Genomic DNA, 870,233 nt, shown 5'->3' with positions numbered 1-870,233 from the left:
TTTAGGAAGTGGTTGGTTAAGAGGCCCTCGATCTTACTACCAAGTGGGCAGGCTTTGGGTGAGTCAGAGTGGATCTTAAAAAGTTTTTCTTTATCATTTATTGCGTTAAAAATTTGAAGGAGGGTTATATCTTTTGGCTCTTTCGCAAGACTCACACCACCAACTCCAGCTACGACATTCACGAGTCCTGCAGCCTTTAGAGTGCCAAGCAGACGCCTAACTATGACAGGATTTGTGTTTATACTACCTGCTATAAATTCGCTCGTGACTTTCTCGCCTTTGAAAAAACAAGCTGCTAAAACTACATGGATCGCGGTTGAAAACTTGATCCCTACTTGCATAACTGTCCTTGAAATTTTTTCTGATTATACTTTAAATTTTTACTAAAAGCAGTTTATTTTCAGTTTAGATTTGACAAGCCGACTTTTTGTGCCAGCTATGTCAAATCTATAATTTTTATGCTCGCTCGCCAACTGCTGTGAAGCGTTTTTGTATAAATTTTTTGTTTTTTAGCTCGTCTATGATCGCAAGCGCAAGGTCTGCATAGCTTATATAGCTCTCATTTTTTGAGTTTAAGATGAGATTATCTCCACCAAGCACGTATTTACCAGTACGAGCACCATTTGGGTCATAGTCGCCTGCTGGGCTTACGTATGTCCAAAGCAAATTGCTCCTATCTTTTAGCTCAAAATAAGACTCCGCGGTCGCCTTTGCCACGCCCATATATGCAGTCGGGAAGTCTGGCGTATCCATCACCATTGTGCCCTTATCATCTACAAATAATGTACCAGCACCACCAACTACAATTAGTCTTGTGTCGCCACCCTCTAGCAAATTTCTAAGATGAGTAGCCACTTTTTTGTGAAGCGCAAAGGTATCTGGCGTCCACGCTGCAAATGCACTGATCACTACGTCAAAGCCAGCCAGATCAGTCTTTGTAAGCTCAAAGATATCTTTATAAATAACCTTTACGCCCCCATTTTTATACTCTTTGTCTCTAATGATTGCCGTTACGTCATGTCCTTGTTTTAGAGCCTCGTTTACCAAATTTGTACCGCTTTTGCCGTTTGCTCCGATGATTGCTATTTTTATTATTTCTCCTTTAAATTTTGTTTTTTATTTTACAACCAGCTTGGCTTTACGTCATCAACTATCACACCGTCACTCATTGTGTATTGCTCTAGGCTACCGCGTTTTGTCTGGATACAGATCATTTTGATGCCGTTTTTGCCAGCTTTAAAGCACCTTTTGCCCTCTGGATCTATGCGCACCGCATCTCCTTTGCTTACTTTTAGCACCTCACCGTCGATGAAAAGCTCACCCTCACCCTCTAGGATGATGTAAAGCTCCTCGTTTTGCTTATGTGCATGGACAAATGGCACGCTCACATTTGCTGGAAGCTCGTTTATAGATACCTCACAGCCGCTTAAATTTAAAGCCTCTTTTAGCTCGACTCTTGGCTCGTTTGCGATCTTTGCAACCTGAAAATTTTTCATTTTGTTCTCCTTATTTTTTGTTGTAATATTTTTATTTACAACTGATGAGTGAAGTATAATAATTTTTTGTTGTAATGTCAATAGTTACAACAAAAATTTTTCAAAATTTATAAATTTTGGCTAGAATTCGCGAAAATTTTAGGATTAAATTTGCAAAATAACGCCTTTAAAACGCTAAAGAGCATAGCGACCGAGCACAACAAAAAGCTCCTTTTGACCTTTGCTTTGGTGCTAGCAGAGAACGGACTTTTTCTAGCTTATCCGATATTTGCGGGCTTTGCGATCAACGCAATCATACAGGGAAATACATTAAATGCCCTCATTTACGCACTTTTTGTGCTCATAGCGTGGCTTGTAGGAGCCATTAGGCGCCGCGTGGATACGCAAGTTTTTGCAAATATCTACGCAAAGCTTGCTGTAAATGTCATCATGAATGAAAAACAAAATGCCAAAGACGACTCCGCCATCATCGCTAGAGTAGCGCTCTCACGAGAATTTGTAAATTTCTTTGAGACACATTTTCCTATGTTTTTTACATCGGTCATTTCGATCATCGGCTCAGCGTTTATGCTCATCTTTGTCGAGCCAAAGGTCGCTGTGGCGTGCTTTGTAGTGATGACCTTTTTTCTTATATTTTTACCAAGATATATCAAGAAAAATGACGACCTTTATCTTCGCTTAAATGACCGCCTAGAAAAAGAGGCAAAAGTGATAGGTGTTTTTAACAAAAGCACGCTAAATAGGCACTACGACGTCGTTTCTAAATTTCGTATAGCGATCTCAAATAGGGAGGCGATGAGCTATTTTATCATCGGCATTAGCGCTTCGCTACTCTTTTTGGTGGCGATAATAGTGCTAAGCTCGCAGCAGACAAATGCCGGCCACATCTACTCTGTGATGACCTATATATGGAATTTCGTCATCAGTCTTGACGACTCGCCAAAGCTCATCGAGGAATTTTCAAATTTAAAAGATATAGGCAAGAGGATTGACGCCCAAAAGAAGGATAATGATGCACAACAAGAGCGTTCTTAGAAATTCATTTTTTCTAATTTTCACGTTTATGATAGTTGAGGCCGTTTTTGGCTTCGTTTCGAACTCGCTTACGCTTATTAGCGACGCATTTCACATGCTCTCAGACGCTGCCGCGCTATTTTTGTCACTCATGGCGTTTAAAATTTCAGAAAAAAGGGCAAATTTACAAAAGACCTTTGGCTACAAAAGGGTCGAGATCATCGCCGCTTTCATAAATGCCATCGCTCTTATCGCACTTGCAGTCTTTGTCGTAGTTGAAGCTATCATCAGGCTTTTTAACGAGCCAGAGATAGAGGCTAAAACGATGCTTTTTATTAGTATTTTGGGGCTTGTGGTAAATTTAGTCGTAGCCATTTATATGCATAAAAGCGCTGATACAAAAGAAAATTTAAACATGAAAGGTGCTTATTTGCACGTCCTTGGCGACACGCTTGGCTCAGTTGGTGCGATTATCGCGGCTTTGTTTGTGATGAAATTTAACTTCACGAAGGCTGATAGTATCGCAAGTATCTTTGTCTCGCTACTCATCATAAAAAGTGGCGCTAGCTTGCTAAAAGATAGCTTTAATATCCTGATCGAAGCGGTGCCACTTAAGCTTGATACGGATGAAATTTTAGGCGTTATAATGGGCGTAGATGGCATTAAAATCGTGCATGACCTGCATATCTGGGCGATAAATGCTGGCACAAATGCGCTCATAGCCCATGTGGTGGTGGATGATGCGTTAAGCGTGGCTGAAATTTCAAAGATGATAAAGCGCATCGAGCACGAGCTTTCTCACGTTGGCATCGGCCATGTCACGCTTCAGTTTGAGAGCGAGAGCCTTGGACATAAAGACGATCTCATCTGCGAGTTAAATGACGATGAAGGACATGAGCACTTTGGACATTGTCATTAAGATTTTTAAGAATAGAGCCAAGCTCTAGTGACGGGCTTATGATAAAAATATATTTATTGGCATTTAAATCAACTTTAGGCAAAATAAAGCCCAAAATTTAGTAAAAAGTAAAACTTATATGAAAAACATCAGAAATTTTAGCATCATCGCTCATATAGACCACGGCAAAAGCACGCTTGCAGATCGTCTCATTCAGGAGTGTGGCGCTGTAAGTGACCGTGAGATGAGCAGCCAGATCATGGATACGATGGATATCGAAAAAGAGCGTGGCATCACGATAAAAGCCCAGTCCGTTCGCTTAAACTACGCGCTAAATGGAGAAAATTTTGTTCTAAATTTGATAGACACCCCAGGCCACGTCGATTTTAGCTACGAAGTGAGCCGCTCTTTGGCTAGCTGTGAGGGCGCACTGCTAGTCGTGGATGCTAGCCAGGGCGTGGAGGCGCAGACTATCGCAAACGTCTATATCGCACTTGAAAATAACCTAGAGATCATCCCAGTCATCAACAAGATCGACCTGCCAGCGGCTGACCCTGCTAGGGTAAAAGACGAGATCGAGCACATCATCGGACTTGACTGCTCGGGAGCGATCGAAGTGAGCGCAAAAACAGGCGTTGGCATAAAAGAGTTACTTGAGGCGATCATCACGAGGATCCCTGCGCCAAATGGTGATGCAAATAAGCCCACAAAGGCGCTAATTTATGATAGTTGGTTTGACAACTATCTTGGCGCGCTTGCACTTGTGCGTGTTTATGATGGTGAAATTTCAAAAAATGATGAAATTTTGGTTATGGGCACAGGTAAAAAACACATCGTGCTTGACCTCATGTATCCAAATCCTATCGCGCCGATCAAGACCAAAACACTTAGCGCTGGCGAAGTTGGTATCGTAGTTTTAGGACTTAAAAATGTTAGTGACGTCCAGGTTGGTGATACGATAACGCAGTCAAGAAATCCTCTAAAAGAGCCAGTTGGCGGCTTTGAGAGAGCCAAGCCGTTCGTATTTGCGGGACTTTATCCGATAGAAACTGATAAATTTGAAGATCTACGTGACGCACTGGATAAGCTAAAGCTAAATGACAGCTCGATAAGTTACGAGCCAGAGACCTCGGTCGCACTTGGATTTGGCTTTAGGGTTGGCTTTTTAGGTCTTCTTCATATGGAGGTAGTTAAAGAGAGGCTGGAGCGCGAATTTGATCTTGATCTCATTGCTACAGCGCCGACCGTGACATACGAAGTCATCCAAACTGATGGGCTAAATTTAAAGATACAAAACCCAAGCCAGCTGCCACCAGTAAATAAAATAGACTCGATCCTTGAGCCATATGTGAAAGCGACTATCATCACGCCAAGCGAGTTTTTGGGCAACATCATCACGCTTTTAAACAATCGCCGTGGCATACAAACAAAGATGGACTACATCACGACTGACCGCGTTTTGCTCGAGTATGACATACCGATGAATGAGATCGTTATGGACTTTTATGACAAGCTAAAGTCAAGCACCAAAGGCTATGCAAGCTTTGACTACGAGCCTAGCGACTACCGCATGGGTGATCTAGTGAAGCTTGATGTTAAAGTGGCTGGTGAAACGGTCGATGCACTCTCTATCATCGTGCCTGAGAGCAAGGCACAGACAAAGGGCAGGGACTTCGTAAAGGCGATGAAAGAGATCGTGCCGCGTCAGCTCTTTGAAGTGGCGATACAAGCTAGCATCGGCAATAAAATAATCGCTCGAGAAACTGTAAAATCAATGGGTAAAAACGTCACAGCCAAGTGCTATGGTGGCGATATTACGCGTAAGAGAAAGTTGCTTGAAAAGCAAAAAGAGGGTAAGAAACGCATGAAGGCGATAGGAAAGGTGAATTTGCCACAGGAGGCGTTTTTATCCGTCCTAAAAATAGACTAGCGGCTTATCTTTTGTGTCCTTTTGAAAGAGTTAGTGAAATTTTGGCTTGATGAACTACATGTTCTATCTGCACCAAAATTTCACGTCACAGCTTTCAAAATCATCACAAAATATCTCGCCTTGTTATGAGGTGGCGATACTGCCGCACTTGGTTTTTGTTTTTGATTAAATTTTAAATATTAAATTTACAAAAAAGGAGCGCTATGCCATTTGTGAAAATTTGTGTGACAAAAGAGGGTGATAGCCCAAGTGTGGAGCAAAAAGAGAAGATGATAAGCGGAGTTACAAAGCTAATAAGCGAAATTTTAGGTAGAAGCGCTCAAAATACCGTTGTCATTATCGATGAGATCGATACGAATAACTACGGCATCGCAGGTGAGAGTGTAAAAAATCTCCGCAAAAAACAAAAAGAGCAAAAGGAAGTAAAATGCTAAGAGCAACATTATTAGCAGTTTTTGCAGCTATCTTTCTAACTGGCTGCGTGGCTAAAGCCAGCCTTTGTCTATCGTGTGAGGGAATAGATGGCGTGCAAAGTACGAGCATAAACAGCGAAGATAAGATGTATTTTGAAGAGGTTATGAGGATACCGGCTGATTGCAGCGCTTGTAAAGGCAGGGGCGATGGTCTTTTTATAAATGGTGTTAAATACAAAAGTGATGTAGCAATAAACTGCTGCTTGGAAAAAAATATGATCGATACTAATGTTGGATTAAAAAAGGTTTATTTCCACAGGATCGTCGATGCTAGAAGTAGTGCAAGATCGATATATTACACAGGTGTTGAAGGAAATACTGCAGTTTTTAACTCAAACCCACGCCTTGAGGTGCTTTTTTACATGTTTTTGCAGCGTGAGTTAAATTCTCGTGGAATCGTTGTTGTCGATACTCAAACATCGCCTTACACGTACAGGCTTGATTTTAGATTTGACGAACTTAGAGGAAGCTATTCGGGAAGTTCAGAAATTTTAAATGGACATCTAAATGGGCTTCTTATTCTTTCAAATATAAATTTCAAAAAAACGTTACCTATCTCGACTAGGCACCATGTGGAGAAGCTAGAGGCCTCAGAGTCTGGTCAGTTTGACTTTTTTATCGCACTTTTAGTTAAACAAGCCGCAATAAAAGTAGCCGATGAGATCACTAAACTTTAAAAGGAAAAACGATGAATAAATTTAATTTTTTAGCTATTTTTGGACTTTTTGTTTTATTTTTAACTGGTTGTGCGCCAAGCCAAAGTGTTGTCGCATTTGATCCATATAAGGCTGCTTCAAGCCAACAAAATAGCGGCTTTGAGGCCTATATAAGCGCAGTGCATGATAACCGCAAAAATAAAAGTACCATTGCTACGATCACTGATAGCAAAGGCACAGTAAAAGAATATGTCGTGCTTCAAAACGATCTTGTTACTTATTTTAGTGATTCGCTCAAAAAAGAGCTTATGGCGCGCGGTGCAAATGTAAATGGCATGGGTGGCGTCGTGGTTGAAATTTTTATCAACGAGTTTGAAGCAAATATGAGCGGATACGGCACTGATAATACAAAAGGTAATATTAAGATCACACTTAAGATCCAAAAAGGCGATCAAAGCATCGTTAAAAATATCTCAAATAATCAAACCAAATTTGAGTTGATTCGCACAGGTGGAGCATTTAAATCATTTTTAACTGAGATCATAAATGATGCCATCAAACGCACAGCAATTGCTATTTTAAATAGCTAATGTTTTGTGCGTTTTGCAAGAGCTTTACGCTAAATACATTTTGTAAAATTTGCTCACAAATTTTAAGCGAGCCAAGCCCGATAGTAAGAGAACTAGAGGGCTTTAAAATTTATAGCTTTTACGGCTACTCTGAAATAAAAGAACTCATCCACTCCAAGCACCAAATGCACGGATATTTTATATATAAAAACTTAGCCAAATTTGCATTTAATCAATTTTTTAAAAGCTTTAGCTTTCCGGAGCAAATTTACGCCTTGCCAATAGACGATAGAGTTCATTTTGGCTACTCACATACGGCTATTTTAGCAAATGCGCTAAGGGCTAAAAATCTAAAGCCCATATTTCACGCACTGCATGCAACCAGTAAGATTAGCTATAGTGGTAAGGATTTGCAATTTAGACAAAATAACCCAAGAAATTTTAAAATCCTAAAAAAGATCACTGCTCCAGTTATTTTAGTAGATGACATTGTAACCACTGGCACAACGATACTTGAGGCTAAAAATACTCTAGAAAAAGCTGGCGTAAAAGTACTTTTTGCTCTAGTTTTGGCTGACGCTAAATATTAAATTTTAATTTTTTTCTCAAGTCTCTTTGGGCAGAAATTTACATAGTTCCAGCAGTAATCTACTTCGTTAGCAGCAAGAGCATGCAAAAGCGATAAAATTACAAATAAAGCATAGTGCCAAGGCGAATCATATTTGAGCCGCATTTTATCGCTAGCTCGTAATCACTACTCATGCCCATTGAGCAGATAGTTGCGCCTTTTGGCTTTAGGCTCTCGTAAATTTTATATGTTAGCTCAAAGCTCTTTTGCACCTCTTTTGGCTCATCCACATGCGCTCCAATACTCATCACACCTTTTAAATTTATATTTTTGCACTCGCTTTGGATGCGCTCATAAATTTCAGCCGCATTTGCGACGCTCACACCTTGCTTTGTATCTTCATCGGCCGAGTTTATTTGAAGCAAAGTATCTAGCTTATAGCTGAGCCTTTTATCGACCTCTAGGGCTCTTTCGAAGCTATCACAGCTTTGCCAAAGCACTGGCTTTAGGCTTATCATTTGATTGATTTTATTGTTTTGCAGGCGGCCGATCATATGCCATTTGATGTCAGTGAAATTTTGCAGCTCTAGCTCTTTTTTGGCTAGCTCCTGGACTCTATTTTCGCCAAAATTTCTTTGCCCTTGTGCGTAAAGCTCCCTCACTTCAGTGCATGTCACATTTTTGCTAACGGCGATGAGCGTCACATCTTTGCTTAAATTTTCTATCTTTTCAAGTAGATCTTTTAAAACTATCATTATAAACCTCCGCTTAATCTCATAATGTCATTAAAGGTCGCGAGCACCATGATGCCAAGCAGTAGCGCCCAGCCGCAATAGGTAAGCGTAACAAGCACTCGCTCATTTATCTCGCGTCTAAAAATTAGTTCATAAATGTTAAATAAAATGTGCCCGCCATCAAGCGCAGGGATGGGAAAGAGGTTTAGCACGCCTAAATTTACAGAGATGAGCGCCACGATGGTTAGGAGCACGCTAAGGCTGATCTTAGCGGCCTTTGAAGTGACATCGGCGATCTGCACGATGCCTCCGACCTCTTTTAGTGGCACAGCTCCAACAACTAGCTTTTCAAAGCTTTTAAAGATGAGCTTTGAAGCCTCGATCGTCTCGCCAAAGGCAAATTTTAGGCTCTCTAAACCTGTGTGATAAATTTTCACCACTTCGCCATTAGACTGGATGCCGATCAGTGGGCGCTGCACCTTTTCATTAAATAAATTTATCGTCTCGCCTATCTTTGGTGTTAAATTTATAGTCATTTGCGAGCCGTTGCGATCTATCAAAATGGCGCTAGGTTCAAGCTTTACGTTTTTACTAATATCATCCCACTCGTTTATCTTGACGCCATTTATCGCTAAAATTTTATCGTTTATTGCTATGCCAGCGCTTGCAGCTGCCGAGCCTTCAGCTATGTGTCCGACACTTGGCGCAAGCCTCTCAACACCGATAAATCCAAGCAAAATGTATATGAAAAATGCCAAGATAAAGTTAAAAAATGGCCCTGCAAAGAGGATGTAAATGCGCTTTATGGGACTTAGCACGTTGTAGCTATCAGCGTCATAGTTTTTGGTCTTTGGGTCGGTGTCGTCTTGCCCTTTTAGCTGCACGTATCCGCCAAGTGGGATCGCGCTTAGGCAGTAGTCGGTGCCGCCAACGTTTTTGGTATAAATTTTCTCGCCAAAGCCGATGCTAAAGGTATTTACTTTGACGCCAAGCGATCTTGCTGCTAAAAAGTGGCCAAGCTCGTGGAAAAATATGAGAAAACTAATGGCTAAAACGGTCACTAAAAAATAAAACGAATACGCATAAAGCCCAAGGCAAAGCAGGGCTAACGTGAAGAGAATGCCTTTCAAAACTTACCTTTTTTTGAAAAATTGATGAGATTTTAGCCAAAATTTATAAATTTACTCTCAAACGGCATTTAGCCAAAAATTTCTTTTAGCTAGGAGGAATTTTTAACTTAATTTTACTTATTTAGAAAATGAAGTTTTTATTATTTATATAAATTTTGCAAGTAAAAACTTTGGGTCTTACGAACGAAAGAAATTTTAGCTCTTTTTCATCGCCTTTACATAGGCAAAAATATACTCAAATCCAGAATAAAGCGTAAGCGCAACAGCTATCCAGAGCAAAAGCTCGCCACCAGGCCAGCTCATCAGTAAAAATCCAACCGCAAACATCTGCGAAACAGTCTTTACCTTACCGGCCATTGAAGCAGCGACTTCTACGCCGTCACTTGCCATCACGACACGAAAGCCAGTTATAAAAAATTCCCTCACCAAGATGAGATAAACAGCCCAAGTGCTCGCTCTGCCAAGCATCATGAGACCTAAAAATGCAGCAAGAATTAGCATCTTGTCTGCTAACGGATCAAGGATCGCTCCAAGTTTGGTCTTTTGATCCCAGCTTCTTGCGATGTAACCGTCAAAAAAGTCAGTCACCGAGGCAATCACAAAAATAAGAGCTGCGAAGTAATTTATCCAGCTCATGTGAATTTGTGTAAAAATGCCAGGGGCATTTGCGAGCATAAAAAACATAAGCGGAGCCAGAAGTATCCTAAAAAACGCTAAAGAATTTGGTAAATTTAAACTCACAAATATGCCTTTATGCTTAAATTTTCAATTTTCTCATTTAAAAGTCGTGCCGCCATCTATTATAAATGTATGTCCAGTCACCCAGCTAGCCTTAGATGAGCATAAAAATAGACATGCTCCGGCTAGGTCAGTCGGCTGTCCCATGCGGTTTAGCGGGCTAAGCTTTGCTGTCATATCGCGTACTTCTTCGTAGTTGGTAAAGGCTCTTAGCGCGTCTGTCTCGATAGGACCACCACTTACGACGTTTACGCGGATGTTTTTCTCACCAAGCTCTGTAGCAGCGTATCTTGCCATGGCTTCAACGGCTGCTTTTGCTGTGCCGTGACCTGCGTAGTTTTCGATATAGACTAAATTTCCAGTCGATGATAGGCTGATGATGCTGCCGCCACCAACTTTTTCCATGCGTTTTGCAGCTTCTTGAGTGCCTACGACAAAGGCATTTACTGTTGCTGTAAAGATATTGTTTATGCCTCTTGGTTTTAGCTTCATAAATTTAGTGTATCCGCCAGCTACCGCGCGACCTGAGATGATAGCATTTGAGATGAAAAAATCAATCCTATCAAAGTCCTCGTCTATCTTTAAAAATAGCTCTTTATAAGTCTCTGGCTCAAGGATATTTAGCGCGTAGGCTCTGGCTTTTATCTTGTAAGTAGTCTCAAGCTCTTTTGCTTGTTCTTTTGCAAGCTCTTCGTTTGAGTTGTAGGTAAATGCTATATTTACACCAGCTTTTGCAAATTCTTCGACTATGGCTCTGCCAATGCCTCTAGTACCACCGCTGATAACTAGCGTTTTACCTTTAAAATCGTTTAGTGTGTCCTTCATTAAAAACCCTTTATTTCGTAATTTTTTATTACTTCTTCTATCTTTTTAAAATTTTCTTTACTTGGTTTGCAAAGTGGCAAGCGGTACTCTAAAGAGTCGATTAGTCCAGCTAGATACATCGCTGCTTTGATCGGTATCGGATTGCTTTCGCAAAAGAGCGTTTTATTTATCGTATATAGATTATCGTTTATTAGTTTTGCTTTTTTATACTCTTCGTTCATCGCAAGGTGCGTAAGCTGTGAAATTTGATCTGGTAAGATGTTTGCAGTAACTGAGATGACGCCCTTGCCGCCATTTGATATGATAGGATAGTTGATCGCATCTTCGCCGCTAATGACTACTAAATTTGGCTCGTGAGCTAGCAAATCGACGCATCTATCTATGCTACCTGTAGCCTCTTTGATGCCGTAGATATTTTTGCACTCTTTAAAAAGTCTAAAAACGGTCGCTGGCAAGATATCCACGCCAACTCTACCTGGAACATTGTAAAGAAGCACAGGGATTTCAATGCTATTTGCAATGGCTTTGTAGTGCTCGTAAAGCCCTTCTTGTGTTGGTTTGTTGTAGTAAGGCGCAACTGAAAGGATACCATCAGCGCCATGAGCTTGAGCAAATTTAGCGATACCAATAGCCTCGTGAGTCGCGTTGCTGCCAGCTCCAGCTAGTACTTTTACATTTGTGCCTTTACATGCATCTACGGCTATTTCGATACAAATTCTATGCTCATCATGCGTTAGTGTTGCACTCTCACCGGTAGTTCCAACTGGCACAACGACATCTATGCCGTGTTTTATCTGTCTTTTTATTAGCTTTTCAAAACTGACTTCATCTACTTTTTGATTTTTAAATGGCGTAATGAGTGCGGTCATCGCACCTTGAAGCGAATTTTCCACGTTTATTCCTTTTTTAATAATATTGTTGTGCTGGTTTTTTCATTAAAATATCTATTTGCTATCTCTTTTAAAAGCTTAGCATCAATCTTATCGATACTTTTTTCAAGCTCATAAAGTGGCTTTATGTCGCCTCTAGCAAGGTACGAGCCATATAAATTTGCAACCTTGCTCGCACTTTCAAATGAGTAAATAAAATCAGTTTTTATCAAATTTTTAACTCTTAAAACATCATCTTTGTCGATTGGCTTATTTTTTAAATCATCTATGATCTTTAAAATTTCAGCCTCAACCACGTTTGCTTCGACATCTGGGTTGCAAACTGCTAAAAATATAAATAAATTTTCATCAACGCAACTCATATTATAAGCATAAATTTGATTTACGAGCATTAGCTCATCGACTAGGCGCTGCTGCAAAATAGAGCTTTTGCCAGTGGCTAGATACTCGCTTATCGCGTTTAACCCCACTTGATCAGCGTGCCTAAAGTCTGGGATCTTATAAGCGATAGCTAGCATTTGCGTTTGGCTATCTTTATAGACGATAGCCCTTCTAGCTCCGTCTTGCTCAGGCTCTTTGCAGTGTAGTTTTGGTATGGCCTTTTTGTTTTTTATACTGCTAAAGTTTTTCTTAGCTAGCTTAAATGCCTCATCCTTGCCGATGTCGCCACTTATCATCAAAATCGCATTTTTTGGCTGATAAAAAGTAGCGTGAAATTCTTTTATGTCGGAGATATTCCAGTTTTCGATATCTTTTATAAAGCCTATCGGAGTCCAGTGGTATGGATGGTAGATAAATGCGTGGTTGTAGAGTCTAAAGTAGAGGTATCCCATAGGGTTGTTGTCTGTTCGCCACCTGCGCTCTTCATACACCACGTCTCGCTCTGTCTGAAATTCTTTATCTTTTAGGCTTAAATTTTTCATAAGCTCAGCAAAAAGACCAAGCGTTTTGTCTAAATTTTCATTTGACGCTTTTATAAAGTAGTGGGTATAGTCAAAGCCTGTACTTGCGTTATTTACGCCACCAAAGCCTTTTACTATTTCGTCAAATTCACCAGCTCGTAAATTTTTGGTTGATTTAAAATTTAGATGCTCTAACATGTGAGCGATGCCGCTTTTGCCCATCACTTCGTTTCTTGATCCAACTTTATAAAAGACATCGACGCTTATCACTTTTGAGCCAGGATTTACTGGTACGTGATAAATTTCAAGTCCGTTTTCTAGTTTTGTTTTATTAAATTTTATCAATCTTTTGCCTTTTATTTTTTAACGTCTATGCCGACCGCTTCGCTAATAGAGGCAAAGCCATCTCTTTTTAAAAGTTCTAAAATTTCTAAATTTATATCTCTTGCGATCATTGGCCCTTTAAAGATAAAGCTTGTAAAAATTTGCACTAGATTAGCCCCCATTTTTATGCGCTCATATGCCTCTGCGCCGCTATCTATGCCGCCACATGCTATAAGCGTCGTCTTGCCGTAAAGCTCGTCTGCCACAGCTTTAAATATCTCTTTTGACTTTTGAGCGACTACTTTGCCACTTAGTCCACCAAAATCCTTCAAATTTGACGAGTGAGAGAGTGAATAATCAACGCTTGTATTTGAGACAAGCACGCCACTAGCGCCGTTTTCTACCGCGCAGCTACAAAGCTTGATCGCATCTTCGTGGCTCATATCAGGAGCGATTTTAAAGATAATTGGTTTTTTAGTAAGTGGCAAAATGACGCTAAAAAGTTCTTTTATGAAGCTCTCATCTTGCAAGGCTCTTAAATTTGGCGTGTTTGGTGATGAGACGTTTATGACAAAGGTGTCGCAAATTTCGCTAAATTCTTTTACTAAAATTTCATAGTCTTTTATTGCATCTTCGTTTGGTGTAACCTTGTTTTTACCGATATTTGCCCAGATAGGTAAAGTATAAGGATAAAGTTTTTTGACTCTATTTTTAATAGCCTCGCAACCATCGTTGTTAAAGCCCATCGCATTTTGGATGCTCTCTTCGTCTACGAGCCTAAAAAGTCTTGGTTTATTGTTGCCAGGTTGAGGTTTTGGAGTAAATGTGCCAAATTCTAAGTACCCAAAGCCAAGAGCCGTGAGTGCTTCAAACATTGTGGCGTTTTTATCAAAGCCACCAGCTATGCCAACTGGATTGTGATAAGTGCTTGAGAATAAATTTTGTTTTAGCGCATTGTCATCGACCACGCACTTATTTGCTACAAAGCTTAATGATCCTGGAAAAATTTTATTTGCTCCGATCATTGCAAGTTCTGCGATTTTATGGGCAGTTTCAGGATCGAATTTAAAAAATATAGATTTTAAAGTTTCGTAGTTTAAGCTCATTTTAACCTCTTTAAAATGCCTAAAAATTTGTGCAAATCTTAGCAAAAATCGCCTTAAACTAAGGCTTTGCCTTTAAGTTTTGCATAAATTTCATTTCTCTTGCTAAGTTCTTCATCGCTTCCGATATCAACTATCTTTCCATCACTTAAAACCGCGATCTTATCAGCACTTTCAACTGTGCTTAGACGGTGAGCGATGACAAAGATGATCTTTTTGTTTCTTAGGTTGTTTATAGCCTTTGTGATCTCTTTTTCACTATCGTTATCAAGCGCTGAAGTGGCCTCGTCAAAGATAAGAATTTGTGGATTTTGATAAAGTGCCCTTGCTATTGCGATGCGTTGTCTTTGACCGCCTGAAAGGTTTGTGCCAAATTCGTTTAAGATAGTGTTTATGCCGTTATCTAGTTTGTTTACAAACTCATAAGCATTTGCCATTTTTAGTGCATTTATCACGGCTTCTTCGTTAAATTCTCTGCCGTAAGCCACGTTTTTAGCGATTGTATCGTTAAAGATATAGACACGCTGCGTTACAAGTCCGATGTTTTGGCGAAGTGAGTGGATTTTGATATCTTTTAAATTTGTATTATTTATTAAAATTTCTCCGCTATTTACGTCGTAAAATCTCATGAGCAGATTCATGAGCGAGGTTTTTCCGCCACCACTTGAGCCAACAAGGGCTATAAATTCTGACTTACGAGCCTCTAAATTTATCCCTTTTAAAACCTCTTTGTCACCGTAGTTTAGGCAGACACCCTTAAATTTGATTAGGTTTATCTCTTCGCTTAATTCTTTTTCACCATCTTTTATCTCACTCACTTTATCCATCAAGAAAAAGGTTCTCTCACTTGCGGCGATCGCATCCTGCATTTTATTGTATATATTTACGATACGTTTTAGTGGGGTGTAGAGCATAAAAAGCGCGGTTAAAAACGAGAAAAATGCACCCATATTTATATTTCCGTCGATGACGTCTTTGCCACCTATTATGATGACAGCTGCCACGCCTATTGAGCCTATCGTCTCCATAAGCGGACTTACTAATTGCTCAATTTTTACGGTTTTAAGATTTAGCTTGAAAAATTTGTTATTTTCTTCAACAAAACGTGAATGCTCGTATTTTTGGGCATTATTTGCCTTGATGATCTCGATATTTGTAAAAATTTCACTCAAGGCTGAAGTGATATCGGATGTCTTTTCTTGCGACTGCTTTGAAATTTTTTTCATCTTCTTTGCAAGGCGCGAGATCGGATAAATGGCTACTGGCATGACCACAAGTGCAAAAAACGCCAATTTAGGGCTTTGATATATGACTACACAAAGCAGGCCTATGATAGTTACAAGCTCTCTAATAAGCTCAGGTATGAAACTTGAAACAATAGATCTTATGCGCTCTATGTCGTTCGTGGTTCTGCTTATTAGCTCGCCTGTTCTAAAATCATTAAAAAATTTCATATCCAAATTTAGTAAATTTTCGACCATCTTTTCACGAAATCTTCTAATCGTATCTTGACCAATATACGCGGTAAAATAGGCCTGCATAAAAGTTCCAATATTTTTTAACAGATAAATAGCGATGATCGCACATGGTAACAAATAAAGCAGTGTTTCGTTTTTTTCAACAAAAATTTTATTAAGTACTGGCTCCACCAGATATGCACTGACTGCTGTTCCGCCACTTGCAAGCCCCATACCTATGAAGGCTAGGATGAAGTGTGGAATGTAGTCTTTAAAATAAGGACCAAAGCGTTTTAGCACATCTTTTAAGCCAAAGTTAGTCATTATTTTTCTCCCAAACTGCGCCATTTGGTGTATCCATGATAGAGATATTCATATTTTCTAGCTCGTCTCTTATCTCATCAGCTCTTGCAAAATTTTTCTCTTTTTTAGCTACCGCGCGCTCATCAAGAAGCCTTTTTATCTGCTCTTTTTGCTCGCCACTTACGCCAAACTGAAAATACTCAACATAATTTGTGCTAGCAATGCCTAAGATTTCACTTATAAGCTCCAAATTTGCCACTACTTCGGCCTTGTAGGCTTTATCTTTTGGGCTATTATCAAGCCTTTCGTTTGCTGTTTTTACAAACTCATCAACACTTGCAAGTGCTTTTGAAGCGTTTAGATCATCACTTAGTGCCTCAAGTAGCTCATTTTTAAAGCTCTCATTTATAGCGCAAGCTTGCACGCCATCAACTCTTTTTTTAAGGCGGTAAATTTTATCAAGTCTCTTTTTTGAAGCCACTAAGTCTTCATCTGAATAATTAAAATGGGCCCTATAATGGCTTGTAAGTAGATAATATCTAAGCACTTCGCCATGAACGTTTTTTAGGGCATCCTTTACAAAAAAGCTGTTATTTAGGCTTTTGCTCATCTTTTCGTTATTTACTTTTATAAAGCCATTGTGCATCCAGTATTTGCTTAAATTCTTGTGATAGGCACACCTGCACTGACTTGCCTCATTTTCGTGGTGCGGAAAGAGCAGGTCGATGCCACCAGCGTGGATGTCGATCTCAAATTTATCATTTTCTTTGTCACTTAGAAATTCTCTTATCATCGCCACACATTCGGTGTGCCAGCCAGGGCGACCCTTGCCAAATGGGCTCTCGTACCATTTCTCATCAAATTTCCAAAGCACGAAGTCTTTTTCATCTTTTTTCTCGCCAAAACTTGCCACGCGTGCGATAAGATCAGTGTTATTGTCCTTGCCGCTAATGCTAAAATAGCCACTATCCTTGCTCGTATCAAAGTAAATTCCATCACTGGTCTTATAAGCAGCACCTTTTTGCATAAGCAGCTCAATGTAGCTAATGATCGCCTCCAGGCACTGCGTAGCCTTTGGCTTAAAGTCTGGATCAAGCACGTTTAAAGCGTTCATGTCGCTCTCATAATGCGCTATATATTTGTTTGTGATCTCCTCTAGGCTTTGGCCAGTTTCAGCCATTTTCTTTAAAATTTTATCGTCAATATCAGTATAGTTTCTTGCAAATTTGACCTTGTAGCCAAGCGCTTTTAAAACCCTTCTTAAAAGATCAAAGCTAACGGCTGATTTTGCATGCCCCAAATGCGCGTCGTCATAGACCGTTGGACCACACAGATAGATGCTTACCTCGCCGTCTTTAATAGGGCTAAACTCAACCTTTTCTCTTTTAGAAGTATCAAAAATCCGCATTAAATATATCCTTTAAAAATGTTAAACCAAAATAGAGTAAAACCGCAAAAAGTGCGATAGCGGCTATAAATTTAGGCTCGATTATAGCTAAAAATCGCTTAGCTCCAAAGGCTCTAATGTATAAAATAAGCTGTAAAAATCCTCCAAGCGAGCTTGCAAATGCAAGGCCAGCAGCTCCAAATTTCTGCATCAAAATGACAGCTAGGATCAAATTTATCACAAGGCAGATGATAGAAATTTTGGCCGCCTCTTTTTGCTTCATATTTGCATAAAGCCAAAGTGAGAAAATTTTAGCTAGGCCAAATGGCGTAAGCCCTACCAAATAGGCACTTAGCACCTTGGCGCACTCAATGGTATTTGCCCTTACGAAATTTCCTCTCTCAAATAAGAGCCAGATGATAAACTCGCTCATTACTACGCCTGTGATCGTGGCTGCTAGCAGGGCGCAAAGGAGCAGGTAAAAGCTCTTTTTCGTCCAAACTAGGGCGTTTGCCTCGTCTTTTTGCTTTAAAAGTCTGGTGATCTTTGGAAAAAGTGCTTGAGAGAGTGCGATCGCAAAGATAGCAAGCGGAAGCTGAAAAATTCTATTTGCATAAAAAAGGTAGCTTATCGAGCCACTTACCAAAAAGCTAGCTAGCCAAGTGTCCATAAATGCGCTTATTTGCATCGCACTTGAGCCAAGTAAGCCGTGGTAAAAATTTACAAAAAAACCTTTGCTACTAGCTTTCTTGCCTTTAAAATATCCGCTTAGACCGCCCCAAAAAATTTTATTTAAGGCGTTAAATTTCATAGCAATTAGATGCACCAAAACTTGCAAGATGCCGCCTGCAACGACACCAAAACTAAGATAAAGTGCGACCACGCTCTCACTCTTGCCACGAGCCAAAAGTAGCGAAGCGATCATGGCTAAATTTAGTAGCGCAGTAGAAAACGCAGTCGTTGCAAAGTGCCCTTTGTACTGAAGCAGCGCACCCATGAAAGTGACGATATAAACAAGGGCTAGATAGTAGAAATTTATACGCACAAGTGGCACTGCATCGGTTATATTTTGCTCGCTCAAGCCGCTTGCGATGATCTTTATAAAATAAGGCGTAAATAAATTTACAAGAAGCGTCAAAACGCCTATAAAAAGTAGAAATTTGATGAAAATTTCAGCCTGAAAGATCGCTTTTTTCTTGCTATTTGCAAAATTTGGCAAAAATGCCTGTGTAAAGGCACCTTCTCCAAAGATACGGCGAAATAAATTTGGTATTTTAAAAGCGATAAAAAAAAGATCGCTAAATATGCCAGCTCCAAGGATGGAAGCTGTTAAAAGGTCTCTTATAAGTCCAAGAATTCTTGAAACCATAATGCCAACTGAGTTTGAAAAAAAACCTTTTATAAACATCGCTCACCTAAATTAAATTTGAAAACGCAATAGTAACAAAAGATGCTTTAAAGCTTACATAACCCAAATTTAATAAAATTTTGGCGATAATAAGAGCCAAATTTTATGTGAAATGGATCAATTTTGAGCGAGAACGTGCAAGAAAACGAGAGATTTTTACCGCCAACGCAAATTCAAACTTCAACACCTTATATATCGCTTAAAGAATTAAGCAAGCAACACAGCGTACCGGTAGAATTTATAGATTTTAAAATTTTAGATATTTTGACTTATTATAAAAATAAAGATAATGAAGAGCCAGTTTTTGTCCCTGAAGAAAATTTAGACTTTTTTGATGATAATGCTTTTTATCTTGACGAGACACTAGAGATCGAGCAGGTCTATGATGTGGAATTTTTTGATGTTAGGCTAAATGCTGTGCCAAAGCTTCCAAAGATAGAAATCGGTGTAAATTCAACAGTTACAAAAGTAGTCGCAAAGGTAAAAGCCACAAAAGATTGTGAATACGAACAGCATTACGAAGATAAACTTTTTGAATACATCGCCAAACAGCTTATGAAAGCTCAAATTTTAATAGGTATAAGGATCGGCAAACTAAAAGATGAGTTAAAACAAATCGCCTCAGTTGTGCATGTAAAGGGCGAACTTGATAAAGACTACATACTAAACATAACACAAGGTATAAATCCAAAAAAAGCTACCGATGCAAAGATACTTTACTACTACAAAGATAAACTTGATGCGATAAAAGAGGAAGATAAGATTGATTACGCTGATAGAGGTTTTGTTTTTGGTGTAGCACAAGATGAAGTGATAATGGAAGAGAAAAAGTCTCACGAAGGGCAAAATGGCCGTGATGCGAGAGGTAAATTATTAGCAGTAGAAAAGCCAAAAGAAGATACTGGCAAAGAGATAAGTATAAGCGAAAATATAGAGAGAGTAGAAAATGACGATAGCATAATATACGTCGCTAAAAAATCAGGATATGTAGTTGAGAAAAATGGCTCATTTGACATTGAAGAGCGTATAGAGATAAATGAAGCAAATTTTAAAACAACTGGCTCTATTCAAGCAGGCACTGATACAAATGTGACTTTGGTGGTTAGGGAAACTGATACTATAAAAGACGCCATCGGCACTGGCATCATCGTGGAAGCTGACGAGATCGAGGTTAAAGGAAATGTCGGCGCAAATGCGATGGTTAAAGCAAATGAAGTAATAATCGGCGGTCAAACACACCAAAAGGCTAAAATTTATGCAAAGAATGCAAAAATTTCTATCCACATCGGTAAGGTTGAAGCTGAAAATGTCGAGATAGATAGGCTAGAAGGCGGAAATGTCGTAGCAAAAAGAGTTAAGATAAATAGCGTCGTTGGTGGCTCTATAACCGCTCAAAATATCCAAATAAACACGCTTGGCTCAAATTGCACTATCACAGCTTCACACTTAATAGACGTAAGATATCTAAGAGGCACTGATAATAAATTTATAATCGATACTAGCAAAATGCCTGAAAGTGCTGAGGCTACGCAAGAGCAATTAAATAAGATCGAATATACAAAAGCAGAGCTTGCTTCGCTTCTAAAAAATATTGAAACAAAGAAAAATGTCATAAATGAAAATAAAGACTCTATTTATACCATAAAAGCAAAGGTAGAAGAGCTCTCAAAAGCTAAAGTGATACCACCAGTTACCTTTATGAAAAAGCTAAAAGAGTATCAAGGTCTAGTCAATGAATACAACACTTTGCTAAAAATTTTTAAAGATAAAAAAGAGTTGCTAGCTACTCTAAAAGATGAGCTTGAGATCATGCAAAATGGAATATTTTCTGCAAAAGTGATAAATAGAGGCAACTGGGTTGAACTAAATGAGATTAGATTTGTTATTGTTGATCCTCCACAAAATGTCACTTATATCTCAAAGCAAAATGAAACCGCTCATGCTATCACTTTAGAGAAGATCGGTGATGGTGATGAGGCTGAGTATAAGATCAAAAAGTCAAATAAATTAGAAGACTACACAGATACAAATTTTTAAGAATAAAAGGTTAAATGATGATAAAAGCGATAGAAGGTATCGTCAGCAAAAAAGATCCCGCATTTGTGATACTTAAGACAAATAGCGGCGTAAGCTATGGGATTTTCATCTCGCTTTTTTGCTCAGCCAAGCTTAGCAAGGGCGAAAAGGTCGAGCTTGCCATAACGCAGATCATAAGAGAGGACGCAAATTTACTCTATGGCTTTTTGGATGCAAATGAGCAAAAGATGTTTGAGATGCTTATAAAGCTAAATGGCATCGGCGCTAGCACAGCGATGGCGGTTTGCTCAAGTCTTAGCTCACAGGCATTTACAAATGCCATAATAAGCGGCGACGCAGACACCTTTAAAAGCGTGCCAGGTATCGGACCAAAGACAGCTAGACGCATCATAGCTGAGCTAAGCGACGCAAAGCTAATAAGTGACGAGAGTGTGCCAAGCTACCAAAATGAGGCACTTTTAGCACTTGAAGCGCTTGGCTTTAAGCGTGAGAAGATAGTGAAAATTTTGCCTGAGTGCAAGAGTGAAAATACAAGTGATCTTATAAAAGAAGCATTAAAGAAATTAGGATAAGGATAAAAAGATGAATTTAGGTGTGATATTTGGAGCAAAGAGCTATGAACATGAGATAAGCATAGTTAGTGCGATAGTTTTAAAAAATGTCCTAAAGCAAGAGCTAAAATTTATATTTTGCGATGCAAATAGAGATTTTTATCTTATCGAAGAGAAAGATATGAGAGCAAATTTCTTTAGCTCTGGTAAATACAAAAATTCAAAAAAGCTCATTTTGTCTAAAGGCGGATTTTTCATACACTCTCTTTTTGGCGATAAAAAAGTAGAGTGCGACGTCATTATAAATTTGATCCATGGCATGGACGGCGAAGATGGCAAGATAGCAGCGCTTTTTGACTTTTACGGTATAAAATATATAGGTCCAAGGCTTGAAGTAAGTGCGCTTAGCTACAACAAAGAGCTTACTAAATTTCTAGCGCAAAAAGCTGGCGTAAAGGCGCTTGACTATGAGATGCTAACTCGTCAAAGTGAGCCAAAATTTCACTATCCTATTATCTTAAAGCCAGCAAGACTTGGAAGTAGTATCGGCGTAAATATAGTGCATGACGCCAGCGAGCTAGCTTATGCAAAAGACGTAGCATTTGAGTTTGATAAGGATGTGCTTGTAGAGCCTTTTATAAAAGGTGTAAAAGAGTACAATCTAGCAGGCTGTAAGATAGATGGAAAGATAAAAATTTCTATCATCGAAGAGCCAAAAAAGAAAGAATTTCTTGACTACGAGCAAAAATATCTTAGCTTTTCAAATGAAAACAAAGTCAAAGAGGCTGAAATTTCTGAGGAGCTAAAACAAAAGCTTAAATTTAACTTTTCAAAAATTTATGATTGTGGATTTGACGGAGCGATCATTAGATGTGACTTTTTTGTGATAGATGATGAGGTCTATCTAAATGAGATAAATCCAAATCCAGGAAGTCTTGCAAACTATCTATTTGAGGATTTTGAGAGCACTTTAAATGCTCTTGCAAACTCACTTCCAAGAGAGCGTAATATAAAGATTGATTATAGCTTTATAAACTCGATCACTTCAGTAAAAGGTCGCGGAAAAATTTAGGCCATTTAGTAGATTATAAAGTAGTTTGTGATATTTTACGTAAAATTTTACACAAAGAGCGACAATGGTAACTTTTACAAAAGATGAAATTTATACAGCAACTGAAGTGGTTAGAAATTTTAGTTCAGTGCTCTCTCGTGTGGGAGCTAATGAATTAAAAAGAGCGGTTATTGTAAAAAATAATAAATTTGAAGCAGTGCTTTTAAATATGGAAGAGTATGAGCGCCTTTGCGAAGCAGTGAGCGTGCTTGAGAGCATTTATACTGCGAAAAAAAGAGAGAACGATGGCGAGTAGGGCGGTAAAATACGGCTCAGACGAGTTTGAAATAAACTACGAGATTGTAAATACAAAATGCAAAAAAATAGTGCTTTTCTTGCACGGCTGGGGCGCTAATAAAGAGATAATGAAAAAGGCTTTTGGCTCATATTTGAGCGAGCTGTGCCATGTTTATATCGATATGCCAGGCTTTGGTAAAAGCTCCATTATTGATCCGTTAAAAACAAGTGATTACGCAAAAATCGTTGAAAATTTCTGTGGTGAGCTTGGCATAAAGCCAGATATCATCGTAAGTCATAGCTTTGGTGGCAAGGTCGCAACGCTTCTAAAGCCACCGTATCTTGTGCTTTTAAGCTCAGCTGGCATAGTTGTCAAAAAGCCATTTATCGTGCGAGCAAAGATAGCAATTTTTAAAATTTTAAAGATATTTGGCTTTGGAAAATTTTATAAACTCTTTGCCACAAAAGATGTGAGCGGTATGAGTAGAGTGATGTATGAAACCCTAAAAAACGTCGTTGATGAGGATTTTACGAAGCATTTTGTCAGCTTTAGTGGTAAGGCTTTAATATTTTGGGGAGAAAACGACAAGGCAACGCCTATAACAAGCGGAGAGAGCATACATAAGCTCATAAAAAATAGTTCATTTTTTCCGCTTAATGGTGATCATTTTTTCTTTTTACTTCACGCTAAATTTATAAGCGAAGAGATAGAAAAAGGGCTAAAATTTGAGCTAGATGAGGCTAGAAATATTGTGCTAGATGACGATGAGAGCGGTATCGAGGAGATAAGATGAGTATATTTTTAAGCATAAGCACAGTTTTATTTATCTTTGCGCTCGCTTTTTATGTGATTACTTGCTTTCAGTGGTTTTCATATAGGCCTGAGCGCGTGCTCTTTCACTTCACAAAGCCCGCTTGGCACGTCTTTTTCTTTATTGTGCCGTTGGTGCTATTTTATACGACTGGCAAGTGGTTTTTTATCTATTTTTACTTTGCTCTTTTGCCAGCTCTTTATCTTTGGCACAAAAAACTTGATAAAAAGCTAGTCTTTACCGCCAGGATCAAGCACTTTTTTGTGATCCTTGCTTGCGCTATCATCCTAAACTACGCTCTAAATTTCATCATTCACAAGGCGTTTTTGGCTCCTATGCCACTTTTTGTCTTGGTTGTGAGCCTATTTTTTAGTGAAATTTTAGAAAAGATAAAATTTAAAGGCTTTAAAAACAAGGCGCTTAAAAAACTGGGTGCAAATAAAGAGTTAAAGATCATCCTAATCACAGCAAGCTACGGCAAAACGAGTATCAAAAATTTCTTATTTGAAATTTTAAAAGATAGCTTCGTCTGCTACAAGACGCCTCGCAGCGTAAATACAATGGCTGGTATCATCAAAGATATCAATGAAAACTTAAACGAGCAAACGCAAATTTACATCGCAGAAGCAGGCGCTAGGCTAAAGGGCGACATCCTAGAGATCACAAAATTTCTAAACCCGCAAATCGTCATCGTTGGCGAGATCGGCGCGCAACACATTGAGTATTTTAAAACACTTGATAATATCCGCTCTACCAAGCTTGAAGCACTTCAAAGCAACCGTTTGCAAATGGCATTTTTACATAGCTCGACAAAAAAAGAGCCAAGCCAAAATTTAGAAATTTACGATGAGAGCCTAAAAGATATAAATGCAAATTTAGATGGAATTTCATTTATGCTTGATGGCAAAAACTACGCTTCACCGCTACTTGGCAAATTTAACGCTACAAATTTAGCCGTTTGCATTAAGGTCGCGAAATACCTAAAAATGAGCGATGAGGTGGTAGATAGAGCGCTATCTAAGATGAAAAACGTAGAGCACCGCCTAAGCAAGATCGAAGCTGGCGGTAAGCTGATAATTGATGATAGTTTTAATGGAAATTTTTTAGGCATGAGCGCAAGCTACGAGCTTGTAAGCACCTACGCTGGCAGAAAAGTGCTGCTAACGCCTGGTATCGTTGAGAGCGATGCGGAGCAAAATGCAAATTTAGCCAAGGTGATAAATGAAATTTTTGACCTTGTTATCATCACAAGCTCACTAAACGCCGAAGTTTTACTAAAGCACATCATAAAGCCAAAGGTCATCATCTTAAAGGATAAAAATAAAATGCAAGAAATTCTAGCTCAAAATACGCGTGCTGGCGATCTCATACTATTTTCAAATGATGCACCGAGCTTTATATGAAAAAGATAGTTTTTTTAATCCTAGCTTTAAATTTGGCATTTGGCTTTGACATCGATGATTATGATAGAGGTATTGAGGCGCTAAATGCTGGAGATTACGTAGCTGCGTATGAAATTTTCTATGATGGCTGTGAGCAAAAAGATGTGCTTTCGTGCGAGGCTTTGGGCGATATGTTTGTAAATGAAGAGATAAATGAGCAAATGGATAGTGATCTAAAAAAGCACTCAAATATCGAGCTTGGCGTGAGTTATTATATGAAAAGCTGCGACCTTGGCTACCAAAATGCTTGTGATGATGTGATGAGCTTAAGGGATGATTTAAACATAAGCCTACCAGCTGGTGTTTATGAAAATGCCAAAGCAAGGTACGATGAGATAAGGCAAGAAGACGAAAAAGAAGAAGCCCTAAGCGAGCAAAATGCGACTTTGCAAAAATAAATTCTCTAGTTTTAGACTAGATTTACTTTTAGCGTATGCTCTTTTAGGCTTGCTGGAATTTTGCCATTTTCAAGCTCGATCAGTTCGCTAACTCTTAAAATATAAAAATCCTGCAAACTTCTGTTTGCAAATTTTTCAAGCTTTTTTGAAAGCGTATCAAACATATAAAACTCAGCATCATTGCTAGCTAGTAAAAAATCAGCTCCGCTATCAAACGCATTAAAGATGGTCTTGCTTGCAAGTGCAAATGCAAGCTTTTCGTTTACTTTTAAAAGCTCAAATCCACAAGGAAATTTATTGTTTAGATTTATAAAATTTGCTCTAAATTTATCTAAATTTTCAGAGATTTTATCGCTTACGGCTATTTTGAACTCTTTAAATTTATCCAAGCTCTTTATTTTTTCAAGCTCATTTTTTGAGATTTCATCCTCTTTTATCCCTAAAATTTCTTTAAAAAACCTAATCGCTTCGGTATAAATTTCGCTTCCACCAAAGATAAAATCATCAATCTTACAAGCTATCAAAATACCATTTTCATTGTTGATAAGCCTCATGATCTCATCATTTTTTTCTTTTTTATAAAGATGATGAGCCAGTATGATGGCCGCTGCACCTATAAAATTTGGCTCGTATTCTCTCACAAAATCAGCATAAAAATATGGCTTTAAGCTTGCATAAAATTCTTTGTCTGCTTGATTGCAAAATTTATCAAATGGCTTAAATTTCTCCCAAAAGTCGTCATCATTTATCTCAAGATCTAAAACCGCTCTTTTTTCATCAAGTGGCGAAATCACAAGCTCGCCTGCAAATTTCTCATATAAATTTACTAATGGTTCAGTAGTGCTTACTACGACATCATTTACTTTCACAAAGCCAGTTGTTGGCTGAAAATAGGGATCAATTTTTTTAACATGCAAAAATAGCTCGTCAAGGTTTGCGTAATCTAAAATTTCTAAAAAATATGGTTTAAAATACGACAAAATATCCTTTTTTGCATTAAATCTAAAAATTTCTATTTTTTGCATTTGGCTCCTTTTTTGGCTTATTTTATCCTAAAATTAAAAGGAGTTTCATTATAATGGCCCGATGGATAAAGAAAATTTTACGATTGAATGCTTTGGTAACGCTTATATTGGCGATGATGCGGCTGTGCTTGGCAAGCAGGTCTTTAGCAAGGATATTTTTGCTGAAAACTCGCACTTTAAGCATGGCTGGCTAAGCCTTGAAGAGATCGGCTACAAGGCGATGATCGTAAATTTTTCAGATACGATCGTGATGAATGCTAGGCCAAAATTTGCGCTTCTTGGACTTAGCTTGCCAAAGAATTTTTCGCCGCAGCAAATCAAAGAGCTAAGTAGTGGCATAAACAGAGCTTGCGAGGAGTTTGGTGTAAAGATAATCGGTGGCGACACGATAAGTAGTAAAATTTTAAATATAAGCGTTAGTGTAATTGGCGAGCTAAATGGCAAAGCTGTGCTTAGAAAAAATGCAAAATACGGAGATCTGGTGGCTTTTACTGGTGAGCTTGGAGGTAGCAAAAAGGGGCTAAATTCGCTTCTGAGGCTAGCTAAAATTTCAAAAAACTCACGATTTAAAAAGCCTATTTTAAGAGATAAATTTTTCTACAAGGCAGCTCATCTTATAAACTCCGCTATGGATATCTCAGATGGGCTAAATGCTGATCTTGCCAAGCTTTTAAAGGCTAGCAAAAAGGGTGCTAAATTTACAAAAGAGCTAAGTAAATTTGAGCTTAGTAGCGGCGAAGAGTATGAAATTTTATTTACTTTTAGTCCTAAAAATTTAAACGCCATCAAAAGGATCGCCACAAAAACACGGACAAAGATTAGCGTCTTTGCAAAAATTTCAAACAAAAGGTTAAAACAAAATGCAAGAAACCACCACTTTTAAGCCACTTTATGCACTCACTCATGCACCTATCGAGGCATATTTTTCTAAAAATTCAGATGATTTTGTCGTACGCGAGATACCGCTTTATGAATTTAGTGGCGATGGCGAGCACATGATCGTTGAAATTTCTAAAAAAGATATGACGACGCAGGAGGCTTTGCATGTCTTAAGCGAGGTTACAGGGGCTAAGATGCGCGACTTTGGCTACGCTGGGCTAAAGGATAAGCAGGGCATGACGACGCAGTTTATCTCGATGCCACGTAAATTTGAGAGCAATCTAGCAAACTTTAGCCACGAAAAGATGAAAATTTTAAGCCTAAATGTGCATAAAAATAAGCTTCGTATTGGACATCTAAAGGGAAATAGCTTTTTTATCCGCTTAAAAAAAGTACTACCAAGTAATGCCAAAAAGCTAGAGCAAGCATTTGTTAGCATTGATAAAATGGGCTATGCAAACTACTTTGGCTATCAGCGTTTTGGTAAATTTGGCGACAATGCCGAAACTGGGCTTGAGCTTCTTAAAAATGGGACGATAAACGGCAAAAAGAGTAAAAATGTAAAGCTAAACGACTTTTTGATCTCAGCATATCAAAGCGATCTTTTTAACCGCTGGCTTAGCAAACGCGTGGAGATTTCGAGGTTTGCGCAGGACTTTAGCCTTTCTGAGCTAGCTCAAATTTACCCGTATCTTGACGGCGCGATTTTGAAAAATTTAAAATCGCAAAAGAGATTTTTTAAGCTGATAGAGGGCGAAGTTTTGGGTCACTACCCGCACGGAAAGTGCTTTTTGTGCGAGGATTTGGACGCAGAGGGCGCGCGCTTTGACGCTAGAGATATCACTAGCTGCGGGCTGATCGCGGGCGCAAAGGCGTATGAGGCGCAGGGTGCGGCTAGAGCAGTCGAGGATCAAATTTTTGCGCAGGCAAACGAATATAAAGCTAAAATGACGGGTTCTAGGCGCTTTGCGTGGTGTTATTTGGAGGATGCGAGCTATAAATACAACGAGGAAAAGGCGCACTTTACGATAAATTTTACGCTGCAAAAAGGAAGCTACGCGACTGTTGTGCTAGAAGAAATCTTGCACAAAAATATCTTTGAGTAGGGCGGCGACTCGTCTCGCGAGCGCTTTTAAATGATTTTTGCGTCTATGCTGGTAACTGCAAGCAGAGTATAAATTTCGCCCTGCGATAGGCTGCATGTCTTATCTTGGGACGAAATTTATTTCTTTTGTTTAGCTAAGAGCATAGTGACGTAGAAAACATTTAAAACCATCTCGCAAGACTTTGCCTTAACTTTCTTAAATTTTGTAAATCAAAATCCGCCTCGCCTAACACTTTTTAAAAGCTGTGAGCCAAGCGGTGCAAAAACTTTACCTTATCGTTTTAAGCTCAAATTTGAGGAAAAATTTATCAAATTTTTATACCAAGATCCATATCTTAAATCGCTAAAATTTATCTGTGGAGCAAGGCGCTGACGGCGCGAAATACAATCGTTTCTAGGCTCGTTTGGATATAATGGATTTGTAAATTTATATTTTAAAGGGATTAAAAATGGCAAATATTTTTCTTTGCTCTTATTTTGCGGAGGTTGCGAGCAAAATTAATGAAGTGATAGATTTTCAAGGCAAGCACGTTGTTTTTATTGATACGGCAGCAAAATTTGAAGAGGTAAATTTTTATGTAGATGAAGCGGTGGAAATTTTAGAAAATTTTGGTGCGAAGCTAAGACGCCTTGACGTCTCTTGCGCCAAGAATTCGGCGGCACTAGTATCTAGCCAAGATGAGCCATCTTGTGAAGATGAAATTTTATCTGCCATTAGTCAGTGTGATATCATTTACGTTAGCGGTGGAAATACATTTTATCTGCTTAACGAGCTGCGAAAATCGCGCGTCTGGCAAGCTATAAAAAATGCAGTCAAAGCGGGCAAAATTTATATCGGCGAGTCGGCGGGAGCGATCGTGGCCTCACCAGATACAAGATATGCTACGCTTATGGATGAAAATAGCCCAAATATGAGTGATTTTACAGGGTTAAATTTGGTGAATTTTTTCACAGTACCACACTTTGGCTGCGAGCCTTTTACGCAGGCCACGCACGAGATAATGGAGAAATTTGGGAACTTGTATGATTTACGACCTATAAATAATGCTGAGTTTATCGCGCTTTGAGATAAATTTTATATGCTTTTGACAAAACATACGCTAAATATTTACTCAAAGCACTCTATCTGCCTGCAAATTTACCTTTTAAATAAGAGAACATAAAGTTTAAAGTTTTAAAAGCTAGAAATTTAAGCCAAAGCCGCTATAATTTCGCTCTGGCACGGTAAGCGATCGCTTTTGATTTTTGCAAAAGAGGAAAGTCCGAGCTGCGATAAGACAAGGTTCCATCTAACGGATGGCTAGGGAAACCTAAGGGATAGTGTAACAGAAAGCAGACTTCCGCTTTGGCGGTAAAGGTGAAACGGCGGAGTAAGAGCCCACCGGCACGCTTGGTAACTTGCGTGGCCATATAAACCCAACCTGCAGCAAGAAGGGATGGTTTTGGTCTTATATTAAAACCCTTCGCTAGAGCTTGTTTGTAAAAGCAAGCGTAGATAAATGATCGCTCAAGACAGAACTCGGCTTAACGCCGTGCCTTTAAATTTACTAGATTAGTTTGTTACGTATTTTTGAGCTTTTTGTAGCTTTATAAGCTCATTTTGGATGTGCGAAGACTTGTTTTTTAAAAGCTCTATTGCTCCGCCGATTAATGCTTGTGCTTCTTGTGCTGAAGCTAGGCTCGTAAACATATCCTCACTAAAATTTTGTGATAAAGCAGCTATCTTGCTCGTGTCTTCGTTTATCAATGCTAATTTAAACTCATTAATCCAACTATTCACCTGAAGTTACCTCTCTCCATGCTTCTGATAGTTGCTTTACGACATTGGTTACTTCATTTAAGGCTGCGACATCGTTTTGTATATTTGCCATAGCAAGAAGCTGCATCTGTCTTGTATAAAGGCCGCTAAGATAGTGGGCTACGTCGCCTTGAGAATAATCAAGCGAATTTAAAAGCTCAACAAAAATAGCGTTTGTCCTATTAATATAATAAACTTTTTTCTCTATATCTCCAGCTTCTATCGCCTTTTTTGTACGAAATATAAATTTTAAAATCCCGTCATAAAGCATTTCTATTAATTTAGTTGGGGACTCAATGCCCCCAAAACTAGACTGTGCGTATGCACTATATGCACTTTGATTCATCTTTCTCTCTTATTTTCTGCTATTTATCTCTGCATCGATCATTGATTTTAGTGTTGAGAACTGATTTTCTAAGCTTGCGATGATAGCGTTGTATTTTATAAAACGCTCTTGCATTGTTGTGTACTTTTCATCTAAAAGCTTTTGTGTGCTCTCTTTGTTTTTTGTGATCGACTCATTTTCATCTTTTAACTGATTTTGCATAGCAACCATCGTACCACTTTTGCCAACGACACCATCAAGCATTTTAGCTAGCTTTGTAAATAGCCCATCTGTCTTTTTGGTTACTGGATTTATAGTAGCTTCATTCATACCTAGAGCTGTTAAGGCCGAATTTTTGCCTTTTACCTCGATATTTTCGCCATCGCTTCTTTTTAAGACGATTCTTTTGCCACTTTTATCAAGACTAGCTGTAACTCCAGTTATGCCAGCGTCATTTATAGCTTGTTGAAGTTTTAGTGCGTTCTCTTCGGCTGTGGCAGTAGCAGTAGTTGAGAATGTAACTGACTTGCCGTTTATCGTAAGATCACCAGCTTTTATGTCTAATGCTCCAGCGCTAACGGTAGATGCCCCCATATAGCTTATTGGCTCGATCTTGCTTGATCCCATGAAAAATTTCTGAATCTCTTCAGGATCTTTGCTAAGAGCTGCATTTAGTTTATTTAGATCAAGTTGAAGCTGTCCGTCTTTATCAGGCACTATGCCATATTTACTTAATGCTTTGCCTTCGCTATCTTGTCCATTTACAAGACGACCAATGTTTGATCTTAAGCTTGAAATTTCGCTAACGCCTTGGAAAGTGCCAGCTCCCTTTTCCTCGTCATATTTTGTGGCTATACCAAGGTTCATGGTCATTAGGTTGTAGTCTTTGATAAATTCTTCAACCGCTTTGATTACCTCTTTCGTATCCTGAGAGACGCTTACGTTTGTTTTACCAGTTTCATTTAATGTAATAGAAATTCCCGGTCTTAAGTCGTTAAAGGTATTTTTGCTTCTTTTTACATTTACTCCGTTATATGTAAATTCGGCATCTTGTGCCTTTAAAATTCTATTTTTTTCAAAATTTGATGTCATCTTTGGTGTGCCATCAGGATTTGTTAGTAGAGTGCCATTTGCATCTTTGTCCTGAAACTGCGTACTATCCCAGCCAAGCTTATCTAAAACACCAGCCGTATCATTTGAAAATTTAATAGTCTGCGTAGCACCAGTATTGCCTGATTGAAGCATGATTTGATTTGGCTTATCTCCGCCAACATTTAAAATTCTAGCTTGCAATTTACCACGACTAATATCATTTATCTTGTCTACAATATCTTGATATGTGGTTGATCTAGTTACGCTAATAGAAAATTTTTGTCCATCGATCTCAACATCAAAAGAGCCGTTATTTGTCGCACCTACTAAGTTTGAAGCGTTTTTGAAATTTGAGCTTTGAAATGTATCTTTTTGAGCAAGTTTTTGTACATCGATACTAAAATTTTGCACGCTAACGCCATTTGCCGCTGAGGCTGTTACGCTTTTGCCAGCATTATTTGTAGTTCTTTTTAGATAAAGTGCCTCTCCACCAAGTGTTTTGCCACTTACGTTTACGTTGCTGACTAGAGTTTTTAGCGCTGCAAGGTCTTTTTGCTTTAGGTCGTTTCTCTCTAGCCTTTTTGTTAAAGGCTTGATCTGTCCTGCCTCATCTGCTTCTTTTAATTTCTTGATAAGATCATCATTTAGTCCGCTATTTTTTGTACCTAAGCCTAAATTTGTTACGTTACCTACTGCCATTTTTAACTCTCCTTGTCAAAAAGTATTCCGATACTTTCTTTGAAATACTCGCTTATTCTTATAGCTTCTTTACTTGGAAGTTGTGTTATCTCTTCGCCAGTTTTAGCATCTTTTACTTGCACAACCATTAAATTTAGCTTCTCGTTGTAAGCAAATCTTACATTAGTATCGAGCTGCTGCATTTGATAGTTTAGCTTGTCAGTGACCTCTCTTGTTCTTTTGGCAAGCTCTTCATTGCTAAGTCCGTCTAGCTCGTTAATATCTTTTGTTTCATTGTTTTTATCAGCACTTAATTTAACATCAGAATGCTCGATAGGTCTGCTGTCTATTTGACGCTGAGCAGATGTGCTCATGCTCGTATCTAGTACCTGATTTGCTGCTGCCTTAAAGATTTCCATAGTTTTACTCCTTAAAACTTACGTTAGCTTCTACATCGGTAAAATTTTAAAATCCTTTAGTGTTTATATAAATTTTTGATTATTTAGGCTAAAATCGAGCAAAAATTTATAGGAAGAGATATGAAAATTTCATTTGAGTGCGAGTGTATTTTACTTCAAAAGACATTGCTGCTTTTTTGTGGAAATTTGGCTGCTCATCATAAGGATTGTGATTTTGTAGTGAGTGACCGCGAGATCGTGACAAAAAAACCGCTATTTATAATAGGAAAAAATGCTCATCTTTCTCATCCTTTTACCAAGACAACACTTCTTGATACGCTTGAAGAATTTTACTCAGCTATGCAAATTTCAAAAGTAAATGAGCTAAATGAAGCTAAAAATGAAAAGGGCTTAGAAGAGAAAATTTCACTTTTGATAGATAAATTTAAAGCCGATCTTCTTGAAATTCTAAGGGTAAATCAGTGAAGCTTTACACTAAAATCTCAAGCGGTAAATTTAAAGGTAAAAGGCTTGAGTTGCCAAGCCTAAGCACAACAAGAAGCACAAAAAGCATCGTAAAAGAGTCCTTCTTTAACGTCATTAGAGATGAAATTTACTCGCTTACATTTATAGAGGGCTTTGGTGGAAGTGGCGTGATGGCAAGCGAGGCCGTTAGCAACGGAGCACGTGAGGCTATCGCTATTGAAAAAGATAGAGCCGCTTTTAAGATCACACAAAACAATCTTGCTAGCCTAGAGTGCTCAAATTTAAAAGCGATAAATGGTGATTCCTTTTCTGTCTTGCCCGATATTATAAATTCTCAAAGTGGTAAGGTGTTGCTCTACCTTGATCCACCGTTTGACATAAGAGCTGGCTTTGATGATATCTACGAAAAACTTGTAAATTTAATCTCACAGCTAAAAAAAGAGAAAATTTATATGATAGTTTTTGAGCACAACAGCGACTTTAAATTTAGCGATGAAATTTTTGCATTTAAGCTTGTAAAATTTAAAAAATTTGGAGCTACTTCGCTCTCTTACTTCCAATAATTTATAAAAATTTGGAACATCTTTTGCTTTAAAAACCTAAAATAGCTAAATTTTAGGAAAAAATATGAAAAAAATTTTATCTTTTGTAGCAGCTTCAGTGATAGCTACTTCAGCCTTTGCTACGCAGATAAAAGAGCTTGCAAGCATAGTTGGCGTAAGAGATAATCAGCTAATAGGCTACGGCCTAGTTGTCGGACTAAACGGCACAGGTGATGGCTCAACGTCAAAATTTACGATCCAGTCTTTATCAAACATGCTTCAAGGTGTAAACGTAAAGATAAACCCAGATGATATCAAGTCAAAAAACGCAGCTGCTGTTATGGTAACAGCTAAGCTTCCTGCATTTGCAAGGCATGGCGATAAGCTTGATGTCGTGATCTCATCTATTGGCGATGCAAAAAGTTTGCAAGGTGGTACGCTTCTCATGACACCACTAAAAGGCGTTGATGGTGATATTTATGCTTTGGCTCAGGGTGCTTTAAGCATCGGCGGAAAAAGCATGGGTAGATCAGGTGGCAACCACCCAACCGTTGGCTCTATCCTAAATGGAGCTTTGGTTGAACGAGAAGTGACTTATGACATTTACAATCAAGATAGCATAAGACTAAGCCTAAAAGATACAAATTTTAAAACCGCTCTTGATATCCAAAATACTATAAATGCAAATATCTCTGATGATGCCGCAAAGGCGATCGATCCAAGAACGGTTATCGTTAAAAAGCCAGATGATGTTAGCATTATCGAGCTTGCAAGTGCTGTGCTAGATCTTGATGTGGAGTATAAGCCAGATGAAAAGATAGTGGTTGATGAAAGAACTGGCACGATAGTAAGTGGCATAAATGCCGTAGTTAGCCCAGTTGTCTTAACGCATGGTGCAATCACAATAAAAATAGAGCCAAATAGCTACGATGAGGCAGCGCAAAACGATGTAAATATTGGAAGCGACACATCGGTCGCACCTAGCCAAAATTTACTTAAAATTTCAGGCGAAAAAACTACCGTTGCAAATGTAACAAGAGCGCTAAATAAGCTTGGGGCAACACCAAGTGATATCATATCGATACTTGAAAATTTAAAGCGAGTTGGTGCGATACAAGTTGATTTGGAGATAATATAATGCAAATAGATAACACCTTAGCGCTAAATTCATACAATGAAATTTCTACAAATAAGATAAAAAATGCAAATGCTAAACAAGATGCACTTTTAAAAGAGCAAACTGATGCATTTGAGGCATATATGGTAAAGGCTGTGCTTGATATTGCTTTAAAAGAAGACGAGCACAACTCGCTATATCCAAAGGCTGCTGGTAGCGATATTTATAGGTCAATGTATAACGATGCAATGAGTAAAGCATTGAGTGGAAATCTTGGTTTTTCAGAACTTTTATACGATTTTTTAAAGAGAGACTCTTAAGTAAATTTATATTCTGCCGATGTAATGATATAAACATTTTATTTTAAGAGGTATGAATATGATAAGGCCTTTGAATCAAAGACCAAATTTTCAGGCAAATACGCTAAATAAAAATAGCGATGCCAAGGTCGAAACTCAGAGTAAAGAAGTAAGAACAAATGAAAACGCAAAGCTAAAAGAGATAGCTGACGCCATAGCAAATGGCACTTATCAGGTTGATATCTCAAAAACGGCTAGGGCTGTGGCTGATGCGTTGCTGTAATTAAGGAATTTAAATGATAAAAAAGCTTTTGGACGAGGCTATAGGCGAGCTTGATGAGCTTATAAATTTAACTATACAAGATATCGCAAATATAAAAGAGGCTAAGCACTCAAGCGTTGATGAGAGTGTAAAGAAAAAAAATGCCTTAGTTCGTGCATTTGAAGATACAAAAAGAGCACTAGATAAAGAGCTTTTAAAGGTATCAAAAGAGAGCGGTACGACTACACTTGCTAGTGTTTTAGACGATGAAGTGAAGTCAAAACTTGTACTTATGCGTTCAAAGCTTGAAAATTTACATAAAGTCAATAAAGAATATGCAAGACATGTTGTTGCTGTTAAAGAATTTTTTGACTCACTTAATGAAAAAATTTTTGGCACTAAAGCAAGTGAATACGGCCAAGATGGAAATAGCATAGATAATAATTTTTATAAATCAAGGGTTTAAAAAAATGGCTAATATTTTTATGTCATTAGGCACGGGTGTTTCTGGGCTAAATGCGGCCCAGCTTCAAATAAGTACAACCGGAAATAATATCGCAAATGCCGATAGCAACTACTATACAAGACAACGTGTTGTCCAATCTGCATCTCCAGCTATGAATACAGTCCCTGGTGGAGTTGGCACAGGCACGCAAGTAGATACTATAACAAGGCTTCATGATGAGTTTGCCTACTCAAGACTAAAATACTCATCGTCAAATTTAGAAAACACGGCCTATAAACAAAGAATTTTGCAAGAAGCTACAAAATATTTTCCTGATCTAAAAGATAATGGAATGGTGAAGGATATTCAGGAGTATTTTTCCGCGTGGAATAACTTTGCTTCAAACCCTAATGCAGGTGCTCAGAAAGTAAATTTGATAAATAAAGCAAGTGTATTGACTGCAAGTATCAACCGCTCATCAAAGATGCTTTATGATATGCATGAAAAGATTGATGAAACGATAAAAATAAATATAAATGAGATAAATTCTCTGGGCAGACAAATAGCAAATATTAATAAGCAAATCCAAAGAATAGAATCAGGCGCAGACGCTGGTATAAAAATAAATGCAAATGATCTTCGTGATAAACGTGATGAGCTTGAGCTTGCTATGTCAAAGCTGGTAAATACGGCAGTTTATAAAAGCGATCTAAAGAGCAATTCTAGGGTAGATACAGGAATAACAGATCAAGGAAAATACTACAATCTAAATATTGGTGGTGTAAGTATCGTTGATGGTGTAAATTTTCATGAAATTTCTATGAGTTCAACCGAAAGTGGACGATATACAAAAATTTATTATGAAAGAGAAGACGGCAGAAGAATCCCAATGGAAGAAAAGATCACGGGCGGTAAAATCGGAGCTGCACTTGATCTTAGGGGTCGAAATTACGAGCCAGATAATGATAAATTTAGTGACGGAACGATCCAAAAATACATTGATAATTTAAATACATTTAGTAAAACCTTGATAACAAGTACAAATAATATCTATGCCGAATCCGCAGTTGAAATTTCTAACTCAGATCCGATAAGTTATTTAGAAGGCGATAAGACGTTGATGAATCATGATAATAGTATAAGAAACGGAAGTTTTGAAGCTATTGTTTATGATAACAAAGGCAATGTTGTGGCCAGAAAAACTATAAATGTAAATGGTACGACGACGATGAATGATACAAGATATGGCAACTCTATCGTCAAAGACTTTAACTCAAACTCAGATGACAATAAAGACAATAATATGCTAAATGACGTTGATGACTTTTTCGAGGCATCATATTTTTATGATAAAAATACTAAAAAAGGTACATTTTCTCTCATTCCAAAACAAGCTCAAGGGCTTTATAGCATATCGATAGTCGATCACGGCACAAATTTCCCAGGTGCTGTTGGTATAAATAGATTTTTCTCAGGTACTGACTCAAATAGTATCGGCATAAATCAAAATTTTACCCAAGACCACACAAAGCTTCGTGCCTACTCAAAGCCAGTTATCGGAAATAATGAAGTTGCAAATAAAATGATCCAGCTTCAGTATCAAAAGCAGACCTTTTACTCAAGTGGCATAGCGCTTGATAGAGATGAGACGATCGAGGGATATTACCGCTATCTTACGACTGACATGGCGAGTGATACAGAGGCAAATAATACGATCCACGATACAAATACATCTTTACAAAAGACAGCTGAAGAGGAATTTCAATCAACAAGTGGCGTAGATACGAACGAAGAGCTTACAAATTTGATTCGCTTTCAAGCAAGTTACGGCGCAGCAGCAAAGATCATCACGACAGTTGATCAAATGCTTGACACGCTTCTTTCACTAAAACAATGAGCGAACTAAAGAGCCTTTTAGACTCGCACGTACTTAGCAAAAATACAAATTTGGGGCTATTTGAAGCCCCAGATCCACTTCAGGTAGCCACTAAATTTAAAGAGCCAAACATAGCACTCATTTGTGCGTTATTTGCTTATGGTAACGCAAAAATGATAGTGAAATTTCTAAATTCGCTTGAATTTGGTTTGCTTGATGAGAGTGAGCAAAATATCAAGAAAAATCTGTCAAATTTCAAATACCGCTTTCAAAATGAAAATGATGTGAGAGAAATTTTTATCACTCTCTCACGTCTTAAAAAAGAGGGTGAGATAGAGGAAATTTTACGCCAAGGTCTTGCAAAAAACGGTGAAATGATAGATGGCGTAAATGAGCTTATCAAATTTATATATGGGCTAAATTCTTACCGCTCTGACGGATATGAGTTTTTCTTTGGTAAGAGTTTTGATAAAGAGCCACAAAGCCCATATAAACGCTATAACATGTATCTTCGCTGGATGGTAAGGGATAGCGACATCGACCTTGGGCTATTTAAAAATTTGCCAAAAGATAAGCTTTTGATACCGCTTGATGTGCATACACATAGAGTTTCTTTAAATTTAGGACTTATAAACAGAAAGAGCTATGATTTCAAAGCAGTCATGGATCTTACAAAAAAACTTAGAGAATTTGACGAGCTAGATCCGATAAAATACGACTTTGCACTTTATAGAATAGGGCAGAGTAAAGAGCTAGAAACTATCGTAAAAAATCTTAATCAATAAAAATTATTGCTAAATTTTTAAATTTAGGGTAGACTTGCCATACAATTTTATCCATAAGGAGCTTGTATGAAAAAAATCGTTTTACTAAGTGCAGTTTTGGGAACTTTGCTTTTTGCTCACGAAGGTCATCACTTTGATGCGAAAGCTGGAGAGCATCTAGTTATACCTGTTAATGAGCTAAGCGAGAAGGGCGATAAGAGTGTCGGCGAAGTAGTAGCTGTTAAGACAAACTACGGAGTTGCATTTTTTCCAAATTTAAAGGGACTTACTGCAGGACTACACGGCTTTCACATCCATGAAAATGCTGACTGTGGTGCGACTGAAAAAGGCCTTGGCATGAAAGCAGGCGGTCACTGGGATCCAGCTGGCACAAAGATGCACTCTTTTGCATGGGACGACAAGGGCCACAAAGGCGATTTGCCAGCACTTTACGTAGATGCTGAGGGCAATGCAAACTATCCAGTACTAGCCCCAAAGATAAAAAGTCTTGACGAGCTAAAAGGTCACTCATTAATGGTTCATGTTGGTGGCGACAACCACAGTGACAACCCAAAAGCACTTGGCGGCGGTGGCGCTAGAATGCTTTGTGGCGTTATCAAGTAACCGCTTTAATAAACGAGTCTTTGGGCTAAATCTAAAGGCTCGTTAAAATTTATAAATTTTAAAAATCTCTCATTTCAAATATAAAAATTTTACAAAAAGATAAGTACAAATAAAATACAATCTGCTTTTATTTCAATTATCAAAAGAGCAAAAAATGGAATTTGATCTACTTAGCTATGTCGTTTTTTTTGTAGCTGCATTTTTAGGCGGTTTTATCGATTCTATCGCTGGTGGAGGTGGTCTTATAACGCTTCCAGCTATTATGGCGATGGGCGTACCACCACACCTTGCACTTGGTACAAATAAGCTTCAAGGTGTCTTTGGTAGCTTTACGGCGACTCTAAATTTCACAAAACGGGGATTAATTAATTATAAAGAGTGCTTTGTAGGTATTGTTTTTACTTTTATTGGAGCTATCATCGGAGCGGTGGTTATCCTATTTTTAAATACAAATTTTTTAAAGATAATTATCCCATTTTTACTGATTGCTATTTTTATCTACACGCTTTTTATGCCAAAAGTCGGTGAAAACGATAGAGCTGCAAAGATGAATGAAAAGCTATTTTATGTAGTTTTTGGGCTAATACTTGGCTTTTATGATGGTTTTTTTGGTCCAGGAACAGGCTCTTTTTGGACATTTGCGATAGTGGCATTAATTGGGCTAAATTTAAAAAAGGCTGTCGCTCATACGAAACTCTTAAATTTTACTAGTAATATCGTTGCTCTTGGCATTTTTATAGCTGGCGGACAGATGCTTTGGGTCGTTGGACTTTTGATGGCAGTTGGTCAAATTTTAGGCGCATATTTTGGATCAAATCTTGTCATTAAAAAAGAGGTCAAATTTATTAGAACAATATTTCTAGTGGTAGTTGCAGTGACTATTTGTAAATTGATTTTCGATTATTTCAGGGTTTAAAATTAAAAATGTTTTAACAATAATTTTGTTACAATCACGCAAAATTCTAAATCCAAGGTAAATTAATGAAAGATTTGTTTCTATTTTCAAATTTCCTAAATAGCTCCCACGCCTTTATCTATGCGTTTCACTTTCTACTTGTAGCTTTGATTGTTATCATAGTTGCTTATATAGCAAGGAGTAAGATGCAGCTTGTGCCAAGAGGTCTTCAAAATATAGTTGAAGCTTATTTAGAGGGCGTTATATCGATGGGAAGAGATACTTTAGGCAGTGAAAAACTAGCTAGGAAATATCTTCCACTTGTTGCAACTATCGGTTTTATAGTATTTTTTTCAAATGTTGTAGGTATTATTCCTGGATTTGAGTCACCAACATCAAGTCTAAATTTAACTCTAGTTTTGGCTTTGGTTGTATTTGTTTATTACAACTTTGAGGGCATTAGAGAAAATGGATTTTTCAAGTACTTTGGACACTTTATGGGACCGAATAAATTTCTAGCTCCTATTATGTTTCCAGTTGAAGTCATCTCACATCTTTCACGTGTAGTTTCGCTATCATTTCGTCTTTTTGGTAACATCAAAGGCGATGACTTGTTCTTACTTGCGATGCTTACACTTGCACCTTGGTTTGCTCCACTTCCAGCCTTTGCACTTCTAACACTTATGGCTGTTTTGCAAACATTTATTTTCATGATGCTAACTTACGTTTATCTAGCTGGCGCAGTCGCTATTAGCGAGCATGAGCATTAAAATTTAAAGCCATATTTTTATATGGCTTTTTCCTTTTTAAACTATTTAAATTTTTAAATCACCTTCTTTATTTTCCAGTCAAAACGCTCATTTTTAGATATTTTAAAAGAAAGTATCGCTAAAATACGCCTTAAAAATTTGCATAAATTTAAAGGTAAAAATATGTTTGAAGTCGTTATCGGTTTAGAAGTTCACACTCAGCTTAATACAAAAACTAAAATTTTCTGCTCTTGTTCAACTAGCTTCGGCGACGAGGCAAACACGCACGTTTGTCCAACCTGCTTAGCGCTTCCTGGAGCGCTGCCTGTGCTAAACAAAGAGGCTGTAAAAAAGGCGATCAGCTTTGGCACAGCGATAAACGCTAAGATAAATAAAAAATCAGTCTTTAATAGAAAAAACTACTTCTACCCAGACCTTCCAAAGGCATATCAAATTTCTCAGTTTGAGATCCCTATCGTAGAAGGTGGCGAGCTAATAATCGATGTAAACGGTACTAAAAAACGCATCGGTGTAACTAGAGCGCACCTTGAAGAGGATGCTGGCAAGAACATCCATGAAGAAACCGAGAGTTTGGTTGATCTAAACAGAGCTGGTACGCCACTTCTTGAGATAGTTAGCGAACCAGATCTTAGAAGCAGTGATGAGGCGGTGGCTTATCTTAAAAAATTGCACTCGATCCTTCGCTTTTTAAATATAAGTGATGCGAATATGCAAGAGGGCAGCTTTCGCTGCGACGCAAACGTCTCTATTCGCCCAAAAGGCGACACCAAGCTTTATACAAGGGTTGAGATAAAAAACCTAAACTCATTTAAATTTATCCAAAAGGCGATTGACTACGAAGTAGAGCGCCAAAGTGCAGCTTGGGAAGATGGCAAATACGATGAAGAGGTCTATCAAGAGACAAGGCTGTTTGACACGACAAATTTAGTGACAAGATCAATGCGTGGCAAAGAGGATAGCGCGGAGTATAGGTATTTTCCTGACCCTGACTTGCTTCCTGTTGAAGTGTCAGAGCAGATGTATGACGAAGCGATAAAAATTCCAGAGCTTGCCGAGCAAAAGGTAGCAAGATATGTTAGTGGGCTAGGCGTAAAAGAGAGTGATGCTCTAAATTTAACTCAAAGTGTCGAGATGGCTAGATATTTTGAAGAGCTGATCGCTGCTGGAATTCAGCCTAAACTTGCTACTACTTGGCTCATAGTCGAGCTTCTTGGCCGCTTAAATAACGGAGTAACGATCGAGACAAGCCCAGTTAATAGTGCTAAAATGATAAATTTACTAAAACGCATAGAAGATGGCACGATAAGCGGCAAGGCCGCAAAAGAGGTACTAGACTACCTAATGGAAAATGACGCAGACGTTGATAGCGTCATCGAAAAGCTTGGCTTAAAACAAGTGAGTGACGACTCAGCGATCATCGCGATCATAGATCAAATTTTAGCCGCAAATGCTGATAAGGTAGAAGAGTATAAAAACGGCAAAGATAAGATGTTTGGCTTCTTTGTGGGTCAGGTGATGAAAGAGGGCAAGGGCGCCTTTAACCCAGGCAAGGTCAATGAGCTTTTAAAGGCCAAAATAGGCTAAAAAAGGGCTAAAATGAGCATAGCAGTCATCGGAGCTGGCAAGTGGGGCAGTGCGCTGTTTCACGCATTTAGTGAGAATAACGAGTGTGTCATCAGCTCAAGAACGCCAAGAGAGATGCCAAATTTTGTAAGCTTGGATGAAGCTTTGGAGTGTGAATACCTAGTCTGCACGATCCCAACGCAAGCTACAAATTTATGGCTAAAACAAAACTACAAAAACAAAAGTCAAAAGATCCTAGTCGCCAGCAAGGGCATAGACACGGCAAATCTTAAATTTTTAAATGAAATTTATGAAGACTTTGTTGATAGAGAAAATTTAGCCTTTCTCTCAGGACCGACCTTTGCAAAAGAGATCATGCAAAAGCTGCCTTGCGCTTTGGTGGTAAATTCTAAAAATCAAAATTTAGCTTTAAAATTTGCCTCATTTTTTCCAAGCTACATGAAAGCATACACCTCTGATGACGTGATCGGCGCTGAGGTGTGTGGTGCCTATAAAAATGTGATCGCCATAGCTGGTGGCATCTGTGACGGTCTTGGTCTTGGCAACAACGCAAGGGCGAGTCTCATTTCACGTGGGCTTGTCGAGATGGCTAGATTTGGTAAATTTTTTGGTGCAAAAGATGAGACATTTATGGGACTAAGTGGTGCAGGAGATCTTTTCCTAACCGCTTCATCGATACTTTCACGCAACTACCGCGTAGGTCTTGGTATCGCAAGGCACGAGAGATTAGAAAAAATTCTAAATGAGCTTGGTGAAGTGGCAGAGGGTGTGGATACTGCAAGGGCTATTAGCAAGATCGCTAAAGAAAAGGACATATACGTGCCGATTGCCAGTGAGGTTGAAAATATGCTAAATGGCAAAGATGTTTTTGAGAGCGTTAAATCGCTTTTGGGAAGAAGATGAGAGCTTTAAAATTTATACTTTTTGTGGCCATTTTTGCTCTGGAGCTTAATGGCGCAGAAGTGAGCCTAAGAGCTAAGGTCTCGCAGATGATAATGGTTGGCTTTAATGGGGCTAGCACAAAAGATGCTGCATTTCGCGCGATGTTAAGCGACGCTGGATATGAGAGATTTGGCGGAGTGATGCTGCTTGGCAGAAACATCACCAACAAAGCCCTGCTAAAATCTAGCATAAAAGCTATCAAAGAAAAAAGTCCTAAAATTTTTATCGCTATCGACGAAGAGGGCGGCAATGTGAGCCGCATGAAGGACAAAAGCTTTGATGGCCCATATCCTAGTGCATACGAGGTCGCAAGCACGCTTGATATCAAAAGCGCATATGATCTCTACTCAAAAATGGCTATAAATTTAAAAGAGTGCGGTATAAATCTAAATTTTGCCCCAGTGGTCGATCTACACGACGAAAACTCGCCGATCATCGCCGCTAAACAAAGGGCGTTTAGCGAGTATGCAAGCAAGGTAGTGATCTATGCTGATGCTTTTATGGACGCATTTAAAGAGCAGGGCATTCTAACGACACTTAAGCACTTTCCAGGGCATGGCAGCTCAAAAGAGGACTCGCATAAAAATAAGAGCGAGGTCACGCTAAGCAAGGATGCGCTGCTACCATATAAAGACGCCATAAGCACTGGTAGAGCGCAGATCATCATGGTCGGACACCTTTTTGTAAAAGGCATCGACGAGGACAATCCAGCCACACTTTCTAAAAAAATAATAACCGATATGTTACGAAATGAACTTAAATTTAATGGCGTGGTTATCAGCGATGATATGCTGATGAAAGGCGTTGGCGACGATGCTTTGGCGCAAAAGGTGGTGAAATTTATAAACGCTGGAGGCGATATCTTACTTTTTAGCGAGTTTAAGATAAACAACCAAAGAACGGCCGATCTTATCACTCAGATTATAATCGATGCAGTAAACGAGAAAAAGATCAGCAAAGAGCGAATTGACGCTTCATATAAGAGGATAATGGCTCTAAAAGTGAAGCTGTAAACATATCTGATTTTTTTGTGTAGCATAAGACCAGATATTTTTGATCTCCTAAAATACTTTAAGAGAAAAGTGTTCATATAATATTATTCCGCTTTTGCACTCTTAATAAAGTTAGCATTTCTTTTTCATGTTCGCTAATCGCTTGTTTATATTCATCTATATTGTTGCCATTTATACATGCTGACATCAATATCAGTTTTAGGCTTTGTATTATTATATTTGGATATGTAGTTTGCTTTGCGGATGGGGCGAGATTAGAAAATTTAGAGTTACCAGAAGTTGTAACAAGCGCTAAGTTACCAAAAGAATTCAAAATTTTGTTATCATTTATGCGCTCTATACTATCTCCAGAAGGATTTTGTGGGTAAAAATGCTCGATAGAGTCTCTAAATTTAAATTCCCACTCTTTTAAATTTTTTAAATTTACATTGCCAACCGCTTTAAAAGCATTTTGTAATTTTTTCTTGATTTTATTGTCTTGAGTGCTAACTATACACTCTCTATATAAAATATAATCAAGATATGTAAGGATTATTCTCTCTCACACATAGGATAGGAATTGCTTTTTTCTAGCGCATTTTTTACCTTCTCATTTGCATAGGTTTCTAAAATTTCTTGCATATTGGCTGTTGTATTTTTGTTAAGTCCCTTAAGAAGCGTAAATATCCACTCCATAGCGCGCGGTGAGGTGTATGTTATGCGCAAACAAGATTGCAAAGCGACAACTAGCCTGTTGTCATAGAGCGTATCCACATAACTAAATGCAACTTTGTTGTTGGAGTATTTTTTAAGCATTTTTAGCGACCATTTTTCGTCGTCATTTTCATCGGTTTTTATAATAAATTTATCAAACAAAAATCTAAATTTTAAAAGGTTATAGATAAAATTTTTGGCATTTTCACTATTATTGAAGTGTTTTTTTAAATTATCAATCAATTTTTTATCATAAAGCAGCTCATTTGTACTGCTACTGCTTGTATTATTGCTCATAGCTGCATTTACCTGTAAAAGGAAATTTGGAAAATTTATGATAGATGAAAACCTTTCATTTTCGTTTTCATTTTGTGTTGTTTTTTCAGAAGTTAAATTTTTATTTTCTAAAATTTTGTTCAATGGCTCTTCTTTGGCATTATTGTTATTTTCGATAGAAATTTCAAAAAGTTCGCTTTCATTACAAATTTTATTCCAGTCATTGCCAAAAATTTGTTCTCTTAGTTTTTTTTCAAAGCTCATCTGCACGTATCTATCCATGTCTGCACATGCGTCCCAAACCAATGCAGCTATTTTTCTGTCTTTTTCTTCTAAGACTTCTAAAATTTGTGCTTTTGCGATCTGATGAGCTTCAAGTTGCTCGCCCCTTGTGTTCATTATCTCAAAAAAATGATTTAGATCGGCATCATTTGGGACTGGTACGCGTAGAAGTTTGGCATTTAAAATTTTACTTTTAAAACTCTCGTCTTTTTTATTTTCCAAAAAATATTTTTCTATAATTTTAAACCCATCTACTATTTTACTAGACGGCAAATCAGTCCAATTATTATCATTGCAAATTTTTTCTATCGTTTCGTTTGACTTTTGCCTAGCTTCAAATTCTAGGTTGCCTTTTATGTCATGCTTAAGATATCTTAGTATCAAAAATAGAGTTGTGAGTCTTTGTTGCCCATCTATAACTTCAAAAACACCATCTTTTTGCTTAACAACCAAACTCCCTATAAAATACCCATCATCATTACTTTTAATATCATCTAAAAGCATCCCTATCTCATAACTTTTCCAAGCGTAGTTACGCTGATATATGGGTATCAGATACTTGCTTTCAAAAATTTTTTTCTACACTAAATTTTAGATCATCTGTTTTGCTCATTTTTAATTTCCAATCTATTTTTTATATCATCATATCCATCAACAATGGACTCAATATCACATAGCTCAACGCTGTAAATTTCATCTGGCGATCTCATGTGAGATATTTTTTCAAATAAATTTAATCCGTTATTTTCATCTTGATATCCAAGTGCATATTTGTTTATACTCTCTAGATATATGGCCTGTTTTACTAAACGCAAAGTATAAACATACCTATAAAAAAATGCGCAAATATTTTCGCTAAGCTCATCAAAGCCAAATCTATCAACAAATGCCATTATAAGGCATTCAAAAAGTCTTACTATATATTTATCACCTCTCTTTTTCCTAGGCATGGCGTTGTCATCATATTTTGCTTCTACAAATTTCTTTATTTTATGGCAAAGGTTTAGATAGTGAGCTGTAAAGTAAAAAAAGTGTTTTCCACTTAACAAATCTTGAGTGAGTAAAAATTTAATACTATTTTTAGAGCTAAAAATATAAGCAAAATCATCACTTTTTTCTAAAAAAGTTACCGCTGCTTTATTAAATTTAGTCACATTATATAGCGAAGTATGGTCTATACCTTTAAAAATATCTATGTGGTTTTTGGAATAATATAATCCACTCTCTCTACGTTGCCATCTAATAATAGGGAACAAAAAATCGCTAAAAATTTCTTTTATTTCATCGCTGTTTTTATCCTCCCAATTTGATATTATCTGAACTTTTTTGGCTTCATTGTCATCTGTCATATGCCTTAGATGGTATGCTTTTAGTAGATCGTGCACTTCTAGTGCTTTACCTCTGGTATTTTGTGAGTCAAAGTAGTTAAAAGCATCTTGTTGTTTATACACAATGATTTCAACCATGGTGCAATTATTTAAGATAAATTGTTTAAATTTTTCTTTTTCATCACCTGTTAGTAACTCTGCTTTTTGTTTTAAAATTTTATTATTATTTGTGATGCTATTAAAAGAGAGAGGATTAAAAGTTTGCTTCAATAACGGCAAATTTTCTTCTCCTAGTAATTTTAGTAGTATTGTAAGCGTAGTAAGTCTTTGTTGCCCATTGACAATATTATAATTTTCAGCTTCTTGATGCAATATGACAGAGCCTATACGGTACTCGTTTTTGTTATTTTCGTATTCTTTAAAAATATCATTAAAAAGCTCAAGAGTCGATTTAGTACTCCATGTATACGGACGTTGATAACTTGGTATTTTTAAATTTTTACTAAATATTTCAGAGAGATTTTTGATATTCGCTTTCATGTTCTATACTCTTAAATTTTCTGCATTATGGCACAATTGATTTTTTATCTTAGTGTCTTAAATCTTTTTAAAAACAAATTCTATTTATGTAAAAAATCATCACAACCCATCAAATTCTCTCTTTAGCTCCTCTCTTAGCTCTTCGGCTCTATTTTCGCCGTTTTTGAAATTTATCTTTACAAAGCCATCGAGCTCATCCAAGATCGCAAAGAGTTCGCTCTCCCAGCTTAAATTCTCTTGCTTTGATAAAGTTTCTAATTTTTCTCTTATTTGCTCTAAGGCATCTAATGCTTTATCTTTATCAGACTCACTATTTAGCGCATCTTCAAATAAAATATCTTGCCTTAAGGCGTTTATTTTTTTAAATATTACGTTGCAAAATTTTGGATATTTCTCAGCATTGCTTAAATTTTCTAAAACCTCTTGCGCAGCCTTTTGATAAGCTGGCACCGCCCCCTCTTCGTCGAGCTTTCTGGTTAGTTTTTGTATCTGAAAATATAAAATAAGCGCCGCAAAAAACGCAAGCAGCAAATAAATCGTTACGCTATTCATATTTACTCCTTTTTCTAAATTTATCTATGCTAATTATCGCAAGTGCCAGCCAGATCATGCAAAACGAGATGACTTTGTAGCCGTCTAAATTTTCGCCGTAAATGAATACCGCACAAAGGATCGCGATGGTTGGCGAGATGTATTGCAAGTAGCCAATCGTTGTTAAATTTATCCTTGTTGCGGCTGCATTAAAAGCGACAAGCGGCACGATAGTTACGATGCTTGAAGCGATCATTAAAAGTGAGTCTTCGTTTAGTCCAAAGTGGCTTTTGCCCAAAAATGCTATGTAAAAAACGTAGGCAAGTGCAAATGGGAACATAAAAAACGTCTCTATAAAAAGCCCGTTAAATGCGCTAATCTTTGCCATCTTTCTAACTGCTGCGTAAAATCCAAATGAAAGCGGCAAGATAATGGAAACTAATGGCAATCCGCCTTGGGCATAAATTTGTACGCTAATAGCTAAAACGACTATACAAATGGCTAAAATTCCGCTTTTATTTAGCCTTTCTTTAAAGATGATAACACCAAGGAGCATGCTTATTAGTGGATTTATAAAATAGCCCAGGCTTGTGTCAAGAATTTTTCCATTGCTAACAGCATAGACATAAACGCCCCAGTTTGTGGTGATAAATATGCCACTCAAAAATAGGATTTTTAGCGAACGAATATCTTTAAGTAAAGTAAAAATTTCGCCCATTTTGCCATTAATGCAAAGCACTGCCGCCATCAAGAAAAATGACCAGATGATCCTGTGGGCTAAAATTTCATAAGCATCGACATCTTTGCTAAATAGGTTGAAATAAACCGCCAAAAATCCCCACATAAAAAAGGCGCTAAGCGCGAGAATAACGCCTTTTTGGCTCTCATTTAGTCTTGGTATTTTTGTCGCCTTTTATAGAATTTATACTATCTATCATCAAAAGCGTGACAGAGATGGCTAGGCAGATCATCAAAAAGTATGAGCTTTTCTCCAGTCTCTCGCCGATGGCAAATGAGACAAAAAGCATCATTATAGGCTCAAAATATGTAAGCAAACCTAGTACATTTATCGGCACGAGCGTGCTTGAGAGGATCTGGGCGATGAGGGCTATGCCGCTGATAGCACCAAGCAAGATGAGCAGATAGTAGATGTTTGGATTTTGGCTCATTACGTAGTCCATATCGGCTGTGAGCGCAAAATAAAATGAGAATAAAAACATAAAAATTATCTCGATAACAAAGCTTGAGAAATTTGCAAGGTTGTAGTACTTTCTAATGGTAAAATAGACTGGATAAAGGCAAAAAACTACAGCGCTCTCCCACGAGATGCCACCACTAATGACTGCTGTGCTAAAGACGCCAATGGCAGCGAAAAATATCGATGCTAACTTTGTTTTTGAGAGGTGCTCTTTGAAAAATATCCGTCCAAAAAGGACCATGACTATTGGCATGATGAGGTAGCCTATCGAGACTTTTAGCGCTGCGCCGTTACTTGGAGCCCAGAGATAGAGCCACATCTGAAATGAGACGATGAGCGAGGTAGCAAGCAAAACTAGTAAAATTTTAGGTTTTAGCTTTATTTTTAGAAGTAAAAATTTGAAATTTCGCTGCTGTTTTAACAAAAAAATGGCGGCGATGACAAAAGGCATGGCAAAGATCATGCGGTATCCAATAAGAGCTTGCGTGCTGATGGGGTTCATGAGCACTGACATGTAGTAGATGCAGTTAAATAAAACTGATGCCAAAAGCGAATAAAAAATGCCTTTTATCATGAAAAAAATCTTCTCTTTTTTTGGGTAAATTTAAAGTAGCGATTGTATGCAAAATATCTTTAATAACCCATTAATGGCTTTTATTTTTTAAGTTTTGCGTGATATAATCAGCGCTAAATTAAGGTAAAAGATAGGAAAAATTTATGACTTGGAACAGAGATAGTTGGAGAGAATTTAATATCTTGCAACAACCAACTTATCCAAATTTAAAAGAGCTAAAAGAGGCTGAAGAAAAACTAAAAGCACTTCCGCCTTTGGTATTTGCTGGTGAGGCTAGAAGTCTTAAAAATGAGCTTGCAAAAGTTTGCAATGGCGAGGCATTTTTGCTTCAAGGTGGCGACTGCGCTGAGAGCTTTGCAAATTTTAACGCAAACAACATCAGAGATATGTTTAAGGTCTTACTTCAAATGGCGATAGTTTTAACCTTTGCTGGTGGCTGTCCAGTAGTCAAAGTAGGCCGCGTAGCAGGGCAGTTTGCAAAGCCTAGAAGTAGCGATTATGAAGAGGTAAATGGCGTTAAGTTGCCAAGCTATAGAGGTGACATCATAAATGGCTTTGAATTTGACGAAAAGGCTAGAGTTGCCGACCCAAAACGCATGATAGAGGCCTACTATCAAAGTGCTTCTACGATGAACCTCTTAAGAGCCTTTTCAAGAGGAGGTTTGGCAGACCTTCATCAGGTGCATAAGTGGAATTTAGGCTTTGTTAAAAAGCCAGAGATCGGCGAGAAATACGCAAAACTAGCTGACGATCTAACAAAAACTCTATCTTTCATGGCAGCTTGTGGCATCACTTCGGCAAATACCCCAGCGATAAATCAAACAGCAGTCTATACATCTCACGAGGCGCTACTTTTGCCTTATGAAGAGGCGCTAACTAGGGTTGATAGCCTTAGTGGCGAGTGGTACGACTGCTCAGCTCACATGCTTTGGATAGGCGAGAGGACGCGCGGCATAAACGACGCTCACGTGCATTTTTTAAGTGGTGTGAAAAACCCTATCGGCGTAAAGATCGGACCAAGCGCAAAAGCTGAAGATGTCATTGCTCTTGCAAATAAGCTAAATCCAGAAAATGAAGCTGGCAGACTAAATGTGATAATCAGAATGGGCGCTGATAAGATCGGCGAAAATTTACCAAAAATTTTAAGAGAGCTAAAGCGCGAGGGGCTAAATATCGTTTATAGCATCGATCCTATGCATGGCAACACAGTTAAAGCCTCGAACAACTACAAAACTCGTGAATTTAGTAAAATTTTAAGCGAGGTTAGAAGCTTTTTTGAAATTCATAAAGCTGAGGGCACAAGAGCAGGTGGCGTGCATCTTGAGATGACTGGCAAAGATGTGACTGAGTGCACTGGTGGCGCGCTAAACATCACTGAAAGCTCGCTAAAAGAGAGATATGAGACGCAGTGCGATCCAAGACTAAATGCCGATCAGGCTTTAGAGCTTGCATTTTTGATGGCTGATCTAGTAAAAAAAGCTTAAAATTTATAAAATTTGGAGAAAAATATGGCAAATATTTATGATCTAATAGTAGTTGGCGGCGGACCTTGTGGCATAGCTAGCGTAGTAGAGGCAAAAAGAAATGGCTTAAGTAATGTTTTGCTCCTTGAAAAAGGCGACAACCACAGCCAAACGATCAGAAAATTTTATAAAGACAATAAACGCGTAGATAAAGAGTATAAAGGGCAAGATAGCACGATACATGGGCTAGTTTCGTTTGAAGATGGCACAAAAGAGAGTACGCTTGATTATTTTGACAAGCTACTTGACTCTGAGAATATCGAGGCGTTTTTTAACTCTGAGGTCGAAAGCGTAAAAAAAGAGGGCGAAATTTTTAAAGTAACTACCTCAAAAGCTGTCTATGAAGCCAAAAACGTGATGGTCTCGATCGGCAAAATGGGACGACCAAACAAACCTGACTATAAGATCCCGCCATCACTAAATTCAGTTGTAAATTTTAACCTTGATAACTGCACAAACGGCGAAAAAGTGCTAGTTGTGGGCGGTGGCAACTCTGCGGTTGAGTACGCTATCGAGCTTTGTCAGTATAACAAAACTACGATCGCTTACAGAAAAGATAAATTTAGCCGTGTAAATGAGACAAATTTAAGCGCACTTTGGGAGCTTGAGAAGCATAATAAAATAAAAGTAAGGCTAAATCACGATATAACCGAGATCGATAATGAATCAGGCAAGGTAAGAGTGCATTATGAAAATGGCAAAATCCGTGTCTATGACAGGGTTGTCTATGCGATCGGTGGCTCAAGTCCGGTGGATTTTTTACAAAAATGTCAGATAAAAACTGATGAGAAAGGCACTCCGATAGTTGATAGCAATTACCAAAGTAGCGTGCCAGGACTATATGTGGGAGGCGACATCGTTTTAAAAAATGGCGGCTCGATAGTAGTCGGACTAAATCACGCTCATAGCGTTATCAAAGATATCTTAAAAGGCAAGGCACAAGCTTGATAAATAAAATCGCACTAGCTATTGTTTGTCTGATAGTTGGCTTTTCTCTCTCGTTTTTGAAATTTCAAAAAGAGGACGAGACGCCAAAAGATACTAATCAAACGATTTATTCTATAAATTTTGATGATCTCCCCGAAGAAGAGAAGCAAAGATATGTAAGCAAAGACGATCTTTACGAGTATGGCGGCTACATCACGCCAAAGAGCTACATGCAAAATTTTGTTGATGACAAGGATCTAAATTTATCAGACAATGTAAAAGAGCTTCAAGAGCAAGTGCGCGAGCTAAGCAAAAAAAATGAAATTTTGGCCGCTGATAATGTCGATATGAGCGAGAAAAATTTAGACTTCATAAGCAAAATTTCAGAGATGAAAAGAAATATCGAAAATGAAAAAAACGAGATAGTAGAAAAAAATCAAAAGGCTCTTGGCGAGCTTGAGGCGCAACACTTTGAAAATATCCAAGCTTTGACAAAGCGCCTAAATGAAGCGCAAGCTGATATGATAGAGAGCTCAAAGGCTTATGAGAAAAAGATAATCGACCTTGAAAATGCGATAAATGACGCTAGAAATGGCGATGAGAGCAAACTTAAAGATGCCAAGGCCAGCTTTAATAAATTTAAAGAGAGCTTCGAGGCAAACTACACCGCTTTAAAAGAGCAAAATAACGAGCTAAATGCGACACTTGCGCAAAAAGAAGCTCTTATAAAAGAGTATGAAAAAGCTCAAAATGAAAAAGATAGAGGCGAGAAAAAAGAAATTTTGCTTTTAAAAGAGGAGATCGAGCGAGTTAAAAACGACGCTAACACTCAAAAATTTAGTTATGAAAAAGAGATAAATGCGCTAAATGATGGCTTTGAGACGCAAAAGAGCGTTATGGAGGATGAGCTTTCTAAGAAGGCAAATAAGATAATCGACTTGCAGGAGGCTCTTGAGTCAAATAAGACTGCACTAAAAGATAGAATTTACGAGCTTGAAGAGATCAAGAAAAACCTAAACTCAAAGGATCTAATGGCACAAAGCTATAATGGCAAAAATTTAGAGCTAAATGCCTCGCTTGCGGCGCTTCATAAAAGCTTTTATGATCTTAAACAAAAGAGCCTAAAAAGCGAGCAAGAGAACAAGCTTGCAAATGAAAATATAAGCTCGCTTAAAAAAGAGCTTGAGAGGGCAAATGCTCTAAATAAAAAGCTTGAAAAGCAAAATTTAGACGCAAACTCAACTCTAAATGAGCTAAGCAAAAAGCTAAATTTAAGTGAAGAGAGCCTTAAAAATACAAGAGATGAGCTAAAGACGCTTGATACAAAGACAAATAAATTTTTAAAAACTTTGTTTGAGCAAAATCAAACTATCTCTTTGCAGACCCAAAAGCTTGGTTTAAATGACAGCGAGTTAAAAAATTTAAGTGCAAAGATAAATTTAAAAGATGAAAAGATAAAAGAGCTAGAAAATAATCTCACGCAAACAAGCCAAATGCTAGCAGCAAAGCAAAGTGAGCTAGAAGCTCAAAAAAGGACGCTAAAGATCGATATGCAAAATTATGAAATTTTGCGTCAGCAAATAAATATTTTGCAAAAAAAGATAGCCGATACGTCGGCTCTTTTTGCTGATAGTAATAAAAGTGGTGGTAAAAATTTACTAAGCTTACAAAATGAGCTAGAGAGTGCAAAACATAAGTTAAACGAGAGCAATAAGACGATTGAAAGGTTAAATTCTAAAATAAATGAACTTAGCTCATCTAGCGCAAAAGGAAGTCCAGTAAATGCCAAAATCATCGAACTTCAAAAAGATATCGAGCAAAATTTAAATAGACAAGATGAGCTTGAAAATGAAAATGTGAATTTAAAAAATATCTTGCAAGCGACAACTAAGCCAGAGACGCCAACAAAGCTAGTTTTGATCTCCAGCCTTGAGTGTGATGACATGGACGCAAAAGATAAGATTAGCGTGATGTGTAAGAATAGAGTGAGCGAATTTTTGCAAAGATTTAACTCAAACTACCTTTATGAGATAATTCCGATCGTAGATAAGAAAAATTTTGTCATCCCGTCAAATGTGGCGCAAAGTATCAAAAAAGACGATCTTGGCAGGCTAAATAACTATGTAAATTATGGCGTTGGTAAAGAGCGCGCAAAGGCAGCAGCCGAGCTTATAAAAGAGGAATTTGGCGATTTTGCAAGGATAAGCTTTAGCTCAGAAGTGATCGTAAAAGACGTAACGCGCGGCTTTATCATCAAGGTATATAGATGATCTTGGCTCAGCTAAAAAGTGGCTATCGCTACAACAGCGATACGCTGGTGCTTTATGATTTTATAAGATCAAGTTTGAAAAATTTTTCAGGTAGAATTTTAGACGTTGGCGCAGGGTGCGGGATACTTGGGCTTTTACTTAAACGCGACTTTAAAAATTCCAGTCTAAGCTTGCTTGATATCTTACAGATAAATGGTGAAATTTCTAAATTTAATGCCAGTAAGAATGGCTTGGAGGCAGAAATTATAAATGTTAATTTCGCAAATTTTAAAGATAGTAAGAAATTTGACCTCATCGTATCAAATCCGCCATTTTATCACGAGGGTGCAAAGCAGAGCGAAGATGAGCATATAAAAGCTAGTAGATACACAAGTTCTTTGGGTCTAAAAGACTTTATAAGAGGCGTAAGCATAAATTTAAAACCTCACAAAAGAGCATTTTTTTGCTATGCACCTGATGATCTTAGCCAGATCGTAATGTGTCTAAAAGAGTTTAAGCTAAATTTAGTAAGCCTAAAATTTATTCATACAAAGGCTGATAAGCCAGCAAATTTGGCCTTGTTTGAGGTAAGAAATAATTCAAACTCAAAGCTAAAAATTTTGCCACCTTTGGTGATGAGTGAAAATGGCTCGCATACAAAAGAGGCGATTGAAATTTTTAAAAAAGCTGATACAAAGAGCGTTGATTATCAGGAGCTAGCGTGAGGGTGCAAGGCTTTAACTATGAGTTTGATGCGAGCTTTTGCGAGAGCTGTGGCGGTAAGTGTTGCACGGGAGAGAGTGGCTACATCTGGATAAATGAAGAAGAAATTTCAAAATTTTGCACCGCATTTCATATGAGTAAAGATGAGTTTGAAAAGCAGTTTTTAATAAGAGTTGGGCTAAGGTGTAGCATAAAAGAAAAGCCTTATGAAGATGGCTTTGCTTGTGTATTTTTTGATGAAAAAAATAAAAACTGTTCAGTTTATGAGCTAAGGCCACAGCAATGTAGGACTTTTCCATTTTGGAATTATTTTAAAAAAAATTTAAAGGAGCTAAAAGCAGAATGTATTGGCGTAAAATTTTAGTATTTTTTATGAGCGTATTTTTTAACTCGCAGCTACTTTTGGCTGACGATAATAAAAGTATAAATTTACGTCTAATGCAGGCTTTATTGTTTCAAGATAGCGGAGATGTGAATGCTAGCATTCAAGCTTACTCAAACATTTTTAAAGATACAAATCAAAAAGCTTATTTAAAAGAGGCGATCAAACTCGCCTTTGCTACAAAAAATGAAAATTTAGATAGCCTCATGAGTGATGGCGAGAAGAGCTTAAAAGATGATAGCGATTTTATCAGGATTAAGGTTGCAAATTTGGTCAATCTCTCTAAGCTAAACGAGGCAAAAGAGCTTATGCAAGAGCTTGCCACAAAAGAGCCAAACGCTCAAAATTTACTCATGCTTGGCACTATTTGTATGATGCAAAATGAAACAACGACTGCACTAAAATACTTTGAAGAGGCATACTCACTAAAGCAAGAAGAAGAAAACTTGCTCCGCATCGTTGATATTTTGATAAATCGCATGGATAAGATAAAAGACGCTACAAAATATCTTGAAAAATTTAGAGATGAACAAGGCTGCACGCTAAAGACTTGCGAGCTTTTGGCTGAAATTTACTCCCAGCAAAGAAATTTCCCAAAGGTGATCGAACTCTTTGAAGAGCTTTATGAACTAAATCACGATACTTCGTATATTGATAAGATCGTGCAGTTTTTTATCTATGATAAAAATTACAAAGCAGCAATTGAAATTTTAAAAAAATATAGCTACAACGATATAGCGCTTATGGATCTTTATGCGGCGACTAGTAATTTTGGTGACGCATACATACTTGCTGTTAAAATTTATAACGATAGCAGGGATTTAAATTTTTTGGCAAAAGCCGCTATTTACGAATACGAGATGAATAAAGATAACTTGAACGAACAAAAAATGGCTGAAATTTTAGATAAATTTGAAGCTAGTGTGCCAAAGCTAGAAAATGATATGTTTTTTAACTATTATGGCTACTTGCTGATAGATCATGATATTGACCCTAGAAAGGGTATAGAGCTTGTGCAAAAGGCACTTGTCATCTCGCCAGACTCGCCTTACTACGAGGACTCGCTAGCGTGGGGTTATTTTAAGCTCGGTGAGTGCAAAAAAGCAAAAAGTATAATGCAACATGCAATGAAAGATGTTGATTTTAGGACTTCAAAAGAGGCAAAAGAGCATTTGCACCTAATAGAGCGCTGTATAATAAATCTAAATAAAAGGCTTAAAAAATGATACTTGATGAGATAATAAAAAAAACCAAATATGATCTTGAAAAAAGAAAAGCAGACTTCCCTGAGGAGTGGCTTGGTCGCTCTCTAGCGTACAATCCATACGTACCAAGAGATGTTTTAAATGCGCTTAGAGCAAGTCAAAATGAGCCGATAAAAATCATAGCTGAGATTAAAAAAGCAAGCCCAAGTAAGGGTGTAATAAGAGAAGACTTTGAACCTATAAAAATCGCTCAGGAATACGAGCCATACGCAAATGCCTTTAGTATCTTGACTGAACCACATTGGTTTAAAGGCAACATCGAGTATATCACGCAAGTTCGCCGCTACGCCTCAAGGCCGATCCTTAGAAAAGACTTTATTATTGATAAGTATCAAATTCTTGAAGCTCTTGTTTATGGGGCAGACTTTATCTTGCTCATCGCAAAAGCATTAACTCAAAACGAGCTAAAAGAGCTTTTAGACTACGCTCATCATTTAGGTCTTGAAGTTTTGGTTGAAACTCACGATGCGAGTGATGTGAAAAAAGCTATCTTTGCAGGAGCAAATATAATAGGTATAAATCACCGAAATTTAGATGATTTTACGATGGATATGAGCCTTTGTGAGAAGCTCATACCACTTTTGCCAAATGGCAAGATAATAGTCGCTGAAAGCGGTCTTTACGAGCATGAACAGCTTAGAGAGCTAAGTAAAATAGGCGTAGATGCTTTCTTGATAGGAGAGCATTTTATGAGACAAGATGATATAAAAAATGCCGTCAAAAAGATAAAGGAGGGTGAGTAATGCAGCACCTTTGTGCCCCTTGGAGAAGCGAATACTTTAGCGCTAAAAAAGATAGCTGTGTTTTTTGTGATGTTATAAACTCAGATGATGATGATAAAAATGGCGTACTTTTTCGAGCTAAACATTGTTTTGGGATTATGAATTTATATCCGTATTCTCCAGGTCATTTTATGATAATACCAAATCAGCATACCGATAAGATCGAAGAGCTTGATGAACAGACTTGGTTTGAGATGAGTAAATTTGTAAGGCTTGGAGTTGAAATTTTAAAAAAAGAGCTTTATGCTAATGGCGTAAATATAGGTATGAATTTAGGCAAGGCAGCGGGAGCTGGCATAGCTGAGCACGTGCATTATCATCTTGTGCCAAGGTGGAGCGGGGATACAAATTTTATAACCACCATCTCTGATGTGAGAGTAAACGGCACGCCATTTCATCCACTTTTTGAGAAACTAAAAAAGGCATTTAGTGCCGTTATTTGAGCTTGATGCAGAGCAGTGGCTAGAGAAAAGAAGCTCTTTTGAAATTTTAATAGACGCAAGATCGCCACATGAATTTTCATATTCACACATAAAAGATGCCATAAATTTATACGCTTTAAATGACGCGGAACATAAAGAGGTAGGTACGATCTATAAAAGCGATAGATCCCTGGCAAAGAACCTTGGTGCAAAGTATGTCTGCAAAAATTTACAAAATATCATTGATGAGGTTTATAAAAGAGCCAAGGTTGGTTCAGCTATTGGCATCTACTGCGCTAAAGGTGGGCTTAGATCAAATTCTGTTGGCTATGTGCTAAGCATGATAGGATATAGAGTTTTTAGACTTAGTGGTGGCTATAAAGCTTATAGAAATTACGTTTTAGAATTTCTAAATCGACCTTTGAGCACGAAATTTATCACTCTTTTTGGCAATACTGGCTGCTATAAAAGTAAGCTCATAAGGGCTCTAAGTCCGTCAATAGACCTTGAAGCTATGGCAAATCATTTAGGATCTGTCTTTGGGGCGATAAATGGCGCGCAGCCAAGCCAAAAAAGCTTTGAAGATGCGTTATTTGAAAAGCTCATAACGCTAAAAGATAAAATTTGCTTTATTGAGGGCGAAAGCAGAAGAATAGGCTCATTAAGCTTGCCAAAAAGTCTTTATGAGGCGATGCGTAGTGGCATAAATGTCGAAGTAAGTGCAAGTTTAGAAAAAAGAATTTCTTGTATAGTAGATGACTATAAAAGTGTGGATAAAGCTTTTTTTGACGAATGTATGAAAAAAATTTCACCATTTATCGATAAAAAAGCTAGAGATGAAGCTGTGGCTAAATTTAATGAAAATGACATTGCTAAAGTAACTGAAATTTTACTCACAAAATACTACGATAAAGTCTATAAGAAAAATGAAAATATTAATGTTTTTATAAATTCTGATGACTTTGACGAAGCCGTTAAAAAGCTAAATGATATAAAAAATGAAGCAAAATTTTAGGCTTATTTTAATTAAAAAATTAAGCCTAAAATTTATACAAATGAGTTTTAGCTCTTAAAATTTTATAGCCTTTACTCACTTAAATTTATCAATTTTACTAAAAGTAATATGTTTAGTTTTATGTAAAATATTTTGTATTATTCTTCTAAACTAGTTAAAAATTTTTCAAAAAAATCAAAACGATACCTAAAATTCGCTAGAAAGTTAAAATGGATTTAAAATGCTTTGGGATATAATCTGCGATAAATTTATCAAAAGGCTAAAGTGATGATAAAACAGATTTCTGGTTCACAGATGATAAGCGAGGCCTTGCACGAAGAGGGCGTTGAGATAGTTTTTGGCTATCCTGGCGGTGCAGCTTTAAATATCTACGACGAAACATACAAACAGACTTATTTTAAACACGTTTTGGTTCGCCACGAGCAAGCAGCCGTTCATGCGGCCGATGGATACGCTAGGGTTAGTGGTAAAGTTGGCGTTGCTTTTGTGACAAGTGGCCCTGGCTTTACAAATGCAGTCACTGGCCTTGCAACAGCTTATAGCGACAGCATACCGATCGTGCTTATAAGCGGTCAAGTACCAACATTTATGATCGGTACAGATGCTTTTCAAGAGATCGATGCGGTCGGCATTTCACGCCCCTGTGTTAAGCATAATTTTTTAGTTAATAGCGTTGAAGAGCTACCTCGTATCATAAAAGAGGCGTTTTACATCGCAAGATCAGGCCGCCCAGGACCAGTTCATATCGATATCCCAAAAAATATCACATCAAGACTTGGAGATTTTGTCTATCCAAAAGAAATTTCTATCCCAAGCTATAAGCCAACTTATAAAGGCAACCAAAAGCAGATAAAAAAAGCAGCAGTTGCGATAAATGAAGCTAAAAGACCGCTTTTATACATTGGTGGTGGCGCGGTTGCATCTGGAGCTAGTGATATTATCCGTAAATTTATGAAAAAAACTGGCATTCCAGCAGTCGAAACGCTTATGGCTCTTGGCGTGCTTGACGCAAAAGATGAGCTAAATTTAGGCATGGCAGGCATGCATGGTAGCTACGCTTCAAATATGGCACTTAGTGAGTGCGACCTTCTCATCTCGCTTGGAGCTAGATTTTGTGACAGGATCACTGGCAGGACGGACGAGTTTGCCAAACATGCAAAGATTATCCACATCGATATCGATCCAAGCTCTATATCAAAGATCATAAATGCTCACTATCCGATAGTTGGTGATCTTACAAACGTGCTAACCGAGCTTTATGACGAAGTCAATGCAAAGCCTGAAAACTACGCACCTTGGAGAGAAATTTTAGATAGATATTCTAAACTAAATCCACTTGGCTACACAGATAGCGACAAGGTCCTAAAACCGCAATGGGTCATCGAAGAGACCGCGAAGATAGCAGGAGCTGATGCGATAATCTCAACAGACGTCGGGCAGCACCAAATGTGGGTGGCGCAGTTTTATCCGTTTAACCGAGCAAGACAGCTTGTCACAAGTGGTGGACTTGGCACAATGGGATTTGGCCTCCCTGCAGCGATAGGCGCAAAATGCGCAAAACCAGACAATCTTGTTATAAATTTTACAGGCGATGGCTCAATACTTATGAATATCCAAGAATTAATGACTGCTCATGAGATAAATATGCCTGTTATAAACATCATTTTAAACAACAACTTCTTAGGCATGGTTCGTCAGTGGCAGACATTTTTTTATGAAAAACGCTACTCATCGACTGATCTTAGCTTGCAGCCTGATTTTGTAAAGATCGCTGAAGGATTTGGCGGTATTGGCTTTGTTTGCAAGAGCAAGGACGAGTTTAGAAAGGCTTTAAAAGAAGCGATCGATAGTAAGAAATCAGCGATGATCGACGTTAGGATCGACCGCTTTGAGGATGTACTTCCTATGGTTCCAGCTGGAGCTGCGATTTATAATATGATATTAAAGAGCAAGGAAGAAAAATGAGTATCAGAAGAACGATTTCGGTTATAGTTTTAAATGAACACGGCGTTTTGGCTAGAATTTCTGGGCTTTTTGCGGGCAGGGGCTACAATATCGACACGCTCACAGTTGCTCCAATACCTGAGAGCAACTTCTCAAGACTGAGCATCGTAACTAGTGGCGACGAGAGAGTTTTAGAGCAGATCGTAAAGCAGCTTCATAAGCTCATACCAACGTATAAAGTCATAGAAAGTGGCGAATTTGTCGAAAAAGAGATGGCTCTTGTGAAAATTCCGCTTGGTGAAAATTTTGCTGGCCTTGAAGCGATACTAAAGGCATACAACGGTATCGTGACAAACACAAACGAAAACTACATCGTTGTCATGGTGGCTGACGATGCGAGTAGGATCGAGAGCTTTTTAAAATCGATAAAGAAATTTAACCCAGTTGACGTCGTACGTGGCGGATCTGTGATAATGGATATATGATGAAACTAAATGAAATAGCCTCAAAAGTAAATGCTACTTTTTGCGGAGAAGATATAGAAATTTTTGCCTTAAATTCTTTAAAAAATGCAAATAAAGCTGAGCTAACATACTGCGATGGCGAGAAAAATGCTAAATTTATAAGCAACTCAAATGCTGGAGCTATTTTGGTCACAAAAGCCCTTTTGGATCTGGTGCCAGCTGGCATGGTCGCACTTGTCTGCGACAATCCACATCTTGCATTTGCCTTGCTTAGTAAAGATTATGCAAAGCCGCTTTTTTGCGAGCCAAAACCATCAAATATCGCCAAGAGTGCAAAGATAATGCCAAATGTCTACATAGGCTCAAATGTGAGCATTGGTGAAAATACGATAGTCATGGCTGGAGCATTTTTGGGCGATAATGTGACTATCGGTAAAAACTGCATCATCCACCCAAACGTAGTCATCTACAACGACTGCGTCATCGGTAACGAGTGCCACCTACTAGCAAACTGTGTGATTGGAAGCGATGGCTTTGGCTATGCGCATACAAAAACTGGCGAGCATGTAAAAATTTATCACAATGGCAACGTAGTTTTAGGCGATTTTGTCGAGATCGGCGCTTGCACGACGATAGATCGCGGCGTCTTTGAAAGCACGATGATCGCAAACTACACAAAGATAGACAATCTCGTTCAAATAGGTCACAACTGTGAGCTTGGAAATGGCTGCCTAATAGTCTCACAAACTGGCCTTGCTGGCTCAACAGTGCTAGGCAGAAACGTCGTAATGGGCGGACAAAGTGGCTCAGCTGGTCATGTAAAAGTGGGTGACTTCGCGCAGATCGCAGCACGTGGAGGCGTTAGCAAAGATCTACCTGGTGGCAAAAAATACGCTGGAGCTTATCCGATAATGGAGCTTTCAGATCAGTTTAAACTTCAAGCAAAAATTTTGAGATTTTTTAAGAAAAATTGATTGCAAGCTTTTGCGATTTTAAACTCGCAAAAGCTTTTTATCTTATAACCTAAAAATAACGCTAATTCTATTTTAAAACTAATTAGGCTTAAAATTTATATATCAAGTCTGGCTTAAACATCTATTTATTTGGCTTTGTTCTCTTTTATTACTCTAGCCGTTTCTATCGCGATTTCTAGCTCTTCGTTTGTTGGGATGATGAGCGTTTTTATCTTAGCGTCATCCCCGTCTATGCATCTCTCGCCTTGCATGTCTTGGAAATTTAGATCGTGATTTATGTGAATACCAAGATGCTTTAGTTCATCACAAATTTTTTGCCTTGTGTTTGGTGCATTCTCGCCAATACCGCCAGTAAATATAAGTGCATCAACGCGTCCTAAAATGGCGTAATATGAGCCAATATATTTTTTTACTCGGTAGCAAAACATTTCAAAAGCAAGCTTTGCTCGCTCGTCGTTTTGCATTTTGGCCACAACCTCTCTCATGTCGCTTGAGTCACAAATTCCAAAAAGTCCGCTTTTTTTGTTTAAAAAGTTATCTATCTCGTTCCATTTTAAAACGCCGATATTTAGCAAGTAAATGACCACAGCTGGGTCCATATCGCCGCTTCTTGTGCCCATTATGAGCCCTTCAAGCGGGCTAAGCCCCATCGAGGTATCGATACTTTTGCCATTTTGTACCGCACAGGCTGAGGCGCCATTTCCTAGATGAAGCGAGATAGCGTTAAATTTGTCAAACTCTATGCCAAGCATTTTGGCCGCTTGTTTGCAGACGTATCTATGTGATGTGCCATGAAAGCCGTATTTTCTGATGTGATGAGTCTTGCAAACGTCGTATGGTAGGGCGTAGCGGTAGGCGTACTCTGGCATGCTTTGATGAAATACTGTGTCAAAAACGACCACGTGAGGCACGTTTTTGCTCTCTTTCATTGCGTTTTTGATGCCAGCAAGGTGCCCTGGATTGTGAAGAGGGGCAAGTGGGCTTATCTCCTCGATCTTTTTGATGACGCTTTCATCAACGATCATTGAGCTAAAAAAGCTCTCGCCCCCGTGAACTATCCTATGTCCGATACCATCAAGTTCGCTTAGATCGTGCAAGGTGTGTGATGTGACAAAGAGCTCGTTCATCGCCTCAAGCCCGTCATGGTGGTCTTTTATGAAGCGTTTTATCTCATAGGTTTCGCCATTTGCTTTTAGTACTGCTCTTGAGCTGGAGCTACCGATTTGCTCAACTAGACCGCTTGCTAGACTGGTTTTGGTATCCATTGCAAAAAGTTGAAATTTTATTGAGCTACTACCCGAGTTTAAAACCAAAATTCTCATATTATTCTCCTGCTTGTATGGCACTGATTAAGATGGTATTTACCACGTCTTCGACAAGGCAACCGCGGCTTAGGTCATTTACCGGCTTTTTTAACCCTTGAAGTATCGGACCCACAGCTAGAGCATTTGCGCTTCGCTGAACTGCTTTATAACAGATGTTTCCGCAGTTTAAATTTGGAAAGATAAAGACATTTGCATGCCCAGCTACCTCTGAGTTTGGCATTTTTTTACTAGCCACGCTTAGATCAACGGCCGCGTCAAACTGAATTGGCGCTGCAATTTTTAAATTCGCATCAAGATCGCTCGCCTTTTTGGCAGCTTCTTTTACAAATTCCACATCAGGCCCACTTCCACTCTCAGCCGTAGAGTAGCTCAACATAGCGATCTTTGGGCTAAGTCCAAAAGCGCTTGCCGTTTGAGCGCTACTTAGCGTGATACTAGCTAGCTCATCTGTGCTTGGATTTGGCGTGACGGCGCAGTCGGCAAAAAGCAAAATTTCCTCTTCAAGTGCCATGAAAAATGCCCCACTTACCACACTTACATTTGGCTTTGTTTTTATGATCTGTAAAGCTGGACGGATCGTATCAGCTGTGCTCATCGTAGCGCCACTTACTAAGGCATCAGCTATGCCTTCATGAATTAGCATCGTAGCAAAGTAAATTTTATCTCTTGCAAGCATATTTGCCTTGGCTTCATCCACGCCTTTATGCTTTCTAAGCTCATAAATTTTCTTTGCAAATTCATCTGTCAGCTCGTTTTGTGCTGGGTTTAGCACCTTTGCTTTGCTTAAATTTAGCCCCAAAGCGGCCGCTTTTTTTGAAATTTCATCTTCAAGTCCTAGCAAGATGATATTTGCCGCATCTTTTTCTAGTATGATGTGGGCCGCTTTTAAAATTCTCTCATCGTCACTCTCTGGTAAAACAACGGTTTTGTTCGCCGCTTTAGCTCTTTTTAGAAGCAAGCTTTGAAATTTAAATGGTGTGATGATGTCAGCTTTGTAGCTCAAAATTTCATCAAAATTATCGGTGATTAGAAGTTTTGAGTTTAAATTTAACACCCTTAGCTCGCTTGCGTTTTCATCAAAAACTGGTGCGTTTAAATTTCTAGCTAGCTTTAAATTTAGCTCGCTTTTGCCAAAGACGCTAAAGCCCTCACAGCCAAGAACTATGACAAAGTCGCTTTTAGCTTTTAGCTCTTCAAATTTATCTATAAATTTTAGAAAAAATTCTTTTTCATTTGAATTTATTAAGTTATTTTTATCGTTTTCATCTGGGATTATCTTAAAAATCTCAACTTTTTTGAATTTTGTAGCTATAATTTCTTGCAGATGTGCTAAATTTTTGTCTGTAAAAACGTAACAACTTTTCATTTGCGACCTTTTTAGGAACTTAAATTGCTTAATTCTAGCACAAAGATACTTATTTTAAGGCATTTTTTATGAACCATAAAACGATTTGGCTCGTCTTATCTGCGGGCATTATTTGCACTGGCTGCACACCAAGTGCTGATCCTCATATCAATATGAAACCCCCAGTTTATGTCGAGCAACTCCCTTCAAAAGATAGTGGAACCGGACAAAGCAATGCTGGCAGCCTCTTTGGCAAGGGCGAGAATCCGCTATTTTCAGACAGAAAGGCGATGAATGTAAATGATATCGTGACTATCGTCATCTCAGAAAATGCAAGCCAAACTTCAACTGGTAGTAAAAGTACAAATAAAGATAGCACTATCTCGCTTGGTGGCGGTGTTTTCACAGCTGGGGCTGCACCGCTTTCAACTGTGGCTGATAATCTAAATAAATACGGTGACATCGGCTTTAAAGCAGGCGGTGGCAATAAATTTACAGGAAGTGGCACGAGTAACAGAAGCGAGAAATTTACCGCAACCATTTCAGCCAGGATCATAAAAATACTAAATAATGGCAATTACTTTATCGAGGGTAGCCGTGAGCTACTTATAAACGGCGAAAAGCAGATCATGCAAGTAAGCGGTGTCATCAGACCTTACGACATCTCACAAAACAACGAAATCGACTCAAAATACATAGCTGACGCCAAAATTTTGTATAAAACCGAAGGTGAGCTAGACAAATCAACCAAAAAACCTTGGGGTACAAGGCTTATGGAAGCTATCTGGCCATTTTAATGCAACTTTAAAAGCCTAAATTTAACCCATTTGGGCTTTTAAAAATTTTATCTCAAAAATTTCTCTCGTCTTAAATATGCTAAATTTTTAAAAATCATTAAAAATTATAGTTGATATTTACTTTCAGAATAATGTACTTAAAATATTGAAAATTCATCAAAACAAAATAAAATTCCTCAAAATATTATTTTTTATATTTTGAAAATACATCGCAAAAAAGGGATTTTAAATTTTTTAGTTAAAATTTATTTAATTATAAATATTAATTTTATAAAATAATTTTTTACTTCTTTAAACAAAGATATTATTAACAAAAGTAAAATTTTCAAGCAAAGGAGCTTATATGAATAATGACTTGCGTCAAAAGATAGATAGGCGCTTAAGTGAGCTTAGTGCGTTGCCTAAGATGAAAAGCGACTCAAGTATTGCGCAGCTTTTAAAAGAGAAGGGCTTTACTAGGCGTGATTTTATGAAGTGGGCTGGTGCGATGACAGCTTTTATGGCTCTACCAAGTGCGATGACACCGATGGTTGCTCGTGCTGCTGAGCTTAGCGATAGGCTTCCTGTGATATGGCTTCATATGGCAGAATGCACAGGTTGTAGCGAGAGCTTACTAAGAACCGATGCTCCAAGCATAGATAGTCTTATATTTGACTACATAAGCCTTGAATACCACGAAACTATCATGGCAGCTTCTGGTTGGCAGGCTGAAGAAAATTTAGAGAGTGCTATTGAAAAATACAAAGGTAGATACATCCTGCTAGTTGAGGGAGGTATTCCAACTGGTGCGACTGAAAATTTCTTAACTGTTGGACCTCATGGCACAACAGGTAAAACTCATGCTGTAAATGCTTCAAAAGATGCAGCTGCTATCTTTGCGATCGGTACCTGTTCTAGCTTTGGTGGCATTCAAGCTGCAAGGCCAAATCCATCAAATTCAGTGGGACTTTCAAAGGTAACTGATAAGCCAGTTATTAATGTTGCGGGCTGTCCACCAAGTGAGAAAAATATCGTTGGCAACGTGCTTCACTTCTTACTTTTTGGCACACTTCCAGCGCTTGATGTTTATAATAGGCCAAAATGGGCTTATGGCTTAAGAATTCACGATCTTTGCGAAAGACGTGGTCACTTTGACGCTGGCGAGTTTGTCCAAAACTTCGGCGATGAAGGTGCAAAAAATGGCTACTGCTTATACAAAGTAGGTTGCAAAGGTCCATATACATTTAATAACTGCTCACGCGAGAGATTTAACCAGCACACATCATGGCCAGTTCAAGCGGGACACGGCTGTATAGGCTGCTCAGAACCAGACTTCTGGGATACGATGGGACCATTTGAAGAGCCTATGGCAGATAGACTCTTTGATACTGTTTTGGGTCTTGGAGCTGATAATGTCAGCGATAAAGTTGGCATCGGAATTTTAGCTCTTACAGGCATTGGTATAGCAGCTCACGCTGTTATAGCTTCTATGAGTAAAGATAAAGAATAAGGCGAAAAAATGAGTGAAAAAAGAATAGTAATAGACCCTATAACACGTATCGAGGGACACTTAAGAATAGAAGTTGTTGTAGATGAAAATAATGTTGTAAAAGAGGCGTATTCTGGCTCAACTCTTTGGCGTGGCTTAGAGCAGATCGTAAAAGGCAGAGACCCAAGAGATGCTGGCTTTTTTATGCAAAGAATTTGTGGCGTTTGTACATACTCACACTACCGAGCAGGCATCATCGCAGTTGAAAATGCTCTTGGTATCAAGCCTCCGTTAAATGCCGAGCTAACTAGAACGCTCATGAACGCAGCTTTATATCTTCACGATCACATCGTGCACTTTTATCAGCTCCACGGCATGGACTGGGCGGACGTCGTCTCTGCACTAAGCGCAGACGTGCATAAGGCTAGCGAGGAGGCGTTTAAATACACAAGCACGCCATTTGCAACAGGCGCAGACAAGCTAAAAGAGGTAAAAGAGAGGGTTGAAGCCTTTGTTAAAAAGGGCAATCTTGGACCATTTGCCAACGCATACTGGGGACATAGCACATATAAATTTACGCCAGAGCAAAATTTAATCGTCCTCTCTCACTACTTAGAGTGTTTAAGAATTCAAAGAACTGCAGCTCAGATGATGGCTATCTTTGGCGCTAAAAACCCACATCCACAAAGCTTAACAGTTGGCGGTGTGACCTGTGTGATGGACCTTATGGATCCAGCTAGAATGGGCGAATATATGAGCAAATTTGCCGAGATCAAAGAATTTGTTGATAGAGCTTACTATCCAGATATCTTGATGGCAGCTAAAGCCTATGGTAATGAGCCAAGCGTTCTAAACGATGTTGGTGTGGCAAATTTACTCTGCTACGATGAGTTTTTGATCGGCAAAAATGACCATCTATTTAAAGGTGGCTATATTTTAAATGGCGATCTTAATAAGGTTTATGATATCGATGAAAATAAAATCACCGAAGAAGCTACTAGGTCTTGGTATAAAAACGACAAAGCGCTCCACCCATACGACGGCGAGACTGAGGCAAACTACACAGGCCTTATTGACGGCGAGAGCATAGACGCTGAGGGCAAACTAGCCCATAGTAAGCTTTTTGATACAAAAGGCAAATATAGCTGGATCAAAGCACCAAGATATGATGGCATGCCTATGCAAGTAGGACCGATTGCTAGCATCGTCATAAACTACGCTAGAGGCAACGAGAGAGTTAAAAAAGTAGTTGATGAGTTCTTGTCAAAGAGTGGCTTGCCATTAAGTGCAGTTTTCTCAACTCTAGGCAGAACCGCTACTCGTATGCTCGAGGCAAAAGTAGTAGCAGAGCACACAATGGATGCATTTAATGCTTTGATCGAAAATTTAAAATCAGATCAAGAGACTTGCGCAAAATATGTAATCGATAATAAAAAAGAGTACAAAGGAAATTTTCAAGGCAATGCTCCAAGAGGTGCGCTTAGCCACTGGTGCCGCATAAAAGATGGCGTTATCACAAACTGGCAAGCAGTCGTACCAAGCACATGGAACGCCTCTCCAAAAGACGCACAAAATCAAATGGGAAGCTATGAAGCGTGCTTAGTTGGTTTAAAGATCGCTGATCTTTCAAAGCCACTTGAGATAATACGAAAAATTCACTCTTACGATCCTTGTATCGCATGCGCTGTGCATGTTATGGATACAAAGGGAAATGATTTGAGTACTTATAAGATAAATCCAAATTTATAAGGAGAAAAGATGTCACATAAAAATGCTGACAGGATCAGCGAATACGAATTCTCCATCGGTGTTAGGCTGACACACTGGATTAGATTTGCAGCGATCACACTTTTAGTTGTGAGCGGCTACTATATCTCGTACGTTTTTGTGAGTCCAGAGATCACGAGCGAGCCTACAAATTTTATGCAAGCAAAGTGGCGTATGGCTCACCAGATCGCTGGCTTTGTGCTAATAGCGGCGTTTATCTTTAAATTTTATCTATTTGTCTTTGATAAACACAGCAAAAAAGAGTGGATGAGTGTGGTTGATTTTCTAAATCCAAAAATTTGGATCGCACAGATCAAATACTATCTTTTTATGGGGCCACATCCGCATTTAAGGGGCGTTTATAATCCTTTGCAGTTTGCCTCATACTTTTTCTTTTATCTTATTTTGACTCTTATTTGCCTAAGCGGTCTTGTGCTTTATGTTCATGTTTATCATGAGGGACTTGGCGGAGCGCTTTATGAGCCAGCTAGGTTTTTTGAAGAGCTTATGGGCGGACTAGCAAATGTTAGAACGATACATAGAATTTGTATGTGGGTCATTATGATTTTTGTGCCTATTCATGTTTATATGGCGGTATTTAACGCTGTTAAAGGCAAAAATGGAGCGATGGACGCTATCGTTAGTGGCTATAAATTTGTAAAAGAACACTGATGAGAGTGCTGGTTCTTGGTATCGGCAACGTGATGTTTGCCGATGAGGGCATAGGTGTTCATTTTGTAAATTTGATGGCTAAAAACTATAACTTTACAAGTTCTAAAAACGAGCTTACTCTAATGGACGGGGGCACTTTAGCCCTCGCTCTAACTCACATAATAAGCGAATTTGACTATCTTATCGTCGTTGATTGCATTAGCGCAAATGGCGCAAGCGTGGGCGATGTTTATTTTTTCGACTTTCTAAATGTACCAAATTTTATCAGCTGGGACGGCTCGGCTCACGAGATCGAGATGCTTCAAACCCTTCATCTAATGGAGCTTGCAGGCGACAGGCCGACAACCAAAATCTTAGGCATCGTGCCTAGCCGCATAGAATCATCAAATTTTAGCCTCTCAGATGAAGTGATAAAAGCTTCTAACATCCTAGAAAAAACGCTGCTTGATCACTTAAAAGAGCTTGATTTTAAGTGCGAAAAAGTAGCAAATTTTACCCTAAATGATATCGTTGATGAATACGCTAAAAAAGGTTTAAAATGATACTTGCTTTTAAATTTACTTGCCACAAAGACGCTTCGTTTCTGGTGCCATTTTTACGCTTGCTTGCTGGCGATCTAGCTCATAGCATAAAGTGCAAAGAAGATGAAACTTGTCTAAAGGTAAGTGGCAATACCAGTGAGCTTGAGAGCGTGGCAAATAAAGCAAGTACGCTCTTGCCATTTAGTCTTTTTATAAAGCACAGTGAGGTCTTGGCTGCAAGTGAGCTTGATAAAGATAGCAAAATAAATGAGATAAAATTTGGCGGCCTAACTCCGACTCAAGCGAGCACATTTTTGGCTAGCAAAAAGGCTATCTTAAATGAAAGTGGCGTGCTATGTGAGAGTAAATTTGAGGGTGAGATAACGATTGATAATTTTAATGAAAAGCTAAAAGCTTGCCTAAATTTATTAAAAAACGGCAAGGGTGTTTGCGTAGAGCAAGATAAAAATTTATATGAAATTTCTCTTGGCGTAAATTTTGACGCAAATTTCTTGATGCCTGTAAATTTAAAACAGCTACCAAAAATTTTTATCGCCGATGATAGAGCTTTGACATTTTTAGCTAGCTTTGAAAAGCCACTTTTAGCTCTAAAGACGACAGCCATTTATAGGCAAAATCACGAGGACGCACCGCTATTTTTTGACGTGATGGCACCAAATGACCTTTTTCTTTACGCCCTTTGCGAGCAGCTAAATAAAGAAAATTATAGCTTTTTAAGCGTTAAAGTAAAGGAGCAAAAAAATGCTCTTTCAAGGCTTACTTTGCTTGAAAGTAGCGCAGTTTTAAGCCCATTTTTTTATACAAAAGATGAGGAATTTGAGCTTGAGAGTTTGGGCGAAGTGACTTTGGGGCTAAAATTTAGCAAATTTAGCGATGATGAAATTTGCCTGCTTTCAAAATCAAGCAAAACGCAGCTTCTATTTTTACCAAAATTTAGCAGCTTTGAAGAAATTTATGAGCTTATAAGAGCTGATGAGAGCGGCGAAAGACTACTTGAAAACTTTAGCAAAGAGCGCGCCATGCCAAGCGGTAAATTTAGCTCAAATGCTAGCTTTTTCTCGCTATTTTGCATAGCTGGACGCTTGCTTGGCACAAGCAGTGAGTTTAAAAAAGCAGGGGAGAATTTGCTTCTTATGGCAAGCGATTTTAGCGGTCAAAAGGGCGTTAGGATCGATTATAAGATGAAAGATGACTTTGGTTTAGACGGGGTTAAGTTTGTAAAAAGTATCATTTCATTCATCCTTGCTGGCGCTGGAGAGAAGAATATCAGCTTTGGTTGCACCGAGTCTTTGGCGCATTTTTTGAGCGATTTTAGCTATGAAAAACGAGATAAATTTAACATTAAAAATGTTACTTTAAGCGGGGATTTATTTTATAATAAGGTAGTTAGCAACTTGATAAAAAAGCACCTAAACCCAAATATAAAAACAAATTTTGACCCCGGATTTGGCGTTGAGATCAAGCTTTAGATATGAGATCAAAGGCTTAGTTCAAGGCGTTGGTTTTAGACCTTTTGTCTATACTTTAGCGGACAAATTTAAGCTAGTTGGCGAAATTTACAATGATGACGAGGGCGTGAAGCTAAATTTTAGCGGCGAAGAGGCTAGCTTTTTGGCTTTTGAAAAAGAGCTTTATGAGAAGCTGCCAGCCCTTGCTAGGATCGATGAGCTAAAGAAGATTAAGATAGATAAAATTTATGAAAAGCTTGAGATCATTGCCTCAAAATCAGCCACCAAGCAAGCGCCTATCTTGCCTGATTACGCACTTTGCGATGACTGCTTGCGTGAGTTTTATGACCCCACAAATCCACGCTATAAATACCCATTTATAAACTGCACCAACTGCGGACCGAGATTTTCCATCATCAAAGCATTGCCTTATGACAGGGTAAATACGACGATGAATGAGTTTAAAATGTGTAAATTTTGCGAGAGCGAATACAAAGATCCGCTTAACCGCCGCTATCACGCAGAGCCGATCTCTTGCCCAAACTGCGGACCAAAACTCTATCTAAAAGATAAATTTGGCAAAGTCTTGGCTAGTGGGAACGAAGCGGCCAAAGATGCGGCTAAGCTCATAAACGAGGGCAAAATCTTAGCCATTAAAGGGCTTGGTGGCTTTCATTTGATTTGTGATGCGACAAATGAAGCTGCAGTTTGCGAGCTAAGAGCTAGAAAACACCGCCCAAGCAAGCCCTTTGCGCTGATGAGTAAAAATTTACAAAACGCCAGAAAAATAGCGCAAATTTCAGAAGCGGAGGCGAAGCTTCTTAGCTCAAATTTAAAGCCTATCGTCCTACTGGAGGCAAAAAATGGCTCAAATATCGCAAAAAGTGTCGCACCAAATTTAAATAAGCTTGGTGTCATGCTCGCATTTAGTGGCATACATCTTTTGCTATTTGAGTATTTAGAACACGACATCATCGCAACTAGTGCAAACATCTCAGGCGAAGTTGTGATAAAAGATGAGAGCGAGCTAAGAGAAAAGCTAGGTGACGTCATAGACTTTTACCTTGATCACGACCGAGAAATTTACTCACCAAGTGACGATAGTATCGCATTTTGCGTTGGTGATGAGACAATTTTCACAAGAACGAGCCGTGGCTTAAATCCAAATTTTATCCATACAAATTTTAAGCAAAAAGGGACATTTTTAGCCCTTGGAGCGGAGCTAAAAAGCTCATTTTGTATCTACAAAGACGGCCTTTTAATGGTTAGCCCATATATAGGAGATCTTAAAAATGTGGCGACTTTTGATAGGTTTAAGGACATTTTCACCCTTTTTGAAACGACTTATAACCTAAAAATAGACAAGGTCATAGCCGATCTGCATCCAAATTTTTTAAATACAAAATGGGCAAAGGATCAGGGCTTTGAGTTAGTTCATCTGCAGCATCACTACGCACATTTGCTAAGTGTGATCTTTGAAAATGATCTAGCAGATAAAAAATACCTTGGCTTTTGTTTTGATGGCACTGGATACGGGGAAGATGGCAAAATTTGGGGTGGCGAGGTTTTTGAGCTAAATAAAAAGAATTACGAGCGAGTTTATCATTTTGATGAATTTAGCCTATTTGGGGGCGAAAACAGCATCAAAAATATTTATCTAATCGCATATTCTATTATTTTAAAATACTCTCTTGAGGACGAAGCTAGTAAATTTTTAGTAAATTTTGATGAAAAAATGCTTGCAAATTTTAAAAAAATGGAGCAAAAAGGATTAAACTTAATAAAGACTAGCTCGGTTGGTAGGATATTTGACGCATTTGGAGCGATTATTTGTGGGCTTTTTCACTCAAGTTTTGAAGGTGAGAGTGGCATGAGGCTTGAAGCACTTTATGATAAAAATTTAGATGTGTGTTATAAATTTAGTCTAGATAATGGAGTTATAGGCTTTAAAGAAGCTTTTAAAAGTGCTTTAAAAGATGAGCCAAGAGTGGCTGCAACGGCATTTATAAATGGCTTGGCTGATATTATTTTTGAAATTTCAAAAAAAGAAAAAATGGAAATTTTACTAAGCGGCGGAGTTTTTCAAAATAAGACTTTACTCGAACTTATTTACAAAAAATTTACTAAAGTAAATTTGAAATTTTATATCAATAAAAAATTCTGTAGCAACGATTCTAACGTAAATTTAGGGCAAATTTATTATTATTTATCCACATTTTCTAATAAGTGATGTATAATGATTATAAACGGTAATCAAACGAGAAAGGAGCAAAAAATGGATAGTGTTATACGTTTTAGTGTTTCTTTGCCTAGTCAGTTACTAGACGAACTAGATAAGAAGGTTAGCGAACAAGGCTACGCTTCTAGGAGCGAATTTACGAGGGATCTGATCCGTGAAAAAATCGTAAATGATAGCTGGAAGGACGCTAATGAAGAGTTGATCGGTGTTTTGACGCTCATTTATGTGCATCATCACAACGATTTGGTGAATAAAAAAATGGATATCGAGCATGACTCTGACGTGAAAATAATCTGTACAAATCACGTACATGTCGATCACCATAACTGCTTAGAAACGATCTCTATAAGAGGAGAGGCAAGCAAAATAGAACGCTTTTCTGAGAGAATCGCTGGCTTAAAAGGTGTTAAATTTTCTAAACTTACAAAGGCAGCCGTTCCTAAATTTTAGCGTGCTAAAGTCTTTGAAGTGGTATAGAATTTAGGAGTTTTTAGCAAGTATAGCAAGCAGCTGGTTTCTTGTAGCTGTGGTGTTTATTACATTAGTCTTTCAAAGTAGTTTTTAAGCGGTTTTTGTAGTTTTTGTAAATTTATATGGAGTTTTTGGCGATTTGCTCGTGCAAACTCCATATCATTTGAATAAATGATAATTTGATGGTCATTTACTCTTTTTATTGGGCTTTGGCTAAAATTCAAATTTCTAAAAATTTTTTGAACTCATCCAAATATCTCTTCTTAGCATTTACACTATATTTTTATATAATAACAACAAAATTTGATCCTTATTACCACATTTTTACGCTGGTTAATAGGCTTCTTATGTTTTAATGAGCTTGCAAAGGAGTTGTTGTTGAACTTTTTAAATAGAATTTTTCTAGCAAAAGAGCTGGATCGGTGGCAAAGTGATGGAATAGTCGATAAAGAGACCGCTATAAAAATAGCAAATTTATACGACATCGACCCTGACGCTCATAGTGACAAGATGAGTTTTGTCCTAAAACTCGTAGCGTATCTCTTTTTTGCGCTGGCTTTTTTTACGCTTGTTGGTGCAAATTGGGAAGAGATACCAAGGCTGGGACGTTTGGCGCTTGTGTTGTTTGTACTTGGGCTTGTAAATTTTGGTGGAATTTACTATCTCGCAAAGGGAAAGGAAAATCTATCAACGGCGATGTTTTTTCTTGGAAATTTTTGCTTTGGTGCGGCGATTGCACTTATTGCTCAAATTTATCACATTAGCGATGAGCCAAGCGGCGGTATTTTACTTTGGAGTATCGGAGCGTTTGCGGTTTCTTTTGCTAGTAAAAAAGGTGTGTTGGTAGCCCAAAGCCTTATCTTTGCGACAGTTTGGTTTTTTATGATAGCTTATCAGGGCGACTTTGGTTTTGGCTTTATCATTTTTATAGTACTCGGCGCATATACGCTTTACAAAGACGACTCAAAATGGCTTGCTTTTGTGCTTTTTATAGATATCTTTATATACATAATTTCATTTTGCGGCTACATTAGTGGTCTTAGAGCGATATTTGATTATGGATTTTTGTTTGGACTTCCTATGGTTGCGATCGTATCGCTATCTTATGCGCTTTTACTTATTAGCATTTCGCCGCTACTAGATAAATTTAGAGCAGGGCTTGGTGCATTTGCAAAAGAATTTGGTAAAAATTTTGGCGTTTTTGTGTTGTTGCTTTGTCTGCTTTTATTTGAAGAAAGAAATTTATTTGAGGCTGGAGATGAAGAGCTTTGGTTCGTGAAGTCGTTTTTTAAAAGCAACTTTGGCTTTGTTTTTATTTTGTTTAGTGTTGCTTATTTTGCAATATTTTTTAAAGAAAAAAACAAGAGTGGTTTGCTGCTTGGGGCACTTCTCGTATCATTGCCATTTGTCTTTAGCTACGGTCCTGGCTACGCAAATATATTTTTTTCGCTCGCAAATATCATAACAGCTGCGGTTCTTATCAAAAAGGGTGAGTTAAAACTTGGTCTTTGTATGATATTTTTGGTTGCAGCCGTGAGGTACTTCCAGCTAATAGGTGATTATATTGGTGCTACGGCGCTATTTATGGTGTTTGCTTTCATAGTGCTAGTTGTGGCTAGAAAAGGACGTAAAAAATGAAGATAAAAGTATTAATAGTAGCTGTGGTTTTTCAAATTTCGCTTATTGGCATTATGCTTGGCTACGCACTTATGCCACTTTATTTTGGGCAAGAGGTAAGAGTAAGGGTTAATCTTTATGATCCAAGAGATCTTTTTCGCGGAAATTATGTTGATTTGAACTATGAATTTTCAAATTTTCATTCAAGAAATTTTGACGAAAATGATGAAGGTGACCGCTATATCGACCAATACGATGAGAGAGTAAGAGATGGGGCTAGAGTTTATGCTGTTTTAAAGCCAGATGTTAATGGCACTTACAGCTTTTCCAAATTTAGTATACGCAAGCCAGACAATGGAGTGTTTTTAGCTGGTAGATATGATGGCTACTCGCTCGTAAAATACGGTATAGAGCACTTTTATATGTCGCCTGATAGTGCGGCTAATACTGAAAATGAAATGAGAGAAGAAGACGTTGATGCATATGCTGTTTTGATGGTGATGGAAAATGGCAAGGCTAGGCTAAAGGATTTAATAATCCAAAAGAATGCCCAAAAAAATAGCAAAAAACTACTCGGTGATGAAAATTTTGATAAGTTGGATGAGATTAGGCAAAAAGAGTAAAGTAAATTTAGTCAAAATGCTTGAAAATTTTATTTATATTTTTAAATTTAAATAAAAATTTAAATAAATTAATTAATTTTGATCTATTTGCCAAAACTCCTAAATTTTAATTTTATTTTTAAATTTAAGAGTTAAAATCTCCATAAATTAATAAAAAAGGATGAAAAAATGTGTAAAGATTGCGGTTGTTCAATGGGTAATCACGCCCACACTCACACTCACGCTGATGGCACCACTCACTCGCACCCACACACTCATGATGGACATACAGATCACGCTCATGACGCACATGAGCATAGCCATGAGGCTCACGCACACCCTGTGCTAAACGAGAGTAAAACCATAGACGTGATAGAGAAAATTCTCTGCGAAAATGATAAAGAAGCTGCTCACAACAGAGCTCATCTTGATGAAAAAAAGATACTTTGCGTAAATTTAATGAGTAGCCCAGGCGCTGGCAAGACCACGCTTCTTGAGGCTACGATAAAGGCTGGTAAGTTTAAAATAGGCGTTGTAGAGGGCGATCTTGAGACAAATCAAGACGCCGACCGTATAGTAAAGGCTGGCGCAAAGGCTCATCAGATAAGCACAGGTCAGACCTGTCACTTAGATGCTTTTATGGTGCACGAAGGCCTTCATCACTTGCCACTAAATGAGCTTGATCTGGTTTTTATAGAAAATGTTGGAAATTTAGTCTGTCCTGCAAGCTACGATGTGGGCTCACATTTTAACGCTGTGCTTCTTTCAGTGCCAGAGGGCGATGACAAGGTGAGCAAATATCCTGTGATGTTTAGGGCTGCTGACGTGCTTCTCATTACAAAAGCTTCGCTCGCACCACACTTTGACTTTGACATCGAGCGAGTGAAAAATGACGCTAGAAAGCTAAATCCAAAGGTTGATATCTTTGTGATAGATAGCAAAACGGGTGAAGGTATCGATAAGTGGATAAGTTATTTGGAATTTAAAAAAGAGCTAAGATAATGTGCCTCTCGATCCCTTCAAAAGTAATAGAAATAGATGAAAATAACGTTGCTACGGTTGAGACTTTGGGCGTTACTAGAAAGGTAAGCCTAGATCTCATCTCTGAAGAGGTAAAAGTTGGCGAATATGTGCTAATCCACGTTGGATACGCTATGCAAAAGATTGATACGCAGTTTGCGCTTGAGAGCTTAGAGGTCTATCAAAAGATCGCTGATGATATGAATGCGGGGAAAATTTGATGGATCTTATCAATGACTTTCGCGATAAAAATTTAATCCTAGCCCTTTCAAAACTCATCCAAAAAGAGAGCACAAAACCCCTAAATATCATGGAAATTTGCGGCGGGCACACGCATAGCATTATGAAATTTGCACTGCCAAGCTTGGTAGGAGAGCATATAAATTTTATCCACGGCCCAGGCTGTCCAGTTTGCGTGATGCCAAAGAGCCGCATAGATGAGGCCTGTAAGCTAGCTAGCATGGATAATGTGATCTTTTGCACGCTAGCTGACATGCTAAGAGTGCCTGGTTCAAAGACAAGCTTGCAAAAGCTTCGCGGCGAAGGGCATGATATAAGGGCACTTTACACGCCACTTGATGCGCTAAATATCGCTAAGCAAAATCCAGACAAAAAGGTCATATTTTTTGCCATTGGCTTTGAGACAACGACGCCAATGAGCGCAAATTTGGTTGAAAAAGTGGTGCAAGAGGACATTAAAAATTTATACTTTCACATAAATCATGTAACCGTTCCAGCTCCAGTTAGAGCTATAATGAGTGATGAAAACGTGAGGATAGATGCATTTCTAGGCCCAAGTCACGTGAGCGTGATCACTGGAAGTAAAATTTACAAAGAGCTGGCGAGCGAATTTAAAAGACCGATCGCCATTAGTGGTTTTGAGCCGCTTGACATCATGGCAAGTGTGCTAAATTTAGTCCGTCAGCAAAATGAAGGAACATATGAGGTTTATAACGAGTACGCAAGGGCGGTTAAAGAAGAGGGCAACGTCAAGGCAAAAGAGCTCATAGCTAAGTACTTTGAGCCGTGCGACTTTGTCTGGAGAGGCCTTGGTGAGATAGCGCAAAGCGGCATGAAGCTAAAAGATGAATTTGCCTACCTTGACGCTAGAGTGCAGTTTGACTGTAGCGTAGAGAGTGCCGGCGAGAGCAAGGCATGCATTTGTGGGCAAATTTTAAGAGGGCTAGCAAAGCCAACAGAGTGCAAAGTCTTTGGCAAGGTTTGCAACCCGCAAAATCCGATAGGATCGTGCATGGTCTCAAGCGAGGGCGCTTGTGCGGCATATTTTAAATACGCAAGAGTTGGTTAAGGAATTTAATGAAAAAGATAATGCTAAGTCACGGCGGCGGCGGCGAGGAGATGAACTCGCTTATTAACGAGACGATATTTAAAATTTTTGATAACGAAATTTTAAGGCAAAGCAACGACTCGGCGATATTAAATTTAAACGGCAAGATCGCATTTAGCTCTGATAGCTTTGTGGTAACTCCCATTTTTTTTAACGGCGGCGATATCGGTAAGATCGCAGCTTGTGGCACGATAAACGACCTAGCGATGGTTGGTGCAAGCGCTAAATACCTAAGCTGCTCTCTCATCATCGAAGAGGGGCTAAGTATAGAAGAGCTTGAAACGGTGCTTGGCTCGCTTGCTAAAACTTGCAAAGAGAGCGGTGTGAGCGTAGTTTGTGGCGATACAAAGGTCGTGCCAAAGGGCAAATGCGATAAAATTTTCATAAACACAGCAGGTATCGGTGAAATAGTTTGCGAGGGTGTGGAGCTTAAAAATTTAAAAGCTGGGGCTAAAATTTTAATCTCTGGAGATGTTGGCAGACACGGCGGTGTGGTGCTTGCTGCAAGAGAGGAATTTGAGCTCGGATTTGATCTAAAAAGTGACTGCAAGAGCCTAAAAGAGGTTGCTTTGAGGCTATTTGAGGCTGGCATAAAACCGCAGACTATGCGTGATGCGACAAGAGGCGGACTAAGCGCAGTGCTAAACGAGTGGGCTAAATTTAACAAATTTGACATCTTGGTCTTTGAAGAAAATATCAAGGTCGCAGACGAAGTGATGGGCGTTTGTGAGCTATTTGGATTTGAGCCTTATGAACTTGCAAATGAGGGCACTTTTGTGATGGCTGTCGACGAGAGCCAGGCTGAGGACGCGCTTAAAATTTTAAGAGAATTTGATCAAAACGCGATGATAATAGGCGAAGTAATGGAGGCTAAAAACGAGCGTGTCATCATCGAAAACGCCTATAAATCAAGAAGATTCCTCGAGCCGCCAAAGGGCGAGCTACTACCAAGGATCTGCTAATGCACGAGCTTAGTATCGTTCAAAATTTAGTTAGCCTTTGCGAGAAAAATGCCGCCAAAGAAAACGCAAAAGAGATAAGCAAGATCGAGATAAAGATTGGCCGCTTAAGCGGGGTGGAGCCTCATTATTTGCAGAGCGCTTTTGATGTTTATAAGGCTGGTACGATCTGCGAAAACGCCGAGCTTATCATAAATTTACAAGGTATTGTTGTAGAGTGTTTGGATTGCGGATTTGGCGGAGAGCTTAATGAAAATGACTTCACCTGTCCAAAGTGCAAAAGCCAAAATTTAAAGGTAACTGACGGCGAGGATATGTATCTGATGCGCCTTGAGATGAAGTAAATTTTACATATTTTTATATGTAAAATTTTATGTTTTTATCAAAATATTTTAATGGTTATAGTATTAAAAAAATAGCTATCAAAGCCTTGATCTTTAGCTTTTGATATATTTACGAACTTTGCGAGCCGAGGATAATATAAATAATCAAAAGAGTGCCACTCTTGGCTTTAGAAGCAGCCAATAATTTTTCTATAATTTCCATGCGTTGCAGATTTAAACTACTCAAATATCAAAAACGGAGCCTGAATCACGTTTCTTATTATCTTTAGTGGCGAGAGCAGGGCATCTTGCAGGATCTGCGTTGAGTACTCTGGCTTATCAGTAGTGCCTCGTATGGCGATGACAGTTGAGAGCGAGCGGTCCTTGCCAAGGATTATTTGATTTACCAGTGGAATTTTATCAATGATACTGCTAGCATCTTTTAGTAGCTTTAGCTCAAGGTCGATATTTATCTTTTTGCTCTTTAGATCAATCGTGCCACGCCCGCCGATATCAGCACTTGTGCCTATCATTTCAATCGCTAAAAACTCGATCATATCGCCATTTCTAGTGAGTAAAATTTTACCATTTTTAACAGTAAAGCCCTTGTCGTTAAAGTCAGGCGTTTTAAAGCTAAGAAGCGATGGAACCGAGTTTAAAAAGCTAAGCAGTCTTTGATAAAAGATATAATCCTTTAAAAAAGTATCAAAAAATCTCACCTCAGCCTTGAAATTCTTTGAGTTTTCTCCAAGTAGTTTCAGGCGAAATTTACCGCCCTCAAAACTCTTGATGCCAAAAAGGTCGTTGATAAATTCTCCGCTTATGTCGGTTGCATCTAAATTTATACTCTTTTCATCGTTAAAATAGCCAACTCTTCCTTGCTGCGCCAGCCCATTTAGTGAGGTGCTTTTGCCCTTTTTCTCGGCGCTAAAGCTAGTAAATGGCAAGGTCTTGTTTAGATCCTTTAAAATGATATCGCCATTTTTTGCTAAAAGCTCAAGCGGTGTGCTTTGCTCGCTGGTTTTGTTATCGTCAAGCACTAGTAAATTTAGATCTTTAGTTTTTACGTTTATGGCTTTTTCTTTTATGTCTAGGCTTAGCTTTTTACTTGCGCTATCTACCTTTACGCCAGCTTTTGAGACTAAAATTTTAAGATCGTCATTTTCGTACTTTGAGCCATTTTTATCTAAAAACGGCAAATCAAAGTTTGCCTCTTTAGCAAAAATTTCAAGATCAGTAAAATCCTTACTTTTTATGCTAAGCTCATCAAAACCACGCACGCCGTTTTGCTTTAAAACAGGCGAGCTCTCTATGAAAAATTTACTATTTTTTGTTGATATTTTACTTTCACTGCCAAAGCTCATATCAAGCCCAAATGGTTCTATCTTAAGTAAAGTCTTATTATTCTTGCTAAAGTCTAAAAAAGCAGTAAATGGCTCATTTTTAAAGGCTAAAATTTCATCATTTTTCTCTTTTAGATCAAAGCTTTCTATTGTGCCTTTTATCTCGCCAGTGCTTTTTTGTAAATCTATATTCGCTTTGGCATTTGCCTTAAAAAAGTCAAGCCCAAAGCCAGTCGCATCGATGCTTAAATTTGTCGTATTTATAAGTTTTACAAGAGCACTTTTAGCGTTAAATTTACTTCCGGCTATTTCTATGACTGCATCGCTGATTTTAAACTCACCATTTGCGATAACGCTTTTTTCATCAAAATTTTCTAAGCTTTTCTCGTCTAGTTTTATCAAAATTTTTAAGCTAGCATCCATTTTTCCGCTAAGCTGCCTTACTGGCACGATGATCTTATAGGCTTTTAATATCTCATTTATAGTTTCATCATAGATCGATTTTGTCTTTATAAAAAGCTCTAAATTTGCGCTTTTTTCATCAAAGATATTATTTATCGTAACATTTGAGCCATCAAGTTTTTTGCCCTTGTAAATAGGTGAAATAAGATCAAATTTAAGCTTTGAGTTTTTAAGCGTAATATTTGCCTCGCCTACATTTACGGCCGGCAAGTCTTTTTCAAATTTAACGAGCAAATTTTTAGTATTTGCGGTGGCATTTAGATCATTTAGATAAAAGTTATTTTTGGCTAGATCAGCCTTGCCATTTATCTCATTTAGGTGATAGTCATCAGCCACGATGTAGCCATATATCCAGTTTTTAACCTCGCTGTTTAGGTGTATGCGGCTATCAAGCTCAGCGATGAAGTCCTTGATGCTACCAGCTTCGACGTCATAGGCTTTGTAGGTTAAAAGCGTATCTTTTAAGGCAAAGCTAAGCTTGCCATTTAGCTCGTGCGAGGTGAAATTTCCATCAAATTTATAGTCATCCTTGTCAAAATTTGCACTGCCTTCGCCGCTAATGCTTACATTAAAGTCTTTAAGACTTAAATTTTTTACTATGAAGCGATCTATGCCATCTTGCTGCTCTTTTTGAAATTTGATATCGATGTTTAGATAAGGACTATCAACGAAAAATATATCATCTAAAAATAAAATTTTGATATTAAAATCATCGCCTATTTGCACGCTCTCAAGCGAAATTTCTTGAAAAAAGGTCTCAAGATAATCCACGCCCTGACTAAGGTTTAAAAGTTGCTTGTCGCTAGCTTTTTGCTCTGCGTTTTGTTTAAAATTAGGTAGCTTGATCTGCTTTGCTCTTACAATTATTTTTTTATCTAACTTTATATATAATTGCTCCAATTTTACGCCGTAAAACTCGAAATCGTTAATTTTTATGCCGTATTTTAAAAGCAAAAGAAGCGAAAGAATTAAAATGATAAAAAATTTTATAAAAAAGCCGTATCTGGATATTTTCTTTGATATCGTACTCATCGTTGTCCTAAGCGTATTTGTCTATTTGGCACGCCCCATAAACACGAGCAAAGTCGTCTTTGTGCCAAAGGGAAGTGTGGGCGAGATTATATCTTATTTAGCTAATCGCAACTTTAACTTAAGCGTGATAGACAAGTACGCCATACTTTTTATTGGCTCTCCGCAATCTGGCTGGATAGAGATCGGCCAAGATAAAATTTCAAGGGTTGATTTTTTAAAAAAACTTGCAAAAGCAAAAGCAGCTTTAACCGAGATAACGCTAATACCAGGTGAAACGACTATCATTTTTTTAAACCAGATCGCCGCCCAGCTAGGACTTGATCCAGTTAAGCTAAATAGCGAATATAACGTCCTTGCTCCAGTGAGTGATGGCTTTTTGATGCCAAATACATATAAAATTCCAATAGGCATCAGCGAAAGGCACCTTGCTTTTTATCTTGTAAATTCATCAAGAAAGGCTCAAAGCGAGATCAGCAATAAAATTTTTGGCGAATACAATGAGAAAAAATGGTTTAAAATTTTAACGATCGCTTCGATCATTCAAAAAGAGGCTGCAAACGACGCTGAGATGCCACTTGTCGCCTCAGTCATTTATAACCGCCTAAATAAGGGCATGAGGTTGCAGATGGACGGCACACTAAACTACGGAATTTATTCACACGATGTGATCACGGCTGAGCGTATAAGAAGCGATATGAGCGAGTTTAATACCTATCTAAACGACGGCATTCCGCCAAGTCCAGTCTGCTGCGTCTCGATAAGTGCGATCAAAGCGGCGATAAACCCTGCAAAGAGCGATTATTTATACTTTGTGCTTGATAAAAAGGCGAAAAAACACATTTTTTCAAAAACCTTAAGCGAGCACAACCAAAATATAGGAAAATAGAGCTAGAATTTGCGGCAAATGCCTAAAATACAACGAGATTTAATAAAGAAAGTGATAAATTTTAAAAAAATAAAAGGGCTAAAATGAGTGATATTATCTGGACCAAAACTGACGAAGCACCGCTATTTGCAAGCTATTCTCTCTTTCCTATCGTAAAGAGCTTTTTATCTCGTGCTGGCATTAGCATAACAAGGGCTGATATCAGCTTGGCTGGGAGAATTTTATCTCTTTTTAGCAAAGAGCTTGGACTAAATAAGGCCGATGAGCTAGAACTTTTGGGTGAGCTTACCAGTCACAAAGAAGCAAATATCATAAAACTGCCAAACATTTCTGCCACGCTCGTTCAGCTAAAAGCAGCGATAGAGGAGCTTAGAAGCAAGGGCATAAATGTGCCTTTTTATCCAGACGAGATCATCACAGACTACGATGAAGAGGTTGCTAAAAAATACCAAAAAGTGCTTGGCAGCGCGGTTAATCCAGTGCTTAGGCAAGGAAACTCAGATAGAAGGGTCTTGCCACCGGTTAAAGAATTTGCTAAAAAACATCCTCACAGTAACGGCGACTGGGACAAGACAAATAAGACAAAAATTTGCTACATGCAAAAGGGCGATTTTTATGAGAATGAGCGCTCAATTATCGCCAGTAAAGATGAGAAATTTTATGTAAATTTCATAAGTTTGGATGGCAAAAAAGAGCTTTTAAAAGAGCTTGCTATCCAAAGCGGCGAAATAGTTGATGCTACATATTTAAGTGTAGATGAGCTTGATAAATTTTATGAAAGCTGTTTTGAAGAGGCAAAAAAAGAGAATTTGACCTTGAGCCTGCACCTAAAATGCACGATGATGAAGGTTAGCGACCCAGTCATCTTTGCTCACGCGATAAAGAGCTATTTTAAAGAGGTTTTTGAGCTATTTGGTGAGGAGTTTAAGGCTCACGGAGTTGAGGCAAAAAATGGCTTAAAAGATATGTTTTCTAAAATTTCTCAGCTTAAAAATAAAGATGAAATTTTGGCTAAATTTGATGAAATTTTGAGCAAAAAAGCAAAAATTTGGGCACTAAATGAAAATGCTAGCAACTTTGATGTGCCAAATGACGTCATCATCGACGCCTCCGTGCCAGCACTCATTAGAAACTCTGGCAAGGTAAAAGATAGAAGTGGCGAGCTAAATTTCTCGCTTTGCATGATCCCAGATAGAACATACGCTAGGGTTTATGAGGCTTGCGTAGCGGACTTTAAGGAGCATGGCGCGCTTGACGTGAGCAAGATCGGTAGCGTAGCAAACGTGGGGCTCATGGCTAAAAAGGCTGAGGAGTATGGCAGCCACGATAAGACTTTCATCGCAAAAGAAGACGGAGAATTTGTTGTTTGTAACGAGGCGGGAGAGAGTGTCTTTAAATTTAGTGTTAAAAGTGGCGATATTTTTAGGATGACGCAGGCAAAGGATGATGCGATAAATGCGTGGTTTGAGCTAGCTTTAAAAAGAGGCGAAATTTCAAAAGATGAGCTTATTTTTTGGCTAGATAGTAGCCGTGCTCATGATAGAAATTTGATAGCTAAATTTGAAAGATTTAGAGAGAAATTTGCTAGCGCTGGCGTAAAATTTGAAATTTTAAACTACGAGCAAGCAACTAAAAAATCGCTTGAAGCAATAAGAGCTGGTAAAGACGTTATAAGCGTAACTGGTAACGTTTTAAGAGACTATCTAACCGATCTTTTTCCGATATTTGAGCTAGGCGGCAGCTCAAAAATGCTCTCAGTTGTGCCGTTACTTGCTGGTGGAGCGATGTTTGAGACTGGTGCTGGTGGGACGGCTCCTACGCTTGTAAAAGAGCTAAAAGAGAGAAATCACCTACTTTGGGACAGCTTAGGCGAGTTTTTGGCGCTTAGTGCTTCGCTTGAACATTTAGCATTTTTGAGGCAAAAAAAAGAGGCAAAAGAGCTAAGCGATGCGCTAAATAGAGCCGTTGCTAGCTATTTGGACGAAAACAAAACTCCAAATGCTACTCTTGATACCAGAGAGTCGCACTTTTATCTAGCGATATTTTGGGCAAGAGAAATGGCAATAAGTGGCGGAATTTTAAGTAAAATTTTTGAAAATTTAGCAGACGGGCTAGAGAAAAATGAGAGCGAAATTTTAAAAGAGTTAAGACAAAATGATGGTGCAAGCGTGGAATTTGGCGGATATTATTTGCCAGATGAAGTGAGGGCAAATGAGGTCATGAGACCAAGTAAAATTTTAAATCAAATAATAGGATGAGAAAATGAAAATAAGTATAGTTGGAGCTGGAAACGTCGGTGCGAGCATAGCTTATGCGCTTTGTATGAGAGAAGTTTGCGATGAGATCGCGCTTGTAGATATATTTGGCGATGTGGCGCGTGCAAAAGCGATCGACCTAGCGCAGTCAAGCTGCGTCTTTAGCGCAAAAACTAGCGTTTGTGGTGGCGATGATTTTGTGCTAATTGAAGGTAGTGACATCGTCATAGTCACAGCTGGAAGCCCAAGAAAAGAGGGTCAAACTAGAGAGGACTTGCTACTTAAAAACGCCGTAGTCGTAAAGCAAACAGCACAAAAGATAGCTGAGTTTGCCAAAAACGCAGTGATAATAGTCGTCACAAATCCGCTTGATGTGATGGTCTGGACGGCTCATAAATTTAGCGGTTTTAGCAAAAACAAAGTGATCGGCATGGCTGGCGAGCTAGATAGCGCAAGGTGCAGATATGAGCTAGCGCTTTTAAAAGATAAAGACGCCAGCAAGCTAAGAGCAAAGATCGTAGGCGCTCACAACGACGAGATGATCGTATCAGCTAGCAATATCAGCGAAAATTTAAATGAAAATGAGCTAAAAGCGCTCAAAAAAGAGACAAGCACTGGCGGCGCAAAGATCGTTAAACTGCTTGGCACTTCAGCTTACTACGCACCAGCGGCTGCAGCTGTGAAAATGTGTGAAGCGATCATGGGCAAGAGTGATGAAATTTTAAGTGCTAGCGTGCTTCTTGATGATGAGTTAAGTTGCGGCAGGCCAGTAAGGCTTGGACGCGAGGGCTTAAAAGAAATTTTAGAGCTAAATATAAATGAAAGTGAGCAAGAGCAGCTAAGTAAAAGCGAAGCTGATATTAGAAAAAACATTAAATTTTTAAAAGAAAATTTGGATTAGGAATATAGATGATAATAAAAGAAAACGTACCTGTTTGGGTCGATGAGAGCAGGTGTAAAGCCTGTGATGTCTGCGTGAGCTACTGCCCAGCAGGCGTGCTAGCGATGAGGCTTGAGCCAAAAGCAGTGCTTGGTAAGATGATAGAGGTCGTCTATGCTGACTCATGTATAGGCTGTCGCGACTGCGAGCTTCACTGCCCTGATTTTGCCATTTATGTGGCTGATAAAGGCTTTAAATTTGCAAAGCTAACCGCTGAGAGTAAAGAGCGAGCTGCGGCCGTAAAGGCAAATAAATTTGCAAAGCTTGGAGAGAGCGCATGAGAGAGCTAGTATCAACTGGAAATGCCCTAGTGGCAAGGGCTGCGGTCGAGTGCGGCTGTAACTTCTTTGGTGGATATCCGATCACTCCAAGTAGTGAGATCGCCCACGAGCTAAGCGTACTTTTGCCAAAACATGGTGGCACATTTATACAAATGGAAGATGAGATAGCTGGGATTTCAGTTTCTCTTGGTGCAAGTGCGAGCGGTGCAAAGGCCATGACAGCAAGCTCAGGTCCAGGAATTTCACTAAAGGCTGAGCAAATAGGCCTTGGCTTTATCGCTGAGATACCGCTTGTCATCGTAAATGTTATGCGCGGCGGCCCTTCAACTGGCTTGCCAACCCGTGTCGCACAAGGCGATATCTTGCAGGCTAAAAACCCAACTCACGGCGATGTAAATATGATAGTGCTAGCACCTAGCAGCCTAGAGGAGTGCTACACTGAGACGGTGCGAGCGTTTAATCTTGCAGCTAGGTTTATGACGCCAGTTATGCTGCTACTTGATGAGACGATAGGACACATGCAAGCAAGGGTGCGTTTGCCAGAGATTAGCGAGCTAGAAATTTATAAAAGAAGAGAATTTAATGGCGAGCCAAAAGAGTATAAACCTTATGAGGCCGCACCAGATGAGCCAGCTACGCTAAATCCTTTCTTTAAAGGCTATCACTACCATATAACTGGGCTTCATCATGGTGCTACTGGCTTTCCAACAGAAGATGGCAAGATCGTTGAATACTCGATGAATAGGCTATTTGATAAGATAAATTTACACACTGATGAGTGCGAGAAATTTGAAGAATTTATGCTTGATGACGCTGAAATTTGTATCATTGCCTTTGGTAGCGTGGCTCTCTCAGCCAAGCAAGCGATACTAAATTTACGTGAAAAAGGGCTAAAAGTAGGGCTATTTAAGCCACTCGCACTTTTTCCAGCTCCAGCTAAAAAGCTAAAAGAGATATCAAATAAATTTAATAAAATTTTAGTCTGCGAGCTAAATTTAGGCCAGTATAGTGGCGAAATTTCAAAGATCATCTTAAGAGATGACTTTGCAAAACTGCTAAAAGCAAACGGCAGACCGATAAGCCCAAGCGAGATCGAGGCAAAGATAGGAGAAATTTATGGCTTTTAATTATGATAAATATTTACGAACAGATAAAATGCCTACTCTTTGGTGCTGGGGCTGTGGCGACGGCGTCATACTAAAGGCGCTCATCCGAGCTATCGACACCATGGGCTGGGACATGAACGATGTTTGCGTGGTCTCAGGCATAGGCTGCTCTGGCCGCTTTAGCGGATATATTGACTGCAACACCATCCACACAACTCACGGCAGAGCCGTAGCCTACGCCACTGGCGTAAAGATGGCAAATCCAGACAAACACGTCATTGTTGTAACTGGCGATGGCGACGGACTAGCGATCGGAGGCAACCACACGATACATGGATGCCGCCGAAATATCGGGCTAAATCACATCCTAATAAATAACTTCATCTACGCGCTAACCAACTCACAAACCAGCCCAACCACGCCAAAAGGCATGTGGACGGTTACAGCACAATACGGCAACATCGATCCTAGCTTTGATGCCTGTAAGCTCGCAACCGCCGCAGGTGCTAGCTTTGTCGCGCGCGGTAGCGTCATCGAGCCAGAGAAGCTTACAAAGCTCTTTGTAGAGGGCTTTAGCCACGATGGATACAGCTTTTTTGATGTATTTTCAAACTGCCACATAAATTTAGGCCGCAAGAACAAAATGGGCGAGGCGGTGAAAAATTTAGAGTGGATAAAGGGCCGCACGACTAGCAAGGTTAAATTTGACATGTTAAGCAATGAGGAGAAAAAGGGCATTTTTCCACTTGGCGTGCTTCACAAAGATGAAGAAAAGATGGAATACACCAAAGCTTACGACATGGTAAGAAAGGCTGCTATGAGCAATGAAGCGATAAATTTTGAGGAGCTAGTATGAAGTCACAATTAAGATTTGTCGGCGTTGGCGGACAGGGCGTCATACTAGCAGGCGAGATCCTCTCAGCTGCTAAGATAAAAGCAGGTGGATACGGCGTCAAGGCATCTACCTACACATCTCAGGTGCGTGGCGGTCCAACGAAGGTCGATATCATCCTTGACGAGAAGGAAATTTTATACCCTTATGCAAACGAGGGCGAGATAGACTTCATGCTAGCAACCGCGCAGATAAGCTACAATGCCTTTAAAAGCGGCGTAAAAGAGGGCGGCGCGATCGTGGTTGAGCCAAATTTGGTAAAAGTAAGCGACGAGGATAAAAGTTACTGGAAAATTTATGAAATTCCTATCATTTCTATCGCAAAAGATGAGGTTGGTAACGTCATCACTCAAAGTGTCGTAGCCCTTGGCGTGGCGGTGGCTATGAGTAAATGTATGGATGAAAATTTAGTGCGTGAAGAGATGTTAGCAAGCGTACCAGCTAAGGTCAAAGAAGCAAATGCTAAAGCTTACGAGCTAGGTCTAAAATACGCAAAAGAGCTTTTAAAATAAATTTTGGCTAATTTTTAGCCAAAATTTCTACTAAAAACAAAAAAATAGCCTTTATTATATTTTTATCAATTATTACTTTTCTTAAAATTTTAAGCATTATTTGTCGATATAAAAGATTATATTTATAGTATTTATTTATCTTATCAAAGCTATGAAATTTTTAAAAATCGTTCTCACAATGCCTTATTTTAGCTTTCTTAAATAAAATGTATTTTCAAATATTTAATAAATTAATAAATTATATTTAAGATTCGTTTTAGTAACATTTCAGATGTAAAATTTTTGTAAAAGGAGTAAAAGTTGAGTTACAAAATCTCAGTTGCAACATGTGCTGCACTTTTGATGTGCAGTGGTTTTTTAAGTCAAGTTTTTGCTGTGCAAACGACAAAACTTGAGGGTATTGAAGTAAATTCAGTCGGTGATAACATCAGCGAGAGTGGTATCGATGAGGGAATTTTAAACAAAAGAGTCGCTGCTGGTCCTTTGGCTGATAAAAAAGTTATAGATATGCCTTATCAAGTAAATACAATTTCAAAAGAGGTTCTTGACAATCAAGGCGTTCAAGCTTTTGATGAAGCTGTTAAATATTTTCCATCAGCACAACTTCAGTACCGTGGCGGTGGCGAAATGGGTCGCCCACAAACTCGTGGCTTTCAAGGCTCAGTCGTAGGTAACGTCCTTTGGGACGGCTTTTACGCAGTTTCTACGACAGCTATACCTATGGTAATGTTTGAGAGCTTACAAATTCAAAACGGACTTGCTGGCTCACTATATGGCGGACAAGATCCAGCAGGTATTTTTAGCTACTCTCGCAAACGTCCTGTTGCTGATTACAACGCTATTTGGACAGATTATATTTCTCGTGGAAATTTGGGTGTAGGATTTGATACATCAAATAAATTTGAAAAAATAGGTTACCGCGGAGTATTTTATTATACAGATGGAGAAAGAGAGCCAAAAGATAGTAAAACTTCACGCCGCCTAGCTTCTATTGGACTTGATTTTTATCCAACTGATGACTTGACGTTTGAGACAAATTTTAGCTACTACAAGCACACTATGGGTGGCTATTATGATGGTGTTAGCTTCGCAAGTAAAGATGGAGTATATCAAGGGTTTTCTCCTATTAGAGCAGGACGAAGAATAGTCGGTGTTAGACATACTGGTATGCCTAGCTTCTCAGATGTAACTACATCAACCAATGATGAGAGATTTATGAGGACTATAACAGCTAGTGGTAAATTTAAATATGCTCCAACTGATAGATGGTATCTTGAGGGTGGCTACCAATGGCAAAAAGCTATCAGGGCTAGGAATGGTGATGGTGCATTTACTGTGCCTAGTGCATTTTTAAAAGCTCAAACAGACTTTAGTACTGGAAGTATTAATCATAACTTTGCTACATCATTAAATGGCTATAAATGGCTATATGGTAAAGATAAAGACGTAATGATGGATATGAAAAATATCTCAGTTGTTGATGATATCGCTCTTAATGATAGTTTAAATGTCATACTCTCAGCTTCAAATACTTGGTTTAAAAAGACTAATTATAAAAAAGATGGTATAAGCTGGGCTGGAAGCGTAGTGTATAAAATCGTGCCTGATTTTAATGTATATTTCACCTATGCTGATAGCTTAAGAGAGGGTGCATCTAAAACTTATGATAAAGTCGGACATCCGCTATATGGACAAACTATTAGCTTTAATCCTTACAGAAGCAAACAATATGAGTTAGGTGTAAAAACCAGAGTAAATGAGATCGACTTTAGTGCTGCTGTGTTTCAAATAACAAGACCAACTTATTATGAAGTTAATGGAATATTTGGAAGACAAGGTGATCAAAGAAATAGAGGAATAGAATTTACAACTGGCGGAAAAATAGTAGATAGTTTAAGCGCTTATGGTGGTATAACATTTATAGATCCAAAAATGAATAAATCAGCAAATCAAAAAGTAGTTGGAAAAACTATCGTTGGTGAACCAAAAGTTCAAGCAAATATGTTATTTGACTATGCAGTGCCAGGTACAAACAAACTTGCATTTACAACAAATTTCCACTACACAGGCAAACGCTATGTTGATGAGATGAATACTGCAAGCGTAAGCGGATACTTTACAACCGATCTTGGTGCTAGATATACTACAAAAGCTTGGATAGGTAAAGAGACATCTATTAGATTTAATGTAAATAACGTATTTGATAAAAAATACTGGGTCAGCATCTTCTCTGGCGATCTTGATGGATCTGTTCCAAGCAGTTATTCTGGCGCAAGCATGTTTAGAGGCTATGGAAGAACCTTCATGCTTTCAGCTCAAGTTAAATTCTAAAACCAAAACTAAAGCCAAATTTATTTTGGCTTTAGGCTCTTTAAATTTGCCCTTTTTGTAGGGCAGATTTAAATAACCAAAGGGAGAAAGATGCAAGGGCTAGTTGATTATCAAGCGATTTTGGAGCGAGTGTTTTCGCCTACTTTGCAAAAAGTAAAGGGCAAAGATGGTGGCGTAAACTGGGATGATTACGCAGATATGTATAACGAGATGACTGGCATGGAGACGGCTTCTACACTAAATTTGCTCTCAAATTTGCCTATCACAAAAGATGATAGCGTGCTTGACGTGGGATGTGGCCCAGCAAGGCTTAGCGTGCCACTTGCAAAGCTAGCAAAGAGCGTAAGCGCGCTAGATCCGTTTGCAAAAATGCTTGAATACGCTAAGAAAAATGCAAAAGAGGCTGGGGTAAAAAATATAAATTTCATCCAAAAAGACTGGAGTGATGAGCAGAGTTTAAAGGACCTGCCAAAACACGACATCGTGCTAGCATCACGCTCGGTTGGGCTTTTTGATATAAAAAAGCTTTGCAAATTTGCTAAAAAATATGTCGTGATGACCTCTTTTTTAATGGATTATCCAAGTTTAAAGACGTTCTGGCAAGACTTCCTAAAAGGGATAAAAGATGAAAATGAGGCAGGTTTTAGTGATAGGAGATTTGGCTACAACTTTATCTTTAACATCGCTTATGACATGGGAGCAAATCCAAATTTAAAGATAATAGACACCATTTTTGAGAGGGATTTTGCTAGCCTTGAAGAGGCGTTTTCTTATTTTAGATTTGTCGGTGAGATCGCTCCTGAAAAAGAAGAAATCTACAAACGAAACGTAGAAAAGTATCTTACTAAGACAAATGACGGATATAAATTTAAAAGAGAGACGAAGAGCTATCTCATCTGGTGGGACGTGCGGGAGATAAAATTTGAGTAGCCAAAAGATCATTTTTGCATTATTTGCGCTACTTTTGTTGGTGCTCTTTTTTTCTCTAGGCATCGGACGCTACGAGATAAGTTACGCTCAAATTTTTGAGTTTATAAGATCAGCTATTTTAAACGAGCAATCAAGCGATGAGCAAGGATATACGGTCTTTACGCTCATTCGTTTGCCAAGGGTGCTTTTTGCCATCTTAGTTGGTGCAGCGCTTGCTAGCTCTGGAGCTGTCTATCAAGGTCTTTTTAAAAATCCTTTAGTCTCGCCTGACATCCTTGGCGTCTCAAGTGGCGCAGCTGTGGGAGCAAGCGTGGCTATCATCTTAAATTTCAACTACATAGGCGTGCAGCTTAGCGCCTTTGGCTGCGGTCTTTTTGCAGTTTTTGCTGTCGTTTTTATAAGCAGCGTCATCGCAAAAGGCAGGTTAAATTTACTCGTGATGGTGCTAACTGGCATCGTCATCTCATCTCTTTTTGGAGCGCTTAGCTCGCTTATAAAATTTCTAGCTGACAGCGAAGACAAGCTGCCAGAAGTTACTTTTTGGCTGATGGGAAGCCTAGCAAGAAGCGGCGGATATAAAAATTTAGCCCTGCTTTTTTGCGTAGTTATGATCTGTCTTGTGCCACTTTTCATGCTTCGCTACAAGCTAAATACGCTTAGTTTTGGCGAAGAAGAGGCTAGGGCGATGGGGCTAAATGTAAAATTTTACAACATCATAATCATCATCGCTTCAACGCTTCTAACCGCTACTTGCGTCTCATTTTGCGGTATCGTGGGCTGGGTGGGGCTCGTCATCCCTCACATTATGCGCTTTGTCGTGGGAGCAAACTTCATCACGCTCTTTCCAGCTTCGCTGCTTGGCGGAGGGCTGTTTTTACTGATAGTTGATACCACTTCACGCAGCTTAATGGCAAGTGAGATCCCACTTGGCGTCATCACATCACTAGTTGGCGCGCCTGTTTTTGTCTATCTACTCTATAAGAGCAAAAAGGGTTTTGCGTGAAATTTAAGATCAAAAATTTAAGCTGTGGCTACGACAAAAAGGTCGTTATAGAAAATTTCAATGTAAATTTACAAGATGGCGACATCTTTTGCCTGCTTGGTAGCAATGGCGTTGGCAAAACAACGACGTTTAAGACGATACTTGGCTTTTTAAAGCCACTTGGGGGAGAGATTTTAATAGATGGCAAAGACGCGCTAAAGATGAGCGAAAAAGAGCGAGCAAGCTTTATAAGCTACGTCCCACAGGCTCACACACCGCCATTTGCTTTTAGCGTTTTTGACGTGGTGATGATGAGTGCAAATGCAAGACTTGGTATATTTGAACGCCCTAGTAAAAAGGATGAAGAGATAGCACTAGATGCGTTAAAGACGCTAAATTTAGAGAGCTTTAAATATAAAATTTACACCGATCTAAGTGGCGGCGAGCGGCAAATGGTGCTGATAGCTAGGGCATTAGCGCAACGCTCAAAGGTGATGCTACTTGACGAGCCAACGGCAAATTTAGACTTTGGCAACCAAATGCGAGTTTTAAAAGAGATAAAAAAGCTCGCAAAGCAAGGCTACATCATCATCCTCACCTCTCATCAGCCAGAGCAGGTCTTTTATCTAAACGCAAAGGTCGCGATGCTTGGGCGTGATAAAAACTACATCTACGGCGAGGCTAGCGAGGTGATGAACGGCAAAAATTTAAAGAAAATTTACGGCGTAGATATACGAGTGGTGAAAAATATCATCGATGAACGCGAGCATTACTCTTGCGTTATGGTGGATTAAAAGGAGAAAATATGTTTAAGAAAATTTTACTTTTGGCTTTTTTGCTTGTTAGTTTGCAAGCAAGAGTGGTGCTTGATAGCGACAATAAAAAGGTAGAAGTACCTGATGTGATCGAGCGTGCGACACCTTTGATAGGGGCTTTTGTGCAAGTCTCTGCGATGCTTGGTAACGAGGATCATATAATTAGCGGTGCGCCAAAACTGCCTCCACTTATGTCAAAAATTTTTCCAAATATAAAGAGTAACAACAACAAAAGTGGCATGCTAAGTAGCAGCGTCGAGACTATTATCGCGTCAAAAACGCAAGTTGTTTTTGGGCCAGTTGGCATGATGTTTGATGAAAATAGCAAGGCTCAGCTAGAGAGCGCTGGCATCGCGGTTGTGAAGATAGATAAATTTCAAAGCATCAAAGAGATACAAGATAGCTTTAGAAAGATCGCTGAAATTTGGGGCGGAAAGAGCATAAAAAGAGCGCGTGAGTTTAATGAATATTTTAACGATAACATAAAATTTGTAAGCCAAAAAACGGCAAATTTAACGCCAAAAAAGAGAGTTTTGGTGCTTAACTATAACTCAGGAAACTTTAACACCATTAGCTCAAAAGATATCGGCGCAGAGTATATTAGCGTAGCTGGCGGTATAAATTTAAGCTCAGAGCTAAGCGATGGGGATTTTAAAATTTCAAAAGCGATAAACGAAGAACAAGTCATCATCTTTAACCCAGACATCATCATCACAAATTCACAAAAAAGTGCCGATGCTATCGCTAAAAACGCATCATTTGCCAAGCTAAAAGCTGTGCAAAATGGAGAAATTTTTGTAGTGCCAAGTGGCGTTTATCTTTGGAGCGTAAGAAGTGCTGAAGGTGCGCTCTATCCGCTTTGGCTGGCTAAGACATTTTACCCAGAGCAGTTTAGCGATCTAAATTTAGAGCAAAAAACAAGAGAGTTTTACGAGAGATTTTATAACTACAAGCTAAGTGATGGCGAGCTAAAAGAAATTTTGCACCAAAAGGGTGAATTTTGATAATAGGACAAAAATAATGTTATTTATTATATTTAATATATTTATTTAAGTATAAAAGTAAATTTATCTTTCTAATATCCTAAAAAAGAGCTTCTAAAGCTTAAAAACTCAAAAATAAAAGTAAACTTCAAATCGGTAGAAATTTTTATACATCTTATAAATTTTTCTACCATTAAATTTATATAAACTACCTTTAAAACCCATTTTATCCTTTTTGATTTTAATATCAGCTCTCATTTCTTAATCTAAAATAAATCTTTATGTTTCTTTTAAGTAAATTTAATGTAATCTTTCATTATTAATTATTTAATTAATGTAGTTGTTTTAAAAAATATTAAGAAATAAACTGGCGGTGCGTTTTAAACGCTAAAAATTTACTAAGATAGGAAGTTATCAATGAGTGAAAAATTTACCAGAAGAGAATTTCTACAAAGTGCCTGTATCAGCGTAGGTGCGCTAGCTACAACGGCTGGTGCGACCAACGTTTTTGCTGGCGAGTTGCCAAAAGGCAATGAAAATGGCTTACCATCTGTTGATGTGCTAATAATCGGCTCTGGTGGTGCTGGACTTCGTGCAGCAACAGCCGTTCGCAAGCAATATCCAAACTCAACCGTCGTTGTTGCTACAAAGATGATGCCATCTCGCAATGCAACCTGTATGGCTGAGGGCGGAATAAACGGCGTTACTGACTTTAGTAATGGCGATAGCTTCAAGCTTCACGCTTATGACACAGTTAAAGGTGCGGCTTATCTTGCTGATCAAGATGCAGTTGTGAAATTTTGCGAGGCAGCAGGCGCAGTCATTCACGAGCTAGACCACAATGGCATGCTCTTTTCTCGTATAGATAATGGCGATGTGTCCAGTAAAGATAATGGCGATGTTGCTTTTCGCTTCATGGGTGGTGCTAGTAAAAAACGCTGTAACTATGCAGCTGATAAAACTGGTCACATTTTGATGCACGCTTGTCTTGATGACGCTATCACAGCTGGCGTTAAATTTTTAATGGATCATGAGCTGCTTGAGATCGGTCTTGAGGATGGCAAGGTTGAAGGCGTCGTTCTTCGCAACATCCAAGATGGTCAAATTTACCCAGTTCTATGCAAATCTCTTGTCATCGCAACTGGCGGATACACTAGAATTTTCTATAACCGCACATCAGTTCCATTTATAGCAACTGGTGATGGTATCGCTGCTGCGCTTAAAGCAGGTCTTGGTTTTGAAGACCCTGAGATGCTTCAGTTTCATCCAACTGGCGTTCAAAATGGCGGCACACTAATCACAGAAGCTGCTCGTGGCGAGGGTGGATACTTGTTAAACAACAAGGGCGAGCGCTTTATGAAAAACTATCATGAAAAGATGGAGCTAGCTCCTCGTGACGTCGTCGCTCGTGCGATCGAGACAGAAATTCGCGAGGGTAGAGGCTTTGGCGAGGGCATGAGCGCTTACGTGCTTTGTGACGTTCGCCACCTTGGCAAAGATACTATTATGAAAAAGCTTCCAAAAATTCGCCACACTGCTATGCTTTTCCAAAATATCGATCTAATCGAACAACCAGTGCCTATCCGCCCAACAGCTCACTACTCAATGGGTGGCATAGAGGTAGCTAAATTTGATGATATGAGCACAAAAATCCCTGGAATTTATGTAGGTGGCGAGGCTTCATGTGTATCTATCCACGGTGCAAACCGCCTTGGTGGAAACAGCCTAACTGACGCAGTTGTAACTGGCGATCTAGCTGGCAAGGGTGCTGGCGCTTACGCTCAAAATGCAAAATTTGCAAGCGGCAAGAAAACTTCTGAGCTAGCAAAAATGTGGCAAGATAAATTTAAATCTATCGCAACAGGCGAGGGTGGTGTAAATGATATGTACGCACTTCGTGAAGAGCTTGGTAAAAATAACTGGGATCTAATGGGTATCTTTAGAACTGGTGCAAAATTAGATCAGCTCTCTAAAAACCTTGAAGCTATCCAAGCAAAATATGACACCCTTAAAGTGCCAAATCAAAACCCAGTGATGAACACAGCTTTTACTGACTATGTCGAGCTTGGCAACCTTATACTTCTTTCTCGTGCAGCATGTCTTGCAGCGCAAAATCGTCTTGAGAGCCGTGGTGCTCACACAAGAGAGGACTATCCAAAAAGAGATGATGTAAATTTCTTAAAACACAGCATAGTCACACTAAAAGACGGCAAGCTTGAACTTAGCTACAAAGACGTTGTGACAGGCATATTTTCACTTGACGGCAAGAAGCCAGAGTAAGGAGCTAGGATGAAAATTATTATCGACCGTTTTGACGGAACTAAAAAATATGAATCAACTTATGAGCTAACAAATGAAGAGATCAAAGGCAAAACTCTTTTAACAGTGCTTCTTGATATCAAACAAAAAAAGGATGCGACGCTAAATTTCACTGCATCTTGCCGCTCAGCGATATGTGGGGCGTGTGCTGTTAGAGTAAATGGCCACTCATATCTAGCCTGTGATACAAAGATGAACGAGCTTTTGGCTGAGTATGACAATCCAGAGAGTATAAGAATTTCTCCACTTGGAAATTTCAGGGTCATCTCTGATCTTATGGTGGACTGGGAGCCAAGTATCGAAAATTTACGCAAGATTAGGCCTAGCATCACTGCTAAGTCAGAATTTAGCGCAGAAAAAGGCTGTAAGCAAATTCAAAAAGAGTATGAAAAAGTAGCGCTTGAATGGGACTGCATACTTTGTGGAGCGTGCGCTAGTGAGTGTAATAAACTTGAAGCTGATGCGAGTGATTATATGCAGCCATTTGTCTTTGTGCATGCTTATAGAGCGGCCTTTGACTCACGTAGCAAAGATCCTATGCCGCATCTAAAACCAGCTATAGATAATGGCCTTTGGATGTGTGTAAAGTGCCAAGAGTGCGCTGATCGCTGTCCAAAAGGTATAAGTGCATGCAAAGATATAACTGATCTTCGCATCATGGCTATACAAAAAGGCTTTGATGATGGTATGGGACCAGATCACGCTGAGGCGTTCTTAACCGATCTAGTTGATGGCTCAGGCAGACTAAATGAGATCAAGCTTGCACTTCGCTCTGAGGGAGTATTTAAAAATATGGGCAAAATGGACATAGCTGCAAATTTAATGCTTGCAGGTAAGATGAATCCACTTCATATTTTCGGCGAAGAGGACATAGAAGGACATGATGATCTAGTAAAAATGATAAATGCGGCTCGCAAAGCTGCTAGTAAGGAGTAATTATGCAAAACGAATTCGCTTTTTTCCCAGGATGCGTACTCTCTCAAGCAGCTAAAGAGGCTAAGATGTCGCTTGAGGCTATCGCTCCGATACTTGGCTGGAAGCTTCACGAGATAAAGGGCTGGAGCTGCTGTGGGGCTCAACAAGCACAAGACGTAGATCCTATCGCTACGCTTGTGGCAAATGCTAGAAATATAGCACTTGCTGAGCAGATGAATATGCCTATGCTTACGACATGCTCAACCTGTATGCTAACTCTAACAAGAGCTAAAACTACACTTGATAAGGGGGCAAAGGACCACATAAATACTTTCTTGGCTGAGGGTAATATGAAATACAATGGCTCAACCGAGATCACAAGCCTTCTTTGGGTGCTTTATCAAAACGTAGAAACACTAAGAGCAAAGGTTGTTAAGCCACTTAGTGGGCTAAAAGTAGCACTATTTTACGGCTGCCATAGCCTAAGACCTGAAAAAGATCTTCACAATAGAGAAAGCTCAGTCAATCCAAAGAGCTTTGAAACCGTTGTAGGCGCACTTGGTGCTACTATCGTGCCATTTGAGAAAAGACTTGACTGCTGTGGTTTCCACGCTAGCTATCCAGCTGGCACATCTGTAAGAAAAATGTCAAGCCAGATCGTAAATAATGCCGATGAAAACGGCGCTGACGTAGTTGTCACACCATGCCCACTTTGTCAAATGCAACTTGACATCTACCAAGAGAGATATCAAGATGAGAACCACTCAAACGTGAGAAAGCCAATCATTCACCTATCTCAGCTTGTAGGTCTTGCACTTGGACTATCTGTTGAAGATCTTGGACTTGATCTAAACATCATCGACGCTACCAAGATAGCGTAAATTTTGTCCCACGTCTTTTGGCGTGGGAAATTTAGCTTACACAATTAAATTTTTACCGTAATAAAGATAATAAATATAGGAAATTAAATTTATAGAAGTAGGTTAAAGCCCAAAATTTCTATTGGGCTTTATAAAATTAGATAGCTTTTATCATTACTTTCGTTAGTAGCTCTGAAAATTTGGCAGGATTTTCTAGGCTCATGCCCTCATTTAGCCTTGCCATATCAAGAAGCAAAGGCGCTATGTCATAAACCATCGCCTCATTTTTCTCTAGTTTTGCAAAAATTTCATGGTCAGCATTGATCTCTAAGATTGGTTTAACTTTTGGAGCATTTGCGCCTTGTCCCATCTGTTTAAGCATCTCTTGCATAGCATAATCAGGATCGTTTTTATCATAAATTAGCACCGCAGCCGAGCTTGATAGTCTTGAGCTTAGTCTTACATCCTTTACCTCGTCTTTTAAAATTTCTTTCATTTTAACAAGCGTATTTGCAACCTTGCTCTCATCGACCTTCTCATCGCTTTTGATCTCGTCGTTTATATCAGCGTGTGAGACTGATTTTAGAGGTGTTTTGTCAAATTCATTGACCATTGGCATGACGATAGTGTCGATCTCTTCGTCCATAATAAGTACTTCGATATCATTTTTCTTAAAGCTCTCAAGAAGCGGTGAATTTCTTAGCATATTTTCGTTACTTCCGCTGATGTAGTAGATCGATTTTTGATCCTCTTTCATCGCCTCTTTGTACTCTTTTAGGCTGATTAGTCCATCTCTTTTTGAGCTTTTAAATAGGCAAAGATCTAAAATTTGCTCTTTTTCAGCGTTAAATCCGTAAAGTCCCTCTTTTAGAACCTTGCCAAATAGTTTGTAAAATTTTATGTATTTTTCACGGTCGTTATCTTTTAACTTTGCAAGCTCGCTTAAAATTTTCTTCACGCTTTGCTCTTTGACGCTTCGCATGATCGCATTTTCTTGTAAAATTTCACGGCTAACGTTTAGTGGCAAGTCCTCAACATCGATTACGCCTTTGATAAATCTAAGATACGGTGGCAAAAGCTCTTTTGCATCATCTGTGATAAAAACTCTTTTTACATAGAGCTTTACGCCACTTTGATAATCAACTCTAAAGAGATCAAACGGCTCCGTGCTTGGCACATAAAATAGTGTCGAGTACTCGATCTTACCCTCAGCTTTTGTGTGTATGTAAAGGAGAGGATCACTGCTATCGTGAGAAATTTGCTTATAAAAGTCGTTGTAGTCTTGCTCTTTTAGGCTGGCTTTATTTAGCCTCCAAAGCGCATTTGCCTTGTTTATTTGCTCGTTTTTAGTCTCATAAGTGCCCTCTTTTTCGCCTTCTTTTGGAGCGATATAGCTTTGTTTATCCATAAATATAGGATAAGGAATGTGGTTTGAATACTTCTTGACTATCTCTTCGATACGCCAAGAATTTGCAAACTCATCGTCATTTAAATGTAAGATGATGTCCGTTCCAAAGCTATCTTTTTGGGCATCTTCGATCTCATAGCTTTTTGCATCAGATGTCCATTTATAGGCTTTGTCACTAAGTGCTCGTTTGCTTATGACCTCGATCTTGTTTGCTACCATAAATGCTGAGTAAAAGCCAACACCAAACTGACCGATCAGCGAGCTATCTTTTTTGGCATCGCCGCTTAAATTTTTCATAAAACCTTTTGTGCCACTTCTTGCAATGGTACCTAAATTCGCTATAAGCTCGTCCTTATCCATGCCGATACCATTGTCGCTGATGGTTAAAGTCTTAGCTTTCTCATCTACTTTGATGTCGATCCTTGGAGTGTAGCTTAGACTTTTATACTTTTCATCGGTCAAGCATAGGTAGTTTAGCTTGTCAAGAGCGTCATTTGAGTTTGAGATGAGCTCTCTTAAAAATATCTCTTTATTTGAGTAAAGAGAGTGGATCATCAAATTTAAAAGGTCATTGACCTCGGTTTGAAATTCAAATTTATCTGCCATTTTTCTTTTCCTTGTTTTAAAATTTTTGGCAGATTATAACACAAAGTGATAAAAATATACTTAACCTTGATAGTATTACTATCAAGGTTTTTAAATTAATTTTTTAAAATGATTTCAAAAAAGTTATAGTTTATGAATAAAATAATAATGATAATTTATTAATTGTTATTAATTATGCATTCTTGTATAAAGTTTATTTAAAATAGTGCTATAATTAAGGCGAAAATTTTTAGAAAAAGGAGACAAAATGAATTTACGAAGCATTTTGGTAAAAGTTTCAGCAACGATTGCTACGGTTTTGGCAGTATCTATGACATGTTTTGTTGTATATACATCAAATATTTTAGAGCGCGAGATAAAAGATGGTGTGCTTACAACAGTAGAACAAAACGTCCAGCTTGCTATGAATACGGTTAAATTATTTGAAAAAGATAATGTAAGTAGTGCAGAGCTGATAATGAGTGTTTTTAAAGAGATGATTGGAAAAATTTCAACTAATCACCAGATGAGCAAGACTGACAAATACGAGGCGATAGATCTAATATCTCAAAATGGTATTTTAAACAACAACTACGATATTCTGGATAAATTTAATAAAGCTACAAAAGGTGGAATTTCAACCATTTTTGCAAAATCAGGTGATGATTTTTTAAGAGTTAGCACATCAGTGACGAAGGCTGATGGTAGTAGAGCTGTTGGTACGATGATTGACAAAAACGGTCAAGCCTATAAAAATATCATGAATAAAGAGAGGTATATAGGCGTTGTAAATTTATTTGGACGCAACTATATGAGCATTTATGATCCTATTATTGAAAATAACGAGGTAATAGGGATTTTATTTGTTGGTTATGATCCTACCGAAGGATTAAACAATATGAAAAAGACTTTTTCTGAGATGAAACTTGGTAAGCATGGATATTTTTCTCTTTACAATACTAAAACTGGAAAATTTGACTTCCATCCAACCAAGGCAAATCAAGAGCTAAGTAGTGAATTAAAAACTACTATGGATAATATTGTTAAAAAAGGAAAGGGTATTGAGCCTATTATAATTGATGGGGTTGACTGCATAGTTGCTTTTGAGTCATTTGATAAACTAGACTGGATGGTTTTAGGTTCAGCTGTTACTGATGATTTTTTAACACCACTAAAAGTAGTTAGTAAAAATTTCATCATAGCAAGTATCATAGTTACCTTACTTTTGATAGCTGTTTCGATGCTCTTACTTAAAAAGATGGTTGCAAGTCCTATCGATAGACTAGGAACAAATTTAAATGCGATAACATCGGACTTTACAATTAAAATTCCTATTTATGGTAAAGATGAGATAGCTAAGATAAGTAGAGATATAAATGATTTTATTGAAAGAATAAGGGTATTAATAAGTGATACAAAGCACCTTTCAAGCGAAAATAGCTCCGTTGCAAATGAGCTTAGTTCCACATCTCTGCAAACAGGTAAACGTGTAGAAAAATCAACTGAAATAGTAGAAGAGACAAATCAAAGATGTAAAGTAATGCAAGAAAATATGAAAGAATCTTTAGCAGTAGCTCAAGCTGGCAAAGACGATCTTCAAAAAGCAAGCACACATATAAAAACGGCAACTGAAGCTATAAGATCGCTATCGGCACAGATTATTGACTCTGCTAATGTAGAAAATCAAATGGCTGATAAGATCGACCAGCTTAGCCGTGATGCCGAACAGGTAAAATCAGTCCTTGTTGTTATCAATGATATAGCTGATCAGACAAATTTACTTGCACTTAATGCCGCTATTGAGGCTGCAAGAGCAGGTGAGCATGGACGTGGCTTTGCCGTCGTTGCTGATGAAGTTAGACAGCTAGCTGAGAGGACTCAAAAGAGTTTAACTGAGATAAATGCAACTATCAATGTTATTGTTCAAGCGATTAATGATAGCAGTGAGCAAATGGGTATCAACTCTAAACAGATCCAAGAGTTAACTCACGTGGCAAGCGACGTTGAAAAAACTATAAATGTTATGAGTGAGACAATGAATAACGCTATAGCAATGTCTGATAAGACTATGCAAGACTATATCGCAACTGGTAAAAATGTAAATGAAATCATGGAAGGCATCTCAAATATCAACCAAATTTCATCTGAAAATGCTAGAAGTGTCGAAGAGATAGCTTCAGCGGCAGAACATCTAAACAAGATGACAGATGCATTAAATTCAAAACTTAGTGTCTTTAGGACTTGAGAGCTTACCTCTTAAGCTAATATTTTTAGGTCTAGCTCTTGCTAGACCTTTTTAAATTTATTGATAAAAATTTCTAGTATATAAAATCAAATTTTTATAGATAATGATATAGAGCAGGGGGGCTTTGTAAATTTGCAAAGCCAAATTTATTTTCTATTTTTGTCTAGAACTTTTTGCATACTCTCTCTAGTCGCCTCTAGCCAGTTTTCTTTTGAAGTATCGACTAAATCAAGGCAAAAGAGCTTGATATCCGCTTTTTTAAAGCTAAATTCTTTCACTTTCATAGCATCGCTTCCTACTATAACGATAGGCTGAACTTTTAAATTTAGTTTTTCAACTAATAGTTTTGCACCACCTTTAAAAGGCAAAAGCTTATTGGTTTGAGATCTAGTTCCTTCGGGAAATATCGCTAAAACGCGACCATTTTCAACCCTATCTTTTGCTTCGCTTAAAAGCTTTATTAGTGAGTGTTTATTTTCACGCTCAACTGCTATCATTTTTGGCAAGCTTAAAATTTTACCAATTATAGGAATTTTGCCGATCTGTGCCTTTGCGATCCAGCAGACATTTTTTGGGTGTAGCTCTTCGATGACAATGATATCAAGCATACTTTGATGGTTTATGAGTAAGATATTTGCCTCATCACTAAAATTGCCTATCACTTCAAGTTTATATCCACCAAAAAACCTTTGCGACCTTCCCCAAAATTTTCTTATGGCTCTATTTTTGTCATTAAATAGCCACATAAAAAAGACGACTAGAACAACGCTAATAACAAACTCAATAGCAAAAAATAAAGCTCTAATTTTTGACAAGATTATCCTTTTTTACCCAGCCAATCTTACCATCAGCAAATAAAATTTTTGAGTAGTCGCCTTTTGTGTCTAAAATTTCTACATTTTCATTTTTGCGAGATGTGTAAAAAATGGTTGAGTTTTTTGTAGGCAAGATCGAAACGCTAATATCTGGTTTTAGAACAGCCTTGCCAAAAGGGTTGTAGGTATAAATTCCAAGTACTATAAAAATGGCTGCTACGAAAAAGTAGCTAAGCCTTCTGCGCCAAATAGCTAATAATATAAAAATTACCGCGCAAGAGTAGATCGTGACATCTTTATAGGTGCTAAATTCACTTTGTTTTGGGTTTAGTCCGATTTGTGTGCTGACATCGTCATCTTCGACACTTACCGGCAAAGAAAAACTTTCAAATTTAGCCTTTTTTAGGTTGTAGTAGTTAAAGTCAAGCGATTTTTTATTTGGCTTAAATACTGCAAAATAATATGCACTTTGTGAGTTAAAGTCGCCACTTATCGTATCTACGCCTTGCTTTAAGATTGTCTTATTTTCAATATTAAAAGCACTTAGATCTACGTTGTTGCCATAAATTTCTACAACCATGATATTGTTTATATCATCAAATTTTGTTGTCTTAAATTTCTTAACTTCAAGATTATCAGCCACGATGTGGTTGTAGTTCTCGTCACTTCTAAGCTCTTTTAGCTTTGGTAAAAAGATATTTATGTTTGAGTTTTGATAGTTCTCGCCATTTCTTTTTAGATCCAAGCTAACTCGTAAAGTCTTTGCATCAATGCTCATTGCTTCAAGATAAAAAGTACCTACATATTTGTTGTCTTCGCTTTTTACCCATTGAAAATTTTTCTTATTTAGCCATTTGATATTTGTTTCATCAAGCTGTGTCTCAAACTCAAACTCAAAGTCATTTTGTGTATCAGCCACTATCTCAACACTAAAAATTTCTCCTATAACAACATTTTTTGGTACATTTGTGGCTTTTAAAAGAAGCTCTTTTACCTTGATCTTATCATATACTTGATTGTCTGGGACGCTAATATCTGGCTCGTTTGTTGGAACGATATTTCGCATCTGCTCTGGAGTGATACGCTCTGGCTGTGGTGATACAAATTTTCTTGAAAAATCTTGTTCTTTTGGCGGTTTTTGAGTTTTTGGATTTGAAGTAGGGCTATTTACAAATTTATCCTCCCTAGCTTCGTCCATCATGTCAAAAACGCTTACTTCATCGGTATTTGCAGCAAATAAATTTAGTACGAATAGGGAGATAAAAAGAAAATGTTTTACCAAACTAGACCTTTTAGCATCTTCATACCATCATCTGTACCTAAAATTTTCTCACAAGCACGCTCGGGATGAGGCATAAGACCAAAAATCTTTTTACTCTCATCACAAATTCCTGCTATGCTATCGACTGAGCCGTTTGGATTTATTTCGTTACCTTTAGCATCACAGTATTTTAGTAGTACTTGATCGTTGTCGTAAAGGCCTTTTAGAGTGGTTTCGTCAGTATAATAGTTGCCCTCGCCGTGAGCGATAGGTATATTTACTATTTCATTTTTGGCTAAATTTGCTAAGAATTTATTGTTATTTGAGATTACCTTTAGGTGGTGGTATTTTGAGACGAAATTTAAATTTTCATTTCTTCTCATCGCACCTTTTAAAAGCCCAAGCTCAAGCAGCATCTGAAAACCATTGCAAATTCCCAAGATATAGCCACCTTTTTTCGCATGCTCTTTTACAGCCTGCATAGCTGGGCTAAATTTAGCTATCGCAGCCGTCCTTAGATAGTCGCCATAGCTAAAACCACCTGGCAAAACGACTAGATCAGCATCGATCTTATCTTCTTTGTGCCAGATGATCTGCGTTTGGCAGCCAAGTAGCTTAAAAGCGTGAGCTGTGTCTTCTTCGCAGTTTGTGCCAGGAAAAAGTATGATGGCTACTTTCATAGCACGATCTCGTAGTCTTCGATGACAGTGTTTGCTAGAAGCTCTTCACACATCACTTTTAGCTGATCTTTTGCTTTGCTTTTATCGCTCTCGTCGATATCTAAAACGATTTGTTTGCCTATCCTGACATTTGACACACCGCTAAACCCAAGTGAATTTAGCGCGTGCTCTACTGCCTTACCAGCAGGGTCAAGGACCCCACTTCTTAATGCTATATTTACGACAGCTTTCATCTTTGTCCTTAAGAAAGAATTCTTCTTAAAACTTCTTCGTAAGCTACTTTTACGCTACCAAGATCTTGTCTAAATCTATCTTTATCAAGTTTTTCGTTTGTTGTCGCGTCCCAAAATCTGCAGCTATCAGGGCTTATCTCGTCAGCTAAGATGATGTTGCCATCTTTGTCGATACCAAATTCGACTTTGAAATCAACTAGTTTTAAATTTCTCTCTGCAAAGAATTTAAATAATATAGAGTTGATCTCTCTTGCTGTGTGTCTTAGGGTTTGAAGATCTTTTTCACTCTTTACTAGACCCATGATGATGCAGTGCTCATCAGTAACTAGTGGATCGTGTAAATCGTCATTTTTGTAGTAGAACTCAACAAGTGTAAAAGGTAGAACTGTGCCTTCTTTTATGCCAAGTCTTTTGCTAAGTGAGCCAGTTGCGATATTTCTCACAACAACTTCAAGAGGTATGATCTCGCATTTTTTGACCACTTGCTCAGTGTCGCTGATGGTCTCAACTAGGTCAGTCACGATACCTTTGCTCTCTAGTAGTTTAAAAAGCTGAGTAGAGATTTTGTTATTTAGTGCGCCTTTGCCAGCTTCGTTGCCTCTTTTTTGAGCATCAAATGCTGTTAGATCGTCTTTAAATTCAGCCACAAGTAGATTTGGATCGTCTGTGGCGTACATTTTCTTGCCTTTTCCCTCGTAGATAAGCTCTCTTTTTTGCATGTTGTTCTCCTTTAGATTATTGTTGTTTTATCTTTAAAATTTTGATCGTATCAATCGCTGTTTTTAACTGAATATCTTCATCAACTTTTTTCTGTGTGATGATATTTTTATCATCTTTTGCTTCAGTTTTATTGCCTTCACTTGTTGGATTTATCTTGTTTAGCTCGCTTTTTAGGTGCGCTTTTAGTTCGCTCTCTTTGATGCTAAATGCACTATCATCACTTTGCGGCACTTTGCCAGGATGCACTACTACATCAGGCGTTACGCCAACTGCTTGGATAGTTCTGCCACTTGGTAAGTAGTATCTTGCGATGGTTAGCCTTAGCGCTTCTGTATCGTCTATTGGTAAGATCACCTGAACGCTACCTTTACCAAATGTATTTTCGCCGATTATCACCGCACGCTTATGATCTTGCAATGAACCGCTTACGATCTCGCTCGCACTTGCACTTCCTCCATTTACAAGAACAACAAGTGGGAGTTTTGAAAGAGTTTTGCTAGCACTTGCTTTATACTCTACATTTTCAGATGCATCACGACCTTTTTGAGATACGATGATGCCGTTATCTACGAAAAGATCCACTAGATCAACAGCTTGATTTAAAAGACCGCCAGGGTTGTTTCTAAGATCAAGTATGATGCCATTTGCTTTAGGATGCTCTTTGATCGCATCTTTTACCTTTGTGACGACGTTTTTGTCAAAATTTGTGACACGTATATAAAGGATGTTTTCATTTTCTATCATTTTTGCATAGACAGACTCAACCTTTATAAGATCTCTTATGATCTTTACGTCAAATGGCTTTTGCTCGCCTTTTCTTAAGATCGTAATTGTTATCGGAGTTTTTGGCTTGCCGCGCATTTTATTTACGGCTTCATCTATCGTTGTGCCGATAGTTGAGTTGCCATCGATCCTTAAAATGATATCGCCTGCTTTTATGCCTGCTTTATCAGCTGGAGTGTCCTCGATAGGCGAAATAACGGTTAGTGCGCTATCTTTCATGCCAACTGTTATGCCAAGCCCGCCAAATTCGCCGCTTGTTTGCACCTGCATATCTTTATATGCTTTTTCATTTAAAAAGCTTGAGTGAGCGTCCAAATTTTGCATCAAACCAGCGATGGCTTTGTCGATTATCTCTTTAAATTTAATGTCATCAACGTAGTATTTTTCAACGGTTGAGATGGTTTTTGTAAGTTTTGAGAGTGCTTCAAGTTTCGCACTCGCCTCATCTTCGGTTTTAGCAAAAAGCACATTTACTGCTACGCTTGAGATGAGTAGGGCGCCTGTTATTTTTAGCGCAAAAGATCTAGTAAATTTATTCAAAATATCTCCTATATTTTTTGGCTCAATTTTATTAACATTTGGCTAAAAAAAGCATAAATTTAGCCTTATATTTTTAGCTTTTGTCTATTTTTAACACAAATTTATAACAGCAAATTTTAGCAACTACATAAAAAGAGTGACAAATATTATAAAAATACTTGACAATATAAGACTAAAGTTATATAATGCCGCCATTATAAAATAATTTAAGGAGCTTTAATGGCTGACATAACAGAAAATTTAACAGCGCAGATGCAAGAGACACTTGAAAAAGGCGTTAGCTTAGCGATCTTTTCTAAAAATCCACAAGTTGTGCCACTTCACGTCTTTTGGGCTTTGCTCGCTGATAGTAATTCTATTTTAAATCAAGTTTTTAATAAGATGAACATAAGCAAAGACGCAGTCGAGCTTGAGATAAAAAGCAAGATCTCGTCACTCCCAAACAGCTCAAACGTCACAAAAGATAACGTTTCAGTTTCAAGAGAGCTTATAAATTCACTTGAAAATGCAAAAGCTTTAATGGTAAGTATGGGCGATAGCTACATAGCTGTTGATACATGGATTATCTCGGCTCTTGAGCTTAGTGAGATCAAACAAATTTTAAGCAAATTTTGCGATATTTTAGAGATCAAAAAGAACCTTGAGAGCATAAGAGGTGGTAAAAAGATAGATAGCCAAACTGGCGATGATACCCTTGATAGTTTAGAGAAATTTGGTATCGATCTAACGCAAAAAGCGTTAAATAAAGAGCTTGATCCAGTCATCGGCCGTGATGAAGAGATCACTAGGATGATGCAAATTTTAATAAGAAAGAGCAAAAACAACCCTATCTTGCTTGGTGAGCCAGGTGTTGGTAAAACAGCCATCGTTGAGGGGCTAGCTCAAAAGATAGTGGCTCGCGATGTGCCAACAAGCCTTGCAAACAAGCGTGTCATCGCACTTGATATGAGTGCAGTTGTAGCTGGTGCAAAGTATAGAGGCGAGTTTGAAGATAGGCTAAAAGCTGTCATTGACGAGGTTAAAAAAGCTGGCAATATCATACTTTTTATAGATGAAATTCACACCATAGTTGGAGCTGGTGCGAGCGAGGGCGGAATGGACGCTGCAAATATCCTAAAACCAGCTCTTGCACGTGGAGAGCTTCACGCTGTTGGTGCGACAACATTAAAAGAGTATAGAAAATACTTTGAAAAAGATGCAGCACTTCAAAGACGTTTTCAGCCGATAGACGTTAAAGAGCCAAGTGTAAATGAAGCACTTCAAATTTTACGTGGTATAAAAGAGCGTCTTGAAGTTCACCACGGCATCACGATAACAGATAGCGCACTAGTTGCCGCAGCAAGACTAAGTGATCGCTACATCGCAAACCGGTTCTTGCCAGATAAGGCGATAGACCTTATAGATGAAGCAGCAGCTGAGCTTAAGATGCAAATAGAGAGCGAGCCATACGAGCTTTCAAAGATAAAACGCGAGATCGTAACGCTTCAAGTAGAAAAAGAAGCTCTAAAGATGGAGGATGCGGATAAAAATAAAGAAAGACTTGGCGAGATCGAAAAAGAGATAGCTGACCTAAATGAGAAAAAGCTAGCACTTGATACTAAATTTGAAAATGAAAAGGCTGTTTTTGGCGGAATTTCAAAAGCAACAAAAGAGATCGATAGCTTAAAATCACAAGCTGAGATAGCAAAAAGAAATGGCGATCTTCAAAAAGCTGCCGAGATAGAATACGGCAAAATAGCAGAAGCTAAGAAGCAAAAACACGAGCTTGAAGAAAAATGGGATCACATGAAAAAAGAGGGCGTGCTTCTTAAAAATCAAGTCGATGAAGAGCTTGTGGCTGAAATTTTGAGCAAATGGACTGGAATTTCAGTTAAAAAGATGCTAACAAGCGAAAAAGAGAAATATCTGCGCATCGAAGAGCATTTAAGAGAGAGCGTTGTCGGTCAAGATGACGCACTACACGCACTTGCGCGTGCTGTTAAGAGGAATAAGGCTGGACTAAATGAAGGTCAAAGGCCGATTGGTTCATTTTTATTTCTTGGACCAACAGGCGTTGGTAAAACTCAGTCAGCTAAGGCTTTGGCTAAGTTCTTGTTTGACGATGAGAAGGCGCTTATCCGCTTTGATATGAGCGAATATATGGAAAAACATAGCGTGAGCAGGCTTCTTGGTGCGCCTCCAGGATATGTAGGCTACGATGAGGGTGGTCAGCTAACAGAGGCAGTTCGCAGAAGACCATACTCAGTCATACTTTTTGACGAGGTTGAAAAGGCTCACAAGGACGTATTTAACATACTTCTTGGCATACTTGATGATGGACGCGCGACTGATAACAAGGGCGTGACGGTTGATTTTAAAAACACGATCATCATTTTAACCTCAAACATCGCTTCAAGCTTCATCATGGAGCTAAAGGGCGAAGATCGTGATGTAGCTGTTAAGAACGAGCTTAAAAACTACTTTAAACCTGAGTTTTTAAATAGGCTTGATGATACTATTATCTTTAATCCTCTAAACGAACAAGGCTTGATATCTATCGTTGAGATCATGTTTAAAGAGCTTGAAAAAACTCTTCATAACCGCGGTATCAAGGCTGTTTTAAGCGATGAGGCTAAGAAATTTATCGCAAAAGCTGGCTTTGACATAGTTTATGGCGCAAGACCTCTTAGAAGAGCGCTTTATGAGCTAGTTGAAGACAAGATCGCTGATATGATCTTGAAAGATGAGCTTGAAAGTGGCGATGAGATCACCATCGATAGCGACGGTGAGAAGATCATCATTAAGAAAAAATAACTTCAAATTTACTTGGCAGGTTGGATCAACTTGCCAAGCTTCCATATAAAATTTATACAAAAAATATCTAGAAATAGGGCAGTTTAGCTATTTAAAAATATGACTAAACGCCTAGTAATTTAGCAAGGGCAAAATAAAATATAGCCGATGATATCGCAGCTGCAGGAAGCGTGATGAGCCAAGCAAGGATGATTGGTTTTACCATTTTCCAGTTTGCATTTTTATTTACGATGCCGATGCCTAAAACTGCACCTATTAGGATATGCGTCGAGCTAACTGGTATGCCAAGCTTTGTGGCTAGAAGTATGACGATACTTGAGGCAAGCTCAGCACTAAAGCCAGTTGTCGGTAAAATTTCAGCTAGTTTTGAGCCGATAGTGGTGATGACCTCTTTGCCTAAAAACCAAAGTCCAACGACAAGCGAAATTCCAAAGGTTACCATTGCGATGCTAGGTATCGGCGAGCTTTCGTTTATAGAGCCAGTCTTTAGCACATCAAGCACAGCGGCAAATGGTCCAACAGCGTTTGCGATGTCGTTTGCTCCGTGTGAAAATGCAAAAGATGAAGCGGTAAAAATTTGAAACCATGAGAAAATTCTATTGATGCTCTTTTCGCTATCGTTTTTGCTCATGACGTTTATAATAGCAAGGCTTGCAAGATACGCTAGAGCCCCAATCACAAAGATGATCCAGACGGTTTGGATGATACTAAAGGCTAAATTTATATGCTCAAGCCCTTTAAAAAGCATCATTGATGAGATGACCATCGCGGCAAATCCAGCGATGATCGGGATGTGCTTTTTCATCGCTTTAAAGGTATCTATCTCTTTTTCACTATCTTTCATAATGCGGATTTTTGAGCGATACTCGCTGTATTCAGTGGTTTCGATCTCGTCCTCATCGATAACTGCAATCTTTGAAAGAGTAGCTATTTGCTCCTCAGCCGGCTTTGTTTTTAGTGCTTTTATGAAGCTTTCTTTATAAGCTTTTCGCTCAGCTTTTAGAGCTTTTAGATTCATTTTAAGTTCATGTGTTGGCTCAATAATCTTACTTTTTACGTAACCAAATATAATGTAAGACATCACGCCGCCAAGCAGTGGTGAGATGACCCAACTAACGGCGATCCTGCCGATCTCACTCCATGAGACCATGCTAAATGGTTCCGGATCTTTTATCATAAAACCCATAGCAAGTCCTGCACCAACGATGCCACCAACGATCGAGTGAGTGGTCGAGACTGGTAGACCTTTTTTAGACGCATAAAAGAGCCAAAGCCCAGAGCTAAGAAGGGCTGAGATCATGATGATGACAAATTTCATCGGGTTTAGATCGCTTGGAAATTTCACGATCTCGTTTCTAATCGTATTTGTAACCTCTGATCCTGCAAATATAGCACCGCTAAGCTCAAAAATGGCTGCGATGATGAGAGCTTGTTTAAGCGTAAGAGTCTTAGCGCCAACACTTGTGCCAAAGCTGTTTGCAACGTCATTTCCACCGATATTAAAGGCCATAAAAAGACCAAACATGCCGGCGATCAAGAATAAAAAGTAGTTATTTGTCGGGATGTATTGATAGCCCCAAACGAAAAATCCAACGCTACAAATTGCAAAAATAACAAATGCTAATAAGTTATCTCGAAGCAATCAAGCCCCCTTATAAGGTTTTTGATAGGAATTATATCTTGAAAAATATTAAAGTTTTTAGAATTTTTCAACTTTAAATGATACTAAATTATCATATGTTAGAATCTGCAAAAATTTTTAAGGATAAATTTTGGTTATAGCGATCGATCTTGGCTCAAACACATTTCGCGTAGCGCTTGTTAAAAAAGAGCAAAATGGCTTTAATAATGAGCAAATTTATGAAAAGATAGTAGGAGCTGCAAGGGGCTTAAATGAAAGTGGCAAGATAGCAGATGAGTCCAAAAACAGGCTCTTTGAAGCGATATCGGAGGCTAAAAGTAAATTTGACTTTGATAAATTTAAATGCGTAGCAGTCGCAACTGAGGCTTTTAGGGTGGCGTTAAATAGTGAGGAAATTTTTAGCGAGATAAGAGAGAAATTTGGCATAAATTTTCATATCATCAGCGGTAAAGCAGAAGCAAAACTTACATTTTTGGGTGTTCAAAATGCTTTTAAAAAGCTTGGAATCAGTGAAAATTTTAGCGTCATTGACATCGGTGGAGCAAGCTCAGAGATCGGTGAAGATGGAAATTTTATGAGTTTTAAATTTGGCATTATTACATTTTTTGAGAAATTTAAAACACTTGATTTAATGCAAGAAAATGCAAAATTTTATACAAAAGATGCAAGAGAATTTTTAAATAGCTTAAAAAATAGATTTATCGTGCTGACTTCTGGCGTACCAACTACTATCGCAGCGCTACGACTTGGACTTAACTACGAGAACTATGATCCAAAAAAAGTAAGCGGATTTGAGCTTAGAGATGATGATCTTGCTTGGTTTGTAGATGAACTTTTAAAGATGGATGATAAGAGCGCTGATTTGGCGGTTGGAAGAAACAGAAAGTATCCGCTCATCGCTGGAACCTTGCTTTTAGAGGAGCTTTTAATCGGGCAAGAAGCAAAATTTTTAGTTATTGACGATGGGCTTAGAGAGGGTGTTGGTGTGGCCTATCTGCAAGGAAAATTTCAAGAAATTATCACAAATTTTTAGTTAATATTTCAAAAATTTAAAGGAGAGGAAATGAGTATAAGAGAGCAAATTTTAGCTGATATAAAAGAGGCTATGAAGGCAAAAGATGAGTTTAAAAGAGATACTTTAAGAACGCTAAATGCAGCACTTAAGCAAGTTGAAGTCGATCAAAGGATTGAAATGACTGATGAAGTGGTACTTCCACTGCTTCAAAAGGAGATCAAAAAGAGGGCTGACTCGGTTGAGCTTTATATAAAAGGCGCTAGAGAGGATTTGGCTAAAAAAGAGCAGGGCGAGATTGAACTCATTAAAGCATATTTGCCAGTACAACTAAGCGATGAAGAGCTTAAAGAGAAAATAAAAAAGATTATTGAAAGAGTTGGTAAAAATTTAGGCGCTGTAATGAAAATAGCAAAAGATGAGATCGGAGCAAGTGCTGAAGCAAAACGCATAAGTATGATCGCAAAAGAGCTTTTGGATTAAAATCCACAATTTTATAAAACTTCTAATTTTTGGAAACTTACTTCTAAATGTGTGTAAGTTTTCAAAAAATCAAATACGACTTTCATTTTAAAAAGATATATAAAAGCATAATACTTATATGAATATGTTAAAAGGTAAAATACAAGCTTTTTTATATATTTGTATTGAAAACTATAATTTTCAAATTGTTATTTTAATTTTCTTATTTTTTCTTTTATATGAATTTAAATATTGTTTTATAGGCTTATTTTGGATTTTATCTTTTGTATGATTTTAATTTATCCATTAAATTTGACATAAAAATATTTGTAAGAAAATTAGTTAAATTTTACACTTTTCAAAAAATGTGAAATTTGTATTTATCTTATATATAACTTAAAATTTGATCTACCCTATTTTGAAAAAGTGAGCAAGAGCTATCTTTGGAGTTTGTGGTTCTTGCTTTTAAGCGCAGAGCACTAACCTTGCAAAAACTGCGATAAATGTACATAAAGCGCTCGCTCAAGCTGGCGTTTTTGGATGTAAATTTAATCCAAAGCAATTTTTTTATAAAAAGCTAATAAGGCGATCTTGTGTGTTAAATTTAAGAGTAGCATAGAATAGAATAAATGCGTGATATCTGTTTTTGTGTGCCAAATAGTGATCTTGTGCGTTAAATTTTGAAGCAAAGAGTTAAATTTGATATCAGTGCAACTATAAAACCAAAATTTGCGTTAAATTTTAAAGTTGAGCGATCTTGAGTGATAAATTTAAGAGCTAGTAGTTAAATTTACTATGAAAACACGCCTGAAAACTATTTTTCAAGCTAAAGTGCGTGAGTTAAATTTTATCCTCAAAATTTGATAGTTTTTTTTTCGTGGTTTGAAGGCTCATTTTTAATTTTAGACAGTGCTCGCTATTTATAAAAAGCCTTAGTTCGCCAAGGGTTGGAGCGCCCATAGCGACCTCACAGCCTTCAAATTTGGCGCTAAATTTGCCATCACTGCTATACGCATTTGCCTCGTAGTCCCAAGCTGAGCTCATAAATTTACCTATTAAATTTGCCTGCCATAGCTTTATAGATATTTAGCTCATCTTGTAAAAGCGTGTATTTTGCTTTTAAAAGCCCTATTTTAGCTTCTAACTCGCTATTTTTTGCTTCTAAAAACTGCTTTAACTCTACCTTGCCATAGGAGTATTTTAGCTCGTAAATTTTTGAAATTTCCTTGTAGTTTTTTATCTGCTCTTGATAATTAGCAAGTAGCGCCTCGTCGTTTAGGTAGCCTTTAAAAAATGCGTCTATTTCGTTTAATGCGCTATTTAGAGTGCTTATGTAGCTTAGCTTTGCAAGCTCGAAATTTGCCTCGCTAACCTTTAAATTTGACTTTAGCTTGTGATAGTTTAAAAATGGTAAATTCAGAGCGATGTTGCCATTTAGAAATTTAAGGCTAAATGCGCCCTCTTTTGTACTTGAACTACTTTTGAGGCTAGCTCCTAGCGTGATGCTTGGGTAAAAATCTTTTTGGTTAGCTTTGTAGTTTAGGAGACTCTCTTCTATGCGGTAAATGGCCGCTCTTAGATCAGGCCTGTTTGCTATGGCACTTGTTGGTACGTCTAGATCAACGCCCACTCTTTTAACGGGACTTAGCGTAAGACCTTCAAATTTAAGCTCAAATTCTGGCCTCTCATTTAGCAAAATCCTAAGCGTTTTTTTAGCACTCACTAGCTCTTTTTTGGCACTTTCTATCTTATTTTGAGCGTTTAGTTGCTGTGAGTTTATCTGCTTTAGGCTTAGCGCCTCCTCTTTGCCAAGCTCAAATTTAAGCCCAACTATCTTATTTAGCTCATTGTAAATTTCTAAAATTTGCTCATAAGTTTTAATGCTCTCATTTAGATATAAGATCTGAAAATAGGCGTCTGTTACGGAGTTTATCACGCTTAGTTTGCTAGCTTCCAGATCAAATTTAGTAGCATCTGCTTCAAACATCGCTGCATCTTTGCTATTTGCAAGCTTTTGCCAAAGATCAAGCTCGTAGCTAAGCCCTATGCTTGAGCCAAAGCTTCTACTAGAAGCGCCGCCCTCTTTTATATTTTTGTTGCTTGATACCTCAATGCCAGCGTTAAAGGTTGGGATTAAATTTGCTTCCAAAATACCAGCTTGAGCGAGGGCTTTATTTACATTTATAGCTGCTTTTGCAAGGTCGGTGTTGTTTTTAAGTGCTAGATCAATGAGCTCATTAAGATAGCTTTGGTGATACTCTTTCCACCAAGAAGTGTCTAAATTTAGTTCCTGACTGGCGTTATCTTCAAGTAAAATTTGCTTATAGTTTTCATCTATATTTTTAACAGCGCAGCCGCTTAAAACGAGCACTAAAGCTAAGCTTAGAAATTTCATATTACTCCCTTGAAAGCGCATCTATTGGATTTAGTTTTGAGGCGTTTTTAGCTGGCATGTAGCCAAAGATGATGCCAATAGCCATCGACGTGACAAGTGCAAGCACGATCGAGCCGTTTGAAAAGATCATGCTAAAGCCGTTTAAGAAGTTGTTAAAGATATAGCCGATCGCGTAGGATAGGACGATGCCGATGGCTCCGCCGATAAGGCAAAGTAGCACCGCCTCTATCAAAAACTGCTGCAAGATGTTGCTCTGTCTAGCTCCGATCGCCATTTTTATGCCTATCTCTTTGGTGCGCTCGGTGACTGAAACTAGCATGATGTTCATGACGCCTATGCCCCCAACTACGAGCGAGACGACTGCTATGCTTGAGATGAGAAGGCGCATGGTTGAGATGGTCTCTTCGATCGTTTGCTTGATGCTGTCTGAGTTTCTTGTAAAAAAATCCTTTTTGCCGTGCTTGATCTCTAAAAGCTCAGTTAGTGTTTTTTCGGCGATTTGCGCATTGACGCCCTCATTTACTTTGGCGGTTATCGAACTTATAAATTTATCTCCAGTGACCTTGTTTAGCACAGTCGTGTATGGGGCGTAAATTTTAAGCGTGCTTGAATCGCCCATCTTAAAATCATCCTTTTGCAAAACGCCGATAATGCGAAGTGGCTTTTTGTTAAAAAGTATGATCTTGCCGATAGGATCATCATTTTTAAAGATGCTATTTTTGGTGTTTTGATCGATTAGTGCGACTGAAGCGGAGTTTAAAACCTCGTCATCATCGTAAATTCTGCCCTCTTCTAGCTTTAGCCCATTTACATCAAAGCTCCCTACTCCACCGCCTTTTAAGCTCGCACTTAGCGAGATATTTTCATAAGTTAGCACGCCTGAGGTGCTTGTGTTTGGAGTGACTGAGTCAAGAAACGACTGCTTTGAGAGCATATTTGCATCACTTATAGAGAGCGTTTTTACCCTGCCTGAGAGCATATCGCCAAAGCCTTTTCCTGGCATGATATCGATCGTATTTGTACCGATCTTTCTGATGCCAGCTAAAATTTGCTCCTGTGAGCCTTTGCCAAGAGCTACGACGCTAATGACCGCCGTGATGCCAATTATAATGCCAAGCATCGTTAAAAGCGATCTTAATTTATGAGCTAGCATCGCATTTACCGACATTTTAAAGCTTTCAATTAGCTGATCTTTATAGTAGGTAAATTTGCTCTTTTCTGGCTGAGTTTGCTTTTTGGCCTCAAAAATTTCACTGTTTTTTACATTATCACTTACGATGTTGCCATCTTTTATCTCGATCACACGACTCGCGTACTCTGCGATCTTTGGGTCGTGCGTGACGATGATGATAGTGTGGCCTTTTTTGTAAAGATCCACTAAAATTTCCATCACCCTTAGCCCACTTTTGCTATCAAGCGCGCCTGTTGGCTCGTCTGCCAAGATGATCTCGCCGCCATTCATAAGCGCCCTTGCTATGGAGACCCTTTGCTGTTGTCCGCCTGAGAGTTTATTTGGTAAATTTTTCGCTTTTTCGCTAAGTCCAAGCGAGCCAAGAAGCTCATTAGCTCTTTTCTCTCGCTCGCTCTTGTCGGCACCTGCGTAGATGCTTGGTAGCGCTACGTTTTCAAGGGCATTCATCGTGCTAAGCAGGTTATATCTTTGAAAGATAAAGCCAAATTTATCCCTTCTAAGTTTAGCAAGTGCGTCGCTATCAAATTTTGATATGTCTTTGCCATCAAGCAGGTACTGCCCACCACTTGGGCTGTCTAAGCAGCCAAGGATGTTCATCAGGGTTGATTTGCCAGAGCCAGACTGACCGATGATAGCTATAAACTCGCCCTTTTTTATCTCTAAATTTATGCCATGCAGTATCTCTATATCATTATCGCCTAGCTTAAAGCTTTTTGTGATATTTTTTAGGCTTATCACTTAAAACTTCTTATTTTCTTTTTCGATCATTTTAGCGATCTCGCTTGATGAGCCTTGAGATGTGATGATCTCATCGCCATCGTTTATGCCGCTGATGATCTGCGTATCGAGGTTGTCTTTTATACCGGTTTTGACCGCTGTTTTTACTGGCTTGCCATCTTTTAGCACATAGACAAAAGTGCCGTTTTCATCTTTTTTGATGCCGATGCTTGGCACGATGATGGCGTCCTCGACGTTTGCTATTAAAAGCTCGTTTTGTGTGGTCATGCCTATTCTTAAAATTCCATCTTTGTTATCAACGATGCTTTGCGCGTAGTAATAAACCGCCGAACTGCTGCTTGAGCTACTTGAGTATGAAGACTTACTGCTGCTACTTGAGCCGTAGCTGCCATCACTTAGTGTGGTAAGCCCTGGATCTATCGAGCTAACAGTTGTTTGAAATTTCTTAGTTGGTTCAGAGAGGATCGAGTACTCAACTGGCGTGCCGACTTTGATCTTGGTGATGTCGCCTTCTGCTATTTGCATCTTCATCTTTACATGGCTAAGATCAGCGATATTTACGATAGTTGGCGTAGTTTGGTTGGCATTTACAGTCTGGCCCTCCTCAACCTGCACGCTTACGATGGTGCCATCTCTTGGAGCGGTGATCTTTGTATAGCCTAAATTTATCTTTGCGGTGCTTAGCTCGATATTTGTCTGCTTGATCTGCGCTTCAAGCTCTTTTATCTTGGCGCTATTTGCACTATATGTGTTTTTTGCGGTTTCAAATTCTTGCTTTGAGGTGGCATTTTTAGAAAAGAGCGCATTTTCTCTATTAAACTGCGTTTTGGCGATATTTAGAGCCACTTTTGCACTTTCTAGCTGGGCTTTGTAGATGGCAAGCTGTGCTTCTTTATTGTCTATGCTATTTTGCTGGGTCGAGCTATCGATACTTGCGATCATATCGCCCTTTTTTACCTGATCTCCAAGCTTAACATATAGCTTTTTTATCTGACCGCTCACCTGTGCACCCACATCGATTAGCTCGGTGGCGAAAATTTCTCCAGTCGCATCGACCTTTTTGCTAAAAGAGCCCTTCTTTGCCTTTTTGGTGATAAACTCCACCTCTTCTTCTTTTACTTTAAAAAATTTATCATAGGCGAAGTATCCACCGACGCCTAAAATAAGTAGGATTATTAAAATTTTAGATTTTTTCATCGCTTCTCTTTGTAAAAAATTAGTCAATTTTACTTAATAAGATTAAAATTCTCTTTAAACTTCCTCTTTCGCCATGCCAGCCTCTATCAAAAACCTACTCGGTTGGTAGGTCACCTTCTTTATCTTGTCGTATTTCGCGTAGCTAAGATAGAGCTCGTCTTTTGCACGAGTTACAGCTACGTAAAAGAGCCGCCTCTCCTCTTCTAGGCTACCGCCCATGCTCATTAGCTTTAAATTTGGAAAGCGATTTTGCGCGAGATCGACGATGAAAACTTGGTCAAATTCAAGCCCCTTGCTCGCATGCACGCTAAGCAGGCTAACGCCCTGCCCTTCGCTCATCTCGTTGCTTCCAAGGGCTAAGAAGTTATAAAATTTACTGATATCTTGATACTTTTTAGCTAGCTCGCTTAGCACCACGCTCTTTGCCATTATGCGCTCTTTGACCTCTTCTTTGAGCGCCAGATCGACGTTGCCATTTTTTAGAGTTGCCCTTTTTGTGCTAATATTTTCGACGATTAACGAGTAAATTTTACTAGTTTTTATCTCATTTATCATCGTGGCTGGCTTTGAGATATTTCTCATGCCTCTTAAAAAGTTGTAAATTTCATATAAAAACTGCGCCCCACTCTCGCTTAGCTTTTGTAGTTTTAGCACAGGGTGGCCTAGAAATTTATCGCTAAAGCCAAGCTTAGAAAACCTTGAAACCTCGGCAAATTCATCAAGATCGTCAAAAAGGCCTAGCTGGTAGTTTCGCCTTTTATTTGATGAGATATTTACGCTCTCATCTGGCTCAACTATCCCTTTTATCAAATTTCCATGCCCAAGCTTAAGAAGTGCGTCAAAAATTTCTTTGCTAACTGCGCTGCCAACGCCCTTTGCGTATTCGCAGATGTGGATAAATGCCATTATATCTTTTGGATTGACATAAATTCCCATGATGTCGATGAGCGCTTTGATCTCGCGGCTCTCAAAGAAGCTCACCCCACCCTTTCGCTTTGAGCCGATGCCTCGCTCTTTTAGCGCGACCTCGATGCCATCCGCTGATGAGTTATTTCTAAAAATTATGGCGATATTTTCTCTATTAAATGGCGAGAGCGAGATGATATCAGCGATATTTTGATACTGATCAAAAAGCTCGTTATAGACAAGCAGCCTTGGAGGCTTGAAATTTCCCTCGCGACTAACTGTGAGGTGCTTTTCATAAAGCCTTGGGTTGTTGTTTATGACCTTGTTTGCAAGGGCAAGTATGCTTGAGCTTGAGCGGTAATTTACATTTAAAGCGTAGATATTTGCGTTTGGGAAGCGATCTTTAAATGAGCCTATGATCTCGATATTTGCGCCGTTAAATGCATAAATGCTCTGGTCAAAATCACCCACGCAAAAGAGGCTCTTTGTCTTAAATGCGTCTATTAGGCTGCCTTGAAGGGTGTTTGTATCTTGATACTCGTCGATCAAAATTTCATCATAAGCTAAATTTGCCCCATTTTTTAGCTCGTCGCGCATCTTTATAAGAAGGTCGTTAAAATCAGCGTAAGAAAATTTAGCCTTCTCAGCCTCAAACTCCTCTAAGACATCTTCATAAATTTCAGCATAAACGCCCTGCTCTTCGCTCTTCTCACTTATCCATTTGCCAAAAGTTGTGCCTTGTTCGCTGTTTTGAAAGAGCGAGTAAAGATCGTATAGATAGGCTCCGCCGTAAGGTTTGACGTCGCTTAAATGGTAAAATTTACGCCTCTCAACAAGACTTTTTAAAAGCGTCTTTAGCTCGCTTGGCTGCTTTAGCGTGACGCCTTTATCAAGGCTTTTTAAAAGCGAAAATGAGACCGAGTGAAAGGTGCCTGCGGTGATTTTGGAGGTGATTTGTTTGTCAAAATACCTATTTAAGCGCTCTATCATTTCGCTGGCTGCTTTGTTGGTAAATGTTAGAAGCAAAATTTTCTCTGGTTTTACGCCTAAATTTAAAAGATGTGCGATGCGAGCGACAATCGTGCTAGTCTTGCCAGTGCCAGCTGAAGCGATGATGAGATTGTGTCCAAATGGCGCAGTTGCGGCGGTGTATTGTTCTTTGTTTAACCTAGATAAGGGCATTGTTTCCTCTTTTTTAAAAAGGTCTAATTATAGCTACTTAAACTTTAACAGCTATAATCACGCGGATGAAAAAGTTTAAATTTTTAAAATTCCTTGCCCTATTTTTGGCTTTAATGGTCGCTATTTTTTTGATACTTGATCAAATTTATCCATTAAATTTAGACGCGCTTAAAAAAGATGAAGCCAAAATTTTGCTTGATAAAAATGGTGAGATCATAAATATGAAGCTTAGTAGCGACGGAATTTGGAGATTTCACGAGCAAAGCTTCCCAAACTCGCTAAAACAATGCGTCGTTCTCTTTGAAGATAGATACTTTTACTACCATTTTGGTGTAAATTTTGCCTCCATTTTTAGAGCATTTTTCCACAACCTAAAAAGCGATAACCGCATAGGGGCTAGCACTATCACGATGCAAGTAGCTAGGATGCTTGAGCCAAGTGATAGAAGCTATAAAAATAAGATAAGAGAAATTTTTAGAGCATTTCAGTTAGAGCTTCACTTTAGCAAGGATGAAATTTTAAATTTATACCTAAATTTAGCCCCGTATGGTGGCAATATCGAGGGTGCAAAGGCGGCAAGCTTCTTTTACTTTGGCAAGGAGCTAAACGAGCTTAGCTACGCTCAGGCCGCACTTTTAAGCACGATCCCTAAAAATCCAAATAAAAATAGACTTGACCGCGTCTCAAACATAAATGCCCTAAAAAACAGGGTCATAAAGATGCTTTACAAAGCAAATTTAATCGATCTTAGCGCCTTTAAAAGAGCGCAGGCTGAGCCATTTAAAAATGTAAGGATAAGAGCCGTCGTAAATGCTAGCGACTACGCAAATGTCGCTTTTAAAAACCAAATTTCAAAGGCGAGTTTGGATCTAAATTTACAAAAAGATATGCTTAAAATTTTAAAAGATGCGATGTTTTCGCTAAAGGCTAAAAATGCAAATAACGCAGCAGCTGTGGTCATTGATAATAAAAAAATGAGTGTCGTAGCCTTCATAGGCTCGCACGATGAGCATGCGCGTGATGGCAAAAACTCAGCCCTAAATATGAAGCGAAACACCGGTAGCACGCTAAAGCCTTTTATCTACTCACTTGCGCTTGATAGCGGGCTTATAACGCCAAATTCGCAGTTAATAGACACGCAAATTTATATAAAAGAGTATGCTCCAAAGAATTTTAGTAATGATTTTTTAGGTATCGTAAGCGCAAAAGATGCTCTAAATTTCAGCCTAAATATCCCAGTTATAAATTTAAACTTAAAACTAAAAGACAATTCGCTTTACGAACTACTTGAAAAGGTAAATTTGGTAGATGAAAATAAGGAGTATTATGGAGCTTCTATAACGCTTGGAAGTGCTGAAATGAGCCTGCTTGATCTTGCTCATCTTTATACTATTTATGCAAATGACGGCATTTATAGACCACTTGAGTTTGCTGGCAAAAACTACAAAAATGAAGAGAAAAATGTAACTCTCATTTCACCTCAAAGTGCCTATTTAACCGCTAAAATGCTAAGCGAAGCCTCAAGGTCGTATCTAAAAAATGCTTGGCAGTACGCCCAAAATACGCCAAAAATAGCCTTTAAAACTGGCACAAGCGCAAACTCACGTGATCTTTACGCCATAGGCGTTGATGAAAATTATACAATTGCTATTTGGATTGGAAATTTTAATGCCAGTAAAACTGATAAATTAACAGGACTAAATGACGTATCAAAGAGTCTTTTTGATACGTTTAAGATAATCGCTCAAAAAGAGAAGTTAAGATTTATGAGTGAGCCAGATGGCATAGAAAAGCTGTCAACCTGCCTTGATGCCTTTAACTATGAAAAGTGCAAAAAAATGGCGCTTGATGATAGGATAAAGGGTGTAGATTTAAAAGATAAATGCGAAAGTTTAAGAGGCGAAGAGCTTGATTTTTTGGTTAAAAATGAGCTTTTGGATAAAGATGAGATACAAAAAAGTCCTTGTGCTGAAATTTTTAAAGATAAAAAGCCAGTTTTTGCCTATCCGTATGACAATGAAGAGATAGTGACAGATGAAAATATTACACAAGTTATGGTAAAATGCTACGCGTTTTTAGGCGATGAAATTTACCTAAAAATAGATGATTTGAACTTTTCTAAGATAGAAAATGCAAGCGAAAAAAAGTTTGATCTAACTCTTGGCGAGCACAGCATAAAATGCCTTGATCAAAACTCAAATCAAAGTGAAATAACTATAAAAATAAGGAGATAAAATGTGGCAAAAAGTAGCACTTCTAGCACTTTTGGGAATGACAAATTTATATGCTTTGAGCCTAAATGGTACAGCACAGATAAAATCACCCCTAAGCGTAGAGTTTGGACTAGAAGATAAAGTAGATAAAAATTTTATTGGTATGCTAAGCGATAAAAAGCTACTTTTGTGCCAACCAGCATTAAATGGTACGGTTAGATTTAATAGTCAAAGCTTGCTGCTTTTTACAAAAGATATGCATGCTGGTTTGGATTATAGCTGCAAGCTTGAAAATGGAAGCACTGCTAGTTTTGTCACAAAAGAATTTGAGCTAACAAAGATAGAAAAAATAAGCGATAGCAAATATATACTTAAATTTAATGATGAAGTGAATATTGAAGCTATCAAAAATATTGCCGTAAAAGATGCGAAATTTAAAGCAATTGAGCTTTCTAATAATAGCTTTGAGCTTAATCTTGATAAAAATTTAAGCAATCCAGTTTTTGATTTTGGTGAAAAATTTGAGAGCAAATTTGGAGCAACGCTTTCAGGTGAAACGATAGTAAATTTTGCCGATGAAATAAGCGAAGAAAGCGTAAATATAAATGATAATACAAAGAGTCTTGAGATACCAGAAATTTATCCAGTGAGCCTTGATAATGGTATCTTGGGCTTTAGAATTTATCTAAAAAATTGGCTTGATGACGATATTAACTTAAAAAAATTTATAAACATTAAAGGTGTAAAAAACTTTAGCATTAGTGACGTTAAATATAGTGACAACTATGAAGAAAACTCAGAACTTAGCGAGTATTATTACTACATTGATATTACAAGTGACGATTTTAAGCCACAAAATAGTTATGAAATCACCATTAAGCCAGGCTTTGGCGATGATAGAAATGTAGTAAGAGAAGAAAATAGCTATGAAGTAGTAGCTGGCAATTTTACTCCGTTTGCAAATTTTATAAATAATAAACCATATATCTCAAGCGTCGGTGAGATCGGTATTAGAAGTGCAAATTTGCCTGAGCTAAATGTAAGCATTGAAAAGCTAAGCGATCAAAATTTTAGATATTTCTTAAATTTTAATGACAATAACGAAGAGTTAAGCAACTTCAGCACAAAAGTGGCAAGCAAAAGTTATAAGCTTGATGGTGCATTAAATGAAATTTCACTAAATAAAATCAAACTTGACTTTGCCGGAGCTGGAGACGGCGTTTATAAGATAAATTTAAACTACGGCAAAGATAAGAGCGTCTCAAAAGTAGTCTATCTAAGTGATATCGCCGTAAATGCAAAGCTTGGTAAGGATGAAATTTTCGTATTTGCAAATCGTCTTGGCGAAAATACAATGCTTCCAAATGCAAATGTAAAAATTTATGGCAAGAAAAACGAAGAGATCGCAGTTGGTGCGACAAATGATATAGGTGTTTTTAAATTCAATAAAAAAGATATTTACAAAGATATCTCCTCAGTGGTTGTCTCTCTTGGAAAAGAGCAAAATTTTCTTATTTTAAAAGAAGACGAAGCGCTAAATGAAGCAAAATTTATGAGCCAAAATGCCAGTGAGAGTATCGATGCGTACGTTCATTTTGCCTCAAATATCATAAGACCAAATGAGAGTTTAAAGGGCACAATCTATCTAAGAGATAGAGATTTTAATCCTTTAAAAAATATGCCTGTAAAGATAAAATTTTTCGATCCACAAGGCAAAAGTAGCGCTGAAATTTCAAAAAATACAAATGACGTTGGCATGGTAAATTTTGAAAAAGAGATACTAAGTGATCTTAGCGGTAGATTTAATATGCAAGTAATTTACGCGAGCAAAGTGATCTCAAATGTGCCATTTTTTGTTGAGAGTTTTATGCCAAATAGGATAAAAAATGAGATAGCGCTTGAGAGAGATAAATTCTTCGCAAATGAGCTTGTTAGAGCAAATCTAGCTAGTAACTATCTATTTGGTGGCGCTGCTAGCGAGCTTGATGGCAGCATGCAGGTGAGCTTTTTTGATGATGAATATAAAAATAGTGAGTTTAAAGAGTATAAATTTAAAAACAATACGCTAAAACCAAGCGCTTATCCATCTTTTGAAAACGATCTCACTCTTTCAAAAGATGGTAAATCAAGTCAAATGATAGATCTTAGCTTTAGCACTAAAAATGCCTCTTCTATCATAACAGGCGTGATAAATTTCAATGTAAATGATGATGGCAAAAATGTAAGCGACACAAAAAGCTTTACGCTCTATCCTTACAAAGATATGGTCGGTATCGCAGCAAGCACGACATTTGCTGAGCCAAACGAAGATGTAAAAATAAGAACGGTTGTAGTAGATATGTCAAGTCAAAAGGCCGTAAAATCAAATTTAAAATTTGATATAAAACGTGTCACTTGGCAATACCAAAGAGATGCAAACGGCTATATAAAGTGGTTTCAAACGCTAGAAGATGTGGATAATTTTTATAAAGACAATGGCGAGTTTAGCTATAAATTTACACAAAGTGGCTCATATGTGATCATCGCTACAAATCTAGTAAGTGGAGCAAGCACAAGCCTTGATATGGACGTAAGTGGCTACAATTACTCGACTCTAGCGCCTACAAAAGAGCTTAGCAAATCTCAAATCAAACTAAATAAAAATATCTACAAAAAAGGCGATGAACTAAGTGCTGATATAAGCTCAGCTATAAAAGAAGGTATCGCCCTTGTTACACTTGAAGATGGTGGCGTGAAAGCTTACAAGGTCGTTAAGATAAAAAACAACTCAGCAAATGTGAAATTTAAACTTGATTTTGATTTTAGCGGACTTTACGTGAGTGCAAATATCTACCGCATGACAGATGGTGGATTAACTCCGTTTAGAACTTACGGCAAGGTCTATGCTAAGGCTGATAAGTCATCAAGGATACTTGATCTAAGCCTTGATGCACCAAATAAAGCAAAAAGTGATGAAAATATAAAAATTTCACTAAAAACAAAGCCAAAAGCTTATGTAGATTTGTTTATCACAGATGTTGGCGTGCTTGATATCACTTCACAAAAACTAGCCGATCCGCTTAAGTTTTTTGACAAAATTTTACCTGATGGCGTCTTTGACTACGACATCTATAATATGCTTACAAACTACAAGGTGGAGGGCAAAACGCTAAGCTTTGGTGGTGATGCTGCGGCGATGGCGTTGGCTGCAAAAATGGCAAAGCATGCAAGCCCAGTTGATAGCAAAAATGTAAAAACTTATGCAAATTTAGTAAGCCTTCAAGCAGACGACAAAGGCGAAATTTCATACGAGTTTAAAACGCCAAATGGCTTTAACGGCGCCATTAGAGTAGATGCTGTGGCAAATGACGCAACTGCAATGAACGCCGTAAGTAGCGAGATAAAAGTAAAAGATGATGTGATCATTAAGCCAAGCGCTTTGATCTATCTTTTAAAAGGCGATGAATTAAGCGCAAACTTAAGGCTTATAAATACGACAAATGCCGACAAAAACCTTACTATAAATGTAGCATCAAGTAAAAATTTAAACATCAAAACGCAAGAAAATGCTAACCTAAAGCCATTTGAAAACAAGGCATTTGTGCTTAAAATTTCAGCCCTTGAAACAGGTGCTGGCGAATACAATGTCACAATAAGCGATAAAAATGGCTCAAAAACGCTTCAAAATTTACTTGACGTCGTTAGCCCTTATACGATCAGCACCTACGCAAAGAGCAGCGTCTTTGATAAAGAGAGTAAAATTTCACTACCAAAAGGCTATCACGATGTGAGCGTTGATGCGTCAAGCTCGGTCTCAAGCGTGCTTTTAGCAGCTTCTAAAAATTTAATAGAGTATCCTTACGGATGCGCAGAGCAAAGAAGCTCAAGACTGCTTGCGCTTTTAAATTTAAAACCAAAAGATGAGCTTGAAAAAGATGATCAAAAGAGATTTATCGTTAGCGGCATAGATGAGCTAGTCAAGATGCAAAAACCAGACGGCAGCTTTGGCTACTGGAGCGATCTAGGCGAGACAAATGCATTTGCAAGCATCTTTGCAACAGACGTACTTCTTGACCTTGAAGAGGCTGGATATGAGGTAAGTAAAGGTGTCAAACAAAATGCTCTAAATTCGCTCTTAAAATACGCAAATAACGACCTTGAGGCACTTTACGCTCTTTATGTAAGCTCACGTGCAAGTATGGCCGATAGATCAATCTTAAATAAAATTTATGACGACAAAGCCTACAATAAAACAGCACTAAGTAAATACCTAATGGCAGCAGCTCTAAAGCTAAACGGCCTAAATGACGAGGCAAAGGTCGCACTAAAAGATATCAAAAATGCTAAAACAAGCGAAGAAAATCCATCTGATTTTAGCTCAAAAGTAAGAGATAACGCATTTATCTTATATCTGCACGCAAAATACTTTGAGAAAAACGACTACTCAGACGACCTTGCAAATTTCTTGATAGTAAATTTAAATGAGCTTAGCTCAACGCAAGAGCGTGCATTTACGCTAAGAGCTCTAAATGCCTACTTTGGCAAAGATAGCGGCGAGAAAAATAATAAATTTAAGCTTAGCTACAACGGAGAAAGCAAAGAATTTGACGGCCTTTTAAGCACCTCTTTTACTACAAAAAATGGTGAATTTAGCATCACTCCACTAGGCTCAAATAAGCTTTATGCAACTATCTTAAGCTACGCTTACTTGCCACTTGAGATCAAACATAAAATCGAGCCAAAAGAGCTTGACATCTACCGCGTTTTTGTCGATGAAAAAGGCAAAGAGCTGGGTCTTGACAGCCTAAAAGTAAATGACGTCATCTACTCAAAAGTAGTGATAAACTCAAAAACAATGGTTAGAAACGGCGTTATAAACGAGATCGTAAGTAGCTGCTTTGAGCCGATAAATGAAAATTTAAGCAACTTTAGCAAGAGCTTAAAAAACAGCTTGCAAGTTGAGTATAAAAGCATAAAAGATGACCGCGTGCTAAGCTTTTACACGCTAAATAGCGACGAAAAAGACGCCGTACTTTACACACCTTATCGCGTAAGACTTGGTGGCAAATGCTCGCTTGGTGCAGTCACAACTGAAAATATGTATAACGAAAGACAAAACGACTACGACCTAGCCCAGCGAAGCTTTAACGTCAAATAGCTATTTAAACTTCGGGGCGTTTAACCGCCCCAAGCCCATATTTCCCCACTTTTGCAAAGATTTTTTTAAACAAATTTTAGATAACATTAAGCATTTTTTAAACGAAAGAGGATACAAAAGTGGCAGAATTTTACAATGCAAAAGAGACAGAAGACAAATTTTATAAAATTTGGGAAGAACGCGGATATTTCGAGATAGACGCAAACAAAGATATCCAAAAAGATGGACGTAAATTTTGCATTATGATGCCACCTCCAAACGTGACTGGCTCGCTTCACATCGGACACGCCCTAACCTTCACACTTCAAGATATCATGACTCGTTACAAGAGGATGGACGGCTACAAGACACTTTGGCAGCCAGGCCTTGATCACGCTGGTATCGCTACTCAAAACGTCGTTGAAAAGCAGCTTTTGGCTCAAGGGATCAAAAAAGAAGAGCTTGGACGTGAGAAATTTGTAGAAAAAGTGTGGGAGTGGAAAGAAAAAAGTGGCGGCATGATAGTCCATCAGATGCGAAAGCTTGGCATCACTCCGGCTTGGTCACGCCAGAGATTTACTATGGATGAGGGCTTAAGAAAAGCTGTGAAAAAAGCCTTTGTAAATTTATACGACAAAGGGCTAATAGTCCAGAAAAACTACATGATAAACTGGTGTACACATGACGGCGCACTCTCTGACATCGAGGTCGAGCACAAAGAAAATAAGGGTAAGCTTTATCATTTGAGATACTACTTTGCAGATGGACAAAATTTAGAAAACTATCAAGCAGAAGTATCACATGATGAATTTGCTGGTTGCGATGCGAGTTCGAATGAAGCGCACTCTTCGTGCGTTGCAGTGAAGAACGAGCAGCAGTCTCCAGCAAAGGCGCATGCGAGACAAGGCGCTTATATAGTAGTTGCGACTACTCGTCCTGAAACTTACTTTGGTGATACGGCCGTAATGGTAAATCCAAACGACGAGCGCTATAAAAATTTAATCGGCAAAAAGGTGGTGCTACCTATCATAAATAGAGAGATCGAGATCATCGCAGACGAGCACGTCGATATGGAGTTTGGAACAGGTCTTGTTAAGGTAACACCTGCGCACGATCAAAACGACTACGAAGTTGGCAAAAGGCACAACCTTGAGTTTATCACTGTATTTGATGAAAAAGGCATTTTAAACGACAAGTGCGATAAATTTGCAGGACTTGAGAGGCTTGAGGCTAGAGATATCGTCGTGGCCGAGCTTGAAAAACTTGGCAATGTCGAAAAGATAGAAGACTACGAAAATCAAGTAGGTTACTGCTACCGCTGCAAAAACGTCGTCGAGCCATACATCTCAAAGCAGTGGTTTGTCAAAAAAGAGATCGCAGACGAAGCAATACAAAAGGTCTCAGAGGGCCTTGCTAAATTTTACCCGCCGCACTGGATAAACAGCTTTAACGCGTGGATGAGAGAGCTAAGAGACTGGTGCATCTCACGCCAGCTTTGGTGGGGACACCAAATTCCAGTATTTTACTGCGATGATTGCGGTCACATGTGGGCTGACGAGGGAGAGCCGTGCGAGTGCAAAAAGTGCAAAAGTAAAAACATCCACCAAGACCCAGACGTGCTAGATACGTGGTTTAGCTCTGGTCTTTGGCCATTTAGTACACTTGGCTGGGGCAATGAAAGTGAGCTAAAAAATGAAAAATGGTTTGAGGGAGACCTCGCTGAGTTTTATCCAAACAACCTTCTCATAACTGGCTTTGATATTTTATTTTTCTGGGTTGCTAGGATGATGTTTCAGGGTGAAAACGCCCTTGGAAAGCTGCCATTTGACGACATCTACCTGCACGCGCTTGTAAAAGATGAGTTTGGCAGAAAGATGAGCAAAAGCCTTGGCAACGTCATCGACCCACTTGATAGCATAAATGAGTATAGCGCCGATATCTTGCGCTTTACGCTAACGCTTCTAGCCGTTCAAGGACGCGATATCAAGCTAAGCGACGCTAAGATGAAGCAGGTAAGAAATTTCACCAACAAGCTTTATAATGCGAGCAAATACCTCATGCTAAATGAGAGTAAATTTGAGAATTTAGAGGATATCAAGCTTCAAACAAAGCTTGGAATTTATATGAATAGCCGCTTTAACGAGTGCGTAAGAGAGGTGCGCGAAAACATCGACACCTACCGCTTCAATGACGCAGCAAATACGCTTTATAAATTCCTTTGGGATGAGTTTTGCGACTGGGGCATCGAGCTTAGCAAGGCTGACAAAGCGAGCGTAAAAGAGCTTGGAAGTATATTTAAAGAGGCGATGAAACTGCTAAATCCTTTCATGCCGTTTCTTTCAGAGTATCTATTTCAAGAGCTTAGCGGCACACAGCTTGAAAATGCAAAATCAATAATGGTGATGAGTTATCCAGAGGCAAGAGAGCGAAATTTAGATGTTGAGAAGAAATTTGAGCTAGTTATCGAAGCGATCGTGGCTATTCGCCGTGCAAAAGCTACCATAGATCTTGGCAACTCAAAGATCGCAAAAGCCTTTGTTAAATTTAACGAAAAAATAGATCTTGACGAGGTTAAAGAGTATATCAAGCTGCTTGCAAAATGCGAAGAGATCGGCTTTGTAGATGAAAAGATCGAAAATTCAATAAGAGATGTGAGCGAAAATTTAGAGGCATTTGTCCCACTTGAAGGGCTTGATATGAGCGGCATCATCACAAGGCTAAGGTCTCAAAAGACAAAGCTTGAAAAAGAGATAGCCAAACTCTCAGGTATGCTAAATAACCAAAATTTCGTAGCAAACGCACCAAAAGAGGTCATAGAGACAAACAAAGAGGCGCTAGAGAACGCTGAGGCTAAATTTAAAAAAGTATGCGAAGAGTTAGAAGCTCTTGGAGAAAAATAGTGATAAAAATAGAAAATTTAACCAAATTTTATGGCAGTACGCAGATACTTTATGATGTAAATTTGGAGGTTGCAAAGGGCGAAATTTTTGCTATCGTGGGGCACAGCGGTGCTGGCAAATCAACGCTTTTAAGGTGCATAAACGGACTTGAGAGCTATCAAGGTGGCAGCTTAAAAGTCTTTGATCAAGAGATAAAAAATTTAGATGAGACACAGCAGAGACATTTAAGGCGAGATGTTGGGATGATATTTCAGCATTTTGCCTTGATGGCTAGAAAAAACGTCTTTGAAAACGTCGCTACTCCGCTTAAATTTTGGGGTTATAAAAGCGATGAAACTGAAAAAAGAGTGAGAGAGCTTTTAAATTTAGTCGGTCTTGAAAGCAAGGCAAAGAGCTATCCAAGCGAGCTAAGCGGCGGCCAGAAACAGCGTGTGGCGATCGCTAGAGCGCTTGCTTTAAATCCTAAAATTTTACTAAGTGACGAGGCGACTTCGGCTCTTGATCCAAACACGACAAATCAAATTTTAGAGCTGCTTGAAAAGATAAACAAAGAGCTAGATATCAGCGTTGTCATCGTCACTCACGAGATGGAGGTCGTAAAATCGATCGCAAAACGAGCGATCTTGCTAGAAGGCGGCAAGATCATAGGCTCTGGAAGCATCGAAGAGCTATTTTTAAAGCCAGATGAGAAGATGAAAGAGTTTTTGGGTGAAGTTGAAATTTTGCCAAGCACTGGCACAAATATCAGACTATTTTTCCCAAAAGAAGTGGCTCAAAACAGCGTGATCACGCACATGGCAAGAAGCCTAAATATCGACTTTAACATAGTCTGGGGCAAGCTTGAAAAGCTAAACGACAACGTCCTTGGCTCACTTGTCATAAACATAGATGAAAAAGATAAAGAAAACGTACTTAACTATATCAAGCAAAGTGGCGTTTTATGGGAGGTCGCTTGATGTTTGGTATTGATTTTTCTAAATTTCCAGATGTTTTCTCTAGGATACTTTTGCCAGCTATCGGCGAGACGCTATATATGAGCATAGTCTCTACCCTGCTCGCCTTTGCCATAGGCCTCATACCTGCGGTTTTGCTCATTCTTTCAGACAAAGACGGGCTAAAGCCAAACAAGCAGCTTTATTTTGTGCTCGATATCGTTATAAACGTGCTTAGAAGCTTTCCGTTTATCATTTTGATCATTGTGCTCTTTCCGGTCACAAAAATGATAGTAGGCACAAGCATCGGCACCACGGCTGCGATCGTTCCGCTAACTATCGGAGCGGCTCCCTTTGTGGCAAGGCTCATTGAAAATGCTCTAAAAGAGGTTGATAAAGGCATCATCGAAGCTGCTCAAAGCTTTGGTAGCTCAAAATTTCAGATCATCTTTCGTGTGATGTTTGTAGAGGCGCTTCCTGGCATCATCTCGGCATTTACGCTAACGCTTATCGTAAATATCGGCTTTTCAGCGATGGCTGGTGCAGTTGGCGGTGGCGGACTAGGATCTGTTGCTATAAACTACGGATATCAGAGATTTCGCCCAGATATCATGCTCTACACCGTGGTTATTCTTATCATTATGGTTCAAATTTTTCAAGTTCTAGGTAACTACTTATATAAAATTTCTAAAAAATAGGCCTTTGTTTTTATCTGATTTTAAGCTTTTTTCCTTAAAATTGCCCGAATTAATTTTTAGCTGAAAGGATAAAAGATGAAATCAGATATGTGCCACATGTGCCGCCTATTAAAAAACGCGTTGTCGAAAGACTAATCTCTAAGCACAAAATTTCTTTTTAAGTGCTTAGAACTAGCTTAAGCGCTTAAAAAGAAATTTAACCCTCTAGCTTAAATTTATCCTTTTTTGGTGCTTGGCAAATTTTAAAAAAGGATAATAAATGAAAAAACTACTTCTTACCTCTTTAGTTGCCCTAGGCCTTAGCGTTAGCGCAAATGCTGCTGACAAGTCAAAAACAATAATCGTCGGTGCTACACCTATCCCACATGCTGAAATTTTAGAGGTTGTAAAGCCTATTTTGGCAAAAGATGGCTACACACTTGAGATCAAAGAATTTAACGACTACACCACGCCAAACCTTGCGACAGAGGACGGCGACCTTGACGCAAACTTCTTTCAGCACATCCCATATCTTGAAGAATTTAACAAAAACAAAGGCACTCACCTTGTAAAAACAGTTGGCGTTCATCTTGAGCCAATGGGCGTTTATTCTAAAAAGATTAAAGACATAAAAGAGCTAAAAGATGGCGCGGTTGTTTCTATCCCAAATGACCCAACAAACGAGAGCCGCGCACTTGACATCATAGCCAGCGCTGGACTTATCAAGCTAAACAACAACCCGCTAAAAACCCCACTTGATATAGTTGATAACCCTAAAAAGCTTAAATTTGAAGAGATCGAGACTGCTCAAGTGCCAAGAACACTTGATGACGTTACTATCGCAGTTATCAACACAAACTACGCGCTAAATGCAAATCTCAATCCGGTAAAAGACGCACTTGTGCTTGAAAGCAAAAATAGCCCATATGTAAACTACGTTGTAGTAAAGTCTGGCAACGAAAATAGCCCTAAAATAAAAGCTCTTGATAAAGCTATAAACTCATCAGAAGTTAAGAAATTTATCGAGATCAAATACAACGGCGCGATTCTTCCAGCATTTTAATTAAAATTTTAAATAAGCGACGTAAAAGCTTTTACCTTTTTAGCGTCGCTTAAACCAAATAAAAAAGGAAAAACAATGAAATTTATCAAACTTTTAACCGCATCTTTAGTTGCTCTAAGCCTTCACGCAGCCGACAAGGACCACACTATCGTAGTCGGCGTCTCGCCAGTACCACACGCTGAAATTTTAGAATTTGTAAAGCCAAAGCTAAAAGAGAAAGGCTACGACCTTGTTATCTCTGAAATTTCAGACTACTCTATCCCAAATGTCGCCACAGAAGATGGCAGTTTGGACGCAAATTTCTTTCAGCATTTACCATATCTTGAGGAGCAAAACAAGGCTAGAGGCTTGCATCTTGTAAGTGTTGCAAATGTCCATGTTGAGCCACTTGGCTTTTATTCTAAAAAGATAAAAAACATAAAAGAGTTAAAAGATGGTGCAAAAGTTGCGATCGCTTATGATCCATCAAATGGCAATAGAGCGCTTAGAATTTTAGAAAAGGCTGGTCTTATCGAGATCGATAAAAACGCAAAAGTTGCAACTATAAATGACATAACTAAAAATTCTAAAAATTTACAGTTTGTAGAGCTTGAGGGTGCTCAGATACCAAGAACGCTTGATGATGTCGATATCGCTGCCATTAGTACAAATTTCGTCCTTGATCTTGGCATGAGCGTGGCAAAAGACGCACTTTTGCTTGAAGACGCCAACAGTCCTTATGCTAACATCATCGTCACAAAGGCTGGCAACGAAAATAACCCTAAAATCAAAGCTTTGATTGATGCGGTACTTAGCCCTGATACTAAAAATTTTATCATTACTCGCTATAAAGGCGAAGTTATACCTGCATTTTAAAAACGGGGCGAGCTTTCGCCCTATTTTGTTTCTAATTTCATTTTGTTTTATAAGCTATAAACTCTCTTTATTTTTGTCAAAAAGCTTAAGCTATGCTTTGCTAAAATGGCTCACTTTAAAATTTTTCAGGAATTTAAATGCTGCATGATGTTATTGATTTTATAGTTGCGAGCGTAAGTAGCTGGGGTTATGCTGGCATATTTGTGATGATGTTTTTAGAAAGCTCGTTTTTTCCATTTCCAAGCGAGGTCGCAATGATACCGGCTGGCTATTTGGCGCATAAAGGTGAAATGAGTTTAATTTTGGCCTTTCTTGCAGGCACGCTTGGAAGCCTGCTTGGCGCTATTTTTAACTATTATCTTTGCTACTTTTTTGGTCGCGAGATCGTTTTAAAATACGGCAAATTTGTGGGAATCACTCACGAAAAAATGGATAAATTTGAAGCATTTTTCAATAAACACGGCGAAATTTCTACATTTAACTCACGTCTGATTCCTGGCATTCGTCAATACATCAGCCTACCAGCTGGACTTGCTAAGATGAATATTTTTAGATTTTGCCTATTTACCACTCTTGGAGCTGGGATTTGGTGTGCTGTTTTGCTTGGAGTTGGCTATTTTCTAGGTTCAAATCCTAGCAAACAGACACTTTTAATAATCACGATCACTCTTTTGGCTGTAGTTACTGTAATAAGTGTGGTTTATATAATAAGGCAAAGAAAAGGCTAAATACATATAAAAATATGTAAAATTTAGTGTATTTTATAAAATTTTTATTTGTGCTATTTAGTTAGATTTAACCTAGCAAATCGCCCTCATCTTTTCTAGATGAGTTAAATTTCTTGAAATTTTATCTAGCTCAAATTTACTGAATACTTCATCACCAGAATAGAAAAATCTAACTTTTGGGGCTTTATTTAAAGTAGAAATTTTTAGTCCAAGCTCGCTTATAAGGCGGTTTATTGTCCCTTCGTTGCCATCAATTATACTTATAGCTGATGGCAAAATTTCTCTTAGACTATCTTTAAAATAGTTAAAGTGTGTGCAGCCAAGCACTAAAAAACCAAATTTGCTTAGATCAAATTTAGCTAACTCTTCTTTTAGATATGATTTCACATTCTCGGTGTCAAATTCCCCATTTTCAGCAAAATTTACAAGGCGTGGTAGAGCGAGCAGCTCAGTCTTATCTTTTGCGTGTAAATTTGCGATCAGCTCTTTTAGTTTTGCGCCATTTACAGTGACTGGAGTGGCTATGACAAGCGTCTTTAAGGCATCATTATGGCTTAAGTCATGAGCTTTTTTTACAGCTGGCTCCATGCCGATTATGGGTACATTTAAATTTGCTCTAAGCTCTTTTATCGCCACGCTTGTTGCCGTGTTACAAGCTACTACAACGGCGTTTGCGCCATTTTCTATGAGAAATTTCACCGCATCAAAGCTAAATTTTAAGATCTCATCCCTGCTTTTTTGTCCATACGGGACATTTTTAACGTCTGCGTAATATAAAAAATCATGCTCGCTAAGCTTACTTAAAGCTTCATTTAAGACGCTCAGTCCGCCAAGTCCTGAGTCAAATATACCTATCTTCATGCCCTTCCTTAAAGCCTGCAATTATAGCAAATAATATCTTTGTAAGCCGTTTTTTATTATACTTTGGCACTTTTAAAACTTGGAGTTAAATTTTGGCAGTTGATAAGATCATTTTCTATCTTTGTTCGACTTTGATCGCTATAAGCATTATTTTTTCACTATCTTTGCCAGTTTTTACGGTTTTATTTTTTAATTATGACGAATTTCACTTTTTCATCCGCCAGTTTATTGTTGGTTGTATCGGAATTTTCATTATGTGGTGGCTCTCTAGGCTCAATCCCGAAAAAACGCTTGTTTGGATAGGGTTTGGGCTTCTTATATCTTGCGGCATCGCCATGGGGCTAATGCATGCATTGCCAGCTTCAATGGTGACTGATGCTGGTGGTGCTAGACGTTGGATTAGGCTACCTGGCTTTTCGCTAGCTCCAGTTGAGTTTTTTAAAATCGGTTTTGTCTACTTCTTAGCTTGGAGTTTTACTAGAAAATTTAGTGAAGGCAAAAGGACCTTGCTAGATGAGATTAAGATACTCATGCCTTATATTATTCTTTTTGGTGTTGCCATCTTTCTTATCGCTGTTATGCAAAATGACCTTGGTCAAGTAGTCGTGCTGGCGCTTACATTTGTGACGATGGCACTTTTCGCAGGAGCAAGTGCGAGACTTTTTAGTATCGGTATCTTAGGGGCTGCTTTTGTTATGACAGTAGCGATAGTCAGCTCTGAGCATAGAATTTTACGTATAAAGTCATGGTGGGGCACAATACAAAATATGGTGCTTTCTTTCTTGCCTGATAGCGTTGCAGATGTATTAAGAGTGGCTGATGCACCAGAGCCATATCAAATTTCTCACTCGTTAAACGCTATAAAGCATGGCGAATTTTTCGGCGAAGGGCTTGGCGCTGGTATCTTTAAGCTCGGCTTTTTAAGTGAGGTCCATACTGACTTTGTATTAGCTGGTATCGCTGAAGAGGTCGGTGTATTTGGTATTTTGTGTATCGTAGCTATATTTATAACGCTACTTTATAGAATTTTTAGAATTTCAGCCAGAAGCGAAAATAAGGTCTATCATCTATTTACACTTGGTGTCGGGCTTATCTTATCGTTTTCATTTTTAATGAATAGCTACGGTATCACATCGATCACGCCTATTAAGGGTATTGCTGTGCCATTTCTTAGTTACGGTGGTAGCTCCGTGCTTGCGATTTGTATCGGTATCGGCATGGTTTTGATGGTTAGTAAAAGGGCAAAATTATGATTGTTATTTGCGGTGGAGGCACTGGTGGACATTTAGCGATCGCAAGAAGCTTTTGCGAGGAGCTAAATAGACGAGATATTAAGCCCATTTTTATTGGTTCAACTAGTGGGCAAGATAAATTTTGGTTTGAAAATGACGAGAATTTTTTACAAAAATTTTTCTTGCCAAGTAGTGGCGTGGTAAATAAAAGAGGCTTTGCTAAGCTAAAATCACTAACAAATATCGTAAATCTTGCTTTAAAATGTAGAAAAATTTTTAAGCAAAATGACGTTAAGGCAGTCATTAGCGTTGGTGGCTATTCAGCAGCTCCAGCGGCTATTGCAGCCATTATCTCAAAAGTACCACTTTTTATCCACGAACAAAATGCTGTAATGGGCAAACTAAATAAAATTTTAAAGCCTTATGCGAAAGACTTTTTTAGCTCTTATGATGAAGCTTTGCCCTACCCTTACCCAGTGGCAAAGAAATTTTTCGATAGTGCAAGAGTGAGAGAGGAGCTAAAGACTATTTTGTTTTTGGGTGGCTCGCAAGGCGCAAAAGCGATAAACGAGCTAGCTATAAATTTAGCTCCATATCTTAAAGAAAAAGGCATAAATATAATTCATCAATGTGGTAAAAACGGCTTTGATGAACTTAAAAAAAAATATGATGAACTTGGCTTTAATGAAACGAATTTAGAAATTTTTGAATTTAGTAAAGAGATAGAAAATAAGATGAGCAAGGCTGACCTTGCCATATCAAGGGCTGGAGCTAGCTCGCTTTGGGAGCTTTGTGCAAATGCTTTGCCATCTATCTTTGTGCCATTTCCTTATGCCGCTGGTAATCATCAATACTACAATGCAAATTTTTTAAAAGATAAAGGCATTGCTGAAATTTGCTTGCAAAATGGAGAAATTTTAGACAAAGACGAAGTTATAAGAATGATAGAAAATTTTGATCTAAACAAAAGCAGTAAAGCTCTAAAAGAGATCCTTTTGCCAAATGGAGCAAAAGAGATAATTGATAAAATTTTAAACTAGCTCCTCACCTATCGCACAAGCTTTTAGTTCTTTTAGCTCAAAGATTAAGTAATGATAAATAAGCTCATTTGTATTTAAAATTTTTGCACTAAAGACTGGTTTTATCATAGTTATTATCTTATCAGTTATACCCGCGATCTCCACTAGCAAAAGCTCATCTTTGCGTTGCTTTGCAGCCTTAATACAATTATAAAAGAACGTATAAATTATCTTAAAATTTTGCAAAATAACATTTGAAACTATCCTAGAATGAATATGCAAAACATTATGTATGCGCTCTTGTAGAGTATTTAGCTCTTCAAGTAGTGATTTTATTTGAGTAGTATCTGTTGTCCTAGAAAAGAGATTTTTCGCTTTATTTTTATTTTGTATTTGATACTCTGCTACTAAAATTTCTATTATATTTAAAATGGCGACATAGCTCTCTTGTAAATTTTCATTTGCCTTAAAGCTCACACCGTTTTTCTCAATTTTATAGTTTAAGCTTCTCTTTATCTGCTCCAAATAAGTACTAATGTTTTCATAATAATCCTCTGTATTAAAGACACTTTTAAAAAAATCGCTTTCACCTTTTAAATTTGTAAGTTTTTTTTTAAGTTCATCAGCATTTTTATTAAACTCAACAACTCCAACTGCCAAGCCGATCTCGTGTTCACTATTTTGTTCTAGTGCTGTCAAACTTTCTTTTAGTACCGAAATTTGTTTTTGAATATTTTGAAAATCCATTTTTTTCTCTTTTAATTTTTTTGCTTATTTTACTATAAAAATTATGAAGTTTTGTCATTAAGAATTAAAAAGATGGTGCGCCCGAGAGAATTCGAATCTCTGACCTTTTGAACCGCAATCAAATGCTCTATCCAGCTGAGCTACGAGCGCACAAGAAAGTTAAGTCGAGATATTAGCCAAACTTTCCTTAAAGAAAAATTGTATTCATTTTAATTTTATAACTGTTTTAGTAAAATCCGATAAAAATAAAAGGAGTAAAAATGAATGATTTTTTCGATAGTTTAAAAGAGATAAAAAAAGAACTTACTAAAGAACAAGGTGAGGTCAAAAAAACTCAAAAAGAAGCCGTTTCTCATACAAAAGAAGAGGCGATCTCGTATAAAGAGAATAAACTAAAAAACGAATTTGCAGAGTACATTAAAGGCCAAGATATAAGAAAAATATAAATTTGGAATGCTTATTGCTAAAACATGTAATATTTTATGTGGAGTAGGCAATGAAAGTTACGCAAACATTAGAATCTCTAAGCATTTTAACTGATAATGACACTTTGTTTCGTGAGCTTAGAGATATGATAAGCAGAAATTTTACAAAAATTTTATCTAATAAAAATAAGGTTATTTCGTTTTATGAAGAGAGCGAAATCCCGCAACGCAAGTGCTTTTTAAAATTTATAAAAAAACTTTATGAAAAGCAAAGTGATGATAAGCTCGATATTCGTTTTGCAAACTATAAAACCATAAAGCTTGGCTTTGTTCAAAAAAATACCCTAACTCCAGTCATTAGCCTAAACGTAAATTTTGTAAAAAATGAAGTCAAATTTGAACTAAAAGATGCACTTTGCAGAGACTTTGCTAGCTACATCAGCGAGAGTCTAGTAAAAAGTAATGTTACTTTTAGCAAAAATGATGATTTTTTAAACATCACCATCTCAAACGACAACGACATAAACACATTAAACAAACTGCTCTACAAAAGAAGCTATCCAAAATTTAGCGTAAATTTTATCTATGATGAAAAAGACTACAAAGCCTTTAAACAAGGTATAAAAATAAAAAGCTCATCTAAATTTGTAAGCAGATTTTCTGTGCTTGCAAATTTGCTTGAGGAAAATTTTGGGATTTTGGGTTGTAAAAAAGATGATGACTTTGAAACTATCAGACAAAGCTATCTTTCACTCGTAAATATCTATCACCCAGATAGGCACGCCAACAAAAATCCTCTCATACAAGAAGAATACGCAAAAAAATTTAAAAATATTCAATCTGCTTATGAGAGCCTAAAACCATACTTTAAAAATCAAGAAAATTTTGTGATGGTTGGCTAGAGTACGGCTTACCACAATGGCTATTAAAGAGAGCGAAAATGAATGGTGAAATGTTTAATATATGCGCCATTATTGTTGCCGCAAAGCAGGCCATAAAGTCAAATTCTCCTATCCTGTATAATGGCACTAACTACGAAAATAGTATAAATTTTCACTTTCTCTCAGATCATAGGGCAAATGGCGTAAATGAGTGGTTTGAGCATGCATTAAAGCTTGGATTAAGTGATGTAAGACTTGCTACAAATTTAACTGGCTCATCAGATGAACGTTTATTGCTTAGCTTTTCAAACTCTACCGCAAAATCGATCATCTGCATTTTTAAAGAGCACATGAGCTGCTTCGTGCCCTACTGGAAATACAACAAAGATCAAAGAGGCTGGGACATAATATATAAAGAATTTGGTTTTGAAAAAGATGTAAATTTAGAAAATTTTAGCGACAACACAGAGGCTTTTATGGCCATACTTACCAAGATAGCGGCCTTTGCAGATGAGATAGGGTGTGAGAATTTTGGTGAGTGTTTTCGCAGGGCATTAAAATCACTTAGATCTTCAAGCAATGATGACCAAAAGATATTTAATGCACCGCTTATGCCAAAGAAAAATTTAGCTCTTTTTGCTGCGGCAAGCTTGGCTGATGTCTTTGGTGGTATGGGCTCTTGGAACGACGATGCAGCAGGCATGGCACAATATAAAAAACATGGTAAAGAGTACGAAGAGCTTAGTAGCGAGCTTTTTGCGCAGATGCGCAAGGCCATACTTTTTGCTGTAAATGAGTGGTAGCTAGCCGTTTATCTGATAGACTCTTTTTCGCTGGCTTGAGCTGCCGATATTTAGGATTTTGCGGTATTTTGTGATGGTTCGGCGAACGATTTGGATATTAAATTTAGCTTGGATTAGCTCTTGGATTTTTAGATCAGAAAGTGGCTTTTTGTGATCTTCGCCTTTAATGAGTTCTAGCAAAAATTCCTTTATTGCAGCGTTTGAGATCTCCTCGTCAAAGCCAGTTGAAAAGAAATTTTTAAGTGCGACCGTGCCTCTTGAGCAGCTTAGATATTTGTTTGCGATCGCTCTTGAGATGGTTGAAGGGTTGCGTCCAAGCTCATCTGCTAGGTCTTTTAGCTTCATAGGCTTTATGTCGCCACCCAAGAAGTAGTCATACTGATACTCAACTATCATGAGCCCTATCTTATAAAGCGTTGCCTTTCTCATCTCAAGGGCGTCTATGAGCTCGCTCGCCTCTTTTATGCGTGAGCTTACAAAGGCCTCTTTCTCGTCTAATCCCTCGGTATCAACCAAAATTTCAGGATAATAATCATCATTTATCTGCACGCTAATGCCACTACTTGTGCTTAGTACGAAGATATCAGGCACTGCCTCTTTTTCGTCCTCAAGATATTCAATGGCCGGAGGATTTTTAAATTTTTTTATGATCTTTAGCGCGTCGTCGTAAAATTTTAGCTTTCTAAGCTTTTCTATATTTTCAAAATTTAAGATGATCTTTCTTGTGCACTCTATGATCTCATCGCTTGCCTCTGCCTCACTTAGCTGAAACAAAAAGCTCTCTTTCACATCCTTTGCGCCAACGCCACAGGGCTCAAGGTAGGCAAATCTTGCCCTAACCCGCTCCACTTCGTCCTCATTAAAACCAGCAAAAATTTCATCATCATAGGAAAAATATCCCTCATCATCTAAGCACTCGATAATCTTATATGCGATATCTTGTGACTTTTGCGTGGGGAAAAGTGGTGGATTTATCTGGCTAACGAGCTTTTCATAGAGGCTTTCTTTGTAGATGCTTAAAGCCTCAATGCTCTCACTAACAGAATTTCTACTAACCTGCTCAAAAAAATTTCGTTTTTTTTCGCTTTTTTCTAAATTTTTATGTTCGATCGTGGCAAATGGATTGTCTTTTATAAAAGGCTCAAGCGTCTCTTTTAGCTCATCAAGTCCGCTTTGAAGGATAGGAAGCCAGCTTCTTAGCGTTTGGTTTAGTTTGATCTTTGGCGCTAAAGTTTGCTTTTGCCTTAGCATCATCTACTCAAGTAGCTTAAATTCTTCGCCAAGATAGTGCGTTCTAACGAGCTTATTGTTTGCCACTTCGCTCGCACTGCCGCTTGCTAGCAGCGAGCCATCTTTGATGACGTAAGCTCTGTCACAAATGGCTAGCGTCTCACGGACGTTGTGGTCAGTTATCAAAACGCCGATGCCTAGCTTTTTAAGGTCTCTAACGATGCTTTGGATATCGCTAACTGCGATAGGATCGACGCCTGCAAATGGCTCATCAAGCAGCAAAAATTTTGGCTTTATGATGAGGCTTCTTGCGATCTCACAGCGTCTGCGCTCGCCGCCACTTAGGCTAACGCCCTTTCTTAGGCGGATAGGCTCGATATTTAGCATATTTAGCATCTCATTTACTCTTTTTGCTATCTCTTCCTCACTTTGATTTAAAATTTCAGCCCCAAGAAGTAAATTTTCTTCAACACTTAGCTCTTTAAATATGCTTGATTCTTGCGGCAAATAGCCAATACCAAGGTGTGCTCTTTTGTGAAGTGGGACGTTTGTGATCTTTTCATCATTTAAAAAGACATCTCCGCTAGTTGGTGAGATGAGCCCACAGATCATATAAAAAGTAGTCGTCTTTCCAGCACCATTTGGCCCAAGAAGCCCTACGACTTCGCCGCTATTTACCTCTAAAGATATGCCTTTTATGATCTCAGTTTTCTTAATCGTCTTTTTTAGATCTTTTACTTCTAGTTTATGCACTTATAACCTCGTATTTTCTGCCATTTTTGCTAGGAGAAATTTTCACTAACGTATAGCTCTCACCATTTTTCTTTAGAGCTTTTTCTAAATTTTCATCGCCCCACTCTACTAGATGAAGCCCCTCTTCAAATAAATTTTCAAAAAGGCCGTTTTTTACCATCCCGTCAAATCCGATCTGATAGATGTCGTAGTGGTAGATATCTTTACCATAAATTTGCATCAAAGAAAACGTAGGCGACGTCACGCTCTCATCTATACCATGAGCCTTGATGATCGCCTTTACAAGCGTAGTTTTGCCACTTGCCAGATCGCCGCTTAGCAGCACCACGCCACTTTTTGGCAGCACCCGCACAAGCTCATCAAGCTCATTTTCTAAAAGCTCAAAAACCATCAAAGCTCTTTTACATATTTGCTTTGAGCGCTTTTTGGTATGCTTTTTGTAGTTGGGATCGCTAGCACCTCGTATCTCACCTCGCGCGTTAGAAATTTGATGCTAACCACATCGCCAACCTTAACATCTTTTGCCGCTTTTGCCTGCACGCCGTTGATGCTCACAACGCCGCTTTTGCACATATCTTCGCTAACGGCACGCCTTTTGGTGATATTTACTACGTTTAAAAATTTATCTACTCTCATGCGGCGGATTTTAACAAAAATAGCCTTAAATTTTTAATCCTTTAGATATTTTAAAAGCTCTTTTAAATTTAGAGGTATGACGCTGCCATGCGTTTCGTTTTTAAAAAGTTCAAAGTGAGAATTTACACCACTTTGCTTTAAAATTTGGGCTAGATCGCTCGCCTTTAAAGTGCCAGCTTTGTCTGTTTTGCCCTTTCTCTTTTCAAGCTCGCCAACGCTAAGAAAGACAAATTTAGCTTTTAATTTTTCTTTAAATTTATCCTCACTCACATTTTGCTTTAAAATTTCAGATTCACCCCACCAAAGAGACGGCGAAGCGATAAAGAAATTTGAAAAGATGCCCTCATTTTTAAGCATGGCATAAAGCGTAAAAAGACCACCAAAAGAGTGTCCATAAAGGCTTTTTGGGAGATCTTGCACATTAAATTTCTCATCAATTAGCGGCACTAAATTTTTAGTTAAAAAGTGGTAAAACGCATCTGCGCCGCCACCTTTGTCAAATTCCTCGCCCTTTGCTTTTGGCGTGAGATCTCTTGTGCGTTTTTCCACCTCATAGCTTTTGTCACTATCATATCCTATGCCTATTATTAGCGGGGCAGCCTTGCCATCAAATTCATTCAAAAGTATGTTAAACTGGGCATTTGCATCAAGCAAGAAAAGCACATTTTTAAACTCATTTTGCCCTTTCAGCTTGGCTGTAAAAATTTTATAAATTTTATCATTTGCACTCATTTTAAAGGTTGAAATTTCAAATTTGCTAGCAGCTTTTTGGCTAAGTGGCTCAGGTGTTTGGCTAGGTCCTGCATGTAAAGTCTGCGTTATACCAAGCGTAAAAAGCAAAAACTTAAAGGCTCTTACCATTTTGCAGCGACCTTAAACCAAAATCTCCTGCCCTCCTGCGGATACCAGTAGTAGTTGCCGTCGTCTGCTAGCGCCTCATCGTATCTTACTTTATCAAAGATATTGTAGGCATTTAGGCTAAGTGTTAGGTGCTTGTTCGCATCCCAGCTGACACCTATATCAAAGGTAAGTAAATTTTTGTCATTTTCACTAACTTTGTTACCAGGGCCAAATTTCACGCTAGTAAGCTTGCTCTCATAGTTTGCGCCAAAAAATGTCTTAACGCTTTTTACAGGCTTATATGTAAGCATGACGTGAAGCGCGTGCTCTGGCGTTGCTGTTAGGCTTTTACCATCAAGTCTGGCTAGATTTGTCTCACTAAATTTCATAGGGCCTCTTGGCGTATTTATAGTTGGGTTGCCAGTTTTTATCTTTGACTTATTATAGGTATAGTTTGAGCTTAGATTTAGATTTGAAAGGATGTCGTAGTCGCCACTTAGCTCCACGCCCCAAACGGTCGCACCTTCAATATTAAAGTAAGTTCCCCAGCCAGGACAATTAACACTTGGCGCACCTGAGCAAGTGCCAAAGGCTGGAATTTTATTTACATTACTGTTGTCGGTGTCTAGGATCTTGTCTTTAAACTCATTTCTAAAAAGCGTTACCGAGCCTCTAAAATCAGCCTGATTGTCATAATATGCCCCAACTTCATAAGTCATGCTCTTTTCTGGTTTTAGATCTTTGTTACCAAAATCAACTATTTTCCAAGCATTTTGGATAGTGCCTACTTCTGGGGAGATTTGATTGACATTTGGCGTTTTATAGCCAGTTGCTACGCCGCCTTTTAAGCTTAGCGTATCTGTGGCATTATAGACTAGGTAGGCTCTTGGCGAGAGGTGATTGCCAAAGAATTCGTTGTGCGTGAGTCTTGAGCCAAGCGTTAAAAATAGCTTCTCATCTAAAATTTGCCACTCATCCTCGATAAATCCCGCATGCTCACTCATCGAGTAGCTTTTTGGATTTTTAAGACCATTCCTTGAGGCGTTTGAGACGATGAAGGTCGTGCCGACATTTTGCTTGCTAAAGTCATAGCCAAAAGTTAGTGCGTGAGCACCAAGAAAGGTTGTAAATTTTGAATTAAAGTTGTGATTTTTAGCTTTTGCAGGTATGAGGCTGTCAAAAAGGCTCGTTCTTTGTGTCTCATCATAAATGTAGCTGATATCGGCATTTAGATTATCAAATTCACCAAGGTAGCCTACTCCGTAGCTCTTTTTCTCATAGTCATAATTATCCAATGCTCTTCTTCTTGGGTTTGGATCGGCTGATTTGCCAACCGTTTTTGAATAATCATGCCTTTCGTTTGAGCCAAGGATGTAAAATTTATTATGTTCATCTGGCGTGATCCAAAGTTTTGCACTTAAATTTCTCTTATCACTTTTTTGATAACCACCGATGTAACCATCTTCATCTCTTAGTTTTTTATAGCCCCAAAGCTGGAGTGCAAAAAGGTCTTTATAGAGAGGTAAATTTAGATAAAAGTCGCCTTGCCTGCCATCGCCTATACCTTTATGAGTGTTTATCGTGGTTGAGATGCCGACATTGCCGCTAAATTTTGAAAAGTCCTTTTTGGTAATGATATTTATAACGCCTCCAACCGCATCGCTACCATAAAGCGAGCTCATAGGCCCACGGATGACCTCTATACGCTCGATCGCTTCAGCTGGCGGGATGAAATTTGAGTTCATATCCCCTGCTCCGCCCTTTGGATTTGCACTGCTTGAATTTACTCTTTTGCCATCAATCAAAACTAGCGTTTGAGACTTCTCCATGCCGCGTATCGAGATGCCACTAGCTGCCCCGTCCTCGCCACCAACGACATTTACGCCTGGCACTTTTTGGGCGATTGAGTGAAGTGAGGTAAAGCTATCTTTTGTAAGCTCATCGCCACTTATCACGCTGATGCTTGCAGGGGCTTCTTTGATCTGCTGCGAAAAGCCGCTGGCACTTACTACGACGCCATCTAGCTTAGTTTCGTTGTTCTCTTTCTCTACTGCATAGAGAGAATTTGCTACACAAACACTAAGGCAAATGGCAATAAATTTTGTTTTTCTCACGACTATCCTTTTAAAATTTAATTTGAAAAAGTTTGAAATTTAACAAAGTATCTTTTAAAACAATATTAATTATCATAATTTTAAATAGTAATCTTTTTTATAAAATTTTCTAAGAAAAAACTTACATTATTTATTAAATTAGTTTATTAAAAATTAATCAATTTAGGCTAAAATACGACCATTTTAACAAAAGGAAGAGCTATGAAAAAAGACGTAAAAAAAGTGGTTTTAGCATACTCTGGCGGACTTGACACAAGTATCATTTTAAAATGGCTTCAAGATGAATATAACTGCGAAGTAGTCACATTTACAGCTGACATTGGCCAAGGCGAGGAGCTAGAGCCTGCACGCAAAAAAGCCTTAGCACTTGGCGTAAAGCCTGAAAATATTTTTATTGAAGATTTAAGAGAAGAATTTGTACGTGATTATGTATTTCCAATGTTTAGAGCAAATGCAGTCTACGAGGGCGAGTATCTACTTGGCACATCAATCGCTCGCCCACTAATAGCAAAACGCCAAAGCGAGATCGCAAGACTTGTTGGTGCTGATGGCGTGAGCCACGGAGCAACAGGCAAAGGTAACGACCAAGTTCGCTTTGAGCTTGGATACTACGCACTTGGCGACAACCTAACTATTATAGCTCCATGGCGCGAGTGGGATCTAAATAGCCGTGAAAAACTTTTGGCATATGCTGAAAAAAATGGCATAGATATCACCAAAAAACCAGGCAAGAGCCCATACTCAATGGACGCAAATTTACTTCACATAAGCTATGAAGGTCTAGTGCTTGAAGACCCAAGCCACGCACCAGAAGATGATATGTGGAGATGGACAGTAAGCCCAAAAGATGCTCCAGATAAGAGCGAGATCATCGAGATTGGCTATGAAAAAGGCGATCCAGTGAGCATAAACGGCAAAAAAATGAGCCCAGCTGAAATTTTAACCGAGCTAAATCGCCTTGGCGCAAAACACGGCATCGGCAGACTTGACATCGTAGAAAACCGCTCAGTTGGTATGAAGAGCCGCGGCTGCTACGAAACTCCAGGTGGCACGATAATGCTAAAAGCTCATAGAGCGATCGAGAGCATCACGCTTGACCGCGGCGCAGCTCACTTAAAAGATGAGATCATGCCAAAATACGCCGAGCTAATTTACAACGGCTACTGGTGGTCACCTGAGCGAAATATGCTCCAAGCGCTCATCGACAAGAGTCAAGAGCATGTAAATGGCTCTGTAAAAGTTGAGCTTTATAAAGGCAATGTGATCATCCTTGGCAGAAACAGCAAAGATGACAATCTATTTAGCGAGGCATACTGCACATTTGAAGAAGATAGCGTTTATGATCAAAAAGATGGAGAGGGATTTATCAAACTAAATGCGCTTCGCTTCATCATCGCACGTAAAAATGGGCGAAAATTTGACTAAAAATAAAATTTAAAAGGATAAAAATGAAAGTATTATTAATAAAAGATGTAAAGGCGCTTGGTAAAGCTGGCGAGATAAAAGAGGTAAAAGACGGCTATGGCAATAACTTCTTAATCGGCAAAGGCTTTGCAAAAGCAGCCACTCCAGATGTCCTTCGTCAATACGAAGCGGCTCAAAAGAGAAAGGCTGAAGAGCTAAAATATGAGATCGCAAATTTAGAAAAGCTAAAAGAAGAGCTTGAAAAAGTTACAGTTGTCATCAAAAAAACTCTTGGCGCAAATGGCTCGCTTTTTGGCTCAGTTTCAAAAGAAGAGATCGCAGCAGAGCTTGAAAAAACGCATCATTTAGTTGTCGAGAAAAAAGCGATCGACATGGACACTCACCTAAAAGCAGTCGGCCTTTATGACGTTCATGTAAAGCTTGGACACTCGATAAATGCAAGCTTGAAGGTTGATGTGCAAGGAGAATAGATGTTTCATGCGACAACCATCTTAGCCTATAAAGGCAAAAATAAAGCGGTCATCGGCGGCGACGGACAGGTGAGCTTTGGCAACACCGTCTTAAAAGGCAATGCCGTAAAAATTCGCAAAATTCACAATGGCAAAGTCCTAGCTGGCTTTGCTGGCAGCACTGCTGATGCGTTTAATCTTTTTGATATGTTTGAAAAAAATTTAGAACATACAAAGGGCGATTTGCTAAAAGCAGTTATAGAATTTAGCAAAGAGTGGCGCAAGGACAAGTATCTAAGAAAACTTGAAGCGATGATGCTTGTGCTTGATAGGGATAAAATTTTCTTACTTAGTGGCACTGGAGATGTGGTTGAGCCAGAAGATGGCAAGATAGCAGCTATTGGAAGTGGTGGCAACTACGCACTTTCAGCGGCCCGTGCCTTAGATAAATTTGCCGATATCGACGAAGAGGAGCTAGTCAAAGAGAGCCTTAAGATCGCCGGCGAAATTTGCATCTATACAAATACAAACATCAAAACTTATGTTTTAGAATAAGAGAGAAAATGAACTTAACACCAAGAGAAATTGTTAAATTTTTAGATGACTATGTGATCGGTCAAAAGGACGCCAAAAAGATCATAGCGATCGCACTTCGTAACAGATATCGCCGTATGAAGCTTGAAAAGAGCTTGCAAGATGACATCATGCCAAAAAACATCTTAATGATCGGCTCAACTGGCGTTGGTAAAACTGAGATAGCAAGGCGTCTTTCAAAGATGATGGGACTACCATTTATCAAGGTCGAGGCTAGCAAATATACTGAAGTTGGCTTTGTTGGTCGCGATGTTGAGAGCATGGTAAGAGACCTTGCTATGGCCTCATATAATCTCGTAAAAAATGAGCAAAGCGAGAAAAATCAAGACAAAATCAACGCCTACATCGAAGAAAAGATCGTCTCAAAACTACTTCCGCCACTTCCAAAAGGGGCAAGCGAGGAGAAGCAAGCAGAATACGCTAAGAGCTATGAGAAGATGCTAAATAGGCTAAGAAATGGCGAGCTTGACGAGCTAAGCATCGAGATCGAGGTACAGCAAAATCCGCTTGAAGCTGGCTCAAACGTACCACCTGATATGGCGCAGATGCAAGAGAGCTTTATAAAGATAATTGGCATCGGCGGTAAAAATATCAAAAAAGAGATGAAGGTAAAAGATGCCAAAAAAGCCCTTCAAAGCGAAGCAAATGATAAAATTTTAGACCTTGAGAGCATAAAAACTGAGGCTTTAAGAAGAGCTGAAAACGAAGGTATCATCTTTATAGACGAGATCGATAAAGTGGCCGTTGGCTCAGGTAGCTCAAACAGGCAAGATCCTAGCAAAGAAGGCGTACAAAGAGATTTACTACCGATCGTTGAGGGCTCAAATGTAAATACTAAATTTGGAAATTTAAAGACAGATCACATTTTGTTTATCGCAGCTGGCGCCTTTCACATAAGCAAGCCAAGCGATCTCATCCCAGAGCTTCAAGGCCGTTTCCCACTAAGAGTTGAGCTTGATAGTCTTGATGAGGATGCGCTTTATCAAATTTTAACTCAGCCAAAAAATTCGCTTTTAAAACAATATATCGCACTTCTTTCAACTGAAAATGTCGAGCTAGAATTTGACGATGAAGCGATAAAAGAGATAGCAAGGATCGCTCATGCAGCGAATGAAAAGATGGAAGATATCGGTGCCAGACGCCTTCATACAGTGATCGAGCGTGTGATAGAAGATATCAGCTTTGAGGCTAGTGAAAAGAGCGGCGAGAAGATAAATGTGACAAAAGAGCTTGTAAAAGAGCGCCTAAAAGACGTGGTCGAAGATCAAGACCTAGCGAGGTATATACTTTGAAATCAGGCTTTGTTAGCATCATAGGACGCACAAATGCTGGCAAAAGCTCGTTTTTAAATGCTTTGTTAAACGAAAAGATCGCCATTGTTTCGCACAAGCAAAATGCAACCCGCAGAAAGATAAATGGTATAGTAATGAACGGTGAAGATCAGATCATCTTCACCGACACGCCAGGACTTCACGAGAGCAACAAGGCGATAAATCAACTACTAATTAGCCAAGCAATAAAATCGATGGGAGACTGCGATCTAATCGTATTTTTAGCGCCTATTCATGATGATACAAGTGACTATGAAAAATTTCTAGCTCTAAATCCTGAAAAACCACATATCTTAGTGCTAACAAAAGTCGATGAGAGCTCAAACACTAAAGTCTTAGAAAAGATCACCCAATATCAAAAATTTCAAGATAAATTTGAAGCACTTCTTACTTTTAGCACCAAGCAGCCAACCTATAAAAAGCCGCTTCTTGATGAAATTTGCAAGCTTTTGCCAGAGCATGAATATTTTTACGATCCAGAATTTCTTACTTCAACAAATGAAAAGGAAATTTTTAGAGAATTTATACTAGAAGCGATATATGAAAATTTAAGCGATGAGATCCCATATCTTAGCGATGCGATCATAAAAAGCGTAAAAGAAAAACCTGGCATAACTGAAATTTATGCGAGCATCATCACTGAGCGTGAAATCCATAAAAGTATGATCATCGGTAAAAATGGTGAAACGATAAAACGAATAGGAATTTTTGCAAGAAAGTTAATACAAAATTTAACCGGATCAAAGGTCTTTTTAAAGCTCGATGTAGTCGTTAAAAAAGGCTGGAGTAAAGAAGAAAAGAGCCTTAATAAAATAATTGGTTATTGATTTTTTATTGTAAAAATATTAAAATACAGCCCAATTAGAGCATTATGAGGTAAATTTTTATGTTAAAGCTTAGAAAAATTAACGATAATCCAATCGTTACACTAGATCCTTATGAATATGAAGGTTTTAGATTTTCTAATAGCAATGTCGATTCGCTAAGTCTCTCAAAGAATATTTTAAAGCGAGACTTCTTTATATCTTATATCGAGTACAAAGATATAATAACAGCTACCATAAACATCTCAAGAACAATAGATGATGAGGATATTGAAAATAATATCTCAATAAAAATTTACGAAGAGCTCTCTCTAGATCCTGCAATTGACTATAAAATAGTTTATTTTGAAAGCAATGTTGAAAAAGAAGATAGAATTTTTAATGTTTTTATTGCTACAAATGAAACGATAAATAAAATTTTTAAAAATATTTCTAAAAGAGTACCTTTTATAGATTATGTCGTTGTAGAGCCACTCTTATATAGTGCTATCTATAAAAAGGGCTTACTTCCTAGCACTCAGAGTGATTGTTTTTTGACATTTAGGGCCGATGAAGCATTTATAAGCATTTATGTAAATGGAGAATACCTTACATCAAGAGGTTTAAGATACACACTAAATTATCTAAAAGATAAATTTATAGAGCAAAGTGGCGAAAGAGTAAGCCTAGAAAGCTTTTTGAATATCCTAAAGACAAGAGGACTTTTAGATAGCAATGAAGAAGGCTTTAGCTACGATCTAAATACTGTTTTTGAGGACTATATATTTTACGTAAATGACACGATAAATGTTGTCAATAGAATCTATAGCATAAATATAAAAAATATCTATATTGACTGCGACTATAAAATAGAGCGTTTTGAAAAATTTATCAATACAAAGCTCGGCACAAATGCTACGAAATTAAATACAAGCACTGTAATAAATTCTAAAAATTTAGCTATCAGCGAACGGCATAATATGATGGCTTTGTATGCAAATTTTTATAAAAAAGAGGCCTTTAATGCCGATTTTAACTTCTCAAATTTGCTTAGACCTGATCCATTCACAAAAAGAAAAAGTGGTAAATTTATACTGACATGTGCTGCTGCTTTTTGCCTAAGCATGTTCTATCCACTTTATAATTATATAGCTGGCAGTATTTTAGAGGCAGATTCGCAAAGACTAAGCGATGAGCTTGATGTTCTTAATGCACAAGCAGCACAAATAAGAAATACTCTTGAAAGACTCAAAAAAGAGCAAAATGATATAAAAGGATTAACTGATAAAGAGGAAGAGAAGTTAAATTTTAGAAAAGGGTTGCTTCAAGAAATTGAAAACAAAAAAGATCACTACGTAATGAAAGGTTTAAATCTTTTTGAAATTACAGATATGATAAACAACAATAGCGTTTTTATAACAAATATTAAAAACAACGATAAAAATTTAACGGTAACTGTTGTTAGCGATAATGAAAAAAGGATTACGCAGCTAATAAAAGATATTAGCAAGATGCCTAAATATTCAGTAAATACAAAAAAAATTAAAGAAGATAAGCAAAACAACGAGTATGAAAGCAATATAAGTATAGAGATTAGACAATGAGACAAGACGTTTTAAGTAAAATAGATAAGTATTTTGACGCAAAAAAACAAAGCGAAACAAATATAATTTTTTTGGGTTCAGCTTTAATTATTATTTATATTGTTTATATGCTTTGCTTTGATCCGTCGCAAGATTTTTATGATGAAAGATTTAATTCGCATACTAAAATTAGCAATGATCTTTCAAGAACAAGAGATTATTTAAGATCGACCAGCTCACCTAGCGGGGATAAAAATTTTAAAATAAATGAAGAGACCAAAATACTTGAAACGCTTAAAGGCAAATATTCTAGTGTTTTAAAATTTAATGCTCATTTTGATTCAAAACTAAAAGAACTATCGTTTTTATTATTTAATGATCAAAATTGGGCAAATTTTTTAGACAACATCGTATCTTTAGCAAAGCAAAATAATATAAAAATTTTAGAGTTAAAAAGTGATATAAAAGAGCCAGATTTCCAAAAAATTGAGCAAATTTTAAATATTGACTTGACATTTTTGGGAGGTTTTAAAGATATGCTTTCATATATAAATGGCCTTGAAGAATCAAAGCTAGTAGTTGATCTTCATAAAATGGATGTAAATTCTACCCAAAAAGAGCTTGGCGCTAAGATCTCAATATCTGTTTGGGGGATGAAATACTAATGAAAATAAAAATTTTATTGGCTTTTTTATTTTTAAATATTGCTTTTGCTAATCAGCTTCAAGAGGAAATGGACTCCTATGATAAAATTTTTGAAAAAATAAAGGAAAAAAGAAGCGGTCTTAGCGATATTGAGCTTTCGAGCATAAAAAATCCTTTTAAGCAAGAACCTATCAAGACGGTAACAGATCAAAATTTATCAATTATCACTCAGGCTTCAAAAGGGCTTAGTTTAAAAGCAATTTTATTAAACAAAGCAAATATTGATTCCAAGTGGTATGCTGTCGGTGATATTGTTGATGGTTACAAAATAGCTAACATTACTAAAAATAGCGTTTTTTTAGTAAAAGGCGATGAGAAACAAGAGCTAATTTTAAAAAATGGAAGTAAAAATGTTGAGATTAAAATTAAATAAAATATTAATAATAGGTGCACTATTTTGCTTAAATATGAATTATGCTAGTGCTAATGAGAGTAGTTGTTTAAGCAAGAATTTTAATATGAAAATTTCAGATGATGTTGCGCTAGTAGATGTGTTAAATCAGCTTTCAGAGATGTGTAACTTTAGCATTGTTGCAAAGGATACTTATAGCAAGACAGAACTAAAAGATAAAGTTTTTGGCGTTAATATCAGAAATATGAGTCTTAGCGAAGTTTTTGACCTGCTTTTAAGTGAGAAAAATTTAAGCTACGAGTTTTCAAACAATGTATTAAAAATTTCATCTTTAAAAACTCAAATTTTTAAACTAGATTATATAACTTCTATTAGAGAAGGAACTGCTGTCACCCAAGCTTCAGTGGATGCTACTCCATCTGAAATTTCTAGTGGTTCAAGTAGTGGCGATAATTCCCAAGATGATAGTTCTCAAGGCTCAAGCAACCTTATAAAAACTACTGAAAGGTTTGACTTTTGGGAAAAACTAGATGCTGAGCTTAAAGCTATTTTAAATAATAGTAGCGAGCATATCACAGCACCTGATCCTATCATAAATCAAAATGCGGGCCTTATCACTGTTACGGCCACTCCTTCTCAACTTAAGCGAGTCGAAAAATATATAGATGAAATGCAAAAAAGACTAAAAAAACAAGTAATTATTGATGTTTCTATTATTTCAGTTGAATTAAATAATGAATACAAACAAGGCGTTGATTGGAGTAAATTTGAACTTGGATTTAATACATACATTGGTAATTCAAGAAACAATCCGAGCTCAAGTGCTACTTGGACAAATAAAGGAAATAGCCTAAGTGATGGATTTGGACGTACATTAAATATTGCAGCTAATTTAAATTTCAGCCTTGATGGAATGATAAATTTTCTTGAAACAAATGGAAAGACAAAGGTTATATCAAGCCCAAAAGTAACAACACTTAATAATCAGCAAGCACTAATCTCAGTTGGTGATAACATAAACTACCGCGTTCAACAAAAGACTGACAATGGAAACAGCAATAGCGATAGGTTGACAACCACTTACAAACAATACTCTGTTTTTATAGGCATATTATTAAATTTACTACCAGAAGTCTCTGATAATAATAAAATCATGCTTCGAATCAATCCATCACTTAGTAACTTTAAATACGCAGAAGACGACACAAGACAAAATGCGTTAAGAGAGATTGCTCCAGATACGGTGCAAAAGAAGCTATCAACTGTTGTTCAAGTTGATAGCGGTGATACTATTATTCTTGGTGGATTAATAGGTCAGACAAAGGGTAAAAATAATACTTCTGTACCTCTTCTTTCCGACATTCCACTTATAGGCGGTGTCTTTAAAAGCACAAGAGACAATATAAAAACAACAGAGCTTATCTTTGTCATCACTCCTCATGTGGTTGATTTTGACAAAAAAAAGTCACTTAATCAATCATTAAAAGACTTAGGTTTTTCTAAAACGATCTATGAATAACAAGAATATTTATACGGATATAAAAGATATCTTTATCAACGAAGATGAAGTAGCTGATTTTGTTAATCTAGATAACTCAATCACTTGTTACAATAAGATCGTCTCGGCTCTAAAAAAGCCATTAAAACTTATACTTTTTTATGGTAAGCCTGGTAGTGGAAAGACCTTTTTGTTAAACAAGATAGCCTCTGATCTTCAAAAGGATAAAAAATTAATTTTTTTCCCGCATCCTTTTTTTAGCGAGGCTACATTTATAGAAGCTCTTTGTGAAGATATATACGGAAATAAAATTGATAATATAAATAATTTTGAAAGTTTTGTTGCACACTACTCAAAAGAATTTAAAAATAAAGATGAAATTTTACAAAACCAAATAGTCGTCATCTTGGATGAAGCACAACTTTATCCTACTGAATTGATCGAAAAAATAAGGCTAATGGCCGATACAAGATTATTTAAATTTCTATTTACTATTCATAAAACTGAAAATGAAGATGTGTTAGCAAAGGACTATTTTCAAACTAGAATTTGGGAGAGTATAGAGCTTGGAAGTGCAAATACGAATGAAATTATAGTTTATTTGCAAAGAAAAATAGGACAAAAGGGCTACGATAAATACCTAAATTTTCAGAAAAAAGACTATGACAAAGCCTATGAGCTTTGTTGTGGAAATCTACGCACACTAAATAAAATTATGTATAAATTTTATGAAATTTGTGAATATTACGAACAAAACCAGCCATCAAAATTAAGTAGCGAGGATGCAAATATTAAAATTTTGACAATGTCTGCACTTGATACAGGAATAATTCATGCTTGAATTACAAGAAATTCAAAGGCTAGAAAAGCTCTATGAAGAGTACGAAAAAAAGAATAAAAATAGCTTTTTAAAATTGTTATCACATAAAAAGCTAGGTCTTTTGATAATTACGATCTTGCTAATTGCTTTTATCTTTGGTACTTTTTTATTTTTCTCAAATGCTAAAAACAAAAAAGAAACAACCAATATTCCAACTTTGGTTGAGAAAAATTTGACAATACAAACAGATATAAAAGAAAAGAACATAACCTTTGCTGAAACTAATGTCAGCAAAAATATTTTAGAAGATGGTAAACAAAAAAGCGAGCAGGCAAAAGAGAGATTTGAATCAGATAAGAAACAAGATGAGCTCGCTGAGAAAATAGCCAAAAAGCTAGAACAATCCATAAAACTAAATGAAGATAATAAAGAGCAGGCACCAGATAAAAAACAAAGAAGTGGTGGCGGTTGGCTAAAGCTAAATTTACCAACTGAAAATGAAAATATACAAAATGGACAGCCTCTACCAAATGAAGAGGTAATAGAACTAGAACCAAAGGCAAAGCCAAAAATTGATATTCAAATTTCAAGCGAAAACAATGAAATTTCTATACTAAAAGAAAATTTTAATAAAAATAAAAATCCAGAAATCGCCCTTAAAATAGCAAGAAAATGCTATCAAGATAAAAGATATAGCGATACTATAAAATGGGCACTATCGGCAAATAATTTAGATAGTAGCATTGAAGAGTCTTGGGTCATGTTTGCTAAGGCAAAATATATGCTAAAACAAAAAGATGACGCATTGCGTGCATTAGAAGAATATAATAAAAATAAAAATAAGCCCGAGATAAATGAGCTAATAAATAAGATAAAAAGTGATACGTTGTGAAATTTCTGCTTGTTATATTTTTATCATTAAATGCCTTTGCGTTTGGGACGGCTGACATTAAAAGTTATTTTGAAAAAGCTGAATATCCTAAAATTTGTAATCAAAAAATACAAGATCTTTTAAAAGATTCACAAAATGAAGAATTTCTTAATATCTTTGGCATATCTTGTTTAAAAACAAATGATATAGATAGGCTCGCTCTTCCAGCAAGCAAACTATCAAAAACACAAAGCTCAAGAGAGAATGCAGCATATTTTGCTGATATATTACTTAAAAAAAAGTTACTGCTTCATGCTATCTTGGATGGGGCTGATATAAGCTATATTAGGCTTCCAAAGAGCGATTATATTCTTTCATTTATATTTGATAAATTTGTCAAAAAAGAATACGTTGAGGAGCTTGGCGTATTTATATTTGAAGAGCCAAATTCAGATACAAGATATGAACTTAGTGCAATCGTTGGCCCAAATTTTACAAAAATGATTTTAAAAATTTTTAAAAATGACGATCTTACTTCGCAGATTGAGTATAGATAAAGAGAAGAGATGAATAATTTAGAAAATTTAACGCTAAAAACATTAGAGCAACTTAATAAACTAAATGATGAGCAAATTTTAAAGATTATAGAGATAAAAAAAATAAATGAAAAAAGTCTTTTGGCTATTTTGCTTGAAGAAAATATGCTAGAAGAAGAGATTTTTTTTGAAATTCTATCTGATATTTATAGAAGAGGACACACTGACATTGATGAAATTTCGACTAGTCTTCAGATAGATCAAAAGCGCTTTATTCAATATGTATGTGATAAATTTAAAATCACATTTTTTGATCTTGATGATATAGATATCGACTACCGTATCAGTGAAAAACTAAGCACCTCGCAGCTAAAATCATATAATGCGATCCCTGTAAAAGAAGATGAGATAAGCGTTTATGTTGCTTTTAAAAATCCTTTTGATGTGATCATTCAAGATAAAGTTCAAAATTTATTTAACAGAAAGCTATTAAAAGTAGCTTGCGCAGATCCAGCCCAGATAGAAAAATATATAAACAAAATAGCTCTTAATGAAAGTATAAAAGACGTTATTACAGAGATCAGAAAAGAGCTTTCAAGTTCTAGCAGTCAAGGGCAAAGCACAGAAAGCTCTGGAATTTTAAAGCTAATTGAGATAATTTTAAAAACATCTATTCAAAGCAGAGCAAGCGATATTCACATCGAGCCAACCGAGACAAACTGCATCGTAAGAAGCAGGATCGATGGCATGTTAAGCGAGACATTTATATTTGATAAAGATATCTATCCGCCGATGGTTAGCCGTATGAAGCTACTATCAAACATGGATATCGCAGAGCGTCGCCGCCCACAAGATGGTAGATTTTCAGCTCAAATTTTAGATAAAGAGTACGATTTTCGTATCTCCACACTACCTATTTTAAACGGCGAAAGCATAGTTTTAAGAATTTTGGACAAATCAAAAGTTATCATAAACATTGAAGACCTCGGTATGCATCCAGATAACTTTGCTAAGTTTAAAAAGAGCATGAAAGCGCCTTATGGCATCATCCTAGTTACTGGTCCGACAGGATCAGGAAAAACGACTACACTTTATGGTGCATTAAATGACATAAAAAGTGTAAAAACTAAGATTATTACCGTTGAAGATCCGGTTGAGTATCAGCTAAATATGATCCAACAAGTACATGTAAATGAGAAGGCTGGGCTTACTTTTATCTCAGCTCTTCGCTCTATTTTAAGGCAAGATCCAGACATTATTATGATAGGTGAGATCAGAGATCAAGAGACGCTTAGAATCGCAATTCAAGCAGCACTAACTGGCCACTTGGTTTTTTCTACACTTCATACAAACGACGCTATTAGCGCTTTACCTCGTATGGTTGATATGGGTATTGAGCCATATCTAGTAAGTGGCGCACTAGTTTGCATCGAGGCTCAAAGGCTTGTAAGAAAGCTTTGTCCGTATTGCAAACAAAAAGTCACGCTATCTCAAAAAGCTCTTGACGAGATTAAGAAATTTCTTCCTGAAGATTATCAATTTTATAAAAGCGTAGGTTGCCAACACTGCTCACAAACCGGATATCTAGGGCGTGAAATGATAAGTGAAATATTGTCTATCAGCGATCATATAGCAAGTATCGTAGCAAACAACGCTTCAAAAGAAGAGCTTAAAAAGGCTGCCTATGACGAAGGCTTTATAGATATGTTCCACGATGGCGTTATACGCGCAGCAAATGGTGTAACAACAATCGAAGAAGTATATAGAGTTGCCAAGATATGAAATTTTACGAAATAGAATATATAAAAGATGGCAAACGCCAAAAGATGAGCCTAAAGGCCAATAGCAAAAATGATGTAAAAAATCGTGCAAATATTCAAGGCATGATAGTAAAGATCAAAGAAACTCAAGTTTCAAGTATCAACAATGATTTTTTGGACTTGCAAGAAAAATTTAACAAAATATTCTCTTCTTCGAAAGTAAAAATTCCAGCTCTTGTTGCTACCATAAGGCAACTTAGCGTTATGACTAATGCTGGTATATCAATACATGATGGCATAAAAGAGACAGCAAATGCTACTGAGGATAAAAGGCTAAAAACAATATTTCAAACATTAGATGAAGACCTAAATCAAGGTGCTAGCTTAACTCAAAGTATAGAAAATTTTCAAGAAGAGCTAGGCGATGTCACTGTCGCTATGGTAAGGCTTGGCGAAAGTACTGGTAACATGGCTGATGCATTATCAAAGCTAGCTTCTATCTTGCAAGAGGTCTGGGATAACCAGCAAAAATTTAAAAAAGCCATAAGGTATCCAATAACCGTAATATGCTCTATAATTTTGGCTTTTATTGTGCTTATGACATCAGTTGTTCCACAATTTCGAGAAATTTTTAGCCAGCTTAATGCCGACCTCCCTCTTCCTACTAAAATTTTACTAAACATTGAATACATAATGAGCAATTATGGCATATATATAATAGTTGTTCTTGTTGCATTTGCTTTTTTGCTAAAAAGGCAATATTCAAATGATGAAAATTTTAGGGATAAGGTCGATAAATATCTACTAAAAGTCTATCTTGTGGGCAAAATAATATTTTTTGCAAATATGAGTAGGTTTAATCTAATCTTTACAGAGCTTGTTCGTGCGGGACTTCCTATCGCTGATGCGCTAGATACTGCCGTTGTAACTGTTTCAAATCAAGATATAAGAAATAAGCTAACTGCTGTAAAAGTACTGGTTGGTCGTGGCATAAGCTTAACCGAGGCCTTTAGGCAAACTGGACTTTATGAGGGCATGCTTATACAGATGATAGGTGCTGGCGAACAAAGTGGTAGCTTAGATGACATGACACAAAAAGTTACTGATTATTATAGAGTGAAATTTAATGATATTATTGATAATATTTCAAACTATATTGAGCCAATACTACTAATATTTATCGCAGCTATGGTGCTTTTGCTCGCTCTTGGTATATTTATGCCAATGTGGGATATGGCAAAAGCTGTTAAAAATTAAATTAACATTTAAAGGAGTAAAATGCCTATAGAAAGAGAATATGGCGTTGATGAGAACGCATTTTTAGTTTCAAAAACTGATCCAAAAGGAAGAATCACTTATTGCAACGAGCCATTTTTAGAAATCGTAGGTGTAAAACAAGGCGATGTTTTGGGCAAACCGCACAACATCATAAGACACCCAGATATGCCAAGGGTTATTTTTAAGCTACTTTGGGAACGTATACAAAACAAAGAAGAAATGTTTGCTTTTATTAAAAATAAAACTCTTAATGGCGGATACTACTGGGTATTTGGAAATATCACCGCCTCTTTAGATCAACAAGATAATATCGTTGGATACTATTCTGTTAGACGTAAGCCAAATGCAAAAGCAATAGAAATCATAAAACCACTTTATGCAAAATTACTTGAGCTAGAACGAGATGGCGGTATTGAAGCATCTAAAAAATATTTATTTAAATTTTTGGAAGAAAAATCAACAAGCTATGATGAATTTATAAACAACTTACAAAGGTTCTAGATATGTTTAAGAAAAAATCAAATGCAATAAATGAGATTTTAAGTGTTGTCAAATCGGCAAGCAATGGCATACTAGAGCCTCGCATTGTAAATGTTGGAGAAAAGGACGAGATGTATGAAGTCGCCCTTGGCATAAATGATCTATTAGATCAGGTTGAGGCGCTTCAACGTGAAATTTCAACCTCAGTCCAAGCTGCACAAAACTCAAAAACATATAGAAATATATTTGTAGAAGGGTTTAGGGGTTTATTTAAACGAAATGCCATATCTATGAGCAAGGGTGTCACAGGCATAAAAGACGGCCAAAAAAGCAAGGTTAGAGGTCTTCTATCAAGCGAGCTTGACAAACTTGGAAACGGCATAAATGGTATAAATTATGTAAGAGATGATCTAAACGAAAGTATCAAAAATTTAAGCCAAACAGCAACAGATGCTAAACAAACTGCACAAATAGCAAGAGAAAATATGTCAAACATTGTCGAACTTAGTCAAAACATGGGAGAGCTTGATGGTCTAGTACAAAGCTGCTCGAATGCTACTGGCATGCTAAGCACTAGGGCTTCTGAAATAAGCTCTGTTTTAAATTTAATAAAAGATATTGCCGATCAGACAAATCTGCTTGCTCTTAATGCCGCCATTGAAGCTGCTCGTGCAGGAGAGCACGGACGTGGTTTTGCGGTAGTTGCTGATGAGGTAAGAAAACTAGCTGAAAATACACAAAAAGCTGCAAGTGATATCGAAGTAAACATAAAAACACTTCAGCAAGAGGTAAATGATATCGATGAAAATTCTAAAAAAATCGATGAAATTTCTAAACTAACGACACAAAATGTAGAAAATTTCAAAAAGGTATTGAGTGAGTTTAATGCGAACGCGCAAAATACTGCTCAAACATCAAAATATGTCGAAAATAAAACCTTTGCCATAATTGCAAAAATTTCGCAAATTGCCTACAAAACTAAAGTGTACTCTGATCTTATAAACGAGCAAGGATACAGCGAGGAAATACGTGATTTAGCGCAAAACCTGCTAAACTGGTATGAGAACGAGAGTATAAGTGAACACAAGCAAAATAAAAATTTTGATAAGTCAAAAGAGCTTACATCGTCGCTAAATAATGAAATCAAACTCTTGCTCGAGAAGTCAGCCTCTGGCTATAATGAACAAAATTTAAATTATTTTGTTGATAAGTCTAAAAAAATAGAAGATCTAAGCGAGCAAATTTTTGCTTCGTATAACGAAATTTTTAAAGATAAAAACTAAAGTGTTAAATTATCTTTGATGTTTTTTGGGGTGGTCAAAAAATAACGCTTTTGCACTACCCTCTTTTAACTCACTAAATTTACATACAAACTCAACGCAAAATATTCCAGAAGTTGGGATATTGTCTATTGATGAATCGCTTAAATACTCGCAAATTTCAGTTATGCTTGGATTATGTGTGATGATAAAAATCTCATCCAAACTCTCATTTATATTTTTAACAAATTTTAAAAGATCTTCAAAGCTTATATCATAAAGCTCATCTATAAGATCGATCTCTTCTTTAAATTTTAAAGTTTTAGCGATAATCTTTGCCGTTTGCTCGCACCTTTTAGCACTGCTAGAAAAGATAGCCCCTGGCATCACATCATACATTTTTAGTCTGTTTGCCATAAATTTAGCGTCTTCTTTACCTTTTTGACTAAGCTCCCTTAAGGCATCTTTAGCTCCATCCTTATTCTCATCAACCGCTTTTGAATGTCTTATAAAATAAATTTTACTCACTATCTCTCCTTTGAGAAATTCTTTATCAAGCAAAGCTCTTCTTTGCTAAATCCAGCTTTTAAGCGATCTTGCTCATTGATCTCTCTAACATTTTTAAATGAATTTGGATATAAACTTAAGATAATGTCAAAGTAGCTATTTTCATCAACGCCCTCTTTTTTGCAAGCAAATTTAAACCACTTATCGCCCTTATAAACGTGAGAGACTTCCTCTTTTAATATGACTTTTAGGCACTCTATTAGCTCTTCGTTGCCACCTTCACCTTCAAGCCTTTTTATAATATGAGCGTTTGCATCAAGCCCATTTGCCTCCATATATCTTGGCAGTAGCGCCATACGGCTAGTTAGACTATCTGAAGTCTTTTGAAGTGCGATAAATAGGCCATCATGCACACTTAGTTCGCCGTATCTACCGCCTTGTTTTAAGAGCAAATTTTCTATCATACAAAAGTGTCTGATCTCATCTTCAGCTACTTCTAGCCAGTCTTCATAAAATTCTCTTGGCAAATTTCTAAATCTATAACAAGCATCAAGCGCGATGTCAATAGCACTAAATTCAATATGAGCTACCGAATGGATAAAATTTAAATTTTTATCCTTTGGCTTTACTTTTTTGTTTAGCTCTTTCATGCTAACTACTTCACAAAATTTTGCATAGCTAGGCGTTATTAGCTCGTTTGGTTTAGAGCTTTCGTAAAAATTTATATTAAAATCTCGTTTAAATTTCTCATAAAATAGCTCAAATTTTAAAAATTTAAGCCCAATCTCACCTTCATTTAAAATTCCACAAATTTCATCAAAAAAATTCATATTTTCTCTTTATATAAATCTGTATTTACGAGTGTAAATTTATATAAATAATGCTTAAAATTTGAGCCTAGTATTTGTTTTAAAAGATTTTTAGTAAAAATTTCTGATTTATTTTGCTTTGCCATATCCAGCAAATCTATTTGCTGCCAAGCAACTTGAATTTGAGCACCTTACAAGGTAGCTATTTATCTCTTGATTTCCTTTTAGATGCACATTTTTTTGTTTTAGATTCATATAGCTATGAATTATCTTTCCACCAGAATTATGTATAAATTTTACTGTCTCATCGCCAAGAACAGCCGTAACTATGCCAACATGAGTGATATTTTTCTTATCTTTATTTTTCTGAACGCCCTTACCAAGAGTATTTGAGAAAAATACAAGATCGCCTATTTTTGGATTTTTATGAGTAATTAAATTTTTACTTTCATAAAAATTATAGATCGCTTTTGACTTTCTACCGCCATTATCGTAGTAGCGATTTATTGTCTTTTCATCAAAATACATATTTTGATACTTTGCATTTACGATAGAAACAAAGCCAGAACAATCACCGCCTGCTCTTGTATTTAGGTATTTTTTAAAAAAAGAACCAAATTTTTTATCTTCTCTATCATTATCTTCATCCATGATTTCACCAATCATTTGCTCACTAAAATCAACACTTGAAGTTACGGTTTGATTTGTTTCATTTTGCGGAGTTGTCGGTTGATTAGAGGTAAAAGAACAACCTGTAAAAAATATAATGCTAAGTATAAAAAAGATTTTTTTATTTATTGAATTTGACATATTTATATCCAAAATTTTAGTGTTTGCAATTTTAACTTTTAAACGTAAATGAACCGGAAATAGTGCTTTGCTTTCTTTATTCTAAGTTAAAAAGCAATATAATATCGGCAAAAAACATATTTTCTTAAGGCAAAAAAACAATGATGCACTATTTAAAGATAAAAGGAAATGCCAAATTAAGTGGCGAAGTAAAAATAAGCGGTGCCAAAAATGCTGCTCTACCGATCATCGCCCTAACCTTACTTGCAAAAAAAAGTGTAAATTTAACAAATATACCAAATGTCGCTGATATAAAAACGCTTTGCCAACTGCTAACTAACCTAGGAGCAAAGTGCGAATTTAAAGATAAAAACTCACTAAGCATAGACACAAGCAGCGTAAGCTCGACGACTGCAAATTATGACATCGTTAGAAAAATGCGCGCTTCTATCTTGACACTTGGACCGCTTCTTGCACGTTTTGGCCACTGCGAAGTGAGCCTACCTGGAGGATGTGCGATCGGACAAAGACCTATCGATCTGCATCTAAATGCACTTGAAAAAATGGGAGCAAATATAGAAATAAAGCAAGGCTACGTCGTTGCAACAGTACCAAATGGCCTAAAAGGTGCAAAGATCGTTTTTGATAAGATCACCGTAACTGGCAGCGAAAATATCATCATGGCTGCAGCTCTAGCGCACGGCACAACAGAGCTTTTTAACGTAGCGCTTGAGCCTGAAGTGGTGCAAATTTGTGAAATTTTGGCTAAGAGTGGCGTTAAAATAGAAGGCATCGGCACAAGTGAGTTAAAGATCACTGGAAGTGGCCAAAAATTACTTGAAATTTGCGATATTGAGGTCATCCCTGATAGGATAGAAGCTGGCACGTACCTTTGTGCTGGAGCTATAACAAATAGTAAAATTTCAGTCACAAAGGCAAATGCTGCACACATGACAGCCATTTTAAATAAATTTGAAGAGATGGGCTTTGGTATCGAAGTAGACGGCGATAAGATCACGATATTGCCAGCAAAAGAGATAAAACCAGTGGAGATAAGAACCACCGAGTATCCGGGCTTTCCAACAGATATGCAAGCTCAATTTATGGCGCTTTGTCTTGCAGCAAATGGCGTTAGCACGATAGATGAGAGACTTTTTGAAAACCGTTTTATGCATGTTAGTGAGCTTGCTAGAATGGGAGCAGATATTAAATTAAATGGGCATATTGCAAGCGTTTATGCGCCAGCTAAGCTAAATGCAGCCGATGTGATGGCGACAGATCTTAGAGCTAGCTCAGCGCTGATACTAGCTGCTCTTATAGCAAATGGCGAAAGCTTGGTACATAGAATTTATCACCTTGATAGAGGATATGAAAATTTAGAGGAAAAATTTCAAGGCCTTGGTGCAAATATTACTAGGCTTGAGGAGTAAAAATGCTACTAAATGATGCATTAGATGCGCTTAAATCCAAATTTAAACTAAAAACAGATAGTGAAATTTTACCTATCAGCATGGCTCTTGGTAAAACATTGGCAAATGATGTAGTGGCGGTAAAAGATCTGCCATGTTTTGATAACTCTGCGCTTGATGGCTTTGCTGTGAAATTTGTAGATAAAGATAAGCCATATAAAATAGTTGCAAGTGCCTTTGCAGGCGATAAAGAGCAGCTAAGCATCGGCAAAAATGAGTGCGTTAAAATAATGACTGGTGCGAAGATGCCAAAGGGTGCTGATACGATTATAAAGATTGAAGATTGTGTTGTTGATGAAAATTTTATAAAAGCACCAAACAATCTTAAAAAGGGTGATGGGTATCGCTTTAAAGGCGAAGAGGTAAAGATTGGTGAAATTTTGCTAAAAAGTGGCGAGGTTTTAAACACTAGAGGCATAATGATGCTAGCAGCACAGGGCATAAGCTTTGTAGAAGTTAAAAAGCAACCAAGCATCGCGGTTTATTCAAGTGGAAATGAGATCATCGAGCCTTGGCAAAGAGCAAGCGAAGATGAAATTTACAATGCAAATGCCTTTGGCATCGCTGCACTTTTAAGCTCCATTGGGCAAGATAGCTCATATCTTGGCATCATAAAAGATGAGCTAAGTGCTGTCAAACAAGCATTTTTAAACACTGCAAACTACGACATCGTTATCTGCTCTGGCGGAGCAAGTGCTGGGGAGGCTGACTTTATGAAAATAGCTCTAAGCGAGCTTGGATACAATGAAATTTTTTCACATATTGATATAAGACCTGGCAAACCTTGCAAAGCTTATGAAAAAGATGGCAAACTTATTTTTGTCCTTCCTGGAAATCCAATGGCAGCTTATGTTTGTATGATGATGCTTGTTTTGCCTCTTTTAAAAGAGGATTGCTTTGTGATACAAAATGCTACAAATGCGCAAAATTTAAAGGTAAAATCAGGCAGGATCAATGCAATTTTTGGAAATATTGAAAATGATAAATTTATAGCAACAAATGGTGGAAAATACGGCTCTGGCATGATAGATCATATTTTAAAAAGCACTTTTATATTTTTAACTAGCCCAGATCAAAGCGAAATTTTGCAAAATAGTGAAATTTCTCTTATAAAACTTCCATAAAATCTTGACAAATGAAAAACAATCTGATAGAATGCGGACTTCATTTTAACTGCGGGAATAGCTCAGGGGTAGAGCACAACCTTGCCAAGGTTGGGGTCGCGAGTTCGAATCTCGTTTCCCGCTCCATCTTTTTTATACTAATTTTTTTATTTTCCACAAAACTTTTTGCAAATGAAGTCAACATCTATCCGATGTATTGCGTTCTAAATGATCAAATTTCACTTAGTACTTTTGGCTTTGAAGGCGAAGACAATGAAATTTTAAACCTAGAGGGCAAAAGAGCAGCCAAGATAGATAGCAAAAAACTCTATGAAATTCTAACAGCAAATTTTAAAACATATAATGACAAAAGCGGTGGAAGCGTTGCTTTTGTGAAAAACTGCTCTATTATGGATGAGATTCAAATGCAATTTTTAAGATTAATTAGCGATGAGTATCCTGGTATCAGCATAAGTGACCTTAGTATTAGCCCACAAAATAAGCTTCCAGCAAATTTCAAAGAACTTATCCTAAAAAATATCTTTTTAGGCGATCAAAACAGTCAAAAAGGTACATTTAGAGCATCATTTGAGGATGTTGATCTGAGTCTAAAAAGCATCTATTTTAAATTTAGCTTTAATGCTAAAATGCCAGCCTTCATAGCAATAAATTCAATGAATACAAACCACATTTTAAGCCTACTTGACTATCAGCCAACGATGATTGAGTTTGGCAAATGGCCAAAAGATGCACTTTCTAGCTCAAATAGCTTAGCTCTTATAACAAAAGTGCAGATAAAAAGCGGTGAAATTTTAACCAAACGTCAGTTTAACGCCATAAGCTTAGTCAAAAAAGGTCAAATGCTAAATGCAGTTTTAAGCGAGGATGGCGTTAAGATAATAGCTGAAGTAAAGGCACTTGAGGATGGAAATTTAGGTGATATGATAAAGATAAGAACAAAAGATAATAAAATTTTACAGGCCACAGTTTCAGGCAAAGATGAGGCAGTGATAAGATGAAAAAGATAGTATTTGCAGCCACTGGAGCAAGTGGGGCTGGACTCTTTTTAAAGCTTGTCAAGGCTGCCAAAGATAGTTGCGAGGCGCACGTCATAGTGAGTAAAAATGCCATGAAGGTTTTGGAGGCTGAAGAAAATTTGAAGCTAAATTTAGATGATCTTGGCGTAAAAATTTATGATGATCAAGACCTTAGCGCAGGCCCAGCTTCTGGCTCGTTTGGCGCTGATGCTATGATCATAGCGCCCTGCTCTACCAACACGCTAGCAAAGGTCGCAAACGGCATAAGCGACACGCTCATCACAAGAGCCGCAAGTGTCGCACTAAAGGAGAGACAAACCTTAGTTTTAGGCGTTAGAGAGATGCCATTTTCTGCGATCGCACTTTCTCAGATGCAGCTGCTCTCATCTCTTGGGGCCATCATCGCGCCCCCAGTTTTAGGCTACTACGCAGGTATAAAGAGCCTTCTGGATATGGAAAATTTCATCATCGGCAAGTGGCTTGATGCCTTAAAAATTGAAAATAATCTTTACAAAAGGTGGCAAATTTGAAAAAATCTTGCATCTATCCAGGGACCTTTGATCCCATCACAAACGGCCATTTAGACGTCATCATAAGGGCTACAAAAATTTTTGACAAAGTGATCGTCGCAGTCGCAAAAAGTGACAGCAAACAGCCGATGTTTGCACATGAAAAACGTATCGAAATGGCAAAAGAGGCAGTTTGCGAGCTAAAAAACGTAAGCGTTCTTGGCTTTGATAACTTGCTTGTTGATTTTGCTAAATCGCACGGCATAAACACCGTCATCAGGGGACTCCGCGCGGTTAGCGACTTTGAATACGAGCTACAAATAGGCTACGCAAATGCTGCACTTTGGGACGAATTTGAGACGGTTTATCTTATGCCAAGCTTAAATAACGCCTTTATCTCAAGCTCGATCGTCCGCTCAGTCTTGCGCCACGACGGCGACGTGAGCAACCTAGTGCCAGTAAAAATTCTAAAAAATTTAAAGGCATAAAATGTATGTTTTGTTTGAAGGCATTGACGGCGTTGGCAAGAGCACGCAGATAGAAATTTTAGCTTCTAAATTTAGCGATGCCATCGTCACAAAAGAGCCAGGTGGCACGCAGCTTGGTGAAAATTTACGAGAAATTTTACTAAGCTCGAGCATAAAAATCGGCAAAAGGGCTGAAATTTTACTCTTTTTGGCTGACAGAGCTGAGCATTTTGAAAAGCTGGTCGCTCCAAATTTAAGTAGGCTTATTTTAAGCGATAGAGGCTTTATCTCAGGTATCGCCTACGCTTTGGCAAATGATGAAAACTTAGATGAAAGCGTGCTTTTAGAGCTTAATAAGTTTGCACTAAATGATAAATTTGCAGACAAGATCATCTTTTTTGAAGCAAGTGCTGAGCTAATAAGCTCGCGCTTAAAAGCAAGAGGCACCAGCGATAAGATCGAGGCTCGTGGGCTAGAGTATCTTTTAAAAGTGCAAAGCCTGATGAAGCAAATTCTCATCAAAAATGGCTTTGAAACGCTTTTTATAGACGCATCTAAAAGCATAGAGCTAATTTCAAAAGAGATAGAAAATTTTATAAATTTTAAGTAAAATCACAAAAAATAAAAAAAGGATAATGCGATGATAACGGCACTTCGTGGCATGAAAGATATGCTTCCAGCTCGTGCAAAACTTTACGCACAGATAATAAAAACCTGCGAGGAGATCGCAAAAAACTACGGATATGAGCAAATTTTGACCCCGCATCTTGAAGAGACGGCGCTTTTTAAAAGAAGTGTCGGCGAGAGCAGCGACATCGTGGGTAAAGAGATGTATCAGTTTGAAGACAAAGGCGGTAACGACATTTGCTTGCGTCCTGAGGGTACAGCTGGCGTGGTTAGAGCCTTTATCGAGGCAAAGCTTGACAGAGCAAATGTAACAAAACGCTGCTTTTATCATGGCTCGATGTTTCGCTATGAGCGCCCGCAAAAAGGCCGTTTGAGAGAGTTTCACCAGTTTGGCTGCGAGTGCTTTGGCGAGGGCAGCGTCTATGAGGATGCGAGCATTATCTTGATGGTGAGCGAAATTTTTAACAGACTAAATATCAAAACAACCCTAAAAATAAACTCCCTTGGCGACGAGAGCTCGATGAAGTCTTACAAAGAAAAGCTTGTTAAATTTTTAGATGAAAACGATGATAAAATTTGCGAAGACTGCAAAAGACGCAAGCTCTTAAACCCTATCCGCGTGCTTGATTGCAAGGTTGAGAGCTGTCAAGAAATTTACAAAAATGCCCCAGTTATCACTGATAGCTTAAGCGATGAGGCGCAGGCTGACTTTGCAAAGTTGCAAGAAATTTTAACGGCAAATGGCGTTAAATTTGAGATAGACACAAAACTCGTTCGTGGGCTAGACTACTACTGCAAGACGGCGTTTGAGTTTATTAGCAATGAGATCGGCTCACAAAGCGCAGTAGCAGGTGGTGGCAGATACGACAGGCTCGTAGAGTACCTTGGCGGTAGAGCAAGTTATGGCGTTGGATTTGCGATGGGCGTTGAGAGGATAATGGAAATTTTAGGTGAAGCTGAGGATGAGCGAGCTGGAATTTATCTTTGTGCGCTTGATGCGACGAATTTAGACTTTGTCTATGCGCTTGGCTCAAAGCTTCGCAAAAAATATCAGGTTGAAATTTCTTATGAAGCTAAAAAGCTTCAAAAACATCTGCAAAATGCCGACAATAAAAATGCGAAAATTTTCCTTTGCGTAGGTGAAAACGAGATGAAAGAGAATAAAATTTGGTATAAAAATTTAGAAACCAAAGACGAAAAAACGATAAATTTAGATGAGCTTGAAAAGGAGCTGGGATGAATGATTTTGGACTTAGCATTTGGGGCAATTCAAATTTTGTTATAGAAGATGGTAAAGTCTGTATAAATGCAGCCAGCAAACCAGCGATCATCGACATCGTAAAAGAGATAAGAGACGATGGATATAGAGGGCCGCTACTGCTTCGCTTTCCGCACCTTATCCAAAAGCAGATCGAGCAGATCCACGCAAGCTTTGCAAAGGCAAAGAAAGAGTTTGCCTACAAAGGTAGCTTTAATGCCGTATTTCCACTTAAGGTCAATCAATATCCTGGCTTTGTAAAAAATTTAGTTCGTCTTGGCAAGCCCTACAACTACGGTCTTGAAGCTGGTAGTAAGGCTGAGCTACTTTTAACTATGGCTTACAATAACGAAAAAGCGCCTATAACCGTAAATGGCTTTAAAGATAAAGAGATGATAAATATAGGCTTTATCGCCGCTGAGATGGGACACAACATCACGCTAACGATTGAGGGCTTAAATGAGCTTGAAGCGATAATCGCCATCGCAAAAGAGCGCTTCAAACCAAAACCAAAGATCGGACTTAGAGTAAGACTGCACTCGACAGGATCGGGGCTCTGGGCAAAAAGTGGTGGCATACACTCTAAATTTGGCCTAACATCAACAGAGCTAATAGAAGCTGTAAAGATGCTAAAAAAGGCAAATTTACTTGAAAACTTCACGATGATACACTTTCACATCGGCTCTCAAATAAGCGAGATACATCCACTCAAAAAGGCACTCATCGAAGCTGGCAATATCTACGCTGAGCTTAGAAAAATGGGTGCCTCAAATTTAAAAGCTATAAATTTAGGTGGTGGTCTTGCGATAGAATACTCGCAGTTTAAAGAGGAGAGCAGTAGAAACTATACTCTAAACGAATATGCAAACGACGTTGTTTATATGCTTAAAACCATAAGCGAGCAAAAAAAAGAGATCGAGCCAGATATCTTCATAGAGTCAGGTCGCTACATCGCTGCTTCTCACGCACTTTTAGTAGCTCCTGTGCTTGAGCTATTTTCTCAAGAATACACCGAAGAGAAGCTAAATTTAAAGAAAAATAATCCAAATTTAATAACCGAGCTAGTCGATCTTTACAAGTCAATCAAGCCTTCAAACGCCCTAGAGTACCTGCACGACGCCATCCACCACACAGAAAGCATCCTCACGCTTTTTGATCTAGGTTATGTCGATCTGCAAGATAGATCAAACGCAGAGGTGCTTTTAAGGCTAATTAGCAAAAAAGCTGTCGTGATGCTTGGCAACAAGAGCAACTCAAGCGATCTAACCAAAATTCAAAAAGAGGTTCAAGAGAGATACCTACTAAATTTCTCGATCTTTCAAAGCTTGCCAGACTTTTGGGGTCTAAAGCAAAATTTCCCTATCATGCCACTTGATAGGCTTGATGAGCGCCCTACTTTGCCAGCTTCTATCTGGGATATCACCTGCGATAGCGACGGCGAGATTAGCTATGATGACGAGAAAAACCCACTACTTTTGCACGACGTGGACGTGGAGAAGGAGGATTATTTCTTGGGATTTTTCCTAGTTGGCGCATATCAAGAGGTGATCGGCATGAAGCACAACCTCTTTACCCACCCGACAGAGGCCACGATAGAGCTTTCAAATGATGGCTACAAGATCACAAATTTACTAGAGAGCCAGTCGATCCTTGATATTATGGAGGATATGGACTATGATATCTACGAGATCCAAGACACTCTAAACGAGCGCTTAGTAAAATCAACTTTGATAAACGAAACACAAAAGAAGCAAATTTTGGGCGAACTTTATCTATTTTTAAATGATAATAGCTACTTAAAAACGATCAACTAAAAAGGAAAACAATGCAACTAGCAAATAGAATGCAAACATTAAGCGAATCAATCACAATCGCGATCAGCACAAAAGCCAAAGAGATGAAGGCTGCTGGCATCGACGTGATCTCGCTTTCAGCTGGTGAGCCTGACTTTATGACTCCAAAAAAGATAAGAGAAACTGTAAAAAACGCACTTGATAACGATAGCAAAAGTGGCAAATACACGCCAGTGCCAGGCCTACCTGAGGTGATTGATGCCATTAGAGCAAAGTTAAAAAGAGATAACGGACTTGATTATAAAGCAAATCAAATCGTCACAAATATCGGTGCAAAACACTCACTTTTTAACGTATTTCAAGCGCTTATCAACCCAGGTGACGAGGTCATCATCCCCTCTCCATACTGGGTGAGCTACCCTGAGATCGTTAAATTTTGTGGCGGTGTGCCTGTCTTTATCGAGGCAGACGAGAGCACAAATTTTAAAATCACAGCCGAGCAGCTAAAAAAAGCGATCACGCCAAAAACAAAAGTTTTTTCGCTAAATCACCCGACAAATCCAACTGGAGCCGTATATACAAAAGAGGAGATCGCGGCATTTGGCGAGGTTTTAAAGGACACTGACATCATCATTACAAGCGATGAAATTTATGAAAAAGTGATCTACGGCAAGAAATTTCACGCAGTAGCCTCAGTGAGCGAGGATCTTTTTAAAAGAACGGTCACGATAAATGGCCTAAGCAAGTGCGGCGCGATGCCTGGCTGGAGATTTGGCTATATCGCAAGCTCGATGGACTGGCTAATTGCTGGTATCAAAAAGCTTCAAAGCCAAAGCACAAGTAACATTAGCTCAATCGTGCAAATAGGCGCTATCCCGTCACTTCTTGGAGAAACCGACGACGATATCGAAAACATGAGAAAAGAGTATGAGAGAAGACGCGACGTGGCAGTTGAGATGATAAACGCTATCCCTGGGCTAAGCGTAGTTAAGCCTGATGGCGCGTTTTATCTATTTGTAAAATGCAAAGATGTAGATAGCGACTCACTTAGATTTTGTAAAAAAATGCTTGAAGAGGCGAACGTAGCGACCGTGCCAGGTATGGGCTTTGGCATGGATGGATATTTTAGAATTTCTTTTGCGACAGACATCGAGAGCATAAAAAAAGCGATCGAGAGGATCGCAAATTTTGTAAAAAGCTACAAAATTTAATGATCAAATTTAGAGTAAATGGCAAAATTTTCGAGCTTGAAAACGATATAAATGTTTATGAATTTTTAGCTCAAAATGGCTATGAGCTTAAATTTATAGCCCTTGAGCGAGACGGAGAAATTTTGCCAAAAAAGCTTTGGAGTGAGCGCTTCATGAGTGAAGGCAAAGCTTATGAGATCGTCACTTTAGTTGGCGGTGGATGAGGAGAAAATGATAGAGATTGTATTAAACGGCGCAAATTTTAAGGTGCCAGTAAAAAGCCTTAGCGAGCTAAAAGAGCTTGCGCTTGGCGATAAAGAGAGTGAAATTTATAAATTTTTAGAGAAATTTAACGCGACAAAGCCAGACATTTTTATCGTTGATGGCTTTGCCATAAAAGAAGATAGCAAGCTAAAAGATGGCTCAAACGTCGTATTTATAAGGCGTGGCGTGATGCCTGAGCGTGAAGTTTTACGCGCGATGATCGCCTCACGAAACAGCCCTGAACTAAATTTAGCCCTAAGTAAAGCGGTGATCGGCGTGGCTGGACTTGGCGGTCTTGGCTCAAATATCGCGCTAAGTCTTGCAAGAGTTGGCGTAAAAAAGTTAGTGCTTGCCGACTTTGACGTCGTTGAGCCAAGCAATCTAAACCGCCAGCAGTATTTTGTCCGCCACATCGGCTTGAAAAAGACGCAGGCGCTTAAAGAGCTGATAAATGACGTCAATCCCTTTGTTGAGGTCGAAACTCACGATATATTTTTAGATGAAAAAAACGTGGCTAGCGTCTTTTGCGAGTGCAAAATTTTATGCGAGGCCTTTGACAATGTCGCTGGAAAGGCAATGATACTAAATGAGGCAGGTGCCAGCCTAAAAGATAAAAAGATCATCGGCGCTTCTGGCATGGCAGGATACTTTAGCTCAAATCTTATAAAAACCATAAAATTTGCCAAAAATGTCTATCTTTGCGGCGACCTCACAAACGAGGCGAAGATCGGTCAAGGACTCATGGCGCCACGCGTTGCCATCTGCGCAAACCACGAAGCAAATTTAGCCATTAGACTGCTTATGGGCTTGGAGGGGTAAGTGCAAAGTGATAGCTTGATCCTTGGCGGCAAGGAGTTTCAAAGCCGCTTTATCCTTGGCTCTGGCAAGTACTCGCACGAGCTCATCGACTCAGCCATAAACGAGGCTGGAGCGCAGATCTTAACCCTTGCTCTTAGGCGCATAAACGAGAGCAAAGAGCGAAATATACTCGACTTTATCCCAAAAGGCGTGACGCTTTTGCCAAACACAAGTGGCGCTAGAAACGCCAAAGAGGCCGTTCGCATCGCCCAGCTCGCACGTGAGCTTGGGTGCGGGGAGCTTGTTAAGATAGAGATCATAACTGACTCTAAATTTCTCTTTCCAGACAACACTGAGACGATAAAAGCCTGCGAAGCCTTGGCAAATGACGGCTTTGTACCGATGCCATATATGTTCCCTGATCTAAATGCCGCAAGGGCGATGCTAAGTGCGGGAGCAAGTTGCATAATGCCTCTAGCTGCACCAATTGGCTCAAACCAAGGGCTAGTTTTTAAAGATATCATTGAAATTTTGATAAACGAGCTTGATACGCAGATCATCGTAGATGCTGGCATCGGTAGACCTTCACAAGCATGCGAAGCAATGGAGATGGGAGCGGCTGCAATAATGGCAAACACAGCTATCGCCTCATCTAAAAACATCCCACTCATGGCAAGAGCCTTTAAAGAGGCGATCATCGCTGGTCGCAACGCCTATCTAGCAGGCCTTGGTACAAAGAGCAAAAGCGCAAACGCCTCATCGCCACTCACTGGTTTTTTAGACTGATGAAATTTACAAGAACCGACCATATGCAGCTGCTACCTCACATGCAGGATGTTGGTAGTGAGATCATGGATGAAATTTTAAAAGAGCGCGCTAGCTACAAACCAGAAATTTACAGTGAGGCTGACGTAAAAGCAGCTCTTAATGCAAAGCACTGCTCGCTTGAAAATTTAAAGGCCTTACTCTCGCCTGCTGCAGCGCCATTTTTAGAGCAAATCGCCCAGCTAGCCCAAGCAAAGACAAGAGCAAATTTTGGCTCAAACATCACGCTTTTTACTCCGCTTTATATAGCAAACTACTGCGATAACCTCTGCATTTATTGCGGTTTTAACGCTAAAAATAAAATAAAAAGGGCAAAGCTAAGCGACGAGGAGATCACAAGGGAGCTAAGAGAAATTTCAAAGAGTGGCTTAGAAGAAATTTTGATCCTAACTGGTGAGAGCGAGACCAACTCAAGTGTCGCTTACATCGCAAATGCCTGCGCTTTGGCAAAGAAATTTTTTAAAGTCGTTGGGGTTGAAATTTACCCGCTAAATTCAGACGGCTACGCCCTTCTTCACAAAAGTGGCGTAGACTATGTGACCGTCTTTCAAGAGACCTATAACCCCACAAAATACGAAAAAATACACCTTGGTGGCAACAAAAGAATTTTCCCATACCGCATAAATGCGCAAGAGCGAGCGCTTCTTGGAGGCATGAGAGGGGTCGGCTTTGCGGCACTTCTTGGCATAGATGACTTTAGGCTTGACGCCTTTGCTACGGCACTGCACGCAAGCTTGGTTCAAAAAAAGTATCCACACGCTGAGATCGCATTTTCATGCCCAAGACTTCGTCCTATCATAAATAATGATCGCATAAATCCGCGTGATGTGGGCGAGCGCGAGCTTTTACAAGTGATCTGCGCTTATAGAATTTTCATGCCAACAGCTAGCATAACGATCTCAACCAGAGAAAAAGCGAAATTTCGCGATAATGCCGTAAAGATCGCCGCAAATAAGATAAGCGCTGGCGTGAAAGTAAGCATCGGCGCTCACGGCGAAGAGAAAAAAGGCGACGAGCAGTTTGAGATAAGTGATAGCAGAAGCGTGAACGAGATAAAAGCAATGATAAAAGCAAACGGCCTAGAGCCCTTGATGAGCGAGTATGTTTATGTTTAAAATTCTCTGCGTGGCCGACTTTGAAAACTACGAGGGTGATGACTTTTTAAAGAGGATCCAGCTGCTTTGTAAGGCTGGCGTGGATGAAATTTTACTTCGTGCAAAGGGGCTAAACGAGGCTGATTTTTATGATCTTGCTAGGGTTGTGGCTCAAATTTGTGAAAACTACCGCAAGAAATTTATCATCAATCAATTTTTTGACGTAGCTTGCAAGCTAAAAAACGACTTTTGGCTCACTTCGGCACAGCTTGACTTTTTTAAAAATCACGGCACTTTTTTAGATGAATTTAGAAAAAAAGCTAAAATTTACGCCCCAGCTCACGACCTAGAGCAGGCTAAAATTTCAGCCTCTATCGCTGACGTGCTGGTTGCTTCTCATATATTTGCCACTTCTTGCAAGGCGGGTTTAGAGCCAAAAGGGTTAAATTTTATAAGCGAGCTAAAAAGCTTTGATAAAGAAATTTACGTACTTGGTGGACTGGACAACCAAAACTACAAAGAGACTATAAAAGCTGGCGCAAACGGCATTTGCTTCATGAGTTTAGCAATGAACGGCGATATGGAGCTTATAAAAAAGATAGTAGAGAGCAAAAACGGCTAAATTTAGTATAAATTACATAAAATAATACGTAAAATTTTACTCATTTTTGCTAGCGATATATGTTTTTATATCAAATATAAGTAGCGTCACAAGCGATGGTAGCATATAGGAGTTTAGCACTAAAAGCAGCGACTTTGTCAAATTTGACTTTATTAAAGTCTCTATGCCAAGGCTGCTGTTGTAGTTAAAAAAATATAGCAAGGCAAACTCGCCAACAAGAACTATACGAGAGATCTTTAGCAAGATGTCATTTCCTAGTCTTGCAAATTTATCATCGACCACAAGCGACAAAGTGATCCAGCCAAGCAGCCAAATTGAGCAGGCTAAAGCATAAACAGTAATGCTTTCATCAAATTTTTCAAGTAGTAAAAATACCAAAGGTTGCAAAAATACAAGGCTAGCGATAAACCAAAGAAGTGAGCTAAAGGCTAGCAGGAAAACACAGCCAAAGATAGAAATGGCAGAGATAAAGCCAAAAACCTCTAACCCAAGATAGTAGGCCAGCGCATAGGATAAAAAAGAAAAAACAAGCCAAATTTTAATAACAAGTCGCCACCTATTTGCAAAGGCAGTGGCTTTTAAATTTAGGCTATCTGTCAAACTCATTTACGAGATTTTCTTTTGTTTTGGGCGGAAAACTTTCATCACGTTTTCATCAGTCTCGATAAATGCACCCTCTATAAGATCAATACAGTATGGCACCGCTGGAAAAACTGGCTCCAAGCACTCTTTTATCGCCTTTGGCTGACCTGGTAAATTTATGATTAGCGCATGACCTCTGATACCTGCTGTTTGGCGTGAAAGGATCGCTGTTGGTACGTATTTTAAACTAGTCGCTCTCATTAGCTCGCCAAAGCCTGGCATCATTTTCTCACAAACTGCCTCTGTTGCCTCTGGTGTCACATCTCTAAGAGCTGGCCCAGTGCCTCCAGTCGTTAGCACAAGATCGCAATCAAGCACATCTATCATGTATATGAGCCTTTCTTTTATTAACTCAAACTCATCTGGTATAACTTCGCAAAAATACTCTTTTTCGCTCACTATCCAGCTATCAAGCACTTCACGTATGGCTGGGCCGGACTTATCTTCGTAAATGCCACCACTTGCACGATCTGATAATGTTAAAATTCCTATCTTTGCTTTCATCTTTTACCTTTTAATAGTTTTCATTTAAAATTTTCGCCAGCGTCTCTTTATCTACGCTCTCATATGCTAGCAGATATGAGCTTATCTTTGCGATTTGCTCATTTGTGCCTTTTAAAAAGGACATAATCTCCTCTTTTGCTTGCTTTAAAATTTCTTCTACATCGTTTGGATTTGGCACAAAAGAGCTTCCCATGCCATATTCATAAACCATCTTTGAAGCGATCTCTTTGGCTAAATTTAGATCACTACTTGAGTTTGAAAAGATGTCATTTTCATCTATCTCAAGCTTACACATACCAGCTATAAGTACCTTGATACGAGATATCATCTGTGACTTTGACTCGATCTCTTGCTCTGTAGCCATGAATCTATCTTCTATAAGAGAAATTTTTTCAAATTTTACATCAAACCAATAAGCACTTAGTGCCTTTGCTCCTTGATAGATGGCTTGAATTTTCTTTTCGTTTTCGCTATAGCTTAGCACCTTTTTCTTGCCGAGCAAGACCTTATTTAAAACAGCCTCAAAGTCCCTCATTTTAAGCACGCTCTCGCCGTTCCTTAAGGCATTTATCGCAGCTTCATTTACAAGCGTACTAAGTGCCGCACCTGAAAAGCCAACACTCATTTTAGCGATATCCTCAGCCGCTACTTCGCAGTTTTTATCTTTTAGATATGTGTTTAAGATCGCCACTCTGTCGTTAAAATCAGGCATAGAAAGAAAAATTCTCCTATCAAAACGCCCTGATCTAAGTAGCGCCTCATCGATCATTTCGATCCTATTTGTGGCAGCTATTACTATGACACCAGAGTTATCTTCAAAGCCATCCATCTCGGTTAGTAGCTGATTTAGCGTGGCTTCTCGCTCGTCGTTTCTAGTACCGCCCCTGCTCTTTCCAACAGCGTCTATCTCATCAATAAAGATAATAGACGGAGCATAGGACTTGGCTCTACTAAAAAGTTCTCGCACTCTTTTTGCACCCATACCAACATAAATTTGAACAAAGCTTGCACCGTTTTGATAAAAAAATGGCACATTTGCCTCACCAGCAACTGCCTTTGCTACAAGCGTCTTACCAACGCCTGGAGGGCCGATCATTAGTACGCCTTTTGGCATTTTGATACCAAAATTTCTATATTTTTGTGGATTTTTAAGAAAATCAACTATCTCACTAAGCTCGCTTTTGACCTCACTAATGCCTGCCACATCGCTAAATCTCACATTTGAGATGACTGGCATCGTGTTTTGATTTAGCACGCTTTCTATCTCAAATGCGCCATCTTTTTTGCTAAGCAAGCTCTCCTCTTTTTTTCTGATACTTCTAAAGATATAAGCGTACCAAAGCACGAAGCAGACAAAGATGATAAATCCCCAGATCATGCCAGGAGTGATATATTGCTTAGTCTTTTCAACAGGCACCTTTTTTATAAGCTCTTTTAGATCGATGCCCTCTTTTATGATTGAAAAACGATTGTTTTGTGCATAAAGTACGACTTCATCGTCATCTATTACAGCGCGGTCTATAAAATTTCCATCCATTAGCTGCATATATTGCGAATATGTGATATTTCGTGGCTCTTTGCTAACGGCAAATAGCAGCACGCTGATTAATGCGATAGCTGCGATTATTAGGATATTTTTCTTATTAAATTTAAATTTTTGCATAATTGGCATCTGGCTTAACTTCATATTCGCTTACCTCCACCCACTCTTTTGTTATATCTTTTTGGCTTAAAATTTTAGCTTTGTTGTAAAATTGATCAAAGCCCTCGTAAAACTCACCATTTTTTTGCTCGACTAAAATTTTCAAAGCTCCGTTATGCTTTTTTCTAAAATTTTCATTATTTTGCAAAGCTATGCTTTGTAAAATTTTTAGCCTACTTTTTGCCACATCACCGCTAACATCGCTTTTTAGCGTAGCTGAGTGCGTATCACGCCTTGGTGAATAGACAAAAGCATGCAGATGTGTGATAGGAAATTTCTTAAAATTTTCCACAGCCTCTGCCCAAATTTCCTCACTCTCACCAGGATGACCCACGATGTAGTCCGTGCCAAGGGCAAAGCCAAGTGAGCTAAGCTCATTAAAAAGCTCCAAATCGCTAAATGCGTTATTTCGTCTTCGCATGATCTTTAGCATCGCCTGACTCGTGTGCTGAAGTGCGATGTGCAAATGACGCTCCAGCCACTCTTCTTTTAAAATTTCTCTAAAGCTCTCATCTATCTGGCTTGGCTCGATACTTCCAAGCCGAATGCGTCTAATGCCAGAAATTTTACCCAAGTTTGCCAAAAGCTTGCCAAGAGAGCTATTTGTATCTTTGCCGTAACTGCCTATATTTGTGCCGGTTAAGACAAGCTCATTATAGCCGTTTTGGGCTAAAATTCTTGCCTCTTTTAATATCATGGCCTCATCCATGCTTCTAGCCTTACCACGAACTGAAGGGATGATGCAGTAGCTGCAGCTAAAGTTGCAGCCTTCTTGAATTTTTATAAAAGCCTTAGTGTGATTTTCGTAATTTGTAACTATATTTTTATCGACTGAGTTTAAATTTCCAAGCTCAAAAAATGGCTTTTCTTGCTTTAAAAGCTCATTTAGATCGCTCTTTTTACTAGCTCCAAGCACACCAAATATACCGCTATTAAATAGCTCTTTGCCCTTACTAACTGCTCCACACCCGGTCAGCACTACCTTTGCCCCGCGCCTTTTTACGCCGTTTATGTAGTTTCTGACACCGCTATCAGCAGAATTTGTAACAGTGCACGAGTTTATGACCACGATATCAGCGCTCTCTTCATCATTTGTGATCTCGTAGTCCTTGATGTAGCTTTTTAAAAGCTCAGTATCATAGATATTTGTGCGACACCCAAATGTTTTAAAAAATATTTTTTGCATTAAGAATTTTCACTCTCTTGCTCGCTGTGAGCGGTGTGATCGCTTGGATTTTCTTTTTTGCCTATAAACATAGTTTGTGTTGGATAAGCGATCTTTATATCATCTTGAGCTAAAAATGCTTCTATAATCTCAGCGCTAATAGTGCTTCTAAGAGCCAAAGTCGCATAAGAATTTGCCATATACCAGCATGAGACATTTATACCATAAGGCTCAAAAAATGTATAAATTCTTGGCTCGACATTTGGATTTTTGATGCTGTATTGGCTTCTTAGTTTATTCATCTGGCGTTTTGCGATATCAGTGTAGCCTTTTGAGTATTTTTTAACGACATTTCTTGCTAGATAGACAGCCTTTTTATGGTTACTATCAAAGCTTATCATGATATCTATACCGTCCCAAACGGTCTTCATACCATAATGAGCATAGTTTGCGATGAGATCGGTAAAGATATAGTTATTTGGCACAAAGATAATTCTACCTGCACGGCGATTCGTCTTATAAGTCGAGTAGCTAACATCCTCAAAAACGGTCAGCCTAAGTAAAGAGATATCGATCACATCGCCTACAAATTCACTGCCATCATGAAGTACTCTGATCCTATCGCCCACATGTATAGAGCCGCCAAACATGATCACCATCCAGCCAAGCATACTCATAAACATATCTTTCATCGCAATGGCGATACCAGCTGAAGCAAAACCTAGCACGGTTACTAGATATGTGACGTTTTCGATATACGAAAAGAGTAAGATTATGATGATAACGGTGATATTTAAAACGTTTAAAAATTTATTGACTGTGTAAAATCTCTCATTGTCAGTAATCGTTCTTTTAACGATAAATTTAGCGATAAATGTTAGTCCGATCGTCAAAAGGATGATGATAGCTGTATAGCCCATACTTAAAAACTGAGCTTTTATATCAGAGGTGGTTAAATTTATAGCCTCATCAGCTCTTTTTTCATAGACATTATAAGTTGTATCAGCGATCTGTTTTGCCGCTTTAAAGTCGCCTATTTCTTGTTTTACCAAGTTTAGGCTTTCCCTATTTTGCTCATTTTCTTCAATCAAATTTAGTCTATTTAGTAAATTTTCTTTTGTTTCAAGCTTTTCCAAAAGCGTATCAAGCTCTTTTATATGCCTTTGATACTCGATCTTATCGCTCTTTATCTTTTTGATATACGAAAAGCCAGATATAAGTGCAACAGGACTTGTTATCCTTGGTGGAGTATCCATTTCAGGAGCTGCTAGCATATTTGAAAATGGCGTTTTTTCATACTCTTTTAGTAAATTTATCTGCTCTTTTAGAGTTTGGATTCTCTTTATGATATCGCTGCCTCTTCTTGAGCTTTTGTCCAGTTTCCTTAGTTCATTTTCATTTTTTTCAAGCTCATCAATAAGCCTTTGATAAGTGTTATAGTTAGCATACCTTGTGATCCAGATATTGTTTTTTAGGGAGTTATCTAGATTTGAAATATCTTTTATAAGCTCGTTATTTTGTAAATTTTGCGAGCCATTTTGCTCAAGCGTAACGTTTTCTTCGGCATAAAGGGCAAAGCAAAAAAGTAGTAAAGCTATGATCTTTTTCATTTAAATTCTCTTAAAATTTTTAAAACGTCTTCTTTTTTGACGTCATTTTTTATGATTGCACTGCCGATTTTATCTGCAATGATGAAATTTATCTTATCATCTTTTGTCTTTTTATCCATAAAAAATGCCTCGTAAAATGCATATTCATTTTCTATTTTGTAGTTTACTGGAAGGCCAAATTTCATTAAAACCTGTTTGATATCCTCTGCCTGCGCCTCGCTCATGAGCCCTAGTCTTACGCTTAAACGATTTGCCATATTCATGCCTATTGCCACCGCTTCGCCGTGTAAAAATTCTTTGTAATTTGTCTCATTTTCTATGACATGAGCAAAGGTATGACCGTAGTTTAGAATGGCCCTTAAGCCTTTTTCTTTCTCATCTTGCTCAACCACTTTTGCTTTTAAAATTACCGACTTTTCAACCAGTCTAGCTAAATTTTCATCATTTAAATTTATGCTTTTTAACCAATCAAACATCTCTTTATCAAATGTCACGGCCATCTTTAAAGCTTCAGCAATACCCGCTGCAAATTCTCTCTTTGGCAGTGTCTTTAAGAAATTTATCTCGCAAAAAACTGCCTTTGGCTGATAAAATGAGCCTATTAAATTTTTGCCAAATTTGTTATTTACACCCGTTTTTCCGCCAACACTCGCATCGACTTGCGATAGAAGCGTAGTTGGGATATTTATAAAATTTATCCCTCTTTCATAGATGCTCGCCGCAAAGCCAGTCATATCGCTTATGACGCCACCACCAAAGGCGATTAGCGTAGATGAGCGATCAAATTTACTCACAAAAAGCTGCTCCAAAATTTGCTCTAACGTCTTTAAATTTTTATACTCTTCGCCGTCAGGCACACTTATGATAAATTTCTCATCACACTTCAAAATACTAAGTAGCTTTTCAAGATGAAGCCCCGCTACTTTAGCGTTTGTAACTATGCCAACCTTGCCTTTTAGTTCTAGTCTTTCAAGCTCGTTTATATAAATTTTATAACCTGATGCTTTTTCTTTAAGATTTAAATTTATCTGCATTTTTACTCACTTACTGGCACAAAAAGCTGCGCATTTTGGCTTAGTTTTTTATAAAGCCTATTTAAATTTGTAGATAAAAAGGCAAATGCCCCACCATTTGCCACGCTTTTAGTAAACATTACAAAATGAAGCAAATCTTTTGTATTTTTTAGTTTTACAAGTGGATTTTTTAGATTGTGATTTTCTATCTTTATGCGTTTAGAAAATAGCGCACTAATGCTCTCAAAATGCTCTCTTAACGCTTCATCATCGCTGTGTTTATTGTCAAAATAGTAAAATTTCATCTCCAAATCAAGCTGTGCACAGCAGTCTGTTATCACAGCTGATTGATTCTCCACTTCTTGACTTTGATCACCTAGTATAACGCCCTCTTTTATATTTGAGAGCAAAATTTTACCCGTTTTTAGCACTGGAAGTTTTAGCTCATAAAATAGCTTTTTAAATTTAAAAAAATACTTATCATCACTTAAGATTAGGCCGATATCGTGCTTTAACACATCATGTTTTATAGATTTGTTATCACTATTAAAATAATCCATCAAAACAATGATATTTTTCTCTTTTATCGCTTTTAAAGTATCTAAATTTTCACCTAAAGTTGGATTTATCACTCTAAAAAAAAGGCGTTTATTATTTAGCTTTGAATGCAAATACAAGCTATCCTTTATGAGCTTGCTAACACGTTCTTTATCCATTGAGATCATGTCGATCAGCACATAGATATTGCTACCAAATGGACTTGGAAACTGTCCACTTTCACGCTTGATCGAGCGGTAAACATTTTGAAGCACATTTGGATCACCAACTATTAGCAGTATATCGCTTGGCTGTATCATTACATTTGGCTTTGGCAAGATGATCTCGCTGCCTCGATATATGAGAGCTATTCGCCATTTCTTTTGAGCCACTGAGCTAATGTGACGATACATATAAGAGCTACCTATTGGCACCTTAACTTCCATGATCTCGCCCTCACTAAGCCCGATATTATCAGCTAAAACTGGTAGATCTGGTAAATAGTCCATAAGCCTTGATGCTGCAATATCTCTGATATCAACCACGCTTAAGTGTTTATCGATTGCAAATATTTCTTTGCATTTTTCATCAAGCTCCCATGAACTCATAAAAACAGTCTCGGTCTTTGTGCTGATCTGTCTTAAATTTTCATAAACAGCAACCGCCTCATTTTTATCATCACAAACTATACAAAACTGACTAAAATAGCCATCGCTCACGCTTTTTAGCTTTGAGAGGCTAGTTGGGTCAAACTGGTAAAATGTAAAATTTTCATAATTTGATTTTTGACTGTAATCCTCACTTGAAACAACGATATAGTGATGTAAATTTGATTTTGTTTCAAGTAGTCTGTTTAAAAAATTTCTTGCGAAAGTTCCATCTGCGATTATTAAAATTTTCTTCATCAATTCTCCATATTTTAAAGCTCACATTATAACAAAAGGTCTTTAAAATAAGCTATTTTGGCTATAAATTTAAAAATTTACAGCCAAGAAAATTTAAGAGATTATTTCAGAGATAAGTGTGTCGATTGCTAAATTTGTAGCCTTATTTATCGTATCAAAAATAGTACTTGAGCTTGGATCTGGGCAGAAAATTTCTTTTGTGATCATGCCTGATTTTAGCGAAGTATTTGTATTAAATAACTCATAAGCTAGCGAAACTTCGGCCTTGTCACCTCTTATTTGAAGAGAGATAATGCTTACTTTTAGTCTAAGATCTTTTGCATTTGGTGAAAATATCGGCTTAGCAGCACAGTTTGAATAAAGCCCTTTTACAAGCGATTTATAAACCATTTCACTTGGCTCAGAGACAAATTTAGCATCACTTAGGTATCTGATTTTGTTATTTTCAGCCACAATCAAAATTTTTCTAGTATCAACCATATCAAGAGCACTCACATTTTCGATAAATACATTTTTTAGCTCTTTTTGCTTATTTTCAGCCGAGCATTCTTTGTTTGAGTAGTGAATTTCATACATAGTTGCCACTGGCACGTCGGTCTTTAGCGAGCAGCCAAAAAATAAAAACGCAGCTGCTAGAAAGATTAAATTTCTCATTTTTTATCTCCTTTGTCATTTGGCACCGGATTTGTGAAGAAAAACTCGTAAGGATTATCTTCAAGCCTTTGAAGTGCGCCTCTAAATTCACGAAGTGTCTTGTCAAATCCATTTAAAAAATCACTCGCTTCTCTTAATAACGGCCCAACCGTATTTCTAAGGTCGTATTCACCATCTTTAGCCTTTTTGGCGATGAGCTCTTGCAGCGAATTATATCCGGTGATAGCCGAATTTGCCGATACAAAAACTTGGTTTGCATTTGAAATTAGAGTGTTTAAATTTTTAACCAGTTCTTTTGTATCGGTTTTGTTTAAAGTATCTGTAAAATTTTTTACATTTTTAACGATACTATCAACCTCGCTTAATCCATCTTCGTCTGTTAAAACTTGTGTAAATTTATCGATATTTTTAAGGACTGACTCTACGTGAGCGATATTTTCAGGCGAGAAAAAGTTATCGACTTTATCAAGTGTTTGATTTATCTTTAAAGTAATGTTTTCAGCGTTGTTTCCAAGCTTTGAAAAGAGGCTCTCTTCAAGCTGTAAGATAGGCTTTTGGCCTGATGCAAAGTCTTTTGTGCCACGGCTTATATTTATACTAGCCACACCGCTGATAGTCTGAACTTCTATACTTGCCACGCTATCGGCCTTTATCGGCAGATCTTCTCTAATTTTCATTGTGATGTTTATAAGAGCATTTTTATCATCGACAAAATTTATATCGCTAACGCTTCCAGCTGGCACGCCGATAAATTTAACCGTAGAATCAACCTTCAATCCGCTTGGCAGCTCGCTCGTGTGGATGTAATACTCTTTAAAATCAACCTTTGTGTTATTTTTGCTAGTCATCCACCAGATAAATATGGCAAACGCTGTAAGGCAGGCTATGAAAAACATGCCAACAATGGTATAAGAATTTCTATTTTCCATCTACTTTTTCCTCATTTTAAATAGCTCTTCAAGCGGGTTGTTTTCAAGATGCTCAAGCTCTTTTATATCTCCCTCAAAGGCTATCTTTTTGTTATCTATTATCAAAAATCTATCCAAAATATCAAAAATGCTATCCGCATCATGCGTCACCATGACGACGGTCACGCCGATGCTATCACGAAGCTCTTTTATGAGCGCGTCCATCTGCCGCGAGCTAACAGGATCAAGACCGCTGTTTGGCTCATCTAAAAATAGCACCCTAGGACTTAGCACCAAGGCTCTTGCGAGTGCAGCACGCTTCTTCATACCGCCACTTAGCTCGCTTGGATAGAGCATTGATACCTCTTTTTTTAGCCCCACTTTTTGTATCCAAAACATCGCTATCTCATCGATCTGTCGCTTGTTAAATTTAGAGTACTCATGAAGCAAAACACCCACATTATCAAGGATCGTCATCGAGCTATAAAGTGCGCCAAATTGAAACATCGTTCCACTTTTTAGCTTAATCTCTTGCTGCTCTTCAGAGCCGCTTTTCCACATATTGACGCCATCAAAAAATATATCGCCCTCGCTTGGCTTTTTTAGATATATCATCGTCTTCATAAGAGTCGTTTTACCAGCGCCACTGCCACCTAAAAAGCCATAAATTTCTGCCTCTTTAACGCTCCAGCTCACATTATCGTGCATTATTTTATCGCCATAACTTGTCGTTATGTTTTTTCCAACTATTATTTCATTCATATCTTTAGCCACATAAAAATTATCGCGAAAAATGCATCAAGCGCAATGACCCAAAATATCGCATTTACGACGCTAACTGTTGTCATTGCTCCAAGGCTTTGGGCGTTTTGACTAACACCAAATCCCCTCATGCAGCCAATGATCGCTATCACCGCACCAAAAAATGGAGCCTTTATCATACCAACAGCAAAGTGCCTAAGCTCGACCATCTCGCGAAATCTATTTAGATAGTCACTAAAGCTGATATCAAGTATCGTTTGGCAAATGATCATCTGTCCTAAGATACTTATCGCGTCAGCTATAAAGATAATAACAGGCACGCAAAGTACCATCGCGATGATGCGCGGCAAGACCAAGAAGTTAAATGGCTCGAAGCCCATCGTCTTCATCGCATCTATCTCTTCAGTTAGCTTCATAGCGCCAATTTGAGCAGTAAAACTAGAGGCCGACCTACCTGCGATAACGATAGCAGCGATGAGCGGGGCCACCTCTCTAAGCGTTAGCATACCCATGATCTCAACTATAAATATACTAGCACCAAAGCTTGCAAGCATCGCACTACCAAGATAGGCAAGCACAACGCCTATCAAAAAAGCAGTGAGGGATACGATAAAAACGGCATTTACGCCGCCATCTTTTATGTAGTTACTAAATTCCCTAAATCTAAGACTGGCTGGATTAAATAAAATTTTTACGCTTTTTATCAAAAATTCGCCCAAGAACGTGCCAAACTCAGCTAAATTCACAAAACCTTCACAAATTTTTTCACCGAGTCGTGAGAAGAAATTTAGACTATTGTGCGGCGGCATGTAGTTAAAATCAATCTTTTCATCATTTAAAAGATCGCCCATCGCCTTTATCTTCTCATCATTTGTGATGATCTCAAATTTCTTACCATTTAGTGCATTTCTTAAAAGTATCAAAACAGCGTAATCAATACTTTTTAGCTCACTAAAGTCAAATTTAACATTGCCGCTAAGTTTTTGGATTTTTTTAAAAATGCTTTGTAAATTTTTTGCGTCTTTATAGCTAAACTTACCTATAAATTTTATAGTCTGAGCGCCATTTGCCACTACAAAAATGACATCATTTTTATTTTGCAAAAAGTTCCTTTGCCTTAAAATTTCTGGATTATATTATAAATTTTGTTAAAATAAAAAATCAAAAATTTTAAGGATTTAGATGAAATTTGAAGTTATAAAAAAAGATGGAAATGCAAGACGTGGTATCCTAAAGACAGCCCACAGCGTGATACAAACGCCAGTTTTCATGCCAGTTGGCACGGTTGGCGCGGTTAAAAGCTTAGACGCCTTTGATATGAGTGAAATTTTAGACGCAAAGATAATCTTAGCAAACACTTACCACATGTATCTGCGCCCTGGTAGCAAGGTCGTGCGTGAGTTTGGCGGACTTCATGGATTTTCTAAATTTAAGTGCTCGTTTTTAACTGATAGCGGCGGATTTCAGGCATTCTCGCTTAGATCAAATACCAAAAACGACGATGGAGGGATAAAATTTAAAAGCCATATCGACGGCAGTACGCACTATTTCACACCAAGATCCGTCCTTGACACGCAGTATGACCTAGGCAGCGACATCATGATGATACTTGATGATCTAGTCGCCTTGCCTGCTGAGCCAAAAAGGATCGATCTAAGCATAAAGCGAACGATAAAATGGGCAAAAGAGGCGATCGATTATCATAAATTTATGCAAAGCAAGGGCGTTGGCTTACAGCAAAATATCTTTGGTATCGTTCAAGGAGGCACTGATTATGAGGCACGTAAATTTTGCGCCGAAGCTTTAAATGAGCTACCATTTGATGGCCTTGCGATAGGAGGGCTAAGCGTTGGCGAGAGCAACGAGGCGATGTATGATACTGTTGAGGCGGTTATGCCATTTATGGATGAGCTAAGGCCGCGTTATCTAATGGGCGTTGGCACACCTGAAGATCTCGTGGAAAACGTAGAGCGAGGCGTTGATATGTTTGACTGCGTCATGCCAACAAGAAACGCAAGAAACGGCACGCTCTTTACTAGCTTTGGCAAGATAAATATAAAATCAGCCAAATTTATAAACGACCACGCGCCAATCGACCCACAGTGTCAGTGCTACACCTGCAAGCGCTACTCAAGAGGCTATCTAAACCACCTTTTTAAGGCTAGAGAGCTAACGTTTTTTAGGCTAGCAAGCCTTCACAACCTGCATTACTATCTAAATTTGATGAAAGAGATGAGAGAGGCGATAGAAAGAGGCGAATTTACCAAATTTAAGAAAAATTTTTATGCTAAAAGGGTAAAAAATGAGCTATAAAAGTTCAGTTTGTGGATATTTTTATGGCGATGAATACGACTATATTTTACTTGTTTCTTTCACACAAAAACAAAGCTATAAATTTTTATTTAAAAATGGCAAGATTTATAAAGAAGATCTTGATCACGAATGCGATAAAAACGAGTTTGAAGCGGCCCTTAAAAAACTATGTAATGAATATGCAAACAAAATTTTAGAACATCAAGAAGAACTAAACGAGTATGAAAAAATTTATGCTAGTCGAAAAAACTTTAATCAATTTATCAAAAGACACCACTTTTTAAAATACGAGATTAGAAAATTTCAAAACAAGATATCTCACTTTTATGAGACACTTTCGATTTGTCAAAGTGAGCAACAAAATTTAAAAAAAGAGCTTAAAAATAGTACTCATGAGGCAAATGTTTTTAGAACAATGGCCAATGAATATGCATGCAGAATCGATGATATTTATACATTTATACAAAGTATAAAAAACGACAAAATCAATCAAAATATTTATATTTTGACAATGATATCAGCTGTAATGCTGCCATTAAATCTTATAACTGGCTTTTTTGGTATGAATACACAAGGCTTACCATTTAATGAAACTAAAAATGCTACTATGATAGTTGTATCAATAATGCTTGGAGTAATTCTTTGTTGTGTTATTTTTTTATTTTGGTATACAAATAAGAAGAAGTAGAAAATAAATAAATTTAGTATATAAGGTATCTGAAACTTTGTATATATTTTAAATTTTTATAGCCTAGCGGTAAAAACAATAAAAATAAATAGATTTTTTAATATTAAAAAACAAAAAAATATTTAAAAAAATTAAATTTAAAAAGAAGATTAAAAGTCCTGAATAGACTTCAGGACAGATAGTAAGATTATTTTCTAAGTTCGCGGATTTTAGCAGCTTTACCACGAAGGTCACGTAGATAGAATAATTTAGCTCTTCTAACACGACCTTTTCTAAGAACTTTTATCTCTTCGATAGAATCACTAAAAATTGGAAAAATTCTCTCAACGCCAACACTATTAGCACCAATTTTTCTAATGATAAATGTTTCACCGGTACCGCTACCACGTCTAGCTATACAAATGCCTTCAAAATTTTGAATTCTAGTTTTATCGCCTTCGTGAATACGAGTAGCAACACGCAATGTATCTCCTGCACGGAAGTCAGGAATATTTTTACTAGCAATTTGAGCATTTTCAAATGCTTCAATGTATTTATTTCTCATGTTTTTCCTTATTTATGTGGCTTAAGCTTTTGATATAAATCAGGGCGAAAGAACCTTGTTTTGCAGTGAGCCATCTTATTTTTTAAAGTGTGGATTTTAGCATGGTTACCCTTTAAAAACTCTGAAACCACAAAGATTGATCTAAAATTATCAGGCTTTGTAAAAGATGGGGCTTCAAGTAAATTATCCTCAAAACTCTCAACTTCAAGGCTCATATCGTTTCCTAAAACTCCAGGTATATTTCTTGATATTGCATCACTCATACAAAGCGCAGGAAGCTCTCCGCCAGTTAAAATAAAATCACCTATACAAAAAACTTCATCTGCCCAAAGCTCAACAACTCGTTCATCAAGACCTTCATATCTACTACAAACAAAACAAATGTGATCTTTTTTAGAAAGCCTCTTTGCATCATTTTGATTAAATTTTTTACCAGCTGGCGTTAAAAATATCACATGAGCATTTTTATCTTTTTCTTTTAGAAATTTGATCGACTCATCCAAAGGCTGTGGAAACATTAAAAGCCCTGCTCCGCCTCCGATCATATAATCATCAACTTTATTATGTTTATCTTCAGTAAAATTTCTTGGATTTATAAAATCAATTTCAATAAATTTATTACCAATTGCACGTTTTAAAATAGAATCACAAAAATAAGGTTTAACTAAATTTTCAAAAAGTGTAATAAACGTAAATTTCATGAATTTTCTAAAATAGCTCTAGCATCTTTTACCAAAATCTCTTCATTGTCTAAATTTACACTTATAATAAAATACTCTAAGTATGGAATGTAAAAATTCTTTGGATTACCGTCCATAATAAGCTCTTCGTCTGTTTTTATACATAAAAGTGAATTTGCAAAATTATCTTGGATATCTTCTACAATACCCAAAATTTCACCATTTTCTATAATTTTTAAGCCAATAATATCAAACTGAAAAAATTCATTTTTTTTTAATTTGCAGTTTTTTCTAGTGAGCTCTTTTGTGGTATATATAGTTCTATTTACAAGCGTTTTAGCAAGATCTAAGTCATCAAAATTTTCAAATAAAACCAGCTCTTTTTGTCTATTATAGTCTTTTATGGTCAGCTGATCATTGTTTTTGTCAAAAAAGGTTGCACCTTTTTTAAACTGTTCTGGGAAGTCGCTCTTATTGTGAAGCTTTAAGTAGCCCTTTAAACCAACACATCTTCCGATGGTAGCGACTTCAACAATATCACTATTCAATAGCTTTTACCGTTACCCTATAACTTGTATTATCTTTGGCTTTACAACCAATAATAACGGTCTTTATAGCGTTTATCATTTTGCCATCTTTGCCGATAAGTTTTCCCGTATCAACCTTATCAGCACTTATGATTATCTCAGCAAAATTTTCACCAAGTTCCTTGCGATCAACACTTACTTTATCAGGAAAATCGGCAATCAACTTGGCATATTCGTATAAAAAATTTTTAACCATTATTTTGTAATTTGTACAACTCTATCGCTAAGTTTAGCACCAACGCTTTTCCAGTAATCTAATCTCTCTTTGTTGAAATTTATAACATTTGGCTCAACCATAGGATTGTAATAGCCAATACTTTCTATCCAGCCACTATCACGTCTTTTTCTGCTATCTGTAACAACTATACGATAAAAAGGTCTTTTCTTACGTCCCATTCTTGTTAGTCTTACTACTGTTGCCATATTATATTTCTCCTCTTGTTTTTAAATAAAGCTTAAATTTAGATAACAAATATCCAAATTTAAACCCTTTTATCAAACAGGTCTTTTTAAATTTGCTTGAGAAAGCATATTTGCAAGTCCTTTTGCTCCACCTTTTCCTGAAAATTTCTTAGCAAGTTTTGAGGCATTTTCAAACTGCTTTAAAAAACGATTTACTTCTACCTGAGAAAGTCCAGAACCAGCCGCTAAACGTCTTTTTCTACTATTATTTAAAAGGTCTGGGTTTTCACGCTCTTTTTGTGTCATAGAGTTTATCATAGCCTTAATATGCAAAATTTCTTTTGAATTATCAAGATCTATATCTTTTATCTGATTTGCAATATTTGAAAGACCAGGTATCATCCCCATTAAAGACTTCATACTACCAAGCTTTTTAACGCTTTCCATTTGATCTAAAAAGTCATTAAAGTTAAACTGACCTTTTTTTATCTTTTGATTTAGACGTTTTGCCTCTTTTTCATCAATAATTGTCGATGTTTTCTCAACCAAAGTGGCCAAGTCACCCTCACCCATTATACGACTTACAATACGATCTGGTATAAAACTCTCAATATCAGCTACTTTCTCGCCAGTACCGACAAATCTAAGTGGAATATTTAGCTGTTTTGCAATACTAATAGCTACGCCACCCTTCGAGTCAGAATCAAATTTAGAAAGGATAACTCCAGAAATTCCTAAAATTTCATTAAAACTTGTAGCTGTTTTTACAGCATCTTGACCACTCATAGCATCAGCTACGTAAAAAATTTCATGTGGATTTATAGCATTTTTTACATCTTTTATCTCTTGCATCAACTTTTCATCAATCGCAAGACGACCAGCGGTATCCACTAAAAGCACATCGTAAAGACCAATTTTTGCTTTTTCTAATGCTTCTTTTGCTACTTTTATTGGGTTATGTTCATTTTCTATAAAGAAAAGATCAATCTCATTTGCAACGCAGAGCTGTCTTAGCTGCTCAACTGCCGCCAATCTTTGCAAATCACAAGCCGCAACTAAAACTTTTTTCTTTCTTAACTTTAGATAGTTTGCAAGCTTAATAGTTGTCGTTGTTTTACCGCTACCTTGTAAGCCAGCCATCAAAACAATAGTTGGTGCAACTGGCGCATAGACAAAGCCTTGGTTACCAGGAGCTGTTAAAATGGTCGTCAAATTTGATTTGATCGCATCTAGGAAATTCTTTTGACCAACGCCAGTTTGCTTTAACTCGCTTTCGATAGACGCGAGTAGATCTTTGGTGACTTTATGGTGAACATCAGCTTTTAAAAGAGCTTTTTTGAGCACGTCAAGTGCGTTTTTTAGAGCCTTTTCGTCATCTACAAAACGTATCTTGCTAACAGCTAATCTAAAAGACTCGCTAATTTGTTCGAACACTAATCACCTTTCTAAGTTGTTATTAAAGGGCGTATATTACTAAATAATTTCTTTATTGCTCTTTAAATTTCAAATTTATTAAATAGCTCAAATCCAAGAGAATTAAATTCTTTTGGGATCGGCGCTTTAAATTTATAGTTTAAAAGAGCGATAGAATAAGCATGCAAGAACATTCTATTTGCTCTATTTTTGCCGTACTTCTCATCGCCAACGATAGGTAAATTTAAGCTAGCCAAATGCACTCTTATCTGGTGCGTTCTGCCTGTTTTTATGGCAACTTTTACCAGCGTTTTTTTGCCCACAACCATGAGAGGTGAAATTTCACTGATCGCCTCTTTGCCATCTTCTGAGATCTTTGAAATGGCGCCATTTTTATTTTTTATCGTTAAAATCGGCTCATTTACAACCACCTCCTCGCTCATAATGCCCCTAATTGCGGCCACGTAAATTTTCTCAACCTTCATCTTTTTAAACTCATTTATGGCAAGGCTTGCAAATTCGTCATTTTTTACAAGAAGTAGCACACCGCTTGTATCCTTATCGAGCCTGTGAAGGAGTGGAAATTTATACATTTGGCTGATTTTTTCGCTAGTTATGGCAGCTGGTTTGCTAATGGCTATTAAATTTTCATCTTCAAATATAACGCTTGGTTTTGGCATCTCTTCGACGCTAAATTTAGTATTTTCACTCATCAAGGCACGAGCGATCATTACCTTTTGGCCCTTGGCATAAACTAAGCCGCTGTCAATTAGCTCCTTTGCTTCGTTGTTCGATATGTTTTTTTGCTTGGCTAAAATTTTATAAGCTTTTTCTTCACTCATAAAGCGCTCCTTATATCTTCTATGATCGCATCAGCGCTTGCTTGCACAGCGATCTTGCTCTTTTTAGTGTCACTACCCATTATGCCGCCTATCTCGCTAGCCTTTACGATATAAATGTTTTCAACTAGGCTAAATAACGCCTTTTGATTAAATATAAACTCGCCACTAATTATCACCGGGTTAAATTGCGCGCACTCGATTGGATTGTGCCCGCCGATATTTGGTACAAAACTGCCTCCAAGCACTACTATATCGCTAATAGCATAGACATTTACAAGCTCACCTAAAGTATCAAGCAAATTTACTTTAGCTTCAAATTTATATGTTTGACTAAATTTCGCAAAGCTAAAATCATGCTTTTTAGCGTAGTCGCCTGCTATCTTCTCAACCTCTGTAAACCTCTCAGGATGGCGTGGAGCGATGATCAAGAGATCGTTTTCTTTTAAATTTAAATTTTGCAAAATCATCTCTTCTTCGCCTGTATGCGTGCTTGCTAGCACGATCACTCTAGCTTTTGGCTTTTCATAAATTTTACTCACGCTTGGCAAAAATGCAGCTTTTATGTTACCAACGACCTCTGTTTCACCTGCACCAAGTGACTTTAGCCGCTCTTTATCAAGCTCACTTTGAGCGTAAATCTTATCTATAAATTTAAAAAGATACCTATAAAAAAAGCCAAATTTCAAGTAGCTTTTGTAGCTTCTGTCTGAAATTCTAGCGTTTATCAGTATCACACGGCTACCTTTTAGCTTTGCCATGAAAACTAGCATAAGCCAAAGCTCAGCCTCAAAAATGACTAAAACTTTGCTCTTTTTTAACCAAAATGGCAAGAAAATTTCAAATGGCAAAAATCTCGTATTAGAGCAAATTTTGCTTGCCGCTTCAAAGCCCGTATTTGTCACCACACTTATAGCTTTACTATCAAATTTTTGCATCAAAGGTTTGAGTGCTTGCACCTCGCCAAATGAACAAGCGTGAAAATGCACATCTGCATCTTGAAATTTAGGATTATTAAAGAGGAAAAAACGTGCTGGAATCGACTTATGATACTTTTTTTTAAAACTTAAAATAAATAGTAGGATAGCCCCAAGGAGATAGAGTATTGAGGCTAAAAAGTAATATATTATTATCACGAAATGTGTTATTGCTCTTGTTTGTATAAAATTCTGCCACAATGCGGACATGTAACGATGTCTTCGCCCTTGAGAACAGCAGAGAAAGTTTTATCGTTTATCTGCATAAAGCAACCATAACAAGCTTGTTTTTTCACAGGAACAACGGCTGTGTTATGAGCCCATTTTCTAATTTTTTCATAAAATGCAAGAATTTTTTGATTCATAGTGGCGATAAGCTTGTCTTTTTTAGCATAAACTTCTTTACGTTCTTTTTCGATATTTTCAAGCTCAGATGAAGTTTTGCTTTTTATATTTTTTAAATTCTCTTCAAGCTCAGCTTTTTTTGCACCAAGCTCATCTTTTTGACTATTTTTACTATCTATTAGCTTCTCAAGTCTAGCGATCTCCTCATTTGCAGCCTCAAGTTGCTCTTTTGCAATATCTTCTTCAAGACTTAGAGCTTTTATCTCCTTTTCGCTTTTTGCATTTGAGCTTTTTTTAGCTACATCTTTTATCTTCGCACTAAACTCGGCAATATGAGCATTCGTACCTGATTTTTGAGATTTTAGGTCATTTACCTCTTCATCTAATCTTTCTATATTGACCGTTATGGTTTCGCACTCTTCTTCTATATTTTTATAAGCCTTTTCTATATCCTGAATGCGTGGTATAAAGCCATCTATTTGTTTATCAAGGTCAGATAATTCAACTAATTGTTGTAAGTATTTATTCATAATGTTTCCTTTTTTTGTTAGCAATATGTAAATGGATTTTTGGAATTGCGTATTATAACTTCAATTTTTAGATTTTGCAAATATTTTGCTAAAAAATCACCAAAATAACGTTCACTTTCATAGTGATTTATATCGATTAAATTTAGCCCATTTTCCTTTGCATAAAGAGCTTGATGATACTTTAGATCACCCGTTAAAAAGACGTCAGCTTTTACATCTTGGATGAGATCTGCACCACTTCCGGTGCAGATACAAATTTTAGAAATTTCATCTTTTGCATGAACCACTCTTAAATTTTCTAGCCCAAGTTTTTCTTTTACAAATTTGCAAAGCTTGCTAAATTTCATCTTCACATCAGCGTAGATCAAAAAACCCTCTTTGCTTGAAATTTCTAGCCCCAAAACCTGCGTTACAAATTTTTCATTTAAAAATGCAAGGTCAGCATTTGTGTGAAGAGAGATGAGCGAGATATTTTTTATCATCATCTCTCTTATGAGTGAGCTTGGATAAAGGCTGTAGTCCAGGCTCTTTAGCCCCTTAAAAATGAGTGGATGGTGAGTGATGATGAGCGAATTTGGTAAGACATTTTGCAAAAGTTTGCTATCCAAATCAAGACTTAGATAAATTCGCTCAAATTCGTTATCAAATGAGCCAACTTGAAGGCCACTATTATCCCAAGACTCTTGGCTCGCAAACGGGCAAATTTCATCTAGAATTTTGTAAATTTCAGCTATTTTCATAAAATTTTACTTTTGCTCTAGGCTCTCTTTATAAGTTAGCGCACACTCTTTTGCAAGCTCTCGAATTTTTAGGATGTAGTCTTGCCTTTGTGTAACACTTATCGCCCCACGCGCGTCAAGGACGTTAAACGTATGAGCTGCAAGCATACAATAATCATACGCTGGCAGTGAAATTTTAGCCTCTAAGCAGCGTTTACACTCGTTAAATGCATTTTCAAACTGGTTAAAAAGCATATCAACATTTGCTACTTCAAAGTTATATTTACTCCACTCATACTCGCCTTGCTTGTGTACATCGGCGTAGGTTACGATGTTGCCATTAGAGTCGTCCCAAACGATATCATAGACGCTATTTACATCTTGGAGATACATGGCTAAGCGCTCAAGACCGTATGTTATCTCGCCAGAGATCAGCTCGCATGCGATGCCACCCACTTGTTGAAAATACGTAAACTGAGTCACTTCCATGCCATCTAGCCAGACCTCCCAGCCAAGTCCCCAAGCGCCCAGCGTCGGGCTTTCCCAGTTATCCTCGACAAAGCGAATGTCGTGATCTTTTAAATTTAACCCAAGCTTTTCAAGACTTTTTAGATAAAGCTCTTGGATATTTTCTGGGCTTGGTTTTATGAGTACTTGAAACTGATAGTAAGCACCAAGGCGGTTTGGGTTTTCGCCGTATCTACCGTCGGTCGGGCGGCGAGAAGGTGCTACGTACGCCGTCGCCCACGGCTTTGGTCCGAGGCTTCTTAAAAAAGTCGCTTGATGATAAGTACCAGCACCAGCTGGCATGTCGTATGGCTGAAGTATGACGCAGCCTTGCTCTTGCCAATAGTTTTGAAGGGTTAATATTATTTGTGAAAATGTCATTGCTTTCCTTTTAAAATTTTACTTTACATAGTGTATAACTGCACCAGGTCCTAGCGGTAGATCAAAAATGTACCAAAATGACATTAGCGCTGTCCAAGAAATTAAAAATGCAACCGTATAAGGAAGCATAATAGAAACCACTGATCCGATTTTTAACTCTTTATTGTATTTTTGCATAAAAGCTACTATCAAAACAAAAAACGGCATCAAAGGCGTTATGATATTTGTAGTAGAGTCGCCTATTCTAAAAGCAGCCTGCGTAAGCTCTGGTGAGAGTCCAAGATTCATAAACATTGGTACAAAAATCGGAGCCATCATCGCCCACTTTGCAGAATCAACAGCTATAAATAAATTTATAAAAGCGATCAAGAAAATAAAAACTATGATAAGGCTAAGTCCAGTCAATCCGACCTCTTTTAGAAAAATAGAACCTTTTATAGAAAGCACTAGCCCAATATTTGAGGTATTAAAAAGATATGTAAACTGAGCTGCGAAAAATATCAAAACCAAAAAACCTGATAGCTCAGAAATAGATTGTTCCATAAATTTTATGGCGTCATTACTGCTTTTTATACTCCTAGCACCTACACCGTAAGCTACACCTACCACTATAAAAAGTAACATCATAAAAACGACAATAGAATGCATAAAAGTAGATTTCATAAAGCTTTCATTGCCTTTTGCTCCAAATAAAGAGCCAGAAGGCAAAGTAGCCACAAGCAGTAAAATTACAAAAACAATCAACGCTATTAGTGAAAATTTTAAGCCACGTTTTTGCTCTACACTTATCTCACTATGCTCTTTTAGGCTAAAATCACCCAAAAAATCAAATTTGCCAAGCCTAGGCTCTACGATTTTATCTGTTACAAACCAGCCAACAAATACGATCAAAAATGTTGAAGCGATCATAAAGTACCAATTTGCAGTTGCTAATACTACATAATCTGGATTTAACACGCTAGCTGCTTGCATAGAAAATGCCGCAAACATAGGGTCATTTGTACCGATTAATAAATTTGCCGACCAGCCACCGCTAACACCAGCAAAAGCAGCAGCTAATCCAGCAATTGGATGGCGACCAAATCCAGCAAATAAAATAGCTCCAAGCGGGATTAGCACAACATAGCCAACCGAAGAAGCAACATTTGACATTACACCAAGGAAAATGACGATTGGAGTTACCCATATTTTGGAAGATTTTAAGGCAATCTTTGTCATAAGTGCCGATAAAAGTCCAGACTTGTCTGCAATACCAATACCTAGAATAATCGCAAAGACTACTCCCAAAGGATAAAAACTAGTAAAATTTTTAAGCACAGACGAAACAAAATATCTAAGACTATCAGCAGAAAGCAAATTTATAACATTTGCACTAAGCTGTGATATTTGTCCGTCTTTGATAGCCTGATAGCTTACGCCAACACCCATCTTTTCTAACATAAATGATATTATTATCGTAATAATCGAAAGATAGATAAAAAGCATAGTTGGATTTGGCAATTTGTTACCAAAATTTTCGATAAAACCTAAGATTGAACTATTGTTTTTTTTATTCATTTTTCCTAACCTAAAATAGATATAAAAATTTTTATCTCATCGCTGCCGTAAAGCTCAAAGTCCGTTTCATAGGCTCTTTTTAGCTCACTACTTTCAAAATATTTCCAAATTTCATCCCAAAATTTTGCTATGTTTTGCGGCTCTCTTGCAAAACTAAAAACGGCATATTTGCCACTTTTTATCTCTAGAATTTCATCACTTTTGTGGCTTGATCTTGTGCCGATGAAGTTATCGTAATGTCCGTTAAGATCACTTTCGTAGTTGCAGTAAACGCTATAAATTTCACTCTTGCCATCATAGTACTCACTCATAAATTTAGACCATAAAGCTGGAATTTTACCCTTGCCGCCTATCTCATCTTCATTTTTAGTGCGAGTTTTTACTCCGTAAATTTCAAAGCTTTCCTCTAAATTTATAATCTTCATAAACTACTTTTGTCCGTTAAAATTTTCAACCGCTTGGTTCCACATGAGCTTGTATTTTCGCTTTAAAAACTCTACTTCGTCTTGCGAATTTTTTAGCTGCTTCGTGAGCGTTTCGACCGTTTTTCTATCCTCGTCGTAGAGCTCTTGCATCGAGATTAACGCCTCTTTTAAAAATTTATTCTCATTTCTTAAGGTTTCAAGCGTCTCATCCTTTGCGTCAAGCACCTTTTCGTGTAAATTTAATATCGTTCCAATCGTCTTTTCAACAAAGCTGATACCATCTTGGCCTTGCGGCTGCAAGGATAAATTTTGCGAAACACTAGGTACCACACTCATCGTTCCTTCGCTCGCTTCTATCAAAATTTCTCCATTTTCCTCTTTGGTTTTCAAAACGCCACGATTTATCATATCTTCGATAACTTCACGCTCCAAGTGCACAAGTTTGCAAAATTCATCAACACCAAGATAAGTCTGCACCGCTTCTCCTTTTTACAGTATCACTTCAACCTTTGAAGAATCTTCCTCTAAAGCCTTTATCTTTGCCTCTCTGTCAGCTTTTAGAGCACTTGCTAGACTATCATCTTCAAGGGCTAAAATTTGCACTGCCAAATAGGCTGCATTTATCGCTCCAGCTTTTCCGATAGCTAGAGTTGCCACTGGCATACCACTTGGCATTTGCACAGTTGAGTAAAGTGCATCAACACCACTTAGAGCCGAACCTGCCATTGGTATGCCGATCACTGGTTTTGTTGTATTTGCAGCAATCGCACCAGCTAGGTGAGCCGCCATACCAGCAGCTGCGATGAAGACTTTTGCACCTTTTTTTTCTGCATTTGCGACATACTCGCTTGTTCTTTTTGGACTTCTGTGAGCTGAGCTGATTATCAGTTCATATTTTACGCCAAATTTCTCTAGAGTCTTTGCCGCCTCGCTAACGATCTCATAGTCGCTTTTACTTCCCATTATAATAGAAACAAATTTCATATTTTCTCCCTTAAAAAACTAAATTTTGGCAGCTTGATACCAAGACTTATCTCGTTTTCATTGCCGCTATGAATTTCACTCATAACCTTGCCTTTTTTGGTAATGAGCTGCTTAAATTTGATAAATTTCTTGCCATCTTGTGAATAAACCTTTGAGATTTCATTTTCACTATCTTCTATAACAGATCCAGTAGGAGCCACGATCTCGTAGCTATTGCCTGGAAAAATTTTATATTTACACTTAAAAAATTCGCCATCTTCGCTTATTGCATTTACCTGATGTGTGCCCTCTTCTAGGCTGCTAACGTGATTTTGTGTATCGGTTCGTTCATAAGGTCTATGCACCAAGTAGCCATCCGTAAAGCCGCGGTTTTTCAACGTATTTATCTCATTCTCATAAATTTGTGCGTCAAATTTATCATCCATGGCATCATCTATCGCCATTTTATAAGCTCTTGCTGTGCAAGCTGCGTAGTATTCGCTCTTTGTGCGACCTTCTATTTTTAGGCTATCTATTACGCCACTATCAACGATCTCTTTGATGTGAGAGATGAGGCAAAGATCCTTTGAGTTCATAATATGAGTACCGTTTTCGTCCTCTTCTAAGCGGAAAAGCACACCACTCTCTTCGTTTTTGGCATAGAGTTCGTATTTAAATCTACAATCATTTGCGCAGCTGCCGCGATTTGACATACGCCCGCTTTGCACTGAGCTTACTAAGCACCTACCAGAATAAGCAAAGCACATCGAGCCATGTACAAAGATTTCAATATCAAGAGTTGGAATTTCTTCTTTTATCTTTATGACATCTTTTAAATTCATCTCGCGTGCCACGACGATACGTTTTGCGCCCATATCGTGATAAATTTTTGCATCAAGCACGTTCATAACGTTTGCCTGAGTTGAGAGATGTATCTCGATATCAGGAGCAATGGCTTTTGCTAAACTCATAACGCCTGGAGTTGCGATGATAAAGGCATCTGGCTTCATTGCCGAGATAGTCTGCAAGTGCCTTTTTAGTGGCTCAATCTGAGAGTTAAAAGGAAAAGCATTGATGGTCGCATAAAATTTCTTTCCCTTTGCATGTGTGTAGTCTATCGCCTCTTTGAATGTTTCAAGGTTAAATTCCCTTGCTGATCTAGTCCTTAGTGAAAAACTAGCCACTGAGCCATAAACGGCATCAGCTCCATACTCAAGGGCTATTTTAAGTTTTGTTAAATTTCCAGCTGGAGATAAAAGCTCAGGCCTTTTTAGCACTATTTTTTACCTAAACTTTCTATCAAAGCTTCGATATCGTCGTTGCTCACAAGATTTTCAGTCGTTGTATCACCAGCGATGTGAACAGCAGAGCCAACACGCTTATCATCGTCGATTTTACCTTCAAACAATGTATTCATATATTTGCTAAGTGCTCTCATAACGTTGATAACACGCTCTATCTTTTGTCTATGAATGTCTTGATACTGCATCATATCCATAGCCATCATGATCTCATCTTGTCCCATTTGTAAATTTCCGATGATATTATCGATCGTGCCAAGAAGTGAGTTATTTTTCTCCAAAGCTTCGCTAAATGCAGCGATATTTGGAAATTTCTCACTTAGCGTCGTAAATAGCTCGATATTTGAGTTTATCGCATCTTTTAGGCTACTTGAGTCACTCTCAGCATCCATGAAAAAGTTATTTATCGTCTCGAGCTTGTCAAACATCTGAGTAGCTTTTTCTTCGCTATCTCTTGTTACGTCATCAAGCTGATGAACCATTTTGTGGTCTTCCGTTGGAGGTGGCGGTGGCCAAACGCCATCTGCGCTCACTCTGTAGTTTTCTGCATTCTTTGAATTACTTTCTGATTTTGACTGTGGCTCATCTTTAGTATCAATTGCTTTTGCAACTTCTGTTACCTCGTCCGTATCCTCTTTGACGTCCGCAACCTCTTGGCCAGCATCTTCTTTAGCATTATCCAACTCATCATCTAGCCCACCTGCCATAAGTGCGTCAAGTTCCTCTTGGGTCATAAAAGCTCCTAATAAAATTTGGCTTGATTATATAGGATTTAAATAAAAAGTAAGTTTAAAGGCAATGCTTTTATCTTTAAATTTATAAATTTTTAGATAGCATTTTTAAAAATAAACGACCTTAAAAGGCATAAAATGACTGTCGATCTTCACAACCACACGCCACTTTGCAAACATGCAGTCGGCGAGCCAAGAGAGTATGTACAAAACGCAATAAAAGCTGGCACAAAATACTTTGGTTTTAGCGATCACGCACCGATGAACTACGATGAAGCTTACAGAATGAGATTTGATGAAATGCAAGGATATGAAGATGAAATTTTACGCTTAAGAGATGAATTTAGCAGTGAGATAGAAATTTTACTTGGCTATGAGATGGATTTTTTAGATGGCTTTATGGATGAGCGAGTCTTTGCTAGAAAGGTTGATTATCTAATAGGCTCTGTGCATTTTTTTAATGGCTGGGCATTTGACAATCCAGAATTTATCGGTGGCTACGAGGGCAAAGACTTGGATCAGATTTGGCAAGAGTATTTTGATCACGTAGAAAGATCGGCCAAGCTTGGCAAATTTGACATTATGGGGCATATTGATCTTTTAAAACTTTTTAAATTTTTGCCAAAAAAGGATGTTAGGATTTTAGCTAAAAATGCAGTAAATGCGATAAAAGAAGCAGATTTAGTTGTTGAGATAAATGCCGCTGGCTTTAGAAAACCTATCGGCGAGCAATATCCAAGCGTAAATTTACTAGAGCTTATAGCCGAAAAAGATATAATCATCACCTTTGGCTCAGATGCTCACACAAAAGAGGATATCGGTAAAAATGGTGAAATTTGCGAGCAAATAGCTAGAGATTTAGGTTATTCAAAATGTGCTATTTTTAAAAATAGAGATAGAGAATTAGTAAAATTTTAGATTGGGTTCAAATAAAATATAAATTTAATCTTAAATATTAGGTTTTATGATAGAATACGAAAAATTTAAAAATTAAAAGGAGAAAAAAGTGGGAAAATTCGTCCAAAATATAGATCATTTTTTTGATTTTTGTAAAGAAAATGAAGTCAAATTTGTAGATTTTAGATTTACTGATTTAGGTGGTGCTTGGCATAGCATTAGCTACAACATAAAAGCTGTTACGAAAGAAAATTTCACAAATGGCATCCCAATGGACGCTAGCTCTATGCATGGCTGGCAACCAATTGATAAGAGCGATATGATAATGAAGCCAGAAGCTACAACTGCATTTTTAGACCCATTTACTTCTGATATTACAGTCGTTGTTTTTTGCGATATTTACGACATTTACAAGGGTCAAATTTATGAAAAATGCCCTCGCTCAATTGCTAAAAGAGCAATGCAGTACGTAAAAGATAGTGGTCTTGGCGATGAGGCATACTTTGGCCCTGAGAATGAATTTTTTGTCTTTGATAACGTCAAAATCATTGATAGCCCAAACTGCGCGATGTATCAAGTAGATAGCGAAGAAGGCGAGTGGAACGATGCTACTGACTTTAAAGATAGCTACAACACAGGTCATCGCCCACGCAGAAAAGGCGGCTACTTAATGACTCAGCCAATCGACAGCATGGTAGATCTAAGAGCCGAGATGATGCAAGTTTTAGAGCAAGTTGGCCTTGAAGTCTTTTTGGGTCATCACGAAGTCGCTCAAGGACAAGGTGAGATCGGAGTGAAATTTGGCAATCTAGTCGAAGCTGCCGATAATGTTCAAATTTATAAATATGTCGTTCGCATGGTCGCTCACCTAAATGGCAAGACAGTTACATTCATGCCAAAACCACTCTACGGCGACAACGGAAGCGGCATGCACGTGCATCAATCAGTCTGGAAAGATGGTAAAAATTTATTCTATAAAGAGGGCAACTACGCAAATTTAAGTGATTTCGCAAGATACTACATCGGTGGCGTTTTAAAACACGCAAGAAGCGTTGCAGCCTTTACTAACCCAAGTACAAATAGCTACAAACGCCTAATCCCTGGCTTTGAAGCACCATCTATCCTAACATACTCTAGCCAAAACCGCTCAGCAAGTATCCGCATACCTTATGGCTCAGGTGAAAAGTCAGTTAGGGCTGAGATGAGATTTCCAGATAGCACAGCAAACCCTTATCTAGCCTTTTCAGCGATGCTAATGGCAGGACTTGACGGCGTTAAGCACAAATATGAGCCAATTGGTCCTATGGATGAAAATTTATTTAAACTTCACCTAGATGAGATCAGAGAGCGTGGCATAGAGCAGCTTCCACACACACTTCGTGGTAGCCTTGAAGCGCTAATTCGCGATAATGAATACTTAAAACCAATAATGACCGATCTTTTCATAGATACCTATCAACACTTTAAATTTGAAACTCAAGTTTGGCCTTACGAAGCACGTCCAACCGCTTATGAGTTTAAAACTTGTTTCTCTTGCTAATCTAAAATTTTGCCTTGGCACACATGCCAAGGCTTTTTATACCAAACACAATTCATACAAAAATACAAAATATTTAACATAAAATTTTATGTATTTTTATTATAAATTTTAAATCTAATCAGCTATGGATCATTATAAAAAGGGATAATTTTTTATATTTTTTGCAAATGTACTAGAAATTTTATGCAAATCTATAAAAAATTTATCCGCCCTCATTAAACTAAAATAAAAATTTTAAAGCCAATTAAATATATAAATAATCATAAATTTATGCCTTTTTTTATAAAATCCTTGAACTTTATAAAAAGGATACCGCATTGCAAGCACTAGCTTTAAAATATCGCCCTAAAAATTTTGACGAGCTCATAGGTCAAGAAGCAGTTAGCAAAAGCCTAATACACGCACTTGACGAGGGTCGCATAAGCCACGCATATCTATTTTCTGGGCTTAGAGGAAGTGGTAAAACTTCAAGTGCTAGGATATTTTCAAAAGCTTTAGTGTGCGAAAAAGGACCTACCTCAAAACCATGTGAAGTATGCCCACAATGCATCATGGCAAATGAGTCAAGGCATATGGACATCATCGAAATGGACGCTGCTAGCCACAGAAAGATAGATGATATAAGAGAGCTAATAGAGCAAACAAAATATGCTCCAGCAATGGCAAGATATAAAATTTTTATAATTGACGAAGTGCATATGCTAACCAAAGAGGCATTTAACGCTCTTTTAAAAACGCTTGAAGAGCCACCAAGCTATGTAAAATTTATCCTAGCGACGACCGATCCATTAAAACTCCCAACAACGGTACTTTCAAGAACGCAGCATTTTAGGTTTAAGCAAATAAGCAGATACAGCATCATTAAACATCTCGAGTTTATTTTAAGTAAAGAAGGCATTAGCTATGAAAAAGAGGCACTTGAAATTTTAGCAAGAAGTGGCGGAGGATCGTTAAGAGATACTTTGACACTTCTTGATCAAGCTATCATTTACGGCGCAAATAATGTCACGGCAAATGGCGTAGCATCGATGTTAGGACTTCTTGATCCAGAAAAGATCGAAGATATAATAACTCATGTTTTAAATCATGATAAAAATGCTATCAGAGTGCTTGTAAGCGAACTTGAAAGCTACGATCCAGAGATGATAATAGATGAAATTTTGGCAAATTTAAAGCAAAAATTTATAGAAAACGACTCAAAAATTTCTCTACTTGTTTATGAGAGATTTTTTAGGATTTTGGCACAAGCTAAAGGTATGCTAAATGTAAGTAGCGATAATAGCTTTGTGCTAATGCTAATGCTTTTTATGATGATAGAAGCACTAAATTTACAAGATATCGATGACGCTATAAATGAAGTGATCTCAAAAAATAACGAAAATTCCACTCAAATCACAGAAGTCATTACTCAAAAAAGTCAAGCAGCTCCTGCTAAAATGCAAGGTCCATACGAACTCTTCTTAACAAAAATTTATGATAGAAATTACGATCTTGGCGAGTTTTTTAAAGAATTTGTAGAATTTAGCTTCTTTAATAACAATGAGCTTGGACTGATAGTAAATGCAAAAGATGAAAATCTTGAATATTTTAAGAAAAATTGGAAAATTTTAAATGAGATATTGCGTACGCTTTTTGGACAAAATGCGAAGATAGTAAATGCAAAGAGCGATGAGCAAAAAGCACAAACTAAGATGCCTAAAGCCTCTTTAGAAAATAATGAAAAAAGCGAATTAGACGAGCTTGATGAGGAAATTTCAAGACTAAATGCAAATAACATTGAAACTAAAAATGAGCCAAAAACTGAGATAAAAAGCGAGCTACAAAACGAGAAAAATAACTTTACTTTGATGCTAAATAAAGAGCCAAAAACACCAGAAGAGCTTCAAAGGCAAAGAGAACAAGGTGTGCTAAAAGAGGCCAATAGACTTTTTGGCGAGCCAACTATCGAGAGCTAGCCTTATCTTTACTGCTAGCCTATAGCCTCTTTTTTAGAGCTTCTTTTTTGCGAAGCTCTAGCTCATAAGCTTCATTTAGCGCATCTTCATCGTCCAAATTTGCTCCGTCTAAAAATTTTCGGTAGTCCTCAAATTGCTTATTTTTTATCCCCCAAAGCACGCCAAAAAGTAAAAATGCTCCCATCAAAACTGAGATAAAAACTAGCATCGCAAGTGTCGCGCTATCCATTATTTTTCCTTAAATTTTCTAACAATATAAAGCGAGTTTAAGATAACACTTAGCGAGCTAAGCGACATAAAAAGTGCAGCAAATAGCGGAATGACATAGCCACACACAGCAAATGGCACAGCAAGAACATTATAAAGAAGACAAAAGAGCAAATTTTTCTTTATCGTTTTGTAAGTAAATTTTGAGATTTTTATGGCCTTTGCTAGACTTTTTAAACTATCATCAAGTAGCACTACATCGCTTCTTTCTAAGCTTATTGCCGCCCCACTTCCCATGCAAATGGCAACATGAGCAAGGCTAAGTGCTGCTGCGTCGTTTATGCCGTCCCCTACCATTAGCACCTTTTTGCCCTGCTCTTTTAGTTCGCTTATAAATTTAGCTTTCGTTTCAGGTAACATCTCTGCTCTAAACTCACTCACGCCAAGCTCATCTGCCACGTTTTTTACCACTTTTTGTACATCGCCACTTAAGATACACACTTTCATGCCAGCGCTCTTTAGCTCGTCTATCAAGGCCTTTGCTTCAGGTTTTATGCTATCTTTTAGGTAAAATTTCGCCACTAACTCACCATTAAGCCCCACAAAAAAGCTCACATTTTCTTCAGCTTCATCAAAGCTAATACCATTTTCAACTAAAAATCGCTTGCTTCCTGCATAAAATTTTTTACCTGAAATTTCAGCCTCAACACCCTTTGCCACACTTAAATTTGTATTTTTAAGCTCTATTTTCCTTGCGCCTTTTTGCTTTAGAAAATTAGCCACTGCCACGCTTATTTGATGATTTGATATAAGAGCTAGCGAATAAATTTCATCTAAACTTATGCTCTCTTTTATGAAAAAATCACTAACTTCAAATTCCGCCTTTGTGAGCGTGCCAGTCTTATCAAAGACCGCTACATCGCACTTTGCAAGGCTTTCAAAAAATTTAGCCTCTTTAAAAAGCACTCTATTTTTAAAAGCCACACCAAGAGCACAAACACTACTAACTGGCGTGGCAAGGGCAAGCGCACAAGGGCAAGCGATCACGATGACGCTAACAGCCGTGACGATAGCTTCTGAAAAGCCAAATTTAAAGTACCAAAACCAAAATGTAAAAAATGCCAAAGTTAGCACGCTAAGAGAAAATTTAGAAGCGATTTTATTGACCACTAGCTCGATATTTGGCTTTTTTAGCTCTGCATTTTGGAGCAAATTTATGAGCTGATTTAGATAAGAATTTTTAAAAATTTTCTTTGCTTCGTAGATGATTTGTCCATTTTGACAAATGACGCCACTTTTTACCTCTTGCCCCACTCCCAAGGTCACAGGCAGGCTCTCTCCCGTTAGACTTGAGCTATCCATGCTTGCCTCACCGCTAAGCACTACTCCATCAAGTAGCGCCCTCTCGCCTGATCTAAGCACGATCTTTTCGCCCAAATTTACATCTCTTGGCTCTTTTAAAACATCTTTGCCATCCTCCAAAATACATACCTTTGTAAGCAGCATATCATTTAAGAAATTTGAAGTCTCAAGCGCCTTTTTCTTACCCAAAATTTCTAAAAATTTACCGATAAAAACAAAGGTGATGATCATAGCAACCGAGTCAAAATAGCTCTCGCCACTCCTCGTAAACATCGCATAAATCGAATAAATATAGGTAATGCTAGCTCCCGTGATAACAAGCAGATCCATATTTGGCGAAGCGTTTTTTATGGCTATCTTTGCTCCTTTGAAAAACTCGCTACCAGTATAAAAAAGTACAGGCGTCGCTAATACAAACTGTGCAAAGCTTAATATATCTTTTATGTCGCCTCTTATGCCACTAAAATACCCACTATACTGAGCAATAGCCAGCCACATAATGTTCATCGTAGCAAAGATACCAACTAGCGCTTTTGTGTAAAAATTTCTTCTTTTCTTGGCTAGTTCGTCCTCTTTTTGACTCGTAGCATAGGGCTTTGGGACATAACCAACGGCATAAATTTTTTCAATTATCTGCTCTACTAAAAGCTCCTGCTCATCAAAAATAATGACCGCTTTTTGATTAAGCGAGTTGATATTTACCTCCAAGACGCCCGGCAAGCTAAAAAGTGCCTTTTCAAGTAGCCAGATGCAAGCTGAGCAAGTGATGCCATCGATTAAAAATGAAATTTGACTAAAGTCGCCCTCTTTTGTCACAAGCTCACTAAAATTTGCCGCTAAATTTTTGATATTTGCACCGTTGCTTGCTGGTGTGAGTGTATTTTTGCCAAGACGCTCATAAAACTCGCTAAGCCCATTTTCATCTAAAATTTCATAAACACCTTTGCAACCAACACAGCAAAATTTAAGTCCACTTTCATTTGAGATCATCACGTTTTCATCAAATTTTAATCTACAATGAGCACATCTACTTTGTGGCATTTTTACTTTCTTTTATCTAAAATTTTTACCAATATTGTTGCATCGCATGCCTATTACGCACCATATAAATTTATGGTAGGCAAACTACAAAAATAGGCACAAATTTCTTCTTTTGTTATCGTTATAAAATGGCGAGATTATAGCAAATCAACCATTTTTGAGCAAAAATTTTATTTTATGCCATTTCTTGACAACAAAGTTTTATTTTTATAAAATGCCAAAACTTTCAAAAACTTCTTTTTGAAACCTAGAAATTCTGCAAAATTATCCCCACATTTAAAGAGGAAATATGGAAAATAACCAAACCGAGCAAAGTGCTGCTCAAAACACAAAAACTACAAAAAAACATCAAGCATCAAGAACACACATACCAGTAGACGGACACAAGATCGAAGAGCTAAGAACGCTTAGTTTAGATGAGCTAGTGCAGATCGCAAATAGCGTTGGTGTCGAAAATCCACGAGAATTTCGTAGGCAGGATTTGATATTTGAGATACTAAAAACCCAGACAAAACAAGGCGGCTTTATACTATTTACTGGAATTTTAGAGATCACAAACGAAGGTTATGGCTTTTTAAGGGCTGTTGATGCGAATTTAAGCGACAGTTCAAACGATGCATACGTCTCAAACTCACAGATCCGCAAATTTGCACTTCGCGTGGGCGACATCATCACCGGCCAAGTAAGAGAGCCAAAAGATCAAGAAAAATACTACGCTCTTTTAAAGATCGAAGCGGTAAACTACATGCCTCTAGCAGACGCAAAAGAGAGGCCACTCTTTGACAACCTAACCCCGCTTTTTCCAACTGAAAAGCTAAATTTAGAATATGATCCGATGAAGCTAACGGGCCGTGTACTTGACCTTTTCACGCCTATTGGTAAAGGTCAGCGTGGTCTAATCGTCGCACCTCCAAGAAGTGGTAAAACCGAGCTTATGAAAGAGTTAGCTCATGGCATCGCTAAAAATCATCCAGAAGCCCAGCTCATGGTGCTTTTGGTCGATGAGAGACCAGAAGAAGTTACCGATATGCAGCGCTGCGTAAAAGGTGAAGTTTTTAGCTCGACATTTGACCTTCCAGCGCTTAACCATGTCCGCGTAGCAGAGCTTGTCATCGAAAAGGCAAAACGTCTAGTTGAGATGGGCAAAGACGTCATTATATTGCTTGATAGCATAACCCGTCTAGCACGCGCCTACAACACAGTAACCCCACCAAGTGGCAAGGTACTAACTGGTGGCGTGGATGCAAACGCACTTCACAAGCCAAAACGTTTCTTTGGCGCTGCTAGAAACATCGAACATGGCGGCTCACTAACCATCATCGCAACCGCATTAATAGACACTGGCTCACGTATGGACGAAGTTATATTTGAAGAGTTTAAAGGCACTGGAAACAGCGAGATCGTGCTTGACCGCAATATCTCTGACCGCAGAATTTACCCAGCTATCAACGTTCTAAAATCAGGTACCAGAAAAGAAGAGCTACTTCAAAAACCTGATGAGCTTCAAAAAATTTGGGCTATCCGATCTGCGATCGCTACAATGGACGATGTCGAAGCGCTTAAATTCTTATACGCAAAAATGCTAAAAACAAAAGATAATAAAGAGCTTCTCTCTATCCTAAACGAGTAAATTTAAATGAGCTTGAAGCACTTGCTTTGAGCTCAAATTTCTTCACTTAAAATATCCAGCTAAAAATATCTTAGAAATTTTAAATTTTCTAGCTCTTGCAATTATAAAAGAATTTACGATTTTTAAACGATTATTTACTAAATTTTTCTATGTCTTGATTGATCAAATTTTCATATTCGCAAAGCTCATTACAAGTCTTTTTGCTCTGCTCTATAAGCTCATCAAATTTAAATCCAAGCATCACAATACGATAAAGGTTGGGCTTGTGTTTTCGCCAGTTGTAAAGCGTCGCGACATCAACGTCTAAATGATAAGCCATATCACGTTTTGTCATCTTAGCCACTTTACACTCCTTTTTTTGAGTGATTTTATAAATTTTATTCTGATAAGAAAACAATTGAATTATTTTATGTTTTTTATATATTTAATTGAATATTTAAACTTTATTTAATCCAATAAAATTTAGAATACCAGTCAAACATTTTTTAAATAAGAAGTAAAAATGAAAAATGTAGTCTTAAAAGTTGCTTTAGACTTAAGCCTAGCTAATGCCGCTGCTTTAGCACAAGGAGCGTTTATTGGAATCGAAGGAGATTGCTCTTTTAATTCAAAATTAACAGCAAAAAGCGACAATGGTAAATCAAAAGTCAAAAAGGCTCGACCAGGTATCGGACTAAAAGCTGGCTATGATTTTGATAGTTTTAAAGTATATGGAGCTTACATTTACGACTTTCAAGCAAAGAAATCACTTGGCGATGAAGGTGGTACAGTAATAAAATGGAGTACACACAAATTTCTAGTAGGCGCAGACTATACACCAGAATTGACAAAAGACATAAAGCTAGTTTTTGGTGGATACACTGGCTACTCAAAGCTTAAAATGGATGTATTTGACACTCATGATGGCTCGGAAAAAGCTAATAAAAATGGCTGGATACTAGGTGCAAGAATTGGTACAGAATACTCTATCAACGAAAATAATGCAGTTGAGTTTGGCGTAAAAGCTGATAGAACAAAATATAGCTCTATAGCAAAATATGATAATGCAAAAATAAAAGAGACAAATGTAGGTCTTTATTTGGGATATACATATAAATTTTAATCACCAGCAAGCTCAAATTTCAAAGCAAATTTGAGCTTTTTATTTAAAAACGAACTATAAATTTAAAAGTTTTTCTAAATTTTCACCGTCCAAGCGGTAGTTTCTCCATTCAAGAGATTGATTTGTAGCACCCATACTTTCATAAAATTTAATACTTGGCTCATTCCAGTTTAGGCAGCACCACTCAAGCCTTTTTAAATTTTCATCCTTGCAAATTTGAGCTAAAAATTTAAAAAATGCCTTGCCGATACCTTGATTTCTAAACTCTTTTTTGACGTAAATGTCCTCAAGATAGATCCCACCAAGCCCCAAAAATGTAGAAAATGTGTAAAAATAGATAGCATAGCCAATAGCCCTGCCCTCACTCTCGCAGATAAGGGCCTTTGCGTGATTTTTATTAAAGATAGAGTCTGCAAAAATTTCATTTGTAAAGGCGACTTGATCGCTCAAATTCTCATAGCTAGCAAGCTCTCTTACAAGCTCGCAGATCACATCTATATCGTCAATAGTCGCTTTTCTTATTTGAAATTTCATTAGTTATCACCAAAAAGTGCTTTTAAGTCTTTGATTGGCTCATTGTTTTCTGCATTACTACTAGTTTTTGAGCCAAGTTCATTTAGCTCGATCTCATAGCCAGTTAGCATGCTTGCCAGGCGGATATTTATGCCATTTTTACCGATCGCCTTACTCTTTTGTTCGCTTGCAAGCGTTACGATTGCCTTATTTTCTTCGATCTTTACAGATGTGATGATCGCAGGTGCCATAGCGCGAGCTACCAAGATCGCTGGCTCGGTAGTGTATTCGATCGCATCGATGCTCTCACCGTGAAGCTCTTTACTTACTGCATTTATCCTAACCCCCTTTGTGCCGACCGTTGCGCCGACTGGATCGATGTTTGGAGTGGTTGAGATGAGCGCTACTTTAGCTCTTTCACCAGGAATTCTCGCACTTCCTTGGATGATGATGCCACCATCTTTTATCTCAGGCACCTCTGAAGTTAGCAGTGCTTCAAGAAATTTTGGCGAAGTCCTTGAAAGTTCGACCTTTATGCCTAAATTTTTATCTGTAAAAACTTTTCTAATGACTGCTTTTACCACGTCGCCTACTTTAAATTTCTCGCCTTTTATGCGGTTTTTGCGTGGCAAGATGGCACGAAGCTCGTCTATCTCGATAAATGTGTTTTCGTCATTATCGACTCTAACAACTGGTCCAAAGACCATGTGGCCGCTCATCTCATTATATTTTTGTAAAATTTTCTCTTCTACTAGGCGCTGAATGTGATACTCAAGCTCTTTGTGAAGCGTTTGAGCCGCGGTTCTGCCAAGGTTATCAAGGCTTAGCTCATATGTGAGCTCATCTCCGATCTCTACGCCACTATCTATCTTTTTAGCCTCTTTTAAACTTAAAAAGTGCTCATTATCCTCTTCAAGCCTCTCATCGTCGTTTGCTACGATTGAAATTTTTTGATAAAGCTTTAAATTTTTATTTGCATCAATACTCACGTCATACTCATAATTTTCGCCATAAACTCTTTTTGCAGTGTTTATCAAAGCTCTTATAACGCGCTCTTTTACATCTTCTATCTCTAAATTTTTCTCATTTGCAATTGACTCGATGATATCTGAAATTCTTTCCATTTTTTCTCCATTGTAACGATAAATTTCGGGGATTTTTCGTGAAGTTTTGAAATTATACATAAGCCATACTTTTAATAACTTTAAGCTTATTATTAACTTTTATTTAATCCTTTTTTTATGATGTTTTGGATATATTGACCGATTAAAATTTAAGATTTTGAAAGGATTAAAAATGGAGCTAAAACTTGCAAGAGCTGAATTAGACGCAAAACCAAAAACGATTTCACTAGAAAAAATAGAGGCAGCTGTCGAAAAAGAGGGTCAGAAAATTTTCTATTTTGATAAAGAAAATACACACAAACAACTAATCGCCTTAGTCGAGCATTTTGAAGAAAAAGGGCTAAGCGTCTATCACAGAACCGTAAAATACGGACTTGATGATAGCGACTACATGTATGAAGTGCATATACTTTAATGAGTAAAAAACTCTTTATCCAAACTCTAGGCTGTGCTATGAATGTTCGTGACAGCGAGCATATCATAGCTGAGCTCTCACAAAAAGAAGACTACTCCTTAACACAAAACATCGAAGAAGCTGATTTAATCCTTATAAATACCTGCTCAGTTCGTGAAAAGCCAGTCCATAAGCTCTTTAGCGAGGTTGGAGCCTTTGAAAAAGCCAAAAAAAGAGGCGCAAAGATAGGCGTTTGTGGCTGCACTGCAAGCCATTTGGGTAGTGAAATTTTCAAGCGCGCACCTTATGTTGATTTTGTCCTTGGTGCAAGAAATGTCAGCAAGATCACAAAAGCTGTAAATACGCCTAAATTTATCTCAACCGACATCAACCACGACGAGAGCGAATACGCATTTGGCGAATTTAGAGGCTCGCCATACAAAAGCCACATCAATATCTCGATCGGCTGCGATAAAAAATGCACCTACTGCATCGTCCCACATACTAGAGGCGATGAAATTTCCATCCCTTCAAGCCTCATCCTAAAAGAGGTAGAAAAGGCCGCAAAAAGCGGCGCAAAAGAGATATTTTTACTAGGGCAAAATGTCAATAACTACGGAAAAAGATTTTCAGGCGCGCAAGAAAATATCGATTTTAGCGACCTATTAGTAAAGATAAGCGAGATAGAGGGCGTTGAGAGGATAAGATTTACAAGCCCGCACCCACTTCACATGGATGATAAATTTCTTGAAATTTTCACAAATAACCCAAAAATTTGCAAGTCTATGCACATGCCACTTCAAAGCGGAAACACCAAAGTTTTGCGCGAGATGAAGCGCGGATACACAAAAGAGTGGTTTTTAGACCGCGCCCTAAGACTTAGAAAGATGTGCCCAGATGTTAGCATCTCAACTGATATCATCGTCGCATTTCCTGGCGAAAGTGATAGCGAGTTTGAAGACACGATGGACGTGCTTGAGCAAGTTAGATTTGAGCAAATTTTTAGCTTTAAGTATTCGCCTCGTCCGCTTACAAAGGCAGCTACTTTCACAAATCAAATAGATGATAAAACCGCTTCAGCAAGGCTTACTCGCCTACAAAATCGCCACAATGAAATTTTAGACGAGATCGTGGCGGCACAAAAAGATAAAATTTTTGATGTATATTTTGAAGAGCTAAGGGCAAACGGCGGCGTTGCTGGGCGAAGCTTTAATAACTTTTTAGTTCAAGTTGATGGAAGCGAAGAGCTTCTTGGCACTACACAAAAAATCAAGATCACAAACCCAAAACGAATGGTTTTGTATGGCGAGCTGCAAATTTAAAAACGTCTTTGAAAAGGTTGCCCTAAGCATTGGCGTCTTTTTCATCTATATTTTAATGTGGCTCATTTTTCTAACCTGCAAAAAGAGCTACACTCCAAATTTCTTACCGCAAAATGGCTGCGTCGTCGTCTTTTGGCATGGCAGACTTAGCTTTATGAGCTTTGCTTACAGACGCTGGTGGAGCAGTCAAAACAGAAAACAAGGCAAGGTGATAATAAGCGACCACAAAGATGGCGAGCTCATCACCAGAATAATCAAATTTTTTGGCATCGGTACCATTAGAGGCAGTAGCTCAAAAGGCGGTGCAAGGGCGCTTATAGAAGCTCTAAGAGAGATAAAGCAAGGTCACGACGTCATCATCACGCCAGATGGTCCAAGAGGGCCAAGACATAGCGTAGCAGACGGAGCAGTAGTGATCGCGCAAAAGTCATCTTGTGAAATTTATGCTCTAAATTTTGAAGCAAGCTCGTTTTGGGAGTTTAAAAGCTGGGATAAGATGATACTTCCAAAGCCATTTTCAACTATAAATTTTAGCCTCTCAGCCCCATTTAGCGTGGCAAATTTAGAGCAAAAAGAGGCAAAAGAAAAGATACAAAATGAGCTTTGGCAAGCCTCACAAAATGATGGAGGCAAGAGCGCAAAGCAAAACAAAGAGGACTTTAGGTCAAATTTAAAAATTTGGTGGAAAAAATATGCGCATAAAAATCCGCAAATAAGAGACGAGATAAAAGAAATTTTGGATGAAATTTATGAAAAATAAACTATCTATTTTTATAGCCATCTTTCTAATTGTTTTATTTGGACTATTTTTTTATAGCGACAACTCCTACAAGCTCGCCCTTGAAGCAAAATTTTTATACGAAAACAAAGAATACGAAAAGGCCTTGAATTTAAGCCAAAAAGCCCTTGATATAGATATTTATAACAAAATGGCAAATACTGTGCTAAATCAAAGCAAGGCTGCTATCAAATTTAGCTCATACATAAAAAATGGCAAAGAGTATCTTGAGCGTATCAAAAAAATGAGCCAAAGTAGCGTCAGCAAGGCTGATAGTGAACGCATTAAGATGATGTGTGATGTGATGATAGATGGTTTTGACGACCTTAAAAACTTGGCCTTACTTGATAGTGAACTAAAAAATGAAGCTTTAAATACAAAAGAGATTTTCGTTAAACTTAAAAACGAGCTGTTTTAAACTTATTTAATCCCTTTTTAGCTACCATAACGAAAATTATGCACTAAATTTAGGAGATTTATGTCTTTTAGCGTTAAAAAGCTTTTTTCTAACCTTTTTTTAAGCGTCGTGTTGGAGGGCAATGAGTGCATATTCTTCGGTCAGGTCTTTAGAAATGGCAAACTTTTAAAAACCATAAACGCTAAATTTACAGATATAAATATCGATAGTATCGATGAAAAAATCATAAAATACATAGAAGAACAAGAAAAAGCATATTTTGGTGTATATGTTTCAGTTTTTTTTAATGATGACTCGCAAGGCGCGCTTCCTAGTGTTAGCTTCGATGAATACAAAAAATTTAATATAAATACTAAAAATCTTACAAGCCTTATCATTCAGGATAGCTGGAGTATTTATGCAAATTTAAATGCTATAAAAAAATATAAAAATTTATTTGGGCAAGATAGTGTAGATCTCATCTACTCACCTATCGCCCTACTCTTTCACGAGCTTTTAAAACGCGGAATTTCTCCAAAAACTACACTTTATCTTTATATCCATGCACACTCGTTTACACTTGCAATTTTTAAAGATAAACAAATGAAATTATCCACTTTTTTAAATATGGCTGGTATTGAGGAAACTAATCAGGAAGCTGAAAGCCTAAAAGAAGAAGATATAACAGATATTGACAACTTAATCATTAAAGAAGAAAATGACGCAACATCTCTTGATGATTTTAAAAGTTTAGATGATTTTTTAAGTGATGATAAGCCAAAAGAATTTGAAGATCTAAACTATGAACTAAATATGCCAGTTTCTACAAATGTAGAAAAATCGGTTGCTATTTTTGGGTATGACATGAAGATGTTTGATTACATCGTAAAGGCTGTAAAAGAATTTTACGAAAATCCTCTCTACGGCGGCGATTTTATTGAACAAATAATTGTTTTTGAAAACACAAAAACAAGTGCAACCTTTTTACAATATCTGCAATCCGAGCTTTTAGTGGAGACTTCAGTGTATCCAGTGAATACAAATCATATTATGAATGAAATCATGCAAGAAGAGATAATATTATGAGATTTAGCTTTATTGCTCCGGAACCAAGACCACTTATATCTATCTTTAGCAAAATTTGGCTAAGCCTTATAAGCTTTGTTTTTGTAGCTCTTTTGGCAACAAATTTTTTTATACTCTATAAAAATTATTCAATCGAAAAAAATATAAATTTTTTATCAAATGAGCAAAAAGAACTTAGTCAAAAAATAGTCACAACAGATGAAATTTCATCTAAACTAGCTGTACAAATAGAATCTGCAAATGATATTTTCACTTCAAATTCTATTCTCAAGCAAAGCTTGCACAATCTTTTTGATCTAGTGCCTGATAGTATAACGCTTGAAGAGGTTTTTATGGATAAAAACTCGCTCATCATTCGCGGTATAACGCCGACAAAAGATGTATTTAATCAGCTTCTAGCTTCACCTTTAAGATCTATTTTTACGACTTCAAATACTAGCTTTTATCAAAGTAAAAACGGCTGGTACGGCTTTATAAGCACAAATAAAATTGATAATTCTGAGGGATATAATGAGTAAAAAAGATACGAGCTTAGAAAAAATAGATCCCGTCAAGCTTTTACTTTTTATATTTACTTTTATCGTAGTTTGTTTCATTATGATATTTGGCTTTATCGTACCAAATATAAAAGAATTTAAAAGCCTAACTAGACAAAATTATTCACAGACCTCATCTTATACAAAAGTAAAAAATGAATTTGAAGCCAAATTTAAAAACCTTGAAGCAACTAAACAAAAAGATGGAGCTATCATTTCAGCTTTTGAGGCTAAATTTGATAAAGATAAATTTATAGAATTTGCCTCTAAATTTTTCAGTGAAGTAAGCCTTAGTAAAATAGAAGAAAGTGATAATAACGCTAGTGAGAAATTTTTTAGATTTCGCCTAAATGTAACTAGCTCCCTAAGGACACCACAAAAATTTTATGACTTTTTAGATGCGCTTAGCAGCTATGACAGTATCATAAAGACCGAATTTCCTATCGTCATGAAAGGCGAAAAGGATAAAATCCATACTACTTTTAATATAAAAGTTTTTGGGTTGAAGTGAATTTTTAGATTTTATTTAAAAAAGCTACAGATATATAATATTTCTCTCAAGTCCTTAGTTACAGAAATCATATTTTTATAGACATAAATTTATGTATTTCATCGGTATTGATATAAGCTCAACATCTACAAAAGTAGCAATACTAGATAATCAAGATAATTTTTGTGATCTATTTTTTTGTTATCAAGTAGTTTTAGTGCCATAAAAATAGTACACGATATAAAAGAAATTTTAGAACAAAAAAGGCTATCAATATGCTTCAATCGTAGCTACTGGATATAGAAGAGCAAGTGTAGAAGCGGATGTAGTAGTTTTTGAAAACCGTACAGGAACTAAAAATTTAAAAATAATATGAGTACACAAGGCGACCTTGTAGAAAATATCGCCAAACGTTACATAAAGACGCCTCTCTTCAGTAATGTACAAAAACGACGCAATATCTGATGCTATTAAAAATTTGTAGATGAATATAAAGCAGATGGTGCAACAGATATCGTTTTAAGTGGCTGTCACACTTATACAATAGAAACAAACAAGATAAAAGAAGCTAGCAAAGAAGCTGGTGCAAGCTATATGAGCATTGAGGACTGACTACCCCCCCCAAAAAAAACAAGATGTTGTCCGGATTTGCATACATTTGAAGGCATTTTTAGAATTTCTCGAATAAAACATCAAATTTTAAAAGACTCAAGAAGAGCCTTTGTTGATTTATTACGAATTTTTAGAACAGTATTTTGACTAGTATTACTTTTTATCCACACATTTGCCAAGTTGGCAGGCTCTTTTGTAAAGTGCGTCTGCCTTTGCTTCATTGCCGCTTAGCTTTGCAAGCAAAAAGCACGACTGAGCATACTCAAGTTCGCAACTCTTTGCCAAAAGCTTTAAAACTCTAGCCTCAGCCTTGTTTCTATCTATCTTATGAGTTTTTAAATTTTCGCTTTCGATGTAAGACTTTAGCCCCATTGCCTCGTTGTAGCAGCCAACGCCATCGCCGCTATCACAAGCTAGTTTATAAAGCTTTAGAGCTTTTTGGATATCTTTTTGCTCATCAATAAGCCCTTGCTCATAAATTTGACCTAAATTTGAACAAGCCGTCGCAAGCCCAGCATTACAAGCTTTTTCGTAGTAGCCTTTTGCCTTTACAAAGTCTTTTTCATTACTAAAATTTACAGCTAAATTGTTGCAGTCGATGCTATTTCCACCCTCACAGTTTTGCATCATCTTCTCTTTTTCAAGCTCAATACGCTCTGCTCTAGCCTCTTCATCACTTTGCCAAAAACCAAAGCTCACCATCTTTTGCCACGACCAGCAACCACTAAGCATAAAGCCCATAGCCAAAATAAGACTAAAATTTAAGACCTTTTTCACTTATATTCCCAGCTTTGTACCTAGTCTTTTCATCTGCGGGCATGCCTTACTTAGCCCACGAAAGCAAGCGACTTTATAAATTCCATAAGCCCTTTTTTCGTCTTTATTGACACCAAGACCAAGCTCGTACATCGCTCCGATATTGGCACAACTTGGCAAATCGCCAGCATTGCATGCATTTGTATAAGCTTGCATTGCTAAGTAATAATCTCTCTTAACGATCTCACCTTTTCTATAAGCATTACCTAAGTGATAGCAAGCTTGCATGCCTCCGCCATTGCAACTTTCTTTATAAATTGAAATTGCCTTTTTTGGATTTTTTTTAACTCCGAGTCCAAGCTCATAAAGAGTGCCCAAATTTGCACAACCGACTTGTACTTTAGCATCGCAAGCTTTTTTATAATTTGTTAAAGCATTTTCATATTCTTTTAAAAGCTCATAATTTACACCCAAATCATTGCAAGCTTCAGCATCGCCTTCTTCGCATTTTGGTATTAAAATTTCGATCGCATTTCTTGAAATTTGCTCTTTATTTTGCACTATTTTTTCATCCTTTGGTTGCTGCCACGAATCATCTTGTTTTTGTCCTACACCAATCACGTTTAAGCAGCCAGTAAAAAATAAAGCCGATAAAAGCAATAAATATTTTTTCATTCTTTTCCTTTTAAAATTGTCCAAATAAGTCATTTAGTGCTTCACTGATACTTGGATGAGTGAAAATTTGATTTTTAAAGAAATTTGCATTTGCTTTTAAATTCATCGCAATTGCGATTTCATTTATCAGCTCATTTGCATAGATGCAGTGAAAGCTAGCTCCTAAAATTTCACCACTTTGCGCGTCAACGATAGCTTTTAGCATGCCTACATCGTGATTTAGTACTTTTGCACCTGGTACTGTTGCCATGCTAAGCTTTAGCTCTTTAAAATTTAGCCCAAATTTACTAGCCTCTTTTGCATTTACTCCAACTCTTGCTAGCGGAGTATCAGTAAATAGCACATTTGCGTGAATGCTTCTATTTTTAGTATTTCTCTTTTTATCACCAAAAATTTGTGAATAAACTATCCTAAAATCATCCAAGCTCGTATAAGTAAAAAGCTCTCCGCCGCGCACGTCGCCTACCGCATAGACGTTTGGCACATTTGTTTGAAGATTTTCATTTGTCTTGATAAAGCCTTTTTCATTTAGCTCAACTCCAGCAGCTTTTAAATTTAAATCATCTACATTTGCTACTCTACCAAGCGCGATCAAAAATGCATCAGCTCTAAGGCATCTTTGCTCACCATTTTGCTTGAAATTTAATATATTTTCTTTAATGCACTCTATCTCGCAACCCTCTAAAATTTCAACACCTTGGACTCTAAGAGCTTCTTTTACGCTATTGGCTATATCATCATCTTCGTTTTTAAGTAGTTTTGAACGTCCTACGATAGTCACTTTTGAGCCAAAATTTGCAAACATTGATGCAAACTCTATACCGATAAAACCGCTACCGATAATGACAAAATGCTTTGGTAAATTTTTTAGATCAAGCAAAGTTTGGCTTGAAAATACATTTGAGCTTACAACTTCAAAAGGAGTATCTGCCTCTTTTGAGCCACTATTGATGATGATAAAATCGCCCTCTATTATCTTTTTCTCACCACTTGGCGTTGTTACAAGTACGCTATTTTCACTAGCAAATGAGCCAACACCGTCGATCACATCGATATTTTCTTTATCATTTAGCATTGCGTAGTTTTTAGCATTCAAAGCTGAAATTAGTTTATTTTTATTTTCCACACTAAGCGTGTAATATTCGCTTTCAACGCTATTATTTACAAATTTTGCCTCTTTAGCGGCTGTTATTAGACGTTTGGTTGGTATGCAGCCAACATTTATGCAAGTGCCTCCATACATCTTTGGCGATCTCTCTACAAGAGCCACTTTTTTGCCAAGTGCGGCAGCTTTAACCGCTAGCGTTTTGCCAGCTTTTCCAAAACCAATAATTACAATATCATATTTCATTTTCAGTCCCTTATCTTTCCCATTATATAGTAAGTTGTTTCATTTATCTTTTTTAGCTCCATTTTATATTTATTAGCCCAGTTTTTTATAATCTCATCAACTCGCTCTTTTATTTCATTAACGGTAGCTACATTTTTTATCTTTAGTCTATCTTCACTTCCACTCATCGCCACAAAACAAAGGTGTGGCTTTAAATGATCATTTAGTTCAATTATGCTCTTTGGCAAAAGACCATCAGTATTGTTTAAAATTCTACACATTTGAGCAGTGGTCGTTTCATTGACGTTATAGCCAAGCTGGATTAAAAGTGCATTATGATCCATATCGTTCCTTTTGCTTAAAATTTTCGGGCATTATAAGATAAAATTGGATAAAATCGCCTAAATTTTCAAGGACAAATATGAAAAAATTTATCATTTTTGTGTTTAGTGTTTTGCTATTTTGGGGATGTTCGTTAGATCAAATTTCACAAAATTTTGGCCTTAGCGAGCCACCACTTGATCCAGAGGTCGAACAAATAGCAGATGCTATATATCTATACAATGAAGGTAACTATCCAAAAGCTTGCAAGAGATTTTACGACTACGCAAAAGATGGAAATGTTCTAGCCATGCAGCAAACTGGCATTTGCTTTCGTGACGGCAAAGGCTTTAGCAAGGATATCTTAAGGGCACTTTTTTGGTTTGAGACAGCTGGCAGATACGGCAACATAGACGGACTAAGAAGTGCTGGATATATATACGAATACGGCCTTGGGGTCAATAAAAATTTAGAAAAAGCGATATATTTTTATGAAAAAGCTACAAGCCTTGGCTCAAGCGAGGCTAGCTACGATCTAGGGCTTATCTATCTAGGCAAAAATGACTATAAAAAAGCTAGAATTTATCTTGATGAGGCTTGTTTTAAAGACAAAGAAGAAGCTTGTGCAAAGCTAAAAGAGATAAAATTTTAGTTCTCATCTCTTTTTATAAATTTACTACGCCTCAGCCTTTTGAGCGATCAAGACGCCTTCTATCATCTTTTTGATATCTCCATCAAGTATCGCATCAGTTTGTGAGTATGCCTCGCCGCTGCGGTTGTCTTTTACTTGCTGATACGGGAAAAGCACATATGATCTTATCTGATGCCCCCAGCCGATCTCACTCTTTTCGACGCTATTACTCGCTTCTTGCTGCTTCATCAGCTCAAGCTCGTAAAGGCGTGATTTTAACATTTTCATCGCTGTAGCTCTATTTTTGTGCTGACTGCGGTCGTTTTGGCACTGCACGACGATGCCAGTTGGTATATGCGTGATGCGGATGGCAGATTCAGTCTTGTTTACGTGCTGACCGCCTGCGCCACTAGCTCTATAAGTATCTATCTTTAGATCTTTCTCTTCGATCTCGATCTCTATATCATCATCTATCTCAGGGCTTACCATGACACTTGAAAAGCTTGTATGACGGCGCCCTGCACTATCAAATGGGCTTGTACGAACGAGCCTATGGATACCATTTTCTGCTTTGAAATATCCATAAGCATTTTCACCTTTTACAATAAAGCTCACGTCCTTTAGCCCTGCCTCATCGCCCTCTTGAAAGTCAAGAGTCTCGACCTTAAAACCCTCGCGCTCGCAAAATCTAAGATACATCCTATAAAGCATACTCGCCCAGTCGTTACTCTCAGTGCCACCAGCTCCAGGATGGATCGATACGATCGCATTTTTACCATCATCTTCGCCACTTAAAAGCATAGAAATTTCAAGATTTACTATCTTTTCATCTAAATTTTTAGCGTCATCAAAGAGAGAATTTATAGTCTCTTCGTCATTTTCAGAATTTGCTAGCTCAAAGAGCTCCTTTGCATCACTTACTGCCTGGTTGGCATCGTTAAATTTTGCAAGCATATTTGAAATTTTTGTCTTTTCTTTATTTAGCGCCCCAGCTCTTGCGATATCTTGCCAAAAATCAGGATCTTGCTCAGTAGCCTCGATCTCTTTTAGTCTAGCCTTGATCTCTTCAGGCTTTACGATAGAGCCTATGTTTTCAACTTTTGTTTGTAGCTTCTTTAAAAGCTCGTTGTATTCGTAACTATCCAAGTTTTTCTCCAAAAATTTTTGCCGATTTTAGCCAAAAGTTGCTTACATTTTTAAATTTACGCCCTTTTAATCCTTTTTTGTTACAATGCCAAGTTAAAATTTCAAACAAAAAGAGTCAAAATGCAAATCATAAGAACTATAAAAGAACTTGAAAATTTCGTCTCTAGCACAAGCGCAAAGATCGGTTTTGTGCCGACCATGGGCGCACTTCATGACGGACACGTTAGCCTTATTAAAAAATGCGTGAGCGAAAATGAGATAAGTATCGTCTCAACATTCGTTAATCCAACTCAGTTTTTACCAGGTGAAGATCTAGACAAATACCCAAGAAACGAGCAAAACGACATTAAAATTTGTGAGCAAAATGGCGTTAGTGCTATTTTTATACCAGATGCTGGTGAACTTTACTTTGAAGATGAACCTCTAATCGTCGCTCCAAAAAAATTTTCAGCCATCTTAGAGGGCAAAACTAGGCCAGGCCACTTTGATGGCGTCTTAAGGGTGCTAAACAAGCTATTTCGCCTAACTCGTGCAAATAGCGTTTACATGGGCAAAAAAGATACACAACAATTAATCATCGTGCAAAACATGATAAAGACATTTTTTCTTAATACCAGCCTAGTAGCTTGCGATATCGTTAGAGAGCCGGACGGACTTGCACTTTCAAGTAGAAATGTCTATATCTGCGACGAAGATAAATGTAATGCTCTAAGGCTTTCAAGATCGCTAAATAAAGCACAAAATTTGATCCAAAACGGCGAGGAAGACACAAGTGAGATCAAAACAAAGATGCTTGAAGTGTTAGAGCCATTAAAGGTTGATTATGTCGCCATTACGGATAGAAATTTAAATGAAATTTCCAAAATAGAAAAAAATAACACCATCATTTTAGTAGCAGCTTACGTTGGTAAAACTAGGCTAATAGACAACATCTGGATCTAAAAATGCCAAAACTTCACTTAATTTCACTTGGCTGTAACAAAAATTTAGTTGATTCTGAGATCATGCTTGGTAGACTGCAAAACTACGATATCACGGATGATATCAGCGATGCTGACGTCATCATCGTAAATACCTGCGGCTTTATAAAATCTGCCAAAGAAGAGAGTATCCAAACCATACTTGAAATGCACGAAGCCCGCAAAAATGGCTCTTTGCTGGTAGTGACTGGCTGTCTTATGCAGCGCTACAAAGACGAGCTTATGAAAGAGCTGCCTGAAGTTGATCTCTTTACTGGTGTGGCCGACTACGACAAGATAGATGAAATCATCTTGAAAAAGCAAAATTTATTTAGTCCGCAAACTTATCTGCAAGCAAATGAAGAGCGTGTGATAACTGGCTCAAACTACCACGCCTACATCAAAATTTCAGAGGGCTGCAACCAAAAGTGTAGCTTTTGCGCGATACCGACATTTAAAGGCAAGCTAAAATCGCGCTCGCTTGAAAACATCATAAATGAGGTCAAAAATCTAGTCAAAAAAGGCTACTACGACTTTAGCTTTTTATCCCAAGACTCAAGCTCATATATGCGCGATCACGGTATTAGCGACGGGCTTATAAATTTAATAGATGAGATAGAAAAGATAAAAGGCGTAAGGAGTGCTAGGATACTTTACCTCTACCCAAGCACGACCAGCAAGGAGCTAATTGAACGTATCATCGCTTCGCCTGTCTTTCACAACTACTTCGACATGCCCATCCAACACATCAGCGAAGACATGCTAAAGATAATGAAGCGTGGAAGCGGTGCTAAAAAGATAAAAGAGCTTTTAAATTTGATGAGAAATGCCGAGAATTCATTTTTACGAACTGGTGTCATCGTGGGACACCCGGGCGAGAGCGAGGATGATTTTGAGGAGCTTTGCAAGTTTTTAGAAGAGTTTAAATTTGATAGAATTTCCGCCTTTGCCTACTCGAAAGAAGAAGACACTGCCTCTTTTGAAATGGAGCAAATCCCAGCTAAAATCATCTCAAAAAGACTAAATAAGATAGAAAAGATCACTAAAAAAGCGATAAATGAGAGCTTGCAAAAAGAGCTTGGTAAGCAAATTTATGCTTCTCTTGAGGGCGAAAGTAGCGAGGGAGAGATGTTTTACGCGGCCAAAAAAGATATCTGGGATAAAGATATAGACGGCGAAATTTTAATCAACGAAAGCGACTTAAAAGAGCTTGAGATCGGCTCGCTCTATCTTTGCGAAGCAAGCGACGTGGTCGATCAAAAACTGATCGCTAAAATCATCAAAAAAGCAAAATGATAAGTCAAAATGTGCGAGAAAAGCTAAGCTCAGGTGCAAACCTGCTTGCATTCTCGCACGGCATCGACAGCACTGCACTTTTTTACATTTTAGAAGAAGCTGGGATCAAATTTGATCTAGCGATGGTTGATTACAATGTTCGAGAGCAAAGTAAAAGTGAGATAGAAAGCGCAAAAGATCTCGCAGATAAATTTGGTAAAAGAATTTATACCAAAAGCATTTTTTTAGATAAGTCAAATTTTGAAAAAAACGCGCGCGAGGCGAGATATGAGTTTTTTGATGAAATTTGCCAAAAATTTGGCTATGAAAATTTGATCCTAGCGCATCAGTTTGACGATAAATTTGAGTGGTTTTTAATGCAGCTTAGTAAGGGTGCTGGGCTAAAAGAGCTCTTTGGCATGAGCGAGCTTGAAAAGAAAAAGCACTTCTGGCTAGTTAGGCCGCTTTTAAATTTACGCAAAAAAGAGCTTCAAAACTATCTTGATGAGAGAAATCTACGCTATTTTATCGATGAGACAAATTTAAAAGGCGAGTTAAAAAGAAGCTTCATGAGGCTAAATTTTAGTGAGCCATTTTTGGATAGATATTTTAGTGGCGTAAAAAAAAGCTTTGAGTTTTTAGAAGCCGATAGACAAATTTTAATACCAAATATCACAAAAATAAGTGATGAAATTTTTATCATAAAAAATGATAGTAATGCGATACGAGGCGTTGATATGGCGGCAAAAGAGCTAAACGTACTTCTAAGTAAAGCTCAAAAAGATGAGCTAAGTGCAAATTTAGCAAAGCAAACAAGCGTGGTGCTAAGTGGTAAGATCGCTGTCGGATACGCAGATACTTACCTTCTAGTAACTCCATTTTGTAAAACAATAATGCCAAAAATTTTTAAAGAGAAGGCTAGAATTTTAAAAATTCCAGCTATAAATAGAGGCTATCTTTTTTCTATAAATTTTGATTTATCAAAATTAAATTCTAATAAGCATTGAAAGATTTGGCTTTTACCTAAAATACTTCCAAACAAAAGCCAAAATCAATTAAAATAAGCTATTTACGCTTTCATTGTGATATACACGGCGTATCACTTCGCCAAATAAAGAAGCAGCACTTAGCACTTTTATACAAGGTAGCTCCTCTGCTAGAGGGATCGTATCTGTTACCACCAACTCATCCAAAAAGCCTAGTCTTAGCCTATCGTAAGCTGGCCCACTAAGGACTGGATGCGTGCAAAATGCCATAACGCTAGTTGCGCCACGCTCTTTAAAAATTTCAGCTGCTTTTACGATCGTGCCAGCCGTATCGATCATATCATCAACTAAAATCACATCTTTACCATTTACGTCGCCGATTATATTCATCACTTCGCTCTCGTTTGCTTTTTCGCGGCGCTTATCTACGATAACCATGTCAAGATTTAGATTTTTAGCTAAGGCTCTAGCACGAGCAACGCCACCTACATCAGGGCTTGCAACGATTGGATTTGGTAAATTTTTAGCTCTTACGTAGTCATTAAAAATAATACTTCCATAAAGGTTATCAACCGGAATATCAAAAAATCCTTGAATTTGCCCTGCATGAAGATCCATGGTGACGACCCTATCGATACCTGCTGTTTGCATCATGTTTGCCACTAGTTTTGCAGTGATCGGTACTCTAGGAGCTGCTTTTCTATCTTGTCTAGCATAGCCGAAATACGGCACAATCGCTGTTATAGAGCTTGCACTACTGCGTCTTAAAGCGTCAGTTAAAATAAGTAGCTCCATTAAATTTGTATTTGTCGGTGCACATGTTGGCTGAATGACAAAAACATCTTTTCCGCGCACGCTCTCGCCGATTTGCACGCTGATCTCTCCATCGCTAAATCTTTTTATGCTTGCCTCGCTAAGAGGAAGTGAAAGATATTGCGAAATTTTCTTTGAAAGCTCAATATTAGCCGTTCCTGAGAAAATTTTATAGCCTCTCATAATGATAACCCTTTTAGTGATTTTTATGTTGGGATTTTATCAAAACGAGCTTTAATTTAAATTTATTCTTTTTAGGACTATTTTATAGCCCTAGTTTAATTCTTATCACCACAATCAAAAATTTGAGCTTTAATTTTACAAACCTTAAAATTTAAACAAGTATAAAAAATATAAGATAAATAAGAATATTTTTTTATTTATAAACATTATAGGACTACAATCACAACATGTTTAAAGCTTATAGAATTTATGATTTTATCAAAGATGATAGTTTGGATATGAAGGCGGCTTTTGTTGATAGACTCTATCCAAGAGGCATAAGAAAAGAGATATTTTCAAATTTCCTTTGGTTAAAAGATATCACACCAAGCACTGCTTTAAGAGAGTGGTTTCATGAAGATAGAGAAGCCAGATTTGATGAGTTTTGTGAGAAATTTGAGCTCGAGCTTGATAATGAAAAAGCGCAATCTTGCTTTAAAATGCTAAAAAAACTAGAAAAAGAGCATGGCGATATAGCACTTCTAACAGCTAGCAAAGATATAAATCTTTGCCATATCGTTGTGTTATTAAAAATTTTAAATAAGTAGTTTGCCAGCCTATTTTGCAAGAGTGCCAAGTATCTTTTCAAACTGCACACCATACCATGTGCGGCTCTTATCTTTTAGCGTGATTTTAATGCTGCTAAGCACAAAGTTTGCTGCCTTTTTGATGGCATTTTGCATGCTTTCGCCATTTACTAGCGAGCCAAAAAGCACAGAAGCAAATATATCTCCAGTTCCACTCGTGTGAAATGGCAAAAATTCGTGAAAATACTCTACCTTCTCTTTTGTCTTTGTGTCGTAAGCTATGATGCCACATTCATTTTGCTTGTATCTAATGCCCTTTAGCACAATCTTTCTAACTCCAAAGCTAGCTAAGCCTTCAAGCAACTCTAAAATATAATCTTGCTTATAGTCACTGCCTAAAAACGGCATCCCGCACATAAAGCTTGCTTCAGTTATATTTGGCGTGATGACGTGAGCCTTTGTGCAAAGCTCACGCATTTTCATAACAAATTTTTCATCAAATCCATGGTAGAGCTTGCCATTGTCGCCCATGCAAGGATCTACAAGTATTAGTGAAGTAGAGTCATTAAACTCATTAAAAATTTTCTCTATCAGCTCAAGCTGACTAAAGCTACCTAAAAATCCGGTATAAATTCCATCAAATGCGATATTTTCTTTGTGCCATACTCGTGTTATTGCGTCAAATTCATCAGTCAGATCACGAAATGTGAAATTTTTAAAGCCAGTATGAGTCGAAAGTAGCGCAGTAGGCAATATGCACGCCTCAATGCCTTGAGCGCTAATTATTGGAAGTGCAACGGTAAGGGAACATTTACCAACGCACGAGATATCTTGTATTGTAAGGATTCTTTTCATTTATGCTCTTAGTTTGTAAAATTTTACCCCAGCAACATCGGCTAGATAAACCACATCTTGTTGCAAGAGCTTGTTTAAAATTTGCTTTGAGTGCTCTGAGAAATTTTCTTCAACATTTGCGATAGTTTGCGGACGACGCCTTAGCATTTCTAAAATTTCTTCCTCACTAAAGTTATACTTTTGCTCTATTTTGTGAGCTTTAGCTATATTAACCGGTACACCACTTATCTGCTTGGCTAGCTCCTCTAGTTTTTTGGCATCTACACTCTTTACATTATAAGCTGGTGGACGATCTATCGTGCCAATATCCACTCGGTGCGGAGCTATCTCATTTATCGCCACATTAAGTGCTTCAAACTCACTTTTTTTGTCGTTAAATCCAGCCACGACTAAAATTTCAAGCACAAGCTCGCCAGTAAATTCCTTGCGAAATTTAGCCATTGCTTTTATAAGTTCATTTACTTCTATACCACTTTTATTGCGGTCTATCTTTTTAAAAGTGCTTTGCACCGCGCTATCAAGGCTAAATTTCACTATATCAAGCCCTTGCAAGGCTTCACAAATTTTTTGATCTCTTACACCTGAGCCATTGCTTAGAATAAGTGTTTTTGCACTACCTTTTAGCTCATTTACTTTTGCTATCAGCTCTTTTAAGTACGGGTAAAGAGTTGGTTCGCCATTTGCCGTAAGTGTGATGACATCGATGTTTTGATGAGTTTTTAATGCTTCTTTTAAATCGTTTATGATCTCATCAACGCTTGGCGGATTTTCTATCACTTCAACCGGCTTTGCGCCACTTAGCTCACAATAAACACAGTCAAAATTACATGATTTTTGTTTAGGGCTTAGATCGATGCCTAGGCTCATGCCAAAACGGCGAGAATTTATCGGTCCAAAGACGATGCAAGGCTTGTTACCTTGCACTTTTTGTCTGCACCTGTTTTATAAAATATTTTGCATTCTCAACTGGCACATCAGGCAAAATTCCATGACCAAGATTGAAAATATGAGGCACGCCTTTCATCGTGCTTAAAATTTTATCCACGCCTTCATCTATCGCCTTTTTGCTATAAAGTCTAGTTGGTTCCATGTTTCCTTGAAGGACATATCTTGGGCTAAGTTTTGCTTTGGCTAGCTCGATCGGCGTACTCCAGTCAACGCCAAAAACATCAAATTTGCCTGAAATTTTATCCAAATAGCCGCTTATACCTTTTGGAAAGACGATGACTGGAATTTCTGGAAATTCAGCCTTAACGCTATCAACTATCTTGTTTATGTAGTTAAATCCAAACTCAAAATAAGCCTGCTCCTCAAGTGCGGCTGCCCAGCTATCAAAAATTTGCACCGCATTTACTCCAGCTTTTATCTGCTCTTTGATGTAAAGGATGAGAGCTTGCGTCACTTTTTCTAAAATTTGATGCAAAAATTCTGGATTTTGATAGAGCATTTTTTTGCAGACCGCATAAGTTTTACTGCCACCACCCTCGATCATGTATGTAGCTATCGTCCAAGGTGCGCCGCAAAAGCCAATGAGCGCCTTATCTTTGGCTAAATTTTCTCTTGTAAGTTTGATCGTATCATAGACGTATGCTAAATTTTTAGTCGATTTTTCGATACTTAGCGCGTCAAGTGCGGCTTTATCACGCAAAGGCTCTGTAAAAACTGGACCCTCGCCCTTTTCAAAACGTAGATCCATGCCCATTTCAAGAGGCACAACCAAGATATCGCTAAATAAAATCGCCGCATCAACGCCAAGAATTTCAACTGGCTGAAGCGTGACTTCGCTAGCCTTTTTGTAGTCCTTGCAAAGAGATAAAAAATCCCCTGCTTGCGCGCGTACTCGCATATACTCTGGTAGATATCTACCAGCTTGGCGCATCATCCAAACAGGCGTATAAGGGGTAGGTTTTTTAAGGCAGGCGTCTATGAAAATCATCAAATTTCCTTTAAATTTTTAAAGGGATATTACCTAAAAATAGCTAAAGAAAAGATGTAGGAGAAATTTTAAGCGTAAAAACGCTTAAAATTTTAGTGATCTCCTTGTGAAGGAAGTAAAGTCCAAGGCAAAGTGCTAGGATAGAAGCCGCAAGATATGCCATTTCAAGCGGTGTTGTAAAGCTTGCGTGAAGCACCCTTTGGAAGAAATTTACGATTAAGACCATGACGATCACTTTGCCAAGCTTGTCTTTTAGCTCATCAAGTGAATGCACCTCAAGCACCTTGCTCTGCTTTGACTGCTTTAACTGTGTGATCTCTGAGATGAAAAGCTCGTAAATTCCAAAGCTAAATATATAAAGAACAAGTGCCATCAAGTATAGATCGATCGCTCCAACTATCTCGCCAACGACCTCTGAGTGGAAATTTTCAACGTGAAAATCTGCAGCAAAGAAATATTTATAAACCTCTAAAAGTACCTTGCCGACGTCGTAACTTGCGATGATAAAAAGCACGATCGCACCTAAAAGTCCAAAAACTACTGGAAAAAGTGTAAAGCTGTTGCTAGCAAGCAAAATTTTTTCAAATATCTTACGCAATAAGAATCCTTTTTATTTACTCTTGCATCGCGATCCACTTTTGCGCGATCCTGACGGCATTTGTCGCAGCTCCTACGCGGATCTGATCGGCACTACACCAAAGATGAAGCACATTAGGTCTGTAATTATCAACTCTGATCCTGCCGACATAAGTCTCATTTGTATCGCTTGAAATGATAGGCATCGGATACTCTTTATTTGCCGGATTATCGACTACGACGACACTTGGAGCTTTGCTTAAAATTTCTCTCGCTGCATCCGCACTTACATCCTTATCAAAGTGGATAGTGATCGCCTCTGAGTGGCTTCTAAGCACTGGCACACGCACACAGGTAGCGCTAACTTCGATATCTTTGTGAAGAATTTTTTGCGTTTCATTGACCATTTTCATCTCTTCTTTTGTGTAGTCGTTATCCAAAAAGACGTCGATGTGAGGGATCACGTTTAGTGCTAGGCGGTGCGCAAATACCTTTGGCTCACACTCATCAAGCTTAAACTCAAAGAATTTTTGCATCTGAACGACAAGCTCTTCCATGCCCTCTTTGCCAGCACCGCTTGCTGCTTGGTAAGTAGAGACATCGACTCTATTGATACTAAAAGCATCGTTTAGTGGTTTTAAAATTTGCACCATTTGGATAGTCGAGCAGTTTGGATTTGCGATGATACCGCGATTTTTCCACATAGCTATATCACTTGGATTACACTCTGGCACAACAAGAGGAATGTCTTTATCCATCCTAAAATGGCTGGTGTTATCGATGACTACTGCGCCACTATCAGCTGCAAATTTGGCAAATTTCTCTGAGACTGAACCGCCCGCACTAAAAAAAGCAATATCAATCTCATGCTCACTAAAAACCTTTTCGGTTAGCTCTTTTACTTTGTAATATTTGCCATTAAATTCGATCTCACTACCAGCACTTTTTGCGCTAGCAAGCGGCAAAAGCTCTCCAACTGGAAACTCAACCTCTTCCATCACTCTAAAAAGCTCTTCGCCGACCGCTCCAGTAGCACCAACGACTGCTACGTTAAATTTTCTCATCTGCTCTCCTTATTTTTTTAATTTTCGTAATTTTACTTAAATTTATGGCTATTTTTTGCTTCTGGCTTGTAAAAATAGATCTTTTGGCAAAATTTCATCACCCTCACTTAGTATCGCTGCACGCTGTACGACTGAGATGAGCTCTCTTATGTTGCCTGGATAGTCATAGCTCAAAAGTTCCTCTTTTGCCAATTTTGAGAAATTTTTAGCCTCAAAGCCATACTCTTTGCAGCACTTTTCTAAAGTATCCTGCGCGATAGGCAAAATTTCATCCTTTCGCTCGCGAAGTGGCGGTATAAAAAGTGGGATTGTGTTTAGGCGGTAAAAAAGATCCTCTCTAAATCTGCCCTCCTTCATCGCAAGCTCTAAATTTGCATTTGTAGCGCAGATAATGCGAACGTCTATCTTTTCGCTCTTTGTAGCGCCAAGTCTTGTTATCTCGCGCTCCTGCAAGGCACGAAGCAGCTTTGGTTGTAAATTTATAGGCATCTCGCCGATCTCATCTAAAAATAGCGTTCCTCCATTTGCCAGCTCAAACTGCCCTTTTTTGGTAGTCGCAGCATCAGTAAAGGCACCCTTTTCAAAGCCAAAAAGCTCACTTTCTATCAAATTTTCAGGAATCGCCGCCATATTTAAAGCAACAAATGCTGCATCTTTTCTAGGTGAGTTTGCGTGGATAAATTTAGCAAAGACCTCCTTACCAACGCCGCTTTCGCCACTAAGCATTATTGAAGCATCGGTTCTTGCAGCTTTTAGTGCGATATTTAGCGTCGCTTCAAGTGCCTTTGAAGTGGCTAAAAAGTCGTTATTTTCGCTTTTTATTTCTATTTTTTTTATAGTTTTTGGAGTTTTTTGCTTAAGAAGCTCGACCCTTTTTATCGCCTCGTAAAGCGTTGAGACGTCAAACGGCTTGGTTAAAAAGTCCTTTACGCCGAGCCTAACGCTTTCTATCGCCTTATTAAGTGTCGCGTTTCCTGTCATTATGATGACGTCAAATTTGCCATTTAGTTCTTTAATGAACTCAAGTCCGTCCATCTTTGGCATGTTTATATCGGTGATGATTAGATCAGTGTCATCGCTTAGCTTTTTTAGGGCTTCAACTGCGCTCTTATAGCTTTTTATATTTAGCTCTTCATACTCGCCAAGTGCGATCTCAAGCGACTTTCGCATATTGATGTCATCTTCTACTATGACGATATTCATTTGATCTCTTTTTTATTGAAGTATGCCGATGATAGCGGATTTTGGCTTAAATTCCACCATAAACCTAACTGGCAAAATTTTCAAATTTGAAGCGTTTGAGATCTGTGCATTTTTGACATTAAGCTCATTTTTTATCATCACTTTTTTTAAGGCAAAGCAGTCAAAAATTTCATCTTTATGTAAATTTAAAAAGCCAAGAGTTGTGGTGTTTTCATCTTTAAAAGCGTCTATCTGGCAAAGAAATTTTGGTTTTGGATTTGATGTTAAAGTCATCGCCTTTGAAAATGAAATTTCTTCAAAAGCAACTATTTGGTTTTTTGTATCGACCTTTGCCCAGAAGATAAACTCCTCTAGGCAAAAGGCGAAATTTAAAAATATAGTTAGTAAGAAAAGACTTCTCGCCACTTATCTTCGTCTATCTTAAGCTCCATATTTACCTTATAAAGCCCGTCTTTGAAATTTTCATTCACGATCCTTGCGTTTTTAACAAGTCCTTGAACCTTTGAAGTGATAGATGAGTCGTTTAGCATCGCATCTCTTACGGTGTCTTCAGCGTTGATCTTTACGCCATAAAGCTTGCCTGCAAGCTGCGAATAAGCATCAGCCATCGCCGCTCTTTTTGCAAGAGTGACTGACTGAGCGTACGAGAGCGAATTTAGCGGAGCTATGCCCTCGCCTGTGGCTCTAAAAGTGGTCTCTCTTGGAGCGCTATCATATATCATCTTCTCTTTTTTCATCACCTCTCTAAGATCGTCTTTATCGACCTTTTGGATGACTACGTTGCGGTTTGATGTGCTAGTTGGCTCGCCCATAAAGCCATTAAATGAGCAACCGCCAAAAATAGCAACCATCAAAGCAAAAGATAAAATTTTAACCTTCATAAACAACCTTTTTTATGCTTTTATTTAAAATTTAATAGCAAAATTTATTCCAAAAGCCCCATATCTTCGCTTGGTGCTTCATCCTCATCTTCGCCATCATCTGCCTTAGGGCATCTTGCGATGCTTACAACATCATCGCCATCGACATTTACGACGATAACGCCGCTTGTGTTACGTCCTGCTTTGCGGATGCTTTGCATATCAACTCTTATCATCTTACCGCTTGATGTTAGAGCCATAAGATCTTGCTCTTCATCAACCATCACAACGCCTACCAGATCGCCTGTTCTGCTTGTTAGTTTCATACAGATGACGCCTTTGCCGCCGCGGTTTGTCAAGCGGTACTCATCAGCGGTTGTGCGCTTGCCGATACCTTTTTGAGATATGCTTAAAATTTCTTGATCATTGCTTTCGATGACTGCTGCACCTACGACCTCATCGCCTGGCTCTTTAAATTTAATGCCTGTTACGCCGCGAGCAGTTCTTCCCATTTGGCGAACCTTACTGATCTTAAATTTAAGGCACATACCCTTTTTAGTAACGACAAATAGCATTGTCTCATCGCTTGAATTTGCGTCCTCTTCAGCATTTACATTATCTTCGTCGATCTCGTTTTGTATCTCTTCTATCTCAAGAACTTCACTCTCAATGCTTAGCTCGTTTTCAGGGTCAGTTACTGGCATATCATCATATGTTTGAGCGATGAGCGCAGTTACTAGCTCGTCGTTCTCATCGAGGCTTATAGCTCTTACGCCAACTGAGCGGATATTTTTAAACTCGCTTAAATTTGTGCGTTTTACGATGCCATTTTTAGTAAAGAATGCTAGCGATTTACTCTCGTCAAAGTCGGTCGTTGGGATGATCGCTTTGATCTTCTCATCAGGCTGCAACTGGATCAAATTTACAACCGCTTTGCCCTTTGCTGTGCGGCTTCCCTCTGGGATCTTATAGACTTTTAGCCAGTATAGCTGTCCGCGGTCAGTCACAAACATAAGCGTATCGTGAGTATTTGAAGTAAAGAAACTCTCTATAAAGTCATCATCGTATGTCGTGACCGCTACTTTGCCCTTGCCGCCGCGTTTTTGCTTCTCGTACTGCTTGCTTGGCACACGCTTGATGTAGCCGCGGTGGGTTATAGTTACGACCATATTTTCATTTGGTATGAGATCTTCGATGTCGATATCATCGTAGTCATCAACAATCTCAGTCACTCTTGGTACTTTAAATTTATTTTTGATCTCAAGAAGCTCTTCTTTGATCAAATTTTCAAGCAATGTCTCACTTTTTAAAATTTCATCAAGTCTTGCGATCTCAGCCATAAGCTCAGCTAGCTCAGCCTCTAGTTTTTCTCTCTCTAGGCCTGTAAGCTTGCTTAGGCGCATATCAAGGATAGCGTTTGCTTGAAGCTCTGAGAGGTTAAATTTACTCATCAAGCCTTCTCTAGCAACCGCCGTATCAGCACTATTTCTAATAAGCTCGATCACCTCGTCGATGTTATCAAGTGCGATCTTTAGACCCTCTAAAATGTGGGCTCTTGCGCGCGCTTTTTCAAGCTCAAATATCGTTCTTCTAATGATAACCGTTTTTCTGTGATTTAAAAATAGCTTAAGTAGCTCAATAAGGTTAAATACCTTTGGCTCTTTGTTGTTAATAGCAAGCATAATAACGCCAAAAGTGCTCTCCATAGTGGTTGATTTAAATAAGTTATTTAGCACGATGTCGCTCATAGCGTCACGTTTTAGCTCGATAACGACGCGGATGCCGTCTTTGTCAGACTCATCTCTAACCTCGCTGATGCCCTCTATCTGCTTATCTTTTACAAGCTCGGCGATCTGCTCGATGAGCCTTGCTTTGTTTGTTTGATAAGGTAGCTCGTCGATGACGATGACATCTTTGTTTGGCTTTTTTTCTATGTGAGTTTTGGCTCTTAGTTTGACCCTGCCGCGACCTGTGCGGTAGGCCTCTATGATGCCTTTTTTACCAAAGATGATACCACCAGTTGGGAAGTCTGGACCTTTTATAAATTCCATTACCTCTTCAAGTGTCGCCTCTTTGTTTTCAAGAAGTAGCAAAAGACCATCTATTAGCTCATCAAGGCTGTGTGGTGGGATATTTGTTGCCATACCAACCGCGATACCGCTTGAGCCGTTTAGCAATAAATTTGGCACACGGCTTGGAAGCACATCTGGTTCGACCTCTCTATCGTCATAGTTTGGCACAAAATCAACCGTGTCTTTGTCGATATCTTTTAAAAGCTCTTCAGTAAGCATTGTCATTCTAGCTTCTGTATAACGCATCGCAGCTGCGCTGTCGCCATCTATTGAGCCAAAGTTTCCTTGCCCGTCAACTACTGGATAACGCATAGAAAATTTCTGAGCCATACGAACAAGTGCATCATAAACAGCTGTATCGCCGTGCGGGTGATACTTACCGATGACTTCACCGACGATACGAGCTGACTTCATATAGGCGCTTCTGCTACCAACGCCAAGATTATCCATAGCGTATAAAATTCTTCTATGAACTGGCTTTAATCCGTCTCTAGCGTCAGGTAAAGCACGTCCAACGATGACGCTCATGGAGTAGTCAAGATAGCTAGTTTTTATAGACTCTTCGATATCAACAGACGCGATATCTTGGGTTAATTCAAGTAGATTGTCTTTCATTTTTTTCCTTAAATTTAGCTTGACTGATTTTAGCTTAAAATTAATAAAAACTTGCTAAATAGTAAATCAGCGACTTTGGCAATAGTGCGATGAAAATTTTAGTCTAAAATTCTTGCTATCTGCTCTTTTTTAAGAATAAAATCATAGCTAAAAGCATCAACCACGACTCCAGCGTAGCTGCTCTCTTTTAGCATCGCAAGATACTCCTTTAGCCCTATCTCAATGCTTTCTTGCTCGCTGTCGTTTCGCCAAAGCTTCATCGCCTCTTTGCTCGTAAATGCCGGAAAATAGCTAAGCTTCTCGCCCTCATCTTCAAGTAGGATAAATTTAATATTTGAGCCCTCCTCCTCATAAACTACGCCACCATTAGGCTTTGCAAGCGCTTGATTTAAAAGCACCGGAGCAAAAAAAGTAGCCTTTTTTAAAGCCGATATCAAATTTATCTCATTTTGCTGGCTAGGATCACTTAAAAATTTATCCATCGCTTCTTGCATTTTAGCCCCTAAAAGCCTCATCTACGGCTTGGCAGATCGTGTGTATAAAAAAGATGTGCGACTCTTGAATTCTTGCTGTATCGCTTGAGCTAACGACTAAATTTAGATCGCATCCTTCATTCATCGCGCCACCGCCTTTACCACTAAGTCCAAGCACTGATGCGCCCATTTTCTTGGCACTTTTTATAGCTTCAAGGACGTTTTTGCTGTTGCCACTCGTTGAGATCGCCACGAGCAAGTCGCCTGGCTGAGCTAATGCCTCAAACTGACGTGAAAAAACATAGTCAAAGCCGTAGTCGTTGCCAATAGCCGTAAGCGCCGAAGTATCAGTAGTTAGCGCGATGCCTGGTAGTGGCTGGCGCTCGCTTTTATATCTGCCAGTTAGCTCGGCTGCAAAGTGCTGAGCGTCCGCCGCAGAGCCGCCGTTACCGCAAACGAGCACCTTTTTGCCATTTTTTAGCGTATCAGCCACCATCTGGCAAGCACGCTCTAAGCTGTCAAGTAAATTTACATGCTCGCTAAAGGTCTTTTGGTGAGCCTCAAGCTCATTTTTTATCATCGTTCTTAGCATCTTTTATCCTTTTTATTATCCCTGTTGTGCTTTTGCCCTCGACAAAGTCGATCAGCCTGACCTCTTTTACGATCTCGCTGCCAACGACCTCTTTGCCTTTATAGTCAGCCCCTTTTACAAGCACGTCAGGCTTTATCTTTATTATCAAATTTAATGGCGTATCCTCATCAAAAATCACGACATAATCAACAAATCCAAGCCCACTTAGCACGCAGGCTCTGTCATCTTGCGAGTTTATAGGCCTTGTTTCGCCTTTTAGCCTCTTAACTGAAGCGTCCGAGTTTAGCCCAACAACCAAAAGATCGCCAAGCTCTCTTGCGCGCGCTAGGTATTTTACGTGTCCAGCGTGCAAGATATCAAAGCAGCCATTTGTGAAAACGACCTTTTTTTTGTCCTTTTGGCTCAAAATTTCTTCTAGCTCCTCAACGCTTTTAAACTTATGCTCGAAATTTGCCCCAAACGAGCTATTTAGCAGCTGCTCGATCTCGCTAAAACTTGCTGTTGCGCTACCTATCTTTGCCACGACGACGGCTGCAGCGAGGTTTGCTATCTTTATCGCCTCTTTTATGTCAGCTCCGTTTGCTAGCATGTAGCCAAGTGTAGCTAGCACCGTATCTCCAGCGCCAGTGACATCAAAGACCTCTTTTGCCTTGGCCGCAAAGATGTGCAGCTTGTCATCATATAGCGCGATGCCCTCTTCTGAGATCGTGATGATCGAATAGGTCAAATTTAGCTCATCTTTTAGCTGTTTTATCGCCTTTTCAAGCTCGGCTTTGTCTTTTATCTTTAAATTTGTAGCCTCGCTCGCTTCTTTTTTATTTGGCGTTAGAAGGGTTGCATTTTTATATTTTGAGTAGTCGCTACCCTTTGGATCGATAAGCACTGGAATCTTTAGCCTCACGCACTCATTTATGATCGCTTGGCAGACCTTTTCGCTAAGCACGCCTTTGCCGTAGTCACTTAGTAAGACGGCCTTGAAATTTGCAAGGTTTTCTTTTACTTTTGAGACGAGCTCATCTTCTAAATTTATCTTGACAACGCTCTCTTTATCGATCCTAACAACTTGCTGGTGCGATGCCATGATGCGGCTTTTTATCGAGCTTTCACGCCCTTTTTCAGTAAGGATGAGCTCATCTTTTACATTTAGCTCAGCAAGCTTTTCTTTTATCTTTTTGCCAGCCTCATCATCTCCTAAGACGCTAGCCACGCTCACATTTGCGCCAAGAGAGAGTAAATTTCTCACCACGTTGCCAGCGCCACCAAGCGTGTAGGTTTCGTTATTTATCTTTACCACCTGCACTGGCGCTTCAGGCGAGATACGGTCGCAGCTACCCCAGATATAGTGGTCCAGCATAAGATCACCGACGACTAAAATTTTAACTCTCTTAGCCATTTAGCTCTTCCTTATAAATTCTCTTTATCTCCGGCAAGTAGTCTTTTATCGCCTCTTCAAGACTCCAAGTCGCACTAAAGCCAAATGCCTCGCGAGCTGGGGCTACGTCGGCCTCTGTGTGAAACTGATATGAGCCGATAAATGGGTTTTTGATGTATTCGTTGCCTAAATTTACGCCAATCTCTCGCTGCAAGATGTCAGCGATATCTTGAAAGCTCCTAGCCTTGCCAGTAGCTGCGTTATAGACGCCACTTGGCGCATCAAGTGCTTTTATGTTTGCGTCAATGATATCTTTTATGTAAACAAAGTCACGTTTGATCTGGTCGCTGCCCTCAAAGAGTCTTGGGGTCTTGCCAGCTAAAATTTGCAAGCCAAACTGAAGCACCATCGAGGCAGTTTTGTTTTTGAAAAACTCGCCCTTGCCAAAGACATTAAAATACCTCAGTCCAACCACGCTCACGCCGCGCTTTGCGTAAATTTTATTGATATTATCCATGCTTAGCTTACTAAAGCCATAGACGTTATTTGGTGCTTCGCACTCGCCAACGGTTTGTGGGCTCTTTGCGTTGCCGTAAGTCGCCCCTGAGCTAGCGTAGATCATCTTTGCGCCCAAACTCTCGCAGATATCAAGCAAATTTACAAAGGCGTTTACATTTGTTTTTATTAGCTCGTCTTGCTCTTTTACGGTCGTATCTGAGATCGCTGCTTCGTGGTAGATGACGTCTGGGCGAAAGCTTTTTATCTTCTCAAGCGTGCTAGGGTCGTTGATATCGCCAGCGTAAATTTCGCCCTTAAAGCCAAGTAAATTTTTAAAATGGCCAAAGCTTTTTAGGTTGCCATTGCTAAATGTCTCGTCGTTTCTAAATTTATCCACGACAAGCACGTGAGCATCTTTGTAGTTTTCATCAAAATAGTGCGCCAAGGCTGAGCCGATAAAGCCAGCACCGCCAGTTATAACTATTTTTTTTCCATTTAAATTCATAGTGATTTTTCCTTTTTTAGCTTATTTAAAACATCTCTTACATTTTTAAAATTTATGCCATCAAGCAAGAAATTTCTACCAACACCTGCTCTTTTGCCAGCCTCAACGTCGCTTGGCTTATCACCTATCATGAGCGAGTTTTCAAGGTCAATGTTAAACTCATCTTTTGCGTCAAGTATCATTTTTGGATTTGGCTTTCTGCAGCTACACTTTTGTTCTGGAGCGTGCGGACAATAATAGACTTTGGTGATGAAAATTTGCTCTTTTTTAAAGCTTTCTAGCATAAATTTATTTAGAGCATCAAACTGCTCCTGCGTGTAGTAGCCCCTGCCGATGCCTGATTGATTTGTCACGACAAAGAGCTTATAGCCAGCCCCAGCAAATTCTCTTAACGCATCAAAAATGCCATCGATAAATTTAAAATCTTCTATCTCGTAAACATATCCAGCATCTTCGTTTATTACGCCGTCTCTATCCAGAAAAAGTGCTTTAATAGGCTCATTTTTATTCATTTGGTGATTATAGCCAAAATATTTTAACTAGCTTCTTGCGAATTTACCTTTTTGTACTATAATGCATAAACTTTTTTTACAAAGGATGAAAAATGAAAAAATTACTAATTGTTTCTAGCGTTGCGGCTCTACTTTCAACTGCTGCCTTTGCTGCAGATGGTGCTGCTATCTACAAAAAATGCATCGCCTGTCATGGCGCAAAAGCTGAAAAAGTGTTTAATAATAAAGTTCCAGCTTTAACATCTCTTGATGCAGCAGCTATCGAAGAGGCACTAAAGGGTTATAAAACAGGAGCAAATAAATTTGGTCTTGGCGCTATGATGAAACCAATCGCTACTCCAATGAGCGACGAAGATGCAAAAGCAGTAGCTGAATACATCCAAACTTTAAAATAATAATTAGGGGCATTCGCCCCTCCTGCATTTTTAAATTTATACTAATAATCCATAAAACATATAGTAGATGGGAATTTCTCTTTTTATATTTAAAAGTTATGAAACCTATTTTTACTAATCTTTCTTTTTACATATTAAAACAAAACTATTCTAGTCTTCAAAGCCATAAAACAACGCTTAGAAATAGCTAAGAGCGTAAGTAAAATAGAGGCTCGCAAACTCTTTACTGAAACAAAAGACGACCAAGTGCTTCGTATGGCTTACTACTGGGTATCTCAAGGGGCTTATGATAACTGCAAAGACCTACCCTTAAACAAGTGCCCCATAACTCATCTAAACCACGATACAGCAAATCGTATGTGGTGGGCTGTAAGAAACCATCTAGGATATAAGGGAGAAAACAACACTCACGGACTATACGTATTACGCCATACAGTAGCTTCTAGGTTAGTGAGTTTGAAGGGATTTAATGCACATAAACTGATGGCTTTTATGGGTCATACAGATATCAAAAGTAGCTTACACTACGTTCATCTCAATGTTGATGATATACGTGATGGTGTAGGGGTTGGCGTTTAGTTTTTAGATGATAAAGATATGAGGCATTTGGTTGCGGAGGACGGATTTGAACCGCCGACCTTCGGGTTATGAGCCCGACGAGCTACCACTGCTCTACTCCGCGATAAGTATTATTTTGGATTTAAAAAGTGGATGGGGTAAGAGGATTCGAACCTCTGAATGACTGGACCAAAACCAGTTGCCTTACCGCTTGGCGATACCCCAATGTTTTTAAGAGTTGTAATTATATAGATTTTAATGTGCTTTGTCAAGACTTTTTAGAATTTTAATAAAAATTAAAATTCTAAAATTAAAGCAATTTATGACTTTAGCTATAAAATTTCTCTTTGTCCTTTTGCATTCACTGGGCTTAAAACGCCCATTTTTTCCATTTGCTCTATTATATTTGCAGCTTTGTTGTAACCTATCTTTAGGCGCCTTTGCAGATAACTGATCGACGTTTTTTGCTCACTTAAAATGATCTCTTTGGCCTCTTCGTAAAGCTCGTCAAGTTCATCTTCTCCTAGAGTACCAGCGGCCACACTTCCGCTTGTGCCTTCTTCTATTAAAAATTTCTCATCATAAACTACATCTTGTTGCTCTTTTAAGAAATTTACAACCGTTTCTATCTCTTTTTCGCTAGCAAATGGTGCGTGAAGTCTTATCACACCAGGGCTTCCTGGAGGTGTAAATAACATATCTCCGCGTCCAAGCAAGCTCTCAGCTCCCATTTGATCAAGGATCACTTTGCTATCTATCCTTTGCCCTACCCTATAGCTTATCCTACTTGGCAAATTTGCCTTTATAAGGCCAGTCACGACATCAACACTTGGGCGCTGAGTTGCTACTATCAAGTGTATGCCGCTAGCTCTTGCCATCTGTGCTAGACGGCCGATATAAAGCTCCACATCCTTGCCACTAGTCATCATGAGATCAGCAAGCTCGTCTATGATCACAACGATATACGGGAACTGCTCGCCACCTTCCTCTTTCATCTTTTCGTTGTAGCTCTCTATATTTTTTGTACGAGTTTGGCTCATTATCTTATATCTTCGCTCCATCTCAGCGACCATATTGGCAAGTGCAATGATCGCCTTTTTGGCCTCTGTGATAACTGGAGTTAGAAGATGTGGAATGTCGTTATATATGCTAAATTCAAGCATTTTTGGATCTATCATCATTAGGCGCAAAGTTTGCGGGCTATTTCTATAAAGCAAGCTTAAAAGCATCGCGTTTATACCGACACTCTTGCCAGATCCTGTAGTTCCAGCGATTAGTAAATGTGGGAGCTTTTTGAGGTCAGTCACAAAAGGGGCACCGACGATATCTTTACCAAGTGCCATAGTTAGTGGACTACTTGCATTTTTAAAGACTTCGCTCTCTAAAATTTCTTTTAGATATATAGTTTCTAAATTTTGATTTGGCACCTCGATACCTACCACATCTTTACCAGGGATCGGTGCTTGGATACGGATCATTTGAGCCTTTAGTGCCATCGCTAGGTCATCTTGAAGTGTTAAAATTTTACTTACCTTGATATGTGGAGCTGGACGAAACTCAAATGTCGTGACGATAGGCCCAGTATAAGTTCTAACCACATCGCCGTCTATTTTAAACTTACGGAGTTTATCAAGCAAATTAGAAATTTGCTGATCGATTTCCGTTTCATTTACGCTGTGCGAGCGTTTTGGCGGATCGTTTAAAAATTTAAGCGGTGGCAAGACAAAATTCTTTGGCTTTTCGACATTGCCTCGCTCTATTTGATCAAGCAACTTCTTGTTTTCAGCCACTTCGTTTAAAATTTCAACTCCGTTTATAGTTGAGGCCCTGCTCTCTTTTTCTGACTCAGGCTCTAGCTCTTCATCTAAATTCTGCTCATCATCATTTAGCACCTGAGCTTCGATAAGCTCTTCTTCTTTTACATCATTATTCTTTTGTCTTTTGCGTTCGATTTTTGGAAGTTGCTTTTGTTTTATCTCTTTTAAATTTCTCTCTTCATGGACTTTTATCTCTTTATCTACAAAAGCCTTTCTTAAAACAATGATAAAATTTTCCCTAAAAGCAAGCCCAAGTGAAATAATAAACATCATAAGTATAGCAACCGCAGTGCCGATAGAGCCGATCACCTCTTTTAAGGCACTAACTATAAAATTTCCAATTATACCGCCATTTATGCTCGAAGCACTCAAGGCTTGAAACATTAAAAAAGCTATAAAAAAGAGAAAAATTCCTACCAAAAACTGAGCAAAATCAAAATCAAATTTCTTAAAATTTTTATAGACAAAATAGCCCAAAATAATCAATAAAAATGGATAAACATACGCGATAAGTCCAAAATATTTGATATTTAAAATACCAAGGCTTTGTCCAAGCAAGCCAACAAAATCAGCAGTTGGAGCAGCTGTAGCGATACCAAAATATATAAAAATGCAAACAAAAATTGTAAATAAAATATGTCGTAAAATTTTAGATCCTTTATAAAAAAGGCTTATTATAGCACGCTTGAGTTTAATTTTAAAAAATCAGCAAGCTGGGCGACCTGCTGATTTAAATTTTAATTTAAATAATTTAGCAAGCTTAGTTGATTTATCTTTGCACTTGCTTGTAGGGTTGCTTGATAAGATAGTGAAAGCTGCGTAAATTTCAGATATGACTCCGCATAGTCTGCGTCAATTACATCATTTTTAACAGTTAGCACATTCACTTTCATTACTTCGGCTCGCTCTTTTGTAGCTGTTAAAAGTCTTGATTGAGAGCCGATCTTTGTAAGCTCTTTATTTGCATGATCTATTAAATGATCAAGCCTTTGTAATGCGCCTTGCATGCCGGTATTTCGTGGGTCATTACTATTTGCATCAGCTCTATAATATCCCTTTCTAACAGCTTCGATCATATTATCAAGGTCTTGAAAAACGCTCGTACTTGGCTCATCAATAGTTAAAGCATTATTTTCATTAAAGCTAAAGACAGAACCCTTTCCTTGAGGGTGGCCAGCATTACCAGCCGTATCTCTACCAGTGCTATCGCCATCAAATTTATCGCTATTTTTTGCATCATGCATAGTTACTTCTATGTTTGTTACTGATTTTGTCTTATCGGTTAAAACCATTCTACCTTTATCATCTAAAGTCGTCTCTACTGCACCCTTTGTCTTTGATAAAGCCTCTTTATAGGCATTATAGTTTTGATCTCTTTTTACTTTTTCAATATCTGTATCAAAATTTGCGTTTTCTGCATGTGGAGGATTTGGGATATTATCGCTTGCTGCCATAGCAACGATATCCATGAGCTGCCTATAAGTAAAATCGCTAGCGTAAGTTCTATAACTTCCAAACTCATCTGAGTTATAAACTGTTAAAGTTCTAGTTGCAGAAGGTGTACCACCTGGTGGTGTAGATGTTATTTCAAATTGCACTGGAGTATTTGTGCCTCCTGCTGTGCCCATTTTTACCTTTATGTCATATTTTGTACCAGTGATTGACTTTACTTGTAAATTTATCTCTTGGTCATCGATATTAAAAAGCTCTCTCTTTCTAGCATCGACATCTTTTGGATATAAATTTCTATCGTAGCTCTCTTTTGTACCAGAAACTTCGCTTAGCTTTGTCTGATCTGTTGCATATTCGCCCGTTCTTCTAGCTACTTGAGGTAAATTTGCGATTAGCTCATTATCCTTTCTCTCAAATCTAACCTTATCATAGTCAAATGCATTTGTCGCATTTCCATCTTTATCGGTATATTTGCTCTTTACAAATTCAGTGATATGAACTGTTTTTGGAACATTATTTGCCATTGTTTCAAGATCTTCAAGAGAATTTACCGCATCAAGCGCGTTGTTTTGAGCGATTGCGCCGCGATTTGGTGCTACTGATGTGGCTGCAACCATATGAAAGTCAATAGTTTGATTACCTTTAGTAAGATCTTTTATATTAAATTGTCCATCGTTGTTTATGCTTACATCAACAACCTTTGTTGTTTTTGTATTACCAAATTCCATGCCGATTTTTTCCATAAGCCCAGCCATTGTTGTATTTGCACTCATCTTAAATTTACTAGTAAATGTCGTACCATCTGGCTTTTTGCCTTGCATGAAAAAATACGTGTCTGGAAAATTTACATTTGAATTATCTAAAAAATCATAATCCGGATTTATTGTGCCATTGTAAGAGCCATCACTTCTAACCACTGAATCACTAGCGTAATTTAGCCCGATCATATTTTTTATCTTGCTGTTATCGTTTAGAAATTTTGGTGCATAAGAGATGTCGGTTCTAGTTTGATCAGCTAAACGAACATTTGTAGTCAAAATTTTACTGTAATCGCCATCTTTTCCTAAAAATAGATCATATCCTGGGATATTATAAGGAAGCTCAACCTGAGCACCAGCTGATGTTTTCATATAATCACGGTTGCCTTGATACTTTCCTGCACCATCTATTGGCTTTGTATCAACAGCACTTCCAGAAAACAAAAACTGCCCATTAACCGAAGTGTTTGCAATATTCACAAGGTGATTTTTTATGCCTTGAAGGTCATTTGCCAAAGCTTCTAGCGATGTCTTACTATGCACGCTGCTAGCTGCTTGGACTACTTTTGTCTTAAAATTTTCAAGCTGTTTTTCAAACTCTTGCAACGCATTATCTGTATTTTTTGAGAAATTTACAGATTTACCAGTGGCATCAACTACTTGAGTGAGAGTAGTCGCTTCATAATCAAGCCTCATTGCATCATTATAAGTCGCAGCACCATCGTATGGATCTTGAATTTTCAAACCATTTGAGAGCTGCTTATAGCTTTTATTTACACCAGTCATATTTTTTTGGTAGTCATGTAAAGTCTGACTAAAACGTAGTTGGTTTGTTATTCTCATAATTTTTTCCTAAATTTTTATTCCCTCTAAGCAAAAATGATTCCGCTTGTTTTTATATCGGTAAAAATTTGATTTTTTTTAGTATAAAAAGTTTATTGTATAATCCAACAAAAATTTACATATAAAATAGGTAAGAAAAATGGCATTAAAAATTCTCTTTTCTCCAAGCGAAAGTAAAATTTCTCTAAATACGAATAATAAATTTAATGGTAAGGATTTGATATTTCCAGAGCTTTTTGACAAAAGAGTTGAAATTTTAAACAGATATGATGAGTTTTTAAAAAACGCAAATTTAGACGAGATAAAAAAGCTTTTTGGGCTAAAAGAGCTTGAAGAGAGTAAGCAGCTGCGAGAAAGCCTATCTCAAAAAGGCAGCATAAAAGCTATTTTAAGGTATGATGGTGTGGCTTATAAACATCTAAACTATCGTGGTTTAGACAATGAGGCACAAAAATATATAGATAATAATGTTTTAATATTTTCAAATTTATTTGGGCCTACCTTAGCAAAAGATGAGATACCAGAATACAAACTAAAGCAAGGTGAAAAGCTAGGTGGCTTTGAAATTTCAAAATTTTATGAAAAAAATTTTAGTAAAGCGGTTGATGATTTTTTGCAAAATGATGAGATTTTAGACCTTAGAGCTAAGTTTTATGAAAAATTTTACACTATAAAAAAAGAATACATAACTTTTTGCTTTATAAAAAATAAAAAAATAGTGAGTCATCACGCAAAAGCATATAGAGGCGAAGTCTTGCGCCAGATAGCAAATAAACTTATAAAAAATAAAGATGAATTATTGAGCTTAAATTTTAAAAATTTAAAGCTTATTGATATGAAAAAGGTTAGTCTAAAGACCGAGCTTATGTTTGAAATTTGCGAGTAAATTTTTAAAAAAATCGCATTTTTTGTTAAAAAAACGTAAAAAAGAGCTAAATTTAGGGAAAAAGTATTGTATTTTTTTTTAAAAGAGTGTAATATAGCCACATAACTTCTTAAAAGGATGGTTCATGAAAAAAGCTGAATTTATTCAAGCTGTTGCCGATAAGGCTGGTCTTTCAAAAAAAGATACTCTAAAAGTTGTTGATGCTACTTTGGAGACAATCCAAGCAGTTCTTGAAAAAGGCGATACAATTAGCTTTATAGGCTTTGGTACTTTTGGTACTGCTGACAGAGCTGCAAGAAAAGCTAGAGTTCCTGGAACTAAAAAAGTTATCGACGTTCCTGCTAGCAAAGCAGTTAAATTCAAAGTTGGCAAAAAACTTAAAGAAGCAGTTGCTGCTGGTGCTGCTAAAAAAGGTAAAAAGAAATAATTTCTTTTTAGGGGAGCAAGTCTCCCCTTTTTTCTTTCTTCTCACAAATCTAAAATTTCAATCTTAACTTAGCCCGAGTGGTGAAACTGGTAGACGCGCCAGACTCAAAATCTGGTAAGGGCAACCTTGTGTCGGTTCGAGTCCGACCTCGGGCACCATTATACGCCTAAATACTTTATAAATTTATCCGATATTATCTGCAACATCTTTAAAAAGGATTTTAGATGAATATTGCATCGTTAAGACATAACTTTATAAATTTAAAAGATTTAGAAAATCCTACAGATATACTCCATACCTTTAAGGATAAACAAGGTTTAGAGATAAATAACGAACAAATTTTAAGCCTAAAAGAAAGTATAAAGGCAAGCAAAGTTATAAATATCACTGATTCCGAGATCAAAGAGCAAAATAGACATAAAATCCTACAAAAAGTAGAAGAAATTTTAAATAACTACTCAAAAAATCTCATCTACAGCAACAATAAAATTCACTCCGATGAGCTTTCTAGAGGCTATAATTTTAGTGAAAATGCCTACTTTAAAAATATAAAAGCTTCAGATAGCAGCAGCATGCTATCTACACTAAAAAGTGGATACATAGAAAATACAAAATTTAAAAATTTAAACGATTACGCTTATTCAAACACTTTAAAAACAAAATATGGCGAAGTAGAAGTATTTTTAGATATTTACGGCGACAACGATAAACTTGGCACTACAAAATTGGAAAATAATAGCTATCTTTTTAGCTTTGATAGCAACAATGACGGTGTACTAGATCAAAAAGATATACTCTTTGATAAGTTAAAAGTAAGGGGTTATGACAAAGACGGAAATGAAAAAATAGCAAATTTAAGCGATGTGATGCCAAGGGTCGATCTTAGACAGTTTATCAGCACAAATGTCATAAATCACAACCAAATAGAAAGAGAAGAGCTAAATCGTAAAGCAACGATCACAAATAATCCCGATCTTTATGTGGATACAAAAGATATTGATTATAGACACTCTTACTACGCCTCAGATCCAAATACTTTGTTCGCTGCAGAAAACAGATATGAAAAGATAGAGAAAAATGATATAAATAATTTCTTTAAAAAATATGCCCAAAATGACGGCTGGGTCGATCTAAGACACAATAATATCTTTGGTAAAGATAGCTCTTTTAAAAATTTTGCCTATCTTAAAGTGGGTTTTGATGATACTGCAAGGCTAAGTGAGTTTAATCCAATCATTGAGCCGAGCAAAGATTACAAAAAAGATGAAAATTTCTCATATACAAAATTTCAAAAAGATAGTTTTATGAAATTTTACAAAGATTATAACGCTGAGTTTGACGCATACAACAAAATGATAGAAAATCTTGGCATTAATTTAAAGAAATTTGATGAAAATGCAGACTCTTATATATCAAAGCTTGAGAAGACAAAATCAGCCAAAATGATCTCGATGGAAAATGAATTTAAACAAGCAACTGGACTTGAGTTTAGTATCTCAAATTTAAAAAAGGTAAAAAAGGCTTTTATAACAAATGAAGCCACAGCTGCCACATCTTTACAAGATAGCGATAGCGTCATAGCTATGAAGCTAAACAAAGATGGCACCATAAGGCTAAAATTTGACAGTGGCAGAGAGATAGACGTAAAAGAGCTTTATAACGATACTGGCAAGCTAAACACATCAAGCGAGCTAAAAACTAGCATAAATTTAGAGGCAAAAGAGATGAATAATGTGCAGCTAAATAGCTTGGATTTTAAAGATATTGGCTTCATACAAGGTGATAAAATCGTAAGTCTAAAAGATGCCGGAGCGATCGCCATTGCCAATCTATCTAATAAATTTGAGAGTAAATTTTTAATCAGTCTAAATAATGGCAAAAGCATATCTACAAGAGAAATTTATAATATCAGCTATCTTGAGAATGATTTAAAGAGTAAAGAAAAGATAGATGAGAGAGATAAATTTTATAAAAAAGTTGATATTAAGGCATAAATTTTGAGAGCAAATTTTAAAAAAGGTTTATTGTAATTTAATCTTATGGGTCCTATAATCAATTTTCCGTAAAAATTTAGATTTATAAAGAGAATGCTATGAACTTTACTCCACTTTTTGCAATTTTTTTCATAATCGCAACTGGTTTTTTTGCTAAAAAAGTCGGCATTGTTGAGCAAAAGCACTCAATCCCATTTGTGGATTTTGTCCTTTGTTTTGCAATGCCTGCGCTAATCTTTGACAAAATTTACCACGTCAATGTTGATGTTTCACTCATAAACACCATTTTAATCGGCTTTGGCTCAACAGCTATCAGTGCTGTCATGGCGTTAGTGCTTGGCAAGATCTTTAAATTTACTAAAGTAACAACTGTTAGTATGGTCATGCTAAGCCTTTTTGGTAATACCCTATTTGTCGGTATGCCTGTCATTCAGGGCTTCTTTGGCGATGCGATGGTAAATGAAGTCATCTTTTATGATCAAATAGCCACTGGTATCCCACTTTCGATCCTTGGACCACTCATCCTCTCTTTTGCCGCACCGGAGAAGGTTTCGCTATTTCAAAATACAATGAAAATTTTAAAATTTCCACCATTTATCGCGCTTATTATGGCTCTTATCTTAAAAGAAGTCCCACTTCCAGATTTTATCTTTGCGCCACTTAGGATGTTTGAAGGCAGCGTCACTCCAGTGGCACTTTTTGCGATCGGTGTTGGTCTTAACTTTAGCAGCATCACAAGCTCATATAAAGGCGTTAGTGTCGTGCTTTTATGTAAGATGATCTTGCCAGCTATCGTATTTTTCATCATATTAAAATTTTCAGGTATCCAGATGAACAAAACTTGGGTCGTTGGTCTCTTTCAATGTGCGATGCCAACATCAGCCCTTGCAAGTGCGATGGTCATAAAAGCTGGCCTTGATAGTTCACTAGCCATCTCATCAGTGGCCATAGGCGTGCTATTTTCATTTATCACGCTTCCAGTTATATATTTTGTATTTGCGTAAATTCACACTCACTTAACACTAAAGAGATAGTATTTCATCATATTTCATTTAAAGGAGACGTTATGAAGAAATTACTACTAGTTGCACTTGGTGCTATGTTTATGTTTGGTGGTCTTGCAAATGCTACTGAAATGATGAAAAAAGATGACATGGGCAAAGACGAGATGATGAAGAAAGAGCAGATGATGAAAGATGACATGGGCAAAAAACCCATGATAAAAAAAGATGAAATGAAAAAAGACGACATGGGCATGAAAGATGAAATGAAGAAAGACGACATGGGTATGAAAAAAGACGAAATGAAAAAAGGCATGTAAAGGTGCTTAATGGTTAGAATTTTGCTCGTTGAAGATGATGAAATTTTACTTGATCTCATCAGTGAATATCTAGTTGAAAATGGCTATGAAGTAACCACTTCAGATAATGCCAAAGAAGCGCTTGATCTCGCCTACGAGCAAAATTTCGACCTGCTTATACTTGACGTCAAACTCCCACAAGGAGATGGCTTTTCACTTCTTTCTTCCTTAAGAGAGCTAGGTGTTAGCGCACCTAGCATCTTTACCACCTCGCTAAATACCATTGACGATCTTGAAAAAGGCTACAAAAGTGGTTGCGACGACTATCTAAAAAAGCCATTTGAACTAAAAGAGTTACTCATACGTATACAAGCGCTTCTAAAGAGAAATTTCTCACATCACAGTGGAGATGCGATCAAAATTTCAAGCGAATTTAGCTTTCATCCGCAGAGCAAGACACTAAGCAAAGATGGTAAAAATGTAAATATCTCGAGTAAAGAGAGCGATCTGCTCGCCCTATTTTTGCAAAACAAAGGCAAAATTTTAACCAAAGATGAGATTTTTAATAAAATTTGGAAATTTGACGAGGAGCCAAGCGAGCTTAGCCTTCGTGTCTATATCAAAAATTTACGCCAAATTTTAGGCAAAGATACCATATTAAACAGGCGTGGGGACGGCTATGTCTATGTCTGAAAAGACGCAAATTTTATTTAAAATTTTATCCCTTTATCTTGTTAGCACTGTGCTATTTTTAGGATATTTTTTCATACACGACTATAAAAATAAAAAAGAAACGCTCATTTTAAACGAGGTGAAGTCTTTAAAAGAGATAAAAATGGGCATTTACATGAAAGCTAGAATGAATGGACTTGATTCAATTTCAAGTCTAACAAAAGAAAAAGGCGTGCATGCTTGCATCGTGCTAAAAAATGGTGAGAAAATTTATAAAGACTTTGACTGTCAAAAGATAGACAAAAGCAAAAATGTAAATTTGATCGGCGGCAAGGTCGCGATATTTGAAAAGATCCAGTACATGGAGGACAACACCACAGACGAACTCTCGTACGCAGATATTTTTCTAGTTGGCAAAGATATCAAGGCTGAAATTTTATCTTTACAAATTTCAACCATACTAAAGGCACTCTTTTTCTTTTTTGCCCTACTCTTTGTCGCCTTTTACCTAGCAAAACTAAGCCTAAGGCCGCTTTATGAAAAGATAGATACGCTAAACCGCTTTATAAAAGACTCAACACACGAGATAAACACGCCTCTAAGCGTCATCTCGATGAGCATAGAAACGGCTGATCTTGACAACCTAAATGAGCGAAATTTAAAGCGTTTTAACAACATTAGCCTTGCCGCAAAGAGCCTAAATAACATCTATGACGCGCTCGTTCATCTAAGCTTTAACCTAGATAAGCCTAGCAAAAAAGAGCCGATAGATCTAAATTTACTAACCACACAAAGGTTAAACTACTTCTCGCCATTTTTTGCCAAACGCGGACTTAAGATAGATGCCAGCCTAAAGCCCAGCTTCATAAATGCAGACCTTGAGGATATGAGCAAAATTTTAGATAATCTCCTAAGTAATGCCGCAAAATACGCAGCGCAAAATTCAGAAGTACGCATCGTTTTAGAGCCAAATTTCTTTAGCATAAGCAACACCGGTCGAGGCATCAGCAAAGAGGATCAGATGAAAATTTTTGACCGCTATACGAGATTTAACGACGATCAAGGCGGCTTTGGCATAGGGCTAAATTTAGTTAAAGAGTGCTGCAAGAAAAATGATATCTTCGTAAAATGCCAAAGCAAACTTGATGGCGAGACTACGTTTTCGCTCTCTTGGCAAAATTAAATTTAAAAAATCATCCTACTCTAAACAATAAAATTTATTAAAAAATAGAATTTATGTCCAAAATTTATTTTTGATAAATTTTATTAATATTATAATCCTTTTACAAAATCTTAATAAAGGAGAAAAGTATGAAACTACTAGAAAAATATGGGCTTTTCATAAATGGTGAGTGGCGTGACGCAAAAGACGGTGCTACACTTGATGCAAAAAATCCAGCAAACGGCGAGCACCTTGCAAAGATCGCTGATGCTACCGAAGAAGATGTAAATGACGCTGTACGTGCTGCACGTGAGGCTTTTAAGAAATTTAAACATACTACAATTAGCGAGCGTGCAAAGCTACTAAACAAGATCGCTGATATCATTGATGAAAACAAAGAGCACTTGGCAAAAGTTGAGAGCATGGACAACGGCAAGCCGATCCGCGAGACGCTAAATGTTGATATTCCTTTTGCGGCAGAGCATTTTAGGTACTTTGCTGGCGTCATCATGGGTGAAGAAGGCAGTGCAAACGTACTTGATGAGAAACAGCTCTCTATCGTTTTACGCGAGCCAATAGGCGTTGTGGGTCAGATCGTGCCTTGGAATTTCCCATTTTTAATGGCAGCTTGGAAGCTAGCTCCAGTGATCGCAGCAGGCGATGCGAGCGTGTTTAAACCTTCAAGTGAGACAAGCCTAAGCGTGCTTGAGCTATTTAGACTAATAGATAAAATTTTGCCAAAAGGTTTAATAAACATCATAACTGGCAAAGGTAGCAAGAGTGGCGAATGGATCAAAAATCATCCAGGCCTTGATAAGCTAGCATTTACTGGCTCAACCGAGATAGGCCGAGATATCGCCATAGCTGCGGCTCGCCGTATCATCCCAGCTACACTTGAGCTTGGCGGCAAGAGCGCAAATATCTTCTTTAGCGACGCAAATTTAGACAAAGCGCTTGATGGCCTTCAGCTTGGCATTTTGTTTAACCAAGGTCAAGTTTGCTGCGCAGGATCAAGAATTTTCGTAGAAGAGAGCTTTTATAACAAATTTATAGAAGCTGCGGTTAAGAAATTTAGCACCATAAAAGTTGGCGATCCACTTGATCCTAGCACTCAAATGGGCTCACAAATCAATAAAAAACAAGCTGAGCAAATCTTAAACTACGTCGAGATCGGCAAAAAAGAAGGCGCAAAAGTGGCAGTCGGTGGCAAAGCCTACACAGCAAATGGTTGCGACAAGGGCGCATTTGTCGAGCCAACGTTGCTAGTTGATGTGACAAATGATATGAGAGTGGCGCAAGAAGAAATTTTTGGCCCGGTTGGCGTTGTCATTAAATTTAAAGATGAAGCCGAGCTTATCAAAATGGTAAATGACAGCGAATACGGCCTAGGTGGCGGAATTTTCACACAAGACATCACAAAAGCACTTCGCGTGGCAAGGTCTATGGAGACTGGTAGAGTCTGGATCAACACCTATAATCAAATCCCAGCAGGCAGCCCATTTGGTGGATATAAAAACTCAGGTATCGGCCGTGAGACGCACAAGATCATACTTGAGCACTACACTCAGATGAAAAACATCATGATTGACTTAACCGGCAAGGTTAGCGGCTTTTACGCACAATGATTTTAGGGAGCCTAGGCTCCCTTCTGCTTTAAATTCCTTAAATTTTAAATATCTTTTACTAGGTTTTAACTTTATTATATCGCTAGCATTACGCCAATATAGTACAGCTATATAAAAGTGTTTTCTTAACACTACATTTTTAAGCTTAATAGACTAAAATTTGGCACAAAGGAGAAAAATTGAGCGAGCAAATTTATATCATAGGCGATGTGCACGGCTGTTTTAACACACTTTTAGAGCTTATCAAGCAGTTTCCAGACAAAGAAAAATCACAAATTTGCTTTGTCGGAGATGTGATAGATCGGGGGCTTTTTAGTTGCGATGTAGTCGAACTTATCATACAAAATAACTATAAAATGGTAATGGGAAACCACGAAAGAAGGTTGCTAAGCAACAAAGATTTCTTTTTAAAAAACAAAATACCATTTGATACAAGTTGGTTTTACAATAATGGCGGTGAAGAAACATACAGATCATACCTAGCTCAAAGCGTGGGGTTCAAGCAAAGACACATAGAATTTTTAGAAAGCATTCCAGTATATTTAGAGTTTAAAGACCACAAAAACCAAAATGGCGAGCATTTGGTCGTCTCTCACTCGGCTGTTGGGAAATTTTGGACTTTAAGAGATGATGATAGTTCAAGAGATGAGTTTAGAAGGCATGTACTATCAGGCAGAGGCGATATGATGCAAGTTGAAGGCATATTTAATGTCTATGGCCACACGCCAGTGCGTGAGGCTAAGCTCTATACAAATAGCGCCAATATCGATACGGGATGTGTTTTTAATGAAGAAGGATATGACAAGCTAAGTGCCTTAGAATTTCCATCGATGAAAATTTATACGCAAAAAAATGTTGAAAATTTTAACAAACAAGGATAAAAATGTGGTTTTCTAAAAAGAGCTCTAGCTTTGCAAGCAGAGTTGATAAATTTTGGAGCGAGTTTGGCAAAAATTTAGACGCCATCAAACAAAATTTAGAAGATAAAAATTTTGAAGCTGCAAGCAAAATGACCGAAGAAGCGCTAAATTTATGTTTAGTTGATCCAACTTTTATGATAGGCCTTATTAATGGAAAGATCGATCTAGTACTCACTCCAGAAGGACTTAAACATAGGCTTTTGTGGCTTAAATTTATCAAATCGCGTATGCCAAAAGAGTATGAGGCAAAGCTTACTTGCACACTTGGCAAGCCACGTGCACCACGAAACGTCGCTACTATACAGATGTATGGCGTAAGCGTTGATGCAAATGAGGTCATGGTCTATGCAAATTTCAACGACAAAAGCGTGGATATGTGCCTATATAACGAGACTCTAAGTAAGCTTAAAAGCGAAGATGAAAATAAGGCATATACATTATCGCTCATACTTTGTGACAACGTAGTTGGTGAGATGATTATGATAAATATGCTTGGAGAGTTTGAGATAATAGACGAGCCAAGAGAAAAAGGCGTGCCACTGATCGACTTTGCCGATCTTATAGATGAGAAATTTGGCAAAGAAGCCTCAAACGAGCCACTTAAGAATTTTATGGTCTATGAGCTAGAGCCTCGTTCAAACAAGCTACGTGACGACGTTTTCACAGGATTTACATCTCTTAGCGAGCTACTAAACGAATACTACGACGGTGCAAGCGATACCTATAACGAAGCTTTTGAGCTTGGCATAAATTTTTGCTTTTTAGCCATATCTCACGGTGGCGACATACAGTTTGGCGTTGATAGCAAAAACAAAATTTCAGACGCGCTAAAAGAGAGTGAAATTTGTGAGATCATAGGTGAAGCAAATGGCGAGATGCGATCTTACATAGATCTTATCTGCTTTGACAAAGAAGAGCTAGAGAAAAAGGCTAAAGAATTTAGCAAAGAGCTTGGAGTAAAGATAGAAATTTACGAGTTTAAACGCTGATTTTACATAATATTCTACATAAAATAATACAAATCACACCAGCTGGTAAATTTATAAAAATATATTGCCAGCTGGTACTAACTATTAAATTTATCTTTTAAATTTGGAGCTGTTTGAGAGATAAGCACAAAGCTTTAGCCCATATAAAAAGATGATCCACGAGATGTAGATCCAGACAAAAAAGAAAAGCACTGCTGAAAACGAGCCATAAACGCTTAGATAGGTTTTATTATAAAGGACATAATAGACAAAGGCCGACTTGCCAATATACCAAACAAGCGAGGCGGCAAATGAGCTAAAAAATGCGCTCTTAAATTTTATCTCGTCATTTACTGAGATGAGATATGTGATGCAAAATATCGCCCAGATGATGAGATATGGGAATATGCTTAAAAAATTTATCGAGTTTGTGATTACGTTTGAGTTTAGCATCTCTTGAATGAGGCTTGAGAGGTAGAAACTACCAGCAAGACCAAGTGGCGCGAGCGTGATAAGCGTCCAATACGAGCTAAGTGCTGACCAAAATCCTCTAGCCTTACTCGCACGTGTCACTTTTAAAACTACATATTCATAGTCACTAAAAAACATGGCTGATGTAAATATCATCGCCACAAAGCCAACTATGCCTAAATTTCCGCTATTTTGTAAGAAATTTTGCAAGTAGTTTGAGATGATCTCTTGATTACTTGGCAAAAGAGCCGAAAATATAAAGTCCTGAATTTTGGCGTAATAATCCTCAAAACTAGGCAGTTTTGTAAAGATAGAAAACGATATAAGAAGTATCGGAATGATCGATAAAATCGTATGAAAACTAAGGCTTGAGGCATAGTGAAAGAGCTCTTTGTCCTTAAGCGTTGGGAGCAAATTTAAAAACTCTTTTAAGCTTTGCTTACTTAAGGACAAACGGCTCATTTATCAGTTATCTTCTTCAAAAAGTTTTTCGTAGTGAGCGTCGTAGTTGTTGATGTGCTCACTATTTAGCTTCCAAAACACAGTGTCTATGTCGCTAACTCTTGTATAAAATGGTAGCTGATAGTACTCAACCTCGCCACTTTTAAATTCTTTTAGCACTTTAAAGCTTTGGCAATCGGCAAAAACGCTTCTGCCATCCATCGCTACGAAAATTAGACCAGCTGCACTTTGAGCACACATTTTTCTAAAGTCATCTCTGCTTGGATTTGGCTTGTATTCGTAGCTTAGATACGCTCCTATAATATCTGGGTGGATAAATATCATATTTGGAAACGCAGATGTGATCTCTTCGTAAATTTCTTTATTTGGCACGATGATTAATGAGCGGTTATAAAGATAGTTTAGCACGACCATATCGCCATTTGCAGGTGCAATGCCTGGAAGCGGGAGCGCCTTTTGCTCAAGTAGATCAAACACCTCAAATCTAATCTTAGCAAAGCCAGAATTTTTTGAGATAACGCTAACTCTTGCTATGATAGAGCTATCAGTGTCAAATTTATGAAGCACAACACCACTTGAGCCGATTAAAATTTCTGGACTATCAACTATCGTCGCTGTGCCATCACTATCGACGCTAATTATAGGAGTTCTATACTCATTTAAAGAAAAATCAGCCCCAAAAGCAAAGCCAAAAACTAGCGATAAAATCACAAATATACGTTTCAAAAATATCTCCTAAGTTTAAATTTTTAGAGCGATTATAGCCTAAAATGCTTTATCTTTTGCAAAATTAAAGCAAGTTTTAGTTAAAATCCCACCAGCTTTTTAAAAGGACATTAATGCCTCGTATTTTTATAATTTTTGCAATATTATCTATAAATTTATACGCTATAAAGCCAAGTGTCGACGAGCTTAGCTGGCCAAATGGAAGTAACTTCTTAAATTTCTTAGAGACAAACAAAATCCCACTTTCACTTTACTATAACTTAGCAACCGAAGATCAAGAGCTAACAGAAGAGATCATCGCTGGCACAAAGTATCAAATTTATAAAGACGACAACGGTAACACTAAACAAGTACTAATCCCTGTTAGTGACGAGCTTCAAATGCATATTTTTAGAGATGACAATGATAAATTTAAGCTCGAATTTCTTCCCATCTCTTATCAAAGTGAGGATAAATTTTTAGCCTTAAAGGTCGATAAATCAGTCTCTGAAGACATTTTTGACTACACTGGCTCTGGCACGCTAGCTCTTGGCTTTAAAGAAATTTTTAAAGGAAGTGGCATTGATTTTAAAAAGATAAACAAAGGCGATACGATCGCTATCGTTTATAATCAAAAAATACGTATGGGCCGCTCTTTTGGCACTCCAGAAATCTATGCTGCGATGATAGAAACAAAAAATAAACGATATGTCATGTATAAATTTGAAGATAAATTTTATGATAAAAACGGAAAGAAAAATGATAAATTTTTACTAGTTCGCCCTCTTGCAAACGCTAGAATCACATCAGCTTTTACTCTAAAAAGATGGCACCCTATTTTACAAAGATATAGAGCGCACCTTGGCGTTGACTACGGTGCTCCAAAAGGTACACCAATCAAAGCCGCAGGCGATGGTACGGTTAAATTTGTCGGACAAAAAAGCGGATATGGCAGAACCGTCATCATCTCTCATGCTGGTGGCTACGAGACACTTTATGCTCACCTAAATGGCTTTGCTAAAGGCATAAAAGGTGGTCTAAAAGTCAAACAAGGCACGCTTATAGCCTACGTTGGCACAAGCGGTATGAGCACAGGGCCACACCTTCATTTTGGTCTTTATAGAGACAATAAACCTATCAATCCAGAAAGTGCAATAAAGGTCGTTAAAAGCCTAGAGGATAAGAAAGAATCAGCTAAATTTAAAGCAGTTGTTAGTAAAAATGATGAGCTAATAAAAAATGCTTTAAGCAACGAAAAAGAGTATCATAAAGTGGAATTTTTCCCTAACGTAATAGAATTTTAAAGGCAAATTTTGAATCAAGAACTAGATGAAGCAAAAGAGCTGATAGATCAGCATTTAGATGAAAATTTAGAAGACAATGAACTCTCACCTTACGAGCTAGCCCAGCACCTAAAAACACTTAAAAAGCACGATGAAGAGCTTTTTGCTCACTATCTTGAGAAGCTAGATCCTGAAATTTTAGGTGATGTTGCTATTGAGTTACCTGATCATATGCTAAAAGATGTGATCGAACAACTTCCAGCTGAAAAGATCGTAGAAGCACTTGAAGAGCTAGAGAGCGATGATGCGACTGATTTGCTTCAATACATCGAGGATATCGACGAAGATAAAGCTAGAGAGCTTTTTAACGAGCTTGATAGAGAAAACCAAAATGAAATTTTAAGACTTAGAAGCTACGAAGAAGATAGAGCTGGTGCTCACATGCAAACAGAGCTTTTTTCGGCTCACCTTGAAGAAAAGCTTGGCAATGCAGTAGCAAGACTTAGACGAGAAAAGCAAGAAGGCAAGCTAGAAAATATCTCTCAGCTTTTTATCATCGATAAAAATGGCGTTTTACAATACGCTATCCCACTTGAAGATCTTATACTTTTTGATTTTACAAAGACGCTAAAGCAAAATATCGAGTCAGCACAGATCGATCATTACAAGCCACATGTTGCAAATGATATGGACCTTATGCAAAATGTCGCTGATATGTTTCAAGAGTACGATTTAAATGTTATCGCAGTTACAAGTAGCACTGGAATTTTGCTTGGTCGTATCACATCTGATGATATTCACGACTATATTCAAGAGAGTGCAACTGAGCAAATTTATAACCTAGCCGGCGTTGATGACGAGTCAGAAGAGGACGATACGCTTTTTAAGGCTGGTCGTGGTCGTGCGGTTTGGCTTGGCGTAAATTTACTAACAGCTCTTTTTAGCTCATCTATAATCGGACTTTTTGACGAGACAATAGCAGCCTACGTCGCTCTTGCTGTTTTAATGCCAATAGTTGCATCAATGGGCGGAAATACCGGCACGCAAGCGCTTGCCGTTACGGTTCGCCGTCTGGCACTTGGTGAGATTGAGTTTAAAGATGCCAAAAATGTCTTAAAACGTGAGGTTAGTATTTCACTTATAAATGGACTAATCTTTGGTGTGGTAATGGGCATAATCGCCTCTGTTTGGTTTGACAAAGGTATGCTTGGCGTTGTTATCGGGCTTAGCATGGTTACAAATTTATTCTTTGCTGGCTTTTTTGGCACGATCATACCTTTGACGCTAAGGCGCTTTAATATAGATCCTGCAGTCGGCTCAGCCGTCATTCTTACTACTTTTACTGATGCGATAGGATTTTTTAGCTTTTTAGGACTTGCAAAATGGATACTACTATAACTAATTTAGAAATTCTACCTCTTGGTGAGTCAAAATACCTAAAGCCATTTAAGATAAAATTTATGCAAAATGGTGTCCAAAGAGATTGGGACTGCGTAAAAGTGATGAATAGCGTTAGTATTTTTTTATATCACGAGCAAAAAGATGCCTTTTTGTTTGTAAAGCAGTTTCGTCCTGCTGTTTGGTACTCACAAGAGAAAGAAGGCATCAAAACAAATGAGCAAGGCTTTACTTACGAACTTTGCGCAGGCCTTATGGATAAAGGACTTAGCGAAGAGCAAACAGCCAGAGAAGAAGCGATCGAAGAAGTGGGCTATGAGCTAAAAGAGATAGAGCGTATCACGATGACATACGGTGCTTTTGGCTTTGGAGGCAATATGCAAACGATGTTTTACGCAAAGATCGATGAGAGCATGAAGGTAAATTCTGGCGGTGGCGTCGATGGCGAAGATATCGAGCTTGTTTTCATAAAGCGAGAAGATATGATGAAATTTGTCTTTGACGAGAGCAAAGTCAAGGGCTTTGGGCTCATCTTTGCTTATTTGTGGTGGGAGAAATTTAAAAGCTAAAACGATATCTTTTTAATAAGCGCAAAAACAACGACTGCCACTAAAAAGATACCAACTAATATCACATAATCAGACATAACAAGCCTTTAAATTTAAGTTTTGGCTTATTGTAACCAAAATTTTAAATAAAGTAAGAACTTTATAACCGCATATATCATAAAATAACTCAAAAACACACAAGGAGAAGATGATGAGCGAAAATGAAACTCTTTTTATAAACCGAGAATTAAGCTGGCTACGCTTTAATTCAAGGGTGCTCGCTCAGTGTGAAAAGGAAATTCCTTTACTTGAAAAGCTAAAATTTATAGCTATTTATATGACAAATCTAGACGAGTTTTATATGATCAGAGTCGCTGGCTTAAAGCAGCTTTTCGCAGCTGGAGCTACTACGAGCAGTGGCGATGGCATGAGCCCACTTGATCAGCTAAGAGAGATTAGAAAATATCTACAAAATGAGCAAAATTTAGTAGAAGATCACTATAAAAAAACAGTAAATGCTCTTAGCAAAGAGGGACTTTTTATAAAAAATTATGACGAGCTTGATGATAGTTTGAAACAAAAATGCGACGAATACTTTTTCTCAAATATCTTGCCAGTCATCGTGCCTATCGCTGTAGATGCGACTCATCCATTTCCGCACCTAAACAACCTTAGCTTTTCTCTTGCCGTTAAGCTTGCTGATATCGAGCATCCAGAAATTTTAAAATACGGCATGATAAGAATTTCAAGAGTCTTGCCACGTTTTACACAGCCAAGTAGCAATGTTTTTGTGCCGATTGAAACGATCGTACACCGCCACGCAGAAGAAATTTTCCCAGGGTATAAGTTACTTAGCTCGGCTGCTTTTAGAGTGACAAGAAACGCTGATATTGTCATCGAAGAAGAAGAAGCGGATGATTTTATGATGATACTTGAGCAAGGGCTAAAGCTTCGCAGAAAAGGAGCTTTTGTTCGTATGCAAATCGATAAAAACGTAGATGCTGACATCTTGGAATTCTTAAATTTTCATATGAAAATTTTTCATAAAGATGTCTATTTTTCAAGTATTCCGCTCACTCTTAGCTCGCTTTGGGAGATAGCTGGAAGCAAAAATTTTACCCATCTGGCAAATGCGCCTTACGTTCCAAAAACGCTACCACCATTTGGTAATGGCATCTCGGTGTTTGACGCCATAGATAAAGAAGACGTGCTCTTAGTGCATCCATTTGAGAGTTTTGATCCAGTTGTAAGCTTTATCAAAGAAGCTAGCAAAGATCCAAAAGTCATATCTATTCGAATGACACTTTATAGAGTCGATAAAAGTTCACCAATAATTCAAAGTCTAATAGACGCCGCAAGTGACGGCAAGCAAGTAACTGTAATGGTTGAGCTAAAAGCAAGGTTTGACGAGGAAAATAACTTGCACTGGGCAAAGGCGCTTGAAGACGCTGGAGCGCACGTGATATATGGCATCACAGGTTTTAAGGTGCATGCAAAAGTTAGCCAGGTCATCCGCCAAATCGGCGATAAGCTTAAATTTTATATGCACTTTGGCACCGGCAACTACAACGGCAGTTCGGCAAAAATTTACACCGATGTGAGCCTATTTACGAGTAAAGAGGAATTTAGCCAAGACACGACCTCGTTTTTTCACATCCTATCAGGATATAACAAAAACCGCCGTCTAAACGCCCTTAGCATGTCGCCCTTTCAGATAAAAGAGCGCATCATCGAAAAGATAAGAATGGAGGCTAGCAAAGGCAGCGAAGGTAGGATCATCGCTAAGATGAACGCGCTAATAGACGAAGACGTGATAAACGAGCTTAGCCGCGCATCAAACGCAGGTGTGAAGATCGATCTTATAGTTCGTGGTGTGTGCGGACTAAGGCCTGGCATAAAAGGCAAAAGCGAAAATATAAAAGTTCGCTCAATAATCGGCAAATACTTAGAGCACGCTAGAATTTTATACTTTAAACATGCTCAGCCAAAAATTTATATCTCAAGTGCTGACTGGATGCCAAGAAATCTAGAGCGTCGCTTGGAGCTTATGACACCTATTTTTGAGCCAAGACTTCAAGAGAGACTACTTGAAATTTTAGAGCTTCAGCTAAGCGATAATGACCTAGCTTTTGAGCTACAAAATAACGGTGAATACGTAAAAGTTGCAAGAAGTGAAAATGAAAAAGTAATATCTTGCCACGAAGTTTTGGAAAATTATATATCTAAAATTTATAAATCCGTAAAAAAAGATACAGATAAAGCAAAAGCCGATATGCTCGCAAGCAAACTCTTAAAAGAGAGCTAAAAACAAGTTAAGCTTTTAGACCTAGTCTAAAAGCTATTTTTTAATCAGCATAAAGACACTAGCATTTGATTAAGTAAATATTATTAAAAATTTAAAATCCACAATAAAAAGCAAGATTTATAAATTTACTTGAGCCCCTCAAAACTAGCCAAATATTTCAAATTTTTTAAATAACTCTGGCTCATCTTTTACTATACCGCGCTTAACTAGATCAGCAACTACTTCGTGGTCACAATCCGTTTGTAATGGCCAGCCACGCGTATATCCCTCTAGCTCGTCCTTGCTCGTCGCATCTACGCAGAAATTTTCACCATCTATGAAAATATCACGCAAAGCATCGATATTGTTTGTCACACGCCAAAGTAGCATATATGGGTTTTCAAGGTGATTTTGCATATCTACAACGATAAGGAGTTTGAAAAATTCTCTAAATGTCAAAAGCTTGTCAAAAAGCTCTTTTACCACACAATCTTTTTCAAATTTCACCACACAAATAGGCGTTTTGGTATCCGTTTTAAACTGCTTAAGCTCTTTTACATTTGGCGTAACGCTTTGAAATTTAGCCAAAAGCTCGCTGTCGCTTAAAACCATAGGTCTAAATTTACAAAAATCTTGCGTCGCATCTACGCCGAGTTTGCCACCAAAACACGAATTTGGACTAGCATGATCAAGTTGATCGCACACACCTTGGCTTATTAGCACACTCTGACTACCAAAATAATTTAAAACAAAGCTAGTAAATTCATCATAATTTTTAAGTTCAGGCGCATCGGCTCCAACAAAAATGGCATGTTTTACAAAACTCATCTGCCCAACGCCCCAAAATGCGTGCATAGCCTGCTTTGCATGAGCTGGATAGAGCGTATTTATCTTGGCTAAGATTAGGTTGTGAAAGACGCCATTTTCAGGCATATTGTAGTCCAGTAGTTCAGGCACGGTCGTTCGCAAAAGTGGCAAAAAAACCCGCTCAGTCGCCCAGCCCATGTACTTATCCTCGAGTGGCGGCTTTCCAACCACAGTCGCGTGAAATACCGGCTCACGCTTGCTAGTTATCGCCGTAACCTCCATCACCGGAAAAGGCTCGATAGGCGTATAAAAGCCGGTATGATCGCCAAATGGCCCCTCAAGCTCGCACTTAGCCGTATCCACAAAGCCCTCTATCACGTAGTCTGTATCGTACGGGACGTAAATTTCATTCGTTAAGGATTTTACGAGTTTGGCTGGCTCTTTGCGGATAAAACCATAAAGCAAAAGTTCAAAAATTCCCTTTGGAAGCGGTGCTTGGCCGCACCAAATATAAAGTGGATCACCACCAATCGCCACAGAGACTGGCATTTTTTTGCCTGCACGCTTGTACTCGTGAAAGAAATTTGCACCGTCTTTGTGTATCTGCCAGTGCATGCCAAGGCGGCTTTTGTCATAAATTTGTAGTCTATACATACCTAAATTTTGCAAAGCGCCGTCCAAGCTTTGCGTATAAACCTGCCCCATTGTAATAAAAGCACCACCATCATTTGGCCATGTCTTTAGTGCTGGAAGTGATAGCAAATCAGCATCTTCACCTATAAATTTCACCTGCTGGCACTCACCCTCACCTTTTAATCTCTTAGTAAAAATTTTTCTCATGCTAAAAAGATAGGTTAAAAAATCAAGCTTTTCTTTGAAATTCTCTGGTTTTTTGGGCTTTAAAAGCTTTTCTATCTCATCTGCTATCTCATCAGGTTTTAGCCCAAAGATAAGCTCAAGCGCGCGTTTTGAGCCATAGATATTTGTAAGCACAGGGGCAAATTTACGCCCAGTTTTTTTACAGACTGGGTTTGTAAAAAGTAGCGCTTGCGAACCCTCACGCTTAACCTCGATATAGCTTGCGTGTGCGATCTCAAGATCAATATCTGTTGGCTCATCGATAACACAAAGTAGATTATTTTCTTTTAAAAGCTTGATGTAGTCCATATTTCGCCTTTTTGATTTTTGGGCGATTTTAGCCAAAAATAGCTGAAAAAGGCGAAGCAAAGCGGATGGCTATTATTTATCACACGTATCAATAGCTATCAGAGTATCGATCGCTGTTTCGGACGTTGCGATATTGCCTCGCCGTTTAAATAGACACAAGCATTAAATTTATACTCCATTGTCATAATGTCCGCGAACTAGCGCTCAACGCACAGCCACACATGGCTAGCATACTTACATCTTTTCAAAGTAATTCATCACAATTTTTTTGTTAGATTAAACACTAGATAGCATCGCAGTTTTGAAAACGGTAGTAAATTTTTTAATTACTCCGATATGTTACATTTTAGCAGTTTGCCAAATATCTCTTTGCTATATTTCATAAAGCGCTCATTAAGCTTTATATCCTCGGTATCTACGCAAATGAGGCTATCTTGCACCTCAAAAATGATAGTTTTATCAGTGATCTTCACCCTTTTGCAAGCGTTGTAGCAAACATCGCCGTTGCACTCTGCGTATATGCCGTTTATATCGGCGTTTTCGTCGTCATCACTTTTTAGTTTGATCGGTCTTTGAAAGATTATGTAGTTTTTGTAGTCGTATTTGTCGTCTGCAAGACCGATCATATAGTAGTTGTCTTTGCTATTTTTAGTAGCGGTTAGGGCTTTTGCTTTAAATTTTAGCTCAAACACACTCTAAGCCATCTCTTCAGCGCGTTTTAAAAGCTCTTTTGCCCCTTTTTCTATAAATTTATGAGCTAGCTCCTTGCCAACGCTTTGAAATTTGTCTTTGCTGACCTTTAAGCTATCTTTTATAAACTCGCTTCCATCAGGCAGACCAACGATCGCATCGATAGAAATTTCATCACCTTTTAGCCTTGCACTTATGCCTATTGGCACTTGGCAGCCACCCTCTAAAACGCTTACAAAGTCACGCTCTATGGTCGTTTCTATAACTGCATTTTCGTCGTTTAGAAAAGAGATCTCATCTAAAATTTGCTTCTCATCTCTAGCCTCTACCCCAAGAGCACCCTGCCCCATTGCAGGTATCATCTCGTCAAAACCAAATGTGTAGATATGTACCACTTCAGCCTTGATATTTAGGCGGTTTATGCCAGCCATCGCCAAAATGATCGCGTCAAACTCGCCCTCTTTTAGCTTTCTAAGTCTAGTTTGCACATTTCCACGAAGCGAGATAATCTCAAGATCAGGCCTCATGATAAGTAGCTGCATCTTGCGGCGTAGGCTCGTTGTACCAACTTTCGCGCCATGTGGCAAGTCGCTAAATTTAGCAAATTTCTCACTTATCATCGCATCTCTAGTATCCTCACGTGAGCAAATCGCTGCAAGTCTAAGCCCTTCTGGAAAGACTACTGGCACGTCTTTTAGGCTATGCACTGCGATGTCAGTCTCGCCTTTTAGCATGCTATCTTCAAGCTCTTTTGTAAAAAGCCCCTTACCGCCGATCTTCGCAAGTGGCGTATCAAGGATCACATCGCCCTTTGTCTTCATACCAATAAGCTCAACTTTTATATCGTTATGTTTTGATTCTATTCTAACTTTGATATGCTCGCTTTGCCAAAGAGCTAAGATACTCTTTCTAGTTGCTATTTTTATCTCTTTCATCGTCTCTCCTAATTTACTCTTTTTGGCTCTTCTATAACCTCAACATCGATGATCTCACCATCATCTTTTTTAGCACTCTGCTCGCTAAAATTTTGGAATTTAAACTCCTGATAGCTCTCATTTTTCGCTATATTTTTCTTAAATATCAAAGAAAAAACGACTACAGCTATGCCAAAAATATCTGTTAAAATTCCTGGCAAAAATAAAAGCATTCCACCAAAGCTAAGCCCTAACTGGCTAAACAAATTTCCGCCAAGAAAGCTTTTAAACGCCACTTGAGGCGAATTTAAGCTAGAAAATCCAGTATTTAAAAGAAGTGCGATACCCACAAATCCAGAAACAAGCACCTCAAGAAAGTAGTTTAAAAAGCCAAATTTATCAACAAAAAGATAGATAAATATCGCTTCTATCAAAAAAAATAAAAATGCGAAAAATCTCATAAGCTTTCTTTTATCTTTTTAAAGGCTTCATTTGCGTCGATCGTTTCTTTGCTTAAACCATCTCTTGTTATAAACTCAACCTTACCATTTGCAAATTCTTTACCTACAAGTAACGCATAAGGGAAGCCGATGAGTTCAAAGTCATTCATCTTAACGCCAAATCTCTCGTTTCTATCATCTATGATGACGCTAACGCCAGCTTTTTTAAGGCTCTCATAAAGCTCAAACGCAAATTTCAAGCCCGCTTCATCTTTTAAATTTGAGATGATGATCTCCACGTCAAACGGAGCGCACTCTTTTTTCCAGATGCAGCCCTTCTCATCGTGGCTAGCCTCTATCATTACGGCAATCAGCCTGCTAATACCTATGCCATAGCAGCCCATCAAAAATGGCTTTGCCTTACCGTTTTCATCAAGATATGTCGCATTCATCGCAGCAGAATATTTATCGCCTAGCTGAAAGATATGACCGACTTCTATGCCCTTGCTAAGCTTTAAATTTCCGCCGCAAACTGGGCATCTATCGCCCTCTTTTACCTTTACAAGGTCTTTAAATCTCTCTTCGTTAAATCCGCTAACACTAACGCCAACAAAGTGGTAGTCCTTCTCATTAGCGCCACATATCATGTTGTTTGCGCCCTTTAGCTCGTTATCTATGAAAAACTTAACATCCTTTAGCCCAACTGGCCCGCAAAATCCAGCCACAAGCCCAGCTTTAGCCACGTCAGCCTCGCTAGCATCGACAAGCTCTAGCGCCTTGCAAGCATTTTGCGCCTTTGTCTCCTGAAGCTCGTCATCGCCCCTTACAAAAAAGACCACGACCTCTTCTTTATCCTCATAAATCGCCTTTTTCATAACAGCTTTTATGCAGTAAAACTCGCTAACTTTAAAAAACTCCGCCACATCTTTTATAGTTTTTGCATTTGGCGTTAGAAATTTAGCCGCGTCCGCCTCTGGTGCCTCAGCCTCGCTAACTCTTGGTTTGCGTCTTGCAGCCTCAACATTTGCAGCGTATCTGCAAGCCTCACAGCAAAGGATGTCATCCTCGCCGTTACTTGCAAGCACCATAAACTCTTTACTGCCACTACCGCCAATGGCTCCGCTATCAGCCTCAACAGCTCTAAAATTTAGCCCTAAACGAGTGAAAATTTTACTATAAGTTGCCTCCATAAGGTCAAACTCACGCTTTAGATCCTCTTTGCTAAAGTGAAAGCTATAGCCATCTTTCATCGTAAATTCGCGACCTCTTAGTAAGCCAAAGCGTGGTCTTGCCTCGTCACGAAATTTGGTGTTTATCTGGTATAAATTTAGCGGCAGCTGCTTGTAGCTAGTCACCTTGCCACGCACCAAAGCAACGGCTGCCTCTTCATTTGTAGGGCTTATGACAAAGTCATTATCTTTTCTATCTTTAAAGCGCAAAAGCTCCTTGCCAAAGACATTGTAACGTCCACTTTGCTTCCAAAGCTCACCTGAAGTAACCACGCTAAAGCTCACCTCTAGCGCACCAGCCTCATCCATCTCCTCTCGTGCGATACGAGAAATTTTCTCATGCATGATCTTTCCAAGCGGTAGATAGTTATAAAGACCAGAGCCTATCTGCTCGACAAATCCACCTCTTATTAAAAATTTATGACTTGGTAAAGAGGCGTCTTTTGGTGCTTCTTTGGTCGTTGGTGCATAAAATTTACTAAATCTCATCTATATCTCCCACTTGAAAATTTTGCTCTTCTTTTATATCAAATAAAAATCTAACTCCATTTGAAAGCTCGCTAGACCTCTCCTCGTCCGCAAGGCTTTTTAGCTTCATCGTTGGCTGATGTAAGAAGGCTTTAAAAACTTGATGAATGAGCTTTTGTGCCTCCTCATAATCACTATGTTTTAAATATCCTTTTTTTATCGCTTTTTCTAGCTCGTTTTTAGCGCAAATTTCAGCCTGCTTGCGGATAGATTTTATGAGTGGCACGCTCATATCTTCTTTTAAAATTTTTAAAAATTCGCTTGTGCCTTGACCTACGATCGAATAAGCCTTTTGTGCTTGCTCCTCTCTTAGAGCTAAATTTTTCCTTACTATCTCCTCTAAACTATCAACCGTATAGACGCTAATAAATTCTGTATTTATAAGATCAATATCCCTTGGCACGGCAATATCGAAAAAGTATCTATGAAATTCTCTTGGTTCGATTATGGCATTTGTGATGATCGCGTGCGGGGCTGCGGTGCTTGAAAATATTAGATCATAATTATTTACATACTCTTTTAATTTTAAAATGCTATCCCAGCTAGCGTTGTCACCAAGGCTATCAACTAGCTGCTCAACACGCTCGGAGCTTCTGTTTATAATGATCACCTCTGCGCCACTTGAGATTAGGTGTTTTGCTGCTAGCTCGCCCATCTCACCAGCGCCTACGACGATAGCAGTTTTACCTTCAAGCGTGCCAAAAATTTCTTTTGCTTTTGCCACAGCCACGCTTGAAACTGAGATCGGATTTTTAGAAATTTGAGTTTCATTTCTAACTTTAGCAGCGCATTTACATGCATAGTGGATGATTTTACTGATTTGTTCGCCGCAAGCTGAGCTATCGTAAGCAAATTTAAAGGCATTTTTTAACTGACCAACGATCTGCGTCTCGCCGACGACTAGGCTATCAAGCGAGCTTGCCACGGCAAAGAGGTGGTGCACGGCTCCGCTGTCTTCATAAATATCAGCCCTTTCATAAAGCTCATCTTCAAAAACACCTGAAAATACAGACATACACCTAAATGCATGCGTCGTTGCACTTTCTAGATCACTAACGCTTGCAATTATCTCGACGCGGTTGCATGTGTTTAAAACCATACATTCGTTTATACTTTTGTTTGATCTTAGTAGTTTTAAAATTTGCTCTTTTTTCTCATCGCTATCAAATGCAAGCTTTTCTCTAACTGAAATATCAGTATTTTTATATGTAAAACTTATATCTAAATAGTGCATCAAAATTCCCTATCTATCATGCTTTTTATGATCCCTTCAAGCTCGGCGTTTTTATACTCTCTTATTGCTTCTATCGCTTCAGCCCCAAGCCTTTTTGCTTCATTTATGGCTTTGCTAAGTGAGCTAGTTTTATCAAAATTTTCTTTTAGCCATGAAATTTCGCCAGCATTTAGCTTCTTTGACCAAAGCGATCTAAGCTTTGCCTTGCCAGCTTCGTCTAAGCTCTTATAAAGATAAATGTAAGGAAGTGTGGTTTTGCCTTCAACGAAGTCGTTAAGTGCTGGTTTGCCAAGCGTTTTTTCATCTTGAGTTATGTCTAAGATGTCATCCACGATCTGAAACGCAAGGCCTAAATTTTTGCCATAAGTTCCAAATTTCTTGCTATATTTGCCAGCTAGCTTTGCCCCGCAAATAGCCGTGGCTTCTATCAAAACAGCTGTTTTATAGTAGATCATTTTCAGGTATTCTTGCTCGTTTTCATTAAAATTTTCAGCCATTTTCACATCCATCATCTCGCCGATACTTAGCTTGCTGACTGCGTCTGAGATGATAGCTGCGATGCTTGGATCAAATTTTGTAAGCTCAAAATAAGCTTTTGAGTAGAGGATGTCGCCTAGCATGACTGAGTTTTTACTGCCAAAAAGTGCGTTTATACTTGGCTTGCCTCGTCTTATGTTTGCCTCGTCTATGACGTCGTCGTGCAGTAAGCTTGCAAGGTGGATAAGCTCGATGATAGCGCAAAGCTTAAGAGAAATTTCACTCTCTCCTGCGATCTTTAAAAGAAGTTTTGAGCGAAGCTTTTTGCCTGAGCTTATCTTTAAAAACATCTCAAACGCCTCTTTGTAGCCAAGCTCGCTTATAAATTTGCTCATTATTTCATCGATTTTATCCATACTTTTCCTTTTTATTTAGCTTCGTCAGGATCTCTAAAACCCACATCCACACGCTTGCTTTCATCTAGCAAAGCCACCCTAAAATGCGCCTTTTTATCCTTAAAATCAATAAATGATATATAAAGGCTCACGCTCTCATTTGGCGGCATCGTAAAATCAGGCAAAACTCGCTGCATGTAGGTATTTTGTCCTTGCCTTAGCGAAAAGACCATCTGCCTTGGATAGCGCCTAAAAAAGCTTTGCACAGTGATATTTGTGCTATCAAATAGCGTCCAGCGAAAGTCAAACGTTTCAACCCTTTGAGTTCGCTTTTCAGTTATAAAGACCCTAGCCCACTCATCTTTTTTAAGCTCAAATGTATGCACTGAGCTTGGATCAAAATTTGGTTCTTTTGCAAAAACAAGAGCGACCAGCAAAGCAATGAGTGCAAAAATCTTACTCATTTTGGCTTAAAATTTCTCCGCTAAGCTCGATATATAGGTCATTTACTCCGTTATAAACTTTATCTTGCTCTGAGGCTATAAAATTTCTGATCTCGTCCTCGCTAACGCCATGCTTTTCGCAAAGCTCGCTCATAGCCACAAATTTTTCAAAAATTTTATCTATCTCATTTTTAACCAAAACGGCATTTGCGTTAAACAAAATGTCATAAAATTTATCTCTCGCACTGCCCTCAAATATATCTATCATCGCTGTTTCTTTGAAAATTTCTTAAGATTATAGCCAATTAAAACTAAGTTAAAAATTTAATATTATCTCCCACGCCTCGCTGACATTTTTGGCATTATACGTAGCAGTTTTGCTCTCCTCGCCAAATCCCCAGCAAACTTGCACATAAGGCATATTTGCATTTTTGGCGGCTAGCTCGTCTTTTAGGCTATCTCCTATAAAGATCGCCTTGTTAGCTTTAGTTTTACTAACAGCTAAGTAAAGCATCGCAGGATCAGGCTTTTGCGGTATCTCCTTGCTAGCGCCGATCACCTCGTCAAATAGCTCATAAATTTCATTTTTCTTTAAAATTTTCTCTAACGTATCGTGCGGTGCATTGCTTGCCAAAACGACCTTATAGTGAGCATCTCTACACTTTTGCAAAAGCTCTTTTACGCCATCATAGGTAGTCGCACACTCATCGTAAAATTTCTTAAATTTCTCCTCAAAACCCTCTTTCAAGCTCCTACTTGGCGTGTCGATGCCGTAAAACTCAAGGGCTAAATTTCTACCTGGCTCGTTGATCGCTTTTATGATAAATTTCTTATCAAGTGGCGCTAAGCTTAGCTCGCCCCTTACTTCATTTACCGTTTTATATATCGCCTCGCCGCTATCGATCACCGTGCCATCCATATCAAAAATAACTACTTTCAATCCTCATCCTTAAATTTATTTTTATATTTTTCTTTCTTATATGTCTTTTGATTTTTTAGCTTATCAAGTAGGTTTGCCGCCTTTAAAAGCTCCTCTTTTGACGCATTTTTGATAAGCAAATTTATAAAATTTTCTAGCGCCTTTGAGTATGGCTGATCAAGATAGACAGCTTCAATTTTTTCGATGACTTTCGCGTTTTTCTCCACTCTTTGGCGAAATTCGCTCTCGTCAAAGTCATCTCTTTTTAGCCCGTTTATCGCTGATTTTGCAAATTTTTCTAGCGCACGAAGATATTTTACACGCTTAAATTTGTCCGTGACTTGGTTCAAATTTTTCCTTTTTTTGGCAAATTATATCAAAATTTGATTTTATCCCCTAAATTTTGGCTTTGCTAATGTATAATTTACGCCAAAATTACTTAAACAAGGAGCAAAAATGAGGCAAGAAACCGCTGCGATCCACGTAGGCTACGACACAAACGAGGGCTTTGGCACGATGGCTGTGCCTATTTTTCAAAGCACGGCTTATGACTTTGGAAGTGCCGAGACAGCAGCTGCTAGATTTGATCTAAAAGATAGTGGCTACATCTACACAAGACTTAGCAACCCAACGACAAATATCTTTGAAAAAAGGGTCGCCGCACTTGAGGGTGGAGCCGCTGCGATAGCTACTGCAAGCGGTCAGTCAGCTTTGTTTTACAGCATCATAAATTTAGCCCAAGCTGGCGATAATATCATCATCGCTAAGAAAATTTATGGCGGCACGACGGTGCTTTTTACGCACACGCTAAAAAGATTTGGCATAGAGGCTAGAGTCTTTGACAGCGACAGCGCTGATGATCTGGAGGGCTTGATAGACGAAAAAACTAGGGCTATATTTTTTGAAACGCTTTCAAATCCGCAAATTTCTATCCCAAACATCGAGAAAATCGTAGAAATCGCAAACAAATATGGCATCATCAGCATCACTGATAACACCGTGCCAACTCCTATCATCTTTCAGCCACTTCGCCACGGTGTCGATGTTTGCGTGCATAGCGCTAGCAAATATATGAGCGGTCAGGGCCTTAGTCTAGCAGGCGTGGTTGTCAGCGCAAATCACCTAAACGAGAAGCTAAAAGGCAACAAGAGATATGAGCACTTTAACGTGCCAGATGCGAGCTATCACGACATCGTCTATGCTGATATGACGGATCGTTTTGACATCTACACGCTAAGAATGAGGCTTGCCATCGTGCGCGACATCGGCGCTGTGATATCTCCGTTTAACTCTTGGCAGCTCATACAAGGGCTTGAAACGCTTGCTGTTAGGGTTGAGAGACACTCGCAAAACGCGCTAAAAGTGGCTAAATTTCTAAACTCTCACAAACATATAAAAAGCGTGGCTTATCCTGGGCTTGCCGACAACGTAGATCACGCAAAGGCACAAAAATACTTTAAAGATGGCATGGCAAATGGGCTTTTTTGCTTTGAGACTGATAGCTTTGAGCGCGCAAAAAAGATGCTAGAGCGCGTAAAACTCTTTAAGATCGTAGTAAATATCGGCGATACAAAGTCGCTCATCACACACCCAGCCTCAACGACCCACCAGCAGCTAAGCAGCGAAGAGCTCATCAAAGCTGGCATCACAAAAGAGCTGATAAGAGTTAGTATAGGTCTTGAAAACGCCGAGGATCTGATAGCTGATCTAGCCCAAGCCTTAGAATAAACAAATTTCTAGCTCATTTTGGGCTAGAAATTTAAAATTTACTCAAGCTTGCCATGTATCCTCTCGCACTCTTTTGCTTGCCTTATAAATTTTATAACGATATAGATGACAAGTAGCGGCACGCTTATATACCAAAATGCAAAAAAGGCGAGTATAAAAAGCATAAATAAGAATGTTGCGAAATATACCAAGACCGCAAGGATGATACTATCAAGCATTTTGCCTCCCATTTCGCTAGTGTTTTGGTGATTTTATAAAAAGCAAAATAAAACGAGACTGAACGTATTTGTTTTGGCCTTAAAATTTGAGCTAAGCAAAAAGCGAAGTCAAATTTTAGTAGGTAATTCTTGCGAGTGAGTGAGATTTTAAAATTTGCAAAGCAATCTAGTTAAATTTAAATGTTTGTTTTTCTTGTTAAGGGAGAAGAGGCTTGAATTACGGTCTGCTTGCAGTTGCGAGCTTGCGAAGCAAAGAAGCTCCCCCTTAACAATCCCCTAACCCCGACAACGTTAGAGGTGCATGCTCCAGCGCTTCGCACTGCATGCGTTTTATTGAAATTCTATTAAATTTTAAAATTTATGAGCGAGCATATCACGGCTCTAAATTTAGTGCTAAACGTAGTGCAGCCTAAATTTAGTAGTCCGCTAAGGCGAGTGAGTAAAGTTTTAAAATTTACAAAGAGAAATGAAATGTGGCAAGTTTTATCAAAATTTTAATAAGTCAAATACTTAATCGTATCTTGATAAAGCACTTGATTTTCGCATTGTATCAGTAATAGGTCATTTTCTTCAAAGATTGTTGAGCCAGTTGGCTTTTGATACTCGTTTTTACGCTTTATTAGGATTATTAAAAACTCAGTTGGAAGCTCAAGCTGAGCCAAATCTTTGCCAATTAGTTTTGAGCCATGGTGGATGGTGTGCTGGTGAAGCGTGTAGCTTAAGATCGGAGAGTTTTCCACTGCCTTAACATCCTCTTGCTCGCTCTCTTTAACCTTAAATTTATCAGCTGCAAAGCCAAGTGACATACCTTGTATCAAAATCGAAATCAAAACCATAAAAAATATAATGTTAAAAATCATATCCGCATCACGTATGCCATCGACATAAACATAGGTAGCTAGCACGACTGGCACGACGCCTCTTAGCCCGACCCATGAGATAAAAATTTGCTCATTTATCTTAAATTTTGAAAATGCAAGCGATGCAAAAACACCAAGTGGTCTTGCAAAAAACATAAGCCATAATGCCAAAACAAGCGCCATTAGCGCCGTTGCTGGAAGCTCGGAGGGATTTACCAAAAGACCAAGTGTCAAAAAGACAACTATCTGCATCGTCCAAGCGATACCGTCATGAAAACCGACTAAATTTTTCTTATGAGAAAACTCTTTTTTATTTATAAAAATTCCAGCAATATAAACAGCCAGGTAGCCATTGCCACCGATTTTAAAGCAAAGTGTGTATAAAAGCAATATCCAAGCAATAGAAAAAACTGGATAAAGACCCCAGCTTTTTAGGCGAAGTCTATTAAAAATGGCTGGCAAAGCAACGCCAAATAAATAGCCCATAGCGATGCCTATGCCAAACTGCTTAACCAGTGTAATCGCCCACTCTGACGCACTTGGAGTGCTATTTAGTGAGATCATTTGAATGATCGTCATAGTTAAAAATATCGCCATTGGATCGTTTGAGCCAGATTCAAGTTCAAGCAATGGCGCAATGCTGTTTTTAAGTGAAATTTTCTTAGCTCTTAGTATGGCAAATACCGCTGCTGCATCTGTTGAAGAGATAATGGAGCCTAGTAAAAAGGCCTCCGCCCAAGTAAAATCAAGCAGATATTTTGCAACTGGAGCGATAGCTAGCGCGGTTAAGAAAACACCAAGTGTAGCAAGCGCTAAACCTCTACCAAAAATCGGTTTAATCGCTGCAAAATCAGTATCTAGCCCACCAGCGTAAAGTATAAAAATAAGTGCTAGCATACCGACATTTTGAGCGATCACTTGATCATCAAAATTTACACCCAGCAAGCCGTCTGAGCCAGCTAACATACCAACACCTAAAAATATTATTAAAGATGGAATTCCAAATTTATCAGAGATCTTACTTAAAAGAATGCTAGTTATAAGCAAAACTGCAAAAAATAGTAGTAAATTCTCCAAACAAACTCCACAAAATTATATTAAATTATACTTTCAAAAACTTCAAATTTATCTTGATTTACGAGCATCTCAAGCAAGACACCGTAGTTATCTTTTATCTCATCTTGAAGTTTTATAGCAAGCTCTTTTGCGTCTTTTCCATCTTTTGGATAGGTAACTACTAGATCGATCGGCTCAGCGTTTAAAAACTCTTGAATACCTGATAATAGTTCGCTAGCTCCTCTTTCATTTGTTCCATGAAGTACAACCACATAATGTTCATTCTCTCTTACAACAACATCAGTTTGTCTTAAAAATTTTTCAAAGAGTTCACTATACTCTTTAGTGCTTGGCAAAGAAAAATATATCAAAGATAAATTTTTTGCATAATCTTTTACATTTTTATAACGATTTATAAAAGCTATTTCAAGATCTATTATTGATAAGATATCAACTGGTGAGAAAATTTTTGCTGCCATTTTTAGCCCTCTTTTGTTTATTATGTTTTATTTAAGTCACTATTATATCTTGTAAATTTTCAAAAACAAAGACATTCATTCCGTTTTTATATTCGTATCTAAATTTGAGTCCATGAGCATCAAGTATATTGCTAACTATATATAAACCTAGGCCAAAACTCTTTTGCGTATCCTCTCCTTTAATAAATGGTTGGATATAAAAGTCAAGATCATTTTTTAGCTTCTCGCCTTGGGTTATAAATTTCATATGATCCTTGCTAACAACGATATTTACGTGCTTATCAGTTGAATATTTTATGCCATTGTCTATCATATTTTTTATGGCGACTGAAAATAGCTTGAAATCAACAAGCACCCTAACCTCATCAAGCTCACTGACACCAACACACTCTTTTTCAACCATGGCTATATCGATTGCCTCATCGATGAGATCCCTCATAAAACATGGCGTTTTATTGCTAAGCCCTATTTTTGATGTTATCTGCTCGATCGCCGCAAGTTCATTTATCAAATTTTCAAGCTTGTGAAAGACAGAGATTAGCCTTTCTTGATTTTTGCTTTTTTCTATCATTTGAGCGGCGATTAGCCCTTTTGTTATAGGAGTTTTTAGCTCGTGCATTATGTTTCTTAAGAAAAGATGCCTCGAGTCATTAAGCGCCTTGATCTGACAAACCGCCTCATAAAATGCTTCAGAAACTTCAGAAATTTCATCCTTGCCATTGCCGACATTTTGCACGCCATCAAGCTCACCATTTGCAAATTTTACGATCTGGCGCTTTAGCTTTCTAAGTGGTTTTATCTTATATATGACAAAAATGTAAGCACCTAGCAAAATGACCGCAACCACCAGAAAAACTGCCTTTATCACCTCGTATCTATAAGGCTGAAATTCTTTATCCATTAAAAGCTTTAGCTCGTCTAAATGCTCAATCCTTAAGTAATGATGCTTGTCATAAAGCAAGATCGCACTTGAGCCTAGATCGCTTGAAATTTCTTCTAAAACGGTCGCTTGCTTTAAAATTTCATCCTTTCTCTTCTCGTCTTTAATCTCTGGCATATCGATATTTGAAAGCTGGCGGTCGTACTGAGCTTTATTTATGATGCCACCCATATAAAATAAATTTGTCCTAGCAACGTTTGAGTATTTGTTATTTAGCTCTCTTGTATAGTTTTGCTTATCAAAGCCCATGAGCCACAAAAAGGCTAGAAATATCGAAACAAGCGCAAGGGCAAAGATAAAAGTTATGGTTATAAAAATAGACGATCTTGGCATCAAAGAACCAATTTATAGCCGATACCGCGGATCGCGTGGATGTATTTTGGCTCTTTTGGATTTTCATTTAATTTTTGGCGAATCCTGCCGATGATGACGTCAATACTTTTATTTGAGCTATCTTCGTTTATGCTCTCACAGTTATAGATAAGCTCCTCTCTAGTAACCGCTCCGCCCTCTTTTAAAAGTAGATATTTTAAGATGTCATATTCTGCGGCAGTTAAATTTAAGACGCTGCCTTTAAATAAAATTTCATGTTCAAACTCTTTTAAAACTAAGTCTTTATTTAAATTTCTCGCTTCATTTGCTGGGGTGATACTCTGCCTTCTTAGATGACTTTTAATACGAGCCAAAAGCTCTTGTGGGTCATATGGCTTTGGCAAATAATCATCTGCTCCGTTATCAAGAGCATTTACCTTATCTGTTATATCATGTCTTGCACTTGATATGATAATAGGAATATTGTGATTTTTCCTGATCTCTTTACAAACTTCTAATCCGTCCATACCAGGCAATGTAAGATCTAGTATAACTAGGTCAAATTTACTTGTATTTAGCGTAGATAGTCCGATATATGGCTCTTCGGCAGTCACTACTTCAATATCATAGTTTTCTAGATATTCGGTTAAAATTTCAGCAAGCTCCATATCATCTTCTATCATTAAAATTCTAGTCATGATCTTTCCTGTTGTAAATTTATTTTTAAGGATTATAGCAGATTAAGATTTTAAAAATTTAAAAGGGTTAAGAGCTGAAATTTCAGCTCTTAGATGATTATTTTATAACAAGGCCTTGTATGATACCACCGCGATTTATCCACACTAGCGTCTTTTTACCTTTTGTATTTTTGATTGTATTTGCAAATGTTTGAAGATCTTTTATGCTCTCTTCACCAACTTGAACGATCACATCACCTCTTTCAAAGCCAAAGTCTTCAGCTTTTGAGCCTGATTTTACATCAGTTACTAGCACGCCTTGAGTATCTGGGCTGATTTTGTATTTATATCTTATCTCATCGCTTAGATTACTAACGCTAAGTCCTTCGATGATAATGCTTTTTGCTATGTCTTTTGAATTGTGATCAGCGTTTGCAAGCTTGATTTTTGCATTCATTATTTTATTTGATCGCTCGTAAGTTATATCAACGCTGCTATTTGGAGTTAGTGAGCCAATGAAATTTTTAAGATCATTTGCGTTTTTGATAGCTTTATCATTAGCTGATATAACCAAATCGCCTCTTTTTAGCCCAGCCTCATCTGCTGGCATGCCTTGCTCTACGCCACTTATTAAAGCCCCCTCTTTATTTGTGTAAAGCTCTTTTTGCTCATCAGTTAAATTTGCAATCGTAACGCCGATAAAGCCACGCTCGATCTTGCCGTCAGTTATCAGCTTTTTAGCGATATCTTTTACCATATTTGATGGGATCGCAAAACCAATGCCGTTATTGCCACCACTTTTTGAAAGTATGGCTGAGTTTATTCCGACTAAATAGCCCCTGCTATCAACCAAAGCGCCGCCTGAGTTGCCAGGATTTATCGAGGCGTCTGTTTGGATAAAATTTTCATATTGATTAAGCCCGATATTATCTTTATTTAGCCCTGAAATGATACCTTGAGTGATACTTTCACCAACGCCAAATGGATTACCTATTGCAAATACAACATCTGCATCAAGTAGCTTTGATGAGTCCGCAAAAGTGATCGCATTTAGTCCGTTTGCTTCTATCTTTACGACGGCTAGATCGGTTTTTGGATCACTTCCTATTAGCTTTGCTTTATACTCTTTGCCACCATTTGCAAGAGTTACGACTATTTGATCGCTATCTTCTATAACGTGATTGTTTGTAACGATATATCCATCATTTGAGATAATAACGCCAGAACCAAGCGAAGTAGTTTTTTCTTTTTCTTTTGGTTTAGCAAAGTTAAATCCAAAAAATTCATTGAAGAAAGGGTCATTAAACATCTGCTCAATACCAGCGTTATTCACCATTTTTGTAGTTGAAATATTTACAACTGAAAGCTTTGCCTGAGCGATCGAGTCATAATAAGAAAGTACGCTATTTTTATCGCTAAGTGGCGAGACTCTCGTGATATTAGAGTTAGCTTCATTAAATTTAATATCAGCCCCCACTAAAAAAGAAGCTGCTACTAATGAAATTAGCACAATCTTTTTCATTTTTTTCCTTTAATCTAAAAATTTTTGCAAATTATAAATATAGTGAAAAAATAAAATCTTAACACTTTTTCTTGTTATTAAACAAAAATAAACTTGACTTGCATAGACTAAAGCTTTGTGATATAATCCGTATCAAAAAAATATAAGGAGAATATATGAGTGAAAGCTTATATGAGACTTTAGGGGTTTCAAAGGGTGCCTCAAGCGACGAGATAAAAAAAGCTTATAGAAAACTTGCCAGAAAATATCACCCAGACATCAACAAAGACCCTGGAGCAGAAGATAAATTTAAAGAGATAAACGCCGCTTATGAAATTTTAAGTGACGATAAAAAACGAGCTCAATACGACCAGTACGGTGACACTATGTTTGGCGGTCAAAATTTCCACGACTTTGCTAGCAGCTCAGCAGATATGGGCGATCTAAATGAAATTTTAAAGAATATCTTCTCAGGTGGCTTTGGCGGCGGTGGAGCTAAATTTAGCAGCGGATTTGGTAGTAATTTTGGAGGCTTTGACGGATTTAGTAGTGGTGGATTTGGCTTTGGCGGAGCTGATCTAGACGTAAATGCAAAAATTTCTATACCATTTGACGTAGCTGTAACTGGCGGCGAACATAAGATAAATTTTAATGGCGAAAGCATTAAGATAAAAATTCCAAGTGGCATAGAAGGTGGCGAGAAACTTCGCGTAAAAGGCAAAGGCAAGAGTGCTGGTGGTCAAAAAGGCGATCTTATACTTGCTATTAGCGTTGAGCCAAGCGACGAATATGAAAGAGTCGGAGACGATCTTTATAAAGATATAGAAATTCCACTAAAAACTATGCTTTTTGGCGGAAAAGTCGATGTACATACTTATAAAAAAGATGTCACGATCAAGATCGCTGAGAACTCAAAAACAGGCACAAAGATCCGTTTAAAAGGATATGGCGTGCAAAACAGAAAGAGCGGAATTTATGGCGATCTTTACTTAAAAGCCAGGGTAAAACTTCCAAATATCAGTGAGCTTGATGAAGGCTTAGTAAAAGAGTTAAAAGAAAAATTACCGGAGTAAAAAATGCAAAATTATGAAGAACCACTTTTTTTAATAAGCGTTGTTGCAAAGGTTTTAAGCATACATCCACAAACTTTAAGACAATACGAAAGAGAGGGACTTATCGAGCCATCAAGAACAGATGGCAAGATGAGGCTCTACTCACAAAAAGACGTTGATCGCGTAAAAACTATACTAAATTTAACACGCGAACTAGGTGTAAATTTAGCCGGCGTTGATGTGATACTTCAGTTGAAAGAAAAAATTGACGATTTAGAATCAACTATTGATGAGCTAAATAAAAAATTGCACGAAGCTACCAGTCAAACTAGCACAAAAAGATCGCTCGTAAAGAGAAAAAATAGCTTTGATCTAGTCTTTTATGAAGGTAAAAAATAATTTATGGAACAAATTTTAGAAGGTTTCTTGCTTGTTGCAGCGATCTCAGTCGCATTAAATGTCATTTTTAAAAAATTTCAGATACCAACCATCATCGGCTACATCGTAACAGGTACGCTTATATCAGAATTTTTTAACCTAAAAAGCAATGATGAAATTTCTCATATCGCGGAATTTGGTATCGCATTTTTGATGTTTACCATTGGACTTGAGTTTAGTTTTAAACATCTCATGGGCATGAAAAAAGAGGTCTTTTTAAATGGCGGCTTACAAGTTTGTTTAAGTGGCTTTATAATGGGCGTTATGCTTTATTATGCCCTTCACTTAAAAGACGAAACGGCACTTATTGCAGGTCTTGCACTTGCACTCTCATCAACTGCGATTGTACTAAAGACGCTAAATGATAGTGGCGATGTGAGCAAAATTTACGGCAGAAAAGCACTTGGAATTTTACTCTTTCAAGATATTGCAGTCATTCCTATCTTGCTTATGATCGATATGTTTAGCTCGCAAGATGCTTCAATAAATGAGCTTTTGCTAAAGACATTTACAAGTGCGATTATTCTTATTGTTGTGCTATTTTTACTTGGTAAATATGTCATCAACTGGATATTTTATAAAGTTATTCAAACAAATTCGCAAGAGGTTTTTATAGCTACGATTCTATTTATGGTCGTTGGCTCTAGCACTTTGGCTCACTTCTTTGGCTTCTCATACTCTTTGGGTGCGTTTTTAGCCGGTATGATGATGGCAGAGACACAGTATAAACACCAAATCGAAGTTGATCTCATACCTTTTAGAGATTTACTTCTTGGGCTATTTTTCATAACCGTTGGTATGCAGATAAATTTTGCTGTCGTCATCTCAAACATCTGGCTTGTTCTTGGCTTAGTATTTAGTGTCATGGTGATAAAAGCAGTTGTTGTTTTTGCTATCTTAAATATCTATTTAAAGCGAAGAGTTGCTGCAAAAACTGCACTTAGTGTTTGTCAAATAGGCGAATTTGCACTAGCTGTTTTTGGACTAATGACTACTAGAAATTTACTTGATATACAAACTGCTCAAATTTTTATCGCAGCCTCTGTTGTATCGATGTTTGCTACTCCTTTTATACTCAAAAAACTAGACGCGATAGCAGACCTCATAGAACGTGAGATCGTTGTTGAACCAAATGAAACTCTAAAGCCGCAAAAAATAAAAAATCACATCGTAGTCTTTGGCTATGAGAGACTTGGACAAGAAGTCGTTTTAAGACTAAAAGAGACAAAGCTTTTATATCTTGTGCTTGATAATGATATTAGTCTAGTTGAGCTTGGTAGGAGCCGCGGGGAAAATGTATTTTTAGGTAACGTTCTTCAAAGCCATACACTTGAAAATGCCTGCCTAAGCGATGCAGCCGCTGTTATTATAACTGTTAACAATGAGCAAAGAGTGGAGCTCATCGCGCAAAAGATAAAAGACTACGGCGTAAATACCCAAACTATAATAAAAATAAATGGCGAGGGCAATAAAGATATTTTTGGTGAGTTAGGTAAAAATTTCCACCTAATAAACGAAGAGCGCGTCATGGCAAAAACACTCGTACACGAGGCTCTTCAATGCAAAATCGATCATGATATAAGAGCATAAAAGTATAAATTTATTCTAGAATTTTACAAGTTTATGTTCGGTTTTAAAATAATCTTTTAAAAATAACTTTTACAAGCAATGAGCAAGCCTAAGTCTCTAGGCTCTACTCATTTCTTAAAGTTTGAAGTACGTTTACTTCTGTGGCTTTTTTAGCTGGATAATAAGACGATATAGCCACGATAAATACAGCTCCAACTATAATAAGCACAAGATCGATGGTTGAAAGCTCGAGTGGAAGTTTACTTGAGCCATAAACATCGGCCGGCAAGTCTATAATGTTGAAATTTCCAAGCAAAAATAGCCCTAAAAAGCCAAGTATCAAGCCAAATATAATGCCGCCACCGCCGATTACTAGCCCTTGATAGAAAAAGCTTCTTTTTATCTCACTTTTACTAGCTCCAAGTGCAAGAAGCAAAGCGATCTCTTGCCTGCGGTTCATCACTGTCATTAGTAGCGAGCTTATGATATTTAGCGACGCCACAAGGATAATAAGCATCAAAACGATAAAAAGTGCCCTTTTTTCAAGTGCGAGCGCTGAGAAAAAGTTGCCATTTTGCTCCCACCAGCCAATGGCAACCGTGCCAGTTGGCAGGCCTTCACGCACTCTTTTTATATCATCAAATGGCTTACTTGAAAAGATATGAATTCCATCATAAACGCCTTTTGGATAGTCTAAAATTTTCCTCAAAGAATCAACTGAAGTATATGAAAATGCCTTGTCATAGGCGATCAGCCCAGATGTAAATGAGCCACCGATGTCAAAGCGCTTCATCTTTGGCGTTAGCGAAAAGCCAGCTGGATCGGCCTTTGTAAAGATAAGCGTTAATTTCTCATCGCTTCTTAGTCTAAACTCACTCGTTATGCCACTTCCCACAAGTATCTCAAAACCATCTAGCTCTTTATCTTTTAAAGCTTCATTTACGACTGAGTTTATCTGTTTTTCATCTTTAAAATTTACGCCATAAACCAGTCCGCCCTCAAGAGCATTTGGCGAGCGGTAAATGACCTGTGTGCTTATAAATGGACTAAATTTAAGATCGCTAAATTTTGCCTTTAGCTCATCAACAAAGTCATCATCAATAGAGCCTTTAAAGGCACTTTGAACGGTTATTGGATAATTCATCGTAAAAAGTTTACGCTCAAATTCTTTGTCAAATCCATTCATAATCGCCATCGCAACGATTAAGACCATAAGTCCGATGCTAACGCCAAGAAAGGCGAGCAAGGCACTTAGAGTGATAAATGGCTGAGTTTTATCAAATCTTAAATATTTAAAAAGTAGGTACTTTGGTAAGCTTGTCATCAAATAGCCTTTAAAAGATTAAGGCGCTTTTGGCGCCTTAAAAGTAGAAATTTTAAGCAAATATGCCTTTTTTAGGGCCACTTTTTCCGTGGCAATCTTTATATTTTTTACCGCTTCCACAAGGGCATGGAGCGTTTCTTGGTATCTTTTTTTCTGGTGTGAAATTTTCATCTCCGTCTTGGTTGTTATAGCTTAAATTTTCATTTTCAGCATTTTGACTAGCTTCAAGCATCATTCTAGCTTGCTCTTCTTGCTCCTCACGGCTCTTAAATCTTACAACCTGAAGCGTCTTAACGCTCTCACTTTTTAGCCTGCTAACTAGCTCCATAAAGAGGTTATAGCTCTCTTTTTTGTATTCGACAAGCGGATCTTTCTGATTATACCCTCTAAGGCCGATACCAGTTTTTAGGATATCCATTTGATAGAGGTGCTCTCTCCACGCATTATCAAGCACTTGAAGGTATAAAATTTTCTCTATCTCTTTTCTTTGATCTTCATTTAGCACACTCATTTTTTCGTTATATCTTACTTCAAAAATTTGTGCAAGCTTTTCTATTAGCTCATCATACTCTAGGCCTTTTAGCTCACTCTCGTCTATCTCTTCGCCACAATCTACAAGAATGATAGAGCATAAATTTTTAATATCAAAGTCATCTTTCAAGCCACCATGGAAAATTTCAGCCATATCAAGTAAATTTGCAGCGTACTCTTTTCTATTTTGAGCTATCTTTTCGCTCATATCGTAGTTTTTATCAAGTAGTTCATCGCGGTATTTATAGATGGTTTTTCTTTGCTCATTTGCCACGTCGTCATACTCAAGCAAGTGCTTTCTAGCCTCAAAGTGCAAGCTCTCAACTTTCTTTTGAGCATTTTCAACAGCTCTTGTTACCATGCGACTCTCGATACTTTCGCCCTCGTCGATACCAAGCCTATCCATGATCGCTTTTATGCGGTCGCTACCAAAAATTCTTAAAAGATTATCTTCAAGACTTAGATAAAATCTACTCATGCCAGGATCGCCCTGACGTCCAGCACGGCCACGAAGCTGATTATCTATCCTTCTACTTTCGTGCCTTTCGGTGCCGATGATATATAAGCCGCCAAGGTCTCTCACCTCGTCATTTATCCTGATATCGACACCACGTCCAGCCATGTTTGTAGCGATAGTCACAGCGCCTTTTACGCCAGCTTGCGCGATGATCTCGGCCTCTTTTTCGTGGTTTTTAGCATTTAGCACAGAGTGTGGGATGCCAGCTTTTTTAAGCATCTCATGAAGCACCTCACTACGCTCGATACTTGCAGTTCCTACAAGCACTGGCTGACCTTTTTCGTGAGCTTTTTTAATATCGTCGATGACCGCTTTAAATTTCTCGTTTTGAGTTTTGTAGATAAGGTCGTTTTGATCGATCCTCTTAACTGGCACGTTTGTCGGGATCGAGATAACTTCAAGGTTATAAATTTGAGAAAACTCAGTAGCCTCAGTCTGAGCCGTACCAGTCATACCTGCAAGCTTTTTATACATCCTAAAGTAGTTTTGATATGTTGTATCGGCAAGAGTTTGGCTCTCTTCTTGAATCTTCACGCCCTCTTTTGCCTCAAGCGCTTGGTGAAGCCCCTCGCTAAAGCGCCTGCCCTCACTTAGACGTCCTGTAAATTCATCAACTATGACAACCTCTCCATCTTTTACGACGTAATGAACGTCTTTTTCAAAGAGATTGTGCGCCTTTAGAGCTTGATCTAGGTGGTGGCTTAGCACGGCATTTTCAAGGTTGTATAAATTTTCAACGCCAAAGAGCTTTTCAGCCTTGCTTATGCCAGCTTCTGTGATCATTATAGTTCTATTTTTTTCATCTACTATGAAATCCCCCGTTGGCTTTGAGCCTGGCACGTTTGGATCAGCTGGAGTGCCTCTGGTAAGCTGTTTTGCGACTTGATCGGCTCTTATATAGCCATCAAGCGTGCGGTTTGTTGGACCAGAGATTATAAGCGGTGTTCTAGCCTCATCTATCAAGATACTATCAACCTCATCCACGATAACGAAGTTATGGCCTCTTTGCACCTTCTGACCAGCTTCAAATTTCATATTATCACGAAGGTAGTCAAAGCCAAATTCTGAGTTTGTGCCGTATGTTATGTCGGCGTTATAGGCAGCTTGTCTTACTTCATCGTCGTATCCACCACTTAGTATCACATCAACGCTTAAGCCTAAAAAGTTATAAAGCTCGCCCATTTGCGTAGCGTCACGCTTTGCAAGGTAGTCGTTTACGGTCACTACATGCACGCCCTTGCCGGTCATCGCGTTTAAGATAACTGGCAAAGTCGCAACCAAGGTCTTACCCTCGCCTGTCTTCATCTCAGCGATCCTGCCCTCGTTTAGCACCATGCCACCTATTAACTGCACGTCAAAATGGCGCATCTTAAGCACTCTTTTGCTAGCCTCTCTAACTAACGCAAAGACATCATTTAAAATTTGATCTAAAGTGACTTTCTCTTCGACGACTTGGGCTTTTAGCTCATTAAATTTGATCTTAAGCTCATCATCGCTCATCTTCTCATAAGTAGGCTCTAGCGCGTTTATCTGCGCCACACGTTTTATATATTTTTTGACTTCTCTGTCGTTTTTCGTGCCAAAAATCTTTCTAAATACCGATGAAATCATTATTCTACCTTCCTAAATTTTTAAACTTTGGATCTTAGCATAGTTTAACTATTTATTTAATTAAACTGGGCTAGAATACGCCAAAAAAGGATAAAAAATGAGAAAATTTTTAGTTGCATCTCTTGTCGCAGTTTGCTCATTTGGCGCTGGCTTAAATTTTAAAAGCCTGCAAAGTGACTTTACTCAAACTGTCTTTAGCGAGGGCAAGAGTGTAAATTATAAAGGTAGATTTTACGCTAAAAGCGACAACACCGCGCTTTGGATATATGAAAGTCCAACACCAAAGAGAATTTACTTTGACAAAGACAAGGTGGTCGTGATCGAAGATGAGCTTGAGCAAGCCATCATTTCAAGGCTAGATGATACGCCAAATTTGACGCAGGTCTTAGCTCACGCAGAGCAAATTCAGCCGACACTTTATAAGGCGATATATGACGGGGTTGAGTACTTTATAACGATCAAAAACACGCTTCCAACGACGATTGATTATAAAGACAAACTCTCAAACAAGATAAAAATCACTTTAAGCAATCCTGTAAAAGACGCACTCATCCCAAAAGAGACGCTAACTCCAGTCATCCCACAAGGTTACGATATCGTAAATCAATAAATTTGGCTAGCTTTTAGCCAAATTTACTCACTTCTCTCCGAAGTCTTTTCCAAATTCCTGCACATTATTTAGATCGATCGGCTTTTGCACCACGTCATTTGGATCAGGCGCGACGATGATCTCGTTGCCTTTTTTCTTCTTTTCTGGCTTTGTCATCACATCTTCATTTACGCTTGGATCAGAGCATAAATTTTGGCTTTTTATCGCTTTTATGATCTCGCTTAGCTCTAGATTATTTATCACTTTTATATTTAAAATAAGCACATCGTCAATATCAAGCGAATGCTTTTTGGCTGCGTATTTTATAAAAAGCTCTTTAAATTTCTCTTTTCCCATTGAGGTTAAAATATCTTCCACGTAAAAGCTACCAACTATTATGTTTAAAGCATCAAGCACATACGCTTCATTTTCTTCAACATCACGTCCGACAACTTCAAGATTCATATTTATCTTTTTTGTTAAATTTTGTCCAGCTTTTGAATAAATATCTGTTTGAAAATCTCTTACTTTTAGCACGTCTGCAAATGCAAAAATACAAAAAGCAAGGCTTAAAAATAGCTTTTTCATAAATTCTCCTTAATATGCAAAAATACGTTTTCTTGGTAAAATTTCTTAACTTCGTCGTCAATTTTAACCACTTTTCTTAAATGCTGCCTAAAATCACTTTTTTTATCATAAAAAAGTTTTAAATTTTTAGGACTTACTGCACGAGAAAGTGCTACGTAGAGTTGTCCTTTGGCAAAAATGTGGTTGATATTACAAATGAGCGAGTTTATGCTCATTCCTTGAGATTTGTGGATAGTTAGAGCGTAAGCAAGCTTAAATGGAAACTGATAGAGCGATGCTTGTACATTTTCTTCGATCTCATCTTCGTTTAAATTTAACGAACTAAATATATAAGCAGCTTTTTCTATCTCGCAAATTTCGCCACTATCTTTTTTTACAATCACGCTTGAGATGACTCCGTTTTCTTTTAAGATTTGCATGATCTTGCCTTGCTCGCCATTATAATACTCGCCCCATTTATTTGACGTAAAGATGATTTTTGCGCCTATCTTCATCTCCAAATCTCTTGAGATATTTAGCGTATTTGCCCATTTTTCAAACTCTTTTTTATCTAAATTTTCATCCAAAATGCTCACATCTGAGTTTGAAATTTCAAGTGGCGTGCCAAGTTCCAAAAGCCTTTTTTGATTTAGCATTTCAGCCTCGGCATTTCTGCCAAAAAGCACACTCGTATCATCATCTGGCTCTATCTTGGTCACTCTTAAACTCTCTATATAGCTCATTATTTCATCATCTAGCTCGCCTACTCTTAAGCGAGAGAGAATTTCATAAAATTTAAGATCATTTGTGCGTTTTGAGACGAGCAGCTCGACATTTGTAAATTTCATATCCTCCCACGCACTGGAGTTAAAAGCGTATAAAAAGTTAAAAAGTTTGCTCTCATTTTGCTCTTTTTGCACAGGTGGGAGCTGATAAAAGTCGCCCACTATAAGCACCCTGCCTTTAAATTTAGAGGTAAGCAAGCGGTATCTTATCATCTCCATGACATTTGAGCTAACCATCGAAATTTCGTCTATTACAAGCAGATCGCAGGCATCTAGCATATTTCGTAGTTTGCTTAGCTTATCTTTTTGGCGGTAGTCAAGCCGCCTTAGCTCCTCGTAGTCCTTGCAGTAACCAAATTTAAAAAAGCTATGCAAGCTCACGCCTCCAAGGCTAACAGCGCTTATGCCAGTTGAGCCAAGGATGACGACGTTTTTGAAATTTTCTTTGTAGTGTCTGATGATAGAGGCGGTTAGATAGCTCTTGCCAACACCTCCGCCGCCTGTTAAAAAGAGGTTTGAGCGAGATAAAATTTCTAAAATTTGATCTTTCATCTACTCAAACATCTCTGGGCGATACTCAAAATGCATCGTATCAAAGTGCTTCCAGCGTCCGCCCCAGACAAATTTATGCTTCTCAAAAACTCGCACGATCTTTTCAGGGATTAAATTTTGATAGCCCTTGCTCCACTGCCAGTAGTGGCTCTTTTTTACATTTATATCGATCGCGATGCCGTAGCTGTGCGCGCTTAGGCGGTTTGTGCCAGCGATGATGCGCCACTTAAATGTCCCGCCTGGATCTTTTAGGTATTCAAGTAAATTTGGATCGCTCTTTACCATCTCATTTAGCTCGTTGCTCACATCCTGCAAAGCAGCTGCAGCGCCATTTTTAGAGTTAAATTTTAAAGGTAAATTTAAAAAATCCTTTATCCAGATGACATCAACCAAATTTACCTTTACCGCGCTCTCGCTTGAGCCGTAAATTTTGCCTAAAAGCTCGTAGTTTCTGCACCTACCAGCATCACTTAGAGCAGTGCTTAGTGGCGAAAATGCAGCGTAATCAAGTGCGTTCATATCTTCGATATCAGCCCCAGTGCTGCACTCTTCATCTTTTTGTTTAAAATCATCATAGACTAGGCTCGTGCCATCACTAAATTTAACCAAATTTTCTTCGATCTTTACGCCATAAGCTCTTTGCAAAGCTGACATCTTTCTAGCCTTATCTAGCATCCCTTGCTCAGGCCTCATCACATTTATAGAATCAACCTTAGAAATTAGCAAATTTGCACTTTGTATGTCGCTTCTGTTTTGTCCGATATTTAGCGTAGTTATCGCGGTCGCTCCGATAAGCGCGCGGCCGTTGTTTGCAGTCTTTAGCCCCCAAGCGTCATGCACGACGTAGATATCATCGCCCTTATATCCAGCATAGAGCATGATGTGACCTGGCAGATGCACGAGAGTGAGATATGGAACACCTTTTTCTTTTATCTCTTTTGTCTTAGCAGCGTTACTAAGTCCTTTTAGATCAAATTTTTGCCCCATATTTGCTTGAGCTTTTGAGTTTCTAGGTAACCACACGCCAAAGCTTGCTAGCAAGTCTTTTGTAAAAAGCGAGCAGTCTCTTAGCTTATCCACCCCGCCCCAGCCATAAGGCTGAGCAAGAAGCGAACTAAGAATTGTCTTTAAATTTGAGTCATTAAATTTAAGTGGAAAAAGGGCGCTAAAAGACTTTGGGAGGACAAACTCCCTAAGCATGTTTCTTACATAAATTTTGCCGTAGTAGTTTTTGTCATCTTGCGCCAAAACTGGCAGTATCGCGCCGACACGTGAGTAAAACAAAAAGTTTCCGCCCTTGTCATAAACTGGCATCTTGTCGGTTTTTATCGTTACAAAGCTTGATTTTTGATAGGCAAGCGCCTCTTCGTCGCTTATAAATTTGATATCTTCAACCTTCACCCAGCCCCAAACCGCATCATCACTCACAAACGCCCATGCCCTATCCTTTGAGAGGTGCGATACAAAGAGCGGATGAGCGATGCTTAGGGTGGATTCTTGCAGATAGTCAAACGGATAGCCCTCACCTGGAGTTTGCGGGTTTAAAAATATCGGCTCGTCGGTTGGGAAATTTCTTACAGCTGTGTTTGCTGAAGTTAGAGCGTAAGCTGAAATTTGCAAAAAGCCAGCGAAATTTGCATTGTCCTTTTGTGCGTCAAACCAGCTTTGCGGTATCTGCCTAAAATTTGAGCCAAAATACTTTCTCTTCTCGCTTGGTTTATATACATTAAACGCCCAAAAAGCGTCATTTGGGTTAAATTTCACGCCTCTAAGGGTAAAAACTTTAAACCTTCTTTTTAAAATTTCATCTTGATTAAAACTCGCACTTTGCATATTTTGAGGTAGCGACGAGGCGTCTTGTTTTACTTCAAATTCAAGCAAGCTGATGCGCTCATTTGGCTTATAGACATTTTCGTCTGGCAGGGCATTTTGCTGCTTGTTTGGCTCTGGTTTTGTTGTCTGTGAACAACCCAAAAACAAAGCAACACTAAGTGCTAAAAATATACCTTTTTTCAAATTTCTTCCTTATCCTTAAATATAGCTTCGACGATCAAAACAAAGATATAAAACATCTTTTCATCGTTATTTTTATAAATTTGCTTCATCGCCTTATTCTCGCTTTTTACTTTTATATTATTTGAGCTTTTTCTTTAAAGCCTCGCCCACTTTTACATCATTGAGAGCATATACAAAACCTTGCCAGGGCGCACTTAAAGATCACCTCAAGCATAACGTTGCCTTTTAGTTTATCAGACATCAAGCCCTGCTATCTCATCTTCGCCGTAAACTAAAATTTCATTTTCTTTTAGCAGTTTTGCTGTGATACCATCGCCTAAAATAAGTCTCTTACTAAAGCTTCCGTCATAAATTTGCCCACTTCCACAACTTGGACTTTTTGATTTTAAAATAGCCTTTTTACAACCATTTAGTTTGGCTATTCTCAGGCAAATTTCTGCTCCACTTTTGAAATTTTTACTCACATCTTTACCTGAAAATTTACAAATAACTGCGCCATTTTTCATCTCAGCTGGCTCTCTTGGCGTGCTAAGCCCACCATAAACCTCTGGACAGATAAAAAGCAAATGATATCTCTTTGAAATTTCATCTAAAACATCTTTACTTAAAAGATTATTTTCGCCGTTAAATTTACAATTTATGCCGACTAGGCAAGCACTTATTAAGATTTTTTCTCTCAAAGTCCAGCTTCTTTTAAAAGTTCACCAGCATAAATTTCTCGGAGTTTGCTTGAAATTTCTCCCACTTTTGCGCCATTTATCGCCTTGCCATCAGCATAAACGACTGGTAGGAGTATGAGTGTTGCGGCCGAGATAAAGACTTCATCAGCGTTATAAACTTCATCCATACTAAATTTTCGCTCCTCTATCTTAAGGCCAATATCTTTAGCAATCTTTAAAAGTCTCATACGGCGAATTCCTGGCAAAATTTCATTTGAAAGTGGTTTTGTGATTAGAGTTTTATCCTTGATGATAAAAGCACTTGAGCTACAGCCCTCTGTGACAAAGCCATTTTCCACCATAAAGCCCTCGTCTGCGCCTTTTTTGTGAGCTTCATTTTTAGCGTAGCACTGAGCCAGAAGCGAGATAGACTTGATATCACGCCTCTTCCACCTTATATCCTCGACGCTTACCACTTTTATGCCAGTTTTTGCAGCAGGATTGTTTAAAATTTCACTCTCGTAGCAAAAGATAAAGACACTTGGTGTTAAATTCTCCATAAAATAGAAATTTCTAAATGCCACACCTCTTGTTACTTGCATGTAAATTCCGCCCTCTTTCAAGGCGTTTTTAGCGATTATATCGTTTAAAATCGCTTCAAATTTTTCCTTTTCGTAGGGCAAGCTTATATCTATCTCGTTTAAGCTTCTTTCAAATCTCGCCCAAAATCCATCTTTATCAACCATTTTTGAATTTATCACAGGCACAACCTCATAAATTCCATCACCAAATATAAATCCTCTATCAAAAGCACTAACTTTTGCCTCGTCTTTTTGTAAAAATTCTCCATTTAAAAAGACGGTTTGTAAAGCTTGATCTGCCATTTTTAGCTCCTTAAATTTTGGGCAAATTGTATCTAATTTTGTTTGAATTTATAGATTCTTAGATATAATGAGCCAAAATTTCAAAGGTAAAAAGTCTATAAAAAATGCAAGAAACTTTAAAAGATAGAATCATAAAAAACGTTTTTTTTGTTTCAAAACAGCCAGTTTTATTTAGGGATCTACTTGAAGCAAATGCCCTTTTTAACGAAGGTATGCTAATAGATGGAGCAAAACTAAATTTTAGATTTAACCACATCAAGCTCTATCAGATTTATGCACTTATCTGTTTTGTCATTTTATTTCCATTGTTAATCATCACGCATCATTTTTTAGCAAAAACTGATGCACACATATCTATAATAGCGACTGCTGTCGTTACTTCGGCCGTTTTCATTGGCTTTGATATGTTTAAAGTTTGGGCAAGAAGAGAGATAAGCCACGATCTTATCAAGAAAGCCTGGAGTGTGCATTTTCCCTATTTTAGCTACGAAAAATACTCAAGCAAGGTCGAAGAAATTTATAATACTGCTATAAAAAATGACATATCAAAAAAAGATTTAGAACAATATATATATGAAAAGCTAATCTCTCAAAAAGAAAGTAATTAGCAAGTTAAGCTTGGCTTTGTTTATTGAGCTAATTTTATTTTTGTGCAGTTATATACAAAATAGCTATATTATTTGCCAATATAATTGAATCGCAAAAATTTAGATGAGAATAAATAAAGCTTTAAATGTTTCGTTATTTCCATTGACGCTCTTGCATATTGTTTAAAATTTGATTTTTATAACGTAAATTTTCAAGCTTTATATTAAGAGCTCTATTTTCCTCTAAAAGCATATCTCGCTTACCGCTAATGTCCGCTATATCTCTACTTATATAATAAATTTGGTTTGCTATGTAAATTTTTGGCAAAAATATAGCTAAAGCTATAAAAACAGCTAAATAGACCATCACTAATGTCTTAAAGCTTAAATTTACTTCACGTTTTTGCTCCTCGTCGTGAAGCGTTAGTAGCTCTTCTTTTTCTTGCATCTTTATCCCTTTATCTTAAAAACCCGCAGTTTTGCGCTCTTGCTTCGTGAGTTTATCTTTAACTCATTTTGGCTTGCTGTTAGTGGCTTTTTGGTTAAAATTTCTCCTAGTCCGTGGTTATTTCCGCACTCACATCTATAAACACCAGGTAGGCAGATACAGCTATTAGCCCATTTTTTAAAGCGCTCTTTTACGATCCTATCTTCAAGCGAGTGAAATGTAATAATCGCCACAAGACAATCTTTAAACCCACATTTTTCTATACTATCAAGTAAATTTGTTAGCTCATCTAGCTCTCCATTTACCTCTATCCTGATGGCTTGAAAGGCAAGTATTGCAGGGCTAACTCCACGCCCTTTTATATGGGCTGTACCTATTAAATTTGCAAGCTCTTTTGCACTCGTTATCTTGCCTAAATTTCTAGCATTTATAATCTTGTTTGCGATCCCGGCAGCATTTTTTAGCTCGCCATAATCTCTAAAAATTCTAACCAACTCATCAAAAGAGTAATCATTTACAACATCATATGCGCTAAAATTTCGCTCTTTGTCCATGCGCATGTCAAGCGTACTTGAGCCAAGACTAAAGCCTCTATCATCTTTATCTATCTGAAGCGAGCTAACGCCGATGTCAGCCAAAATTCCTCTAACATTTAAAATTTCTTCTTGACTTAGCTTGCTAGTCAATTCAGAGAAGTTACTTTTATAAATTTTAACCCTACTGACAAATGGCTCAAGTTTTTTTAGTGAAAAATTTATAGCTTCGTTATCTCTATCACAGGCAATTAAATTTAAATTTTTATTTTGAGACAAAATGGCGCTAGAATGTCCGGCATATCCAAGCGTGCAATCTATAAAATTTCCATTTAGATTTTTAAAAAAGGATAGAACTTCATCGAGTAAAACACTGATATGTGGACTTTGCAACACTGCCTCTTTATAGTAAATAGTGTGGAAAATTTATCGAAATTTTACTTAAAAAGCTATCATTACGTAAAATTTTACATAAATTTTAAGATAGCTTAAATATAATCGCTTAAACGTAGGAGGAAAAATGGAGCTAGAACACTCAATAAATGAGATAAAAACAATATCACTTTCTATGTTTAGAAAGAATTTTTTTGGCGTCTTTCACGGCTCGATTTCGGCAAGAGTCGAAAAAAATCAATTTATAATCAATAAACAAAATGCCATTTTTGATAATTTAAAAGATGATGACTTGACGCTTCTTTCATCAAAAAAAGACTATCGCTGGAATGAAGCTAGTCTTGATGCTGATATACACTTAAATATTTATAAAAATATAAATGAGGCGAGATTTGTTTGCTACGCGATGCCACCATACGCAACTGCCTACGCAATGAAACATGAAAAAATAGTACCGAAAGATTATTTTGGGTATATGAGATTTGATAAAATTTCTGTTTATGATCCAAAACAATATGATGACTGGTATGAACGTGCAGAAACTGAAATTTATAGATATATGCTAGAAAAAAATACAAATATTATTATCGTTAAAGGATATGGCATTTACGCATACAGTAGAAGCCCTCAGCTTCTTGCAAAAGAGATAGCTTTGCTAGAAAATAGTTGCAAATTGCTTCATTTAACTAGTGGTTATAGCGATTATAGTATTTAAAAATTTTGCTAACAATACTAAAAAATTGTTAGCAAAATTCTTCACAAAGGTATTTTTAAAGCCCCTATTTTAAGCTTATTTAAGGCAATTTTATATAATATATCATACAAATTTCGTTAGTCTTTTAAAGGAAAATTTAATGTTGTCTTGGATGCAAAAACATAAAAAATACCTAGTTGTTACCATTTGGGTAAGTACAATAGCCTTTGTTGGAGCAGGCTTTGTAGGCTGGGGAGCATATGATTTAAATAGCAATCGAGCCACTTCGATAGCAAAAGTAGGACACAGAAATATAAGCATTCAAGAACTGCAACAAAAATACGATAGTTTATATCAATACTACAATAATCTTTTTGATGGCAAATTAACTCAAGAAAAGGCTAATGAGTTAGGATTACAAAATGCTGCACTTCAGGCTACAATTCAAGAGAATTTACTATTAAATTTTGCAGACGATATAGGTCTTAGTGTTAGTAAAGATGATATTTTAAAATATATAATCGCTGATCCAACATTTCAAAAAGATGGTGCTTTTGATAAAAATTTATACTACGATATTTTAAGAAGGGCCAGAATAAATCCAACCGATTTTGAAGAAAATTTAAAACTAACAATACTACTTGATAAACTTAGAACTATTTTAAATTTACCAGCCAGCAAAGAAGACATTGCAATGATGGAAGCAAGCTTTTTTATGCAAGACAAATTAGCAATACAGATAATAAATGCTAATCAAAGTGATATAAAAATAGATGAAAAAGAGCTAAAGAATCTTTGGGAAACAAATAAAAACAACTATATGACAAAGACTATATATGGTCTAGAAACATACTTTATAGAGTCAAATAAAAATGATGTAAATCAAACTACTTTGAGTGACTACTATAACGAAAATAAGGAGAGATACAAAGGCTCTGATGATAAAATCAAATCATTTGACGAAGTAAAGACTGAAGTTATCAAAGACTACAATATCGAAAAAAGCAAGACTGATGCTTTAAAAAAATATACCTCTATCAAAAAAGCTGAGCTTGCAACAAATGAATTTGTTAGTATAAATGAAGATAATGCAACATTCTCACTTGATGAAATAAAAGGGGCAAAAGTTGGTGAGGTTATAAAACCATTTACATACAAAGATGGATATTTGATAGTTAGGGTAAAAAGCATAACTCCTCCACAACCTATGAGTTTTGAACAAGCAAGAGCAATGGTACTTGAAATTTACAAAGATAAAAAGAAAAAAGAAAACTTAATAACCATAGCAAAAGAGTCTTTACAAAATTTCAAAGGAACTGATATAGGCTTTATCAGTAGAGATATAAATGGCTCTATCTTAGGACTAAATGAAAGTGAAACTAGAGCTTTTGTTTCTCAACTTTTTGAAACTAACAACAAAAAAGATTATGTTATATTAAAAGACAAGGCCGTTATATACGACATTTTGGAACAAAGGTTGCTTGTAGATAATATAGATAATAACTATAAGCAAATAACACAGCAGAACGTTACAATGCTTAAAAATAATGAGCTAATAAAAGATTTAACAAACAAACTTAAAAAATACTATGAAGTTAAAGAATATATCAAAAGGTAATTTATCTTGAGTACAAAAATTTTAGGTATAGATATCGGCTCTTTCCAGATTTGTGCAGTAATAGCACAACATGATGAAAATGGTATTAAGATAATTGGAATTGGAACTGAAAAAACGCAGGGAATAAGAAAAGGTGTTATAACTAATATTGAACAAGCTGCAAAGTCGATAAAAAATGCATTGATAGAAGCACAAAGAGTTGCAGGAACACGCTATGAAAAAGTCATAGTTTCTATTTCTGGTGCGTATACAAAAAGCGTTGATAGTAGCGGTGTAGTAAATATACCAAATCATGAAATAGGTATAAAAGAGATTGAGCGTGCTATGCAAATGGCCGATCATACGGCTGACATACCTCATGAATATGAAAAACTACATGTTCTTCCTTATAATTTTAAAGTAGATGGGCAAGAACATATTGAAGATCCAATAGGTATGAACGGTAGTAGGCTAGAAGTTCAAACACATATTGTTACAGTACAAAAGTCATCTATTAGCAACCTAAGAAAAGCCGTAAATTTAGCAGGTGTTCAACTAGATAATATAGTGCTTTCAGGATATGCTTCTGCGATAGCAACATTAACAAAAGATGAGAAAGAACTTGGTGCCGCACTTGTTGATATGGGTGGTGCGACTTGTAATCTTGTGGTACATTCTGGAAATTCTATAAGATACAATGAATTTTTACCTGTTGGCTCAGCAAACATTACAAATGATCTTTCTATGGCTCTGCATACACCTCTTCCAAAGGCAGAAGAGATAAAATTAGGTTATGGCGCTTTAATAAATAAGTCAGTTGATTTAATAGAGCTCCCGATCCTTGGAGATGAAACAAAAAGCCACGAAGTTTCACTAGACATAATATCAAATGTTATATATGCCAGAGCAGAAGAAACCCTTATGGTACTTGCTAAGATGCTAGAAGATAGCGGCTATAAAGATAGCATTGGTGCTGGAATAATACTTACTGGCGGCATGACTAAGCTAGAAGGTATTAGGGATCTTGCATCTGCGATATTTGATAAAATGCCAGTTCGTATAGCAAAACCAAAAGAAATGGATGGATTATTTGAAATTTTAAGAGACCCAGCAAATTCTTGTGCTATAGGGCTTTGTTTGTATGGTGCTGGCAACTTTAGCCCATACGAGATTGATTCTGAGAAAAAAATGAGATACCAAGGGGAAATAGCCTCTAAACCGAAAGTAAATTTTAGAAATGTTTTTGTAGAAGAAGAAAATGTACAAAATTTTGGACAAGAGGTGCAGGATCCAAATGAAAAAGAGGATAGTTTTTCTGATAAAGATTTTGAATTAGAGATAGCAAATAAATCAAAAAACAAAGAAGAGCTTGCCAATATTGCAGATATTAGCAAACAAGAAAAAAAGCCAAATGCTTTTGCAAAATTTTGGTATAGTATTACACAATTATTTTAAGGAGAATTTCAAAAATGAGTAGCTTCACAGTAGAAGAAAATAAAAGCATCTATGGTGCAAAGATAAAAGTCGTAGGTGTAGGTGGAGGTGGTGGCAATATGGTCAACCACATAATAAGAGTCAACCCAAATTTAAACATCGATCTTATTGTTGCCAATACAGATGCCAAGGCTCTTGAAAATTCTCTTGCACATACAAAAATACAGCTTGGAGAAAAGACGACAAAAGGCCTAGGTGCAGGCATGAGACCTGAAATAGGAAAAGCTGCTGCTGAAGAAAGCTACGATGAAGTAAAAAGTGCACTTGAGACATCAGATATAGTTTTCATTGGTACAGGACTTGGTGGTGGAACTGGTACAGGCGCAGCTCCAGTAGTTGCTCAAGCTGCAAAAGATATTGGTGCACTAACAGTTGCAGTTGTTACTATGCCTTTTATGTTTGAAGGAAAAAAACGTAGAAAGCTGGCTGATTGTGGACTTGAAGAACTTAGAAAAGAAAGCGATTCTATTGTTGTCATTCCAAACGATAAACTCTTAACACTAATTGATAAAAATGCTGGCATAAAAGAAAGCTTCGAAATGGTTGATGAAGTACTTGCAAGAGCCGTCAATGGTATGAGCACAATCGTGCTTGATTCAGGAAAAAGCGACATAAATCTAGACTTTGCGGATGTTAGAACGATTATGAGCCATAGAGGGCTAGCTTTAATGGGTGTTGGTGAAGCAAGCGGCGAAGATGCAGCGCAAGAAGCTATAAAAAATGCTATACAATCACCACTTCTTGATAACATGACAATAAATGGTGCATTTGGTATTTTAGTTCATTTTAGAATAAGCCCTAGTTGCCCACTAGCTGATATCAATAATGCGATGAGTATTATTCATGAGGCAGCGGATGAAGATGCTGAAATTATATTTGGTACAACAACTGATGACAAAATAGAAGACAATAAAGTTGAAGTTACAATAATAGCAACAGGTTTTCAAAGCTCACAAAAAGAAACTGAAAAAAAAGATGAAGTACAAACTTCTAATGCAAGCGATATCATAAAAAAAGAGCGTATATTAAGACTTAAAAAAGTTAGTGGTGGATACGACGAAGACTATATGTCACAGCTTGATGTGCCATCATTTATGCGCCATCAAATGGACTAATAAAAAAACAAACTCCTTAAAATTTCTAGAGAGCTTTTGCTCTCTAGCTTATTAGAAATTTACAAACCTTTAAATCCAAAAACTTAAAATTTAAACTCCAAGTTGGGCTTTTACAAAATCGCTTGCCATTTGTATATTCCACTCAGGCTCCCAGACAAGATCGATCTCGCACTCTTTGACACCTTCTATATCAAGCACGGCAGTTTCTACCCAGCCAAGTATCATTTCATGTAGCGGGCAAGATTTGGTTGAAAGCGTCATAGTAACTTTTGCTTTGCCATTTTCATCGCAGCTCGCATCGTATATAAGTCCAAGCGAAACGATATCAAAGCCAACTTCTGGATCAACGATATTTGACAGTGCGTTATAAATTTTTTCTTTCATTTTTTATCCTTTAAAACCAGTAAATCTAAAAATATTTATTATATTTATCGATAGCAAAACTATACTAATAGCTATAAAAATCATACCTGCTTGCACTAAAATTTCTAGTTCAAAGCAAGTTGAGAGAAGATAGCAAAGAAGCGAGATAGCATTAAAAGCTATACCAAAATAAGCTATCTTTTTTAGTATCATAGCATCAAGAAGTGGCACTTTTACCTTTCCAACAAAAGGTGCTACATAGTGATACCATATGAGAAATGGTGCAATCTTGTAAAGATGAGCTACGATAAAAGCAAACAAAAAGCCATATATTAAAAAATATGCAGCTAAATTTAATTTGCCTAAGGCTATAAAAATAGCAGCACCAAGTAAAGCTACCAACGAAAGTACGATATTTACATTCCAGTAATCATACGCCTTTCTAACGCGCTTTTTTAAAATATAAAGTGCTTGAGCTATAAAAAGTAAAGCTGCCACACATATTGACAAAACAGACAAATTTTCATTAAAAGCTAGTAAGATACCACCCAAAATATAGCATGCTAGTGAGGCTTTACTAAGTGTAAATTTTAGATCATGAGCCAATGCAAACATAGGTAAGAGTACGCTAGCAGCTCCAAGTATCACAAGAAACACGAATCCCAGTACAAAATAAACGTGAAATTTTAGTGTCATCTCAAAATCAAGCATCAGCGTACCGCTAAGTATCATAAGTAAGCAAAAACCAAGCGTTATTCCAATTACCAAAAAGATAGCTGAAACAAAAAGCGCAAAGGCCGCAAAGCTCTTTTTTTCATTATCCATAAAGCTTAGTGCATAAGTCGTAGCAAAAAAGGCAAGTGAGCAAAAAAGCAAAACTCCACTAATTTGTAAAATTTTAGCCTCAGCAAATAGCATCCCGTAGCACATGCCCAGCAATGATAGACAAAAAATAGCCAAATTTGAAATAGCACCTTTTGCGGTAAAAAACGGCTTTTCTAAGATGACTGAGGTTAGCTGATAAAGTGCTCCGATGATAATGCTCATAACAAAACCAACAAAAAATATATGCAAAAAACCAGCTGTATTTAGCGAGCTAATCGCATCAAAATCTGCATAAAAGAATGCCGGCACACTTAATGCTAAAAAGAAAATTCCAGCAATAAAATATCCACCAACTAGCTTAAATGGTGGTGCGTAAGTATTTAAAAGCATCTTAGTGGCAAAGACTCGTATCTACGTCTTCTATGTTTGCGCCGTCTTTTAAGCTAAAAATCATCTTTACAGCCCCACCATCTATATCTTCACGCTCTATGTCAAAGCTCTTATCTATCTTTGGTATAAGACCAGCTGGAAATTTATGATTTAGCATCATAATTTTTGTGTTTTTATCAGCAAATTTAATAGCGATTAATGCATTGACCATTGGCTCTGGCGGCACGCAAGGACGTGAGTCAAAGCCAACAAAATTTACACCATTTTCACTAAATTTATAAAATGGCACGGTTGCACCATCAACACTAAATTGCTCCGCATTTTTGAAAAAATCGCTCATTTTTTCTCCTTTTAATTTTGGAGAATTATACTCTGATTAAACTTTTTAAACTATTGATTTGCTTCAACAAAAGCTATTTTACGTAAGGTATAAATTCCTCGTATCCAAGTCTAGCCATATCTTCAAGCGGTATAAATTTAAGGCTCGCACCGTTTATGCAATATCTTAGCCCACCCTTATCGCTTGGACCATCGTCAAAAACATGCCCAAGGTGCGCATCGCTATTTTGAGACTTAACTTCGACCCTTTTCATCATAAAAGAGTTGTCTTCTTTATATGAAAGAGCTGTTGTCGTGATAGGCTTTGTAAAGCTTGGCCAGCCACATCCTGCATCAAATTTATCCGCACTTGAAAAGAGTGGCTTTCCACTTGTAATATCTACATAAATGCCCTTTTGATCAAATTTATCATACTCGCTACTGAACGGCCTCTCAGTCGCCGCTTCTTGTGTCACAGCATACTGCTCGCTACTTAAATTTTTCTTTAGCTCATCTTTACTAAGCGGCTTAAATTTCGCCTCATCGTAAAGCGGTTTATCGGCTAAACCTAGGTCAATGTGACAATATCCAAAAGGATTTTTATCAAGATAATCTTGATGATACTCCTCACCTAAGACGAAATTTTTAAGTGGCGCCACCTCAACCACGATCTTATCTTTAAATTTCTTTTGTTCTATCTTTATAAAGCTCTCTATTGTTGGCAGATCACTTTCGCTCACATAGTAAATTCCGCTTCTATACTGCCTACCGACGTCATTGCCTTGTTTATTTAGAGAGGTCGGGTCGATCACTCTAAAAAAATGAGCCAAAATTTCAGCCAAAGCGACTCTATTTTCGTCGTATTTTACATAAAGTGTCTCAGCATGATCGCTCTCATGAAGCTCGCGGTAGCTAGTATTTTCGCTCTTGCCATTTGCGTAGCCTACCTTTGTATCCACTACGCCAAATATCTTTTTAAAATATCCCTGCATACCCCAAAAGCAACCGCCTGCTAAATAAATTTCTTTTAAATTTTGCCCTGCCATCGTCTGCTCCTTTATAAGCTCATCTTTTGCCATCAAATTTAGACCAAAAAACACTGCCGTCATTAAGATAAATTTTAAGATCTTTTTCATTCTATCTCCTTTCGTTTTTGAAAGATTATACGAAAATTAAAGTTATAAAGTGTGAAGAAAGGGGCAGGCGCCCCTAAATTTTAGTGTAAAAAGTGTCTAACGCCAGTAAAGTATAGCGACATGCCATGCTCATTGGCAGCCTCTATCACCTCATCATCTCTGATGCTGCCACCTGGCTCGATGACACATTTTACGCCGACCTTACTAGCGATATCAATACTATCTCTAAATGGGAAGAATGCCTCACTAGCTAGTACGCAGCCACTTAGATCGATCTTTAGCTCTTTTGCCTTTGCCACGGCCGCACGAGCAGCATCAACGCGGCTTGTCATACCCATACCAATAGCCACCATTGCGCCATCTTTTACATAAACTACGCAGTTGCTCTTCGTTAGCGCAGCCACTTTCCACGCGATCTGAGCATCTTTTAGTTCGCTACCAGTTGCAAATTTCTTACTCATTTGCTTCATATTTTCAAGCTCTTCGTCTTTTACATAGTCTCTTTCTTGAAACACAAATCCACCATCAACGTGCTTAAAGTCAAATTTATCATTTGAGCGAACTAAAAATTTATTGTCTTGAGTGAAAATTTTGATGCGTTTTTTGCTCTCAAACACCTTAAGCGCGGCATCATCGACATTTGCAGCAATTATTACCTCAACGTAAATTTCATTTATCTTTTTAGCTAGCTTTTCATCAAGTGTACCATTTATAGCGACCACGCCGCCATATGCTGAGATCGGATCGCACTTAAGCGCAGCCTCGTAGCTCTCAAGCAATGTATCTTTTACCGCAAAACCGCAAGGGTTAGCGTGCTTGATGATAGCCACAGCTGGTGCGTCATCAAAGCTAGTTGCAAGCATTAATGCGCCGTTTATATCGGTCATATTATTGAAACTTGCCTCGCCTTTTAGGGCTCTAAAGTTGTTTGTGAAGAAATAATCAAACTCATAAAGTGCGCCTTTTTGGTGTGGATTTTCTCCGTATCTCGTGTCAAAAACCTTGCTTCCAACGATAAATCTAGCATCACCAAAACCGCCATTAAATCTATCATTCATATAGTTTGCGATCATGCTATCATATGCCGCTGTGTGCTCGAATGCCTTTATCATTAGCGATCTTCTAAACTCAAAATCATCGCTTTTTTCTCTTAGACGCTTTAAAATTTCATCGTAGTCAAGCACGTTTGTAACTATAAGCACGTCTTTAAAATTTTTAGCAGCACTTCTTACCATGGCTGGGCCACCGATATCAATATTTTCGATGATCTCAGCAAAGTCATCAGTTCTGATGGTAGTCTCTTTAAATGGATATAAATTTACGCAAACTAGGTCTATGCCCTCGATACCATGCTCTTTTGCCTGAGCCATGTGTGTAGCGTCGTCGCGCTTATGCAAAATGCCACCATGTATCTTTGGATGAAGCGTCTTTACCCTGCCCTCAAACATCTCAGGTGAAGCCGTAAATTCGCTAACCTCAGTGGCTTTGACGCCCTCAGCCTTTAAAAGTTTATAGGTGCCACCAGTTGAAAGTATCTGCCAGCCAAGCTCTTCTAGCCCCTTTGCAAACTCTACAATGCCCTCTTTATCGCTAACGCTAAGCAATGCTCTCATTTTTTCTCCTTTATTAAATTTTTATCTTTTTGTTAAACACATACCTTTTGCAAGCAGAAGCTGCCCCATTTTTATATCTTTTGCGATATTCTTTATCGATAAGGCTTCTAGCGTAACCATAACATTTGCAGCTGCATCTATATAATAGTCTTTTCTCTCTACAAAGTTTTCACGCTTTTGACCAACAATATCAACGCTAAAGGCATAGCTTGAAATTTGATTGCCGTCAAAATATCTCGCATCTAATACGCTTAAATTTATAGGCTCCTCTTTCTCAAGCGCCTCGCATATCGGCTTTTTCGAGCTAAATTTCATCACCTTTATGCCGCGATCATACGAAAAGATATACTCACTAATTTCATTTAATTTTTTTGCTTGAACTGACATAATGTCGCTCTTGTTGCCATCTTTGTCGACAAATATTATGCTCACATTGCTATCTTTAACATCGTAGTTGCTGATGACTAATCTTTGATCTTGATAAAGCTCGCTTTGCGTAAGCTTAAATTTTATCTCTTTTCCATCGATATTTACCACTTTAAAATCATTACAAAAGCCAGCCACTGCTAGCAGCAAAATAATAAATTTCTTCATCTAAACTCCAAATTTCTCTTTTAATCGCCCATAAGCCTCGTTTATCTCCTGAAGCTTTTTAGTTGAGCGCTCGATCACCTCTTTACTCTCGCCCCTACCCATTAAGATATCAGGATGATACTGCCTTACAAGCTCTTTGTAACGAGCTTTTACCTCTTCAAGACTTGCATTTTTGCTAAGTCCTAAAACCTCAAAAGCATCTTTTTCTTGGACCATTTCATCGGGATTTGCCTCAAATCTTGAGCCATAAAAGCTATCAAATTTAAAGATAATCTCATCAAGCGTATCTTTGTCAATGCCAAATCCATAAGCGATATTTCTAATGACAGCTTGCTCGCTTGCATTAAACTCGCCATCAATATAAGCCAAATTTAGAAAAAATGTGAGTCTGGCGACACATATATCGTAGTTTAGATTAAACGCACTCTTGTAGTTTCTAGCGGTTTCATAGGCGTTATCTACATTTTCTTTTTGGCTCTTATAAACCTCTTTTAGATACTCACGCACGCCGCTAACGCCGCTAACTTTCTGGCTTAGATCATCTAGCACTTGAGTGATCAGCCTAGCCTCTAGCTCGCTAACTCTGCCGTCACTTTTAGCTACTTTTGCAAGCAGTGAGACTAGAAATTTAGCCTCATCTACATCTGCTTGTTTCTTGCGGTTACTACCTATTTGGACATTCATAAAGAGAAATATCGCACCGCCTAATATCAGTAAAAACAGGACTCCAGACATATTACCACAAGTGATAGATGGTGTTTTTTATTTTGCCATTTACTAGCTCGTTTTTACGCCAAGAGCTCTCGTCATTCATCACATTCCAGCGACGCTCTTCAGGGCGGTAAAACCAGTCTTTGTCTATCTGATAATAAATTTGCTTGCCATTTGTTTCAATGATGTTTGCGATATTGTTATCGTGATAGCTATTTTCGTCATAGTCAGTAAAAGCTCGCTGACCCATCTCAGAGTAAAGTAGCGTTAACTCTTGAAGCATTTCATTTAGATCATCATCCATCTTTTTTACATGAAGGCCGATCTCGTGCGCCTCTCTAAAGAGGATCGGATATTCATGAGCTGGATAGTCGCCATTTAGCCTTTCAGAAATTTCTGCGATCTTTTTATCATCATCGATGTGATACCTAAGAAGCTCGGTGCAAATCTTAAGCGATAGCGAGCTAGCACGGTCAACCGCACCAAAGACTAGCGGATGAATATATTCATAAAGCGAATTATAAGGGTTTGTGTCGTTTGGCCTATCTTTATCTTGCTCTTTCCAAAGTTTGACCACACGACTAAGTTCGTCCATCGAAACGCTCACAAGCTCATTACCTTTGTTTGTCGGGCTAAGCTCGTGTTTTAGTGAAGTATCAACAGGCGTTAGATAGGCAAGTGGCCCCATGACGATCTCATTTGCGCCAAGTGCCATCATAGTAGCAGCCGAGGCACAGTTTGCAGGTATTAGGGCTATTAAATTTTTGCAGTAATTTCTAAGTGTAGTGATGATCCTAAGAGCGGCAATACCACTTCCGCCATCACTTTTTATAAAAAGATAAGCAGTATCTATCTTTTTGCCCTTTAAAATTTCATACATGGCACTTGCATCGTTGCCACAAACGCTACCAGCGTTTGAGTTGTAGTAGGTTATCAAAGGGGCATTTAGCCTTTTTTCGATCGTACTTATCAAATTTTGAGTATCGCTAAAGAGCACTGGCGGTTTTGCCACGCCCTTTTTCTCGTTTTGCTCTACTTCCTTTTCCCCGCTTGCTTTTTGAGCCTTTTTAGAAAACATCTCTTAGTCCTCCTTTTTTACGATTTTTGCAAACTCATTTAGATAAATTTCTCTTACGTCCTCTAAGCTCTCATCTATATCATTTAGCTTAAATCTCTTGCCTCCGCTAACGCCGATCTTTTCAAACTTCACACCAAATTTAGCCGCAAGCGCTTCAAATTTAGCCTCGTCTTTCACACCTACAACCGCTCTTGAAAAGCTCTCATCAAAGATGAAATTTGGCTCTTTAAATTTCAATTCACAATTTACGCCGATGTTTGAGATGCTAGCCATTTTTGCCAGCGTGATAGCAAGACCGCCCACACCTACGCTATTTGCAAACTCTAAAATTTGCTCTTTATTTGCCTCTATCACTAGGTCCCAAAGGGCTCGCTCAGCTTTATAATCAACCTCTTTTAGCTTACCGCCAACCACGTTAAATAGCGCCTTTGCGTAAAGAGAAGCTGCAAATTCTCCACTTGTCTCGCCAAGCAAGTAAATCGCCCTACCCTCGCTTAAAAATGTGCTTTTTAGGTTTAAATTTGCGTCCTCATTTACACCAACCGTGACGATGGCTGGCGTTGGATAGACGCTAACGCCGTCAGTGTCGTTATAAAGGCTCACGTTGCCGCTAACAACTGGCGTATTTAGCTCACGGCAAGCCTCTTTTATGCCTTCACATCCCTCTTTGAACTGCCACATAACCTCTGGATTTTGCGGATTGCCGTAGTTTAGGCAGTCGGTGATCGCAAGTGGCACAGCGCCGCTCATCGCGACCTTTCTGCCAGCTGCAGCGACAGCTCTTGCAGCGCCTATTTTTGGATCAACAAAATTTGCTCTAGGATCGCACTGCGCAGCCATAGAGACGGCCTTTTTAGTGCCTTTTACTCTAATACTTGCAGCGCCTAAGTGACCAGGCTGTTTTATAGTATTTGTCTGAATATTTGCGTCGTATTGATCGTAGATAAAGCTTTTATTTAGTACCTCTGGCTCTTTTAAAAGCTTGAAAAATGCAGTTTTATTATCAACATTATTTGGAATTTTTAAATTTGCAATCTCATCAAGGTATTTTGGACGTGCAACTGGGCGATCAAGCACCGGAGCTGCCTCGCTAAGTGGGCCGATAGGGATTTCGCCTGCAAGCTCACCATGCCAGTAAAGCTGCATCACGCCACTACTTGTGACCTCGCCGATGATCTCAGCATCAAGATCCCATTTTCTAAAAATTTCAAGCACCTTTTGCTCATAGCCTTTTTTTGCACATATTAGCATGCGCTCTTGAGATTCGCTTAGCATTAGCTCATAAGGCGTCATACCAACTTCGCGCATCGGCACGCAGTCTAGATACATCTTCATACCACTACCGCTTCTGCCCGCCATCTCAAAGCTAGAGCTTGTTAGCCCAGCTGCACCCATATCTTGGATGCCGATGATGTAGTCTTTTTTAAAGAGCTCTAAGCAAGCTTCCATGAGCAGCTTCTCAGCAAATGGATCACCCACCTGCACTGTTGGACGAAGCGATTTGTTCTCGTCGTTAAAGCTATCGCTCGCCATCACAGCGCCACCAAGTCCGTCTCTACCGGTCTTTGAACCCACGTAAATGACTGGGTTGCCCACACCTTCAGCCTTGCCGTAGAAAATTTCATCACTTTTGCAAAGACCAAGCGCAAAAGCGTTGATTAGGATGTTGCCATTAAAGCTAGGATCAAAGGTAGTTTCGCCACCGATCGTTGGGATACCCATGCAGTTGCCATAGTGTCCGATACCTGCAACACTTCCTTTTAGTAGATATCTATGTTTTTTAGCCAGCTCACTTTCGCCTCTTATCTCGCCAAAACGAAGCGAGTTCATATTTGCAACGACTCTTGCGCCCATCGTAAAGACATCTCTTAAAATTCCACCAACGCCAGTTGCAGCGCCCTGAAACGGCTCGATAAAGCTTGGATGGTTGTGACTCTCCATCTTAAACACAGCAGCAACCCCGTCTCCAACGTCGATGACGCCGGCATTTTCACCAGGTCCTTGGATGACCCAAGGCGCCTTTGTCGGAAAGCCGTTTAGGTATTTTTTGCTTGATTTGTAGCTGCAGTGCTCGCTCCACATCGCTGAAAATATGCCAAGCTCTAGTAAATTTGGCTCGCGTCCTAAAATTTTTAAGATCTCCTCATACTCTTCGTCGCTGATTTTATGTGCTTGTATGGTAGCTTTATCCATTGATGTAACCTTTTAAGAATTTTAAGCCATTTTACAATCTTGCTTATAAAAAGTTACTAAAAAGCCTTTTGAAATTTAGTAGAATAAAGCATTATTGAGAGAAATTTGCCTACTTTGATAAGGCCTTTTTATATTAGCATTTTAAAATTTATGCCAGTGTTTTATTTTAACTAGCATAGCAATAAAAAGTGGCAAAATTTTCAAACCTAGCTCGTAGCTATTTTATTGCCACTTTTATTTATATTTGCAGTTTTGTTTCTATTTTAAATTTCTATTTCGTATTTTTAAAAACTTTTTCAAGATGCGCTTCGTACTCTTTTAGATATCTTGGCACATCTGGCATCTTGATAACATCGTAGCAGACAAAGTATGAAAGTGGCTTCATGCCCAAAAACTCATTTGCCTTTCTGAAATGATAATAAACCCCATCAATCCCACGCGCATCAAAAAACTCATTTGAATCGCTAAATGCCTCAGCTGGGGCATTCCAAGTAAGGCTTAGCATAAAATTCTTGCCATTTAGCAAGCCACCCTTGCCGTAGTTTTTAGTTGGATCGACCCTGTGTCTGCCATCGCTCGTATAAAGCTTGCCATGACCTGCGGTAAAGACCTCATCGATATATTTTTTAACTATCCAAGGCTCACCCATCCACCAAGCTGGCATCTGCCAAACTACTGCGTCCATCCATATAAATTTATCGACTTCAGCCTCTATATCATAGCCATGATCTATCACGGTTTGCTTTACCTCATAACCCATTTTCGCGAGCTTCTCGCACGCAAGGTCGTGAAGTGTTTGATTTAATCTGCCATCTGAGTGGGCAAATTTTTTACCGCCATTTATAAGTAAAATTTTCATCGTATCTCCTTAAAAAATGAAAATTTTAACCAAAAAACTATCATTTTCCTAAACAAAAATGGCTAAACATCTCGTCTAAAATTTCACTCCTCTCAAATGGCTTTGTGATGCTTGCAAGCGCCTTTATTGCACTATTTAGCTCGTAAGCGAAAATTTCTAGCTCCTCTTCGCTGAGTCTCAAAAAGGCTCTTTTTAAAGCCTCACTCGCCTCTTTACAGCTTAAAATTTGGCGGTTTGAGCTTAGCATGATCTCGTCGGTATCTTGTGTCTTGAGGTAGCTCTCAAGCTCTTTTAAAACTACGCTCGTATCGGTTTTTGCTGAAATTTTGATAGCGCCCTCTAGCTCTATGTCAAATTTAAACGCCAGATCACTTTTGTTTAGGATAAAAAAGGCTTTTTTACTTGAGTTAGAAACGAGCCTAATTATATCTTTGTCTTGCTCATCGCTTGGATTTGAGCCGTCAAAGACAGCCAGGATAATGTCAGCCTCGTTTATAGCCGAGATTGAGTAGTTTATGCCGATTTGCTCGATCCTTCCAGCATCTTTTCTGATGCCAGCGGTATCTATTATACGAACTAGATGTGAGCCGATCTTGAAATTTTCTTCTATCCTATCTCTGGTCGTGCCCGCCTCGTCGCTAACGATCGCTCTCTCGTATGCCAAAAACGAGTTTAAAATGGAGCTTTTGCCAACATTTGGCTTACCAACGATGGCAATCTTAAAGCCATCTATTAGCCCTCTTCTTTGCTCGCTAAGTGTGGCTATACGCTCTAGTTTCTCGCTATTTTTTAAAAGCATCTGCTTGGTCTGCTCTAGTAAATTTGCAGGCAGATCATCATCAGCATAATCAATCATCGTCTCCACAAAAGCAAGAGTTTTGACCACTTCGCTTCTGATCTCGCTTACAAATTTACTAAGATCGCCTTGCATCTGGCGGGTCAAAATTTTAGCAGCGATCTCGCTTTTTGAAGTAATGAGCCCTTGCATAGCCTCAGCCTTAGCTAGATCCATCTTGCCATTTAAAAATGCTCGCTTGCTAAACTCGCCAGGCATTGCAAGCCTTGCGCCAGCCTTTATTAGCTCATTTAAAATTCTCTCGCTCACCATCACGCCGCCATGAGTTTGAAACTCAACGATATCCTCTCCTGTAAAGCTTGCTGGAGCTTTAAAATATATAACGATGCCCTCGTCTAAAATTTCATCATCAAGGGAGTAAATTTTAGCTAGTTTTGCATATCTTGGCTCTAAATTTGAAAGTTTAAGGAGTTTTAAAGAGATAGCTAGGGCGTCCTTGCCGCTAAGCCTTACGATAGAAACTGAGCCGATGCCATAAGCTGTGGCAAGGGCTGCGATAGTTTCACTCATTTTTTGAAAAAGTCATTTACGACGACAAATTTGCCGTCATTGCCACTTTTTATGCCGACATATTTATCTGGGAATTTCTCGCGAAGTTTCTCAAGCGCGATTTTAACTAAAACACCATCAAGTGGCTTTGTTTGTGCTCTGCCACTATTTTGCACACGCTCGATCACGCCATTTAGATATTGATCCATCATCGCTTCTTGATTTTGCAAAAATTGCGCGATTTCAAGGCGGATAGCAAGGTTGTATTTTGAGTTTAGCCAGTTATAAAGCATATAAGATATCGCTTTATACCTATAACCTTCTTTACCTATAAGTAGAGCCGCATCAGCTCCATCAAGCTCTATAAGCACCGTTTCATCGTCAAATTTGCTAACTTCAATTTTACTAATATCAAAACAACTTGCCTTAAAAAGACGGTTTATGCCATCTTTGATCTCAGGTAAAATTTTATCAAAGTCGATTCTTGCTTTTTCTTCTTTTTGTAAAGCTTGAGCCGCACTATCTTCATCAGTTTGGTTAAAATTTTCGATGATTGAAGTATCTAGGATATTTTTAGGAGCACTTTTACTAGCTTGTGGCTCCTTTATTTCTTTTGGCCCGTCAAGTCTCTTTATCACATATCCTGGTTCAGCTTCTTCTTCACTCTTTTGAGCAAACGCATCTTTAGCTAGAGCTTCATTTTTTTCACTTAAATTTGACTTTTCATTTTTATGTTCTTTTTGCTCAAATTTAGTTTCGCTTTTTTCATCTCTATGTTTTTTAGAGCCTCGCTTTTTATCACTATGATCGTGTTTTTTAGCTTGCTTTTTATCCTCTTTTATAGCCTCGTTCTCATCATTTTTTTTAACAAAATTTTTATCATTTTTTGGCTTGTGTTGTGGTTTTGGCTGATTTTCTAAACTTGCTTCAATGATCGCACTTCTTTTAAAAAATCCCAAAAAACCACTGCTTGGATGCTGTAAAACTTTTATATCAAGCTGAGTTACTGAGCAGTTAAGCTGCTCGGCTGCTTTTTGAAATGCCTCTTGAAGGGTATTTGCTTCTATTTTCATTAAGCCTTTACCTCTGTAGCTTTTTTATGTTTTTCAAAAAGTTTATTTACAAATACTTGCTGAACAACCGAGCAAACGTTATTTACAAACCAGTAAAGTGTAAGACCAGCCGGGAATGTCACGAAGAAAAATGTAAATATAAGAGGTAAAAATTTCATCACCTTTTCTTGCATAGGATCAGTAAATGTCGTTGGTGTAAGCTTTTGCTGTAAAAACATAGTTAGACCCATCAAAATAGGTAATACAAAATATGGATCCATTACCGAAAGATCGTGTATCCAAAGTACCCAAGGAGCACCTTTTAGCTCGATCGCATTTAGTAAAACGCGGTAGATCGCAAAAAATACTGGGATTTGAAGCAAGATCGGCAAGCATCCACCCATTGGATTTGCGCCATGCTTTTTATAAAGTTCCATCATATGAACTTGCATTTTTTGCTTATCATCTTTATATTTTGTCTGAAGCTCTTTTACCTTTGGAGCAAGCTCTTTAAGCTTGTTCATGGATAACATACCCTTATATGTAAGTGGGAATAAAACTATCCTTATAACAAGTGTTAGCACAACTATTGCCCAACCCCAGTTGCCAATGTAGTTATGCAAGAAATTTAAAAATGCAAACATCGGTTTTGCTATAAATGTAAACCAACCATACTCAATAACGTCGTTTAGTCTCTCGTCCATTGAGCTTAAAATTTTATGCTCTTTTGGTCCGATATATGCGCCTAATTTTAAATTATCATTTGCCTTTACAAAAAGAATAGGATTATTGTTAGAATCTTTGTCTACGGCTACTTCAAATGGCTTTTCAAATGAGTAAAATAGCGTCGTATAGTATCTATCAGAGGCGGCTGCTATTGTGGTATTTGCATAGTTTTTAACCTCTTTTGTATCGCCATCTTCTATGATATTTAGGCTATCGTCTGTGTTTCTAAGCATAATGCCATGAACTGTGTAGCTATCTATCGCGATATTTGGTCTAAAACCAGGAGTGATGAAATAATCAACATTTTTACTTAAATTTACTTCAACTTCATATCTACCATTTGGATAAAATTTGATATTTTTTGTAATTGTGACGCCATCTAAATTTTGAGTAAGTTTTATGGTTCTAGGCTCGCTGCTGGCATCTATCTCTCTAGCGTCACTACTATATGCGACCTTAAAAGCATCGGCATTTAGCATACTATCGTTAAATCTAAGCTCAAGTGGCAATGGATTTTGCGAAACAAGCTCGATTTTGTTGCCATCTTCTGTTTTATATTTCTCTTCAGTTAGATAGAATTTTGAAATTCTTCCTAGCTTATCTATTTTTGCTTCGTAGCTTTGACCTTTGATAGTAGCGATTATCTCGTTTGAAGCTAAATTTTCATTTGATTTTGGAGTATTTTGATTTATATTTGGAGCTTTATTTTGATCTATTGCTTGAGACATTGTAGTTTGGTTTTGCTCAGGCACCACTCTTTTTGGCATAAAAAAATCATACACTATAAAAAAAACAATAGATAAAAGCGCTGCAAGAAGCAACCTTTTTTGCATAGACATCTGTTCCATTTTAATTTTTTTCCTTTAATTTATCTAATACTTTTACGACATAAAATTTACCATTCTGACAAGGGACAAACCAAAAATTTACATTTCTGGTATCACTTTTTTGAGATATAAAACATAAGTTAAATTTTTTGTAGATGATTGGGTAGTTGATACCGCCTTTAAAAAGTTGATTGCATCTTAAAATTCGCATAAATGTTGCAAAAAAAGCAGAAAAAAAACTATTTGTTTGAAATTCCCAAATCGCGTATTGTGAGCAAGTCGGGTAATAGCGACAGCTTTTTGGTAGAAGTATGGAAATATATTTTTGATAAAAAGCGATAGCTTTAATCGCAATTTTTTTCATTTTAAACATCCCATTTTTTTTGTAGACCAACTTAAATTTTTACAAATTTTTTCAAATGAAATTTCTGTAATTCCATTTTTTGCGATCATAATATATGTGCCATCTTTTAATTCACTAGAAATGTTAAAAAAAGCGGCTCTCAAAAGTCTTTTAGCTCTATTTCTAACTACCGCTTTTCCTACTTTTTTACTAGCAACTACTGCTATTTTTTTTTCATTTGTTGGTTTATAAAAAACAATGCAAGCATCACAATGCCACTTGCTAGCCTCTTTATAAACTTGAGAGAATTCTTTTGAGCCGCTTAACGACTCAAAACCAGCTAAGCAGCCAATCTTTTTCTACCTTTGGCACGTCTAGCGTTTATTACCTTTCGGCCATTTTTAGTTTTCATTCTTAAGCGAAAGCCATGAGTGCGTTTTTTAGGGGTTTTATGAGGTTGATAAGTCCTTTTCATTTCTATCCTTAAAGTTAATATAAAAAGTGGGATTTTATCAAAGCAATACTTAAATTCCTTTGAATAACTTAGCTTAAAAAGCCACAACTCAAACTTTAAGCAAATCAAGTTATAATCCAAAAATGAATTTTAATAAAGACAATAGGCTTTTAAAAAAATTATTTTTCTTAAAACTAATTGGCTATAAGTTTATTGATAAAAATTTTCTTAGTCTAAGCAATTTTCATAACTACAACAATATTGATGAGCTAAACTGCGAAGTAAAAAAATGTTCTCTTTGCTCTTTGCGAAATAGCTCAAAAGGCGTAACAGCTGGCATCGGTAATGAAAATAGCAAAATTATGTTTATATTATTTTCTAAAAAAAGTGATTCTTATGAAAATAACAGTAAAAAATTTTTAGAAAATGCCATAAAAAATAGTTTGAATTTAGATATAAAAGAAATTTATATAAGTTTTCTACTTCGGTGTGAAATTTCACAAAATGATGATAAAAGTCCGATTTTAAGCCGCTCTATCGAGCTTTGTCGTCCTTATTTGCTTGAAGAGATTAGGCTGATAAAGCCAAAGATAATCGTGACTTTAGGAGAGAAAGCTTTTATGCATTTATATCCAAATTTATTATTAAAAGGCGGATTTGCAAGCATAAGAGGTAGTATTTTAAAAAATGAAAATAGCCTTATTTTGCCAACGTTTTCGCCAGAGTGGATCAGCAAAAATCCTAGTTTTGAAAATATTTTTATAGATGATTTAAGAAAGATCAAAGGAGTGATATGAGAAAAATTTTACTTTTTTTAGCCATTTTTTCGACTATTTTTGCATCACAAGATGAGATAAATTTTGAGGACAATACTACAAAAAACCAAAGTCTATCAAGCATACCTCCAGCAAAGATTACTTATATAAATTTAGAACCAGAATTTTGTGATAATACCTGCTTAAATGAGCTTATCAAGGCTGATTTACTGGCCAGCTTTATGGCGAGATTTGAACCAACAAAAATAGATGATGACGCTCTTTTGGAACTTTATATCTCTCTTGGTGGCGAAGCTATTTTAAAAGTTAATAAAAGCGGCAAAATCGCTGTAATCATCCCGCAAAAGATTATAAAATCTTATGCAAATGTTGTATCAAATGCGGTCTTAAGCTATGTCTTAAAGCAAGACGCAGATGTTGAGATCAAGTTTATAAATAGCAACGATGAAAGCCCACAAAGTCTTACAAATGCTATGCAAACGGCTAGAGCACAAGGCTTTAATTATTTTATCGCGGCCCTTACATCAAATGGTGCAAACATTATAAATTCGCTAGTCCTACCAAATGAGCTTATCTACATTCCAAGCGTTCATAGCTCTTTTATCATAAATCCAAAGCCAAATTTGATCTTTGGTGGCATTGATTATAAAGACCAAATTTCAGCTTTGCTAGCTTACTCGAACGAAAAGATAGTTGCATTTGATGATGGTAGTTCATTAGGGCAAAAGCTAAATGAATATGTCCGCATGCAAAGTAGCGATTATCACGAAGCCTCTATTGTAGGCAAAGATATAAATTTAAACGACACTTTAAGTAAAAAATCCAAGTTTGATGACGCAAGTATATTTTTAAACATCCCAATCGTCAAAGCTTCTCTTGTAGCAACGCAGATGAGAGGTTTTGAGATAAAACCATATGCACTCTTAAGTACACAGATAAATTTTTTACCAAATATCTTTAATGCCATCTCGCAAAGAGATAGACAAAATCTTTTCATCGCAAACTCGTTAAATCCTGTTAATGACTTATTTTTAGGACTTGGTGATCTTTTTGATGTAGATTTTAGATATTCGCAAATCGGCTATTCAAGTGCTTTTGGTGCCGAGTATATATATACAAATTTTATAGATAAAAGTACTGATAGAATCTTTACCGAAAGGGTTGAAAACTCTCAAGTCTTATATGGAGTTAAAATTTATAACGCAAAAGGCGACCACTTTGACGAAGCAAATCAAGAAATTTTGCTCGATCAAAATAGCTCGATGTAAAAGCACAAAGTGGCTAAAGTTAAATTTTTAATTTAGCCACGATCTAAAATTTAGAATTCTCCAAAAATTTCTTTATCTCGTCATTTATCTTAGCGAGCTTTTCTTCTTTCATAAAGGCTAACGTAATCGTCGCTCTAAAGAGTAGTTTTTCGACATTTTTATCATCAAATTTATAAATTTCTTGCTCCAAAACAAGACTAGCTTTTTTAAGCTCTAAAATTTTGGTTCTAACAAATACTTCATCGCCAAGCACAGCAGAAGCTATAAATTTAGCCTCAAGCGATGAAACTACAAAATATCCACTCTCTTTTGTAAAATTTAGCCCAGCCTGAAAAAATGCTTCGCTTCTAGCTCGCTCGCAAAATTTTATGTAGTTTGTATGATAGACTATGCCACCAGCATCGGTATCTTCGTAGTAGATTCGTATTTTCATCTTTATCCTTTTTGTTGCAATCTATTAATCATCAAAGCCTTTTATTGTTTTAGATTACCTTTAAAGCAATAATAGATTAATTATTTTCTAGTATCTTTTCTTACAGCTGTTAAAAATTGATAGTACAGGTAGCCTAACGAAACTTTATTAAATAAAAATACAAGCGAATTGTGCTTTAATTCGTCGTCCATATTTCCTATATAAATATACTTGAATAAGTAGTCAAATGCTTTAAATGGATTGATAAATAATTCTTTTGCCGCATTTAAATGAAGAAATATTGTTGTTAAAAAACCCACCAATATAATCCACAATAATGCTAAAACCCAATTTGTAGAATGATTTGAACTTATATGGTGCAATTTAAATACAATATAATCACCCATATTTACCCATTTGTTTTTTTCAAGATCCCTTCTCTTGCTTTCTAACTCTAGGGAATGATATTTATTGGCTTCAATTTTATTGCCGATTTTTTCAAAATTATTTTTTATAATACGGTATGTTTCTTGCGATGTATGCTTTTTAGATTCAGTTTTATCAAGCCCACTTATGCCGAAAAAATTAATTTCATTATCACAACTTGTAAAGTCAAGATTTAAGCCATTATTAAAAACAGAACCTCTAAAAGAAGTAAATTTTTCAAAAGTAATATATTTAAATTCCGCTTTTGTATTAAAAAGACATTTGTCAAATAAAACAAGCCCTTTATACGAAATTTCTTCAAAATCAAACTTATTTTTAAAAACAACTGTTCTAAACTCTGCTAATGCTTCAAAATCAACATCTCTAACTTCAATGGAATCAATTTGAGAACTATAAATTATAAAATCACTTTTAAAAATATTATCAATGATTGTTGCCTGACCAATATTTGTATTGCCAATACTAATTTTATTAACCCCATTATTTGCTATCTTAGTTATAGCGAACTGCAATAATTTGATATCATTAAAATTCAAATCAATATGCAAAGTTTTAACATTACTTAGCAGGCTCAAATTTTCAAATGTACAATTATTAAAATTTTTAGTTAACAAATAAATTTCATCAAGCTCAATATCTTGGATATTAATATTTATATTGCTATCTTTAAATCTTATATGCCAATCAAGATTAATATCTTCATTCCAAAATTTGACATCACATTTTTCAAAAATAAATGTAACAAAATACGTACTATTTATTTTTTCAATCTTTTTTACAATCTCCCCTATTTCTTGATTTATCTTTCTAAAAATAATAAATTCTTCTTCAACACATAAAATAACGATACGTTTAAAACTAAAATCTTGATTTGGAAATTGATCTGAATTTACTGGTTGGTCGATTTTTATTTCTATATGATAATTTAATTTTGAAAAATTCACTTGTTTTTGTATTATGGACTTTAATTGTTCTTTTAACTCATTCATTATTTATTTATACCTTTTTACTATTTTAATTTGTCTTTTTACTTACTTTCCTCGTCGCCAGATCGCACTTAGCACCGCGAGTAATCATCAAAGACTGATCGTAAAATAAAATAAGCACCACAGAAACCCCGACGCCAAGGGCTAGTGAGACGGTCGTAGTCGTGATCGCGTTGTCGAAAAATATGATTAGGTATTCGTTTTTCTTAGCGATATCAGTCTCGTTTAGAAACGAAAACAGCGCCAAGATGCCCTTGTACGCGTAAACTCCCGGCACCATCGGCAAAAGTGCCGGAAATGCGATGATCTCGGCGGGCACTTTTAGCCGTTTGGCAAAGAGCATACCTAAAATCCCGCTTAAAAAAGAGACGATGAGCGTGGCGACGCTGATGTTAAAAAATCCCATCTGCATGATCCAAAAGCGACTAGCGTGCGCAAACGCCGCAAGCAGCGCGCAAAACGCGAGAGTCCTTTTAGGCGGAGAACTAGCGTAGGCAAAACCAAGCCCCGCCACAGCGGCAAAAGCGCCGTCTATAAGAGTCGCGGTAAAAAGCTCAAACATGTAAAATCTCCGCATTGCTAAGCGAGAGCGTGATATAGACGCCCACCGCGATACAAAGTATCAGGATGCCCGTGCTCACGGCCCTGCTGATACCTACGAGCGTGTTGTCGTTTAGGATATCAAAGACCGAGTTTATGAGAAAAACGCCCGGCATCAAAAAGAGTATCGACGAGCCGATCGCGACGTCGCTAGTATGCGTAAAGCCGTAAAATACGCCAAGATAAGCGATAAAAGAGACGACAAACGAGACCAAAACGTACTGGATTTTTAAATTTACGCCCATTTTAGCAAGTGCAAATTTAAGGCTATATCCCACGAGCGTAGCGAAAAATACGCATACGACCGAGCCCGCATCGCCGCCAAAAAGCCTGCAAAACGCCGCATTTGCAAGGCTTATTAAAATAAGCGAGCTTGTAAATTTATTTGCCCCGATACGCATGACACCCTCAAACTGCTCTTTGGCCTCGTCTAAACTCAAATTTTCATCCAAAATCCGCCAGCTAAGCGACGAAAGCTCGGAAATGCGGTTAAAGCTCACATGACCAAACGGGATCTTTTTCACATAGGTTCGGCGCAGAGAGTTGTCGGCCGAGTCCATGACGCTAATGGTAAAATACTTCACAAAAATCGTCACACTAACGTCGTGGCCGTAGTGTTTAGCTATGCGATCTACGCACTTTTCTACGCGTGCGGTGTAGGTGCCAGCGCTCACCATCGCGCTCGTGTATTCGGCTAGAAAATTTGTTAAGACTTGAATATCAGGCTTTGCATTCATTTTGGTTAATCTTAAATTTCACAAAAAATAAAATGATTTGCACAACAAGCATGATTTTCATCACATATTCGCTTGCACTATGCATTTTGGCAAATTCAGCCGTCTGTGTCGCATCGACCCCCAAATTTTGAGCATAAACTATAAAAGGTGTAAAGAAAAATACAAAGCTCAAAGCTAAAGCCAAATTTAAAAAAGCAAGCATTAACATGCTAAATTTTAGTGAAAAAATAAGCTTTTTTCTAAGATCAAATAGCTCGCTAATCATTATAACTATGCTTATAAAAAGCAAAATATAATTAAATTTTAAAAATATCTTTGTCATCATTTGACCGCTCATAAAATGCGTAAGTACGCCATCTCCTATGATACTTTGCGGGAAAAATATGACTGGCGCTACCAAAATACCAAGCGTTAGCTCAGCTCCTATAAGTACTGCCAAAAGCAAAAAATAAACTCCTCTCAAATTCTCTCCTTTATATTTTTAACTTCGCGCAAAAGCCTCTATCAAAGCCAGCCAAATCCTTGTAAAAGCTATATTCAAAACCATTGGCCTCTAAGAATTTTTGCATACTTGCTTTTTGATCGTACCCCATCTCACAAGCAACGTTTTTGATATTACGATCTTTGGCTATGAGAATAATGTCTTTTAAGATTTCATCTCCTACTTCACCTCCAAAGAGCGCACTTTCTGGCTCATTTAGTACAAATTTACTAAGTTTATAGCCTCTTGCAATATATGGCGGATTTGAAACTAAAATATCAATATCTTCTAAAATTTCATCCACATAAGAGCAGTTTAAAAATTTGATCCTCCCACCTACATCAAATTTATCTGCATTTTTTTTAGCAAGCATCAAAGCTTTTTCGTTGATGTCTGTCGCTACGATATTTGCCTTTGTTTTTAGAGCTAGCATGATACTAATAATTCCACTTCCTGTACCTATTTCTACGATCTTTGGTTCATTATATTCGCGTGAAATTTCTATTACTTTATCCACTAAAATTTCTGTTTCAGGTCTTGGGATCAGCACTCCACTTTCCACGTAAAAATCAAGCCCATAAAAGCTAGCTTTACCAGTTATATATTCAAGAGGCTCGTAGTTTTCATACCTTTTAACTAGAGCAAAATAGCCACTCTCATCAAATTCTTTTTTTTGATTTAAAAATATCCATTCAATACTTACATCAAGATAGTTCATAAGCAAAATTTTAGCCACTCTGCTTGGATTTTGGCAAAGTGAGTTTAACCTTAAACTAGCCTCTTTAAGAGCCTCTTCAATTTTCATTTTCCAGCTCGTTTATACGCTCAAAAAGGCTTGGGTGCGAGTGATAGACGAACGCATAGAGCGGATGAGCCTTCGGGAAGGCCTTGTTTTCGCTGGCTAGTTTTTTTAGCGCGCTTATCATGTCGGCTTTGTTTGAAATTTCGCCAGCGAATCTATCGGCGCCAAATTCGTTCGCGCGGCTAAAATACGAGCTCACCGGCGAAAATAAAAACCCGAAAATCGGCGAAAAAAGCAGCAAAAACACGATCACTCCGCCGCCTCCGCTATAAAGCCCAAGCGCTTGATACGCCGCGTCAGGGATGTTGCCAAATATAAAAAACATCGCAAAAAGCATAACCGCGCTTAGAGCGATCATTTTTAGGATATCTTTGTGCTTAAAGTGCCCCAGCTCATGCCCTAAAACGGCGATTATCTCCTCTAGGCTTAGTTTTTTAACGAGCGTGTCGAAAAGTACCACGCGTTTAGTCGCGCCAAGGCCGCCAAAATAGGCGTTTAGACGGTTATCGCGCTTGCTGGCGTCTATCGTAAAAACGCCGCTACTTTTAAACCCACACTGCGCTAAAAGCCCTTCTATACTGCTTTTTAGCTCTCCCTCTTCTAGCGGCTGCATTTTGTTAAAGATAGGCGCGATGAGCGTCGGGTAGATGAGATTTATAACGAGCGCGACGGCAAAGCTAAGCAAAAACGCCCAAAACCACCAAAAATCGCCCAAAAATCTAATGCAAAGTAGTACCAGCCACACAAACAGCGTGCCAAAAACCAGCGTTAGCGCGAGCGTTTTAAGTAGATCAAGCGCAAAAATTTTAGGCGTTACGTTTGAAAAGCCGAGCTTTTTATCTTTGACGAAGGTTTCGTAGATATTTAGCGGTAGTTCTAGCAGCGACGAAACGAGCAAAAATACCATAACCATAAAGATGTTGTCGCCTATATCTCCCGTTTTATAAGCATATCCCGATATCGCGCCAAGCCCCCAGCACGCCCACATCATAAATATCGCTGCGTGATAAAAAAGGCTTGCTATCTCAAATTTTTGATTCGTTATCGCTGCGGCGGCGGCGGTTTCGTATTCATTCTGCTCTAATACGACGGCCGGCTTTTTAGCCTCCGCGCAGATAAAGCTTATCTGCAATATTGCCAGCCACGCCTTTGCGGCAACGTAAAAAAAGTAAATACCGAGTAAAAAATAAAACATATTTTTACGCCCTATTTTAAAAAATTATCGTAAAACGAGCTAATAAAAAGCACCAAAATGATAAACGGCACGACGAATTTGATATACCAAAACCAGATATTTATTAGTTTTGTATGTTTTTCGCTACCTTGCAAAATTTCTTTTTTTGCATCATCTTTTAGCACCCAACCTACGAATATTGCGCAACCAAATGAAGTAAATACAAAAAATATCGTTGCGCTTATTGCATCATATGCATCAAAAATATTCTTACCAAAAATGCTTACATGACTTAGTATGTTTGTGGCCATCAGCGAAGGTAAATTTCCTAAAATAAATATACCTCCAAGGACTAAAAATATTGCTTTTTTGCGTTTTATCTTAAATTTTTCTTGAAGTGTCGTGATTATTACTTCATATATTGGTAGTGATGTCGTAAGTGCAGCAATCATTAAAAGTATAAAAAACGCAACCGCGAAAAAACCACCAAATGGCATGTGAGAAAAAACAATTGGTAGTGATTTAAATACCAAACTTGGGCCACTATCTGGCGATACACCATAGCTAAAAAGAGAAGGGAAGATCATAAAGCCTGCAAGCACAGCGATTACCGTATTTAAAATGCCTGTAATGATAGAAATTTTAACCAAACCCTCATCCTTTTTCACAAAGCTAGAAAGCGTGATCATCACACCAAAACCAAGCGAGAGCGCAAAAAATACCTGCCCCAAAACATCAACAAAAAGCTTTAAATTTATCTTTGAGAAATTAGGCGTTAAGTAAAATTTTACGCCTTCTATTGCACCATCAAGCGTGATATTTTTAGCGATCATAATAAGCATTAAAATAAAAAGTAGTGGCATTAAAAATTTCGCTGATCGCTCGATACCGCCGACCGCACCCTGCACCAAAATAGCGTAATTAACCAGCACAAAAACAAGAGTCGCAAAGCTGATAGCAAGTGGATTGCTTACGATATTTTGCTCATAAAACGCACTTGTCTCCTCAAAACTAACCACATGCGAGAGATCAAGCAAACCAAATGAAATTTGGGCGATGTAGTTTAGCACCCAGCCACCAATAACCATGTAGTAAGCCATAATGCCAAATGCACCAACAAGCCCCATCCAGCCAACGATCTGCCACTTTTTGCTGATCTTTTTGCCATTTATCGATCCACCAAAGGCATCCACAGCGTTGCATTTTAGGCGTCTACCGATCGCGTTTTCGGCTAAAATCATCGGTATGCCAATCACGATCATCGCGATACAAAACACGAGCACATAGGCACCGCCGCCGTTTTGCCCGACTAAATACGGAAAACGCCACGTCGCACCAAAGCCGACCGTAGCTCCTGCAACAGCTAAAATGTATGTGAGCCTTGAACTCCAAGATTTTCTATCCATCTTTTTGCCTTTGTGAAAAATAGGGATTATATAAAAAAATTGATTAAATTTTGCTAGCAACAAGCGGTGTTAGGATGCAAGCTCAGTTTTTTGTTAATTTTAAGAATTTTTACGAATAATTTTTCTTTAACATTTTACCTTTGTGGACAAATTTAGACAACTGCATAAAAATAAAGTTAATAAGCCTGTTAATGCAAAATGCCAAATTCCACATATCCCTCCATCGCAATAAACAATATCCAGCCCTCCTTGGGACTACAAAAATAGTGATGCTCTGGGATATTTTCAACTATAAATTTTAAAAAATCGTAAAAATACTCAGGCGCAAATTTAACCTCTATATTTGTTAAGTTGTCGCCGATGTAGGTTATCTCACCACTTAAAATTTTACTTTTCATGTTTGGATTTGAGCTGAGAAATTTTTTAATGTCGGTAAAATTTTTATATTCAGCCGTTTTGTAACCTTTTAAATTTTGTAAAACTGGCTTTGAGCCGATAAAGGTCAAATTTTGTTCTATAAACTCCGTCCCATCGTTACTCACGCACCAATTTTCACCAAAATTTGACAAAAAAGTGAGCATATCATCGCCAGCTGAGATAAAATTTGAAACTAAATTTTTCTGGCTCATTTGCCTCCTTTTTTGTAAAATTTAGCAAACTGCCCACAATCCTTTAAAAACAAAGATCGCATAAAAATTAATGATTAAATTTAGGATTGTGGATAATTTTTTATCGCTAATTCGCACACAAAACTGGTTCAGGTTTTAGCTTCACGCTTGGAGCTGTTTTGCTAAAGCTTATGAGATCCTCTGTCGTTTGGATACTAAAGGGTAGGCGCGTGAGACAAACTTTAAAAATTTCAGCTGCAGCTATTGCGTCATTTAACGCTCTGTGGTGGGTATTGTTTATGCCAAGAAGCTCTTTTAGCGAGCCAAGTCCGTATTTTTGCGAAGCGATAGTGCGGCGGCTAAGATCGATGGTGCAAAGCTTCCTATTTAGCAGCATACCAAGGCCGATTTCATTTAAGCTGTGAGAGATAAAGCCGTAGTCAAAATTTACATTATGAGCGATAAAGACGCTAGTTCCTAGAAATATTTTGAACCGCTCAAGCACGTTTAGCAAATTTGGCGCGCCAACTAAATCGCTCGCCTTTATGCCGGTTAGCTCGGTGATATTTTCAGGCACCACATTAGCTGCCACAAAGCTTTCAAAACGCCCTATCTCAACGCCATTTTTCATTTTTATTGCACCGATTTCAATGATCTGTCCGTTTGTAGTGCCGCCAGTCGTTTCGATATCAACCACACAAAATTCCTGCTCGCTAATATCTCTAAATCTCGTACCAAGCTCGATCTCATTCTCTTCATTTCTAGTGATGTCAAGCCCAAGAGTTCGCCACATATCAAGATCGCGCACGTCAATGAGCGACGAAATTTCTTCGATATCGCTAAATCTTAAAATAAACTCATGATAGCCTAAATTTTGCCTAGCTAAAATTTCTATGCTATTTTCTAAACGCTGTTTTTTTGGTTTCAAAACTCAAGCTTTATGGCGCGGATGGCTTGTTCGTAAGAATTTGATGAGAAGATGTAGTTACCAGCCACCAAAATATCAGCTCCAGCCTCTTCAAGATCAGGCGCATTTAGTCCGTTTACGCCACCGTCCACTTCGATAAGGCACTTGGCGTTTTTTCGTTCTATCAACTCCCTTAGTGCCCTTGTTTTTTCAAGCACGACTGGCATAAATTTCTGACCGCCAAAACCAGGATTTACACTCATCAAAAGCACCATATCCACTTCATCTATGATATGCTCGATCGCACTAACTGGCGTATGCGGATTTAGCACGATGCCAGGGCCAACGCCATTTTTTCTGATGTGATCGATGAGCCTTAATGGATGCTTCTCTTCTTCAATGTGAAAGGTTAAAAATTTCGGCTTTAGCGGCAAAAAAATGTCGGCAAAAAACGAGTTATTCTCAACCATCAAATGTATATCAAGTGGCTTCGTGGCTGCTTTTGCAACGGCATTTACCACAACTGGTCCGATAGTTAAATTTGGCACAAAATGCCCATCCATAACATCAACATGCACCAGATCGCACCCAGCCTCACAAATAGCTCTTATCTCAGCTGCCAAATTTCCAAAATCAGCCGATAAAATACTAGGTGCAACATACATTTCTTCTCCTTACTTGGTTACAAATACAAAGCCTATTTCGTCATCTTTTACATCTAGTCTATTCATGATGCCTACACTATTGTGATCGAAAAAAACATCATCGGATAAAATTTTAGGCAAGCTAACTTTTACTTTTATGCCTTTTTGCCAAAGATGAGTCAAAAATTTATCCGTAATGATACTAAAAATTTGAGAATATCCACTTAAATAATCATTTGAATCATTGCCTTCAGGCATAAAAATAGAGCAAATTTTGTCTAATTTATCTTTTTTTACTCCAAATAGCACTCTTGCGTAAATATCACCATAATACTGAACACAAATACGCAAGTAATCGCACTCATCCTCTATGTCAAGCGCACTAACTTTGGTATCAACGCACAAAATTTCTTCTTCTGCTAACTGTGAGATAATTTTGCTCGCAATTTGCGTCACATAAGATGAAATTTGAGCAACGCTCTTGTTGATATCTACTGGCTCTGCATCAAAGTCTCTTTTTTTAAGATAAAAAATAGTGTCATCTTTGTAAAAGTCATTTAAATTTTTATAGATAAATATATTTGCATCTTTAAGATACGTTACTAATTCAATAGATAAATTTGATTCGTTTATACCACAAAGCGAAATAAATGCACCTGATCTTTTGCTAATGCTAGCAAGTTTGATTAGAAATCTTGCACCCCTTATATTTAAAGCACCAGAAATATTTACCCATAAAATAAAAAATTTATATCCGATTTTTAGCATAATGTCATGAGCTGACATATCAAAATCTTCAATAAAATCTGAATCCATAAAACTTTTTATGGCATAAATAACGACACCATCTTTTATAAAAGTATCTATCTGATTTTGTCTTAATCTCACATGATTTAGCTGCGATACTGCATGACTATATAAATTCTTTTTTTTATTAAACTCGGTTGCATCTCTAGCCTCAATCACATCAAATGAGCGATTTTTGAGATAATTAGCTAAATAGTGTTTGTACTGCTCAGTTGAGTTATAAATGAATACTTTGCCATTTGCGTTATTTAGAAATTTATTTAAAAACAAGCTTGCGATATTTTCACTTTCAAACATCGAGATATTTAAAATATTCTTAACTGTTCTCATCATCAATTCATAAAAAATTTCATTGTAATCGCAAATCGCAAATACCACGCCAAGCTTTTGCGCTTCTTCGCTTAAATTTTCAATTACTCTACCAAGCCAAATAGGACTAAAAAATGTAACTTTTTTTAGTGAAAGCAGTATAGCGCTGATATCACGCGATGAAATTTGGTTTATATATTTTTCACTTAATTTTAATGGAACATTCTCTGCTTCCAAAAAACCAAAAGGTCTTATAATAGCCATAGAACCATTAAAAGTTAATTTCATTTTTGTAGAGCTTTTTTAATAAATATAATGGTTTGCATCTCTGGATAAATATTGATATCTAAAATTTTATCAACTCCAAAATCATAAAATTCAGGCCTGCTAGACTCATAAGAGAGCAAAATCTCAAAAAAGCAAAGCATCTCTTTATCAATCTTGCTTAATGATTGCTTATTCATATTCATTGCTTTTAAAAAAATATCCCAAAGACTAAAGCCATATTTTTTTTGCAAAATTTTATTATAGCTTACATCAGAATACAAAATAACATCTGACATACAAGATGGATATTTTGAAAACAAATTCTCACACACTATAATACAGGCCATAGAATACGGAGCAAGCGATAAATAGTTGTATCGTTTTTCTTTAAAAGAATTTAATACCTTTAGCCAATCTGATAAAATTTTGGCATTAAGCTCGATCAAATCGACGATTTTAAAATTAAATACCTTATAAATTTTTGGGGATTTTAAAAATATAAAATAAGAAAGCACTATCGCTCTAAAAGTATCAACGCCAAGCATATTTGCTATTACTACCAAATCATTACCATCATAAGGAATATCAAATTTTGCACGCTTAAAAATGGAGCTAAAATAAGTTTTAAAAGATGCTATATTTTGTAAAGTAATAACTGCTTCAGTTACATTACCAGCTAACAAAAAGTGCTCGACCTTTTCAAAAAGAGTTGGCATCTGTAAAACAAAATCAACATTTTTTTCGATCAACTCTTTACTAAGCATTTTTTATCACTCAAGATTTCTAAATATTTTTGCTATTTATAATTATAGGCAAAGGCGTTATTTTATCTAGATTATAAATAAAAATCAATTCTTTTAAAAAAGAATCTATTTAAGCATTACTTTTGTTTGTTTTAGATAAAATCAGCAGAAATTTTTGTTTATAAGGAAAAAAAATGTCAAAAAGATGTGCGATAACAGGCAAAGGACCGATGATAGGCAACAATGTGAGCCACGCTAACAATAAAACTAAAAGAAGATTCTTGCCAAATCTTAGAACGATTCGCGTTACACTAGAAGATGGTACTACAAGAAAGATAAAAGTTGCTGCTTCTACTCTAAGAACGATGAAAAAACAATCAAACTAAGAATATAATATGAAGAGGAATTTATGTCTTTTCTCTCAAGACTTTTAAAATTCCTCAACTGGTCAAACTCTACAAAACCAGAAATAAGCCTAGATACTGAGCTTTACGAACAATTAAAACCTTTTAGATTTCCACTAATTTCAGTCGTATTACTGTTACTTTTTGGAACATTAGGTTATGTCTTAATAGATAATTTCTCGCTAATAGATGCCTTTTACCAAGCTGGTATGACTTTTACAACAGTTGGTTTTACCGAAGTTGCTCCAATAACTCCAAAGGGCAGAATTTTTACTATCACATTTATACTTATTGGTTTTATTATATTTACACTATCGATTGGTATTGTGGTTGAGGTTTTAAAAAGAGGTACATTAATTAGCATTTTAAAGGAACGACGCATGCTTTATAGGATCGCAAGACTAAAAAATCACTTCGTTATTTGTTATCACAATCTATACACAATCGAACTTAGTGCTCAATTTCGCGAAAATCATATACCTTTTGTAGTGGTCGATGATAGAGAAGATATCGCAGAGCTAGCTCAAATTTATAAATATCCATATTTCATAAAAGCTCAGCCACACACACAAATTGCCTTTTTGAAAACACATCTATCAAGCGCAAAAGGACTTATAACTCTTAGCTCAAATATTGCTGATAATATCGCCCTTATAGCATCTGTAAGACTTTATGAAAAAGAGATAGGTCGCAGAAAGCCTTATCATATCATCACAAATGCAGAGACAGAAGACGATACGCAAAGATTAAAAAAATTAGGCGCCGACAATGTGGTAAGTCCATCTCGCTTAGTCGCGCAGCGATTAAGTGCCATGAGCGTAAGGCCGGACATGGAAAATTTATTAGAGCAGTTTTTGTATACAAAAAATTCACCTATCGATATAGAAGAAATTCTTGTTCCTGATTACTCTTGGATAAGATTTAAAAGACTAAAAGAGACTCATCTACGAAATATCACAAATGCAGATATAGTAGGCATTAGAGATATAAATAATAATTTTGTACCAATGCCAAATGGTGACACATTAGTAGGAACAGGATCAAAGCTTTTAGTCATCGGTACCGTTGATGGAATACGTCTAACCAAGCGCGTTGTAAAAAGCAAACACAAACCTGAAGAATTTAAATACGTATAAAATAAATTTTTCTACTTGCTCTTTTTAAAAATTTAAGCAATGACTTGGTGTTTATTTTATATCCAAACATTTACAAAGTCTTGATAAAATTTCTCAAATTTTTATAGGAGCCGATATGTTACATGAATATACAGACCTTATAAATGAGCTAAAGAAAACCGATGCTCGTTTTGCTACTCTTTGCAAAAAACATGATGAGCTAAATAAAAAAATAGATGAGAATCTAGCAAAACCATCAGAGCTTGATGGTTTAAAGAAAGAAAAATTAAAACTAAAAGATGAAATTTATGCTCAAATTTTAAAATACAAAGAGCAAAAATAAATTTATTTAAATTCTAAAATTAGATAATAAATTCTGGTTCAAATTTTGTCCCATTTACTCGAACTATTCTTGCTGGTATACCAACGACTGTCGCGTTTGCTGGGACATTTTTTAGCACGACCGAGTTTGCGCCGATCTTGGCATTTTCGCCGATCGTTATGGCACCTAGTATTTTCGAGCCAGCTGCGATAGTCACACCATTTTTTACAGTCGGGTGCCTTTTGCCACACTCTTTTCCGGTGCCTCCAAGTGTTACTTGATGATACATCATTACATCATCGCCTATCTCAGCTGTCTCACCGATAACCACACCCATGCCATGATCTATAAAAAATCTCCTACCGATCTTTGCGCCAGGGTGGATCTCAATGCCTGTTAAAAATCTTGCAATTTGTGAGATGAGTCTAGCTAGAAAAAAACGTTCTTTTTTATATAAAAAATGAGAAATTTTATGAAACAAAACCGCATGAATACCAGGAGTGTTTATAAGTATTGCCAAAAAGCAACACTTATGTACAGATGGGTCTTTTTCACGAACAGTTTGAACTAGCTCCTTTAGACTCTCCCGCATATTTTTATGCTCCGTAAAGCTCTGTGCTTAAGTATCTTTCACCATTATCTGGAGCTATGAAAAGTACTTTTTTGCCAGCGCCAAGTCTTTTAGCTACTCTTTTTGCAGCCACGTAAGCAGCACCACCGCTTATACCTATCATGAGTCCATCACTTTTTGCAATTGCTCTAGCTGCGTTTAGTGCGTCATCGTTGCTTACTTTTTCTACCTCGCTAACTAAGTTCATATTCATAGTATTTGGTAAAAATCCGGCTCCAATGCCTTGAATTTTATGTGGTCCTGGGTTGCCACCACTTAAAACCGGCGATGCCTCAGGCTCAACTGCGATGATCTTAGTATCATAGCCCTTTTCTTTTAAAATTTTTGCTACGCCACTTATTGTACCACCTGTGCCAACACCAGCTACAAATGCATCAAGCTTACTAAAATCAGCCACGATCTCAGCAGCTGTTGTTAGTTCGTGAGCTTGTGGGTTATACTTGTTTTCAAACTGGCTTAGCATTACGTGATTTGGCTGAGCTGCTAGCTCTGTAGCTCTTGCGATCGCTGCTTTCATACCACCAGACGCTGGAGTAAGCTCAAGCTGTGCGCCATAAGCAGCAACGATCTTGCGTCTTTCGATACTCATGCTCTCTGGCATGCAAAGTATCACTTTAAAACCAAGTGCAGCACCGCACATCGCTACACCAATACCAGTATTTCCGCTCGTTGGCTCAACGATAGTATCACCATGTTTTAGCGTACCGTCAGCTAGCATTTTAGTTATCATATTAAATGCAATCCTATCTTTTACAGAGCCACCTGGGTTAAAAAACTCTAGTTTTACGTAAATTTCGGCTTCATCAGCACCTGTTTTTATCTTTACAATAGGTGTATTGCCAATCGTTTTAACGATGTTATCGTAAATCATTACTCCTCCTAAACTAAATAAGATAAATTTTGTGTAAATTTAGCACAGAATTTTAAAATAGATTATAAAAAGCCCCAATCTTTGGCAAATTTATAAAGAGCTGTTACATATTAGTAGTTTAATTTTTAATGCTGCTTAATATTTTTTGGCCATTTTGACTTAAAATTTTACCTTTGAAATTCTCTTTACAAAACTCCAAAATAAGTGCATGATAGAGCTTTAAAATTTCAATCTCGTTAAATTTCTCGCTATCAAGAATTTTATAAATTTCATCATAATCAAGCGAGCTAAACCACTCAGCTGCCTCGTCGTAGCACTCGAAATTATAATCAAAATATGCCATTATCCTAAGCGCATAGGCATCAACGACCATGTAAGGCTTGCCGCAAGCATAAGCAAGTATCGCATCACAAGTCTCTGCGCCAACGCCTCTTACGCTTATGAGCCACTCGCGGCCTACGTTTTCTTTAAAGTTTTCAAAATCACCAAATTCATTTTTTATAGCCAGACAAAGCGTCTTTAGTCGTTTTGCCTTTGTGTTGTAAAAGCCACTTGGCTTTATAAGAGTGGCAAGCTCGCTGTTTTCAAGAGAACAGATACCATTTAGGCTATCTTTACCTGCGTTTTTTAGATTATTTAGCGCTTTTTCTACGTTTTTCCAATTGGTATTTTGCACTAAAATAGCACCCAAAACAACCTCAAAAGTGCCCTCACCTGGCCATTTTAGCTCATCAAAATTTTTGCCTTTGTGGTTAAACAAGGTTAAAAATAGATCAGTTGATCTCATTTTAAATTTTCTTTAAAAGTAAGATAAAACTGCTTTGCCGTCCTGCCACTTCTACTGGCTCTGAGTGTTGCGAAATTTTTAGCAAGCGTATGAAGCTCGTCTTTATTGCCTTTATAGTCTTTAAAGTAAAAATCAACCATTTTTAGATACTCGTCGTAGTTGCCTTGATAAAAGCTGATCCAAAGGCCAAAGCGATCTGAGAGAGAAATTTTCTCCTGAGCTGCGTCGCTGTAGTGGATTTCGCCGTCAATTAGCTCTGAGTTTTCATTTTCGCTTTTAAACTCACTTATTAGATGTCTGCGGTTTGACGTAGCGTATAAAAGTACGTTTTTTGGCGGCTTTTGGATAGAGCCGTCCATGATAGGCTTTAGAAATTTATACTCATTGCTACCATTTTCAAAGCTTAGATCATCGCAGAAAATGATAAATTTAAACTCACTCTTTCTGATCTCATCAATGATGTCGCCAAGGTATTTTAGATCTTCGCAGCCGATCTCAATGATGCGAAGTCCCTCTTTATAAAACTTAGTAAAAACAGCCCTTACAAGGCTTGACTTGCCACATCCTCTCTCACCCCAAAGAAGCACGTGATTTGCGTCTTTACCTTCTATAAAATTTAGAGTATTTTTTAGCAAAATTTCTTTTTGTTTTTCCAGTCCATAAAGCGAGTCGATATCGACAAAATCGATATCCTCGACCGGCTTTAACATCCCTTTTGTGCTCTTATAAATCGCTGCGTATTTCACACCCCAATCTATCATTTCTTATCCTTTCTTAGATAGACCAAAATTTCAGCCAAAACATCGTCATCGTCCTTGCTACGTGACTTTAGCCTGATTTTCTCATCATCATTTTTTGTTATTAGTATATTTTGTTCGCTATTTGAGATCGTTTTTATACTAGCTTTTATGGCTAAAATTTTGATGATGATGACATCTAAAAACTGCTTTGTAAATGTATCTATTTTGCCAAATCTATCCTCAAGCTCGCTTTGTATCTCATAGACCTCGGCTACCTCTTTACACTTGCTAAGGCGCCTGTAAATTTCAAGCCTTAACCTATCTTCTCTTATAAATTCTTGATTTAAAAAGGCGCTCACACTAAGTTTTAGATCGATCTTATCAAGCTTTGCGGAGTCTTGATTAAGAAGTTTGTTGATCTCGTCTTCTAGCATCTTTAGATATAGCGAGTAGCCGATAGCCTCGATGTGGCCGCTTTGCGCCTCGCCGATGATGTTACCGCCACCTCTTATCTCAAGGTCGTGATAGGCAAGCACCGAGCCAGCGCCCAAAAACGAGTTGCCCTCGAGTGCGACAAGTCGTTTTAGCGCGTCTTTACTAATGGCGTCTTTATCTTCCACCAAAAAGTAGCAATAAGCCTGCTTGTCGCTTCTGCCAACTCGTCCACGGAGCTGATGTAAGTCAGCCATTCCAAATTTATTGGCATTTTCTACGATTATGGTGTTTGCATTTGGCAAATGAATACCACTTTCAACGATACTGGTGCAAAGCAGCAAGTCGTACTCACCCCGCTCAAATTTCATCATCTCATCTTCAGTAACTTTCGCATTTATCTTTGAGTGAAGTATCAAAATTCTAAGCTTTGGCAAAATTTTTCTTAGCTCATTTGCCGTCTGCTCGATGTCTGCGATGTGGTTGTGGATGTAAAAGGTCTGCCCACCGCGTCTTAACTCACGCATGATCGCCTCTTTGACGACCTTTTCGTCCCACTCTCTCACGCTTGTTCTCACATCCAGCCTTGAGCTTGGCGGAGTGGCTAAAATACTATATGTTTTTATCTTGCTAAGCGCCATATTTAGGCTTCTTGGTATCGGCGTGGCGCTCATACTTAGGATGTGTGAGTGCTGAGAAATTTCTTTTAGCTGCTCTTTTTGCTTAACGCCAAATTTATGCTCTTCATCAACGACGATAAGCCCTAAATTTTCAGCCTTTACGCCAAGAAGCGCATGCGTACCCACACAAACTATGGGCTCATTTTCTTTTAGCGCTTTTTGCAGGCTTGTTTTTTCTTTGGCGCTTGAGAAGCGATCCAGCCTAAAGACTTTTATGCCAAATTTGCTAAATCTCTGGCTTAGCGTCTTGTAGTGCTGCGAGCTAAGAAGCGTCGTTGGCACGAAGAAAAATGCGCTAAAGCCTGATTTTATGCAGGTAAATATGGCATTCATCGCAACTTCGGTCTTGCCAAAGCCCACGTCGCCACTAAGCAGCCTATCCATCACCTTACCGCTTTTTAGCTCATCTTTTATATCATTTACCGCTTTTTGTTGGTCACTCGTGTATGAAAAGCCAGCGTCTTGGACGAAATTTAGATAAGAGATATCCTCTTTTTGCAAAATTTTGCCTGCGATTAGCTCCCTTTTTGCAGCCATCGCTACGATCTTTGAGGCGATCGCGAAGAGTTTTTCTCTGACCTTTTCTTTTATCTTGGCAAAATTTGCCTTGCCCAAGCGGTCCAGTACCGCCATAGAGCCATTTTGCGCGATGTAGCGATCTATTAAATTTAGATGCTCAACTGGCAAAAGAAGCTTGTCGTCATTTTGGTAGGCGATAACCACAAATTCCTTTGTCGCGCCCAAAACCTTGATCTTTTCAAGCCCTAAAAATCTACCTATACCATAATCTTCATGCACGACGTAGTCATTTATTTTTAGCTCGTCCACCACGAGGCTTGAGCGTTTTACTCGCCTTTTTTTCTCAAATTTATTAAGCGATACTACAATCTTATCACTTGAGGTTAAATTTACTACAAGGGGCGAAATTTCAAGCTTTACGTTGGCAAAGCCATCAAGCTCATAGCCCTTAAAAAGTCCCTCATTTCTTGAAAGAACGGTTATGCTTTTGCTTTTATTTAGCTCAAAAAAGTCAAAATTTAAAGTAACCTCAAGATCTTTATAAACCTTTGGCTCAGGCAAAATTTCAATGCCCTTGATTTTCTCCTCTGGTGCGTCATAAATTTCAAAATCGATTTTTTTAACAAGTTTTGAGTCAAATTCTTTTAAGTAGTCACTAAAGCTATCTATCGCCCAAAATCCAAGCGAATTTAGATCACTCACCAAGGCGTCACTTTGCATATCCTCGATCTTTTGACTGACCTTTTCAAACTCGTCTTTACTCAAATTTGCGATAAATGGCACGATCTCGGCTTCGCTTAACTCAGCTTTGTTGCTAATTTGCGTTGCGGTGTTATAGTTTCTTATGCTCTCCACTTCATCGCCAAAAAGCAGAATCCTAACAGGATCGTCCATATTTACGCCGTAAATGTCAATAACTTCGCCACGAATGCTAAACTCGCCAACGCTCTCAACGATATCGACGCACTCGTAGCCAAAGCGTATGAGTAAGTCGGCAAATTCGCTTAAATTTAGATTATCTTTTAGCTTGATTGTTGAGCTTTCTAGGTTTTTTTGCGTTGGAAGTGGGTTTAAAAGCGTGCTAAATGGGCTTATGATGATCTTTTTGCCATCAAATTTATAGTATTTGCTAAGAACGGATGAAATCTCAAAGAGCTCTTCGTTAAAGCTTCTTAGATCATCGCCCTTTTTAGCTCTAAAATCAGGTAGTTTAAATGCGCTAAAGCCAGCAAAACTGGCCGCATCAGCGCAGAGTGCCGCCTCTTTATCATCTTCGCAGATGAGAATTTGTGGGGCATGTGTTAAAAGATACTCATAGACCTTTGCTTGCATAGTACTCTTTTAAAAAGGCTTCGGCTAGATGAAATGAGCCAAAGGCTAGATAAATTTTGCCGTTTTTTGCCTCTTTTATATCGTTCATATCGCTTGGCTCAAACTCTCTATGCGAAATTCCAAGCTCATTTAGCGCTTTGTTTATGAGCTCTCCTCCAAGCTCCCTGCCCTCGCAGTGGTAGTGATAAAGCAGCACGTCCTCAACGACTGGCTTTAAAGCTGCCAAAACCGCCTTAAAATCTTTATCTAAAAATGAGTTATAAACTAGAGTTAGCTTCTTATCACTAAACTCTTTAGAGTTAAATTTCTTAGCTATAGCCTTAGCGCCAAGCTCGTTGTGACCGACATCAACGTATAAATTTGAAGCGATCTTTTCGCATCTGCCACGAAGCGATAAAGCGCCAAGCTTTTTGATATCTATGCTGCTATCTAAAATTTTAGCCGCAGCGTAGGCTAGAGTTAAATTTGATCGTAAAAACTCTGGCAGATTAAATTTATCTGCATAGTTTGCGATCTCGTTTAAATTTTCTTTTGTTAAAATTTCTCTTGGGAAGCTCAAAATTGCGCTCCTCTCGCTTGCGATCTCTTTTGCGATAGCAACGCTTATCTCGTTCATCTCATCATTTAAAATAGCTCTTGCGCCCATAGCCTCAAATTTCGTGCGTGAAATTTCTTCTAAGCTATCTCCAAGAACTGCCGTATGATCAAGTCCGATGGGCGTAAAAATACTTAACTCTTTTTCAAAAACATTTGTCGCATCAAGCACACCACCCATGCCAGCCTCACAGACAAAGTAGTCACAGCCCTCAAAAAGCACGGCAGAAAGCAGCGTCATATACTCAAAATAGCTCGTTTTTACCTTGTACTCGTCACTTAAAAGAGCCTGCAAGCGCTCGTGAGCTGCTTCTAAAATTTCATCGCTAGCGACCTCGCCTTTTAGCCAAAATCGCTCGTTAAATTTAAATATATGAGGGCTTGTGTAGTGCCCGACTTTTGCACCGTTTTGGCTTAAAATTTGCGCTAAAAAGCGGCCAGTGCTACCTTTGCCGTTTGTGCCTATTATGTGAATAATCTTAAATGGCTTTATATGCTCTTTTATAGTCGCATACGCTCTAATAATCCTACCATAATCAATTTCTTTGTAGTAAAGTGGTTTGCCATCAAGGAATTTAACTAGGCTCATTTTTCCTCGATTATCTTTGGCATGACTTGATTTCTACCATTTTCTTTTGAGAGATAAAGCATCTTATCAGCAGCTTCAAGCGTCATCGTCTCGCTTAAATTTGCACTTCTTGTCGCTATACCAGAGCTTATAGTAACTTTGATGCGCTCGTTTTTATAGATAAATTTGAAATTTTCTATCATACTTCTTAGCTTATCCCCAAATTTAACACTATCTTTTAAGCCAGTACTTGGAAGTAAGATTACAAATTCTTCACCGCCATACCTACCGACAAAATCAACCTTTCTAGCATTTTTCTTAAGCACTTGAGCTACTGCTGAAAGAATAACATCTCCAGCCTCATGCCCATAAGTATCGTTTATGCTTTTGAAATGATCAATATCAACAAAGCAGATAGAATAATCAGTCCCATAGCGTTTATATGCCTCTTCAATGCGTTGAATCTCGTTCATCAAAGCACGCTTGGTAGATACTTTTGTCAAAAAGTCCTCTTTGCTCTCCAACTTAGCTTCCTCAAGCTCTTTTTCAAGACTATTTACTCTGTTTTGAAGCTCTAAAATAGTAGCTTGCCTATTGTGCATCTCGATACCAAGCTCTTTGCTCTCTATCTCCAGAGCACCAGCGATCTCAATAAGCATGCTTCTTACTTGATCAATGCTATTTGTATTTAAATTTACATTTTTAAGATCATTTTTAATGCTTTTTACTTTATCGGAACTACTTTGCGAACTAACCGCGATATCAGAAATTTTCTCGCTTATATTTTGTAAGACATTATTTAACGAACCAACTTTTTCTATGATTTCTGTTCTATCTTCTTCTATTCTGCGATCAACAAATGCCTTTACCTTTTCTTGAAATTCTTTGCTATTTAAGGTTTTAGGATTTTGCTTCAAAGTACTTCTTATCGTGCTAAGCTCTTCATCAAGATCCTTTGTAATAGAAGGCTCAAGAGTAAGGCTTAAAAGCTGAATCAAAACATCCTCTTCACCATCTTCATCTTTTTGTGTAAGAAATTTTTCAAGTTCAGAACTCATTGTCTTTAAATCATCAAAATTTCTAACACCATAATATTTCAAAAATTCTAAAAATTCAGTGTCGTAAGAGCTAACAAAGTCAAACCATCTAAGGCACATTTCTTCAAGATTTTTCTCATCATATCTTCTAGCGAGCAGTTGCATACTTTGCTCTGCTAAGCTTTTTGCATCTTTATTGTGAAGCATTGAGATAGCTTGGAGAATTCTTCTAGCAAATGCGTTTAGTGATTGTAATTTTTTATCGTCAGTCGCAAATCCTGCTCCTTGTTGAGCACCTCTAGAGAGCCTAGCAGTCATAAAAGCAACAAACTCATCGACCGTCTTTATATGAAGGCTCAAGGCTTGATTTTTATATTCATCACCAAGCCTTGAGATATATTTTTCTATCTTTTTACTCTCTTCTGTTGTAAAGCCGTATTTTTTAGAAATTTCATTATATACTTCAGTGTAATTCTCTGGCGTTAGCATCAAATGGCGATCTTTGATCTCATTTAAGGCTTCCTTGACTATTTGACTAACGGTTACTGCTGCCATTTCTATATCCTTTTACCGCTAAACTTGCGATATACTCATCAAAAGCCTCTTTTGATGCCTCTTTGATAGCTTCGTATTTTTGAGTATCACTAAGAATGCTGTCAGCAAATCTTACATCTTTTTGACGTCTTGCGACACTAAAGTCATACTCGCCAGTGGCTGGAATATCAACTACGCTGCCATCTTTAAATTTAGTCTTATAATTTAAGCTAAGATGTGCTTTGTATGATGTAATGTAGCCAAATTCATCATAAATAATTGCTTCGTAATTTAAATCTTTTACCGAAATAATTATCGAAGTATCAGCACTCTCTTTACTTGATAAATCTTTATTTAGCCTTGCGACCATGCCCTCTTTTACAGCATCCTTTATCCAAACACTATTTTTTGGCTCTTCTTTACTAATAATCACATCAACGTAAATTTTATCGCCAACTAGATCATGTGTGATCTTTGAAACTGGTTTATACCCACACCCGCAGATAAAAAACGCAATAAAAAACGCTAAAAAATATCTCAAAATTTATCCTTTAATGACAAAATTTACTAATTTGCCTTTTATATAAATCTCTTTTAAAATTTCTTTTCCCTCAAGCCATTTAGCCACATTTTGCTTAGCTAGCTTTAAAATTTCACTCTCACTCTCGCTTGCTGCCACTTCAAACTCAGCCCTTTTTTTGCCATTTACTGTAACTGCAAGAGCGATGCTATCTTTTACAAAAACCTCTTCTTTTACGGCTATCTTTATGAAATTTTTCCTACCAAAAAGCTCTTCACTAAGCTCATTTGCGATGTGCGGTACGATAGGTTCTAGTAAATTTAAGATGATAAAAAAGCCTTCAGCATTTACATCGTCGTTATCTTGTGCATTTATGGCGTTTAGTGCCTCCATGCAAGCAGCGATTAGTGTGTTAAAAGCAAATGTGTCGCCAAAAACCTCGGTTGATTTTTTAAGCGCTTCATAAATTTTTAGCCTTGCAAATTTCTCATCTTTGTTTAGACTTTCATGATCTATCTCAGGTAGTTTATCTATCTTTTTGATAGTCTGAGCTTTTTCCCAAAGTCTATTTAAAAACCTAAATGCGCCCTCAACTGCGCTGTCATTCCACTCAAGTTCTTTTTGAGGAGGTGCTGCAAAAAGGATAAATAGTCTTGCCGTATCGGCACCATATTTATTGATGATATCATCAGGATCTACGACGTTGCCCTTACTTTTGCTCATCTTTTTGCCATCTTTTAAGACCATGCCTTGAGTTAGTAAATTTTCAAACGGCTCATCATCTCTTAGATAGCCTAGATCTCTTAAGACCTTTTGGAAAAATCTAGCGTATAAAAGGTGCAAGATCGCATGCTCGATACCCCCGATATACTGATCTACATTCATCCAATAATTCACACTCTTTTCATCAAGCGCTTTTTGCTCCCAAGTCTTTTCATCGCTTGCAAATCTAGCAAAATACCAGCTACTCTCCACAAACGTATCCATCGTATCAGTCTCTCTGATCGCATCTTGTCCGCATTTTGGACACTTTGTAAATTTCCAAGTTGGATGTTTATCTAAAGGATTGCCCTCGCCTGTGATCTCGACATCTTCAGGTAGCGCGATAGGTAAATTTTCCTCTTTTTCAGGCACTACGCCGCAGCATTTGCAGTGCACGACAGGTATTGGCGCGCCCCAGTATCTTTGGCGAGAAATTCCCCAGTCTCTTAGCTTGTAATTTGTGATCCTTTTGCCAAGACCATCTTTTTCAAATTTCTCTATTATGAAATTTTTAGCTTCTTCTGAAGCAAGCCCATTTATCAGCTCAGAATTTATAGAAATTCCATACTCCGAATAGGCCTTAGAGCCGTCACTTTCGCCCTCAAGTGGCTTTACGACTGGTTTTATGGGTAGATTAAATTTAGTCGCAAACTCGAAGTCCCTTTGATCGTGCGCAGGCACAGCCATGATAGCACCGCTGCCGTAGTCAGCTAGAATGAAATTTGCAACCCAAACTGGGATTTTTTCATTAGTAAGCGGATGAACGACGTAAATTCCTAAAAATTCTCCGTCTTTATCACTTGCTTGGCGCTCTCTTGGGCTTTGATTTAGGATTGCTTTTATCTTTGCTTTTTTGTTTTCGTCAAATTTATCACTCTCAAGCAACACTTTTACAATAGGATGCTCAGGTGCAAGGGCTGTGTAGCTAACGCCGTAAATCGTATCAGCCCTTGTAGTAAACACCTCAAAGCTATCAAATTTACCACCTAAAGCCTCTTTTGAAGCTTCATCAAGATAAAATTTAAACTCCAAGCCGTAGCTTCTGCCGATCCAGTTTTCTTGCATTGTAATTACTTGATTTGGCCATTTGCCTTCAAGAAGTTTTAGATCATCAAGTAGCTCGCTAGCGTATTTTGTGATATTGAAGTAATATCCTGGAAGCTCTTTTTGCACCACTTCATTACCACATCTCCAGCATTTGCCATCCTCTACCTGCTCATTTGCAAGCACGGTTTGATCGTATTCGCACCAATTTATAATTGCATTTTTTCTATAAACAAGCCCTTTTTCAAACATCTTTATAAAAAAGCTTTGCTCCCATTTTGTGTAAAGTGGATCAGACGTGGCTAAAATTCTCTTTTTAGAAAATGAAAAGCCAAGGCTTGCTAGCTCTTTTTTCATATAGTCGATATTTTCATAAGTCCAAATTTTAGGGTGAATTTTATGTTTTATGGCTGCGTTTTCAGCTGGCATACCAAAGCTATCAAAGCCGATAGGATGAAGCACGTTGTAGCCGCTTTTTCTATATGATCTAGCAAGTGCATCGCCGATAGAGTAGTTTCTTACATGCCCCATATGTATGCGTCCGCTTGGATAAGGAAACATACTTAGGATATATTTTTTTGGCAAGCTTAGATCGTCTTTTGGTTCAAATTCTTCATTTTTATCCCAAATTTCTTGCCATTTTTTTTCTATCTTCAAAGGCTCATATTTTCTCTTTTCAGCCATTTTTTCTCCTAAAATTCTTCTTGAGCTTTACTTGATTCTATTAAAACCAAGGCTAGTGAAAATATATTTGCAATGACTGCGCCAATAGCCAACGAATAGCTAAGTGTTATATTTTCAGAGACTTGCAAAATAACAAAAGCTGGTATAAGGTGTAAATCAGCAACCAGCGAGCTTGCAAAAAGCTCAGCAGAGAGTAAATTTTTAACACCGATCTTAAGTAGCGTTGAAACCAAATTTATACTAGCCGCCACAAAGAGTGCAATCTCGTTTTTATCATATAAAAATTCTGCCGTAGTCGTAAGACTCATCAATGCAAAAAATATGTAGATAACTTTTCCCCAGTTCATTATCCCTCCTTACACAACGCCTTTCTCAAACATGGCACGCTCTTTTTCGCGCTCTTTTTTTATCTTTTGTTTTTCAGTCTCTCTACTTCTAAAATGCTCGATGCTAAATTTAAACCAGATAAGAAACGGCGAAGAGATGTAGATCGAACTGATCGTTCCTATGACAATACCAACGATAAGAATAAATGAAAATCCATGTATCATATCTCCACCAAATAAAAATAGCACAAGAACTGTCATCATCGTAGTTGCTGAAGTTAAGATAGTTCTTGAAAGTGTAGCTGAGACTGACTCATTGATAACGCCCTCGATATCAGTTCTCTTACTCTCTTTAATGCCTTCTCTGATCCTATCAAAGATAATAATCGTATCATTTAGAGAGTAGCCAAGCACCGTTAAAACGGCAGCTAGCGTATCCAAATTTACATCAATATTAAATAGCGAAATAGCACCAACAGTTATAACTATATCGTGAATTTCAGTTGCAATCGCAGCTAGCGCAAAACGCCACTCAAATCTAAATGTGATGTAGATTAATATGCCAATTAGTGAAATTCCAAGAGCCATCAAGCCTTTTTCTCTAAGCTCATCACCAACCTTTGGTCCAACGATATCAACACGTCTTACTTCAAAATTTCCAGTATCTTTTAAAATTTGCTTTATCTCAGTACCGATGTCGCCAGTTAAATTTGAGCTTGAGCCTGAAAATCTAATAACAGCCTCATCTTCGCTTCCAAACTCAGTAACAGAGGCGTTTTTAAGCACTTCATTTGTGCCAAAAGCGTCGCGGATTTTATCTAGTGGCGCTTTGGTGTCGTATTTGAGCTGAATAAGCGTACCGCCAGAGAAATCGATACCATAGTTTAACCCTTTTGTAGCAAGTAAAACGATAGAGCCAACAAATAAAAATATAGAAAATGCTAGTGAAGCAAATCTAAAACGCATAAAATCATAAACTTTTGCTTTAGTAAAAATTTGCATCATTAGCTCCTTTTATAACCAAACCAAAGTCTGGTATTTCCACTTTTTTCTATCTTATCCATAGCAGCATCAAACATACCGTGAGTGCCAAGTATAGCTGTTAGCATCGAAGCCATGATACCTATCGCCATTGTCACAGCAAAGCCTTTAACTGGGCCAGTACCATAAGCATAAAGCACAGCAACTGTGATAATGGTAGTTAAGTTTGAGTCAATAATCGCACTCATAGCGTGCTCATAACCCTTTTGCACAGCTGTCCTTATCGCTACACCTTCACGCAAAAGCTCACGTATACGCTCATTTATGATGACATTTGCATCAACAGCCATACCGATCGTTAGCACAATACCAGCCATACCAGGAAGTGTAAGTGTCGCTCCAAAAAGCGCCATCACGGCTACCAATATAACAACATCCGCAACTAGTGCTATATTTGCAAAAATTCCAGAAATTCCATAATAAACTAGCATAAATAACACGACTAAGATAGATCCAGCAGCAAGTGCTACCATGCTTTGGTTGATACTCTCTTGTCCTAAAGATGGGCCAACGCTTCTTTTTTCCAGCATCTTAACAGGGGCTAAAAGTGCACCGCTTCTAAGAGCGATCGCTACGTCGTGAGCCTCATCAAGGGTAAAGCCGCCGCTGATCTGACCGCTGCCACCACCTATTCTTTCATTTATAACAGGAGCTGAATAAACCTTCCCATCAAGCACAATAGCAAGCCTTTTTCCGACATTTGCACCAGTAAAATCACCAAAAATTCTAGCGCCCTCTGAGTTGAGAGTGAAATTTATGATCGGTAGGTTATTTTGCTGAGAAAATGCAACCTTTGCATCAGTTAGCATCGAGCCGTCAAGCACTGGGATATTTTTAACGACATATTTCACGCGGTCATTTTTAGCATCTTTAAAGATCACATCGCCGTAGCTTTCAGCTTCAGCCTCGCTCATCGTATTAGCCTGATCTTGTCTTTTATCATCAACTGCCATAAGCTGCAAGTGAGCAGCCTTTGCGATGAGATCTCTTGCTCTTTGCTCATCCTCTTCAGTCTTTATGCCAGGAAGCTCAACTAGGATATTGTCTTTGCCCTGTCTGGCAACAGTTGGCTCAGCTAGACCAAACTGATCGAGTCTGTTTCTAATAGTTTCAACAGCTTGCGAGATCGCATACTCGATCGTATCCGTTCTTTCTTGCTCGGTTAAAGATATGCTGTAATTTAAACCATCTTTTTTGATATCAAGCCCCTTTATCTCAGCAAGTGCTTTATCTACTTTTGGAGCTTCGTCGCCATCAAGAAGAGTAAAGTCAATGTTCTCTTCTTTAATCTTAAATTTATCAATTAACACATCTTCTTTTTTAGCATAATAATTTATACTTCCAGCTATTGATTTTATTTTTGAGTGAATAGCTTCGCTCGTTTCAACACCAAGTAGCATATGAAGGCCACCTTGAAGATCAAGGCCAAGTGAAATTTTAGCCCCATTTTGAGTCTGAAAAAAAGATGGCACCGAAAAGCCAAAACCAAAAATCAAGGCTAATATTAAGATAATTAGCCTATATGTGACTCTTGCGTTACGCATTATTTATCTTCGATCTTTTTAGCTACAAACTCGCGTGCTATACGAACGATTACATCATCGTTAAGTTTAACTTTGATAAAATCATTTTCGGCTTTAATCACTTCGCAGATAAGTCCGCCATTAGTTATTATCTTATCACCTTTATCAAGAGCTGCGAGCATTGCTGCATGGGCTTTTTGTTGTTTTTGTTGAGGTCTAATAACCAAAAAGTAAAATATGGCGAAAAGCACAACAAGAGGTAGTAATGATGTTAAAAAATCAGCGTTTTGCATGGATTTCCTTATTTGTAAGATTTTTAAATGGACATTTTAGCACTAAAATTATAATAAAAGCCTTTGTCGGTGCTTTTTTGCTTTCTAACTTTATTTTTTTAAGCCTCTTCGAGAATTTGCTCTTAAATTTCATCTCACCGTTTCTAACTTTGACTGGAATTTACATCATTATAAATTTAAACAGAGCTGGTTTTTTCGTGGCTGGATTTTTCACAGGAATTTTATGGTTTTATTGGATCAGCTTTAGCTTCATCTACTATGAACTAATCTGGCTTATCCCATTTGTCATACTTTTTGTAGCCCTTGTTTATGGGCTTTTATTTTGGATAGCCTCTTTCCCAAGCTTTGTGGCACTAAGAGCTGTTTTGCTATTTTTAATAAGCTACGTGCATCCATTTGGCTTTAACTGGTTTAATCTTGAAGCGACACTTGTTTTAGGAGCTTTTGAGCCAAGCATTAGGGGGCTTATATTTATATTTTTAGCAGCCATTTCTTTGAGTTTAAAAGGTAAAATTTTAAAATTTATCCTAGCTTTTATCTGCATAATCGCCGCTTTGCAGTTTAAAAGTAGCGAGGCAAAGACTCTACCATTTGACGTAGAGCTAATAAACACCGATATTGCTCAAAGAGTGCGCTGGGATAAAAGCTTGCGCATGAAATTTACAAATGAAAATTTAGACTTAATAAATAACGCCATAGCCGAGCAAAAACGCCTTATTGTCCTTCCGGAGAGCGCATTTCCGTTATTTATGACAAATGAGCCGCTACTTGTTGATGAACTAAAAGAGCTTTCAAAACAGATAACCATCGTAGCTGGCGCACTTGCTTATGAAAATAAGCAAATTTATAACTCTACATTTTTGTTTCAAGATGGTAATCTAAGGCGAATGGATAAGAAATTTTTAGTGCCATTTGGTGAAGAAATTCCTTTGCCAAAATTTATGCAAGATGCAGTAAATAAGCTATTTTTTGGTGGAGCTAGTGACTTTAAAAAGGCTGAAAATTTTAGCGACTACGAGGTAGATGGAGTAAAAATTAGAAACGCTATCTGCTATGAGGCAACAAAAGAGGAGCTTTATAATGGCGAATTTGACGTGGTTGTAGCTATCACAAACAATGGTTGGTTTGTGCCAAGTAGCGAACCTGGGCTTCAAAGGCTACTAATAAAGTACCTTGCCACAAAATACAATAAAACGGTCTATCACAGCGTAAATGGCTCAAAAAGTGAGATCATAAAACCTAAAAAAGTATTTTGGGATGAGTTTTAAAAAGAAATTTAAAGTGGCTTTTAGATAAAGCCACTTTGATATGATTATTTTTTCAGTAAAGCTTTGAAAGTATCAACCGCATCAAGCTTTTCCCAAGGGTATTTTGCATTTCCTACTTGACCTTTTGCAGCTACTTTTGCATATAAAAACGTATCTTTACTTGGCTTATCAAGACCAAATTTATTTGTTATCCAGCGAGGCGTTAGAGCGAAATGCTCGCTTACAAAATTTGAAAGCATATCGTCATTTATGCCATTTGCATGAGTTCCCATGGTATCAACACTAACTGAAGTTGGCTTTGCAACACCGATCGCGTAGCTTATCTGGACGATACATTTTTTTGCAAGGCCAGCTGCGACTATGTTTTTAGCTATCCAGCGCGCTGCGTAAAGTCCGCTGCGATCAACCTTTGTGTAGTCCTTACTTGACTGAGCACCGCCGCCTATTGGACTATATCCACCAAAGCTATCAACGATTAGTTTTCTACCTGTTAGGCCGCTATCGTGAAGTGAGCTGTGATTTACATATCTGCCTGTTGGGTTTATATAGGTGATCGTTTTTTCTTTATTATATAGCTCTTTTGGAAGTCCGGTTTCGTCTATTAAATTTTGAATTAGTGCGCGAAGCTCTTCTATCTTCATGCTCTCCACGCAAGGGGCAGAGACAACGATAGTGTGGATACTTTGAGGTTTGCAGTTTTCAAAGTTATCTTTGCTGCCGTAATCAATAGTAACTTGCGTTTTTATATCAACACCAAGTTTATCAGGGTTTGCTTTGGCAAATTTATATACTTTTTCACAAAGCATTCTTGCGTAAGTTATAGCTGCTGGCATAAATTCTTTCGCTTCGCAGCTTGCAAAACCAAACATAATGCCTTGATCACCTGCTCCGATCTCACCACTACTTTGATCAACGCCTTGATTTATATCTGGGCTTTGTTGATTTAAATAAACTTTGACCTCGATATCATCTGGATGCAAGCACTGCTCTTTTGTAAAATTACTCTTTCCATCATACCCGATATGCGCAAGAGCGTCTTTTACAATCTTTTCGTAGTCTTTATATGAGAGCTTTACCTTTGAGTTTATCTCTCCACCTATTACTATATTTTTTCCAGCCACAAAGACTTCACTTGCGACACGACCATTTGGATCTTGTATTAAAATAGTATCCACTATGCTATCAGCGATGATATCAGCACATTTATCTGGATGACCTGGACTTACAACTTCAGAGGTAAATAGATACATTTTCATCCTTTTTTCTTGACTAAATTTTGTGCAATTGTAACAAATCTATTTAAAAGGCTAATTAATCTTTATCAAATTCTTTATATTTAAAAATTGTTTAGCTAAAATCAACAAAAACTAATTTATTAAGGTGTCAAATGAATATGTTTAAAAACATTGCAAGAAGATACGCTGACGGAAATTTGATCGTTCAAATTTTAGTTGGTATCATCCTAGGTGCCCTAGTTGGCTTTTACACACACTACGAAGCAGCTCCTTATAACAAGATCTCGGCTAAAATTCAAACTATTCAAAACGAAAGTGGTTTGAGCGTAGATGAAGTTATAAAAACTCGCCTTAGTCAAGATGAAGCCAAGCAGCTAAATGAAGCCAAAGAAAAAGCTAGTTCAGCCGATTCTATCGCAGCTTCAGCTTCAGTTTTAGGCGATTTATTCAAAGGCGCTTTAAAAGCTATCGCACCAATTCTTGTCTTTGTTTTAGTGGCAACATCCATCATTTTAAGAGATTTTGGTCATACAAAAGGTATGCAAAAGATCATTACACTCTATCTAATTGGTACATTTTTAGCAGCCGTTGTTGCAGTTATTGCTAGTTTTTTATTTCCAGTGGAGCTTTCTTTAAAAGGTCTTGCAAGTGCTGATATGTCAGCGCCTCAGGGAATTACTAATGTTTTAAAAGATCTCATTTATAAAATGGTTGAAAACCCGATAAATGCTTTAGCAAATGGTAACTATATAGGTATAATAACTTGGGCGGTTGGTAGTGGTATCGCACTTAGAAACTCCACAGCTGAGACCAAAAAAGTATTTAAAGACATAAGCGATGGTGTGACTCATATCGTTAAATTTATCATTAGACTAGCTCCATTTGGCATCTTTGGTATGGTAGCTATTAGCATTCATGAAACTGGATTTGAAGTACTTGCAGGATATCTAAAACTGATTTTAGTTCTTGTTGGAGCAATGCTTGTTGTCGCATTTATCATCTATCCAGCCATGGTTTTTGTATTAACTAGAAAAAATCCTTATCCACTTGTCATGATCTGCCTAAAAGAGAGCGCTATTTCAGCATTTTTTACAAGAAGCTCGGCCGCAAATATCCCTGTAAATATGGCACTTTGCAAAAAGCTTGGTCTAAAAGAGGAGCTTTACTCGATCTCTATCCCACTTGGTGCTACTATAAACATGGGCGGAGCGGCAGTTACCATTAGTATTCTAGCGCTTACTGCGGTAAATTCTATCCCATCTATCACAGTTACATTTGGCGATGCGCTACTTCTTTGTTTCATCTCAGCTCTTGGTGCATGCGGCGCATCTGGCGTGGCTGGTGGCTCTTTGCTTCTAGTGCCATTAGCGTGCGGTCTTTTTGGTATCAGTAATGACATCGCAATGCAGTTTGTAACAGTTGGTTTTACAATTGGTGTTATCCAAGACTCAGTTGAAACTGCGCTAAATAGCTCATCAGACGTGCTTTTTACAGCCGTAGCTTCAGAGACTTCAAACTAATATTCATAAAATTTCAGCTAAATTTTGGCTGAAATTTTACTTTTATCCATTTTTTTGTAAAATATCCCAAAAATTTAAAGGATAAATATGCAAATTTGGGATCTAAAAGCACTTTTTGCAAACGAAAAAGAGTGCGAGCAAAGCGCACTAAATTTACAAAAAGAGTGCGAGAAATTTAAAGATAAATACCTAGAAAATTATGAAAATTTAAAAACAGACGAGTTTTTAAAGGCATTTGGCGAATATGAAAATTTGATAGCTAAAATTTCAAAAGTAATGACTTACGCTTTTTTAAATTTTGCCAAAGATACAAGCAAGGGTGCATTTTATGCAAAGATCGATGAGATAGCGACAAAAGCAAATGAAAATTTGATATTTTTTGAGATCAAATTTAATGAGTTTAGCCCTAAAAAACAAAAAGAGATCATCAAAAGCTCTAAAAAATATGGCTACTATCTAAGCAATCTCGCTAAAGCAAAACCGCACCAACTAAGCGTTGCCGAAGAAAGAGTTTTGCTTCGCACCGCAAGCACTGGAGCTGAGGGCTTTTCAAGGCTTTTTGATGAGAGCATGAGCAAAATGAGGTTTAAATTTAAAGGTGAGCTTTTAAATGAAGAGGAAACTTTAGCCAAGCTTCATGACAACGATCAAAGTGTGCGAAAACTAGCCGCTAAAAGCCTTTCAAACGAGCTTAGCAAACACCAGCACCTTCTTGGCTACATATATAATATGATAAAAACTGATCTAAAAACTAGCTGCGAGCTTAGAAATTTCAAGCTACCAGAAGAGCCAAGACACCTTGAAAATCAAATCACCAAAAAAAGCGTTGATTCGCTCATTGCCGTAACAGAGAAAAATTTTGACCTAGTTGCTAAATTTTACGAGCGAAAAAAAGAAATTTTAGGCCTTAAAAAGCTTTATGACTACGATAGATACGCGCCTCTTAGCAGCGAGGGGGAGTATAAATTTGATGAGTGCAAAAAGATAGTTTTAAAGGCGTTTGGGACATTTTCACCTAAATTTGGCGAGATTGCCAAAAGTGCCTTTAGTGACGGCTGGATTGACGTTTATCCAGCACCAAACAAGCGAGGTGGCGCGTTTTCTCACTCAGGATCAAGCGACACTCACCCTTATGTTTTGCTAAATCACACCAACCAACGAAGAGACCTTTTTACGCTAGCTCACGAGCTTGGCCATGCCGTGCATCAAAAACTATCATATAATGTAAGCTACCTAAACTCAGACACTCCGCTAACCACGGCTGAGACGGCTTCGGTCTTTTGCGAGATGCTAGTTTTTGATCACATTAAAGACGGCCTTAGCAAAAAAGAGAAAATTTCACTGCTTGCTGGCAAGATTGAGGATATATTTGCCACGCTTTACCGCCAGATAAATTTCACCACCTTTGAAAGAGCCGTGCACGCACATGAGGGCGAGATCAGCCTAGATGAGCTAAATAAAATTTGGCTAAGAGAGAGCAAAAAGATGTTTGGCAAAAGCGTCACACTAAATGACTACTACAAAATTTGGTGGAGCTACATCCCACATTTCATCCACACGCCATTTTACTGCTACGCCTACTCTTATGCGCAGCTTCTTGTGCTTGCACTTTTTGGACTTTACAAAAGTGGCAAATGCAAAAATTTTGTTGAAATTTACACCGAGTTTTTGAGCCTTGGCGGTAGCCTTAGTCCAAAGGAGCTTGTAGCTAAATTTGGCTTTGATATCGATGATAAAAATTTCTGGCAGATCGGTATAAACGAGGTTAAAAAGCTAGTAGATGAGTTTTTAGAAATTTCAAAGGATTAAGATGTTAGACGAAATTTTAGATGATGAGAAATTTTCACTTTTGATGAAGATGCATGTCTATGAGTGCATTGATTTTTTGCTTGAAAAAGGGGTAAATTTCTCAGTTATGGCAAATTTACCGCTAGTTAGCTTTGAGCCAAGCTTGCCAGATGAGATAAGTAGAAGCTTTAATATGCCAGTCATTATGTTTTCACTTGGTGGCTACACGCTTGAGAGTGCGAAGTTAACGCAGGATGAGCTTAGCTTCGAGGCTGGATTTGGTAGTGAAAATTTTGCCTCTGTGGTCTCCTTTCCACTCGGTGCAGTGGTTCAAATTTTGGTTGAAAATAGCCCGATCCTTGTAAATTTTTCTATTCATAAGCCAAAAGAGAAGCAAGCGGACCACACAAAAAAATCGGTTTCAGTCTTTTTACAAAATCCTAAAAATAAAGATATATTTAAGAAAAAATAGTAATTTTAAGCATTTTTGGCTAAAATCAAAAGAAAATTTAAAAAGCAAAAAATGGAAAATTTACTATCAAATTTAAACGAATCTCAGCGCGAAGCAGCTACTCATATAGATGGTCCGATGCTCATACTTGCAGGAGCTGGCAGCGGCAAGACAAAGACCATCACAACTAGGCTTGCCTACCTCATCGGCGAGGTCGGTATAGACGCGGCAAATACACTAACTCTTACTTTTACAAACAAAGCCGCCAACGAGATGCGTAGTAGAGCCATGACGATGCTAAGCCAAAGTGGCAAAAACTACTCGCCACTGCTTTGCACATTTCATAAATTCGGACTTTTATTTTTAAAGCTATATATTGAAAAGCTTGGCAGAAAAAATAACTTCGTCATAATCGACACAGACGATAAAAAACGTATCATCAAAAGCTTTGAAAGTCCAGTCGCCACGGCGATTTTATCAAGTGAAATTTCAAACTATAAAAACTCACTTTTAAGCGTCGAAGAGGTCTATAAAAACGCAAATTTCTCGTCTTTCGATAAAAGCAAGGATAACTTTTACAAACAAGCAGCACAAATTTATGAAAAATATGAAGATTATCTCAAAACAAATAATCTTGTTGATTTTGACGATCTGCTAGGGCTTACTTATAAAATTTTAGACGAAAACGAAGATCTTGCTAGAGAGATTTCAAACCGATACAAATATATAATGGTCGATGAGTATCAAGATACAAACGACCTTCAGTATAAACTGCTAAAAAAGCTCTGTCTATGCCACGAAAACATCTGCGTGGTGGGCGATGATGATCAAAGCATCTACGGCTGGCGCGGTGCAAAGATCGATAATATCTTAAATTTTAAAGATCAGTTTAAAGATGTAAAGATTATCAGACTTGAGAAAAACTACCGCTCGAGCGAGGCGATACTAAAGGCTGCAAACGAACTAATAGATCATAACCGCAACCGCCTTGGCAAGAAGCTTGTGGGCACAAAAGGCGAAGGCGAGGCCGTAAATTTGATAGAGAGCTTTGATGAGAGCGTCGAGGCTGGTAAGATCGCAAAATGCATAAAAGAGCTTTTAAGCAAAGGTGTGCAGGCAAAAGATATTGCGATCTTATACCGCATAAACGCGCTCTCTCGCTCGCTTGAAGATGGGCTAAACAAAGAGCAAATCGCCTATAAAATGGTCGGCGGAGTTAAATTTTATGAAAGAGCCGAGATCAAAGATATCATAAGCTATCTAAGGCTGATAAACAATCCAAATGATGATTTTTCAATAAGACGTATCATCAACCGACCAAAACGCGGCCTTGGTAAAGTAAGCCTTGATAAGCTTGAAAAGATGGTATTTGAGGGTAAAATTTCCATTTTTGAAGCAATCTCAAACATCTCTGATAACGACGAAGCCTTTAGCAAAAAGGTAAAATCAGCCCTTCTTGAGTTTGCAAACAACCTAAAAGAGCTTCAAGAAAGCAGCTCAGTTTTTGACCTGATAGATAAATTTGAAGCTAAATTTGGCGTGAAAAAATACTACGAGAGCCTGCCAGATGGCGCTGAAAGAGCGGCAAATATCGATGAGTTTTACGCTGTTTTAAAAGATCAGATCAAGCAAAATCCAAGCTTTGATCTGGAGGAATTTCTAAACGAGATCACGCTAACAAGCGAGCAAGACGGCATTAGCGATGAGGCTATAAGTATTATGAGCGTGCATGCGAGCAAGGGACTTGAGTTTGAGCACCTTTTTGTGATCGGCCTTGAAGAGGGATTTTTCCCGCTCATTGGTGACGGCAGCGATATCGAAGAAGAACGCAGGCTTGCATACGTGGCGATCACAAGAGCCAAAAAAACACTTAGCCTAAGCTTTGCAAATTCACGCTTTTACAAGGGTCAGCGCACAAGGCTAAATAAGAGTAGATTTTTAAGCGAGAGCGGTATCACGCATGGCTCGCTAGTCATCGAACAGAGTAATGAATTTAAAAAAGGCGACCTTGTTAAACATAAAATTTTTGGTATCGGTAGAGTGAGCGCGGTTAGCAAGATCAAAAAAGAGTTTAAGCTGACCATAAATTTTGGTGGCAATGTAAGAGAAATCATGTCAAGCTTTGTGGAAAAGGCCGTATGAACGCCATCTTCGTGGCAAACAAGCCAGCTGGCATGAGCTCAAACCACTTTTTAGGGCGACTAAAGAGAAAATACGGCGTTAAAAAGGCTGGGTTTTCAGGCACACTTGATCCATTTGCAAGCGGTTGTTTAATAGTCGCTTTTGGCTCGTATACGAAATTTTTTAGATTTTTAGACAAAAGTCCAAAAGTCTATGAAGCGACAATCTGGCTAGGGGCAAGTAGTCCTAGCATGGATAATGAAAATATCACTGAAATTTCAAATGTAAAAGAGATAAATTTAGAAAAACTTGAAGCCATAAGAGGCGAACTGACTGGCAGAATAAGCTACATCCCACCAAAATTTAGTGCCAAGCATGTAAATGGTACAAGAGCCTACAAGCTAGCTAGAAACGGCGAAGAATTTGAGCTAAAGACAGAAACGATGGAAATTTTTGATAGCCAAATTTTAAACTACTCGCACCCATTTTTAGCTATCCGTCTAAGCGTAAGTGAAGGAAGTTATATCCGTTCGTATGCAGAAATTTTTGGGAAAAGACTTGGTTATAATGTAACTTTAAGCTCATTAAAAAGGATAAGTGAAGGCAAATTTTGCTACGAAAATGAAAAATTTTTGAATATTTGTGATTTTTTAAATATTCAGAAAAATACATACTTTGGGGACATAAATGATATTCTTGATGGTAAGAAATTAAAAATTAACGATTTTGAAACACAAAAGCAAGGAATTTATTTGCTAAATTATGATAAATTTATGAGCGTAATCCAAATCACGGATGATACTATAAATTACACTCTAAATAAGGTTGAAAAATGTTAATCCTAGCAAGAAAAGAAAATGAAGAAATTTTAATAGGAAATGACATAAAAGTTGTCATAGTAAATATTTCAAAAAATACTGTTAAACTCGGTATCGAAGCACCACGAAATACAATGATACTAAGAAGTGAACTAGCAAATGATATCAAAAACGAAAATATCCATGCCACAAAAACTGCAAGTGAAGCCGATATCCACGAGCTAGCTAAAAAAATCGAGAAATGAAAAGCTTTGCAAAGATAAATATATTTTTAAAGATAGTTGGCACTAGAGGCAGCTACCACGAAATTTTATCGCGCTTTATCCTCTGCGAGCAGCTTTTTGATGAAATTTATTTTAAGAAATCAGATTCGTTTGCTATAGAATGCAACAACAGCGATATAAAAGACAATATCATTCAAAAAGCAATAGATGAGCTAAAAAGAGCCAGCTTTTCAAACGAGCTTGACGAGTTTTTTAGCTCTCATAAAATCATCATCAACAAAAATATCCCAATAGGTGCGGGCCTTGGTGGAGGCAGTTCAAACGCTGCCACCTTTTTACTTATGGTAAATGACGAGCTAAATTTAAATATAAAACGCGAAAATTTGATGCAAATAGCATCTAAAATCGGCGCAGATGTGGCCTTTTTTGTAAGTGGCTACAAAGCAGCAAATGTAAGCGGCATAGGCGAGATCATAGAAGAATTTGACGATGAAGTGCCAAATTTAAATATCTTCACGCCAAATATTTTTTGCTCCACACCGATGGTTTATCAAGAATTTAGAAGCAATTTCTTACAATACATAGACGTTAATGCTGCAAAAAAAATGCAAAATTTAAAGAGTAAAGAGCTACTTGAAATTTATAAAAACGGGGAGTTAAACGATCTTTTTGCCCCATGCTTTAAGCTCTATCCACAGATGAACGAGTTTAAAGATAAATTTCTAAGTGGCAGCGGTAGTAGCGTATTTAGCGTAAAATAAAAGGTAAAAATTTTGATAAAAGAACTAGCAAAAAACAAAAAAGCTTTGCATGACTTTAGCATACTTGAAACCTTCGAGGCTGGCATCGTTTTAAAAGGCAGCGAAGTCAAAGCTCTAAGGGCTGGTAGAGCAAATTTAAAAGATAGCTTTGTGCGCGTCATAAAAGGTGAGCTTTTTTTACTAAACGCCCATATCAGCTATCTCGAGACTACACATAGCACATTTCGTCCAAATGAGCGAGCAGCCAGAAAACTTTTGATGCACAGAAAACAGATCGATAAAATTTTTGGTCAAGTCTCACAAGATGGGCTTGCTCTAGTCGTTTTGGCGCTTTATCTAAGCGATAAAAACATCGTAAAAGCAAGACTAGCCCTTGCAAAAGGTAAAAATTTACACGACAAGCGCGAGACTTTAAAAAGACGTGAGGCAGACAAAGAGGCAAGAGCTGCCATAAAAAGATACGTTTAAGGGATAAGATGAAAAATTTACTTGTTTTAATAATCGCTTTATTTGCTTTTTTTGGCTGTGGAGAAGATGAGAGCAGTAGTGTAAATTTTAAAGAATTTAGTCCAAATGAAGAGGTTAAGCTCGTAGATGTGAGCGGCAAGGAGCTCACTTTAGTTAGAAAAGATCACGGCTTTGCCATCAAAAATGATGAAAATAAGGTTTTAATGATCGACATTTTTGGCACATTTTGCCCGCCTTGCCAAAAAGAGGCAGCCGAACTTACAAAATATCAGCTTGAAAACAAAGATAAATTTACACTAATTGGACTAACTCATTTTGAAAATGTCACAAATGAGTATGTTTTGCATGAATTTATGCAAAAATTTAATGCCTACTATTTCATAACAAACGATCAAAAGATAAATGACAGACTTGCCGAACAGATCGTAAGAGACATCGAATATAAACACGAGATCGCACTACCTTTTAAAGTAGTGATAAAAAATGGCGAATATCAAATTTTAACAGACGTAGATAGCGGACAATACGGGGTAAAATACTATCTTGGTGGTATAAAAGTCACAAAAATGAAAGAAGATCTGGCAAAAATTTATGAGACAAAATAAATTTGCCCTATATTTGGAACATCGTTTGCTTATAAAAATGTGAAATTTCATAAGGATTTTAAATGTTTGTTTTAGATAAATCAAAATCTAGCCCACTTGTTGAATCAGCTCTTGCAGGCAGAGAACTACGCCAAAAACTAATCTCTGGCAATCTTGCAAACGTTGATACACCATTTTATAAAGCTAGAGATATAAGATTTGAAGATGTTTTAAAAGAAAAAGCAAATGAAATTTATAACACTTCAAGCCAAAAAAAGCTACAACTTGCTAAGACAAACGAAGCACATATGGCTGCAGTTGATTTTCCAAAAAGCGACACAGCTCAAATTTTCTTGCGTGACGGTCACATGGCTAGAAACGACGCAAATACAGTCGACCTTGACGTAGAAACAACAGAAATGGGTAAAAACACAGTTATGATAAACGCCCTTGATAACGCATACAAGGCTCAAAGCAATATCTTTAAAAGCGTAATAGACGCAAGCGCTAAGAACTAGGAGAGATGATGTCATACTTAAACGATTTTGATATTAGTGGATACGGACTAAGCGCACAACGCTTCAGAATGAACGTCATCAGCTCAAACATAGCAAATGCTCAAACTACAAGAACGGCTGAAGGTGGACCATATAGAAGACAAGAGGTGATCTTTAAAGAGATGAATTTTGATAAAATTTTAAACGATCAGCTTAAAAGCTCACAAAGTCTGCTCGAGTATGAAAATCCACTAGATGATCCAAGCTCACCAAGAAATGCTTACCCTGCCCTAACTAGCGTGATTGTGGATAAAGTAGTACGTGACGATAAGGACTTTCAACTAAAATACGACCCGAGCCATCCAGACGCAAATGCAAATGGCTACGTCGCATTTCCAAATATAAATCCAGTCATCGAGATGTCTGACCTACTTGAAGCAACAAGGGCATACCAAGCAAACGTGGCAGCCTTTCAAAACGCAAAAACAATAGCACAAAGTGCGATATCACTTATTTCAGGACAAGCATAATGATAAATAGTATAAATTTAGACAAAATAAATAAAAATGAAAATTCAAATAAAATAGCAAAATCAGGCGAAGAAGGTGGCTTCGAAAATGCTCTAAACGACTCTTTAAAAGAGCTAAATAAAGTCCAAATCAACGCAGATAAAGCCATAGCCGATCTTGCAACTGGCGAGGTAAAAGATCTTCACCAAGCTGCTATTGCGATAGGCAAAGCAGAGACTAGCATGAAGCTTATGCTAGAAATTCGCAACAAAGCACTAAGTGCTTATAAAGAAATTTCTAGAACACAAATTTAAGCCATTAATGAATTCCAGAAAATCAAAAATAACCATACTTTTTTTATTAATTACTTTTGGAATTTCAATATTTGTGCTTGTCATATTTTATAGAGCAAGTATCGAGCGAAAGCTTCCTAGGCTTCAAACAAGCGATATAAATACAGCAATTCGTGGTAATATAATCACAAAAGATGGCTTTAGCATCTCTTCAAGTCAAAAGCTTTACAAAGTGATGCTTGATACTAGAAACATCGATCCTAATAAAAAAGAGATGTTTATCAAGCTATATTCGCTTTACAGCGGCGACGATCCAAACAAAGTAAGAAAGATTATAAATGGTACAAAAGGCATCGTTACACTCTCATATAGCATTGATGCAAAAGGTGCTACCTACCTTCAAGAGCTCTCAAGAAAGCTGAATCGCAAGAGCATTTTGGTTTCATACCTTGATCCAAAAACAGGACTTGCTTCATTTCAGGGCATGAGAGTAATGGAGAGCGGACAAAATCGTAAATTTATGTCAAAAGATGCCCTCACACCAGCTATTGGCTACGTGAGCAAAACTGAAAGTGACGCGCTTACAAAAAGCAAAGGTGTAAAAGGTCTTGAGAGATATTATGAAGATTATTTAGCTCCGATACAAAATGCAAAAATTTTAGGGCCTCGTGATATTGGAAATAATATCATTTTAACAAGTGACTCAAATTTAGCAACAAGAGTAGATGGCTACAATGCGGTGCTCTCTATACCATTAAAATTTCAAACTAAACTAGAGCAAATTTTAGATGAAAAGCGTGAATTTCTAGATGCAAAAGAGCTAGTCATCTGTATAATGAATAGCAAAAATGGAGAAATTTTAGCTCTAGCCTCTAGCTCAAGGTATGATCCTTCAAACATAAGAAAGCAAGATTATAGCGCTCTAAACTCTACCGTTAGCGAATATGCTTATGAAGTTGGCTCGGTTTTTAAGCCATTTATATTTTCTATCTTACTTCAAGAGAAGAAAGTAAATCCATTTGAGCTTGTAAATACCTATAATGGCCGATACCAACTTGGCAAAAGGATAATCAAAGATACCCATCCAGAGCCTTTTATGAGCGCTGAAGATATAATCGTACACAGTTCAAACATCGGCATGATTCAGCTTGTTGAGCGTTTAAATGGGCCACAAATTTATCAAGGACTTTTAAATTTTGGCTTTTCAAGAAAGACTGGCATAGATCTACCTTACGAGCAAGTAGGTATGATGCCAACAGTTACAAAGCTAAACTCATCGACATATAAGGCGACTGTGAGCTACGGATATGGCTTGCAAGCTACATTTATGCAGCTTTTAAAAGCCTACAATACATTTAACAATAAAGGCATTGAAGTTACTCCTCACATGGTTGCCTACTTAGAGAGAAATGGAAAAAGATACGATTTGCCAAAGTCCGAGCCAGCTCAAGTTATATCACAAGAAACCGCAAAGATAATGAAGAGAATTTTAATAAAAACGGTTGAAAAAGGTACTGGACTAAAAGCCTTTACACCAGGGCTTGAGATAGGTGGCAAGACTGGAACTGCACACATTGCCTCAGGTAGTGGTGGATACAGCAATACCTACAATGGCTCATTTTTTGGCTTTGTAAATGACACAAGGGGCAATAGCTACACAATAGGCGTTTTAGCAAGGGATCCTAAAAGACCTTACTACTACTTCGGTGCTCAAAGTGCCTTGCCTATGTTTAAAAAAGCAGTTGATCTGATGGTTGAGGATGGGTATTTATTTCCTGATGCGAATGTAATAGCTGAGTTTGAAGCCAAAAAAGATAAACTTAAAAACGATAAGACAAAACAAAAACCTGCTTTGGACTAAAATTTTAAAGACAAGAAAGATATAAAAATTTCTTTTGCTTTTAATAAATTTCTCTAATTACAAAGTCTTTAATGCTCTTAAAATACTTTTAGTTTCTAATAGCAATTAAATTATAAATAGAAAATCTAAACTGATCAAAAAATTTTAAGTCCTTAATATTTTTAGAGGTTATCTCTTTGTCATCTTTGTAGTTTTTTCCACCTAAAAAGATTAGATAAATAAGTGGTGCAACATAATTAAATCTTAAAAAAAGCGCTACGATGCAATGAAAAAAACCGTAGTTATATCTGATACAAACATAAAAACCATAAATTATATAGGCTATCATTAGAATCAAAAAAGCATAGAACACAAAGCTTAAACCAGTATAATCTGAAATATTTAAAAAGCTACAAACTAAAATAAAAGCACTTACCAAAGTAGGCAATATAATGATTGGAAAAATTATATGAAGTCCAATTAGATCAAATTTACTCGCATAAACCTTTATGTTATATCTACCTGCAGGAATTATCAAAAATATAGGCAATACGATTGAAAATAAAATAAGAAATATCACGTACATAGAATCAAAATCATAAGAACTCATTTTTATGCCAAATTTAATTTTAAGATATTTAACTACACTTTTTTAAATAAATTTATCTACGATTTTTGCGATTTTCTATGCCGATTTTCTCACTCTCTTCTATCTCGACAATATAGCTTGGATTTTTCTTTTTAGCTTCTTTGTCTAAAAAACTGATGAGCTTTGCATCAGAATTTTTATGAGAGCAGATTAAAATTATGAAATTTATATAGTTATTTGCCTCTTTTGGCATGACTTGGTTATTTTTGGCTGGTATACTAAAATTTCCTACAAAGATTTGAATAAGTTCGAAAAGCTCGTTTTTACTTAAACTATTATCACCTGCAAGCTTTTCAAGCTTTTCGATCGTTATCTCTTCTTTTTCTAATACAAGTTCCTTTGTTTCGCTGCTATAATCCCTATTTCTTAAAAGTATATAGATTAACACACAAATTGCAATTAATAGCAATACAACAAAGAAAACTATTAGGCCTTTTATTAGCATCTAAAGCCTTGAGCAAAGTGATCGCTTTGTAAATGCCAAAATACTCATAAGCACCATTATCACGATACTAATCCAGACAAAATCAGGCACTGGCAATGGATCTCCTGCTGCATATGAGTGCATGCCAGCTAAATAAAAATTTACACCAAAATAAGTCATAATAATCGACCAATAAGCAAAGAACGAAGCAACTGCAAACGCATATTGATTGTTTAGCTTTGGAATAAATCTTATATGAAGAACTGCGGCATAAACAAGTATCGAAACTAGCGCCCAAGTCTCCTTGCTGTCCCAGCCCCAATATCTGCCCCAACTCTCGTTCGCCCAGACACCGCCCAGGAAATTTCCAAGAGTAAGCAAGCTAAGTCCTAGTATCATAGCCATCTCATTTATACGAGTAGCTTCAAGAATATTACGAGAAATTTCTGGATTTGGCTTTTTCTTATTTTGCAAAATGATAAGCAATAGTGTAAAGCCACCAAGTAACGCGCAAAGCCCTAAAAATCCATAACTTGCAGTAATGACAGAGACATGTATTGTTAGCCAGTAGCTTTGAAGTACAGGCACAAGTGTAGTGATCTGCGGATCCATCCAGCTAAGGTGCGCAACAAACAATGTAACGCCAGCCAATATAGACGTAAGAGCAAGGGCGATAGGGCTACGTTTTGCAAAGACGATACCAGAAAATCCTAAAGCCCAAGCGATATAGACCATCGATTCATAAGCGTTACTCCAAGGCGCATGCTCAGCAATGTACCAACGAAGTCCAAGTCCGACAGTGTGAGCAAAAAAAGCTAGTAAATTTATAATATACACAATCTTTACAATGCCATTTATCTGAACCTTTGGAGCTAGCATTTTGACAAAAACAAAAAATAAAAGTGCAAGGCCTGCCAAAAGATAAACCGGTGTCAATCGCTCAAAAATTTGAATTTTATTAAACAAAATTTCTATATTTATCTTTTCTTCACTTGGCATTACAGCAGAACCATACTTTTGCTGATAGGCTGAAATTTTATCAAGTGCGGCATCAGCCTTACTCCAATCATTATCTTTTGTTGCTGCATCAACTGCTGCAAAATACTCTCTCATCATATTGATGACTAGATCAGCCTCCTTAGGCGGAAAGTACATCATTGCACTAGCAGGCGAATACCAAGAGTTTGATGGGTCATCTTGTTTTGGAAAAATTTTAAAAATTTCACCAATAAATATCATATAAAAAACATTCAATCTCTCATCGATCTTGATCACATCTTTATCAAATGTATTGCGTGATCCAGGGTGCTTGCGATTAGCAATTTCGGCAAATTTTGTGAGTTTATATTCACTTCCGCCATCTTTTGTGGCTCTAAAAAAATCATTAAAACTTGCATATTTTGCATTTTCATCTATGCCAAGCTCTTTTTTTAGTTCCTTGCTTTGTCCAAGTGAGATAATTTTTTCACTTCGCCAAAAATCAGGAGTTACCATTATTGAAAGCATTGCTTGATTCGAATTTAGGCTATTTATGTTCTCGCTTCTATGTATTTTATTTAAAATTTCTTTGCTAAGAGTGTCAAATGGCTTCATTCTACCATCTGAGCTTTGTACAATAAGCCTAGAAAGCTTTTGTGTGTGCTCTTTGCTGATATTAGGCAAAAAGTCTTCAGCCTTTAATGAGCTAAAATTTAAACTTAAAAGCATAATGGCAATGATAGCAACAACCTTTTTACCACCCTTTGTTGATTCATTGTCTATTAACTTAGCTAGTTTTCTAAAACGGCTACCAGGATTTACAACATTTAACACAAAGCCAAGCCCAAGTAAAAAGTACCCGATATAAGTTGGTATCTTACCTGGATCTTTATTGACAGAGAGAATGGTTCCCTTTTCATCTGTATCGTATGAACTTTGGAAAAATCTATAACCATCATAGTCAAGCACATGATTCATATAAATTTTATAGTCAAGCCCCGACATGTTTGTATCATCTTTTACAATAACTTCACTTGAATAGCTCATAGGCGAATTTGAGCCAGGATATCTTTTAAGCTCAAAATCTTCTAAGTATAAGCTAAACGGAAGTTTAACTTGCTGTGCACCCCATGAAGCGTTAAATTTTTGTCCAGCCACAGCCAAGCGTGAAGGTTCTGTTAGGTTATAAAAAATATGCATCTCTTTACTCTCGCCTTTATAATTTAATTCAGCTATCAAGGCGTTAAATTCGCTATCTTTTGTGCTAACTAGCTTCCTTGAGGCATGAGTCGAAACTAATCTTGGAGCAAAATTTATATTTGAAATAGTATAAAGACTGCCCATGCCAAAATCACTTACACTACCAGCTTTTAACTCAGTTTTTGAACTATCACTCATTGTAAATTTTGAAAGATCAGTATTTGAAGTAACTGTGAAATTTCCGTCCACTAATTTAAAAAGCACATATTTTTTACTCTCGTCTGGCTTAGCATTAAAGATAAAACTAATATCTGCAACTCTTGCTTCCTCTTCTTCCAACAAGAAGATTTCTTCACTTTCACTCTCGTTTGAAACCACAAATTCCACTACTGGTTGCCCGTTTTTATCATCCACAAACTTATAGCTTGCATTTGGTACAAATTCTTTAAATTTTAAATTAGCTTCATTATCTACTATTTTTAGCTTTAGATCAAAACCTTTTTTTGTATCAGAAAGTCCTAACGGCAAAGCAGCGCTTATCTCTCCTCCATTATCGTTTAATGCGGTTAAATTTAAATAGGATATTTTTGTCGTAACGATATTTGACTGAGTTTTTTCTCTTATATGCATATCAGCCTCAAAGCCAATGTATCTTGTTATACCAGCACCGATTAAGATAACGATAAAACCAAGGTGAAAGATAAGCGAAGGAAGTTTTTTGGGATCGATTAAGTTATATCTAAAGATATTATAGGTCAAATTTATGCCAAGAAGTAGTTGAATGAGAGCAAACCAGCTGGCACCATAAACATAGTACCATGCAGCTTCTGTACTAGTTTTACTTTCTATTATCGTAGCGGCTCCGCTAGCTATGGCAAAGATTATCATCAAAATGATAGCTGAGCCCATACTTAAAAATAATGATTTTGGATTTAACATCTGCTTCCTTTTATTTATATTATGACAAAGCCACCAAAGTGAAAATTATCTTAAATAACTGCCTTGCTTTGTTTGAGTAGAGACCGGTTTGTTTTCATTTGTGTCTCGTTCAGCAAATGCATCTTTGCCTTTTAGATAGGCGAGAATCGCGCCAAGATCATTATTTGAAAGAATTTTAGCTTGGTTTTGCATTACATTTTTGCCGCTTCCGCCAAAACTTGAGTCACTTCTATAAGAGATGATGCTATCTTCAATATCTTTAGCATCCATATTTTTTAGAGGTGTTGAACCAAATGGCCTTTTATCAGCATTCTCGCCATGACAGCTAGAACATTGCTTTTCATAAAGCTCCTTACCTAAAGAAACACTATATCTACCCTTTCTATCAACGCCCAATTTTAAAATTCTATTATCTTTATAGCGTCTTGGATCTTCATCAATATAGACATTTACTTTTTCATTTCTATCATTAGCCTGCTTTTTTGCCATTTCAGCAAGTTCTTTACCAAACTCACCACGAGCTTCTATATAGTAGACTTGTGAAGCTGCAAAGGCATTTGCCACCAAAAAACACGCCAAAAAAGAAATTTTAATACTTTTCATAACTTTCCTTGAAATTTTGCTCTAAATTTAAAAATCCCGGATCAGATTACTCCGACCCGGGATTATATCATAAGTTGATTAATGAGCTATGAATTAGAATGAGTATTTAGCTTCAAATCTGAATTTATCTTCTTTTGTTTTTACATCATCAGGTAATTTATGTGTTTGGAAAGAGTAGAATGAGCTAAATTTCAACTTCTTGCTGTATTGGTAAGCGAATCTTGGAACGAATTCCTCAACTTTATCTTTTATGTCCGGATTACCAGTACCGCCAAATACTTTTTGAGTACCTTTTACATAGTCTAAACCAACTGTAAATTTATCAAATGTATAAGCACTTGTTGCATAGAGGAAGTTACCTTTACCTTCTGTAAATGTCCAATCAAATACATCTTCACCAGCATCAATTAGAGCAGCCTGATCTTCAAAGCTAAATGATGTTACACCTTTATCTTGAACTTTCCAGCCGATATAACCAGCAGCTAGATCAAGACCAAATAGTGAAGTTGAAAGTTCGCCAGCATAGAAATTACCATCATTGTACTTAGCACCATTTTCTGAAGTTAAATACCCTTTTGCTTCTTTATCTGCTGAACTATTTACATAGTTAAGTCTTGCACCTAAAGAAATATCATCATTAATAGCAAAATTTGCTGAAACATCAGCTGCAAGTACGTCAGCTAAGTTTGTTAGGCTAGCATACCATAGTTGGAAGTTGATAGGATCATATGAGCCAGCGATACCAGCTGCATATAGGTTACCAACATCATAGCTGTTTAAAAGACTGGTAGCTTTTAATTTTGGTTTTTTAGGATCTGCTTCTGCATATAAAGTACCATCAGCCCATTCACTAGAGATAGCATCAAACGCTAAAGCTGTAAGCGTAAGACCTTCGATATCTTTATTTACCACTCTTACACCTGTACCAACTGCATCATCAGTAAAGTATGAACCAATGGCTTGTTTACCGGCTGTGATAGTAGTATTTCCAGCTTTATAACCAAGATAGAATTGGTGAACAGCAAATGTCTTTGTTGTATCTGTTTTATCTGTACCATCTGCATCATCTGTTTTAGCGTTATCGCCTGAGCCATCAACAGAGTTATATCTTAAACCAATAACACCAAAAAAGTTATCATCAATAGCGGCTTTAAAGTTTGTAACCATTCTAAATTGATGATTAGCTTTGCTTTTTTTTGCAACATCACTTTGCTCTGTATCTTTATTGTGAGTATTTGTATATCTATATCTTGCAAATCCTGAAAGATCTACATTTTTTATAGCTTCTTCAAGTGGGGTAGCACTTGCTACGCTTGAAAATGCACCTAAAGCAACCAAAGTGGCTAAACTAATTTTTGTTAGTTTCATTTTTTCTCCTTTTAAGGTTTTGTGACAATGATTATAATCTATAAATTTTAATTTAAAGCTTAAAAAATCATAAAATTTTTAATTTTTGTTACCAATCGTTTACTGATTTTAACCAAAAAAGTATATTTTGATAATTTGGCCCTTAAAAAAGTATCTTAAAAAATTAAGTAAAATAAGAAGGGGCCGTTGCTTGCCCCTTAAAAGGAGTTCTAGTTTTGATTGCTGTTGAAATTATATAAGCAAGCAGTAAATCAACGGTAATTAAAAAGAAATTTTTTCCTCTTTTGGCACTTCGATATTTGTTTTTACATTTTTTCTTTTAATAATCACTTCATTTTGCGGCTTTTTTATACCATTATATAAGCCACGAGAGCCGCCCTCTTTTATAAGAAGCATATCTATAAGTTTATCTGCATAAAAGGTCGCATAGACCAAGTCGCCTTTATCATAATAGTATCTATTTGCACAAAAATTTGCTTTATTGAGTTTGTGGTTTTTTGTATCGCTCGCCACTATTTCATAGCAGTATTTTGAATCTTTATATGTAACCTCTTTTATAAAACCTTTGATCGAGCTTTTTGCTGGTGTATTTTGCATGACCTGTCTTGGCTGTTTTCGCACTGGTGGGTTGTCCTCAAAAAATGAGCAACCCAAAAACATGATAGCAGTTGCCAGTGGAAGTAAAATTTTAGCTTTCATCTCTTCTCCTTAGTGTAAAACGGCGAAGTATAACTTTTAAGATTAAATAAATTTTGCGGGAATTTAAAGGCTCGTATCTAAATTTATATGCACAATCATATAAATTTATCTTAGGCGAGCCTGCCTAAGATAGTTAAGCTGAAACATTTAAAACGTTACCGCCAAGCTCGGCGATCTTTTTATCAAGTGTCTCAAGGGTCTTTTCAATAGTCTTTTGTGAAATTTCAGGGAGCTCACCTCCCCAAATTTTCTTCGCATCCTCAAAACCCTTTGCCACGCCCTCTCTACCGGCTTTTAGTTTTTCCACGTCATCACCTGCACCATTTAGCACAAAGCTAGCTATCCTCTCAGCCGTATTTGCAATACCAAAAAATCCATTCTCACTAATAAGATCATTTGCCTCGTCACTACTTAGCTCGTTTAAAGATTTACCGTTATAGCCGGTACTTACAAGATCAAGTCCTGATAAAATTTCTGATAAATCTTTAGGCGCATTAAAGCTTAAGCCACCTTGAGCTAATAAATTTGAACTACTACTTTTAACGATCTCTTTTTGATACTGCAAAAAGTAGCTATTTGAAATATCTTTGGCTGTTAAATTTGTAATTTCAGACTCTTTTTTAGAGATACCTTTTTCATCTTTATGAAGTGAAATTTCTGATTTTACATTTTCTTTTAGGCTTGAACTATTATATGAGTTTGCGATTTGAGAAATTTTCATTTTGGCTCCTTAAAATTTATAAAATCAATATCGCCAAAAAATAGAATTTATTTAGATAAAGCGGGAAAACTCCCGCTAGTAGTTATTTGCTAAGTGTTGCGTTTAGCATCCAGATCGCTTTTTCAAATTTTGCGATTTGATCTTGTGCATACATTTGAGTTGTTGTATCGCCTTCTGCAAGTTCGTCAAGCTTTTTAAACTCGCCCAAAAGGTGTTTATAATCAGCCAAGACAATCTCTAAAACCTCAGTTGGAGTGTAAATTTCTTTTGGCTCGTGTTTGATGTGAGTAACTTTTGCTAGCTCCTCAGCCTTGACGATAGGTCTGCCACCAAGCATGAGAGCTCTCTCAGCTGCATCGTCAAATATCTCACTCATATCTTCGTAAGCTTTTTCTGTGTATTCATGAACGCTAAAAAATTGAATACCTTTTACATTCCAGTGAAGATCGTGAAATTTAATATAAAGTGCATTTGCATCAGCCTGAATAACATTTAATTGTAAAATAACTTTTGACATTTTGTCTCCTTCTTTATTATAAATATGATGAAATTATATATAGCTAGAGTTAATCGGTGGTTAATCAAATAATAAATTTTATTATTTGATATAAAATTTGACTACAAAATAAATTTATCTTGTAGTCAAATATAGGATCACAAAATTTGTCTATTTTTTATAAGGCGTAGTTTTATAGCCTTGCTCGATCAAGCTACTCATACCTCCATCTAAATTTATTATCTTAAGATCTGAGCTATCTATCGCTGCGGCTGCTGCCGTACTTCTTCTGCCGCTTCTGCAAACAAGAGCAATAGGTTTTTTGATATCAACTGCCTTTGAAAGCTCCTCCAAAAATGCACTCTTATCGTTTGGATTAAAAGTTATAGTCTTTGCACCTGCGATAACGCCAGTCTCTTGCCACTCAGATGGAGTTCTTATATCGATAATCTGATCATATTTTTTGATCTCATCTGGGCTTATGTTAACGGTTTTAACATCAGCTGACAACATGCAACAAACGGCTCCTAAAAGTAAAATTTTTTTCATCTATTCTCCTTAAATAAATTTTTGAAATGTTAGCACGGATTATTAAATATATAAAAATTTTTGTTGATAAAATTTATTAGTTTAGATAAAAATTAATAATATAACGTATTGATAAAAAAGCTAAACCCACTACGAATGCATATATAGATAAACCGACTAGATTGATGGAAATATAGTCATTTACCATTATGTTTTTATAAAATTTCTCTTTGATATTAGTGATCTTATTTGCATATCACTTGTAATCTTTTTTATAAAGTCCATTCTTTACATTTTTTCTTTTACTATATTATACTGATCAGCATAAGAGCATTTTTATAAATTGCTATATCTTATTATACGTTTTAGTATATTTAAAAAACACTTGTTTGAGCACTTTGTATTTTACAAAGGCGATTGTATGATGGTGTCCCCAACAGGGTTCGAACCTGTGACCTTAGAATTAGGAATTCTACGCTCTATCCAGCTGAGCTATGAGGACAATTCACATATTTTGTAGATAGATTTTATCAGAATAATTAATTTTTGAAGGACAGATTACTCTGCCCTTCCTTGGTTAATTAGCCATTTCTTTTTTTAATGATCTCATCACTTACGTTTTTAGGAACTTCTTCGTAGTGATCGAATTCCATTGAATAAGTTGCACGGCCTTGAGTCATTGAGCGAAGATCTGTTGAATATCCAAACATTTGAGCTAATGGACAATAAGCTGCAATGATCTTCACACCATTTCTATCATCCATTGAATTTACTTGGCCACGGCGTTTGTTAAGGTCGCCTATAACATCACCCATATACTCTTCTGGAGTTTCAACTTCAACCTTCATCATAGGCTCAAGAATAACAGCACCTGCCTTTCTAGCACCTTCCTTGAATCCCATTGAAGCAGCAAGTTTAAATGCCATTTCAGATGAGTCAACTTCATGGTAGCTACCATCAAAAAGGGTAACTTTAACATCTTCGACTGGGTAACCAGCAAGAACACCACTTTGAAGTGCCTCTTTGCAACCTTTTTCAACAGCTGGAATATATTCTTTTGGAACAACACCACCTTTGATATCATTAACAAATTCAAATCCACTAGCAGCTGGAAGCGGCTCAATACGTAAAAATACGTGACCATATTGACCACGACCGCCTGATTGTTTAGCATACTTATACTCTTGTTCAACTGTCTTACGAATAGTTTCACGATAAGCAACTTGTGGTTGACCAACTTCAGCATCAACTTTAAATTCACGAAGCATACGATCAACAATGATCTCAAGGTGAAGCTCACCCATACCACTAATAATAGTTTGACCACTCTCTTCGTCTGTACTAACTCTAAAACTTGGATCTTCTTGAGCTAGTTTTTGAAGTGCTATTGCCATTTTTTCCTGGTCAGCTTTTGTTTTTGGCTCGACTGCAACACTAATAACTGGCTCAGGGAAGTCCATTCTCTCAAGGATAACTTTATCTTTTTCACTAGCTAGAGTATCACCTGTTAGAGTATTTTTTAGACCAACAACAGCGCCGATCTCACCAGCAAAAAGCTCGGTAATCTCTTCACGTTTATTTGAGTGCATTTTTAGCAAGCGACCGATTCTCTCTTTGCAGTCTTGAACTGTGTTGTAAGCATAGCTACCACTTTCAAGGCTTCCTCTATAAACACGGATAAATGTTAGCTGTCCAACAAATGGGTCAGTCATAATCTTAAACGCAAGAGCGGCAAATTCGCCATCATCTGTACTTTCAACAGTTACTTCAGCGCCATCTTCATAAACACCATTTATTGCTGCGATCTCATCTGGAGCTGGTAAATAATCAACAACAGCATCAAGTAGAGGTTGAATTCCTTTGTTTTTAAACGCAGTTCCGCAAAGCATAGGCGTGATAGTCATTCTCAAGCAGCCTGCTTTTATGCCTTTTTTGATCTCTTCTTCACTTAGCTCTTCACCAGCAAAAAATTTCTCCATCAAGCTATCATCTGTCTCTGAAACTGCTTCGATTAGTTTTGCACGGTATTCCTCTGCTTTTTCTTTAACTTCAGCTGGAATTTCTTCTTCAACGTAGTCAGTTGGTTTTTTCTCATCATTCCAAACATAAGCTTTCATTCTTACAAGGTCAACCACACCTCTAAAGTTATCCTCGGCACCTATAGGAATTTGAATAGGAATTGGGTTTGCTTTTAGTCTTTCCCTGATCTGCTCTTCAACTCTAAAGAAATTTGCACCAATTCTGTCCATTTTATTAACAAAAACAATTCTTGGTACGTGATATTTATTTGCTTGTCTCCAAACAGTTTCTGATTGTGGTTGAACACCACCAACAGAACAAAATACTGAAACAGCACCGTCAAGAACACGCATAGAACGCTCAACTTCGATAGTAAAGTCAACGTGTCCCGGAGTGTCAATTAGGTTTATTTGATAACCCTTCCAAAATGCCGTAGTTGCAGCTGAAGTAATAGTAATACCACGCTCTTTTTCTTGTTCCATCCAGTCCATGGTAGCAGCACCATCATGAACCTCACCTATTTTATGGCTCATACCAGTAAAGAATAAAATTCTCTCACTAGTAGTTGTCTTTCCAGCATCAATGTGAGCCGCAATACCGATATTTCTTACCTTATGTAAAGGCGTTTTTCTCTCTGCCATACTAATTCTTTCTTACCAGCGGTAGTGAGCAAATGCTTTATTAGCCTCTGCCATCTTGTAAGTATCTTCCTTCTTCTTGAAAGATGCACCTTTTGAGTTTGCCGCATCTAAGAGCTCATTCGCTAGTTTATCTATCATAGTTCTTTCGCTTCTTTTTCTAGCGTAAGTTATAAGCCAGCGGATAGCAAGAGCTTGTTGGCGAGCTGGGCGAACCTCAACTGGTACTTGATAAGTAGCACCACCAACACGGCGTGATTTAACTTCTAGAATAGGTTTTACATTTTCGATAGCATCATTAAAAACATCGATGCCTTTAACCTCAGCATTTTTCTTTTCTATGGCTTTAATAGCACCATACATTATCTCAGTAGCGACGCTTTTTTTGCCATCATACATAAGAGAATTAATAAATTTAGTGATTATTTTATTTCCGTAAATCGGATCAGGTAAGACTTCCCTTACAGGGGCTTTTCTTCTTCTCATTTTGATCTTTCCTTCAAATTTTTATGAAATTTTACTCAAACGTTTGCAAATTTTAGCAACGTCTGCGAACCTAAATTTTTACTTTTTTGTTGCAGCTGCAGCGCCAGCTTTAGGGCGTTTAGCACCATATTTAGAACGAGAAACTGTTCTTTTTGCAACACCAGCAGTATCAAGTGCACCACGAACGATGTGATATTTAACACCTGGTAAGTCTTTAACCCTACCGCCGCGAACTAAAACGATACTGTGTTCTTGTAGGTTATGACCTTCACCGCCGATATAGCTGATGACTTCAAAACCACTTGTTAGCCTAACTTTGGCAACTTTCCTCAAAGCTGAGTTTGGTTTTTTAGGAGTTGTAGTATAAACCCTAGTGCAAACTCCTCTTCTTTGAGGGCACTCTTTTAACGCTGGAGATTTTGACTTAACAGTCACTTTCTTGCGTTCTTTTCTGACCAATTGATTTATGGTTGGCACAATAATTCCTTTCAACTAAATTTATTAAAAAGACCTAATTTTATTTAAAATAAACTTAAATAACGGTTAATAAGTTAGACTTACTCACCTAATTCTTGATTTTATAAAAATTCTGCTGTCTTTATTTTGCATTAGTCTTGTTTGACAGCATATTTGCCACTACCTGTCAAAAGAATACAAAGTGAAATAGCAATATAAAGGTAAATAAGTTCTGATTTAAAACCATTAACTTCATTTAATGCAAATAAATTTGTAAATCCATAGTACGAGTATAAAATAGTAATACTAGTGCCTAAAACTAGGATAGCACCTACTCTTGAATAAAAACCAATAATTAACATAATGGGTGCTAAGACCTCTCCAAGGTAAGAAAAATATGCCAAAAATCCAGGCAAACCAGCATTTACTAATATACCTTTTACCCCACTAAGTCCATGTAAAATTTTACCAAAACCATGCATAAAAAGGCAGATACCAAGACCTAAACGTATAAATAAAAGTCCAAGATCAACATTTTTCATGAATTCTCCATGATGTGATTTAAAAATAAGGATTTTATTAGGTGATAGTTAATAGCTTGTAAATTTTTAATTGATTTAATTTTTTAAGGAGGTTAAGCCCCAAAAATAGGGGCTTAAAGGACTAGTTTTCTTTGATTTTTACTTTTTTATCCTTATAAAAACCAGTTCCAACCGGGATCATACGCCCAAGGATAACATTCTCTTTTAGATCCTCAAGATAGTCAAATTTAGCAGCAATCGATGCTTCTGTTAAGACTTTAGTTGTCTCTTGGAACGATGCAGCAGAGATCACACTATCACTTCCGATAGCCGCTCTTGTAACACCAAGAAGGATCGGCTCAGCAATAGCTGGCTCACCACCCATGTTCATGATGCGCTCGTTCTCTTCTTTAAATTTATTTCTTGAGACCATATCGCCAACTATGAAATTTGTATTTCCACTATCAACGATTTTAACCTGGCGAAGCATTTGAGAGACGATGATCTCGATATGTTTATCTGCGATCGCAACACCTTGGCGACGATAAACTTGTTGAATCTCGCTAATCAAATAATAATGAAGCGCTTTTTCGCCAAGAATTCTTAAAATATCGTGGCTTGAGATTAGCCCATCAGTTAGTTTCTCGCCAGCGTGGACAAATTCCCCATCTCTTACTTGAATCTGACGACTTTTCTCGATCAAATACTCAGCAGTTGTGCCATCTTCGGCTTGGATGATTATGCGCTCTTTTGAGCGAAGTGGCTTATCAAATCTAACCACACCATCAATCTCTGCAACAATAGCTGTATTTTTAGGGCGTCTTGCTTCAAATAGCTCACTAACTCTTGGAAGACCGCCGGTAATATCTTTTGACTTAGCAACAGCTTTTGGGGTCTTGGCCAAAATATCAGCCTGAGCTACTTCATCACCACTTGAGACAAAGATCGCAGTTTTTGGATCAAGCGGATACTTAATTAAATTTCCTTTTTTAGTAGCGATAATAATCGCAGGTTTTACACCGCTTGGCAAATACTCATTGATAACAAGACGTCTTTGTCCAGTCGCCTCATCTGCTTGCTCAGTCGCACTATATCCTGGCTCAATATCCTCAAAGCTAACCACACCAGCTTCTTCAGCAATAGTTGGAGTTGAGTATGGGTCCCACTCAGCAATAATCAACTTATCATCTTTTTCAGGCAATGAGACTACTGTTGCTCTCTCAACTGCATCATTATCAGAAACTTGGATGATAGAATTCCTTGGGATATAATGGCGAACTGCCTCACGTCCATCTTTATCAGAAACAACCACAAAGAAACCTTTTTCAGTTACTTTGTGACCTTTTTTGATATCTTTAACCCTATCAAGATAATCACCTTTTAGTATGAAAAATTTAACCACACCATTTGCGTCGGCTAAAATTTTACGAGTTACCGGATCTCCGTCTGAAATTTTAAGTTCACTAGCGTATGGGATACGATTTGGGATATTCCAACCCTCTTTTATTATCTCAACGATACTTTCATTCTCTTTTACTTTATCGCCACTTACATAAGGTATATACATCTTTCCTTCGATCTTTCCGCTAACACCAGCTAATTCGTTTGGCTTAGCAAGATCATTTCTTCTAATTGTATATTTAACCTCTTCTTTTTTACCTTTTATCACGATATTTACATCTTCGTGGGCATATTCGATCTCTATTTTGCCGTCAATCGTTGATTTAATCTTTGGCTCAACAAGTAGCACAGCTGCGCTTCTTCTATTTGCAACGATCTTCTTATCGCCGTTATCATAAGTATTAAGGTTGTAATATCTAATAAAACCTTCTTTTTGAGCAATTACTTGACGATCTTGTTGCTCAGTAGAAGCCGTACCACCGATGTGGAATGTTCTTAGTGTTAGCTGTGTACCTGGCTCACCGATAGACTGAGCTGAGATAATACCAACTGCCTCGCCTGGTTTTACAAGTTTGCCCTCGCCCAAATTTAAGCCGTAGCATTTTGCACAAACACCTTTAGGTGCTTTGCAAGTAATAGGCGTTCTAATGCTCACTGATTTTATACCAGCCTCAGTTATAGCTCTAGCTTTTTCTTCATCAAGTAGCGTGCCTTCGCTAAATAAAATTTCATTAGTTATAGGATCGATCACATCATCTGCTAAAACACGGCCCAAGACTCTTTCTTCAAGGCTTTCTATTAGCTCGCCGCTCTCTGTAATATCTGTGATCTCAACACCCTCGTGTGTACCGCAGTCATGCATTGTTACTTTAACGTTTTGTGCTACGTCGATTAGTTTTCTTGTTAAATAACCGGCGTTAGCAGTTTTTAGCGCTGTATCTGCAAGACCTTTTCTAGCTCCGTGGGTAGAGTTAAAGTACTCCATTATATTTAGACCTTCACGGAAGTTTGAAATGATCGGCGTTTCGATGATCGAACCATCAGGTTTTGCCATAAGACCACGCATACCAGCTAGCTGGCGAATCTGCGCTGCACTACCTCTCGCACCCGAGTCTGCCATCATATAAATAGAGTTAAATCCGCCCTTATCATTTTGGATAAGCTTCATCATCTCGCTTGCAACGCTGTTGTTTGTATCTGTCCAGATATCAATGATCTTGTTGTATCTCTCACTATCTGTTAAAAGACCAGCGCCGTATTGCTTTTGAATTTCGCGAACTTTTTTCTTAGCTTCGTCAATATATTTTTGCTTGCTATCTGGCACGATTATATCAGCAATAGAGATAGAAATTCCCGCTTTTGTCGCATATCTAAAGCCTAAATTTTTAAGCTTATCAAGGAAGTCAGCCGTTACTTCAAGACCGCCATTTCTATAAACATAATCAACCAAATTTGCAATGTCTTTTTTCTTCATGATCTTATTCCACATATTTTCAGGAACAAAATCAGGAAGTATTGCTCTTAAAATCAAGCGACCAGCCGTCGTAAAGATGATCTTGTTATCAACCATTGTCTTAATTTTTGCATGAAGACCAAGAGTATTAGCCTCTTCAGCGATCATTACTTCATCAACGCTTGAGAAAATTTTATTTGCACCTTTTTCATCGTTTCTCTCTAGGCTTAGGTAATAAATTCCCAAAACCATATCTTGTGAAGGGACTGTGATAGCCTTACCACTTGCAGGAAGCAAGATGTTCATTGAGCTAAGCATCAAAATTTTGCACTCAGCGATAGCTTCCTGCGATAGTGGTACGTGAACAGCCATTTGGTCACCGTCGAAGTCAGCGTTGAACGCCGCACAAACTAGTGGGTGAAGCTGGATCGCCTTGCCCTCAACAAGCACTGGGTGAAACGCCTGGATAGAGAGCTTGTGAAGTGTCGGAGCACGGTTTAGCATGACTGGATAATCTTTAACGACCTCTTCTAAGCACTCCCAAACCTCATTTGTCTTATCTTCTATCATCTTTTTAGCTTGCTTAACAGTTGTCGCATAGCCTTTTTCTTCAAGGCGAGCAAGCAAATGTGGTTTAAATAGCTCTAAAGCCATCTTCTTTGGAAGACCGCACTGATCCATCTTTAGCTTTGGACCAACAACAATAACAGAACGTCCAGAGAAGTCAACACGCTTACCTAGCAAATTCTGGCGGAAACGGCCTTGCTTACCTTTGATGATCTCGCTTAGTGATTTTAGCGGGCGCTTATTTGCACCTTTTACTGCATTTGCTCTGCGGCCATTGTCAAATAGCGCATCAACAGCTTCTTGAAGCATTCTCTTTTCATTTCTTATAATGATCTCAGGTGCGTCAAGCTCAAGTAGACGTTTTAGACGGCTATTTCTGTTTATTACGCGGCGATATAGGTCGTTTACGTCTGAAACAGCAAATTTACCACCATCAAGGCTGACTAGCGGTCTAAGATCAGGTGGAAGAACTGGTAAATTTGTTATCATCATCCACTCTGGGCGGTTGCCTGAATTTAAAAAGCTCTCGATAACTTTTAGGCGTTTTACGATAGTCTTTTTCTTGGCCTCAGAATTTGTAGACTCCATCTCTTCTTTTAGTTGATTTAAAATTTCCATCAAATCAAGCTCGGCTAGCATATCATAGATGACCTCACCACCCATTCTAGCTGTAAAACCAGTCTCTTCGTATCTTGAAGCTAGGCTTTGATATTGCTCTTCATTTAAAACATCGTATTTTTCAACTTTTTTAGAATTTTCATTGTCGTAATAAGCCTCGCCAGCATTATCAACAATGTATGCCTCATAGTAAAGTACGCGCTCAAGATCCTTCATCTTAATACCAAGAAGTGCACCAATACGGCTTGGTAAGAAATTTACATACCAGATGTGAGCCACTGGAGTTACAAGCTCAATGTGACCCATGCGAGAGCGGCGTACTTTAGATGTCGTTACTTCAACGCCGCACTTTTCACACTTGATGCCTTTATAACGCATCTTTTTATATTTGCCGCAAAGGCACTCGTAGTCACGGATCGGTCCAAAAATTTTGGCACAAAACAAGCCGTCACGCTCAGGTTTTAGTGTGCGGTAGTTGATAGTTTCTGGCTTTTTAACCTCACCATAACTCCAAGATTTTATCTTCTCAGGACTTGCTAAACGAAGTTGAAAAGCTTCAAAATCACGAGGTCTATGCTCTTCTTTTATCTCAACTGGTTTTAAATTAGTTAGTTTCATTTGTCTCATCCTCATCATATACTTCTACATCAAGAGCTAGTGATTTTAGCTCGTTTGTTAGAACAAAGAACGTCTCAGGGATACCAGTCTCAGGAACGTTTTCACCTCTTGTTAAAGCTTTATAAGCAGATAGTCTTCCCTCAACATCGTCTGATTTTACAGTTAGCATCTCTCTTAGTGTATGGGCAGCACCATAAGCCTCAAGTGCCCAAACCTCCATCTCACCAAACCTTTGACCACCAAATAGTGCCTTACCACCGACAGGTTGCTGTGTAACAAGGCTATATGGTCCAGTGCTTCTTGCGTGGACTTTCTCATCAACCAAGTGGTGAAGTTTTAGCATATACATACAACCAACATTAACACGTTCTCTTATCTTTGAGCCTGTGCGTCCGTCATATAGTTCAGTTTTGCCGTCGCTATCTATTTTTGCCATCTCAAATAGTTTTGCAAATTCGTCAGCTTTAACGCCTTCAAAAATCGGAGTTGCAAATCTTACGCCATTACTCCAATCTTTTGCATATTCAAGAAGCTTCTCATCGCTCATCTTACCAAGAGCTTTTTTAGCGTCCATTAGCTTAGCAACACCTGCTATCTCTATCATCTTAGCTCTTAGCTCTTTTATCCACTCGCCTTTTTTAGTTTCAAAAATTTCATTGATCTGCTCACCTAAGCGATAGCCAACAAGACCAAGGTGGCTCTCTAAAATTTGACCGATGTTCATACGGCTTGGAACGCCAAGTGGGTTTAGCACGATGTCTACAATCTGACCGCTTGGAAGATACGGCATATCGACTTCTCTAACTATATTTGAAACGATACCTTTATTACCGTGACGTCCAGCCATCTTATCGCCGACTTTTAGTTTGCGTTTTGTAGCTATGTAAACTTTTACAAGTTTTACAACACCGCTTGGTAAAATATCGTCTTTTTCTAAAATTTCTATCTTAGCGTCGTGCTCTTCTTTAAGCTTTTTCTTCTCATTTTGGAAGTAATTTTTTAGCTCATCGTATTTCTTTTGAATATCTTTTGAAAAGCTTTTAACGATAGCATTTAGAGTAAACCTATTTATATTTTCAAGATCAGCCTTATTGATCTTTGAGCCTTTTTTATACTCTTTTTTATTTACCTCTTGATCGCTTGCTAGTGGATTTTTAGAAAGAAGTGCTGTAACTTTTAGCATCTCTTCGCGGTCTAGCATAAGCAGTCTATCGTGATGTTCTTTTTCTAAAAGAGTCTTCTCTTCTTCGTAAGCTTTATTTGTTCTGCTATCTTTTTCATAACCTTTTTTGGTGAAAATTTTAACATCAACAACCACGCCTTCCATCGAAGCTGAAGCGTAAAGCGATTTATTTACCACGTGGCCAGCCTTTTCACCAAAGATCGCACGTAATAGTCTCTCTTCTGGAGTTGGCTTAACCTCGCCTTTTGGAGATACTTTACCAACAAGGATCATACCAGGCTTGATCTCTGTACCAATTTTGACAATACCACTCTCATCAAGGTGCATAAGCTCCTCTTCTTTGACGTTTGGTATATCTTTTGTTATCTCCTCAACTCCGTCTTTTAACTCACGAGCCTCGATCTCTTTTTCATAGATATGGACACTTGTAAAAGCATCTTCACGTATCATTTTTTCACTAATGACGATCGCGTCTTCGTAGTTGTAGCCATTCCAAGGCATAAATGCAATTAGTGCGTTTTTACCAATGGCTAGCTCGCCTTTTTCCATACTTGGACCGTCAGCAATTATTTGACCAGCAACGATCTCATCACCTTTTTTAACTATCGGATGTTGAGAAAAAGTCGTATTTTGGTTTGTTCTTAAATTTTTCTCCAAAGAGTAGTGATCAATATATGGACCAGCTTCGTCTTCGCCTAAAATGAATATATTTTTATTATCAACCTTTTCAACCACACCACTACGTTTTGCTTTTACGCTTTCCCATGCATCTCTTGCAATAACGCTTTCCATACCTGTTCCAACAATAGGAGCAGTTGAGCGAAGTAGTGGCACTGCCTGACGTTGCATGTTTGAACCCATGAGAGCACGGTTAGCATCATCATGCTCTAGGAATGGAATAAGTGAAGCCGCAACACCAGCTATCATACCAGAACAAAGGTCGATCAAAGTAACATCTTCTCTACGGGCAAGCATCATCTCGCCATCTTTTCTAACCTCAATCAAGTCCTCAACAATGTGTCCATTTTCATCAAGTTTAGTTGATGCTGGAGCTATAACATTGCCCTCCTCTTGAGTTGCGGTTAAATAAACTATCTCATCAGTCACTTTGCCATCTATAACTTTTTTGTAAGGTGCTTCAACAAAGCCAAGATCATTTACTTTTGCATAGGTTGAAAGCGTATTGATAAGACCAATATTTTGACCTTCTGGAGTCTCAACCGGACAAATTCTGCCGTAATGAGTTGGGTGAACGTCACGCACCTCAAATCCAGCACGTTCTTTTACTAGGCCGCCCTCGCCAAGTGCAGATAGACGGCGCTTGTGAGTAACTTCACTAAGTGGGTTTGTCTGATCCATAAACTGGCTTAGCTGACCACCTGTAAAAAATTCCATAATTGTAGCTGTGATCATTTTTGGGTTAATAAGGTCGTATGGCATAATCTCTTCAGTATTATTGCTTAAGCTTGTAAATTTGTCGCGGATTGCCTTTTGCATCTTTACAAAACCAAGGTGAAGTTCGCTAGCGAGTAGCTCACCGATTGACCTTATACGGCGGTTGCCAAGGTGATCTCGGTCATCAATGTGACCTTGTCCGTTTTTAACCTTTATAAGATATTTTGCAGTTTTTATGATATCTTCGCTTGTTAGTAAGGTAACGTATTCTGGTACATCAAGTGAGAGCTTATGATTCATCTTCATACGACCAACTTTTGTTAAATCATATCTCTCAGGGTTAAATAGCATATCATTTACAAAACTCTTTGCAGCCTCTTTGACAACTGGCTCTCCTGGTCTCATAACCTTATAAATTCTAATAGCTGCAAGATCGTTTTCATCATCCACGCCCTCAGTTTGTTTTAAAACCTTAAGCATATCGTTGTCAGCTATGAAAGAATTTATAATTGCATCATCAACACCAGCAGCAGAGTTATTTATAATCTCAATACTTTCATGCTCAGCTAAAATTTTTGCAAGTTTATTCTCGTCAAGAGCAGATAGTGTATCATATAAAATTTCTCCACTCTCTGTATTTATTACAGGGTTTGCCAAATATCTACCAATAAGTGCTTCAACTGGGTATTCAACGAATTTTACGCCATCTTCAATCAACTTATCAGCTTTTTTCTTGGTTAGACGCTTGCCTGCTTGGTGAAGAATTTCTCCATCTTCGTTTTTTATATCATATTCAACTCTTCCCAAATAATCTTCAGGATTAAAAAGAGTTAAGAATTTGTTATTTTTAATAATTAAATTTTGTATTGAATAAAACAACTTAATAATGTCTTGTTTTTTATATCCAAGCGCCCTAAATAATATAGTTACTGGTACTTTTCTACGTTTATTTATCCTAACATATAAAATATCTTTTGTATCATATTCAAAGTGTAGCCAAGAGCCACGATCAGGTATTATTTGAGCTGTATAAATTAATTTATTTGCAACAGTCGCGCTCTCTTCTTGTTTAAAAATAACACCTGGGCTTCTATGGAGTTGATTTACAACAACACGCTCAACACCATTTATAATAAATGAAATTCTATCAGTCATTAGTGGAATTTCGCGTATAAAAATTTCTTGTTCTTTTATATCTTTAACACCGACTTTATCACCTGTCTTATCATCTTTCTCATGAACGATAAGACGTATTTTCATCTTTAAATTTACAGAGTATGTAAGACCTCTTTCTATACACTCTCTGATTGTATATTTTGGTTTTCCAATTTCTGAGCCAACATATTCTAAAGTCAAACGATTTTGTGGATCATGTATTGGAAAGATTGATTTAAAAACTTTTTCTATACCGCTTTCTGCTTGATTGTTATTTAGATTTAAAAAATTATCAAAGCTCTTTTTTTGTAGTTGTAGTAGGTTCGGAACGTCTATCTCCTTAACGACATTAGAGAAGTCAACCCTAAGACGATTTCCTGAGTATAAGCTATTTAACATTGCATCTACCTCGTGGTGATTTTGAAAGAAAAGTATAGCCTTTTAACAAGGCATCTAAAATTTAAAAAAGAGAGAGCCTGTGCCCTCTCTTGAAATATTAAGCTCAAATAATAAAAAATTATTTAAGTTCAACCTTAGCACCAGCTTCTTCTAGCTCTTTTTTAGCTGCCTCAGCCTCATCTTTGCTAACACCTTCTTTAAGAACAGATGGTGTTCCCTCAACTGCGTCTTTAGCTTCTTTAAGACCAAGACCAGTAAGCGCTCTAACAACTTTAATAACGTTGATTTTCTTATCACCAGAATCAACCAAGACAATGTTAAATTCTGTTTTTTCCTCTGCTGCAGCTGCTGCACCGCCTGCTGCAACAGCACCACCAGCTACCATTACAGGAGCTGCGCTAACACCAAATTTCTCTTCAAACTCTTTTACAAGTTCACTAAGCTCAAGTACAGAAAGATTAGATATAAACTCTAATACATCTTCTTTAGTAATTGCCATTTTTAATCCTTATTATTTTTTAATTTAAATTAAGCTGATTGTTCTTTTTTCTCTTTAAGCGCATTCAAACCAATTGTGAAATTTTGAATTGGCGCATTCCAAACTTGTAAAAGCATCGCAATAAGCTCATCACGGCTAGGCATTTTAGATAGAGCTTTAACTTTATCAACGCTAGCAACTTCGCCATCAATATAAGCTGTTTTTATTTTGAAAAGATCAGCATTAGACTCTTCAAATTTTGCGGCTACTTTAGTTACTGCTAATTGATCTTCACTCCAAAGATATATATTTGTATCTTTGAGTTCCATTCCGACTTTATCAGAATTTTTAAGAGCAATATTTGCAAGAGTATTTTTAATAACTTGAACTTTTACATTTTGTTCTTTAGCAGAATTTCTTAAAACTTCAAGTTTCTTTACTGAAAGGCCACGATAGTCACAAACTACAATAGCTTCAGCAGTTTTAAATTCACTCTCTAATTTTGCAACAACTTCAGTTTTTTCGTTACGTGTCACTTTTTCTCCTTTCCGACCGGTAATTTCAAGCAGAGCGGGTCGAATCAATTAAGCCCAATGGCCTCGGCTATCTCCAATCTAAGATATAAATTTTAATTTTTAGTTTTATTTTAAGTCCATAACTTCTTGAGTATCAAGAGCTATAGATGGGCTCATTGTCAAAGACAACGAAGCATTTTTAACATATCTGCCCTTTGCGGTTGCAGGCTTATGTTTATTGATCGCTTTAATAAATGTTGAAATATTTTCATTTAATTGTTCTTTAGTAAAATTAACTTTACCAAGACCTGCATGTATATTTCCTTGCTTATCAACACGGAAATTTACTTGACCGCTTTTTGCATTGTTAACAGCTTGTGCAACATCCATTGTAACTGTGCCAGTTTTTGGGTTTGGCATTAATCCTTTTGGTCCTAAAATTCTACCGACCTTACCTACAAGACCCATTAAATTTGGAGTAGCTATAAGAACATCAAAATTCATTATGCCTTTTTGAATATCTTCGACTAAATCATCTGCACCAATAATATCAGCACCAGCTGCTTTTGCCTCATCAGCTTTAGCATCTTTAGCAATAACAGCAACTCTTACAGTTTTACCTGTACCAGCTGGTAAAACTACTGAACCACGAACCATTTGATCAGCATGTCTTGGATCAACATTTAATTTTAATGCAATCTCAACTGTTTCATTAAATTTAGCAGAAGCTAGAGTTTTGACTGTATCAATAGCCTCACTAAGGTTATAAATTTTATCTTGCTCTACTTTTTTGAGCAATTCTTGAAATCTCTTACTAGTTTTTCCCATAAATTTCTCCGCATATATATTGCTTCCGTCTTTTGCTAATCAACCTGACGGTAAAGGTTTTAGTCTATTACTTCGACACCCATTGATCGAGCTGAACCAGCAATAATTTTAGCTGCTTGCTCTTTATCATTTGTATTTAAATCAACAAGTTTTTTCTCAACTATTTCTAAAACTTGAGCTTTTGTTAGTTTGCCTACTTTATTTTTTAAAGGATTATCAGTTCCTTTTGTTATACCTGCAGCCTTTTTAATAAGATCTGTAGCAGGAGGCTGTTTTGTAATAAATGTAAAACTTTTATCAGCATAAACAGTTATAACAACTGGAATATTAAATCCAACCATGTCTTTTGTTCTTTCATTAAAGGCTTTACAAAATTCCATAATATTAACACCTTTTTGTCCAAGAGCTGGACCAACTGGTGGACTAGGATTTGCTTTTGTTGCAGCAATTTGTAATTTTATTTCACCTATAACTTTTTTAGCCATTTCTTGCTCCTTAAATTATCTTCTCAACTTGTGAATACAAAATATCAACAGGGGTACTTCTACCAAAAATAGAAACATTAAGTCTAAGTTTACCATGTATCATGTCATATTCTTCCACAATACCTGTAAAGTTAGCAAAAGGACCTTCTGTTATACGAACACTCTCACCTTCCTCAAAAAATATCTTAGGTTTTGGTGCAGCCCTTTTTTGAACTTTTTCCAAAATAGTATTTATATCTTTTTCAGATAATGGCGTAGGTTTTTTGGCCTCACCAATAAAACGTCCAACTTTTGGTAAAGACTGAATGCTGTGCCAAAGAGCCGTATCAAGATCTAAGCATGCAAAAGCATAACCTGGATAAAGAGTTCTTTCGTTGATTTTTTGCTTACCATTTTTTATTTCTATTACGTCTTCTGTAGGAACTATAATTTCTTTTAGTTGATCTTCTATTCCATGATCTTTTACTAAATTTTCAATTCCTCTTTTTACTGCCATTTCGCTTCCAGCGTAAGTCTGTATAGCATACCATTTATGTGACATTACTTCTTTCCTTATATCATATAACTTTAGATAAAACAAAGGACATAATAACATCAACAAGAGCTAAAAAAAGTGATACAACAGCAACTACGATAAAAACTGCAAAAAAAGCATTTCTAATTTGTTCTTTTGTAGGATAGATAACCTTCATTATTTCCAATTTAGAAAGCCTAATATAATTTATAATTTTTTCCATAATCTCAACCTTAGTCGTGGCAGGGCAAGAGGGATTCGAACCCCCAACCATTGGATTTGGAATCCAGCGCTCTACCGTTGGAGCTATTGCCCTAATAGCTTCTTAATTAACTTTTTAATTTAACTTCTTTATGAATAGTATGTTTTTTTAATCTTGGGCAATACTTTTTAAGTTCAACTTTATCTGTAGTAGTTTTACTATTTTTAGTTGTTGTATAATTTATATCACCACTTTCGGAGCATTTTAAACCAATTTTAATTCTCATATAAGTCCTTATTAAGATATCAAAGGGATATCCTCCCTTTGACAAATTTTTATAAATTAACCAAGTATTTTTGAAACAACACCTGAACCAACAGTCCTACCACCTTCACGGATAGCGAAACGAGTGCCTTCCTCAAGTGCTACTGGAGCAATCAATTCAACAGAAATTCTTACATTATCACCTGGCATAACCATCTCTGTTCCTTCTGGAAGCGTAATTGAACCAGTAACATCAGTTGTTCTTACGTAGAATTGTGGTCTATAGTTATTAAAGAAAGGAGTATGGCGACCACCTTCTTCTTTTGTCAAGATATAGACTTCGCCTTCAAATTTTGTATGAGGGGTAATTGATTTAGGTTTGCAAAGAACCATACCACGCTCGACATCCTCTTTCTTGGTACCACGGAGAAGAACGCCGACATTGTCACCAGCTTCGCCTTGATCCATCTCTTTTCTAAACATTTCAACACCAGTAACTGTTGTTGTTTGAGTTGGCTTAATACCAACAATTTCAATTGTATCGCCAACTTTTATAACACCTTTTTCAATTCTACCAGTTACAACTGTGCCACGACCTGAAATCGAAAAAACATCTTCGATTGGCATAAGAAGGTCTTTATCTGTTGCACGAACTGGAGTCGGAATATAGCTATCAACTGCATCCATTAATTCCATAATTTTTGCCGACCATTCGCCATCTTGACCAGCTTTTGCTTCTTCAAGAGCTTTAAGCGCCGAACCAGAAACAATAGGTGTATCATCACCTGGGAAATTATACTCATTAAGCAATTCGCGGATTTCCATTTCAACCAATTCAAGTAGTTCAGCATCATCAACCATATCAGCTTTATTCATAAAAACAACAATGTATGGAACACCAACTTGGCGTGATAACAAAATATGCTCTCTAGTTTGTGGCATTGGGCCATCAGCTGCAGAAACAACCAAAATAGCTCCATCCATTTGCGCAGCACCTGTAATCATATTTTTTACATAGTCGGCGTGACCAGGGCAGTCAACGTGGGCATAGTGGCGTTTCTCTGTCTCATACTCAATATGTGAAGTAGCAATTGTAATACCACGCTCTTTTTCTTCTGGAGCATTATCAATATTATCATAATCTTTTAGCTCAGCAAGTCCTTTGCGTGAAAGAACAGCAGATATTGCAGCTGTTAATGTAGTTTTACCATGATCTACGTGACCAATAGTGCCTATGTTTACGTGTGGCTTGTTACGTGAAAATTTTTCTTTAGCCATCTTTTCCTCCGTATTGTGATATATGTCTTTTTCTTACCAAATTTGTATAATCATAATAAAATCATATTAACCAGTGGAGCTCATAGCGGGACTTGAACCCGCGACCTCTTCCTTACCAAGGAAGTGCTCTACCTCTGAGCCATATGAGCGAAAAACGCTTGGCAGAGATGATTCCAATTAAATAATACAAACAACTAAAAATTTTGAAAATAAAGTAAGGAATAACTGTGTTTAGTAAAATCTAGATACAGCTCCCAGTTTATTTTCCCAAATTTTGGAGCGGGAAACGGGGCTCGAACCCGCGACCCTCAGCTTGGAAGGCTGATGCTCTAGCCAACTGAGCTACTCCCGCATAACAATGGTGGTGAGACGTGGATTCGAACCACGGAAGACATAGTCAGCAGATTTACAGTCTGCCCTCGTTGGCCGCTTGAGTATCTCACCCTAAACATTAATAAACTATTTTGGTATTTTCTGGTCAAACACTGTTACAAAAATGGAGCTGGTGAACGGACTTGAACCGCCGACCCACTGCTTACAAGGCAGTAGCTCTACCAACTGAGCTACACCAGCACCTATTTTGTGAAGTGGCAATTATATATCAAAACAAGGTAAAAGTCAAGGGAAATTTAAAAAATTTTCATAAAAATTAAAATCATAAAATATAACCGTTTAAGAATACAAATTTTTATTACATTTAAATCCGTAATGCAACGTTAAGTATTTATGAAATATGTATAATTTTTTTGGTTTTATTTTTTTTAAAAGCTAAAATTTCTATAATTACAAAAAAATATATAAGGACTTAATATGCAATTTTTACCTTGGGCGATAATTTTATTACTAATTTACGTAATTTATTTTCTAATGATACGTTATGAGAAAAGAATATCAACTCTTAGCAAATTAATTGAACAAAATAGTGATGGTATTAAGGAAAATAGGGATTTGATTGGACAAAATAGATCGCTTATTGAAAAAAATAAACACGATATCGAAAAAAATACAAAAGACATCATAACAAATGTTGAAAAAGTAGATATCGATTTGGAAGACTAAAGCTTCTGGTTTCTTATCTCAGCTATTAATAAATTTGCTAGATTTTTTATTTAAGATTTTAGCAAATCATTTTTTATTTGAAAATTTTATATTTATTGTATTCTTTGGCCAGTAAAAGTTGTGTATGTATTTCTTATAGGCGCATATATAAAAATTTATAGTTTTTGAAGAAGGATTTTAAATTTCTCACAAAAATAAATCAAGATTTTATGCGTCAAGCTGTTTCATTAAAAGCACAAGTCCTATTCTATCCTTTACATTTAGCTTACTATAAATTGAGCTTGTATGTGCCTTGACCGTCCTTAGTGTAATGCCTGTTTTTTCTGAAATTTCATTATTTGTTAGACCCTGATAGATTAAATCTGCAATTTCTCTTTCCCTTGAACTAAGCTCAGAGAGATCAGTCTTTTTGTCTACCTTTTCACTTTCGCTATTAATATATGAGCCGGTTAGCTCACTAATCATTGCCTGAACAAATTCTTGGTAAAGCCATATATTTCCATTAAAAATGGTTTCAAAAGCATCTTCAAAGTGTGTCTTTCTCATGTGAGAATTTGCATAGCCCTTGATTCCAAGCGTAAGCAGATGCTTACCTTCGTTTATCGTTGGCCTATTTGAGAGTATGAGTATTTTTATATTTGGTGATTTTTCAATTATATTTTTTATAACATCATCAATATTATCTTTAAAAATATCAATATCAATGCCTATAATATCAACATCATCATTTATATGAGAAAAAAACTCTTTTCTATTATGTATAAATTTCACATCGCTATTGCCAGTAAAATAGCTTCTCCAAATATTGTTTAATGCACTATTTTGTGTAAATAAAATAACTTGCATTACCTTTCCTTGGATTATTTATATGATTCTTTCATAAATTTTTTTATTATTTATAAAAAATTCTACGTGACGACTTTCGCCATTTTTGTATATCTTGTAATCTATTGATGAGAAAAATTTAGTAACCACAGAAGGTTTTTCTTCTAAAAGAATGGTCATTTCGAAAAAATCTTGTGATATAGCATATTTATAAGGAGTATTTAAATTTAAAATTCCAGGATCAAAGTCAAATTTATCCAAACTCTGGTCATAGCCTTTTATTAAAATTTTAATGCTTCTTACTATATCATCTTGAATTTTTATATTTTCAAATAGTTTTTTATGTCTACTAGCAACATCTACTAATTGTAAAAATTCTATTTCACAATCACTAAATTTAAATCGTTCAATTTCATCATTAACTATATCGCAGTAATGATCATCTTTTATGAGATAGAAATTTTGTAAATTCTGAAATTTTTCGATCTCATATTCACCAAATTTCTTATCATAAAAAGCGATCTTGCCCATTACCTCTCCGTTAAGGCATTTTGCTTTGCCTTTAAAATAGGCTTTAATAAATAATCAAGTATTGTCTTTTTGCCGGTAATGATATCAGCTGAGACTATCATACCAACTTTTATCCTAAGCGGTTTTTCTTCGCTACCAAGATAATTTTTCTCAGTTTCTATCCTGACTAAATAATAGCTCTCGCCAGTTTTTTCATTAGTCTCCGTATCGGCACTAATCTGCGTTACTTTGCCTTTTAAACCACCGTAAATACTAAAATCATAAGCCGTAAATTTAACCATCGTATCAAGCCCAGGCCTCAAAAACGCAACATCGGCTGGTTTTACTTTTACTTCGGCAACCAGTTTATCCTCAAGAGGAACGATCTCGGCAATATTTTCACCAGGCTTGATAACTCCTGATACGGTATGAACCATCATTTTACTAACGATACCATTTACTGGAGATCTTACATATGTTCTTTCTACTCTATCGCTTAGGCTGATTTGTGATTCATTAATCCTTGCGATCTCTGCTGAAACTTCGTTTAGCTCTTTTTTTGCATTATTTTTAAATGCCAGCTTTGCCTCTTCTATCTTATTTTTTGCCTCTTTTATGGTCGATTCGACCCTTGGCACGGCAAGCACAGATGCGTCAAGCTCGCCTTTTAGGTCATTTACGCGTCTTTGAAGTTGGATGTATTCAACCTCGCTAACAAGACCTTTTTTAAAGATAGGCTCCATGATAGCTTTTTCTTTTAAAACAAGGTTGTAGCTATTTTGAGTTTGAGAAATTTTATTTCTAAGCTCATTTAGCTCACTTTGGCGTTGATGGATCTGCTCTGTTAGAATTCCTATTTGCTCATTTAAGTGATCGATGTTTGAGTTGTGCAAGCTTATCTCGTATCTTACGGCCTTGCTATTGTTCGCATCTCTTGTTTCGTTATAGTCAAATTCTTTATCATTGGCTTCAGCGTCAAGCCTCATAAATTTAGCCTGAAGCTCATCAAGCCTTAGCTTTGACTCGCCGTAGCTACTTGTAAAGTTTTTATTATCAAGCCTGATTAGAATTTGATCTTTTTTAACCTCATCGCCCTCTTTTACAAAAATTTGATCCACGATACCACCCTCAAGGTTTTGTATCGCTTGGTTTTTACCTGAAGGGATGATCTTGCCACTACCTCTTGTTATCTCATCTATCTGCGCCCACGAAGCCCAGATAAGAAGCCAAAATACAGTTATACTAACTACATAAAGTATCTTTTTTGAAGTCGATGGAGCCTTTGCCAAAACCGCTTCTGAAAGGCTTGACATAAATTTCAAATCATAAGCATCATAATTTTTTGTTTGAAGATTAGACTTTATGTCATCTACACTATTTAAAATTTTATTACTAGCTTCCTCTTGTTCTTTTATGTTATTTTCAGAAATTAATCTTTTTTCAGTTTTTGGATTTTCATTTTGTTTATTCTTGATATCTTCTTGCATGATTACTTCCCACTAAGTCTTGCTAAAACTTCATCTCTTGGTCCGTCCAATAAAATTTTGCCATTATCCATAACTATAAGTCTATCAACAAGATCTAGCATCGACGTCCTATGTGTAACAAGCAGCATCGTTTTATTTGCTGTATTTGTCTTTAAATTTATTTTTAACTTATTTTCAACCGTATTATCAAGAGAATTTGTTGGCTCATCAAGCAAAATAATAGGACTATCTAGCAAAAATGCCCTAGCCACAGCTATACTTTGACGCTGTCCGCCACTTATACCGTCACCTCTTTCAAAAACTGGCATGTCAAATCCAAGCGGATGAGCATTTACATATTCATCAACTCCGCTTACTTTAGCTGCTTTTATAATCTGAATATCATCAACATATGGTGCTTTTTGAACAATATTTTCTCTAACCGTTCCTTTAAAAAGCACAACATCTTGCGGAACATAGCCGATGTTTCGCCTAAGATCGGCTGGATCGATTTGATTAATATCAATACCATCAATTAGCACTGAGCCTTCAGTTGGTGAGTAAAGTCCTAAAATGAGCTTTTGTAAAGTAGTTTTTCCAGAGCCATTTTTGCCTATAATGCCAACTTTTTCACCTGGCTGAATGACAAAATTTATCCTATCAAGCGAACCTTTTGTTGTATCTGGATATGTAAAGCTTACATTTTTAAACTCGATCTTTCCATCAAAAGAATTTCTTCTAACAAATTTTTTACCTTCTGGCCTTTCAACAGGCATTTGCATAATCTTACTAAGACTTTGATAGGCTGTTTTTGTCTGCTCAAAATTTGCAGCAAGTGAAGCTACCTGCCCCATAGGAGCGATAGCACGAGAGCTAAGCATAACCGCAGCGATAAGACCACCCATTGTAAGATGTGTATCTTGTATCATATAGACACCAAGAACGATGATAGCAATAGTATTTAATTGCACTAAAAAAGATGTAACAGTCGTTATCGAAGTTGTAATAATTTTTGATTTAATGCTTCTATTTGCTATCTCACCAGTTGCCTCTTCCCAGTTCCATTGTATATGGCCACTAGCACCAAGAGTTTTGATAGTCTCAAGACTACTAAGGCTCTCTATTAAAATTCCATTTTTTATAGCCGAAGCCTCAAATGTACTTTTAATAGCATTTTGAAGTGGATCTTTTATAAAAAATGTATAGCATAAAATAGCTATCATAATAACAATTGGCACGAGTACGATATAACTTCCTATAAAATAAGTAACTATCAAGAAAATGATCGCAAATGGAAGATCGACAATGGCTGCCAATGAGGCTGACGAGAAGAAATTTCTAACCGTATCAAACTCTTTTAGATTACTAGCGAATGAGCCAACAGACTTTGGTTTATTGCTAAATTTCATATCCATAACGCGCTCAAATAAAATAGAGCTCATTATGATGTCACTCTTTTTGCCAGCAATCTCAAGGAAATATGATCTTACAAATTTTAAAAAAAGATCTATACCATAAACTACACTTACGCCAAGTGCCAAGACCCAAAGTGTCTCAACCGCATTATTTGGCACAACACGGTCGTATACATTCATCGTAAAAAGCGGACTAGCAAGAACAAATAAATTTATAATAAAACTTGCAAGAACAACATCAAAATAAATCTTTTTAGAACGTTTTAGAGTTCCCCAAAACCAGTGGTCGTTGCCCGCATCAATTAGCTTTGTTGAGCTAGTATCCTCTGGAACAAACTCGCGCTTTAGATAGTATGCATAGCCTAAATATTCTTCTTTTAATTTACTTATTTCTATCGTGCTAGTACCAGTTGAAAGTTCTGGTGTTATGATATTTGCTGTCTTTTTATCTTTACTAAAAGATTGCAAGATGCAAGCTTTTTTGCCTCTAAGCATTAAAATGCAAGGTAAAACTAAAGGAGAGATTTGCTCAAGATCTTTTCTTACAAGGGTAGAAGCAAAGCCAGCACGAGAAGCGGCACGAGAAAATAAAGACCTTGAGCTTTTAAGTGAAAAAAGCTCAATCTCATCGCCATCTTTTACTGGTAAGCCAATAGTTAAAGCATCAGCACTGTATGGATTATTATGAAGCTTGGTAAAAATAACCAAACATTGAAGCAGCTCATCTTTTATCTTATCACTATGCATCTATCATCCAATGTTCTTGATTTCATCTATATAAATTCCTTGCATATTTTTAATGCCAAGATCGATTAGCTTTTTCTTCTGCTCTTCGCCTTCAACGCCGATTGCAATCAAAATAATGTCTTTTGAGCTTAAAACAACATCAAGTGATTGTTTTGTGTTTACTCCTGACTTATCACTTAAGAAGTCAATCAAGACATTTGACTGAATTTTTACATAATCAGGGTTAAATTCTTTTAGTTTCTCAATACCTTTTGCGTTAAGCTCGAAGTGGTCAAAACCAAATCCAAAGCCAAGTTCTTTTAATTTTTTAGTAAGCTTAACTATACTTTCTATGCTAATATCGTCTTTATTTGGAATTTCTATATAGTTTTTATATTTCGAAATTTGACTTATCTTTTTAAGTGTAGCTTCAAGTTTTGAAAAATTTTCATCTGAGTTTAATATCTCTTTTCCTAAATTTATGGCTAAATTACCACTTGGTAAGATATTCTCCGGTAAAATTCTAGCCACCCTATTTAAAATATGAAGATCAAGCATCGCACCTAAATTTAGCTCATTTACCATCGGCATGAAATATGAGGCCATACGCCATACGCCATCTTTATCAACAAGCCTCAAATAAAGCTCATACTGCTCAAAATTTGAATTAAGATCAATCACTTTTTGAGCTGCAAATTTAAATTCATCCTCTTTTATTGAGTCAAAAATAAGCTCTTTATACTTCTCTTTACCAATCACTAAAGTATTTTGATTTTCATTAAATACCTTATATGTAAAGCTTCCAGCAAGTCTTGAGCTAGCCAATGTAACGTCAGCTGAAGTAAGAAGTGTCTTAATATCAGAATTTGGTGAATACTCTACTATCGCAGCATTTACTGGATACTCGCTATCATTTAGTGCAAAATTTGCATAAAGCTTTTTAAACTCGTTCATAATTTCATCACATAGAGCCAAGAAATTTGATGAATTTCTACCATACGAAAGTACAATGAAATCATTATCGTTGAGCCTTGCAACAATCGCATTTTTATCATTATGAATTGATTTTTCTTGTAAAATTTGAGCTATTTTCATTACAACGCTTTGCCATTTTTCAAAGCCAAGCGTACTTTTTAAATTTATTAGATCTTTAAAACTAACAAGTAAAGCAACACCACTTGAATATTCTTCACTAGCTAGATACTCGCTAAATTTAGTTTGAAAAAATCTTCTGTTATTAGCACCACTCATTGTATCTTTATATAAAAGCTCTTGATATTTACTGAGTGTAGCTGCCTCTCTCTCAAAAATATCTTTTACCTTGCTAACCATAGAGTTCATAGCTAGAACCATTTTTTTAAGATCAGCTGTAAATGGAATTCTTTTTTGAATGATAAATTTATTATCAAGTATGGCCTCAGCCTGGTCTTGAACCTTCATAAGCGGCCTAAAAATAGCTTTTAGAGCGAAATATGCCACCACAAGAGTGACAATTATCATTAGAAGAAGAAAATTAAAAATATTTTTTGAGTTAGTATAAAGCTCATTGTAGGCAAGTGCGGTACTACCTTGAACATAAAGAGTGCCAAATTTTGCCCAGCCAGTCATAATCTCGCTATCTGCTATTGGTGCTTCAAACTTGGCTATTTTGTAAAACCACTCAGGAATATCTTTAACAACAGTTTGTTGAGAATTTTCAATAAGAACCTTGCCATCAACATCTTCAAGTTTAATAAGCTTGTATCTACCGCTGTCAAACATAGAATTTATCATTGTTTGAGCCAAGGACATGTCATCTGGATCGATAATAGGCTTTAAAGCAAGTCCAAGCGAATTTGCTGTATGTCTTGCGTTTTCACCAAGCTGGTCATTAATATATCCATTTAGGCTCTTAAAATTTAAGTAGCCAACAGCCATAAAAATCATGATACCAAAAGTTATCACGGCGATCATAATTTGTTTAAATAGCGTCATAAATCCTCTTTTCCTATCCTATCTATTAGTTCCATCCACTTAGGATTTTGTTTTTTATTTCCACCTGGTATTGCTTGACCAAGACCTTCTTGTTTTGCCAAGTATAGCGAATCACCATTAAAACTATAAACTGGAACAAGGTCTGTTCTTTGAGTTGCGATTTTTATTTTACCATTTATGTTATCTAAAATTAATGGAATAGATTTTGGTGTATCGTAGTATGCTAAAACCATATGAGCTTGATTGTATCTTAAGGCTTTAACATATGTGAAGTATAATTTTTGAGTTGGAATTCCTAGCTGCTTTAGTGTAAAATATTTTGCGATAACGTAGTCTTCGCAGTCACCAGCACCTTTTCCTATAAATTCCATTCTAGTAGCCCAATAATCCTTTTTGTGCCAAAGCTGCATATCATCAACCCATCTAAAAGAGTTAAAAAAGTCATTTACTTTTATTAACTTCTCTTGTTCCGTTGCATCTTGCAATGAAGCCATTAAAGAATTTAGAGCAGAAGCCCTTCTTCTTGCATCTTCTCCATAAATTTTAGCTACCTTTGCTATAGTTGTTGATTTTATAAAATCTCCAATAGCACTTGCTAATAATAAAAAAAGGACGCTTACTATAAGCGTCCAAAAATTTGTCTTGACCCCCATGGTCATTACTTTTTACATTTTTATCTTAAATCGTTTTGAATGCTGCAAGCACCTTGAATGTATCTCTTTGCAAAACCTGGTTCAAAGCTATCTGAGATCATTCCCATATTATCTAACAGTCTATATTTTGCATAAGATAGTGCTGTCTCAGTTGTAGCGATCTCTTTTAATGCAGAGTTATATTCATTTTCAGCATCAAGCAAGTTTATAAGATCACGACGACCGATTCTAAATTCATCCTGATAAGCATCAAGTGTAGCTTTAGCATATTCAACGTGTTGATTTAAGTATCCCATTTTTTCTTGGTTAAGAACATAATTTTGCCATGAAAATTCCAAAGATTCTTTAAGCTCTCTTACAAGATTATCCAAAGTTTGTTGCTCTTGTTGAACAGCAAGTTGGCTTTTTTCTTTATCTAGTTTATCATTACCTTTATTGTAAAGGTTATAGTTTAGTCTTAAAAGTGCGTCAAATGTTTGTTCTTCATAATTGTCATATAAAACATTTGAATGATCATACGCGCCAGATACAACAAGATCTAGTTTTGGCAAGAATGGCGCATTTTTCTCTTTTACAACTGACTCTGCCATAGCAATATTTGATTTTTGAACCAAAAGTGACGGATTGCAAAGAATAGCTTTGTTGTAAACAGCTTCTTTTGTACTAGGTAAAGGAAGGCTAAACTCAGGCATCACTAAATTTTTAGCTGCAACTTTTTTTCCATATAATTTCTCAAATGTAGAAAGTGCATCTTCATAGTTATTTTTAGCAGCTGTATAGTTTGATTGAGCTAGAGTATAGCGTGATCCAGCTTGTCTCTCCTCAGAAGCTACACCATAACCTGATCTTGCTCTATCTTTAATTTGACTATAAATTTCCTCATGACTCTTTACGTTTTCTTCTTCAATGTCTAGAATTCTCTTAGTTTGAAGAACTTGCAAGTAAGCATTTGTAGTATTTAATGTAAGTCTATCTGCAGCTTGTGCTACTGAATAAGCGGCTGAATCAAGTCTTGCGCTTTGAGAATTTATTCTATTTTTATCAGCACCACCATTGTATAAATTTTCAACCAAGGTTAGAGATGTGCCAGAAATTCTTCCATCTCCTCTTCTTGTAGAAACTCCATCATCAAGGCGTTTTTTCTCATATCCCACTCTAGCAGCAGCGTCAAGTGTTGGATAATAGGCATTTTTTGCTATTTTTAGATCTTTACCAACTTGTAGATAGTTAAATTCTGTAGCTTTTAAACTTGGATTTTCATTTAAAATAGTCTTTATAACTTGATCTAAAGTCAAAACTCCATCATCAACTTGTGCTACTGGTTTTACTTCAGTTGATATAGCTTGTTCTATATTAGATTTTTTTGTTATTTGAGTATCACCTACAGGTGCTTTTGCTCTCATTAAAGCATCCTTATAGCCTGATTCGTTTTGAACTTTAACTAATAGACCATTAGCTTCATCTTCAGAAACCGGAGTCGTGTCAACATATAAAAATTTTCGTCCACCAACCTCATAGATACCTGTAGTTAGTCTGCTGTCAGAGATTTTGCTATTGACTTTATTAACAACACTATCAATTCTAGCCTGATTATCATCTTGTGCAAATGAAGCTAGAAAAATCCTATAAGGAACATCTTGAGCTGACAGCACAGTTGCTGCCAAAGCACTAATTGCTAACATCTTTTTCATAACTAAGATCCTTTTACCTTATTTTTATTATTAAGTCTATACTTAAATTTTGATACGAAATTATACACCAAGAAATATTAAATACATTTTAAATATCTTATGACAAAAAAATAATTTTTATATAGTTTTAGAAAAACGCCTTAAATTCTCGGGAATTTTCTTTAGATATTCATCAAAACACATTGCAATATTTCGTATTATCAGTGTTCCAGTTTCATTTATACTGATTTTATCTGCTGTAACATTGACAAATTCACTTAAGTTTTTAAGCTCCTCAAGCTCTTCCTTAAAGTGTTCAAAAAAATTTATATGGAATTCATTCTCGATGGCTTTGATATCAAGCCCAAAATTACTCATTAAGTTCATAATCACACTCTTTCTAAGCAAATCTTCATCACTTAGATAAATTCCCTTTGCATATGGCAACTTTCCACTATCGATCGCCTTTTCATACTCGTCCATATCTTTATGATTTTGTGCGTAGTGCCTTTTGCACTCACCGATACTTGTCACGCCTATACCGATAAGATCAGCGCCACCCTTTGTCGTATAACCTTGAAAATTTCTATGCAAAGTACCATTTGCAAGAGCACCAAAAAGCTCATCATTTGGCTTTGCAAAGTGATCCATGCCTATCATTTTATAGCCATTTTTAGTTAAAAACTCAGCCGTAAATTTTAAAATTTCAAGCTTCACTTCTGGATTTGGCAGAGTTGTCTCATCAAATTTACGCATTGATTTTTTTATCCATGGCACATGAGCGTAGTTAAATACTGCAAGTCTGTCTGGATCAAGCGTAAGAGCAAGCTCAAGCGTCTTTTTAAAGCTCTCTAGGCTTTGATACGGCAGGCCATAGATTAGGTCCATATTGATTGATTTTATGCCCTTTTGCCTAGCCATCTTTACAGCATTTTGAGTGATCTCATAGGGCTGAATTCTATGAATTTCTTTTTGCACCTTCTCATCAAAGTCTTGCACGCCGTAGCTTATGCGGTTAAAGCCATGAGATATAAGCACGTCAAGCTGCTCATTTGTCAAAAATCTTGGATCTATCTCACAGCTTATTTCAGCCTCTTTTGAGAAATTTTTAAATTTAGCTTTGATAAGTTTGATAATCTCATCAAGCTGAGCGGCATTATAAAATGTCGGGGTACCGCCACCAAAGTGCATCTGTAAGACTTCAGCGCTAGTGTCCAGGTGGTGAGCTAAAATTTCAAGCTCTTTTTCTATATATCTTATATATTTCTCTTTGCGATCCTCTTTGCTCGTGTAAATGACATTACAGCCACAAAAATAACAAGCACTTCTGCAAAATGGCAAGTGTAAATAAAGCGAAAGCGGTCTTTTTTTATCGCGATTTTCAATCTCTTTTATATAAGCTTCATAGCTAAATTTATCACTAAACTCTGGTGCTGTCGGATAGCTAGTATATCTTGGCCCTGGCCTTGAATACTTCACATAAGCACTAAAATCAATCATCTGCCCTACTCCTTGCCATTTGAATCACCTCTTTTATGTCTACAAATAAATTTGGGTGCTCTTTTTTGATATTTTTTACCAGTTTGTCAAGATCAATATTAAATTGTCTACTTTTTTTATCGCTTGCGATCTTTTTTATCTCATCCATAGCAACTACCCAAACATCGCTAAAATCAACTGGTATGTTTTGCCAGATCGTCTTTTCAAGCCTTAGATCAAAATTCTCTTTTTGCGACCCTTTTAAGGCCTCGATCAAAGCCGAAAGCGATTTTACAGAGATTACCGTGTGTAAATTTTGATTTTCATCAATACCAAACCACGGCTCTTTTGAGTCCCAAGAGCCACTTTTTAAATTTAAAATATGCTCATTTGGATTTTTGGTTGAAACTATCTCAAAGATCGTCTTTTCAGGGCTACTCAGTCCAAGACTATTACCGATCTCATCTATCTCATCATATATATTTTTCTCTTTGCTCATCTTCTTCTCTCATCCAGCCAGACCATCACGCCTTTTTGGGCATGAAGTCTGTTTTCAGCCTCGCTAAAAATTTCATCTGCGTGCTTCTCAAAAACTGCCTCGCTCACCTCGTAGCCCCTATAAGCTGGCAAGCAGTGCAAAAATATCGCGTCTTTTTTAGCTAAGCTCATCAAATTTTCATCCACGCAGTATCCAGCAAAGTCTTTTAGTCTCTTTTCTTTCTCAGCCTCTTGCCCCATCGATACCCAAGTATCTGTAGTCACTACATCGGCACCATTTACCGCTTCTTTTATATCATTTGTGATAAAAATTTTCGCACCTGAAATTTTTGCGTTTTCATTAGCCATTTTTAAAATTTCTGCATCCACTTCGTAGCCTTTTGGCGTGGCGACCCTTAGCTCAAGTCCTAGTTTGCTTGCTAGCATGAGCCACGAGTGAGTCATATTATTGCCATCCCCTACGTACGCGACCTTCTCGCCTGCGCTAAATTCTAGCATCGTAAGATAATCCGCCATTAGCTGCACTGGGTGAAATTTATCGCTTAAGCCGTTTATCACTGGCACGCTTGAAAATTTAGCAAATTCTTCTAGCGTCTCGTGTTTATCGACCCTTAGCATAGCCATGTCACACATCCTGCTTATTACTCTGGCAGTGTCACGTATAGGCTCGCCGCGGCCTATTTGTATATCATTTTTACTTAAAAATAGCGCATATCCGCCAAGCTCATGCATGCCCACATCAAAGCTCACTCTAGTTCTGGTTGAACTTTTTTCAAATATCATCGCAAGCTTTTGATCTTTAAGATATGGCTTAAATTCTCTAGCCTTCGCCTCTTTTTTGATCTTGCGGGCTAAATTTATCATCTGCTCGATTTCATCTTTGCTAAAGTCATTTAGCGTCAAAAAGTGCTTCATCTTAGCCCCTTAAAATTTTGGCTGCTTCTTTTGCGTGATAGGTGATGATCAAATTTGCCCCTGCTCTTTTAAAGCCGATTAATGTCTCCATCATGACGCGCTCGTAGTCGATGATGCCAGCTTTTGCGCCAGCTTTTAGTAGTGCGTACTCGCCGCTTACGTTATAGACGCAAAGTGGCAGAAGTGTTAAATTTCTTAGCTCTCTAACGATGTCAAGATAAGCAAGCGCTGGCTTTACCATCAAGATATCAGCGCCTTGCGCTTCGTCTTGCAAGCTCTCGTTGATCGCCTCCAAGCGGTTTGCGCTGTCCATTTGGTAGCTCTTTCTATCGCCAAAGCTTGGTGCGCTTTGCGCTACGTCACGAAATGGCCCGTAGTATGCTGAGGCAAATTTGGTTGAGTACGCCATCACTGGTAAATTCTCAAAGCCATTGCTATCAAGCGTCTCTCTTAGCGTTGCGATGATGCCATCCATCATGCCACTTGGTGCGATCATGTCAGAGCCATTTTGAGCGTGTATCAAGGCTTGTTTAGTTGAAATTTCAAGCGTTGCGTCGTTGTCGATGGTGTTGTGCACATGATCGATTATACCGCAGTGACCATGGTCTGTGTACTCGCAAAAGCAAAGATCTGTGATGACAAATAAATTTGGGAATTTATCTTTTATGGCTCTAAGCGCGGTTGCGATGATGCCGTCGTTACTTAGTGCGTCGCTGCCAACACTATCTTTTAGGCTTGGTATGCCAAATAAAATGATAGATTTTATGCCTAAATTTACTATCTCTTCGCACTCTTTTAAAATTTCATCGATACTCATTTGATAAACGCCTGGCATCGAAGCGATCTCGTTTTTAACGCCTTTGCCCTCAACTACAAAGAGTGGATAAATGAAGTCATTTACGCTAAGGCTAGTCTCTCTCACCATGTCTCTTAGGGATGGATTTATTCTTAATCTTCTAAAACGTTTAAACATATTTTTGCCTTTTCTTTGTTAAAATGCGTGATTTTTAGCTAGTTTAGCACAGTTGGAGTAAATTTAAAATGAAAATAGAAATTTCAAACGCGGCAAATCTACCTTCAAGATTTGGCACTTATAAGGTTCAAGCCTTCAAAGAAGGGGCAAAAGAGCACCTCGTGATCTACAAAGAGCCTTTAAGCGAGGTAGTAAATCTTAGAATTCACTCCGAATGCCTAACTGGAGATGCGATCGGGAGCCTAAAGTGCGACTGTCGCGACCAACTTGAAGCGAGCCTAAAATATATCGAAGAAAATGGCGGCATGGTCATCTACCTGCGTCAAGAGGGCAGAAATATCGGGCTTTTAAACAAAATAAACGCTTACAGCCTACAAGATAAGGGCTTTGATACCATTGAAGCCAACCACCAGCTAGGTTTTAAGGCTGATGAGAGGACTTACGAAGTGGTTGATTTTATCCTAAATCACTACGGCATAAAAGAGGTAAATTTACTCACAAATAACCCTTTAAAACTTAACGGACTAAGCTCAGTAAAGATCGTAAAACGCGTACCTATCGTCATAAAACCAAATAAATTTAACGAAGGCTACTTAAAGGTCAAAAAAGAGCAAATGGGGCACATCTTGTGATGAAAAATGAGCTTTGCTTGCCGGCAGAATTTGACGAAAAAGTAAAGGCTTACGCTCAAATTTTTGCTAAATTTAATAAGGTTCATAGCTTAAGCAACTATAAAGATATAAGCGAACAGGTGCTTGATAGCATAAAACCGCTTGAGATTTTTGACCTAAGTGCCAAAACTGCGATCGATGTTGGTAGTGGGGCTGGCTTTCCAGCGATATTTTTAGCCCTTGCGATGCCGCGCACTAAGTGGCACCTTTTTGAGCCGATAGCCAAAAAGTCGTCATTTCTAAGCTACGCTAAGATCGAGCTTGGCTTGCAAAATTTAGAAGTTCATAGCCAAAAGATCGAGCTTGCAGATAAATTTACAGCTGATCTCATCACCTCAAGGGCGCTTAGCAAGACAAAAGAGCTTATAAAAATTTGCGAGGGATTTTATGATGAAAATACCAAATTTCTCATCTACAAGGGCTCAAGCGTCATGGATGAAATTTCAGGCATTAACGCGCAAATTTACAATGAAAAAAATAGAAACTACATATATTTTAATCTCAAAAACCGAGGGGAGATACGTTGAAATACTTGCTTTTTGTAGCGATTTTGGTTGCGATTTACATCATATTTTTTAAAAATAGAAAAAAAAGCGACAAGATAAGCACCAGTAACTTCGAGGAGTGCAGCAAATGCGGTGTCTTTAGCGACATCGACCAAATGGTGCTAAGGGACGGAAAATACATCTGTAAAGAGTGCATAAAGGGTGAGAGATGAAAATTTTGGGTGATGAACTGATCAAATTTGAACCGCTATTTCTTTGCAAAAGCGAAGATGAAATTTTAAGTGGCAGGCAAAATCTCTTTAAATTTGATAGAAATTTGATAAAAAGAGCGCTAGAAGCTGGAGCAAGCTTTAGCGTTTTTGTGACGAATATAAATGAAGCTATCATCGCAAACGCGGCTGGAGGAAAATTTATTATTGCAGATATTGACATTGCAAAAGATCTAGCAAAGATTGCTGAGAGTTATCTATTTGACGCACTTATAGCTGTTTTGATAAAAGATGAAAGCGAGCTTGCACAGCTTGCAAAATTTAACATAGACGCTGCGATCTTGCCAAATGCTATAAAAGAATAAGGACAAAAAATGGAAATTTTTAAAACTGCTTTTTTAATGGTTGCTTTAATGCTGATTTTTATCGCTGTTGGCGGATATATTGGAGGTGAGCATGGCATGATGATCGCCTTTTTGATAGCAGCTGGCACAAATATCTTTTCATATTTTTTTAGTGATACTCTGGTGCTTAAAAGATATAACGCTATCCCAGTTGATGAGAGTAACGCTCACGGGCTTTATGAGATCGTATCTCGCCTCACACAAAAGGCAAATTTGCCTATGCCAAAAATTTACATCATCCCAGAAGAGGTACCAAACGCCTTTGCCACAGGCAGAAACCCAAGCCACGCAGCTGTCGCGGTAACCGAGGGACTTTTAAAAATTTTAAATGAAAACGAGATCGAGGGTGTGCTAGCTCACGAGCTAAGCCACGTAAGGCACTACGATATCCTAACTGGCTCAATCGCTGCCATACTAGCTGGAGCTATCGCAATGCTTGCAAATTTTGCTAAGGTTGGTGGTATTGCTGGGCAGAGTGGCGGTTCAAGAAGAGGTGGCGGTAATGCCATCGTTATGCTAGCGCTTGCTATACTCATGCCAATAGCTGCCACAATCATACAAATGGCGATCTCAAGGGAGCGCGAGTACAAGGCAGACAAGGGCGCAGCCTATTTAACAGGACATCCAGAGTGGCTTGCAAGCGCTCTAAGAAAGCTTGAGAGCTACTCAAATTCTTACGTTATGCAAAACGCAAGCGAGCAAAGCGCTCATATGTTTATCGTAAATCCATTTGGCTCGCTAACTAACAAGCTTGGCGTACTTTTTAGAACGCATCCAAGCACTAGCGATAGGATTGCTGAGCTTGAAAAACTTGAACAAGAAATAAAAAGAAGTATGTAAAAATTTAGCCTTTAGTAAAATTTGGGCTAAATTTCTTCTTTTTACCATCTTTTATGGCTTTAAATTTAGACATTTACAAGAAATTTTAAATTTTATGAGTGAGTAATTTCGGATCTAAAATTTGAGACAATCAGCGAGCGAAATCAAATTTTAGTAGTCGATTCTTGCGAGCGAATGGAAGTTTTAAAAATTTACAAAGACAGCTTGTTAAAAATTAAATTTAAAACCCAAAAACCAAAATTTAGCCCCAAATTTTACTGCAATTTCTTGCAGTCACGATCTTCTATAGTGTACTCAAAGATCAGCTCACCATTTTCTGAATAAAAAAGCTCATCCAAGGTGACACCGATGCTTAGCATATTTAAGATCTCTTTATCTTTGCAAGCAGTTCGCAAATTCTCTTTTTTAATAGCTTCGATAAATTCTAAAAGCTCTTTCCCTTCAAGCCTTTTGATCTCTTGCTTTCTTGCGTGTTTGACAGCATATCTATAAATGAGCGTATCGCCGACATTTAAGATATCATTAAGTGTCAGTGTTGGCGTACAGATAAATGGAAGCTTTTTTTTGTAGTAAATTGCGTGATTTTTCGCTGCCATATCTGGCGTAAGAGCCAGGGCAAGCGAGTAAAAAAACAGTAAAAAAATGACTACTCGCAACTACTTTTATCCAAATTTATATCAAAAAAATGCCTGCCCCCAAAACCGTAACTACCACTTAGAGTGATGCCACGATTTAGCACAGCTCTAGCCATACCTGAGTTACAAAGCACATCTTTTCCATTTTTATAAAACTCATCTTTTAAAGCTAAAATTTGAGCTTTGTTGTAGCCTTTTATCCTCTTTGTCTTGGTCTCGTTTAAAATAAACTCGCCATGTATGTTTAGCCCGCTGCTACTCACATCTTTTAGCGTAATCATCTCATCGACTCTGCTTGGTAAATTTGGCTTTGCGGTTTGGACGACAAAAGCTGGGATCTGCTTAGTATCAAGCTGATTTAGTATCTGCTCATAAATCTTAAACTCGCTCTCTTGCACACCAAAAGCAAGGCTAGCAAGAGCTAATAAAACGATCTTTTTCACATATTTCCTTTATATAAATTTTCTGATGATGTTTGGAGAGAGTTTTACTAAGATGTCATAACTTATCGTATCAAAAAATTTCGCCCAAATATTTGCATCCTCAAAGACACAGACCCACTCGCCACTATCTTTACAACTAAAGCTATCCATAGAAATTTTGCCTAGTATTGGCTCGTTATTGGCAAGTCTTAACTCACCACAGCCATTGTATCTTAGCAATCCATCGCCGTATCCAAGATCATAAGTGGCTACATTTATATCTTCTTTTGTGCTAAATTTAGCACCATATCCAACACCTTGACCACTTTTTAAAATGCGCCTGCTAACTCTTCTTGCCCATAGTGAAAGTACTGGCTTTAAGTCCAAACTATCACCAAACTGAGCGTATCCATACTGAGCGATGCCAATACGCACCATATCATCATCGATTTCACTTGCTCTTTCAAGAGCAGCTGAGTTGTGAGAGTGAAAGATCGGTTTTTTTATACCAAACTCATCGCAAAGATCTAAAATTTTCTCTTTTGCAGCCCTAAAATTTTCCCTTTGCACAAAATAATCAGCATTTAGCTCATCGCTTGCACGAAAATGTGTATAGGCTCCAAGAAGCTCTAAATTCCTTCTTGTTAAAATTTCAAAGGCATAATCAAGCTCGCTAATATCAAGCCCATTTCTATGCATGCCAGTATCGATTGCAAGGTTGATTTTTGAGCCATCTTTTATCTTTAAAAGTGCCTCTATGTCGTTTATCGCATAGATAAATTTATTTCTTTCATTCCCAGTTGGGATATGTGAGAGAATGAGAATATTTTCAAATATGTCAGAAATTTCATTTGCCTCAAACTCACTTTTTACAGCACAAATTTCTATACCAAATTTTTTAGCCTCACTAGCAATAAGCCTTGCGCCATGGCCATAAGCATTGTCTTTTAATACAACTATTACTTTCTCTTTGCCACCAGCTTTAGCACAAATTTGAGTGAGGTTATGAATATATGAAGCTTTATTCAGGCGTATTTCAGACATTAAAATTCACATTAAAAGCAGTATAAACATCCGGTAAAAGTTTTCTTACGTTGTAGTCAAATGCATAAAATTTAGCGTAAATTTCTTTCAGATCAGCCTCTTTTACTTTGCTAAAATCAAAAACATCAGTACCATCTTTCTTTGGAACTTGGCGGTCAAGCTCAGCAAAAAAAGCAGCTCTTGCCTCTAAAATTTTCTCGATTTTTTCTTTTACTTCTTGAGATTTTTCCACTTTTACTCCTCTATAAAAATTTTCATATCATCGTTATAAAGCTTTACATAAAGCGTCTTTTGCCCAGCAAATTTGTGCGTATCTGAAACATAATCTTCATAAAAACTCACACGAAAAAGCCTATCATTTTTAAGATTTGGATAAGGCGTGATGAGAAAATTTGAAAAACTAATGCGTTTTTTCTCTTTTTTAGAAAAAATAGCCCGCTTCATACTTTTAAATTTTTCCAAGCTCATACCATCGTATCGCTCAAAGTTTTTATCGTAAAATTTAAGATAGTTTTCAATGTCGCTCTCGCTCCATGTCTTTTTCCAGCCCAAAAGCCCAGAAATGATCACTGCAATATCTTTTGCACTAGCTTCTGGACGCTTATCTTCATAAATAAACGCAAGTGTTTTTTTATGATCCACCACATCATCAAATTTCATCAAAGTATCATTTTGCATAGCCACGCAGCCTTTTGTTTTTAGCTCATCTGTCCTTTGTCCATCAAGTGGATAGCCATGTATCCAAATACCACCACCATTTCGTTTTGCAAGCTTATCAAGCAAATTTGGGTATGAAAGCGAAAATGCAAGTGGGCCAAGATATCTATCATTTGGCGTAAATCTACGTGTAAGCTGATACACTCCAACCGGTGTTTTTAGATCACCTTCAAGAAGCTTATCACCATTTTTGCCAACTATAACGCTTGAGCTAAAAAGTTTTTTTGTAATGCCGCCATTATAAGAGATCACTTCAAGCTTCTTTTTAGTTTTATCAACTACACTTAGAAGTATCTCATTGTCATAATATCCATATCTTACATCCTTGCCCTCAAGCTTTTTTAGCCAGTAATCCTTACTTAAAATATTTTTTTCGATGGCGTCAATAACAGCAGCTGAGCCATTTTTTAAGTAAATTTCTTCGTAATTTTGGGCAAAAAGACAAGGCGATAACGCGATGAAGAAAAATATAATTTTTTTCAAGTGAAATATCCCAAAAAGTAAAATTTAGTCCGTAATTATATCCTAAAAAATTTATATTTTTAGATTTTAAAGGTAAATTAAGTAGTTCTAAATGTATAATGTGAAAACCATTATTAATTTTATCACAAAGGAAAAATATGAAAAAAATCGTTTTTGGTGCGATGCTTGCAGCTTCTGCTCTTATGGCGGCTGATATCAGCCTAGAAAATGTTAGAGCTAGAGATACAAAACCTGGCACAAACAATAGTGCAATTTTTATGGATATAAAAAATGCTTCAAATTCTGATGTAAAGCTTATTGGTGCTCACTCAAGCGTTTGCAAAAGTACAGAAATTCATACACACAAAATGAATGATGGTATGATGGCTATGGTTCAAATCGAAGATGCAGTGATCCCAAAAAATGGCGAAACAAAACTAGCTCCTGGCGGTTTACACATTATGCTTATGGATCTAAATAAACCATTAAAAGATGGTGATAAAGTTGATTTAGAGCTAAAATTTAGCAATGGCGAGAGCATAAAGCTTGATAATATCGGAGTAACTAAAAACTTTAAATAATGAAAAAAATCATAATTATTTTTTCATTTATCTTTATTGTTTTAGGTGCTTTTTCGATAGGCTATAAGCTTATGACAACAAGCAAGGAAGATCCACCTGAATTTGCCGATGTAAACACATCGCTAGATCCTTTAAAATGTGATCTAAACAATAAATCTTGTGAGATGGAATTTAAAGGCGTAAAGCTAAAAATAGACATCTCGCCAAGACCTATTTATGCTATGAGACCTTTTAGCTTTAAAATCATTAACGGTAAAAATTTAGGCCTAAAAAATCCTAGTCTTGAGATAGACGGCATAAATATGAATATGGGATCGATCAAAGCAAGACTTGAGCCAAGAGGCGATAACTTAACTGCTCAAGTAGTGCTAAGTGCTTGTGTTGTCGAGCTTATGAGATATAGATTTAAAGTGCTTGATGACGAAAAAGAAACTGGTTTTTTTGTAGATCTTGATCTAAAATTATAGAGGGTAACGATGAAAAAGGCACTTTGGGGCTTAATAATAATCTTAATTTGTATAGGTGTTGCACTTTTGCTAATAAAGCCAAACAAGTATGATTTTAAGGCACTTTCACAAAATGGTGAAGTAAGTCTTAAAAATTACGACGGAAAGTATAAAGTTATATATTTTGGTTATCTTTTTTGCCCCGATGTCTGCCCTACTGCGCTCTCTTTGATTGGCGATGAACTAAACAAGCTAAAAAGAGATAACTTTGAGCTACTTTTTATTACGCTTGATCCTGAACGCGATACTCCTGAAAATTTAACTCTAATGGCAAAAAATTTCTACAAAGATGCCGATGGATTAAAACTAAATGCCTTAAAAGAAGTGGCAAAAACCTATGGTGTAAAATTTCAAAAAGTCCGTCTTGAAAACTCAGCCATGGGCTACTCTATTGCTCACAGCTCTTCAATATATTTAATAGACAAAAAAGGAAATTTTTATAAAGAAATTTCAAATCTAACAAATGAAAATATTAGAGAAAATTTATTAAATTTGATCAAAGATAGGCCTTAGGGTTAGAAAATTAGTAAGCCAAAACTGGCCTATTAAAATTCTTTATGCAAGCATCATCTCAAGATATTCTAAGCTAAAATTTAATTCACTTGTTATGTTTTTGATTTTAATGCTCGCTGAGTGATTTTTTCACCCAAAATCTATTAACCCTTGAACATAAATTTAATCTACAAGCCAAACAAAGTTGATTAAATATAAGCAGTACTAGCAACAAATTTATTAAGAAGATCTATATGAAGGATAGGCTTTTGTACTATAAATTTTTAATTATGATGCAAAAGCCAGAAATTTAGTTTTACTATTTCACTCTATGATGCACGCTGCCGCCATAAGTAATATCCTCAGCCTTTACCTCATCACTTGTTAAAATTTCACTTATCTTGCCATTTTCTTCTAGTTTTTTCCTATTTTCTTCGGCATCTTCTTGATAGCTGTAAACCATCGCAACGCTCACTACTCCGCTGATAACTTCTATCTTTTTAAAATTTTTTATCTCATCTTCAATACTATCTGAGCTAACTACCACCACAATCCTATCGTCTGCGTCAGTTATTATTTCACACTCTTTTAGCTTTTTTATCTCATTTTTTACACTTTCATTTTTATTGTCCGTATAAACTATTAAACTTGAAATATTCATTTAATTCTCCAAAACAAAATTTTATTCTCATAGGCTGAAGTTACGACTTCATTGTCGCTTATAAAAACTATACTATTTATCGTACTTTGCCCAGTTTTTAGCATTGCAATATTTTCTAAGCTTTTGCTATCAACTAAATTTACATCGCTCATCTCATCACTCATATAAGCCGCCACTCTACCATCATCGCTAAGGCCGACACCATAGACTAAAAAGCCGGTATTTATCTTTTTTAGGCTTCCAGCTGAAAATATCCCCACGATCCTATCGGTGCCTCCGCTGATCATAACGCCATTTTTATATGAGATGTCGTAGATATTATCTGTATGAATATCTAAAATTTGATCCATTTTTTTAGCTTTTATGTTATAAAAGTAGACCTTCCCACTCTCGCAAGCGATAGCTAGCGTGCTTCTATCTTCATTTATCTCCATATCTGAAAGCATCGCGATTGAAATTTTAAAGCTATCATAAATTTCACCACTTTTTAAGTTTAAAAAGTAAATTTCATTACTGATTGAAGCAAGTGCAATACGCTCGTCATCTAAAAATAATGCCTTTTTTGTCGCTTGATTTGGTATTTTTATGCTTTTCATCTGCCCATTTTCTCTTATATAAAGCACCTTTGTAGCATAGTCACCCTCACTTAGGATGAGTATCTTGCCATTTAACTCATCAACGTTTAGAATTTTTGGTCTTTCATGATCGCTAACGTATGTTTTTATATCTTCTATTTTTATTATCTCTTCAAATTTATCTTCTTTAGGATCATAAATTTCAACCGTCCCTCCATCAGTCGCGATAAAGAGTTTGCCATTTATTAGCGTTGTGCTTAGGACATTTGCACTAGCCTCTATTTGCTTGTATGGAGTGGTGATCTCACTTGCAAAGATAAAATTTAATAGACAAAAAATAAAAAACAAAGCTCTCATAGGGCCTCCATTTGAAGTGAATTTTTAAAGCAAACATCAAAGCACTCGCCGCAACTTACGCAGTTTTGATTAACAATAGGTCTAAAAACACCAAGAAATTCGACTGCTTTAAATTTGCAAGCATCAAGGCAGTTGTAGCAGATCGTATCGTTCCATGCTAGACAGCTAGAAACATCGATGCTAACTTTTGCATTTATACTCTTTGGTGAGTTTAAGCTTAATGTCTTCTTACCAAGACTCTCGCAAGCCTTTGCGCACTCTTCGCAAAAGTCACAGCCCAGCTTTTTAACTTTAAAAATTACTCTTTCATTTTCAAAGCTAAGAAGCTCTTTTTCACAAGCATTTACGCAGCTAGCATCGCATCCACCGCAGTCAAACTCTCCGCTAAAAAATGGCGGAGTTATAAATTTGGGAGCAGATTTTGCCCCCAAAATTTTACTAAAAAGCTCTCGCCTGCTTTGCATTATTTAACACCATCGTTTAAAACATCTAGCAAGTTTGACTTATGAGTGCCGTTTTTATCTCTAAAATCAGGCTTAAATTTATTACCGACTAGCTGAGTTAAGCCAGTTTGTTGCTCAACGTGGCATGTTGTGCAGTTATATCTTTCATCATCAAGCTTGCCTGCAAGATCTTTTTTATTTCTGATGTCATAAAGATGAGATGATGGTATCGGTGTTGCTCCACTATCTTTTGCAAACTCAGGCATATGGCAGGTTACGCACATATTCATATCCTTTGTGATAGGTACTAAACCCTCAGTATCGTGTGGGATAAATGGCGGTGCATTTTCAAAAGACCTATCAAATTTCTTTGACATACCAGCTGGCTCTTTTGTGTAGTTCACATCTTTTAATACAACGTCTTTATCGTCAAGCAAATCGATATTTCTAATGCCGATTTGCGAATCACTAATACTTGGATTATTAAAAGTACATGCCGCAAAAAACGCAGCGCACAATCCTCCAAGCATCATTATTTTTATTTTCATTTTTCTCTCCTTAAATTTCTAATACTAAATTTCAATGCCCCGTCTCCACAAACATCAATACACCTGCCACAGCTTATGCACTCGCTTGAGCTAACTGAGCGGCTCTCTTTACCGATCATATCAAGCACTTGCATCTCTGGGCAAATAAGCTTGCATTTCATACATTTTGTGCAAGCCTGGGCATCATGTTTTACTCTAATTAGGGCAAATTTTGAGATGATGGCATAAAAGGCACCAAGTGGACAAACGTGCGAGCAAATACCACGCTTTAACACAAACATATCAAAAGCAATGATCGCAACCGCTATGCCTAAAGCACTAGCTGAGCCGTAAATAATGCCACGCTGAATAATGCCAATATAGCTAACGCTCTCAAATACTGGATAAGACAAAGCAAGGCTTAATATAAGAGCAAGAGCCAGCAAATAATAACGTAAATTTTTACTCACATTTAAGACTTTTTCGCCCTTAAAGCCAAATTTCTCTCTTAGCTTAAAAGCGATATCGGTTAGTAAATTTATTGGGCATATCCACGAACAAAACGCTCTTGGAGCAACTAGCGCGTAAAATGCAAAGATAATGCCAGCTCCAATAATTGCATTTATGCCAGCGCTAAAGCTTGCAAGTAAAATTTGAACCAAAGCAAATGGATCGCTTAGTGGAATTTTTCCAAAAAGCAAAGATGAACTTAAATTTCCGCTAAGTATCTTAACTCCGTAAAAATTTCCTAGGATAAATAGCGCTAGGATAGAAATTTGAGTTATTCGTCTTAAGATTAAAAATTTCATAGCTCACCACCATTTAGATAATCAGTCGCTTTTTTAATGTCAAGCTTTATTTTGCTGTCTGCATCGTCTATGCGTCTTTCATCTTCTTTTATCCAGCCTTTGACGTAGTTATCGCCTACTTTGCCAAGCACCGCGTCACGGTTTAGCACGGTAATGGCTGCTTTTTTAGTGATACAGGCTCGCTCGCATAGGCCACATCCGGTGCAGATGTCGCTATCGACCACTGGAAGCAAAAAGGCATGCTTTTGCGTCCTTTCGTTACGGCGATACTCAAGATATAAGGCTTTATCTAAAAGAGGACAAGCCCTATAACAAGCATCACACTGTATACCCCAATAGGCCACACAGTTTTTCATATCTACCACTGCAACGCCCATCTTGGCCTTATTTATATCGAGTTTATCGTTTGTGCTTACTAAATTTACATCCAAGGCACCAGTTGGGCAAACTGGTACACAAGGAATATTTTCGCACATGTAGCAAGGAATTTTTCTAGGTTCAAAATAAGGCGTTCCGACACTTATACCATCCCCTAGAGAGGCGAGCTTGAGCGTATCAAATGGACATGCTTCCACGCAAAGTCCGCACCTAATACAGCTTTCTAAAAACTGCTTTTCATTTTTTGCACCAGGAGGCCTAAGAAGCATAAGTGGCGAAGCCTTGGCACTAAGCGACCAAACAAAGCCTCCGCCAAGAGCTAAAAGCGCTACTTTTGCTCCAAATTTTAAAGCCTCTCGCCTACTTGAAAATCCCATATCGCTCACCTATGCTTTGTAAATTTTAACCGCACACTTTTTATAATCAGTCTCTTTTGAGATTGGGCAAGTAGCGTCAAGACATACTTTGTTTATATAGACGTTTTCATCAAAGAAAGGCACATAAACAAGACCTACTGGTGGCTTATTTCTACCTTTTAGATCTACTCTTGCTTTTACCTTGCCACGGCGTGATTCGACCCAAACGATCTCATTTTGCATTACGCCAAGATTTTTAGCATCATCTTCATGCATGTAGCAAAGCGCCTCTGGGACCGCCCTATAAAGCTCAGGAACACGCATAGTCATCGTGCCTGTATGCCAGTGCTCTAGAACACGGCCAGTACATAGCCAGAACGGATACTCTTTGCTTGGCATCTCGCATGGATCCATGTAAGGGCGGAAGAAAATTTTTGCTTTATTTGCAAGAGATGTTTTCTCTTTATTTTGTACACCTTTTAGATCGCCTGTTGGAAGGGCTGCGTTTTTGTTGCCGTAGAATGCAAATTTATCATTTGGAGCAGCTTTTTTCGCGTATGGGTCAAATTTAGTGTTAAATCTCCACTGAGTCTCTTTGCCATCAACGACTGGCCATCTTAGACCTCTTACTCTGTGGTAAGTGTCAAAGTCAGCTAGGTCGTGACCGTGACCAACGCCAAATTTTCTATACTCTTCCCAAAGATATTTGTGGATGAAAAATCCATATCCTTTAAATTCTTTACCATCTGAGCCGATCACCTTTCTGCTGTCGCCAAAGACTTCTGTGTTGTCGTAGTTTTCTATGATCGGATCGTTTGCACTAAATTTCTTAGCATCTTCATTTGCAAAAAGCACGTCAAATAGTGTATCTTCTTCGCTATATCCCATAGCTTTTGCAGCTTCAAGCACGCTTGGAAGTGTCACTTTGTCATTTAGCTTTTTCTCGCCCCAAACATCTTTTAGTTTAAAGCGCTTACTAAACTCAAGCATCTGCCAGATATCAGGCATCGCTTCGCCAACAGGGAGTACTTGCTGTCTCCAGTGCTGTGTCCTTCTCTCAGCGTTGCCGTATGCGCCCCATTTTTCGTAGATCATCGCAGTTGGTAAAATAAGGTCAGCTACTTTTGCAGAAATTCCTGGATAAGGGTCGCTTACGACGATGAAGTTGTCCATCTCGCGGGCTGCTTTGATCCAGTGGTTTGCGTTTGCAGTGTTTTGCCATGGGTTATTTACTTGAACCCAGATAAATTTAACCTTGCCATCTTCAAGATCACGCATCATTTTTACGTAGTGTGAGCCTGGTACGGCATTTAGCGTGCCAGCAGGTAGTTTCCAAAGTTTTTCAGTGATCTCTCTGTGTTTTGGATTAGCGACGACCATATCAGCTGGCAAGCGGTGAACGAATGTTCCAACCTCTCTTGCAGTTCCGCACGCACTTGGTTGGCCAGTTAGAGAAAAGGCGCCTGAGCCTGGGAGTGCTTGCTTGCCGAGCAAGAAATGCACCATATAAGCTTGCTCATTTACCCATGTGCCGCGTTGGTGTTGGTTAAAGCCCATAGTCCAGAAGCTAACGACTTTGCGGTTTTTCTCGATGTAAAGATCAGCAAGTGCTTTTAGTTTTTTCTTAAATTCATTGATATCTTCGTTAGGATCGCCTTTTGCTACCTTAGCTGTAAAGTCAAGTGTGTAAGGCGCAAGAGCTTTTTTAAACTCTTCAAATGTTATTTGCCAGTGATCGCCAGCTTTTGCAGCATTTTTATTTTCTAGCGTATCGCCAGCTTTTAGTCCAAGATATGCAAGCGTAACACCCTCAGCTTCACTTAGCACCTTTGACTTCTCAGTCGCAGCTGTGTCTAGCTCGCTTGGAGCATATTTTTTGTGATGGATGTCTGGGCGAAGACCATATCCGATATCAACTGGGCCAGCTGTGAAGACGCAGTGTTTTTTAACAAATTCTTCATCGATCATCTCAGGGTGGTTATAGACTATCTCACGAGCGATGTAGTTCCATATAGCAAGGTCAGATGACGGAGCAAAAATGATCTCGATATCGGCTAAATTTGATGTTCTAGTTGAGTAGGTGCTTAAATTTACGACTTTTACTCTATCAGGATCGCTAAGCTTTCTATCACTGACGCGTGCCCAAAGGATCGGGTGCATCTCAGCCATATTTGCGCCCCAAGCCACGATAGTATCAGTTAGTTCGATATCATCAAAACAGCCTGATGGCTCATCGATACCAAAAACTTGCATAAAGCCAAGAACCGCACTTGCCATACAGTGTCTTGCATTTGGATCGATGCTGTTGCTTCTAAAGCCACCTTTCATAAGCTTAACTGCTGCATAGCCCTCTGGGATAGTGTATTGACCAGAGCCAAGCACGCCAACGCCGTGAGGTCCAAGCTCGTCATAAGTCTTTCTAAACTGAGCTTCCATCACGTCAAATGCTTGTTTCCAGCTTACTTGCTTAAATTTACCTTTTTTGTCAAATTCACCCTTTTCATTTACACGTAAAAGCGGATGAGTGATCCTATCTTCGCCGTACATGATCTTAGCGTTAAAGTAGCCTTTGATGCAGTTTAGACCGCGGTTTACTGGTGCTTCTGGATCGCCTTTTACGGCTACTATCTTGCCATCTTTTGTAGCAACCATGATGCCACAGCCTGTTCCACAAAACCTACAAGCGGCCTTATCCCAGCGCCAGCCTTTTTCAGCTTCGCTTGCTGCACTTAGCGAGCTTGGTACGGCTATACCAGCACTAGCACAAGCAGCACTAGCCGCAGCACTTTTTATGAATTCTCGTCGATTCATTCTTTCTCCTTTAAAGATTTAAAACAAATTTAATTGATATTAACCTTGTAAAACTTATTTACAACTGATTTACATTTACAAAAATTTCAAAAAACTTAAGCCAAAAATGTAAATATTTTTCTACATAAAAATATTAATTTTCTCACAAAGCACGATTTTAAAAGAAAATACTATTTAATAAAATTTAAAAATTTTAGAGTTGTTATCAAAAAAGCTAAAGAAAACAAAGTAAAATTGTTTTTGAATATTTGAGTAAAAAAGTAACATAAAATATCATTAAAAATTTTTATATCTTTACCGAAATAGCAATAATTGTAAGGATAAATTCCAATAGACTTCACTACTTTGCAGCAAACATAATCTATAAAAATTTAACTAGTAATATCACTATAAAGCTATAAAAATTAGATAATTTTTAAAAATTTTATTATATTTATAAAACAAAAAACAATTTTAAGATTAGAGATAGAATAGAGTTATTTTCATCCTCAAATTTTGAGGATGAAATATTAATGAATTTTTAAGTATCAAGCCATAAAGTTAAAATTTATTCTTTTTAACATCGGCTACTATCATCTTAGCCATTTCATCGATTTGGGCAGTGATTTCATTCGTTGAGCTCACGATATCAACATTTTGCTTTGTAATGCTATCAATCTGGCTTACACTTTGATTTATCATATTTATGCCTTCGCTTTGCTCTCTGATGCTCTCACTCATCTCATTGATGCTTTGAGTAAGTATATTTGCATTAGTTTCGATCTCGCCAAGTGATTTTTGGGTGCGCTCGGCTAGTTTTCTAACCTCGTCGGCAACTACGGCAAAGCCTCGTCCATGCTCACCAGCACGTGCTGCTTCGATAGCAGCGTTTAGAGCAAGTAGATTTGTTTGATCGGCTATATCTCTAATAATAACGATGATGTTTTTAATCTCTTCAGATTGTTTTATAACATCTACAGTCTTTTGGCTAATTGCGCTCATTGAGCTACTCATTTGTTCGATCGCAGCAGCACTTTCCTGGAGAGAATTTGCCTGTGTGCTAGCACCTTGAGTTACTTGCTTCATTGATGCATCTAAATTTTTGGCTTTTTCTTCTAAGAATTGTGCTTGTTTTAGGTTAAATGCAAGCATATTAGCTATCTCTTCGCCAAGCTCATTTGTTACTAGTTCGACATTTCCTTTGGCGTCCAAAATTCTTGAAGTAAAATCAGAATTTCTAAAATCATTAAAAGTTTTTTGGATCATATTTAAATCGCTACCTACTCTTTTCTCCAAAACATCTAGCATTTTATTTAAGACATCTTTTAATTCAATTAGTTTTGGATTAGCTGGAATATCTACTATTCTTGCTTTTAAATTTCCATTTTCTATCGCCTTTGCAGTCTCAACAGATTGAGATACCACTCTAGAGTCTTGATCGGCATTGTCAAAAATTTTAGCAATATTATCATTTATTAGTTTGCTCATTACACCAAATTCATCTTTTGTTGCCACCTTTGAAGCAACTGGCTCTTTTATCTCAAAATTTAAAAATCTAAAGAAACTAACCAAAGCATCTGTAATAGTTTTAATAGGATTAAGCGATCTTTTTAGCAAGAAATATACGATCAAAGATAAAACAACTATAAATATAATGGCTAAAATAATTTGAACTTTTAAAATAGGCAAAGTATGTGAGCTAAAGATATTTTGATCCATTGCTGTTATTGCTAGCCAGCCTTTGTCATTTATCTCTAACATATAAGCATAGACATCTTCGCCTTTTGTGTTTTTATATGCTATTAATCCATTTTCATCAAATTTCTTTTCATTATATTGTTTTATTAGACTCTTTGCGATCTCGTGAGGTTTGCCAACTAATTCTTTATTTGGGTGCATTATAACGTTGCCATTTTGATCTGTAACAAAAGCATAGCTGTATTCAGTTTTACTGATTTGCGATATATTATTGCTCAACTCCTCAATAGATGCATCTATACCAGTAACTCCAATATTTTTAATAGGTGCAGCAAAAGTTATAACCATCGCATTTAATGAAGCTGCCATATATGGATCAGTATATATTGATTTATTCTCGGCTTTAGCTTGTTTATACCATCCTCTAACTCTTGGATCGTATCCAGCTTTGTTTTGCCCATTTGATCTAAACATAGCCCCATCCTCATATCCAGCGTAAACGAGAGTGATCTCTTTTCCAGATATAGCTTTTGCTTGAGATAAAGCTAAATTTACACCATCAGCATTCATCGAGCCATCACTTTTCTCGCTTATCTTACTAAGAGTCTCAGCCATTTTTTCTATAGCATACTGATTATTAGTAAAAAAGCTATTTAGTGCGATTTTCACATCTTTTAAGATTTGCTTTTGAGTTTGTATTACTAACTCAATGGCTTTATCATGAGCTGTGTTATAGCTAGCTAAAGATATTAGCGAGAATGATATGAATAATGCCAGTATGAGCATTAAAGATATTTTGTTTGCAATTGATCGCATTTACTTTCCTTTTACAAAAATTTTTAAGATGCGATTATATATTTTTTATATTAAATAGTATTTAATAGTATTAATTACAAAATAGTGATGTATACATTAAATAATAATTTTGAATTATTTTTTCATTTTAGGTAGTTAAGATCAGCGAGATAAAATTAGAATTTAGGGGAAGCAAACCCCTAAATTCGGTCTAAGATTAAAATTTGTTCTTTCTAACGTCAGCTACTATCGTCTTAGCCATTTCATCTATTTGGTCAGTAATTTCGTTTGTTGTACCAACAATATTAATATTTTGTTTTGTAATACTGTCGATCTGACTTACACTTTGATTTATCATATTTATGCCTTCGCTTTGTTCTCTGATGCTCTCACTCATCTCATTGATACTTTGAGCTAGAACATTTGCATTAGCTTCGATCTCACCAAGGGATTTTTGAGTTCGCTCAGCTAGTTTTCTAACCTCATCTGCCACCACCGCAAATCCTCTGCCGTGTTCACCAGCACGTGCTGCCTCGATAGCCGCATTTAGAGCAAGTAGATTTGTTTGATCGGCTATATCTCTAATAATAACGATGATGTTTTTAATCTCTTCGCTTTGTCTAGTTACGTCGCTAGCTTTTTGGCTAATGGCATTCATAGAACTGCTCATCTCTTCTATAGCAGCCGCGCTTTCTTGGATGGAGTCGGCTTGCTTATGGGCTCCGTCGGTTAGGGTTCTCATAGATTCTGCTAGGATTTTAGCTTTTTCTTCTAGAACCTGAGCTTCTTTTAAATTTTCCCTTAGCATATTGCTTACGGCGTCGCCCGCGCTTTGAAGGCCTACTATCATATCTCTTAGATCGCTTTCAAGCTCCGGTTTTAGCTCTAATCTAGGAGTGTAGTCGTTTTTATTGTAAGAAGCTAAAACTACGGCTATTCCTTTTAAATTTTCAGAAATTGATGCAAAGAATTTATTTAGTAGATCTTTTAACTGAACTAAAGCCGGATTATTAGGGACGGAGTTAATCTTGGCTCCCATGTGTCCTTTTATCATGAGATTTGCTATACCGTTCATCTCGTCTATTAAGGCGCTGTCTTTTTTAACGCCGTTAAGGACTTTTTCTATATTCTCGTTAATAGATTCGCTCATTCTGCCGAATTCGTCTTGCGTAGTTACTACTAGCTTTTCCGGAGCGTTAGGGGTTTCGTAGGTAATAAATTTAAACGCGTCTTCAAGCTTGGTTTGAATAGTTCTAATAGGGCTAAGGGATTTTTTAAGAAGAGTAAATACGATAGCCGAAAGTATGACTATAAAAGCTACGGCAAGGATTATTTGAGCTTTTAATAAAGGTAGGGTATTAGACGAAAAAGTATCCGCTCCGATAGCAGCTACGGCTAGCCAACCTTGATCATTTATAGGAAGAATTTTGGCAGTTACGTTTTCGCCTTTATAGTTAGTGTAAGGGATAAGTCCATTTTCGTCATATTTCTTTTCTGCATATTGTTTTGAGAGATATAGTGTAGACTCGACTGCTTTGCCAACATTATCTGGATTTGAGTGCATTAGCATTACACCATCTTTATTCATAACATAGACATAGCCGTATTTCGTTTTACCCATTTCGAGAATTTTTTTACTTAAAGTATCTATTTTTAAATCAAGTCCCAAAACACCATCAAAATTTCCATTTTTATTTACTGGAGCTGCAAAACTAATTACTAAAGCATTAAATAAGGCAGCTTTGTAAGGTTCGGTATAGATAGCACCATTTGCGCTCTTTGCTGCTTTATACCAGCCTCTAGTTCTAGGATCGTAGTTATCGGCAGGAGTTGTTTTAGTGCCGTCAGACTGGAAAAAATGTCCATCACTCTCGCGACCATAAAAAATATCAGTAACTAGACGACTAACATTTTCTTTTTGCATTTTTGTTTTTTCCATGTACGAGTAATCATTATTTGGTGTTTGTGCTATATCCAAAGCATACTTTTTAGCAACTTCTAAATATTCTTCAAAAAAAGAATCCGTAGTAGCTTTGATGTCACTTAGAATCTGATCCTGGGTCTGGCTGACCAACTCTACTACCTTACTTTCCGCTGTATAGTAGCTGACTGCTGAAATAGCAGCAAACGAAATAACTAGCAATGAGATGATAATCATCGCTATCTTTGAAGTTATGGACTTCATCTTTCCTCCTTTAAAAAGTTAAAATCGCTTTAATTTATCGAAAAAGAATTAAAACTAAAATTAATTTTATACTACATTTAACACCTTTTAAACAATTAATCAAAAATCGATCTATTAAGGTGAAAAAGTGAGTTTTTTTAGTGATTATTTTATCTTTAAAAGTCTGGTAGCTTGGCTTTAAAAAGGACTTTATAAAAATTTATAACTGGTCATTCAAATGTAGAATTTTTTTATTTAACAATCAACAAAATTATACCTATCATCTCAACATCCATTGCAAAATAAAAATTTATAGAGTTATAGACTTTAAATATAAATTTAAGCTTTTGTGAGTAGTAGATTTATTTTAAATTTTAAGTTCAAAAGCAGGAGAAGACTCCCCTGCTTTTAATATTATTTAGAAATTTTTGGCTCAGCAAAAGCTGTAAGCTTTAATGCCTCGTCGCCTTTATATTTCTCGATATTTACAAGAGCTGTATGGCTGATATTGCCATTTGCTAGCTTGCTTGTTGGGATATCTATGGTTAACACATTTGCACCGCCATTTTTGCAAATTCCACTATCAAAGCCGTCATACCAAGCGCCCTCAGCTAGTTTTACAACGCCCTCTTTGATATTTTTAGTGACATGAGCACCTGCTAAAACCTCGCCACGTGCGTTAAATACACGTACCAAGTCACCACTTTGTACGCCAAGCTCTTTTGCGTCTTTTTCGTTGATCCAGATAGGCTCGCGATTTGCGATAGCGTAGTTGTCACGAAGTGAAGTTTGGCTTAGCTGTGAGTGCAAGCGGTCAGTTGGGTGAGCGCTTATCATGTGGAATTTAGCCGGTTTATCTTTCATGCCTAGCCACTCGATCGGCTCAAACCACATTGGGTGAGCCTTGCAGTCGTCGTAACCCATTTTCTCGATAGTCTCTGAGTAAATTTCTATAAGACCGCTTGGGGTTCCAAGAGCATTTAATACAGGATCTTCTCTAAATTCGCCAAATCTCACCCAGCTATCGCTATCTTGAGATGAGGCAAATGTAACTGGCTTATTCTCGTTCCAAAACTCTTCAAATGGTTTCATATCAGTTGTGAGCTCTGGCACAGCCTTGACCTGAGCGTACGCTGCGTCATAGTACTCTTTGATCCAGTCAAACTCATCCTTACCGTTATCTGTGTAGGCAACGACTAAATTTTTAGCATAAGCTTTGCAAAGATCGATAAAAATTTGATAGTCGTCTCTTGCCTCGTGGTATTTTTCAACGACTTGTTTCATCGGTACGATGTTCATATTTGAGTAGTCACCAGTCATGGTAATGTCGTTTCTCTCGTACTCTGTGGTGACTGGGAATACGATATCAGCCATTTTTGCTGTCGGTGTCCAGTATGATTCATGTACGACAACTGTTCTTGGCTTTCTCCACGCTTTTAAATTTGTATTAGTATCTTGGTGATGCACAAGTGGATTACCGCCGACCCAGTAGATAAAGTCGATGTCTGGATAGGTGATCTTTTTGCCGTCATGATCAATCACTTTGCCCGGATTTAGCAGAGCGTCCGCGATACGAGCGACCGGGAAGGCATAGTTGGTTGCTTTTTGTAGCCAACTTTGGCCTGTACCTGCTGCTGCAGCTGCCTTTGCGACGAAGCGACCTCGTTTGTCAAACTCACCTGTATCCGTGCCTATAAACTCGCCCTTATCGTTAAATTTACCCACACTTGCGCTATTTACTCCGCCAATGACTGCACCCTTGCATGTTGGTGCGCCACCGTTTGAATAGTGATAGCTAAGCCCGAATCCACCGCCAGGAAGTCCGATCTGACCAATCATAGCTGCTAGTGTCACCATCGCCCAGTGTGGTTGCTCGCCGTGGTGAGCGCGCTGCATACCCCAACCACTCATTATCATAGTGCGGTTTGCGACAAATGTATCAGCTAGCTCTTTTAAAGTATCTTTATCGATGCCACAAATTTTGCTCGCCCACTCTAAATTTTTAGGAGTATTGTCTGTCTTACCAAGTAGATATGGGAGAAATTTATCGAAGCCTGTTGTGTAGGTTTCAACGAAATTTTTATCATACTTGCCGCTTTCATATAGGTAGTGCATCATACCAAGCATCATCGCTGTGTCGGTGTTTGGCACAGGAGCTATCCACTGAGCGTTATCAAAGTATTGCGCTGTGTCACTCTTGATAGGATCGATGATGATCACTTTGATATCTTTTTTATTTTTGAGCTCTTCAAAGTATTTAAAGCCCTGCTCGTCGGTGCTAGTCCAAGCTATGCGAAGTGTCGCAAGTGGGTTTGCACCCCAGATGACTACGACTTTTGAGTTCTCAAGTACGACTGGCCAGCTGGTTTGCTGCTCATAGACCTCGATACTACCCACGACGTGAGGCATAATAATTTGGCTAGCACCTGTTGAGTAATCTCCTAGTGAGCCAACAAAGCCACCACTAAGGTTCATAAATCTATGAAGTAAAATTCTTGAGTTATGTACGTTACCGCTTGATTTCCAGCCATAGCTGCCTGCAAAAACGCTTTGTAAGCCTTTTTGTGCTCTTGTTTTTTTCAGCTCTCTTGCAACTAGCTTGATCGCCTCTTCGTAAGGCACCTCAACCCACTCATCCTTACCGCGAAGCTCTGGCTTTGGACTATCTGGATTTTCAAGGTAGCTCTTTCTAACTGCTGGACGCTTGATACGACATTTGTAGATCATATCTGGTGTGTAGTGCTGAAGCGGGTTGTAAATTTCACTTGTTTTTTGGATAGGCTCTGACTTTACTGCTACGCCGTTTTTGGTTATCACTTTTAACATACCCCAGTGGGCAGCTGTGATGACCTCGCTATCTCTTAAAACACTCTTTTTTACGCCATCAGCAAATAAATTTGATGCTGTTACGCTTGAAAGCAAAGGTGTCGCTGCAATTGCTGTAGCACCTTTTTTTAGAAATTCTCGTCTGGTCTCGTTCATCTTATCTCCCTTTCATTTTTAAGTTTTCTTTTGAATAAGCTAAACTTTAATATTTGTTTTTACTCGCCGCTACAAAAGTTTTGCTTATTTACCTAGGTTTACGTCAGATGAGTGTTTTTGAAGGTATTCAACAACCAACCACTCGTCTTTTTTCTCTATTGCGGTTCTGCCGATCATTGATTTTAGAAGTGACGGCCATTGGTTTGCGTTGAAATGTGTGGTTTGAGGCAACGCATGGCAAACACCACAGCTCTCTTTATACATCTTGTCAGCTTTTGCAAACATTGCGTTTACGTCAGTGCTAAAGCCATCTTTTTGAACAAAAACTGTTGTTTCTACTTCATTCCATTTGCCGTTTTTGCCCTCTTTGATCACTTTAATATCAAAAGGTGCAGTTTTTGCAAATGCCACCGAGATAATCCTCGCGCCATCAGCAAAATAAACTACGTTGCTAACGGCTGGATTTTGATAGCCTTTTACTTTAATTTGCGCTCTGTCACCGCTTGTTTGTAAAATTTCAACTGCGTTGGTTGGTAGCAGTCTGCCTATACTTTTTGTTGAGCTAACATTACCGTAAACATCTTTTACAACATCTGTGTAGTTTACACTAGCACCAAATGCCGCACAAGCCACGATGGTTGATAGAATGATTTCTTTCATATTTCTCCCTTCAAAATGAAATTGTTCAAATTTTAGGAGCTTTTTAATTAATTACAAATTAAAATTAAAAATATAATTTAAGAATAATGCAGGAAATTTTATTTAAAAATGAGTAAAAATACACCAGACACGATAAGACAGATGGCTAAAATTTCTTTTAAATTTAGCCTCTCACCAAGAAAGATGACAGCCAAAATGATAGCCAGCACAACACTAAATTTATCGACTAATGCCACTTGATAAACCTTGCCTACCTGCATAGCTTTAAAATACATGAGCCACGAAAGCCCAGTTGCTATGCCACTTAGTATGAGAAAGAGCCAGTTTTTAGGGCTTAGTGAGTTTAACGGTTGCCATTTTTTAGCCACACTTAAAAGCAAAACAAGCATCAAAATGACGACAATCGTTCTTATAAATGTTGCAAAATCACTGTCAATGTCCTTTACACCAAGCTTTGCAAAGATCGCTGTAAGTGCAGCAAAAACAGCTGAAAGAGCTGCGTAAATAAACCACTCTGGCATTTTTATTTAAAATTTAAAAGGGCAAGTCGCCTCACCCATTTAATTTTAGCCCTCATAATCGCTTAGCATATCAACTGTTGGCACAAAATATAAGGCACCAGTTACTGGCGTACTAAAGTCAAGCAGCCTATCTGAGTTGCCCTTTGGCTCGCCGATGAACATCTTTTTAAGCATAAGCTCAACCGTTGAAAATGTGCTCGCATAAGCGATGAAGTAAGTGCCAGTTTTACTACCTTCAGTAAATGGCATATTACCACGTACGACCTTTTTATCATCTCCTACGTTTGCAGCAGCTGAGTGCGAATTTGTAGGTTTTACATCTTCGCTCATCTCGATGTCAAGCTCTTTTGAGCGACCTATTACCTTTTCTTGCTCACTTACGCTTGTAGCGTTCCAATCTTTCATATTATGGAAATATTTTTGTACAAAAACGTAGCTGCCGCCTTTAAATTTAGCGTCCTCATCGCCAACTTTAGCAAAGAAGTCTCTCTCCTCGCCCTCAGGATTTTCAGTGCCATCAACAAAGCCTATTATCGCCCTACCGTCATGATACTTAAAGCCTTGCGTCTCGTCTGTAAGCTCTGCAAATTTAAAAAGTACAGACTTTATCGCTTGAGCCATATCGAAGCAATCGGGCGCATTTAAGGCGCGGATATGGATGTGGATATCGCCCTTTGTACTAACAGCCTCGTGTTTGTCACCTTTGATAGCTTTAAAATTTACAAGCTCTTTTGGTAGATCTTTTGAAATTTCAAGCTTTTTCCAAGCATCATGACCCACACCAAGAACGCAGTTTACATTTTCATTTGCGCCAAATCTAATCTTGGCAGTTTTATTTAAATTTACAACCAAGGCGCAAAGCTCGGCAAAACCCTCTTTACAAGCCTTTTTGTCAGCTGTTAAAACCCAAGTTTGAAAGACTGTGTTGTTGCCTGGTGTCTGCGTGACTTCCTGTGAATTTACGCTCATTTTTTCTCCTTTTTAAGTTTTATGCAATATTTTCTAAATTTAGTTGTGAGCTGATCTGCTCATCGTTATCGTCAAAAATAAACTCAACTTTGTTTGCCCCAAAGCTCTTTGCGATCGCTTCAAGCGTATCGCGAGCTGATTTATGAATTTTACTTTGAAGCTGCGAGATAAGGCGAACGCTCATCTTTTTGACTTCGTTTCTAGCTTCTTCTATTAGCCTATTTTTATCTTCTTCTGTAAAAGTGCTACCAAAAAAGCCATTTAGCGAGTCAGGCAGCAAAAATGGTATAAATTTGCCGTTTTTCTCATCGTAAAATTTCATATCGGCAATTGAGAATTTATACTTGCAAGGAGGCATTTTTATCTTATAGCTAGAGTTTGCGATCTGCGTGATCTCGAGCTTTGGGCTAGTTAGATCGTAGATGAAATTTATCTCAAACTCAAATATCATCGAAAGCTTCTTCTCACTTATTAGCCATCTTAGATACTCTTTGCCAAAATTTCCAAACGCATGATCTGTCTTTGTAACGATCTCTTTGCTATATACTTGAAAAACTGAAAGCTCGCCGATGCTTTTTAGCTGCGAAATTTCAGTGCTGACTGAGAGATTTTCGCTATCATCTTTTGCCTTTTTTAACGCCTTATTTGACCTATAAAATGCAAATGCCAAAACAGCTAGTAAGATAGCTAATATCAAATTTGCATATTCGCTCATTTTTTCTCCTTTAAAGCTTGCTATTTTAGCTTAAATTTGTAAAGCAAAAGGAATTTTAGCTTGTTTTTTTTGCTATCTTGAAATCCACAAAAAAGCAAAAAATATTTAAAACAATTGAGAAAATGAAAAACCACTTTTTTCAAGCACTTCTTTGATCTTTTCTTGATGCTCAAGACCCTTTGTCTCAAGCGTGATCGTGATATTAGCATCACCGTAATCAAGCCTTGTTGAGAAGCGATCGTAGTCGATTTTGACGATGTTTGCATTTGCTGATTTTAGACTATCAGTTAGGCTCATTAGCGCTCCTGGCTTATCTACAAGCGTGATTTGCAAGGTCATCTTGCGGTGAGACTTGATAAGACCCTTTTCGATGATGATAGAAAGCACCTGAACATCGATATTTCCACCACTTAGCACCACACCTATCTTTGCGCCTTTTTTAAATTTGATCTTATCATGCATAAGTGCTGCCACGCCAGCTGCGCCAGCTCCCTCAACTACGATCTTTTGCGTCTCTAGCAAGAACAAAATCGCAGTTGCGATCTCCTCATCATCGACCTGCACAAACTCATCCACGCACTCAACGATATTTTTAAGCGTTATCTCGCTCGCGTCACGCACAGCAATGCCATCAGCTATGGTGCGAACTGACTTTGAGTTTATGCTCTTTTTAGCGCCGTAGCTATTAAACATCGCTGGAGCGCCCTTTGCACCGACGCAAACGACTTTAGTTTTTGGATTTACTTGTTTTATACAGCTTGCCACACCACTAGCTAAGCCACCACCGCCAACTGGCACTACAACCATATCAAGGTCGCTTATCTCATCAAGCATCTCAAGACCCACAGTGCCCTGCCCTGCCATGACGTACTCATCGTTAAATGGATGAACAAAGGTCATATCTTTTTCTTTGGCGTAATTTACTGCAAATTCATACGCCTCATCAAAGTTATCACCTTTTAAGATCACTTCAGCGCCAAGATCCTTCGTGCCAGCTACCTTTAGAAGTGGGGTTGATTCTGGCATGACGATGCAAGCATGCACGCCAAATTCTTTTGCGCTTATCGCCACACCTTGAGCGTGATTGCCAGCGCTTGCAGCCACGACGCCACGTTTTCGCTCCTCCTCGCTTAGGCTAGCTATTTTATTGTAAGCGCCTCTTATCTTATAAGCTCCGGTTCGTTGTAAATTTTCCTCTTTTAGATAGACATTTGCGCCTAAAATTTTGCTAAGTTTTGCACTTAGCGCAAACGGAGTTTTATTTACAAAGTGACCGATCGTTATCTTTGCTTGGATTATTTTGTTTAATGAAACCATTTTCAACTTTCCTTTTAAAATTTATCTTTTGCCTCAAGTAGCACGCCACACTCGATGTGATGAGTGTTGGCAAACTGATCAAAGAGCGCAAATTTTATCACTTTATGGCTTTTAGTAAGCTCTTTTAAATTTTCTTTTAGAGTCTCTGGATTGCACGATATATAGATGATGTTTTTAAAATTTTTGATGAAATTTACGACACTTTCGCTTAGTCCTGCACGAGGCGGATCAACAAGGACGTGAGAGAAGTTAAAATCGCTTAAATTTATATCCTTGAGCCTATTAAATTCCCTAATTCCAGCAAATGCGCCCATAAGCTCGTCAGCATCCATACGCAAAAATTTGATATTTTTAGCCTTGTTTAGCTCGCAGTTTTTAAAGGCATTTGCGATCGAGCTTTTTGAAATTTCAGTGGCAAGTACATTATTAAATTTAAACGAAAGCGGAATAGTAAAATTTCCATGTCCGCAGTAGAGCTCAAGGAGGTCAGCACCGCCTTGCACACACTCTTTTGCCCAAGCAATCATCTTTTCATTTACGGCTCTATTTGGCTGGATAAAGGCATTTTCAGATAGGCTAAATTTATAAATTTCACCGCCAACGTCTAGCTCATCAATCAAATTTAGCTCACCACTTAGCAGCTTTTGCCCACGAGATCTAGCAAGTATGGTGACATTAAGCTTGTTAGCTAAAATTTTCATAGCCGCCTCAAACTCGCCATCAAGTCTTTTATGGTAAAGAAGTGTGACCAAAATACCGCTTTTACAAGAGATAAATTCCACTCCAAAAAGCTTTGCGCGCAGTATTTCGTTCTCTTGTAAGCCATAAAGCAAGCTTGGCATGAGATCTGAAATTTGCTCGCAAACCTTTGGACAATCATCTATAAAGACCTTTTTACCCTTTTCGCTTGCATGCATCGTGTAGCTAAGCTTGCTGCCTTCATGCCAGATGCCAAACTCAGCTCTCGTGCGGTAGTGTTTTGGTGGTGAGCTAAAAACATCAAACTCACCATCATAAAACTCTGAAAAATTTTGTTTTACAAGGTCAGTTTTAAATAAAATTTGCTCATCATAAGGGGCAAAAAGAGTGCAAGAGCCGCACTCTTTTAAATAATTACAATCCAAATTTATGCTTCTACTTTCTTTCCAACAAATCTAACTAGCGCCCAAATCGCTAAAAATCCGCAAGGAAGCGCGATCCAAACACTAAGACCAAGTGCAACCGGCAAGTAACCAACTAGCACACAAACCGCACAAACACTAAGTGCATATACCATTTGAGTTGAGACGTGATCGATATGGTTACATCCTGCGCCCATTGATGAAAGTATCGTAGTATCCGATATCGGTGAGCAGTGATCGCCAAAGATCGCACCTGTAAGTACGCCTGAAATATTTACGATCATATATGCATGCATCGCATCGCCCTCTAGGCCGTAGTTTTTGCCGACAGCATAAGCTAGTGGGATAGCTAGAGGCATTAAAATTCCCATCGTGCCGTAGCTTGTTCCAGTTGAGAAGCTAATAAATGAACCAAGGATAAAAACAGCAACTGGCAATATAAATTTAGGTGTAGAAGAGCTTAATAAATCAACCAAATATCTTGATGTGCCAAGCTCTTTAATAACAGCACTAAGGCTCCATGCAAGAAGTAAAATCACAACCGTAATTATCATAGTCTTCCAGCCCTTTACCCATGTGCTGATAGCCTCTTTTACGTCAAAAATTTTACGCCAAACACCCATTGTGATAGCTACGATACTAGCAAGTAACGCTGCTTGAAATAGTGATGTAGCTGAGTCTGCTGCGCCAAAAGTATCTTTAAATGTAGAAAATGAAAGTGGATTAGCAAGTGCATTTTTAAGAGCATCGCCCTCAAGTGCAGCAAGACCACTAAAGTAAAAACTAGTAAATGCGCCAATGACCAGCACAAGAAGTGGCACAACAGCATTTGCAGCGCTTAATTTTACGCCCTCTTTTGGCTCAAGTGTTTTATCTTCAAGATCTTGGATTTGAGTTTTACCTGAGTGAAGCTCGCCTCTTCTAGCACGTCTTTCAGCTAATAGCATTGGGCCGTATTCGCGCTGCATCAAGGCGGTACAAACTATGAAAAATAGTATAAAAAGGTTGTAAAATCTATATGGAATTGTCTCGATAAATATAGAATAAGCGTTAATTCCAGTCTCTCCAACTAGCTCATAGCCCTTTTCAATTAGTGAAACCTCAAGACCAACCCATGTCGAGATGATAGCAATACCAGCGATCGGTGCTGCGGTAGCATCAATGATAAAGGCTAGCTTTTCACGGCTTATTTTAAATTTATCGCTTATCGGTCTCATTATAGGGCCTACAATTAGGGCATTTGCATAGTCATCAAAAAATACAAAAATTCCCATGAGCCATGTTGAAATTTGAGCTGAGATGCCGCTTTTTGCCTTTTTACTAAGCCAAAGAGCAACCGCCTTTGTGCCACCCATCTTTGTAATGAGTGCGACCACACCACCGATACAAAGCACTTGAAGTAAAATTCCTGAATCAGTCTTATCAGCCATTGATTCAACAACTCTTGAAACGATGCCTGTAAAGCCTTTTACGATACCCATAAAGATATTTTCATTGATGATATTTATGAGAAAAGTTCCGCTAAAAACACCTATAAATAGCGACAAGATGACGTCTTTTGTAATAAAAGCAAGTGCTATTGCCACAACAGGCGGTATAAGCGTGAATACGCCATAAATTTCAGCGTTTCTCTTTGCCACTTCTGGATCGACACCAAAAAGCGCAACGCTAAAAAAAAGTAATAATAAAATTTGTCTCACAAGAACTCCTTAAAATTTTTCTATCGCAAGTCCAGCCCAAGTCTGCGTGTTCGCCATGACTTCGACTCTATTTATATTAACACTTCCAGGCATATCTAGACAATTTACCAAAATCGTCGCGATATCCTCAGATGTGATGAAATTTGTATTTTCATAAAGACTATCCGCCTTTGCTTTATCTCCTCTAAATCTAACCTCGCTAAATTCAGTCTTACAAAGCCCTGGCTCAATGTTTGTCACCCTGATATTTGTACCAACTAGATCGTTTCTTAAATTTAGGCTAAACTGCTTTACAAAGGCCTTTGTAGCACCATAAACGTTACTTCCAGGATATGGCCATGAGCCAGCTGTCGAGCCAATATTAAAGATATAGCCCTTTTCTTGCTTATAAAGTAGTGGCAAAACCGCCTTTGTCGAGTAGATAAGACCCTTGACGTTGGTGTCTATCATCGCCTCAAAGTCCTCTACCTTCGCATCTATCGTCTTTTCAAGCCCAAGTGCCATACCAGCGTTATTTACAAGCACTTCGATATCCTTAAATTTATCAGGCAGGCTCTCGACCGCTTTAAAAACAGCCTCTTTGTCGCGTATGTCAGCTACGATAATATGCGTATCGCCAAGCTCGCTTGCAAGCTTCTTTAGCCTATCTTCTCGCCTTGCAAGAGCGACTATCTTGTAGCCCTCTTTTGAGAGTCTTCTGGCGATCGCCTCGCCAAATCCAGATGTTGCACCAGTTACAAAAGCTGTCTTTTTCATGATTTTTCCTAATTGAAATTTGGTTTTAAACCCAAATTTTCTAAAAATTTGATCGTTTTTTCGTTTTGTTCTTTCATGGCATAGTCAAGCGCGTTAAATCCAGCGTCATCAGTGGCATTGATATCAGCGCCGTTATCTATCAAAAGTTTTAAAATTTCTGGCGTTGCATGAGCTGCTGCATGCATAAAAACGCTTCTATTTGTATGTTCTAGACCGCATGTATCTTCAACTTGCGTCATACCCAAATTTATCATATTCATCTTGGTATTTTCATCTATGTAGCTCTCGTTGGCATTGGCACCATTTTTTAGCAAAAGCTCACAAAGTGGCTTATCGCTAAACTGCACAGCATAAAAAAGTACACTTTTTCCAAAGAAATTTTTGTGATTTACATCGGCTTTATTTGCAAGTAAAATTTTTACATTTTCTATATTTTTTAAAGCAAAAAATAGAGGCGTCTCATCGCCCAAATTCACATCGGCCCCACGCCTTATGATCTCTTTTATCATATCGCTACTTTTTTCGTTTAAAAGCGCGATATTAAGTAAATTTGTAAGCTCAGCGGTACTGAAATTTTTCGAGTAGAGCAAATTTGCTAGCTCATCGGAATTTATCCTTTGAGCCATCATATTTTGCTCAGGTGTTAAAATTTTAGCTTTATTTACACTTTTACCGACACCAAAAGTCAAAAACTCATTTACCACGCTAGTTGCGTAGTAAGCGGCACTTGGCGTATCAAGTCCAAGGCTTTCATAAAATTTTACAAGCGGAGTTTGAGCGTTTTTGTAAGCTTCGATAAATTTTTTATATTTTAAAAAATTAAATAAGCTCTCGTTTGCCCAGTATCTAAGATACTCCATTCTAGCATCTTTTTCGCTCTCAGCAACCTCTGGCTTTGCAAGCTCTTTTTGATAAAACTCGGGAGCAAATGATGCTTTTAGCAAAAGCCATCTAAGCTTGTTTAAATTTTCTTTATAAACTCTATCGCCAACGCAGCTTTGAGACTCACTTCTCACAGCCACACTCGCATCAAAAAGCTCTTTTACCTCTTTTAAATTTAAAAGCGAACCATCACAGTAAAATAGTCTCTCATTCGCGTAAGCAAGATCGTTTGGAGTAGTTTTAAAGCTCTCTTTTTTGGCAAGATCACTGCACTCTAAAGCGTGTAAATTTATAAAAGAACAAACGCTAAAAAAGAGAAAAAAAACTACTTTTTTCATCAAAGCTCCTTCAAATTTCGCGATATTGTAACAAATTTATATGCTAAACTCGCTTATTTCATTAAAATTTAGATATTTATAAATTTCATCTTTATTTAAGCTAAGACTATCTTTTACTATCTTTTTATATTCATCTACACTTGGTAAACGCCCAAATAGCGCACAAACAGCGGCTAGCTCGGCACTTCCTAGATAGACCTTCGCACCCATACCCATTCTGTTATCAAAATTTCTGGTTGAGGTAGAAAAGACAACGGCATTGTCATTAACTCTTGCTTGATTACCCATACAAAGCGAGCAGCCTGGCACCTCCGTCCTTGCGTTTAATCTTTTAAAAATTTCATAAACGCCTTCATCTTCAAGTGTACTTTTATCCATCTTTGTCGGCGGTGCTATCCAAAGCCTAGTTGTAAGCTTGCTCTCACGCTCCAAAATTCTAGCTAGTGCTCTGTAATGGCCGATATTTGTCATACAGCTTCCCACAAAAACTTCATCTATTTTATGCACTCTTTTATTATCAGCTAAAATTTCACTTAGCGTTGCCACATCGTCTGGGTCATTTGGACAAGCCAAAATCGGCTCATCTATCTGAGCTAGATCAATCTCCAAAATTTCAGTATAGCTTGCGTCCTTGTCGGCTCTTAAAAGAGTTGGATTTTCAAGCCACTTTTGCATTTTTTCTTTTCGTCTAAGCAGAGTCTCGCGGCTCTCGTAACCAGCTTTTATCATCGCATCAATTAGCGCAACGTTTGATCGAACATACTCCACAACGCTATCAACGCTTAAATTTACCACGCAAGCCGCTGCCGAGCGCTCAGCCGAAGCATCGCTTAGCTCAAATGCCTGCTCTACTTTTAAGCTCTCTAACCCCTCGATCTCTAAAATTTTACCCGCAAAAATGTTCTTTTTATTTTTCTTTTCAACGCTTAAAAGCCCTTTTTTAATCGCAAAATAAGGTATCGCATTGACAAGATCGCGAAGTGTCACGCCCTCTTTTAGCTCGCCTTTAAATTTGATTAAAACCGACTCTGGCATATTTAGCGGCATCATGCCAAGCACCGCTGCAAACGCCACTAGGCCGCTGCCCGCTGGAAAGCTGATACCAATAGGAAATCTCGTGTGACTATCTCCGCCAGTGCCCACCGTATCAGGCAGTACCATGCGGTTTAGCCAAGAGTGGATGACGCCATCGCCTGGTTTTAGACTCACACCGCCACGTAAATTTATAAATTTTGGTAAGCTCTCATGCATCACAAGATCGCTTGGCTTTGGATAAGCGGCCGTATGGCAAAAGCTTTGCAAAACAAAATCCGCGCCAAAACTAAGGCTAGCAAGCTCTTTAACCTCATCTCTAGTCATCGGCCCAGTCGTATCTTGCGAGCCAACAGTTAAAATTTCTGGCTCCACGTATGCACCAGCTCTCACGCCAGCCTTGCCACAAGCCTTGCCAACCATCTTTTGAGCGAGTGTATAGCCACCGCCTAGCTCTTTTGGCTGATCTGGCTTTATGAAGATCTGCTCCTCACCAAGCCCCAAGGCCTCTCTGGCCTTTTTTGTCACTTGACGTCCTATCATAAGTGGTATCCTGCCACCCGCTCTTATCTCGTCGCTTAGGGTGTTTGGGCTAAGTTTAAAATTTGCCACGAGCTTTTTCTCGCTGCCAATAAGCTTATAAATTTCGCCTTCAAATGGATAAATTTCTATCTCATCGCCCATTTCTAGCTCATTTACGTTTGCAACTATCGGCAGTGCGCCACTATCTTCAGCGGTATTAAAAAATATAGGAGCTATGGTCGTGCCTATCGCCACACCGCCCGTTTTTTTGTTTGGCACGCCCTCGATCTCATCGCCAAGGTGCCACTGGATCGAGTTTATACCGCTCTTTCTGCTGCTGCCAGTGCCAACCACGTCACCAACATACGCCACTTTTTTACCACGAGTTTTAAGTTCTTTTAAAATTTCTAAACCCTCAGGCATCTTTTTAACAAGCATTGCTTTTGCGTGAAGTGGTATGTCAGCCCTTGTGTAGGCCTCGCTCGCTGGACTTAGGTCATCAGTATTTGTCTCACCTGGTACTTTAAAAACGACTGCGTTTATACAGGTTTCGATTGGCTTTTTATGCGTAAACCACTCTGCATTTGCCCAAGAAACAAGCACCTCTTTTGCAAATTTATTGTTGCTACTTAGTTTTACTATCTCGTCAAAATATTCATGAACTAGGATGATATTTTTTAGCTCATTTGCCGCAGCATGTGCGATATTTTCATCGCTATTTTTTAGAGATCGCACCAAAATTTCCACGTTATATCCACCAAGCATCTTGCCTAAAATTTTAATAGCACGCATCGCGTCAAGGCCGTTAACAGCAAGCCCGTCTATTACTTCACCAAGAAATGCTGCCTTTATCTTCGCTGCATCATCAACGCCTGGATTGATACGAGTTTCAAGCAAATTTATAAGAAATTTTAGCTCGCTTTGTGCCTTTTCGTCGCAACTAGACTTGCTGGCAAGTTTTATTAGCTCGCAAATTTCGCTTGTTTGCTTGGCATTTAGCGCAAGCGGTGGCACGCCCTCTTTTTCTCGCTCGCTCACATGTTTTTCGTAGTCGGTAAAAAAGCTCATGAAATTCCTTTGTGGTTTTTGCTCGTTATTTTTAGTCTAAAATCGCTAGTTTTGCTTGCATTTTATCAAAAAGCAAAACAAACTAAAGTAAAATTTGTCCAAATTTTCAAATTTCAAGGAGCAAATATGTCAAAAGCTTACCTAAAATCGCCTATCGGAATTTTGGAGATCATCGCTAGCGAAAATGGAATTTGTGAGATAAATTTTGTAGATAAATTTGAAAAAATTTCAGTAAAAGATGAAAATTTAAAGCTTTGTCTTGATGAGTTAAAAGGGTATTTTGAAGGCAGGCTTAAAACTTTTAGCATAAAACTTGATATAAAAACAACTAATTTTAGAGCAAAAATTTACGAGGCTTTACAAAAAGTACCATACGGAGAAACGACCACATACGCAGCCCTTGCACTTGCCGCAGGCCACAAAAATGCCTACCGAGCAACAGGATCAGCCAATGCTAAAAATCCAGTGCCTATCATCGTCCCTTGTCACAGAGTGCTAGCTAGCAGTGGGCTTGGCGGCTACTCGGGTGGAGATGGCTTGCCAACTAAAATCTGGCTTTTAGAGCATGAAGCAAAGCATAAATAGCTAAAAATTTACAGCAAAATAAAAGTCCGGCAAATTTTAAAATTTACAAGCGAACATTTCTAAAATTTATCAGAGCATTTGAAACACATGCAGTGCTTTAGAGCCATTGAATGCACCTTGAACGTGATGGATCTAGCGGATTTAAAAAGGAAGATAAGAGGACAGCCTCGTAATTCAAGCCACATTGTCTCTCTTTTGAATAAAAAGTAATTTACAAATTTAATCAAGCCATCTTTACAAATTTTAAAATTTCATTCACTCGCAAGAACTAAAATCTAAATTCGCTTACCGCTTAGCTCAAATTTTAGAACCGAAATTACTCATTCATGAAATTTTAAAATTTATTTTTCTCTAGTGTGCTGCATGTGCTTATAATGTTTAAATTATTAATTGTCTTTATACGTTATATGGCTTTTTGTTTGGATTCTAGAATCGTAAAAATTTTATAAATTTCCTAGCCCCAAGTGAGATGTGAGGCCAGAAAAAGGATTATTTTTTAGCTACAAGAGCATTTTTTAGCACATCATCGATCGTATCTACGGCGATGATCTTCATATCAGCTTTTACTTCGGCTGGGATATCGACAAGGTCGCGGTCATAATTTTTACGAGGTATCAGAGCTGTTTTGATGCCAGCTTTGTGAGCGGCTATAAGCTTTTCTTTTAGTCCGCCAATAGGTAAAACCCTGCCAGTTAGCGTGATCTCGCCAGTCATTGCGATGTCGTGTCTTACCTTTGTATCAGTTAGTATCGATGCGATCGCGGTTGCCATCGTGATGCCAGCACTTGGGCCGTCTTTTGGTACAGCACCCTCTGGCACGTGCAAGTGAAGATCGTAGCGTCTATAAACATCGCTAGCTTCAAGCTTACGCTTATCGTCATCTAGTTTTGGCACGATAGTCATCGGTACTTTTATTTTTTTGTTGTCTATTAGCACTTTAACAACACTAAATGCGATCTGAGCGCTCTCCTTCATCACGTCACCTAGCTGACCGGTGATCTGCATACTGCCTTTACCCTGGATCCTGATAGCCTCGATCCTTAGCACGTCACCACCGACACTAGTCCACGCGAGGCCATTTACTAGACCTATCTGATCTTTTTTATCCGCTGGCTCGATCTCATAAACCTTTTTCTCTAAAAATTCTTTCAAATTTTTAGCCGTGACGCTGATCTTGCCCTCATTCTTTTTGGTGAGGATGTTTTTGGCGACTTTTCTTAGTATATCAGCGATCCTGCGGCGTAAATTTCTCACACCACTCTCTCTTGTGTAGTCGCTGATAATTAGCTCAAGTGCCTCTTTGCTGATGCTCACATCGCTTGGTTTTAGCCCGTGCTTTTTAAGCTCCTGAGGCAAGAGATATTTTTTAGCGATCTCAAATTTCTCTTGTGGAGTGTATGAGCTAAGCTCAATAAACTCCATCCTGTCACGAAGTGCAGCTGGTATCATGCTCACATCATTTGCTGTAGCGATGAAGATGATCTTGCTAAGATCGATGTTGAAATTTAAGTAGTAATCTCTAAATTTATTATTTTGCTCTGGGTCTAAAATCTCAAGTAAAACAGCGGTCGGATCACCTCTGTAGCTTCTGCCAACCTTGTCGATCTCGTCTAAAACAACCACTGGATTCATCTGCTTGGCTTCTATGAGCCCTTGCACGATGCGGCCTGGCATAGCGCCTATGTAGGTGCGGCGGTGGCCTCTTAGCTCGTTTACATCCTCAAGTCCACCAAGAGCGATCCTAACCAGTTCACGCTTTAGCGCCTTTGCGATCGAGTTTGCAAGGCTGGTTTTACCCACGCCTGGAGGGCCTGCAAAGCATAAAATAGCGCCATTATTTACCTTTTCGCCAACACCTCTAAGCTCCAAAAGTTCACGCAAGGCAAAATACTCCTCTATGCGCTCTTTTGGCTTCTCTAAGCTGTAATGATCGGCATTTAGGTGCTTGCTCACTTCGGCGATAGAGGACTTTTTCTTAGCTATGTTTTCAAATGGAATTTCAAGTACCCAGTCGAGGTAGCTTTGCAAGGTATTTGCGTCAGCTGAGTCTGGGTGCATACGACTAAGCTTATCTATTTGTTTTTTGATCTCTTTATAGGCGTCCTCAGCCATAAATTTCTTCTTCGCATCAAGCTTTTTGCGGTACTCTTCAAGCTCCTCTTCACGGCTCGTATCCGCTCCAAGCTCAGCTTGGATTTGCTTTAACTGCTCCTTTAAAAAGTACTCTTTGTTTGTCTTATCGATCTTTGAATGGACTTTATTTTTTATCTCTTTTTGAAGCTTATTTGCCTCGATCTCTTCGATAACATAGTCGATGAGCTTTAGTAGGCGTTGCTCTAAATTTTCCTCGACAAAAAAGCTATATGCGATCTGTTTTTTTAAGCGAAGTGCACTTGAGACGAGATCGCAAACCCTGATCGCCTCAGCGCTCTCTTCGATCGTTTTTAAAAGATCAGGCGGGAAAAAGTGGCTAAACTGCGAAAGCTCTCTTACTTTTTCTCTTAAAACTACGATTAATGCGTCAGTTTTGACCTGCGATGGGCGCTTTACGTGGAGCATATCAACGATACCGCGGAGTGGATTTATGCCTGATTGCTTTGAAATTTTACCTTTATCAATACCCTGAAATAGCACCTTCATGCGTCCATCGGGTAGTGGCACACGGCGCATTATCGTGCCAATAACGCCAGCATCATAGATACCATCAAAGTCTCTAGCGCCGTCTTGCTGAGGCTTTGTAGGCACGACAAGGATCGGCGTCTCTTCTTGTATGGCAAGTTCAAGTGCCTTTAAATTTTCATCGTCGCTTAAAAAAAGCGGAGTTATCATAAATGGGTATAAAAATAGCTCGTCCTCAACAATGATAGGAATTTCAGTTGGGAAGCCTTTATTTTCGTTTATTTGCAAAATTTCTCCTATTCAAACAGTTTTCTATACCATGCTACATCAGGCTTGATAAGATCTGAGTTTCTAAACGGTGACTCTTCAAGTTTTTGCTCGTAAATTTTAGCCGAAACATCACGACCAGTCCTATTGTAAAGATCAGCTATTTGCATATCTAGGAAGTAAAGTGCGAGTTTGAATTTGATAAGCATAGTCTCAATAAGTGGCTTATATTCAGTATTTGGATACATATAAAGAAATTTCTCGATCTCTGTTACGCTATCTTCCATAAGCTTTTGGTTGCGGTTTGGCTGAGTAAATGAGTCAAAATTTGCTTTTATCTTTAGATACTGAGCAAATTCTGTTTTTGGGCCGTTGTCGCCGTATCTTTTGATATACTCGTCAAGATAGTGATTTGCCATTAGATACTCTTCGTCATTTGCGTGAGCTTGGGCAAGGATAAGTAAAATTTGCTCCAAAAGTGGACTTGCTACGTGTTCGCTTGCCATTGAAACATAGTGTTTATCGGCCGCTTCAAGATCACCGTCTTTTATATCAGCTATAACCTGAGCATACCACTCATCAGGAGTTAGATTGTAAAGCTCGGTATATTTTTCAGCACAACCACTAAAAAGCCCCAAAAGAGCTACAACTGCTAGAAATTTAGAAAATCTTTTCATGCTTTTCCTTAAAAAGTTTAAATCCTCGTATTCTACATTTTTTGCTATTATTTTTGTATAAATTTTTTAAAACTATGCTAAAATAAGGCAATTTTACAAAACAGGAGTTAGTATGATTTTTAGTGTTAAAAGCCCTATTTTAGGCTTTGAGCATATCAAAACGATGGAGTTAATTGAACTTGATAAATTTTTTGTTAAGCTAGCAAGCAAAGATGATGAGACATCTTTTACAATGATAAATCCTTTTGCATTAAGAAGCTACGAATTCGATATTCCAAGCTATTATGAAGATCTTATGGAGATTAAAGAAAGCTCTCAACTTAGAATTTATAACATTATCGTTGTTGCACTCCCGCTTGAAAAATCAACTGTAAATTTTATAGCTCCTATCGTTTGCAATATGGACAATATGACCTTATCTCAAGTAGTTTTAGACATTGCCAAATATCCTCAGTACGGGCAAGCTGAAATGATAGAAAATTTTATACAAAAATAGTAGCTAAAAGCTTTTAAAAATCTAAGGATAGATTTTTTATTGTTATTTAGAGGATTTGTTGTGAAGATAGCATACTTACTATGTTTTATTGTCACATTTGGTTTTTGTGCACCCAGAGCTTGTACGACAGCAGAAGCAGCATCTATTGGTTGTAGTGGAGCAAATTATTCTTGCTTTATAGACGCTGAAGGGTACCAAGACAACTCTTCTAAAAATATCCCACATTGTATAAGAAAATCTGATAGAACTTGGACGATAGATACCAATAGCTTTTCTTCAGGCTTAGCACAAGACCACTATCATATTTACGTTGAGCAATTTTCTCCATGGAATAAACGATCATTAATAGGTATGTGGGATGATCACTCTAAAGGCTTAAGACAAAGATCAATAAATGGAAATCTAAATACCAGAGTAAATGGAGATATAGCTACCATTGGTGCTACTATTATGATTCCACAATATGCTGGATATAATTTTGTTCCAGATCCATCTAACGTAACAAGAACATCATCTACAGCCGATAGAATATTTTTAGATACTGGTAATTTTTCGCCTAGCAATTACACACTTTGCCAAAAAACATATATTTATAATCCTAGCAAGTATCCTTATTGTAAAAATTCATCCTCTTCCACGTTTGATTTTAGTGAGAAAAATACCTTTATAAAAAATAATTTAAAAGGTAAAAACGTAGTCTATGCCAGGCTTTACTGGGGTGGCTCTCTTTATCAAAACTGGGCAATAAAAAATCTTGGGTCAAATTTATATGTAAGTGCTTTAAATTACATAAAAGGATATAGTAGGATTGATTTTAAAGCTCCTGGAAAGAGTGTGATCACAATAGATGCTGATCCAAAAGATGTCTTTTGGTTTGGCTCATTTAGTGAGTATAAACCAAAATCAATGACTCTTGAATCATATAATCAAAACGAGTCTAATAGCTACTATGTAAAGGCTGGAATAAACTACCAATATGTAGCAAGTGCTGATGTAACAGATATAGTTAGAGATTCTCTTGGTACTAGTGAGTCAGATAGGACATTTTATGCTGGCAATATCAGATCCACTACGATTCCCTTTAGTGATGAATTTATAGACCCAAATGATGGCACATATAAGGTAAACAACTCTACTAATAGAAAACTAAAAAAAACATACGGCACGCTACTATTCTCACCAGTTCAAGGGCAAAATGGCTACTGGATACAATCCATCGCACCACAATTTGCAGCTTGGAGCTTGGTTATCATTTATGACTTTGATGATAAAACTGCCGCAGCAAACAATATAGAGCCAAAGCTTGTTAGTATATTTGATGGGCTAGAAAGACTTGCAGCAGACTGGATGAAGTCAAGCGATCCATTTGGTACTGTAAAAAGCTCAACCATAGATGTAAAATTTGAAAATATCTACACACCAAAAGCAGGAAATATAGATGCTTCGCTCACAATGTTTTCCTTTGGCGGCAAGCCAGAAACAAAAGGTGAAGATATCAAGATAAAAAAAGGTGGCAGCTATCAGAGTATCACCAGCGGATATAACGCACAAGGCGATCAGTTTAACTCAACTATGACAAAATTTGGACAACTTATAAATCCAGGTAAAAAATTTCACTCTCAAGCAGACTTAGATATATTTGATATATCAGACAAAATGTCATATGCTCAAAAAGAAGCAGATATAAAATTTACAGTTACAACAATTAAAAGCTCAGGCAGTGCTAATGTTGTAAGCGCTGACCGTATAAATTTGGCCATGGTAGGCTTTTCTTCTCGTATATATAAACCAGATGTTTGCTATATGGAATATATTTATGCAAAAAAACCTAGCGATAGTACTTTTACAAAGGTGCAAGAAAATACCCCAACAGTAGTGCCAGCAAATACTATTTTAAAAACTTTCGTTGAAGTTACAAACAATACTAATGAAGCCGCCCAAGACTTTGCACTAAAAGCTACAATAGATCCAAGCCAAATTTATAATCCAAACTCAACTTACATATACGCAGATAAAGCATCACAAGGGCCCAGTGATCTGCTTACTATGTCAGGACAGGTACACTATAACGACAACACAGGCCTGCAGCAATTAAGCGGAAATGACTTAACTTTTTATTTAGGACAAGGTGCTGCTGCAAATAAGGGTGGAGAAATGCTAATTCATCAAGGCAACTACGCTTATGCCATATATGAAACTACCCTTAAGTCTAAATTTGAGCCAAATAGTTACAAAGCAACGGTTGCAAATGCTGATATAAATTTACAGCCCTATGACACATATATAAGAAGATGTAGCAATCAAAATTACAACATTACTTTAGGCGTTAGTGCCAGTCCAAATAATTTCGTCGCAAGCAATAGACAAGACGATGGCTCGGCAACTTTTAAAACTAAATTTAAAAATAGACTTCTAACCAAAATCGTTTCTACGCCATTTAATGTCTATATCACAAACTATGATACAGATGGCAACAAAAAAGTACCAGATGCTCCAGTAGATGTAAAAGTAGAGTTGGTTGAGTCTTGCAGTGCTCCAACAAATTTATATGAACAAGATATAACATTTAATGGCGTAACTGATATTTTGTTATCAGGCATTAGTATTGATAGAGCCTATAAAAGCGTAAAATTTAGAATTTCTCATCTTGATCCAGCAACAAATACTACAAAGGTTGAATGCGAAAAATTAGATGATTTTGCTATAAGACCAAGTCACTTTAGGCTATGGGATACTGACAAGAATACGATCAATAATAACAATGTTTTAATAGGCGGCAAAGCTTATAACAACATTGCTCTTGCGGCTATGAAACCTCTTGATAGTGGCTTAGCAAATGGTTATATAAATAACATAAGTGGCTCAAATGGAGAGATAAAACTTGTACCAGCATATAGTGCGACTTGCGATCCTAGCATTATAGAGAGCGAGAACAAACTAAGCGTAGATTTTAACGATCCAAATAAAGCATTGGGTAAAATTTTCCGTCACACATCAAGTGGACCTGTTGGCTTTTCTTACTCAGATATAGGTGATACATATTTTTATGTATTAGACAAAGACTATACAATAACTGATCAACATACACCATCAAGAGCTGATGATTGTGTAAAAAACTCAATTAGCAACGATCCATCACAAGACACTGCTCAAGAAGGAAGGATCGGATGTAGTATAAAGCTAGAAGGCAATAGAGATTATTTATTTAGACCAAAAGATATACAAATAAGCAAGTTAAAGATAACAAAAGATAACGATATAACATACCTTGATAATGAAGGCATACAAAAAGCAAAGCTTGACTTTGAAGTAACTGCTAGGCTGTTTAACGATGACCCTGCAAAGCTTTATAATGAAGATTGCTATGCAAAAAATATGAACTTTGATATAAAGCTAGATAGAGTTCCTTTAAATTTTACAGATAACGATGGCAATGCCGGCACATTAGCAAAAGCAAATGAAGAAATTTTATTTTTTGAAATTCCTGGCTCAAACACTAGAAAAGCAATAGATCCAAGTGCTACAAAATCAACATTTTATGTAGAGAAAAATACTTTTTTAAATGGCGTAGGCAAAGGTGAAGTGTATTTTAATTTCGAAAGAAAAGTAAATCATGCTAAAAATCCTTTTACTATTTCAAGTAATGATTTTAGCTTTAGCGGTATGTCAGACAGCACCGATACAGTAAAAAAATATGAAAAACCAGCAACAGAAACGACAGCAAAATTTTACTTTGGTAGGGTTTATGCACCATTTTATGAAGGGCTTTATAGCGGTTTTTATGCCAAAATTTATTATGGTGCCTACTGCGATGGATGCAATAAAAATATCTATATGAAAGATAATGGCAAACTATGGCAAGACTTTCCAGCTGCACCATTTTGGGCTACCAATCCAAAACATAGCGCAGGAGCACTTAACTATCATGACTTTAGCTTTACAAACACTTATAGCGGCACTGTTTTAAGAAATGATGTAAGCAGCATAAGCAATGGCGAGCAAATAATTTTTATAAGAAACCCTTCGGCAGTTACTGATGTGGCTAAAATGAGAGCACCTAGTTGGCTTCTTTATAGTGAATTTGATGAGAAACCTGAAACAAATAATTTCAATCTAAATTTTCTAGTACCAAATGGCGAATGGGCTGGTAAAGTCCTAAAGGGCAATAATATAGAGGATAAGACAAGCGGCGCAGTTGGAGGTTTTATAGGAGTAAAATCTAATAGTGATAGTAACCTAGATATAAGTGACAAGACAAACAGGAGAATAGAGTGGTAAAAAGAGGTGGCTTTTCATTGATAGAGCTTATCTTGTCAGTGCTTGTAGTAGCCATAGTAAGTGCAAGCTTGCCACTAGCAGTAAGAACTACTTCAAATTTAAGCGAGCAGTCCTTAATGCAAGAAGGACTAATGAATGCTAAAACTTATATGTCATTAATATTAAAAGCACCATTTAGCGATCAAGTCTTAATAGCAGGTAAAAATACCATGCCATCTTCTATAACTACTCAAGAGGCTATAATTTTTCCTCTTATTATCTGCGACCAAGGGGCAAATCCGGATTTTTATGAAAAAAGCGGTGTAAAAGGTGAAGGACATAGGATACTTGCGTATCCGGTACAAAATTCATCTGCATGCGCCATAAGACCTAGTGATTCAAAGCTTCCAGAATCAATCAAAAGCGTAAATTTTAAAGTAAAGTCTATCAAAAATTTCAATACTCAAAAATCCATCTCGCCAACTGCTAGCACTACCAAACGTGACTTTATCATAGATACAGAAACGACTCCAACTATAACAAATGGAGCTGATAAATTTGTAGTTAGCACTCCTTTAAACGATAGTGACGTTTTACAGATAAAGCTAGATACGACTATGAAAACTACAAAAGAGAGCAAAAGCGTACTTTATGGATATGCCTTTAACATAGGTGAAAGTAGCACTCTAAGTGTAAAAGAATGGAAATGAAAAAAACAAAAAAAGCTTTTACATTAATTGAGCTAATAATAGTCATCACCGTACTTGGCGTTATCTCACTTATGAGCTTTAACACGCTTATGAATTTATATCAAAACTATTTTCAAAGCAAAGTAATAAACGAACTAGAAACACAAAGCGAAATCGCTCTAGAACAAATTTCAATGCTACTTAGCCACAGAATCAAACAAAGCGTTATCGCTAGGAAAAAAAATGGAGATTACCTAGCTCTAAATGATAGTGGTGTAAATTTAAGTAGCGACTTTGAAATTTTAGAATTTATCCCAGCTGCTTATGAGCTATTTGATGGCATCAACGAATATAAAGGAGATGATACTAACGGAGATCCCATCTTTGAAGAAGGTATATATAGTGGATATGTAGATCTTGCAAATAGCTCTATTGCAAATGGATTAAAAAGCCCTGGAAGTAAATTTAATGACGCTTTTAGAAACGGCGTAATGGACTTAACCTGCGAAAATGATAGCAATGAAGAAGATGTAAATAGCGGCTCTAGGTGCATAAACGCCGATAATGAAAATGGTGGTTTAGTAGCGATATTTTCTAGCATACTTTATAGAGTTGGTAGCAGCTTTGGCTATCAAGAAATTTTAGACCAAAGGCACTTAGACATCGCAAAAGTAGGCATACAATCAATCGACACGCTTAAGATTTCAAGTGACTTTAAAAATAAAAAAATTTCAGAGCAGTATAAACTAGCCTACACAGCCATTGCCATAGCACCAGCTGAGCAAAGTGCCGAGGATATACAAAACGGCTCTTTTGATCTTAAAATTTACTACAATTATAGGCCATGGCTAAATGAAAGCTTTAAAAAATTTAGCTCAACATCTACAAAGGCTATCAAAGCCGAAAGTGCAACGCTAGCTAAACACGTAACAAGATTTGTCTTTACAGAAAAAAATGGTGTCATCGCGCTAAAGCTTTGCCTTAAAGCAGAAAAATCAGAAATAACCATTTGCAAGTCAAAGGCAGTTTATTAATGAGAAAAGGATTTACATTAATAGCGGCGATATTTTTTCTAGTTGTGGCAGCTTCTATCAGCACTCTTGCCCTTTCGATAGCTAGCACATCAGCTAGACAAAGTAGTGAAATTTATCTAAGAGAGCAAGCGCAACTCGTTGCTCAAGCAGCAGCAGAGTATGCGATGTTTGAAATTTTTAGAACTAATTTCTCAAATAAATGCTTAGATAAAGTAGATGGAGAATTTAACGATATGTTCGACTTTAAAGTAAAAATAACTTACTTTGGCGATATCGGTATATGCACTCCACCGACCATCATGCCAGGAACAAACGGAGTCGCAAGTACTGGCAACATGATCTTTGATGTTTTTGTAACATCAAAAGATAAAAAAACGCCAAATCCTATAAATTTTCACAAACGAACTCTTCAGAAACTTTAAAATTTTATAAAGATTTTAGTTTAATTTGTTTTTAGTTTTAGCGTGTTATAATCATCTTACTTTCTATAAAGGAGATTACGATGAACATAAGCATTGTAGGAAAACAATTTGAGCTAACAGAGCCAATCAAAAACTATATCCAAGACGCTTTTGATACTCTTGGCAAATACAATCTCGACATCATCTCAGCAAGATGTGTTGTAGCAGCCGATGAAAAACAAGGCAAAAAAGGTTTTAACGCAGAATTTTCTCTAAATATGGCCCATAAAGACACTATAGTCGTTCGCCAAAAAGATAAAGATCTTTATGCTGCGATCGATCTTGCTATCGAAAAAGCATCAAAAGTTTTAAGAAGAGAGCATGATAAGAAATTTACTGTTAAAGGCAAGGCTGACGATAAAGAATTTCGCTCAAGAATAGGCGAGGAAAAGATCGAAGGCGTTGAAGAGATCGTGCCTATGGAGCTTGAAATTTATAAACCACTTGAGGTCGAAGAAGCACTTGAAAAACTAAAATCAAGCGATAAACAATTTTACGTATTTAACGACGTTGACGCAAAAATGCGTGTAATCTACAAAAGAACAGACGGAACTTTCGGTCTTTACTAAAACTAGGGGTAGCTTTGCCCCTTAAATTTATGTTAATCTACTATAAATTTTCTTTCTGAAATCTAAAAACCCTATTGCAAAAACTACTGTGCCGGCAAATGGCTTTAAATTTTCAAAAATAGAATAGAGATATCCTTGTGTGAAATAGACGTAGATACAAGGTGGCTTTCGTGCGAGTCATTTTAGAAGATCTTGGCGAACTAATAAACTAGGTTGTAGCTAGTGAAGAGCGTAGCAAAAAAGTATATGCCATAAAAAAGTGGGTGATTTTCTCAAAAATAATTGTAAGCATCAAAATATGGAATTTTTTTATGGACTGGAAAAGCGTATGGAAATACGACAAATAGCGCAACAGAGCAAACGAGCTAAAAATACTTGATAGCACTAGAAATTTTTAAGGATAAAAGAGAGACAAAGCTCTCTTTTTAATTTTTAAAATATCAAATAGCTAAAACAAATGTAATCTATTTCTCTAAATTTTCACTAGTTTTTGGTCTAAAGGCCTTATTTATCTTTCTTATCCAAATGATTAGCGAGATAAATAAGATAAAGTAAAATATATAGCTAGCTACCGGCCAACTAGTATCTGTGCCGCTTTCTTTTAGTGAGATGATATTTCTAAACTCTTGAAGCATAGAAATTCTATATCCATAATATTTTACAGTTACGTTTTTATCGCTATTTGCAAAGCCTTGAGCCTTAGCTTGTACATCAGCTGAGTTAAATTTAAAATAAAACGGAAATCCCCATGCAGTATCTTCATTTCTATAAGCCATGACTTTATTTGAATTATTAGAATCTTTAGTGTAGATAAAATAAACATCTCTGGTAGGGCCATCAGCCGGATTTTTAGCATCGATGATACCATCTTTGTCCATACGTTTGACATCGCCACCTGTGATTTGCACATTTGCATAGTGTGGAAACGAATAATCAACTACAAGAGCTAAAAAAGAGTGTAAGAGTACGATAAAAATAACGCAAATTCTTTTAAAAAATGTAATCATTTCTTTCCTTTTAAATTTGCGTTATTTTATGAAAAGATAGCTTAATAAAGGGGCAAAATACCCCTTTAGTTTTAAGCTTTTTTATTAAGCATAAATTTTAGAAGTTGTGCAAGGAAGCTGATTCCACCGATTATTAAAATCGTATCACCAATCATTCTTACCCATCTTAAATTTTGTAAGTGTGATTGTTGTAAAAGTTCAGCGCTTCTTGCATACCACATGCCTTGCTCTAGGCTTGCAAATGCTTGATAAATTCCTATTGGAAGTAGTGAAAGCACGATCATTAGCATAAGGCCTATATTTAAGCCCCAAAAGCCTACTTTCATAAGTTTCTCGTCAAATTCTTGACCTTTGAATAGATAAGTAGCCACTAGCCAAACAAATCCAAGTGCCAAAAATCCATAAACACCAAATAGTGCAGCATGTCCGTGGACTGGAGTCGTATTTAGGCCTTGGATATAAAATAGTGAAATCGGAGGATTGATTAAAAATCCAAATACACCAGCGCCTAGCATATTCCAGAAAGCAACTGCGATAAAGCAGTAAAGTGGCCATTTTAATGTCTTAGCCCAAGTTTGAGCAAACTGAAGTCTGTAATGCTCATAAGCTTCAGCACCAAGCAATACAAGAGGAACTACCTCAAGTGCTGAGAAGCTAGCGCCAACTGCCATTATAGGTGTTGTAGTGCCCGCAAAATATAAGTGGTGGAAAGTTCCTGGAATTCCGCCTACTAAAAAAAGTGATGCACTCGCAAGTGTTGAGAACGTAGCAAATCTCTTTGAAACAAGACCAAGACTAACAAATACAAAAGCAAGTGAAGCGGTAGCAAATACCTCAAAAAAGCCTTCAACCCAAAGGTGTACAACCCACCAGCGCCAGTATTCCATCACTGGAAGTGGACTTCTTTGACCATAAAATAATCCTGCTCCGTAAAATAATCCAACTGCAACTGCTGAAGCTGCAAAGATAGCAAGTAAATTTTTGTCACCTTTGTTCTTAAATCCGCCGATAAATCCGCGAAGTAAAAGTAGCATCCAAATGACAAGGCCAACAAATAAAATAATTTGCCAAACACGTCCAAGCTCGATATATTCGTATCCTTGGTGTCCAAACCAGAAGCTTAAATTTATAGGCATAATATTTGCGATCGCTAAATACTCACCAGCAAAACTGCCAACTACAAGGATTAGTAGTGCGTAAAATAATAAATCTACGCCAAGCTTTTGGAATTTTGGATCTTTACCGCCATTTATAATAGGTGCTAGGAAAAGACCGCCTGCTAAAAATCCTGTCGCAATCCAGAAAATACTAGCCTGAATGTGCCATGTTCTAGCAAGTGAATAAGGAATATAAGCTGATAAGTTTATACCGTAAAATTCTTGTCCTTCGACTGTATAGTGAGCCGTAAAGCCACCTATTAAAATTTGAAATGCAAAAAGAGCCAAAGTTACAAAAAGATATTTTTTAAGAGCTTTTTGAGATGGAGTTAGGCTTAATTTACTAAGTGGATCTTCGCTAATAGCTTCCAACTTTTCATCATCTTTTTTGCCATAAAAAGAGCTAAACCAAACAAGAAATCCAATACCAGCAATAAGTATTACAACGCTTGCGATTGACCAAAAGATATTTTCGCTTGTTGGTACATTATCGATTAGTGGCTCGTGTGGCCAGTTGTTTGTGTATGTAGCATCGCTGTTAGGTCTATTTGCTGCGGTTGCCCAGGCTGACCAGAAGAAAAAGTTATTAAGATCATCTCTATCAGAAGCATTTGGAAGAGTATTTTCTTTCATCGCATAAGCTTCTCTTAAAGATTTAAACTTAGGGTCATTTCCAAAAAGTGATGAATACTCTTGGCTTACTTGTTTCATAGCCTTTAATCTATCGCTACTAAGTACGATTTTATCGTCTTTTACGCCATTTTCTCGGTACTCTTTTTTAAGTAGAACTTTTAGATTTGCTTTTTGTTCATCATTTAAGTCAGCATATTTTGAGTGGTAAATTTCATCTGCTTTTAACTCTAAAAATATAACTAACTCTTTATGAAGCCAGTCCGCGCTCCAATCAGGTGCTTGATATGCGCCGTGTCCCCAAACAGAGCCAACTTGCATACCTCCTATGCTTTGCCAGGCCTCTTGACCTTTATAGATGCTCTCTTTGTCGATCACGACATTGCCATTCTCATCTGTAAAATTTACAACTGGTGGCGAGCTTCTATAAACCTCAACGCCGTAGTAGCCTAAAATACTAAAGCAAATTACTAGTACTGCAACAAGTGCTAGCCAATACTTTTTGTATTCACGCATTGATTCTCCTTTTTTTAAAAATTTTAAGGCGAAGTTTATCTCATTTTAAAAAAGCAGCTAATGATATATGTCAATAAAAGATATATATTGTCTTAATAAAAATTTTAAAAATTTATGAAATTGGCGGAATTTTACATAGAATTAACCTAAAAATTATTAATATACAGCTTTATATTTTTAAAATAAAGGAAAAAAATATGCAAAGAAATTTTTTGCAAAAAATGGCTAAATTTAGCCTTGTTATTTCACTTTTTATGGCTCTTAGCCTAAACGCAGCTGAGTCTGCTAGAAGCATAACTGACATGCAAGGCGTCAAAGTTGGCGTACCTGAAAAAGTTGAAAAGATCGCTGCTCTTTGGCACGCAAACAACGAGATCATCCTAGCGCTTGGCGGTATGGATAAAGTTGTAGCTACAACCGATCAGATCAAGAAAAACAAGTGGTTCGCCCTCGTCTATCCAAGGCTTAAAAATTTACCAGCCGCACTTGATGGCAAAGATCTTCAGATCGAAGAGCTTGTTAAGCTTGCCCCTGATGTTGTCGTAGTCTCAAGCAAAAACTATCAAGACGAGCTTAGCAAAAACGGCTTTAGCGCTGTAAATTTGATCTTTAGAGACTATCCAGATATGGAAAAAAGTATCTACGCAACAGCTGAAGTGATCGGCACTGACAACGCTAGAGCTATGGCTGATAAACTTACAAAAAATATCCAAGATAACACTAAATTTGTGACCGATAGAACAAAAAACATCCCTGATGCTAAACGTCCAAAAGTGCTTCACTTGCTTGGCGGAGCAAATTTATTAAAGGTTGATGGCACAAAAACTATCATAAATACTTGGATAAATTTAGCTGGCGGCAAAAACGCAGTCTCAAAAGAAGGCTCTATGATCGAGCTAACAGCTGAGGAGCTCATTAACGCAAACCCTGATATCATCATCGTTGGTGGCGCTGATACAGACGAGCAGATCAAAGCTATCAAAGAAAATCCTGCATATTCAGGCTCAAATGCTGTCAAAAATGGCAAAGTTTATGGCAACCCAAAAGGCGTTTTTGGCTGGGATAGATACGGTGCAGAGAGCGCTCTTCAAATTTTATGGGCTGCAAAGACTATCCAACCAGATCTATTTAAAGATGTAGATGTAAAAGCTAAGACAAAAGAGTTTTACAAAGAGTTCTTAAACCACGATCTTAGCGATACAGAGTATGGCTATATCCTAAAAGGTCTAAACCCAGACGGTAGCAAAAAATAATATATGAAAAACGCAAATTTTTCATTAGTTACCATTTTTTTAGCTCTGCTAACGCTTCTTTGCGCCTTTGTCGCACTTTGCGTTGGTAGATTTTACATTTCATTTGGCGATGTATTTAGCGTGCTAGCTCATAGCATTGGTCTGGGAGATGGCGCAGCTAGCAACATCACAAACGTGATAGAAAATTTACGCATCCCTCGCATCATCGCAGCTATCCTTGTCGGAGCCGCTCTTAGCGTGAGTGGTGCGGCCTATCAAGGCGTCTTTAAAAACCAGCTAGTAAGCCCTGATCTGCTTGGCGTCTCAGCTGGTGCTTGCGTGGGAGCAGCAACTGCTATCATCTTTGATCTATCGCTATTTTGGATACAAATTTTTGCATTTGGCTTTGGTTTAGCAGCCGTTGCTATCACGCTAGCCATACCTAAGATGATGGGCCGCTCAAGCACGCTTATGCTAGTTCTTTCTGGTATCATCGTAAGCGGCCTTATGGGCTCAGTGATCGGCTTTTTAAAGTATGTCGCTGATCCTGAGACGAAGCTGCCCGATATCGTCTATTGGCAGCTTGGTAGCCTTGCAAAGCTTGATAGTGAGAATTTAAAATATATAGCACCTGTGATGATCATCTGCGCCATTTTGCTAATCGCAATGAGCTGGCGTATAAATTTGCTCTCTCTTGGCGATGAGAGTGCGGCTAGACTTGGCGTAAATGTCTCATTCGAGCGCTCTATCATCATCATCTGTGCCACACTTCTTACAGCTTGTAGCGTCTGCATAAGCGGTATAGTGGCCTGGGTGGGACTTCTCATGCCTCACTTAGCGCGCATGCTAGTTGGCGCAAACAACATAAGAAGCATGCCTGCAAGCATATTTATGGGTGCGATGTTTTTGCTATTTGTCGATACTTTGGCGCGCAGCATAAGTGTGAGCGAAGTGCCTCTTGGCGTGCTTACTGGCTTTATCGGTACGGTATTTTTCGTCTGGGTATTATGGCGAAATAAAAAGGTTGCGTGATGCTTGAAGTTAAAAATTTAAACTTTAGCTACCCAAATGGGGCTGGCAAACTAGAAAATGTAAATTTAAAGATAGGCGCAGGTGAGATTTTAACCATACTTGGTCGAAATGGAGCTGGCAAATCAACTACTCTTGGGCTAATAAGTGGCTCACTAAAGCCAGTTTCGGGAGAAATTTTTCTTGATGGCAAAAACGTAGATAGCCTAAGTAACAAAGAGCGCGCTAAGATCATGGCGTATGTGGCTCAAAGCGAGGTTACCGAGTATGAATACACTGGACTTGAGTTCATCACGATGGGACGCGCGGCGCACCTTGGTATCTTTGCAAGGCCTAGCAAAGAGGACGAGCAGATCGCTAAAATTTACACCAAAAAGCTTGAGATCGAACACCTTGAAGAGAAATTTATCACTCAAATGAGTGGCGGTCAAAAGCAGATGTGCATGATCGCGCGCGCGATGGCTGCACAGCCAAAGATGATCATATTTGACGAGCCAACGAGCGCGCTTGATTTTGGCAACCAGTATAAATTCCTACGCACCGTCAAATGGCTAAAAGAGCTTGGCTACTCGGTCGTGCTAACCACTCACAACCCTGACTTTGCCGTGCTTCTTGGTGGATATGTGGCACTTGTAAAGGGTGATGGCGAGGTTGGATTTGGCACGGTTGATGAGATCATTAGAAGCGAAAATTTAAGCAAGCTTTACGGACTAAATTTAAACGTGAGCTACATCGACGAAGTAAAAAGAGAGTGCTGTTTAACATATCCTCTTTAAATTTACACTCTCAAAAGAGAAATTCTTTTGAGAGCGCTTTTTTGTATTATTTTTCTTATTTAATACTGCCTTTGGAGTAAAAATGAAAAAAGTAGTTTTGATTTTATTTTTTGCATTGATGGCAAACGCGGCGGATAAATTTGATTGTTCTAAACGCTACTGCAAAGAGATGAAAAGTTGCGAAGAAGCATATCACTATCTAAGAAAATGCGGACGCAGTGGGTTTGACCGTGATCGTGACGGTATACCATGCGAGAATGTATGCAAAGAGCGAAGAGTAGAAAAATAATTTTATTAAAATTTACTCCGCTAAATTTTAAAGCCAACAAAATCAAAAATTTAGATTAAGCCAAAAGCAACTAGGCATTATTTTTAGCAAGTGTCGCCACTCTAGCCTTTGCGGCCTGCGTGATATCATCCTCGTAGTCATAGAAGTTAAAGGTCGCTCCGTGCTGAAAAAAGCCATTTAGTATATCGCCGCTTTGGCGGTTTTTTAGATCAAGCTCCGCCACCTTAAAGCCGTCATTTGTCGCGCAAAATTCTTTTAGCCTTGCTGGTGCCTCTTTTAGCTTGGTAAATAAAAAGCAGTATCCATCGCCGCCGTTTCGCCCCACTCTGCCTCGCAGCTGATGAAGCGTGGCAAGTCCTAGCCGCTCAGCGCCCACGATCACGATAGTATTTAGCCTTGGTAGCGAGATCCCAACCTCAACAACGGTGGTTGAGAGCAAAATTTCGCCCTCTTCTCTAAATCGTCTTAAAATTTCCTCTTTCTCTTTGTCCTTGCCGTGCGTGACGAAGACATTTTTGAAATTCTTTAGCCAAAAGCCCTGTGCCTCGCTTAAACTTTGGTAGTTTGAGCTCTCGCTGCTCTCAACTAGCGGATAGATGATGGCTACTTGAAAGCCACCCGCAAGCTGCTTTTTGATGTGAGTTAGTAAAAAGCCAAACTCGCTAGCGCCTAAAATTTGGCTCGTTATATTTTTCTTAAACGGCATCTGCTTTAAAAAGCTAAAATTTACGATCTCAGACTGGATTAAACTTAGCGTCCTAGGTATAGGTGTAGCTGAAAACTGCACGAAATTTGCTCGCTCATCCTCGTTTGAGGCAAGCTCCTCTATCTTTTTGCGCTGATTTGAGCCAAAGCGGTGCTGCTCATCAACCATGACAAGTGGCGAGTTTGGCAGCTCGTGAAAGAGCAGCGCATGCGTGCCAACGATCAAATTTACCCCGCTAAAGTCTATCTTTTTCTCCCCGCTTCGCACCAGCATCACGTTCATAAAAGCGGGCAGCAGCCTCTTTGCTTCATTATAAATTTGCTCGCTTAAGATGCTTGTTGGCGCCATCAAAATGGCACTTTGCGGATAGACGCTAAGAGCAGCTGCTAGGATCACTAGCGTCTTGCCACTTCCTACATCGCCCATTATGACGCGCCTTTTTGCCTGCACGGCGCTAAGGTCGTCTCTGATGTCATTTATGGCGTTTATCTGATCATTTGTCGGCGTAAATGGCAAGCCCTTAAGCCAAGAGCTTATATCAAAAAGCTTGATTTTTGGGCTTTTAAAGTAGGTTTTTTTGGCACTTAGCTTTTTTATGTAGTTAAAAATTTCTACAAATTTTAATATTTGCACGCCATCATTGTCGTTTTTTAGGTGATATAAAAGTTGTACGCTTTGCTCGTCTAGTCTTTGAAGGTTAGCTAGAAATTTAGCCTCTCGCTCACTTAAGCCCTCGGCTAATAAATTTTGTAAATTTATATATTTTAAAACAAGTTTTTTGACTTCATCATCTTTTAGCTCGGTCTTAAATTTAGGAACTATCTGACCTGTTTTTGTGGTGATTTTTGGATTTACGATCTGCCACGAGCCAAAGGCATAGGAGCAAAGCCCATATATCGCCATCTCTTTGCCAGTCTTAAAAGCGCCGTAGTGCCAAGACTTTGCGTTAAAAATGACGATCTTTACATTACTTTGCCACTGCTCGCAAAAGGCAAGCGCTGTTAGCATGCCAGGGCGCGAGGCGAGCGAGGTGATCTTTACATTTATGCAGACCTGCCCCTCTCTTGGGCTCTTAGCGATCGTCGTATCCTCAAAGCCCTTTGGTAGCACGAGAGCAAGGTCAAGCAGGCTAAGCACGCCTATTTTTAGAAGTTTTGCTCTGTCGCTTGCTTCAAATTTCATTTTTTAGGACGCAAAAACTTAGCCGGTTGATCTCTGCGTGGGCTTTTATGAAGCTATTTAGCTCGCTTAGCGAAAGGGCTGAAATTTTATCCAGATCCTTCAAAAATGCCCCAAGCTCGCCGTGCTCATAAAACTCGCTTTGTGCGATATCAAGGCGTTTAAATAGTGTCTCTAGCCTAAGCGGCAACGAGCCAAGTAAAAATTTCTTCGCCTGCTCAAGCTCAGCCTTACTAACGCCTTTTTTACTAAATTTTAAAATTTCCTCTTTTATAACGGCAATGGCCTCATCTTTTTTCTCGTTTTTTGTCTGCATGTAGCCATAAAGCTGGCTGTAAGAGAGATTTAGCAAATTTCTAGCGTAGGCGCTATAGGCAAGCCCTCTTTTCACGCGGATCTCCTCCATGAGCCTCGAGCCAAAGCCACCCTCGCCTAGGATAAATGTCGCCACTGCAGCCTTGTATTTCTCCTCAGCCTTTACGTTAAATGGCGCACCAAAGTAGATGTATGCCTGCTCGCTTTGCCTAATGATCTCGCTGCTTTCACACTTGTCGCTTGGACTAAAGCGCTCTAACTTTCGCACCTTGCCAGGTTTTAAAATTTCTAAAACGCTAGCAAGCTCTTTTGCCTGCTTCTCGTCGATGTCGCCACCTAGCACGCAAAGTAAATTTGAAAGGTCTAAATGCTCGTTTAAAAATTTGCTCACATCTTCAAGCGTGATCGCTTTTACGCTCTTTTTAGTGCCAATACCTGGCTGAGCAAGAACGCTTTTTGGATACAAAAGCTCAAAAAGTCCCTGCCTTGCTAAGTAGTCAAAGTCATTTTCATTTGCTGCGATCTCGCCAAGTGTGACGGTTTTGCACCTATTTAGAATTTCTTCTGTCAAATTTGGGGCGCTCATGAGCTCTTTTAGCTTGTCGCATGCAAAGGCAAAGTGCTCTTTTAGGCAGTTTAGATCGATGCAAAATGTCTCAAAGCCACAGCTTGCATTTAGGCTGATCGCCCGCACCTCAAGCTCTTTAGCAAATTTGGCCGAGCCTAGCTTTATATCGCCCTCGTTTAGTAAATTTGCACTTAGCCTTGCAAGGCCTGCTAGCTTACCATTTTGCGAGCTACCAGCTGCTTTGAAAACAAGTCTGAGGCTCACTACTGGCATCGCTTTTGAGTTTTCAAAAACGACTGGGATTTTTACATTTTTTACATTGATATCTAAAATTTTCATCTAAAATTTCTCCAAAATATCGTAGTTTGTGTTGCGCTTAGCTGGAATTTCTCCAACATCTTTTATAAGCTCGATCATCTGCTCTTGATTCATCCTAAAACTTGCCCCTGCGGCCTTTACGACGTTTTCTTCCATCATTGTGCTACCAAGATCGTTTGCGCCAAAAAGAAGCGCTAGCTGACCTACGTAGCTGCCCTGCGTGACCCAGCTGCTTTGGATATTTTTAAAGTTATCCAAAAAGAGCCTTGAGACCGCAAGAAGCCTTAGATAGACGTTTGAGCTTTGCTTTTTGATCTCTGGGAATTCTTGCATGAGCTTTGTATTTAGCCCTTGAAAGCTCCAAAGTATAAATGCCCTAAATCCAGCCGTTTCATCTTGTAAATTTCTGATATGCTCCCAGTGCTCTACGATCTCGCGAGTGCTCTCAACCGTGCCAAACATCATCGTAGCAGTTGTCTTTATGCCAAGCTCGTGCGCCTCTTTGTGTATGCGAAGCCAGTCTGCGGTGTCGCACTTTTTAGGGGCGATGATGTCACGAACGCGGTCACTTAAGATCTCCGCTCCAGCCCCTGGCATCGAGTATAAGCCCTTTTCGTTTAGGCGTCTTAAGACCTCTTTTGTAGAAATTTTTGAAACTCTTGCGATGTAGTCGATCTCAACGGCAGAGAAGCCATGTATCGTGATGCTTGGATAGTGCTTGCTGATGTAGCTTACAAGCTCCTCGTACCACTCGATCTTTAGCTTTGGATGAACGCCACCTTGAAATAAAATTTGCGTGCCGCCAATAGCGATAAGCTCCTCGATCTTCTTGCCGATCTCCTCAAAACTTAGCACGTAAGCGTCCTCCTCTTTTGCATGACGGTAAAATGCGCAAAATTTACAATCCACCCAACAAACGTTTGTATAGTTGATGTTGCGATCTACGATAAAGGTCGTAATGCCATCTGGATGAAGCTCCTTTTTTCTAGCTAGCGCCATCTTGCCAAGCTCGTAAAGCGGTGCATTTTCTATAAGATCGATGGCCTCATTTACACTAAGTCTTTTCAAATTTAACCTTTTATTTTGCTTATTTTTGGGCGAGAGTTTAGCCAAAAATGCTTTTAAATATGATAAATCAGGCGTTATGAAAAATTAATTTTTAAAGGCTAAAATGTGAGAAATTCTTTAAAGGAGCGAGTTATGAAAAAGATAGTATTTGCCGTTATTTGCGGACTATTTTTAGTTGGTTGTGCTAAAAATGAGCCAAAGCCAAACGAAGCTGGACACGCAGAATGTGGCTGCCCTCACCACCAAAACATGGCAACAAAAGATAAGGGAAGTTGCGAACACCACGGCGACATGCAAAATGGTGGCCATGCACATGACCACCAAATGATGCATAAACATTAATAAAAGTGCCAACTGGCACTTTTATCCAACTATCACCTTGTCACCTTTGGTGCCAAGAACCGTCACCTTCTCTCCGTTAGCTAAATTTCCGTCGTATTTCCAAAGAGTGCCTTTAAAATAGACCATATTTTCTCTGATCTCGCCAACTCCAGTCTCGTCTAAAAATTCCTCATTAAAGCTCTCTTTTCTAGACATAAATTTGCTCTTTAATGGCGCTTTTAAAAGTGCCAGCAAGACAATCGCAAGTGCTGCAACACCTAAAATTTGATAAGGCCATTCAAAAGCAATGCCAAAATTTACCGCTCCGATGATGATGAAGGCCAGCCCAAAAAATAGCAGATAAAACGAAAATAGCATAAATTCAAGGGCACACAAGAGTGCACCAATAGCTATCATTATAAAAGGGCTGATCACGCCTTATCCTTAGCTAGGAAATTTTTCAAAACGCTAAGTGAGCCAATAAGCTCAGTCGCCTCGTAAGGGACTAAAATTTTATCTTTTGAGCTATTTTTAGCTAGCTCGCTAAATGCCCCGACTCTATCGCGCGCTAGCAAAAATTCTGCTGCATTTGCATTTTTGCTCATACTATCATTTATCATATCCATAGCCTCTTTTTGAGCCGTTGCGATAGCGATTTGCTCGTATTTTTTTGCATCAGCCATACGCTCTATAGCCTCTGCTTGAAGCACTTTTTCTTGTTTTAACGCTTCGGCATTGCGTATTAGCGCCTCTTTTTCAGCCAAGGCTTTTAGCTCGATCGCACGTTTTTCACGCTCAGCTTTCATCTGCATATTCATCGCCTCTTCGATGCCAAGTGGGACAGAAATTTCAGAAATTTCTACACGCATGATCTTTACACCCCAGTTGCCAGCGGCGTCGCCAAGAGCCACTTGAAGTGCGGCATTTAGGCGGTCACGTGAGCTTAGTGTATCATCAAGATTCATCGCGCCGATCTCGCCACGAAGCGTAGTCATAGCTAAATTTGCAATGGCACGCTTGTAGTTATCGACATTATAAACCGCCATTTTTGCATCAAAAACCTTTAAAAAGACGATACCATCGACGCTTATATTAACGTTATCTTTTGTGATGACTTGCTGTTTTGTGATGTCTACAAGCTGCTCTTTTACGGTGATTATCGCTCTTATTTGATCGACAAATGGGATGATTATGTGAAATCCACCGTCAAGCACTTTGTGAAATTTGCCAAGTCGCTCAATGAGTAGATTATCAGCTTGTGAGACGATCTTGATACCAGCCTTTAAAAACAAGAACGCAAAGATAACCAGAACTACGACTAAAACGCCAAATGCTTCGATTTGCATTTTTACTCCTTTAATTTATAATTTGTTATTTTCTTAAGTATTATAATACATTTTAAATTTTATTTTCAAAAAGGATTAGCATGAAAAATTTTATATTTGCACTAAGTGCGGCCCTACTTTTGGCAGGTTGTGCCTCATCTAGCCAAAATGCAAACGTCCCACAAGGCAAATGTGAAGTAAAAAGTAGCTGCGAAGCTCCAATTAGCAGTATCGAGGGCACTTATAAAGCATTTTTACCTTGCGCTAGCTGCATGGGTGTTGATTCACGCTTAACATTAAAAAAAGATGGCACATTTGAAAGCGTAATGGACTATAAGTCAAAAGACAACTACAAAGCCGTTAGTAAAGGCAAATACTCAATCGAAAATGGTGTGATAACAACGATTGATGAGTATAAAGAAAAGAGCTTTTATAAAATAGAAGGTGAGAACCTAAAAATGCTAGATATGGATCAAAAAGAGGTCACTGGCGAGCTAAAAGATAAATACATCTTTAAACGCGTAAAATAAATTTTAAAGGCAAAATGATATAATTTTGCAATTTTTAAGGAGTTGCAAATGAAATATCTTTTTGCCATACTTATCTCATTTTTCATCCTTGGCTGCGCAAAAAATGAAAATTTAGAGCCAAAACAAAGCACACAAAATACAGTAAAAGAAGACAAGCCACTAGTTCAGGCAAATACATCCAAAAAGCCAGAAAAGCTAATACTTCCAAACTCAATTTATAGTAGTTTTCACACTATTTTGCCTTGCCCAAATTGCGAAGGCATAAAAACTATCATTACGCTAAATAAAGATAAAACCTACACAAAAACAATGCTTACTATGGATAAAGAAGTAAGCTTGATTGAAAAAAATGGTACGTTTGATGTTGATGATAGTGCTATCATTTTAAAAGATGAAAATGGCAATCTTAGCTACTTTGCGCCAAATAAAAACTCACTTCTTCAGCTTGATGATAAGAAAAATAAGCGAGTTGGCGTGCTAGCTCAAATTTATAATTTCGAGCCGGTAAATAAAGCTTACAAAGATAGTTTTTTTGCTAAATTTTATAAATTTAAAAGCAAAGATAACTTTTTAGACATTGTAATCGTGCCAAGTAAAAATGGTGCGAAAATAAGTTTTTATTCATCGTTAAAAAATGGCTCGCCACTTTGCGAGTTTAGCTCTGAGCTACTTTACGACAAGGGAATTTTTTACCTTTTAGATGAAAAAGGAATTGCTCTAAGCATACACAGGATAAATAATGCAATTTTTCTAGTAGCAAATGACAAAATTTGTAAAAATGCTCACATAAGCGGACGATATAAAAAAGATAAAGATCAAAAAAATCTCTTTGGTAAAGGCTTTTTTGCAGAGCTGACAAACGAATCAGCAAATAGAGATGTGATAAAAATTTATGGCTCAAAAAACATAAAACGAGATAATACAAAAAAAGAAAACAGCTACATCGTAACAAGTAAAAGTGAAAGAATTTTTGAATACACCTTATTAAATGGCATTATCACAAGCATTGAAATTTATTCAAATGAGTTTAAAACTCCAGAAAATATCAGCCTTAAATCAAATTTCAAAGATATAAAAAATTCTCTCGTTATCTCTAAATTTAGTAGCGATAAAAACAATATCTATCTAAAAATAGATAGCCACGATATGTTAATCACACTAAAAAATCCACTTGCCAAAGAGATAACAAGCCTAAACGATATCCCAGATGAAACAAAGATAGAGCAAATAACGCTAATGTGGAATCAATAAGTTGAAAGAATATCTTAAACTTTTAAAAGAAGAGAAAAATTTTCGCCTCTTAAGCATCATTCAGCTTATATGCTATTTTGGCGTATGGTTTTCGCACACAGGTATTTTTACGCTTCTTATCAAGCTTGATGCTCCTGTTTGGGCGATCACACTAAGTGCAGCGATGGCATTTATCCCAGGTGTTGTTATAGCTCCGTTTAGTGGAATTCTAGTTGATAAATTTAGCCCAAAACCAATGCTTGTCATCATGATGGCAGTTGAAACGATAAGCGTTTTTATGCTTCTTTTTATAGACTCACTTGATTTTTTATGGCTACTTTTACTTATCATTTTTGTTAGAAATGGCACTGGCGGAATGTATTTTCAAGTAGAGATGAGCGTGCTGCCAAAAATTTTAAGCAAAGAAAATCTCAAACTCGCAAACGAGATCCACTCTATCATCTGGGCGGTCTCATATACCGCTGGCATGGGGCTAGCTGGAGTTTATATACACTTTTTTGGCATTAAAAGCGCCTTTTTGCTTGATGGCATACTATACATTCTTAGCTTTGGATTTTTATATTTTTTAAATTTACAAGGTCTAAAGCCAGAATTTATAGAAAAACCACTAAAAATGCTAAAAAATGGACTTATGTATTTAAAAGAAAATAGACTCATCGTGCATCTTATATTTTTGCACGCCTTTGTTGGCATTACCGCTTATGACGCATTGATCGCACTTTTGGCTGATTACAAATATGCAAATTTACTCTCGACATCATTAATTATAGGACTATTAAATACCTCAAGGTCCATTTCGCTTATGTTTGCTCCAGCCATACTTAGTAAATTTATAAATAAAAACACGCTTATTTTCGTATATATCGGTCAAGGCCTTGGTATCATTATTTGGGCTTTGTCGCTTTGGAATTTTTATCTATCGCTTATTGGCATTATCTTTGCTGGATTTTGTACATCAAGCCTTTGGAGCTACACCTATACGATGCTTCAGCAAAACTGCAAAAAAGAATTTTATGGCCGAGTGATTGCATATAACGATATGGTTTTTCTTGGCTTTAGCGCTCTCATTTCATTTGTCATTGGACTGCTTTATGATATTGGATTTAGCGTTGAGATGATTGCGATATTTATGGGAAGCCTCTTTTTTATAGGGGCTTTTTACTATCACATAGTATTAAAAAGCTACAAAATAAGGTGATTAATTTTAAATTAAGTCGCCTAAGTTAAAAGGCGACTTGGCAAATTTTTATTTTTTTAGATAGTAGGTAGTTCCATTTGAAAAGCGCTTTTCATAAGCTGGAGTGTAAGGCACAAGATCAGCGTGCCCAGCGTAAAGCCTACCATCTGGCTTAAGTAATTTATGAAGCCTCTCAACACATTTTAATCTAAAATCATCATCAAAATAGATCATCATATTTCTTGAAAGCACGATATCAAATTTTCCTAGATTAAAAATAGCATCATCAAAAACATTTAAAATTTTAAACTCACACCTTGGTAAATTTTCTTTTTTTATCTTAAATCTATCATCGACTTTTGTAAAAAATCTCTCTTTTTGAAAATCGCTTAATCTGTGCAAGCTCCTCTCACTAAAAATACCATTTTGACAGCTTGCTATGGCTTCTGAGTTTATATCTATACCTACGATTGAAATTTCATGCTGTTTAAATCCCATCTCATAAGCAAGCATCGCAAGCGAATATGACTCATCTCCAGTAGAGCAAGGAGCACACAAAATTCTAGCTCCTCCAAGCTCCTTTGCGTAATAGATCACATCTTTAAGTTGAGGCAACTCTCTATAAAAATAAGTCTCATTTACAGTTACTAGATTTAAAATGTCTTGTCGTAAGCTTGAGTTATATCTTATCATCGAAACAAGATCTTTAAAGCTTTTTATCTGACGATCTCTAATAAAAATGGTAATTCGCTGCAACGTAATATCTCTTTTTGGCTCCAGATCAACTCCGCAAAGGGTTTTGATAACGTTCATAAATTCATTAAAACTATCCATATCTTGTGGAGTATTTGTTTGCATTGTTTTTGTATCTTTTGCGTCATTAGTTAATAGCATTTAAAAAATCCTCCAGCTCTTTTTTTATCATAGTTAGATTTAATGATTTTAAGCTTTGATTTAGCTCTTTTGCACGTTTTGGCATGCCATAAACTATCGCGCTCTCTTCATTTTCAGCTATACATTTTGCTCCGGCCTTATAAAGCTTATCAAGCCCAGATGCACCATCATCTCCGATGCCAGTTAGCAAGATAGCTAGGACATTTGCGCTTTTGCAAATTCCAACTCCAGATTTAAACAACACATCAACATTTGGCGTATATATAGTCTTTTCTTCTGTATTTGGCTTTGCACTAATTGGTAAATTTGGTGATACCACTACATTTTGTTCACAGACATATACGGTATTTTCTTTTAAAATTTTCCTCTCATTTAAAATTTCAACATCCAAGCCACACTCTTTTCCGATTTGCATAGCAAAAGAGTTTATAAACATTTTATTCATGTGCTGGGCTATCACGATAATAGCTCCATTTAGTTTTACATTTTTTAATAACTTTTTTAAATGCCCAGGCCCGCCAGTAGACGCCCCTATTAATATTAATTTTTGTGCCACAAATAGCCTTTAAAATTTTAATTTAATATTTAGCTTACGCCACTTTTTTGTATATCGTCAATATCCCTGCTACTCTTTATATGACTTGCTAATTTTTAAGCAAATTTATAGATTATTTCTTTGTGATCTTATATAAAAAGCTAAAAATTTCAGCAACAGCTTTATATAAATTTGGTGGAATTTCTTGATCAACTTCAACCTTGCTTAAAATTTCAATAAGATCAGGATCCTCTTTGATCGGTATATCATGCTCTTTTGCAAGATCAATTATTCTATTTGCTATCTCACCAGCGCCACTAGCCAGCACTCTTGGAGCATTATCTTTAGATCTGTTGTAGCCAAGAGCTACTGCTTTTTTCTTATTTACTTGCATTAAATTTTCTTATCAAAGCCCACATCAAGGCCACCAAATTTTTTAAATCTATCATTTAGCTTTACTTTTGACAAAGTTTTGATATTAAAGTTTGAAACTATGAGTCCAAGCTTTGATATTGCTTGCTTTAATTCGCTAGAGTTTGAGAGGATGAGCTCCTTAAACTCATTTGTTTGCGTAGCTACCGAAAGATCAATATACCTTTTATCAATAAGTCCAACCATCACATTTATCTGTCCAAATTTCTTAAAATTTAGATCGATCTGAGCGTAAAATTTATCCTTTTTGCCTTGCTTAAATGCGATATTTCCACCCTCAACGCCGTCCCAAATATAAGGCATATAAGTTTGGATCCCGCCTTGAAGGCTTGATATCATTTGATGCATCTCGATCTGCGAAATCATCTTATTTGCAGCATTTACGCTTTGCGGATTTTGACTCTTTTCACTGATATTTAAAAGTGTACTTTTTATATCTTGGCTTAGCACCTTTGAAATTTCGCTGCTATTTTTAATCGTAATGTTATTTATATCGTTTGTAGCGAGATTTAACTGCTTTAAAAGCGCCTTGCTCTCACTTAGTTCATTTTTAGCCAAACTTGCCTTAGCATCAGCAAGACTTAGGCTATGAGCAAGACGCCTCGCCGCGCTTTGGAGCTTATCTTGCAAGCTACCATCCTTTGAAACATCGCTCATCTCATTAAATGCCTTTACAAGCCCTGCTTCATCGCCTATATTATTTAGCGTTTTTAGATCGTTTTTTATGCTATCAAGGATAGTTTTTAGCTCTTTGTGATTTTGGCTAAAACCAAAATTTTGATTTAGCTTTTCATTTGCTAGGCTTGCGACTTTCTCGCTTAAATTTGAGATGAAATTTTGCATTTTGCCTATTTGATTTTTTACTAGCTCGCCATTTTGATCTTTTGAAAAATTTTTATCTAAAAATTTAACCACACTATCAAGCTTATCAACATCTTTTAAAAGGGTTTTTATGCTTGAGTTATCAAGGATGTTTTTTGCGTCATTGCTCGCTTTTTCAAGTATAGAAGCAAGTTTTGAAAAAGAATTTTGATTGTCTAATTTTTCATCATTTAGGGTTAAAATTTGATTTAGTAAATTCCCGCTTGAGAGATTTTTTATATCGCTTAGTAGCTTCTGAACCGAGCTTGGAAGCTTCTCTGGGCTAAGTGCGTCTTTTAAATTTGCTTCAAGCATTACGCCTGAGTTTTTGATCTGATCATTTAGTGAGCCGGCTTTTAGATCGGCTATTGGTTTTAGAAATTCTTTTAGCTTTAGTGCAAGGCTCTTTATCTCACTATTTTCATTTTGCGCTGCTTCTGCTTCTAAACTTTTTGCAAGGTCTGATAGCTCGCTGGCTAAATTTGGAGCGATTTTCGTGTCTTTTGCCTGAGATAAAATTTGTTCAGCCCTGCTAAGACTTGAAGCACTTTTTAGATCATCAAGTACTCTTGCAACGAGTTTTCCAACATTATCAAGTGTCTCTGAAATGCTCTGCTCACTAGGCGTTTGTACGCTTGGCTGATTTTTAAAAAGCGAGCCTTCATTTTTACGAACTGGCACATTTTGAGCAGTATTTTGTCCAGTTTGAACCGAAGTATTTGATATATTCAAAGAATTTCCTACGTTCATTTTCTACTTTTTATTTTCTCTATCGGCAAAATTTCCATTTTGCTCAATAGTAGCTATGCCAGCCGTTCTTGCAACGAGCCTGTCGTTATACTCTTTTCTCATGTGTTGTGGTATAGTTTTTTGCGTTAGCGCAAATGAAATAAGACCAGCAAAAAGCACCAAATAAACATAGATAAAGCCAAATGCTCCAAAAATTTTCATCGCATAGCTCATAAGAAGCGGTGAGAAAAGCGAAGCCAAAGAGTAGCTAAATAGCAAGGCACGTGCGACTTGCACACTCTTTGTCTTGTCTGTGATCTCATCATTTGCCCTAGCCAGAGAAAGTCCATATGTGCAAAAAATTCCAGCTCCAAAAAAGAATGAAAGCAGATATTCAACCATTAAATTTTTGCCATTTAGCAAAAACAAAACCGCACTTATTAAAGCCACGCTACTACAAAGCAAAATAGCTGGCCTTCTACCATATCTATCAGAGAAACTACCGATAAAAACTTGAGCCAAAAAGCCTCCAATCATCGCAACCGTCATAAAAAAAGATGCCTCTTTTGTGCCGTATCCTTGAAGCAAGACAAAAAGGCTTGCCATCGAAAAAAAGCCGTTTATTGCTAAGCCTGCAATGAGCGCGCCAACAAGAGCGAGCGGGACGATACCAAAAATTTTTGGGATGTTTATGGGCTGACGCTCTGGGATTTGAGGCTGATTTATACGGATCAAATTTAATGGAATGCTTGAGAGCATGATAAAAGCTGCACTTATGATGAAAATTTCAAAGATATTAAGGTTAAGCGCTAAGATCAAAATGCCAAGTCCAAAACTTGTGTAAAAAACGCCTTCATAAAAGGCTATCACACGAGATCTTATTTTGTTTGGAATTTTTGCATTTAGCCAGCTTTCTATAACCATCAAAAGCGCGTAGTAGCAATATCCCAAAAATGCACGCAATATCGCCCAAAATACTAAATTTTGATTTACCGCATGAAGCATAGCTGAAACTGCAAAAATGGCTGAAAAGATGGCAAATGCTCTTATGTGGCCAGTAGTTGAGATGACTCTGTGAGCTGTAATGGTGCTAATTAACGCACCTACAAAAAAGCCCGTGTTAATTAATCCAATCTCTAGCTCGCCCACTCCATTTTGCTTAAGAAGTGCGCTACAAGATGCGATGACTAGGCCATTTCCGATAAAAAGCAAACTCATGCCCAAAAATAGCGGTCCCATTGAGCGGATGATCCTAAAGCTACTTGCCATCAGTATCCTTTGTGGTATTAAATTTATTCTCCATAAGCCCAAAAATAAATGCGCCAATTGGCATCGGAGCAAGCCCAACTAAAAAGCCAGACACATTTAGTAAATTTTCATTTTTTAAAAAAATAAATCCAAAAAAAAGTATCGCATAAGCCACTAAGCGGTAAGGCATAAAGGCTGCTGCGAAACTCTTATCTTTAAATGAAAATTTCTGCTTTTTTAGCCTTGCTTTTTCATCTTTTAGGCTAAGCTCTTTTGCCTCATTTTGGGACAAAATTTCTTCATCCTCTTCGTCCTCTTCTTCTATCTTGGCTAAAATTTCATCTCTAGCGTTTTCTAGTCTAGAATTTATGCGGTTTTTGTAGGCAAAAAAACTAGCCGTTAGGATGACAAGCGAGGCAAAAAATGAAATTTGTGAGCTTATAAAAAATTGATTTGATATAAATTTGCCAACCGCGCTAAGAGCCAGCCAAAGCACAAAATAGCAAATCAAAAGCCTACTAATCGTCCTCATCATCGTCTTTTGTGTAGCCTTTGTATCTGCTTTCATCTTTTAGCTCATCTAAGCTTTTTATCTGTGCTTTGTAAGCTTTATAGACGTTTAAAATAGCAGCTGCGATGCCAATAGCAAAGCCTATCCAAAGAGCTGGCGTGAAATTTGTAGCTTTTTTTACAAAATACCCTAGTCCAGTGCCAAGCAAGATCGCAACTACTATTGAAACACCAAGGCTTAGCTGCTCAGCACCTGCTACGATATCTTTTATCTTAAATTTTACCATTAGGCTTTTATCTCCAAAAACGCCTCTTTGGCTGCGCTTACCGCTAGATCGATATCAGCTTCACTCATCGCGTCGCAGACAAATCCCGTCTCAAACTGGCTAGGTGCAAGATAAATTCCACGCTTAAGCATCGCTTGGTGAAATTTAGCAAAGAGTTTTGTGTCGCTCTTTAGCGCATCGTCGTAGTTTTTTACGGCATGCTCTGTAAAAAAGTAGCCAAACATCGAGCCACGAACATCAGTTTGGATGGTGATACCAGCACTCTTTGCAGCCTCTTTAAAGCCAGCCATTAGTTTTAGGGCAAGCTTTTCAAGCCTAGCGTATAAATTTGGATCACTATTTATCTTTGAAATCGCTGCTATACCAGCGCTCATCGCCACTGGGTTGCCACTTAGCGTGCCTGCTTGATAGACAGCGCCATCTGGGCTTAGGCAGTCCATGATCTTGGCCTTGCCACCAAATGCAGCGACGTTCATGCCTCCGCCTATGACCTTGCCAAATGTGACAAGATCAGCGTCCACCTCGTGAAATGGATATGAGCCAAAGCGAGAAGCTCTAAAGCCGCTCATAACCTCATCAAGGATAAGCACAGCGCCAAATTTATCGCAAAGTGCTCTAAGCTCTTCTAAAAATTTCTTATCAGCTGGCACAAGCCCCATATTTCCTGCGATTGGCTCGATTATGACGACGCCGATTTTGTCTTTATTATTTTCAAAAATGGCTTTTACGCTTTCTATATCGTTATAAACTGCCAAATAGGTGTTTTTCACAACATCTTGTGGTACGCCGCTGCTTGAAGCGTTGCCGTATGTCGTTGCACCGCTTCCTGCTTTGATAAGAAGTGCGTCGCTGTGTCCGTGGTAGCAGCCTTCAAATTTGATAAGTCCGTCTTTTTTGGCATATCCTCTAGCCACTCTTATCGCGCTCATAGTGGCCTCTGTGCCAGAGCTTACGAAGCGAATTTTATCTATTTGTTTAAACTCATCACATATTAGCTTTGCTAGAGCGGTCTCTTTTGGAGATGGCGCGCCGTAAGATACGCCTTGTTTTACAGCAGAGATGATCGCCTCTTCGATATCTTTGTCGCAGTGACCAAAGATGAGTGGTCCCCAGCTTTGGATAAAGTCAAGGTATTTTTTACCCTCAACATCGTATAGATAAGCTCCCTTAGCGTGATCGATCATCACAGGCTCTCCACCAACACTTCCAAATGCACGAACAGGTGAATTTACGCCGCCTGGGATATATTTTTTGGCTTCGCTAAATGCCTCTTTATTTGTCATTTTTTATCCTTTTGATTTTGTGTTTTTAAATTTATTTTTTGATTATCTTTTGGGTTTGCAGCTGGTTTTGCTGGCGACTTTGGGGCTTGCGTAGTAGCAGTTTTTGCTGACTCAGCTGGCTTAGCTGTGGTAGTTTTAGCTGGTTCTGCTGGTTTTGTAGCAGGGGCGGCTTTGGCAGATTGCTCTGGCTGTTTTTGCGTCGTATCAGTGGAAACTGGCTTGCCTAAATTTTGCGCTTTTGCTGCTTTTGAAGGAGTATTTATCTTGTTTGTAATGTACTCATAAAGAATAGTTGTCTCCTCGTCTGTCAAAAAGTAACTTGGCATGACGCCTTTTGGCTTAGTTAGAGCTGCTTTAAAGCTTTCAAATTCTATATCATTTATCTTTGGTGCTCTAAGCTCATCGTCAACCGTTTTGTTTACCTTTTTGTCAAAGTGCTTGTATTTAGAGATTAGACTGCCCTCACCCTTTGCGCCGTGACATTTATCGCATCCTATGCCGCGTGGATTTAGATATAGCATCTTGGCGTACTCAGTCTTTGTGATAAAATCAGCTCCAAAAATCGCCACACAAAAAAGCAAAATCAAAAAAACAGACCGCATAAACCTCTCTTTTAAAAATTTAATTTAATTTTAGGTATGATACCACCCTTGTGATTAAAAAAGCTTTTAAATAAGGATCCAATATGAAAATTTTAGACGGCAAAGCTGTATCTTTAAAGGTCAAAGAAAGCGTAAAAGTAAGAGCTGAAGAACTAAAAAAATTTGGCGTCGAGCCAACCTTGGCCGTCGTCTTGGTCGGCGAAGATAAGGCATCTCAAACATACGTTAGAGCCAAAGAGAAAGCCTGCAACGAATACGGCATAAAAAGCGTGGCTCACCGTCTAAGCGAAAATACAACCCAAGCAGAGCTTCTAGCACTTATAAATGTGCTAAATTTAGACGATAGTATCCACGGCATCTTGGTACAGTTGCCACTTCCAAAACATATAGATACAAATACCGTTTTAGCAACGATCGATCCAGCAAAAGACGTAGATGGCTTTCACGCTGTAAATGTCGGCAAACTTGTTAGTGGGCTAGATGGTTTTGTGCCTTGCACACCGCTTGGAGTTATGGAAATTTTAAAAGAGTATGGCATAGAAGTAGCTGGGCTAAATGCAGTAGTGATTGGCAGAAGCAACATTGTTGGCAAGCCTATGGCAAATTTGCTTTTAAACGCCTCAGCAACCGTTACCGTGACTCACAGCAAGACTAAAAATTTAAAAGAAATTTGTAAAAATGCCGACCTCATCGTCGCAGCCATTGGCAAGCCATTTTTCTTAAAGGCTGACATGGTAAAAGATGGCGCAGTAGTCGTTGATGTGGGCATAAACAGACTTGATGATGGCAGACTTGTAGGCGATGTGGACTTTGACGAGGTTGCCCCAAAATGCTCATACATCACGCCGGTTCCTGGTGGCGTGGGTCCGATGACGATTGCGATGCTTTTAAATAACACAATCCTTGCAGCCCAAGCTAAGATAGCTAGCCAAAAAAGAGCCTAATAATGAAAAAATTTTTTACTAAATTTTATGACTTTTGCTCAAGCTGGACTGGCACAGTCATCATCGTGCTTTTTGTTATATTTTTCATAGCTCAAGCCTTTGTTATCCCGTCTGGTTCGATGAAAAATACGCTTTTGGTTGGTGATTTTTTATTTGCAAAAAAATTTGTTTATGGTATACCAACACCAAGAATTCCGTGGCTTGAGGTAAAAATTTTGCCTGAGCTAAATGACAATGGTCACCTCATCACAGGCGATGGTCCTGCAAGGGGCGATATAGTCGTATTTCGCTATCCAAACGATGAGAAAACTCACTTTGTAAAGCGCTGCTTTGCAACTAGCGAGGACGAGATCGTTTTTACTGAAAAGGCCCTATATCTACGCCCAAAAGAGGGAGATAGCTTCATAAAGGCAAACTGCCGTGAAAATTTAAACGGCAAAGAGAGCAAATTTGGCTACTCTTGTAACGATATAGCCGAGCTTGATGGCAAACTTTTCATAAAAGAGCCATATAGATTTAGCGGCATCCACTACGATGAAAATGTAAATTTATTTGAGCAGATGGTTTTCATGCTAAATACAAACAAATCAAACGTTTTTATGAAGCCAGCGCTCATTAGCTCACTACCGCAAAATCCAAATTTTAACTTTAACGCATTTTACGTCAAAGTGCCAAAAGATGAGTACTTTATGATAGGCGACAACCGCGACCACTCAAACGATAGCCGTTTTTGGGGAAGCGTGGCTTACAAGGACATAGTCGGTAAGCCTTGGTTTATATATTTTAGCTGGGACAGCAACTACAATGTGCGCTGGGAGCGTATCGGACGCTTTGTAGATACGATAGAAAATGATGAGTTTTTCACAAAACAAGCTCTAAAAGAGGGAGAAGTTGATGGACTTCACTAATTTTGCCCCTATCAAAGTCGCTACTATCGTCCTATCTTTAATAATCGCCATCGTCGGCCATGAGATCGCTCACGGATATGTCGCTTATAAATTTGGCGATAACACAGCAAAAAATCTTGGCAGACTTAGCATAAACCCTATAAAACACATCGATCTTGTTGGCACTATCATCGTGCCGCTGGTGCTTTATCTAAGCACTGGTATGATGTTTGGCTGGGCAAAACCAGTGCCTGTAAATACCTACACAGTCGTGCGAAATGGTGGCTACAAGGCAGCTATCTACGTAAGTCTAGCTGGCATTTGCTACAACATCATCCTAGGCGTCTTGTCGCTTTTTGTGCTAAAGGCTCTATTAAATATAGAAACCTTTGAAATTTTACTTCAGTTTTTATTTACGCTTGCGCTTTTAAATTTGATTTTAGCCATCTTTAACCTCTATCCGATCCCACCACTTGATGGCTTTCACACGCTCGAGTATGCGCTTAGAAATTTTGGCTTTCACGCACTGGCTGAAAAGCTTGAGGGCATCTCGCGATATGGCTTTGTCATCCTTATCATCATCCTCGTCTCGCCTTTAAAAGATACTATCTTTTATCCGACAAGATACGTTTTAGATATCGCAAGTGCATTTATAAATGGCTAAATTTAGAGCAAATTTGCTCTAAATTTTTGGCTTTGTGATCTTATAAGAGTACTCTTTTTTAAATTCCTCTTTTGGCGCAAGGCTAAATTTAAGCTCCACCTTGCCATCTTTGCTGATATCTTTTTTATCAAAGCCCTTTATCTCGACCTTTACCGCCTCGTCAGCAGAGACTGGCACACGATCGACCAAGGCGACATCGACGCTCTTGCTTGAGTTATTTTTGACACTTATCTCATAGCCCTCTTCGCTTATGCGATCCTTACCAAGAAGCGAGCTCTTTTTAAATTTATTTAAGCGCTCTTTTTTAAGCTCGATTAGCTCGTTTTGTCCTAAAAATAACTGCGCTGGCTCATCTTTAGCTTTCATCTCAAACTCGCTTGAACTGCCAACACTAACACCATTAACATAAAACTGCGTTTTAGCTGGCGTTAGATCATCATTTAGCTTAAAGCTAGCTACGTTATATGCCTTTAGTGAGCCGTAAAAATCAGCAAAAACGCTAAAATTTGCATCCATTTTTTGCGTATCATAAGTTATATATTTGCTCTCGCCCTTTGCTAAATTTATCCCATCTATCTTCCAAATTTTGGCAAACTCATTTTCATCTCTTTGCACACGCATATCAGCGACCTCAGCAGTGACTTTCGCAGCTCTTAGCATATTTTTTGAAGCGCCGTAACCATCAGCCTCCGCCTCACTCTCCTCGTACCAAGGGTAAAACTTGCTTGGAGCAAGCGCCTTTTGGTATCTGGTCGGATAGATGGCGAGCTTTAAATTTTTAACATCGCTGGCAAATGGGTTGGTGAGCAAAATTTCTTGTTTTATCAAGATATTTTTGTTTTTTGTGTCTGCATAAATTTCATTTAGCGTCTTTGGGGCATCATCATCCATGTATGATAGCGTCGCCTCTTTTGGGTCGCAAGCAAATTTTATATCAAGCTGCAAAAATCCAGCCATCTCGCTCTTTGGCTCATTTTCTTTAAGCACTTCAAGCTCACTTTTAGCAGCTGAAATTTTCTCGATATTTTCTAGGCTAAATTTATAAAACTCATCAGCCCTTTTTGTCACATCGTTACTTTTGTTTTCTTCTACCAAAGCTTGCTCTATAAACCTACCTCTTGCATTTAGCGCCTCAAGCTTGCTACTTAAATTTGCAACTTCTTGCTTCCATTTTATGTAACTTGGGCTATTTTCTTCGCTGATCTTTTTTAGATAAGCATTCGCGTCACAATCCCCATTTATAGTGATGCTCTCACTCTGCACACCCTCTGGCACAAAGGCGCTAAAAGAGCTATTTGCGTCACTAAATTTTTGAGTGATGATGGTTTGATCTGTGTAGATCTCTATTAGATTTTCATTTGCAAAGGCTAGCATAGAAGCCACTAAAAAGAGCGCTTTTTTCACATTTTCTCCTTTAAATTTTTGGTAAATTATAGCTTCATTTTGGCTGAGAGTAAAATTTTATTTTAATGCAACTTTGACTATAATCAACAAAAAATTTAACGGACTTTTCATGAAGATAGACAAAGTTTTCTTAGCTAGCGATCACGCTGGTTTTGAGCTAAAAAACGAGCTTAAAGAGGCTATTAAAGGGCTTGGATACGAAGTAGTTGATCTTGGCACAAACGATAAAAATAGCGTTGATTACCCTGATTATGCGCATTTGCTAGCGAGCAAGCTTGAGCCTAACTGCTACGGCGTGCTAGTTTGTGGCACTGGCATAGGCATATCAATAGCTGCAAACAGGCATGAAAACGTAAGATGCGCCCTTTGTCACGACGAATTTACCGCTAGACTTGCCAGAGAGCACAACGACGCAAACGTAATCGCTTTTGGCGCAAGGGTTATTGGCGCAGGCGTGGCTATCTCGGCGGTTGAAGTCTTTTTAAAGACTGAGTTTGCAGGCGGCAGACACGAAAGAAGAGTCAAAAAAATAGAGCTTGAGGCAGGCAAATGATAGGCGAGTGGATCGTTTTTACCGCTCTTGTTTGTGCTGCGATCTACCTAACCGTCATGGTTTTTTACTTCAAAACGCTTCTAAAAAAAGAGCGTGCGACAAAAGATTTTATGAAAAATAACCTCCAAGACACCGAGGTCGTCATAAGAAAATTTCAGATCCAACTCCAAAGAAGTCTAGGCAACATCGACATCTTGACAGACGAGCTAAACAAAACTAAAAACGACGTGACCTCACTTCGCACAAGAAACTCCCAGTACCGCTTAGAAAACGATAAGCTAAGACAACGCATACGTGAGCTTGAAGGCAAGATCGAAGCGCTACTATAACCTCAAATTTAAGGAAATTTATGAAAATTTTAGATCAAAAAGGCAAAGAATTTTTACTAAACTCTATTCGCTGCATAAACGACTTTCCAAAGCCTGGCATAGTCTTTCGCGACATCACGACGCTACTAAACAACAAAGAGGCGTTTAACTTTTTGATAGATCATTTGGTGGCTAGATATGAGGACGCAAATATCGACTACATCGCTGGCATCGAGTCTCGTGGCTTTATCTTTGGCGCGGCGCTTGCAGCAAGACTAAGGCTACCTTTTGTGCCTATTCGCAAGCCAAAAAAACTGCCTTTTATCACGCTTTCTCAAAAGTATAGCCTAGAGTACGGCGTCGATGAAGTGCAAATTCACATCGATGCTTTTGGAGAAAAAGCGGGCGCTAGAGTGCTTTTGATGGACGATCTCATAGCTACTGGAGGCACTGCAAAGGCTTCAGTTGAGCTTATCAATCAAACTAACGCAACCTGCGTAGAAGCGTGCTTTCTCATAGATCTAGTCGATCTAAAAGGTAGCGAAAAGCTAAAGTCGCTTACTAAAATTTACAGCGTTTTAGAGGTTTAGAATGGAAGAGTTTTTTATAGAACTGCTTAAAGAGTACGGCTACATCATACTTTTTGTCTGGTGTATCATGGAGGGCGAGATGGCCTTAATAATGGCTGGAATTCTCGCTCACACCACGCACATGCACATCGCGCTTGCTATCTTTGTGGCTGGACTTGGAGGCTTTGTGGGTGATCAAATTTACTTCTACCTTGGCCGTTACAATAAAAAATACATCGCAAAAAGGCTTCACACGCAGCGGAGAAAATTTGCAGTGGCGCACATAATGCTGAAAAAATACGGCTGGCCGATCATCTTTTTGCAACGCTATATGTATGGCTTTCGTGTCATCATACCGCTTTGCATAGGACTTACCGGCTATGACGCTAAAAAATATGCCTTTATAAATTTAATCAGCGCTTGGTGCTGGGCGGCGATCACCACCATACCTGCTTGGATACTTGGCGAGCATATATTAGTGCTGCTTCAAAAAGCAAAAGAGCACTGGTATGTCGCTATCCCAGTGGTTGCTATATTTATGGGGCTTTTGATATATACATTTAAGCGCATCGAAAATAAAATTTTAAACGAAAGGAGAGATAGAAGACATGCAGTTTCAAATAGTTGATAAAAAATTAAAAGATATAAAAGCTGACATTGAACTAATTTTCGTAGTAGATAAGGACTTAAAACATAAATTTATAGGCGATAAAGAGGCTATTAAATTTAACAATTACAAAGGCGATAGCGTCCTTATTCTAAGCGAGGCAAAAAGGGCTTACGTGCCACTTTCTAAGCTTGATCTTGACGAGCTTAGAGTTGCAGCCGCTAAAGCTTATAACGCGCTAAAATCGCTAAACATTAAGAGCATAAAGCTAGCTTCTTACGTAGCGGAGTGTCAAAAACTAAGCTTTGAGGCACTAGCTGAGGGCTTTTTGCTTGGAAGTTATGAATTTAACAAATACAAAGAGAAAAAAGAGAAATACACCCTAAAAGAGATTATCTTTTCTACTGAAGAATTTGCTGGCAAAAAGGTCGATCTAAAGGTAGCAAATGAGGGTTTTAAAGAGGCAGAGATAATAGCAAATGCTACAAATTTCGCAAAAGATATCGTAAATGAAATTCCAGAAATTTACACACCACAAAAGATGGCCGAGGATGCGCAAAATTTAGCCAAAAATATCGCAAGCATAAAGTGCGAGGTCTATGACGAGAAATTTTTAGCAAAAGAGAATATGAACGCATTTTTGGCGGTAAATCGCGCAAGCGTGCATAAACCAAGGCTTATCCATCTAACCTACAAGCCTAAAAAGTCTAAAAAACGCATCATCTTTGTTGGCAAAGGGCTAACATACGATAGCGGTGGCCTTAGCTTAAAGCCGGCTGATTATATGCTAACGATGAAATCAGACAAAAGCGGCGCGGCAGCAGCACTTGGCATCATAAAAGGTGCAGCGGAGCTAAATTTACCATTTGAAATTCATGCCATTTTGGGTGCCACTGAAAATATGATCGGTGGCAACGCCTATAAGCCAGACGACGTGCTTATTTCAAGAAGTGGCGTTAGCATAGAGGTTAGAAATACCGACGCAGAAGGACGTTTGGTGCTGGCTGACTGCCTAAGCTATGCACAAGACTTTAAACCAGAGATCCTAATCGACATGGCGACCCTAACTGGCGCTTGCGTCGTGGGACTTGGCGAGTACACAACTGGCATCATGGGCAACAGCGAGAGCCTAAAAAGTGAGTTTAAAAACAAGATAAAAGATAGTGGCGAACTAGCGACTATGCTTGATTTTAACCCTTATCTTAGCGAGCTTATCAAAAGCCAGATCGCAGACGTTAGCAACTGCGCCTCAAGCAGATATGGCGGCGCGATCACGGCTGGCATGTTTTTGGCCAAATTTATCAAAGATGAGTATAAAGATAAGTGGCTACACCTTGATATCGCAGGTCCAGCGTACCGTGAAAAGGCTTGGGGATATAACCAAGCAGGTGCGAGTGGAGCTGGCGTTAGGATGAATTTATACTTTTTACAAGCACTTAGCAAGGAGAATTGATGGGACTTTCAGTTGGAATAGTAGGCCTACCAAATGTGGGCAAATCAACGACATTTAACGCACTTACAAAGGCGCAAAATGCCGAGAGCGCGAACTATCCGTTTTGCACTATCGAGCCAAACAAAGCCATCGTGCCAGTACCTGATAAGCGCCTAAATGAGCTTGCAAAGATAGTAAGTCCTAATAAAATTCAGTATTCAACCATCGAATTCGTAGATATCGCAGGCCTTGTAAAAGGGGCTAGCTCTGGCGAGGGACTTGGCAATAAATTTTTATCAAACATCAGAGAAACCGAGCTTATCTTACACATCGTTCGCTGCTTTGAGGATGAAAACATCACTCACGTCGAGGGCAGTGTCGATCCAGTAAGAGACATAGAGATCATCCAAACCGAGCTGATACTAGCTGACATCGAGCAGCTAAACAAAAAGATAGAAAAGCTCACAAGAGAGGCAAAAGCAAACGCAAAAGGCGCTAAAGAGGCGCTTGAGATAGCAAATTTGCTTCTGGCTCACTTAAATGAAGGCAAAAGTGCAAGTAGCTTTGAGCAAAGAGATAGCGAGGCGTTTTTGGCACTAAACAAAGAGTTAAGACTACTAAGTGCAAAAGAGGTAGTTTATGGCGCAAATGTCGATGAAGAGGGGCTTAGCGAAGATAATAAATTTGTAAAAGCGCTAAAAGAGTATGCAAAAGCCTCAGACCACGAGGTGATCAAGCTTTGCGCCAAGGTCGAAGAGGAGCTAATAGGTCTAAGCGATGAGGAGGCACACGAGTTTTTGGCATCTCTTGGCACGAGTGAGAGCGGCCTTGAGAAGATCATCAAAACGTCTTTTGCGAAGCTAAATTTGATAAGCTATTTCACAGCTGGTGTCGTAGAAGTAAGGGCTTGGACGATCACAAATGGCTGGAAAGCGCCAAAAGCAGCAAGCGTCATCCACAACGACTTTGAGAGGGGTTTTATCAGAGCTGAAGTGATAAGCTACGAGGACTACATCGCACATGGCGGCGAAAACGGAGCCAAAGAAGCTGGCAAGATGAGACTTGAGGGCAAAGAGTACATCGTGCAAGATGGCGACGTTATGCACTTTAGGTTTAATGTCTAAATTTAGCCCTTTTTGGGCTAAATAGCTAAAATTTTTCATAACAATATTTAAGCCTTGGGTTGTAAGACGATTTTAAACTTCCTTATTATAGTTAATAAAAATTCTTTTAAAAAATATACTAAGTTATCTTATGCCTTATTAATATCTTTATTGATACATAAGCTTCTCTATACAAGCAATGATGTAAATGCTATCAGCTCTGTGATATCAATATGGATTTTATGGGTAAGCCAATTAAATCTTAGGACAAAGTACTAAGTCGAGAGAAATTTCGATAGACAAAATAATGCATTCATTATCTTTTACAAACTTTTAAATCTATAATAATTTTTAAAGACTATATAAAACTTACAACCAAAGTCTAAGCAAATAGGACACCGGCCAAGTAGGGTATAAAAAATTTTACTTATATGCCTAGCATATTTATTTTATTATTCCGATAGTCTCAGCAAATTTAAGCTCTTTATTTTCAAAGAGATTGTATTCGATCGCATCTTTTTCGCTAAGTACCACGATAGTTGAGCCAAGCTCGAAATTCCCAAGGCGCTCGCCCTTTTTGATATGTAAATTTTCATACTCGTAAATTTGTGTAAAATTTGCCATCGCATTTGTCTGTATACGCTCATCAAAGCAAAATTTCATCTTTCCGACATTTAGCGCACCTACAAAAACAAGCCAAAGTTTTTTACCATTTTTCGTCTCACAAGATAGCGCTACGCGTTCGTTCTTTGTATAAAGGCTGTCTACTTTTGCAAGCCATTTTGCAGCCACGCTGTAAAGTTTACCCGGAATATATATGGCTTTTTTAATGGCAATATCGCAAGGTGCATGATAATGATGATAATCTTTTGGACTAAGATAGATATTTGCAAAGTCATATTCGCTCTCAAGCTCACTCTGCCCCAATAGTTCGCTTACACTATACTCCATGCCTTTTATGCTAAAGGCCTTTAGTTCCTTTGTGCTACCAAAGCTAAGACAAGTACCATCAACTGGGCTTACAAACATCTCATCTGCTGCATCAAAATCTCTTGGTTTTATGAGCCTTCTAGTAAAAAGCTCATTTAAATTTTTATATTCATTTGCTGGCTTAAACTCGCTCATATCTATCTTAAACAGCTTTATGTAAAAAGAATTTATGGCTTCTTGAAGTGGTTTGAAAAAGTTAATCTTTGCAACCTTTCCAAAAATTTGAGAAAACAGATTGTCTTTATTCATTTTATTCCTTACTTAAATTTAATATTGCAATCTCACTTGGAGCAAAAATTCTAACAGGAGGCCCCCAAAATCCAGCACCACTGCTAACATAAGCTTGTATTTTATCATTAATCTTATAAAGGCCATGTAAAAATCCCTGATCAAGTAAAACCAAAAGGCCAAAAGGGAAAATTTGACCAGCGTGTGTATGACCGCAAAGCACTAGATCAACATCTTGTTGCATTGATTTTATAAATTTTGGCTGATGAGAGAGCAAGATAGTAGGTAGCGATGGATCACGTCCTATCAATGCTTCATCCAAATTTGGCTCTAAATGTTTAAACCTAATGCCAGCCAAATCGTAAACGCCAGCTAGATTTATACTCGCAATTTTTTTGTTTTTATTACCTAAAATTTCTATGTCAAGAGAACTGATCTTTTCTAAAATACCATCTATCCCGTGATAATACTCATGATTGCCAGGGACATAGAAAGTCCCATAAGTACTTTTAAGGCTTTTTAATGGCTCTAGAAAATCTTCTATAAAAGCAGCATTTACATCAACTAAGTCGCCCACTATTACTACTATGTCAGGATTTGCCAAATTTATGTCATTGACGAGTTTTTTCATAAAGTCTTTCTGCAGAAATTCTCCTATATGTACGTCAGTTATCATAGCTATTTTTAAGTTGCTTTGTAAATTTTTTATTTTTATATCTATTTGCCTTATCTTTGGTGGCGTTAAAGCATTGAAAATACCTTTTAAAAAACAAGCAATTACAAAAATGACAAATGTCACATCAAAGCAAAATTTAATAAATTTTCGTCTTGTGGGATTAAAATAAGCTTTTGAACAAATAGATCTAACAACATCATAAAACAAACTAACACCAAATAAAAATAGAGAAAAACCAATGAGCGTTCCTGCTATCAGGTAGAGTTCTATATTTAAAAAAGAAAATCTTAGCTGAATAACAAATACAAACTCAAGCACACTAATAATATAGAAAAATATACGAATTTTTTTAAGATGCGGCGTGAAAAAAGATACCTTTTTGATAAAACGTTTGTATGAGTATAAATTTGCAAGAACACTAAAGATAAATGCCCCGATAATGATCCGAAAAAGTCCCAAAATATCTCCTTGAAAACAAAGATTATATTTTATATTTTTAAATTTACATTATAAATTTTATTAATTATTTAGAAGGATTTATGGTGCTAAGCCGTATGATTTTATAATTTAAATTTATAAAAATAATTGTTAAAAGGTATTTGCTTTAGGACAATAACTAAAAGATAAAATTTGGAATTTAAAAATAAAAAGGTGGGAAAGTTCCCACCTTTATAAAGAATTATTTAACTTTACCAGTCTCAATTCTTTGTTTATAGATCTCACGAAGTTTTCTAATGTCGTTCTTAACTTCAAATACTCCATGCCAGTGTGAATAGTCAGGACCACCCATTAGAGCGCCTTGTCTCATACGGCGACCTTCGTGGTGCCACATATGATAGTAAACATCTTGGAATTCATCTTCCCAAGCGTCTGCGAGTAGTAAGTTTTTAGCTTTCAACTCTTCAAGCATCTTAGTTGCTTCAGCATTGTAAACGTTATAAAGCTCTACTTGCTTATCACCCATAATGAAGAAGTTATCTGTATGAGTTGATGTATGGCAAGCTTTACAAACTAGCTTCATCTCAGCTCTTGCTGCTTCTGGTCCATTTGGATGACCTGCAAGTGGCGTTCCTATGGTTAGTTTGCCAGTTTTTTCGTAAACAACAGCAGCTTGTTCATCACCAGCTGTTCTTAGCTTACTGCTGACGCCCCATAGGTTCCATTTTAGTCTTCTTGAAACATTGTGAGTTGTTGTTGTTTCACCAACACCACTCATGTGGCAAGCTGCACAAGTTGGAGCTCTAAAGTCTGGTACATCCCATGTATCAGGAGCAGCATCAAAATTCCATTTGTGAGCTTCGCTATTATAGATATGTCCGTGCATTGAGTTGTTAAAGATCTCAATATCTGGGTGATCAGGTCCAAGGTGGCAAGATGCACAAGCAGCTGGTTTTCTAGCTTCAGCTATGCTAAATGTGTGTGCGCTGTGGCATGATTTACATCCGCCTACGCCACCATCAGGATAAACATTACCTATACCGTAGTTTGGCCAAGTCTCTTTTGTAGGTTTGTGATCAGCGTCTAGTTTGATGACGGTTCCGTGGCACTGTGTACAACCAGTAGCGTCTGGAGCCATTTTGTATTCTGGATGATCCATACCTTCATAGTGATACATTAGTTTTACCATCGCAGGGTTAGCATACATTTGCATAGCACCTCTTGCGTGACCACTCTTAACAAATTCTTCAACCTCATTCTCGTGGCACTTAGCACAAGTTTTTGGGCTAACTAGCATTGATACGTGGTTGTTAGAATCTTTTGGATGCACCTTAACTGAAGCCATAGGATTATCTGCATTTACAGAGTGGCAATCCATACAACTTACGCCAACGTGAGCGTGGCGACTATTTTTCCAATCGGCAACTATGCCGGGTGTCTCTTTAGCGTGGCACTCAACACAGCTTTTTGATAAGTCTGACATTTTGTGAGCAACTTTAATGTTTTTTACAACATTAAGGTTTAAAGCATCAGATTTATTTGCATCCATGTTTGCGGCAAAGCCAAAAGACATTAGACAGGCTAATAACATTAGCGACTTTTTAAACATCTCTCCTCCTTACTTGGTTTTATTGTTTTCTTGTTTTTTAATTGCTTCAAATTTATCGATTTGTAGTCCTAAATTCTTGTGACCAACGTGCTCGTGGCAGTCAACACATGATTTTTTATTAGGATTTCCAAGAACGAAATAATCTCTATGTGGCAAGAATGATTTACCAGCTTGAATAACATTTTTCAAATTTGAGTGGCAAGTCAAACATCCACTATCATAGACAAAGTGAGATGCATGCTCGCGTTTTTTGCGCCAGTCGATCTTGTTCGTATCTGTAAAAAATGTCTTATAACCATCATTTATCGATACTTTAAGTTTTGTAAGTACATAGGTATAGGCACTTGTATGATTTAGGTGACAGGCTGAACATTCAGCTTTTATGCCAAGCTTGTTATTGCCGCCGTGTACATCTTCATGATATGCAGCATTCATAGGATCCATAGTGTGGCAAATGGTACAGATGTAGCCGCTACCAGTTGCATGAAGTGCATCTGCTATACCCATAGATGCTATAAGTCCAATCACGATACCAATTATCACAGATGACCAAACAAAAAATCTCTTCTTAACTTCAGCCAAAACTTCCTCCTGAATTTATCAATATATCGTAAATTTTTACGAAAATTTTAAGTGAATACTATCAAAAAATATATAAATTTTTTCTTTAAGTAAATAAAAATATTTATTTGATATTAACTTTCAATAAGAATAAATTTCTTGCAGTCCACCTACATCTTTTTCTAAAATTTGGTTCTTTTCATCAAGTTTAACTAAACCATTTGTTTTAAATTTATTTAAAATTCTCGAAAAAGTTTCTGGAGTCATATTAAGTATTGATGAAATTTTTGTATGTTTTAGCTCGTTAAATAAATCTTCATGGTCTAAAATAAACCTAGCCACTTTTTCTTCTGAGCTTAAAATTAACTCTTGATGAAGTAGATTTGTTGTGATTCTTATCTTTTCAGACATTGATTTTAAAAATTTCATACAAATTTCTGGTTTTATTAAAAATTCAGCCGCAAATTTTTCATAATTTATCTTTAATACCTCGCCAGATATGGTAAAAATGGCACTAGCTGGGTAGACAATATTTTCAAAATTTACGACTTCAGCTACAAAATTCATAGGTGCTAACTGATGAATAAAAATTTCTTTTCCGTTTGCCGTGGTTTTATAAAGCTTAACAGAGCCGCTTATCAAAAATATTAACCATTTTGGCTCCTCGCCTTCTATAAATAAAAATTCACCCTTTTTATACTTTTTTACGACACTTATGGCTTCAAGTTTGGCTAAATCTTCTTCGTTTAAGCCTTGAAAAAACGGGATTTTTTCTATCATATTTTCACTCGCCTCTTTAAAATAAAAAACATTTTAGCATATAAAAATAAGATAAATTTTAATAGATTTTCAAAGGGAATTCTCCCTTTGAATTTATGAAATTATTTTTTAAGTAGATCTCTAATCTCAGTTAAAAGTGTAATGTCAGCTGGAGTTTCAGGCTCTGCTGGAGCTGGCTCCTCTTTTGGTAATTTATTTTTAAGTGTATTTAAAGCTTTGATAACGCAGAAAATACAAAATGCAATTATTAAAAAATCAACCATTGTCTGTATAAATGAGCCATAATTTATCGTAACAGCAGGTACGCCATCTACTGCTTCTTTTAATGTAAGTTTAAGATCAGTGAAATTTACACCGCCAGTTAAAACGCCAACAACTGGCATGATAACATCACCAACTAGTGATGAAACGATCTTTCCAAACGCGCCACCTATAACAACACCAACAGCCATATCTATGACATTTCCGCGCATCGCAAATTCTTTAAATTCGCTTATAAAACTCATTGTTTCTCCTAAAAATGTTAAATTTTTGTTCGGATTTTATTCAAGAAATGCTTTGCTTCGGCTAAAAAAATCAAATTACATAACTTTAAATTTATCAAGCTGGTGTTATAATCCAAACTCAAAATTTAACGTAAGGAATGAGCTTATGTATCGTTTTGCACCCTCTCCAACAGGAGATATGCACATAGGAAATTTACGTGCCGCTATTTTTAATTATATTTGTTCTTTGCAAGATAAAAGTGGCTTTATTTTACGCATAGAAGATACTGACAAAGAGCGAAATATCGAGGGAAAAGAGAAAGATATCTTAGAAATTTTGAGCAAATTTGGCATAAAACCAAAGCAAATTTACATCCAAAGTGAAAATTTAAAATTCCACAGACAGCTTGCATCAAAGCTTCTCATCGATAAAAAGGCATTTGCTTGCTTTTGCACCGAAGAAGAGCTCGAAGCAAAAAAACAAAAAGCAAAAGAGCAAGGCGTGGCATATAGATATGACGGCACCTGCGAGAGACTAAGCGACGCTGAAGTTTTAAACTGCGAGAAGCCATTTGTCATCCGCATGAAAAAGCCAACACGCACTATGAGCTTTACAGATACGATCAAGGGCGAGCTAAGCTTCGAGCCAGACGCTGTTGATAGCTTTGTCATCATGAGAGCAGACAAAACACCAACTTACAACTTCGCCTGCGCAGTCGATGATATGCTTGAGGGCGTGACCTTTGTCATACGTGGCGAGGACCACGTGAGCAATACACCAAAGCAAGACCTCATACGCGAGGGTCTTGGCTACACCGGCAAGATGAATTACGCGCATTTGCCTATCCTTTTAAATATTGAAGGTAAAAAAATGAGCAAGCGCGAGAACGAATCAAGCGTAAAATGGCTCTTTGAGCAGGGATTTTTACCAGAGGCGATCGCAAACTATCTGATACTTCTTGGCAACAAAACTCCAACTGAAATTTTTACGATAGAAGATGCAGTAAAGTGGTTTGATATAACCAAAATTTCACGCTCACCTGCTAGATTTGACGTGAAAAAACTTGAGCAGATAAATAGAGAGCACATCAAGCTTGCCTCAAAAGAGCGTATAAAAGAGATCTTTGGCGTGGATGAGAGCAAGGTTGAGCTAGTTAAATTTTACACACAAGAAAGCTCTCTAGTACCTGAGATAAAGGCAAAAGTAGAAGCTATATATTCACCAAAAATAGCTCCAGATGAGTATAAAAATGAATTTGAAATCATCAAAAAAGCAGCTTGTAATTTAAAACCGTGCGAAACATTTGATGAGTTTAAAAAAGAGCTTATGAGTGCTACAAATTTAAAAGGTAAAAACTTTTTCATGCCGCTACGTGCGCTGCTTACAAACGACCTTCACGGCCCTGAGCTTAGTGAGCTCTATCCACTCATCAAAGATGATCTAGCAAAAATTTTAATCTAGGAGCAAAAATGATACTTTCCACCCTATTTTCAGCGGTCGCAAACATTTTACACCTTATTATCACGGTCTATACGTGGATCGTCATAGCAGCGGCTCTCATTAGCTGGGTCAGACCTGATCCTAGCTCACCGGTCGTGCAGCTGCTTTATAGGCTAACTGAGCCGGTTTATAGCTTTATTAGACGCTATATAAAAACAAATTTTAGTGGTATTGACTTTACTCCGCTTATCGTACTTTTAGCGCTTCAATTTTTAGATCAATTTTTAATAAGGCTTTTGTTTGGTTTTGCTGCGTCACTTTAGTATTCTCTCTCTTGCCTGTGTTGCTCTTTTAGCTAAAATTTATACCTACGAAGAGCTAAAAAATGAGCCAAAAAGCCTAGCAAAAGACTACTACATCAACCGCCTTATCAACGAGGGTAGTTACACAAAAGAGCAGATCGCAGATCTTTCGCGTGATGTATTTAGAAAAGCAGGCCTTGTTCAAAAATCAATCGATAAAATTTTACCGCCGAAAGCAGCTCCTAGCAAATGTCCTGGTATAAATGCAAAAAATATCACTCAGGCAAATCTAACCTGCCAAAATTTGCTAACATCTATTGCTTTTAGTTTAAAGCTTGACAATCATACTCGTGAAATTTTAGCGACCAATCTTGCAAAGACAAATCCAGAAAAATCAAAAATTTTGCTCGCACTAAATGAGGCAAATCCGGCTCAAGCATTTGTAAAACTAAACGATACAAAGAGTTTTTTAGAGCTGTTTAACGCCTCTAGCCCGCAAAATAAAAGTACACTTTTTAGCGAAAGCTTTGATGCAAATTTCATGACCAAGCTCTACTCGCAAAAGGGCTTCACAAATTTATTAAACGATATTGTTTTTAATAAAAAATATGAAGGTTTTAGAAGAAATTTACTAAGTATTGATCCAGCTGTCACTGAAAAAAGTGATGCTTTTACACTTGGATTAAATGCGATTCTACTAGAACAAGACGATATCGCTTTTAGTCTTTTTGTAAGAGCCAAGGGTACATTTGAAAGGGCGTGGCAAAGGGATAATGCGACCTTTTGGCAGTACCAGATAAGTAAAAACGAAAGCTTTTTAAAAGAGCTAAGTGCCAGCAAGGATGCAAATATCTACTCGCTTTACGCAAGAGATTTGATCGGTGGCGAACCACTCGAGGTCATCGTACCAAAACCTAGCAAGCAAAATATCGAAAATTTTGACGTGAGCGATCCGTTTTTATGGAACAAAACTGCAGCCCTTGCAAAGGATATGAATGCCACGCAAGCAAGCGAATTTGCGAAGAAATTTTATACAAACGAAAGTATCGGTGCCTATGCATTTTTCATGCAAAAGGCGCATGGCTGGGAGAAACAATACTTCTTGATGCCAAGTTCTCCTGAGCTTGAGGGCATCAGCAACGAGAGAAAATCGATGATCTACGCCCTAGCTAGACAAGAGAGTCTCTTTATCCCAAGCGTAGTTTCTACTTCATACGCCCTTGGCATGATGCAGTTTATGCCATTTCTCGCAAATGCGATCGGTAAAAAAGAGTTAAAAATCCCAAATTTTGACCAGGATGATCTTTTTAAAACAGATATTGCATTTAAATTTGCAAACCATCACCTAAACTATCTTAATAAATTTCTCTATCATCCGCTCTTTACCGCATACGCGTACAACGGCGGTATTGGCTTTACCAAAAAGCTTATCACAAGAGATGATATGTTTAAAGAGGGAAAATTTGAGCCATTTTTGTCGATCGAGCTTGTCCCAGTCGGAGAAACTAGAAACTACGGCAAAAAGGTGCTTGCCAACTACGTGATCTATATGGCGCTTACTGGTTCCAATATAAAGATTTCGCAACTTTTCGAAAATTTAACAAAACCTGCTTTGACTGATAAATTTCGAAACTAAGCGCTAGATCATCGCTTTGCTTACTTGGTGCGGTCACTTCGTAATAGAGCGCCCAAGGCATAGAAAATCCAGCAAATTTAAGCATCTCGTCGTTTTCATCAAGCAGCCTTGCGCTTGTGGCATTTGAGTCGTTATTTACCTTGATATTATTTAGCTCACTAGCGTGCTCTTTTGGATTTATGGCCACCAAAAAGTGCTCTTTGCTTACATCTAAATTTGAGTTATAAATAGGATTTAGATAGGTAGCGATGATGAGCGTCCTGTCAGCACCATCAATAATCTCACTTTTGCTCGTGTAAGCTAGAAGCTCATTTTTTAACGGCTCATGCACGATTACTTTTTCACCAGCACAGCCAAATATCATCAAAATGAATACAAAAAACGATATAAATTTACTCATAAAAACTCTTAAATTTCTAAAATTTCTGCCATTTTAGCATTTTAATTTTTAAATTTCACTCATAAATTTTAAAGCCAACATAAGTTATAATCGCGAGAAATTTTAACAAAAAAAGGTTCTTATGAAAAGACTTGCTATTGCTTTTTCTGGCCCTTCAAATAGCGGGAAAACGACTCTTATTTTAAAGGTAGCAAAAAAATTTATAGATGATGGTTTGAAAGTCGCGATAGTAAAACACGACCCGGGCGACAAGGCTAAATTTGATGTTGAAGGCAAGGATAGCTTTAAATTTTCACAAACTGGAGCAGATGTGGTGGTAATGAGTCCAACTAGAACAACTTATTTTTCACAAAATCCACAAGAAATTAGCGATGTCATTAAAATGCTAGGTGAGTTTGACATGCTCTTAGTCGAGGGTTTAAAGACGCTTCCACTACCAAGATTAAGTGTTTTTAAAGATGAGATAGATGAAAAATATCTTAGCTTTTCAGATGCGATCGCAACATACAAAAAACAAATTCCTTACGAGATAAAAAATATAAATTTAGACGATATAGACGCCATTTGTGCGTGGATAATCAAAAATGCAAAGGCTGTATAATGCAAGAATTAAACCAAATTTTTAACACCATAAAAGAGATCGCAAAAGAGATAAGCGAAGTGATAAAATACGCCGATCTTGGCTACACAACTCACGAAAATGCAACCGGCGACACACAGCTAAAGCTTGATGTCAAAAGCGACGAGATCATCACGGCTAAATTTAAGGAGCTTGCCTGCGTAAAAGCACTAATTAGCGAAGAAAAAGAGGACGAGCTTGAGATAAACAAAAATGCTAAATTTATAATCGCTTACGATCCACTTGATGGCTCAAGCCTAGTTGATGTAAATTTTGCTGTTGGCTCGATTTTTGGCATCTACGAAAACGAGGTAAAACCAGAAAATTTAATAGCCGCAGCTTACAGCATATATGGCCCAAGACTTGAGCTGGTAATTGCTGAGAAAAAGGGCGCCTTGCCTAAATTTTATAGACTTGGCAAAGATGGCGAGTTTAAATTTGTAAAAGAGCTTAAGCTAAAAGAAAAAGGCAAGCTAAACGCCACTGGAGCCACGCAAAAGGGCTGGAGCCAAACGCATAGAAATTTTATAAACGAGCTATTTAACGAGGGTTACAGACTAAGATACTCAGGTGCGATGGTGAGCGATTTGCATCAAATTTTGCTAAAAGGTGGCGGCCTTTTTAGCTATCCAGCAACGAGCGATCATCCAAATGGCAAGCTAAGAGTGGTCTTTGAAGTGTTGCCATTTGCCTTCATATATGAAAACGCAAAGGGCGCAACGACAAACGGCAAAAACCAAACACTTTTTGATATAAAAATAGAAAAAATTCACCAAACAACGCCATGCTTTTTTGGCTCACGTGATGAAATTTCTCTTTTGCATAAATTTTACGAGCAAAAATAATGCAAGAAACACAAGCAAACGAGCCACTTGACGCATTTGAGCTAGCCTTAAAGCAAAAAGCAAAAATTTTGCAAGAGTGCCAAAGCCAAAAAGGGCAAAAAAGCTGCTTTAACTGCGAAGTATTTTTTGACTGCGAGACAAGAAAAGAGTACGTAAATAGCTGCTATAACTCGATGTCAAAAGGCAATACTGGCAGCGATGGCGGATTTGATTTTTAAAATAAAAGGAAAAATATGAAAGAAAAAGCTTATATAACGACTCCAATATACTATGTAAACGACGTGCCACACATCGGTCACGCCTACACGACTATAATCGCTGATACGCTTGCTAGATTTAACCGCTTGCAAGGCAAAGAGACCTACTTTATGACTGGCACAGATGAGCATGGTCAAAAGATCGAACAAGCAGCTCGCGCAAGAGGTAAGACACCAAAAGAGTATGCTGATGAGATCAGTGCGAAATTTAGATCACTTTGGGATGAGTTTGAGATAAGCTATGATCATTTTATAAGAACAACCGACGAAGAGCACAAACAAACCGTGCAAAATGTCTTTGAAAAGATGCAAGCAAATGGCGACATTTATAAAGGCGAATATGAGGGATTTTACTGCGTTAGCTGCGAGACATTTTTTAATCAAAGAGATCTACTAGAAGACAATCACTGTCCAGACTGCGGCCGAGTGACGTCTTTAGTCAAAGAAGAGAGCTACTTTTTCAAGCTTTCAAAATATGAAGACGCGCTTTTAAAATGGTACGAAAACGATGAGCTTTGCGTCATCCCAAAAGGTAAGAAAAACGAGGTCGTAAGCTTTGTAAAAGGTGGACTAAAAGATCTTTCGGTAACCAGAACGAGCTTTGACTGGGGCATAAAGCTACCAAAGAGCGCAAACGATGAAAAGCACGTTATGTATGTCTGGCTTGACGCGCTTATAAACTACCTAACAACACTAGGATATTCAAGAGATGACGCTAGAATGGACTTTTGGCCATATACGACGCACATCGTTGGCAAAGATATCTTGCGCTTTCACGCAGTTTACTGGCCGGCATTTTTGATGAGTCTTGGTTTACCACTACCAAAACACGTAGCAGCGCATGGCTGGTGGACCATAAATGGCGAAAAGATGAGCAAAAGTAAGGGTAATGTTATAAACCCAAGAGAGGTTGCAAACGCTTATGGACTTGAAAATTTCAGATACTTTTTGCTTAGAGAAGTGCCGTTTGGACAAGATGGCGACTATAGCCAAAAGGCTTTGATCGAGCGCATAAACTCGGAACTTGGCAACGGTCTTGGTAACTTACTAAGCCGCATTGTTGGCATGAGTGCAAAGTATAGCGACTATAAAATCGACTCAAAAGATGTACTCAAATTTCACAAAGCTGAGCTTGATGAGGCAAAAGGCTACCTTGATGAGGCTATAAAAAATTTAGAAAATTTAGCTACAAACCGCTATTTAGAGGATCTTTGGAAGGTCGTAACACTTGCAAATGCAGCCGTTGCGAAGTATGAGCCATGGTCGCTTATCAAAGCTGGCAAAACTGACGAGGCAAACGCTCTTGTGTCACTTTGTGCAAATTTAGTTGCAAAAGTAGCGATACTACTTAGTCCAGCTATGCCTAAAACTTGTACTAAGATAGCTGACACGCTTGGCTTTAGCATAGATACGGCTTCTTATGAAAGTCTTGTCTTAAAAAATGAAATTTCAAATTTTGTAGCAAAAGCTACCGAGCCGCTATTTCCAAGGATAGAAAAAGAGCTAATGAGCGAGGCAAATGAGCCAAAGGTTGAGGCAAAAGCTGAGCCAAAAGAGGAGAAAAAAGAGGACGAAATCATTAGCATTGATGACTTTGCAAAGGTGGTGATAAAAATAGGTGAAGTGCTAGAGTGCGAGAGAGTTGAAGGTAGCGAGAAGCTGCTTAAATTTAAGATAGATCTTGGCGAGGAGCAGCCACGTCAAATTCTTTCTGGAATCGCCAAATACTACGAGCCTAGCTCGCTTGTGGGCAAACAAGTTTGCGTTTTAGCAAATTTAAAAGAGCGAACGATGATGAAAAAATATGTCTCTCAAGGCATGATCCTAAGCGCATCTGATGGCTCGCTAACGCTTCTTGGTACGCAAGGCAAAGTTAAAAACGGTGCGATCGTTGGCTAAATGACAATAGAAAATTTAACTCGTCTAATAAATGCCGAGGCTCTAAATGCACCGACAATCACTAGCGTAAGCGAGTTTGTTTTCGAGCTAAAGCATGTAAGACGTGGCTTTGCCTATATTTGCTTAAACGCAAACGATAGCGACATAGAAACAGCGATTAAACAAGGCGCATACGCCATAATTAGCGAAGATAATGTGCCAATTATCGACAAAGAGATCGCCTTTTTAAAAGTTAGTAGCTTACAAACTGCCATGATAAAACTCATGAGATTTGAGGCTACTCACAAAGATTTAAAATTTTGCGCCGTAAATCCTTTTATAAATGACTTTTTAGAAAAATCAAAACTTGGCTCTAACGCACACGTCATGTCAAAAAATATCACTGAGCTTTTTAATCAAATTTTTCATGCAAAGGTCTTTGATATCTTTTTTGGCGATGATACAAGAACACTTCAGCGAATATCGCCTCTTTTTGAGACCATTTACACAGATACTACTATGCACGAGATAAATCCGAGCTCGATCTTTTTTACAAACACAGTCTTTAAACAAACATACTATCAAAACTTAAACATACCACGAGTTTTTGCTGGGATGTTTTATGGACTTTTAAAATTTCTTGATAGCAATAAAATTTCATTTAAGCCTTACGAAGGTAGGATTCACGGGCATTTTGATCCGATTTTTATAGACAAAAATTTTCTTCCTACTAGTTTTGGAAATAGCTTTAGAGCCATAATTACTGAAAGCGATGAAGATTTATTCATAAGCCAAAGTATATTTTTAAATAAAAAATTTAGCCCTGATGAGATAAAAATTTGCTTACCAGAAGGCTCGTTATTAAAAGTACAAAATGCAATCTACTTTCAAAATTTAAGTGAGATAAAAAAGCTTAAAAATTTTATCTATATATTGATTTTATGCCAAAAAGAGGAGCTTTTAGAAGAGCTTCACAAAACATCTGAAGAAAATCTACTCTTTTAAGTTTTTATTATTTATAAGATCAATTAGCCTAACGTCCTCGCTTCTTACGATTAGACTTTTAGGTAGCTCAAATTTCTTGATAACCTCGCACTCTTTTTCTCTCATTTCGCCATCATCTTTTTCATGATCAAATCCCAAGATATGAAGCAATCCATGTGTAAAAAGTAGCGCGGTTTCGGCCTCTTCACTATGATTTAGCTCTGCAGCTTTCTCTTTTACCATATCTTTGTTTATAACGATTGAGCCAAGTGGGGCGTGAATGACAAGCTCAAGCGGAAAGCTTAAAACATCTGTCGTTTTATCAATGCCTCGCTCAGTTTTATTTAGTTCTCTCATCTCTTCTTTATCAACAAAAACTAGCTCGATTTCTCCTTGTGTCAAATATTCACAAATTTCATCTAAAATTTTTGGATAGCTCTCTTCGCAAAGTATCATTTTAGGCTCTTTCCTTAGTAACTTTTTGTATAATTCTAGCAAAAATAAAAGGCAAAATATGAAAAAAGCAGTTTGTATAATGAGCGGCGGTATGGATAGTACGCTTTGTGCTGTAATGGCAAAAAGGGCTGGATATGATATCGTAGCGCTTCATTTTGACTATGGCCAAAGGACGATGAAACGTGAAAAACGTGCATTTAACGAAATTTGCGAAAGACTAGGCATTACAAAAAAGATGAGTTTGGATGTTAGTTTTATTGCCCAAATAGGCGGAAATTCTTTGACTGATGAAAGCTTGCAAATAAGAAAAGATGGAGTAGAAAAAGATGTACCAAATACTTACGTGCCTTTTCGAAATGGTATTTTTATCTCGGTCGCTGCCGCACTTGCTGAAAAAGAAAATGCACAAGCTATCTATATCGGTGTCGTAGAAGAAGATAGTTCAGGCTATCCTGACTGCAAAGAAAGCTTCATAAAAAGCATAAACGAGGCTATAAATTTAGGCACATCGCCTAGTTTTTCGTGCGAGATAATTACTCCACTTGTAAATTTAAGCAAGGCTGACATCGTAGCAAAATCTCTTGAGCTTGGCTCGCCGCTAGAGCTTACTTGGAGCTGCTACGATAGTGAGGACGAGGCATGCGGACTTTGCGATAGCTGCAGGCTAAGGCTAAATGGCTTTAAAAAGGCAAATGCCACTGATAAAATCTCATATAAAAATCAAAATTTTCCTTATGAGCTTCTATAAAATAGCAAAGAGATATCTTACTTTGCTACGTTTTTATATATTTAAATATTTTGGAAATTGATATTTTTCCTAATCAACACATTTTGTTAAGCAAGGGCATTTAACAAATTTAAAGATATATCAACGCTTAGGTTCTTGCTAGCTACCAAAAACATAAATTCTCAGTCAAGTTTGCCAAAATTTAATAAAGAGGATTAAAAAGTAGTTGATAAATTTAGCCAAAATACACTAAGCACAAGGTAAAAATTTCTAAGTAAGTGGTCACTGCCAAGACTTTTTAGTGATCTTATTTTTTCTTATTGTCTTGTTTTTTATTTTGATCACTTTGGATTTTTTCTAAATTTATATATCCCATTTCAACGAGTTTATTATAAATTTGAGCGATTTTTGGTCCAGCCGCGCTTCCGCCATGACCACCATGCTCGATAACCATTGTGATGACATATTGCGGATCTTCATAAGGCGCATATGTAGTCATCCACGCATGAGATCTTTGCAAATACGCCATATCTTCTTCTTTCATACGCTTCTTTTCGGTTTGAGAAATTCCAACGACCTGAGCAGTACCGGTCTTTGCAGCAACTTTAACTAGGCTTCCAATAAAATGCCTATTTGCCGTGCCTCTTGGATGATTTGCCACTTCATACATTGCATGCCTAATGGCTGGTAGCTGTGACTTTTCAAACGGCGTAAAAGCATCATCTGTTGGTGTAAAATCAACATCCTTGCCATCAATGCTCTTTAAAAAATGTGGAGTCACGTTTAGCCCGGTTGCAAGGCCTGCTGTATATTTTGCTACTTGCATAGGCGTGACTAAGAAATTTCCCTGTCCGATAGAAGTGATAAGGGTCTCGCCTTGAAACCACGCTTTACCATACTTCCTCATCTTCCACTCTCTACTTGGCAAAGTTCCTACAAACTCATTTGGCAAATCAACCTCTGTTTTTCTACCAAATCCCATACGCTCAAGTATCGGTACAATAGCATCTATGCCGATCTTTTGACTACCTTTATAAAAATAATCATCACAGCTCTCTCTAATTGCCGTATTCATATTAACATTTCCATGTCCGTGAGAGTTCCAGCAGCGAAATTTACGTCCTCCAAGCTCATACGAGCCACTACAAAAAAAGCTATCGTATTTACTCATGCCATTATCCAAAAACGCAAGTGCCATACCCATTTTTACGACAGATCCTGGCGGATAAAGGCCGTTTATTAGCTTGTTTGTAAAAGGATGATCGACGTTTTTTACAAGCTCTTCCCATTCAGGCTGAGAAATTCCAAGCACAAATGGATTCAGATCATACTCTGGAAAGCTACCAGCAGCGATGATAGCGCCGTCTTTTAAACTCATAACGATAACGCTTCCTGCATCCTTACCAAAGACATCAGCCACGAACTGCTGAAGCTCGAGATCGACTGCAAGCTTGATATTTTGACTTTGTGGTGCTTGATAGCTTATCTGTTCGATCTCTTCATTTAAGGCATTTACCTTTATCTTTTTAAATCCCTGAATTCCTTGTAAGATCGGATTATAAAACCGCTCCACACCACTTCTTCCAATGTAATTTGTAAGCTTTGTCAAAGGATCATTATCCATATCTTTTTGATTTGCCCTGCCGACATAGCCGATGATGTGAGAAGCTAGATCGTTATATGGATAGTGGCGTTTTGAAGCGGGTCTTATCTCTAAATTTTCACGCAAAGAAAGCGATGCAAAAAATGGCAAAAATTTATCATAATCAATAAATTCAACCACATTTATAAAATCTTGGTTATAAGCTGAGTCATTTTTTATGTATTCATTTTTAAGCTTTGTGACATTTAGATCGCTAAATAGTGAGCCAATGTAAGCTAGCTCATCATCTAAAATTTTTAGCTTTTTATTAGCACTTAAGTGAGGTCTAATGGATACTGAAAAGCCAAGACGATTAACAGCCATTGGCTTATCATGTGCGTCAAAAATAATGCCCCTAACTGGCGGAATATAAATAGTCTTTATCGCGTTTTGCTCCGCGATCTCGTTGTAGTAAGTATTTGAGTTTATGCTTAGGTGATAAATTCGTCCCAAAAGTATAATCCAAAAAAGAGCGATCACACTAAAGACGATGCGCATCCTCATAGCACTTTATCCCTAAAAAGAACGATAGCAAGGATACTTTCAAATGCTATAAAAAATAGATATTCAGTCGAAAATGCTAAATTCTGCTCATTTAAAACGTAAGCAAATAGATTATTTACAAGAAAGGTTAAAGCGTATCCAGCTGCTACAAAGATGATAAGTAGGCAATTTCGCCACTTCATCGTGGTATAGAGCCAGTCTAGAATAAAATTATAAAAAAGCAAAAATGCAATAATCGTTGAAAAAAGATGAAATCCATGGATTTGCTCAGCAAATATTATAAAAATTATCGCAAAGTACCAATTGTGCTTAAACTCGTCGTATTGCTTTTGTTTTCTTGAATACTCCAAAATCATATAAGTAAAAAAAATACCAATGAGTGGTGGCAAAAAGCCAAATTGCGTAGTTGCGATCTCGTATGAGAATAAAAAAACAGCCCACCAAAATTCTTTAAAAATTTTAACATCTAAGCTACTTATGGTTTGCATTTTATCTACCAAGAGCGTTATTTATGATAGCTTCTCTAGCCTTTTCGATACCGCTTTTATTAAGAGTTGAGACCAAGATACCACTTGGGTCAAATTTCATTACCGCACTCTTTTGGCTTTGATTTAGCTTATCACTTTTTGTATATAAATTTAAAATTTTCTGATCAGCCCTTAAAAAGCTTTTTAGATAAGCATCCACATTTACGTCTATATCTAAATCAAAATGCCTAGCATCAATTAGATGTACAAAAAGTCTAATGTCGCTTCTAAATTTCAAAAACTCATCTAAATTTTTACGCCATTCATCATGCTTTGACTTTGCCACTTTTGCATAGCCAAAGCCTGGCAAATCAACCAAAATGAGCTTAAATTTATCTTTTTCTTCCTGTTCATCTTTTTGCTCACAAAACTCGGCCTCAAAGAAATTTATAAGCTGAGTTTTACCAGGAGTCGATGAGCTTTTGGCTAGATTTTTTTGATTTACAAGTGTATTTATGAGGCTGCTTTTACCAACATTTGATCTGCCTAAAAAGACGACTTCGCTTGTTACGAAGCTTGGAGCCTCTTTTATGCTTAGACTTGATGTGATAAATTTAGCACTTAGTGGCCTTATCACTTATCTTTTTCCTCTACCTGAAAGATAAACTTAACAGGCTTTTTTTCATCACTATTTACACTATATGTGCCATCTTTTTGATTGACAACGATCTTTTCACCATAAACATTTTTATCAGTTTCTACCTCATGCAAATAGCCATTTCCACTAACAGTATAGATCTGTTTTGCTGGCTCGTATGTAAGAGTATTGCCTTTACCGTCGTAGTGCTTATCTTTTATAAAAATTTTTGCTCTAGCATTGCCAGTGGCCACATATTTTATAGGCTGGCGTTTTTTGTCAAAATAGACGACCACTTTATCTGCCTTAAGCTCATCAAATGAGCCCTTTTTGATATTTACATTACCTATAAATTCACTAGTTTGCTTATTCTCATCTGCAAAAAAATCATTTGACGTGATTTCAACTTGCTCTGCATTTAAAAATGTAAAACCCAATATCACCGCTAAAATTGCTGATTTTCTTCTACCCATGCCCTTAACCCTTTTACCTGCGTTTGTTTTTTAGCAAGATCATAGCTTCCACTCTCACCCAGTGCCTTATCATTATTTCTTATGAGCGTGAAATTTGCTTCAGATCTTACTATTTTTGTTTTTGTTCCATATATCACTTCGTCACTTATAAATCTCAAACTATCGTTGTTTTCATAGTTTGCATTCTTTTGAAAGATGATTTCGTCATTTTGTGAGATTGCTTTGTCTGAGCTTAGAAAATGTTTTAAATTTCCTCTTAAAATTTTTGCTTTAAAACTCAAAAATTCATCTTTATCATTGTATCTATTTAGCTCATCAGCCTCGTAGACTCCGCTTATTTTCGTGGAATTTATCTCATAATCTATCACGTCATTTATCTGCATATTTGATATCTTTGTATCAATCTTTAAAACATTTGCAAGATATGGATCTTGGGCCGCCAAAAATATCATCACGACACTAAAAATTGCCACGACGAAGTAGAAAATTTTTACAACCAACGCTTAGACCACTCGTCATATAAATTTTCTGATTTTATAATAAGCTCGATCATCTCTCTAACCGCGCCATTGCCACCTTTATGCTTTAGCTTTGTCTTTACGTCAAGCTCTTTTATCGCATCTTTTGGCTTAAAGCTCCAAGCAACTGCATTCAAAATTTTATAGTCATTGTAATCATCGCCGATAGCTGCTGCATTTTTAAAGCTAAGCCCTTCAAATTTTAATATCTCACTCGCCACTTCAAATTTATCACCAACACCTTGATAGACGTGATTTATCTTTAGATCCTCTGCTCTTCGCTCAACAATGGCTGACTTTCTGCCAGTGATGATAGCTACTTTTTTACCAAGCTTTAGCCAGCTTTCTATCGCGTAGCCATCTTTTACATCAAAAAATTTAAGCTCTTCGCCATTTGCATTGTAGATGATCTTGCCATCAGTCAGGCAGCCATCAACATCTAAAAATATAATCTCTATCATAAAACACCTTTTGTGCTTGGTGTGCCAATCCTTGCGTTTTTAGCAAGCGCTCTACGAAATGCGACGGCAAATGATTTAAATGTTGCTTCGATGATGTGGTGAGTGTTTTTACCGCGAATTTGATTTAGATGAAGCGTGATACCAGAATTTATAGCAACTGCCCTAAAAAACTCCTCCACAAGCTCAGTGTCAAACTCCCCTACTTTGGCATTTTCATTAAAATTTTCATAGACAAGGTAGGCTCTGTTGCTAAGATCTAGCGCACAAAAAACAGCCGCCTCATCCATAACAACACTTGCCTCACCAAATCTCTCAACGCCACTTAAAGGATACAGGGCCTCTTTTAAAAGCTGACCCAAAACTATGCCGACATCCTCAACGCTATGATGAAAATCAACATGGGTATCGCCCTTGCATGAAATTTCAAGATCAAGCAAAGAATGCTTTGTAAAAGCTTCAAGCATATGGTCAAAAAAACCAATGCCAGTATCTATCTTTGCAACACCAGAGCCATAAATTTTAAGTTTCATTGAGATTTGTGTCTCTTTTGTATTTCTAGTTAGTTCTAAAATTTCTTCTCTCACGCCCTAACCTCTTACTATAAATGCACCTTGGAATTTACCGCTTCTTGCATAATCCCTAGCCTCGTCCTCACTTCTAAAGCCATTTAAAAATACCCTATAAATGGTCGAGCCATCTATAGTAAATGTCCTAACTACCGACTTATAACCATCTATGCTTTGATGCTCTCTTTGATATCTGTTTGCGCCCTCAAGGTTTTTAAATGAGCCAATTTGCACCATAAAATCTCCACCTACGACTCGTTGCTCTGACGAAATAATAATGCCTCCAGTTGGAGCTGTCGGAGAGACTGGATTTGGCACTTTTATGCCAGTGCTTGTCGGTTTTGCTTGAGTGTTAATGCTTGCAATAGCATTAATATCTTCATTAAAGCCTATGACTTCCATACTAACTGGAGCTGTGCCTGTACCGATAATATCAAGTTTAGTTGCAGCCGCCTTTGAAAGATCTAAAACTCTATCAGCCACAAAAGGTCCACGATCATTTACACGAACAATGACGCTTTTTTGATTTCTTAAATTTGTTACTTTAAGGATCGTATTCATCGGCAAAGTTTTGTGTGCTGCGGTCATGTTGTACATATTATAAATTTCGCCGTTTGAGGTTGTTTTACCATGAAAATTTGGACCATACCAGCTTGCTGTGCCACTTGCCCTATCGCCCACACTTACAACGGTTGGGTAGTATGTTTTGCCATTTATCGTGTAAGGCCTCATTGTTGCTTTTTGAATAGAAGCTGAATTGTTGCCCTTTACATTAGTTGGGCCACTTGGTGTAAATGGTGCCCCACTCCAAGAGCAACCAGTAACTAGAAGAGTAAAACTTAGTCCTATATAAAATTTTAGGCTCTTATGGTATGACAATATTTGCTCCAACATTTAAATTTGAACTAGCAAAAGAATTTGCATCTTTTAAATCTTTTTCGCTTACATTAAATTTTTTAGATAAAGAAGCTATCGTATCACCAGTTTGTACTATATAGTTTTGAGATTTATTTTGTGCGGAAAATGGAATAATTAGTTTTTGATTATAGCTTACGGCATTTGTGCTAAGCTCATTGTAGTCTTTGATCGCTCTATGACTAACACCTGTTTTTTTAGAGATAGAAAGTAATGTTTCGCCCTTTTTTACAACGTAGGCATAAAAATTATTTTTACCATTAAATGGCTTGAAATTTTCTGCAAAAAGCTGTTTTTTGTTTTCAGGGATATAAACATAATAATCTTTTAGAGTTGGTGGAGTAAATACAAATTTTAAGTGCGGATTGTTATTTTTCATCTTTTTTGTACTAAGACCGATACTATCGCCTATTTGAGCTAAATTTGTACCGCCAGGTACTTTTACTTTTACAAGCTTTAGTCCTCCATTTATATTTAATAAAGATGAATCTTTAGACATCAAGAAGTCCGCGTCTTTTGCAGTATATGATGCTCTTAAAATTTTGATAACAAAATTTCTAGTTTCGGCTGGAAGGTATTTTTTCTCAGCATCAAGAAGTGTTACAAGATCATCTGTGCCAGCTTTTTGTATAGCTCTTTTTAAGGCTCCATCGCCGCAGTTATAGGCCATAGCTGCTAGATACCACTTGCCAAATTGATTTTTAAGCGACTTTAAATAATTTGTAGCCGCAATAGTAGACTCTACTGGATCTTTTCTCTCATCGACATACTGTCCCACCTTTAGACCATGCAGTCTAGCCGTTTGCTCCATAAACTGCCACATGCCAGTAGCTTTTGCGTTTGAGACTGTGTGATTTGAAAAGCCTGATTCTATCATAGCTAGATAAAAAAATGACTCAGGTACGCCGGATTTTTTGATCTGCTCTTTTACCATCGGTATATACATATAACCATTTTTTAGAGCTTCTGTAAATGTTTCAAGTTGTGATTGTTTGATACCTTGTCTCATCTTTGCATAGTGAGAAGTCTTCATAAAGCTAGCGTCAATATCCAGCTCTTTTAAAATTTTTACCTGAGTATCGTATGAGCTTTTTTCAGGTGTATTTGCCAGTAGCAAGGTACTACATGCAAACATTAAAAATATTTTAAGCATTGCTTTCATTTCTATCCTTTTTCGTGTCAAAACTTAAGATGCTAGCATCTTAAACAAGTGCAATGCCCAAAATTTAAGCAAAGCACTTAAACAACCTTTTGGCATTATTTGAAGTTTTTTCACAAATAACTTCAAACTCAAGGTTTAAAATTTCAGCTATCTTTTTAGCAACAAATGTCGTAAACGCCGGCTCATTTCTCTTGCCACGATTTGGTTCTGGCGTGAGATAAGGAGCGTCAGTTTCAATAACTATCCTATCAAATGGGATTTTTGGCAAAATTTCAACTAAATTTTTAGCATTTTTAAATGTTAAAACACCGCCTATGCCAAAGTAAAAATTCCCAAATTTACAAAGCTCTAAAAGAAGTGGCGAAGCATTATAACAGTGCAAAATCACTCCAGCTTCAAGCTTTGGTGCATACTCTTTTAAGATATTAAAAGAGTCCTCATTAGCCTCCCTAACGTGAAGAATAACGGGTTTTTTTAACTCAACAGCTAGATCAAGTTGAGCTAAAAAAATACGTTTTTGATCCTCTTTTTCTTTTATCTTTTCATTTTCATCTTTTGGTAAGCGAAAGTAGTCAAGACCGCATTCACCAATCGCCACACACTTTTCATCTTTAGCAAAATTTCTTAAAATTTCAATATCAAAACTCTCTTTATCATATGGATGAACTCCAGTGGCAAAGAAAATGTCAGAATTTTCATGCGCTATTTTAGCCGCTTTTGGTAAATCATTGATATCAGCTCCAGGGATAATAAAGCCTTTTAGCCCTAAATTTCTAGCTTCACCTAAAATTTTATCAAGGTCAGGATCATAAACTTTACTATCCAAATGGCAATGCGTATCTATAATCATAAAGCTATTTCTACCCTGTTTCTACCATTTTCTTTTGCGACATAAAGCGCTGAGTCACAAGCTTCAAGCATATCATCTATCTCGCAGTGACCTTTTCCAAAAGATATGCCGATAGATACGGTCACTCTTACGATCTTATCTTTTATCATTACCTCATTTTCAGCCACTTTTGTTCTTAAATTTACAAAGAATTTAATCGCCTCTTCTCTTATTATCTTTTTAAGAACGACGTAAAACTCCTCGCCGCCAAACCTAGCGATCACATCGCTTCCTTTTGTGTTGTCAATTAGTATTTTTGCGAGTGATTTTAGTATCTTATCGCCACCATCATGCCCGTATGTATCGTTTATTTTTTTAAAATGATCTATATCAAGCATAGCAAATGCATAAGGTTCATCAAGCTCTTCAGCTGCTTGGACGTATTCTTCTATGTCTTGATAAAAAAATCTTTTATTGTAAGCGCCAGTTAAAAAGTCGCGGTTAGCAAAATTTGCTATCTTATTTATATTCTCCATCGCCTCGATAGTGTTATTTACACGGCAAATGAGCTCTTCTTTAGAAAATGGCTTTGCTATAAAGTCGCTAGCTCCATTTTTTAAAAATATCGAAGCATCTGTTTTGTCGCTAGGCGAGGTCATCACGATCACGCCAAGGTGATTTTTATCTTTCTCTTTTCTCACCTCTTTTAAGACTTCTAAACCATCTTTAACAGGCATTCTATAGTCAGTTATGATTAAATTTATATCAGGATTATCAGCAAAATAGCTCATCGCCTCTTCGCCGTGGGCTGCTGCTATGACCTTAAACTGAAGGCTAGTTAAGATCTTTTTTATCATATTTCTAAAAGGCAGTGAGTCCTCAACGACTAGGACTTTGTATTGTCTATTTTTGCTTAGTCTATTTATCATTTGAAAGATATAGTTGATATCATCCATATTTCCTTTATAAACATAATCCACAATATCTTTATTTATAAAATTTTGCCTTGTTTCATCATCAATGCTACCTGTTAAAACGATAGCCGAAAGCCCTTTGGAAAGCGCATAATCAACAATTTCGCCATTTGGTGCGTCGGGCAAATTTAGATCCAAGATAGTCATAAAATAATCTTTGCCGTGCTCGCTAATAAGCATCTTGGCTTCGGCAAAATCATACGCAACGTCGATCGCCATATCCTCAATACTCTTTTCCATCTGCATGACGATTAGCTTTGCTAATGCTTTGTTATCATCAACTACTAGAATTCTTTCCATATTATTCCTGTGTTTTTTTATTAAACTAGCTCGGATTCTAACAAATAAACCTAATCACAAAGCTTAAATTTAAAATTTAAATTTTAAGCTATTTTAAAAGTCCTTTCGCAAAATTTATTGCCTCTTCACTTATGTGCTCACCGCTTATCATACGTGCTAATTCGCTAACTCGTTCATCTTTATCAAGCTCTCTTACGACCGAGTTTTCTCCATGACGCTCTACCAAAAAGTGCGAATTTGCCTTTGAGCTAAGCTGCGGCTGATGTGAAATGGCAAAAATTTGATAAAAATTTGCAAGCTTAAGCAAAACATTTGCGATACTCATCGCCTCTTTTCCGCTTAAATTTGCATCTATTTCATCAAGTATGATGACGTCACCTCCCGTTTTTGTGATCTCGCTAGAGGCAGCTATGAAGGCTAGTCTTAAGCGGTTTAGCTCGCCTGAGCTTAAATTTTTAAGCGAGGTCTCATTTAAATTTAGACAAACCTCGTCAATGCCCAAAATATCAAGCTTTTTAGCCTCAATACTCAGCGCAATATCTGGCATATAAAGCTCTTTTAGGTATAAATTTATCATACTCTCAAGCTCTTTTAAATTTACACCCCTTGCCTTGCTTAAAGCGCTGGCTAGCTCATTTGCCTTTTTGCTTAAAATTTCAAATTTCTTTTCTAGCTCACTCTTTTCAAAGCTTAAATTTTCATATCTAGCAAGCTCTTTTTCCTTTTTATCAAGCGCTTCTAACGCCTCCTCTTCGCTGCCATATCTTCTGATGATAGCATTAAGAGCTTCAATCCTATCAAGCACGCTCTCCACGTCGATATCGTCAAGCTCCTCCATATTTAGGCTATCTCTTGCGACCCTTAGTTCATTCATCGCATCTTCAAAAAAGCCATTGTCAAGATCACTGATGCTTAGCGCCTCATTTACGCTGTGCTCTAGCTCAAATATCCGATCAGCCCTAGCCCACGCCTCATTTATCTTATCCTTTTTACTAAGTCTTTTTTTAGTCTCCATAAGCTCTTCAAACTCGCCTTTTTTAGGCCCGACACTTCTTATCTTCTCGATCTCAAAGCTAGCAAGCTCCTTTAGCTCCTCGACCTTTTTCTCTTCCTCTTTTATAGTGGCTAGCTCTTTTGAAATTTTAGAAAATTCCAAAAACGCCTCTTCAAATTCCTGCTTTATCTCTTTAAATTTCTCATTTTTTGAAATTTCAAGCTTGTCAAGCAAATTTAGAAATTTCTCATTTTCAAATTCATTTGCCTCTTTTGCCGAGAGATATTTGATGTGCTCGCGCGCCACTTGGGCTAAATTTCTCTTTGAGATGGCTTGTTGGTTTATAAAATACCTCGTGCTCTTATCTTTTAGAAGCTTGAAAATATTAACCTCTTCATTTTCTATGCCAAACTCATCAAGCTCAAATTTATGCTCAACGTCAGCTTCTATTAGCCTTGCCTCGCTATCTTTTAGCCCAAAAACAGCCATTATCGCGCCCATTAGCACCGACTTACCAGCGCCGCTAACGCCTGTAAATACACTAAGACCCTCTTTGAAATTTAGCTCGACATTTTTAAAATTTAGATAATCCTTAATCAAAATTCGATCAATCATTATAACCCCAGTGAAGTTTCTCTTTTAAAATTTGAAAATAATCCCTGCCAATATGACGTATCAGCCTCGCTTTTTTATCACTTAGGCTCATGCTGACGGCTGAAATTTTACTCATATCAAAGCGGTCTTGTCCGTCTATAACCAAAATGGCGTCGCTATTTGTTCTAAATTTGACCGTGTGATTTTTGGTAAGCACGACTGGACGCTGCGTGAGCGAGTGCGAACAGATAGGAGTTACTGTAAAAACTTCGCTTAATGGATAGATGATAGGGCCATTTGCGCTCATGTTATATGCCGTTGTTCCAGCAGGTGTCGCTACTATAACGCCGTCACCAAAATATGAATTAAAATATTTTTCATTTAAAAGTGCCTCGATATGTGTCATCGAGCCACCATTTTTGCTAACGATGACTGCATCGTTAAATGCTATCTTTTGCTCAGTTTTGCCATCATTTTTATGAAGCGCGACATCAAGCATAAAAGGCATTTCTACCTCAAATTTACCATCAAAAAAGTCTTTAAAAAATTTCTCACTTTCATTAATCATTATGTCAGTTAGAAATCCGAGTCTACCAGCGTGTATACCAAGTACAAGTGGCGAGATGTGAGCTAGTTTTCTACAAGTTGAAATGATCGTACCATCACCGCCAAGGGTGATCAGAAATTCACACTCTTTGGCTAGTTTTATCAGCTCAAAACCATTTTTTTCTATACGCTTAGCACAATTTTTTTCAAGCAAAATTTCTGCGTTATACTTTTTTAAAATTTTTTCTAATTTTTCTAAATCTTGCCTAAACAATGGATAATCTTTAGCAATAAGTCCCACTTTTTTTGTGCAAAAAGTATTAAATTTTTGTTCATTTTTCATGTAAATGATTGTAACATATTTTATTTTAACAAAGCTTTTCAAAAGAAAAAAGCGATTATAATTGCCTAAAAAACATTGCAAAGGAGCATTTTATGCGAAGTCATTATTGCACCGATCTTAGCAAAGCTGACATCGGCAAAGAAGTAATACTTTGTGGCTGGGCAAATACATATAGAGACCATGGTGGCGTTGTTTTCATCGACTTAAGAGACGTTAGTGGGCTTATACAATTAGTTTGTGATCCAGCTGATAGCAAAGAAGCACACGACGTGGCTGCAAAAGTAAGAGATGAATATGTCTTAAAAGCAAAAGGAAAAGTAAGAGCTAGAGGCGAAGGACTAACCAATCCAAAACTAAAAACTGGCGAGATAGAAGTAATAGTAAGCGAGCTAATCATCGAAAATCCAAGCGAGCCACTACCATTTATGATAGGTGATGAGAGTGTAAATGAAGATATCAGACTAAAATACCGCTTTTTAGATCTAAGAAGCGAGCGCTTGCAAAATATATTTAAAATGCGTTCTCGTGCAGCGATCGCAGCTAGAAACAGCCTAGATAAAATGGGCTTTATCGAGTTTGAAACTCCAGTTTTAACACGCGCAACTCCAGAAGGTGCGAGAGACTACCTAGTGCCAAGCCGTGTATATCCGGGTCAATTTTATGCACTCCCACAAAGCCCACAGCTATTTAAACAGCTTTTGATGTGTTCTGGCTTTGATAAATATTTCCAAATCGCAAAATGCTTCCGCGACGAAGATCTAAGGGCTGATCGCCAACCAGAATTTACTCAAATAGATATCGAAATGAGCTTTGTCGAACAAGAAGATATCATAAATATGGCTGAGACGATGCTAAAAGACATCTTTAAAGCCTGCGGATACGATATCAAAACACCATTTAGACGCATGAGCTACAAAGAGGCGACTGAGACTTATGGTTCAGATAAGCCTGATCTTAGATACGATCTAAAAATGATCGATGTTATCGATATTTTTGAACGCTCAAGTAATGAAATTTTTAGTTCTATTGCAAAAGATAAGAAGAAAAACCGCATCAAAGCGCTAAAAGTACCAAATGGCGACAACATCTTTAGTAAGCGTGAGATGAATAGATTTGAGGAATTTGTACGTAAATTTGGTGCACAAGGTCTTGGCTACTTCCAAATGAAAGAAGAAGGACTAAAAGGCCCACTTTGTAAATTTTTCGAGCAAAGCGATCTTGACGAGATCGTCTCAAGATGTGAACTAAAAGTTGGTGACGTCGTATTCTTTGGAGCTGGTAAGAAGAAGATCGTGCTTGATTATATGGGACGATTTAGAATTTTCCTAGCTGAACAAATGGGCATCATCGATCAAGACAGACTTGAGTTTTTATGGGTGCTTGACTTCCCAATGTTTGAGCAAAATGACGACGGCAGCTACTCTGCGATGCACCATCCATTTACTATGCCAAAAAATATAGACGAGCCTGATCTTGAAGATATCCTCTCTATCGCTCACGACGTCGTCCTAAACGGCTTTGAGCTTGGCGGCGGAAGCATAAGAATTCACAAAAACGACATCCAACAAAAAGTCTTTAAGCTTCTTGGCATAGATGAAGCCGAGCAGCGTGAGAAATTTGGCTTCTTGCTTGATGCCTTGACATTTGGTGCGCCTCCACATGGTGGTATCGCGATCGGCTTTGACAGACTAAATATGCTTGTAAATAAAGCAAGCTCGATCCGCGACGTCATAGCCTTCCCTAAAACACAGCGCGCTCAGTGCCCACTCACAAAGGCACCAAGCTACGCTAGCAACGAACAGCTTAGGGAGTTAGGACTAAGGATAAGAGAAAAAGAGCAAAAGGCTTAAAATTTGCCTTTAAAAAGAGATGGAATTTTGTCTTTAAATATTTTTCTTAGACAAAATTCCATCCTAAATTTAAATTTATAAAAAGATGCCTCCAACTTGGCGGCTAATTAAATTAAAACTTGCCTAAGTAGTTTGAGATGATTTTTGTGGTTGCGACGTAAAATTTTGCGCAGATAGAACACTTAGTTCATCAAGCTAAATTTTACTAGCTCCGCAAAAAGCGCTCAAAAGACAAAGGCAATAAAAGGGAAAAAATGAAGAATTTATTTTTAATCATCGGCGCTCCAGGCAGCGGCAAAACAACAGACGCATCTATCATCGCACAGCAAGATGAGAAATTTGCACACTTTTCAACTGGCGATCTTTTAAGAGCTGAAGTCGCAAGTGGTAGCGAGCTTGGCAAACTAATAGACGGCTTTATCTCAAAAGGAAATTTGGTCCCACTTGACGTTGTCGTAAATGCGATCGTCTCAGCTATCAAAAGCTCAAATAAATCAAACATCATAATAGATGGCTACCCAAGAAGCGTTGAGCAAATGACTGAGCTTGACAAGGTCTTAAGCGAGCAAGATGAAATTTCTCTAAAAGGTGTCATCGAAGTAGATGTCAGCGAAGATGTGGCAAGAGCTAGAGTGCTAGGCCGTGCAAGAGGCGCTGACGACAATAACGAAGTCTTTAACAACCGCATGAAAGTATATCTTGATCCGATCAAACCTATCCGCAAATTTTACAGCGAAAAAGAGCTACTTCACGTGGTAAATGGCGAGCGTGGTATCGACGAGATCGTAGCTGACATCAAAAATTTACTAGCTAAACTTCTATAATTCACAGACCTTGCATCAAAAGGTGCAAGGTTTTAAAACTTACCATTTATTAACACCAAAAATGTAATATCCTTTAAATTTAATAACCAACCAAAAAGGATAAAAATGAAAAAAATCTTTATCGCTTCACTGGCTGCTAGCATCGCAATGGCTGGAGGCTTTGTCTCAAATCACAAAAGCGAAAATGTTATAAGCGTAAAAGAGGCTTTAAAACTAAATGATGACGCAAAAGTCGTACTTGAGGGCAAGATAAAGTCACACATCAAATCAGACAAATATGAATTTGTTGATAAAAATGGCGACGTTATCGTTGTTGAGATCGACAATAATAAGTGGGGCAATGTAACAGCTAACGAAGACACGCTTTTAAGAATAAGGGGCGAAGTGGATAAAGAGCTTACAAAAACAAAGATCGACGTAGATAGCGTAGAGGTTGTAAGGTAGTTAAATTTACGAGTATTTAATGCAAAAAATACTAAAATCACGAAAATTTCTAACACAAAGGACAAATATATGGACGTTTCAAAGATCAAATTTGGCTCAAACCCAGACAAAATCAATGCCGTAATCGAAATACCTTATGGCTCAAATATCAAATACGAGATCGACAAAGATAGCGGTGCAGTCGTAGTTGATCGCGTGCTTTACTCAGCGATGTTCTACCCAGCAAACTACGGCTTTGTGCCAAACACACTAGCAGCTGACGGCGATCCAGCTGATATTTTGGTGCTAAACGAGTATCCACTCCAAGCTGGTAGCGTCATCCCTTGCCGTTTGATAGGCGTTTTAGTGATGGAGGATGAAGCAGGCATGGATGAGAAGCTTTTGGCTGTGCCAGTTACAAAGATCGATCCAAGATTTGAAGCGATAAAAAGCTACGAAGACTTGCCAATTGCGACACTAAATAAGATCAAAAATTTCTTTGAAACTTATAAAATTCTTGAGCCAAACAAATGGGTTAAAGTGAAAGAATTTAAAGACGCAAACGCTGCAAAAGAGATTTTAGACGCTGCGATAAAAAATTATAAATAATTTATAAGCCCTATTTTAGGGCTTTTCTTTTTAAATTTGTTCGTTTTATACTCCACATAAAAAAGACTATTTTTTATATTTAGATAAGCTTTTTCTTGTATAATACGATTTTCTTTCAACTGTGGGTTCATAGCTCAGTTGGTTAGAGCATCCGGCTCATAACCGGATGGTCCCAGGTTCGAGTCCTGGTGAACCCACCACCTACTTTATCAACATTAAAAAATTAAAAATTTTTCATCACTTTTCCTTAGATTTTAAAATATTTTTAAAATACAAAAAATGTTTAATAGTCCAAAATTTAAGCCAAAATTTCTAAGTTCTCTCTAAAATTTCCTTTCTTTTTTGCCAGTCAGGCATATAAAGCGTCAGATAGTCATAAAATTTCTTTGAATGATTTGGATATAGCAGGTGAGCAAGCTCGTGAAATACGACGTATTCGATACACGCTTTTGGCTTTTTGATAAGCTCTATGTTTAAATTTATATATGATTTATAAGGATTGCAGCTTCCCCATCTCGTCTTCATCTGCCTTATTTTTACGCTTTTGATATCTTGTTTTACTATCTTGTTAAACTCTTGCAAGATATTAAAAAAATATAACGTCGCCTTTTCGTGATACCACTCATAGACCAATTTTTCTTTTCGTTTTATATCGCTTTTATATTTCACAAAGAGCTCCAGATAGCCTCTTTGTAGCTTTACGCGCTCCTCTTTAGACTGCACGACTTTAAGCCGGTATCTTCGCCCAAGATATTTAAAGTCTTCGCCACTTACGTATTCTTTTTCGGGCGTCCTAAACGAGGCAAAAAACGCGCGCTTTTGCGCTATCCATTTAGCTCTTTTTTTTATGATAAATTTTATATGCTCATCGCTTGCGGCTTTTGGCGTGGTTAGGATCGCTTCGCCGTTTGGTCTAACTTTTAAAGTGATATTTTTTACGTCTTTTCGGACGATTTTTACGCCTTCAAGCATAAAAACTTATCCCTATGCCTCGGATAGTTTGGTAAATTTTCTCCTTCTCATTGATAGAAACGCCGTATTCATCCTCTACATCCCAAAGAGCATCCTCCATAGCGCTTGTTATCTCGTTTTCTACGTCTTTATTTTTGTGCCATTCTGGTTTTTTTGAGGCTTTTTCATAAATTTCATAAAATTTCAAGCTCAATTTTTTAGCAACCACCTCAACACCCACAAGCTCCACATCTGCCAAAATGTCAAGCAAATTATCATAAATGGCAAATAAAATTTTCTTACCATTAAATTCTTTTGGATATCTATCTTTGTTTGGCTTTAAAACGCCAGTTATAAGGTCTTTTAGTAGTTTTGCTTTGGCAAGCTTTTCTTCCTCACTTAGCCTTTTTGCTTTATACTCGTCGATGACATCTTGTATCTGCTGCGCTATTGATTTATAAAACGCTGGATTTGAGTCCATTTTCTCTTTTACCACCGCACTTACGGCGCTGATAATCGTATCAGCCTTTGCGTTTTTGCCCTCTACCCTTTGCACCTCATCGTCAAATTCCGTCTCAAAGATATTTACGAGTTTCGTAAGCTCATTAACCCCTTGTGCATTTACGTAAGTATCAAGTAGCTTTTGCATCTGCGCTTCATATTTTCCAAAGTCGCAAGCCTCGTGATACCTTAGTTGCACAGCCTTTCTTAGCTCGTTATAAAATTTAACCCTCTGCTTATAAGCTTTGATCTCCTCTTCGCTTAATATGTCATAAATTTTCTCACTTGAAAGCGCTAGTTTAAACGCCCTTGCAAACTGTGATAGCCACTCTTTAAAGTCATCTCGTTTTTGCACGTCCTCTAAAACCGCCACGTAGCTTTCCAGATCGTCTTTAAATTTCACGCTGCTAAAAAGATCATCCAGATGAGTATAGTAAGTCTTAGCCTTTATTATCTCGCTTCTTACGTCTATCACGGCTCCAGTTATATCTTCTGGGTCAAAGCCACTTAGCGACGCATAGCTAGTAAGCGCCTGATCAAGCTCGCCAAGAAGCCCTCTATAATCAATAATGTAGCCGTAGTCTTTCCCGTCATAAAGCCTATTTACTCTAGCTATTGCTTGGAGCAAATTGTGCTCTTTTAGCTGTTTATCTATATAAAGCGTGCTTGCTCTCGGTGCGTCAAATCCCGTTAAAAGCTTATCCACAACAATAAGCAAGTCTATCTCGTCACCGTAAATAAATTCATCCTTCACATGCTTTAGATACTCTTCCTCACTGCCGTAGCCCTTTATAGTCTCTTGCCACGCCTTTGCGACATACTCTTTATGCCCACCCTCAAGCTCCTCGTGCTCGTTGCTTGATATGACGTAAGCACTTTTTATCTCTCCAAATTCTTCAAATATCTCATGATATTTTATGGCGTCATATTTTCTTTGCGTTGCCAGCATCGCTTTAAAGCCGCTTTTTTTCAAAGTCTTTTTGATATGCTCATTTATATCCACAGCTATTAGCTCTAGTCTTTGCTCGCTTGATGCCACGCGCTCAAACCTCGCCCACTTTTGCTGCAAGTCCCTTTTAGCCTCATCGCCAAGCTCTCTTGATATGAGGTCAAATTTTCTAGTTAGCCCCTCAGGGTCTAGCACCTCTTGACCCACGTATCGCCCCTCGTAAAGTAGCGGTAAGACAGCTCCGTCTTTTACCGCGTCATCTATCGTATATCTATGAATTTCTCCGCCAAATTTGGCAAAGCTGTTTTTCTCACGTTTTAAAAGCGGCGTGCCGGTAAATCCTATATAACAAGCAAGAGGCAACGCCTTTTTCATAGCCTTATGCAGATCGCCGCCTTGCGTGCGATGGCTCTCATCCACTAGCACAAATATATCGCCATCCCTTATCACTACCTTTTGGTTTTTCACCTTTTCAAATTTATGCACGAGCGTAGTTATTACGCTAACGCCGCTTTGTAGCTTTTCTATCAGATCGCTTCCGCTACTTGCTCGCCCTGCTTTCACGTCCGTATTTTCAAAAGTCTCGTGTATCTGTCCGTCTAGATCTATCCTATCAGTTACGACGATGATCTTTGAGTTTATGTAAATTTGCTTTAAAAGCTTTGTTAACATCACCATCGTGAGCGATTTGCCGCTTCCTTGCGTGTGCCAGATGAGTCCGCCCGCTCTTGCTCCATCTTTTTTCGCCGATACCCTCTTTAGCGTCTCTTCGATAGCGAAAAACTGCTGATAGCGGCAAACTTTTTTCATCCTTTTATCAAACACTATATAGTGCCTAACTAGCCTTAGCAGTCTATCTTTAGATAGTAGCGCAAAGAGCGTCATATCAAGCGTGCTTATCTCTCTACCATTTATCACGCTCTTTAGGCTCTCTTTTGCTTTTACCTCGTCTTGTTCTTTCCACACGCTATAAAATTTAAACAGCGTTCCAGTAGTGCCATATCTTGCCCCGCTTCCATTTGCTGCGATGGTTAGCTGGATGTATTTAAAAAGATGCGCTATCTCATCTTTGCCCTGCTCTTTTTCTAGCTGCTTTATGCCGTTTTCAAAGCTCACGCTTGATTTTTTAAGCTCGATCACGACTATTGGTATGCCGTTTATAAAAAGCACAAGATCAGGCCTTCTGTGCTTTTGCGCGTCGCTCTGGCTTACTCTGCTTACTTCAAATTCTTCCGTTACGTAAAAGTCGTTGTTTTGTAAATTTTCAAAGTCTATAAATTTAAAAGAAAAGCTCCTCCTCGTCCCATCTTCTAAATTTTCCTCCAAACTGGTGCCAAGTAAGAGTAAATTTGTGATCCTTTCGTTTGCGACCATTAGACCTTCGTTTAAAGATACCCCAGCTAGCTCATCGACCGCTTTTAAGACATTACTTTGGCTAAATTTATACCTCTTGCCCTTATACTCATAGCCGTTTATCTCGCCAAGCTTTTTGGTTAAAATTTCCCTAAACAAAACCTCGCTAGTTTTACCGCCTCGAAGCTTTAAATTTTCCTCCCTGCTTATAAATTTATAGCCCAAGCTTTGAAGCAAATTTATGCTATTTTGCTGGATCTTATTTTCTGAAGTATCTGGGGTCATTTTTTCTCACTTTGACTTAAATTTTTAATAGATTGCGTTATTTCGTTTAATATTGTGCCGTCTCCATGCTTTTTATCTAATGTTTTACTTGCATTGTATGATATTGCGTTTATAGATTCTAAAATTAACTTTTCTAGCAATTCACTATCTTCTTTACCTAGCTCACTAATCTGCTTTTTATAGCTTATATATGATCTAGCCAATGCTTCCTTGTGTGCGTATTCTTGTTCTAGTCTTTGATTTTCACTACGTCTCTTACTGGCATATACAGCGATCCATATCAAAGGCAATGTTATAGGCAAAGAGTGTAGTATGTATTTTGTTATCTCTTCTATCGAACTTAAATTTTTTAATGTAGAAAAAGATAAAAGCGATATAGCAAAAAGGCAACTTATAAATACAATATTCCATATTATAATTGGCCATATAAATTTTTTTCTTTCAACACTATAAGCATTTGCTAACCCTGCGCTAGTTGCACCTTCTAATAATTTTTCTATTTCTTCTTCAAAGGCTTTGTGTTTTGAGTCGTGTTCTTCTTTAAGTTCATTTAACTTATTTATTTGATCGTTTTTAAATTCCTCAAGTTCATTCTTTCTTGTTGCCAATTCTTGTTCTAATCCTCCTATTCTTTTTCCTTCTTCTTCATCAAATTTTCCAAAAATTTTTACATAAAATTTTTCAAGATCTTCCAAATCCTTATTTGTTTCCGTTAAATACTTTTTAGTTAAATTTATATCATTTAAAATATCTTTTTTTGCTTCCAGTATCTCAGTTTTTGTTGATATATAATCTTTTTCATCAATTAAGGTTTCATCATGAAATTCTGCAATTTTTGTATATTTTTCTTTTATTTCGTCAAAAAAGTCTTTAACATTATCTTCAATGCTATCCTCTCCATCTATTAACTCATTTTTTAATCTATAAATTTCTTTTACATCTTCTTTTGTTTTTTCTAAATTTATATCCTCCAAAGCCTTTTTTATAGTATCTGTGTATTCTTGCACCATGTTAGAAACTGATCTGCTAGAAATTTTAGGCATTAGAATATTTAAATTCCTTAACCCAGCAATAAGCTGATCTATAGAGTTATTTGTTGCTACAATGTAATCAATAGTTCTATTATTGATGAATGAATTAAAATAATTCAAAGCATTTTCCAAATAACTTCTTGAATTATCCAATAAATTTTCTGGACTTAATTCAGGATCGATTAGTTTTAGATAGCTATCTATAAAAATTATAACTTTTCCAAGTCTATTGTATTCATCAATAATTTCTACATTCCCAATCTCTTTAATATTAAATTCACTAAATTTTGTCTTAAATAGTTCCCATTTGCTATGAAAATCACTCGACCCATACCTAGTCATCCATCTTGACATTTTTTCCTCCTTTTACTTTTGTTCTTATGTTTCCGCTTAGTAGCTTTTGCATCAAGCCTTGTTGTTGTTTTTTCAAATTTTCTAGTTTTAAATTTAGTAAATTTATCTCATCATCGCAAGCCGTTAAAACCTCTGCAATTTTTTGTTGTTCGTTTAAATTTGGAAGCTTTACAATAAAACCAAATATCGTTGATAAGACTATATATGGCGTATTTCCATCCTTTTTCTCTATTTCTATTTTTCTTTTAAGAGCAAATTCTAAGAAATATTTTATAAATAAAATATTCTCTGTAAATTTATCCAGCACATACGTTCTTTGATACGCATTAAATTTACCATTAAAATAATGTATATACCCTACATTTTCTCCATTGCCTGAAACAAGAATAGCCTCTGTATCAAATGCGTAATCATCTATTTCAAAAACCTCTTTTGCGCAAGTAAAAAATTTATACCTTCCGCCTTGTATCATAGCATTTGCATTTAACTTTCCAGTTTGTATTTCACAAATTTCACCAAGCTTTGTTTCTTTCCACTCGTCTTTGAACTGGGGAAAGCGGATTTTAGCTGTGAGTAAATTTTGCATAAGAGCTTTTTTAAACTGCTTTTTGCTTTCTATCAAATTTATAGTTAAATTTATAGCCTCATCCCAAGTAGATAAAATTTCCGCTATCTTTTTTTGCTCGTCTAATGATGGTAGTTTTACTCTTATATTACATATAGTGTTTTTAGACAAACTTGGAACGCCAGTTGCTTCATTGTATTTTTGCCAATCTATAGTCGAAAATATATAGTAAATAAATTTAGGCAAAGAATTTTTAAATCCGTATGTATAAAATAAGGTATCTACTGTCCAAAATTTACAATTTAAATATATGGGTTTATCGATAGTCCCTTTTCTACCGATACATACGCTTTCACCATCATACAAAAATTCATCAACAGATAACATATAGCCACCTGTTCCATATACTGGTATGTTTCCAAGCTCTAAGTGTTTATAATCTCTTCCGCTCCCGATCTTTAAAACATCCCCAAGCCTCACGACCCTCCAACCACTTGGTAAATTTTTAAATTCGCTCATAGTCCAAGCTCCGCAAGACACTCGCTCATCTTGCTTTGAATGCTTTTTAGCTCGGCTTCTAAGCGTAAAATTTCTTTCTTAGTCGCCTCGATATCCACAAGCTCTTCTTCTTCAAAGGTATCGACGTAGCGAGGGATGTTTAGGTTATAGTCGTTTTCTTTTATCTCGCTAAGGCTTGCTAGGTGGGAGTATTTTTCTATCTCACTTCTATTTTTGTAGGCGGCGATTATCTTTTTGATATTTTGCTCGGTTAGAGAGTTTTTGTTTTTGCCTTTTTCAAATTCTTTGCTAGCGTCGATAAATAGTACGTCTTCGTTTGAGCGGTTTTTCTTAAAAATGAGTATGCAAGCAGGGATGGTCGTGCCGTAAAATAAATTTGCCGGTAGTCCGATGACGGCGTCAAGTAAATTTTCTTCGATCAGCTTTTGGCGGATCTTGCCTTCATTTGCTCCGCGAAATAGTACTCCATGCGGAAGCACGACGCCCATTTTGCCGTTATTGTTTAGACTTTTTATCATGTGTACGACAAATGCGTAGTCGCCCTTGCTCTTTGGCGGCAAAGCATAACTGGCAAATCTCATAAAAGGATCGTTTAGAGCAAAGTCAGAGCCCCATTTATCTAGGCTAAAAGGGGGATTTGCCACTACTATGTCAAATGTCTTTATAAGGTTGTCTTGTAGGTGAAGCGGGTTTCTGATCGTGTCACCCCACTCGATCACCGCATCGTTTATCTCGTGCAAGAACATATTCATCTTGCAAAGTGCGTGAGTTTGTCCGTTTTTCTCCTGTCCATAAAGGCGGAAATTTTTGCTGCCGATCTCTTTTGAAGCCTTGATAAGAAGTGAACCCGAACCGCAAGTAGGATCGTAGATCATATCGCCCTCTTTTGGCTCAACCAGCTTTGCAAGAAGCGTCGAAACCTCGCTTGGCGTGTAAAACTCTCCGCCTTTTTTGCCAGAGTCACTTGCAAAGTAAGCTATAAGATACTCATATGCGTCGCCTATTATGTCGTTGCCCTCAAGCATAGAAGGGCGAAGATCTAGCCTGCTATCGCTAAAATCCTCAAGCAAATTTTTCAAGATAGCGTTTCTCTCTTTTGTATCACCAAGCTTGTTTTTGTTATTAAAATCGATGCTTCTAAAGATGCCTTCAAGCTTATCTTTATTGTCTTCTTCGATCTTTTCTAGAGTTTTGTTCATTATCTCGCCTAAATTTACCGCTTCTTTGTGCGCCAAAAGATACTCAAAGGTGCAACTCTCATCAAGCTTAAATTTCTCTTTCTTTAGCTTTGCTTCGATCCTATCACTCTTATCACCGTATTCGACTTTAAGCAATTCAAGCTTTTCTTTATAAAAATCAGATAGATACTTAACAAAAAGCATCGTTAAGACATAGTCTTTATAATCGCTTCCGTCCATCGTGCCGCGAAATGTGTCGCAAGCCTTCCAAACGACGTTATTTATGATCTCTTGTGTAGTCTTTTGCATCTTAGTTCTCCTCTTTTATTAAATTTTCAAATACGCTTTTGTGATATCTTTGCTTTTGGGCTGCTAAATTTTGCAAAATTTCGCTCTCCTCGCGAGCTAAATTTAGGTATTTTACTATCTTGTTTTGGGTTTGCAAATTTATGGCTGGTATTTTTATATTATTTATGCTTGCAACGCCTATCATCGCTATTGTAGTGCCTGAAACATCTGGCGCAAGGGCTCTTTTAACGGCGCTACTGTTTAGATAATGCGCCACAAAACGTGGATCAAATTTATCGCTTTTAATCCTTATGCGAACCATCAAAGATGAGTAGATAAGGTCTTTATAGTCCTTGTCTATATAAACGGCGAAATTCGGCTCTCTAAGGCGCAACAAAACATCACCAAGCCTTACTTTATACTCATCGCTTATTTGCTCGTTTGATATAAACTCATCGGCAAACGAGCCGTCAAAGAGCGCATTTTCGTTAAAGGACTTTAGCGAGACTACTTTATAGCGAAATTTCTCATCTACGTTTTTATCTGCCTTTTTGCGGTTTAAAACTAGACCAGTTTTTATCTCAGACATATCGCCTATTTTTATCATTTTAAGATACTCCTTTCTGTATTATTTTGAAAATAATACTAATACTTTTATGAGCGAAGTATATCAAAAAAGATAAAAACTGACAATATATTTTTATATTATTTCTAAAATAATACATTAAATTGTCGGCTAAAATTTTAATCATTTTTTAGACATTAAATTTACAATATAAATTTTTATCTTATTAAAATTATCTCGCTTTTTAAAACTACTTTTGGTTATAATTACACCAAATTTGGTCGCAGTTGCGATTTACATTTGCATAAATTTATCTTCAACTACCATTTTTGCAAATTTCAAAAGTCAAATTTCACAAGTTTCGCGTGCCGAAAATATCAAATTTACATTTCTTAAATCCCAAAAGGAGATTTCATGGAATTAAAACAAACCGGTATATCACGCCGTGGCTTTTTAAAAGGTGCTTTAGCCACAGCGGCTGTTGCCACTCCGCAAACGATGCTAGCTGGCTTTACGCCCTTTAAGTCTGACTCGCTTCAGGTTTGGTCGTGTGGAGGCCTATCTGAAGCTTTTAATGAACTAAATGCCATTTACGAGTCAAGAACAGGACACAACATCCAATACACTGGTGCTTTTGCTGGTGCTCTTGGCAAGTCGCTTTTAGCACTTCAAAGCACGACCGAACTCTTTGGAGCAAGGGTTTTAGACCTTTCTAAACAACTTCGCAAAGCTGGTCTTAGCCTCCACTTTAGACCGCTATGCTTTACCGACTACGTCCTAGTCGTGCCAAAAGGCAATCCTGCAGGCATTCGCAACTTAAAGGACCTTGCAGAACCAGGAGTTAGAGTGATGCTGCCTCTTAGATCATCGCCCCCTGGCAGTGGCCCAGTCAAAGGGATCTTAAAAAACTCAAACCTAACCGATGCGGTGATGAAAAACATGGTCGCAAACGGATCATGCGTCATAAATATGATGTGCGAGCTAGTTGATGGCAAGGGCGACGCTTCGATCATCGAAAAGCGCCTAACAACGCACGATAGGTTTAAAGATAAGATCGAGTATATGCCCATCGACGAAAAGCTCATCCCACCTGGACCGCTCACTTTTACGCTAAATATAATGAAATATGTAAAAGATGAAAGGCTCGCAAATGACTTTGCAGACTTTGTTTGCGGCACCGAAGGGCAAGAAATTTTTGAAAAACATGGCTTTACCTCCATTTATTCAGCGCGTGGGCTAGAGCTTATAGAAAGGTTTGGTGTAAAAGATGTGTAGTAGCTGTAATAGCGCATGCTCTAATAATAGTGCATGCGGCAATGTAAATTTAAAAAAGAAAAGCAAAAACTCCCCCACAACAAAGATAAGACGCCTAGTGCAGCTCATCTTTATAGCAGGCATCGGGCAATGGGCGTATTATGGCATTTTTAGATGCCCTTTTGTAGTGCCTTTTGTGAATTGCCAAAACTGCCCTATCATCACCTGTTGGGGGCGGATCACATCGCTGTTTTTTGGATTTTGGCTATTTATCCCAGCGCTTGTCATCCTCTTTGGCAGGGCATTTTGTGGTTGGGTCTGTCCAGCTGGCTTTGTCAATCAAATGCTTGGTAAATTTGCCTTTTTCAAGCTAAAAATTCGCAGCAAAAAGCTGATAATCGCTCAAATAGGCATGCTAGCTACCATAGCAATCAGCCTTTGGGTCTATTTCATCTGGGGCAATCCACGCATGATGATACCTATAAGAACGAGCGATGAGTACCTAACTGCCGTTACTTTGTCACTTCGCTTTGGCGAATGGGAGTGGGTCACTCGCACAGTGATCATCATCTCAGTTATGCTAGCCTCACTAATCGTAGCTAACCTTTGGTGTCGTTTCGTCTGTCCATCAGGCGGTGTGCTTGAAATTTTGCGTAAATTTTCGATATTTCGCATCTATAAAACTAGTGTCTGTGACGACTGCGACGCATGCTTGCGCAAGTGCGAGATGGGGACAAGGCCTGATGAGATAAACTGCACAAACTGCGGTGACTGCCTCAATGTCTGCCATGCAAATGCCATTAAATTTGGAAGGAAAAAGAGCTAATGATTTTTCGCACTAAGGCTGATCTAGACAGCCACCCATGCTTTAACAAAAAGCCTCCGCCAACTACGGACGCGTGCATCTACCAGTTGCCCCACACTGCAACATCCAGTGCAACTTCTGCAACCGCATATATGACTGCGCTAATGAAAACCGCCCTGGCGTAACAGCAAAGGTGCAAACTCCAGATGAATCGGTGAAATTTTTAGAAAAGCTCTTTAAATTTAGACAAGACATATCCGTCATCGGCATCGCTGGACCTGGCGATCCGATGTGTGACGCTGACAAGACGCTAGCGACCTTTGAAAAGTGCAAATCCCACTTCCCAAACGCCCTGCTCTGCCTCTCGACTAATGGCTTAGCGCTGCCTGAGCATGTGGATGAGATCGTGCGCCTTGGCGTGAGCCACGTGACAGTAACCGTTAATGCCGTGACGCCAGATGTTGGCTCGAAGGTCTATTCGTGGGTGAGGTATGAGGATAAAAACTACTACGGCGAAGAGGCTGCTAGGATACTGCTAGCACGACAGGACGAGGGCATCCGCAAGCTAAAAGAGGCTGGCATGCTAGTAAAGATAAACACCGTAGTCATCCCTGGGGTCAATATGGACCACATCCAAAGCATCTCGGCAAAAGCAAAGCAGTGGGGAGCTGACATAATGAACTGCATGGCGATGATACCGGTGCATGACACCCCTTTTGAAAATTTAAAATCCCCTTCAACTGATGAGATCCACCGCATCCGCAGATCGATAGGCGGCGATATAAACCAGATGTCGCATTGCAGTAGATGTCGCGCTGATGCATGCGGAAAGCTTGGCGAGAGATAGCGATAAAAGACACTAAATTTAGTGTCTTTTTTTGGTTTTATATTTTGACTTTTGTTTTTTTGGCTTGTGTGGCTTGTGGCACGCGTGCCTTGCAGCTCGTGGTTCATGCGTAAATTTAACTTTGCCTTAAAAATATAGACGCCGTTTTATGCGATGTTTAAATTTATACTCGTATTTATTTGCTATTTCATAAATTTTGTCTTAGCAAACTGCCTAAATTTTCACTTCTTTTAAATTTACAAGCTCAAATTCTGCCCAAAATTCGCTTCCAGCTCCAGCTTCGCTTTTTACGCCAAGCTTTGCGCCGTGAATTTTAGCGATGTTTGCAGCAATAGCTAGGCCAAGACCGCTGCCTGTGTTTAGGCTTTTGTTTCTTGAGCTATCGGCTTGGTAAAATTTATTCCAGATTAGCTCGCTATCGTTTTTAGAGATGCCCATGCCATCGTCTTTTACAGACACAAGCGCATGCGTTTTTGATAGGCTTAAATTTAGCTCGATCTTAGCCTGGGCAAATTTTAGAGCGTTACTTAAAAAGTTATCCACCAGCCTTGATATCATCAGCTCATTGCCTAAAATTTGGGCATCTGGCGCTACAACGCAGCTAAATTTTAGCCCCTTTGCGCTTGCTAGCTTCTCATAGCCACTGGCTAAATTTTGCAAGATAGAACTTAAATTTATATCTTTTAGCTCCAAATTTCTGCCAGTTTCTAGCCTTGAAAGCTCCAAAATTTGATCTATCAGTGAGGTTATCTTTCTTGACTGCCTAGAGATGACCTCCAGCGACTCCTTGGCCTCGTCCAAATTTTGCGCATAGCTCGCAGCGTAGTCGCTCTCAGCCATGATGACAGAAAGTGGTGTTCGTAGCTCATGCGAGACGTCTGAGGTGAGCTGTTTCTCACTTTGATAGACATTTTCTAGGGAGTCGAGCATCTGGTTAAAAACGCTTGCAAGCGCGTGCAGCTCGTCTTTGCCAGCAGGCAGGTCTATGCGCTTTGAAAAGTCCCGGCTGCTGCCTATCTCAAGCGCAGTTTTTGACATCGTGGCGACTGGTTTCATCGCGTTTTTTATCGTTTTGTAGCCGCCGTAAAGCACAAAGAGAAACAAAACCGGCACAAAAACGCCAAGCGCTAGTAAAAATAGTCCCTCTTTTTTGAAAAATTTCTCCGCATTTATCACGCCTCTGACCCAGACATCTTTGCCTTTAGCTGCGATATCGTAGTAGTAAAAGCGGTTTTCGCCTTCTTCATAAAGACGGATCGCACCACTGTTCATTTTAAGTGAAATTTGAAAGCGCTTTGGCGCTAGACCACCGATCACATCGCCTTTTGCGTTATATTTTATAAAAAATATCCCATCATCATATGGCTCAAACTCATCCATATTATTGGCGATCTTGGTGACTGATTTGGCTAGCTTTTTTTGGCTCACATCCTCAAAAACCTCATCCGCCACGACCGCTGAAATGGCAACTAGAGCCACCACGATAGCGATGATAAAAAACGAGTACCAAAGCGTTACGCGCGCCGTTATTGGGATATTTGCAAGGGCTTGCTTAATCCTTAACAACATAGCCAAGCCCTCTTTTGGTTTGGATTATTTCGCACTCGCCAAGCTTTTTTCTTATGTTTTTTATAAGCACATCGATGACGTTTGAACTGCCCATGTAGTCGAAATCCCAAACGTGCTCTTTGATCTGGTCGCGAGTTAAAATTCTGCCCTTGTTCAGCATCAAAAACTCTAAAATTTCATACTCTTTGCCAGTTAGCTCGATCTGCTCGCCGCTAAATTCGACTGACTTTTTAGAAAGGTCGATCTTTAGCTCGCCTGCGTAAATTTCACTAGCCACGTTGCCGCTGTTTCGGCGAATGAGCGTGCGCACCCTAGCTAGCAGCTCTTTAAAGTCAAATGGCTTTACCAAATAATCATCCGCGCCCGCGTCAAGCCCCTTTACAACGTCATCCACATCGTCCTTTGCCGTTAGTATCAGCACAGGGGTCGCTAGCTTTGCGGCGCGCGATCTTTGCAAAAATGTAAGTCCGTCCATCACTGGCATCATCAGATCAAGCACGATGAGATCGTAGTGCGCGACGGCGGTAAAGTCCATCGCCTCCTCGCCGTTAAACGCGCTATCTACGCTATATCCATTTTTCTTTAGGTGCCTTGTAATGACGCTATTTAGGTCTATTTCGTCCTCGACGACTAAAATTTTCATCCCTGCCTTACCTGCCTCACGTAGTTTTGCCAGCTATTTTATCAAATTTGGCTTTTTATTTTTAGATTTAAAATTTCGCCATTTGCTGCGCCTATCTTAAAATCATACAAAAAGCCGTTAAATTTAGCCCTTGCCTCATAAAAATACTCCGCTCCAAGCGTGCCAAAGCTTTGTTTTTTAGCTAGATAGATTGGCTCAAATTCCACCTCTTCTGGCTTTGTTTTTAGACGGTCAATGATAAGCTCTTTAACTCTTTCTGGCAATATGTGAGCTAGCCCTTCAAATTTGGCCTGCTCTTCATTTATCTTTGATAGCTCAGCTCTTTGCGCCTCGTCTTTTAGGCAGTTTGAAGCGTTTGATAACCAAACCCCAGCCTTGCCAGCGCAGACGAGCACATCCGCTACACCTTGAAGCGAAAGTTCAAGCACATTTTTAAAGAAATTTTGAGCTTTGTATTTTGAGGTAGCTTGACTTAAAATTTCTACGCTACTGCTTTCTTCACTAGGATTTTTATCTAAATTTTCAGGCATTTGCTCGCTTTTTCTTAAATTTTCGTAACTATTTTTATTAGTAACATTTTCACTTATATTTTCTATCTCGTTTTCGCTTAAATTTTTATTCAAATTTCTCTCTAAACTCTGCTTACTAACTTTCTCGTTTAAATTTTGATCTAAATTTTCACTCATCTTTTTTACCTTTATAAAATTTAACGCCCAAAAAGGGCGTTAGATCACTTTGTGTAATTATCGATTATTTCGCCAGTTTGAGCGTTTATGATCACTTTTTTCTCGCTCCTGTCGCGTTTAAGCTCTACTTTGTACATCCAAACACCATTTTTATTATCAAGGTCTGCCTCATCAAGACTCCAGCCAGCTTCAAGCGCTTGAGCTTTGGCCACAGCCTCGTCGATGCTAAGAGCAAATTTCGAAAAATCTACCACTTCGATCGGCAAGATATGTTTTTTATTTTTATTCTCCATTTTAACAATCTGACCGCTATTGGCATCGATCTTGATATCTTGTTTGACACCGTCTTTAAAAGACTCTATCTTATAAAATGTCACGCCATTTTTGACGTCTATCTCTATATCTTTGACGCTTGAGCCTGGGAAGTTTTTCTCAGCTATATTTAAAGCATCTTTTGATGTGATAGCTGCTTGCAAACCTGTCGCTCCCAAAACTGCTGCTAAAACTGCTGCACCTAATACTTTTTTCATTTTTGATCCTTTTATTTTCTATTTCCAACTTTCGTTTGGATGAGCGCATTATAAAAGCCTTAAATGAAGCTAGAATGAATAAAGGAAATTTATTTTAACTTTGTTCAAAGACAAATATCTAATCGCATTTTGACTACGAATCAGAACGATATACTTTGAAACAGCAAATAAATCTGAGGGTAAATAAAGGGGAAAAATACAAAAAATAATAAAACTTAAAGTTCTTAAAACATCGTTAAAATCGGGATTTTAAAATGATTTTTTAAGAAAAATGGCTCCGGATGCTGGGTTCGAACCAGCGACCAAGTGATTAACAGTCACCTACTCTACCGCTGAGCTAATCCGGAACACTTGAAAAGAGCTCGTATTATAGACGAAAAGATATGTTTTGTCAATAAATTTTAGCTTAATTTACAAAAAATTACGCAGAGCCCAATAAATTTTTATAAAAGGCTAAAACTAGCCTTTTATAAATCCACTTGCAATAACCTTATCGCCATCATACATAACACAAAGCTGACCTTGCGCCACACCAAGTGCATTTTGATTTAGCGTTAATTTTGCCGTTTTATTCTCTTTATCAACCTCAACAAAAGCATCAAGTTTAGGGCTTCTATATCTTATCTTGGTTTCGCACTCAAATTTATCTTTATCTATAAATAAATTTACGTTTTCAAGCTCGACTACCTTTTGAGCCAAGTCATCTTTTGTTCCTACGACGATCTCATTTTTATCGGCATTTATCTTTATAACAAAGTGTGGCTCATGGGCGCCAAAAACTTCAAAACCACGGCGCTTACCGATAGTATAGTGCATATAGCCTTGGTGGCGGCCGATTATTTTGCCATCTTTATCAACTACATTTCCTGGTAAATTTGTATTGTAATGCTTATTTAAAACTTCGATATAGGTATCTTCCACAAAGCAAATTTCACTACTTTCTGCCTGCGTAGCAAATTCTTCAAGCACTTTTACACTTCTTGCAAGCTCTTTTATATCTTTTTTAAATTTATCCCCAAGCGGGAAAATAACATCTTTTAATATCTCTTTTGGCACTTGGGCTAAAAAGTAGCTTTGATCCTTGCTAGGATCTTTTGCGCATGTGATAAATTCATCAATAACTTGCACATAATGCCCAGTAGCAAGCTTCTCACAGCCATTTACCTTTGCAAAATCAAGCAGTGCACCAAGTTTTATAAATTTATTGCACAAAGCACAAGGATTTGGCGTCTTGCCCTCTTTATAGAGCTTTACAAAAGGATCATAGACAAACTCGTTAAATTTATCCTGCAGATCCAAAATATGTACCTTTATGCCAAGATACTCGCCTACTTTTTTCACTTTTCTGATATTTTCTTCGTGATATCCTGGCTTTTGATGTAGCATCATATAGCAGCCTTGCACTTCATGACCAGCTTCTTGTAGAAATTTAGCCGTCATAGTGCTATCTACACCACCGCTCATTGCGACCATTATTTTCATATTTTTTACCTCTTTGAAATTTAAAAGCGGATATTTTATATCTTATTTTTAAATAGTCAAAATTTCGTTTGCGATAAGCTCTAAATCATCGGTGATTTTGTATAAATTTATATCTTCTTTTTTTATTGTTTTTTGGCTAACTAGCGTATTTTTTATAAATTCATCAAGCCCTTGCCAAAACTCACTCCCAAAAAGAAAAATTTTTACTTTTTTGCTACCAACTTGAGCAAGTACTAAAATTTCAAAAAGTTCATCAAGAGTGCCAAAGCCACCTGGAAAGACGACAAATGCAACTGAACGATCGGTAAGTGCAAATTTTCTTGGGCTTAAATTTGAAAAGAGATATTTTGCTGTGACGTAAGGGTTTGTATTTTGTTCAAACGGAAGTCTCACATTTAAGGCTATGCTTGGCGATTTTGCACTATCAAATGCGCCCTTGTTCGCAGCTCTCATTATGCCGTCTCCGCCACCAGTTAAGATGGCATATCCCAGCTCGTTTAGCTTATAAGCTAGTTCATAAGCCTTTTTGCAGTAGAAATTTTCTTCATCGAATCTAGCCGAGCCAAAGAAGGTAACATTTTTATTTTTATATTTTAAGACGTTTGGAAAATTTAAAAGATCGCTAACTAATTCATTCATTATTTTAACTGTTGGAGCCTCTCGCGTTTTGAGCCTATCTGAGTGATCTGGATGCCAAAGTTTCCATCGATTATGACAACTTCGCCAAGGGCTATTACCTTATCGCCGATCAAAATTTCAAGCGGATCGTTTGCTAATTGATTTAGCTCGATAACTGAGCCAATATCCATGGTAAGTACATCTTTTAAAAGCATTCTTTTTGAGCCGATACGAACACGAATAGGCAGCCTAACATCCATTATAAGACCAATATTTCTCATCTCTTCAGCGCTAAAATCGCCCTTAGCTACGTGAGGAGTGCTTGTTGGTGCAGCTGGTGCTTCAGTCTTAGTTGGCTCAAAAAATTTCATCAACGAATGATCGCAAGCAAAACCGATATGCTCGCTTAGATCTTCGATTTTTACATTAAATAAAAATAGCTTTTCATAAACACTAAAATCAAGCGAAGAATTTTCATCTAAAAAATTTACATTTATTACTTCAAAATTTATCTTTGGCATGCCCTTTTGAGCGCCCAAAGATGTACTAAAAGCACTAAAAAGGTTTGAAAATATCTCTTTTGCGGCGTCAAGCTCATCACTGCCTAAATTTTCATTCTTTGAAATTTCCTCTTCGCCCATCATCCATTCGCTAATGGCACTTATTAAAACTGGAGTGCATACTATCTCTGTTTTAGCATTGATGTCGCCACTTAAAGAGATATTAGCCATCACTACCGGCGGTTTTATGCCATTTTGCGTTGGTGCATCAAATTCATTTCTTTCACCAACCTCTGGAGCTCTGCCCGTAAGTCCTTCGATAGTAGCTTTTAATTCATTAGAAAATATATTAAAAAAATCATTCATCATCTTCGTCGTCCTCTTCTTCTTCCATTTTGCGCTCATTAGCTTCATACGCCATCAGCTTTGCTTTTCGCTCTTCTTCGTATTTTTCTAAGATATTTTTGATCTCATCTTTATCAGAGCGTATTAACTGCTCAATCCTTATAGATTTTCTAAATCTATGAAGCCCAACTTCAGCTAAGAAAACTTCTTTTTTATCGATACAAACGATCGCCTTATCATCAGCTCCTCTATCAAGCCTTAAAATATCGCCTTCTTTTAAATTTAAAAACTCATTTACGCTGATAATCGATTTGCCAAGTATGGCTTCATATAAAATTTCTGCTCGTCCAATAAGTGTTTTTAGCTCTTTGTTTCTACTTTTTTTTGCACTCGTTTCGCCAAGCATAATATCTCTGTTTGCAAGGCGTGAGAGTATCGGTTCAAGGTAGATAACTGGATAGCATAAATTTATCATACCGCTTGAGCCACCAACTATGATCTCCATAACGACCATGATGACGATCTCATTTTGAGAGACGATCTGTACGACATTTGGACTGCTCTCTTTGGCTTCCACATTTGGGTACATATCAGTTATCATCGACCAGCTCTCTTTAAGACGCTGCATGATCATTCTAAGCACCGCATCAAGCAAATTTACTTCAATGTCGGTTAGTTCTCTATTTGCCTCAAAATTTTCACCAGTTCCGCCAAGCAAACGATCTATCATCGGAAAAGCAATGCTTGGATTTATCTCCAAAACGCAGTTTCCATCAAGTGGCTTTATAGAAAAGACATTAAAACTAGTTGGACTTGGCAAGCTCATTAAAAATTCGCCATAAGTCATTTGATCAACACTGTGAAGTCTGATCTCGACAATACTTCTCATAACGCTAGAAATTTGACTAGCCAAATTTCTAGCAAGCTTATCATGGATGCCTTTTATCGCGCGAAGCTGCTCTTTACTAACGCGGTTTGGACGCTTAAAATCATAAATAATAATCTGCTTTTGTTCGCCTTGCGATCTCTCTTCGACCTCGATATTACTCGTATCGCCGTCTTCATCAACAACTTCAAGTAGCGCGTCTATCTCTTCTTGACTTAAAATATCAGCCATTAAACCCCCAAGCTACGTCTGATACGATCAAGCAAACGTTTATGAATTTGTGAAATTCTACTCTCGCTGATATTCATGATCTGGCTTATCTCTTTTAAATTTAGCTCTTCATAATAATAAAGCTGAACCAACATCTGATCTCTTTCGTCAAAATCTTTTAAAGCTTCTTCTATTTTTAAAATAAGATCCTCTCTCTCAATGCTTTTCTCGACATCATTTTGACCAATTAGCTCCATTTGCTCATCTATTGGCAAAATAGTGATAATACCGCTAACGCCTCTTGCCTCTCTTATCTTCTCAATATCTTCATTAAGCTTTTCGGCCAAATACTCATCGCTTGGCTCTTCTTCATACTCATTGAAATAATTATCTATCTCGCTATTTATGCTCTTAACTAGCTTTCTATCGCTTCTGCTAACAACATCAAGCGTCCTTAGATAATCAAGCATAGAGCCATAAATTCTCTTTTTGCCATAACCCCAAAAAGAGTCATTTTGCTCCTTGTCATACTTCCTGCTAAGTTTTATCATCTCTTCAACGCCAATGCTTATTAGGTCATTTGTATCTATGCTTGATGGCAACCTCTCTTTAAGTCTAAACGCCATTGCACGCAGTGCTGGCATATATTTTAAGACGATTTCGTCTTGTTCCTTTTTTATCGTGTTTTTATAAGCGTTAAGCTGCTTTTGCTTTAACTCGTGCATTTCGTTTACCAGAATCAAAATTTTCAGCAGTCATTTTTACCATTATATTTTCCATACGCTTTTCTCTAGTATTTAGCTCAGAGATGAGATAGTCTGCGATCTCTTCGTGTTTTTGTTTGTCAAAAATTTTAGTTAAAGCTCTTTTCACATCGATGTAGTTCATGATAACAATGTGAATTATAAGATAAAAAAACAAAGTAATAACTAGTGTATAAACAAGCATTTCGATAGGCTCACTCACCTTTAACAAGGTAAAAACTATACCTACAAAAAAACCACAAACCGTAAAAAATGCTATAAAATTTTCTGCACGCAAAGCTCAATCTCCATCAAAATTGTTCTATCAAACGCTTAAAGAAGCCCCCAAAGCTCCTGCTTTGCTCATCGTTAAGCACTTTTCGTTCCAACCTATAAAGTAAATTCGAAGCTATCTGTTTTATCTGGGCACTAGGCTCAGCATAAGCAGCGTCGTCTGTAAAAAGCGTTCGTTGTTTTATACTTCTTGAAACATTCTTATCAGAAGCCACAAATCCTATAAGCTCTAAATTTAAGCTAGGCCCGATATTTGCATTAGCAACGCGTTTGATATTTTCATAAATTCTAGTCGCCTCTGCTTCATTTTTTACCATATTTAAAAGCAAAAGCTCACTATTTTTAAATCTTGAAACGATCTTTATGACAGCGTATGCATCGGTTATCGCCGCAGGATCAGGCACAGTCACCACCACGACCTCATCAGCCGCTTCTAAAAACAGCTGCGTACTACCGCCTATGCCAGCTCCGGTGTCAATGATCAAAAAATCAAGCTCATCAAGCTCGCTCGCCTCATCTAAAAACCTCTCAAATAAAAATTGATTGTTAAATTTCAAAATTTCATCGCCGCTTTCACCAGGAATGAGGATCAAATTTTTATTTATAGGTATCAAGATATCTTTTAGGCTGCACTCGCCTTTTAGCACGTGAAGTAAATTTTTACCCATTTTTACATTTAAGATAACATCAAGGTTTGCAAGGCCGATGTCAGCATCAAATAGTCCTACTTTATAGCCATTTTTTGATAAAACATTTGCTAAATTTGCACTTATCGTACTCTTACCAACACCGCCTTTGCCGCTAGTTATCGCAATAAAATGTGTATTTTTGTTCTTGCTTTGTGACTGGACTAAATTTTGTAATTTTTGCGCTTGATTATTCATCGCTAGCCTTTTGCTTTGTAAAGCCGTCAAACACGCACTCTACTAAAAATTCGCTCTTTGCCTCCACAAGATCATCAGGCACCTCTTGGCCTACGCTAAAGTAGCTAACCGGCGTATTTGTCTCATATATCAGCGAAAAGACGTTGCCAAAAATTTTTGTCTCATCAAATTTGGTGATTATTAGCGTGTCAATATCCAAAAATGAAAATCCATTATAAATTTCTATTAGATCTTCGACCTTTGAGCCAGCCGAAAGGACCAAATTTACATCAATCTTTGCACCGCTATGCTTTAAAAATTTATCAAGCCTTTCAAGCTTTTCTTTGTCATACTGCGAATTTCCAGTGGTGTCGATTAGGATTACGTCGCAGTAGCTAAGCTGCTTTATAGCATTTTGAAAGTCATCTATCTCGATAACATCAAGTATAGGTAGCTTCATCATTTTAGCGTATTGAAATAACTGCTCAACCGCTCCAATACGGTACGTATCAAGCGTGATGATGCCTGTTTTATACCGCTTTTCATTGCCGTAAGCAAAACGAGCCGCTAGCTTTGCAAGAGTCGTCGTCTTACCAACTCCAGTTGGACCAACTAGCATCATAATACGTTGTTTTTTATCGCTTGGCTCTTTTCTGCAAGGTAACATATTGCGTAAAAGTGAGTAGAAGTACCTTTTTACAGCAGTTGGATTGCTCTTCATCGAAACTGGCAAATTTTCAAGCGTCGTTTGCATGATAGCCTCTAAATGCTCATCTTTCATGCCACTTTGTTTTGCGAGTTTATAGATATTAGCAAACTCTGGTGGGATCGAGAGATTGTTGCGATTTGGTGCTTTCTCGTCCCAGATCATGTCAGTTATGAGCCCTATTTTTTCGCTTAACACGCTTACTTGCTTTGCCACATCGTCTATTTTTTTATTCATACCATTTGGTATGCTCGACTCTTTATCTTTGACGTCATCGATATTTACATTTGCGATCGTGCTTATCTCTTTTGCAGCAGCTGAGATATTTAAAAGCACGCTCTCGTTTGGATCGTAAGGCTCGGGTGATGCTGTCTTTGCCTCAAATTTAGCCGGTTCTTCTTTTATCTCAAATTTTGGCTTAGCAGGTTCATAGTTTTTATTAAATTTAGAGTAGGCATTTTCGTAATTTATGGCTTTTGTATTTGGTTTTAGGGGTTGCTTTACGTCGTCCTCTTCGACGCTTACTAAAATTTCATAAAGCGGTTTTTTATTTATCGTTTTGGCTTGAATCTGTTTTGTAGTAACTAGTATGGCCTTTTCGCCGCACGTTTCTTGAGCCTTTTTCAAAGCCTCAATGGTGCTCTCACCTGTAAAAGTATGAAATTTTGTAGCCATTTATATCCTTTTAACCTCTCATAAGCCCTAGTGGCACGATCACGCTAAGCCTCTTATCGGCTCCTGGGTGTGGGACGATAAGGCGTGGCGTTTTATAGACTTTTTTACTAAAATACAAAATATCCAGATCAAGCGTGCGTGGCGCATTTTTAAACGTCCTGACACGCTTAAATTTACTCTCATAGTGCCCCAAAATTTTTAGAGTTTCTCTAGGGCTCATAGATGTTTGTAAATTTATAACAGCGTTACTAAAATCATCCTGCGCTTCGTAGCCAAACGCCGCATTTATAAGGATCGGCGAGACTTCAACTACGTGAAAACGCCTATCTTCACTAACCGCTCTTATAAATTTATCAAACCTCTTTGCGCTATCACCGATGTTGCCACCCATGCCAACTAGCGCCTCATACTTAAACTCATCTCTTTTTTGAAAAAAACTAGGGCAAAAACGGCTTTTTACGATCTTTCTTGCTCCAGCTAGCCTCATAAAATTTCGCACCCACCTTCTCTTGCGACCACCACGTCCTCGATGCGCACACCAAATTCATTTTCTAGATAAATTCCAGGCTCCACGCTAAAGACCATGCCCTCTTTTATGAGCGTTTCGCTCCTTGCTGAGATGACTGGAAGCTCGTGTATATCCACACCCACACCGTGTCCTGTCGAGTGAAAAAAGGCCTTTTCATATCCAGCCTTTGCTATCACGCTTCTTGCTGCAAGGTCTATCTCGCACGCCCTAACTCCAGCTCTAGCGACCTTTATCGCAGCAGCCTGAGCCTCTTTTACAATCTCGTAAATTTCTTGCATCTTGGCGTTTTTAAATTTTTGTTCCTTTGAGAAGCTAAAATTTTCATCAAAGCAAGCAGTTCTGGTGCGATCAGAGCAGTAACGCTTAAATTTAACACCAGCATCAAGTAGCAGCAAATCCCCTTTTTTTAAAATTTTATCCCCTGGCAATGCATGCGCCTTTGCGGCATTTTCATTTATCGCTACGATCGGATCAAAGCTAAGACCTAGCTCATTTTTTTGCCTAAAGATGAGTGAAGCGTTAAAATGAAGCTCTTTCTCGCTCATCCCCTCGCCATTTTCACGCACAAATTTAGCAAATTCGTCAAAGCATTTTGCTCCAAATTCGCTTGCCTTTTTTAAAATTTTTATCTCATCTTCGCTCTTGCAAATTCTCTTTAGCCTAGAAAAATTTGCCTTTGGCTTGAAATTTATCTTAAAACCTTTGCTAAGCACGTTATACTCGCTTAAGCTTAACTCGTCAGGGTTAAAAACGAGGCTGCTTGGCTTCATCTTTCTTAAAAATGCCCTGACCTCGCTTATTAAATTTCTCTGCGCCAAAAGAACGACTACTCCTGCATTTACGCAGCTTTTTACCTCAAAATAATACCTCGCGTCCGTGAAAAAGTATTTTACGCCATCAAGGCATAGCAAAAACTCATTGTCGCAGCTGTAGCCGCACTCGTAAAATACGGCGTTTTCGTCCTTTAAGATGAAATTCATTGTGCTTTTTGATTTGCTCTTACTGCTTTAATTTGCTCAAAAATTTGAAGCATACCTATCATCGCTAAATGATAGCCAACTGGTCCAAAGCCCACGATCTGGCCTGCCGCAACTGGTGCAATTAGGCTTTTGTGGCGGAACTCTTCTCTTCTATAAACGTTGCTGATATGTACCTCGATAACTGGCAGCGCAACCGCACTTAGCGCGTCACGGATAGCGATAGAGGCGTGAGTGTAAGCGGCTGGGTTTATGATGATGCCGTCAGCATCGCCCAAGCACTCTTGGATCTTATCGACTAGCTCGCCTTCAAGGTTACTTTGAAAAAACTCGATCTCAACGTCATTTTGATCAGCAACGATCTTCATTTGAGAGTGGATATCCTCCATCTTCATAACGCCGTAAATTCCTGGCTCTCTAGCGCCAAGCATGTTGATATTTGGCCCTTGGATAACCATTATTTTTAGCTTCTTATCCATGTCACTCCTTTTTGATTAAATAGCCCAAATTATACATTTTCGTTCCTAAATTTTCGCTACAATAACAAAAATTTAAGGCTCAAATGTGGAAATTTTAAAAGCAAAAAAAATAATCACTGGCGGAGAAAATCCAAAAATTTTAAGAAATTCTTGTGTCGTTATTGATGATGATAAAATTTTAGAAATTACAAGCGAAAAAGAGGCGCAAAAGAAATTTAAAGAGGCGAAAATTTATGACTTTGGTGATAGCGTGATTGTCCCAGCCTTTATAAACTCGCACGTTCATTTGGAGTTTAGCTCAAACGTTAGCACACTAAAATATGGCGACTTTATAAAATGGCTTGGCTCTATCGTCGATAAAGGCGGCGAGCTAGCTAAAATGGACGCTAAAAAAGCGATGAGTGAAGCTATAAATTCGCTGTTAAAAAGCGGAGTTTGTACCATTGGCGAGATATCTAGCTTTGGCTCTGAGCTTGAAATTTTAGCCGCTAGCCCTCTAAAAGTCGTACTTTTTAGTGAAATTTTAGGCTCAAATGAGCAGATGGTTCAGCAAAATTTGCAAAATTTCTTAGCTAAATTTGAAAAAACAAAGGGCTATAAAAGCCAAAATTTCACCCCAGCCATATCGCTGCACTCGCCCTACTCTGTGCACCCCAAGCTCGCCAAAGCTGCCCTTGAAATGGCTAAAAAAGATGAGCTACTTGTAAGCACGCACTTTTTAGAGAGCAAGACTGAAAAGCAGTGGCTAGAGCGTGGCACCGGAGGGTTTAAAAAACATCTTTTAAGATTTAATCCGGCCCCAAAGCCAATGTATGACGCAAAGAGCTATTTTGAGATGTTTCGTGAGGTAGATACGCTATTTACGCACTGTGTTTATGTGAGCGATTTTACTAAATTTAAGCCTCATCACAGCGTGACACACTGTGCCGTTTCAAATAGACTGCTTGGCAAAAAGGCGCTAAATTTAAAAGAAATTTTTAAAAATGAGGTCAGCTTAAATATCGGCACAGACGGCCTTAGCTCAAATATCAGCCTAAATTTTTGGCATGAACTAAGAGCTGCCCTATTTACCCACGCTAGCCTTGATCTAAACGAGCTTGCCACTAGGCTTTTTGTCGCTGCAACGCATGGGGGCGCAAAGGCGCTTAGGACAAATAACGGCGAGATAAAGGCAGGACGCGCGGCTGATATCGCAATCTATAACGACCTAGAGTGCGATGATAGCGAGCTAATACTTCAGCTCATACTTCACACAAACGAGGCTAAAAAACTATATATCGGAGGCAAAATTTGCAAATTTTAAGGCTTATTTTTAGAGGAATTTTGGGAATTTTTAAATTTATCAATAGCTACTTTAAGGCACTCATATTTTTACTGATCTTATTTTTCGTATTTGCGCCAGATAGCAAGATGAAAGAGCCAAATTTAGTCCGCATAGACATCACCGGCACCATAGTAGATACTAGTGAAATTTTAGATGCACTCGAAAAAGCAAGGCTGGATAGCAACATCAAAGGCGTGCTGCTCTATATCGATAGCCCAGGCGGTGCGCTAAGTCCAAGCGTGGAGCTAGCCATGGCGGTCAAGCGACTAAAAGAGACTAAAAAAGTGCTCGCATACGCAGCTGGAAACATGGCGAGTGGCAGCTACTACGCTGGCGTAAATGCTGGTACTATCATTGCAAACCCAGGTGCTTTCATAGGCTCGATCGGCGTCATCATGCAAGGGGCAAACATCGAAAATTTAGCCAAAAATTTAGGCGTGAGCGAGCAGGTGGTGAAGGCTGGCGAGTTTAAAGAGGCTGGCACCTTTATGAGGAGCTGGAGCAAGCAAGAGCGTGAGAGCTTGCAAGGGCTCGTAAATGATGCTTACATGCTATTTGTAAGCGACGTGGCAGAGGCTAGAAATTTAGATATCAAGAAAAAAGACGAGTGGGCAAACGCAAGGGTCTTTTTAGCTCATAATGCCCTAAAAATGGGGCTAATTGATAGCCTTGGTAGCTACATAGATGCTCAAAATGAGCTAGCAAAAATGAGCCTCGTAGATGAGCCCATCTGGCAAGAAAAACCGCAGATCGAAAAGATAATGGAGAAATTTACAAAGCAAGGTATAAACTCGCTTTTTAGTGCATTTTTTGAGACAAAGCTCAAATAATCAAAGCAAAATATTAAGGCGGGGATAAACTGCATATATAGTATAAATTTAGCTCATACTTTGCAAAAATTTTTTGGCTATATTTTTTAGCTTAAACTCGTAAAGTAGATTTTGGATTTTGTCTGCTGATTTTATATCTAAACCAAGATCATTTGCTAAAATTTTGTAATAAATTTGCGGGCTATCTTTTAGATTAATTGGTGGTGATTTTGAGCTTTTTGAGAGCTTTTTGCCATCTTTTAAAAGTAGCTTATGATGAATAAAATTAGCATTATAAAAGCTAAAATTTAGCCTTTTTGCAAGGTATCTTTGAGCTAGCGTGCAAGCCTTTAAATCCTCACCTCTAACAACCAAATTTATACCCATATCCTCGTCATCTATCACGCTTGCAAAGTTGTAAGCAGGAGCAAAATCTTTTTTGTAAATCACAAAATCGCCCATTTGCTCTGCCACAAGCTTACCAAGAGGATCACCCTCATCCACGCTTAGTCTAATGGCAGTCTTGTCTTTTATAAATTTTAGATTTTTATTTTTACAAATTTTAGTGTAAATGCCGTTTATGTAGGCATTTTTTCTAGTCCTTGAACATTCGCAGATATAAATTTCATTAAGCTTTTTTAGCACATTTTCATATCTTTGCGATCTCGTCTTAAAGCTAAAATTACGCTCAAAGTCACTTACACTAATTGGACCTTTATCGTAATCAATTTCCAAAAAATCTAAAACATTAAAGATATTTTGAACAAATTCTTGCCGGTATCTACTAAGATCATAATCATCGATACGTAAGTGCAAAATGCCATTTACCGAACGTGTCAAGAGATAAGTTAGGATGAAGTTATAAGCATTGCCAGCATGCAAAAACCCACTAGGCGTAGGAGCTATGCGGGATGCTATGCCACCATTTGGTGGCAAATAGTCATTAATCCCTTGGTCTAGCCTCATTTACCCTTAAAGTACGTCCGCCTAGTTCTTTTTCATTTAGTGCGTCTATAGCTTTTTGTCCCTCATTTGCATCGTCCATTTCAACAAAGCCAAAGCCTTTTGAACGATCAGTTTCTCTATCTTTTACTATTTTTGCTCGCCTTACTTCACCAAATTGTGCAAAGGCTTCCTTTAATTCTGCCTCTGTCGTTCTATACGACAAATTTCCTACATAAATATTCACAGGAGTATTCCTTAAAAAAATTACCGATTTATTCGGTTAGTGTGATAATAGCTAATTTTCGTCAAAAAGATGTAAAAAATCAAAAATTTATTATATTTTTTTGAAAAATATTCTTAAAAGCTACAAACTCGTATATATAGAGCTTCTATAACTATCACTAAACAAAATCTAATCTTAAGTTTAAAAATAATAATTAAATAAAAAATTATTTTATCTTTATAAGCTATTTATAAAGTAAATCATTCTTTACTTTAAGATACGCTTCATCGCCAAGTAAATTTTTAACTATAAAAAGTGCAAATTCCATTGAAAAAGCAGGACCTTTTGCTGTAATAATATTTTGATCCCTCAATACACTCTTGCCGTTATCATAACCCCTTTTATCACTTCTTACATTTTCTTCAAATCCTGGATAACAAACAAAATGATCTTTTAGCACACCAGCACTCTCAAGCACCATAGGAGCAGCACAAATGGCACAAATAAGCTTATTGCTTTTATCAAAATTTTGCAAAATTGCTTTGAGTCTTGTATCGTTTGCTAGATTGCTAGCTCCTGGAAGTCCGCCAGGAAGGACGATCGCATCATAGTCTAGCTCTTTCATCTCGCGAAGTGTTACGTCGGCTTTTACGCATATATTGTGACATCCTTTGATGTTTACGTCATTTAGCCCAACAATAGAAGCTATCGCTCCAGCTCTACGTAAAACATCAACAGAAGTTAGTGCTTCTATCTCCTCAAATCCTTCAGCTAAAATCACAGCAACTTTTTTCATAAATTTATCCTTTACAATAATATGTTTTATTTGTTAAATAAAATTTTATATAATGTTGGCTTATTTCACAAGAAAGGACAGAGCATGCAAGTAAAAATTATTTACTGCAACTCTTGAAACTATCGTCCGGTAGCTTCTCGTGTAGAAGATGAAATAAAAGCGAACTTTAGTGATGCAAGAGTCGAAAAGGTTATAGGTGATGGTGGAAATTTCATCATCGAGGTTAATGGAGATGTTATATTTTCTAAGAAAGATCGCATTGGAAATGATGAAGCGAGATTTCCTCACGGTGAAGAGATCACAACTCTTATAAACAAATATCTCAAAGAAAAGTCGGCTTAATGCTAGCTACCGAGACGGGAAACCGTCTCGTTTTTCCCTATTTTTGACTTACGGTTCTACTATCCTAATATAAAAATTTTATAGTTAAAACATTTGCTTATCTTGCTAAGAATTTTCATTATTTTATATATTTTTTTGATTTTTGAAGATTTTATGAGCTGATATTTGGCTATATTTGGATTTTTATAAAATATAAAAATTTTGTATATTTTATGCTAGTGCTACTTGAAAATTTACAATGTATGAAATGAAGTTTTTGCTAAAGCCAATACTTTTTAAATAGTGACTTTAGCTAAGCATTGGGCTTACTAAACGTAAATTTAGCAAGAAAGATTAAGCTGCTTTATTTATTTGCACGCTCGATATACTCGCCGCGAACAGTATCCACACGGATAACCTCGCCCTCAAGTACGTGAAATGGTATCTGAACTACCGCGCCGCTCTCAAGAGTAGCTGGCTTTTTACCGCCTTGCGTATCACCCTTGAAATTTGGTGGAGTCTCAACTATCTTTAGCTCAACTACTTGTGGCACTTCAACGCCGATCGCATTGCCATTGTGAAATAAAATTTCAACCATCATGCCATCGATCATCCATTTTTTAACATCACCCACATCCTCATCGCTAATAGCAACTTGCTCATAAGTAACCGTATCCATAAACTGACAATATTCACCATCATCATAAAGATACTGCATCTCTTTTTCTTCAAGATGTGGTTGCTCGCATTTATCGCCTGCGTGAAAAGTCTTTTCAAGCACTTTTCCATCGATAAAAGATTTGATTTTTGCACGAACAAAAGCTGCACCTTTGCCCGGTTTAACGTGTTGATATTCTACGATTTTATAAGGAACGCCATCGATCTCGATCTTTAGCCCTTTTTTTAGATCGCCCATTGAATATGAAGCCATTTTTTATCCTTTCAAAATTTTATATAACTGCGTATTGAGCCCAAACGCAAGCTTCAAGTGCGTTTAGTCTCTCTAACGTTTCTACTTTTATATGTTCATCAACCAAGATAACAGCAAGTGCCATATTGTGATCATCTCTACCAAGGCGGAAGTCTGCGATATTAATCTTTTCATCAGCTAAAATTTTACTGATTTGAGCGATAACGCCTGGCACGTCATGATTTTTAAAGATGATCATCTTGCCTTTTGGTTTAAAGTCAGTCTTAAAACCATTTATCGTTACGATACGTTGCTGATTTTCACCAAATACCGTTCCACCTACGGTTACAATGCCATTTTCAGTAGTTAAGCGAACTGTGATTTTATTTTTAAAAATACTATCTCCGCCAAGACTAGTTTCAGTCACTATACCTTTTTCATCGCATAAAAATTTAGCATTTACATAATTTATCGCATCACCAAGACTCTCTTTTAAAGCACCTACGATTGCAAAAGTTAGCATTGAATTTGCATATTCGCTAATCTGACCGTGAGTCTCGATACGAATGGCCTTGATAACGCTTTTATTTATCTGTGCAGCAAGAAATGCCATCTTGCTTGTAAGATCGATATAAGGTTCAACAAATGGCGGTAGATCTTCTGTTTTTATAGGTAAATTTAACGCATTTGGATAGCTTATGCCGCGAGCTGCTAAAATAGCTTGCTCGACTGCCTCTACTGCGATATTTCGCTGTGACTCAAGCGTATTTGCTCCAAGGTGTGGGGTGACACTTACATTATTTAGATCAAGAAGTGGATGATCAGTTGCTGGCTCTCTTGTAAAAACATCAATACCGGCAAATGCTATCTTGCCACTTTTTAGTCCTTCATAAAGCGCTTCTTCGTTATAAAGACCACCTCTAGCGCAGTTTATAAGTCTTACGCCATCTTTCATTTTTGCGATCTCTTTGGCGCCGATCATATCGGTTGTCTCTTTAGTCTTTGGTGTATGTATCGTGATAAAATCACATGCTAAAATATCATCAAAATTTTTAGTATAAGTACCGCCCATGTCGATAACTTTAGATGGGTCAATATATGGATCATAAGCGATGATCTCCATACCAAAAGCTTTTGCACGAACGGCTACCCTTGAGCCAATATTGCCAAAGCCGATCACGCCAAGCTTTTTCTTAAAAAGCTCAACCCCATACCATTTCTCACGCTTCCAAATTCTATCTAGCTTTAGATCATTATGAGCGTATTCAAGAGATCTAGCTGAAGCTAGCATATGCGCCATTGTTAGCTCAACTGCAGCAATAGTGTTTGCAGTTGGAACGTTCATAGCTATTATGCCACGTCTTGAGCATCCTTCTATATCGACATTATCTACACCAACACCAGCTCTAACGATAGCTTTTAGTTTTTTACCAGCGTTTAAAAAGGCCTCGTTTACTTCAGTTGAGCTTCTTGTTATAGCAACATCAGCCTCGCCTAAAATTTTTAAAAGTTCATCTTTGGGAGTATTAACTGCATCTATTACGTTTATATCTTGCTCTTTTTTTAAAAGTTCAAAACCTACTGGATGTATCGCATCGCAAACAATGATAGTTTTCATAATTTTACCTCTCTCACACTTGAGTGGATATCATAAACTCTTAGTTCTAAAATGATATTTTGTAGAAGTTTAGAGTCTTGAGTATTTAAAAATATCTGGCTTTTTGCACCATCTTTTACAACAGTAAAATCGACCTCACTTTTTCTTAAAGTCTGCATCAAACAAAACATTGAATAGATATCATTTTTATCTATCAAAAGCTCATATGCAGTAATCTTTGGTTTTTCTATTTTGGGTCGGTTGTATTCTATAAAAATTTCATTTACAGGCAGCACATAATCTCTTTTTCTAATAGTTGCTAGCTCACTCATCCAGTTGGTATCGCTGGTCGTGTTTTTAGTTAAATTTTGCTCATTTGTGATATTTTCTTCAGATATTTGGCTGAAATTTATACTTGCAAATTTAACAAGAGAAATTCCAACCAAACCCAATATAACAAATAGCAGGACAACTACTAATAAAAGTATGCGTCTGCCCATTTAAACTAAAGTAATTGTTCTTTTATAATATCGCCAAGTGTTACTTTATCATCGTTATCATTGATCTCATTTAACACTTCACGCTCTTTTTGTTTTGCTAAACGGCGTATGCTCAGGCGAATTCTATTTTTCTTCTCATCGATAAATGCGATAGCTGCTTCGATCTCATCGCCAATCTTAAGTGTGCTAACGTCTACACTACCTAAATCTTCTTTGCGGATCAGCGCATCAACGTTATCACCAAGCTCTACAAATACGCCAAAGTCTTTAATGTCGCGAATTGTTCCTTTTACGATATCACCTACATTAAATTTATCAGCAAATGCTTGAACTGGACTTTGTTTTAGATCTTTTAGGCTAAGTGAAACTTTTTGTTCAGCACTATCGATTTTGATGATCTTTACTTCAAGCTCGTCACCAGCTTTAAACATATCTTTGCACTTGTCATTTCTATCCCAAGATGCATCTTCATTGTGTAACAAGCCCTCAACGCAGCCTACTCTAACAAATGCACCAAAATTTGTGATAGTTGTCACAACGCCTTTTACTACGTCGCCCTCTTTGTGTTTTGCCTTAAACTCATCAAATGGCTTTGGAAGTAAATTTTTAAGGCTCACTCTTAGACGATGTCCTTTTGCATCTATCTCAATAACCTCAACATCGATCTCTTGACCTTCATTAATGTGATCTTTTGGATTTTTGATATTTTTGTCCCATGAAATTTCAGATATATGTAAAAATCCTTCAATATCATTTCCAAGATCAACAAATGCGCCATAAGGCTCAATATTACTAACTGTAACTTTGATAGTGTCACCAACCTCTAGTCCATCATTTATGATCTCTTCCCAAGGATCTGGAGTAGCTGCTTTGATAGATAAAGACAAATGGCGTTTTTCGTTATCATAGCTGATAACTTTAACTAAAACTTTATCGCCTTCTTTATATAGTGAGCTAGGATTTACTGGACCCTTATAGCTTATCTCACTATAATGCACAAGCCCATCGACACCGCCAACATCAACAAACATGCCATAAGTTGTGATTTTTTTAACTGTGCCCTCTATAACGCTATCGTTTTCTACTATATTTGATAGAGCTTCTTTGCGTTTTTTGCGATCATCATCTAAAATTTTCTTTCTAGAGACAACTATGCTATTTTCTTCTTTATCAATTTTTATAACTCTTACTTTATATGTTTTACCAATTACTCCTTCAGCGTTTTTAAAGCCGCTGTGAGTTTTTGGTAAGAAAAATTCTACACCATTTGCGTCTTGAGTGATAAAACCACCTTTATTTTTTCCAACTACTTTTATGTCGATTTCGCCAGAATTTTCAGGATCGTAAGCTTCGATGAAAGCTTTAACTTTCTCTTTTCTAAGTGCTTTTTTGTGCGACACTATAGGTCTTCCATTTCTTGATCCAGTTATTACAACTTTGATCGTATCGCCAACTTTATGCGTCAGGTTGCCATTTGCATCAGTGATCTCAGAAACATTTAAAATGCCTTCTGACTTCTTGCCAACGTCGATTAAAACCTCATCGCCATTGATACTGACGATCTTTGCGTCACTATCTTCTTCAGTCTTTTTAAAAGACTCCTCTAACATCGCAGCAAAATCGATATCTTCGATATCTTCGTCTTTTGCTTTTCCTAATTGAACACTTTTGTTCACAGCCATCTTGATCCTTTAAATTTTATTATGCCAGTAGAGGCAAATTGGCTTATTATAGTTAATTGTGGCTTTAGCTAGGATAAATTTTATACTTTTTTGATTCTGTCAACGACTTTTTGTATGATCCAGTCAGGCGTACTTGCACCCGCACTTATGCCACACAAATTTTTGCCATCAAACCATGATTTTTCAAGCTCTTCTTCGCTTTCAATAAGGTAGCTATCTTCGCAGAAATTTTTAGATATTAGGTAGAGTTGTTTTGTATTTGAGCTATTTTTTCCACCGATTATTATCATCACGTCAGCCCTTTTTGCTAAATTTTTAGCAGCCTCTTGGTTTTCAAATGTTGCGTTGCAGATGGTGTTAAAAACACGCACCTCTTTTACATGAAGCATGAGGTAGTTTGCTATCTGCATAAATTTCTCAACTTTTCTAGTCGTTTGGCTAACAAGAGCGACCTTTTGCTTAAATTTAATACCCTCTAGTTCGCTCTCTTCAAGCACGACGTAGACATTGCCCTTAGCGTATGACTTCACACCTTTTACTTCAGGGTGGTGCATGTCGCCATAGATCACCACATCATAGCCCTCTTCACTCATTTTTTCACAAATTTGTTGTGGTTTTGTCACAAATGGACAAGTTGCGTCGATCACTTTTATATCAGTTTTTTTTAGCTCCGCAAGATCATTTTTAGTAATGCCATGAGTGCGGATGATCGCCTTTTTCTCATCTTTTAGCTCGTCTATACCCTCAAGTGTCTTTACATTGTAGTTTTTTTCAAGCCTGCTTATCTCTTCATTATTATGAATGAGTGGCCCAATGGTTGCAGCATCTCCTGCATTTTCAGCAATCTTTATCGCCCTTTTTACACCAAAGCAAAATCCATAACTACTAGCAAGCTCAATCTTCAACTCTAGCTCCCATTTTCTTTAAAATTTCAGCAAAATTTGGAAACGAAGTAGCGATAAATTCGCTCTTTTCTATCTGCATGCCATATTTTAGTCCAAGTACAGCAAAGCTCATCGCAATCCTATGATCTCCATGGCTATCTATCGTGGCAAATTTAGCCTCTGAACCATTTATGATAAATCCATCTTCAAGCTCGCTAGCATCAACGCCGCACTGCTTTAACGCATTTATCGTGACGGCTATCCTATCACTCTCTTTTACGCGAAGCTCTTTTGCATTTATTAGCTTGCTTTGGCCTTTAGCGCAGGCAAATGCGATGGCTAAAGCCGGGGCTTCATCAATGAGCCACGAGATATTTTCACTAACCTCTACGCCTTTTAAATTTGGCGAATATCTAACCTCGATATCACCGATATCTTCGTACTTGCTTGAAGTTTTGTGAAATTTTATCTCAGCTCCCATTTTTTCTAGAATTTTATAAGCTTCGATACGAGTTTTATTTAGCAAGATATTTTTTAAAATAATGTGTGAGCCCGGAATGATAAGTGCTGCGACCGCAAAGAAAAATGCAGAACTTGGATCATTTGGCACGTCTATATCAAGTGGCGCAAGTGGAGCTTTCATCGGCTCTAAAGTGATCTCTAGGTCGTCACGCTTTATATCAGCTCCCATGCCAGCTAGCATACGCTCAGTATGATCTCTGCTTAGCTCTGGCTCACTAAATTTGCAGCCATTTGAGTAAAGAGCTGCTAGCAAAAGGGCACTTTTTACCTGAGCTGAGGCAATCTTGCTATCAAAACTAAATCTTTCAAATTTTGTCCCTCTTATGCAAAGCGGGGCGTTGTTTGCGTTGTTTGCACCATCTATCTTTGCACCCATATCGTTTAGTGGATTTGCTATTCTTGCCATCGGGCGTGAGTTTAAATATCTATCGCCACTTAGTACGAAAAAGCCATCCTGTGCGGCTAATAGTCCCATAAAAAGCCTCATTGCCGTACCAGAGTTGCCACACTCTAAAATTTCATTTGGCTCTTTTATCTTTTGTGGCGGTGTGATCGTTATTTCAGAACCACTGTCTTCGACCTTTGCACCTAAAAGCTCGACTATTTTTAAGGTATTTAGCGTGTCGCCTGCTCTTAGATAGTTTCTAACGCGAGATGGTTTATCGCTTAAAAGCGAAAACATCGCGCATCTATGTGAGATAGACTTATCAGCCGCGATGTCATCGATGGTTAAATTTAGACTTTTTTCTAATGGATAAATTCTCATCTTATTCCGATATTTAGTTTCTCTTTTAGCTCGCTTAAAATTTTATCCATAAGTGCGTTTATATCGTCATCTTCGAGCGTTTTTTCCATATCTTGGAATGTAAATTTAAGGCTAAGGCTGATCGCGCCATTTAGTTTCGCATCTTTATAAATATCAACTGGTAAAAATTCTTTTAGCTCTTTTAAATTTAGCCCTCTTATGCACTCATAAATTCGTCCAGCCTCAAAATTTTCAGGCACGATGAGGCTAAGATCCCTTGTAGTGCTTTGAAATTTAGAATAAGGCACTGCCAAAATTGGCTCAAATTTAAGCTTAGTAAAATCAATCTCGCAAACATAAGTTCTTGGCAGATATCTCTTTGCTTCTATTCTTGCATCAACTCTACCGATATAGCCGATATTTTCGCCATTTTGATAGATGTGTGCTTGCTCGTATGGGCTAAGATATGAGATGCCCTGGCAAGGTTTTAGTTCAAATTTGCCTATGACATTTTGTACCATCGAAGCAAATGCGTAGAAATTCGCCTCCTCGCCTTTTGCACCGTTTATTAGTGTTGGCTCTTTTAAAAGTCCAGACACAACAAAGCCTAAATTTAAACCCTGGCTTGCATTTTCATCAAAAATTTCTCCAAGCTCAAATAGCCTAACTGAGCGTTTTGAGTTTTTGATATTTTTCTCGCTTGAGCTTAGAAGGTGATTAACAAGTGTCGGTCTAAGCGTGTTTAGCTCGTTATTTATAGGATTTAGTATCTTGACTTTGCATGGCTTAAAATTTAGCTCGCTAAGCTCATCCTCACTATCAAAGACATAGTGTACGCTTTCAAAAAAGCCATTATCAGCTGCTCTACGCCTTAAATTTAGGGTGTTTTTATAGTCAAAATATGTCTTATTTAGCCTATTTTTCTCTGCAAAATTTAGTGGTTTTGAGGCGATATTATCTATGCCTATTATCCTTACGATCTCCTCACAAACATCGTGAGAATTTACTATATCATGGCGAAATAACGGCACTTTTACGTTAAAACTCTCTTGCTCAACGTTTACCGCAATCTCAAAGCCAAGTTTCTTTAAAATTTTAACGACGTCATTTCTAGCTATATCTTGACCGATCATATTTTTAAGCTCAAAAAGAGAGATGCTTAGTGTTATAGGCTCGGTGTTTAAAAGCGACTGCTGTGAGCCAGCAAAGAGATTTAGAGTATCTTTAAAATTAGCAAGTCTTTTAAATAAATAATCCGCTCCATAAGCTAAATTTGGCTCGCTACCACGACTTGAGCGATAAATTTGATCACCCTTTGGTAAATTTTTATTTTCAAAAATAGCTTTTGAAACTACATCTGGCTTTACGTAGCTAGCTTCTACTAGGATCACTTTTGACTTCTCATCTACTCTTGCTACGTCACTTTGGTAAATTCCAGCAATGCCTAAATTTTTATCCCCGCAATAAACGACACATTCGCCATTTTCGCCATTTTTTATATCAAAAACAGCCTTTTCGCCTTCACTTACAAGTTTAGCGTGATCATAAGCCCTAAATAAAACACCCGTGCAAAAAGTCGCATATTCAAGCAGTCTCTCTACTAAATTTGTCTTTTGGCACTCTATTAATGCTAGACGCATGCGAGTTATTAGATTTTCGTATAGTCCCTCTTTTAGCTCAAAAGCCTTATACAAAAATGACCCATTTACTTTATCCTCTGCTCGCACAGAAGCTATTCTGCCAATACCTAGTAAATTTTCGCTCTCATCGTCTTCGTGACTATCTTTCATATTTAGATCAAGCGCTGCACAAATTTCTCTTGCGATGCCATGTAAATTTTGGCAATCGCCTCTATTTGCTGTGACATCAACTTCGATTATCGTATCTTTAAATACCTCAAATTCACTAAGACTTGTACCAAGTTTTAGCTTACCGATACTCTCATCAAGTGGTAAAATTCCATCGTTTACCTTTGGAAGTCCCAGCTCACTTGAAGAGCAGATCATACCACTTGACTCGATACCTCTTAGCTTTGCTTTTTTTATCTCAAGACCATTTGGCATAGTCGTGCCAATAAGTGCAACTGGCACAAACTGGCCAGCTTCAACATTTTTAGCCCCACACACGATCTGAAGTGTCTCTCCACCAACATCTACCTGACAAACGCTTAGTTTATCAGCATCTGGGTGCTTTTCTCTACTTTTTATGTAGCCAACCACAATACTCTTTGGTAAATTTATCTCTTTATAGCTATCAACCTCTAGCCCGATAGAATTTAATGTCTTTGAAAGTGTCTCGCCGCTAACGTCGCTAAGGTCGATCCACTCGTTTAACCAATGCTTTGAAATTATCATTTAAACTGCTCCAACAATCTTAAATCTCCCTCAAAAAGCGACCTTAGATCAGGCACTCTATGAAGCAACATCGCAAATCTCTCAACGCCAAGACCAAAAGCGTATCCACTTACATTTTTATAGCCAACTGCCTTAAATACATTTGGGTCAACGACTCCGCATCCAAGCACCTCAAGCCAAGTAGTCTGCTTGCACACCCTGCAACCCTTGCCGTGGCAGAATATACAACTAATATCAACCTCTGCGCTAGGCTCCGTAAATGGAAAGAAGCTAGGGCGAAAACGCACTTCAATATCGCCAAACATGTGCTTTAAAAAGCCCTCAAGTATTGATTTTAAATTTGCAAAGCTAACTTTCTCAGCATCCTCCACCACAAGGGCTTCGACCTGGTGAAACATCGGTGTATGCGTTAAATCCATATCACGTCTAAAGACAGTACCTGGCGCTATCATGCGAATAGGTGGCTTTTGATTTAGCATAGTTCGCACCTGAACTGGGCTCGTATGCGTCCTTAAAAGTCTAAAATCATCTAGGTAAAATGTATCTTGCATAGCCCTTGCTGGGTGGTATTTTGGTAAATTTAGCGCTTCAAAGTTGTGAAAATCATCTTCTATAAGCGGCCCAGTTTCAAGTGAGAAATTTAGCGCTAAAAAGTATTCAATTATCTTATCCATCGTGGCCATCACAGGATGAAGTGCCCCGCTAGCCACTGGCTCATTAAATAGAGTGATATCAGCGGCTTCTTTTTTCATCTTGTTATCTATCTCTTGCTCGCTAAGCTCAGCCTTTTTAGCTTCTATTAGCGCGCCAAGCTCATCTCTTTGCTTGTTTAAATTTGCTGCAAATTCCTTTTTCTCATCTTCGCCAAGCTCTTTTAGCTTTGCAAAACCTTGCGCCAAGATGCCCTTTTTGCCAAAAATTTCAACTCTGACTTTTTCCAAATCATCAAGCGTTGAAATTTCATTTTTGATTTTATTAACGAAATCTTGCAATTTTTTGCCTTTATAAATTTTTGAGTCGATTTTATAGAAAAAGAGTTAAAATCAAGATAAAGAGCACGAAATTTAAGCACACTTTGATATAATTTTGCAAAATTTCAAAGGAGCTAAAATGACCATATTTGAAAAGATCGTAGCTGGTGAAATTCCTTGCAACAAAGTGCTTGAAAGCGAGAAATTTCTAGCTTTCAACGACATAAACCCAAAAGCACCGATCCACATCCTAATCATCCCAAAAAAACACTATAAAAATTTCCAAGAAATGGATCCAGTTTTAATGGGAGAGATGACAAAATTTATCCAAGAAGTGGCGACCTTAATGGGCGTTGATAAGAGCGGATATCGCCTCATCACAAACTGCGGTGAAAACGGCGGTCAAGAAGTTATGCATCTACATTTTCACCTGCTTGGCGGAGCGAAGCTTGGCTGGAGCGAAGGCGTAGCTGATCCACAAAGCACATTTTAATAACTTCTAAATTTTAGACTCAAAGCCTGAGTCTAAAATTTTATTTTCTTGCAGACTTAATAGCTTCAAGCAACTCTTCAAAACCTACTTTACTTGAGTTTTCGACATCTTTTAATATTTCAACGCCAGGTAGATTTCCTTTGTCTTTATCAGCAAAAATAACCATCGCTTTTTCTAGACCATGATGAACATTTTCATGATGAGCTGCGATACTTGAGAGAATTTTGGCATCTTTTACAAGAGTATTTTTCACATCTTTTTCATACCATTTGCTAAATCTACACTCGTGAACATCTTGAATCTTATTAAACTCATTTAAAAGCACGCCTCTATATCCATTTAGCTTCATGTTGATGTGATCTATCTTGCCGTTACTTACATTGACCTCGTTTGTTACGTTTAGGGCTTGATTTAGGATATTTTGCGTATTTGCATTTACACTTGAGATATTTCCTTCAAATCCACCTAAAATTTTCATAGCATTTACAGAAATTTTTGAGAAATTCTCACTCATTTCGATCATCGTATTCGCACTTTGCTTAAGTCCATTTATATTTACTTCTACTTCAAGGGTTGCTTTTTGAGTGCGTTCAGCTAGCTTTCTAACCTCATCTGCCACGACAGCAAAACCTCGTCCATGCTCACCAGCACGGGCCGCCTCAATAGCAGCATTTAGAGCTAGTAAATTTGTCTGATCTGAGATATCTTTTATGAGATTTATGATCTCAACGATAGAATTTACGCTTCCATCAAGCGAAGAGGCGTCGTTTGAGAGATCGCCACTCATCTGGCTTACTTGCTCGATCGAGTTTAAAATTTCAGCCGTTTGCGACTTGAGTTCGCCTGTCTCTTTGAAAGTCTTTTCATTTAATCCGTTTATACTTTCAAGCATTTTTAGGTTTTCTTCCATTGTTAATTGCAAGAAATTTATACCATCTTGATAACTTGAAAGCAATAAATTTACAGCCTCTTGCTTATCCTTAGCTTGCTCTTTTGGCTCACAAGTTTTAACGTTTTTTAGCTCATTTTTAAGTGCTAAAATTTCAGCCTTTAAAGCTTCATTTTCTCTCTCTAAAGCTTCGTTTTTACTAGAAAGCTCTTTATTTTTACCATCAAAAAACATTTTTCATCCTTTAAAATTTGTAGATTTTGCGTAATTATAACTCTTTTTTCTTAGAGCCAGTAATCTAAAATTTCTATCTGCTCATCAACGCTTTTATTTGCCGTGCCTCCTTTTGAAGTTCGAACCTCTTTTGAAGCATGAAGATCTAAAAATTTAATAGCATTTGCATCTAAATTTTCATCCACACTTTTTAGCTGCTCTTCGTTTAATTCACTTAAATCAAGTCCCAAGCTTTCAGCCTTTGCAACAGCTTTGCCTGTGATAAAATGTGCCGTTCTAAATGGGATGTTTTTTTCACGCACTAAATAATCCGCCAAATCAGTCGCACTTAGATGCCCAGTTTTTGTCGCTTTTAACATGTTTTTTTCATTAAATTTAGCCGTTTTTATCATCTCGTTTAGGATAGTAGCCGAGCTTAAAATGGTTGAGACACTGTCAAACACGCCCTCTTTATCTTCTTGCATATCTTTATTATAAGCAAGCGGCAGACCCTTCATCGTAGTTAGTAGCGCTACCAAATTTCCATTTACGCGCCCAGTTTTACCGCGTATGAGTTCAGCGACGTCTGGATTTTTCTTTTGAGGCATGATGGAGCTGCCAGTGCTATAAGCGTCGCTAATGCTTACAAAGCCAAATTCTTGAGAGCTCCAAAGTATGAGCTCCTCGCAAAGCCTAGAAGCGTGCGTCATAAAAACGCTAATGTTAAATAAAATTTCCAGCGCAAAGTCACGGTCGCTCACGCTATCCATCGCATTTTGCGTGTAACCTGCAAAGCCAAGCTCACTCGCAACGATAGTTCTATCTATCTTATGAGGAGTGCCTGCAAGTGCTGCTGAGCCAAGCGGACTTAGGTTGTTTCGCTCATATGAGCTAACAAAACGCTCGAAATCTCTTTTAAACATAAATGCATATGCTAGCAAGTGATAGCTAAGGCTTACTGGCTGAGCATGTTGAAGATGTGTGTAGCCTGGCATTAGCGTATCTTTGTGGTTTTTTGCCAAATTTGTAAGCGTAGTGATGAGCTCTTTTATACATGAAGAAATTTCTAAATTTTTCTTCAAAACGTAAAATTTAAAATCAAGCGCAACTTGGTCATTTCTACTTCTAGCTGTGTGCAGTCTGCCTCCAAGCTCAGCTCCGATGATCTGGCTAAGACGCTTTTCAATTGCCATGTGGATATCCTCATCCTCTATCTTAAAAGTAAATTTACCAGCTCTTATCTCAGCTAAAACCTCATCAAGCCCCCTTATGGTCGCCTCTGACTCATCTTTTTTCAAAATTCCACAAATTCCAAGCATCTTTGCGTGAGCCTTGCTACCGGCAATATCTTCTTCAAAAAGATTTTTATCAAAATTTATAGAGGCATTAAATTCCTCAAGTAGCTTCGAGCTAGCCTCGCTAAATCTACCCTCCCACATCTTTTTGTGTGCGTTTTTCTCTTCTTTCATAGCTTTGCCTTTAATTAGTTTTGCGTGATTTTAACAAAATAGCACTTAACTGGGTATTTTAACTATAAAGTTGCAAAAAAAGTTATAAATATAATTTATCTTTAAGGATATGGAAATATAATTCAAAATATAACTTTTTAAAAACTATTTTAATTTTCTATTGAGATAGTTTAAAATAAAAATAATCTATAAGAGGAAGGATGGTATGCAAATAGACGCGAATATGAACTCAAATATTTTCTATCATGATGGCTATACATCTATCTCTTCAAATAGCTCAAAAACAAGCATGCTAGTATCTTCCGGTTATGACAAAAAAGATATTGTTAGAAGCAATGAAGTACATGTAGAACAAAGAGAAGATGCTAAAATTTCCCCTATAATTATTAATAAAGCAAGTGCCATACAGTTACAAAAAGACTTAGAAAAATTACAAGATCAAAAGCTAGATATTTCGCATCAAATTTCAAGCATCCAAAGCCTAAAAGATCGTAATTCTATGCAAATGCTTCATTACTTAAATTTAGAGCAGTCAGCCATCCAAAATAACATTTTAAGCATTAAAACTAAAATGATAGAAATGGCACAGGCTTAAAACTAAGCCTTACCAATAATAGTTCCTAAAACTAAGCAAAAATCTTCTAAAAAATATCCCATTGATTTATAAAAATTGCTAGTTGCGTCTTTTTGGATATCTTTTGAAAGCTGTTTAGCATAAGGTAAGAAAAATGAGACGCTAAAAGCCGCAAGAAGCTTCATAGACTCCTTAGATGCTTCGCCTTTTAAAATATTTGCTATTAAAATTAGCTGATTTGAGACGCTATCAACCTCTCCCATTTTTGGCTGAAAATTTATAGCCTTATAAAACTGAGCTAAATCATCTTTTGCAGATGAAAAATAGTAGCTCGCCTCAAATTTTGACTTTAAAATGACAAAATCATCACATAAAACTGCACTACTCTCATCTTTAATAAATTTAGGCATAAAGCTCATTGCCTTTTTTATTTGCTTCGCTATTTGTCTGCGTTATCCACGCATTTGTCTTTTTGATACGCATAAAAGATGAAACATCTAAAATGCTATTAAAATTTGCAGCAAGTGCAGCTGCTACAACGCTATAAAGTTCTCCAAATTTCAAATTTAATCCTTAAGTCGTAAATATCTAAGTCTAAGTGCGTTTAAAACCACTGTGACCGAACTAAAACACATCGCCATCGAGCCATAAACTGGGTTTAGAAGTAGTCCAAAGACCGGATAAAGCACGCCAGCAGCTACTGGGATACAAATCGCGTTATACATAAATGCCCAAAATAAATTTTCTTTTATGTTTGCCATAGTAGCATTTGCTAGTCTAACTAGTCCGGTAACGCCACGCAAATCATTTTTAACAAGCACGATATCTCCAGCACCTTTTGCTATATCTGAGCCTGAGTTCATAGCGATACCAACACTTGCCTCTTTAAGCGATGGTGAATCATTTACGCCATCTCCAACAAAGATAACGCCACCGTGGCTTGCAAGCTCTTTTATCTCATCAAATTTATCTTCAGGCAACATATTTGCGTGATATTTGCTTACATTTAGCTTCTTGGCGATACTTGCAACTACTTTCTCATCATCGCCTGAGAGGATCGCACTTTGTAAATTTAGACTTGTAAGCTCGTTTATAACATCGCTCGCCTCGTCTTTCAGCTCATCACTAAGCGTTAAAAAACCGACAAATTTTTTATTTATAGCACAAAGTATGACGCCACTTCCATCATTTGTAGCCTCTTTTATAGCTTTACTTTCATCTGGATTTAAACTCACTTCATTTGCCAAAAGCAGCTTTTCGTTTCCGATTATTATCTGATTATTCTCATCTTCATAGATGATGCCTTGCCCAACAACATTTTGAAATTTTCCATTTAGCTTTTGTAAATTTATGCATTTTTGCTTTGCATATCTAACGATAGCCTTTGAGATGAGATGCTCGCTTAAATTTTCAGCTGACGCCACAAGCTCCAAATCTTTTTCACTTAGGCTTGAACTTTTTACACTGATTTGCCCTTTACTAAGCGTACCAGTTTTATCAAAAGCTACAAATTTAGCATCTTTTATTAGCTCCAAAACCTCTGGATTTTTTACTAAAATTCCAGCTTTTGCCCCACGTGCGAGCGAGCTTACTATTGCTATTGGTGTAGCAAGTCCAAGAGCGCATGGGCATGAGATGATGAGCACACAAATCGCACAAGAGATGGCATAGGCAAAATTTCCACTAAAAATGATCCAACCCAAAAACGTCAGCACTGATACTGCTACAACACTTGGCACAAATATATTTGCTATCTTATCAGCGAGCCTGCCTATTGGCATTTTTTTCGTACTAGCGTCATTTAGTAAGCTTAAAATTTGAGACAATAAGCTTTCAAACGAGCTTTTTGTCATCTTGACACTTATATAGCCATTTGTATTTAATGTGCCTGCAAATACATTGTCGCCCACCTCTTTATAAACTGGCAGGCTCTCGCCCGTTAGCATCGAAGCATCGATTTCGGCTCCGCCTTGGACTATCACACCGTCACATGGAACATTGTAGCCATTCTTTACAACGACGATATCACCTATTTTTAGCTCATTTACTGGCACTTCTTTACTTCTTCCATCTGGCATAAGTAAAAATGCAGTTTTTGGAGAAATTTTAAGTAGTCTCTTTAGATAATCCCCTGCTTTTGCCTTCGAACGCTCTTCAAGATACTTGCCAAGAAGCACAAAAGCTATTATCATCGCCACGCCTGAAACATAGATATTTTTCAGATCATTTGGTAGAAATTTTTCAAAAAGCACTACAAAAAGCGAGTATAAAAATGCACTACCACTTCCAAGAGCGACAAGCACATTCATATCGTAATTTCTATTTTTTACCGCTTCGTAGGCATGAGTAAAAAAGCCTTTGCCGCTAAAAATAAGAACTAAAAATGCCAAAGCTAGCATAACTAAATTTACTAGCAAGCTGTGAGGCGCGAACATCTCAAGTGCCATTATTACGATACTTGCGATAAATGCAAATATAAATTTATTTCTAATATTTCTAATGTGAGCTTTTCTTTTTGCTTCAAACTCATCAATATCAGTTGCCACAAAGTAGCCAAGCTTCTTTATCTTTTGCTCTAAAATTTCACGCACACTAGCGTCTTTTAGGACAAACTCGCCGCTTGCGTTTGCAAAATTTACATTTGCTTCAAGTACTCCATCTATCTTTTTTGAAACCTTTTCGATAGCATTTGAGCAGTTTACGCAGCTCATTCCTGCTATATTTAGTTTGACTTTTAAAGACATATCAGAGCTCTTTTATTATGTCAAATCCCAAATCAGCCATTTCAGACTTAAATTTCTCAACATCGCTATCTTTTATATCAAGACTAACTTGTCTTGGCTCTTTGCTAAGATCAACTTCTATCTTGCCAAAGTCATCTTCAAGTGCGTTTTTTATAGTGTTTGCACAATTTTGGCAGTGGATATTGTTTGCTTCAAATGTTTTCATATTATCTCCTTTATCATATGGTCGTATTCATGTAAATTTACAATTTTCTTGACATTAAATTTAAAGCCCAAACTCTCGTAAAATTTACGAACTTTTGGCTTATTTGTATCTACTATTAATGAAACCTTTTTATGCCCTAGCTCTTTTGCCTTGACAAATGAATGCCTTATGAGCTCTTTTGCAAGCCCTTGGCCTCTAAAATTTTCATCAACAGCGATACTATCTATATAAAACTCATCATCAAAACACTCTTTTTCTACTTGAGTATCTTTGCCAAGAGCCTTTAGATGCTGTGAAATTTCTCTATCAAGCTGCTCCGCGTCGCCACCAAAGTAAGCACACATCGCTGCGATAATTTCCTCGTTATTTTTATAAACAAATACATTTTTATAGCTTAGTCTATTTGTCTCACTTTTGAAAAAAATCTCTAAAATTTCATCACTTTTAATAGGATCATCGTAGCCACTTAGCTTGTAGGCGATATCCTCCATTGCTAGATTTAGTAGCTTTATGCAGCTTTTTGCATCTTGTTTTTGAGCTTTTTGTATCATGTGTGTCATTATAAAACTCTAGCTTAAATTTTTACCAAATATCGACCTGCGATTTACAAATTAATAACCCGCAATAGGCAAACTAAAAATGTTTTAAAAAAGTATAAAATTTTTTTAGTTATAATCCGTAAAAAATTTATTTAAGGATATTTATGGGACGAGCATTTGAGTACCGAAGAGCCGCAAAAGAAGCTAGATGGGATAAGATGAGCAAGGTATTTCCAAAACTTGCAAAAGCTATAACAGTAGCGGCAAAAGATGGTGGTTGTGATCCAGATATGAACCCTAAACTTCGTGCAGCTATCGCAGCGGCAAAAGCTGAAAATATGCCAAAAGATAACATCGATGCAGCTATAAAAAGAGCAAATGGCAAAGATAGCGCTGATATCAAGACTATTTTTTATGATGGTAAAGCAGCTCACGGCGTGCAGATTATCGTTGAGTGTGCGACCGACAATCCAACTAGAACAGTTGCCAATGTTAAAGCGATATTTAGCAAAAACGGCGGAGAAATTTTGCCAAGTGGTAGCCTTAGCTTTATGTTTACAAGAAAGAGCGTTTTTGAGCTTGAAAAGCCAAGCGCAGACATCGAAGAGATCGAGCTTGAGCTGATTGATTATGGTCTAAGCGATATCGAGGCTGACGATGAGACGCTATTTGTTTATGGCGATTACGCAAATTTTGGCACACTTCATGAAGGCATAGAGAAGCTAAATTTAGTGGTTAAAAAAGCTTCACTTCAATACTTACCAAATCAAACAGTGAATCTAAGCGAAGAGCAAATGCTTGAGGTCGAGAGACTTCTTGATAAGTTAGAAGACGATGATGACGTTCAAGCAGTTTATACAAATATTGAATAAAAAAGGATATACATGCGTTTTGATGAATTAAAAGTTTATGATATAAATTTAGACGAGCTTAAAAAAGATAAATTTGCAGTTTTAGAGACAGACAAAGGCGAGATCAGACTTGAACTTTTTGCCGAGGAAGCTCCACAAGCTGTCGCAAATTTTATCCATTTGATAAAATCAGGCTTTTATAATGGTCTAAATTTTCACAGAGTTATACCAAATTTTGTCATCCAAGGTGGCTGCCCAAATGGAACAGGCACGGGCGGTCCTGGCTGGAGGATAAAATGCGAATGCGATAAACAAAACGTAAAACACGAGCGCGGTAGCCTAAGCATGGCTCACGCAGGACGCGATACTGGCGGATCACAGTTTTTCATCTGTCATAGCAAACAACCTCATCTTGACGGCGTGCATACAGTCTTTGGAAAATGCGTTGATGAAGAGAGCCTAAAGGTGCTTGACGCTATAAGACAAGGCGATAAGATCATCTCTGCTAAGATCAGAGAAAGCCTATAAAGGGGAAATTTATGAATAATACTAAAAAGCAAGGAAATCTTGCTGTAAGATTATTTACCAATCTTGCCTTTTGGGTTGTGATCGGTATTGTTGGTGGCGTTATCGTTGGCATGGTCGCACCTGAGCTTGGTATAGCTAGCAAACCAGGCATTGATTATTTTATAAAAGCACTTAAAATTTTAATCGGCCCTATCATCTTTTTAACGATCGTTTCAGGCATCGTTGGACTTGAGAGCCTAAAAGATCTTGGATCTATTGGATTAAAGGCATTTATCTATTTTGAGATAGTTAGCACACTTGCACTTGCTGTTGGTATCATCTTTGGCGAGACGCTTCGTCCAGGACACGGCATGAACCTTGACTACACTCAGCTTGATGCTTCGAGTGTAGCTAAATTTACATCTCAAGCTGCAAATATGGACGCAAATAGCGGATTTGTAGCACATACGCTTCATCTTTTAAGAGGTGCTGTGCCAGTAGATGATATTTTCCCTTACGTACATATACTTGATCCATTTATAAAATCAAACACACTTCAAGTACTTTTCATGGCTATTATCGTTGCCATCGTACTTTCGCTGCTAGCTCATGATAAAAAACAAGCTTGCCTAAAGCCACTTGAATTTATTCAGCACTATGTCTTAAAGCTTCTTAGCTGGCTTATGCTCTTTAGCCCAGTGGCTGCATTTTCGGCTATGGCTTATCTAATCGGCAAATTTGGTATCGGAACGCTTCTTGGCATGATGGAGCTTTTGGTTGTTATGGCACTTGCAAGCTGCTTTTTCATATTTGTCGTGCTTGGTGTTATCTGCTATTTTGCAAAAATCAATGTCTTTAAATTTATGCGTTTTATTTCAAAAGAGGTATTGGTAGTCTTTGCGACAAGCTCGAGCGAAACAGCTCTTGCGCCACTTATGCAAAAGCTAGAATCAGCTGGTATAAATAGAGGCGCTGTTGGCCTTATTATTCCAACTGGTTACTCATTTAACCTTGACTGCACCAACATCTATCTAAGTTTAAGCGTTATCTTCCTAGCTCAAGCATTTAACATCCCGCTAAGCTTTGAGCATCTAATAAGTATACTAATCGTACTAATGATCACAAGCAAAGGCGCTGTTGGCGTGACAGGATCAGGCTTTGTCGTCCTTGCTGGAACACTAAGCGCACTTCCGAGTACTGGCATACCAGTCGTCACCGTAGCCGTGCTACTTGGCGTTGATAAATTTATGTCAGAGATGCGTGCAGTTGGTAATCTCTGCGGCAATGCCGTTGGCTGCATGATAGTTTCTATCTGGGATAAAAAAGTAGATATGGATAAATTTAGATACGCACTAGATCATCCAGAGGAATTTCACTTTCACTCATAAATATACATTTATAACTATAAGGGCAACTTTGCCCTTATTTTTTCTTTTTACCCTAAATTTATGCGATCTATCTCCTCCTCAAACCTATAAAAATTTTTAGAAAGTAACACAATAAACAATATTTGATAACTGGTTCAAGCACAGAAAGAAAAACTAGGAGCTAAGTGTAATAGGAAAATTTTATTAGTAACTCATATTATTTGTATCTAATATTTTGTTACTTACTAGAATAAATTTACAAATGTAATACTTGAACTTGGAATTTAGAAGAAAGATACTTTAATATCAAAAATGCCAACTAAAAAGACTAGCCTTGCAAGAAGCTTTGCAAGGCTATGCAAATTAAGCTTTTGGACCAGCTTTGGCGTACTCAACGCCCTCTTTTACATCTTCGTAGCGTTTGAAGTTTTCAACAAACATTTTAGCTAGCTTATCGCGTGAAGCGTTGTACTCAGCTCGATTTGCCCACGTGTTTATAGGATTTAGCAGTTTTGTCTCGACACCATCAAGCTCTTTTGGGATAGCGAAGTTAAATTTATCAAAATTTTCAAATTCGCATTTTGTGATGCTGCCATCAAGGATCGCATTTATGCAAGCACGTGTTGCTTTTATGCTCATACGCTTGCCAACGCCGTAAGCACCACCGCTCCAGCCTGTATTTACAAGATAGACATTAACGCCGTGTTTATCGATTTTCTCACCAAGCAGTTTTGCATAGACAGTTGGGTGAAGTGGCATAAATGGCTCGCCAAAGCAAGCACTAAAAGTAGCGACTGGCTCGGTGATACCGCGCTCTGTGCCAGCAACTTTTGCTGTGTAGCCACTTAAGAAATAATACATCGCCTGCTCTTTTGTCAGCTTTGCAACTGGAGGAAGCACGCCAAAAGCGTCAGCGCTTAAAAAGATGATATTTTTTGGATGGCCAGCACTTGAGCTTGGCTCGTAGTTGTCGATGTGATATATCGGATAGCTCACGCGTGTGTTTTCAGTCTTTGAGCCATCTTTATAATCAACCACGCCGTTTTCGTCAGCCACAACGTTTTCAAGTAGCGCATCACGCCTGATCGCTGCATAAATTTCTGGCTCACTGCTTGGATCAAGGTTGATACATTTTGCATAGCAGCCACCCTCAAAGTTAAACACGCCATCATCGTCCCAGCCGTGCTCGTCATCGCCTATTAGTTTGCGTTTTGGATCGGTTGAAAGTGTCGTTTTACCAGTACCAGATAGGCCAAAAAATAGCGCTGTATCGCCCTTCTCGCCTACGTTTGCAGAGCAGTGCATACTTAGTTTGCCCTCAAGTGGCAACCAGTAGTTCATCATAGAAAAAATGCCTTTTTTCATCTCACCGCCATACCATGTGCCACCGATCACTGCGACATTTTCCTCGACATTAAAGATGACAAAGACTTCTGAGTGCAGCCCATCAGCCTTGTAGTCATCATTTTTTGTCTTGCAAGCGTTATATACTACAAAATCAGGCTCAAATTTAGCCAGCTCTGCTTCACTTGGACGGATGAACATATTTTTTACAAAGTGCGCTTGCCACGCTACTTCAGTGACAAAGCGGACTGATTTTTGGCTCTTTTTGCTAGCTCCACAAAATGCGTCTTGGATAAAAATTTCTTTACCACTTAGCTGATCTTTTGCTTTTTTAAGAAGCTTGTCAAATAGCTCCTTTGTGATAGGCTGATTTATCTTGCCCCAAGCGATATACTTCTGACTTGGATCTTGTTTGACAAAGTACTTATCTTTTGGGCTTCTGCCTGTAAAAATTCCAGTATCAACCATAAATGTACCGTTACTTGAGACTCTGCCCTCGTTGTTTGCCTTTTCAAGCTCAAAAAGCTCATCGTAGCTTAGATTGTGATTTATCTTTTTGATCTCTTTTAGACCTAGCTCTTTTAGTTTATTTATCATGCTGTTTCCTTTTAAAATTTTCATTTTTTATAAATTCTGACCTAAAAGTCATCAAGATGTTAATCAAATTTCGCTTAACACTCTCTTTTTAAAATGGGCAAATTTATTTAAATTTAGCCACCACTTGATTGTTCGCGACGCTTTGACCTTTGCTAACCTCTATAGAGCCTATCACACCATCTTTTGGGGCTTTGACCTCTATCTCCATCTTCATTGCTTCAAGCACGACTACAGCTTGCCCTTTTTTGACTTGATCGCCAGGACTTACTAAAATTTTATGCACAGCGCCCGGTAAGCTAGCAACGATATCATTTTCAGTTGCGCCTGCTGCTGCACTTTTGGCATTTTTTACGCTCTTGCCTTCAACTTCAGTGATTGATTTTACTTGGATGCTGTCGTTAAAACCTTCGCTTACTTCGACATTATAGCGGCTACCATTTACGACGACGCTATATCTGCCACTTTGAGTTTGTCTGCCCTCGTTTGCTTTAGCATTTGGATCGATCTTTCTTACATTTACTTTGGCTTCACCTTTTAAAAATGCGATGCCCTTTTCTTTACAAGCTGCTGCTATAAATATATTTTCTTCGGTAGTTTTTATATTGTTTTGCTTTAGAATTTCTTTTACGTGAGCAAGCGACTTACTCTCATCTTTATCAGCTATATCAACTGCGTGTTTTGTAGTTGGTTTTAAGCCTAGTTGCTCGCTTGCAAGCTTGATGATCTCTTTATCAGGCGTAACTGGGGTTTTACCAAAATAGCCAAGCACCATTTTGCCGTATCCCTCAGCTATCTTTTTCCACTTGCCAAACATTACATTATTAAAGGCTTGTTGGAAGTAAAACTGGCTAACAGGGGTTACTGAAGTGCCGTATCCGCCCTTTTGCACCACCTCGCGCATCGCAAGGATGACCTCTGGAAATTTATCTAAGATATTATTATCTCTCATCATCTGGGTATTTGCAGTGAGCGCGCCACCAGGCATCGGTGAAAATGGTATGAGTGGGCTTACTTGCACAGCTTCAGGCGGCAAGAAATACTCTTTTAAGCAATCATTCAAAACGCTTTCATATTTTAAAATTTTCTCCACGTCAAGTCCGCCAAGATCGTAGTTTTTGCCTTTTACTGCGTGAAGCATAGTTAAGATATCTGGCTGGCTTGTACCGCCACTTACTGGGCTTGCGGCTAGATCTATGCCATCAACGCCAGCTTCAAGCGCTGCAAGATAGCAAGCCACACTTACGCCTGCGGTTTCATGAGTGTGAAGTCTGATGTGAGTTTTTTCTGGCAATAATTTTCTAGCCATTTTTATGGTTTCATAGACCTTTTGTGGGCTACTTGTGCCACTTGCATCTTTAAAGCAAACGCTGTGATATGGGATATTTGCATCTAAAATTTCTCTTAAAATTTTCTCATAAAATTTAACATCATGAGCCCCCACACAGCCACTAGGCAGATCCATCATCGTAACTACAACTTCGTGTTTTAGTCCATGATGAGCGATCCTCTCACCTGAATATTTTAAATTTTCAACGTCATTTAGTGCGTCAAAATTTCTAATGGTGGTGGTTCCATGTTTTTTGAAAAGTTTTGCGTGAAGGTCGATTAGCTCACGGCTGCCAGTATCAAGTGTGACGGTATTTACGCCCCTGCTTAGGGTTTGAAGATTTGCTTTTGGTCCTACGATACTTCTAAATTTATCCATCATCGCAAAAGCGTCTTCATTTAGGTAAAAATAAAGGCTTTGAAATCTCGCTCCGCCACCAAATTCAAAATGCTCTATGCCAGCCTCTTTGGCCGCTTCAAGCGCAGGCAAAAAGTCGTTCATAAGCACTCTGGCGCCATAAACTGACTGAAAGCCATCTCTAAAGGTCGTATCCATAACATCGATAAATTTCTTCGCCATCACCCACCTCATTAATTTTATAAATTTATTTAAAGAGTTCATAGAAAATGGCTAAATTGGTTAGAAACTCAAATTAGCCATTTTGCTTGTTTTTTGGTATTTTACAACCAAAAACTTTTATATCATTTAAAAAGTGAGAGTAAGAAGTTTAATAATCCGCCGTGGCTCGCATCAAGCATTGGCTTTAATTCCATTAGAAAGACGCAGAAAAATACAAGTACAGCAAGTTGAATAAAAATATAAGGCACAACGCCTTTATAAATAGCAGTCGTTTTTATCTCAGCTGGTGCGACTGATCTTAGGAAAAATAAGCTAAAACCAAATGGCGGCGTTAGGAATGAAGTTTGCAAATTCATCGCAACTAAGATTGCTAGATAAATTGGATTTATACCAAGCTTTGCGGCTATTGGTACCAAAATAGGAAGCACAATATATGAAATTTCAACAAAGTCGATAAAAAAGCCAAGCACAAAGATGACAACCATACTAAAAATAATAAAGCCCCACTTCTCGCCTGGCAAATTTGTCATGAATTTTTCAACAATCTCATCGCCACCAGTATAACTAAACACCATAGAAAAGGCTGTCGCACCAACAAGTATGGCAAAGACAAGTGCTGTGGTTTTTACGCTTTCTGCCAATGCCTCTTTTATCATAGAAAATGAAAATGTCCTATAAAAAATAGCTAAAATAATGGCTCCAACGCAGCCAAAAGCTGAACTTTCAGTTGGTGTAGCGATACCTGCAAATATAGAGCCCAGTACACAAATAACAAGCAAAAGTGGCGGAAAGATAGCGATTAGTGCTCTCATGATCTGCTTAAATTTACTAACACCGCTCTCATCTTTTACTACAGGTGCTGTATCTGGTTTCAAATAAGCAACAATCAAAATATAAATGATATAAACTGCTACAAGTGTAAGTCCTGGGATGATGGCTTGATGAAAAAGCTCACCAACTGGCACTGAAAATATATCACCCAAAATAATCAGCACGATAGAAGGTGGAATGATCTGTCCAAGCGTACCAGCAGCACATATGGTGCCACAACCTAGCGCTTGGTCGTATTTATACTTTAACATAACAGGCAAGCTTATAACACCCATTGCAACGACACTTGCACCAACAACACCAGTCGAAGCCGCAAGAAGTGCTCCAACCAAGATAGTGCTAATAGCAATACCTCCGCGAATTTCTCCAAAAAGCATGCCCATGCTCTCAAGTAGCCTCTCAGCTAGTTTTGACTTTTGGAGCACAACGCCCATAAAGACAAAAAGTGGAACTGCTATAAAAATTCTACTCTCCATGATAGAGAAAATTCTATAAGGCATGAAGTTAAACATGTCTTTGAAAACTTCGATACTTCCAAGTAGTCCGTCTCCGTCTCCAATACTCTCAACAATACTACCAATCATGCCAAATATCATCGAAACCGCACCAAAGGTAAAGGCTACCGGAAAGCCAATGCCTAGCATCAAAAGTGCGGCTATAAACATTATCAAACCAGCCATTATTCCCCCTTTTTAGCTTTTTTGTAAAGATTAAAATTTCTTATAAAAAAGCCAATCGCAAAAAATACAAGCAGATAAAAAGAAAAAGGAATAAGTGCTTTTATGATCCATCTGTGAGTAAGACCACCTGGATCTGCACTAGCTTCAGCTGAAGTATAAGCATCACTCACAAATTCAAATGATAAATTTGAAACTAAAAGTGCAAATGGGATTACAAAAATAACAGTTCCTATCATATTTACAAGAGCTTTATTTTTTGGTGAAAATTTAGCATAAAAGATATCAACTCTAACGTGCGCGTCTTCTTTTAATGCATAGCTCATGCCAAGCAAAAATATTACAGCAAAAAAATGCCACTCAAGCTCCTGAAATGCGACGCTTCCATAAGAGAAAAAGTATCTTGCCACAACGTTAAAAAAGACGTCTATTATCATCAAAGCCATAACAAACATGCAAATATAGCCGACTATATCGCCAACCTTATCAAAAAATTTCTCAACTTTTTGCATAAACAACCCTTAAAAAAACAATTTATTTATCATGATGATAAAGACGCAAACTGGCGCTACATATCTTAATAAAAAATACCATGCACTAAATACAAAGTCACTCATATATGGACTAAATAGCACATAAAGTGCCTCTCTCTTCATAAAATATCCAACAAATATCGCTCCACCAATACCACTAATTGGAAGCAGAACATTTGAAGCGGTAAAATCAAGAAAATCAAAGAAATTTTTACCAAAGAGCATAAATTTATCGCCAACATTTTCTATATTTGATAAAAGACATAAAAATCCTAAAACAAAAACACCGGCTCCAACTATGCTAAGAGCTTTTATCCTGCTAATGCCATACTCTCTGATCAAGAAAAATACAAACGGCTCTACGATAGAGATGGCTGAAGTAATGCCAGCAAAGATAAGTGCAGCAAAAAATGCCACAGCTAAAATTTGACCTATCACGCCAAGCTTAGCAAAGAGCGTTGGAAGCGAGATAAAGACAAGTCCTGGTCCTTGAGACGGCTCGGCACCAAATTCAAATATAAATGTAAAGATAACAAGACCCATCATGATGGCTAAGACGATGTTTATAAAAACGATACTTAGCGTAGAAGTAGCTAAATTTGTATCATCACTTAAGCTAGCTGAATATGTAATGATCGCTGCCATACCAAGAGATAGTGTCCAAAAAGCAAGCCCAAGAGCAAGCAAGAGCGAGTTAAATGAAATTTTACTAAAGTCAGGAACAAGTAAAAACTCAGCCGATTTTGTAAAACCATTCATTGTCATAGAAAAGATAAGCATGATTAAAACCATGATAAATAGGCTTGGCATCATCCAAACATTTAGCTTTTCAATGCCACTTTTCACTCCTTTTGAAAGGATAAAAAAGCAAGCTACAAATGCTATAACAAAATAAAGCGTCTGCTCGCCAAGACCATGCGTAAGAAGCTCGTTAAATATTACTTTTGAGCTTTCTATATCGTTTGGAAGACCGGTAAAAGATAGGGTGAAATACTTAAAGACCCAACCGATGATCACGATGTAGTAAGATGAGATTATAGCTGCGGTTACCATAGCTAAAATTCCAACCAGTTGCCATAAATTTTTATTTTTATTCGCTAACTTTCTAAAGGCATTTACACTATCGCTCTCACTAAGTTTGCCAATACTTAGCTCTGCCATAAAGATAGGTATGCCAACTAAAAACGTTATCAAAAGATATAAAATAACAAATGCTGATCCGCCATTTTCACCGACCATATATGGAAATTTCCACGCATTACCAAGTCCAACAGCTGACCCTGCAACTGCTAAAACATAACCTATTTTAGAAAACTGTTCTTTTGCCATTATGCAATCTCCCCTACTAGCACCACAAAAACTAGAACTGGCGCTACAAACCTTATTAAAAAATACCAAATTTTAAAAACAATCTCACCCATATAAGGCAAGAATAGCTCTTTTAAAAGCTCAAATTTCATAAAGTACCCAACAAAAATGGCAAATATAATGCCACCAAGTGGGAGCATAATGTTTGAGCTAAGATAATCAAGCAAATCAAAAAAGCTCTTACCAAAAAATGTAAGTGCTTCTTTAAAATCGCCAATACCGCTTAATGCACATAAAATCCCTAAAACATAAACTACGGCACCGACAATAATAATTGATCTATTTCTACTAAATCCCAAACTTTTATTTAAGAAAAATATAAATGGCTCGACTAGCGAGATAACCGATGTTATACCAGCAAAAAATAAAGATGTAAAAAATGCAAAAGCCAAGAAATTTCCAAGCAAACCAAGCTTTGCAAAAAGCGTTGGAAGCGAGATAAATGCTAACCCTGCACCCTTTGATGGCTCTGAGCCAAATTCATAGGTGAATGTAAAAACTATAAGTCCTATAATTACGCTAATGATTATATTTGCAAAGACTACATAAAGTGATGAAGTGAATAAATTTGTATCATTGCCTAGGCTTGATGAGTAAGTTAAAATGCAACCAATGCCAATACACATCGTAAAAAAAGCTAACCCAAGAGCATTTAAGATAGCGCCTTGATCTATCTTTGAAAAATCAGGCATAAGTAAAAATTTAGCCGCCTCATCAAATCCATTCATGCCAAAAGAGTAGCCAAGCATAAGCAAAAGCAAAATAAAAAGTGCTGGAATAAGATATACATTTATACGCTCTATTCCACTTTTTATACCCTTTGTAAGTATAAAAAAGTAGGCAAAAAAGGCGATGCTAAAATATAAAATTTGCTCCTCTATGCCCTTTGAAGTAAAATTTACAAAAAGCGCTTCTGAGCTTGCCATATCTTTTGGAAGCTCACCAAGACTTAAGATAACGTATTTTAAAACCCAACCGATAATAAGTGTATAAAAAGATGCGATAAATAGCCCTGTCACCATCACAACACCAGCAAATTTCCAAGAATTTGCCCCTTTTGTAGCTAAACTTTTAAACGCTCCAACCGTATCAAGACGTGAAATTTTACCCATTGCCATCTCAGCAAAAAATATACTAAGTCCAACAACAAAAGCAAAAAATAGATATATAAGAATAAATGCTGAACCGCCGTTACTACCGACCATATATGGAAATTTCCATGCATTACCAAGGCCAATAGCCGCTCCAATGATAGAAAGAACAAAACCAACTTTACTAAATCTATCCATCATTTACCTGCTATTTGATAGATCATGATGGCACAAATTGCAACTGGAACGATGTATCTTAGAGTGAAGTACCAAATTTCAAAAAATGCTTTTCCCATAAATTCGCCAAAGAGTAGATATAAGCTCTCTTTTTTAAGTTTATAGCCAACAAAAAAACTAAAAATTATGGCACCTATTGGCATCATTATATTTGAAGTAAGAAAATCAAGTGCATCAAAGACTGGCTTGCCAAAAATACTAAAGATATTAGCCGTCTGTGCATAATATGAAAAAATACAAAAAAGGCCTAAGATATAGACAAAAATTCCAATATAAACAAGAGCCATTTTGCGTGAAATTTCAAATTTTCTAACCAAATAATAAGCAAATGGCTCAATCATCGAAACCGCGCTCGTAATGCCTGCAAACAATAGCGAAACAAAAAATGCGATGGCCATAACATTGCCAACTATCCCAAGCTTTGCAAAAAGTGTAACAAGTGAGATAAAAATAAGCCCTGGGCCACTTGCCGTGCTATCAGCTCCATAAGCAAATATAAATGTAAAGACCACAAGCCCCATCATAATGCCTATTAATATGTTTATAAAGATGATAGAAAGCGTTGATTTTATAAGATTTGTCTGCTCTGGTAAATTTGCAGCGTATGTCGGTATGACGCCAACACCCATAGATAGCGAGAAGAACGCGAGTCCAAGAGCTTGCAAAACAACATCTGGCGTGATCGCACTAAAATTTGGTACAAATAAAAATTTAGCCGCCTTAACAAAGCCATCACCCATGCTAATTGCATAAAAAAGTATACAAACAAGCAGTATAAAAAGGCCCGGCATCATCCAGATATTTAGCTTCTCAATGCCACTTTTTACACCTTTTGAAACGGCAAAAAATACCATCAAAAAAACCAAAGTAAAACAAACAATAGCACTACTTAAATCATTTGATAAAAGCATATTAAACTGCTGGGCCGCCTCTTCTCTATTGCTCAAAAGTGGCGAAAAACTAAGATAGATATACTTTAAAATCCAGCCAATAACTACCATATAAAATGAAGCTATGAGGATCGCACCGATCATGAAAAAGCCAGAGAAAGACCATATTTTTTTATGTTTTGGAGCAAGTTTATAAATGGAGCTTACAACATCACTCTCGCCAAGCTTACCAATGCTAAGCTCTGCTAAAAACGCTACAAAAGCAATAGCAAACGTGAGAAGCAAATATAAAACTATAAATGCTGAACCACCGTTGTTTCCCACAATTGTTGGAAATTTCCATGCATTACCAAGTCCAACAGCCGATCCTGCCATAGCAAGAACAAAGCCTATTTTTGAAAATTTTTCATTTATCATTGATTACCTAAGATTAAGAGTAAATTAATTTTTTCAAAGATAACATAAAAAAACTTTTATTTTTCTAAGCCAAGAATTTTTTATGGGCAATTTAAATTTTTAGTGTTTTTATTTGAAACAAAGTTTTGTTTTTGTAATATTACGGCTCATAAAGTTTAAGTAGGGGACAGATCCGAAAGAGCTTTAAAATTTTAAAGGAGCAACGATGAAAAAGATCGTGTTTTTAATTCTTGGTCTTGCTGCATTTGCATTTGGTGCTGATGGCGAGATGATTAGATCATATTCAGTTATCGCTGGTGGTATTGGCCTTGGCCTTGCAGCCCTTGGTGGCGCTATTGGTATGGGTAATACAGCTGCTGCAACAATTAGCGGAACAGCTAGAAACCCAGGCGTTGGTAGCAAACTTATGACTACAATGTTTATCGCTCTTGCGATGATCGAAGCACAAGTTATCTACGCACTTGTTATTACGCTTATCGTTCTTTACGCAAACCCAATGCTTGGCTAAGCGTAAAGCTTAAATTTAGCCCCTTTTTGGGGCTTTTACTCTTTTTGCGATCATGGTGGAATTGGTAGACACGCTATCTTGAGGGGGTAGTGCCGCTAGGTGTGCGAGTTCGAGTCTCGCTGATCGCACCATCTAATCTTACACTTCAAAATCCAAAATCTTACAAAATTTAAAAAGGGGAATTTATGCTAGATAAAAAGCGCGCCTTAAAACAGCTACAAAATGAAGCAGATGATACCGCCATCTATACGCTACTTGAAGCTAGTGAAAAAAATGAAGAGAATAAAAAAATACTTCGTAAATTAATCACTGAGGAAAAACGACACTATGCTTTTTGCCAAAAGATAACAGGTGAGAGTAGAACTGCAAATTTATTCAAAGTTATCTTCTATACGATACTTGTTAAAATTTTTGGTACATCTTTTACTTTAAAATTTATGGAGTCACGTGAAGAAGACGCAGAGCAATTTTATCTTGGTATTGTTGATGAGTATCCTGAAGCTAGAGACATTTATGAAGAAGAAGTAAATCATGAAAACAATTTAATCTCTATGCTAAAAGATACAAAACTAGTCAATGCCGGTGGTATTGTTCTTGGTATGAATGACGCATTAGTTGAGCTAACTGGCACGCTAAGTGGCATCGCTCTAGCTTTTTCAAATACAAAATCAGTTGGTGCGACGGGCCTTATCATGGGCATTGCAGCTGCTCTTTCCATGGCTGGCTCAGCATATCTTGAGTCAAAAGAAAATCCAAGTGACGAGATCAAGCCGCTTACCTATTCGCTCTATACAGGCGGTTCGTACATCATAACAACGGCGTTTTTGATACTTCCATTTTTTATTTTTTCAAGCAGTCTTTACGCTGTTTTGTCGATGTTTTTCTTTGCGCTAGTTGCCATCATCACTTACAACTTTTACATAAGCGTGGCAAAAGAACTTAAATTTTTACCAAGAGTGGTTGAAATGTGTGTGATAACTTTTGGTGTTGCGATCATTTCATTTGGTATTGGCTTTTTAGTCAAGCACTATTTTGGCTTAGATATTTAATCCAAAATTTCATACCAAGTGTAGCTATCGTCTCCAAAATTCCCACTAAATAGTGGCTTTAAATTTAGATCAAGGCTTAAATTTTTACCATCCCTAAAATTTGAGCTTTGATAGATAAGTAGCCATTTTACGTTTGCTAGTTTGCCATCTTTTGCAAGTTTTAAAAACTCACCAGCACCTTCAAACATGCTAAGTCCTTTTAAGCTAAGCTTTTTTTGAATGCTAACTTTGCGGTCTGACACGCTAAAAAGTGGTATTGTCTTATCAAATTTATCGCTTCTTGAGTAGATTATGACATCTGGATTTTTGCCGCCGCTTACTAGCCTACTATCAAGCTTTGGCCGGTCTATTCGCACTGTGTTGCCGCCGATCACTAGCGTATCTATGACGCTTCTTAGTTTATGGACATGCGTGCGGCTAAGTTCATTTGTGATGATGCCACCGCTTGCCACGCCATTTTTACTAATTGCGATTTTTAAAAAGCTAAAGCCACCATTTTGATAGGCCAAAAATGGCTCAAGTAGCTTATCACAACGCTCTTTTAAAACGCTAAATTTAACTTTTATGCCAACACTTTGAAGCAAATTACCACCGCCACTTGCTATTTGATTTTCATCGTGGCTTCCTATTATCACCTCACTAAAGCCAAGCTCTTTTAGCAAATTTGCGCAAGGTGGTGTTTTGCCATGATGAGAGCAAGGCTCAAGTGTGACATAAGTTTTTGCATTTTTTAGTAAATTTGAGTGGTTTTTTAGTATAAATTCATAGGTAAATTTTGGCTCTAAAAGGCCAAATTCGCCCTCTTTTATATCGAAGCTAAATTTGGCGTTATACGCTTTTATAAAATCATCTTTAAATTTTTCACTTTTTTTGCAAAGCGCAAAAAGTATCGCTGTCGGTTCAGCGTGTAAATATCCAGCCTTTTCATGAGCCTTGCAAGATAAAATTTGCCCATTTTCATCAAGGATAAGGCATCCAACTGCTGGATTTGGGTAGGTCAGGATCTGAAATTTCCAAGCCTCGCTTAAAGCAAGATCCATGTAAAATTCGTCGTTCATCCATGCCTCTTAGCAAAACACACTAGCCTTTGCCAGTGTGTTTTCATAAATTTACGACAAGCCGTCGATCTTGCCCTCTGCATCTATCTTCATATTGACCGCAGCTGGCACTTTTGGAAGTCCTGGCATTAGCATGATCTTACCGCAAACCGCGACGATAAAGCCAGCTCCAGTTCTAATGTCAAGGTCTTTTACGCTAAAAGTAAAGCCCTTTGCCCTACCCAAAAGCTTCGCATCGTCGCTAAATGAGTACTGAGTTTTTGCGATACAAACTGGCAAATGGCTCAAATTTAGCTCTTTTATCATCTCAAGCTTTTTAAGAGCAGCCTCTTCAAAGACCACCTCGCCAGCTCCATAAATTTCCTTAGCGACCTTTTCTATTTTAGTTTTTGTATCGTCACTCATCTCGTATGTGAAATTTATCTTGCTTGGCTTATCGCACGCTTTTAAAACTAGCTCGGCAAGCTCAAGCGCACCTTTGCCACCTTTTAAGAAATTCTCACAAACAGCCACTTCTACGCCAAGCTCACGGCAATACTCTTTTACGAAATTTATCTCTTCATCGGTGTCAAAGCCAAATTTATTAAGCGCCACAACCACGTTTTGACCAAATTTACCTTTTAAATTTTCGATGTGTCCGCCAAGGTTTTCTATACCTTTTTTAAGTGCATTCATATCTGGTTTTGTGATCTCGTCTTTATTTGCTTCGCCGTTATATTTTAGCGATCTGATAGTGCTTACAAGCACAACAGCGCTTGGTTTAATCTCAGCAACCCTACAATTTATATCTAAAAATTTCTCCGCGCCAAGCTCTGAGCCAAAGCCAGCTTCAGTGATGACATAGTCAGCTAAATTTAGAGCTGTTTTTGTTGCGATGACGGAGTTGCAGCCGTGTGCGATGTTTGCAAATGGGCCGCCATGCACGAGCGTAGGTGTGTGCTCTAATGTTTGAAATAAATTTGGCTTGATCGCATCTTTTAAAAGTATGCAAACAGCGTCTTGGCAGCCTAGATCACGCACGTAGATAGGCTTTTTATCGCTATCATAAGCAACCATGATGTTTGCCACGCGCTCTTTTAGATCAGAAAGGCTTGTGGCTAGACAAAGCACAGCCATGATCTCGCTTGCGGCGGTGATGTTAAAGCCATCTTCTCTTGGCACACCATCAGTCCTGCCGCCCTGCCCCACAGTGATAAATCTAAGCGCGCGGTCGTTCATATCCATACAGCGCTTCCATAAAATTTTCTCTATTTTTAGTGGGTTTTCTTGATAGAGGCTATTATCTATCATGGCAGAAATGAGGTTATTTGCCGATGTTATCGCGTGAAAATCGCCAGTGAAGTGTAAATTTAGATCCTCCATCGGCGCAAGCTGCGAGTAGCCACCACCTGCTGCTCCACCCTTTATGCCAAAAACTGGCCCCAAAGATGGCTCGCGAAGTGCTAGGCAAAGCTTTTTATTAAGTGAATTTAGCGCGTCAGCTAGGCCGATCGACATAGTCGTTTTGCCCTCGCCGTATGGGGTTGGGTTAGTCGCGGTGACTAAGATGAGCTTTGAGTTTGATGGCTCAAGTCTAGGGGAAATTTTAGCCTTAAATTTGCCGTAAAGCTCGAGCTCGTCTTCGTTTAAGCCTAATTTTGCGGCAACTTTACTGATGTGTTCAAGTTTCGTTTGGTGAGTTATCTCGATGTCGCTTAGCATTTTACCACTCCAAATATGTTTTTGCTTTTTTTATCTCACTGATATTGATCTCAAAAATTCCCTCTTCATTTTCTACTGCGATGCTCTCTTCGTTCGCTTTTACGAGCCTTCCTGTAAATTTCTCAGCCTCGGTTTGAACTTTAACTAGCTCGCCAATACTTGCTTTAAAATGAGATGGCTTACTAAGCTTTCTCTCAAGGCCAGGTGAGCTAACTTCAAGGTTATAATCCCCGCTAACTGGTGGTGTCACGTCAAAAATAGGCGAGAGCAATCGACTCACTTTTTCACAGTCGTCAAGGCTCACTCCGCCATTTTTTGTAATATAAACTCTAAAAATAGCCCTGCCATTTTCATTTGTGATCTCGCTGTCATAAAGCTCTACACCGCATTCGCGTACTAGTTTGTCTAAATTATCCATTTTTGTTTAAATCCTTTGAAATTTTATCAAACAACTTATCCATATGGTTTTGGTACTCTAATCTATCATCAAATTTAAAGTGAAAATTTGGGCATCTATACCAGCCCTCAGCTGCCATGCAGTGGTTTTGCAAATGCCTACAAACTCGCTTTAAATGCCCCAAAATATACTCTTGTTCACGCTCATCAAATGCCATTTTGTCAAGATAAACAAAGGCGTCGTATCTGCCTTTTTTACACTCGACATCAGTGACACAAAGCCCCTTTAAAATGCTATCTTCAAGAGTAGCTAGAGCCTCTGGAATGAGCTCTTTTAGCACACTCTCAGTTCTCATACGCTTTATTTCGTTAGCGTTCATAGAGTAGCTTTCTCTTTGACTTCTTTAAAGCTTTCGATATAGTCGTTTTCTCTGATGTCGTTGAAATTTTCGATACCAACGCCACACTCATAACCTTTAGCAACCTCTTTGACGTCATCTTTGAAGCGTTTTAATGAGCTTACCGAGCCCTCATAAACAACCACCCCTTCTCTAATAAGGCGAATTTTTGCCCCTCTGTTTATCGTGCCTTCAGTGACGATACATCCAGCAATAGTACCCACTTTTGGCACATGGATCACTTGGCGAACCTGAGCTTGACCAAGCTGCTCTTCTCTGATGATAGGTGACATTAGTCCACCCAAGATTGCTTTCACGTCATCAATTAGATTATAGATAACGTTGTATGTTTTAATCTCAACACCGCTCTCTTTTGCCTTTTCTTTTATCTCGCCAGTTGGTCTTATGTTAAAACCAAGGATTATACAGTCTTCGCTCGCACTAGCAAGTGCTACGTCGCTTTGCGTGATGCCGCCAACACCTGAGTGGATGACATTTACTCTGATCTCATCATTTGCTAGTTTTTCTAGGCTTGCTTTTAGTGCCTCAAGTGAACCACCAACGTCAGCTTTGATGATGACTGGAAGCGTCTTTAACTCACCCTCAGCAATCTTAGCGCTAAGCTCGTCAATACTAACTTTTGTACTCTTACTAAGCTCTTTTTGGCGGATATATTCAGCCTTTTTCTGCGCGTATTCACGAGCCTCTTTATCAGTTTTTACGCCTATTAATGTCTCGCCTGCCTCTGCTATCTCGCTAAGACCTACTATCACACCGCATTCGCCTGGTTTTATATCTTGCAAAGGCTTACCTTGGTCATCAAGTAAGCTTCTTATCTTTCCATACGCAACTCCAGCTACGACAGTATCTCCAACATGAAGCGTGCCATTTTCAACGATAATAGTAGCTACTGGGCCACGGCCTTTTTGAAGTGAGCTCTCGATGACAGTTGCTTTTGCGTTTGCCTTTGGATTTGCTTTTAGCTCTAAAAGGTCAGCTTGTAAAAGTACGATCTCTAATAGATCATCTATGCCCATGCCTGTTTTTGCAGAGATTGGCACAAATTCATATTTTCCGCCCCACTCTGTTGGCATGATATCAAGCTCGGCAAGACCAGTCTTTACTAGGTCAGGATTTGCTGACTCTTTATCCATTTTGTTTATCGCGATGATTATTGGTACACCAGCAGCTTTTGCGTGGCTGACCGCCTCTTTTGTTTGTGGTTTTACGCCGTCATCTGCTGCAACAACGATGATAACTATATCAGTTACACCAGCACCTCTTGCGCGCATAGCAGTAAACGCTTCGTGACCTGGGGTGTCAATAAATGTGATGTTTTTGCCATTTTTATTTACCATATAAGCACCAACATGCTGAGTGATACCACCAGCCTCTCCTGCTGCTACACGTGATTTTCTTATGTAATCAAGCAATGAAGTTTTACCGTGATCGACGTGACCCATGATGGTTATGACTGGTGCTCTTGGCTGGAGATTTTCATCGTCTTTTATCTCCTCTTCGTAGGCTGCTACGTAGTCAAATTCTTTTTGATCGTCGATGATATTAACCTCTACATTAAACTCATCGGCTAAAATTTCTATCGCATCTTCATCCAAAAAGTCATTTTTGGTTGTCATCATACCAAGCATGAAAAGCTTACCAATGATCTCACTTGGCTGTTTGTTTAGCTTTTCAGCAAATTCATAAACACGAATTTCTTTTGGAATACTTATAGATGTCACAGCTTCATTGTTTTGTTTATTTTCAGGCTTTTTGTGTTTTTTTCTAGCTCTTCTTTGAATGCCGCCTTCGCCAAATGAATTTATCGTATTGTTGACCGTAGTTCTCATAACATTTGGCTGTTTTGTCTTTTGAGCAGGTGCTGGTACCGGAGTTTTAAAACTAAAATCAGGAAGAACAACTACATCTTCATCTTCTAGCACTATGTCACCAAAGTCACTTCCGCCAAGTAGATCCATCTTCTGAGTGTTGTCCTTTTTACTTGCAACAACTACTTTTTTATCTTTTTTCTTTTTCTTAGCTAAATTTTCATCATTTGCTGAAAACATACTTTTAAAATCGCTTATATTAGCTATGCTTGGTTCAGGCTTTTTCTCTTCTTTTGTAGCAATTGGCGCTTCATAGTCTTTTTTCTTTTTTACTATCACAAGGCCACGTCTTTTTTGAGTCACATCGGCCAAGCTCTCTTTTGGTCTTGGAGCTTCGACTTGTTTTTGCTCTACTTTGATTTCTTCTTTTTTAGGCTCAATTTTTTGTTTTTCTTCTAAAATTTGTGCCTCTTTCTTAGGCTCAGCTTTTACCGACTTTGACTCAGTTTTAGTAGTAGCTTTTTTAGGTTCACTCTTTTGCTTTTCTTCTTTTTTTACTGACTCTTTTTCTACTTCTTTTTTAGACTCTTTTTTTGGTTTAGGTTCACTCTTTTTCTTTTTAAATTTATCTGGTATCACGCCAGTTTGAACATATTCATATATAGCTTCGGCCTCTTCAAGGCTAACTGCATTTGAGTGAGTTTTGACTTTTAATCCTAACTCTTGAGCTTTTTCTACTATCTCTTTACTTGGATAGCCAAGCTCGTTTGCGATCTCTGAAATCCTAACATTGCTCATTTAAGAGTATCTCCTTTAACTTCGGTGTATCACAAATAAAAGCACCTTTAGTTTGTTTATCAATTATTTTTTTTAAAATTTTTATATCTTTTTGCATACATTTGTCGCACAGATAAAAGCTACGACCATTTCCCTTGCCATGCTCTAAATTTTTACCTACCAAGCGGTATCTTTTTAGCAAGCTCTGAGAAATTTTAATTTTACAAGCGACACATGTCCTTACAGGATTATTTTTGTTCATTATATCTTTTTAAACTTGTTTTTAGCTTTGCGTAATTTCGTATCCATCGTTATCAAATGAAAAAACCTCAACCCTAAAATCACTAAATTTACTCTTTAAAATATCTTGTAAATTTTTAGCATCATCTTTGTAAGCGATATTTAAAAAGCTTGAACCTGAGCCTGAAAGCGTGCTCATTAAAGCACCATTTTCATAAGCTACTTTTCTAACTTCAAAAAGTTCTTCTAAAGCGTGCATTCTACGCTCTTCATGCATCAAATCTTTGCTTGCTATTTTTAAGAGATCATACTTTTTTTCATAAAAACAAGATGTTAAAAAAGCGGCATGAGATAAGTTATTTACACACTCTTTCATCGTATAGTTCTTTGGTAAAATTTGTCTTGACGAGGATGTGCTCATCGGTTTATTTGGGATAACAACTACTGCTTTTATCTCATCGCTTAAACTTATTTTATTTGCGTAAACATTACCATTTTTTACGATCGCGCTGATAAATCCACCGTGAACTGCTGGCGAGATATTATCAGGATGGGTTTCATAGATGATAGCTTTATTTAAAACTGTCTCTTTGCTTGCCTTAAAGCCAGCCATTTCGTAGGCTGAAGCAATGGCTCCAACGATCACAGCGGAGCTACTACCAAGTCCCCTTGAAAATGGGATATTATTTTCAAAAACGACTCTAAAATTTTCATTTTTACCAGTTAGCTCAAAAAAAATTTCATTAAAAATACTTAAGAATATATTATTTCTCTTTAAATTTACACTTCCGCTGCCTTCGCCGTTTATCGACACTGAGCTAAATTTTGCTGGCTCGATTTTCACGCTATTAAAAAGCTTCAAACTAAGCCCCAAAGCATCAAAACCAGGGCCCAAATTAGCACTTGTTGCAGGCACTAAGATATTCAAAATTTCTCCTAAACTGCTTGGATGATATAATCTGGAAGTGTATCTGAATTTAGTTTTAATTCATCTAAATTTAAAGGCAACCTAAATCCTACTGGCTCCACTTTTTCAAGTGAAATTTTGCCATCTTTTAAAACAAAACTTAAATTTTTATTTGCTCTTATCGCTTGGTGACCATTTAAGCTAAAGCCACTAACCGCATAAAATTCGCAACCCTTTGCTAAAGAGAAAGTCTTTAAAATAACATAGGCCACCTTTAGCCCCATAAAGCTTCCAGGCGTATTTGAATAGATAATTTTTGTGATATTAAATTTAGACGATAAATTTTCTAAGATTTTTATCAAAGCTTCACTGACATGTTCATCAGTCGTAATTTCATCAAATTTTACGCCGTCTTTATATACTCCAACTAAAAGCGGAGTAGATAAAGAGACAACTAAAATTTCAATATTTTCTATGCAAATACCTTTTGATACTCTTTTAGAAGTTCACCATTTAGAGTTGCGATCTCGTAGTTTTTCTCATCGGACATCAAAGCAAGAGTTAATTTGTGATTTAGATCGTGGCTTCCAGCAAATGCTGTATAATCGCCCAATAAAGGTGCTCCAAGCAAGCTCAAATCACCAATTGCATCTAAAATTTTATGCCTTACAAACTCATTTTCAAATCTCAAACCCTCTGGATTTAGGATATGCGTATCATCGATTGCCACGGCATTATCAAGTGATGCACCAAGGGCTAAATTTTGAGCTTGCAAACGCTGTAAATCTTTCAAAAACCCAAAAGTTCTAGCACGAGCTATATTTTTTATAAAAGAGCTTTTACTAAAATCAAAAACATATCTTTGTTCACCAATAACTGGATGATCAAATTTTATCGTATAGTCAAATTTTGGACTTCTTGAAGGTGAAGTTCGTACAAATTTAGAACCCTCAACGACTTCAACTTCACGTCTGACAAGAATTACTTTTTTGCCAGCATCAAGATATCTTATGCCAGCCTCATCAAGTAGCATACAAAAGCTTATTGCACTACCATCCATCACTGGAATTTCATTTGCATCAACAGAAATTCTAATATTATCAATACCATAACCATTTATGGCTGACATCAGGTGTTCGATCGTACTAATAAAGCCCTTTTCATTGCCAACAACGGTTGCCATCTGCGTATTTATCACATTTTTAGGTTCGGCTTTAAAACTAATACCAAGATCTTCGCGGTGCAAAATAATGCCAGAATTTGCATCAAGAGGTTCTAGTATAAGTCTTATCGGCTCACCTTTATGAAGCCCTATACCAACGGTCTCAACGCGTCTTGCGATAGTAGTTTGTTTCAAGAATTTTCCTTATATTTTTAATCCGCTTATGATAGCACTAAAAAATCAATTTTGCAAATTTTTTAGTTCTTGTCTATCATCGCTTTTGCAGCATCTAAAACACTTGTGATATTGTCCTTTATCCACTTTTTATCCATCCATTGTTGTGGTCTCACCTCTTCGCCTTGGACTAAAATTCCAAAGTGAAGGTGATCACCAAGTGCAAGACCACTAGTTCCAGTAGTACCTATCTGATCGCCAGCTGCCACCATATCGCCCTCTTTTACTCTAGTGCTTGAGCAGTGTCCATAAAGCGAATAAAGCCCAAATCCATGATCGATCACAATATTTAATCCATAAATTCCATTTTCAGATGCTAGCACAACACGACCAGCATTGCTAGCTATAATAGGAGCTGCGGCCACACTTGCAAAGTCTATTCCCATATGCCAAGATTCGCTTACTTGCTCGTTATTATATGTATAGTATCGGTGATCGGCGAAGTCAGCCACTTTTTTACCATTTCTTAGTGGGTAAAATGGTGTCACACTAAAGCCAGCTAACATCTCATCGCCAGGATTTGTAGTAAGTGCTGTTATCTTTTCCTCATTTGAGTTTCGAAGCGTCTCATTGACAAATCTCATTTTTTCAAGCCTTGAAAGCGCACTTGGATCTTTTGCATATTGATCCGTTAAATCAACTATCTTACCATCTAAAAATCTATCGTTTAATGTAATAGTTGAAGTTTTATACTTTACATTTTCATAAAAATATCTAACATGTGACTTACTTTCGTTACCTGCAAAGTCTCTTGCAATGACCTCAGCACTAAAATTTTCAACCTGAACTGGCCAAGCAACAAGTGCTGCATAAAAGCCCTCTTTATAAAATGGCACTGCCTTAAATTTCTTACCAAAATTTGTCTGGACATAGACCTCTTTTAGCTGATTATCAGTTGCTCTAAAGACCACAACCGCGCTACCACCTTTTGAGATAGAATAAGACTGCGAAAGCACATAAAGATCAGGCTTTGAAGTATCAAGCACTACTTCGACTTTTTTACTAGCTTTATTGCCAGTAAAAAAGCTCCATTTGCTAGTATCTACAGCTTCAATATTCATCTCATAAGTATCTTTTTGAGCAAAAAAGCCAGTCTTTGGAAAGGTTAAATTTACATCAAGCTCGGTACTTGGATTTTGTATGATTTGATTTAATAAATTTAGATCATTTTTCCCATCATTCATACTAATTCGTACAAATTTTATACCGCTATCGTCTTTAAATTTGATATTCATTGGGGTTCTAAGATTCCAATAAACCTTATCAGCAACACCGATTATCGGTTCATTTCGCTCAAAATCTTTTGACATCAAAGCGTAGCCAAAACCACCGGCTAAAATTAAAATTAGCAAAAGCACAACAATACCAAATCCGCCAACTCCACGTCTATACATATATTTTTACCTTAAATTTAATTTGCAAAATTTTACACGTAAATCAATAAATTTTTAGTTAATTACAAAATTTCTCTTACGGCTCTAGCGTCGCTCATCCAAGCAAAAAGTTCATCCCAGCGTTCATCTTTTATGAGATCTTTGCACAAATTTAGCTCTTCTTCAAACATATTTATGGCTTCAACAACATTATTTTTATTTTGCTTAAAGATATCGCTCCACATAAAAGGCGAACTCTTTGCAACACGTATCATGCCCTTAAATGTAGGTCCACCAAGTGCTACGATGTGCCTTTTATCCTCTTCTTTTAAAATCCCACTAGCAAGCGAAAATGCAATCGCATGAGGCAAATGTGAAATAAGACCCACGTGATGATCATGCTCTTTCGCACTCATAAAAATGATCTTCATGCCAAGACAAGAAAATAACTCTACGCTTCTTTTTACGTGTTTTTCTGCGCTCTCAGCAAAGTCACAAACGATAACAGTTGCTCCTGTGTAAAGTGATTTAAAGGCAGCCTCTGGACCAGAATACTCGGTACCTGCCATTGGATGAGCTGGAATGAAATTTTTACGAATTTTTTCTGGCACAGCCTCGATGATCTTTTGTTTGGTTGAGCCAAAATCAACAATAGTTGTATCTTCGCTAATATCGGTTAAATTTTGCACAATGCTTACGATAGCTTCTACTGGCACAGCTAAAAAGATTATGTCACACTTCTTTTTCATCTCATCGATGCTTAGAATTTCATGCACCAAGCCAAGTTCGAGCGCTTTTTTGCTGTGATTTTCATCTTTATCATATCCGCTAACACAAGAGATTAATTTTTCATCTTTTAGTGCAAGACCAAGCGAGCCACCCATAAGACCAAGTCCGATGATACCTATTTTCATAAAAAACCTTCAAAATTATAAAATTTAAATTTATTAAAAATAAAATATGATATTATACGCATTTATACTAAAACTCTAGGTTAAATTTAATGAAAAAGAAATTATTTTTATTAGCATTAGCTTTCAGTGGCCTAAGCGCACAAACAATCCAGTCAATAAATTTTAAAGGCCTAATTCACCTTTCGCCTGAAGTAGCAAGCCAAATAATGGGCTTAAAAGTCGGTCAGGATCTGACTCCAAAGCTTAGCGATAAGGCGATCACAAATTTATACAAACAAAACTATTTCGATGATATCTACATAGAAGATACAGGTAATGGCAATCTTTTGGTGGTTGTAAAAGAAAAACCAAGTGTCGCTAGAGTCGATCTAAAAGGTGTTGTAACAAACGACAAAACCGCCATAGAGTCACTAATTAACATCAAGCCAGGCAATATGTATGATGAGCTTACAATTGAAAAAACAAAAGAGAGAATTCGCCAGTATTATGAGTCAAAGGGCTACTTTGACACAGTTGTTGACGTAGAAAAGCAACCAGTTGCAGATAATGACAGCTCACTTTTTATAACACTCAATATAAACCGTGGCGAAAATATGATAATCAAAAATGTAAATTTAGTCGGTGCAAAAGAGTTTGATTATGACGACATTGAGCCAGTAGTTGCAAATAAAAGTAGAGAATTTATGGGCTGGCTTTGGGGCAGAAATGATGGTAAAGTTAAACTTTTCGAGCTTGAAAATGATCCAGCAAGAATACAAGACAAATATTTCCAAAAAGGCTATTTGGACGCGACTATTTCGTCACCTTATTTAAATTCATCGTTTGATAACTACACAGCTGATCTTACTTATTATGTTCATGAGGGTGAGCCTTATAAGGTTTCAAATGTAAGTATTACAGCACCTGAGGAGCTAGAGCTTGACACTAAAAAGATTATAGATGACTTTAGGCTTGAGGCTGGCGATACGATGAACTCAGCAAGACTTCGCCAAGATATGAAAAAGCTTGATGATATGGTTGCTGATAAAGGTTATGCGTTTGTAAAAGTCTATCCAAAGACTGATAAATTTGATGAAAATAAAACTGTCGATATTGATTATGAAGTAGATCCTGGCGAAAAAGTATATATAAGAAATGTTCAAATTTCAGGAAACGATAGGACTGTTGACCGCGTTGTAAGACGTGAACTTTATCTAACTGAAGGAAATTTATATAGTAGAACTGACCTTCAAGACTCAAAAGATGCATTAAAAAGAACAAGCTACTTTGATGACGTTGAGATAGAAGAAGATCCGGTTGATAAAAATACAGTTGATCTAAAAGTAAAAGTAAAAGAGGCTTCAACTGGATCAATAAGTGGTGGTATCGGATACGGCAGCAGCGACGGACTACTACTAAATGCAGCACTTTCTGACACAAATATCTTTGGTTCTGGTCTTCAAGGACAAGTAAGCGTAGATAAGAGCGACAGAGAGCTTTCAGGCCAGATAAGTCTTACAAACCCAAGAATTTTCGACTCAGAGTATAGCCTTGGTGGAACACTTTACGCAAATGACTATGACTGGAGAACATACAAAGAGAGAAGCTATGGCTTTAGCACAACACTAGGTAGAAAACTAACTAGAAATTTAAGCGCATCACTTACTTACAACATTGAGCAAAGCAAAATTACTTTAAAAGATGATGAACTAAGAGATATCAACACAAAAACCAAAAAAGAAATTTATAGAGAAGGTAAAGCTATAAAAAGCGCTATAACTCCGGCTTTAACATATAACAGCACTGATGATTATTACTTACCAAGACGTGGCATCATAGCTAGCACATCATTTGAGATAGCTGGGCTTGGTGGCGATATAGACTTTATCAAAAATCGCACAAATTTTAACTACTATCTAGGTCTTAGAGAGTACATCGACTACGATCTTATCTTAAGATATAAAGCTAGCTTTGGCAAAATTTGGGAAAGAGGATATACTCCGATCAACGAAAGACTTTACCTTGGTGGTATAAGAAGCTTACGTGGTTACGAAAGCAGAACAGTATCTCCAAAGGTAAAATATAATGGCGACTACTACGAATATGGCGGCGAAACTTCATTTAATAATTCAGCCGAAATAAGCTTCCCTATAATAGATCGTGTCAAAATGCGTGGTGTTGTATTTTATGACTACGGCATGATCGGTGAGAATAGCCTAAATGAGATAAAAAGATCTTCAGTTGGTACTGGTATCGAATGGATAACTCCTATTGGACCACTTCAACTAATCTTTGCAAAAGCTCTTAAACCTAAAGAGGGCGATGATACAAATACATTTGAGTTTACTATCGGAAGACGCTTCTAATAAGATACTTTGAAGGGGCTAACTTACCCCTTCAAACCTCTACAAATAAACAAACTTTAAGTCATATAAGAAAAAGCAAGGCAAACATTAGATATAATCCCACAATTTTTAATATAAGTGGGTAAAAAGATGAATTTCTCAGACATTTTTTCAAAGATAAGAAAAGCTCAACCTCGTCCAGAAGAAGCACCTACGCACTGGGTAAAATGCGATAATTGTCACTCACTGATGTACTACAAAGAAGTTGAAGCTTGTTTTAATGTTTGCCCAAAATGCGGCTATCATATGAGATTAAAAGCTGATGATCGCATAAATTTGATCTGCGATGAAGGTAGCTTTGTAGAATTTGACGCGAATTTAAAACCGGTAGATCCATTAAATTTTGTTGATAAAAAATCATACAAAAAAAGAATCACAGAAAATAAAGAAAAAACAGGACACACAAGCTCAGTGATATGTGGCGAAGGTAAATGCGACGGACAAGAGATCCAGCTAGTTGTTTTTGACTTTGGCTTCATGGGTGGTTCGCTAGCTTCAGTTGAGGGTGAAAAGATCGTAAGAGCGATAAAACGAGCAATAGAAAAACGCCAAGCTTTAGTCATAGTGAGTGCTTCAGGTGGAGCTAGAATGCAAGAGAGCACATTCTCTTTGATGCAAATGTCAAAGACATCAGCTGCTTTAAAACTACTTGATGAAGCGAAACTACCTTACATCTCAATACTTACTGATCCGACAATGGGTGGTGTTAGCGCCTCTTTTGCTTGGCTTGGAGATCTAATAATCGCTGAACCTGGCGCTTTAATAGGCTTTGCCGGTCAAAGGGTCATCAAACAAACCATTGGTGCTGACCTTCCAGAGGGATTTCAAAGAGCCGAGTTTTTATTAGAACATGGCTTAATCGATGCTATTGTGCCAAGAAGCGAACATAAAAAATATATAAGCGATATGGTTAAATTTCTCACAAATAATAAGACAATACATCAAAAAGATAACCAAGATGAGAGTGGAAACAACTTTGAACTAAAGCTAAAAACCAAAGGCTAAATTTGGAAATTTCAGTTTTTAGCATTCAAAAATCATCACGTGACAACTTTGAAAACGAGATACAAGAATATATAAAAATGAGTGCAAAATTTGCCAAGATAAACGATAAAGTCTTTTTCAATGAAAAAATAGCAAAAGCTCAAAGTACTGGAAAAAGCGAAGCATTAAGAGCTTATGATGAAATTTATGAGCCAAATTTAAAAGGCTTTTGCGTAATGCTTGATGAAAATGGCTTGCAACTTGACAGCCAAGAATTCGCACAAATTTTAAACTCAAATTCACAAATTAACTTTTTCATAGGTGGAGCTTATGGCCTTAGCCAAAATTTAAAGAATAAAGCGCAAAAAATTGTAAGCTTAAGCAAGATGACGATGGCACATAAGGTTGCCAAGCTTGTACTTTTTGAGCAAATTTTTAGAGCACTTTGCATAAATGCAAACCACCCATATCACAAATAAAGGAATATAAATGACACAAACTGAGCTAAATTTTTTTAAAAAATTACTTGAAGAAAGAAAATTACAGATCAAAAAAAATATCTATGATTCATCTGTTGAAGTAAATGGCTTAAGAGATAGTGGTGTAAGCGATGAGTTTGATATAGCCTCGGTAAATACAGACCAGCTAATAGAGCATTCCATCTCGACGCAACAAAGAGCGGAGCTATCAGAAATAGATGAAGCACTAGAGAAGATAGCAAACAAAACTTATGGAATTTGTGATATGTGTGAAGAGGAGATCAGTATACCGCGACTAAAGGTAAAACCACATGCAAAATACTGCATAACTTGCCGTGAAATAATCGAAAAAACAGCAAAAAACTAAGGAGAAAACATGAAAACTAGAAAATTTCTCGTCTACTGCATAATCTACATAGTAGTTGTTGCAGGGCTTACTTATTCTCTTAATAGTTCTGATTACACATTTGAGCTTTTAGGCCAAACTATAACTTTGCCAATTGCTATTTGGGTCGCTCTTCCAGTAGCTGTTTTAGCACTTCTTGCCCTACTTCATATCGCTTATCATGGATATGCTTTTTATAGATATAAAAAATGGATCAAAAAAGATAGCCAGCTTTATAAAGACTTAGCCAAAGAGACGCTTCTTGGCTTTGAGAGCAACAAAGACTTCAAAACCGACACTTACAAGATCGCCTCACAGCTTACTCGTTCTATCTCACCAGTAGGCGAGCTTAAAGATGTCGGTGTAGATGATGCCGAGATAAACAATATCTTACAAACTATAAAAAGTATAAAAAATAAAGAGATCGTCGATCTAAAGAAATTTAGACTAGCAAAAGATAGCAAGTTAAATATCCTAAATGAGCTAAATAAAATCGAGCAACTACCTACTTACTATCTTGACATACTTAAAAATCAAGATCAAAACGAGAGTCTTAAAAAAGCTGCATTTGATAAACTCATAAAAGTAGCTTCTTTTAGCGAGATCAAAAGATTAAATTTTGAGCTAGCAAGTGAAGATATAATGCTTATTATTACCCGATTTGTAAATGACGAGATTGATCTAAGCAGTGATGAAATTTTTGATCTTTTAAACAACGCAAAAGTTACAAAAGCACAATACGACAAAGCAGCCATAATGCTTAAAAATAAGCTAAAACCAGATGCATTTATCGGCATCTTTGAGAAGTTAAAAAGCATCCATGCTGATGCTGATGAGGCTTACGTATATGCGCTATTTGAGCTTCAGATGCTTGATAAAGTAAGAGAGGCTATCGAAGGTAGCGACCCAGATGAGTTTAAAGAGATAAAGGTCTTGCTGTTTTTACGAGATAACGGCAAAATGGTGCCTAGCTCGTTATTTTTTAAATGATAGACTTTAGTAAAAAGCCACTTTTCTTAGCACCTCTTGCTGGTTTTTCTGACTTGCCACTAAGAAGCGTAGTTAAGAAATTTGGCTGCGATGTCACTGTTAGCGAGATGATCAGCGCAAACGCTCTAGTATATGAGAGCAGTGACAAAACGCTTGAAATGATTAAAAAATCCCCAAACGAAGAGCCTTATGTAGTTCAAATAGCTGGCAATGACACAGAAAATATAAAAAAAGCTGTGCAAATTATCAATAAATTTGATGGGATTTATGGGCTCGATCTAAACTGCGGCTGCCCAGTACCAAAGGTCGTTAGACAAGGAGCAGGTTCTGCATTACTAAACGATCTTGACAAACTTCAAAGCATAATCTCAGCTATAAAAAGCGTCTCAAACAAAGAGAGCCTAAGCGTTAAATTTAGACTTGGCTTTAACGACAAAAATGAAGAAAAGATCGCAAAGGCCTGTGAAGAAGCAGGTGCAAACTATATCGCAGTGCATGGACGTACAAGAGCTGGGGGATACAGCGCAAAGGTTGATTACGAAGCGATCGCTAGAGTAAAGGCGAGCGTAAAAATCCCAGTCGTTGCAAATGGCGATATAAATGCGCAAAATGCAGATGAAATTTTAAACCTTACAAAGTGTGACGCTCTCATGATCGGTAGAGCAAGTATTGGTAATCCTTGGATATTTCACGAGATAAAGACTAAAACTAGCGTGGATAAAGCGCTAAAGCAAAAGATCATACTAGCCCACTTTGATGCGATGATCGAGCATTACGGCGAGCATGGGCTTTGCATATTTAGAAAGCATTTACATCAGTACAGCAAGGGCATCGACGGTGCAACAACCTTTAGAAACGATATAAATTTCATCAAAGACACGACAGCGATGAGAGAGCGCATAAGGGAGTTTTTTGCCTAGATGCAAGGCTACATCCTGCGTGTGCAAAAGGTCAGAGACGAGGACCTTTTAGTCTTTGTGCTAACGACAAATTTGCTCGTAAAGTCGTATAGATTTTTTGGCGCACGCCACTCAAATATCATGACTGGCTATAAGATCGACTTTGAGCTAGAGCAAGATGCGAAATTTCTACCAAAGCTTAGAAGCATACTTCACCTTGGCTTTAAGTGGCTACTAGAGCGCGATAAGCTCATCATTTGGCAGCAGTTCATGCGCCTACTTTATGATCATCTAAAAGAGGTCGAGCAGCTCGATGAAATTTACTTTAACGAGCTTGATCGCTGCGCCAAGCAGATGCAGCTACAAAATCCAAAACGCCTTATCATCGAAAGCTACGTTAAAATTTTAGAGTATGAAGGTAGGCTTCACAGCGAGCTTGAGTGCTTTATCTGTGATGAGGAGATAGAGAGCGAGCTTTGCCTAACTCGTGGCTTTTTGCCCTCTCACAAGCACTGCCTAGATAGGAGCGAATTTGACGCTGGTAAGATCAAAAATTTATTTGATACAAAAAGCACGATCGAGCTAAATGACGATGAGATAAACCGCCTTTATAAAATTTTACTTGACGGACTTTAAGCTATACTTGCTATCTTAAATATCTATCATCTTATTCTTTAAAGTATATGACTATTTTTTAACTTCAAATTTCCAAATTATAAAATTACAACCAAAGAGTAAAAAATTTTTAAAAAGAAGATTAAAAATTGCTGTTTTTTATTTATTTTGATAAAAGCCAATTAAAATAGAAATATTTATAGCTTGCTTCTTAGGATTAGTCCCAAAAAGCAAGTAAAATTTTACTCTTCACTACTACTATTGAGAGCAAAAAAAGTATCAGTATGGATATTTTCAAATGCTGCTTTTAGCGAAGTAAAAAGTTTTGGATTTTCTTTTTCTAAGGTTGCTAAAAGCTGTTTGGTTTCATATCTAGCATGCGGCATCTTCACGTCAAATCTCATTGCAGGGCATGCTTCATCGCCAATGACTCTTAATTCATTTTTGATAGCATTTTCGCGAAGCTGTCTCTCGCGAACGAAGATAAATGGCCTAATAACCGTGATTCCATTTTTTGCAGTATATTTTGGAGCAAGCGTCCTTAGTGCACCATTATAGGTAAAATTCATAAAAAAGCTCTCCGCCGCATCATCTAAATGATGAGCAATCGCGAGTTTATTAAAACCATGCTTTAAGGCGTAAGTATAAAGATAACCTCTTCTCATACGAGAAAAGAAACTACAAAAACTAGAATTCTTACGGATTTTCTCTTTTGAAATTTCAAAAATTGAGCTATCTATTACTTCGTGCTCTATTCCGTGCTCATTGCAATGCTTTGTAAGATAAGCGTAGTCCTCACCCATGCCGTAGCTTAGTGTTACTGCTTTAAACTCAAATTTTTCAGGTGTAACGTTTTGGATATGCTTTAGTACGTGAGCTAGTGCGAGGCTATCTTTACCACCGCTAAGACCAAGCAAGATATTATCTCCGCCCTCTATCATCTTGTATCTGGCATTTGTCTGACCAACTTGCCTAAGAAGCCTTTTACTAAGCTCTATCATAAGCTTTCTACCATTTCAAGTATAAATTTTGCACTAACATTTGCTGAATCTTGCAAAAATTTATCAAAGTCAAACTCTGCTGCATCACCAGCTCCATCGCTGATAGCTCTTAGTATAAAAAATGGCACACCAAGTGTTTCGCAAACTAGTGCAACGCTAGCACCTTCCATCTCGGTAGCGCTCGCATTAAATATCTTTTTAATCCAAGTTTTCTTTTCATTATCGCAGATAAACTGATCTCCAGTCGCAATAATACCAGCACTTAAGCTCATATCTTTTTTATCGGCTATCTTTTTTGCCAGTTCGTTTAGTCCTTCATCGCTTTTGACAAATATACTTGTGCCTGGCACATAGCCATAAGGATGTCCAAAAGCCGTAATATCAAGATCATGCTGCACTAAGCTAGTAGCATAAAGCATATCGCCTATTTTTAGGCTCTCATCGAGTGAGCCAGCTACGCCAGTAAAGAGCAACTTTGAGGCCTTAAATTTTTCTATCATCAAAGTTGCTGTTATAGCTACATTTACCTTACCTATCTTTGAATAGGCAATGACTAGCTCTTTTCCTTTATAGTTTGCTAAGTAAAATTTATTATTTGCATATTGAACAGTTTTATATTCACCAACCATTTCAAGGATCGGTGTTATCTCCTCTTGCATAGCTCCAAGTATCGCTATCATCTCTCCTCCAAAATTTTCACAACTTCTTCAAGACTTGCCATATCAGTAATACTATAAGTTGGCTTTTCGGTAATTTTTTTATTGATGCCCTTTAACGTCGCAGCACCAAGCTCGATAAAACAATCAACATTATTTTCATAGTTTTTAATGCTTTGTTTATAGCAAACTGGTTTTATTAGCTGCTCTTTTAGCAGAACTAGTGCTTCACTTTTATCGGTATAAATTTTAGCATTTACATTTGAGACAACAGGAGAAAATTTGGTAGCCAAAGTACTCTCAAGCTCGCTTGCCAGTCTAACACTAGCTGGCTCAAGTATCGGACAATGGCTTGCTACTGACATATTTAAAAGCATTGCTCTTTTTGCGCCAGCTTCTTTAAATTTTGCTTCATAGCTAGCAAGATCAGCTCTTACGCCAGCGACAACGATTTGTCCATCGCAGTTGTAGTTTGCAGCATAAATTTGTAAACCTTCTTCTCTTGCTTTTTTACAAATTTCTTCAACCACTTCATCACTAAGTCCAAGAACTACCATCATGCCAGCATCTTTGCCAACGCAGGCTTCTTGCATAAATTTACCACGCAAATTTACAAACCTAATCGCATCAATAAAATTAAATGCTCCACTAACTGCAAGAGCAGTAAATTCTCCAAGTGAGTGCCCAAGGCTAAATTCTGGTTTTTCTTTAATAAAATTTGAAAAAGCCAAATAAGTCATTAGCGAGTTTAAGACGATAGCTGGCTGAGTAAATTCTGTTTTATCCAACTTATCGTTTTGTGTGAATAAAAGCTCTTTATAATCAATGCCAGTGTCATTACAAGCATCATTTAAAAGTAGTTTAGCAGTAGAAAAATTTTCGTAAAAGTCTTTTCCCATACCAATATTTTGCGAGCCTTGGCCCGCAAAAACAAAAGCAAATTTTTTCATATTAGCTTCTTAGTGATGGTGATGTCCGTGTCCACCGCAACCGCAACCACCATCCTCGTGTCCGTGTCCATGCCCGTGTCCATGACCCCCGCAGCACTCATGCTCATGCTCATGATCGTGACCACCGCAACCGCAAGTATGAGCCCCAGCTACCATGCCTGTTGCTTTTTCATCTTCTGTCGCATCTCTAACTTCTAAAACTTCAACATTAAATAGCAAATCTTTACCAGCATATGGGTGATTAAAATCAACTGTTACTTCGTCATCTTTGATCTCTTTAACAATAACACGAACGCTTGAGCCATCCTCATTTTGACCAAAAAGTTCCATTCCTTCATGTAAATCTATACCAGCAAACTGCTCTTTTGGTAACGACTGAATGGCCTCATTATTATATTCACCACAACCCTCTGCTGCCTTTACGCTTATAGTTGCTCTTTCGCCTGATTTTAGTTTACTTACTTCTTCTTCAAGCTTTTCTATAATATGGCCATGCCCTGTTATAAATGAAATTTGGCCACCTTCTTGCATGTTTGACTCTAAAATTTCACCAGTGTTAGCATCTTTTAGTTCGTAAAACATAGTTATAACTTGATCTTTACTCACAATAATCTCCTTAGATTTGGTTTCTCGATTAATGTGGGATTATATCTAAAAAAGATTAAAATTTAGTTTCTATTAGGAGAGGCTTTGGCTTCTTTACTATCTGGATAACCGACTTTTAAAGCCTTATAAAATCTATTTGCACTTTGCGTATCACCTATCTTATCAAAGCTTATAGCTGTGTGATATAGAAGTTTTGGTGTATAGTCAGCCTTATCTTCGTTCTGTATGCTTTTTTTGTAGTATTGTATAGCTGTACTGTATGATTTTTGACTGTAAGCAACTTCACCTAAATAATAATTTGTTGCACCAGTTTTATAGCCTTTTTTATTTAAATATTCAAAATATTCAGCTGCTTCTGTGCTATTGCCAGAATTTAGAAGTTTAATGCCATCAGCCAAAATATCTTTATCGCTTTTTCCACTAAAATTTGAAGTTGACTTACTTTGTTGTTTTGGATTTGCATTTTGCTTTGGTTGGGCAGCATTTTTATCCATTATTGCACCTAATTTATTTAAGGCAGCAGTAATATTTTTGTAGTTTTTGTCTTGTATATCCCTAGTCTCATCAACATAAGCTTTTAATGATGTCAAACTTACACCAGAATCGCTTATACCACCATTGACTTTGGTTTCGATATCGTTCATTCTTTGCTCAAGTTTATTCATTCTAGCACTCATGCTCTCAAACAAGCTTTGCAAACCTTGAAGTTGTTCTAAAACACTATTCATATTCTCTTCAATATTTTGAACACTTCGCTTATTATTTAGGGTAACTTTTTCATTGTCGGTTAGACCATATGGATTCGCACTATCCATATTGCCTGCATCAAAAGCTGAAATCTCTTGGCCGGAGGTAATAGAGATAGTGGCTCCAATCAGAGCCACTACAATTATTTTTTTATTCATTATTATTTAATTATAAATTACGGAAGTACTTTGAAATCTGCACGTCTATTTTGAGCATCGCAAGCTTTTGTTTTGTCTGTACAAACTGGATTACTTTCGCCGAAGCTAACTACAGCGATTCTATCAGCACTAACGCCATTTCTTACAAGAGCATCTTTAGCACTTTTAGCACGTTTTAAACCAAGAGCATAGTTATACTCATCTGTACCCCACTCATCGCAGTTACCTTCTACTTTTATAGAAAGAGCTTGAGCGTCAGCTTGGTTGAATACTGATGCATTTGAGCTAACAACACCTTGTTGATCAGCTTTGATATTAAATTTATCAAAGTCAAAGTATACACTTTTAACTTGACTCTCGATGTTAGCAATAAGAGCTGCTAATCTATCAGCATCGCTCATGCTACCTGAATTGTCTGCAGATTGATTTGAATTTGAATTCATATCAACTTCAGGGTTTTTTGAGCTACAACCGCTCAACAATAAAGTTGCAACTGCAACACTTGCTAGAACTACTTTTTTCATTCCTTATCCTTTTTTAGAAATTTGGTCGAATTATATCACAAAAATCTTAAATTTTATCAGAATATTACCAATCTATAGATTGAATTTTTCCTACTTTTAAAGGAAACTGAAAACTTCTGTTTTCATTTAGCCTAACAACACCTAGTGAACTTTGACCGCCAAGCTCTTTTATAAAGACAACACTTTGCCCATCGCTTGAGAATCTTGGATAGTTATTTTTGCCATTTGCTGTAAGCTGTCGTATAAAATCCGTTTGAGTTGAAATTAGATATATATTAAAACTACCGCTTGCTTCCCTGCTTGAATAAACAACATAATTTTCAAATGTGCTTACAGAGTTATTATTCTTACCATGAAATACCATTTGTTCAACGCTTCCGCCAGAAATCGCAGGAGTTGCAAAAACATTAGGATAACCAAGCCTATCTGATACAAAAACTATCTTACTATCATTATCTACAAAATTTCCATTTACATCTATGCCTGGATAATTAGTAATCTGCGTCAAATTTTTGCTATTTGTATTATAGATAAATATATCTGGTTGATCTTTTGGTGCCATAGTTAATAAAATTTTACTTCCATCTTTACTAACATCTGAGGCTATAAGCATGCCAATGCTATCAATTATCTTTGTTTTTGTACCAGAATTTAGATCATATCTAAATAAAGTTGGCTTATTATTCACATAAGATGTATAGTAAAATTTACTTTGATCGGCTCCTGCCCATTTTGGGAAAATATTTAGTCCACCACTTACTATGGTCTTTTGATATGTAAGTGTATAATCAGCAACTATGATAGAACTTTGGCGAGCTGAAGTATATTTTGAAAGAATAATAAATTTTTCCATCCAGCCAACTGGTGGTAAATTTAGTTCATTAGTAAGCTCAACTATACTTTTATGCGCTAAAAACGGATACTTTGCACCATCAGGCATATTATAGACTCTCTCATACCTTGTAGTTGCTGTTTTAGCATCGATGAGTTTTACTCTTAAAGTAAGAGGTGAGCCCATAGAACCTTCAAGAGCATATCTAAAGATAAGCTCAACACCTTTGTCGCTCATTGTATTTGTAGCTGCTGTTCCCTCATAGGTTGAAGGCACGTGATCTTCGATAACCTCAAAGTCAGAGCTAACTTTCAAGTCACCTAGCATGATCTTAAAGAATTTATCTTTAAAGCCCGCATCACTAACAGCTGTAGTTGCATCTTGCAAAGCTATCTTTGGCAAAGCAACACCTTGGTTAATAACAGATATGGTCGCGTCAGCAGCATAAAGCCCTAGAGCAACACACAAAAAAAGAAAAATTTTCTTCATCTCTACTCCGTAAATTTATAAATTTTAGTTTATTTTATCTTCTAAATTTAAATTAAAAGTAGTACTTTTGTCTGGATTAAATGGAAATTTCTCTGCAGTAAGCTTTTCCAGACACTCTTTTACCTTTGCATTAAACTCTTCATTGTATGATAGCTCTAAAATTTCATAGTTGAAATTTCCACTTTGATCTATCATAACTTTAACTTTAGCCAAATTTGCAGAATCAGCCTTATAGCTTTGCCATCTTCTTTGAATTTGTTTTGTTATCGCACCCATTAGTGGATCGTAAGTACCGGTAGATTGTGATTTCGGAGCGGTTGGATTTTGATCTATCTTTAGGCTTTTTATAATATCACTAGCCTCTTTTGCAGCCTTTGAGCTAGAAGCCTCGCTCTTTTTACGGCTTTGCACTTTATTTTCAACCTTTTTTATACCATCATCTTTTTTGAGTTTTGTAGGGTCTATGTCACTAAAGAGATCTTTTATATTTGGCTCTTTGGGTTTTGGCTTTTCAACTGGCTTTGGTGTAGGCTTAGGCTCAGGTTTTGGCTCTGGTTTAACATCTTCTTTAGACTCTTCACTTGGTTTTAAAATTTCTGGTTTTGGTTCTGGTTTTTTAGGCTCAGGTTTTGGTTCCTCTTTTGGAGGAGTTGGTAAGCTTGGGGTAGGTAATGGTTCATCTGGTACAACAGGCTTATTTGTAGTCTCTTGTTTATCTTCTTCTGACTCCTTTTTTGGTTCAGGCTTTGTCTCTTTAACTACTTCATCTGCTTGTTTTGGAGCTTTAATGGTTTGATCAACCTCCCTATCAACCATAACCACATCCATAATAGCATCTTTATCATCGGTATATTTTTTAGGAGGCTCTACAAAAAATGTAAGCTTTATAAATAAAATAAGTATAATAGTAACGTAAATACAAAACGCTACAAGAAACGAACTAAGCGTTGGAAATTTAACTTTATTTGACATCTTAACCGTTTGTCTCTAAAGCTACTTTATTAAAACCAGCACCTTTCAAAGTCTTTAATACAAACATAACATCATCGTATTTTAAATTTTTGTCAGCTTTTATATAGATAGGCGAGGTTTTATCGTATTTTGTACTCATTAATGCAATATTATCAGGAAACTCAGCAAGGCTCATAGTACTCTGATCAATTCTAACTTGTCCTTGCGAATTTATAGATACTATAAGGTCTTTTTGCTTAGATGTTGAAGTTTTCGCCTTTGAACCATCTGGAAGAGTAATATCCTCTTGATATGTTATAGTTGGCATAGTAACCATTAAAATGGCTAGTAAAACAAGCATAATATCAACAAGAGGAGTTATATTTAGCTCTGGTGTCTCATCGGTAAATTTAACGGCCATTTATAGTATCTCATCATCTTTTTTAAGTGCTATCATAACATCAGCCTGACGCTCAATAACACTCATTAATTCATAAGCTTTTCTTTTTATGAGTAAATTAAATGTATATGCTGGGATGGCAACAAAAATTCCGCAACCAGTTGCAACAAGTGCCTCTGAAATAGCTGGAGCGATAATACCAAGTGATGAACCTCCACCATTTCCAAGCTGTGAAAATGTCTCTAAAATAGAAACAACGGTTCCAAAAAGACCGATAAAAGGCGAAGTAGATGCTATTACACTTAGCCACGTTAGTCCACTTGTAGCATTTTTCTCGGCTATGCTTATACATACATTTAGCTTTTCTCTTGAGATTCTTCCATTTGCACATTTTCTCAAAGACGAATCATTTGGAATATTTTTAGCACCCATAAGCAGTGCTTCAAGTGCATTTTGCTCACGTTTTTGCCAAGCTCCAATACCAGCCATTCTTGAAAAAAGAATTGTGAAACTAACTATAAAATATATTGACAGCCAAGTTAAAACAATAATTGTAATAAAACTACTTCTCTGAATGTAATTTAAAAATAAATCTATACCGCCCACTTATCTAGTTCTCACTACATTTTCCATTTTAGATATAGTTGCTGCAAAAGCATTTGTGTCACTACTCATACTCTCTATCAAATTTCTAGCAGCTTCCAATGAATTTGCAAGTTCACTTTCACTATCGCCAGAGACGTAAATCGCGCCGTCAGCAAGTATTACTACCTTACCTTCGTCAATCTTTGCATAGCCCCAGTTAATCGCAACAACATCATGTTTTTTATTTTTATGTTCTATATCTATAATACCTGCTTTTAAAAGAGATATTAATGAGGCATGGTTTGGTAAAACACCAAACTCACCCTCGCTACCTGGAAGCACTACACTACTCACGTCATCATTAAATATCTGACCTTGAGGAGTTACGATCTCTAAATGTAATTTATCCATTACGCTTCCTTTTTAAATTTAAGCCTTAAGTTTCTCAGCTTTAGCTAAAGCCTCATCTATATTTCCAACCATATAAAATGCTGCTTCTGGTAAATGATCATATTTACCCTCTAAAATTCCCTTAAAGCCAGCTATATTTTCGTCAAGACTTACATATTTGCCAGGGCTACCTGTAAATACTTCAGCAACGAAGAAAGGCTGAGATAAAAATCTCTCTATCTTTCTTGCTCTATCAACTGTTAGCTTATCTTCTTCGCTAAGCTCGTCCATACCAAGGATAGCGATGATATCTTGAAGATCTTTATATTTTTGAAGCACAGCTTGAACGCCACGAGCTACCTTATAGTGATCTGCTCCTAAAATTTGAGGATCGAGCATTCTTGAAGTAGAATCAAGCGGATCAACAGCTGGATAGATACCTTTCTCTGCGATCGATCTGTTAAGAACTGTCGTAGCATCAAGGTGAGCAAAAACAGTAGCAGGAGCTGGATCCGTAAGGTCGTCAGCTGGAACGTAAACAGCTTGAACAGATGTAATCGAACCTTTTTTAGTTGATGTGATTCTCTCTTGGAATTTACCCATCTCACTTGCAAGAGTTGGTTGATAACCAACAGCTGATGGGATACGTCCAAGTAGAGCTGACATCTCTGCACCTGATTGAGAGAAACGGAATATGTTATCGATAAACATCAAAACGTCAAGTCCCATCTCATCACGGAAGTACTCAGCCATTGTAAGACCAGTTAGTGCGATACGGTTTCTTGCTCCTGGTGGCTCATTCATTTGACCATAGCACAAGGCAACTTTATCCAAAACATTACTTTCTTTCATTTCATGATAAAGGTCGTTTCCTTCACGAGTTCTCTCTCCAACACCAGCAAATACAGAATAACCGCTGTGTTTAAACGCAACGTTGTGGATAAGCTCCATAATAATAACCGTTTTACCAACACCAGCACCACCAAATAGGCCTACTTTACCACCCTTTGCGTAAGGAGCTAGAAGGTCAACTACTTTGATACCAGTTTCAAAAATTTCACTTTTCGTACTTTGCTCTTCAAATGGAGGAGGATCGCGGTGGATAGACCAATGCTTATCAAAATTTATACCCTCGCCCTCGTCGATCAAATCACCAACTACGTTAAAAATTCTACCTAGAACTTTTTCACCAACTGGCACACTAATAGGTGCACCAAGTGCTTTAGCCTCTAAGCCACGAGTCAAGCCCTCACTCATATCCATAGCGATCGTTCTGACTCTATTATCGCCTAGGTGAGCAGCAACTTCTAATATTAGTTTATGTTTCTTGCCCTCAACCTCAAAGAAAACTTCGATAGCTTCATTGATCTTTGGCAAGTAGTCATTAAAGTCAACATCGACCACAGGGCCCATAACTTGACTAATAACACCCTTCATTCATACTCCTTTTATTTCATTGATTCAACACCACTGATGATCTCGATAAGCTCAGTGGTAATAGACTCTTGTCTTGCTTTATTGTAAGCAAGATTTAACTGTTTAACGCGTTGTTTAGCATTGTTTGTTGCATTATCCATAGCTTGCATTCTAGCACTGTGCTCAGCCGCCAAAGAGTCAACTAAAGCATAATACATACTATACTCAAAATATTTATTGAGCAATTCATCCATGATCTTAGTATAATTGTCTTCTGGCTCAAATTCCATCAAAGAATTTGTCTCAACAGCAACTATCTTAGACGGCTCAATAGGCACAATATCATTTACCCTAATCTCTTGAGAAATCATATTTTTATAGCCATTGTGTATTAGCACGACTTTATCAGTTATGCCATTTGTAAAGTCATCAATGGCGTCTTTTATGATATTTTGAGCTTTTTCATATGTAGGAGAAGAACTAGCTCCGACATAAGTCTCAAGTAGTTCAACGCCTTGGAAATTGAAAAATTCTATACCTTTTTTACCAACAGCTCTTAGTCTGACTTTGACCTTTTTTGCTTTTAGCTCATCAATCATGCGCCTAACTGTCTTTATAGTTTGGACATTAAAGCCACCGCAAAGCCCTTTATCAGCGGTAACAAATATAATATCAACCTTTTCTACACTCTTTGTTGTGTTAAAAAATTTACTCTCAGTCATAACTGAAGCATATTGATTGATCTTATAAGCTATCTCTGATAAAACCTCATTGATCTTAAGAGCGTAAACTCTAGAGTAGCGAGCAGCCTCTTCAGCTTTGCGAAGCTTTGCTGTAGAAACAAGCTTCATCGCACGTGTCGTCTTTTGAGTATTCTGGACGCTCTTAATCTTTCGTTTTATATCTTTTAAATTTGACATATCTTAGCCCTAGTTAGCAGCAAAAGTCGCTTTAAAATCTTTCAACGCTTTATGTAAAATTTCTTCTACTTCTTTATCAAGAACCTTTTTAGTTCTGATTTGCTCAAAAATTTCAGGGTATTTTGCCTCAATATATGGATATAGCTCAGCCTCAAATTTTGTTACATTTGCAGTTGCAACATCATCTAAATAACCCTTAGCGCCAGCAAATATGATAACTACTTGATTCTCAACTGGAAGTGGAGAATATGGAGGTTGTTTTAGTACTTCAACCATCTTTTGACCACGCTCTAGTTGTTTTCTCGAACTCTCGTCAAGGTCGCTTGCAAATTGAGCAAATGCTTGTAGCTCGCGGTACTGAGCAAGGTCTAGTCTTAACGTACCAGACACTTGTTTGATAGCTTTGATCTGAGCTGCACCACCGACACGAGAAACAGAAAGACCAACGTTGATCGCTGGGCGGATACCTGAGTTAAATAAGTCACTTTCAAGGAAAATTTGACCATCTGTAATAGAAATAACGTTTGTTGGGATATAAGCTGAAACATCGCCCGCTTGAGTCTCAATAATAGGTAGAGCTGTTAAAGATCCAGCACCTAATGCGTCATTTAGCTTACTTGCTCTTTCAAGAAGTCTTGAGTGAAGGTAGAAAACGTCGCCTGGGTAAGCTTCACGGCCTGGTGGTCTTCTTAAGATCAAAGACATCTCACGGTAAGCAACCGCATGTTTTGACAAGTCATCATAGATGATTAACGCGTGGCGAGAGTTATCCCTAAAATATTCACCCATTGTTACGCCAGCATATGGGGCAAGGTATTGAAGAGCAGCTGCGTCACTAGCACCAGCATTTACAACTATCGTGTAGTCCATAGCACCGTACTCTTCAAGTTTTTTAACGACTTGAGCAACGGTTGATTGTTTTTGACCAATAGCAACATAGATACAAATAACATCTTGACCTTTTTGGTTGATGATAGTATCGATAGCAACTGTTGTTTTTCCAGTTTGGCGGTCGCCGATGATTAGTTCTCTTTGACCTCTACCGATTGGCACAAGTGCATCGATCGCTTTGATACCTGTTTGAAGTGGCTCATGAACGCTCTTTCTAGCCATGATACCTTTTGCTTTTTCTTCGACGAAGCGAGATTCAGTAGCTTCGATTGGTCCTTTTGCGTCGATTGGCTCACCTAGTGAATTTACAACACGACCAATTAATGCGTCGCCAACTGGAACGCGTAGAAGTTTTTTAAGTCTTTTTACAGAGCTTCCTTCTGTGATACCGCTAGTTTTTCCAAGGATAACTATACCAACACTGCTCTCTTCAAGGTTAAGAGCCATACCTTTTTCGCCGCTTTCAAATTCGACCATCTCGCCAGCCATAACGTTTTTCAAACCATAAACGTTAGCAACGCCATCAGCGACTGAGATGACTTTACCGGTCTCTTCTACATCAACACTTAAATCAAAATTTTCAATACGCTCTTTGATTATCGTGCTAATTTCGTCAGCTTTAATTTTTGCACTCACGCTTTCACTCCTTTTTAAATTGCTTTTAATATATATTCACTCATTTGACTTTTTAGTCTATCGATAGAGAAATTTATCTCGACACCTAAATCATCTAACTCAACTTTTACGCCGTTGTAATCGCTCTTTGAGCCATCAAGCTTGATCTTAGAGTTAAATTTCTTAGAGAAATTCTCTTCTAGAGCTTTTAACTGATCAGCGCTTAGATCAAAATTTCCAATAACCTCGCCACGATATGTATTTTCAAGCAAAGATTGCTCTATCTTCATCTCGTTTAAGATCGCTGGGATAAGTTCCAGTCTTTTATTTGCGCCAAGAAGCTTAATAAAATTTGCAAATTTGACATCTTGATTTTTAACCAAAGATAGTACAAATTCAACCTTTTGTGAAGCCTTTAAAGTAGGCAAACTTATAATGCTTTTAAATTTATCGCTAGCAAAAGCAGCAGCTAGCTCTGATAAATTTTCAATAAATACATTAAGTTCATTTGATTTTACGTCGCTTAAGATCGCTTTTACGTATTTTTTAGCTACTACTTCATTCATTAGCTAACCTTTTTAAGTATTATATTTACGAGCTCTTTTTGATCGACTTTTAGGCTATCGCTTGAGAAAATATCGCTCAAAATTTCATTTACAACGCCTTTTGTCATCTTGCGCTCTTCAAATTCTTTTTGCTCTTTGTAGCTCTTTTGAAGATTTGTTATATCATTTTGAGCATCACTTTTAACCTTAGCAGCTAAATTTAAAGCCTCTTTTTTAGCAGTTTCGATTAAAGAGTTTGCATTTTGCTTAGCCTCTTCTACACGTTTTAGAGCGTCATCTTTTTTGGCCTTAGAATCACGGAGTTTTTCTTGGATACTTTCAAGCTTATTTGCGATCCTGTCAATTCTGCTTTGATAAAGAGCTTTTAGTGGCTTAGCTGCAAAATATACCAAAATAGCAAAGAAAAGTAAGAAGTTTAGCGTTCTCTCTACTATATCGTAATTTGTTCCGCCATGCCCACTAGCATAAGCTAGAAATGGAAGTGCTAGAAAAAATAAAATTTTTATCTTCATAAAATTCCTTTAAATTTTAGAGAGCTTGGCATTTAAAGCCGCTCTGAGTTCAGGTAGTTTAGCTGATAGATCTGCCTTTAAGTTATCTTTCTGGGAGTTTAGAGCATTTAAAAATTCATTGTAATCAGCCTCTAAACTAGTTTTTACAGCATTTACTTCTTTTAAAGACTCTTCTTTTGCCAAATTTAAGGCTTCTTGCCTTATTTTATTAGCCTCAGTCCTTGCGTTTAATATAATCTCTTCAATCTCTTTTTCATGAACACTTAGATCACTTGCATTTTTACTAGTACTCTCTTCATCATTTTTTATAGAGGTATTTCTGTCATCTATAAATTTGAGCATTGGCTTATAAAGCAAGGAATTCAAAATAGCGATCAATACCAAGAAAACGACAGCCGTTAAAAGCATCAATGGCACATCTATTTCTAACATCCACTCTCCTTATTTTATCATTAAGTTTTATTTAATATTCAAATTAAAGTCTGATTCTACAATAAATTACTAAAAATAAAAATAAATTTGTAATTCTATTTTAGCCTAGCAATAAATTCTTCCACCTGTGAAATATTATTAAATTCTAAAACTAGATTGCTAGATTTTACTTTTGCTTTTATCTTTAAATTTTTAAAAATTTCTTGTAAATTTGATAGTTTTTTACTCATTTCCTCAGAAATTTTTGGCTTTTTGGTTTTTATCTCTTCCTTATTTTTTATCTTTTTTACTAAAATCTCTGTATCTCTAACGCTTAGCTTTTGACCAATTATCGTATCAACAACCATCTTTTCTTCTTCGGTGCTAAGCCCAACTATAACTTTAGCGTGGCCTTGCGTGAGTTTATCTTCTTGTAAAAGTTTTTGCGTATAGTCGCTAAGAAGTAAAAGCCTCATCGTATTTGTTATTTGTGTTCTACTTTTATGAATGATGTTTGCCAAGCCATCCTGTGTGATCTTATACTCATTTATGAGCTCTTTATACGACTTTGCAAGTTCGATTGGATTTAAATTTTCACGTTGAATATTTTCAATAAGCGCAAGCTCTCTTAAATTTTGAGACTTGATATCAGCGATGATTGCCTTTATCTTACTTGATCCAAGCATCTTTGTAGCGCGGTATCTACGCTCACCAGCTATTAACATATAGCCATCATCTTTTTTGATGACGATTATTGGCTGGATCAGTCCATGCCTTTTGATGCTAGCACTTAGCTCTTTTAAGGCCTCTTCATCAAAATGTGTTCTTGGTTGGTATGGGTTTGGTAAAATTTCATCTATATTTATCTCTTCGACCATCTCAGAGTCGTTTAAATTTGCGATCTCTTTACTGTAGGCTTGCTCTACATCTTCAAGTATCGCACTAAGTCCTCGCCCTAATCCACCTTTTTTAGCCATTTTTTTCCTTAATTTTTAGTTTAAAATACAATATGCCAAATTTTGATACGCAATTGAGCCTGGTGATTTTATATCATAAAGTATCACTGGCTTACCAAAACTTGGACTTTCAGCAAGTTTCACATTTCTTGGAACGACCACAAATTCCTCTTTGCCGTCCTTACTCTTAAAGAGCTTATTTTCAAAATGCTGCTTTAAATTAGCAATCGTCTCTTTTGAGAGATTATTTTGCGAACTAAACATAGTTGGCAAAAAGCCTTTTATATTTAGCTTTGGATTTATCGTTTTTTTGATGATCTTAACCGTATTTAAAATTTGAGCTAAGCCCTCAAGTGCGTAAAATTCACATTGAATCGGGATGATAACACTATCGCTTGCGCTAAGAGCATTTACTGTGATGCTGCCAAGTGCTGGAGGACTATCGATGATGATAAAATCATAATCGTTTATAACTTCTGAAATTTTGTTTTTAAGGATTAGTTTATAGTCCTTATTTTGGTCGTTAAATTCTTGCTCGATGCCAACAAGTCCGATGTTTGATGGAGCTAAAAAAAGTGTTGGAATCTCAGTTTTTAACACGATTTGCGAGAGCTTTTTTCTATCTGTTAAGACGTGATAAATGTTAAACTCATAGTCGCTTCTGCTAAAGCCAAGTCCAGTCGTTGCGTTTGCCTGTGGATCGATATCTATTAATAATACTTTTTTTTCAGCAACCGCCAGTGATGCGGCTAAATTTACGGCTGTTGTAGTCTTGCCAACGCCGCCTTTTTGATTAGCTATTGTTATTATCTCGCTCATCTTAACGAATATACCTTTTCCCCGTTTAATAAGATCGCTCCATCATCGCAAATTTCAGCATCCTGAAGCGAAACAGCTCTATTTGCAATATGTGTAATAAAACCTTTTGACTTGCAAAAGTCTATCCTAAATTTGCTAAAAATTGGCTTCCATAAAATCTTTTTATCAAGCATGCTAACAAAGCCCCAAACTAGCTCATCTACGCTAGTTTTGATATCCAAAATGCCCGCGTTTTCGGGTGCACTCGTTAAATTTATCCCCATGCCACAGATATAAATTTCATCCACTTTATTTGTTAAAGTGCCACCTATCTTGCGCTCGTCCACATAAAAGTCATTTGGCCATTTTAACCAGCACTTTGAGCCAAGTTCGCTCAAGACTTCACGCATCAGCATAGAAAAATATATCGAGATCGAGGGCGGAGGTATGTCGCTTGGTAGCTCATCTTCGCTTATACAAAATGACATAAACAAATTTCCGCCAAGCCCTTCCCAGCTGTTACCGCGACTGCCGACCCCTTTTGTTTGATTATACGCCACGACCATATACGGAGCTTTTATCTCGCCGTTTTTTAGGGCTTCTATCAAAAATTCCTGCGTCGAAGGCAGACTTTGGAAAAACTCTACTTTCAAATCACACCTTAAATTTATAGAAGTGATTTACCGGATTTTGTCCACCGCCGATGATGACCGCATTTTTGATAGCGTTAAAGATATAATCATGCGCATTTTTCACGCTCTCTTTTAGGCTTTGGCCATTTGCTAAATTTGAAGCAATCGCACTTGATAGCGAGCAGCCTGAGCCGTGAGTTGCGGTCGTTTTTATACGCTCATCGCTAAAAATTTCATATTCCTTGCCATCATAAAATATATCAAGCGACTTGCCATTAAGCTCGCCACATTTTAGATAGACACTCTTTGTGCCAAATTTCAAAAGCTCCTTACAAGCCTCTTTTAGCTCACTCTCGCCCTTTAGCTCATGCTTTAAAATTTCACGCGCTTCAAAGATATTTGGCGTGATCACGCTCGCAAGCGGAAAAAGCTCCTCCACGATCGCGTCTTTTGCAGCGCCCTCTAGCCATATGTCACCATTTTTACAGCTCATAACAGGATCTAGCACGACTGGCGGTAAATTTTTGATCTCTCTTAGCGTTTTTGCGACGCTTTTGATGATCTCAACGCTTGGGACAACGCCTATTTTTATCACATCAACTCTTATATCATCAAATATCGCTTTGATCTGATCCTCTATGAGCTTTGGCTCAACTAGCTGCATACCAAATATGCCCTTTGTATTTTGAGCAGTGACCGCCGTGATCGCTCCCATCGCATATACGCTGTGCGCTATAAAGACCTTTATATCAGCTAAAACTCCGGCTCCACCGCTTGGATCAACCCCTGCTATACTTAGTGCATTTTTCATAACCGCTCCTTTAAATTTATTTTAATTCATCACCAACGCTAAGGCGCTTACCATTTATATATGCTTTTGCGTTTGTTGGCTTTTTGCTTGGCTCTTGAAGCTCGTAAATTTTGACCGCCCCACCCTTGCAAGCAACCACGACGTGGTCTTTTTCTACGCTTAAAATTTCTCCGCTTTTGCCACTTTTTTCGCTTAGCTCAAGCGATAAAATTTTTAGTCCGCTTGCTAGATAAATCCCTGGCCAAGGTGTGAGCGCACGAAATTTATTATAAATTTGCCCCACCTCTTCATCAAAGCTAAAAAGTCCGTCACTCTTGCTTATCTTTTTGCAGTGCGAGGCCTGCGCGTCGTCTTGTTTTTGTGGCTTTAAATTTTCAAAATTCTTAAGTACTTTTACGATTAGCTCGCCGCCAAGCTCGCCTAGCTCACTAAAAAGCTCGCTTGACATCTTCGTCTCACAAGGCGTGTAGATGAAGTCCAGCATATCACCAGTGTCAAGGCCAGCGTCCATTAGCATAGCTGTAACGCCAGTTTGTTTCTCTCCTGATAGGATCGCGCTTTGAATGGGGCTAGCACCTCTATATTTTGGCAAGATCGAAGCGTGTAAATTTATACAAGTTGCCACATCAAGCACACTCCTAGGCAAAATTTTGCCATAAGCTGCCACTACGATAAATTTAGGCTCAAATGCCTTTAGCTCGCTAACCACCGCCTCATCTTTTAGCGTATTTGGCGTAAGGACTGGCACGCCTACTAGCTCATTTTGCGCGTAAATTTTGACCTCGCTTGGGGTTAAAATTTGCTTTCTGCCAACTGGCTTATCAGGCTGGGTAAAGACCGCTTTTATGTTAAAGCCAGCTTCTTTTATGTGCCTAAGTATCCTAACAGCATAATCAGGCGTCCCCATAAAAACTACATTCATCACTTTCCTTTAAATTTCAACGACTTTTATTTTGATCTGCGTTTTTGCTGCTTGGCGGCCAAGAGGCGCATGGATCTTTCTGCCAACTAATCTTTTGCAATACTAAATTTCTTAGCTCATTAACGCTAACTTTGCCACTACGATCAAGATCCAGCCTTTTAAATTCATCACTAGTGCATAGATCTGGTGCTATTTTTAGTCCTGGTGGCGCCTTGCACGTCATCCACTCATCTAAATTTAACGTTCCGTCGCGATCTATGTCATTAAAATCTAAAAACATATATGCCGGATCCGCTGGCTCACAGCTATATGCACCAAGGCAAAATAGCATAATGCAAAAAATTTTCTTCATTTTATCTTCTTAAATTTCTAAGTTCAAAGTGCCAAAAAGTCGCAACTCAAAGCTCCTTTTTAAGCAGCTCAAGCAGTGCAAATTTAAGCTCGTCGATGTTCTCGTTTGTCGCTGATGAGATTGGCAAAACAAAGTATGGTTTTTCCGCGTCAAAGCTGTATAGGTCTTGTTTATAGACAAATTTACCAACTTGATTTGGCTCTAAATTTATACTTTTCATAAATTCTTTTATATTTTCATCTAAATTTTCTGCCGCATCGACTCTGGTGATAGCGATCGCGTAGTCCCTGCTAGCAAGCACACTTGAAAATTTAGCGACCTCCTCTTTTAGCACGCTAAACTGCTCGCTCATGCTTCTGTAGTTTGCTCCGTCTATCATAAAAAGTAAAATTTTATTTCGCTCGATATGTTTTAGAAATTTAACGCCCAAACCGCGTCCATCGCTCGCCCCTTCGATGATACCAGGGATGTCGGCCATGACAAAGCCACTAAACTCATCGACCTCGACAAGTCCAAGCTTTGGCGTAAGCGTTGTAAATTCGTAGTTTGCGATCTGCGGTTTGGCATTTGATACTGTTGAAATAAGCGTTGATTTACCAACATTTGGAAAGCCCACCAAACCAACATCAGCAATGAGCTTTAACTCGAGCCTTACTTCAATACTCTCTTCAGGCATACCTTTTTGTGCGTATTCTGGAGCTTGGTTGATAGAGCTTTTAAAGTGAAAATTTCCGAGTCCACCTTTACCGCCCTTTAAAAATAGCGTCTTTTGACCCTCACTAACTATATCACAGAGTAGTTCATTTGTCTGTGCATCATAAACAGCTGTACCAGGAGGGACTATGAGTTCTAAATTTTCGCCCTTTTTGCCAGTCATTCGCTTGCCCATGCCAGCTTCACCATTGCCAGCCTTCATGGCTCTTTTACCCTTATAATTTGCTAAAGTATGGGTATTGTTGTCACAAACAAAATAAACATCTCCGCCATCTCCGCCATCTCCGCCATCAGGACCACCTAAAATGACGTGTTTTTCACGGCGAAAACTCACAGCTCCAGCTCCACCATGCCCCGAACTTAGAGTCAATCTTGCACTATCTATAAACATTTTTTACCTTAAATTTTTTATTTGGATTATATCCAACTTTACTGAAATTAAATCGTGATATCTTGATTAAAATAAAGCAAATATAAACACCATGAAGCTCGAAATATAGAGTTGTGATTGATTTAAAATTTCTCTCAAACAGCTATTTGAAAAATTCTAAACACTAAATAAAAATTTTAATTTTTGAATAATTTTAAGAAAGAAAGGGGCGATTGCCCCTGAGATTATGCAGCTGGATAAACAGATACTTTTTTTCTATTTTTATCAAGTCTTTCAAATTTTACAAAGCCATCGACTAATGCAAAAATTGTATGGTCTTTACCAAGACCTACGTTATTTCCAGCGTGAGTTGCTGTTCCTCTTTGGCGGATGATTATATTTCCAGCACGAACGAACTCACCACCAAATTTTTTAACACCTAATCGGCGTCCGATACTATCACGGTTATTTTGGGTTGAACCTTGACCTTTTTTGTGTGCCATATCTTATCTCCTTAAGCTGCGATACTTACGACTTTTACACGTGTAAATTGTCTTCTAAAGCCGCGTTTTAGTTTTGAGTCTTTACGTCTGCGTTTTTTGTAGATAACTACTTTTTTGTCTTTGCCTTCATTAACGACCTCAAGAACAACTTTTGCACCCTTCACAAATGGCGCACCTACCTTTACTTCGCCGTCATTTACAGCCAAAACTTCTGTAATCTCAACGGTTGATTTAGCTTCAGCACTAAAGTGGTCTAGCTTAAGGTACTCGCCCTCACTAACACGATATTGCTTACCGCCATGCTTAAATATAGCGTATTTTGACATACTCTACCTTTCTAAATTTGGTAAGACCAAAAAGCGCTTTTGGATTTCAAAAGACTTGGGGAGCTTTGTTGGTTGTAAGAGACGGATGATACCCAAAAATTTATAAATTTAAGTTGAATGGGGCGGAAATTTATCCGCCTTTTTGTTTAGCTTAGTAGTCAAGCTCCGGTTTTGGGGTCTTTTCGGTAGATGCAGGGAAGGACGGATATTCGACTTTAGGCATTTTGCCTGTTAGCGAATTTAAAAACGTCACGATATCGGCGGCTTCTTTGTCATTTATCTCGATACCTAGCTGTACGCTACCCATCATTTTGACGGCATCTTTTAGCGACCAAACTGCACCGTTGTGAAAATACGGAGCCGTTAGCTCGATGTTGCGTAACGTAGGAGCTTTTACTAGACCGTTTGCATCGCCTTTAAAGTCGCCCAAATTTGCAAATTCATATTTGCCCGCAACCTCAAACGGCTGTAAAGTACCGCCCAAATTTATGCCGTTATGGCATGTAGCGCAACCCTTGTCGATGAAGGTTTTTAGTCCTTTTTTCTCAGCGCCGTTTAGCGCAGTCTCGTCGCCTTCTAAAAATTTATCGAATCTAGACGGAGTTACGAGCGTTCTTTCAAAGATACCTATGGCCGTCGTTACCAGCTCAAAGCTCACGTCGCTATTAAACGCGGCCTTAAACTCGCTCACATACGCTGGGATCGATTTTAGCCTTTGCTCGACAAGCTCCGGAGTAGAAGCCATCTCCGGCATCGCAGTCATCGGGCCGGCAGCCTGAGCGGCTAGGTGAGCGGCGCGTCCATCCCAAAACTGCACCGAGTTAAATACGGAGTTGTAAACCGTCGGAGCATTTACGTGATGAGGGTTTGGGGTCCATTTGTGACCTGTAGATGCAGGTACGCCGTCCGCTCCGCCTAAGCCCAAGTTGTGACAGGTGTTGCAGCTGATAATGCCGGATTTTGATAATCTCGGATCAAAATAAAGCCTCTTACCAAGCTCGTAAGCAGCCATAGTGGTTGGATATTTCTCAGCATCTGGAGAAGCTTCGTTTATCGCTTTGGTTAGCGCCTTTGGATCGCTAGGGATAGCGACTAGACCCACATCTAGCGCGTCTTGGATCAAATTTTGAGCGTTTAGCGCCGTCGCTAACGCAACAAAACCCAACAAAACTGACTTAATTTTCATTAAATGCTCCTTTAAAAATAGAGTTAGATCATAATTATAATGTTTTATAGTTAAATATAAATAAATTTTATTATTTATTAGAAATTATTTTTAAGTAGTTTTAGTTATTCAAGATAAGATATATCTTATTTATTTTTATTGAATAGTATTAATTATTAGTCTACTTTGTATAAGATTTACTATAGCTTGACTACATAAGAAATACTTCAATTTAACCTCGCTTTAGATATAATCTCCAAAATTTAACCAAACTCAGGATAATAATGGCAGGCGAAGATCAGGAAAAAACCGAAGAAGCGACTCCCAAAAAGATAGAAGATGCCAAAAAAGACGGCAACGTTCCCAAAAGTCAGGACCTGGCTGGGTTCGTGACCCTTGTCATCGCTATTGGCGTACTACTTGCAATGCTAAATTTTATGAAAGAACAGATCATCTCACTTTATATCTATTACTCAAAATTTATCGGTCAGCCACTTACCTTGCCAACTGTAAAAATGATCGTCGTAAATACCTTTGCAAGGTCGCTTCTTATGATACTTCCGGTTTGTATCTGTGTGGCGATCGCTGGTGTCATCGCAAATGTAATGCAGTTTGGATTTATCTTTACCACAAAACCTATAATGCCAAATTTTGGCAAGATAAATCCACTAAAGGGACTAAAAAATTTATTCTCGATGAAAAAAGTGATAGATAGCATCAAAATCGTACTAAAAGTTAGCATCGTCTTTGGAGTTGGATTTTATTTTTTCTTGCAGTTTATAAAGGAGTTGCCACACACGCTCTTTTTTTCTATGTTTGATCAGCTTGCTTGGCTAAAAGAAAAGCTCATCATTCTTGTTAGTGTCATGCTTTTTATACTTTTCGTGATCGGACTTATCGACCTTCTCATTGTGCGTTTTCAATACTTTAAAGACCTTCGTATGAGCAAGCAAGAGATAAAAGATGAGTATAAGCAAATGGAAGGAGATCCACAAGTTAAGGGCAGAATTCGTCAAGCACAAATGCGTGCAGCCAAGCGTCGAATGATGCAAAATATCCCACAAGCTGACGTAGTCATCACAAACCCTACTCACTACGCCGTGGCGATAAGATATGATAAAAGTCGCGACGAGGCGCCGATAATACTTGCTAAAGGTGTCGATTTTTTAGCACTGCAAATCAAAAAAATAGCCGTTGAAAATGGTGTGCAAATTTATGAAAATCCACCACTCGCAAGAGAGCTTTATAAAATTTGTGAAGTCGATGATACGATACCAGCACATCTTTTTAGGGCCGTGGCCGAAGTGTTAAGCTTCGTTTATATGAGCAATAAACAAAAATTTAAAGATAAGCTTTGATAAATTTCTACTCTTGCCACTAGAAATTACTAGCAGCAAGAGAATTTATCTATTATAGATATCCAAAAGCAGTTGCAAAAATATAGCCAAATATACAAGAGGATATAACACCAATAAGACCCGGAATGATAAAGCTGTGATTGATAACAAATTTACCAATATGTGTCGTACCACTTCTATCAAACTGAATAGCTGCAAGGTCGCTTGGATATGTTGGTAGGATGTAGTATCCGTAGCAAGCTGGCGCAAAAGCTAGAATGATAGCAGGATTAACATCGATATTTAATGCTAATGGCACAAATGCAACCAAAGCTGCAGCTTGAGAATTTACAAATTTTGAGATAATCAAAAGCATAACCGCATAAGTCCAAGGATGCTCTTTTACAATGCTTCCTAGTGCCTCTTTCATCATAGGAGTGTGCACTGCAAACATAGTCTCAGCCATCCAAGAGATACCAAAAACTGCAACAAGAGCAATCATACCTGATCTAAATATCTCGTTTTTACCGATCTTGCTAGCATCTGTTGGTGTAAAGATTAAAATGATAGCGCCAGTTAAAAGCATGAAAATTTGGATAACATGAACCATACTTAGGCTTTTTGAAGATGCTTGTTTGTTGCTTATATTGATGTAAGCACCTTGAAATTCTTCTTTTGCGCCTTTTTCATTTATATATGTTACTGCGCCATCAGCCGTGCGAGTAAGAGTTTGATTTGCATCTTTGCCGATGATTTTGACTGATTGAGCTTTTTGATTAGCATTTAGCTTATCGTTTGCTACTTTTAACTCAGCCGCCTCTGTTTGGATGCTAGCGTCTTTTATTTTTAAGGTTTTTAAGACTTTTTGCTCAGTTGGAAGGTTAGCTATTACTTGAACGACTGTTGCGTCTTTGTAAGTAGTCCAGCTTGGGCGAAGATCTTTAAAATATCCAAGAAGCGCAACTACAAGAATAGAGCCTAAAAATATCCACATCGCAGCCCACTGATAGCCAGGAAGCTTTTTGCCTAAAAGTGTCGCACTATCGCCATAAACATATTTTTTAAACTCAGGATCTTGAAGCTTTGCTTGGAATACTTCGTCTTTATCAAGATCTTTACCTCTAAACCAGCTAAAAATTCCTACCGCTAAAACGCCACAAAATGTTGATGGAATCGTAATCTTTAAAAGATCTAAATATCCATCAAAGCCAGCTAAGTGAGTTTTAGCATTAATAAGAAAGCTTGTAAGAGTTACAACAGCAACTGAAACTGGGCTTGCGATGATGCCCATTTGTGAGGCTATCGAGCTTGCTGCCATTGGTCGCTCTGGGCGGATGCCATTTTTGATAGCAATATCATAAACGATAGGAAGCACGGTATAAACAACGTGTCCAGTACCGCATAAAATAGTAAGCGTACATGTTACAAAAGGAGCCAAGATACTTACATATTTTGGATTTTTTCTAAGTATGGTTTCTGCTATTTGAAGCATAACATCAAGACCACCACTAGCTTGAAGCGTAGCACTTGCCACAACAACAGCAAGGATAGTTAGCATAACATCAATAGCTGGCTTACCAGGCTCGATATTAAATCCAAAAACGAGGACTATAAGACCGATACCGCCTAGCATACCAAGTGCGATACCGCCTTTTTTAGCTCCGTAGAACAAACAGATAAGGACGATGAGAAGCTGAATAGCAAACTGCATGCCTTCACTTAAATTCATGAGAAAATCCATGAAACCTCCTAAGTTAATATAAATTTAATCAAGATTATATCTCTTATGGATTTAGATTAAACTTATATTTTAAGGATGATTTGATACAAATATAACATTTTGATTAATAAGGCTTATTTAGGATAAATTTTTATAAGATTATCTCCTACAAATTTTTTATTTGATCTTGAAATTTTTATTTGTCTTAGAATATATAAAATGAAAATAGCATTGTTATATTTTAAATTTATTAATAATAAAAATTTATTTAAATTTTATAAATAACCTAGAAGTCTTGTAAATACGAAATTTAATAGAACCAAGAGAAAAATGATTGATGTTTAAGGAAAGGTTAATGGTGGTTAGAGGCAGAATCGAACTACTAAGTATTTCTTAAGATTTATTTTGGTTTATAAATCCCTAAAATACGTTATTTTAAATTTTATATAAGTTTATTAAAATTGCTAATAATGCTTAAGTAGATGGCACCCAATATGGCACCTATTTTTAGACGTTAAATATTAAGATAAAAACTACCTTTTTAAAAATGCCAAGCTCACATTAAAATATTTCTGCTCAAAAGTTATTATAAATGATAATATCACTGGTGTAAAAAATAATTGCGAAAAATACTTTTTACGATAAAAAGTGCTGACGACTAGACTCTATCTTTGCTAGATACTATTTTGGCTAATCCACTTAAAACACTTGAAACGGATAGAGATACTGGACCACATTTGAGTAGGCATCATAGTGTTTCTTGGTAATAGACTATTTGAGCTTAGGACAATTTGAATGCTTTTGCTTTCTTATATAGATCTTTTTTGACTTTACAATTCTTGCTTGTAGATTGGTGTTTCTTTTGATAGATGGCACTATTATCATAATACGTCTCAAAAATAAAATACAACTTTTTATGTATGTGAAATGGCCTAAATTTATATATGGATTATGGAATTTAGCCCCCTTGATCGGGTCAAATTTGTTTAAATACGTAAGTGCGACCAGTGGGATAACCCAAATATGACAAACATGTTTCAATCCCCTTGATCGGGTCAAATTTGTTTAAATGAAACAAGACCATACAATATGGCGGTAGTCGTGCTAATGTTTCAATCCCCTAGATCGGGTCAAATTTGTTTAAATGTGAGTTTACATGGAAACATAGAACTCAAAGTGAAAAATTGTTTCAATCCCCTTGAGCGGGTCAAATTTGTTTAAATACGACAGATTTACACAATTTGAGCAAACATTATTTGCTGTGTTTCAATCCCCTTGATCGGGTCAAATTTGTTTAAATAGCCTAAAAGACTATTTTTGCAAAGGAAAAATTAGCAAAATTATTTAAGAAACTGGCTTTAAAGATACCTAAAATTCGTGAAAAGCTCAAAAAAGTTCGCAAATGTATAGGTATTTAAAAATACTAACTCCATAAAATTAACAATGATAAGTGAAAGAACCCATAAATTTAGGCATTTGTCATCTTAAAAAAGTTCGCAAATCTCTTTTAAAAATTTCAAATTTTATAGATTTGCGAACTTTAAGCGGTATATAAGTTTCGCAAGGTCCTAAAATAGGCTATCCTAAACTTAGCCATAACTAAAAGTTCGCAAATGTATGAGAGATATTTTGAAAAAACTAGATTTGCGAACCTATTTCGCGAGATTTTAGCTAAAAAGGGTCAAATTTCAGCTAAAAAAGTTCGCAAATCAAAAATCCAAAAGAAATTTAAGAACGACATAAGCTAGACAAAGAGCTCTTGCTTCTCAAAGATGGCTGGTTTACGACATAGTCTATAAATTCTCAGGCTGTTTATATTTTTTTGTCATATTGTGTCCAAAAAGCCAGATAGTATCTTGTCTTGTTTTGTATAGATAAAATTTAAAAAGGAAGAGTAATGAAAAAGATGTTTGTGCTTATAAGTCATGGCTTGACACAAGAGCAGAAAAGTCAAGCTCTAAAGATCTTTGGCGTCGAAAATATTATAAATATTGCCGATGACGCGTGGTCAAACATTAGCCCATCTGATGAAAATATACTATATGCTTTAAACAGATATAAAAAGGAGTTGATGCTTGAAGCTGAAGCTGGTGATATTTTACTAGTACAAGGTGACTTTGGCGCTACATATAATATGATAAATTTCGCTAAAAATATCGGGATAAAGACCATCTATGCTACTACTAAACGCATGGCGCAAGAACTCGTAATAGACGGGAAAACGATAATAAAGCGCGAATTTAAGCACGAGAAATTTAGAGAGTATCTGTAGGATCTAGCCATTGTCTTATTAAGTAAAACGCAAGTTGCAAAACGAGATAATCTCTTATACTTCAAAAATATAAGCTGTTAAATTTAAAGGAAGCAAATGCCACTAAATATAGTCAAAAAAGCAAATCCACCCCAGAGTGAAGAGATCAACAACAAAACAGCCGTTATCACCATCCTTGGCATACAAGGTCAAAAAGAGAACATTAAAACCGAAGGTTGCGCTAGGTATTATTTCGCTGGTGAGAGCGCTGATAAATCGCAAGAGTTCTTTAACACTTTGCCGTTGCTGGCAGATAAATTTGGTGCTGAAAATATAGTACCCATATATACGACAGATGCTAGGGGATTTAACGAAGCGGTAATGGCGCACTATGCGGATTTTCAGATAAATTTTAATGATAGCTATAAGATAGTAGATGAGAAAAATTTTGAGGCTTTGTTTGAGATATTTGAAAGAGCGATAGATGATCTAGTAAAAAGTGGTGTCAGTAAGATCGTCTTTGATGTGACGCATGGCTTTAGACACCTGCCTTTGCTTGCGCTAGTCGATCTACTCATACAAAACTTCTCAAACGTCTCCAAAATAGATCAAATTTTATTTGCAAAGGAGATAGAAAAATCCAAGCTATACGAGATAATAGACCTAAGACAATACCTAGATATCGCCAACATCGCTTTTGTGATAGCAGCTTTTTCTCAAAACTATACCTTGGCTCAGCATATAAATACAAAGAAATTTGAGTCGCTGGTAAATGCTTTAAATGATTTTTCAAATAATATACTAAGTTTAAATATCGCAAAGCTGAAAAGCTCGTATGGTGAGCTGATCAAAGAGCTCGATAGGATAGATGATATCGCGCTTATATCAAGAGCTAAGAATTTAAAAGAGAGGCTAAATAAAATATGCGACTGGAGTGATAGTACCTATGTTTTTAGGTATAAACTAGCTAAAGATATGTTTGAAAAGGGCTACTTGCTGCAGTCGCTGGTGCTCTTGTTTGAGAGTGTAAATAGCTATATAGTTGGAGTTTTTGAAAGAAATATCCCTGTCGTTTTTAAGAAAATTTTAGATGAATGTTCCAAAAAGAAAGAACGTAGGAATTACAAAATTAGCAATTTTTTTGTTCAGGCACTAAAAGTTCGTGCCGATGCATCCAATGATGATTTTGCCTATAGTACTAAGAGAAATTTAAAGTATCTTGACCTTACAAATTTTGATATAGATAACATAAGGTCAGTAATCAAGACAGAATTTGGTTCAGGCTGTGAGTTGTTAGAATATCATGAAGAATTATATAAATTGCGTAATGACTTCGCACACGGCAATATCAGCGAAGAAGAATTTAGCCATATAAAACAAGAGATAAAAAAGCTGTTTGATAGATACCATAATTTTATAAATATACAACAAAGCCTATAATTTAATATTTTTAGACACTATATGTCTATAATGCCCCTTATAATCTCCGAAAAAATAACGGAGGTTATAATGAGCAACCAAACTTTCTTAGACAGCATGAGCGAAATTTTCCATATGACGGACTGCAATAATTTACAAAACATTTTACTACATGGCTTGCAAAATCACTACAACACTTATAAACAAGTAGATATCAGCAACCAAGAGGTAAATGCAAGGCGCGAAAAGATTGAGTTCATATATGGACATAAAATTCACGACTATGTTCCTTTTTATTTTAATCCACGCAATGCCATGCTCTATAGAAATAGAAACAATGCTCGCGTTATCATTCTAGGACTTGACGTTCGGGTTATCAAAGATCACCAAGATGGCTTTTTGATCTCAAATCGCAATGCGTCTGCAGATGAGGCTAAATTTAGTAAAAATTTGCCTGACTTGCAAGATCCAAATTTTATAAATTTTGATGATGTCTTTTCTCCAAGATGGTGCAACAATGGCATTGCAAACAATGATATCAAACAAAAAATGATGGCAGAAATTTTGATCAATGATGTAGTTTATGGCCGTTACATACGCTCTATATATGTTAAAGATCAAGCTAGTAAAAAAGCTATTGAAGAGCAGCTGGCTGGCGATCTTAAGATGTATAATATCAACGTCATAGTTGATCCAGCTAAATTTTTCTAAGGATAAAAATGGTAACTCTTAAAAATGGCAATATATTTAACACCAAAGCGGACACCATAGTAAATACCATTAACTGCGTAGGCGTAATGGGCGCTGGCATAGCGTATGAATTTAGATTGCGCTATCCTGAAATGTTCTCGCGATATGTTGAGCTTTGCAGTGAGGGCAACCCAAATAAAATAGAAATAGGCAAACTATGGTTATACAAGGCTGATGATGGACGACAGGTGCTAAATTTCCCTACCAAAAAGCATTGGAAAGATCCGTCAAAAATGAGCTACATAAAAGTCGGTCTTGAAAAATTTGTAAATACTTATGCGAGTAAAAAGATCAACCATATCGCATTTCCACTTCTTGGTGCCGCAAATGGCGGACTTGATAAAGATGAAGTTATAAATTTGATGATGGAATTTCTGGAGCCTTTAGAAATAGAGTGTGAAATTTGGGAATTTGACGAGAGTGCAAGTGATGACTTGTATGATGATTTTGCGCTAAATTTTGATATCGATGAGCTAAAAAGGCAGACCAAGATCTTGGGTATAAAAAATATAAGATTTCAATCTATCAAAGATGCCATAGATAGTGGGCTATATCACTCGCTAAGCTCTTTGCTAAGGGCTCCTGGCATAGGCGATAAGTCGCTTGAGGCATGTTTTAGGATAGTTAAAAGCATGCCAAAAAGACTATTTTAGTTAGAGTAAATTTTTACCTTCTTCTATCTTTTTTATGATCTTTTGTTTTAGCTCCACTGGGGCTAAAATTTTGACGTATCCCAAAAACTCCATGATAAAAAACTCTATCTCTTTAAGATCACTAAAATGGTAGCTAACCACAATCGCTCCGTCTGGCTTGTGCTCTATGATCTTTTGCGATTGAAAGAAGTTTTTTCTCTCAAACAAAAAGGCTTTTTGTGGGCTGATCTCGAGCTGCACTTCTATGAGCGAGCTTCTCCACTCATGTGAAAAGACCGCAAACGGCGTTTGGATGTTTTTTATAAAATCATCGATGTTATAGTCGTGATTAAACGTTTCGCCTTTGATAACCTCTAAATTTACTATCCCAGCTATCCTAAAAAGTGAAAAATCATACTCGTTGTTGCTATTTGCCAGATATAAATTTTCATTGATCAGTAAAATTTTATATGGCTTCACCTCTTTAAATTTTTTGCTATCAGACCTATTCGTCGGGGTATACTCAATCGCGAGCTTTTTTCTATAGCGTATTGCATCTTCTAGCGTTTTTATGATGCTTTTGTCTAGTTCCGTCTCGATCGGGCTCGTGATAAAGTCATAAACGCCCAATGATTCATTTATAGTTTGAGATACAGCCGTTTTCTTGCTGGTTTCATTAAATTTTTGAGAGTTTTTGGCAAGCATCGCGTAGATTATCTTTAGGACATTTCTCTTTCTCTCATCTAGCAGATCATCGAGCAAATTTGTATTGATAGCCTGGTAGCAGCCAGGTCCTGTCCGTTTTATTTCTATCTCATTAAACACGTCTTTTATAGCATCAAAGTCGCGCTTTATGGTTTTATTGTTTAGTCTTGGCTTACTATTATCTTTTTCATTGATCCACAGCTCGTCTTGCGCAGTGTCGATTATCTCGCCGCGATTTAATTTTTTAAGTAGCCACAGTATCCTAGTTTGGGCGTCCATTGCTTTATCCTTTTTTAAAACTTTTTGTAAATTATACCGTAGTTTGTCCATACACTCTTTTATAATTCTCCCAACAAAGCAAAATAACTTAAAAAAGGAGAAATCTATGTCTTGTGATTTTATCGATATAACCATTGACGGTGACGGCATCCATATCCACATTGAGTGGTAGCAAGTCACTTGTCAGTATGTAAAAAATCAAAAATGGGAGGGTTAAATATGCCTATTGTTTTAATTTTAGAGGCGCTCGCTAAAGCAGCTATTGAGTTTTATGTTGCCAAAAAGGCTATCGATACTTTAACAAGCAAAAAAAGGATATAATATGCCAATTTTAATAATACCAATCATAGAGCTTGCTGCCAAAGTCGCTATATCTACATACACACTATATAAGATAGGATCAACAATTTATGAGGAGATATGCGATGAGCAATAAAGATTTATTAAAGATTATAGAGACAACGTCTCTGTGTATAGCTACATTATAGAGTTGCTACTATTATCATATCTCTTGTTTTTACTTTCATTATTATCCTTTTTATTTTACTTAATATAAGATTATTTTTTTACCTACATTGTTACATATATGTTTTACTGCGACCTTTAATACCTCTATAACTATTTCTAGTATTTCTAATGTAATTTTCAATCCTCTAAATCGGATCAAATTTGCTTAAAATTCTTTTTAGTAGAGCACGCCATCGAATGTTTCAGTGCAGTCATCTTCAAGGAGGCTGTCACCAAATTTATATAAGGCTACGCCTGCTAGTGCAGTTAGACCTAGAGCCATAACGATAGAGGTGGTGCCTGATGTTTCAACTTTAGCTTTTTTATTAGGAATGTCTATTTCGGCGGAGAGACTATTTTTCTCATTATCAAAAGCATCATTTAAAAAGTAATTATCATCGTATAGTTTACTCATATTTCTTTCTAATAGTTCAGTATTGTATTCTATTGCTTTTTCTTCGAATAATCTAATCTTTTCGTTGTTTATTTTGATAATTGCTTTGGTTAATATAGTAACCTTTTCTAATAAAGCCAACTTTTTACTAGCACTTGTCTCGTTTTCAATAGCCTCTTCTAATATATTTATAGCACTTTCATAAGCTTCTTCGGCCATGTTATAAGCAGTTATCAAATCATTCATATTTTTGCCTTTTCAGTTATTAAGCTTCTATTAGCTTGTCACTCAATTTTTCAATAGCCACATAACCAAGACCAACTAGCCCCACTATAAGCAGTATGCTACTTATCCCTTTAGTATCGGCCTTAACATCAACTGGACCGCAAGAGACATTAACATTTGATGTTGTGTTATTGATAATATTCTCTAAAATTTCTTTAATCATCTCCCATGATAGTGGTGATGTAGTTTCTAGATTTAAAATTTTCATAGTTTTCTCCTTGTTGTTTTTTTCTTTATTTTTTATTTGTTTTGTTGTTTGCCAATAGTGCATCTACGGTCTTGGCTGCTGAAACAGTGATTGAAAAAGTTATTACGCCTATTTGTAGGATATCTACTATCGCTCTACTTGTAAAAATTGCTATTAGTGGTAACATCTTATCACCTTGTAAAGTAGCTGTTTTTTGGTTTTAACATCTTTTTAAATTTCATCTTCGCTGTGTCAATGAAATTTAAATCACGCTTCTCTAAAACTCTTGAGCCACATTTAGAGCACTCTGTTACTATTTGGTCGAAGTAGTCCCTACCTAACACATCTGATCCTTCGTAGTCAAAGTAGTATATCTCTCCGCAGTTTTTGCAGATGAGTTTGTATCTTTCAACTTTATATTTCATTAATATCTCCTCTTCTTATATTTTATTAGTTTCTCTTTTTTGTAAATATGCAGCAATTATAAAAATAGATATGGACAAAGCGTTTCCAAAAAAAATAAAAGTATGAAAAAGTTGATGGTAGTGTTTGTAGATAAAGTAGTTTAATTTTACATATAAATGTAAATTTCAATCCCCTAAATCGGGTCAAATTTGTTTAAATTAAATAGTCCAGAGTTTTATGATTATGATGAGCTAATGGGTTTCAACCCCCCCCCCTTTTTTTTTGATCGGGTCAAATTTGTTTAAATTATATTTTTTGACGTATTTCTCATGGATGAGACTCATAAGTTTCAATCCCCTTGAATGGGTCAAATTTGTTTAAATAGCCTAGAGTTTAACAGCCCCGAAAACGCACTACATAAAGTTTAATCCCCTAAATCGGGTCAAATTTGTTTAAATAACGGGCGAGCACAAGGAGCGTGTTATGTTTGAGGAGAAAAAGTTTCAATCCCCTAATCAGGTCAAATTTGTTTAAATACTACCTATGCTTCAAATTAAAGCAGGAGATGTCTTGTTTCAATCCCCTTGATCGGGTCAAATTTGTTTAAATGCGACTGCTATCATAAATTTAAAAGCCTACTCTTAGTTTCAATCCCCTAAATCGGGTCAAATTTGTTTAAATACAAGCGCAATATGCGCCTCAAGAGATGCAGTATGATGAGTTTCAATCCCCTTGATCGGGTCAAATTTGTTTAAATCTTTTACTGCCGCATATATCTAGGCTGGAAGCTGATGTTTCAATCCCCTTGATTGGGTCAAATTTGTTTAAATACGACCGCCCCACAACTAGCGTGTGACCTACTTTAGTTTCAATCCCCTAGATCGGGTCAAATTTGTTTAAATCCAAATCCAAAATTTAATTCACAAACAAAAGAAAAACTGTTTCAATCCCCTTGATCGGGTCAAATTTGTTTAAATCATAGGACATGCGACAATAATAACTAGTTTAATAATACTGTTTCAATCCCCTTGATCGGGTCAAATTTGTTTAAATCAAATATCCCAAACGGCTTTTTACGCTGTGATGGGTTTCAATCCCCTAAATCGGGTCAAATTTGTTTAAATCCTATTCAGTACTCAGAGACTGATGGAGAAACTGATGAGTTTCAATCCCCTTTATCGGGTCAAATTTGTTTAAATATCCAAAAGGATACATTATGAACAAAACTGAACTAGTGTTTCAATCCCCTTTATCGGGTCAAATTTGTTTAAATATCAAAGCCGCTCGTGGTCAAGCGCTTCTTATTACTTAAGTGTTTCAATCCCCTTGATCGGGTCAAATTTGTTTAAATCCTAATAAACCTGAATACTTATCTGCAGTAATTGTTCACGAGTTTCAATCCCCTAGATCGGGTCAAATTTGTTTAAATTGGCTGAAGGTAAAGAAGCAATAAAAAATTTCTTGACTTCGTTTCAATCCCCTTGATCGGGTCAAATTTGTTTAAATTCAAATTAAAAAGCTAAGTGCTCAATCAAGTGAGCTAGTTTCAATCCCCTTGATCGGGTCAAATTTGTTTAAATATTAATCAAAGTCAAATGGAAGCTATTCAAATAGCTTGTTTCAATCCCCTAAATCGGGTCAAATTTGTTTAAATCCAAGGCTAAATTTGGTACTACCGAATATTTCGGTAGCGTTTCAATCCCCTTGGTCGGGTCAAATTTGTTTAAATTATAAATACTGGGATACTAGACAATATTCATAAAGTGTTTCAATCCCCTTGGTCGGGTCAAATTTGTTTAAATAAGGAGCAAAATATGCAAAAATTCAAAATTGTTTTGTTTCAATCCCCTTGGTCGGGTCAAATTTGTTTAAATAGCCTAAAAGACTATTTTTGCAAAGGAAAAATTAGCAAAATTATTTAAGAAACTGGCTTTAAAGATACCTAAAATTCGTGAAAAGCTCAAAAAAGTTCGCAAATGTATAGGTATTTAAAAATACTAACTCCATAAAATTAACAATGATAAGTGAAAGAACCCATAAATTTAGGCATTTGTCATCTTAAAAAAGTTCGCAAATCTCTTTTAAAAATTTCAAATTTTATAGGTTTGCGAACTTTAAGCGGTATATAAGTTTCGCAAGGTCCTAAAATAGGCTATCCTAAACTTAGGTATAACTAAAAGTTCGCAAATGTATGAGAGATATTTTGAAAAAACTAGATTTGCGAACCTATTTCGCGAGATTTTAGCCAAAAAGGGTCAAATTTCAGCTAAAAAAGTTCGCAAATCAAAAATCCAAAAGAAAATTAAGAACTACATAAGTTAGACAAAGAGCTCTTGCGCCTCAAAGATACCTTTTTTATCGCATAGCTCAAAGCTTTTTCCCACGCAGTTTTCGCATAGTCTATAAAATCTCAAGCTATCTGTTTTGACATTTAGCAAAGCTTTGGCGGACTTTATCAGTTTTTTGAGCTTGGCTTCATTTAGCTCGCACTCAAAGACGCTAAAATTTACGCGGTAGCCGATGCCTTCAAGGATGTCTGAGAGCTTTTTGCGATTTTTATCGCTTTGTATGTCATAGGCTATTACAAATTTCATTAGAATTTCCCTACAAAAGGTCTATAGCTTTTGCTCTCGCCGTTTATGAAGCGAGCTAGGTCGTAGCACTCTTGCATGATTATGTTTTCGCATTTGCATGACTCCTTTTTCCACATAGTGTAGCTGCCGAGTTTTTCTTTCATGTTTTGGGCTATGAGCTTTTTGGAAGCGTCGGTGAGAAGCCCTTCTTTGTTTAGTGAGATGGGCTCATCTTTGTTTAGCATCGAGACTATGACTCTATCTACCATAAATGTCCTAAACTGCTCTATCATGTCAAAGACTAGGGTCGGCTTTGTGCTGTCAAGCGCATGTAAAAATGAGATATGTAGGCTAAGGCCTGCTAGATATAGGCACTCTTGAACCTTGGAGTAAAGTATGGCGTAGGCGTAATTTAGTGAGGAATTTACGATATCTTTGGCACCAAATGTTATGCGCTTTTCAAATTCTAGCGGTAATATGCTCTTTATGCCGTCCCAGTAAATGGCAGTAGCCGAGCCCTCAAATCCCATGAGCTCGTTTGTGTTTTTGACATATTTTAGCTTTCTTACAAGGATGTTTTCTAGTTTTAGGATGTTTGGAGTTAGAAATTTATGGTATTTATTTAGGTATTTTAGATAGTTGGTTTGGTTTCTTATCTTTGCCTCGACAAAAGAGGTGGCGAGATATAGCTGGGCTGGTGTGTTGAGGAGCATGGCTTGTTTGTGTGCTGTCTGTGTAGAGGTGCTATTGTAGGCTAGTAAGGTAGCGTATGGGACGTAGTGCTTGTCTATGAAATCGATGTGGATCTTTTCTCTTGCGCAGCGCCATATCACTGCAGAAGATAGTGAGATATGCTCGCTATCAACGATGATGCGGGAAATTTTAGAGATGGGAAATTCTTTATAAATTTTGCCGTATTGCTTTATGGTAAATTTATTTTTGCTAAGGCCTAGATAGACACCTATTTGGTTGATATGAAGCGTAGAATCCGAGGCGATCTTGGTGGCGTAGAAATTTCTCTTTTGGTTTATCTTGCGGGGCTCGTTTTCGTAGCTTTTTTGAGATAGGTATTTGTCATAGCCTTTTGTTATGGCTAGTGTTATCTTGTCTTTTATCTCGTTTTGACCAAACAATACTCCAAAGTCGATCTTTTCAAGATAGAGGGTGAACTCTTTTTTTGAATTTATACTTTTGTTTCGTTTGTATAGGGCGATCTTTTGGGCTAAAGAGTCTATAAGATGCTCTTTTATCTGCATTATCTGCGGTGAGTTTGGCAGTATGATCTTTAGATAGTAGTTTTTAAGCGTAAGCAAGATAACGTTTATCTCATCGATATAGTCTATGAAATTTGACTTTTCTTTGCTTGCGGAGTGTAAATTTGAGATAATCTTTTGAATTTTGTCGTTATCTACACAGCGGTTTTTACCAAAGAAATGAACGCCTAAGAAGACAAAACCGTCGTTTATGTTTACGACTTTTGTTTTTTCTTTGTTGAGAGATAAATTTAGCAGTTTTAAAAAGTCATCTAGCTTTTTCTCAAATTCTAAAGCTTCGTCTTTTTCTGCAAAACATACGATAAAGTCATCTGCGTATCTGACAAATTTATCCGTAGTCTTGTTTATAAATCTATCCATCAAATCAAGATAGATGTTTGATAGCATAGGAGATAGGATATCGCCTTGGTTTACACCTACTTTGTGCTCTTTGAAGTCGCGCTTTAAAAATCCGCCGGTTTTTAAAAAGAGAGAGATAAGGCTTATGATCTTTGTGTCTTTTATATGTTTTTGCAAAATTTGTAGTAGCTTTGAGTGGTCTATCGACTCGAAAAAGTCTTTTACGTCGGCTTTTAGTATCCAACAGTCATTTTCGTTTATGAAGCTACTGGCTCTGTTTATGGCTTTGTAGGTGGATTTGTGCGGGCGGTAGGCGTAGGAATTTGATAAAAATGTCTCGTCGAAGTATGGACTAAGCTCTGAGTATAAAACCCTTTGAATTAGTTTGTCTTTTATAGAGGATATGCCTATGGGTCTTACACCGTTGTGGTTTTCCTTGGGAATGGTTATCTTTTTTAGTGGCTCTAGCGCATAGGTGCCATTTATCAATGAATGTATGAGATGAGCTGCGTTTTGGCTAAAATTTTTCTTAAAATCTGCATATGAGATCTCGTCTAAACCCAAAGAATTTGCAGAAATTTCGTCAAATGCGGAGCTTAAAGCACTTTTTGTAAAAATCTGCTCTAAGCTCTTGTTAAACATTTTAGTTTTTACCTTTAAATAGAGGTCTGAGTTTTTCTATATAAAGTGGTAGATTATCGACTGCTTGTTTTACGTCAATATTTGTATGTCTGCCATCTTTGTCTAATGCATGGGCTACGTAGTTGCGTATATTGGCAATTCTATAATAAGTCTCTATCAAATCGTCTTTGGCGTGAGATTTTTTAAAAGATTCTCTTCTTTTGTTTAGTATATTTTTAGCCTCTTGTCTCTCGTCCTGATCTTTGGCGTCTAGTTTATGGTCTTCAGCTACTGCGCTTATGACGGCTTCACTTAGCATAACGTAGCTTAGAGCGTGATTTTGATTTTCGCAGTACCACCTAGCCATGCGGTATTGAAGTAGTGAAAGAGAATCTACATCTAGCATTTTTATAAATTTCTCTAAGTCGTCACTGATAAGATTGTAAATTTTGTTTTTGCTCTCTTTAAAAAACGAAATTTCAGTTTTTAAATTTGAGGTTGCACTCTTTAGGCTCATTATATCGGACATATTAAGCGCATTTGTAAAATTTTCAAATCTATTGGCTTTTTTACCCTCGTCTTGTTTTAAAAGCGTGAGTACCTCTTTTGCGTTTCCATATGTCTTAAGCTCTCTTATGGCCTTTGACCATCTAAGAAGCTTAAAAAACATAGCTAAATTTACAATAGGTGTTATGCCGTTGTTTTCGCCAGAGTACTCAAGCATACCATAATATACGCCTTGTATATTTAGCTCTTTGCCTGAAGTGTTTGAGATAAACTCACTCATTGTAAAACTCATTAATGAAAGCGATCGAAAAGAGTGTGTGATGTCTAGGTGTATCTCGTCGTTTGGTTCTAAATTTGTAGATATTTGTAGAAATTTATCAAAATTCCCCCATAGTTCGGTCTCATCTTTTCCATACTCTATTATGAAGCATTTTGAGCCATTTGTGCCTAGTTTTTTGTCTATTGCAGTTTCTATTTGTGGAATAAATTTATCTAGATTATTGTTTTCTTTGGCTTCATAAATGTCTAAAATGATCTGTTCATCCCCTCCAAATTCTTCAAATACTGCTTCCCAAATGGACTTTTGAGTTCCTACTAGAAATAGCTTGTCAATTTTGAGATGTTCGCACAAAGCTTTGGCAATAAATTTTTCACCTTCATAAACTTTTTTATCAATCTCATAGTTTGCTACACTGTAACCTTTGTTTTTGTTTCCTGTGCCTATTGAGCTGATTAGTATTTTTGCCATTTTGTACTCCTTTTTAATTTTTATTGAATTGTTTAATTCTAACCAAAAAGATAAAAAACTTTGTATAAAAAAATGTATAAAAAAGAGAAAAAATAATAGTTGTTAAACAAAAAACTAAAAATCATAAACATTTGTTTCAAAATAATATATAATAGGACAACTAAAAAATCGAGCGCTAAAGTGAATAATAAAACTAATATGATCTTGATCTTTTCTCACGAGCTAACGACAACTCAAATAGATGATGCAAGAAAGAGCCTTGGCGTAAGCGATTTTATAAAAATGCCTAAAGCACTACAAGACAAATGGTCAAACATACCTCCTGAACTATCAAATTTGGGTAAATTTATAGCTGAGTTTAAAAATTTTATAAAAACAAATGCAAAAATAGGCGATGTAGCATTAGTACAAGGCGACTTTGGTGCTACGTATAGCATTGTGAATTTTTGTAAAAAAAATGGCATAAAAACTATTTACGCCACAACAAAAAGAACTATAAAAGAAAGTACGGTGGGTGATAAGGTTGTAAAAAACTCTATTTTTGAGCATGTTAAATTTAGGGAGTTTAGATGAGGTATGCCGAGCTTAGAGTGAAATTTGAGCCGTCACAAAAGCCGCCATTTTTTATCGGCTCGCAGGTGCGAGGAGCCTTTGGATATGCGCTAAAAAGCGTAAGCTGTATAAATCACGCCCATAAGTGCGACGAGTGCTTTGCAAATGAGAGCTGTTTATACTACGACTTTTATGAAAAGAAAAATAGCTACCATAGATATAGGCTGGACTTTGAGCTAGGGGCTAAAGAGTATGACTTTGGCATAGTTTTGCTAGAAAGTGCGTGTGAAAAACTACCATATATCGCCTCTGCGGCATATATGATGCTAAAGAAATATGGCCTTGGCAAAGATAGGCTTAGTTACGAGAAATTTGATATGTTTGTAAACGGCGAGACGTGCTTGGCGGAGGATAAAATAAGCCTACCTAAAGAGTACGTGAGAGAATTTAGCTTTGATGGTGACGGAGGCGATGTCAGGGTCAAATTTATAACTCCGCTTAGGATAAAAAAAGATAATGTTTTTTTAAAAAATGACAATATAAGTCTAAGAGATATACTAAACTCCATCTACCAAAGAAGGCTTAGCCTCTTTGGACAAGATCATGAGGCGCTAGCATGCGAGATAAAGGGCGAGATAACTAAAAAAGACCTAAAATACGTGGAGCTAACTAGGCGTAGCAATAGACAAAACACTACTATGAATTTTGGCGGCTTGGTGGGGTCTTTGGAGATAAGAGGCGTTAGTAAAGAGTGTATGGAGCTACTACAGCTAGGTGAGATAATAGGCGTAGGCAAGCAGACTGTTTTTGGACTAGGGAAAATAGAAACGGAGGATATGAATGAGCAAATTTAGCAGTTATTTTAATGATGAGTTTGTCTCTTTGGAGCAAGGATACAAGAGCATAGATGAAATATTGCAAGATAGGATGTTTTTAATAGGCGGGGATTTTTACGGGATACAAAAATTTATATTTGACAACCTAGGCTCAAAAAATGCGGCTAAGGTTCTGAGGGCAAAGTCTGCATTCTGCGAGCTTTTCATGATGGTCTTGGCTAAATTTATCTGCCAAAAACTGGGCATAGATGAAAAATGTATCTTATCATGCACGGCTGGTAAATTTGAGATACTATCCCCTAAATTTGATGAAGCTGTTTTTAAAGAGATAAAAGGCGTTATAAATGCTTATTTTATAAAAAATTTCTTTGGCGTTAGCGGTGTTAGCCTATCTTGCGTGGAGTGCGAAAGGGCTGACTTTACGGAGCCTAAGCGATATAAAGAGCTAAGGGATAAGATCAGCAAGGCTGTGGAGCTAGAGAAATTTAAAAAGTTAAATTTAAAAGAGCAAGAACCGGTGCTTTCATACGACAAGGGCATAACAAATCAAACTCTTTGCAGGATCTGCAATATAAGAAAGATAGCTCACGACAAAGATAAATGCGAAATTTGTGCCGCCTTTGTACGTCTTGGCGAAAAGCTAGCTGGCGATAGTAAGAAGATAAATAGCAAAGATATAGGCATAGACTTTATGGATGTGGATCTTGAGATAAGTGAAAATATAAGATCATACGTCGCTAAAAATGCGGGCAGCATAGTGGATTTTGAAGATCTGGCTAAAAAATCACGCGGAGATAATGCGATCGCTGTGATAAAAGCCGACGTGGATAATATGGGGAATTTCATAAAATATAGCGATGTTACGCAAAGCTTTGCAAATTTTGACACATTTTCAAAGGGGATAAATAACTTTTTCTCTTTATATGTGCCAAGAAAGATGAAAGAGAAATTTGAAAATAGCTACACGGTCTTTGCGGGAGGAGATGATCTGCTGATAGTTGGTAGCTATGACCAGATGATAGAGCTTGCCGTTTTTGTAAGGCAAGAGTTTATAAAATTTATAAAGACAAAGGATCTAAGTATCTCTTTTGGTATTGTTTTAGCAAAACCGTCCACGCCGATAAGCTTTCTAGCGCAAACTAGCGAAAAGTGGCTGGAGAGCTCAAAAGAGATGAGTGGAAAAGATGCGATTAGTATCTTTGGAGAGACTGCTAAGTGGGATAGCTATTTGAGCGTCAGAAGTAAAATTTTAAGTGAATTTGAAAAATTTAATATAGACAATACGGCGTTTTTGTATAGGTTGCTCGAGCTTTGCGAGATGAGCAAAAAGGTATGCGAAGACGTAAAAAATACGATGTGGAAATCAAAGCTAAGCTATAGCTTTACTCGAAATATGCAAGGTGGCGGCGAGATGAATGAGCTACTTCTTATGCTAAACAATGTGATAGAAAACAATCCAAAGGAGAGCAAAATGGCTATTTGTGAATACATATATAAAAGGAGAGAACGATGAATGGATATAGAAGTGCCGGCGGCAACTATAATGCCGGTAATAAACCGCAAGCTGACTTTTTACCGCCGATAGTTTTGGACTACAAGAAAAATCCAAATTTGTTTGACGAAACAGCAAAGAGCGTCGCTGATCTAGTCTCTGCTAGAACAAAAGCTACTCAGATAAGAGCATTTTATGACTACATAATCGAGCTAGAGCAAAAGTCAAATAGCGAGGACTTTGGCGAAGTTTTGCCATTTGTAAAGATGCTAAATTCAAAAGCGGCTTACTCTAAGTCAAGAAAATACTCAAGTGATGAATTTGTCGAGATGATAAATAAATGTGTAGCTCAGGTAAAGACAAAAGATGATCTAAGGGTATTTAAACTCTTTTTTGAGGCCGTTATAGGCTTTGCTAAAAAATAAGGAGAGAATATGAAAATTTTAACTTTAAAGGGACAAATAGAGCTTTTAAGCGGACTTCATATAGGTGGCGGCGATGATACTATGAAGATAGGTGGCATAGACTCGCAGGTGATAAAAGATATAAACACAAGTAAGCCTTACATCCCTGGAAGCTCGCTAAAAGGTAAAATGAGAAGCTTGCTAGAATGGAATAATAGGCTGGTTGGATATGGTGAAGGAGAAGTATTTAACTCTAAAATTTTAGAAAAAGTACCAGAGCCAGATAAAAAAGCGGCACAAAATTTACTAAAAATTTTTGGCGATAAAGAGAATAAATTTGGCATTACTAGGATAAGCGTTGGGGATTGTTTGTTGTCTAGCGAGAGTGAAGGGCTAAAACTAAGCGAAGCAAAATATGAAAACGTGATCAACAGAGAAAGTGGAACTGCCGAGCATCCTCGCCAGATTGAGCGTGTGCCAGCTGGAGTGAAATTTGACCTTGTTATTAGACTAAAAGTTTTTGATGAAAAAGAGCCTTATAATGACAACGAAAACGAGCTAAAAGAGATGGTTGAGAGCGGACTTAAGCTAATACAAAACGACTATCTAGGCGGTAGCGGCTCAAGAGGTTACGGAAGGGTTGAATTTACAAATTTAAGGTGGGAATAATGACACTTTATAAAACTACCATAACACCTAGGTCAAATTTTACTACACCGTTAAAAGGTGATACCTTGTTTGGGCAAATTTGCTGGGCGATCAGATACGCACTTGGAGAAGATAGACTAAACGAGCTATTAAGCGACTATGACAAAAAGCCGTTTTTGATAGTCTCTGATGGTTTTGCTAGTGGATATTTGCCAAAGCCTAGCATGCCAAGTCACCTTTTGGGCGAAAATTTGGAGCTAAAAAAAGAAAATAGAAAGAAAATTTGGCTTAGCATGGAGGATCTGCAAAGCGGAAATTTCAAAAACGCTAAGACAAGTGGTGAGATTGGCTATGAGCTAACAAAGAATGCAACGATCAAAAACTCCATAAACTACCATACGTTTACGACTGATGAGAGCGGTAAATTTGCGCCTTATGCTTTAGTGGAGATGAAATTTAGCAGACAAGATATCTACTTTTTGCTAGATGATAAATTTAAACTTGATGAGCTAGAAAAAGCGCTTGAGGTTGTGTCTAAAAGCGGCTACGGCAAGAGAGCTAGCATAGGAAAAGGAGCGTTTGAGTATGGCGCGTTTGAAAAAGTAGCTATCAAAAAAAGCTCAAATGCCTTTATGACGCTTAGCCCTACTGTGATAGATGATGAAAATTTAAAAGAGTTTTTCTATGAGCCATTTACTAGGTTTGGCAAACATGGCGGAGGGCTTGCAAACACGAATCCTTTTAAAAGTCCTATTATAATGGCTGATAGCAGTAGCGTGGTAGTATATGATGAAATTTGCGAGAAAGAATATCTAGGAAAAGCTATAAGAGGACACTCCGCAAATGCGAACACGGTACACCAAGGATATAGCATACTAATAGCTACGGAGATAAAAAATGCGTAATGAAACTAAAACCTACAAAATAAAACTAACGCCCATAAGCCCGATACATATAGGTACTGGAGAGGCTTACGAGCCGATGAACTATGTCATAGACAAAGGCGCCGACGATAAATACTATATGTATGTTTTTGATGAATTTGAATTTGTTAAAGGGCTTGATGATAAGTCTAAAGAAGAATTTAATAAAATATCCTCAGATGCTACGGATGTGGGTATACTTAAGTTGCAAAAATTTATAAAAGAGAAGAGTTCTCTGGCCAAAAAAATATCTTACTACAAAGTACAGGCGCTAAAAAATATCACAGAAGACTATAACGAAAAAATAGGAAAAGTTGTTCAAAGAGAGGGTGGTGGTAAAAAAGTCATAAACCAACTGGTTATTGAAAAGACACTTATCTCTCCAAATTTAAAAAAAGCCATTATTCCTGGAAGCTCTTTAAAGGGTGCAATAGCGACAGCCTTTGGCGAAATGCTCTTTAAAAAGAGTAGAAGCTATGATACAAAAGAGCATTTTAGTGATTTTTTAGTATCTGATAGCGAAGTGGTAGAGTCGCATACTTTTGCTTCAGTTGCTATAAATATAAAAAGAAACAGAGAGCCAAGAGGACAAAATGGTAGTCAAGGCATACCAGTAAGATACGAGGTGATAAACTCAAAAAGCGAATTTAAAACAACGTTTACGATAAAAAACAATAAATTTGGCATTGACGAGCTAATAAAAGCCTGCAACTCTCACTATATGCCGATATTTACTTCGCAATTTGACTACGAGACAGATGAATTTACACGCGAGGCACTATCTGATAAATTTATTGAAAAATATGAAAATTTAAAACTCGCAGACAATCAATTTTTATTGAGAGTTGGTAAACATAGCAGCGCGAGGGCTGTTACTGTAGATGGCGTGAGGAAGATAAAAATAATGAAGGGTAAAGGGCAAAAACCATCTTTTGGAGATGAGGAAACCACTATATGGCTTATAAATAAACAGCCGTTTGGATGGCTGCTTTGCGAAATTTTAGAAGAGGATTGATTTTTTAAACAATGCGACGAACTTAAGCAAACCATCCTTGTAAATTTATATATATTATAGTATTATACTCCTAAATATTTAAGGATAAAATACTATGTACATCAAACGAGCCATAAGCGACGAAATAAAAGAGTATATGAAAAGCTTTCCTGTGCTTTTGATAAGCGGAGCTAGGCAGGTTGGCAAATCAACCCTTGCTTTAAATTTAGAGATACCAAACTACGTAACGCTTGACGATATAAACATATATGAATCCGCAAGAAACGATCCAAAAGGCTTTATAGAGCATTGCGATAAGCCGATAATAATAGATGAGATACAAAGAGTACCGATACTACTTGTTGCCATTAAGGAATTCGTAGATAAAAACAGAACAAACGGTCAGTTTATACTAACTGGCTCTGCAAATTTAAAAGGCTTTAAAGATATATCAGACTCACTTGCTGGTAGGATAGGCATAGTGGAACTATATCCGCTTTCTCAAAAAGAGCTAAGCCATAGTGATGAAAATCTGATAGATATTTTAAGTAGCGATATAGGCCATCTAGCATTTAGAAAATACGACAACGACGGCTTATCTGAGAAGATCATAAATGGCGGCTATCCAGAGATCATGAAGATCGCTTCTGAAAAATCAAAATATCTATGGTTTAGCTCATATATAAGAACATATATAGAATCAGATGCCAAAGAGATAGGCAACATAAGAAATATGGATAAATTTATCACTATGTACCGCCTATGTATGCTAAGAAGCGGCAACATCTTTAACAAAAATGAGCTATGCTTGGAGTCTGGGCTTGATAATAAGACGTTTGATAGCTATTTTAGCGTACTAGAGCATACCTATCAGATTCAAAAGCTGCAACCGTATTTTAACAATGCCCTAAAAAGACTTATAAAAACTCCTAAAATTTTTGCTACTGACACCGGAGTACTATCGCATCTGCTACAAATTTCATCACCAAATGAGCTTGCTAGCTCGCCATACAAAGGCGCAATATATGAAACATTTGTATTTGACGAACTTCTAAAAGCAAATACCAGTAGTAAAAAACGAGCAAATATATACTACTATAGAACGAGTGATCAAAAAGAGATTGATTTTATACTTGAGATATCCGGTAAAGTCATAGCGGTAGAGGTCAAATCCTCAAAAACTATCAGCAAAGATGACTTTAAACATATCTACCACTTAAAAGAAAATTTACAAAGTAAATTTGATAAAGGCATAGTTTTTTATGCTGGAGATACGGCTATGAAGCTAGATGAAGATATGTTTGCTTTGCCGTTTGGTTTTATGGGGTGAGAGATGGCTATAGTAAAGAGTGATTATGAAAAAGTAGATACTGGGCTTTTTATCAACAAACTAAAGCCAAATGTCTTTTTATTAAGAAAAGTTATAGGAAGCAAGTATTTTACAAAAGTGCTTACGCTAGATACTCGTAGTGGATGGAGCAAGAGAGAGTATAAAAATGAAGCCAAAAAAGAGCTTGTAAAGTGGTTAGATGGCGTAAGTAAGCAGTTAAAGGGGCTGAAATTTAAAGATACTACCAAGGTTAATGATTTGTTTGAGCTGTGGAAAGGCAAAAAAGATATCAACAAAAAGTCCGTCGCTAGCGACATCGCTTTTTATGAGACCTATTTACAAGACAGTATCGGCAAAGAGATCGTAGTAGACGTTATAGCAGCCCAAATAGACAATCTTATCCATAATCTAATGCACGATGGAAAATTTAATAAAACAATAGGAAAAGTGCAGGTATTATCAAAGCGCACAGCATATGATAATACAAGGCGAATTTTAGGAGAGATGTTTGACATAGCGCTTCGCAATCAGCTGATAGCGGTAAATCCTTGCGCTCTGCTAACTAAAATAGCTAAAACGACCAGAAAAACAATAGTAAAAGATGCTGTTGGTAAATTTTATAAGCTAAAAACGGCTATTTTGGAGCTCTATAAAGACGATCCGTTTTGGAGAGGATTTTTCTTGTTTTGTTTGTATGGTAGACGAAAAGGAGAAGTAGCCAGCCTAAAATGGGAAAATGTCGATCTAGAAAATGACGTATATTATTTAATAGATACTAAAAATGGAAACGACTATAAAAAGCCGCTTCCTTTTCTTGTAAAAGAGGCCATAATGCAAATACCTGCAGATAGAAGAAGTCTAGTATTTGCAAGCCCAAAAACGGGCAAAACTATTAAAAATACTGATAGACAAAAGATGAGACTAGATAAATTTGTAGGTTTTGATGATTTTAAACTGCATGGTACTAGGCATATAAGCGGTTCGGCACTCGAAGAGCTTGGCGCAAATAGTGATATTATTAAAGATCATTTAACTCACAAAAGAGATGGTGTTACATATAAAAATTACGTAACTTACGATACTTATATAAATAGCTACAAGGCACTTGAGCTATTAGAGAGCATAAAGGAAGATTATGAATTTTGATGATATTATAAATTTTACCTATGATCCTGAGAATGCTTTTTCACAGTTAACATCAAACTTAATACTACATATATCCGAATTTTTTATTAACGAAAAATTTTTTATAAGTGCTTTTTATGTATATGAAGTTATTAACAATGCACAACTTCAAATAATGGATATTTTTAAAAATTTTATAGTCGTAGAAAAAGTTGATAAAGACAAATTAGACGACCTTGGTTCAGCACAGTTTATATACTTTGAAGAGGATGATTCTTACTGCACTATTGATCCTCGCCAAACAGTAGAAAACATGGAAAAAGTTAAGGGTATGTTTGGTGGAGACATTGAAGTATTGAAATTATCCCCATATCTTACAAATCAAGATATTTTTATTAAAGAATTGGCATGGCACACGTTTTTGTATATAGTAACAAAGCTTAACAGCATCCTATATTCCAAGAATCAATATTTTAAAGATTTCTTTGATGCAGTTGATATACTGAGGAAGCAAAATTTTCCATTTGGTGATCACGATGAAAAATACAAAGATTGCTTTTCTAAAAATTATGAGAAATATATAACAATTATAAACGGAATACTTAAGCAAATATCAGAATTTAGAAATTTAAAAATATCTCAAGAAATTAAACGAAATACATATATAGTAGCTTTAAATAATGCAATAGATTACACTTTTGAGGAAAATAACTTAGAGTTTGAGAAAAATATTTTAATCAAAGTCTGATAAAAGCGCAAAAATTTGAAACAATTTGGCCATTCTTTGTGCTTTTAAATTTTTGATTTTTACTATGATGTCCGAAAAAAATAACAAGGATATCATATGAATAATCCTATAAAACAAAATCGTTGGCTAACGCCGAAGGATGTTGTACAAGAGTATGGAATAAGCATAAATACTCAAGCAAAATATCGTATGAGAGGCTTAATACCGTTTTCTAAAATAAATAAGATCATAAGATACGATAGAACCAAGCTAGATGAATGGTTTGAGTACCACGCTATTGAGGTAAAGAGATAGTGTTATGAGACAACCAAACCATACCTGTAAGATATCAGTACGTTTCAGTGAAGACCAAAAGAACAATATTGAGTTAAATGCTGCAATGGCTGGCATTACTGTCTCTAGCTATATAAGAAATGCCGTATCTAGTTCTAAGCCGCCCATTCATAAATTTGATAGAGCTATGATGGTAAAAATATCAAAGATAGGCAACAATTTAAATCAGATTGCAAGGTATGTTAATTTAAACAAAAGCATAGATCAAATTGTCTTAAAACACATAATATCTATTGATAATGACCTGAATGGATTGTTAAGCAAGACTAAGTAGCATGCTTATTAAGTTTTTTAAAACCAATAGCGGTGGTGGTGAATCAGGCATAGACTATCTACTAAACAGTAGAGTTGCCGATAAAACAGCCTATGTCATAAAAGGAAATGAGCATGTTACTAGACAGATTATAAATAATATTGAGAATAGACAAAAAACTTGTATTGGATGTTTGTCGTTTGAAGAAGACAATATTGATAAAAATATAAAAAAAGAGTTAATACGCGAATTTGAAAGAATACTGTTTGGTATGTACAAAGAAAGATTCAACATTCTTTGGGTTGAGCATATAGACAAAGGAAGGCTGGAACTAAATTTTGTTATTCCAAAAATAGACTTGAAAAGTGGTCTAGCATTTAATCCGTATTATCATAAAGCAGATATGCCATTAATAGACAGTTGGCAAAACTATACAAATTTAAGATATAACTTCTCAGACCCAAAAGACCCAGCTAAGAGCCATATACTTCAAGGCCAAAGAAAAGAGCTTAGCCTAATCAAAGACTATATTGAGCTTGAAAGAATATTAATAGATAAGTTCATAAATCAAGAATTTACTTGCAGGAGCGACATATTAAAAGCATTTAACGACAGCAATATAGAAATAACTAGGGTTGGAGGAGACTATGTTAGTGTAAAGCTTCCAAATTCAAAGAAGGCAAGAAGATTTAAAGGAGATATGTTTAATGAAAAATTTACAAGCATTGAGGCAATGGAGCAACTCAGAAGTAAAGCAGATGCAAGAGCAGCAGAATTTAAAGATACAAGAGATTTATCAAGAAATGAAAATGATGCAAGAGTCGTATCAAAGCGAGAAAAAGAGCTTGATAGACTCAAATCAGCTTGTATTAAACAAGTTCAAAAAAGAGATCGATGGCTTAAAAGTCAAGCTGAAAGAGAACCTAAACAAAACAAAGGCTTTCAAGATCATATCACTGATACTATTGGTGATAATAATAGTTATAACAACATGGTTGATAAAAACAAAAATAGAGATATCGTCTTTAGAAAAAGAGAACAAAGGGATGAAGCGTTATATAGAAAAATATATAAATGGCGACAACTAAAAAATAAAATCACAATTTTTAATAAAAGGATAGATAATGACACTATTAGAGCAAACATTATTAATAGAGTTAGAAGAAAAAGAGAGACAAGAGAGCGAGAAAATGGAACTTTTATGTCAATTATTACAGGTGTGCAATGTATTGTCAAACAAGTTGAGTCCATTATCTCAGGAATTAAAAACATTCGAATACGAGTTGCAGGACTTAAGAGCCTCCATGCAAAAACAGAGCGAGGCATTGATGAAATTGTCGCAAGACGCCGAAACATAATAAATCAATATAATCAAAAATCTCAGTCACAATATCAAATATCACAAAAGACAGAAAACAAAATTTCTCAGAAAACTGCCGAAATTGATTTCCTATAATGGTCTTGCATTTTATTTGCAAGACCATTTTGCACACAAATAACCACATAAGTAATATTACTCCAAGATTCAATCTTTATAATACATTAGTATCTTATTCCAGTAGTATTAAATTTTTTTATAAAATAATAAAAAATAATATCTTAACGCTAAAATTTAAATGCCTAAATGGGGTTTTAGGGGCAACCCCTAACGAGGTTTTTGTCTGCATGTCAGACAAAAAGTATCCTCGCCCATGCAAAAAAGTTTTTATTTTTTTTACTGTATTCTCTATGCATCAAAATAAAAAGTTAGGACCTGTGTAATAATTTGGCATTTGCTATAACTAGACTAGAAAAACATTATTGAAAATGTTAAGCTTTTTGAAATGTTTGATTTTAACAAAAAATATTTTTAAAAATTTTATTTTTTATCATCTGTTTCGCTGGGTATTGATTTTTTCTAAGTAGAAAATGGACTAATAAATGGCACCCAAGATGGCACCCGGCCAAACCTTAAAGCTTCGAAATATCGATAAAATAGGGATTAGTAAAGAAATGGTGGTTAGAGGCAGAATCGAACTGCCGACACGCAGATTTTCAGTCTACTGCTCTACCGACTGAGCTATCCAACCACTCGTTAAATAAAGTCAGATTATACATGTTTAATATTTAAAGCAAGTTTAAAATACACACTTTTTTAAATAAAATAAGTTATGTTTTTCTATTTTGACTTGAAATATAAAAGAAATTCTACATAACAGATAATAAATTACAAGCTTAAATAAGCTTGTAATTTATTTTAGTGTATATGAAATAGGAAAGCGCAGATAACGATCTTGTTTAGGCTTTGGAAACTCAGAACTTGCTCTTTGAATATTTTCTAAAGCGCCATTATCAAGCGACTCAAAACCAGAGCTTTTACTAACTTTAAGTTCATCTATGCTGCCGTCTTGCTTAAGTAAAAACCTAACTTCTACAATACCTTGATGCTTCATACGCCTTGCATTATTTGGGTAACTTTTATGCCTCTTAACTGCAATTATAACCTTCGTAAAATCTTCATCACCTTGCGAATTTGATAAATTTAGCTCAGGTGTTACATTTTGGACTGGAGCTGCAGCGATAGACTTGTTATTGGCTGGCAAATTTGTATTTACACTAGCTGGCGGTACAATAGGCTGCACTGGCTGAGCAATTACCGGTTCAGGCTTGGGCTCTATTTTTTTCTCTTTTTTAGGCTCTACCTTTTTTATTTCACGCTTTGGTTTCTCCACTTTTTTAGGTTCAGGTTTTGGTTCTGGCTTTGGCTCAGGTTTTGGAGGCTCTGGTGGTGGCGGTGGAGCTGGTGGAGTTGGCTCTGGGATAAGCATTTGCTCTGCCATTTGAGGTGCTGAGACTTGTGGCACTGGAGTAAATGAATTAAGAGCTATTTTTATCGGTTTTTGCTCACCTATTTTTATCTCATCAAAATCATGTGAAAGCAAAAAATATACTGCTGCTCCATGCACTATAAGCGAAACAGCTAAGCCGCTGTAATTTGAAATTTTATTCAGAGATTGTTTGGATTGCAAAATTTTCGTGGCCCTTCTCTTTTAATATATCAATTACTTTGACAAAGCTATCAAATTTCGAATTTTTATCGCTTTTTAGTTCGATCAATGTCTTTATATCAACCGCATTTAGCTTATCTTTGAGTTCGTTCTCAGAAATTTCTACATCATCTATAAAAAATTTATTATCCTTATCAATTACTACGCTTACCTTTTTATCGTCCTCTTTACTTTGCTCAGCACTGTTTGCACTTGGAAGGTCAATAGCTATCTTACCTTGAGCAATAAAAGTCGAAATACTAAGCACGATAGCAAGCAAAACAAGCATAATATCAATAAATGGGACAATATTTAACCCATCTTTTTTATTTAGACGCATTTTCAGCCTTGTATCTATTTAGCATTACATCTACTTTCCTAACAAAACCATTGTAAATCATCAACGTTGGTATCGCTACAAGTAGTCCAAAAGCAGTTGCTTTTAGCGCAAGAGAGAGGCCGACCATTATGCTTTTAGTATCGATTCCACCTGCCATACCCATATCATAAAATGTGATCATAATTCCAGCAACTGTACCAAGAAGTCCTACATATGGTGCATTTGAATAGATAATATAAAGTGTGGTTAAATTTTTGGTTAGTGCTTCTTCAAGCGATTCTATACTTTTATAGCCTTTTATATCAACGCGCGAATAAAAAATGATACGCTCAATCGTATACCAAAGTACAAAAAAACTCATAATGCCTAAAATCGCAATAATTACATGATCAATGTGATGTTTAATTAGCTCCATAATACCTTCTTAGTAAAAATTTTTGCGTGATTATAGCTATATTGATAACCAATGTCAAATGTTTAGTAAAAATGTAATCAAATAAAAACTAAAATTTTTTTTAATTATGTATGTATATATTTAATTATGTTTAGAATTTCAAAAATTTAATTTTTTTCTTAGCAGCTCTATTTCAGCAATAACTATTTTTGGCGTAAGCTCCTTCATACAGGCATGTGTTTTTATAGGACACACTCGCTTCATACATGGCATACACTCTAAATTTAAATGCACTATCTTTGCACTTTCGTCTTGCCATGGGCTAGTCTCTTTAAATTTAGTCGGTCCAAAAAGAGCCACAAGTGGCACTTTATAAGCAGCTGCGATATGCATAGGGCCACTATCATTTGTCAAAAAGATACCATTTTTTATAGAGCCTATGACCTCGCAAAGCTCTTTTATGCTCGTTTTTCCAGCCAAATTTTCACATTTCATGCCATTTTGTAAGAGTATTTGCTCGATTTTATTGCAAATTTCAAGCTCGGCTTTTGAGCCAGTAATCTTTACATCAAATTCATATTTAAAGTGCAATGCAACCTCTGCAAAATAGTGCGGATACCACCTTTTGGCACTTCCGTAGCTAGCACCTGGATTTAGCACGAGGAGCTTTTGCTCGCTTTTTTTAGCTTCATAATAAATTTTTAGTTCATTTGAAATTTCTTTTAAATTTAGGCTTTGCTTTATGAAATTTAGATATTTTTGCACCTGATGCAAGCTCTCGCTACTCTTTTTAAAACAAAATTTTTGCGTTGCTTTTAGAAAAAATAGCAAAAATTTACTAGCAAATGAGCTTCTAAGGCTAATAGCAATATCAAATTTTCCAAGCTTGCTAGCCGTTTTTATAAGACTTAAATATCTTGAGTTTTGCTTTTTACTATCGTCAATGACTACTTTTTCACACTTTGGATGTGATTTGTAAAGCTCACAGGCCACATAAGAGCCAAAAAATACAATATTTTTAGCATTTTTACTTAAATTTTCTATCGCTGCACTCGCCATCACAGCATCTCCAAGCCAAGTTGGAAGCTCTATAAACACTCTCACTTTTGCTCCAAATTTAGCACTTCGTTTATGATTTCAAGAGTTTTGCTTGCATTTTCTTCTATACTAAATTTTTGCGAAAGTAAAAATGACTTCTCTTGCAGCTCTCTCATCATGTCATTATCATTAAGCACCTGCTCCACTAGCTCCAGTATACTTTCATCATTTGGTTCACGCATAATAAAACGATTTTCTAAAATTTCAGCTGCCCCATTTTGAGCCGTTGTAAAGACAATATTTTTAAAACTAAGCGCCTCTAGAACGACATTTGAAAATGGTTCATAGTGTGTTGGAAATATAAAAATATCGCTTGCTTCATAAAATTTTGCAGTCATTTTTTGCTCACCTGTAAAAAATGCATTTATCTTTAGCTTTTTTGCTAGCTTCTTATATGAATTTAAATTTTTATCTTTGCCTACTATTAGCGCATTTACTGGCGTTTTTAGCTTTGAGACAAGAAGTAAAAAGTCCTTTGCTCCTTTTCTTTTAAAGCCATTTCCGACAAAAAGCACAATTGGTAAATTGTAATCGAGTCCAAATTCTTCGCATACGCTAAGTTTTGCTTCTCCCTTTTCTACCTTTTGTGGCAAATTTATACCGTTGTAAATGGTAACGATTTTTGACTCATCGATACCGTAAGCTGAAATAATTTGCTCTTTTATGTAGTTTGAATTTGCGATTATCTTTTTAGAATTTTTAAAGCAACGTTTTTCTAGATATGGATAGACAAAATTTAGAGGATTAACCCACCAAAATGGCTTTGTGGCACGATAAATTTTATGCACGCCATCCCCTGCTCTATAAATATCTGCGCAGCTCACTCGCTCCAAGCTAAAATATACCTCATCGCTTTGTTTCTGGCGTTTTACCTGTGCGTTAAATCTCAAAGCCTTTTTCCATGACGAGATCCTAGCCTCTCCTAGATATGAGCGTATAGATGTATCTATGCCTACGTCTTTTAGGGCTTTAGTAAGCCTTCTTAAATAGCGTTCGGCACCACCGACTGCGTTTGGATTGATACGTAAAAAAACTATTTTTTTCATGACCTCAAAGCTTTTTATTTTTGTGATTTTTTATTTGTAATGTCCGCCATAATATCAAAAATTTTTATAAATCAGCCTATTTTTTGCCTAAATTTCATAAAATTACGCAAAGGATAAAAATGAAAACACTTACGATTATTGACACTTTTGGTTTCTTTTTTAGGCTCTACTACGCCATGAGCGGACTTAAAAACCGCGAGGGCAAGCCAAGCGGTATGATTAGTGGCTTTGCAAATTTTATAGCAAGCCTCAAGGATGAATACCAAAGCGACTATCTCATCTTTGCTCTTGATAGTAAGGGCAAGACCTTACGTCACGAAATTTTAGGTGATTACAAAGCAAACAGAAACGAGCCGCCAGCTCAACTAAAAGAACAGCTTCCAGTTTGCATAGATATGATAGAAAAAATGGGACTTTACAGTCTTAGCCGCGAGGGCTACGAGGCCGATGACATCATCGCAAGTGCGGTTAAATTTTGTAAAGACAAAGATATATTTGTGCGAATAGTCACCCACGATAAGGATCTTTACCAGCTCATAGAAGACGGCAAAGTGAGCATCTACAGCCCGCAAAGTAAGATCGATCATGATAGTGCAAGCTGCTTTGAAAAGTATGGAGTTTATCCAGCACAAGTAAGGGACTTTTTAGCGATCGCAGGAGACAGCTCAGATAACATCCCAGGCGTCAAAGGCATCGGCGCAGTGGGAGCTAAGAAGCTTTTGGCAGAGTATGGAAGTTTAGAGGGAATTTATGAAAATTTGGCCCTTCTTAGAAACGAGCGTACTAAAAATATGCTGGCAGCTGCAAAAGACGAAGCATTTTTGAGCAAAAAGCTAGCCACTTTATTTGATGACGCAGTTAGTTCATTTGATCTTGAGCACTCTAAATTTCCAGAGCAAAATCCTTTAATAAATATCTCAGAAATTTTAAAAGAGTACGATCTAAACAGACTTCTTAAGAGCTTGCAAAAAGAAGAAAATGCTGAATTTAAGCTTGGCTTTAGAGCAAATTTACTCCTTGATGAGGCTAGCATTGAAAAGCTCTTATCAGGCATCACGCCAGAGACCATCGTCGCCTTTGACACCGAGACCACAGGCATTGATAGCAGGAACGCAAAGATCGTTGGATTTAGCTTTTGCTTTAACGACGAGGACGCCTACTACGTGCCAGTGGCTCACAACTACCTAGGCGCGCCAAAGCAAATAGACCTAAAATTTGCCACTTGGGCGGTAGGGCAAATTTATAAAGGCTGCGTGATCGGACAAAATTTAAAATATGACTTTGAGATCGTAAAAAACAATCTTGGTCTTAATCCTCCAGCAAATTTTAAAGATACGATGATACTTGCGTGGCTTAGCGACCCAAACTCAAGTGTCGGCATGGACGCGCTGGCAAAGAGGCTCTATGACTACGACACGATAAAATTTGAAGACGTTGTCAAAAAGGGCCAAACTTTTGGCGATGTGCCACTAGAAAATGCCGCTAAATACGCGAGTGAGGACGCTTGGATAACGCTTAAATTTTATAAAACTTTTCAAAACACGCTTGATAAAAATTTACTAGCCCTTGCCGATACGCACGAGTTTCCTTTTATCCTCACGCTTTTTGACATGGAGCAAAACGGCATCAAGATAAATGAAGCTAAGATGCAAAAGCTCATCCTTGAAAACGACACCAAACTAAAGGCGCTAACAAGTGAAATTTACGAGCTAAGCGGCGAGAATTTCAACATAAACTCAGTAAAACAGCTTGGCGTCATACTTTTTGAGCATCTAAAACTCCCAACCAAAAAGAAGACAAAAACAGGATACAGCACCGATGAGAGCGTGCTTGCTGAGCTCATAGACGCTCATCCAGTGATAGAGAAAATTTTAGCTTATCGCGAGCTATATAAACTGCAAAGCACCTACTGCGAGCCACTTTTAGCGCTTGCGAAAAAGGACGAGGGCTCGCGAATTTATACGAGCTTTTTACAAACTGGCACAAGCACTGGCAGGCTTTCAAGCAAAAATCCAAATTTACAAAATATCCCAGCTCGCGGCAGCCTCGCAAAGGACGTCAGAGAGTGCTTTGAAGCTCGCGAGGGCTATAGTTTTGTGGGGCTTGACTACAGCCAGATCGAGCTTAGACTGCTAGCTCACTTTAGCCGTGATCCTGCGCTGCTTGAGGCGTTTAAAAATGACGAGGATATCCACGCAAGGACGGCTATTAGCATATTTGGTAGCAGCGACGGGCAAAATAGAGCCGTGGCAAAGAGTATAAATTTTGGCCTAATTTACGGCATGGGCTCAAGCAAACTAGCAAATCAAGTAAATATCACAAGAGCCGAGGCAAAAGAGTACATAGAGCGCTATTTTAAGGCGTTTGCGACGATCAAAGACTTTTTGGAGAGCATAAAAATTTCAGCTAAAAATGATGGCTTTGTGCAGACATTGCTTGGCAGAAAGCGCTACTTTGACTTTAAAAGTGCTACGCCTATGCAAATAGCGATGTTTGAGCGCGAGGCGGTAAATACGGTCTTTCAAGGCTCTGCGGCAGATCTTGTCAAGATGGCTATGGTAAAAGTTAGAGCAAATTTAGATGAAAATGCAAAAATGTTGCTTCAGATCCACGACGAGCTGATCTTTGAAGTAAAAGACGAGTTTGCGCAGGAATTTGGCAGGGTGACACAAAAGACGATGGAGGAAATTTACACGCTAAACGTGCCACTTAAAACATCGCTAAATATCGCCAAAAACTGGGGTGAGCTAAAATAGATAGATAAATTTTGCTAGAGTTTTAAGATGATTAGCTCCTGCTTTATACTTAAAAAATAAAGTTGTGATTTATCGCTACATCTTTGAATTTTTATACTTTTGTAAAAAGCAAATGGTATCAGTCAAATAAGCCAGCAAGCAGCCCAAAGCGTAACATACGATGTCGCTAACGTCAAATGTTCCGCCAAAGACTATACGTATTATTAAATTATGAATATCTAAAATTTCAAACATTTTAAAGTATTGTAAAATTTCTATAAATAGCGAGAAAGCAAATATTTCAAACGCTAAAATTTTTGGTGTAGTTTTAAACACGGCTCGTCCAAATGCGTAAAGCATCACCGTAACTAGCACATCACCCAAATAATGACGCACGAAGCCACCTTTAACAAAAGCTGCGATATAAATTTCGATTGCCAAAATCACGATTGCCACGACTAAAAAGAACAATCTAACTCGCAAGCCATGTCTCATTTTCTCGTATTGAAAAGATTTGTATATTTTTCGTTTTACTTGCATTTTTTTATTTATTTGAAATTTTACTTTTTTACAAATTAGAAATGATATCCATACCATCTTTAAAGCTAGGATTGTGCTGGATATATTTTTCGCCCACAAACGTATTTATAACTTCCATCTTGTACTCGTTAAAAAGAGTATTCCATTAGGTTTTACTTGAAATGGCCAAAACCCGGCTATTTCATAAATTGTAACAGATAATAGCAATATTGCCAAATAAAAAATTTCTTAATCTTAAAATTCTTTGACAAAAATATCAATCAAAATGGCTTTTGAAAATATTTTTTAGACACTTAATAACTTTTTGGTTTAAGGATAATGAAATTTATGGATTAAAATTTTTCTATCAAATCTTTAAAAATTTCATAAAGTTTATTTACTTCGTGGGCGCTAACTCGTTCGTTTTTAGCGTGTATGCGGTCGTTTATGACGCCAAATTCTATCGCATCTACGCCAAATTCAGCAAAGTGCCTCGCATCGCTCGTGCCGCCTTTTGTGTTTAAAAGTGGCGTAACGCCGGTGATCTTTGTGACAGAAGCCATTAAATTTTTTACTATTTTGCTATCTTTATTCGTTAAAAATCTCTTTGAGCTTTGCTTTATGCTAAGCTCGTAATCAAGCCCTTTTAAGACCTCTCTAAGATAGCTCTCAACATCATTTATGTCGGTTAAATTTGAGTTTCTCACATTAAACATTATGCTAAGCTCACTTGGAGTGACGTTGCAAACTTGCATGCCACCTCTAATATCAGTTACCACAATCTTGCTTGGGCTAAAAAACTCGCTTCCAGCGTCCATATCGTGATCAGCTATTTTACTTAAAAGTGGAGCTATCAAATTTACCGGGTTTACACACTTTTCAGGATATGCCACGTGCCCTTGAACACCCTTTATCACGATCTTGCCATTTATTGAGCCACGTCTGCCAACTTTTATGCTATCACCAAATTCTTTATTGCAAGTTGGCTCAGCAACTACGCAAAATTTTGGCAAATCATTTATTTCGCGTAAATATTCAAGTGCTAAAGGCGTGCCATATGTGCCATCGCCCTCTTCGTCGCTTGTTAAGATGAGGCTTAGTTTGCCATCAAATTTTGCGTCTTTAGCAGCGCAAACAAAAGCAGCCACACCACCTTTCATATCCTGTGTGCCTCTTGCGTAGATGTAGCCATCTTTTTCTAGCGGGGTAAATGGCTCGCTATCCCAGCCCTCACCTGGAGGCACGACATCAACATGCCCAGCAAAAGCTAGATGCTCGCCGTCTCCATAAGTTTTAGAAAGTATGAGATTTTTGGTACCATTTTTTTCTATAAATTTCGCCTCAAAATCAGGCAAAAATTTAGCGATAAGTTCTAAGCTTCCAGCATCATTAGGTGTGATAGAGCGAAAGCTTAAAAGCTCTTTTAAAAAGCTAATTACCACTAAGTGCCTTATGAGCCGGCACGCTCTGGTGCACCAAAATAAAAGCCCTGGAACTCATCTACGCCGATCTCTTTACAGATTTCAAATATCTCTTTTGAATGCACATATTCAGCAATAGTTTTTATACCAAGGTCTTTTGCAAATGCCACGATCGCACTTGCGATAGAGTGTGAATCTTTATTTATGTCTATATCTTTTATAATAGAGCCATCGATCTTCACGTAGTCAGGCTTGATCTTTATAATGTAAGAAAAATTTGAATATCCTGAGCCAAAATCATCAATAGCGATCTTTGCGCCCATGCTTTTTACACGCTCGATAAAATTTGAAACTCTCTCTAAATTTTTAAGCTCTTCATCTTCAACGATCTCAAACACCACTCTACCAGCAACATTGTGCTTGTTCAATAAATTTAAAACAAGTGAGCTAACATCACCATCGATCATATCTCTACTACTTAAATTTATAGAAAGTACTAAATTCTTATCCTCTACAAGCTGCTTAAAACACTTTTTAATGAGTTGTTTCTCAAGATCAGCATAACGCTTAATACGCTTTGAGATATCTAAAAAGACATTTGGTGATATAACATCGCCTCTATCTAAAAGTCTTATCAAGCATTCGTATTTTACAGGTACCTTTTGGTCATTAACTATAGGCTGAAAATAAGGAACAATATTGTTATTTATAGTGGCGTATTGTATCAGTTTAGAGCGTTCTATTTGAGTTGCGTATTCCTCTTTTTGATTTAGCCCTTTGAAATAACAAACATAGTCTTTATCTTGCTCTTTTGCTGTTTTTAACGCTATTGTTGCTTTTCTTAGTGTTTGGTCACTATCAAGAGCAAAGCCTATTGTACTATGTATCTCGATACCTTCTATCTCTCTACCATCTTCATCAACTATACTTAGCATACGGCCTTTAAAAATTTCTATCAAATCTTCAACCATATCTTCATATCTATCGATAAAGCTATCACTATCTTCTACCAGAGCAAACCTATCTGCTTCTATACAGTAAGCTTTCATATTCTCATCTTTGGCAAATTCACTGATCAAATCAGCCATCTTGACCAAAATCTGGTCACATGCAAATTTACCGTAAAAGTCATTCATCTTGCCAAAATCGTCAATATCTATAAGCACTACTTTAGGATTTTCATAGCTATTAATATCACGCACCAATGCTGTTTTATTTAAAAGTCCAGTCATTGGATCGATATAAAGCTTTTCTCCAAGCTCTTCTATCTGTTTTTTAGTATCTATTTTTAATGCGTTATAGTTATTTTTTTCTTTTATATATTTAACCGCGTACCATATACAAGTAGACAAAGCAACTATTGCACCAATGAGGCTTAAGATGAATGTTAAAGCCATATTATTTAAAAGCCACTCAAAAAAGTACTCATCATGCGTACCAGTAATACGTTGATCAACCTTTCCTTTAAAGCCTAATATATACTCTCCAACTGGCACAAACATACAAACTTGAGCAGCATTTTCTGGCAAAATTTTTGCCCAAAAATAATCTTTTTGGAAATTATGAGCAAAGATATTTCCACAGCTTTTGTCATTAAACTCTTGATTTATTATTCTTTTATCTGAAGATGCTACGACCTTGTATCCATTTTTATTATCATCCTTTAATAAAAGAACATCACCCATAGCACTATCGTTAATGTAAGATTGGAAATTTGCGACATCATATTTGCTAACATTTTTGAAATAATCAACATATTGATATGTCAAATAATCAACTTTCTTTCGAAGATTAAAACCATTTTCAGCAGAAGCATTATTAAATTTAAAATAAAAAACTGCCAGGTTTTCGACTAAAAAAATACTTCCCAAAACAAACACTAAACCTATAATAGTTTTAGTGATGTTTAGATTTTTACCCGTTTGCTCGTCCTTGTTACTCAAAAGTTACTTCCCTTATCTTGTGTACTTGCCCTGATTATATCAACCTTAAAATAAATTTTAACTTTTAGGAAGAAGTTAAAGCCTGACTATTTTAGCGCCGTATCCACCCTGATTTGCCGGTGCGTCAAAAAACTCTTTCACGCTTGGATGCTCTTTTAAGAAATTTTTAACAGCAAAGGCGAGTTTGCCAGTGCCGATGCCGTGAAATACGCTAACCTCGTCAAATCCCATAACAAGACTATCTGAGATAAATTTATCAAGCTTAGCTATCGCCTCGTCAGCTCTCATGCCGTGCAGATCGAGCGAGAGCGAGGCCGTTTTTGGCTTATCGACACTTAAACTTACGCCACCTTTTTTAGGCAAGACTACCTCGTTGCCATTTTTTCTTAAAAGCTCAAGTGGCACGCGCAAATTTATGCCATTTGACTCGATCATCGCGTCATTTTTAGAGATGCTTAAAACCGTGCCTTTGATATTTTCATACTTCACTCTATCGCCTACTTTTAGGCTCTCACGCTCAGTTTTTTTAGACTTAACGATGGCAGTTTTTTTCTCATTTGCCACATTTAGAGCTCTTTGCTTGTCTTTTATGTCCTTGAAATTTATAACAGCTTTTGCCGCATTTATCGCTTCATAATACTCTTTTTCAAGGCGCGCAATAGTCGCATTTAGCTTGATCTCATTTTTCTCTTTTAGCTCTTTTTGCTCCTCAAGCAAGCGCTCCAGCCGCTCCTCTTTTGTCGTGACCTCTTTTATCCCCTCATCAAGCTTAGTTTGTAAATTTAGCGTCTTTGTGATGATCTCGTTTAAATTCTCTTTATCTTCGCCATAAATTTTCTTTGCCTGAGCCACTAAATTTTGAGATATGCCGTATCTTGCCGCTGTTTCAAAGGCGTAAGACTTGCCGATCGTGCCCTTTAAAAACTCAAATTTAGGCCTTTGAGCCGCCTCGTCATAAAGTGCCGCCACTAGCTCAACCTCTGGGTTTTTAGCTAATAGCATCGCAAGGCGCTTGTGGTGGGTCGTGATGATCATTTTGATATCTTGAGTGATGAGGCGCTCTATCATGACGCCATACAAGCTCGCAGCCTCCTCAAAATCGGTGCCAAGCTCAATCTCGTCGATACCGATGATGATCGATTTTTTAGTAAAAAGCTTTGCAAAATGCACCATCCTGCCAGCAAAGGTCGAGATGTCGTTTTTCACACTTTGCGGATCTTCTATAATCGTATCAAATTCTTTAAAAGAGCCGATGCTTGAGCGGTTTGCGTCGATACGCATAGGCAGCAGATACTTTGCAAGTAGCGTGGCTGAGATGATTGATTTTAAAAGCATCGACTTGCCACCAGCATTTACGCCAGTAATGAGAAGCACCTTTTTGCTAAAATCCACGCTCACGCTCTTTGGATTTTTAAGCGCTGGATGGGCAAATTTCTCAAGCTTTATGACATGCGAGCTGTTTGGCAAAACAAACTCATAGTCACGTGATCTAGCCAAATTTACTCGAGCCTGATATGCGTCAAACTGATCAAAAGCGTTATTTATAAATTTCAAAAAGAGCAGGCTCTTACTCATCTGCAGGCTAAATTTCTTGCAGTGCTCAAAAATGATCTCTTCTTTTCTATCAAGTAGCTCGCTTTGCTCCTTTTTTAGGCGCTCGGTGCTTACAGGTGCGACGTAGAAGTATCCGCCTGAGCTTCTAGCGATCACGGTGCCTTTTAGGGCGTGATTAAAGCCACCACGCACCAAAAGTGCCTCTTGCGAGTTGATGTAGTGCGTCTGGGTATCGACTAGATAGGGCGTGATGTGCTTTGAGTAGATGAGCCTTTTAAGCTCGGCGTCGATCTGGCGCTTTTTCTCGCTAAATGCCTGCTTTATCGCATAAAATCTCTCATCCACGCTGTCGCTAAACTCGCCGTTTTCATCAAAGCTGTTTGCCATCTGGCTCATCGCTTCAGGGATTTCAACCTTTGCGATCCACTCGCCAAGCCTGCCTTCAAATTTTTGCTTTTTTAGATACGAAAAATACTTAATAATCTTTGCAAACTCGTAAATTTCGCTGATGTGAAGTACTGCTTGCTTGCTAAGTCTAATTAGCGCGTCATCAAGTTCTTTTATCTCATCAGGCGCCTTAAAATCATACTTTGAAAGCTCGCTAATATTTTCAAAGTGGATTTTGCTATCGCCTTGTAAAAATAGCGGCTTTTGCCTTGCTAAAAAAGAGTTAAATTTCTCTAAATACTCGCCCAGATCGAGCTTTAAAAATATCTCTTCAGTCATTGCTCACAACTTTTTATCGGTACGATGACGCCTGAGAGATCGCTAAATTCTCTTTTAGCTAAAAATGACGCCGTACCAAATTCGTAGTTAAATTTCTTAGCGCTAACGTTGTACTCGCCACATTTTAGTGTTTTGCCCTGTTTAAAATCGCTAACTAGCTTTGAGATGGCGTCCTCGTTTTTTGATAAATTCTCTTCATAAAAATAGACGCAAATAAGGATCGCTACAAGCACCACACTAACGAGCGCTTTTATACCTTTGCTGATCTTTTCATCTTTTATCGCCCAGATCGCTCCAAAAAGTACGATCAAGCCAGCGATTAGGATCAAATTTCTTACCATTTCACGCCTTTATATTTTACGATAAGCTCTTTGTAAAGCTCAGCATGAGGCTCGATCTTGTCTAAAATTTCTACCTTAACCTCGCTAATATCTTGCTTTTCAACTAGCAAGCAAACAGCCATATACGGGGCATTTGGCAGCATCTCTTTTATCTGAGTGCTACTTAGCTTTTGCGACCTTGCAAGAGCGATCAAGATATCTTTTTTGCCTAAATTTATAAGGCTTGAAATTTCATCCTCGCTTAACTCTTTTTCATTTATCTCTTTTAAAATTTCATTTTCATCTTGAGGCTTGAAGCTACTTAGATCCATTAATATCCGCCTCTTAGCTGCACGCTGATATCACCCGCTCCAAAGCCAACTACGATGCCATCACTTAGGCGGTTTTTCACGCCAAATTCATCTGTAAATTCTATCCCCTCTTCAACCCTCTCGACCTTGTCGGTAAAGATCGGGTTATACTCGCTAAATTCACTCTTCATATCAACTTCGATCGGATTTTCCCCAGCTGCATAAACTGGCAAGATGACAAGCTCATCAACGCCTTTAAAGCACTCTTTAAAGCCAGGTAAATTTGTGCTAAGTCTTGTGTAGCGGTGTGGCTGAAATATCGCTGTGACGCTGTTTATGCCTAAAATTTTGGCGTATTCAAAGACTGATTTTAGCGTCGCTTTTATCTCGGTTGGATGGTGCGCGTAGTCGTCGATTAGGATGAAATTTTTGTTTGCACAAAGTATGTCAAAACGCTTTTTAATGCCTTTAAAATTTAGCAAATTTTCTCTTATGTCTTTTAGCGGCGTCTCGTGCATCGCAGCAAGGATGGCCAAAGATGCGTCTATGGCGATATGCTCGCCCATGCCAAAGGCTTCAAATTTGCCTAAATTTTTAAGGTTAAAGCTGGTGTATGGCTGATAGTCTTTTACAACCATCGTAAGCTCGGTAATGTCGGTGCTTGGATAAAGCCTGATCGCATCAAGCTTAAGCGTGCTTAAAAACTCGTCCTCAGCATTTATCACCCTAACCTTTGCACGCTCCAAAAAGCCCTTGTAGGCTGCGTAAAATTTAGCTAGATCATAGTCATAGTGCTCCATGTGCTCTGGCTCTGCATTTGTGACGATGGCTAGATATGGGTTTGAGTTTAGAAAGCTAGAGTCACTCTCGTCTGCCTCAAATACGACGTTATCGCTTTTAGCGTAGCGCATATTTGAACCAAACTGTTTTGAGATGGCGCCGATGATGACTGAACCCTCAATAAGGCTTGCTAGCATCGCTGAAGTCGTGCTCTTGCCGTGTGCGCCAGCTACTGCAAAAACACACTTATCTTCAAGCACATAAGGCAAAATTTCTTTTCTTGAAAAGCACTTTATGCCCTTTCGTCTGGCCTCCACTAGCTCGATGTTATCCTCTTTTATCGCAGCTGAATAGACCACAAAGTCTTGGTCTTTTATCGCCTCTTTGCAGTGTGGCGTGATAACCTCAATGCCTTCATCTTTTAGCTCAAGAGTCGTCTTGCTCTCTTTGATGTCGCTGCCGCTTATCTTGTGACCTTTTTCATGTAAAAATCTAGCGATGGCTGAGATGCCGATGCCGCCGATGCCTATGAAATGGACTTTTTTGATCTCGTTGTTTAACTCTTGCAAATTTTATCCTTAAGTTTTTCGTGATTTTAACAAAAACTACTAAATTTAAGGCTGAAAATGGCTTTTATTTGCTTAAGGTAAAGCTTTCATCTATCAGATCAAAAACGGCTTTTTGTGAGATTTTGGAGTTTAAATTTACACTTATCCAGTGCTTTTTATTCATATGATATGCCTTAAAAATTTGCATCTCATCAACTAGCACCATGGCTAGATCTGGGCTGCATTTTAGATTTAAAACTTCTATCATTTCGTCATTTTTAAGACCAAGCTTGCTAGCGCTTATCTCCATAAGTAGTGCAAACCACTTCTCATTTTTCTTGTGACGAAAGACATTAATTTTTGGATATTTTGGGAAAATTTGCTCACCTAAAATGTCAAATTTCTCTTTTATATATATCTCAATGTCATCTCGTTTCAAATTTCACTCCAAAATTCCTTTAAAGAGCGCTCATTCTTGCTAAGCTCGCTTTCCCATCCGGTTACGGACTTATTTTATCTTTTAAATTTCGCCTCTATCTGCATAAAACCCCAAGTGCTTCTAGCCTCACTAAGCTCCTTTTTGCTAAGCTCATCTATCATCATCTCTTCATTTTTACCAAGCCTATTTTTAACTTCACCAAACGGATTAATAAGCATCGAATCGCCGTAAAAGCTCCACTGCGTATCATCACTTTTATGGCTTCCTACACGGTTTACGCGGAGCACGTAGACGTTGTTTGTAAAGGCTCTAACCTTTAAAAGCTCCTCCCAGCGCGCCTGCGAGAAAAATGTACAAGCCGTTGGCACGAGCACGATATCAACCTTCTTAGCGCTCATATAGGCCCAGCACACATCAAAGTGCGCCTCGAAGCCAAACATGACGCCAACCTTAAATTTCTCGTAGGTAAAGATAGGCAAATTTAGCTCATCGCTTGTGTTATTAAAGAATTTCGCCTCATTCCAGTGAGCGTAAGGCATGAGAATTTGCTGATCATATAGCTTTACTTGTGTTGGGGTAAATTTGGCTAGACTTTTAAAAATTTCCTTACCTTTTAGATTTACAATGGGTGCAACAATATTTAGATTATATTTTTTTGCCATTGCAAAAAGAGCCTCTTTTTTACGCTCGCTCTGCTCTTTTATAAGGCTTTTTGGCATGCTAATGAGCTCTTTAAAAAAGCTATTTAGCACATATTCACCAAGCACAACAAGTCTTGCATTTTCATCCGCACAAATTTTTAGATAATAATCAAGCCTTGCCTCACTTAAAGGCTGCGTTGGTAGCTGAAGAGCACAAATTCTACTCATCATCCACCTGCTTTATGCTAAGTTTTGCGTTTTCTAAAATTTCTCTTGCCTCGTTTAGTAGCTTTTTGCCTTGTTCGTGAAGCTTTATGCTATTTTCTAGGCTCACATCATCTTTATTTAGATCGTTTAAAATTTTATCTGCTAGGGCTAATTTTTCTTCAAAGCTTTGCTCTTTTTGCTCCATTTTCTATCCTTTTAATATATTTTTTATATATCCATCAAATTTTTCTATCTCGACCAAAAATGCGTCATGGCCGTAGTTGCTATCTATCTCTACGAAATTTGTATTCTCTCCTCGCCCCATCTCACAAAGTGTGTCATAAATCTCTCTCATACAGCACGGTGGAAAGAGTAGATCGCCTTTGAAAGCAATTAGATGCAAATTTGCTTTGATCGGCGCAAGGGCGTCTTTTAAATTATCATAGTGCCTTGTACAGTCAAAAATATTCATCATTTTTACGATATATAGGTAGCTTAGCGGATCAAACCTCTTTGGGAAGTTGTAGCCGTTGTACTCCATGTAGCGATCCACCTGAAAGCGCCCAGAAAGCTCGTAAAGACCGTCAGTTTCTACGTAGTTTCGTCCAAATTTCTCATCCATACTATCAGGACTTAAAAAGCTGATATGCCCTGCCATCCTGCCGTAAGCCATACCTTTTAGACCATTTTTCCTTATAAATTCCGCGTCGTATTCGCCATTTTTAAAATTTTCATCATTCAAAATGGCTTCAATGGCGATTTTGTTAAACGCTATCGCCCATGGCTTAGTCTGGTAGGTGCTTGCTAGCATTACGATATCCTGGGCAAATTCTGGAAACTCAATAGCATAGCAAAGTGCTTGCATACCGCCAAGACTGCCGCCTATCACGGCTCTTACACTTGTGATACCAAGCTCGCTAAATAGTCTCACTTGCGCCTTTACCACGTCACTTATGGCAAGGACTGGGAAATTTAGCCTATACTCTTTGCCACTGCTTCTATCCACACTTAGCGGCGAAGTCGAGCCAAAGCACGAGCCTAAGATATTTACGCAGATAACATAAAATTTATCGGTATCGACCGCCTTTTTACTGCCTATTAGCCCGTCCCACCAGCCAGCTTTTTCATCGCCTACGTACGAGCCAGCAGCGTGGTGTGAGCCAGTTAAGGCGTGGCAGATCACGATAACGTTGCTTTTATCAGCATTTAGCGTGCCGTAAGTCTCATAAATAAGCTTGAAATTTGATAGCATACGGCCACTCTCAAGATAGAGCGGCTCGTTAAATTTAATAGTTTTAGTTTGCAGATTTAACACTAATTAACTTTGTAGTTTGGTGCCTCATGAGTGATAACTACGTCGTGAACGTGGCTCTCTTTTAGTCCTGCACTTGTTATCTCGACAAATTCAGCTTTTTCTTGAAGAGTTGGGATATCTTTTGCACCGACATAGCCCATAGCGCTTCTTAGGCCGCCTATTAGCTGATGGATCACATCTTTTATACTGCCAGCAAATGGCACACGGCCTTCGATGCCTTCAGGTACAAGCTTGTCTTGAGCGGTGCCCTCTTGGAAGTAGCGGTCAGAGCTACCCTTTGTCATAGCGCCTATTGAGCCCATGCCGCGATATACTTTATACTGGCGACCTTGGAATGTTATAAGCTCGCCTGGACTCTCCTCGCAACCTGCAAGTAAGCTACCAGCCATAACGCAAGCTGCACCTGCTGCAAGGGCTTTTGCCACGTCACCTGAGTATTTTAAACCACCATCAGCGATAACTGGGATGCCATATTTCGCTGCTTCGCTTGCGCAGTCGTCAATCGCTGAAATTTGAGGCACGCCAACGCCAGCAACGATCCTTGTAGTACAAATAGATCCTGGTCCGATGCCCACTTTTATGCCGTCCGCTCCTGCTTCTGCTAGGTCTTTTACGGCTGCTGGGTTTGCGATATTGCCAGCTACGACATCAACTTTAAAATTTGCTTTTACCTCTTTTAAAGTATCGATGATGCCCTTTGAGTGGCCGTGAGCTGAGTCGATGACGATGACATCTACGCCAGCATCAACTAGTGCTTTAGCGCGGTCTATCTGACCCACACCAATAGCCGCCGCCACGCGAAGTCTGCCGTAGTTATCTTTGTTTGCGTTTGGATACTCTTTGCGTTTTTTTAGATCTTTTATAGTGATAAGTCCGTCAAGTCTGCCGTCTTTATCGACGATAGGTAGCTTCTCAACCCTATTTTGAGAGAAAATTTTCTCCGCATCATCAAGCGTGCAGCCCTTTGGTGCAGTGATAAGCGGTGCTTTTGTCATGCGGTCTTTTACCAAAGTGCTCATATTTGTCTCAAATCTCAAATCGCGGTTTGTTAAAATTCCTATTAGTTTGCGATCTTTGTCGATGACTGGAACGCCTGAAATATGAAGATCTGACATAAGGCTTAGAGCTTCAGCCACGGTCGCTTCTGGATTTATAAAGATAGGATCGATGATGACGCCACTTTCGCTTTTTTTAACGCGTTTGACCTCTTTTGCTTGGCTTTCGACGTCCATATTTTTGTGGATGACACCGATACCGCCGAGCCTCGCCATCATGATAGCAGTTCTATGCTCAGTCACCGTATCCATCGCAGCAGAGACGATCGGGATATTTAGCGTGACATTTTTGCTGATCCTGGTTTTTACATCAACTTGCTTTGGCAAAATTTCAGAGTATTGCGGCACAAGAAGCACATCCTCAAATGTTAAAGCTCTCTTTACTATCTTCATATTTTTATCCTTTTATTAAATTTTCTAGGCTCTTAGCACCATTTATCAATGTCTGTTCGTCCCACGCTTTTGCGATGAGCTGGGCGCTCACGTTTAAATTTTGATCATCTTTGCCAACTGGCACAGAGATAGCTGGTAGACCTGCTAAATTTACGCTGATCGTGTAAATGTCGCTTAGATAGGCCTGAAGCGGATCGCTGTGTGCTCCAAATTTATAAGCTGTGCTTGGAGCAACTGGCATGAAGATGAGATCATTTTCTTCTAAAATTTTCTCGTACTGAGCTTTTATATGCGCTCTTGCTTTTTGCGCTTTGATGTAGTAAGCGTCGTAATATCCGCTACTTAGTACAAATGTACCAAGCAAAATTCTCCTTTTTACCTCTTCGCCAAAGCCTTCTGAGCGTGAATTTACATATAGCTCTTTTAAATTTTTAGCATCTGCGCGTCTGCCATATCTTACGCCATCGTAGCGGCTTAAGTTTGCGCTTGCCTCTGCGGTTGCGATGATGTAGTAGGCAGCGACGTCATATTTTGAGTCTTCAAAATTTGTGTAAGTTACGTTGTGACCGTGTGATTTTAGCTTCTCGATAGCTAAATTTAAAGCGACTTTTGTCTGCTCGCTTGCGTTTTCGACGTAGTTTTTGATGACACAAATTTTTAGCTTTTTGTTGCCATCTATCTTGTCGCTAATACTCACAAATGGCACATCTGCGCTCGTGCTATCTTTTGGATCATGTCCAGCGATCGCGTCATATAAAATAGCTGCGTCTTCTACGTTTTGAGCGATCGGACCTATTTGATCAAGGCTGCTTGAGTAGGCGCCAAGGCCATATCTGCTCACTCTGCCATAAGTTGGCTTAAGTCCCACACATCCGCAAAATGCCGCTGGCTGGCGGATCGAGCCACCAGTATCACTACCAAGTGCAGCTACTGCGAGTCCAGCTGCGACTGCTGCTGCTGAGCCACCGCTACTGCCACCTGGGACATGGGCATGATTTAGTGGGTTTAGTGTTTTGCCGTAAAATGAACTCTCAGTCGTGCTTCCCATCGCAAATTCGTCCATATTTGTGCGGCCAAATGGAGCTAAATTTTTGCCAAGTAGCTTCTCAATGACAGTTGCATTATAAGGTGCGACATAGCCTTGCAAAATTTTAGAAGCACACGTGATGTTCCAGCCTTTTACCTGGATGTTATCTTTTATAGCGATTGGTACGCCCTCGCCTAGTTTTGCGATCTCTAAATTTGCTAGTTGCTCAACATAAGCGCCAAGCTCTTTTTCTTTTATGATCTTTGCTTCAAGCTCAGCTCGTAAATTTTTTATCTCTTCAGCTGAAAATTTTAAAGCTTCTTTCAAAGTTACCACTATTTTTATCCTTTAAATTTATTAACCAAAAATATGCCAAACAAGCTAACAACGACCACCGCAGCGATCGTTGCGACTATGATAGTTGCGCTTACTGGCTCACTTAGCACTTATGACCTCTTCACATCTTGGACATAGCGCATCTTCTTTGCTAGCGTTAAATTTCCAGCATCTTGGGCATTTGTGAAGGTTGCTTGCTATGATCTTAAATTTATCACCCTCAAGCTCAAACTCGGCTAGTGGCTCGCTATCATCATAAGCTCTAACCGAGCTTACCATGTAAAGATCGGCCACTTCGCGCTCGTCGTAGCTTGTGATGTTGTGGTTTGTGGTCTCTAGACTTAGCTCTAGGGTTGATTTTATCTTTTTGTCCTTCTTAAGAACGTCCACGATCTCGTTAAATTTCTCCCTACTGGCAAAAAGTAGCTCATCTTCAAAGCTAAGGTCGAATTTGATTGGCTCATAGACTAGATCAAACGCGTCTTTTGTCTCGCCCTTGATGATCTTTGGAGCATAGTCCATCACCTCATCAACGGTGTAAGTAAGCGTTGGAGCGATGAGTGGCAAAAGCGCCTTTGTGATGATCGCCATCGCGCTTTGAGCTGATCTTCTTCTCGGTGCGTCTTTTGCGTCGCAGTAAAGTCTATCTTTGCAAACGTCAAGATAGACGCCGCTAAGATCGGCTGATAGGAAATTTAAAAGGATGTTAAAGCCCTTTGAAAAGTCATAATTTCTAAAGCAAGCGCTCGCCTCGTCGAAAACCTTTTTAGCGCGCGCCAATATCCACTTATCAAGGATGTTAAACTCTGTATTTAGGCTCTCAAGATCATTTACGTTTGCTAGTAAAAAGCGGATAGTGTTGCGGATTTTGCGGTACTGCTCGCTGATTTGCTTTAATATATCTTCGCTTATCTTTAGGTCGCTTGAATAATCACTCATGCCAACCCAAAGCCGTAAAATTTCCACGCCGTGAGTCTTAGCAACGTCTTGTGGAGCTATGACGTTGCCCTTGCTCTTGCTCATCTTCTCGCCCTTAGCATCGACAGTAAAGCCGTGAGTTAGGATGCTCTCGTAAGGTGCGTGAGAATTTATAGCTGTGCTTACTAGAAGCGAGCTTTGAAACCAGCCGCGGTGCTGATCTGAGCCCTCTAGATACATGCTTGAAGGGTATTTGCCAGCGTCGTAGTTGTCGCTTTGCAAGACCGCATGCCATGTCGAGCCGCTATCAAACCAAACGTCAAGAATGTCCATCACTTTTTCTAAATTTTCAGCCTTGTATTTTGAGCCCTTTGGTAAAAGCTCGTCTATACTTAGCGCCCACCACGCATCAGCGCCTTTTTCTTTAAAGATAGCAACGATGTGGTCTAAAATTTCACTATCAAATATAACTTCTTTTGTCGCTTTGTCTCTAAAAAACGCGATCGGCACGCCCCAGTCACGCTGACGAGAGATACACCAGTCTGGGCGATTTTCTATCATCGAGCCTATTCTTTTTATGCCTACGCTTGGATAAAATTTAACCTTTTCAAGCTCTTTTAGCGCTGTTTGTCTAAGCGTTCTGCCACCAAGTTTAGCCTCATCCATAGCTATAAACCACTGCTTTGTGGCTCTATAAATGACAGGCTTGTGCGTTCTCCAACAAAATGGATAAGAGTGTCTAAATTTAGATACGCTAAGCAAGCTTTTGCCAAGTAGCTCTAAAATTTTCTCATTTGCTTTAAAGATGTGCATGCCGACAAACTCGTCAACCACGTCGCTTCTAAATAGTCCGTGATGCTTTAGGCTCTCATCGTAGCAGCCACCATCATCAACCGGCATCAAAATTTCGCTAAAACCATATTTCAAACATATGTAATAGTCGTCCTCGCCGTGTCCTGGAGCTGTATGAACAAGTCCAGTACCACCATCCATCATGACGTGATCGCCTAGTAAAAATCGCGACTTTCTGCCGTTTAGCGGATTTATCGCGTGAGTGTTTTCAAGCAGGCTTGATTTAAACTCTTTTTTGATCTCACCCTTGCTTAGGCCGCTTTGTACAACGCTTTCAAGTAGTGGCTTTGCAAAGATCAAATTTTCAGCCGTTAGCACATAAATTTCATCTGGTTTTAGACTTATGGCTTGATTTGCTGGAAGTGTCCAAGGCGTAGTTGTCCAGATGACAGCGCTTGCCTCTTTTACGCCAAGCTTTTCTAGCGCGTCGCCATCAAGCTCAAATGCTACGTAAATAGAGTAGTCCTCTTTCTCCTCATACTCGACTTCAGCTTCAGCTAACGCCGATCTAGCCGCCCAGCTCCAATAAACTGGTTTGCTTCTTTCTATCAAAAGCCCCTTTTTAGCGATCTCGCAAAGTGCTTTGTAGATGTCGGCCTCAAACTCAAATTTCATCGTCATGTATGGATTTTCAAAGTCACCGATGATGCCAAGGCTTTTAAATTCATTTCGCTGGATATCTATAAATTCTCTCGCGTGCTGTCTGCAAAGCTCCCTGATCTCGACCTTGCTAAGCTCTTTTTTCTTATCGCCAAGCTTTACTTCAACTTGCTGCTCGATAGGCAAGCCATGACAGTCCCAGCCTGGCACGTAGCGGACGTTTTCGCCGTAAAAATAGTGCGTTTTTGTGATGATATCTTTTAAAATTTTATTTAACGCGTGGCCGATGTGAAGGTGGCCGTTCGCATACGGAGGGCCGTCGTGGATGTTGAAGTTTTTAACCGCTTTTTGGCGATTTTTCTTCATTTTTTCATAAACCTTGCGCTCTTCGTACCATGATTTTAGTCTTTGTGGTTCATTTTGTGGGAGATTTCCGCGCATCGGGAAATTTGTCTCTGGGAGTAAAAGTGTCTCTTTGTAGTCCATTTTTTACCTTGATTTAAAAATTTGCTAATTTTACACCTGTGCTGGTTAAATCACACTGAAAAATAGTATAATGAGGCAAAAAAAGGAGCTTAAAAATGAGACAAAGTATCTTGATAATAGGCGAAGATCTTGAGATAAATAGAGAATTTCTAAACTACATTTTTCAAAGTTACGAGGATCATTTTGGCGAGCTTGGAGTGGTCAGTTTTGCTCCAAAAAATAGCAAAGAGCTGCCTTTTATCATCGAAAATTTATCAAAAGATTACGACTTTGTAAGCATTTTTGGCTCGGATGAAAATTTTGCCATCGCCGCAAAGATCGTAGCGACGCTAACTGGGGGCTCACTTGAGCTAAAAGATAGCACGACACTTGTGCTTAAAGATAGCTTAGACTACTCAAAAAATAGCTTTTTAGCCAGCCTAAATAACGCCCAGATAAATCTCATAAAAGCTAATCCAAATGAAGAGCTAGGCGAGTTTCTAACCGACTATGAGCCTGATTTTAGTTACTTTCATCTAATAGACATCGACGCAGATAGCGCGAAGATCCTTATGCTGCCACTTGCTAAAACTTACGAGGTCGATATAACCCTTGCGCAGATCCTGCCAAATTTGATACTAGTAAGGGCAAAAAGTAATAAATTTGGTCAGATCGAGAGCTTTTTACAAGGGGTAAAAACGCTATTCTCGCAAAAATTTATCCCACAAAAAGATGTGATAGAATTTGTGGCAAAGAAGCTCATGCAAAAGGGGCTTAAAATTTCATTTGCTGAGTCTTGCACAGCTGGGCTTGCGGCGGCTAAATTTGCAAGGTATGGCGGCATCTCAGCTAGCTTTGATGGCTCACTAGTAACCTACGCAAATCACATAAAGCACGAGTGGCTGGGCGTTGAGGATGAAATTTTAGATACTTACGGAGCCGTGAGCGAGCCTTGCGTAAAAGCGATGGTAAAAGGTACGCTAAGCACGACAAATGCGGACTTTGTGCTTGCGATTAGCGGTATCGCTGGACCAGGTGGTGGCACAGCCAGCAAGCCAGTTGGCACGGTCTACGTCGCAGCCGGAGATAAAGACGGTAACATCGAGATTGAGAGACTTCTTTTAAAAGGAGATCGCAACTACATTAGAGAGCAAAGCGTGCTAAGTGCGTATCTATGCCTACTTCGCTTAAAAAGTGAGATATTTTTTGCTTAAAAATTTGTCTTTAAAATCTTGTGCGATTTAGCTAGCCAAAAATTTTTATACTAAAAGATCAAAAGAGCCAAATTTAGGAAGCTAAAAATGCTTAAAAATTTTTACCACTCACCATTATTGCGTTATTTGCATTTGACACCAAGATGTAGCCGGGCGAAATAAAAGCAAGTATAACTCGCCTTTGGATACATTGGCGCAAAATTTTGGTGGATATGCCAATAAAGAGAGTAAAGAAGTTGTCACAAAAGATAGACAAGAGCTCATAAAATACGCGACTATGTCATCTATGTGGATGACCTCATAGACCTTAGCGAAGGTAATATCCCGCAAAATAGTAAGAGCGAGGGTTAGATAAATTTATAAGCGAGATTAACAGTGGTGAGTTTAGCTCTTATGCCAAATTTATGCGAGCTTACGGCGCCTCATGCCGTGCAAATTTGGTAAGTCATAAGTGTATTTTTGAAAGCGGAAAATAAAGCTTTCAAAAAGGGCAGTGTTTGCAAAAGCTAGACAAATCGCTATTTAAGCTGCCGTATAAATTTGATCTCATTTCAGCCTCAAACGTCCAGAACAAGGCAAATAAAATGCAGACATAGGCAAAACTAGCCATTAATAAAATTTTTGCCAAAAACCATAAACTAGACAAGCTGCTTGGAGTCTAAAAATCAAACTAAATTTTTATATTTTTACAAGATAAAACGCTAGCACATAGCCCATATATCAGCACGCAAAGGCTAACGCTTAATCCAAATACGCTAAGAGCGGCAGTCTGACTAAAAGATAGCGTAAAAAACGAGATAAAACTCGTGATAAATGCGCAAAATATCCCATAAATTCGCTCTTTTTCGCTAAGACTCTCATTTAGCGCAAATATCATGTAGTCAATCCCCACAGCGCTTGCAAGGATGAGCCCAAAGATGCCAAAAATGCTTAAATTTATGCCAAAAATAGCAAAAATAAAGAGCGTAAGAAGCACGCCAAAGATGATGATACCCATCACAAGTGCCGAAATAAGCGCACTAAAATAAACCCATAGCAGTAAAAAGGCGATCACAAGCGCTGCTATTTTTAGCTTTAGAGCAAGCTCTTTTGCCTGAGTTAGGCTCTCATTTAGCGAGTCAGCAAAATTTAGGCTAAAAGCTTTGTGGCGTTCCAGCACCTCATCACTTGCCACCCTTTTTACAAAGCCGCTCGCGTAAGCCACACTTGCATTTTCATCAAGCATAAATTTCTTAAAATCCTTCATTGATTTTAGAGCCAAAATTTCACTCACGCCAAGCTCTTTTTCGCCCAAAACCTTTAAAATTTCGCTTCGTATCTCATCCTTGCTAAAGCCAAATCTCTCATAAATCACGTAAATTTGCTCATCGTCAAGCGCCTTTTTAAACGCCTCTTTTAGCTCATCCTGCTCGCTTTTACTTAAAAACATATCACTTAGCGAGCTCTCATCTTTTATCAAATTTCTCTTTTTTAGCTCGTCTAAAAGGCTTTTTTCGCTTCCTAAAATGTCACCGCTAGACCTTGTCACGATCATCGTGTTTTGATTATTTCCAGTTAGACTTAAGATATAAGAAGAGTCCGCTAGCAGGCTCTTTGGCATATTTGAGTAGTCTTTTACATTTTCGCTTTTTGATAAATTTTTAAGATCAAAAACAAGAAAAATAGCTAGCAAAATAAGTGAGATAGCTAGAAATTTAACCCCCAAATGCCTAGCAACTAGGGCAGAGAGCTTGCAAAATTTAGTTAAAAACGCATCAAAAATCTTTGATCTATAAAATTTCACCCCTTCAAAGACTAAAGGCATGAAAAAGTAGCTAGCCAAAAACGCAGTAACGAGCGCAAATGCCGAAAATAGCGCCACCTCTTTAAGCAGTTTAAGATCAGAAAACGTAAAAGCTAGATAGCCACTAAGCGTGATAAGAAGGCCTAGTAAGAAGATTTTTAGCATATTTTTTATGCTGTCTGCCCTGATCGCTTCGCCCTCGTTTTTGCTAAGCCAGTGTAAGACGTAGTCAAACATGAGTCCAATGAGGCTTGTGCTTATTAAAATAGTAAGGATGTTTAGCTCACCAAGGCAGAGCAAAGTGCCTGCAAATGCCACGCTAAAGCCAAATGCAGCGATAAATATCACATAAAAAATTCGCAAATTTCTAAAGGCAAGCATCAAAAATATAGCGGTTAGGCTTAGCGAAACCGCACTCATATAAAGGCTCTCGCTCTCATTTTTTTGCTTTGAAAATGCCTGATAGAGGGCACTTGAATGTACAAAAAGCTTGTTTTGCCCAACTTTTAGTGCGTTTAGCTCGTTATAAAAATTTATTAGCCCCTCACTCGCAGCTCCCTTTTTTAGCTCGCCTTTTAGTAAGAAAAAGCTCTTTTCTGCGTCTTTTACCTCAAGCATGAGCTCGGCTAAATTTAAGCTCACATTGCCATTTTTTGCACTAAAACCACTACTTAGCGAGAAAAAATCATCTTTTACATTTAAAAGCTTAAAGCTAAAGCTGTTAAAAATTTCCTCCGCACGCTTTTTAAAAAAGGCGTTTTTATCGCTTTTTAAAAGCTCTAGATCAGCCCTACTTAAAAGCGCGATCTTTGAGCGGTTGATGTCGTTTTTTATATCATTTAAATTTACGTCAATGTTCGCCTCAAAGCTCTTAAAAAGCGAGCTTTTAAGTGCTAAGCTTTGCATGTCTTTGGCTAGTTCTTTGGAATTTACTAGTACCAAAAAATTTGACGCCATCTCATCTTGCACCTCTTTTAGCACCTTTGCCTCTTTGGCGTCTTTGAAATTTATCAGTGAAAAGATGTCGGTTTGGACGTTTTTTAGGCTCGCAAGCGAATATCCAAGCGAGGCTAAAAAAACAAAGATAAAAGCCAAGATCGTGGCTAGTTTTTTCATTTTAGACTAAACTCATTTATTGTTTTATCTCCGCTTACCTCGTCAAGCTCGATCTTTTTTACCACATCGTCGCCACTTATCTTTATGCTTTTAAAAATTTGTTTAAAGAGTAAATTTTTAGGGTTTAGCTCTATACTCCACTCTTTTAGGCTGCCGCTTGTTTTTATATCAAATTCTTTCCTAAGCTCGTTTTCATCGAGGCTGATGATAGCAAGAAATAGCTTTTCGTCAAAATTTGCGCTCGTCTTTTCAAGCTTGCCATTTTCGTTTTTGAAAATGCCGTCTTTATTTATAAAAACCTTTGAGACGGCTGGCTCTAGCGTGTCCCAGTAAAGTCCGCCCTTTTCAAGCCTAAACTCACCAGAGCTTTTTATGCTTTTGTTAAAGCCAGCCAGGCTCTTAGTTTGCGTGAAATTTCCGCTTACGCCATCTGTTTTTACTATATTTTTAAGTTCACCCAGCTCATAGCCAAAGCAAGATATAAAAATGGCTAAAAAAAGAGCTATTTTTTTCATAAAATTTCCTTTTTCGTGTAAGCTTCAATCGCCTTTATTAGCGCTTCTGGCATCTCAAAGCAAGTTTGCAAGCTCTTCATCTCGATGACAGCTTGGGCAGTATTTGCCTCGCTTAGCTTTTCGCCCTTTTCATTTTCTATAAGATAGTGAAATTTTAAAAATGTTTCGCACTCGCTAAGCGTCGTCGTGACCTTTATGACGTCGTTAAAAAAGGCTGGTCGCACGTATTTTACGTCAAGTTTTACGATAGGAAAGGCGTAACCATCTTTTTTCATAGCTATGTAGTTGTATCCAAGCTTGTCAAGTAGTTCGCAGCGTGCCATTTCTAGGTACTTGACATAGTTTCCATGCCACATCACCTCCATGCTATCGACGTCAAAAAACGCCACTTTAAATGTGCTAACGTGTGAAATTTTCAAATTTATCTCCAAAAATCAAAAAAATTAAACCACTGCGATGGGTTCTTGCAAGCGTGATCTTCGAGCTGTCTTACATAGATTTGCACGTATGGCATGACGCCTGCCTTGCGGTCGCGACCTAGTTTTATCTCATCTGCGATGTCGCTTAGCTCGATGCTAAATTTATCGCCATTTTTCACGCACCAAAGCGTGCTCATTTTTACACCCAAAATACCAGCTAGCAAGTATGGGCCATAGTTAAATTTAGCCATCTTGCCAAGAAAACTAACCTCAACAAATTTATCGCCATTTACCGGAGTTCTATCGCCCATTATGCCGATATTTACGCCACTTTCTACCGCCTCTTTTAGCTCAAGCATAGCTGCTGCATCGAGATTTTCTACGCTTATTAATCTAATCTGTCCCTTACTTATCTGCTCTAAAATTTTATAAAAATTTTCATTTCCCTTGCTATAAACCAAGATGATCATGCGAAAACTTGGCGATCGAAGCGAAAGTGTCTTGCAAATTTCTACATTCCCTAGATGGCTTGTTAGCAAAATTCTGCCACGCTTTGATGCCTCAAACTCTTCTTTTATCCACATGAGTTCGTCAATATCTAGCTCATTTTCGAGCACACCATTTTGCCAAATACGAAATTTATCGCAGATCGCAATACCAAATTCATAAAAATTTCTAAAAACACCAGTAGCCGGCTTTTTACCACTAAATTTCTCTACGTTTTGCAAAAATTCTCTTATATTTTTTCTCTCTATTTTTGAAAAAATATAATAAAAACAAACGACGATCATAACGATAGGTTTTATAAGAAAAATAGGCAAATTCTTGGTTAAAAATAAACTCACCCTTAAGAAAAATTCATTTGATCTTTCGCCTTTTTGCCACCATACGTATTTTTGTCCCCTAAAGACTTTGCTCAGCAAAAATGGAACCAAACTAAAAAAATATTTAGCATGCATAAGGCTTATTAATACGTTATCTTTTAGCATTTTAAAGTGAGAAATTCCACCTTTTTCATATCTTACTTTTAGCGGTATCCATCTTAATCCAACACCTGCTCTCACAGCATTTACAAGGATTTCCATGTCAAATTCCATCCTATTTGATTTGCTTTGAGAGATCGCACTCTCAAGCTCTTTTAGAGGATAAATTCTAAAGCCACACATCGCATCTTTTATGTCGGTGCTTAATGTATTTACCTTGACCCAAAAATTTGTGATCTTTCTACCATAAAACCTCGACTTTGGTGCATCCTCGCCATAAATTGGATCAGCCATTATCATATCATGTGGATACTTTTTGCTAAGCTCCAAAAACTCCGCAACCTCGCTTATGTCGTGCTGAAAGTCAGCGTCGATCTGAAATGCATGCGTGTAGCCATTTTGCAAGGCATGTCTAAAGCCATCTTTTAGTGCAGCCCCCTTACCGCCATTTTGTGCTCTTGTCAAAATTTCTACACCAAATTCGCTCAAATTTTGCAAAGCTTTTTTTGAAGTCTCGTTTGAGCCATCATCAACTATTAAAATAGGTAGATCATAGCTAGTAAGCGCCTCACAAAGGGCTTTGATCTTTTCTGGATGGTTATAAAATGGTATGAGAAAGAGTGTCTTCATAATCCCAGCTTTATCCTACCAGCAGCACTTCTAGTGCCGTTGCAAAATATCTCAAAATAAATTTTCTCATCTTTTTGCGAAATTTCTATACAAAGCTCGTCATTTGGCCTTACAAATTTTAAAAATTTCAGATTCTCCACCACGCACTGATCGCCTATATTTGCGCCAAGCTCTCTTGCAAATTTAAATACAAAATCAAGCTGCACAAAGCCAGGTAGCAGCGGTAAATTTGGAAAATGTTCGGTAAAAATGCCAAGTGCTGGGCTAAGCTTTGTTTTAAATTTATAGACGCCATTTTCGCTACTTTTATCCCAGCTAGGCTCTTCACTCTTTTCTAAAAGCTCTTTAAAATTTGCTTTTAGAAATTTCCCTTGAGTGTTTTTGCAAAGCGAGCTAACGATTTTAAAATACCTAACACTATTTTTAAACTCAGGCCTTAAAAGCTCATTTAGCCTTGCTACAACGCACTTTTTACCACTATTTCTAAAGAGCTTCACGCCCTCTTCACCAAGTTCTAAAAGTGCGGCCAGACGCTTAAATTTTGGATGCGTATCACAGTAACAGTCTTTTAAAAGACCACTTTCAAACATCTTATTTTCGATACTTATTAGATTGACCCTTTTATCATTTAGCTTTACTATCCTATCGATCCTACCTTTTAGCGTGAGCCTGCTACCATCTATCTGCGCCCAGTCGCTAGTTTGGAAAAACTCACACCATGGTGAGCTCACGTTTAGTGCCTCATCCTCGCTAAGACCTGCCTTTACCTTGCTAAAAAGCAAAAGTTCATCGCCTAAATTTCTAGCTACTACACCAGTTTCAGTGCTGCCGTAGATGTCGATGATACGCGCACTGCTTAGTTTTGCTATGCTAGCTCTTAGCTCACTCTTTAGGGCTGAGCCGGCGCAGATGATGTTTTTTAGCCCTGAAATTTCAGCTGCTCTTGGGCTAGAAATTAGCGTTTGAAGCAAAACTGGGCTTGTTATGAAACTTAAATTTTCAAGCTCTAGCTCAAAGATCGCCTCTGGGTAATTTAGCTCCTTGCTAACGGCCTTTGCACCAGAGATGATGGGTAAAAATACCTTAAAAGTAAGGCCAAACATATGCTGATGCGAAACGCTTGAAAAAAATGTATCACTTTCATTAAATCCAAGTTCTTCTTTCAAAAATAGCCCTTCTTCTATCATCGCACCAAGTCTTTTTGGTATATTTTTACTCTTTCCAGTTGAGCCTGAAGTTTGAAGAAAAAAAGTAGAATTTAGATTAAATTTTGGCTCCATATTTCTGGCTGGAGCTAAAAAATTCTTGAAATTTTCATCATTGATATTAAATTTATCACTACTAAAAATGGGCTTTGCAAGCAAAATCGGCCTAATACCAACTGCAAGTGCTCCAAAAAAGGCGACACAAAAGTCAAAAGTTTCACTTAGATAGATCTCTATCTCACTCACGCCATACTCTTTTAAATTTGCCCCAAAAATACCAACTTGTGAGTATAAATTTTTATCAATATCAACAAATTTAAACTCTTTTAGATTATTTTCAAACTCCATTTTTCCTCTTTAAAATAAAAACTTTACGATATAAAATTTCTCCAAAAAACAAAAATCCCATCAAAATATAAGAGACAAAGGAGCAGTAAATGCTCCAATAAAATTTATTTTCAAAGCACGATAAAACAAATGCAAAAACCGCATTAAATACAAAAAATAGGCACCAAATTTTTGTTAGCCCTCTTGTGTAACTAACGACCTTTTCATCTATGCTTTTCTCTTTTAATCTAGCGATTTTGGTTATAACGGCCTCATCCTTTAAGCTGTAAAAAAAGACCGCCAAAAAGCCAAGGCTTACGATACTTGGATATAAAAGTGCTAGATTTACACTTCTAAAAATAGCACAAATAGCAAAAAACAAGCTAGCCAATAAGCAAACCTGCCTTTTCTTGCCACTTTCAAAATAGGCTCTAAGCCCCCAAAGCACACATAAAACACCAAATATCAAAGTGGCGTTTTCTTGCCAAAAAAATAGCACTAAAGGATAAGCAATGCTTACTAAAATTAGAACTAGGTTTACTATTTTATGCTTCAAATTTCTTTGCTACAGCTTTTACGATATCATCAAGCGTTTTTACGTTTTTAAAATCCTCTGGCATCAGCCTATGTCCGGTTTGACGTTTGATGTAATCAATCATATCAATAGCGTCGATGCTATCAATCTGCAAATCCTCATATATCCTAGTCTCTGGCTTTATCTTGCTCTCATCTATCTCAAAAAGATCAATCAAGGCTTTCTTTAAAATTTCAAAAATTTCTTTTTCACTCATCGTTATTTCCTATTTTCGTAAATGTATTTTGCAAGAGAAGATACGCTAAAAAATATCTCTTTTAGATTTGCGCTCTTTGAGTCAAGCACGAGGCCATATTTTTTCTGCACCGCAAGTCCAAGCTCTAAAGCATCGACGCTATCAAGCCCAAGACCATCATTAAAAAGTGGCGCATTCTCATCAATATCGCTTGGCTTCATATCCTCTAAATTTAAGCTTGTGATGATCAACTCTTTTATCTCATTAACTAGCTCTTTCACCAAATTCCTCCTTATAAATTTTACTTATCTCATCATGCATTGCCCTGGCCCTCACGGGGCTTGGCCTATCTTTTAAAAACATATCAACATCAAAATTTTTTATCTCTTTAAAATAATATTTTATCTTTTCATCTGACGTTTTATACCATGGTTCATTTTTTCTAAGGCTTCTTGGATGCATATTGATACCGATACAAACAATATTTTTAGCGCCTTTTACACCTATATAAGCTGCTGCCTTATGAAAAATAATTTTATCTTTCGTACGTGTGCCCTCTGGGAAAATTAATAAATTTTCACCGCTTTTTAAAACATCTACGCTTTTTTGTAAAAATTCCTCGTTATTTGTGTTTAGTATATAGTTGCACGCCCTAATTGCAGCAAATAAAAATATATTTTTGCCAAGCTCGCCCTTTACGATGCAGTTTATTCTTTTAAATTTTGAAACTAAAAAGACCACATCAAGAAGCGAGGGGTGGTTTGCTATGACTAAATTTGATCCGCCATTTAGCTCGCTAAGCTCAAATTTATAGTCCAAACGCCCACAATTTTTAGCAACTTTTATAAAAAATTCCCAAGAAATTCTAACTAGATCACGGCATAAATTTTGTATAAATTTAAATTTATTTAGCCCCAAAAGTACCACTGGCACAAGTAACAAATCTCCGCTTATGCAAATGATCGCAAAAAAGAAAAAGAAAGATCCGGTTCTTAAAATTTTAAGGCTCATAGCTAAAATCCCAAGACGAAGAATAACTACAACTTTGCCAGCTTTTTGATATTTTTGGATCAAAATTTACAATAAAGCTTTTTAATAAATTCCCGCAAATTTCTTTTTCTTTTTTAGCTCTTTTTAGAGTTAAAACTCTCTCATTTTTTGCCCTTGAGATAATAAGAGCGAGCATAAATGATGGCTTTTTCTCATCAAAATAACTCTGCCTTATCGACTCATGATAGGCAAGTATTAGCACCTTTTCATATCCGTCATTTAGTCTTAAAAATGCAGCTTGCAAGGCATCTTCGACTGGGCTAAATGAAGATATGGCAAGAATTTCATTGTGATTTTTAGCTTCTATGCTAAGAAGTGACGAGATAGCGTTATGCACAGAGAGCGAAAACGATGTAGGCGAAACCGGCTCAGCTTTTGCCAGTGTAGTCTCTAGCTCAAAGCAGCGATTTATCTCTCCTTCATATGAGCTAAAAATAACTGGCATATCAAGCTTATCAAAGCCACTAATTAGGCTAAAAGCACACTTTGCAGCACTACTTAGCCTTCTTCTTTGTATGGGTGGAATTTTTGCTAGATCAAATTCTTTTTTGTATCTAGCCAGATCCTCGCCGACATTGCCATAAGCTATCGCATCAAAAAAATCAACTTGAAATTTCATTATTTCGCGATATCACCTTTTAGAGTAACGCCAGACATCAAAGCACCGCTTCCGCATTGAAACTGAGTTTTTGAGTTAAATGGCTGTTTTTTGTAGTAGCCAGTTAAATTTACAACCTTTGTGCCACCTTCTTTTAATGCTCTTTCTTGGAAAGTCTTTAAAGCTGAAAGAAGTGCGATTTGGCATGCCTCTTCATCACTTTTATTAAAACCATTTGTCTTTTTATTTGATGTTAGATCTTTTACAATTACCTGACCGCTATAGCCTGTGCCAAAGCTGATACTTACATTTGGAAGTAAGAAATTTTTAGCTTTTGGACCATTTAGGAAATCAAGTGAGTGATATTTCACATCATCTCTTGCATTAAGACTTGTAGCAAATGCCAAAATAGCAACTAATGAAACTAATTTTTTCATGTTTATCCTTTTTAAAAAATGTTTTTAACTCTTTTAAATATCAAAGATGTATTTACACCACCAAATGCAAAGTTATTACTCATAACAAAGTCCGTTTTTATCGGAGTTGGCTCTTTTAAATAGTTTAGCTTTGCGCACTCGAGATCGATCACATTTAAATTTATAGTTGGGAAAAATAGCTCTTCTCTCATCATCATAATAGAAGCGATCGCCTCCAGTCCTCCACAAGCGCCAAGCGTATGGCCAAGATAGCTTTTAAGCGAGCTAATGGCGATATCCTCTCCAAAAAGCTCGTTTGTAGCGATACTCTCGGCTATGTCGCCATGTTTTGTCGCAGTCGCATGAGCATTTACGTAGCCTATACTTTTTGGCTCTAAATTTGCGTCCCTAAGCGCTAGGCTCATAGCCGCTTTCATCGTAGCGCTTTGCGGTCTAGTGATGTGCGTGCCGTCACACGTCGAGCCAAAACCAACGACCTCAGCGTAAATTTTAGCTCCTCTTTTTAATGCACTCTCTTCGCTTTCAAGTACCAAAAATCCAGCTCCCTCGCCAAGCACCAAGCCATCTCTATCTTTTTCAAACGGCGTTGGGGTCAAATTTGGCGTGCTATTTTTTACACTAGTTGCGTAAAGCTTGTCAAAGACGTATGCCTCGCTCACGCAAAGCTCTTCAGCCCCGCCAGCTAGCATCATATCTATGCTGCCATTTTTTATACTCTCGTATGCGTAGCCAATGGCGTGCGAACCACTTGTGCATGCCGAAGATGTAGGGATGATGCGTCCTTTTAGCGAGTAAAATAGCGCGATATTTGCCGCTGTAGTGTGAGGCATCATCTTTATGTAAGTATTTGCGTTAAAGCCGCTATCCATGTCCAAAACTAGCTTTGCCATATCAAGAATGGAGTCTGTGCTACCAGTACTTGAGCCGCTTGCTACACCCATTCTACCATCTTGCACGCTTGGGTCTAAATTTGACTCATTTAACTCATCACCTTTTAATAACCCAGCATCTTTTAAAGCAAGTCCAGCCGCATGTACGCTATAACACGAGACCTTACCAAGGCTTCTTAGCTGCTTTCTATCCCACTCTTGTGGATATTTGTAGTCTATAATTGGTGCAGCTAGGCGAGTGTTTAGATCTTTGTGACTCTCCCACTCACTCATATATCTCACAGCGTTTTTGCCCTCGAGAAATTTAGCCCTCATCTCCTCCCAGCTGTTGCCAAAAGCACTGACCGTGCCGATACCTGTGACAAATACACGCATTAGCAAAGTCCTCCATTTACGCCGATCACCTGCCTTGTGATGTAGCTAGCCTCATCGCTTAGTAAAAATTTAACAAGCCCTGCCACCTCGCTAGCCTCGCCAGCTCTTTTTGCAGGTATAGCTTTTAGTACTTCGTTTAAAAAGTCGCTATTTAAAATTTCCTCGCTCATATCTGTCTTTATAAGCCCGGGCGCTACGCAGTTTACTGTTATGCCTCTACTTGCAAGCTCTACTGCAAGGGCTTTGCTAGCTCCTATGATGCCTGCCTTGCTAGCTGAGTAGTTAACCTGACCTCTGTTGCCAATGACTCCTGAAACCGAGCTTAGTGTCACTATCCTAGCTGGCTTTCTAGCCCTTATCATGGGCATTAGCGCTGGTCTTAGGACGTTGTAAAAACCATTTAAATTTACATCTATCACGTCAAACCACTCTTCATCGCTCAGCCCCACAAAGGTATTATCTCTTGTTATGCCAGCGTTTAAAATAACGCCGTAATAGACGCCATTTGCCTCCATGTCAGCTTCTATCATCTCCTTAGCCTCAGAAGTATCAGCCACGTCAAATGTCAAAAATTTAGCCCCAAGTTCACTAGCCATCTTTAAAAGCTCATCGCTCTTACTTCTTGCGTGAAGCACCACTTCGTACTTGTTAGCAAGGTGCCTAGCTATGCTAGCTCCTATGCCTCTACTTGATCCAGTTATCAATACTCTCTTACTCACTAAGTGCCTTTTTTACAAATTCTTCATCAGGGCTCATCACGTTTAAAACCGCCCTTGCGCCAAGCTCCCCATTTACAAAAAGCTCGCTGTCATAAACGCCAAATCCACTCTCATCTTGGATCGAGCACTTTGAGACGATCACTATCTCATCGCCCACTTTAAAATATGGCCTAAGAATTTCAAATTTTCTACTACCAAGCAAAAAGCCAAATATCGCCTTCTCGCCCCTTAACTCGCGCATTTTTGAGTCATAAACACCAAGGCTTTGAGCCATCATTTCAATAGCTTTTTGCATGTAAAATTTCCCATCTTTTAAAAATGGGGTTTTCTCATTTATCGCGCTTCTTACTTTTATGCTCTCACAAGGGGTAAATTCTAAAATTTCATCGATCAGGGTTATGGCGCTACTGTGCGGTAAATAATCACTTATCATCATCTCACTCTTTTAAAAATTATAGCGGCGTTATCTCCGCCAAATGCAAAAGATAGCGACATCGCCGCCTTAACGTCAAATTTCGTGCCACTTTTTACTAAATTTATAGTTTCCAAACTCTCGTCATATGCCCCGTCATAAACGTGTGGTGGCAAGACGCTATTTTCCCCCATGCAAAGCATGGTGCAAATGGCGCTTTCTATTGCTCCAGCAGCGCCTAGTGTATGTCCGATCTGCGGCTTTAACGAGCTAGCATATGCGGAGCCAAGCGTTAAATTTACAGCTTTTGCCTCCATTTTGTCATTTGCTTGCGTGCCGGTGCCATGTAAATTTACATAATCCACGCCGTCCATGCCAGCTTTTTTTAAAGCTTCTTCTATACAACAAATTGCCATTTTGGCATTAAAATCAGGCTGAGTCATATGAAAAGCGTCGCAGTTTGAAGCTGAGCCAGCGACCACGACGTTTGAAATTTCATCACGGCTCAGCAAAAACAGCCCAGCTCCCTCGCCTATGTTTATGCCCTCTCTGTTTTTAGAAAAGGGTTGGCTTGGTTTTTGACTTAAAATGCTAAGTGAGTTAAAGCCATTTATGGTTAAGGTGTTTAAACTATCTACGCCGCCGCATATAACCGCATCGCAAATATCGCTTTTTATTAGTCTTTGTGCCTCAATAATCGCCTTAACACCAGAAGTACAGGCAGTTGAAACGCAAAAACTTGGACCTTCTAATCCATAAAATTCGCTCACAAATTCGGTCACATTTGCAAGACAGTTTCTGTCTATACCAAACTTACTTTTATCGAAAATTTCAGTTTTTATATACTCTTTAAAAGTCCAAAAATTTTCTTCAATTCCACTCGTTGTAGTGCCTAAAATAACACCTACACGGCTTTTGCCAAATTTTTTGATAGCCTTTTTTATCTCATCGTCAAGCTCAAGAAGCGTGTTTAGAAGCAAAGCATTGGTTCTTGTTTTAAAGTGCTCTTTTGTATTCTTGGTAAACTCTGGCAGTGCCTTATCAAATTTCGCTACTAAAAATTTATTCTCAGGATGAAACTCACTGCTTAAGCTCAAAAATCTTTTTCCACTTAAAAGCGAGCTCAAATTCTCATTACTGCTGCTCCCTGCGGCACTAATAATGGCTGGTTTGCTAACGTAGATCAACACTTTCTACCTCATAATATTGATCATCTATCATAAATTTTTGCTCGCTTTTTTCATCTTTTATCATCTCTAGCACTTTTATAAAAAGTTCATTGTAGGCACTATTTGGTGGCAAAAAACCTAAATTTTTAAAGCTACCTTCTTTTAAAATTCGCCTAGCTTCTGGCGCGCCAAGTGCATTTACAAGGCTAAATTTATACTCTTTCTCGCTATTTTGCACATAAAGCAAAAGTAGACCTTTTGATGAGCTTACCTTAAATGTTTTCAAGTCAAAATCTGCCATATGTGGCGTATCAAATTTCTTTGCACATCCAAGAGCAAAAAGCGAAATAGCAATGATTATGACCATTTTTTTTATAAGCAATCTTTACCTTTTAATGTTAAAAATTACAAAAGTTTAATAATTATATCTTTGCATTGCTTAAATGCAAGGCAAATAATAAATGAATTATTAATAATTAAGTATTTTTTTGCCATTTCATCGTAGCTGGTAGTACCAAGATCGCTAAACGATAAATTTTTAAGCTTTAAAATCGCCTCTTTTGCAGTATAAATTTCATAAAATTTTTGAGTTTTATCTTTTGCATTTGCCAAATTTTTACTCTCATCTTTTGTAAAGCAAAAGCTAGCTACTGAGTTAAAATTTCTCTGCTTTAGCTCTTCTACATCGACTCCGATCTTTTCTTTTGAAATGGCTAAAACTGCGATATTTTCTTTATGAGAAAGACAGATTTTGCCTCGCATCTTTGCTTTAAATTTTAAGTAGCGAGATATTTTAAATGAGTTTTGTTTTATTAAATTTGGGTATTTTTTTACTCTTCTGCAATCTTTTTTATCTAGCATTTTTGGGCTAAATTTATCACCGCAAAAGCTGATAAAAAGACGAATTTCACCCCTTTTTATAGGCATTTAATCTCTTTTTATAATTTTCATCAAATTCTAAGGCTTTTTCAAACTCAGCAGTAAATGCTCTAAGGCGATCATTTTCTTGCTGATTTTTATCACTAAATGATCTAATACGTGGCGTAAAAGTAATCTTATCTTTTCTAAGATCAGCCTCTTTTAGATCAAAATTTAAATTATTTATTTTGCCATTTAAGATATGCAAGGCACATTTTCTTGGCCCAAAGATAAAATTTTGCCCGTTTAAGGGCTTTAGGCTTCTTACTAAAATGCCACCATAAAGCGATGGCTCGCTTTTAAAAGATATATCAAAGCCAAAGTTGTGAAAGTAAATCTCTCCTGCCTCACACTGCCTTTTGTAGGTATTTGCGTCAAAACAAGTATAAATTTCAAGCTCGCTAAATTTATACTCTTTGCCAGAAACAATCAAAACTTTACTTTGCATAATCTCGCATAAAAAGCTCTGAAATTTCTTATCAAAAAACTCTTTAAAACCAGCAGCCTCAACTATCTCTTGCTTTATATTTTTATCTAAATTTTTAAAGTTATTTTGTTTAAGTAGATCAAATTTTTCTTTATCAAAATGACTTTGCTCTAAAAATTTACTAAGCACCGCCACCAGATCAAATTTAGCAAAATGGCTTTTAAGTAGCTCGCCAGCTAGCATCTTTGCTCCTAAATTTTTATATATTTTAAAGGGTTTGAGCTTTACAAGCTAATCTTTGATGTGATTTTACCAGCTGCCACTTGCTCCGCCTCCGCCAAAACCGCCTCCGCCGCCACTAAAGCCACCACCTCTTGAACTGCTTGAATGGCCGCTACCACTGCTATTTGAGTCTGATCTATCGCGCCTAAAGTCACTGTGTGTATTTTTGCCTTGAGTATTTTTTTTAAAGGCATTTTTTAAAATAATAAAAAATATTACAAACACAATGGCAAAGACAATGAAGTAATTTTGCACGCCAAAAAATTGCTCAAATACCGTAGATATCAGTCCTGCAAAACACGCACTAAAGCCAATTCGCATAAAAAATTTACCTAAAAAGCCAGAAATAAAACACGAAATCATGCCAGCAAAAAAGGCAACTATTCCAAATGGTATCTCTTCATCATCACTCACGCTTTCAAATTCTTCGCCACTAGCTACCTTTATGATGGCTCTTATGCCCTCTATGACGCCACCGCCCATATCGCCTTGCTTAAATTTAGGCACTATCACATCATTTATGATCTGGCTTGATATAGCGTCAGTTAGTACGCCTTCAAGCCCATAACCAACTTCTATGCGTACTTTTCTCTCGTTTGGAGCGATTATTAAAAGCACTCCATTACTGCTTTGTTTTTGTCCCAGCTTGTAGCCTCTAGCCACCTCAAGAGAGATCTCTTCTATGCTTTTATTTTCTAGTGATTTAAGTGTCACGATAGCAATTTGCGTCGTACTATTTTGCTCGTAATTTTGCACTAAGGTTAAAAGCTCAGCTTTCTCATTTTTAGAGAAAATTTGAGCCTCATCATTTATCTGCTCGTTAAAATTTATGGCAAAACAAAAGCAAAATGCAAAAAATAAAAGAGCAAAAATTTTCTTCATTATTTCTCAAATGAAACTTTTGGATTTATCTTCTCATCGTTGCTTATTTCAAGATTTTGTTTTGGCTTTAGCTCAGGATAAAAAGCACTTGCTATAAATTTATTTGGAAAGCTTCTAAGGGCTACGTTATACTCTTTTACAGCTTCGATATAATCATGCATTGCTACGCTTATGCGGTTTTGCGTACCTTCAAGCTGACTCTGAAGAGATAAGAAATTTTGATTTGCTTTTAGCTCTGGATAGTTCTCGCTAACTGCCATAAGCCTGCCAAGAGCCAAGCCAAATGAGCTTTGTGCTGTCATAAATTCTTTCATCTTAGCTTCATCACTAAGACCACTTGCATCAACGCTTACTTGCATGCTCTTACTTCTAGCATTTGCCACATCTTCAAAAATTTTTTGCTCATGAGCTGCGTAGCCTTTTACAGTCTCAACTAAATTTGGCACAAGCTCGGCTCTTCTTTTATATTGATTTAACACCTGCGACCACTTTGCATTTACATTTTCATCAAGTGCAACAAATGAATTTATATACTTAAAAGCGCCAAAAGCAAGTGCAGCAATAACTATAATAACGGCTATTAAATTTTTCATATTTTCTCCTTTAAGGAGCAAATATTAGTAAAACAAGACTTAAAAAATAATGTGAGTTTGAGTTTGAAATGAGTGCGAATTTACGCACTCATTTTTGGGATTAAAGATCGGTGTGGATTTTGTCGTCTATTTGGATATGGATAGTTTTTCCATTTATTTGATCTATGCTTGAGTAGCCTTTAAAGCCACTAGCGTCGTAGTTAGAGTCACGATCCCATTTGTGATCTAGATCAACTTTTGTGATTTTATTGCCATTAGCATCAACATCACCACCTTTTATCTTAAGCACCGTATCATGGTTATCAGTGATATCAAGGATATTTTGTACATTAAATTTGATCTCTGTCTTTCCTTTAAGCTCAATATTTTCAAAGCTTTCTACTTTTGAATCAAGATTAGAAATGTTGTTAAAGTCAACTTTGTCGCCATCAAAAACCAAAGTATCGTTGCCTTTGCCACCTTTCATATCTTTACTTGCGTCAAATTTAACTGTATAGTCTTTAACATCTATATGAAATGGTTCATGAGGTTCATAAGACTTAGACTCTAAACCACCAGAAGTCTTAAGTGAGGCTTTAACATTTAGATCATAGGCTGATCTTGCATTGATATCAAGCTCTTGATCAAATGTGCCTTTTGCTATATCTGCAGCTGATAGAGTATGTGTTGCAGTCTTGGTTGGTGTATGATTGTCTGGATTAGTGTATTTAAACTCTACCGTATCCCCTTCTCTAGCATCTTCATTAAGATAAACTTTGACCGTAGTAGATTTTTCGCCACTTTCTGAGGTTTTTATATCTTTATTAAACATGATACCTCTAATAGCATCGATTTCAGCATGTGCTTTAACATTAATCTCATTACCATCCTGATCTATTTTTGTCGTGCTCACTGACTCACCAAATGTATCAGTTAGAGTTACTTTTGCTACTGTATCTTTATCTTTGCCAACTGCGATAGCTGCATCAAGCTCGAGAGGATTGCTTGCATTAAATTTCTTTGGATTGTTATTCTCATCAACAATAGTAAAAGAATGATTAGGATCTGTCACGTCTTTTAATGTTATATTGCCATTGACATCTTTGCTCTCGACTTCATATTTTTTGTCTACTGCATTGGTTGTTTCACCAGGTTTTGTTACTGTAACATGTATCTTATCACCAGCTATAACACTTCCCGGAATAGAAACATAAACCTTTGAAGTATTACTACCTGACTCATCTCTTGAGATAATGCCATTATCATTTTTATCAGCAACTATGCTTACACTTAATCCCGCTTCACTTAAAGGTGCAAGTTTAGCGCTTGCTTCACGACTAGCAGACATACCGCCAGCAGCGTTTGTTATTGTTGCAGTTGCAGTGGTTTCTTTGCCTGGCAGCATTTTGACATCACTAATCTCAATAGTATTATTGCGTAAAGGATGGGAAACATTATTCGCATCTACTAGTGATATGTCGCCATTAGGAGCTTTTGAAACAGTATAGTTTATAGGAGGTCTAGTTGATGTAGTGCCATCAGCTTGTGGCTCATTTATAACTACAGATACTTTATCTCCACTTATAACATTATATGGCACTTGAACGCTTATAGTTGTTACTTTTACGCCATCAACTGACACAGCTTCATCTCTATCTATCTTGCCATCTCTGCTTGCATTATCTTCTTTAAATTCAACCTTTAAATTTGCAGCGTCAAATGTTTCTAGTTTAGCTTCAGCAGTTGCTTCTTTTTCTTTACCTGTTGCATGATCCCTAATAGTAACATCTACTTTAGCTGGGCTATTTTCTTTTATACTAACGCCGTCAATTTTTAGCTTATTACCTGGCAGAGCGACAGTATTGTTAGCCGCATCTTTTAGAGATATGTTTCCGCTACCATCTTTGACAACTGTATAAGTTTCAGGATTTTTCCCAGTTGCTTTGACCGTTATGATATCTCCATTATTTACAGTATTTGGGATCTCAAGTGTAGCAGAAGTTGTATTTAGTTTTCCATCTTTCATAGCTTCTTCTCTATCAAGTACGCCATTTCTATCTTTATCTTCATCGATAAGTAGTCTAAATCTTGTTCCAGAGCCGTTTCCTGTATCAAGGATGATGTCACTCTTTGTCTCTGATACATCGCCAGCAGCACCAGTTACTTTAGCAGTGATGATAGTCTTTTCACCATTTTGTAAATTTGTTAGAGGATATTTAACTGCATTGCCATTTACTGTTAAAGGGGTGCCTCCATTATCATTTGTAACAGTAACAACGCCATTACTATCTTTGTGTATCGTATAACTTTCCTCAGGGAAACTAGTATTGCCTGTGCTGTTTATTATTTTAAGCTTATCACCATCAACAAAATTTGAAGGTAGTTTAATGGTTGTCATAGTTTTGGTTCCAGTTGCTTCCGCATTACCTAGGATACCATCACCATCATCTGCATCAAAAGTGATTTTCATATCGTCGTGAAGCTTTTCGAGAGTATTGTGATTTTGTGCTTCAGCTTTTTTACCACCACTTGCATCAGTAGTCTCTGCAGTTACTTTGATAGGCTTACCAGCTTCTATATGAACGCCTTTAATCTCAAACTCATTTTTATCATTTACGGTTTTAAGAGTACCATCAGAAGTATCTTCTAGTGTGATCTTACCTTGATTATCTTTACCTGTAACCTTATAAATTTTAGGCGAAGCGCCATTTATTGTTACAGTTACTATATCATTAGCTATAACATTATTTGGCACTTTTACTGCGATTGTAGTTTCTTTTAGGTTGCCATCTTTCATGCTCTCAGCTCTTGTTAGAGATACATTGCCATCACCATCTTCTACAAATCTTACAGCCATATCATTTAAACCAGCTATCGTAACGCTATTTGAACTTTCAGCATGTTGGATACTACCATCACTATCTACTATTTCAGCTGTTACTTTAGTTTCTTCACCAGTTGCTGTTTTGATACCAGGAATTTTAAAGCTATTACCACTTATAGTTGCATGATCACTAGCGTTATCATCATTTGTTATACCAGTTAGCTTGCCAGTAGCATCTTTTTCAACAGTATAGTGTTTATATTCGGTAGTTCCGTCTGGATTTTTTATAGTCACATTTATTTTATCCCCATTTACAGCATTTTTAGGAAGCTTGATGGTAACTGTTGTGCTATTAAGATCATGGTCGCTGATAGCTTGTTCTCTAGTCATGCTCTTGGCACCTTTAGCTTCTTCAAAGATAACTTCAGGTTTTTTTACATGCTCTAAACTAGCCGATTCGATATCTACTTCAGTAGGTAAATACGGATTTGTTGTATGTGTGGGGTGCGTAACTTTAGCTTCTATCTTTGTATCTTTTCCATTCTCTAGCTCAAAACCACCTACTTTAATAGCCCATTGATTGGTGTCTTCTTTAAAGAAATTATTTTTTGCAGTATTATATTTACCAATAACACGATCTGCATTATCAACTTCATCTACACTTGTTATAACGCCTTTGTCATTCATGTGTATCTTGAAATTTCTATCATACATATTTCCATCAGGTTTAGTTACATGGAGTGTAAGTATATCGCCATCATCAATTCTGTTTGGTAATGTGATCTTTGCGGTTGTGTGATTTACTTTTTGATCACCTAGATCTATCTTTACTCCATCATATGTTTTTTCATAGTTACTAACGCTCTCTTGTCTTGAAATTTCATGAAGAGTTTGTTGTTCTGGTAAATTCATATCCATCTTTATAGTTTGAGGCGTTACACTATCTGGAGCCGACTCTTCACTCTTTTGGTTGCCATCTTTATCAACAACATGAACGCTAGCTTCAGTCTTCACACCTGGGAATATCGGAAGCTCAATGCCAGTTACTTTGTGATTTGTAATCATTTCATCAGTAAGGTCGATTTTCAAATCTTTTTTTGGTCCTGTAGGGTTCAAAGGATCAGTATAAGTTATAACGATCTTATCGCCTGCTACTACATCTTTTGGAAGAGTTATATCTACTGGTGAAGTTCTAAAATTTCCATCTGTTCCTTTATTTTCTGCGTCTGTTAGAAAGCCATTGTTGTCACCATCTTCAGTAAATGTTAAAGTCGGTCTTACATCTGGAGTTACTTCATCAGTTGCTATATCGCTCTTCCAAATGTTAGAATTTGTACTATCAGTAACATAAGCTTCTACTTTTGAAATTTTATCCTCAGCAACTGGCATGTCAGAGATGATTTTAGTAAAAGTATTATTTACTATGTCAGTAGCATTGATGGTTAATAGGTGGTAAAGGTGTTACTGTACCATCTGGTTTTGTTAGAGTAACGTGAAGAATATCGCCAGGGATAACGTCTGTTGCAGTTATAGTTACTGGCGACTCATTTTGTTTACCATCATTTTTATTTTCTGTATATGTTAAAAATCCATCATCTGGGCTCTTATCTTCTGTAAATTCAACGCTCACACTTGATTTTGTAGGAGTTACATGATCTTCACTGCTGCCGCTAGTGTTGCCTTGGAAATTTGTAACGCTTGCTTCTACTTTTGAGTTTTTACCTGGCTCTACAGGTACATCTATTGGATAGCCATTAGTTATGATAGCTGGAGTGATGGTTACGTTTGTTGTAGTTTCATTGCCATTTGGGTCAGTTACAGTGATTTTTAGCACATCGCCAGCTCTTACTGTGCCGTCATTTGGTACAGTGATAAGAACTTTAGATGTATTTATATTTGTATCATTTCCATGCTCTACTCTGCTTAAAGTGTGGTTACCATTTATATCATTTATAAATTTAACAGTTGGCGTACCTGGGATTATAGTATCATCGTCATCATTGCCATCTCTGTAGCCGCCTATTGGGCTATCGTATGATGCAAAAGCTCTGTTTGCATCACTTAAATTTCTATATGTTGCATTAATATTTGAATAGTGGCCACCCTCAGCAAATTTAGCGTCACTTAGGCTAACACCATCTCCACCACCAGCAGCAGTGTTTCCACCAGCAGCAGTCTCTTCAAGTTTTGTTAGATCTCCACCATTTAAAATAGCATTTTGCAAATCACTAACATCTGCCAAGCCTTCCGCGCCTATGGTGCTTTGATTTAACGCAAGTGTATCATTGCCTACAATTGTAATCTCTTTTCCATTATTTGAAACAATTGTTATTTTATCAGCGGCATCACTTGTCTTGATGCTCTCTCCCATATAAAGGATGTCACCTACTTTTAGCTCTCTCTCATTTCCATTTTGATCGATAGCGACCGCCTTGCCACTAATAAATTTTACTACTCCAGCTTCTTTAGCCAAGATTACTCCTTATTATTATTTTTTGTATTATTTAAATTTTTGCGTGATTATATACTATCTTTATAGGATATAACTTTATGTGAGAAATTTTATCTTTTAAGAAAAAAATATATTAATTAAATATATAAATTCCAAATGTCAATAGTTTGTAAAAAGCGAATTATAAGCTTTTATCAAAAAATGGCTTTTTGATTATCAATATAATTAATTAAGCAAAATATAATATTTTTTATAATAAAAACTTAATTTAAGATATTTTTAATTAGTTTGAAACAACAATATAACCAAAAAAATTATATTTTCTAAAAATGTGCGATTGTCATGAAAATTTACTTATATAGTTAAGCAATTTTCTAACGCAGAAAATTTTATATAAAGATGTTCAAAAAATAATGTTAAACAATAATAAAAATTTATGATTATCTATAAGTAGTGGCGGACAGAGAGGGATTTGAACCCTCGAGCCCCGATTAAGAGCTGCACCCTTAGCAGGGGTGTGGTTTCAGCCACTCACCCATCTGTCCATAAAAAGAAATCGCATTATAATTGAACGCCGCTGATATCTTGCTTAAATTTACATTTTCGCGCCTGCCACTCTCCCATAGAAAAATAGCCGCGCAAAACTACTCAAATTTAAACGACTCTCCACAAGTCAAATTTGCAAATTTAATCCTTCCAAAGCTACCATTTTAGCTTGGCTTTGTCTAGGTGCGGCGTATTGGCGTAGTAGCAAATCATACGATAAAACATATAAAAACGCCTATCGCTACCGCGACCAAACGCCTTTGTGCACTCGAACATCTTGCTATGATTCGCGCCATTTAGTAAAGCGATATCCTTAACCAAGTGCTAGTAGATACGCTTTAGCCGCTCAGCCAACAAGAGGATTTTCTTAAAATCACTCAAATTTAGTTCCTCACTTCGCTTTGATGTCATCTTCACGCAACATTTTGTAAAAAAGCTTAGTTAAAAACCACTTCACACAAGTTCAAATTTTAAATTTGCTCCAAAATTCGTTCACAAATTTCTCTTGGATTTACATTCTCATAAATCGGCCTACCAACAACGATAAAGTCGCTACCCTCTTGCTTTGCACTCACTAAGTTTGCTACTCTTTTTTGATCTCCAGCACTCTCTCCAAAAGGCCTAACGCCAGGGCAAAGAGTGATGAATTTCTCATTTGTAACATCTTTGATGAGTTTACTTTCAAAAACGGAACAGACCATTCCATCAAGTCCTGCTTCAAAACTCATCTGGCTAAATTTTCTAACAGCTCTTGCGATCGTATCGTTATAAACAGCGTCAAACTCGCTCTCACTAAAGCTAGTAAGTGCCGACACTGCGAGCACCAAAGGACGGCTTCCAAGACCAGCTAGTCTATCCATAACTGTCTTCATCGCGCGTTCACCAGCGCTAGCATGCACATTTATCATATCTACGCCGATTTTTGAGACGACTTCAGCCGCATCCGCCATCGTATTTGGGATATCATAGAGCTTTAGATCGAGGAAAATTTTAAAATTTCCAAGTCCTTTTAGCTCTTCTATAAATTTTGCCCCATCCCTAAGATAGCTTCTAAGCCCTACTTTTAGCCAAAGATCAAGCCCTTTTAGCTCACTAGCAAGGGCTAAGTTCTCTTCACAACTAGCCATATCAAGTGCGACGCAGAGCTTCACAGATCGCCCTTTAGCTTATCAAGTACGCCATTTATAAATTTTGGCGCCTGATCACTTCCAAGTTCTTTCGCAAGCTCGATCGCTTCGTTTATGATGACAGCCTTATCAGTTTGGCTAAATTTCATCTCATAAAGCCCAAGTCTAAGGATGGCAAGCTCAGTCGCACCAACCTTACTAAAATCGCCGTCTTTTAGATATGGCTTTAAAATTTCATCTAGTTTTTCTTTATTTGCGAGCACCTCTTTAAAAGTCTGCTGTGCCTCACTTTTTCGCTCGTTTCTTATCTTTTTCTCTTCTAGAAATTCCTCTTCAAATGCAGCAGTTACCGGATTTATCTCATTTGAGTAGAGCAGCGAAACAACGGCCTGCCTAACCTGATGACGAGTCGCCATTTTACGCCTCCAAATTTTTATATAAGCTTAGCATCTCGATCACGCCCGTCATCGCTTCAAAGCCCTTATTTCCAGCCTTTGAGCCCGCTCGCTCGATGGCTTGTTCGATGCTATCTACCGTTAGTACGCCAAAGGTCACCGGTTTGCCGTATTTTAGCGTGACGTTTGCGATGCCCTTGGTGGTCTCAGCACTTACGTAGTCAAAGTGAGGCGTAGAGCCGCGGATCACCGCTCCCACGCAGCAAACTGCGTCAAATTTACCGCTGGCTAGCGCCTTTTCTAGCGCCATCGGTATCTCAAACGCGCCCGGCACCAAAATGAGGCTCAAATTCGCCTCGTCCCCGCCGTGACGCAAAAACGCGTCCCTAGCGCCTTCGACTAGCCTATCGGTGATGATATGATTAAACCTCGCGCCCACTATGGCGACCTTCTCGCCGCCTTTTAGAGCTAAATTTCCTTCGATTATTTTCATGATTTCTCCTTTAAATTATCTTTAACATTACCGCGCTTAGCGTTATTAGCGATAGGTAAAACGCCTTTTGCGCGCTCATTTTTTCGCCGTTAAAAATCACTCCGACGCCCACGGCTCCGATCGCTCCGATACCCGTCCAAATCGCGTACGCTACCGACATCGCCATCGCCTGCATCGCGTAGCTCAAAAGCCAGAGCGAAATGGTGAAATTAGCGGTTAAAATCAAAAAATTCGCCGCCTTTTTCACGCCGACGCTTTTTTGAAATTTGGTTAGAAAAAATACGCCCAAAACCTCGCAGCACCCGGCCGCTAAAAGAGCTAAAACGTGCGTCAAGATTTTAGCCTTTTTAGCCCCAGCACGCCCGCGATCAGCGTCGCTATGAAAAATAGCCGCAAGGGATCGGGCGCCTGGCCGCTTGAGCCGTATTCGCTAACGCTTTCGGCGACTACGATAAAAAACGCTCCAAATCCCACAAATACGGTATATGCGACGCTAACGGGCAAGTATTTCATAGCCTTCATAAACGATACGAAGCTAACGCAGACTAACGCGGCAGTAAGCGCGAATCCTATGGCGTTTTGGGCGTGTTTTAGCCCGTACGCCCAGCCGCACTCGGCGACCGCGCCGCCTAATACCCACAAAAAGCCCTTAGTTTGCATCGCCTAGGGCGTCTTTTATCTTAAAAATTTGAGCGATATTTGCGTCTAGCTCGTCCAAATTTAGCATATTCGGCCCGTCGCAAAGCGCCTCGCAAGGATTAATATGCGTCTCGTAAAAAAATCCGTCCACGCCCGCAGCAGCCGCAGCTCGCGCTAGATAAGGCACGAATCTCGCGTCCCCGCCGCTTTTCTCACCCAAAGCCGACGGCATCTGCACGCTATGCGTCGCGTCGAAAATCACCGGCGCAAACTCCCTCATAAGCACCAAATTTCGCATATCTACGACTAAATTTCCGTAGCCAAAGGTGCTGCCTCGCTCCGTTAGCCACACTCCGTTTTGTTTAGCGACCTCGTATCCCTCGCCCTTTACGCCGCGCGTTTCTAGCACTTTTTTCACCGAGTGCTTCATCGCAGACGCGGCCAAAAACTGCCCTTTTTTGATATTTACCACCGCTTTTGTCTTAGCCGCGGCCACGAGCAGATCGGTCTGGCGGCACAAAAACGCGGGGATTTGCAGTACGTCGGCCACTTCGCCTACTGGCGCGGCCTGATAGCTCTCGTGGATATCGGTTAAAATTTTAAAGCCGAATTCCTTTTTGACCTTGGCTAAAATTTCGCAACCCTTCTCCAGCCCTGGCCCGCGAAACGAGCTTATACTCGTGCGATTTGCCTTGTCAAAGCTTGATTTGAAATAAAAATCTATCCGCTTATCTTCGTTAAATTTAACCAGCCTTTTTGCCACGTCAAAAACGAGCTGCTCGCTCTCGATGACGCAAGGCCCTGCTATGAGTATCATTTTTTCTCCTTTATTTTTCCCTAAATTTTCTAATCCAATCTATCAAAAGCGGTCTATCGTCGTTTGCAGACGTTTCATACCATTGAGAGCAAAGTTTATAGTATATTCCATTTATTAGTATCGGATCCGTATAATAGCGAACTTTTTCATATTCGCCGTCTGCTTTAACTAATGCCGCATAGTTTAACCCAAGATAATCTTTACTATATTTTTCGCTTTGTAGTCTACTTATCTCTTCCGCGCCCACCCTACCACTTTCTAAAATTTCTCTCATTATGATACGCGCTATTTGTCCGACTTTTAGCTCTGCGTATTCATCTTGATTATTTTTGTTGTCAATATATTCTTTGGAAGATTGATAAGTATTTGAGATTATTTTTCGTTTCTCTTTTTCGACTTTTTCAATACTTTTTAGCTCCTTTTTATCAAACAAGGATAGCATCTGGTAAGAACGCATAAAAAGCTCCGCTGTATCGGCCACATTACCACTTACCTCCAAAATAGGTTCTAAAACTAAATTTGAAAAATCGCTATTTGCTATTATTCTAAAGTCAAATTCAAATCCCATCTCTTGCATTATGTTGTTTATATCAACAAAACAAGGGCACAAGGCATCTAAAATTTGTCTATTTATTTTAGGGGATGCAAAGATAATTTCTGCTTTTTTAACACCAAAATATCCATAAACACACATGGCGGTTCTAAGACATTTTTTTACTACTCTAGCTACCGTCTCATCAAGACCGCCGTAGTTTAGTCCAGACTCATGAAAAGCAACATCAACTGCATAAATTTCACTAACTCCATCACTCATACAAACGCCTAGTGCATCACACTCTGCTTGTTGCAAAAGTTGTTTTAATGAGGTATTTTGTTTATAAATTTTATATCCATATTTGCTAGAAAAAAGCTCATCTGTTTTTGACATTATATTTTCTAACTCGTCTGAAAATTTTATCTCCCATTTTGGAGAAATTTTCCAGTTAGTTTGCACTATTTGGCACTCTTTAACATGGCGAAGCCAAGAATAAAATAAAGATTCTCCAATTTCTATTTTCATAGTATCGCCTTATTTTTCTTTAACAACTAAAATTCCGCTCACTATTACTAGCAAGATACCTAAAAGTGCCGTTTGATTTGGCAATACATCACCCATAAAATAGCCAATTATAAGCGTAAAAATGACATCTGCATAGCTAACCGCAGCGATCACTCCAGCCTTTTTGCCAACCGCGAACGCCTTTGTCATGTACGACTGAAAAAAATATCCGCTAAGCCCCATTAGCAAGATAAAAACAACGTTATACCAGCTTGGCATGCTAAATTTTGAAAACAAAAAATCAAGTGGCTCATAGATGAAAAATTCTGCCAAACCCATGCAAATAAGTGGCAAAAAAGAGCCCCAAAGCATAAAACTTAACACTATAACATTTGTACCGTAGCTCTTGTTTAGCTCCTTTACACTTGTGTATGCGATCGCCGCTCCAAGGCCGCTCCAAACACCGATAATATCAGTCTTGCTTATGCCTAAATTTGGCTGGATAACAAGCAAAATTCCACCAAATCCCAAAAATACAGCAAACCAGCCAAGTGAGCTTAGACGCTCTTTGAAAATAAAGGCTGCGAGGATAGCTGTAAAGATTGGATTTGTCTTTTGAAATGTAAAAGCTGTGGCCAAATTTACATGAGCGACATTGTAAAAAAAAGCAAAAAGTGCGACAGTGCCCACAAAACCACGAAACATCAGCAAGAAAAAGTGTCCACCAGCTTGCTTAAATGGAAATCTATAAATGGCATAAATAACGATAAAAAGGCCTATTAAATTTCTAAAAAATACAACTTCGATAGATGGCATATCTTTGCTAAGATACTTTGCAAATGCGCCAGTAACGGCAAACATAAAGCAAGCAAAGAGCATATAAAAAATGCCAAGATGCGAAATATAAAACCTTTTTAACATCACAAGACCTTTAAATTTAAAGTAGCCATTTTAATGAAAAGTGGCTTAAATTTTGGTTGATTTTTTCTTTTATTTTGGCGCTTTTAAGCAAATTTTTATACTTTATATAAGTCAAAAATTTGTATAATCAGCCATCACGAAAAGGACAAAATTTGCAAAAAGTAATATTAGTAGGCAAGCCAAATGTCGGCAAAAGCTCACTTTTTAACCGCTTAGCTGGTCGTCGTATCGCTATAACAAGCGATGTTAGCGGCACCACAAGAGATACGAACAAAGCTAAGATCGAGGTTGAGGGCAAAGAGTGCATTTTAATTGATAGCGGCGGCCTTGATGATAGTAGCGAGCTTTTTAAAAATGTAAAAGCAAAGACCTTGGCAGAGGCTAGAAATTCAGACGTCATCTTATACATGGTCGATGGCAAAATGATGCCAGATGACGAGGATAGAGCTATTTTTTACGAGCTTAGCAAGCTAAATTTACCAATCGCTCTAGTCATCAACAAAATAGACAGCAAAAAAGACGAACAAAGAGAGTGGGAATTTGTAAGCTTTGGCGCTAAAAATTCCTTTGGAATTTCCGTAAGTCACAACACAGGCATAGATGAGCTTAGCATGTGGCTAGCAAAGCATATAGAAGACAAAGTACAGATAAAGGCCGATACGAGCGAAGATTTTGATGATTTTTTAGAAAACTATAACGACGAGGGCGAGCTAAGCGACGAGATAGACTATGAGAGCAAAAACATTAGAGTTGGCATCATAGGCCGCGTAAATGTCGGCAAAAGCTCACTCCTAAATGCTCTTGTAAAAGAGAGTCGCGCCGTCGTTAGCGACGTGGCAGGCACTACGATTGATCCAGTTAATGAAATTTACGAGCATGATGGCAGAGTTTTTGAGTTTGTAGATACTGCTGGTATTAGAAAGCGTGGAAAGATCGAGGGTATCGAAAGATACGCGCTAAATAGAACTGAGAAAATTTTAGAAGAGACAGACGTTGCGCTACTTGTACTTGATAGCTCTGAGCCACTAACCGAGCTTGATGAGCGTATCGCTGGTATCGCCTCTAAATTTGAGCTCGGCGTCATCATCGTGCTAAACAAATGGGATAAAAGCAGCGAAGAATTTGACGAGCTTTGTAGAGAGATAAAGGATAGGTTTAAATTCTTAGCATACGCGCCGATTATCAGTGTTTCGGCACTTGGTGGCAAAAGAGTGCATAAAATTTACCCGCTCATAGTTGAAATTTATAAAAACTACACTCAAAAAATTCAAACTTCAAAGCTAAATGAAGTGATCGGCGAAGCGACCAAAGCGCACCCACTGCCACGAGATAAAGGCAGAGTTGTAAAAATTTACTACGCAGTGCAGTTTAAGACTGCACCCATCATGATAGCACTTATAATGAACCGTCCAAAATGCCTACACTTTAGCTACAAACGCTATCTAACAAACAAACTTAGAGAGGGTTTTAATCTAACTGGCGTGCCTATCGTGCTAATCCCTAAAAAACGTGGAGAGAGCGATGAAAACAAAGAATAATAATATCGTTTTGATAGGATTTATGGGCGTTGGCAAAGGCACGACCGCAAGGGCGCTTAGCAAGGCTTTAAAGACGATGAACCTTGACTGCGACGACTTACTGGAGAGCTCACAAAATATGAAGATAAAAGCTATCTTTGAAGAGTACGGAGAGGAGCATTTTAGGCAGCTTGAAAAGGATCTGGCTAAATTTCTAGCAACAAATGTCAAAAATGCAATCATCTCAACTGGCGGAGGCTTTGCGAAGGTTAAAAATTTAAAGAAAATTGGCACCGTGATCTATCTAAAAGCTAGTTTTGATGCGATCATGCAAAGACTAAAAAATAGTAAAAATAGCGAGAAAAAACTTGCCAAACGTCCACTTTTAAGTGATCTAAAAAGAGCCGAGGCGTTACATCTGGAGCGAGAGGAGCTTTATGAGAAAAAGGCTGATTACATCGTCGAAGTCGAGGGTAAAACTCCAAAGCAAATCGTAAAAGAGATAAGGATGCTTTTAAAAATTTAGTTGTAAAGTAGCGTGATTGCTGCTTGCAACGATAAATTTTTAAGATCAGGCTAGATGGCTATCTGGTGTGGTGTTGGAATTTGTGATGTCTGAGCAAAATTTAACGTTTTATAGTTAGAAATTTTAGTGAAGTATCGTAAGATGATTTTTTGCTTCACTTTGTTCGCAACGCTAAAGTGACGAGAGTTGTGTAGTAAAAATTTTAAGATTAAGCTGGACTATAAAGTCTAACGTGATGTTAAAATTTAAAAGCTTTTGGCAAAGATTTTTTATTTAGGCGAGGCAAAATTTTATTTTTAAGCGAAGACTAGACGCATAGTCTGCTGAGCTTGAAAATAAAATTTCAACGAAGCATAAGCAAAAAAATTAAAGCCAAAATTTGAAAGGATAAGATGAGAGTATTAACCGGCCTCCAACCCTCCGGCAAACTACACCTTGGCAACTACTTTGCCTCGATAAAGCAGATGGTTGATATGCAAGAGCAAAATGAGATGTTTATGTTTATAGCAAACTACCACGCGATGACGAGCCTTAGCGAGGCCAAAGCCCTAAAGCAAAACACTTTTGAGGCTGCGTGTGCGTTTTTGGCACTTGGGATTGATCCAAATAAAAGTATATTTTGGGTGCAAAGTGACGTTAAAGACGTGCTTGAGCTTTACTGGGTGCTAAGCCAGCATACGCCTATGGGGCTTCTTGAGCGCGCACATAGTTATAAAGACAAGGTCGCGAAAGGTCTTAGTTCGCACCACGGACTCTTTAGCTATCCAGTTTTGATGGCAGCTGACATTTTGCTTTATAATGCGCAGATCGTACCCGTAGGCAAGGATCAGATCCAGCACGTAGAGATCGCACGTGATATCGCGATAAAATTTAACAACGAGCATGGAGAAATTTTTACATTGCCTGAGGCAAAGATCGATGAAAATGTAGCTACCGTGCCTGGCACAAACGGTGAAAAGATGAGCAAAAGCTATGGCAATACAATCGACATCTTTGCCGATGCTAAAACGCTTAAAAAGCAAATTTCTAGCATCGTGACTGATGGCACACCGCTTGAAGAGCCAAAACAGTGGCAAAACTGCAACGTCTATAATATCGCCAAACTTTTTTTAGACGAGAGTGGACAAAAAGAGCTTCAAGCTAGATATGAGCGTGGTGGCGAGGGTCACGGGCACTTTAAAGCTTATCTAAATGAGCTTATTTGGGGCTATTTTAAAGATGCGAGAGAGAAATTTGAGCATTATCAAAATAATCCTGGCGAAGTGTCTGAAATTTTAGAAATAGGAGCCAAAAAGGCAAGTAATGTTGCTCAAACAACAATAAAAAAAGTTCGTGAAGCAGTCGGAATTTATTAATAAAGGAAAAAATATGCAAAATTTATATCCATACGCACAAATAATTCATCTTTTTTGTGCAATCATTTTTGTTGGTTACCTCTTTTTTGATGTAATCATTTTTAAGGCAGCTTGTAAAAAAATGCCACCTGAGCTTGTTCAAAAGGCAAAACAAGCTATCGGATCAGTTGCTATTAAGATAATGCCACTTTGTATCTTGCTTTTGGTATTAACTGGAGGCATGATGATGAGTAACTGGGTCGGATCAAAGGCGGGAGGCTACTTTGAGACAAATTTACAAATCATTTTTATGATCAAATTTTTCTTAGCGATGCTAATCGTAGCTGCGGTTATAACAAATTTAAGCTGCAAATTTATATTTAAACGCCCTAGCCCACTTGGCAACATTCACCCATTTGCGCTAACAGCGGCAGTTTTTATCGTACTTTTTGCAAAAGTTATGTTTATGGTTTAAGGATACGGAATGATTAATTTAAAACTACTCGAGACAAATTACGATGAATTTGTAAAAAAACTTGAGGGAAAAAATGTAAAAGCTGGGCTACTTGACGAGCTTTTACAAACTTTTAATGAGCTAAAACAAAAACGTAAAGCACTTGAAAATTTCCAAGCGATCCAAAATGCAAAGAGTAAAGAGCTTGGCATAAAGGCAAGAGCAGGTGAAGACGTAAGTGAGCTTAAAAATGAGCTAAATTTAAACAAAGCTGCACTTTCTGATGCTGATGAGATCGTTAAACAATATGAAGAAAAGCTTGAGCAAATTTCATTTAACGTGCCAAATATCACCGATGATGACGTGCCATTTGGTAAGGACGAGGACGATAATGTCTGCATAAAAACGGTGCTTGAGCCAACTAAATTTAGCTTTACGCCAAAAGAGCACTGGGAGCTAGGTGAGAGCCTTGGTTGGCTTGACTTTGAAAGGGGTGCAAAGCTCTCAGGATCTCGCTTTACCGTGCTTCGCGGCATGGGAGCAAGGCTAAGTAGAGCGCTTGTTAATTACATGATCGACTTTAACAGCTCACGTGGCTTTGAACTTGTAAATGTCCCTTATCTAGTAAGCTCAAATACACTTTTTGGCACTGGTCAGTTGCCTAAATTTGAAGAGGATCTTTACAAAGTGCGCGACGAGGATCTTTATCTCATCCCAACCAGCGAAGTGCCTGTGACAAATTTATACAATGACACGATCATTGAAGCTGAGCAGCTTCCTATAAAGATGACTTGCTACTCAGCATGCTTCCGCCAAGAAGCGGGCTCAGCAGGACGTGATACGAGGGGTATGATCCGTCAGCACCAGTTTGAAAAAGTAGAACTTGTAAGCATCACAAAGCCTAATCAAAGCGAAGACGTGCTAAATGAGATGGTAGCGTGCGCGAGCGATCTACTAACTAGTCTTGGACTTCCTCACCGCCATATGCTTCTTTGCAGTGGTGACCTTGGCTTTAGCGCGGCAAAGACGATAGACCTTGAGGTTTGGTTGCCTGGTCAAGGCAAATACCGCGAGATAAGCTCTATCTCTAATACTCGTGATTTTCAAGCAAGGCGTGCAAAAATTCGCTTTAAAGATGGCAAGAAAAATATGCTTGTAAATACGCTAAATGGCTCGAGTCTAGCTGTGGGTAGGACGCTTATTGCCATCATGGAAAACTATCAAAAAGCAGATGGCACTATCGAAATTCCAGAAGTTCTTAAGAGGTATATGTAGTGGCTGAAGAAGAGGTTGTAGTTTTAAAACCACCTGGCGAGCAAACAGAGCAAGAAGTGCCTGAAGAGGCAAAAGCCGAGACACCTGAAGAGATCGTCTCGCTTGAGAGTATCGCAAGTGATGGCGTGCTACAAGATGAAAGCATCCCGGAGCCAATCCCTGTAAAAAAGAGCAATAAAAAGCTCTTTATAATAGCAGGCGTGGTCGCTCTAGTGCTTATCATCTTGATAGTGGTTTTGCTAGTTATCTTGCTAAAGAAAGACAAAAAAGAGAACATAGATGCTGCAAGTATCGTAAAAAATATAGAAAACAACTACCAAACGCAAAATTTTGGCGCTTCAAAGATCGATGAAATGATAAATAAAGCCAATCAGCTTTATGAGCGTGGCAATAAATTTGAGGCTCTAAAAATTTATGAAAACATAGCTGTTTATAACCAGTCTCTCTCAAACTACAACCTCGGTGTTTCGCAGATGAAACAAGAAAGATGTGATGAGGCGATCGTATCTTTTAACAAAGCAATAACTGATAGAGAAAACACAGCAGTTAGCGCCATAAACGCTGCCGTTTGCTCACTCGAGCTAAATAACACCAAAAATTTTAACTACTACATAGGACTTGCTGAATCATTTTTGCAGTATGAAAACAACTCGCCACTTTATAGCTATTACTACGCACTTATAAATTATTATAAAGGCAACTATTACGAGGCGCTTCAAGCACTTTCTCATCCAAATACTACAGATTATAAAAACGAATATGCATATTTAAGTGCAAAAATTTTATCACTTCTTGGAGATGATGAGAGAGCAATAGCCAAACTCGAGAGCCAAAAGGAATTTAAGACCGACTTCACGCTAGCACAGCTCTATGCAAGACTTGGCAAATATGACAAGGCAAGGGATTATTTAACAAAAGCTTCTAAAAATACGCCAAATATCGATCTTATCAAGATGACTGAGGCACTAATTGATCTAAAAACTGCTGACTACGGCGACGCGGCTGCATTTATCAAAGATGTTTACGACTACAATGCTTCTTTGCCAAGCAAAATTTACAAGATAAAAACGATACTAAAGCCTGATCTTTTTGATGTCAGCCTAGCTCAGGCGCACTTTAGCGACGATATGTTTTTTGATAGAACAAGGCGCTATGAGACCCTTTTTTACTTCGCACCTTACAAGGTCTTTGACGCAAAACAGAGCATCGAGCAGATAAGAAAAGGTGGTGTTAGCGTCTTTTTAGACGATACATCAGCAGCAAATGACTATCTTAGCCAAAGTGCAGCTGCTTCAAGAGTAAATGCAAAACTTAGCGAAGCTATTGCAAAAGCACTAAGCTACCGCTTAAAGGAAGCAAATAAAGAGTTTGAAGAGCTAGCCAGCACTTACCCAAATCACTCTATCTTACAATACAACCTCGCCCTAAGCTACGCTCAGCTTGGAAATTTTAGCCTTGCTGCAAAACACTTCATAGCAAGCTATCACCAGGACGTAAATAACCATCTTGCAGGTATTTTTGGGGCAATCTGTCTAGATATAAATAGAAATTTGAACCCAAAACTCATTGAAGAGATCGGCGAAAATTTAGAAAATGACAAGAGTTTAAAGCCTGTAAATTTATATGCCTCGCTTCTAAGCCTGGTTAGCGGCAACCAAAGTGCGATGATAAGGTGGCTTGAAGAGCCAAAAGAGCAGACAATGCTAAATTTAGCCTTTGATATCATCATCGCAAAAGTAACAAACAATGACGAGCTAATGGCAAAGAAAGCTGATGAGCTACTAAAAATTTTGCCAAATGATATTATTGCAAATATCTTAAATTTCATCTCGAAAAACAAAGAGCAAAATGTCAAAGAGTATGCAAAAGCGATACAAATTCACTTTAATGGCAAGCAGCTTGATTCAAACGCTTTCTATCACGGCGCTGATATCATCAAAAAGCAATACATCAAGCTACTTCAAATTTCAGGCTTACTTACAAGAGAGCGTGATAAGTTAAGAGCCGAGCTAAAAAATGCTCCAAAGAATATAAATTTAATCCAAACTCTAGCCTATGTCGATATCTTTACAAACGACTTTGAAGAGAGCTATAAACTTTATAATCAAGCAATCGATGAGTTTAAAGTAAATGACGCTAGCACATTATTTTTAGCATCTGTGGCTGCGACAGGAGCTGGAAAAGTATCAAACGCAATCGCGCTTTTAGAGCTAACAAAACTAAATGATGCTAGTGCTATCGAAAATAGAATAGCTCTTGGCCTAATGTATCAGCAGATAGATAATATAAAAGCAGCTCTTATACAATACAGCAAAATAGGAAATGTTGAGTATGAAAGCGAATTTTACGACTTTGAGATAGATAATGACTGATAAAAACTAGGTCTTTATGCGCCTAGTTTTAACTATTTTAAATACTAAGCAATATCTAAAATTTCAAGATTTATTTGATCTAAGACTTCACTAAATTTATAGATCATATCGCCGCATTTATACTCAATACTCTTGCAGCTATTCTTGTTTTTTTGAGATAAAGTTTTCTCCATCATACTGGGAAGCTCTTTTTGTAAAAGTAGTTTATAAGACATCCCCATTCCATGCATTAGAGACTTTATAAATTTGCCATCAACCTCACTCTCATCTTTTACCATATGAAGCGTCGCGTCAAATTTTAGCTTCTTAAGAGCCTCGTAAAGCTCGATTTTATCCTTTGCTGGAGCTATTTCTTTATCGCAAATACAGTGATAGCTCACGTAAATTGGCTTTTTATAGCTGCTTTGAACATTTAAATGATCTAAATTTAGGATGTTTCTTATCTCTTCTCTTGCGTCAATAAAATAGTATGGTGATTTTTCATTAAGTGTCCAGTAGGTCTTATCAAAAAAATAAATATATAAATTTTGATACAAAGTATCAGTGCCAAAACAAAAATAGTTAGTAAAATTTATCTCTTTACCAAAGCCGATAAGACGCCATAAAAATATGGCATAAGAGCTATTATCTATCACAGCATCAACTAGCCATGGAGCGATCTTAGCACACATATGTGCCAGATATCCACCATGTGAGCTACCTACCATTATCACTGGCAGATGTTCAAATTTGGCATTATTTATATATTTTTTTGTATAAAGCACAGCATTTAGCACATCCATTGCTTGCATAACGCCAAAATTTTGATATTCATTTTTTGTTGGCACTATCGTAATGCTAGCATTTAGTCTAAAATCAGCCGGCAAAATACCTCTCTCTTTTCGAATAGTAATCTCTTTGCTAAGAAATTTAAGCAGCAAATCAACCTTCTCGTGGCAGTCGATACTTTTTAGATCAATTGGTAAATTTATACCTATACTTGATAGTTCTCTTGTTAAGATTTCGCAATCTATATCATCAAGTCCAAATTTCGCCCCAAGCTGTGGGCGGTTGCCTATGCAGTGATAATCCACACTAATACATGCAACATCATAAGTCTCTGCCATAGTCTGCATAAGATTAGCTCTATATCCAAGGTCAGAGTCTTCTCCAAGCCCAGGGATAATCACCAAAAGGGCTTTTGCATCCTTGGCATCGTCATAACAGGAATAAAAGGAGAGAGGAGAGCTTCTTTTTATACCAAGTTCAATATCATCACAAGATGAAATTTCATAGCTTCCATCAACTAGCATTTAAATCCTTTTAAATTTACTAATTTCTCCTATTTTTGCGAGACATTATAAAAAAAGCTAACGATCTGTTTTGCTAGGCGTTCTTTAAAAAACGGCCAGATATAGCTTGGCGAATAGACATTGCCAGCTTGCATAAGCGAGATATTTGTCGCCTTTTCGCCACCATTTTTTGGACGCACTAGCACGCTTACTTGCATGTGATAAGTATAACTATTCGTGCTAAAGTCATCATCATCGTAATAGCCAAATGGGAAAAACATCGAGTAGCCAAAGCCAAAGCTTGGTCTGCCAAAGCCATATCCCATTCCCATTGAAAATCTAGGATCTCTTTTGATTATCCTAGAAAAGCTTTGTACATCGCCAAGGATAATGAAGTCGGCATTTTTGATATTTGGCTCATTTCTAAAGCCAGCCTTTGCAAACTCGCTTAAAATTTCAGCATTTACATCTTGTCCGGTCGCACTATTTTTAAAATTTATATAGACGCTTCTGTTTGATTCATTAAGCGTAAAAAAGATCGGATCGCTCGTTTTGACCGAGATATTTGGAGTGCTGTTAGCACATCCAACAAAAAATACCGCTAAGACAAACAAAAAGAAATTTTTCATATTCACTCCTACAAGAGCGATCTTATAGCACTTTCAAGTACGCTTTTTGGTGTAAGACCGATAAATTTTGATCGCATCTTACCATCTTTATCAAAAAAATAGATAACTGGCACACCCATGACACCGCCAACTGCCTTACTAAAATAATCCACAGAAACCTTATCACTCGTAGTTTTAAAGGTAATGTTATGCTCTTTTAAAAGCTCAATATCTTTATCAAAGCCTTTACTAGGTCCTAAAACACCAATGAATTGAACCTCTTTGCCATACTCTTTTTCAAGCGTATTTAGATCAGGTATCGCGGCCTTGCACACTCCGCAGTCAGTGCCAAAGAAAAATAGCATATATGGCTTATCGCCTATCTTTAGCCTCTTTTCCGTTGGAAAAAACTGCGTATCAATGCCACTTGAGTCATTTAGAGTGATGTGATGCTTTTCATACTGCTTGACGCAGCCCATAACTAGAGCTGAGACTAGACATAAAAATAAAATTTTATATCTCATTTGGCACCTTTGGGTTTTCAATAGTGCGAATTTTCTCTAATTTGCCATGTCTTAGATAGACGATCTTATCGCCATACTCGCCAAGATCAGGGTTGTGAGTTACTAGAAGTATCGTCTTGCCATCTTTTCTTAGCTTGCAAAATAGATCAAGTATAACTCTTTCATTTGCTTCATCAAGGTTACCAGTTGGCTCATCTGCTATTAAAATTTCAGGATCGTTTATGAGCGAGCGTGCGATACAAAGGCGTTGTTGCTCACCACCACTTAGCTGACTTGGTCTGTGTGTTAGTCTGTGAGAAAGACCAACTGCCTCAAGCGCCTTTTTAGCATCCTCTTCATCAACTGAGCTGTGATAGTACTGAGCGATCATCACATTTTCAAGTGCGCTAAGATATGGCACTAAGTGAAACTGCTGAAAAATAAGACCGATCTTTTCACGTCTAAATTTAAGTGTATCGTCAGCATTTAGATTGCTCGCATCATCGCCACCAAGCATATAAGTACCACTACTTGGAGTATCCATTAGTGAAAGGATATTTACAAGCGTACTCTTACCACTACCACTTGGTCCCATTACGCTGACCCACTCACCTTTTTTAACCTCAAAATTTATATCATCAAGTGCTTTAACATCGCCAAAAATTTTACAAATATTTTTTAATTCTAGTGCATTTTGCATATCATTCTCCTCTTAATGTATCTGCCATTTTATTATTAAGTGCCCGTTTGATCGGATAAAATGCTGCGATCGCTGCAAATAAAAGCGATATTATCACAGCTACTGGGATGCTTAAAATTCTAAAATCAATACTAGAATCAAATATCGCATAACCTAAAATTTGAGCTAGTAAATATCCTAAAAATGCACCAACTAATGCTGAGATGAGCGCTGTCACAAATGTCTCAAAGCCAAATAGCTTTAGTACATCTTTTTTGCTTGCACCTATGGCTCTTAGAAGTGCGATCTCCTTTGAGCGAGAGAGCAAGATAGCACTAAGCGTTGTGTTTACGCACATTGAAGTAATGAGCAAAATAACAAGGCTAACAAGTGCCATTAATAGCTTTATTTTCTCCAAGATGTAGCCCTCAGACTTTGAAACCTTTGCCACTGGTTTTGCAGCTATTTCATCATTACTAATAGTCTTTGCGAGCGATGTTATCTCGTCAAAGTTACCAAGCACAACAGCTTCAGCATAGTTTATTTTGCCAGCTTTATTTGAAATTTTTTGAGCCAAAGATAGTGATGTGATCAAAAGTGCATCCTCTTTATCGCCGCTCGCGACTACACCTTTTATCTTTACATTTATGCTCTCATTTGAGCCAATGGCGCGAATTTCTATATCATCGCCTGCTTTAAAGCCAGCCTGACGAGCTAGATCGACGCCTATTAGCACGTTTTTATCGTCAAAATCGACATTTATCATCGTTCCATCTCTAACATCTAAAAATGGTTTAACTTTTTTTAGATTGCTAAATTTTGTTCCCATGACGATAGCATTTGTTGGACCGATATTTGCTTGAGCAAAGAGATAGCCGCTCTCACCAAGAAGCTTGTCTTTTGGCACTTTAGCGATCATCTCATTGTAAGTTTTTTCACTCATATCATCGCTTGTAGCCATATCTTTTGGAGCAAAGATCATATTTGCACCATAAGTTTTTAGCTCACGTGAGACCTTTGAGTCAATGTCAAGATAGACATTAACAAATGCAGCACACACGCATGCTCCAAGCAAGATAGAGATTACGATGACCATGACTCTTGATGAGCCGTTTTTTAAACTTTTATAAATTGTATTGTAAAAGAATTTGCTATTTGCGGTCATATAGCACCTCCGCAGGTAGTAAATTTATGACGTTTCTCATTGGCATTAGCGAGCCAACGACTGAAATAAGCAGGGCAAATGCCACGCTAATTGGTAGCACGATCCAAGCTATGCCTATTCCGTGAGAAAAAATGATGTAAGACATCACGTAGCTTAGCGCGTATCCTAAAAATGCTCCAGTGATACCAGCAAAAAAGGCAACCACAAGGCTCTCGCTAGCAAAAAGGGCGTAAATTTCAAAGTTACTTGCGCCTATGGCTTTTAAAAGACCGATCTCTTTTTTACGGCGGTAAATTTCACTTGTCATTAGCGATGTTATACCGATGGCTGAAACCACAAGAGCAATGATGCTAACGATGCCCATTAGGCTTTGGATTTTCTTTACGATATTACTCTCTGCATCACTTACTTGAAGGCTTGCCTTTGCGCTAACGTTTGGTAAATTTTCTTCTATCTGAAATGCGATTGATCCTGCATAGGCTGAGCAGTACCATTTATCGTACTCTGCGCTATCAAGATTGTCTAAATTTCTTCTTGCTTTTAGCGATAGGTCATTTTCTGGGATCGTCATAGCTGAGACTTCAGCTTTTGTATATGATCCAGCGTGACCTGAAAGATCTCCGGCAAGCTTTAGTGAGCCAACTAGCTTATGCGTCTCGTCACTAGCTCCTTTTAAAATTCCAACTATTTTAACCTCTTTTGTGCCGTTTTTGCCAGTAAGGCTAAGCTTGTCGCCAACCTTTAAATTTTTAGCCTTAGCAAGCTCATCTCCTACTAAAATTTCATCCATGCTTTCATCTTTTGGCCAAGCACCCTCAACGCCCCAAAATCCATACAAGCTCTTAACGCCTGTGCTAAATTCTGGCTCATCTTTTAGACCAATATTTTTATCAAAATAGGTTCCTTCAAAGGCAAATTCAATTCCTTTTTCATCTTTAACCTTTGCTTCTAAAAATGGCGCAAAAGCAACGATATTGTTTCTCCAAAAGATCTCTTTTATCTTATAAATATCAGCTTCTGGGAGTAAATTTTGTGATTTTAGTGGAGTGAAATTTTTACCCTCGATCTCGATACTTAAGCTCTCACCTCGTGGCAAAACAACGATATTTGAGCCATATCCTCTAAGCTCGGTTGCTACTTGATCGCCGATTTTTAGCGTAATGTTTAGCATGCAAGCTATCAAAAGAGCAGCTAGCAAGATGGTGATAAAGGCCATCGTCTTTTGCACCTTTGAGCCCGTGATCGAGCTTTTTATCATTCTTAGTTGCATATTTTTCATTTTAACGTTCCATTTGTTTCTACATATTTTTCTGGATTTGCTTCAAATTTCGCCTGAGTTTCGTTATTTTCAAAGAAATATGTGCGTCCATAGTATAAATATGATCTTGACTCAAGGTTGCTCACCTTTTTGCGGCTAACTGGGTCAAGCACCATTTTTTCGACAACCTTACTAAAGAAATTTGCTCCATCTGTAATAGTTTTATAATCAACTATGATATTTTTGCCATCGAAGATAAATGGCATTGGTATCGGATTGCAACCACCCTCTTTGCCAACTGATGGTAAGAAAATTCTAACATTACAAGAGATACAAATAAGATCATTGCCTCTTTTTATATAGCCCATATCACCGCAAATCATACAAGAGTCAAAGACGATAACAGGCGATACACGGTCGCTAAAGCGGTTTAATAAGAAGAATCTTATCTGCTTACCCTCATCTGTGATGTAGGCAAATCTGTGAAGTTCATTATCTTTTAGCATATCAACATCAAATATAAATTTATCTCCCACTGGCTCAACCAAGACTGGCTCTGAAATTTCAGGTGGGCGAGATGCGTAAAGATCATAATAGAGCGAAAATCCAAGTGCTATCAAAATACTACAAAATGCAAATTTTGCATTATCAGAAATATTTTCTCTAATGGCTTTTGTAAAGCGGTATTTGATAGAACCAAATTTATTTTTATCAATACTTTTTGGCATAAAGAAAAGTGCGGTGATGCATAAAAGTAAGATCACAAAGATATAAAAATAAGTACCAAATTCTGATACGTAAATACCTTTTGCACTAACAGATAGAATCTGAGAGTTTAACTCACTACTTATTTTTAAAGCCCCAGCACGTAAAAGCTCAAGCGCTGTCTGAGAACTTCTATCTATTAGTAAGAAAACTAAAGTGATAATAGCTAAAATTTTAGCTATTAATGGAGAAATGCTAGATTTTAAATTCGAAATGAAAAAGAATAAAAATACGAGCAAAATCATTGCAAATATCATTAGAAAGAAGCTAATGACAGAAAGCGTATCTAGTAGCTCACCACCAAATAGCGGGAATAACACACTGCTTGAACTATAGCCAAAGCCAAAGCCGATGCCTAAAACAAAAAACGTTACAATTTTTGCTATCTTAAGCTCAAGAAATATCCATAAAACGCTAATTAGTAGAAAAACTAGCGTCACTGAATCGATGAAAATTTTAAACTGATCATCTATAAGTGCGTGACGAACGACTTTAAAAATAAATACGCCAGCTACGACTCCAAAAAGTGACGGTAAAAAGAGTGTTTTTAAACTTTTATCCTTGTTATTTAAGGCAGCAAAAAGCGTAAATCCAAGGAGGGCTAAAAAGACCTGATAGAAATAAATTGACATAACTAAACCCTGTGAGAATTTTTTAAAAGGGGCGAGAACGCCCCTGGTGATTATTTAACAGGACCACCTGTCCATTGAAATTTATAAGTTGTTGTGAAAGGCTCAAACCATTTACCAACACCGCTCTCTTTGTCAGCGTGGCGACCAAAACCTTGTTTTTCTGGATTGTCGATGTGGAATTTAAGCTCATAGTTACCAACACCTGTATCCATTTTTACGTTAGCACCGTAGTGTGGGCCATCGCTTGCAACCATTGGCATAAAGGTACCTTTTTTAACTTTGCCGTTATCAAGGTTTTTTAGCTCGTAGTTAATCTTTAGGTATGGGATCCACTCACCTTCGCCAAAGCCGTTTTTATTACCAGCAATAGCGTGTATGTCAGCTTCTAGGTGAAAATCAGCTAGGCTTGGAGCTAGGTCAATACCCTTTGGTTCCATGTCGATTGGTTGCAAATAAACTGCAGCTATCTCCATACCATTAGCCTCTACAGGCTCGCCAATTGGGTGCTCTCCAGCAAGTGCAAAACCAGCTGCTAGGCTAAGTGCTAGAGCTGAGCTAAGAATTTTATTCATATTCTCTCCTTTAAATAAGATTAATTTTTATTTTGTTTTGATTTCATAATAACGATGCCTATGACTAGGGCAAGCACCATAATGATCTGAGGTACTAAGCTCTCGTAATATGGCTGAAGTCCTAGCCAGTCTCTCATCCAGTCAGGGAAGCTAAGTCCTTTTATGATAGTTGGGATGAAAATTTTACCCTCAACTAACTCACCAACGCCTTTGCCAACAAAGACGATCGACATGTAAAAGATGATCGCTGATGTAAATATAAAAAATGGTTTAATAGGAATTTTAACAGCAAAAATTTTAAATAAGAAATAGACTATCAAAAGAACGATAAGACCTACGACAAAGCCAGCTGCAATCATCGAGTAACCAGCTGAATCTTTAGCTCCAAAAATAAGTGCTTGATAAAATAGCACTGTCTCAGCGCCCTCTCTAAATACGGCTAAAAATACAGTCCACCACAGCGCTGTACTTGAGCCACTTGAGATAGACTCAGATACATGTGATTTGATGTAGTCGTTCCATTTTTTAGCGCCAGCATTTGAAAGAAGCCAGAAACCAACATAAAATAGAAGTCCCACTGCAACAAGCATTGTGATGCCTTCCATAAGCTCTCTTTTTTGACCTGCTGCCTCGCCAAAGATGACGTTCATGATCCAGGCCATAACAAAGCTTAAGATGACAGCCACGCCAACTGAGCTATAAACAACTTTGCCCATCGCTTTAGCATTGCCAGTTTTTACAAGATATGCAACAACAGCAGCAACAATGATAAGCGCCTCAAAGCCTTCTCTTAAAATAATAGTCAAAGCCCAAACAAATAAAGACCAAGGTGAGCTTGAACTGCTAGTTTTCTCAAGTGCAGCTGCTAGCTGAGATGACATCTTGCTTGCACTTTCTTGAAGAGTTTTTTCGTCTGCACCTGATTTCATAAGGGCTACAAGATTGCCAAATGTAGCTTCGATAGCTGTTTTTAAATTTACATCTATTGCACCTACTTTGTTCTCCATACCGCTACCTTCAAACTCATCAAAGTAGATGTCTTGGATATCACCCATAGCTTTAGCGCTATTGCCACCTTTGTAAAGTGCGATGGCTGCTTGAATTTTGTCGTTTATGTTTTGAACGACTTTGGTATAATCTGCACCACTATCTTCTTCAGAAGCTGCTTCTACATCACTCATATCAACTTTTGCTAGTTTTGCAGTATCAGCTGGGAGTTTTGAGACAGCGTCATAAGCTAGCTTTTTGATCTCTTCTAGCTTTACTTTAAAGTCATCTTTTGTTATGCCATTTGTGATGCCGCTTATTGCTTCACCCATCTTTCTTTGGATATCAGCATCTATGCTTTTACCATTTTCTATATGCTGGCGAATAGCGATTTCAAGTTGAGTATTTCTATAATTTGTAAATTTGGCATCTTGAATAGCACTTTTGGCGTCATCTTGCTTATCGCTCTCGTAGCTTGCTATGGCTTTATCTAGATCGGCTGATAAATTTGCAAATGCCACCTTCCACTCAGGGATAAATTTAGAAGTATCATAGCCACTTGCAGCAGCTTGTGCTGGGGTGTCTGAGTACTCGCCAACAAGCTTATGGCCATTTAAAATAACTGGCAGAACTTCAGCTATTTCGCTATTTATCTGATCTATTCTTTTTTGCACGTCATCTGGTGCTTCGCCAGCTTTTATCGCTTTTCTGATCTCGCCAAATTGCTTCTCCATAGAGTAAGCTTTTTTCTGACCTAAATTTATTCTGATGCCAGCTTCGACATCTTCAAACAAACCAAAATAAGCATTTTGAGTATCGCTAACTGCTTGCTCGACGTTGCCAGCTCTATACTCTGTTATTACTTTTTGTAACGACTCTTTTATCTGAGCTGCAACTTGCTCATAGTCGTCGTTTTTTGCCACGAGCCAAATAGGCAACAACATAATTAGCATAAATTTTAAAAATTTATTCATTAATTAAACCACCTGTGAGATTATTTTAAAACGCAATATTATCAAGGCTTTACTTTGATTAAAATAAAAACGATTATCATAAAATAGAGCAAATTGAGATAATAAAGAGAAATTTGTCTTCAAATAGCCAATTTTAAATGGTTTTAGAAATTTTCTAATGTAAATTTAAAATTTATCTTTTGAGTAAAAAATAGTAGCTTTATAAAAAATGAAAAGGTTTTAAGTTTAAAATTTTGAATTTAAAGGAGAGCAAATGCTCTCCTTCTTGTTAGGCATTTAGCCCAGTGTTTCTTAGCATAACGCGTTTGCGATATACATTTGATACTTCAGCCGCATCTCCAACTAAAAGTGCATTTGTGGCACAAACGGCCGCACACATAGGTACTTTGCCCTCAGCCATTCTATTTTGGCCGTAAAGCTCTCTCTCCTCGTGTGAATTTGTTGGCTCTGGGCCGCCTGCACACATTGTACATTTATCCATTACACCTTTTACGCCAAATGCTCCATCTTTAGGGAATTGTGGAGCACCAAACGGACAAGCATATAAGCAGTAACCACAGCCTATACATATATTTTTATCGTGAAGCACGATGCCATCAGCTCTAATGTAGAAACAATCAACCGGGCAAACTTGCTCACAAGGTGCATCAGTACAGTGTTGGCATGCAATGGTAGTTGAAACCTCTTTACCTTCGATACCATCGTGAAGCGTAATGACCTTCCTTCTATAAATTCCCACTGGAAGTTCATGAGCAGAAGAGCAAGCAACTTGGCAACCATAACAACTAATACATCTATCAGTATCTACGAAAAATTTCATTCTTGCCATTTTATTCCTCCTTACTCTTTACCCATGGCGTCTCTCTCGCCATATTCATGGAAAAACGATGTTTTAAATGTATTTTCCTCAGCTTTTTCTATACGGCAAAGACCTGCGTTAAACTCTGAAATTTGAGTAACTGGGTCAAATCCATAGTTAGTAACGGTGTTAAAGCTCTCGCCGATAACATAAGGCTTAGTACCCTCTGGATAGCGAGCTGAAAGATCAACGCCTTGCATAATACCAGCGAAGTTATATGGCATACAAATTCTATCTGGAGTTACCATCTGGCTATGATAGCATCTTACTTTGATCTTTGTGCCTTGTGGGCTGTGAATCCACATCATATCGCGGTCTTTTATGCCGTATTTTAAAGCTAGCTCTGGATTAACATTAGCAAACATCTCTGGCGTAATAGCTGATAGATATTTACTAGTTCTTTCTATCATTCCCGCACCACTTAAGTTTACGACGCGTTGCGTGCTAAACACAATTGGAAATTCTTTTGACCAATCTTTTGCTTGTTGCTCTGACTTAAACTTAGTAGAAACACGGAAATTTCTAGCTTGATCATCAAATGTCGGATACTTTTGAACAAGATCCCAGCGTGGTGAGTGAACAGGCTCTCTATGTTTTGGAATAGGATCGAGGAATTCCCAAACGATAGCTCTTGCCCTTGCATTACCATAAGGAACAACACCTTTTTCGCGACATTTCTCAAAGATAATACCACTATAATCCATACTCCAGCTTGGTCCCATCTTAGCTTTCTCTTCTTCAGTTAGAGTTATACCTAAGACTTTTTCTATATTCTCTTTTGTGATTTGTGGATAGCCACCTTTTATAGCTGAGCCAACAAGCGTTGTCTCTTCGCTAGCTAGCTGACTAACGCCATTATGTTCGAGTCCAAAGCGATTTCTAAAGCCTGAACCGCCCTCAACATAAGGCTTACTCATATCATATAGTATTGGTGTTCCAGGATGTTTTTCATCCCATGCTGGCCATGGTTTACCGTAGTATTCGCCTTTAACTTCACCACCAATACCTATTAGCGTATCTGGATCAAATTTATCCCAGTTTGCTTGATGGCGTCTAAACATCTCGGCTGTTCTACCACCATAACCTATAGAATTTCCAATCCTTGCTATCTCATTTGTCGCATCATCAGGCCATACAAAGTCATCTTTTACTTGTTTTATTTCATGGTCTACGATACCCATTTTCATGCCTTTTACATATTCATCGTAAAAGCCAAATTTCTTAGCAAACAAGAACATTACTTCATGATCGCCCTTACTCTCATAAAGTGGATCAACAACTTTTGTTCTCCATTGACCTGAGCGGTTTGTTGCACTTAAGTGACCTTCATTTTCAAATGCAGTCGCTACTGGCAAGATATAAACGCCATCTTTTCTGTCTGAAAGGATAGAAATTTCATTTACAAATGGCTCAGCCACAACGATCATATCTAGTTTTGAAGCTGCTTCTTGAATTTTAGCTAGGTGCGCCATAGACGTTAGACCAGTTCCTTGAACCCAAAGAACTCTCAATGCACCACTACTAAATGTGTTCTCCTCTTTCAAGACACCTTGCCACCATTTTGAAAGTGACCAGCCTTTTTCGTTTCTCCAGTTCCTATCTTCTGGATGCTTAGGATCGTGGTAATAATACTCTTCAAAGACTGTGTTTTTAACAGGAGCGCCACCTTGTTTTGGCTCTTTTGTTGAGACTGCAAAGCGTTTAATAAATTCGTCATAATCAACGCCCCAGCCTTTGCAGTAATATTTCCATGCTGCATCAGTTAAGCCATAATACATTGGCAAGCTATCTGAAAGGTTGCACATATCAGTTGAGCCTTGAACGTTGTCGTGACCACGAATGATATTACAGCCGCCGCCTGCTTTACCCATATTTCCTAGAATTAGTTGAAGGATAGGTAAAATTCTTGTATTTGATGTACCAACTGAGTGTTGAGTGATGCCAAGTGCCCAAACAACAGTACCCGGTTTTGTATGAGCTAGGATATCTGCAGCTTTTAGTAGCTTATCAACTGGTACTCCAGTAACATCAGATGTAACCTCTGGTGTCCAGTGCTCAGCCTCTTTTCTTATCTCGTCAATACCGTAAGTTCTATTTTCTATAAAATTTTTATCTTCCCAGCCATTTTTAAGAATGATGTGGATAAGACCATAAACAAGTGCAATATCAGTTCCTGATCTTTGTCTCAAATAAAGATCAGCGTGTGCAGCTGTCTTTGTAAAATTTGGATCAGCTACAATTACTTTTGCATTGTTTCTATCTTTTGCTTGTAAAGTGTGCTTCATGCCACCAACTGGGTTTGCCACAGCTGGGTTTGCTCCAATGATAAATATACATTTTGAGTTCGCAGCCATATCTCCAAAGTGGTTTGTCATCGCGCCATAACCCCAAGTATTCGCCACACCGGCGACTGTTGCGCTATGTCAAATTCTTGCTACGTGATCGTTACTGTTTGTACCCCAAAATGCACAAAATTTTCTAAAGTAATATGCTTGCTCATTGTTAAATTTCGCAGATCCTAAGAAAACAACACTATCAGGGCCATCTTCTTTGCGGATCTGAAGCATCTTATCGCCGATCTCATTTACAGCTTGATCCCATGAAATTCTTTGCCATTTACCATCAACTTTTTTCATAGGATATTTGATACGTTGTTTACTGTGTGTAAGGTCGATCTGATCGATACCTTTTGAGCAGTGTGAGCCCTGAGATATCGGATGATGCATCGCCATATCTTGACGAACCCAAACACCATCTTTTACCTCAGCCTCGATACCACAGCCTGCTGAGCAAATAGAACAAATCGTTCTAACCTTTTTTGAGCCAGGGAAAGGATTTTTTATCTCCTCATCACTTGCTTTTCTTATCGTTTCATTTTCTCCAAAAGCCATTGTGCTTCCAGCACCAAGTGCGGCTAGCTTTAAAAATGAACGTCTTCCTATACGTGCATCACTCATGGTTTTCTCCCTTAGTATGCGATTTTATAGTAGGTTTCCCAGTTCTTGCTTTTTTTATAAAGCACCTCTTTTTTGTTTGACTTGCCAACGACGACACCATTGTCATCAGGAGCTAAGTCGTCACTAGTCACTTTTGCTACGGCTGAGACTGCGAGTACACCGCCGGCAGCACCGACTTTTAGAGATTTTTTTAGAAAATCTCTTCTTGATCCTTGCATTTTTTCTCCTTAGCTCTCAAACTTAAAAATTTGAGAATTTGGTTTGATTGGTCTTCACAATTTGCAACTTTAGAAATTCTAAAATATTGCAAGGCCTATTTCAGGGCTTTTTATAGCCTAGATTTAAACTCGGTAAATTTAGCATAATTGCAAGATAATCAAAGTAAATATAAAGCTTTAATTAAATATGTTAAGTTATTGTTAAAAATATAAGAAAATATATTTAATATTTTAACTTTTATGAATTTTGAGAGAAAGGCTAATTTAAAGTATAAATTCTAGGGAGAGCTCCCTAGAAAAGGTTATTTTAGATCACTTTTATTTATTATAAATGGCACTGATCTAACGCCGGCAGAGAAATATTTTTTACGTAAAGTATCAATCTTGTCGCTCTCTTCTTTGCCAACATTTTTTTCATCTACGTTATAATCTTCAGAGAAATACTTTCTTAAAATTTTAACCTTATCGCTATCACTTTTTGCATTTTTTATATCTTTATAGATCAAAGCACTTTTTTGCAAAGACGATAGTTCATGTACTGGAGTTAGGATGATTTCAACGTTATTGTCTTTTAATGTCGTTTCGATCTTTGCTAGCTCGGCTCTACAATATGGGCATTCAGGATCTGAGAACATGATAAGAGTTGGCTTTTTGCTATCATTGCCAAGAGTTATAACATTTGCCTTGTCTTCATTTTTATAAATTTTAGCTAGGGATTTTACTAAATCAAGCGCTGCTTTTTCTGCGATTACCTTTTTTTCTTCAGCCAAATAAGACTTTTGCTCCTTTAAATTTACAACATCAGGAAACATAAGATCACCCTTAACAAAAGTCACATCTTCTTGAGACATATCCCCTTTGCTAAATTTTAAGCTTACTTTTTCTATATCATCTAAAATTTTAGTGCGTTCTACAACTTTTACATTAACACCATCGATATTTTGATTTTTAAAAACTTCTGAGTAAAAATCTTCTATTTGCTTATCGCTTGCTGCCATTAGGCTAGTTGCCGCTAATATTGAGGCCAAAACCACTTTTTTCATTTTTTTCCTTTTTAAAAATTTGGCGGATTATATTTGCTTTTTGTAAATGAATACTAACCACGAAAGACTCTATCATTTCCTTGCTTCATTATGTCACTCTCAAGGTCAAGTTGCTCAAGATAAGCGATTACATATTTTCTGCTTAAATTTAGTGCATCCTTGGCGTTTGTGACATTTACAAAGCCTTGATTTTTGATGATCTCTCTTAGTTTATCAAGTGCCATTTTTAGCGAATTTCTAGTGATAAAAAGATTATGCTCCAGCCTTACAACTCTGCCCATTGCAGTTAGTTTTTTAAGGGCATTATCACCACTTAGCCTATCTATTTCTAGCTCATCATATATATTATAAGGTGCCGTTGGAGCTAGTTTTCCGCTTTCTAAAATTTCATAAATTTTCTCTTCAAGCCTTACTTTTAGTTTGCTTATATCAACGCCCTTTTTTGTATAGACGCCATCATTTTTAGAGATTAAGTTTATACTTTCAAGCTCATCAAGTGCTTTTTGAGCCAAATTTTGACTAGCCCAAGCAAGCTTTAAGCTTATACTTTGAGCTGAAAAGACAGCAAATTCATTTTTCTCTATCATAAATTTAACCACAGATTTTATCCGCTCAACCGCGCTTAGATCGTAGATATTTAAAGCCTTTTCATCGACAAAGACGTTTGAGACTTTTTTGGCCACATTTACGGCCTCTTCGTGACTTAGTCCAAACCTTTGATAAGAAGAGATGATGCCAAAGCCATTTTTGTGAGCCTCTTTTAAGATAGAAAAGGCTCCAACAAAATCATGCTTTAAAAGTGCAGCCAAAAAGAGAATTTTACCAGCTTTTTTCAGTGGCTCAAGCACAGGATTTAGCACCTTGCCGCCTCCTATCACGCGCGCATCTGAGATAATCACAAACGACTCGTCAAATTTCAAAAACATATCGCTTTGAAATTTAAAGCTCACGAAGTAGCTATCATCTTTTTGACTAAGGATTAGCACCTTTGCAGGCACATTTTTAGCGCCCACGCAAAATGTCACGCTTTGTGAATGTATCAAATTCTTAGCAGTTACGACCGCATCAACCTCTCTAAATCCCCTAAAAAAGCCCTTTTTGCTAAGTAGCTGACCCTTTTTTAGCTCGCTAAGCTCGATACCTGTTAGATTAAGCGCCACGCGGCTGCTAACTCCAGCGCTATCAACGAATTTATCGTGGCTTTGCACGCTTCTTACTAGCACCTCTTTGCCAGCGTCGTAGTTAAAAAGCTTCTCGTTTTTACTAACGCTTCCCTCTATCACGGTGCCAGTTACGACATTTCCGATACCTTTTAGGCTAAAAACCCTATCGATGTAGTATCTAAAAACGCCCTCCTCATCGCGCTTTTTGGCTCTTAGCGTAAAGAGGTAGTTTCTAAGCTCATCGATGCTCGCCTTATCCTTTATGCTAACGGCAAAAATTTCTAAAATTTGCAGGTTTTTAAATTTAGAAATTTCATCTCTTATCTCTTTTTTTCTTAAATTTATAGTTGCTTCATCTACGAGATCGCATTTTGTAAGCGCTACGATTATAGATTTCACACCAAGGAGATTTAAAATTTCAAGGTGTTCCAAGCTTTGAGGCATAAGCCCATCATTTGCCGCCACCACAAATAAGCACGCGTCAAAGCCATACGCGCCACTTATCATCGTTTTTATGAGATTTTCATGCCCTGGCACGTCGATAAACGCGATATTTTCATCATTTTTGCTTAAATTTGAAAAGCTTAGATCGATCGTTATGCCACGCTTTTTCTCCTCTTCAAGATTGTCCCCCTCAAAGCCGTTTAGCTCCTTTATAAGCGCGGTTTTTCCGTGGTCGATATGCCCTGCTGTTCCTATTATTAAACTCATTTTTCTTCCGTTTCATTTATTATTTTTATTAGCGTCTCTACGTCATCATCAAGAAGTGATCTAAGATCAAGCATAAATTTATCGTTTTCTATGCGTCCGATCACCCTTTTTTGCCTAAATTTTAGCTCGTTTAAATTTGCGTCGCCACTAAGCGCAAGTGCCACGCTTGGGATCTTTTTATTTGGCATCGCACCACCTCCTACAAAGGTTTGTGTGCGCACTATCTCAAGCGGATTTTTTAAATTTTTATTTATAAAATTTGCTAAGCCTTCAAGCTCTTTTACGCTTTTGTGAAGCAATTTTTGCGTTGTGATTAGCTCAAATTCTTTGTTTAGATAGGCTTTCATGCTCTCAGCCAAAAGCGAGATGATCACCTTATCGACGCGAAGCATCCTTAAAAGCTGATTTTTCCTAAGTTTTGAGATGAGCTCTTTTTTGCCGACAATTATGCCACACTGAACCGCGCCAAGCAGCTTATCGCCGCTAAAGCTAACTAGCGAAACATCTTTTAAATTTTTTAGATCTGGCTCGTTTTTGTCTAAGTTAAAGGGCAAATTTCCGTAAAATCCACTGCCAAGATCAAAATAATCTATCAAATTTTGCCTGCTTGCTAGCCCGCTTAGCTCATTTGCCGTGGTCTCTTCGCTAAAGCCAACGATGTCAAAATTTGATCTATGAACCTTTACAAGCATCGCTGTCTCATTACTTATCGCCTCTTCGTAGTCTCTTAGCCTAGTTTTGTTTGTAGTGCCGACCTCTTTTAAGATACAACCTGCATTTGCCATCACCTCAGGCACTCTAAAACTACCGCCGATCTCGACTAGCTCGCCTCTACTAACGACCACTTCTCTGCCCTTTGCAAAGGTGTTTAGCACCAAAAATACAGCGCTTGCGTTGTTATTTACAACGATGGCGTCCTCAAAGCCAAAAGCTCTTGCTATTAGCGAGCCAACGTAGTCGTATCTGTTGCCGCGGCTGCCTGTTTTTAGGTTGTATTCAAGGTTTGAGTATCCTGTGATAACAGGTGTTGCCCGCTTTAAAATTTCTTTATCGATAACACTTCTAGCGAGGTTTGTGTGAATGGTCACACCAGTTAAATTTAGCACTCTTTGAAGGCTTGATTCATTAAATTTATGATATTCGTTTAGGATTAAATCTATTATTTCTTGCAACGCAAAATTTGCATTTTCATTTAAAATTTTAGCTCTAACTTCATTTAAAATTTGCCTTGCAAGCAATGTGACTAAATTTATATCAAATCCTGAAAATGCTTCGTTTTTTATGATTTTATCAACTTGTGGGATATCTCTTAAATCGCTCAATTCGTGCTCCTAGTAAGTTAGTTTTACCAAGCCGTGATTTTAACATAAAAAATATTATAAATTAAACCTTAGAGCAAAAAGGAACATATAAAATTCAGAGTCTATTAATCCCATTAATATTAAAATAAGCCTGTTTTTGATAATAGGAGAAATTATGAAAGAATTTGGCTTTTATAACGATTTTGACGATACTTTAATGCTAAATGAACAGATAGAAATAAATAATGAAAAGGAAGAATATTTAGTTTCTAATTCGCCAAAGCTTAAAGCAAACATTATCGCACCTGAGATAAATTTTTATCTAAAAAATACAACTGCAAGCGTCTTAGAAAAAGCTAAAAATACACTTTTGCTTTATGAAGCAAGAGCAACTGTATTTGACATGGCAAAGGATGTTGATTACGAAAAAGAAGTCGGCAAAAATGTCGTAATAGTAAGCAACTCAGGCCGTGAGGAGCTAGCAAATTTATTAAAAGAAAATGGCTATAAAGTCATTGAATTAACGCATTTTGAAGTGAAATTTATTTATGGCGCAGCTGGCGAACTTAGTGTTTTGATACTTAGAGCAAATGACGAATTTGAGGTCGATTGTGACTTTTTCTTGGTTGAAAATGCAAGGGATTATATGCTAAAGCAAAGCGGCTGTTATGAAATAGCTGGGCTAGAAGATGAAGCTGTGCTTAAAATTTTAAATGAAAAGACTCCAAAATTTAAGTACAAAAGTCTAACTCAATACGACTCTTCGATCTGCCAATATCACGAACGACGAAATGAAATTTGTGGACGCTGTGTCGATGTTTGTCCAACTGTAGCCATTTTAAAAGAAGACGAGACAAAGCATCTTGTTTTCTCACAAATCGATTGCGTAAATTGTGGTAACTGCATTAGCGTCTGCCCTAGCGGATCTCTTGACTCTACACTTATGCCACAAAACTCATTTGCTACTATTGCCAAACTTTACAAAGGTAAAATTCCACTAATAATCTCTAATGAAACAAATTTAGACGAGCTAAATATAAGCCTACCTGAAAATGTCTTGCCTTTTTTCATATCAGCACCACATATGTTAAATCAAGCTCATCTTATTACATTGCTTCAAGAAAGTGGTGCGAGTGTGATTTTATTTAGCAAAACTCTTGGTAAAGGCGAAAAAGACGCCATTAGCATCTTAAATCAAATTTATGAGCTTAAATTTAAAGAGACGGCGATCTATCACGCCAAAGATAAAAATGAGCTTGAAGAATCGCTCAAAAAGGCAAAATTTATAGCTGACTCACAACACACAATAAACGAATATGCCTTGCCAAAAAGAGAAATTTTTGCAAAAAGGCTCGAGTTTTTAGTAGGTAGCGAAGATCTTGGCGTGGTAAAAAGCGGCGAGATGATAAGATACGGCGATGTCAAGATAAACACTGATAGCTGTACACTTTGTCTAAGTTGCGTTGGCGCTTGTAACGTAAGCGCGCTAGTGGCTGATAAAAAGACAAATTCGATTTTATTTAATCCAAGCGTCTGCACAGCTTGCGGATACTGCGAACTAAGCTGTGCTGAAAAAGATACCATAAGCCTTGAGGTTGGAAAAATTTCTCTTAAGCCTGAGTTTTTTACCTATAATGAACTGGCACGAGATGAGCTTTTTGCCTGTGTTGAGTGCGGAAAAGAGTTTGCAACTAAAAAAGCGGTAGAAAAGATCGCAACTATAATGCAACCAAGATTTGGCAACGATAGGGTTAAGATAAAAGCACTTTACTGCTGTGCTGACTGTAAGGCCAAACTAATGGTTCAAGCACAAATAAACGCGATGAAAGAGGATTTATTAAATGGATAAAAACATCATAAAAGCAAGATCATATTTTTACGAATTTCTAGCATATCCTATGTTTTTTTACACAAATGATGAGAAATTTGCAAGGTGGAAAGAGCAGCTAAAATACTTAAGCGCAAATCCTTTGAGCGAGGATAGTGATGCTGCATTTAAAAATTTAGATAAATTTAGCTTTGAAGAATTTTCAAAAGAACAAAATGACGTTCTTTTTGGCTTTACAAATATCCCTTTAAGTGCCTCATTTTATGAAGAGGGCAGAGATAACGGCGCAGCTAGGCTTAGGGTTATTGAATGTTTAAAACTAAGCCCATATAGACGTGATAGCGAGCTTTGCAAAGACAGCGAGGACTACGTTGGATTTATATTTTTAGCGATGGCTACATTTTTAAAAGATGAGTTTAATGATGCAAAAAATATTAGCAATAAGCTATTTTCTGAAACTTTAAATTTATTTGTAGATGAGTTTGGCTCGCTACTTTTGGCTCACAAAGAGGCAAATTTCTTTAAATCATATACTATTATTTTAAAAGATTTCATCGACCTTGAACGCTCTATACTAAACGTAGAAGCACCGGCTAAGCCAAAAGGCGATAGTGTCGCTATGGCGGCACTTAAAAAAGAGCCATTTCAAAGCAAGATGCCGACATTTAAAACCAAGCTTCATTGGGAAGAATTTTCTCCAGTCATCTCGCACGAGTTTAAAGACTAGCTTAAATTTACTCTTAGCCTAGCTAGGAGTAAATTTAACATCCACTTAGATCCCGCAACTATTCTCAATATTTTATAACTATCTTAACCCTTCGGTAGTAAATTTCTTTAAATTTTTACAAAGGATTTACAATGGTAATGACACACTACATGGAGCTTTTATCGCTCGATCAACCCTACAATCTAATCCTCTACATGGTGATACCTATGGGGCTTGCGGAGCTTTTAGTGGCGATGGAGTTTTTCACGATGTATCACATGGATAGCGGCAAAAACGCTGGCTTTAAGGCCGTTAGCAAATTTGTTGGCATAGTGCTTGGGGTCTATTTTACAGCTCTTGTGATCTACTTTTTAGCAAAAATTTATCCAACCATAAAATGGCGCGGATATGCCGATGTCATCGCTATCTACTCATATCTCATCGGCGTCATCCCACTTCTTGGCATCGCGCTTTTAGAGCTAAATTTGATCTATAAAAACGCAAGCCAAAAGGCAAAGCTAAAGCTTCACTTTTGCCTGCTCATATTCTTTTTGATCGTCGGACACGTCGCTATGATATTTGGCATGGTTGATCCTACCATAACAGGCTACAAGGCTGAAAATGGCGCGATGGATATGCAGATGAATATGCCAATGAACATGCCAGCAGATATGCCGATGCATGATCACCACAAGATGATGATGGATATGCAACAGATGAGTGATGATAACTCAACTAACATGCATATGCATCACTAAAATTTTTATAGCTTCTTGGTGCCTACTAAGAAGCTATAAAAAATTTAATTCTTTTTTTCTGCTTTTAACAATCTATCTTCTTTAAAAAATTTTCGGAGTGATTTTTGCTCTTTTGGGCCGATCTTGTAGCTTATAAATTTAAGATACCACTTGATATCTTGCTCGCTTATGTCGCGGCTTTTGGCATACTGGGCTAATATATAATTTGGAATTTTTACATTTTTTTGTAAAAATTTTGTGACCAGTTTTTTGTAAAACGAGCCATTTTTTACGTAAGAAAATCTACCAAAAACAAATGGCAAATTTGTCTTTTCGTGCCAAATTTGACCAAGGTCGTAAAAGCACTCTTTGCCCTCGCTTAAGTATGCCTTTAGCGCCCTGTCGCCTATGATCACCTCTCCATTTAGTTTAAGCACCTTGGCTAGGGCGTTTGAGCTAGCTGAGGCAGGATCTGGCTTTGGGGCTGAGTTTTTGCGAACAAGCACGCTTTTTACATCTTTTTTGGCGACTATTCCAAAATTTAGCTTCTTTAAATTTGCCTTTTTGCTTGCTATGCTTGAGATCACCGCAGCGTCGATCTTTCTGGCGTTTAGGGCTCTATTTAGCTTGCTTGGCACGCCCTTTTTAAACTCGATAGCCTTTTTTATCTGAGAGCTTAGTGGGGCTGATTTTAAAAATACGTGAAAGGGGAGTAAATTTAGATAATCAATCTTTCCAAATATCATTTTTCATCTTTTACAAGCTCAAATTTAACCATCTCATTTTCGTTGCAAACGTCGCGAAATAGCTGGGTTAAGCTCTCTTTTGTGTCATCATCCAAAGCATTTTCATTTTTTAGCTTTATAAGCGTTGGCTCATTTATCTCACAAAGGCAGTCAAAGAGCGCGTCTAAATTTTTGCCGTAGTACTCTGGCAGGTCAAATTTCTTAGCAAAATACTCATGCATCTTCTCTTTTTCGACCATCTTTTTTGCATCTAAGATCACGCTTTTCATTGCATCCTCTTCTCATAAAGCAGGTAAAAATGCTCGTAGTGATCGGGCGTGTAGTAAATAAGCCCGTCGTTTGAGTATAAAATTCTCTCAGCGCCGCGCCTGCCGCCATTATAATTCACATCGCACTCAAACCACTTTCTGCCATCAGCCTCAGGCAGCCTCTTTTCTCTGTTTGAAAATCTATCTCCGCCAATGCTTTTGCCGCCGCTTATCTGCCATAAATTTCCGTTTTTTGCATCCCAGCCAAGTTCAAGTGCCTCTTTTTTGGTTATGAAATTCTTTGGCAGCTTGTTAAATTTATAGATATAAAGAGCGACCTCATCTTTTGAAGTGTATGAGCCATTTTCTGCAAGGCTCTGGCTTTTTTGTCCCTCTTTGTTTAGTTGCTCAAGTAAAATTTGAGCATTTTTATTTGCTTCACTACCATTATTTGAAAAGAAAAAAGTGCCAACAATAATAGCAATGATAAAGGCGACTAAGGCTGGCAAAAGTCTTTTATTCAAATTTTGCCCTTAAAGCGTGTTAAAAACTCTATCACCAGCATCACCAAGACCTGGAACGATATAGTTTTTCTCATTTAGCTTCTCATCAATCGAAGCTGTATAGACCTCGACGTCTGGGTAAATTTCGCTAAATCTCTTTAGCCCCTCAGGAGCAGCGATGATAGAGATAAATTTGATCTCCTTAACGCCCTTTTCACGTAAGAATTTGACCGCATCTATCGCCGTGCCACCAGTTGCAAACATAGGATCGATGATGATCGCCATGCGTTCTTTTGCGTCTTTTGGAAGCTTCGCGTAGAAAAACTCAGCTTGTGCTGTCTCTTCGTTTCGCTGAAAGCCCAAAAAGCCCACACTCGCATCTGGAATGATAGTAAAAACGCTATCAAGCATACCAAGAGCAGCCCTTAAGATGGGGCATATCATCACTTTTGTAGTAAGCCTCTTTGCATCTGCCACCGCAACTGGAGTTTGGACTTTGACATCTTTTACCTTTAAATTTCTAGTCGCCTCAAAGATCATAAGATAACTGATCTCATCAACTAGCATACGAAACTGAAAAGGTTGGGTGTTTTTATCACGTAAAATAGTTAATTTATGCTCGATCAGTGGGTGCGAGATGAGTTTAACGTTTTGCATTTTTTATCCTTAAATTTACTGTTTTTACAAGGTTTATCTTTACAAAATGCCAAAAAGAGTTTAGCCCAAAATTTGGGCTAAATTTTAAAATCCTTTTGCAAGCTTGGCTTTGTAAGCCTCAACATCAAAATCTTTTACTCTCGCCACGCCATCTTCAACCGCAGCTTTTGCAACTGCTGGAGCGACTGCTGTTAATACGCGCTTGTCAAATGGTTTTGGGATGATATACTCTTTGCCAAATTTTAGCTCGCTAACGCCACTTGCTTTTAAAACTTCAGCTGGTACTGGCTCTTTTGCAAGCTGTGCAAGCGCTCTAGCCGCAGCCATTTTCATATTTTCAGTGATCTTTTTAGCTCTAACGTCAAGCGCACCTCTAAAGATGAATGGAAAGCCTAAAACGTTATTTACTTGGTTAGGATAGTCGCTTCTGCCTGTACCCATCATAACGTCACTTCTTACAGCCTCAACATCCTCTGGATAAATTTCAGGCACTGGGTTTGCCAAAGCAAAGATGATAGGCTCTTTGTTCATTGAAGCAACCATCTCTTTTGTAAGAACACCAGGCTTAGAAAGACCTAAAAACATATCAGCACCCCTCATCGCATCAGCTAGAGTTCTATCCTCAGTTTCAAGCGCGAACTCTACCTTTTCAGGTGTTAGGTCTGTTCTTTTTGAATGAATTACGCCTTTGCTATCTATCATAACGATGTGTTTTGCACCAAGCGCTTTATACATCTTCGCGCACGCAATGCCAGCTGCGCCTGCGCCGCTAACTACGATTTTTATCTTAGATATATCTTTGCCAGAAATTTCCATCGCATTTATCATGCCAGCACTTGTTATCATCGCCGTGCCGTGCTGATCGTCGTGCATTACAGGGATATCAACTGCTTCTTGAAGCTTTCTCTCGATCTCAAAGCACTTTGGAGCACGGATGTCTTCTAAATTTATACCACCAAATGTCGGAGCAAGGGCCTTGCAAATCTCAACGATCTTATCTGGATCATGCTCGTCTAGCTCGATGTCAAAGGCATCTACGTTTGCAAATTTTTTAAATAAAACTGACTTTCCTTCCATAACTGGCTTGCCAGCGATCGCACCGATGTCGCCAAGCCCAAGGACAGCCGTACCATCGGTGATAACGGCTACTAGATTTGCTTTATTTGTATATTTATAAGCTAGTTCATTGTCAGCTTCTATCTCTTTGCAAGGCTCTGCAACACCTGGTGTATAGGCCATTGAAAGGTCTCTTGACGTCTCGCAAGGCGTCTTTACCTTTATCTCGATCTTACCGCCTATGTGGTAGTTTAGTGCTTCTTCTTTAGTTACATGTGTCATTTCTCTTCCTTTAATAAATTTTGTATTCTATTTTTCGTCTCGCTACTGCCCACTACTTCAAGCACTTCAAAGATGCTTGGGCTCACGCTTGAGCCAGTTAGCGCTATTCTTAGAGCCTGAGCTAGGTCTTTTAGCTTTAAGCCATTTTGCTCTAAAAATTTATTTGTTAGCTCCTCGTAGCCCTTTGCGTCAAGGTCACGATCTAAAATTTGAGCAAATTTAGCCAAAATTTCTTTACTATTTTCATTTATAAATTTAGCCCAGGCTTTCTCATCGTAGCTTTTTGGAGCGTTGATGATCGTGTTTGCGCTATTTGCCATTTCGATTAGTGTCTTTGATCTCTCGCGGAGAGAATTTAGTAGTAGCTCGCCCTTTACCAAAGCTTTAAAATCCACGCCAAACTCAAGCATATCGTGAGCTAGTCTCTCATAAGGCAGGGTCTTAATGTAGTGAGAATTTAGCCAGTCAAGCTTTTGAGCATTATAAGTGCTTGAGCTTTTGTTGATATCGTTTGGATTGAAGTATTTAAGCATATCCTCGATAGTAAAAATCTCATCATCACCGTGGCTCCAGCCAAGACGAACAAGGAAATTTAAGAGCGCTTCAGGCAAGTAGCCCATCTTTTTATACTCCATAACGTCAGTTGCGCCGTGTCTTTTGCTAAGCTTTTTGCCATCCTCGCCGTTTATCATAGCGACGTGATAAAATTTTGGAATCTTAAAGCCAAGTGCCTCGTAAAGAACGATCTGTTTTGGGGTATTTGAGAGGTGATCATCGCCGCGGATGACGTCTGTTACACCCATTAGTGCGTCATCTATCACAACCGTGAAGTTATAAGTTGGTGTACCGTCGCTTCTTGCGATGATGAAGTCATCTAATATGTCTTCAACCTTAAATTTAACCTCACCTTTTATGCCATCATGTATGACGATTTCGCCACTTAATGGAGCTTTTATACGGATGACTGGCTCGATACCAGCTGGAGGAGTGCCAGTAAAATCTCTATATCTATTATCATATTTTGGACGCTCTTTTCTTGCCTCCTGGCTAGCTCTAAGCTCTTCAAGCTCGTCCTTGCTCATATAGCATTTATATGCTTTGCCTTCTTCAAGTAGTTTTTTAACATACTCTTTGTAAAGATCAAATCTTTTTGATTGATATGTCACTTCGCCGTCGTGATCTAGCTTGCACCAAGCAAACGCTTCTTTTATGGCTTGCGTGGCCTCTTCTGAGTTTCGTTTTAAATCAGTATCTTCGATGCGAAGTAAAAATTTTCCATTATTAGCTCTTGCGTATAAATAATTATAAAGGGCTGTCCTAAGTCCGCCTATATGTAGATATCCAGTAGGCGACGGAGCAAATCTAGTAACTATCATTTTGTGCCTTATTTTTATGTTATAATTGCCCAAAATTATATTTACTAAATACTTAAATAAAGGTTTTATTATGAAAAAATTGCTCTTTTTGGCTGCTGGCATGCTAAGTGCTTTAAATTTATATTCGGCTCAGATGATAAACGGTATCGCAGCTATTGTAGAGAACGAACCAATCACGCTTTATGAAGTTTATAGCTTGAAAGAACAGCTAAGAGCTAGCGAACAAGATGCTTTAAATTTACTCATAAGAGATAGGCTCGAAGATGCTCAGATAAAAAATTTAAACATTAGTGTAACGCCATTTGAGCTAAACGATAGAATCGAATCGATCGCAAAGCAAAATGGCATGACAAATTCGCAGTTTAGAAGCTCTATCCAAGCTCAAGGCATGGACTTTTTGGAGTTTAAAAACAACATAGAAAAAAAGATGCTTCAAGAAAAGCTTTATAAAAGCATCTTGGCTGAAGCTGGTAAAAATGTAAATGAGCAAAAAGCAAAGATGTATTTTGATGCTAATCCTGATAAATTTAAGGTCTTTAGCACCGCTAGAGTCGTAGTTTATAGAGCAAAAGATCCTGAGCTACTTGAGGCTCAAAAGACAAGTCCGAAGCTACTAGACGGCGTGCAAACACAAGAGGTTAGTTTGGACTATCAAAGCATAGATCCAAGGCTTGCTGCGATCATCTCAAGCACAAATAACGGTGACTACACACAGCCTTTGCAAGGGCCTGACAGCTTTGATATGTTTTTAGTAAAAGAGAAGATCGGCTCATACACACCAAGCTTTGCAGACGTTAAGGATAATGTTATAAACGAGCTTTATCAAGGTGAGCAAGAAAAACTTATGGCTGATTATTTTGACAAACTCCGCGCAAAAGCAAAGATTCAAATTTTAAGATAACTTCTCTTAGCCGTCATTTGGCGGCTAAATCCTCTCAATAGAATTAAACTTTTTTCAATTTTAACTCCCATAAATATACATTTTAGCTTTAGCATAAGCTACCTAAAAGCAACAAATCTTATCCCAAAAGCCATATTTGGTTAGATCTAGCCTAAAAGAACTCATCTCCTATCCGAACAAGAATGAGCAAAATGATAGTGAAATTTATAAAATTTTAGCCAGAGTTGGCCTTAGCAAATTTAAAAATTTAGATGAAATTTTAGACTATCCTAAGATTATGAGTGGAGGCGAGGCTCAGAGGCTAAATTTTGCCAGAGTCTATCTTGCAAAGCCTAAATTTCTATTCTTAGACGAGGCAACCTCAGCACTTGATAATGCTTCAGCAGCTGAAATTTTGAAAAATTTAAAGAGCGATTTTAAGGAACTTGGCGTGATGATGATCACACATCAACGCGAGCTTTTTGAACTTTTTGATGAAATTATAAATATAAGGAGTGAGTAAATTTGACTGCAAAAGCAGCCAAATTTATATTATGCTTTTTTAGTAAAAACTCCAACATAAATAGCATAGATAAAGCCGATCGCTACGGCATATGGAGCGTAAGGAGTGATGCCAGCTCCAGAGCTTGCAAGTATGAAGTTATGGCTTATCGCAGCGCCTGCTCCCATGCCTAAGACAAATACAGCTGAGCTTAAATTTCCAGCTCCCATTTGCACTAAATGTTTGCCTGGGCAGCCATAACTTAGGCTAAAGCAAAGACCAGCCAAGCTCATGCCAAGGAAATTCCAAAGGACGTCATTGTGAGCGATAGGTTGAGCTTCAAAGCCAAATTTATATTGCCCAAGAGCTAAATTTGTGATACTTGCAAAAACGATGATAGATACAATGCCATAAAACATTGAAAGATCACGCTCAAAAACTTTGCTAATCGCACCAACCGAGCAAAATTTGCTTCTTTGCATAAAAATGCCAATAACAATGGCGCAAATAAGTGAGATAAAGATATTTGCGTGCTGTGAGCCTGGACCTTTTTCTGAGCTAAATAAAGCACCATTGTCGCCAAGCTTTAAACCAAAGACAAGGGCTATTAAAAGCAAAATAGCAATGATTAATGGCAAAAACGCAACTGGTTTTGTAGTGGCATCATTTTCAGGTATGACGTAACCATTTTTCTTGAAAAATCGTCCAACAAAAACGCCAGCAAATAGACCGACAAGACCAGCAATAGCGGTCATATCTCCTCCGCCAAGACGTAAAAATGCTCTCCATGGGCAGCCCAAAAAGATAAGGCAACCAATCATAGCAAACACGCCTAAGAAAAATCTAGAAAATGCCGCACTGCCTGATACTGGAGTGAAATTTCTACTCCAAAGCATACTTGCTAGAAAGCCTCCGATGATAAGACCTAAAATTTCAGGCCTTAGATACTGCACGACCTTGGCTTGGTGAAAGCCAAGAGCACCTACGCTATCCCTTAAAAAGCAAGCCGCACAAACGCCCATGTTTGCTGGGTTGCCAAAATAAACAAGCACTGGGCCAAGAATGCCAAGACTTGCACCTGCGATGATGTAAAGCAATGTTTTATTCATGAATTTTCCTGTGTATAGGGTAAAATCAAACTGATTTCTTAAATGGCATTTTAATAGAGCATAAATAAAGAAAGTATAAAATTTAAGAGCCAAATAGCTAAAATAATAAAATTTTACGAAAAAAGGACACAAAGTGCGAGATATTATAAGTTATGAGGATAGTTTAAATATTTTAAAAGACACAGTTGAAATTTGGGATAAAGTAGAAAAGATCGCCATCACAGACGCTCTTGATAGAAATATCGCACACGATGTGATAGCAGATAAGAACTATCCAGCAAAGCCAGTTTCAGCGATGGATGGCTACGCATTTGCATATGGTGATAGCTTAAGCGAGCTTGAGCTCATCACCGATCTTCCCGCAGGAAGTGACAAGGAGATAAAAATAAGCGGAAACAAATGCGTTAAAACCTTTACTGGCTCGCTCATGAGCGAGGGCTCAGATACGCTTGTGCCAGTTGAAAATGTCGAAGTTAGTGGCTCAAAAATCACTATCAAAAAAAATGTATCAAAAGGCTTTGCCGTGCGTGCGGTGGGCGAGAGCTACAAAAAGGGAGAAATTTTAATAAGAAAAGGAACCAAACTTAGTTACGCAGAAATCGCACTTCTTGCTGAGCTTGGCATCTTTCACGTAAGCGTTTTCATCCGCCCTAGAGTAGCGATAATTGCAACTGGTAGCGAGATCAAAGACCTTGGCGAGCCACTAGAAAACGCTGCACAAATTCATAGCTCAAATCACATAGGTATAGCGATGCAAATACTTAAAATGGGAGCCGAGCCAATCCTTTGTGAGATCGTAAAAGATGAGGCTGCGCTTGTTAAAAAAGCTATCATAAATGCACTAAAATCAGCTGATATATTAATAACAACTGGCGGCGTTAGCATGGGAGATTATGACTTTGTAAAAGACACTTTAAAAGAAAATTTTAGCGTCATCATAGATAAGGCTGCCGTTAAACCAGGCCGCCACATCAAGATAGCAAAATCAGGCGAAAAATATATATTTGCACTGCCTGGATTTCCGTATTCAGCAATGGTTATGTGCGTACTTTATGTTAGAGTCTTGATAAATTTATGGCTAGGCAATGACGAGCCAAAAATCACGGCGATAATGGACGAAGACTATAAAAAGCGTTCGCCATTTTTAGAATTTACGGCTGTAAATTTAGAAAATCGTGAAGGAAAAAATTTTGTAAATCTAAATGGCAAAAAGCTTGGCAGTTCAGCGATCGTAAATAACTTAACAAACAAGGCTGCACTTTTAATTATCCCAATGGATAAAGAATTTCTCAAAAAAGGCGAGATAGTAGAAGTCTTGATGATGCCTTGCTAAAATTTTAAGGATAAAAGTTGAACGCGTTAGAAATTCAAACAATTATAGTTTTTCTTATAATGGCATCACTTGCCTTTGGAATAGATCTTTTTGCACATAAACGTGATGAGAAAATTTCACTAAAACAAGCTAGCATTTGGTCTATTTTTTGGATAGGAGTTTCGGTACTTTTTGGCATATATTTATATTTTGAGCGAGGCAGTGAAATAGCAAGTCTTTATTTTGCAGGATATGCGCTAGAAAAGTCGCTCTCGGTAGATAATCTTTTTGTGATGATGGCGATTTTTTCATGGTTTAAGATACCTGAAATTTATCGCCACAGAGTGCTTTATTTTGGCGTTATAGGAGCTATGATATTTAGACTCATCTTTGTAGCCGTAGGTACAATGCTTTTTGCCATCTCTCCTTGGATGGAGCTAATATTTGCGGCAATAGTCGCATATAGTGCCGTAATGATGATAAAAAAAGATAAGTGTGATGAGGATATAAAAGATTATTCAAACCACATAGCTTATAGGGCAGTTTATCGCTTCTTCCCAGTTTTGCCACAGCTTTTCGGACATAGCTTTTTTGTTAGATTTAGCGAAATTTCTAAGCAAATTTCAGATAGTCAAAAAACTACTCTTAACGATCAAATTTTAAGACTAAAAGCCACTTGGATAGCAACACCGTTATTCTTGTGCCTTTGCGTGATTGAGCTAAGCGATGTGATATTTGCTTTTGATAGCGTTCCAGCTGTCATTGCTGTGAGCAAAGATCCTGTGATTGTTTATTCAGCGATGATATTTGCGATACTTGGGCTAAGAACGCTTTATTTTGTACTTGAAGCACTCAAAAATTTTTTAAAATATCTAGACATTTCTGTGATCGTGCTTTTATTTTTTATCGCAGCAAAGCTAGCTGTAAATGCGACTGCTCATATCTTTCATATCGGTTTTGAAATTTCTGCACAAATTAGCCTTTTTATCATTCTAGCCATCCTTGGAGTTGGGGTCGTAGCAAGTTTAGTTAAAAAATAGCCACCACAAAAGTATGCAAGCTAAAGTTAGGTGAGCTTAAAATTAAAAATTTATAAGTATAGAGCTTTATATTTTAGTGTCTAAATTTTTTAAAATTTTACTTGCCTGTGCAAAAATTTATTACTGTATATTTATGCTACCAGCTGGAGTTGGCATATCGCCTTTTTCATCAGCAAATGGTGGCCCTTTTTGAAGCAAAGTGGTGATCTCAGATGCTACTTTTGGATCCATTTTTGCCATGATAGTTGATATCTTTTTGGCATCAAGAGCATAAAGTATGGTGGCTGCGTTTGATCTAGGCATTTTAGAGAGCACCTCAGCTGCCGCGCCATCTTTCATCTTAGAATACGACTCATTGACTTTATCACTAGTCATTGTGCGAAGTTCTTTTAAAATTTTCTCATTTTTGGCGACCACTTCATCGATCTCTTTGCGTTTTTGCTCGATCACTTTCATTGTCGCATTTAGGTCAGCTTCTTTTTTGGCAAGCTTTTTATTATTTTCTTCATAGGCTGCTGCCGAGCTTGCGCGAAATACTTCTAAAGCTTGACGCTGTTCATCTATGATCTCAAGTTCCTTTGAAATTTCTTCTTTTCTAGCTTCAAAAATTTGCGTACAGTCAACTGGTACTTCAAAACAAAATGCAAAATTTAAAATAGTTAAGAATAATAAAACCGCTCTCATCACAACTCGCTCTTAGTTGTAAATTTCATTACTGCAAACTCATCAAGTGCAAGTGCTTCAGCCTTTTGTATGCGTTTTATCTCTTTTTTAAACTCTTCTTTTTCTAGATATTTCATCTTTTCGTACTCTAAATTTGCATTTTTATATTTATGTTCGTAATGCGAAACCTCTTTTTTAGCTATTTCAAGGCTCTCTTTGCAGGCATTTAACTCTTGCCTTGCTATCTTTATAAACTCTAAATTTTCCTTTAGCTCGCCTATATTGCCACTTTTTGGCAAGCAAAACTCCTCAAGCCTTGCTCTTAAATGCACTAAATTTTCTTCAAAATTTCTTACATTAAGCCTAGCAACGGCGAGCTTTGCCTCTACCTTATCTATCTCTTGTTTTTTTACACGGACGATAGAGGTGAATTTACTTTTCATCTAATGATCGTATCGCTTCTTTCAGGGCTTGTTGAGATGTATCCGATCTTTACGCCAGTTAGCTCTTCTATTCGCTCGATATAAGCTCTTGCATTTGCTGGCAGATCTTCATATTTGCTTATGCCTTTTACGCTATCCCAGCCTGCAAGTTCTTCATAGATAGGAGTTGCATTTTCAAGATCTGTCGGCATATAATCGATAGTTTCACCATTATATTGATAAGCTTTACAAATTTTTACCACTTCAAATCCATCAAGCACATCAAGCTTCATAAGTGCATAAGTATCGACACCATCGAGTCTTGAAGCATATTTTACACTCACAGCATCAAACCAGCCACAACGTCTGCGGCGGCCTGTTGTTGTGCCAAATTCCTTACCGATATCACACATCTTATCGCCACTCGTGCCTTTGTCTTCTGTTGGGAAAGGACCAAAGCCAACACGAGTCGTATAGGCCTTTATGACGCCTATTACTTCACCGATTTCTTTTGGATTTAGTCCAAGACCTGTGCAAGCACCTGCACTTATGGTATTTGAGCTAGTTACGTATGGATATGTGCCATGGTCGATATCTAAAAGCGTGCCTTGAGCGCCTTCAAGTAATACCTTTTTATTTTCATCAAGTGCCTTCCATACTAGGTTTGTAGTATTTGCGATAAATGGAGCTAAAACCTCTTTATATCTTTTTAGCTCTTCAAGCAATTCATTCTCATTAGGAATTTTTACACCAAGTGCGTCAAATACGCATTTGTTTGTCTCAAAATCATGCATTAAAGCATCGCACAAACGCTCTGGTTCAAGTAATTCGCCTACTCTGTGACCGCTTCTACTTATTTTATCAGCATAAGTTGGTCCGATTCCTTTGCCAGTCGTACCGATTGCTTTTTCGCCTTTTAGTCTCTCTTTTGCTTGATCGATTTGGCTATGATAGCTTAGATTTAAATGTGCTTTATCGCTAATATAAAGCCTTCCCTCTAAATTTTCAAACTGTGCCATTTCAGTGATTAACACTTCTGGACAAACAACAACGCCATTGCCAATGATATTTATGATATTTTTATGCAAAATTCCACTTGGAACAAGGTGAAGCGCGTATCTAACGCCATCAACCCAGATTGTATGACCGGCATTATGACCACCCTGTGAGCGACAGATCATGTCATAGTTTAGTCCTAGCATATCAACTATCTTACCTTTACCCTCATCACCCCATTGAACTCCAACTACCAAATCAGCCTTTCTCATTCTTACTTCCTTAAATTAATTTTTTCTTCTATCAATGCATCTGTATAAACAGCAAAACCACTATTTATTTTTCCGTCTATTTCGTAGCTGCCACCACTTGCTATTATGCTGTTATTTCTTAAAAATCTAAAAAATAAACTATCGTAATATCTCATTTTCGAGTAATATAGCGGAACTATTCTTAAATTTTTATATTCTAAAGCACTGGCTAAATTTCTCAAATTTTCAAGCGGTTCTTTTAGTTTGCTTGGAGAAATTTTAATCACTTCATCCAACTCATCAACTGACTTTAAAAGAGCAAGAGCGCTTAGCCATGGAACATTTTGAGATAAAATTTTTTCCATTTGCCCATTTTCAAAAATTTCAATAGGCACGCTTAAAATTTCACAAATCACTCTTGGAATTTGTATATTGCTCACTTGCAAAAATGTATCCATTTTTAGCTCATCAATAAGCTTTGCTACGATATTTATGCTTTTTAAAACATCATTTTCACCGATTAGTTCGGCTCCGATTTGATAAATTTCTTGGCTTGGATAGCGAAAGACTGGCTGGATATAAAACCATCTTTTTGATTCGTTTGCCTTTAGTCTTCTAAGCACGATCCTTACAGTATCTACCGTGCTATCAGCTCTTAGGCTTATTTCGTGATTTAGACTATCGCTAAAACGCAAAAGATTTGTCGCATCTACACTTAAATGCTGGTGATATGAGAAAAATGGCGTTACGATCTCGCTAAAGCCTTCATTTTCTAAAATTTCACTAGCTTTTTGCTCGATCTGCCTCTTTAGCTTTGCACTACTGGCAAAGTACAGCTTGCTTCCATTTGGGATTTCATGCTCATAAACATTTAAAGCATTTTCATTCATTATTTATTCGCTCCACTCAAATTTAGATCATTATCGCATAATAAAATTGCCTCATTAGCTAAATTTATTACGTTCTCTTTGTCTATTTTTACAAGGATCGTATCTAAAATTTCAGCTAATTTTTCATTTATTGTTCTGATATCATCTACTTGATTTGCTATTTCGCTTTTTAATTTTTCGCTTATTTTTTCATCGCATTTAAGTAAATTTATCAAACGAGTCATAAGCTCTTTTACGCCTACTATTTTGCAAAGCATATTGTAGTTCTCATCATCTTGAAAATTTCTTACATTTAGCGGAGATGATAGAGCAAATTTAAATTTGAGCACATCATCCAGGCTAAGCTCTGGTGCAAAAAGCCGTCCTTGAAATCTACTAAAGCCAAATCCAACAAAAATTTCAAGCATGCTTTTATCTTCTAAATTTTTTATCATGACATCAAAATTAAATGTATCTGATACATACTTTATCATGCGTATGGTCTTTAGTGCTTCTACTGAATCAAAAATTTGTTTGCAAAATCTTTTATCTATATTAAATCTATTTGTTTTTAACATGCCTAAAGCTTCTACCGAGCCTGAATAAGATGCAAAATCATCAAGCGAAAAGCTAACGCCTAGCTCCTTATAAGCATCGATATATCTAACAACATCATCTAAATTTACGCCACTTGCGGAGTCAACGATATCTATGATTAGCCCATTAGCGTCTAGCTGCTCATCTTTTAAAAGCTTTTTAAATTTCTCAAAAAGCTCAGAAGTCATTAGCTTTTTAATGCATAAATTTACTCTAACTTTTGCATTTATCCCCTCTTTTAGCCATACAGCCCTAGCTTTTAAAGCATCTTTTAGTGTAAATAATGCGATAGCAACAACTGCTTTTGAGCCTTTTGCAAGCGGTAAGAAGTCTGATGGCCTTAATATCTTATCGCCATTTTTCCATCTAATAAATGCCTCAAAACTGCTAACTTCCCCACTTTTTATATCAATCTCAGGCTGATAAAGCAAGAACATCTCGCCAGCATCGATAGCTTCAATGATCTTTGAGTCATCTCTATATTCATTTTTAAAGTACGTATCTTTTTTCGAGTTAAATACATAATATTTATTTTTTCCATTAAGCTTTGCTTGATACATAGCCCAATCAGCTCTTTCAATTAGATCATCAACACTAAGCGCATCGCTACTTAAGCTAATACCAATACTTACGCTAAGTTTTTTCTCATCATCAATAGAAATTTTACTCTGTCCCGCTCTTAAGATGTTTTCAGCAGTTTCGTAAATTTCTCCCAAATTTTCATAAGGCATAGCACCTATAAACTCGTCCCCGCCTATTCTTGCAAATATTCCTTGTTTTGGAAAAATTTCATCTATTTTTTTTGAAATTTCTATTAGGATTTTATCGCCTACTTGATGTCCGTATCCGTCATTTATCGATTTAAAATTATCAAAATCAACATAAAAAGCTGCTATTTTTAAGCTTTTTTTCGCTTGTTTTAGCAGATTTTCTAGCTTATTAAAAAGTAAAAATCTATTTGGTAGTCCAGTTAGCGTATCGTGATATGCGATAAATTCGAGATACTCTTTATTGTAGCAGTCATCATTTGCGCTTGAAGCTAACAAAATATATCCCTCTTGATCGCCAAACGCGTTTAAAAGCTTGCTTATGCTTATGACTTCGAGTCTATTTTTGCTTCGAACATCATGAATAAGACCTTGCCAAAAGCCAGTTATTTTAATTGAATTTAAAATTTCATCTTTAATATCTTTTAGTCCGTTTTTAAAATTTATTATATCTTTTGAGTAAATTTTCTCTATAAAATTTTTATCTCTAGAAATGTCAAGCGTATCGAAAAAAGCGTCATTAGCATCTATGATCCTAAACTCATCATCAAGCATAATAATTTGCTCTTTTGCGTATGAGAAAATTTTTGCTAAAAGGTCTTGATAAGAAAAAAAGCTATTTTGCACACTAAGATCTTGCATTGTGCCCTTTATAACGCTTGCTTCACCATCATAAAAGGCTATTGCTTTTGCTCTAATCCTTACATAAATAATCTCTTTATCAGCCCTATAAAAACGCACTTCGCCATCATATACTTCACCTTTTTTTATAAGGTCAAAAAAGTCCTTAAAGCTTACAAATTCATCTACAAATATAGTTTTTGCACGTTCAAAATTTATACTCATATCCCCATTTAATGCATATCCGAGCGACTTGGCGATAGCATTTGGGATATAAAGGGTGTCGCTTTTTTTATCCCATGAAAAGACAAGCGCTTGGCTTGCCCAAAGTATGCTTTGAAAATATTTTAATTCAGCATCATATTTTTCTTGCAACTTTGCTATATCACTTAAGTCATTAAAAAAGTAGATGATCTTTCGCTCTTTATCAGCACCATTATCAATAAATTTTACTTTTATTTTAAATGGCGTTTTGTTGTTTTCATTTGTTTGCATATTGGCTACGAGATTTATCTCGCTATTTTTGCTACCTTTTTCAAAGAATTTTTTAGATTCATTAGAAATATTTACAGCAACCTCATCTAAACTTTCAGGGCTTATTAGATCTTTTAAATTTATAAGCTTCTTATCTTGTGCGACTTTAAAGACACTATCGATATTTTGCGTACTTCTTACGATAGAAAATGGATCGCTACTTAATGCTTCTGCTATTACATTTGGCGATAAAAACGAATAATCATTTATTGCTTCGTTATCCTTTTTCGTAAATTTTCCATCGTCTAGCTCATGTATAAGCATAAAATTTAGCCTAGAATCCCTTAGCTCGATCTGCGACTCTTGTAAAAATCCCTCTTTAGTGCTGCCATCTTTTGTTTTTAGCTTGATTTTAAAACTCATATCGCTATTTTGAGCATCTTGTTTCATTTGCATAAACAATGCAAAATCGTCATCTATTAAATCATTTAAATTTAGCTCTATAATCTCATCTTTTGTGTAGCCAACAGAAGATAAAAATGCATTACTAGCATCAATAATATCGCCGCTATAAGCATCATAAACCACTATTTTCAAAAAGCTTTGCTCAAAAATATAGCCAAATCTACTTTTGTATTCTTCTAGCCCATCAGTTGCTTTTTTGGTTTCTATCTTTAGCTTGTTTATTCCATTTTTTATATCTTCAAATTCTGTTACATTAAGGCTTCGTTTTATCTCGTATTCATCGCCATCTAAAGTATCTCTTACCTCTTTTAAAGCTGGCATTATTCTATTTTTTATAAATTTTACATCTCTAACCCATAATATTAAAGAAGATATAAAACAAAAGATCGATAGCCAAAATAACACAAACTGCATAAAGATATGAAAATGCTTCGTTGAAGCAGTAATAACAAAAATTTTATACTCTGGCATATAGCTTATGAGATAAAAGTTCATGTGGCTTAAAGAAAATATTATTTTATCCTCTTTAAACTCGTCGCCAAGACTCACATAAGGCAAAAACATCGATTCATCAAATTTTTTATAAAACTCATCTCTTGATAAATTTCCATATTTATCCACCAAATAAGCATAAGTTTTGGTTTTCTCATCGTAATCTACATTAGTGTAGTTTTGTAAAAATTTTATATCAATTTGAACTAAAATGCTGCCTCCATTTTTTAGTCCATAAGATGCATAAATGTCTCTAAAACGACTGTTTTTATAAACTCGATCCGATACTGTAAATTTTCCAGCATCTGTCTCGTTTAACCTAAGCCGAGATAGATCCTTTTCGGCTATGTCATCAGCACCTAAAAATCTCTTTGAATAAATTAAATTTCTATTTTTATCAAAAACGTAAAAAGCTATATAAAGATCGTTTTTTGTTGAATTTTTATCAAATAGTATATCACTAAGACCTGCTTCAACCATTTTTGATTTTAAAAATAGATCGTTTTTTATTATAAAAAAGCTATTTGAGATTGATGATTTTATATTCGAATTAGTTGAGCTAAGATCATACTTTATATCGTTCGTACCGGCACAAACTACAAATAATGCTAAAAATATAAATGAGAGTAGAAGTAAAATAGCCTTTGTATAAAACATTTTTACTATTTGAAGGCTGGTTTTTTGTTTCTCAAGCACGATAGACACCTCGTTAGTTTAGGTTTTGGCTCTGATTTTATCCCATTTTTACTTGATTTGGGTTTATAAAGGTAAGTATTTATTTAGAATTTATTGGTTTTTTAAAATTGAGCCAAAAATTTATTTAAAATTTGGCTCAAATATCTTAATAGATCCAAGTAACGATATCAGAAATTTCTCTGCGAAGTTTTTTTGGTTGTGGATTTAGGCGGTAGCCAAATGGCACCACGATAGCCACTCTTTGAAAGCTCTCATCAAGCCCTAAAAGTTTATTTAAAGCATGTCTGTCAAAGCCTTCTATCGGGCAACTATCAATGCCCAAACTCGCGGCTGCATTCATCATATTTGTGGCGATTATCATGCATTGCTCATGTGACCACTGAAATGTTAGCTCATCATCATTTTTAAAATTTGCTAGCAAAAAGTCATGGTAAAATTTTTGTCTTGCAGCAATGGCTTCAGGATCTTTATTGGTATTTCTAGCGATCATTTTATTAACGTAGGTGCTTCCAAATTTTACCTCTTTGATCTTAGCTAAAACGACAACTAAATGCGAGCAAGATGTGATTTGCGCTTGATTCCATGAAAGAGCTTTTATTTTTTCTCTAAGCTCTTTATTTTGAACGACTAAGATATCCCACTGCTCAAGGCCAGTTGAACTAGGGCTTAACCTGCCAGCCTCTAGTATAAAATCAAACTCACCAGCACCGATTTTTTTGCTTTCGTCAAAAACCTTGCAAGCATGACGAAATTTTAAAATTTCAAGATAATTCATCATCTCTCCTTTGTAGTTTTTGAAATTATAGAATGGCTAAGTAAATTAAAAGATTTCACTAACGCAATGAGATAGCATGCTATTTTTAAAAATTTATCTTAAAAATATACCAAACTCGCTCTTTGACACCGCAGAACCAACGATAGTTGAGTGCTCGTAGCCTACTTCTTTTAAGCGTTTTACTGCGAGCATCGCGTCCTTTTCACCAACTGCAAGCAAAAGTCCACCAGAAGTTTGTGCGTCAAATAGTAAAATGTCAGCTTCTTTGTCTACAAAATGCTTTGCAAATTCGCGGTTTTTATAGCTTCCTTCTGGAATAATGCCCATATCTGCAAATTCCTTTGCACTTGCAATGATTGGCACGTTTTTTTCATAAATTTCAAAACTGATCTTTTCATTTAGCATTTCGCTTAAATGTCCCAAAAAGCCAAATCCAGTCACATCAGTAGCGCCGTAGACTTTGATGTCATCAAGTGCCTTTAATGCATAAAAATTTAGCTGTGCCATGATAGTTGCAGCCTCTTTTATCTGCTCCATGCTTAATAAATCAGCCTTTATTGCTGTGCTTAAAATGCCGCTTCCAAGGGGCTTTGTAAGTATCAAAACATTGCCATTTATGGCAGTATTATTTGCCCAAAATTTATCAGGATGAACCCTTCCAGTGACGCTAAGTCCATAATACATCTGCTGTGTCTCGATCGTATGCCCACCAACAATAATGCCACCACACTCTTTTACTTTATCGGCTCCGCCTTGCAAAATTTCACCTAAAATTTCAGGTGCCAAGTTGCAGCTATCAAAACCCACGATATTTAGAGCATTTATCACCTCGCCACCCATTGCAAAGACGTCGCTTAGGCTATTTGCGGCAGCGATTTGTCCGTAGATAAATGGATCGTTTACCACAGGCGTTATAAAATCAAGCGTTTGAACAAGTGCAAGATCACTTGAAATTTTAAAGACACTCGCATCCTCATTAGAATTGGTGCTTGAGAGCAGATTTGGATGAGATAAATTTAAACTACTAATCGTTTTGTTTAGACCCGACGGGTCAAGCTTAGCAGCTCAACCAGCGGCTCTAACAAACTGCGTAAGCTTTTTGTCGTGGTAGATCATAGTTTGATTTGCTCGTGAGTTGAGAGTATGTCGATGATCTCATAAGCATTTGAAATTTCGCCAATCGCAAGATCGCTTACTAGCTTATAAGCCTCCAAGCAGCTTCCGCAGCTTAAAATTTTAACACCAGCAGCTTCAAGATCTTTAAGCGGCTTAAAGCTTGGGTGTGAGCGGTTTGTAGTCATCTTTACAGCGTTATTTACGCAGATTATTATCTTTGGTTTTTTCTCAACTTGAAGAAATGCTCCTAAGAATTTTGATAGTAAATTTATTCCTACTTCGCCACTTCCCGCGCACTCTTCATTCAGATAGAGTACTTTATTATTTTTTGGTGTTATGTCACAGACAAACTCATCAAAATTTGTAAGCTCAAGTGCATTTTTGCCTTTTGTAGCTAAAATTTTAGTTTCGTTGCCATTGCTTTCGAGGCTAAAGTTTATATTTTGATTTTTTAAAAATCTTGAAATATTTTCTTTTGGGGCTAGTGCATTTACCAAAATTTCTAAGCTTTCACCTTCACTTAAGCCATCAAGTGCATTTTTTGTCATTATGACTGGCTTTGGACACTCTAAATTTCTACAATCAATTGTTGTCATGATTTTTCCTTTTGCAATTAGTATTTCAAACCTTGAAACTAGTTTGGATTATAGCCAAAAAATATTAATTATTTTAAAAATTTTAATGTATAAATTTGAGATAAAATAGAGCTTTGACCTCGCTTACTAGCAAGATCAAAGTAAAGTTAATTATTTTAAATTTGTATAAGACTTTTCATAATCAGATACTGGAATTTTATTTTCTCTAACGAGCTCTTGGTACCAGTAGTGATGAAGAACATAAACTTCTTCTTCCTCTTTATATCCAGTAATCATCGACCAAATAGCACCATGAATAGCAATAGCTGCCATATAAATATGAACTAAGAAAAATACTGCACATGCGATGCCAAGACAGTTATGGATAATTACGCTGTATCTTAAAAGATCAATTTGTGTAAGACCAAACCAAGAAGCAACCGCTGGCTCTTTGAAGTCTGTAAAATACATAATCGCACCAGTAATTATCATAACGATACCACCAGGGATAGCGATCCAATACCATGCTTTTTGACCAGCATTAAATTTACCAGCCGGAACAGGTCTCTTTTTCTTTGATAAATAGCCACCAACTATCATCATCCATCTGATATCATAAATTGCTGGAAGCATTCTCTTTGTCCAGGTAAATAACATAGGAAGCACAGAAACAGCAAAGATCACAGTTGCTGTATCGTGCAAGTATCTACAGAAACGCACAAATGTTCCACCGCCAAGCTCTGCACCCCACATAATGATGATACCAGTTGGTACTAAAATGATCCATGAGATCGCTGCCAAACCATGAGCTATACGTATGATCAATGAAAAAGCAAATACCTTTTTACCATCATGACTAAAATGTTTTGGTCCAATGATTAAAAAGTGTAATGCAAATGCTCCAATAACAGCCAAAATGATAGAAAGTGCTGCTATTGCAAAATAATCATTACCTTGGATAAAAGTAAATATCGGCCCCAAACCTTGTTCGTATGGCTTGATATTTTCTATCCTTTCAGCCGCCCAAATGGCACTATTATATTGATTGACGCCAGTTGGTCCTTGAGTTGCCATTGCTGTTACAAATAATGTAAAAAGCAGAGTAAGAATTCTCGTCATTGTAGTCCTTTATGAATTTGAGCTTAAACAATTTAAGTATTGGTTAAATACGTTAAATCGCATAGCTACGCTATTTTGGTTGCTATTATATCAGAGCTAATCACAAGCAAACCTTAGCAAAAAAGATTACTAAAAATTTTATAAAAAATATTTAAGCTTTGTTAATTTTTATAAGAATATTAAATCTAAATTCATCCTATTTTATAGTTAAAGTTATTTCAGATTTTGCTTTTAAAATGTAAACGAAAACACCAAAGATTTTTAAAATTTCTATCCAAAAAGTAGAGCAATGAATCTATTTTGTCTTCTTTTTTGATGATTATGAGGTCCTAGTTTTAATGACAACGAGTTGATATCAAATCCTAAGGAGTGTATTCTGGCTTCAAATTTTTGCCTTAGTCTCTACACTGGCTCAGCTTTACTAGTTCGCGCTGGAGTGCCTGACGGACTAAAAGCTACATCAAATAAAAGATCATTTGAGCGGGTAAAAAGTTGCGGCAAGGCTGTAGTGACAATTGCACGCCAACTAAGTAAAAGATGATAAATTTTACACGGCTTCAGGTGTGGCTGCTGGTATGGATATAACTTTTGGCTTTATAAGTGATTTTCGCTAAAGAATTAGCTCAAAGTATCGCAAATGAAACCGAATACAACTTGCAAAAGAGTGCAAAGATAGATAAATTTGCCAAAATTTATTGATACTAATCCGTGTAGAAAAATTCTCAGTATTTAGCAGCCAAAAGCTAGCCAAAACACCAGTGATTAGTTTCTGCGTTTATACTCTTCATATCCGAATTCGCGGATCATTTTAACTTCGCCATTTTCTTTTAAAAGGACAAGGTCAGGCAACTTAATGCCATTAAATGTCGTATTTTTCACAATAGTGTAGTGAATTTGATCTTCAAAGATGACACGGTCACCGATTTTTAGCTCACTATCAAATTTATACTCCGCATCGTCCGCTTCAAGCCCCACTATATCGCCAGCCAGGCAGGTATTACCACCAAATCTATAAGCAAATTTGCCATTTTCACTCTCACCTCTAACTGCTGGACGGTAAGGCATGAGCACGGTATCAGGCATGTGCGCCTCAGCCGAGGTGTCAAGGATGGCGATATCTTTTTCGTTATGCACGATGTCAAGCACGCTGCTTATCAAAAAGCCAGTCTGCCAGCCCACAGCCTCGCCAGGCTCCAGATAGACCTCTACGCCGTATTTTTCGCGGAAGCGCCTAATTATTTTTATAAGCAGTTCCACATCGTAATCAGCCCTCGTGATGTGATGTCCTCCGCCCATATTTATCCATTTCATCTTTGGGATAAACTCGCCAAATTTCTCCTCAAACGCCTCTAGCACGGTCTGCAAGCTACTCGCACTCTCCTCGCAAAGCGCGTGAAAATGTAGCCCGCTAATGCCATCAAGAAGCTCAGGTTTAAAATTTGCTCTCGTGATGCCAAGCCTGCTAAATTTACCGCATGGATTGTAGCTGTCAGTTGGGGCTAGCGAGACCTCTGGATTTACGCGCAGGCCGCAGATGATACCATTTTCTAGGGCAATACCCTTAAATTTTTGCCACTGAGCAAAAGAGTTAAATGTGATGTGCTTTGAAATTTTTAAAATTTCATCAAAATCCTCCTCTTTAAACGCTGGACTATACGTGTGGATCTCGCCTTTTACGTATTCGTTTGCAAATTTTGCCTCATGAAGCCCACTGCAAGTCGCACCATCAAGATAAGAGCCAACCATGTCCATCACTCCGCTAAATGCAAAGCCTTTGAGTGCGACTAAAATTTTAGCTCCGCTTTGCTCTTTGACATATTTTAAAAGCTCTAAATTTTTACGTACTTTTGCCTCTTCGCAGACGTAGGCTGGGGTTTTTATGCTCTTTAAAATTTCGTTCATTTTTGCTCGCTTTTTAAATTTTTAAATAAGTATATCTAAATTTATTTTTAAGTAAAATCAGCAAAAATCTCAAAGGATAAAACGTGATAGAGATCGAATTTCTTGGGCCTATCGGGCTTGAAAATATCAAAGTAGAAGCAAAAAATTTAGGCGAAGTAAAAGAGGCTTTAAGTGAGAAAGAAGAGCTTAAAAAATGGCTAAATATCTGTGCGGTTGCCGTAAATGACGAGATCGTAAGCGATATAAATTTTGCTCTTAAATCAGGCGATAAAATTTCTATTTTGCCGCCAGTTTGTGGAGGCTAAGATGCAAATTTATAATGGAAGCTTAGATGTTCAAAGCATCACAAACGAGTGGTATGAACGCTTTAAGGATAAAAACTGCGGTGCGCTCATCACTTTTGTTGGAATCGTAAGAGAAGAAGGTGGTATTTCGGCGCTTAGCTTTGATATCTATGAGCCAATACTTAAAAAATGGCTAGATGCTTGGCAGGAGCGAGCCAAAAAAGAAAATGCCTACGTACTCTTTGCTCACTCAAAAGGCGATGTGGCCGTGCATACGAGCTCTTATGTTGCAGGCGTTGTGAGCCCTCAAAGAAAGGTCGCGCTAAGGCTCATAAACGAATTTGTCGAGGACTTTAAGGCAAATGCACCGATCTGGAAATATGACGTGATAAATGGCGAGAGAATTTATGCAAAAGAGCGCAGCCAAGCGATAAATGGTGCTGGGATTTTAGCTTAAAAGGAAAAATGATGATAACAAAAGAGAGTAAAAAAGATGTTTTTTGGGCGCTTGCGTTTGGGCTTGGACTTTTTATATTTAGCATCGTTGGCTACTTTTATATAGCTCTTGGCGCAGCGTCTCTCTTTGGCATCATCATTGGCGCTCTCTCAGCGTTCTTTTGTGTTAGAAAAATTTTACAAAATAGCTTTTTAAGTATCGAAGATGATGGATTTATCATCACAAAAGGCTCAAAAAGCATAAAATTTTACTTTAAGGATATCGAAGAAATCGCCATTAAAAGCTTTGGTGATAAGAAAAAAGTTGAAACTTTGAGCGTAAAATTTAAGAAAAACCATCTTGATAGAGATGCTTGCTTTGGGTTAGTGCAACCACTAGGTGATGATTTGATCATCATTTTTGATAAATATGAACTTTCAAAATTTACAATTTCAAAAGAGCTAAGAGATAGGCTTAATAATTTTAGAGCCTAATTAAATCGACCTATGATTTAAATTTTTATATAACAATTATCAAAATTTTATACATTTTTCACATTAAATTTACACCATTTAGCTACTCTTACAAAAATAAAATCAAGCATTTTATCTACAATAAGCTCGTAAATGTGGATTAAAAATTTAAAAGATGACTTACATCAACTTTTATAAAGGGTTTTGCTACTACAATTCTGATAAAAGAAATCATAATTATATCTTTAAAAGGAGTTTACATGAGGCCCATTTTAAGCCTAGCAGTTCTTTCATCACTGCTTCTAGCAAATGAAGCAAATTTAGACATTATAAAGCCTATTAGAGAATTTGCACCGCCACCAGTCATCACGCCAAACGTTGCACAAAGTGCCTTTGTGGAAAATCAATTTGACCGCACTCAAAGAGACGAATATACATTTGTTACAAATTTACTTGATAACTCAGCTGATATGTTTCATATTTCGGCTGGAATGTATGGCAAAAGCTTTTACAATTCATCGCTTTTTAAATATCGTGGCGCAAATTTTTATACCATTTTAAATGCAAATTTCACCAAAGCAAATAATTATAAAGATGGAAGTGGCAAAAGATGGGACTATGGCTACAATAGACAAGGCCAAAGTGCTATCTTAGGTTTCGTGCCAAATGAGCTTAGCGAGCTTAGGCTTACGTTTTTAAGGGATAATATTGATAAAGATAAACAACCAGAGCACGAGATGGACGCTTTTAAAACGACAAGAAAAGTTGGCAAGCTAAATATTCGCTTGGGTGAAGAGGATCTATCAAACACACTAAATCTTGAGCTTGCTGCAAAAAAGGTTGAGCGAAAAGCTGATAATTTTCATCTAAGAGATACCACTCAAAATGTGAAAGTGGATTTAAAGAGAAATATATTTGAGGCAAATTTAAAGTATGACGCTGACTTTGCAAGCTTTCACAATCAAATAGGCGCTGGCTTTGAAAAAGATAAACATGACGGCAAAAGATACATGAAGCAAGGCAACAACTGGGTCTTTAACGGATATAGATTTGCTGATGTTAGAAATGATAAATTTATGCTCTTTGATACACTTGCTTATAAATTTAATGAAGCAAACGAAGCTTCTCTTGCCTTAAAATATGAAGAGCAAAGAAGTAAATTAAATGGTATTGACACTAAATTTTTTGTGCAAAATCCGATGATCGCACCTAATACCACTCGTAAATTAGTTCGTCAAATTTATGGTGAAGATGTAAGCGATAAGATCAAAAAAGACGCTTTTAGTGCAAGTTTAAAATATAAATTTACACCAAACGACAAGGATAGCTACTTTGCAAAGCTTGAGAGTTTGTCTCGTCTGCCAAGTAATATGGAGCGTTTTAACGCACTTTATGGCGAAGGCGATAAAGGCTGGATAGCAAATCCAAATTTAGAGCCAGAAAGGCACAATAGAGCAGTTCTTGGCTTTAAATTTGGCAGCGAGTTTTACAAAGAGTATCTAAATTCGCTTCAAAACAAAGATGCATTTAGCTTTGGAGGGCATTTCATCGCTGATAGCGTTAAAAATTTGATCATTTTTGATAGGCGCCACTCAAAGGCTGCGATGCCACTAATAAATAAAAATGCCGTCATCTCAAGAAACGTTGATGCAACGCTTTATAGTGTAAATTTAAACTCAGAATATAGCTTTGCAAGGCACTTTGGCTTAAAAAGCTCGTTTTATTATAACTACGGACAAAACAAAACTGATGGCAGACCGCTTTATCAAATAAGGCCTTTTGAAGCAAATTTTGCATTTGACTACAAAGAATATGCAGGCTTTGGCAGCTACAACCTAGGCACTGCACTAAGGCTGGTTTCAAAGCAAACTAGAGGCGATTTTAGCAAGCAAAATGGCTTAGGCATCGATAAAAAAGAGGCCGCTAAAGGATTTGGTTTGCTTGATCTTTATGGTGGCGTAGAGTTTAAAAATAAAGTTGGCATAAGATTTGGCATAGCAAATTTATTTGACAAAGATTATGCGGAATTTATCAGCGGCGATCACGTGGCAGCACTTGATCCAGTAGTCGTTCATGCCCCTGGCAGGACATTTTTCATTAGCTTTCACAGCAGTTTTTAAAGGAGAAAAAGATGTTAGATAGAAGAAAATTTTTAGGACTTAGCACAGCTTTAGGCGTTAGCGCATTTGCACCAAATTTATTTGCAAAAGAGAGCTTTACTATGTGGGGCGCGCCGGCGATTCCAAGCGTCATAATGGCAGTTGCTTCACTGCAAGGGGAGTTAAATAAAACTTATGATGTAAGCCTAAATATCTGGAAAACACCAGATCAGCTTCGTGCAGGCGTCGCTAGCGGAGATATTAAAGTCACGATGTCGCCATCAAATGTCGCAGCAAATTTAAGAAATCAAGGGCTTGATTTTGCGATGTTAAATTTACTGACACTTGGCGTTATGAACGCTATGGTTAAGGATGAAAAGATCAAAAATTTAGAGGATTTTGTAGGCAAAAAGCTCATCATGCCATTTCGAGGCGACATGCCTGATCTTGTTTTAAGAGCGCTTTGCAAGAAGAGAGGCATAGACGTTAACAAGATAGACATCACCTATACAGCAACGCCACCTGAGGCTTTGCTTTTATTTTTACAAAAAGATTTTGACATTTTAATAGTTCCACAACCTCTTGGTGAAGCGACTATTTTGCGCGGTAAAAAAGCAGGCGTTAGCGTGCATTACTCAGTTGATTTTCCAAAAATTTGGGGCGAAAGCTTTGGCACAAAACCGATAATCCCAATGGCTGGCATTATCGTAGAAAGAGGCTTTTACGAGAAAAACTTAAATCTATTTGACACGCTTCATAGTGACCTTAAAAATGCACTTTCATGGATACTTGAAAACAAACAAAGTGCAGCAAAGATAGGTTCAAGCTACTTGCCAGCTCCAGAAGTAGCACTTGCAAATGCTTTTGATAAGGCAAATTTAACGGTTACAAAAGCAAATGAACTACAAAATGAGATCATGGCATTTTTTGAAGAAATTTATCAGTTTAATCCAAAATTTCTAGGCGGCAAGATGCCAGATAAAGGTCTATTTTTATGATACTAATCGATGGCATTAAAAAAGATCGCTCAAGCTTTTTAAAAATAATTGACTATTTTTGGGGCGGATTTAGTGGATTTGCCGTAGTTTTTTTGATCTTAGCCATTTGGCAAGTGGGAAGCGAGTTTAGCTCCCCACTCCTACTTCCACCACCAAAAGATGTATTTTTAAAAGCCTGTGAAATTTTAAAAGATTATAAAAACAGCGAGATAAACATAACACTTTGCAGATCACTGATCGGAGTTTGCTCGGCAACATTTTTTGGTATATTTTTAGGGCTAATAGCAGGTAGCTTTAAAAGTTTTGCAGCCTTTTTAAAACCTGTTATAACCTTGCTTTTGTCAATGCCGCCGATTATTTGGATAGTGCTTGCTATTTTTTGGTTTGGATTTGGAAATTTTAGCACCGTTTTTACTATCTTTATAACCGTTTTACCGCTTACTTTTGCAAGCTCAGCAGTTGCTATGAGTAGCGTAGATGAGGAGCTAAAAGAGATGTTTGACGCTTATAATCTAGGAATTTTAAAAAAGATAAGACACCTTTACATCCCACATCTTACGAGCTACATAATAAGCTCTATTAGCGTAGCTGTCGCAATGGGTGTAAAGATAGTCATAATGGCTGAGCTACTGGGTGCAAATAACGGTATGGGAGCAAAGATAGCAAATGCAAGGGCAATGCTTGAAACAACCGAGGTAATGGCGTATGTTCTTTTAAGCATCACTCTTATCATGCTTTTTGAATACCTCATCATCGAGCCACTAAAAATAGCTTTGATGCCTTGGAGAAGATGATGCTTGAGCTTAAAAATGTAGAGTATGAAATTTTAAGAGATAAGGTCGTAAGGAATTTTAGTCTAAATGTAAAAGGTGGCGAGGTGGTGACGCTTTTTGGACCATCAGGATGTGGCAAGACAACGATACTTCGGCTTATTAGCGGACTAAATGAGCCTAGAAAAGGAAAAATTTTTAATAACTTTAAAAAGACTACATATTTTTTTCAAGAAAATCGCCTGCTAACATGGAAAAATGCTCTTGAAAATGTACTTTTAGTTATGGATAAACCAGACATTAACGCTGTTTTAGAGCTTTTTAAAAAGGTTGGATTAAGCCAAAAAGACACTTTAAAATACCCAAGCGAGCTAAGCGGCGGTATGAGACAAAGGGTAGCTTTCGTAAGAGCGGTCGTAACAAAGCCTGATCTACTTTTGATGGATGAGCCTTTTTCTGGGCTTGACTATGATATGAAAGAAATTTTAATTGAGATTATTGGCCAAAGAGTGAGCGAAGGTATGAGCGTAGTTCTCGTCACGCACGATAGAATGGAGGCTGTAAAGATGTCAAATAGAATTTATTTCCTATCAAGTAAAGGTGCAGTCATACAAAGAGAACTTGAAATAGACAAAAATTTCAAAGAGCGCGATTTTACTTTTATTAGCAAGATGATAGATGAAAATTTTAAAGGGCAAATTTATTATGATTAATAACTTTTTTACTCATCCTATGAGGATATTTTTCTTAATGAGTGCCGCCTGTGCGGTGCTTGGTGCTAGTGTGTTTTTTACTCCAACTGATTTTGTGAGTTTGCATAAATTTATATTTTTGCAACTTTTCTTAGCGCTTGCTTATGCTGGATTTTTGCTAACTGGACTAACTGATTGGACAAATTTTCAAGCATCTTTAAAAATACACGCCTATATATTATTTTCACTCTTTTTTACAAGCTTTATCTTGGCATTTTTTAGTCTATTTTTAGCACACTGCTTTATCACTTTTTTTTGGCTTTACTTGGTTTTGCTTTGCCTTTATATGATCTGGCAGGATAAAAACGATGATCAATTTGGCGTGCTTGGCTTTTTGTTTGGCATTTTAGGTTTTGAAATTTATTATCTAATAAGCGGCAATGAAAAATTTCTAAATTTACAAGTTTTTATCCACGTGATCGCTATTTTACTCATCTCGTACCGCGTTAGTGTCGTGCTTGGAAAAGAAGCGCTAAAAAGAGAAAAAGGTATGGATGAAGCTGTTTTTGTGCCAAATTTTATCTATAAAAATATCGCTATCTGCTGCGTTTGTGCTTTTTTGCTTTTAAATATATTTTTTGAAGGAAGTATGGGTGTCTATTATGCTGCGATAGCTTGTGGAAGTGCGGTACTTGCAAAGCTTAAAGAATGGCATTATAAAGAGCTTTTTAGGCATAGTTTTGTATTTTTATACTATTTTATGCAACTATTTTTAGCGCTTGGATTTTTAGGAATCGGCTTTAGCGGTATTTTTGGGCTCCATCTTGAAACAAATTTTATGCATCTAATAGCGATAAATGCGGTAATTTTTAGCGTGATGCTTATATTTAATGTCGCAGGACTTCGTCACAGCGGACAAAAGCTTGAGTTTTTACGCCTTAGTAGAATTGCTTTTATTTTAGTTCTTTTAGCTGGTGTTAGCAGAGGAATTTTGGCTTATTTTTGGAGTGGCTTTTACATTCATTTACCAGCAACACTCATAGCAATCGCTTTTGTTTTTTGGCTCATAAATTTTTATGTGATCTTTAGGGATAACGATTTTAGCGATGATCCAGAGTAAAAAGATATTAAAAATTTATTCATTAATTAAAAAGAGTTTTTAAGTCTTTTTTGAAGTAAGTGGATATATAATTTGCAATATTTATTATCAATATTATAAAAAGGATTCTTTATGAACAAACTTACTTCTGTTGCTTTAGTAGCTTCATTTTTTGCAGTTTCAGCTCTTGCATTTAGCGTAGAAGGTGAACCAAAGGTAACATTTACTGGTTACAAGCTAGCAAATAAGACAGCCGTACTAGGTACTTTTAAGACTATAAATTTTAAAAGTCAAGAAAATGCAAATTTTGCTGATTTTTTAAAGAGCTTTGAATTTAAGCTAGAGCCAAAAGATATCGACACAAAGCTACCTGACCGCGATAAAAGGATTGGCATTATTTTCGATGGCAAGGCCGTAGATGGCAAGATCGTAGCAGTAAATGGCGATGATAAAGCTGGAGAAATGGATGTTGAGCTTAGCATAAATGGCAATTCAAAAATTTTTAAAACAAAATATGAAGTGCAAAATGGCAAGCTAGTAGCAAAATTTTCAGTTGATCTTGTAAATGATTTGAAACTAAATGAAAGCTTTGATAAATTTGCCGCTGCCGCCAAACCATTTCATGGTGGAAAGAGCTATCCAGATGTAGATGTTGGCTTTGAAGCGGTGATAAAATAACTTTCAATTTCGGCGCCAGTAAGTTAGCTTGCGCCAAAATTACCTCTTTATCCTAGTTTCTTATTTTGTGATGCCAAAAAATCGAAGACGACGGATTTTTGATACAAAAAAGTAGCGAGAATGCGAAATTTTATTTTAAAGATATCAACGAAATCGGCATCCCCGAGATAGACGCCAAGCACAAAATTAGTGTTTCAAACATAAAATTTAAAAAAAGGCAGGCTAGCATATGGCCTCATGCAGCCTAGCAGCGATGATAACGCTGTGATATACGACAAATACGAACTCTCAAAGCACGAAATTTTTAAAATTTTAAAGCAGAAATTTGAGGCGCTAAGCGCGCAAAAAAGCGAAAATAAGAAAAAGTAAAATTTGTCTCGGCCCGCCGGCGTTAAATTTGATTTTTGGCTTTTGCGACCGAAAATTTGCGAATTTGACCAAAATTTGAGTCAAGCCCGCAAGGCTAAATTTATTTATTAAAATACGTAGCAAACACGCTTAGCCAAACAAACAGAGCTATTATCCAAGACATCGTCCACGGCGTACCCGCAGAAAACGCCGCAAGCATCGCCGAGGAGAGGATGCCGCTGCCGTATTGCAACGAGCCGATGAGCGCAGCGGCCGAGCCCTTCATCTCCTGCGGCACGCTATCAAGAGCGGCGGCATTGGAGCAAGAAGCGATGATGCCGTTCATGCTAAAAACGAAAAACATCGGGATTATCACGCCAAGAACGCCGCCTGTTTTGAAAAATGCGAACGCAAACAGCACGCTGGCAGCAAGCGCGGCGACGAGCGTGGAGACTATGAGTAGGCGGTTTAGCGCATAGCGCTTTACCAGCTTTTTGTTTACGAAACTTAGCGCCATGACGCCCACGATGTTTATACCGAATAAAAATCCGTAGTATTTGCTAGGAATGCCGAAATAATCGATATATACAAACGATGAGCCCGTGATAAAGGCATAGGCGGCTACGTAGAAGAACGTCACGCTAAGAGTGTAGCGCATAAATTTGGCGTCTTGCAATAATCTTAGATAGTTTCTAAAAGACGATACGATGGGCTTTGTGGAGCGCTTTTGCGGCGGCAAGGTCTCCGGTAGAGAAAAAATCATCGCAAACATAACCGCGCTAGCTAGCGCCATCAGCCAAAATATCCCGTGCCAAGAGCCGAATTCCAGTATCGCGCCGCCCAATAACGGACCCACTATCGGCGCTATCGCCATGATAATAACCAGCGTAGAGAGCATCTGTGCGGCCTGCGAGCTATCAAAAAGATCGCTAATCATTGCCCTGCTTAGCATCGGTCCTACGCATGCGCCCACGGCCTGAAACACGCGCCAGAACACTACGCTAGCCATATTGTCCGACATCGCGCATCCTACTGATCCGATCGCAAAGAGCGTCATACCGATAAAAAGCGGGATTTTACGCCCGATCCTATCGCTGATAGGCCCCCAGACGAGCTGCGCGATAGCAAAGCCGATCAAAAAGCCCGTTATCGTGAGCTCCGCATCGCCATGCAACTGTCGCTCCATCGTAGGCATAGCGGGCAGATATACGTCCGTAGATAGCGATGTACACGCCATAAGCGCGCTTAGCACGACTAAAAAAGATAGTGAAGTTTTTGAAGAGTTCAAATTTTTCCTTTTGTTATTATTTGAGTGGGCGCAGAGTTTGCGCGACTGGAGATTGGAAGCTTTAAATTTACTCAAATTTGCATTGATAAAATTTGCGCGATTATAGCTAAATTTAAACGCTTTTCGGCGTGGAAGCTTAAACTAAATTTGATGTAAAATTTGAATGCTAACGGTGCAAAATTTAAACTAGAAATTTAAATACGGTAGATCAAAGCGCGGTATTTTTTGCCTTAATCAAGGCGGATTTAAATTTTACGACGGAAGCGTATATGAAATACGTGACCGAGTAAAATTTAAATGCAAGATTATAAGGCAAAGTATCGTGAGATGATTTTAAATGTTTTCTACATCGCTATGCTAGAAGAAGTAAATTTCGTCCCAAGATTAAATTTAATAAAAATCAGGTGAAGTATTTTTCGCTTAGACGAGGCGGTTTTAAATTTTGTGACGGGAGTTACCGAGTGGGTAATGACCGAGCAAAATTTAAAACCAACGAAGTATAAGTAGAAAAAGACAAGCCTTGCTATTTTACCTCATACCTCTCGCCGGGTTTCATTTCGATTATCTCCCACGGCAAGCCCTGCTTATTTAGCTCGTCCATGAAAGGCTTGGCGTCGAAATTTTCCATGTTAAATACGCCTTTTCCGCTCCAGATGCCCTTTGCGACCATCATCGAGCCGATCATCGCAGGCACGCCCGTCGTGTAGCTCACTGCCTGCGCGCCCGTTTCGGCGTAGCAAGCCTCGTGGTCGCAGACATTGTAGATGTAGACCTGGCGCTCTTTGCCATCTTTTAGCCCACATATCACGCAGCCGATGTTTGTTTTGCCTTTTGTGCGTGGGCCAAGGCTTGCAGGGTCAGGTAGAAGCGTCTTTAAAAACTGGATCGGCACGATCTTCATACCGTTATGCTCGACCTCGTCTATGCGTAGCATTCCCACGTTTTCTAGGCATTTCATGTGAGTTAGGTAGCTTTGCCCAAAGGTCATGAAAAAACGGATTCGCTTTAGCCCTTTGATGTTTTTTACTAAGCTTTCAAGCTCCTCGTGATAGAGCAGGTAGCTGTCCTTGACGCCTACTTTCGGGTAGTCCCACCTAAACATGATCTGCATCGGCTTTGTTTCGATCCATTTGCCAGCCTCCCAGTAGCGGCCATTTGCGCTAACTTCGCGTAAATTTATCTCTGGGTTGAAATTCGTCGCGAACGGATAGCCGTGATCTCCTGCGTTGCAGTCTAGGATGTCGATCTCGTGGATCTCGTCAAAGAGATTTTGCTGCGCGTAGGCGCAAAATACGTTCGTCACTCCCGGATCAAAGCCACTTCCCAACAGTGCCATCGTGTTTGCAGCTTTAAACTCGCCGTCCTTCGCCCACTGCAGCTTATACTCAAATTTAGCGGTGTCGGGATGCTCGTAGTTTGCGGTGTCGATGTATGGGATGCCGGCGCGAGAGCACGCGTCCATGAGGGTTAGGTCTTGATACGGTAGCGCGACATTTAAAAGCAAATCGGCACCCGTTTTTTTGATGAGAGCGACTACGGCATCGGTATCGTCCGCATCGATCTGGGCGGTGTCAATTTGCACGCCTAGGCGGTCTTTTATAAATTTAGCGATCGCGTCGCACTTGCTTTTGGTGCGGCTTGCAAGGGTGATCTTACTAAAAACGTCCGAGTTCATCGCACATTTTACGGTCGCGACTTGGCTCACGCCGCCCGCACCTATGATTAAGATATTTGACATTTGGGCTCCTTTAAATTTTAGTGATTTTAGCGAAGTTAATATAAATTTCTCGCTTTAAAAGGTAAAATAAGGCAAAAATTTAAAGGTAAAAACATGAAGAAAATTTTGCCATTTTTAGCGCCTATTTGCCTCTTTGCAAGTAGCTGTGACGAGCTAATACAAGAGAGTGTGAGGGAGTTTTATAAAAGCGATAGAAATTTGGAGAGAGCCATAAATTTAGCCGAGCAAGCGACTGATGTCTGCTTAAAAGAGGGCAACACCGAGCAGGCGATCACTTCGCTCATAAATAGCGCTAGCATTTGCATGGTAAATAAAGAGCCACAAAAGGCGTTAGAGCTCTCACAAAGAGCCCTAGAGCTTGCGGCAAACGTTAGCGACAAGCTGCTACTAGCTCGCTCTTATCATAGCCTAGGTGCGGCACAAAAGGTGCTAGGCAGATACGACGAAGCACTTGCTAATTTTCAAGAAGCTCTAAAAATTTATGACAACACGCCAAATGCCCCAATGAACGACGAACTCATCTGTATAAAAGGCATCGCTAGCGCCTACTACCTAAAAAACGACTTTGACAAAGCCCACGAAAACCACCTTTTAGCGCTAAATTTACTTGATATCACGCCGGAGTTAAGCGGCAACGAGCTTGTGCGATCAGAGCTTTTAGTAGAGCTTGCTAACGACCTAGCAAAGCTTAATCAAAAGGACGAAGCTACCCAAAACTACAAAAAAGTGCTTGAAATTTTAAATGGCAAGGAACAAAATCCTCGCGTGCTGGATCTTTTAAAGCGAGCTAGCAATGGGCTAAAGGAGATTAACTAAGGCTCTATCGTTAGCGTACCATTTTATTAACATCTTGACTGATATGTTTTTAAAAACTATATATTTAGTTTATTTTAAAATCTGTATTTGACACGTATTTGAGTTTTTAAATCATATTATTTTTTATTATTTTCAAAGTATGCACGGTTTTTTCAAAATGATCCATATAATCAGCCAATCTTATGTCAGTATCCTTGCAATGTGCGACATTATGTCTTGTTTTAACAATTTCATCTAACGAGATCCATTGATGCTCGCTAATATTCTTTATCCAATTTGCATTAAATTTTTTAAATAACGATTTGATATTTTCAGATTTCATATTGGTTAACTTTTCAGTATGACTAGAAATAAATTTTTTCGCTTCTTCTGTTTCTAATTTTCTGTCACAAAATTCTGAAATTAAATAAATAATATATTTATCAATATAACCAGACATTTGTAATACAATAAATTTTGTTAGGTAATTTATTGTTTCTGGTTTAGAATCTGGATTAGCCGAAAGCTCTTTTATTGCATTATTAAGTTCAAAAATATCTTTATGAAATTTTTTGAGTTCTTCTTCTTTCATCGCTCTATTCCAGACAATAGATTTATTGCAATATTTATTCTATTAAAAACATTTTTTTTATTATGAGTTTTTCCTGTTTCTATAGATTTTTTAAACTTATCATTACTAACAACACTAACTATACCATCTACTACTTTTTTATGATCTATGCCTTTTAATGTTTTATAATTCTTGTATAATCCAACCCATATTGAGTCTAGTATTGATATACTAAATTTTCCACTTGGACGTATTATGTTTTCAATTTTTAAAGAATTTATATATTGTGCCATTTCAACAAATATTTTCACAGCATATTCTAACTCTGAATTTTTTAAATCCTTATTCTTTACTATAAAATCGTTTAAAAATTGTTTCATATTTCCTTGATAATCTTCAAAATCTATAGATAATGCAATAAGTCTTAATACTATTTCTTCATCTTTTTTTCTATTTTTGTCAATCGGGAGCATAATTTCCATGTCTGAAGAAGAAGAAAGTTCTTTAATTTTTTCTACAAATCTACCATGAGCAACACAATCTCTAACCTCCTGTGGGCTAAGTTTAGTACCACCAGTATTTAATCTCTCAAATATCTCATAAATAGCAGTGTAGTTGTCTTGTTGTGGATCCTCGGCTTTTATAATGGTTGCATGTATTATTGAATTATTTAATTTTAACTGACTTGAGCTATCAAGCTCATCATATGAATGATTTTTTAGTTCTTCATTATTACTTAAGTCCAATCCAAACTTCTTATTATTAAAAAGTTTTTCATTAATATATTTAGAAAGACTGTTTATTCTTTGAAAACCATCAATAATAAGCATTTTATTACTATCTTCCTGATATAAAAAAATTCCTGGTACTGGCAATCCCAACAATAGTGATTCTATAAATTTAGAAGCTTGTTTTTTTTTCCAAACATAATTTCTTTGAAAATCTGGTAAATATATTGACTTAGTTTTATATCTACCAACTAAAGCATCTACTGGAAAATCTATACCGAAACTTGTTAACTTGTACGTTTTGGCATATGAAGTTTCTTCTGATTCAATTTCTTCATCAATTTCTAAAATCTCTAATTTTGACATAATCATTTCCTTTATAAAAAATTAAAAAACATAATTCTATTTTAAAATAGTATATAATTGACTTCTTGTTCAATAATCATCTGCATAAAAAGTTACTAATCCTAATTATTGTAGTTTTTCTTTAGACTTTTTAGCACGAAATTTGCAAGCTCAAGTCCCTTTGAGCGGTGAGAAATTTCAAGCTTTGTCTCATTATCTAGCTCGCCAAGTGTCTTGTTAAAGCCATTTGGGATAAAAAGTGCGTCGTAACCAAAGCCATTTGTACCCCTCTCCTCGTTTATCGCTTCGCCGTACATGAAGCCGTGCGTCGTGTAGTCGCCAAATTTTGAGCTAATAGCGATACAGGCGGTGTAGTGAGCTGGTGAGCTCTCTAAATTTAGCGCCTTTAGCTTGCTAATTAACTTTGCTCTGTTGTTTGCGTCATCTGCGTTCTTGCCGCATACCTTGCCATTTTCATCAAGGTCAAAGTAACGCGCCGAGTAGATCCCTGGCTCACCACCAAGTGCATCCACACTAATGCCACTATCATCGCTAAGTGCAATAAATTCGCCCTCAAGCCCCTGCTCTTTAAGCTTTGCAAAGACGGCTCTTGACTTTATGAGTGCATTTTGCTGAAAAGTGCTGCCATCTTCAACGATCTCAAATGGCTTTACAACCTCGCTTAAGGCGTAAATTTCATAGCCTTTTAAATACTCTTTTATCTCTTTTACTTTGTCTAAATTTGATGTCGCAAGCACGATCTTCATTGCAAGAGCTCCTTGATTTTTGGGCGTATTTTACAAAAAAGTAGATTAAAATTTTAAATTTAAATTAGCGTTAAAATGATAAACTTAGTCCTTTTAAAAATAAGGAAAATTTTATGTTAAAAAGCGTTTTACCACTATCTTTTATCATAGCAAGCAGATTTTTAGGTCTTTTTATAGTTTTGCCGGTACTTAGCCTTTATGCCTTGAATTTACGCGGAGCAAACGAGTTTTTAGTAGGGCTAATAGTAGGCGTCTATGCGATCTCACAGATGATATTTCAAGTGCCTTTTGGAGCGCTCTCGGATAGGATAGGACGCAAAAAAACATTAACGATCGGACTTTTGGTTTTTATCATCGGCTCAATAATTTGTGCACTTACAAGCGATATTTTTACCATGCTATTTGGTAGATTTTTACAAGGTGTAGGTGCTATCGGAGCAGTTGCAACTGCGATGATAAGTGACTATATAACAGAAGAAAAACGCTCAAAAGCTATGGCGATAATGGGCGCTTTTATAGGGCTTAGTTTCACGCTTTCTATGGTACTTGGGCCGCTTCTTGCCAAAGACTATGGGCTTTCAAGCCTCTTTTACTTAAGTGCCGCTCTTAGCCTGCTTTGCATTGTGCTTCTTTACACCGTTGTGCCAAAAGAGATAAAAGTGAGTGCTAAAAGTGAAAAAGTACCATTTGGTAAGCTGTTTTTACAAAAAGACTACATGATCATAAATTTCACCTCTTTTATGCAAAAGATGCTAGCAAGCATCGCATTTTTGGTGATCCCTATCGTTTTAGTAAAAGAGTACGGTTACGAAAGCAGCGAGCTTTACAAGGTCTATACACTTGGCGCAGTGCTTGGCTTTTTGGCTATGGGGCTAGCTGGTGCCCTTGGCGATGGCAAGGGACTTAGCAAGGTCATCTTGATAGCTGGTACGCTGCTTTTTGCTATAACCTACACTATTTTTGCCATTAGTTTTACGCTTTTTATTTTCGTTTTAGGAGTTGCTATATTTTTTATAGGATTTAACCTTCACGAGCCCATTATGCAATCAACTGCAACAAAATTTGTAAAATCCTCACAAAAAGGCTCAGCCCTTGGTGTATTTAATTCATTTGGCTATCTAGGAAGCTTTGTTGGAGGTGCATTTGGTGGGTATATCTTGCACGCCTTTGGCTTTAAAGTACTCGCCATCATCTGCGTGGTGCTTTGCGTGATCTGGCTTATTTTACTCTTTAGCCTAAGTGATCCAAGAATTTTTAAAAACATCTACCTAAGCCCTGAGGTAAGCTTAAATTTAGAGCTTCTAAACAGCCAAAAAGGCGTGGTTGATTATTACAAAAACGAAAAAAATCAAGTGATCAAATTTGACTCCCGCCTAACAAGCGAGGCGGCCTTAAAAGAGAGCTTGAAGTTTTGATCTATGACGTCATCATCGTTGGTGCTGGCGCTAGCGGACTCTTTTTAGGGGCAAATTTAAAGGGCAAAAAGGTTGCCATTTTAGAGAAAAACAGCAGCGCTGGCAAAAAGATCTTAGCAAGCGGTGGTGGCAGGTGCAACATCACAAACCGCTTTGTAAGCGCTAAAAACTACCTTGGCGAGCAAAAATTTATAGAGCAAATTTTAAAGGTACTGACTCCAGATCAAGTTTTAAAATTTTTTAGCGAGCTTAAATTTAGTGAGGAAAAGCAAAATCAGTTTTTCTGCGATAGCGGCGCAAAGAGCGTCTTGAGCGTACTTTTAAAAAGACAAAATGCAGATATTTTTTATAACAAAGAAGTTCTTGGCGCTAAAAAAATAGATGAAATTTTTGAAATTTTGACAAAAGATGAGAAATTTAGAGCTAGAAATTTAGTTATCGCAAGTGGCGGACTAAGTTATAAAGCCCTTGGTGCAAGCGACATTGGTTATAAAATAGCAAATGATTTTGGTATTGAGACATCAGCTCTTGCACCTGCACTTGTCGGATTTAGCGTACAAAAAGATGAGTTTTGGTTTAAAGAACTTAGTGGCGTCAGCCTAAACGCAGATGTAAAGATAAATAGCAAAAATGAAAGCTATAAATTTAGTGGGGACTTACTTTTTACCCATAGGGGCATAAGCGGACCAGCAATACTAAACGCCTCGCTATTTTGGCAAAAGGGACGAATTTGCATAAATTTTTTGTCCAAATTTAGTGAGAAAAATTTAATAAATGGCAAAAAGCAACTTAGTTCGGTTTTGCCCTTACCAAAGAGATTTGTGCTGGAGTTTTTAAAAAATTTTGGCTTAAAAGACAGAGCCTTTTATGAATTTAATGACAATGAGAGACAAATCATAAAAAGGCTTTTTGCTTATGAATTTGCCCCAGCCGGGACATTTGGCTTTGAAAGAGCGGAAGTTACAAAAGGTGGCGTAAAGAGTGAATTTTTAGATGAAAATTTACAAGCTTCTAACGTTAAGGGATTTTATTTTGTTGGTGAAGTCTTGGACATCACTGGCATGCTTGGCGGATATAACTTACATTTTGCATTTGCAAGCGCTCTAAAGGTGGTTAGGGTCTTAAATCTATGATCTCTTAGAAGTTAGCTAGTTTTAGATAAATTTTCATATTTTAAATAAGATAGATTTACTATGAAAGTAGGCTTTTAAGAAAATCAATTTAAGTAATTTAGATGTTAAAAATTCATAATAAATATTTTTAAAAAGATTTTGCGCCAAACAAAGGTAATAAATTTTTGGAGTAAATTTTATAACCAAGCAAGCTAAACGTTAGGTTAAATTTACTTTAAAGGATAAGCAGTTTGGGGATATTAAATTATCAAACCTCTTTTATAAAGCTAACGGCTTCAAATGGATTTGAAAAAATATGTTTACTAAATTTCTCTAAATCACTCTTTTGACCATATCCACAAGTTAGACCCACGCCTGTAATAAAAGCAGCTTGTGCAGCCATTAGATCCATAATGGTGTCACCTACCATAAATGCATTATTTTTATCTTTATTAAGTCTAGTTAAAGCCAAATTTATAGGCTCTGGATTTGGTTTTGGATTAGCAACATCGTCTCTTCCAATAACAGTTTTTATATATTTCATAACTCCTAAATGCTCAAGCAGGATAATAGAAAATTTTGAAGTTTTCGTAGTAACTATACCCACATCAGCAAAGCTACTTGCCTCCTTCAATGCTTCATTTGCATAATCTAAGAGTACCGTCTCATCAAGATAAATTTTTTCGTAGCAAGCTTTATATTCTTTTATATAGCTATCAATTAAATTTTTGCTTGCACCAAGTCTTTCAAACATTATTTCAAGCGGATGACCAACCAAAGACTTTAATGCATTATGGTCTGGCTCTTTTTTACCATGAGATAAGAAAGCTCTATCAAATCCTTTTAAAATAGCAGAAGTCGAATCAATAAGCGTACCGTCCAAATCAAAAAGTATGGTTTTTTTCATCATTTTCTCCGTAGAAATAAAAAAGGGCCTAGCCGAAGCTAAGCCCCTAAAAGAAGTAACTTTGAATAATAAGATTATTTATTGAAAGTAGCTTCAACGCGTCTATTTTGCGCGCGGCCTTCTTTAGTTTTGTTTGTAGCAATTGGTTTAAGCTCACCGTAGCCAACTGTTGAAATTTTATCCTCGCTTACACCATAGCCAGCAAGAACATCAGCTACTGCTTTTGCTCTTTTTTCAGATAGTTTTTGGTTATAAGCTTCTGCGCCTACGCTATCAGTGTGACCAGCAAGTACAACTTTATAATCTGGGTGTTCGCCCATAAAGTCAGCTACTTTTTTGATCTCAGCTGCGTATTTTGGTCCAACTTTGTAGCTATCAAATGCAAAGTTAACATCTAGATCTCTAAGAACGATAACTTTCTCGCATCCTCTTTCATCAACAACCACGCCAGCTGGAGTGTTAGGGCATTGATCTATATCATTTGGCACGCCATCATTATCATCATCAAGAACTGGAGTTGCTGCTGGAGTTGCTGCTGCAACTGGAGTTGCTGCCACAACTGGAGCTGCTTTTGAGTCAAGACCGATACCAAAGCCTAGTGAATAGAATAGGTTATGATCAGCATGTTCAAATTTGATAGCGTCTCTTGCTTCTGCTTTAAGAGCGAATCTATCAGTTACTTGATATCTTAAACCAAAACCATATTGGCCAAAACCGCCATCTTCATTTTTAACAAAAATAGCTGGAACATCTTCATAACCAGCACCAACTAAGCCATATAGACTAACTGGTCCAAAATCAACGATATTTTTTACAAGGTTAGCGTGGTATCTAAGAGCTCTACCCTCTCTTACAACGTCACCTGTTCTCTCTTTAATTCTTTGAGAGTAATCAACACCAAGTTCAACTTGATCAAAGAAGAAATCTTCAAGGTTTCTAGCCGCTCTAATACCAACAAAATTGTGGTCTTTTACACGTAGATTTCCTTCTGGATGAACACCACCGATAGTTGGAGTGATCTCATAGTTGTATGCTGCGTTAGACGCAAAAACCGCTGTTGCGGCAACCATAGCTAAAGCAATCTTTTTCATATTTAGAATTCCTTTCTTAGGATTTATTTTAAAGTGGTTACATTTTAACTTAATAAAATTTAACCGACTCTAAATCATAATTTAATTAACAATGTAAATTTGAAATTTACACAACTTAAATTTTGCAAATGCAAAAGCACTTGCAAAAATTCATTAACGTTTAGAGAATTGTGGGCTTCTTCTAGCCTTTCTTCTACCAAATTTCTTACGTTCAACAACACGAGAGTCTCTAGTTAATAAGCCTTTTGGTTTAAGTGCTGCTCTAAAATCAGCATCCATGTCAGCTAAAGCACGTGAAATGCCGTGTCTTAAAGCCTCAGCTTGTGCTGAATAACCACCACCTAAAGTTGTAGCTACTACATCTATTAAACTCTCTTGTTTTGTTACTAAAAGTGGCTGAATTACTTTAAGCTTTATAGCTTCATGTCCGCCAAGCCAAGTATTAAGGTCCATACCATTTACTACGATTTTACCGCTTCCAGCTTTTATCCAAACCTTTGCTACGGCAGTTTTTCTTTTACCAGTTGCATAAACTTTTGCCATAATTATTTTCCTTCTTTTTTAGCTATTTGTGCCGTATGAGGATGCTCACTGCCAGCATAAACTTTTAGTTTTTTTATCATCTCTCTTCCAAGTTTAGTTTTTGGAAGCATTCCACGAACAGCTAATTTAAATAGTTTTTCTGGCTTATTTGCTATTAAATCGCCAAATTTTTCACTTTTTACGCTACCAAAGTATCCTGAGTGTCTGTGATAAAGTTTATCTTCAGCTTTGTTATTACCAGTAAATTCTACTTTTGAAGCATTTATGATGATAACATAGTCGCCACAATCTACGTTTGGCGTGAAGCATGGTTTGTTTTTGCCACGAAGTATAGTTGCTACCTCAGTTAGCAATCTACCAAAGCGCTTACCAGCTGCATCAACAACGATCCAGTCTCGTTTAACTTCGTTTGGCTTTGTTATTTTTGTCATTTTCTTACCTTTGCCAAGTTAATTTTTGAGTTGTGATTGTATTTAAACAATGCTTTTATAAAGCTTAAATTAAGTAGCATTTAAACTTCAATATATGAAATTTTTCCATCAAGAGCGTAGAAGATGACGGCGATTATACTATGCTTTGGATAAAATTTACCTAATGCCTCTTTGTATTCTCCAACTTGTTTTTTATTTTCCTCAATATTTTTATCTGTCGTTTTATAGTCAATCACACAAATTTCGCTCTCTCCAATACAAAATAAGTCCATCTGCTTTAGTTCATTTTTTACTTTAAATGGCTGCTCTTTGTAAATTTCTTTATCTTTTATGCACTCTAGAAATTTTGGCTCATTTATTAGCATTTTTGCCCGTTTAAAAGCATCTTCAAGTCTATCAGGTGAGAGAAATTTATAAAATTTATTTAGCATTAAACTCTTAGCTTTTAAAAGCGATTTTTCATCAAATTTCTCACTCATCTCGAGTAAATAGTGAAACGCTAAGCCAAAGTAGATTGCCTCTAAATTTTTACCGCTCGTTTTTTGCTCTCTTGCCTCTACCTCTTGCCTTTCTATCTTTAAAATTTCAGGCATTTTTTCATCTTTTTTTGCCTCTTTTTGCTCACTCTTGCTAGGCAAAATTTTGCCAAAACTAAACTCTTTTAGATCAAGATAGTCGTTTACTTCGCTTTTATCACTTCTAGTATAAAAAGAAAAAAAGCTAGGACTATTTCCACTTGGAGCAGCTTGTTTAATGATAATAAGCGACTTTGTGGCTCTAGTGAAAGCAACGTAAATTTTATTGATATTTTCTTGCTTCTCAAGCTCTTTCATCTGCTCTAAAACTATTGCGTAGTCGCTATCAAAATTTTCTCTACCTGAAATTTTACTCTTTACGATCCACTCGCCCTTTTCGCTGTATTCGGTTATGAAATTTGAGTCATCGCCCCTGCCCTTGCCCATCATATCGCAAACTATGACGTGAGCAAACTCAAGCCCTTTTGATTTATGAACAGTCATTATCTTTACTCCGTCAGCATTTTTAGGACTGATTTTAGAGCTGAAATTTTCAAGGTTAAAGATAAAATCACTTAAATTTTTATAGCAATTACTTAGCTCAAAAAGCCTTAGAATATCAACATCAGCCATATTTATATATAAATTTTTAGCTAGATAAAATAGGCTTTTTGTCGCACTATCTTCAGCTTTTATTTTTAATTTTTTAGGATTTGTATTTATGAGTGCTTTTACATTTTTTTCATAAATTTCTTCACCAAAAAGACAAAATTTTGCATACTCGATGATCGCTGCAACAAACGGCGTTCGCTTTAGCTCCAAGGTGCCTTCATTTATGCTTTTTATCTCCTCACTGCTAAGCACCTCTGAGATAAGTCTGATGTCGCTATTTTTCCAGCAAAGCACAGTTATCTCACTTGCGTTTACGCCAGCTGCAAGTAGCTCTTTTACTTGTGAAACTGCTGCACCCGCGATATCTTCATCGCTTAGCACGCGCAAGTAGCCGTAATCATCTTCCTCGGCTTCAAAATAAGGACACTCGCCACTTACTTTGTAGTTTAGCTCCTTATCTTTTTTAGCTGGCTCTTGTGGCTCAAAGCTAAGCCCATATCTATGATAAATTTCTTCAAAAATAGCGTTATTAAATTTCACTAAAGCCTTTAAACTGCGGTAGTTGCTTGGTAAATTTTCTATATCTATCTGACTAAAATCATCTCCAAGCTTATCGAAAAGCTCTTTTTTACCGCCCCTAAATTTATAGATACTCTGCTTCGTATCTCCAACATAAAAGAAGCTTCCAAGTCCGTTTTGTCCGTATCCTGAAACGATTTCATTGATAATTGGCAAGATGATCTCATATTGGATCACGTTTGTATCTTGAAACTCATCTATCAAAAGGTGATTTATGCGGCCATCAAGCCTGAAGTAAAGCACATCTTTATCAAAATTTTCAACCAAAAGCTTAAAGACCAGCTTATTTATATCAGCAAAACTTAAAGCGTTTATCTCTTTATTTAGCTCTAAATTTGAGTATTTATAAATGTTTAAGAGCTTGCTAAAGCCGCTAAGTCTGTATCTTTCAACCTCCAAAATATACTCTTTTGCCGCCTCTTTTAGCTCGTTAAAGAGCCTATCAAGCTCACTTGTATAAATTTTGCTAAAAGTGCGGTAATTTAGGCTCTCTCTTTCAAAGACCTTGTTTTTAAAAAGCTCAAATAAATTTTGCTCTTTAAATGTCTTTTTGGCCGTATCGCTAGCACCATTTTGCAAGGCTATATGCTCATTTATCTCCTTTTGTGCTGCTCTTACCTTGCTATCATCTGGATAGCTTGCACCACTATCTTTTAGCTCACCACCAAAACTCTCATAAAATTTAGCCAAAGTCTGTGAGAAACTCGCCTCTTTTTGGCTTGAAATGATCATCATGAGTGCAAGCTCGCTAAGAAGCTTTTGATCTTTGCTTGCCTCTTTTACAAATTTTTTCCACGCCAGATCTTGCAGACTATCTCGCACGCTGTAATCAGGACTAAGTCCTAAATTTTGACTAAATTTCTTTAGGATTCCAGAGAAAAATGCATCAAATGTATAAATTTTTAACTCACTTTGCAAAAACCTATCAAGCTTCTCATCGCGTCTTTTTATGACCTCATCTTGGCTCAAACTAAGCTCTTTGCAAAGCTTATCAAGCTCGTCCTTTTTGTTTTGCAAGTCCAAAAAAGTTGCGATTATGCGCTCTTTCATCTCATTGGCCGCTTTTTTGGTAAAGGTTAGAGCGATGATCTCATTTATATTTTCGCCTCTAAGCACCAAAGCGATATAACGAACGCTTAAAGCGAATGTTTTCCCACTTCCAGCGCTTGCTTTTAGGGCTAAAAAATCTTTCATAACTCTCTCCTACAAAGTATGGCATACTCGCAAAATTTACAAGCTCCACTCTTTCTTTCAAAATTTATCTTAGTGTTATTTATACTCTTTAGATTTTCTATCTCAGCCTTTAGATCATCCACGCTTTTTTTTGAGCTGATAAGCACTGGTTCATTCTTTAGAGCAAAGTAAGCACTTTTTACCTCGCTGCCATAAAGTGCTTCATAAAATGCAAGCTGAAGTGAGTTCGCATTTGCCTCACCAGTTTTATAATCAAGTATAAAAGGCTCACCATCAGGGCTAGCATCGATCCTATCGATAATGCCTTTTATCTTTACATCACAAAAACTGCTCTCTATGTCTTTTTCACACTCAAGCACTCTAAAGCCAGCACTTAAACGTTCATTTTCAAACTCTGCGTATTCTTTAAATTTCTGCGACCAAATCTCAAGCTCAAGCGAAGAAAAATCTTGCTTTGCAAGTATTTCTTTAAAAATAGCCAAATCAAAGGTATTTTTTTGTCTATAAAAATCACTCGTGTAGTATTCATAAAGCGCCTTATGCACGCTATTTCCTTGCTTAGATCCTGGCTCAGTTGCTATTGCTTTTGCTCCTTTTATACCAGCTATCTTTGCGTAATAATACTTTCTTGGGCAGGTTAGAAATAAATTTAGTGTAGAAAATGATAGCGGTTTAGTGAAAAAATCATGCTCCAAAATAATCTCATCATCGCTTAAATTTAGGCTTGTACTTCCTTTTAAAAATAATTTTAAATACGCCTCGTCACTAAATTTCTCGTCTTTTATTGTTTTGAAATTTTTTAAAAATCTTGAAGGAATACTCTCTTCGTTTAAAACACAGCTTATGGCGACCTTTTTGGCATTGTTTATAAGACTTTCATAGTAAAATCTCTGCAAATTTTCACGCTCAAGGTAGCTTATAAGCCCTGCTTTTTGCCTCACTTTTGAGTTTAAAAACATCTCATTTGTGCTTCTTGCTGGGATGAAATTATCATTAAAATCAACTATGATCACACCATCAAATTTCATCCCGCGGCTCTCTAGCATGCCCATGACGCTGATCTTTCCGCCACCCACGTCATCGATGCTAAGGCGTGATATATTTAGCAAGAAAATTTCACTTAACTGCTTTAGGCTAAAGCTAAAATACCTGCATAAATTCTCCATCCTAAAAAGCTCAAGTGCGAGCTTCTCTTCGCATCTTGGCTCATTTTCAAGCACCAAAAGCTCATATATTAGCTCTTTAAATTTGCTAAATTCACACGGCTCAAAGTAGCTAGCCCTAAATTTCTTAAAAAGCTGCTCGCTCACGCCAAATTCGCTTAAAATAAATCCAAGCTCCTCGTAGCTCTCACACTTACTTTGATCAAAAACTGGGCTTGCCTCTTCATTGATCGCTCTTGTGATGTAGTAAAGCGCTTCATAAAATTTTGTATTTTTAAAGCTCTCACCCATAGCGTAGTTAAAAATTTTATCTCTATCATGTAGTCTTAAAATTTCGCTAAAACTCTCATCTGGTAATATAACAGCTATGTTTTCGGGTTTTATGCCCTCACGCACAAACTCGCTCGCCTTTGCCATAGCGTAGGCACATTGCAAGCTTCTAGTGGCAAATCGCTTTTCTAAGACTGGCTCAAATTTTTTGATATTTTCTAAGCAAATTAGATCATTTGCCTTTAAATTTAGCTCATATTTTTTGTAATTTTCAATCTCACTAATAGCTGAAATTTGCTTTATTTTATTGATTAGCTTTGTGTTGAAAACACTGGTTTGAAAGATAATTTTTAGCGTAGTTAGCTTTGAGATTTTCTCTAAAATTTCCCACTCGAACTCACTTAAAATTCCATCTATGTGCAGTGAAATTTCACTAAAGCTTTTGATGTAAGCTTCATTTATGTTATAAATTTTTGGCAAGGTTATATCATCGTAGAGATTTTCTTGACCAAGCAAGCTCTCATACTCTTTTAAAACCGCTTCAAGTATGTTTAAATGCTCCTCAAAATTAGCGTAAATATCGTTAAATTTGATCTCAGAGATACTCTTTTTACTAATAGCTAGCTCTTTAAAAAATGAAAAAAGATAGTCATTATTTTTCAAAAACTCAAAAAACTCAGTTGGAATTTTAAGAACCGAGTTTGCCTTTTTGACGCTGACACAGGCTCTATTCATAAGCACTAAAGCATAGGTGCTATCAATCTCAAACCTACCATCTACATAAACTACCTTTTTATAAAACTCAGCGATACTTAGGCTTTTTGGGATTAGCTCATCATTAAAACTTGCATTAAATTCACGAATCTTACGCGAGTTCGTAAAGACAAAAAGTTGGTTTAGGTTATGCATTTTTCTCTCTTGAATTTTTAAGCAATGATAGCTAAATGCTGATAAAAGAGCGCTTTTTACGCTTAGCCAAAGCTTTAAATTTTTATCTAAATACATTAAAATTTTAAGCCTTAAAGAGCCAAAAGCTACAATCACAAAAAAGGAGCAAAAATGCATAAAGAGTTAAACAGACAAGGTTTTTACTACGGCTTTCCGGTTTTGATGGCTACCACAAAAGATAAAAATGCAAACGATGATATCACGGTGCTTTCATCTTCTTGGACGTTAGGAAATACGGTGGTGCTTGGCATAGGCATTGAAAATCAAGGCTTTAAAAATATCAAAAATGGTTCAGATATCACGCTAAATTTATGTGATGAGAGTCTGCTAGAAGCTGTGCAAAAAATGGAAAAACTAACTGGTGATAGTAAAGTACCAGAAGAAAAAAAGAATCTTGGCTACACCTACGAGCACGACAAATTTAAGGCAGCAAATCTCAGCAAAGAGCCTGGCATAAATGCAAAAACTGCCAGGATAAAAGAGTGTAAGATACAGATAGAAACGGTTGTAGAAAAGATAGAGTTAAAAGAGTGGTTTAGCATCGTTACTTGTAAGATTACAGGCATTTTTGTAGATGAAAATTTACTAAAAGATGAAAAGATAGATACGCAAAAATGGCATCCACTAATCTATAAATTTAAAGAATATGTCGGCACTTGCGAGCGTTTGGGATTAAATTTTGGATTTAAAGAGATTTGATTTATAGTTTTATTTGATAAAAACTTAGTATTTTGGTTTTAAATTTAGCCAAAAAGATTAGTTTATTAAAATTTAAATCTAGCTTTGAAATCTTTCCCAGATACCAAAGCTACGATTTTAAGATCATTTTGTGACATTAAGATCAAATTTATAATACCTTGTATCATTAGTGTCACTTAGCCTTAAAAGTAGCTGCCACCTGCCTTCTTGTAGACTTGTTTCTTCGCTTACTAGATCATTTTCTTGCCATGAAGCTCTTAAAATTTTATTTTCTTTATTTGTCTGTGGGCGAGTGAGTAAAATTTCATATTTTAAAGCTGAAATTTCTCCTTTTTTAGGAGTTAGATGAAATTTAAACTTAGCATTTAGGGCATTAAAATTTGGCTCAAATTTTAGATCAAATTTCTCATCAAAGCGTTTTTCACTCTCTTTGATAAAGGTTATGTTTTCATCGACATTTTGGTAGCTTTGCATATAAGAGCTATCCATTTCGACTGGATGTTTCAGTGCTATGATGATCGTTACTGCACAAGCGATAATTATAGCAATGAAGCTAAGCACGATAGCATAAGGCCAAAAGGTTTTTTTATCCATTTTTTACCTTTTTATAAAAGATAACAATTATAAAAAATGCAACTAGACCATAGATGAAAAATCTTAAAAAATTTAATGTAGTTTTATTTGAATTTCCAACACTACTTTCAAGCTGTAAATTTAAGCTAGATGCGATTTGCTCGGCAATATCAGCGTAGCCATTTAATATAGCAGCATTATAGACATCTTTGCCATTTTTAGAAACTAAAATAGGAATTATCGTTCCTGATTCTGGATTTACACTTAAAATTTGTTCTTTATTAAAAAGCTTTGAAGTATTAGCATCGGCAAAAATTTCTACTTTCTTTTTATCCTTTATAAGCAGTAAAAAAGCATAAGGCAAGCTAAGGTTTTGCTCTTTAAAAAGAGCTTCTAGCTCACCATCTTTATATACGCCAACCACTAAATTTATACCGCTTTTTGCGTAAAGCTCACTGCCGATCTCATTTAGCTTTACACTTACTTTTTGGCTTAGGATTTCATCATTATTTATCACAAAATTTGCTCCCAAAGCCAAACTTTGTGAGAGCAAAAATATAAAAATGAGTATAAATTTTCTCACACCTAGCCTACAAAAAGGTGGTTTGATGTAAGCACTGACCACGCACAAATAGCCCCTGCAACAACTATCAGCAAGATTATGGCTTTTTCTATTATGCCTAGCATCACTACTCCTTTATAATGACGTGTTTAGCGTTATCAACGCTCTTCATCTCAATGCTACTTGCATCTTTTAATGAGTAAGGTTTGGTTGCTACATCTTTTTGCAAGCCAATACCAATATAAGTAAGTACGCCAAGGATAGATAGCAAAAGCAAAACTGCCACCAAATAACCGCTAATACCGTTTAAAGCAAAGATATTTCTATTTTTATTTTCCATTATTCGCCCTTTGATAGCGATATGACATATTCGCCAACTGCTTTTTGTTGTATCTCGTTTAATCTGCCATCATTAAATTTAGGCATAACACCGATGTTGCCGTTTTTACCACGATTTAGTACATCTACGATGAACTCACTTGAACCATATTTACTAAGATCAGCCGACATACCATCCATGCCTTTGCCATCATCTCCGTGACAAGCTGCACAAGCTGCGTAAAGCTCTTTTCCCATAGCTACTAAATTTTCATTTTTTGTACTTTTTATAGCACTTATCTCTTTTGCTACATAAGCTGCGATAGCCTTTGCTCCATCAGCATCGGCTAGCCCTGCTGGCATCTCGCCCATAGGATAATCAAGCCCTTTTGAACCATTTAGTATCGTATAAATTATTCCTTGTTCGCTACCCCAAATTTGTAAATTTGCAGCTTTGCCACCAATGCCATCGCCTGTGATACCATGACATGCTGAGCATTGCACTAAAAATACGCTCTCTCCCATAGCATGAAGCGTTTCTTTGCTTGGCTTTGCATACTCTTTTTCAAATTTAGCGTTTGCCTCTTTTACCTCTTTATTATATTCACCGATTTGTGAGTAAGAATTTAGTGGATAACCAAGTAAATAATACCAAATCGCCCAAACAAGCGTTAGTAAAAAAACTACCGCCCAACCAAATGGAACTGGATTTTTATACTCGCCTATTCCGTCCCAGTTATGCTCGCTAAGCTCTACGCTTTCATCTTTTTTAACTTTCATTTGACCAACATACTTGCCAGCTACAACGACAGTTAGTACGATAATTAAGATGGCACCTATTAACGCAAGTAAATTTATATTATCTTCTAAATTTAGCCATTGCATACGCTCTCCTTTGTAGCCTTTTGCTCTAAAATTTTACTACCGATCTCATCATCTAGGGCTAATCTTGAATACTTCTCATAATTTCTTCTACCTTGCTTTTCGCTTTTGTAAAGATGAAAAAAATAAGCGTACAAAGTGATAGCTAAGAATGCTGTCAAAATAAAATAGCCATAAGCTTGAAGTTCTCTAATGTCCATTACTAACTCCTATTTTAGGCTATTTAGATAGGCGATAAGTGCCACGATCTGGCGAATTTCACCCTTTGCAAAGGCACTTTTTACTTGCTCATCTTTCATACTTTCAACGATACTTGCAGCCTGCTCTTTCACGTTGGTATTTGCTTGCTCAAAGGTACCAAGAGCTGGCATATCTTTCTCATCATAAGGCGTATTAAAGACCTTTTTAACAGTTAGTGCTTCAGCGTAAGCAGTCTCTATATCAGCATTTTTCTTAAATAAAAATGGATATGCTGGCATGATCGAGCCTGGCACAACTGAGGCTGGGTTTAACATATGATTTTCATGCCAATCTGTCGTTCTATAATTACCCACACGCATAAGATCTGGGCCAGTTCTTTTTGAACCCCAAAGATGAGGGCGATCATAAGCAAATTCGCCACTTAACGAGTACATGCCGTATCTATCAGTCTCTGCTTTAAACGGACGTATCATCTGTGAGTGGCAGGTGTTGCAACCATTTTGTATATATATATTTTTTCCAGCAAGCTCTAAAACTGTATAAGGTTTTGTACCCTCAAGTGGTCTAGCTCTATTTGCAAAGTCAGGTAAAATTTCTACCACACCAGCATAAGCTATGACGATAAAGACGCAAACTGCAAAAAAGAATGGATTTTTTTCTAACCAAGCAAACATCACATCACCTCCGCATTGGCTTTAGCACTACCCATAGGCGTTGCACTTTTTGGCTCTGCCAAAATAGCTTTAGCAGAAGTTGATTTATAAATATTGTAAGCAAACATCAAAAAGCCAATCAAATACAAAAGTCCGCCAATAGCTCTAATGTAATAATAAGGTATAAGTACTACAACAGTATCAATAAATGAGTAGAGTAAATTTCCATAGCTATCAGTTGCTCTCCACATCATACCTTGTGTGATACCGGCGATCCACATCGAAGCAAAGTATAAAACGATACCTGTTGTTTGTATCCAAAATTGAGCTTCCATTAAGGATTTTGAATAAATTTCGCGCTTAAAGACACGTGGCGTCATATGATAAAGTGCTGCCATAGTCATAAAACCAACCCAGCCAAGTGCGCCATCATGTACGTGTCCTGGCACCCAGTCAGTATAGTGAGCCAGTGCATTTACAGATTTGATGGCTAAGATAGGGCCTTCAAGAGTTGAAAACATATAAAAAGTTGAAGCTAGAATCATAAATTTAATAAGCGGGCTCTCGCGAAGTTGTGTCCATTCGCCTTTCATTGTAAGAAGCATATTAATAGCTGAACCCCAAGAAGGTAAAATCAAAACAATAGAAAAAACCGAACCCATAGTCTGCATCCAATCAGGCACAGCAGTATATATTAGGTGGTGACCGCCAGCCCAAAGATAGATAAACATAAGGCCCCAGAATGAAAATAACGAAAGCTTATAAGAAAATATTGGCTGTCCGCTCTCTTTTGGTAAGAAATAATAAATTTGGGCGATGATTGCTACTGTAAACACAAACGCAACTGCGTTGTGACCGTACCACCACTGAACCAAAGCATCATTTGAGCCAGCATACATCGAAACTGAGTGTAGCCATGAGCCATATCCACTAACTAGTCTTGTTGGAATTTCCATGTTATTAAATAGATAAAGCATAGCAACGCCAAGAAATGTAGCAATGTAATACCAAACTGAGATGTAAAGCGTCTTCTCACGGCGAATACCAATAAGTCCAAATATACTAACACCCCAAAGCACCCAGACTACTACTACAGCAATATCTAGTGGCCACTCAAGCTCGGCATACTCCTTAGACGTACTCTCGCCCATAAAAAGTGTCACAACAGCTAGAATCATAACAAGTATATAAAGCCAAAAATGAAGCTTACCAATGAACATCAAAAATGGAGATTCACTCATTGATACTTTTAGGACACGCTGTCCTATGTAATACCAAGTGGCAAATATACCAGAGAGCATAAAACCAAAAATGATACCGTTAGTATGAAGAGGACGCAATCTACCAAATGCCGAATACTCACCAGCTATATAGTTTAGATCAGGACAGGCAAGCTGAAAAGCTACCAAAACACCAATAGCCATACCAACAATACCAAAAAATATCGTGGAGAACATAAAGAGTTTTGCCACACTATAATCATAATGTAGCAACTGGGATGGTCGCATAAATTTTCCTCCTAGTTAAATTTATATTAATTTTCGGTTATTTTAGAGTAGAAAAACTATAAAAAGACTTAATTAATATAAATTCTCTTTTACTAGGAGAGTCTTCTATCTATTTTGTAACCAAGTCCAGGAACATTTTTTATAAAATTACTACCGACTTTATCTCTGACACGCTTAACGAAGGTCCTAATAGCAGCCTCTGTCACGCTCTCGCCAACCCAAACAACATTTTTTATTTCATCGTGAAGCACAAGCGTACCAAGTCTTTTTATGAGTAAAGATATAAATGCAAGCTCTTTTTTTGTAAGAGAAATTTCAACACCATCTCTGATAAGCACACGTTTTATTTTATTAAAACTATATCCATTTGTAACCTGAATAATATTTGCTGTTTCTATCTTATTTTTAGCAACATTTTCTAATGTAACCAAAAAATCATCAAGATCAATCGGCTTTAAAACGTATTTATCAATACCAACATCTATCGCTTTTAGAAGTGTTTCTTTTTCACTATTTGTGCTAAAAACTATAATAGGTGTATCTTTTGAAATTTCTTTAATACTTTTAGCCATATCAAGGCCATTCATTATAGGCATAAAAACGTCTGTTATAACCATATTTGGATTATATTTTTTAAATTTCTTAAGTCCTTCATCGCCATTTTGAGCAGTGATAACTTTTTCGAATTTATCTCGCATAACTTCTTGTACTATTTTTTTACCATCTCCCTCATTTTCAACGATAAGAACAGTTAGATTATTAAGAATCTTGCTCATTTATTCTTCCTTTTTGGTTATATTTATCAAACTTCATAAATTTTGACGCAATTAACAATTATTTCTCTTATTTTTCTATCTTAAGCATTTGCTCTATATCCTAAAAATGATAGATAAATTCCATTTATTATCATTATGCTAGCTGAAATCTTAAACATTATGTCTTTAAATTTTTCATTTAAAATTCCAAATACAAAGCTAGCTAAAAGCATAGCTGGCAATGTGCAAAGACCAAATACAAGCATTGTAAAAGCCGAATCAATAAAATTTGCACTTAAAATCCCAAGTGCCAAAAAATAATAAACCACACCACAAGGTAAAAAGCCATTTAAAAAACCAAGTAATAAAAAATTTGTTAAATTTTTCTTTTGAATCCTCGTTTTTGCAATTCTTACTACAAAATTAAGTGCCTTTTGATTCTCTACAAATTTTAAAAGCTCGCCCCTAAAAAGCAAGGCAATGCCGATAAACGCGATCATTAAGCCAATTATGAAAAATATCAAACCTCTTACTTGCATGCTAAAGCTAATAACAGCTCCAAAGGCACCAAACAAAGCTCCTAAAACTACATAAGCAAAAATTCTAGCTAGACTATAAAGCGTACTTAGCATTAAAATTTCTCTCTTGCTTTTGCCTTTAAAAAATAGAGTCTGTAAGCTCAAAAATCCGCTGCACATACCTACACAATGACTAAAGCTACTTAAAAATGCAACTGAGATAATCATGTAAAGGTTTATATTTTGCATCTTATAAAATTTCTAAAAACTGCTTAAATATATATTTACTCTCACTTGGACCACCACTTGCTTCTGGGTGGTGCTGAACTGAAAAGATCGGATAGTCTTTGTATCTCACACCCTCAATTGTGTTGTCAAATAAATTTCTATGAGTCACAACCGCTATTTCAGCGATGCTCTCTGGCACGTTGTAGTTGTGATTTTGTGTTGTTATCTCAATTGCTTTTGTCTCTAAATTTAGCACTGGGTGATTTGCTCCGTGCTGACCAAATTTAAGCTTATATGTCTCGTACCCAAAGGCGTTTGAGAGTAACTGATGTCCAAGACAAATGCCAAATATAGGTATCTTAGCCTCAATCATCTTTTTGATCTCGCCTATTTCAGCCTTTAAATTTTTTGGCTCACCAGGACCATTTGATAAAAATACCCCATTTATCTCACCGTTTTTAAATTTTTCTATTAAAATTTCAGCCTTAGTGTCGTGTGGCACGACGATGACTTCAAGGCCAATTTCACATAGCTCGTTTAAGATATTTCTCTTTACACCAAAGTCAAAAACAGCTATTTTTTTGCCAATACTTTTTAGCGGCTTATATGACTTTAAATTTCTATCCCATGCACCTTTTTTGTGCTCATATTCATCCATTGCACTAACTGTTTTTACATAGTTTATATTTTCTATACGTCCGCTACTTTCAAGCCTACGTTTTAGCTCATCTTTGTCGCTTATCTGCGTTGAGATATAAGCCATCAAGGCACCCTCGTCACGCAGCATCTTTGTGAGGTATCTAGTATCAACGTCATAAACGCCAAATTTACCTTGCTCTTCGAAAAATTTTCCCAAAGATTTTTGTGAGCGGTAGTTTGACGGAGTCTCGTTGTAGCTTCTCATTATAACGCCACTTGCATGAATTCTAAGACTCTCCATATCGTCTTCGTTTATACCTACTATGCCTATTTCTGGCATCGTAAAGACGATAAACTGACCAGCATAGCTTGGATCGCTCATGATCTCTTCGTAGCCAGTCATCGAGGTATTAAAAACGAGCTCACCTGCACACTCGCCGTGAGCACCAAAAGCTTTTGCTTCTAAAAAAACACCATTTTCAATATAAATGTAAGCTTTCATCAAAGCATGCCTCTTTTTTTAAGCTCATCTTGATACAAACGCTCAAAGACAAGATCATATTCATCAGTTCCTGGGATTAGCTTATGTTTATAATTTTGCATCATTTCATAAACATCATCTTCTATCTTCTCATAGCTTTTTAAGTACTCGTCTATTGAGTTATAAATCACATTTTTTACGCGATTTTCAGATACATTATAGTCAACAAGACCACTCTTCCAAATAGTTTCAAGCACTTTGTGAGCGATATTGCTAAATCTATCTTCGTGGGTTAAGATTACATCAAATTCACCTGCAAGCTTCTTTTTAACGAGCCAAAACATGTTTTTACGGTCAATTTGCATAGTTTGCATTTCGTCTTCATTTTTCTCCAAAAGCTCATTTGCTCGCTCATCTAAAGCTCTTTCTTTTTGAATATCGACTGTTAAAATTTCACTTGTTTTTGCTACGATTGGCTCAATTCCTTTATTTAGTCTTACGAAACCACAATTTAGAAGATCTATTGCTATTTTATGTGAAATATACGGAACGTGTGGGAGTTTTAAACGCATTTTAAACCTTTAAATTTTTATGCCATTTTAACTAAATAAAGGTAAAACTTTACTTTGAAATTTTAACGACTTTATTATTATCGCTTCTTAAAAAATAAATTTCTCTTCGTCCATCATAAAGTATCTTTCCATCAGTCTTTTGCTCATTTTCTAAATTTGATGAGATATCTAAAGATAGCGATTTACTCATAAAATAATTCTCTCCTAAAGTGCGTCCAAAGTCAGGATACCAACTAAAAGCACAAACTATCAACAAAACTAAATAAAAGGCTCTAAAAATTTTTCTAAAAGGCGCGTAAAAAAAGCAATACCCAAATATAAAAAATACGGGCAAAAGCCATAAGAAAGGCACATTATCAACAAAAATAACATTAAAATACTCGCTTATGCCATAGTAAGAAAAGTAGTTGTTGTAAATTCCAACAAATAACGTAAAAATAGGAGCAAGGACAAATATAATACCCGTAAAAAAAGCATTTAAAATTTTCATAATCTCTCCTTTTGGTGAGATTATATTAAACATAAGCTTTAATATTACTAGATTGATGAAAGCTAGACTAAAATTCAAAGCAAAATGCTATATATGGACATCTATTACTTCTAATAATACTTTAAAAAACAGTTTAGCTATAAGCTAAACTGCCTTAAATTTATTATTTTTTAGATAAATACTCTTGCAAGCTTTTTACCTCAAGTGCTTTGCCAGTTTGAACTGCACTTAGCGACTTAGCAGCAGCAAGTGCTGCGCGGATCGTTGTAAAGTAAGGAATTTTAAATCTAAGCACGTTTTGACGGATCTTTTTACCATCATCCACGCTTGATTTTGTATCGCTTGTGTTAATAACAAGTGCGATATCGCCGTTTTTGAGCCTATCTTCGACGTTTGGCCTGCCTTCGCTTATCTTATAGACAAACTCAGCCTCAACGCCAGCTTCACTTAAAATTTTATGCGTACCGCCAGTTGCGATGATGCTAAAGCCAAGCGCTATTAGCTCTCTTGCAAGGTCTGGCGCGTAAGATTTATCAGCGTCAGCTAACGTTAAAAATACCCTGCCTTTGCTTGGCAAAGTATTGCTAGCAGCGATCTGGCTCTTTGCAAACGAGCTTGCAAAATCGTGGCTTATACCCATTACTTCACCCGTACTCTTCATCTCAGGACCAAGGATGAGATCGGCGCCACTTAGCTTATTAAACGGCAACACGCACTCTTTTACGCAAATGTGCGAGCTAACACGAGGTTTTAGGATGTCGCCATCTTCATAAACCACTTTGTAATCATCATAAAATTTAAGCGCTTCACGTAAATTTCCTTGCCACATAACTCTTGTCGCTACCTTTGCCATAGGCACGCCAGTAGCCTTGCTCACAAACGGCACAGTCCTACTCGCGCGAGGATTTACCTCGATCATATAAAGCTCGTTTTCATATATAGCAAACTGGATATTCATAAGGCCGACAACGCCTAAATTTAGAGCAATATCTCTGGTTTGCTTCTCCACTTTTTTTATCATTCCATCACTTAAACTCATCGGTGGCAGTATACAAGCTGAGTCGCCAGAGTGAATTCCAGCCTCCTCGATGTGCTCCATTATCGCACCGATATAGACCTCTTTGCCGTCACATATCGCGTCTACGTCGAGCTCTTTTGCATCTTGTAAAAATTTATCAAGTAGTACTGGCGAGTGGTTGCTAACTTTGACCGCTTCACTCATATACTCTTTTAGTTCGCTCTCATTATGCACCCTTCTCATCGCCCTACCGCCTAGAACGTAGCTTGGGCGAACAAGCACTGGATAGCCGATAGTTGCGGCCTTTTGCAAGGCTTCCTCTAAGCTAGTGGCGGTGTCATTTTTAGGTTGAAGGACGCCTATTTTATTTATAAATTCGCTAAATTTCTTTCTGTCTTCTGCCACATCGATCACTCTTGCGGTTGTTCCGATGATCTTGGCACCGATCACGCTTAAACGCTTTGCAAATTTAAGTGGAGTTTGGCCGCCAAAATGTACGATCACACCGTCTGGCTTTTCACGCTCGATGACTGATCTAACGTGCTCAAAATCGATCGGCTCAAAATACAAAATATCGCTCGTGTCGTAGTCGGTTGAGACGGTTTCTGGATTGCAGTTGTACATTATCGTTTTTATGCCAAGATCTCTTAGGGCGTAGCTTGCGTGCACGCAGCAGTAGTCAAACTCTATACCCTGGCCGATCCTGTTTGGACCGCCGCCTATTATCATCACCTTTTTAGCGTCTTTTGCTAGCTCTTTTTTAGGAATTTTAGTGATATTTGTGGTTGAGTAAAGATATGGGGTTAGCGCCTTAAACTCGCCCGCACAAGTATCAACCTCGTTGTATTCAAGCTCGATGCCAAGCTTTTGCCTAGCAAAATAGATATCATTTTGGCTAAGCTCAAGATCGTCTTTTTCATTTATAAGCACAGCTATCATCTTGTCTGAAAAGCCCATACTTTTGGCCTCTCGCAGTAGCTCTTCATTATTTAAGATATCCATATCGATCTTATCTTCAAATTTAACTATCTCATAAATTTGCTCCAAAAACCAAGGATCGATCTTACTAAACTCATGCACCTCAGCCACGCTAAAGCCATCTCTAAAGGCTTGCGCTAGATATAAAATTCTTCTCTCATTTGCATTTCTGATGCCATAAATCAAAGCGTTTTTCTCTAGGCTAAGGCTGTTAAATCCGCAAAGATCGCGCTCTAGACTGCAAAGCGCCTTTTGGATGCTCTCTTTAAATGTCCTACCAATCGCCATGACCTCGCCAACTGACTTCATCGCGGTGCCTAGATATGGGTTTGATCCTGGAAATTTCTCAAATGTAAAGCGAGGAATTTTTGTCACAATGTAGTCGATCACCGGCTCAAAGCTAGCAGGCGTGCCAGTTATGTCGTTTTTGATCTCATCTAGGCTAAAACCAACTGCGAGCAGTGTCGCGACCTTTGCGATCGGATAGCCAGTAGCCTTACTCGCTAGCGCTGAGCTTCGGCTAACGCGTGGATTCATCTCGATAACGATCATGCGGCCCGTTTTTGGATCTATGGCAAACTGCACATTGCTGCCGCCAGTATCAACGCCGATCTCACGAAGTATAGCAAAGCTTGCATCACGCATAGCCTGATACTCTTTATCTGTTAGCGTTAAAGCTGGTGCAACCGTGATACTATCGCCCGTATGCACGCCCATTGGGTCAAAATTTTCGATCGAGCAGACGATGATGCAGTTATCGTTTCTATCTCTGATAACCTCCATCTCGTACTCTTTCCAGCCAAGCAAGCTCTCTTCTATCAAAATTTCATGTATCGGGCTTGCGTCAAGGCCAGTGTTGGCTAGCTCTTTAAACTCGTCCATATTATAAGCCACGCCACTTCCTGCACCACCAAGCGTATAGCTAGCTCTTATGATGAGCGGAAAGCCTATCTCATTTGCCGCATTTAGCGCGTCGTCCATGTTATAAGCATATCTACTCTCAGGCAAGTCCATGCCGATCTTTTGCATGGTCGCTTTAAAAATTTGTCTATCTTCACCCTTTTTTATCGCTTCTGGGTTTGCACCAAGAAATTTTACGTCCTTTAAAAGTCCGCTCTCAAAGACCTCCATAGCGGCATTTAGTGCTACTTGACCACCCATCGTTGGCAAGATGGCATCAATATTTTCTTTTTCGATGATCTTTAAAATGCTCTCTTTTGTGATCGGCTCTATATACGTTGCATCGGCAAAATTTGGGTCAGTCATGATGGTGGCTGGGTTTGAGTTGATAAGCACTACGCGGTATCCAAGCTCTTTTAGCGTCTTGGCTGCTTGCGTGCCTGAGTAGTCAAATTCGCAGGCTTGACCGATGACGATAGGGCCTGAGCCGATTAGCAAAATGGTATTTATATCTGTTCTTTTTGGCATTATTTTTCCTTTGTTACAACGTATAGGTAGTTTGGTATGTTTAGCTTCGCATAGGGCTCAACTATCACGCTTTGATAGGAGCTCTCTTTTAAAATTTTACTCACGCGCCCTACTGGCACCCCACTAAAAAATATCCCATCAAGTCCGCTCGTAAAAACCTCATCGCCCTCTTTTGGGCTGAGCCATTGTGGGATAAATTTCACCATTATTTGGCCTTGATTTCCATGCGCGACGCCTGGAATTTTGTCATTTCCTATGTAAACCGCAAATATACTTTTTGGGTCATTTTGCAAGTAAGCTAGTGGCTTGCCATCTTTTGCGATGACGATACCAGCGCTATTTCCTTGATAGATGAGCCCGTAAATTTTATTTGGATCGTATCCTTCAAACTCGCTTATCCAAATTTTATTATAATCCCCAATATGCACGTAGCTAAGCCCTTTTACTAGCTTTACAGCTGGGGCATAGGCAGTTGAGTTTTTATCTTTTAAAATTTGATTTAGCTCGTTCGCAAAAGTAGAAAGAAGCGTGGCTGAGCGCTCTAGCTCTTCATTTTGCGCTCTTAGTTTTTCTATCTCGCTAGCCTGCCTAAAATATTCGTTTATATAGTCTTTCACGCTTTTAGCAAAATTGTCGTATGAATTTGTAGCATAGTTACTAAACCCGATAGAAAGATTACTTAAAATTTCTCCCTTAAAAACTGAGGCCGTAGCAAGCAATGCTATAAAAACAAAAAGAACAATCTTACTCTTCATTTGTCAGCTGTTGTAAAAGCCCAATCTCTTCAAGTGCCTTGCCAGTTCCTCTAGCAACCGCGAGAAGTGGCTCATCTGCTACAAAAACTGGAAGTTTAACGATATCAGATAAAAATTTATCAAGTCCTCTAATGAGCGCTCCACCACCAGTTAGTACGATACCAGTCTCCACGATATCGCCCGCAAGATCAGGCGGCATCATCTCAAGCACGGTTTTAAGCGCATCTGCGATCTCTTTTAGTGGTTCTCTCATCGCCTCTCTTACATCTTCGCTTGTTAGCTCAACCCTACTTAAAAGACCACTCACTTGGTCGCGTCCTTTTACCACTACGCTTATCTCTTTTTCAAGCTGCACGGCAGAACCTACAGCAATCTTTATCTCCTCGCCAGTTCGCTCACCTATTAGTAGGTTATATTTCTCTTTTATGTAATTAACAATGCTAATATCAATCTTATCGCCAGCTGTGCGGATTGATTTTGAAATAACTAGGCCACCAAGTGAGACAACACCTATCTCAGTCGTACCGCCACCGATATCAACTACTAGATTGCCTTGTGGCTCACGAACTGGTAAATTTGCGCCAATCGCTGCTGCCATAGGCTCTTCGATCAAAAATACTTCTCTTGCTCCAGCACTTAAGGCGCTTTCTCTAACAGCTTTTCTTTCGACCTGAGTAAGTCCATAAGGAACTGAGATGATGATCCTTGGGCGTAAAAAGCTTTTTCTTTTGTGAGTCTTTTCTATAAAATAGCGTATCATACGCTCAGTCATATCAAAATCCGCAATAACGCCATCTCTCATCGGCCTTATCGCCTCGATATCGCCTGGAGTTTTTCCTACCATCTCTTTTGCAGCATGTCCGACCGCTAAAATTTTTTGTTTGCCATATTTCTCACGCCTTACTGCAACAACAGAAGGTTCATTTATTATTATGCCTTTATCCTTTACCAAAACAAGTGTATTTGCCGTACCGAGATCTATACCCATATCACTTGAGAAAAAACCTATAACCTGATCTAAAAACATCTATTTCCTTTACGCTATTTTCTTATCGTGCTTTATTAAAATTGGCTTTGCCTTATCTTTTACAGTCTCTTTTGAGATAACAATATCATACTCTTTTAACTCTGGTAGCTCATACATTATGTCTGTCATAAGCTCTTCCATTATACTTCTAAGCCCTCTAGCTCCGGTCTTTCTCTCAATAGCTAGACTTGCTATCTCTTCAAGTGCCTCATCATCAAATTTAAGCGTAGCGCCGTCAATCGCACAAAGCTTTTGATATTGTTTTAATATCGCATTTTTTGGCTCGGTTAAAATTTTAACCATATCTTCTTTTGTTATCTCATTCAAAGTAGCTACTACGTGAAGTCTACCAATAAGCTCTGGAATGAGGCCATATCTTACTAGATCGTCTGGCTCAAGTAGGCTTAGTAAATTTTCTTTTTCATTTTTGCCACGTTTTTCTTGGTTAAATCCAAGTACGTTTTTACCAACCCTTCTCTCGATAATATCAAGAAGTCCGTCAAATGCACCACCGCAAACAAACAAGATATTTGTCGTATCTATCTGAATGAAGTCTTGGTTTGGATGTTTTCTGCCGCCTTTTGGTGGGATATTTACAACGCTTCCTTCGATGATCTTTAAAAGTGCTTGTTGTACGCCTTCGCCTGAAACGTCTCTTGTGATGCTTCTATTTTCACTCATTCTAGCGATCTTATCGATCTCATCTACAAAGACAATGCCTTGCTCCGCCTTTTTCACGTCACCATTTGCAGCTTGTAAAAGCCTAGTAAGGATATTTTCAACATCTTCTCCAACATATCCAGCTTCAGTTAGACTCGTAGCATCACAAATAGCGATAGGCACGTCAAGAAATCTCGCCAAAGTCTGAGCCATTAACGTCTTGCCGCTTCCAGTTGGGCCAACAAGTAAGATGTTTGATTTTGAAATTTCAGTATCGTCTTTAATGTCGCTTTGTTTAAAAATTCTCTTATAGTGGTTATATACGCCGACACTAAAGACCTTTTTAGCCCTGTCTTGACCGATCACGTAGTTATCAAGTACCGCTTTTAACTCCTTTGGTGTGAGCTTTTGATACTCTATCGTTTCGTCATTTTTACTCTCTTCTACGCTAGTATCTCCATGTATCATATCGTATGCAGCAGCGATACAATACTCGCATATATAGGCGTTCCCTTCGATATCAGCGAGTAATCTTCTCTCAGCAGACTCAGCCTCGCCACAAAAATTACACTTTCTAGCCATTAATCTCTTCCTTTTGCAAGCGGAATTCCTCTTGTCGTTTCTAATATAAATTTACACATTTTTTTAACATTTTCATCGCTGGTTTTTGCGATTAGTTCGTTTGCTTGATCTTTTAGGCTAATGCCTTGATTAAACAAAAATTTATAAGCGCGAACAAGCTCTTCAACCTGCTCTTTGTCAAATCTACGCCTAATGCCGACTAAATTTAAGCTTCTTATATAAGCTCTGTTGCCCTCAGCTAGGCAAAATGGCACTACATCTTGGCTAAGCGCGCTTGCACCTGCAATCATGCAGCTTTCCCCTACTCTAACAAACTGATGAATTGGCGTAAGACCGCCCACAACAGCATAATCACCAAGCTCGACGTGACCTGCCAGGGTTGCGTTATTTGCCAAAATGACGTTACTGCCTATTATGCAGTCGTGTGCAATGTGAGAATATGCCATTATAAAAGCATTATCACCGATCCTTGTTATACCATCGCCTTTGTGCGTGCCTGAGTTTATCGTGCAAAACTCACGTATAGTTGCGTGCTCGCCGATAATGACGCCGGTATCAATCTCATCTTTATAGCTGATATCTTGCGGGATATCGCCCACGATCGCATAGCTAAATACACGAGAGTTATCGCCGATTTTAGTCTTGCCAAGCACCCTTGCGCCTTGCTTTATCGTGACGTTGTTGCCAAGGACCGCATCTTTACTTACAAATGCATAAGCCTCGATATTTGCGTCATCTCCAATGATCGCTCCATCTTCTATAACGGCTGTTTGGTGGATATTTTTCATTGTCTCTCTTTTTTTAAAGCCTATTTATCTACTATCATCGCTTTTAGTTCAGCCTCGGCGCAAAGTGCGTCATCTACATATGCCTTGCCTTCAAGCACCCAAATATTTCCCTTATGCTTTAGCACATTTAGTCTATACTCTAGTCTATCTCCAGGGCGAACAGGATGGCGAAATTTTGCTCCGTCTATGCTCATAAAATAAACCACTTTATTCTCGATACCAGCCTGATGCTCGTCGCTCATACTCTTAAACGCTAGCACGCCACCAGCTTGTGCCATGCCTTCAATGATCATCACGCCAGGATAGATCGGGTGACCTGGGAAGTGCCCCTGAAATATCGGCTCACCAATGGTTACATTTTTATAAGCGACGATATTCTTAGCTGGCTCTAGCTCGACAACTCTATCGATAAGCAAAAATGGAAATCTATGTGGGAGAATTTTTTGAATTTCTACGACGTCTATCACGTTTTAGCCTTAGTAATGTAAATTTGTGGCGATTGTAACAAATTTATACTAAGAAAAAAATTATTAGCCTCTTTTAAAAATCTCTAAATTTCGCCTTATGTGGCAAAATTTAATTCACTGCTTTAAGATAAATTTTATAAACTCGCCTTTTAGTCTAAAACCAAAATTTCTTCGCTGTCGTTGTAAAAAACAGCCTTTGCGTAAATTTCGTAGCTGCCCTTTTTGACTTCGTCTAAGATAATTATAGGACTTTGCGAAAACTCCCCGCATATCTGCCTACGAAATTTCATCTCAGCGCCAAGCTCAAGCGGCCTTTTGCAAAGCTCATCAACGCTTTTAAATTTGCTATTTGTAAATTTATTAAAGCGCTCTATGCTCATAAATATCGCGCCCTCTTTTAGCTCATCATCGATCTCGCAGTCGCGCTCCACATTTAGCTTTAAATTCTCTCTTTTAAAGCCAGAGTAGAGCACAAAGTAGCTTGACACCACAACTCCATCAAATTTAACACTAGCGCGCAAAAGCCTGTAGTTTAAAAATCGCCTTCTAAAAAGGTGAAATTTCTCCCCCTTTGCCTCGCAAAGGCGCACCTTTTTGTAAAGCTCAAGTCTAGCCTCAATGCTGCCATAAAGCGCTCTTGCGTGTAGCTCGCTCATTAGCTCACTTTGGGGCAAATTTTGCGAGTCGCGCTGTTTTTTTAGCGCAAAGACGCAGCCGCAGTAGTTTTGGTGATAGAGCTTGTCTTTTTTAGCGAGGATAAACTGCTCGCTTGTGCCGCCATTTTTTCTATAATCAACTGCGACTGCCTCTAAATTTGAGCCAGCCACCGCCTCATCAAGCGCCTTTTTAAGCTGAGAAAAGTCCTTTTTTGGGCTCATCAAAAGTGTCGTCGTGATCTTACCAAATCCTAGCTCAAGTGCCTTTTTAGCGGAGTCTTTCATACGAAAATCAAAGCAGTATTCGCACCTTTTGCCCTTTTCTGGCTCGTTTTCAAGTCCTTTTGTGCCACCAAGCCACGCTTCGTAGTCATACTCGCCGCATAAAAGCTTGATGCCAAGCTTCTCACAGCTTCGTTTCACGTCCTCAAAACGCAGTAAAAATTCGCTATATGGATGTATGTTTGGATCATAAAAATAGCCTACTATTCGTTCATTTGGGAAGTCTTTTCGTAGGCGCTGTAAAAAGTAGTGGCTATCGACCGAGCAGCAGATGTGAACTAGCAAAATTTAACCTTTTTTGCTCGCATTATATCAAAGATTATTTTTATAAATTTTTGCAGCATCGAGGTATTTTTTAAGGACATTTTGGTTTGTGAGATCTTCAAATTTACCCCACGCCACCTGCTTGCCAGCCTCGATTATTAGCACCTTTTGCGCTATCTTCATCGCACTTAGGATATCGTGCGTGATAAAGATAATGCTGATCTTTTCATCTAAGCTTAAAAGCAAATTTATGATCTTTTGCTTTGTCTCGTTATCAAGTCCGCTTGTTATCTCGTCACAGATTAAGATTTTTGGCTTTGAAAGAAGTGCTAGCAGTATCCCGACCCTTGTCGCCTCACCGCCACTTAGTTGAGAGGGGAATTTTTCTAAAATTTCATCTTTTAAATTTAAATTTGCCAAAAGCTCTTTAAGCTCATTTTCGCTAAAACTAAGCTTAAGATATGACCTCACGTGAGCGATCGCGGTTTTTACTTTTAGCGCTGGATTTAGGGCTTGTTTTTGGTTTTGCAAGATATATCTGATATCTTTTTTAAGCTCATTTTTGTCCGTGATCTCTTTATCGTTTATATAAATTTTGCCCCCACTTTTTGGCTCACTAAATGATATAAGCTTTGCAAGCGTGCTTTTGCCACTGCCGCTTTGCCCCAAAATGGCTAAATTTTCGCCATCATCAAGCTCGTAATTTATCCCCTCTAAAAGGTGCAGCACTTCAGCTCTAGCGTTAAAATGCTCCTTAAAGTTTAAACTTTTTGAGACGTTTTCAAGCCTTATTTTCACGCATTTTCCTTTAAATTTAGCCGCCCATCTCTCATCTGCCAAATTTCATCACTAAGATAGCTTGTCAGCGCCTCATCGTGCGAGATAAAGATGACGCTCATCTTGCCCTTTAAACTCTCCAAGATACCCGCCACATGACTAGCGCTAATGCTATCAAGCCCGCTTGTTATCTCATCACAGACTAAAATTTTTGGCTTCAGGCAAAGTGCTAGAGCGATCTGCACACGGCTCGCCTCGCCACCACTTAGTTCGTATGAGTATTTGTGCCAGATGAGATTTGCATTACCCAGCCCAAACTCCCTAAAATAAGCAAATGCAAGCTCTTTATTTGTTTTATTATCGCCGCCAAGATAGGCGTTGAAGTGATCACCCACGTTTAAGAGCGGATGAAGGCTGGCAACGGAGTTTTGAAAAACGAGCGCAGCGACCTTTTTTCGGTACTCTTTTAGATCATTTTGGCTAAGTTTTAAGATATCTTTTTTGTAAATGCTAAATTTATCCGCCCTCACTCTAAAATCATCATCAAAAAGCCTTATTAAGCTCTTTGCAAAGAGCGATTTGCCGCTGCCACTAGCACCTGTGATACCTATAAATTTACCCTCACTCATGCCAAAATCAAGCTCACGCAAAAGCTTTTTGTTCTTATAAAAAACGTTTAAATTTTTAATCTCTATCATATTTTTATATTGCCATTTTTTGAATTTGACGTGATGATCGAGGTTGCGAGGATGAGCAAAAAGAGCGTCACGCCAGGGAAAAGTACCATCCACCAAGAGCCAAGAAAAAGCGCCTCTTTGCTCTCATTTAACATGATGCCAAGGCTTATTTTATTTGCGTCGCTACCCACGCCAAAAAAACCAAGCGTTGCCTCCATGACGACCGCGTTTATCGCGTTTATGCCAAAGATACTAATTATTAAATGCTTTAAATTTGGCAAAATTTCAAAGCAGATAAGGCTAAATTTACTAGCTCCGTTTATCACAGCTTGCTCGGCGTAGTCGCACTTTTTACTAAGTCTTAAATTTTGCATAAAGACTTTTGCGCCTTGCATAAAGGAGCAAATGGCGATGATAAAAGAGGTTATGAGCAGATCTCCGCTACTAAATGAGCTAAAAAGCATGATAAAAACGATGTTTGGTATGCTTAAAAAAGCATCAAGCCCCTTGTCAAAAAGGCTCTCGCAAATCCTGCTCTTGCTTGTGCCAAAGTATGCGTAGATGAGCGAGAAAAGCGTCGTTAAAAAGCCAGCTAAAAGCAAGATAAGAAGCGAGTTTTTAAGCGCGTAGGCCACTCTTATGAGATTATCCCTACCAAGGATATCAGTGCCAAAGATATGCTCGCTACTTGGGGCTAAATTTACCGCCATAAAGTCAGTGAAATTTGGCTCAAATTTAGAAAAAAATGGCGTCACAAAGGCAAATGCGACAAGAGCTAAAAAGACAAAATAGGCTAAGAAAAATATGACTTTTCTCATAAATTTCTCTTATCTGCCAAGATAGCAAAAATTTTAGCTAGCAAATTTGCAAAAACGACAAAAACAGCTGTTAGTAAAATGGTCACAAGTGCGACTGGATAGTCTTTGGCGATCACCGCATCAAGGCCAAGCTTGCCTATGCCTGGAAATGAAAAAATGCTCTCAATGACGTATGAGCCAGCAAAAACGCCAGCCACAAGTGTGGCGAAATAATAGACTATATCGGTGCTTGCGTGCTTTATGGCAAAGAGATAAATTTTGCCACGCCCCAAACCTCTAGCGTGAGCCGTCTGGATAAAATCAGCGTTTAGGCTTTGATTTAGCCTGTCTCTTACAAATTTCACGTTTGCGCCAAGGTGTGGCAAGATGATGGCAAGCGTTGGTAAGATGATAAATTTCACCCCAACGCCGCTAGATCCTAGCTCGTTTGCCCCAGAGCTTGGCAGCACATTTAGATAGACGCTAAAGATCGCTATTAGCACAAGAGCGATGTAAAAATGAGGCAAGGAAGCTAGCAAAAATGAGCTAAAGTTTATAAAGATATCGGCAAATTTGTTTTTATAAATGGCGCTTAAAAGCCCCAAGAAAAATGATAAAAAAACTATCAAAAAAAACGAAGCAAAAAATAAAATAAGCGAGTTTAAAAGCCTCTCTTTAATGAGTAAAAAAACGCTTGCTCCACTTACAAAGCTAGTGCCAAAGTCCCCCGTCACAAAGTGAGCTAGCCACCTAAAATACTGCACAAAAAAGCCATCTTTTAGCCCCAAATTTTCTAAAATTTGCTCTTTTATGGCAACGCTTAGCGCTTCGCTTCGCAAAAACATCGCGTCAGTGACATTGCCTGGCAAAAAGTATATGAGCAAAAATAGAAAAAATGAGATAAAAAACAGCAATCCAAGGCTTGAGATCGCTGTTTTTAAAATGGTTCTAAACAAAGTTTTTATCCACTATTTTACTTGCCACTCTCTTATGTTCCATAAAAATCCAGCTCCATGGTGGCCTAAAATTTGCGTCTTTATGCCTGAAATTTTGTTGTTAAAGACGAGCGGATAGTCAAGATAGGCTATGAAAATATAAGGTGGATTTTCAAAAAGCGCTTTTAGAAATTCTTTGTAGTATTTTTTTCTAAGCTCCACGTCCTTTGTATATCTTGCATTTTTTAGGGCAAGGTCGACGTTTGCGTCCTTGTAGTGGTTAAAATTCCAGCCATTTTCATTCACACTCACATCGGCAAATCCACCAAAAATTCTATACGTGTGAAAGTCTGGATCAAAAGGGCTTCCCCAGCCAATAATAAAGCTATCAACCTCGCTTATACTAAAGGCTGTTCTTGGCTTAGCGTAGGCTTTTGCTCTCACGCCAAATTTATTTAGCTCACTGCTTAAAATTTTGGCTAGATTGACCCTTAATATGTCGTTATTAAAGGCGTAGATATCAAAGCCAAGCTCCTTGCCGTCCTTTTCAAAAAAGCCAGCCTTGTTTTTCTTAAAGCCACTCTTTTCAAGCAGCTCCCTAGCCTTTTGCGGATCGTAGCTAAATTTAAACTCGCTGTCGTTTGCAAAGCTTTTTTCTATCGGATTGTTCGCTACGCTTGCATATCCGTGAAATAGTTTTTTAACTATCTCGTCTTTATTTACCGCGTAGTTTAGGGCGATTCTTACATTTTTATCTTGAAAAAGAGGATCATTAAAGTTAAACATCAAAGCTCTATAGTCCGCACTTTTAAACTTAAGTAGGCTAAGCTTTTTATCATCTTTTATGAAATTTACGGCAGTTGGAGAGATGAGCGCGACGTCTATCTCACCACTTTTTAGCCCTACAAGTCTTAAATTTTCATCACCAACAATTTTAAAAAATACCCTTTTTATCTTTGGCTCACCTTTGTAAAATTTATCATTTGCCACAAACTCCAAACTCTCATCTTTTTTCCATTTTACAAGCTTGTATGCGCCAGTGCCAATAGGTGCGTCATTAAATTTATCAGTCGCGATATCTTTGCCCTTTAAAATGTGCTCAGGCAAAACGCCAAAGCTAAGCGCGTCAAGAAATGGCGGAAAAGGCTCATTAAGCGTGATCTTTACTTTGTAATCGTCTAAAATTTCAACGCTTTTTACCACCTCGTAGTTTGAGATAGTAGGCGCGTTTAGCTTCTTATTTTGAGCCGCTTCGATAGTAAATTTCACATCTTTTGCGCCAAATTTTACCCCATCATGCCAAAAAGCATCATCTCTTAGCTCAAAAATATACTCCAACCCGTCATCACTCACCTGCCAAGACTTCGCAAGCTCAGGCACGACGTGGCTATTTTCATCGTGGCTAGTAAGTCCAGAAAAAACTAGCGAAAGCGTAGGATCATGATCCTCATCGTAAAGTGGATTTATACGAGGTGTTTGCTCCTCAATAGCTATTACAACGGTATTTTCATTTGCATAAGAAAGAGTGCCAAACAACAAAAAAAAGACAAGCAAAATTTTCTTCATCACAATCCCCTTTGTTTAAAAATATTTCTGCATAGTAATACGAATCATATAAAAGTATTATTAAGCTAAATGTAAATTTATAGTATAGAAGTTTTAAATTTCTAACTATCTTTTAACCTTTTTTGAAGTAAAATCTCTCCTATTTTAGATAATAGCAAGGCAAATTTTACAATGAATAAAAATAAAAAAATAGCCCTAATTTCAGGTATAAGTTTAGTTTCACTTTTGCTTATTTACACGCTTCTTGGCTTTTTTGGTGTTCCTTATGCTATCAAAAATATTGCTCCAAAGCATCTAAAAGACTACAATGCAACGCTTTTTGTGGAAAGTGCTAAATTTAATCCTTTTACCTTCGAGCTAAATGCGACAAACGCTGAGCTAAACAGCACTTCGCCACTTTTTAGCACAAAGCAAATCGACGTCAAGCTAAAACCATTTTCTATCTTTAAAAAATTAATTGAAGTTGATATTTTTAGGCTTCAAGAGCCAAATGTCAAAATTTTAAGGGATAAAAATTCAAAATTTAACTTTAGCAATTTTATAAGCGACGATAACGCAACTACCGAAGATAACAGCACTAGCTCTATAAATTTTGCCTTAAATAACGCAAAAATCATCAAAGGCTCATTTTCATATAGCGATCAAAATTTAACAAATCCATTTAACGTAAATTTTGATGATATAAACTACGAGCTAAGCTCGCTAAATACTAAGAAAAATAGTGCAGGCAGCCATATTTTTGACTCAAACTCGACTCTAGCTCACAAGATCGATCTAAATGGCGATATCAAGCTAAATCCCCTAAAAATCGAGGGCAATATCAGCATAAAGAACTTTAGTATCGATCCAGTGGCGATTAGCTTTATCGATAACGACACACTAAATCTTAAAAATGCGGTCATAAATTTAGGAATAAATTACGCTTTAATTGCCGACGAGAACGCTACAAATATAAATTTAAAGGATAGCTTTTTAAATATAAAATCACTAAACATAGATGAGGGCAAAAACGAACTAAGCCTTGGTGAGCTAGAGCTTCCAAAATTTGATCTATCAAGTAAAATAGCAGACAAGATAGATGCTAAATTAGAGTTAAATGCCATAAATTTAAGCGATGTGTCATTTAAAAATGCAATAACAGCAAGCTTAAAATCGCTAAATTTAAACGATATTTCGCTTTTAGCAAATTTAAATGAAAAAAGTGAGCTAAATGCGACAACTGCACTAAATAGCATAAATGCAAATGCCCTAAAAATAGATGAAACCAGTAAAAATTTAGTAAATCTAAAAGATATAAATGCCTCAAATTTAAATGCAAATTTAGCAAATAACAAAACAGCTCTAACGCTTGAAAAAATAGCGTTTGAAGGTATCAATGCCCCGCTTAGTAAAAATGCGAATGCAAATGTGGCAGGGACTAAAATCTCAAACATTAGCTTCACTCAAGATACCAATAAAAGCCTTGCAACTCTTGATGAGCTTAGTATAAATGGCATAAATTTAAAGGCAAAAAATAAAGAAATTTTAGATATCGCTGATGTACTGACAAAAACGATCAAATTTGATATTTTAAATATGGCTTTGAATGCCGAGAATATCGATATAAATAGACCAAAATTTAACTCGGAGTTAAATGACGGTGGCTTAAGTGCGATAAACCAGCTTGGACTTGGTGAGCATGGGCCAGTAAAAACAGCCAATCATCACACTAAAACCAAAAAGGAGAATACATCAGCTTCAAAAAGCAAAGAGAGTGAGTTTAAATTTGATATAAAAAATATCAATGTAAATAACGCCAATATCGCTTTGACACACCTTTTTGAAGGCGAGAAGATCGCTCATAAATTTGATAATTTATTTGTAAAAATAGCAAATTTAAGTAGCGATTTTAGTAAGCCATTTGACGCAAAAGTGGATATGAAAAGCTCGCAAAAGCTAAATTTAGACCTAACCTCAAAGATCAAACTTGAACCAATTAATATAACTGCTAAAATCAAACTTGAAGATAAAAATTTGCCAAAATATTTTGCCTACGCAAAGCCATTTTTAGTGGCAGATCTTTCAAGTGGAGAGATGAGCGCAGATGCCCAGCTTCACTATGCAAAAGATATAAAAGCAGATGCAAAACTTAGTGTAAAAGATATTAGATTAGATGATAAAAATAAAGAAAAGCTAATCGCGTTTAAAAGTTTAGATGTAGATAAAATTTCACTTTTTAAAAATAATCTTGAAATTACTGGAGTTGCTTTAAATTCGCCATTTATCAAGGCTCATCTAAGTAAAGAACGTGAATTTAACCTAAACAAAATCGTAAAAGAAGATAAAAGCAAAGCCCAAAGTGAGCAAAAAACTGAGAGCAAAAAGGTAGCTAATAAAAAAGACGACGAGCTAAATTTTAGTATCAAAAATTTCTCACTTAACAACGGCGAGGTTGATTTTTCAGATGCGTCACTATTTATGCCATTTGCTACAAAAATTTCAAATCTAAACGGCAAGCTAACTGACATCGATAAAAAACGTCCAAGTTCGGGCGAGTTTAAAGGCACAGTTGGCAAAAATGGCTTTTCTCAGATTACAGCAAAATTATTTCCTTTTGAGCTAAAGCAAAATACCGACATTAAGCTTGATTTTAAAGACATCGATCTAATCGACATAACACCATATAGCGGGCAATTTTTGGGCTATAAAATAAAAAAAGGTAAGTTAAATTTAAATCTAAATTATAGCGTTGTTGATTCAAAACTAAACGGCTCAAATCTTATAAATTTTGACACACTCACACTTGGAGAAAAGGTTGATTCAAAAGATGCTGTAAATTTGCCACTTTCGCTTGCTATATCGATATTAAGCGATCAAAATAATCAAATAAATATCGACCTTCCAGTTGAAGGAAATTTAGACGATCCTGACTTTAAATATGGCGGTGTCATTTGGGCTGCTATTAAAAAGCTCTTTGCTGATATCACATTAGCTCCATTTAGATTTTTGGGTAATGCTCTAGGGCTTGGCGGCAAGGACCTTAGCTCTATTGATTTTCTTGCTGGAAGTAGCGAGCTAATAAGCTCAGAAGCACCAAAAATAGCTGATTTTATAAAATTAACTACTGCAAAGCCTATGATGAAACTTAGCATCACACCTACTTACTCTGAAATAGATGTGCTCTACTTTAAAGAAAAAAAGCTTGATCAAAAGATAAATCAAATAATCGCCTCAAGTGGCAAAGATTATATTACCGTGCTAAATTCTCTCGTTCCAAACGCTAAAGATAAAAGCGATAAAGCCTTAAGAGAAGAGGCAATAAAAGCTATCGAAGTGGATAAGGAAAAGCTAGTTGAGCTTGCAAATGAGCGTGCAAATGCAGTAAAAGAAGCACTCATAAAGGCTAGGCTTGAGACTGGCCGCATAAATGTAAACGATGCAACAAGTTCAGAGCCTAAACAAAACACTTACACAAGTGTGCTTATGGGAGTGGCGAACTAAATTTCATTTACTTCGCTGCTTCTTGCGTTATAAACAAACCAGCTAAGAAGCATAAGCATCATGAATGCGCCAAAAACTAGGCTTGCGTAAAAATATAAGCTAAAGCCTTCGCCTAGCAAATTTGCATTGTGAAGAGCGATCATAACGCCAGCAAGTGAAATTAAATACCCAATTAGCTTGATGATAAAAATTTTTGGATTTACAAGGATGAGTAAAAGCCCGCAAAGCATGACACTAAGGGCTATTTGTAAATTTAAAATGTCAGCTTGAGCACTTGAGCCAAATGTCAAAAAACCAAGCAAAAATATGACTAAAAACATCAAAACAGCATAAACTGCCCTGCTTCGTCCAAAGCCGTACATAAAGCAAACAAAGCCTTTGTTATGTTTGTTGTAGTCCATTTTTCGCTCCTATGTAACAAGTTTTTGTATTTTAATGCCAAATTCTTAAATAAAGGCTTTAATCTGAAATTTCACTCATTTTGGCTAATATTTTACATCTTAAAAAGGAGCAACAATGCCTTATGTTAATATCAAAATAGCAGGCCCAGAGCCGACAAAAGAGCAAAAAGATCAAGTTTTTAAAGAGGTGACTGAGACGCTTGTAAGAGTGCTTGGCAAGAAAAAAGAGGCGGTTATGATTTTCATAGAAACTCACGATGCTAGCAACATCGGCGTAGGTGGCGAAAGCGTAGAAGATAAGAGAAAGGTGATAAAATGAGCGAATTTAGCAAAGCAGATATTGAACGAAAAATAACACTTGAAGTTGGCGATAAAGCACCAGAGTTTGAAGCGCTAAATCAAGACGGTGTAAAGGTCGCACTAAAGGACTTTATAGGCAAAAACGTGGTGCTTTACTTCTACCCAAAGGACAACACTCCTGGCTGCACGACTGAGGCTTGCGAATTTAGCGCAAACTACGATCAGTTTATCAAAAATGACACCGTTATTATCGGCGTTAGCCCAGATAGTGTGAAGTCTCACGTTGGCTTTATCGCAAAGCAAAATTTAAAGCACATTCTATTAAGCGATGAGGATAAAGAAATTTCAAAGCTTTATGGTGTTTGGCAAGTTAAGAAAAACTACGGCAAAGAGTATCTTGGCATCGCAAGAAGCACATTTGTGATCGGCAAAGACGGCAAGATAGTTAAAATTTACAAAAGCGTAAAAGCCAAAGACCACGCCGCAAAAGTGCTAGCTGATCTTGTAAAATAAGGAGCAAAGATGAAGCTTATAAAAATACTAATTTTAAGTGCGTTTTTTGCGCTAAATTTATCAGCACTAACTGAAGGTGTGGAGTATCAAACTCTAGCAAAACCGCTTAATGTGTCTAAAAACTCGGTAGTTAAGGTCTTTAGCTACGACTGCCCACACTGCTATAAATTTGACCGGACTATCACAAAAAAGCTGATGTCAAAGCTTGAAGATGTGAAATTTATCCCATATCATCTAAGCACAAAAGGCAAGCTTGGCGAGACCGCAAGTAAAATTTTTGCCGCTCTTATATCGATAGATGAGGCAAATGGCACTGATCTACTAAGCGATGAGTCAAAATTTAAGCAAGCAAAATTTGCGATCTATAAAGCAAGACATGATGAAAAAGATGATTTTAGTGATGGCAAAGACAAAGAGAAATTTATAAATTTAGCCCTTAAAGCAGCTCACGTGAGCAAGGACGACTACGAAAAAGCACTAAATAGCGAAAGAGCAAAAGAACTTTTAGATGCGTGGTTTGCCTCTTATGATGTGGCAAGTATCAGCGGTGTGCCAGCTTTTGTAGTAAGTGGCAAATACTTAATAAACTTAAGCGCAGCTTCATCAATCGATGAGATGGCAAAGATCATACAAGAGCTTTTAGATAAGTAGTTTTGGCGGGTAATATCTGCAAATTTTGGTCTTAGAAATGTAAATTTAAAGCAATTTTAGATAAACTCAGACCAAAATTTCTAAGAAAAAAGAAAGGTTTAACAATGAATGCTTCAGAATTTATCTGGATGGATGGAAAATTAGTTAAATGGGACGATGCAAAAGTACACGTTCTAACTCACTCTTTGCACTACGCTAATGCCGTATTTGAAGGCACAAGAGCTTATAAAACAAAAAAAGGTCTAGCTATTTTTAGACTCCAAGATCACACAAAAAGGCTTTTAAGATCAGCAAAAATGACCGTTTTAAATGTACCTTACACCGAGGAAGAGCTTGAAAAAGCACAAATAGAGCTTCTTCGCGCAAACAAATATGACGGCAACGTCTATATCCGCCCACTTATATTTTTAGGATACGGCGTAATGGGTGTAGCTCACACAAAAGCACCAGTTCAAACTGCTATCGCTTCATGGGAATGGGGTGCTTATCTTGGCGATGAAGGCCTAGAAAAAGGCATTAGAGTTAAAATTTCAAGCTTTGCCAAACTTGCACCTGCTGCCCAAATGAATAGAGCAAAAGCTAGCTCAAACTACCTAAGCTCACAAATGGCAAACTACGAGGCAAAAGAGGCTGGATACGACGAGGCGCTACTTCTTGATAGCGAGGGCTTTGTGGCTGAAGGTCCAGGCGAGTGCTTCTTTATCGTTGAAAATGGCGTTTTAATCACTCCACCAAACGACAACAGCCTACTTAGCATCACTCAAGATACAGTCATAAGACTTGCTCATGATCTTGACATCGAAGTAAGAAGAGAACGCATCACAAGAGATCAGGCTTACACAGCTGACGAGGCATTTTTCACAGGCACTGCAGCTGAAGTAACACCGATAAATAGCATAGATAACCGCATCATTGGTAATGGCGCTAGAGGTGAAGTGACAAAGAGACTACAAAAAGCTTATTTCGACGTGGTTTATGGTCTAAATAAAAAATATGAATCATTTTTAACATATATTTAAAAATTTAAAGGAATGAAATGCCCGCTGATTTAAACGATTATTTCAATAAAAAAAAGCCAGGTAATGACAACAGAGGCCCAGGTCAAAATAGCGACAAAGAGCCACCTTTCAAAAAGGACTTTAAAATGCCAAATCTACCAAGTGGGTTTGGTAAATTTGGAGCACTTGCCTACATTGTAATTGCGATTATTGCTATTTTTGCTATCACTCAGCCATTTAAAGTGATTCACTCAGGTGAAGTTGGCATCAAGTCTACAGCAGGTAAATACGAGCCAAATCCTTTGCAACCAGGCTTTCACTTCTTTTTACCTTTTATCCAAGATATCATAATCGTGGACACTAGAGTTAGGATCATAAACTATACTTCTGGCGAGGATATGGGCGAATCAATGCAAAAATCATATCAAGGCGTTGGTGCTGGAATTTTACGTAAAAATTCTATTTCAGTGCTTGATGCTAGAAATTTACCAGTTAGCATTGATATTACTGTGCAATACCGTTTAAATCCAGAAAATGCCCCTCAAACTATTGCCTCTTGGGGTCTTAGCTGGGAGAGCAAGATAGTTGACCCTGTCGTTCGTGACGTAGTTCGCAGTATCGCTGGTAAATATACAGCAGAAGAGCTTCCAACAAAGAGAAACGATCTAGCAAGACAAATCGATGATGGTATAAGAAAAGATATCGACTCTCAGCCAAATAAGCCAGTTGAGCTTTTAACAGTGCAACTTCGTGAGATCATCTTGCCTTCAAAGGTAAAAGAGCAAATAGAACGTGTTCAGATCGCAAAACAAGAAGCTGAAAGAACAAAATACGAAGTAGAAAGAGCAAATCAAGAAGCCTTAAAACAAGCCGCACTTGCTGAAGGTACAGCTAAAGCTGCGATCATTGAAGCAAAAGGCAAGGCTGATGCCATTAAAATCGAGGCTGACGCAACCGCGTATGCAAACAAAGAGGTTGCAAAAAGTGTCGATCAAAATCTACTAAATTTAAAGCAGATCGAGACGCAAAACAAATTTAACGAGGCTCTAAAAGAAAACAAAGATGCTAAAATTTTCTTAACACCTGGTGGAGCTGTGCCAAACATCTGGCTAGATGCAAAAGATAAAGCAAGAGCTAGCTCAGTAAGCGAGAGATAAAAATGAATAGCGTAACAAAAAGTATAGACTGGCAAAAAGTTGGTGGATTGCTTCCAGTAGTGGTTTGCGATCATGCCACAAATGAAGTTTTAATGCTTGCTTACATGAACGAAGAAGCATTAAATTTAAGTCTATCTAGCCGTTACGCTCACTACTTTTCACGCACTAAAAATAGAATTTGGAAAAAAGGTGAAGAAAGTGGCAACACTCAGGAGATAAAGGCTGCTTTTTTAGACTGCGACAACGATACTTTGCTTTTAAAGGTGATTCAAAACGGAGGTGCAGCTTGTCACACTGGAGCAAGGTCGTGTTTTTTTAATGAAATAAATTTGCATGACGGTAAAATTTTAGATACAAAAACTGAAGTCAAAAAAATAAATTATGGTGTGCTTGACGAGCTTTACCATGTGATAGAAGATAGAAAGCTAAATGCCAACCCTGAAACTTCATATGTGTCAAGTCTTTTTAAAAAAGGTGAAAATCAAATTTTAAAGAAAGTTGGCGAAGAGGCTGGCGAATTTATAATGGCTGCAAAGGATCTTAGTTTCGCGGAAAACTCAAAGCAAGATGAGCAAAAAGCAAAAAATGATCTGATCTACGAAGCAGCCGATCTTTGCTTTCATGCACTTGTAGCACTTTCAGCCCATAATATCCATCTAGATGCTGTAAAAAACGAACTTGCAAGACGTTTTGGTATGAGCGGCATTGAAGAGAAAAGATCGCGAGATGTTAAACAGCATTAAGCACAACTTGCTTTTTGTATTGCAAAATGCAAAGCTCATTGATTTTCTAACCTATGGCTGGATATTTTTAGCTTTTATACTAATCGTACTTTTAGGAATTTTTATCGCGATAAAATCGTGGTGGCAGATAGGATTTTTATTTATTTTGGCTGCTTTTTTCGGACTTTTTGTAGGTAATTACTACGCAAACAAATATATAAATGAAAATTTAAGGCCAGTTAGTATAAGCAAAATAACCACCAAGCAGCTTCAATATGTTGATGCGCTAATGGTTGATTTTAATATTACAAATAATTCAAATAATATACTTAATATCTGTAAAATCGAGCTTGACTTCTATCTAAGCTCAAGGCAAAATACGAAAGACTTTTTTAACTCACTTAATCCATTTGCTAGAAAAAGAATCATCTTAAACGAGGAATTTTTGCCAAAGCAAAGCATTGAGATTAAAGAATTTGTCAATGATTTCGCATTTATAGATTACAATATCTCTAAAAAAGTGGAGTGTTTTTGATGAGCTCAGCATATTTTACGATAGTTCATATTATCGTTCTTTTTGCGATTGCTCTACTTTCTATTTTGTTTCTTGTTCTTTCACTTAGAGCTGAGCGAAAGTTATTTTTATCACTATTTTTTACAAACATTTTGGTCTCAACTACACTTGCTGTTTTTTTGATGCTAGTGCTTGACAAATATACAAAAAAAGGCATGCTTGAAAATGTAAAAAGTGAGCGAATTTTGCGAAATGAAAGTATTGTTTTTAAGGGGCAAGTAAGAAACATCGGTAAATTTACAATTAGCAACTGCACGCTGACAGTCAAACTAATCAACCAACCGCTAAATAAAAATGACCTTGGTGGGGAAGCATTTTTTAAGCCAAGTGGGCTTTCATTTTTCTCATGGGTTCTTGGCACAGATAAGGACGAGAGGCCAAATACAGTTGAATATAAATTTGATGTAGCCAAAAATTTACCAAAGCAAAAAAGCACACCATTTACCGTATATATGCCATATCCGCCTTATTTTAAAAATGGCATGAATATCACAAAACTAAATTGCTACTAAGTCAAATTTAAAGCAAATTTTTACAAATTTCATAGGATAAAACGCTAAGTCTTAGTTTGATTTTAGAGTAAATTTTATCTTTTTAGCATCTGCAATAAACACGATTTTTTAAGATAAAGATTTAAAAAGTACAAAGTATGTCAAGTAGCCTGCCCAATTTTTGTAGATCATTTAAGAAAAGTTGCTTTGTCTTTTGTGTAAATTCTTTTGCTTCTTGTAGGATTTTAGTCTCGGCTATATTATAAACAAACTCTTTTTTTAGGATCTTTGCACCTTTTTTATAAAAGAAATTTGCCTCTATTAAGCTTGCAAAAAAGCTATCATCTCTTAAATAGTAGTTTGTTACTACACTTACATGCACTGGTTTTTGTAACAAAAAATCACCACAAACACTATTTTGTGAGCTAAATTTAACACTCTCAAGCACATCAGGCCTTATCTCATAAAATTTTATCTCATTAGCTTTTTTTAAAGCCAGAATATCACTTGATTTATTTAAATTTATAGAGCTATTATTTACCTCAAGTACGTTTATGGTGCCCTTTGCAAGCGAATAAGCATTTAAAATTTTATCTTCTGCTAAAAGATTTACTATACCAAAAAATGGCACACTAGCATTTTGTTCTATAAAATTTTGAACAGTTTTTATTTGCAGCTGCTGTTTTGTGCCATTTATCTCATAGTAGCTTACGTAAATAGAAATTTCGTCTTTTTTGCTTGGATTCTTTTGTGAGCAACCACTAAAAAATATTGCAACAAGCAAAAAAATGGCTAAATTTTTCACTTTATGAAATAGTCGCCATCAAAGCTTACAAGCGAATATTTTCGCTCATTGCCGATACTTTCTTTAAGTTCGTCTATACTTAAAAATTCTAAGCTATCTGCACCGATATATTCTCTTACTTCCTCTGCATTTTTTTTAGAGCTTATTAACTCTTCAAAGCTTGGTGTATCGATGCCATATCGCTCAGGGTATTTAAGCTCAGGACAAGCGACTCTAAAATGAATCTCTTTAGCGCCCGCATGCCTTAAAAGATCAACCACTTTTTTTGAAGTAGTACCGCGAACGATACTATCGTCGATAACAACGATACTTTTACCCTTTAGAACCGATGACATCGGGTTAAGTTTTAGCTTAACTTTTAAATTTCTCATCTCCTGACTTGGCTCGATGAAGGTTCTGCCTACATAGTGGTTTCTGGTGATAGCTAGCTCAAAAGGGATCTTGCTCTCGTTTGCATATCCAAGTGCTGCTGGTACTCCGCTATCTGGTACAGGTACGACAAAATCTGCTTTAATTTTGCTCTTTTTAGCTAGTACTTCACCCATTTTTTTTCTAACTTCATAGACGCTTTTACCTTCTATCACGCTATCTGGGCGAGCAAAATAGATATATTCAAATGCACAAATTCTAGGATCTGGCTCATAAATTTGAATACTTTGAAACTCACTTTTTCCATGTTCAAAAACTATCATCTCACCAGGCCTAATATCTCTTATAAAGCTAGCCCCCACAAGATCAAAAGCACAAGTCTCGCTAGCTACGATATATCCACCATCTTTTAGCTTGCCAAGGCTTAGTGGCCTAACACCCCAGCGATCTCTTATGGCAAAGGTTTTATGGCGTGACTGGATAAGCAGACAATAAGCACCTTTTATCTTATCAAGTGCTGCAATAATACGGTCCTGCAAGTGTTCACTATGATTTCTTGCGATTAGATGGATGATATTTTCAGTATCCATATTTGTCTGAAATATCGCACCATCTTTAATAAGCTCATCTCTAACTTCATCTTTATTTACCAAATTTCCATTATGGACGATTGAAATTTGTCCCAAAGAATAGTTAGCGGCTATTGGCTGGGCGTCACGACCCGAGTTTTTACCAGCCGTTGCATAGCGGTTGTGACCGATCGCCATATCACCTTTTAGCGATCTTAAAATTTCTTCATTAAAGACCTCTGTAACTAGGCCATTACCCTTATGAGTAGAAATTTCTCCATCATCACAAACGCTAATGCCGCTCGCCTCTTGACCGCGATGCTGCATAGAAAATAACGCATAATAGGCAGTCTTTGCTGCATCTTTAGAATTTATAATACCAACTATTGCACACATTTTTTTCCTTTAGTTTTCATCATCTTTGTAAATTTCAAGAACATTTTTGTAGTTAAACTTGATCTCATCGCCAACATTTAAACAGCCTTTTGTAAATGGTTCATTGTCTAAAATGCCGGTAAATTCGCCGTTATTTGTCTCGCTAACGACCACCCACATGCGCTCAACCTGAGCAAACTTATCATCTTCAAATCTAAATATAAGCTTTACTATATCGCCGGTTCTTAAATTTTGGCGCTTTTCACACTCCAGCAGGTAGAATTTATCACCAAATTCTAGCTTGTAGCTCTCTACATCATCAAGCTCAAATTTAATCATCAAGCCCTAAACTATCGTCTATCGAGTATAGACCACTACTTTGATCTTTTAGCCAAATAGCAGCCCTGATCGCACCTTTTGAAAAGGTTACCCTACTTGTTGCGGTGTGATTTAGCTCAATAAACTCGCCGTCATTATAAAAGCCAACTGTGTGGCGACCGACCACATCGCCACCACGAAGCGCCATGACTGCGATCTCGTCCTTGCTTCTTTCGCCCACCATGCCAGCTCTACCAGTGACTAAAACATCTTTTAAATTTAGATCCCTAGCCTCAGCCACGCAACCAGCTAAGGTCATTGCTGTGCCGCTTGGAGCGTCCTTTTTGTGCCTATGGTGTTGCTCTACTATCTCTATGTCAAATTCTCTTAATGTTTTTGAAGCGATCCTTGCAAGGCGGTTTAGTACAGCTACGCCCAAACTCATATTTGTTGCGTAAAGAATAGGCATAGCTCCAGATGCTAAATGGAGTAAGTTTTTATCTTCGTCATTTAACCCGGTCGTACCGATAACTAGTGGTTTTGGATTAGTTCTAGCGTAGTTTAGCAGTGCTACTGTAGCCTCTTTTTGGCTAAAGTCGATTATCACATCGCATGCTTCAAAAAATTTAGCAAAGTCATTTGTCAAAAGTTCGTTACTTAAATTTTCAACCTGATTTTTTTGGCTAAAAGCGATGCTTAGAGTGGCATCTTTTTCATCTTTTAAACAAGAAATGATACTTTGAGCCATCTTTCCACTAGCACCATAAAGGCCTATTCTTACCAAAATTTATCCTTTGATTTTTGGGTGAAATTTAACATAAAATTTATTATATGTAGATTACAAATAGGCTTTTAAAAATGCGTATAAAATCAAAATTTTAATAGAAAAAAGAAGAAAAATTTAGCCAAAAAATTTGGCTAAATTTTAGTATTAATGCAAGCTTTCTATGTAACTCATAGCACTAAGTGCAGCCACTGCGCCGTCACCTGCTGCTACGATGACTTGCTTTGGAGCGTCTTCTCTGATATCACCTGCTACAAAGAGTCCATTTAGGCTAGTTTGCATCTTAAGATTTGTCTTAACCTGCCCGCCATCAACCATTTCGCAGATAAATTTGCCATTTTCATCTTTTAAAATTTCATTATTTACATTTAGTCCGACAAATGTAAAAATTCCTGGCACATCAAGCACACGCTCGCCATTTTTGGTATCAAGTACGATCTTTGTTAGGCCCATTTTATCGCCAAGTGCCTCTTTTATCGTCGCACTTGTTATAAACTCGATCTTTTCATTTTTTCTAGCTTTTTCAACCGTAGTTGGCGCCGCTCTAAACTCTTCACGTCTATGGATTAGATAGACTTTTGAGCAGATATTCGCTAGATAAAGTGCCTCTTCAACGGCTGTGTCGCCACCGCCAAGAACAGCTACCTCTTTATTTTTGTAAAAAAATCCATCGCATGTTGCGCATGTGCTAACACCTTTGCCAAAGAACTCATCCTCGCCCTTAAAGCCAGCACGTCTTGGAGTTGAGCCAGTTGCTACGATGACAGCCTTTGCCTGCTCGCTCTTACCGCCCTCAAGTAAAATTTCAAAGCTACCGTCACTGTTTTTTCTAACACCAACGACGTTTGCCCACTTATGAACTAGTCCAAATGCACTACACTGCTTCCACCAAGTGCTCATAAAGTCAAAACCGCTCTCGCCAGGGGCTTTTTGGCCTGGGTAGTTTTCTATCTCTGAGCTAGAGGTGATCTGACCGCCAGGCTCGCCTTTTTCAAACATTACAACATTTTTTAGTCCGCCTCTAGTGGCGTAAAGTCCGGCGCTTAGTCCTGCTGGACCGCCTCCGATGATCGCTAAATCAAGCATAAATTTCCTTTATTCTAAAACATTTATGGACGAATTTTGTTTATAAATTTCGTCCCTTTGATGAACTATCTCAACACTACTTGGAAGCTTTGTGATGCTTAAATTTCGCATTAGCTCCAAGACCGTATTTATATCTGAGCTTATATATTTTAGTGTTGAGTTTGACTCATATCTTTTTTGAAAGATATCGATTGCCACAACTGTTTCATTTTTGATTGGTAAAATTTCGTCTAATTTTGATTGATTTGAGCTGAAGATTAAAAGCGTGTATTTTGGCTCTTTTGGAGTAAAAATTTCGCTTTTTTCGTAGAAAACTAGCTTCGCAAAATCAACAAATTTATATTGTGAAAAACGATAGTTGCTATACGCAAATGCAGCTGCTATCATAGCTGCACCAAAAAATGAACCAAATATATATGTAAGAGGAAGTAGGCTTCCTCTTCTTTTTTCGCTCATTAAAGAAGCGAATTTAGTTTGTCAGTCAAGGCTTGTTTTGACTGTGCACCGACCATTTGCTCAACTAGCTCGCCATTTTTGAAAAATAGCAATGTTGGGATCGATCTGATGCCAAACTCAACCGCAAGATCTTGCACTTCGTCAGTATTTACCTTGCAAATTTTTGCTTTACCGTCAAAGTCTTCGGCAAGCTCTTCGATCACTGGAGCTAGCATACGGCAAGGTCCGCACCATGGAGCCCAAAAGTCTACTAAAGCAACGCCTTCTTTTGTAACATCAAAATTTTCTTTTGTAAGTTCGATGTATTTTCCCATTTTTTCTCCTTATTTTTAAAATGTGGCAATTATACAAATTAAATTTAAATTTTATCTAAATAATAAATTTTATTATAAACTAATATTTTCTATCAGTTCTAAATTTTCATTTTTTATGACAACTAAATCGACTTGAAAATCTCTATTTGGCTCATTTTTCATCATATAAAAATTTATAGTTTTTAAAATTTTTATATATTTTGCCTTATTTAGTCTATACTCTGCTTCATATTCTCCGCTAGTTGCTTTTACCTCTATAAAGTGCAAAATTTTATCGCTACTTAGTGCGATGATGTCGATCTCGCCAAATTTAGAGTGAAAATTTCTCTCTAAAATGACAAAACCAAGTTTTTGTAAAAATTCGCACGCCCTATCTTCTGAGCTTTTGCCAAAGAGATACTCTTTTAGTCCCAAGCTACTCCTCGATTCTCATCATAAATGGCTCTTCTTTTATATACTCTTGCTCTTTTAAAATTTCAATTGTCCTTCTTACATCAGCCTCAAGACTCGTATGTGTCGTAAAAAACAATACAGCAAATTCGCTCTCATCTTTTGGTTTTTGAAGTATGCTATCAATCGATAAATTATTTTCGCTCATTAAATTTGTAATCTTTGCTAGCACACCCATTTTATCTTCGACTTTTAATCTAAAGTAATACTTTGTCTTTATCCTATCGCGGTCAAGTAGCTCAAGCGTATTTAATTCAAAAGGTGCTTTATACCCTAGCATTGGCGATTTGCTATCTCTTGCGATGTCGATAAGATCGCTGATCACGGCGCTTGCCGTTGCATCGCCACCAGCTCCAGGTCCATAGTACATCGTCTCGCCAACGACCTCGCCAACGACACTGATCGCATTTGTCACACCACTTGCCTTTGCTATCATTTTATTTTGCGGTACAAGTGCTGGATGCACACGTAGTTCGATTTTACCCTCGCTTTTCTTAGCAATTGCTAGAAGTTTTATTGAGTATTCGAAATCTTTTGCGAAAAATATATCTTCAGGTGTAATACCTTGTATTCCTTCGATCAAAATATCCTCTGGATCGCCGTGCACGCCGTATGCGATGCTAGCAAGGATGAGAAGCTTATGAGCCGTATCAAAGCCACCCACATCAAAAGTAGGATCAGCCTCGGCATACCCAAGCTCCTGCGCCTTTTTAAGCGCGTCTTTAAAATTTGAGCCCTCGTCCATCATCGAGGTTAGGATGTAGTTGCTAGTGCCATTTAGTATGCCATTTATACTAACGATGTGGTTTGCGCTTAAGCCTTCTCTTAAGGCTCTAATGATCGGTATGCCCCCAGCCACACTTGCTTCAAAGCCAAATGGTATATTTTTGGCTAAATTTTGCAAAGCATATCTATGATAGGCAAGAAGTGCCTTGTTTGCAGTGACGACCGCTTTTTTGCGCTTTAAAATTTCACTCACCACTTTAAAAGGCTCTTCAACTCCGCCCATAAGCTCGACAAAAACATCGATATCATCGCGGTTTATGACGCTATTTATATCATCAGTCAAAGGGATGCCAGAGTCTCTTTTTTTATTTAAATTTCTAACCACACCGATGACTGGCACTATCTCTTCGCCACATCTTGCTGCGATTAGCTTTTTGTTTTTTAGTAAAATTTTTGCAACCGACTCACCAACGGTTCCAACGCCTAATATCGCTACATTCATTCAAATTCTTTCAAATATTTTTTTATATTTCTTGCTGCTTGTCTTATCCTATTTTCATTTTCGATAAGAGCTAAGCGCACATAATCGTTTCCGCCCTCGCCAAAACCAATGCCCGGGCTAACAGCAACTGATGCCTTTGTAAGAAGCTGTTTTGAAAACTCAAGACTGCCTAAGTGGCTCACCTTTGGTGGAAGTTTCGCCCAGATAAACATGCTAGCATTTGGCTTTTTAAGCTCCCAACCAGCCTGAGCAAAGGCCTCTATCATCACATCTCTTCTTTTTTCATAAATTTGGCGTATCTCTTCAACACAGCTTTGATCACCGTCAAGTGCGACCGTGGCTGAGACTTGTATCGGCGTAAACATGCCGTAATCAACCCATGATTTTATCTTTTTAAGAGCGGCGCAAAGCCTCTTGTTTCCGCACATGAAGCCAACTCTCCAGCCAGCCATGTTGTAGCTCTTTGAAAGAGTGTAGCACTCGACTGCAACATCTTTTGCGCCTTCTACTTCAAAGATACTTGGCGTTTTGTAGCCATCAAAGGTAAGATCAGCGTAGGCGATATCTGAGATGATGTAAAATCTCTCTTGCTTTGCGATGCTTACAAGGCGCTCGTAAAAGCTCTTTTGCACGGTCACAGTCGTTGGATTGTGAGGGAAATTTACAACTACATATTTTGGCTTTGGCGAGCTTGCGTGTATCGTCTGGATTAAGTTTTCAAAAAATTTATTTTCGTCTAGCTCAAATTTATCATTGTAGTGAAGTGGCATCTTTGCGACGCTTCCGCCAGCAAACAAAAACGCTTGCGTGTGTATCGGATATGCAGGGTCAGGCACGATAGCCACATCGCCTGGGTTTATCACGGCTTGAGCAAGATGCACAAAGCCTTCCTTGCTACCCATCGTGGCGACTGCTTCGGTATCTGGGTCTAAATTTACGCCATATTTTCTCTTATACCAGTTGCAAATGGCAAGACGAAGCTTATAAATTCCAGCACTGGCTGAGTAGCCGTGAGTCTTGTCCTTTTGCGCGCTTTCACATAGTTTATCGACAATGTGCTGTGGCGTTCTGCCCTCAGGATTACCCATAGAAAAGTCGATGATGTCCTCGCCAGCTCTTCGTGCAGCCATTTTTATTGCATTTACTTCGACAAAAACGTAGTTTGGCAAACGCTCAATTGTATTAAATCTTATCTCATCAAACACTGCTTACTCCTATTTTATAAGCTTGATAATTATCTCATTTTTTATATTATTTATATCAACATTGTCGCTAATTAATGCGTATTTTGCGCCTATTGCTAAATTTATAGAAACGGCGGTTTTTGCTTGCTCCTCTTTTATAGAGTCAATCTGATTTAAATTTTTATCATAAATTCTAACAAGTGGCATCCATCTATTTGACTCTTTTGATGCGATATCCAGACTACTTGCACCCTCAACATCAACAAAATAAGTACCACCGCTTTTTAAAAGTGGTGTCTCTTCGTCAAAATTTACCTTTGTAGCCTTAAGGATCATATTCTGAGCATCTAAAAATATCTCTAAATTCCCATCAACTCTATCAAATCCTAAAATTTTAAAACCGCTTTGACTAAGCGCTAAGCTTAATAAACTTGGATCTATTCCGCCATTTTTTATGGCTGAAATTCCATAAGAAATTTGATCTCCATTTTTTAGAGAATTTATCCTTGAGATACTTATGTTGGCATCATCCAGAGTTGAATTTATTGATTTTACAAATAATGTAGAAGGAACTTTTTGCTCACTTATAAATTTTAAATTCAAACTATTTGAACCAAATGAAATGCTATCGTAACTTGAGTTTTGTTTTAATCTTGATACTAGATCATTAACATCGAGTGAGCCATTTTGATCTAAATTTTCTAAAGAAATTTGCACATTTTCAACATTACTTAAAGCACTTGCACTAGTCTGTAAGCTAAAGGCATAGGCAAATACACTAAAAGCGGTAAAAATTGCTATTTTTCTTACCAAGATTTGCCCTTGTTAAGTTCTACAAACTCATCATAGCTCACAAATTTCATCTCTCCATTTTCTACTAAAAACCTAGCCGGGCGGCTTGGATTATATTTTGTCACCTTATCACCGATCTTTAGCTCAATGTTGCCATTTCCACAAACTACGAGCTGTCTTTGATCTAAATTTATATTTATGCTTTTACTTGTGTCGTTTGATACTTTTTGACCATTTTCAAGATTAATTATCCCTATCCATACACGTTGTTTTGGCGTAATGACCGCCTCATTTAGTGGCTTTGTAATGTTTTGCTCTATCTTAGGAGCTGGCTGAGCCACCATGCTTGGCTTCACAACATTTTGCTCCATGTTTGCAGGACTTGTTGTCACATTTTGCTCAACTGGAGCTGAAATTTTCACACTTGATACGTTTGCTTCTATTTTAGGGCTATTTTGAGAGATGGTGATATTTGTATCGATGATATTTTTCTTCACCTCATTTACTATACTTGACTGCGAATAGCTCACGCTTTTATTCTCATCATTTAAAAATGATAAAAAATTCTCGATATATTTGTAAGCATCAAAATGATATGCCCCACCAGCGATAATAGCTAAAATGATGAGCCAAAATAAAAATCCAATACCGCCGCTACCGCTTTGTTTTTGTATGGTAATATCTTTTGGAGTGTAAGAAGAAATTTTTGGAGTAACTTTAGTTTTGTGACTCTCATCCGGGGTGTTTTCTTGCATAAAGGCATCATATTCAGCTAGTAACTCGCTCAAATCAACATCATATTCACGTTGTAAAATTTTGGCATAGCCTCTAATATTTAAACGTGATAATTTTTCAAAATTTTTATCAAAAATATATTGTAAAAATGTGGGCTCAATATGCGTTTTACGTGAAATTTCCTTTATACCTATCTCTTTTAAATTCTCTAATTCATTCATCTATCATCCTGTCACAAATTATTGCAAAAGCTGCACTTACGTTTAAGGAGTCCCAGCCCTCTTTTAACTTTATACCAATACACTCATCACACTTCGCTAGAGCCTTTTGCGGTATGCCTTCGCCCTCTGAGCCCATTACCAAAGCTCTTTTACCAGCAAACTTTATCTCTTTTACGTTTTTTCCATTACTTGCTGTTGCATAAATTTTAAAACCAAATTGTTTTAGTTCATTTAGCAAACTAAGCCCGTCTTCAAAAATCGCTATTGGTATCTCATAAGCAGCGCCACTACTTGATCTTAAAACACCTTGCATATTTATACTTTTTGCCACTACCACAAGACCTTCGCAGCCTAGAGCATAGGCACTTCTAGCGATAGCACCGATATTGCCAACATCGCTTATACCATAAAGAATAGCGATAAAATTTAGCTTTTTAAGCTCGGCAATGTCTGAAAATTCAAACTCACTAACATTCGCTAAAAAACCTTGATGATTCCCACCGCGAGCTAAAGACTGTGCTTTTTGATTATCCAAGCGAATAATTTTTTTGCCTGTGCCACAAATTTTAGAGAAGAGTTTTTTGTCACACTCCTTTGAGAGATATATCTCTTCTAGTATCTGTGGTCGCTTGTTCAAAATATGTAAAAATAGTTGTTTTCCGTATATTATCATGGTAGCTTATGGTAGCTAAAGTCAATTAAAATTTAACTTATTTTTGTATGCAACTAGAGTAAATTTTATACTTTCGTTTCAGTGTCACTTAGCAGTTTTGTAGCCTATGATTTAAGCTTTCGTAAGCTCATCATATATCTTTTTTACATCTTCTCCAGTTATTTTGTTAAGTAATTTTGCTTTTACTTTTGGGGCAAGATCAAGCGAAAGTATCTCATCTTTTGTGATATTTTGAGTGGCTGTTTTGTCACTTTTTGAGATGACAACCGCCCACTCGCCGTTTAAATTTGCTTTTTCTAAAATTTGGACTAAATTTTTAGCACTATCTTTAAACTTACTCTCAAATTTTTTAGTGGCCTCTTTTATGGCAAAAATTTCTCTCTCAGGTTCTAGATTTGCGATGCTTTGTGCTAGGCCTAGTATGCGTTTTGGGCTTTCGTAAATAACGGCTGGATAGGCTAAATTTAGAGCATTTTGGATAGCCAAAGACCTATCTCTGCCAGTATTTGGCAAAAATCCTAAAAAGACAAATTCCTTATCGCAAAGTCCACTTGCGACCACACTTAAAAGTGCAGCATTTGCTCCGCTTAAAATTTCATATTCAATGTTATTTTTTTGAGCATATCTTACTAGGCTAACACCTGGATCGCTGATACCTGGCATACCAGCATCGCTCATGTAGGCTACATTTCTGCTAAAAAAAGTATCACTTAAATTTGTGAAAAAGTCATCTTCGTTATGAGTATGAAGCGGGATAAAATTTGAGATATTTATATTTGCGTCAAAGCGTTCGTTTAGCAGATTTACAAGACTTTTGCAAACTCTTGTATCTTCGCAGATAGCTATCTCGCATTCACGCAAAATTTTGATCGCACGAAGCGAGATATCTTCTAAATTTCCTATTGGAGTAGGAACAAAGTAGAGCAAGGCTTATTTTTGAGCGTATTTTTTCTTAAATTTCTCAACACGGCCAGCGCTATCAACTATCTTTTCGCTGCCTGTGAAAAATGGGTGGCACTTGTCGCAAATGTCAATTCTAATCTCGCTTTTGTTTGACTTTGTTTTAAAAGTGTTTCCGCAAGCACAAGTTACAGTGCAATCTACGTATTCTGGATGGATATCTTTTTTCATCATTTTTCCTTTATTATTTTTGGGCTAATTATCTACATTAAAAGTTGCTGATTATATAAAAAGAAATCTAAAAATCAAATAAATTAAACTAGGAATTTTGCCGCTACTGAGATAACCGCAGTCTGTGATCTTAAGATATTTTTAGTGTTTAGACAGTAGCTATTTTTAAATTTAGCCGTCTCATCCTCGCTAAATCCACCCTCTGGACCGATTATTAAAAGCTCGTCATCTTTTTTTTCATTTAAGCTTTTACCACCAAAATTTATAGCTGAGACATTTTTATAAACGCTCATTAGCTCGTCCAAATTTTTATAAATTTCAAACTCCATTAGCGATGTTCGTCCGCACTGCTCGCAGGAGAGAGCATTTATATAGCTTAGCCTTTCAATATCTATATTAAAATTTGCTTGAGAAAATTTAGTATAGACAAAAGCTATTTTACCAACGCCAAGTTCATTTAAAAATGGCAATGTCTTTTCTATCGTCTTTGGATCGACGATAGCCCAAGCGATCGTAAAGTCGAATTTTTGCTCGCCATTTGAGCTGGCAAAGACAAGACTTAAGCTCGCACTTCGCCTATCAATCTCATCAATTTCATAAATATACTCTTTAAAATCTCGTAAATTTCTAACACTTATTCGCTCACCAGCTTGCATTCTTCTAGCTTTTAGGTGCAAAAAAGCTTCATTTACTATCTTTAAGCTTTCATTACCTGCATTTTTATCATATAAAAATTTCATCTAAATACCTGCAACTAAGACTAAAATAAGATCACAAAAACCCTTAATAAGGGCGAATTTTTTAAATTTTTCTAAGTCACCATTAGCTGCATAAATTTTTAGCCTTTTAAAACCTATGGCACTAAGTGCGATTAAAATTATTAAGATAATTAACATTTTTATGGCATTAAATTTAAACTCATATCCATAATACGCCCATAAAATAAGCCCGGTTAGCACAAGAAAACTAAGTAGCATATGATAAATCGGTAAAAAATATCTTATACGAAGCACATAGTTTTTACTATTGCTACCAAACTGAGTAAGTATTAAATAAAGCATATTACAGGCAACTAGTGCATAAAAAAATATCACATGAAAAGGCAAAGTGTATGCAAAAAGCAAGGAGAGATGTTCGTTCATTTCTTATCTTTAGGAGACTCGTTCTCTTCGACGACTGGCTCAGGTGGGAGTTGTTCATCGATTGTGACATTTGCGTCTGGTTGGGCTATGGTCACGTCACTCGGTACTGGCTCGCTAATATCATTTTTAGCCTCATCTTTATCTCCACAACCCACAAATAGACCAGCTATAAATAAAAAAGAAGTTATAATTTTTTTCATCAAACATCCTTTGGAATTTCTATTTTTAACCTATTTTTCATCTTCTCGAATAAATTTTTATCTTCCCACTCTTCTATGATAGCATCTGAAAATTTGATCTCATCTAGCTTTATCTCGCCCATTTGCGCATTTACGGCATCCTCTTTAAAGCACTGTGCATAGCCAGTATCAGTCTCATGCACGATAATGCTATGAAGCTTCACTTCACGCTCACCGTTGTTCATCACGCTAAGCTCAAGCAACCGCTCTATCATAACAAAAAATATACGACAAAACTGCTCTGCACTTGGATTTAGCGGGATCTCGATCCATCTTGCCGAGTGCTTTTTTAGATCATTTTTATACTCATCATTATCGCCTGAAAATATTGTTGTAGCGTGATCAAAACTATCAATGATCGTTTTTATATTTTGCTTCATTAAACCAAAATCATAGACCATGCCGGCGTTATCAAGAAAATTTGAGCTAAGTAAAATTTCAGCCACATAGCTGTGCCCGTGGATACTAGTCCTACAACGCTTTGAGCTGCAAAATCTCACAATATGTGCATTTTCAAATCTAAAAAGCTTTCTAATAATCATCAAACACCTTCTTTATCGCTCCAAAGCCTGATGTGGATACGCTCTGAGTAGTTAAATCCATACTTTATGGCAAATTCTGCCGCTTTTAAAGCATTTTCGTTTAGCTCAGCTTTATTCGCCCCTATTGCCATACACCAAACTGGCAAATCAACTTGACTTTTTATATTTATAATCTCGTCCAACTCGCTTTTATCAAAGTGCGAGAGGACAAATTTTAAAAAGCTACTTCTTGCATTATTTTTAATAGCCAAAATAGCGTCTAAATTTATGCGTTTTTGCTCATTAACTCCGCTATTTGCTAGCTTTACACCAAGTGCAAAATGGCATTTTTTATAAATTTCATATTTAGCAAAATCAATTAAGATGGTGCCATTTGTCTCAAAATGCACTTCATAATCTTCAAGCAATTTCTTTACCAAATTTATAAAATTTTCATTTTCATACCAGATGAGTGGCTCGCCACCGGTCAAAACAATGATAGGTTTTTGCATTAAGCCTTTACATAGGTTATTAACTAGGCCTAAGATTTCATCTACGCTGTAAATTTTATAATTAAAATGCCCTTTAAAAACAGCCCTTAAACTATCGCATCCTAGTAGGCTTTCACCGGTTTTTAAAGACTTTGTTTGCACGCCAAAGCCAGAGCAGTTTAGGTTGCAACCTAAAAAGCGTAAAAATATAGCGAGTCTGCCTTGGTAAGCTCCCTCGCCTTGGATACTTAAAAACGCTTCAACTAGCTCTAGCTCTTTGCTCATCAACCACCAGTTTGATAAAAGGCACGCGAAGAGGTTTCATTGTTAGCACCTATCGCCCATTTGTTCTCTTTTGGTTTGTTTGCTAGCACTTGCCTTAAAATTTCACTTGCAGCTACGATATCACCTTTTTCAACCGCTTTTTTGATGCTAAGAGCCTCTTCAAAGTAAAGGCAAGGTATCAAAAGCCCCTCGGCACTTAGCCTGATGCGGTTGCAACTCTCGCAAAAGTCGTGCTTGTGTGGATCAATGATGCCAAATTTATAACCATCATCAAGTCTATAAATAGACGCAGGCGCATTTGGTAGTTTTCCATCTTTTGTGACATTATATTTTTGTGAGATGATTTTTAAAATTTCATCGCTACTTAGCCCTTTTAGATCATCTTTAGCGTGTGAATTTTCCATATACTCAATAAATCTGATCTGAGAATCTCTAAATTTAGCAAACTCAAGCAAATTTATAAGCTCATCATCATTTACACCTTTTAGTGCGACAGTGTTGATTTTTACCTTTAATCCAGCATCATGAGCTGCTTCAAAGCCAGCTAAAACTTCGTGCAAGACACTTTTTTGTGCGATAAATTTAGCCTTTTGCTCATTTAGCGTATCAAGCGACATATTTATGCGTTTTAGCCCAGCGTCTTTTAGCCTTTTGGCAAAGTGTGAAAGCATATAACCATTTGTAGTAAGCGCTAGATCGATGTCTGGATTATAATCACTTATCATCTTTATAAAAACGTCCAAATCCTTACGTACAAGCGGTTCACCACCAGTGATTCTTATCTTTTTTATACCTTCATCGATAGCCACTTTTACAAATAAAAATAGCTCTTCAAAGGTTAATAAATTCTCTCTTGGCGTCCAGCTAAATGGCGTTGTAGGCATACAATACCTACACCTAAAGTTGCAACGCTGAGTTACAGAAATCCTTAAATAATCAACAACCCGACCATATTTATCAACTAGCATAAAGCACCTTCTTAAGCTTGGTTAGAGCTTTTTATAATTTTTTCAATTATATGTTAAAAGATTTAAATCAAAATAAAAATTTAAGTCAATTTTTGTAGTTTAAGAGTAGATTAGTCTTTTTAAAATTAGCCTGTAAATTTAGGCTAATTTATGAAATTTAAGCACAAATTCGACTCGCCCCATTCCAACATGAAGGTCCTTTGCGATCATCGCTGCACTTTTCCCGTCTTTAAACATTTTTAAAATTTGCTCTTCTTCATTGATAACGCTTGGTGCGATTTTATTAATATCTCTTGTTCTCTCTTCAAGACTAACTATCCTATCTTTTTGCTCTGTTGCAAAATCATCAATTACTCGCTCAATACTCTTAATTGCACGAATTATTGGCACAATTTTCTCATTTATTTGCAAATCAATATTTTCTTTTATCTGTTTTTTAAGTGGCTCATATTGTTCGCTATTTTTAAACGCCTCGCCCTCAAGCATTGAAATTTGCTTTTTTAGATTAAAATTTTCTTGCATAACGCTTTCTATCGCTCGCTCAAATCTCGCAAATTTTTTATTTGTCTCACTATCTTTTATCAACATCAAAGCTACTATTATCGCCAAAACGATACCAAAGCCTAAAAAAATATAAATTTCCATATTTTTCCTTCTACGAGTTCGCTCTCATTTCTCTTATCATTACACGTTCCCTAGCCGTCACATAAGCGTTCCAGTCAGCCTCATCCTCTTCGTGCATATTTTCTATCTTTGCTAAATTTTCACTAACAGCCCTTAAATAAAGGCTCAAATTTCTCTTTGGAAAGATAGGCATAGCAATCCTTGCGTAGTAAATTTCATCTTTTATAAATTTTTCTTCGCTTATTTTTATATGTGTAAAACCGATTTCTTCGATACTCGTCCTCTCTTTTAGTGGCAAATATTGCTTATGCTCGTTTTTAATATAATCACTCAGAGCATCGACTTTTCTATGAAGCTCAATCAGCAAAGTTAATAAAACTTGATCGCTCTCTTTGGTTTCGCCACGCGATTTAGCTCGTTTTAGCCAAGCCCCAAGCGCATCCTCTTCGCCCGGCAAGATGGAGTCAAACTCTCTTTTAAATTTCTCGCTCCCATCTTTATCAGACTCAAATTCTATATCAAGAGGTGCTTTAAACAGCTTAATCTCACTCATAATACGCTAATCCAAACAAAGATAAAAAATAAAATTCCCAAATAGCCATTTAACGTAAAAAATGCTCTATCTATCTTGCTAAAGTCGCGTCTTACGATCCTATGCTCAAAAAATAAAATAACGCCACTTACTAAAATTCCAAAAAATGCCATCGCTCCAAGCCCAGCCGCCCAAGCAAAAAGTAGCCAAAATATAAAAGCTAAAGCGTGAAAAATAGCCGACAGAAATAGCGTAGCCTTGTCGCCGTAAATAGCTGGTATGCTAAAGAGCTTGTTTTCTTTATCAAATTTCATATCCTGAAGTGAGTAAAGCAAGTCAAATCCAGCTACCCAAAATGTCACACCAAGGCAAAGTAACACGCTCCAAAGTGGTATAGCAGCACTCACTGCGACCACACCAGCAATAGGAGCAAGACCTAAGCTAAGGCCAAGCACTAGGTGTGCTAGCTCGCTAAAGCGTTTAAATAGCGAATATCCACCAAGAACAGCTAAAATAGGAAAACTTAGCCAAAATGCGAGCGAATTTATAAAATAAGCACATACGATAAAAATAAACGCATTTGCCACGATAAAAAGCCGCATATTGCTCCTACCGATACGACCATCAACGCTTGGGCGGCTTGCAGTTCGCGGATTTAGCTTGTCGATGTCTTCGTCTTTATATCTATTAAAAGCCATAGCAAAATTTCTAGCACTAACAGCGCAAAAAGTACCTAGAATAAGCAGTTTAAAGCCAAACCAAGCCGAGCCACTTTCTATCTTGCTAGCAACTATCATCGCAACAAAAATAAAAGGCAAAGCAAAAACAGAATGCTTAAAAACGATAAGTTCAGCAATAACTTTTAATTTTTCTATCATTTGATAAATTTCCATTTTCTTTAAAAATGGTTGATTTTACACCATTTTGCTTTAAATTTGAATTTATATTATCATTACAAGATTAATTTAAAACAAAGGGTTATTATGGGCAAAGTAGCGATTATTGGAGATGGTTTTAGTGCGTTATTTACGGCTTACGAATTAGCTAAAAAAGGTGAAGAAATTTTAATTATTAGCAGCCAAAAAGATGATTTTACAAATGGAATTTTAACGCCTTTTGGTACACACGCTCTTGCAAAAGATGGAGCGATATCTAGCTCGTTTATGGGGCTAGTTAGCAAAAAAAGCGAGCTTGATATAAGTATTTGCTTAAATGAAAATTTTAGAGCTTGGATGACAAATTTTACACTTAAATCAACCAAAGCTCACGACAAAAAGATGCAAATTTTGTTTTCAAAATTTGGTAAGAAAAGCTTTGAATTTTTAAGAGATTTAAACAACAAATATCCGCAGATAAATTTCGATGAGAGCGGCGTTTATCTACTTTTTAGCAATGACGAAAGCTTTAAAAAAAGGCTTGATGAGATAAAAGTTGCCCATAGCGAGCAAGAAATTTTAAGTGTAGATAAAGAGCTTGCAAATTTTGGGCTAATAAATAAAAACATAAAAGGCGCTATAAATTTAGCCAACAACGCAAGCATTGATACAAATGAGCTCAAAAAAGCTTTGATAAATGAGTTAAATTCTCTCGGGGCAAAATTTATAAATGATGAAATTTATGAGCTAAAAACGCAAGGGCAAATAGTGCAAAAAGCTACCGGCAATAACGGAGAATATGAGGCCGATAACTTTGTGATCGCTTCAAAAAATTTAGAGCTTTCAAATAAGCTAGGCACGAGCATAAATGCGATTTTGGCTAAATTTTATACCATTGATATTAGCCTAAATGAAGGACAAATCCCTAAAAAACCAATCATTTTAAATGATTTATTTGCCAAAATTTATCCAACTAAAAATGGCGTTACGATTATTACAAATTTACAAGTCGGTGCTATCGATACGCTTGTTAAAACTGAAAAGATTAATGCTTTTTTAAATGAACTAAAGACACATCTTGGTATAAGCGAGCTAAAAGAGCCTAGCTTTAGGGCAAATTTCGTACTTCTTAGCTCAAATGACAAGCCAGCTCTTGGACGCGATAGCGTATATAGCAACTTGATCTATAACCAAGCCTATGGACCAAATGAGCTTAGCTTTGCTCCGTATTTTGCTGGTGTTTTGGCTAGTCTTATAAAAGATGGCAAAAATAACGAGGAAAATGATGAAATTTTACTCTTTAGCTCGTTTTACGAGGGCTAGACTTGTTTAAAGAATTTGCAATAATTGGCACCACGGCAAGTGGCAAAAGCGATCTTGCATTTGAGCTTGCAAAGGAGCTTAATGGCGTCATATTAAGCCTTGATTCGCTTGCACTTTATAAAGAGATAGATATCGCCAGCGCAAAGCCAAATAAAGAGCAACTTGAAGCCATAAAGCACTTTGGTGTAGATGAAATTTATCCTGATGAAGAATTTAGCGTTGGGGCATTTTTTGAAATTTATAAAAACGCAAAGAATTTTGCGTGCTTACAAGACTGTCCACTCATCATTACAGGAGGCAGTGGCTTTTATCTAAAATCAATGCTTAGCGGACTTGCACCAGATGTGCCAAAATGTGAGCTAAATTTAAGCAATGAAGAAATTTACGATTTAGCTGCAAAAATCGATCCTGAGTTTGCAAGCAAATTTAGCCAAAACGACTCTTATCGCCTCGAAAAATGGTATCAAATTTATAAATTTAGTAGCCAAATTCCAAGCATTTGGCTAAGAGAAAATACTAAAGAGAGCATCATAAAAGAGCTAGCGATATTTGAAATTTTATGGGATAAAGATGAGCTTAGAGAACGTATCAAAAAGAGAACAAAAGGCATGCTTGAAGCCGGGCTCATAGATGAGGCAAAATTTTTATTTGATAAATATAAAAGTGAGCCAAGACCCCTAAAATCAATAGGTTTAAAAGAGTGCAAGCATTTTTTAGATAAAAAAATTTCTAAAAACGAGCTTGAAGAGCTCATAGCTACGCACACGGCTCAGTTAGCAAAACGTCAGCGAACTTTTAATCGCTCACAGTTTGAAAAAAAATTTGTGGGTGATTTGGGTCAAATTAGAAATGAAATTTTAAAATTTTTAAGAGAATAAAACTAGCCCACAAGGGCTAGTTGATAAATCAAATAGGCATTACCCTAATTTTTGGGCTTAAACTCTCTTGCAAGACATTTTCAATCGCGTAAAGAGTGCCAGTTGAGCCACTTGCACAGCCTGAGCAAGCACCAAGATAGCGTATATAAATATCAGTATTTTCGCCGTTATCATTTCTGATATCTAAAATTTCTAAATTTCCGCCATCCATCTCGAGCATTGGGCGAATTTCCTTATCTATGACAGACTCTACCGCTTTCAGCTGTCCTACCATTGTCATATTTTCAAAGCTAATGTCACCTAAAGTGTGATTTGCTTGGGCATTTGCCTGAGCTTCGATCTTCTCACGCTCCATCTCAGCCCTAGTATCACGCAATATATCAACCAAATAATATTCTCTTTTTTCATGGCCACCAGGCTTTACGCAAGACTTGCAAAATGCACCAGCTTTGGTGTATTGCGTGATCTCCTCAACTGTATGAAGGTCATTTAGTCTTATCACTTCTTTAATCGTACCAAGGCTTACTCTGGCGCACTCGCAAACGATGATCTCATCTTCAAAATGCTCTGGGTCTATGCCTTTATAGCTTGCAGCTGCTGCTTTTATAACATCATACGCCATAACTGAGCAGTGCATCTTTTGAGGCGGGACAGCCGGTGTTTCTGGGTTGTCGCGCATAGCCTTTTCAACATCAAGGTTTGTGATCTTGACTGCTTCATCGACTGTTTTACCGATACAAAGCTCAGCCATCGTATCAGAGCTAGCTATCGCTGTGCCACAGCCAAAGCTTTTAAATTTAGCATCTATTATTTTGTCTGTCTTTTCATCAACAAGCCAGTATAGCCTGACCGCATCACCGCAACTTTCTGCACCGAAGTCAGCCACAATAAGCTTTGCGTTTGCCTTTTTAGCATCTTCTTCGGTTATCTCCCCCATAAATTTAGGGTTATTCATCCTGTCTTGCACCACCTTAGAATACTCATCCCAGATAGAGCCTCCGATCAAATTATTCTTTGCCATGTTATTTTCCTTTAAATTTTATAATCCGCTCTTATGCCATTCTGGGGCGTAGGCAAATGTACTAGAGATACCTCTTAGTCTATTTACTGCTTTTGTTATGTGCTCGATCGCATAATCAATCTCTTCTTCTGTATTAAATCTAGAAAGAGATAGTCTAAGTGCGGTGTGAGCTAGCTCTTTATCTGCCCCTATGGCCTCCATTATTGGGTTACTCTCTAATGTTTCACTTGCACATGCTGAGCCAGTTGAAGCTGCGATGCCAGCTTTGTTTAGATCCCAAAGCATAGCTTCACCTTCAACGCCTTTTATAGAAGCCAAAATGGTATTTGGCACACGTTGTTCTTTTTTTCCTACAACGCTAACGTCAGGAATTTGCAAAATTGCATCTTCAAGCTTATCACGCAAACGGCGAACATGAGAGTGCTCATAATCCATAAATTTATTTGCCAGTTCAAGTGCTTTACCCATACCGATGATGCCAGGAACATCGAGCGTGCCACTTCTGCGTCCACCCATGTGCTCACCGCCGTGAAGCAAGCTACTTAGTGGCATACTATTTTTTATAAATAGTGCTCCAACACCCTTTGGTCCATGAAATTTATGCGCAGAAAAGCTTAAAAAATCAACGTCAAGGTCTTGAACATTTATCTTTATCTTACCAACTGCTTGAACCGCATCCGTGTGGAATAAAGCTCCATATTCATGAGCGATACTAGCAAGCTCTTTTATAGGAAAGATCATGCCAGTTTCGTTATTCGCGCTCATTATAGAAACAAGCGCTACATTCTCATCCATTACAGATCTTAGCTGTTCTGGAGTGACTATGCCATCGTTATTTACATCTAAAACAGTAAGCTCTACGCCATATTTTTCTAAAAATTTACAAGTCGCCAAAATAGCTGGATGCTCAACTGCGGTTGTTACGATACGCTTTTTCTCGCCAGTTGCTATTTTGTCGAAATAGATGCCTTTTACTACCCAGTTGTTACTCTCAGTCGCGCATGAAGTAACAACGATATCATCGCTATCTTTTGCGTTTAGTCCGGTATAGAGCTGATCTAGCGCTGTTCTTAAAGCTGGATGTGTTTCAGAGCCAAATTTATGAAGCGAGTTTGGATTGCCGTATTTTTCACAAAAATATGGTTTCATAAGCTCAAAAGCTTCAGGATCAACCATTGTTGTAGCGTTATTGTCTAAATATACTCTCAAATTTAAAACCTTAATTAGGATAAAAAATATCCTTTTTATTTTTGATGGGATATTATAACAAAAAAGTTAAAAGCAAGTTTAAAAATATGCTTTAATTTTTTCAAAATCCGGCTCATTTTGATATTAAAATATATTGAAATTCTTTATCAAAATTTGTATAGAACGCTATTTGCGATTTTTCTTATAAAAAGGTCTAATTATCTCTTAAAATTAATTTATTTTTTTAAGTTAATAGTGCGATAAATATATTGCTTACATACATTATCTCTTTATAGTTTTCTTCTAGTTTTTCATATGAGGTTTTATAAAGTTCTATTAGGCCGGTTATCATAGAGATGCCTATGTCCTTGATTGTAGTGACTTAATATATTATAGTTGGCTCCAAGTGGAGCCATAGATATTAAATTTATTCTTTAATCCTTTATATTATGCTCTTTTGCATAGCTTAGGATCTTTTGCCTAAGATATTCAGGAAAACTTTCTCTATACATTACTGGCGTTAGTGGATTTAGCTTTTTATCTAATTTACTAGCCTCATATAGTCTTGTTAGCTCTTCTGGAGTATTATAGTATGGTGCATTAGGATAGCCCTCAGGTGGAGTTAGAGACATTATTTTGGATTCTAGGAGGGTGGAGTCGATGTAAAGGCCTATGTCTCTTTGTGTCATCCTATTTGGAAAGCCTTTTTTGTCAAATCTGGTTGTAAAATGTGGCATTTCCTTTTTGAGATATGACACAAATTCCTCCCTCGTTGTTTTATTAGCGTCAAAGTCTCTAGGATCTAATAGCTCACCTTTATCTTCTACAAGTTCTCTTAAAAATTTATGTGTTGTTCCCTCTGGGTCAAATACTACTCCGTCCCTATTAAAATCCATCACAAAGTAATTACCTACTATCTCATCTAGATAAGGCATCATACCATATTCATCTAGTGGAGGATTAGTAAATAGTTTTCTAAACTCTTCTGCCATTTGTAAATTCTTATTTAGACCTATATCATAAGTAGTGTATTCAAATAGATCACCTAAGAATTCTAAAGCTTTTACTACTCCTAATTGAGCTGCTAAGAAAATTCTTTGATAATCTCTTGCTTTAAAGCCTGCTTCATTTCCATATGAAAATCCCATAGGGTCTCCAAGTATCCCAGCACATATTCCCCACTCTGCAGAAAAGAGCATTGATTTTAATGTGCCTTTATTAGCATTTACTTCATCATAAATTTCAGCATATTCTGGTTTAGTTAGTTTGCCTTTACTATCTACTCTAGCTATTGCATCTTCAGGGATATCTATCATGGTGCATTTTAGATTACTTCTTTTTACTAGATAGATATATCTATCTCTTTTATCTTTTAAACTTTCATAGTAAGCTTTTTCTGATTTAGTCCAAGGTGATAGTTTGGTTGAGCTTGGTTTATAACTAATATCTAGCCAAGGTTTAAATGATAGATAGTCTGTTTGACCTATAGAATTTGGTTTAGGATTATAGTATAGTGGTTTATAGTTTTTATATGGAGATGAGTCTAGGATGGAGTGAGCTTGAATAAGCATTTGGGAGTGCTCTTTTATACCTATAGTTTCATTTCCATAATCAAGTGGTGAGACTGATAAATTTGTATTTTTATCAAATGGTATTTCCATTCCATTTGGAGCTATGACTATATATGTATTATTGTTATCCATTAAATTTCCTTTATTCATTCTTTTATTTATTACTATTAGTGATGTAGCTATTACTAAGATAGCTAAAGCTACAAATATAATCTTTTTCATCTATTATCCTATGTAAAGACCATCTTCCATGACTATGGTGGTAGCTAGACGACCTACTAGGCGAGGGGGAATATTCTCTTTACTTCTATCTTTTAAATCAACTTTACACCCCACATACACACCCTTTATGTTATTGTTGCCAATAGTATCAAGAGCCTCTACCAGATCTCTTGAGAGATTAGAGTGGTTGTTTTCATCGCTGGTGTTAAAGATTCCTTTTTTAAATTTGTTTATTATCTCAACAGCCTTTTGATAGTCTTTTATAGCATAAGAGAAGCTCATTCTATCTTGGCCATTGCCTTTATTGTATATATCATAAATTTCTTTCTCCTCTTTTACATCTAAATTTAACCCTCTTATCTCTACATCTGAGTTTGTATATCTACTTCTTGCATATTTAAAGTAGTTTGCATCTATCTCATTGCCAGCTCCTCTTAGCTCATCTAAACATAGATAAGTACTAAGGTTATTTAGTGCTAGCTTTGAAGCAAGGTTATGTGAGAGTTTGCTTTGTTTATTGTTTATATCATAGTAGATAAATGAGTTATAGTCTAATCCTCCACTATTTATATTTACTCCTAGAAATAGTCTATTTAAATTTAGACTTATATAGTTTTGATAGATCATTACTGGATAGTAGCAATAGCTATTTGTACTATTTTTATCATAAGCTTCTTTTATAGACATAGGTTTATATGAGATATTAGTGCGTAAGCTTCATTAAATTTATATGTGTATCTTGTGTGCATTATTTCGTTGTAGTTCTCTTCTAGTTTTTCATATGATGTTTTATAAAGTTCTACCATACCTTTAAGAAAAGCTACTCCTACATCTTTGCCTAGTGATTTGCCATATCCTTTTAGCATATTTCTCATAGCTTCGACATCTTTTGGATTAAACATATAAGTTTGTTTCATAAAAGCAAAGCTTCTCATACTATTCCAGATGATACTTATGTTATAGCGGCCTATTAGGAGACGAAGTTTGGCTCCAAATGGAGCCATAGGTATTAAATTTATTATCTAATCCTTTATATTATGCTCTTTGGCATAGCTTAATATCTTTTGCCTAAGATCTTCAGGAAAACTTTCTCTATACATTACTGGTGTTAGTGGATTTAGCTTTTTATCTAATTTACCAGCCTCATATAGTCTTGTTAGCTCTTCAGGTGTGTTGTAATATGGTGCATTAGGATATCCCTCAGGTGGAGTTAGAGACATTATTTTAGATTCTAGAAGGGTGGAGTCGATGTAAAGGGTAATAGCTCTATCGTCCCAAGTTCCAGGAAAACCACCATTAAAGTCCTGACCACTTCCATCAATATTGTCTTTAAGGTAATTTATAAATTCTTCCCTCGTAGTCTCGTTTGCATCAATATCTCTAGGGTCTAGTAGTTTGCCTTCATCTTCTACTAATCTTCTTAAATGAGCATGCATTGAGCCATTTGGCTCAACTACGGTTAAATTTCTATTAAAATCCATCACGAAATAGCTTCCCACTATCTCATCAAGGTAAGGCATCATGCCATATTCATCTAGTGGAGGGTTTTTATATAGTTTAAGAATTTTCGTGTAGGTATCTAAATTTTTATTTACTCCAACTGTATATGTATAATATTTAAAGCAGTCTGCTAGTACATGTAGTGCTTCTACTTCTCCTAGTTGAGCTGCTAAAAATACTGCTTGAAATTCTCTTGCTTTAAATCCACCTTCATTTCCATTGCCTAGTGATTCACTATCTCCTAATACTCCAGCACATATTCCCCACTCTCCTATAAAGAGTTCTGATTTAAGTGTATTTTTATTTCTATCTACTTCATCATAAATTTCAGCATATTCTGGTTTAGTTAGTTTGCCTTTACTATCTACTCTAGCTATTGCATCTTCAGGGATATCTATCATGGTGCATTTTAGATTACTTCTTTTTACTAGATAGATATATCTATCTCTTTTATCTTTTAAACTTTCATAGTAAGCTTTTTCTGATTTAGTCCAAGGTGATAGTTTGGTTGAGCTTGGTTTATAACTAATATCTAGCCAAGGTTTAAATGATAGATAGTCTGTTTGACCTAGAGAGTTTGGTTTAGGGTTATAGTATAGTGGTTTATAGTTTTTATATGGAGATGAGTCTAGGATGGAGCGGGCTTGAAGGAGCATTTGAGATTTTTCTTCCAAATGTGCCGTATTATTTTTTGTATTTTTAGAAGCTATCAAATTTGTTTTTTTGTCAAATTCTATTTTGTCTCCATTTGGAGCTATAACTATATATGTATTATTGTTATCCATTAAATTTCCTTTATTTATTGCTATTAGTGATATGGCTATTACTAAGATAGCTAAAGCTGTAAATATAATCTTTTTCATCTATTATCCTATGTAAAGACCATCTTCCATAACTATGGTGGTAGCTAGACGACCCACCAGACGAGGGGGAATTATGCGACCATTAAATTTTTCATTTTTAGAGTCATTTTCTTTACACCCAACATACATACCCTTTACATTGTTGTTGCCTATTACATCTAGTGCTTTTAGTAGTCTTCTTGATTTATTATCCACTTCTGATCCATTAGTGTTTAAATTTCCATTTTTAAAGTCTTCTAGTATCTCCATAGCTTCGTTGTATTTGTCTATTGGCAAGGCTTGTTTTGAAGTGCTTTTACTTGTCTTATACATATCATAAATTTCCTCTCTTTGTTTTATATCTATTGAGTTTGATGGGCTTATATCTAGTTCTCTTTTAACCCCTTGCAGCATAAGCTCTTTTGGTGTATATGCTAGTTTCTTGTTTCTTTTGTTTAGGTTGTTAAAGAACTCTTCATCAGTTTTATTGTCTGTTCTTAGCTCATCTAGACATAGATAAGATATCATAGTATCTAGACTTATATCTTTTGATAGATTAGAGTCTAGTTTGTTTGTAGTGGTGTTTATGTCATAGTAGAAGAAGTTATGATAGTCTAGTCCTCCACTAGATAGTCTTCCTCCTATGATAGTTCTTTTTAGATCTATATTTATAAAAGATGAGTATATCTCTATAGGGTAGTAGGTATATTCACTTGTTTTATTTGAATAAGGTTCATAAGATATATTCTTAACAGCATAAGTTTCATCAAATTTATTTGTGAAATACTTATGAAGTATTAGTTCATAAGATCTTTTTTGGTGTTCGTAAGATGAGCTATAGGCACTATCTACTAAAAATTTAAGTCCAGCTCTTGTTATATTAGATACTGTTGCCTTTCCAGCATTTTTTACAAATTCTGTACCTATTCTTAATGTTATAAGTTTTTTTGTGACATCCTTATAATCTTTTGCTAATTTTTCTTGATGCTTTAGTTGATCTCTACCTTTTGCTTTTGCTTTTCGATCAAAATATGAAAAAAGGTAATCATTGCTTATTAGCTTTTGCATCCTAAAAAATTCACGCCTACTTAGAAGGTTAAAATTTTTTTTATCACTTGCACTAATTAACTTAAAAATAGGCTTTTCTTTTATTAGCGTAGCCAATCTAAGCTCTCCACCTGTTGCCATAAATATACCTTTGGCAACATTAAGAGGAGTAACGTCTTTGCCTACATAAAACATTGTCCTTATGACGCTTTTCCATACAGTCTCACCGCATTTATCTATAAAAAAACCATAAAATGGAAATATATCGGATAATATATCGTTCATTATAGACTTTAATGAAAAATCTATCATATCCTTATACTCATCGTTGTTTATCTGCTTTATATATTTTTTAAATTTCTCATCCTCTATACTACTCGTATCTATATTATTAGGATTACTAAGTTTCTTTTCAAGTTCTTTATATTCTTCGTCATTTAAAGAATTTTCTTTTTTGAATTTACTTGCAAATTTTTCATCGCTCATATCATATATGTCTAGAGTTGTTGGTTCTTCAAGTATCTTTTTTAACTCACTATATGTATCATCATCTAATATATGATCGTCATCAGCCACATGACTTTTTTCTATTGAGTCCACTATCTCCTCTATGCAGATGGCATCCTTTTGTCCTGCTTTCGCCTCTTTTTCTTTTTTAAAGAAATATATGGGTATTTTTGTTTCATCTTCTTTTAGATAATAGGTGTTTTTGGATAAAACTAGAAATGTTTCGCCATATAAATTTATGGCCTCACTCCCAAGATAAGACTCTGGTTTGATTAAGGAATTATCAAATATTTGTCTTAATATAAAATATCCCATCACTAATAAGAATACTTTTGTGGCTGGATAATAGTATTCTGTTTCTATTATAAATGCGCCATTAGACTCCTCTGACAATAATTGCATCATGCCTCTATCATCGATTGGTATTGAAGTTGGCTTACCTAAAGCATAAATAATACGATCTTGTTCCGTATTTGAATTCAAATTTAAAAAGAAGATTTTGAATTCCTCTATGTTTGCCTCTAAAAATTCTTCTTCTCTTTTAATTATCTCTTCCATGTCTTTGGCATTTTTAAAGTACTTATCTATATGACTTAAATAGGTATTGGCTTGCGTAAATTTAATGAAACGTTCCGAGCCATTAAAAATTTCTTTACCCATTGGTTTGTTAAATATAAAATTGTCTGAAATATAACTTTCAAATTTCTTGATTTTCTCTCTGCTAACCCTTGTAAATGGGCTTAGACTTAATAAATACAGATCTTCATCATTTTGAGCATCTACTTGTATGGAGTACTGACTATAGTCTTTCGTGGCTTTTAGCTGCTTAGGGTCAGTCACTTTCTTGTTATCCACCCTATTTAGACTGTCCATTATCTTATAGTTTAATACGTTTTGCAAAAGGTGCTCATTTAGTTTTGCATTTTCTTTCATAGGGGCATTTGAAATAATGAGATAGTTTTTAGAGGTACCGCTACTGTTATTTGTATTGTGAGTATCGTCCTTTGTAGTTAAGGATTTATCCCTTAAAAGATTCGCAAATTTTAAAGAATTGAAAAATGGATACTGCATATAGACAAAATTTGCTCTATTTGCGATCACACACTCTTCTATCCTCTTAAGTAGACTCTCTTCAGCATTATCCTTATCATTTTTACATATTGATATATTATTTTTTTTATCTATATTTTCATATTTGCTTATCTTTGCTTCAAATAGGCTTTTTTCATCACTCTCTAATGAAAAATTAGAGCAAATTCCAATATACTCATCGTAATTACTTTTCGTCTTAGTGGCTGTTATATCAAACCCTGAAAAATCTATAAATGCCCCACTATTTTGATCATCATTTGTAAAAACCAGAATATTGTTAAACGATACTGTATTTAATAACCCTAATGTAAAACCAAACTTAGTAGCTAGTAAGCTCATAACCGGACTAGAAAAGGCATAAAATCCTCTTTTTTGAAGAAATTCACCTATATTTTTAGTGGCAGAAAGTGCATCTGGCACGGCAAGCAGTAGTGTTAGTGGCTTAAATGTAGCCCTTAAATCAGTTATATCAAGAAGACTAAAAAAGAATTTAACTATCTCTTTTGCCATATAAATCTTGCCATCCTCTGAAGCCTTTTTAAGGTTCTCTTTGATTTCTTCAAAACCGTCTTTGATTGCTTCTATACTCTCTTCTTCTTTATCAAAATTTTCATGATTTAATATTATGGTTGCTTTTTTTATTAGCTCATCCCTTAGCCTATCCAATAAGGAGTTAATATTTCGATCTATTTTTTTATAGTTGCTAACTAATTCACTAGATGCTTCTTCAAAATTTTTAACCATATTGCCTTGTTCTCTAAAAATATTTGCAAGATTTACTAGTTCTTTAGTAAACTCTTCAATGATATCCTTTTCTTGACTAAGCACCTCCAATTTCATACTACTGTTTGCGACTTTTATTTCATCAGTTCTTTCAAAACCATGCTCATTTTTGAATAAACTAAATTTATCAAAATATTTATACGTCTTTATAATAACCTTTTTGCCTTCTTTTTTTTGATCGTACAGCTTGGTAAATATCTTATTATATAAGGCATCTCCATTTAATATATTTGTATTATAAAAATGGTTTAAATCACGGCAATAAAAGGTTATATTTTTATATCCTTCTCCATTTACGCCGACCTCAAAAAGTAGTTCTTCTATGCTTCTAATAATTTTTGTATTATCTAATCTCAAGAACGATCCCTCTCTTTAAATTTATCAACTAACAAGCATTACAAAGCTAGTTGTGTTTATGCCATTTGTATAGCCACTATCTAGCCCTTTAGCTATCTCAAGCTCTATACTTTTAGCTCCAGTTGGAGACATAAAAACATAAGTGTAAGTATGTCTATTCTTTTCTATATTAGAACTATTAAATTCATCTAAACTGGCAAAAAAGCCTACCCCACTTTCCGGGCTATTTGCCTTTTTGTAGTTCTCTTTATCAAGAGGGCTAAAATTCTTTGGAACTACAAATATCAAATTCAGCTTATCCACTCCATATCTTAGTTTAAATTCTTTGATGTCATAACGCTTATCATCATAATTATCCGCTAAAAGAGCCTTTAAATTCTTATCCTCTACGTCTCTTCCCTCGTCTAAATTGAGTTTGATCTTGCTGAAGCCATTTTTATCTTCAAATTTTTTATCAAATAGATAATAGGTAGTTACCAAAAGATTATCTATTTGAGAGGCAAAAGCTTTTATATGAAGTCTAATCAATGGCTTGTTTAAATTTGGATTTTGTACGGCAAGGTTATTATTCTCAAACATAGGATTACCTAAACTATGCTCTAGTTTTAGTTTATTCTCTTTTTTTATACACCTTAGCGAAGAGCCTGTGTTACTTAGGCAGTTTGGCACTAGATCTTGCATTACAGCGTAGTGATCATTCATACTTTTTAGACTAAGTGCTGATCTTGGTACATAAGCTACTATGACGCATGGGATCCTAGCTGAGCAGCCTACTATCGGTGAATTTATAAAATCAACATCAAGTATCACGCCTTGATCGTCTGATCTTATGCTCCTGCCTGCCCTACTTTTTAAGATCACATGACCGCCATGTGGGCAAATGATAGTGTCATCCTCTATGACAGGGCATGAAGTCGCAGTGGATGAAATTTCTTTAGATTGATTATCTTTTTGTAAATTTTGCCTTTGATTTAAATTTGAAAGAGCCTCTTTAGTCTTTTTGCTCATTGGTTTTAGATCGATATTTAGGCTCTTATTTAGTAGTGAATAATTTAATATATTTGCTTGAGAATTTCTATAAGCAACATTTAGCCTTCCTATATCTTTATCCTCATCTCTTGGCTGATGAGTAAAATTTAGAGGTATATTCTCATCACTATTATATTTTTCGTCTTTAAAATAAAGTGGATAATCCTCCTCTTCATTGGCTTTAGATAAAAGAGCAGAGTTTAGATATATTCTTTGATTCATATTTTTACTATCTAGATTAAATATCTCCTTTAATACTTCAACATCAACGATACTTTTATCTACTGCACTTACACTAAGGGTATCGTTGTTTTTATAAAAGATACTTCCTACACTCTCATTCATAAGAGCTTTTATATCATCGGTTGCTACTTTATTGTTGTAGGCTACATCATCGTTATTTTGAGCAGATTTATTATTAGCTATTACTATGGCTTCATCACTAGAGCTTATGTCCTTAGAGTCTATGCTAGCCAAGAAATTTTCATTTTCTTTTAGCTTTGCTAGATCCGCATATTTTAGATTTATTATGCTCTTTAGCATATCTATTCTATCTTTTACAAAGATGCTAGCCTCTGCTATATCTACTCTATTGTCTCGTAGTATCGTTATATTTTTATAGATGTTTTTGCTATAAGAGAAGTATTTACCAAGCTCATTTACATCTATCTTTTTTTCAAATACAAATAAATTCAAAGCACAAATTGCCACTAGCATATCTATATCGCCAGCTCTAGCATCACTTACTATCTTTGTCGCATCTAGTTTATCTAGATCATCTATATCTAGTATCTTTACTAGATGTGCTTCTTTGTTGCTATTTTTATCTATGTTGCTGCCTAAATTTTCTATTATATACCCAACCATATCTTGCTTAAAATTTTCATCACTAAATTTGCCATATTCATAAAAGAGATTTAAATAAGCATAAAAAATATATAAAGGCGTATCTAGCATAGAAGCATCACTTATATCATCTATATTTACATCCAAATTTAACTTCGATCTTATGCATTTTAGTTTAAATTTAAGCGACTGGATATATTCATTTAGATAGTCAAGTGCTTCAGCTATATCTTTGCCTTCTATCTTGGCTTCATTTTCTTTATTTTCTAAAAGATAGCACAGCATATATAAAACCAAAACACTCTCTTTTAAAAAATGAGATCTAACCAATATATTCACCAAGTGTCTATTCTCAGTATTTTCATACTTTACTTCGCCAGTTGTATCTATGCCTAGCTTATAGCCTAGATCAGATATGACCGAAAAGGTAGGTTCTATCAAAACAGCTACATCTTTCGAAAAGCTATCTTCATCTCTATTTATACTTTGTTTAACGCTCTCTACGTGATGTATCTCTATGTCTATATCTTTTTCTTTGCTAACTTTATTTATATTAGAGCTCACCTTTTTATCTGCAAGAGTCTTTTGAGCTTGTTCATTATTTTTAACTACATCTACGTATTCATCTACACTGCTCTTATCATCTTTGAAGCCAAACATACCTTTTATCTTGTTAAAGACTGAGCCTACCATCTTTCCTATAAAGCCATCTTTGTCTATGACCCTTGCTATCCATCTTGCACCTTTTGCTATGGCTTTAGCCACAAAGCTAAGAAGCCTTAAGCTCCAAGTAAAAGCTGAAGCTAATATGCCACCATAAATTCCTGGAGCGTTATAAGTATAGAGTTCTTTTACTCCGCTATCTTTAAAGGTTACTGCATATATTTGAGCTAGATGACCTCCTAATGAGTGACCTGATAGGATGATGTCTTTGGCGGTGTTATCTAAACCACTTAAGTTTTGACTATGGGAATTTATAGCTTCTTGCATAGAGGATTGAAGTGATTTTAAAGCAGATATTTGCATAAGCGCTCTTGATGTAATTGCCATAAAGGCATCATCTAAGAGATCATTCATTTTCATCTCTGTTCCTCTAAAGCCTATTATATAGTTTGACTTAAGCGTATCATAAAATATAGTTGAGCTAAAACCTGATTTTTGATTAGGTATGTGCTTTACTAGCTCATAGCGATTAACAAAAAGTTTTGTGCGAGGGGAGAGGGATTCAGGTTTATAAAAGATATAGGGTGGCTGATCTGGTACCAAAGCTATAAAATTTTTTACATCATTTTTGAGTTCAGTATCTTTTGTTTCTCCATTTGCTCCAACCGGCTTCTTTACTATTTTATCTGCCATAAATCTTGCTTCTATACAAAGAGCATAAGCGGTAGGGCTTCCTGCTATTTTAATAGTTTTATTATTTTCATCTCTTTGGTCTGATTTTAAAATATCTCCCTTTGTTATGCCATCCGCATATCTCCAAATAGGCTTTTTCTTTTCATCTTCTCTATAAGAATTTACAATACTTTCAGGGACATTATCTTTACCAAATTTATCATAAAGCTCATCAAGTCCATTTCTTTCATTTTCAAATACATTATGGAGCATTGCATAACTTGCATCAGCTATATCAATATAGTCTTTAAAGCAATTTATTAGCTCTTTATTTGATTTTTTAGTTTGCACTTACTTGTCCTTGTTTGCTTTTATAAATTTGTTGTTTGTTAGAATGAATTTGTTTCCACCGCTTACCGGAACTATACTTTTTTTACTAAAGCTTATTCCCATTCCTTCATCTCCAAATAAGCCATATTTAGTACTATATGTTTCATAATAAACATCTATGCTTATAGGAACTATTTCTCCATTATCATCTATATATAATTTTCCTAAATCTAAATATGGTTTTTCTTTGTTAAAATTTTCTAAATCTATAAACTCAATTATTTTATTTATATAGACTTCAGAGATTTTAGCTTTCTTACCAGTTTGGTTTTCATAATCTATCCAGCGAGTGTAGTATTTTTTACCATTTGAGAGGGTTTGAGGGAGTTTTTGATTTACCAAGGTCATATCTACATCATATATCGTTATAAATTTATCACCTTGCTTTATCTTTCTAGGATTTGATCTTATTTTATCCCCTAAATTTTTGGCTAGATCTTCTCTTTCTTTTTCTCTTTTTTCTATCTCATCAACAAATTTTTGATTAAATATATATACTCCACCATATTGTTTAGCTAAGTTTTCTAGTTCAGAGTTACTTATCTTTTTATTTGCTTGATTAGCTGAGCAAGCTATTAAGAATATACTTGTTAGAAGTAAGAGTGTTATAGCTAGAAATTTCATTGGTTATCCTTTTATGTTTGAAATTTTAGTTTGGATATTTTATTGTTATTGTATTTATAATATTATTAATTTATTATGTGCTGTTTGGGGTTTATTAAAATTTATTATGCAGATAAAAGTTTATTTCAAGTATTTTCATAATTTACTTCATTTTTCATAAAGCTCATCAAGTCCATTTCTTTCATTTTCAAATACATTATGGAGCATTGCATAACTTGCATCAGCTATATCAATATAGTCTTTAAAGCAATTGCTCTTTATTTGATTTTTTAGTTAGCACTTACTTGTCCTTGTTTGCTTTTATAAATTTGTTGTTTATTAAGTAGAAAATATTATCTCCTGATTTTGTACCAAAAGACTCTTTAGTAAATGATACACCTCTACCTTCATCACCAAATAGTCCATATTTGGTTTCAATATAAGTATATGAAAGATATATTTTTATAATTCTCATCTCTTTTCCATCAAAATACATATATTTAGGGTAAATTCTAGGTTCTTCTTTTAAAAAATCATTTCCTATAAATTCTTTTATCTTATTCGTATAGCTTTCAGGTACTTCTGCTTTTTTACCAGTATCTCTTTCATAATCTATCCAACGAGTGTAGTATTTTTTACCATTTGAGAGGGTTTGATCCATTTTTGGATTATCATAAAACTCTGTTTTTAAAATTTCTCTCATTTTTTGATTTCTTTCATTTTTATTAGGTATTGTCTTTATTCTCTCTAAAATTTCTTTTCTTTTACTATCTCTTATTTGTTCTTGTCTCTCTATCTCTTTCTCAAATTTCTCATCAAATATATATACTCCACCATATTGTTTAGCTAATCTTTCTAGTTCAGAGTTGCTTATCTTTTTATTTGCTTGATTAGCTGAGCAAGCTATTAAAAATATACTTGTTAGAATTAGTAATATAAATGCGGTAAATTTCATAAATAAATTTTTAAAATAAATAATCAAAAATCTAAGAATTTTACACAATGAAGTCAAGAAGTTCATCTAAGGATTTTGTCCTTAGATGAAAGATTAAGATTTTTTGATCGCTCTAATAGGAATAACAAATATTGCTGCGATCACATAAAAAGCAATACCAAAAACAGCTGCCATCATAAATATCTCGCCGATATCATAAAAGCTTGACTCAAGCCTAATGGTATCCACGTAATTTATCGCAAACCATAATGCTACGCCAAGAGCGATAGCAAAAACAAAAAATCCCCAAGAAAATAAAAAATTTAAAATCTTAGTCATCAACTTTTCTCCTTTTTGAGTTTATTTATCTACCTTAAATCCGCCGCCAAGTGCTCTATAAACTTCAACCGCGCTATCTACCTCATCAAGCTTAGCTGAGATATCTTGAAGCTTTGCTTGAAGCAAATTCCTCTGTGCATCAAGAAGCTCTAAGTGACCAATATAGCCAGCGTTATACTGATCTTTAGCAAGCGAATAAATTTTTTGCTGCGATTGTAGCAAATTTTTCACCTGATCCAAAGAGAGCTTTGCATTTTGCCTTGATATAAGGGCGTCTCTGACCTCTCCAAGTACAGTTTTTACCGTGCCTTCATAGGTAATGGCTGCGATTTGTTCGTTTGTCTCTGCGATGCGGACATTGTTTTTTGTTCTGCCGTAGTCAAAGATCTTCTGAACTAAAGAGCCTCCTATGCTCCAAGTGTTGGCGTTTCCTACAAATATATTTTCAAAATCAACACTCGTAAAGCCTAAAAGTCCAGTGAGTGAGATCGTAGGGAAATAATCAGCCTTTGTCACGCCAACAAGCGCATTTGTCGCCTTTAGATCAGCTAGCGCTTTTGCTACGTCGCTTCTTCTTAGCAAAATTTCAGAGCTAATGCCAGCACTTATCTCGGGAGAAGCTGGTAAATTTTGCGAGCTAGCAATAGCTCCACTTAAAATTTCATTATTACTTTTACCAGTCAAGATGGCTAGTGAGGTGATAGCTTTTGACTTTGCATTTAATATAGATGTAATATTGGTCTTAGCGCTTTCTACTGCTGCCTTACTTTGTAAATAAGTCATCTCATTTATGCCGCCAAGATCAAGCTGCGTCTTGCGAAGTGCAAGTGTCGCCTCGTAAGTCTTTAGCGTCTCTTGAAGTACGGCCTCTTGCATATTTAGCGACACTAGAGCAAAGTAGCTTTTTGCCACACCTGAGCTAAGGCTTAGCCTGGCGCTATCGTAGTCAAATTCGCTTGCATTTAGGCTCTCATTTGCTGCAAGCACGCTATTTCGCACTCTGCCCCAAAGGTCTATCTCGTAGTTTAGCCCTAAATTTATGCTCGATGTTCGGTAGCGTGTTTGAGGCTGCTTAGTGTATGTTTCGCCACTGCTTTTTGCTTTTGTGTAGCCTACGTTTAAATTTACCCCAGGGAGCAAGCTAGCCTCAGCAACGCCAAGGCTCGCCTTTGCTTTTTCTAAATTTAAATAGGCAATGCGTAAATTTGTATTTTTCCCAAGCGCACTTTCAACAAGAATATTTAAATTTTCATCTCCAAATTCCTTCCACCAAAGATCTCTTACATCGCTTGTCTCGAAAGTGTATGTTGAGGTGAAATTTGTATCCACATCTGGCATATCTGGGCGAAACGAGCAACCAGCCAAAAACGCCGCTGTTATAAGTATAAACGCCTTATTTCTCATCTTTTTTTGCTCCCTTTTTCCAGTATTTTTCATTTAAATTTTCAAGCAAATAGTAAAACATAGGCACGAAAAATATCGCTATCGTTGTTGATGCGATCATACCGCCAACTACGCCAGTTCCTAGTGAGTGACGAGATGCAGCGCCAGCACCCGTGCTTATAACCATTGGGAAAACGCCTAGAGTAAATGCGATCGAGGTCATTACGATAGGTCTAAAGCGAAGTTTGGCCGCATTTACAGCTGATTCAAATATGCTCTTTCCACTCTCGCGCTCTTGCATAGCAAATTCTACGATCAAAATGGCGTTTTTGGCCGCTAGACCGATGAGCAGCAAGAGTCCGATCTCAAAGTAGATATCATTTGTTAGCCCTCTTAACCAAACAGCTAGCAACGAGCCAAATACTGCAAACGGCACGGCAGTTATGACTGCAAGTGGGATGAGCCATCTTTCGTACTGAGCCGCAAGGATCAAAAAGACAAAGACCATACCAAAGATAAAGGCGACCGTGCCTGTTCCTTGAGAATTTACCTCTTGATACGCCGTTCCAGCCCAGCTTATAGCGTACTCATCACTACTTAGTGTGTCATTTACGACCTCTTGTATCGCTCTTATCGCATCGCCTGATGTGTAGCCAGGTTTTGGATCGCCCATGATCTTAGCCGCTGGAAAGAGATTAAATCTATCAACGATATCAGGTCCGATCGATCTTGTGAGCGTCGCTACTGAATTTAGTGGCACCATGCCGCCCTCGTATGAGCGAACGAAAATTTTTCTTAGATCCTCGGGGTTGTTTCTAAAGTTATTGCTTGCCCTTGCATATACGCGGTATGATTTACCCGCAAGGTTGAAGTCATTTATGTAGTAAGAGCCAAAGCTAGCCGCTATCGTGCTAAAAATTTCGCTCTCGCTTACGCCAAATAGCCTTGCCTTTTCTTTATCAACCGTTATCTTAAACTGGCGGTAGTTTGTCTCAAGCGTCGTTCTTACGCCAGTTAGCTCAGGTCTTGCGTTTGCAGCTGCAGTTACCTTTCTAGCGTCCGCTTCTATCTCGTTGTAGCTCTTGCCACTCTTATTTTGTAGATACATCTCAAAGCCGCCAGTCATTGATAGACCCATGATAGGTGGCACATTTACGACAAAAGTCATTGAGTTTTTTGAACCCCAAAGCATGCCATTAAACTGACCTACTAAGGCATCTGCACCGTCCGTTGCGCCTTTTCTTTCGCTCCAGTCTTTTAGCTTGACAAAGCTGATGGCTGAGTTTTCTCTAAGTGAGCTAGCTAGCATATCATAGCCTGCAAATCCCATGGTAAATTCGACATTTGGATTGCTCAAAATGGCGTTACTAATAGATTTTACCTCTTCTTTGGTCTTTAGCATATTTGTTGAAGGTGGAAGCGAGGTGATAACCATCAAAGCGCCCTTATCTTCTGAAGGTACAAGCCCTTTTGGCACTTTTTGAAAAAGGCCATACGTCGCAAATCCCATTATGCCAATGACTATAAAGCTAATGATGACGTGTTTTAAAATTTTTGCCACGCCTGCTGTAAAGAGCCTAGTGCTAAAGTCAAAAAAGTCGTTAAATTTCTGAACTATCCAAAATGGCTTGTTCTCTTGTTTTTTAAGCATAACCGCACAAAGTGCTGGCGTAAGAGTAAGAGCGACAAAGCCTGAGATACAAACAGCAACAACAAGTGTTAGCGCAAACTGCTTTTGTATAACGCCAACAAAGCCCTCCATAAATGAAACTGGCACGAAAACCGCGCAAAGCACGAGCACGATAGAGATGACAGGGGTTTGTACCTCCTCCATCGCCTTAAACGTGGCGTCTTTTACGCTTATGCCTTTATCTTCATGCAAAATTCTTTCAACGTTTTCTATAACGATGATCGCGTCATCTACGACGATACCGATGGCTAGGATCAGGGCAAAAAGTGTGATCAAATTTATACTAAAGCCCATCACATAAAGACCGCCAAATGTGCCTATGATAGAGACTGGAACGGCAAGCATTGGTATGATGGTAGCTCTAAAGCTCTTTAAGAAGAAGTACATTACGATAAGAACTAGTACCATCGCTTCTATGAAAGTTTTTATAACTTCGTCTATTGAGACGGTGATAAATTCAGTTGGGTTGTAGGCTATGGTGTGCTCTAGGCCAACTGGGTAGGTTTTCTTTAGCTCTTCAAGCTTTGCAGCGACTGCTTCAGATGTCGCAAGTGCGTTTGCATCATTTTGTAAAAATAGCAAAAGCGGCACTGCTGGCTTGCCATTTAGCATAGCATCTGATGCGTAGCTAGCAGCTCCAAGCTCGACTGTGGCGACCTCTTTTAGCTTAACAACTGTGCCGTCTTCACTTTTTATCAAAATTTCGCCAAATTGTTTTGGATCTTTAAAACGACCTTCAGAAACCACAGAATAAACATAAGGATTTTCACCCTTTGATGGCTGTTCGCCGATCTTGCCAGCGGCGTATTGTGAGTTTTGAATTTTTACTTGAGAGATGACGTCGCTTGGAGTTAGTTTAAACTGAGCAAGTCTATCTGGCTTTAGCCAAATTCTAATCGAGTACTCTTTGTTGCCAATTAGCACTGTATCGCCGATACCATTTACCCTTTTAATCTCGTCAGCAATGTTTAAATTTACATAGTTATATAGCTCAACTTGGTTCATATTTGGATTTGTAAAGCCAACAACTTGAAGGATCGAGCCACTTCTTTCACGCACCGTTACGCCCATATTTTGCACTTCTTGAGGTAACCTTGAAAGGGCAGCTTGCACGCGGTTATTTACATCGATCGTAGCTTGTTTTGACGATGAGCCGATCTTAAAATATACGCTTATATTCATAGTACCTGCTGAGCTTGAGGTACTTTGCATATAGAGCATATTTTCAACGCCATTTATCTGATCTTCGATCGCACTTGCGACTGAGTCGGCGATAGTCTGCGCATCAGCACCGCTATATGTCGCACTTACAGAGACAGTAGGCGGTGTAAGACTTGGATACTCCTCTATTGGAAGCCCCTTGATACCCATAAAACCTGCTATAACTATGATGATAGATATAACAGTTGCAAATATCGGGCGGTTTATGAAAAATCTTGAAAACATCTATCTGCCTTTACTTGCTACTTGTAGCGTTTACATCTTTGCCGTTTATAAATTCCGCACTTAGGTCTTTATCAGTTTCAACTGGTGCACCAACTCCTATTTTAAGGAAGTTATTAACAATTATCTTATCACCCTCTTCAAGACCTTCAGTGACCGATACCATATTTTTTGTTTGATATCCTGTTTTTACATTTTTTTGGCTTACTTTGCCATCTTTTACGACTAAAACATAAGAGTTTGTAGCGCTTTGTTGAAGGGCAACTTGTGGGATGTTAAAGGCATTTTTTTGAACAAAGCCACTCATCTTTATATGCCCAAACGCACCTGGCAAAATTTTACCCTCGCTGTTATCAAAGCTAGCCTTTGCTAAAACGCTGCCAGTTGCGGTATTTACGACGTTATCTATAAATGTTACTTTGCCATTAAAATTTTCGCCATTGACGCTTAACACAGCGTCACTATTTAGCTGTTGCCATGACCCGTTATCCAAATTTGTCTTTCTAGTTAGATTATCCACATCGGCGATATAAAATTCTGCTTCAATAGGATTTATTTTTGTAAGTCTTACAAGCTTTGTTTGGTTTGCTATGACAAGCGAGCCAACATCTACTTGGTTATCACCCACTACGCCGTCAAATGGCGCTGTGATAGTCGTGTAGCCAAGGTCGATTTTCGCATTTTTTAAATTTGCTTTTGCACTTACTAAATTCGCATTTGCAATATCATAGGCTGCAACTGCTGCGTCATAGTCTTTTTGAGAGACTGCATTTTTCTTATAAAGAGCAGAAATTCTTTTAAACTCAGTCTCGGCATTTTTTAAATTTGCATTTGCTACGCCAACAGAGGCATCAAGTGAGTCAAAGCTAGCTTGATATTTTTCTGGATCTATCAAAAATAACTTGTCGCCCGCTTTTACTTTGCTTCCCGGCTTAAAAAACTGCTTTATGATAGTTCCGCCAACTTTTGGATAGATAATAACATCTTGACTACTTGCAACCGTTGCAGTGTAATCAAAACTAATAGGTATGTCTGTTTTTTGTGCGGTAAAAATATCCACATGAGATAGCGGCATCTGGCGACCTGCTGCCGCTTTATTCTCTTTATTTTCAAAACAACCACTTAGAAATAAAACTGCAACCGAAAGCATAAGAGCACTTTTAAAATTTACCATAAAAACCTCTCTTAATTTTAAATTTTAATATCATATTTAGTTTTTGTAATAATTGTTACAAAAATTTAAAGTTCTCGATTCTATTAGAAAACAAATAAAAAGTCAATTTTATTTTTTACTAACTCCATTCAAAAACAACTCAACACACAAGCTAATATGCTTTTTACGCTCTTTTTCACTAAGCTTTGGTTCTTCATTTATCAAAAGCGAATCATAGTAATAAGCTCCAATCACGCTTTGTATAAAGTACTTTGCAGCAAATTTGGCTGAAAATTTTGAATCAAGTTTGGCTTTTACCTCATCTCTTTCAAAGAAATTTATAAGCACAAGATCGATCTTTTTTAAAATTTGATCCAAAAACGTCTTACCAAGTTTGCCGCCATTTTTAGAACCCTCACTCATCATTATCCTACCAAGAGAGATATGCCTTTTGCTGCAAACGATAGAAAATATTATGGTTGCAAATTTGGTTAAAAATTCCTCCAAGCTGTGGGAAATTTTAAGATCTATTTTCTCATCGATCTCTTTTATAAGGCTATCTATCTCTTGCTCAACGATCGCCTCAAAAAGCTCCTCTTTGTTCTCAAAAAACGTGTAAATGCTAGAAAGTGATCCGCCACTTATCGCTACAATATCGCTTAAGCTTGTCTTTTCGTATCCTTTTTCTAAAAATAGCTCAAGTGCTGTTTTTACAATAAGTTCGTATCTTTTTTTACCCTTTTCTGAGATCGCCATCTTGCTTCCTGTTAATTTTTTGCCATTTTATCATCTTTTAGGATAGATAAAAGTACTTTGCCTTTGCACGCTAATAGCTGGCTCGTCAGTGGCGTAAGCTTTTATATTTATATGTTTTAAAAGATCTTTATCGCTTAAATTTTCATTTTTTGATTTTAACGTGACAATGACTCGTTGCTTTGCGCCAGCTTTTAATATAAATGGCTTATTTGGGCGAGAAATTTCTATATTCTTATCATCTACTTCAAAGTAAAAGGCATGCTCTTTATTTTGTGTATTTTGCACCAAAAATACGTAAGAATTTTCGACTTCATTTTCGCCTAAAATTTTATAAAGCTCACTTGTTCTATTTATGTTTAAAAGCATACTTTCTTTTTTGCCACTCATCAATGCCCCAGCTGTCAAAACAATGCCCAAAATAACGAGATAAGCAACCGTTCTAAAGCGTAAAATTTTGACTCTTTTTTGCTCTTTTATAGAATTTATACTTCTCCACTCAATAAGCGAGCTTTCATCAAAATGCTTCATCACTTTAGCACAAGTATCGCTACACTCTAGACAATTTATACATTCAAGCTGCATACCTTTTCTTATATCAATGTGCGTTGGGCATATCCTCACGCATGCCTCGCAGCCAGTACATAGCGCACCCTCTTCTTTTGGCTTTTTAAATTTCTCTTTTCCGTTATAGATTACGCCGCCTCTTTTTTGGTTGTAAATAACTTGGATAGTGTCGTTATCAAACATCACTGATTGCACCCTAGCGTAAGGACAGACATAGATGCAAAAATTTTCTTTTAAAATGATGACATCATAAACTAACCAAATAGCTATAACAAGCCAAAATGCAAGTAAAACTCCGTGCTCACTTGGCTCTTTTAAATAAGCAAAAAAATCAAGCGGTGGTACAAAATACCATAAAAAATTTGCCGAAATAATAAGAGCTAAAACACACCAAATTCCAACTGCTAAAGCACGCTTTAAAATTTGTCCTTTTGGCTCATTTTGTTTATTTTGGATATTTTTTCTGATCTTTAAAATTTTAGTTTGCAAAAGGTCACGAAATATCGTTCTAAAAATAGTTTGCGGACAGCTCCAACCGCACCAAACACGCCCTGCAAGTGTCGTTAGAAAAAATATGCTTAAGAATAAAATGATAAATAAAAATGGCAACAAATAAAGCTCTTGCATATCAAATTTTGTAAAAAATAGATCAACTCTACTTTTATCAAAACTTAGCAAAAATAACTGTGCATCATTTACCCTGATAAATGGCAAAACAAAGACAAATAGCGTGATACAGGCGAAAAAAATGTAACGCCTCTTGGCGTAGCTAAGATGAAATTCCTTTGACATAATAAGCCTTTTTTGAAATTTTATGATTATAAAGCTTATGGCATTAAAAGAGTTTTAAAAAAAAATAGTTAAAAGCTTAAATTTATGAAAATTAAACTATACTCATGGCTTATTTTAATCTGAAAGGTGGTGAGGACGTTGCCTGGTATTAAGGTACATCCTAACGAGTCATTTGACGAGGGTTACAGAAAGTTTAAGAAACAAACTGACCGTAACTTAGTAGTAACTGAAGCAAGAGCTAGACGCTTCTTTGAGCCTAAAACTGAGATCCGCAAGAAACAAAAAATTGCAGCTCGCAAGAAAATGCTTAAACGTCTTTATATGCTTAGACGCTACGAGTCAAGACTCTAAAACCAAGACAAAGAGGGCTTTGCTCTCTTTGTTTAACTCTTCTTTTAGCCTTATTTTTTTATAATCAAAGCAAATTTTTTATTTTATTTTAAACGGAAATTCGATGCAAAAGCTAGCTATAAACGAAGCTGCAGAAATTTTAGGCATAACAAAAGAAGCAGTCTATAATAGAATCCGCCGTGGTTCGATAAATACAGTCATTGAAAATGGCACAAAATTTGTCATCCTTGATGAGAAACCAAGTAGCGAAAAGGCCACAAAATCCGCTCCAAAAAGCACAAAAACTAAATCCCAAAATGATGAGTTTGTAAATTATTTGCTAAATGAGTTAAGCGAGCTAAAGAGCTTAAATTTAAACTTGCAAGCCGATAAAGATAGGCTTTTTAAAGAAAAAGAGCAGATGCTAATCGAGCGAAAAAATGAAATTTTGCAAATTTATAAGGACAGAGATGAGAAACTCATGCAGTTTCTAAATGCTATGCAAAGGCCGCTTTTAGCACAAAAAAATGACGATATGCCAAATAACGAAGCGATAGAGGCGGAGATAGAAAATGAGTCAAAATGGATAAATTTAAGTGAATTTTTAAAGGAGCTAAATCTAAAGCCAAAGGCAACGAAAAAAGCCAGTGAAAAGATAATAAAAGCGATACATCACTCCAAATTTATCAAATTTAAACGAGGCGTGATACTTGTTAGAAGACATAAAAATTTAAAAGAGTTGATAGGAGAGATATGAAACACATTAAAAAAATAGCTACTTATGCTGCGGTAGGCGGATTTGGTGCGATCGTTATGGCTGGCCTTGCTGGTTGTGGCAGTAACAATGGCGGTGATGAAAACGCACTAAATGAAGTTGCGCAAAAAAACGGTGCCTTTGTCATCATCGAAGAGAGCGCACCTGGAGTTTATAAAATTTTAGAAGAGTATCCAAGTACTGAAACTAGAGTCGTGTTAAAAGATATCAACGGCACTGAGCGTGTGCTAAGCAAAGACGAGATCGATAAGCTCCTAGCTCAAGCAAATGCAAATATCGACAATGGCACTTCAAATTTAACAAAAACGAGTGACGCACAGCTAAGTAGCGGCAGTCTAAGCCTTGGTGAGACGATACTTGCCTCAGCTGCTGGCGCGATACTTGGTAGCTGGATAGGTAGCAAGCTTTTTGGAAATCAAAATTTCCAAGCTACTCGCCAAAATTCTTACAAAAATCCAAGCGCATACACAAGAAGCGTTGATAGCTTTAATAAGCAAAAAGCAGCAAATTCTGCTGCAAGAAGCAGTGGCGGTAAGAGTGGATTTTTCGGTGGTGGCTCAAAATCAAGCTCTAGCTCATCAAGCTTTGGAGGCTGAAAAATGATAAATTTAAGAAAAATTACGCCATTAAATAACGAATTTATGGAGAAAATCGGCTTTGCGTGGCATACAGATAACGATAACAGCTCATATATCGCAGATGAGATCGTGCAGGTAAAAGCAAGTGAAGCGGATGCTTATTATGAGGCGGCAAATGAGCTATACGATATGTATGTAAATGCCGCTCAGCACGTCATTGACAACAACCTTTTTCACGAGATAGGCATACCGTTTAATCTCGTTGATAGTATCAAAAATAGCTGGGAAAATGACGTTCACTGGCACCTTTACGGCAGGTTTGATCTAGCAGGTGGGCTTGATGGCAAGCCGATAAAACTGATCGAATTTAACGCCGACACGCCAACGGCAGTTTTTGAGACGGCGATCATCCAGTGGGCGATGCTAAAACTAAATCATATGGATGAAGCAGAACAATTTAATAACCTTTACGAAGCTCTAAAGCAAAATTTTAAACGCCTTATCACGCTTGGCGACGATAATGTAAATTTTGATGATGTTTACGAGGGCTGGGGGATACTATTTAGCTCTATCGCTGGCAGTATCGAGGATGAGCAAACCGTGAAATTACTACAATACATCGCAAAAGAAGCCGGCTTTAAAACCGACTTTGCCTACGTTGATGAGGTCGTTTTTAACGATGATGAGGGCATTTTTAAAGGTGATGAAAATTTCGAGTACTGGTTTAAGCTTGTGCCTTGGGAGAGCATAGCGATCGATGAGGGCGAGCTAGCACTCATACTTTCAAATATCATCAAAAACCAAAAAGCCATTATCATAAATCCAGCCTACACGCTACTTTTCCAAAGCAAGGGAATTTTAAAAATTCTTTGGGATCTTTATCCAAATCATCCACTCTTACTTGAGACCTCAAATGAGCCACTAAAAGGTAAAAAATATGTGAAAAAGCCGGTATTTGGCAGAGAGGGCGCAAACGTCTCGATACACGATGAAAACGGCGCACAAATAGCAAGTAATGACGGCGAATACGACTCAAATAAAGCTATCTATCAAGAATTTTACGAGTTTAATCAAGATGAAAGAGGTGATAACTACCAAGCTGGCGTATTTTACGCTTATGAGGCGTGCGCGCTTGGATATAGAAAGGGCGGCAAAATTTTAGATAACTACTCTAAATTTGTAGGACATTTCATTAAGGACTAAAGATGAAGATCGTTTGTTTGGACGCGGCCACGCTGGGAGAGAACGTAGATCTTAGTGTTTTTAAGAAATTTGGCGAGTTTATTAGCTATCAAAAAACTAAAAGTGAAGAGGTCGTGCCTCGTCTAAAGGGCGTTGATGTGGTCATTACAAACAAGGTCATCATCGATAAAGTTGTGATGGATGCGCTAAATTTAAAGCTTATCTGCATAAGCGCAACTGGGATGAATAATGTCGATCTAGAGCATGCAAAAGTTAAAAATATAGCTGTTAAAAACGTTGCTGGCTACTCAACCGCAAGCGTAGTGCAGCATACTTTTGCCATGCTTTTTGAGCTAACAAATCACATCAAATTTTATGATCGCTACGTAAAAAGTGGCGAGTGGGTGAAGAGCGAAATTTTCACCTATCTTGGCGCAGACATCAGCGAGATCGCTGGCAAAGAATTTGGCATCATCGGGCTTGGCGAGATAGGACGCAGCGTGGCGTCAGTGGCGCGTGCATTTGGCGCAAACGTGAGCTATTACTCGACAAGCGGAGCAAATAAAAATAGCGAATTTAAGCAAAAAAGCTTAGACGAGCTACTAAGAAGTAGCGACATCATCAGCATCCATGCACCACTAAATGAAAAAACTAGAAATTTACTGGGTGCAAATGAGATAAATTTGCTAAAAAATGAGGCAATAGTACTAAATTTAGGACGTGGTGGCATAGTGGACGAAGCGGCGATGGCAAGGGCGATAGACGAGAGAAATTTACGCTTTGGTACGGACGTTTTGGAGAGCGAGCCAATGAGCAAAAATAGCCCATTTTTAAATGTAAAAAAGAAGTCAAATCTACTCATCACGCCACACGTGGCATGGGGCAGCTTGGAGGCTAGAAAGACGCTCATCACAAAGATCGTCGCAAACATCGAAAATTTCATCAATGAGAGCAAGTAATGGGCTATGATATAAGCTATCACGCTATTAGCGAAGATGAAATTTCAAAGTGGTATTTTGAGGCACTTGAGCTTGCAAGGGCTGGTAAATTTGACGAGGTTTTAGCGCTTGCTAGTAAGGCTGGCGTAGAGGAATTTTACGCGCAAAAGTACAAAGATACGCTAAGTGCTGCGTTGCAGTATAAAGACGATGAAATTTTTAACAAAACTCACGGCTTTTGTATCGCCGTCACACAAGGATTTTTTAGAAAATATTTCTACACTCGGGGCACAGCGCTAAGCTCTTTGGCGCGACAAAATGAGAAATTTAAAAACTATATTAGCAACTGGCGAGAAATTTTACCAAGTAAGTTTTTGGATAAATTTAGTGGCGAAATTTACAATGAGATCACCGAAAACTACTGCTGTGGTGCTTATGTGAGTGCTAAAAACGTAGCTAAACTAAAGGCTGACTATGAAGCAGGTGGCGAGATAAAAGAGGCGGTTGATGGTTTTTACGCGCAAAATTTACCTGCATTTTTAGATGCGCTAAACTACGCATGCGAGCTAGAAACAGGCCTGCTTGAGGCCACTGAGGTCGTGGAGCCAAATCCACTTGATCTAAACAAATCAAGCTCATATTCAAACCTCTTTAACTGCGATCCAAAAGGCGCTATCATCTACGCACAGACCGCGGTGCAGCAGATTGGCGAGGCGATAAAGCAAGAAGAGACTGGCAAAAAGTCACTTCTTGAGAAGATCAAAGGGCTATTTAAATAAATTTGAAAGGATAAAAATGGCAACTGAGCATAGTTTTGATATAAGTGCCGAGGTCGATATGATGGAGGTCAAAAACGCTCTTGAGACGGCAAAAAAAGAGATCGCAGCAAGGTATGACTTTAAGGGGCTTGCAGCTGAAGTCGAGCTAAACGAAAAAGAAAAATTTATCACGATTCTTAGCTCAAGCGACAACAAGATCGACGCACTAAAAGACATCGTGATCTCAAAGCTCATCAAGCGCAACATCCCACCAGTTGCGATCACAGAGACAAAAAGAGAGCCAGCAAGTGGTGGAAATTTAAAGGCGATACTAAAGCTAAACGACACACTTGACGCTGAAAACTCAAAAAAGATCACAAAAGCGATCAAAGACTCAAAGATCAAGGTGAACGCGCAGATCAGGGGCGAAGAGATCAGAGTAACAAGCAAAAGTATAGATGACTTGCAGGAGTGCATAAAGCTGGTTAGGGGGTTAAATTTAGAACTTCCGATAAGCTTTAAAAACCTAAAGTAACGGCCTCTCGTGAGTGCCTTTAAATGAGCTAGAAAAATTTTCACTCCGCAGGCTGTATGCCTAGCGCACGCTTAATTTTTAGTCGTAACATTTAAATCCATCTCACGACATTTTTGTTTAAATTTGAAGTTGGTAGGCTAAATTTTGAAATCATTACGTAATTTTTGGATTTAAAATTTGTCGGATTTATGAGTGAAATCTATCTTATCATTTTGCATTCAAATTTGATCTATCTAAAATGAAAAATAAGGACAAAAAATGAGCTTTTTTAAGAAAATTCTCGGTAAACAAATCGATCTTGGTAAGCAAATGCCAATCTATTTTGTAAGTAGCGACGAAGACTATATGCAGCGCGCATTTGAGCAAGCTCGTGAGAGCTTTAGATATTTTTGGCGTGAGGTTTACTGGGAGCGCCGCAGGATCGTACCTATGCTTGACTATGCAATGGTAAAAATTTGCTTCTTAGATGTCGTAAATGGCGAAGAAGTCGGTGAACACATGTGGATAGACGATGTGGAATTTGACGGCGAAACGATATATGGCACGCTCGTAAATGAGCCAGATAGCGTGCAAAACGTGAAATTAGGCGACCAAATAAGCGCAAAGATAGACGAGATGAGTGACTGGCTCTTTTCGATAGATGGACGCGCATACGGCGGATTTAGCGTGCAGGCGATGCGCTCACGCATGCAAAAGAAAGAGCTAAAAGAGCACGATAAAGAGTGGGGGCTTGATTTTGGCGATTTTAACAATATTTTGGTAGTTTACGAGCAAAAAGAGCACCCTGAAAATTTGATAGAGCATCCAATGAGCAAAAATACATATGAGCAAGTAAAGCAATATATAAAAGAGCACCCAAATATGGTCACAGACGCTGATGAGTTTGGTTATACGCAGCTTCACAACGAGGCGATCGCAGGAAATTTAAATCTTGTAAATCTTTTACTAGAAAACGGTGCTGATAAAAATGCCCGCACAAAAAGTGGCAAAACGGCAGCTGAATTTGCTGAGAATTTGGGCTGGAGCGAAATCGCAAAGGTGCTTGGATAACCAAATTTATAAATTTAATAGAGTATATGAAGTTTGAACTATCAAGAGAATTATGTAGTATAATCTAATATAAATCAATATTGGAGACATAAGGTGTTTTACTTAAGGGTTTTATTTTTTGGAACATATAGATATTTTATTTCACTTGGTGTTTTTATGACTATTTTATTGCAAATAAGATTCCAGTCAGAAAATCCAAAGTATGCATTTGTGGTAGATGCTAATTTAATAACTTCTTTAAAAAATGGATATGTGACTGAAAATATTTCTAAGTATTATTTTTTCTCCGGCATGTGCATAGCAATGTTATTCTTTTTACTGTCGGCCGTTGCTTATCGTTTTCGTAAAATGAACTATAATACAGAAAACTATATAGCAAAAGAAACAAAAGACTCCTTGGGTGTTTTATTTGTTTATATGTTTTTAATAGTTTTGGTTTATATATTTTCAATGCCAAAAAATATGATCCTATTTTAATTGATCAAACATTTGTATTTATGGTTGCACAATTTAGTTTAGGATTCTTTTTAGTACAAATATCTTGCAAAAAAGCAATAGAATATAGTCTTACCAATATAGATAGTGCATTTTGTTGCATCTATTTCTTTGGAATACTTTTTTTAAATTCATATGATAATGTTGTCTATGATCCAATATTGAGCTACTTTCTTGTTTTTTCTGGCACTATAATATTTTTAATAAGAAACTGTTATTTCCTGTATCTCATAAAAACTAAAAAAATAATGTTTAGGGATGAAAATGATACTATAAAGAAATTTTTCGGCAATTATGAAGTAAAAAAATAAATTAGCGTTTTAATTATTTTTAATATTTTTAGCGAGCAAGTTAACAAAATAGAGTAGAAACATTGTACATTGAAAACAAGCTAGGTAGAGTTATAACTTCAAAACCATCTCAACATTAGGAAAGTTTTATTATTTAGAGACAAAATATGAAATAAAATTTGAGCTTGACTCGAGTAAGATCATCTCAAGATCTAAGGAGTAACTTCCTTAAGCTTTGGGGCTAAAATTTGATCGATATGTGAAATTTATAGATTTAAAAAATAAAATTTATAGGCCAAATTTATGTGGCTAAGCTAAAAATTTCTTTAGCACAAGGCTAAATTTATTAAAAGTTAGCTATCCTAACACATAAATTTAAAACCAAACTTATTTAAGGCGATTAGTTATGATATTTAAAAATATTGTCGAGAATTTTGCCGTAAATTACGCTCATAATTCTATTCAAAGATCACTATATAATGAATTTAATATAGACATTTTAACCACAGCCTACACCAAAACTCCCAAAAAAGACAAAAAGTATATGCTCTACGCACATGTACCATTTTGTCACACATTTTGCCCGTATTGCTCGTTTCATAAGTACCACTATGAACAAGAGCTTGCAAAAATTTACTTTGAAAATTTACGTGAGGAGATGAGGCAGGTTAAAGAGGCTGGATTTGACTTTGATTCACTTTATGTTGGTGGTGGCACAACGCTTATAAATGAGCCTGAGCTTGAAAAGACACTTAAACTTGCAAAAGAGCTTTTTAGTATAGATGAAATTTCAGCAGAAAGCGATCCAAATCACATCTCACCCGAGAGTTTAGCTAGATTTGATGGATTAATAGATCGACTAAGCGTTGGCGTACAAAGCTTTGATGATGAAACGTTAAAAAGAGTTGGCAGATATGAAAAATTTGGCTCAGCCAAGGAGATAAAAAGAAAGCTTGAGCTTGCTCTTGGTAAGATCCCAGTCATTAGCCTCGATCTCATCTTTAACCTGCCAAATCAAACAAAAGAGCAGCTCATAAACGACATAAATACTGCAAAATCGATCTCTCCACAACAAATCACCTTCTATCCACTCATGAAATCAGAGCTAACAAGAGAGAATATAGCTCGCTCGCTTGGTGTTTCAAACGTAGATAATGAGCGTGAATTTTATGAGATAATCACTGAAGAATTTAGCAAAAGTAACTACAAACAAAGCAACGCTTGGGCGTTTTCAAATGAAAAAAGTGCCGACCTTCGCGACGAATATGTTGGTTCAAATTTAGAGTATCTAGGCGTTGGTAGCGGGGCATTTAGCTTTCTTAACGGTGAGCTTGTAATAAACGCATTTAATCTACTTGAATACGGCAAAAGGATAAAAAATAGACAAAGCCCAGTCATCGCAAAATGTGGTTTTAGCAAGAAAGAGAGACTTAAATACACGTTTTTAACAAGGCTTTTTGATGGCGGGGTTGATATTAAAAGATATAACGATGAAAATAGCACAAACATTAACAAAGCCTTATTTATGGAGCTTAGCTTGCTTAAGCTTGTAAATGCAGTATATGAAGAAAATGGCATTATTAAGCCGACATTTTTTGGCAAATATATCTGCATCGTGCTTATGCGTGATTTTTACGCTGGTATGGACAAAGTTCGTGCGATATTTAAGGATGACGCTAAGATAAAACGAAGCAAGGTGCTTCGTATAATGAGCGAAAATACTGAACAAAAGTATGAGCCAAATATCATTCAGCCACGAACTGCGATGTAATGCTTGCAAATTTAATTAAAAAAAACATCTATCAAATTTCTAAAATAGTATTATTAACACTCGTATTTAGCGGGCTTGGCGTCTGGACCCTTTCATTTATAAATAATGAGCTTGTAAGCTTAAAAGAATTTGACACCTTTTTAGCGGTTAAATTTATAGTGGTTTTGCTCTTATTTTTTGCAAGCGCCATCGCAGCAAATATATCGCTTACAAATTTTGGGCATAAATTTATCTACGAGCTAAGATATCAAAGTGTAAAGCAAATTTTAGATACGCCAAATAGCGTGATAAACGAGATCGGCAAGGCAAAGATCATAGCTAGCCTAAATAATGACATAAAAACGATCACATTTGCTTTTATGAGCGCTACTGGCTTTATACAAAGCTTGGTTTTTATCATCTGTGCCAGCATCTATCTTTGTGTAATCGCTCCAAAAATTTTTATCTTTTTGTCCATTTGGATCGGTGCGACTCTTTTTATAAATACGCTTTTTATGAAAAAAATTCATCTTTATTTTAAGCATTCTAGAGTTCAAGATGACGCATTGCAAAAGCACTACGACGACATCGTAGAGGGGCATAGAGAGCTTAGTTTAAATAGAGCAAGGGCAAGTGTCTGCTTTGATGAGTTAAATTTTACAGGCGATAAAAAACGCCAAAATATGGTAAAGGCCGATATTTATCACGCATTAAGCGATAATTTTACAAACATTATGCTGCTTGGCTCAGTTGGACTTTGTGTATTTTTGTGCGTGGCATTTGACTGGGCGAGCCTGCAAACAGCACTAAGCATAAGTCTTACGATACTATTTTTAAGAGGCTCATTTATGAGCATGGTTGGCTCCATACCAGCTACACTTAGCGCAAAAGTGAGTTTAGAAAAGATCATGAGTTTAAATCTAAATAAATTTAAGGAAGGCTTTAAATTTGACGATAGTCTAAGCGATAATTGGCAAAACATAAAGCTAAAAGATATAAATTTCAACTACGCCCACGGCAAATTTAGCCTAAAAGACGTAAATTTAGAGATCAAACGCGGTGAGATAACATTTATCATTGGTAAAAATGGTAGTGGTAAAAGTACGCTTATAAATTTACTTTGCGGGCTAATACGCCCAAGTAGTGGCGAAATTTACCTTGATAGCACAAAGATAGATGAGGCAAATTTACAAAGCTACCAGGCAAAGATTAGCACTATTTTTGCTGATTTTTATCTATTTTCGCAAACGCTCTCTCATAATGGCTTTGCTAGCCAAAGCGAAATAGACGAGCTTTTAGCCTTGCTTGAGATCGACAAAAAAGTAAGTGTCATAGATAATAAGCTTAGTACCACGCAACTCTCAACTGGCCAGCGAAAGCGTCTAAGTCTTTTAATAGCCATCTTAGAGCACCGCTCTATCCTTATCCTAGATGAATGGGCGGCCGATCAAGATCCGCTCTTTAAACGAAAATTTTATAAAGAAATTTTGCCATTTTTACAAAGTAAGGGCATAAGCATAATCGCTGTTAGCCACGATGATAGTTACTTTGATGTAGCAACTAGGATCATTTTGGTAAAAGATGGCTTTGTGCGTGAACTAGACGAGGGCGAGCGAATAAGTGCTGCAAAGGATGCGGTCGAGAAGATAAAATAGGAGTAATTTTTACACAAAAGCACAATACTCGCCCTACTCTTAAGCCGTTTCAAGCTCAAATAAATTTAAATTTAGTAGAATCTTAAAAATTAAAAAAGGCAAAGTATGTCACATTCAGAGCTTGAAAGCACCTATTTTGGTGCATTTATCATACTTTTACTAGCGACTTGTTCATTTTGTTTAATAACATTCTTATCTTCAAAAATAAGTAAAAAATTAGCCAACCACAATACCGAGCGCTTAAAACTTGGCTTTTATGAGTGTGGTCCAACCACCGTAAAACAGCCAAATAAGATAAATATCCACTACTTTTTTTATGGAATTTTATTTATTTTATTTGACGTTGAGGTCATTTTTATGTATCCGTGGGCGGTGGATTTTAGGCTGCTTGGGCTATTTGGGCTCATCGAGATGCTGCTTTTTGTGGCGATCTTACTCATCGGCTTTGCCTACGCTTGGCAAAAAGGAGTCTTTAAATGGCAAAGCATCAGATAAACTACGCTGCAAATGGCGGTTTGCCAGTAGTTTTAACAACCGTTGATAAGCTCGTGCAGTGGGGCAGGAGCAACTCGCTTTGGGCGCTTAGCTACGGGCTTGCATGCTGTGCGATCGAGATGATGGCAAGTGGCGCTAGCAGATATGACTTTGATAGATTTGGCACTATATTTCGCGCTAGTCCAAGACACTCTGAGGTGATGATTATAGCTGGCACGCTAACTAAAAAGCACGCTGAATTTACAAGGCGCCTTTACGACCAGATGCCTGAGCCAAAGTGGGTCATCTCGATGGGTAGCTGCGCAAACACTGGTGGTATGTTTAACACCTATTCAACCGTTCAAGGTGTCGATCGCATAATCCCTGTCGATATCTACATCCCAGGCTGCGCCCCGCGCCCAGAGACACTTCAGTATGCACTTATGATGCTTCAAAAAAAGATAAGAAAACAAAGTGCATTTAGGGCGCAAAAGCCAAGAAAGCTAGATATATGAGAGAGTATAAGCCAAAAAACGACCTGCAAAAAAAGCAGTACTACAGCGAGAAATTTTATATCGCCAAGCAGACGCCAAAAGAAGCAGCAATAGGCTCTAAATTTGACGAAGAGCTGGCTATTTTAGAGCAAAGCGGAGTGCAAATTTTATCTAGCTACGTGGAGTTTGACCAACTTGTTCTCTACGTAAATTCTAGTGAAAATTTTAAAGCGCTTGAAGCGTTAAAAAACTTTGGCTACGAGCAGCTTTGTGAGCTTGCGGCGATTGATTATATAGCTCAAAAAGGCGGATACGAGGTCTTTTATCAGCTTTTAAGTGTTAGCAAAAATAGGCGCACGCGAGTAAAATGCTTTGTCAAAAAGGACGAAATGCTAAAAAGCGTTTGCAAGCTTTATAAAAGCGCAAACTGGGCGGAGCGTGAGATGTATGATCTAAGTGGCGTTTTAATCAAAGATCATCCAAATTTAAAGCGTCTTATAATGCCTGATGACTGGCACTCGCATCCGCTTTTAAAGAGCTATCCGCTAGTTGGCGACGAGGCTGCCAAATGGTACGAGGTGGATAAAATTTTTGGGAGTGAGTTTAGAGAGCAGATCGGCGAAGAGAACCGCGACCCAGCCTTTGTCGATGAGAAAGATACCTTTGGCTTTTCACGTGTGTTTGACGAAAATGAAGAGTACGAGTATCAAGAAGAAGGCGGCGTGAGATTTGTCAAAAAGGCTAAATTTAACCAAAGCCAGATAGTAAAGGAAAGACCTTGAGCCAGGCACCAAACCGCTTAAAACCATTTTTTGAAAATTTAGAATTTGAGCAAAATGACGGCAAGATGATACTAAATTTTGGCCCACAACACCCAAGCGCACATGGTCAGCTAAAGCTTGTGCTTGAGCTTGACGGCGAAAAGGTCGTGCGCGCTATGCCAGAGGTTGGCTTTATGCACAGAGGCGTTGAAAAGATGGCTGAAAATATGACCTATCAGGAATTTATCCCAGTAACTGACAGGGTCGATTACATCGCATCAAGTGCGAATAACTACGCATTTTGCGCGGCTGTGGAGAAGCTTTGCGCCATAGAAGTGCCTCGCCGTGCGCAGATTATTAGAGTGATGCTTTTGGAGTTAAACCGCATAAGCTCGCATCTTTTATTTTTAGCCACACATGCCCTTGATGTGGGGGCAATGAGCGTCTTTTTATATGCATTTAGAGAGCGCGAATACGTCCTTGATCTAATAGAAAAATACTGCGGCGCAAGGCTAACACATAGCTCGATAAGGATCGGTGGCGTGCCGCTTGATCTACCTGATGGCTGGTACGAGGAGCTGCTTAAATTTTGCAAAAAATTTCCAAGCGACATCACACTTTATGAAGATCTGCTAAGTGAAAATAGAATTTGGCAAGCAAGACTTGTTGATGTGGGCGTAATTAGCAAAGAGTTAGCCCTTAGTAGCGGCTGCTCTGGCGTCATGCTAAGAGCAAGCGGAGTCGCAAGGGATATCAGAAAAGAGGAGCCATATCTCATCTATGATGAGCTAGAATTTGACGTGCCTTATGCGACACACGGCGACTGCTACGCAAGGTATCTGCTTTACATGAAAGAGATGCGCGAGTGCGTGAAAATTTTAAAGCAGTGTGTTAGCAAGTATCAAACAAGCAGCCCCGCCATCATCGCCGACGCGCCAGATTACGTGAGTGCTTCAAAAGAGCAGATAATGAGCCAAAACTACTCACTAATGCAGCATTTTGTGCTAATAACTCAGGGGCTAAAACCTCCAAAGGGCGAAATTTACTTCGCTAGTGAGTCACCAAAGGGCGAGCTTGGAATTTATATAAACTCAGACGGCAGCGCAAGCCCGTACCGCCTAAAAATTCGCACGCCAAGCTTTTGGCACTGCGCTATTTATGAAGATTTATTAGTAGGCCAGTACGTTGCTGATGTCGCTACGATAATTGGTAGCACAAATATCATCTTAGGCGAGGTTGATAGATGAGAAGGGTCGATCTTAGGCACTTAAAGAGTGAATTTTTGAGCGCTCTTGGACAGCAGATAAAGGCTAGCGAGGCTGGCGAAGTGATTATATTTTTATTTGAGATAGGCGATTTTAGTGGTGTGACAAAGGCTGTAAATTTGGCCTATAATCTAAACTGCGAAGTGATGAACTCACTTAAATTTAACCAAGTTGATTGGGTATTAACCATAAAAAAGGGCAAGATATGAAATTTAATGATTTAATAGCAGGCAAAAGCTTAAGTATCGCAAATTTGCTAAGCTTGAGCGATAAAAATTTAGCAAAAAAGATAAAAGAGTCCGAGTTTAAATATATCTCTTGCATCGAAGATAGCGAGCTTGGCGGTGAAAATTTAATCCGCTGCGAAATAGGCTCAATAAGCTACGTCTTGGCTCTTCTTTGCAAATACGCAAATTTATCTTGCGATGAGTTTTTTAGCGAGCTTGATGATGGGCTGATAAGTGGCGAGTGCAATGTTGGTGAAGAGGAATTTGAAGAGCTAGGCGAGTGGATAAAGGACGTTAAAAACATCGTTATTGATGATTCATTTTTTACTCATCCAGACAAAGATGCGATCTTTTGGCTACTTGAAATTTTAGGCAAAAATGTCGTTTTGGCTGGTGGTTGCAGGAAAGAATTTAATGATTATCACAAAATAGACGAGCTAAAAGAGCTTGAAAATTTTGACGGAGCGGTCGTCTATCTAAACAAAAACGCAAGTGACGAGATCGTAGGCGGCGTGCAGTTTGGCATAGTGGCAAAGGCAAAAGATGGCGATATACTAGAGCTTAAAGCAAAAGATTTTAGCGTGAGGGCAAAATTTAAACTAGACCATTCGCTAAAAGGCACAGTTGCGATATTTGGCGCAAAAGATTTTGATGGATACGCATTTAAGCAAGTAGTAGTTAATAAATGAAAATAAGCATAAATGATCAAATTTTAGAAGCAGATGAAGGCGAGAGCATCCTAAGTATCGCAAGAGCAAATGGAATTTATATCCCAGCTCTTTGCTATCTTAGTGGCTGCTCACCAACTCTTGCTTGTAGGCTTTGCATGGTCGAGGCAAATGGCAAAGTAGTTTATAGCTGTAATGCCAAAGCAAAAGAGGATATGCAAATTTATACAAACACGCCAGAAATCGCTGCCGAGCGAAATGCGATCATGCAGACTTACTGCGTAAATCATCCGATTCAATGTGGCGTTTGTGACAAAAGCGGCGAATGTGAACTACAAAATTTAACCACGCATCTAAAAGTAAATGAACAAAAATTTGCCATCGCTGACACGCACAAACCACATAAAAAATGGGGGCTAATCAACTACGATCCAGCTCTTTGCATAGTCTGCGAAAGATGTGTCACTGTTTGTAAAGATAGGATCGGCGAGAGTGCGCTAAAGACCGTACCAAGGGGCGTTGAAGTGCCAAAAGAGCTAAAAGAGAGTATGCCAAAAGATGCCTACGCAGTTTTTAGTAAGATGCAAAAAAGCCTAATAGGTCCAAGCGTGGGCGAGAGTCTTGACTGCTCATTTTGTGGCGAGTGTATCAGCGTTTGTCCTACTGGAGCACTTATTAGTTCGCATTTTCAATATAGCACAAATATCTGGGAGCTAAACCCTATCCCAGCAGCAAATCCACATCAAAGCGACTGCGAGCTAATTTACTATGATGTAAAAGAAAAGAGCACTAGCGATAGAAGTAAGCAAATTTACCGCGTCAGCAATGATTTTACATTTGGCGAAATAAGTGGGGCAGCCAGGTTTGGCTATGACTTTCACAACGAGCTTGCCTGTAAAAATGAAGAGAAATTTGAAGAGATTGTTTTAAATATTAAAAATGGCGCGATCAAAAATATAAAATTTAATAGCTTCATCACAAACGAAGAGGCCCTTATTTTAGAGCGTTTAAGAGAGAAATTTGATCTAAATCTAATAAACAATGAGGCGCTAAATTATCAAAAATTTTTAAATAAATTTAGCGAATTTAGTGGGCTTAGCTCATATAACGCAGACTATACAGATATTAAAAATAGCGATTTTATCATCAGTGCTGGCAGTTTCTTAAGACACGAAAGCCCAGTGACAAGCTTTAAGTTAAATAACGCTTTAAAAATGAATAAGGCAGCTGGAATTTACTTTCATCACATAGCCGATGAGATCGTTAAAAAATATTCTAAAAATTTTATCTACGTAACGCATGAAGCTGGAAAATTAGAGCAAATTTTACTTTTTATACTTAAAAACTGGGGTGAAAATTTACCTAGCGCACTTACATCAAAACTTGAAAATTTTGATGAAAATTTTGGTTTAGATGTACCGGCCTTAAGTGAGGGCAAAAGCAATTTTACGCTCATTTTAGGAAGCGATTTTTACACGGATGAAAATGCGAATTTACTAGCAGCACTTACTGGAGTGATCGCAAGAGCTACGCCTTTTCGTGTGATGCTAATACCACCACGCACAAACTCACTTGGCGTTGCTAAAATTTGCACTCTTACAAGCGAGAAAAAGCCTGGCAAGACGCTTGGCTATAACGAAAATGGTGATTATAAATTTAGCATTTTTGAAGGCGATATCGATGCTAGTGCGCTAAATCAGCAAGAAGGCACATTTACAAACATACATAACGCCTTAGTGCCAACAAATGTGGCGATACCGCACAAAGGTTATTTTCTAAACGATATTGCAAACGCACTTGGGTTAATGGCTAAAAATACGATTGATTACACGCCAAATTTACCAAAAGAAAAGGGTTACAAAGGCATTAAATTTGATGATTTAGAAAATTTTTACGCAAACGACGGAACAAGTCACAGAGGATATAAGCTTGAAATTTCAAATTTTACACCAAATGATGATATAGAGCCACTTTTAAAAGATAGCAAGAGTATAAATTTAAAAGACGACGAAGTACTTATAAGTCTTGCAAATCCTATAAATTTGCCATCATTTTTTGCAAACTATGCCACTCAAATAGCTAAAAGAGCGAAGCTTTATGCAAGTAGCGAATTTATGGCTAAATTTGAAATTTCACAAAATGAAGCGATTATTTTAGAAAAAGATAGGCACAAGCTTGCCATTTGCGTGGAGCTTGATAGCGAGCTTGGCGGAGTCGCTGCGTATTTAGGCGATTATGACGACAAACTTGATGTGGGGGTTATATTTAATGGCAAAAGCTACGCCGCAGTTAAAATCATAAAGGCAAAAGATGAGTGAAACACTATTTTTTGTGCTAAGCACTATCATTAAAGCCGTGGTCATCTTAGCCGTCATGGCAAGCCTTGCAGGACTGGCAACTTACGCTGAAAGAAAAGTATTAGCCTACATGCAGCGCCGCGTGGGACCTGATATGGTAGGGCCAGCTGGAATTTTACAGATAGTAGCTGATATGATAAAACTCTTTACAAAAGAGGACATCGTGCCAGCAAATACGAATAAATTTATCTTTTTAATAGCTCCACTAATATCAGCCATTGCCGCATTTGCAGCGCTTGCACCTGTGCCATTTTTGCCTGAGTTTGAAATTTTTGGACATACATTACGTCCGATTCTCTCAGATATAAATGTTGGTATTTTATACATCGCTGGTGTTGCTTCAGTTTGCGTCTTCTCTCCACTTGCAGCAGGTCTTGCAAGCTATAATAAATTTGCATTAATTAGTGCAGCTCGCGCAGTAGTCTCACTTCTTAGTTTCGAAATAGTAGCTGGCATGGCTCTTTTAAGCGTCGTAATGGTAACTAGCTCACTCTCACTTGTGGATATAAACAACTATCAAAAAGGAATTTTTGGCTGGCTTATATTCAAGCAGCCCCTTGCCTTTTTACTCTTTTTAATAGCAAGCTTTGTGGAGTGCAATAGAACACCATTTTGCTTAACAGAAAACGAAACAGAGATAGTAGCAGGCTATGGCACCGAGTATAGCGGCATGAGATGGGCGATGTTTTTCATCGGCGAATACACAAATATGATCGCTGCTAGCATCATCATTACGATTTTATTTTTAGGTGGATTTAACGAATTTTTATTTATCCCAGGTGCTTTGATGATCATCTTAAAATCAAGCATTGTCTTTTTCTTTTTTATTTGGGTAAGGGCTTCATGGGCACATTTAAGAGTTGATCAGTTAAGTACATTTTGCTGGAAAATTTTGCTTCCGCTTGGAATTTTAAATATCGTAATCACTGGCTTTATGCTACTAATCTAAGGCGAAAAATGAGTGAGAAAAAATATATTTTAATAGATGAAAAGTTAAAGCCAAAGAGCGCGTTTGATAAATTTAAGCACTTCATCGCTGTCACATTTAAGCCTGATCTTTTGATCGGACTAAAAGTCACGATAAAGCAGATGCTCTTTAGCAAGTCACATACTTTAAAATACCCTATGCAAAAGATGGAGCTAAACGCTAGATATAGGGGCATTCATAAGCTTTTAAAATTTGTTGAAAGTGAAAATGAACGTTGCATTGGATGCGGGTTATGTGAGAAAATTTGCGTTAGCAACTGCATTTCGATGAAAACTTCACTTGGCGAAGATGGGCGCAAAAAGGTCGCAAGCTACTCGATAAATTTAAGTAGATGCGTCTATTGTGGATTTTGTGCTGATGTTTGTCCTGAGCTTGCAATAGTTTGCGGACAAGAGTACGAAGTTGCTAGCGAGAGCAGGATCATATTTGGTACAAAAGATGAGTTTTTGACAAAGGATAAATTTTTAAAAGATCAAAGCGAGTTTGAAGGATACGGAGCGCTTCCTAAAAATGCTGATAGCTTAATCAAAAAGACACCAAATGCATTTATAAGCGAAAATGAAGATGAGACAAAAAGTGATGAGTAGTATAAATTTTAAAAGGGCAAAAGATGTATGAGAGCTTTGCATTTTATCTTTTTAGCGCCTTGGTTTTAGTTAGTTTTTCTTTTAGCGTATTTTGTAAAAACGCACTAAATGCAGTCTCTGCGCTAGCTACTGGCATGGTCTTTATCTCGGCTATATTTTTCTTACTTGGAGCGGAATTTTTAGGCGTAGTGCAGATAATAGTCTACACAGGTGCTGTGGTCGTTTTATATGCATTTGCGATGATGTTTTTTGATAGCAGTAAAGAGTGTGAGCCAAAAAGTAACAAAAAAGCAAAGATCACCATCTATCTTTTAAGTAGTTTTATAGCGCTTCTTTTGATATTTATATTTTTAGCTCCTATTTATGGTGCAAAATTTGATGGATTAAGTCCCATTGCTAGCGAGCTTGGCAATATCGAGGCTATTGGAATTTTGCTTTTTAGCAAGTATTTGATCGCTTTTGAGATGTGTGCTGTAATGCTTCTTGTGGCAATGGTTGCTGGCATTATCTTGATACATAAAGACCTAAATACTCAAAATACACTAGAGGAGATGCTATGATAGGGCTTACTCACTACCTCGTCCTTGCAAGTCTAGTCTTTGTCATAGGGCTAATTGGCATAATGCGAAGAAGAAATTTGATCATGCTATTTTTTTCAAGTGAAATTTTACTAAACTCGGCAAATATCGCACTTGCTGCCATTTCAAAATACCACTTTGATCTAACTGGACAAATAGTTGCATTTTTTATAGTGGCTATCGCTGCTAGTGAAGTCGCTGTAGGGCTTGGCCTACTCGTACTTTGGTACAAAAAGACTGGCAGCATTAGCCTAGATTCGATGACAAATATGAAAGGCTAAGAGATGACTTTATTTTGCATTTCACTATTTTTCCCGCTTCTTAGCTTTATCGTTTCTGGACTTTTTTCACATAGCAGTAAAAATTTTTTACTTGGTATCTTTTGCTCACTTTTAATGATAATTAGCACAACTGCCTCGCTTATGCTAACAGCTAGCCTTGGCATAGATGAACCGCTAAATTTATCACTAAAAGAATTTATAAATTTTGGCGGTCTGGATTTAAATTTTGGCTTCTATCTTGATGCCATTAGCCTTGTTATGCTTAGCACCGTTGGTATCGTGGCAAGTATCGTGCATATCTACTCGGTTGGCTACATGAGAGATGATGCGGGCTTTAACCGCTTTTTTAATTATTTGGGACTCTTTGTCTTTTGCATGAACGTCCTTGTCTCAAGCGATAACTTTATAGGCCTTTTCATTGGCTGGGAGGGCGTTGGACTTTGCTCGTGGCTACTCATTGGCTTTTGGTATAAAAAGCCTAGTGCAAATATTGCTGCAAACGAAGCCTTTATTATGAATAGAGTCGCTGATCTAGCCATGCTTGTTGGTATCTTTTATATATTTTATAGCTTTGGCTCACTTAAATTTAGCGATGTTTTTAACGCCAGAAGCGACTTTAGTGGGCTAAATTTAGGCATCATCGCCACACTTCTTTTTATAGGCGCCATGGGCAAAAGTGCTCAGTTTCCGTTTCACACTTGGCTTGCAAATGCTATGGAGGGGCCAACTCCAGTCTCAGCACTCATTCACGCAGCGACCATGGTAACGGCTGGCGTTTATCTAGTCATACGAGCAAATTTTATCTTTACAAACGCACCTGAAGTCTCGCACTTTATCGCTTACCTTGGCACATTTGTAGCGATATTTGCGGCTAGCATCGCGCTTGTGCATAATGACCTTAAAAAGATCATCGCTTACTCGACACTTTCGCAACTTGGCTATATGTTCGTAGCTGCTGGACTCGGCGCTTATAAGATCGCACTTTTTCACCTTGTCACGCACGCATTTTTTAAGTCGCTTCTCTTTTTATGCGCTGGTAACGTCATGCACGCGATGAATGATGAGCTAAATATCAAAAAAATGGGCGGACTTTATAAATTTATGAAGCCAACTGCGCTACTTTCTATCATCGCAAGCTGTGCGCTGGCTGGCTTTTATCCATTTGCTGGCTTTTTCTCTAAAGATAAAATTTTAGAGGTTGCTTTTAGTGAGAATAAATTTTTATGGATCATTTTGCTCTTTGGTGCGGTACTTACGGCTTTTTATAGCTTTAGGCTCGTTATGCTCGTCTTTTTGACAAAGCCAAAGAGTGAGAAACACGTGCATGAAGCTAAAAACTATATGCTAGCTGGCATGGGTGTACTTGGAATTCTCTCAGCCATAAGTGGCTTTTTTTGGAGCAACTTTAGTGAGTTTTTAGAAAAAAGCTTAAAAGATTTCTCACTAAATTTATCTCACGGCAGCGAAATTTTCTTGCTCGTTTTAACACTTAGCCTAGTACTAGCAAGTACTGGCTTTGCAGTATTTGCCTATAAAAGAGAAATTTTTAAAGAGAGCATTTGTGAGAGCAGAATTTATAAAATTTTGCAAAATGCCTACTTTATCCCAAAATTTTATGAGAAATTTTTCATAAATGGCTACGCATTGATCTCACAAATTTGTAAAAAGATTGATGAGATGATAATCGATCGTAGTGTCGATCTAGTCGCAACAGCGCTAAATAAATTTGCATTTTTAGCAAACAAAATGCAAAGTGGCGATCTTAGCGTCATGCTTAGGTTTATGGTCGCAGGATTTGCCTTGCTTTTAAGCTTTATATTTTTATTAAACGGAGCCAAATAATGCTAAGTGTAATCATATTTTTCCCTGCAATAAGCGCAATGCTAGGCTTCTTGATAGAGAATAAAAGCATAAAATTTTATGGAGCAAGCATCGCTCTCATAGAGCTTTTGCTAGCCATTTTTATCTGCATAAATGTCGATTTTCATGGTTATGACTTTGTTTTAACGCATCAAGTCTCGCTCATACCAAGCCTAAATATCAGCTATTTTGTCGGCATTGATACCATCTCGCTAGTGCTTATAGTCCTTAGCGCATTTATGAGCTTTATCTCTATCGTGGCACTTAGCGATGATAGAAATTTAAAGCATCTAATTATTAGCGTGCTCTTTTTAGAGAGCACGATGATGGGCGTATTTAGCGCACTTGATTTGATCTTGTTTTATAGCTTTTGGGAGCTTAGCCTCATACCTCTACTTTACATCATCGGCGCATTTGGCAGTAAAAATAGAATTTATGCTGCGATTAAATTTTTCATCTATACATTTTTAGGCTCTATCTTTATGCTAGTGGCGATCATTTTTATCGGCTATCTGTGCTATCAAAAAAGCGGCGTCTTTAGCTTTAATCTGCTTGATTGGTATAAGCTTGGCATTGGAGAAAATGCTCAAATTTGGCTATTTTTAGCGTTTTTCTTCGCCTTTGGTGTGAAAACTCCATTATTTCCATTTCACACGTGGCTACCTTACGCGCACGGACAGGCTCCGACTATCGGCTCGGTGCTGCTTGCTAGCGTGCTTTTAAAGATGGGCACTTACGGCTTTGTGAGATTTTCGCTCCCACTCTTTCCAGATGCGAGCCTACTTTTAAGCGGCTTTGTCTGCATTATAGCCATCATCATGATCATCTACGCAGCCCTTGTTGCCTACGTACAAAGCGATATGAAGCAAGTGATCGCTTATAGCTCCATTTCACACATGGGCGTCATCATGCTTGGCATATTTTCACTAAATTTAATAGGTCTTGGCGGCTCAATATTTTTGATGATAAGCCATGGCATTGTAAGTGGCGCGCTATTTTTGTTAGTTGGTGTCATCTACGAGAGAGCTCACACCAAAGAAATTTGCGAATTTGGTGGCCTTGCTAAGGTTATGCCAAAGTATGCACTCATATTTTTTATAGCAACTCTTGCAAGCATTGGTTTGCCATTAACGATTGGCTTTGTAGGCGAGTTTTTGAGCCTGCTTGGCGTCTTTAAGCTAAATAAGCTCTTTGCGCTACTTGGTGGCTTTAGCATCATCGTGGGCGCTGTTTATATGCTGGTGCTTTATAAAAGGGTATTTTTTGGCGAGTGCAAGGAGAAAAATTTAAGCCTAAAGGATCTAAATTTCAAAGAGCTAGTCGCTCTTGTGCCGCTTTGCTTGCTCATAATCATTCTTGGTATCGCCCCAAATTTAATCCTAAAACCACTTGAGCCAAGTGTGCAAAATATCATAAGCAAAATGCAAACTAGAGCGGTAGATAGCGACACAAAGGATAAAATTTTATCTTTAAATGGCGGGAGTAAACTATGAACGAAATAGCCTTTTTAGACCTTAAAGAGATTTCTTTATCTTCGGTTGCTCCGATGCTTAGCATGATAATATTTGCGCTTTTTATCTTAATTGTTGGCACCATAAAAAAAGATCTTTCAAGAAATTTCTACTGCGTATTTTGTATCATCGCAATATTTGTAAATTTGGGCCTAATACTTGATTTTAACGGTCTTAGCCTTAGCTTTTGGGATATGCTTTTAGTTGATGGAGTTTCGGTCATCTCTCAAGTCATCATCCTAATCGCCTCAGCCCTTTTTATCCCGCTCGCACTTAGCACAAAAGAGTATTTTGAGTATAAAATTTACGAGTATTACGCTCTATTTTTGTTTATAATCGCTGGATTTTTATTTATGGTGAGCTCAAATAACCTACTCATCATCTTTTTAGGACTTGAGATCAGCTCACTTTGCCTCTATACGCTAATAGCTCTTCATAACAAGGCAAAAAGCGTCGAAGCCGCCATTAAATACTTCGCTATGGGCTCGCTCTCGGCTGGCTTTTTTGCGATGGCAATAGCGATGTTTTATCTAGCGACAAACTCAATAGACATCGCTCGTATCGGTGTTGTCATAAAAGATCTTAGCCTAAATCAAAACTTGATCATCTTACTTGGCTGCGTTTTCATCGCCTCTGCCATTGGTTTTAAGCTCTCGCTCATACCTTTTCACACATGGATACCAGACGTTTATGAGGGTTCAAATGCCCCACTAGCAGGCTATATGTCGATCGTACCAAAGGTAGCAGCATTTATCGTTGCGTTAAGAATTTTTGCGATGCTTGAAGGCTCACAAATTTTGTGGATAAAAGATATGCTCTACATCATCGCCGTGCTTACGATGAGCCTTGCAAACATCATGGCACTAGTGCAAAAAGACGTAAAAAGGATGCTTGCTTTTAGTTCCATAGCTCACGCTGGTGTCGTGCTTTGCGCGCTTGTGGCAAATTCTCATGAGGCAAATGTTGCCTTGTTTTTTTACTGGGTTATGTTTTTGTTTGCAAATTTGGGCGCATTTTCTATGCTCTGGGTGGCAAGGTGCGACGATGTCGTCTGCTGGGACAAGCGCTTTAAGCATCCATTTGAGAAATTTTCAGGGCTTATAAAAATTTTACCAAGCTACGCAGTTATAATGGGAATTTTCATGATCGCCCTTGCTGGCATACCGCCTTTTAGCGTCTTTTGGGGCAAGATGGTGCTTATCTCATCGCTCATAAAGTCTGATTACGTCGTGCTTAGCGTTATAATTATGATAAATTCTGCCATTGCGATTTATTACTATTTAAAGCTAATCGTCTTTATGTTTTTAAAAGAGCCGATCGTAAAAGATAAAAATCTCTACACTGCAAATATCTCTATGGCGCTAAAAGTAATTGTTGGCATTGCAGTAGCTGGAACGGCCTTTTCGTTTTTATTTTCTGGAGCAATTTTGGAATTTATTGAGCATTTTGTCTTTGCTTCAGGATTTTAGAAAATTTAACTATAATTACGGCATGAAAAAGCTCTTAATTATTTTATTTTTTCCGCTTTATCTAACCGCTTTTAATCTTAGCCTAAACAGCGGCGCAAATGGTGATAAACCTTATAGCGTTCTTCAGCTAAGCGATGAGCAAGAATTTGAATGCGTTGAGCAAATTTTAGCTTACGACACCAAACGCTATGTATGCATGCTAGATGATGAAATTTTGCCAAAAATTGAAGATACGACACTGCCATTAATGGATATAAAATATAAAAAGCAAGATGGCAAACTTTTTATCGTCATAATGCCAAAAGCACCGTCAAAACTGCTAAATATAAAAACTGAGCTTTATAATAGCCAAAACGTGCAAGATAGCCCAAAAACAACCATTTCAAAACACTTTAGCATAATCATAGATACTTCGCTCAGTGAAAATAGCAAGAGAAAGTCTGGGCTAAATTTTAAACCTGATTTTAAAGATATGCTAAATCCTAGTATCGGAGCGCTTGATCTTAACAAAGCTCCTATTGCTGGACTTGATAGTAATGACATTGATATCTACATAAGCATAAAACGAGCTTATGAAAAGGGTGCTTATGAAAATGTAGTAAAAGATACTCAAACAGCGATAAAAAGGCATCCAAATAGCCTTTTTTCAAGTGAATTTTTACTATTTCGCCTAAGGGCTCTTGATAAAATTTTTGAGACAAAAAATGAGTTTGAAGAGATCGAGCCAAAAGATATCGTAAGTGAAGGTAGGGCTTGGATCAGAAAATTCCCATCTGATGAAAACTATCCAGAGGTGCTCTACCTAATCGCTAGAGCCTACCTAAAAGATAGCATCGCAAGTGATGCAAAATATATGCTTGATATCTTAAACGAAGAGCACGCAAACTCGAAATTTACAAAACTTGCAGCGCTTGATTACGCTGATTATCTCTATAAAATAGGTAGACAAAAGGAGGCCCTAAAAGACTATGAAAAAGTGCTTTACTCCACAAACGACATCGACCTTGCAAGTAGAGCAGCACTAAGCCTAGTTGATGCAAATATCGATAAAGAAAAATTTGATGAAGCAAAGAAATTTATACTAAAAATCGCAAATGCGAATGAAAAATTTTTTATGAATAACCCAGCAAAGTCGATGAATCTTGCAACTACATTCGCAAGTAAAGATATGCCTGATGTGGCTGCTAAAATTTATGAAATCTTGATAAATAATAGCGATAGAACGAAAGATTTTTATGAAGTTGCTTTAAAAAATTTAGCACTAAATCTAGCCAAAACAAAAGATGAGAAAAAAGCATACGAATACTTAAATAGATATGAGACAGAGTTTAAATATGGTGATTATATCGATGAGGTGACTAAAGCAAAAGATGGGTTATTTTTTGAAGAAAAGGACAAAAATGCCACTGCACTTCATGCAAGATATAAAGAGTTAATTGAAAAATATACTGGAACAAATATTAGCCAAAAGGCTCTAATAAGCGAGCTTGAGCTGGATATTAAAGAGCGTAAATTCTCCGATGCACTATCTTACAAAACCATGGCAAAAGATGGAAATTTAAGCAGGGCAATGGAGCTGATAAATGAGGCTGCGCTAGAGCTTACAAAAGAGTATTTTATAAAAGATGATTGCACGGCTGTTGTAAATTTACTCGAAAACTACGATATAAATAAAATCTCATTACCGCAATTTAAGCTCTTTAACTGCTATTACAGAACGGCCCGCTACAACGATGCACTTGAGCTGGCAAAAGCTCATGCAAAAGATGAAAATTTAGAAGATAGAGTTGAGTGGCTGATAAATTTGAGCAAAATTTTATATAAAAATAAAGACTACGAGCATGCGATCATTGCCGCAAATGATGCGCTTTCACTTGGCTCATCAGTCGAATATTCAGATCCAACACCATCTCTTTTTGACAGGTTTTACTCATTGCTTGCATTAAAACGCTTTACGGAGGCGATCTCAACCATTAGTGCTATTGAGCAGCTAAGAGGCCAAGACTTTAAGATTATCGAAGCATATACAGCTATAAGTGACTATGCGATGAAAAGTAATGACTACGCTATCGCTACAACGTATGCCAAAAAAGCTCTTGAGCTACAAACAAAAGCCAAGATAAATACATTTTCACCAAAGATAAATTTTAACTACTCGGAAGCGTTATTAAAGACAGATAACCTAGATGAGGCGCTTGACGAGGCGAAATTTATACTAAATATGAAATTTGGACCAGAAGACCGCTTACACGCTTTAAATTTGATAAGTGAAATTTATATAAGACAAAAGCAGTTTAAGTTAGCTAGGACTTATTTAAATGAGTGCTCTGACTCAAATTTTGTAAGCCCGTATAAAGATGCTTGCAAAGCTAAGCTTGATATGATAGGCAAAAACTAAATACAAAGAAATAGCTTGTTTGCTAGTTTTATATTTGAGCTTAAATTTTAACCTTTATTTTTGCTATTTAAGTTGAGCTTTCTTTAATTACGTATTTAATATTTTTTGCATTGCTATCAAATGCTCTTTATATTATAAAAATAGCTATATTTATCGTAAGCCTTAATATATTTTTACGCATGGATCCTATAGCTGGTATGATCTTTAAATTTTAAGCACCTTTCTCACAAACAAGAGAATTGGCCATTTTATTACCAAATATAGCTGTTTTATGTTTTATAAGCTTAAAAATTAAAAATGCTTATAAGTTTTTTGTCCAATAGATCAAAGCAAAAATAATTTGCAATGCTCTGTAATCATGTTTCTATGATGTACTTTTATTATATTTATAAAGATTTTTTAGCTTACTACAAGCTAACTTCTAGAATTTATCGCTTAATACACACTCATTAAGCACAATATTATAAAAATTGATTTTTACGTTTTTAGTATCAATTTGCCAAGCAAATAAGTATACATTTTTAAGAAATTTCTATAAAAATTCTGCGTAACAAATTAAAAAATAAAAAGGATTAGAAAAATGGTGACCCATACGAGACTCGAACTCGTGTTACCAACGTGAGAGGCTGGTGTCCTAACCGCTAGACGAATGGGCCAAAATGGATGGTGCCCCGTGTAGGCCTCGAACCTACGACCCCATCATTAAGAGTGATATGCTCTACCAACTGAGCTAACGAGGCAAGATTAAATAGTAATAATAAATCTTAAAGTGTTATCTTAGAACTTATAATCTTAAAATTTAATTTGACACTCAATAATGGGTGCTTTATTAGACACAACCTTAACCTAAGGTTTAATAAATGGCGCAGCGGACGGGGCTCGAACCCGCGACCTCCGCCGTGACAGGGCGGCATTCTAACCAACTGAACTACCGCTGCACCTAAAATGGTGGTCGCTATAAGACTCGAACTTATGACATCCACCTTG

At 37.5% G+C, this 870,233-nt stretch carries 860 protein-coding genes, 19 tRNA genes, 1 other RNA gene and 14 pseudogenes; 347 read left to right on the top strand and 547 right to left on the bottom strand.

All coding sequences use genetic code 11. The features are described from left to right. From CYO92_RS08365 to CYO92_RS08355, 3 genes are all read right to left on the bottom strand, one after another. Positions 1-341: Rrf2 family transcriptional regulator (locus CYO92_RS08365; protein ID WP_103595502.1), on the bottom strand; the 341-nt coding region annotated here is incomplete at its 3' end. A gap of 115 nt (positions 342-456) precedes the next feature. Next, on the bottom strand, positions 457-1,047 hold the full coding sequence (locus CYO92_RS08360) for an NAD(P)-dependent oxidoreductase (protein WP_429827529.1): 591 nt from the start codon (positions 1,045-1,047) through the stop codon (positions 457-459). 74 nt (positions 1,048-1,121) lie between these two features. Then, positions 1,122-1,496, bottom strand: coding sequence for a cupin domain-containing protein (locus CYO92_RS08355; RefSeq protein WP_021091938.1), 375 nt, complete (start codon positions 1,494-1,496; stop codon positions 1,122-1,124). 150 nt (positions 1,497-1,646) lie between these two features. On the opposite strand from CYO92_RS08355, the gene CYO92_RS08350 reads away from it, so the two are divergent. The 7 genes from CYO92_RS08350 to CYO92_RS08320 all read left to right on the top strand — a co-directional run bounded on the left by CYO92_RS08350 (position 1,647) and on the right by CYO92_RS08320 (position 7,626). Continuing rightward, positions 1,647-2,531: an ABC transporter six-transmembrane domain-containing protein gene (locus CYO92_RS08350; RefSeq protein ID WP_103588711.1), complete on the top strand. Its 885-nt coding sequence runs from the start codon at positions 1,647-1,649 to the stop codon at positions 2,529-2,531. Continuing rightward, the gene (locus CYO92_RS08345; protein ID WP_103588710.1) at positions 2,509-3,429 is read left to right on the top strand and encodes a cation diffusion facilitator family transporter; all 921 of its coding nucleotides are present in this window, start codon (positions 2,509-2,511) and stop codon (positions 3,427-3,429) included. Before CYO92_RS08350 ends, CYO92_RS08345 begins: the two co-directional genes overlap by 23 nt. A 118-nt stretch (positions 3,430-3,547) precedes the next feature. Beyond that, positions 3,548-5,338 carry a translation elongation factor 4 gene (gene lepA / locus CYO92_RS08340; RefSeq protein ID WP_103588709.1) on the top strand — a complete coding sequence of 597 codons (1,791 nt, stop codon included), beginning with the start codon at positions 3,548-3,550 and terminating at the stop codon, positions 5,336-5,338. A gap of 203 nt (positions 5,339-5,541) precedes the next feature. Further along, positions 5,542-5,772 (top strand): 2-hydroxymuconate tautomerase family protein, encoded by a 231-nt coding sequence (locus tag CYO92_RS08335; RefSeq protein ID WP_009294206.1) that lies wholly within the window; start codon positions 5,542-5,544, stop codon positions 5,770-5,772. Then, positions 5,766-6,488: a hypothetical protein gene (locus CYO92_RS08330; protein WP_103588708.1), complete on the top strand. Its 723-nt coding sequence runs from the start codon at positions 5,766-5,768 to the stop codon at positions 6,486-6,488. Before CYO92_RS08335 ends, CYO92_RS08330 begins: the two co-directional genes overlap by 7 nt. Before the next feature lie 11 nt (positions 6,489-6,499). Then, positions 6,500-7,057: a YajG family lipoprotein gene (locus tag CYO92_RS08325; protein WP_103588707.1), complete on the top strand. Its 558-nt coding sequence runs from the start codon at positions 6,500-6,502 to the stop codon at positions 7,055-7,057. Next, positions 7,057-7,626, top strand: coding sequence for a ComF family protein (locus CYO92_RS08320; RefSeq protein ID WP_103588706.1), 570 nt, complete (start codon positions 7,057-7,059; stop codon positions 7,624-7,626). Before CYO92_RS08325 ends, CYO92_RS08320 begins: the two co-directional genes overlap by 1 nt. 97 nt (positions 7,627-7,723) lie before the next feature. Here the strand turns inward: CYO92_RS08320 and CYO92_RS08315 are convergent, their stop codons facing one another. The 10 genes from CYO92_RS08315 to murJ form a co-directional block, all read right to left on the bottom strand. Further along, positions 7,724-8,359: a YggS family pyridoxal phosphate-dependent enzyme gene (locus CYO92_RS08315; protein ID WP_103588705.1), complete on the bottom strand. Its 636-nt coding sequence runs from the start codon at positions 8,357-8,359 to the stop codon at positions 7,724-7,726. Continuing rightward, positions 8,359-9,468: an RIP metalloprotease RseP gene (gene rseP, locus CYO92_RS08310; RefSeq protein ID WP_103588704.1), complete on the bottom strand. Its 1,110-nt coding sequence runs from the start codon at positions 9,466-9,468 to the stop codon at positions 8,359-8,361. Before rseP ends, CYO92_RS08315 begins: the two co-directional genes overlap by 1 nt. A gap of 195 nt (positions 9,469-9,663) precedes the next feature. Continuing rightward, entirely contained in the window at positions 9,664-10,152 is a 489-nt protein-coding gene (gene pgsA / locus CYO92_RS08305; protein WP_258030563.1) for a CDP-diacylglycerol--glycerol-3-phosphate 3-phosphatidyltransferase, read from the bottom strand. A 90-nt stretch (positions 10,153-10,242) separates the two neighbouring features. Next, positions 10,243-11,031, bottom strand: coding sequence for an enoyl-ACP reductase (locus CYO92_RS08300; RefSeq protein WP_103588702.1), 789 nt, complete (start codon positions 11,029-11,031; stop codon positions 10,243-10,245). Next, a complete protein-coding gene (gene dapA / locus CYO92_RS08295) occupies positions 11,031-11,900 on the bottom strand; it encodes a 4-hydroxy-tetrahydrodipicolinate synthase (protein WP_219808120.1) in 870 nt (289 codons plus the stop codon). Before dapA ends, CYO92_RS08300 begins: the two co-directional genes overlap by 1 nt. 26 nt (positions 11,901-11,926) lie before the next feature. After that, positions 11,927-13,168 (bottom strand): M16 family metallopeptidase, encoded by a 1,242-nt coding sequence (locus CYO92_RS08290; protein ID WP_103588700.1) that lies wholly within the window; start codon positions 13,166-13,168, stop codon positions 11,927-11,929. An 11-nt stretch (positions 13,169-13,179) separates the two neighbouring features. After that, entirely contained in the window at positions 13,180-14,253 is a 1,074-nt protein-coding gene (locus tag CYO92_RS08285) for a quinone-dependent dihydroorotate dehydrogenase (RefSeq protein ID WP_103588716.1), read from the bottom strand. 53 nt (positions 14,254-14,306) lie between these two features. After that, positions 14,307-16,031 (bottom strand): ABC transporter ATP-binding protein, encoded by a 1,725-nt coding sequence (locus CYO92_RS08280; protein WP_103588715.1) that lies wholly within the window; start codon positions 16,029-16,031, stop codon positions 14,307-14,309. Beyond that, entirely contained in the window at positions 16,024-17,418 is a 1,395-nt protein-coding gene (cysS, locus tag CYO92_RS08275; protein WP_103588699.1) for a cysteine--tRNA ligase, read from the bottom strand. Before cysS ends, CYO92_RS08280 begins: the two co-directional genes overlap by 8 nt. Further along, the gene (gene murJ, locus CYO92_RS08270; RefSeq protein WP_103588698.1) at positions 17,405-18,805 is read right to left on the bottom strand and encodes a murein biosynthesis integral membrane protein MurJ; all 1,401 of its coding nucleotides are present in this window, start codon (positions 18,803-18,805) and stop codon (positions 17,405-17,407) included. The genes cysS and murJ overlap by 14 nt, the downstream gene beginning before the upstream one ends. 123 nt (positions 18,806-18,928) lie before the next feature. Between murJ and CYO92_RS08265 the strand changes: the two genes are divergently transcribed. From CYO92_RS08265 to CYO92_RS08235, 7 genes are all read left to right on the top strand, one after another. Further along, positions 18,929-20,842, top strand: a complete 1,914-nt coding sequence (locus CYO92_RS08265) for a flagellar assembly protein A (RefSeq protein WP_103588697.1) — start codon at positions 18,929-18,931, stop codon at positions 20,840-20,842. A 17-nt stretch (positions 20,843-20,859) separates the two neighbouring features. Continuing rightward, positions 20,860-21,414 (top strand): Holliday junction branch migration protein RuvA, encoded by a 555-nt coding sequence (gene ruvA, locus CYO92_RS08260; RefSeq protein WP_087578896.1) that lies wholly within the window; start codon positions 20,860-20,862, stop codon positions 21,412-21,414. 10 nt (positions 21,415-21,424) lie between these two features. Beyond that, entirely contained in the window at positions 21,425-22,465 is a 1,041-nt protein-coding gene (locus CYO92_RS08255; protein ID WP_103588696.1) for a D-alanine--D-alanine ligase, read from the top strand. Positions 22,466-22,529: 64 nt separating this feature from the next. Continuing rightward, positions 22,530-22,760: a type II toxin-antitoxin system Phd/YefM family antitoxin gene (locus tag CYO92_RS08250; protein WP_021091404.1), complete on the top strand. Its 231-nt coding sequence runs from the start codon at positions 22,530-22,532 to the stop codon at positions 22,758-22,760. Then, positions 22,750-23,535 (top strand): alpha/beta fold hydrolase, encoded by a 786-nt coding sequence (locus CYO92_RS08245; protein WP_103588695.1) that lies wholly within the window; start codon positions 22,750-22,752, stop codon positions 23,533-23,535. The genes CYO92_RS08250 and CYO92_RS08245 overlap by 11 nt, the downstream gene beginning before the upstream one ends. Continuing rightward, positions 23,532-24,956 (top strand): Mur ligase family protein, encoded by a 1,425-nt coding sequence (locus tag CYO92_RS08240; protein ID WP_103588694.1) that lies wholly within the window; start codon positions 23,532-23,534, stop codon positions 24,954-24,956. The genes CYO92_RS08245 and CYO92_RS08240 overlap by 4 nt, the downstream gene beginning before the upstream one ends. After that, a complete protein-coding gene (locus CYO92_RS08235; protein WP_103588693.1) occupies positions 24,953-25,393 on the top strand; it encodes a hypothetical protein in 441 nt (146 codons plus the stop codon). Before CYO92_RS08240 ends, CYO92_RS08235 begins: the two co-directional genes overlap by 4 nt. 11 nt (positions 25,394-25,404) lie before the next feature. Here CYO92_RS08235 and CYO92_RS08230 read toward each other — a convergent pair whose 3' ends face one another. Continuing rightward, positions 25,405-26,418, bottom strand: coding sequence for a hypothetical protein (locus CYO92_RS08230; protein WP_103588692.1), 1,014 nt, complete (start codon positions 26,416-26,418; stop codon positions 25,405-25,407). Between the two features lie 61 nt (positions 26,419-26,479). Between CYO92_RS08230 and CYO92_RS08225 the strand changes: the two genes are divergently transcribed. From CYO92_RS08225 to rnpB, 4 genes are all read left to right on the top strand, one after another. Beyond that, complete coding sequence (locus tag CYO92_RS08225) at positions 26,480-27,301, top strand: thiamine-phosphate kinase (protein WP_103588691.1); 822 nt, start codon at positions 26,480-26,482, stop codon at positions 27,299-27,301. Further along, a complete protein-coding gene (gene truD / locus CYO92_RS08220; RefSeq protein WP_103588690.1) occupies positions 27,279-28,403 on the top strand; it encodes a tRNA pseudouridine(13) synthase TruD in 1,125 nt (374 codons plus the stop codon). Before CYO92_RS08225 ends, truD begins: the two co-directional genes overlap by 23 nt. A 448-nt stretch (positions 28,404-28,851) precedes the next feature. After that, positions 28,852-29,469 carry a Type 1 glutamine amidotransferase-like domain-containing protein gene (locus tag CYO92_RS08215; protein ID WP_103588689.1) on the top strand — a complete coding sequence of 206 codons (618 nt, stop codon included), beginning with the start codon at positions 28,852-28,854 and terminating at the stop codon, positions 29,467-29,469. 149 nt (positions 29,470-29,618) lie between these two features. Continuing rightward, positions 29,619-29,945: RNase P RNA component class A (gene rnpB, locus CYO92_RS08210), an RNA gene on the top strand. Positions 29,946-29,954: 9 nt separating this feature from the next. Here the strand turns inward: rnpB and CYO92_RS08205 are convergent. From CYO92_RS08205 to CYO92_RS08190, 4 genes are read right to left on the bottom strand one after another with little or no spacing between them, the layout of a single operon-like run. Beyond that, positions 29,955-30,182: a hypothetical protein gene (locus CYO92_RS08205; protein WP_084107855.1), complete on the bottom strand. Its 228-nt coding sequence runs from the start codon at positions 30,180-30,182 to the stop codon at positions 29,955-29,957. Next, positions 30,175-30,546 carry a flagellar export chaperone FliS gene (gene fliS, locus CYO92_RS08200; protein WP_072594313.1) on the bottom strand — a complete coding sequence of 124 codons (372 nt, stop codon included), beginning with the start codon at positions 30,544-30,546 and terminating at the stop codon, positions 30,175-30,177. Before fliS ends, CYO92_RS08205 begins: the two co-directional genes overlap by 8 nt. Positions 30,547-30,555: 9 nt before the next feature. Further along, entirely contained in the window at positions 30,556-32,316 is a 1,761-nt protein-coding gene (gene fliD / locus CYO92_RS08195) for a flagellar filament capping protein FliD (protein WP_103588688.1), read from the bottom strand. Positions 32,317-32,318: 2 nt separating this feature from the next. Further along, on the bottom strand, positions 32,319-32,714 hold the full coding sequence (locus CYO92_RS08190) for a FlaG family protein (RefSeq protein WP_087584572.1): 396 nt from the start codon (positions 32,712-32,714) through the stop codon (positions 32,319-32,321). 120 nt (positions 32,715-32,834) lie between these two features. Here CYO92_RS08190 and CYO92_RS08185 point away from each other — a divergent pair, with 120 nt between their 5' ends. From CYO92_RS08185 to CYO92_RS08120, 14 genes are all read left to right on the top strand, one after another. Beyond that, complete coding sequence (locus CYO92_RS08185; RefSeq protein WP_103588687.1) at positions 32,835-33,179, top strand: ornithine carbamoyltransferase; 345 nt, start codon at positions 32,835-32,837, stop codon at positions 33,177-33,179. Further along, on the top strand, positions 33,176-33,742 hold the full coding sequence (rsmD, locus tag CYO92_RS08180) for a 16S rRNA (guanine(966)-N(2))-methyltransferase RsmD (protein ID WP_103588686.1): 567 nt from the start codon (positions 33,176-33,178) through the stop codon (positions 33,740-33,742). Before CYO92_RS08185 ends, rsmD begins: the two co-directional genes overlap by 4 nt. Positions 33,743-33,806: 64 nt before the next feature. After that, a complete protein-coding gene (locus CYO92_RS08175; protein WP_103588685.1) occupies positions 33,807-34,859 on the top strand; it encodes a flagellar basal body P-ring protein FlgI in 1,053 nt (350 codons plus the stop codon). Then, positions 34,859-35,158 (top strand): rod-binding protein, encoded by a 300-nt coding sequence (locus CYO92_RS08170; RefSeq protein WP_054196705.1) that lies wholly within the window; start codon positions 34,859-34,861, stop codon positions 35,156-35,158. Before CYO92_RS08175 ends, CYO92_RS08170 begins: the two co-directional genes overlap by 1 nt. A 58-nt stretch (positions 35,159-35,216) precedes the next feature. Further along, complete coding sequence (locus CYO92_RS08165; RefSeq protein WP_072594307.1) at positions 35,217-35,420, top strand: flagellar biosynthesis anti-sigma factor FlgM; 204 nt, start codon at positions 35,217-35,219, stop codon at positions 35,418-35,420. A 13-nt stretch (positions 35,421-35,433) separates the two neighbouring features. Continuing rightward, entirely contained in the window at positions 35,434-35,865 is a 432-nt protein-coding gene (flgN, locus tag CYO92_RS08160; protein WP_021091397.1) for a flagellar export chaperone FlgN, read from the top strand. A 4-nt stretch (positions 35,866-35,869) separates the two neighbouring features. Then, on the top strand, positions 35,870-37,741 hold the full coding sequence (gene flgK, locus CYO92_RS08155) for a flagellar hook-associated protein FlgK (protein WP_084107861.1): 1,872 nt from the start codon (positions 35,870-35,872) through the stop codon (positions 37,739-37,741). Beyond that, complete coding sequence (locus CYO92_RS08150) at positions 37,738-38,505, top strand: TIGR02757 family protein (protein WP_103589614.1); 768 nt, start codon at positions 37,738-37,740, stop codon at positions 38,503-38,505. Before flgK ends, CYO92_RS08150 begins: the two co-directional genes overlap by 4 nt. Before the next feature lie 66 nt (positions 38,506-38,571). Next, a complete protein-coding gene (locus tag CYO92_RS08145) occupies positions 38,572-39,108 on the top strand; it encodes a superoxide dismutase family protein (RefSeq protein WP_021091394.1) in 537 nt (178 codons plus the stop codon). 154 nt (positions 39,109-39,262) lie between these two features. Continuing rightward, positions 39,263-40,024, top strand: a complete 762-nt coding sequence (locus CYO92_RS08140) for a TSUP family transporter (protein WP_103588682.1) — start codon at positions 39,263-39,265, stop codon at positions 40,022-40,024. A gap of 65 nt (positions 40,025-40,089) precedes the next feature. Beyond that, positions 40,090-40,773: a F0F1 ATP synthase subunit A gene (locus tag CYO92_RS08135; protein ID WP_054196701.1), complete on the top strand. Its 684-nt coding sequence runs from the start codon at positions 40,090-40,092 to the stop codon at positions 40,771-40,773. 162 nt (positions 40,774-40,935) lie between these two features. Continuing rightward, positions 40,936-42,357 (top strand): Asp-tRNA(Asn)/Glu-tRNA(Gln) amidotransferase subunit GatB, encoded by a 1,422-nt coding sequence (gene gatB / locus CYO92_RS08130; protein ID WP_103588681.1) that lies wholly within the window; start codon positions 40,936-40,938, stop codon positions 42,355-42,357. A gap of 12 nt (positions 42,358-42,369) precedes the next feature. Then, a complete protein-coding gene (locus CYO92_RS08125; protein WP_103588680.1) occupies positions 42,370-43,260 on the top strand; it encodes an NAD(P)H-dependent glycerol-3-phosphate dehydrogenase in 891 nt (296 codons plus the stop codon). Continuing rightward, on the top strand, positions 43,257-44,312 hold the full coding sequence (locus CYO92_RS08120; RefSeq protein WP_103588679.1) for a glycoside hydrolase family 3 N-terminal domain-containing protein: 1,056 nt from the start codon (positions 43,257-43,259) through the stop codon (positions 44,310-44,312). The genes CYO92_RS08125 and CYO92_RS08120 overlap by 4 nt, the downstream gene beginning before the upstream one ends. Positions 44,313-44,385: 73 nt before the next feature. On the opposite strand, the gene CYO92_RS09705 is transcribed toward CYO92_RS08120, so the two are convergent. From CYO92_RS09705 to rarD (CYO92_RS08090), 6 genes are all read right to left on the bottom strand, one after another. Further along, complete coding sequence (locus CYO92_RS09705) at positions 44,386-44,823, bottom strand: GmrSD restriction endonuclease domain-containing protein (protein WP_429827531.1); 438 nt, start codon at positions 44,821-44,823, stop codon at positions 44,386-44,388. Between the two features lie 20 nt (positions 44,824-44,843). Next, positions 44,844-46,136 (bottom strand): GmrSD restriction endonuclease domain-containing protein, encoded by a 1,293-nt coding sequence (locus CYO92_RS08110; RefSeq protein WP_103588677.1) that lies wholly within the window; start codon positions 46,134-46,136, stop codon positions 44,844-44,846. 23 nt (positions 46,137-46,159) lie between these two features. Then, positions 46,160-47,431: a DUF262 domain-containing protein gene (locus tag CYO92_RS08105; protein WP_103588676.1), complete on the bottom strand. Its 1,272-nt coding sequence runs from the start codon at positions 47,429-47,431 to the stop codon at positions 46,160-46,162. A gap of 99 nt (positions 47,432-47,530) precedes the next feature. Further along, entirely contained in the window at positions 47,531-47,983 is a 453-nt protein-coding gene (locus CYO92_RS08100; protein ID WP_103588675.1) for an aryl-sulfate sulfotransferase, read from the bottom strand. Beyond that, a complete protein-coding gene (gene rarD, locus CYO92_RS08095; protein WP_223315385.1) occupies positions 47,976-48,830 on the bottom strand; it encodes an EamA family transporter RarD in 855 nt (284 codons plus the stop codon). Before rarD (CYO92_RS08095) ends, CYO92_RS08100 begins: the two co-directional genes overlap by 8 nt. Positions 48,831-48,846: 16 nt before the next feature. Continuing rightward, a complete protein-coding gene (rarD, locus tag CYO92_RS08090; protein ID WP_009293763.1) occupies positions 48,847-49,734 on the bottom strand; it encodes an EamA family transporter RarD in 888 nt (295 codons plus the stop codon). Positions 49,735-49,877: 143 nt separating this feature from the next. Between rarD (CYO92_RS08090) and CYO92_RS08085 the strand changes: the two genes are divergently transcribed. The 12 genes from CYO92_RS08085 to lpxD all read left to right on the top strand — a co-directional run bounded on the left by CYO92_RS08085 (position 49,878) and on the right by lpxD (position 62,404). Then, the gene (locus CYO92_RS08085; RefSeq protein WP_103588673.1) at positions 49,878-51,218 is read left to right on the top strand and encodes a class II 3-deoxy-7-phosphoheptulonate synthase; all 1,341 of its coding nucleotides are present in this window, start codon (positions 49,878-49,880) and stop codon (positions 51,216-51,218) included. Positions 51,219-51,242: 24 nt separating this feature from the next. Next, positions 51,243-52,205 carry an NAD(P)/FAD-dependent oxidoreductase gene (locus tag CYO92_RS08080; protein ID WP_002942343.1) on the top strand — a complete coding sequence of 321 codons (963 nt, stop codon included), beginning with the start codon at positions 51,243-51,245 and terminating at the stop codon, positions 52,203-52,205. Next, positions 52,202-54,454, top strand: coding sequence for a vesicular transport factor Uso1p (locus tag CYO92_RS08075; RefSeq protein ID WP_103588672.1), 2,253 nt, complete (start codon positions 52,202-52,204; stop codon positions 54,452-54,454). The genes CYO92_RS08080 and CYO92_RS08075 overlap by 4 nt, the downstream gene beginning before the upstream one ends. Beyond that, positions 54,451-55,158 carry a tRNA1(Val) (adenine(37)-N6)-methyltransferase gene (locus CYO92_RS08070; RefSeq protein ID WP_103588671.1) on the top strand — a complete coding sequence of 236 codons (708 nt, stop codon included), beginning with the start codon at positions 54,451-54,453 and terminating at the stop codon, positions 55,156-55,158. The genes CYO92_RS08075 and CYO92_RS08070 overlap by 4 nt, the downstream gene beginning before the upstream one ends. Beyond that, the gene (locus CYO92_RS08065; protein ID WP_084107877.1) at positions 55,155-55,520 is read left to right on the top strand and encodes a YkgJ family cysteine cluster protein; all 366 of its coding nucleotides are present in this window, start codon (positions 55,155-55,157) and stop codon (positions 55,518-55,520) included. The genes CYO92_RS08070 and CYO92_RS08065 overlap by 4 nt, the downstream gene beginning before the upstream one ends. Positions 55,521-55,528: 8 nt before the next feature. Continuing rightward, positions 55,529-56,764 (top strand): tetratricopeptide repeat protein, encoded by a 1,236-nt coding sequence (locus CYO92_RS08060; protein WP_180997993.1) that lies wholly within the window; start codon positions 55,529-55,531, stop codon positions 56,762-56,764. Further along, positions 56,761-57,546 (top strand): indole-3-glycerol phosphate synthase TrpC, encoded by a 786-nt coding sequence (trpC, locus tag CYO92_RS08055; protein ID WP_103588669.1) that lies wholly within the window; start codon positions 56,761-56,763, stop codon positions 57,544-57,546. Before CYO92_RS08060 ends, trpC begins: the two co-directional genes overlap by 4 nt. Further along, positions 57,546-58,028 carry an HIT family protein gene (locus tag CYO92_RS08050; protein WP_021091390.1) on the top strand — a complete coding sequence of 161 codons (483 nt, stop codon included), beginning with the start codon at positions 57,546-57,548 and terminating at the stop codon, positions 58,026-58,028. The genes trpC and CYO92_RS08050 overlap by 1 nt, the downstream gene beginning before the upstream one ends. Further along, positions 58,015-59,022 carry a tRNA 2-selenouridine(34) synthase MnmH gene (gene mnmH / locus CYO92_RS08045; protein ID WP_103588668.1) on the top strand — a complete coding sequence of 336 codons (1,008 nt, stop codon included), beginning with the start codon at positions 58,015-58,017 and terminating at the stop codon, positions 59,020-59,022. The genes CYO92_RS08050 and mnmH overlap by 14 nt, the downstream gene beginning before the upstream one ends. 270 nt (positions 59,023-59,292) lie before the next feature. Then, positions 59,293-60,987, top strand: a complete 1,695-nt coding sequence (locus CYO92_RS08040; protein WP_180997824.1) for an acetolactate synthase large subunit — start codon at positions 59,293-59,295, stop codon at positions 60,985-60,987. A 2-nt stretch (positions 60,988-60,989) separates the two neighbouring features. Further along, positions 60,990-61,451 (top strand): acetolactate synthase small subunit, encoded by a 462-nt coding sequence (ilvN, locus tag CYO92_RS08035; RefSeq protein ID WP_223154400.1) that lies wholly within the window; start codon positions 60,990-60,992, stop codon positions 61,449-61,451. After that, positions 61,451-62,404: a UDP-3-O-(3-hydroxymyristoyl)glucosamine N-acyltransferase gene (gene lpxD / locus CYO92_RS08030; protein ID WP_103588666.1), complete on the top strand. Its 954-nt coding sequence runs from the start codon at positions 61,451-61,453 to the stop codon at positions 62,402-62,404. The genes ilvN and lpxD overlap by 1 nt, the downstream gene beginning before the upstream one ends. Before the next feature lie 125 nt (positions 62,405-62,529). Here the strand turns inward: lpxD and CYO92_RS08025 are convergent, their stop codons facing one another. Both CYO92_RS08025 and pta read right to left on the bottom strand, forming a co-directional pair. Beyond that, on the bottom strand, positions 62,530-63,726 hold the full coding sequence (locus tag CYO92_RS08025) for an acetate kinase (RefSeq protein ID WP_103588665.1): 1,197 nt from the start codon (positions 63,724-63,726) through the stop codon (positions 62,530-62,532). Position 63,727: 1 nt separating this feature from the next. After that, positions 63,728-65,095, bottom strand: coding sequence for a phosphate acetyltransferase (gene pta / locus CYO92_RS08020; RefSeq protein ID WP_103588664.1), 1,368 nt, complete (start codon positions 65,093-65,095; stop codon positions 63,728-63,730). 68 nt (positions 65,096-65,163) lie between these two features. Between pta and flgH the strand changes: the two genes are divergently transcribed. From flgH to hypA, 15 genes are all read left to right on the top strand, one after another. Continuing rightward, on the top strand, positions 65,164-65,871 hold the full coding sequence (gene flgH, locus CYO92_RS08015) for a flagellar basal body L-ring protein FlgH (protein ID WP_021091364.1): 708 nt from the start codon (positions 65,164-65,166) through the stop codon (positions 65,869-65,871). Positions 65,872-66,214: 343 nt separating this feature from the next. Then, the gene (locus CYO92_RS08010; protein WP_084041138.1) at positions 66,215-67,360 is read left to right on the top strand and encodes a hydrogenase small subunit; all 1,146 of its coding nucleotides are present in this window, start codon (positions 66,215-66,217) and stop codon (positions 67,358-67,360) included. Between the two features lie 9 nt (positions 67,361-67,369). Further along, positions 67,370-69,088 (top strand): nickel-dependent hydrogenase large subunit, encoded by a 1,719-nt coding sequence (locus CYO92_RS08005; RefSeq protein WP_103588663.1) that lies wholly within the window; start codon positions 67,370-67,372, stop codon positions 69,086-69,088. Between the two features lie 9 nt (positions 69,089-69,097). Continuing rightward, complete coding sequence (gene cybH, locus CYO92_RS08000) at positions 69,098-69,778, top strand: Ni/Fe-hydrogenase, b-type cytochrome subunit (protein WP_021091370.1); 681 nt, start codon at positions 69,098-69,100, stop codon at positions 69,776-69,778. Further along, on the top strand, positions 69,778-70,320 hold the full coding sequence (locus CYO92_RS07995; protein ID WP_103588662.1) for a HyaD/HybD family hydrogenase maturation endopeptidase: 543 nt from the start codon (positions 69,778-69,780) through the stop codon (positions 70,318-70,320). The genes cybH and CYO92_RS07995 overlap by 1 nt, the downstream gene beginning before the upstream one ends. Then, entirely contained in the window at positions 70,317-71,789 is a 1,473-nt protein-coding gene (locus tag CYO92_RS07990) for a hypothetical protein (protein WP_103588661.1), read from the top strand. The genes CYO92_RS07995 and CYO92_RS07990 overlap by 4 nt, the downstream gene beginning before the upstream one ends. Further along, positions 71,773-73,998, top strand: coding sequence for a carbamoyltransferase HypF (gene hypF / locus CYO92_RS07985; RefSeq protein ID WP_103589615.1), 2,226 nt, complete (start codon positions 71,773-71,775; stop codon positions 73,996-73,998). Before CYO92_RS07990 ends, hypF begins: the two co-directional genes overlap by 17 nt. Before the next feature lie 45 nt (positions 73,999-74,043). After that, positions 74,044-74,457 (top strand): nickel-responsive transcriptional regulator NikR, encoded by a 414-nt coding sequence (nikR, locus tag CYO92_RS07980; RefSeq protein WP_103588659.1) that lies wholly within the window; start codon positions 74,044-74,046, stop codon positions 74,455-74,457. 399 nt (positions 74,458-74,856) lie between these two features. Continuing rightward, the gene (locus tag CYO92_RS07975; RefSeq protein WP_103588658.1) at positions 74,857-76,116 is read left to right on the top strand and encodes a DUF2157 domain-containing protein; all 1,260 of its coding nucleotides are present in this window, start codon (positions 74,857-74,859) and stop codon (positions 76,114-76,116) included. Further along, on the top strand, positions 76,113-76,718 hold the full coding sequence (locus CYO92_RS07970) for a GDYXXLXY domain-containing protein (protein WP_103588657.1): 606 nt from the start codon (positions 76,113-76,115) through the stop codon (positions 76,716-76,718). The genes CYO92_RS07975 and CYO92_RS07970 overlap by 4 nt, the downstream gene beginning before the upstream one ends. A gap of 168 nt (positions 76,719-76,886) precedes the next feature. Beyond that, positions 76,887-77,699, top strand: coding sequence for a hydrogenase nickel incorporation protein HypB (hypB, locus tag CYO92_RS07965; RefSeq protein ID WP_103588656.1), 813 nt, complete (start codon positions 76,887-76,889; stop codon positions 77,697-77,699). Continuing rightward, a complete protein-coding gene (locus CYO92_RS07960) occupies positions 77,699-77,938 on the top strand; it encodes a HypC/HybG/HupF family hydrogenase formation chaperone (RefSeq protein ID WP_054196671.1) in 240 nt (79 codons plus the stop codon). Before hypB ends, CYO92_RS07960 begins: the two co-directional genes overlap by 1 nt. Next, positions 77,938-79,026 (top strand): hydrogenase formation protein HypD, encoded by a 1,089-nt coding sequence (gene hypD, locus CYO92_RS07955; RefSeq protein WP_103588655.1) that lies wholly within the window; start codon positions 77,938-77,940, stop codon positions 79,024-79,026. Before CYO92_RS07960 ends, hypD begins: the two co-directional genes overlap by 1 nt. Positions 79,027-79,034: 8 nt before the next feature. After that, a complete protein-coding gene (gene hypE / locus CYO92_RS07950) occupies positions 79,035-80,027 on the top strand; it encodes a hydrogenase expression/formation protein HypE (RefSeq protein ID WP_103588654.1) in 993 nt (330 codons plus the stop codon). Continuing rightward, positions 80,027-80,368, top strand: coding sequence for a hydrogenase maturation nickel metallochaperone HypA (gene hypA, locus CYO92_RS07945; RefSeq protein ID WP_103588653.1), 342 nt, complete (start codon positions 80,027-80,029; stop codon positions 80,366-80,368). Before hypE ends, hypA begins: the two co-directional genes overlap by 1 nt. A gap of 218 nt (positions 80,369-80,586) precedes the next feature. Here hypA and CYO92_RS07940 read toward each other — a convergent pair whose 3' ends face one another. Beyond that, on the bottom strand, positions 80,587-83,052 hold the full coding sequence (locus CYO92_RS07940; protein ID WP_103588714.1) for an AsmA-like C-terminal domain-containing protein: 2,466 nt from the start codon (positions 83,050-83,052) through the stop codon (positions 80,587-80,589). Between the two features lie 73 nt (positions 83,053-83,125). Here CYO92_RS07940 and mltG point away from each other — a divergent pair, with 73 nt between their 5' ends. The 15 genes from mltG (at position 83,126) to sdhE (ending at position 100,212) form a co-directional block, all read left to right on the top strand. Next, a complete protein-coding gene (gene mltG / locus CYO92_RS07935) occupies positions 83,126-84,070 on the top strand; it encodes an endolytic transglycosylase MltG (RefSeq protein WP_103588652.1) in 945 nt (314 codons plus the stop codon). Between the two features lie 83 nt (positions 84,071-84,153). Further along, positions 84,154-86,328 (top strand): NADP-dependent isocitrate dehydrogenase, encoded by a 2,175-nt coding sequence (locus tag CYO92_RS07930; protein WP_103588651.1) that lies wholly within the window; start codon positions 84,154-84,156, stop codon positions 86,326-86,328. Between the two features lie 4 nt (positions 86,329-86,332). Beyond that, positions 86,333-87,226, top strand: coding sequence for a malate dehydrogenase (locus CYO92_RS07925; protein ID WP_103588650.1), 894 nt, complete (start codon positions 86,333-86,335; stop codon positions 87,224-87,226). 8 nt (positions 87,227-87,234) lie between these two features. Continuing rightward, entirely contained in the window at positions 87,235-87,546 is a 312-nt protein-coding gene (locus CYO92_RS07920; RefSeq protein WP_087578845.1) for a 4Fe-4S dicluster domain-containing protein, read from the top strand. Further along, positions 87,543-88,673 carry a 2-oxoglutarate synthase subunit alpha gene (locus tag CYO92_RS07915; RefSeq protein WP_103588649.1) on the top strand — a complete coding sequence of 377 codons (1,131 nt, stop codon included), beginning with the start codon at positions 87,543-87,545 and terminating at the stop codon, positions 88,671-88,673. Before CYO92_RS07920 ends, CYO92_RS07915 begins: the two co-directional genes overlap by 4 nt. Continuing rightward, positions 88,663-89,508, top strand: a complete 846-nt coding sequence (locus tag CYO92_RS07910) for a 2-oxoglutarate ferredoxin oxidoreductase subunit beta (protein ID WP_103588648.1) — start codon at positions 88,663-88,665, stop codon at positions 89,506-89,508. Before CYO92_RS07915 ends, CYO92_RS07910 begins: the two co-directional genes overlap by 11 nt. Continuing rightward, positions 89,505-90,056, top strand: coding sequence for a 2-oxoacid:acceptor oxidoreductase family protein (locus tag CYO92_RS07905; RefSeq protein ID WP_103588647.1), 552 nt, complete (start codon positions 89,505-89,507; stop codon positions 90,054-90,056). The genes CYO92_RS07910 and CYO92_RS07905 overlap by 4 nt, the downstream gene beginning before the upstream one ends. 300 nt (positions 90,057-90,356) lie before the next feature. Beyond that, positions 90,357-92,387 (top strand): TonB-dependent receptor, encoded by a 2,031-nt coding sequence (locus tag CYO92_RS07900; protein ID WP_103588646.1) that lies wholly within the window; start codon positions 90,357-90,359, stop codon positions 92,385-92,387. A gap of 90 nt (positions 92,388-92,477) precedes the next feature. Continuing rightward, entirely contained in the window at positions 92,478-93,317 is an 840-nt protein-coding gene (locus CYO92_RS07895; protein WP_103588645.1) for a class I SAM-dependent methyltransferase, read from the top strand. Next, a complete protein-coding gene (locus CYO92_RS07890) occupies positions 93,310-94,320 on the top strand; it encodes a FecCD family ABC transporter permease (RefSeq protein WP_103588644.1) in 1,011 nt (336 codons plus the stop codon). The genes CYO92_RS07895 and CYO92_RS07890 overlap by 8 nt, the downstream gene beginning before the upstream one ends. After that, a complete protein-coding gene (locus CYO92_RS07885; RefSeq protein ID WP_103588643.1) occupies positions 94,317-95,093 on the top strand; it encodes an ABC transporter ATP-binding protein in 777 nt (258 codons plus the stop codon). The genes CYO92_RS07890 and CYO92_RS07885 overlap by 4 nt, the downstream gene beginning before the upstream one ends. A gap of 11 nt (positions 95,094-95,104) precedes the next feature. Continuing rightward, a complete protein-coding gene (locus tag CYO92_RS07880) occupies positions 95,105-96,118 on the top strand; it encodes an ABC transporter substrate-binding protein (protein ID WP_103588642.1) in 1,014 nt (337 codons plus the stop codon). Between the two features lie 396 nt (positions 96,119-96,514). Beyond that, entirely contained in the window at positions 96,515-98,377 is a 1,863-nt protein-coding gene (gene sdhA, locus CYO92_RS07875; RefSeq protein WP_103588641.1) for an 8-methylmenaquinol:fumarate reductase flavoprotein subunit, read from the top strand. Positions 98,378-98,386: 9 nt separating this feature from the next. Next, a complete protein-coding gene (gene sdhB, locus CYO92_RS07870) occupies positions 98,387-99,352 on the top strand; it encodes an 8-methylmenaquinol:fumarate reductase iron-sulfur subunit (RefSeq protein ID WP_103588640.1) in 966 nt (321 codons plus the stop codon). 2 nt (positions 99,353-99,354) lie between these two features. Beyond that, positions 99,355-100,212, top strand: coding sequence for an 8-methylmenaquinol:fumarate reductase membrane anchor subunit (sdhE, locus tag CYO92_RS07865; protein WP_103588639.1), 858 nt, complete (start codon positions 99,355-99,357; stop codon positions 100,210-100,212). A 136-nt stretch (positions 100,213-100,348) separates the two neighbouring features. Here sdhE and htpG read toward each other — a convergent pair whose 3' ends face one another. Continuing rightward, positions 100,349-102,205, bottom strand: coding sequence for a molecular chaperone HtpG (htpG, locus tag CYO92_RS07860; protein ID WP_103588638.1), 1,857 nt, complete (start codon positions 102,203-102,205; stop codon positions 100,349-100,351). A gap of 247 nt (positions 102,206-102,452) precedes the next feature. Here htpG and CYO92_RS09700 point away from each other — a divergent pair. Then, positions 102,453-103,349: pseudogene (locus CYO92_RS09700) on the top strand (Cache 3/Cache 2 fusion domain-containing protein); the annotation flags it as partial. Between the two features lie 27 nt (positions 103,350-103,376). Next, positions 103,377-104,429: pseudogene (locus CYO92_RS09695) on the top strand (methyl-accepting chemotaxis protein); the annotation flags it as partial. A gap of 146 nt (positions 104,430-104,575) precedes the next feature. Here the strand turns inward: CYO92_RS09695 and CYO92_RS07850 are convergent. From CYO92_RS07850 to CYO92_RS07825, 6 genes and pseudogenes are all read right to left on the bottom strand, one after another. Next, entirely contained in the window at positions 104,576-105,250 is a 675-nt protein-coding gene (locus CYO92_RS07850) for a lysophospholipid acyltransferase family protein (RefSeq protein ID WP_223315348.1), read from the bottom strand. Then, complete coding sequence (locus tag CYO92_RS07845) at positions 105,231-106,526, bottom strand: SH3 domain-containing protein (protein WP_103588635.1); 1,296 nt, start codon at positions 106,524-106,526, stop codon at positions 105,231-105,233. The genes CYO92_RS07850 and CYO92_RS07845 overlap by 20 nt, the downstream gene beginning before the upstream one ends. Continuing rightward, complete coding sequence (gene purQ, locus CYO92_RS07840; RefSeq protein ID WP_103588634.1) at positions 106,520-107,185, bottom strand: phosphoribosylformylglycinamidine synthase I; 666 nt, start codon at positions 107,183-107,185, stop codon at positions 106,520-106,522. The genes CYO92_RS07845 and purQ overlap by 7 nt, the downstream gene beginning before the upstream one ends. Then, positions 107,182-107,418: a phosphoribosylformylglycinamidine synthase subunit PurS gene (purS, locus tag CYO92_RS07835; protein ID WP_103588633.1), complete on the bottom strand. Its 237-nt coding sequence runs from the start codon at positions 107,416-107,418 to the stop codon at positions 107,182-107,184. The genes purQ and purS overlap by 4 nt, the downstream gene beginning before the upstream one ends. A gap of 8 nt (positions 107,419-107,426) precedes the next feature. Beyond that, positions 107,427-108,137 (bottom strand): phosphoribosylaminoimidazolesuccinocarboxamide synthase, encoded by a 711-nt coding sequence (gene purC / locus CYO92_RS07830; RefSeq protein WP_009293856.1) that lies wholly within the window; start codon positions 108,135-108,137, stop codon positions 107,427-107,429. A gap of 16 nt (positions 108,138-108,153) precedes the next feature. Next, positions 108,154-109,371: pseudogene (locus tag CYO92_RS07825) on the bottom strand (S41 family peptidase); the annotation flags it as partial. A 309-nt stretch (positions 109,372-109,680) separates the two neighbouring features. Between CYO92_RS07825 and CYO92_RS07820 the strand changes: the two are divergent. Further along, positions 109,681-112,254, top strand: coding sequence for an ATP-dependent Clp protease ATP-binding subunit (locus CYO92_RS07820; RefSeq protein ID WP_103588631.1), 2,574 nt, complete (start codon positions 109,681-109,683; stop codon positions 112,252-112,254). A gap of 103 nt (positions 112,255-112,357) precedes the next feature. Here the strand turns inward: CYO92_RS07820 and CYO92_RS07815 are convergent, their stop codons facing one another. Then, entirely contained in the window at positions 112,358-113,896 is a 1,539-nt protein-coding gene (locus CYO92_RS07815) for an inorganic phosphate transporter (RefSeq protein WP_103588630.1), read from the bottom strand. Positions 113,897-114,026: 130 nt separating this feature from the next. Here CYO92_RS07815 and CYO92_RS07810 point away from each other — a divergent pair, with 130 nt between their 5' ends. Further along, on the top strand, positions 114,027-114,929 hold the full coding sequence (locus tag CYO92_RS07810) for a disulfide bond formation protein DsbA (protein WP_103588629.1): 903 nt from the start codon (positions 114,027-114,029) through the stop codon (positions 114,927-114,929). A gap of 30 nt (positions 114,930-114,959) precedes the next feature. Continuing rightward, positions 114,960-115,391, top strand: coding sequence for a GatB/YqeY domain-containing protein (locus tag CYO92_RS07805; RefSeq protein ID WP_103588628.1), 432 nt, complete (start codon positions 114,960-114,962; stop codon positions 115,389-115,391). An 819-nt stretch (positions 115,392-116,210) separates the two neighbouring features. Here the strand turns inward: CYO92_RS07805 and CYO92_RS07800 are convergent. The 5 genes from CYO92_RS07800 to CYO92_RS07780 are packed head-to-tail and all read right to left on the bottom strand — an operon-like array spanning position 116,211 to position 122,980. Further along, positions 116,211-116,414, bottom strand: a complete 204-nt coding sequence (locus CYO92_RS07800) for a hypothetical protein (protein WP_223315362.1) — start codon at positions 116,412-116,414, stop codon at positions 116,211-116,213. A gap of 4 nt (positions 116,415-116,418) precedes the next feature. Further along, positions 116,419-117,765 carry a TolC family protein gene (locus CYO92_RS07795; RefSeq protein ID WP_103588254.1) on the bottom strand — a complete coding sequence of 449 codons (1,347 nt, stop codon included), beginning with the start codon at positions 117,763-117,765 and terminating at the stop codon, positions 116,419-116,421. 1 nt (position 117,766) lies between these two features. After that, positions 117,767-119,695, bottom strand: coding sequence for a MacB family efflux pump subunit (locus CYO92_RS07790; protein ID WP_103588253.1), 1,929 nt, complete (start codon positions 119,693-119,695; stop codon positions 117,767-117,769). Then, positions 119,696-120,892 (bottom strand): efflux RND transporter periplasmic adaptor subunit, encoded by a 1,197-nt coding sequence (locus CYO92_RS07785; protein ID WP_103588252.1) that lies wholly within the window; start codon positions 120,890-120,892, stop codon positions 119,696-119,698. A gap of 54 nt (positions 120,893-120,946) precedes the next feature. Next, positions 120,947-122,980: an ATP-dependent helicase gene (locus CYO92_RS07780; RefSeq protein WP_103588251.1), complete on the bottom strand. Its 2,034-nt coding sequence runs from the start codon at positions 122,978-122,980 to the stop codon at positions 120,947-120,949. Positions 122,981-123,045: 65 nt separating this feature from the next. Between CYO92_RS07780 and pbpC the strand changes: the two genes are divergently transcribed. From pbpC to CYO92_RS07740, 8 genes are all read left to right on the top strand, one after another. Next, positions 123,046-125,214 carry a penicillin-binding protein 1C gene (pbpC, locus tag CYO92_RS07775; protein WP_103588250.1) on the top strand — a complete coding sequence of 723 codons (2,169 nt, stop codon included), beginning with the start codon at positions 123,046-123,048 and terminating at the stop codon, positions 125,212-125,214. A gap of 1 nt (position 125,215) precedes the next feature. After that, entirely contained in the window at positions 125,216-130,330 is a 5,115-nt protein-coding gene (locus CYO92_RS07770) for an alpha-2-macroglobulin family protein (protein ID WP_103588249.1), read from the top strand. A gap of 119 nt (positions 130,331-130,449) precedes the next feature. Further along, positions 130,450-133,209 (top strand): valine--tRNA ligase, encoded by a 2,760-nt coding sequence (locus CYO92_RS07765; protein ID WP_103579268.1) that lies wholly within the window; start codon positions 130,450-130,452, stop codon positions 133,207-133,209. Continuing rightward, on the top strand, positions 133,209-134,165 hold the full coding sequence (locus CYO92_RS07760) for a methionine ABC transporter ATP-binding protein (protein WP_103588248.1): 957 nt from the start codon (positions 133,209-133,211) through the stop codon (positions 134,163-134,165). The genes CYO92_RS07765 and CYO92_RS07760 overlap by 1 nt, the downstream gene beginning before the upstream one ends. After that, a complete protein-coding gene (locus CYO92_RS07755) occupies positions 134,165-134,839 on the top strand; it encodes a methionine ABC transporter permease (RefSeq protein WP_021086223.1) in 675 nt (224 codons plus the stop codon). Before CYO92_RS07760 ends, CYO92_RS07755 begins: the two co-directional genes overlap by 1 nt. 259 nt (positions 134,840-135,098) lie before the next feature. After that, positions 135,099-135,881: a MetQ/NlpA family ABC transporter substrate-binding protein gene (locus CYO92_RS07750; RefSeq protein ID WP_103588247.1), complete on the top strand. Its 783-nt coding sequence runs from the start codon at positions 135,099-135,101 to the stop codon at positions 135,879-135,881. 75 nt (positions 135,882-135,956) lie between these two features. Continuing rightward, entirely contained in the window at positions 135,957-136,736 is a 780-nt protein-coding gene (locus CYO92_RS07745; protein WP_103588246.1) for a MetQ/NlpA family ABC transporter substrate-binding protein, read from the top strand. Between the two features lie 137 nt (positions 136,737-136,873). Then, positions 136,874-137,464 carry a DedA family protein gene (locus tag CYO92_RS07740; RefSeq protein ID WP_180997822.1) on the top strand — a complete coding sequence of 197 codons (591 nt, stop codon included), beginning with the start codon at positions 136,874-136,876 and terminating at the stop codon, positions 137,462-137,464. Positions 137,465-137,536: 72 nt separating this feature from the next. Here CYO92_RS07740 and murI read toward each other — a convergent pair whose 3' ends face one another. Further along, positions 137,537-138,325, bottom strand: coding sequence for a glutamate racemase (murI, locus tag CYO92_RS07735; protein ID WP_103588245.1), 789 nt, complete (start codon positions 138,323-138,325; stop codon positions 137,537-137,539). Between the two features lie 92 nt (positions 138,326-138,417). Here murI and CYO92_RS07730 point away from each other — a divergent pair, with 92 nt between their 5' ends. Both CYO92_RS07730 and murG read left to right on the top strand, forming a co-directional pair. After that, the gene (locus CYO92_RS07730) at positions 138,418-139,578 is read left to right on the top strand and encodes an FtsW/RodA/SpoVE family cell cycle protein (protein WP_084041320.1); all 1,161 of its coding nucleotides are present in this window, start codon (positions 138,418-138,420) and stop codon (positions 139,576-139,578) included. Beyond that, positions 139,575-140,597, top strand: a complete 1,023-nt coding sequence (gene murG / locus CYO92_RS07725) for an undecaprenyldiphospho-muramoylpentapeptide beta-N-acetylglucosaminyltransferase (RefSeq protein ID WP_103588244.1) — start codon at positions 139,575-139,577, stop codon at positions 140,595-140,597. Before CYO92_RS07730 ends, murG begins: the two co-directional genes overlap by 4 nt. Here murG and CYO92_RS07720 read toward each other — a convergent pair. After that, positions 140,589-141,323, bottom strand: a complete 735-nt coding sequence (locus tag CYO92_RS07720) for an imidazole glycerol phosphate synthase (RefSeq protein ID WP_103588243.1) — start codon at positions 141,321-141,323, stop codon at positions 140,589-140,591. The genes murG and CYO92_RS07720 overlap by 9 nt on opposite strands. A 73-nt stretch (positions 141,324-141,396) precedes the next feature. Further along, positions 141,397-141,473: transfer RNA gene (locus CYO92_RS07715), tRNA-Arg, on the bottom strand. Between the two features lie 110 nt (positions 141,474-141,583). Here CYO92_RS07715 and CYO92_RS07710 point away from each other — a divergent pair. The 3 genes from CYO92_RS07710 to CYO92_RS07700 are packed head-to-tail and all read left to right on the top strand — an operon-like array spanning position 141,584 to position 143,432. Continuing rightward, positions 141,584-141,769 carry a hypothetical protein gene (locus CYO92_RS07710; protein ID WP_103588242.1) on the top strand — a complete coding sequence of 62 codons (186 nt, stop codon included), beginning with the start codon at positions 141,584-141,586 and terminating at the stop codon, positions 141,767-141,769. A gap of 50 nt (positions 141,770-141,819) precedes the next feature. Then, the gene (locus CYO92_RS07705; protein WP_072594230.1) at positions 141,820-142,650 is read left to right on the top strand and encodes an adenylosuccinate lyase; all 831 of its coding nucleotides are present in this window, start codon (positions 141,820-141,822) and stop codon (positions 142,648-142,650) included. 38 nt (positions 142,651-142,688) lie between these two features. After that, entirely contained in the window at positions 142,689-143,432 is a 744-nt protein-coding gene (locus CYO92_RS07700) for a hypothetical protein (protein WP_103588241.1), read from the top strand. On the opposite strand, the gene CYO92_RS07695 is transcribed toward CYO92_RS07700, so the two are convergent. Genes CYO92_RS07695 through CYO92_RS07670 form a run of 6 tightly spaced genes read right to left on the bottom strand, consistent with a single transcriptional unit; the run spans position 143,433 to position 149,005 of the window. Then, positions 143,433-144,683 carry an RNA polymerase factor sigma-54 gene (locus CYO92_RS07695; RefSeq protein WP_223315361.1) on the bottom strand — a complete coding sequence of 417 codons (1,251 nt, stop codon included), beginning with the start codon at positions 144,681-144,683 and terminating at the stop codon, positions 143,433-143,435. It lies immediately after the preceding gene. Between the two features lie 3 nt (positions 144,684-144,686). Beyond that, on the bottom strand, positions 144,687-145,415 hold the full coding sequence (lptB, locus tag CYO92_RS07690; RefSeq protein WP_072594228.1) for an LPS export ABC transporter ATP-binding protein: 729 nt from the start codon (positions 145,413-145,415) through the stop codon (positions 144,687-144,689). Next, positions 145,408-145,806, bottom strand: a complete 399-nt coding sequence (gene tsaE / locus CYO92_RS07685) for a tRNA (adenosine(37)-N6)-threonylcarbamoyltransferase complex ATPase subunit type 1 TsaE (RefSeq protein WP_103588239.1) — start codon at positions 145,804-145,806, stop codon at positions 145,408-145,410. The genes lptB and tsaE overlap by 8 nt, the downstream gene beginning before the upstream one ends. Beyond that, positions 145,806-146,051 carry an RNA-binding S4 domain-containing protein gene (locus CYO92_RS07680; protein ID WP_103588238.1) on the bottom strand — a complete coding sequence of 82 codons (246 nt, stop codon included), beginning with the start codon at positions 146,049-146,051 and terminating at the stop codon, positions 145,806-145,808. The genes tsaE and CYO92_RS07680 overlap by 1 nt, the downstream gene beginning before the upstream one ends. A gap of 33 nt (positions 146,052-146,084) precedes the next feature. Further along, positions 146,085-146,912, bottom strand: a complete 828-nt coding sequence (locus tag CYO92_RS07675; RefSeq protein ID WP_103588237.1) for an alpha/beta hydrolase — start codon at positions 146,910-146,912, stop codon at positions 146,085-146,087. Beyond that, positions 146,906-149,005 carry a TonB-dependent receptor domain-containing protein gene (locus CYO92_RS07670; protein ID WP_103588236.1) on the bottom strand — a complete coding sequence of 700 codons (2,100 nt, stop codon included), beginning with the start codon at positions 149,003-149,005 and terminating at the stop codon, positions 146,906-146,908. The genes CYO92_RS07675 and CYO92_RS07670 overlap by 7 nt, the downstream gene beginning before the upstream one ends. A gap of 201 nt (positions 149,006-149,206) precedes the next feature. Here CYO92_RS07670 and CYO92_RS07665 point away from each other — a divergent pair, with 201 nt between their 5' ends. The 16 genes from CYO92_RS07665 to CYO92_RS07590 are packed head-to-tail and all read left to right on the top strand — an operon-like array spanning position 149,207 to position 164,773. After that, complete coding sequence (locus CYO92_RS07665; RefSeq protein ID WP_103588235.1) at positions 149,207-150,430, top strand: argininosuccinate synthase; 1,224 nt, start codon at positions 149,207-149,209, stop codon at positions 150,428-150,430. 23 nt (positions 150,431-150,453) lie between these two features. Further along, on the top strand, positions 150,454-150,900 hold the full coding sequence (rplI, locus tag CYO92_RS07660) for a 50S ribosomal protein L9 (RefSeq protein WP_054196623.1): 447 nt from the start codon (positions 150,454-150,456) through the stop codon (positions 150,898-150,900). Continuing rightward, the gene (gene hslV, locus CYO92_RS07655; protein ID WP_002940451.1) at positions 150,901-151,434 is read left to right on the top strand and encodes an ATP-dependent protease subunit HslV; all 534 of its coding nucleotides are present in this window, start codon (positions 150,901-150,903) and stop codon (positions 151,432-151,434) included. 8 nt (positions 151,435-151,442) lie between these two features. Continuing rightward, positions 151,443-152,765 carry an HslU--HslV peptidase ATPase subunit gene (hslU, locus tag CYO92_RS07650; protein ID WP_103588234.1) on the top strand — a complete coding sequence of 441 codons (1,323 nt, stop codon included), beginning with the start codon at positions 151,443-151,445 and terminating at the stop codon, positions 152,763-152,765. After that, positions 152,762-153,631, top strand: a complete 870-nt coding sequence (gene era, locus CYO92_RS07645) for a GTPase Era (protein ID WP_103588233.1) — start codon at positions 152,762-152,764, stop codon at positions 153,629-153,631. Before hslU ends, era begins: the two co-directional genes overlap by 4 nt. A gap of 59 nt (positions 153,632-153,690) precedes the next feature. Then, complete coding sequence (locus CYO92_RS07640) at positions 153,691-155,211, top strand: C4-dicarboxylate ABC transporter (RefSeq protein ID WP_103595501.1); 1,521 nt, start codon at positions 153,691-153,693, stop codon at positions 155,209-155,211. Continuing rightward, on the top strand, positions 155,208-155,855 hold the full coding sequence (locus CYO92_RS07635; RefSeq protein WP_103589618.1) for a pilus assembly protein PilO: 648 nt from the start codon (positions 155,208-155,210) through the stop codon (positions 155,853-155,855). The genes CYO92_RS07640 and CYO92_RS07635 overlap by 4 nt, the downstream gene beginning before the upstream one ends. Next, positions 155,855-156,268 carry a hypothetical protein gene (locus tag CYO92_RS07630; RefSeq protein WP_180381461.1) on the top strand — a complete coding sequence of 138 codons (414 nt, stop codon included), beginning with the start codon at positions 155,855-155,857 and terminating at the stop codon, positions 156,266-156,268. The genes CYO92_RS07635 and CYO92_RS07630 overlap by 1 nt, the downstream gene beginning before the upstream one ends. Then, positions 156,246-157,766: a pilus (MSHA type) biogenesis protein MshL gene (gene mshL, locus CYO92_RS07625; protein ID WP_103588230.1), complete on the top strand. Its 1,521-nt coding sequence runs from the start codon at positions 156,246-156,248 to the stop codon at positions 157,764-157,766. The genes CYO92_RS07630 and mshL overlap by 23 nt, the downstream gene beginning before the upstream one ends. Further along, a complete protein-coding gene (locus CYO92_RS07620) occupies positions 157,759-158,586 on the top strand; it encodes an ATP-binding protein (RefSeq protein ID WP_021091360.1) in 828 nt (275 codons plus the stop codon). Before mshL ends, CYO92_RS07620 begins: the two co-directional genes overlap by 8 nt. Further along, positions 158,579-159,457 carry a transformation system protein gene (locus CYO92_RS07615; RefSeq protein ID WP_103588229.1) on the top strand — a complete coding sequence of 293 codons (879 nt, stop codon included), beginning with the start codon at positions 158,579-158,581 and terminating at the stop codon, positions 159,455-159,457. The genes CYO92_RS07620 and CYO92_RS07615 overlap by 8 nt, the downstream gene beginning before the upstream one ends. Further along, entirely contained in the window at positions 159,454-159,993 is a 540-nt protein-coding gene (locus CYO92_RS07610) for a hypothetical protein (protein WP_103588228.1), read from the top strand. The genes CYO92_RS07615 and CYO92_RS07610 overlap by 4 nt, the downstream gene beginning before the upstream one ends. Before the next feature lie 9 nt (positions 159,994-160,002). After that, positions 160,003-161,754 (top strand): GspE/PulE family protein, encoded by a 1,752-nt coding sequence (locus tag CYO92_RS07605; protein ID WP_054196613.1) that lies wholly within the window; start codon positions 160,003-160,005, stop codon positions 161,752-161,754. Further along, a complete protein-coding gene (locus tag CYO92_RS07600; RefSeq protein WP_072594213.1) occupies positions 161,751-162,989 on the top strand; it encodes a type II secretion system F family protein in 1,239 nt (412 codons plus the stop codon). The genes CYO92_RS07605 and CYO92_RS07600 overlap by 4 nt, the downstream gene beginning before the upstream one ends. A 21-nt stretch (positions 162,990-163,010) precedes the next feature. Beyond that, positions 163,011-163,511, top strand: a complete 501-nt coding sequence (locus CYO92_RS07595) for a PAS domain-containing protein (protein WP_103588227.1) — start codon at positions 163,011-163,013, stop codon at positions 163,509-163,511. A 2-nt stretch (positions 163,512-163,513) separates the two neighbouring features. After that, positions 163,514-164,773 carry a methyl-accepting chemotaxis protein gene (locus CYO92_RS07590; RefSeq protein ID WP_103588226.1) on the top strand — a complete coding sequence of 420 codons (1,260 nt, stop codon included), beginning with the start codon at positions 163,514-163,516 and terminating at the stop codon, positions 164,771-164,773. A gap of 9 nt (positions 164,774-164,782) precedes the next feature. Here CYO92_RS07590 and CYO92_RS07585 read toward each other — a convergent pair whose 3' ends face one another. The 3 genes from CYO92_RS07585 to CYO92_RS07575 form a co-directional block, all read right to left on the bottom strand. Then, complete coding sequence (locus CYO92_RS07585) at positions 164,783-165,277, bottom strand: SixA phosphatase family protein (protein ID WP_103588225.1); 495 nt, start codon at positions 165,275-165,277, stop codon at positions 164,783-164,785. Next, positions 165,277-166,086: a ferritin-like domain-containing protein gene (locus tag CYO92_RS07580; RefSeq protein WP_103588224.1), complete on the bottom strand. Its 810-nt coding sequence runs from the start codon at positions 166,084-166,086 to the stop codon at positions 165,277-165,279. Before CYO92_RS07580 ends, CYO92_RS07585 begins: the two co-directional genes overlap by 1 nt. A 108-nt stretch (positions 166,087-166,194) precedes the next feature. Continuing rightward, complete coding sequence (locus CYO92_RS07575; RefSeq protein ID WP_103588223.1) at positions 166,195-166,875, bottom strand: NlpC/P60 family protein; 681 nt, start codon at positions 166,873-166,875, stop codon at positions 166,195-166,197. A 140-nt stretch (positions 166,876-167,015) separates the two neighbouring features. Here CYO92_RS07575 and murA point away from each other — a divergent pair, with 140 nt between their 5' ends. The 15 genes from murA to CYO92_RS07500 all read left to right on the top strand — a co-directional run bounded on the left by murA (position 167,016) and on the right by CYO92_RS07500 (position 179,910). After that, positions 167,016-168,284 carry a UDP-N-acetylglucosamine 1-carboxyvinyltransferase gene (gene murA, locus CYO92_RS07570; protein WP_103588222.1) on the top strand — a complete coding sequence of 423 codons (1,269 nt, stop codon included), beginning with the start codon at positions 167,016-167,018 and terminating at the stop codon, positions 168,282-168,284. A 2-nt stretch (positions 168,285-168,286) separates the two neighbouring features. Next, positions 168,287-169,447, top strand: coding sequence for a molybdopterin molybdotransferase MoeA (locus CYO92_RS07565; protein ID WP_103588221.1), 1,161 nt, complete (start codon positions 168,287-168,289; stop codon positions 169,445-169,447). A gap of 51 nt (positions 169,448-169,498) precedes the next feature. Continuing rightward, positions 169,499-169,573, top strand: a tRNA-Gly gene (locus tag CYO92_RS07560). A 65-nt stretch (positions 169,574-169,638) separates the two neighbouring features. After that, positions 169,639-170,445, top strand: coding sequence for a flagellar basal body P-ring formation chaperone FlgA (gene flgA, locus CYO92_RS07555; RefSeq protein ID WP_103588220.1), 807 nt, complete (start codon positions 169,639-169,641; stop codon positions 170,443-170,445). After that, on the top strand, positions 170,442-170,993 hold the full coding sequence (locus CYO92_RS07550; RefSeq protein WP_103588219.1) for a UbiX family flavin prenyltransferase: 552 nt from the start codon (positions 170,442-170,444) through the stop codon (positions 170,991-170,993). The genes flgA and CYO92_RS07550 overlap by 4 nt, the downstream gene beginning before the upstream one ends. Then, the gene (gene coaD, locus CYO92_RS07545; protein WP_002940900.1) at positions 170,990-171,460 is read left to right on the top strand and encodes a pantetheine-phosphate adenylyltransferase; all 471 of its coding nucleotides are present in this window, start codon (positions 170,990-170,992) and stop codon (positions 171,458-171,460) included. The genes CYO92_RS07550 and coaD overlap by 4 nt, the downstream gene beginning before the upstream one ends. Position 171,461: 1 nt before the next feature. Continuing rightward, positions 171,462-172,049 (top strand): dTMP kinase, encoded by a 588-nt coding sequence (tmk, locus tag CYO92_RS07540; protein ID WP_103588218.1) that lies wholly within the window; start codon positions 171,462-171,464, stop codon positions 172,047-172,049. Between the two features lie 30 nt (positions 172,050-172,079). Beyond that, positions 172,080-173,306 (top strand): histidine--tRNA ligase, encoded by a 1,227-nt coding sequence (gene hisS / locus CYO92_RS07535; RefSeq protein WP_103588217.1) that lies wholly within the window; start codon positions 172,080-172,082, stop codon positions 173,304-173,306. After that, a complete protein-coding gene (gene speA, locus CYO92_RS07530) occupies positions 173,303-175,138 on the top strand; it encodes a biosynthetic arginine decarboxylase (protein ID WP_103588216.1) in 1,836 nt (611 codons plus the stop codon). The genes hisS and speA overlap by 4 nt, the downstream gene beginning before the upstream one ends. Positions 175,139-175,149: 11 nt before the next feature. Then, a complete protein-coding gene (locus CYO92_RS07525; protein ID WP_103588215.1) occupies positions 175,150-176,328 on the top strand; it encodes a pyridoxal phosphate-dependent aminotransferase in 1,179 nt (392 codons plus the stop codon). Then, on the top strand, positions 176,328-176,531 hold the full coding sequence (gene thiS, locus CYO92_RS07520) for a sulfur carrier protein ThiS (RefSeq protein WP_103579251.1): 204 nt from the start codon (positions 176,328-176,330) through the stop codon (positions 176,529-176,531). Before CYO92_RS07525 ends, thiS begins: the two co-directional genes overlap by 1 nt. Positions 176,532-176,538: 7 nt before the next feature. After that, on the top strand, positions 176,539-177,390 hold the full coding sequence (thiF, locus tag CYO92_RS07515) for a sulfur carrier protein ThiS adenylyltransferase ThiF (RefSeq protein WP_103588256.1): 852 nt from the start codon (positions 176,539-176,541) through the stop codon (positions 177,388-177,390). Continuing rightward, a complete protein-coding gene (locus CYO92_RS07510) occupies positions 177,391-178,155 on the top strand; it encodes a thiazole synthase (protein ID WP_103588214.1) in 765 nt (254 codons plus the stop codon). Next, positions 178,155-179,309, top strand: coding sequence for a 2-iminoacetate synthase ThiH (gene thiH, locus CYO92_RS07505; RefSeq protein ID WP_103588213.1), 1,155 nt, complete (start codon positions 178,155-178,157; stop codon positions 179,307-179,309). The genes CYO92_RS07510 and thiH overlap by 1 nt, the downstream gene beginning before the upstream one ends. Next, positions 179,296-179,910: a thiamine phosphate synthase gene (locus CYO92_RS07500; RefSeq protein WP_223315360.1), complete on the top strand. Its 615-nt coding sequence runs from the start codon at positions 179,296-179,298 to the stop codon at positions 179,908-179,910. The genes thiH and CYO92_RS07500 overlap by 14 nt, the downstream gene beginning before the upstream one ends. A 36-nt stretch (positions 179,911-179,946) precedes the next feature. Here the strand turns inward: CYO92_RS07500 and CYO92_RS07495 are convergent, their stop codons facing one another. The 11 genes from CYO92_RS07495 to CYO92_RS07445 all read right to left on the bottom strand — a co-directional run bounded on the left by CYO92_RS07495 (position 179,947) and on the right by CYO92_RS07445 (position 191,415). Then, positions 179,947-180,516, bottom strand: coding sequence for a nitrogen fixation protein NifR (locus CYO92_RS07495; RefSeq protein ID WP_087578784.1), 570 nt, complete (start codon positions 180,514-180,516; stop codon positions 179,947-179,949). After that, positions 180,517-181,056, bottom strand: a complete 540-nt coding sequence (mog, locus tag CYO92_RS07490; RefSeq protein ID WP_087578783.1) for a molybdopterin adenylyltransferase — start codon at positions 181,054-181,056, stop codon at positions 180,517-180,519. A 10-nt stretch (positions 181,057-181,066) separates the two neighbouring features. Next, positions 181,067-182,719: an ATP-dependent metallopeptidase FtsH/Yme1/Tma family protein gene (locus CYO92_RS07485; protein WP_103588255.1), complete on the bottom strand. Its 1,653-nt coding sequence runs from the start codon at positions 182,717-182,719 to the stop codon at positions 181,067-181,069. Then, the gene (mtaB, locus tag CYO92_RS07480; RefSeq protein WP_103588212.1) at positions 182,706-183,944 is read right to left on the bottom strand and encodes a tRNA (N(6)-L-threonylcarbamoyladenosine(37)-C(2))-methylthiotransferase MtaB; all 1,239 of its coding nucleotides are present in this window, start codon (positions 183,942-183,944) and stop codon (positions 182,706-182,708) included. The genes CYO92_RS07485 and mtaB overlap by 14 nt, the downstream gene beginning before the upstream one ends. Further along, on the bottom strand, positions 183,944-185,533 hold the full coding sequence (locus CYO92_RS07475) for a mechanosensitive ion channel domain-containing protein (RefSeq protein ID WP_103588211.1): 1,590 nt from the start codon (positions 185,531-185,533) through the stop codon (positions 183,944-183,946). The genes mtaB and CYO92_RS07475 overlap by 1 nt, the downstream gene beginning before the upstream one ends. Further along, positions 185,530-186,567, bottom strand: coding sequence for a 3-dehydroquinate synthase (gene aroB / locus CYO92_RS07470; RefSeq protein ID WP_103588210.1), 1,038 nt, complete (start codon positions 186,565-186,567; stop codon positions 185,530-185,532). The genes CYO92_RS07475 and aroB overlap by 4 nt, the downstream gene beginning before the upstream one ends. Before the next feature lie 2 nt (positions 186,568-186,569). After that, positions 186,570-187,988 carry a COG3400 family protein gene (locus CYO92_RS07465; protein ID WP_103588209.1) on the bottom strand — a complete coding sequence of 473 codons (1,419 nt, stop codon included), beginning with the start codon at positions 187,986-187,988 and terminating at the stop codon, positions 186,570-186,572. 93 nt (positions 187,989-188,081) lie between these two features. Then, entirely contained in the window at positions 188,082-188,642 is a 561-nt protein-coding gene (locus tag CYO92_RS07460; RefSeq protein WP_103560350.1) for an ABC-type transport auxiliary lipoprotein family protein, read from the bottom strand. After that, positions 188,639-189,571 (bottom strand): MlaD family protein, encoded by a 933-nt coding sequence (locus CYO92_RS07455; RefSeq protein WP_103560349.1) that lies wholly within the window; start codon positions 189,569-189,571, stop codon positions 188,639-188,641. The genes CYO92_RS07460 and CYO92_RS07455 overlap by 4 nt, the downstream gene beginning before the upstream one ends. Continuing rightward, complete coding sequence (locus CYO92_RS07450; protein WP_103588208.1) at positions 189,572-190,312, bottom strand: ABC transporter ATP-binding protein; 741 nt, start codon at positions 190,310-190,312, stop codon at positions 189,572-189,574. Further along, positions 190,309-191,415: an MlaE family ABC transporter permease gene (locus tag CYO92_RS07445; protein WP_103588207.1), complete on the bottom strand. Its 1,107-nt coding sequence runs from the start codon at positions 191,413-191,415 to the stop codon at positions 190,309-190,311. The genes CYO92_RS07450 and CYO92_RS07445 overlap by 4 nt, the downstream gene beginning before the upstream one ends. Before the next feature lie 79 nt (positions 191,416-191,494). Here CYO92_RS07445 and tgt point away from each other — a divergent pair, with 79 nt between their 5' ends. After that, a complete protein-coding gene (tgt, locus tag CYO92_RS07440; protein WP_103588206.1) occupies positions 191,495-192,625 on the top strand; it encodes a tRNA guanosine(34) transglycosylase Tgt in 1,131 nt (376 codons plus the stop codon). Further along, positions 192,615-193,313, top strand: coding sequence for a CorA family divalent cation transporter (locus CYO92_RS07435; RefSeq protein ID WP_103588205.1), 699 nt, complete (start codon positions 192,615-192,617; stop codon positions 193,311-193,313). Before tgt ends, CYO92_RS07435 begins: the two co-directional genes overlap by 11 nt. Before the next feature lie 187 nt (positions 193,314-193,500). Here the strand turns inward: CYO92_RS07435 and rplS are convergent, their stop codons facing one another. From rplS to CYO92_RS07350, 17 genes are all read right to left on the bottom strand, one after another. Then, the gene (gene rplS, locus CYO92_RS07430) at positions 193,501-193,857 is read right to left on the bottom strand and encodes a 50S ribosomal protein L19 (protein ID WP_021090978.1); all 357 of its coding nucleotides are present in this window, start codon (positions 193,855-193,857) and stop codon (positions 193,501-193,503) included. Positions 193,858-193,865: 8 nt separating this feature from the next. Further along, on the bottom strand, positions 193,866-194,558 hold the full coding sequence (trmD, locus tag CYO92_RS07425) for a tRNA (guanosine(37)-N1)-methyltransferase TrmD (protein WP_103589360.1): 693 nt from the start codon (positions 194,556-194,558) through the stop codon (positions 193,866-193,868). Continuing rightward, positions 194,555-195,085 (bottom strand): ribosome maturation factor RimM, encoded by a 531-nt coding sequence (rimM, locus tag CYO92_RS07420; RefSeq protein WP_103589361.1) that lies wholly within the window; start codon positions 195,083-195,085, stop codon positions 194,555-194,557. The genes trmD and rimM overlap by 4 nt, the downstream gene beginning before the upstream one ends. Next, positions 195,078-195,320 carry a KH domain-containing protein gene (locus tag CYO92_RS07415; protein ID WP_021091005.1) on the bottom strand — a complete coding sequence of 81 codons (243 nt, stop codon included), beginning with the start codon at positions 195,318-195,320 and terminating at the stop codon, positions 195,078-195,080. The genes rimM and CYO92_RS07415 overlap by 8 nt, the downstream gene beginning before the upstream one ends. Further along, the gene (gene rpsP, locus CYO92_RS07410; RefSeq protein ID WP_021090829.1) at positions 195,320-195,547 is read right to left on the bottom strand and encodes a 30S ribosomal protein S16; all 228 of its coding nucleotides are present in this window, start codon (positions 195,545-195,547) and stop codon (positions 195,320-195,322) included. The genes CYO92_RS07415 and rpsP overlap by 1 nt, the downstream gene beginning before the upstream one ends. A 72-nt stretch (positions 195,548-195,619) precedes the next feature. Then, positions 195,620-196,960, bottom strand: coding sequence for a signal recognition particle protein (gene ffh, locus CYO92_RS07405; RefSeq protein WP_103589362.1), 1,341 nt, complete (start codon positions 196,958-196,960; stop codon positions 195,620-195,622). A gap of 62 nt (positions 196,961-197,022) precedes the next feature. Next, the gene (locus CYO92_RS07400; protein WP_103589363.1) at positions 197,023-197,781 is read right to left on the bottom strand and encodes an RluA family pseudouridine synthase; all 759 of its coding nucleotides are present in this window, start codon (positions 197,779-197,781) and stop codon (positions 197,023-197,025) included. After that, positions 197,778-198,914 (bottom strand): lipid IV(A) 3-deoxy-D-manno-octulosonic acid transferase, encoded by a 1,137-nt coding sequence (gene waaA, locus CYO92_RS07395; RefSeq protein ID WP_103589491.1) that lies wholly within the window; start codon positions 198,912-198,914, stop codon positions 197,778-197,780. The genes CYO92_RS07400 and waaA overlap by 4 nt, the downstream gene beginning before the upstream one ends. A gap of 8 nt (positions 198,915-198,922) precedes the next feature. Continuing rightward, positions 198,923-199,630, bottom strand: a complete 708-nt coding sequence (locus CYO92_RS07390; protein ID WP_103589364.1) for a zinc ribbon domain-containing protein — start codon at positions 199,628-199,630, stop codon at positions 198,923-198,925. Positions 199,631-199,647: 17 nt separating this feature from the next. Next, the gene (locus CYO92_RS07385) at positions 199,648-200,370 is read right to left on the bottom strand and encodes a Nif3-like dinuclear metal center hexameric protein (RefSeq protein WP_103589365.1); all 723 of its coding nucleotides are present in this window, start codon (positions 200,368-200,370) and stop codon (positions 199,648-199,650) included. A gap of 6 nt (positions 200,371-200,376) precedes the next feature. Next, positions 200,377-201,237, bottom strand: a complete 861-nt coding sequence (glyQ, locus tag CYO92_RS07380; RefSeq protein WP_087580024.1) for a glycine--tRNA ligase subunit alpha — start codon at positions 201,235-201,237, stop codon at positions 200,377-200,379. A gap of 18 nt (positions 201,238-201,255) precedes the next feature. Next, the gene (locus CYO92_RS07375; protein ID WP_103589366.1) at positions 201,256-202,794 is read right to left on the bottom strand and encodes an AbgT family transporter; all 1,539 of its coding nucleotides are present in this window, start codon (positions 202,792-202,794) and stop codon (positions 201,256-201,258) included. Between the two features lie 5 nt (positions 202,795-202,799). Beyond that, complete coding sequence (locus CYO92_RS07370) at positions 202,800-203,219, bottom strand: GyrI-like domain-containing protein (RefSeq protein WP_103589367.1); 420 nt, start codon at positions 203,217-203,219, stop codon at positions 202,800-202,802. Positions 203,220-203,222: 3 nt separating this feature from the next. Then, complete coding sequence (locus tag CYO92_RS07365; protein WP_103589368.1) at positions 203,223-203,696, bottom strand: DUF3972 domain-containing protein; 474 nt, start codon at positions 203,694-203,696, stop codon at positions 203,223-203,225. Positions 203,697-203,708: 12 nt separating this feature from the next. Continuing rightward, on the bottom strand, positions 203,709-204,203 hold the full coding sequence (gene purE / locus CYO92_RS07360; protein ID WP_103560332.1) for a 5-(carboxyamino)imidazole ribonucleotide mutase: 495 nt from the start codon (positions 204,201-204,203) through the stop codon (positions 203,709-203,711). Next, positions 204,200-205,459 (bottom strand): peptidase U32 family protein, encoded by a 1,260-nt coding sequence (locus CYO92_RS07355; RefSeq protein WP_103589369.1) that lies wholly within the window; start codon positions 205,457-205,459, stop codon positions 204,200-204,202. The genes purE and CYO92_RS07355 overlap by 4 nt, the downstream gene beginning before the upstream one ends. Beyond that, the gene (locus CYO92_RS07350; RefSeq protein WP_103589370.1) at positions 205,459-206,217 is read right to left on the bottom strand and encodes a chemotaxis protein; all 759 of its coding nucleotides are present in this window, start codon (positions 206,215-206,217) and stop codon (positions 205,459-205,461) included. The genes CYO92_RS07355 and CYO92_RS07350 overlap by 1 nt, the downstream gene beginning before the upstream one ends. Before the next feature lie 135 nt (positions 206,218-206,352). Here CYO92_RS07350 and CYO92_RS07345 point away from each other — a divergent pair, with 135 nt between their 5' ends. From CYO92_RS07345 to CYO92_RS07335, 3 genes are all read left to right on the top strand, one after another. Continuing rightward, positions 206,353-207,132 (top strand): histidinol-phosphatase, encoded by a 780-nt coding sequence (locus tag CYO92_RS07345; RefSeq protein ID WP_103589371.1) that lies wholly within the window; start codon positions 206,353-206,355, stop codon positions 207,130-207,132. Between the two features lie 88 nt (positions 207,133-207,220). Beyond that, complete coding sequence (gene glnA / locus CYO92_RS07340; protein WP_103589372.1) at positions 207,221-208,651, top strand: type I glutamate--ammonia ligase; 1,431 nt, start codon at positions 207,221-207,223, stop codon at positions 208,649-208,651. Between the two features lie 317 nt (positions 208,652-208,968). Further along, the gene (locus CYO92_RS07335; RefSeq protein WP_103589373.1) at positions 208,969-210,606 is read left to right on the top strand and encodes a DNA polymerase III subunit gamma/tau; all 1,638 of its coding nucleotides are present in this window, start codon (positions 208,969-208,971) and stop codon (positions 210,604-210,606) included. A 19-nt stretch (positions 210,607-210,625) separates the two neighbouring features. Here CYO92_RS07335 and ccoS read toward each other — a convergent pair whose 3' ends face one another. Together ccoS and CYO92_RS07325 are read right to left on the bottom strand one after the other, a co-directional pair. Then, positions 210,626-210,835, bottom strand: coding sequence for a cbb3-type cytochrome oxidase assembly protein CcoS (ccoS, locus tag CYO92_RS07330; RefSeq protein WP_103589374.1), 210 nt, complete (start codon positions 210,833-210,835; stop codon positions 210,626-210,628). Then, positions 210,835-213,216 (bottom strand): heavy metal translocating P-type ATPase, encoded by a 2,382-nt coding sequence (locus CYO92_RS07325; protein ID WP_103589375.1) that lies wholly within the window; start codon positions 213,214-213,216, stop codon positions 210,835-210,837. The genes ccoS and CYO92_RS07325 overlap by 1 nt, the downstream gene beginning before the upstream one ends. A 289-nt stretch (positions 213,217-213,505) precedes the next feature. Here CYO92_RS07325 and rho point away from each other — a divergent pair, with 289 nt between their 5' ends. Then, positions 213,506-214,846 carry a transcription termination factor Rho gene (rho, locus tag CYO92_RS07320; RefSeq protein WP_021090510.1) on the top strand — a complete coding sequence of 447 codons (1,341 nt, stop codon included), beginning with the start codon at positions 213,506-213,508 and terminating at the stop codon, positions 214,844-214,846. Between the two features lie 130 nt (positions 214,847-214,976). Here rho and CYO92_RS07315 read toward each other — a convergent pair whose 3' ends face one another. Beyond that, positions 214,977-215,189, bottom strand: coding sequence for a transcriptional regulator (locus CYO92_RS07315; protein ID WP_002941953.1), 213 nt, complete (start codon positions 215,187-215,189; stop codon positions 214,977-214,979). 159 nt (positions 215,190-215,348) lie between these two features. On the opposite strand from CYO92_RS07315, the gene CYO92_RS07310 reads away from it, so the two are divergent. Continuing rightward, positions 215,349-215,948 (top strand): outer membrane beta-barrel protein, encoded by a 600-nt coding sequence (locus tag CYO92_RS07310; protein ID WP_103589376.1) that lies wholly within the window; start codon positions 215,349-215,351, stop codon positions 215,946-215,948. A 54-nt stretch (positions 215,949-216,002) separates the two neighbouring features. Here CYO92_RS07310 and CYO92_RS07305 read toward each other — a convergent pair whose 3' ends face one another. Together CYO92_RS07305 and nusA are read right to left on the bottom strand one after the other, a co-directional pair. After that, a complete protein-coding gene (locus tag CYO92_RS07305) occupies positions 216,003-216,482 on the bottom strand; it encodes a GNAT family N-acetyltransferase (RefSeq protein ID WP_103589377.1) in 480 nt (159 codons plus the stop codon). Next, complete coding sequence (gene nusA / locus CYO92_RS07300) at positions 216,482-217,585, bottom strand: transcription termination factor NusA (RefSeq protein WP_021090810.1); 1,104 nt, start codon at positions 217,583-217,585, stop codon at positions 216,482-216,484. The genes CYO92_RS07305 and nusA overlap by 1 nt, the downstream gene beginning before the upstream one ends. 172 nt (positions 217,586-217,757) lie before the next feature. Here nusA and CYO92_RS07295 point away from each other — a divergent pair, with 172 nt between their 5' ends. The 8 genes from CYO92_RS07295 to CYO92_RS09690 all read left to right on the top strand — a co-directional run bounded on the left by CYO92_RS07295 (position 217,758) and on the right by CYO92_RS09690 (position 223,200). Further along, positions 217,758-218,000, top strand: coding sequence for an HP0268 family nuclease (locus CYO92_RS07295; protein WP_002941786.1), 243 nt, complete (start codon positions 217,758-217,760; stop codon positions 217,998-218,000). Continuing rightward, entirely contained in the window at positions 218,000-219,301 is a 1,302-nt protein-coding gene (gene miaB / locus CYO92_RS07290; RefSeq protein WP_103589378.1) for a tRNA (N6-isopentenyl adenosine(37)-C2)-methylthiotransferase MiaB, read from the top strand. Before CYO92_RS07295 ends, miaB begins: the two co-directional genes overlap by 1 nt. Further along, a complete protein-coding gene (locus CYO92_RS07285) occupies positions 219,282-220,061 on the top strand; it encodes a lysophospholipid acyltransferase family protein (protein WP_103589379.1) in 780 nt (259 codons plus the stop codon). Before miaB ends, CYO92_RS07285 begins: the two co-directional genes overlap by 20 nt. Beyond that, the gene (locus CYO92_RS07280; protein ID WP_103589492.1) at positions 220,051-220,497 is read left to right on the top strand and encodes a hypothetical protein; all 447 of its coding nucleotides are present in this window, start codon (positions 220,051-220,053) and stop codon (positions 220,495-220,497) included. Before CYO92_RS07285 ends, CYO92_RS07280 begins: the two co-directional genes overlap by 11 nt. A 60-nt stretch (positions 220,498-220,557) precedes the next feature. Next, positions 220,558-221,562, top strand: coding sequence for a hypothetical protein (locus tag CYO92_RS07275; protein ID WP_103589380.1), 1,005 nt, complete (start codon positions 220,558-220,560; stop codon positions 221,560-221,562). Further along, the gene (locus CYO92_RS07270; protein WP_087578750.1) at positions 221,559-222,080 is read left to right on the top strand and encodes a hypothetical protein; all 522 of its coding nucleotides are present in this window, start codon (positions 221,559-221,561) and stop codon (positions 222,078-222,080) included. Before CYO92_RS07275 ends, CYO92_RS07270 begins: the two co-directional genes overlap by 4 nt. Further along, positions 222,073-222,609, top strand: a complete 537-nt coding sequence (locus CYO92_RS07265; RefSeq protein ID WP_103589381.1) for a hypothetical protein — start codon at positions 222,073-222,075, stop codon at positions 222,607-222,609. Before CYO92_RS07270 ends, CYO92_RS07265 begins: the two co-directional genes overlap by 8 nt. 492 nt (positions 222,610-223,101) lie before the next feature. Beyond that, positions 223,102-223,200, top strand: a complete 99-nt coding sequence (locus CYO92_RS09690; RefSeq protein ID WP_369406595.1) for a hypothetical protein — start codon at positions 223,102-223,104, stop codon at positions 223,198-223,200. Between the two features lie 153 nt (positions 223,201-223,353). Here CYO92_RS09690 and CYO92_RS07255 read toward each other — a convergent pair whose 3' ends face one another. From CYO92_RS07255 to CYO92_RS07240, 4 genes are read right to left on the bottom strand one after another with little or no spacing between them, the layout of a single operon-like run. After that, positions 223,354-223,977: a tetratricopeptide repeat protein gene (locus CYO92_RS07255; protein WP_103589382.1), complete on the bottom strand. Its 624-nt coding sequence runs from the start codon at positions 223,975-223,977 to the stop codon at positions 223,354-223,356. Next, complete coding sequence (locus tag CYO92_RS07250; protein WP_103589383.1) at positions 223,978-224,631, bottom strand: tetratricopeptide repeat protein; 654 nt, start codon at positions 224,629-224,631, stop codon at positions 223,978-223,980. Positions 224,632-224,641: 10 nt separating this feature from the next. Continuing rightward, positions 224,642-225,982: a dihydrolipoyl dehydrogenase family protein gene (locus CYO92_RS07245; RefSeq protein ID WP_103589384.1), complete on the bottom strand. Its 1,341-nt coding sequence runs from the start codon at positions 225,980-225,982 to the stop codon at positions 224,642-224,644. 2 nt (positions 225,983-225,984) lie between these two features. Next, positions 225,985-226,305, bottom strand: coding sequence for a hypothetical protein (locus CYO92_RS07240; protein ID WP_054196551.1), 321 nt, complete (start codon positions 226,303-226,305; stop codon positions 225,985-225,987). A gap of 77 nt (positions 226,306-226,382) precedes the next feature. Between CYO92_RS07240 and CYO92_RS07230 the strand changes: the two genes are divergently transcribed. After that, positions 226,383-226,934: a tetratricopeptide repeat protein gene (locus tag CYO92_RS07230; RefSeq protein WP_103589386.1), complete on the top strand. Its 552-nt coding sequence runs from the start codon at positions 226,383-226,385 to the stop codon at positions 226,932-226,934. A 24-nt stretch (positions 226,935-226,958) separates the two neighbouring features. Here CYO92_RS07230 and prfB read toward each other — a convergent pair whose 3' ends face one another. After that, positions 226,959-228,059 (bottom strand): peptide chain release factor 2, encoded by a 1,101-nt coding sequence (prfB, locus tag CYO92_RS07225; protein WP_103589387.1) that lies wholly within the window; start codon positions 228,057-228,059, stop codon positions 226,959-226,961. A gap of 120 nt (positions 228,060-228,179) precedes the next feature. Between prfB and panC the strand changes: the two genes are divergently transcribed. From panC to tilS, 3 genes are read left to right on the top strand one after another with little or no spacing between them, the layout of a single operon-like run. Further along, a complete protein-coding gene (gene panC / locus CYO92_RS07220; RefSeq protein ID WP_103589388.1) occupies positions 228,180-229,001 on the top strand; it encodes a pantoate--beta-alanine ligase in 822 nt (273 codons plus the stop codon). 2 nt (positions 229,002-229,003) lie between these two features. Next, positions 229,004-230,314 (top strand): 30S ribosomal protein S12 methylthiotransferase RimO, encoded by a 1,311-nt coding sequence (gene rimO, locus CYO92_RS07215; RefSeq protein WP_103589389.1) that lies wholly within the window; start codon positions 229,004-229,006, stop codon positions 230,312-230,314. Then, positions 230,311-231,300: a tRNA lysidine(34) synthetase TilS gene (gene tilS, locus CYO92_RS07210; protein WP_103589390.1), complete on the top strand. Its 990-nt coding sequence runs from the start codon at positions 230,311-230,313 to the stop codon at positions 231,298-231,300. Before rimO ends, tilS begins: the two co-directional genes overlap by 4 nt. A 48-nt stretch (positions 231,301-231,348) precedes the next feature. Here the strand turns inward: tilS and CYO92_RS07205 are convergent, their stop codons facing one another. Next, entirely contained in the window at positions 231,349-232,275 is a 927-nt protein-coding gene (locus tag CYO92_RS07205; protein ID WP_072594149.1) for a ribose-phosphate pyrophosphokinase, read from the bottom strand. A 227-nt stretch (positions 232,276-232,502) separates the two neighbouring features. On the opposite strand from CYO92_RS07205, the gene CYO92_RS07200 reads away from it, so the two are divergent. Next, on the top strand, positions 232,503-232,862 hold the full coding sequence (locus CYO92_RS07200) for a DUF488 domain-containing protein (protein WP_087579994.1): 360 nt from the start codon (positions 232,503-232,505) through the stop codon (positions 232,860-232,862). 9 nt (positions 232,863-232,871) lie between these two features. Here the strand turns inward: CYO92_RS07200 and CYO92_RS07195 are convergent, their stop codons facing one another. From CYO92_RS07195 to gmhB, 14 genes are all read right to left on the bottom strand, one after another. Next, positions 232,872-233,696 (bottom strand): pyridoxamine kinase, encoded by an 825-nt coding sequence (locus tag CYO92_RS07195; RefSeq protein WP_103589391.1) that lies wholly within the window; start codon positions 233,694-233,696, stop codon positions 232,872-232,874. Continuing rightward, positions 233,697-234,563 carry a radical SAM protein gene (locus CYO92_RS07190; protein ID WP_103589493.1) on the bottom strand — a complete coding sequence of 289 codons (867 nt, stop codon included), beginning with the start codon at positions 234,561-234,563 and terminating at the stop codon, positions 233,697-233,699. 46 nt (positions 234,564-234,609) lie between these two features. Further along, a complete protein-coding gene (gene hemE, locus CYO92_RS07185) occupies positions 234,610-235,632 on the bottom strand; it encodes a uroporphyrinogen decarboxylase (RefSeq protein ID WP_103589392.1) in 1,023 nt (340 codons plus the stop codon). A 43-nt stretch (positions 235,633-235,675) separates the two neighbouring features. Then, positions 235,676-236,230: a YqhA family protein gene (locus CYO92_RS07180; RefSeq protein WP_103589393.1), complete on the bottom strand. Its 555-nt coding sequence runs from the start codon at positions 236,228-236,230 to the stop codon at positions 235,676-235,678. Between the two features lie 16 nt (positions 236,231-236,246). Next, a complete protein-coding gene (locus tag CYO92_RS07175) occupies positions 236,247-237,272 on the bottom strand; it encodes an aspartate-semialdehyde dehydrogenase (protein ID WP_085657435.1) in 1,026 nt (341 codons plus the stop codon). A gap of 48 nt (positions 237,273-237,320) precedes the next feature. Next, positions 237,321-238,475, bottom strand: coding sequence for a sigma-54-dependent transcriptional regulator (locus CYO92_RS07170; protein WP_103589394.1), 1,155 nt, complete (start codon positions 238,473-238,475; stop codon positions 237,321-237,323). Positions 238,476-238,487: 12 nt separating this feature from the next. Beyond that, positions 238,488-238,880, bottom strand: coding sequence for a hypothetical protein (locus tag CYO92_RS07165; protein WP_103589395.1), 393 nt, complete (start codon positions 238,878-238,880; stop codon positions 238,488-238,490). Then, positions 238,856-239,356, bottom strand: a complete 501-nt coding sequence (locus tag CYO92_RS07160) for an LPP20 family lipoprotein (RefSeq protein WP_087582583.1) — start codon at positions 239,354-239,356, stop codon at positions 238,856-238,858. Before CYO92_RS07160 ends, CYO92_RS07165 begins: the two co-directional genes overlap by 25 nt. Before the next feature lie 44 nt (positions 239,357-239,400). Further along, entirely contained in the window at positions 239,401-242,022 is a 2,622-nt protein-coding gene (gene gyrA, locus CYO92_RS07155; RefSeq protein WP_103589396.1) for a DNA gyrase subunit A, read from the bottom strand. A gap of 98 nt (positions 242,023-242,120) precedes the next feature. Continuing rightward, entirely contained in the window at positions 242,121-242,516 is a 396-nt protein-coding gene (locus CYO92_RS07150; protein ID WP_103589397.1) for an SseB family protein, read from the bottom strand. A gap of 1 nt (position 242,517) precedes the next feature. After that, the gene (gene gmhA / locus CYO92_RS07145) at positions 242,518-243,087 is read right to left on the bottom strand and encodes a D-sedoheptulose 7-phosphate isomerase (RefSeq protein ID WP_103589398.1); all 570 of its coding nucleotides are present in this window, start codon (positions 243,085-243,087) and stop codon (positions 242,518-242,520) included. Next, positions 243,062-244,480 carry a D-glycero-beta-D-manno-heptose-7-phosphate kinase gene (rfaE1, locus tag CYO92_RS07140; RefSeq protein WP_103589399.1) on the bottom strand — a complete coding sequence of 473 codons (1,419 nt, stop codon included), beginning with the start codon at positions 244,478-244,480 and terminating at the stop codon, positions 243,062-243,064. Before rfaE1 ends, gmhA begins: the two co-directional genes overlap by 26 nt. Further along, positions 244,473-245,462 carry an ADP-glyceromanno-heptose 6-epimerase gene (rfaD, locus tag CYO92_RS07135; RefSeq protein ID WP_103589400.1) on the bottom strand — a complete coding sequence of 330 codons (990 nt, stop codon included), beginning with the start codon at positions 245,460-245,462 and terminating at the stop codon, positions 244,473-244,475. The genes rfaE1 and rfaD overlap by 8 nt, the downstream gene beginning before the upstream one ends. After that, the gene (gmhB, locus tag CYO92_RS07130; RefSeq protein WP_103589401.1) at positions 245,459-245,974 is read right to left on the bottom strand and encodes a D-glycero-beta-D-manno-heptose 1,7-bisphosphate 7-phosphatase; all 516 of its coding nucleotides are present in this window, start codon (positions 245,972-245,974) and stop codon (positions 245,459-245,461) included. The genes rfaD and gmhB overlap by 4 nt, the downstream gene beginning before the upstream one ends. 92 nt (positions 245,975-246,066) lie before the next feature. Here gmhB and CYO92_RS07125 point away from each other — a divergent pair, with 92 nt between their 5' ends. Together CYO92_RS07125 and CYO92_RS07120 are read left to right on the top strand one after the other, a co-directional pair. Continuing rightward, positions 246,067-246,369: a c-type cytochrome gene (locus tag CYO92_RS07125; RefSeq protein ID WP_087578724.1), complete on the top strand. Its 303-nt coding sequence runs from the start codon at positions 246,067-246,069 to the stop codon at positions 246,367-246,369. Between the two features lie 147 nt (positions 246,370-246,516). Then, positions 246,517-246,948 (top strand): tyrosine-type recombinase/integrase, encoded by a 432-nt coding sequence (locus CYO92_RS07120; protein ID WP_430516126.1) that lies wholly within the window; start codon positions 246,517-246,519, stop codon positions 246,946-246,948. A gap of 28 nt (positions 246,949-246,976) precedes the next feature. Here the strand turns inward: CYO92_RS07120 and CYO92_RS07115 are convergent. The 5 genes and pseudogenes from CYO92_RS07115 to flgL all read right to left on the bottom strand — a co-directional run bounded on the left by CYO92_RS07115 (position 246,977) and on the right by flgL (position 251,797). Further along, a tRNA-Met gene (locus CYO92_RS07115) sits at positions 246,977-247,051 on the bottom strand. Between the two features lie 26 nt (positions 247,052-247,077). Then, positions 247,078-247,152: transfer RNA gene (locus tag CYO92_RS07110), tRNA-Gln, on the bottom strand. A 107-nt stretch (positions 247,153-247,259) separates the two neighbouring features. Next, positions 247,260-248,720 (bottom strand): annotated as a pseudogene (locus tag CYO92_RS07105) (DNA translocase FtsK); the annotation flags it as partial. Positions 248,721-248,981: 261 nt separating this feature from the next. Further along, a pseudogene (locus CYO92_RS09685) lies at positions 248,982-249,338 on the bottom strand (DNA translocase FtsK 4TM domain-containing protein); the annotation flags it as partial. Between the two features lie 143 nt (positions 249,339-249,481). Then, positions 249,482-251,797 (bottom strand): flagellar hook-associated protein FlgL, encoded by a 2,316-nt coding sequence (gene flgL / locus CYO92_RS07100; RefSeq protein WP_103589404.1) that lies wholly within the window; start codon positions 251,795-251,797, stop codon positions 249,482-249,484. Positions 251,798-251,936: 139 nt separating this feature from the next. Here flgL and CYO92_RS07095 point away from each other — a divergent pair, with 139 nt between their 5' ends. From CYO92_RS07095 to CYO92_RS07045, 11 genes are all read left to right on the top strand, one after another. Further along, on the top strand, positions 251,937-252,683 hold the full coding sequence (locus CYO92_RS07095; RefSeq protein ID WP_103589405.1) for a YaaA family protein: 747 nt from the start codon (positions 251,937-251,939) through the stop codon (positions 252,681-252,683). Positions 252,684-252,807: 124 nt separating this feature from the next. Further along, positions 252,808-253,110: an HU family DNA-binding protein gene (locus CYO92_RS07090; protein WP_012001719.1), complete on the top strand. Its 303-nt coding sequence runs from the start codon at positions 252,808-252,810 to the stop codon at positions 253,108-253,110. Positions 253,111-253,181: 71 nt separating this feature from the next. After that, a tRNA-Leu gene (locus CYO92_RS07085) sits at positions 253,182-253,268 on the top strand. Between the two features lie 66 nt (positions 253,269-253,334). Continuing rightward, positions 253,335-255,104: a response regulator gene (locus CYO92_RS07080; protein ID WP_103589406.1), complete on the top strand. Its 1,770-nt coding sequence runs from the start codon at positions 253,335-253,337 to the stop codon at positions 255,102-255,104. A 98-nt stretch (positions 255,105-255,202) separates the two neighbouring features. Further along, complete coding sequence (locus CYO92_RS07075) at positions 255,203-256,108, top strand: AEC family transporter (protein WP_103589407.1); 906 nt, start codon at positions 255,203-255,205, stop codon at positions 256,106-256,108. Positions 256,109-256,170: 62 nt separating this feature from the next. Next, positions 256,171-256,425, top strand: coding sequence for a pyruvate kinase (locus CYO92_RS07070; RefSeq protein WP_103589408.1), 255 nt, complete (start codon positions 256,171-256,173; stop codon positions 256,423-256,425). Positions 256,426-256,434: 9 nt separating this feature from the next. Further along, entirely contained in the window at positions 256,435-257,097 is a 663-nt protein-coding gene (locus CYO92_RS07065; RefSeq protein WP_103589409.1) for a response regulator transcription factor, read from the top strand. Beyond that, positions 257,090-258,259: a sensor histidine kinase gene (locus CYO92_RS07060; protein WP_103589410.1), complete on the top strand. Its 1,170-nt coding sequence runs from the start codon at positions 257,090-257,092 to the stop codon at positions 258,257-258,259. Before CYO92_RS07065 ends, CYO92_RS07060 begins: the two co-directional genes overlap by 8 nt. Before the next feature lie 128 nt (positions 258,260-258,387). Then, positions 258,388-259,863, top strand: a complete 1,476-nt coding sequence (locus CYO92_RS07055) for an aldehyde dehydrogenase family protein (protein ID WP_103589411.1) — start codon at positions 258,388-258,390, stop codon at positions 259,861-259,863. A 179-nt stretch (positions 259,864-260,042) separates the two neighbouring features. Then, positions 260,043-260,744, top strand: coding sequence for a metallophosphoesterase (locus CYO92_RS07050; RefSeq protein ID WP_103589412.1), 702 nt, complete (start codon positions 260,043-260,045; stop codon positions 260,742-260,744). 2 nt (positions 260,745-260,746) lie between these two features. Then, a complete protein-coding gene (locus tag CYO92_RS07045; protein WP_103589413.1) occupies positions 260,747-261,772 on the top strand; it encodes a hypothetical protein in 1,026 nt (341 codons plus the stop codon). Between the two features lie 90 nt (positions 261,773-261,862). Here the strand turns inward: CYO92_RS07045 and CYO92_RS07040 are convergent, their stop codons facing one another. After that, a complete protein-coding gene (locus tag CYO92_RS07040) occupies positions 261,863-262,684 on the bottom strand; it encodes a YihY family inner membrane protein (RefSeq protein WP_103560281.1) in 822 nt (273 codons plus the stop codon). Between the two features lie 3 nt (positions 262,685-262,687). Next, the gene (locus tag CYO92_RS07035) at positions 262,688-263,410 is read right to left on the bottom strand and encodes a plasminogen-binding N-terminal domain-containing protein (protein ID WP_021090557.1); all 723 of its coding nucleotides are present in this window, start codon (positions 263,408-263,410) and stop codon (positions 262,688-262,690) included. A gap of 113 nt (positions 263,411-263,523) precedes the next feature. Here CYO92_RS07035 and CYO92_RS07030 point away from each other — a divergent pair, with 113 nt between their 5' ends. The 4 genes and pseudogenes from CYO92_RS07030 to CYO92_RS07015 form a co-directional block, all read left to right on the top strand. Continuing rightward, positions 263,524-264,693, top strand: coding sequence for a peptidoglycan DD-metalloendopeptidase family protein (locus CYO92_RS07030; RefSeq protein ID WP_054196505.1), 1,170 nt, complete (start codon positions 263,524-263,526; stop codon positions 264,691-264,693). Positions 264,694-264,702: 9 nt separating this feature from the next. Next, on the top strand, positions 264,703-266,070 hold the full coding sequence (gene mgtE, locus CYO92_RS07025) for a magnesium transporter (RefSeq protein WP_087576925.1): 1,368 nt from the start codon (positions 264,703-264,705) through the stop codon (positions 266,068-266,070). Further along, a complete protein-coding gene (locus CYO92_RS07020) occupies positions 266,055-266,639 on the top strand; it encodes an NUDIX domain-containing protein (RefSeq protein WP_103589414.1) in 585 nt (194 codons plus the stop codon). The genes mgtE and CYO92_RS07020 overlap by 16 nt, the downstream gene beginning before the upstream one ends. 178 nt (positions 266,640-266,817) lie before the next feature. Continuing rightward, positions 266,818-268,923, top strand: a pseudogene (locus CYO92_RS07015) (RNA degradosome polyphosphate kinase); the annotation flags it as partial. A gap of 144 nt (positions 268,924-269,067) precedes the next feature. On the opposite strand, the gene CYO92_RS07010 reads toward CYO92_RS07015, so the two are convergent. From CYO92_RS07010 to CYO92_RS06960, 11 genes are all read right to left on the bottom strand, one after another. Beyond that, positions 269,068-270,876: a menaquinone biosynthesis decarboxylase gene (locus CYO92_RS07010; RefSeq protein WP_103589416.1), complete on the bottom strand. Its 1,809-nt coding sequence runs from the start codon at positions 270,874-270,876 to the stop codon at positions 269,068-269,070. A gap of 326 nt (positions 270,877-271,202) precedes the next feature. Then, a complete protein-coding gene (locus tag CYO92_RS07005) occupies positions 271,203-271,568 on the bottom strand; it encodes an Imm10 family immunity protein (RefSeq protein ID WP_103589417.1) in 366 nt (121 codons plus the stop codon). Between the two features lie 3 nt (positions 271,569-271,571). Then, positions 271,572-272,501 carry a hydroxymethylbilane synthase gene (gene hemC / locus CYO92_RS07000; protein ID WP_103589418.1) on the bottom strand — a complete coding sequence of 310 codons (930 nt, stop codon included), beginning with the start codon at positions 272,499-272,501 and terminating at the stop codon, positions 271,572-271,574. An 8-nt stretch (positions 272,502-272,509) separates the two neighbouring features. Continuing rightward, positions 272,510-272,941 (bottom strand): FxsA family protein, encoded by a 432-nt coding sequence (locus CYO92_RS06995; RefSeq protein ID WP_103589419.1) that lies wholly within the window; start codon positions 272,939-272,941, stop codon positions 272,510-272,512. Next, positions 272,938-274,638 carry a proline--tRNA ligase gene (locus CYO92_RS06990; protein ID WP_103589420.1) on the bottom strand — a complete coding sequence of 567 codons (1,701 nt, stop codon included), beginning with the start codon at positions 274,636-274,638 and terminating at the stop codon, positions 272,938-272,940. Before CYO92_RS06990 ends, CYO92_RS06995 begins: the two co-directional genes overlap by 4 nt. Beyond that, on the bottom strand, positions 274,628-275,911 hold the full coding sequence (hemA, locus tag CYO92_RS06985) for a glutamyl-tRNA reductase (RefSeq protein WP_072594950.1): 1,284 nt from the start codon (positions 275,909-275,911) through the stop codon (positions 274,628-274,630). Before hemA ends, CYO92_RS06990 begins: the two co-directional genes overlap by 11 nt. Then, positions 275,911-276,804: a polyprenyl synthetase family protein gene (locus CYO92_RS06980; protein ID WP_103589421.1), complete on the bottom strand. Its 894-nt coding sequence runs from the start codon at positions 276,802-276,804 to the stop codon at positions 275,911-275,913. The genes hemA and CYO92_RS06980 overlap by 1 nt, the downstream gene beginning before the upstream one ends. Before the next feature lie 11 nt (positions 276,805-276,815). Then, positions 276,816-277,247: a hypothetical protein gene (locus tag CYO92_RS06975; protein ID WP_084041454.1), complete on the bottom strand. Its 432-nt coding sequence runs from the start codon at positions 277,245-277,247 to the stop codon at positions 276,816-276,818. After that, positions 277,240-277,494, bottom strand: a complete 255-nt coding sequence (locus CYO92_RS06970; protein WP_012001636.1) for a DUF2018 family protein — start codon at positions 277,492-277,494, stop codon at positions 277,240-277,242. The genes CYO92_RS06975 and CYO92_RS06970 overlap by 8 nt, the downstream gene beginning before the upstream one ends. A gap of 48 nt (positions 277,495-277,542) precedes the next feature. Further along, positions 277,543-278,166 (bottom strand): HAD family hydrolase, encoded by a 624-nt coding sequence (locus CYO92_RS06965; RefSeq protein ID WP_103589422.1) that lies wholly within the window; start codon positions 278,164-278,166, stop codon positions 277,543-277,545. Beyond that, positions 278,163-278,495, bottom strand: a complete 333-nt coding sequence (locus CYO92_RS06960; protein ID WP_103589423.1) for a hypothetical protein — start codon at positions 278,493-278,495, stop codon at positions 278,163-278,165. The genes CYO92_RS06965 and CYO92_RS06960 overlap by 4 nt, the downstream gene beginning before the upstream one ends. A 106-nt stretch (positions 278,496-278,601) precedes the next feature. On the opposite strand from CYO92_RS06960, the gene CYO92_RS06955 reads away from it, so the two are divergent. Beyond that, a complete protein-coding gene (locus CYO92_RS06955; protein ID WP_103589424.1) occupies positions 278,602-279,873 on the top strand; it encodes an O-acetylhomoserine aminocarboxypropyltransferase/cysteine synthase family protein in 1,272 nt (423 codons plus the stop codon). 38 nt (positions 279,874-279,911) lie between these two features. Here the strand turns inward: CYO92_RS06955 and CYO92_RS06950 are convergent, their stop codons facing one another. After that, positions 279,912-280,091, bottom strand: coding sequence for a transformation system protein (locus CYO92_RS06950; protein WP_103582026.1), 180 nt, complete (start codon positions 280,089-280,091; stop codon positions 279,912-279,914). 360 nt (positions 280,092-280,451) lie between these two features. Between CYO92_RS06950 and CYO92_RS09360 the strand changes: the two genes are divergently transcribed. Then, the gene (locus tag CYO92_RS09360) at positions 280,452-280,589 is read left to right on the top strand and encodes a hypothetical protein (protein WP_180997992.1); all 138 of its coding nucleotides are present in this window, start codon (positions 280,452-280,454) and stop codon (positions 280,587-280,589) included. Here CYO92_RS09360 and CYO92_RS06945 read toward each other — a convergent pair. The 5 genes from CYO92_RS06945 to CYO92_RS06925 form a co-directional block, all read right to left on the bottom strand. Next, positions 280,586-282,028, bottom strand: coding sequence for a potassium/proton antiporter (locus CYO92_RS06945; protein WP_103589425.1), 1,443 nt, complete (start codon positions 282,026-282,028; stop codon positions 280,586-280,588). The genes CYO92_RS09360 and CYO92_RS06945 overlap by 4 nt on opposite strands. A gap of 20 nt (positions 282,029-282,048) precedes the next feature. After that, positions 282,049-282,486 (bottom strand): pyridoxal-5'-phosphate-dependent protein, encoded by a 438-nt coding sequence (locus CYO92_RS06940; RefSeq protein ID WP_103589426.1) that lies wholly within the window; start codon positions 282,484-282,486, stop codon positions 282,049-282,051. Between the two features lie 31 nt (positions 282,487-282,517). After that, complete coding sequence (locus CYO92_RS06935; RefSeq protein ID WP_072594942.1) at positions 282,518-283,759, bottom strand: ArsS family sensor histidine kinase; 1,242 nt, start codon at positions 283,757-283,759, stop codon at positions 282,518-282,520. Beyond that, positions 283,759-284,436 (bottom strand): response regulator transcription factor, encoded by a 678-nt coding sequence (locus CYO92_RS06930; protein WP_085657484.1) that lies wholly within the window; start codon positions 284,434-284,436, stop codon positions 283,759-283,761. The genes CYO92_RS06935 and CYO92_RS06930 overlap by 1 nt, the downstream gene beginning before the upstream one ends. Before the next feature lie 97 nt (positions 284,437-284,533). Then, positions 284,534-285,937 carry a Do family serine endopeptidase gene (locus CYO92_RS06925; protein ID WP_087576913.1) on the bottom strand — a complete coding sequence of 468 codons (1,404 nt, stop codon included), beginning with the start codon at positions 285,935-285,937 and terminating at the stop codon, positions 284,534-284,536. Between the two features lie 155 nt (positions 285,938-286,092). Here CYO92_RS06925 and CYO92_RS06920 point away from each other — a divergent pair, with 155 nt between their 5' ends. Genes CYO92_RS06920 through CYO92_RS06910 form a run of 3 tightly spaced genes read left to right on the top strand, consistent with a single transcriptional unit; the run spans position 286,093 to position 288,996 of the window. After that, positions 286,093-286,989, top strand: coding sequence for a DnaJ family protein (locus CYO92_RS06920; protein WP_054196486.1), 897 nt, complete (start codon positions 286,093-286,095; stop codon positions 286,987-286,989). 3 nt (positions 286,990-286,992) lie between these two features. After that, positions 286,993-287,367 (top strand): heat shock protein transcriptional repressor HspR, encoded by a 375-nt coding sequence (locus CYO92_RS06915; RefSeq protein WP_072594938.1) that lies wholly within the window; start codon positions 286,993-286,995, stop codon positions 287,365-287,367. 3 nt (positions 287,368-287,370) lie between these two features. Then, positions 287,371-288,996, top strand: a complete 1,626-nt coding sequence (locus tag CYO92_RS06910; protein WP_021090872.1) for a cation:proton antiporter — start codon at positions 287,371-287,373, stop codon at positions 288,994-288,996. 103 nt (positions 288,997-289,099) lie between these two features. On the opposite strand, the gene CYO92_RS06905 is transcribed toward CYO92_RS06910, so the two are convergent. The 3 genes and pseudogenes from CYO92_RS06905 to secA all read right to left on the bottom strand — a co-directional run. Next, positions 289,100-290,299, bottom strand: coding sequence for an ABC transporter permease (locus CYO92_RS06905; protein WP_103589427.1), 1,200 nt, complete (start codon positions 290,297-290,299; stop codon positions 289,100-289,102). Positions 290,300-290,351: 52 nt separating this feature from the next. Next, positions 290,352-290,453: pseudogene (locus tag CYO92_RS09680) on the bottom strand (SEC-C metal-binding domain-containing protein); the annotation flags it as partial. Positions 290,454-290,561: 108 nt separating this feature from the next. Beyond that, a pseudogene (gene secA / locus CYO92_RS06900) lies at positions 290,562-292,958 on the bottom strand (preprotein translocase subunit SecA); the annotation flags it as partial. 97 nt (positions 292,959-293,055) lie between these two features. On the opposite strand from secA, the gene lolA reads away from it, so the two are divergent. Further along, the gene (lolA, locus tag CYO92_RS06895; protein WP_012001621.1) at positions 293,056-293,568 is read left to right on the top strand and encodes a LolA-like outer membrane lipoprotein chaperone; all 513 of its coding nucleotides are present in this window, start codon (positions 293,056-293,058) and stop codon (positions 293,566-293,568) included. 27 nt (positions 293,569-293,595) lie between these two features. Here lolA and CYO92_RS06890 read toward each other — a convergent pair whose 3' ends face one another. The 5 genes from CYO92_RS06890 to CYO92_RS06865 form a co-directional block, all read right to left on the bottom strand. Beyond that, entirely contained in the window at positions 293,596-294,135 is a 540-nt protein-coding gene (locus CYO92_RS06890) for a hypothetical protein (protein WP_103589429.1), read from the bottom strand. Continuing rightward, positions 294,132-295,451, bottom strand: a complete 1,320-nt coding sequence (locus CYO92_RS06885; RefSeq protein WP_103589430.1) for an ATP-dependent DNA helicase — start codon at positions 295,449-295,451, stop codon at positions 294,132-294,134. Before CYO92_RS06885 ends, CYO92_RS06890 begins: the two co-directional genes overlap by 4 nt. Continuing rightward, entirely contained in the window at positions 295,452-297,467 is a 2,016-nt protein-coding gene (locus CYO92_RS06880; RefSeq protein ID WP_103589431.1) for an SH3 domain-containing protein, read from the bottom strand. 233 nt (positions 297,468-297,700) lie between these two features. After that, positions 297,701-298,147: a DUF523 domain-containing protein gene (locus CYO92_RS06870; protein ID WP_103589432.1), complete on the bottom strand. Its 447-nt coding sequence runs from the start codon at positions 298,145-298,147 to the stop codon at positions 297,701-297,703. Further along, positions 298,144-299,010 carry a D-amino acid aminotransferase gene (locus CYO92_RS06865; protein WP_087578664.1) on the bottom strand — a complete coding sequence of 289 codons (867 nt, stop codon included), beginning with the start codon at positions 299,008-299,010 and terminating at the stop codon, positions 298,144-298,146. Before CYO92_RS06865 ends, CYO92_RS06870 begins: the two co-directional genes overlap by 4 nt. A gap of 104 nt (positions 299,011-299,114) precedes the next feature. Between CYO92_RS06865 and CYO92_RS06860 the strand changes: the two genes are divergently transcribed. Beyond that, entirely contained in the window at positions 299,115-299,618 is a 504-nt protein-coding gene (locus CYO92_RS06860; RefSeq protein ID WP_021090515.1) for a hypothetical protein, read from the top strand. 133 nt (positions 299,619-299,751) lie between these two features. Here CYO92_RS06860 and CYO92_RS06855 read toward each other — a convergent pair whose 3' ends face one another. Then, complete coding sequence (locus tag CYO92_RS06855) at positions 299,752-300,045, bottom strand: hypothetical protein (protein WP_021090986.1); 294 nt, start codon at positions 300,043-300,045, stop codon at positions 299,752-299,754. 2 nt (positions 300,046-300,047) lie between these two features. After that, positions 300,048-300,971: a 16S rRNA (cytosine(1402)-N(4))-methyltransferase RsmH gene (rsmH, locus tag CYO92_RS06850; protein ID WP_103589433.1), complete on the bottom strand. Its 924-nt coding sequence runs from the start codon at positions 300,969-300,971 to the stop codon at positions 300,048-300,050. A gap of 127 nt (positions 300,972-301,098) precedes the next feature. On the opposite strand from rsmH, the gene CYO92_RS06845 reads away from it, so the two are divergent. From CYO92_RS06845 to ftsZ, 4 genes are all read left to right on the top strand, one after another. Further along, positions 301,099-301,686 (top strand): class II aldolase and adducin N-terminal domain-containing protein, encoded by a 588-nt coding sequence (locus CYO92_RS06845; protein WP_084108231.1) that lies wholly within the window; start codon positions 301,099-301,101, stop codon positions 301,684-301,686. Between the two features lie 139 nt (positions 301,687-301,825). Beyond that, positions 301,826-303,283 (top strand): peptidylprolyl isomerase, encoded by a 1,458-nt coding sequence (locus tag CYO92_RS06840; protein ID WP_103589434.1) that lies wholly within the window; start codon positions 301,826-301,828, stop codon positions 303,281-303,283. 6 nt (positions 303,284-303,289) lie between these two features. Further along, positions 303,290-304,717 (top strand): cell division protein FtsA, encoded by a 1,428-nt coding sequence (ftsA, locus tag CYO92_RS06835; RefSeq protein ID WP_103589435.1) that lies wholly within the window; start codon positions 303,290-303,292, stop codon positions 304,715-304,717. A 14-nt stretch (positions 304,718-304,731) separates the two neighbouring features. Beyond that, positions 304,732-305,871, top strand: coding sequence for a cell division protein FtsZ (ftsZ, locus tag CYO92_RS06830; RefSeq protein WP_021090604.1), 1,140 nt, complete (start codon positions 304,732-304,734; stop codon positions 305,869-305,871). A 90-nt stretch (positions 305,872-305,961) separates the two neighbouring features. On the opposite strand, the gene CYO92_RS06825 is transcribed toward ftsZ, so the two are convergent. The 16 genes from CYO92_RS06825 to rpmH all read right to left on the bottom strand — a co-directional run bounded on the left by CYO92_RS06825 (position 305,962) and on the right by rpmH (position 320,719). Next, positions 305,962-306,255 carry a metal-sulfur cluster assembly factor gene (locus CYO92_RS06825; protein ID WP_021091019.1) on the bottom strand — a complete coding sequence of 98 codons (294 nt, stop codon included), beginning with the start codon at positions 306,253-306,255 and terminating at the stop codon, positions 305,962-305,964. A gap of 3 nt (positions 306,256-306,258) precedes the next feature. Continuing rightward, positions 306,259-307,449, bottom strand: a complete 1,191-nt coding sequence (locus tag CYO92_RS06820) for a peptidase M50 (RefSeq protein WP_103589436.1) — start codon at positions 307,447-307,449, stop codon at positions 306,259-306,261. Between the two features lies 1 nt (position 307,450). Next, positions 307,451-307,789, bottom strand: a complete 339-nt coding sequence (locus CYO92_RS06815; RefSeq protein WP_103589437.1) for a hypothetical protein — start codon at positions 307,787-307,789, stop codon at positions 307,451-307,453. Between the two features lie 73 nt (positions 307,790-307,862). Then, positions 307,863-308,903 carry a peptide-methionine (R)-S-oxide reductase MsrB gene (gene msrB / locus CYO92_RS06810; protein WP_103589438.1) on the bottom strand — a complete coding sequence of 347 codons (1,041 nt, stop codon included), beginning with the start codon at positions 308,901-308,903 and terminating at the stop codon, positions 307,863-307,865. Positions 308,904-308,983: 80 nt separating this feature from the next. Next, complete coding sequence (purH, locus tag CYO92_RS06805; protein ID WP_103589439.1) at positions 308,984-310,516, bottom strand: bifunctional phosphoribosylaminoimidazolecarboxamide formyltransferase/IMP cyclohydrolase; 1,533 nt, start codon at positions 310,514-310,516, stop codon at positions 308,984-308,986. A gap of 21 nt (positions 310,517-310,537) precedes the next feature. Beyond that, the gene (locus tag CYO92_RS06800; protein ID WP_054196465.1) at positions 310,538-311,110 is read right to left on the bottom strand and encodes a hypothetical protein; all 573 of its coding nucleotides are present in this window, start codon (positions 311,108-311,110) and stop codon (positions 310,538-310,540) included. Next, on the bottom strand, positions 311,111-311,845 hold the full coding sequence (locus tag CYO92_RS06795; RefSeq protein WP_103589440.1) for a TerB family tellurite resistance protein: 735 nt from the start codon (positions 311,843-311,845) through the stop codon (positions 311,111-311,113). Position 311,846: 1 nt separating this feature from the next. After that, positions 311,847-312,899 (bottom strand): SDH family Clp fold serine proteinase, encoded by a 1,053-nt coding sequence (locus CYO92_RS06790; RefSeq protein ID WP_103589441.1) that lies wholly within the window; start codon positions 312,897-312,899, stop codon positions 311,847-311,849. 3 nt (positions 312,900-312,902) lie between these two features. Continuing rightward, a complete protein-coding gene (purL, locus tag CYO92_RS06785) occupies positions 312,903-315,092 on the bottom strand; it encodes a phosphoribosylformylglycinamidine synthase subunit PurL (protein WP_103589442.1) in 2,190 nt (729 codons plus the stop codon). Positions 315,093-315,363: 271 nt separating this feature from the next. After that, entirely contained in the window at positions 315,364-315,951 is a 588-nt protein-coding gene (locus CYO92_RS06780; protein ID WP_103589443.1) for an NAD(P)H-dependent oxidoreductase, read from the bottom strand. Positions 315,952-315,991: 40 nt separating this feature from the next. Beyond that, positions 315,992-317,317, bottom strand: a complete 1,326-nt coding sequence (mnmE, locus tag CYO92_RS06775; RefSeq protein ID WP_103589444.1) for a tRNA uridine-5-carboxymethylaminomethyl(34) synthesis GTPase MnmE — start codon at positions 317,315-317,317, stop codon at positions 315,992-315,994. Beyond that, positions 317,314-318,369 (bottom strand): Jag N-terminal domain-containing protein, encoded by a 1,056-nt coding sequence (locus CYO92_RS06770; RefSeq protein WP_103589445.1) that lies wholly within the window; start codon positions 318,367-318,369, stop codon positions 317,314-317,316. Before CYO92_RS06770 ends, mnmE begins: the two co-directional genes overlap by 4 nt. Then, positions 318,369-319,922: a membrane protein insertase YidC gene (yidC, locus tag CYO92_RS06765; RefSeq protein ID WP_103589446.1), complete on the bottom strand. Its 1,554-nt coding sequence runs from the start codon at positions 319,920-319,922 to the stop codon at positions 318,369-318,371. The genes CYO92_RS06770 and yidC overlap by 1 nt, the downstream gene beginning before the upstream one ends. Before the next feature lies 1 nt (position 319,923). Then, positions 319,924-320,265 carry a membrane protein insertion efficiency factor YidD gene (yidD, locus tag CYO92_RS06760; protein ID WP_103589447.1) on the bottom strand — a complete coding sequence of 114 codons (342 nt, stop codon included), beginning with the start codon at positions 320,263-320,265 and terminating at the stop codon, positions 319,924-319,926. Beyond that, positions 320,262-320,597, bottom strand: a complete 336-nt coding sequence (gene rnpA, locus CYO92_RS06755) for a ribonuclease P protein component (protein WP_072594909.1) — start codon at positions 320,595-320,597, stop codon at positions 320,262-320,264. Before rnpA ends, yidD begins: the two co-directional genes overlap by 4 nt. Next, entirely contained in the window at positions 320,585-320,719 is a 135-nt protein-coding gene (gene rpmH, locus CYO92_RS06750) for a 50S ribosomal protein L34 (RefSeq protein ID WP_002940373.1), read from the bottom strand. The genes rnpA and rpmH overlap by 13 nt, the downstream gene beginning before the upstream one ends. Positions 320,720-320,841: 122 nt before the next feature. On the opposite strand from rpmH, the gene CYO92_RS06745 reads away from it, so the two are divergent. Beyond that, a complete protein-coding gene (locus CYO92_RS06745; RefSeq protein ID WP_103589448.1) occupies positions 320,842-321,495 on the top strand; it encodes a uracil-DNA glycosylase family protein in 654 nt (217 codons plus the stop codon). Then, entirely contained in the window at positions 321,492-322,742 is a 1,251-nt protein-coding gene (locus tag CYO92_RS06740) for a hypothetical protein (protein WP_103589449.1), read from the top strand. The genes CYO92_RS06745 and CYO92_RS06740 overlap by 4 nt, the downstream gene beginning before the upstream one ends. A gap of 43 nt (positions 322,743-322,785) precedes the next feature. On the opposite strand, the gene CYO92_RS06735 is transcribed toward CYO92_RS06740, so the two are convergent. From CYO92_RS06735 to CYO92_RS06675, 13 genes are all read right to left on the bottom strand, one after another. Next, positions 322,786-323,175, bottom strand: a complete 390-nt coding sequence (locus tag CYO92_RS06735) for a YbgC/FadM family acyl-CoA thioesterase (RefSeq protein ID WP_103589450.1) — start codon at positions 323,173-323,175, stop codon at positions 322,786-322,788. An 80-nt stretch (positions 323,176-323,255) separates the two neighbouring features. Further along, positions 323,256-324,590 carry a hypothetical protein gene (locus tag CYO92_RS06730; protein ID WP_103589451.1) on the bottom strand — a complete coding sequence of 445 codons (1,335 nt, stop codon included), beginning with the start codon at positions 324,588-324,590 and terminating at the stop codon, positions 323,256-323,258. Between the two features lie 25 nt (positions 324,591-324,615). Next, complete coding sequence (locus CYO92_RS06725) at positions 324,616-325,149, bottom strand: threonine/serine exporter family protein (protein ID WP_103589452.1); 534 nt, start codon at positions 325,147-325,149, stop codon at positions 324,616-324,618. Continuing rightward, positions 325,142-325,924: a threonine/serine ThrE exporter family protein gene (locus tag CYO92_RS06720; RefSeq protein WP_103589453.1), complete on the bottom strand. Its 783-nt coding sequence runs from the start codon at positions 325,922-325,924 to the stop codon at positions 325,142-325,144. Before CYO92_RS06720 ends, CYO92_RS06725 begins: the two co-directional genes overlap by 8 nt. After that, entirely contained in the window at positions 325,908-326,387 is a 480-nt protein-coding gene (locus CYO92_RS06715) for a DUF4149 domain-containing protein (protein ID WP_103589454.1), read from the bottom strand. The genes CYO92_RS06720 and CYO92_RS06715 overlap by 17 nt, the downstream gene beginning before the upstream one ends. Before the next feature lie 10 nt (positions 326,388-326,397). After that, positions 326,398-327,210, bottom strand: a complete 813-nt coding sequence (gene prmC, locus CYO92_RS06710) for a peptide chain release factor N(5)-glutamine methyltransferase (RefSeq protein WP_103589455.1) — start codon at positions 327,208-327,210, stop codon at positions 326,398-326,400. Then, on the bottom strand, positions 327,200-328,402 hold the full coding sequence (locus CYO92_RS06705) for a M48 family metallopeptidase (RefSeq protein WP_103589456.1): 1,203 nt from the start codon (positions 328,400-328,402) through the stop codon (positions 327,200-327,202). The genes prmC and CYO92_RS06705 overlap by 11 nt, the downstream gene beginning before the upstream one ends. Positions 328,403-328,413: 11 nt before the next feature. Next, on the bottom strand, positions 328,414-329,787 hold the full coding sequence (locus CYO92_RS06700; protein WP_103589457.1) for a sodium-dependent transporter: 1,374 nt from the start codon (positions 329,785-329,787) through the stop codon (positions 328,414-328,416). 188 nt (positions 329,788-329,975) lie between these two features. Then, positions 329,976-330,416 (bottom strand): hypothetical protein, encoded by a 441-nt coding sequence (locus CYO92_RS06695; RefSeq protein WP_103589458.1) that lies wholly within the window; start codon positions 330,414-330,416, stop codon positions 329,976-329,978. A gap of 106 nt (positions 330,417-330,522) precedes the next feature. Beyond that, positions 330,523-331,323, bottom strand: coding sequence for a 3'-5' exonuclease (locus CYO92_RS06690; protein ID WP_103589459.1), 801 nt, complete (start codon positions 331,321-331,323; stop codon positions 330,523-330,525). Continuing rightward, on the bottom strand, positions 331,320-331,967 hold the full coding sequence (rpe, locus tag CYO92_RS06685) for a ribulose-phosphate 3-epimerase (RefSeq protein WP_103589460.1): 648 nt from the start codon (positions 331,965-331,967) through the stop codon (positions 331,320-331,322). The genes CYO92_RS06690 and rpe overlap by 4 nt, the downstream gene beginning before the upstream one ends. Before the next feature lie 9 nt (positions 331,968-331,976). Next, on the bottom strand, positions 331,977-333,350 hold the full coding sequence (locus tag CYO92_RS06680) for an anti-sigma factor antagonist (protein WP_103589461.1): 1,374 nt from the start codon (positions 333,348-333,350) through the stop codon (positions 331,977-331,979). After that, a complete protein-coding gene (locus CYO92_RS06675) occupies positions 333,347-334,093 on the bottom strand; it encodes a hypothetical protein (RefSeq protein WP_103589462.1) in 747 nt (248 codons plus the stop codon). The genes CYO92_RS06680 and CYO92_RS06675 overlap by 4 nt, the downstream gene beginning before the upstream one ends. A gap of 173 nt (positions 334,094-334,266) precedes the next feature. On the opposite strand from CYO92_RS06675, the gene rpmB reads away from it, so the two are divergent. From rpmB to CYO92_RS06660, 3 genes are all read left to right on the top strand, one after another. After that, the gene (gene rpmB, locus CYO92_RS06670; protein ID WP_021090707.1) at positions 334,267-334,458 is read left to right on the top strand and encodes a 50S ribosomal protein L28; all 192 of its coding nucleotides are present in this window, start codon (positions 334,267-334,269) and stop codon (positions 334,456-334,458) included. A gap of 23 nt (positions 334,459-334,481) precedes the next feature. Then, positions 334,482-335,612 carry a potassium channel family protein gene (locus CYO92_RS06665; protein WP_021090478.1) on the top strand — a complete coding sequence of 377 codons (1,131 nt, stop codon included), beginning with the start codon at positions 334,482-334,484 and terminating at the stop codon, positions 335,610-335,612. Between the two features lie 115 nt (positions 335,613-335,727). Next, a complete protein-coding gene (locus tag CYO92_RS06660; RefSeq protein WP_084041511.1) occupies positions 335,728-335,934 on the top strand; it encodes a YdcH family protein in 207 nt (68 codons plus the stop codon). Between the two features lie 19 nt (positions 335,935-335,953). On the opposite strand, the gene epsC is transcribed toward CYO92_RS06660, so the two are convergent. From epsC to yajC, 13 genes are all read right to left on the bottom strand, one after another. After that, positions 335,954-336,505 (bottom strand): serine O-acetyltransferase EpsC, encoded by a 552-nt coding sequence (gene epsC, locus CYO92_RS06655; RefSeq protein WP_103589463.1) that lies wholly within the window; start codon positions 336,503-336,505, stop codon positions 335,954-335,956. 4 nt (positions 336,506-336,509) lie between these two features. Further along, positions 336,510-337,415 (bottom strand): cysteine synthase A, encoded by a 906-nt coding sequence (gene cysK / locus CYO92_RS06650; protein ID WP_103589464.1) that lies wholly within the window; start codon positions 337,413-337,415, stop codon positions 336,510-336,512. Between the two features lie 118 nt (positions 337,416-337,533). Beyond that, positions 337,534-338,202 (bottom strand): endonuclease III domain-containing protein, encoded by a 669-nt coding sequence (locus CYO92_RS06645; RefSeq protein WP_103589465.1) that lies wholly within the window; start codon positions 338,200-338,202, stop codon positions 337,534-337,536. Beyond that, positions 338,199-338,963: an ATP-binding protein gene (locus CYO92_RS06640; RefSeq protein ID WP_103589466.1), complete on the bottom strand. Its 765-nt coding sequence runs from the start codon at positions 338,961-338,963 to the stop codon at positions 338,199-338,201. Before CYO92_RS06640 ends, CYO92_RS06645 begins: the two co-directional genes overlap by 4 nt. Next, a complete protein-coding gene (mfd, locus tag CYO92_RS06635; protein WP_103589467.1) occupies positions 338,960-341,905 on the bottom strand; it encodes a transcription-repair coupling factor in 2,946 nt (981 codons plus the stop codon). The genes CYO92_RS06640 and mfd overlap by 4 nt, the downstream gene beginning before the upstream one ends. Beyond that, positions 341,886-343,088 (bottom strand): Mur ligase family protein, encoded by a 1,203-nt coding sequence (locus tag CYO92_RS06630; protein WP_103589468.1) that lies wholly within the window; start codon positions 343,086-343,088, stop codon positions 341,886-341,888. The genes mfd and CYO92_RS06630 overlap by 20 nt, the downstream gene beginning before the upstream one ends. Beyond that, positions 343,085-344,659, bottom strand: coding sequence for a GGDEF domain-containing protein (locus CYO92_RS06625; protein WP_103589469.1), 1,575 nt, complete (start codon positions 344,657-344,659; stop codon positions 343,085-343,087). Before CYO92_RS06625 ends, CYO92_RS06630 begins: the two co-directional genes overlap by 4 nt. After that, positions 344,640-345,179: an LPS assembly lipoprotein LptE gene (gene lptE, locus CYO92_RS06620; protein ID WP_103589470.1), complete on the bottom strand. Its 540-nt coding sequence runs from the start codon at positions 345,177-345,179 to the stop codon at positions 344,640-344,642. Before lptE ends, CYO92_RS06625 begins: the two co-directional genes overlap by 20 nt. A 3-nt stretch (positions 345,180-345,182) precedes the next feature. Beyond that, positions 345,183-347,648, bottom strand: coding sequence for a leucine--tRNA ligase (gene leuS / locus CYO92_RS06615; RefSeq protein ID WP_103589471.1), 2,466 nt, complete (start codon positions 347,646-347,648; stop codon positions 345,183-345,185). 8 nt (positions 347,649-347,656) lie between these two features. Then, complete coding sequence (locus tag CYO92_RS06610) at positions 347,657-347,995, bottom strand: DUF6394 family protein (protein WP_021090699.1); 339 nt, start codon at positions 347,993-347,995, stop codon at positions 347,657-347,659. 9 nt (positions 347,996-348,004) lie between these two features. Further along, entirely contained in the window at positions 348,005-348,976 is a 972-nt protein-coding gene (gene secF, locus CYO92_RS06605; protein WP_103589472.1) for a protein translocase subunit SecF, read from the bottom strand. A gap of 2 nt (positions 348,977-348,978) precedes the next feature. Further along, positions 348,979-350,559, bottom strand: coding sequence for a protein translocase subunit SecD (gene secD / locus CYO92_RS06600; RefSeq protein WP_021090931.1), 1,581 nt, complete (start codon positions 350,557-350,559; stop codon positions 348,979-348,981). Continuing rightward, on the bottom strand, positions 350,559-350,831 hold the full coding sequence (gene yajC / locus CYO92_RS06595; protein ID WP_021090619.1) for a preprotein translocase subunit YajC: 273 nt from the start codon (positions 350,829-350,831) through the stop codon (positions 350,559-350,561). Before yajC ends, secD begins: the two co-directional genes overlap by 1 nt. Between yajC and CYO92_RS06590 the strand changes: the two genes are divergently transcribed. Beyond that, complete coding sequence (locus tag CYO92_RS06590; RefSeq protein ID WP_180997918.1) at positions 350,807-352,099, top strand: apolipoprotein N-acyltransferase; 1,293 nt, start codon at positions 350,807-350,809, stop codon at positions 352,097-352,099. The genes yajC and CYO92_RS06590 overlap by 25 nt on opposite strands. Positions 352,100-352,143: 44 nt before the next feature. Here CYO92_RS06590 and metK read toward each other — a convergent pair whose 3' ends face one another. Then, positions 352,144-353,349, bottom strand: a complete 1,206-nt coding sequence (metK, locus tag CYO92_RS06585; protein ID WP_103589474.1) for a methionine adenosyltransferase — start codon at positions 353,347-353,349, stop codon at positions 352,144-352,146. A gap of 137 nt (positions 353,350-353,486) precedes the next feature. Here metK and sstT point away from each other — a divergent pair, with 137 nt between their 5' ends. The 13 genes from sstT to CYO92_RS06520 all read left to right on the top strand — a co-directional run bounded on the left by sstT (position 353,487) and on the right by CYO92_RS06520 (position 365,229). Continuing rightward, positions 353,487-354,854, top strand: coding sequence for a serine/threonine transporter SstT (gene sstT, locus CYO92_RS06580; RefSeq protein ID WP_429827521.1), 1,368 nt, complete (start codon positions 353,487-353,489; stop codon positions 354,852-354,854). Positions 354,855-354,941: 87 nt separating this feature from the next. Further along, complete coding sequence (locus tag CYO92_RS06575; protein WP_103589475.1) at positions 354,942-356,663, top strand: M3 family oligoendopeptidase; 1,722 nt, start codon at positions 354,942-354,944, stop codon at positions 356,661-356,663. Position 356,664: 1 nt separating this feature from the next. After that, positions 356,665-357,114, top strand: coding sequence for a hypothetical protein (locus CYO92_RS06570; protein ID WP_103589476.1), 450 nt, complete (start codon positions 356,665-356,667; stop codon positions 357,112-357,114). Between the two features lie 51 nt (positions 357,115-357,165). Beyond that, on the top strand, positions 357,166-359,235 hold the full coding sequence (locus tag CYO92_RS06565) for an ATP-dependent helicase (protein ID WP_103589495.1): 2,070 nt from the start codon (positions 357,166-357,168) through the stop codon (positions 359,233-359,235). Beyond that, the gene (truB, locus tag CYO92_RS06560) at positions 359,232-360,053 is read left to right on the top strand and encodes a tRNA pseudouridine(55) synthase TruB (RefSeq protein ID WP_103589477.1); all 822 of its coding nucleotides are present in this window, start codon (positions 359,232-359,234) and stop codon (positions 360,051-360,053) included. Before CYO92_RS06565 ends, truB begins: the two co-directional genes overlap by 4 nt. After that, positions 360,047-360,277, top strand: coding sequence for a carbon storage regulator CsrA (gene csrA, locus CYO92_RS06555; RefSeq protein WP_021090864.1), 231 nt, complete (start codon positions 360,047-360,049; stop codon positions 360,275-360,277). The genes truB and csrA overlap by 7 nt, the downstream gene beginning before the upstream one ends. Then, positions 360,274-361,017, top strand: coding sequence for a 4-(cytidine 5'-diphospho)-2-C-methyl-D-erythritol kinase (locus tag CYO92_RS06550; protein WP_103589478.1), 744 nt, complete (start codon positions 360,274-360,276; stop codon positions 361,015-361,017). Before csrA ends, CYO92_RS06550 begins: the two co-directional genes overlap by 4 nt. Before the next feature lie 15 nt (positions 361,018-361,032). Beyond that, complete coding sequence (gene smpB / locus CYO92_RS06545) at positions 361,033-361,485, top strand: SsrA-binding protein SmpB (protein WP_103589496.1); 453 nt, start codon at positions 361,033-361,035, stop codon at positions 361,483-361,485. A gap of 8 nt (positions 361,486-361,493) precedes the next feature. Beyond that, positions 361,494-362,090, top strand: coding sequence for a thioredoxin (locus CYO92_RS06540; RefSeq protein WP_087576851.1), 597 nt, complete (start codon positions 361,494-361,496; stop codon positions 362,088-362,090). A gap of 62 nt (positions 362,091-362,152) precedes the next feature. Continuing rightward, positions 362,153-362,587, top strand: a complete 435-nt coding sequence (gene flgB / locus CYO92_RS06535) for a flagellar basal body rod protein FlgB (RefSeq protein WP_054196421.1) — start codon at positions 362,153-362,155, stop codon at positions 362,585-362,587. 8 nt (positions 362,588-362,595) lie between these two features. Continuing rightward, positions 362,596-363,096, top strand: a complete 501-nt coding sequence (flgC, locus tag CYO92_RS06530; protein ID WP_103589479.1) for a flagellar basal body rod protein FlgC — start codon at positions 362,596-362,598, stop codon at positions 363,094-363,096. After that, complete coding sequence (gene fliE, locus CYO92_RS06525; protein WP_103589480.1) at positions 363,096-363,389, top strand: flagellar hook-basal body complex protein FliE; 294 nt, start codon at positions 363,096-363,098, stop codon at positions 363,387-363,389. The genes flgC and fliE overlap by 1 nt, the downstream gene beginning before the upstream one ends. A gap of 7 nt (positions 363,390-363,396) precedes the next feature. After that, positions 363,397-365,229, top strand: coding sequence for a peptidoglycan D,D-transpeptidase FtsI family protein (locus CYO92_RS06520; RefSeq protein ID WP_072594993.1), 1,833 nt, complete (start codon positions 363,397-363,399; stop codon positions 365,227-365,229). Positions 365,230-365,317: 88 nt separating this feature from the next. Here the strand turns inward: CYO92_RS06520 and CYO92_RS06515 are convergent, their stop codons facing one another. The 29 genes from CYO92_RS06515 to CYO92_RS06375 form a co-directional block, all read right to left on the bottom strand. Then, positions 365,318-365,818 (bottom strand): hypothetical protein, encoded by a 501-nt coding sequence (locus CYO92_RS06515; protein WP_223155485.1) that lies wholly within the window; start codon positions 365,816-365,818, stop codon positions 365,318-365,320. Between the two features lie 52 nt (positions 365,819-365,870). After that, positions 365,871-366,302, bottom strand: a complete 432-nt coding sequence (locus CYO92_RS06510) for a fatty-acid--CoA ligase (RefSeq protein WP_103589481.1) — start codon at positions 366,300-366,302, stop codon at positions 365,871-365,873. After that, complete coding sequence (gene ccsA / locus CYO92_RS06505) at positions 366,303-369,398, bottom strand: cytochrome c biogenesis protein CcsA (protein ID WP_103589482.1); 3,096 nt, start codon at positions 369,396-369,398, stop codon at positions 366,303-366,305. Between the two features lie 45 nt (positions 369,399-369,443). Next, positions 369,444-370,001, bottom strand: a complete 558-nt coding sequence (locus CYO92_RS06500; RefSeq protein ID WP_103589483.1) for a c-type cytochrome — start codon at positions 369,999-370,001, stop codon at positions 369,444-369,446. 93 nt (positions 370,002-370,094) lie between these two features. Beyond that, positions 370,095-371,369, bottom strand: coding sequence for a major outer membrane protein (locus CYO92_RS06495; RefSeq protein WP_103589484.1), 1,275 nt, complete (start codon positions 371,367-371,369; stop codon positions 370,095-370,097). A 261-nt stretch (positions 371,370-371,630) separates the two neighbouring features. Beyond that, positions 371,631-372,068, bottom strand: coding sequence for a hypothetical protein (locus CYO92_RS06490; RefSeq protein WP_021090479.1), 438 nt, complete (start codon positions 372,066-372,068; stop codon positions 371,631-371,633). Between the two features lie 133 nt (positions 372,069-372,201). Then, positions 372,202-372,789 carry a hydrogenase-4 component G gene (locus CYO92_RS06485; RefSeq protein WP_103589485.1) on the bottom strand — a complete coding sequence of 196 codons (588 nt, stop codon included), beginning with the start codon at positions 372,787-372,789 and terminating at the stop codon, positions 372,202-372,204. A gap of 82 nt (positions 372,790-372,871) precedes the next feature. Next, positions 372,872-373,306, bottom strand: coding sequence for a Dps family protein (locus CYO92_RS06480; protein ID WP_021090517.1), 435 nt, complete (start codon positions 373,304-373,306; stop codon positions 372,872-372,874). A 150-nt stretch (positions 373,307-373,456) separates the two neighbouring features. Continuing rightward, positions 373,457-373,834 (bottom strand): rhodanese-like domain-containing protein, encoded by a 378-nt coding sequence (locus CYO92_RS06475; RefSeq protein ID WP_021090898.1) that lies wholly within the window; start codon positions 373,832-373,834, stop codon positions 373,457-373,459. 404 nt (positions 373,835-374,238) lie between these two features. Further along, positions 374,239-374,315 (bottom strand) — tRNA-Arg (locus tag CYO92_RS06470). Positions 374,316-374,394: 79 nt separating this feature from the next. Next, positions 374,395-376,473, bottom strand: a complete 2,079-nt coding sequence (gene fusA / locus CYO92_RS06465) for an elongation factor G (protein ID WP_087576841.1) — start codon at positions 376,471-376,473, stop codon at positions 374,395-374,397. 12 nt (positions 376,474-376,485) lie between these two features. Continuing rightward, positions 376,486-376,956, bottom strand: coding sequence for a 30S ribosomal protein S7 (gene rpsG, locus CYO92_RS06460; protein ID WP_021090980.1), 471 nt, complete (start codon positions 376,954-376,956; stop codon positions 376,486-376,488). A 78-nt stretch (positions 376,957-377,034) separates the two neighbouring features. Continuing rightward, positions 377,035-377,433 carry a 30S ribosomal protein S12 gene (gene rpsL / locus CYO92_RS06455; protein WP_021090705.1) on the bottom strand — a complete coding sequence of 133 codons (399 nt, stop codon included), beginning with the start codon at positions 377,431-377,433 and terminating at the stop codon, positions 377,035-377,037. 131 nt (positions 377,434-377,564) lie between these two features. After that, positions 377,565-377,954, bottom strand: a complete 390-nt coding sequence (locus CYO92_RS06450; RefSeq protein WP_103589486.1) for a DoxX family protein — start codon at positions 377,952-377,954, stop codon at positions 377,565-377,567. Positions 377,955-378,075: 121 nt separating this feature from the next. Then, positions 378,076-382,590, bottom strand: coding sequence for a DNA-directed RNA polymerase subunit beta' (gene rpoC / locus CYO92_RS06445; RefSeq protein ID WP_021091033.1), 4,515 nt, complete (start codon positions 382,588-382,590; stop codon positions 378,076-378,078). Then, positions 382,577-386,722: a DNA-directed RNA polymerase subunit beta gene (gene rpoB / locus CYO92_RS06440; RefSeq protein WP_103589487.1), complete on the bottom strand. Its 4,146-nt coding sequence runs from the start codon at positions 386,720-386,722 to the stop codon at positions 382,577-382,579. The genes rpoC and rpoB overlap by 14 nt, the downstream gene beginning before the upstream one ends. Before the next feature lie 118 nt (positions 386,723-386,840). Then, complete coding sequence (gene rplL, locus CYO92_RS06435; protein ID WP_021090592.1) at positions 386,841-387,221, bottom strand: 50S ribosomal protein L7/L12; 381 nt, start codon at positions 387,219-387,221, stop codon at positions 386,841-386,843. A 29-nt stretch (positions 387,222-387,250) separates the two neighbouring features. Next, on the bottom strand, positions 387,251-387,736 hold the full coding sequence (rplJ, locus tag CYO92_RS06430) for a 50S ribosomal protein L10 (protein WP_021090459.1): 486 nt from the start codon (positions 387,734-387,736) through the stop codon (positions 387,251-387,253). 105 nt (positions 387,737-387,841) lie between these two features. Further along, positions 387,842-388,543: a 50S ribosomal protein L1 gene (rplA, locus tag CYO92_RS06425; protein WP_084108356.1), complete on the bottom strand. Its 702-nt coding sequence runs from the start codon at positions 388,541-388,543 to the stop codon at positions 387,842-387,844. A 59-nt stretch (positions 388,544-388,602) separates the two neighbouring features. Beyond that, the gene (gene rplK / locus CYO92_RS06420; RefSeq protein ID WP_084040690.1) at positions 388,603-389,028 is read right to left on the bottom strand and encodes a 50S ribosomal protein L11; all 426 of its coding nucleotides are present in this window, start codon (positions 389,026-389,028) and stop codon (positions 388,603-388,605) included. Positions 389,029-389,038: 10 nt separating this feature from the next. Beyond that, on the bottom strand, positions 389,039-389,569 hold the full coding sequence (gene nusG, locus CYO92_RS06415) for a transcription termination/antitermination protein NusG (protein ID WP_103589488.1): 531 nt from the start codon (positions 389,567-389,569) through the stop codon (positions 389,039-389,041). A 16-nt stretch (positions 389,570-389,585) separates the two neighbouring features. Further along, complete coding sequence (gene secE, locus CYO92_RS06410; RefSeq protein ID WP_035167317.1) at positions 389,586-389,765, bottom strand: preprotein translocase subunit SecE; 180 nt, start codon at positions 389,763-389,765, stop codon at positions 389,586-389,588. A 17-nt stretch (positions 389,766-389,782) separates the two neighbouring features. Then, positions 389,783-389,858, bottom strand: a tRNA-Trp gene (locus CYO92_RS06405). A 13-nt stretch (positions 389,859-389,871) separates the two neighbouring features. Beyond that, positions 389,872-390,030, bottom strand: a complete 159-nt coding sequence (gene rpmG, locus CYO92_RS06400; RefSeq protein WP_035167196.1) for a 50S ribosomal protein L33 — start codon at positions 390,028-390,030, stop codon at positions 389,872-389,874. Between the two features lie 56 nt (positions 390,031-390,086). Beyond that, on the bottom strand, positions 390,087-391,286 hold the full coding sequence (gene tuf, locus CYO92_RS06395) for an elongation factor Tu (protein ID WP_021090663.1): 1,200 nt from the start codon (positions 391,284-391,286) through the stop codon (positions 390,087-390,089). A gap of 74 nt (positions 391,287-391,360) precedes the next feature. Then, positions 391,361-391,435 (bottom strand) — tRNA-Thr (locus tag CYO92_RS06390). Positions 391,436-391,561: 126 nt separating this feature from the next. After that, positions 391,562-391,638: transfer RNA gene (locus CYO92_RS06385), tRNA-Gly, on the bottom strand. 7 nt (positions 391,639-391,645) lie between these two features. Beyond that, positions 391,646-391,730, bottom strand: a tRNA-Tyr gene (locus CYO92_RS06380). A gap of 53 nt (positions 391,731-391,783) precedes the next feature. Next, a tRNA-Thr gene (locus tag CYO92_RS06375) sits at positions 391,784-391,859 on the bottom strand. 294 nt (positions 391,860-392,153) lie between these two features. Here CYO92_RS06375 and CYO92_RS06370 point away from each other — a divergent pair. Then, positions 392,154-392,345 (top strand): hypothetical protein, encoded by a 192-nt coding sequence (locus CYO92_RS06370; protein ID WP_180997991.1) that lies wholly within the window; start codon positions 392,154-392,156, stop codon positions 392,343-392,345. Between the two features lie 207 nt (positions 392,346-392,552). Here the strand turns inward: CYO92_RS06370 and CYO92_RS06365 are convergent, their stop codons facing one another. From CYO92_RS06365 to hemB, 11 genes are all read right to left on the bottom strand, one after another. Further along, positions 392,553-393,191, bottom strand: a complete 639-nt coding sequence (locus tag CYO92_RS06365) for a response regulator transcription factor (RefSeq protein ID WP_103588719.1) — start codon at positions 393,189-393,191, stop codon at positions 392,553-392,555. Positions 393,192-393,209: 18 nt separating this feature from the next. Further along, complete coding sequence (locus CYO92_RS06360) at positions 393,210-393,701, bottom strand: DUF5416 family protein (protein WP_103589623.1); 492 nt, start codon at positions 393,699-393,701, stop codon at positions 393,210-393,212. Then, on the bottom strand, positions 393,701-395,167 hold the full coding sequence (locus tag CYO92_RS06355; RefSeq protein WP_103589099.1) for an HlyD family type I secretion periplasmic adaptor subunit: 1,467 nt from the start codon (positions 395,165-395,167) through the stop codon (positions 393,701-393,703). Before CYO92_RS06355 ends, CYO92_RS06360 begins: the two co-directional genes overlap by 1 nt. Before the next feature lie 2 nt (positions 395,168-395,169). Continuing rightward, positions 395,170-397,308, bottom strand: a complete 2,139-nt coding sequence (locus CYO92_RS06350; protein ID WP_084040698.1) for a type I secretion system permease/ATPase — start codon at positions 397,306-397,308, stop codon at positions 395,170-395,172. 3 nt (positions 397,309-397,311) lie between these two features. Further along, on the bottom strand, positions 397,312-399,261 hold the full coding sequence (locus CYO92_RS06345) for a bifunctional diguanylate cyclase/phosphodiesterase (protein WP_103589098.1): 1,950 nt from the start codon (positions 399,259-399,261) through the stop codon (positions 397,312-397,314). Then, positions 399,258-399,914, bottom strand: a complete 657-nt coding sequence (locus tag CYO92_RS06340; protein WP_103589097.1) for a transglutaminase-like cysteine peptidase — start codon at positions 399,912-399,914, stop codon at positions 399,258-399,260. Before CYO92_RS06340 ends, CYO92_RS06345 begins: the two co-directional genes overlap by 4 nt. Positions 399,915-399,934: 20 nt before the next feature. Further along, positions 399,935-401,605 (bottom strand): TolC family outer membrane protein, encoded by a 1,671-nt coding sequence (locus CYO92_RS06335; RefSeq protein WP_103589096.1) that lies wholly within the window; start codon positions 401,603-401,605, stop codon positions 399,935-399,937. Positions 401,606-401,722: 117 nt separating this feature from the next. Beyond that, entirely contained in the window at positions 401,723-403,084 is a 1,362-nt protein-coding gene (gene hemN / locus CYO92_RS06330; protein ID WP_103589095.1) for an oxygen-independent coproporphyrinogen III oxidase, read from the bottom strand. Then, the gene (locus tag CYO92_RS06325) at positions 403,077-403,562 is read right to left on the bottom strand and encodes a DUF2603 domain-containing protein (protein WP_103589094.1); all 486 of its coding nucleotides are present in this window, start codon (positions 403,560-403,562) and stop codon (positions 403,077-403,079) included. Before CYO92_RS06325 ends, hemN begins: the two co-directional genes overlap by 8 nt. Beyond that, positions 403,559-404,476 (bottom strand): ornithine carbamoyltransferase, encoded by a 918-nt coding sequence (gene argF, locus CYO92_RS06320; RefSeq protein ID WP_103589093.1) that lies wholly within the window; start codon positions 404,474-404,476, stop codon positions 403,559-403,561. The genes CYO92_RS06325 and argF overlap by 4 nt, the downstream gene beginning before the upstream one ends. Before the next feature lies 1 nt (position 404,477). Then, the gene (hemB, locus tag CYO92_RS06315; RefSeq protein WP_103589092.1) at positions 404,478-405,449 is read right to left on the bottom strand and encodes a porphobilinogen synthase; all 972 of its coding nucleotides are present in this window, start codon (positions 405,447-405,449) and stop codon (positions 404,478-404,480) included. Positions 405,450-405,517: 68 nt separating this feature from the next. Here hemB and ribA point away from each other — a divergent pair, with 68 nt between their 5' ends. Genes ribA through htpX form a run of 5 tightly spaced genes read left to right on the top strand, consistent with a single transcriptional unit; the run spans position 405,518 to position 408,079 of the window. Beyond that, positions 405,518-406,081, top strand: a complete 564-nt coding sequence (ribA, locus tag CYO92_RS06310) for a GTP cyclohydrolase II (protein ID WP_103589091.1) — start codon at positions 405,518-405,520, stop codon at positions 406,079-406,081. Continuing rightward, positions 406,081-406,647 carry a 16S rRNA (guanine(527)-N(7))-methyltransferase RsmG gene (gene rsmG / locus CYO92_RS06305; protein ID WP_103589090.1) on the top strand — a complete coding sequence of 189 codons (567 nt, stop codon included), beginning with the start codon at positions 406,081-406,083 and terminating at the stop codon, positions 406,645-406,647. The genes ribA and rsmG overlap by 1 nt, the downstream gene beginning before the upstream one ends. Then, positions 406,644-406,838, top strand: coding sequence for a hypothetical protein (locus tag CYO92_RS06300; RefSeq protein WP_009294554.1), 195 nt, complete (start codon positions 406,644-406,646; stop codon positions 406,836-406,838). The genes rsmG and CYO92_RS06300 overlap by 4 nt, the downstream gene beginning before the upstream one ends. Continuing rightward, positions 406,835-407,200 carry a hypothetical protein gene (locus tag CYO92_RS06295; RefSeq protein ID WP_103589089.1) on the top strand — a complete coding sequence of 122 codons (366 nt, stop codon included), beginning with the start codon at positions 406,835-406,837 and terminating at the stop codon, positions 407,198-407,200. The genes CYO92_RS06300 and CYO92_RS06295 overlap by 4 nt, the downstream gene beginning before the upstream one ends. 9 nt (positions 407,201-407,209) lie before the next feature. Continuing rightward, a complete protein-coding gene (htpX, locus tag CYO92_RS06290; protein ID WP_103589088.1) occupies positions 407,210-408,079 on the top strand; it encodes a zinc metalloprotease HtpX in 870 nt (289 codons plus the stop codon). A 254-nt stretch (positions 408,080-408,333) separates the two neighbouring features. Here the strand turns inward: htpX and CYO92_RS06285 are convergent, their stop codons facing one another. The 5 genes from CYO92_RS06285 to CYO92_RS06265 are packed head-to-tail and all read right to left on the bottom strand — an operon-like array spanning position 408,334 to position 411,380. Further along, entirely contained in the window at positions 408,334-408,735 is a 402-nt protein-coding gene (locus tag CYO92_RS06285) for a flagellar protein FlaH (RefSeq protein ID WP_103589087.1), read from the bottom strand. Beyond that, positions 408,726-409,157 (bottom strand): peptide deformylase, encoded by a 432-nt coding sequence (locus CYO92_RS06280; RefSeq protein WP_103589086.1) that lies wholly within the window; start codon positions 409,155-409,157, stop codon positions 408,726-408,728. Before CYO92_RS06280 ends, CYO92_RS06285 begins: the two co-directional genes overlap by 10 nt. A 9-nt stretch (positions 409,158-409,166) precedes the next feature. Further along, positions 409,167-410,180, bottom strand: coding sequence for an alanine racemase (locus tag CYO92_RS06275; RefSeq protein ID WP_103589085.1), 1,014 nt, complete (start codon positions 410,178-410,180; stop codon positions 409,167-409,169). Continuing rightward, a complete protein-coding gene (gene cmeU, locus CYO92_RS06270) occupies positions 410,173-410,412 on the bottom strand; it encodes a CmeU family protein (protein ID WP_021091016.1) in 240 nt (79 codons plus the stop codon). The genes CYO92_RS06275 and cmeU overlap by 8 nt, the downstream gene beginning before the upstream one ends. Positions 410,413-410,414: 2 nt before the next feature. Further along, positions 410,415-411,380: a L,D-transpeptidase family protein gene (locus tag CYO92_RS06265; RefSeq protein WP_021090919.1), complete on the bottom strand. Its 966-nt coding sequence runs from the start codon at positions 411,378-411,380 to the stop codon at positions 410,415-410,417. Positions 411,381-411,517: 137 nt separating this feature from the next. On the opposite strand from CYO92_RS06265, the gene CYO92_RS06260 reads away from it, so the two are divergent. From CYO92_RS06260 to CYO92_RS06250, 3 genes are read left to right on the top strand one after another with little or no spacing between them, the layout of a single operon-like run. Next, positions 411,518-411,940 carry a copper chaperone PCu(A)C gene (locus tag CYO92_RS06260; RefSeq protein WP_072594846.1) on the top strand — a complete coding sequence of 141 codons (423 nt, stop codon included), beginning with the start codon at positions 411,518-411,520 and terminating at the stop codon, positions 411,938-411,940. Beyond that, positions 411,940-412,407 (top strand): hypothetical protein, encoded by a 468-nt coding sequence (locus tag CYO92_RS06255; protein ID WP_035167203.1) that lies wholly within the window; start codon positions 411,940-411,942, stop codon positions 412,405-412,407. Before CYO92_RS06260 ends, CYO92_RS06255 begins: the two co-directional genes overlap by 1 nt. 9 nt (positions 412,408-412,416) lie before the next feature. Next, positions 412,417-412,959 carry an SCO family protein gene (locus tag CYO92_RS06250; protein ID WP_103589084.1) on the top strand — a complete coding sequence of 181 codons (543 nt, stop codon included), beginning with the start codon at positions 412,417-412,419 and terminating at the stop codon, positions 412,957-412,959. Positions 412,960-413,257: 298 nt separating this feature from the next. Here CYO92_RS06250 and CYO92_RS06245 read toward each other — a convergent pair whose 3' ends face one another. The 22 genes and pseudogenes from CYO92_RS06245 to CYO92_RS06150 form a co-directional block, all read right to left on the bottom strand. Then, positions 413,258-413,599 (bottom strand): chaperone NapD, encoded by a 342-nt coding sequence (locus CYO92_RS06245; RefSeq protein WP_054196381.1) that lies wholly within the window; start codon positions 413,597-413,599, stop codon positions 413,258-413,260. Continuing rightward, positions 413,596-414,531, bottom strand: coding sequence for a WD40 repeat domain-containing protein (locus tag CYO92_RS06240; RefSeq protein WP_103589083.1), 936 nt, complete (start codon positions 414,529-414,531; stop codon positions 413,596-413,598). The genes CYO92_RS06245 and CYO92_RS06240 overlap by 4 nt, the downstream gene beginning before the upstream one ends. Further along, the gene (locus CYO92_RS06235; protein WP_103589082.1) at positions 414,528-414,995 is read right to left on the bottom strand and encodes a 4Fe-4S ferredoxin; all 468 of its coding nucleotides are present in this window, start codon (positions 414,993-414,995) and stop codon (positions 414,528-414,530) included. The genes CYO92_RS06240 and CYO92_RS06235 overlap by 4 nt, the downstream gene beginning before the upstream one ends. Then, entirely contained in the window at positions 414,995-415,522 is a 528-nt protein-coding gene (locus tag CYO92_RS06230; protein WP_103589081.1) for a nitrate reductase cytochrome c-type subunit, read from the bottom strand. The genes CYO92_RS06235 and CYO92_RS06230 overlap by 1 nt, the downstream gene beginning before the upstream one ends. Next, on the bottom strand, positions 415,519-416,310 hold the full coding sequence (napH, locus tag CYO92_RS06225; RefSeq protein WP_103560247.1) for a quinol dehydrogenase ferredoxin subunit NapH: 792 nt from the start codon (positions 416,308-416,310) through the stop codon (positions 415,519-415,521). Before napH ends, CYO92_RS06230 begins: the two co-directional genes overlap by 4 nt. Beyond that, positions 416,307-417,065: a ferredoxin-type protein NapG gene (napG, locus tag CYO92_RS06220; protein ID WP_103589126.1), complete on the bottom strand. Its 759-nt coding sequence runs from the start codon at positions 417,063-417,065 to the stop codon at positions 416,307-416,309. The genes napH and napG overlap by 4 nt, the downstream gene beginning before the upstream one ends. Before the next feature lie 9 nt (positions 417,066-417,074). Continuing rightward, positions 417,075-419,855, bottom strand: a complete 2,781-nt coding sequence (gene napA, locus CYO92_RS06215; protein WP_103589080.1) for a nitrate reductase catalytic subunit NapA — start codon at positions 419,853-419,855, stop codon at positions 417,075-417,077. Positions 419,856-420,395: 540 nt separating this feature from the next. Beyond that, positions 420,396-420,920, bottom strand: coding sequence for a methyl-accepting chemotaxis protein (locus CYO92_RS09675; protein WP_430516142.1), 525 nt, complete (start codon positions 420,918-420,920; stop codon positions 420,396-420,398). A gap of 657 nt (positions 420,921-421,577) precedes the next feature. Continuing rightward, positions 421,578-422,318: pseudogene (locus CYO92_RS09670) on the bottom strand (cache domain-containing protein); the annotation flags it as partial. Positions 422,319-422,544: 226 nt separating this feature from the next. Continuing rightward, positions 422,545-422,985 (bottom strand): methyl-accepting chemotaxis protein, encoded by a 441-nt coding sequence (locus CYO92_RS09665; RefSeq protein ID WP_374188056.1) that lies wholly within the window; start codon positions 422,983-422,985, stop codon positions 422,545-422,547. A 795-nt stretch (positions 422,986-423,780) separates the two neighbouring features. Then, positions 423,781-424,485: pseudogene (locus CYO92_RS09660) on the bottom strand (cache domain-containing protein); the annotation flags it as partial. Positions 424,486-424,905: 420 nt separating this feature from the next. Continuing rightward, on the bottom strand, positions 424,906-427,473 hold the full coding sequence (locus CYO92_RS06200) for a molybdopterin-dependent oxidoreductase (protein ID WP_103589077.1): 2,568 nt from the start codon (positions 427,471-427,473) through the stop codon (positions 424,906-424,908). Between the two features lie 84 nt (positions 427,474-427,557). After that, positions 427,558-428,133, bottom strand: a complete 576-nt coding sequence (locus tag CYO92_RS06195; protein WP_103589076.1) for a cytochrome C — start codon at positions 428,131-428,133, stop codon at positions 427,558-427,560. A gap of 98 nt (positions 428,134-428,231) precedes the next feature. Beyond that, the gene (locus tag CYO92_RS06190) at positions 428,232-428,654 is read right to left on the bottom strand and encodes an EamA family transporter (protein ID WP_103589075.1); all 423 of its coding nucleotides are present in this window, start codon (positions 428,652-428,654) and stop codon (positions 428,232-428,234) included. Between the two features lie 45 nt (positions 428,655-428,699). Continuing rightward, positions 428,700-429,623, bottom strand: a complete 924-nt coding sequence (locus CYO92_RS06185) for a Dyp-type peroxidase (protein WP_103589074.1) — start codon at positions 429,621-429,623, stop codon at positions 428,700-428,702. A gap of 19 nt (positions 429,624-429,642) precedes the next feature. Further along, positions 429,643-430,338 carry a DUF4230 domain-containing protein gene (locus tag CYO92_RS06180; RefSeq protein WP_084040760.1) on the bottom strand — a complete coding sequence of 232 codons (696 nt, stop codon included), beginning with the start codon at positions 430,336-430,338 and terminating at the stop codon, positions 429,643-429,645. A 105-nt stretch (positions 430,339-430,443) separates the two neighbouring features. Beyond that, entirely contained in the window at positions 430,444-431,655 is a 1,212-nt protein-coding gene (gene ilvA / locus CYO92_RS06175) for a threonine ammonia-lyase (protein ID WP_103589073.1), read from the bottom strand. A 14-nt stretch (positions 431,656-431,669) separates the two neighbouring features. Beyond that, the gene (gene trmA, locus CYO92_RS06170) at positions 431,670-432,779 is read right to left on the bottom strand and encodes a tRNA (uridine(54)-C5)-methyltransferase TrmA (RefSeq protein ID WP_103589072.1); all 1,110 of its coding nucleotides are present in this window, start codon (positions 432,777-432,779) and stop codon (positions 431,670-431,672) included. Between the two features lie 2 nt (positions 432,780-432,781). Then, on the bottom strand, positions 432,782-434,476 hold the full coding sequence (locus CYO92_RS06165) for a Na+/H+ antiporter NhaC family protein (RefSeq protein WP_054196368.1): 1,695 nt from the start codon (positions 434,474-434,476) through the stop codon (positions 432,782-432,784). A 9-nt stretch (positions 434,477-434,485) separates the two neighbouring features. Further along, on the bottom strand, positions 434,486-435,232 hold the full coding sequence (locus tag CYO92_RS06160; protein WP_103589071.1) for an SDR family NAD(P)-dependent oxidoreductase: 747 nt from the start codon (positions 435,230-435,232) through the stop codon (positions 434,486-434,488). An 8-nt stretch (positions 435,233-435,240) separates the two neighbouring features. Then, positions 435,241-436,452, bottom strand: coding sequence for an ankyrin repeat domain-containing protein (locus CYO92_RS06155; protein WP_103589070.1), 1,212 nt, complete (start codon positions 436,450-436,452; stop codon positions 435,241-435,243). 36 nt (positions 436,453-436,488) lie between these two features. After that, positions 436,489-439,074: a bifunctional aconitate hydratase 2/2-methylisocitrate dehydratase gene (locus CYO92_RS06150; RefSeq protein ID WP_103589069.1), complete on the bottom strand. Its 2,586-nt coding sequence runs from the start codon at positions 439,072-439,074 to the stop codon at positions 436,489-436,491. A 126-nt stretch (positions 439,075-439,200) separates the two neighbouring features. On the opposite strand from CYO92_RS06150, the gene CYO92_RS06145 reads away from it, so the two are divergent. Continuing rightward, positions 439,201-439,659, top strand: coding sequence for a methylated-DNA--[protein]-cysteine S-methyltransferase (locus CYO92_RS06145; RefSeq protein ID WP_103589125.1), 459 nt, complete (start codon positions 439,201-439,203; stop codon positions 439,657-439,659). Between the two features lie 489 nt (positions 439,660-440,148). On the opposite strand, the gene lon is transcribed toward CYO92_RS06145, so the two are convergent. Together lon and CYO92_RS06135 are read right to left on the bottom strand one after the other, a co-directional pair. Beyond that, positions 440,149-442,566, bottom strand: coding sequence for an endopeptidase La (gene lon / locus CYO92_RS06140; protein ID WP_103589068.1), 2,418 nt, complete (start codon positions 442,564-442,566; stop codon positions 440,149-440,151). 8 nt (positions 442,567-442,574) lie between these two features. Further along, on the bottom strand, positions 442,575-443,222 hold the full coding sequence (locus tag CYO92_RS06135; protein ID WP_072594822.1) for an outer membrane protein assembly factor BamD: 648 nt from the start codon (positions 443,220-443,222) through the stop codon (positions 442,575-442,577). A gap of 112 nt (positions 443,223-443,334) precedes the next feature. On the opposite strand from CYO92_RS06135, the gene fliW reads away from it, so the two are divergent. The 6 genes from fliW to hpf all read left to right on the top strand — a co-directional run bounded on the left by fliW (position 443,335) and on the right by hpf (position 450,728). Then, entirely contained in the window at positions 443,335-443,718 is a 384-nt protein-coding gene (gene fliW / locus CYO92_RS06130; protein ID WP_054196362.1) for a flagellar assembly protein FliW, read from the top strand. A 60-nt stretch (positions 443,719-443,778) separates the two neighbouring features. Further along, complete coding sequence (locus CYO92_RS06125) at positions 443,779-447,996, top strand: hypothetical protein (protein WP_141089766.1); 4,218 nt, start codon at positions 443,779-443,781, stop codon at positions 447,994-447,996. Continuing rightward, entirely contained in the window at positions 447,990-448,685 is a 696-nt protein-coding gene (locus CYO92_RS06120) for a type II secretion system protein (RefSeq protein ID WP_103589066.1), read from the top strand. Before CYO92_RS06125 ends, CYO92_RS06120 begins: the two co-directional genes overlap by 7 nt. Further along, a complete protein-coding gene (locus CYO92_RS06115) occupies positions 448,682-449,698 on the top strand; it encodes a type II secretion system protein (protein ID WP_223315357.1) in 1,017 nt (338 codons plus the stop codon). The genes CYO92_RS06120 and CYO92_RS06115 overlap by 4 nt, the downstream gene beginning before the upstream one ends. After that, positions 449,698-450,120 (top strand): hypothetical protein, encoded by a 423-nt coding sequence (locus CYO92_RS06110; RefSeq protein ID WP_103589064.1) that lies wholly within the window; start codon positions 449,698-449,700, stop codon positions 450,118-450,120. The genes CYO92_RS06115 and CYO92_RS06110 overlap by 1 nt, the downstream gene beginning before the upstream one ends. A gap of 80 nt (positions 450,121-450,200) precedes the next feature. Then, positions 450,201-450,728 (top strand): ribosome hibernation-promoting factor, HPF/YfiA family, encoded by a 528-nt coding sequence (gene hpf / locus CYO92_RS06105; RefSeq protein WP_021090930.1) that lies wholly within the window; start codon positions 450,201-450,203, stop codon positions 450,726-450,728. A 464-nt stretch (positions 450,729-451,192) separates the two neighbouring features. Here hpf and CYO92_RS06100 read toward each other — a convergent pair whose 3' ends face one another. After that, positions 451,193-451,735: a DUF1523 family protein gene (locus tag CYO92_RS06100; protein ID WP_103589063.1), complete on the bottom strand. Its 543-nt coding sequence runs from the start codon at positions 451,733-451,735 to the stop codon at positions 451,193-451,195. A 71-nt stretch (positions 451,736-451,806) separates the two neighbouring features. Further along, positions 451,807-454,038 (bottom strand): nitric-oxide reductase large subunit, encoded by a 2,232-nt coding sequence (locus CYO92_RS06095; RefSeq protein WP_103576753.1) that lies wholly within the window; start codon positions 454,036-454,038, stop codon positions 451,807-451,809. A 197-nt stretch (positions 454,039-454,235) separates the two neighbouring features. On the opposite strand from CYO92_RS06095, the gene CYO92_RS06090 reads away from it, so the two are divergent. The 4 genes from CYO92_RS06090 (at position 454,236) to CYO92_RS06075 (ending at position 457,364) form a co-directional block, all read left to right on the top strand. Further along, complete coding sequence (locus CYO92_RS06090) at positions 454,236-455,291, top strand: ABC transporter substrate-binding protein (RefSeq protein ID WP_103589062.1); 1,056 nt, start codon at positions 454,236-454,238, stop codon at positions 455,289-455,291. Between the two features lie 3 nt (positions 455,292-455,294). Further along, entirely contained in the window at positions 455,295-456,302 is a 1,008-nt protein-coding gene (locus tag CYO92_RS06085) for a FecCD family ABC transporter permease (RefSeq protein WP_103589061.1), read from the top strand. Beyond that, positions 456,302-457,075, top strand: a complete 774-nt coding sequence (locus tag CYO92_RS06080; protein ID WP_103589060.1) for an ABC transporter ATP-binding protein — start codon at positions 456,302-456,304, stop codon at positions 457,073-457,075. The genes CYO92_RS06085 and CYO92_RS06080 overlap by 1 nt, the downstream gene beginning before the upstream one ends. An 82-nt stretch (positions 457,076-457,157) precedes the next feature. Further along, complete coding sequence (locus CYO92_RS06075; protein WP_072594813.1) at positions 457,158-457,364, top strand: excalibur calcium-binding domain-containing protein; 207 nt, start codon at positions 457,158-457,160, stop codon at positions 457,362-457,364. 70 nt (positions 457,365-457,434) lie between these two features. Here CYO92_RS06075 and recG read toward each other — a convergent pair whose 3' ends face one another. Genes recG through CYO92_RS06060 form a run of 3 tightly spaced genes read right to left on the bottom strand, consistent with a single transcriptional unit; the run spans position 457,435 to position 461,518 of the window. Beyond that, positions 457,435-459,252, bottom strand: coding sequence for an ATP-dependent DNA helicase RecG (gene recG, locus CYO92_RS06070; RefSeq protein ID WP_103589059.1), 1,818 nt, complete (start codon positions 459,250-459,252; stop codon positions 457,435-457,437). Next, positions 459,242-460,471, bottom strand: a complete 1,230-nt coding sequence (locus tag CYO92_RS06065; protein WP_103589058.1) for a M16 family metallopeptidase — start codon at positions 460,469-460,471, stop codon at positions 459,242-459,244. Before CYO92_RS06065 ends, recG begins: the two co-directional genes overlap by 11 nt. Next, on the bottom strand, positions 460,472-461,518 hold the full coding sequence (locus tag CYO92_RS06060; RefSeq protein WP_103589057.1) for a dehypoxanthine futalosine cyclase: 1,047 nt from the start codon (positions 461,516-461,518) through the stop codon (positions 460,472-460,474). A gap of 132 nt (positions 461,519-461,650) precedes the next feature. Here CYO92_RS06060 and CYO92_RS06055 point away from each other — a divergent pair, with 132 nt between their 5' ends. Next, positions 461,651-461,860 (top strand): hypothetical protein, encoded by a 210-nt coding sequence (locus CYO92_RS06055; protein WP_103589056.1) that lies wholly within the window; start codon positions 461,651-461,653, stop codon positions 461,858-461,860. Between the two features lie 21 nt (positions 461,861-461,881). On the opposite strand, the gene CYO92_RS06050 is transcribed toward CYO92_RS06055, so the two are convergent. Then, the gene (locus tag CYO92_RS06050) at positions 461,882-462,274 is read right to left on the bottom strand and encodes an NfeD family protein (RefSeq protein ID WP_103589055.1); all 393 of its coding nucleotides are present in this window, start codon (positions 462,272-462,274) and stop codon (positions 461,882-461,884) included. Continuing rightward, positions 462,271-463,185 carry an SPFH domain-containing protein gene (locus CYO92_RS06045; protein WP_054196349.1) on the bottom strand — a complete coding sequence of 305 codons (915 nt, stop codon included), beginning with the start codon at positions 463,183-463,185 and terminating at the stop codon, positions 462,271-462,273. Before CYO92_RS06045 ends, CYO92_RS06050 begins: the two co-directional genes overlap by 4 nt. An 80-nt stretch (positions 463,186-463,265) precedes the next feature. On the opposite strand from CYO92_RS06045, the gene CYO92_RS06040 reads away from it, so the two are divergent. Genes CYO92_RS06040 through CYO92_RS06030 form a run of 3 tightly spaced genes read left to right on the top strand, consistent with a single transcriptional unit; the run spans position 463,266 to position 466,143 of the window. Next, positions 463,266-463,694, top strand: a complete 429-nt coding sequence (locus tag CYO92_RS06040; RefSeq protein WP_087584760.1) for a copper resistance protein NlpE — start codon at positions 463,266-463,268, stop codon at positions 463,692-463,694. Positions 463,695-463,742: 48 nt separating this feature from the next. Beyond that, on the top strand, positions 463,743-464,945 hold the full coding sequence (locus CYO92_RS06035; RefSeq protein WP_103589054.1) for a copper resistance protein NlpE: 1,203 nt from the start codon (positions 463,743-463,745) through the stop codon (positions 464,943-464,945). A gap of 1 nt (position 464,946) precedes the next feature. Then, positions 464,947-466,143, top strand: a complete 1,197-nt coding sequence (locus CYO92_RS06030) for an MFS transporter (protein ID WP_103589053.1) — start codon at positions 464,947-464,949, stop codon at positions 466,141-466,143. A gap of 48 nt (positions 466,144-466,191) precedes the next feature. Here CYO92_RS06030 and CYO92_RS06025 read toward each other — a convergent pair whose 3' ends face one another. The 9 genes and pseudogenes from CYO92_RS06025 to CYO92_RS09355 form a co-directional block, all read right to left on the bottom strand. Further along, positions 466,192-467,016, bottom strand: a complete 825-nt coding sequence (locus CYO92_RS06025) for a CheR family methyltransferase (RefSeq protein WP_103589052.1) — start codon at positions 467,014-467,016, stop codon at positions 466,192-466,194. Further along, complete coding sequence (locus tag CYO92_RS06020) at positions 467,003-467,572, bottom strand: CheB methylesterase domain-containing protein (protein WP_021090732.1); 570 nt, start codon at positions 467,570-467,572, stop codon at positions 467,003-467,005. Before CYO92_RS06020 ends, CYO92_RS06025 begins: the two co-directional genes overlap by 14 nt. A 112-nt stretch (positions 467,573-467,684) precedes the next feature. Next, a complete protein-coding gene (locus CYO92_RS06015; RefSeq protein ID WP_021090972.1) occupies positions 467,685-467,945 on the bottom strand; it encodes a FlhB-like flagellar biosynthesis protein in 261 nt (86 codons plus the stop codon). Further along, positions 467,945-469,594: a flagellar hook-length control protein FliK gene (locus CYO92_RS06010; RefSeq protein WP_103589051.1), complete on the bottom strand. Its 1,650-nt coding sequence runs from the start codon at positions 469,592-469,594 to the stop codon at positions 467,945-467,947. The genes CYO92_RS06015 and CYO92_RS06010 overlap by 1 nt, the downstream gene beginning before the upstream one ends. A 3-nt stretch (positions 469,595-469,597) precedes the next feature. Further along, positions 469,598-470,842, bottom strand: a complete 1,245-nt coding sequence (locus CYO92_RS06005; RefSeq protein ID WP_103595500.1) for an MFS transporter — start codon at positions 470,840-470,842, stop codon at positions 469,598-469,600. Continuing rightward, positions 470,832-471,389: a hypothetical protein gene (locus CYO92_RS06000; RefSeq protein WP_223315358.1), complete on the bottom strand. Its 558-nt coding sequence runs from the start codon at positions 471,387-471,389 to the stop codon at positions 470,832-470,834. The genes CYO92_RS06005 and CYO92_RS06000 overlap by 11 nt, the downstream gene beginning before the upstream one ends. Beyond that, positions 471,340-471,618, bottom strand: coding sequence for an AtpZ/AtpI family protein (locus CYO92_RS05995; protein ID WP_103589048.1), 279 nt, complete (start codon positions 471,616-471,618; stop codon positions 471,340-471,342). Before CYO92_RS05995 ends, CYO92_RS06000 begins: the two co-directional genes overlap by 50 nt. Then, the gene (hemL, locus tag CYO92_RS05990; RefSeq protein WP_103589047.1) at positions 471,618-472,901 is read right to left on the bottom strand and encodes a glutamate-1-semialdehyde 2,1-aminomutase; all 1,284 of its coding nucleotides are present in this window, start codon (positions 472,899-472,901) and stop codon (positions 471,618-471,620) included. Before hemL ends, CYO92_RS05995 begins: the two co-directional genes overlap by 1 nt. A gap of 266 nt (positions 472,902-473,167) precedes the next feature. Further along, a pseudogene (locus CYO92_RS09355) lies at positions 473,168-473,503 on the bottom strand (c-type cytochrome); the annotation flags it as partial. 83 nt (positions 473,504-473,586) lie between these two features. Here CYO92_RS09355 and folD point away from each other — a divergent pair. The 3 genes from folD to CYO92_RS05970 are packed head-to-tail and all read left to right on the top strand — an operon-like array spanning position 473,587 to position 475,998. Then, positions 473,587-474,447, top strand: a complete 861-nt coding sequence (gene folD / locus CYO92_RS05980) for a bifunctional methylenetetrahydrofolate dehydrogenase/methenyltetrahydrofolate cyclohydrolase FolD (protein WP_103589045.1) — start codon at positions 473,587-473,589, stop codon at positions 474,445-474,447. A gap of 2 nt (positions 474,448-474,449) precedes the next feature. Continuing rightward, a complete protein-coding gene (lepB, locus tag CYO92_RS05975) occupies positions 474,450-475,355 on the top strand; it encodes a signal peptidase I (RefSeq protein ID WP_103589044.1) in 906 nt (301 codons plus the stop codon). Next, on the top strand, positions 475,342-475,998 hold the full coding sequence (locus tag CYO92_RS05970) for a site-2 protease family protein (RefSeq protein ID WP_103589043.1): 657 nt from the start codon (positions 475,342-475,344) through the stop codon (positions 475,996-475,998). The genes lepB and CYO92_RS05970 overlap by 14 nt, the downstream gene beginning before the upstream one ends. Before the next feature lie 18 nt (positions 475,999-476,016). Here CYO92_RS05970 and CYO92_RS05965 read toward each other — a convergent pair whose 3' ends face one another. Beyond that, on the bottom strand, positions 476,017-477,402 hold the full coding sequence (locus tag CYO92_RS05965; RefSeq protein ID WP_103589042.1) for a DUF4139 domain-containing protein: 1,386 nt from the start codon (positions 477,400-477,402) through the stop codon (positions 476,017-476,019). A gap of 109 nt (positions 477,403-477,511) precedes the next feature. Here CYO92_RS05965 and rpiB point away from each other — a divergent pair, with 109 nt between their 5' ends. From rpiB to ychF, 6 genes are read left to right on the top strand one after another with little or no spacing between them, the layout of a single operon-like run. Further along, a complete protein-coding gene (rpiB, locus tag CYO92_RS05960) occupies positions 477,512-477,955 on the top strand; it encodes a ribose 5-phosphate isomerase B (RefSeq protein WP_103589041.1) in 444 nt (147 codons plus the stop codon). Next, on the top strand, positions 477,952-478,284 hold the full coding sequence (locus tag CYO92_RS05955) for a hypothetical protein (protein WP_002939538.1): 333 nt from the start codon (positions 477,952-477,954) through the stop codon (positions 478,282-478,284). The genes rpiB and CYO92_RS05955 overlap by 4 nt, the downstream gene beginning before the upstream one ends. Positions 478,285-478,304: 20 nt before the next feature. Then, positions 478,305-478,853, top strand: a complete 549-nt coding sequence (gene apt, locus CYO92_RS05950) for an adenine phosphoribosyltransferase (protein ID WP_002939787.1) — start codon at positions 478,305-478,307, stop codon at positions 478,851-478,853. 1 nt (position 478,854) lies between these two features. Further along, positions 478,855-479,460: a DedA family protein gene (locus tag CYO92_RS05945; protein WP_021083652.1), complete on the top strand. Its 606-nt coding sequence runs from the start codon at positions 478,855-478,857 to the stop codon at positions 479,458-479,460. Continuing rightward, positions 479,441-480,892, top strand: coding sequence for a leucyl aminopeptidase (locus CYO92_RS05940; RefSeq protein WP_103589040.1), 1,452 nt, complete (start codon positions 479,441-479,443; stop codon positions 480,890-480,892). The genes CYO92_RS05945 and CYO92_RS05940 overlap by 20 nt, the downstream gene beginning before the upstream one ends. Next, entirely contained in the window at positions 480,892-481,995 is a 1,104-nt protein-coding gene (gene ychF, locus CYO92_RS05935; RefSeq protein WP_103589039.1) for a redox-regulated ATPase YchF, read from the top strand. The genes CYO92_RS05940 and ychF overlap by 1 nt, the downstream gene beginning before the upstream one ends. Positions 481,996-482,418: 423 nt before the next feature. On the opposite strand, the gene CYO92_RS05930 is transcribed toward ychF, so the two are convergent. From CYO92_RS05930 to mscL, 6 genes are all read right to left on the bottom strand, one after another. Beyond that, positions 482,419-483,213: a phosphatidylserine decarboxylase gene (locus CYO92_RS05930; RefSeq protein WP_103589038.1), complete on the bottom strand. Its 795-nt coding sequence runs from the start codon at positions 483,211-483,213 to the stop codon at positions 482,419-482,421. Position 483,214: 1 nt separating this feature from the next. Continuing rightward, positions 483,215-484,327, bottom strand: coding sequence for a metallophosphoesterase (locus CYO92_RS05925; RefSeq protein WP_103589037.1), 1,113 nt, complete (start codon positions 484,325-484,327; stop codon positions 483,215-483,217). Between the two features lie 220 nt (positions 484,328-484,547). Then, positions 484,548-485,915 carry a multiheme c-type cytochrome gene (locus CYO92_RS05920; protein ID WP_084040848.1) on the bottom strand — a complete coding sequence of 456 codons (1,368 nt, stop codon included), beginning with the start codon at positions 485,913-485,915 and terminating at the stop codon, positions 484,548-484,550. A gap of 9 nt (positions 485,916-485,924) precedes the next feature. Then, positions 485,925-486,497, bottom strand: coding sequence for a cytochrome c3 family protein (locus tag CYO92_RS05915; RefSeq protein WP_103589036.1), 573 nt, complete (start codon positions 486,495-486,497; stop codon positions 485,925-485,927). A gap of 120 nt (positions 486,498-486,617) precedes the next feature. Further along, on the bottom strand, positions 486,618-487,256 hold the full coding sequence (locus tag CYO92_RS05910) for a Crp/Fnr family transcriptional regulator (protein WP_084108542.1): 639 nt from the start codon (positions 487,254-487,256) through the stop codon (positions 486,618-486,620). A 101-nt stretch (positions 487,257-487,357) separates the two neighbouring features. After that, positions 487,358-487,762 (bottom strand): large-conductance mechanosensitive channel protein MscL, encoded by a 405-nt coding sequence (gene mscL, locus CYO92_RS05905; protein WP_103579546.1) that lies wholly within the window; start codon positions 487,760-487,762, stop codon positions 487,358-487,360. Between the two features lie 145 nt (positions 487,763-487,907). On the opposite strand from mscL, the gene gltX (CYO92_RS05900) reads away from it, so the two are divergent. Genes gltX (CYO92_RS05900) through CYO92_RS05890 form a run of 3 tightly spaced genes read left to right on the top strand, consistent with a single transcriptional unit; the run spans position 487,908 to position 491,120 of the window. Beyond that, positions 487,908-489,203 (top strand): glutamate--tRNA ligase, encoded by a 1,296-nt coding sequence (gltX, locus tag CYO92_RS05900; protein ID WP_103589035.1) that lies wholly within the window; start codon positions 487,908-487,910, stop codon positions 489,201-489,203. Positions 489,204-489,211: 8 nt separating this feature from the next. Then, the gene (locus CYO92_RS05895) at positions 489,212-489,505 is read left to right on the top strand and encodes a YggT family protein (RefSeq protein ID WP_103589034.1); all 294 of its coding nucleotides are present in this window, start codon (positions 489,212-489,214) and stop codon (positions 489,503-489,505) included. Further along, on the top strand, positions 489,483-491,120 hold the full coding sequence (locus tag CYO92_RS05890; RefSeq protein ID WP_103589033.1) for a lytic transglycosylase domain-containing protein: 1,638 nt from the start codon (positions 489,483-489,485) through the stop codon (positions 491,118-491,120). Before CYO92_RS05895 ends, CYO92_RS05890 begins: the two co-directional genes overlap by 23 nt. On the opposite strand, the gene CYO92_RS05885 is transcribed toward CYO92_RS05890, so the two are convergent. Then, the gene (locus tag CYO92_RS05885) at positions 491,041-491,520 is read right to left on the bottom strand and encodes a hypothetical protein (protein ID WP_103589032.1); all 480 of its coding nucleotides are present in this window, start codon (positions 491,518-491,520) and stop codon (positions 491,041-491,043) included. The two genes, CYO92_RS05890 and CYO92_RS05885, sit on opposite strands and share 80 nt — an antisense overlap. A gap of 121 nt (positions 491,521-491,641) precedes the next feature. Between CYO92_RS05885 and mobB the strand changes: the two genes are divergently transcribed. Genes mobB through CYO92_RS05860 form a run of 5 tightly spaced genes read left to right on the top strand, consistent with a single transcriptional unit; the run spans position 491,642 to position 496,124 of the window. Beyond that, on the top strand, positions 491,642-492,121 hold the full coding sequence (gene mobB / locus CYO92_RS05880) for a molybdopterin-guanine dinucleotide biosynthesis protein B (RefSeq protein ID WP_084040860.1): 480 nt from the start codon (positions 491,642-491,644) through the stop codon (positions 492,119-492,121). Next, positions 492,121-492,984, top strand: coding sequence for a class 1 fructose-bisphosphatase (locus CYO92_RS05875; RefSeq protein ID WP_258030508.1), 864 nt, complete (start codon positions 492,121-492,123; stop codon positions 492,982-492,984). The genes mobB and CYO92_RS05875 overlap by 1 nt, the downstream gene beginning before the upstream one ends. Beyond that, positions 492,984-493,202, top strand: a complete 219-nt coding sequence (locus tag CYO92_RS05870) for a hypothetical protein (protein ID WP_084040864.1) — start codon at positions 492,984-492,986, stop codon at positions 493,200-493,202. Before CYO92_RS05875 ends, CYO92_RS05870 begins: the two co-directional genes overlap by 1 nt. Positions 493,203-493,217: 15 nt before the next feature. Next, positions 493,218-495,140, top strand: a complete 1,923-nt coding sequence (metG, locus tag CYO92_RS05865) for a methionine--tRNA ligase (protein ID WP_103589030.1) — start codon at positions 493,218-493,220, stop codon at positions 495,138-495,140. Beyond that, positions 495,141-496,124: a ferrochelatase gene (locus tag CYO92_RS05860; protein ID WP_103589029.1), complete on the top strand. Its 984-nt coding sequence runs from the start codon at positions 495,141-495,143 to the stop codon at positions 496,122-496,124. Here CYO92_RS05860 and ybeY read toward each other — a convergent pair. Further along, positions 496,113-496,559, bottom strand: coding sequence for an rRNA maturation RNase YbeY (gene ybeY, locus CYO92_RS05855; protein ID WP_103560616.1), 447 nt, complete (start codon positions 496,557-496,559; stop codon positions 496,113-496,115). The two genes, CYO92_RS05860 and ybeY, sit on opposite strands and share 12 nt — an antisense overlap. A gap of 25 nt (positions 496,560-496,584) precedes the next feature. On the opposite strand from ybeY, the gene queC reads away from it, so the two are divergent. Beyond that, entirely contained in the window at positions 496,585-497,307 is a 723-nt protein-coding gene (gene queC / locus CYO92_RS05850) for a 7-cyano-7-deazaguanine synthase QueC (protein WP_258030509.1), read from the top strand. Positions 497,308-497,593: 286 nt separating this feature from the next. Here the strand turns inward: queC and mrdA are convergent, their stop codons facing one another. From mrdA to CYO92_RS05785, 13 genes are all read right to left on the bottom strand, one after another. Further along, positions 497,594-499,432, bottom strand: coding sequence for a penicillin-binding protein 2 (mrdA, locus tag CYO92_RS05845; protein ID WP_103589027.1), 1,839 nt, complete (start codon positions 499,430-499,432; stop codon positions 497,594-497,596). Next, the gene (locus tag CYO92_RS05840) at positions 499,429-499,920 is read right to left on the bottom strand and encodes a hypothetical protein (RefSeq protein WP_103589124.1); all 492 of its coding nucleotides are present in this window, start codon (positions 499,918-499,920) and stop codon (positions 499,429-499,431) included. Before CYO92_RS05840 ends, mrdA begins: the two co-directional genes overlap by 4 nt. Before the next feature lies 1 nt (position 499,921). After that, positions 499,922-500,536: a ribosome biogenesis GTP-binding protein YihA/YsxC gene (gene yihA / locus CYO92_RS05835; protein WP_103589026.1), complete on the bottom strand. Its 615-nt coding sequence runs from the start codon at positions 500,534-500,536 to the stop codon at positions 499,922-499,924. Beyond that, positions 500,533-501,009, bottom strand: coding sequence for a lipopolysaccharide transport periplasmic protein LptA (gene lptA, locus CYO92_RS05830; RefSeq protein WP_072594780.1), 477 nt, complete (start codon positions 501,007-501,009; stop codon positions 500,533-500,535). Before lptA ends, yihA begins: the two co-directional genes overlap by 4 nt. Beyond that, positions 500,982-501,482: an LPS export ABC transporter periplasmic protein LptC gene (locus CYO92_RS05825; protein WP_258033828.1), complete on the bottom strand. Its 501-nt coding sequence runs from the start codon at positions 501,480-501,482 to the stop codon at positions 500,982-500,984. The genes lptA and CYO92_RS05825 overlap by 28 nt, the downstream gene beginning before the upstream one ends. 17 nt (positions 501,483-501,499) lie before the next feature. Continuing rightward, positions 501,500-501,988: a KdsC family phosphatase gene (locus CYO92_RS05820; RefSeq protein ID WP_087584728.1), complete on the bottom strand. Its 489-nt coding sequence runs from the start codon at positions 501,986-501,988 to the stop codon at positions 501,500-501,502. Continuing rightward, positions 501,985-502,560 carry an imidazoleglycerol-phosphate dehydratase HisB gene (gene hisB, locus CYO92_RS05815; RefSeq protein ID WP_180997830.1) on the bottom strand — a complete coding sequence of 192 codons (576 nt, stop codon included), beginning with the start codon at positions 502,558-502,560 and terminating at the stop codon, positions 501,985-501,987. The genes CYO92_RS05820 and hisB overlap by 4 nt, the downstream gene beginning before the upstream one ends. 15 nt (positions 502,561-502,575) lie before the next feature. Next, positions 502,576-503,433 carry a septal ring lytic transglycosylase RlpA family protein gene (locus CYO92_RS05810; protein ID WP_103589023.1) on the bottom strand — a complete coding sequence of 286 codons (858 nt, stop codon included), beginning with the start codon at positions 503,431-503,433 and terminating at the stop codon, positions 502,576-502,578. Continuing rightward, a complete protein-coding gene (locus tag CYO92_RS05805; RefSeq protein ID WP_103589022.1) occupies positions 503,420-504,631 on the bottom strand; it encodes a lytic transglycosylase domain-containing protein in 1,212 nt (403 codons plus the stop codon). The genes CYO92_RS05810 and CYO92_RS05805 overlap by 14 nt, the downstream gene beginning before the upstream one ends. A gap of 64 nt (positions 504,632-504,695) precedes the next feature. Beyond that, the gene (locus CYO92_RS05800; protein ID WP_103589021.1) at positions 504,696-505,481 is read right to left on the bottom strand and encodes a TatD family hydrolase; all 786 of its coding nucleotides are present in this window, start codon (positions 505,479-505,481) and stop codon (positions 504,696-504,698) included. Continuing rightward, positions 505,478-506,734 (bottom strand): GGDEF domain-containing response regulator, encoded by a 1,257-nt coding sequence (locus tag CYO92_RS05795; protein ID WP_103589020.1) that lies wholly within the window; start codon positions 506,732-506,734, stop codon positions 505,478-505,480. The genes CYO92_RS05800 and CYO92_RS05795 overlap by 4 nt, the downstream gene beginning before the upstream one ends. Before the next feature lie 88 nt (positions 506,735-506,822). Next, the gene (locus CYO92_RS05790; RefSeq protein ID WP_180997827.1) at positions 506,823-508,343 is read right to left on the bottom strand and encodes an AAA family ATPase; all 1,521 of its coding nucleotides are present in this window, start codon (positions 508,341-508,343) and stop codon (positions 506,823-506,825) included. Next, positions 508,336-509,211: an NAD(+) kinase gene (locus CYO92_RS05785; protein ID WP_103589123.1), complete on the bottom strand. Its 876-nt coding sequence runs from the start codon at positions 509,209-509,211 to the stop codon at positions 508,336-508,338. Before CYO92_RS05785 ends, CYO92_RS05790 begins: the two co-directional genes overlap by 8 nt. A gap of 92 nt (positions 509,212-509,303) precedes the next feature. On the opposite strand from CYO92_RS05785, the gene aspS reads away from it, so the two are divergent. The 5 genes from aspS to CYO92_RS05760 all read left to right on the top strand — a co-directional run bounded on the left by aspS (position 509,304) and on the right by CYO92_RS05760 (position 513,117). Continuing rightward, on the top strand, positions 509,304-511,061 hold the full coding sequence (gene aspS / locus CYO92_RS05780) for an aspartate--tRNA ligase (protein WP_103589019.1): 1,758 nt from the start codon (positions 509,304-509,306) through the stop codon (positions 511,059-511,061). 254 nt (positions 511,062-511,315) lie between these two features. Continuing rightward, positions 511,316-511,885 carry an adenylate kinase gene (locus tag CYO92_RS05775; RefSeq protein ID WP_103589018.1) on the top strand — a complete coding sequence of 190 codons (570 nt, stop codon included), beginning with the start codon at positions 511,316-511,318 and terminating at the stop codon, positions 511,883-511,885. A gap of 105 nt (positions 511,886-511,990) precedes the next feature. Further along, positions 511,991-512,329, top strand: a complete 339-nt coding sequence (locus CYO92_RS05770) for a NirD/YgiW/YdeI family stress tolerance protein (protein WP_103589017.1) — start codon at positions 511,991-511,993, stop codon at positions 512,327-512,329. Between the two features lie 69 nt (positions 512,330-512,398). Next, complete coding sequence (ppa, locus tag CYO92_RS05765; protein WP_103589016.1) at positions 512,399-512,917, top strand: inorganic diphosphatase; 519 nt, start codon at positions 512,399-512,401, stop codon at positions 512,915-512,917. 123 nt (positions 512,918-513,040) lie between these two features. Beyond that, a tRNA-Ile gene (locus CYO92_RS05760) sits at positions 513,041-513,117 on the top strand. A gap of 112 nt (positions 513,118-513,229) precedes the next feature. Here CYO92_RS05760 and CYO92_RS05755 read toward each other — a convergent pair. From CYO92_RS05755 to CYO92_RS05730, 6 genes are read right to left on the bottom strand one after another with little or no spacing between them, the layout of a single operon-like run. Further along, complete coding sequence (locus CYO92_RS05755; RefSeq protein ID WP_103588991.1) at positions 513,230-513,889, bottom strand: M48 family metallopeptidase; 660 nt, start codon at positions 513,887-513,889, stop codon at positions 513,230-513,232. Beyond that, on the bottom strand, positions 513,882-516,956 hold the full coding sequence (locus CYO92_RS05750; RefSeq protein WP_103588990.1) for a type I restriction endonuclease subunit R: 3,075 nt from the start codon (positions 516,954-516,956) through the stop codon (positions 513,882-513,884). The genes CYO92_RS05755 and CYO92_RS05750 overlap by 8 nt, the downstream gene beginning before the upstream one ends. Continuing rightward, positions 516,953-518,341, bottom strand: a complete 1,389-nt coding sequence (locus CYO92_RS05745) for a hypothetical protein (protein ID WP_103588989.1) — start codon at positions 518,339-518,341, stop codon at positions 516,953-516,955. Before CYO92_RS05745 ends, CYO92_RS05750 begins: the two co-directional genes overlap by 4 nt. Beyond that, positions 518,322-519,425, bottom strand: coding sequence for a restriction endonuclease subunit S (locus CYO92_RS09350; protein ID WP_103589605.1), 1,104 nt, complete (start codon positions 519,423-519,425; stop codon positions 518,322-518,324). The genes CYO92_RS05745 and CYO92_RS09350 overlap by 20 nt, the downstream gene beginning before the upstream one ends. Next, positions 519,422-520,912: a type I restriction-modification system subunit M gene (locus CYO92_RS05735; protein WP_103588988.1), complete on the bottom strand. Its 1,491-nt coding sequence runs from the start codon at positions 520,910-520,912 to the stop codon at positions 519,422-519,424. Before CYO92_RS05735 ends, CYO92_RS09350 begins: the two co-directional genes overlap by 4 nt. Position 520,913: 1 nt before the next feature. Beyond that, a complete protein-coding gene (locus CYO92_RS05730; RefSeq protein ID WP_103588987.1) occupies positions 520,914-521,498 on the bottom strand; it encodes a restriction endonuclease subunit S in 585 nt (194 codons plus the stop codon). 372 nt (positions 521,499-521,870) lie between these two features. Between CYO92_RS05730 and CYO92_RS05725 the strand changes: the two genes are divergently transcribed. The 3 genes from CYO92_RS05725 (at position 521,871) to CYO92_RS05715 (ending at position 524,362) form a co-directional block, all read left to right on the top strand. Further along, positions 521,871-522,731 (top strand): substrate-binding domain-containing protein, encoded by an 861-nt coding sequence (locus CYO92_RS05725; RefSeq protein WP_103588986.1) that lies wholly within the window; start codon positions 521,871-521,873, stop codon positions 522,729-522,731. Further along, positions 522,724-523,536, top strand: a complete 813-nt coding sequence (locus CYO92_RS05720; protein ID WP_103588985.1) for a 4Fe-4S binding protein — start codon at positions 522,724-522,726, stop codon at positions 523,534-523,536. The genes CYO92_RS05725 and CYO92_RS05720 overlap by 8 nt, the downstream gene beginning before the upstream one ends. A gap of 73 nt (positions 523,537-523,609) precedes the next feature. After that, positions 523,610-524,362 carry a radical SAM protein gene (locus CYO92_RS05715; RefSeq protein ID WP_223315391.1) on the top strand — a complete coding sequence of 251 codons (753 nt, stop codon included), beginning with the start codon at positions 523,610-523,612 and terminating at the stop codon, positions 524,360-524,362. A 213-nt stretch (positions 524,363-524,575) separates the two neighbouring features. Here the strand turns inward: CYO92_RS05715 and CYO92_RS05710 are convergent, their stop codons facing one another. The 16 genes from CYO92_RS05710 to aroQ all read right to left on the bottom strand — a co-directional run bounded on the left by CYO92_RS05710 (position 524,576) and on the right by aroQ (position 537,097). Further along, a complete protein-coding gene (locus tag CYO92_RS05710; protein WP_103588984.1) occupies positions 524,576-525,931 on the bottom strand; it encodes a sensor histidine kinase in 1,356 nt (451 codons plus the stop codon). Beyond that, a complete protein-coding gene (locus CYO92_RS05705; protein ID WP_103589120.1) occupies positions 525,915-526,574 on the bottom strand; it encodes a response regulator transcription factor in 660 nt (219 codons plus the stop codon). Before CYO92_RS05705 ends, CYO92_RS05710 begins: the two co-directional genes overlap by 17 nt. Before the next feature lie 41 nt (positions 526,575-526,615). Continuing rightward, positions 526,616-527,260 carry a hypothetical protein gene (locus CYO92_RS05700; RefSeq protein WP_103588983.1) on the bottom strand — a complete coding sequence of 215 codons (645 nt, stop codon included), beginning with the start codon at positions 527,258-527,260 and terminating at the stop codon, positions 526,616-526,618. A 44-nt stretch (positions 527,261-527,304) separates the two neighbouring features. Continuing rightward, positions 527,305-527,790 (bottom strand): PepSY domain-containing protein, encoded by a 486-nt coding sequence (locus CYO92_RS05695; protein ID WP_103588982.1) that lies wholly within the window; start codon positions 527,788-527,790, stop codon positions 527,305-527,307. Between the two features lie 272 nt (positions 527,791-528,062). Then, positions 528,063-528,137 (bottom strand) — tRNA-Asn (locus CYO92_RS05690). 112 nt (positions 528,138-528,249) lie between these two features. Beyond that, on the bottom strand, positions 528,250-529,272 hold the full coding sequence (mnmA, locus tag CYO92_RS05685) for a tRNA 2-thiouridine(34) synthase MnmA (protein WP_103588981.1): 1,023 nt from the start codon (positions 529,270-529,272) through the stop codon (positions 528,250-528,252). Between the two features lie 48 nt (positions 529,273-529,320). Next, entirely contained in the window at positions 529,321-529,911 is a 591-nt protein-coding gene (locus tag CYO92_RS05680) for a TIGR00730 family Rossman fold protein (RefSeq protein WP_103582473.1), read from the bottom strand. Beyond that, positions 529,911-530,759, bottom strand: a complete 849-nt coding sequence (fliY, locus tag CYO92_RS05675) for a flagellar motor switch protein FliY (RefSeq protein WP_103588980.1) — start codon at positions 530,757-530,759, stop codon at positions 529,911-529,913. Before fliY ends, CYO92_RS05680 begins: the two co-directional genes overlap by 1 nt. Continuing rightward, a complete protein-coding gene (gene fliM, locus CYO92_RS05670; RefSeq protein WP_054196277.1) occupies positions 530,749-531,852 on the bottom strand; it encodes a flagellar motor switch protein FliM in 1,104 nt (367 codons plus the stop codon). Before fliM ends, fliY begins: the two co-directional genes overlap by 11 nt. After that, the gene (locus CYO92_RS05665) at positions 531,852-532,556 is read right to left on the bottom strand and encodes an RNA polymerase sigma factor FliA (RefSeq protein ID WP_072594736.1); all 705 of its coding nucleotides are present in this window, start codon (positions 532,554-532,556) and stop codon (positions 531,852-531,854) included. The genes fliM and CYO92_RS05665 overlap by 1 nt, the downstream gene beginning before the upstream one ends. Continuing rightward, positions 532,528-532,872 carry a hypothetical protein gene (locus tag CYO92_RS05660; protein WP_021090750.1) on the bottom strand — a complete coding sequence of 115 codons (345 nt, stop codon included), beginning with the start codon at positions 532,870-532,872 and terminating at the stop codon, positions 532,528-532,530. The genes CYO92_RS05665 and CYO92_RS05660 overlap by 29 nt, the downstream gene beginning before the upstream one ends. Before the next feature lie 13 nt (positions 532,873-532,885). After that, complete coding sequence (locus CYO92_RS05655) at positions 532,886-533,752, bottom strand: P-loop NTPase (RefSeq protein WP_103588979.1); 867 nt, start codon at positions 533,750-533,752, stop codon at positions 532,886-532,888. Then, the gene (flhF, locus tag CYO92_RS05650) at positions 533,745-535,112 is read right to left on the bottom strand and encodes a flagellar biosynthesis protein FlhF (protein ID WP_103588978.1); all 1,368 of its coding nucleotides are present in this window, start codon (positions 535,110-535,112) and stop codon (positions 533,745-533,747) included. The genes CYO92_RS05655 and flhF overlap by 8 nt, the downstream gene beginning before the upstream one ends. Positions 535,113-535,122: 10 nt before the next feature. Continuing rightward, positions 535,123-535,599 (bottom strand): 2-amino-4-hydroxy-6-hydroxymethyldihydropteridine diphosphokinase, encoded by a 477-nt coding sequence (folK, locus tag CYO92_RS05645; protein WP_103588977.1) that lies wholly within the window; start codon positions 535,597-535,599, stop codon positions 535,123-535,125. Further along, positions 535,596-536,621 carry a M24 family metallopeptidase gene (locus CYO92_RS05640; RefSeq protein ID WP_103588976.1) on the bottom strand — a complete coding sequence of 342 codons (1,026 nt, stop codon included), beginning with the start codon at positions 536,619-536,621 and terminating at the stop codon, positions 535,596-535,598. The genes folK and CYO92_RS05640 overlap by 4 nt, the downstream gene beginning before the upstream one ends. Beyond that, a complete protein-coding gene (gene aroQ / locus CYO92_RS05635) occupies positions 536,618-537,097 on the bottom strand; it encodes a type II 3-dehydroquinate dehydratase (RefSeq protein ID WP_087578496.1) in 480 nt (159 codons plus the stop codon). Before aroQ ends, CYO92_RS05640 begins: the two co-directional genes overlap by 4 nt. An 85-nt stretch (positions 537,098-537,182) precedes the next feature. Here aroQ and mqnF point away from each other — a divergent pair, with 85 nt between their 5' ends. Both mqnF and sppA read left to right on the top strand, forming a co-directional pair. After that, positions 537,183-538,400 carry an aminofutalosine deaminase family hydrolase gene (mqnF, locus tag CYO92_RS05630; RefSeq protein WP_103588975.1) on the top strand — a complete coding sequence of 406 codons (1,218 nt, stop codon included), beginning with the start codon at positions 537,183-537,185 and terminating at the stop codon, positions 538,398-538,400. After that, positions 538,388-539,251, top strand: coding sequence for a signal peptide peptidase SppA (gene sppA, locus CYO92_RS05625; RefSeq protein ID WP_103588974.1), 864 nt, complete (start codon positions 538,388-538,390; stop codon positions 539,249-539,251). Before mqnF ends, sppA begins: the two co-directional genes overlap by 13 nt. A 48-nt stretch (positions 539,252-539,299) precedes the next feature. On the opposite strand, the gene CYO92_RS05620 is transcribed toward sppA, so the two are convergent. From CYO92_RS05620 to CYO92_RS05610, 3 genes are all read right to left on the bottom strand, one after another. Beyond that, entirely contained in the window at positions 539,300-540,196 is an 897-nt protein-coding gene (locus CYO92_RS05620) for a glutamate--tRNA ligase family protein (RefSeq protein ID WP_103588973.1), read from the bottom strand. After that, a complete protein-coding gene (locus tag CYO92_RS05615) occupies positions 540,174-540,419 on the bottom strand; it encodes an RNA recognition motif domain-containing protein (RefSeq protein ID WP_009294719.1) in 246 nt (81 codons plus the stop codon). The genes CYO92_RS05620 and CYO92_RS05615 overlap by 23 nt, the downstream gene beginning before the upstream one ends. A 223-nt stretch (positions 540,420-540,642) precedes the next feature. Continuing rightward, positions 540,643-541,194 (bottom strand): DJ-1 family glyoxalase III, encoded by a 552-nt coding sequence (locus tag CYO92_RS05610; protein WP_103588972.1) that lies wholly within the window; start codon positions 541,192-541,194, stop codon positions 540,643-540,645. Positions 541,195-541,278: 84 nt separating this feature from the next. On the opposite strand from CYO92_RS05610, the gene CYO92_RS05605 reads away from it, so the two are divergent. Continuing rightward, on the top strand, positions 541,279-541,536 hold the full coding sequence (locus CYO92_RS05605; RefSeq protein WP_258030510.1) for a SelT/SelW/SelH family (seleno)protein: 258 nt from the start codon (positions 541,279-541,281) through the stop codon (positions 541,534-541,536). 343 nt (positions 541,537-541,879) lie between these two features. Here CYO92_RS05605 and efp read toward each other — a convergent pair whose 3' ends face one another. The 8 genes from efp to pheS all read right to left on the bottom strand — a co-directional run bounded on the left by efp (position 541,880) and on the right by pheS (position 551,701). Beyond that, positions 541,880-542,446 (bottom strand): elongation factor P, encoded by a 567-nt coding sequence (gene efp, locus CYO92_RS05600; protein ID WP_021090997.1) that lies wholly within the window; start codon positions 542,444-542,446, stop codon positions 541,880-541,882. A 19-nt stretch (positions 542,447-542,465) separates the two neighbouring features. Beyond that, positions 542,466-544,046 carry a phosphoglycerate dehydrogenase gene (gene serA, locus CYO92_RS05595; protein ID WP_223315392.1) on the bottom strand — a complete coding sequence of 527 codons (1,581 nt, stop codon included), beginning with the start codon at positions 544,044-544,046 and terminating at the stop codon, positions 542,466-542,468. Continuing rightward, the gene (locus CYO92_RS05590; protein ID WP_103588970.1) at positions 544,040-544,522 is read right to left on the bottom strand and encodes a hypothetical protein; all 483 of its coding nucleotides are present in this window, start codon (positions 544,520-544,522) and stop codon (positions 544,040-544,042) included. The genes serA and CYO92_RS05590 overlap by 7 nt, the downstream gene beginning before the upstream one ends. 5 nt (positions 544,523-544,527) lie before the next feature. Next, positions 544,528-546,204 carry a 30S ribosomal protein S1 gene (locus CYO92_RS05585; RefSeq protein ID WP_103588969.1) on the bottom strand — a complete coding sequence of 559 codons (1,677 nt, stop codon included), beginning with the start codon at positions 546,202-546,204 and terminating at the stop codon, positions 544,528-544,530. Positions 546,205-546,284: 80 nt separating this feature from the next. Next, positions 546,285-547,109 carry a 4-hydroxy-3-methylbut-2-enyl diphosphate reductase gene (locus CYO92_RS05580; RefSeq protein WP_103588968.1) on the bottom strand — a complete coding sequence of 275 codons (825 nt, stop codon included), beginning with the start codon at positions 547,107-547,109 and terminating at the stop codon, positions 546,285-546,287. Further along, complete coding sequence (aroA, locus tag CYO92_RS05575) at positions 547,099-548,376, bottom strand: 3-phosphoshikimate 1-carboxyvinyltransferase (protein ID WP_103588967.1); 1,278 nt, start codon at positions 548,374-548,376, stop codon at positions 547,099-547,101. Before aroA ends, CYO92_RS05580 begins: the two co-directional genes overlap by 11 nt. Continuing rightward, positions 548,373-550,709, bottom strand: coding sequence for a phenylalanine--tRNA ligase subunit beta (gene pheT / locus CYO92_RS05570; RefSeq protein WP_103588966.1), 2,337 nt, complete (start codon positions 550,707-550,709; stop codon positions 548,373-548,375). The genes aroA and pheT overlap by 4 nt, the downstream gene beginning before the upstream one ends. After that, positions 550,706-551,701: a phenylalanine--tRNA ligase subunit alpha gene (gene pheS / locus CYO92_RS05565; RefSeq protein WP_103588965.1), complete on the bottom strand. Its 996-nt coding sequence runs from the start codon at positions 551,699-551,701 to the stop codon at positions 550,706-550,708. The genes pheT and pheS overlap by 4 nt, the downstream gene beginning before the upstream one ends. A 118-nt stretch (positions 551,702-551,819) precedes the next feature. On the opposite strand from pheS, the gene CYO92_RS05560 reads away from it, so the two are divergent. Next, the gene (locus CYO92_RS05560; RefSeq protein ID WP_021091047.1) at positions 551,820-552,173 is read left to right on the top strand and encodes a histidine triad nucleotide-binding protein; all 354 of its coding nucleotides are present in this window, start codon (positions 551,820-551,822) and stop codon (positions 552,171-552,173) included. A gap of 40 nt (positions 552,174-552,213) precedes the next feature. On the opposite strand, the gene CYO92_RS09655 is transcribed toward CYO92_RS05560, so the two are convergent. From CYO92_RS09655 to argH, 3 genes and pseudogenes are all read right to left on the bottom strand, one after another. Beyond that, complete coding sequence (locus CYO92_RS09655) at positions 552,214-552,522, bottom strand: CZB domain-containing protein (RefSeq protein WP_413784142.1); 309 nt, start codon at positions 552,520-552,522, stop codon at positions 552,214-552,216. A 57-nt stretch (positions 552,523-552,579) separates the two neighbouring features. Further along, a pseudogene (locus tag CYO92_RS09650) lies at positions 552,580-552,885 on the bottom strand (methyl-accepting chemotaxis protein); the annotation flags it as partial. 461 nt (positions 552,886-553,346) lie between these two features. Beyond that, positions 553,347-554,744, bottom strand: coding sequence for an argininosuccinate lyase (gene argH / locus CYO92_RS05550; protein ID WP_103588963.1), 1,398 nt, complete (start codon positions 554,742-554,744; stop codon positions 553,347-553,349). Between the two features lie 205 nt (positions 554,745-554,949). Here argH and CYO92_RS05545 point away from each other — a divergent pair, with 205 nt between their 5' ends. Then, complete coding sequence (locus CYO92_RS05545; protein WP_103588962.1) at positions 554,950-555,339, top strand: hypothetical protein; 390 nt, start codon at positions 554,950-554,952, stop codon at positions 555,337-555,339. A 2-nt stretch (positions 555,340-555,341) separates the two neighbouring features. Here CYO92_RS05545 and CYO92_RS05540 read toward each other — a convergent pair whose 3' ends face one another. The 5 genes from CYO92_RS05540 to CYO92_RS05525 are packed head-to-tail and all read right to left on the bottom strand — an operon-like array spanning position 555,342 to position 558,818. Next, complete coding sequence (locus CYO92_RS05540; protein ID WP_180997826.1) at positions 555,342-555,728, bottom strand: hypothetical protein; 387 nt, start codon at positions 555,726-555,728, stop codon at positions 555,342-555,344. After that, positions 555,721-555,882 (bottom strand): hypothetical protein, encoded by a 162-nt coding sequence (locus tag CYO92_RS09345; RefSeq protein WP_180997825.1) that lies wholly within the window; start codon positions 555,880-555,882, stop codon positions 555,721-555,723. Before CYO92_RS09345 ends, CYO92_RS05540 begins: the two co-directional genes overlap by 8 nt. Before the next feature lie 2 nt (positions 555,883-555,884). After that, entirely contained in the window at positions 555,885-558,062 is a 2,178-nt protein-coding gene (locus CYO92_RS05535) for a heavy metal translocating P-type ATPase (protein ID WP_103588961.1), read from the bottom strand. Between the two features lies 1 nt (position 558,063). Next, entirely contained in the window at positions 558,064-558,267 is a 204-nt protein-coding gene (locus CYO92_RS05530) for a heavy-metal-associated domain-containing protein (protein WP_084108716.1), read from the bottom strand. Then, on the bottom strand, positions 558,264-558,818 hold the full coding sequence (locus CYO92_RS05525; protein WP_103588960.1) for a GNAT family N-acetyltransferase: 555 nt from the start codon (positions 558,816-558,818) through the stop codon (positions 558,264-558,266). The genes CYO92_RS05530 and CYO92_RS05525 overlap by 4 nt, the downstream gene beginning before the upstream one ends. 152 nt (positions 558,819-558,970) lie before the next feature. Here CYO92_RS05525 and CYO92_RS05520 point away from each other — a divergent pair, with 152 nt between their 5' ends. The 3 genes from CYO92_RS05520 to CYO92_RS05510 are packed head-to-tail and all read left to right on the top strand — an operon-like array spanning position 558,971 to position 561,552. Continuing rightward, positions 558,971-559,678: a YebC/PmpR family DNA-binding transcriptional regulator gene (locus CYO92_RS05520; RefSeq protein ID WP_021090734.1), complete on the top strand. Its 708-nt coding sequence runs from the start codon at positions 558,971-558,973 to the stop codon at positions 559,676-559,678. 12 nt (positions 559,679-559,690) lie between these two features. Continuing rightward, the gene (locus tag CYO92_RS05515) at positions 559,691-560,185 is read left to right on the top strand and encodes a peptidylprolyl isomerase (RefSeq protein WP_103588959.1); all 495 of its coding nucleotides are present in this window, start codon (positions 559,691-559,693) and stop codon (positions 560,183-560,185) included. 11 nt (positions 560,186-560,196) lie between these two features. Continuing rightward, positions 560,197-561,552: a cation:dicarboxylate symporter family transporter gene (locus CYO92_RS05510; protein WP_021090779.1), complete on the top strand. Its 1,356-nt coding sequence runs from the start codon at positions 560,197-560,199 to the stop codon at positions 561,550-561,552. A 342-nt stretch (positions 561,553-561,894) separates the two neighbouring features. Here CYO92_RS05510 and pckA read toward each other — a convergent pair whose 3' ends face one another. The 7 genes from pckA to CYO92_RS05475 all read right to left on the bottom strand — a co-directional run bounded on the left by pckA (position 561,895) and on the right by CYO92_RS05475 (position 571,422). Next, positions 561,895-563,472 carry a phosphoenolpyruvate carboxykinase (ATP) gene (pckA, locus tag CYO92_RS05505; RefSeq protein WP_103588958.1) on the bottom strand — a complete coding sequence of 526 codons (1,578 nt, stop codon included), beginning with the start codon at positions 563,470-563,472 and terminating at the stop codon, positions 561,895-561,897. 103 nt (positions 563,473-563,575) lie between these two features. After that, positions 563,576-565,378, bottom strand: coding sequence for a biotin/lipoyl-containing protein (locus CYO92_RS05500; protein ID WP_103589118.1), 1,803 nt, complete (start codon positions 565,376-565,378; stop codon positions 563,576-563,578). Between the two features lie 122 nt (positions 565,379-565,500). Then, positions 565,501-566,889 carry a TRAP transporter large permease gene (locus CYO92_RS05495; RefSeq protein ID WP_054196248.1) on the bottom strand — a complete coding sequence of 463 codons (1,389 nt, stop codon included), beginning with the start codon at positions 566,887-566,889 and terminating at the stop codon, positions 565,501-565,503. Continuing rightward, a complete protein-coding gene (locus CYO92_RS05490; RefSeq protein ID WP_103588957.1) occupies positions 566,889-567,398 on the bottom strand; it encodes a TRAP transporter small permease subunit in 510 nt (169 codons plus the stop codon). The genes CYO92_RS05495 and CYO92_RS05490 overlap by 1 nt, the downstream gene beginning before the upstream one ends. Before the next feature lie 9 nt (positions 567,399-567,407). Then, positions 567,408-568,748 carry a sodium-dependent transporter gene (locus tag CYO92_RS05485; RefSeq protein ID WP_021090462.1) on the bottom strand — a complete coding sequence of 447 codons (1,341 nt, stop codon included), beginning with the start codon at positions 568,746-568,748 and terminating at the stop codon, positions 567,408-567,410. Further along, entirely contained in the window at positions 568,748-570,079 is a 1,332-nt protein-coding gene (locus tag CYO92_RS05480) for a sodium-dependent transporter (protein ID WP_103588956.1), read from the bottom strand. Before CYO92_RS05480 ends, CYO92_RS05485 begins: the two co-directional genes overlap by 1 nt. After that, complete coding sequence (locus CYO92_RS05475) at positions 570,076-571,422, bottom strand: sodium-dependent transporter (RefSeq protein WP_103588955.1); 1,347 nt, start codon at positions 571,420-571,422, stop codon at positions 570,076-570,078. The genes CYO92_RS05480 and CYO92_RS05475 overlap by 4 nt, the downstream gene beginning before the upstream one ends. 205 nt (positions 571,423-571,627) lie before the next feature. On the opposite strand from CYO92_RS05475, the gene CYO92_RS05470 reads away from it, so the two are divergent. The 3 genes from CYO92_RS05470 to CYO92_RS05460 all read left to right on the top strand — a co-directional run bounded on the left by CYO92_RS05470 (position 571,628) and on the right by CYO92_RS05460 (position 572,979). Continuing rightward, positions 571,628-571,930, top strand: a complete 303-nt coding sequence (locus CYO92_RS05470) for a F0F1 ATP synthase subunit C (protein WP_004317263.1) — start codon at positions 571,628-571,630, stop codon at positions 571,928-571,930. Positions 571,931-571,976: 46 nt separating this feature from the next. Beyond that, positions 571,977-572,061 (top strand) — tRNA-Leu (locus CYO92_RS05465). 54 nt (positions 572,062-572,115) lie between these two features. Next, a complete protein-coding gene (locus tag CYO92_RS05460) occupies positions 572,116-572,979 on the top strand; it encodes a VIT1/CCC1 transporter family protein (protein WP_103588954.1) in 864 nt (287 codons plus the stop codon). Here the strand turns inward: CYO92_RS05460 and ribD are convergent. The 11 genes from ribD to CYO92_RS05405 all read right to left on the bottom strand — a co-directional run bounded on the left by ribD (position 572,976) and on the right by CYO92_RS05405 (position 583,968). Then, the gene (gene ribD, locus CYO92_RS05455; protein ID WP_103588953.1) at positions 572,976-574,037 is read right to left on the bottom strand and encodes a bifunctional diaminohydroxyphosphoribosylaminopyrimidine deaminase/5-amino-6-(5-phosphoribosylamino)uracil reductase RibD; all 1,062 of its coding nucleotides are present in this window, start codon (positions 574,035-574,037) and stop codon (positions 572,976-572,978) included. The genes CYO92_RS05460 and ribD overlap by 4 nt on opposite strands. Positions 574,038-574,088: 51 nt before the next feature. After that, complete coding sequence (locus tag CYO92_RS05450; protein ID WP_103588952.1) at positions 574,089-575,738, bottom strand: formate--tetrahydrofolate ligase; 1,650 nt, start codon at positions 575,736-575,738, stop codon at positions 574,089-574,091. A gap of 1 nt (position 575,739) precedes the next feature. Next, on the bottom strand, positions 575,740-576,156 hold the full coding sequence (gene rimP, locus CYO92_RS05445) for a ribosome maturation factor RimP (RefSeq protein WP_103588951.1): 417 nt from the start codon (positions 576,154-576,156) through the stop codon (positions 575,740-575,742). Then, on the bottom strand, positions 576,149-576,514 hold the full coding sequence (rbfA, locus tag CYO92_RS05440; RefSeq protein ID WP_021090755.1) for a 30S ribosome-binding factor RbfA: 366 nt from the start codon (positions 576,512-576,514) through the stop codon (positions 576,149-576,151). Before rbfA ends, rimP begins: the two co-directional genes overlap by 8 nt. Further along, entirely contained in the window at positions 576,511-579,159 is a 2,649-nt protein-coding gene (gene infB / locus CYO92_RS05435) for a translation initiation factor IF-2 (RefSeq protein ID WP_103588950.1), read from the bottom strand. Before infB ends, rbfA begins: the two co-directional genes overlap by 4 nt. After that, positions 579,146-579,400 carry a hypothetical protein gene (locus tag CYO92_RS05430; RefSeq protein ID WP_087578467.1) on the bottom strand — a complete coding sequence of 85 codons (255 nt, stop codon included), beginning with the start codon at positions 579,398-579,400 and terminating at the stop codon, positions 579,146-579,148. The genes infB and CYO92_RS05430 overlap by 14 nt, the downstream gene beginning before the upstream one ends. Positions 579,401-579,421: 21 nt before the next feature. After that, positions 579,422-580,306 (bottom strand): homoserine kinase, encoded by an 885-nt coding sequence (thrB, locus tag CYO92_RS05425; protein ID WP_103588949.1) that lies wholly within the window; start codon positions 580,304-580,306, stop codon positions 579,422-579,424. Between the two features lie 8 nt (positions 580,307-580,314). Then, complete coding sequence (locus CYO92_RS05420) at positions 580,315-580,677, bottom strand: glycoprotease (RefSeq protein WP_103588948.1); 363 nt, start codon at positions 580,675-580,677, stop codon at positions 580,315-580,317. An 80-nt stretch (positions 580,678-580,757) separates the two neighbouring features. After that, positions 580,758-581,642 (bottom strand): UDP-3-O-acyl-N-acetylglucosamine deacetylase, encoded by an 885-nt coding sequence (gene lpxC, locus CYO92_RS05415; RefSeq protein WP_084108771.1) that lies wholly within the window; start codon positions 581,640-581,642, stop codon positions 580,758-580,760. A gap of 62 nt (positions 581,643-581,704) precedes the next feature. After that, the gene (locus CYO92_RS05410) at positions 581,705-583,075 is read right to left on the bottom strand and encodes a M23 family metallopeptidase (RefSeq protein ID WP_103588947.1); all 1,371 of its coding nucleotides are present in this window, start codon (positions 583,073-583,075) and stop codon (positions 581,705-581,707) included. Positions 583,076-583,137: 62 nt separating this feature from the next. Further along, the gene (locus CYO92_RS05405) at positions 583,138-583,968 is read right to left on the bottom strand and encodes a prephenate dehydrogenase (RefSeq protein ID WP_103588946.1); all 831 of its coding nucleotides are present in this window, start codon (positions 583,966-583,968) and stop codon (positions 583,138-583,140) included. An 89-nt stretch (positions 583,969-584,057) separates the two neighbouring features. On the opposite strand from CYO92_RS05405, the gene bamA reads away from it, so the two are divergent. From bamA to recO, 7 genes are all read left to right on the top strand, one after another. After that, complete coding sequence (gene bamA / locus CYO92_RS05400) at positions 584,058-586,313, top strand: outer membrane protein assembly factor BamA (protein WP_103588945.1); 2,256 nt, start codon at positions 584,058-584,060, stop codon at positions 586,311-586,313. A gap of 129 nt (positions 586,314-586,442) precedes the next feature. Next, on the top strand, positions 586,443-587,357 hold the full coding sequence (gene accD / locus CYO92_RS05395; RefSeq protein ID WP_103589117.1) for an acetyl-CoA carboxylase, carboxyltransferase subunit beta: 915 nt from the start codon (positions 586,443-586,445) through the stop codon (positions 587,355-587,357). Between the two features lie 2 nt (positions 587,358-587,359). Further along, on the top strand, positions 587,360-587,815 hold the full coding sequence (locus CYO92_RS05390) for a 23S rRNA (pseudouridine(1915)-N(3))-methyltransferase RlmH (protein WP_084041273.1): 456 nt from the start codon (positions 587,360-587,362) through the stop codon (positions 587,813-587,815). Between the two features lie 10 nt (positions 587,816-587,825). Further along, positions 587,826-588,182, top strand: a complete 357-nt coding sequence (gene dksA / locus CYO92_RS05385) for an RNA polymerase-binding protein DksA (protein WP_035167251.1) — start codon at positions 587,826-587,828, stop codon at positions 588,180-588,182. Between the two features lie 9 nt (positions 588,183-588,191). Beyond that, entirely contained in the window at positions 588,192-589,190 is a 999-nt protein-coding gene (locus CYO92_RS05380) for a hypothetical protein (RefSeq protein ID WP_054196230.1), read from the top strand. Then, positions 589,187-590,110, top strand: a complete 924-nt coding sequence (locus CYO92_RS05375; RefSeq protein ID WP_103588944.1) for a tRNA dihydrouridine synthase — start codon at positions 589,187-589,189, stop codon at positions 590,108-590,110. The genes CYO92_RS05380 and CYO92_RS05375 overlap by 4 nt, the downstream gene beginning before the upstream one ends. Beyond that, the gene (gene recO / locus CYO92_RS05370) at positions 590,111-590,725 is read left to right on the top strand and encodes a recombination protein RecO (RefSeq protein WP_103588943.1); all 615 of its coding nucleotides are present in this window, start codon (positions 590,111-590,113) and stop codon (positions 590,723-590,725) included. 221 nt (positions 590,726-590,946) lie between these two features. Here recO and CYO92_RS05365 read toward each other — a convergent pair whose 3' ends face one another. From CYO92_RS05365 to CYO92_RS05235, 27 genes are all read right to left on the bottom strand, one after another. Continuing rightward, positions 590,947-591,705: a tRNA 2-thiocytidine biosynthesis TtcA family protein gene (locus CYO92_RS05365; RefSeq protein ID WP_103588942.1), complete on the bottom strand. Its 759-nt coding sequence runs from the start codon at positions 591,703-591,705 to the stop codon at positions 590,947-590,949. Beyond that, complete coding sequence (locus CYO92_RS05360) at positions 591,702-592,385, bottom strand: 5'-methylthioadenosine/adenosylhomocysteine nucleosidase (protein ID WP_103588941.1); 684 nt, start codon at positions 592,383-592,385, stop codon at positions 591,702-591,704. Before CYO92_RS05360 ends, CYO92_RS05365 begins: the two co-directional genes overlap by 4 nt. Further along, positions 592,382-593,311 (bottom strand): ACP S-malonyltransferase, encoded by a 930-nt coding sequence (gene fabD, locus CYO92_RS05355; protein ID WP_103588940.1) that lies wholly within the window; start codon positions 593,309-593,311, stop codon positions 592,382-592,384. The genes CYO92_RS05360 and fabD overlap by 4 nt, the downstream gene beginning before the upstream one ends. A gap of 9 nt (positions 593,312-593,320) precedes the next feature. Continuing rightward, a complete protein-coding gene (locus CYO92_RS05350; protein ID WP_223154487.1) occupies positions 593,321-593,923 on the bottom strand; it encodes an FKBP-type peptidyl-prolyl cis-trans isomerase in 603 nt (200 codons plus the stop codon). A 56-nt stretch (positions 593,924-593,979) separates the two neighbouring features. Beyond that, positions 593,980-594,822: a tetratricopeptide repeat protein gene (locus CYO92_RS05345; RefSeq protein WP_103588939.1), complete on the bottom strand. Its 843-nt coding sequence runs from the start codon at positions 594,820-594,822 to the stop codon at positions 593,980-593,982. 17 nt (positions 594,823-594,839) lie between these two features. Continuing rightward, positions 594,840-595,346 carry an OmpA family protein gene (locus CYO92_RS05340; RefSeq protein ID WP_021090913.1) on the bottom strand — a complete coding sequence of 169 codons (507 nt, stop codon included), beginning with the start codon at positions 595,344-595,346 and terminating at the stop codon, positions 594,840-594,842. A gap of 64 nt (positions 595,347-595,410) precedes the next feature. Next, the gene (gene tolB / locus CYO92_RS05335) at positions 595,411-596,667 is read right to left on the bottom strand and encodes a Tol-Pal system protein TolB (RefSeq protein WP_103588938.1); all 1,257 of its coding nucleotides are present in this window, start codon (positions 596,665-596,667) and stop codon (positions 595,411-595,413) included. A gap of 24 nt (positions 596,668-596,691) precedes the next feature. Then, the gene (locus CYO92_RS05330) at positions 596,692-597,639 is read right to left on the bottom strand and encodes a TonB C-terminal domain-containing protein (protein WP_103588937.1); all 948 of its coding nucleotides are present in this window, start codon (positions 597,637-597,639) and stop codon (positions 596,692-596,694) included. A gap of 1 nt (position 597,640) precedes the next feature. After that, a complete protein-coding gene (locus tag CYO92_RS05325; RefSeq protein WP_072593819.1) occupies positions 597,641-598,039 on the bottom strand; it encodes a biopolymer transporter ExbD in 399 nt (132 codons plus the stop codon). Then, positions 598,040-598,624, bottom strand: coding sequence for a MotA/TolQ/ExbB proton channel family protein (locus tag CYO92_RS05320; RefSeq protein WP_051288435.1), 585 nt, complete (start codon positions 598,622-598,624; stop codon positions 598,040-598,042). Further along, positions 598,625-599,014 (bottom strand): ATP synthase F1 subunit epsilon, encoded by a 390-nt coding sequence (gene atpC, locus CYO92_RS05315; protein WP_084041261.1) that lies wholly within the window; start codon positions 599,012-599,014, stop codon positions 598,625-598,627. 18 nt (positions 599,015-599,032) lie between these two features. Further along, positions 599,033-600,430 carry a F0F1 ATP synthase subunit beta gene (atpD, locus tag CYO92_RS05310; RefSeq protein ID WP_002939420.1) on the bottom strand — a complete coding sequence of 466 codons (1,398 nt, stop codon included), beginning with the start codon at positions 600,428-600,430 and terminating at the stop codon, positions 599,033-599,035. A gap of 11 nt (positions 600,431-600,441) precedes the next feature. Beyond that, a complete protein-coding gene (atpG, locus tag CYO92_RS05305) occupies positions 600,442-601,329 on the bottom strand; it encodes an ATP synthase F1 subunit gamma (protein WP_103588936.1) in 888 nt (295 codons plus the stop codon). Positions 601,330-601,338: 9 nt separating this feature from the next. After that, a complete protein-coding gene (gene atpA, locus CYO92_RS05300) occupies positions 601,339-602,856 on the bottom strand; it encodes a F0F1 ATP synthase subunit alpha (RefSeq protein WP_009294343.1) in 1,518 nt (505 codons plus the stop codon). A 14-nt stretch (positions 602,857-602,870) separates the two neighbouring features. Then, on the bottom strand, positions 602,871-603,401 hold the full coding sequence (locus CYO92_RS05295; RefSeq protein ID WP_103588935.1) for a F0F1 ATP synthase subunit delta: 531 nt from the start codon (positions 603,399-603,401) through the stop codon (positions 602,871-602,873). After that, positions 603,401-603,913: a F0F1 ATP synthase subunit B gene (locus tag CYO92_RS05290; protein ID WP_103588934.1), complete on the bottom strand. Its 513-nt coding sequence runs from the start codon at positions 603,911-603,913 to the stop codon at positions 603,401-603,403. Before CYO92_RS05290 ends, CYO92_RS05295 begins: the two co-directional genes overlap by 1 nt. A gap of 9 nt (positions 603,914-603,922) precedes the next feature. Then, positions 603,923-604,345, bottom strand: coding sequence for a FoF1 ATP synthase subunit B' (locus CYO92_RS05285; RefSeq protein ID WP_103588933.1), 423 nt, complete (start codon positions 604,343-604,345; stop codon positions 603,923-603,925). Between the two features lie 95 nt (positions 604,346-604,440). Next, positions 604,441-605,301, bottom strand: coding sequence for a ParB/RepB/Spo0J family partition protein (locus CYO92_RS05280; RefSeq protein WP_103588932.1), 861 nt, complete (start codon positions 605,299-605,301; stop codon positions 604,441-604,443). A 15-nt stretch (positions 605,302-605,316) separates the two neighbouring features. Then, positions 605,317-606,099: a ParA family protein gene (locus tag CYO92_RS05275; protein ID WP_103588931.1), complete on the bottom strand. Its 783-nt coding sequence runs from the start codon at positions 606,097-606,099 to the stop codon at positions 605,317-605,319. Continuing rightward, entirely contained in the window at positions 606,096-606,731 is a 636-nt protein-coding gene (locus CYO92_RS05270) for a biotin--[acetyl-CoA-carboxylase] ligase (RefSeq protein ID WP_103588930.1), read from the bottom strand. The genes CYO92_RS05275 and CYO92_RS05270 overlap by 4 nt, the downstream gene beginning before the upstream one ends. Before the next feature lies 1 nt (position 606,732). Further along, a complete protein-coding gene (gene thiD, locus CYO92_RS05265; protein WP_103588929.1) occupies positions 606,733-607,521 on the bottom strand; it encodes a bifunctional hydroxymethylpyrimidine kinase/phosphomethylpyrimidine kinase in 789 nt (262 codons plus the stop codon). Between the two features lie 16 nt (positions 607,522-607,537). After that, positions 607,538-608,443 carry a methionyl-tRNA formyltransferase gene (fmt, locus tag CYO92_RS05260; protein WP_103588928.1) on the bottom strand — a complete coding sequence of 302 codons (906 nt, stop codon included), beginning with the start codon at positions 608,441-608,443 and terminating at the stop codon, positions 607,538-607,540. A gap of 16 nt (positions 608,444-608,459) precedes the next feature. Beyond that, on the bottom strand, positions 608,460-608,795 hold the full coding sequence (locus CYO92_RS05255) for a GDP-mannose dehydrogenase (RefSeq protein ID WP_103588927.1): 336 nt from the start codon (positions 608,793-608,795) through the stop codon (positions 608,460-608,462). 46 nt (positions 608,796-608,841) lie between these two features. Next, the gene (gene obgE, locus CYO92_RS05250) at positions 608,842-609,900 is read right to left on the bottom strand and encodes a GTPase ObgE (RefSeq protein WP_103588926.1); all 1,059 of its coding nucleotides are present in this window, start codon (positions 609,898-609,900) and stop codon (positions 608,842-608,844) included. 224 nt (positions 609,901-610,124) lie between these two features. Continuing rightward, positions 610,125-610,382 carry a 50S ribosomal protein L27 gene (gene rpmA / locus CYO92_RS05245; RefSeq protein WP_002942569.1) on the bottom strand — a complete coding sequence of 86 codons (258 nt, stop codon included), beginning with the start codon at positions 610,380-610,382 and terminating at the stop codon, positions 610,125-610,127. 11 nt (positions 610,383-610,393) lie between these two features. Then, positions 610,394-610,708 (bottom strand): 50S ribosomal protein L21, encoded by a 315-nt coding sequence (gene rplU, locus CYO92_RS05240; RefSeq protein ID WP_021090648.1) that lies wholly within the window; start codon positions 610,706-610,708, stop codon positions 610,394-610,396. Between the two features lie 151 nt (positions 610,709-610,859). Then, the gene (locus CYO92_RS05235; RefSeq protein ID WP_103588925.1) at positions 610,860-611,894 is read right to left on the bottom strand and encodes a cytochrome-c peroxidase; all 1,035 of its coding nucleotides are present in this window, start codon (positions 611,892-611,894) and stop codon (positions 610,860-610,862) included. A gap of 263 nt (positions 611,895-612,157) precedes the next feature. Between CYO92_RS05235 and flhB the strand changes: the two genes are divergently transcribed. Continuing rightward, the gene (flhB, locus tag CYO92_RS05230) at positions 612,158-613,231 is read left to right on the top strand and encodes a flagellar biosynthesis protein FlhB (RefSeq protein WP_035167257.1); all 1,074 of its coding nucleotides are present in this window, start codon (positions 612,158-612,160) and stop codon (positions 613,229-613,231) included. 52 nt (positions 613,232-613,283) lie between these two features. Here flhB and CYO92_RS05225 read toward each other — a convergent pair whose 3' ends face one another. Continuing rightward, entirely contained in the window at positions 613,284-614,951 is a 1,668-nt protein-coding gene (locus tag CYO92_RS05225) for an anaerobic C4-dicarboxylate transporter (protein ID WP_072593834.1), read from the bottom strand. Positions 614,952-616,543: 1,592 nt separating this feature from the next. Here CYO92_RS05225 and CYO92_RS09560 point away from each other — a divergent pair. The 5 genes from CYO92_RS09560 (at position 616,544) to CYO92_RS05205 (ending at position 620,003) form a co-directional block, all read left to right on the top strand. Continuing rightward, a complete protein-coding gene (locus CYO92_RS09560; RefSeq protein WP_258032727.1) occupies positions 616,544-616,678 on the top strand; it encodes a hypothetical protein in 135 nt (44 codons plus the stop codon). A 149-nt stretch (positions 616,679-616,827) separates the two neighbouring features. After that, complete coding sequence (gene csx20, locus CYO92_RS05220) at positions 616,828-617,202, top strand: CRISPR-associated protein Csx20 (protein WP_103588924.1); 375 nt, start codon at positions 616,828-616,830, stop codon at positions 617,200-617,202. A gap of 96 nt (positions 617,203-617,298) precedes the next feature. Next, a complete protein-coding gene (locus CYO92_RS05215; RefSeq protein ID WP_103588923.1) occupies positions 617,299-618,621 on the top strand; it encodes a CRISPR-associated DxTHG motif protein in 1,323 nt (440 codons plus the stop codon). A 69-nt stretch (positions 618,622-618,690) separates the two neighbouring features. After that, positions 618,691-619,311, top strand: a complete 621-nt coding sequence (locus CYO92_RS05210) for a DUF4433 domain-containing protein (RefSeq protein ID WP_180997851.1) — start codon at positions 618,691-618,693, stop codon at positions 619,309-619,311. Positions 619,312-619,319: 8 nt separating this feature from the next. After that, positions 619,320-620,003 carry a macro domain-containing protein gene (locus CYO92_RS05205; RefSeq protein ID WP_103588921.1) on the top strand — a complete coding sequence of 228 codons (684 nt, stop codon included), beginning with the start codon at positions 619,320-619,322 and terminating at the stop codon, positions 620,001-620,003. Here the strand turns inward: CYO92_RS05205 and CYO92_RS05200 are convergent, their stop codons facing one another. The 7 genes and pseudogenes from CYO92_RS05200 to csx2 form a co-directional block, all read right to left on the bottom strand. Next, a complete protein-coding gene (locus CYO92_RS05200) occupies positions 620,004-620,966 on the bottom strand; it encodes a helix-turn-helix transcriptional regulator (RefSeq protein WP_180997990.1) in 963 nt (320 codons plus the stop codon). Positions 620,967-621,651: 685 nt separating this feature from the next. After that, positions 621,652-622,113, bottom strand: coding sequence for a hypothetical protein (locus tag CYO92_RS05195; RefSeq protein WP_103588919.1), 462 nt, complete (start codon positions 622,111-622,113; stop codon positions 621,652-621,654). Between the two features lie 19 nt (positions 622,114-622,132). Then, positions 622,133-622,423, bottom strand: a complete 291-nt coding sequence (locus CYO92_RS05190; protein ID WP_141089849.1) for a hypothetical protein — start codon at positions 622,421-622,423, stop codon at positions 622,133-622,135. 107 nt (positions 622,424-622,530) lie between these two features. Beyond that, complete coding sequence (locus CYO92_RS05185; protein ID WP_103588917.1) at positions 622,531-622,764, bottom strand: hypothetical protein; 234 nt, start codon at positions 622,762-622,764, stop codon at positions 622,531-622,533. Positions 622,765-625,062: 2,298 nt separating this feature from the next. Then, positions 625,063-625,338, bottom strand: a complete 276-nt coding sequence (gene cas2 / locus CYO92_RS05180; protein ID WP_103588916.1) for a CRISPR-associated endonuclease Cas2 — start codon at positions 625,336-625,338, stop codon at positions 625,063-625,065. Further along, entirely contained in the window at positions 625,338-627,572 is a 2,235-nt protein-coding gene (gene cas1, locus CYO92_RS05175; RefSeq protein WP_103588915.1) for a CRISPR-associated endonuclease Cas1, read from the bottom strand. Before cas1 ends, cas2 begins: the two co-directional genes overlap by 1 nt. A 577-nt stretch (positions 627,573-628,149) precedes the next feature. Beyond that, positions 628,150-628,806 (bottom strand): annotated as a pseudogene (gene csx2, locus CYO92_RS09645) (TIGR02221 family CRISPR-associated protein); the annotation flags it as partial. 180 nt (positions 628,807-628,986) lie between these two features. On the opposite strand from csx2, the gene csx20 (CYO92_RS05165) reads away from it, so the two are divergent. The 13 genes from csx20 (CYO92_RS05165) to CYO92_RS05105 all read left to right on the top strand — a co-directional run bounded on the left by csx20 (CYO92_RS05165) (position 628,987) and on the right by CYO92_RS05105 (position 639,900). After that, a complete protein-coding gene (csx20, locus tag CYO92_RS05165; protein ID WP_219808119.1) occupies positions 628,987-629,379 on the top strand; it encodes a CRISPR-associated protein Csx20 in 393 nt (130 codons plus the stop codon). Further along, positions 629,376-630,212 carry a CRISPR system precrRNA processing endoribonuclease RAMP protein Cas6 gene (cas6, locus tag CYO92_RS05160; protein ID WP_103589606.1) on the top strand — a complete coding sequence of 279 codons (837 nt, stop codon included), beginning with the start codon at positions 629,376-629,378 and terminating at the stop codon, positions 630,210-630,212. Before csx20 (CYO92_RS05165) ends, cas6 begins: the two co-directional genes overlap by 4 nt. Continuing rightward, positions 630,199-631,707: a type III-A CRISPR-associated protein Cas10/Csm1 gene (gene cas10 / locus CYO92_RS05155; protein ID WP_103588911.1), complete on the top strand. Its 1,509-nt coding sequence runs from the start codon at positions 630,199-630,201 to the stop codon at positions 631,705-631,707. The genes cas6 and cas10 overlap by 14 nt, the downstream gene beginning before the upstream one ends. Continuing rightward, entirely contained in the window at positions 631,704-632,111 is a 408-nt protein-coding gene (gene csm2, locus CYO92_RS05150) for a type III-A CRISPR-associated protein Csm2 (RefSeq protein ID WP_103588910.1), read from the top strand. Before cas10 ends, csm2 begins: the two co-directional genes overlap by 4 nt. A gap of 9 nt (positions 632,112-632,120) precedes the next feature. Then, positions 632,121-632,759, top strand: coding sequence for a type III-A CRISPR-associated RAMP protein Csm3 (csm3, locus tag CYO92_RS05145; protein WP_103588909.1), 639 nt, complete (start codon positions 632,121-632,123; stop codon positions 632,757-632,759). Beyond that, positions 632,759-633,643: a type III-A CRISPR-associated RAMP protein Csm4 gene (csm4, locus tag CYO92_RS05140; protein ID WP_103588908.1), complete on the top strand. Its 885-nt coding sequence runs from the start codon at positions 632,759-632,761 to the stop codon at positions 633,641-633,643. Before csm3 ends, csm4 begins: the two co-directional genes overlap by 1 nt. Then, positions 633,636-634,676, top strand: coding sequence for an RAMP superfamily CRISPR-associated protein (locus tag CYO92_RS05135; protein WP_103588907.1), 1,041 nt, complete (start codon positions 633,636-633,638; stop codon positions 634,674-634,676). The genes csm4 and CYO92_RS05135 overlap by 8 nt, the downstream gene beginning before the upstream one ends. 94 nt (positions 634,677-634,770) lie before the next feature. After that, entirely contained in the window at positions 634,771-635,985 is a 1,215-nt protein-coding gene (locus CYO92_RS05130) for an ATP-binding protein (protein ID WP_103588906.1), read from the top strand. A 3-nt stretch (positions 635,986-635,988) separates the two neighbouring features. Further along, positions 635,989-637,131, top strand: coding sequence for a tyrosine-type recombinase/integrase (locus CYO92_RS05125; protein WP_103588905.1), 1,143 nt, complete (start codon positions 635,989-635,991; stop codon positions 637,129-637,131). Then, positions 637,121-637,858: a hypothetical protein gene (locus CYO92_RS05120; protein WP_103588904.1), complete on the top strand. Its 738-nt coding sequence runs from the start codon at positions 637,121-637,123 to the stop codon at positions 637,856-637,858. The genes CYO92_RS05125 and CYO92_RS05120 overlap by 11 nt, the downstream gene beginning before the upstream one ends. 96 nt (positions 637,859-637,954) lie before the next feature. After that, positions 637,955-638,152: a helix-turn-helix domain-containing protein gene (locus CYO92_RS05115; protein WP_084041712.1), complete on the top strand. Its 198-nt coding sequence runs from the start codon at positions 637,955-637,957 to the stop codon at positions 638,150-638,152. Between the two features lie 4 nt (positions 638,153-638,156). Further along, the gene (locus CYO92_RS09340; protein WP_180997849.1) at positions 638,157-638,465 is read left to right on the top strand and encodes a plasmid mobilization protein; all 309 of its coding nucleotides are present in this window, start codon (positions 638,157-638,159) and stop codon (positions 638,463-638,465) included. A gap of 1 nt (position 638,466) precedes the next feature. Further along, the gene (locus CYO92_RS05105) at positions 638,467-639,900 is read left to right on the top strand and encodes a relaxase/mobilization nuclease domain-containing protein (protein WP_103588903.1); all 1,434 of its coding nucleotides are present in this window, start codon (positions 638,467-638,469) and stop codon (positions 639,898-639,900) included. A gap of 537 nt (positions 639,901-640,437) precedes the next feature. On the opposite strand, the gene CYO92_RS05100 is transcribed toward CYO92_RS05105, so the two are convergent. From CYO92_RS05100 to CYO92_RS05075, 6 genes are all read right to left on the bottom strand, one after another. Continuing rightward, positions 640,438-640,513 (bottom strand) — tRNA-Phe (locus CYO92_RS05100). Between the two features lie 162 nt (positions 640,514-640,675). Continuing rightward, complete coding sequence (locus tag CYO92_RS05095) at positions 640,676-641,452, bottom strand: energy transducer TonB (protein ID WP_103588902.1); 777 nt, start codon at positions 641,450-641,452, stop codon at positions 640,676-640,678. Next, positions 641,427-641,810 (bottom strand): TonB system transport protein ExbD, encoded by a 384-nt coding sequence (gene exbD, locus CYO92_RS05090; protein WP_072593836.1) that lies wholly within the window; start codon positions 641,808-641,810, stop codon positions 641,427-641,429. Before exbD ends, CYO92_RS05095 begins: the two co-directional genes overlap by 26 nt. Continuing rightward, positions 641,797-642,225: a TonB-system energizer ExbB gene (gene exbB, locus CYO92_RS05085; protein ID WP_054196205.1), complete on the bottom strand. Its 429-nt coding sequence runs from the start codon at positions 642,223-642,225 to the stop codon at positions 641,797-641,799. The genes exbD and exbB overlap by 14 nt, the downstream gene beginning before the upstream one ends. Before the next feature lie 138 nt (positions 642,226-642,363). Continuing rightward, positions 642,364-643,308, bottom strand: coding sequence for a lipopolysaccharide heptosyltransferase II (gene waaF / locus CYO92_RS05080; RefSeq protein ID WP_103588901.1), 945 nt, complete (start codon positions 643,306-643,308; stop codon positions 642,364-642,366). Continuing rightward, positions 643,305-644,348, bottom strand: coding sequence for a glycosyltransferase family 4 protein (locus CYO92_RS05075; protein ID WP_103588900.1), 1,044 nt, complete (start codon positions 644,346-644,348; stop codon positions 643,305-643,307). Before CYO92_RS05075 ends, waaF begins: the two co-directional genes overlap by 4 nt. A gap of 119 nt (positions 644,349-644,467) precedes the next feature. Between CYO92_RS05075 and polA the strand changes: the two genes are divergently transcribed. After that, the gene (polA, locus tag CYO92_RS05070) at positions 644,468-647,104 is read left to right on the top strand and encodes a DNA polymerase I (protein ID WP_103588899.1); all 2,637 of its coding nucleotides are present in this window, start codon (positions 644,468-644,470) and stop codon (positions 647,102-647,104) included. Positions 647,105-647,179: 75 nt separating this feature from the next. Here the strand turns inward: polA and CYO92_RS05065 are convergent, their stop codons facing one another. The 14 genes from CYO92_RS05065 to ileS all read right to left on the bottom strand — a co-directional run bounded on the left by CYO92_RS05065 (position 647,180) and on the right by ileS (position 663,474). After that, entirely contained in the window at positions 647,180-647,578 is a 399-nt protein-coding gene (locus CYO92_RS05065) for a DUF2809 domain-containing protein (protein WP_103589114.1), read from the bottom strand. Positions 647,579-647,955: 377 nt separating this feature from the next. Further along, positions 647,956-649,044 (bottom strand): succinyl-diaminopimelate desuccinylase, encoded by a 1,089-nt coding sequence (gene dapE / locus CYO92_RS05060; protein WP_103588898.1) that lies wholly within the window; start codon positions 649,042-649,044, stop codon positions 647,956-647,958. An 8-nt stretch (positions 649,045-649,052) separates the two neighbouring features. Further along, positions 649,053-650,903 (bottom strand): EAL domain-containing protein, encoded by a 1,851-nt coding sequence (locus CYO92_RS05055; RefSeq protein WP_258033827.1) that lies wholly within the window; start codon positions 650,901-650,903, stop codon positions 649,053-649,055. 138 nt (positions 650,904-651,041) lie between these two features. Continuing rightward, on the bottom strand, positions 651,042-653,246 hold the full coding sequence (locus tag CYO92_RS05050) for an endonuclease MutS2 (protein ID WP_103588896.1): 2,205 nt from the start codon (positions 653,244-653,246) through the stop codon (positions 651,042-651,044). Next, a complete protein-coding gene (locus CYO92_RS05045) occupies positions 653,243-653,587 on the bottom strand; it encodes a hypothetical protein (protein WP_103588895.1) in 345 nt (114 codons plus the stop codon). Before CYO92_RS05045 ends, CYO92_RS05050 begins: the two co-directional genes overlap by 4 nt. Then, positions 653,581-653,898 carry a hypothetical protein gene (locus CYO92_RS05040; protein WP_103588894.1) on the bottom strand — a complete coding sequence of 106 codons (318 nt, stop codon included), beginning with the start codon at positions 653,896-653,898 and terminating at the stop codon, positions 653,581-653,583. Before CYO92_RS05040 ends, CYO92_RS05045 begins: the two co-directional genes overlap by 7 nt. After that, positions 653,898-655,205, bottom strand: a complete 1,308-nt coding sequence (gene murC / locus CYO92_RS05035; protein WP_103589113.1) for a UDP-N-acetylmuramate--L-alanine ligase — start codon at positions 655,203-655,205, stop codon at positions 653,898-653,900. The genes CYO92_RS05040 and murC overlap by 1 nt, the downstream gene beginning before the upstream one ends. Positions 655,206-655,290: 85 nt before the next feature. Then, the gene (locus tag CYO92_RS05030; protein WP_103588893.1) at positions 655,291-655,644 is read right to left on the bottom strand and encodes an MmcQ/YjbR family DNA-binding protein; all 354 of its coding nucleotides are present in this window, start codon (positions 655,642-655,644) and stop codon (positions 655,291-655,293) included. Between the two features lie 74 nt (positions 655,645-655,718). Beyond that, the gene (locus CYO92_RS05025) at positions 655,719-656,513 is read right to left on the bottom strand and encodes a carbon-nitrogen hydrolase family protein (RefSeq protein WP_103589112.1); all 795 of its coding nucleotides are present in this window, start codon (positions 656,511-656,513) and stop codon (positions 655,719-655,721) included. After that, positions 656,506-656,697: an exodeoxyribonuclease VII small subunit gene (gene xseB, locus CYO92_RS05020; RefSeq protein WP_004317712.1), complete on the bottom strand. Its 192-nt coding sequence runs from the start codon at positions 656,695-656,697 to the stop codon at positions 656,506-656,508. The genes CYO92_RS05025 and xseB overlap by 8 nt, the downstream gene beginning before the upstream one ends. A gap of 3 nt (positions 656,698-656,700) precedes the next feature. Beyond that, positions 656,701-657,807, bottom strand: coding sequence for a homoserine O-acetyltransferase MetX (metX, locus tag CYO92_RS05015; protein WP_103588892.1), 1,107 nt, complete (start codon positions 657,805-657,807; stop codon positions 656,701-656,703). Next, positions 657,807-659,255 carry an IMP dehydrogenase gene (guaB, locus tag CYO92_RS05010; RefSeq protein WP_103588891.1) on the bottom strand — a complete coding sequence of 483 codons (1,449 nt, stop codon included), beginning with the start codon at positions 659,253-659,255 and terminating at the stop codon, positions 657,807-657,809. Before guaB ends, metX begins: the two co-directional genes overlap by 1 nt. A 4-nt stretch (positions 659,256-659,259) precedes the next feature. Then, entirely contained in the window at positions 659,260-660,618 is a 1,359-nt protein-coding gene (gatA, locus tag CYO92_RS05005; RefSeq protein ID WP_103588890.1) for an Asp-tRNA(Asn)/Glu-tRNA(Gln) amidotransferase subunit GatA, read from the bottom strand. Between the two features lie 99 nt (positions 660,619-660,717). Further along, on the bottom strand, positions 660,718-663,474 hold the full coding sequence (gene ileS / locus CYO92_RS05000; protein WP_103588889.1) for an isoleucine--tRNA ligase: 2,757 nt from the start codon (positions 663,472-663,474) through the stop codon (positions 660,718-660,720). Positions 663,475-663,569: 95 nt separating this feature from the next. On the opposite strand from ileS, the gene CYO92_RS04995 reads away from it, so the two are divergent. Then, on the top strand, positions 663,570-664,667 hold the full coding sequence (locus tag CYO92_RS04995) for a CinA family protein (RefSeq protein WP_103588888.1): 1,098 nt from the start codon (positions 663,570-663,572) through the stop codon (positions 664,665-664,667). 181 nt (positions 664,668-664,848) lie between these two features. After that, on the top strand, positions 664,849-664,971 hold the full coding sequence (locus tag CYO92_RS09555) for a hypothetical protein (protein ID WP_258030512.1): 123 nt from the start codon (positions 664,849-664,851) through the stop codon (positions 664,969-664,971). A 366-nt stretch (positions 664,972-665,337) separates the two neighbouring features. On the opposite strand, the gene CYO92_RS04985 is transcribed toward CYO92_RS09555, so the two are convergent. The 23 genes from CYO92_RS04985 to CYO92_RS04880 all read right to left on the bottom strand — a co-directional run bounded on the left by CYO92_RS04985 (position 665,338) and on the right by CYO92_RS04880 (position 686,967). After that, on the bottom strand, positions 665,338-667,566 hold the full coding sequence (locus tag CYO92_RS04985; RefSeq protein ID WP_103588887.1) for a hypothetical protein: 2,229 nt from the start codon (positions 667,564-667,566) through the stop codon (positions 665,338-665,340). Next, the gene (locus CYO92_RS04980) at positions 667,563-668,081 is read right to left on the bottom strand and encodes a LolA family protein (RefSeq protein ID WP_103588886.1); all 519 of its coding nucleotides are present in this window, start codon (positions 668,079-668,081) and stop codon (positions 667,563-667,565) included. Before CYO92_RS04980 ends, CYO92_RS04985 begins: the two co-directional genes overlap by 4 nt. Further along, positions 668,078-668,500 carry an acyl-CoA thioesterase gene (locus CYO92_RS04975; protein WP_223315393.1) on the bottom strand — a complete coding sequence of 141 codons (423 nt, stop codon included), beginning with the start codon at positions 668,498-668,500 and terminating at the stop codon, positions 668,078-668,080. Before CYO92_RS04975 ends, CYO92_RS04980 begins: the two co-directional genes overlap by 4 nt. A 2-nt stretch (positions 668,501-668,502) precedes the next feature. Beyond that, complete coding sequence (locus CYO92_RS04970; RefSeq protein ID WP_180997870.1) at positions 668,503-670,113, bottom strand: glycosyltransferase family 2 protein; 1,611 nt, start codon at positions 670,111-670,113, stop codon at positions 668,503-668,505. Beyond that, positions 670,110-671,666: an AMP-binding protein gene (locus tag CYO92_RS04965; RefSeq protein WP_103588883.1), complete on the bottom strand. Its 1,557-nt coding sequence runs from the start codon at positions 671,664-671,666 to the stop codon at positions 670,110-670,112. Before CYO92_RS04965 ends, CYO92_RS04970 begins: the two co-directional genes overlap by 4 nt. Next, entirely contained in the window at positions 671,656-672,144 is a 489-nt protein-coding gene (locus tag CYO92_RS04960) for a DNA gyrase subunit B (protein ID WP_258033826.1), read from the bottom strand. The genes CYO92_RS04965 and CYO92_RS04960 overlap by 11 nt, the downstream gene beginning before the upstream one ends. 46 nt (positions 672,145-672,190) lie before the next feature. After that, positions 672,191-672,436: an acyl carrier protein gene (locus tag CYO92_RS04955; protein ID WP_021090641.1), complete on the bottom strand. Its 246-nt coding sequence runs from the start codon at positions 672,434-672,436 to the stop codon at positions 672,191-672,193. A gap of 2 nt (positions 672,437-672,438) precedes the next feature. After that, the gene (locus tag CYO92_RS04950) at positions 672,439-672,696 is read right to left on the bottom strand and encodes a phosphopantetheine-binding protein (protein WP_021090881.1); all 258 of its coding nucleotides are present in this window, start codon (positions 672,694-672,696) and stop codon (positions 672,439-672,441) included. Next, positions 672,680-673,426 (bottom strand): lysophospholipid acyltransferase family protein, encoded by a 747-nt coding sequence (locus CYO92_RS04945; protein ID WP_103588881.1) that lies wholly within the window; start codon positions 673,424-673,426, stop codon positions 672,680-672,682. Before CYO92_RS04945 ends, CYO92_RS04950 begins: the two co-directional genes overlap by 17 nt. Continuing rightward, positions 673,416-674,084 carry a beta-ketoacyl synthase chain length factor gene (locus tag CYO92_RS04940; RefSeq protein WP_103588880.1) on the bottom strand — a complete coding sequence of 223 codons (669 nt, stop codon included), beginning with the start codon at positions 674,082-674,084 and terminating at the stop codon, positions 673,416-673,418. Before CYO92_RS04940 ends, CYO92_RS04945 begins: the two co-directional genes overlap by 11 nt. Next, positions 674,084-674,500, bottom strand: a complete 417-nt coding sequence (locus tag CYO92_RS04935; RefSeq protein WP_021090821.1) for a hypothetical protein — start codon at positions 674,498-674,500, stop codon at positions 674,084-674,086. Before CYO92_RS04935 ends, CYO92_RS04940 begins: the two co-directional genes overlap by 1 nt. Before the next feature lie 11 nt (positions 674,501-674,511). Continuing rightward, on the bottom strand, positions 674,512-675,765 hold the full coding sequence (locus CYO92_RS04930; protein WP_103589111.1) for a beta-ketoacyl-ACP synthase: 1,254 nt from the start codon (positions 675,763-675,765) through the stop codon (positions 674,512-674,514). Next, entirely contained in the window at positions 675,765-676,484 is a 720-nt protein-coding gene (gene fabG / locus CYO92_RS04925; RefSeq protein ID WP_103588879.1) for a 3-oxoacyl-ACP reductase FabG, read from the bottom strand. The genes CYO92_RS04930 and fabG overlap by 1 nt, the downstream gene beginning before the upstream one ends. Then, positions 676,477-676,917, bottom strand: a complete 441-nt coding sequence (locus CYO92_RS04920) for a thioester dehydrase (RefSeq protein WP_258033825.1) — start codon at positions 676,915-676,917, stop codon at positions 676,477-676,479. The genes fabG and CYO92_RS04920 overlap by 8 nt, the downstream gene beginning before the upstream one ends. After that, complete coding sequence (locus CYO92_RS04915) at positions 676,917-678,086, bottom strand: beta-ketoacyl synthase N-terminal-like domain-containing protein (RefSeq protein ID WP_223155382.1); 1,170 nt, start codon at positions 678,084-678,086, stop codon at positions 676,917-676,919. Before CYO92_RS04915 ends, CYO92_RS04920 begins: the two co-directional genes overlap by 1 nt. Then, positions 678,070-678,447, bottom strand: a complete 378-nt coding sequence (locus tag CYO92_RS04910; protein WP_103588877.1) for a hypothetical protein — start codon at positions 678,445-678,447, stop codon at positions 678,070-678,072. The genes CYO92_RS04915 and CYO92_RS04910 overlap by 17 nt, the downstream gene beginning before the upstream one ends. 23 nt (positions 678,448-678,470) lie before the next feature. After that, positions 678,471-678,992 (bottom strand): 4'-phosphopantetheinyl transferase family protein, encoded by a 522-nt coding sequence (locus CYO92_RS04905; protein WP_103588876.1) that lies wholly within the window; start codon positions 678,990-678,992, stop codon positions 678,471-678,473. Beyond that, on the bottom strand, positions 678,973-679,653 hold the full coding sequence (locus CYO92_RS04900) for an ABC transporter substrate-binding protein (RefSeq protein ID WP_103588875.1): 681 nt from the start codon (positions 679,651-679,653) through the stop codon (positions 678,973-678,975). Before CYO92_RS04900 ends, CYO92_RS04905 begins: the two co-directional genes overlap by 20 nt. A gap of 66 nt (positions 679,654-679,719) precedes the next feature. Further along, positions 679,720-680,574, bottom strand: a complete 855-nt coding sequence (locus CYO92_RS04895; protein WP_103588874.1) for a TPM domain-containing protein — start codon at positions 680,572-680,574, stop codon at positions 679,720-679,722. Beyond that, positions 680,574-681,167, bottom strand: a complete 594-nt coding sequence (locus tag CYO92_RS04890) for a LemA family protein (protein WP_103588873.1) — start codon at positions 681,165-681,167, stop codon at positions 680,574-680,576. The genes CYO92_RS04895 and CYO92_RS04890 overlap by 1 nt, the downstream gene beginning before the upstream one ends. A 100-nt stretch (positions 681,168-681,267) precedes the next feature. Further along, a complete protein-coding gene (locus CYO92_RS04885) occupies positions 681,268-685,359 on the bottom strand; it encodes a hypothetical protein (protein ID WP_180997869.1) in 4,092 nt (1,363 codons plus the stop codon). Between the two features lie 37 nt (positions 685,360-685,396). Next, positions 685,397-686,443 carry a retention module-containing protein gene (locus CYO92_RS09235; RefSeq protein ID WP_180997868.1) on the bottom strand — a complete coding sequence of 349 codons (1,047 nt, stop codon included), beginning with the start codon at positions 686,441-686,443 and terminating at the stop codon, positions 685,397-685,399. A 433-nt stretch (positions 686,444-686,876) separates the two neighbouring features. After that, positions 686,877-686,967: transfer RNA gene (locus CYO92_RS04880), tRNA-Ser, on the bottom strand. A gap of 22 nt (positions 686,968-686,989) precedes the next feature. On the opposite strand from CYO92_RS04880, the gene CYO92_RS09335 reads away from it, so the two are divergent. Continuing rightward, positions 686,990-687,136 carry a hypothetical protein gene (locus CYO92_RS09335; protein WP_180997846.1) on the top strand — a complete coding sequence of 49 codons (147 nt, stop codon included), beginning with the start codon at positions 686,990-686,992 and terminating at the stop codon, positions 687,134-687,136. Here the strand turns inward: CYO92_RS09335 and CYO92_RS09330 are convergent. From CYO92_RS09330 to CYO92_RS04840, 9 genes are all read right to left on the bottom strand, one after another. Beyond that, complete coding sequence (locus CYO92_RS09330) at positions 687,125-687,289, bottom strand: hypothetical protein (RefSeq protein WP_180997845.1); 165 nt, start codon at positions 687,287-687,289, stop codon at positions 687,125-687,127. The two genes, CYO92_RS09335 and CYO92_RS09330, sit on opposite strands and share 12 nt — an antisense overlap. 149 nt (positions 687,290-687,438) lie before the next feature. Then, a complete protein-coding gene (pyrF, locus tag CYO92_RS04875; protein WP_103588872.1) occupies positions 687,439-688,119 on the bottom strand; it encodes an orotidine-5'-phosphate decarboxylase in 681 nt (226 codons plus the stop codon). Continuing rightward, entirely contained in the window at positions 688,116-688,511 is a 396-nt protein-coding gene (nusB, locus tag CYO92_RS04870) for a transcription antitermination factor NusB (RefSeq protein WP_021090843.1), read from the bottom strand. The genes pyrF and nusB overlap by 4 nt, the downstream gene beginning before the upstream one ends. 1 nt (position 688,512) lies before the next feature. After that, a complete protein-coding gene (gene ribH / locus CYO92_RS04865; protein ID WP_021090940.1) occupies positions 688,513-688,983 on the bottom strand; it encodes a 6,7-dimethyl-8-ribityllumazine synthase in 471 nt (156 codons plus the stop codon). A 10-nt stretch (positions 688,984-688,993) separates the two neighbouring features. Next, a complete protein-coding gene (locus CYO92_RS04860; protein WP_103588871.1) occupies positions 688,994-689,317 on the bottom strand; it encodes a DMT family transporter in 324 nt (107 codons plus the stop codon). Then, positions 689,314-689,643 (bottom strand): DMT family transporter, encoded by a 330-nt coding sequence (locus tag CYO92_RS04855; protein ID WP_103588870.1) that lies wholly within the window; start codon positions 689,641-689,643, stop codon positions 689,314-689,316. The genes CYO92_RS04860 and CYO92_RS04855 overlap by 4 nt, the downstream gene beginning before the upstream one ends. Continuing rightward, positions 689,633-690,439, bottom strand: coding sequence for a 3-deoxy-8-phosphooctulonate synthase (kdsA, locus tag CYO92_RS04850; RefSeq protein WP_103588869.1), 807 nt, complete (start codon positions 690,437-690,439; stop codon positions 689,633-689,635). Before kdsA ends, CYO92_RS04855 begins: the two co-directional genes overlap by 11 nt. Before the next feature lie 10 nt (positions 690,440-690,449). Continuing rightward, positions 690,450-691,499, bottom strand: a complete 1,050-nt coding sequence (locus CYO92_RS04845; RefSeq protein ID WP_103588868.1) for a hypothetical protein — start codon at positions 691,497-691,499, stop codon at positions 690,450-690,452. A gap of 9 nt (positions 691,500-691,508) precedes the next feature. Then, positions 691,509-692,399 (bottom strand): DMT family transporter, encoded by an 891-nt coding sequence (locus tag CYO92_RS04840; protein ID WP_103588867.1) that lies wholly within the window; start codon positions 692,397-692,399, stop codon positions 691,509-691,511. A 152-nt stretch (positions 692,400-692,551) separates the two neighbouring features. Here CYO92_RS04840 and der point away from each other — a divergent pair, with 152 nt between their 5' ends. From der to CYO92_RS04810, 6 genes are all read left to right on the top strand, one after another. Then, entirely contained in the window at positions 692,552-693,937 is a 1,386-nt protein-coding gene (gene der, locus CYO92_RS04835; RefSeq protein ID WP_103588866.1) for a ribosome biogenesis GTPase Der, read from the top strand. Continuing rightward, complete coding sequence (locus CYO92_RS04830; RefSeq protein ID WP_054196151.1) at positions 693,921-694,442, top strand: shikimate kinase; 522 nt, start codon at positions 693,921-693,923, stop codon at positions 694,440-694,442. Before der ends, CYO92_RS04830 begins: the two co-directional genes overlap by 17 nt. A gap of 392 nt (positions 694,443-694,834) precedes the next feature. Further along, complete coding sequence (gene trpS / locus CYO92_RS04825; protein WP_103588865.1) at positions 694,835-695,797, top strand: tryptophan--tRNA ligase; 963 nt, start codon at positions 694,835-694,837, stop codon at positions 695,795-695,797. 13 nt (positions 695,798-695,810) lie between these two features. After that, a complete protein-coding gene (locus tag CYO92_RS04820; RefSeq protein ID WP_103588864.1) occupies positions 695,811-696,251 on the top strand; it encodes a copper resistance protein CopD in 441 nt (146 codons plus the stop codon). Positions 696,252-696,260: 9 nt separating this feature from the next. Continuing rightward, a complete protein-coding gene (gene serS / locus CYO92_RS04815) occupies positions 696,261-697,505 on the top strand; it encodes a serine--tRNA ligase (RefSeq protein WP_103588863.1) in 1,245 nt (414 codons plus the stop codon). Further along, on the top strand, positions 697,505-699,877 hold the full coding sequence (locus tag CYO92_RS04810) for a tetratricopeptide repeat protein (protein WP_103588862.1): 2,373 nt from the start codon (positions 697,505-697,507) through the stop codon (positions 699,875-699,877). The genes serS and CYO92_RS04810 overlap by 1 nt, the downstream gene beginning before the upstream one ends. 44 nt (positions 699,878-699,921) lie before the next feature. On the opposite strand, the gene CYO92_RS04805 is transcribed toward CYO92_RS04810, so the two are convergent. The 16 genes and pseudogenes from CYO92_RS04805 to selA form a co-directional block, all read right to left on the bottom strand. Then, positions 699,922-701,169: a DUF2920 family protein gene (locus tag CYO92_RS04805; protein ID WP_103588861.1), complete on the bottom strand. Its 1,248-nt coding sequence runs from the start codon at positions 701,167-701,169 to the stop codon at positions 699,922-699,924. A gap of 29 nt (positions 701,170-701,198) precedes the next feature. Continuing rightward, positions 701,199-701,777 (bottom strand): hypothetical protein, encoded by a 579-nt coding sequence (locus CYO92_RS04800; RefSeq protein ID WP_103588860.1) that lies wholly within the window; start codon positions 701,775-701,777, stop codon positions 701,199-701,201. An 8-nt stretch (positions 701,778-701,785) separates the two neighbouring features. Further along, the gene (locus CYO92_RS04795) at positions 701,786-702,280 is read right to left on the bottom strand and encodes a TlpA family protein disulfide reductase (protein ID WP_021090806.1); all 495 of its coding nucleotides are present in this window, start codon (positions 702,278-702,280) and stop codon (positions 701,786-701,788) included. Beyond that, positions 702,270-702,959, bottom strand: a complete 690-nt coding sequence (locus CYO92_RS04790) for an ABC transporter ATP-binding protein (RefSeq protein WP_054196145.1) — start codon at positions 702,957-702,959, stop codon at positions 702,270-702,272. Before CYO92_RS04790 ends, CYO92_RS04795 begins: the two co-directional genes overlap by 11 nt. A gap of 1 nt (position 702,960) precedes the next feature. Beyond that, on the bottom strand, positions 702,961-704,103 hold the full coding sequence (locus CYO92_RS04785) for an ABC transporter permease (RefSeq protein ID WP_072593884.1): 1,143 nt from the start codon (positions 704,101-704,103) through the stop codon (positions 702,961-702,963). Next, the gene (locus CYO92_RS04780) at positions 704,090-705,382 is read right to left on the bottom strand and encodes an ABC transporter permease (protein WP_103588859.1); all 1,293 of its coding nucleotides are present in this window, start codon (positions 705,380-705,382) and stop codon (positions 704,090-704,092) included. Before CYO92_RS04780 ends, CYO92_RS04785 begins: the two co-directional genes overlap by 14 nt. Then, on the bottom strand, positions 705,379-706,758 hold the full coding sequence (locus CYO92_RS04775) for a Fe-S-containing protein (protein ID WP_103588858.1): 1,380 nt from the start codon (positions 706,756-706,758) through the stop codon (positions 705,379-705,381). The genes CYO92_RS04780 and CYO92_RS04775 overlap by 4 nt, the downstream gene beginning before the upstream one ends. A 50-nt stretch (positions 706,759-706,808) precedes the next feature. After that, positions 706,809-707,330 carry an iron transporter gene (locus CYO92_RS04770; protein ID WP_084041674.1) on the bottom strand — a complete coding sequence of 174 codons (522 nt, stop codon included), beginning with the start codon at positions 707,328-707,330 and terminating at the stop codon, positions 706,809-706,811. 20 nt (positions 707,331-707,350) lie between these two features. Continuing rightward, complete coding sequence (locus CYO92_RS04765) at positions 707,351-709,291, bottom strand: FTR1 family iron permease (protein WP_103588857.1); 1,941 nt, start codon at positions 709,289-709,291, stop codon at positions 707,351-707,353. A gap of 268 nt (positions 709,292-709,559) precedes the next feature. Beyond that, entirely contained in the window at positions 709,560-710,120 is a 561-nt protein-coding gene (gene fdh3B, locus CYO92_RS04760) for a formate dehydrogenase FDH3 subunit beta (protein WP_021090689.1), read from the bottom strand. A gap of 11 nt (positions 710,121-710,131) precedes the next feature. After that, positions 710,132-712,786 (bottom strand): formate dehydrogenase subunit alpha, encoded by a 2,655-nt coding sequence (locus tag CYO92_RS04755; RefSeq protein ID WP_223315356.1) that lies wholly within the window; start codon positions 712,784-712,786, stop codon positions 710,132-710,134. Positions 712,787-712,846: 60 nt separating this feature from the next. Next, positions 712,847-713,041 (bottom strand): annotated as a pseudogene (locus CYO92_RS09640) (hypothetical protein); the annotation flags it as partial. Between the two features lie 77 nt (positions 713,042-713,118). Then, positions 713,119-713,325, bottom strand: coding sequence for a twin-arginine translocation signal domain-containing protein (locus CYO92_RS04745; RefSeq protein WP_009294906.1), 207 nt, complete (start codon positions 713,323-713,325; stop codon positions 713,119-713,121). Between the two features lie 302 nt (positions 713,326-713,627). Next, on the bottom strand, positions 713,628-714,368 hold the full coding sequence (locus tag CYO92_RS04740) for a thioredoxin domain-containing protein (RefSeq protein WP_103588855.1): 741 nt from the start codon (positions 714,366-714,368) through the stop codon (positions 713,628-713,630). Between the two features lie 53 nt (positions 714,369-714,421). Beyond that, entirely contained in the window at positions 714,422-716,242 is a 1,821-nt protein-coding gene (selB, locus tag CYO92_RS04735) for a selenocysteine-specific translation elongation factor (protein ID WP_103588854.1), read from the bottom strand. Beyond that, a complete protein-coding gene (selA, locus tag CYO92_RS04730) occupies positions 716,239-717,564 on the bottom strand; it encodes an L-seryl-tRNA(Sec) selenium transferase (protein WP_103588853.1) in 1,326 nt (441 codons plus the stop codon). The genes selB and selA overlap by 4 nt, the downstream gene beginning before the upstream one ends. Before the next feature lie 154 nt (positions 717,565-717,718). Between selA and CYO92_RS04725 the strand changes: the two genes are divergently transcribed. From CYO92_RS04725 to CYO92_RS04715, 3 genes are all read left to right on the top strand, one after another. Continuing rightward, complete coding sequence (locus CYO92_RS04725; protein WP_103588852.1) at positions 717,719-719,392, top strand: 4Fe-4S binding protein; 1,674 nt, start codon at positions 717,719-717,721, stop codon at positions 719,390-719,392. Then, positions 719,385-720,098 carry a TorD/DmsD family molecular chaperone gene (locus tag CYO92_RS04720; protein ID WP_103588851.1) on the top strand — a complete coding sequence of 238 codons (714 nt, stop codon included), beginning with the start codon at positions 719,385-719,387 and terminating at the stop codon, positions 720,096-720,098. Before CYO92_RS04725 ends, CYO92_RS04720 begins: the two co-directional genes overlap by 8 nt. A 131-nt stretch (positions 720,099-720,229) precedes the next feature. Then, positions 720,230-720,835 carry a DUF6803 family protein gene (locus CYO92_RS04715; protein WP_103588850.1) on the top strand — a complete coding sequence of 202 codons (606 nt, stop codon included), beginning with the start codon at positions 720,230-720,232 and terminating at the stop codon, positions 720,833-720,835. Positions 720,836-720,879: 44 nt separating this feature from the next. Here CYO92_RS04715 and CYO92_RS04710 read toward each other — a convergent pair whose 3' ends face one another. The 6 genes from CYO92_RS04710 to gltX (CYO92_RS04685) all read right to left on the bottom strand — a co-directional run bounded on the left by CYO92_RS04710 (position 720,880) and on the right by gltX (CYO92_RS04685) (position 725,682). Then, positions 720,880-721,560, bottom strand: a complete 681-nt coding sequence (locus CYO92_RS04710; protein WP_103588849.1) for an MqnA/MqnD/SBP family protein — start codon at positions 721,558-721,560, stop codon at positions 720,880-720,882. Next, positions 721,557-721,829, bottom strand: coding sequence for a barstar family protein (locus tag CYO92_RS04705; protein ID WP_103588848.1), 273 nt, complete (start codon positions 721,827-721,829; stop codon positions 721,557-721,559). Before CYO92_RS04705 ends, CYO92_RS04710 begins: the two co-directional genes overlap by 4 nt. Then, complete coding sequence (locus tag CYO92_RS04700) at positions 721,826-722,332, bottom strand: ribonuclease domain-containing protein (protein ID WP_103588847.1); 507 nt, start codon at positions 722,330-722,332, stop codon at positions 721,826-721,828. The genes CYO92_RS04705 and CYO92_RS04700 overlap by 4 nt, the downstream gene beginning before the upstream one ends. Positions 722,333-722,341: 9 nt before the next feature. Then, positions 722,342-722,968 carry a uracil phosphoribosyltransferase gene (gene upp, locus CYO92_RS04695; protein WP_004317747.1) on the bottom strand — a complete coding sequence of 209 codons (627 nt, stop codon included), beginning with the start codon at positions 722,966-722,968 and terminating at the stop codon, positions 722,342-722,344. 84 nt (positions 722,969-723,052) lie between these two features. Continuing rightward, on the bottom strand, positions 723,053-724,306 hold the full coding sequence (locus tag CYO92_RS04690; protein ID WP_054196129.1) for a malic enzyme-like NAD(P)-binding protein: 1,254 nt from the start codon (positions 724,304-724,306) through the stop codon (positions 723,053-723,055). Beyond that, positions 724,303-725,682: a glutamate--tRNA ligase gene (gltX, locus tag CYO92_RS04685; RefSeq protein WP_103589109.1), complete on the bottom strand. Its 1,380-nt coding sequence runs from the start codon at positions 725,680-725,682 to the stop codon at positions 724,303-724,305. The genes CYO92_RS04690 and gltX (CYO92_RS04685) overlap by 4 nt, the downstream gene beginning before the upstream one ends. A 70-nt stretch (positions 725,683-725,752) precedes the next feature. Here gltX (CYO92_RS04685) and CYO92_RS04680 point away from each other — a divergent pair, with 70 nt between their 5' ends. Both CYO92_RS04680 and CYO92_RS09590 read left to right on the top strand, forming a co-directional pair. Continuing rightward, positions 725,753-726,583, top strand: a complete 831-nt coding sequence (locus tag CYO92_RS04680) for a peptidylprolyl isomerase (protein ID WP_021091056.1) — start codon at positions 725,753-725,755, stop codon at positions 726,581-726,583. A 136-nt stretch (positions 726,584-726,719) separates the two neighbouring features. Then, on the top strand, positions 726,720-727,085 hold the full coding sequence (locus CYO92_RS09590) for an ATP-binding cassette domain-containing protein (RefSeq protein ID WP_180997844.1): 366 nt from the start codon (positions 726,720-726,722) through the stop codon (positions 727,083-727,085). A 29-nt stretch (positions 727,086-727,114) separates the two neighbouring features. Here CYO92_RS09590 and yedE read toward each other — a convergent pair whose 3' ends face one another. Further along, complete coding sequence (yedE, locus tag CYO92_RS04670; RefSeq protein WP_103588845.1) at positions 727,115-728,173, bottom strand: YedE family putative selenium transporter; 1,059 nt, start codon at positions 728,171-728,173, stop codon at positions 727,115-727,117. 133 nt (positions 728,174-728,306) lie between these two features. On the opposite strand from yedE, the gene CYO92_RS04665 reads away from it, so the two are divergent. Both CYO92_RS04665 and CYO92_RS04660 read left to right on the top strand, forming a co-directional pair. After that, positions 728,307-729,506 (top strand): molybdopterin molybdotransferase MoeA, encoded by a 1,200-nt coding sequence (locus CYO92_RS04665; protein ID WP_103588844.1) that lies wholly within the window; start codon positions 728,307-728,309, stop codon positions 729,504-729,506. 17 nt (positions 729,507-729,523) lie between these two features. After that, positions 729,524-730,525 carry a TerC/Alx family metal homeostasis membrane protein gene (locus tag CYO92_RS04660; RefSeq protein ID WP_103588843.1) on the top strand — a complete coding sequence of 334 codons (1,002 nt, stop codon included), beginning with the start codon at positions 729,524-729,526 and terminating at the stop codon, positions 730,523-730,525. Positions 730,526-730,645: 120 nt separating this feature from the next. Here the strand turns inward: CYO92_RS04660 and CYO92_RS04655 are convergent, their stop codons facing one another. The 10 genes from CYO92_RS04655 to nspC all read right to left on the bottom strand — a co-directional run bounded on the left by CYO92_RS04655 (position 730,646) and on the right by nspC (position 743,325). Continuing rightward, the gene (locus CYO92_RS04655; RefSeq protein WP_103588842.1) at positions 730,646-731,209 is read right to left on the bottom strand and encodes a MotE family protein; all 564 of its coding nucleotides are present in this window, start codon (positions 731,207-731,209) and stop codon (positions 730,646-730,648) included. Further along, a complete protein-coding gene (locus CYO92_RS04650) occupies positions 731,209-731,631 on the bottom strand; it encodes a flagellar export protein FliJ (RefSeq protein WP_103588841.1) in 423 nt (140 codons plus the stop codon). Before CYO92_RS04650 ends, CYO92_RS04655 begins: the two co-directional genes overlap by 1 nt. After that, positions 731,628-732,878, bottom strand: a complete 1,251-nt coding sequence (locus CYO92_RS04645; protein ID WP_084041659.1) for an adenylosuccinate synthase — start codon at positions 732,876-732,878, stop codon at positions 731,628-731,630. The genes CYO92_RS04650 and CYO92_RS04645 overlap by 4 nt, the downstream gene beginning before the upstream one ends. Before the next feature lie 2 nt (positions 732,879-732,880). After that, a complete protein-coding gene (locus CYO92_RS04640) occupies positions 732,881-733,747 on the bottom strand; it encodes an ATP phosphoribosyltransferase regulatory subunit (protein WP_087576583.1) in 867 nt (288 codons plus the stop codon). Further along, positions 733,747-737,838 (bottom strand): diguanylate cyclase domain-containing protein, encoded by a 4,092-nt coding sequence (locus tag CYO92_RS04635; RefSeq protein ID WP_103588840.1) that lies wholly within the window; start codon positions 737,836-737,838, stop codon positions 733,747-733,749. Before CYO92_RS04635 ends, CYO92_RS04640 begins: the two co-directional genes overlap by 1 nt. A 145-nt stretch (positions 737,839-737,983) precedes the next feature. Continuing rightward, positions 737,984-738,613, bottom strand: coding sequence for an NAD(P)H-dependent oxidoreductase (locus tag CYO92_RS04630; RefSeq protein WP_103588839.1), 630 nt, complete (start codon positions 738,611-738,613; stop codon positions 737,984-737,986). Between the two features lie 93 nt (positions 738,614-738,706). Then, on the bottom strand, positions 738,707-739,729 hold the full coding sequence (selD, locus tag CYO92_RS04625) for a selenide, water dikinase SelD (protein WP_429827532.1): 1,023 nt from the start codon (positions 739,727-739,729) through the stop codon (positions 738,707-738,709). Continuing rightward, positions 739,726-740,325, bottom strand: coding sequence for a sulfurtransferase-like selenium metabolism protein YedF (gene yedF, locus CYO92_RS04620; protein ID WP_103588838.1), 600 nt, complete (start codon positions 740,323-740,325; stop codon positions 739,726-739,728). The genes selD and yedF overlap by 4 nt, the downstream gene beginning before the upstream one ends. Before the next feature lie 150 nt (positions 740,326-740,475). Further along, positions 740,476-741,423: a formate dehydrogenase subunit gamma gene (locus CYO92_RS04615; RefSeq protein WP_021090567.1), complete on the bottom strand. Its 948-nt coding sequence runs from the start codon at positions 741,421-741,423 to the stop codon at positions 740,476-740,478. Positions 741,424-742,185: 762 nt separating this feature from the next. Further along, the gene (gene nspC, locus CYO92_RS04605; protein ID WP_103588837.1) at positions 742,186-743,325 is read right to left on the bottom strand and encodes a carboxynorspermidine decarboxylase; all 1,140 of its coding nucleotides are present in this window, start codon (positions 743,323-743,325) and stop codon (positions 742,186-742,188) included. An 83-nt stretch (positions 743,326-743,408) separates the two neighbouring features. Between nspC and CYO92_RS04600 the strand changes: the two genes are divergently transcribed. From CYO92_RS04600 to CYO92_RS09535, 11 genes are all read left to right on the top strand, one after another. Further along, a complete protein-coding gene (locus CYO92_RS04600) occupies positions 743,409-743,630 on the top strand; it encodes a MoaD/ThiS family protein (protein ID WP_103588836.1) in 222 nt (73 codons plus the stop codon). Between the two features lies 1 nt (position 743,631). Then, a complete protein-coding gene (locus CYO92_RS04595; protein ID WP_072593913.1) occupies positions 743,632-744,066 on the top strand; it encodes a molybdopterin synthase catalytic subunit in 435 nt (144 codons plus the stop codon). 11 nt (positions 744,067-744,077) lie between these two features. Beyond that, positions 744,078-744,539, top strand: a complete 462-nt coding sequence (locus CYO92_RS04590; RefSeq protein ID WP_103595499.1) for a molybdate transport repressor — start codon at positions 744,078-744,080, stop codon at positions 744,537-744,539. A 239-nt stretch (positions 744,540-744,778) separates the two neighbouring features. Then, positions 744,779-746,638 (top strand): TonB-dependent receptor domain-containing protein, encoded by a 1,860-nt coding sequence (locus CYO92_RS04585; protein ID WP_103595498.1) that lies wholly within the window; start codon positions 744,779-744,781, stop codon positions 746,636-746,638. An 11-nt stretch (positions 746,639-746,649) separates the two neighbouring features. Further along, a complete protein-coding gene (locus tag CYO92_RS04580) occupies positions 746,650-747,615 on the top strand; it encodes an ABC transporter substrate-binding protein (RefSeq protein WP_103588832.1) in 966 nt (321 codons plus the stop codon). Beyond that, positions 747,612-748,409, top strand: a complete 798-nt coding sequence (locus CYO92_RS04575; protein WP_054196111.1) for an ABC transporter permease — start codon at positions 747,612-747,614, stop codon at positions 748,407-748,409. The genes CYO92_RS04580 and CYO92_RS04575 overlap by 4 nt, the downstream gene beginning before the upstream one ends. Next, entirely contained in the window at positions 748,409-749,098 is a 690-nt protein-coding gene (locus CYO92_RS04570; RefSeq protein ID WP_103583354.1) for an ABC transporter ATP-binding protein, read from the top strand. The genes CYO92_RS04575 and CYO92_RS04570 overlap by 1 nt, the downstream gene beginning before the upstream one ends. Beyond that, complete coding sequence (locus CYO92_RS04565) at positions 749,091-750,197, top strand: NnrS family protein (RefSeq protein WP_103589107.1); 1,107 nt, start codon at positions 749,091-749,093, stop codon at positions 750,195-750,197. Before CYO92_RS04570 ends, CYO92_RS04565 begins: the two co-directional genes overlap by 8 nt. Before the next feature lie 111 nt (positions 750,198-750,308). After that, positions 750,309-750,854 (top strand): hypothetical protein, encoded by a 546-nt coding sequence (locus CYO92_RS04560; RefSeq protein WP_103588831.1) that lies wholly within the window; start codon positions 750,309-750,311, stop codon positions 750,852-750,854. A gap of 98 nt (positions 750,855-750,952) precedes the next feature. Then, the gene (locus CYO92_RS09540; RefSeq protein WP_258033824.1) at positions 750,953-751,102 is read left to right on the top strand and encodes a hypothetical protein; all 150 of its coding nucleotides are present in this window, start codon (positions 750,953-750,955) and stop codon (positions 751,100-751,102) included. Next, positions 751,092-751,223, top strand: a complete 132-nt coding sequence (locus tag CYO92_RS09535) for a hypothetical protein (protein WP_258030518.1) — start codon at positions 751,092-751,094, stop codon at positions 751,221-751,223. Before CYO92_RS09540 ends, CYO92_RS09535 begins: the two co-directional genes overlap by 11 nt. 100 nt (positions 751,224-751,323) lie before the next feature. On the opposite strand, the gene CYO92_RS04550 is transcribed toward CYO92_RS09535, so the two are convergent. Beyond that, complete coding sequence (locus CYO92_RS04550; RefSeq protein ID WP_103588830.1) at positions 751,324-752,490, bottom strand: multidrug effflux MFS transporter; 1,167 nt, start codon at positions 752,488-752,490, stop codon at positions 751,324-751,326. A 24-nt stretch (positions 752,491-752,514) separates the two neighbouring features. Here CYO92_RS04550 and CYO92_RS09530 point away from each other — a divergent pair, with 24 nt between their 5' ends. Next, on the top strand, positions 752,515-752,646 hold the full coding sequence (locus tag CYO92_RS09530) for a hypothetical protein (RefSeq protein WP_258033823.1): 132 nt from the start codon (positions 752,515-752,517) through the stop codon (positions 752,644-752,646). A gap of 367 nt (positions 752,647-753,013) precedes the next feature. Here the strand turns inward: CYO92_RS09530 and CYO92_RS04545 are convergent, their stop codons facing one another. Beyond that, the gene (locus CYO92_RS04545) at positions 753,014-754,228 is read right to left on the bottom strand and encodes a saccharopine dehydrogenase family protein (protein ID WP_103588829.1); all 1,215 of its coding nucleotides are present in this window, start codon (positions 754,226-754,228) and stop codon (positions 753,014-753,016) included. A 93-nt stretch (positions 754,229-754,321) separates the two neighbouring features. Between CYO92_RS04545 and CYO92_RS04540 the strand changes: the two genes are divergently transcribed. Next, positions 754,322-755,044 (top strand): tetratricopeptide repeat protein, encoded by a 723-nt coding sequence (locus CYO92_RS04540; protein ID WP_103588828.1) that lies wholly within the window; start codon positions 754,322-754,324, stop codon positions 755,042-755,044. Between the two features lie 106 nt (positions 755,045-755,150). Here the strand turns inward: CYO92_RS04540 and CYO92_RS04535 are convergent, their stop codons facing one another. The 3 genes from CYO92_RS04535 to CYO92_RS04525 all read right to left on the bottom strand — a co-directional run bounded on the left by CYO92_RS04535 (position 755,151) and on the right by CYO92_RS04525 (position 757,434). Further along, a complete protein-coding gene (locus CYO92_RS04535) occupies positions 755,151-755,615 on the bottom strand; it encodes a HEPN domain-containing protein (protein ID WP_103588827.1) in 465 nt (154 codons plus the stop codon). Further along, a complete protein-coding gene (locus tag CYO92_RS04530) occupies positions 755,612-756,688 on the bottom strand; it encodes a GmrSD restriction endonuclease domain-containing protein (protein ID WP_180997843.1) in 1,077 nt (358 codons plus the stop codon). The genes CYO92_RS04535 and CYO92_RS04530 overlap by 4 nt, the downstream gene beginning before the upstream one ends. A 101-nt stretch (positions 756,689-756,789) precedes the next feature. Beyond that, positions 756,790-757,434 carry a non-canonical purine NTP pyrophosphatase gene (locus tag CYO92_RS04525; protein WP_103588825.1) on the bottom strand — a complete coding sequence of 215 codons (645 nt, stop codon included), beginning with the start codon at positions 757,432-757,434 and terminating at the stop codon, positions 756,790-756,792. Between the two features lie 113 nt (positions 757,435-757,547). On the opposite strand from CYO92_RS04525, the gene CYO92_RS04520 reads away from it, so the two are divergent. Together CYO92_RS04520 and CYO92_RS04515 are read left to right on the top strand one after the other, a co-directional pair. Continuing rightward, positions 757,548-758,849, top strand: coding sequence for an MFS transporter (locus CYO92_RS04520; RefSeq protein ID WP_103588824.1), 1,302 nt, complete (start codon positions 757,548-757,550; stop codon positions 758,847-758,849). After that, positions 758,846-759,982, top strand: coding sequence for an NAD(P)/FAD-dependent oxidoreductase (locus tag CYO92_RS04515; protein ID WP_103588823.1), 1,137 nt, complete (start codon positions 758,846-758,848; stop codon positions 759,980-759,982). The genes CYO92_RS04520 and CYO92_RS04515 overlap by 4 nt, the downstream gene beginning before the upstream one ends. Positions 759,983-760,229: 247 nt before the next feature. On the opposite strand, the gene CYO92_RS04510 is transcribed toward CYO92_RS04515, so the two are convergent. From CYO92_RS04510 to CYO92_RS04485, 6 genes are all read right to left on the bottom strand, one after another. Further along, positions 760,230-760,868, bottom strand: a complete 639-nt coding sequence (locus CYO92_RS04510; RefSeq protein ID WP_103588822.1) for an HAD family hydrolase — start codon at positions 760,866-760,868, stop codon at positions 760,230-760,232. 74 nt (positions 760,869-760,942) lie between these two features. Beyond that, positions 760,943-761,959 carry an OmpA family protein gene (locus CYO92_RS04505; protein WP_103588821.1) on the bottom strand — a complete coding sequence of 339 codons (1,017 nt, stop codon included), beginning with the start codon at positions 761,957-761,959 and terminating at the stop codon, positions 760,943-760,945. Between the two features lie 153 nt (positions 761,960-762,112). After that, positions 762,113-762,502 (bottom strand): 30S ribosomal protein S9, encoded by a 390-nt coding sequence (gene rpsI / locus CYO92_RS04500; protein ID WP_021084780.1) that lies wholly within the window; start codon positions 762,500-762,502, stop codon positions 762,113-762,115. A gap of 2 nt (positions 762,503-762,504) precedes the next feature. Next, positions 762,505-762,933, bottom strand: coding sequence for a 50S ribosomal protein L13 (gene rplM, locus CYO92_RS04495; protein WP_002939292.1), 429 nt, complete (start codon positions 762,931-762,933; stop codon positions 762,505-762,507). 80 nt (positions 762,934-763,013) lie between these two features. Continuing rightward, positions 763,014-765,833: a RecB-like helicase gene (locus tag CYO92_RS04490; RefSeq protein ID WP_103588820.1), complete on the bottom strand. Its 2,820-nt coding sequence runs from the start codon at positions 765,831-765,833 to the stop codon at positions 763,014-763,016. Then, the gene (locus tag CYO92_RS04485) at positions 765,830-768,271 is read right to left on the bottom strand and encodes a PD-(D/E)XK nuclease family protein (RefSeq protein ID WP_258030574.1); all 2,442 of its coding nucleotides are present in this window, start codon (positions 768,269-768,271) and stop codon (positions 765,830-765,832) included. Before CYO92_RS04485 ends, CYO92_RS04490 begins: the two co-directional genes overlap by 4 nt. A 54-nt stretch (positions 768,272-768,325) precedes the next feature. Between CYO92_RS04485 and CYO92_RS04480 the strand changes: the two genes are divergently transcribed. Next, positions 768,326-768,913, top strand: coding sequence for a flavin reductase (locus tag CYO92_RS04480; protein WP_103588819.1), 588 nt, complete (start codon positions 768,326-768,328; stop codon positions 768,911-768,913). Between the two features lie 123 nt (positions 768,914-769,036). Here CYO92_RS04480 and CYO92_RS04475 read toward each other — a convergent pair whose 3' ends face one another. From CYO92_RS04475 to CYO92_RS04360, 24 genes are all read right to left on the bottom strand, one after another. Beyond that, positions 769,037-769,507, bottom strand: a complete 471-nt coding sequence (locus CYO92_RS04475; protein ID WP_103560498.1) for a FixH family protein — start codon at positions 769,505-769,507, stop codon at positions 769,037-769,039. After that, positions 769,500-770,069: a hypothetical protein gene (locus CYO92_RS04470; protein ID WP_103588818.1), complete on the bottom strand. Its 570-nt coding sequence runs from the start codon at positions 770,067-770,069 to the stop codon at positions 769,500-769,502. The genes CYO92_RS04475 and CYO92_RS04470 overlap by 8 nt, the downstream gene beginning before the upstream one ends. Positions 770,070-770,175: 106 nt before the next feature. Further along, positions 770,176-770,388 (bottom strand): DUF4006 family protein, encoded by a 213-nt coding sequence (locus CYO92_RS04465; protein ID WP_021090794.1) that lies wholly within the window; start codon positions 770,386-770,388, stop codon positions 770,176-770,178. Beyond that, a complete protein-coding gene (locus CYO92_RS04460; protein WP_103588817.1) occupies positions 770,388-771,251 on the bottom strand; it encodes a cbb3-type cytochrome c oxidase N-terminal domain-containing protein in 864 nt (287 codons plus the stop codon). The genes CYO92_RS04465 and CYO92_RS04460 overlap by 1 nt, the downstream gene beginning before the upstream one ends. Beyond that, a complete protein-coding gene (locus CYO92_RS04455; RefSeq protein WP_021090915.1) occupies positions 771,239-771,448 on the bottom strand; it encodes a cytochrome c oxidase, cbb3-type, CcoQ subunit in 210 nt (69 codons plus the stop codon). The genes CYO92_RS04460 and CYO92_RS04455 overlap by 13 nt, the downstream gene beginning before the upstream one ends. A gap of 9 nt (positions 771,449-771,457) precedes the next feature. Next, positions 771,458-772,123: a cytochrome-c oxidase, cbb3-type subunit II gene (gene ccoO, locus CYO92_RS04450; RefSeq protein WP_103588816.1), complete on the bottom strand. Its 666-nt coding sequence runs from the start codon at positions 772,121-772,123 to the stop codon at positions 771,458-771,460. Next, on the bottom strand, positions 772,123-773,610 hold the full coding sequence (ccoN, locus tag CYO92_RS04445) for a cytochrome-c oxidase, cbb3-type subunit I (RefSeq protein ID WP_084041628.1): 1,488 nt from the start codon (positions 773,608-773,610) through the stop codon (positions 772,123-772,125). The genes ccoO and ccoN overlap by 1 nt, the downstream gene beginning before the upstream one ends. Before the next feature lie 92 nt (positions 773,611-773,702). Continuing rightward, complete coding sequence (locus tag CYO92_RS04440) at positions 773,703-774,386, bottom strand: response regulator transcription factor (RefSeq protein WP_021090989.1); 684 nt, start codon at positions 774,384-774,386, stop codon at positions 773,703-773,705. Positions 774,387-774,466: 80 nt separating this feature from the next. Further along, the gene (locus CYO92_RS04435; RefSeq protein WP_223154181.1) at positions 774,467-775,132 is read right to left on the bottom strand and encodes a sulfite exporter TauE/SafE family protein; all 666 of its coding nucleotides are present in this window, start codon (positions 775,130-775,132) and stop codon (positions 774,467-774,469) included. A 1-nt stretch (position 775,133) separates the two neighbouring features. Further along, positions 775,134-776,252 (bottom strand): glutamine-hydrolyzing carbamoyl-phosphate synthase small subunit, encoded by a 1,119-nt coding sequence (carA, locus tag CYO92_RS04430; RefSeq protein ID WP_103588815.1) that lies wholly within the window; start codon positions 776,250-776,252, stop codon positions 775,134-775,136. After that, the gene (locus CYO92_RS04425; RefSeq protein ID WP_103588814.1) at positions 776,252-776,803 is read right to left on the bottom strand and encodes a DUF507 family protein; all 552 of its coding nucleotides are present in this window, start codon (positions 776,801-776,803) and stop codon (positions 776,252-776,254) included. Before CYO92_RS04425 ends, carA begins: the two co-directional genes overlap by 1 nt. Positions 776,804-776,852: 49 nt before the next feature. After that, positions 776,853-777,293: an isoleucyl-tRNA synthetase gene (locus CYO92_RS04420; RefSeq protein WP_085657831.1), complete on the bottom strand. Its 441-nt coding sequence runs from the start codon at positions 777,291-777,293 to the stop codon at positions 776,853-776,855. A 163-nt stretch (positions 777,294-777,456) separates the two neighbouring features. Next, entirely contained in the window at positions 777,457-780,717 is a 3,261-nt protein-coding gene (gene carB / locus CYO92_RS04415) for a carbamoyl-phosphate synthase large subunit (protein WP_103588813.1), read from the bottom strand. Beyond that, entirely contained in the window at positions 780,717-781,472 is a 756-nt protein-coding gene (gene mreC / locus CYO92_RS04410) for a rod shape-determining protein MreC (RefSeq protein WP_084109149.1), read from the bottom strand. Before mreC ends, carB begins: the two co-directional genes overlap by 1 nt. Further along, entirely contained in the window at positions 781,462-782,499 is a 1,038-nt protein-coding gene (locus CYO92_RS04405; RefSeq protein ID WP_087576553.1) for a rod shape-determining protein, read from the bottom strand. Before CYO92_RS04405 ends, mreC begins: the two co-directional genes overlap by 11 nt. Before the next feature lie 9 nt (positions 782,500-782,508). Further along, positions 782,509-783,741, bottom strand: a complete 1,233-nt coding sequence (clpX, locus tag CYO92_RS04400) for an ATP-dependent Clp protease ATP-binding subunit ClpX (protein WP_021090629.1) — start codon at positions 783,739-783,741, stop codon at positions 782,509-782,511. Further along, positions 783,741-784,529 (bottom strand): acyl-ACP--UDP-N-acetylglucosamine O-acyltransferase, encoded by a 789-nt coding sequence (lpxA, locus tag CYO92_RS04395; protein WP_084041622.1) that lies wholly within the window; start codon positions 784,527-784,529, stop codon positions 783,741-783,743. Before lpxA ends, clpX begins: the two co-directional genes overlap by 1 nt. Positions 784,530-784,549: 20 nt before the next feature. After that, entirely contained in the window at positions 784,550-784,996 is a 447-nt protein-coding gene (fabZ, locus tag CYO92_RS04390) for a 3-hydroxyacyl-ACP dehydratase FabZ (RefSeq protein WP_021091063.1), read from the bottom strand. Positions 784,997-785,145: 149 nt separating this feature from the next. After that, positions 785,146-786,219, bottom strand: coding sequence for an epoxyqueuosine reductase QueH (locus CYO92_RS04385; protein ID WP_103588812.1), 1,074 nt, complete (start codon positions 786,217-786,219; stop codon positions 785,146-785,148). A gap of 27 nt (positions 786,220-786,246) precedes the next feature. Continuing rightward, on the bottom strand, positions 786,247-786,996 hold the full coding sequence (locus CYO92_RS04380) for an ATP-binding cassette domain-containing protein (protein WP_103588811.1): 750 nt from the start codon (positions 786,994-786,996) through the stop codon (positions 786,247-786,249). Continuing rightward, positions 786,993-787,673 carry an ATP-binding cassette domain-containing protein gene (locus CYO92_RS04375; RefSeq protein WP_103588810.1) on the bottom strand — a complete coding sequence of 227 codons (681 nt, stop codon included), beginning with the start codon at positions 787,671-787,673 and terminating at the stop codon, positions 786,993-786,995. Before CYO92_RS04375 ends, CYO92_RS04380 begins: the two co-directional genes overlap by 4 nt. Further along, the gene (locus tag CYO92_RS04370) at positions 787,670-788,470 is read right to left on the bottom strand and encodes an ABC transporter permease (protein WP_103588809.1); all 801 of its coding nucleotides are present in this window, start codon (positions 788,468-788,470) and stop codon (positions 787,670-787,672) included. Before CYO92_RS04370 ends, CYO92_RS04375 begins: the two co-directional genes overlap by 4 nt. After that, on the bottom strand, positions 788,467-789,405 hold the full coding sequence (locus tag CYO92_RS04365) for an ABC transporter permease (RefSeq protein WP_103588808.1): 939 nt from the start codon (positions 789,403-789,405) through the stop codon (positions 788,467-788,469). Before CYO92_RS04365 ends, CYO92_RS04370 begins: the two co-directional genes overlap by 4 nt. Before the next feature lie 12 nt (positions 789,406-789,417). After that, on the bottom strand, positions 789,418-790,950 hold the full coding sequence (locus tag CYO92_RS04360; protein WP_103588807.1) for an ABC transporter substrate-binding protein: 1,533 nt from the start codon (positions 790,948-790,950) through the stop codon (positions 789,418-789,420). Positions 790,951-791,121: 171 nt separating this feature from the next. Between CYO92_RS04360 and CYO92_RS04355 the strand changes: the two genes are divergently transcribed. Beyond that, complete coding sequence (locus tag CYO92_RS04355) at positions 791,122-794,430, top strand: DUF748 domain-containing protein (RefSeq protein ID WP_103588806.1); 3,309 nt, start codon at positions 791,122-791,124, stop codon at positions 794,428-794,430. On the opposite strand, the gene CYO92_RS04350 is transcribed toward CYO92_RS04355, so the two are convergent. Next, positions 794,427-794,831: a hypothetical protein gene (locus tag CYO92_RS04350; protein ID WP_103588805.1), complete on the bottom strand. Its 405-nt coding sequence runs from the start codon at positions 794,829-794,831 to the stop codon at positions 794,427-794,429. The two genes, CYO92_RS04355 and CYO92_RS04350, sit on opposite strands and share 4 nt — an antisense overlap. Positions 794,832-794,946: 115 nt before the next feature. On the opposite strand from CYO92_RS04350, the gene CYO92_RS04345 reads away from it, so the two are divergent. The 8 genes from CYO92_RS04345 (at position 794,947) to CYO92_RS04310 (ending at position 800,258) form a co-directional block, all read left to right on the top strand. Continuing rightward, positions 794,947-795,150, top strand: a complete 204-nt coding sequence (locus tag CYO92_RS04345; RefSeq protein ID WP_085657868.1) for a tautomerase family protein — start codon at positions 794,947-794,949, stop codon at positions 795,148-795,150. After that, positions 795,147-795,644, top strand: coding sequence for a thioredoxin-dependent thiol peroxidase (bcp, locus tag CYO92_RS04340; RefSeq protein ID WP_009295390.1), 498 nt, complete (start codon positions 795,147-795,149; stop codon positions 795,642-795,644). Before CYO92_RS04345 ends, bcp begins: the two co-directional genes overlap by 4 nt. A gap of 9 nt (positions 795,645-795,653) precedes the next feature. Continuing rightward, on the top strand, positions 795,654-796,295 hold the full coding sequence (locus CYO92_RS04335) for a thiol:disulfide interchange protein DsbA/DsbL (protein WP_103588804.1): 642 nt from the start codon (positions 795,654-795,656) through the stop codon (positions 796,293-796,295). A gap of 104 nt (positions 796,296-796,399) precedes the next feature. Next, entirely contained in the window at positions 796,400-797,314 is a 915-nt protein-coding gene (locus CYO92_RS04330; protein ID WP_021090882.1) for a branched-chain amino acid transaminase, read from the top strand. Positions 797,315-797,331: 17 nt separating this feature from the next. Then, a complete protein-coding gene (locus CYO92_RS04325; protein ID WP_084041610.1) occupies positions 797,332-798,450 on the top strand; it encodes a prohibitin family protein in 1,119 nt (372 codons plus the stop codon). Between the two features lie 2 nt (positions 798,451-798,452). Continuing rightward, positions 798,453-799,193: a bifunctional phosphoribosyl-AMP cyclohydrolase/phosphoribosyl-ATP diphosphatase HisIE gene (hisIE, locus tag CYO92_RS04320; protein ID WP_103588803.1), complete on the top strand. Its 741-nt coding sequence runs from the start codon at positions 798,453-798,455 to the stop codon at positions 799,191-799,193. Continuing rightward, positions 799,177-799,707, top strand: coding sequence for a DUF2393 family protein (locus CYO92_RS04315; protein WP_103588802.1), 531 nt, complete (start codon positions 799,177-799,179; stop codon positions 799,705-799,707). Before hisIE ends, CYO92_RS04315 begins: the two co-directional genes overlap by 17 nt. Continuing rightward, positions 799,707-800,258, top strand: coding sequence for a DUF2393 family protein (locus CYO92_RS04310; protein WP_021090969.1), 552 nt, complete (start codon positions 799,707-799,709; stop codon positions 800,256-800,258). The genes CYO92_RS04315 and CYO92_RS04310 overlap by 1 nt, the downstream gene beginning before the upstream one ends. Before the next feature lie 121 nt (positions 800,259-800,379). Here the strand turns inward: CYO92_RS04310 and CYO92_RS04305 are convergent, their stop codons facing one another. The 24 genes from CYO92_RS04305 to mqnP all read right to left on the bottom strand — a co-directional run bounded on the left by CYO92_RS04305 (position 800,380) and on the right by mqnP (position 817,407). Next, the gene (locus tag CYO92_RS04305; RefSeq protein ID WP_180997989.1) at positions 800,380-801,021 is read right to left on the bottom strand and encodes a hypothetical protein; all 642 of its coding nucleotides are present in this window, start codon (positions 801,019-801,021) and stop codon (positions 800,380-800,382) included. A gap of 17 nt (positions 801,022-801,038) precedes the next feature. Next, on the bottom strand, positions 801,039-802,376 hold the full coding sequence (gene purF, locus CYO92_RS04300) for an amidophosphoribosyltransferase (protein WP_072593956.1): 1,338 nt from the start codon (positions 802,374-802,376) through the stop codon (positions 801,039-801,041). A 9-nt stretch (positions 802,377-802,385) separates the two neighbouring features. Then, on the bottom strand, positions 802,386-802,694 hold the full coding sequence (locus CYO92_RS04295) for a DUF2314 domain-containing protein (RefSeq protein ID WP_103588800.1): 309 nt from the start codon (positions 802,692-802,694) through the stop codon (positions 802,386-802,388). Then, the gene (gene dapB, locus CYO92_RS04290; protein ID WP_103588799.1) at positions 802,687-803,457 is read right to left on the bottom strand and encodes a 4-hydroxy-tetrahydrodipicolinate reductase; all 771 of its coding nucleotides are present in this window, start codon (positions 803,455-803,457) and stop codon (positions 802,687-802,689) included. The genes CYO92_RS04295 and dapB overlap by 8 nt, the downstream gene beginning before the upstream one ends. 147 nt (positions 803,458-803,604) lie before the next feature. Continuing rightward, entirely contained in the window at positions 803,605-804,543 is a 939-nt protein-coding gene (locus tag CYO92_RS04285) for an NAD(P)/FAD-dependent oxidoreductase (protein WP_087578275.1), read from the bottom strand. 9 nt (positions 804,544-804,552) lie between these two features. Next, complete coding sequence (locus tag CYO92_RS04280) at positions 804,553-804,999, bottom strand: hypothetical protein (protein ID WP_103588798.1); 447 nt, start codon at positions 804,997-804,999, stop codon at positions 804,553-804,555. Further along, positions 804,999-805,313 carry a thioredoxin gene (trxA, locus tag CYO92_RS04275; protein ID WP_012001054.1) on the bottom strand — a complete coding sequence of 105 codons (315 nt, stop codon included), beginning with the start codon at positions 805,311-805,313 and terminating at the stop codon, positions 804,999-805,001. The genes CYO92_RS04280 and trxA overlap by 1 nt, the downstream gene beginning before the upstream one ends. 72 nt (positions 805,314-805,385) lie before the next feature. Further along, positions 805,386-805,727, bottom strand: a complete 342-nt coding sequence (locus CYO92_RS04270) for a YraN family protein (protein WP_103588797.1) — start codon at positions 805,725-805,727, stop codon at positions 805,386-805,388. A gap of 1 nt (position 805,728) precedes the next feature. Then, entirely contained in the window at positions 805,729-806,991 is a 1,263-nt protein-coding gene (locus CYO92_RS04265) for a homoserine dehydrogenase (RefSeq protein ID WP_103588795.1), read from the bottom strand. After that, positions 806,988-808,196 (bottom strand): LL-diaminopimelate aminotransferase, encoded by a 1,209-nt coding sequence (locus CYO92_RS04260; protein ID WP_103588794.1) that lies wholly within the window; start codon positions 808,194-808,196, stop codon positions 806,988-806,990. Before CYO92_RS04260 ends, CYO92_RS04265 begins: the two co-directional genes overlap by 4 nt. 9 nt (positions 808,197-808,205) lie before the next feature. Beyond that, a complete protein-coding gene (locus tag CYO92_RS04255) occupies positions 808,206-808,988 on the bottom strand; it encodes a hypothetical protein (protein WP_085657884.1) in 783 nt (260 codons plus the stop codon). Further along, a complete protein-coding gene (locus CYO92_RS04250) occupies positions 808,982-809,923 on the bottom strand; it encodes a phosphatidylglycerophosphate synthase (protein ID WP_103588793.1) in 942 nt (313 codons plus the stop codon). Before CYO92_RS04250 ends, CYO92_RS04255 begins: the two co-directional genes overlap by 7 nt. Next, on the bottom strand, positions 809,916-810,596 hold the full coding sequence (locus CYO92_RS04245; RefSeq protein ID WP_103588792.1) for a TrmH family RNA methyltransferase: 681 nt from the start codon (positions 810,594-810,596) through the stop codon (positions 809,916-809,918). The genes CYO92_RS04250 and CYO92_RS04245 overlap by 8 nt, the downstream gene beginning before the upstream one ends. Positions 810,597-810,707: 111 nt before the next feature. After that, positions 810,708-811,523 (bottom strand): 16S rRNA (cytidine(1402)-2'-O)-methyltransferase, encoded by an 816-nt coding sequence (gene rsmI / locus CYO92_RS04240; RefSeq protein ID WP_103588791.1) that lies wholly within the window; start codon positions 811,521-811,523, stop codon positions 810,708-810,710. A 3-nt stretch (positions 811,524-811,526) separates the two neighbouring features. Then, positions 811,527-811,727, bottom strand: a complete 201-nt coding sequence (gene rpmE / locus CYO92_RS04235; RefSeq protein ID WP_002942443.1) for a 50S ribosomal protein L31 — start codon at positions 811,725-811,727, stop codon at positions 811,527-811,529. An 83-nt stretch (positions 811,728-811,810) separates the two neighbouring features. Next, positions 811,811-812,467, bottom strand: a complete 657-nt coding sequence (locus CYO92_RS04230) for a 16S rRNA (uracil(1498)-N(3))-methyltransferase (RefSeq protein WP_085657888.1) — start codon at positions 812,465-812,467, stop codon at positions 811,811-811,813. Next, positions 812,468-812,869: a hypothetical protein gene (locus CYO92_RS04225; protein WP_103588790.1), complete on the bottom strand. Its 402-nt coding sequence runs from the start codon at positions 812,867-812,869 to the stop codon at positions 812,468-812,470. Then, a complete protein-coding gene (locus tag CYO92_RS04220; RefSeq protein ID WP_103588789.1) occupies positions 812,866-813,069 on the bottom strand; it encodes a hypothetical protein in 204 nt (67 codons plus the stop codon). Before CYO92_RS04220 ends, CYO92_RS04225 begins: the two co-directional genes overlap by 4 nt. Then, entirely contained in the window at positions 813,069-813,650 is a 582-nt protein-coding gene (locus tag CYO92_RS04215) for a 6-pyruvoyl trahydropterin synthase family protein (protein ID WP_085657891.1), read from the bottom strand. The genes CYO92_RS04220 and CYO92_RS04215 overlap by 1 nt, the downstream gene beginning before the upstream one ends. Further along, positions 813,650-814,405, bottom strand: coding sequence for a 7-carboxy-7-deazaguanine synthase QueE (locus CYO92_RS04210; RefSeq protein WP_103588788.1), 756 nt, complete (start codon positions 814,403-814,405; stop codon positions 813,650-813,652). The genes CYO92_RS04215 and CYO92_RS04210 overlap by 1 nt, the downstream gene beginning before the upstream one ends. Further along, positions 814,405-815,373 (bottom strand): GTP 3',8-cyclase MoaA, encoded by a 969-nt coding sequence (moaA, locus tag CYO92_RS04205; RefSeq protein WP_103588787.1) that lies wholly within the window; start codon positions 815,371-815,373, stop codon positions 814,405-814,407. Before moaA ends, CYO92_RS04210 begins: the two co-directional genes overlap by 1 nt. Before the next feature lie 138 nt (positions 815,374-815,511). Next, entirely contained in the window at positions 815,512-816,018 is a 507-nt protein-coding gene (locus CYO92_RS04200; protein ID WP_021091068.1) for a DUF6115 domain-containing protein, read from the bottom strand. Positions 816,019-816,028: 10 nt separating this feature from the next. Beyond that, positions 816,029-816,550 carry a hypothetical protein gene (locus tag CYO92_RS04195; RefSeq protein ID WP_103588786.1) on the bottom strand — a complete coding sequence of 174 codons (522 nt, stop codon included), beginning with the start codon at positions 816,548-816,550 and terminating at the stop codon, positions 816,029-816,031. Continuing rightward, on the bottom strand, positions 816,547-817,407 hold the full coding sequence (gene mqnP, locus CYO92_RS04190; protein WP_103588785.1) for a menaquinone biosynthesis prenyltransferase MqnP: 861 nt from the start codon (positions 817,405-817,407) through the stop codon (positions 816,547-816,549). The genes CYO92_RS04195 and mqnP overlap by 4 nt, the downstream gene beginning before the upstream one ends. Positions 817,408-817,512: 105 nt before the next feature. On the opposite strand from mqnP, the gene CYO92_RS04185 reads away from it, so the two are divergent. Continuing rightward, the gene (locus tag CYO92_RS04185) at positions 817,513-818,727 is read left to right on the top strand and encodes an NAD(P)/FAD-dependent oxidoreductase (protein WP_103588784.1); all 1,215 of its coding nucleotides are present in this window, start codon (positions 817,513-817,515) and stop codon (positions 818,725-818,727) included. Positions 818,728-818,729: 2 nt separating this feature from the next. Beyond that, complete coding sequence (miaA, locus tag CYO92_RS04180) at positions 818,730-819,605, top strand: tRNA (adenosine(37)-N6)-dimethylallyltransferase MiaA (RefSeq protein ID WP_103588783.1); 876 nt, start codon at positions 818,730-818,732, stop codon at positions 819,603-819,605. Between the two features lie 28 nt (positions 819,606-819,633). Here miaA and CYO92_RS04175 read toward each other — a convergent pair whose 3' ends face one another. The 16 genes from CYO92_RS04175 to ccoG form a co-directional block, all read right to left on the bottom strand. Continuing rightward, positions 819,634-820,626, bottom strand: a complete 993-nt coding sequence (locus tag CYO92_RS04175; protein WP_054196048.1) for an iron-sulfur cluster assembly scaffold protein NifU — start codon at positions 820,624-820,626, stop codon at positions 819,634-819,636. 18 nt (positions 820,627-820,644) lie between these two features. Next, on the bottom strand, positions 820,645-821,835 hold the full coding sequence (locus CYO92_RS04170) for a NifS family cysteine desulfurase (protein WP_103588782.1): 1,191 nt from the start codon (positions 821,833-821,835) through the stop codon (positions 820,645-820,647). Positions 821,836-822,248: 413 nt separating this feature from the next. Beyond that, positions 822,249-823,607: a thioredoxin reductase gene (locus CYO92_RS04165; RefSeq protein ID WP_103588781.1), complete on the bottom strand. Its 1,359-nt coding sequence runs from the start codon at positions 823,605-823,607 to the stop codon at positions 822,249-822,251. 3 nt (positions 823,608-823,610) lie between these two features. After that, positions 823,611-824,294, bottom strand: coding sequence for a 3-deoxy-D-arabinoheptulosonate-7-phosphate synthase (locus CYO92_RS04160; protein WP_103588780.1), 684 nt, complete (start codon positions 824,292-824,294; stop codon positions 823,611-823,613). After that, positions 824,285-824,542, bottom strand: coding sequence for a hypothetical protein (locus tag CYO92_RS04155; RefSeq protein ID WP_141089859.1), 258 nt, complete (start codon positions 824,540-824,542; stop codon positions 824,285-824,287). Before CYO92_RS04155 ends, CYO92_RS04160 begins: the two co-directional genes overlap by 10 nt. A gap of 87 nt (positions 824,543-824,629) precedes the next feature. After that, on the bottom strand, positions 824,630-825,970 hold the full coding sequence (locus CYO92_RS04150; RefSeq protein WP_103588778.1) for a thioredoxin reductase: 1,341 nt from the start codon (positions 825,968-825,970) through the stop codon (positions 824,630-824,632). A gap of 3 nt (positions 825,971-825,973) precedes the next feature. Beyond that, positions 825,974-829,735, bottom strand: a complete 3,762-nt coding sequence (locus CYO92_RS09325; RefSeq protein WP_180997842.1) for a hypothetical protein — start codon at positions 829,733-829,735, stop codon at positions 825,974-825,976. Positions 829,736-829,759: 24 nt separating this feature from the next. Continuing rightward, on the bottom strand, positions 829,760-833,296 hold the full coding sequence (locus tag CYO92_RS04140; protein ID WP_103589609.1) for an Mbeg1-like protein: 3,537 nt from the start codon (positions 833,294-833,296) through the stop codon (positions 829,760-829,762). Next, a complete protein-coding gene (locus tag CYO92_RS04135) occupies positions 833,297-833,959 on the bottom strand; it encodes a tRNA 2-selenouridine synthase (protein ID WP_103588777.1) in 663 nt (220 codons plus the stop codon). 280 nt (positions 833,960-834,239) lie between these two features. Further along, entirely contained in the window at positions 834,240-834,893 is a 654-nt protein-coding gene (locus CYO92_RS04130) for a tRNA 2-selenouridine synthase (protein WP_141089768.1), read from the bottom strand. A gap of 93 nt (positions 834,894-834,986) precedes the next feature. Continuing rightward, positions 834,987-835,211 carry an ATP-binding protein gene (locus tag CYO92_RS04125; protein WP_103589102.1) on the bottom strand — a complete coding sequence of 75 codons (225 nt, stop codon included), beginning with the start codon at positions 835,209-835,211 and terminating at the stop codon, positions 834,987-834,989. Between the two features lie 21 nt (positions 835,212-835,232). Next, the gene (locus CYO92_RS04120; protein WP_103589101.1) at positions 835,233-836,615 is read right to left on the bottom strand and encodes an efflux transporter outer membrane subunit; all 1,383 of its coding nucleotides are present in this window, start codon (positions 836,613-836,615) and stop codon (positions 835,233-835,235) included. Then, positions 836,605-839,730, bottom strand: coding sequence for an efflux RND transporter permease subunit (locus tag CYO92_RS04115; protein ID WP_103588775.1), 3,126 nt, complete (start codon positions 839,728-839,730; stop codon positions 836,605-836,607). The genes CYO92_RS04120 and CYO92_RS04115 overlap by 11 nt, the downstream gene beginning before the upstream one ends. Before the next feature lie 10 nt (positions 839,731-839,740). Then, the gene (locus CYO92_RS04110) at positions 839,741-840,901 is read right to left on the bottom strand and encodes an efflux RND transporter periplasmic adaptor subunit (RefSeq protein WP_103588774.1); all 1,161 of its coding nucleotides are present in this window, start codon (positions 840,899-840,901) and stop codon (positions 839,741-839,743) included. A gap of 108 nt (positions 840,902-841,009) precedes the next feature. Continuing rightward, positions 841,010-841,636: a TetR/AcrR family transcriptional regulator gene (locus CYO92_RS04105; protein ID WP_103588773.1), complete on the bottom strand. Its 627-nt coding sequence runs from the start codon at positions 841,634-841,636 to the stop codon at positions 841,010-841,012. A 30-nt stretch (positions 841,637-841,666) separates the two neighbouring features. Continuing rightward, on the bottom strand, positions 841,667-842,992 hold the full coding sequence (gene ccoG, locus CYO92_RS04100) for a cytochrome c oxidase accessory protein CcoG (RefSeq protein ID WP_103588772.1): 1,326 nt from the start codon (positions 842,990-842,992) through the stop codon (positions 841,667-841,669). Between the two features lie 138 nt (positions 842,993-843,130). Here ccoG and rpsU point away from each other — a divergent pair, with 138 nt between their 5' ends. The 26 genes from rpsU to CYO92_RS03970 all read left to right on the top strand — a co-directional run bounded on the left by rpsU (position 843,131) and on the right by CYO92_RS03970 (position 869,246). Then, positions 843,131-843,343, top strand: a complete 213-nt coding sequence (gene rpsU / locus CYO92_RS04095; protein ID WP_009294994.1) for a 30S ribosomal protein S21 — start codon at positions 843,131-843,133, stop codon at positions 843,341-843,343. A 103-nt stretch (positions 843,344-843,446) separates the two neighbouring features. Next, a complete protein-coding gene (locus CYO92_RS04090) occupies positions 843,447-844,079 on the top strand; it encodes a DNA-binding protein (RefSeq protein ID WP_084109681.1) in 633 nt (210 codons plus the stop codon). Continuing rightward, positions 844,076-844,693 carry a UPF0323 family lipoprotein gene (locus CYO92_RS04085; RefSeq protein WP_103588771.1) on the top strand — a complete coding sequence of 206 codons (618 nt, stop codon included), beginning with the start codon at positions 844,076-844,078 and terminating at the stop codon, positions 844,691-844,693. The genes CYO92_RS04090 and CYO92_RS04085 overlap by 4 nt, the downstream gene beginning before the upstream one ends. Positions 844,694-844,696: 3 nt before the next feature. Further along, positions 844,697-845,878, top strand: coding sequence for a glutathionylspermidine synthase family protein (locus CYO92_RS04080; RefSeq protein WP_103588770.1), 1,182 nt, complete (start codon positions 844,697-844,699; stop codon positions 845,876-845,878). A 2-nt stretch (positions 845,879-845,880) separates the two neighbouring features. Further along, entirely contained in the window at positions 845,881-846,816 is a 936-nt protein-coding gene (locus tag CYO92_RS04075) for a D-2-hydroxyacid dehydrogenase (protein WP_103588769.1), read from the top strand. Further along, the gene (locus tag CYO92_RS04070; RefSeq protein WP_103588768.1) at positions 846,816-847,574 is read left to right on the top strand and encodes a hypothetical protein; all 759 of its coding nucleotides are present in this window, start codon (positions 846,816-846,818) and stop codon (positions 847,572-847,574) included. Before CYO92_RS04075 ends, CYO92_RS04070 begins: the two co-directional genes overlap by 1 nt. Before the next feature lie 16 nt (positions 847,575-847,590). Beyond that, the gene (locus tag CYO92_RS04065; RefSeq protein WP_103588767.1) at positions 847,591-848,088 is read left to right on the top strand and encodes a YajQ family cyclic di-GMP-binding protein; all 498 of its coding nucleotides are present in this window, start codon (positions 847,591-847,593) and stop codon (positions 848,086-848,088) included. Between the two features lie 258 nt (positions 848,089-848,346). Beyond that, on the top strand, positions 848,347-849,138 hold the full coding sequence (locus CYO92_RS04060) for a YegJ family protein (protein WP_103588766.1): 792 nt from the start codon (positions 848,347-848,349) through the stop codon (positions 849,136-849,138). Between the two features lie 156 nt (positions 849,139-849,294). Continuing rightward, positions 849,295-849,615: a hypothetical protein gene (locus tag CYO92_RS04055; protein WP_103588765.1), complete on the top strand. Its 321-nt coding sequence runs from the start codon at positions 849,295-849,297 to the stop codon at positions 849,613-849,615. Positions 849,616-850,329: 714 nt separating this feature from the next. Next, positions 850,330-851,694, top strand: coding sequence for a coproporphyrinogen III oxidase family protein (locus CYO92_RS04050; protein WP_103588764.1), 1,365 nt, complete (start codon positions 850,330-850,332; stop codon positions 851,692-851,694). After that, complete coding sequence (locus tag CYO92_RS04045) at positions 851,694-853,328, top strand: multidrug ABC transporter permease/ATP-binding protein (RefSeq protein WP_103588763.1); 1,635 nt, start codon at positions 851,694-851,696, stop codon at positions 853,326-853,328. The genes CYO92_RS04050 and CYO92_RS04045 overlap by 1 nt, the downstream gene beginning before the upstream one ends. 105 nt (positions 853,329-853,433) lie before the next feature. After that, complete coding sequence (locus CYO92_RS04040; protein ID WP_103588762.1) at positions 853,434-853,823, top strand: NAD(P)H-quinone oxidoreductase subunit 3; 390 nt, start codon at positions 853,434-853,436, stop codon at positions 853,821-853,823. After that, positions 853,805-854,317 (top strand): NuoB/complex I 20 kDa subunit family protein, encoded by a 513-nt coding sequence (locus CYO92_RS04035; RefSeq protein WP_021083979.1) that lies wholly within the window; start codon positions 853,805-853,807, stop codon positions 854,315-854,317. Before CYO92_RS04040 ends, CYO92_RS04035 begins: the two co-directional genes overlap by 19 nt. Beyond that, positions 854,314-855,078, top strand: coding sequence for an NADH-quinone oxidoreductase subunit C (locus CYO92_RS04030; RefSeq protein WP_103588761.1), 765 nt, complete (start codon positions 854,314-854,316; stop codon positions 855,076-855,078). The genes CYO92_RS04035 and CYO92_RS04030 overlap by 4 nt, the downstream gene beginning before the upstream one ends. Then, positions 855,075-856,304, top strand: a complete 1,230-nt coding sequence (gene nuoD / locus CYO92_RS04025; protein ID WP_103588760.1) for an NADH dehydrogenase (quinone) subunit D — start codon at positions 855,075-855,077, stop codon at positions 856,302-856,304. Before CYO92_RS04030 ends, nuoD begins: the two co-directional genes overlap by 4 nt. Continuing rightward, on the top strand, positions 856,301-856,531 hold the full coding sequence (locus CYO92_RS04020; protein ID WP_072593998.1) for an NADH-ubiquinone oxidoreductase subunit E family protein: 231 nt from the start codon (positions 856,301-856,303) through the stop codon (positions 856,529-856,531). The genes nuoD and CYO92_RS04020 overlap by 4 nt, the downstream gene beginning before the upstream one ends. Beyond that, positions 856,528-857,238, top strand: coding sequence for a hypothetical protein (locus CYO92_RS04015; protein ID WP_103588759.1), 711 nt, complete (start codon positions 856,528-856,530; stop codon positions 857,236-857,238). The genes CYO92_RS04020 and CYO92_RS04015 overlap by 4 nt, the downstream gene beginning before the upstream one ends. Next, positions 857,235-859,535, top strand: coding sequence for an NADH-quinone oxidoreductase subunit G (locus tag CYO92_RS04010; RefSeq protein WP_103588758.1), 2,301 nt, complete (start codon positions 857,235-857,237; stop codon positions 859,533-859,535). Before CYO92_RS04015 ends, CYO92_RS04010 begins: the two co-directional genes overlap by 4 nt. Further along, positions 859,528-860,523 carry an NADH-quinone oxidoreductase subunit NuoH gene (nuoH, locus tag CYO92_RS04005; RefSeq protein ID WP_103588757.1) on the top strand — a complete coding sequence of 332 codons (996 nt, stop codon included), beginning with the start codon at positions 859,528-859,530 and terminating at the stop codon, positions 860,521-860,523. The genes CYO92_RS04010 and nuoH overlap by 8 nt, the downstream gene beginning before the upstream one ends. 8 nt (positions 860,524-860,531) lie before the next feature. Continuing rightward, positions 860,532-861,149 carry an NADH-quinone oxidoreductase subunit NuoI gene (gene nuoI / locus CYO92_RS04000; protein WP_103588756.1) on the top strand — a complete coding sequence of 206 codons (618 nt, stop codon included), beginning with the start codon at positions 860,532-860,534 and terminating at the stop codon, positions 861,147-861,149. 23 nt (positions 861,150-861,172) lie between these two features. Then, positions 861,173-861,709 carry an NADH-quinone oxidoreductase subunit J gene (locus CYO92_RS03995; protein WP_103588755.1) on the top strand — a complete coding sequence of 179 codons (537 nt, stop codon included), beginning with the start codon at positions 861,173-861,175 and terminating at the stop codon, positions 861,707-861,709. Next, positions 861,706-862,008: an NADH-quinone oxidoreductase subunit NuoK gene (gene nuoK / locus CYO92_RS03990; RefSeq protein WP_103588754.1), complete on the top strand. Its 303-nt coding sequence runs from the start codon at positions 861,706-861,708 to the stop codon at positions 862,006-862,008. Before CYO92_RS03995 ends, nuoK begins: the two co-directional genes overlap by 4 nt. 3 nt (positions 862,009-862,011) lie before the next feature. Next, the gene (gene nuoL / locus CYO92_RS03985; RefSeq protein ID WP_103588753.1) at positions 862,012-863,850 is read left to right on the top strand and encodes an NADH-quinone oxidoreductase subunit L; all 1,839 of its coding nucleotides are present in this window, start codon (positions 862,012-862,014) and stop codon (positions 863,848-863,850) included. Next, positions 863,850-865,361, top strand: a complete 1,512-nt coding sequence (locus tag CYO92_RS03980) for an NADH-quinone oxidoreductase subunit M (protein WP_103588752.1) — start codon at positions 863,850-863,852, stop codon at positions 865,359-865,361. The genes nuoL and CYO92_RS03980 overlap by 1 nt, the downstream gene beginning before the upstream one ends. Beyond that, positions 865,358-866,848 carry an NADH-quinone oxidoreductase subunit NuoN gene (nuoN, locus tag CYO92_RS03975; RefSeq protein WP_103588751.1) on the top strand — a complete coding sequence of 497 codons (1,491 nt, stop codon included), beginning with the start codon at positions 865,358-865,360 and terminating at the stop codon, positions 866,846-866,848. Before CYO92_RS03980 ends, nuoN begins: the two co-directional genes overlap by 4 nt. 22 nt (positions 866,849-866,870) lie before the next feature. Beyond that, on the top strand, positions 866,871-869,246 hold the full coding sequence (locus CYO92_RS03970; RefSeq protein WP_103589100.1) for a tetratricopeptide repeat protein: 2,376 nt from the start codon (positions 866,871-866,873) through the stop codon (positions 869,244-869,246). A 581-nt stretch (positions 869,247-869,827) separates the two neighbouring features. On the opposite strand, the gene CYO92_RS03965 is transcribed toward CYO92_RS03970, so the two are convergent. The 3 genes from CYO92_RS03965 to CYO92_RS03955 form a co-directional block, all read right to left on the bottom strand. Then, positions 869,828-869,902, bottom strand: a tRNA-Glu gene (locus CYO92_RS03965). Positions 869,903-869,910: 8 nt separating this feature from the next. After that, positions 869,911-869,986: transfer RNA gene (locus CYO92_RS03960), tRNA-Lys, on the bottom strand. A gap of 121 nt (positions 869,987-870,107) precedes the next feature. Further along, positions 870,108-870,184 (bottom strand) — tRNA-Asp (locus tag CYO92_RS03955). Positions 870,185-870,233: the final 49 nt, after the last annotated feature.

The sequence above is a fragment of the Campylobacter concisus genome (assembly GCF_002913715.1).
Taxonomy (GTDB): Bacteria; Campylobacterota; Campylobacteria; order Campylobacterales; family Campylobacteraceae; genus Campylobacter_A; species Campylobacter_A concisus_AG.
This window is presented reverse-complemented; position numbering and strand designations above follow the sequence as displayed.

Coding starts and splice junctions, on each gene's coding strand:
- CYO92_RS05500 (WP_103589118.1), bottom strand. CDS start 565,378: ATGGCGAAGAAATTTATCGATGTTATGGATACGACCTTTAGAGATGGC.
- CYO92_RS04580 (WP_103588832.1), top strand. CDS start 746,650: ATGTTAGATAGAAGAAAATTTTTAGGACTTAGCACAGCTTTAGGCGTT.
- nikR (WP_103588659.1), top strand. CDS start 74,044: ATGGATAGTGTTATACGTTTTAGTGTTTCTTTGCCTAGTCAGTTACTA.
- CYO92_RS07700 (WP_103588241.1), top strand. CDS start 142,689: ATGAATGGTGAAATGTTTAATATATGCGCCATTATTGTTGCCGCAAAG.
- CYO92_RS07275 (WP_103589380.1), top strand. CDS start 220,558: ATGTCTTTTAGCGTTAAAAAGCTTTTTTCTAACCTTTTTTTAAGCGTC.
- CYO92_RS04965 (WP_103588883.1), bottom strand. CDS start 671,666: ATGGAGTTTGAAAATAATCTAAAAGAGTTTAAATTTGTTGATATTGAT.
- CYO92_RS04995 (WP_103588888.1), top strand. CDS start 663,570: ATGAGACAAAGTATCTTGATAATAGGCGAAGATCTTGAGATAAATAGA.
- CYO92_RS06055 (WP_103589056.1), top strand. CDS start 461,651: ATGAAAAAGATAGTATTTGCCGTTATTTGCGGACTATTTTTAGTTGGT.
- htpX (WP_103589088.1), top strand. CDS start 407,210: ATGGAAATTTTTAAAACTGCTTTTTTAATGGTTGCTTTAATGCTGATT.
- CYO92_RS04505 (WP_103588821.1), bottom strand. CDS start 761,959: ATGAAAAAGATTGCTTTAGCTATGGTTGCCGCAACAGCGGTTTTTGCG.
- CYO92_RS07450 (WP_103588208.1), bottom strand. CDS start 190,312: ATGAATGAAATAATAGTTGGAAAAAACATAACGACAAGTTATGGCGAT.
- CYO92_RS05190 (WP_141089849.1), bottom strand. CDS start 622,423: ATGCACTATTGGCAAACAACAAAACAAATAAAAAATAAAGAAAAAAAC.
- CYO92_RS07995 (WP_103588662.1), top strand. CDS start 69,778: ATGAGAGTGCTGGTTCTTGGTATCGGCAACGTGATGTTTGCCGATGAG.
- murA (WP_103588222.1), top strand. CDS start 167,016: ATGATGCACTATTTAAAGATAAAAGGAAATGCCAAATTAAGTGGCGAA.
- hisS (WP_103588217.1), top strand. CDS start 172,080: ATGATAACGGCACTTCGTGGCATGAAAGATATGCTTCCAGCTCGTGCA.
- CYO92_RS07620 (WP_021091360.1), top strand. CDS start 157,759: ATGAATAACAAGAATATTTATACGGATATAAAAGATATCTTTATCAAC.
- CYO92_RS04090 (WP_084109681.1), top strand. CDS start 843,447: ATGCAAAAGCTAGCTATAAACGAAGCTGCAGAAATTTTAGGCATAACA.
- ccoN (WP_084041628.1), bottom strand. CDS start 773,610: ATGCGACCATCCCAGTTGCTACATTATGATTATAGTGTGGCAAAACTC.
- CYO92_RS04425 (WP_103588814.1), bottom strand. CDS start 776,803: ATGCGTTTAAAACTCCCACACGTTCCGTATATTTCACATAAAATAGCA.
- CYO92_RS04715 (WP_103588850.1), top strand. CDS start 720,230: ATGGTAATGACACACTACATGGAGCTTTTATCGCTCGATCAACCCTAC.
- CYO92_RS04130 (WP_141089768.1), bottom strand. CDS start 834,893: ATGAAATTTACCGCATTTATATTACTAATTCTAACAAGTATATTTTTA.
- yedF (WP_103588838.1), bottom strand. CDS start 740,325: ATGACAACAATTGATTGTAGAAATTTAGAGTGTCCAAAGCCAGTCATA.
- CYO92_RS04795 (WP_021090806.1), bottom strand. CDS start 702,280: ATGAGATATAAAATTTTATTTTTATGTCTAGTCTCAGCTCTAGTTATG.
- CYO92_RS04780 (WP_103588859.1), bottom strand. CDS start 705,382: ATGAAAAATATGCAACTAAGAATGATAAAAAGCTCGATCACGGGCTCA.
- CYO92_RS06510 (WP_103589481.1), bottom strand. CDS start 366,302: ATGCTAATAAAAGGCCTAATAGTTTTCTTTGTTGTATTGCTATTAATT.
- CYO92_RS04045 (WP_103588763.1), top strand. CDS start 851,694: ATGCTTGCAAATTTAATTAAAAAAAACATCTATCAAATTTCTAAAATA.
- rsmG (WP_103589090.1), top strand. CDS start 406,081: ATGAAAAATGAGCTTTGCTTGCCGGCAGAATTTGACGAAAAAGTAAAG.
- htpG (WP_103588638.1), bottom strand. CDS start 102,205: ATGGCAGATAAATTTGAATTTCAAACCGAGGTCAATGACCTTTTAAAT.
- CYO92_RS07040 (WP_103560281.1), bottom strand. CDS start 262,684: ATGAGCCGTTTGTCCTTAAGTAAGCAAAGCTTAAAAGAGTTTTTAAAT.
- CYO92_RS05750 (WP_103588990.1), bottom strand. CDS start 516,956: ATGACCCCAGATACTTCAGAAAATAAGATCCAGCAAAATAGCATAAAT.
- CYO92_RS04935 (WP_021090821.1), bottom strand. CDS start 674,500: ATGAAAAAATTAGTTTCATTAGTTGCTATTTTGGCATTTGCTACAAGT.
- CYO92_RS04225 (WP_103588790.1), bottom strand. CDS start 812,869: ATGAACGAACATCTCTCCTTGCTTTTTGCATACACTTTGCCTTTTCAT.
- nuoK (WP_103588754.1), top strand. CDS start 861,706: ATGATAGGGCTTACTCACTACCTCGTCCTTGCAAGTCTAGTCTTTGTC.
- CYO92_RS06040 (WP_087584760.1), top strand. CDS start 463,266: ATGAAAAATTTTATATTTGCACTAAGTGCGGCCCTACTTTTGGCAGGT.
- trpS (WP_103588865.1), top strand. CDS start 694,835: ATGAGAGTATTAACCGGCCTCCAACCCTCCGGCAAACTACACCTTGGC.
- CYO92_RS08280 (WP_103588715.1), bottom strand. CDS start 16,031: ATGACTAACTTTGGCTTAAAAGATGTGCTAAAACGCTTTGGTCCTTAT.
- CYO92_RS05405 (WP_103588946.1), bottom strand. CDS start 583,968: ATGAAAATAGGTATCATCGGACTTGGTCTTATGGGTGGCTCGCTTGGT.
- panC (WP_103589388.1), top strand. CDS start 228,180: ATGCAAATCATAAGAACTATAAAAGAACTTGAAAATTTCGTCTCTAGC.
- CYO92_RS05860 (WP_103589029.1), top strand. CDS start 495,141: ATGACAATAGAAAATTTAACTCGTCTAATAAATGCCGAGGCTCTAAAT.
- CYO92_RS07250 (WP_103589383.1), bottom strand. CDS start 224,631: ATGAAAAAATATTTATTGCTTTTATCGGCTTTATTTTTTACTGGCTGC.
- CYO92_RS06275 (WP_103589085.1), bottom strand. CDS start 410,180: ATGTCTGAAATACGCCTGAATAAAGCTTCATATATTCATAACCTCACT.
- CYO92_RS07745 (WP_103588246.1), top strand. CDS start 135,957: ATGAAATTTATCAAACTTTTAACCGCATCTTTAGTTGCTCTAAGCCTT.
- CYO92_RS08325 (WP_103588707.1), top strand. CDS start 6,500: ATGAATAAATTTAATTTTTTAGCTATTTTTGGACTTTTTGTTTTATTT.
- CYO92_RS04405 (WP_087576553.1), bottom strand. CDS start 782,499: ATGTTTTTAGATCAGGTTATAGGTTTTTTCTCAAGTGATATGGGTATA.
- CYO92_RS06725 (WP_103589452.1), bottom strand. CDS start 325,149: ATGTTTGAGCTTTTTACCGCGACTCTTATAGACGGCGCTTTTGCCGCT.
- CYO92_RS06680 (WP_103589461.1), bottom strand. CDS start 333,350: ATGAAATTAACTTTTAATGGTTCTATGGCTATTATAAGACCTTTTGGT.
- CYO92_RS04745 (WP_009294906.1), bottom strand. CDS start 713,325: ATGCAAGGATCAAGAAGAGATTTTCTAAAAAAATCTCTAAAAGTCGGT.
- CYO92_RS08330 (WP_103588708.1), top strand. CDS start 5,766: ATGCTAAGAGCAACATTATTAGCAGTTTTTGCAGCTATCTTTCTAACT.
- CYO92_RS09665 (WP_374188056.1), bottom strand. CDS start 422,985: ATGAATGCCATTAGCCAAAAAGCTAGCGACGTAACTAGACAAAGCGAA.
- CYO92_RS05470 (WP_004317263.1), top strand. CDS start 571,628: ATGAAAAAGATCGTGTTTTTAATTCTTGGTCTTGCTGCATTTGCATTT.
- CYO92_RS04160 (WP_103588780.1), bottom strand. CDS start 824,294: ATGTCTATAAAAGAAGCTTATGATAAAAATAGTACAAATAGCTATTGC.
- CYO92_RS05710 (WP_103588984.1), bottom strand. CDS start 525,931: ATGTTGTTAAGGATTAAGCAAGCCCTTGCAAATATCCCAATAACGGCG.
- secE (WP_035167317.1), bottom strand. CDS start 389,765: ATGGAAAAAATTATAAATTATATTAGGCTTTCTAAATTGGAAATAATG.
- CYO92_RS04805 (WP_103588861.1), bottom strand. CDS start 701,169: ATGCTAGTTGATGGAAGCTATGAAATTTCATCTTGTGATGATATTGAA.
- CYO92_RS07270 (WP_087578750.1), top strand. CDS start 221,559: ATGAGATTTAGCTTTATTGCTCCGGAACCAAGACCACTTATATCTATC.
- mrdA (WP_103589027.1), bottom strand. CDS start 499,432: ATGAGGATGCGCATCGTCTTTAGTGTGATCGCTCTTTTTTGGATTATA.
- CYO92_RS06975 (WP_084041454.1), bottom strand. CDS start 277,247: ATGAGTAAGATTTTTGCACTCATTGCTTTGCTGGTCGCTCTTGTTTTT.
- CYO92_RS04525 (WP_103588825.1), bottom strand. CDS start 757,434: ATGAAGATCGTGCTTGCGACATCAAATTTAGACAAAGTAAAAGAGATA.
- CYO92_RS08010 (WP_084041138.1), top strand. CDS start 66,215: ATGAATAATGACTTGCGTCAAAAGATAGATAGGCGCTTAAGTGAGCTT.
- CYO92_RS05920 (WP_084040848.1), bottom strand. CDS start 485,915: ATGTTTAAAAAGTCGCTAATGTTATTAGCCTGTCTAATGTCTTTTGGC.
- CYO92_RS07795 (WP_103588254.1), bottom strand. CDS start 117,765: ATGAAATTTCTAAGCTTAGCTTTAGTGCTCGTTTTAAGCGGCTGCGCT.
- CYO92_RS07345 (WP_103589371.1), top strand. CDS start 206,353: ATGACTGTCGATCTTCACAACCACACGCCACTTTGCAAACATGCAGTC.
- CYO92_RS06475 (WP_021090898.1), bottom strand. CDS start 373,834: ATGAAAAAAATTTTACTTTTAGGAGCCGTTTGTTGCATGTTGTCAGCT.
- CYO92_RS04030 (WP_103588761.1), top strand. CDS start 854,314: ATGAGAGAGTATAAGCCAAAAAACGACCTGCAAAAAAAGCAGTACTAC.
- trmD (WP_103589360.1), bottom strand. CDS start 194,558: ATGAAATTTACGTTTATTACACTTTTTGAAAATTTAGTTAAACCTTAT.
- CYO92_RS04135 (WP_103588777.1), bottom strand. CDS start 833,959: ATGAAATTTCTAGCTATAACACTCTTACTTCTAACAAGTATATTCTTA.
- tmk (WP_103588218.1), top strand. CDS start 171,462: ATGTATGTTTTGTTTGAAGGCATTGACGGCGTTGGCAAGAGCACGCAG.
- CYO92_RS07675 (WP_103588237.1), bottom strand. CDS start 146,912: ATGGTAAGAGCCTTTAAGTTTTTGCTTTTTACGCTTGGTATAACGCAG.
- CYO92_RS04455 (WP_021090915.1), bottom strand. CDS start 771,448: ATGGACATTAGAGAACTTCAAGCTTATGGCTATTTTATTTTGACAGCA.
- cas2 (WP_103588916.1), bottom strand. CDS start 625,338: ATGAAATTTGTAATAGCCTATGACATACAAAGCGATAAAAATCGCAAA.
- CYO92_RS06480 (WP_021090517.1), bottom strand. CDS start 373,306: ATGTCAAAAGTTATTTTACAATTAAATGTTATTCAGGCTGATGCAAAT.
- rfaE1 (WP_103589399.1), bottom strand. CDS start 244,480: ATGGCTAAGAGAGTTAAAATTTTAGTCGTCGGTGATCTTATGCTGGAC.
- CYO92_RS04545 (WP_103588829.1), bottom strand. CDS start 754,228: ATGTCAAATATCTTAATCATAGGTGCGGGCGGCGTGAGCCAAGTCGCG.
- CYO92_RS08235 (WP_103588693.1), top strand. CDS start 24,953: ATGAAAAAGATAGTTTTTTTAATCCTAGCTTTAAATTTGGCATTTGGC.
- CYO92_RS06065 (WP_103589058.1), bottom strand. CDS start 460,471: ATGAAAATTTTAGATATCAATGTAAAAAATGTAAAAATCCCAGTCGTT.
- CYO92_RS04885 (WP_180997869.1), bottom strand. CDS start 685,359: ATGCCAGTTGCTGAGGATAAAATTTCAAAAGTAGAAGCTTATGTTACT.
- rho (WP_021090510.1), top strand. CDS start 213,506: ATGGAAAATAACCAAACCGAGCAAAGTGCTGCTCAAAACACAAAAACT.
- CYO92_RS05695 (WP_103588982.1), bottom strand. CDS start 527,790: ATGAAAAAAGTATTAGGTGCAGCAGTTTTAGCAGCAGTTTTGGGAGCG.
- gmhB (WP_103589401.1), bottom strand. CDS start 245,974: ATGAATAAAAATGAGCCTATTAAAGCACTTTTTCTGGATAGAGACGGC.
- CYO92_RS06590 (WP_180997918.1), top strand. CDS start 350,807: ATGTTAAAAAATCAGCGTTTTGCATGGATTTCCTTATTTGTAAGATTT.
- cas1 (WP_103588915.1), bottom strand. CDS start 627,572: ATGTTTAACAAGAGCTTAGAGCAGATTTTTACAAAAAGTGCTTTAAGC.
- rpmE (WP_002942443.1), bottom strand. CDS start 811,727: ATGAAAAAAGATATCCATCCAGAATACGTAGATTGCACTGTAACTTGT.
- rpmA (WP_002942569.1), bottom strand. CDS start 610,382: ATGGCACACAAAAAAGGTCAAGGTTCAACCCAAAATAACCGTGATAGT.
- CYO92_RS04280 (WP_103588798.1), bottom strand. CDS start 804,999: ATGAGCGAAAAAAGAAGAGGAAGCCTACTTCCTCTTACATATATATTT.
- rpmB (WP_021090707.1), top strand. CDS start 334,267: ATGTCAAAAAGATGTGCGATAACAGGCAAAGGACCGATGATAGGCAAC.
- CYO92_RS07200 (WP_087579994.1), top strand. CDS start 232,503: ATGTTTAAAGCTTATAGAATTTATGATTTTATCAAAGATGATAGTTTG.
- CYO92_RS07305 (WP_103589377.1), bottom strand. CDS start 216,482: ATGAAATTTCAAATAAGAAAAGCGACTATTGACGATATAGATGTGATC.
- CYO92_RS07170 (WP_103589394.1), bottom strand. CDS start 238,475: ATGAATATCGTCATAGTAGAAGATGACATCAATATGCGAAAGTCGCTT.
- CYO92_RS08245 (WP_103588695.1), top strand. CDS start 22,750: ATGGCGAGTAGGGCGGTAAAATACGGCTCAGACGAGTTTGAAATAAAC.
- cysK (WP_103589464.1), bottom strand. CDS start 337,415: ATGATTTACGATAACATCGTTAAAACGATTGGCAATACACCTATTGTA.
- leuS (WP_103589471.1), bottom strand. CDS start 347,648: ATGGCTGAAAAGAGAAAATATGAGCCTTTGAAGATAGAAAAAAAATGG.
- CYO92_RS08170 (WP_054196705.1), top strand. CDS start 34,859: ATGCAAATAGATAACACCTTAGCGCTAAATTCATACAATGAAATTTCT.
- fliW (WP_054196362.1), top strand. CDS start 443,335: ATGATTTTTAGTGTTAAAAGCCCTATTTTAGGCTTTGAGCATATCAAA.
- CYO92_RS06935 (WP_072594942.1), bottom strand. CDS start 283,759: ATGCCAAGATCGTCTATTTTTATAACCATAACTTTTATCTTTGCCCTT.
- CYO92_RS04120 (WP_103589101.1), bottom strand. CDS start 836,615: ATGAGAAATAAGGCGTTTATACTTATAACAGCGGCGTTTTTGGCTGGT.
- mtaB (WP_103588212.1), bottom strand. CDS start 183,944: ATGCAAAAAATATTTTTTAAAACATTTGGGTGTCGCACAAATATCTAT.
- CYO92_RS07785 (WP_103588252.1), bottom strand. CDS start 120,892: ATGAAAAAATCTAAAATTTTAATAATCCTACTTATTTTAGGCGTCGGT.
- CYO92_RS05840 (WP_103589124.1), bottom strand. CDS start 499,920: ATGCAAACCATAAGTAGCTTAGATGTTAAAATTTTTAAAGAATTTTGG.
- CYO92_RS03970 (WP_103589100.1), top strand. CDS start 866,871: ATGAAAAAGCTCTTAATTATTTTATTTTTTCCGCTTTATCTAACCGCT.
- CYO92_RS06645 (WP_103589465.1), bottom strand. CDS start 338,202: ATGAGATCAACTGATCTATTTTTAACCTTGTTTAACCACAAAGGCAAA.
- rbfA (WP_021090755.1), bottom strand. CDS start 576,514: ATGAACGCTAACGAAATAAAGCGTATGAGAACTGAGAGTGTGCTAAAA.
- glyQ (WP_087580024.1), bottom strand. CDS start 201,237: ATGACATTTTCACAAATAATATTAACCCTTCAAAACTATTGGCAAGAG.
- fliS (WP_072594313.1), bottom strand. CDS start 30,546: ATGAATCAAAGTGCATATAGTGCATACGCACAGTCTAGTTTTGGGGGC.
- CYO92_RS06625 (WP_103589469.1), bottom strand. CDS start 344,659: ATGGCAGCAGTAACCGTTAGTCAAATAGTCAAGGAAGCCTTAAATGAG.
- CYO92_RS06920 (WP_054196486.1), top strand. CDS start 286,093: ATGAGTGAAAGCTTATATGAGACTTTAGGGGTTTCAAAGGGTGCCTCA.
- ruvA (WP_087578896.1), top strand. CDS start 20,860: ATGATAAAAGCGATAGAAGGTATCGTCAGCAAAAAAGATCCCGCATTT.
- CYO92_RS04720 (WP_103588851.1), top strand. CDS start 719,385: ATGGATAAAAACATCATAAAAGCAAGATCATATTTTTACGAATTTCTA.
- CYO92_RS07400 (WP_103589363.1), bottom strand. CDS start 197,781: ATGAGTGAAGAAAAAGCTTATAAAATTTTAGCCAAGCAAAAAAACATA.
- CYO92_RS05375 (WP_103588944.1), top strand. CDS start 589,187: ATGATAGACTTTAGTAAAAAGCCACTTTTCTTAGCACCTCTTGCTGGT.
- fusA (WP_087576841.1), bottom strand. CDS start 376,473: ATGGCAGAGAGAAAAACGCCTTTACATAAGGTAAGAAATATCGGTATT.
- CYO92_RS07285 (WP_103589379.1), top strand. CDS start 219,282: ATGGCGAGCTGCAAATTTAAAAACGTCTTTGAAAAGGTTGCCCTAAGC.
- CYO92_RS05940 (WP_103589040.1), top strand. CDS start 479,441: ATGCAGTTTCAAATAGTTGATAAAAAATTAAAAGATATAAAAGCTGAC.
- CYO92_RS07160 (WP_087582583.1), bottom strand. CDS start 239,356: ATGAAGGTTAAAATTTTATCTTTTGCTTTGATGGTTGCTATTTTTGGC.
- CYO92_RS07150 (WP_103589397.1), bottom strand. CDS start 242,516: ATGCAAGAAGCGATGGATAAATTTTTAAGTGATCCTAGCCAGCAAAAT.
- CYO92_RS05590 (WP_103588970.1), bottom strand. CDS start 544,522: ATGGGCAGACGCATACTTTTATTAGTAGTTGTCCTGCTATTTGTTATA.
- CYO92_RS05255 (WP_103588927.1), bottom strand. CDS start 608,795: ATGAAGAAAATTTTTTGCATTATGCTATTTTGCCTTGGTGCATATAGC.
- CYO92_RS07820 (WP_103588631.1), top strand. CDS start 109,681: ATGGCTGACATAACAGAAAATTTAACAGCGCAGATGCAAGAGACACTT.
- mobB (WP_084040860.1), top strand. CDS start 491,642: ATGAAAAGACTTGCTATTGCTTTTTCTGGCCCTTCAAATAGCGGGAAA.
- CYO92_RS04740 (WP_103588855.1), bottom strand. CDS start 714,368: ATGAAAAAAGTGGTTTTGGCCTCAATATTAGCGGCAACTAGCCTAATG.
- nusB (WP_021090843.1), bottom strand. CDS start 688,511: ATGGCGACTCGTCATCAGGTTAGGCAGGCCGTTGTTTCGCTGCTCTAC.
- CYO92_RS05340 (WP_021090913.1), bottom strand. CDS start 595,346: ATGAAAAAAGTAGTTCTAGCAAGTGTTGCAGTTGCAACTTTATTGTTG.
- CYO92_RS08105 (WP_103588676.1), bottom strand. CDS start 47,431: ATGAAAGCGAATATCAAAAATCTCTCTGAAATATTTAGTAAAAATTTA.
- flhB (WP_035167257.1), top strand. CDS start 612,158: ATGGCAGGCGAAGATCAGGAAAAAACCGAAGAAGCGACTCCCAAAAAG.
- metG (WP_103589030.1), top strand. CDS start 493,218: ATGAAAGAAAAAGCTTATATAACGACTCCAATATACTATGTAAACGAC.
- CYO92_RS04785 (WP_072593884.1), bottom strand. CDS start 704,103: ATGACCGCAAATAGCAAATTCTTTTACAATACAATTTATAAAAGTTTA.
- CYO92_RS04360 (WP_103588807.1), bottom strand. CDS start 790,950: ATGAAGAAAATTTTGCTTGTCTTTTTTTTGTTGTTTGGCACTCTTTCT.
- CYO92_RS06025 (WP_103589052.1), bottom strand. CDS start 467,016: ATGCTATTAACTAATGACGCAAAAGATACAAAAACAATGCAAACAAAT.
- CYO92_RS05800 (WP_103589021.1), bottom strand. CDS start 505,481: ATGATTATAGATACGCATTGCCATTTGGATAGTAAAGTTTATGATCCT.
- CYO92_RS05995 (WP_103589048.1), bottom strand. CDS start 471,618: ATGGTAAAATTTAAGATAAAAGATATCGTAGCAGGTGCTGAGCAGCTA.
- CYO92_RS04775 (WP_103588858.1), bottom strand. CDS start 706,758: ATGTCAATTTATTTCTATCAGGTCTTTTTAGCCCTCCTTGGATTTACG.
- CYO92_RS04765 (WP_103588857.1), bottom strand. CDS start 709,291: ATGAATAAATTTTTAAAATTTATGCTAATTATGTTGTTGCCTATTTGG.
- CYO92_RS07640 (WP_103595501.1), top strand. CDS start 153,691: ATGTTAAAGCTTAGAAAAATTAACGATAATCCAATCGTTACACTAGAT.
- mshL (WP_103588230.1), top strand. CDS start 156,246: ATGTTGAGATTAAAATTAAATAAAATATTAATAATAGGTGCACTATTT.
- CYO92_RS06010 (WP_103589051.1), bottom strand. CDS start 469,594: ATGAACGTAGGAAATTCTTTGAATATATCAAATACTTCGGTTCAAACT.
- CYO92_RS05805 (WP_103589022.1), bottom strand. CDS start 504,631: ATGAAAGCAATGCTTAAAATATTTTTAATGTTTGCATGTAGTACCTTG.
- CYO92_RS08005 (WP_103588663.1), top strand. CDS start 67,370: ATGAGTGAAAAAAGAATAGTAATAGACCCTATAACACGTATCGAGGGA.
- xseB (WP_004317712.1), bottom strand. CDS start 656,697: ATGGAGCAAAAAGAGCAAAGCTTTGAAGAAAAATTAGCCCTAGCAGAT.
- lepB (WP_103589044.1), top strand. CDS start 474,450: ATGAAAAAATTTTTTACTAAATTTTATGACTTTTGCTCAAGCTGGACT.
- csm4 (WP_103588908.1), top strand. CDS start 632,759: ATGACACTTTATAAAACTACCATAACACCTAGGTCAAATTTTACTACA.
- CYO92_RS04485 (WP_258030574.1), bottom strand. CDS start 768,271: ATGTATTTAGATAAAAATTTAAAGCTTTGGCTAAGCGTAAAAAGCGCT.
- CYO92_RS05365 (WP_103588942.1), bottom strand. CDS start 591,705: ATGATAGAGCTTAGTAAAAGGCTTCTTAGGCAAGTTGGTCAGACAAAT.
- CYO92_RS04650 (WP_103588841.1), bottom strand. CDS start 731,631: ATGAAAAGTAAATTCACCTCTATCGTCCGTGTAAAAAAACAAGAGATA.
- csx20 (WP_103588924.1), top strand. CDS start 616,828: ATGAAAAAGATGTTTGTGCTTATAAGTCATGGCTTGACACAAGAGCAG.
- CYO92_RS04210 (WP_103588788.1), bottom strand. CDS start 814,405: ATGAGCAAAGAGCTAGAGCTAGTTGAAGCGTTTTTAAGTATCCAAGGC.
- CYO92_RS05185 (WP_103588917.1), bottom strand. CDS start 622,764: ATGAAATATAAAGTTGAAAGATACAAACTCATCTGCAAAAACTGCGGA.
- CYO92_RS05120 (WP_103588904.1), top strand. CDS start 637,121: ATGAATTTTGATGATATTATAAATTTTACCTATGATCCTGAGAATGCT.
- cas6 (WP_103589606.1), top strand. CDS start 629,376: ATGAGGTATGCCGAGCTTAGAGTGAAATTTGAGCCGTCACAAAAGCCG.
- flhF (WP_103588978.1), bottom strand. CDS start 535,112: ATGGCTACAAAATTTCATACTTTTACAGGTGAGAGCACCATTGAGGCT.
- CYO92_RS05475 (WP_103588955.1), bottom strand. CDS start 571,422: ATGATAAATGAAAAATTTTCAAAAATAGGCTTTGTTCTTGCTATGGCA.
- CYO92_RS06845 (WP_084108231.1), top strand. CDS start 301,099: ATGGAGCTAGAACACTCAATAAATGAGATAAAAACAATATCACTTTCT.
- CYO92_RS06825 (WP_021091019.1), bottom strand. CDS start 306,255: ATGAAAGAAAAAATTTATAACGCACTGTCAAATATCGTTGATCCAGAA.
- CYO92_RS07090 (WP_012001719.1), top strand. CDS start 252,808: ATGAAAAAAGCTGAATTTATTCAAGCTGTTGCCGATAAGGCTGGTCTT.
- CYO92_RS07680 (WP_103588238.1), bottom strand. CDS start 146,051: ATGAGAGTAGATAAATTTTTAAACGTAGTAAATATCACCAAAAGGCGT.
- atpD (WP_002939420.1), bottom strand. CDS start 600,430: ATGAAGGGTGTTATTAGTCAAGTTATGGGCCCTGTGGTCGATGTTGAC.
- CYO92_RS05870 (WP_084040864.1), top strand. CDS start 492,984: ATGCAAGAAACACAAGCAAACGAGCCACTTGACGCATTTGAGCTAGCC.
- pbpC (WP_103588250.1), top strand. CDS start 123,046: ATGAAAAAGTTTAAATTTTTAAAATTCCTTGCCCTATTTTTGGCTTTA.
- CYO92_RS08190 (WP_087584572.1), bottom strand. CDS start 32,714: ATGGAAATCTTTAAGGCAGCAGCAAATCAGGTACTAGATACGAGCATG.
- CYO92_RS05545 (WP_103588962.1), top strand. CDS start 554,950: ATGCAAATAGACGCGAATATGAACTCAAATATTTTCTATCATGATGGC.
- hslV (WP_002940451.1), top strand. CDS start 150,901: ATGTTTCATGCGACAACCATCTTAGCCTATAAAGGCAAAAATAAAGCG.
- CYO92_RS05325 (WP_072593819.1), bottom strand. CDS start 598,039: ATGGCCGTTAAATTTACCGATGAGACACCAGAGCTAAATATAACTCCT.
- CYO92_RS06075 (WP_072594813.1), top strand. CDS start 457,158: ATGAAAAAAGTAGTTTTGATTTTATTTTTTGCATTGATGGCAAACGCG.
- CYO92_RS06255 (WP_035167203.1), top strand. CDS start 411,940: ATGAAAAAAATCATAATTATTTTTTCATTTATCTTTATTGTTTTAGGT.
- CYO92_RS04065 (WP_103588767.1), top strand. CDS start 847,591: ATGGCAACTGAGCATAGTTTTGATATAAGTGCCGAGGTCGATATGATG.
- CYO92_RS04060 (WP_103588766.1), top strand. CDS start 848,347: ATGAGCTTTTTTAAGAAAATTCTCGGTAAACAAATCGATCTTGGTAAG.
- CYO92_RS08060 (WP_180997993.1), top strand. CDS start 55,529: ATGAGCGTATTTTTTAACTCGCAGCTACTTTTGGCTGACGATAATAAA.
- CYO92_RS04595 (WP_072593913.1), top strand. CDS start 743,632: ATGCAAATTTATAATGGAAGCTTAGATGTTCAAAGCATCACAAACGAG.
- lepA (WP_103588709.1), top strand. CDS start 3,548: ATGAAAAACATCAGAAATTTTAGCATCATCGCTCATATAGACCACGGC.
- CYO92_RS04315 (WP_103588802.1), top strand. CDS start 799,177: ATGTTAAACAGCATTAAGCACAACTTGCTTTTTGTATTGCAAAATGCA.
- CYO92_RS07990 (WP_103588661.1), top strand. CDS start 70,317: ATGATACTTGCTTTTAAATTTACTTGCCACAAAGACGCTTCGTTTCTG.
- CYO92_RS06520 (WP_072594993.1), top strand. CDS start 363,397: ATGAATTCCAGAAAATCAAAAATAACCATACTTTTTTTATTAATTACT.
- CYO92_RS07240 (WP_054196551.1), bottom strand. CDS start 226,305: ATGGATCATAATGCACTTTTAATCCAGCTTGGCTATAACGTCAATGAA.
- CYO92_RS07920 (WP_087578845.1), top strand. CDS start 87,235: ATGATAATAAAAGAAAACGTACCTGTTTGGGTCGATGAGAGCAGGTGT.
- CYO92_RS05745 (WP_103588989.1), bottom strand. CDS start 518,341: ATGTCAAGATGGATGACTAGGTATGGGTCGAGTGATTTTCATAGCAAA.
- CYO92_RS08335 (WP_009294206.1), top strand. CDS start 5,542: ATGCCATTTGTGAAAATTTGTGTGACAAAAGAGGGTGATAGCCCAAGT.
- CYO92_RS06885 (WP_103589430.1), bottom strand. CDS start 295,451: ATGAAAGATCAAATTTTAGAAATTTTATCTCGCTCAAACCTCTTTTTA.
- CYO92_RS06235 (WP_103589082.1), bottom strand. CDS start 414,995: ATGCAAAGCAGGCGAGAGCTTTTTAGTAAAATTTTGGGGGCAAAATCT.
- CYO92_RS04150 (WP_103588778.1), bottom strand. CDS start 825,970: ATGAAAAAGATTATATTTACAGCTTTAGCTATCTTAGTAATAGCCATA.
- CYO92_RS06450 (WP_103589486.1), bottom strand. CDS start 377,954: ATGAAAAATGTTGATCTTGGACTTTTATTTATACGTTTAGGTCTTGGT.
- CYO92_RS04285 (WP_087578275.1), bottom strand. CDS start 804,543: ATGCTTGATTTAGCGATCATCGGAGGCGGTCCAGCAGGACTAAGCGCC.
- CYO92_RS05295 (WP_103588935.1), bottom strand. CDS start 603,401: ATGAATGAAGTAGTAGCTAAAAAATACGTAAAAGCGATCTTAAGCGAC.
- ftsZ (WP_021090604.1), top strand. CDS start 304,732: ATGAGTAGCTTCACAGTAGAAGAAAATAAAAGCATCTATGGTGCAAAG.
- hemN (WP_103589095.1), bottom strand. CDS start 403,084: ATGATTGATTTTAGTGCTTATGTGAAGTATTCAAGGCCAGGGCCAAGA.
- CYO92_RS04630 (WP_103588839.1), bottom strand. CDS start 738,613: ATGAATTATCTTGAAATTTTAAAATTTCGTCATGCTTGCAAGGTTTTT.
- CYO92_RS04920 (WP_258033825.1), bottom strand. CDS start 676,917: ATGATAAGTGATTATTTACCGCACAGTAGCGCCATAACCCTGATCGAT.
- CYO92_RS07475 (WP_103588211.1), bottom strand. CDS start 185,533: ATGAAAAAGATCATAGCTTTACTACTTTTTTGCTTTGCCCTTTATGCC.
- dksA (WP_035167251.1), top strand. CDS start 587,826: ATGACACAAACTGAGCTAAATTTTTTTAAAAAATTACTTGAAGAAAGA.
- CYO92_RS06185 (WP_103589074.1), bottom strand. CDS start 429,623: ATGAGCGTAAATTCACAGGAAGTCACGCAGACACCAGGCAACAACACA.
- CYO92_RS08085 (WP_103588673.1), top strand. CDS start 49,878: ATGACTTGGAACAGAGATAGTTGGAGAGAATTTAATATCTTGCAACAA.
- CYO92_RS08300 (WP_103588702.1), bottom strand. CDS start 11,031: ATGAAGGACACACTAAACGATTTTAAAGGTAAAACGCTAGTTATCAGC.
- purQ (WP_103588634.1), bottom strand. CDS start 107,185: ATGAAAGTAGCCATCATACTTTTTCCTGGCACAAACTGCGAAGAAGAC.
- CYO92_RS07495 (WP_087578784.1), bottom strand. CDS start 180,516: ATGAGTTTGACAGATAGCCTAAATTTAAAAGCCACTGCCTTTGCAAAT.
- rpmH (WP_002940373.1), bottom strand. CDS start 320,719: ATGAAAAGGACTTATCAACCTCATAAAACCCCTAAAAAACGCACTCAT.
- pta (WP_103588664.1), bottom strand. CDS start 65,095: ATGAAAAGTTGTTACGTTTTTACAGACAAAAATTTAGCACATCTGCAA.
- CYO92_RS06980 (WP_103589421.1), bottom strand. CDS start 276,804: ATGGATAAAATCGATGAAATAATGAGCAAATTTATAAGCGAGCTTGGC.
- CYO92_RS07245 (WP_103589384.1), bottom strand. CDS start 225,982: ATGAAATATGATATTGTAATTATTGGTTTTGGAAAAGCTGGCAAAACG.
- CYO92_RS04575 (WP_054196111.1), top strand. CDS start 747,612: ATGATACTAATCGATGGCATTAAAAAAGATCGCTCAAGCTTTTTAAAA.
- CYO92_RS05895 (WP_103589034.1), top strand. CDS start 489,212: ATGATACTTTCCACCCTATTTTCAGCGGTCGCAAACATTTTACACCTT.
- exbD (WP_072593836.1), bottom strand. CDS start 641,810: ATGCGTCTAAATAAAAAAGATGGGTTAAATATTGTCCCATTTATTGAT.
- CYO92_RS07385 (WP_103589365.1), bottom strand. CDS start 200,370: ATGAAAATAGCTGAAATTTACAAAATTCTAGATGAAATTTGCCCGTTT.
- CYO92_RS07880 (WP_103588642.1), top strand. CDS start 95,105: ATGTTTAAGAAAATTTTACTTTTGGCTTTTTTGCTTGTTAGTTTGCAA.
- CYO92_RS06740 (WP_103589449.1), top strand. CDS start 321,492: ATGAGAAAAATTTTACTTTTTTTAGCCATTTTTTCGACTATTTTTGCA.
- CYO92_RS04175 (WP_054196048.1), bottom strand. CDS start 820,626: ATGGCAAAGAATAATTTGATCGGAGGCTCTATCTGGGATGAGTATTCT.
- CYO92_RS04490 (WP_103588820.1), bottom strand. CDS start 765,833: ATGAAAGATTTTTTAGCCCTAAAAGCAAGCGCTGGAAGTGGGAAAACA.
- CYO92_RS08185 (WP_103588687.1), top strand. CDS start 32,835: ATGAAAATTTCATTTGAGTGCGAGTGTATTTTACTTCAAAAGACATTG.
- tsaE (WP_103588239.1), bottom strand. CDS start 145,806: ATGGTTTTTGAGCTTTTAGAAAATGAGCTTGATGAGCTTGTGCGGGTG.
- secF (WP_103589472.1), bottom strand. CDS start 348,976: ATGCAAATTTTTACTAAAGCAAAAGTTTATGATTTTATGCGTTTTAGA.
- hypA (WP_103588653.1), top strand. CDS start 80,027: ATGCACGAGCTTAGTATCGTTCAAAATTTAGTTAGCCTTTGCGAGAAA.
- CYO92_RS07460 (WP_103560350.1), bottom strand. CDS start 188,642: ATGAGAAATTTAATCTTTCTAGCAGCTGCGTTTTTATTTTTTGGCTGC.
- murI (WP_103588245.1), bottom strand. CDS start 138,325: ATGAAGATAGGTATATTTGACTCAGGACTTGGCGGACTGAGCGTCTTA.
- CYO92_RS08165 (WP_072594307.1), top strand. CDS start 35,217: ATGATAAGGCCTTTGAATCAAAGACCAAATTTTCAGGCAAATACGCTA.
- CYO92_RS05795 (WP_103589020.1), bottom strand. CDS start 506,734: ATGGAAAGAATTCTAGTAGTTGATGATAACAAAGCATTAGCAAAGCTA.
- rpiB (WP_103589041.1), top strand. CDS start 477,512: ATGAAGATAGACAAAGTTTTCTTAGCTAGCGATCACGCTGGTTTTGAG.
- CYO92_RS04250 (WP_103588793.1), bottom strand. CDS start 809,923: ATGAATGAATTAGAGAATTTAAAAGAGATAGGTATAAAGGAAATTTCA.
- fabD (WP_103588940.1), bottom strand. CDS start 593,311: ATGAAAAAATTTGCTTTTGTTTTTGCGGGCCAAGGCTCGCAAAATATT.
- selB (WP_103588854.1), bottom strand. CDS start 716,242: ATGAGTTTAATAATAGGAACAGCAGGGCATATCGACCACGGAAAAACC.
- CYO92_RS04155 (WP_141089859.1), bottom strand. CDS start 824,542: ATGAGAAGCTTTGCTTTTATGAAACAAACTTATATGTTTAATCCAAAA.
- fdh3B (WP_021090689.1), bottom strand. CDS start 710,120: ATGGCAAGAATGAAATTTTTCGTAGATACTGATAGATGTATTAGTTGT.
- pheT (WP_103588966.1), bottom strand. CDS start 550,709: ATGATAATTTCAAAGCATTGGTTAAACGAGTGGATCGACCTTAGCGAC.
- yidC (WP_103589446.1), bottom strand. CDS start 319,922: ATGGAACAGATGTCTATGCAAAAAAGGTTGCTTCTTGCAGCGCTTTTA.
- CYO92_RS06335 (WP_103589096.1), bottom strand. CDS start 401,605: ATGAAAAAGATGTTAGCAATTAGTGCTTTGGCAGCAACTGTGCTGTCA.
- thiF (WP_103588256.1), top strand. CDS start 176,539: ATGATAGAGATTGTATTAAACGGCGCAAATTTTAAGGTGCCAGTAAAA.
- sdhA (WP_103588641.1), top strand. CDS start 96,515: ATGAGTGAAAAATTTACCAGAAGAGAATTTCTACAAAGTGCCTGTATC.
- purC (WP_009293856.1), bottom strand. CDS start 108,137: ATGCAAAAAAGAGAGCTTATCTACGAGGGAAAAGGCAAGAAAATGTAC.
- CYO92_RS07580 (WP_103588224.1), bottom strand. CDS start 166,086: ATGAATTTTTTTGATGAAATTTGTGGAATTTTAAATGAAGGTGAGATT.
- CYO92_RS06910 (WP_021090872.1), top strand. CDS start 287,371: ATGGAACAAATTTTAGAAGGTTTCTTGCTTGTTGCAGCGATCTCAGTC.
- CYO92_RS05875 (WP_258030508.1), top strand. CDS start 492,121: ATGCAAGAATTAAACCAAATTTTTAACACCATAAAAGAGATCGCAAAA.
- CYO92_RS05620 (WP_103588973.1), bottom strand. CDS start 540,196: ATGAGGCTAGACCAAGGGATTAATGACTATTTGCCACCAAATGGTGGC.
- bcp (WP_009295390.1), top strand. CDS start 795,147: ATGAGCGAATTTAGCAAAGCAGATATTGAACGAAAAATAACACTTGAA.
- flgN (WP_021091397.1), top strand. CDS start 35,434: ATGATAAAAAAGCTTTTGGACGAGGCTATAGGCGAGCTTGATGAGCTT.
- CYO92_RS04510 (WP_103588822.1), bottom strand. CDS start 760,868: ATGAAAAAAACCATACTTTTTGATTTGGACGGTACGCTTATTGATTCG.
- CYO92_RS04535 (WP_103588827.1), bottom strand. CDS start 755,615: ATGAAAGAAGAAGAACTCAAAAAATTTCATAAAGATATTTTTGAACTT.
- CYO92_RS07930 (WP_103588651.1), top strand. CDS start 84,154: ATGAGTGATATTATCTGGACCAAAACTGACGAAGCACCGCTATTTGCA.
- CYO92_RS07895 (WP_103588645.1), top strand. CDS start 92,478: ATGCAAGGGCTAGTTGATTATCAAGCGATTTTGGAGCGAGTGTTTTCG.
- CYO92_RS05225 (WP_072593834.1), bottom strand. CDS start 614,951: ATGGATTTTCTCATGAATTTAAGTGAAGGCATGCAGTTTGCTATTCAG.
- CYO92_RS06110 (WP_103589064.1), top strand. CDS start 449,698: ATGAGAAAAGGATTTACATTAATAGCGGCGATATTTTTTCTAGTTGTG.
- CYO92_RS06790 (WP_103589441.1), bottom strand. CDS start 312,899: ATGTTTTCTAAAAAGGCTCAAAAAGCAAGCGGGGAAAAGGAAGTAGAG.
- rpsI (WP_021084780.1), bottom strand. CDS start 762,502: ATGGCAAAAGTTTATGCAACTGGTAAAAGAAAAACTGCCGTAGCAAAG.
- napH (WP_103560247.1), bottom strand. CDS start 416,310: ATGAAATTTTTAATCTTAAGACGAATAACTCAAATTTCTATCCTAGCG.
- CYO92_RS05285 (WP_103588933.1), bottom strand. CDS start 604,345: ATGTTAGAAATAGATGTGCCATTGATGCTTTTAACGGCTGTCGTTTTC.
- CYO92_RS06370 (WP_180997991.1), top strand. CDS start 392,154: ATGATACGTTATGAGAAAAGAATATCAACTCTTAGCAAATTAATTGAA.
- CYO92_RS06485 (WP_103589485.1), bottom strand. CDS start 372,789: ATGAAAATTTCTCAAATCGCAAACTCATATAATAGTTCAAGCCTAAAA.
- bamA (WP_103588945.1), top strand. CDS start 584,058: ATGAAAAAGAAATTATTTTTATTAGCATTAGCTTTCAGTGGCCTAAGC.
- CYO92_RS07525 (WP_103588215.1), top strand. CDS start 175,150: ATGCAACTAGCAAATAGAATGCAAACATTAAGCGAATCAATCACAATC.
- CYO92_RS06080 (WP_103589060.1), top strand. CDS start 456,302: ATGCTTGAAGTTAAAAATTTAAACTTTAGCTACCCAAATGGGGCTGGC.
- purL (WP_103589442.1), bottom strand. CDS start 315,092: ATGGATAAAGCTACCATACAAGCACATAAAATCAGCGACGAAGAGTAT.
- CYO92_RS04570 (WP_103583354.1), top strand. CDS start 748,409: ATGCTTGAGCTTAAAAATGTAGAGTATGAAATTTTAAGAGATAAGGTC.
- CYO92_RS05725 (WP_103588986.1), top strand. CDS start 521,871: ATGGAATTAAAACAAACCGGTATATCACGCCGTGGCTTTTTAAAAGGT.
- clpX (WP_021090629.1), bottom strand. CDS start 783,741: ATGGCTAGAAAGTGTAATTTTTGTGGCGAGGCTGAGTCTGCTGAGAGA.
- CYO92_RS04690 (WP_054196129.1), bottom strand. CDS start 724,306: ATGACACATGTAACTAAAGAAGAAGCACTAAACTACCACATAGGCGGT.
- polA (WP_103588899.1), top strand. CDS start 644,468: ATGAAAACACTTACGATTATTGACACTTTTGGTTTCTTTTTTAGGCTC.
- atpC (WP_084041261.1), bottom strand. CDS start 599,014: ATGGATAAATTACATTTAGAGATCGTAACTCCTCAAGGTCAGATATTT.
- carA (WP_103588815.1), bottom strand. CDS start 776,252: ATGAAAGCTTACATTTATATTGAAAATGGTGTTTTTTTAGAAGCAAAA.
- CYO92_RS08250 (WP_021091404.1), top strand. CDS start 22,530: ATGGTAACTTTTACAAAAGATGAAATTTATACAGCAACTGAAGTGGTT.
- CYO92_RS04895 (WP_103588874.1), bottom strand. CDS start 680,574: ATGAAGAAAATTTTTGCTCTTTTATTTTTTGCATTTTGCTTTTGTTTT.
- CYO92_RS04465 (WP_021090794.1), bottom strand. CDS start 770,388: ATGGAAAATAAAAATAGAAATATCTTTGCTTTAAACGGTATTAGCGGT.
- CYO92_RS07435 (WP_103588205.1), top strand. CDS start 192,615: ATGAGCTATAAAAGTTCAGTTTGTGGATATTTTTATGGCGATGAATAC.
- CYO92_RS07970 (WP_103588657.1), top strand. CDS start 76,113: ATGAAGATAAAAGTATTAATAGTAGCTGTGGTTTTTCAAATTTCGCTT.
- cas10 (WP_103588911.1), top strand. CDS start 630,199: ATGAGCAAATTTAGCAGTTATTTTAATGATGAGTTTGTCTCTTTGGAG.
- CYO92_RS05720 (WP_103588985.1), top strand. CDS start 522,724: ATGTGTAGTAGCTGTAATAGCGCATGCTCTAATAATAGTGCATGCGGC.
- CYO92_RS04645 (WP_084041659.1), bottom strand. CDS start 732,878: ATGAGAAAGGCTGATTTGGTAGTTGGAGTTCAATGGGGTGATGAGGGT.
- CYO92_RS05610 (WP_103588972.1), bottom strand. CDS start 541,194: ATGAAAAAAGTTGCTGTGATTTTAGCTGAAGGATTTGAGGAGATAGAA.
- gmhA (WP_103589398.1), bottom strand. CDS start 243,087: ATGCTAAGAACGATGATAAAAAATGAGCTTGAGGCTCACCAAAAGACC.
- CYO92_RS04970 (WP_180997870.1), bottom strand. CDS start 670,113: ATGAAGACACTCTTTCTCATACCATTTTATAACCATCCAGAAAAGATC.
- CYO92_RS04040 (WP_103588762.1), top strand. CDS start 853,434: ATGTCACATTCAGAGCTTGAAAGCACCTATTTTGGTGCATTTATCATA.
- CYO92_RS04070 (WP_103588768.1), top strand. CDS start 846,816: ATGGGCTATGATATAAGCTATCACGCTATTAGCGAAGATGAAATTTCA.
- CYO92_RS07500 (WP_223315360.1), top strand. CDS start 179,296: ATGTTTATGTTTAAAATTCTCTGCGTGGCCGACTTTGAAAACTACGAG.
- CYO92_RS07565 (WP_103588221.1), top strand. CDS start 168,287: ATGCTACTAAATGATGCATTAGATGCGCTTAAATCCAAATTTAAACTA.
- CYO92_RS06495 (WP_103589484.1), bottom strand. CDS start 371,369: ATGAAACTAACAAAAATTAGTTTAGCCACTTTGGTTGCTTTAGGTGCA.
- CYO92_RS07575 (WP_103588223.1), bottom strand. CDS start 166,875: ATGTCAAATTCAATAAATAAAAAAATCTTTTTTATACTTAGCATTATA.
- CYO92_RS04195 (WP_103588786.1), bottom strand. CDS start 816,550: ATGAGTGAGATTAAGCTGTTTAAAGCACCTCTTGATATAGAATTTGAG.
- CYO92_RS07230 (WP_103589386.1), top strand. CDS start 226,383: ATGAAAAAATTTATCATTTTTGTGTTTAGTGTTTTGCTATTTTGGGGA.
- CYO92_RS05410 (WP_103588947.1), bottom strand. CDS start 583,075: ATGTATAGACGTGGAGTTGGCGGATTTGGTATTGTTGTGCTTTTGCTA.
- efp (WP_021090997.1), bottom strand. CDS start 542,446: ATGGCTTCATATTCAATGGGCGATCTAAAAAAAGGGCTAAAGATCGAG.
- CYO92_RS04265 (WP_103588795.1), bottom strand. CDS start 806,991: ATGAATGTAGCGATATTAGGCGTTGGAACCGTTGGTGAGTCGGTTGCA.
- CYO92_RS05345 (WP_103588939.1), bottom strand. CDS start 594,822: ATGAATAAAAAAATAATTGTAGTGGCTCTGATTGGAGCCACTATCTCT.
- carB (WP_103588813.1), bottom strand. CDS start 780,717: ATGCCAAAAAGAACAGATATAAATACCATTTTGCTAATCGGCTCAGGC.
- CYO92_RS05025 (WP_103589112.1), bottom strand. CDS start 656,513: ATGAGTAGAATTTGTGCTCTTCAGCTACCAACGCAGCCTTTAAGTGAG.
- argH (WP_103588963.1), bottom strand. CDS start 554,744: ATGAAAGAAGAGAAAAACGCACACAAAAAGATGTGGGAGGGTAGATTT.
- hemB (WP_103589092.1), bottom strand. CDS start 405,449: ATGTTTAAACGTTTTAGAAGATTAAGAATAAATCCATCCCTAAGAGAC.
- CYO92_RS04560 (WP_103588831.1), top strand. CDS start 750,309: ATGAACAAACTTACTTCTGTTGCTTTAGTAGCTTCATTTTTTGCAGTT.
- epsC (WP_103589463.1), bottom strand. CDS start 336,505: ATGCGGGAGAGTCTAAAGGAGCTAGTTCAAACTGTTCGTGAAAAAGAC.
- CYO92_RS09340 (WP_180997849.1), top strand. CDS start 638,157: ATGAGACAACCAAACCATACCTGTAAGATATCAGTACGTTTCAGTGAA.
- CYO92_RS08175 (WP_103588685.1), top strand. CDS start 33,807: ATGAAAAAAATTTTATCTTTTGTAGCAGCTTCAGTGATAGCTACTTCA.
- CYO92_RS06355 (WP_103589099.1), bottom strand. CDS start 395,167: ATGCAAGAAGATATCAAGAATAAACAAAATGAAAATCCAAAAACTGAA.
- CYO92_RS05820 (WP_087584728.1), bottom strand. CDS start 501,988: ATGATAGAGATTATATTTTTAGATGTTGATGGCTGCCTGACTGATGGC.
- yedE (WP_103588845.1), bottom strand. CDS start 728,173: ATGAATAAAACATTGCTTTACATCATCGCAGGTGCAAGTCTTGGCATT.
- ppa (WP_103589016.1), top strand. CDS start 512,399: ATGGACGTTTCAAAGATCAAATTTGGCTCAAACCCAGACAAAATCAAT.
- CYO92_RS06995 (WP_103589419.1), bottom strand. CDS start 272,941: ATGAGATTTTTCGCATTTTTATTTTTTTTGATAGAAGCGATATTTATC.
- CYO92_RS06200 (WP_103589077.1), bottom strand. CDS start 427,473: ATGAACGAGACCAGACGAGAATTTCTAAAAAAAGGTGCTACAGCAATT.
- CYO92_RS07590 (WP_103588226.1), top strand. CDS start 163,514: ATGTTTAAGAAAAAATCAAATGCAATAAATGAGATTTTAAGTGTTGTC.
- CYO92_RS04770 (WP_084041674.1), bottom strand. CDS start 707,330: ATGAATAAAATTCTTAGCTCAGCTCTAGCACTTAGCCTAGCAGCTGGT.
- CYO92_RS05755 (WP_103588991.1), bottom strand. CDS start 513,889: ATGCTTGAAGGCGTAAAAATCGTCCGAAAAGACGTAAAAAATATCACT.
- mltG (WP_103588652.1), top strand. CDS start 83,126: ATGATAAAAAATTTTATAAAAAAGCCGTATCTGGATATTTTCTTTGAT.
- ilvA (WP_103589073.1), bottom strand. CDS start 431,655: ATGGTTTCATTAAACAAAATAATCCAAGCAAAGATAACGATCGGTCAC.
- hisIE (WP_103588803.1), top strand. CDS start 798,453: ATGAATAGCGTAACAAAAAGTATAGACTGGCAAAAAGTTGGTGGATTG.
- CYO92_RS06815 (WP_103589437.1), bottom strand. CDS start 307,789: ATGAGCGATTTTTTCAAAAATGCGGAGCAATTTAGTGTTGATGGTGCA.
- aspS (WP_103589019.1), top strand. CDS start 509,304: ATGCGAAGTCATTATTGCACCGATCTTAGCAAAGCTGACATCGGCAAA.
- CYO92_RS08125 (WP_103588680.1), top strand. CDS start 42,370: ATGAGCATAGCAGTCATCGGAGCTGGCAAGTGGGGCAGTGCGCTGTTT.
- rpe (WP_103589460.1), bottom strand. CDS start 331,967: ATGTATGTTGCACCTAGTATTTTATCGGCTGATTTTGGAAATTTGGCA.
- CYO92_RS06100 (WP_103589063.1), bottom strand. CDS start 451,735: ATGATTACATTTTTTAAAAGAATTTGCGTTATTTTTATCGTACTCTTA.
- CYO92_RS05560 (WP_021091047.1), top strand. CDS start 551,820: ATGACCATATTTGAAAAGATCGTAGCTGGTGAAATTCCTTGCAACAAA.
- CYO92_RS07195 (WP_103589391.1), bottom strand. CDS start 233,696: ATGAAAAGAATCCTTACAATACAAGATATCTCGTGCGTTGGTAAATGT.
- trxA (WP_012001054.1), bottom strand. CDS start 805,313: ATGGGAAAATACATCGAACTTACAAAAGAAAATTTTGATGTTACAAAA.
- CYO92_RS06550 (WP_103589478.1), top strand. CDS start 360,274: ATGAAAAGCTTTGCAAAGATAAATATATTTTTAAAGATAGTTGGCACT.
- recG (WP_103589059.1), bottom strand. CDS start 459,252: ATGAAATTTGAAGCAAGCGACAGAGCAAAACTTCTAAAAATAGGCGTG.
- CYO92_RS07415 (WP_021091005.1), bottom strand. CDS start 195,320: ATGGTTAAAAATTTTTTATACGAATATGCCAAGTTGATTGCCGATTTT.
- CYO92_RS04940 (WP_103588880.1), bottom strand. CDS start 674,084: ATGAAATTTCAAGTTGATTTTTTTGATGCGATAGCTTATGGCAATGTC.
- CYO92_RS04820 (WP_103588864.1), top strand. CDS start 695,811: ATGCAAAATTTATATCCATACGCACAAATAATTCATCTTTTTTGTGCA.
- CYO92_RS05510 (WP_021090779.1), top strand. CDS start 560,197: ATGAATAATACTAAAAAGCAAGGAAATCTTGCTGTAAGATTATTTACC.
- CYO92_RS05705 (WP_103589120.1), bottom strand. CDS start 526,574: ATGAAAATTTTAGTCGTCGAGGACGAAATAGACCTAAATAGCGTCATT.
- CYO92_RS05130 (WP_103588906.1), top strand. CDS start 634,771: ATGTACATCAAACGAGCCATAAGCGACGAAATAAAAGAGTATATGAAA.
- CYO92_RS06365 (WP_103588719.1), bottom strand. CDS start 393,191: ATGCAAGTTATTTTATTTACACAAAATAGTGCATTAAACAATATTTGG.
- CYO92_RS06345 (WP_103589098.1), bottom strand. CDS start 399,261: ATGACGCTATTTAAACAAATTATGATCGCCGTGATAACTTTTGGTATC.
- CYO92_RS08285 (WP_103588716.1), bottom strand. CDS start 14,253: ATGAGCTTAAACTACGAAACTTTAAAATCTATATTTTTTAAATTCGAT.
- CYO92_RS04230 (WP_085657888.1), bottom strand. CDS start 812,467: ATGAAATTTTTATATGATAAAAATGCAGGTAATGAAAGCTTAAAGATA.
- CYO92_RS06160 (WP_103589071.1), bottom strand. CDS start 435,232: ATGAAAAAGACAGCTTTTGTAACTGGTGCAACATCTGGATTTGGCGAG.
- CYO92_RS07770 (WP_103588249.1), top strand. CDS start 125,216: ATGTGGCAAAAAGTAGCACTTCTAGCACTTTTGGGAATGACAAATTTA.
- CYO92_RS05280 (WP_103588932.1), bottom strand. CDS start 605,301: ATGGCTAAAAAAGGTGGATTAGGGCGAGGACTTAGTGCGATACTTGAA.
- CYO92_RS05930 (WP_103589038.1), bottom strand. CDS start 483,213: ATGAATAAAGACAATCTGTTTTCTCAAATTTTTGGAAAGGTTGCAAAG.
- CYO92_RS05735 (WP_103588988.1), bottom strand. CDS start 520,912: ATGCAAAAGACTACACAAGAGATCATAAATAACGTCGTTTGGAAGGCT.
- ybeY (WP_103560616.1), bottom strand. CDS start 496,559: ATGATACTTTGCGAAGAGAGCTATCCAAAAATTTTAGATGAAATTTGT.
- CYO92_RS04435 (WP_223154181.1), bottom strand. CDS start 775,132: ATGCAAAATATAAACCTTTACATGATTATCTCAGTTGCATTTTTAAGT.
- rpsG (WP_021090980.1), bottom strand. CDS start 376,956: ATGAGAAGAAGAAAAGCCCCTGTAAGGGAAGTCTTACCTGATCCGATT.
- CYO92_RS07075 (WP_103589407.1), top strand. CDS start 255,203: ATGAACTTTACTCCACTTTTTGCAATTTTTTTCATAATCGCAACTGGT.
- CYO92_RS04200 (WP_021091068.1), bottom strand. CDS start 816,018: ATGGAAATTTATATTTTTTTAGGCTTTGGTATCGTTTTGGCGATAATA.
- rarD (WP_009293763.1), bottom strand. CDS start 49,734: ATGATAAAAGGCATTTTTTATTCGCTTTTGGCATCAGTTTTATTTAAC.
- CYO92_RS06795 (WP_103589440.1), bottom strand. CDS start 311,845: ATGTCTGGAGTCCTGTTTTTACTGATATTAGGCGGTGCGATATTTCTC.
- flgK (WP_084107861.1), top strand. CDS start 35,870: ATGGCTAATATTTTTATGTCATTAGGCACGGGTGTTTCTGGGCTAAAT.
- CYO92_RS05215 (WP_103588923.1), top strand. CDS start 617,299: ATGCCACTAAATATAGTCAAAAAAGCAAATCCACCCCAGAGTGAAGAG.
- CYO92_RS06940 (WP_103589426.1), bottom strand. CDS start 282,486: ATGGCAGCAAAAATTTTCTCACCAGTTGATATCTTATCAATAATAGAT.
- fliY (WP_103588980.1), bottom strand. CDS start 530,759: ATGATGAATGATTTTTTTAATATATTTTCTAATGAATTAAAAGCTACT.
- CYO92_RS06005 (WP_103595500.1), bottom strand. CDS start 470,842: ATGGCAAGTAGCTTTAGGATCATCCGCTCAATGGGACCGCTATTTTTG.
- flgL (WP_103589404.1), bottom strand. CDS start 251,797: ATGAGAATAACAAACCAACTACGTTTTAGTCAGACTTTACATGACTAC.
- CYO92_RS07605 (WP_054196613.1), top strand. CDS start 160,003: ATGAATAATTTAGAAAATTTAACGCTAAAAACATTAGAGCAACTTAAT.
- CYO92_RS04460 (WP_103588817.1), bottom strand. CDS start 771,251: ATGCAATGGCTAAATTTAGAAGATAATATAAATTTACTTGCGTTAATA.
- CYO92_RS06230 (WP_103589081.1), bottom strand. CDS start 415,522: ATGAAAATAAAAATAATGATGCTTGGAGGATTGTGCGCTGCGTTTTTT.
- CYO92_RS07175 (WP_085657435.1), bottom strand. CDS start 237,272: ATGAGAAAATTTAACGTAGCAGTCGTTGGTGCTACTGGAGCGGTCGGC.
- hemE (WP_103589392.1), bottom strand. CDS start 235,632: ATGATTTTCATAGACGCCTGCCTTAAAAAACCTACCCCTTATACGCCT.
- CYO92_RS08150 (WP_103589614.1), top strand. CDS start 37,738: ATGAGCGAACTAAAGAGCCTTTTAGACTCGCACGTACTTAGCAAAAAT.
- CYO92_RS04855 (WP_103588870.1), bottom strand. CDS start 689,643: ATGCAAACTAAGGGCTTTTTGTGGGTATTAGGCGGCGCGGTCGCCGAG.
- CYO92_RS06990 (WP_103589420.1), bottom strand. CDS start 274,638: ATGAGATTTAGTAAATTTTATGCACCAACGACCAAAGAAGCACCAAAA.
- CYO92_RS04725 (WP_103588852.1), top strand. CDS start 717,719: ATGAAAGAATTTGGCTTTTATAACGATTTTGACGATACTTTAATGCTA.
- pgsA (WP_258030563.1), bottom strand. CDS start 10,152: ATGTTTTTTATGCTCGCAAATGCCCCTGGCATTTTTACACAAATTCAC.
- fliE (WP_103589480.1), top strand. CDS start 363,096: ATGATAAATAGTATAAATTTAGACAAAATAAATAAAAATGAAAATTCA.
- CYO92_RS04475 (WP_103560498.1), bottom strand. CDS start 769,507: ATGGATAAAAAAACCTTTTGGCCTTATGCTATCGTGCTTAGCTTCATT.
- CYO92_RS07665 (WP_103588235.1), top strand. CDS start 149,207: ATGAAAAAAGACGTAAAAAAAGTGGTTTTAGCATACTCTGGCGGACTT.
- CYO92_RS05075 (WP_103588900.1), bottom strand. CDS start 644,348: ATGAAAAAAATAGTTTTTTTACGTATCAATCCAAACGCAGTCGGTGGT.
- CYO92_RS05330 (WP_103588937.1), bottom strand. CDS start 597,639: ATGTCAAATAAAGTTAAATTTCCAACGCTTAGTTCGTTTCTTGTAGCG.
- CYO92_RS08120 (WP_103588679.1), top strand. CDS start 43,257: ATGAGAGCTTTAAAATTTATACTTTTTGTGGCCATTTTTGCTCTGGAG.
- prmC (WP_103589455.1), bottom strand. CDS start 327,210: ATGAAAATTGAAGAGGCTCTTAAAGAGGCTAGTTTAAGGTTAAACTCA.
- CYO92_RS07310 (WP_103589376.1), top strand. CDS start 215,349: ATGAAAAATGTAGTCTTAAAAGTTGCTTTAGACTTAAGCCTAGCTAAT.
- secD (WP_021090931.1), bottom strand. CDS start 350,559: ATGCGTAACGCAAGAGTCACATATAGGCTAATTATCTTAATATTAGCC.
- folK (WP_103588977.1), bottom strand. CDS start 535,599: ATGAGGCTAGCTGGAGCAAGAAAGATCGTAAAAAGCCGTTTTTGCCCT.
- CYO92_RS04830 (WP_054196151.1), top strand. CDS start 693,921: ATGAAAACAAAGAATAATAATATCGTTTTGATAGGATTTATGGGCGTT.
- CYO92_RS05380 (WP_054196230.1), top strand. CDS start 588,192: ATGAAAACTAGAAAATTTCTCGTCTACTGCATAATCTACATAGTAGTT.
- CYO92_RS05050 (WP_103588896.1), bottom strand. CDS start 653,246: ATGACTGAAGAGATATTTTTAAAGCTCGATCTGGGCGAGTATTTAGAG.
- rimP (WP_103588951.1), bottom strand. CDS start 576,156: ATGGATAATTTAGACAAACTAGTACGCGAATGCGGTGTAGAGCTTTAT.
- CYO92_RS07375 (WP_103589366.1), bottom strand. CDS start 202,794: ATGAATAAAAAAAACAATAGTTCAATCTTAGGTTTTATCGAAAATTTT.
- CYO92_RS07905 (WP_103588647.1), top strand. CDS start 89,505: ATGAAGTCACAATTAAGATTTGTCGGCGTTGGCGGACAGGGCGTCATA.
- CYO92_RS05910 (WP_084108542.1), bottom strand. CDS start 487,256: ATGATAGAAAAAATCCCGTTTTTTCAAGGCTTAAACGAAGAAGATTTA.
- CYO92_RS06095 (WP_103576753.1), bottom strand. CDS start 454,038: ATGCGTGAATACAAAAAGTATTGGCTAGCACTTGTTGCAGTACTAGTA.
- CYO92_RS06350 (WP_084040698.1), bottom strand. CDS start 397,308: ATGCATAGTGATAAGATAAAAGATGAGCTGCTTCAATGTTTGGTTATT.
- CYO92_RS07465 (WP_103588209.1), bottom strand. CDS start 187,988: ATGAAGAAAATTTTAATAATCGCAGATGGAACTTTCGCAAGAAATTTT.
- nusA (WP_021090810.1), bottom strand. CDS start 217,585: ATGGAAAGAATTTCAGATATCATCGAGTCAATTGCAAATGAGAAAAAT.
- flgH (WP_021091364.1), top strand. CDS start 65,164: ATGAACCATAAAACGATTTGGCTCGTCTTATCTGCGGGCATTATTTGC.
- CYO92_RS05450 (WP_103588952.1), bottom strand. CDS start 575,738: ATGCTAAGCGACATCGAGATAACTCACCAAACGAAACTTGAACACATC.
- CYO92_RS05520 (WP_021090734.1), top strand. CDS start 558,971: ATGGGACGAGCATTTGAGTACCGAAGAGCCGCAAAAGAAGCTAGATGG.
- guaB (WP_103588891.1), bottom strand. CDS start 659,255: ATGAAGATAGTAAAGAGAGCTTTAACATTTGAGGATGTGCTTCTTGTG.
- CYO92_RS06855 (WP_021090986.1), bottom strand. CDS start 300,045: ATGCAAGAAAAAGAAGAGCTACTAACGCTTCACGACGAGGAGCAAAAA.
- CYO92_RS04295 (WP_103588800.1), bottom strand. CDS start 802,694: ATGATTAAATTTGAGCTTGATGATGTAGAGAGCTACAAGCTAGAATTT.
- CYO92_RS07055 (WP_103589411.1), top strand. CDS start 258,388: ATGAAACTACTAGAAAAATATGGGCTTTTCATAAATGGTGAGTGGCGT.
- flgA (WP_103588220.1), top strand. CDS start 169,639: ATGTATTGCGTTCTAAATGATCAAATTTCACTTAGTACTTTTGGCTTT.
- sdhE (WP_103588639.1), top strand. CDS start 99,355: ATGCAAAACGAATTCGCTTTTTTCCCAGGATGCGTACTCTCTCAAGCA.
- rplS (WP_021090978.1), bottom strand. CDS start 193,857: ATGAGAAATAAATACATTGAAGCATTTGAAAATGCTCAAATTGCTAGT.
- tolB (WP_103588938.1), bottom strand. CDS start 596,667: ATGAAGAAAATTTTTCTTTTTTTGTGTGTTGCTCTAGGGCTTTATGCT.
- rplL (WP_021090592.1), bottom strand. CDS start 387,221: ATGGCAATTACTAAAGAAGATGTATTAGAGTTTATATCTAATCTTTCT.
- ccoG (WP_103588772.1), bottom strand. CDS start 842,992: ATGTCAAAGGAATTTCATCTTAGCTACGCCAAGAGGCGTTACATTTTT.
- CYO92_RS05200 (WP_180997990.1), bottom strand. CDS start 620,966: ATGGACGCCCAAACTAGGATACTGTGGCTACTTAAAAAATTAAATCGC.
- ccoO (WP_103588816.1), bottom strand. CDS start 772,123: ATGTTTGCTTGGTTAGAAAAAAATCCATTCTTTTTTGCAGTTTGCGTC.
- CYO92_RS07635 (WP_103589618.1), top strand. CDS start 155,208: ATGAGACAAGACGTTTTAAGTAAAATAGATAAGTATTTTGACGCAAAA.
- CYO92_RS06970 (WP_012001636.1), bottom strand. CDS start 277,494: ATGATAGATATATTTGAGGGCAGTGCGAGAGATAAATTTTATGACATT.
- CYO92_RS05275 (WP_103588931.1), bottom strand. CDS start 606,099: ATGAGCGAGATAATAACAATAGCTAATCAAAAAGGCGGCGTTGGCAAG.
- CYO92_RS08355 (WP_021091938.1), bottom strand. CDS start 1,496: ATGAAAAATTTTCAGGTTGCAAAGATCGCAAACGAGCCAAGAGTCGAG.
- CYO92_RS06695 (WP_103589458.1), bottom strand. CDS start 330,416: ATGAGCCAGAAAAATTTAGTTTCAAATTTTATCTCAGCTGGCGATGAT.
- purH (WP_103589439.1), bottom strand. CDS start 310,516: ATGAGAGCATTGCTTAGCGTTAGCGATAAAGAGGGCATTGTAGAGTTT.
- mreC (WP_084109149.1), bottom strand. CDS start 781,472: ATGAAGAGTAAGATTGTTCTTTTTGTTTTTATAGCATTGCTTGCTACG.
- upp (WP_004317747.1), bottom strand. CDS start 722,968: ATGCAAAACGTTAAACTCATCTCGCACCCACTGATCGAGCATAAATTA.
- CYO92_RS06865 (WP_087578664.1), bottom strand. CDS start 299,010: ATGGCAGATCAAGCTTTACAAACCGTCTTTTTAAATGGAGAATTTTTA.
- CYO92_RS05700 (WP_103588983.1), bottom strand. CDS start 527,260: ATGAGTGAAAATTTAGATCAAAATTTAAACGAGAAAGTTAGTAAGCAG.
- tuf (WP_021090663.1), bottom strand. CDS start 391,286: ATGGCTAAAGAAAAATTTTCACGTAACAAGCCACACGTAAACATAGGC.
- CYO92_RS06930 (WP_085657484.1), bottom strand. CDS start 284,436: ATGACTAGAATTTTAATGATAGAAGATGATATGGAGCTTGCTGAAATT.
- CYO92_RS06860 (WP_021090515.1), top strand. CDS start 299,115: ATGCAAGAAACTTTAAAAGATAGAATCATAAAAAACGTTTTTTTTGTT.
- hslU (WP_103588234.1), top strand. CDS start 151,443: ATGAACTTAACACCAAGAGAAATTGTTAAATTTTTAGATGACTATGTG.
- CYO92_RS04890 (WP_103588873.1), bottom strand. CDS start 681,167: ATGAAAAATTTAATAGCCGTTATTATAGTTATTGCTGCACTTGCTTTT.
- murG (WP_103588244.1), top strand. CDS start 139,575: ATGATTGTTATTTGCGGTGGAGGCACTGGTGGACATTTAGCGATCGCA.
- CYO92_RS06780 (WP_103589443.1), bottom strand. CDS start 315,951: ATGAAAATTTTACTTATAAATGGCGGTAAAAAATTTGCCCACTCAGAT.
- CYO92_RS07350 (WP_103589370.1), bottom strand. CDS start 206,217: ATGACCCAAGAGGAACTTGACGCACTTATGGCAGGTGGGCTAGATGAT.
- tilS (WP_103589390.1), top strand. CDS start 230,311: ATGATAAGTCAAAATGTGCGAGAAAAGCTAAGCTCAGGTGCAAACCTG.
- CYO92_RS05970 (WP_103589043.1), top strand. CDS start 475,342: ATGGACTTCACTAATTTTGCCCCTATCAAAGTCGCTACTATCGTCCTA.
- CYO92_RS06490 (WP_021090479.1), bottom strand. CDS start 372,068: ATGAAAGCTAAAATTTTACTTCCACTGGCAACTGCTATCATGTTTTTG.
- trpC (WP_103588669.1), top strand. CDS start 56,761: ATGATACTTGATGAGATAATAAAAAAAACCAAATATGATCTTGAAAAA.
- CYO92_RS04945 (WP_103588881.1), bottom strand. CDS start 673,426: ATGAGCCTTAAAATTTTAAGAACCGGATCTTTCTTTTTCTTTTTTGCG.
- hpf (WP_021090930.1), top strand. CDS start 450,201: ATGAACATAAGCATTGTAGGAAAACAATTTGAGCTAACAGAGCCAATC.
- CYO92_RS08050 (WP_021091390.1), top strand. CDS start 57,546: ATGCAGCACCTTTGTGCCCCTTGGAGAAGCGAATACTTTAGCGCTAAA.
- CYO92_RS06630 (WP_103589468.1), bottom strand. CDS start 343,088: ATGAGCCTAGTTAAATTCCTTGATGGCAAACCACTTTACTACAAAGAA.
- CYO92_RS08080 (WP_002942343.1), top strand. CDS start 51,243: ATGGCAAATATTTATGATCTAATAGTAGTTGGCGGCGGACCTTGTGGC.
- rplU (WP_021090648.1), bottom strand. CDS start 610,708: ATGTCAAAATACGCTATATTTAAGCATGGCGGTAAGCAATATCGTGTT.
- rimO (WP_103589389.1), top strand. CDS start 229,004: ATGCCAAAACTTCACTTAATTTCACTTGGCTGTAACAAAAATTTAGTT.
- exbB (WP_054196205.1), bottom strand. CDS start 642,225: ATGGAGCTAATTAAACATCACATTGATCATGTAATTATTGCGATTTTA.
- CYO92_RS05540 (WP_180997826.1), bottom strand. CDS start 555,728: ATGCCTAAATTTATTAAAGATGAGAGTAGTGCAGTTTTATGTGATGAT.
- CYO92_RS06675 (WP_103589462.1), bottom strand. CDS start 334,093: ATGCTTAGTAAAGAGTTGATCGAAAAAAATGTTGATTTTGTTTTACAG.
- CYO92_RS04325 (WP_084041610.1), top strand. CDS start 797,332: ATGCCCGCTGATTTAAACGATTATTTCAATAAAAAAAAGCCAGGTAAT.
- CYO92_RS07070 (WP_103589408.1), top strand. CDS start 256,171: ATGAAGAAATTACTACTAGTTGCACTTGGTGCTATGTTTATGTTTGGT.
- CYO92_RS06085 (WP_103589061.1), top strand. CDS start 455,295: ATGAAAAACGCAAATTTTTCATTAGTTACCATTTTTTTAGCTCTGCTA.
- CYO92_RS08230 (WP_103588692.1), bottom strand. CDS start 26,418: ATGCAAAAAATAGAAATTTTTAGATTTAATGCAAAAAAGGATATTTTG.
- rpoC (WP_021091033.1), bottom strand. CDS start 382,590: ATGAAACTAACTAATTTAAAACCAGTTGAGATAAAAGAAGAGCATAGA.
- apt (WP_002939787.1), top strand. CDS start 478,305: ATGAAAATTTTAGATCAAAAAGGCAAAGAATTTTTACTAAACTCTATT.
- CYO92_RS09360 (WP_180997992.1), top strand. CDS start 280,452: ATGAGCGAGCATATCACGGCTCTAAATTTAGTGCTAAACGTAGTGCAG.
- CYO92_RS07080 (WP_103589406.1), top strand. CDS start 253,335: ATGAATATTGCATCGTTAAGACATAACTTTATAAATTTAAAAGATTTA.
- CYO92_RS06730 (WP_103589451.1), bottom strand. CDS start 324,590: ATGAATGAGTTAAAAGAACAATTAAAGTCCATAATACAAAAACAAGTG.
- lptA (WP_072594780.1), bottom strand. CDS start 501,009: ATGGGTAGAAGAAAATCAGCAATTTTAGCGGTGATATTGGGTTTTACA.
- CYO92_RS04530 (WP_180997843.1), bottom strand. CDS start 756,688: ATGTCAAAATTAGAGATTTTAGAAATTGATGAAGAAATTGAATCAGAA.
- csrA (WP_021090864.1), top strand. CDS start 360,047: ATGTTAATCCTAGCAAGAAAAGAAAATGAAGAAATTTTAATAGGAAAT.
- CYO92_RS07695 (WP_223315361.1), bottom strand. CDS start 144,683: ATGCTAAGGCAAAAGCAAACTTTAGCGCCAAAGATCAAACTAAACCAA.
- CYO92_RS05235 (WP_103588925.1), bottom strand. CDS start 611,894: ATGAAAATTAAGTCAGTTTTGTTGGGTTTTGTTGCGTTAGCGACGGCG.
- rplK (WP_084040690.1), bottom strand. CDS start 389,028: ATGGCTAAAAAAGTTATAGGTGAAATAAAATTACAAATTGCTGCAACA.
- CYO92_RS05515 (WP_103588959.1), top strand. CDS start 559,691: ATGCGTTTTGATGAATTAAAAGTTTATGATATAAATTTAGACGAGCTT.
- CYO92_RS04840 (WP_103588867.1), bottom strand. CDS start 692,399: ATGTTAAAAAGGTTTTATATTTCGCATCTTGGCATTTTTTATATGCTC.
- CYO92_RS07925 (WP_103588650.1), top strand. CDS start 86,333: ATGAAAATAAGTATAGTTGGAGCTGGAAACGTCGGTGCGAGCATAGCT.
- CYO92_RS05790 (WP_180997827.1), bottom strand. CDS start 508,343: ATGATTGATCGAATTTTGATTAAGGATTATCTAAATTTTAAAAATGTC.
- CYO92_RS07600 (WP_072594213.1), top strand. CDS start 161,751: ATGAAATTTTACGAAATAGAATATATAAAAGATGGCAAACGCCAAAAG.
- hemC (WP_103589418.1), bottom strand. CDS start 272,501: ATGAAAGAGATAAAAATAGCAACTAGAAAGAGTATCTTAGCTCTTTGG.
- recO (WP_103588943.1), top strand. CDS start 590,111: ATGCAAGGCTACATCCTGCGTGTGCAAAAGGTCAGAGACGAGGACCTT.
- truD (WP_103588690.1), top strand. CDS start 27,279: ATGCAAGAAACCACCACTTTTAAGCCACTTTATGCACTCACTCATGCA.
- CYO92_RS09350 (WP_103589605.1), bottom strand. CDS start 519,425: ATGAGCGAATTTAAAAATTTACCAAGTGGTTGGAGGGTCGTGAGGCTT.
- miaB (WP_103589378.1), top strand. CDS start 218,000: ATGAGTAAAAAACTCTTTATCCAAACTCTAGGCTGTGCTATGAATGTT.
- CYO92_RS08070 (WP_103588671.1), top strand. CDS start 54,451: ATGATCTTGGCTCAGCTAAAAAGTGGCTATCGCTACAACAGCGATACG.
- CYO92_RS07125 (WP_087578724.1), top strand. CDS start 246,067: ATGAAAAAATTACTAATTGTTTCTAGCGTTGCGGCTCTACTTTCAACT.
- CYO92_RS04165 (WP_103588781.1), bottom strand. CDS start 823,607: ATGAAAAAGATTATATTTGTAGCTTTAGCTATCTTAGTAATAGCTACA.
- sstT (WP_429827521.1), top strand. CDS start 353,487: ATGAATATGTTTAAAAACATTGCAAGAAGATACGCTGACGGAAATTTG.
- csm3 (WP_103588909.1), top strand. CDS start 632,121: ATGAAAATTTTAACTTTAAAGGGACAAATAGAGCTTTTAAGCGGACTT.
- CYO92_RS08240 (WP_103588694.1), top strand. CDS start 23,532: ATGAGTATATTTTTAAGCATAAGCACAGTTTTATTTATCTTTGCGCTC.
- CYO92_RS06180 (WP_084040760.1), bottom strand. CDS start 430,338: ATGAGCGAATATGCAAATTTGATATTAGCTATCTTACTAGCTGTTTTG.
- gltX (WP_103589109.1), bottom strand. CDS start 725,682: ATGATAGTTACTAGATTTGCTCCGTCGCCTACTGGATATCTACATATA.
- CYO92_RS05525 (WP_103588960.1), bottom strand. CDS start 558,818: ATGATACAAAAAGCTCAAAAACAAGATGCAAAAAGCTGCATAAAGCTA.
- CYO92_RS04615 (WP_021090567.1), bottom strand. CDS start 741,423: ATGACGAGAATTCTTACTCTGCTTTTTACATTATTTGTAACAGCAATG.
- CYO92_RS08345 (WP_103588710.1), top strand. CDS start 2,509: ATGCACAACAAGAGCGTTCTTAGAAATTCATTTTTTCTAATTTTCACG.
- CYO92_RS07010 (WP_103589416.1), bottom strand. CDS start 270,876: ATGGACTACATCAAGCTTTTAAAAGAAAATAATCTACTTTGTGTTATC.
- CYO92_RS07045 (WP_103589413.1), top strand. CDS start 260,747: ATGTGGTTTTCTAAAAAGAGCTCTAGCTTTGCAAGCAGAGTTGATAAA.
- CYO92_RS07720 (WP_103588243.1), bottom strand. CDS start 141,323: ATGGATTTTCAAAATATTCAAAAACAAATTTCGGTACTAAAAGAAAGT.
- CYO92_RS08225 (WP_103588691.1), top strand. CDS start 26,480: ATGGATAAAGAAAATTTTACGATTGAATGCTTTGGTAACGCTTATATT.
- CYO92_RS06800 (WP_054196465.1), bottom strand. CDS start 311,110: ATGAAGAAATTTATTATTTTGCTGCTAGCAGTGGCTGGCTTTTGTAAT.
- CYO92_RS06950 (WP_103582026.1), bottom strand. CDS start 280,091: ATGCTTGATAGTATCATCCTTGCGGTCTTGGTATATTTCGCAACATTC.
- csm2 (WP_103588910.1), top strand. CDS start 631,704: ATGAATGGATATAGAAGTGCCGGCGGCAACTATAATGCCGGTAATAAA.
- dapA (WP_219808120.1), bottom strand. CDS start 11,900: ATGACCGCACTCATTACGCCATTTAAAAATCAAAAAGTAGATGAAGTC.
- CYO92_RS06190 (WP_103589075.1), bottom strand. CDS start 428,654: ATGCCAGAGTGGTTTATTTACGCAGCTCTTTCAGCTGTTTTTGCTGCA.
- CYO92_RS06610 (WP_021090699.1), bottom strand. CDS start 347,995: ATGAACTGGGGAAAAGTTATCTACATATTTTTTGCATTGATGAGTCTT.
- CYO92_RS06720 (WP_103589453.1), bottom strand. CDS start 325,924: ATGAATGCAAAGCCTGATATTCAAGTCTTAACAAATTTTCTAGCCGAA.
- CYO92_RS04020 (WP_072593998.1), top strand. CDS start 856,301: ATGAGAAGGGTCGATCTTAGGCACTTAAAGAGTGAATTTTTGAGCGCT.
- nuoI (WP_103588756.1), top strand. CDS start 860,532: ATGAGTGAGAAAAAATATATTTTAATAGATGAAAAGTTAAAGCCAAAG.
- serS (WP_103588863.1), top strand. CDS start 696,261: ATGATTAATTTAAAACTACTCGAGACAAATTACGATGAATTTGTAAAA.
- ccsA (WP_103589482.1), bottom strand. CDS start 369,398: ATGTTAAATCCAAAATCATTATTTTTAAGTATGGGCTCAGCTATCATT.
- CYO92_RS05105 (WP_103588903.1), top strand. CDS start 638,467: ATGCTTATTAAGTTTTTTAAAACCAATAGCGGTGGTGGTGAATCAGGC.
- CYO92_RS07390 (WP_103589364.1), bottom strand. CDS start 199,630: ATGAATAAATACTTACAACAATTAGTTGAATTATCTGACCTTGATAAA.
- CYO92_RS06045 (WP_054196349.1), bottom strand. CDS start 463,185: ATGCAAATCGAAGCATTTGGCGTTTTAGTCGTAGTTCTGGTTATCTTT.
- nuoH (WP_103588757.1), top strand. CDS start 859,528: ATGAGTGAAACACTATTTTTTGTGCTAAGCACTATCATTAAAGCCGTG.
- CYO92_RS08145 (WP_021091394.1), top strand. CDS start 38,572: ATGAAAAAAATCGTTTTACTAAGTGCAGTTTTGGGAACTTTGCTTTTT.
- CYO92_RS08025 (WP_103588665.1), bottom strand. CDS start 63,726: ATGAGAATTTTGGTTTTAAACTCGGGTAGTAGCTCAATAAAATTTCAA.
- fliM (WP_054196277.1), bottom strand. CDS start 531,852: ATGGCTGATATTTTAAGTCAAGAAGAGATAGACGCGCTACTTGAAGTT.
- CYO92_RS06500 (WP_103589483.1), bottom strand. CDS start 370,001: ATGAAAAGTATTAAAATTTCTTTTTTGGCGTGTTTTTTGGTGGCAAAT.
- CYO92_RS04705 (WP_103588848.1), bottom strand. CDS start 721,829: ATGAAAAGCGTGATCTTAGATGCAAAAAAGATGGTCGAAAAAGAGAAG.
- CYO92_RS04520 (WP_103588824.1), top strand. CDS start 757,548: ATGTTAAAAAGCGTTTTACCACTATCTTTTATCATAGCAAGCAGATTT.
- CYO92_RS07325 (WP_103589375.1), bottom strand. CDS start 213,216: ATGCCACAAAGTAGATGTGCTCATTGTAGATTAAAATTTGATGAAAAC.
- CYO92_RS05585 (WP_103588969.1), bottom strand. CDS start 546,204: ATGGCTGTGAACAAAAGTGTTCAATTAGGAAAAGCAAAAGACGAAGAT.
- CYO92_RS06915 (WP_072594938.1), top strand. CDS start 286,993: ATGCAAAATTATGAAGAACCACTTTTTTTAATAAGCGTTGTTGCAAAG.
- CYO92_RS05955 (WP_002939538.1), top strand. CDS start 477,952: ATGATAGGCGAGTGGATCGTTTTTACCGCTCTTGTTTGTGCTGCGATC.
- CYO92_RS05430 (WP_087578467.1), bottom strand. CDS start 579,400: ATGAACAAAAATAATCCTGTAAGGACATGTGTCGCTTGTAAAATTAAA.
- ileS (WP_103588889.1), bottom strand. CDS start 663,474: ATGGACTACAAAGAGACACTTTTACTCCCAGAGACAAATTTCCCGATG.
- CYO92_RS07455 (WP_103560349.1), bottom strand. CDS start 189,571: ATGGAAAATAGAAATTCTTATACCATTGTTGGCATGTTTTTCATAGCC.
- obgE (WP_103588926.1), bottom strand. CDS start 609,900: ATGTTTATAGATAGTGCAAGATTGACTCTAAGTTCGGGGCATGGTGGA.
- CYO92_RS06035 (WP_103589054.1), top strand. CDS start 463,743: ATGAAATATCTTTTTGCCATACTTATCTCATTTTTCATCCTTGGCTGC.
- CYO92_RS04930 (WP_103589111.1), bottom strand. CDS start 675,765: ATGCGTGTATTTGTCACAGGTATCGGCACGGTCAGTGCTTTTGGCAAC.
- CYO92_RS06150 (WP_103589069.1), bottom strand. CDS start 439,074: ATGAGCTTTTTTACCGACTACGAAAAACATGTGAGCGAGCGAGAAAAA.
- CYO92_RS09535 (WP_258030518.1), top strand. CDS start 751,092: ATGCAGCCTAGCAGCGATGATAACGCTGTGATATACGACAAATACGAA.
- CYO92_RS05770 (WP_103589017.1), top strand. CDS start 511,991: ATGAAAAAAATCTTTATCGCTTCACTGGCTGCTAGCATCGCAATGGCT.
- nuoL (WP_103588753.1), top strand. CDS start 862,012: ATGACTTTATTTTGCATTTCACTATTTTTCCCGCTTCTTAGCTTTATC.
- CYO92_RS05115 (WP_084041712.1), top strand. CDS start 637,955: ATGAATAATCCTATAAAACAAAATCGTTGGCTAACGCCGAAGGATGTT.
- CYO92_RS04015 (WP_103588759.1), top strand. CDS start 856,528: ATGAAATTTAATGATTTAATAGCAGGCAAAAGCTTAAGTATCGCAAAT.
- sdhB (WP_103588640.1), top strand. CDS start 98,387: ATGAAAATTATTATCGACCGTTTTGACGGAACTAAAAAATATGAATCA.
- CYO92_RS06565 (WP_103589495.1), top strand. CDS start 357,166: ATGGAAAATTTACTATCAAATTTAAACGAATCTCAGCGCGAAGCAGCT.
- CYO92_RS06820 (WP_103589436.1), bottom strand. CDS start 307,449: ATGCTTTTAAATACTTACGCACCACCATTTAAGCTAGTTGGTGGATAT.
- CYO92_RS04375 (WP_103588810.1), bottom strand. CDS start 787,673: ATGATAGAGATTAAAAATTTAAACGTTTTTTATAAGAACAAAAAGCTT.
- CYO92_RS06955 (WP_103589424.1), top strand. CDS start 278,602: ATGAGGCAAGAAACCGCTGCGATCCACGTAGGCTACGACACAAACGAG.
- lpxA (WP_084041622.1), bottom strand. CDS start 784,529: ATGAAAAATATCCACCAAACAGCCGTTATAGAAGATGGAGCGATCATT.
- hemL (WP_103589047.1), bottom strand. CDS start 472,901: ATGACAAATAAAGAGGCATTTAGCGAAGCCAAAAAATATATCCCAGGC.
- CYO92_RS05655 (WP_103588979.1), bottom strand. CDS start 533,752: ATGAATAATCAAGCGCAAAAATTACAAAATTTAGTCCAGTCACAAAGC.
- CYO92_RS06905 (WP_103589427.1), bottom strand. CDS start 290,299: ATGACAAGCTTACCAAAGTACCTACTTTTTAAATATTTAAGATTTGAT.
- CYO92_RS05125 (WP_103588905.1), top strand. CDS start 635,989: ATGGCTATAGTAAAGAGTGATTATGAAAAAGTAGATACTGGGCTTTTT.
- gyrA (WP_103589396.1), bottom strand. CDS start 242,022: ATGAAAGACAATCTACTTGAATTAACCCAAGATATCGCGTCTGTTGAT.
- CYO92_RS04420 (WP_085657831.1), bottom strand. CDS start 777,293: ATGAAAATTTTAAATGCTTTTTTTACGGGTATTATATTTGTCCTTGCT.
- CYO92_RS07205 (WP_072594149.1), bottom strand. CDS start 232,275: ATGAGAGGCTATAAAATTTTCTCAGGAACGGCTAATATTGAGCTTTCA.
- CYO92_RS04440 (WP_021090989.1), bottom strand. CDS start 774,386: ATGAGCAAGATTCTTAATAATCTAACTGTTCTTATCGTTGAAAATGAG.
- CYO92_RS05040 (WP_103588894.1), bottom strand. CDS start 653,898: ATGGATCTAAGTAGCTTCAAGCCTCAAGATGAAAATGAAATTTTAAAA.
- CYO92_RS07960 (WP_054196671.1), top strand. CDS start 77,699: ATGTGCCTCTCGATCCCTTCAAAAGTAATAGAAATAGATGAAAATAAC.
- CYO92_RS04845 (WP_103588868.1), bottom strand. CDS start 691,499: ATGAAAATAGAAATTGGAGAATCTTTATTTTATTCTTGGCTTCGCCAT.
- CYO92_RS06295 (WP_103589089.1), top strand. CDS start 406,835: ATGAAAATTTTGGGTGATGAACTGATCAAATTTGAACCGCTATTTCTT.
- CYO92_RS07755 (WP_021086223.1), top strand. CDS start 134,165: ATGTTTGGTATTGATTTTTCTAAATTTCCAGATGTTTTCTCTAGGATA.
- CYO92_RS05530 (WP_084108716.1), bottom strand. CDS start 558,267: ATGAAAACATTTGAAGCAAACAATATCCACTGCCAAAATTGTGCAAAC.
- CYO92_RS04075 (WP_103588769.1), top strand. CDS start 845,881: ATGAAGATCGTTTGTTTGGACGCGGCCACGCTGGGAGAGAACGTAGAT.
- CYO92_RS06640 (WP_103589466.1), bottom strand. CDS start 338,963: ATGATAGATTGGGGTGTGAAATACGCAGCGATTTATAAGAGCACAAAA.
- truB (WP_103589477.1), top strand. CDS start 359,232: ATGAACGCCATCTTCGTGGCAAACAAGCCAGCTGGCATGAGCTCAAAC.
- CYO92_RS04680 (WP_021091056.1), top strand. CDS start 725,753: ATGAAAAAATTGCTCTTTTTGGCTGCTGGCATGCTAAGTGCTTTAAAT.
- CYO92_RS04215 (WP_085657891.1), bottom strand. CDS start 813,650: ATGATTATTAGAAAGCTTTTTAGATTTGAAAATGCACATATTGTGAGA.
- CYO92_RS04245 (WP_103588792.1), bottom strand. CDS start 810,596: ATGATAATATACGGAAAACAACTATTTTTACATATTTTGAACAAGCGA.
- CYO92_RS07095 (WP_103589405.1), top strand. CDS start 251,937: ATGGCATTAAAAATTCTCTTTTCTCCAAGCGAAAGTAAAATTTCTCTA.
- CYO92_RS07370 (WP_103589367.1), bottom strand. CDS start 203,219: ATGAAGATTATAAATTTAGAGGAAAGCTTTGAAATTTACGGAGTAAAA.
- CYO92_RS05045 (WP_103588895.1), bottom strand. CDS start 653,587: ATGGTAAGAAATTTGATCCTAATCGCTGGCTTGATCGTACTTTTTGGA.
- CYO92_RS04655 (WP_103588842.1), bottom strand. CDS start 731,209: ATGAGAGCGGTTTTATTATTCTTAACTATTTTAAATTTTGCATTTTGT.
- CYO92_RS06340 (WP_103589097.1), bottom strand. CDS start 399,914: ATGGGGGTCAAGACAAATTTTTGGACGCTTATAGTAAGCGTCCTTTTT.
- CYO92_RS06735 (WP_103589450.1), bottom strand. CDS start 323,175: ATGAAAATACGAATCTACTACGAAGATACCGATGCTGGTGGCATAGTC.
- flgC (WP_103589479.1), top strand. CDS start 362,596: ATGTCATACTTAAACGATTTTGATATTAGTGGATACGGACTAAGCGCA.
- CYO92_RS08215 (WP_103588689.1), top strand. CDS start 28,852: ATGGCAAATATTTTTCTTTGCTCTTATTTTGCGGAGGTTGCGAGCAAA.
- CYO92_RS06360 (WP_103589623.1), bottom strand. CDS start 393,701: ATGGGCAAGATCGCTTTTTATGATAAGAAATTTGGTGAATATGAGATC.
- CYO92_RS04125 (WP_103589102.1), bottom strand. CDS start 835,211: ATGACTAAGATTTTAAATTTTTTATTTTCTTGGGGATTTTTTGTTTTT.
- flgB (WP_054196421.1), top strand. CDS start 362,153: ATGTTTGTTTTAGATAAATCAAAATCTAGCCCACTTGTTGAATCAGCT.
- hypB (WP_103588656.1), top strand. CDS start 76,887: ATGTGTAAAGATTGCGGTTGTTCAATGGGTAATCACGCCCACACTCAC.
- kdsA (WP_103588869.1), bottom strand. CDS start 690,439: ATGATACTCATAGCAGGGCCTTGCGTCATCGAGAGCGAGCAGCTCGTT.
- CYO92_RS04115 (WP_103588775.1), bottom strand. CDS start 839,730: ATGTTTTCAAGATTTTTCATAAACCGCCCGATATTTGCAACTGTTATA.
- msrB (WP_103589438.1), bottom strand. CDS start 308,903: ATGAAAAAGATCTTAAAATTTATCTTAATGACGGCAGTGTTTTTTGGT.
- CYO92_RS05665 (WP_072594736.1), bottom strand. CDS start 532,556: ATGCACGAGTTAAAGCAAAAGCAGCTTAACGCTTATAAAAACACGATA.
- cybH (WP_021091370.1), top strand. CDS start 69,098: ATGTCACATAAAAATGCTGACAGGATCAGCGAATACGAATTCTCCATC.
- lpxD (WP_103588666.1), top strand. CDS start 61,451: ATGAAACTAAATGAAATAGCCTCAAAAGTAAATGCTACTTTTTGCGGA.
- CYO92_RS07915 (WP_103588649.1), top strand. CDS start 87,543: ATGAGAGAGCTAGTATCAACTGGAAATGCCCTAGTGGCAAGGGCTGCG.
- CYO92_RS04540 (WP_103588828.1), top strand. CDS start 754,322: ATGAAGAAAATTTTGCCATTTTTAGCGCCTATTTGCCTCTTTGCAAGT.
- CYO92_RS04370 (WP_103588809.1), bottom strand. CDS start 788,470: ATGAGAAAAGTCATATTTTTCTTAGCCTATTTTGTCTTTTTAGCTCTT.
- aroQ (WP_087578496.1), bottom strand. CDS start 537,097: ATGGATAAGAAGCTAAAAATAATGGTTATCCAAGGGCCAAATATCAAC.
- CYO92_RS08100 (WP_103588675.1), bottom strand. CDS start 47,983: ATGAATAGCGTAACGATTTATTTGCTGCTTGCGTTTTTTGCGGCGCTT.
- rplM (WP_002939292.1), bottom strand. CDS start 762,933: ATGACAAAAATAACAAAGCCAAACGAAGTTAAACGAGACTGGATCGTT.
- CYO92_RS07630 (WP_180381461.1), top strand. CDS start 155,855: ATGAAAATAAAAATTTTATTGGCTTTTTTATTTTTAAATATTGCTTTT.
- CYO92_RS06015 (WP_021090972.1), bottom strand. CDS start 467,945: ATGCAAGTAAATAAGAAAAAAGCAGTAGCTCTTGGCTACAACAGATCT.
- CYO92_RS04565 (WP_103589107.1), top strand. CDS start 749,091: ATGATTAATAACTTTTTTACTCATCCTATGAGGATATTTTTCTTAATG.
- hypE (WP_103588654.1), top strand. CDS start 79,035: ATGAAAAAGATAATGCTAAGTCACGGCGGCGGCGGCGAGGAGATGAAC.
- CYO92_RS05775 (WP_103589018.1), top strand. CDS start 511,316: ATGAAGAATTTATTTTTAATCATCGGCGCTCCAGGCAGCGGCAAAACA.
- CYO92_RS09655 (WP_413784142.1), bottom strand. CDS start 552,522: ATGAAGCTAAATGGATATAGAGGCGTGCTTTTAAATGAGTTTAATAAG.
- CYO92_RS04345 (WP_085657868.1), top strand. CDS start 794,947: ATGCCTTATGTTAATATCAAAATAGCAGGCCCAGAGCCGACAAAAGAG.
- CYO92_RS04330 (WP_021090882.1), top strand. CDS start 796,400: ATGAATGCTTCAGAATTTATCTGGATGGATGGAAAATTAGTTAAATGG.
- CYO92_RS06145 (WP_103589125.1), top strand. CDS start 439,201: ATGTCAAAAGCTTACCTAAAATCGCCTATCGGAATTTTGGAGATCATC.
- CYO92_RS07060 (WP_103589410.1), top strand. CDS start 257,090: ATGTCTGAAAAGACGCAAATTTTATTTAAAATTTTATCCCTTTATCTT.
- CYO92_RS07065 (WP_103589409.1), top strand. CDS start 256,435: ATGGTTAGAATTTTGCTCGTTGAAGATGATGAAATTTTACTTGATCTC.
- rpmG (WP_035167196.1), bottom strand. CDS start 390,030: ATGAGAATTAAAATTGGTTTAAAATGCTCCGAAAGTGGTGATATAAAT.
- CYO92_RS04900 (WP_103588875.1), bottom strand. CDS start 679,653: ATGCTAGCTGGCGAGCTACTTAAAAGCCATTTTGCTAAATTTGATCTG.
- infB (WP_103588950.1), bottom strand. CDS start 579,159: ATGAGCAATGTTAGGATTTCAGAGATCGCAAACGAGCTTGGCTATCCA.
- thiH (WP_103588213.1), top strand. CDS start 178,155: ATGAAATTTACAAGAACCGACCATATGCAGCTGCTACCTCACATGCAG.
- nusG (WP_103589488.1), bottom strand. CDS start 389,569: ATGTCACATAAATGGTATGCTATACAGACTTACGCTGGAAGCGAAATG.
- CYO92_RS07280 (WP_103589492.1), top strand. CDS start 220,051: ATGAAAAATAAACTATCTATTTTTATAGCCATCTTTCTAATTGTTTTA.
- CYO92_RS06705 (WP_103589456.1), bottom strand. CDS start 328,402: ATGTTTTATTTTTTACTCGGTATTTACTTTTTTTACGTTGCCGCAAAG.
- CYO92_RS03980 (WP_103588752.1), top strand. CDS start 863,850: ATGCTAAGTGTAATCATATTTTTCCCTGCAATAAGCGCAATGCTAGGC.
- rpsP (WP_021090829.1), bottom strand. CDS start 195,547: ATGGCAACAGTAGTAAGACTAACAAGAATGGGACGTAAGAAAAGACCT.
- CYO92_RS06135 (WP_072594822.1), bottom strand. CDS start 443,222: ATGAAAAGATTTTCTAAATTTCTAGCAGTTGTAGCTCTTTTGGGGCTT.
- CYO92_RS07265 (WP_103589381.1), top strand. CDS start 222,073: ATGAGTAAAAAAGATACGAGCTTAGAAAAAATAGATCCCGTCAAGCTT.
- CYO92_RS05460 (WP_103588954.1), top strand. CDS start 572,116: ATGCTAGATAAAAAGCGCGCCTTAAAACAGCTACAAAATGAAGCAGAT.
- CYO92_RS06260 (WP_072594846.1), top strand. CDS start 411,518: ATGAAAAAAATCGTTTTTGGTGCGATGCTTGCAGCTTCTGCTCTTATG.
- mscL (WP_103579546.1), bottom strand. CDS start 487,762: ATGAGTTTTATAAGCGAATTTAAAGAATTTGCGATGCGCGGAAATGTC.
- CYO92_RS04590 (WP_103595499.1), top strand. CDS start 744,078: ATGATAACAAAAGAGAGTAAAAAAGATGTTTTTTGGGCGCTTGCGTTT.
- rplA (WP_084108356.1), bottom strand. CDS start 388,543: ATGGGAAAAACTAGTAAGAGATTTCAAGAATTGCTCAAAAAAGTAGAG.
- mog (WP_087578783.1), bottom strand. CDS start 181,056: ATGAAAGCAAAGATAGGAATTTTAACATTATCAGATCGTGCAAGTGGT.
- CYO92_RS06240 (WP_103589083.1), bottom strand. CDS start 414,531: ATGAGAGCTTTGTTTTTTATTTTTTGTCTATTAAATTTTATCTTTGCA.
- CYO92_RS04480 (WP_103588819.1), top strand. CDS start 768,326: ATGCATAAAGAGTTAAACAGACAAGGTTTTTACTACGGCTTTCCGGTT.
- CYO92_RS06840 (WP_103589434.1), top strand. CDS start 301,826: ATGTTGTCTTGGATGCAAAAACATAAAAAATACCTAGTTGTTACCATT.
- nspC (WP_103588837.1), bottom strand. CDS start 743,325: ATGAACGAAATTTTAAAGAGCATAAAAACCCCAGCCTACGTCTGCGAA.
- CYO92_RS06575 (WP_103589475.1), top strand. CDS start 354,942: ATGCAAATTTGGGATCTAAAAGCACTTTTTGCAAACGAAAAAGAGTGC.
- CYO92_RS04640 (WP_087576583.1), bottom strand. CDS start 733,747: ATGAATGAAAATGCTTTAAATGTTTATGAGCATGAAATCCCAAATGGA.
- CYO92_RS06540 (WP_087576851.1), top strand. CDS start 361,494: ATGAAAAATTTACTTGTTTTAATAATCGCTTTATTTGCTTTTTTTGGC.
- gatB (WP_103588681.1), top strand. CDS start 40,936: ATGTTTGAAGTCGTTATCGGTTTAGAAGTTCACACTCAGCTTAATACA.
- CYO92_RS04355 (WP_103588806.1), top strand. CDS start 791,122: ATGAATAAAAATAAAAAAATAGCCCTAATTTCAGGTATAAGTTTAGTT.
- folD (WP_103589045.1), top strand. CDS start 473,587: ATGAAAATTTTAGACGGCAAAGCTGTATCTTTAAAGGTCAAAGAAAGC.
- CYO92_RS05490 (WP_103588957.1), bottom strand. CDS start 567,398: ATGCAAAAAGTTGAGAAATTTTTTGATAAGGTTGGCGATATAGTCGGC.
- CYO92_RS06000 (WP_223315358.1), bottom strand. CDS start 471,389: ATGAAAGCAGATACAAAGGCTACACAAAAGACGATGATGAGGACGATT.
- CYO92_RS05480 (WP_103588956.1), bottom strand. CDS start 570,079: ATGATGGATAGATTTAGTAAAGTTGGTTTTGTTCTTTCTATCATTGGA.
- mfd (WP_103589467.1), bottom strand. CDS start 341,905: ATGCAAGCAAAGGTCTATGAGTATCTTTTAACACATGCCCCACAAATT.
- CYO92_RS04955 (WP_021090641.1), bottom strand. CDS start 672,436: ATGAGTGAAAAAGAAATTTTTGAAATTTTAAAGAAAGCCTTGATTGAT.
- fmt (WP_103588928.1), bottom strand. CDS start 608,443: ATGAATGTAGTTTTTATGGGGACGCCTGATTATGCTGTTAGGATACTT.
- CYO92_RS07705 (WP_072594230.1), top strand. CDS start 141,820: ATGAAAGTTACGCAAACATTAGAATCTCTAAGCATTTTAACTGATAAT.
- metK (WP_103589474.1), bottom strand. CDS start 353,349: ATGTATCTATTTACCTCTGAAGTTGTAAGTCCAGGTCATCCAGATAAA.
- CYO92_RS06925 (WP_087576913.1), bottom strand. CDS start 285,937: ATGAAAAAGATTGTGCTAATTTCATTAGTAGCAGCTTCTTTTTTAGTG.
- ccoS (WP_103589374.1), bottom strand. CDS start 210,835: ATGGATAGCGCGACACTTGCGATGCTAGTTTTTATCTCAGTTTTGATG.
- CYO92_RS06250 (WP_103589084.1), top strand. CDS start 412,417: ATGAAAAAGGCACTTTGGGGCTTAATAATAATCTTAATTTGTATAGGT.
- rpoB (WP_103589487.1), bottom strand. CDS start 386,722: ATGTTAAATAGCTTATACTCAGGAAATCGTCTTAGGGTTGACTTCTCT.
- CYO92_RS04050 (WP_103588764.1), top strand. CDS start 850,330: ATGATATTTAAAAATATTGTCGAGAATTTTGCCGTAAATTACGCTCAT.
- CYO92_RS05210 (WP_180997851.1), top strand. CDS start 618,691: ATGAGCAACCAAACTTTCTTAGACAGCATGAGCGAAATTTTCCATATG.
- accD (WP_103589117.1), top strand. CDS start 586,443: ATGAATTTCTCAGACATTTTTTCAAAGATAAGAAAAGCTCAACCTCGT.
- CYO92_RS08135 (WP_054196701.1), top strand. CDS start 40,090: ATGAAAGATTTGTTTCTATTTTCAAATTTCCTAAATAGCTCCCACGCC.
- mqnP (WP_103588785.1), bottom strand. CDS start 817,407: ATGATAGAAAAATTAAAAGTTATTGCTGAACTTATCGTTTTTAAGCAT.
- argF (WP_103589093.1), bottom strand. CDS start 404,476: ATGAAGCACTTTTTGACGCTAAATGACTTTAGCAAAGATGAAATCGAG.
- rplI (WP_054196623.1), top strand. CDS start 150,454: ATGAAAGTATTATTAATAAAAGATGTAAAGGCGCTTGGTAAAGCTGGC.
- CYO92_RS07740 (WP_180997822.1), top strand. CDS start 136,874: ATGCTGCATGATGTTATTGATTTTATAGTTGCGAGCGTAAGTAGCTGG.
- CYO92_RS07615 (WP_103588229.1), top strand. CDS start 158,579: ATGCTTGAATTACAAGAAATTCAAAGGCTAGAAAAGCTCTATGAAGAG.
- CYO92_RS06515 (WP_223155485.1), bottom strand. CDS start 365,818: ATGAGTTCTTATGATTTTGATTCTATGTACGTGATATTTCTTATTTTA.
- CYO92_RS03995 (WP_103588755.1), top strand. CDS start 861,173: ATGTATGAGAGCTTTGCATTTTATCTTTTTAGCGCCTTGGTTTTAGTT.
- CYO92_RS07805 (WP_103588628.1), top strand. CDS start 114,960: ATGAGTATAAGAGAGCAAATTTTAGCTGATATAAAAGAGGCTATGAAG.
- yajC (WP_021090619.1), bottom strand. CDS start 350,831: ATGCAAAACGCTGATTTTTTAACATCATTACTACCTCTTGTTGTGCTT.
- CYO92_RS07780 (WP_103588251.1), bottom strand. CDS start 122,980: ATGCCCTTATCTAGGTTAAACAAAGAACAATACACCGCCGCAACTGCG.
- CYO92_RS05680 (WP_103582473.1), bottom strand. CDS start 529,911: ATGAATGAATTAGTTAGCGATCTTTTAAATTTTCCAAACGTCTTAAAA.
- CYO92_RS06770 (WP_103589445.1), bottom strand. CDS start 318,369: ATGAAAATAGAAGCAAATACCCTTCAAGAGGCATTTCAAAAAGCAGCC.
- CYO92_RS04310 (WP_021090969.1), top strand. CDS start 799,707: ATGAGCTCAGCATATTTTACGATAGTTCATATTATCGTTCTTTTTGCG.
- CYO92_RS06570 (WP_103589476.1), top strand. CDS start 356,665: ATGTTAGACGAAATTTTAGATGATGAGAAATTTTCACTTTTGATGAAG.
- CYO92_RS05360 (WP_103588941.1), bottom strand. CDS start 592,385: ATGATAGCGATACTTGGAGCTATGCAAGAGGAGATAACACCGATCCTT.
- CYO92_RS06325 (WP_103589094.1), bottom strand. CDS start 403,562: ATGAGCAAAGAGAAAAATATATATGATGAGATAGATGAGATCGGTAAT.
- CYO92_RS07020 (WP_103589414.1), top strand. CDS start 266,055: ATGGATACTACTATAACTAATTTAGAAATTCTACCTCTTGGTGAGTCA.
- CYO92_RS05885 (WP_103589032.1), bottom strand. CDS start 491,520: ATGAGTAAATTTATATCGTTTTTTGTATTCATTTTGATGATATTTGGC.
- CYO92_RS08255 (WP_103588696.1), top strand. CDS start 21,425: ATGAATTTAGGTGTGATATTTGGAGCAAAGAGCTATGAACATGAGATA.
- CYO92_RS04790 (WP_054196145.1), bottom strand. CDS start 702,959: ATGCAAAATGCACTAGAATTAAAAAATATTTGTAAAATTTTTGGCGAT.
- CYO92_RS07030 (WP_054196505.1), top strand. CDS start 263,524: ATGCCTCGTATTTTTATAATTTTTGCAATATTATCTATAAATTTATAC.
- CYO92_RS07595 (WP_103588227.1), top strand. CDS start 163,011: ATGCCTATAGAAAGAGAATATGGCGTTGATGAGAACGCATTTTTAGTT.
- CYO92_RS04350 (WP_103588805.1), bottom strand. CDS start 794,831: ATGGACTACAACAAACATAACAAAGGCTTTGTTTGCTTTATGTACGGC.
- murJ (WP_103588698.1), bottom strand. CDS start 18,805: ATGTTTATAAAAGGTTTTTTTTCAAACTCAGTTGGCATTATGGTTTCA.
- purS (WP_103588633.1), bottom strand. CDS start 107,418: ATGAAAGCTGTCGTAAATATAGCATTAAGAAGTGGGGTCCTTGACCCT.
- CYO92_RS07800 (WP_223315362.1), bottom strand. CDS start 116,414: ATGAGCTCAGCTTGGGACTACGAGGCAAATGCGTATAGCAGTGATGGC.
- CYO92_RS05135 (WP_103588907.1), top strand. CDS start 633,636: ATGCGTAATGAAACTAAAACCTACAAAATAAAACTAACGCCCATAAGC.
- CYO92_RS06745 (WP_103589448.1), top strand. CDS start 320,842: ATGAATTTTAATAAAGACAATAGGCTTTTAAAAAAATTATTTTTCTTA.
- CYO92_RS04055 (WP_103588765.1), top strand. CDS start 849,295: ATGACTATTTTATTGCAAATAAGATTCCAGTCAGAAAATCCAAAGTAT.
- CYO92_RS08320 (WP_103588706.1), top strand. CDS start 7,057: ATGTTTTGTGCGTTTTGCAAGAGCTTTACGCTAAATACATTTTGTAAA.
- pckA (WP_103588958.1), bottom strand. CDS start 563,472: ATGATAAATAAACTAAAAGAGCTAGGTCTAAAAGAGATCAAAAAGATA.
- nuoN (WP_103588751.1), top strand. CDS start 865,358: ATGAACGAAATAGCCTTTTTAGACCTTAAAGAGATTTCTTTATCTTCG.
- CYO92_RS07710 (WP_103588242.1), top strand. CDS start 141,584: ATGAATGATTTTTTCGATAGTTTAAAAGAGATAAAAAAAGAACTTACT.
- CYO92_RS05195 (WP_103588919.1), bottom strand. CDS start 622,113: ATGAATGATTTGATAACTGCTTATAACATGGCCGAAGAAGCTTATGAA.
- CYO92_RS04710 (WP_103588849.1), bottom strand. CDS start 721,560: ATGATATTTGGAAAGATTGATTATCTAAATTTACTCCCCTTTCACGTA.
- ribH (WP_021090940.1), bottom strand. CDS start 688,983: ATGAAAATAATCGAAGGAAATTTAGCTCTAAAAGGCGGCGAGAAGGTC.
- CYO92_RS08315 (WP_103588705.1), bottom strand. CDS start 8,359: ATGATAGTTTTAAAAGATCTACTTGAAAAGATAGAAAATTTAAGCAAA.
- CYO92_RS07295 (WP_002941786.1), top strand. CDS start 217,758: ATGGAGCTAAAACTTGCAAGAGCTGAATTAGACGCAAAACCAAAAACG.
- CYO92_RS04080 (WP_103588770.1), top strand. CDS start 844,697: ATGATAAATTTAAGAAAAATTACGCCATTAAATAACGAATTTATGGAG.
- CYO92_RS04010 (WP_103588758.1), top strand. CDS start 857,235: ATGAAAATAAGCATAAATGATCAAATTTTAGAAGCAGATGAAGGCGAG.
- CYO92_RS06195 (WP_103589076.1), bottom strand. CDS start 428,133: ATGAAAGAAATCATTCTATCAACCATCGTGGCTTGTGCGGCATTTGGT.
- CYO92_RS05785 (WP_103589123.1), bottom strand. CDS start 509,211: ATGAAAAATGAACAAAAATTTAATACTTTTTGCACAAAAAAAGTGGGA.
- CYO92_RS04105 (WP_103588773.1), bottom strand. CDS start 841,636: ATGGCGATCTCAGAAAAGGGTAAAAAAAGATACGAACTTATTGTAAAA.
- CYO92_RS05730 (WP_103588987.1), bottom strand. CDS start 521,498: ATGATAAAAATAGGCGATATGTCTGAGATAAAAACTGGTCTAGTTTTA.
- CYO92_RS04335 (WP_103588804.1), top strand. CDS start 795,654: ATGAAGCTTATAAAAATACTAATTTTAAGTGCGTTTTTTGCGCTAAAT.
- CYO92_RS04985 (WP_103588887.1), bottom strand. CDS start 667,566: ATGAAAAAACTAGCCACGATCTTGGCTTTTATCTTTGTTTTTTTAGCC.
- gltX (WP_103589035.1), top strand. CDS start 487,908: ATGTATCGTTTTGCACCCTCTCCAACAGGAGATATGCACATAGGAAAT.
- rfaD (WP_103589400.1), bottom strand. CDS start 245,462: ATGAATTTAAATGGAAAAAAAATAGTTATAACTGGCGGTGCTGGCTTT.
- CYO92_RS07550 (WP_103588219.1), top strand. CDS start 170,442: ATGAAAAAGATAGTATTTGCAGCCACTGGAGCAAGTGGGGCTGGACTC.
- CYO92_RS05535 (WP_103588961.1), bottom strand. CDS start 558,062: ATGTCTTTAAAAGTCAAACTAAATATAGCAGGAATGAGCTGCGTAAAC.
- CYO92_RS06665 (WP_021090478.1), top strand. CDS start 334,482: ATGTCTTTTCTCTCAAGACTTTTAAAATTCCTCAACTGGTCAAACTCT.
- atpG (WP_103588936.1), bottom strand. CDS start 601,329: ATGTCAAATTTAAAAGATATAAAACGAAAGATTAAGAGCGTCCAGAAT.
- hypD (WP_103588655.1), top strand. CDS start 77,938: ATGGATCTTATCAATGACTTTCGCGATAAAAATTTAATCCTAGCCCTT.
- purF (WP_072593956.1), bottom strand. CDS start 802,376: ATGTGTGCAATAGTTGGTATTATAAATTCTAAAGATGCAGCAAAGACT.
- CYO92_RS06115 (WP_223315357.1), top strand. CDS start 448,682: ATGAAAAAAACAAAAAAAGCTTTTACATTAATTGAGCTAATAATAGTC.
- CYO92_RS08140 (WP_103588682.1), top strand. CDS start 39,263: ATGGAATTTGATCTACTTAGCTATGTCGTTTTTTTTGTAGCTGCATTT.
- CYO92_RS06155 (WP_103589070.1), bottom strand. CDS start 436,452: ATGAAAAAAGTAGTTTTTTTTCTCTTTTTTAGCGTTTGTTCTTTTATA.
- ribA (WP_103589091.1), top strand. CDS start 405,518: ATGAAAATAGAAATTTCAAACGCGGCAAATCTACCTTCAAGATTTGGC.
- CYO92_RS07485 (WP_103588255.1), bottom strand. CDS start 182,719: ATGCAAAAATTTAAATTTAATAAGAAAAATATCCTAATAATCGCAGCT.
- yidD (WP_103589447.1), bottom strand. CDS start 320,265: ATGAAAAAAATTGCGATTAAAGCTATCGCTTTTTATCAAAAATATATT.
- CYO92_RS04980 (WP_103588886.1), bottom strand. CDS start 668,081: ATGAAAAAAATAGCTCTTTTTTTAGCCATTTTTATATCTTGCTTTGGC.
- hemA (WP_072594950.1), bottom strand. CDS start 275,911: ATGCACTATTTAGATATAAGTTTTACATATAAAAATACTGATATTTCA.
- purE (WP_103560332.1), bottom strand. CDS start 204,203: ATGAAATTTGTTTCTATTATAATGGGAAGTAAAAGCGACTATGAGATC.
- CYO92_RS04905 (WP_103588876.1), bottom strand. CDS start 678,992: ATGCCTATAAAAAGGGGTGAAATTCGTCTTTTTATCAGCTTTTGCGGT.
- CYO92_RS05485 (WP_021090462.1), bottom strand. CDS start 568,748: ATGGCAAAAGAACAGTTTTCTAAAATAGGTTATGTTTTAGCAGTTGCA.
- CYO92_RS04220 (WP_103588789.1), bottom strand. CDS start 813,069: ATGAAAAAAATTATAACTTCTTTTTTATTTATAGCTGGTCTATTTGTG.
- CYO92_RS07190 (WP_103589493.1), bottom strand. CDS start 234,563: ATGAGCCTAGGCATCGATCTAAGCCCTAAACAAAAATCATGTAATTTT.
- CYO92_RS06660 (WP_084041511.1), top strand. CDS start 335,728: ATGTTACATGAATATACAGACCTTATAAATGAGCTAAAGAAAACCGAT.
- thiS (WP_103579251.1), top strand. CDS start 176,328: ATGATCAAATTTAGAGTAAATGGCAAAATTTTCGAGCTTGAAAACGAT.
- mnmE (WP_103589444.1), bottom strand. CDS start 317,317: ATGAGTGAAACTATCGCAGCCCTTGCCACAGCTTATGGCATCGGCTCA.
- napA (WP_103589080.1), bottom strand. CDS start 419,855: ATGAATCGACGAGAATTCATAAAAAGTGCTGCGGCTAGTGCTGCTTGT.
- CYO92_RS05290 (WP_103588934.1), bottom strand. CDS start 603,913: ATGAAGATAAAAATTTTATTTTTTCTAGCACTTCCATTTCTAGCTTAT.
- CYO92_RS04085 (WP_103588771.1), top strand. CDS start 844,076: ATGAAACACATTAAAAAAATAGCTACTTATGCTGCGGTAGGCGGATTT.
- thiD (WP_103588929.1), bottom strand. CDS start 607,521: ATGAAAAATGCACTAAGTATAGCAGGGGTTGATCCAAGCGGTGGAGCC.
- moaA (WP_103588787.1), bottom strand. CDS start 815,373: ATGCTAGTTGATAAATATGGTCGGGTTGTTGATTATTTAAGGATTTCT.
- ychF (WP_103589039.1), top strand. CDS start 480,892: ATGGGACTTTCAGTTGGAATAGTAGGCCTACCAAATGTGGGCAAATCA.
- CYO92_RS05205 (WP_103588921.1), top strand. CDS start 619,320: ATGGTAACTCTTAAAAATGGCAATATATTTAACACCAAAGCGGACACC.
- CYO92_RS04585 (WP_103595498.1), top strand. CDS start 744,779: ATGAGGCCCATTTTAAGCCTAGCAGTTCTTTCATCACTGCTTCTAGCA.
- CYO92_RS05495 (WP_054196248.1), bottom strand. CDS start 566,889: ATGGCTGGTTTGATAATGTTTATAGCCGCACTTTTGATGCTAGGCATT.
- CYO92_RS05065 (WP_103589114.1), bottom strand. CDS start 647,578: ATGAGACATGGCTTGCGAGTTAGATTGTTCTTTTTAGTCGTGGCAATC.
- CYO92_RS04035 (WP_021083979.1), top strand. CDS start 853,805: ATGGCAAAGCATCAGATAAACTACGCTGCAAATGGCGGTTTGCCAGTA.
- CYO92_RS06700 (WP_103589457.1), bottom strand. CDS start 329,787: ATGGATAGAAAATCTTGGAGTTCAAGGCTCACATACATTTTAGCTGTT.
- CYO92_RS07750 (WP_103588247.1), top strand. CDS start 135,099: ATGAAAAAACTACTTCTTACCTCTTTAGTTGCCCTAGGCCTTAGCGTT.
- CYO92_RS06090 (WP_103589062.1), top strand. CDS start 454,236: ATGCAAAGAAATTTTTTGCAAAAAATGGCTAAATTTAGCCTTGTTATT.
- cysS (WP_103588699.1), bottom strand. CDS start 17,418: ATGCGGATTTTTGATACTTCTAAAAGAGAAAAGGTTGAGTTTAGCCCT.
- tgt (WP_103588206.1), top strand. CDS start 191,495: ATGAAATTTGAAGTTATAAAAAAAGATGGAAATGCAAGACGTGGTATC.
- CYO92_RS06890 (WP_103589429.1), bottom strand. CDS start 294,135: ATGAAAAAGCTATTTTTAAGCCTTGCTTTTTGTATTTTTGCATTTGCA.
- CYO92_RS04110 (WP_103588774.1), bottom strand. CDS start 840,901: ATGGTAAATTTTAAAAGTGCTCTTATGCTTTCGGTTGCAGTTTTATTT.
- CYO92_RS04800 (WP_103588860.1), bottom strand. CDS start 701,777: ATGAAAAATTTCTTTTTGTTTGTCTTAGCGGTATTTTTTGTTGGATGT.
- CYO92_RS04185 (WP_103588784.1), top strand. CDS start 817,513: ATGGGCAAAGTAGCGATTATTGGAGATGGTTTTAGTGCGTTATTTACG.
- fliD (WP_103588688.1), bottom strand. CDS start 32,316: ATGGCAGTAGGTAACGTAACAAATTTAGGCTTAGGTACAAAAAATAGC.
- aroA (WP_103588967.1), bottom strand. CDS start 548,376: ATGAGAATTTATCCATTAGAAAAAAGTCTAAATTTAACCATCGATGAC.
- CYO92_RS06245 (WP_054196381.1), bottom strand. CDS start 413,599: ATGAATATTTCAAGTTTAATAGTTTATACGGACAATAAAAATGAAAGT.
- CYO92_RS05945 (WP_021083652.1), top strand. CDS start 478,855: ATGGAAGAGTTTTTTATAGAACTGCTTAAAGAGTACGGCTACATCATA.
- lolA (WP_012001621.1), top strand. CDS start 293,056: ATGAGAAAATTTTTAGTTGCATCTCTTGTCGCAGTTTGCTCATTTGGC.
- CYO92_RS09675 (WP_430516142.1), bottom strand. CDS start 420,920: ATGAAGCAAGTAACTCAAGGTGCTAGCACACAGGCAAATTCTCTCCAG.
- CYO92_RS09560 (WP_258032727.1), top strand. CDS start 616,544: ATGTATGAGAGATATTTTGAAAAAACTAGATTTGCGAACCTATTTCGC.
- aroB (WP_103588210.1), bottom strand. CDS start 186,567: ATGCAGATAAATTTAAATCTTAAAGAAAAAGCATCAGGTTATAAAATT.
- napG (WP_103589126.1), bottom strand. CDS start 417,065: ATGGGATTTTCAAGTAGGCGAGAGGCTTTAAAATTTGGAGCAAAAGTA.
- CYO92_RS05640 (WP_103588976.1), bottom strand. CDS start 536,621: ATGAATTTCATCTTAAAGGACGAAAACGCCGTATTTTACGAGTGCGGC.
- speA (WP_103588216.1), top strand. CDS start 173,303: ATGAATGATTTTGGACTTAGCATTTGGGGCAATTCAAATTTTGTTATA.
- CYO92_RS07910 (WP_103588648.1), top strand. CDS start 88,663: ATGGCTTTTAATTATGATAAATATTTACGAACAGATAAAATGCCTACT.
- mnmA (WP_103588981.1), bottom strand. CDS start 529,272: ATGAAAATAATGGTCGCAATGAGCGGTGGTGTAGATAGCACTATGACG.
- ribD (WP_103588953.1), bottom strand. CDS start 574,037: ATGAACGACGAATTTTACATGGATCTTGCTTTAAGCGAGGCTTGGAAA.